This window comes from Microbacterium sp. MMO-113, assembly GCF_037148555.1.
In the GTDB taxonomy this organism is placed as follows: Bacteria; Actinomycetota; Actinomycetes; order Actinomycetales; family Microbacteriaceae; genus Microbacterium.
In genome coordinates this window covers 280,665-1,171,071 of sequence record NZ_JBBCTD010000001.1, presented here as the reverse complement: position 1 = coordinate 1,171,071, position 890,407 = coordinate 280,665, and the positions used below count along the sequence as shown (strand labels likewise).

General features: G+C 70.0%; 884 protein-coding genes, 16 tRNA genes, 2 other RNA genes, 4 pseudogenes and 2 riboswitches (2 of these 908 only partly in view). Of the genes and pseudogenes, 446 read left to right on the top strand and 460 right to left on the bottom strand.

Annotated features, from left to right (window positions below):
• Positions 1-119, top strand: partial view of a TetR/AcrR family transcriptional regulator C-terminal domain-containing protein gene (locus WFJ36_RS05820; RefSeq protein ID WP_071329504.1) — the 3' portion only. The gene continues 595 nt to the left of window position 1, outside the view; only the last 119 of its 714 coding nucleotides appear in the window; its start codon lies beyond the left edge, outside the window; the stop codon is at positions 117-119.
• Positions 120-185: 66 nt separating this feature from the next.
• Here WFJ36_RS05820 and WFJ36_RS05815 read toward each other — a convergent pair whose 3' ends face one another.
• On the bottom strand, positions 186-878 hold the full coding sequence (locus tag WFJ36_RS05815) for a trimeric intracellular cation channel family protein (protein ID WP_071329503.1): 693 nt from the start codon (positions 876-878) through the stop codon (positions 186-188).
• A gap of 34 nt (positions 879-912) precedes the next feature.
• Here WFJ36_RS05815 and recO point away from each other — a divergent pair, with 34 nt between their 5' ends.
• Both recO and WFJ36_RS05805 read left to right on the top strand, forming a co-directional pair.
• On the top strand, positions 913-1,656 hold the full coding sequence (gene recO / locus WFJ36_RS05810) for a DNA repair protein RecO (RefSeq protein ID WP_025103676.1): 744 nt from the start codon (positions 913-915) through the stop codon (positions 1,654-1,656).
• Positions 1,653-2,453 (top strand): isoprenyl transferase, encoded by an 801-nt coding sequence (locus tag WFJ36_RS05805; protein ID WP_071329502.1) that lies wholly within the window; start codon positions 1,653-1,655, stop codon positions 2,451-2,453. The genes recO and WFJ36_RS05805 overlap by 4 nt, the downstream gene beginning before the upstream one ends.
• Here WFJ36_RS05805 and WFJ36_RS05800 read toward each other — a convergent pair.
• Positions 2,396-3,004, bottom strand: a complete 609-nt coding sequence (locus tag WFJ36_RS05800) for an AAA family ATPase (protein WP_071329501.1) — start codon at positions 3,002-3,004, stop codon at positions 2,396-2,398. The genes WFJ36_RS05805 and WFJ36_RS05800 overlap by 58 nt on opposite strands.
• Before the next feature lie 52 nt (positions 3,005-3,056).
• Here WFJ36_RS05800 and WFJ36_RS05795 point away from each other — a divergent pair, with 52 nt between their 5' ends.
• The gene (locus WFJ36_RS05795; protein WP_336642863.1) at positions 3,057-3,731 is read left to right on the top strand and encodes a DsbA family oxidoreductase; all 675 of its coding nucleotides are present in this window, start codon (positions 3,057-3,059) and stop codon (positions 3,729-3,731) included.
• 64 nt (positions 3,732-3,795) lie between these two features.
• Here the strand turns inward: WFJ36_RS05795 and WFJ36_RS05790 are convergent, their stop codons facing one another.
• Both WFJ36_RS05790 and WFJ36_RS05785 read right to left on the bottom strand, forming a co-directional pair.
• Positions 3,796-4,992: a metallophosphoesterase family protein gene (locus WFJ36_RS05790; protein ID WP_071329499.1), complete on the bottom strand. Its 1,197-nt coding sequence runs from the start codon at positions 4,990-4,992 to the stop codon at positions 3,796-3,798.
• 143 nt (positions 4,993-5,135) lie between these two features.
• A complete protein-coding gene (locus tag WFJ36_RS05785; RefSeq protein ID WP_071329498.1) occupies positions 5,136-5,630 on the bottom strand; it encodes a glutathione peroxidase in 495 nt (164 codons plus the stop codon).
• 59 nt (positions 5,631-5,689) lie between these two features.
• Between WFJ36_RS05785 and dusB the strand changes: the two genes are divergently transcribed.
• The 6 genes from dusB (at position 5,690) to WFJ36_RS05755 (ending at position 12,089) form a co-directional block, all read left to right on the top strand.
• On the top strand, positions 5,690-6,844 hold the full coding sequence (gene dusB / locus WFJ36_RS05780; protein WP_071329497.1) for a tRNA dihydrouridine synthase DusB: 1,155 nt from the start codon (positions 5,690-5,692) through the stop codon (positions 6,842-6,844).
• Positions 6,834-8,219, top strand: coding sequence for a deoxyguanosinetriphosphate triphosphohydrolase (locus tag WFJ36_RS05775; protein WP_071329496.1), 1,386 nt, complete (start codon positions 6,834-6,836; stop codon positions 8,217-8,219). Before dusB ends, WFJ36_RS05775 begins: the two co-directional genes overlap by 11 nt.
• Positions 8,219-10,087, top strand: coding sequence for a DNA primase (gene dnaG, locus WFJ36_RS05770; RefSeq protein WP_336642862.1), 1,869 nt, complete (start codon positions 8,219-8,221; stop codon positions 10,085-10,087). Before WFJ36_RS05775 ends, dnaG begins: the two co-directional genes overlap by 1 nt.
• A 36-nt stretch (positions 10,088-10,123) precedes the next feature.
• Entirely contained in the window at positions 10,124-10,897 is a 774-nt protein-coding gene (locus WFJ36_RS05765) for an ATP-binding cassette domain-containing protein (protein WP_025103667.1), read from the top strand.
• A 97-nt stretch (positions 10,898-10,994) separates the two neighbouring features.
• Positions 10,995-11,070: transfer RNA gene (locus tag WFJ36_RS05760), tRNA-Asn, on the top strand.
• Between the two features lie 179 nt (positions 11,071-11,249).
• On the top strand, positions 11,250-12,089 hold the full coding sequence (locus WFJ36_RS05755) for a hypothetical protein (RefSeq protein WP_336642861.1): 840 nt from the start codon (positions 11,250-11,252) through the stop codon (positions 12,087-12,089).
• Between the two features lie 231 nt (positions 12,090-12,320).
• On the opposite strand, the gene WFJ36_RS05750 is transcribed toward WFJ36_RS05755, so the two are convergent.
• Both WFJ36_RS05750 and WFJ36_RS05745 read right to left on the bottom strand, forming a co-directional pair.
• Positions 12,321-13,757, bottom strand: coding sequence for an APC family permease (locus WFJ36_RS05750; protein ID WP_071329494.1), 1,437 nt, complete (start codon positions 13,755-13,757; stop codon positions 12,321-12,323).
• A gap of 44 nt (positions 13,758-13,801) precedes the next feature.
• A complete protein-coding gene (locus WFJ36_RS05745; RefSeq protein ID WP_025103665.1) occupies positions 13,802-14,899 on the bottom strand; it encodes an alcohol dehydrogenase catalytic domain-containing protein in 1,098 nt (365 codons plus the stop codon).
• A gap of 114 nt (positions 14,900-15,013) precedes the next feature.
• Here WFJ36_RS05745 and WFJ36_RS05740 point away from each other — a divergent pair, with 114 nt between their 5' ends.
• Complete coding sequence (locus tag WFJ36_RS05740; RefSeq protein ID WP_071329493.1) at positions 15,014-16,426, top strand: PucR family transcriptional regulator; 1,413 nt, start codon at positions 15,014-15,016, stop codon at positions 16,424-16,426.
• A gap of 64 nt (positions 16,427-16,490) precedes the next feature.
• Here WFJ36_RS05740 and WFJ36_RS05735 read toward each other — a convergent pair whose 3' ends face one another.
• Both WFJ36_RS05735 and def read right to left on the bottom strand, forming a co-directional pair.
• On the bottom strand, positions 16,491-17,006 hold the full coding sequence (locus WFJ36_RS05735; RefSeq protein ID WP_071329492.1) for a hypothetical protein: 516 nt from the start codon (positions 17,004-17,006) through the stop codon (positions 16,491-16,493).
• A 116-nt stretch (positions 17,007-17,122) separates the two neighbouring features.
• Positions 17,123-17,689 carry a peptide deformylase gene (def, locus tag WFJ36_RS05730; protein WP_083391788.1) on the bottom strand — a complete coding sequence of 189 codons (567 nt, stop codon included), beginning with the start codon at positions 17,687-17,689 and terminating at the stop codon, positions 17,123-17,125.
• Positions 17,690-17,750: 61 nt separating this feature from the next.
• Here def and WFJ36_RS05725 point away from each other — a divergent pair, with 61 nt between their 5' ends.
• Positions 17,751-18,791, top strand: coding sequence for a DMT family transporter (locus tag WFJ36_RS05725; protein ID WP_336642971.1), 1,041 nt, complete (start codon positions 17,751-17,753; stop codon positions 18,789-18,791).
• Here the strand turns inward: WFJ36_RS05725 and pgl are convergent.
• The 6 genes from pgl to tkt are packed head-to-tail and all read right to left on the bottom strand — an operon-like array spanning position 18,785 to position 26,882.
• Entirely contained in the window at positions 18,785-19,564 is a 780-nt protein-coding gene (pgl, locus tag WFJ36_RS05720; protein WP_071329609.1) for a 6-phosphogluconolactonase, read from the bottom strand. The genes WFJ36_RS05725 and pgl overlap by 7 nt on opposite strands.
• A gap of 5 nt (positions 19,565-19,569) precedes the next feature.
• The gene (locus WFJ36_RS05715) at positions 19,570-20,505 is read right to left on the bottom strand and encodes a glucose-6-phosphate dehydrogenase assembly protein OpcA (RefSeq protein ID WP_060921903.1); all 936 of its coding nucleotides are present in this window, start codon (positions 20,503-20,505) and stop codon (positions 19,570-19,572) included.
• Positions 20,502-22,052, bottom strand: a complete 1,551-nt coding sequence (gene zwf / locus WFJ36_RS05710; RefSeq protein ID WP_071329489.1) for a glucose-6-phosphate dehydrogenase — start codon at positions 22,050-22,052, stop codon at positions 20,502-20,504. Before zwf ends, WFJ36_RS05715 begins: the two co-directional genes overlap by 4 nt.
• 20 nt (positions 22,053-22,072) lie before the next feature.
• On the bottom strand, positions 22,073-23,680 hold the full coding sequence (locus tag WFJ36_RS05705) for a glucose-6-phosphate isomerase (protein ID WP_336642860.1): 1,608 nt from the start codon (positions 23,678-23,680) through the stop codon (positions 22,073-22,075).
• Complete coding sequence (gene tal, locus WFJ36_RS05700) at positions 23,677-24,789, bottom strand: transaldolase (RefSeq protein WP_336642859.1); 1,113 nt, start codon at positions 24,787-24,789, stop codon at positions 23,677-23,679. The genes WFJ36_RS05705 and tal overlap by 4 nt, the downstream gene beginning before the upstream one ends.
• Positions 24,786-26,882 (bottom strand): transketolase, encoded by a 2,097-nt coding sequence (gene tkt, locus WFJ36_RS05695; RefSeq protein ID WP_336642970.1) that lies wholly within the window; start codon positions 26,880-26,882, stop codon positions 24,786-24,788. Before tkt ends, tal begins: the two co-directional genes overlap by 4 nt.
• A 250-nt stretch (positions 26,883-27,132) precedes the next feature.
• On the opposite strand from tkt, the gene WFJ36_RS05690 reads away from it, so the two are divergent.
• Positions 27,133-28,038, top strand: a complete 906-nt coding sequence (locus WFJ36_RS05690; RefSeq protein WP_029989291.1) for a heme o synthase — start codon at positions 27,133-27,135, stop codon at positions 28,036-28,038.
• Here the strand turns inward: WFJ36_RS05690 and WFJ36_RS05685 are convergent.
• Positions 27,984-28,469, bottom strand: coding sequence for a hypothetical protein (locus tag WFJ36_RS05685; protein ID WP_336642858.1), 486 nt, complete (start codon positions 28,467-28,469; stop codon positions 27,984-27,986). The two genes, WFJ36_RS05690 and WFJ36_RS05685, sit on opposite strands and share 55 nt — an antisense overlap.
• A gap of 240 nt (positions 28,470-28,709) precedes the next feature.
• Between WFJ36_RS05685 and WFJ36_RS05680 the strand changes: the two genes are divergently transcribed.
• Genes WFJ36_RS05680 through WFJ36_RS05665 form a run of 4 tightly spaced genes read left to right on the top strand, consistent with a single transcriptional unit; the run spans position 28,710 to position 30,524 of the window.
• Positions 28,710-29,006: a hypothetical protein gene (locus WFJ36_RS05680; protein WP_336642857.1), complete on the top strand. Its 297-nt coding sequence runs from the start codon at positions 28,710-28,712 to the stop codon at positions 29,004-29,006.
• The gene (locus WFJ36_RS05675; RefSeq protein ID WP_336642856.1) at positions 29,003-29,821 is read left to right on the top strand and encodes a putative T7SS-secreted protein; all 819 of its coding nucleotides are present in this window, start codon (positions 29,003-29,005) and stop codon (positions 29,819-29,821) included. Before WFJ36_RS05680 ends, WFJ36_RS05675 begins: the two co-directional genes overlap by 4 nt.
• Entirely contained in the window at positions 29,818-30,108 is a 291-nt protein-coding gene (locus tag WFJ36_RS05670) for a hypothetical protein (protein WP_292790231.1), read from the top strand. The genes WFJ36_RS05675 and WFJ36_RS05670 overlap by 4 nt, the downstream gene beginning before the upstream one ends.
• A 50-nt stretch (positions 30,109-30,158) precedes the next feature.
• On the top strand, positions 30,159-30,524 hold the full coding sequence (locus WFJ36_RS05665; protein ID WP_336642855.1) for a hypothetical protein: 366 nt from the start codon (positions 30,159-30,161) through the stop codon (positions 30,522-30,524).
• 54 nt (positions 30,525-30,578) lie between these two features.
• On the opposite strand, the gene WFJ36_RS05660 is transcribed toward WFJ36_RS05665, so the two are convergent.
• Positions 30,579-31,700: a COX15/CtaA family protein gene (locus WFJ36_RS05660; RefSeq protein WP_292790229.1), complete on the bottom strand. Its 1,122-nt coding sequence runs from the start codon at positions 31,698-31,700 to the stop codon at positions 30,579-30,581.
• Positions 31,701-31,932: 232 nt separating this feature from the next.
• Between WFJ36_RS05660 and sufB the strand changes: the two genes are divergently transcribed.
• The 7 genes from sufB to WFJ36_RS05625 all read left to right on the top strand — a co-directional run bounded on the left by sufB (position 31,933) and on the right by WFJ36_RS05625 (position 38,608).
• Positions 31,933-33,351: a Fe-S cluster assembly protein SufB gene (sufB, locus tag WFJ36_RS05655; protein WP_025103651.1), complete on the top strand. Its 1,419-nt coding sequence runs from the start codon at positions 31,933-31,935 to the stop codon at positions 33,349-33,351.
• Positions 33,352-34,557, top strand: a complete 1,206-nt coding sequence (gene sufD, locus WFJ36_RS05650) for a Fe-S cluster assembly protein SufD (RefSeq protein WP_071329481.1) — start codon at positions 33,352-33,354, stop codon at positions 34,555-34,557.
• Positions 34,554-34,880 carry a non-heme iron oxygenase ferredoxin subunit gene (locus tag WFJ36_RS05645; protein ID WP_071329480.1) on the top strand — a complete coding sequence of 109 codons (327 nt, stop codon included), beginning with the start codon at positions 34,554-34,556 and terminating at the stop codon, positions 34,878-34,880. Before sufD ends, WFJ36_RS05645 begins: the two co-directional genes overlap by 4 nt.
• Positions 34,881-34,883: 3 nt before the next feature.
• Entirely contained in the window at positions 34,884-35,654 is a 771-nt protein-coding gene (gene sufC / locus WFJ36_RS05640) for a Fe-S cluster assembly ATPase SufC (protein ID WP_336642854.1), read from the top strand.
• Between the two features lie 9 nt (positions 35,655-35,663).
• Positions 35,664-35,993 (top strand): metal-sulfur cluster assembly factor, encoded by a 330-nt coding sequence (locus WFJ36_RS05635; protein WP_017202280.1) that lies wholly within the window; start codon positions 35,664-35,666, stop codon positions 35,991-35,993.
• Between the two features lie 93 nt (positions 35,994-36,086).
• On the top strand, positions 36,087-37,241 hold the full coding sequence (locus WFJ36_RS05630) for a MalY/PatB family protein (RefSeq protein WP_336642853.1): 1,155 nt from the start codon (positions 36,087-36,089) through the stop codon (positions 37,239-37,241).
• Positions 37,238-38,608: an MFS transporter gene (locus WFJ36_RS05625; RefSeq protein WP_336642852.1), complete on the top strand. Its 1,371-nt coding sequence runs from the start codon at positions 37,238-37,240 to the stop codon at positions 38,606-38,608. Before WFJ36_RS05630 ends, WFJ36_RS05625 begins: the two co-directional genes overlap by 4 nt.
• Here WFJ36_RS05625 and WFJ36_RS05620 read toward each other — a convergent pair.
• The gene (locus WFJ36_RS05620) at positions 38,571-39,155 is read right to left on the bottom strand and encodes a TetR family transcriptional regulator (RefSeq protein ID WP_336642851.1); all 585 of its coding nucleotides are present in this window, start codon (positions 39,153-39,155) and stop codon (positions 38,571-38,573) included. The two genes, WFJ36_RS05625 and WFJ36_RS05620, sit on opposite strands and share 38 nt — an antisense overlap.
• A gap of 50 nt (positions 39,156-39,205) precedes the next feature.
• On the opposite strand from WFJ36_RS05620, the gene WFJ36_RS05615 reads away from it, so the two are divergent.
• Together WFJ36_RS05615 and WFJ36_RS05610 are read left to right on the top strand one after the other, a co-directional pair.
• Positions 39,206-39,919, top strand: coding sequence for an energy-coupling factor ABC transporter ATP-binding protein (locus tag WFJ36_RS05615; protein ID WP_336642850.1), 714 nt, complete (start codon positions 39,206-39,208; stop codon positions 39,917-39,919).
• Positions 39,916-40,509, top strand: a complete 594-nt coding sequence (locus WFJ36_RS05610) for an energy-coupling factor transporter transmembrane component T (RefSeq protein WP_336642849.1) — start codon at positions 39,916-39,918, stop codon at positions 40,507-40,509. The genes WFJ36_RS05615 and WFJ36_RS05610 overlap by 4 nt, the downstream gene beginning before the upstream one ends.
• A gap of 3 nt (positions 40,510-40,512) precedes the next feature.
• Here the strand turns inward: WFJ36_RS05610 and WFJ36_RS05605 are convergent, their stop codons facing one another.
• From WFJ36_RS05605 to WFJ36_RS05590, 4 genes are all read right to left on the bottom strand, one after another.
• Complete coding sequence (locus WFJ36_RS05605) at positions 40,513-41,823, bottom strand: acyltransferase family protein (RefSeq protein ID WP_336642848.1); 1,311 nt, start codon at positions 41,821-41,823, stop codon at positions 40,513-40,515.
• A 96-nt stretch (positions 41,824-41,919) separates the two neighbouring features.
• A complete protein-coding gene (locus WFJ36_RS05600; protein ID WP_071329474.1) occupies positions 41,920-42,591 on the bottom strand; it encodes a response regulator in 672 nt (223 codons plus the stop codon).
• Positions 42,588-43,856: a sensor histidine kinase gene (locus tag WFJ36_RS05595; protein ID WP_336642847.1), complete on the bottom strand. Its 1,269-nt coding sequence runs from the start codon at positions 43,854-43,856 to the stop codon at positions 42,588-42,590. Before WFJ36_RS05595 ends, WFJ36_RS05600 begins: the two co-directional genes overlap by 4 nt.
• Before the next feature lie 5 nt (positions 43,857-43,861).
• On the bottom strand, positions 43,862-44,479 hold the full coding sequence (locus WFJ36_RS05590; protein WP_336642846.1) for a DedA family protein: 618 nt from the start codon (positions 44,477-44,479) through the stop codon (positions 43,862-43,864).
• A 166-nt stretch (positions 44,480-44,645) separates the two neighbouring features.
• On the opposite strand from WFJ36_RS05590, the gene WFJ36_RS05585 reads away from it, so the two are divergent.
• Positions 44,646-46,244 carry an ABC-F family ATP-binding cassette domain-containing protein gene (locus tag WFJ36_RS05585; RefSeq protein ID WP_071329471.1) on the top strand — a complete coding sequence of 533 codons (1,599 nt, stop codon included), beginning with the start codon at positions 44,646-44,648 and terminating at the stop codon, positions 46,242-46,244.
• Between the two features lie 22 nt (positions 46,245-46,266).
• On the top strand, positions 46,267-46,695 hold the full coding sequence (locus WFJ36_RS05580) for a hypothetical protein (protein WP_336642845.1): 429 nt from the start codon (positions 46,267-46,269) through the stop codon (positions 46,693-46,695).
• A 15-nt stretch (positions 46,696-46,710) separates the two neighbouring features.
• On the opposite strand, the gene WFJ36_RS05575 is transcribed toward WFJ36_RS05580, so the two are convergent.
• Genes WFJ36_RS05575 through WFJ36_RS05560 form a run of 4 tightly spaced genes read right to left on the bottom strand, consistent with a single transcriptional unit; the run spans position 46,711 to position 48,581 of the window.
• Positions 46,711-47,520, bottom strand: a complete 810-nt coding sequence (locus WFJ36_RS05575) for an SURF1 family cytochrome oxidase biogenesis protein (RefSeq protein ID WP_071329469.1) — start codon at positions 47,518-47,520, stop codon at positions 46,711-46,713.
• Positions 47,517-47,714 (bottom strand): hypothetical protein, encoded by a 198-nt coding sequence (locus WFJ36_RS05570; protein ID WP_071329468.1) that lies wholly within the window; start codon positions 47,712-47,714, stop codon positions 47,517-47,519. The genes WFJ36_RS05575 and WFJ36_RS05570 overlap by 4 nt, the downstream gene beginning before the upstream one ends.
• Entirely contained in the window at positions 47,711-48,055 is a 345-nt protein-coding gene (locus WFJ36_RS05565) for a DUF3099 domain-containing protein (RefSeq protein ID WP_083391784.1), read from the bottom strand. The genes WFJ36_RS05570 and WFJ36_RS05565 overlap by 4 nt, the downstream gene beginning before the upstream one ends.
• Positions 48,056-48,107: 52 nt before the next feature.
• Positions 48,108-48,581 (bottom strand): DUF4190 domain-containing protein, encoded by a 474-nt coding sequence (locus tag WFJ36_RS05560; RefSeq protein ID WP_256209468.1) that lies wholly within the window; start codon positions 48,579-48,581, stop codon positions 48,108-48,110.
• A 140-nt stretch (positions 48,582-48,721) separates the two neighbouring features.
• On the opposite strand from WFJ36_RS05560, the gene WFJ36_RS05555 reads away from it, so the two are divergent.
• Positions 48,722-49,432, top strand: coding sequence for a beta-ketoacyl-ACP reductase (locus WFJ36_RS05555; protein WP_060921849.1), 711 nt, complete (start codon positions 48,722-48,724; stop codon positions 49,430-49,432).
• 15 nt (positions 49,433-49,447) lie between these two features.
• On the opposite strand, the gene WFJ36_RS05550 is transcribed toward WFJ36_RS05555, so the two are convergent.
• From WFJ36_RS05550 to WFJ36_RS05540, 3 genes are read right to left on the bottom strand one after another with little or no spacing between them, the layout of a single operon-like run.
• Complete coding sequence (locus WFJ36_RS05550) at positions 49,448-50,143, bottom strand: alpha/beta fold hydrolase (protein ID WP_292790219.1); 696 nt, start codon at positions 50,141-50,143, stop codon at positions 49,448-49,450.
• Positions 50,144-50,181: 38 nt separating this feature from the next.
• Positions 50,182-50,817: a phosphoserine phosphatase SerB gene (gene serB / locus WFJ36_RS05545; protein ID WP_071329466.1), complete on the bottom strand. Its 636-nt coding sequence runs from the start codon at positions 50,815-50,817 to the stop codon at positions 50,182-50,184.
• Between the two features lie 48 nt (positions 50,818-50,865).
• Complete coding sequence (locus tag WFJ36_RS05540; RefSeq protein ID WP_060921847.1) at positions 50,866-52,107, bottom strand: glucose-1-phosphate adenylyltransferase; 1,242 nt, start codon at positions 52,105-52,107, stop codon at positions 50,866-50,868.
• A 69-nt stretch (positions 52,108-52,176) separates the two neighbouring features.
• Between WFJ36_RS05540 and glgA the strand changes: the two genes are divergently transcribed.
• The 3 genes from glgA (at position 52,177) to WFJ36_RS05525 (ending at position 54,542) form a co-directional block, all read left to right on the top strand.
• Entirely contained in the window at positions 52,177-53,361 is a 1,185-nt protein-coding gene (glgA, locus tag WFJ36_RS05535) for a glycogen synthase (protein WP_071329465.1), read from the top strand.
• Between the two features lie 17 nt (positions 53,362-53,378).
• On the top strand, positions 53,379-54,164 hold the full coding sequence (locus tag WFJ36_RS05530; RefSeq protein WP_292790218.1) for an ABC transporter ATP-binding protein: 786 nt from the start codon (positions 53,379-53,381) through the stop codon (positions 54,162-54,164).
• Positions 54,165-54,284: 120 nt separating this feature from the next.
• Positions 54,285-54,542: a type B 50S ribosomal protein L31 gene (locus tag WFJ36_RS05525; RefSeq protein ID WP_017202258.1), complete on the top strand. Its 258-nt coding sequence runs from the start codon at positions 54,285-54,287 to the stop codon at positions 54,540-54,542.
• A gap of 68 nt (positions 54,543-54,610) precedes the next feature.
• Here the strand turns inward: WFJ36_RS05525 and WFJ36_RS05520 are convergent, their stop codons facing one another.
• The 3 genes from WFJ36_RS05520 to WFJ36_RS05510 are packed head-to-tail and all read right to left on the bottom strand — an operon-like array spanning position 54,611 to position 58,205.
• Positions 54,611-54,895, bottom strand: coding sequence for a hypothetical protein (locus WFJ36_RS05520; protein WP_126893090.1), 285 nt, complete (start codon positions 54,893-54,895; stop codon positions 54,611-54,613).
• 53 nt (positions 54,896-54,948) lie between these two features.
• Positions 54,949-56,205: an alpha/beta fold hydrolase gene (locus WFJ36_RS05515; RefSeq protein WP_292790215.1), complete on the bottom strand. Its 1,257-nt coding sequence runs from the start codon at positions 56,203-56,205 to the stop codon at positions 54,949-54,951.
• Positions 56,202-58,205 carry a DUF262 domain-containing protein gene (locus WFJ36_RS05510; protein ID WP_336642844.1) on the bottom strand — a complete coding sequence of 668 codons (2,004 nt, stop codon included), beginning with the start codon at positions 58,203-58,205 and terminating at the stop codon, positions 56,202-56,204. The genes WFJ36_RS05515 and WFJ36_RS05510 overlap by 4 nt, the downstream gene beginning before the upstream one ends.
• A gap of 176 nt (positions 58,206-58,381) precedes the next feature.
• Between WFJ36_RS05510 and WFJ36_RS05505 the strand changes: the two genes are divergently transcribed.
• A complete protein-coding gene (locus tag WFJ36_RS05505; protein WP_025103622.1) occupies positions 58,382-59,155 on the top strand; it encodes a hypothetical protein in 774 nt (257 codons plus the stop codon).
• A gap of 192 nt (positions 59,156-59,347) precedes the next feature.
• On the top strand, positions 59,348-59,851 hold the full coding sequence (locus tag WFJ36_RS05500; RefSeq protein ID WP_025103621.1) for a DUF3145 domain-containing protein: 504 nt from the start codon (positions 59,348-59,350) through the stop codon (positions 59,849-59,851).
• A 139-nt stretch (positions 59,852-59,990) separates the two neighbouring features.
• Here the strand turns inward: WFJ36_RS05500 and yczR are convergent, their stop codons facing one another.
• Positions 59,991-61,394 (bottom strand): MocR-like transcription factor YczR, encoded by a 1,404-nt coding sequence (yczR, locus tag WFJ36_RS05495; RefSeq protein WP_336642843.1) that lies wholly within the window; start codon positions 61,392-61,394, stop codon positions 59,991-59,993.
• Between the two features lie 95 nt (positions 61,395-61,489).
• On the opposite strand from yczR, the gene yczE reads away from it, so the two are divergent.
• The gene (yczE, locus tag WFJ36_RS05490) at positions 61,490-62,167 is read left to right on the top strand and encodes a membrane protein YczE (protein WP_336642842.1); all 678 of its coding nucleotides are present in this window, start codon (positions 61,490-61,492) and stop codon (positions 62,165-62,167) included.
• A gap of 87 nt (positions 62,168-62,254) precedes the next feature.
• Here the strand turns inward: yczE and WFJ36_RS05485 are convergent, their stop codons facing one another.
• The 6 genes from WFJ36_RS05485 to aceE form a co-directional block, all read right to left on the bottom strand.
• On the bottom strand, positions 62,255-63,493 hold the full coding sequence (locus tag WFJ36_RS05485; protein WP_336642841.1) for a beta-ketoacyl-[acyl-carrier-protein] synthase family protein: 1,239 nt from the start codon (positions 63,491-63,493) through the stop codon (positions 62,255-62,257).
• A 97-nt stretch (positions 63,494-63,590) separates the two neighbouring features.
• Positions 63,591-63,839, bottom strand: coding sequence for an acyl carrier protein (locus WFJ36_RS05480; RefSeq protein ID WP_017202249.1), 249 nt, complete (start codon positions 63,837-63,839; stop codon positions 63,591-63,593).
• A 69-nt stretch (positions 63,840-63,908) separates the two neighbouring features.
• On the bottom strand, positions 63,909-64,910 hold the full coding sequence (locus WFJ36_RS05475; RefSeq protein WP_071329458.1) for a beta-ketoacyl-ACP synthase III: 1,002 nt from the start codon (positions 64,908-64,910) through the stop codon (positions 63,909-63,911).
• Positions 64,907-65,827 (bottom strand): ACP S-malonyltransferase, encoded by a 921-nt coding sequence (locus WFJ36_RS05470; RefSeq protein WP_336642840.1) that lies wholly within the window; start codon positions 65,825-65,827, stop codon positions 64,907-64,909. Before WFJ36_RS05470 ends, WFJ36_RS05475 begins: the two co-directional genes overlap by 4 nt.
• A gap of 92 nt (positions 65,828-65,919) precedes the next feature.
• Positions 65,920-67,116, bottom strand: coding sequence for a PucR family transcriptional regulator (locus WFJ36_RS05465; protein WP_025103615.1), 1,197 nt, complete (start codon positions 67,114-67,116; stop codon positions 65,920-65,922).
• A gap of 31 nt (positions 67,117-67,147) precedes the next feature.
• Positions 67,148-69,874 carry a pyruvate dehydrogenase (acetyl-transferring), homodimeric type gene (gene aceE, locus WFJ36_RS05460; protein ID WP_136052464.1) on the bottom strand — a complete coding sequence of 909 codons (2,727 nt, stop codon included), beginning with the start codon at positions 69,872-69,874 and terminating at the stop codon, positions 67,148-67,150.
• Positions 69,875-70,027: 153 nt separating this feature from the next.
• Here aceE and WFJ36_RS05455 point away from each other — a divergent pair.
• From WFJ36_RS05455 to WFJ36_RS05105, 72 genes are all read left to right on the top strand, one after another.
• A tRNA-Val gene (locus tag WFJ36_RS05455) sits at positions 70,028-70,100 on the top strand.
• 382 nt (positions 70,101-70,482) lie between these two features.
• The gene (locus WFJ36_RS05450) at positions 70,483-70,734 is read left to right on the top strand and encodes a helix-turn-helix domain-containing protein (RefSeq protein WP_259952303.1); all 252 of its coding nucleotides are present in this window, start codon (positions 70,483-70,485) and stop codon (positions 70,732-70,734) included.
• Positions 70,731-70,997 (top strand): hypothetical protein, encoded by a 267-nt coding sequence (locus tag WFJ36_RS05445; protein ID WP_336642839.1) that lies wholly within the window; start codon positions 70,731-70,733, stop codon positions 70,995-70,997. Before WFJ36_RS05450 ends, WFJ36_RS05445 begins: the two co-directional genes overlap by 4 nt.
• Positions 70,994-71,464 (top strand): hypothetical protein, encoded by a 471-nt coding sequence (locus tag WFJ36_RS05440; RefSeq protein ID WP_336642838.1) that lies wholly within the window; start codon positions 70,994-70,996, stop codon positions 71,462-71,464. Before WFJ36_RS05445 ends, WFJ36_RS05440 begins: the two co-directional genes overlap by 4 nt.
• Entirely contained in the window at positions 71,461-71,664 is a 204-nt protein-coding gene (locus WFJ36_RS05435; RefSeq protein WP_336642837.1) for a hypothetical protein, read from the top strand. Before WFJ36_RS05440 ends, WFJ36_RS05435 begins: the two co-directional genes overlap by 4 nt.
• Positions 71,661-71,852 carry a hypothetical protein gene (locus WFJ36_RS05430; RefSeq protein ID WP_336642836.1) on the top strand — a complete coding sequence of 64 codons (192 nt, stop codon included), beginning with the start codon at positions 71,661-71,663 and terminating at the stop codon, positions 71,850-71,852. Before WFJ36_RS05435 ends, WFJ36_RS05430 begins: the two co-directional genes overlap by 4 nt.
• Positions 71,849-72,382, top strand: a complete 534-nt coding sequence (locus WFJ36_RS05425; RefSeq protein WP_336642835.1) for a crossover junction endodeoxyribonuclease RuvC — start codon at positions 71,849-71,851, stop codon at positions 72,380-72,382. The genes WFJ36_RS05430 and WFJ36_RS05425 overlap by 4 nt, the downstream gene beginning before the upstream one ends.
• Positions 72,379-72,690, top strand: coding sequence for a hypothetical protein (locus tag WFJ36_RS05420; RefSeq protein WP_336642834.1), 312 nt, complete (start codon positions 72,379-72,381; stop codon positions 72,688-72,690). Before WFJ36_RS05425 ends, WFJ36_RS05420 begins: the two co-directional genes overlap by 4 nt.
• Positions 72,690-72,962: a hypothetical protein gene (locus tag WFJ36_RS05415; protein ID WP_336642833.1), complete on the top strand. Its 273-nt coding sequence runs from the start codon at positions 72,690-72,692 to the stop codon at positions 72,960-72,962. Before WFJ36_RS05420 ends, WFJ36_RS05415 begins: the two co-directional genes overlap by 1 nt.
• Positions 72,962-73,855 carry a PD-(D/E)XK nuclease-like domain-containing protein gene (locus tag WFJ36_RS05410; protein WP_336642832.1) on the top strand — a complete coding sequence of 298 codons (894 nt, stop codon included), beginning with the start codon at positions 72,962-72,964 and terminating at the stop codon, positions 73,853-73,855. Before WFJ36_RS05415 ends, WFJ36_RS05410 begins: the two co-directional genes overlap by 1 nt.
• On the top strand, positions 73,852-74,817 hold the full coding sequence (bet, locus tag WFJ36_RS05405) for a phage recombination protein Bet (RefSeq protein ID WP_336642831.1): 966 nt from the start codon (positions 73,852-73,854) through the stop codon (positions 74,815-74,817). The genes WFJ36_RS05410 and bet overlap by 4 nt, the downstream gene beginning before the upstream one ends.
• Positions 74,814-75,092, top strand: coding sequence for a hypothetical protein (locus WFJ36_RS05400; protein ID WP_336642830.1), 279 nt, complete (start codon positions 74,814-74,816; stop codon positions 75,090-75,092). Before bet ends, WFJ36_RS05400 begins: the two co-directional genes overlap by 4 nt.
• A gap of 11 nt (positions 75,093-75,103) precedes the next feature.
• The gene (locus WFJ36_RS05395) at positions 75,104-75,400 is read left to right on the top strand and encodes a hypothetical protein (protein ID WP_336642829.1); all 297 of its coding nucleotides are present in this window, start codon (positions 75,104-75,106) and stop codon (positions 75,398-75,400) included.
• Positions 75,397-75,654 (top strand): hypothetical protein, encoded by a 258-nt coding sequence (locus WFJ36_RS05390; RefSeq protein ID WP_336642828.1) that lies wholly within the window; start codon positions 75,397-75,399, stop codon positions 75,652-75,654. Before WFJ36_RS05395 ends, WFJ36_RS05390 begins: the two co-directional genes overlap by 4 nt.
• Positions 75,651-76,133, top strand: coding sequence for a hypothetical protein (locus tag WFJ36_RS05385; protein WP_336642827.1), 483 nt, complete (start codon positions 75,651-75,653; stop codon positions 76,131-76,133). Before WFJ36_RS05390 ends, WFJ36_RS05385 begins: the two co-directional genes overlap by 4 nt.
• Positions 76,130-76,387, top strand: coding sequence for a hypothetical protein (locus tag WFJ36_RS05380; protein ID WP_336642826.1), 258 nt, complete (start codon positions 76,130-76,132; stop codon positions 76,385-76,387). Before WFJ36_RS05385 ends, WFJ36_RS05380 begins: the two co-directional genes overlap by 4 nt.
• Positions 76,387-76,794 carry a hypothetical protein gene (locus WFJ36_RS05375; protein ID WP_336642825.1) on the top strand — a complete coding sequence of 136 codons (408 nt, stop codon included), beginning with the start codon at positions 76,387-76,389 and terminating at the stop codon, positions 76,792-76,794. The genes WFJ36_RS05380 and WFJ36_RS05375 overlap by 1 nt, the downstream gene beginning before the upstream one ends.
• Complete coding sequence (locus tag WFJ36_RS05370; protein ID WP_336642824.1) at positions 76,791-77,606, top strand: hypothetical protein; 816 nt, start codon at positions 76,791-76,793, stop codon at positions 77,604-77,606. The genes WFJ36_RS05375 and WFJ36_RS05370 overlap by 4 nt, the downstream gene beginning before the upstream one ends.
• The gene (locus WFJ36_RS05365) at positions 77,606-77,926 is read left to right on the top strand and encodes a hypothetical protein (RefSeq protein ID WP_336642823.1); all 321 of its coding nucleotides are present in this window, start codon (positions 77,606-77,608) and stop codon (positions 77,924-77,926) included. Before WFJ36_RS05370 ends, WFJ36_RS05365 begins: the two co-directional genes overlap by 1 nt.
• Entirely contained in the window at positions 77,923-78,120 is a 198-nt protein-coding gene (locus WFJ36_RS05360) for a hypothetical protein (RefSeq protein WP_336642822.1), read from the top strand. The genes WFJ36_RS05365 and WFJ36_RS05360 overlap by 4 nt, the downstream gene beginning before the upstream one ends.
• A complete protein-coding gene (locus WFJ36_RS05355; protein ID WP_336642821.1) occupies positions 78,117-78,341 on the top strand; it encodes a hypothetical protein in 225 nt (74 codons plus the stop codon). Before WFJ36_RS05360 ends, WFJ36_RS05355 begins: the two co-directional genes overlap by 4 nt.
• Complete coding sequence (locus WFJ36_RS05350) at positions 78,338-78,604, top strand: hypothetical protein (RefSeq protein WP_336642820.1); 267 nt, start codon at positions 78,338-78,340, stop codon at positions 78,602-78,604. Before WFJ36_RS05355 ends, WFJ36_RS05350 begins: the two co-directional genes overlap by 4 nt.
• Positions 78,601-79,059, top strand: a complete 459-nt coding sequence (locus tag WFJ36_RS05345; RefSeq protein ID WP_336642819.1) for an XF1762 family protein — start codon at positions 78,601-78,603, stop codon at positions 79,057-79,059. Before WFJ36_RS05350 ends, WFJ36_RS05345 begins: the two co-directional genes overlap by 4 nt.
• Positions 79,056-80,297 (top strand): AAA family ATPase, encoded by a 1,242-nt coding sequence (locus tag WFJ36_RS05340; protein WP_336642818.1) that lies wholly within the window; start codon positions 79,056-79,058, stop codon positions 80,295-80,297. The genes WFJ36_RS05345 and WFJ36_RS05340 overlap by 4 nt, the downstream gene beginning before the upstream one ends.
• 14 nt (positions 80,298-80,311) lie before the next feature.
• Entirely contained in the window at positions 80,312-80,536 is a 225-nt protein-coding gene (locus tag WFJ36_RS05335; RefSeq protein ID WP_336642817.1) for a hypothetical protein, read from the top strand.
• Positions 80,533-80,976 (top strand): hypothetical protein, encoded by a 444-nt coding sequence (locus WFJ36_RS05330; RefSeq protein ID WP_336642816.1) that lies wholly within the window; start codon positions 80,533-80,535, stop codon positions 80,974-80,976. The genes WFJ36_RS05335 and WFJ36_RS05330 overlap by 4 nt, the downstream gene beginning before the upstream one ends.
• Positions 80,973-81,770 carry a hypothetical protein gene (locus WFJ36_RS05325; RefSeq protein WP_336642815.1) on the top strand — a complete coding sequence of 266 codons (798 nt, stop codon included), beginning with the start codon at positions 80,973-80,975 and terminating at the stop codon, positions 81,768-81,770. Before WFJ36_RS05330 ends, WFJ36_RS05325 begins: the two co-directional genes overlap by 4 nt.
• The gene (locus WFJ36_RS05320; RefSeq protein ID WP_259952348.1) at positions 81,767-81,934 is read left to right on the top strand and encodes a hypothetical protein; all 168 of its coding nucleotides are present in this window, start codon (positions 81,767-81,769) and stop codon (positions 81,932-81,934) included. The genes WFJ36_RS05325 and WFJ36_RS05320 overlap by 4 nt, the downstream gene beginning before the upstream one ends.
• Positions 81,931-83,178: a DNA cytosine methyltransferase gene (locus tag WFJ36_RS05315; protein WP_336642814.1), complete on the top strand. Its 1,248-nt coding sequence runs from the start codon at positions 81,931-81,933 to the stop codon at positions 83,176-83,178. Before WFJ36_RS05320 ends, WFJ36_RS05315 begins: the two co-directional genes overlap by 4 nt.
• A complete protein-coding gene (locus WFJ36_RS05310) occupies positions 83,175-84,146 on the top strand; it encodes a helix-turn-helix domain-containing protein (protein WP_336642813.1) in 972 nt (323 codons plus the stop codon). Before WFJ36_RS05315 ends, WFJ36_RS05310 begins: the two co-directional genes overlap by 4 nt.
• On the top strand, positions 84,146-84,823 hold the full coding sequence (locus tag WFJ36_RS05305; RefSeq protein WP_336642812.1) for a hypothetical protein: 678 nt from the start codon (positions 84,146-84,148) through the stop codon (positions 84,821-84,823). The genes WFJ36_RS05310 and WFJ36_RS05305 overlap by 1 nt, the downstream gene beginning before the upstream one ends.
• Positions 84,820-85,839, top strand: coding sequence for a hypothetical protein (locus tag WFJ36_RS05300; protein WP_336642811.1), 1,020 nt, complete (start codon positions 84,820-84,822; stop codon positions 85,837-85,839). The genes WFJ36_RS05305 and WFJ36_RS05300 overlap by 4 nt, the downstream gene beginning before the upstream one ends.
• On the top strand, positions 85,836-86,096 hold the full coding sequence (locus WFJ36_RS05295; RefSeq protein WP_336642810.1) for a hypothetical protein: 261 nt from the start codon (positions 85,836-85,838) through the stop codon (positions 86,094-86,096). The genes WFJ36_RS05300 and WFJ36_RS05295 overlap by 4 nt, the downstream gene beginning before the upstream one ends.
• Positions 86,089-86,535 carry a hypothetical protein gene (locus WFJ36_RS05290; RefSeq protein ID WP_336642809.1) on the top strand — a complete coding sequence of 149 codons (447 nt, stop codon included), beginning with the start codon at positions 86,089-86,091 and terminating at the stop codon, positions 86,533-86,535. The genes WFJ36_RS05295 and WFJ36_RS05290 overlap by 8 nt, the downstream gene beginning before the upstream one ends.
• A complete protein-coding gene (locus WFJ36_RS05285; protein WP_336642808.1) occupies positions 86,528-86,821 on the top strand; it encodes a DUF4326 domain-containing protein in 294 nt (97 codons plus the stop codon). Before WFJ36_RS05290 ends, WFJ36_RS05285 begins: the two co-directional genes overlap by 8 nt.
• Positions 86,818-87,168, top strand: coding sequence for a hypothetical protein (locus WFJ36_RS05280; RefSeq protein ID WP_336642807.1), 351 nt, complete (start codon positions 86,818-86,820; stop codon positions 87,166-87,168). Before WFJ36_RS05285 ends, WFJ36_RS05280 begins: the two co-directional genes overlap by 4 nt.
• The gene (locus tag WFJ36_RS05275; protein WP_336642806.1) at positions 87,161-87,394 is read left to right on the top strand and encodes a hypothetical protein; all 234 of its coding nucleotides are present in this window, start codon (positions 87,161-87,163) and stop codon (positions 87,392-87,394) included. The genes WFJ36_RS05280 and WFJ36_RS05275 overlap by 8 nt, the downstream gene beginning before the upstream one ends.
• 550 nt (positions 87,395-87,944) lie before the next feature.
• Positions 87,945-88,439: an AsnC family protein gene (locus tag WFJ36_RS05270; RefSeq protein WP_336642805.1), complete on the top strand. Its 495-nt coding sequence runs from the start codon at positions 87,945-87,947 to the stop codon at positions 88,437-88,439.
• The gene (locus WFJ36_RS05265) at positions 88,436-88,636 is read left to right on the top strand and encodes a hypothetical protein (RefSeq protein ID WP_295103111.1); all 201 of its coding nucleotides are present in this window, start codon (positions 88,436-88,438) and stop codon (positions 88,634-88,636) included. Before WFJ36_RS05270 ends, WFJ36_RS05265 begins: the two co-directional genes overlap by 4 nt.
• The gene (locus WFJ36_RS05260; protein ID WP_295103109.1) at positions 88,633-88,968 is read left to right on the top strand and encodes an HNH endonuclease; all 336 of its coding nucleotides are present in this window, start codon (positions 88,633-88,635) and stop codon (positions 88,966-88,968) included. The genes WFJ36_RS05265 and WFJ36_RS05260 overlap by 4 nt, the downstream gene beginning before the upstream one ends.
• A gap of 10 nt (positions 88,969-88,978) precedes the next feature.
• Positions 88,979-89,155, top strand: a complete 177-nt coding sequence (locus WFJ36_RS17135; protein ID WP_441888663.1) for a DUF7455 domain-containing protein — start codon at positions 88,979-88,981, stop codon at positions 89,153-89,155.
• Entirely contained in the window at positions 89,134-89,316 is a 183-nt protein-coding gene (locus WFJ36_RS05255; protein ID WP_336642804.1) for a hypothetical protein, read from the top strand. The genes WFJ36_RS17135 and WFJ36_RS05255 overlap by 22 nt, the downstream gene beginning before the upstream one ends.
• Positions 89,313-89,477, top strand: a complete 165-nt coding sequence (locus tag WFJ36_RS05250) for a hypothetical protein (protein ID WP_336642803.1) — start codon at positions 89,313-89,315, stop codon at positions 89,475-89,477. The genes WFJ36_RS05255 and WFJ36_RS05250 overlap by 4 nt, the downstream gene beginning before the upstream one ends.
• Positions 89,478-89,839: 362 nt before the next feature.
• A complete protein-coding gene (locus WFJ36_RS05245) occupies positions 89,840-90,223 on the top strand; it encodes a hypothetical protein (protein ID WP_336642802.1) in 384 nt (127 codons plus the stop codon).
• 22 nt (positions 90,224-90,245) lie between these two features.
• Positions 90,246-91,892 (top strand): hypothetical protein, encoded by a 1,647-nt coding sequence (locus tag WFJ36_RS05240; RefSeq protein ID WP_336642801.1) that lies wholly within the window; start codon positions 90,246-90,248, stop codon positions 91,890-91,892.
• Between the two features lie 13 nt (positions 91,893-91,905).
• A complete protein-coding gene (locus WFJ36_RS05235; RefSeq protein ID WP_336642800.1) occupies positions 91,906-93,225 on the top strand; it encodes a phage portal protein family protein in 1,320 nt (439 codons plus the stop codon).
• On the top strand, positions 93,222-94,514 hold the full coding sequence (locus tag WFJ36_RS05230) for a head maturation protease, ClpP-related (RefSeq protein WP_336642799.1): 1,293 nt from the start codon (positions 93,222-93,224) through the stop codon (positions 94,512-94,514). Before WFJ36_RS05235 ends, WFJ36_RS05230 begins: the two co-directional genes overlap by 4 nt.
• Position 94,515: 1 nt before the next feature.
• Positions 94,516-94,875 carry a capsid cement protein gene (locus WFJ36_RS05225; RefSeq protein ID WP_060921021.1) on the top strand — a complete coding sequence of 120 codons (360 nt, stop codon included), beginning with the start codon at positions 94,516-94,518 and terminating at the stop codon, positions 94,873-94,875.
• A 14-nt stretch (positions 94,876-94,889) separates the two neighbouring features.
• The gene (locus WFJ36_RS05220) at positions 94,890-95,816 is read left to right on the top strand and encodes a phage major capsid protein (RefSeq protein WP_336642798.1); all 927 of its coding nucleotides are present in this window, start codon (positions 94,890-94,892) and stop codon (positions 95,814-95,816) included.
• Positions 95,816-96,034 carry a hypothetical protein gene (locus WFJ36_RS05215; protein ID WP_336642797.1) on the top strand — a complete coding sequence of 73 codons (219 nt, stop codon included), beginning with the start codon at positions 95,816-95,818 and terminating at the stop codon, positions 96,032-96,034. Before WFJ36_RS05220 ends, WFJ36_RS05215 begins: the two co-directional genes overlap by 1 nt.
• A gap of 20 nt (positions 96,035-96,054) precedes the next feature.
• The gene (locus WFJ36_RS05210) at positions 96,055-96,432 is read left to right on the top strand and encodes a hypothetical protein (protein WP_336642796.1); all 378 of its coding nucleotides are present in this window, start codon (positions 96,055-96,057) and stop codon (positions 96,430-96,432) included.
• Entirely contained in the window at positions 96,429-96,749 is a 321-nt protein-coding gene (locus WFJ36_RS05205) for a hypothetical protein (protein ID WP_336642795.1), read from the top strand. Before WFJ36_RS05210 ends, WFJ36_RS05205 begins: the two co-directional genes overlap by 4 nt.
• A gap of 11 nt (positions 96,750-96,760) precedes the next feature.
• A complete protein-coding gene (locus WFJ36_RS05200; RefSeq protein ID WP_336642794.1) occupies positions 96,761-97,078 on the top strand; it encodes a hypothetical protein in 318 nt (105 codons plus the stop codon).
• Complete coding sequence (locus WFJ36_RS05195) at positions 97,075-97,485, top strand: minor capsid protein (protein ID WP_336642793.1); 411 nt, start codon at positions 97,075-97,077, stop codon at positions 97,483-97,485. Before WFJ36_RS05200 ends, WFJ36_RS05195 begins: the two co-directional genes overlap by 4 nt.
• Positions 97,482-98,255 carry a phage tail tube protein gene (locus tag WFJ36_RS05190; RefSeq protein ID WP_336642792.1) on the top strand — a complete coding sequence of 258 codons (774 nt, stop codon included), beginning with the start codon at positions 97,482-97,484 and terminating at the stop codon, positions 98,253-98,255. Before WFJ36_RS05195 ends, WFJ36_RS05190 begins: the two co-directional genes overlap by 4 nt.
• A gap of 3 nt (positions 98,256-98,258) precedes the next feature.
• Complete coding sequence (locus WFJ36_RS05185) at positions 98,259-98,678, top strand: DUF7426 family protein (protein WP_336642791.1); 420 nt, start codon at positions 98,259-98,261, stop codon at positions 98,676-98,678.
• A complete protein-coding gene (locus WFJ36_RS05180; protein ID WP_336642790.1) occupies positions 98,675-99,010 on the top strand; it encodes a hypothetical protein in 336 nt (111 codons plus the stop codon). Before WFJ36_RS05185 ends, WFJ36_RS05180 begins: the two co-directional genes overlap by 4 nt.
• Before the next feature lie 6 nt (positions 99,011-99,016).
• Positions 99,017-101,761, top strand: coding sequence for a phage tail tape measure protein (locus WFJ36_RS05175; protein ID WP_336642789.1), 2,745 nt, complete (start codon positions 99,017-99,019; stop codon positions 101,759-101,761).
• 14 nt (positions 101,762-101,775) lie between these two features.
• On the top strand, positions 101,776-102,687 hold the full coding sequence (locus tag WFJ36_RS05170) for a hypothetical protein (RefSeq protein WP_336642788.1): 912 nt from the start codon (positions 101,776-101,778) through the stop codon (positions 102,685-102,687).
• Positions 102,688-102,704: 17 nt separating this feature from the next.
• Complete coding sequence (locus tag WFJ36_RS05165; protein WP_336642787.1) at positions 102,705-103,835, top strand: Gp37-like protein; 1,131 nt, start codon at positions 102,705-102,707, stop codon at positions 103,833-103,835.
• A gap of 6 nt (positions 103,836-103,841) precedes the next feature.
• On the top strand, positions 103,842-104,750 hold the full coding sequence (locus WFJ36_RS05160; protein WP_336642786.1) for a hypothetical protein: 909 nt from the start codon (positions 103,842-103,844) through the stop codon (positions 104,748-104,750).
• Between the two features lie 18 nt (positions 104,751-104,768).
• On the top strand, positions 104,769-105,341 hold the full coding sequence (locus tag WFJ36_RS05155) for a hypothetical protein (RefSeq protein ID WP_336642785.1): 573 nt from the start codon (positions 104,769-104,771) through the stop codon (positions 105,339-105,341).
• Between the two features lie 3 nt (positions 105,342-105,344).
• Entirely contained in the window at positions 105,345-106,772 is a 1,428-nt protein-coding gene (locus WFJ36_RS05150) for a hypothetical protein (protein ID WP_336642784.1), read from the top strand.
• 10 nt (positions 106,773-106,782) lie between these two features.
• Positions 106,783-108,132, top strand: a complete 1,350-nt coding sequence (locus tag WFJ36_RS05145) for a PKD domain-containing protein (RefSeq protein WP_336642783.1) — start codon at positions 106,783-106,785, stop codon at positions 108,130-108,132.
• Positions 108,133-108,657, top strand: coding sequence for a hypothetical protein (locus tag WFJ36_RS05140; RefSeq protein WP_336642782.1), 525 nt, complete (start codon positions 108,133-108,135; stop codon positions 108,655-108,657).
• A gap of 14 nt (positions 108,658-108,671) precedes the next feature.
• Entirely contained in the window at positions 108,672-109,367 is a 696-nt protein-coding gene (locus WFJ36_RS05135; RefSeq protein WP_336642781.1) for a M23 family metallopeptidase, read from the top strand.
• 5 nt (positions 109,368-109,372) lie between these two features.
• On the top strand, positions 109,373-109,858 hold the full coding sequence (locus tag WFJ36_RS05130; RefSeq protein ID WP_336642780.1) for a hypothetical protein: 486 nt from the start codon (positions 109,373-109,375) through the stop codon (positions 109,856-109,858).
• A gap of 14 nt (positions 109,859-109,872) precedes the next feature.
• Entirely contained in the window at positions 109,873-110,241 is a 369-nt protein-coding gene (locus WFJ36_RS05125) for a hypothetical protein (protein ID WP_336642779.1), read from the top strand.
• Positions 110,238-110,471: a hypothetical protein gene (locus WFJ36_RS05120; protein ID WP_259952418.1), complete on the top strand. Its 234-nt coding sequence runs from the start codon at positions 110,238-110,240 to the stop codon at positions 110,469-110,471. The genes WFJ36_RS05125 and WFJ36_RS05120 overlap by 4 nt, the downstream gene beginning before the upstream one ends.
• A gap of 1 nt (position 110,472) precedes the next feature.
• A complete protein-coding gene (locus WFJ36_RS05115) occupies positions 110,473-110,817 on the top strand; it encodes a phage tail fiber protein (RefSeq protein ID WP_336642778.1) in 345 nt (114 codons plus the stop codon).
• Positions 110,818-110,834: 17 nt separating this feature from the next.
• Positions 110,835-111,956, top strand: coding sequence for a hypothetical protein (locus WFJ36_RS05110; protein WP_336642777.1), 1,122 nt, complete (start codon positions 110,835-110,837; stop codon positions 111,954-111,956).
• The gene (locus WFJ36_RS05105; RefSeq protein ID WP_336642776.1) at positions 111,953-112,258 is read left to right on the top strand and encodes a hypothetical protein; all 306 of its coding nucleotides are present in this window, start codon (positions 111,953-111,955) and stop codon (positions 112,256-112,258) included. Before WFJ36_RS05110 ends, WFJ36_RS05105 begins: the two co-directional genes overlap by 4 nt.
• 271 nt (positions 112,259-112,529) lie before the next feature.
• Here the strand turns inward: WFJ36_RS05105 and WFJ36_RS05100 are convergent, their stop codons facing one another.
• The 3 genes from WFJ36_RS05100 to WFJ36_RS05090 all read right to left on the bottom strand — a co-directional run bounded on the left by WFJ36_RS05100 (position 112,530) and on the right by WFJ36_RS05090 (position 113,812).
• A complete protein-coding gene (locus WFJ36_RS05100; RefSeq protein ID WP_336642775.1) occupies positions 112,530-112,730 on the bottom strand; it encodes a hypothetical protein in 201 nt (66 codons plus the stop codon).
• Between the two features lie 78 nt (positions 112,731-112,808).
• The gene (locus WFJ36_RS05095) at positions 112,809-112,943 is read right to left on the bottom strand and encodes a hypothetical protein (protein ID WP_336642774.1); all 135 of its coding nucleotides are present in this window, start codon (positions 112,941-112,943) and stop codon (positions 112,809-112,811) included.
• Positions 112,940-113,812, bottom strand: a complete 873-nt coding sequence (locus tag WFJ36_RS05090) for a tyrosine-type recombinase/integrase (RefSeq protein ID WP_336642773.1) — start codon at positions 113,810-113,812, stop codon at positions 112,940-112,942. Before WFJ36_RS05090 ends, WFJ36_RS05095 begins: the two co-directional genes overlap by 4 nt.
• Before the next feature lie 285 nt (positions 113,813-114,097).
• Here WFJ36_RS05090 and WFJ36_RS05085 point away from each other — a divergent pair, with 285 nt between their 5' ends.
• Together WFJ36_RS05085 and WFJ36_RS05080 are read left to right on the top strand one after the other, a co-directional pair.
• The gene (locus WFJ36_RS05085; RefSeq protein ID WP_071329455.1) at positions 114,098-114,985 is read left to right on the top strand and encodes a TIGR01777 family oxidoreductase; all 888 of its coding nucleotides are present in this window, start codon (positions 114,098-114,100) and stop codon (positions 114,983-114,985) included.
• A gap of 64 nt (positions 114,986-115,049) precedes the next feature.
• Positions 115,050-116,003 carry an L-lactate dehydrogenase gene (locus WFJ36_RS05080; protein ID WP_292790194.1) on the top strand — a complete coding sequence of 318 codons (954 nt, stop codon included), beginning with the start codon at positions 115,050-115,052 and terminating at the stop codon, positions 116,001-116,003.
• A gap of 34 nt (positions 116,004-116,037) precedes the next feature.
• On the opposite strand, the gene WFJ36_RS05075 is transcribed toward WFJ36_RS05080, so the two are convergent.
• On the bottom strand, positions 116,038-116,802 hold the full coding sequence (locus WFJ36_RS05075; protein WP_292790192.1) for an SDR family oxidoreductase: 765 nt from the start codon (positions 116,800-116,802) through the stop codon (positions 116,038-116,040).
• Between the two features lie 100 nt (positions 116,803-116,902).
• Here WFJ36_RS05075 and WFJ36_RS05070 point away from each other — a divergent pair, with 100 nt between their 5' ends.
• Entirely contained in the window at positions 116,903-117,739 is an 837-nt protein-coding gene (locus tag WFJ36_RS05070; protein ID WP_336642772.1) for a helix-turn-helix transcriptional regulator, read from the top strand.
• A gap of 10 nt (positions 117,740-117,749) precedes the next feature.
• Here WFJ36_RS05070 and WFJ36_RS05065 read toward each other — a convergent pair whose 3' ends face one another.
• Positions 117,750-118,589, bottom strand: coding sequence for an aldo/keto reductase (locus WFJ36_RS05065; RefSeq protein ID WP_292790188.1), 840 nt, complete (start codon positions 118,587-118,589; stop codon positions 117,750-117,752).
• A 100-nt stretch (positions 118,590-118,689) separates the two neighbouring features.
• On the opposite strand from WFJ36_RS05065, the gene WFJ36_RS05060 reads away from it, so the two are divergent.
• The 4 genes from WFJ36_RS05060 to rnpB all read left to right on the top strand — a co-directional run bounded on the left by WFJ36_RS05060 (position 118,690) and on the right by rnpB (position 121,952).
• Complete coding sequence (locus WFJ36_RS05060; protein ID WP_071329451.1) at positions 118,690-119,073, top strand: YchJ family protein; 384 nt, start codon at positions 118,690-118,692, stop codon at positions 119,071-119,073.
• A 37-nt stretch (positions 119,074-119,110) separates the two neighbouring features.
• Entirely contained in the window at positions 119,111-119,848 is a 738-nt protein-coding gene (locus tag WFJ36_RS05055; protein ID WP_336642771.1) for a zinc ribbon domain-containing protein, read from the top strand.
• A gap of 22 nt (positions 119,849-119,870) precedes the next feature.
• Complete coding sequence (locus WFJ36_RS05050) at positions 119,871-121,571, top strand: bifunctional 3'-5' exonuclease/DNA polymerase (protein ID WP_336642770.1); 1,701 nt, start codon at positions 119,871-119,873, stop codon at positions 121,569-121,571.
• A gap of 24 nt (positions 121,572-121,595) precedes the next feature.
• An RNA gene (gene rnpB / locus WFJ36_RS05045) (RNase P RNA component class A) lies at positions 121,596-121,952 on the top strand.
• A gap of 74 nt (positions 121,953-122,026) precedes the next feature.
• On the opposite strand, the gene ppgK is transcribed toward rnpB, so the two are convergent.
• Positions 122,027-122,773: a polyphosphate--glucose phosphotransferase gene (gene ppgK, locus WFJ36_RS05040; protein ID WP_136052455.1), complete on the bottom strand. Its 747-nt coding sequence runs from the start codon at positions 122,771-122,773 to the stop codon at positions 122,027-122,029.
• Positions 122,774-122,854: 81 nt separating this feature from the next.
• Between ppgK and WFJ36_RS05035 the strand changes: the two genes are divergently transcribed.
• From WFJ36_RS05035 to WFJ36_RS05020, 4 genes are read left to right on the top strand one after another with little or no spacing between them, the layout of a single operon-like run.
• Positions 122,855-123,094, top strand: coding sequence for an SPOR domain-containing protein (locus WFJ36_RS05035; protein ID WP_336642769.1), 240 nt, complete (start codon positions 122,855-122,857; stop codon positions 123,092-123,094).
• Positions 123,095-123,096: 2 nt separating this feature from the next.
• Positions 123,097-124,434, top strand: coding sequence for a type I glutamate--ammonia ligase (glnA, locus tag WFJ36_RS05030; RefSeq protein ID WP_071329447.1), 1,338 nt, complete (start codon positions 123,097-123,099; stop codon positions 124,432-124,434).
• A 7-nt stretch (positions 124,435-124,441) separates the two neighbouring features.
• Positions 124,442-127,417 carry a bifunctional [glutamine synthetase] adenylyltransferase/[glutamine synthetase]-adenylyl-L-tyrosine phosphorylase gene (locus WFJ36_RS05025; protein ID WP_336642768.1) on the top strand — a complete coding sequence of 992 codons (2,976 nt, stop codon included), beginning with the start codon at positions 124,442-124,444 and terminating at the stop codon, positions 127,415-127,417.
• Positions 127,418-127,465: 48 nt separating this feature from the next.
• The gene (locus WFJ36_RS05020; RefSeq protein WP_331202926.1) at positions 127,466-128,386 is read left to right on the top strand and encodes a diacylglycerol/lipid kinase family protein; all 921 of its coding nucleotides are present in this window, start codon (positions 127,466-127,468) and stop codon (positions 128,384-128,386) included.
• On the opposite strand, the gene WFJ36_RS05015 is transcribed toward WFJ36_RS05020, so the two are convergent.
• Both WFJ36_RS05015 and WFJ36_RS05010 read right to left on the bottom strand, forming a co-directional pair.
• A complete protein-coding gene (locus WFJ36_RS05015) occupies positions 128,387-129,535 on the bottom strand; it encodes an AI-2E family transporter (protein ID WP_336642767.1) in 1,149 nt (382 codons plus the stop codon).
• Between the two features lie 103 nt (positions 129,536-129,638).
• Positions 129,639-131,021, bottom strand: coding sequence for a serine/threonine-protein kinase (locus WFJ36_RS05010; protein WP_336642766.1), 1,383 nt, complete (start codon positions 131,019-131,021; stop codon positions 129,639-129,641).
• 136 nt (positions 131,022-131,157) lie between these two features.
• On the opposite strand from WFJ36_RS05010, the gene WFJ36_RS05005 reads away from it, so the two are divergent.
• Complete coding sequence (locus tag WFJ36_RS05005; protein ID WP_260040814.1) at positions 131,158-131,550, top strand: VOC family protein; 393 nt, start codon at positions 131,158-131,160, stop codon at positions 131,548-131,550.
• A gap of 23 nt (positions 131,551-131,573) precedes the next feature.
• Here the strand turns inward: WFJ36_RS05005 and WFJ36_RS05000 are convergent, their stop codons facing one another.
• From WFJ36_RS05000 to glnA (WFJ36_RS04975), 6 genes are all read right to left on the bottom strand, one after another.
• Positions 131,574-131,858 (bottom strand): WXG100 family type VII secretion target, encoded by a 285-nt coding sequence (locus WFJ36_RS05000; protein ID WP_071329442.1) that lies wholly within the window; start codon positions 131,856-131,858, stop codon positions 131,574-131,576.
• Positions 131,855-132,295 carry a hypothetical protein gene (locus WFJ36_RS04995; RefSeq protein WP_313391155.1) on the bottom strand — a complete coding sequence of 147 codons (441 nt, stop codon included), beginning with the start codon at positions 132,293-132,295 and terminating at the stop codon, positions 131,855-131,857. The genes WFJ36_RS05000 and WFJ36_RS04995 overlap by 4 nt, the downstream gene beginning before the upstream one ends.
• Positions 132,296-132,514: 219 nt before the next feature.
• The gene (locus WFJ36_RS04990; protein WP_292790162.1) at positions 132,515-133,012 is read right to left on the bottom strand and encodes a hypothetical protein; all 498 of its coding nucleotides are present in this window, start codon (positions 133,010-133,012) and stop codon (positions 132,515-132,517) included.
• Complete coding sequence (locus WFJ36_RS04985; RefSeq protein ID WP_336642765.1) at positions 133,009-134,298, bottom strand: putative T7SS-secreted protein; 1,290 nt, start codon at positions 134,296-134,298, stop codon at positions 133,009-133,011. The genes WFJ36_RS04990 and WFJ36_RS04985 overlap by 4 nt, the downstream gene beginning before the upstream one ends.
• Positions 134,298-134,588, bottom strand: coding sequence for a hypothetical protein (locus WFJ36_RS04980; RefSeq protein WP_336642764.1), 291 nt, complete (start codon positions 134,586-134,588; stop codon positions 134,298-134,300). Before WFJ36_RS04980 ends, WFJ36_RS04985 begins: the two co-directional genes overlap by 1 nt.
• 203 nt (positions 134,589-134,791) lie before the next feature.
• A complete protein-coding gene (glnA, locus tag WFJ36_RS04975; RefSeq protein WP_025103592.1) occupies positions 134,792-136,216 on the bottom strand; it encodes a type I glutamate--ammonia ligase in 1,425 nt (474 codons plus the stop codon).
• A gap of 147 nt (positions 136,217-136,363) precedes the next feature.
• Here glnA (WFJ36_RS04975) and WFJ36_RS04970 point away from each other — a divergent pair, with 147 nt between their 5' ends.
• Complete coding sequence (locus WFJ36_RS04970; protein WP_071328701.1) at positions 136,364-136,759, top strand: RDD family protein; 396 nt, start codon at positions 136,364-136,366, stop codon at positions 136,757-136,759.
• Between the two features lie 3 nt (positions 136,760-136,762).
• Here WFJ36_RS04970 and WFJ36_RS04965 read toward each other — a convergent pair whose 3' ends face one another.
• Positions 136,763-137,251: an ATP-dependent zinc protease family protein gene (locus tag WFJ36_RS04965; RefSeq protein ID WP_036292426.1), complete on the bottom strand. Its 489-nt coding sequence runs from the start codon at positions 137,249-137,251 to the stop codon at positions 136,763-136,765.
• Between the two features lie 18 nt (positions 137,252-137,269).
• Here WFJ36_RS04965 and WFJ36_RS04960 point away from each other — a divergent pair, with 18 nt between their 5' ends.
• Positions 137,270-138,457, top strand: coding sequence for a RimK family alpha-L-glutamate ligase (locus WFJ36_RS04960; protein ID WP_060923121.1), 1,188 nt, complete (start codon positions 137,270-137,272; stop codon positions 138,455-138,457).
• A 57-nt stretch (positions 138,458-138,514) separates the two neighbouring features.
• Here WFJ36_RS04960 and WFJ36_RS04955 read toward each other — a convergent pair whose 3' ends face one another.
• Complete coding sequence (locus tag WFJ36_RS04955) at positions 138,515-139,225, bottom strand: DUF4191 family protein (RefSeq protein WP_071328700.1); 711 nt, start codon at positions 139,223-139,225, stop codon at positions 138,515-138,517.
• A gap of 201 nt (positions 139,226-139,426) precedes the next feature.
• Between WFJ36_RS04955 and WFJ36_RS04950 the strand changes: the two genes are divergently transcribed.
• Positions 139,427-140,809 carry a hypothetical protein gene (locus WFJ36_RS04950; protein ID WP_336642763.1) on the top strand — a complete coding sequence of 461 codons (1,383 nt, stop codon included), beginning with the start codon at positions 139,427-139,429 and terminating at the stop codon, positions 140,807-140,809.
• A 15-nt stretch (positions 140,810-140,824) separates the two neighbouring features.
• Here WFJ36_RS04950 and sucB read toward each other — a convergent pair whose 3' ends face one another.
• The 3 genes from sucB to WFJ36_RS04935 all read right to left on the bottom strand — a co-directional run bounded on the left by sucB (position 140,825) and on the right by WFJ36_RS04935 (position 145,494).
• Positions 140,825-142,570 carry a 2-oxoglutarate dehydrogenase, E2 component, dihydrolipoamide succinyltransferase gene (gene sucB / locus WFJ36_RS04945; RefSeq protein WP_336642762.1) on the bottom strand — a complete coding sequence of 582 codons (1,746 nt, stop codon included), beginning with the start codon at positions 142,568-142,570 and terminating at the stop codon, positions 140,825-140,827.
• 66 nt (positions 142,571-142,636) lie between these two features.
• Positions 142,637-144,010 carry a dihydrolipoyl dehydrogenase gene (gene lpdA / locus WFJ36_RS04940; RefSeq protein ID WP_071328699.1) on the bottom strand — a complete coding sequence of 458 codons (1,374 nt, stop codon included), beginning with the start codon at positions 144,008-144,010 and terminating at the stop codon, positions 142,637-142,639.
• Positions 144,011-144,015: 5 nt separating this feature from the next.
• Positions 144,016-145,494: a leucyl aminopeptidase gene (locus WFJ36_RS04935; protein ID WP_071328698.1), complete on the bottom strand. Its 1,479-nt coding sequence runs from the start codon at positions 145,492-145,494 to the stop codon at positions 144,016-144,018.
• A 114-nt stretch (positions 145,495-145,608) separates the two neighbouring features.
• On the opposite strand from WFJ36_RS04935, the gene WFJ36_RS04930 reads away from it, so the two are divergent.
• The 3 genes from WFJ36_RS04930 to WFJ36_RS04920 all read left to right on the top strand — a co-directional run bounded on the left by WFJ36_RS04930 (position 145,609) and on the right by WFJ36_RS04920 (position 148,642).
• Complete coding sequence (locus tag WFJ36_RS04930) at positions 145,609-146,550, top strand: proteasome assembly chaperone family protein (protein ID WP_336642761.1); 942 nt, start codon at positions 145,609-145,611, stop codon at positions 146,548-146,550.
• Positions 146,551-146,717: 167 nt separating this feature from the next.
• Entirely contained in the window at positions 146,718-147,950 is a 1,233-nt protein-coding gene (locus WFJ36_RS04925; protein ID WP_071328696.1) for an RNA polymerase sigma factor, read from the top strand.
• Entirely contained in the window at positions 147,950-148,642 is a 693-nt protein-coding gene (locus tag WFJ36_RS04920) for a coenzyme F420-0:L-glutamate ligase (RefSeq protein WP_071328695.1), read from the top strand. Before WFJ36_RS04925 ends, WFJ36_RS04920 begins: the two co-directional genes overlap by 1 nt.
• Before the next feature lie 98 nt (positions 148,643-148,740).
• Here WFJ36_RS04920 and WFJ36_RS04915 read toward each other — a convergent pair whose 3' ends face one another.
• The gene (locus WFJ36_RS04915; RefSeq protein WP_071328694.1) at positions 148,741-149,757 is read right to left on the bottom strand and encodes a sugar-transfer associated ATP-grasp domain-containing protein; all 1,017 of its coding nucleotides are present in this window, start codon (positions 149,755-149,757) and stop codon (positions 148,741-148,743) included.
• A gap of 84 nt (positions 149,758-149,841) precedes the next feature.
• Here WFJ36_RS04915 and WFJ36_RS04910 point away from each other — a divergent pair, with 84 nt between their 5' ends.
• Entirely contained in the window at positions 149,842-150,546 is a 705-nt protein-coding gene (locus WFJ36_RS04910) for an alanine racemase (protein WP_292791641.1), read from the top strand.
• Between the two features lie 11 nt (positions 150,547-150,557).
• Entirely contained in the window at positions 150,558-151,595 is a 1,038-nt protein-coding gene (locus tag WFJ36_RS04905) for an alanine racemase (protein ID WP_292791639.1), read from the top strand.
• Between the two features lie 26 nt (positions 151,596-151,621).
• Here WFJ36_RS04905 and WFJ36_RS04900 read toward each other — a convergent pair whose 3' ends face one another.
• Entirely contained in the window at positions 151,622-151,840 is a 219-nt protein-coding gene (locus WFJ36_RS04900) for a DUF7455 domain-containing protein (protein WP_025103577.1), read from the bottom strand.
• Positions 151,841-152,021: 181 nt separating this feature from the next.
• On the opposite strand from WFJ36_RS04900, the gene WFJ36_RS04895 reads away from it, so the two are divergent.
• Complete coding sequence (locus WFJ36_RS04895) at positions 152,022-154,133, top strand: DNA gyrase/topoisomerase IV subunit B (RefSeq protein ID WP_371259832.1); 2,112 nt, start codon at positions 152,022-152,024, stop codon at positions 154,131-154,133.
• A gap of 60 nt (positions 154,134-154,193) precedes the next feature.
• On the opposite strand, the gene WFJ36_RS04890 is transcribed toward WFJ36_RS04895, so the two are convergent.
• Positions 154,194-156,635, bottom strand: a complete 2,442-nt coding sequence (locus tag WFJ36_RS04890; RefSeq protein WP_336642760.1) for a DNA gyrase/topoisomerase IV subunit A — start codon at positions 156,633-156,635, stop codon at positions 154,194-154,196.
• Positions 156,636-156,679: 44 nt separating this feature from the next.
• Here WFJ36_RS04890 and WFJ36_RS04885 point away from each other — a divergent pair, with 44 nt between their 5' ends.
• Entirely contained in the window at positions 156,680-157,801 is a 1,122-nt protein-coding gene (locus WFJ36_RS04885) for an alkaline phosphatase family protein (RefSeq protein WP_336642759.1), read from the top strand.
• Between the two features lie 18 nt (positions 157,802-157,819).
• On the opposite strand, the gene sepH is transcribed toward WFJ36_RS04885, so the two are convergent.
• Positions 157,820-158,866 (bottom strand): septation protein SepH, encoded by a 1,047-nt coding sequence (sepH, locus tag WFJ36_RS04880; RefSeq protein WP_336642758.1) that lies wholly within the window; start codon positions 158,864-158,866, stop codon positions 157,820-157,822.
• Positions 158,867-159,065: 199 nt separating this feature from the next.
• Between sepH and WFJ36_RS04875 the strand changes: the two genes are divergently transcribed.
• Complete coding sequence (locus tag WFJ36_RS04875; RefSeq protein WP_060921810.1) at positions 159,066-159,359, top strand: DUF4193 domain-containing protein; 294 nt, start codon at positions 159,066-159,068, stop codon at positions 159,357-159,359.
• Positions 159,360-159,432: 73 nt separating this feature from the next.
• Here the strand turns inward: WFJ36_RS04875 and WFJ36_RS04870 are convergent, their stop codons facing one another.
• Entirely contained in the window at positions 159,433-159,897 is a 465-nt protein-coding gene (locus tag WFJ36_RS04870) for a DUF3093 family protein (protein WP_083391705.1), read from the bottom strand.
• 12 nt (positions 159,898-159,909) lie between these two features.
• On the opposite strand from WFJ36_RS04870, the gene dut reads away from it, so the two are divergent.
• From dut to dxs, 5 genes are all read left to right on the top strand, one after another.
• Positions 159,910-160,380 (top strand): dUTP diphosphatase, encoded by a 471-nt coding sequence (gene dut, locus WFJ36_RS04865; protein ID WP_060921812.1) that lies wholly within the window; start codon positions 159,910-159,912, stop codon positions 160,378-160,380.
• Positions 160,377-160,964: a DUF3710 domain-containing protein gene (locus WFJ36_RS04860; protein ID WP_060921813.1), complete on the top strand. Its 588-nt coding sequence runs from the start codon at positions 160,377-160,379 to the stop codon at positions 160,962-160,964. Before dut ends, WFJ36_RS04860 begins: the two co-directional genes overlap by 4 nt.
• Positions 160,961-161,695, top strand: a complete 735-nt coding sequence (locus WFJ36_RS04855; protein WP_336642757.1) for a DUF3159 domain-containing protein — start codon at positions 160,961-160,963, stop codon at positions 161,693-161,695. The genes WFJ36_RS04860 and WFJ36_RS04855 overlap by 4 nt, the downstream gene beginning before the upstream one ends.
• Before the next feature lie 108 nt (positions 161,696-161,803).
• On the top strand, positions 161,804-164,683 hold the full coding sequence (locus WFJ36_RS04850) for an aconitate hydratase (RefSeq protein ID WP_313391157.1): 2,880 nt from the start codon (positions 161,804-161,806) through the stop codon (positions 164,681-164,683).
• A gap of 155 nt (positions 164,684-164,838) precedes the next feature.
• Entirely contained in the window at positions 164,839-166,779 is a 1,941-nt protein-coding gene (gene dxs / locus WFJ36_RS04845) for a 1-deoxy-D-xylulose-5-phosphate synthase (RefSeq protein ID WP_336642756.1), read from the top strand.
• Positions 166,780-166,805: 26 nt separating this feature from the next.
• On the opposite strand, the gene WFJ36_RS04840 is transcribed toward dxs, so the two are convergent.
• The gene (locus tag WFJ36_RS04840; protein WP_336642755.1) at positions 166,806-168,260 is read right to left on the bottom strand and encodes a glycerol-3-phosphate dehydrogenase/oxidase; all 1,455 of its coding nucleotides are present in this window, start codon (positions 168,258-168,260) and stop codon (positions 166,806-166,808) included.
• Positions 168,257-168,865: a TetR/AcrR family transcriptional regulator gene (locus WFJ36_RS04835; RefSeq protein WP_336642754.1), complete on the bottom strand. Its 609-nt coding sequence runs from the start codon at positions 168,863-168,865 to the stop codon at positions 168,257-168,259. The genes WFJ36_RS04840 and WFJ36_RS04835 overlap by 4 nt, the downstream gene beginning before the upstream one ends.
• Before the next feature lie 20 nt (positions 168,866-168,885).
• On the opposite strand from WFJ36_RS04835, the gene WFJ36_RS04830 reads away from it, so the two are divergent.
• The 3 genes from WFJ36_RS04830 to WFJ36_RS04820 are packed head-to-tail and all read left to right on the top strand — an operon-like array spanning position 168,886 to position 173,087.
• On the top strand, positions 168,886-170,517 hold the full coding sequence (locus WFJ36_RS04830; RefSeq protein ID WP_336642753.1) for an FAD-binding oxidoreductase: 1,632 nt from the start codon (positions 168,886-168,888) through the stop codon (positions 170,515-170,517).
• Position 170,518: 1 nt separating this feature from the next.
• A complete protein-coding gene (locus WFJ36_RS04825) occupies positions 170,519-171,433 on the top strand; it encodes a YegS/Rv2252/BmrU family lipid kinase (RefSeq protein ID WP_336642752.1) in 915 nt (304 codons plus the stop codon).
• Positions 171,423-173,087, top strand: a complete 1,665-nt coding sequence (locus tag WFJ36_RS04820; protein WP_336642751.1) for a GMC family oxidoreductase — start codon at positions 171,423-171,425, stop codon at positions 173,085-173,087. The genes WFJ36_RS04825 and WFJ36_RS04820 overlap by 11 nt, the downstream gene beginning before the upstream one ends.
• On the opposite strand, the gene WFJ36_RS04815 is transcribed toward WFJ36_RS04820, so the two are convergent.
• From WFJ36_RS04815 to WFJ36_RS04800, 4 genes are all read right to left on the bottom strand, one after another.
• Entirely contained in the window at positions 173,088-175,229 is a 2,142-nt protein-coding gene (locus tag WFJ36_RS04815; protein ID WP_336642750.1) for a 3-hydroxyacyl-CoA dehydrogenase NAD-binding domain-containing protein, read from the bottom strand. It lies immediately after the preceding gene.
• Complete coding sequence (locus tag WFJ36_RS04810) at positions 175,226-176,431, bottom strand: thiolase family protein (protein WP_071328680.1); 1,206 nt, start codon at positions 176,429-176,431, stop codon at positions 175,226-175,228. The genes WFJ36_RS04815 and WFJ36_RS04810 overlap by 4 nt, the downstream gene beginning before the upstream one ends.
• Positions 176,432-176,504: 73 nt before the next feature.
• Complete coding sequence (locus WFJ36_RS04805; RefSeq protein ID WP_336642749.1) at positions 176,505-177,698, bottom strand: ribonuclease D; 1,194 nt, start codon at positions 177,696-177,698, stop codon at positions 176,505-176,507.
• A complete protein-coding gene (locus WFJ36_RS04800) occupies positions 177,691-178,272 on the bottom strand; it encodes a DUF3000 domain-containing protein (protein WP_071328678.1) in 582 nt (193 codons plus the stop codon). Before WFJ36_RS04800 ends, WFJ36_RS04805 begins: the two co-directional genes overlap by 8 nt.
• 25 nt (positions 178,273-178,297) lie before the next feature.
• On the opposite strand from WFJ36_RS04800, the gene WFJ36_RS04795 reads away from it, so the two are divergent.
• Positions 178,298-179,455: an alpha/beta hydrolase family protein gene (locus tag WFJ36_RS04795; protein ID WP_336642748.1), complete on the top strand. Its 1,158-nt coding sequence runs from the start codon at positions 178,298-178,300 to the stop codon at positions 179,453-179,455.
• Here WFJ36_RS04795 and WFJ36_RS04790 read toward each other — a convergent pair.
• Complete coding sequence (locus tag WFJ36_RS04790) at positions 179,439-179,870, bottom strand: SufE family protein (RefSeq protein ID WP_336642747.1); 432 nt, start codon at positions 179,868-179,870, stop codon at positions 179,439-179,441. The genes WFJ36_RS04795 and WFJ36_RS04790 overlap by 17 nt on opposite strands.
• 18 nt (positions 179,871-179,888) lie before the next feature.
• Positions 179,889-180,782: a sulfurtransferase gene (locus tag WFJ36_RS04785; RefSeq protein WP_336642746.1), complete on the bottom strand. Its 894-nt coding sequence runs from the start codon at positions 180,780-180,782 to the stop codon at positions 179,889-179,891.
• Positions 180,783-180,926: 144 nt separating this feature from the next.
• Between WFJ36_RS04785 and zapE the strand changes: the two genes are divergently transcribed.
• The 4 genes from zapE (at position 180,927) to WFJ36_RS04765 (ending at position 184,425) form a co-directional block, all read left to right on the top strand.
• Entirely contained in the window at positions 180,927-181,964 is a 1,038-nt protein-coding gene (zapE, locus tag WFJ36_RS04780) for a cell division protein ZapE (RefSeq protein ID WP_071328674.1), read from the top strand.
• Between the two features lie 134 nt (positions 181,965-182,098).
• Positions 182,099-183,337 carry an ammonium transporter gene (locus tag WFJ36_RS04775; RefSeq protein ID WP_025103552.1) on the top strand — a complete coding sequence of 413 codons (1,239 nt, stop codon included), beginning with the start codon at positions 182,099-182,101 and terminating at the stop codon, positions 183,335-183,337.
• A 19-nt stretch (positions 183,338-183,356) separates the two neighbouring features.
• Positions 183,357-183,956, top strand: coding sequence for a type II toxin-antitoxin system PemK/MazF family toxin (locus WFJ36_RS04770; protein WP_292789774.1), 600 nt, complete (start codon positions 183,357-183,359; stop codon positions 183,954-183,956).
• A gap of 82 nt (positions 183,957-184,038) precedes the next feature.
• A complete protein-coding gene (locus WFJ36_RS04765) occupies positions 184,039-184,425 on the top strand; it encodes an SPW repeat domain-containing protein (protein ID WP_060922080.1) in 387 nt (128 codons plus the stop codon).
• A gap of 58 nt (positions 184,426-184,483) precedes the next feature.
• Here the strand turns inward: WFJ36_RS04765 and WFJ36_RS04760 are convergent, their stop codons facing one another.
• Positions 184,484-184,657 carry a hypothetical protein gene (locus tag WFJ36_RS04760; protein ID WP_292789770.1) on the bottom strand — a complete coding sequence of 58 codons (174 nt, stop codon included), beginning with the start codon at positions 184,655-184,657 and terminating at the stop codon, positions 184,484-184,486.
• 112 nt (positions 184,658-184,769) lie between these two features.
• On the bottom strand, positions 184,770-185,195 hold the full coding sequence (locus WFJ36_RS04755) for a GIY-YIG nuclease family protein (protein WP_071328673.1): 426 nt from the start codon (positions 185,193-185,195) through the stop codon (positions 184,770-184,772).
• Between the two features lie 103 nt (positions 185,196-185,298).
• Here WFJ36_RS04755 and WFJ36_RS04750 point away from each other — a divergent pair, with 103 nt between their 5' ends.
• Both WFJ36_RS04750 and WFJ36_RS04745 read left to right on the top strand, forming a co-directional pair.
• The gene (locus tag WFJ36_RS04750) at positions 185,299-186,264 is read left to right on the top strand and encodes a TIGR03885 family FMN-dependent LLM class oxidoreductase (protein ID WP_336642745.1); all 966 of its coding nucleotides are present in this window, start codon (positions 185,299-185,301) and stop codon (positions 186,262-186,264) included.
• On the top strand, positions 186,261-187,925 hold the full coding sequence (locus tag WFJ36_RS04745) for an alpha-amylase family protein (protein WP_336642744.1): 1,665 nt from the start codon (positions 186,261-186,263) through the stop codon (positions 187,923-187,925). The genes WFJ36_RS04750 and WFJ36_RS04745 overlap by 4 nt, the downstream gene beginning before the upstream one ends.
• Positions 187,926-187,978: 53 nt before the next feature.
• Here the strand turns inward: WFJ36_RS04745 and WFJ36_RS04740 are convergent.
• Positions 187,979-188,051: transfer RNA gene (locus WFJ36_RS04740), tRNA-Val, on the bottom strand.
• Between the two features lie 151 nt (positions 188,052-188,202).
• On the opposite strand from WFJ36_RS04740, the gene WFJ36_RS04735 reads away from it, so the two are divergent.
• The 5 genes from WFJ36_RS04735 to WFJ36_RS04715 all read left to right on the top strand — a co-directional run bounded on the left by WFJ36_RS04735 (position 188,203) and on the right by WFJ36_RS04715 (position 189,537).
• Positions 188,203-188,275: transfer RNA gene (locus WFJ36_RS04735), tRNA-Gly, on the top strand.
• 52 nt (positions 188,276-188,327) lie between these two features.
• A tRNA-Cys gene (locus WFJ36_RS04730) sits at positions 188,328-188,398 on the top strand.
• 27 nt (positions 188,399-188,425) lie between these two features.
• A tRNA-Val gene (locus tag WFJ36_RS04725) sits at positions 188,426-188,500 on the top strand.
• Between the two features lie 215 nt (positions 188,501-188,715).
• Positions 188,716-189,036 carry a hypothetical protein gene (locus tag WFJ36_RS04720; protein ID WP_336642743.1) on the top strand — a complete coding sequence of 107 codons (321 nt, stop codon included), beginning with the start codon at positions 188,716-188,718 and terminating at the stop codon, positions 189,034-189,036.
• Between the two features lie 171 nt (positions 189,037-189,207).
• Positions 189,208-189,537, top strand: a complete 330-nt coding sequence (locus WFJ36_RS04715; protein WP_071328670.1) for a DUF7882 family protein — start codon at positions 189,208-189,210, stop codon at positions 189,535-189,537.
• A 128-nt stretch (positions 189,538-189,665) separates the two neighbouring features.
• Here the strand turns inward: WFJ36_RS04715 and WFJ36_RS04710 are convergent, their stop codons facing one another.
• The 6 genes from WFJ36_RS04710 to WFJ36_RS04685 all read right to left on the bottom strand — a co-directional run bounded on the left by WFJ36_RS04710 (position 189,666) and on the right by WFJ36_RS04685 (position 194,548).
• On the bottom strand, positions 189,666-190,892 hold the full coding sequence (locus tag WFJ36_RS04710) for a Dyp-type peroxidase (protein WP_336642742.1): 1,227 nt from the start codon (positions 190,890-190,892) through the stop codon (positions 189,666-189,668).
• Positions 190,892-191,422: a copper chaperone PCu(A)C gene (locus WFJ36_RS04705; RefSeq protein WP_292789758.1), complete on the bottom strand. Its 531-nt coding sequence runs from the start codon at positions 191,420-191,422 to the stop codon at positions 190,892-190,894. The genes WFJ36_RS04710 and WFJ36_RS04705 overlap by 1 nt, the downstream gene beginning before the upstream one ends.
• A gap of 11 nt (positions 191,423-191,433) precedes the next feature.
• The gene (locus WFJ36_RS04700) at positions 191,434-192,057 is read right to left on the bottom strand and encodes a copper resistance CopC family protein (protein ID WP_336642741.1); all 624 of its coding nucleotides are present in this window, start codon (positions 192,055-192,057) and stop codon (positions 191,434-191,436) included.
• Positions 192,058-192,168: 111 nt separating this feature from the next.
• Positions 192,169-192,774 (bottom strand): hypothetical protein, encoded by a 606-nt coding sequence (locus WFJ36_RS04695; protein WP_143049263.1) that lies wholly within the window; start codon positions 192,772-192,774, stop codon positions 192,169-192,171.
• A 50-nt stretch (positions 192,775-192,824) separates the two neighbouring features.
• Complete coding sequence (locus tag WFJ36_RS04690; RefSeq protein WP_292789755.1) at positions 192,825-194,174, bottom strand: cryptochrome/photolyase family protein; 1,350 nt, start codon at positions 194,172-194,174, stop codon at positions 192,825-192,827.
• Positions 194,171-194,548 (bottom strand): DoxX family protein, encoded by a 378-nt coding sequence (locus WFJ36_RS04685; RefSeq protein ID WP_071328665.1) that lies wholly within the window; start codon positions 194,546-194,548, stop codon positions 194,171-194,173. Before WFJ36_RS04685 ends, WFJ36_RS04690 begins: the two co-directional genes overlap by 4 nt.
• Positions 194,549-194,598: 50 nt before the next feature.
• On the opposite strand from WFJ36_RS04685, the gene WFJ36_RS04680 reads away from it, so the two are divergent.
• The 3 genes from WFJ36_RS04680 to WFJ36_RS04670 all read left to right on the top strand — a co-directional run bounded on the left by WFJ36_RS04680 (position 194,599) and on the right by WFJ36_RS04670 (position 197,571).
• The gene (locus WFJ36_RS04680; protein WP_071328664.1) at positions 194,599-194,958 is read left to right on the top strand and encodes a YnfA family protein; all 360 of its coding nucleotides are present in this window, start codon (positions 194,599-194,601) and stop codon (positions 194,956-194,958) included.
• Positions 194,959-195,079: 121 nt separating this feature from the next.
• Positions 195,080-197,020 carry a threonine--tRNA ligase gene (thrS, locus tag WFJ36_RS04675; protein WP_292789824.1) on the top strand — a complete coding sequence of 647 codons (1,941 nt, stop codon included), beginning with the start codon at positions 195,080-195,082 and terminating at the stop codon, positions 197,018-197,020.
• Positions 197,017-197,571, top strand: coding sequence for an HIT family protein (locus WFJ36_RS04670; RefSeq protein WP_336642740.1), 555 nt, complete (start codon positions 197,017-197,019; stop codon positions 197,569-197,571). Before thrS ends, WFJ36_RS04670 begins: the two co-directional genes overlap by 4 nt.
• A gap of 40 nt (positions 197,572-197,611) precedes the next feature.
• Here the strand turns inward: WFJ36_RS04670 and pdxY are convergent, their stop codons facing one another.
• Together pdxY and WFJ36_RS04660 are read right to left on the bottom strand one after the other, a co-directional pair.
• Positions 197,612-198,463: a pyridoxal kinase PdxY gene (gene pdxY, locus WFJ36_RS04665; protein WP_071328661.1), complete on the bottom strand. Its 852-nt coding sequence runs from the start codon at positions 198,461-198,463 to the stop codon at positions 197,612-197,614.
• A 46-nt stretch (positions 198,464-198,509) separates the two neighbouring features.
• Complete coding sequence (locus WFJ36_RS04660) at positions 198,510-199,817, bottom strand: aminotransferase class I/II-fold pyridoxal phosphate-dependent enzyme (protein ID WP_071328660.1); 1,308 nt, start codon at positions 199,815-199,817, stop codon at positions 198,510-198,512.
• An 89-nt stretch (positions 199,818-199,906) separates the two neighbouring features.
• On the opposite strand from WFJ36_RS04660, the gene pdxS reads away from it, so the two are divergent.
• The 10 genes from pdxS to WFJ36_RS04610 all read left to right on the top strand — a co-directional run bounded on the left by pdxS (position 199,907) and on the right by WFJ36_RS04610 (position 210,157).
• The gene (gene pdxS / locus WFJ36_RS04655; RefSeq protein ID WP_025103530.1) at positions 199,907-200,800 is read left to right on the top strand and encodes a pyridoxal 5'-phosphate synthase lyase subunit PdxS; all 894 of its coding nucleotides are present in this window, start codon (positions 199,907-199,909) and stop codon (positions 200,798-200,800) included.
• The gene (gene pdxT / locus WFJ36_RS04650) at positions 200,790-201,380 is read left to right on the top strand and encodes a pyridoxal 5'-phosphate synthase glutaminase subunit PdxT (RefSeq protein WP_292789744.1); all 591 of its coding nucleotides are present in this window, start codon (positions 200,790-200,792) and stop codon (positions 201,378-201,380) included. The genes pdxS and pdxT overlap by 11 nt, the downstream gene beginning before the upstream one ends.
• A 170-nt stretch (positions 201,381-201,550) precedes the next feature.
• Entirely contained in the window at positions 201,551-202,312 is a 762-nt protein-coding gene (locus WFJ36_RS04645) for a YebC/PmpR family DNA-binding transcriptional regulator (protein WP_060922277.1), read from the top strand.
• A gap of 45 nt (positions 202,313-202,357) precedes the next feature.
• A complete protein-coding gene (ruvC, locus tag WFJ36_RS04640) occupies positions 202,358-202,942 on the top strand; it encodes a crossover junction endodeoxyribonuclease RuvC (protein ID WP_071328658.1) in 585 nt (194 codons plus the stop codon).
• Positions 202,943-202,951: 9 nt separating this feature from the next.
• Positions 202,952-203,572, top strand: coding sequence for a Holliday junction branch migration protein RuvA (gene ruvA, locus WFJ36_RS04635; protein ID WP_336642739.1), 621 nt, complete (start codon positions 202,952-202,954; stop codon positions 203,570-203,572).
• Positions 203,565-204,590, top strand: coding sequence for a Holliday junction branch migration DNA helicase RuvB (gene ruvB / locus WFJ36_RS04630; RefSeq protein WP_071328656.1), 1,026 nt, complete (start codon positions 203,565-203,567; stop codon positions 204,588-204,590). The genes ruvA and ruvB overlap by 8 nt, the downstream gene beginning before the upstream one ends.
• A 78-nt stretch (positions 204,591-204,668) precedes the next feature.
• Positions 204,669-205,064: a preprotein translocase subunit YajC gene (locus WFJ36_RS04625; RefSeq protein ID WP_292789822.1), complete on the top strand. Its 396-nt coding sequence runs from the start codon at positions 204,669-204,671 to the stop codon at positions 205,062-205,064.
• Positions 205,065-205,119: 55 nt separating this feature from the next.
• Positions 205,120-206,850: a protein translocase subunit SecD gene (gene secD, locus WFJ36_RS04620; RefSeq protein ID WP_071328654.1), complete on the top strand. Its 1,731-nt coding sequence runs from the start codon at positions 205,120-205,122 to the stop codon at positions 206,848-206,850.
• Positions 206,850-207,839 carry a protein translocase subunit SecF gene (gene secF, locus WFJ36_RS04615; RefSeq protein ID WP_071328653.1) on the top strand — a complete coding sequence of 330 codons (990 nt, stop codon included), beginning with the start codon at positions 206,850-206,852 and terminating at the stop codon, positions 207,837-207,839. Before secD ends, secF begins: the two co-directional genes overlap by 1 nt.
• A gap of 65 nt (positions 207,840-207,904) precedes the next feature.
• Entirely contained in the window at positions 207,905-210,157 is a 2,253-nt protein-coding gene (locus WFJ36_RS04610; RefSeq protein WP_336642738.1) for a RelA/SpoT family protein, read from the top strand.
• Here the strand turns inward: WFJ36_RS04610 and WFJ36_RS04605 are convergent.
• Complete coding sequence (locus WFJ36_RS04605) at positions 210,144-210,692, bottom strand: hypothetical protein (RefSeq protein ID WP_336642737.1); 549 nt, start codon at positions 210,690-210,692, stop codon at positions 210,144-210,146. The two genes, WFJ36_RS04610 and WFJ36_RS04605, sit on opposite strands and share 14 nt — an antisense overlap.
• A 59-nt stretch (positions 210,693-210,751) precedes the next feature.
• Positions 210,752-212,104 (bottom strand): DUF349 domain-containing protein, encoded by a 1,353-nt coding sequence (locus WFJ36_RS04600; RefSeq protein ID WP_292789732.1) that lies wholly within the window; start codon positions 212,102-212,104, stop codon positions 210,752-210,754.
• 278 nt (positions 212,105-212,382) lie between these two features.
• Between WFJ36_RS04600 and WFJ36_RS04595 the strand changes: the two genes are divergently transcribed.
• Together WFJ36_RS04595 and WFJ36_RS04590 are read left to right on the top strand one after the other, a co-directional pair.
• Complete coding sequence (locus tag WFJ36_RS04595) at positions 212,383-214,170, top strand: FAD-dependent oxidoreductase (protein ID WP_336642736.1); 1,788 nt, start codon at positions 212,383-212,385, stop codon at positions 214,168-214,170.
• Positions 214,167-214,919, top strand: coding sequence for a winged helix-turn-helix domain-containing protein (locus WFJ36_RS04590; protein WP_336642735.1), 753 nt, complete (start codon positions 214,167-214,169; stop codon positions 214,917-214,919). Before WFJ36_RS04595 ends, WFJ36_RS04590 begins: the two co-directional genes overlap by 4 nt.
• 15 nt (positions 214,920-214,934) lie before the next feature.
• Here WFJ36_RS04590 and WFJ36_RS04585 read toward each other — a convergent pair whose 3' ends face one another.
• On the bottom strand, positions 214,935-215,237 hold the full coding sequence (locus WFJ36_RS04585) for a hypothetical protein (protein WP_071328647.1): 303 nt from the start codon (positions 215,235-215,237) through the stop codon (positions 214,935-214,937).
• Between the two features lie 100 nt (positions 215,238-215,337).
• On the opposite strand from WFJ36_RS04585, the gene WFJ36_RS04580 reads away from it, so the two are divergent.
• The 12 genes from WFJ36_RS04580 to aroQ all read left to right on the top strand — a co-directional run bounded on the left by WFJ36_RS04580 (position 215,338) and on the right by aroQ (position 227,229).
• A complete protein-coding gene (locus tag WFJ36_RS04580; RefSeq protein ID WP_336642734.1) occupies positions 215,338-216,702 on the top strand; it encodes a replication-associated recombination protein A in 1,365 nt (454 codons plus the stop codon).
• 181 nt (positions 216,703-216,883) lie between these two features.
• Positions 216,884-217,513, top strand: a complete 630-nt coding sequence (rpsD, locus tag WFJ36_RS04575) for a 30S ribosomal protein S4 (RefSeq protein ID WP_025103514.1) — start codon at positions 216,884-216,886, stop codon at positions 217,511-217,513.
• A gap of 110 nt (positions 217,514-217,623) precedes the next feature.
• Complete coding sequence (locus WFJ36_RS04570; protein WP_025103513.1) at positions 217,624-217,812, top strand: hypothetical protein; 189 nt, start codon at positions 217,624-217,626, stop codon at positions 217,810-217,812.
• Positions 217,813-217,867: 55 nt separating this feature from the next.
• The gene (gene alaS / locus WFJ36_RS04565; protein WP_336642733.1) at positions 217,868-220,528 is read left to right on the top strand and encodes an alanine--tRNA ligase; all 2,661 of its coding nucleotides are present in this window, start codon (positions 217,868-217,870) and stop codon (positions 220,526-220,528) included.
• A complete protein-coding gene (ruvX, locus tag WFJ36_RS04560; protein ID WP_060923676.1) occupies positions 220,525-220,998 on the top strand; it encodes a Holliday junction resolvase RuvX in 474 nt (157 codons plus the stop codon). Before alaS ends, ruvX begins: the two co-directional genes overlap by 4 nt.
• Before the next feature lie 2 nt (positions 220,999-221,000).
• Positions 221,001-222,566: an endolytic transglycosylase MltG gene (mltG, locus tag WFJ36_RS04555; protein WP_083391702.1), complete on the top strand. Its 1,566-nt coding sequence runs from the start codon at positions 221,001-221,003 to the stop codon at positions 222,564-222,566.
• 5 nt (positions 222,567-222,571) lie between these two features.
• A complete protein-coding gene (locus WFJ36_RS04550; protein WP_336642732.1) occupies positions 222,572-223,396 on the top strand; it encodes a shikimate dehydrogenase in 825 nt (274 codons plus the stop codon).
• 58 nt (positions 223,397-223,454) lie between these two features.
• The gene (gene aroC / locus WFJ36_RS04545; RefSeq protein WP_336642731.1) at positions 223,455-224,684 is read left to right on the top strand and encodes a chorismate synthase; all 1,230 of its coding nucleotides are present in this window, start codon (positions 223,455-223,457) and stop codon (positions 224,682-224,684) included.
• Entirely contained in the window at positions 224,668-225,186 is a 519-nt protein-coding gene (locus tag WFJ36_RS04540) for a shikimate kinase (RefSeq protein WP_071328645.1), read from the top strand. Before aroC ends, WFJ36_RS04540 begins: the two co-directional genes overlap by 17 nt.
• Positions 225,183-226,271: a 3-dehydroquinate synthase gene (aroB, locus tag WFJ36_RS04535; protein ID WP_292789714.1), complete on the top strand. Its 1,089-nt coding sequence runs from the start codon at positions 225,183-225,185 to the stop codon at positions 226,269-226,271. The genes WFJ36_RS04540 and aroB overlap by 4 nt, the downstream gene beginning before the upstream one ends.
• A complete protein-coding gene (locus WFJ36_RS04530; protein WP_336642730.1) occupies positions 226,268-226,792 on the top strand; it encodes a GNAT family N-acetyltransferase in 525 nt (174 codons plus the stop codon). The genes aroB and WFJ36_RS04530 overlap by 4 nt, the downstream gene beginning before the upstream one ends.
• Positions 226,789-227,229, top strand: a complete 441-nt coding sequence (gene aroQ, locus WFJ36_RS04525) for a type II 3-dehydroquinate dehydratase (RefSeq protein WP_336642729.1) — start codon at positions 226,789-226,791, stop codon at positions 227,227-227,229. Before WFJ36_RS04530 ends, aroQ begins: the two co-directional genes overlap by 4 nt.
• A gap of 10 nt (positions 227,230-227,239) precedes the next feature.
• Here the strand turns inward: aroQ and WFJ36_RS04520 are convergent, their stop codons facing one another.
• The gene (locus WFJ36_RS04520; RefSeq protein ID WP_292789708.1) at positions 227,240-227,578 is read right to left on the bottom strand and encodes a hypothetical protein; all 339 of its coding nucleotides are present in this window, start codon (positions 227,576-227,578) and stop codon (positions 227,240-227,242) included.
• A gap of 176 nt (positions 227,579-227,754) precedes the next feature.
• Between WFJ36_RS04520 and efp the strand changes: the two genes are divergently transcribed.
• The 35 genes from efp (at position 227,755) to WFJ36_RS04345 (ending at position 266,581) form a co-directional block, all read left to right on the top strand.
• On the top strand, positions 227,755-228,315 hold the full coding sequence (gene efp / locus WFJ36_RS04515) for an elongation factor P (protein WP_071328640.1): 561 nt from the start codon (positions 227,755-227,757) through the stop codon (positions 228,313-228,315).
• 3 nt (positions 228,316-228,318) lie between these two features.
• Positions 228,319-228,729, top strand: coding sequence for a transcription antitermination factor NusB (gene nusB, locus WFJ36_RS04510; protein WP_060922157.1), 411 nt, complete (start codon positions 228,319-228,321; stop codon positions 228,727-228,729).
• Positions 228,730-228,772: 43 nt separating this feature from the next.
• Positions 228,773-231,727 carry a DEAD/DEAH box helicase gene (locus tag WFJ36_RS04505; protein ID WP_336642728.1) on the top strand — a complete coding sequence of 985 codons (2,955 nt, stop codon included), beginning with the start codon at positions 228,773-228,775 and terminating at the stop codon, positions 231,725-231,727.
• Between the two features lie 80 nt (positions 231,728-231,807).
• Positions 231,808-233,385: a Rieske 2Fe-2S domain-containing protein gene (locus WFJ36_RS04500; protein WP_336642727.1), complete on the top strand. Its 1,578-nt coding sequence runs from the start codon at positions 231,808-231,810 to the stop codon at positions 233,383-233,385.
• A 43-nt stretch (positions 233,386-233,428) separates the two neighbouring features.
• Entirely contained in the window at positions 233,429-233,686 is a 258-nt protein-coding gene (locus WFJ36_RS04495; RefSeq protein WP_060922159.1) for a hypothetical protein, read from the top strand.
• Positions 233,683-234,075: a type II toxin-antitoxin system VapC family toxin gene (locus WFJ36_RS04490; protein ID WP_336642726.1), complete on the top strand. Its 393-nt coding sequence runs from the start codon at positions 233,683-233,685 to the stop codon at positions 234,073-234,075. The genes WFJ36_RS04495 and WFJ36_RS04490 overlap by 4 nt, the downstream gene beginning before the upstream one ends.
• A 57-nt stretch (positions 234,076-234,132) precedes the next feature.
• A complete protein-coding gene (pyrR, locus tag WFJ36_RS04485) occupies positions 234,133-234,663 on the top strand; it encodes a bifunctional pyr operon transcriptional regulator/uracil phosphoribosyltransferase PyrR (protein WP_336642725.1) in 531 nt (176 codons plus the stop codon).
• Positions 234,660-235,625, top strand: a complete 966-nt coding sequence (locus WFJ36_RS04480) for an aspartate carbamoyltransferase catalytic subunit (protein ID WP_336642724.1) — start codon at positions 234,660-234,662, stop codon at positions 235,623-235,625. Before pyrR ends, WFJ36_RS04480 begins: the two co-directional genes overlap by 4 nt.
• Positions 235,622-236,926: a dihydroorotase gene (locus WFJ36_RS04475; protein ID WP_336642723.1), complete on the top strand. Its 1,305-nt coding sequence runs from the start codon at positions 235,622-235,624 to the stop codon at positions 236,924-236,926. Before WFJ36_RS04480 ends, WFJ36_RS04475 begins: the two co-directional genes overlap by 4 nt.
• A complete protein-coding gene (locus WFJ36_RS04470) occupies positions 236,923-237,435 on the top strand; it encodes a PH-like domain-containing protein (protein ID WP_292789680.1) in 513 nt (170 codons plus the stop codon). Before WFJ36_RS04475 ends, WFJ36_RS04470 begins: the two co-directional genes overlap by 4 nt.
• Entirely contained in the window at positions 237,432-238,610 is a 1,179-nt protein-coding gene (gene carA / locus WFJ36_RS04465; protein WP_071328631.1) for a glutamine-hydrolyzing carbamoyl-phosphate synthase small subunit, read from the top strand. The genes WFJ36_RS04470 and carA overlap by 4 nt, the downstream gene beginning before the upstream one ends.
• Positions 238,610-241,897, top strand: a complete 3,288-nt coding sequence (gene carB / locus WFJ36_RS04460) for a carbamoyl-phosphate synthase large subunit (protein WP_336642722.1) — start codon at positions 238,610-238,612, stop codon at positions 241,895-241,897. The genes carA and carB overlap by 1 nt, the downstream gene beginning before the upstream one ends.
• A complete protein-coding gene (pyrF, locus tag WFJ36_RS04455; RefSeq protein ID WP_336642721.1) occupies positions 241,894-242,739 on the top strand; it encodes an orotidine-5'-phosphate decarboxylase in 846 nt (281 codons plus the stop codon). The genes carB and pyrF overlap by 4 nt, the downstream gene beginning before the upstream one ends.
• Positions 242,732-243,643, top strand: a complete 912-nt coding sequence (gene gmk, locus WFJ36_RS04450; protein WP_292789673.1) for a guanylate kinase — start codon at positions 242,732-242,734, stop codon at positions 243,641-243,643. Before pyrF ends, gmk begins: the two co-directional genes overlap by 8 nt.
• 112 nt (positions 243,644-243,755) lie before the next feature.
• A complete protein-coding gene (rpoZ, locus tag WFJ36_RS04445; protein ID WP_025103490.1) occupies positions 243,756-244,010 on the top strand; it encodes a DNA-directed RNA polymerase subunit omega in 255 nt (84 codons plus the stop codon).
• 88 nt (positions 244,011-244,098) lie between these two features.
• Complete coding sequence (gene metK, locus WFJ36_RS04440) at positions 244,099-245,292, top strand: methionine adenosyltransferase (RefSeq protein ID WP_071328627.1); 1,194 nt, start codon at positions 244,099-244,101, stop codon at positions 245,290-245,292.
• A gap of 16 nt (positions 245,293-245,308) precedes the next feature.
• The gene (locus WFJ36_RS04435) at positions 245,309-247,267 is read left to right on the top strand and encodes a primosomal protein N' (RefSeq protein ID WP_292789820.1); all 1,959 of its coding nucleotides are present in this window, start codon (positions 245,309-245,311) and stop codon (positions 247,265-247,267) included.
• Positions 247,268-247,285: 18 nt separating this feature from the next.
• Positions 247,286-248,206, top strand: coding sequence for a methionyl-tRNA formyltransferase (gene fmt, locus WFJ36_RS04430; protein WP_336642720.1), 921 nt, complete (start codon positions 247,286-247,288; stop codon positions 248,204-248,206).
• A gap of 104 nt (positions 248,207-248,310) precedes the next feature.
• Positions 248,311-249,678, top strand: coding sequence for an RsmB/NOP family class I SAM-dependent RNA methyltransferase (locus tag WFJ36_RS04425; RefSeq protein ID WP_336642969.1), 1,368 nt, complete (start codon positions 248,311-248,313; stop codon positions 249,676-249,678).
• 4 nt (positions 249,679-249,682) lie between these two features.
• Positions 249,683-250,363: a ribulose-phosphate 3-epimerase gene (gene rpe, locus WFJ36_RS04420; protein ID WP_071328625.1), complete on the top strand. Its 681-nt coding sequence runs from the start codon at positions 249,683-249,685 to the stop codon at positions 250,361-250,363.
• A complete protein-coding gene (locus WFJ36_RS04415; RefSeq protein WP_071328624.1) occupies positions 250,360-250,623 on the top strand; it encodes a phosphoribosyl-ATP diphosphatase in 264 nt (87 codons plus the stop codon). The genes rpe and WFJ36_RS04415 overlap by 4 nt, the downstream gene beginning before the upstream one ends.
• Positions 250,624-250,661: 38 nt before the next feature.
• On the top strand, positions 250,662-251,501 hold the full coding sequence (gene hisG, locus WFJ36_RS04410; protein ID WP_187661494.1) for an ATP phosphoribosyltransferase: 840 nt from the start codon (positions 250,662-250,664) through the stop codon (positions 251,499-251,501).
• Positions 251,501-252,262 carry an imidazole glycerol phosphate synthase subunit HisF gene (gene hisF, locus WFJ36_RS04405; RefSeq protein ID WP_071328622.1) on the top strand — a complete coding sequence of 254 codons (762 nt, stop codon included), beginning with the start codon at positions 251,501-251,503 and terminating at the stop codon, positions 252,260-252,262. The genes hisG and hisF overlap by 1 nt, the downstream gene beginning before the upstream one ends.
• Complete coding sequence (gene hisI / locus WFJ36_RS04400; RefSeq protein WP_062634521.1) at positions 252,259-252,642, top strand: phosphoribosyl-AMP cyclohydrolase; 384 nt, start codon at positions 252,259-252,261, stop codon at positions 252,640-252,642. Before hisF ends, hisI begins: the two co-directional genes overlap by 4 nt.
• Positions 252,639-253,229 carry a Trp biosynthesis-associated membrane protein gene (locus WFJ36_RS04395; protein WP_292789662.1) on the top strand — a complete coding sequence of 197 codons (591 nt, stop codon included), beginning with the start codon at positions 252,639-252,641 and terminating at the stop codon, positions 253,227-253,229. The genes hisI and WFJ36_RS04395 overlap by 4 nt, the downstream gene beginning before the upstream one ends.
• 47 nt (positions 253,230-253,276) lie before the next feature.
• Positions 253,277-253,507, top strand: coding sequence for an HGxxPAAW family protein (locus WFJ36_RS04390; RefSeq protein ID WP_071328620.1), 231 nt, complete (start codon positions 253,277-253,279; stop codon positions 253,505-253,507).
• Positions 253,507-254,283, top strand: a complete 777-nt coding sequence (gene trpC / locus WFJ36_RS04385) for an indole-3-glycerol phosphate synthase TrpC (RefSeq protein ID WP_071328619.1) — start codon at positions 253,507-253,509, stop codon at positions 254,281-254,283. The genes WFJ36_RS04390 and trpC overlap by 1 nt, the downstream gene beginning before the upstream one ends.
• Entirely contained in the window at positions 254,280-255,548 is a 1,269-nt protein-coding gene (trpB, locus tag WFJ36_RS04380; RefSeq protein ID WP_071328618.1) for a tryptophan synthase subunit beta, read from the top strand. The genes trpC and trpB overlap by 4 nt, the downstream gene beginning before the upstream one ends.
• Entirely contained in the window at positions 255,545-256,348 is an 804-nt protein-coding gene (gene trpA / locus WFJ36_RS04375; RefSeq protein ID WP_071328617.1) for a tryptophan synthase subunit alpha, read from the top strand. The genes trpB and trpA overlap by 4 nt, the downstream gene beginning before the upstream one ends.
• 10 nt (positions 256,349-256,358) lie before the next feature.
• On the top strand, positions 256,359-257,384 hold the full coding sequence (gene lgt / locus WFJ36_RS04370) for a prolipoprotein diacylglyceryl transferase (protein ID WP_071328616.1): 1,026 nt from the start codon (positions 256,359-256,361) through the stop codon (positions 257,382-257,384).
• 142 nt (positions 257,385-257,526) lie between these two features.
• Entirely contained in the window at positions 257,527-262,050 is a 4,524-nt protein-coding gene (gltB, locus tag WFJ36_RS04365) for a glutamate synthase large subunit (protein WP_336642968.1), read from the top strand.
• Positions 262,043-263,509 (top strand): glutamate synthase subunit beta, encoded by a 1,467-nt coding sequence (locus WFJ36_RS04360; protein WP_336642719.1) that lies wholly within the window; start codon positions 262,043-262,045, stop codon positions 263,507-263,509. Before gltB ends, WFJ36_RS04360 begins: the two co-directional genes overlap by 8 nt.
• Positions 263,510-263,565: 56 nt before the next feature.
• On the top strand, positions 263,566-265,014 hold the full coding sequence (pyk, locus tag WFJ36_RS04355) for a pyruvate kinase (protein ID WP_025103472.1): 1,449 nt from the start codon (positions 263,566-263,568) through the stop codon (positions 265,012-265,014).
• Between the two features lie 110 nt (positions 265,015-265,124).
• The gene (locus WFJ36_RS04350) at positions 265,125-265,931 is read left to right on the top strand and encodes an alpha/beta fold hydrolase (RefSeq protein ID WP_336642718.1); all 807 of its coding nucleotides are present in this window, start codon (positions 265,125-265,127) and stop codon (positions 265,929-265,931) included.
• A complete protein-coding gene (locus tag WFJ36_RS04345; protein ID WP_292789648.1) occupies positions 265,871-266,581 on the top strand; it encodes an esterase/lipase family protein in 711 nt (236 codons plus the stop codon). Before WFJ36_RS04350 ends, WFJ36_RS04345 begins: the two co-directional genes overlap by 61 nt.
• Positions 266,582-266,603: 22 nt before the next feature.
• Here WFJ36_RS04345 and WFJ36_RS04340 read toward each other — a convergent pair.
• Positions 266,604-266,689, bottom strand: a tRNA-Leu gene (locus tag WFJ36_RS04340).
• A gap of 100 nt (positions 266,690-266,789) precedes the next feature.
• Here WFJ36_RS04340 and WFJ36_RS04335 point away from each other — a divergent pair.
• The gene (locus WFJ36_RS04335; RefSeq protein ID WP_025103469.1) at positions 266,790-267,407 is read left to right on the top strand and encodes an ANTAR domain-containing response regulator; all 618 of its coding nucleotides are present in this window, start codon (positions 266,790-266,792) and stop codon (positions 267,405-267,407) included.
• A gap of 8 nt (positions 267,408-267,415) precedes the next feature.
• Positions 267,416-267,979 carry a GNAT family N-acetyltransferase gene (locus tag WFJ36_RS04330; RefSeq protein ID WP_085607522.1) on the top strand — a complete coding sequence of 188 codons (564 nt, stop codon included), beginning with the start codon at positions 267,416-267,418 and terminating at the stop codon, positions 267,977-267,979.
• On the opposite strand, the gene WFJ36_RS04325 is transcribed toward WFJ36_RS04330, so the two are convergent.
• Entirely contained in the window at positions 267,954-268,382 is a 429-nt protein-coding gene (locus WFJ36_RS04325) for a hotdog fold thioesterase (RefSeq protein ID WP_336642717.1), read from the bottom strand. The genes WFJ36_RS04330 and WFJ36_RS04325 overlap by 26 nt on opposite strands.
• Positions 268,383-268,427: 45 nt before the next feature.
• Between WFJ36_RS04325 and polA the strand changes: the two genes are divergently transcribed.
• The 7 genes and pseudogenes from polA (at position 268,428) to WFJ36_RS04290 (ending at position 277,691) form a co-directional block, all read left to right on the top strand.
• Positions 268,428-271,061: a DNA polymerase I gene (gene polA / locus WFJ36_RS04320; RefSeq protein ID WP_336642716.1), complete on the top strand. Its 2,634-nt coding sequence runs from the start codon at positions 268,428-268,430 to the stop codon at positions 271,059-271,061.
• Between the two features lie 39 nt (positions 271,062-271,100).
• A complete protein-coding gene (locus tag WFJ36_RS04315) occupies positions 271,101-272,777 on the top strand; it encodes a DUF885 domain-containing protein (RefSeq protein WP_336642715.1) in 1,677 nt (558 codons plus the stop codon).
• Between the two features lie 55 nt (positions 272,778-272,832).
• Positions 272,833-273,867 carry an LLM class flavin-dependent oxidoreductase gene (locus tag WFJ36_RS04310; protein ID WP_062634549.1) on the top strand — a complete coding sequence of 345 codons (1,035 nt, stop codon included), beginning with the start codon at positions 272,833-272,835 and terminating at the stop codon, positions 273,865-273,867.
• Between the two features lie 52 nt (positions 273,868-273,919).
• Positions 273,920-275,272, top strand: a complete 1,353-nt coding sequence (locus WFJ36_RS04305; protein ID WP_071328607.1) for an MFS transporter — start codon at positions 273,920-273,922, stop codon at positions 275,270-275,272.
• A gap of 28 nt (positions 275,273-275,300) precedes the next feature.
• On the top strand, positions 275,301-276,056 hold the full coding sequence (locus WFJ36_RS04300; RefSeq protein ID WP_292789633.1) for an SGNH/GDSL hydrolase family protein: 756 nt from the start codon (positions 275,301-275,303) through the stop codon (positions 276,054-276,056).
• Positions 276,057-276,075: 19 nt separating this feature from the next.
• Positions 276,076-276,821, top strand: a pseudogene (locus tag WFJ36_RS04295) (formylglycine-generating enzyme family protein).
• A gap of 57 nt (positions 276,822-276,878) precedes the next feature.
• Positions 276,879-277,691, top strand: coding sequence for an arginase family protein (locus WFJ36_RS04290; protein WP_292789629.1), 813 nt, complete (start codon positions 276,879-276,881; stop codon positions 277,689-277,691).
• A 15-nt stretch (positions 277,692-277,706) separates the two neighbouring features.
• Here WFJ36_RS04290 and WFJ36_RS04285 read toward each other — a convergent pair whose 3' ends face one another.
• Together WFJ36_RS04285 and WFJ36_RS04280 are read right to left on the bottom strand one after the other, a co-directional pair.
• Positions 277,707-278,189: a DUF4232 domain-containing protein gene (locus WFJ36_RS04285; RefSeq protein WP_292789812.1), complete on the bottom strand. Its 483-nt coding sequence runs from the start codon at positions 278,187-278,189 to the stop codon at positions 277,707-277,709.
• Positions 278,190-278,712: 523 nt separating this feature from the next.
• Positions 278,713-280,038: an MFS transporter gene (locus tag WFJ36_RS04280; RefSeq protein WP_071328602.1), complete on the bottom strand. Its 1,326-nt coding sequence runs from the start codon at positions 280,036-280,038 to the stop codon at positions 278,713-278,715.
• Between the two features lie 54 nt (positions 280,039-280,092).
• Between WFJ36_RS04280 and WFJ36_RS04275 the strand changes: the two genes are divergently transcribed.
• The 4 genes from WFJ36_RS04275 to WFJ36_RS04260 all read left to right on the top strand — a co-directional run bounded on the left by WFJ36_RS04275 (position 280,093) and on the right by WFJ36_RS04260 (position 283,582).
• A complete protein-coding gene (locus WFJ36_RS04275; protein WP_336642714.1) occupies positions 280,093-280,461 on the top strand; it encodes a VOC family protein in 369 nt (122 codons plus the stop codon).
• A 46-nt stretch (positions 280,462-280,507) separates the two neighbouring features.
• Complete coding sequence (locus WFJ36_RS04270; protein ID WP_336642713.1) at positions 280,508-281,527, top strand: GNAT family N-acetyltransferase; 1,020 nt, start codon at positions 280,508-280,510, stop codon at positions 281,525-281,527.
• Positions 281,528-281,561: 34 nt separating this feature from the next.
• Positions 281,562-282,068: a hypothetical protein gene (locus tag WFJ36_RS04265; RefSeq protein ID WP_336642712.1), complete on the top strand. Its 507-nt coding sequence runs from the start codon at positions 281,562-281,564 to the stop codon at positions 282,066-282,068.
• A gap of 113 nt (positions 282,069-282,181) precedes the next feature.
• Entirely contained in the window at positions 282,182-283,582 is a 1,401-nt protein-coding gene (locus WFJ36_RS04260) for an ornithine carbamoyltransferase (RefSeq protein WP_336642711.1), read from the top strand.
• A gap of 120 nt (positions 283,583-283,702) precedes the next feature.
• Here WFJ36_RS04260 and WFJ36_RS04255 read toward each other — a convergent pair whose 3' ends face one another.
• Genes WFJ36_RS04255 through WFJ36_RS04245 form a run of 3 tightly spaced genes read right to left on the bottom strand, consistent with a single transcriptional unit; the run spans position 283,703 to position 286,902 of the window.
• Positions 283,703-286,060: an ATP-binding cassette domain-containing protein gene (locus WFJ36_RS04255; RefSeq protein ID WP_071328599.1), complete on the bottom strand. Its 2,358-nt coding sequence runs from the start codon at positions 286,058-286,060 to the stop codon at positions 283,703-283,705.
• Between the two features lie 27 nt (positions 286,061-286,087).
• Entirely contained in the window at positions 286,088-286,498 is a 411-nt protein-coding gene (locus tag WFJ36_RS04250; RefSeq protein ID WP_336642710.1) for a VOC family protein, read from the bottom strand.
• A gap of 5 nt (positions 286,499-286,503) precedes the next feature.
• Positions 286,504-286,902 carry a helix-turn-helix transcriptional regulator gene (locus WFJ36_RS04245; protein WP_071328767.1) on the bottom strand — a complete coding sequence of 133 codons (399 nt, stop codon included), beginning with the start codon at positions 286,900-286,902 and terminating at the stop codon, positions 286,504-286,506.
• Positions 286,903-287,082: 180 nt separating this feature from the next.
• Here WFJ36_RS04245 and WFJ36_RS04240 point away from each other — a divergent pair, with 180 nt between their 5' ends.
• Entirely contained in the window at positions 287,083-287,670 is a 588-nt protein-coding gene (locus tag WFJ36_RS04240; RefSeq protein WP_025103447.1) for an HdeD family acid-resistance protein, read from the top strand.
• A gap of 62 nt (positions 287,671-287,732) precedes the next feature.
• On the opposite strand, the gene WFJ36_RS04235 is transcribed toward WFJ36_RS04240, so the two are convergent.
• Positions 287,733-288,497, bottom strand: a complete 765-nt coding sequence (locus tag WFJ36_RS04235) for an SDR family oxidoreductase (RefSeq protein ID WP_071328598.1) — start codon at positions 288,495-288,497, stop codon at positions 287,733-287,735.
• A gap of 121 nt (positions 288,498-288,618) precedes the next feature.
• Between WFJ36_RS04235 and WFJ36_RS04230 the strand changes: the two genes are divergently transcribed.
• The 4 genes from WFJ36_RS04230 (at position 288,619) to WFJ36_RS04215 (ending at position 291,303) form a co-directional block, all read left to right on the top strand.
• Positions 288,619-289,092 (top strand): NfeD family protein, encoded by a 474-nt coding sequence (locus WFJ36_RS04230; RefSeq protein ID WP_025103445.1) that lies wholly within the window; start codon positions 288,619-288,621, stop codon positions 289,090-289,092.
• Between the two features lie 8 nt (positions 289,093-289,100).
• Positions 289,101-290,030, top strand: a complete 930-nt coding sequence (locus tag WFJ36_RS04225) for an SPFH domain-containing protein (RefSeq protein WP_071328597.1) — start codon at positions 289,101-289,103, stop codon at positions 290,028-290,030.
• Positions 290,027-290,803: a glycerophosphodiester phosphodiesterase family protein gene (locus WFJ36_RS04220; protein ID WP_336642709.1), complete on the top strand. Its 777-nt coding sequence runs from the start codon at positions 290,027-290,029 to the stop codon at positions 290,801-290,803. Before WFJ36_RS04225 ends, WFJ36_RS04220 begins: the two co-directional genes overlap by 4 nt.
• A 116-nt stretch (positions 290,804-290,919) precedes the next feature.
• Positions 290,920-291,303 (top strand): RNA polymerase-binding protein RbpA, encoded by a 384-nt coding sequence (locus tag WFJ36_RS04215; protein WP_060921636.1) that lies wholly within the window; start codon positions 290,920-290,922, stop codon positions 291,301-291,303.
• Here the strand turns inward: WFJ36_RS04215 and lnt are convergent.
• From lnt to WFJ36_RS04170, 9 genes are read right to left on the bottom strand one after another with little or no spacing between them, the layout of a single operon-like run.
• Positions 291,300-292,823: an apolipoprotein N-acyltransferase gene (lnt, locus tag WFJ36_RS04210; protein WP_292789609.1), complete on the bottom strand. Its 1,524-nt coding sequence runs from the start codon at positions 292,821-292,823 to the stop codon at positions 291,300-291,302. The genes WFJ36_RS04215 and lnt overlap by 4 nt on opposite strands.
• 11 nt (positions 292,824-292,834) lie before the next feature.
• Complete coding sequence (locus WFJ36_RS04205) at positions 292,835-295,309, bottom strand: DEAD/DEAH box helicase (RefSeq protein ID WP_336642708.1); 2,475 nt, start codon at positions 295,307-295,309, stop codon at positions 292,835-292,837.
• On the bottom strand, positions 295,306-296,064 hold the full coding sequence (gene tatC, locus WFJ36_RS04200) for a twin-arginine translocase subunit TatC (protein WP_025103439.1): 759 nt from the start codon (positions 296,062-296,064) through the stop codon (positions 295,306-295,308). The genes WFJ36_RS04205 and tatC overlap by 4 nt, the downstream gene beginning before the upstream one ends.
• A 57-nt stretch (positions 296,065-296,121) precedes the next feature.
• Positions 296,122-296,358 (bottom strand): twin-arginine translocase TatA/TatE family subunit, encoded by a 237-nt coding sequence (tatA, locus tag WFJ36_RS04195; protein ID WP_025103438.1) that lies wholly within the window; start codon positions 296,356-296,358, stop codon positions 296,122-296,124.
• A gap of 44 nt (positions 296,359-296,402) precedes the next feature.
• A complete protein-coding gene (locus tag WFJ36_RS04190; protein ID WP_336642707.1) occupies positions 296,403-297,386 on the bottom strand; it encodes a helix-turn-helix transcriptional regulator in 984 nt (327 codons plus the stop codon).
• A complete protein-coding gene (locus tag WFJ36_RS04185; RefSeq protein WP_292789601.1) occupies positions 297,383-298,375 on the bottom strand; it encodes a helix-turn-helix transcriptional regulator in 993 nt (330 codons plus the stop codon). The genes WFJ36_RS04190 and WFJ36_RS04185 overlap by 4 nt, the downstream gene beginning before the upstream one ends.
• Entirely contained in the window at positions 298,375-299,307 is a 933-nt protein-coding gene (locus WFJ36_RS04180; protein WP_292789599.1) for a hypothetical protein, read from the bottom strand. The genes WFJ36_RS04185 and WFJ36_RS04180 overlap by 1 nt, the downstream gene beginning before the upstream one ends.
• 10 nt (positions 299,308-299,317) lie before the next feature.
• Positions 299,318-300,337, bottom strand: a complete 1,020-nt coding sequence (locus WFJ36_RS04175) for a tRNA (adenine-N1)-methyltransferase (protein WP_071328590.1) — start codon at positions 300,335-300,337, stop codon at positions 299,318-299,320.
• On the bottom strand, positions 300,334-301,017 hold the full coding sequence (locus WFJ36_RS04170; protein WP_396654753.1) for an HAD family hydrolase: 684 nt from the start codon (positions 301,015-301,017) through the stop codon (positions 300,334-300,336). Before WFJ36_RS04170 ends, WFJ36_RS04175 begins: the two co-directional genes overlap by 4 nt.
• A gap of 88 nt (positions 301,018-301,105) precedes the next feature.
• On the opposite strand from WFJ36_RS04170, the gene WFJ36_RS04165 reads away from it, so the two are divergent.
• Positions 301,106-301,954 carry a PAC2 family protein gene (locus tag WFJ36_RS04165; RefSeq protein ID WP_060922601.1) on the top strand — a complete coding sequence of 283 codons (849 nt, stop codon included), beginning with the start codon at positions 301,106-301,108 and terminating at the stop codon, positions 301,952-301,954.
• On the opposite strand, the gene WFJ36_RS04160 is transcribed toward WFJ36_RS04165, so the two are convergent.
• Entirely contained in the window at positions 301,955-302,785 is an 831-nt protein-coding gene (locus WFJ36_RS04160; RefSeq protein ID WP_071328589.1) for an undecaprenyl-diphosphate phosphatase, read from the bottom strand.
• Between the two features lie 47 nt (positions 302,786-302,832).
• Positions 302,833-304,128, bottom strand: a complete 1,296-nt coding sequence (locus WFJ36_RS04155) for a M20/M25/M40 family metallo-hydrolase (protein WP_071328588.1) — start codon at positions 304,126-304,128, stop codon at positions 302,833-302,835.
• A gap of 113 nt (positions 304,129-304,241) precedes the next feature.
• Between WFJ36_RS04155 and WFJ36_RS04150 the strand changes: the two genes are divergently transcribed.
• Positions 304,242-304,324: transfer RNA gene (locus tag WFJ36_RS04150), tRNA-Leu, on the top strand.
• Positions 304,325-304,427: 103 nt separating this feature from the next.
• Here the strand turns inward: WFJ36_RS04150 and WFJ36_RS04145 are convergent.
• Together WFJ36_RS04145 and WFJ36_RS04140 are read right to left on the bottom strand one after the other, a co-directional pair.
• Complete coding sequence (locus WFJ36_RS04145) at positions 304,428-305,525, bottom strand: VIT1/CCC1 transporter family protein (protein WP_071328587.1); 1,098 nt, start codon at positions 305,523-305,525, stop codon at positions 304,428-304,430.
• Between the two features lie 130 nt (positions 305,526-305,655).
• Positions 305,656-307,398: a DEAD/DEAH box helicase gene (locus WFJ36_RS04140; RefSeq protein WP_292789593.1), complete on the bottom strand. Its 1,743-nt coding sequence runs from the start codon at positions 307,396-307,398 to the stop codon at positions 305,656-305,658.
• A 146-nt stretch (positions 307,399-307,544) separates the two neighbouring features.
• On the opposite strand from WFJ36_RS04140, the gene WFJ36_RS04135 reads away from it, so the two are divergent.
• Positions 307,545-308,372 carry an SGNH/GDSL hydrolase family protein gene (locus tag WFJ36_RS04135; RefSeq protein WP_025103427.1) on the top strand — a complete coding sequence of 276 codons (828 nt, stop codon included), beginning with the start codon at positions 307,545-307,547 and terminating at the stop codon, positions 308,370-308,372.
• Positions 308,373-308,381: 9 nt separating this feature from the next.
• Here WFJ36_RS04135 and WFJ36_RS04130 read toward each other — a convergent pair whose 3' ends face one another.
• Positions 308,382-309,188 (bottom strand): TrmH family RNA methyltransferase, encoded by an 807-nt coding sequence (locus tag WFJ36_RS04130; protein ID WP_336642706.1) that lies wholly within the window; start codon positions 309,186-309,188, stop codon positions 308,382-308,384.
• A 65-nt stretch (positions 309,189-309,253) separates the two neighbouring features.
• Between WFJ36_RS04130 and WFJ36_RS04125 the strand changes: the two genes are divergently transcribed.
• The gene (locus WFJ36_RS04125; protein WP_336642705.1) at positions 309,254-310,093 is read left to right on the top strand and encodes a Sir2 family NAD-dependent protein deacetylase; all 840 of its coding nucleotides are present in this window, start codon (positions 309,254-309,256) and stop codon (positions 310,091-310,093) included.
• Positions 310,090-310,677 (top strand): histidine phosphatase family protein, encoded by a 588-nt coding sequence (locus WFJ36_RS04120; protein WP_336642704.1) that lies wholly within the window; start codon positions 310,090-310,092, stop codon positions 310,675-310,677. The genes WFJ36_RS04125 and WFJ36_RS04120 overlap by 4 nt, the downstream gene beginning before the upstream one ends.
• Before the next feature lie 7 nt (positions 310,678-310,684).
• Here the strand turns inward: WFJ36_RS04120 and WFJ36_RS04115 are convergent, their stop codons facing one another.
• From WFJ36_RS04115 to WFJ36_RS04095, 5 genes are read right to left on the bottom strand one after another with little or no spacing between them, the layout of a single operon-like run.
• On the bottom strand, positions 310,685-311,491 hold the full coding sequence (locus WFJ36_RS04115; protein ID WP_336642703.1) for an HpcH/HpaI aldolase/citrate lyase family protein: 807 nt from the start codon (positions 311,489-311,491) through the stop codon (positions 310,685-310,687).
• Positions 311,488-311,976 (bottom strand): MaoC family dehydratase, encoded by a 489-nt coding sequence (locus WFJ36_RS04110; RefSeq protein ID WP_336642702.1) that lies wholly within the window; start codon positions 311,974-311,976, stop codon positions 311,488-311,490. Before WFJ36_RS04110 ends, WFJ36_RS04115 begins: the two co-directional genes overlap by 4 nt.
• 9 nt (positions 311,977-311,985) lie before the next feature.
• On the bottom strand, positions 311,986-313,134 hold the full coding sequence (locus WFJ36_RS04105; RefSeq protein ID WP_336642967.1) for an acyl-CoA dehydrogenase family protein: 1,149 nt from the start codon (positions 313,132-313,134) through the stop codon (positions 311,986-311,988).
• On the bottom strand, positions 313,134-315,068 hold the full coding sequence (locus WFJ36_RS04100; RefSeq protein WP_336642701.1) for an acetyl/propionyl/methylcrotonyl-CoA carboxylase subunit alpha: 1,935 nt from the start codon (positions 315,066-315,068) through the stop codon (positions 313,134-313,136). The genes WFJ36_RS04105 and WFJ36_RS04100 overlap by 1 nt, the downstream gene beginning before the upstream one ends.
• Positions 315,069-315,073: 5 nt before the next feature.
• Complete coding sequence (locus tag WFJ36_RS04095; protein WP_336642700.1) at positions 315,074-316,627, bottom strand: carboxyl transferase domain-containing protein; 1,554 nt, start codon at positions 316,625-316,627, stop codon at positions 315,074-315,076.
• A gap of 111 nt (positions 316,628-316,738) precedes the next feature.
• Between WFJ36_RS04095 and WFJ36_RS04090 the strand changes: the two genes are divergently transcribed.
• Positions 316,739-317,341 carry a TetR/AcrR family transcriptional regulator gene (locus tag WFJ36_RS04090; RefSeq protein WP_071328580.1) on the top strand — a complete coding sequence of 201 codons (603 nt, stop codon included), beginning with the start codon at positions 316,739-316,741 and terminating at the stop codon, positions 317,339-317,341.
• Here the strand turns inward: WFJ36_RS04090 and WFJ36_RS04085 are convergent.
• Genes WFJ36_RS04085 through pdhA form a run of 3 tightly spaced genes read right to left on the bottom strand, consistent with a single transcriptional unit; the run spans position 317,334 to position 320,838 of the window.
• Complete coding sequence (locus tag WFJ36_RS04085; RefSeq protein ID WP_336642699.1) at positions 317,334-318,713, bottom strand: dihydrolipoamide acetyltransferase family protein; 1,380 nt, start codon at positions 318,711-318,713, stop codon at positions 317,334-317,336. The genes WFJ36_RS04090 and WFJ36_RS04085 overlap by 8 nt on opposite strands.
• A complete protein-coding gene (locus WFJ36_RS04080; protein ID WP_071328578.1) occupies positions 318,710-319,720 on the bottom strand; it encodes an alpha-ketoacid dehydrogenase subunit beta in 1,011 nt (336 codons plus the stop codon). The genes WFJ36_RS04085 and WFJ36_RS04080 overlap by 4 nt, the downstream gene beginning before the upstream one ends.
• A 2-nt stretch (positions 319,721-319,722) precedes the next feature.
• Complete coding sequence (gene pdhA, locus WFJ36_RS04075; RefSeq protein WP_336642966.1) at positions 319,723-320,838, bottom strand: pyruvate dehydrogenase (acetyl-transferring) E1 component subunit alpha; 1,116 nt, start codon at positions 320,836-320,838, stop codon at positions 319,723-319,725.
• A 171-nt stretch (positions 320,839-321,009) separates the two neighbouring features.
• Between pdhA and WFJ36_RS04070 the strand changes: the two genes are divergently transcribed.
• Positions 321,010-321,483, top strand: a complete 474-nt coding sequence (locus WFJ36_RS04070) for an Lrp/AsnC family transcriptional regulator (protein WP_071328577.1) — start codon at positions 321,010-321,012, stop codon at positions 321,481-321,483.
• Here WFJ36_RS04070 and WFJ36_RS04065 read toward each other — a convergent pair.
• Positions 321,455-322,354 carry an alpha/beta fold hydrolase gene (locus WFJ36_RS04065; RefSeq protein ID WP_071328576.1) on the bottom strand — a complete coding sequence of 300 codons (900 nt, stop codon included), beginning with the start codon at positions 322,352-322,354 and terminating at the stop codon, positions 321,455-321,457. The two genes, WFJ36_RS04070 and WFJ36_RS04065, sit on opposite strands and share 29 nt — an antisense overlap.
• Positions 322,355-322,492: 138 nt before the next feature.
• On the opposite strand from WFJ36_RS04065, the gene WFJ36_RS04060 reads away from it, so the two are divergent.
• Together WFJ36_RS04060 and WFJ36_RS04055 are read left to right on the top strand one after the other, a co-directional pair.
• Positions 322,493-323,407 (top strand): helix-turn-helix transcriptional regulator, encoded by a 915-nt coding sequence (locus tag WFJ36_RS04060; RefSeq protein WP_336642698.1) that lies wholly within the window; start codon positions 322,493-322,495, stop codon positions 323,405-323,407.
• A gap of 185 nt (positions 323,408-323,592) precedes the next feature.
• Positions 323,593-323,910: a DUF7882 family protein gene (locus tag WFJ36_RS04055; RefSeq protein WP_060921991.1), complete on the top strand. Its 318-nt coding sequence runs from the start codon at positions 323,593-323,595 to the stop codon at positions 323,908-323,910.
• A gap of 53 nt (positions 323,911-323,963) precedes the next feature.
• On the opposite strand, the gene WFJ36_RS04050 is transcribed toward WFJ36_RS04055, so the two are convergent.
• From WFJ36_RS04050 to WFJ36_RS04015, 8 genes and pseudogenes are all read right to left on the bottom strand, one after another.
• Positions 323,964-324,224 carry a DUF6458 family protein gene (locus tag WFJ36_RS04050; protein WP_071328575.1) on the bottom strand — a complete coding sequence of 87 codons (261 nt, stop codon included), beginning with the start codon at positions 324,222-324,224 and terminating at the stop codon, positions 323,964-323,966.
• A 108-nt stretch (positions 324,225-324,332) separates the two neighbouring features.
• Positions 324,333-325,025 carry an FAD-binding oxidoreductase gene (locus tag WFJ36_RS04045; protein WP_442927827.1) on the bottom strand — a complete coding sequence of 231 codons (693 nt, stop codon included), beginning with the start codon at positions 325,023-325,025 and terminating at the stop codon, positions 324,333-324,335.
• A 144-nt stretch (positions 325,026-325,169) separates the two neighbouring features.
• Positions 325,170-325,547: pseudogene (locus tag WFJ36_RS04040) on the bottom strand (globin domain-containing protein); the annotation flags it as partial.
• Between the two features lie 89 nt (positions 325,548-325,636).
• Positions 325,637-326,143, bottom strand: coding sequence for a hypothetical protein (locus WFJ36_RS04035; protein WP_071328573.1), 507 nt, complete (start codon positions 326,141-326,143; stop codon positions 325,637-325,639).
• Positions 326,144-326,290: 147 nt separating this feature from the next.
• Complete coding sequence (locus WFJ36_RS04030; protein ID WP_292789570.1) at positions 326,291-328,057, bottom strand: DUF5979 domain-containing protein; 1,767 nt, start codon at positions 328,055-328,057, stop codon at positions 326,291-326,293.
• Between the two features lie 306 nt (positions 328,058-328,363).
• On the bottom strand, positions 328,364-328,876 hold the full coding sequence (locus WFJ36_RS04025; RefSeq protein ID WP_292789568.1) for a hypothetical protein: 513 nt from the start codon (positions 328,874-328,876) through the stop codon (positions 328,364-328,366).
• A gap of 94 nt (positions 328,877-328,970) precedes the next feature.
• Positions 328,971-329,044, bottom strand: a tRNA-Ile gene (locus WFJ36_RS04020).
• A 29-nt stretch (positions 329,045-329,073) separates the two neighbouring features.
• Positions 329,074-329,610, bottom strand: coding sequence for a gamma carbonic anhydrase family protein (locus tag WFJ36_RS04015; protein WP_336642697.1), 537 nt, complete (start codon positions 329,608-329,610; stop codon positions 329,074-329,076).
• A 130-nt stretch (positions 329,611-329,740) separates the two neighbouring features.
• Here WFJ36_RS04015 and WFJ36_RS04010 point away from each other — a divergent pair, with 130 nt between their 5' ends.
• Positions 329,741-330,226 (top strand): Dps family protein, encoded by a 486-nt coding sequence (locus WFJ36_RS04010; protein WP_071328569.1) that lies wholly within the window; start codon positions 329,741-329,743, stop codon positions 330,224-330,226.
• A 63-nt stretch (positions 330,227-330,289) separates the two neighbouring features.
• Here the strand turns inward: WFJ36_RS04010 and WFJ36_RS04005 are convergent, their stop codons facing one another.
• Genes WFJ36_RS04005 through WFJ36_RS03985 form a run of 5 tightly spaced genes read right to left on the bottom strand, consistent with a single transcriptional unit; the run spans position 330,290 to position 335,170 of the window.
• A complete protein-coding gene (locus tag WFJ36_RS04005; RefSeq protein ID WP_336642696.1) occupies positions 330,290-331,786 on the bottom strand; it encodes an amidohydrolase in 1,497 nt (498 codons plus the stop codon).
• Positions 331,783-332,424, bottom strand: a complete 642-nt coding sequence (locus tag WFJ36_RS04000; RefSeq protein ID WP_336642695.1) for an FMN-binding negative transcriptional regulator — start codon at positions 332,422-332,424, stop codon at positions 331,783-331,785. Before WFJ36_RS04000 ends, WFJ36_RS04005 begins: the two co-directional genes overlap by 4 nt.
• Before the next feature lie 42 nt (positions 332,425-332,466).
• Entirely contained in the window at positions 332,467-333,465 is a 999-nt protein-coding gene (locus WFJ36_RS03995) for an Fpg/Nei family DNA glycosylase (RefSeq protein ID WP_025103401.1), read from the bottom strand.
• A 1-nt stretch (position 333,466) separates the two neighbouring features.
• Positions 333,467-333,952: a ribose-5-phosphate isomerase gene (locus tag WFJ36_RS03990; protein WP_336642694.1), complete on the bottom strand. Its 486-nt coding sequence runs from the start codon at positions 333,950-333,952 to the stop codon at positions 333,467-333,469.
• A gap of 33 nt (positions 333,953-333,985) precedes the next feature.
• Entirely contained in the window at positions 333,986-335,170 is a 1,185-nt protein-coding gene (locus WFJ36_RS03985; protein ID WP_336642693.1) for a ferrochelatase, read from the bottom strand.
• A gap of 170 nt (positions 335,171-335,340) precedes the next feature.
• Between WFJ36_RS03985 and pepN (WFJ36_RS03980) the strand changes: the two genes are divergently transcribed.
• From pepN (WFJ36_RS03980) to WFJ36_RS03965, 4 genes are all read left to right on the top strand, one after another.
• Positions 335,341-337,893 (top strand): aminopeptidase N, encoded by a 2,553-nt coding sequence (pepN, locus tag WFJ36_RS03980; protein WP_336642692.1) that lies wholly within the window; start codon positions 335,341-335,343, stop codon positions 337,891-337,893.
• A 75-nt stretch (positions 337,894-337,968) separates the two neighbouring features.
• Positions 337,969-339,045: a mechanosensitive ion channel family protein gene (locus WFJ36_RS03975; protein WP_336642691.1), complete on the top strand. Its 1,077-nt coding sequence runs from the start codon at positions 337,969-337,971 to the stop codon at positions 339,043-339,045.
• Complete coding sequence (locus WFJ36_RS03970; RefSeq protein ID WP_025103396.1) at positions 339,042-339,491, top strand: globin; 450 nt, start codon at positions 339,042-339,044, stop codon at positions 339,489-339,491. Before WFJ36_RS03975 ends, WFJ36_RS03970 begins: the two co-directional genes overlap by 4 nt.
• Entirely contained in the window at positions 339,488-341,152 is a 1,665-nt protein-coding gene (locus WFJ36_RS03965) for an FAD-binding dehydrogenase (protein WP_336642690.1), read from the top strand. Before WFJ36_RS03970 ends, WFJ36_RS03965 begins: the two co-directional genes overlap by 4 nt.
• 31 nt (positions 341,153-341,183) lie before the next feature.
• Here the strand turns inward: WFJ36_RS03965 and WFJ36_RS03960 are convergent, their stop codons facing one another.
• Complete coding sequence (locus WFJ36_RS03960) at positions 341,184-341,849, bottom strand: hypothetical protein (RefSeq protein WP_071328560.1); 666 nt, start codon at positions 341,847-341,849, stop codon at positions 341,184-341,186.
• 50 nt (positions 341,850-341,899) lie between these two features.
• Here WFJ36_RS03960 and WFJ36_RS03955 point away from each other — a divergent pair, with 50 nt between their 5' ends.
• Positions 341,900-342,787 carry an acyl-CoA thioesterase gene (locus tag WFJ36_RS03955; RefSeq protein ID WP_336642689.1) on the top strand — a complete coding sequence of 296 codons (888 nt, stop codon included), beginning with the start codon at positions 341,900-341,902 and terminating at the stop codon, positions 342,785-342,787.
• A gap of 8 nt (positions 342,788-342,795) precedes the next feature.
• Here WFJ36_RS03955 and WFJ36_RS03950 read toward each other — a convergent pair whose 3' ends face one another.
• From WFJ36_RS03950 to WFJ36_RS03935, 4 genes are all read right to left on the bottom strand, one after another.
• Positions 342,796-343,284, bottom strand: a complete 489-nt coding sequence (locus WFJ36_RS03950) for an acyl-CoA thioesterase (protein ID WP_025103392.1) — start codon at positions 343,282-343,284, stop codon at positions 342,796-342,798.
• Positions 343,285-343,291: 7 nt separating this feature from the next.
• Positions 343,292-344,971: an energy-dependent translational throttle protein EttA gene (ettA, locus tag WFJ36_RS03945; protein WP_025103391.1), complete on the bottom strand. Its 1,680-nt coding sequence runs from the start codon at positions 344,969-344,971 to the stop codon at positions 343,292-343,294.
• 80 nt (positions 344,972-345,051) lie between these two features.
• On the bottom strand, positions 345,052-345,537 hold the full coding sequence (locus WFJ36_RS03940; protein WP_292789547.1) for a DUF6993 domain-containing protein: 486 nt from the start codon (positions 345,535-345,537) through the stop codon (positions 345,052-345,054).
• A 9-nt stretch (positions 345,538-345,546) separates the two neighbouring features.
• On the bottom strand, positions 345,547-346,002 hold the full coding sequence (locus WFJ36_RS03935; RefSeq protein WP_292789545.1) for a single-stranded DNA-binding protein: 456 nt from the start codon (positions 346,000-346,002) through the stop codon (positions 345,547-345,549).
• 206 nt (positions 346,003-346,208) lie between these two features.
• Between WFJ36_RS03935 and WFJ36_RS03930 the strand changes: the two genes are divergently transcribed.
• Positions 346,209-346,481 carry a hypothetical protein gene (locus WFJ36_RS03930; protein ID WP_083391696.1) on the top strand — a complete coding sequence of 91 codons (273 nt, stop codon included), beginning with the start codon at positions 346,209-346,211 and terminating at the stop codon, positions 346,479-346,481.
• 28 nt (positions 346,482-346,509) lie between these two features.
• On the opposite strand, the gene WFJ36_RS03925 is transcribed toward WFJ36_RS03930, so the two are convergent.
• Positions 346,510-346,582 (bottom strand) — tRNA-Arg (locus tag WFJ36_RS03925).
• 61 nt (positions 346,583-346,643) lie between these two features.
• Here WFJ36_RS03925 and orn point away from each other — a divergent pair.
• From orn to WFJ36_RS03895, 6 genes are all read left to right on the top strand, one after another.
• Entirely contained in the window at positions 346,644-347,270 is a 627-nt protein-coding gene (orn, locus tag WFJ36_RS03920) for an oligoribonuclease (protein WP_071328557.1), read from the top strand.
• 36 nt (positions 347,271-347,306) lie between these two features.
• Positions 347,307-347,382 (top strand) — tRNA-His (locus WFJ36_RS03915).
• Positions 347,383-347,449: 67 nt separating this feature from the next.
• Positions 347,450-348,079: a LysE family transporter gene (locus tag WFJ36_RS03910; protein WP_336642688.1), complete on the top strand. Its 630-nt coding sequence runs from the start codon at positions 347,450-347,452 to the stop codon at positions 348,077-348,079.
• Positions 348,080-348,111: 32 nt separating this feature from the next.
• Positions 348,112-348,459 (top strand): metallopeptidase family protein, encoded by a 348-nt coding sequence (locus tag WFJ36_RS03905; RefSeq protein ID WP_025103385.1) that lies wholly within the window; start codon positions 348,112-348,114, stop codon positions 348,457-348,459.
• Positions 348,450-348,749: an ATP-dependent Clp protease adapter ClpS gene (clpS, locus tag WFJ36_RS03900; RefSeq protein ID WP_071328556.1), complete on the top strand. Its 300-nt coding sequence runs from the start codon at positions 348,450-348,452 to the stop codon at positions 348,747-348,749. Before WFJ36_RS03905 ends, clpS begins: the two co-directional genes overlap by 10 nt.
• A complete protein-coding gene (locus WFJ36_RS03895; protein ID WP_336642687.1) occupies positions 348,746-349,243 on the top strand; it encodes a DUF2017 family protein in 498 nt (165 codons plus the stop codon). Before clpS ends, WFJ36_RS03895 begins: the two co-directional genes overlap by 4 nt.
• A 6-nt stretch (positions 349,244-349,249) precedes the next feature.
• Here the strand turns inward: WFJ36_RS03895 and WFJ36_RS03890 are convergent, their stop codons facing one another.
• The 6 genes from WFJ36_RS03890 to gatC are packed head-to-tail and all read right to left on the bottom strand — an operon-like array spanning position 349,250 to position 354,802.
• Positions 349,250-349,831 (bottom strand): hypothetical protein, encoded by a 582-nt coding sequence (locus WFJ36_RS03890; RefSeq protein WP_083391695.1) that lies wholly within the window; start codon positions 349,829-349,831, stop codon positions 349,250-349,252.
• Positions 349,815-350,132, bottom strand: coding sequence for a hypothetical protein (locus WFJ36_RS03885; protein ID WP_071328758.1), 318 nt, complete (start codon positions 350,130-350,132; stop codon positions 349,815-349,817). Before WFJ36_RS03885 ends, WFJ36_RS03890 begins: the two co-directional genes overlap by 17 nt.
• 37 nt (positions 350,133-350,169) lie before the next feature.
• Positions 350,170-351,426, bottom strand: coding sequence for a DNA polymerase IV (locus WFJ36_RS03880; protein WP_336642686.1), 1,257 nt, complete (start codon positions 351,424-351,426; stop codon positions 350,170-350,172).
• Positions 351,427-351,474: 48 nt separating this feature from the next.
• Positions 351,475-352,989 carry an Asp-tRNA(Asn)/Glu-tRNA(Gln) amidotransferase subunit GatB gene (gene gatB, locus WFJ36_RS03875; RefSeq protein WP_071328553.1) on the bottom strand — a complete coding sequence of 505 codons (1,515 nt, stop codon included), beginning with the start codon at positions 352,987-352,989 and terminating at the stop codon, positions 351,475-351,477.
• The gene (gene gatA, locus WFJ36_RS03870) at positions 352,989-354,506 is read right to left on the bottom strand and encodes an Asp-tRNA(Asn)/Glu-tRNA(Gln) amidotransferase subunit GatA (protein ID WP_071328552.1); all 1,518 of its coding nucleotides are present in this window, start codon (positions 354,504-354,506) and stop codon (positions 352,989-352,991) included. The genes gatB and gatA overlap by 1 nt, the downstream gene beginning before the upstream one ends.
• Positions 354,503-354,802 (bottom strand): Asp-tRNA(Asn)/Glu-tRNA(Gln) amidotransferase subunit GatC, encoded by a 300-nt coding sequence (gene gatC / locus WFJ36_RS03865; RefSeq protein ID WP_025103377.1) that lies wholly within the window; start codon positions 354,800-354,802, stop codon positions 354,503-354,505. Before gatC ends, gatA begins: the two co-directional genes overlap by 4 nt.
• A 64-nt stretch (positions 354,803-354,866) precedes the next feature.
• Here gatC and WFJ36_RS03860 point away from each other — a divergent pair, with 64 nt between their 5' ends.
• The 3 genes from WFJ36_RS03860 to WFJ36_RS03850 are packed head-to-tail and all read left to right on the top strand — an operon-like array spanning position 354,867 to position 358,952.
• Complete coding sequence (locus WFJ36_RS03860) at positions 354,867-356,567, top strand: long-chain-fatty-acid--CoA ligase (protein WP_292789533.1); 1,701 nt, start codon at positions 354,867-354,869, stop codon at positions 356,565-356,567.
• Between the two features lie 46 nt (positions 356,568-356,613).
• Complete coding sequence (locus WFJ36_RS03855; RefSeq protein WP_396654741.1) at positions 356,614-358,461, top strand: DEAD/DEAH box helicase; 1,848 nt, start codon at positions 356,614-356,616, stop codon at positions 358,459-358,461.
• Positions 358,458-358,952, top strand: coding sequence for a GNAT family N-acetyltransferase (locus tag WFJ36_RS03850; RefSeq protein ID WP_336642685.1), 495 nt, complete (start codon positions 358,458-358,460; stop codon positions 358,950-358,952). Before WFJ36_RS03855 ends, WFJ36_RS03850 begins: the two co-directional genes overlap by 4 nt.
• Before the next feature lie 3 nt (positions 358,953-358,955).
• Here WFJ36_RS03850 and ligA read toward each other — a convergent pair whose 3' ends face one another.
• Genes ligA through WFJ36_RS03835 form a run of 3 tightly spaced genes read right to left on the bottom strand, consistent with a single transcriptional unit; the run spans position 358,956 to position 363,592 of the window.
• Positions 358,956-361,271, bottom strand: a complete 2,316-nt coding sequence (gene ligA, locus WFJ36_RS03845) for an NAD-dependent DNA ligase LigA (RefSeq protein ID WP_071328548.1) — start codon at positions 361,269-361,271, stop codon at positions 358,956-358,958.
• Between the two features lie 38 nt (positions 361,272-361,309).
• Positions 361,310-362,407, bottom strand: a complete 1,098-nt coding sequence (mnmA, locus tag WFJ36_RS03840; protein ID WP_083391694.1) for a tRNA 2-thiouridine(34) synthase MnmA — start codon at positions 362,405-362,407, stop codon at positions 361,310-361,312.
• Between the two features lie 9 nt (positions 362,408-362,416).
• Positions 362,417-363,592: a cysteine desulfurase family protein gene (locus WFJ36_RS03835; protein ID WP_292789527.1), complete on the bottom strand. Its 1,176-nt coding sequence runs from the start codon at positions 363,590-363,592 to the stop codon at positions 362,417-362,419.
• 101 nt (positions 363,593-363,693) lie between these two features.
• Between WFJ36_RS03835 and glgX the strand changes: the two genes are divergently transcribed.
• The 3 genes from glgX to glgB all read left to right on the top strand — a co-directional run bounded on the left by glgX (position 363,694) and on the right by glgB (position 370,098).
• On the top strand, positions 363,694-365,766 hold the full coding sequence (glgX, locus tag WFJ36_RS03830; protein WP_336642684.1) for a glycogen debranching protein GlgX: 2,073 nt from the start codon (positions 363,694-363,696) through the stop codon (positions 365,764-365,766).
• 64 nt (positions 365,767-365,830) lie between these two features.
• Positions 365,831-367,900, top strand: a complete 2,070-nt coding sequence (locus WFJ36_RS03825) for an alpha-1,4-glucan--maltose-1-phosphate maltosyltransferase (RefSeq protein ID WP_083391693.1) — start codon at positions 365,831-365,833, stop codon at positions 367,898-367,900.
• Entirely contained in the window at positions 367,897-370,098 is a 2,202-nt protein-coding gene (gene glgB, locus WFJ36_RS03820) for a 1,4-alpha-glucan branching protein GlgB (protein WP_336642683.1), read from the top strand. The genes WFJ36_RS03825 and glgB overlap by 4 nt, the downstream gene beginning before the upstream one ends.
• Before the next feature lie 48 nt (positions 370,099-370,146).
• Here the strand turns inward: glgB and WFJ36_RS03815 are convergent, their stop codons facing one another.
• A complete protein-coding gene (locus WFJ36_RS03815) occupies positions 370,147-371,073 on the bottom strand; it encodes a tetratricopeptide repeat protein (RefSeq protein WP_442927826.1) in 927 nt (308 codons plus the stop codon).
• A 5-nt stretch (positions 371,074-371,078) separates the two neighbouring features.
• A complete protein-coding gene (locus WFJ36_RS03810) occupies positions 371,079-373,022 on the bottom strand; it encodes a glycosyl transferase (protein WP_336642681.1) in 1,944 nt (647 codons plus the stop codon).
• Between the two features lie 178 nt (positions 373,023-373,200).
• Between WFJ36_RS03810 and WFJ36_RS03805 the strand changes: the two genes are divergently transcribed.
• A complete protein-coding gene (locus WFJ36_RS03805; RefSeq protein ID WP_060922797.1) occupies positions 373,201-374,262 on the top strand; it encodes an AI-2E family transporter in 1,062 nt (353 codons plus the stop codon).
• An 18-nt stretch (positions 374,263-374,280) separates the two neighbouring features.
• On the opposite strand, the gene WFJ36_RS03800 is transcribed toward WFJ36_RS03805, so the two are convergent.
• From WFJ36_RS03800 to rpsB, 9 genes are all read right to left on the bottom strand, one after another.
• Positions 374,281-374,997 (bottom strand): alpha/beta hydrolase, encoded by a 717-nt coding sequence (locus WFJ36_RS03800; protein WP_071328756.1) that lies wholly within the window; start codon positions 374,995-374,997, stop codon positions 374,281-374,283.
• A 2-nt stretch (positions 374,998-374,999) separates the two neighbouring features.
• Entirely contained in the window at positions 375,000-375,287 is a 288-nt protein-coding gene (locus WFJ36_RS03795; RefSeq protein WP_336642680.1) for a hypothetical protein, read from the bottom strand.
• A 9-nt stretch (positions 375,288-375,296) separates the two neighbouring features.
• On the bottom strand, positions 375,297-376,004 hold the full coding sequence (locus WFJ36_RS03790; protein WP_256209412.1) for a transglycosylase SLT domain-containing protein: 708 nt from the start codon (positions 376,002-376,004) through the stop codon (positions 375,297-375,299).
• Positions 376,005-376,053: 49 nt separating this feature from the next.
• Positions 376,054-376,635 carry a DivIVA domain-containing protein gene (locus WFJ36_RS03785; RefSeq protein ID WP_071328540.1) on the bottom strand — a complete coding sequence of 194 codons (582 nt, stop codon included), beginning with the start codon at positions 376,633-376,635 and terminating at the stop codon, positions 376,054-376,056.
• Between the two features lie 20 nt (positions 376,636-376,655).
• On the bottom strand, positions 376,656-377,801 hold the full coding sequence (locus tag WFJ36_RS03780; RefSeq protein ID WP_071328539.1) for a phosphatidate cytidylyltransferase: 1,146 nt from the start codon (positions 377,799-377,801) through the stop codon (positions 376,656-376,658).
• 5 nt (positions 377,802-377,806) lie between these two features.
• Positions 377,807-378,361 (bottom strand): ribosome recycling factor, encoded by a 555-nt coding sequence (gene frr / locus WFJ36_RS03775; protein ID WP_071328538.1) that lies wholly within the window; start codon positions 378,359-378,361, stop codon positions 377,807-377,809.
• Positions 378,362-378,428: 67 nt separating this feature from the next.
• A complete protein-coding gene (pyrH, locus tag WFJ36_RS03770; protein WP_060922802.1) occupies positions 378,429-379,145 on the bottom strand; it encodes a UMP kinase in 717 nt (238 codons plus the stop codon).
• A gap of 90 nt (positions 379,146-379,235) precedes the next feature.
• Positions 379,236-380,063, bottom strand: a complete 828-nt coding sequence (tsf, locus tag WFJ36_RS03765; protein ID WP_105949779.1) for a translation elongation factor Ts — start codon at positions 380,061-380,063, stop codon at positions 379,236-379,238.
• Between the two features lie 41 nt (positions 380,064-380,104).
• Positions 380,105-381,046, bottom strand: a complete 942-nt coding sequence (gene rpsB / locus WFJ36_RS03760; protein ID WP_025103356.1) for a 30S ribosomal protein S2 — start codon at positions 381,044-381,046, stop codon at positions 380,105-380,107.
• A gap of 303 nt (positions 381,047-381,349) precedes the next feature.
• On the opposite strand from rpsB, the gene WFJ36_RS03755 reads away from it, so the two are divergent.
• Positions 381,350-381,955, top strand: coding sequence for a peptidoglycan DD-metalloendopeptidase family protein (locus WFJ36_RS03755; RefSeq protein ID WP_336642679.1), 606 nt, complete (start codon positions 381,350-381,352; stop codon positions 381,953-381,955).
• A gap of 21 nt (positions 381,956-381,976) precedes the next feature.
• Here WFJ36_RS03755 and WFJ36_RS03750 read toward each other — a convergent pair whose 3' ends face one another.
• The 3 genes from WFJ36_RS03750 to WFJ36_RS03740 are packed head-to-tail and all read right to left on the bottom strand — an operon-like array spanning position 381,977 to position 384,776.
• Entirely contained in the window at positions 381,977-382,879 is a 903-nt protein-coding gene (locus WFJ36_RS03750; RefSeq protein ID WP_336642678.1) for a tyrosine-type recombinase/integrase, read from the bottom strand.
• Between the two features lie 56 nt (positions 382,880-382,935).
• Positions 382,936-384,126 (bottom strand): DNA-processing protein DprA, encoded by a 1,191-nt coding sequence (dprA, locus tag WFJ36_RS03745; RefSeq protein WP_292789508.1) that lies wholly within the window; start codon positions 384,124-384,126, stop codon positions 382,936-382,938.
• Complete coding sequence (locus tag WFJ36_RS03740; protein ID WP_336642677.1) at positions 384,123-384,776, bottom strand: ATP-binding protein; 654 nt, start codon at positions 384,774-384,776, stop codon at positions 384,123-384,125. The genes dprA and WFJ36_RS03740 overlap by 4 nt, the downstream gene beginning before the upstream one ends.
• On the opposite strand from WFJ36_RS03740, the gene WFJ36_RS03735 reads away from it, so the two are divergent.
• Both WFJ36_RS03735 and WFJ36_RS03730 read left to right on the top strand, forming a co-directional pair.
• Positions 384,766-386,343 (top strand): recombinase family protein, encoded by a 1,578-nt coding sequence (locus WFJ36_RS03735; protein WP_336642676.1) that lies wholly within the window; start codon positions 384,766-384,768, stop codon positions 386,341-386,343. The two genes, WFJ36_RS03740 and WFJ36_RS03735, sit on opposite strands and share 11 nt — an antisense overlap.
• Before the next feature lie 122 nt (positions 386,344-386,465).
• Positions 386,466-386,717 carry a hypothetical protein gene (locus tag WFJ36_RS03730; protein ID WP_336642675.1) on the top strand — a complete coding sequence of 84 codons (252 nt, stop codon included), beginning with the start codon at positions 386,466-386,468 and terminating at the stop codon, positions 386,715-386,717.
• Between the two features lie 88 nt (positions 386,718-386,805).
• Here the strand turns inward: WFJ36_RS03730 and WFJ36_RS03725 are convergent, their stop codons facing one another.
• From WFJ36_RS03725 to WFJ36_RS03645, 17 genes are all read right to left on the bottom strand, one after another.
• Entirely contained in the window at positions 386,806-387,165 is a 360-nt protein-coding gene (locus WFJ36_RS03725) for a hypothetical protein (protein ID WP_336642674.1), read from the bottom strand.
• Positions 387,166-387,196: 31 nt separating this feature from the next.
• Positions 387,197-387,805, bottom strand: a complete 609-nt coding sequence (locus tag WFJ36_RS03720; RefSeq protein ID WP_336642673.1) for a recombinase family protein — start codon at positions 387,803-387,805, stop codon at positions 387,197-387,199.
• A gap of 25 nt (positions 387,806-387,830) precedes the next feature.
• Positions 387,831-387,992, bottom strand: a complete 162-nt coding sequence (locus tag WFJ36_RS03715) for a hypothetical protein (RefSeq protein ID WP_336642672.1) — start codon at positions 387,990-387,992, stop codon at positions 387,831-387,833.
• A gap of 42 nt (positions 387,993-388,034) precedes the next feature.
• Positions 388,035-388,337, bottom strand: a complete 303-nt coding sequence (locus WFJ36_RS03710; RefSeq protein ID WP_336642671.1) for a hypothetical protein — start codon at positions 388,335-388,337, stop codon at positions 388,035-388,037.
• On the bottom strand, positions 388,337-388,591 hold the full coding sequence (locus WFJ36_RS03705; protein WP_336642670.1) for a hypothetical protein: 255 nt from the start codon (positions 388,589-388,591) through the stop codon (positions 388,337-388,339). The genes WFJ36_RS03710 and WFJ36_RS03705 overlap by 1 nt, the downstream gene beginning before the upstream one ends.
• Before the next feature lie 569 nt (positions 388,592-389,160).
• A complete protein-coding gene (locus WFJ36_RS03700; protein WP_336642669.1) occupies positions 389,161-390,321 on the bottom strand; it encodes an AAA family ATPase in 1,161 nt (386 codons plus the stop codon).
• Complete coding sequence (locus WFJ36_RS03695; protein WP_336642668.1) at positions 390,318-391,190, bottom strand: bifunctional DNA primase/polymerase; 873 nt, start codon at positions 391,188-391,190, stop codon at positions 390,318-390,320. The genes WFJ36_RS03700 and WFJ36_RS03695 overlap by 4 nt, the downstream gene beginning before the upstream one ends.
• Positions 391,191-391,455: 265 nt before the next feature.
• Complete coding sequence (locus WFJ36_RS03690; RefSeq protein ID WP_336642667.1) at positions 391,456-391,758, bottom strand: hypothetical protein; 303 nt, start codon at positions 391,756-391,758, stop codon at positions 391,456-391,458.
• Between the two features lie 652 nt (positions 391,759-392,410).
• A complete protein-coding gene (locus tag WFJ36_RS03685) occupies positions 392,411-393,073 on the bottom strand; it encodes a hypothetical protein (RefSeq protein WP_336642666.1) in 663 nt (220 codons plus the stop codon).
• A 401-nt stretch (positions 393,074-393,474) separates the two neighbouring features.
• Positions 393,475-394,653 (bottom strand): hypothetical protein, encoded by a 1,179-nt coding sequence (locus tag WFJ36_RS03680; RefSeq protein ID WP_336642665.1) that lies wholly within the window; start codon positions 394,651-394,653, stop codon positions 393,475-393,477.
• Between the two features lie 131 nt (positions 394,654-394,784).
• On the bottom strand, positions 394,785-395,741 hold the full coding sequence (locus tag WFJ36_RS03675; protein ID WP_336642664.1) for a YifB family Mg chelatase-like AAA ATPase: 957 nt from the start codon (positions 395,739-395,741) through the stop codon (positions 394,785-394,787).
• Complete coding sequence (locus WFJ36_RS03670; protein WP_336642663.1) at positions 395,738-396,100, bottom strand: YraN family protein; 363 nt, start codon at positions 396,098-396,100, stop codon at positions 395,738-395,740. The genes WFJ36_RS03675 and WFJ36_RS03670 overlap by 4 nt, the downstream gene beginning before the upstream one ends.
• Before the next feature lie 111 nt (positions 396,101-396,211).
• On the bottom strand, positions 396,212-396,538 hold the full coding sequence (locus tag WFJ36_RS03665) for a DUF2469 family protein (RefSeq protein ID WP_017204525.1): 327 nt from the start codon (positions 396,536-396,538) through the stop codon (positions 396,212-396,214).
• A gap of 56 nt (positions 396,539-396,594) precedes the next feature.
• Positions 396,595-397,254, bottom strand: a complete 660-nt coding sequence (locus WFJ36_RS03660; protein ID WP_336642662.1) for a ribonuclease HII — start codon at positions 397,252-397,254, stop codon at positions 396,595-396,597.
• On the bottom strand, positions 397,251-397,976 hold the full coding sequence (gene lepB / locus WFJ36_RS03655; RefSeq protein ID WP_071328532.1) for a signal peptidase I: 726 nt from the start codon (positions 397,974-397,976) through the stop codon (positions 397,251-397,253). The genes WFJ36_RS03660 and lepB overlap by 4 nt, the downstream gene beginning before the upstream one ends.
• Positions 397,977-398,095: 119 nt before the next feature.
• Positions 398,096-398,446 carry a 50S ribosomal protein L19 gene (gene rplS / locus WFJ36_RS03650; protein ID WP_025103348.1) on the bottom strand — a complete coding sequence of 117 codons (351 nt, stop codon included), beginning with the start codon at positions 398,444-398,446 and terminating at the stop codon, positions 398,096-398,098.
• Positions 398,447-398,615: 169 nt separating this feature from the next.
• Positions 398,616-399,104: an MFS transporter permease gene (locus WFJ36_RS03645; protein ID WP_336642661.1), complete on the bottom strand. Its 489-nt coding sequence runs from the start codon at positions 399,102-399,104 to the stop codon at positions 398,616-398,618.
• A gap of 109 nt (positions 399,105-399,213) precedes the next feature.
• Between WFJ36_RS03645 and map the strand changes: the two genes are divergently transcribed.
• Entirely contained in the window at positions 399,214-399,996 is a 783-nt protein-coding gene (gene map / locus WFJ36_RS03640; RefSeq protein ID WP_071328753.1) for a type I methionyl aminopeptidase, read from the top strand.
• Here map and WFJ36_RS03635 read toward each other — a convergent pair.
• From WFJ36_RS03635 to rpsP, 6 genes are read right to left on the bottom strand one after another with little or no spacing between them, the layout of a single operon-like run.
• Positions 399,959-400,441: a pyrimidine dimer DNA glycosylase/endonuclease V gene (locus WFJ36_RS03635; protein WP_336642660.1), complete on the bottom strand. Its 483-nt coding sequence runs from the start codon at positions 400,439-400,441 to the stop codon at positions 399,959-399,961. The two genes, map and WFJ36_RS03635, sit on opposite strands and share 38 nt — an antisense overlap.
• Entirely contained in the window at positions 400,438-401,172 is a 735-nt protein-coding gene (locus WFJ36_RS03630) for a class I SAM-dependent methyltransferase (protein ID WP_071328529.1), read from the bottom strand. Before WFJ36_RS03630 ends, WFJ36_RS03635 begins: the two co-directional genes overlap by 4 nt.
• A 46-nt stretch (positions 401,173-401,218) precedes the next feature.
• A complete protein-coding gene (gene trmD, locus WFJ36_RS03625; protein ID WP_292789490.1) occupies positions 401,219-401,923 on the bottom strand; it encodes a tRNA (guanosine(37)-N1)-methyltransferase TrmD in 705 nt (234 codons plus the stop codon).
• Between the two features lie 19 nt (positions 401,924-401,942).
• Entirely contained in the window at positions 401,943-402,560 is a 618-nt protein-coding gene (rimM, locus tag WFJ36_RS03620) for a ribosome maturation factor RimM (RefSeq protein ID WP_071328527.1), read from the bottom strand.
• A complete protein-coding gene (locus tag WFJ36_RS03615; RefSeq protein WP_025103341.1) occupies positions 402,544-402,774 on the bottom strand; it encodes an RNA-binding protein in 231 nt (76 codons plus the stop codon). Before WFJ36_RS03615 ends, rimM begins: the two co-directional genes overlap by 17 nt.
• Before the next feature lie 6 nt (positions 402,775-402,780).
• Entirely contained in the window at positions 402,781-403,218 is a 438-nt protein-coding gene (gene rpsP / locus WFJ36_RS03610) for a 30S ribosomal protein S16 (RefSeq protein ID WP_071328526.1), read from the bottom strand.
• 208 nt (positions 403,219-403,426) lie between these two features.
• Between rpsP and WFJ36_RS03605 the strand changes: the two genes are divergently transcribed.
• Positions 403,427-404,578 carry a glutamate--cysteine ligase gene (locus tag WFJ36_RS03605; protein ID WP_292789487.1) on the top strand — a complete coding sequence of 384 codons (1,152 nt, stop codon included), beginning with the start codon at positions 403,427-403,429 and terminating at the stop codon, positions 404,576-404,578.
• Between the two features lie 12 nt (positions 404,579-404,590).
• On the opposite strand, the gene WFJ36_RS03600 is transcribed toward WFJ36_RS03605, so the two are convergent.
• Positions 404,591-405,562 (bottom strand): sugar-binding transcriptional regulator, encoded by a 972-nt coding sequence (locus WFJ36_RS03600; RefSeq protein ID WP_071328524.1) that lies wholly within the window; start codon positions 405,560-405,562, stop codon positions 404,591-404,593.
• Positions 405,563-405,664: 102 nt separating this feature from the next.
• Here WFJ36_RS03600 and WFJ36_RS03595 point away from each other — a divergent pair, with 102 nt between their 5' ends.
• The 3 genes from WFJ36_RS03595 (at position 405,665) to glpK (ending at position 409,773) form a co-directional block, all read left to right on the top strand.
• The gene (locus WFJ36_RS03595) at positions 405,665-407,374 is read left to right on the top strand and encodes a glycerol-3-phosphate dehydrogenase/oxidase (protein ID WP_071328523.1); all 1,710 of its coding nucleotides are present in this window, start codon (positions 405,665-405,667) and stop codon (positions 407,372-407,374) included.
• A gap of 92 nt (positions 407,375-407,466) precedes the next feature.
• A complete protein-coding gene (locus WFJ36_RS03590; protein WP_071328522.1) occupies positions 407,467-408,222 on the top strand; it encodes an MIP/aquaporin family protein in 756 nt (251 codons plus the stop codon).
• Between the two features lie 36 nt (positions 408,223-408,258).
• Positions 408,259-409,773: a glycerol kinase GlpK gene (glpK, locus tag WFJ36_RS03585; protein ID WP_292789483.1), complete on the top strand. Its 1,515-nt coding sequence runs from the start codon at positions 408,259-408,261 to the stop codon at positions 409,771-409,773.
• A 161-nt stretch (positions 409,774-409,934) separates the two neighbouring features.
• Here the strand turns inward: glpK and WFJ36_RS03580 are convergent, their stop codons facing one another.
• A complete protein-coding gene (locus tag WFJ36_RS03580; RefSeq protein WP_292789481.1) occupies positions 409,935-410,810 on the bottom strand; it encodes a LysR family transcriptional regulator in 876 nt (291 codons plus the stop codon).
• A gap of 78 nt (positions 410,811-410,888) precedes the next feature.
• On the opposite strand from WFJ36_RS03580, the gene WFJ36_RS03575 reads away from it, so the two are divergent.
• Complete coding sequence (locus WFJ36_RS03575) at positions 410,889-411,797, top strand: EamA family transporter (protein WP_292789479.1); 909 nt, start codon at positions 410,889-410,891, stop codon at positions 411,795-411,797.
• A 12-nt stretch (positions 411,798-411,809) separates the two neighbouring features.
• On the opposite strand, the gene ffh is transcribed toward WFJ36_RS03575, so the two are convergent.
• Entirely contained in the window at positions 411,810-413,372 is a 1,563-nt protein-coding gene (ffh, locus tag WFJ36_RS03570; RefSeq protein WP_292789477.1) for a signal recognition particle protein, read from the bottom strand.
• A gap of 148 nt (positions 413,373-413,520) precedes the next feature.
• Positions 413,521-414,108, bottom strand: a complete 588-nt coding sequence (locus tag WFJ36_RS03565; RefSeq protein ID WP_071328752.1) for a TetR/AcrR family transcriptional regulator — start codon at positions 414,106-414,108, stop codon at positions 413,521-413,523.
• An 87-nt stretch (positions 414,109-414,195) separates the two neighbouring features.
• Here WFJ36_RS03565 and lipB point away from each other — a divergent pair, with 87 nt between their 5' ends.
• Positions 414,196-414,846 carry a lipoyl(octanoyl) transferase LipB gene (lipB, locus tag WFJ36_RS03560; RefSeq protein ID WP_025103331.1) on the top strand — a complete coding sequence of 217 codons (651 nt, stop codon included), beginning with the start codon at positions 414,196-414,198 and terminating at the stop codon, positions 414,844-414,846.
• Positions 414,843-415,832 carry a lipoyl synthase gene (gene lipA, locus WFJ36_RS03555; protein WP_025103330.1) on the top strand — a complete coding sequence of 330 codons (990 nt, stop codon included), beginning with the start codon at positions 414,843-414,845 and terminating at the stop codon, positions 415,830-415,832. The genes lipB and lipA overlap by 4 nt, the downstream gene beginning before the upstream one ends.
• Positions 415,833-415,842: 10 nt before the next feature.
• Here the strand turns inward: lipA and WFJ36_RS03550 are convergent, their stop codons facing one another.
• Both WFJ36_RS03550 and ftsY read right to left on the bottom strand, forming a co-directional pair.
• The gene (locus WFJ36_RS03550; protein WP_071328517.1) at positions 415,843-416,343 is read right to left on the bottom strand and encodes a DUF2004 domain-containing protein; all 501 of its coding nucleotides are present in this window, start codon (positions 416,341-416,343) and stop codon (positions 415,843-415,845) included.
• 43 nt (positions 416,344-416,386) lie between these two features.
• Positions 416,387-417,259, bottom strand: a complete 873-nt coding sequence (ftsY, locus tag WFJ36_RS03545; RefSeq protein ID WP_071328516.1) for a signal recognition particle-docking protein FtsY — start codon at positions 417,257-417,259, stop codon at positions 416,387-416,389.
• 28 nt (positions 417,260-417,287) lie between these two features.
• On the opposite strand from ftsY, the gene WFJ36_RS03540 reads away from it, so the two are divergent.
• Positions 417,288-417,959, top strand: a complete 672-nt coding sequence (locus tag WFJ36_RS03540; protein ID WP_336642659.1) for a hypothetical protein — start codon at positions 417,288-417,290, stop codon at positions 417,957-417,959.
• A gap of 128 nt (positions 417,960-418,087) precedes the next feature.
• On the opposite strand, the gene smc is transcribed toward WFJ36_RS03540, so the two are convergent.
• Positions 418,088-421,633 carry a chromosome segregation protein SMC gene (gene smc / locus WFJ36_RS03535; RefSeq protein WP_336642658.1) on the bottom strand — a complete coding sequence of 1,182 codons (3,546 nt, stop codon included), beginning with the start codon at positions 421,631-421,633 and terminating at the stop codon, positions 418,088-418,090.
• 521 nt (positions 421,634-422,154) lie between these two features.
• On the opposite strand from smc, the gene WFJ36_RS03530 reads away from it, so the two are divergent.
• The 4 genes from WFJ36_RS03530 to WFJ36_RS03515 all read left to right on the top strand — a co-directional run bounded on the left by WFJ36_RS03530 (position 422,155) and on the right by WFJ36_RS03515 (position 425,739).
• Positions 422,155-422,439, top strand: a complete 285-nt coding sequence (locus WFJ36_RS03530) for a hypothetical protein (RefSeq protein ID WP_025103325.1) — start codon at positions 422,155-422,157, stop codon at positions 422,437-422,439.
• 109 nt (positions 422,440-422,548) lie between these two features.
• Entirely contained in the window at positions 422,549-423,628 is a 1,080-nt protein-coding gene (locus WFJ36_RS03525; RefSeq protein WP_336642657.1) for a GNAT family N-acetyltransferase, read from the top strand.
• 99 nt (positions 423,629-423,727) lie between these two features.
• The gene (locus WFJ36_RS03520; protein WP_336642656.1) at positions 423,728-424,423 is read left to right on the top strand and encodes an ABC transporter ATP-binding protein; all 696 of its coding nucleotides are present in this window, start codon (positions 423,728-423,730) and stop codon (positions 424,421-424,423) included.
• Complete coding sequence (locus tag WFJ36_RS03515) at positions 424,420-425,739, top strand: FtsX-like permease family protein (RefSeq protein WP_336642655.1); 1,320 nt, start codon at positions 424,420-424,422, stop codon at positions 425,737-425,739. Before WFJ36_RS03520 ends, WFJ36_RS03515 begins: the two co-directional genes overlap by 4 nt.
• Before the next feature lie 51 nt (positions 425,740-425,790).
• Here WFJ36_RS03515 and mutM read toward each other — a convergent pair whose 3' ends face one another.
• From mutM to WFJ36_RS03485, 6 genes are all read right to left on the bottom strand, one after another.
• Entirely contained in the window at positions 425,791-426,654 is an 864-nt protein-coding gene (gene mutM / locus WFJ36_RS03510) for a bifunctional DNA-formamidopyrimidine glycosylase/DNA-(apurinic or apyrimidinic site) lyase (RefSeq protein ID WP_336642654.1), read from the bottom strand.
• On the bottom strand, positions 426,647-427,339 hold the full coding sequence (gene rnc, locus WFJ36_RS03505; RefSeq protein ID WP_060923098.1) for a ribonuclease III: 693 nt from the start codon (positions 427,337-427,339) through the stop codon (positions 426,647-426,649). The genes mutM and rnc overlap by 8 nt, the downstream gene beginning before the upstream one ends.
• A 10-nt stretch (positions 427,340-427,349) precedes the next feature.
• Complete coding sequence (rpmF, locus tag WFJ36_RS03500) at positions 427,350-427,559, bottom strand: 50S ribosomal protein L32 (RefSeq protein WP_013586329.1); 210 nt, start codon at positions 427,557-427,559, stop codon at positions 427,350-427,352.
• A 2-nt stretch (positions 427,560-427,561) separates the two neighbouring features.
• Positions 427,562-428,056 carry a YceD family protein gene (locus WFJ36_RS03495; protein WP_025103319.1) on the bottom strand — a complete coding sequence of 165 codons (495 nt, stop codon included), beginning with the start codon at positions 428,054-428,056 and terminating at the stop codon, positions 427,562-427,564.
• Between the two features lie 136 nt (positions 428,057-428,192).
• Entirely contained in the window at positions 428,193-428,690 is a 498-nt protein-coding gene (gene coaD, locus WFJ36_RS03490) for a pantetheine-phosphate adenylyltransferase (RefSeq protein ID WP_025103318.1), read from the bottom strand.
• Positions 428,691-428,721: 31 nt separating this feature from the next.
• A complete protein-coding gene (locus WFJ36_RS03485; RefSeq protein WP_336642653.1) occupies positions 428,722-430,896 on the bottom strand; it encodes an ATP-dependent DNA helicase RecG in 2,175 nt (724 codons plus the stop codon).
• Between the two features lie 60 nt (positions 430,897-430,956).
• Between WFJ36_RS03485 and rsmD the strand changes: the two genes are divergently transcribed.
• Positions 430,957-431,571 (top strand): 16S rRNA (guanine(966)-N(2))-methyltransferase RsmD, encoded by a 615-nt coding sequence (rsmD, locus tag WFJ36_RS03480; RefSeq protein WP_071328506.1) that lies wholly within the window; start codon positions 430,957-430,959, stop codon positions 431,569-431,571.
• Here the strand turns inward: rsmD and thiL are convergent.
• Positions 431,541-432,536: a thiamine-phosphate kinase gene (gene thiL, locus WFJ36_RS03475; RefSeq protein WP_336642652.1), complete on the bottom strand. Its 996-nt coding sequence runs from the start codon at positions 432,534-432,536 to the stop codon at positions 431,541-431,543. The two genes, rsmD and thiL, sit on opposite strands and share 31 nt — an antisense overlap.
• Positions 432,537-432,559: 23 nt before the next feature.
• On the opposite strand from thiL, the gene WFJ36_RS03470 reads away from it, so the two are divergent.
• Positions 432,560-433,042 carry a DUF3515 domain-containing protein gene (locus WFJ36_RS03470; RefSeq protein ID WP_336642651.1) on the top strand — a complete coding sequence of 161 codons (483 nt, stop codon included), beginning with the start codon at positions 432,560-432,562 and terminating at the stop codon, positions 433,040-433,042.
• Positions 433,043-433,063: 21 nt separating this feature from the next.
• Here the strand turns inward: WFJ36_RS03470 and WFJ36_RS03465 are convergent, their stop codons facing one another.
• The 6 genes from WFJ36_RS03465 to leuC all read right to left on the bottom strand — a co-directional run bounded on the left by WFJ36_RS03465 (position 433,064) and on the right by leuC (position 439,424).
• On the bottom strand, positions 433,064-434,146 hold the full coding sequence (locus WFJ36_RS03465) for a D-alanine--D-alanine ligase family protein (protein WP_071328503.1): 1,083 nt from the start codon (positions 434,144-434,146) through the stop codon (positions 433,064-433,066).
• Complete coding sequence (locus WFJ36_RS03460) at positions 434,046-435,167, bottom strand: NAD(P)H-dependent glycerol-3-phosphate dehydrogenase (protein ID WP_336642650.1); 1,122 nt, start codon at positions 435,165-435,167, stop codon at positions 434,046-434,048. The genes WFJ36_RS03465 and WFJ36_RS03460 overlap by 101 nt, the downstream gene beginning before the upstream one ends.
• A 7-nt stretch (positions 435,168-435,174) precedes the next feature.
• Complete coding sequence (locus tag WFJ36_RS03455) at positions 435,175-435,930, bottom strand: lysophospholipid acyltransferase family protein (protein WP_071328501.1); 756 nt, start codon at positions 435,928-435,930, stop codon at positions 435,175-435,177.
• Between the two features lie 5 nt (positions 435,931-435,935).
• The gene (gene murA, locus WFJ36_RS03450) at positions 435,936-437,303 is read right to left on the bottom strand and encodes a UDP-N-acetylglucosamine 1-carboxyvinyltransferase (protein WP_060922898.1); all 1,368 of its coding nucleotides are present in this window, start codon (positions 437,301-437,303) and stop codon (positions 435,936-435,938) included.
• A gap of 61 nt (positions 437,304-437,364) precedes the next feature.
• Positions 437,365-437,985 (bottom strand): 3-isopropylmalate dehydratase small subunit, encoded by a 621-nt coding sequence (leuD, locus tag WFJ36_RS03445; protein ID WP_336642649.1) that lies wholly within the window; start codon positions 437,983-437,985, stop codon positions 437,365-437,367.
• Positions 437,986-437,987: 2 nt separating this feature from the next.
• Positions 437,988-439,424: a 3-isopropylmalate dehydratase large subunit gene (leuC, locus tag WFJ36_RS03440; protein ID WP_136052180.1), complete on the bottom strand. Its 1,437-nt coding sequence runs from the start codon at positions 439,422-439,424 to the stop codon at positions 437,988-437,990.
• 187 nt (positions 439,425-439,611) lie between these two features.
• Here leuC and WFJ36_RS03435 point away from each other — a divergent pair, with 187 nt between their 5' ends.
• Together WFJ36_RS03435 and WFJ36_RS03430 are read left to right on the top strand one after the other, a co-directional pair.
• Positions 439,612-440,907 (top strand): O-acetylhomoserine aminocarboxypropyltransferase/cysteine synthase family protein, encoded by a 1,296-nt coding sequence (locus tag WFJ36_RS03435; protein ID WP_336642648.1) that lies wholly within the window; start codon positions 439,612-439,614, stop codon positions 440,905-440,907.
• Positions 440,904-442,217: an LLM class flavin-dependent oxidoreductase gene (locus WFJ36_RS03430; protein WP_336642647.1), complete on the top strand. Its 1,314-nt coding sequence runs from the start codon at positions 440,904-440,906 to the stop codon at positions 442,215-442,217. The genes WFJ36_RS03435 and WFJ36_RS03430 overlap by 4 nt, the downstream gene beginning before the upstream one ends.
• A gap of 16 nt (positions 442,218-442,233) precedes the next feature.
• On the opposite strand, the gene WFJ36_RS03425 is transcribed toward WFJ36_RS03430, so the two are convergent.
• Complete coding sequence (locus WFJ36_RS03425; RefSeq protein WP_336642646.1) at positions 442,234-443,241, bottom strand: TerC/Alx family metal homeostasis membrane protein; 1,008 nt, start codon at positions 443,239-443,241, stop codon at positions 442,234-442,236.
• A gap of 266 nt (positions 443,242-443,507) precedes the next feature.
• On the opposite strand from WFJ36_RS03425, the gene WFJ36_RS03420 reads away from it, so the two are divergent.
• The 4 genes from WFJ36_RS03420 (at position 443,508) to WFJ36_RS03405 (ending at position 447,004) form a co-directional block, all read left to right on the top strand.
• Positions 443,508-444,065, top strand: a complete 558-nt coding sequence (locus WFJ36_RS03420) for an RNA polymerase sigma factor (protein ID WP_292789436.1) — start codon at positions 443,508-443,510, stop codon at positions 444,063-444,065.
• The gene (locus WFJ36_RS03415; protein ID WP_071328493.1) at positions 444,062-445,150 is read left to right on the top strand and encodes a DUF4349 domain-containing protein; all 1,089 of its coding nucleotides are present in this window, start codon (positions 444,062-444,064) and stop codon (positions 445,148-445,150) included. Before WFJ36_RS03420 ends, WFJ36_RS03415 begins: the two co-directional genes overlap by 4 nt.
• A gap of 64 nt (positions 445,151-445,214) precedes the next feature.
• Complete coding sequence (locus WFJ36_RS03410; RefSeq protein ID WP_071328492.1) at positions 445,215-445,763, top strand: helix-turn-helix domain-containing protein; 549 nt, start codon at positions 445,215-445,217, stop codon at positions 445,761-445,763.
• The gene (locus WFJ36_RS03405) at positions 445,763-447,004 is read left to right on the top strand and encodes an MFS transporter (protein WP_336642645.1); all 1,242 of its coding nucleotides are present in this window, start codon (positions 445,763-445,765) and stop codon (positions 447,002-447,004) included. The genes WFJ36_RS03410 and WFJ36_RS03405 overlap by 1 nt, the downstream gene beginning before the upstream one ends.
• A gap of 61 nt (positions 447,005-447,065) precedes the next feature.
• Here WFJ36_RS03405 and WFJ36_RS03400 read toward each other — a convergent pair.
• Positions 447,066-447,138, bottom strand: a tRNA-Glu gene (locus tag WFJ36_RS03400).
• Positions 447,139-447,289: 151 nt separating this feature from the next.
• Here WFJ36_RS03400 and WFJ36_RS03395 point away from each other — a divergent pair.
• The 3 genes from WFJ36_RS03395 to WFJ36_RS03385 all read left to right on the top strand — a co-directional run bounded on the left by WFJ36_RS03395 (position 447,290) and on the right by WFJ36_RS03385 (position 449,503).
• Positions 447,290-447,928 carry an MBL fold metallo-hydrolase gene (locus tag WFJ36_RS03395; protein WP_336642644.1) on the top strand — a complete coding sequence of 213 codons (639 nt, stop codon included), beginning with the start codon at positions 447,290-447,292 and terminating at the stop codon, positions 447,926-447,928.
• Positions 447,925-448,467, top strand: a complete 543-nt coding sequence (locus WFJ36_RS03390; RefSeq protein ID WP_336642643.1) for a GNAT family N-acetyltransferase — start codon at positions 447,925-447,927, stop codon at positions 448,465-448,467. Before WFJ36_RS03395 ends, WFJ36_RS03390 begins: the two co-directional genes overlap by 4 nt.
• Positions 448,468-448,579: 112 nt before the next feature.
• Positions 448,580-449,503: a S1 family peptidase gene (locus WFJ36_RS03385; protein WP_336642642.1), complete on the top strand. Its 924-nt coding sequence runs from the start codon at positions 448,580-448,582 to the stop codon at positions 449,501-449,503.
• 22 nt (positions 449,504-449,525) lie between these two features.
• On the opposite strand, the gene pepN (WFJ36_RS03380) is transcribed toward WFJ36_RS03385, so the two are convergent.
• The 4 genes from pepN (WFJ36_RS03380) to WFJ36_RS03365 all read right to left on the bottom strand — a co-directional run bounded on the left by pepN (WFJ36_RS03380) (position 449,526) and on the right by WFJ36_RS03365 (position 455,062).
• Positions 449,526-452,009, bottom strand: a complete 2,484-nt coding sequence (pepN, locus tag WFJ36_RS03380) for an aminopeptidase N (protein ID WP_336642641.1) — start codon at positions 452,007-452,009, stop codon at positions 449,526-449,528.
• Positions 452,010-452,058: 49 nt separating this feature from the next.
• Positions 452,059-453,069 (bottom strand): DNA topoisomerase IB, encoded by a 1,011-nt coding sequence (locus WFJ36_RS03375; protein ID WP_336642640.1) that lies wholly within the window; start codon positions 453,067-453,069, stop codon positions 452,059-452,061.
• Positions 453,070-453,142: 73 nt separating this feature from the next.
• Complete coding sequence (locus tag WFJ36_RS03370; protein WP_071328486.1) at positions 453,143-453,649, bottom strand: hypothetical protein; 507 nt, start codon at positions 453,647-453,649, stop codon at positions 453,143-453,145.
• Between the two features lie 9 nt (positions 453,650-453,658).
• Positions 453,659-455,062 (bottom strand): MFS transporter, encoded by a 1,404-nt coding sequence (locus tag WFJ36_RS03365; RefSeq protein WP_442927809.1) that lies wholly within the window; start codon positions 455,060-455,062, stop codon positions 453,659-453,661.
• On the opposite strand from WFJ36_RS03365, the gene WFJ36_RS03360 reads away from it, so the two are divergent.
• Entirely contained in the window at positions 455,021-455,812 is a 792-nt protein-coding gene (locus WFJ36_RS03360; protein WP_336642638.1) for a hypothetical protein, read from the top strand. The two genes, WFJ36_RS03365 and WFJ36_RS03360, sit on opposite strands and share 42 nt — an antisense overlap.
• An 89-nt stretch (positions 455,813-455,901) precedes the next feature.
• Complete coding sequence (locus WFJ36_RS03355; RefSeq protein ID WP_336642637.1) at positions 455,902-456,753, top strand: class II glutamine amidotransferase; 852 nt, start codon at positions 455,902-455,904, stop codon at positions 456,751-456,753.
• Positions 456,754-456,793: 40 nt separating this feature from the next.
• Here the strand turns inward: WFJ36_RS03355 and WFJ36_RS03350 are convergent, their stop codons facing one another.
• From WFJ36_RS03350 to WFJ36_RS03305, 10 genes are all read right to left on the bottom strand, one after another.
• Positions 456,794-457,678: a hypothetical protein gene (locus tag WFJ36_RS03350; RefSeq protein WP_336642636.1), complete on the bottom strand. Its 885-nt coding sequence runs from the start codon at positions 457,676-457,678 to the stop codon at positions 456,794-456,796.
• Between the two features lie 122 nt (positions 457,679-457,800).
• A tRNA-Gln gene (locus WFJ36_RS03345) sits at positions 457,801-457,875 on the bottom strand.
• Between the two features lie 100 nt (positions 457,876-457,975).
• On the bottom strand, positions 457,976-459,481 hold the full coding sequence (gene gltX, locus WFJ36_RS03340) for a glutamate--tRNA ligase (protein ID WP_025103292.1): 1,506 nt from the start codon (positions 459,479-459,481) through the stop codon (positions 457,976-457,978).
• Between the two features lie 29 nt (positions 459,482-459,510).
• Positions 459,511-460,275, bottom strand: a complete 765-nt coding sequence (locus WFJ36_RS03335) for a class I SAM-dependent methyltransferase (protein ID WP_292790966.1) — start codon at positions 460,273-460,275, stop codon at positions 459,511-459,513.
• Positions 460,272-461,531 (bottom strand): MFS transporter, encoded by a 1,260-nt coding sequence (locus WFJ36_RS03330; RefSeq protein ID WP_071328479.1) that lies wholly within the window; start codon positions 461,529-461,531, stop codon positions 460,272-460,274. The genes WFJ36_RS03335 and WFJ36_RS03330 overlap by 4 nt, the downstream gene beginning before the upstream one ends.
• Entirely contained in the window at positions 461,528-462,307 is a 780-nt protein-coding gene (locus WFJ36_RS03325; RefSeq protein WP_336642635.1) for a fumarylacetoacetate hydrolase family protein, read from the bottom strand. The genes WFJ36_RS03330 and WFJ36_RS03325 overlap by 4 nt, the downstream gene beginning before the upstream one ends.
• A gap of 115 nt (positions 462,308-462,422) precedes the next feature.
• The gene (locus tag WFJ36_RS03320) at positions 462,423-463,403 is read right to left on the bottom strand and encodes a hypothetical protein (protein ID WP_336642634.1); all 981 of its coding nucleotides are present in this window, start codon (positions 463,401-463,403) and stop codon (positions 462,423-462,425) included.
• 190 nt (positions 463,404-463,593) lie between these two features.
• Positions 463,594-464,694, bottom strand: a complete 1,101-nt coding sequence (locus tag WFJ36_RS03315) for a branched-chain amino acid aminotransferase (protein ID WP_062634807.1) — start codon at positions 464,692-464,694, stop codon at positions 463,594-463,596.
• A gap of 62 nt (positions 464,695-464,756) precedes the next feature.
• The gene (locus WFJ36_RS03310; protein ID WP_336642633.1) at positions 464,757-465,800 is read right to left on the bottom strand and encodes a 3-isopropylmalate dehydrogenase; all 1,044 of its coding nucleotides are present in this window, start codon (positions 465,798-465,800) and stop codon (positions 464,757-464,759) included.
• 82 nt (positions 465,801-465,882) lie between these two features.
• Positions 465,883-467,418, bottom strand: coding sequence for an MFS transporter (locus tag WFJ36_RS03305; protein WP_071328474.1), 1,536 nt, complete (start codon positions 467,416-467,418; stop codon positions 465,883-465,885).
• A gap of 96 nt (positions 467,419-467,514) precedes the next feature.
• Here WFJ36_RS03305 and WFJ36_RS03300 point away from each other — a divergent pair, with 96 nt between their 5' ends.
• Entirely contained in the window at positions 467,515-468,057 is a 543-nt protein-coding gene (locus WFJ36_RS03300; RefSeq protein WP_336642632.1) for a TetR/AcrR family transcriptional regulator, read from the top strand.
• Between the two features lie 72 nt (positions 468,058-468,129).
• Here the strand turns inward: WFJ36_RS03300 and serA are convergent, their stop codons facing one another.
• The 3 genes from serA to WFJ36_RS03285 all read right to left on the bottom strand — a co-directional run bounded on the left by serA (position 468,130) and on the right by WFJ36_RS03285 (position 470,668).
• The gene (gene serA, locus WFJ36_RS03295) at positions 468,130-469,734 is read right to left on the bottom strand and encodes a phosphoglycerate dehydrogenase (protein WP_071328472.1); all 1,605 of its coding nucleotides are present in this window, start codon (positions 469,732-469,734) and stop codon (positions 468,130-468,132) included.
• 131 nt (positions 469,735-469,865) lie between these two features.
• A complete protein-coding gene (locus WFJ36_RS03290; protein WP_292790937.1) occupies positions 469,866-470,201 on the bottom strand; it encodes a hypothetical protein in 336 nt (111 codons plus the stop codon).
• Positions 470,198-470,668, bottom strand: a complete 471-nt coding sequence (locus tag WFJ36_RS03285; RefSeq protein ID WP_071328470.1) for a hypothetical protein — start codon at positions 470,666-470,668, stop codon at positions 470,198-470,200. Before WFJ36_RS03285 ends, WFJ36_RS03290 begins: the two co-directional genes overlap by 4 nt.
• Positions 470,669-470,751: 83 nt before the next feature.
• Here WFJ36_RS03285 and WFJ36_RS03280 point away from each other — a divergent pair, with 83 nt between their 5' ends.
• Positions 470,752-471,702 carry a hypothetical protein gene (locus tag WFJ36_RS03280; RefSeq protein WP_071328469.1) on the top strand — a complete coding sequence of 317 codons (951 nt, stop codon included), beginning with the start codon at positions 470,752-470,754 and terminating at the stop codon, positions 471,700-471,702.
• Between the two features lie 2 nt (positions 471,703-471,704).
• Here the strand turns inward: WFJ36_RS03280 and WFJ36_RS03275 are convergent, their stop codons facing one another.
• Entirely contained in the window at positions 471,705-472,367 is a 663-nt protein-coding gene (locus WFJ36_RS03275; RefSeq protein ID WP_071328468.1) for a GntR family transcriptional regulator, read from the bottom strand.
• A gap of 74 nt (positions 472,368-472,441) precedes the next feature.
• Between WFJ36_RS03275 and WFJ36_RS03270 the strand changes: the two genes are divergently transcribed.
• Positions 472,442-475,276: an FAD-binding and (Fe-S)-binding domain-containing protein gene (locus tag WFJ36_RS03270; RefSeq protein ID WP_336642631.1), complete on the top strand. Its 2,835-nt coding sequence runs from the start codon at positions 472,442-472,444 to the stop codon at positions 475,274-475,276.
• Positions 475,277-475,333: 57 nt separating this feature from the next.
• Here WFJ36_RS03270 and WFJ36_RS03265 read toward each other — a convergent pair whose 3' ends face one another.
• The 6 genes from WFJ36_RS03265 to WFJ36_RS03240 form a co-directional block, all read right to left on the bottom strand.
• Positions 475,334-476,683, bottom strand: coding sequence for an alpha-L-fucosidase (locus WFJ36_RS03265; RefSeq protein WP_071328466.1), 1,350 nt, complete (start codon positions 476,681-476,683; stop codon positions 475,334-475,336).
• Entirely contained in the window at positions 476,680-478,227 is a 1,548-nt protein-coding gene (locus tag WFJ36_RS03260; RefSeq protein WP_336642964.1) for a M81 family metallopeptidase, read from the bottom strand. The genes WFJ36_RS03265 and WFJ36_RS03260 overlap by 4 nt, the downstream gene beginning before the upstream one ends.
• A gap of 65 nt (positions 478,228-478,292) precedes the next feature.
• A complete protein-coding gene (locus WFJ36_RS03255) occupies positions 478,293-479,267 on the bottom strand; it encodes an ROK family protein (protein ID WP_336642630.1) in 975 nt (324 codons plus the stop codon).
• Entirely contained in the window at positions 479,264-480,178 is a 915-nt protein-coding gene (locus tag WFJ36_RS03250; RefSeq protein ID WP_025103274.1) for a carbohydrate ABC transporter permease, read from the bottom strand. The genes WFJ36_RS03255 and WFJ36_RS03250 overlap by 4 nt, the downstream gene beginning before the upstream one ends.
• Positions 480,168-481,073 carry a carbohydrate ABC transporter permease gene (locus WFJ36_RS03245; RefSeq protein WP_025103273.1) on the bottom strand — a complete coding sequence of 302 codons (906 nt, stop codon included), beginning with the start codon at positions 481,071-481,073 and terminating at the stop codon, positions 480,168-480,170. Before WFJ36_RS03245 ends, WFJ36_RS03250 begins: the two co-directional genes overlap by 11 nt.
• A 43-nt stretch (positions 481,074-481,116) precedes the next feature.
• Positions 481,117-482,376: an ABC transporter substrate-binding protein gene (locus WFJ36_RS03240; protein WP_336642629.1), complete on the bottom strand. Its 1,260-nt coding sequence runs from the start codon at positions 482,374-482,376 to the stop codon at positions 481,117-481,119.
• Between the two features lie 199 nt (positions 482,377-482,575).
• Between WFJ36_RS03240 and WFJ36_RS03235 the strand changes: the two genes are divergently transcribed.
• The gene (locus WFJ36_RS03235) at positions 482,576-483,727 is read left to right on the top strand and encodes an ROK family transcriptional regulator (protein ID WP_292790914.1); all 1,152 of its coding nucleotides are present in this window, start codon (positions 482,576-482,578) and stop codon (positions 483,725-483,727) included.
• Positions 483,728-483,746: 19 nt separating this feature from the next.
• Here the strand turns inward: WFJ36_RS03235 and WFJ36_RS03230 are convergent, their stop codons facing one another.
• The 8 genes from WFJ36_RS03230 to WFJ36_RS03195 form a co-directional block, all read right to left on the bottom strand.
• Positions 483,747-485,012 (bottom strand): alpha-L-fucosidase, encoded by a 1,266-nt coding sequence (locus WFJ36_RS03230; protein WP_336642628.1) that lies wholly within the window; start codon positions 485,010-485,012, stop codon positions 483,747-483,749.
• 102 nt (positions 485,013-485,114) lie between these two features.
• Positions 485,115-486,143: a ketol-acid reductoisomerase gene (ilvC, locus tag WFJ36_RS03225; protein WP_025103269.1), complete on the bottom strand. Its 1,029-nt coding sequence runs from the start codon at positions 486,141-486,143 to the stop codon at positions 485,115-485,117.
• A 59-nt stretch (positions 486,144-486,202) separates the two neighbouring features.
• The gene (gene ilvN / locus WFJ36_RS03220) at positions 486,203-486,712 is read right to left on the bottom strand and encodes an acetolactate synthase small subunit (RefSeq protein ID WP_025103268.1); all 510 of its coding nucleotides are present in this window, start codon (positions 486,710-486,712) and stop codon (positions 486,203-486,205) included.
• Between the two features lie 3 nt (positions 486,713-486,715).
• Positions 486,716-488,515, bottom strand: a complete 1,800-nt coding sequence (locus WFJ36_RS03215; RefSeq protein ID WP_071328458.1) for an acetolactate synthase large subunit — start codon at positions 488,513-488,515, stop codon at positions 486,716-486,718.
• A 70-nt stretch (positions 488,516-488,585) separates the two neighbouring features.
• Entirely contained in the window at positions 488,586-490,304 is a 1,719-nt protein-coding gene (gene ilvD / locus WFJ36_RS03210; RefSeq protein ID WP_071328457.1) for a dihydroxy-acid dehydratase, read from the bottom strand.
• A 9-nt stretch (positions 490,305-490,313) separates the two neighbouring features.
• Positions 490,314-491,111, bottom strand: a complete 798-nt coding sequence (gene otsB, locus WFJ36_RS03205; RefSeq protein ID WP_336642627.1) for a trehalose-phosphatase — start codon at positions 491,109-491,111, stop codon at positions 490,314-490,316.
• A gap of 42 nt (positions 491,112-491,153) precedes the next feature.
• Entirely contained in the window at positions 491,154-492,560 is a 1,407-nt protein-coding gene (locus WFJ36_RS03200) for an alpha,alpha-trehalose-phosphate synthase (UDP-forming) (protein WP_071328456.1), read from the bottom strand.
• Between the two features lie 65 nt (positions 492,561-492,625).
• Positions 492,626-493,882: an MFS transporter gene (locus WFJ36_RS03195; RefSeq protein ID WP_071328455.1), complete on the bottom strand. Its 1,257-nt coding sequence runs from the start codon at positions 493,880-493,882 to the stop codon at positions 492,626-492,628.
• Positions 493,883-494,089: 207 nt separating this feature from the next.
• On the opposite strand from WFJ36_RS03195, the gene WFJ36_RS03190 reads away from it, so the two are divergent.
• A complete protein-coding gene (locus WFJ36_RS03190; RefSeq protein ID WP_025103262.1) occupies positions 494,090-494,389 on the top strand; it encodes a hypothetical protein in 300 nt (99 codons plus the stop codon).
• A gap of 21 nt (positions 494,390-494,410) precedes the next feature.
• On the opposite strand, the gene WFJ36_RS03185 is transcribed toward WFJ36_RS03190, so the two are convergent.
• The 3 genes from WFJ36_RS03185 to WFJ36_RS03175 are packed head-to-tail and all read right to left on the bottom strand — an operon-like array spanning position 494,411 to position 497,031.
• On the bottom strand, positions 494,411-495,595 hold the full coding sequence (locus tag WFJ36_RS03185) for an acetyl-CoA C-acetyltransferase (RefSeq protein WP_336642626.1): 1,185 nt from the start codon (positions 495,593-495,595) through the stop codon (positions 494,411-494,413).
• Positions 495,588-496,256 (bottom strand): CoA transferase subunit B, encoded by a 669-nt coding sequence (locus tag WFJ36_RS03180; protein WP_292790890.1) that lies wholly within the window; start codon positions 496,254-496,256, stop codon positions 495,588-495,590. Before WFJ36_RS03180 ends, WFJ36_RS03185 begins: the two co-directional genes overlap by 8 nt.
• 1 nt (position 496,257) lies before the next feature.
• Positions 496,258-497,031: a CoA transferase subunit A gene (locus WFJ36_RS03175; protein ID WP_071328453.1), complete on the bottom strand. Its 774-nt coding sequence runs from the start codon at positions 497,029-497,031 to the stop codon at positions 496,258-496,260.
• A gap of 103 nt (positions 497,032-497,134) precedes the next feature.
• On the opposite strand from WFJ36_RS03175, the gene WFJ36_RS03170 reads away from it, so the two are divergent.
• From WFJ36_RS03170 to WFJ36_RS03135, 8 genes are all read left to right on the top strand, one after another.
• Positions 497,135-497,923 carry an IclR family transcriptional regulator gene (locus WFJ36_RS03170; protein ID WP_071328452.1) on the top strand — a complete coding sequence of 263 codons (789 nt, stop codon included), beginning with the start codon at positions 497,135-497,137 and terminating at the stop codon, positions 497,921-497,923.
• 35 nt (positions 497,924-497,958) lie between these two features.
• Positions 497,959-498,396, top strand: a complete 438-nt coding sequence (locus WFJ36_RS03165) for a MarR family winged helix-turn-helix transcriptional regulator (RefSeq protein ID WP_071328451.1) — start codon at positions 497,959-497,961, stop codon at positions 498,394-498,396.
• Complete coding sequence (locus WFJ36_RS03160) at positions 498,393-499,616, top strand: MFS transporter (RefSeq protein ID WP_071328450.1); 1,224 nt, start codon at positions 498,393-498,395, stop codon at positions 499,614-499,616. The genes WFJ36_RS03165 and WFJ36_RS03160 overlap by 4 nt, the downstream gene beginning before the upstream one ends.
• A gap of 22 nt (positions 499,617-499,638) precedes the next feature.
• Positions 499,639-500,121, top strand: coding sequence for a YbaK/EbsC family protein (locus WFJ36_RS03155; protein WP_071328748.1), 483 nt, complete (start codon positions 499,639-499,641; stop codon positions 500,119-500,121).
• A gap of 82 nt (positions 500,122-500,203) precedes the next feature.
• Positions 500,204-500,896 carry an SOS response-associated peptidase gene (locus WFJ36_RS03150; RefSeq protein WP_336642625.1) on the top strand — a complete coding sequence of 231 codons (693 nt, stop codon included), beginning with the start codon at positions 500,204-500,206 and terminating at the stop codon, positions 500,894-500,896.
• A gap of 144 nt (positions 500,897-501,040) precedes the next feature.
• Entirely contained in the window at positions 501,041-501,382 is a 342-nt protein-coding gene (locus WFJ36_RS03145; RefSeq protein ID WP_025103253.1) for a DUF7882 family protein, read from the top strand.
• Between the two features lie 64 nt (positions 501,383-501,446).
• Entirely contained in the window at positions 501,447-501,716 is a 270-nt protein-coding gene (locus WFJ36_RS03140) for a hypothetical protein (protein ID WP_143049257.1), read from the top strand.
• 28 nt (positions 501,717-501,744) lie between these two features.
• Positions 501,745-502,020 carry a hypothetical protein gene (locus tag WFJ36_RS03135; RefSeq protein WP_336642624.1) on the top strand — a complete coding sequence of 92 codons (276 nt, stop codon included), beginning with the start codon at positions 501,745-501,747 and terminating at the stop codon, positions 502,018-502,020.
• Positions 502,021-502,131: 111 nt separating this feature from the next.
• Here WFJ36_RS03135 and WFJ36_RS03130 read toward each other — a convergent pair.
• A tRNA-Lys gene (locus WFJ36_RS03130) sits at positions 502,132-502,204 on the bottom strand.
• Between the two features lie 155 nt (positions 502,205-502,359).
• Between WFJ36_RS03130 and WFJ36_RS03125 the strand changes: the two genes are divergently transcribed.
• The 3 genes from WFJ36_RS03125 (at position 502,360) to WFJ36_RS03115 (ending at position 503,991) form a co-directional block, all read left to right on the top strand.
• Positions 502,360-503,157: an inositol monophosphatase family protein gene (locus WFJ36_RS03125; RefSeq protein WP_071328446.1), complete on the top strand. Its 798-nt coding sequence runs from the start codon at positions 502,360-502,362 to the stop codon at positions 503,155-503,157.
• Between the two features lie 15 nt (positions 503,158-503,172).
• A complete protein-coding gene (locus WFJ36_RS03120) occupies positions 503,173-503,724 on the top strand; it encodes a hypothetical protein (protein WP_336642623.1) in 552 nt (183 codons plus the stop codon).
• A 90-nt stretch (positions 503,725-503,814) separates the two neighbouring features.
• On the top strand, positions 503,815-503,991 hold the full coding sequence (locus WFJ36_RS03115) for a hypothetical protein (RefSeq protein WP_158698530.1): 177 nt from the start codon (positions 503,815-503,817) through the stop codon (positions 503,989-503,991).
• A gap of 56 nt (positions 503,992-504,047) precedes the next feature.
• Here WFJ36_RS03115 and WFJ36_RS03110 read toward each other — a convergent pair whose 3' ends face one another.
• Positions 504,048-504,362 carry a DUF7882 family protein gene (locus WFJ36_RS03110; protein ID WP_071328444.1) on the bottom strand — a complete coding sequence of 105 codons (315 nt, stop codon included), beginning with the start codon at positions 504,360-504,362 and terminating at the stop codon, positions 504,048-504,050.
• 195 nt (positions 504,363-504,557) lie between these two features.
• On the opposite strand from WFJ36_RS03110, the gene WFJ36_RS03105 reads away from it, so the two are divergent.
• On the top strand, positions 504,558-504,902 hold the full coding sequence (locus tag WFJ36_RS03105) for a hypothetical protein (RefSeq protein ID WP_336642622.1): 345 nt from the start codon (positions 504,558-504,560) through the stop codon (positions 504,900-504,902).
• Between the two features lie 211 nt (positions 504,903-505,113).
• Here WFJ36_RS03105 and ssrA read toward each other — a convergent pair.
• Positions 505,114-505,483: a transfer-messenger RNA gene (gene ssrA / locus WFJ36_RS03100) on the bottom strand.
• 139 nt (positions 505,484-505,622) lie between these two features.
• Here ssrA and WFJ36_RS03095 point away from each other — a divergent pair.
• Positions 505,623-506,285, top strand: coding sequence for an SIMPL domain-containing protein (locus tag WFJ36_RS03095; RefSeq protein WP_336642621.1), 663 nt, complete (start codon positions 505,623-505,625; stop codon positions 506,283-506,285).
• A gap of 10 nt (positions 506,286-506,295) precedes the next feature.
• Here WFJ36_RS03095 and hflX read toward each other — a convergent pair whose 3' ends face one another.
• Positions 506,296-507,807 carry a GTPase HflX gene (gene hflX, locus WFJ36_RS03090; RefSeq protein WP_292790850.1) on the bottom strand — a complete coding sequence of 504 codons (1,512 nt, stop codon included), beginning with the start codon at positions 507,805-507,807 and terminating at the stop codon, positions 506,296-506,298.
• Between the two features lie 66 nt (positions 507,808-507,873).
• Here hflX and WFJ36_RS03085 point away from each other — a divergent pair, with 66 nt between their 5' ends.
• Entirely contained in the window at positions 507,874-508,515 is a 642-nt protein-coding gene (locus tag WFJ36_RS03085) for a class I SAM-dependent methyltransferase (RefSeq protein ID WP_336642620.1), read from the top strand.
• A 21-nt stretch (positions 508,516-508,536) separates the two neighbouring features.
• Here the strand turns inward: WFJ36_RS03085 and dapF are convergent, their stop codons facing one another.
• From dapF to dapA, 13 genes are all read right to left on the bottom strand, one after another.
• Positions 508,537-509,409, bottom strand: coding sequence for a diaminopimelate epimerase (gene dapF, locus WFJ36_RS03080; RefSeq protein WP_336642619.1), 873 nt, complete (start codon positions 509,407-509,409; stop codon positions 508,537-508,539).
• Positions 509,410-509,418: 9 nt separating this feature from the next.
• Positions 509,419-509,967 carry a dihydrofolate reductase family protein gene (locus tag WFJ36_RS03075; protein WP_336642618.1) on the bottom strand — a complete coding sequence of 183 codons (549 nt, stop codon included), beginning with the start codon at positions 509,965-509,967 and terminating at the stop codon, positions 509,419-509,421.
• 34 nt (positions 509,968-510,001) lie between these two features.
• On the bottom strand, positions 510,002-510,913 hold the full coding sequence (gene miaA, locus WFJ36_RS03070; RefSeq protein ID WP_336642617.1) for a tRNA (adenosine(37)-N6)-dimethylallyltransferase MiaA: 912 nt from the start codon (positions 510,911-510,913) through the stop codon (positions 510,002-510,004).
• On the bottom strand, positions 510,910-512,454 hold the full coding sequence (gene miaB / locus WFJ36_RS03065) for a tRNA (N6-isopentenyl adenosine(37)-C2)-methylthiotransferase MiaB (protein WP_336642616.1): 1,545 nt from the start codon (positions 512,452-512,454) through the stop codon (positions 510,910-510,912). Before miaB ends, miaA begins: the two co-directional genes overlap by 4 nt.
• A 49-nt stretch (positions 512,455-512,503) precedes the next feature.
• Positions 512,504-512,977 (bottom strand): regulatory protein RecX, encoded by a 474-nt coding sequence (locus tag WFJ36_RS03060; protein WP_256209408.1) that lies wholly within the window; start codon positions 512,975-512,977, stop codon positions 512,504-512,506.
• A 389-nt stretch (positions 512,978-513,366) separates the two neighbouring features.
• Positions 513,367-514,413: a recombinase RecA gene (gene recA / locus WFJ36_RS03055; RefSeq protein WP_025103229.1), complete on the bottom strand. Its 1,047-nt coding sequence runs from the start codon at positions 514,411-514,413 to the stop codon at positions 513,367-513,369.
• Between the two features lie 260 nt (positions 514,414-514,673).
• A complete protein-coding gene (locus tag WFJ36_RS03050) occupies positions 514,674-514,898 on the bottom strand; it encodes a DUF3046 domain-containing protein (protein ID WP_060921072.1) in 225 nt (74 codons plus the stop codon).
• Positions 514,899-514,916: 18 nt separating this feature from the next.
• Positions 514,917-515,225 carry a helix-turn-helix domain-containing protein gene (locus tag WFJ36_RS03045; RefSeq protein ID WP_025103227.1) on the bottom strand — a complete coding sequence of 103 codons (309 nt, stop codon included), beginning with the start codon at positions 515,223-515,225 and terminating at the stop codon, positions 514,917-514,919.
• 141 nt (positions 515,226-515,366) lie between these two features.
• The gene (locus WFJ36_RS03040; protein WP_071328434.1) at positions 515,367-515,855 is read right to left on the bottom strand and encodes a CinA family protein; all 489 of its coding nucleotides are present in this window, start codon (positions 515,853-515,855) and stop codon (positions 515,367-515,369) included.
• A complete protein-coding gene (gene pgsA, locus WFJ36_RS03035; RefSeq protein WP_071328433.1) occupies positions 515,852-516,427 on the bottom strand; it encodes a CDP-diacylglycerol--glycerol-3-phosphate 3-phosphatidyltransferase in 576 nt (191 codons plus the stop codon). Before pgsA ends, WFJ36_RS03040 begins: the two co-directional genes overlap by 4 nt.
• Positions 516,427-519,147, bottom strand: a complete 2,721-nt coding sequence (locus WFJ36_RS03030) for an FtsK/SpoIIIE family DNA translocase (RefSeq protein ID WP_071328432.1) — start codon at positions 519,145-519,147, stop codon at positions 516,427-516,429. The genes pgsA and WFJ36_RS03030 overlap by 1 nt, the downstream gene beginning before the upstream one ends.
• 91 nt (positions 519,148-519,238) lie before the next feature.
• Positions 519,239-520,915, bottom strand: coding sequence for a ribonuclease J (locus WFJ36_RS03025; RefSeq protein WP_071328431.1), 1,677 nt, complete (start codon positions 520,913-520,915; stop codon positions 519,239-519,241).
• A 53-nt stretch (positions 520,916-520,968) separates the two neighbouring features.
• Positions 520,969-521,946 carry a 4-hydroxy-tetrahydrodipicolinate synthase gene (gene dapA / locus WFJ36_RS03020; RefSeq protein WP_071328430.1) on the bottom strand — a complete coding sequence of 326 codons (978 nt, stop codon included), beginning with the start codon at positions 521,944-521,946 and terminating at the stop codon, positions 520,969-520,971.
• 79 nt (positions 521,947-522,025) lie between these two features.
• Between dapA and WFJ36_RS03015 the strand changes: the two genes are divergently transcribed.
• Positions 522,026-522,379 carry an NUDIX domain-containing protein gene (locus WFJ36_RS03015; RefSeq protein WP_071328429.1) on the top strand — a complete coding sequence of 118 codons (354 nt, stop codon included), beginning with the start codon at positions 522,026-522,028 and terminating at the stop codon, positions 522,377-522,379.
• 9 nt (positions 522,380-522,388) lie between these two features.
• On the opposite strand, the gene WFJ36_RS03010 is transcribed toward WFJ36_RS03015, so the two are convergent.
• The 3 genes from WFJ36_RS03010 to WFJ36_RS03000 are packed head-to-tail and all read right to left on the bottom strand — an operon-like array spanning position 522,389 to position 524,432.
• On the bottom strand, positions 522,389-523,150 hold the full coding sequence (locus tag WFJ36_RS03010; RefSeq protein WP_336642615.1) for an SDR family NAD(P)-dependent oxidoreductase: 762 nt from the start codon (positions 523,148-523,150) through the stop codon (positions 522,389-522,391).
• Positions 523,150-523,626, bottom strand: coding sequence for a dihydrofolate reductase (locus WFJ36_RS03005; protein ID WP_071328427.1), 477 nt, complete (start codon positions 523,624-523,626; stop codon positions 523,150-523,152). Before WFJ36_RS03005 ends, WFJ36_RS03010 begins: the two co-directional genes overlap by 1 nt.
• On the bottom strand, positions 523,623-524,432 hold the full coding sequence (locus WFJ36_RS03000) for a thymidylate synthase (protein ID WP_085607322.1): 810 nt from the start codon (positions 524,430-524,432) through the stop codon (positions 523,623-523,625). Before WFJ36_RS03000 ends, WFJ36_RS03005 begins: the two co-directional genes overlap by 4 nt.
• A gap of 113 nt (positions 524,433-524,545) precedes the next feature.
• Here WFJ36_RS03000 and WFJ36_RS02995 point away from each other — a divergent pair, with 113 nt between their 5' ends.
• The 3 genes from WFJ36_RS02995 (at position 524,546) to WFJ36_RS02985 (ending at position 526,050) form a co-directional block, all read left to right on the top strand.
• Positions 524,546-524,968 carry a TlpA family protein disulfide reductase gene (locus tag WFJ36_RS02995; RefSeq protein WP_336642614.1) on the top strand — a complete coding sequence of 141 codons (423 nt, stop codon included), beginning with the start codon at positions 524,546-524,548 and terminating at the stop codon, positions 524,966-524,968.
• Complete coding sequence (locus tag WFJ36_RS02990) at positions 524,968-525,540, top strand: DUF4395 family protein (RefSeq protein WP_071328424.1); 573 nt, start codon at positions 524,968-524,970, stop codon at positions 525,538-525,540. Before WFJ36_RS02995 ends, WFJ36_RS02990 begins: the two co-directional genes overlap by 1 nt.
• Before the next feature lie 84 nt (positions 525,541-525,624).
• Entirely contained in the window at positions 525,625-526,050 is a 426-nt protein-coding gene (locus WFJ36_RS02985) for an OsmC family peroxiredoxin (RefSeq protein WP_292791595.1), read from the top strand.
• A 12-nt stretch (positions 526,051-526,062) separates the two neighbouring features.
• Here WFJ36_RS02985 and WFJ36_RS02980 read toward each other — a convergent pair whose 3' ends face one another.
• The 5 genes from WFJ36_RS02980 to WFJ36_RS02960 form a co-directional block, all read right to left on the bottom strand.
• The gene (locus tag WFJ36_RS02980; RefSeq protein WP_371259820.1) at positions 526,063-526,473 is read right to left on the bottom strand and encodes a hypothetical protein; all 411 of its coding nucleotides are present in this window, start codon (positions 526,471-526,473) and stop codon (positions 526,063-526,065) included.
• Between the two features lie 23 nt (positions 526,474-526,496).
• A complete protein-coding gene (gene dapB / locus WFJ36_RS02975; protein WP_071328421.1) occupies positions 526,497-527,237 on the bottom strand; it encodes a 4-hydroxy-tetrahydrodipicolinate reductase in 741 nt (246 codons plus the stop codon).
• 55 nt (positions 527,238-527,292) lie between these two features.
• Positions 527,293-527,895 carry a histidine phosphatase family protein gene (locus WFJ36_RS02970; protein WP_025103212.1) on the bottom strand — a complete coding sequence of 201 codons (603 nt, stop codon included), beginning with the start codon at positions 527,893-527,895 and terminating at the stop codon, positions 527,293-527,295.
• A 73-nt stretch (positions 527,896-527,968) separates the two neighbouring features.
• Entirely contained in the window at positions 527,969-528,997 is a 1,029-nt protein-coding gene (locus tag WFJ36_RS02965; protein ID WP_071328420.1) for an aldo/keto reductase, read from the bottom strand.
• Positions 528,998-529,211: 214 nt separating this feature from the next.
• Entirely contained in the window at positions 529,212-531,485 is a 2,274-nt protein-coding gene (locus tag WFJ36_RS02960) for a polyribonucleotide nucleotidyltransferase (protein WP_336642613.1), read from the bottom strand.
• A 359-nt stretch (positions 531,486-531,844) separates the two neighbouring features.
• Here WFJ36_RS02960 and WFJ36_RS02955 point away from each other — a divergent pair, with 359 nt between their 5' ends.
• Positions 531,845-533,155 (top strand): UDP-glucose dehydrogenase family protein, encoded by a 1,311-nt coding sequence (locus WFJ36_RS02955; RefSeq protein WP_292791589.1) that lies wholly within the window; start codon positions 531,845-531,847, stop codon positions 533,153-533,155.
• Positions 533,156-533,168: 13 nt separating this feature from the next.
• Here the strand turns inward: WFJ36_RS02955 and WFJ36_RS02950 are convergent, their stop codons facing one another.
• Complete coding sequence (locus WFJ36_RS02950) at positions 533,169-535,070, bottom strand: GDSL-type esterase/lipase family protein (RefSeq protein WP_336642612.1); 1,902 nt, start codon at positions 535,068-535,070, stop codon at positions 533,169-533,171.
• A 226-nt stretch (positions 535,071-535,296) separates the two neighbouring features.
• Between WFJ36_RS02950 and WFJ36_RS02945 the strand changes: the two genes are divergently transcribed.
• The gene (locus WFJ36_RS02945) at positions 535,297-535,476 is read left to right on the top strand and encodes a DUF5302 domain-containing protein (protein WP_071328417.1); all 180 of its coding nucleotides are present in this window, start codon (positions 535,297-535,299) and stop codon (positions 535,474-535,476) included.
• 51 nt (positions 535,477-535,527) lie between these two features.
• Here WFJ36_RS02945 and WFJ36_RS02940 read toward each other — a convergent pair whose 3' ends face one another.
• Positions 535,528-536,964 (bottom strand): cation:dicarboxylate symporter family transporter, encoded by a 1,437-nt coding sequence (locus WFJ36_RS02940; RefSeq protein WP_071328416.1) that lies wholly within the window; start codon positions 536,962-536,964, stop codon positions 535,528-535,530.
• A gap of 142 nt (positions 536,965-537,106) precedes the next feature.
• Between WFJ36_RS02940 and WFJ36_RS02935 the strand changes: the two genes are divergently transcribed.
• Complete coding sequence (locus WFJ36_RS02935; RefSeq protein WP_336642611.1) at positions 537,107-538,387, top strand: sensor histidine kinase; 1,281 nt, start codon at positions 537,107-537,109, stop codon at positions 538,385-538,387.
• Positions 538,384-539,073, top strand: a complete 690-nt coding sequence (locus WFJ36_RS02930) for a response regulator (RefSeq protein ID WP_336642610.1) — start codon at positions 538,384-538,386, stop codon at positions 539,071-539,073. Before WFJ36_RS02935 ends, WFJ36_RS02930 begins: the two co-directional genes overlap by 4 nt.
• A 73-nt stretch (positions 539,074-539,146) precedes the next feature.
• Here WFJ36_RS02930 and WFJ36_RS02925 read toward each other — a convergent pair whose 3' ends face one another.
• Together WFJ36_RS02925 and WFJ36_RS02920 are read right to left on the bottom strand one after the other, a co-directional pair.
• A complete protein-coding gene (locus WFJ36_RS02925; protein WP_336642609.1) occupies positions 539,147-539,791 on the bottom strand; it encodes an FMN reductase in 645 nt (214 codons plus the stop codon).
• A 1-nt stretch (position 539,792) separates the two neighbouring features.
• Positions 539,793-541,019, bottom strand: a complete 1,227-nt coding sequence (locus WFJ36_RS02920) for an LLM class flavin-dependent oxidoreductase (protein WP_071328746.1) — start codon at positions 541,017-541,019, stop codon at positions 539,793-539,795.
• Positions 541,020-541,130: 111 nt separating this feature from the next.
• Between WFJ36_RS02920 and WFJ36_RS02915 the strand changes: the two genes are divergently transcribed.
• Both WFJ36_RS02915 and WFJ36_RS02910 read left to right on the top strand, forming a co-directional pair.
• Positions 541,131-542,261, top strand: coding sequence for an acyltransferase family protein (locus tag WFJ36_RS02915; protein ID WP_336642608.1), 1,131 nt, complete (start codon positions 541,131-541,133; stop codon positions 542,259-542,261).
• Positions 542,258-543,145, top strand: coding sequence for a serine hydrolase domain-containing protein (locus WFJ36_RS02910; protein ID WP_336642607.1), 888 nt, complete (start codon positions 542,258-542,260; stop codon positions 543,143-543,145). The genes WFJ36_RS02915 and WFJ36_RS02910 overlap by 4 nt, the downstream gene beginning before the upstream one ends.
• Positions 543,146-543,152: 7 nt before the next feature.
• Here WFJ36_RS02910 and efeB read toward each other — a convergent pair whose 3' ends face one another.
• The 3 genes from efeB to efeU are packed head-to-tail and all read right to left on the bottom strand — an operon-like array spanning position 543,153 to position 546,650.
• Positions 543,153-544,457 (bottom strand): iron uptake transporter deferrochelatase/peroxidase subunit, encoded by a 1,305-nt coding sequence (gene efeB / locus WFJ36_RS02905; RefSeq protein ID WP_336642606.1) that lies wholly within the window; start codon positions 544,455-544,457, stop codon positions 543,153-543,155.
• Between the two features lie 25 nt (positions 544,458-544,482).
• The gene (efeO, locus tag WFJ36_RS02900) at positions 544,483-545,715 is read right to left on the bottom strand and encodes an iron uptake system protein EfeO (RefSeq protein ID WP_336642605.1); all 1,233 of its coding nucleotides are present in this window, start codon (positions 545,713-545,715) and stop codon (positions 544,483-544,485) included.
• Positions 545,712-546,650: an iron uptake transporter permease EfeU gene (gene efeU, locus WFJ36_RS02895; protein ID WP_071328745.1), complete on the bottom strand. Its 939-nt coding sequence runs from the start codon at positions 546,648-546,650 to the stop codon at positions 545,712-545,714. Before efeU ends, efeO begins: the two co-directional genes overlap by 4 nt.
• Before the next feature lie 152 nt (positions 546,651-546,802).
• Between efeU and WFJ36_RS02890 the strand changes: the two genes are divergently transcribed.
• Complete coding sequence (locus WFJ36_RS02890; protein WP_071328408.1) at positions 546,803-547,807, top strand: isopenicillin N synthase family dioxygenase; 1,005 nt, start codon at positions 546,803-546,805, stop codon at positions 547,805-547,807.
• Between the two features lie 99 nt (positions 547,808-547,906).
• Here the strand turns inward: WFJ36_RS02890 and rpsO are convergent, their stop codons facing one another.
• Positions 547,907-548,176 (bottom strand): 30S ribosomal protein S15, encoded by a 270-nt coding sequence (gene rpsO / locus WFJ36_RS02885; RefSeq protein WP_017203073.1) that lies wholly within the window; start codon positions 548,174-548,176, stop codon positions 547,907-547,909.
• A 185-nt stretch (positions 548,177-548,361) separates the two neighbouring features.
• Between rpsO and WFJ36_RS02880 the strand changes: the two genes are divergently transcribed.
• Positions 548,362-549,657, top strand: coding sequence for an MFS transporter (locus WFJ36_RS02880; protein WP_071328407.1), 1,296 nt, complete (start codon positions 548,362-548,364; stop codon positions 549,655-549,657).
• 29 nt (positions 549,658-549,686) lie between these two features.
• Here the strand turns inward: WFJ36_RS02880 and WFJ36_RS02875 are convergent, their stop codons facing one another.
• The 3 genes from WFJ36_RS02875 to WFJ36_RS02865 form a co-directional block, all read right to left on the bottom strand.
• Positions 549,687-550,241: a YceI family protein gene (locus tag WFJ36_RS02875; RefSeq protein ID WP_025103197.1), complete on the bottom strand. Its 555-nt coding sequence runs from the start codon at positions 550,239-550,241 to the stop codon at positions 549,687-549,689.
• A gap of 178 nt (positions 550,242-550,419) precedes the next feature.
• A complete protein-coding gene (locus tag WFJ36_RS02870) occupies positions 550,420-550,788 on the bottom strand; it encodes an FKBP-type peptidyl-prolyl cis-trans isomerase (RefSeq protein WP_025103196.1) in 369 nt (122 codons plus the stop codon).
• A gap of 214 nt (positions 550,789-551,002) precedes the next feature.
• Positions 551,003-552,304 (bottom strand): PrsW family intramembrane metalloprotease, encoded by a 1,302-nt coding sequence (locus WFJ36_RS02865; protein WP_336642604.1) that lies wholly within the window; start codon positions 552,302-552,304, stop codon positions 551,003-551,005.
• An 89-nt stretch (positions 552,305-552,393) separates the two neighbouring features.
• Here WFJ36_RS02865 and WFJ36_RS02860 point away from each other — a divergent pair, with 89 nt between their 5' ends.
• Positions 552,394-553,263 (top strand): fumarylacetoacetate hydrolase family protein, encoded by an 870-nt coding sequence (locus WFJ36_RS02860; RefSeq protein ID WP_336642603.1) that lies wholly within the window; start codon positions 552,394-552,396, stop codon positions 553,261-553,263.
• A 64-nt stretch (positions 553,264-553,327) separates the two neighbouring features.
• Here WFJ36_RS02860 and WFJ36_RS02855 read toward each other — a convergent pair whose 3' ends face one another.
• The 4 genes from WFJ36_RS02855 to WFJ36_RS02840 are packed head-to-tail and all read right to left on the bottom strand — an operon-like array spanning position 553,328 to position 557,517.
• Complete coding sequence (locus tag WFJ36_RS02855) at positions 553,328-554,788, bottom strand: aspartate ammonia-lyase (protein WP_071328404.1); 1,461 nt, start codon at positions 554,786-554,788, stop codon at positions 553,328-553,330.
• 51 nt (positions 554,789-554,839) lie between these two features.
• Positions 554,840-555,769 carry a phosphodiesterase gene (locus WFJ36_RS02850; RefSeq protein ID WP_336642602.1) on the bottom strand — a complete coding sequence of 310 codons (930 nt, stop codon included), beginning with the start codon at positions 555,767-555,769 and terminating at the stop codon, positions 554,840-554,842.
• A 51-nt stretch (positions 555,770-555,820) separates the two neighbouring features.
• The gene (locus WFJ36_RS02845; RefSeq protein WP_025103191.1) at positions 555,821-556,156 is read right to left on the bottom strand and encodes a hypothetical protein; all 336 of its coding nucleotides are present in this window, start codon (positions 556,154-556,156) and stop codon (positions 555,821-555,823) included.
• Entirely contained in the window at positions 556,153-557,517 is a 1,365-nt protein-coding gene (locus WFJ36_RS02840; RefSeq protein WP_292791535.1) for an inorganic phosphate transporter, read from the bottom strand. The genes WFJ36_RS02845 and WFJ36_RS02840 overlap by 4 nt, the downstream gene beginning before the upstream one ends.
• 154 nt (positions 557,518-557,671) lie before the next feature.
• Between WFJ36_RS02840 and WFJ36_RS02835 the strand changes: the two genes are divergently transcribed.
• Both WFJ36_RS02835 and WFJ36_RS02830 read left to right on the top strand, forming a co-directional pair.
• Positions 557,672-559,765 carry a S9 family peptidase gene (locus WFJ36_RS02835; RefSeq protein WP_336642601.1) on the top strand — a complete coding sequence of 698 codons (2,094 nt, stop codon included), beginning with the start codon at positions 557,672-557,674 and terminating at the stop codon, positions 559,763-559,765.
• 491 nt (positions 559,766-560,256) lie between these two features.
• The gene (locus WFJ36_RS02830; protein WP_336642600.1) at positions 560,257-560,907 is read left to right on the top strand and encodes an endonuclease domain-containing protein; all 651 of its coding nucleotides are present in this window, start codon (positions 560,257-560,259) and stop codon (positions 560,905-560,907) included.
• Between the two features lie 259 nt (positions 560,908-561,166).
• Here the strand turns inward: WFJ36_RS02830 and WFJ36_RS02825 are convergent, their stop codons facing one another.
• The 6 genes from WFJ36_RS02825 to truB form a co-directional block, all read right to left on the bottom strand.
• Complete coding sequence (locus WFJ36_RS02825; protein ID WP_025103187.1) at positions 561,167-562,195, bottom strand: 6-phosphofructokinase; 1,029 nt, start codon at positions 562,193-562,195, stop codon at positions 561,167-561,169.
• A 204-nt stretch (positions 562,196-562,399) separates the two neighbouring features.
• Positions 562,400-564,544, bottom strand: a complete 2,145-nt coding sequence (locus WFJ36_RS02820; protein WP_071328399.1) for a DEAD/DEAH box helicase — start codon at positions 564,542-564,544, stop codon at positions 562,400-562,402.
• 202 nt (positions 564,545-564,746) lie between these two features.
• On the bottom strand, positions 564,747-565,697 hold the full coding sequence (locus tag WFJ36_RS02815; protein ID WP_071328398.1) for a bifunctional riboflavin kinase/FAD synthetase: 951 nt from the start codon (positions 565,695-565,697) through the stop codon (positions 564,747-564,749).
• On the bottom strand, positions 565,694-566,131 hold the full coding sequence (locus WFJ36_RS02810; protein ID WP_292791527.1) for a hypothetical protein: 438 nt from the start codon (positions 566,129-566,131) through the stop codon (positions 565,694-565,696). Before WFJ36_RS02810 ends, WFJ36_RS02815 begins: the two co-directional genes overlap by 4 nt.
• Positions 566,132-566,186: 55 nt before the next feature.
• Entirely contained in the window at positions 566,187-566,555 is a 369-nt protein-coding gene (locus WFJ36_RS02805; protein ID WP_071328396.1) for a hypothetical protein, read from the bottom strand.
• Entirely contained in the window at positions 566,552-567,445 is an 894-nt protein-coding gene (gene truB, locus WFJ36_RS02800) for a tRNA pseudouridine(55) synthase TruB (protein WP_071328395.1), read from the bottom strand. Before truB ends, WFJ36_RS02805 begins: the two co-directional genes overlap by 4 nt.
• Before the next feature lie 52 nt (positions 567,446-567,497).
• Here truB and WFJ36_RS02795 point away from each other — a divergent pair, with 52 nt between their 5' ends.
• On the top strand, positions 567,498-568,391 hold the full coding sequence (locus WFJ36_RS02795; protein ID WP_442927806.1) for an A/G-specific adenine glycosylase: 894 nt from the start codon (positions 567,498-567,500) through the stop codon (positions 568,389-568,391).
• Positions 568,392-568,395: 4 nt separating this feature from the next.
• On the opposite strand, the gene WFJ36_RS02790 is transcribed toward WFJ36_RS02795, so the two are convergent.
• From WFJ36_RS02790 to WFJ36_RS02765, 6 genes are all read right to left on the bottom strand, one after another.
• Entirely contained in the window at positions 568,396-570,447 is a 2,052-nt protein-coding gene (locus tag WFJ36_RS02790; protein ID WP_336642599.1) for a helix-turn-helix transcriptional regulator, read from the bottom strand.
• 160 nt (positions 570,448-570,607) lie between these two features.
• Complete coding sequence (rbfA, locus tag WFJ36_RS02785) at positions 570,608-571,033, bottom strand: 30S ribosome-binding factor RbfA (RefSeq protein ID WP_060923633.1); 426 nt, start codon at positions 571,031-571,033, stop codon at positions 570,608-570,610.
• A gap of 105 nt (positions 571,034-571,138) precedes the next feature.
• Positions 571,139-573,868: a translation initiation factor IF-2 gene (infB, locus tag WFJ36_RS02780; RefSeq protein WP_336642598.1), complete on the bottom strand. Its 2,730-nt coding sequence runs from the start codon at positions 573,866-573,868 to the stop codon at positions 571,139-571,141.
• Between the two features lie 94 nt (positions 573,869-573,962).
• Positions 573,963-574,217, bottom strand: a complete 255-nt coding sequence (locus WFJ36_RS02775) for a YlxR family protein (protein ID WP_083391685.1) — start codon at positions 574,215-574,217, stop codon at positions 573,963-573,965.
• 61 nt (positions 574,218-574,278) lie between these two features.
• Positions 574,279-575,262 (bottom strand): transcription termination factor NusA, encoded by a 984-nt coding sequence (gene nusA / locus WFJ36_RS02770; protein WP_292791515.1) that lies wholly within the window; start codon positions 575,260-575,262, stop codon positions 574,279-574,281.
• Between the two features lie 188 nt (positions 575,263-575,450).
• Complete coding sequence (locus WFJ36_RS02765) at positions 575,451-576,491, bottom strand: TIGR00730 family Rossman fold protein (RefSeq protein ID WP_336642597.1); 1,041 nt, start codon at positions 576,489-576,491, stop codon at positions 575,451-575,453.
• Between WFJ36_RS02765 and WFJ36_RS02760 the strand changes: the two are divergent.
• Positions 576,444-576,896 (top strand): annotated as a pseudogene (locus WFJ36_RS02760) (pyridoxamine 5'-phosphate oxidase family protein); the annotation flags it as partial. The gene WFJ36_RS02765 and the pseudogene WFJ36_RS02760 overlap by 48 nt on opposite strands.
• The gene (locus WFJ36_RS02755; protein ID WP_336642596.1) at positions 576,829-577,131 is read left to right on the top strand and encodes a pyridoxamine 5'-phosphate oxidase family protein; all 303 of its coding nucleotides are present in this window, start codon (positions 576,829-576,831) and stop codon (positions 577,129-577,131) included. The pseudogene WFJ36_RS02760 and the gene WFJ36_RS02755, both read left to right, overlap by 68 nt.
• Positions 577,132-577,149: 18 nt before the next feature.
• Here the strand turns inward: WFJ36_RS02755 and WFJ36_RS02750 are convergent, their stop codons facing one another.
• Both WFJ36_RS02750 and WFJ36_RS02745 read right to left on the bottom strand, forming a co-directional pair.
• On the bottom strand, positions 577,150-578,910 hold the full coding sequence (locus WFJ36_RS02750) for a proline--tRNA ligase (protein ID WP_336642595.1): 1,761 nt from the start codon (positions 578,908-578,910) through the stop codon (positions 577,150-577,152).
• A gap of 39 nt (positions 578,911-578,949) precedes the next feature.
• The gene (locus tag WFJ36_RS02745) at positions 578,950-579,720 is read right to left on the bottom strand and encodes an isocitrate lyase/PEP mutase family protein (RefSeq protein WP_071328388.1); all 771 of its coding nucleotides are present in this window, start codon (positions 579,718-579,720) and stop codon (positions 578,950-578,952) included.
• Positions 579,721-579,798: 78 nt separating this feature from the next.
• On the opposite strand from WFJ36_RS02745, the gene WFJ36_RS02740 reads away from it, so the two are divergent.
• Positions 579,799-581,214, top strand: a complete 1,416-nt coding sequence (locus WFJ36_RS02740; protein WP_292791504.1) for an RNB domain-containing ribonuclease — start codon at positions 579,799-579,801, stop codon at positions 581,212-581,214.
• Between the two features lie 98 nt (positions 581,215-581,312).
• Positions 581,313-582,005, top strand: coding sequence for a nucleotidyltransferase domain-containing protein (locus WFJ36_RS02735; protein WP_336642594.1), 693 nt, complete (start codon positions 581,313-581,315; stop codon positions 582,003-582,005).
• 90 nt (positions 582,006-582,095) lie between these two features.
• Here the strand turns inward: WFJ36_RS02735 and WFJ36_RS02730 are convergent, their stop codons facing one another.
• The gene (locus WFJ36_RS02730; protein WP_336642593.1) at positions 582,096-582,962 is read right to left on the bottom strand and encodes a hypothetical protein; all 867 of its coding nucleotides are present in this window, start codon (positions 582,960-582,962) and stop codon (positions 582,096-582,098) included.
• A 13-nt stretch (positions 582,963-582,975) separates the two neighbouring features.
• Positions 582,976-584,106, bottom strand: a complete 1,131-nt coding sequence (gene ispG, locus WFJ36_RS02725) for a flavodoxin-dependent (E)-4-hydroxy-3-methylbut-2-enyl-diphosphate synthase (protein WP_025103167.1) — start codon at positions 584,104-584,106, stop codon at positions 582,976-582,978.
• 81 nt (positions 584,107-584,187) lie between these two features.
• On the opposite strand from ispG, the gene WFJ36_RS02720 reads away from it, so the two are divergent.
• Positions 584,188-584,814, top strand: a complete 627-nt coding sequence (locus tag WFJ36_RS02720) for a pyroglutamyl-peptidase I family protein (RefSeq protein WP_083391684.1) — start codon at positions 584,188-584,190, stop codon at positions 584,812-584,814.
• Between the two features lie 172 nt (positions 584,815-584,986).
• Positions 584,987-586,870, top strand: a complete 1,884-nt coding sequence (locus WFJ36_RS02715) for a chorismate-binding protein (RefSeq protein ID WP_071328384.1) — start codon at positions 584,987-584,989, stop codon at positions 586,868-586,870.
• A 15-nt stretch (positions 586,871-586,885) separates the two neighbouring features.
• Here the strand turns inward: WFJ36_RS02715 and WFJ36_RS02710 are convergent, their stop codons facing one another.
• Entirely contained in the window at positions 586,886-588,199 is a 1,314-nt protein-coding gene (locus tag WFJ36_RS02710; RefSeq protein ID WP_143049256.1) for a M50 family metallopeptidase, read from the bottom strand.
• 66 nt (positions 588,200-588,265) lie between these two features.
• Between WFJ36_RS02710 and WFJ36_RS02705 the strand changes: the two genes are divergently transcribed.
• The 3 genes from WFJ36_RS02705 to WFJ36_RS02695 all read left to right on the top strand — a co-directional run bounded on the left by WFJ36_RS02705 (position 588,266) and on the right by WFJ36_RS02695 (position 591,291).
• Positions 588,266-588,850, top strand: coding sequence for a hypothetical protein (locus WFJ36_RS02705; RefSeq protein ID WP_071328383.1), 585 nt, complete (start codon positions 588,266-588,268; stop codon positions 588,848-588,850).
• Between the two features lie 92 nt (positions 588,851-588,942).
• Positions 588,943-589,617 (top strand): YcnI family copper-binding membrane protein, encoded by a 675-nt coding sequence (locus WFJ36_RS02700; protein ID WP_071328382.1) that lies wholly within the window; start codon positions 588,943-588,945, stop codon positions 589,615-589,617.
• 57 nt (positions 589,618-589,674) lie between these two features.
• Positions 589,675-591,291, top strand: a complete 1,617-nt coding sequence (locus WFJ36_RS02695; protein WP_071328740.1) for a Mur ligase family protein — start codon at positions 589,675-589,677, stop codon at positions 591,289-591,291.
• 12 nt (positions 591,292-591,303) lie between these two features.
• On the opposite strand, the gene dxr is transcribed toward WFJ36_RS02695, so the two are convergent.
• Positions 591,304-592,386 (bottom strand): 1-deoxy-D-xylulose-5-phosphate reductoisomerase, encoded by a 1,083-nt coding sequence (gene dxr / locus WFJ36_RS02690; RefSeq protein ID WP_071328381.1) that lies wholly within the window; start codon positions 592,384-592,386, stop codon positions 591,304-591,306.
• 43 nt (positions 592,387-592,429) lie between these two features.
• The gene (locus WFJ36_RS02685; protein WP_071328380.1) at positions 592,430-593,392 is read right to left on the bottom strand and encodes an FKBP-type peptidyl-prolyl cis-trans isomerase; all 963 of its coding nucleotides are present in this window, start codon (positions 593,390-593,392) and stop codon (positions 592,430-592,432) included.
• A 124-nt stretch (positions 593,393-593,516) separates the two neighbouring features.
• On the opposite strand from WFJ36_RS02685, the gene WFJ36_RS02680 reads away from it, so the two are divergent.
• Positions 593,517-594,296: a lysophospholipid acyltransferase family protein gene (locus WFJ36_RS02680; RefSeq protein ID WP_071328379.1), complete on the top strand. Its 780-nt coding sequence runs from the start codon at positions 593,517-593,519 to the stop codon at positions 594,294-594,296.
• 9 nt (positions 594,297-594,305) lie between these two features.
• On the opposite strand, the gene WFJ36_RS02675 is transcribed toward WFJ36_RS02680, so the two are convergent.
• On the bottom strand, positions 594,306-594,803 hold the full coding sequence (locus tag WFJ36_RS02675; protein ID WP_336642592.1) for an OsmC family protein: 498 nt from the start codon (positions 594,801-594,803) through the stop codon (positions 594,306-594,308).
• Positions 594,804-594,884: 81 nt separating this feature from the next.
• Here WFJ36_RS02675 and WFJ36_RS02670 point away from each other — a divergent pair, with 81 nt between their 5' ends.
• Positions 594,885-595,880, top strand: a complete 996-nt coding sequence (locus WFJ36_RS02670; RefSeq protein ID WP_071328377.1) for an asparaginase — start codon at positions 594,885-594,887, stop codon at positions 595,878-595,880.
• 38 nt (positions 595,881-595,918) lie between these two features.
• Here WFJ36_RS02670 and WFJ36_RS02665 read toward each other — a convergent pair whose 3' ends face one another.
• From WFJ36_RS02665 to prmC, 16 genes are all read right to left on the bottom strand, one after another.
• Positions 595,919-598,687: an FtsK/SpoIIIE domain-containing protein gene (locus tag WFJ36_RS02665; protein ID WP_336642591.1), complete on the bottom strand. Its 2,769-nt coding sequence runs from the start codon at positions 598,685-598,687 to the stop codon at positions 595,919-595,921.
• 57 nt (positions 598,688-598,744) lie between these two features.
• Positions 598,745-599,542 carry a PP2C family protein-serine/threonine phosphatase gene (locus WFJ36_RS02660; protein WP_071328375.1) on the bottom strand — a complete coding sequence of 266 codons (798 nt, stop codon included), beginning with the start codon at positions 599,540-599,542 and terminating at the stop codon, positions 598,745-598,747.
• A gap of 243 nt (positions 599,543-599,785) precedes the next feature.
• A complete protein-coding gene (locus tag WFJ36_RS02655) occupies positions 599,786-600,577 on the bottom strand; it encodes a large exoprotein (RefSeq protein WP_336642590.1) in 792 nt (263 codons plus the stop codon).
• Between the two features lie 138 nt (positions 600,578-600,715).
• Positions 600,716-601,462: a YaaA family protein gene (locus WFJ36_RS02650; RefSeq protein WP_336642589.1), complete on the bottom strand. Its 747-nt coding sequence runs from the start codon at positions 601,460-601,462 to the stop codon at positions 600,716-600,718.
• A gap of 75 nt (positions 601,463-601,537) precedes the next feature.
• On the bottom strand, positions 601,538-601,798 hold the full coding sequence (locus tag WFJ36_RS02645) for a F0F1 ATP synthase subunit epsilon (RefSeq protein WP_025103153.1): 261 nt from the start codon (positions 601,796-601,798) through the stop codon (positions 601,538-601,540).
• A gap of 2 nt (positions 601,799-601,800) precedes the next feature.
• A complete protein-coding gene (atpD, locus tag WFJ36_RS02640) occupies positions 601,801-603,255 on the bottom strand; it encodes a F0F1 ATP synthase subunit beta (RefSeq protein WP_025103152.1) in 1,455 nt (484 codons plus the stop codon).
• A gap of 26 nt (positions 603,256-603,281) precedes the next feature.
• On the bottom strand, positions 603,282-604,178 hold the full coding sequence (locus WFJ36_RS02635) for a F0F1 ATP synthase subunit gamma (RefSeq protein ID WP_025103151.1): 897 nt from the start codon (positions 604,176-604,178) through the stop codon (positions 603,282-603,284).
• A 19-nt stretch (positions 604,179-604,197) separates the two neighbouring features.
• Positions 604,198-605,838, bottom strand: a complete 1,641-nt coding sequence (gene atpA / locus WFJ36_RS02630) for a F0F1 ATP synthase subunit alpha (RefSeq protein ID WP_062634989.1) — start codon at positions 605,836-605,838, stop codon at positions 604,198-604,200.
• Between the two features lie 47 nt (positions 605,839-605,885).
• Positions 605,886-606,677, bottom strand: a complete 792-nt coding sequence (locus WFJ36_RS02625) for a F0F1 ATP synthase subunit delta (protein ID WP_071328372.1) — start codon at positions 606,675-606,677, stop codon at positions 605,886-605,888.
• Positions 606,677-607,234: a F0F1 ATP synthase subunit B gene (locus tag WFJ36_RS02620; RefSeq protein ID WP_025103148.1), complete on the bottom strand. Its 558-nt coding sequence runs from the start codon at positions 607,232-607,234 to the stop codon at positions 606,677-606,679. Before WFJ36_RS02620 ends, WFJ36_RS02625 begins: the two co-directional genes overlap by 1 nt.
• 27 nt (positions 607,235-607,261) lie before the next feature.
• Positions 607,262-607,498, bottom strand: coding sequence for an ATP synthase F0 subunit C (gene atpE, locus WFJ36_RS02615; protein WP_025103147.1), 237 nt, complete (start codon positions 607,496-607,498; stop codon positions 607,262-607,264).
• Positions 607,499-607,541: 43 nt separating this feature from the next.
• Positions 607,542-608,330, bottom strand: a complete 789-nt coding sequence (gene atpB, locus WFJ36_RS02610) for a F0F1 ATP synthase subunit A (protein WP_036292497.1) — start codon at positions 608,328-608,330, stop codon at positions 607,542-607,544.
• A 144-nt stretch (positions 608,331-608,474) separates the two neighbouring features.
• Positions 608,475-608,993, bottom strand: a complete 519-nt coding sequence (locus WFJ36_RS02605; RefSeq protein ID WP_336642588.1) for a hypothetical protein — start codon at positions 608,991-608,993, stop codon at positions 608,475-608,477.
• A complete protein-coding gene (locus WFJ36_RS02600; RefSeq protein ID WP_071328370.1) occupies positions 608,990-610,162 on the bottom strand; it encodes an MraY family glycosyltransferase in 1,173 nt (390 codons plus the stop codon). The genes WFJ36_RS02605 and WFJ36_RS02600 overlap by 4 nt, the downstream gene beginning before the upstream one ends.
• Positions 610,159-610,854, bottom strand: coding sequence for an L-threonylcarbamoyladenylate synthase (locus tag WFJ36_RS02595; protein WP_292789367.1), 696 nt, complete (start codon positions 610,852-610,854; stop codon positions 610,159-610,161). Before WFJ36_RS02595 ends, WFJ36_RS02600 begins: the two co-directional genes overlap by 4 nt.
• Before the next feature lie 52 nt (positions 610,855-610,906).
• Positions 610,907-611,767: a peptide chain release factor N(5)-glutamine methyltransferase gene (gene prmC / locus WFJ36_RS02590; RefSeq protein ID WP_071328368.1), complete on the bottom strand. Its 861-nt coding sequence runs from the start codon at positions 611,765-611,767 to the stop codon at positions 610,907-610,909.
• A 97-nt stretch (positions 611,768-611,864) separates the two neighbouring features.
• Here prmC and cysK point away from each other — a divergent pair, with 97 nt between their 5' ends.
• Complete coding sequence (gene cysK, locus WFJ36_RS02585) at positions 611,865-612,803, top strand: cysteine synthase A (RefSeq protein ID WP_336642587.1); 939 nt, start codon at positions 611,865-611,867, stop codon at positions 612,801-612,803.
• 8 nt (positions 612,804-612,811) lie between these two features.
• Entirely contained in the window at positions 612,812-613,381 is a 570-nt protein-coding gene (epsC, locus tag WFJ36_RS02580; protein WP_071328366.1) for a serine O-acetyltransferase EpsC, read from the top strand.
• Here the strand turns inward: epsC and WFJ36_RS02575 are convergent.
• Both WFJ36_RS02575 and WFJ36_RS02570 read right to left on the bottom strand, forming a co-directional pair.
• Positions 613,369-613,803, bottom strand: coding sequence for a phage holin family protein (locus WFJ36_RS02575; RefSeq protein ID WP_071328365.1), 435 nt, complete (start codon positions 613,801-613,803; stop codon positions 613,369-613,371). The two genes, epsC and WFJ36_RS02575, sit on opposite strands and share 13 nt — an antisense overlap.
• A 34-nt stretch (positions 613,804-613,837) precedes the next feature.
• Complete coding sequence (locus WFJ36_RS02570) at positions 613,838-615,382, bottom strand: CitMHS family transporter (RefSeq protein ID WP_336642586.1); 1,545 nt, start codon at positions 615,380-615,382, stop codon at positions 613,838-613,840.
• A 147-nt stretch (positions 615,383-615,529) separates the two neighbouring features.
• Here WFJ36_RS02570 and WFJ36_RS02565 point away from each other — a divergent pair, with 147 nt between their 5' ends.
• Both WFJ36_RS02565 and WFJ36_RS02560 read left to right on the top strand, forming a co-directional pair.
• Positions 615,530-617,173: a sensor histidine kinase gene (locus WFJ36_RS02565; RefSeq protein ID WP_336642585.1), complete on the top strand. Its 1,644-nt coding sequence runs from the start codon at positions 615,530-615,532 to the stop codon at positions 617,171-617,173.
• On the top strand, positions 617,170-617,823 hold the full coding sequence (locus WFJ36_RS02560) for a response regulator (protein ID WP_025103136.1): 654 nt from the start codon (positions 617,170-617,172) through the stop codon (positions 617,821-617,823). The genes WFJ36_RS02565 and WFJ36_RS02560 overlap by 4 nt, the downstream gene beginning before the upstream one ends.
• 18 nt (positions 617,824-617,841) lie before the next feature.
• Here the strand turns inward: WFJ36_RS02560 and prfA are convergent, their stop codons facing one another.
• The 5 genes from prfA to lysA form a co-directional block, all read right to left on the bottom strand.
• Positions 617,842-618,921 carry a peptide chain release factor 1 gene (prfA, locus tag WFJ36_RS02555; protein ID WP_292789347.1) on the bottom strand — a complete coding sequence of 360 codons (1,080 nt, stop codon included), beginning with the start codon at positions 618,919-618,921 and terminating at the stop codon, positions 617,842-617,844.
• Between the two features lie 8 nt (positions 618,922-618,929).
• The gene (gene rho, locus WFJ36_RS02550; RefSeq protein WP_336642584.1) at positions 618,930-620,918 is read right to left on the bottom strand and encodes a transcription termination factor Rho; all 1,989 of its coding nucleotides are present in this window, start codon (positions 620,916-620,918) and stop codon (positions 618,930-618,932) included.
• A gap of 143 nt (positions 620,919-621,061) precedes the next feature.
• Positions 621,062-622,027, bottom strand: a complete 966-nt coding sequence (gene thrB, locus WFJ36_RS02545) for a homoserine kinase (protein ID WP_336642962.1) — start codon at positions 622,025-622,027, stop codon at positions 621,062-621,064.
• Positions 622,028-622,032: 5 nt separating this feature from the next.
• Positions 622,033-623,337, bottom strand: coding sequence for a homoserine dehydrogenase (locus tag WFJ36_RS02540; protein ID WP_071328359.1), 1,305 nt, complete (start codon positions 623,335-623,337; stop codon positions 622,033-622,035).
• 21 nt (positions 623,338-623,358) lie between these two features.
• Complete coding sequence (gene lysA / locus WFJ36_RS02535; RefSeq protein WP_336642583.1) at positions 623,359-624,777, bottom strand: diaminopimelate decarboxylase; 1,419 nt, start codon at positions 624,775-624,777, stop codon at positions 623,359-623,361.
• A gap of 146 nt (positions 624,778-624,923) precedes the next feature.
• Between lysA and WFJ36_RS02530 the strand changes: the two genes are divergently transcribed.
• Genes WFJ36_RS02530 through WFJ36_RS02515 form a run of 4 tightly spaced genes read left to right on the top strand, consistent with a single transcriptional unit; the run spans position 624,924 to position 628,262 of the window.
• The gene (locus tag WFJ36_RS02530; protein ID WP_292789337.1) at positions 624,924-626,009 is read left to right on the top strand and encodes a YihY/virulence factor BrkB family protein; all 1,086 of its coding nucleotides are present in this window, start codon (positions 624,924-624,926) and stop codon (positions 626,007-626,009) included.
• 52 nt (positions 626,010-626,061) lie between these two features.
• Entirely contained in the window at positions 626,062-626,952 is an 891-nt protein-coding gene (locus WFJ36_RS02525) for an alpha/beta fold hydrolase (protein WP_336642582.1), read from the top strand.
• Positions 626,945-627,526 (top strand): TetR/AcrR family transcriptional regulator, encoded by a 582-nt coding sequence (locus WFJ36_RS02520; RefSeq protein ID WP_336642581.1) that lies wholly within the window; start codon positions 626,945-626,947, stop codon positions 627,524-627,526. Before WFJ36_RS02525 ends, WFJ36_RS02520 begins: the two co-directional genes overlap by 8 nt.
• A 1-nt stretch (position 627,527) precedes the next feature.
• On the top strand, positions 627,528-628,262 hold the full coding sequence (locus WFJ36_RS02515) for an alpha/beta fold hydrolase (RefSeq protein WP_336642580.1): 735 nt from the start codon (positions 627,528-627,530) through the stop codon (positions 628,260-628,262).
• Between the two features lie 12 nt (positions 628,263-628,274).
• On the opposite strand, the gene WFJ36_RS02510 is transcribed toward WFJ36_RS02515, so the two are convergent.
• The gene (locus WFJ36_RS02510) at positions 628,275-629,117 is read right to left on the bottom strand and encodes an LmeA family phospholipid-binding protein (protein WP_292789325.1); all 843 of its coding nucleotides are present in this window, start codon (positions 629,115-629,117) and stop codon (positions 628,275-628,277) included.
• 8 nt (positions 629,118-629,125) lie between these two features.
• A complete protein-coding gene (gene argS, locus WFJ36_RS02505) occupies positions 629,126-630,790 on the bottom strand; it encodes an arginine--tRNA ligase (protein ID WP_336642579.1) in 1,665 nt (554 codons plus the stop codon).
• A gap of 93 nt (positions 630,791-630,883) precedes the next feature.
• On the opposite strand from argS, the gene WFJ36_RS02500 reads away from it, so the two are divergent.
• Entirely contained in the window at positions 630,884-631,693 is an 810-nt protein-coding gene (locus WFJ36_RS02500; RefSeq protein WP_292789322.1) for an SGNH/GDSL hydrolase family protein, read from the top strand.
• Positions 631,694-631,709: 16 nt separating this feature from the next.
• Positions 631,710-631,782 (top strand) — tRNA-Arg (locus WFJ36_RS02495).
• A gap of 45 nt (positions 631,783-631,827) precedes the next feature.
• On the opposite strand, the gene WFJ36_RS02490 is transcribed toward WFJ36_RS02495, so the two are convergent.
• Entirely contained in the window at positions 631,828-633,903 is a 2,076-nt protein-coding gene (locus WFJ36_RS02490; RefSeq protein WP_071328351.1) for a vWA domain-containing protein, read from the bottom strand.
• An 86-nt stretch (positions 633,904-633,989) separates the two neighbouring features.
• On the opposite strand from WFJ36_RS02490, the gene WFJ36_RS02485 reads away from it, so the two are divergent.
• The 4 genes from WFJ36_RS02485 (at position 633,990) to WFJ36_RS02470 (ending at position 637,329) form a co-directional block, all read left to right on the top strand.
• On the top strand, positions 633,990-634,163 hold the full coding sequence (locus WFJ36_RS02485) for a hypothetical protein (protein ID WP_177173799.1): 174 nt from the start codon (positions 633,990-633,992) through the stop codon (positions 634,161-634,163).
• Positions 634,164-634,224: 61 nt separating this feature from the next.
• Complete coding sequence (gene nhaA, locus WFJ36_RS02480) at positions 634,225-635,511, top strand: Na+/H+ antiporter NhaA (protein WP_336642578.1); 1,287 nt, start codon at positions 634,225-634,227, stop codon at positions 635,509-635,511.
• A 100-nt stretch (positions 635,512-635,611) separates the two neighbouring features.
• The gene (locus WFJ36_RS02475; RefSeq protein ID WP_336642577.1) at positions 635,612-636,760 is read left to right on the top strand and encodes a zinc-dependent alcohol dehydrogenase; all 1,149 of its coding nucleotides are present in this window, start codon (positions 635,612-635,614) and stop codon (positions 636,758-636,760) included.
• Positions 636,761-636,762: 2 nt separating this feature from the next.
• A complete protein-coding gene (locus tag WFJ36_RS02470) occupies positions 636,763-637,329 on the top strand; it encodes a hypothetical protein (protein ID WP_336642576.1) in 567 nt (188 codons plus the stop codon).
• 30 nt (positions 637,330-637,359) lie between these two features.
• On the opposite strand, the gene WFJ36_RS02465 is transcribed toward WFJ36_RS02470, so the two are convergent.
• From WFJ36_RS02465 to WFJ36_RS02450, 4 genes are all read right to left on the bottom strand, one after another.
• Positions 637,360-639,450 carry a heavy metal translocating P-type ATPase gene (locus WFJ36_RS02465; protein WP_336642575.1) on the bottom strand — a complete coding sequence of 697 codons (2,091 nt, stop codon included), beginning with the start codon at positions 639,448-639,450 and terminating at the stop codon, positions 637,360-637,362.
• Positions 639,451-639,517: 67 nt separating this feature from the next.
• Positions 639,518-639,778 carry a YHS domain-containing protein gene (locus tag WFJ36_RS02460; RefSeq protein WP_071328346.1) on the bottom strand — a complete coding sequence of 87 codons (261 nt, stop codon included), beginning with the start codon at positions 639,776-639,778 and terminating at the stop codon, positions 639,518-639,520.
• Between the two features lie 23 nt (positions 639,779-639,801).
• On the bottom strand, positions 639,802-642,057 hold the full coding sequence (locus WFJ36_RS02455; RefSeq protein WP_336642574.1) for a heavy metal translocating P-type ATPase: 2,256 nt from the start codon (positions 642,055-642,057) through the stop codon (positions 639,802-639,804).
• The gene (locus tag WFJ36_RS02450) at positions 642,057-642,266 is read right to left on the bottom strand and encodes a heavy-metal-associated domain-containing protein (protein ID WP_336642961.1); all 210 of its coding nucleotides are present in this window, start codon (positions 642,264-642,266) and stop codon (positions 642,057-642,059) included. Before WFJ36_RS02450 ends, WFJ36_RS02455 begins: the two co-directional genes overlap by 1 nt.
• A gap of 157 nt (positions 642,267-642,423) precedes the next feature.
• Here WFJ36_RS02450 and WFJ36_RS02445 point away from each other — a divergent pair, with 157 nt between their 5' ends.
• Positions 642,424-643,356, top strand: a complete 933-nt coding sequence (locus WFJ36_RS02445; protein WP_336642573.1) for an HAD family hydrolase — start codon at positions 642,424-642,426, stop codon at positions 643,354-643,356.
• Positions 643,357-643,371: 15 nt separating this feature from the next.
• Here the strand turns inward: WFJ36_RS02445 and WFJ36_RS02440 are convergent, their stop codons facing one another.
• The 5 genes from WFJ36_RS02440 to WFJ36_RS02420 all read right to left on the bottom strand — a co-directional run bounded on the left by WFJ36_RS02440 (position 643,372) and on the right by WFJ36_RS02420 (position 648,851).
• A complete protein-coding gene (locus WFJ36_RS02440; protein ID WP_396654718.1) occupies positions 643,372-644,256 on the bottom strand; it encodes a formylglycine-generating enzyme family protein in 885 nt (294 codons plus the stop codon).
• Positions 644,257-644,299: 43 nt separating this feature from the next.
• Entirely contained in the window at positions 644,300-646,633 is a 2,334-nt protein-coding gene (locus WFJ36_RS02435) for an arylsulfatase (protein WP_336642572.1), read from the bottom strand.
• Between the two features lie 80 nt (positions 646,634-646,713).
• A complete protein-coding gene (locus tag WFJ36_RS02430) occupies positions 646,714-648,036 on the bottom strand; it encodes a hypothetical protein (RefSeq protein WP_336642571.1) in 1,323 nt (440 codons plus the stop codon).
• Between the two features lie 28 nt (positions 648,037-648,064).
• On the bottom strand, positions 648,065-648,415 hold the full coding sequence (locus tag WFJ36_RS02425) for an SHOCT domain-containing protein (protein ID WP_071328342.1): 351 nt from the start codon (positions 648,413-648,415) through the stop codon (positions 648,065-648,067).
• A gap of 1 nt (position 648,416) precedes the next feature.
• Entirely contained in the window at positions 648,417-648,851 is a 435-nt protein-coding gene (locus WFJ36_RS02420) for a DUF6325 family protein (RefSeq protein WP_071328735.1), read from the bottom strand.
• Between the two features lie 153 nt (positions 648,852-649,004).
• Between WFJ36_RS02420 and WFJ36_RS02415 the strand changes: the two genes are divergently transcribed.
• Positions 649,005-649,421 carry a DUF6325 family protein gene (locus WFJ36_RS02415; protein ID WP_071328341.1) on the top strand — a complete coding sequence of 139 codons (417 nt, stop codon included), beginning with the start codon at positions 649,005-649,007 and terminating at the stop codon, positions 649,419-649,421.
• A 13-nt stretch (positions 649,422-649,434) separates the two neighbouring features.
• On the opposite strand, the gene WFJ36_RS02410 is transcribed toward WFJ36_RS02415, so the two are convergent.
• A complete protein-coding gene (locus WFJ36_RS02410; protein ID WP_336642570.1) occupies positions 649,435-651,888 on the bottom strand; it encodes a LuxR C-terminal-related transcriptional regulator in 2,454 nt (817 codons plus the stop codon).
• A 181-nt stretch (positions 651,889-652,069) separates the two neighbouring features.
• On the opposite strand from WFJ36_RS02410, the gene WFJ36_RS02405 reads away from it, so the two are divergent.
• The 5 genes from WFJ36_RS02405 (at position 652,070) to WFJ36_RS02385 (ending at position 658,897) form a co-directional block, all read left to right on the top strand.
• On the top strand, positions 652,070-653,194 hold the full coding sequence (locus WFJ36_RS02405; RefSeq protein ID WP_336642569.1) for an AI-2E family transporter: 1,125 nt from the start codon (positions 652,070-652,072) through the stop codon (positions 653,192-653,194).
• A 122-nt stretch (positions 653,195-653,316) separates the two neighbouring features.
• Complete coding sequence (locus WFJ36_RS02400) at positions 653,317-654,996, top strand: SulP family inorganic anion transporter (RefSeq protein WP_071328339.1); 1,680 nt, start codon at positions 653,317-653,319, stop codon at positions 654,994-654,996.
• Entirely contained in the window at positions 654,997-655,668 is a 672-nt protein-coding gene (locus tag WFJ36_RS02395; protein WP_071328338.1) for a GAP family protein, read from the top strand.
• Positions 655,669-655,712: 44 nt separating this feature from the next.
• The gene (locus WFJ36_RS02390) at positions 655,713-656,429 is read left to right on the top strand and encodes a GAP family protein (RefSeq protein WP_292789279.1); all 717 of its coding nucleotides are present in this window, start codon (positions 655,713-655,715) and stop codon (positions 656,427-656,429) included.
• A 119-nt stretch (positions 656,430-656,548) separates the two neighbouring features.
• A complete protein-coding gene (locus WFJ36_RS02385; protein WP_336642568.1) occupies positions 656,549-658,897 on the top strand; it encodes an arylsulfatase in 2,349 nt (782 codons plus the stop codon).
• Between the two features lie 22 nt (positions 658,898-658,919).
• Here the strand turns inward: WFJ36_RS02385 and WFJ36_RS02380 are convergent, their stop codons facing one another.
• From WFJ36_RS02380 to WFJ36_RS02370, 3 genes are all read right to left on the bottom strand, one after another.
• Positions 658,920-661,451, bottom strand: a complete 2,532-nt coding sequence (locus WFJ36_RS02380) for a LuxR C-terminal-related transcriptional regulator (protein ID WP_336642567.1) — start codon at positions 661,449-661,451, stop codon at positions 658,920-658,922.
• Between the two features lie 132 nt (positions 661,452-661,583).
• Positions 661,584-662,564, bottom strand: a complete 981-nt coding sequence (locus WFJ36_RS02375) for an FUSC family protein (RefSeq protein ID WP_336642566.1) — start codon at positions 662,562-662,564, stop codon at positions 661,584-661,586.
• 125 nt (positions 662,565-662,689) lie between these two features.
• Positions 662,690-664,339, bottom strand: a complete 1,650-nt coding sequence (locus tag WFJ36_RS02370; protein ID WP_336642565.1) for a SulP family inorganic anion transporter — start codon at positions 664,337-664,339, stop codon at positions 662,690-662,692.
• Between the two features lie 180 nt (positions 664,340-664,519).
• Between WFJ36_RS02370 and WFJ36_RS02365 the strand changes: the two genes are divergently transcribed.
• The 3 genes from WFJ36_RS02365 to WFJ36_RS02355 are packed head-to-tail and all read left to right on the top strand — an operon-like array spanning position 664,520 to position 666,224.
• Complete coding sequence (locus WFJ36_RS02365; protein WP_025103101.1) at positions 664,520-664,906, top strand: SHOCT domain-containing protein; 387 nt, start codon at positions 664,520-664,522, stop codon at positions 664,904-664,906.
• Between the two features lie 39 nt (positions 664,907-664,945).
• Positions 664,946-665,779: a mechanosensitive ion channel family protein gene (locus WFJ36_RS02360; RefSeq protein ID WP_336642564.1), complete on the top strand. Its 834-nt coding sequence runs from the start codon at positions 664,946-664,948 to the stop codon at positions 665,777-665,779.
• A 43-nt stretch (positions 665,780-665,822) separates the two neighbouring features.
• The gene (locus WFJ36_RS02355) at positions 665,823-666,224 is read left to right on the top strand and encodes a RidA family protein (protein WP_292789264.1); all 402 of its coding nucleotides are present in this window, start codon (positions 665,823-665,825) and stop codon (positions 666,222-666,224) included.
• A 2-nt stretch (positions 666,225-666,226) separates the two neighbouring features.
• On the opposite strand, the gene WFJ36_RS02350 is transcribed toward WFJ36_RS02355, so the two are convergent.
• From WFJ36_RS02350 to WFJ36_RS02335, 4 genes are read right to left on the bottom strand one after another with little or no spacing between them, the layout of a single operon-like run.
• Complete coding sequence (locus WFJ36_RS02350) at positions 666,227-667,303, bottom strand: DNA polymerase IV (protein ID WP_336642563.1); 1,077 nt, start codon at positions 667,301-667,303, stop codon at positions 666,227-666,229.
• A 39-nt stretch (positions 667,304-667,342) separates the two neighbouring features.
• Positions 667,343-668,194: a CPBP family intramembrane glutamic endopeptidase gene (locus tag WFJ36_RS02345; protein ID WP_336642562.1), complete on the bottom strand. Its 852-nt coding sequence runs from the start codon at positions 668,192-668,194 to the stop codon at positions 667,343-667,345.
• Complete coding sequence (trmB, locus tag WFJ36_RS02340) at positions 668,191-668,916, bottom strand: tRNA (guanosine(46)-N7)-methyltransferase TrmB (RefSeq protein ID WP_292789255.1); 726 nt, start codon at positions 668,914-668,916, stop codon at positions 668,191-668,193. Before trmB ends, WFJ36_RS02345 begins: the two co-directional genes overlap by 4 nt.
• 41 nt (positions 668,917-668,957) lie before the next feature.
• On the bottom strand, positions 668,958-669,797 hold the full coding sequence (locus WFJ36_RS02335; RefSeq protein WP_336642561.1) for a DUF3097 domain-containing protein: 840 nt from the start codon (positions 669,795-669,797) through the stop codon (positions 668,958-668,960).
• 122 nt (positions 669,798-669,919) lie between these two features.
• Here WFJ36_RS02335 and WFJ36_RS02330 point away from each other — a divergent pair, with 122 nt between their 5' ends.
• From WFJ36_RS02330 to WFJ36_RS02315, 4 genes are all read left to right on the top strand, one after another.
• Complete coding sequence (locus WFJ36_RS02330) at positions 669,920-671,953, top strand: TPM domain-containing protein (protein WP_292789250.1); 2,034 nt, start codon at positions 669,920-669,922, stop codon at positions 671,951-671,953.
• A gap of 59 nt (positions 671,954-672,012) precedes the next feature.
• Positions 672,013-672,756, top strand: a complete 744-nt coding sequence (locus tag WFJ36_RS02325) for a PspA/IM30 family protein (RefSeq protein ID WP_336642560.1) — start codon at positions 672,013-672,015, stop codon at positions 672,754-672,756.
• A gap of 63 nt (positions 672,757-672,819) precedes the next feature.
• Complete coding sequence (locus WFJ36_RS02320) at positions 672,820-673,623, top strand: arginase family protein (RefSeq protein WP_336642559.1); 804 nt, start codon at positions 672,820-672,822, stop codon at positions 673,621-673,623.
• Positions 673,620-674,063 carry a Fe-S oxidoreductase gene (locus WFJ36_RS02315; RefSeq protein WP_336642558.1) on the top strand — a complete coding sequence of 148 codons (444 nt, stop codon included), beginning with the start codon at positions 673,620-673,622 and terminating at the stop codon, positions 674,061-674,063. The genes WFJ36_RS02320 and WFJ36_RS02315 overlap by 4 nt, the downstream gene beginning before the upstream one ends.
• A 1-nt stretch (position 674,064) precedes the next feature.
• Here the strand turns inward: WFJ36_RS02315 and WFJ36_RS02310 are convergent, their stop codons facing one another.
• The 3 genes from WFJ36_RS02310 to WFJ36_RS02300 are packed head-to-tail and all read right to left on the bottom strand — an operon-like array spanning position 674,065 to position 675,776.
• The gene (locus WFJ36_RS02310) at positions 674,065-674,535 is read right to left on the bottom strand and encodes an SIP domain-containing protein (RefSeq protein ID WP_071328323.1); all 471 of its coding nucleotides are present in this window, start codon (positions 674,533-674,535) and stop codon (positions 674,065-674,067) included.
• A 33-nt stretch (positions 674,536-674,568) separates the two neighbouring features.
• A complete protein-coding gene (locus WFJ36_RS02305; RefSeq protein WP_071328322.1) occupies positions 674,569-675,303 on the bottom strand; it encodes a tyrosine-protein phosphatase in 735 nt (244 codons plus the stop codon).
• A complete protein-coding gene (locus WFJ36_RS02300; RefSeq protein ID WP_071328321.1) occupies positions 675,300-675,776 on the bottom strand; it encodes a carboxymuconolactone decarboxylase family protein in 477 nt (158 codons plus the stop codon). The genes WFJ36_RS02305 and WFJ36_RS02300 overlap by 4 nt, the downstream gene beginning before the upstream one ends.
• A 177-nt stretch (positions 675,777-675,953) precedes the next feature.
• On the opposite strand from WFJ36_RS02300, the gene WFJ36_RS02295 reads away from it, so the two are divergent.
• The 6 genes from WFJ36_RS02295 (at position 675,954) to WFJ36_RS02270 (ending at position 681,887) form a co-directional block, all read left to right on the top strand.
• Positions 675,954-676,871, top strand: coding sequence for an alpha/beta fold hydrolase (locus tag WFJ36_RS02295; RefSeq protein ID WP_071328320.1), 918 nt, complete (start codon positions 675,954-675,956; stop codon positions 676,869-676,871).
• 92 nt (positions 676,872-676,963) lie between these two features.
• Positions 676,964-678,481 carry an ABC transporter substrate-binding protein gene (locus WFJ36_RS02290; protein ID WP_336642557.1) on the top strand — a complete coding sequence of 506 codons (1,518 nt, stop codon included), beginning with the start codon at positions 676,964-676,966 and terminating at the stop codon, positions 678,479-678,481.
• 16 nt (positions 678,482-678,497) lie between these two features.
• A complete protein-coding gene (locus tag WFJ36_RS02285) occupies positions 678,498-679,448 on the top strand; it encodes an ABC transporter permease (RefSeq protein WP_071328318.1) in 951 nt (316 codons plus the stop codon).
• Complete coding sequence (locus WFJ36_RS02280; RefSeq protein WP_071328317.1) at positions 679,445-680,314, top strand: ABC transporter permease; 870 nt, start codon at positions 679,445-679,447, stop codon at positions 680,312-680,314. Before WFJ36_RS02285 ends, WFJ36_RS02280 begins: the two co-directional genes overlap by 4 nt.
• Entirely contained in the window at positions 680,311-681,102 is a 792-nt protein-coding gene (locus tag WFJ36_RS02275) for an ATP-binding cassette domain-containing protein (RefSeq protein WP_071328316.1), read from the top strand. The genes WFJ36_RS02280 and WFJ36_RS02275 overlap by 4 nt, the downstream gene beginning before the upstream one ends.
• Complete coding sequence (locus WFJ36_RS02270) at positions 681,099-681,887, top strand: ABC transporter ATP-binding protein (protein ID WP_292789232.1); 789 nt, start codon at positions 681,099-681,101, stop codon at positions 681,885-681,887. Before WFJ36_RS02275 ends, WFJ36_RS02270 begins: the two co-directional genes overlap by 4 nt.
• Before the next feature lie 79 nt (positions 681,888-681,966).
• Here WFJ36_RS02270 and WFJ36_RS02265 read toward each other — a convergent pair whose 3' ends face one another.
• Genes WFJ36_RS02265 through WFJ36_RS02255 form a run of 3 tightly spaced genes read right to left on the bottom strand, consistent with a single transcriptional unit; the run spans position 681,967 to position 684,071 of the window.
• Entirely contained in the window at positions 681,967-682,569 is a 603-nt protein-coding gene (locus WFJ36_RS02265) for a GNAT family N-acetyltransferase (protein ID WP_071328315.1), read from the bottom strand.
• Positions 682,570-682,578: 9 nt separating this feature from the next.
• On the bottom strand, positions 682,579-683,292 hold the full coding sequence (locus tag WFJ36_RS02260; RefSeq protein ID WP_336642556.1) for a uracil-DNA glycosylase: 714 nt from the start codon (positions 683,290-683,292) through the stop codon (positions 682,579-682,581).
• The gene (locus tag WFJ36_RS02255) at positions 683,289-684,071 is read right to left on the bottom strand and encodes an SDR family oxidoreductase (RefSeq protein WP_177173796.1); all 783 of its coding nucleotides are present in this window, start codon (positions 684,069-684,071) and stop codon (positions 683,289-683,291) included. The genes WFJ36_RS02260 and WFJ36_RS02255 overlap by 4 nt, the downstream gene beginning before the upstream one ends.
• A gap of 159 nt (positions 684,072-684,230) precedes the next feature.
• Between WFJ36_RS02255 and WFJ36_RS02250 the strand changes: the two genes are divergently transcribed.
• Entirely contained in the window at positions 684,231-685,553 is a 1,323-nt protein-coding gene (locus WFJ36_RS02250) for a bifunctional o-acetylhomoserine/o-acetylserine sulfhydrylase (protein WP_071328312.1), read from the top strand.
• A gap of 105 nt (positions 685,554-685,658) precedes the next feature.
• Positions 685,659-686,864: a homoserine O-acetyltransferase MetX gene (gene metX / locus WFJ36_RS02245; protein WP_071328311.1), complete on the top strand. Its 1,206-nt coding sequence runs from the start codon at positions 685,659-685,661 to the stop codon at positions 686,862-686,864.
• A 6-nt stretch (positions 686,865-686,870) separates the two neighbouring features.
• Here metX and WFJ36_RS02240 read toward each other — a convergent pair whose 3' ends face one another.
• The 5 genes from WFJ36_RS02240 to WFJ36_RS02220 are packed head-to-tail and all read right to left on the bottom strand — an operon-like array spanning position 686,871 to position 691,127.
• Complete coding sequence (locus WFJ36_RS02240; RefSeq protein ID WP_071328310.1) at positions 686,871-687,476, bottom strand: NUDIX domain-containing protein; 606 nt, start codon at positions 687,474-687,476, stop codon at positions 686,871-686,873.
• Between the two features lie 9 nt (positions 687,477-687,485).
• Positions 687,486-688,715 carry an MFS transporter gene (locus WFJ36_RS02235; RefSeq protein WP_071328309.1) on the bottom strand — a complete coding sequence of 410 codons (1,230 nt, stop codon included), beginning with the start codon at positions 688,713-688,715 and terminating at the stop codon, positions 687,486-687,488.
• 9 nt (positions 688,716-688,724) lie between these two features.
• On the bottom strand, positions 688,725-689,057 hold the full coding sequence (locus WFJ36_RS02230; RefSeq protein ID WP_071328308.1) for a thiamine-binding protein: 333 nt from the start codon (positions 689,055-689,057) through the stop codon (positions 688,725-688,727).
• A 4-nt stretch (positions 689,058-689,061) separates the two neighbouring features.
• A complete protein-coding gene (locus WFJ36_RS02225; protein ID WP_083391681.1) occupies positions 689,062-690,276 on the bottom strand; it encodes a hypothetical protein in 1,215 nt (404 codons plus the stop codon).
• A 20-nt stretch (positions 690,277-690,296) separates the two neighbouring features.
• Positions 690,297-691,127 (bottom strand): ADP-dependent NAD(P)H-hydrate dehydratase, encoded by an 831-nt coding sequence (locus WFJ36_RS02220; RefSeq protein ID WP_071328306.1) that lies wholly within the window; start codon positions 691,125-691,127, stop codon positions 690,297-690,299.
• A gap of 56 nt (positions 691,128-691,183) precedes the next feature.
• Between WFJ36_RS02220 and WFJ36_RS02215 the strand changes: the two genes are divergently transcribed.
• Positions 691,184-692,251 carry an NADH:flavin oxidoreductase/NADH oxidase gene (locus tag WFJ36_RS02215; RefSeq protein WP_071328305.1) on the top strand — a complete coding sequence of 356 codons (1,068 nt, stop codon included), beginning with the start codon at positions 691,184-691,186 and terminating at the stop codon, positions 692,249-692,251.
• 59 nt (positions 692,252-692,310) lie between these two features.
• Here the strand turns inward: WFJ36_RS02215 and WFJ36_RS02210 are convergent, their stop codons facing one another.
• The 3 genes from WFJ36_RS02210 to WFJ36_RS02200 form a co-directional block, all read right to left on the bottom strand.
• Positions 692,311-693,372, bottom strand: a complete 1,062-nt coding sequence (locus WFJ36_RS02210) for a hemolysin family protein (RefSeq protein ID WP_071328304.1) — start codon at positions 693,370-693,372, stop codon at positions 692,311-692,313.
• Positions 693,369-694,688, bottom strand: a complete 1,320-nt coding sequence (locus WFJ36_RS02205; protein WP_071328303.1) for a hemolysin family protein — start codon at positions 694,686-694,688, stop codon at positions 693,369-693,371. Before WFJ36_RS02205 ends, WFJ36_RS02210 begins: the two co-directional genes overlap by 4 nt.
• Positions 694,689-694,801: 113 nt before the next feature.
• Complete coding sequence (locus tag WFJ36_RS02200) at positions 694,802-696,256, bottom strand: GuaB1 family IMP dehydrogenase-related protein (protein ID WP_336642555.1); 1,455 nt, start codon at positions 696,254-696,256, stop codon at positions 694,802-694,804.
• A 161-nt stretch (positions 696,257-696,417) separates the two neighbouring features.
• Here WFJ36_RS02200 and WFJ36_RS02195 point away from each other — a divergent pair, with 161 nt between their 5' ends.
• A complete protein-coding gene (locus tag WFJ36_RS02195; protein WP_292789196.1) occupies positions 696,418-700,101 on the top strand; it encodes a multifunctional oxoglutarate decarboxylase/oxoglutarate dehydrogenase thiamine pyrophosphate-binding subunit/dihydrolipoyllysine-residue succinyltransferase subunit in 3,684 nt (1,227 codons plus the stop codon).
• Between the two features lie 62 nt (positions 700,102-700,163).
• Here the strand turns inward: WFJ36_RS02195 and WFJ36_RS02190 are convergent, their stop codons facing one another.
• Genes WFJ36_RS02190 through WFJ36_RS02180 form a run of 3 tightly spaced genes read right to left on the bottom strand, consistent with a single transcriptional unit; the run spans position 700,164 to position 702,360 of the window.
• Positions 700,164-701,465 carry a GNAT family N-acetyltransferase gene (locus WFJ36_RS02190; protein WP_336642554.1) on the bottom strand — a complete coding sequence of 434 codons (1,302 nt, stop codon included), beginning with the start codon at positions 701,463-701,465 and terminating at the stop codon, positions 700,164-700,166.
• A 47-nt stretch (positions 701,466-701,512) separates the two neighbouring features.
• A complete protein-coding gene (locus tag WFJ36_RS02185; protein WP_336642553.1) occupies positions 701,513-701,758 on the bottom strand; it encodes a zf-HC2 domain-containing protein in 246 nt (81 codons plus the stop codon).
• Positions 701,755-702,360 carry a sigma-70 family RNA polymerase sigma factor gene (locus WFJ36_RS02180; RefSeq protein ID WP_200839056.1) on the bottom strand — a complete coding sequence of 202 codons (606 nt, stop codon included), beginning with the start codon at positions 702,358-702,360 and terminating at the stop codon, positions 701,755-701,757. Before WFJ36_RS02180 ends, WFJ36_RS02185 begins: the two co-directional genes overlap by 4 nt.
• A 123-nt stretch (positions 702,361-702,483) precedes the next feature.
• On the opposite strand from WFJ36_RS02180, the gene aroA reads away from it, so the two are divergent.
• The 3 genes from aroA to bcp are packed head-to-tail and all read left to right on the top strand — an operon-like array spanning position 702,484 to position 705,357.
• On the top strand, positions 702,484-703,800 hold the full coding sequence (aroA, locus tag WFJ36_RS02175; protein ID WP_292789190.1) for a 3-phosphoshikimate 1-carboxyvinyltransferase: 1,317 nt from the start codon (positions 702,484-702,486) through the stop codon (positions 703,798-703,800).
• Positions 703,801-703,803: 3 nt separating this feature from the next.
• Positions 703,804-704,874 (top strand): ribosome small subunit-dependent GTPase A, encoded by a 1,071-nt coding sequence (rsgA, locus tag WFJ36_RS02170; RefSeq protein ID WP_292789185.1) that lies wholly within the window; start codon positions 703,804-703,806, stop codon positions 704,872-704,874.
• Positions 704,875-704,883: 9 nt separating this feature from the next.
• On the top strand, positions 704,884-705,357 hold the full coding sequence (gene bcp, locus WFJ36_RS02165; RefSeq protein ID WP_336642552.1) for a thioredoxin-dependent thiol peroxidase: 474 nt from the start codon (positions 704,884-704,886) through the stop codon (positions 705,355-705,357).
• A 15-nt stretch (positions 705,358-705,372) separates the two neighbouring features.
• On the opposite strand, the gene WFJ36_RS02160 is transcribed toward bcp, so the two are convergent.
• Positions 705,373-705,759: a hypothetical protein gene (locus WFJ36_RS02160; protein ID WP_336642551.1), complete on the bottom strand. Its 387-nt coding sequence runs from the start codon at positions 705,757-705,759 to the stop codon at positions 705,373-705,375.
• A 230-nt stretch (positions 705,760-705,989) separates the two neighbouring features.
• Here WFJ36_RS02160 and WFJ36_RS02155 point away from each other — a divergent pair.
• Positions 705,990-706,235, top strand: a pseudogene (locus tag WFJ36_RS02155) (WhiB family transcriptional regulator); the annotation flags it as partial.
• Between the two features lie 63 nt (positions 706,236-706,298).
• Here the strand turns inward: WFJ36_RS02155 and WFJ36_RS02150 are convergent.
• Together WFJ36_RS02150 and WFJ36_RS02145 are read right to left on the bottom strand one after the other, a co-directional pair.
• Complete coding sequence (locus WFJ36_RS02150) at positions 706,299-707,783, bottom strand: sensor histidine kinase (protein ID WP_060923178.1); 1,485 nt, start codon at positions 707,781-707,783, stop codon at positions 706,299-706,301.
• A gap of 24 nt (positions 707,784-707,807) precedes the next feature.
• Entirely contained in the window at positions 707,808-708,194 is a 387-nt protein-coding gene (locus tag WFJ36_RS02145; RefSeq protein WP_071328294.1) for an Rv3235 family protein, read from the bottom strand.
• Between the two features lie 184 nt (positions 708,195-708,378).
• Between WFJ36_RS02145 and WFJ36_RS02140 the strand changes: the two genes are divergently transcribed.
• Complete coding sequence (locus WFJ36_RS02140; RefSeq protein WP_292789174.1) at positions 708,379-708,990, top strand: hypothetical protein; 612 nt, start codon at positions 708,379-708,381, stop codon at positions 708,988-708,990.
• A gap of 3 nt (positions 708,991-708,993) precedes the next feature.
• Here the strand turns inward: WFJ36_RS02140 and WFJ36_RS02135 are convergent, their stop codons facing one another.
• The gene (locus WFJ36_RS02135; protein WP_060923181.1) at positions 708,994-709,272 is read right to left on the bottom strand and encodes a helix-turn-helix domain-containing protein; all 279 of its coding nucleotides are present in this window, start codon (positions 709,270-709,272) and stop codon (positions 708,994-708,996) included.
• 98 nt (positions 709,273-709,370) lie between these two features.
• Between WFJ36_RS02135 and WFJ36_RS02130 the strand changes: the two genes are divergently transcribed.
• Positions 709,371-709,991 (top strand): SAF domain-containing protein, encoded by a 621-nt coding sequence (locus WFJ36_RS02130; protein WP_071328293.1) that lies wholly within the window; start codon positions 709,371-709,373, stop codon positions 709,989-709,991.
• Complete coding sequence (locus tag WFJ36_RS02125; RefSeq protein ID WP_071328292.1) at positions 709,988-711,271, top strand: AAA family ATPase; 1,284 nt, start codon at positions 709,988-709,990, stop codon at positions 711,269-711,271. The genes WFJ36_RS02130 and WFJ36_RS02125 overlap by 4 nt, the downstream gene beginning before the upstream one ends.
• Here WFJ36_RS02125 and WFJ36_RS02120 read toward each other — a convergent pair.
• Both WFJ36_RS02120 and secA read right to left on the bottom strand, forming a co-directional pair.
• The gene (locus tag WFJ36_RS02120) at positions 711,162-712,388 is read right to left on the bottom strand and encodes a pyridoxal phosphate-dependent aminotransferase (RefSeq protein WP_292789163.1); all 1,227 of its coding nucleotides are present in this window, start codon (positions 712,386-712,388) and stop codon (positions 711,162-711,164) included. The genes WFJ36_RS02125 and WFJ36_RS02120 overlap by 110 nt on opposite strands.
• A 67-nt stretch (positions 712,389-712,455) precedes the next feature.
• The gene (gene secA, locus WFJ36_RS02115) at positions 712,456-715,260 is read right to left on the bottom strand and encodes a preprotein translocase subunit SecA (protein ID WP_336642550.1); all 2,805 of its coding nucleotides are present in this window, start codon (positions 715,258-715,260) and stop codon (positions 712,456-712,458) included.
• A 189-nt stretch (positions 715,261-715,449) separates the two neighbouring features.
• Between secA and WFJ36_RS02110 the strand changes: the two genes are divergently transcribed.
• Together WFJ36_RS02110 and WFJ36_RS02105 are read left to right on the top strand one after the other, a co-directional pair.
• On the top strand, positions 715,450-716,082 hold the full coding sequence (locus tag WFJ36_RS02110; RefSeq protein ID WP_336642549.1) for a PadR family transcriptional regulator: 633 nt from the start codon (positions 715,450-715,452) through the stop codon (positions 716,080-716,082).
• An 80-nt stretch (positions 716,083-716,162) separates the two neighbouring features.
• Complete coding sequence (locus WFJ36_RS02105) at positions 716,163-717,491, top strand: hypothetical protein (protein WP_071328289.1); 1,329 nt, start codon at positions 716,163-716,165, stop codon at positions 717,489-717,491.
• A 63-nt stretch (positions 717,492-717,554) separates the two neighbouring features.
• Here the strand turns inward: WFJ36_RS02105 and hpf are convergent, their stop codons facing one another.
• From hpf to mtrA, 5 genes are all read right to left on the bottom strand, one after another.
• The gene (gene hpf / locus WFJ36_RS02100; protein ID WP_071328288.1) at positions 717,555-718,211 is read right to left on the bottom strand and encodes a ribosome hibernation-promoting factor, HPF/YfiA family; all 657 of its coding nucleotides are present in this window, start codon (positions 718,209-718,211) and stop codon (positions 717,555-717,557) included.
• A 131-nt stretch (positions 718,212-718,342) separates the two neighbouring features.
• Positions 718,343-718,990, bottom strand: coding sequence for a ComF family protein (locus WFJ36_RS02095; RefSeq protein WP_336642548.1), 648 nt, complete (start codon positions 718,988-718,990; stop codon positions 718,343-718,345).
• A gap of 91 nt (positions 718,991-719,081) precedes the next feature.
• A complete protein-coding gene (locus tag WFJ36_RS02090; RefSeq protein WP_336642547.1) occupies positions 719,082-720,800 on the bottom strand; it encodes an LpqB family beta-propeller domain-containing protein in 1,719 nt (572 codons plus the stop codon).
• The gene (mtrB, locus tag WFJ36_RS02085; protein WP_071328285.1) at positions 720,797-722,476 is read right to left on the bottom strand and encodes an MtrAB system histidine kinase MtrB; all 1,680 of its coding nucleotides are present in this window, start codon (positions 722,474-722,476) and stop codon (positions 720,797-720,799) included. The genes WFJ36_RS02090 and mtrB overlap by 4 nt, the downstream gene beginning before the upstream one ends.
• Before the next feature lie 7 nt (positions 722,477-722,483).
• Positions 722,484-723,164, bottom strand: a complete 681-nt coding sequence (gene mtrA / locus WFJ36_RS02080) for an MtrAB system response regulator MtrA (protein WP_025103044.1) — start codon at positions 723,162-723,164, stop codon at positions 722,484-722,486.
• A 95-nt stretch (positions 723,165-723,259) separates the two neighbouring features.
• Here mtrA and WFJ36_RS02075 point away from each other — a divergent pair, with 95 nt between their 5' ends.
• The 6 genes from WFJ36_RS02075 to WFJ36_RS02050 all read left to right on the top strand — a co-directional run bounded on the left by WFJ36_RS02075 (position 723,260) and on the right by WFJ36_RS02050 (position 728,753).
• Positions 723,260-723,793, top strand: coding sequence for a hypothetical protein (locus tag WFJ36_RS02075; protein WP_336642546.1), 534 nt, complete (start codon positions 723,260-723,262; stop codon positions 723,791-723,793).
• The gene (locus WFJ36_RS02070) at positions 723,790-724,605 is read left to right on the top strand and encodes a glycerophosphoryl diester phosphodiesterase membrane domain-containing protein (RefSeq protein ID WP_336642545.1); all 816 of its coding nucleotides are present in this window, start codon (positions 723,790-723,792) and stop codon (positions 724,603-724,605) included. The genes WFJ36_RS02075 and WFJ36_RS02070 overlap by 4 nt, the downstream gene beginning before the upstream one ends.
• Positions 724,602-725,243 carry a DUF4129 domain-containing protein gene (locus tag WFJ36_RS02065; protein WP_071328729.1) on the top strand — a complete coding sequence of 214 codons (642 nt, stop codon included), beginning with the start codon at positions 724,602-724,604 and terminating at the stop codon, positions 725,241-725,243. Before WFJ36_RS02070 ends, WFJ36_RS02065 begins: the two co-directional genes overlap by 4 nt.
• Entirely contained in the window at positions 725,240-726,424 is a 1,185-nt protein-coding gene (locus WFJ36_RS02060) for a DUF4350 domain-containing protein (RefSeq protein WP_071328284.1), read from the top strand. Before WFJ36_RS02065 ends, WFJ36_RS02060 begins: the two co-directional genes overlap by 4 nt.
• A 97-nt stretch (positions 726,425-726,521) precedes the next feature.
• Complete coding sequence (locus WFJ36_RS02055) at positions 726,522-727,445, top strand: AAA family ATPase (protein WP_256209416.1); 924 nt, start codon at positions 726,522-726,524, stop codon at positions 727,443-727,445.
• Entirely contained in the window at positions 727,446-728,753 is a 1,308-nt protein-coding gene (locus WFJ36_RS02050; RefSeq protein WP_071328282.1) for a DUF58 domain-containing protein, read from the top strand. It abuts the gene before it with no gap.
• A gap of 16 nt (positions 728,754-728,769) precedes the next feature.
• Here WFJ36_RS02050 and WFJ36_RS02045 read toward each other — a convergent pair whose 3' ends face one another.
• Positions 728,770-729,762 (bottom strand): stage II sporulation protein M, encoded by a 993-nt coding sequence (locus tag WFJ36_RS02045; protein WP_336642544.1) that lies wholly within the window; start codon positions 729,760-729,762, stop codon positions 728,770-728,772.
• Between the two features lie 16 nt (positions 729,763-729,778).
• On the opposite strand from WFJ36_RS02045, the gene WFJ36_RS02040 reads away from it, so the two are divergent.
• Entirely contained in the window at positions 729,779-730,588 is an 810-nt protein-coding gene (locus WFJ36_RS02040; protein WP_071328280.1) for an RDD family protein, read from the top strand.
• A gap of 29 nt (positions 730,589-730,617) precedes the next feature.
• Here WFJ36_RS02040 and WFJ36_RS02035 read toward each other — a convergent pair whose 3' ends face one another.
• Complete coding sequence (locus WFJ36_RS02035; protein WP_025103036.1) at positions 730,618-730,824, bottom strand: DUF3499 family protein; 207 nt, start codon at positions 730,822-730,824, stop codon at positions 730,618-730,620.
• Positions 730,825-730,901: 77 nt separating this feature from the next.
• Here WFJ36_RS02035 and WFJ36_RS02030 point away from each other — a divergent pair, with 77 nt between their 5' ends.
• Positions 730,902-731,327, top strand: a complete 426-nt coding sequence (locus WFJ36_RS02030) for a hypothetical protein (RefSeq protein WP_240742964.1) — start codon at positions 730,902-730,904, stop codon at positions 731,325-731,327.
• Positions 731,328-731,336: 9 nt separating this feature from the next.
• Here WFJ36_RS02030 and WFJ36_RS02025 read toward each other — a convergent pair whose 3' ends face one another.
• The 4 genes from WFJ36_RS02025 to manA all read right to left on the bottom strand — a co-directional run bounded on the left by WFJ36_RS02025 (position 731,337) and on the right by manA (position 737,437).
• Positions 731,337-732,719, bottom strand: coding sequence for a DUF5719 family protein (locus WFJ36_RS02025; RefSeq protein ID WP_336642543.1), 1,383 nt, complete (start codon positions 732,717-732,719; stop codon positions 731,337-731,339).
• Positions 732,716-735,748 carry a glycosyltransferase gene (locus WFJ36_RS02020; protein ID WP_336642542.1) on the bottom strand — a complete coding sequence of 1,011 codons (3,033 nt, stop codon included), beginning with the start codon at positions 735,746-735,748 and terminating at the stop codon, positions 732,716-732,718. Before WFJ36_RS02020 ends, WFJ36_RS02025 begins: the two co-directional genes overlap by 4 nt.
• An 82-nt stretch (positions 735,749-735,830) precedes the next feature.
• Entirely contained in the window at positions 735,831-736,148 is a 318-nt protein-coding gene (locus WFJ36_RS02015; protein ID WP_060921730.1) for a WhiB family transcriptional regulator, read from the bottom strand.
• A gap of 161 nt (positions 736,149-736,309) precedes the next feature.
• Positions 736,310-737,437 (bottom strand): mannose-6-phosphate isomerase, class I, encoded by a 1,128-nt coding sequence (gene manA / locus WFJ36_RS02010; protein ID WP_336642541.1) that lies wholly within the window; start codon positions 737,435-737,437, stop codon positions 736,310-736,312.
• A 68-nt stretch (positions 737,438-737,505) separates the two neighbouring features.
• Here manA and WFJ36_RS02005 point away from each other — a divergent pair, with 68 nt between their 5' ends.
• Positions 737,506-738,921 carry an O-antigen ligase family protein gene (locus WFJ36_RS02005; RefSeq protein WP_071328277.1) on the top strand — a complete coding sequence of 472 codons (1,416 nt, stop codon included), beginning with the start codon at positions 737,506-737,508 and terminating at the stop codon, positions 738,919-738,921.
• Positions 738,918-740,216, top strand: a complete 1,299-nt coding sequence (locus WFJ36_RS02000; protein WP_071328276.1) for an O-antigen ligase family protein — start codon at positions 738,918-738,920, stop codon at positions 740,214-740,216. The genes WFJ36_RS02005 and WFJ36_RS02000 overlap by 4 nt, the downstream gene beginning before the upstream one ends.
• Positions 740,217-740,226: 10 nt before the next feature.
• Here the strand turns inward: WFJ36_RS02000 and galE are convergent, their stop codons facing one another.
• Positions 740,227-741,216: a UDP-glucose 4-epimerase GalE gene (galE, locus tag WFJ36_RS01995; protein ID WP_071328275.1), complete on the bottom strand. Its 990-nt coding sequence runs from the start codon at positions 741,214-741,216 to the stop codon at positions 740,227-740,229.
• A gap of 146 nt (positions 741,217-741,362) precedes the next feature.
• On the opposite strand from galE, the gene WFJ36_RS01990 reads away from it, so the two are divergent.
• Genes WFJ36_RS01990 through WFJ36_RS01980 form a run of 3 tightly spaced genes read left to right on the top strand, consistent with a single transcriptional unit; the run spans position 741,363 to position 744,821 of the window.
• Complete coding sequence (locus tag WFJ36_RS01990; protein ID WP_071328274.1) at positions 741,363-743,273, top strand: glycosyltransferase; 1,911 nt, start codon at positions 741,363-741,365, stop codon at positions 743,271-743,273.
• Entirely contained in the window at positions 743,270-744,232 is a 963-nt protein-coding gene (locus WFJ36_RS01985; RefSeq protein WP_071328273.1) for a glycosyltransferase, read from the top strand. The genes WFJ36_RS01990 and WFJ36_RS01985 overlap by 4 nt, the downstream gene beginning before the upstream one ends.
• Position 744,233: 1 nt before the next feature.
• Positions 744,234-744,821, top strand: a complete 588-nt coding sequence (locus tag WFJ36_RS01980; protein WP_292788074.1) for a hypothetical protein — start codon at positions 744,234-744,236, stop codon at positions 744,819-744,821.
• A gap of 22 nt (positions 744,822-744,843) precedes the next feature.
• On the opposite strand, the gene WFJ36_RS01975 is transcribed toward WFJ36_RS01980, so the two are convergent.
• Genes WFJ36_RS01975 through wecB form a run of 5 tightly spaced genes read right to left on the bottom strand, consistent with a single transcriptional unit; the run spans position 744,844 to position 749,966 of the window.
• Positions 744,844-745,578, bottom strand: a complete 735-nt coding sequence (locus WFJ36_RS01975) for an ABC transporter ATP-binding protein (protein ID WP_085607131.1) — start codon at positions 745,576-745,578, stop codon at positions 744,844-744,846.
• Positions 745,578-746,396 (bottom strand): ABC transporter permease, encoded by an 819-nt coding sequence (locus tag WFJ36_RS01970; protein ID WP_060921738.1) that lies wholly within the window; start codon positions 746,394-746,396, stop codon positions 745,578-745,580. The genes WFJ36_RS01975 and WFJ36_RS01970 overlap by 1 nt, the downstream gene beginning before the upstream one ends.
• Before the next feature lie 10 nt (positions 746,397-746,406).
• The gene (gene glf, locus WFJ36_RS01965) at positions 746,407-747,543 is read right to left on the bottom strand and encodes a UDP-galactopyranose mutase (RefSeq protein ID WP_336642540.1); all 1,137 of its coding nucleotides are present in this window, start codon (positions 747,541-747,543) and stop codon (positions 746,407-746,409) included.
• The gene (locus tag WFJ36_RS01960; protein ID WP_336642539.1) at positions 747,543-748,838 is read right to left on the bottom strand and encodes a nucleotide sugar dehydrogenase; all 1,296 of its coding nucleotides are present in this window, start codon (positions 748,836-748,838) and stop codon (positions 747,543-747,545) included. Before WFJ36_RS01960 ends, glf begins: the two co-directional genes overlap by 1 nt.
• A 54-nt stretch (positions 748,839-748,892) precedes the next feature.
• Positions 748,893-749,966 carry a non-hydrolyzing UDP-N-acetylglucosamine 2-epimerase gene (wecB, locus tag WFJ36_RS01955; protein ID WP_071328726.1) on the bottom strand — a complete coding sequence of 358 codons (1,074 nt, stop codon included), beginning with the start codon at positions 749,964-749,966 and terminating at the stop codon, positions 748,893-748,895.
• A gap of 56 nt (positions 749,967-750,022) precedes the next feature.
• Here wecB and WFJ36_RS01950 point away from each other — a divergent pair, with 56 nt between their 5' ends.
• The 3 genes from WFJ36_RS01950 to WFJ36_RS01940 all read left to right on the top strand — a co-directional run bounded on the left by WFJ36_RS01950 (position 750,023) and on the right by WFJ36_RS01940 (position 752,954).
• Entirely contained in the window at positions 750,023-751,198 is a 1,176-nt protein-coding gene (locus WFJ36_RS01950; protein WP_071328268.1) for an acyltransferase family protein, read from the top strand.
• 149 nt (positions 751,199-751,347) lie between these two features.
• Positions 751,348-752,517: a glycosyl transferase gene (locus tag WFJ36_RS01945; RefSeq protein ID WP_336642538.1), complete on the top strand. Its 1,170-nt coding sequence runs from the start codon at positions 751,348-751,350 to the stop codon at positions 752,515-752,517.
• Complete coding sequence (locus WFJ36_RS01940) at positions 752,514-752,954, top strand: hypothetical protein (RefSeq protein ID WP_071328267.1); 441 nt, start codon at positions 752,514-752,516, stop codon at positions 752,952-752,954. The genes WFJ36_RS01945 and WFJ36_RS01940 overlap by 4 nt, the downstream gene beginning before the upstream one ends.
• 21 nt (positions 752,955-752,975) lie before the next feature.
• Here WFJ36_RS01940 and WFJ36_RS01935 read toward each other — a convergent pair whose 3' ends face one another.
• Genes WFJ36_RS01935 through WFJ36_RS01905 form a run of 7 tightly spaced genes read right to left on the bottom strand, consistent with a single transcriptional unit; the run spans position 752,976 to position 761,069 of the window.
• Complete coding sequence (locus tag WFJ36_RS01935; protein ID WP_071328266.1) at positions 752,976-754,139, bottom strand: hypothetical protein; 1,164 nt, start codon at positions 754,137-754,139, stop codon at positions 752,976-752,978.
• A complete protein-coding gene (locus WFJ36_RS01930) occupies positions 754,129-755,361 on the bottom strand; it encodes a glycosyltransferase (protein ID WP_071328265.1) in 1,233 nt (410 codons plus the stop codon). Before WFJ36_RS01930 ends, WFJ36_RS01935 begins: the two co-directional genes overlap by 11 nt.
• Before the next feature lie 11 nt (positions 755,362-755,372).
• A complete protein-coding gene (locus tag WFJ36_RS01925) occupies positions 755,373-757,151 on the bottom strand; it encodes an ABC transporter ATP-binding protein (RefSeq protein WP_071328264.1) in 1,779 nt (592 codons plus the stop codon).
• Positions 757,152-757,154: 3 nt separating this feature from the next.
• Entirely contained in the window at positions 757,155-758,141 is a 987-nt protein-coding gene (locus tag WFJ36_RS01920) for a Gfo/Idh/MocA family protein (protein WP_292788057.1), read from the bottom strand.
• Positions 758,141-759,238 (bottom strand): DegT/DnrJ/EryC1/StrS family aminotransferase, encoded by a 1,098-nt coding sequence (locus WFJ36_RS01915; RefSeq protein WP_071328262.1) that lies wholly within the window; start codon positions 759,236-759,238, stop codon positions 758,141-758,143. The genes WFJ36_RS01920 and WFJ36_RS01915 overlap by 1 nt, the downstream gene beginning before the upstream one ends.
• Positions 759,235-759,846 carry an acyltransferase gene (locus WFJ36_RS01910; RefSeq protein WP_256209397.1) on the bottom strand — a complete coding sequence of 204 codons (612 nt, stop codon included), beginning with the start codon at positions 759,844-759,846 and terminating at the stop codon, positions 759,235-759,237. Before WFJ36_RS01910 ends, WFJ36_RS01915 begins: the two co-directional genes overlap by 4 nt.
• A gap of 44 nt (positions 759,847-759,890) precedes the next feature.
• Positions 759,891-761,069 carry a glycosyltransferase family 4 protein gene (locus tag WFJ36_RS01905; protein ID WP_071328261.1) on the bottom strand — a complete coding sequence of 393 codons (1,179 nt, stop codon included), beginning with the start codon at positions 761,067-761,069 and terminating at the stop codon, positions 759,891-759,893.
• Positions 761,070-761,126: 57 nt separating this feature from the next.
• Here WFJ36_RS01905 and WFJ36_RS01900 point away from each other — a divergent pair, with 57 nt between their 5' ends.
• Both WFJ36_RS01900 and WFJ36_RS01895 read left to right on the top strand, forming a co-directional pair.
• Positions 761,127-761,825, top strand: coding sequence for a glycosyltransferase family 2 protein (locus WFJ36_RS01900; protein WP_071328260.1), 699 nt, complete (start codon positions 761,127-761,129; stop codon positions 761,823-761,825).
• A gap of 2 nt (positions 761,826-761,827) precedes the next feature.
• Positions 761,828-762,181 carry a DUF2304 domain-containing protein gene (locus WFJ36_RS01895; RefSeq protein ID WP_071328259.1) on the top strand — a complete coding sequence of 118 codons (354 nt, stop codon included), beginning with the start codon at positions 761,828-761,830 and terminating at the stop codon, positions 762,179-762,181.
• On the opposite strand, the gene WFJ36_RS01890 is transcribed toward WFJ36_RS01895, so the two are convergent.
• The 13 genes from WFJ36_RS01890 to WFJ36_RS01830 all read right to left on the bottom strand — a co-directional run bounded on the left by WFJ36_RS01890 (position 762,165) and on the right by WFJ36_RS01830 (position 778,596).
• Positions 762,165-764,057, bottom strand: coding sequence for a DUF6541 family protein (locus WFJ36_RS01890; protein ID WP_292788052.1), 1,893 nt, complete (start codon positions 764,055-764,057; stop codon positions 762,165-762,167). The two genes, WFJ36_RS01895 and WFJ36_RS01890, sit on opposite strands and share 17 nt — an antisense overlap.
• Positions 764,054-764,791, bottom strand: coding sequence for an ABC transporter ATP-binding protein (locus WFJ36_RS01885; protein WP_071328257.1), 738 nt, complete (start codon positions 764,789-764,791; stop codon positions 764,054-764,056). Before WFJ36_RS01885 ends, WFJ36_RS01890 begins: the two co-directional genes overlap by 4 nt.
• Positions 764,788-765,717: an ABC transporter permease gene (locus WFJ36_RS01880; protein WP_256209396.1), complete on the bottom strand. Its 930-nt coding sequence runs from the start codon at positions 765,715-765,717 to the stop codon at positions 764,788-764,790. Before WFJ36_RS01880 ends, WFJ36_RS01885 begins: the two co-directional genes overlap by 4 nt.
• Before the next feature lie 108 nt (positions 765,718-765,825).
• On the bottom strand, positions 765,826-767,271 hold the full coding sequence (locus WFJ36_RS01875; protein WP_336642537.1) for a hypothetical protein: 1,446 nt from the start codon (positions 767,269-767,271) through the stop codon (positions 765,826-765,828).
• A complete protein-coding gene (locus WFJ36_RS01870) occupies positions 767,268-767,966 on the bottom strand; it encodes an acylneuraminate cytidylyltransferase family protein (RefSeq protein WP_071328254.1) in 699 nt (232 codons plus the stop codon). The genes WFJ36_RS01875 and WFJ36_RS01870 overlap by 4 nt, the downstream gene beginning before the upstream one ends.
• Entirely contained in the window at positions 767,963-768,994 is a 1,032-nt protein-coding gene (locus tag WFJ36_RS01865) for a nucleotidyltransferase family protein (protein WP_336642536.1), read from the bottom strand. The genes WFJ36_RS01870 and WFJ36_RS01865 overlap by 4 nt, the downstream gene beginning before the upstream one ends.
• Before the next feature lie 7 nt (positions 768,995-769,001).
• Positions 769,002-769,640: an acetyltransferase gene (locus WFJ36_RS01860; RefSeq protein WP_071328252.1), complete on the bottom strand. Its 639-nt coding sequence runs from the start codon at positions 769,638-769,640 to the stop codon at positions 769,002-769,004.
• Positions 769,633-770,730: an N-acetylneuraminate synthase family protein gene (locus tag WFJ36_RS01855; protein WP_292788046.1), complete on the bottom strand. Its 1,098-nt coding sequence runs from the start codon at positions 770,728-770,730 to the stop codon at positions 769,633-769,635. The genes WFJ36_RS01860 and WFJ36_RS01855 overlap by 8 nt, the downstream gene beginning before the upstream one ends.
• A complete protein-coding gene (neuC, locus tag WFJ36_RS01850; RefSeq protein WP_336642535.1) occupies positions 770,727-771,890 on the bottom strand; it encodes a UDP-N-acetylglucosamine 2-epimerase in 1,164 nt (387 codons plus the stop codon). The genes WFJ36_RS01855 and neuC overlap by 4 nt, the downstream gene beginning before the upstream one ends.
• Positions 771,887-773,044, bottom strand: a complete 1,158-nt coding sequence (locus tag WFJ36_RS01845; protein WP_071328249.1) for a LegC family aminotransferase — start codon at positions 773,042-773,044, stop codon at positions 771,887-771,889. The genes neuC and WFJ36_RS01845 overlap by 4 nt, the downstream gene beginning before the upstream one ends.
• Positions 773,041-774,036 carry a GDP-mannose 4,6-dehydratase gene (locus tag WFJ36_RS01840; protein ID WP_071328248.1) on the bottom strand — a complete coding sequence of 332 codons (996 nt, stop codon included), beginning with the start codon at positions 774,034-774,036 and terminating at the stop codon, positions 773,041-773,043. The genes WFJ36_RS01845 and WFJ36_RS01840 overlap by 4 nt, the downstream gene beginning before the upstream one ends.
• A 28-nt stretch (positions 774,037-774,064) precedes the next feature.
• Positions 774,065-777,421, bottom strand: coding sequence for an LGFP repeat-containing protein (locus tag WFJ36_RS01835; protein ID WP_336642534.1), 3,357 nt, complete (start codon positions 777,419-777,421; stop codon positions 774,065-774,067).
• Between the two features lie 101 nt (positions 777,422-777,522).
• Positions 777,523-778,596 carry a glycosyltransferase gene (locus WFJ36_RS01830; protein ID WP_071328246.1) on the bottom strand — a complete coding sequence of 358 codons (1,074 nt, stop codon included), beginning with the start codon at positions 778,594-778,596 and terminating at the stop codon, positions 777,523-777,525.
• A 122-nt stretch (positions 778,597-778,718) separates the two neighbouring features.
• Here WFJ36_RS01830 and WFJ36_RS01825 point away from each other — a divergent pair, with 122 nt between their 5' ends.
• Complete coding sequence (locus WFJ36_RS01825; protein WP_071328245.1) at positions 778,719-780,482, top strand: DUF4012 domain-containing protein; 1,764 nt, start codon at positions 778,719-778,721, stop codon at positions 780,480-780,482.
• A gap of 142 nt (positions 780,483-780,624) precedes the next feature.
• Positions 780,625-781,191, top strand: a complete 567-nt coding sequence (locus tag WFJ36_RS01820) for a hypothetical protein (RefSeq protein ID WP_071328244.1) — start codon at positions 780,625-780,627, stop codon at positions 781,189-781,191.
• 176 nt (positions 781,192-781,367) lie between these two features.
• Here WFJ36_RS01820 and WFJ36_RS01815 read toward each other — a convergent pair whose 3' ends face one another.
• From WFJ36_RS01815 to WFJ36_RS01790, 6 genes are all read right to left on the bottom strand, one after another.
• Positions 781,368-782,822 carry an LCP family protein gene (locus WFJ36_RS01815; protein WP_336642533.1) on the bottom strand — a complete coding sequence of 485 codons (1,455 nt, stop codon included), beginning with the start codon at positions 782,820-782,822 and terminating at the stop codon, positions 781,368-781,370.
• Positions 782,819-783,286 (bottom strand): 5-(carboxyamino)imidazole ribonucleotide mutase, encoded by a 468-nt coding sequence (gene purE / locus WFJ36_RS01810; protein WP_060922793.1) that lies wholly within the window; start codon positions 783,284-783,286, stop codon positions 782,819-782,821. The genes WFJ36_RS01815 and purE overlap by 4 nt, the downstream gene beginning before the upstream one ends.
• Positions 783,287-783,411: 125 nt before the next feature.
• Positions 783,412-784,536: a 5-(carboxyamino)imidazole ribonucleotide synthase gene (locus WFJ36_RS01805; protein WP_071328242.1), complete on the bottom strand. Its 1,125-nt coding sequence runs from the start codon at positions 784,534-784,536 to the stop codon at positions 783,412-783,414.
• Between the two features lie 95 nt (positions 784,537-784,631).
• Entirely contained in the window at positions 784,632-785,144 is a 513-nt protein-coding gene (locus WFJ36_RS01800; RefSeq protein WP_336642960.1) for a PH domain-containing protein, read from the bottom strand.
• A 94-nt stretch (positions 785,145-785,238) separates the two neighbouring features.
• The gene (locus tag WFJ36_RS01795) at positions 785,239-786,009 is read right to left on the bottom strand and encodes a biotin--[acetyl-CoA-carboxylase] ligase (protein WP_336642532.1); all 771 of its coding nucleotides are present in this window, start codon (positions 786,007-786,009) and stop codon (positions 785,239-785,241) included.
• Entirely contained in the window at positions 786,006-787,289 is a 1,284-nt protein-coding gene (locus tag WFJ36_RS01790; protein ID WP_336642531.1) for a CDP-glycerol glycerophosphotransferase family protein, read from the bottom strand. Before WFJ36_RS01790 ends, WFJ36_RS01795 begins: the two co-directional genes overlap by 4 nt.
• A 147-nt stretch (positions 787,290-787,436) precedes the next feature.
• Here WFJ36_RS01790 and WFJ36_RS01785 point away from each other — a divergent pair, with 147 nt between their 5' ends.
• Complete coding sequence (locus WFJ36_RS01785) at positions 787,437-788,462, top strand: glycosyltransferase (RefSeq protein WP_292788096.1); 1,026 nt, start codon at positions 787,437-787,439, stop codon at positions 788,460-788,462.
• Between the two features lie 10 nt (positions 788,463-788,472).
• On the opposite strand, the gene WFJ36_RS01780 is transcribed toward WFJ36_RS01785, so the two are convergent.
• Genes WFJ36_RS01780 through WFJ36_RS01770 form a run of 3 tightly spaced genes read right to left on the bottom strand, consistent with a single transcriptional unit; the run spans position 788,473 to position 792,780 of the window.
• On the bottom strand, positions 788,473-789,909 hold the full coding sequence (locus WFJ36_RS01780; protein WP_336642530.1) for a CDP-glycerol glycerophosphotransferase family protein: 1,437 nt from the start codon (positions 789,907-789,909) through the stop codon (positions 788,473-788,475).
• Positions 789,906-791,159, bottom strand: coding sequence for a CDP-glycerol glycerophosphotransferase family protein (locus tag WFJ36_RS01775; RefSeq protein ID WP_292788026.1), 1,254 nt, complete (start codon positions 791,157-791,159; stop codon positions 789,906-789,908). Before WFJ36_RS01775 ends, WFJ36_RS01780 begins: the two co-directional genes overlap by 4 nt.
• 46 nt (positions 791,160-791,205) lie before the next feature.
• A complete protein-coding gene (locus WFJ36_RS01770) occupies positions 791,206-792,780 on the bottom strand; it encodes a S1C family serine protease (RefSeq protein WP_336642529.1) in 1,575 nt (524 codons plus the stop codon).
• A gap of 95 nt (positions 792,781-792,875) precedes the next feature.
• Here WFJ36_RS01770 and WFJ36_RS01765 point away from each other — a divergent pair, with 95 nt between their 5' ends.
• Positions 792,876-794,078 (top strand): aminotransferase class I/II-fold pyridoxal phosphate-dependent enzyme, encoded by a 1,203-nt coding sequence (locus WFJ36_RS01765; protein ID WP_336642528.1) that lies wholly within the window; start codon positions 792,876-792,878, stop codon positions 794,076-794,078.
• A gap of 9 nt (positions 794,079-794,087) precedes the next feature.
• Here WFJ36_RS01765 and WFJ36_RS01760 read toward each other — a convergent pair whose 3' ends face one another.
• Positions 794,088-794,897 carry a carbon-nitrogen hydrolase family protein gene (locus WFJ36_RS01760; RefSeq protein WP_336642527.1) on the bottom strand — a complete coding sequence of 270 codons (810 nt, stop codon included), beginning with the start codon at positions 794,895-794,897 and terminating at the stop codon, positions 794,088-794,090.
• Positions 794,898-794,975: 78 nt separating this feature from the next.
• Between WFJ36_RS01760 and WFJ36_RS01755 the strand changes: the two genes are divergently transcribed.
• The 4 genes from WFJ36_RS01755 to WFJ36_RS01740 all read left to right on the top strand — a co-directional run bounded on the left by WFJ36_RS01755 (position 794,976) and on the right by WFJ36_RS01740 (position 798,129).
• Positions 794,976-795,049 (top strand) — tRNA-Met (locus WFJ36_RS01755).
• 258 nt (positions 795,050-795,307) lie between these two features.
• Positions 795,308-796,468 (top strand): glutathione-independent formaldehyde dehydrogenase, encoded by a 1,161-nt coding sequence (locus WFJ36_RS01750; protein ID WP_336642526.1) that lies wholly within the window; start codon positions 795,308-795,310, stop codon positions 796,466-796,468.
• A 25-nt stretch (positions 796,469-796,493) separates the two neighbouring features.
• Positions 796,494-797,180 carry a TMEM175 family protein gene (locus WFJ36_RS01745; protein ID WP_336642525.1) on the top strand — a complete coding sequence of 229 codons (687 nt, stop codon included), beginning with the start codon at positions 796,494-796,496 and terminating at the stop codon, positions 797,178-797,180.
• 73 nt (positions 797,181-797,253) lie between these two features.
• Positions 797,254-798,129: an aminoglycoside phosphotransferase family protein gene (locus WFJ36_RS01740; protein ID WP_336642524.1), complete on the top strand. Its 876-nt coding sequence runs from the start codon at positions 797,254-797,256 to the stop codon at positions 798,127-798,129.
• Positions 798,130-798,152: 23 nt separating this feature from the next.
• Here WFJ36_RS01740 and WFJ36_RS01735 read toward each other — a convergent pair whose 3' ends face one another.
• The 4 genes from WFJ36_RS01735 to WFJ36_RS01720 form a co-directional block, all read right to left on the bottom strand.
• Entirely contained in the window at positions 798,153-798,995 is an 843-nt protein-coding gene (locus tag WFJ36_RS01735; protein ID WP_336642523.1) for a universal stress protein, read from the bottom strand.
• Positions 798,996-799,258: 263 nt separating this feature from the next.
• Positions 799,259-800,149 (bottom strand): hypothetical protein, encoded by an 891-nt coding sequence (locus WFJ36_RS01730; protein WP_071328230.1) that lies wholly within the window; start codon positions 800,147-800,149, stop codon positions 799,259-799,261.
• A gap of 225 nt (positions 800,150-800,374) precedes the next feature.
• Positions 800,375-803,281 (bottom strand): UPF0182 family membrane protein, encoded by a 2,907-nt coding sequence (locus tag WFJ36_RS01725; protein ID WP_071328229.1) that lies wholly within the window; start codon positions 803,279-803,281, stop codon positions 800,375-800,377.
• A 74-nt stretch (positions 803,282-803,355) separates the two neighbouring features.
• Positions 803,356-804,447 carry a YlbL family protein gene (locus WFJ36_RS01720; protein WP_336642522.1) on the bottom strand — a complete coding sequence of 364 codons (1,092 nt, stop codon included), beginning with the start codon at positions 804,445-804,447 and terminating at the stop codon, positions 803,356-803,358.
• Between the two features lie 118 nt (positions 804,448-804,565).
• Between WFJ36_RS01720 and WFJ36_RS01715 the strand changes: the two genes are divergently transcribed.
• Positions 804,566-805,966, top strand: coding sequence for a zinc-dependent metalloprotease (locus tag WFJ36_RS01715; RefSeq protein WP_071328228.1), 1,401 nt, complete (start codon positions 804,566-804,568; stop codon positions 805,964-805,966).
• An 828-nt stretch (positions 805,967-806,794) separates the two neighbouring features.
• Here WFJ36_RS01715 and WFJ36_RS01710 read toward each other — a convergent pair.
• Complete coding sequence (locus WFJ36_RS01710) at positions 806,795-808,516, bottom strand: ATP-dependent helicase (protein ID WP_336642521.1); 1,722 nt, start codon at positions 808,514-808,516, stop codon at positions 806,795-806,797.
• Positions 808,513-809,394: an NAD(+) diphosphatase gene (gene nudC, locus WFJ36_RS01705; RefSeq protein ID WP_071328226.1), complete on the bottom strand. Its 882-nt coding sequence runs from the start codon at positions 809,392-809,394 to the stop codon at positions 808,513-808,515. Before nudC ends, WFJ36_RS01710 begins: the two co-directional genes overlap by 4 nt.
• Positions 809,395-809,458: 64 nt before the next feature.
• Here nudC and WFJ36_RS01700 point away from each other — a divergent pair, with 64 nt between their 5' ends.
• Positions 809,459-810,808, top strand: coding sequence for a hypothetical protein (locus WFJ36_RS01700; protein ID WP_292788001.1), 1,350 nt, complete (start codon positions 809,459-809,461; stop codon positions 810,806-810,808).
• On the opposite strand, the gene WFJ36_RS01695 is transcribed toward WFJ36_RS01700, so the two are convergent.
• Entirely contained in the window at positions 810,754-814,236 is a 3,483-nt protein-coding gene (locus WFJ36_RS01695) for an ATP-dependent DNA helicase (protein WP_336642520.1), read from the bottom strand. The genes WFJ36_RS01700 and WFJ36_RS01695 overlap by 55 nt on opposite strands.
• Positions 814,233-817,442 (bottom strand): ATP-dependent helicase, encoded by a 3,210-nt coding sequence (locus tag WFJ36_RS01690; RefSeq protein WP_336642519.1) that lies wholly within the window; start codon positions 817,440-817,442, stop codon positions 814,233-814,235. Before WFJ36_RS01690 ends, WFJ36_RS01695 begins: the two co-directional genes overlap by 4 nt.
• A 151-nt stretch (positions 817,443-817,593) precedes the next feature.
• Between WFJ36_RS01690 and WFJ36_RS01685 the strand changes: the two genes are divergently transcribed.
• Both WFJ36_RS01685 and WFJ36_RS01680 read left to right on the top strand, forming a co-directional pair.
• A complete protein-coding gene (locus WFJ36_RS01685; RefSeq protein ID WP_025102974.1) occupies positions 817,594-817,818 on the top strand; it encodes a DUF3107 domain-containing protein in 225 nt (74 codons plus the stop codon).
• A 7-nt stretch (positions 817,819-817,825) separates the two neighbouring features.
• Positions 817,826-818,113, top strand: coding sequence for a hypothetical protein (locus tag WFJ36_RS01680; RefSeq protein WP_336642518.1), 288 nt, complete (start codon positions 817,826-817,828; stop codon positions 818,111-818,113).
• A gap of 1 nt (position 818,114) precedes the next feature.
• On the opposite strand, the gene WFJ36_RS01675 is transcribed toward WFJ36_RS01680, so the two are convergent.
• Positions 818,115-818,828: a ferritin-like fold-containing protein gene (locus tag WFJ36_RS01675; RefSeq protein ID WP_336642517.1), complete on the bottom strand. Its 714-nt coding sequence runs from the start codon at positions 818,826-818,828 to the stop codon at positions 818,115-818,117.
• A gap of 193 nt (positions 818,829-819,021) precedes the next feature.
• Between WFJ36_RS01675 and WFJ36_RS01670 the strand changes: the two genes are divergently transcribed.
• A complete protein-coding gene (locus tag WFJ36_RS01670; RefSeq protein ID WP_336642516.1) occupies positions 819,022-820,542 on the top strand; it encodes a DEAD/DEAH box helicase in 1,521 nt (506 codons plus the stop codon).
• 9 nt (positions 820,543-820,551) lie between these two features.
• On the opposite strand, the gene WFJ36_RS01665 is transcribed toward WFJ36_RS01670, so the two are convergent.
• Together WFJ36_RS01665 and WFJ36_RS01660 are read right to left on the bottom strand one after the other, a co-directional pair.
• Entirely contained in the window at positions 820,552-821,460 is a 909-nt protein-coding gene (locus WFJ36_RS01665; protein ID WP_336642515.1) for a DUF817 domain-containing protein, read from the bottom strand.
• A 62-nt stretch (positions 821,461-821,522) separates the two neighbouring features.
• The gene (locus tag WFJ36_RS01660) at positions 821,523-822,386 is read right to left on the bottom strand and encodes a PHP domain-containing protein (protein ID WP_071328219.1); all 864 of its coding nucleotides are present in this window, start codon (positions 822,384-822,386) and stop codon (positions 821,523-821,525) included.
• 114 nt (positions 822,387-822,500) lie between these two features.
• Between WFJ36_RS01660 and WFJ36_RS01655 the strand changes: the two genes are divergently transcribed.
• Together WFJ36_RS01655 and WFJ36_RS01650 are read left to right on the top strand one after the other, a co-directional pair.
• On the top strand, positions 822,501-823,523 hold the full coding sequence (locus tag WFJ36_RS01655; protein ID WP_336642514.1) for an endonuclease/exonuclease/phosphatase family protein: 1,023 nt from the start codon (positions 822,501-822,503) through the stop codon (positions 823,521-823,523).
• 36 nt (positions 823,524-823,559) lie between these two features.
• Positions 823,560-824,981 (top strand): aminopeptidase P family protein, encoded by a 1,422-nt coding sequence (locus tag WFJ36_RS01650; protein WP_292787985.1) that lies wholly within the window; start codon positions 823,560-823,562, stop codon positions 824,979-824,981.
• A gap of 259 nt (positions 824,982-825,240) precedes the next feature.
• Here the strand turns inward: WFJ36_RS01650 and WFJ36_RS01645 are convergent, their stop codons facing one another.
• A complete protein-coding gene (locus WFJ36_RS01645; RefSeq protein ID WP_336642513.1) occupies positions 825,241-825,918 on the bottom strand; it encodes an alpha/beta hydrolase family protein in 678 nt (225 codons plus the stop codon).
• Complete coding sequence (locus WFJ36_RS01640; protein ID WP_071328216.1) at positions 825,915-826,613, bottom strand: general stress protein; 699 nt, start codon at positions 826,611-826,613, stop codon at positions 825,915-825,917. Before WFJ36_RS01640 ends, WFJ36_RS01645 begins: the two co-directional genes overlap by 4 nt.
• An 87-nt stretch (positions 826,614-826,700) precedes the next feature.
• Here WFJ36_RS01640 and WFJ36_RS01635 point away from each other — a divergent pair, with 87 nt between their 5' ends.
• Genes WFJ36_RS01635 through WFJ36_RS01620 form a run of 4 tightly spaced genes read left to right on the top strand, consistent with a single transcriptional unit; the run spans position 826,701 to position 830,125 of the window.
• Positions 826,701-827,969 (top strand): magnesium transporter MgtE N-terminal domain-containing protein, encoded by a 1,269-nt coding sequence (locus WFJ36_RS01635; protein WP_071328215.1) that lies wholly within the window; start codon positions 826,701-826,703, stop codon positions 827,967-827,969.
• Positions 827,969-828,490 carry a DUF1003 domain-containing protein gene (locus WFJ36_RS01630; RefSeq protein WP_071328214.1) on the top strand — a complete coding sequence of 174 codons (522 nt, stop codon included), beginning with the start codon at positions 827,969-827,971 and terminating at the stop codon, positions 828,488-828,490. Before WFJ36_RS01635 ends, WFJ36_RS01630 begins: the two co-directional genes overlap by 1 nt.
• The gene (locus tag WFJ36_RS01625) at positions 828,487-829,608 is read left to right on the top strand and encodes an Mrp/NBP35 family ATP-binding protein (protein WP_071328213.1); all 1,122 of its coding nucleotides are present in this window, start codon (positions 828,487-828,489) and stop codon (positions 829,606-829,608) included. Before WFJ36_RS01630 ends, WFJ36_RS01625 begins: the two co-directional genes overlap by 4 nt.
• A gap of 22 nt (positions 829,609-829,630) precedes the next feature.
• Positions 829,631-830,125: a YcxB family protein gene (locus tag WFJ36_RS01620; RefSeq protein ID WP_292787977.1), complete on the top strand. Its 495-nt coding sequence runs from the start codon at positions 829,631-829,633 to the stop codon at positions 830,123-830,125.
• A gap of 9 nt (positions 830,126-830,134) precedes the next feature.
• On the opposite strand, the gene WFJ36_RS01615 is transcribed toward WFJ36_RS01620, so the two are convergent.
• A complete protein-coding gene (locus WFJ36_RS01615) occupies positions 830,135-830,509 on the bottom strand; it encodes a twin-arginine translocase TatA/TatE family subunit (protein ID WP_060923136.1) in 375 nt (124 codons plus the stop codon).
• A gap of 90 nt (positions 830,510-830,599) precedes the next feature.
• Here WFJ36_RS01615 and WFJ36_RS01610 point away from each other — a divergent pair, with 90 nt between their 5' ends.
• Positions 830,600-831,238, top strand: a complete 639-nt coding sequence (locus WFJ36_RS01610) for an O-methyltransferase (RefSeq protein WP_071328211.1) — start codon at positions 830,600-830,602, stop codon at positions 831,236-831,238.
• 81 nt (positions 831,239-831,319) lie between these two features.
• Here WFJ36_RS01610 and WFJ36_RS01605 read toward each other — a convergent pair whose 3' ends face one another.
• The 3 genes from WFJ36_RS01605 to dapE all read right to left on the bottom strand — a co-directional run bounded on the left by WFJ36_RS01605 (position 831,320) and on the right by dapE (position 833,859).
• Entirely contained in the window at positions 831,320-831,493 is a 174-nt protein-coding gene (locus tag WFJ36_RS01605) for a DUF3117 domain-containing protein (RefSeq protein ID WP_071328210.1), read from the bottom strand.
• Between the two features lie 93 nt (positions 831,494-831,586).
• Entirely contained in the window at positions 831,587-832,804 is a 1,218-nt protein-coding gene (locus WFJ36_RS01600; RefSeq protein WP_336642512.1) for a hypothetical protein, read from the bottom strand.
• On the bottom strand, positions 832,786-833,859 hold the full coding sequence (dapE, locus tag WFJ36_RS01595; RefSeq protein ID WP_336642511.1) for a succinyl-diaminopimelate desuccinylase: 1,074 nt from the start codon (positions 833,857-833,859) through the stop codon (positions 832,786-832,788). The genes WFJ36_RS01600 and dapE overlap by 19 nt, the downstream gene beginning before the upstream one ends.
• A 66-nt stretch (positions 833,860-833,925) precedes the next feature.
• Here dapE and dapD point away from each other — a divergent pair, with 66 nt between their 5' ends.
• Both dapD and WFJ36_RS01585 read left to right on the top strand, forming a co-directional pair.
• Positions 833,926-834,879, top strand: coding sequence for a 2,3,4,5-tetrahydropyridine-2,6-dicarboxylate N-succinyltransferase (dapD, locus tag WFJ36_RS01590; RefSeq protein WP_071328208.1), 954 nt, complete (start codon positions 833,926-833,928; stop codon positions 834,877-834,879).
• Positions 834,880-835,116: 237 nt separating this feature from the next.
• A complete protein-coding gene (locus WFJ36_RS01585; protein WP_336642510.1) occupies positions 835,117-836,487 on the top strand; it encodes a DEAD/DEAH box helicase in 1,371 nt (456 codons plus the stop codon).
• A 79-nt stretch (positions 836,488-836,566) separates the two neighbouring features.
• Here WFJ36_RS01585 and WFJ36_RS01580 read toward each other — a convergent pair whose 3' ends face one another.
• The 6 genes from WFJ36_RS01580 to WFJ36_RS01555 form a co-directional block, all read right to left on the bottom strand.
• Complete coding sequence (locus WFJ36_RS01580; RefSeq protein ID WP_083391672.1) at positions 836,567-837,856, bottom strand: citrate synthase; 1,290 nt, start codon at positions 837,854-837,856, stop codon at positions 836,567-836,569.
• A 190-nt stretch (positions 837,857-838,046) separates the two neighbouring features.
• Positions 838,047-839,159 carry a succinyldiaminopimelate transaminase gene (dapC, locus tag WFJ36_RS01575; protein ID WP_336642509.1) on the bottom strand — a complete coding sequence of 371 codons (1,113 nt, stop codon included), beginning with the start codon at positions 839,157-839,159 and terminating at the stop codon, positions 838,047-838,049.
• 9 nt (positions 839,160-839,168) lie between these two features.
• Positions 839,169-839,489, bottom strand: coding sequence for a ferredoxin (gene fdxA, locus WFJ36_RS01570; protein ID WP_017203330.1), 321 nt, complete (start codon positions 839,487-839,489; stop codon positions 839,169-839,171).
• 9 nt (positions 839,490-839,498) lie between these two features.
• Positions 839,499-839,909 (bottom strand): histidinol dehydrogenase, encoded by a 411-nt coding sequence (locus tag WFJ36_RS01565; protein WP_336642508.1) that lies wholly within the window; start codon positions 839,907-839,909, stop codon positions 839,499-839,501.
• Between the two features lie 40 nt (positions 839,910-839,949).
• Positions 839,950-840,264, bottom strand: a complete 315-nt coding sequence (locus WFJ36_RS01560) for an AzlD domain-containing protein (protein ID WP_071328206.1) — start codon at positions 840,262-840,264, stop codon at positions 839,950-839,952.
• The gene (locus WFJ36_RS01555; RefSeq protein WP_071328718.1) at positions 840,261-840,971 is read right to left on the bottom strand and encodes an AzlC family ABC transporter permease; all 711 of its coding nucleotides are present in this window, start codon (positions 840,969-840,971) and stop codon (positions 840,261-840,263) included. The genes WFJ36_RS01560 and WFJ36_RS01555 overlap by 4 nt, the downstream gene beginning before the upstream one ends.
• A 96-nt stretch (positions 840,972-841,067) precedes the next feature.
• Here WFJ36_RS01555 and WFJ36_RS01550 point away from each other — a divergent pair, with 96 nt between their 5' ends.
• Positions 841,068-841,616, top strand: coding sequence for a helix-turn-helix domain-containing protein (locus WFJ36_RS01550; RefSeq protein WP_071328205.1), 549 nt, complete (start codon positions 841,068-841,070; stop codon positions 841,614-841,616).
• A gap of 107 nt (positions 841,617-841,723) precedes the next feature.
• On the opposite strand, the gene WFJ36_RS01545 is transcribed toward WFJ36_RS01550, so the two are convergent.
• Positions 841,724-842,593 (bottom strand): phospholipase, encoded by an 870-nt coding sequence (locus tag WFJ36_RS01545; protein WP_336642507.1) that lies wholly within the window; start codon positions 842,591-842,593, stop codon positions 841,724-841,726.
• 202 nt (positions 842,594-842,795) lie between these two features.
• On the bottom strand, positions 842,796-844,709 hold the full coding sequence (typA, locus tag WFJ36_RS01540) for a translational GTPase TypA (protein ID WP_071328204.1): 1,914 nt from the start codon (positions 844,707-844,709) through the stop codon (positions 842,796-842,798).
• A gap of 191 nt (positions 844,710-844,900) precedes the next feature.
• Here typA and WFJ36_RS01535 point away from each other — a divergent pair, with 191 nt between their 5' ends.
• A complete protein-coding gene (locus WFJ36_RS01535; protein ID WP_336642959.1) occupies positions 844,901-845,644 on the top strand; it encodes a CPBP family intramembrane glutamic endopeptidase in 744 nt (247 codons plus the stop codon).
• 7 nt (positions 845,645-845,651) lie between these two features.
• Here the strand turns inward: WFJ36_RS01535 and WFJ36_RS01530 are convergent, their stop codons facing one another.
• The 13 genes from WFJ36_RS01530 to WFJ36_RS01470 all read right to left on the bottom strand — a co-directional run bounded on the left by WFJ36_RS01530 (position 845,652) and on the right by WFJ36_RS01470 (position 861,802).
• Positions 845,652-846,218, bottom strand: coding sequence for a PH domain-containing protein (locus WFJ36_RS01530; RefSeq protein WP_292789873.1), 567 nt, complete (start codon positions 846,216-846,218; stop codon positions 845,652-845,654).
• A 1-nt stretch (position 846,219) separates the two neighbouring features.
• Entirely contained in the window at positions 846,220-847,893 is a 1,674-nt protein-coding gene (locus WFJ36_RS01525) for a dipeptide ABC transporter ATP-binding protein (protein ID WP_292789870.1), read from the bottom strand.
• Complete coding sequence (locus WFJ36_RS01520) at positions 847,890-848,834, bottom strand: ABC transporter permease (protein ID WP_071328201.1); 945 nt, start codon at positions 848,832-848,834, stop codon at positions 847,890-847,892. Before WFJ36_RS01520 ends, WFJ36_RS01525 begins: the two co-directional genes overlap by 4 nt.
• Entirely contained in the window at positions 848,827-849,753 is a 927-nt protein-coding gene (locus tag WFJ36_RS01515) for an ABC transporter permease (RefSeq protein WP_071328200.1), read from the bottom strand. Before WFJ36_RS01515 ends, WFJ36_RS01520 begins: the two co-directional genes overlap by 8 nt.
• A 101-nt stretch (positions 849,754-849,854) precedes the next feature.
• The gene (locus tag WFJ36_RS01510) at positions 849,855-851,489 is read right to left on the bottom strand and encodes a peptide ABC transporter substrate-binding protein (RefSeq protein ID WP_071328199.1); all 1,635 of its coding nucleotides are present in this window, start codon (positions 851,487-851,489) and stop codon (positions 849,855-849,857) included.
• A 215-nt stretch (positions 851,490-851,704) separates the two neighbouring features.
• Entirely contained in the window at positions 851,705-854,545 is a 2,841-nt protein-coding gene (gcvP, locus tag WFJ36_RS01505; protein WP_442927825.1) for an aminomethyl-transferring glycine dehydrogenase, read from the bottom strand.
• 61 nt (positions 854,546-854,606) lie between these two features.
• Positions 854,607-854,984 (bottom strand): glycine cleavage system protein GcvH, encoded by a 378-nt coding sequence (gcvH, locus tag WFJ36_RS01500; RefSeq protein WP_292789866.1) that lies wholly within the window; start codon positions 854,982-854,984, stop codon positions 854,607-854,609.
• Positions 854,981-856,096 (bottom strand): glycine cleavage system aminomethyltransferase GcvT, encoded by a 1,116-nt coding sequence (gcvT, locus tag WFJ36_RS01495; RefSeq protein ID WP_336642505.1) that lies wholly within the window; start codon positions 856,094-856,096, stop codon positions 854,981-854,983. The genes gcvH and gcvT overlap by 4 nt, the downstream gene beginning before the upstream one ends.
• A gap of 51 nt (positions 856,097-856,147) precedes the next feature.
• A riboswitch (glycine riboswitch) is annotated at positions 856,148-856,242 on the bottom strand.
• Between the two features lies 1 nt (position 856,243).
• Positions 856,244-856,338, bottom strand: a riboswitch (glycine riboswitch).
• Between the two features lie 49 nt (positions 856,339-856,387).
• Complete coding sequence (locus tag WFJ36_RS01490; protein WP_071328196.1) at positions 856,388-857,245, bottom strand: ABC transporter ATP-binding protein; 858 nt, start codon at positions 857,243-857,245, stop codon at positions 856,388-856,390.
• Positions 857,242-858,096, bottom strand: coding sequence for an ABC transporter ATP-binding protein (locus WFJ36_RS01485; RefSeq protein WP_268777760.1), 855 nt, complete (start codon positions 858,094-858,096; stop codon positions 857,242-857,244). Before WFJ36_RS01485 ends, WFJ36_RS01490 begins: the two co-directional genes overlap by 4 nt.
• Positions 858,093-859,073 (bottom strand): ABC transporter permease, encoded by a 981-nt coding sequence (locus tag WFJ36_RS01480; protein ID WP_071328194.1) that lies wholly within the window; start codon positions 859,071-859,073, stop codon positions 858,093-858,095. The genes WFJ36_RS01485 and WFJ36_RS01480 overlap by 4 nt, the downstream gene beginning before the upstream one ends.
• Positions 859,066-860,061 (bottom strand): ABC transporter permease, encoded by a 996-nt coding sequence (locus tag WFJ36_RS01475; protein WP_071328193.1) that lies wholly within the window; start codon positions 860,059-860,061, stop codon positions 859,066-859,068. The genes WFJ36_RS01480 and WFJ36_RS01475 overlap by 8 nt, the downstream gene beginning before the upstream one ends.
• A gap of 43 nt (positions 860,062-860,104) precedes the next feature.
• Positions 860,105-861,802 (bottom strand): ABC transporter substrate-binding protein, encoded by a 1,698-nt coding sequence (locus WFJ36_RS01470; protein ID WP_336642504.1) that lies wholly within the window; start codon positions 861,800-861,802, stop codon positions 860,105-860,107.
• A 265-nt stretch (positions 861,803-862,067) separates the two neighbouring features.
• Here WFJ36_RS01470 and WFJ36_RS01465 point away from each other — a divergent pair, with 265 nt between their 5' ends.
• From WFJ36_RS01465 to WFJ36_RS01435, 7 genes are read left to right on the top strand one after another with little or no spacing between them, the layout of a single operon-like run.
• Positions 862,068-862,784 (top strand): NUDIX hydrolase, encoded by a 717-nt coding sequence (locus WFJ36_RS01465; RefSeq protein ID WP_071328191.1) that lies wholly within the window; start codon positions 862,068-862,070, stop codon positions 862,782-862,784.
• Positions 862,781-864,118 (top strand): quinolinate synthase NadA, encoded by a 1,338-nt coding sequence (nadA, locus tag WFJ36_RS01460; RefSeq protein ID WP_336642503.1) that lies wholly within the window; start codon positions 862,781-862,783, stop codon positions 864,116-864,118. The genes WFJ36_RS01465 and nadA overlap by 4 nt, the downstream gene beginning before the upstream one ends.
• Positions 864,115-865,638 (top strand): L-aspartate oxidase, encoded by a 1,524-nt coding sequence (gene nadB / locus WFJ36_RS01455; RefSeq protein WP_336642502.1) that lies wholly within the window; start codon positions 864,115-864,117, stop codon positions 865,636-865,638. Before nadA ends, nadB begins: the two co-directional genes overlap by 4 nt.
• A complete protein-coding gene (gene nadC / locus WFJ36_RS01450) occupies positions 865,638-866,489 on the top strand; it encodes a carboxylating nicotinate-nucleotide diphosphorylase (RefSeq protein WP_336642501.1) in 852 nt (283 codons plus the stop codon). Before nadB ends, nadC begins: the two co-directional genes overlap by 1 nt.
• Before the next feature lie 4 nt (positions 866,490-866,493).
• The gene (locus WFJ36_RS01445) at positions 866,494-867,630 is read left to right on the top strand and encodes a cysteine desulfurase family protein (protein WP_336642500.1); all 1,137 of its coding nucleotides are present in this window, start codon (positions 866,494-866,496) and stop codon (positions 867,628-867,630) included.
• 22 nt (positions 867,631-867,652) lie between these two features.
• Positions 867,653-868,600, top strand: coding sequence for a glycosyltransferase family 2 protein (locus WFJ36_RS01440; RefSeq protein WP_292789848.1), 948 nt, complete (start codon positions 867,653-867,655; stop codon positions 868,598-868,600).
• Positions 868,601-868,622: 22 nt separating this feature from the next.
• Entirely contained in the window at positions 868,623-869,396 is a 774-nt protein-coding gene (locus WFJ36_RS01435; protein ID WP_336642499.1) for an SDR family NAD(P)-dependent oxidoreductase, read from the top strand.
• A 12-nt stretch (positions 869,397-869,408) separates the two neighbouring features.
• On the opposite strand, the gene WFJ36_RS01430 is transcribed toward WFJ36_RS01435, so the two are convergent.
• Positions 869,409-871,484, bottom strand: a complete 2,076-nt coding sequence (locus tag WFJ36_RS01430; protein ID WP_336642958.1) for an ABC transporter ATP-binding protein — start codon at positions 871,482-871,484, stop codon at positions 869,409-869,411.
• Positions 871,485-871,649: 165 nt separating this feature from the next.
• Here WFJ36_RS01430 and WFJ36_RS01425 point away from each other — a divergent pair, with 165 nt between their 5' ends.
• Positions 871,650-873,125: an MDR family MFS transporter gene (locus WFJ36_RS01425; protein WP_336642498.1), complete on the top strand. Its 1,476-nt coding sequence runs from the start codon at positions 871,650-871,652 to the stop codon at positions 873,123-873,125.
• Positions 873,126-873,155: 30 nt separating this feature from the next.
• On the opposite strand, the gene WFJ36_RS01420 is transcribed toward WFJ36_RS01425, so the two are convergent.
• Entirely contained in the window at positions 873,156-873,302 is a 147-nt protein-coding gene (locus WFJ36_RS01420; protein WP_336642497.1) for a hypothetical protein, read from the bottom strand.
• A 128-nt stretch (positions 873,303-873,430) separates the two neighbouring features.
• Here WFJ36_RS01420 and WFJ36_RS01415 point away from each other — a divergent pair, with 128 nt between their 5' ends.
• Positions 873,431-874,138, top strand: coding sequence for a carboxymuconolactone decarboxylase family protein (locus WFJ36_RS01415; protein WP_336642496.1), 708 nt, complete (start codon positions 873,431-873,433; stop codon positions 874,136-874,138).
• Positions 874,048-874,632 (top strand): 1-acyl-sn-glycerol-3-phosphate acyltransferase, encoded by a 585-nt coding sequence (locus WFJ36_RS01410; protein ID WP_336642495.1) that lies wholly within the window; start codon positions 874,048-874,050, stop codon positions 874,630-874,632. Before WFJ36_RS01415 ends, WFJ36_RS01410 begins: the two co-directional genes overlap by 91 nt.
• Before the next feature lie 4 nt (positions 874,633-874,636).
• Here WFJ36_RS01410 and WFJ36_RS01405 read toward each other — a convergent pair whose 3' ends face one another.
• Positions 874,637-874,840 carry a hypothetical protein gene (locus WFJ36_RS01405; protein WP_336642494.1) on the bottom strand — a complete coding sequence of 68 codons (204 nt, stop codon included), beginning with the start codon at positions 874,838-874,840 and terminating at the stop codon, positions 874,637-874,639.
• 81 nt (positions 874,841-874,921) lie between these two features.
• Between WFJ36_RS01405 and WFJ36_RS01400 the strand changes: the two genes are divergently transcribed.
• Positions 874,922-875,467: a DUF6328 family protein gene (locus WFJ36_RS01400; protein ID WP_336642493.1), complete on the top strand. Its 546-nt coding sequence runs from the start codon at positions 874,922-874,924 to the stop codon at positions 875,465-875,467.
• Between the two features lie 33 nt (positions 875,468-875,500).
• On the opposite strand, the gene WFJ36_RS01395 is transcribed toward WFJ36_RS01400, so the two are convergent.
• Positions 875,501-876,061 carry a Dps family protein gene (locus WFJ36_RS01395; RefSeq protein WP_071328179.1) on the bottom strand — a complete coding sequence of 187 codons (561 nt, stop codon included), beginning with the start codon at positions 876,059-876,061 and terminating at the stop codon, positions 875,501-875,503.
• A 119-nt stretch (positions 876,062-876,180) separates the two neighbouring features.
• On the opposite strand from WFJ36_RS01395, the gene WFJ36_RS01390 reads away from it, so the two are divergent.
• The 3 genes from WFJ36_RS01390 (at position 876,181) to WFJ36_RS01380 (ending at position 877,861) form a co-directional block, all read left to right on the top strand.
• Positions 876,181-876,669 carry a GNAT family N-acetyltransferase gene (locus WFJ36_RS01390; RefSeq protein WP_177173793.1) on the top strand — a complete coding sequence of 163 codons (489 nt, stop codon included), beginning with the start codon at positions 876,181-876,183 and terminating at the stop codon, positions 876,667-876,669.
• A 107-nt stretch (positions 876,670-876,776) separates the two neighbouring features.
• The gene (locus tag WFJ36_RS01385; RefSeq protein WP_336642492.1) at positions 876,777-877,076 is read left to right on the top strand and encodes a Fe-S cluster assembly protein HesB; all 300 of its coding nucleotides are present in this window, start codon (positions 876,777-876,779) and stop codon (positions 877,074-877,076) included.
• Between the two features lie 122 nt (positions 877,077-877,198).
• Positions 877,199-877,861: a hypothetical protein gene (locus WFJ36_RS01380; RefSeq protein ID WP_336642491.1), complete on the top strand. Its 663-nt coding sequence runs from the start codon at positions 877,199-877,201 to the stop codon at positions 877,859-877,861.
• Between the two features lie 15 nt (positions 877,862-877,876).
• Here WFJ36_RS01380 and WFJ36_RS01375 read toward each other — a convergent pair whose 3' ends face one another.
• Together WFJ36_RS01375 and WFJ36_RS01370 are read right to left on the bottom strand one after the other, a co-directional pair.
• The gene (locus WFJ36_RS01375) at positions 877,877-878,446 is read right to left on the bottom strand and encodes an alpha/beta fold hydrolase (protein WP_071328175.1); all 570 of its coding nucleotides are present in this window, start codon (positions 878,444-878,446) and stop codon (positions 877,877-877,879) included.
• A gap of 147 nt (positions 878,447-878,593) precedes the next feature.
• Positions 878,594-878,779: a hypothetical protein gene (locus WFJ36_RS01370; RefSeq protein ID WP_071328174.1), complete on the bottom strand. Its 186-nt coding sequence runs from the start codon at positions 878,777-878,779 to the stop codon at positions 878,594-878,596.
• A gap of 157 nt (positions 878,780-878,936) precedes the next feature.
• Between WFJ36_RS01370 and WFJ36_RS01365 the strand changes: the two genes are divergently transcribed.
• The 7 genes from WFJ36_RS01365 to WFJ36_RS01335 all read left to right on the top strand — a co-directional run bounded on the left by WFJ36_RS01365 (position 878,937) and on the right by WFJ36_RS01335 (position 884,889).
• Positions 878,937-879,761 carry a manganese catalase family protein gene (locus WFJ36_RS01365; protein ID WP_336642490.1) on the top strand — a complete coding sequence of 275 codons (825 nt, stop codon included), beginning with the start codon at positions 878,937-878,939 and terminating at the stop codon, positions 879,759-879,761.
• Positions 879,762-879,973: 212 nt separating this feature from the next.
• On the top strand, positions 879,974-882,334 hold the full coding sequence (locus WFJ36_RS01360) for a glycoside hydrolase family 65 protein (RefSeq protein WP_336642489.1): 2,361 nt from the start codon (positions 879,974-879,976) through the stop codon (positions 882,332-882,334).
• A gap of 84 nt (positions 882,335-882,418) precedes the next feature.
• A complete protein-coding gene (locus tag WFJ36_RS01355) occupies positions 882,419-882,676 on the top strand; it encodes a hypothetical protein (protein WP_292787606.1) in 258 nt (85 codons plus the stop codon).
• Positions 882,673-883,167, top strand: a complete 495-nt coding sequence (locus tag WFJ36_RS01350; RefSeq protein WP_336642488.1) for a BLUF domain-containing protein — start codon at positions 882,673-882,675, stop codon at positions 883,165-883,167. Before WFJ36_RS01355 ends, WFJ36_RS01350 begins: the two co-directional genes overlap by 4 nt.
• Positions 883,164-883,448 (top strand): hypothetical protein, encoded by a 285-nt coding sequence (locus WFJ36_RS01345; protein ID WP_292787610.1) that lies wholly within the window; start codon positions 883,164-883,166, stop codon positions 883,446-883,448. The genes WFJ36_RS01350 and WFJ36_RS01345 overlap by 4 nt, the downstream gene beginning before the upstream one ends.
• Positions 883,449-883,805: 357 nt before the next feature.
• The gene (locus WFJ36_RS01340) at positions 883,806-884,183 is read left to right on the top strand and encodes a hypothetical protein (protein ID WP_143049253.1); all 378 of its coding nucleotides are present in this window, start codon (positions 883,806-883,808) and stop codon (positions 884,181-884,183) included.
• Entirely contained in the window at positions 884,146-884,889 is a 744-nt protein-coding gene (locus WFJ36_RS01335) for a DUF5677 domain-containing protein (RefSeq protein WP_336642487.1), read from the top strand. Before WFJ36_RS01340 ends, WFJ36_RS01335 begins: the two co-directional genes overlap by 38 nt.
• 142 nt (positions 884,890-885,031) lie before the next feature.
• On the opposite strand, the gene WFJ36_RS01330 is transcribed toward WFJ36_RS01335, so the two are convergent.
• From WFJ36_RS01330 to WFJ36_RS01310, 5 genes are all read right to left on the bottom strand, one after another.
• Positions 885,032-886,183, bottom strand: coding sequence for an AbiH family protein (locus tag WFJ36_RS01330; RefSeq protein ID WP_292789028.1), 1,152 nt, complete (start codon positions 886,181-886,183; stop codon positions 885,032-885,034).
• A 91-nt stretch (positions 886,184-886,274) separates the two neighbouring features.
• Entirely contained in the window at positions 886,275-887,351 is a 1,077-nt protein-coding gene (gene ychF / locus WFJ36_RS01325) for a redox-regulated ATPase YchF (RefSeq protein ID WP_071328168.1), read from the bottom strand.
• 42 nt (positions 887,352-887,393) lie between these two features.
• Positions 887,394-888,077 (bottom strand): cation transporter, encoded by a 684-nt coding sequence (locus tag WFJ36_RS01320; RefSeq protein WP_071328167.1) that lies wholly within the window; start codon positions 888,075-888,077, stop codon positions 887,394-887,396.
• A complete protein-coding gene (gene cmtR, locus WFJ36_RS01315) occupies positions 888,074-888,433 on the bottom strand; it encodes a Cd(II)/Pb(II)-sensing metalloregulatory transcriptional regulator CmtR (protein WP_083391666.1) in 360 nt (119 codons plus the stop codon). The genes WFJ36_RS01320 and cmtR overlap by 4 nt, the downstream gene beginning before the upstream one ends.
• 198 nt (positions 888,434-888,631) lie before the next feature.
• Positions 888,632-889,372, bottom strand: a complete 741-nt coding sequence (locus WFJ36_RS01310; RefSeq protein ID WP_071328166.1) for a class I SAM-dependent methyltransferase — start codon at positions 889,370-889,372, stop codon at positions 888,632-888,634.
• Between the two features lie 59 nt (positions 889,373-889,431).
• Here WFJ36_RS01310 and WFJ36_RS01305 point away from each other — a divergent pair, with 59 nt between their 5' ends.
• Both WFJ36_RS01305 and rmuC read left to right on the top strand, forming a co-directional pair.
• A complete protein-coding gene (locus WFJ36_RS01305) occupies positions 889,432-890,025 on the top strand; it encodes an exonuclease domain-containing protein (protein ID WP_071328165.1) in 594 nt (197 codons plus the stop codon).
• A gap of 51 nt (positions 890,026-890,076) precedes the next feature.
• On the top strand, positions 890,077-890,407 hold the 5' end (the start) of the coding sequence (gene rmuC, locus WFJ36_RS01300) for a DNA recombination protein RmuC (protein ID WP_336642486.1). Its footprint extends 938 nt past the window's final position; 331 of the gene's 1,269 nt are visible here — the first part of the coding sequence; it begins with the start codon at positions 890,077-890,079; the stop codon falls past the right edge of the window.

Here is an 890,407-nt window from a genome sequence, read left to right as displayed (position 1 = left end):
TGCCGCTCGCTCGATCGGTGGGCCAGGCTGCCGGGGAAGCCATGGGTGGGCCCTACGACGCGCGAACGGCGTGGGAGTTCGGTCTCGCGCGCGTGATCGACGGGCTCGCCGCCACCTGACCCTCTTTCGAATCGCGCGATTGGTCGTATTCGGCCGCCGGATGGAGCCAATCGCGCGATTCGAAGTCAGTCCCGGGGCTTCACGATCGGGATCGCACCGGTTTCCGCGGCGACCTTGCGGCGGTAGAGCCGCCGCTGCTCCGGCAGCGAGACGTCGAATGTCACCGCGAGGATCCGGATCACGGCGGTCACGACGATGCCGATGACGGCTGCGAGGGGGATGGGCATCCCGACGGCGTTCGCGACGACGATGAACGTGCAGCCGGCGGCCGCAGCCACGGCATACAGGGAGCCGACGTGCATGATCGCCGTCGGCAGGCCCATCAGCATGTCGCGGAGCACACTCCCGCCGACCGCGGCGCAGACTCCGATGAAGACCGCGGGAACCTCGGGGATGCCGAAGGCGAGGGCCTTGCTCGTCCCGAAGGCGCCGAACATCCCGATCACGACGGCGTCCAGCACCACGATCGCCGTGTTGAGCCGCGTGAAGAGTCCGGCCAGCAGCATGCCGAGCAGGGCCGCACCGGCTGCGGTGACCAGGTACCACTGGTTCTGCAGGGTGGCCGGTGTCTGTCCGAGCAGGATGTCGCGGATGAGACCGCCGCCCATGCCGATCATGATCCCGATGATCGCGACGCCTAGCCAGTCGAGCCGGCGCTGCCCCTGGAATCCGGCGGCGAACATCGCGCCCTGCACTCCGCCGAGGCCGACGCCGAGGAGGTCCGCCCACAGCGGAATGGTGAAGAGCGGTTCGGTCACGCGTCCATTGTCGCGCACGGAGGATAATCGAAGGGTGCCCACCTACCGAGACGAAGCGGTGATCCTGCGCACCCACAAGCTGGGTGAGGCGGATCGCATCGTCACGATGTTGTCCCGGCGGCACGGCAAGGTGCGCGCGGTCGCCAAGGGCGTGCGTCGCACCTCCTCGAAGTTCGGCTCCCGCCTCGAGCCGTTCATGGTCGCCGACGTGCAGCTCTACGAAGGCCGCTCGCTCGACATCGTGCAGCAGGCGGAGTCGCTCGGGGCCTACGGCACGGATATCGCCGCGCACTACGATCGGTTCACCGCCGCGAACGCCATGGTCGAGACCGCCGACCGCCTCAGCGACGCCGAGGCCACCCCGGAGCAGTACCTCCTGCTCGTCGGAGGGCTGCGGGCGCTGTCCCGCGGCGAGCACGCCCCGCGCAGCATCCTCGATTCGTACCTGCTGCGGGTCATGTCCCTCTCCGGGTGGGCGCCGTCCCTCGAGGACTGCGCGCGCTGCGGGGCTCCGGGGCCGCACTCCGTCTTCGTCGCGCAGCTGGGCGGACTCGTGTGTCACGCCGACGCGCCCGCCGGCAGCCCGCGGATCGCCGAGAAGACACTCACACTGCTGCGTGCGCTGATCCGTGGCGACTGGGACCTCATCGACGCGGCCCCGCACGCCGACACCGCCGCCGCCTCGGGTCTCGTCGCGGCGTACGCCCAGTGGCACCTGGAGCGGGGCATCCGCTCGCTCGCGCACGTGTCGTCCACCCCCGGAGAAGGAGCACGGTGAGCCCGAAGCCCTACACGCACAAGGACGCCGTGCCGTACCGGCCGCTCGACTGGACCGGCGTGTACCCGCCCGCGTTCCCGGCCGTCCCGGAGCACGTCGCCATCGTCATGGACGGCAACGGCCGCTGGGCGAACCGCCGCGGCCTCAACCGTATCGAGGGCCACAAGGCCGGGGAGGAGGTGCTGCTCGACGTCGTCGCCGGCGCCATCCAGGCCGGCGTGAAGCACCTCTCCGTCTATGCGTTCTCCACCGAGAACTGGGCCCGGTCGCCCGAGGAGGTCCGCTTCCTCATGGGGTACAACCGCGATGTGCTGCACCGCCGTCGCGATCAGCTCAACGAGTGGGGTGTGCGCGTGCGGTGGGCGGGGCGCAAGCCGCGTCTGTGGGGGAGCGTCATCAAGGAGCTGCAGTACGCCGAGCAGCTCACCCGCGACAACGACGTGCTCACCCTCACCATGTGCGTCAACTACGGCGGCCGGGTTGAACTCGTCGACGCGATGCGGGCCATCGCGGCCGATGTCGCGGCCGGGCGGGTGAAGCCGAACGCGATCAGCGAAAAGACGATCCGTCGTCACCTCTACGTCCCGGACATGCCGGACGTGGACCTGTTCCTGCGCAGCTCGGGGGAGCAGCGCACCTCCAACTTCCTGCTGTGGCAGTCGGCCTACGCCGAGATGGTGTTCCTCGACACCCTGTGGCCCGACTTCTCGCGCGAGGAGCTCTGGCGCGCGATCGGGGTCTACCTCTCCCGGGACCGGCGCTTCGGCGGCGCGGTGGACACCCCGACCTCGGCCTGAGCCCGCAGCCAGCACTCCGTCTCGCGCGGATGCGTGAGTCGCACGATCGTGAGGTGGGGGAAGCGCTCCTGCACCGCGGGAAAACGTTCGGACCACTTGTGCAGCGTCGCCGTCTGCCAGGCCAGGATGCTCTCCTCCGGCGGGGCCCCCAGCATCCGCCAGATCGGCTTCTCGACGTTGCCGTTCCACATCCGGGTGCGCAGGATGCTGCGGCTGAGGGTGCGCCGGAGCAGACGCGACCGCACCACGCGGTACGGGTAGTCGAGCCAGAGCGCGAGCTGCGCTCTCGGAGTCAGGATCTCGTCGGTGCCCTTGCTCGTGTACTGCCACTCGGTCACCCAGCGCTCCTCCGCGGCGAAGGCGCGCACGTCGTCGAGGAACTCCGCCCGCGGGGTCCAGTCCGGCCCGTGGAACAGGCCGTCGATCTCCACGTGACGGAGGTCCCAGAGGGCGGCGAGCCGTCGGGACAGAGTCGTCTTCCCCGACCCGGTGACGCCCGCGACGAGCACCCGTGCGGGCTGGAAGGGCAGCGGATCGTCGGCGGAGAGCATCCGAGGATTCTACTGACGGAATACGTCGGACGCGCCGACGGTTGTCCCCGGTGTGACTGAACCCATCTCCATCGACATCTGGTCCGACATCGCCTGCCCCTGGTGCTACATCGGCAAGCGCAACCTTGAGAAGGGTCTGGAAGCGGTCTCCGCCGACGAGGACGCTCCGCAGGTCACGGTCACCTTCCACTCGTTCGAGCTCTCCCCGGACACCCCGGTCGACTTCGACGGCGATGAGGTCGATTTCCTCTCCGGCCACAAGGGCATGCCGCGCACGCAGGTCGAGCAGATGCTCGCCAACGTCACGAACGTCGCCGCGAACGCGGGCCTGCAGTACCGGTTCGACCTGCTGCAGCACACGAACACGGTGAAGGCGCACGAGCTGCTGCACTTCGCGAAGGCCGAGGGTCGCCAGCACGAGATGGAGGAGCGGCTCATGTCCGCCTACTTCACCGAGGGCAAGCACGTGGGACGCATCGACGATCTCGTCGCCCTCGCCGCCGAGGTCGGTCTCGATGCCGATCGCGCCCGCGCCGCACTTGAGAGCGAGCAGTACCTCGCCGACGTCCGTCAGGACCAGGCGCAGGCTCGCGCGTATGGCATCCAGGGGGTGCCGTTCTTCGTGGTCGACGGCCAGTACGGCATCAGCGGCGCGCAGCCGCCGGCGGCGTTCGAGAACGTGATCCGCGACCTCTGGGCGCAGCGCAGCACGGCCATCGAGGCCTGACCCGCACCGACAGACGACGGCGGGGACCCCGGGTCGGAGGTCCCCGCCGTTCTGCTGCCCGGGCTCAGAGGCGCTGCTGGCGCGGCCCGAGGGGGAGCGGCTCCATCGGCTGATCGTTCGCCGTCAGGTCGATGCCGAGGTCCCGCGCATAGACGACGCGCGTGGCGATCGTGACCTCCTCGCCGGCCTCCGTCAGCTCGAACACCCGGCCGCCCCGGAGGCGATTGCGCTCGGCGCCGGCCAGACCGTAGGCGCCGAAGCCGGTCCCCGGGGCATAGCCCAGCATCACGCCGTAGTAGTCGCCCATGTAATCGTTGACGTGGTCGTGCCCGACGAACACACCCTTCACGTCGCCGCGTTCGAGGATCGCGTTGAACATCCCCGAGTTGAACGGCCCGGGGCATTCGTCCTCGTTGCGTTCGCCGACGATGCCGTGGCGGGCCTTGCCGCGAGCGGCGTCGGCCGCCGTTCGGGTGTCCACACCGCCCCACCACATGAAGCGGTGCTCCCACAGTGCGATGTGGAGGAACATGAGGCCGGGTACCTTGCGCCCTCTGCGCTGCTCCAGCCGTTGCGACTGGTCGCGGTACCAGGCGACCTGGTCCATGCGCAGCCAGTCCCAGGCCGGGTAACCGGCGAAGTCCTGGCCGTCGATGGCGTCCGGCGCGTAGCGGCCCGAGTCCATCAGCCAGAGGGCGAACGCCTCCCGGTTCTTCTTGGCGGCGGAGCCGATCGTCACGATCGTGTTGCTCGTACCCGTCACGCCGCGGGTGTTCTCGGCGTTCACGTTGTACTCGTACGACCGGTAGATCTTCAGCATCCCGGCTTCGTCGACACCGGACTGCGGCAGCGAGTCCTCGTCGTGGTTGCCGTAGGTGACCGCCCACGGGATGCGACGGGACTCCATCGGCATGACGACGTTGTTGATGGCCTGCTTCACTGCCAGCCGCGTCTCGCAGCCGCCCGTGATCACGTCGCCGTTGATGACCACGAAGTCCGGCTTCTCCTGGTCGAGCACCTTCTCCATCAGCTCGACGGTGCGACGGTCGGTGAGCTCGTCGTCCTGCGTGTCATTGAACTGCACCACCGTGAAGGTGCCGTCCGCGCGGAAGCGCAGGCTCCGCGCCTGCCCGCCACCCGGCGACGCCGGGGCGATCGTCGCTGCGGCGGCTCCGGTGCCGAGGGGGAGGGCGGTACCGAGCGCACCGAGCGCTCCCGCGGTGAGGACAGTTCGCCGGCTGAGGGGCAGTCGGTCGGGCATGCGTGGTCTCCTTCGTCTTCGGCGCGTGTCGCCGCGGTGAGACTAGGGACGCCACATGTCGACGGGGAGACCGGAAGGTGAACGCGGGCGGCCGCGTACGGCGCCGGGACGCGGTGCGCGCGTGACGCAGAGGTGAACGATGCTCAGCGGGGGAGCGCGGCCTCGATCGCCTGGACGATCTCTGGGGCGTCGGGCTTCTGCTTCGGCCGGAAGCGGAGCACGTCGCCGTCCGGCAGCACGAGGAACTTCTCGAAGTTCCACTCGACGCGGCCGGCCTTGCCGCCCGCGTCCGGTGTCTCCTTGAGAGCCTTGTAGAGCTCGGCGGCGTTCTTGCCGTTGACCTTGATCTTGTCGTTCACCGGGAAGGAGACGCCGTACGTCGTGGAGCAGAACTCGAGGATCTCGTCGACCGACCCGGGCTCCTGGCCGAAGAACTGGTTGCAGGGGAAGCCGACCACGGTGAAGCCGCGGTCGCCGAACCGGCGCTGCAGCTCCTCCAACTGCTCGTACTGCGGGGTGAGTCCGCACTTCGAGGCGACGTTCACCACGAGCACCACGTCGGCGCCGAGATCGTCCAGTGTCTTCTCCTGCCCCTGGGCGTCGGTGAAGGGGATGGAACGGAGCGCGCGATCGGTCATATGCACAGCTTAGGTCGCCGCATCCCCACCGGCTCCGGGTCTGGGAGAATGGACACGCCATGACTCTCGCCACCGCCCCCGCCCGCCCCCTCCGCATCGGCCCGATCGACCTCGACGTGCCGGTCGTCCTCGCGCCGATGGCCGGGATCACGAACACGGCCTTCCGACGCCTGTGCCGGGAGTACGGGGCCGGCCTTTATGTCAGCGAGATGATCACCTCGCGTGCGCTGGTCGAGCGCAACGAGACGACCATGCGACTGATCCGGCACCACGAGTCGGAGACACCGCGGTCCATCCAGCTCTACGGCGTCGATCCGAAGACCATCGCCGAGGCCGTCCGCATCATCGTCGCGGAAGACCACGCGGATCACATCGACCTCAACTTCGGCTGCCCGGTTCCGAAGGTGACGCGCAAGGGCGGCGGAGCGGCGCTGCCGTGGAAGTCGAAGCTCTTCTCGGACATCGTCGATCAGGCCGTCAAGGCCGCCGGCGACATCCCGTTGACGGTGAAGATGCGCAAGGGCATCGACCGCGACCACCTCACGTTCCTCGACGCCGGGCGGGCCGCCGAGGACGCTGGAGCCGCCGCCGTGGCTCTGCACGCCAGGACTGCGAGCGAGTTCTACTCCGGTCACGCCGACTGGAGCGCGATCGGCGAGCTCAAGCAGGCCGTGACCAGCATCCCCGTGCTGGGCAACGGCGACATCTGGTCGGCGGACGACGCCGTGCGGATGATGGCGGAGACCGACTGCGACGGAGTGGTCGTCGGCCGCGGGTGCCTGGGACGGCCGTGGCTGTTCGGGCAGCTCGCCCTCGCGTTCGGGGGAGAGGGCAAGACGGTCGACGCGACCCTCGGCTTCGTCGCCGACGCCTTCCGCCGGCACGCGGAGCTGCTCGTCGAGTTCTTCGAGGACGAGGACCGCGGCTGCCGCGACATCCGCAAGCACGTCTCCTGGTACTTCAAGGGCTACCCGGTGGGCGGAGACATCCGTACCGGGCTCGCGACGGCTTCGAGCCTGCAGGAGATCGACGACCTCCTCGGCCGGCTCGATCGCGCGGCCCCGTATCCGGGAGCGGACGCCGAAGGGCAGCGCGGCCGCGCGGGGCACCCGAAGAAGACCGCCCTTCCGGAGAAGTGGCTGGAGTCGCGCGAGCTCGCCTCGTCGGCGTCGGAGATGATGCGTGGAGCGGAGATCGAGAACAGTGGCGGATGACCCCCGGGTCGGCGCACGCGCCGACGGCTACGACCCGCGCGACGCGGAGCGCTTCATCGCGGAGACCCATCGTTCCGAGCGAGACGACTTCGCCCGCGACCGCGCCCGGGTGCTGCACTCCGCGGCTCTGCGGCGGCTCGCCGCGAAGACGCAGGTGCTCAGCCCCGCCAGTACGGCCGACTTTGCCCGCAATCGCCTGACCCACTCGCTCGAGGTCGCGCAGGTCGGCCGAGAGCTCGCGGCCGCTCTCGGCGTCTCTGCGGACGTGGTGGACACCGCGTGCTTGAGCCACGATCTCGGCCACCCGCCGTTCGGCCACAACGGGGAGCGGGCCCTGAACGAGTGGGCCGAGGCCATCGGCGGCTTCGAGGGCAACGCCCAGTCGCTGCGCATCCTCACCCGGCTCGAGGCGAAGGTGCTCGACGCCGACGGCGCCTCCGTCGGCCTGAACCTCACGCGCGCGAGTCTCGACGCGACCTGCAAGTATCCGTGGACCGTCGACAGTCCCGTCCCCGACCCCGGGGGCCGGCTCAAGTTCGGCGTGTACCCGGAGGACGAGGCGGTGTTCCGTTGGATGCGGGAGGGAGCGCCAGGGCGGCTGCGCTGCATCGAGGCGGAGATCATGGATCTCTCCGACGACATCGCCTACTCGGTGCATGACTTCGAGGACGCGATCGTCAACGGGTACGTCGACGTCGCTCAGCTCGCCGACCCCGCGGCCCACGAAGCCCTGCTCAGTCGGATCCAGCAGTGGGTCGGCTACGACTTCACGCGTGACGAGCTCGCCGACGCCCTCTACCGGCTCGCCTCGCAGCCGATGTGGCTCGCGTCCTTCGACCGCTCCCGACAGGACCTCGCCCGGCTCAAGAACCTCACCAGCGACCTCATCGGCCGGTTCGCCCGCGCGGCTGTCTCGGCCACGCGCGAGGCCTTCGGAGGCACGCGCCTGGTCCGCTACAACGCGCACGTGATCGTGCCCCGCGTCGTCGAGGTCGAGATCGCCGTGCTCAAGGGGATCATGGGGCAGGCGATCGTCACGATCGATGCCAGGAAGGGTGTCTATAAGGAGCAGCGGAGGGTCCTCAAGCGGCTGGCCGACGCCCTGTGGTCGACGGACACCCTGTGGTCGGCCGGCGCCGACGTGTTGGAGCCCGCTTTCGCAGCCGACTTCGTCGCCGCCGAGGGCGACGCGGAGCGGGCGCGCGTGGTCGTGGACCAGATCGCGAGCCTGACCGATCAGAGTGCGATCGACTGGCACAACCGGCTGGTCGGCGAGATCGACCCGGCGGAGGTCGGCATCTGGACGCCGCGTCACGCGCGCCCCGGCGCGCGCACGCCTGTCGAGAGGCGGCCCATCGCAGAAGGCGCACGCTGATGCCCCGGATCCGGCAGGCCGACGTCGACGAGGTCAAGGCCCGCACCAACATCGCCGACATCGTGGGGGAGCGCGTCGCCCTCAAGTCCGCGGGTGTCGGCTCGCTCAAGGGGCTGTGCCCGTTCCACGACGAGAAGAGCCCCAGCTTCCACGTGCGTCAGCAGGTCGGCTACTACCACTGCTTCGGCTGCGGGGAGTCCGGCGACGTGTACTCCTTCCTCCGAGCCATGGACCACGTGAGCTTCACGGAGGCGGTGGAGCGGCTCGCGGGCCGGATCGGCTACACCCTCCACTACGAAGACGGCGGCCCGGCGCCGGAGACCAGTGGTCGCAGCCGCCTGTACGCAGCGAACACGGCGGCCGCGGAGTTCTTCCGCGCCCAGCTGCTGTCCCCGGATGCCGAGGCCGCCCGCCGTTTCCTCGGGGAGCGCGGTTTCGACGCCGGCGCGGCGGCGCATTTCGGCGTCGGCTTCGCCCCCCGTGGCTGGGACGGCATGCTCAAGGCGCTGACCGCGCAGGGGTTCACGCGCGAGGAGCTGAGCACCGCAGGCCTCGTCTCGACAGGACAGCGCGGCGTGTACGACCGTTTCCGTGGCAGGCTCGTCTGGCCGATCCGCGATGTGTCGGGGCAGACGATCGGCTTCGGCGCCCGCAAGCTCTTCGACGACGATCAGGGCCCCAAATACCTCAACACCCCCGAGACCCCGATCTACAAGAAGGCGCAGGTGCTCTACGGGCTCGACCTCGCCAAGCGGGACATCGCTCGCGGCGACCCCCGCCGGGTCGTGGTCGTCGAGGGCTACACCGACGTGATGGCCTGCCACCTCGCGGGCTTGACGACCGCGGTCGCGACCTGTGGCACGGCCTTCGGCGCCGAGCACATCAAGGTCCTCCGCCGGGTCATGGGCGACGACAACGCGTCCGGGGAGGTGGTGTTCACCTTCGACGGCGACGAGGCGGGGCAGAAGGCCGCCCTGCGCGCGTTCACCGAGGACGACAGGTTCAACGCGCAGACATTCGTCGCGGTCGCACCGGACGGCCTCGATCCGTGCGACCTCCGGCTGCAGCGCGGTGACGCGGCGGTGCGCGGTCTCATGGACGCGAAGCAGCCGATGTTCGAGTTCGCGATCGACCGCAAGCTCGCCGGATTCGACCTCGCCACGGTCGAGGGCCGGGTCGGCGCCCTCCGCGCCGCGGCCCCGATCGTCGCGGAGATCCGCGATCGCCTCCTGCGCCCCGGCTACGAGCGGGTGCTGGCACGCCGTCTCGGCATGGACCCGACCGAGGTGCACGGGGAGGTCGAGCGCGCCGCGCGCGGTGCGCAGGCCGCCGCTCCTCAGCCGCGTCGGGAGGCCTCGCCGCGGGTCGATCCCGCCACGGGCGGACCGGTCGTCGCGGCCGTGACGCTCGCCAGCCTGCCCCGTTCGCCCGACGTCGCCGTGGAGCGCGACGCGCTCATGGGCGCCCTCCAGTACGGTCATCAGATCGATGCCGCGTTGCTGACCCGCGCCCTGGCGGAGCCGTTCCGCACGCCCGGCCTCGATGCGGTGCGCGAGGCGGTCGCCGCGGCCCCCGACCGCAGCCGCGCCGGATGGGTGACGGACGCGGTGAACAGCGTGCGCGAGCCGTACCGCTCGCTCGCGGGCGAGCTGTTGATGACGCCGTTCCCGGCGCGGGATGAGGCCGGCGCGGTGGCGTCCGCGACGGATCTCGCCCGACGGCTGGTCGTGCGCCAGCTCGAGCACGAGAAGCAGGAGCTGCTGGGCGCGGTCCAGCGCGTCCCCGCGGACTCCGACGGCGGACGCGCGCTGCGGGTGCGGCTGCGGGACATCGACGTGGAGCGCCAGCGGTTCTTCGCCGAGTCGTAACCGGAACGGTCCCGGACGAGACGGCAGGATGGAGATATGCCCCGTACGCCCGAATCCTCGAACGCGATCGAGTGCTCCGATCTGGTCATCGACCGGATCGGTCACGGCACGCCCAATCGCGCGGTCGACGGCGTGACGTTCTCCCTCGCCCCCGGCGGGCTCATCTGCGTCGCGGGACCGACCGGCTCGGGCAAGTCGACCCTCGTCGCCGCGCTTGCAGGTTCCACGGATCCCTCGGTGCGCGTCGTCGGCGGGCGGGCGCAGGTGTGCGGCATCGACATCCGTCGTCCGGGTCGCAAGCATCGCATCCTCACCTATCGCACGGGCTTCGTGCCCCAGGGCGCCGGGGCGGATCTGCCGCCGCAGCTGACGGTCAACGAGGTCATCGCCGAGCCGATCCTCATCCGGGAGAAGCGCGTCAACACCCGCGCGCTCTCCATCCGGGTGGCGACGCTCCTGGATGAGCTCCACCTGCCGCTCGGGACCGCGGCGAAGTTCCCCTACGAGCTCAGCGCGGGCATGCGCCAGCGGGTCGCGATCGCCCGTTCCTTCGTGCTGGAGCCGCGGGTGCTCATCGCCGACGAGATTCTCGCGAACCTCGATCTGGAGGTGCGACCGGTCGTCTTCGACGCCATCACCCGGCGCCGCAAGGAGGAGGGGATGGCGGCTCTCCTCGTCACCAACGACGCGGACTTCATCCGGGAACTGAACGCCGAGACGCTCATGCTGCGCGGGGGCCACGTCGTCGCGCGTGGCGTCGGCAAGGACCTGCTCTGGGTGCCGAACGCGGAGTCGGATTCCCGCCGCTGAGCGCGACACGCCCGAGGGTCACGGAAGGCGGCCCGGTGTCACGAACAGCGTCCCGAGTTTGCTAAGCTTGACGAGTTGCCCGCACCGCGGTGCACATTCCTCGGTAGCTCAATTGGCAGAGCAGCCGGCTGTTAACCGGCAGGTTCTTGGTTCGAGTCCAAGCCGGGGAGCCAACGAGAAGGCCCGGATTCACTGAGCAAAGCCAGTGTCCGGGCCTTCTACCTTTTCCGCTCCCCGAATCGTGAGTCAGTGCGAAATCAGCGCTCTTGTTTCGGCCGGGGCGCGCGCCGGGTGTGATGTCGGAACAGTGCGGCAAGCTGTAGTGGTGACTCCGTCCGGGTATTCCGTTCCCATGACCTCGCTCAATTCAGAGGACAAGGTCAAGGGCGAGCACTCGTACGTGACCGCGTGCGCTGCGCAAGCTCAGATCGCCCTGATCCATCTGCGCCGCGTGTGGGCGCGCGAGGGTGAGCCCGGGGATCTGAGTGTGTGGAGCAATGTCTCCGACCCGCTTGAGGTCTGGGCTGATCTGCAAGGCGCGCTGACGGCGGGGATTGTTCTCTCTCGCCTGCTGAAGCCTCTGGGCGTCCATCCGCGACATTCCTTGACCAAGAAGCAAGCGCAGGCGAGCTCGAATGCGCGGGGCGACCGACTGCGATCGTTGCTGGACATCCCCGACAACTCCGTGCTGCTCACTATCCGTGCGGTCCGCGATCCGGTTGAGCACATCGATGAACGGCTCGATCGAGCAGTTGAGAACGATAGTGTAGCTTCAATCAGCGATCTCTACATCGCGTACATGATGTACCACACTGACCGACTCAACGACTCTGTCGAGTCCGCACCCACACCGTTGCACGCCAACATGCGCACCTTCCTTCCGGTGACAGGGCACATCCTCTACGGCGCGGAGCGGTTCGATCTCTTTGCGTACGAGGAAGCACTGCTCAAGCTCCTTTCGGCGGTTCCCGCGGCGAGGGAGTCGATCGACGAAACCCGTCCAGAGAGCGGTAGACGTAGTTTGGGCTCGTCCCAGCCGTCGTTCATCAACCCCGTTTACATCGACGAACGTAGGTCGGTCCTCGCAAACATGCGCAAGGCCAGAGACGTGCCTGGCCTGCGATCCACGAAAGTCGATGATCCTCAGTCAGTCATGTTCGTCATAACCCCACCAGTGGCCGTAGCCGACTAGACCGCCCGACGCGGCTCTAGAAGTGGGATGTTGATCGCGCGGTACATGGCATCAAACGGCATGCACACGTCTCTTGTTCGGGTGCGTGGTTGTTGAGTAAGTCCAGCGTGAACGCGTAGCTTGCGTGCCACATCCACTCCCACAGCTGTTCCCGGGCCGCTCGTCTGCAGGCCAGGACACAGGAAGAGCCCCTCCTGGCGGCGGGGCTCTTCCTGTGTCCTGGCGGAGGGTTCAGCCGACGCCCTCCATGGCGCTCGTCTCGGTGTTGCCGATCCGGGCGATCACGTCAGGGCGACGACGAGCAAGGTAGGCGTACCGGGTGAGCGCGAGGGCGACGGTGACGAGGAACACATAGGGGATCACGTTGTACGGGAAGGCCGGCACGGGCCACACGTTCGCGAAGAAGACGTACGCCATCGTCACGACCGCGACCGTGGCGCACACCTTCACGAGGCCGTTCCGCATCTTCGCCCGCTGCGTGTAGACCACGCAGGCGATGGCGACGAGGGCGTAGGCGACCATGTAGCCGTAGGTGCCCCAGGTGTTGACCCAGACGAGGATGTCGCCCGTCGCCGCCCCCGCCACCAGCAGCACGATGTCGACCGTGATCGCCGCGGCACCGGCGAGGATGAGCACGCGGTGCGGCGTGAGGTGCTGCTCGTGCGTGCGGCCGAAGCGCTCCGCGACGACGCCTTCCTTGCCCATCACGTAGACGATGCGGCCGATCACGTTGAGCGGGGCGACGACGACCGCGAAGAACGACGCCGAGACGCCGAACGTGAGCACGGCCGCGAACCAGCCCGGCATGCCGATGAGGGCGGACATGCTCTCCAGCGGGCTCGCGGCGGTGGCGAGGTCGTCGCCGAGGACCGCGATCTGCGTGTACGCGGCGAAGACGTAGAGGACGCCCACGCCGAGGGCGCTCCACATGATGGCGCGGGGGATCGCCTTGTACGGCTCCTTGGCCTCGCGGCCGAGGGCGTCTGCAGAGGAGAAGCCGACGAAGCCCAGGATGCCCAGGACCATGCCGGACGCGATGCCCTGGAACGACGAGCCGGTCGCGAGCACCTGGGCGGGGTCCCAGGCCGAGGGGCCCGCCCACGCGAGCGCCGCGATGAGCAGCACGAGGATGATGCCCACGGAGAGCAGCTCGAGGACGAGCGAGACCCGGGCGGAGAGCCGGATACCGCGGATGGTGAACAGCGTCGCCAGCCCACCGAGCACGATCGCCAGGCCGATGTCCCACCCGAGCCCCTGGGCGGGCAGGCCGAGCATGCTCAGGAACTGTCCCATGTAGCTGACCGAGCCGCTGAGGGAGGCCGCTGCGATGCCGAAGCAGCCGATCAGCAGTGTCACGCCGGCGAGGAAGGCGCCGAACGGGCCGAGGCCCTTCGACACATAGGTGTACAGCGAGCCTGCGGAGGCGTGCTTGCGGGCGAACACCACCACGCAGTAGCCGACGCACAGGATCACGATGGTGGCCAGTGCGAAGGCGTAGATGGTGCCGTTCCCGGCGCCGAGGAAGATGGCGGCGGCCGTGAAGGCGATGACGGCGCTGGGAGCGATGTTGGCGATGGCCTGGGCGGCGAGCTCGGGTCCGCTCATGACGCCGGTGCGGAGACCGGCATCCTGCGGGGCGCCAGGCGGGGCGACGACGGTGTCTGACATGGTTCTCCTGGTTTCGGGTTTCAGGGATGGGCCGCGGGCGGCGGTCAGGGGATGAGGAGGGTGCGCAGTGCCGAGCCGCCGTCGAGGTCGTCCAGGGCGGCGGCGGCCTCGGAGAGCGGGCGGCGACCGGAGATCAGCGGGTCGATCTTGAGCTGTCCGTCCATGTAGCGGTCCACGAGCGCGGGGACGTCGATCGACGGTCGCACCGAGCCGTAGTTCGAGCCGAGGATGCGCTGGTCGGCCTCGGCGAGGACGAGCGGCTCGAACGAGGCACGTGCTCCCGTGGGTGGCAGCCCGACGATGACGGCGGCGCCGCCGAGCCCGAGCATCTGGATGGACTGCTCGGTCGTGGAGGTGCGGCCGATCGCGTCGAAGGCGTAATCGACGCCGTCCGGGATGAGCTCGCGCAGCTGGGCCACGGCATCGCCCTGGGAGGCGTCGATGCGGTCCGTGGCCCCGAACTGCAGGGCCATCTGCGTCTTCTCCGGCCGCACGTCGATCGCGACGATGCGCTCGGCGCCAGCGAGTCGGGCGCCCTGGACGACGTTGAGCCCCACGCCGCCGCAGCCGATGACGGCGACGGTCGACCCCGGTTCCACGGCGGCGGTGTTCAGGACGGCGCCGACGCCGGTCGCGACCGCGCAGCCGACGACGGCGATGACGTCGAGGGGTGCGTCGTCACGGACCTTCACTGCTCCGGACGCGGGGACGACGACCTCCTCCGCGAAGGACGAGACACCCAGGTAGTGGTGCAGCTGCTCGCCGTCGCGGCTCAGCCGGGACGTGCCGTCGAAGAGCACGCCGAGGGGAGCGACCACGGTCGCGACCTTCTGACAGCGGGCCTCGTGACCGGCGCGGCAGTAGCGGCACTCGCCGCACGGCGGCACCCAGCTCAGCACGACGTGGTCGCCGACGGCGAGGGTGGTGACGCCTTCGCCGAGTTCGGTGACGACACCGGAGCCCTCGTGGCCCATGACCAGGGGAGCGGCGGCATCCCACTCGCCGCGCTTGACGTGCAGGTCGGAGTGGCAGACGCCGGCGGCGGCGATGCGCACGCGCACCTCACCGGCGCGGGGCGGGGCGAGGTCGACGTCGACGAACTCGATGGGCGACTGGGGGTCGCGGAAGACAACAGCTTTCATGACATCCTTCGGGAAGTGGGGATGCGCACGATGCTAGGAGAGAGCGGAAGGCCTCGGCATCCGACAGAAGAGTGAATCGAATGGCTGTCCTTCGACAATCTGTATGATCGGAGGGTGGCTCGTGACGTCGCCTCCGTGGCCCGCTATCTCCGCGCGGAGCTGCTGCCCGGCGCCGTTCCCGGTGCGCGGCCCGTCAACGCGGTCCTTCCCCTCGACGATTTCGGTCCGCCGGTGGATCCGCTCCATGCGACGCTCGTCGTGGCCGAGGAGGCCGCGCTCCTCGGCGTCGACGGCGACCGCCGGGCCGCGCTGCGGGAGACCGTGGTGGTCACCAGCGCCGACAGCCCCCGCCTTCGCGAAACCCTGCGGGACGCGGAGATCACGGCCATCGTCGGGGTCCCCCTGCCGCCGCCGCTGCTCGTCCCGACGCTGACCTCGCTCCTTGCCGTCGATCAGGCGGCGGAGGCTCGCGCCATCACCTCGGCGATGCGGGTGCTCACCCTGGCGGCGCGACGCAGCGGCATCACCGGCGTCATCGCGGAACTGGCGCACCGCATCGACGGGTGGGCGGTACTCCTGGATCGGCACGGCGACGTCATCACCACGGCCGGTGCCGGGAGCCTGCACATCGACGATGCGATCGCCGTCGCCGTCGGCCGCCCGGTGCGGGTGCGGCATCGTGCCCTGCAGGTGCACCCGGTCGGTCCTGGCCAGGACATCACCGCGCAGCTCGTGACCGCTCCGCGCAACGACAGCTCCGGCCGCGGTCGGGAACTGAGCTCGCAGGCCGCGGCGCTGCTCGATCTCCTGATGCGCACCCGCGACAGCAGCCAGCTGGAGCGCCTGGGCCGCTCGATGATGTTCGAGACCGTGCGCGAGGGAGGGGAGGAGGCCACTCGTCTGCTCCGCCGCTGGGGCGTGCACGAGCGCGTGCTGGTGGGGTTCGCCCTCGCCTCCCGTACCAGCGGTGTCGATGTCGAGCATCTGCTCGGCCTCTGGCTCGACGAGCTAGGCGCGGAGCACGTCTTCACGTCGCAGCGGGGAATCGTCCAGGGCGTCGTGCGCGAGGACCATGCCGACCAGATCGCGCATCGCGCCAGGGCCTTCGCGTCGACCCTCTATCTCGGCCTCGGCCGACCGGCAAGCACCGATGCTCTCGCGCGCAGCATCGACGAGGCGCGGCACGCCTGCGAAGCCGCGCGCACCGGGGGTGAACGCGTGGTCCGCTACGAGGCCATCCCGACGGTGTCGTTCGTGCTCGGGGCCCTGGATACGGATCAGACCACGCGCCTCGCGCGTCTGCTCGACCCGCTGCGCGCGGCCGAGCGGTCGGCCGAGCTCCTCGACACGCTCCGGGTGTTCCTCGCGAGCAACGGGGCGTGGAGCGAGAGCGCGGCGCGGCTGCGCATCCACCGCCAGACGCTGACGACCCGCGTCCGACGGATAGAGGACCTCACGGGTCTCTCGCTGTCCGATCCGGACGATCGCGTCGCGGCGTGGCTAGCCCTCCGCGCCGCTGACGGCTGAGCCGTGGCACGGACGACGAAGGGCCCCGCCTCGCGGCGGAGCCCTTCGTGAAGACGCGGTCTGATCAGCGCGCGGCGCCCTTGAGCGACCCCTCGACCTGTCCGGCCGGGTCGATGATGATGCACTGGATCACGCGGTCGTTGGCCTGCTCCCACGAGTCCTTGCTGGGGGTGAGCGTGGTCACGTCCAGGGCGGATTCCTGGTAGGAGACGCCGACGAAGGACGTGTACGCGTCGCCGATGCAGCCTTCGGAGGCGGCGCTGATGGCATCCTCCGAGTAGTCGCCGTCGTCCATCTTGATCTCGTAGAAGACCTCTTCGTCGTGGGGCTCGGAGCACGGCACGACGTTCGCGTCGGTGAGCATCCCGGAGCCGGTCTCGAGCATGCAGTCGCCGAGCTTCACCGAGAAGACGTCGATGTTCGCGCTCTCGGTGACCTGGCCGGTCTCCTCGTCGCGGTCGGCGTCGGCGCGACCGCCGCCGAGGATGCTGTTGATCGCGCTGCAGCCGGTGAGAGCGAGCGAGACGGCGACGGCCGAACCGGTGAGCACGAGTGCGCGACGGGTGCGCGACTTCATCATGGATTTCCCCTTCAGAGCGTGACGCGGGGCATGCTGAATATCCCCGCCGCGAACACGCTATAGTGCCCGGAGTCTATGACGCAACTTGAAGGATGCTGTGCGTGGGCTGAATGCGGTCAGCCCTCGAGGTCGTCCACGCCGGGGAGCCAGCTGGCCCCCGGACGCCCCCAGCCGCGCTTGCGCGCGATCTTCTGCGTCGTTTTCCAGTCGGAGTCCGAGAGGCGGTCGATGTAGAGCACGCCGTCCAGATGATCGAACTCGTGCTGCATGATCCGAGCGCGCCACCCGTCCACCTCCAGCGCGACCGGGTCACCGTCCAGGTCCGTCGCGGTCACCCGCACCCGGTCGGACCGACGCAGCGGGAACCGCTCGCCGGGGAACGACAGGCAGCCCTCGGACTCCAGCTCGGGGTCGGGCGCGCCCGGCTCCATCGGCGTCATCCACAGTTCCGGATTGATGAGCACACCGCGCCACGGCTGGTCGTCGTCGTCGACATAGGAGTACGTGTAGATCCGCAGCGGCACCCCCACCTGGGGAGCGGCGAGGCCGACGCCGGGTGCCGCGTCCATGGTCTCGAACATGTCGGCGACGAGGGCGCGGATCTCGTCGGTGATCGCCTCGACGGGGGAGGCGGGGGAGTGCAGGACGGGATCGCCCATGATGCGAATCGGAAGGACAGCCACGTCACAACCCTAGTCGGCGGCACTCTCCGGGTAGGGTCGTACTGTGAGCGCAGGGGTGTGGATGGGGACGGTCGAGGACGTCGGCGACCAGTTGGTCGGCGCGTTCCAGAACCCCGGCCTGCTCCTGGGAATCCCTCTGGCTCTCGCCGGTGCGGTGTTCATGTCGCTCGGCGCGCAGTACCAGCATCGGGGCGTGGAGAAGGTCGAGCGGCTCGGCGGCTCCGACGGCGCCGCCGGCCTCAGCTTCGATCAGCTCAAGCGCCTGTTCACCCGCCCGTCCTGGGTGATCGGGACGCTCATGCTGGGCCTCGCGATCGTCTGCCAGCTCGCCGCCCTCGTCAAGGCGCCCCTCATCGTGGTGCAGCCGCTCGGCGCCATCGCGCTGGTCATCACGACGCTGCTCAACGCCCGCATCTCAGGCCACGCCCCCACGCGGCAGTCGCTCACCGCGATCATCGCTTGTGTCGGCGGCATCTTCCTGTTCGTGTTCTTCGCCGCGATCTACGCCACGGAGAAGGAGGTCACGGACCGCGAGCTGTTCGTCATCCTCGCGATCCTGCTCGTCGTGATCATCGTGCTCGGGGCGTGCTGGCTCATCCTCCGGCACCGGATGCGGGCGCTGTTCTACATCATCGGCGCCGGCATCCTCTACGGTTTCGTCGCCACCCTCGCGAAGGTCATCATCAAGCGCATCGAGGCGGGCCAGTTCGAGTGGATCACCGCGGTCTGCCTGCTCGCGTTGCTCTCGGCGGGTGCCGTCGGCGCGTACTTCGTGCAGACCGCCTACAGCTCCGGTCCGCCGGACCTCGTCATCGCCGGTCTGACGGTGGTCGACCCCATGGTGGCCGTGCTCATCGGCATGCTCGTGCTCGGTGAGGCGGCGGCGGCTCCGTGGTGGGTCTTCATCATCTTCGGCGTCGCCGGCAGCATCGCCGTCTGGGGCGTCGTCGGGCTCGCGCGATTCCACCCGCAGGTGCTCAGCGAGAGCCAGGAGCTCGGCATCACCCGGGGAAGCGATCCCGCCACCCCGCCGGCTGCTCCGGCATCGGGCGCGCCGGAGCAGCCTGACCCGCGTGAGACACGCGGCCCGGACGCTCAGTAGGCCTGGTCGATGAGGTCGGGGGAGACCTCGGACGCCGCTGCCTCGTCGACGAAGAACACCGTCCGCTTCCGGCCCTTCGCCCCGGCGGCCGGAACGCTCGTGTAGCTGGCGCCGGCGAGAGCGAGGCCGAGCGCCGATGCCTTGTCGGCACCCGTCAGAACCAGCCACACCCGCTTTGATGCGTTGAGCACCGGACGCGTCAGGGTCACGCGCTCGGGCGGGGGCTTGGGGGAGTCCCGCACGGGGAGCGCCGCCGCATCGGTCACGGTGACCTCTTCCCGGTCCGGGAAGAGCGACGCGATGTGGCCGTCGGGGCCGACGCCGAGGAAGCACACGGCGAAAGAGGGCCACGGGTGGTCCTCGGTGCCGAAGCGGGCGAGCTCGGCGGCGTACGCGGCGGCGGCCTCATCGAGGTCGAGACCGCTGTCCGAGGCAGCGACCTCGTGCACGTTCTCCGCGGGGACGTCGAGGTGGTCGAGCAGTGCCTCCCGGGACTGGAGGGCGTTGCGGTCCGGGTCGTTCCGCGGCACATATCGCTCGTCGCCCCACCAGAAGTGGACGAGGGACCAGTCGATCTCGGCGGATCGCGGGTTCTCCCGGACGGCGCGCAGGACCGCACCGCCCATCGACCCGCCCGTGAGGGCGACGTGAGCCAGACGGCCGTTGCGTGTCCGCGCGCGGACACGGGTGAGGAAGCGATCGGCGACCCGGAGGGCGAGGGCGGCGGGGGTGGCCTCGACCACGACCCGCTTCTCTGCGGACGATCCCGGCATCGAGGTCACTCTCCTGTCTCGGGCGGACCGAGCTTCTCCCAGCCCTCCGTGATCACTCGACCGTACAGGACGTCGGGGTCGAGCCTGCGCAGCTCCTCCGCGAGGCACTCGCGCAGCGTCCGCCGCGGCAGGTGAAGGTCGTGGTCGGGCTGGTTCGGCTGGGTGAGCACGGCGACGCCGGGCGACGGGCGCTCGAGGAGGATGTCGCCGGACTCCCGGGTGAGGCGCACCGACTTGATGCCCTCCTGCCAGTGCTCCGGGTCCTCGTACGACCACCGCACCGGGACGTCCAGGGCCATCTGCAGCCAGGCGGCGAGCAGCGCCGTGGAGGGCGAGGCACTCCCGCCACGGACCTCGACGGCGGTGATGGTCTCGTACGGCGGCTGGTCCAGCACCGCGGCGAGCTGCTCGCGCCAGTGCGTGAGGCGCGTCCAGGCGAGGTCGGTGTCGCCGGGGGCGTGCGTGCGTCCGAGGAGGGCGAGCCGGTCGCGGACGTCCGGAGACGTGGCGGCGTCGGTGATCCGGCGCTGGGCGATGCGGCCGAGCGGCGAGGTCGCGGGAGAGGTGGGGGCCTCGTCCGGCCACCACGCCACCACCGGGGCGTCCGGGAGGAGCAGCCCGGTGAGCAGGCTCTCCTCGTTGCTCGCGGCGGCGCCGTGCGCGTGCAGCACGACGACCTCGCTGGCCCCGGCGTCTCCGCCCACGCGGATCTGCGCGTCGAGGCGGGACTCACCGTCGCCGGTCGTCAGCACGATCACGCGCATCGGGTGCTCGCGCGACGCATCGTTCGCCGCGTCGATCGCGGCCTCCGCGACGCCCTTGCGGGCGGCGATGACCAGGGTGAGGACACGGCCGAGGGCGACGGCGCCGCCCTCCTCGCGCACCTTGACGAGCTGCTTGGCGACCTGGCTGACGGTCGTGTCGGGAAGGTCGATGATCACGGGCGTCTCCAGACTCGTCCGTCGCGGGCCAGCAGGTCGTCGGCCGAGGCCGGTCCCCACGAGCCGGGCGCGTACTGCTCCACCGGACCGCCCTGGGCGGCCCAGTACTTCTCCACCGGGTCGAGGATCTTCCAGGAGAGCTCGACCTCCTCGTGCCGCGGGAACAGCGGCGGATCGCCCAGGAGGACGTCGAGGATCAGACGCTCGTACGCCTCCGGGCTCGCCTCCGTGAACGCGTGGCCGTAGCCGAAGTCCATCGTCACGTCGCGGACGTTCGTGCCGTTGCCCGGCACCTTCGAGCCGAAGCGGATCGTCACGCCCTCGTCAGGCTGGACGCGGATCACCAGGGCGTTCTGCCCGAGCTCCGAGGCGTTGCCGCGGCCGAACAGGTGCTGCGGCGCGCGGTTGAACACCACGGCGATCTCCGTCACCCGACGGCCGAGGCGCTTGCCCGTCCGCAGGTAGAACGGCACGCCGGCCCAGCGTCGGGTGTCGATCTCCAGCTTGATGGCCGCGTAGGTCTCCGTCGTCGACTCGGGGTTCATCCCCTCCTCGTCGAGGAAGCCGGTGACCTTCTCGCCGCCCTGCCAGCCTCCGGCGTACTGCCCGCGCGCGGTGGCGAGGGAGAGATCCTCCGGCACGTGCACCGCGGCGAGGACCTTCTCCTTCTCGGCCCGCAGATGCTCGGCGGAGAGGCTGATGGGCTCCTCCATCGCCGTGAGCGCGAGGAGCTGGAGCAGGTGGTTCTGGATGACGTCGCGGGCGGCGCCGATCCCGTCGTAGTACCCCGCACGACCGCCGACGCCGATGTCCTCGGCCATCGTGATCTGCACGTGATCGACGTAGTTGCGGTTCCAGATCGGCTCGTACAGCTCGTTGGCGAAGCGCAGCGCGAGGATGTTCTGCACCGTCTCCTTGCCGAGGTAGTGGTCGATGCGGAAGATCGAGTCGGCGGGGAACGCCACCTCGAGGGCCGCGTTGAGAGCGCGCGCCGACTCGAGGTCGTGCCCGAACGGCTTCTCGATGACGACGCGCCGCCAGCGCTCGTCGTCGTCCGCGTCCTCGCCCACGAGCCCCGATTCCTTGAGCTGCTTCGCGACGAGCGGGAAGTCCTTCGGCGGGATCGAGAGGTAATAGGCGTGGTTGCCCATGGTGCCGCGTTCCACGTCGAGCTTCTCGACGGTCTCCCGCAGCTTGCGGAAGGAGTCGGGGTTGTCGAACTCGCCGGAGACGAACCGGATGCCCTGGAGCAGCTGCGTCCAGGTCTCCTCGCGGAACGGCGTGCGGGCATGCTGCTTCACGGCGTCGTAGACGACCTGGGCGAAGTCCTGGTCCTCCCAGTCGCGGCGGGCGAAGCCCACGAGCGCGAAGCCCGGGGGCAGGAGCCCCCGGTTCGCGAGATCGTAGACCGCCGGCATGAGCTTCTTGCGGGACAGATCACCCGTCACGCCGAAGATCACGAGGGCGCTGGGCCCCGCGATCCTGTTGAGACGACGATCGTCGGGGTCGCGCAGCGGGTTGTGCCCGCGCGAGATGGGTACAGACATCGGTGGGGGCTCTCCTGCGGTTACTTCTGTGCGGCTTCGAAGAGGGCGAGCACGTCGTCCGAGGACTCGGTGATCGTCAGCGAGACGACGGGTCGTCCGTGCTCCGCGAGCACGCCCGCGTCGCCGGCCGCCTGCGCCTGGATGAGCTGTCCGAACGTGAACGGCCGGTCGGGGATCTCGAGGTCCACGTCCGTGCGCTCCAGGATCTGCAGGAACACGCCCTGAGCGGGGCCGCCCTTGTGGTACTGACCCGTGGAGTGCAGGAAGCGCGGTCCCCAGCCGAACGTGGTCGGGCGCCCGGAGTCGGCGGCGACGAGCTCGCGCAGGCCCTGGAGCTGCGGCACCTCGAGGCGGTTGACGTACGCCTGGATCGACACGTAGCCGTCGGCGGGGAGCTGGGCCCAGAGGGCGTCCAGCACGCCTTCGACGGTGCCAGACACGGCGAGGGCGGGGTCGGAGACCCGGACCTCGACGCCGTTCTCGACGAATGCGGGAGCTGTCGGCTCCGGTCGGGCGTCGAGCAGGCCCCGGGCGGCGACCTTGGCCGACTCGACGTCGGGCTGGTCGAACGGGTTGATGCCGAGGAGGTGCCCGGCGATGGCCGTCGCGTACTCCCAGACGATGAACTGCGCGCCGAGTGTGCCGCTGACGAGGATCTCGCCCTCGTGCCGCTCGTGCAGGTGGAACTCGTTGGCGTCGTCGACGAGACGCACGATCTGGAGGTCGGCGGGGACCGGGTCGAGCTCCGGCGAGACCGGGAGCAGGACGACCGGGAGGATGCCCGTGCCCTCCTTGCCTGTGGACTCGGCGATCAGCTGCTCGATCCAGTCCGGCAGCCCCTTGATGTGCGTGCCGTCGGTGATCAGACCCAGCTTGTCGCGGCGGGGGCTGGTGGCGGCGATCGCGGCCCCGAGACGGAGTGCGGGGTTGTCGGCGGAGTCCACGGCCACCTCGAGCAGCGAGGCCTCGGCCTCGTCCAGGAGCTCGTCGATGTCGACGCCGGAGAGTCCCGACGGGACGAGGCCGAAGGCGGTCAGCGCCGAGTAGCGGCCGCCCACGTTCGGGTCGGCGTTGAAGACCCGGTAGCCGGCCTCGCGTGCGGAGGCGTCGAGCGGCGAACCGGGATCGGTGACCACGACGATCCGCTCGGTGGGGTCGATGCCGAGGTCGCGGAAGGCGGCCTCGAAGGTGCGGCGCTGCGAGTCGGTCTCGACCGTGGAGCCCGACTTCGAGGACACGACGAGGACCGTCTCGGCGAGACCCTCGTCGAGCGCGGCGAGCACCTGTCCCGGGGCGGTGGAGTCGAGGATCGTGAGCGGGACGCCGGACGTCTGCGCGATGACCTCGGGAGCGAGCGACGAGCCGCCCATTCCGGCCAGCACCACGCGCGTGACGCCCTTCGCTGCGAGCTCCTCGCCCAGCGCGACGATCTCGGCGACCAGCGGGCGGGAGACCGAGACGGCCTCGACCCAGCCGAGGCGGACCGACGCCTCGGCCTCGGCGGCCGGACCCCAGAGCGTAGCGTCGCCGCCGGTGATGCGGGAGGCGACGAGGTCGTGGACCAGGGCGGGCACGGTCTCCTCGATGGCGACGCGCGCCGCGCCCGATGCGTGGATGGCGAAGGTCATCGCTGGGCCTCCAGAGCCTCGGTGACCTGTGCGAGCAGATCGTGCCAGGAGTCGATGAACTTCGCGACCCCCTCCTCCTCGAGCACCTCGGTCACGGCGTCGAAGTCGACGCCCACCTCGGCGAGCCCGGCGAAGACCTCGCGGGCCTCCTCGTAGCCGCCGGTGATGGTGTCTCCCGTGACGACGGCGTGGTCGAACGTCGCCTCGAGGGTCTTCTCCGGCATCGTGTTGACGACGCCGTCGGCGACCAGTTCCGTCACGTACAGCGTGTCGGGGAGGTTCGGGTCCTTGACGCCGGTCGAGGCCCACAGCGGGCGCTGGACGTTGGCGCCGGCGGTGAGGAGATCCTGCGCGCGCTTCTCGGCGAACGTCTTCTCGAAGAGCTCGTAGGCGAGTCGGGCGTTCGCGAGCCCCGCCTTGCTCTTCAGCGCGGCGGCGGCGTCCGTTCCGATCGCGGTCAGGCGCTTGTCCGTCTCGGTGTCGACCCGGGAGACGAAGAACGAGGCCACGGAGTGGATGGTAGACAGATCGATGCCCGCGTCCTTGGCCCGCTCGAGGCCCGTGAGGTACGCCTCGATGACCTCGGCGTAGCGCTCCAGGCTGAAGATGAGGGTCACGTTGACGCTGATGCCGTTCGCGATCGCCTCGGTGATGGCTGGGAGGCCGGCCTTGGTCGCCGGGATCTTCACGAGGAGGTTGGGCCGGTCGATCCGGTCCCACAGCTCCTTGGTCTGCGCCACGGTGCCGTCGGTGTCGTGGGCGAGGTCGGGGGAGACCTCGATCGAGACGCGACCGTCGACGTGGCCGGACTCCTCCCACACCGGGCGGAAGACGTCGAGCGCGGCACGGACGTCCTGGGTCGTTGCGGCGAACACGGCGTCCTCGGCGGAGGCTCCGGACGCGGCGAGCTCGGTGACCTGCGCGTCGTAGGACGTGTCGTTCTTATCCGTGATCGCGTTCGCGAAGATGGTCGGGTTGGTGGTGACGCCCACGACGTTGCGCGTCGCGATCAGCTCGGCGAGGTTGCCGGAGGAGATGCGGGTGCGCGAGAGGTCGTCGAGCCAGATGCTGACGCCGGCGGCGGCGAGCTGGGCGGTGGGGGTGCTCATGCGTTCTCCTTGATGGTCTCGCGGGCGGCCGCGACGACGGCCTCGGTGGTGATGCCGAACTTCTCGAAGAGGGTCTTGTAGTCGGCGGAGGCGCCGAAGTGGTCGATGCCGACCGATCGTCCGCGGTCGCCGACGATGCCGCGCCACGTGAGCACGGAACCGGCCTCGACCGAGACGCGGGCGGTGACGGACGCCGGCAGCACGCTCTCGCGGTAGGCCTCGTCCTGCTCCGCGAACCACTCCAGCGAGGGGGCGGAGACGACGCGGGCGTTCACGCCCTCGCCGGCGAGCACCTCGCGGGCGTTCACCGCGAGCTGCACCTCGGAGCCGGTGGCCACGATGATGACGTCCGGCGTGCCGTTCGGCGCCTCGGCGAGGACGTAGGCGCCCTTGGCGGCCTGGGCGGCGGAGGCGAAGGTGTCGCCCGAGGCCTCGCCCACGCCGCGCGGGAACACCGGGATGTTCTGGCGGGTCAGTGCGATGCCGGCCGGGCCCTCGTGGCGCCGGAGGATCTCGAGCCACACGGCGGCCGTCTCGTTGGCGTCCGCGGGACGGACGACGGCCAGGTTCGGGATCGCGCGCAGCGTCGCGAGCTGCTCGATCGGCTGGTGCGTCGGGCCGTCCTCGCCGAGGGCGACGGAGTCGTGCGTCCAGACGAAGACGCTCGGCACATTCATCAGCGCGGCCAGGCGCACGGCCGGACGCATGTAGTCGCTGAAGATGAGGAACGTGCCCCCGAAGGCGCGCGTGGGCCCGTGCAGCACGATGCCGTTGACGATCGCGCCCATGGCGTGCTCACGGATGCCGAAGTGCAGCACCCGGCCGTACGGGGTGCCCGACCACTCGTGGGTCGACCACTCAGCCGGGATGAACGACGGCGCGTCCTTGATCGTCGTGAGGTTCGACTCGGCGAGGTCGGCGGAGCCGCCCCAGAGCTCGGGGAGCTGCGCGGCCAGCGCGTTGATGACCTGGCCGGACGCGGCGCGGGTCGAGACGTCCTTGCCGGCCTCGAAGACGGGGAGTGCGTCGGCGATGTCGGCGGGGAGCTCGTGGGCCTCGACGCGGTCGAGCAGGGCCTTGCGCTCGGGGTTGGCGGCCGCCCAGGCATCGAACGACTCCTGCCAGGCGGCGCGGGCCTCGGCGGCGCGCTCCGCGAGGCCGCGCGTGCGCTCCAGCACCTCGTCGGCGACGACGAAGGTCTGCTCCGGGTCGAACCCGAGGACCTTCTTGGTGGCGGCGAGCTCGTCGGCTCCGAGCGCCGATCCGTGGATCTTGCCCGTGTTCTGCTTGCCGGGAGCAGGCCAGCCGATGATGGTCTTGAGGATGATGAGCGACGGCTTGTCGGTCTCGCCCTTGGCCGCCTCGATCGCGGCGTGGAGCTCGGCGACGTCCTCCACGTACTCGCCGGTCTTCTTCCAATCCACCGTCTGCACGTGCCAGCCGTAAGCCTCGTACCGAGCCGCGACGTCTTCGGTGAAGGCGACGTTCGTGTCGTCCTCGATGGAGATCTGGTTGGAGTCGTAGATCGCGATGAGGTTGCCGAGCTGCTGGTGGCCGGCGAGCGAGGAGGCCTCGCTGGTGACGCCCTCCTGCAGATCGCCGTCGCCCGCGATCACGTAGACGAAGTGGTCGAACGGGCTCGTGCCCGCTGCGGCCTCGGGGTCGAAGAGGCCGCGCTCGTACCGGGCGGCGTACGCGAAGCCGACTGCCGAGGCGAGGCCCTGGCCCAGTGGGCCCGTGGTGATCTCGACGCCCTTGGTGTGGCCGTACTCGGGGTGACCGGGGGTCTTCGACCCCCAGGTGCGGAGCGCCTTGAGGTCGTCGAGCTCGAGCCCGAACCCGCCCAGGTAGAGCTGCACGTACTGCGTCAGCGACGAGTGGCCGACGGACAGGATGAAGCGGTCGCGGCCGAGCCAGTCGGTGTCGGTCGGGTCATGCCGCAGCACCCGCTGGTAGAGCAGATAGGCGGCGGGAGCCAGACTCATCGCCGTGCCGGGATGACCGTTGCCGACCTTCTCGACCGCATCGGCCGCCAGGATCCGGGCGGTGTCCACCGCGCGTCGATCGATCTCGTCCCACTGCAATTCCGACACGTTCATGCCCTTTCCGACAGTTTCGAGGGCGCCGGTATTCCCTGGCGCATCCGCAACTTCCCTGGCGCATCCCGCATCGTCCGGGAGACGGGCGGGTTTTGTGCGCAGCACCGGGCGCGCGAGTGCTCTCAGCATAGCGGGGACGGTCTCCGCGGCCGGGGGTCGGAAGGCGCGGAACGCGTCACGGCGTGTCATACACTGGAGAGGTTGTCCGGTAACGCGCGCGGAGGAGGCGATCGAGATCTCGACGATGTCTGATCAGACCGTACGGAAGTCGTCCATCGGTCGCACGGTGAGCGCCTACGTCACTCTGACGAAGCCCCGGGTCCTCGAACTCCTCCTCGTCTCGACCGTTCCGGTCATGTTCCTCGCGCAGGGCGGACTGCCCGATCTCTGGCTGGTCCTCGCGACGGTCATCGGCGGGTCGATGAGCGCCGGTTCGGCCGGCGCGTTCAACATGTACCTCGACCGCGACATCGACGCGCACATGCACCGCACGGAGAACCGGCCGCTCGTGACCGGCGAGGTCAGCCCGCGCGGCGCCCTGATCTTCTCGTGGACGCTCGCGATCGTGTCGACCGTGTGGCTCTGGTTCACCACGAACCCGCTCACGGCGATCCTGTCGGCCTCCGCGATCTTCTTCTACGTCGTGATCTACACGATGATCCTCAAGCGCCGCACCGAGCAGAACATCATCTGGGGCGGCATCGCGGGGTGCTTCCCGGTCCTCATCGGCTGGTCCGCCGTCACCGGTTCTCTCGACTGGCCGGCCTTCATCCTCTTCCTGCTCGTCTTCCTCTGGACGCCGCCGCACTACTGGCCGCTGTCCATGAAGTACAAGGACGACTACGACGATGTCGACGTGCCCATGCTCGGCGTCACCCGCAACGCGTCGCAGGTCGGCCTGCAGGTCATCCTGTACGCGTGGGCCACGGTCGCCTGCTCGCTGCTGCTCGTGCCGATCGCCGGCATGGGCCTCGTCTACACCGTCTCCGCCCTGGTGTTCGGCGGCTGGTTCATCTACGAGTCGCACCGCCTGTACAACCAGGCGGTGCGGGGGACCGAGGCGCGGCCGATGCGAGTCTTCCACGCCTCGATCACTTACCTGACGCTGCTGTTCGTCGCCGTGGCGATCGACCCGCTGCTGCCCTTCTGATCCTCGTCGGCCTGGGGCTCGTCAGCCTGAGGCTCCGCATCGACCTGCGGCTCTGCGAATTCGGCATCGGCGGTCCGGAGAGCGGGCTCGTCGCGCGGGACTGAGACCGTCTCGATCGTCTCGTCCTGGATGATCGGCGCCTCCTGCTCGACGATCGGCGAGGCGGTGACGGGGGTGGCGACCAGCGTGCGCGCGGCGACGAGGCCGAGCGACAGGAGCAGGCCCACCAGGCCCGCACCGAGGACGACCGCGCCGACGACGACGAGCGACTGACCGACGTACACCTCGACACCGGTGGCGGTGCCGTCCATCAGGGTCGTGGTCATCGTGCCGACCTGTCCGGCGATCATCCAGCCGCCGACCCCGACCGCGGCGAGGGAGACGACGATGAGGAGCCAGAACCCGGCGCTGCGGGTGAGTGTCTTGTTCATGTCGACCACGATGGTCGATGCGGTGATGAGCGCCCGGTGCGCGCGCTATGGATCGTCTGTGCGGCAGAGAGCGACGATCAATTTAAGAGCGACGTTTGCCATCGACTGCTGCCACGACCTCTCTCTTGAACGGGTGGGTCGCTGTGGGGGAGCTGTAGCCCGCGTCATCCCGGTGCGGCCACCCTCACAGAGGACCGGGCGCTAAGCTCGCTGGGCGAATCGATGATCCGGGGGGATTGTATGGACAGGCGTATTCACGTCGATTTTGTGGCTGTCGAGGCGACGTCTACGTTGCTGCACGACTTCAAGGTGGGACCGGGGGACGAGTCGGGCCTTGATCTCTCGATCGCTGGGAGTGATCTCGTCGCGTCTGCGGCAGAGGTGTTTGCTGGCGGGTGGTCGGATGCGCTCGGCTTTCTCTCGCTCGCCTGTAGGCGGCTCGCTGGTGGGCTGGATGGGGCGTTGGCTGATTTTTTGGCGGGGGAGCATGCCCATCTCGACTCACTCGCGACGTCGATCGGGGCGTTGGAGGGATGACAGTGCATTGGACGGACCGCGATCCCGGGGCCGGTGACACGGCCGCGTTCGCCACCGCCATTGCTTGGGCTGATGCTCAGCTTGTGGACCTGGCCAACGCACAGGATGTGGTGTCGACGATTCTGCGTGATCTTGACGATGCGTGGAGCGGCCGCGCTGCGGACGCGTTCCGTACACGCCTCGAGGACTTCCACAGCCGCCTTGACGACTCCACTGATGCGATGACAACCGCGAGGAAATCGATCATCACGTACCGAGATGCCGTGGCGGAAATCTCCCGACTCGCCGAGCCTCTGAAAGAAGAACTCGCTGCATCACAGGCGGCCCTGAGCGGTGTGATGAACGATGCGTCCTTCGGCGGCGAGCCCGGGGACCGGTTCGCCGCCGAACAAGAAGCCCGCGCAGCGGCCAGCACCGCCGCGACAGCGTTGAAAAAACTCGCAGTTGACCGTCAAGCGGCTGATAGTGACCTCGCGGTTTCGCTTGCGACGGCGGCCTCACTCGGGTGGGGTGATCTGGATTGCACCACCGATCCGGTTCCTGGAACCCGAAGAGACGCGACGAATGACCGGGTGATGGATCTGTTCGAGCATTTTCGGACGGGTGATGAACGCGGTGCCGTCCTCACCGACAACGACATCTTCGTGCAGACCCTCATGCGCAGTACCACATCACCGCAACCCGGGAGCAAGTACTCGACGAGCTGCGAAGCGGAAAGCTCACGTCGTTGGCTCCGCGTTCTTACGATCGATCGATCAGTGATCAGCCGTTGGTGCTGGGCGCCGACGGGGTCAACATTATGTTTAGCACGATGACCGGTGCGATCCCGGATGTGGTGCTCGGTGGGCAGAACCTGCCCGAAACCTTCCTGGGCTCTTTTGACCTCGAAGTCCGGGCTGGGGAACCGCGATCGGATCGCGGGGTTGAGGTGACGTTTGTGATCAACAACGACACGTCCATTGATTCTGCTACCCGTGTTCCCCTCACTGGGGGTGCTCACATCCCTGGGGTGTTTGAGGCGATGTCGGAAGCAAATGCGAGAGAGGGGCTATGGTCTACGCATCACCAAACCATCGTCTGGACCGAAACGGTGTACCCGTGAACACTCGATGCCGTCGTCAGAGCCTCCCGGTCGCGAGTGTCACCGTAGCTGTGGCACTGGTCCTCGCTGGGTGCGCGGGTCCGCAACTCACCTCACCGGTCGGCGAGTGGGGCGCTGTCGACAACGACCACGGTGTGTTGTCGATCCGTTCTGACGGCACCTTCACGATCACTGACGCGTCCTTCAACCCCCTCGAGGACAGGGACGCTGACAACGACTTCAATGCCACGGGCACCTGGCGGGTTTTTCCGGACGAAGCCGAACTCACGCTCGTCTTCCTGGAAGCATCGCAAGGCGACTGGGACGTCAGCCGCGCCAGTTTCGACGTTCCGTTCCGATCAGGCACAATCCGTTTCCATGACCCGGATGATGTCCTCGATATCGAGTTCCGGCTCGTGGATGAAGCTTCGGAGTAGAGCGCAATCGACGAAAGCCGTCGCCCCGTTCCGCGCCCCGGTCGTCGTCGCGGATCATGAACCGCCGGTGGGTACGACGGACGCAGTGCGCTTGAGGTGCAGCACAACGACCGTGTAGGTCGCGGCCGACAGCGATGCCAGGACCATGTGGATGCCCACGAGCACCGGCGGCAGCCCCTCCCGCGCCTGCCAGACGCCGACGGCCACCTGCACGAGGATCGCGATGACGAGCACGAGCAGCCACCGGCGAGGCTCGAGGCGCAAGACCCAGGCGGATACCGTCAGGAAGAGCACGAGGGCGGCCAGGATGTATCCCGGCCAGGAGTGGACATGGGCGAGGATCGTGGCGTCGAAGCCGCGGCGCAGCACGTCGGCGTCGCCCGAGTGCGGGCCGGATCCGGTCGTCAGCACGCCGAACAGGATGGTCACGGCCAGGGCGAGGCCGGTGACGTGCGTCACGATCGCGAACCAGGTGGGGACGGCCCGCTCTCGCGGTCCTTCCGGAGTCGCCAGCCGCACGAGGAACGCGGCGGTGATGCAGACGAGCAGGAGCGACGACGTGTAGTGGAACCCGACGATGAAGGGGTTCAGGCCGGTGAGCACGGTGATGCCGCCGACCAGGGCCTGTGCGACGACGCCGATCAGCACGAGCCAGGCGAGGAGGACGAGGTCCCGCCGGGCGGGCGTCGTGCGCACCGAGTGGACCGCCGCCGCGATCACCGCGATCAGGAGCACGGCGGAGGCGACGGGGAACGCCGGGAAGTCGGTGAGCGAGACCAGGACGAAGGCGACGGCCGCGCCGGCGAGACCGCCGACCGCGAACCACAGGGCGTCGATGAGAGCCCGGCGGCCGCTGATGGTGTGCAGGACGAGCAGGACGACGGCGATCGCGATGATCCCGACGACGCCGGTCATCAGCCGGTTGCCGAACTCGATCATCCCGTGGATGCCCTGCACCTCGACGATCGGGACGAGCGACTCGGGCGTGCACAGCGGCCACTCGGTGCAGCCGAGGCCGGATCCGGTCAGCCGCACGGCGCCGCCGGTGCCGATGATGATCGTCTCGCTGAGGAACGACAGCCACGCGAAGACGGTGAGCGCACGACCCCACACCGCGGAGCGGGGGGAGGCGGTCGCCCTGTTCGTCGAGGGGGCGGGGATGGTCGTCTCGGGCATAAGTCCTCCGGCCCGTCGAAGACGTGGCGCACGGCCCGTCCGTCAGGCGGAACCTGTAGAATCGGATTGTTGCGATGAGCGCTGACAGCGCTGAAGCATCGTCAACAGTTTAGGCGCGATGGAAGCGCCCGTGATGAGGGCCCCACCAACGGCACCCGCTCCCGCAGACTCGACGGGGATCAGGTGTGTCGGGGCGGATGACACCGTTTGGGACCTGTGAGGAGAGTGTTGCATGTCGGATGTGCTGATCGACCGCCCGGAGCTCGATGGTCTGGGGGTGTACGAATTCGGCTGGCACGATGAGGATGCCGCGGGTGCCGTCGCGAAACGCGGGATCTCGGAAGAGGTCGTCCGCGGGATCTCGGCCCTCAAGAACGAGCCGGAGTGGATGCTGAAGACCCGTCTCAAGGGCTATCAGCTCTTCGGCCGCAAGCCGATGCCGACCTGGGGCGCCGACCTCAGCGACATCGACTTCGACAACATCAAGTACTTCGTCCGCTCCACCGAGAAGCAGGCGCAGAGCTGGGAAGACCTCCCCGAGGAGATCCGCGAGACGTACGAGCGCCTGGGCATCCCCGAGGCCGAGCGTCAGCGCCTGGTCGCCGGTGTGGCTGCGCAGTACGAGTCCGAGGTCGTGTACCACCAGATCCGCGAGGACCTGGAGGCCCAGGGCGTCATCTTCATGGACACCGACACCGCCCTGCGCGAGCACCCCGAGTTCTTCGAGGAGTACTTCGGCACGGTCATCCCCGCCGGCGACAACAAGTTCGCCGCGCTGAACACCGCCGTCTGGTCGGGCGGCTCGTTCGTCTACGTCCCCAAGGGCGTGCACGTCGAGATCCCGCTGCAGGCCTATTTCCGCATCAACACCGAGAACATGGGCCAGTTCGAGCGGACCCTGATCATCGCCGACGAGGACAGCTACGTCCACTACATCGAAGGCTGCACGGCCCCGATCTACAAGTCGGACTCCCTGCACTCGGCCGTCGTCGAGATCATCGTGAAGAAGAACGCCCGCGTGCGCTATACGACGATCCAGAACTGGTCGAACAACGTCTACAACCTGGTCACCAAGCGCGCCGTGGCGCACGAGGGCGCGACCATGGAATGGGTCGACGGCAACATCGGCTCCAAGGTGACGATGAAGTACCCGTCGATCTACCTGATGGGTGAGCACGCCAAGGGTGAGACCCTCTCCGTCGCCTTCGCCGGCCCCGGCCAGCACCAGGACGCCGGCGCGAAGATGATCCACATGGCGCCGTACACGCAGTCGTCGATCGTCTCGAAGTCGATCGCCCGCGGGGGTGGCCGTGCCGGCTACCGCGGCGAGGTGCGTGTCGACGCTGCCGCCCATCACTCGGCGAACACCGTCCGCTGCGACGCCCTCCTCGTGGACACGAAGTCCCGTTCCGACACCTACCCGGCGATCGACATCCGTGTCGACGACGTGCAGCTCGGCCATGAGGCCACGGTCTCCAAGGTCAGCGAGGAGCAGCTCTTCTACCTGCAGTCTCGCGGCATGCCCGAGGACGAGGCGATGGCGATGATCGTGCGCGGCTTCATCGAGCCGATCGCGCGCGAGCTCCCGATGGAGTACGCGATGGAACTGAACAAGCTCATCGAGATGGGCATGGAAGGATCGGTCGGCTAAATGGCGGCCTCGACGACAGCGCCCAGCGAGGCGCAGCACACGAACGCGCACATCGACCCGGCCGCCCAGGTGGCGGACGCCGGATTCGTCCCGGTGCAGACCCGCTCCGAGCGTCCGCACTCGTTCGACCCGGACGACTTCGGCACGCCGACCGGTCGCGAGGTGAACTGGAAGCACACGCCGGTGGCCGCGCTCACGCCGCTGTTCCGCACGGCCGAGGGCGACGAGGGCGTGCAGTACTCCTTCACGTCCGGCGAGCAGTACGTCGCCGCGCCGCTCGCGGCGGGAACCGCTCCGCGCGGCGAGGTCTTCCTCGCCGAGGACATCACCGCCGCCGTCGCGTGGCAGGGCGCCTCCGAGGCCCTGCACATCCGCATCCCGCGCGAGGAGGAGGTCGCCGCGCCGATCTTCCTGTCGCTCACGGGCACCGGCGCCGACCGTCGGGCGGACGCCCACATCGTGATCGAGGCCCTCGAGCACAGCGCCGCCACGGTGGTGCTGCAGCACAAGGGCTCGGCGCAGTACGCCCAGAACGTCGAGATCATCGTCCGTGACGGGGCGAAGCTCACCGTCGTCTCCGTGCAGCAGTGGGACGACGACGCCGTGCACGCGGCCGCCCACCAGGCGCGGGTCGCGGCCGACGCCACCCTCAAGCACTTCGTCGTCAGCTTCGGCGGCGGCGTGGTGCGCGTGAACCCGAGCGTCGAGCTCGCCGGTGCCGGCTCGGAGGGCTACCTCTACGGGCTGTCCTACGCCGACTCCGGTCAGCACCTGGAGAGCCAGGTGTACCTGCACCACAAGGGCCCGCACACGACCGGCGACGTGCTCTACAAGGGCGCGCTGCAGGGCGAGAGCGCCCACAGCGTGTGGATCGGCGACGTGCTGATCGGGGCGGACGCCACCGGCACCGACTCCTACGAGGCCAACCGCAACCTGGTGCTCACGGAGGGCGCACGCGCCGACTCCATCCCGAACCTCGAGATCGAGACGGGCGACATCGTCGGGGCCGGGCACGCGAGTGCCACCGGCCGCTTCGACGACGAGCAGCTCTTCTATCTCCAGGCCCGCGGCATCCCGGAGGACGAGGCCCGTCGGCTGGTGGTGCTCGGCTTCCTCACCGACATCGTGCTGCGCCTCGGCATCCCCGACCTGGAGTCGGAGCTGCTGGCCGCCATCGAGGCCGAGCTCGCCGAGGTGGACGCGTGAGCGCGCAGCGCGTCTGCGGCGTCTCCGAGCTGGAGCAGGACACGCCGCTTCGCGTCGAGCCGGACGGCGTGCCGATCACGGTCATCAAGGACGGCGAGGGCGTCATCCACGCCATCGGCGACACCTGCACCCACGGCGACATCTCGCTGTCCGAGGGCTTCGTGGAAGGTGACACGGTGGAGTGCTGGGCCCATGGCTCCGCGTTCTCCCTGATCACCGGCAAGCCCCAGAATCTCCCCGCATATGAGCCCGTCCCGGTCTACGTCGTCGAGATCGACGGCGACGACGTGCTCATCGATCCCGCTGTGACGAAGGAAGTCTGAAGAATGTCTGTTCTCGAGATCCGCGACCTGCATGTGACGGTCGAGACCGAGGCGGGGACCACCCCGATCCTCAACGGAATCACCCTCACCATGAACACCGGTGAGACCCACGCCATCATGGGCCCCAACGGCTCCGGCAAGTCCACCCTGGCCTACACGATCGCCGGCCACCCGAAGTACACGGTCACCTCCGGCTCCATCACGTTCGACGGTGAGGACGTCCTGGCGATGAGCGTCGACGAGCGCGCCCGCGCCGGTCTGTTCCTCGCCATGCAGTACCCGGTCGAGATCCCCGGCGTGACGGTGACGAACTTCCTGCGCACCGCGAAGACTGCGCTCGACGGCGAGGCGCCCTCGATCCGGCAGTGGACCAAGGACGTCAAGGAGTCCATGGCCAACCTCCGCATGGACCCGAAGTTCGCGCAGCGCAACGTCAACGAGGGCTTCTCGGGCGGCGAGAAGAAGCGCCACGAGATCCTCCAGCTCGAGGTGCTCAAGCCGAAGTTCGCCGTGCTCGACGAGACCGACTCCGGCCTCGACGTGGACGCGCTGAAGATCGTCTCCGAGGGTGTCAACCGTGCGAAGGAGTCCACCGGTCTCGGTGTGCTGCTCATCACGCACTACACCCGGATCCTCCGCTACATCCGTCCCGACTACGTGCACGTGGTCGTCGGGGGCAAGATCGTCGAGGAGGGCGGCCCCGAGCTCGCCGACCGTCTGGAGAACGAGGGCTACGACCGGTTCCTCGACCCCTCCGCTCCCATCGAGGCGTAGGCTGATCGCATGACAGCGACCCTGACGGACGAGAAGTACGACGCGGTCACCGAGGCTCTCAAGGACGTGATGGATCCTGAGCTCGGGATCAACGTCGTCGACCTCGGACTCATCTACGACCTCGCCTGGGATGACGAGAACGACGCTCTCGTCATCCACATGACGCTGACCAGTGCGGGCTGCCCGCTCACGGACGTCCTCGAAGACCAGACGGCGCAGGCCCTGGACAACGTCGTGGACCGCTTCCGCATCAACTGGGTGTGGATGCCGCCGTGGGGACCCGAGCGGATCACGGACGACGGGCGCGACATGATGCGTGCGCTCGGGTTCGCGATCTGAGCGTTCCGGTCACCTGACCACCAGACGAAGCGGGCGTGCCGGGCACGCCCGCTTCGACGTCTCCGCATCGGCGCGGAGAGAATCGGAGGACGAATGCTGTCGGTGAAGGCTCTGTCGCTGTCGGAGCTGCGCGAGCGGACCAGCGAGAAGTGGCGGGAGTATCCCGAAGACGTGCTGCCCCTCTTCGTCGCGGAGACGGACTTCCCGCTCGCCCCGGCGGTCACCGCCGCACTGCAGCGGGCGCTGGATCTGGGAGACACCGGATACATCGCCTCGCGGACACCGCTGGCGGAGGCGTATGCGGGCTTCGCGGAGCGCCGCTTCGGCTGGCGTCCCGACCCGGCGCGGATGCGCAGCACGGCGGACGTGAGCATGGGCATCGTCGAGGTCCTCCGCCGCGTCACGCAGCCGGGGGAGCGCGTCGTCGTGACGCCTCCGGTCTACCCGCCTTTCTACGACCTCGTCGCCGAGGCCGGTGCCGAGGTGCAGCGCGTCCCGCTGCGCGACACAGGGGCGCGGTGGGAGCTCGACCTCGACGGGATCCGCGCCGCGTTCGAGGACGGTGCGACGGCCATGCTCCTCTGCAACCCGCACAACCCCACCGGCACCGTGCACGATCGAGAGGCGCTGTCCGCGTTGGCGGAACTGGCCGAGGAGTTCGGCGCGACCGTCGTCTCGGACGAGATCCATGCGCCGCTCGCCCAGCCGGGCACGGGATTCACGCCCTTCCTCGCCGCGAGCGACGCGGCTGCCCGGGTCGGCTACGCCGTCGTGAGCGCGAGCAAGGCCTTCAACCTCGCGGGACTGAAGTGCGCGCTCATGGTCACCGCCGCGGAGGAGACGTCCGCGGTCGTGCGCGACCTGCCGGTCGAGGTGGAGTGGCGGACGGGGCAGTTCGGTCTGCTCGCGGCCGTCGCCGCGTTCTCCGAGGAGAGCGACGCGTGGCTGGACGGCCTCCTGCGCACCCTCGACGAGAACCGCGTGCTGCTGGAGGACCTCCTCGCGCGCCACCTGCCCGCCGCCCGCTACCGTCTTCCGGACGCGGGATACCTCGCGTGGATCGACCTCTCCGCCCTCGGCTGGGGCGACAACCCCGCTCGGAAGATCCTCCGCGAGGCGAAGGTCGCGCTGCACTTCGGCCCGGCCTTCGGGGAGGAAGGGGCCGGGCACGTGCGGCTCAACTTCGGCACCGGCCCCGAGATCCTCACCGAGGCGATCGAGCGCATCGCCGCGCTCGTCGAGCGATGACGACGGCGGAGCCCACCGCCACGATCTGGGACCGCAGCCGGGTCTGGGTGACCCTGGGTGCTGTCGCCCTGATCTTCCTCGCCGCGATCGAGGCCCTCGCGGTGACGACGGTCATGCCGATCGTGAGCGATGCCCTGGACGGCCAGTCGCTGTATGCCGTCGCCTTCGCGGGCACGCTCGCGACCAGCGTGATCGGGATGGTCGCCACCGGAGCCTGGTCGGATGCGCGTGGTCCGCGCGGCGCGCTGTACGCCGCGGTCACCCTCTTCATCCTGGGTCTGCTGATCTCCGGGTTCGCGACGACGATGCCCCAGTTCCTGATCGGTCGGCTGGTGCAGGGGCTGGGCGCGGGTGGCCAGACGGTCGCCCTGTACGTCGTGGTCGCGCGGCTGTATCCGCCGCACCTGCACGGGCGGGTGTTCGCGGCGTTCGCCGCCGCCTGGGTGGTCCCGTCGATGATCGGGCCCTTCCTCGCGGGAGCGGTGGCGGAGTACCTCGATTGGCGGTGGGCGTTCCTGGGCGTGGCGGTTCTGACCGCGATCGCGTTCGTGATGATCGCGATCCGACTGCGGGGTGTCGATCTCGGACGCGGCGAGCCGCAGGACCGTCGTGCGCTGCTCTCGCGCCTCTCGCTCGCCGTCGTCGTGGCGATGCTCGCGGTGGCCATCGGACTGTCCGCCGAGCTGGAGCCGGGGATGGGCTGGCCGGTGGCTCTGGGCGCCATGCTCGCGATCGGCGTCGTCGTGCTGCCGCTCCTGCCGCGGCGGACGCTTCGCGCGGGCGCCGGGCTCCCCAGCGTCGTGCTCATGCGCGGGATCGCAGCCGGGGCGTTCTTCGCCGCCGAGGCCTACATCCCGTACCTGCTGATGCGGAAGTTCGACTTCTCCGCCACCTGGGCCGGGATCGCGCTGATGCTGGCAGCCTTCGCCTGGGCCGGAGCCTCCGCCGCGCAGGGTCGCTACGGCGAGCGGCTGGGCAATCACCGCATCACGGCCCTCAGCCTGGGGGCACTGCTGGTGGCGATGCTCTGCGTGCTGGCTGCGGCGGCGTTCGACGTCTCCCCGGTGTTCGTGATCATCGGCTGGGCGTTCGCCGGGGGCGGCATGGGGCTGCTGTACCCGCGGCTCACCGTGCTGACCCTCGCCTACTCGGATGAGACGAACCAGGGGTTCAACTCGTCGGCGCTCTCGATCTCGGACGCTACGGGCTCGGCGGCGGCGATCGCCCTCGCCGGGCTGGCCGTGGCCTCGCTCGGCGGCGGCGCTGACGCGTTCGCGGTCGTCTTCGTGCTCGGCACCGTGCTGGTGCTGCTCGCGGCGATCCCCGGGCTCAGGCTCGGGCACGCCGCGGAGTCACGGGCGCGCTGAGCTCGCCGGCCAGCGCGACGACGCCCAGGTCGAACACGCGGTCCAGGCCCGCGGTGACGTCGATCTCGCCGGATGCCGGAAGAGCGCCGTGGCTGTCGGCGTGCATCCGCTGCTGGACGAGGGTCGCGTGGCCGAGCACGAAGTGCAGGAGCGCCGCCCCGCGGTCCTCGGCATCGGCCGCCCCCTCGGTGCGGAGCGCGGCGACCAGGGCGTTGCGTGCATGTGCAGAGCCGAGCTGGAGCGCGTACGTGCTGAGGACGAGCTCGGCGCCATCCCGGTAGGCGAAGAGGGCGTCGCGGAGCGCACGGGCGGTCGCGAGCACTCCTTCCGCTCCGTCCGGGACGGTCGCGGTGATCCGATCGGCGAGGTCGGCGAGGAGCTCCTGCTTGTTCGCCACGTGCCAGTAGAGGGCGCTCGGCTGTACGTCGAGCCGGGCCGCGATGCGGCGCATGGAGAGATCGGCCAACCCCACCTCGTCGAGAAGGGCGAGGGCGGTCCGTGCGACGCTCTCCCGATCGTGACGGGCGGGATTCGTCTCGGGACTCATGCCCCCACTATAGTGAACGGCGTTCAGGTGAACGCTGTTCAGGAGGATGGATGCGCTGGCGGGAGCGGGAGGCGGCGACGATCGCGGAGCCGGGAACGCTGCGTCTCGACGCTGTAAGCGTGACCATCGACGACCGTGTGCTCCTCGACGACGTGACGCTGGAGCTCACCGCACCGCGCATCGCCGTGATCGGAGCGAACGGCTCGGGGAAGTCGACGTTCGCCCGGCTGCTGAACGGCCTCATGACGCCGACCACGGGAACGGTCACCGTCCACGGCCTCGACGCGCTCCGGGAGCGGACCGCCGTCCGCCGCCGGGTGGGCTTCGTCTTCACCGATCCGGATGCCCAGATCCTGATGCCGACCCCGGCCGAGGATCTCGCGCTGTCCCTGCGAGGGCGACCCCGTGACGAGATCGCCCGCCGGGTGCAGGAGACGCTGGACCGGCACGGACTCGGAGGCCACGCCGACGTCCCGGCGTCCTCGCTCTCGGGAGGACAGAAGCAGATGCTCGCCCTCGCCGCGGTGCTCCTCGCCGAGCCGGCGCTGATCGTGGCGGATGAGCCGACGACGCTTCTCGACCTGCGCAACGCGCGACGGATCGGAGACCTCCTCCTGTCGCAGGAAGCGCAGGTGCTCGTCGTCACCCACGATCTCGAGCTCGCCGCCCGCTGTGACACGGCCATCCTCTTCGACGGCGGACGCGTCATCGATCAGGGGGATCCCGACGCGGTCGTCGCGCGCTACCGGCGGCTGTGCGCATGATCCTGCCGTCCCCGGTCGGTGCGGGACTGCTGCACCGGGTGCCGGCCGGCCCGAAGCTCGCCGGGCTCGCCGTCGCGGCGCTCGCGCTGACGATGGTGCCGCAGGGGCCGATCAGCATCGCCGTCTGCCTCGTGGCCGTGATCGCGCTCTACCCGATCGCCGGTGTGCCGCTCTCCGCCGCCGGGACCGAGCTGTGGCGGCTGCGTGCGGTCCTGGTCGTGCTCGCGGTCGCCCTCGCCGTCTTCGTGTCTCCCGTCGCCGCCTGGGTGAGCACCGGGAGAGTCGCTGCATTGCTGCTGCTCGCCGCGCTCCTCACCCTGACCACGCGCATGTCCGATCTCCTGGCCGTGCTGCAGCGCCTCCTGCGTCCCGTGCGCCGTGTCGGGATCGATCCCGAGGCGGCGTCGATGGCGGTGTCTCTGACGGTGACCATGGTGCCCGTCGTCGCCGGATTCGCGCAGCGGGTACGGGACGCGGAGCGCGCGCGAGGAGTGCGCCTGGGTGTGCGCGGCGTCGTGCCGCTGCTCGTGCTGACGCTGCGCCGCGCGGATCAGGTCGGCGACGCCCTCGCCGCCCGCGGGGTCGGCTGACGGTCACGCCACGACGGCGGTGCCGGGGACGGCACTGCCGGGGCGTCCCGCCAGGCGCAGCGCGGCGACCAGCAGCAGGACGGCGAGCGCAGCGGTGGCGACCGTCGTGCCGAGCACCAGGAGCAGCACCACTCCGCCGAGACCCAGCAGCGTTCCCAGCGCCAGGCGGTGGTGCGACGCCGTCGCCTCCGGCGAGGGGTGGTTCTCGAATCGGTCAACGCGCACCGCGACCACCGCGGTGAGGACGACAGCCGACAGGAGCCACAGCGGGCGGGCGGCCCACCACTCCGCACTGTCGAGGGCGGGAAGGGCCACGCCGCCGAGCAGGGCGACCAGGGCCGTCGCTCCGGCCATCGCCAGGAGCACCGGCATGTGCCAGAGGTAGATCGTCATCGTCCGCCGGGTGACGAAGGCGGTGAACGCGGCCACCGGGATGCGACGGCTGAAGCGCCCGATGCGCGCGCGGTGGAGGGAGAACAGGGTCGTGTGGATCAGCCCGACCAGCAGCAGGGCGGACGTCGGCGGGTTGATGTTGGCGATGAGGTCGGGGGAGTAGACCCCGACGAGGAAGAGGACGATGAGGAGAGCGAGGGAGCCGGCGCCGATCACGACGCGGGTCCGGCGACGCAGGGCGTCCACGCGGCCGTCGGCGAGGAGGAATCCGAGCTGCTGCATCGTCAACCACACGAAAGCGAGGTTGAGGAAGCCCACGGCGTCCGTCCCGGTCAAGGCCCGCAGAACATCGACCGTCACGGCCCCGGTGGCGAGGACGGCGATCGTGCGCAGGGGCGCGCGCTCGTGCAGGGCGACGAGCGCGGGGAGCAGCGCCTGACACAGCAGGAAGACCCCCAGGAACCACAGCGGCTGTCCGTATCGGAAGCCGGCGACCGCGATGAGATCCGGCGCGACTCCGAGGACGGTGAGCACCGCGAGCGCGACCCCGACCGCGCCCACCGTGAACAGGGCCGGGCGCAGGAGCCGGTGCACCCGACCGGCCACGAAGGCGGTCGCGCTCCCGCCGCGGGCGCGGAGGCGGCGGTATGCGAGGAGCCCCGAGAACCCTCCGATCACGAAGAAGAGCGGCATCACCTGCAGCAGCCAGCTCAGCGGCGCGATCCAGCTCGTGCCGTCGCTCGCGTTCTCGAACACCGGCCCGGTCTCCGACACGGTGACCCCGACCATGACAGCGTGCAGCAGGACGACGCCGAGCACGCAGAGCGCGCGCACGACGTCGATGCCGGTGTCGCGGTGACCCGCGTGATCGGATGAAGCGGGGGTGGGGGTGCTGAGGCGTGGAGCCGCGGCGATGACCATGAGTCCTCCTGGGAACGGTGTCCTCGGAGGTTATGGAGGCGGTGGTGGGCGGGACATCACTCCGTGGTGCCGTCCTGCCCCCTACGCAGGGGTGACTCAGGCCGACGGCTCGACCAGGCCGGTGTCGTAGGCGAGGATGACGGCGTGCACGCGGTCCCGGAGGCCGAGCTTCGCGAGCACCTTGCCGACATGGGTCTTCACGGTCTGCTCGGCGATGAACAGGTCACCGGCGATCTCGGTGTTCGACCGGCCCTTGCCGATGAGGACGAGGACCTCCCGTTCGCGGTCGGTGAGATCGGCGAGGGCCGTCGCAGACCGGCGCGACGCCGGCCGCCGTCCGGCGAACTGCTCGATCATGCGCCGGGTCACGCTGGGGGCGAGGAGTGCATCGCCCCCTGCCACCACGCGGACGGCATGGACGAGTTCCTCCGGCAGGGCGTCTTTGAGGAGGAAGCCGCTGGCCCCGGCGGCGAGGGCGTCGTAGACGTAGTCGTCGATGTCGAACGTGGTGAGCATGAGGATCCGCGGCACGTGCGCGGCCGGGTATGACGGGCCGAGGATGCGGCGGGTGGCCTCGATGCCGTCGAGCTCCGGCATGCGGACGTCCATGAGGATGACGTCGGGATCGAGCCGCGCGGCGAGTGTCACGACGTCCGCGCCGTCGGCCGCCTGGCCCACCACGCGGATCCCCTCGTGCGCGTCCAGCAGGGCGGCGAAACCGGCGCGGACCATCGCCTGGTCGTCGGCGATGAGCACGCTGATGGTCACGGGTTCTCCTTGTCTTCCGCCGAGGCGGTCGGGGCGGGCGGTGCGGCTGTCGCGGACAGCGGCAGGGTGGCCTCGACGGTCCAGCCGCCGTCGTCGGACGGCCCGGCGGCGAGGTTTCCGCCGAGCACTTCGGCGCGCTCGCGCATTCCCCGGAGGCCGTAGCCGCCGGAGGGGCTCTCGGTCGGCTGTGCCGGTGCGGCGTTGCGCACCCGGATGTGCAGGCTGTCGGCGTCGGCATAGAGGCGGACCGTGACACGGGCACCCGGGGCATGGCGGACGGCGTTGCTCAGGGCCTCCTGCACGATGCGGAAGGCGGCGATCTGCACGCCCGGTCCAGCCGCGGACGCGGCTTCGATCCCTTCGAGCACGAGGCCGACCTCCACGCCGGCCCGGCGGATCGTGTCGACGAGGGCGGGGACGTCGTCCAGCCCCTGCTGCGGTGCGAGCTCGGCATGCTGGTCCTCCGTGCGGAGCACCCCCAGCATGCGCCGCATCTCGGTGAGCGAGGTCCGGGCGGTGGCGGCGATGTCGTCGAACTCGGCGGCGGCGTCGGCATCGAGGCCTGTGATCCGGTAGCGCGCGGTCGACGCCTGCACCTGGATCACCGACATGCTGTGCGCCACGACGTCGTGCAGCTCCCTGGCGATCCGGGTGCGCTCCTCCACGAGAGCACGCCGGGATTCCTCCAGCGCGCTGTGCTCCTTCTCCCTGGTCAGCTCGGCCGCCACCCGCACGCGGCCGGCGACGAGGACGGCGATGAGGAACATCGCGGCGGCGACCGACGTCGTCACGATGAGGTTGGCTGTCGCGCTGCCGGAGCTCGCCGGCGTGGCGACCATGTCCGGACGCAGCAGGGGCGCCGTCAGCGAGGTGAGCGCACCGATCACGAGAGTCAGGGCGCCGAGTCGGGCTCCCTGCACGAAGGACATCACGCCCACGAAGAGGACGAACGCGAGCAGGGCCGGTACCGACCACGGCCAGGGCGACTGGATCGCGCGCGCCGGCTCGACGAGCAGAGGCAGCAGGAAGGCGCCGGCGGTGAAGACGACGATCGCCGTCCGCGGACGGGAGGGGATCAGGAGGGGAGCGCCGCACACGGCGGCGCCGAGCAGGAAGGACAGCGGCAGCGGCGTGCCGGAGAGCACCGTCTGGAGCGGGACCAGGAGCGCGTACAGCACGACGACCGCCGCGGTCAGCGCCACGAGGGCGCCGGTGCGACGGCTGATCCGTGACGGGCGCGGGGTGCGCTCTCGGCGGCGTGCCATGCGTCTCATCCTGCCAGGTGCGCGACCGGCGTACGGCGGCGGCGGAGCGCGGCGATCCGATCGATGACGACGCCGACGATCAGGGCGATGACGACGCCGATGGCGGCGCTGAGCACGGGCTGGTCGTGCAGCCAGGCGCCGGCGAGGAGCCCGATCGCGAGACTGAACACGCTCCAGCTCACACCGGCGATGAGGCTCAGCGGGAGGAACCGCCGCCACGGGAACCCGAGCGCTCCGGCGGACATGTTCACCGCGACGCGTCCGATCGGGATATAGCGGGCGCCGAGGATCAGTGTGGCACTGCGACGGTCGAGCGCACGCTGCGCGTAGGCGAACGCCGCGGCGACGCGGGGGCGCCGCATCCAGGCGAACCTGGTCGTGCCCAGCCGGCGGCCGATGAGGAACGCGATGTTGTCGCCGATCGCGGCACCCAGGGCGGCGACCGCACCCAGCAGCACGATGTTGCCGTCACCGGTGGACGCGGCCACCGCCGCCGCGGCGACGAGGACCGTCTCGCTCGGGATCGGCGGGAAGAACCCGTCGATCACGGTCACCGCGAACAGCACGGCGTACAGCCAGGGGGAGGCGATCGCCTGCAGGATGAGGTCGTTGAGGATGTCCACCCCGGCACCGTAAGCAGGGGGTAGGCAGAGGGGCATCACTCCGCGGTATCGCCTCGGTCACCCTGGAGAGGGATATCCGTGCCGGGCGTCGCCACAGGCAGGGCGGCATATACTGGTTGGCTGGCCGCTCGGCCATCACCTCCTCCCGAACGAACGGACGTCCGCTGTGCTTGCCGTGCACGACCTCGAGATCCGCGTTGGCGCGCGCCTGCTGATGGAGAACGTCTCGTTCCGTGTGTCCGACGGCGACAAGATCGGCCTCGTCGGACGCAACGGTGCGGGCAAGACCACGCTCACCAAGGTGCTCGCCGGCGACGTGCTGCCCTCGGGTGGCACCGTCACCCGGTCCGGAGAACTCGGCTACCTGCCGCAGGACCCGCGTTCGGGCAATCCGGAAGACCTCGCCCGTACCCGGATCCTCGATGCCCGCGGCCTCGGCCAGCTCAACCTCGGCATGACGGAGGCCTCGCTCGCGATGGGGTCCGACGACCCCGCGGTCGCTGCCAAGGCGATGAAGCGCTACGGGGCGCTCACCGAGAAGTTCGAGGCGCAGGGTGGCTACGCGGCCGAGGCCGAGGCAGCCTCGATCGCGCACAATCTCTCGCTGCCGGATCGCATCCTCGACCAGCCGCTGTCGACCCTCTCCGGAGGCCAGCGTCGTCGCATCGAGCTCGCGCGCATCCTCTTCTCCGACGCGCAGACGATGATCCTCGACGAGCCGACCAACCACCTCGACGCGGACAGCGTGGTGTGGCTGCGCGAGTTCCTCAAGAACTACAAGGGCGGGCTGATCGTCATCAGCCACGATGTCGAGCTCGTGGGCGAGACCGTCAACCGGGTGTTCTACCTCGATGCCAACCGCCAGGTCATCGACATCTACAACATGAACTGGAAGAACTATCTGCGGCAGCGCGCCGCGGACGAGGAGCGTCGCAAGAAGGAGCGGGCCAACGCCGAGAAGAAGGCGACGACCCTGCAGCAGCAGGCGGCGCGCTTCGGGGCGAAGGCGTCGAAGGCGGCCGCAGCGCACCAGATGCTCGCGCGTGCCGAGAAGCTCCTCTCCGGTCTGGAGGACGTGCGTCAAGAGGACCGCGTCGCGAAGCTGCGGTTCCCGAAGCCCGCCCCCTGCGGCAAGACCCCGCTCATGGCCTCCGGGCTGTCGAAGTCGTACGGCTCGCTGGAGATCTTCACCGACGTCGACCTCGCGATCGACCGCGGCTCCAAGGTCGTCGTGCTCGGCCTGAACGGTGCGGGCAAGACGACGCTGCTGCGCATGCTCGCGGGTGTCGACAAGCCGGACACCGGTCAGCTCGAGCCCGGGCATGGCCTCAAGGTCGGGTACTACGCGCAGGAGCACGAGAACCTCGACGTCAGCCGTTCGGTCCTGGAGAACATGGTGTCGGCCGCTCCGCACATCACGGAGACGGAGGCCCGCAAGGTCCTCGGCTCCTTCCTGTTCACCGGCGACGATGTCCTCAAGCCGGCGGGTGTGCTGTCCGGTGGCGAGAAGACCCGGCTGTCGCTGGCGACGCTCGTGGTGTCATCCGCGAACCTGCTGCTGCTCGACGAGCCCACGAACAACCTCGATCCGGCATCGCGCGAGGAGATCCTCGGGGCACTGGCCCACTACGAGGGCGCGGTCGTGCTCGTGTCGCACGACCCCGGAGCGGTGCAGTCGCTGAACCCCGAGCGTGTCCTCATCCTGCCCGACGGCGTCGAGGACATCTGGAGCCAGGAGTACCAGGACCTCATCGAGCTCGCGTAGCGGATCGTGGCATAGCCAGAGGATGGTGGAGCACCCGATCCTTCCTCCCTCGGAACTCGCGGCGTGGCCGCGGGCTCTGCCCACCGTCACCGGCATCGCGCCACCGCTGCGCGTCGCGGAGCTTCCCGATGATCCCGTGCTGCTCTTCCAGGACGGGGTCCGTGCGGCGGTCGCGGCCGGCGTCCCCGAACCGCACGCGGCGACACTGGCGACGGTCGGTTCGGACTGCATGCCGGACGCGCGCACGCTGATCCTCAAGGACGCAGACGCCCGCGGCTGGGCGTTCGCCGGGGTGCTGTGGCGGGTGGAAGGCGTCCCGCAGGCGGGATCGAAATGGTGCTTGCCGACGGTCCGGAGGGCGCGTTTCCGATCCTGCATCGGCATAGTCGCTGTCCGGGATCGAAAGGGTGCCGGGCAGCGCAGCGTCCGGCGCGTTCTCGCGTGTGCGTGACGCTCGGCGGGTGCGTCAGCGCGCGTCGAGGAGTTCGTCCTCGGCGTCCGCGTCGCGGTCGCGGCGCTTCGGCGCCTTCACCGGTGCCGGCTTCCCCTCGACCTCTTCGCGGTGCTTCACGATCTCCGTGCGGATGATGTACCCGATGAAGATGAAGCCCATGATGGCGAACAGGATCCACTGGATCGCATAGGACAGGTGCGGCCCCGGATCGTCGGTGGGGGACTCGAAACCACCCAGCGCCGTGTCGGCGGCGGGCTGCTCCTCGACCAGACGTCCGTAGGCGCCGGTGATCACATCGTCCCCGACGAGGTCGGCGATGGACGGGAGGTGGATCGTGGGCACCTGGCCCTCCGGAGCCCCGCGTCCGGACCCGGGCAGCGGCTCGCCTGGGCGCAGGCGGACGGTCACCGTGACCTCGCCGGACGGCGGGGACGGAACGGCGTCCGGGAGCTGCCCCTCACCCGGGGGCACCCAGCCGCGGTCGATGATGAGGACGCGGCCATCTGCGTCCCGGAAGGGGACGAGGACCTCGAACGCGCTCGTGCCTCCGTGCGGACGGTTGCGGACCAGGAGCTGCTCGTCGGCGAGGTACTCGCCCTGCAGCGTGACGGGGCGCCATTCGTCTGCGGGGTCGAGGTGGTCGTCGGCGACCACGTCGGCGAGGGGGACGGCCGGGGCGTCGTAGTTCTGCTCCACGAGCGCGATCTGCTCGGCCCTGGACTCGTTCCGCTCGAACTGCCAGTTCGACAGGAAGACGCAGGCGATCGCGAAGCCGATGGCGATGAGGACGTACACGCCCCAGCGGGTCAGGCGGTTGCTCATGAGGAGGGCACCCCGTCTCGAACCGTCACCGGGAAGTCCCGCGCGGCCAGGTAGTCGTGGAGGAAGCCGACGTGCTCATTGCACGCCAGCCAGATCTTCTCGCGGTCGGCGGCGTGGATGCGGGGATTGCGCCAGACGACCTGCTTCGTGGCCGCGCTCCGGCATCCGGCGCGCGAGCAGATGAGCTCGCTCATCGGTCCGTGCGGCCTTCGCGGATGGTGATGACGTCGGGGGCGGTCTCCGGAGCGAGCGACGGCGCGGGCGGCGCGTCGATCTCGCGCAACGGCGACTCGGCGGCGGTCTCCGTGCTGTCGCTTCCGGCGTTGGCGAAGACCACCGCGATGTACGGGAGGACGGCGGCGGCCAGCGCGAAGACCCAGGTCCACCAGCCGAAGGGCTGCACGAAGAACATCAGCCCGAAGCAGACGATGCGGATCGTCATGGTGAGGGCGTATCGGCGCACACGGTGGTCACCCTCATCCCGCGGGGACTGCGGCAGTGAGGTGACGGCCGGGACTCGACGTGCGTTCTTCACGATGATTCCAGCCTACGCCGCCGCAGCGACATCGGCATGCGCGTGCGGAGCGTCAGCTCGCGACGACGAAGGGCAGGGTGAAGGCGCCGAAGACGACCAGTCCGATGATCGTCGAGACGATCGTGAAGACGAGGACGCCGATCATGAGATACCCCATGACGAGCCCGGCGATCGCCATGCCGCGCCCGCCGAGGCCCGGGGTGCGACGGATCTGCCCGAGGGCCATGTGGCCGGTGATCACGGCGGCGATGGAGGCGAGCATCGGCAGGAGGGCCCAGAACAGCACCACACCCGCGATGCCGCAGACGAGCGCGGCGACGGCGAGACCGCTGGTCGGGCGGGCGGGCGCTGCCGCGTACTGCTGCGGGGCTGCATACTGCTGCGGTGCGGCGTACTGCTGAGGGGCCGCGTACTGCGGCGGGGCGGCGTGCGCCGGGGGAGACTGCGGGAATCCCGGATACGCAGGCGGGGAGCCGGCGGCCGGCGGCTGCTCACCCGACGGACCGGAGATACGGGGATCGCTCACTCTGATGCCTTTCGTCGCCCTCAGAGTCCCAGTACGCTCCTCGTCTGTCAAACAGGCGTCGCGAAGGCGAGAGGGCAACGTCGCTAGGATCGATCACGGTTCGGATTCCCGGCCCTCGACCCCAGACCCAGGAGTGTCCCATGAGCGCGGAGCGCGTCGTCCTCGTCACCGGAGGCAACCGCGGCATCGGCCGCGCCATCGCCGAGCGCTTCGTACGCGAGGGATACCGGGTGGCGGTGACCGCGCGCAGCGGCGAGGGCCCGGAGGGCACCCTGACGGTGCGCGCCGACGTCACCGACGCCGCCGCTCTCGACGCGGCCTTCACCGAGGTGGAGCAGCAGCTCGGCCCGGTGGAGATCGTCGTCGCCAACGCCGGCATCACCAAGGACACCCTGCTCATGCGCATGAGCGAGGACGACTTCGACAGCGTCGTGGCGACGAACCTCGGCGGCACCTTCCGCGTCGTCAAGCGGGCCTCGAAGGGGATGCTGCGCGCGCGGTTCGGACGGGTCATCCTCATCTCCAGCGTCGTGGGCCTCTACGGCTCGGCGGGGCAGACGAACTACGCCGCCTCCAAGAGCGCGCTGGTCGGTTTCGCCCGCTCGCTCACGCGCGAGCTCGGCGGACGCGGCATCACCGCCAACGTGGTGGCACCCGGCTTCATCGAGACCGACATGACCGCGGAACTCCCCGAGGAGACGCAGAAGCAGTACAAGGCGAACATCCCCGCCGGGCGTTTCGCGACGCCGGATGAGGTCGCGGGCGTCGTGACCTGGCTGGCGAGCGACGACGCCGGCTACATCTCGGGAGCCGTCATCCCGGTCGACGGCGGTCTCGGCATGGGGCACTGACCCCGGCTCTCCCCGTCAGCGATCGATCGCCCGCACGAGGAGCTCGGCGAGACGCTCGGGCGCCGAGAACTGCGGCCAGTGCGCGGAGCCGATCCGGACGACCTCGGCGTCGTCGATCGCCCGATACTCCTCCGCGTACGGACCCCACTGGCTGATCACCGCATCGAAAGCCTCCTGATCCAGCCCTCCCATCAGCAGGGTGACCGGGATGCGGTACCGTGCCGGGTCGCTCAGAGCGAGCTCGTCCGTCGGCACCCGCGCGGGCACGCTGTGGGTGAGCGGGACGGTCCTCGTGCGGGTCTCGTCGTCCAGATCGTGCACGTCCTCGTCCGGGAAGAAGCTCCAGCCCGGAAACGGGACGACGCCGTCCTGCACCGGGAACTCGCTGATGCCCGAACCCGAGGGCGGGGGCACGGTGTCGACGAAGACGACCCTGGCCACGCGGTCAGGTCGTGCGTCGGCGACGCCCCAGGCGACATTGCCTCCGCCACTGTGTCCGACGACCACCACGTCGCCCTCCGCGGCATCGACGGCGGCGACCGCGGCCGCGACCCAGTCGTCGATCCCGATACCCGCCGCTGTCTCCGCAGACGCGTCGAGCCCGGGCATGGTCAGCGGACGAGAGCGGTGGCCGGCGCGCACGAGGGCGGGCACGACGTCGTCCCAGCTGGAGGCGTCGAGCCAGAGGCCGGGGATGAGGATGATGTCCATGATCTGACGGTAGACCCGGCCCCGGACATCGGCCAGCGTCAGGGGAGGAGCGGGATGACCGTTCCGAGGTCGACCGGACCGATGACCAGGCTCGCGGACTCGCGGACGGCGGGCTTGGCGTTGAAGGCGAGCCCCAGCCCGGCGACCGCCATCATCGGAAGATCGTTGGCGCCGTCGCCGATCGCGATGGTCGCGTGCGGCGCCACGTGGAGCTCCTCCGCCCAGGTACGCAGCCAGAAGGCCTTGGCCGCACCGTCGACGATGTCACCGTCCACCCGGCCCGTGAGCGCGCCGTCGGCGACCTCGAGGCGGTTCGCGCGCCAGCGGTCCACGCCGAGTCCCGGTGCGACGTCGTCGAGGATCTCGTGGAACCCTCCCGAGACGACGCCGACGATTCCGCCCCGAGCGTGCACGGCGGCGGTGAGGTCGCGGACGCCCGGGGTCGGCTCCACGCGGGCGCGAACGCGGGCGAACGCCTCGACGGGAACGCCCGCGAGAGCGCCGACACGAGAGCGGAGGCTCGTCGCGAAATCGATCTCGCCGCGCATCGCAGCTTCGGTGGCCGCCTGCACCTCGGCCCGACGCCCGGCCTCCTCGGCGAGGAGCTCGATCACCTCGTTCCGGATGAGCGTGGAGTCGGCATCGAGGACGACGAGGAATCGCGCGGTGGTCACCCACCGAGCCTAGCGACCGAGGGACCGGAGCCCGTGCCGCATGACGCGTCAGCGTTCGATGAACACGCCCTTGCCGACGACCGTGATCCCCGACTCCGTGACAGTGAACCCGCGGGCGAGATCCCGTTCGCGGTCGACTCCGACCGTCGCGCCGTCGGCGAGGACGACGTTCTTGTCGAGGATCGCGCGGTGCACGCGGGCACCCTGACCGACGTGCACGTGATCGAACACCACGGAGTCCGTGATGGTCGAGCCGCCGCCGGCGAGCGTCCACGGGCCCACGACGCTGCGTTCGAGGTGCGTGCCGGACAGCACCGATCCCAGCGACACGATCGAGTCGATGGCGTTGCCGATCCGCCCCACCGAGTCTCGGACGAACTTCGCCGGCGGGGAGTTGACCGCCTGCGAGTGGATCGGCCACTCCATGTTGTAGAGGTTGAAGATCGGGAGGGTCGAGATCAGGTCCCGGTGCGCGTCGAAGAACGAGTCGATCGTCCCCACGTCGCGCCAGTACGAGCGGTCGCGCGGCGACGACCCGGGGACCTCGTTCTGCTTCATGTCGTAGTAGCCGGCTTCGCCGCGGTCGACGAAGTACGGGACGATGTCGCCGCCCATGTCGTGGCTCGACGTGGGCAGCTCCCCGTCGGCCTCGACCGCCGCGATCAGGGCGTCGGTGTCGAAGATGTAGTTGCCCATCGAGGCCAGGACCTCGTGCGGGGAGTCCGCGAGACCCGTGGCGTCGGTCGGCTTCTCCAGGAACTGCCGGATCCGTCCGGATTCCGGATCGGCGTCGATGACCCCGAACTGGGACGCCAGGGCGAGCGGCTGACGGATGCCCGCCACCGTCGCCTTCGCCCCGGACTCGATGTGCGCCTCGAGCATCTGGCGGAAGTCCATCCGATAGACGTGGTCGGCGCCGATGACGACGACGATGTCGGGCTTCTCGTCGTTGATCAGGTTCATGCTCTGCAGGATCGCGTCCGCGGAGCCGGAGAACCAGCGCTTGCCCAGGCGCTGCTGGGCGGGGACCGAGGTCACATACGAATCGAGCAGGGCCGACATGCGCCAGGTCTGGGAGATGTGCCGGTCGAGGCTGTGCGACTTGTACTGCGTGAGCACGACGATCTGTCTCAGCCCGGAGTTGATGAGGTTCGAGATGGCGAAGTCGATCAGGCGGTACTGGCCGCCGAACGGGACGGCGGGTTTCGCGCGGTCGGCCGTCAGCGGCATGAGTCGCTTGCCCTCGCCGCCGGCGAGGATGATCCCGAAGACCTTCTTTGGAGCGGACATGGCTCCACCATAGATCCCGTTCGGCGCGGGGAACTAGCATCTGGACAACCCGCTCGATAGCGTCTAGGAATGCGAGTCGAGATGATCACCAAGGAGTATCCGCCGGAGATCTACGGAGGCGCGGGTGTGCACGTCGCCGAGCTCGTGTCCGCGCTGCGTCGGGACATCGACGTGACGGTGCGCGCGTTCGGTGCGCCGCGCGACGAGGAGGGCACCTTCGCCTACCGGGCACCGGAGAGTCTCGCCGGCGCCAATCCGGCGCTGCAGACGCTCGGCACGGACCTGGAGATCGTGTCCGCGATCGCGGGCGCCGACGTCGTGCACAGTCACACCTGGTACGCGAACTTCGCCGGTCATCTCGCCTCCCAGCTCCACGGGATCCCGCACGTGCTCACGGCGCACAGCCTCGAACCGCTGCGGCCGTGGAAAGCCGAGCAGCTCGGGGGCGGCTACGCCGTGTCGAGCGGGATCGAGAAGCTCGCCTACGAGAACGCCGCCGCGGTGATCGCGGTGAGTGCCGGCATGCGTGCGGACATCCTCCGCAGCTACCCGCAGGTCGACCCCGCGCGGGTCCGGGTGATCCACAACGGCATCGACGTGGAGCGCTGGCGTCCTGTTCAGGACCCCGCGTTCCTCTCCTCGATCGGCATGGACCCGGACCGGCCCTCGGTCGTCTTCGTCGGACGCATCACACGGCAGAAGGGGCTGCCCTACCTCCTGCAGGCGGCACGGCTGCTGCCGCCCGAGGTCCAGCTCATCCTCTGCGCTGGTGCTCCGGACACGCCGGAGATCATGGCGGAGGTCCAGGAGGGGGTGCGGCTGCTGCAGCAGACCCGCAAGGGCGTGGTGTGGATCGAGCGGATGCTGCCGCGGGACGAGCTGTCGGCGATCCTGGCCGCGGCGACCACCTTCGTCTGCCCGTCCGTCTACGAGCCGCTCGGGATCGTGAACCTCGAGGCGATGGCCTGCGGAGCCGCCGTCGTCGGGACAGCGACCGGCGGGATCCCCGAGGTGGTGGACGACGGCGTGACCGGCCGACTGGTCCCGATCGAGCAGGTGCAGGACGGGACGGGCACGCCGACCGACCCCGAGCGCTTCGTCGCCGATCTCGCCGCGGTCCTCACCGAGGTGGCCACGGATCCGGAGAGGGCCCGGGAGTACGGGGAAGCCGGCCGGGAGCGGGCCCGCACGCAGTTCAGCTGGGCCGCGATCGCCGATGAGACCCGCGCGCTCTACGCGGAGCTGACCGCGTGAGCCGATAGGCTTTCGGTATGCCGATCGCTCTGGAGTTCACCGACGTCGTCGTGCGCCGAGAGGGGCGCAACATCATCGATCACGTGACCTGGCAGGTCTCGGACGATCAGCGATGGGTGATCCTCGGGCCGAACGGTGCCGGCAAGACGACCCTGCTGCAGCTCGCCGACACGCTGATGCACCCCACCTCGGGCACGGTGACGGTTCTCGGCGAGACGCTCGGACGCGCGGACGTCTTCGAGATCCGTCCGCGGATCGGGTTCGCGTCGTCGGCCATGGCCAAGCGCATCCCGCGCGATGAGACGGTGCTCAACACCGTCCTCACGGCGGCCTACTCCGTGCTCGGACGCTGGAACGAGAGCTACGAGGACATCGACGAGCGGCGTGCGCTGCGCGTTCTGGGCGACTGGCGCCTCGCGCACCTCGCCGACCGCACGTTCGGCACGCTGAGCGACGGTGAGCAGAAGCGTGTGCAGATCGCCCGGGCGGTCATGACCGACCCGGAGCTGCTGCTCCTCGATGAGCCGACCGCCTCGCTCGACCTCGGCTCGCGCGAGGAGCTCCTCGCGCTGCTGGGCGGCTACGCGTCCGCACCGACGACGCCCGCGATGCTCATGGTGACGCATCACGTCGAGGAGATCCCGGTCGGGTTCACCCATGTGCTCCTGATCCGTGACGGCGCCGTGGTGGCGGCGGGGCCGATCGCCGAGACGCTCACCGCGGATGCCCTGGGCGAGACCTTCGGGATGCCGATCACGCTCAGCAGCGAGGACGGGCGCTACTCCGCCCGCGCCGCCTCCTGACCTCGGTTCTGATGGGTTACTGCGCCCGTCGAAGTACTGGTAGAATCGATCCTTGGTGCGCTCGGCACCGCAGACTTCCCTCGTCCCTGGCACAATCCAGGGCAGCAACAAAGGAATCCCATGAAGACTGACATTCACCCCGACTACAAGGCTGTCGTGTTCCGCGACCTGGGCTCGGGCGAGACCTTCCTCACCCGTTCCACCGTCACCAGCGACAAGACCATCGAGCTGGACGGCGTGGAGTACCCGGTGATCGACGTCGAGATCTCCTCGGCCTCGCACCCCTTCTACACGGGTAAGCAGCGCATCATGGACTCGGCCGGCCGCGTCGAGAAGTTCAACCAGCGCTTCAAGGGCTTCGGCGGCTCCTCCAAGTAAGACCGCCCACGAAGGCCCCGCACTCCTCGGAGTGTGGGGCCTTCGTCATGCCCGGGCCGGGCGGTCGCTCAGACGTCGATGACGATGCGTCCGCGCTCGATGCGGCCCGGCGGATCTCCGGGGGTCGGCGCCGGGGCCGTGCGCCGGGTCTGCCGATCCCGCTCCTGGCCGGCCTCGTGCGCGGTGGGCGACCACACCGCGTCGAAGACACCGACCAGCCCTCCGGACCCGGCTTGCTCGTACTTCTCCTCGACCGGACGACGGGAGAGGGAATGCCGGATGCCCACGAAGAACAGCACCGGTCCCGTGCCGAGCACGAGGACGATCGTGGTCCATCCGAGCAGATGCTCCATGGCCCCAGGATAGATCGCGGAGCGCGCCGACGGCACCCGTCGCGCTCCGGAGGTCAGCGGATGCGGCGTCCGTGGGCGAGGTCGATCAGCCGTTCCAGTACGGGCCCCGTCCGCAGGCCGTTGTGCTCGTGCTCGCTCGTCACCCAGGGTGTCACGCCGGGGAGGAGACGGGCGGTCTCCAGCGAGAACTCCAGGGGCACATAGACGTCGTTCACGTAGACGGCGGCGGCGCCCGTCGCTTCGGAGGCGGCGAGAGCAGCGGCGTCGTAGATCCGCGGCCAGGGGTGGTCCGCCAGGATCGACGTCACCTCGCTCCAGGGCTGCAGCGCCGGGACGGTGTCGGCCCACTCGCGACGGACGTGCTCGCCCGTGAACAGCGTCGGATCGTCGCGGAAATCGGTCGGCTCGACGCGCTCGGCGGACCACCGCGTGGTGTGTCCGTTCGCATAGCTCGACTCGTGGAAGGCGTAGTACAGCGGGTTGCGGCCGCCGAAGGGCATGGCGTGCTGGAGGTCGTGCCGGAAGGCGTTGGATGCGGGATCCCGTTCCAGCAGCGACCAGACCGTCTGCCAGCCGTCGTCGGTGCCGAGAGCGGAGCCGACCGAGCGCAGGCGGGAACGCGACACGACCTCGCCGTCGGGGAGGACGATCTCACCGGCGTCCGCAAGATCGATCAGGCGTCGCATGACGTCGCGGTGCTCCGGGAAGCGTCGGTAGTACCGCTCGGACGCCGTGCGCATCTTGTCGTAGCAGAGGGCGTAGACCTCGTCCGGGTCGCGCTCGACCGTGCTGAGGCCTCCGGTGATGAAGACGTCGTCGAGCGAAGCCGCGTGGGTCGACAGGTAGGCCAGCGTCGTGAACCCGCCGAAGGACTGCCCGAGGACGCTCCACGTCGGCGCCCCCAGGTGCTCCCGCAGCGCCTCGCAGTCGCGCACGATGGCATCGGCGCGCAGGTGCGTCAGATGCTCGGCGACGGCTTCGGCGCCCCGCACGAGGTCGCCGTCGCCGACAGGGGAGGACAGCCCGGTGCCGCGCTGATCGAGCAGGACGAGTCGATAGTGCGCGAGGGCCTGGTCCAGCCACGCCGGCGCGGTGGAGGAGTGGAAGGGGCGCGGCGCCTCGTGGCCCGGCCCGCCCTGCAGGAACACCAGATAGGGGAGGGCCTCGCCTCCCTCCCGTGCGACCACGCGGGCGAACACGTCGATGGTGCGGGTGTCTGCCGGGTCGTCCCAGACGAGGGGGACCGTGAGCGTGTGCTCCTCGACGGCGAGGTCGAGCAGGCGGCGGCGGAGGACAGTGGTCATGGTCACATCACATTCCCGATGTAGGAGTACTTCACGAAGACCTCGGCGGCGATTCCGGACTCGTCGAGGACTCCCTGGACGGCCGTCATCATGTAGTTCGAGTCCCAGCCCATGTAGAGGAAGTGCGTGTCGTCGAGGTCGTCCCACTGCCCCTTCCATGCCTTGTCGCGGTAGATCGGTCCGCCGTGGGTCGCGCAGTAGGCCAGAGCGGCCTCGGTCGTGTCGGTCCACGCGCGACGGAACACGCGGTTGAACAGGTGCTTGACGTCGTACACCTCCCACCGCTCGCCCCGATACTCCACGTAGTCGAACTCGCGTTCCCACCCCGCGGGCCAGCCGCGGCGGCGGACGGCGTCCAGGATCGGGGTGAGGCCGTCGTCGTCGATCTCGGGCAGTGCGGGTCGTGCCCACACGCGGACGAGGTCGGCCGTCAGGCCCACCGTGCGTGCGGTGATGGCCGCCGTGCCCCAGGACTCCTGGGCAGCGAGGGCACGGGTCGCCGGCACGGCGCTGCGGGCATAGGCCTCATCGCGCTTGACGGGGAACGAGGCACCGAAGACCCGCTCCGTCAGCCCCTGTTCCAGCAGCGTGAGGTTGCCGAGAGTGGGTGCGAGGGCGCGGTGGCTGTTCTGCTCGTCCTCGGAGTACTCGCTCCAGGGGCGCACGCCATCGCCAGACCAGGCGTCGCCGGGCACGGCGGGCACGATGTGCTCGACATCGAAGCCGTCCACGTCGTCGACGCCCTCGAGCCGGCCGAGCACATAGGCCGGGTACGGCAGCTCGCTGTACTTGAGCACGGCGCTGACCCGCTCGTCCGACGGAGTGATGCGCGCGATGGCGCGGGCGAGGGCGTCGTGTCCGTCGCGACGCGCACGGCAGAGCCGGGCGATGAGGCGTTCGGCGGGAAGGTTCACGAGCGCGCGACGGAGGAACATCGCCTGCAGCCACTCGAGCGTCTCGAGGAGCTGACCCCGGTCGATGCGGCCACGCGCGTGATCGCTGTAGGCGCTCATGACCAGCGGGTAGGAGGAGCGTCCGAACGTGTTGACGTACCGCAGTTGCCGCGCGACCTCGGGGTCCTGCTCCTTCGTCGGATCGAGGAGGATGCCGTAGATCTCCGCATAGTGCCGCCACGTCTCGGCGTCAGCCTGGAGGTGGGCGACGTCGACGCGCGGGAACGACCGGCGGAAGGCGCTGTACACGCCGTGCTCCCCGTTCGCCGCCACCTCTCGCCCCGTCACGAGCACGAGGTAGTGACGCCAGAACGCCCCGATCGCCTCGCCCGTGTGGTGCTCGATCGGCAGCCAGAACCGCGCTTCCACGTCCATCTGCTCGGCGTGGTTCAGCCCCATGAGGATGTAGTTGTGGATCAGCTCGTGATCCCGCAGCGGCTCGCCGGTGGAGTTCAGGCTCTCGAAGATCTGCTGCGCGTTGGCCTGGGCGCCGAGCGTGATCGACACGTGTTCGAGTCGCTGCAGTCCCCGCCAGATCGACGGTGCCTCGTCGGCATGGATCTGGCTGCGGAAGAACGCGTAGTTGTCGTCGAAGCGCGACTCGCGGTCGAGGTCGTCGCGGCGATCGAGCACGACCGATTCGTAGAGATCGGCCCAGGCCTCGTGCGGACGCAGCTTCGTGCGCTCGGGGTCGTCGGGGCGGACCAGCACGCGGGCGAGATCGGCGGCGAGCTCCGGATCGCGCTCACGCACCGAGTGATGCAGCGCCGCGACGAGGAGCATGAGCGTGGTGAGGCGCTGCTGCCCGTCGATGAGGATGAGGTCGGCGTCCGGGCCGGAGCCGTCCTCGGCGGAGAGGATCGAGCCGATGAAGTGGCGATGCGCGTCGTCTTCCGCGGCGACCGCCCTGACGTCGGAGAGGAGCCGCTCGCAGCCGCCGATGTCCCAGCGGTACTGCCGCTGGTAGACGGGGACGACGATGGTCGTGCGTCCCGCCGCGAGCCATTCGATCGTGTTGACTGCCGTCGCCTCGACGTTGGTCGCGGTGCTCATGCTGGTGTCTCGTCCTCCCGTAGCGACAGGCGCCACGGACGCGCCGGGTGCCCCGCCCAGTCTATTCGCTTATCCACGGCGACCCTCCGGGGGAGCGCCAGGTCCCGCTGTTAGCCTTGCCTTATCAGGGCCTGTTAAAACGTGCTGGCCCCCGATGAAAGGAACATGACTCGATCATGGGATACATCAAGTCCGCAGCGCTGGAGGAGAAGGGCTTCGTCGTCCTCGACAGCTACGACCAGGAGGCCGACCCCAAGGAGTGGCTCGACATCGAGTACGTCGACTGGAAGTCCTCGGGCGACACCCGGTTCGCACCCCTCGCCAGCGCCTTCGGCGACATCGAGTGCAACGGCTTCTGGAACCACAAGCCGCCGCGCACCGACAAGGACGGCGTCTGGATCGACGAGCAGACCGCCAAGGCACCGAACCTCACGCGCCGTGCGCAGGAGCCGGGCGCGAACGTCGGGCGCTGCCGCGTCATCGAGCTGCAGCCGACCCCCTACGGCGACTGCCTCTACAACCTCCACCAGGACGACAACAACCGCCTGAACCCGGACGGCACCGGCTGGGTCGTGCGCGGGTTCTTCAACCTGACGGACGACAAGGACAGCTACTTCGTCCTGCGTGAGAACCGCACGGACCCCAGCATCGAGTACCGCATCGCCCTGCCGGCCGGTGCGCAGCTCATCGTCGACACCCAGCGTCTGTGGCACGCGGCCACCCACAACGGCACCGACCCGCGCTACTGCCTCATCACCTCGTGGACCTCCGGTCCCGAGCTCGACGCCTACATCGAGAAGTACCACGGCACCGACGACGTCCCGAACGTCGAGGTCCCGCAGGACGTGCTCGAGTTCGGCTACGCCGAGCAGGCCCGCAAGGATGCCGCTCGCGCGGCCTACTACGCCGCGAAGGGCCAGCAGGTCAAGCAGGCCATGAGCGAGGCCTGAGCGTCCCCATACTGGGTCGCTGAGCTCATCGAAGCGCCCGAAGGCCCCGGTCCACGGACCGGGGCCTTCGTCGTCGAATCACATGCTTGTGATTTCGCGGGAACTCGGCGAGAATGGGCGCACAACCGCATACTCTCGCCACTTCGTGGTTCAGGTCGTAGGGGAAGACGCACCTGATGAAACGGAGAGATCATGGCGACGGCTTACGCACGCGGAGTGGTGTTCATCCACTCGGCGCCTCGCGCGCTCTGCCCGCACCTGGAATGGGCGGTGGGTCGCGCTATCGGGCGTGCGGTGAACTTCGACTGGACCGAGCAGCCTGTGCTGACCGGCGCACGCCGCGCCGAGTTCTACTGGGATGGTCCCGTCGGTACCGGTGCTGCCCTCGCGACCGCGATCCGGGGCTGGGAGCACCTCCGGTTCGAGGTGACCGAAGACCCGACGCCCCGCAGCGACGGCGGTCGGTGGCTGCACACGCCCGACCTCGGCATCCACTACGCCCAGACCGATGCCGCCGGCAACATCGTCATCGGAGAGGATCGCATCCGCTACGCGATGGAGATCGCCGCGGGCAACGCCGTCGAGCTGCAGCGCGAGCTCGACATCGCCCTGGGGTCCGCCTGGGACGAGGAGCTGGAGCCCTTCCGTCACGCCAGCGACGACGCGCGCGTCGTCTGGCTCCACAAGGTCGGCTGACCGACCGTCGATACCGGGAGCGCGGAGGCGTGAGTATCGGATGCCGGTGAGTGATCCCGGACGCTGAGAAGACGAATCCCCGCTCCGCTCGACGAAGACCCCGCCCCGGCAGACTGGGCGGGGTCTTCGTCTGCGCAGATCAGATCACGGCCGCGTGCGCGAGGTCGTCGACCGTGTTCACACCACCGCCGCGCACGTCCGCCCAGGCCTGCGCCAGACGCGTCATCGCCTCCGCCGCGCGCTCGGGCGGGAGCGTGATGGGAACCCGGAGTCGCCGCTCCAACACTCCGCCGGTGGTGAAGCGCGGCCCGGGCGGGAGGATGAGTCCCCGCTCGCGTGCAGCGAGGGAGAGTGTGGTCGACAACGGGGCGCCGAGATCGATCCAGGCGGAGAGGCCGCCGGGCGTCTCCGGCATCCGCATCCCCGGGATCTCGGCGATCGCCGCGGCCACCGCGTTCCGCCCGGCGCTCAGGCGGCGCCGCACGTGATGGGTGAGCGCGGGGACGTCGTCGAGCAGCTCCACGGCGATGCACTGCTCGAGGAGGGCCGTGCCGAGCTCGAACGAGGGTCGGACGGCCAGCAGCCGGGCGATGACCGAGCGCTCGGCGCGGATCCAGCCGATGCGCAGGCCTCCCCACGCGATCTTCGACATCGATCCCACCGTGATCACGTTCGGGCCCTCGGCCGCCATCGGCGCCGGTGCCCATCCCCGGTCGATGTCGAGCTCTGCCGTCGTCTCGTCGACGATCAGGTGCGTGCCGGTGTTGCGGGCCGTCGTCGCGATCCGAGACCGCTCCTCCTGCGGCAGCGTCGCTCCGGTGGGGTTGTGGAAGTCGGGGATGAGGTACGCGACGTGCGGGCGTGCGGTCAGCAGGGTGTCGGTGAGGTGCCGGGCGTCCCAGCCATCGGTGTCGACCGGCGTCGGGAGAAGCCGGTAGCCGTGCCGGTGCAGAGCCTCGAGCGCGTGCGGGAAGGTCGGCTGCTCCACGAGGGCGCGTTCGCCCCGGCGCCCCAGCGCCGTGAGGATGAGGTTGACGGCGTTGAGGGCGCCGGAGGTGATCATGATCTCGTCCGCCGAGGTCACCGCGCCGCGCTCGGTGAATCGGCGGGCGACGGCATCGCGCAACTCGGGAAGGCCCTGCAGCGAATAGCCGCTCGTCCCGCGCAGGGCCGCGAGCCGGGGGAGGGACCGCACGGTCGCGTCGTACAGGCCGGGGGTCGAGTCCATCGAGGCAATCGACAGGTCGATCGCCTCGTCGTCCGCGTCGGGGGCGGCGGCCGACGGGCCGTGCGGGAGGGTCACTCTGGTGCTTCCGCCATGATGCCGGGACACGTAGCCGCCGGCCTCCAGAACGCCGTAGGTGCGGGTGATGGTCGAGCGTGATCGCCTGAGTTCGAGGGCGAGGGCCCGTTCGCTCGGCAGTCTCTCGCCGACCGTGAGGCGTCCGTCGAGGATGAGGGCCCTGATGCGGTCGGCCAGGCCCGAGGCCGAGGCGTCATCGATGTCCTGGGTGCCGAGCTGGGTGACGAGACGGGAGGCCATGCGTCCAGCCTGCCGCAAAGTGGCCTTCCATGTGCAGGCCACTTTTCGCTCAGTGGTCGGCCTCGTCACGCCTTCGCGCGGGCCACGATGGGGAGATGCTCTTCCGTGCCGTCTTCCTGCCCTTCACCGCGACCAGCCGTCGAGACCTGGTCGAGCGGCTGGCGCAGCTCGTGGGCGGGCTCTTCCTCTACGGCGTCGCGCTCGGCTTCATGGTGCGCGGCGGCATCGGCGTCGCGCCGTGGGACGTCCTGTCGCTGGGTGTCGCACGCTGGACGGGACTCGGGTACGGGGTCGTCACGGTGCTGATCTCGATCATCGTCCTGCTGCTGTGGATCCCGCTCCGTCAACGGGTGGGCCTCGGCACCTTGCTCAACGCGCTGCTCATCGGCCCGTTCGCCGATCTCACGCTCCTCGTGCTGCCTGCTCCGCCGTCCGTGTGGGTCGGGGCCCCCATGTTCGTGTTCGGACTCGTGCTGCTGGCATTCGCCACCGGTCTCTACATCGCGGCGGACTTCGGCCCCGGACCGCGCGACGGACTCATGACGGGGCTCGTCCGGGTGACCCGGTGGCCGGTCTGGCTGGCGCGGACGGTCATCGAAGGCTCCGTGCTGCTCGTCGGCTTCCTCCTCGGCGGTCCGGTGGGCGTCGGCACCGTGCTGTTCGCGTTCGGCGTCGGTCCGTTGATCGGCTGGTTCCTCCCGCGGATCGAGCGCCGCCGTCGGCAGCGTTCGCAGCTCCTCGCCGTCCGGGCGAGCGCGCCCCTGGGTCCCTGAGCCTGTCGAAGGGTGAGAGCGGACTGCGCATGACGAAGGCCCCCGGGAAGATGATCCCGGGGGCCTTCGTCGCGGATGCGGAAGCGGTCAGTCGACGCCGCCGAGCACGAGCACGGCGTTGTGTCCGCCGAAGCCGAACGAGTTGCTGATGGCGATCTGCGGACCGTCGCCGAGCGGAGCCGCCTCTCCAGACAGACGGAACGGCACCTCCGGGTCCGGCTCGGTCATGTTGATCGTCGGCGGGGCCACGCGGTCCCGCAGCGCGAGGAGCGAGAAGATCGCCTCCAGCGCGCCGGTCCCGCCCAGGAGGTGTCCGGTGGACGCCTTGGTCGCCGACACCGGGATCTCATCGATCCGGTCGCCGAAGACGTTTTTCAGCGCGACGTACTCGTTGGGGTCGCCGACCGGCGTCGAGGTCGCGTGGGCGTTGATGTGCGTCACCTGGTCGGGGGTGATGCCGGCCTCCTCGAGTGCCTGGACGACGGCACGGGCCGCCCCCTTGCCCTCGGGGTCGTTGCCGGTGATGTGGTAGGCGTCGGCGGTCACTCCACCGCCGAGGACGTAGCCGTAGATCTTCGCGCCGCGGGCCTTGGCGTGCTCCTCTGTCTCGAGGATGAGGGCCGCTGCGCCCTCGCCCATCACGAAGCCGTCGCGGTCGATCGCGCCGGGTCGGGAGGCGTGGGCGGGGTCGTCGTTGCGACGCGACAGCGCCTGCGCGGAGGCGAACGCGGCCATGGTGATCGGGTGGATCGCCGACTCCGTGCCGCCGGCGATGACGACGTCGGCCAGGCCCTCCTGCAGGTGGTGGAAGGCGTGGATGATCGACTCGGTGCTGGAGGCGCAGGCGCTGACGACCGTCTGTGCGTAGGCGCGGGCCTCGAACTGCAGCGACAGGTTGCCGGCGGCCGCATTCGGCATCAGCATCGGCACGGTCAGCGGCATGACCCGGCGGGGGCCCTTCTCGCGCAGCGTGTCCCAGGCGTCGAGCAGCGTCCAGAGGCCGCCGATCCCGGTCGCGAAGTCGACGCCGAGGCGCTCGGGAGCGACCTCGGGCGAGCCCGCGTCCGCCCAGGCCTCACGGGCCGCGATGAGGGCGAACTGTGAAGACGGGTCGAGACGCTTCGCCTCGTGGCGGGGCAGCACCTCTTCCGGACGGACGCTCGCGGAGGCGGCGAACGTGACGGACAGGTCGTACTCCTGCACCCAGTCGTGCTCGATCGTGCGGGCGCCGGAGGCACCGGCGAGAAGGTTGTCCCAGTTCTCCGGTGCCGTCCCGCCGATGGCGGAGGTGGCGCCGATGCCGGTGACGACGATGCGCTTGGTCATGAGGTGTGGTTCCTTGTCGAAACGAGGTCGTGCGGGGGATGGGCAGGGACGGAGGATGCCACTCCTCACCCGGGGCGAGGGTGGCATCCTTCCGGGATTACTCCTGGCCCGCGACGATGAAGTTGACGGCGTCGCCGACGGTCTTCAGGTTCTTGACCTCGTCGTCGGGGATGGTGACGCCGAACTTCTCCTCGGCGTTGACGACGATCGTCATCATCGAGATCGAGTCGATGTCGAGGTCGTCCGTGAACGACTTCTCCAGGGCGACCTCGCTGGCGTTGATGCCGGTCTCGTCGGTGATCAGCTCTGCGAGGCCGGCGAGGACCTCATCGTTGGTGAAAGCCATGGTGGTCTTCCTCTTTCTTGCGGGTTGTATTCGGAACCGTGGAACAGTCTAGGGAAGGTCGACGCGTCTTCAGGGAAGGACGACGACCTGGGCTGCGAAGACGAGGCCGGCGCCGAAGCCGATCTGCAGGGCGAGTCCGCCGGAGAGCTCCGGGTGCTCGGCCATGAGGCGGTGGCTGGCGAGAGGGATCGAGGCGGCCGACGTGTTGCCGGTGGTCTCGATGTCGCGGGCGATGACGGTGGTCTCCGGCAGGCCGAGCTGCTTGGCGAACTCGTCGATGATGCGCATGTTGGCCTGGTGCGGGATGAAGGCGGCGAGGTCGGAGGCCTCGATCCCGGCCTTCTCCAGCGCCTCACGTGCGACCTTCGCCATCTCCCAGACGGCCCAGCGGAAGACCGTCGGGCCCTCCTGGCGGAGCGTCGGCCACGGCACGACGCCGTCGCGGAAATCCGTGAGGGTGGCGTTCATGCCCACGGCGTCTGCTTTCGAGCCGTCGCTGCCCCACACAGCGGGGGCGATGCCCGGCGTGTCGCTGGGGCCGATGAGCGCGGCGCCGGCGCCGTCGCCGAGGAGGAAGGAGATGCTGCGGTCGGTCGGGTCGACGACATCGGAGAGCTTCTCCGTACCGATCACGAGCGCGTGGCGGGCCGCACCCGCCTTGATGAGCGCGTCGGCTTGCGCCACGGCGTAGGCGTAGCCCGCACAGGCCGCGTTGATGTCGTAGGCCGCGGCCGGGTTGGCCCCGACGCGGTCCGCGACGATCGCGGAGACGGACGGCGTCTGCTTCGGGTTGCTGATGGTCGCGACGATCACGAGGTCGACATGGGCGGCCGGGACGCCCGACTTCTCGATGGCCTCGGCTGCCGCCGCGGTCGCGAGGTCGATGGCGTCGGTGTCCTTGTCGGCCCGCGCCCGCGTGATGATGCCGGTGCGCTGACGGATCCACTCATCGCTGGAGTCGATCGGCCCGATGAGGTCTTCGTTGGGCACCGCGTTCTCGCCGCGAGCCGCGCCGAACGCGTAGATGCGGGTGTAGGCGGGCCCGGCGATCTGGGCGAGGGAGGCGGTCATGCGGCTTCTCCGTTCAGCAGCGCGACGGCGGCTTCGAGGTCTTCGGGGGTCTTCACGGCGACCGTCGGCACGCCGCGCAGGCCGCGCTTGGCGAGACCGACGAGGGCGCCCGCGGGGGCGAGCTCGATGACGCCGGTCACGCCGGCGTCGGCGAACGAAGCCATGCAGAGGTCCCACCGGACGGGGGAGGAGACCTGGTCGACGAGGTAGTCGAGCGCCGTCCTGCCGTCGGTCACGACCGAGCCGTCGCGGTTGGTCCAGAGCGTGATCTCGGGGTCGCCCGGCTGCACATCGGCGACCGCGTCGCGGAGGGTCGAGACGGCGGAGGCCATGTAGTCGGTGTGGAATGCGCCGGCGACCTGGAGCGGCACCACGCGCGTGCCCTTGACCGGCTCCTCGGCGAGAGCCGCCAGGGCCGGAAGGGGACCGGCGACGACGATCTGCCCGCCGCCGTTGAAGTTCGCCGGCGCGAGGCCGAGCTCGGCGAGTCGGGCGAGGAGAGCCTCCTCATCGCCGCCGAGCACCGCGCTCATCCCCGTCGGGGTCTGGGCGGCGGCATCGGCCATCGCCCTCCCGCGGATGCCGACGAGGCGCATGCCCGTCTCGGCGTCCAGCACGCCGCTGCCGACGAGCGCCGCGATCTCCCCGACGGAGTGCCCGGCGATGCCATCCGCGCGGCGACCGGCGCCGGCCACGAGGGCATCACCGGCCACGAGGGAGGCGGCCACGATCAGCGGTTGGGCGACGCGGGTGTCACGGATGGTGTCCGCGTCCGACTCGGTGCCGTGCGCGCGGAGATCGAGCTGTGCGGCCTCGGAGTAGGCGGCGAGACGCTCTTCCACTCCGTCGAGCTCGAGCCAGGGGGCGAGGAATCCGGGGGTCTGCGAGCCCTGTCCAGGGCAGACGACGACAATCACCCACCCAGTCTGCCAACGATCGCGGCAGAACGGTGGATGATCCATCACAAGATTGCGTGAAACCCTTGTGTGTGGCGCACAGATCGCGCGGCTCAGCGCGGAGGGCGACGGAGCGGCGGACGGCGACGCACCTGCTCGGCCGCCCCGATGGAGCCGAGGATGAGCGCGGTCTGCAGGATGAGGGCCTCGCGGGGTCCGGTCGCGTCCCACCCGATGACCTCGCTCACCCGCTTGAGGCGGTAGCGGACGGTGTTCGGATGCACGAAGAGCTCGCGGGCTGTCGCCTCGAGGGACCGGCCGTTGTCGAGATAGCTCCAGAGCGTCGTGACGAGGTCGGTCGAGTGCGCCTGCAGCGGGCGGTAGATGCGCTCGATGAGGGTCTGCTTCGCGAGAGGGTCGCCGGCGAGGGCGCGCTCCGGAAGCAGGTCGTCGGCTTCGACGGGCCGCGGTGCGCTCCGCCACGCGCGGGCCACCGCGAATCCGGCCAGCGCTGCACGCGCGCTCTGGCTGGCATCGACGAGGGCGGCCACCGCCGGCCCCAGCACGACGAACCCCGGGCCGAAGGACGGCTCCAGACGGGCCGCGATCTCCTGGAACCCGAGCTCCTCGTCCTCGCCCTCCTGGCCCTCGACGCGCGCGCGTCCGAGCACGAGCACGAGGCGCGAGCCCTGCACGCCGATGAGGACGTCAACCGCGAGCTTGCGCGCCGTCCGACGCACGAGGTCGACGTCGAACTGCGGGGGTGTGGTGCCGACCAGGACCGCGACCTCTCCATGGCCGTGCCACCCGAGCGCGGCGATCCGGCTGGGCAGCTCCTCGTCGGCCTCGCCCGTGAGGATCGAGTCGACGACGAGCGCCTCGAGCCGCGCGTCCCACAGACCGCGGGCCTCGGCGGCGCGGGCGTAGACGTCGGCGGCGGCGAACGCCACATCCCGCGAGTAGAGCAGGATGGCTTCGCGGAGGTGCTCGCCCTTGCCCGCCACCCGCTCCTCGGTCACCTCGACGGTGACGCGGATGAGCTGGAGCGTCTGCTGCAGACTCACGCTGCGCAGCAGCTCACGGGGAGCGGCGGCGAAGATGTCCGCGGCGATCCACGGGGTGGACGTCGGGTCGTCGTACCACTGGATGAACGACGTGATGCCCGCCTGCGCCACCAGCCCGACCGCGGAGCGGCGGGCTGGTGGCATGTCGGCGTACCAGGGGAGGGTGTCCTCCAGCCGCTTGATGGTCACCGTGGCGATGTCGCCGGAGATCCGGCGCAGCCAGGTGAGCGTGGCGGCCTTGTCCATGCCGGCGGCGGAGGTGGGTGTCACCGAGGGCTCAGCTTTCGCCGCCTGCGTTGCCGCTCGTGCCGGCGTTCACGTCGTGCAGGCGGTACTTCTCGATGGCCTGAGCGGAGAGGCCGCGGTCGACCTTGCCCTCCTCGGCCAGTGCCTGCAGGGTGCGCACGACGATCGACGGGCCGTCGATCTTGAAGAAGCGGCGGGCCGCGGCACGGGTGTCCGAGAAGCCGAAGCCGTCGGCACCGAGGGTGGCGAAGCGGTTCGGGACCCACGGGCGGATCTGGTCCTGCACGGCGTGCATGAAGTCGCTCACTGCGACGACGGGACCTTCGGCGCCCTGGAGCTTCTGCGTGAGGTACGCGGTGCGCGGCTCCTGCTCCGGGTGGAGGAAGTTGTGCTCGTCGGCGGCGAGGCCGTCGCGGCGCAGCTCGGTCCACGAGGTGACCGACCACACGTCGGCGACGACGCCCCAGTCCTTCTTCAGCAGCTCCTGGGCCTCGAGTGCCCACGGCAGACCCACGCCGGAGGCGAAGAGCTGCGCGCGGGGGCCGTCGCCCTCGCCGACGGCGACGCGGTGGATGCCGCGGACGATGCCGTCCACATCCACGTCGGCAGGCTCAGCGGGCTGCACCATCGGCTCGTTGTACACCGTGAGGTAGTACATGACGTTCGGGTCTTCGTGCTGACCGCCGTACATCCGCTCGAGACCGGAGCGCATGATGTGCGCGATCTCATAGCCGTACGCGGGGTCGTAGGAGACCGTCGCCGGGTTGGTGGAGGAGAGCAGGTGCGAGTGGCCATCGGCGTGCTGGAGGCCCTCACCCGTGAGGGTGGTGCGGCCGGCGGTGGCGCCGATGATGAAGCCGCGGGCCATCTGGTCGCCGGCGGCCCACTGGGCGTCACCAGTGCGCTGGAAGCCGAACATCGAGTAGAAGATGTAGATCGGGATCAGCGGCTCGCCGTGCGTCGCGTACGACGTGCCCGCGGCGGTGAACGCCGCGAGAGCACCGGCCTCATTGATGCCGACGTGGACGATCTGTCCCTGCGGGCTCTCCTTGTAGGCGAGCAGCAGCTCCCGGTCGACCGACGTGTAGTGCTGGCCGTTGGGGTTGTAGATCTTCGCGGTCGGGAAGTACGCGTCCATGCCGAACGTGCGCGCCTCGTCGGGGATGATCGGCACGATGCGGTGGCCGAACTCCTTCGAGCGCAGCAGGTCCTTCAGCAGACGGACGAACGCCATGGTCGTGGCGATCTCCTGCGTGCCGGAGCCCTTCTTCGGGAGCGCGTAGGCGTTCTCCTCGGGAAGGGACAGGCCGACGTGCGTCGAGCGGCGCTCCGGGAGGAAGCCGCCGAGGGCCTTGCGGCGCTCAAGCATGTACTGGATCGTCTCGTCCTGCGGTCCCGGGTTGTAGTACGGGGGCAGGTACGGGTTCTCCTCGAGCTGCGCGTCCGTGATCGGGATGTGCATCGCGTCGCGGAACGTCTTGAGGTTGTCCAGCGTCATCTTCTTCATCTGGTGGGTCGCGTTGCGGCCCTCGAACTGCGGGCCCAGCCCGTAGCCCTTGACGGTCTTCGCGAGGATGACGGTCGGCTTGCCCTTGTGCTCGGTCGCGGCCTTGAACGCGGCGTAGACCTTGCGGTAGTCGTGGCCACCCCGCTTGAGGTTCCAGATGTCGTCGTCGGAGTAGTCCTTGACGAGCGCGGCGGCGCGCTCGTCGCGGCCGAAGAAGTGCTCGCGGATGTAGGCGCCGGACTCGGCCTTGTACGTCTGGTAGTCGCCGTCGGGTGTGACGTTCATGAGGTTGAGCAGTGCGCCCTCGGTGTCGCGGGCGAGCAGGTCGTCCCACTCGCGGCCCCAGACCACCTTGATGACGTTCCAGCCGGCGCCGCGGAAGAACGACTCCAGCTCCTGGACGATCTTGCCGTTGCCGCGCACCGGGCCGTCGAGACGCTGCAGGTTGCAGTTCACGACGAAGGTGAGGTTGTCGAGGCCCTCGTTCGCCGCGACCTGGAGCTGTCCGCGGCTCTCGACCTCGTCCATCTCGCCGTCGCCGAGGAACGCCCAGACGTGCGACTGCGAGGTGTCCTTGATGCCGCGGTTCTCGAGGTACTTGTTCGACATCGCCTGGTAGATGGCGTTGATCGGGCCGAGACCCATCGACACCGTCGGGAACTGCCAGTACTCCGGCATGAGGCGCGGGTGCGGGTACGACGGGATGCCGTTCGGCGCATGCGACTTCTCCTGGCGGAAGCCGTCGAGCTGGTCCTCCGTGAGGCGCCCCTCGAGGAAGGAGCGTGCGTAGGTGCCGGGGGAGGCGTGACCCTGGATGAAGATCTGGTCGGCGCCACCGGGGTGGTCCGCCCCCTTGAAGAAGTGGTTGAAGCCCACCTCGTACAGCGCCGCCGAGGAGGCGTAGGTGGAGATGTGACCGCCGACGCCGATGCCGGGGCGCTGGGCACGGTGCACCGTGATGGCGGCGTTCCAGCGGATCCAGGCGCGGTAACGCCGCTCGATCTCCTCGTCACCGGGGAACTCGGGCTCGTTCTCCGGGGCGATGGTGTTGATGTAGTCGGTGGTCGGAACCATCGGCACGTTCAGGTGCAGTTCCTTGGAGCGCTTGAGCAGGCTGAGCATGATCTCGCGCCCGCGGCCGTGGCCCTTGGCGTCCACCAGCTCGTCGAGCGACTGCTGCCACTCACCGGTCTCTTCCGGATCGCTGTCGAGGGGGCCCTGAGAGTACGGATCCTGGTCGTGGACGGTCACGGGGGAACCTTTCGTCAAGCTGGCAGGTCATGCCAAGGAAACGGGAAGCGACACGGGCAGCCTTGTCGGCCGTGCACAACGCGCGCCGACCTCAGCCTATCCCTCTTCCACGACACGGGTGCGCATCCGCACCCGGATAGACTGAGCGCACCAGGGCCTTTAGCTCAGCTGGTAGAGCGCCACGTTTACACCGTGGATGTCGGCGGTTCGAACCCGTCAAGGCCCACCGAGATGTACTGCCGGTAGAACTCGACCGGGTCGATCTTCAGCACGTGCGCGATCCCTTCCAGCTCATCGGCGAGGAACGGCGACTTCCCGTTGAGTCGCTCTCCCATCGTCGACGGTGAGACCCCCATGCGGACCGCGACGAAGCGGGCCGACCGCTCGTGCTCGTCGACGATCACGGACTTCACGAACTCGCCGCGTGCACGTCGGAGCTTCCGCTCGTCGGTGATGATCGGCGTCACATTCCCCTGGATGTTCATGCGGATCAGTGTACGGGTTTCCGGTCACTCTGGCAAGTCGGCCCGTACGCTCACCCCGGAAATTCGGCAACACGCCGCAAATCCGTATTGACGGTGTGCGGAATCTCGCACACACTTACCGACATGACGAACTCACGAATCGGCATCCCGGACAAGGTGCGCGGTGTCGCCGCCGAAAAGGGATACACCCAGGACCGCCTCGCCCAGACGATTCGCATCTCGCGAACGCAGCTCGTCGAACGCCTCGGCGGACGGATCCCGTTCAAGGCGGACGAGATCCTGACGCTCGCGTTCGAGATGCGCGTGCCGGTCGAGCGGTTCTTCCCGACTGAGGCCGAGATGCGTGAGGCCGCTGACGCCGAGGCGGTGGCGTGATGGTCACCATCCGCTACGCCGCCGGCATGATCGCGGTCCTGTGCTGGGCGGTCACGTTCGTCACCCTCACCGTCGACGCGGTCACGATCCTCGGCACCCTCGCCGTGCTCGCGTGGTTCTGGACGTTCGGTGTCTTCACCTGGCCCTTCTGGTTCGGGGACGCCGCTACGAACACCCGACTCGCCGAGGTCGACGAGTCCCTCGACTTCGAGGCGTCCGTGCTGGGCGACCTCTCCCACCTCAACGACGAGAACGGACGATGACCATGCAGGAGCAGAGCCGGTACGAGACCCGCAGTGGGCGGGTCGTGAAGGTCCAGGAGAACGGCGGGATCGTCTTCGACCACGTCAACGGGTACATCACGCCCGAGATGGTGCCAGACGCCGAGGAGTTCTTCGAGGCACGGAAGGACGACGAGCTCGGCCGGTGGCGCTGGCCGGAGGACCGCAAGTTCGTGGTGTACGGCCGCGATGACGGCGGGGCGCGTGTGGTCGACGAGACGACCGGCGACAACTGGTTCTATCGGCGCGAGGACGCCGTGCACGTCGGAGACCCGTACTTTGCGGCGTCTGCGTTCTGGGAGGCGCACCCGGTCGAGCCGAAGCCGACCGCCGCCGAGATCGTGGAGCTCCTGCGGGCGTGGTCCGACGACCCGCGTCCGACGCGTGAGCGGCTGATCCTCGGGCACGCGGCGAACACCATCGAGGACCTTCGTCGGGGTCGGCGATGAACGCCCGGAAGATCGCCGTCGCGATCGTCGCGGTGTCCGTGCTCGGTCTCGCGGGATGTTCCTCGCCGGACACGCGTGAGGTGTGCGAGGCGCGGGGCGGCGAGTGGACGAGCACCACCATCCTCATGCCGATCCTCGTCGGGAAGGTCACGGTGCTCCAGCCGATCACCACCTGGTCGTGCGAAGGAGGCGAGCAGTGAGCGCCCCGCAGTCGGATCCGGTACCCGTGCGCGCCGAGCGGATCCCGAACGCGAACACCCCGGTTCGTCTGTCCGAGGTGCGACAGCAGCGGGCGTCGTTCGTCGCGAACGTGGCGGCCGGTGCCGTGCTCATCGCTCTCTGCCTCGGTGGGATCGGGTTCTACTTCGTGTCGGGGCTGGCGTCATGAGCCGCTTCATCGGGATCGACTACTCGACGACGTCGACCGGCGTCGCGATCGTCGACGGTGAGCACTGGCAGGTGTTCCGCCTTCGCTCGTCGTCGACGCCCGGCGCATCGCTGCTCGACTACTACGACCGCATCCTCGGCCTCTCCCGGGACATCACCGCAGCGATCGACTTTCAGCCCGGCGACCGGATCGGGATCGAGGGCATCGCGTTCGCAGGCCGCGGGTCGTCGGTGGACCGTCTGCATTACGCGTGGCACCGCACCGTCGAGTACGTCGCGCGGACGGCGACCGAGCCGGTGATTGTCACGACGAATCAGGTGAAGCAGCTCGCGACAGGCAAGGGCTCTGCGGATAAGGACCAGGTGCTCCTCGCTACTGAGCGTCGGATTCCGCAGGCGCGGGTCGGCGGCAATGACGAAGCCGACGCCGCGTGGGTCGCGGTCGGCGTATCCATCCTCGCCGGGTCCCCGGTGATTGATCTGCCGGCGGCTCACCTGCCGAAGGCATGGACGAAGGGAAAGACAGCATGACCGAAACCAAGCCGACGTCGTTCAAGAACGGCGTCCCGAAGGCGGAACGCAACGGCATGTTCGGTGCCGAGGACCGCCTGATCGAGCTCGCGAAGGCGGGCGGCACGGTCACGGCGATCGTGACGTACTCGGTGCCGAAGGTGATGCACGACGAGATCGCCGACGAGCGGTACCCGGTGGTGCAGATCGATCACATCGAGCCGCTGTTCGAGGAGAAGGCGGAGGCGTCGGCGGTGAAACTGCGCGACACGGCGTACAAGGCGCGGACCGCTGAGGGTGCGCTCGACATCCCGGAGGTCGAGAACTGATGGGCGTCCGTATCGAGCAGACGGCGGGCCTACACCCGCGCCTCACCCTCGACTCGCGGATGGCACGGGAGCGGCATGCCATCGCGTCGCGTTACCGCCCGTCGGCGCGCGAGCGGTTCGCCGAGCTGCGTGAGCGGCTGTTCGCGTCGCGTCCGATCATCGGGGACCAGAAGCCGCGTCCGGGTGCGGACGGCATCACGTCGACGCGGCTGCCGATCTACGGCAAGCCGACGTTCCGGAACGTGATCGACGAGAACGGGAAGCACGTCTGATGGCCGCCCCGGAGACGAGCATCGCGCTCGCACGCCCGGAGGTCGTCTCCGGGCGGTTCGAGCCGAGCATGGACGAGGAGGAGTATCACGCGCACCCGGCGCTGTCGGCGTCGGGGATGAAGGTCCTGCTCCGGTCGCCGAAGCACTTCCGGCTCGCGCGGACCGAGAACCGGGCTCCGAAGAAGGAGTTCGACGTCGGGCATGCGGCGCACAAGCTGATCCTCGGTGTCGGGATGCCGATCGTCGAGATCCCGGCGGGGCTCCTGTCCGGCGCGAACGCTGCGGTGCAGAGCGCGAAGGCGAAGGCGTGGGTCGAGGAGGCCCGCACCGAGGGCAAGGTGCCGCTGAAGCCGAAGGACTTCCAGGCGGTGCGTCGGATGGCGGACGCCGTGCTGACGAACGTGAAGGCGCGGCGTGTGCTCGAGGCGGCGCCGTGGCGTGAGGTGTCGCTGTTCGGTGAGGACGAGGCGACCGGGGTGCAGGTGCGGAGTCGGCTCGACGCGCTCGGTGAGGGTGTCCTCGGCGACGTGAAGACAACGCCGGACGTGAGCCCCCGGAAGATCACGAACGCGGTGGTCGACCTGGGTTACGACCTGTCGGCGGAGATGTACCGGCAGATGGTGATCCGGGTACTCGGGTACGACCCGGGGCCGATGAACCTGATCTTCGTCGAGAAGGAGCTGCCGCACGAGGTGCGTGTGGTGCGGCTTGCGGACCCGGCGTGGCGGGTCGGTGGGGAGACGAAGATCCGGGCGGCGCTGGACGTGTTCGCGTGGTGCTCGGAGCAGGGCGTGTGGCCCGGTGATGACGAGGACGGCGGAGAGATCCGCGACCTGCCCGTGCCGGCTTGGTACGAGCGGCAGATGAACGCGCTCGAGGAGGACGTGCTGTGAGCACTGCACTGATGCCGACGTCGACGGCGGCGAAGGACTGGACCGACGAGGAGAAGGCGGCCGTCGAGGCGGCGGGCCTGGTCTTCGTCCACCAGTACGGCGAGCGGCGGGGTGAGAAGGTCCTCGCGCCGCGTCCTGTGATCGCGAAGTTCATGCACATCTCGGAGAAGACCGGGCTCGACCCGATGGCTCGGCAGATTTACTGCATCGGCCGGTTCGGGCAGGACGGTCTCGAGTGGTCGGTGCAGACGGGTATCGACGGGTTCCGGGTGATCGCGGAGCGGTCGAAGCAGTACGCCGGGCAGGACGAGCCGGAGTGGCTGACGAAGGATCACGGGTGGGTGCCCGCGTTCGTCAAGGAGCTGCACGGGGATCACCCGCTCGCGGCTCGCGTAAAGGTGTATCGGCACGACTGGGACCGGCCGATGGTCGGGATCGCGACGTGGGACGAGTACGCGCAGACGACTCGCAAGGGCGACCTGACTGCGATGTGGAAGCAGCGCGGCCCGGGGCAGCTCGCGAAGTGCGCGGAGGCGCTGGCGTTGCGGAAGGCGTTCCCGCAGGACCTCTCGGGGCTCTACACCGACGACGAGATGCAGTCGCAGACCGTCGACGTCGGTGAGGGCGAGGCCGAGGGCGAGCAGGTGCGGCGTCCCCGTCGGGGGATGACGACGCTCGCGGATCGGGCGCGTGCTGCGGCGGAGGCCGACGCCCGCACGGATGACGCTGCGGCGGCCGAAGTGGGACCACAGGTGCCGGAGGGTGCCGACGGCGTGGAGAGCGCGGGAGACGAGCCGGTGGAACCGGAGGCGACGGAGTACGACGTGGTCGACGCCGACGTGGTCGGTGAGTTCCCGTGCTCGAACTGCGGGTTGCCGCGGGCAGACGACGAGGGCGGCATCTGCGGCCCGTGTGAGGAACAGATCGAGGCGGACGTGGCCGCCGGTGAGGAGCAGTCATGAGCGGCAAGCGGACGGACTACGTCGGCAGCGCGAAGGCGAATCTGCGGAGCCTCCATGACGGGTCGGGCTACCGAAACGGTGAGGACGCGCTGGTGGTCGCCACGATCTCGCAGGTGTACGCGACGCTCGCGCTCGTCGAGCAGCAGCGCATCGCGAACATCCTCACGGTGATCGGTGACGAGGAGCCCGACACAGTGACGGAGGTCTTTCTTCGTATGGGCGTCGACCAGGCCGCGGTGCGTGCCGACATCGCCGCGGCGCTGGGGTGGTTGTGATGGGCCGGCCGATGGTGCGGAACGAGCACGGGGCGGTCCTCGGGATCGACTGGCGTCAGGTGCCCGGGATGGGCCTCGAGTCGGTGCCCGGTCGGATCGACGTGCGGAACGTGATGCCCGGTGACACGGTGCACCTCGACGGGCAGGACGTCGTCGTGCACCGGGTCGAGGGGCCGCGGTCGGCGTCGGCGATGCACCTCATCACCCGGACGGCGGGCGGCGCGGAGATCGTGCACGAGGCCGTGATCGGTGAGCGGGTCGACGTCGTCGCGGTGGGCGCGTTCGACCCGGAAGGCGCGGGCGCATGAGCGACATGGATCAGGCCGTCAGCGTCACGACGTCCGTCGACATCGACTGGGAAGAACTCGGCCGGGTGTTCGCCGATCAGGTGAGCACGGATCAGGCGAGGTTCTTCATCGGGTTCTACGAGGCGGTCGTCGACGAGCAGTTGATCTTCATCGCTGACGAGAAGGCGTTCGATCTCCATGACATCCGCCATGACGTATCGGTGCTCATCTCGAACCTCGGGCACTTCATCGCGACACGTGAGGCGAGGTCATGAGCGATCAGATGCAGGCCATCCTCCGGCGGGGTGACGTCCTCGTCTGGGAAGACGGCACGATCATCGACGTCGACTCGCTCGACGCGTACACCGAGGAAGCGCGGCTGATCGCGCACCCCCTCGACTCGGCATCGATCCGCACGCCCGACTGGGTGATCGACGCGCTGAACGACGCGTCGCGGTGGGCGGCCCGGATGGTCGCGATCATCGCCACGGCCGAGGAGATCAAGCGGCAGAAGTCCGCCGAGCTCGCCGACGCGCGGGCTCAGGCGGTTATCGACACGGCCGGCTTCCCGACTCGGGAGCAGGCGTCGCGGGTGCGGCTGCGGACGGTCGCGGAGCGGGAGGCGTACGACCGGGCGGTCGTCGCGTTCGAGAAGGCCCGCCGGGTGGGGAACCTCCTGTCGGACTACACGAGTCGGCTGCAGTCCATCGGGAAGCAGATCGAGATCACCTACCGGAACGGGGGGATGTCATGAGCACGAACATCGACGAGGACCGGGTGGTTCTCGAGGCCCTCGACTTCGCGCCGTCGTGCGAGGAGTGCGGGGACGAGGCGGCCGAGTGGTGGGTGGCGCTGTCGTGCTGCGGTGTGAGCACGACGAAGTGCCTCGGCTGCTACGCCCGCTGGGAGACGCAGGTCGCCACGCAGATCGGGCGGCCGGTGAAGTGCATCAGGTGCACGGCGGAGGGCTACCTGTCCTTCGACTGGTACCGGACGGGGCGGATCTGATGGGCGCCGGGGACTTCACCGCGGCGACGGTGCGACACGCGTTCTTCAAACGAGAGCGGGAGCGGTGCTTCCGCTGCCGGCGCCCGCTCCGGTTCGAGGACCGCGGGCGCGGCTGGTCGGCGCATCACCGGATGCCGCGGGGTGCGGGCGGGGTGGGTCGGAAGGACGGCGAGCTGGCTCGCATGATCTCCGACGTCACGAACTGCCTGATCCTCTGCGGGTCGGGGACGACCGGGTGTCACGGGTGGGTCGAGTCCCGCCGTGCGCTCGCTGAGGACTACGGCTTCATCGTCCGCCGGGGCATCAATCCGCCGGCGGGGATTCGGATCAAGAGGGCCGACGGGACGTGGTGGCTGCTGACGCGCAGCGGGCTCGCCGTCGAGGTCGAGGAAGGAACAGGGCTATGAGCGTGAAGGTGTCGAGCTGGGTGTGGCACGGCGACGAGTGCAAGACGCTTATGGGCAACGAGCTCGTGCTGATGCTGTCGCTAGCGGACGTCGCCGACGACAACGGTCGGTGCCGGTACATCGCCGACGATGACGACCTGACGTACGAAGGTCTCGCGCGGAAGGTCCGAGTGGATCGACGGACGATCGAGCGGCTGATCCCGAAGCTGCGGAAGCAGGGTCTCTTGACGATGCAGCGAGGGTCCAAGAGTCGGCCGAATGAGTTCGCGATCGTCGTCCCGTGGGTGCAGACGTCTCCCGACAATCTGTCGGGGAACGATTCGGGCATTCCCCGACAGCCGGTCGATATTCCCCGACAGGACGTGCAGGATTCCCCGACAAACGACGCATCCGTTCCTCTCTATAGACGTATAGACGTAGGAGACGTAGCAACGTCGGACGTCGCAAGCGACGCCCTCCCGTCGAAGTACACCCCGAGTGTGTCGAGGCTGTGCGATCTGCTGGCCGAGAAGGTCCGGGCGAACGGGCACAAGGTCGGCACCGTCGGTGAGAAGTGGTGGGCGGCGTGCGATCGGCTGATGCGTCTCGACGGGTACACGGCTGAGCAGATCGAGTGGATGATCCATTGGTCGACCTCGAACGAGTTCTGGGCGGCGAACATCCGGTCGATGCCGACGCTGCGAGAGAAGTTCTCGACGCTCGTCATGCAGGCGAAGCGCGACGCGATGAAGCACCAGGCGCAGTCGCCGAACGCCCGCGCGAACAGCATCGTCGAGATGGGCCGCCGTCTGCACGAGGCGGGGGTCGCGTGATGGACATCACCCAGACTGCGGACCTGCTCGCCGAGGTGCAGCTCATCGATAACCGCCGGATCGAGGAGGCGACGCTCGTCGCCTGGCATCGGCTCGTCGATGACCTCGACTACTCGGAGGCCGTCGAGGCGGTGCGGCTCCACTTCCGCACCTCTACGACCTACCTCACCCCGGCGCACGTCCGCGCCGCCGTCGAGCGGATCCGTCTCGCGGGCCTCGGTCCGCAGCAGGACGAGTACGGCAACGACATCGAGCCCGACTATCCCGCGGTCGCCGCGTACGAGCGGCTGCACCCCGAGCAGAAAGCGATCACCTCATGACTGACCCGATCCCGCTGCACCCGCAGCCGAGCATCCCGAACCCGCTCGTCCTCTCGCCGTACATGGGGATGACCGACGAAGAGATCGAACAGGGCATCGAAGCAGCGGGACACCGCATCGATGCCGCCGCGCACACGCGCGAGGCGCTCATCCGTGAACGCGAACGCCGGGTCGCCGCTGGTGGTGCGCGATGAGCGCCATCGTCACCGAGGCCACGCACCCCGGTCCGTGCTTCGCCTGCGACCGCGGCATCCGTCCCGGCCAGATGAGCCGGCTGAACGAGGAAGTCGATGGGGCGGGTGCGGATCCGGAGTGGGAGCACGTCACCTGCCCGGCCGCCGCGACCGTGTGTCCGACGTGCTTCACCGAGGTCGCCCGCAACGGCGCCTGCATGTGCGGGGCGGTGGGCGCATGAACGGGCGGATGCAGGTCCTCGTCGACGGCGAGTGGCAGGACATCGGCGGGACAGTGAGCAGCTTCACGCTCGACGAGGACACCGTGAGCGACGACGAGCAGGAGCAGATCCCGACGTCGTTCGAGATGAGCGTGCCGATCTCACCCGCCGCCAGCGCCGCGCTCTGGGAAGCGATCGAGCGCGCCGAGCGTGTGGCTCGAGCACAGCGCGCCCTCCGGCGACTGTGGCTCCGCTTCCCGTACCGGGGGGAGGGCGTCCGATGAGCGCGCTCCGCATCGTTCCGGTCGACCTCAAGCACGCGCAGGAGTTCGTCACGGCGCATCACCGCCACCACCAGGCACCCCGAGGCCACAAGATCAGCCTCGGCGTCGCGCGCGGCGAGGTGCTCGTCGGCGTTGCAATCCTCGGGCGCCCGACGTCGCGCGTCATTCAGGCGAACTGGGGCTACACCCTCGAAGTGAAGCGCACCGCGACCGACGGCACTCGGAACGCGAACTCGATGCTCTACGGCGCGTGCAAGCGGGTGGCCTTCGCGCTCGGATACGAGCGCCTCATCACCTACACGCAGGAGGGCGAGACCGGCGCGAGCCTCCGGGCGGCCGGCTTCCGCGTGCTCGCTGAGCGCCCACCTCGGGGCGGCTGGAACATGCCGTCCAGGCCGCGGGAGCAGTCCGGTCCCGTGAACATCGCACGCACGATCTGGGAGGTCACGCCGTGAGCGACTTCGTCGATGAGGTCCCGCCGGAGGACCCGTACGCTCCCGACACGGCACCCGCCGTCGACGGCCTCGCACTGTTCGAGCAGGGCGTGATCGGTGGGATGCTCGCGCACCCCCGCATCATCCCCGCCCTCGAGCGTGAGGTGTCGGCCGGCGACTTCCACGACGGCCGCCTCGGCGTGATCTTCACCCGGGTCGTCGAGCTGCACCTCGCCGGTGCCCACATCGACTACCTGTCCGTGTGGGACCAGCTCACGAACTGGGACGTGCACGGGATCTCACTGCCCGAACTCAGCGAGTGGGGCAACGTCACCGGCGAGGCGGCACGGTTCTACGCGACGAAGGTCCGCGAGGCATCCGTGGAGCGTGAGCTTCGGCTGATCGGTGCCCGGCTCATGGAGGGCGGCGTCGACCCCGGTGTCGCGATGGCCCGGGCGGCGCAGGACCTCCGCACGCTGCGGGACATGGCGGTCGGTGGCATGTCGGTCCGGTGGCTCCGCGAGGTCCTCGACGTTCCCGAGGAAGACGACGCCTACGACTGGGCGATCCCGGGGCTTCTCGAGCGGCAGGACCGGCTCATGCTCTCGGCGGGTGAGGGCGTCGGCAAGTCGACGTTCCTCCGGCAGATCGCGACGATGACCGCCGCGGGCCTGCACCCGTTCGAGGGCAGCGACATCCCGCCGCTGAACGTGCTCGTCATCGACGTCGAGAACAGCGAGCGGCAGTGGCGGCGGGCGGTGCGCGGACTCGCGGAGCGGGCGGCGCAGCTCGGGCAGCGCGACCCGCAAAACCACCTCGCGTTGCACTGCGTGCCACCGATGGACATCACGAACGCGAACGATCTCGGCAAGATCCACCGCTGGATCGACGAGTCGAAGCCGGACCTCGTGCTGATGGGGCCCCTGTACCGGATGACGGGCGGGTCGCTCAACAAGGAGGAGGAGGCGAAGCCCGTGCTGAACGCGCTCGACTCCATCCGTGAGCGCGACGTCGCGATGCTCATCGAGGTCCACGCGGGTCTCGACAAGGACGGCACGGGGGAGCGGGGGCTGCGTCCGCGTGGCTCGTCGACGCTCCTCGGCTGGCCGGAGTTCGGTCTCGGTATTCGCCGGGACAAGCAGATCGAGGGGCGGACGCCGACGTTCAGCCTCGTCCGGTGGCGCGGGGACCGTGACCGCCGGGACTTCCCTCGAAAGCTCATCTGGGGTCAGAGCTGGCCCTGGGAGAAGTCGTACTGAGAAAGGACATGGGGATGGCTACCAACAAGGGACGACGGATCGTCGACGCGCTCGACGACCTGCGTGCAGAGCTGCGGCTCGCGAACCAGATCGAGGTGCTCCGTGCGGGCGCTTCGTTCCTGGACCACGACAAGGGCGAACGCGCCAAGACCGAAACCGCGAAGGCTCGCCTTGCACGGCAGAACCAGCTTCGCGCGGACATCCGCGCGGGGCTCGACATCGAGGAGACGGAGCGATGACGATCGAGGAGGAGTACGTCCGGTTCGTCGCGGACGCCGACTGGACGGACGAGTGCGAGGTGCTCGCCCGGATGCGGAAGCGGAAGATGCGGCTCACGCCCGCTCAGGCGCGCGCATTCGCCGCCGAGCTGGTGGAGGCCGCCGGACACGCTGAGAGGGCCGCAAACGAGGCTGTGCGACCAGTGGTGGCACCTGCGTTCGATCTGCTCGGAGCGCTCGACGCCTCGATCCAGCGGGCGAAGGACCGTGCACACGTCCAGGTCGAGACGATCGCGGTCGAACTCGGCGCGACCGTGTCCCACTCGGCGCCGGTGTCGCCGGACTGCGCCGCGGGGAAGCACCCGCACGGGTGGCAGGACACGGCGTGGGACGACGACGCCGACGTCGAGGTGCCCTGCAAGTGCTCGTGCCACGACACCACCGAGGAGAGCGCGGCATGAAGGCGTCGGAGCTGCTCGAGCGGCTGCAGCGCCACTACATCAAGCCCGGCGAGCTGATGCCCGGCGGTGCGTTCCTCCCCGAAGTCGTCCTCGGATCCCGTCGCGCCGACGCCCTCTACGTCGGGTTCTTCCAGTCCCGCGGGAAGATGCTCGTCGGCCACGAGCTGAAGGTGTCCCGTGCGGACTGGCTCCACGAGCTCGACCAGCCGGCGAAGGCCGAGGCGTGGGAGCCGAACTGCCACTCCTGGTATGTCGTCGCCCCGAGCACCGACATCGTCCGTCCCGAGGAACTCCCGCACGGGTGGGGGCTGATGATCCCCGGCCGGTCGCGGACCCGGATGACGGTCGTCGTGAAGGCGACCGTCCACCCGGACCGGAACCCGTCCTGGGAAGCGACGCACGCGCTCGTGCAGAAGATGGACAGCCTGCGGATGCGGGCCATCGAGAAGGACCGCGAGGCCACGCACACGAAGCTGTACGCCGACATCGAGGAGAAGGTCGAGCGGCGAGTCGCGTTGCACACCGGCGACGGCCAACTGCAGAGCGAGCGGGACCACCTGCGCCGCCTCGTCGACGACCTCAGCGACATCCTCGGCCTCACGGTCGTCGGGTCGTCCTGGGGTGACGGCAACAAGGCGACCGTCGACGAGATCCGCACCTCGTTCGCGACATGGCTCGACGCCGACAAGGACGTGCAGCGCGCCCTCGGCCGCCGCTACTTCGACCTGTCGAACGCACAGCGCGCGGTCGCCGACGCGGTCAGCGCACTCGAGGCCGTGCGAGGTGCAGCATGACCACCCCGATCCCCGTCGCCGACCGCCTCCACGCCCGCACCGACAACCCCCGGCGCGCGTACTGCGGCACCACCGACGCCCCGAAGTTCGCCCACGACCTGCGCACCGTGACCTGCCCGAACTGCGCAGCCGCGATCCGAGCCGACAAGGAGACCACACGATGACCGCTCTGAAGTCGGGCGAGCTGTTCGCTGGGGTCGGTGGCCTCGGCATGGCCGTCGACGAGGTGTTCGATTCCGAGCCCGCGTGGTTCGCCGAGTTCGACGCGGCCCCATCGAAGGTGCTCGCGCACCACTACCCGGACGTGCCCAACTTCGGCGACGTGCGTGCTGTCGACTTCCGCACCGTCCCGCACACTCAGATCCGCGCCGGCGGGTTCCCCTGCCAGGACGTCAGCCTCGCTGGCCGACGCCGTGGCATGACCGACGGCACACGCTCCGGCCTCTGGTCGGAGTTCGCCCGATCCATCGAAGAAGACCGACCCGACTGGGTCGTCATCGAGAACGTGAGAGGACTGCTCAGTGCAGACGCAAGCGGAGGCAACCTGGAACCCTGCCCGTGGTGTGTGGGAGACGAGCCGAGTGAACATGCTCTGCGGGCACTCGGAGCTGTACTCGGAGACCTGGCCGACCTCGGGTTCGATGCGGAATGGGTCGGTCTTCGAGCGTCCGACGTCGGAGCACCTCATGGCCGGTTCCGCGTCTTCGTCCTCGCCTGGCCCGGGGAGCGAACTGTTACCGACGCCCGCGGCGGCGGACGGGTCCGGGGGACGAGTCTCGGCCGAGATGGGCGGGACGAGGGAGTCCGGGGCGAAGCGTTCGATCACGCTCGCGACGGCGGTGCATCACAGACTGACGTGACGCTCCTCCTGCCGACACCTGTCGCTCAGCCCTCCGGGAACACGCCAGAGGATCACCTGCGGAAGAAGCCGGGCCGCGAGGTGGTCACGGATCTCGCGATCATCGCGGAGAACGGGTTGATCGGGTCAGGTGGCCGACTGCTGCCCACGCCCGGCGCCTACGACGGGGATCGGGGCGGTTCTCAGCACCCGGACAAGCGGCGTGCCGGGAACCACTCGGTCACAATCCAAGACGTTGCAGAGCACACCACCGACTGGGGGCCGTACACCTCGTCGTTCGCTCGGTGGGCTTCAGCGATCGGTCGTGCCGCACCCGATCCCGTCCGGCACGACGGCAAGGGCGGGAAGGCCCGCCTGAACCCCGAACTCACCGAGTGGATGATGGGCTGGCCCGCCGGGTGGGTCACTGCCTCCGTCATCGGTCTGTCGCGTGCCGAGCAGCTCAAGGCGTGCGGCAACGGCGTCGTCCCGCAGCAGGCCGCCCTCGCACTCCGCATCCTCCTCGCCCGCCCGGGCGTCCCTTCGATCCGAGAGGCGGTGGCAGCATGAGCCACACACTCGAAGTCCTATCCACCGCCGAGCACGGCACCGTCGACGGGTACCGTGCCGGATGCCACGGCTCCGCGGTGTCCTGCGGCGCGGCCGTGTCCTGCGTCGACGTCTACATCCGGTATCAGGGCGACTGGGGATTCCGGAAGCGCGTCGACGCCGGCGACAACCCCGTCGACATCGTCGCCGAGGAGGCCGCCGAGCTCGACGCGGTCCGGGAGCGCGACAAGGCCGCGAACCGGAAGGCGAAGGCCGCCGCCGCCCGCGCCGAGAAGGAACGCGACGAGAAGAAGGCGCGAGCCGAGGCCCCGAACCTCACGGAGCGGATCGGCGACGACGTCCGCCGGCTCATCAGCGAGGGGAAGACGGTCCGGGAGATCGCGGCCGAGCTGAAGGTCGCGATCGCGTCGGTCACCCGCACCCGGGAAGCGCTCGGCATCAAGGGCCCGCCGCCCCGGATCATCGTCGACGTCGCCGAGGTCGCTCGCCTCCACGCCGAGGGCTACTCGGACACGGTGATCGCTCACCGGATGGGGGTCGCGAATAGCACGATCAGCACGATCCGCCGGACGAAGCTGAAGCTCCCGCGCCTGTCACCGAAGGTCGCCCGGGCGCACGAGGAGTCGCCCCGCGCGGCCCGGCAGCGTCGCATCGTCGAGCTGCACGGGCAGGGCATGACGGACCAGCAGATCGCGGACGAGCTCGGCATCACCCGGTCGGCGGTGTACCAGGCGCGGGGGCGGCTCGACCTTCCCCTGAACCGGGCACGCACCCGCGGCCCGTACAAGCCGCGTGCGACCACAAGGCCGGAGCGGGTGGAACTCGCCCCCGACGCGGACGTCACACATGGCACCCCTGACGGCTACACGGCCGGATGCCGCGGTCGCGGATGCCCGAGCACCCCGACATGCACCGACACGATGCTGAACGCTCACAGGGCCGCACGCCGACAGGCAGGGGGCGAGTGATGGACCCGCTCACGATCATCGACCCCAACGCCGCACATGACCAGTGGGTGCGCGAGCACGAATGGCACCTCGCGATCCTCCCTGACCTGATCGACGCGATCGTCGACGCCACCCTTCCCGAGATCCCCGTCGGTGGCGGCTCCCGCTTCGACAAGGACCAGATCACCGGCGGCGGCTACCTCGACAACATGCGCGCACTCGACGCCTACACGGTCAGCGCCGGCGGCCGCATCATCGGTCAGGGCGCCGCGGCCGACGCCCGGGAACTCTGGTACGAACTCATCACCTACCTCGGGGCCGCGGCGCAGGTCGTGTCCCGCCCGATCCGCCCGGTGCCACCGGTCGGGAACACCGTGAACGCGGACCCTCTCACCGCTCGCGGGGAAGCGCTCCTCGCCGCCGGGTGGCTGATCGACCACGGCGACCGGATCGCAGAGGCACCCGTGCTCGACAAGGAACCGACGGACCTGTTCACCCTGATCCGCCACCTGCGGGGCCGCTACGGGGTGTTCCCACACCCGCGGCGGGCCCGGCTCGCGATCTGCACGGTGTGCGGGGAGACCACGGTGCGGACGTGGTGGGCGACGTCCCGTGACGGACGGGCACGCTCCGTCGAAGTGAAGACCTGCTCGACCTGCGGAGACGAGCACCGCGACGACGAAGGGACAGCATCATGACCGACCAGAAGCTCATCGACGACGTGGTCACGGCATTCACCGACCACGACCTCACCGCCCCGAGCCGCGACGACATCGCCCGCGTGCTCGAGGTGTTCGAGACCTCGCTCCGACGATGCGGGTGCGACGCCTGCACCACCGCCCGACGGGAACGCATCGGACTCACCGAACACGACCTCACCAGCCTCGCCCGCGTGCTCCACGAGGTCGTCTACTCGCCGGGCGCATCGTTCGACCGGGCCGTCCCCGGCATCCAGGAGTACATGCACGCGTGCGCCGAGAAGGTGGCAGCGGCCCTCCCGTGGGTGGTTCCGACGCCTGAGGTCGAGCTCGTGGTCGGGGAGGCGCACACCCCGACCGACGACGAGCGGCGCGTACTGGGCGACGTCTGGGACGACGGAAACGCGCTGGGGCTCGACGGGTGGGTCGGCCCCGGGCGCGGCACCGAGCCGATCGACGACCACGCCGTGCAGGCTCGGAACCGCGCGATCGATAAGTACGCGGCAGCTCTCCGTCGTTCCGAGCAGCCGATCGACGATGATCGGGAAGCGCAGGCGAACCAGTACATCTCGGGGCGCGGCGACTCACAGACGCGGCGCGACTTCCTCGCGGGCTGGGACGCCGCTATCCGTCGCACCGAGGTACCGGAGCCGAGCAAGCAGGGTGCGCATGGCGGGACGATCCCGCTGTACGGGATGCTCGATGTCTGGATGGCGCTGTACGGCACATCACACCCGGATTTCGACGCGTTCTACGCCGAGCACGGGTACGCCGAGACGTGGGCGCGTATCCTCGCCGCCGTTCGACAGCGTCGTTCGGAGCCGCAGGACGAACCGTCCGACGCGCAGGTGGAAGCCGCAGCGCGGGCGATGTTCGAGCCGGACGGCCCCGGCGGTGACTACACCTGGGCGGAGATGGTCGTCGAAGACCCGAGCCGCGCTGACATCTGGCGCGAGGACGCCCGCAAGGTGCTGCGTGCTGCATCCGTCGTCACCGAGCAGGGAGAGAACCGATGAGCGAGCAGCAGAGCGCGGTCGAGCGACTGGCCGAGCAGTGGAACACGACCCCGGATCACACGCCGAGCACATACGACCTGGGCCGGGTCGATCAGCGGCACGAGATGACGAGGCAGCTCCTCGAAGCGATCGAGGCCGACCGACGTGCGGGCTGGGAAACCGACCGCCTCCTCGACTTCCCATCGATGGCCGTCATCGCTACGCGCAGGGTCACTCCGTGGGTGCCGGTGAAGCAGGAAGGAACCGACGATGTCTGAGCGTAAGCCCCCCAACTTCACCCAGCAGGACACCCACCTGCTCGGCGCGTACCTGTTCGACCAGGACAGCGAGCAGGTCACCCTCTGGATGCACGAGCACGTCCAGAACACCCGCGACATGCACGCCCTGATGGAGTTCCTCGGCCGGGCGATCTACAAGATATTCCCCCTCGGACTCACGAAGGGCGTCGTCGTCGACGAGAACCACTACTGGGCGATGAGAATCACCGGGGCGACACAGGACTACATCGACGCAGGCCGCATCATGACCGCCGCGTTCAACGCCGACTGGCCCACGATGACCGCCCTCATCGTCGCCGTGCTCAGCCACCCGCACGAGTACCACGCCGAGGTCGTCGTGCACCTCCTCGCCGCTCTCGGCGACGGCCTCCGAGCCGCCGCCTCCGAACACGACCGGGAAGTAGGAGACCATGACTGAGCGGATCCAGCTCTCACGCGCCCGAGGGTGGCGGAAGCCCGAGAACACCGTCGTCGTCGCACGGCCGTCACGGTTCGGCAACCCTTACTCAGTTGAGACATACGGTCGACACGCGGCGATCGGCATGTTCCGGCTGTACGCCCTGCAGGTGCTCGGCATCGAGCGGATTCGCGCCGAGCTGCGAGGGTGGAACCTCGCGTGCTGGTGCCCTCTCGATCAGCCCTGCCACGCGGACGTCCTCCTCGAACTCGCGAACGCCTCCACGCCGGAAGGGGACCAGCGATGAGCATCCTCTACCCGTCCGAACTGGTCCCGATCTTCCGGGCGCTCCGTGCCCCGATAACCGGGACACCGATACCCTCACTCCCGCGCGTCGCCTTCCCGAAGGTGCTGTGCTCGCACCCGGTCAGCATCCCGTACGACGACCGCCCGAACCGCGACCTCGTCCGCGACGTGAACGCCCGCCTCTACGCCGAGGACCAGCGCCTCCGCCGTCTACTGCCTCCCGCGCCGTCCGGACATCACTGGGAGGGGCAGATCAGCAGCTCGGACGACTGGTTCGACCGGGCCGCTTCGGTCACCTACCGCCTCCGGTACCGCCTCGTCCGAGACGACGGGTCCGACGATGGGTGAGATGCTGACGTACCGGCAGGCCGCACGCCGCGTCGGACGTTCAATGCGAGCCGTCCGCTACTGGCGGGCACGCGGCATGCCGATGTCGTGGGAGATCCGCGAGGGCCAGAAGGTCCGCGTCGTCGAGGAGTCCGTCCTCCTCGCCTGGTGGCGGCAACGGATGAAGAACGACCCCGTCTACCAGATCAACCTCCGCAAACGGCTCGCCGAAGCCGACAACGACTGATAGGACAGAACCATGACCGCAAACCGCCTGATCTGCTTGATCTTCGGCCACGAGTGGACCCCAGAGGAAGTCCTGCGCAATGTGCACCGCCGGATGCCCAGGGGGAACTATCGGGGGCTACCTCGGACCCTCATGCAGTGGAGGTGCGATCGTTGCGGCACCGAGCGGAAGACGCACATCGCGATGAAGCCCACAGCCTGACCCTGTCGCCGACCGATAGATCACCGCTATCACCGACGGCGGTTGCATACCCTACATTCATGATCGGAAAGTCGTCGGAGGGGCTGATACAGCCCCACACAACCGAAGACAACCAATAACGAAGCCCCGCCGTTCCGCAGACGCCGGGGCTTTCGTGATCTCGGGCGCAGCGCACGCGACCCGGCCGAACCCATCCCCTCGGCCGGCACGGGACCCCTGCGCCCGAACACGGTCCGACGACGCGGGCGGGCAGCGGCAATCCCTGTCCGCCCGCGTACCACCCACCCAATGACGAGAGGGGGCGGCCATGCAGTGCTCACAGTGCAGCCGGAAGATGCGACCCTTCGGCGTGAAGAAGGTCGACGCCCCCGACACGATCGCGCAGGGCGGACGCGGGCTCTGCGCGAACTGCGTGAAGAAGCAGGGGCAGCCCGTCGACCCGATCGACGACAGCCCGGCCGTCCTTGTCCGCGCCCTCGTCCGGCCCTCGACCTACAAGGCGTTCGCCCGGCACGCGAAGGAGCTGCACCTCGAGGTCGGCGACCTCCTGTCCCGCCTCGCCGACCGCGCCGTCGGCACCGCACCGCTCCCAGCACCCGCACCGACCGTCGCCCCGGTCGAGCCCACACCGAAGCCGACCGACGAGCGAGGCGGCACGCGCGGTCGCCCCGTGCACGTCGAGGACCCGATCGACCGCCGCATCCGCACCCTGAACGCGGACGGCCTCACCGACACGGCGATCGCCCGGGCGGTCGGCATGTCACAGCCGTCGGTCTCCCGACGTCGCCGCTTGCTCGGCCTGCAGTCGCCGCGCCCACGCGGCCCGAATCGCAAGGCCGCATGATGGCCGTCGTCGTCCACCTCGACACGATCAGCGAACACCTCGACGATGTCGAGTGCCCGACCTGCGGGTACAACGCGATGATCCGGCTCCGCGGCTACTTCCTCGGCACCGCCGGCGTCCACATGGTCTTCGACCAGACGTTCTGCGGCAGGTGCAACGCCGAGAAACGTCGCCTCGGACGGGAGGCCGGCACATGACCGGCAAGCGCACCCACAAGGAATCCCGTCGGATGCACAAGCTCCGCCTCGAGTTCTTCGAGGAGGGGAAGCGGCAGTCGCGCAGCACCAACCCCGACGAGGTCGAGAAGTCGAAGTGCTGGATCTGCCGCGACGCGATCGACTACGACGCCGGGCAGGGCACCACCGCCGACTCCCACGAGCTCGACCACTATCACCCCGTCGATGACCGGCCCGACCTCGAGGAAGACGTCGACAACTTCCGCCACTCGCACTCGTCCTGCAACAGCAGCCGGGGCAAGCGTGCAGCCAACACGCAGGGACTCGGCGAGCAAGTCGCCGCCTGGTGGTGAGGAGCACATCATGGAGACATGTGACCAGTGCGGGCCCGCCGTCCAGGCGAAGGAACGCGCGACGCTCCCGTCCGGTCGGACCCTGACCTACTGTACGCACTGCGCGTCAGCGAACATGGTCGGCCTGATCCGCGCGAACGCGACCCTCAACCCGATCGAGCCGGCATGCGTACCGCCATCAGCGTGACGGTCGGGATCGTCATCGGCTGGTCAGTGCTCGCTATCTGGCAAGGCCCGACCCGCTGGCTCTTTACCCGCATCCTCCCGGGTGATCCGCCCGACCACGTCGATCGCGTGAGGGTGTGGCACAACCACGTCGAACAGCCGGGCGCATCATGGCCGGCGTGACCGCCCTCGCACTCCGCGGCATCGGCACCGCACCCGACTTCGTTCACGACTCCCTCACCGACACCTGGATCCACCCCGACACCGGCGTCGTGATCTTCGGTGAGGACATGCCACGCGAACTCATCCCGTGGTGTCACCTCAACCCCGAGGAGGAGACGTGACCATCACCGCCCGCCTCGCCGCACGCCGCGAGGCAGCACTCAGCGAATGGTGCCGGAGCGCCGCACGCGACCGCACCCACTCGGTCACCTCCACGGAGACCAGACGCGCGCGCCGCCGCCTCCGCCTATGGGACACACTCCTCGACCTCTGGACACTCAGAGGGAGACGGTAACCCCCACCCACCCACCCCCGGTCACACACGCCCGCATACGGACACACCACAGGGAGGGCGTAGCCCGACCACCCCCAGAGGATCCCAAGCGCTCACGCGACCGACAAACCCCCACCCCCCAGAAAATCCAGACACACCCCAGGGGGCGGACGACAGCCCGGGGGAGCCGTCCTCTCTCCCCGACCGAAAATGCCCGATTTCTACCAGGGGGTGACCCGGATGCCGAAGAAGGCTGAACGTCCTCACAGGGCCGCGCTGACGCGGATGTTGAGGGTTACGGGGCTCGCGAATGTTCCCGAGGAAGCCCCCCTCGTCGAGCTGTTGCGCACGTTGGCCGACGAGTTGGACAGCGGGGGCGGCTCTCGGCCGCGGATCGAGTACCGGGCGGCGCTGAAGGACGCGCGGATGGTGCTGAATACGACGGCGCGCGGGAAGCCGAAGGGCTCGCCTGACGTGCCGGAGCCGGCGAAGGCGTCGAAGCCCGGTGAGGGCGAGTCGGAGGCCCTCGAGGACGAGGAGATCGACGAGCCGACGTCGCTGGCGAAGTTCAAGGCGGAGCGGGGCATCGGCTGACCGCTCGAGGTGGGGGTGAGCGGTGGCCGCGAAGCTGTTCGGGCGGACTGAGCCGCGTCTGTGGACGAAGCCGCTGCGGGAACTGACGCCGGAGACGTCGCGTGGGTTCGAGGTGATCGAGTTCGCGCTGACGATCCTCGGCGTGACGCTCTACCCGTGGCAGAAGTGGCTCCTGATCCACGCTCTCGAGCTGCGCCCTGACGGCACATACCGCTTCAAGCGGGTCATCGTGCTCGTCGCCCGGCAGCAGGGGAAGACGATGCTCGCGTCGGTGCTCGCCACGTGGTGGCTGTTCGTCGACTCGGGCCGGAACACCGCGCAGGTCCCGCCGCTGAAGTTCAAGGTCGTGGGTGTCGCGCAGAACCTCGATATCGCGAAGGAGCCGTGGGCGGCGGTCAAGTCGTGGTGTGACCCGGATCCGGAGACGGAGGAGGAGGCCGAGCTCGCGATCGATGCGCTGCAGGCCGCCACGGCGAAGGTTCGCGACGCGAACGGGTCGATCTCGATCATCGCCCGGTCCCGCGCCCACTACGAGATCCGGGCGGCGAAGAACGCTCGAGGCAAGCCCGCCGCACGCGTCCTGATGGACGAGATGCGTGAGCAGCGCGACTGGGTCGCGTGGAATGCCGTCTCGCAGACACTCAAGTCGTTCTGGTCCGGGCAGCTCTGGGGCATCTCGAACGCAGGCGCGTCCGACGCGGTCGTGCTCCGCACCCAGCGCGACGCGGGCCTCGCGGATATCGCGGACTGGGATGCGTACGTCGGCGCCGGGCTCACCTCGGCGGAGGAGTACGCGAACACCCACGACACGTCGCTCGGGATCTTCGAGTGGTCCGCGCCGGACGGGTGCGCGAAGGACGACATCGACGGCATCCTGCAGGCGAACCCGTCGATCGGCTACGGCGCGATGACGGTGCAGGACGCGCTCTCTGACATCCGGTCGATGACCGATGCCGGTTACCGCACTGAGGTGCTGTGCCAGTGGGTCACGGTGCGCGTCGATTCGTTCATCAACGTGAAGGACTTCCAGGCGCTCTGCATCCCGCCCGCCGACGTGAAGATCACGAAGGGCGAGCGGACCGTGTGGGCGATCGACACCTCGAAGCGGTCAAACGACTCGGGTGTGACGACGTGGATCGGCGCGGCGACGCGCACAAAGTCCGGGAAGCCGTTCGCGACGGTCCGTCATCGCCGTACCGGCATCGTCTGGGCGCCGGACTACATCACGAAGCTCGCCGACGAGTCGGGTTTCCGGGAGGTCGTGGTCGTCGGACGTGGCGCGCCGGCGGCGGAGCTCGTGGAGGAGCTGCAGAAGCCCGAGCGGAATCTCACCGTGCACGTCCTCGACGGCGGCCAGTTCGCCGCGGCGACGGGCCAGATGAGCGACGCGGTCCGCGACAAGGACATCGTGCTCGTCGAGCAGCCGGACATCACGCTCGCCGTCGAGGGCGGCGTGACGAAGGAATACGCCGAGAACGACGCCTGGTCGCGCTCGAAGTCCCTGCCGGTCGACATCTCAGGCCTGATCGCGATGTCCGAGGCGCTCTACGGGCTCGTGAACCTCGAGCCCGAGACCGTCCCCGACCCGCCTAAGCCGCCGGCCGCCGAATCGGTGAGTCGCGCTGACATCGCGCCCGACGAGATGAACCTCGCGACGGTCGCATTCTGAGAGGAGGCCCCCGGTGGCAGACGAGATCGGCTACGTCAAGGACGGCGCGCTGCGCGGATGGTCGTCTCTCGCCGACGAGGCGCACGAGAAGAACATCGACCTGCAGTGGCCGCACTCGCTCGAGGTCTACGACCAGATGCGCCGCGAGGATGCTCAGGTCGGCTCCGTGGTCCGGGCGGTCACGCTGCCCATCCGCTCGACGCGGTGGGAGATCGACCCGGCGGGGGCCCGCGACGAGGTCGTGAAGCTCGTCGCGCAGGATCTCGGCCTTCCCGTGAAGGGGCAGGAGGAGCCGGAGCGCCCGAAGCGGGAGCGCGGTCGGTTCTCGTGGGACGAGTTCCTCCGCCTGGCGCTCCTCGAGCTCGTGTTCGGCCACTCGGTGTTCGAGCAGGTGTACCGGATCGAGGACGGGCGCGCTCGTCTCGGGAAACTCGCCTGGCGGCCTCCGCGGACGATCAGCAAGTTCGAGGTCGCGAAGGACGGTGGACTCATCGCCGTCCACCAGCACGGCGTGTTCGGCTCGACGACGGTGAAGATCCCGGTCGACCGACTCGTGGTGTTCGTGAACGAGCGCGAGGGCGCGAACTGGATCGGCCAGTCGCTCCTCCGGCAGGCCTACAAGAACTGGCTCCTCAAGGATCGCCTGCTGCGCATCCAGGCGCTCGTCGGCGAACGCAACGGACTCGGCGTGCCGGTGGTCACCGGCGCGGAGCTCCCCGAGAGCATCTCGAAGGACACCGCGAAGGCCGAGGAGTGGCTGAAGGCGCAGAAGGACGAGGGGCTCAAGCTCGCGAAGGACTTCCGTGCCGGTGAGGCGGCGGGCGCGTTCGTCCCTCATGGCGGCACCGTCGAGCTGAAGGGCGTGACGGGCAAACTCCCCGACATCGACGGCCCCATCCGGTACCACGACGAGCAGATCGCGCACGCCGTGCTCGCTCACCTGCTCACGCTGGGCGGCGACAAGTCGACCGGGTCCTACGCGCTCGGCGACACCTTCGCGGACGTGCTGACCGGCTCGCTCAACGCGGTGATGAAGCACCTCGCCGACGTGACGAACCAGCACGTCGTCGAGGACCTCGTCGACCAGAACTGGGGGCCGGAGGAGCCCGCGCCGCGGATCGTTCCCGTTCCGCTGGGCAAGGACGCGCCGCTGACCGCGGAAGCGATCCGAGCGCTCATCGACTGCGGGGCGTTCACGGCCGACGCCGAGCTCGAGAAGTACCTCCGGGCGCGTTACGGGCTCCCGGCGCACGACCCCGACACCGCGCGAGAGCGCACAACCACCACGCAGAGCGCCGCGGGCGAGCCTGCGCCAACAGAGGAGGCAGCATGACCGACCAGCGCAGCGCGCGAAACCGGTTCTGGGGCAAGCTCACCCCGCCGAAGTCGAAGACCGAGTTCTTCGACGCGATCACGATGCCGTCCGCGGGAGGCGAGGGCACCGTCGCGACCATCCGCATGTACGGTCCGATCGACTCGTGGGGCGGGTTCTGGGGCATCTCGACGAAGGACGTCGCCGAGGTGCTCGACGGGCTCCCCGACTCGGTCACGCAGATCATCCTCCGGATCAACTCGCCCGGCGGTGAGGTGTTCGAGGGCGTCTCGATCCTGAACATGCTCCGCGCTCACGACGCCAAGGTCACCGCAGTCGTCGACGGCCTCGCGGCGTCGGCCGCTTCGGTGATCGCGGCCGGGTGCGACGAGACGGTCATGTCGCCTGCCTCGCAGATGATGATCCACTCGCCGTCAACGATCGTCTGGGGCAACGCCGCGGACATGCGGAAGGTCGCCGATGTGCTCGACACGATCGAGGAGTCGATCATCTCGATCTACCGGGACAAGGCGGGCGAGTCCGCCTGGGGCGAGCTCCTCGCCAACGAAACCTGGTACACCGCCGAGGCCGCCGTCGAGGCAGGCCTGGCCGATCGCGTCGCCGTCGTGAAGGACGCCGGAGAGACGGCGACCGCCGGCACGGATGACGACGGCACCGACCCGCTCGAGGGCGACGACGTCGAGGACATGTACCAGTCCGCGCGCGCCCATCTGGGCCTGCACCCCATCGGCGCTTCGGCGCCCCACAAACTCCCGAGCTCGTCCGAGCCGGGGAATCCCAAGGAACAGAAGGAGGCGCTCAACATGAGCGACGCTTTCCTGGCTGCGGTTCGTGATCGGCTCGGCGTGACCGATGCCAACGCGTCGGAGGAGACGGTCCTGTCCGCTCTCTCCGAGGCGCTCAACGAGTCGGCCGACAACACCACGCCCATCTCGGCGACCACGGTCGCCCCGACGATCCCCGCCGGCACGCAGCTCATCGAGAACTCGATCCTCGACTCGCTCCGCGCCGACGCCGCCGCTGGCCGCGAGGCCCGCGAGCAGCAGATCAAGGACCGCCGCGACGGGATCATCGCGAACGCCCTGCAGGAGGGCCGCATCACGGCGGCCTCGGCGGAGCACTTCCGCACCATGCTCGACTCCGACGAGGACGGCACCGCGAAGGTGCTCGCCTCGATGGCGAAGAACAGCGTTCCGGTCGCGGAGATCGGACACGCCGCCGGCGAAGTGTCGGCGGAGGACGCGCTCATGGCCCGTGCGGGCTGGGGCGACGACGACGAGGAGGCCTGACATGGCTGACCACATCCACCTGTTCAAGCCGGGCGCATCGGTGACCTTCACGGCATCGGCGGACGTCATCGGCGGTCGCCTCGTCGAGGTCACCGGCGCCCGCACGGTCGCGAACGCCGCGGCCGACAGCGTCAAGACCGTCGGCGCGGCGGCTCAGGACACGAAGTCCGGCGAGGACGTGCTCGTGCTGCGTGGCGGGGTCCAGAACCTCGTCGCGTCCGCGGCGATCGTCGCCGGAGCCCGCGTGAAGCCCGCGGCGGCCGGGAAGGTCGTCACGGTCGGCGCTGGCGAGCGGGGCATCGGCCTCGCACTCACGGCGGCCGGTGCGGCCGACGCCCTGCTCCAGGTCGCACTGGACTGAGAGGAAGAACAGACATGGGAAACTCCCTGACGTACCCGGTGCCCTCGATCGACAGCACCGGCAGCCTCACCGCTGAGCAGATCCACGAGCTGCTCCGTTCGCGCACCGCGGTCGCTCGTCGCGTCCGCACCCTCGCGGACAAGCGGTTCATCTCGGACGCGCTCCTCAAGGGCCGCTTCCAGGCGGTCGGCGGGACCGTGCTCTACGAGAACGGTGACCCGCTGTTCGCCCCGGACGACCCCGAGGCGATCGCCCCCGGCGGCGAGTACCCGCGTTCGCAGGTCACGGCGGGCGACCTCGCCGCGGCGAAGGTCGACAAGTGGGGCCGCGACGTGCCGGTCACCGACGAGTCGATCAAGCGGCGCGGCATCGACGTCGTGAACCGTGGCCTCGGCCAGCTCGTGAACCGCATGGTCAAGTTCGTCGACTCGGCGGCGCTCGGCGTCATCGCGTCGAAGATCACCCAGACCAGCGCGGCGACGGCGAACTGGACGACGGCGAAGGCCATCGTCGCTTCGGTCGAGAAGGCCAAGGCGGAGGCCGAGGAGGCGGGCGAGGGCCACACCCTCGACACCATCGTCCTCAAGCCGACGCACTACGCGACCGTGATGTCGCTGTTCCTCGAGGCGGGCTTCCTGCCGCGCGAGGGGTCGAACCCGCTCATCAACGGCACGTGGCCGCAGGTCCTCGACCTGACCTGGCTGCGGTCGCCGTACACGCCGACGACGGCCCCGCTGCTCGTCGACTCGGACGAGCTCGGCGGCATGGCCGACGAGGACCTCGGCGGCCCGGGCTACAGCAACGCGCTGCCCGGCATCGAGGTCAAGTCGATCCGCGAGGACAACATCGACGGCTACCTGCTCCGCTCGCGTCGCGTCACCGTGCCCGTCGTCACCGACGCCACGGCCGGCGTGACCATCACCGGAACGGGGCTGAGCTGATGGCCGAGGCCAAGAAGTACGCGCACCGTGTGACGGCCACGATGATCGTCGCGAAGGTGCCGGGCGCGCAGGGCGGCGAGGTCTACCTCCGTCAGGGTCGCGTCCTGCCCGCGTCGGTCACAGCCGACGAGATCAAGCGGCTCAGCACGCTCGGACTGATCGAGAAGTTCGAGCCCGACACCGCTGACGGCGAGTCCGCCGACAGCTCGAGCAAGTAGTGAGACAGGGGGCGATGGACATGACCATCACACACGCCGACCTCGGCGGCGACGAGAACACGGCTCGACGGGTTCTCGTGCTGGCACGGTCCATCGCCCCCTGCATCGACGCGTTCCCCGACGACTCGGAGCAGAAGCTCGACGCGATCGCGGTGCTCAGCGCCGTCGTCGCCGAGCTGCCTGCGCCGGGGGACCGTCGGACGAAGTCCCTCAGCCGGAACGGCACGTCGATCACGTTCGCGGACATCGAGTCCGCGTTCGACTCGGACGCCCGGGCAAGCCTGCGGGCGCTGTGCGACGCTCAGGGGGCCTCGGTGTCGCCGGGGTCACTCCCGGCGGGGTCGTTCCCCACGGAGCGCGCATTCGAGCGTGTGTGGCCGGAGGGGGGCTACTCGTGATCGGGTCGTTCTTCTTCCCGCACAAGGTCCTGATCCGCGACATGATCGACCGCGGCGGGGAGGGGTCCACCCCTGGCCCTGCACGCTCGTCGATCGCGGAGACCATCGACGAGCGGACGCTGGTGAAGAACCGGGACAACCTCGAGGTTGTGTCGAACTCCCGCGTCACCGTCCCCCTCGACGCGAACGTCGCGCCGGGTGCGCTGGTCACCGTGTGGCCGGGCACGCCGGCGGCGCGGGAGGCCGAGGTGATCCGCGTCGGCCGGGACGAGAACGCCCCGCCGCTGCCGTCTCACCTGATCCTCTGGCTCACCTAGGGAGGTGCATCGTGAAGATGCTCAAGCCCATCCTCAGCACGGTCGAGAAGGTCGCGCAGGACGCGATCCGGGAGGGCGGCCGGGAGGTCCTGCGCCGCGCCCGCGAGAAGTCCCCGACGCTGACCGGCGAATCGGACAAGTCCGGGTTCATGCAGGTCGACGACATGACCGTGCAGGTCGGGTTCACGTCACTCGTGTCCCGGCTGCAGCACGAGGACCTCGACAATCGGCACCCGCAGGGCGGCGAGGCGAAGTTCCTCGAGAAAGCGTTCGACGAGGTCGACATCGAGCAGATCGCGGCGCAGAAGCTCCGGGAGGCGTTCGGATGACGATGGACGACGCGACTCTCACCCGGCGTCTCTGCCGGGTCCTCGCCCGCGTCCCGACGTTCGAGTACGACGTGACCCCGCCGCCGTCCGGCGTGGCCGTGCAGTACGGGGCGCTGAAGGCCGAACCGGACCGGGCTGTGGGCGTGCGCGTCTACAGCACCACGGACGAGCGACATCTCCACTGGCGGCGCGCTCAGGTGCGCATCCGGGGCGCGAAGGGAAGCAAGACGGACGCCGACAAGATCGCCGGCATCGTCTTCGCTGCTCTCCACGGGCTCTCCCGCGAGGGAGGTATCAGCGGCATCCGCCGCGAATCCATGTCCCCGAACGGGGCCGACACGAACGGGCGCGAGGAGCGCACCGACAACTACATCATCACCCTCGACAACCAGGAGTCCTCATCATGAGCGAAGCAGTTCCCCTTCCCGCCGGCACCACGCTCGGGAAGTCCTTCGAGTACGGCATCGACATCAACCTCGGCACGTCCGCCGATCCCGAGTGGCAGCCGTTCCGCCGGATCAGCGGCTTCCAGCCGACCTACACGCCGACCACGCAGGACGCGCAGACGTACGACGACCTCGGCGCCGACAACTCGGACGTGACCGGCTGGTCGTTCGCGATCGCGTTCAACGTCCAGGTGAACCGCAACACCGCGACCGGCCTGTACCTGCCGGAGATCGAGGCGCTGCTCGCCCGCACCCGCCCGTCGGCGAAGGGCGAGGCCGCAGTCGTCGAGGTGCGCTGGTACCACAAGCCGGAGATCGGTACGCCGAACCCGGCCGACGCCGGCCAGGGTCGCGCGACCGTCGCCATCACCCGGCAGAACACCGGCCCGAACGGTGAGATCGAGGTCCTCTCGGTCACCCTGTCGGGCAAGGGGCCGTACACCGAGATCGCGAACCCGTTCGACGGATGGGACAGCACGGTCGCGGTCATCGGGACCGTGGGTCCGGAGGGTGCCGGCGACGGCGACCTCATCACGATCACCGGCACCGGGTTCCTCGGCACGACCGGCGTGTCGATCGATGGTGCGTCGCTCGCCGCGACGGACTACACCGTCGTCTCGGGTGCGACGATCATCGCCGCCCTGCCGGCCGGTGACGCCGGCAACGTGCCCGTGATCGTCACGAACGCGGCGGGCGCTTCGGCGCCGCACACGTTCACGCGAGGGGCGTGACGCATGGCGTCCCCGTCCGACTTCGCGGCGTGGGCGCAGCAGGACCTCGTCCTCCCGTTCGGGGGCAAGACCTATCGGGTCAAGCCCCCGAACGTGGGCGACGCGGGGAAGCTGCTCGCCTGCGCGATCCGTGGCGAGGTGAACCTCGGCATCGTGAAGGGCCCGATCCCTCCCGAAGTCCAGGCCGTCCTCGAAACGATCCAGCCTGACGAGCACCCCGCCCTCGGCGACGTGCACCAGGAGATGGTCGACGACGGCCTCTCGCCGACGACGATCGACCGCTTCACCTACTACGCGGTGTTCTACTGGGCGCGCAGCGAGGAGTACGCCGACGCGCTCGCGCGGCTGCTGTTCACGCCGCGCGTCACCGACGACAACCTGTTCCCCGACGAGGAGGACGAGGCGACCCCAAAAGCCTCGTGACGGCCGAGGACTGGGCACCGTATGGGCGGGGCGTTCCAGACGCGGACGGGTGGTATCCGGACTACCGGACACCACCCGCGCATCTGCGTCCCGCCCCGCCCGCGGCCCCTGCGTCCTCGACCGTCAACGGCACCGAGCCCGACATCGACGACTCGCTGCTCGCGATCGTCACCAACTGGCGATTCGTCATCGCCGACCTGTTCGAGCACTTCCAACTCGACCTGTACGACGCCGCCGTCAGGGCGCGCCCCTGGCCGGGCGTGCGCACGGCGATCTTCGCGCTCATCGACACTCCGGGTTCCCGGATTCGGAGGGCGCTCACCCGGAGGTGACCACCGATGCGCGCAGCCGAGATCGATGTCCTGTTCACGGCGGACACGAAGCAGATCGAGCAGGCGGACAAGAAGATCCGGGAGACGGGTCAGCGTGTCGAGAAGAACCCGGTCGAGCTCGACGCGAATGCGAAGCCCGCGCTCGAGAGCATGGATCGGGTCGAGGAGGCGGCGAAGAAGCTCGTGTCGAAGGACACGCTGCTGACGGTCGACGCGAACATCGAGCGCGGCGAGAAGTCCCTCGATCGGGTCCAGAAGCGTCTCGACTACCTCCGGTCCGTCGAGACGACGATGGACGTGAAGGCCGACATCGCCCGCGCCGAGGCGTCGCTGTCCAAGGTGCAGCGGAACCTCGACGGCCTGAAGGCCGCACGCGCGACGATGGAGGTCGACGCCGACACCTCGGAGGCGGAGGCTGCTTTCGACGGTGTGAAGGACGACGCCGGCGACGCCGGTGAGGATGCCGGTGCCGCGTTCGGAGACCGGGTCATCGCCGCTCTCGCGACGATCCCGGTTGTCGGTGCCGTCGTCGGCATCGGCGCCGCCGCCGCGAAGGCACTCGTCTCCGCGTTCGAGGACGGGCTACAGATCGAGGTCGGGTACGACCGCCTGCAGGCCCTCACGGGCGTCGACGAGGCGACCGCGCTCCGCCTGGGGCGCGCTGCCGGTGAGGCGTACGCGAACAACTTCGGCGAGTCGGTCGAGTCGAACATGGACGCGACCCGGCTCGCGCTGCAGTTCCGGATCATCGACCCGACGTCGACGACACGGGATGCGCAGCTCGTCGTGCAGAGCCTCGCGGGTATCGCCGATGTGCTCGGCGAGGACGTGCAGCCGGTGGCGACGGCGGTGACGACGCTGCTGAGCAGCGGCCTGTCGAAGTCTGCCCAGGAGGCGTTCGACCTCATCGCTACGGGTGCCCGGAACGGCGTGAACCGCGCCGATGACCTCCTGGACACCCTCACCGAGTACCCGGCCCTTTTCCAGCGCCTCGGCCTGTCCGGGCCGGAGGCTCTGGGGCTCATCAGCCAGGGACTCAATGCCGGCGCGCGGAACAGCGACCTCGCGGCCGACGCCCTGAAGGAGTTCCAGATCCGGGCGACGGACGCGTCGGAGACGTCCGCTCAGGGATTCAAGGACCTCGGACTCGACGCCGAGGAGATGACGGCGAAGATCGCCGCTGGTGGAGAGAGCGCCCGCGACGGGCTAGAGACCGTGCTGACGAAGCTCCGCGAGACGGAAGACCCCGTGCTCCGGAACGCCGCGGCAGTCGCTCTGTTCGGGACGCAGGCGGAGGACCTCGGCGCCGCGCTGTTCGCGATGGACCTTTCGTCGGCCGTCGCCGAGCTCGGCACCGTCACGGGTGCCGCTCAGCAGATGTTCGACACCCTCGCGGGGAACGACGCATCGAAGATCGAGCAGGCACAGCGGAACATCGAGATCGCGGCCGACGGCATCAAGGGCGCGCTCGCTCAGGCGTTCGCGGAGCCGCTCGGCGACTTCGCTGACTGGATCTCACAGAACCGCGGCCCGGTGCTCGAGTTCTTCCGCGACATGGCGGTCGGTGCGCTCGACTTCGCGATCACGGCTTCGGACGCGACCGGCGACTTCGTGTCGGGGCCGCTGGCCGACATGGTCGACGGCTTCGTGTCGTTCCTGAAGCTGACGAACTTCGACCCGTTCAAGGACTGGACCGACCTCGACAACCTCGTCGCCGACCTCCGTAACTTCGACGGGGTCACGGACGACGTGAGCACGAACCTCGAGGGCATGAAGGCCGATCTGACCGACTGGACGGATCCGCTCATCGCGCTCGGCTACGTCAACGACGCGGCCCTGCGCACTGCGGATGCTGTCTCGCAGGTCGGGTTCTCCGCGGAGAACGGGACGGCCCTGCTCAGCGGGTTCGAGGTCGCGACCGATGGCACGGTCCGGGCGACGGGCGAGCTGAAGTCGCAGCTCGACGCTTCGGCTGAGGCTCTGCGCGCGGAGTACGACGCGGCGATCGCGGCGGGGGAGTCGCAGGACAACCTCCGCGGCCGGTACAACTCGACCCGTGACGCGCTGATGAACCAGCTGACGGCGATGGGGCTGACGCGCGAGCAGGCGCAGGCGCTCATCGACACCGTGCTGCAGACGCCGGAGGAGGCGTCGACGAAGTTCACGTCGAACGCGGACTCGGAGCGCGGCAAGGTCGAGTTGCTGACGAACCGTGTGGTCACGATGCCGGACGGGTCGACCACTCTTCGGGCTTACACCGAGGACGCGATGGCCCGCCTGCAGGCGCTGAAGGATCGGCTGGCGTCGATTCCTCAGTACCGGCGGATCACGTTGGAGACGTTCAGTTACGGCACCCGTGACGTGTCCCCGCAGGCGCAGGGCGGCATCGTCGAGTTCATGGCCAACGGGGGTATCCCGGGCCTGACGCCGATGCGGCCGCTCGCGCAGATGGTGCCGGCGAGCACCTGGCGGGTCGTGGGTGATCGCTCCGATGTGCCGGAGGCGTACATCCCGCTCGACGGTTCGCCGCGGTCGATCGCTCTCCTGATGGAGACGATCCGACGCATGCCGAACTTCTACGGCATGGCGGCGGGGGACGTGTCCTCGGTGGCCGGCCCGCAGGTGGGCGCCGCGGTGCGGTCCGTGCAGGCGACGTTCACCGGCGACTTCTACGCGTACGACCCGACGGCGGTCGGCAGGGAAGCCCGCGACAAGCTCGCGCAGCTCCTCGCCGCGATGCCGCTCTCGTAAGGAGGTAGTACGACATGCCGATCATCCTGTCCGTTCCGGTCGCGCCGGAGCATGTGCCGGCCCCTGACTGGTCGCCGCTGCCGATGTCGTGGACCGGATGGGACGGGTCGGTGTGGCCTCTCGTCGGGGCCGAGGCGAGGAACCCTCGTCTCGGCCGCGGCGTGAAGGGGCTGCACATGCCGAAGTTCACGGTGCAGAAGTCGTCGTCGTTGCTCATCCCCGGCGCGGAGGTCGAGGGGTACTCGATCGACGAGCGCGAGGTGTTCTGGCCGGTGCTATTCCGGGCGGAGACGCCGCGCGATTGGCTGGCCGAGCACGGTGCGTTCTTCGACTCGTTCCACCCCGTGAAGACGGGGACGTGGACAGTCGGGTCCGGCGTCGACGCGCGCACGCTTCCCCTGCGTGGGGACTTCAGCGGTAACCACGTCTTCGACCGTGACCCGGTGCTGTCCCTGTGGACGATGGTCGGCCTCGAGCTCGAAGCGCCCCGGCCGCTGTGGCGGGGTCGTGCGATCAAGCAGCGCTTCGAGAACTCGGAGGGTGTGCCGTTCATCGACCCGGCCGGGTCGCCTCCGCTGCACATCTCGCGGGGTGCGTCGTTCGCCGAGGCCGCCGTGAACAACCCCGGCGATGAGCCGGCGTACATGGTGCACACGATGGAGGGCCCGCTCGATCAGGTCGTCATCGGCTTCGGTGACGCGCTGATCGATGTGCCCTTCCCGGTCCCTGCTGGGTCGGTGCTCGTGATCGACACCGACCCGAGTTCGCGCCTCGCGACGCTCGACGGTGTCGACGTGACCCGCGAGCTCGGCTTCCAGATGTTCGCCCCCGTGCCCGCGAAGGGCGCGACTCCGCTCACGCTCATCGCCGACGGCGGGGGTGCCGTGACCGTCGAGATCACCCCGCTCTACTGGCGGGCGTTCTGACCCGGAAGGGGGCCGCGATGCGACGCTCCTACCTCCGGACGGTCCTCACCGACGCCGACGGCGAGTACCTCGCCGACTTCCGCGGGACGGGCACGGTAGTCCAGCGGGCCTACCAGACGCACACGGCGGCGATGGTGATCCCGGGGAAGCACCCGGCGGTCGCGGCGCTGCTGGCCGCTGAGGAGCCGCGCGGCGAGGTGTGGATGATTACCGAGGACGTGGACGCTGGGACGCTCTCGCGGGAGCGTGTGACCAGCGGCAGGGTTATCTCGGCGCGGGGGTCCGGTCCGTTCGGTCCGGCGACCGTGAACATAGCCGACGACAAGTCGCTGCTCGACACGGTGCTCGGCTGGCCGAAGCCGACGGCGGGGCTGACCGGGCAGAACGTCGAGTACGCGGTGTACACGGGGCCGACGGAGACGGCCGTCAAGGCTGCGATCGCGGCGAACGCGACCCGCCTCGGCCTGCCGTGGGACATCGTGCCCACGCGCGGCGTCGGCCCGGCGACGAGGCTCGAGCTGCGGATGCACGACCTGACCCGCATGGTCATGCCGGTCCTCGAGTCGGCTCGCCTGATCCTCACGGTCGAGCGGCAGGACAACGGCCGGTGGATGGTCGACGTCGTCGCCGGCGACACCTACACGGGTGCGCTCACCCCGGAGTCCGGGGTGCTCGCCGAGTGGGAGTGGACGATCCAGTACCGGACCGCGACGCGCGGTGTCGGCGGCGGCCGTGGCGATGGTGTCGACCGGCAGTTCAAGCAGTACATCGACACGGCGGCGGAGGCCGCGGTCGGGCTCCCGCTCGAGGTGTTCCTCGACGCCCGTCAGACGGAGGAGGGCGTGGACTTCACGCCGGAGATCGTCGAGGAAGTGAAGTCGCGCCGGCCGTCGGCGGGCTTCACCCCGCAGATCCAGGAGGCCGGGTGGTTCCGGTTCCCGGACGCGTACCGCATCGGCACGCGTGTCCCGGTGAAGGCCGGGGCGTTCGAGGTCGACGACGTCATCACCCAGATCGAGATCGTCCACGACGACAAGGGCTTCCGGGTGACTCCGACGATCGGGCTCGCGACGGCCGACCCGCAGCAGCAGCTCCTCAACCTAGTCCGGCAGTTGGCCTCGCAGGTGCGCGGCCTCGAGCGGAGGTAACTCACGATGACCATCACCAGCGTCGGATACGCGGGGACGATCACCGACTCGAACTGGCGCCGGATGGCGACGGCGGCGGTCGGGTCGCTCTACGGCGTCGATGACTTCACGTCTTTCCGGGTGACGGCCGGCCCCGGCGACCGGGCACTAGCCGTCGCCGACGGCGGGGCTTTCGGCCTCGGCGTCCGCGACGAGATGGACACGCCGATCGTCCTGAACGGCGACCCGGTCGCGTCGGGCTCCCGGTGGGACCTCGTCGTGCTGCGCCGTGACTGGAACGCGAAGGAGACGACGCCGCTCATCATCGCGGGCTCGCCGACGAAGGCGCTCCCGGACCGCTACACCGGGTGGGGAACGCAGAACGATCAGCCGCTCGCGCTCGTTCGGTTCGCCGCCGGGCAGTCGACGGCGCAGGAGATCGTCGATCTCCGGTGCATTCCGGCGGATGCCGGCGTCGTCGCGTTCGACCCGCTCACCCTGTCCTACCTCGATCGGGTCGGTACGCAGGTACGGATCGGCGACACGCTCTGGACGCGAACGGTGAACGCGACCGGCTCGCCGCTGTGGGTGTCGACGGACCTGACCGACACCGGGTGGGTGAACGTTCCCCTCGGCCCGAAGTGGGCGGCTATCTCGGGCTATCCCCTGCGGGTGCGCCGCGTGGGGCCGGGGGTTGAGATCCGCGGAGCTGTGAAGCAGACGACCGGCGCAAGCCTCACCAACCTGGCAACCGTGCCGGCGCTGTTTCGGCCGGTGGGGAATGTGCCGCTCGGGACGGCACGCACGAACTCGTCATACTCCGGCGGCCTGTTCCTGAACGCTGCTGGATCCATCGGGATCGACAACGACTACGCGTCTGGGGTCCTCGCATCTGGGGCCTACGTGATGATCCACGGCAACTGGTTCGTGGGCTGAGAGAGCGAGGGATGAGTCATGGCTGAGGACTACTACGACGCGAAGCTCGCGCTGAACCCGGAGACGGGCAACGTCGTGCCGAGCGCGCAGGCGCAGGTCTACGCGATCGAGGACGTCACGTTCTCGACGCCGCTGCCGATCACCGACCTGTCGGACATTCCGATCGCGATGCTCGTCGCGTCGCCGACGGGGATCTACCCGCCGTTCAAGGTCGCGACGGGCGACACGAGGGTCAACATCGTGTCGGGCTCGATGGTCACCCCGGCCACCTCGGCTGAGGGGTCGCGGGGCCTGCCCGGTCCTGCCGGTGACGACGGCATCGGCCTCCCTCCGGCGGGCACCCTGCCGGACGGGTACGTCCCGATCGTCGCGTCGGGCGAGTGGACCGCAGGCCCGATGGCCTCGGGAGGCACGGGCGGCGGGTCGTCGTCGATGCTCGAGGTCTACTGGGTGGAGGGTCAGGGCTGGCCGACACTGCCCGCAACGCCCCCTCCCGGGATCAAGTCGCGGTGGTTCATCGGCGGCCCGTCGGCCTACACCGGCGTGACGTGGGCGGGTGTCCGCGACATCTACGTCGCCCCGGGGGTGTGACCGATGCCGAACCCGATCCCGGGCGTGCTGTACCAGCGCACGCACCCTGACCCTGCCTGGTACGCACCGGGCAGGCCGACGCTGAACGCGCCGACTCCCGCGGTCGGTGCGGACTGGACCGAGGACGCCCCGCCGTGGAGGTTCACGAACCCGGCCGAGCTCACCGCCCGGTGGCCTGCAGGGGTGAAGATCGTCGACATCCAGACCGGATCGTCGGACTTCTACACGAACCTGATGAGCACGGTGAACGCGGCCGGCGGGCGCGTCGTCGTCCGGCTCGGTGCCGGCGTCTACCGGCTCAACCAGTTCCGGCTCGCCGGGACGTCGGGACTCGCGACGTACGCGTTCGGGTTCTTCTTCCCGAACCTGCAGGGCCTCCTCGGTCAGGGCGCCGACAAGACGTTCGTGCAGATGGACGCGAACAGCATGTCGCAGGCGCAGTTGAATGACCTCTCGCAGATGACGAAGGCGTCGTTCAAGCCGAACCAAATGGGCTTCTGCCGTCTCGACGGGACGGCGTCATCGCCAGTACTGATCTCGGGGCTCACGTTCCGGGCGGCGGATCAGCAGCTCATCACGGCGCTCGCGTCGGACCTGTCCGACCTGTACCGCCCGCAGCCGGCCCCGCATCAGGGACTCGTCATCTATAACCAGTCGTACGGGATCGTGTCGCACGTCCGGTTTCAGGGGGCCGCGCGTGCCCTCAACTCTCAGCCGCCGTTCGAGCAGGCGAACGCGAACTCGCAGCGCGGGAACGTGCAGTGGATCCGATGCGAGTTCGACGGCCGCCGGTCGCCGGCGCTCGATCCGGCACGCCCGCGTCGGTGCGCCCCGATCATGCTGAACAACGAGGTCTCGTCGACGCTCGAGGACTGCTGGCTGCACCACTCGAACGTGTCCCGCTATGCGGCGAACGACGAGAACACAGGTCCGACGGGGTCGTACACCCTCACCCGGACCAAAGTCGAGCAGATCACGAACACGCAGAACCGCGACCCCGCGATCAACGGGGGCGCGTCGCTCGGCGGGTACGAGAACGCGTCGCTCTGTGGGTGGGAGTCGAGTAACGCGACGATCACCCTGAACGACTGCATGCTCATCCAGGACAACCCGAACTCGAACTCGCAGTCGCCGATGCACCTGCAGTTCACGTCGGTCGGCAGCCGGAACCCGCAGGGTGGCCGGCTCCGGGTGAACGGTGGCGTCTACCGCCACTCGCAGCACCCGCAGATCAACGGGTTCCTCACGTTCCGAATCTCGCCGGCGACGTACTGGTGGATCGACGGGGTCGCCAACACGATCGACGTCCGCGACGCGAAGGGCGTGAAGCTCACGCCTTATGTCGTGACGACGTCGTGGCCGCCGACCGCATCGGCACTGTCCGCTGCCGGGGTCACCCCGGCGACTCACTTCCTCGTCAGATCGAACTAGGAGACAGACCATGCAGTTCAGGAACGGATTCGAGGCGGGCGCCAACGGTACGGCGATCACCGCGGCGAACAGCGGCGGCGGGTCGGACATCGCGTTCAGCGTGTTCGGTGCCGGCGCGCGGTACTCCAACGTGCGTGCTCACTCGGGCACGTTGTCGTGCGAGTTCACCGACCCGGCGATCGCGACCTACGGTGGCGTGTCGCACACAGCGGAGACGCTGTTCGGCGCGAAGGGCTACGTGCGGTTCACGAGCGCGAACAGCGGCGGCGAGTTCCACCTCGTCGGCCTGTACGACTCGGCGGGGAACAGCGTGCTCATCTTCCGCCTCACGTCGGGGAACCTGCTTCGCCTGTACGCCTCGGGTGGTGGCGGGTCGAACGCATGGGCACCGTCCGCGACGATGCCGACCGGGCAGTGGATCCGGTTCGAGCTGCTCGCCGAGCAGGGCACGACCGCGACGGGCGGCCGGGTGCGCGCGGCAATCTTCGCTGGCGAGTCGACCACGCCGCTCGCGGACTCCGGCTGGCTCGAGGGGATCAACCTCGGCGGCGGGACGGTCGCGATCACCCGCACCCGGTTCGGTAAGGGTGCGGCCGGGTCGAACGCGACGGGCGTGTTCATGGACGATGTGCTGCTGCACACGGGGGCGGACTATGCGTCGTTCCCGACCAGCATCGGCAACGACGCTCCGATCGTGTCGGCGGGTGGCGACCAGACGGTCGCGGGCGGTGCGACGGTGCTCCTCACGGGCACAGCGTCGGACCCGGGTGGTTCGATCGCGTCGACGGTCTGGTCGTTCGTCTCGGCGGCGTCCACGGGCACGCCGACCCTCACGGGTGGGAACACGCTGACGCCGTCGTTCGTGGCAGGTGCGGCTCCGCAGCTCTACACGCTGCAGCTCACCGCGACGGACAACCTCGGCGCGTCGAGCACGGACACGGTCGAGATCCGGGTGCCCGCTTCGGGTGCCGTGGATGCGCGACCCCTGCCGCTCGCCGCGACGAAGGTCGGCGCGTGGACCCGGACCGGCGCGTCGTCCGACGGCGCCGCGCTGGCCGACGAGTCGAACACGACCTACCTCGAGTCCGACGCGGTGTCGGGTGCGGAGCAGAGCATCCGTGTCCGCCTGGCGCCGTCCACGTCCCGCGCGACCGGCAAGGTGCAGGTCACGTTGGGCATGGACTCCGGGACCGGGACGTGGCAGATCCGGCTCTACGAGGGGACGACGCTGCGGCAGTCGTGGACGCAGGCGGGTGTCACCTCGACGCCGACGGCCTACGAGTTCACGATCAGCGCGGGCACGATCTCGTCGATCACGGACTGGTCGAACCTCAGCCTCGAGCTGGGGGTGACTTCCTAGATGGGCGGCCGTGCTTACCGTGCCGGCCTGAACACGCCTGCGACTCCGCCTGTCGGGCGGGCGTATCGGGCGGGGATGGTCGGCACGGCCCCGGCGTCAGCGCCGAAGGGGCGGGTCTTCCGGGTGGCGGCGGTGGGCACGGCGCCCGCGTCGCGCGTCGGTCGGGTGTTCCGGGCCGCGATGTCGGGTACCGCCTCGGTGGTGGTGCTCCCGATCGCGGACCGGACGGTCGAGCCGATGTCGACGGTGTCGCTGACCGCGGTGCTGTCGTCCGGCTTCGCGGCCGACTCGTACACCTGGCGGCAGGTGTCGGGGCCGACGGTGTCGTTCTCCGGCACGGGCGCGTCCCGGTCGTTCACGGCCCCGTCGGCAATGGCCGGCGCGACGGTCGTCATCGGCGTCCGCGCCACCGTCGGCGGCACGACCTCCGTCGAGCGCACGTTCACGGTGAACGTGCTCCCGCAGATCGTGTGGATGCGCACGAACGAAGACCCCGTGTGGCGGGGCGCGAAGATCACGCTCTGAAAGGCGGTCAGATCATGGGTGGAGCACCGACTCTGCGGATGCCGGTGAACCCGGCCTATACGGCGTCGTGGGATTCGCACACGCGGCGGTCGCCACGGTCGAGCGAGCCGGGGACGGACATGTTCGTCCCGATCGGCACGCCCGTCTACGCGCCCGCAGCAGGCGTCGTCTACGGCTACGGCAGCACGATCGGCCCTGCGACGGGCCGCTGGGTGGGTATCGACTTCGACAACGGCCTCCGCTTCCGGGCGCTGCACCTCTCGCGGGTGATGCGCACCGGCGGTCGGGTGAAGGCCGGTGACCTCATCGGCTATTCCGGCGCCTCGGGCTACGGGTACGAGGACTGGTCGAAGCTGCGCACCATGCCGGCCGCGCACGTCCACGTCACCCTGTGGCCGTCGCACGTCACCCGATTCGGGTATCAGCCCGACGGCCGCCCGTGGTCCGTCGATTTCATGCGCTACGTCGCGAAGCCCGCACCCGCGGGCCCGAAGCCGATCAAGAAGGAGGAGGACGCCATGTTCCCCACGATTCTCATCAACCAGGCCAACCCGTCCGGCACGTTCTACCTGTACGACCTCCGCACGCAGAAGGTGATCCGCCCGATCACCCGTGAGGAGAACGCGGCCTTCCGTGTCGCGGAGAAAAAGGGCGCCGCGGTGTTCATCACCGCGACAGCCACCGACTTCAAGAAGGCCGGCGGGAAGTAACCGTGATGGAACGGCGGCCGATCCCCCCGAGGATTCGACATCGGTACGAGGCGATCATCCGCGTCATCGACCTCATCACCTACTTCGCCGTGTTCGTCGGTGGCGTCTATGCCCTCGTCGGCACGCCGAACTCGGTCGTCGATGAGCTCGCCGGGTGGGAGTGGCTGATCGTCCTGTGGGCGTTCCTGCTCCTCCTCGGCGGGTCCGCCGGGTTCGTGGGGCGCCTGACGCGCTGGTGGATGGTCGAGGTGCCGGCGACGGTCCTCGGATCGTTCGGCATCGCGATCTACTTCATCGTGCTCGGCCGGTTCGCGTTCGCCTCGATCACGTCCGCCGTGGCCGTGTCGCTGGTCGCCGTCGCGATGCTCGTCATGGTCCGCCGGTACGCCGAGCTCCAGATATTCGCGACGGAGCCCGGGACCGACTTCCGTACTCGTGTCGCCGCGGCGCTCCGTCGACGGACTGCTGACGTCGTCCGACGACACAGGTAGACGGGGGTCAGCGCATGGAGGATTTCAACTGGGTTGCGCTGGTCGTCGCGGTCGTCGGTGGTGGTGGTGTCGGCGTGGCGATCCGGGAGGTCGTCGGCGTCGTCACCCTCGCCCGGCAGGGTGTCTCCGGCAAGGAGGACAAGCGCCGTTCGGACATCATCGCGCAGCGCGACCATGCACTGAAGATGCAGGCCGAGGCGGAGGCGGGGGAGCGCGCCGCCGACGAGCGCGCGAACCGTGCAGCCGCTCGCGCCGACTACGAGGCCGACGTCCGCCGGCAGTGGCAGGAGGAAGCAAGCCGCCTGCGTCTCATCATCATCGACCTCGGCGCCGACCCCGGACCGAGGCTCATCATCCCGTCACCCCAAGGAGGCACATCATGAGCACCCCCACCCCTTCGACCCCGAACCTCGGGAACGTCGTCGAGAACCCCACCGCCCGGAAGGTCATCTACGGCGCGTACGCCGTGGCGGCCGTCGTCGTCGGCGGGATCGCCGCCTACTTCCTCGGCATCCAGACCCCGATCCCCGAGCAGGTCATCGGCGCGCAGGCCGTCATCGCGTACCTCGCGATCCCGGTGGGCGGCCTGGCGCTCGCGAACACGGGGCGCTGACATGGCGCTCTCGAACGCGGCGAAGGAAGCCGCGGCACTCGCGGTCACCGGGCTCGGCGACCGGATCAGCCTGCACACCGCAGACCCCGGCACGACCGGAGCGAACGAGGCCACCGGCGGGTCGCCGGCGTACGCGCGGAAGCAGACGACGTGGAACGGTGGGGCCTCCGATGGGGTCGTCGCCGGGTCGCCCGTCTCGTTCGACGTGCCGGCCGGGACGTATACGCACTGGGGTGTGTGGACGTCGGGCGGTGTGTTCGTCGCGGGTTTCCCGCTGGCGTCGTCCACGGGCGCGCTGCCTGGTCAGACGACGGTCGCCGTGACTCCGACGTTCACGGCTTCGTAGCCGGAGGGGGGTAGGTCATGGTCGCGCCTGAAGTTGTCGGCACGGCGACGACGTTCGCGTCTGCGACGTCTGGGGCGACCATCGTCCTCGACAAGCCGACCGGGCTGATCGACGGTGACATGCTGGTCGCCGCGCTGCGGACGATGGGCTCGACGTCACCGTCGGACTTCGCCCTGTCGGGGTGGACGCGACGCGGGTACGCGTTCGCTCCGAACGACAGCGCTGGCCGGGTAACGGGCCTCTACACGCACCCCGTGTCGTCCGCGGCGTCGGAGCCGGCGACGTACACGTTCACGAAGTCGGTGGCGGATGCTCGCCGCGTCGGCGCGATGTTCATCGTCCGGGGCGTCGACCTCGCGAACCCCGTCGCCGGGAACTCGGTCGGCTGGGACGCGACCCCGACGCCGCGGATCCAGCTGAACGCGTTCGCGGTGGACACGACGGACGCCGCCCTGCTGCTGTATGCGTGGGGTAACGAGGTCACGTCGCCGAACGCGACGGCACCGACGATCATCCCGGGTGCGGAGATCGCGCTCGTCCCGTCGTCGTCCGGCACGGGCGCGACCCGGTCGGTCGTGTGGGTCGGGTGGGAGTCGATCGCTGCGAGCTCGTCGGGGAACAAGAGTCTGACGTGGACGAACGTGAATGGGCCGGCGGCGACGGGTGTCGTCCTGCGGGGCCTGAACGTGGTGTCGCGGACGGGTGACGGTTCCGTGTCGGTGGTCGGGTCGGCTACGCGTGCCCTGGCTGTCGCTGTGGCGGCGTCTGGCGGCGTTTCGGTGTCCGGGTCGGCGTCGGCTACGGTGACCGTTTCTCGGGCCGCTGACGGGGCTGTGAGCGTGTCCGGTGCCGCGGCCGTGGCGGTCGCGGTGTCGCGTGCTGCGGATGGTGGCGTGACGGTCGTCGGCGCGGCGGTGGCTGTGGTCGGTGTGGCGGTCGCTGCACCGGGTGCGGTGACGGTCGGGGCCGTGGCGTCCGTGGCGCTGGCCGTGGCGGTCGAGGCGGTCGGGTCAGTGCTGGTCGTCGGTACGGCTGTCGTGCAGGGCCCGTCGTTCCCGGACGTGCTCACGCTCGCCGGCGGCGTGGATCAGTACACGCTCGACGGATCCGTGGAGGTCCTGACGTTGGAGGTCCGATGATTACCGTGAAGCAGGGCGACCGGGTGCCGGTGGCGCTGACCGTGAACCATGACCTCGGGGCGGCGTCGGTCGTCCTGGCGGTGAAGCACCTCTCCCGGTCGGCTCTCGCCGAGACGGTCGACGTCGATGTGACGGACGCCGCGGCGGGTGAGGTCCAGTTCACGCTCGATGGGACGTGGGCGCGTGGCGACCATTACCTCGAGCTGAAGATCACGCAGGGCGAGGAGTTGCGCACGGCCCCCTCGGAGGGGACGTTCGTGGTCCGGGTCGTCCCGGCGATCATCCCCCCTCCGACGGAGTAGCCGTTCCCCGGTCCTGTGCGCCCGTCTCCGGGCCGATCATCCACCCCTGGGCATCATCACCCGCCCGGGGGATCCCGACCCCCAGAAGGAGGTAATCCCCATGCCGTTCACCCGCACGAACGGGCGACGCCGCGACCCGCAGCGTCCGACCCTGTGGCAGCGCATCCGCGCCTGGCTCCGCAACCTGTTCCGCTAGGCCGTCCGCGGCCCCCCACACACACGAACCCCCCATCCATGCCTCCGGGCGCGGATGGGGGGTTTCGTCGTTTGGTCAGTCGCCTGGGCTGGTCATGCTGTCGAAGCTGCGCTTCACGGAGATCGACATCACGCCGAGCACGGCGGCGATGAGCAGGCAGATCACCCCGGTCGGCGGGGCGAAGAACAGCAGCGCGATACCGGCGAGTGCAGTGACGGCCGAGAGCCCGCCGAACACGACATAGGTCCAGAACGTGAACAGGTTCCATCTGCGCATGAGCCGAGCATAGCGATCCAGAATCCCCCTCGTTAGCCCTTCGGGTGACGAGGGGGATTTCGTGCGTTCACGGGGCGGTCAGGTGTCTTCGGCGTGGATCGCTTCGAGGATGCGTTCGACCAGTCCTTCCGGGACGGGGTCGCAGGAGGCGGGTTCAGTGGTGGGGTTACCCGCCTCCTGCTCGGGGCGCGCGTCGGGATTCGCGCGGGTCATGCTGCGGCCTCCATCCGGCGGCCGGACCGGGCCGGGATCTGCCGAGGCCGGAGGGCGACGATCGACGCCTGCTTCCGCTGCTCGCTGACGCCGGTGTAGACCTGCGTCGTCGACAACGACTCGTGCATCATGAGTTCCTGCACGACCCGGATGTCGACGCCGCTCTCGACGAGGTCGGTCCCGAAGCCGTGGCGGAGAGAGTGGGGCGTGAGTCGCGGGTCGGTGATGCCCGCCCGCACCTTCGCCTTCGTGATGAGGTCCGTCACCGATGACGCCCGTATGTGGGTGGTCGGGTTCTTCCGCGCCGGGAACCACCAGTCGTGCGCCGGCATCGTCGCGGCGAGCTCCCGCACGGTGGGGTGCAGGGGGAGGCGCCGTTCCTTCCGGCCCTTCCCGACGGTGCGGATCGTGTTCGTCAGCACGTCGATGTCGTCACCGTGCACTGCGGCGATCTGCGACACCCGGAACCCCTGGTAGTACCCGACGAGGATCATCGCCCGCGTCTTCCGGTACGCCCCGGACTCGAGCATCGCGTCGACCTGCTCCCGGGTGAACGGACGCGGCTCGCCCTTCGGGACGCGGATCGCCGGGAGCTTCGTCGCCGGGTTGTCGTCCCGCAGTCCCTCCGTCTGCAGGAACGTGTAAAACGCGAGGATCGCACCCCGCTCGGTCCGACGTGTCCCGGCGGCGACCCCCTCCCGGCCAACGTGTCGGCGCAGGGAGAACACGTCGCAGTCGACGAGGCGTCCGGTCGTGGCGGCGAGCGTGCGAAGGATGCTCGCACGGTTGCGGATCGTGGTCGGCGCGAGGTTCTGCGCCCGCTGGTAGTCGGCGAACATGTCGAGTGCGTCGACGTCGTGGTCGTGCATGTCGTTTCCCCCTCCGGAAAGCGATGAGATCGGGTCCAGGGACGGTATCGGCGGATCGCCGACGGACCCTAGACCCTTCCGATGCATGCGCTTTCCTGGATACGGTCAGGTGTGATCGTGCCAGCGGTCAGGCCGACTTCGCGGACCGCCGTTCGGCGAGGGAAACGACCGGGCGCATCTGCGCGGCGGGCATGAACTGGGGTCCGAACTTCCGCGACTTCACCGTGGATGTCGTCGGTTCGATCCCGGCAGGGCCCACCCGTAACGTTTGCAGCGGGGAGCGCAATGACGCGACGCATCGTCATCAGCGGGGCATCAGGCCTCATCGGTTCCGCTCTCGCCGCCTCTCTGCGGGCGGACGGCATCGAGGTGACCACCCTCGTGCGACGTCCCCCGCAGGCGGAGGGCGAGATCGAGTGGGCTCCGGGTGAGGCGTCCCTGGATCCCGACGCACTCGCCGGGGCGGAGGCCGTCGTCGCCCTCGGGGGTGCGAGCGTCGGCCGGCTGCCGTGGACGCGTGGGTACCGCCGCCAGCTCGTCGAATCACGGCTCGACGCGACGAACACGCTCACCACCGCTCTGCGCGCCCTGCGTACCGACGCGCCCGCCTTCCTCTCCGCTTCCGCCGTGGGCTACTACGGATCGGCGCCCGGCGAGGTGCTCACCGAGCACTCCGGCCCGGGGAGTACCTTCCTGGCCGACCTCACCGTGCGCTGGGAGACGGCAGCGCGACGAGCGGAGGACCACACGCGGGTCGCCCTGCTGCGGACGGCACCGGTGATCCACCGCCGGGGTGTGCTGCGGCCCATGATCACGCTGACGAAGCTCGGCGTCGCCGGCCCGCTGGGGCCGGGTACGCAGATCTGGCCGTGGATCTCGTTGGACGACGAGGTGCGTGGCATCCGCCATGTCCTCGAAGAGAAGCTCGCGGGACCCGTCAACCTCACCGGGCCGACCCGGGCGTCCGCGAACGACATCGGTCGCGCGCTCGCGCAGCGGATGCACCGGCCGTTCTGGCTGCCCGCTCCCCGGTGGGCCCTGCGCCTCGCCCTCGGCGATGCCGCCGACTCGTTGCTGCTCCCGGACGCCGACGTGCGCCCCGAGGCGCTGCAGCAGTCCGGCTTCCGATTCACCCATTCCACAGCAGCCGAAGCGGTCGCCGCCGCGATCTGACGAGCCCGCGATTCTCCCGGCGAGACCCCTGCCGTCGCAGCGCTCGCGCTGTCAGGATGGGCGCATGGAGATCATCGAGAACTCGAAGCTCACCGTCGTCGGCGCCGGAAGCGTCGGATCGAGCGTGGCCTATGCGGCTCTGATCCGGGGATCGGCCCGCCACGTCGCCCTGTACGACATCGCGACGGAGAAGGTCGAGGCGGAGGTACTCGACCTCGCGCACGGCACGCAGTTCACCGGCAGCAGCGACATCATCGGCGGCAGCGATATCTCGGTGGCGGCCGGTTCCCACGTCGTGGTCATCACCGCGGGAGCGAAGCAGAACCCGGGGCAGACGCGCACCGAGCTCGCCGGCGTGAACGCCGGCATCATCCGGCGCATGATGCCGGAGCTGCTGTCCGTCGCGCCGAACGCGGTCTATGTCATCGTCACGAACCCGTGCGACGTGCTCACCGTCATCGCTCAGCAGGAGACGGGCCTGCCCCCGGAGCGCATCTTCGCCTCCGGAACGGTCCTCGACACCTCCCGGCTGCGCTGGAAGCTGGGGGAGCGGGCGGGCGTGTCCACGGCCAGCGTGCACGCCCATATCATCGGGGAGCACGGCGACACCGAGTTCCCGCTCTGGTCGCGGGCGACGATCGGCACGGTCCCGATCCTCGACTGGGAGACCCCGGAGCACCCGCGCTTCACCCTGGAGGAGCTGGACGAGATCGCCGTCGACGTCCGGGACGCCGCCTACAAGGTGATCCAGGGGAAGGGCGCCACGAACTACGCGATCGGGCTCTCCAGCGCGCGCATCGTCGAAGCGATCCTCCGAGACGAGCACGCGGTGATGCCCGTGAGCACGGTTCTCCGCGACTTCCACGGGATCGACGGCGTCGCCCTGTCCGTGCCGTCCATCGTCAGCGCCGCCGGGGCCGTGCCGATCCGCACGACGGCGTTCTCGGATCGCGAGCTCGACCTGCTGCGGCAGTCCGCCGACGCGCTCACCGCGGTCGCCGCATCCCTGCAGGAGTGACGGCTGGTGGGGCGGCGGTCCGCCCCACCGGGGTTCACCGGCCGTGCGGATCGGTGCGGTTGAGCATCACGACGACGTCGTCGTAGTCGCCGCGCGCCTCGCCGTAGCGGAGGAACTTCACCCGCTCGACCTGGATCTCGGTCGCGTCCGGCTGGGTCTCGATGAGCGTCATGACCTCGTCGATGAACGCGTCCAGCGGCAGAGCGGCCTCGTTCTCCGCATGCCCGGGCATGAGGTCCGTGCGCACGGCGGGCGGTTCGAGCTCCTGCACGGCGACGGTCGTGCCGGTGAGCTGCAGCCGCAGCGACTCGCTGAGCATGTGGATCGCCGCCTTGCTCGCGTTGTACGTGGGCGTGACCTTCAGGGGTGCGAAGGCGAGACCGGAGGAGACGGTCATGATGGTCGCGGCGGGCTGGGCCCGCAGGTGCTCGATGAAGGCGGCGATGAGACGGATCGGGCCGAGGATGTTCGTCGTGACGGTCTCCTCCGCGGTGGACAGGAAGCCGGCCTGCGTGGTCCAGTCCTCCGTGCGCATGATGCCCGCCATCGTGATCAGCACGTTCAGAGTCGGATGCGCGGCGAGGACCGCGGCCGCGGCCTCGCTGATGCTCGCCGGGTCCGCGGTGTCGACGCGGACGGTGTGGAGCGCGGGATGCGCGGCGGTGATCGCGGCCAGCCGGTCCTCTCGGCGTCCCCCCACGATCACGGTGTTGCCGCGCTCCTGCAGTCGGAGGGCCAGCGCCAGGCCGATCCCGCTCGTCGCGCCGGGGATGAAGATGGTGTTTCCGGTGATGTCCATGACCCCAGCCTCGGTGCTGCACCGGCGCCGTTCCAGAGACGGCTGATCGGGGGATCGGCGGTCCCTGGATCCCGTCCCGTGTCCGGGGGATACTGCACGGATGGATCGCGATGCCCTGGCCGACTTCCTCCTGCGCCGTCGGGAGGCGCTCCGTCCCGCCGATGTGGGTCTGCCTGAGGGGCCGCGTCGACGGACGACGGGACTGCGGCGGGAGGAGGTCGCGCAGCTGGCGACCATGTCGACGGACTACTACACGCGTCTCGAGCAGCGCCGGGGCCCGCAGCCGAGCGCCCAGATCCTCGCCGCCCTCGCCCGTGCGCTGCGGCTGTCCTCGGACGAGCGCGACTACCTCTATCGCCTCAGCGAACTCAGCGCTCCCGATCGGGCGGTGATCACCGACTACGTCCGTCCCGGCATCCTCCGCGTGCTCGACCGTCTGCACGACACCCCGGCGTTCGTGGTCTCGGCACTCGACGAGGTGCTGGTGCAGAACGACGCCTCCCGGGCGCTGATCGGGGACGCGAGCGGTCTGACCGGACTCGACCGGAGCGGCATCCATCGCTGGTTCGCGCGACCGGAGGAGGAACGGCGGCGATACCGGGAGGTCGATCACCCCCGGCAGTCACGGGCGCTGGTGGCGGCGTTGCGTGCAGCGTACGGCACCATGGGAGCGCGGTCACGGGCGGGGGAGATCGTGGCGGATCTGTCGGAACGGAGCCCCGAGTTCGTGCGGCTCTGGGCGGCCCACGAGGTCGCCCGTCGCTTCGAGCAGCACAAGGTGATCGTCCATCCGGAGCTGGGGGAGATCGAGGTGGACTGCCAGGCGCTGTTCACCGAGGACGAGTCGCAGGCGCTCATCGTTCTCACAGCGCAACCCGGGAGCGAGGCCGCCGGGAAGCTCGAGTTCCTGCGCGTGCTCGGCACGCAGAGCGTCTGAGCCCTCGCGCTCAGGACTCCTCGTGCACGGCGGGATCGCCGTCGAACAGGCGCCCGTCCGCGCGTCCGAGTGCGGTGATCGCGGCGACCTCCGCGTCGTCGAGCACGACGGCGGCGGCCGCGAGGTTCGCCGCCTGGTGATCCGCGGACGACGCCTTCGGGATCGCGACCGTCTCCCTGGCCACGTGCCAGGCGAGGACGGTCTGCGCGGTCGTGATGTCGTGAGCGGCGGCCACCTCGCGGACGACGGCCTCGTCGAGGAGGGCCTGCGCACGCCCCAGCGGGCTCCAGGCCTCGGTGAGGATGCCGTGCTCCCGGTGGTAGGCCAGCTGCTCCTCCTGCGGGAAGTACGGGTGCACCTCGATCTGGTTCACGACCGGCCGGACCCCGGTCTCCCGTTCGATGCGCTCGAGATGCTCGGGGAGGAAGTTCGAGACGCCGATCTGGCGGACGACGCCCCGCGCCTGGGCGTCCACGAGCGCCTCCCACGCCTCGACGTACTCGTCCTGGCTCGGGTTCGGCCAGTGGATGAGGTGCAGATCGGTCGCGTCGAGGCCGAGGCGGGAGCGGCTCTCCTCGATGCTGGCGGTCGCCGTCGCGTGGGCATGGTGCCGTCCGGGGAGCTTCGTCGTCACGATGACCTCGGAGCGGGGGACGCCGGAGGCCGCGACGCCGCGCCCGACGGAGCCCTCGTTCTCATAGTTGAACGCCGAGTCCACGAGGCGGTAGCCCGCACGGAGGGCCTGGGCGACCGCGTCGGCTCCGGCGTCGCCGTTCAGCCGGTACGTGCCGAGACCGAGTGCCGGCAAGGCGAAGCCGTTGTGGGCGCGGAAGGTGGGGACAGCGGTCATCGATGCTCCTGGCGTTGGCGTGCTTCCAGCGTAGGGCGAGTTGGCGCCGCACGGCCCTCCGCGCGATGCTGGCAGGCATGATCCTGATCGTCGCGACCTCATGACGGCGTCCTTCCGCTGCCCCTGCGCTTCGGGGGACGCCTTCGCCGCGTGCTGCGGGCCCCTCCTCGACGGCGCTCCTGCCCCGACTGCCGAGCGGCTGATGCGCTCCCGGTACACCGCGTTCGTGCGGGAAGACGGGGCGTACCTGCTCCGCACCTGGCACCCGGACACGCGACCGGAGACGATCACCTTCGAGCACGACCTGGAGTGGCGACGCCTGCTGATCGTGGATCGCGTGGCGGGCGGCCCCTTCGACACGGAGGGCGTGGTCGAGTTCGAGGCGTTCTGGCGGCAGGGCGGCACGCGCGGATCGCTGCACGAGCGCAGCCGCTTCGTCCGTGAGAACCGGACGTGGTTCTACGTGGACGGCGACATCCGGTGATGCGGCGCTCGGCCCGGCAGCGACTAGATTTGAGAGCGTGAACGCCACCCCGGAGAACCAGCGCACCCTGCTCGACATCGCGGACCTCGACCGGCGCATCGCGCAGGCGGAACGTGCCCGCACGCAGCCGAGCCAGGCGGGCCGGATCGCCGAGCTCGTCGCCATCCGTCAGGAGCAGCTCCGCGAGCTCACCGTCCTGACCGGCGCCAGGGACGACGCCCGCACCGAGCTCTCGCGGCTGGAGTCCGACGTCGCGCTGGCCGAGCAGCGGCGCGACCGGGACGCCCAGCGCCTCGCCGCGGCCACGAACCCGAAGGAGGCGCAGGCTCTGGAGCACGAGCTCGCCAGCCTCGCCAGGCGTCTGAGTGACCTGGAGGATGCGGAGCTCGACGTCATGGGCCGGGTCGAGGAAGCCGACGCCGCCGTGGCCGCGCAGCAGGCGCTGCTGGATGCGACGACCGCGGAGGGGAGTGCCCTTACCGCGCAGGGCAAGGCCGACGTCGCTGCGGCGACCGAGCTCGGCGCCCAGCTGGCCCGCGACCGGGAGGCTGTCGCCGCCACCGTTCCCGCGCCTCTTCTCGCGGAGTACGATCGCCGCGCCGCGAACAGCGCCGGAGCCGCGCTCCTCACCCGCGGGACCTGCGAAGGCTGCCGCATGATGCTCCCCGGCACCGATCTCAACGAGATCCGTCGCGCGCCCGAGGACGAGGTCGTCTCGTGCCCCGAGTGCGGCTGCATCCTCGTGCGCACCGAGGAGTCGGGACTCTCTTCATGAGCGCATCCGGCCTGCACCGCCCGTGACGGCGCCGGCGTCGGGCCCGGAGCGACGCCTCGCGCTGGTCGGCCTCGGTGCGGGGGAGTATGCCGCGATCGAGCTGGACGAACACGACGAGGAGCAGCAGCGTACGCTCCTGCCCGCGGCGGAACTCGCCGGATGGGTGGCCGCGGTCGAAGCCGCCGACGCCCCGCGGTGGATCATCCGCAGCGCGGCCGAGATCTACGCGCTGCTCCTGAGCGAAGGCGTGAGGATCACACGCAGCCACGATCTCGTCCTCTGCCACGCGATCCTGCGCGACACGGCCATGGTGTCCACGCCGCTGGCACCCGCCGCGGCGTGGGAGCGCCGCGACCCGGTCGACACCACCCCCTCCCTGTTCGAAGTCCTCGACGAGGAGTCCGGCGAGGACGCGATCGCCGCGGCTCTCGAGCAGTACCGCGCGCAGCGGATCGTGATGGCGGAGGCGGCGGACGGGCGCCTGACGCTGCTGTGCGCCGCGGAGTCGGCCGGCGGGCTGATCGCGGAGGAGATGCGCGTCGCGGGGCTCCCGTGGGACGCCGGGGTGCACGATGCGATCCTCACCGAGACCTTGGGGGCTCGCCCCGCATCGGGCGGGCTGCCTCGACGGATGGTGGAGCGCGGCGACGAGGTGCGGGCCCTGCTCGACGACCCCACGCTGCACCTGGACAGCCAGCCGAAGCTGCTGCGGGCGCTGCACCGCGTGGGGGTGTCGGTGGAGTCGACGAGCAAGTGGGAGCTGTCCGCCCACGAGCACCCGGTGATCGAACCGCTCCTCGCCTACAAGAAGCTGTCTCGCCTGCTCAGCGCGAACGGCTGGAGCTGGCTGTCGGAGTGGGTGCAGGACGGCCGTTTCCGCCCGGTGTACATCCCCGGCGGCGTCGTGACCGGACGGTGGGCATCGGCCGGCGGCGGCGCGCTGCAACTGCCGCGCAACCTCCGCCCAGCGGTACGCGCGGATCCGGGCTGGGCCCTCGTCGTGGCGGACGTCGCCCAGCTCGAGCCGCGGATGCTCGCGGCCATGGCGGCCGACGAGGCGATGGCAGCCGCGGCGCGCGGCGGGGACCTCTACGCGGGGGTCGTCGCGTCGGGTGCCGTCGCGACACGCGAGGAGGCGAAGTACGCGGTGCTTGGTGCGATGTACGGCGCCACCAGCGGCGACAGCGGGCGACTCGTTCCCCGGCTGCGGAAGGTCTATCCCCGCGCCATGGCGCTCGTCGACGACGCGGCGCGTGTCGGGGAGGACGGCGGCATCGTCTCGACCTGGCTCGGTCGCTCCTCGCCGCGTCCGTCCACGGAGTGGATGCGGCTGCAGGCCGATGCCACGGGCGCCGACGCCGACCCCGCCGTGGTCTCCCTCGCCCGCCGCCGCGCGCGGGAGTGGGGGCGCTTCACCCGGAACTTCGTCGTCCAAGGCACCGCGGCGGAGTGGTCGCTCATCTGGCTCGCCGAGATCCGTCACCGTCTGGCACAGCTCCCCGAGGTCTTCGGTGCCGCCGAGGCATCGGGGCCGTTCGCCCGGGAGCCGCACCTGGCGTTCTTCCTGCACGACGAGGTCATCCTGCACACGCCGCAGGAGCACGCGGAAGCCGCCGCCGAGGCGGTGCGCGATGCCGCTGCCGTCGCCACCACCCGCCTGTTCGGCACCTTCCCGATCGACGTTCCGCTCGACCTGCGCATCGCGGACTCCGCAGAGAAGTGAGGCCCCGTAGACTGGAGGGGCGAATGGGTCGACTGGACGGTCGCGTGGCGGGCAACCGCACCGAGGAACGTCCGGGCTCCACAGGGCAGGGCGGTGGGTAACACCCACCCGGAGTGATCCGCGAGACAGTGCCACAGAGAGCAGACCGCCCCGCGAGGGGTAAGGGTGAAAGGGTGGTGTAAGAGACCACCGGGGGCCGTGGTGACACGGCCCGCCAGGTAAACCTCGCCCGGAGCAAGGTCAGACAGAGGATGATGACGCGGCCCGCCGAGTCCTCGGGTAGACCGCTGGAGCGGCACGGCAACGTGTCGCCGAGAGAGATGGCCGTCGAAGGGGCGAAGAACCCCGGAACAGAACCCGGCGTACAGGTCGGCCCATTCGCCTCGAACGCCGAAGGCCCCGATGACTCCCGTCATCGGGGCCTTCCCCGTTGGGTCGCTGAGCCTGTCGAAGGGTCAGTCGCCGGCGAGCGAGGCTGCGCCGATGATGCCCGAGTTGTTGCGGTGGATCGCCGGGACGATCGGCGTCTTCAGATCGAGCAGGGGAAGGAAGTCGCCCGCGTTCTTCGACACACCGCCCCCGACCACGAACAGGTCGGGGCTGAACAGGAACTCGATGTGCGAGTAGAACGCCTGCAGGCGCTCGGCCCATTCCGCCCAGCTCAGGCCCTCGCGCTCGCGTGCCGAGGTAGCCGCATAGGTCTCGACGGACTCGTACTCGCGGAAGTTCAGGTGGCCGAGCTCCGTGTTCGGCAGCAGCACGCCGTCGTACAGGAACGCGGAGCCGATCCCGGTGCCGAGCGTGGTCAGCAGCGTGAAGCCGAGCACATCGCGGGCGGCTCCGTGGCGGGCCTCCGCGACGCCGGCGGCGTCGGCGTCGTTCACGAAGACGATGTTGCGGCCGAGGCCGTCGCGGAAGAAGCGCTCGGCGTCGAAGTCGATCCACTCCTTCGAGACGTTGGCCGCGGAGAGCGTCTTGCCGCGCTTGACGATCGCGGGGAACGCCACGCCGAGCGGCAGGGTCGACTCATGCACGTCGAGCGTCTTCAGGACGGTCTGCACTGCGACGAGGACGTCTTCCGGTGCTGCGCCGGCCGGAGTGGGCACGCGCACCCGATCCGAGGCCATGGTGCCGTGCTCGAGGTCGACGATTCCCGCTTTGATGCCCGTGCCGCCGATGTCGACGCCGATCGCTTTTGCCATGGCCGATAGCTTAGCGACCACGGTGCACGCCAGTAGGATCGATGACATCACCCCAACCGCTCGCGGGAAGAAGGAGCAGCCATGACCGACGGCGATCACAAGTACTGGTACAACTCCGTCACGGGCGAGGTCGAGTTCGGCATGCTGTCGCCGTCCATCGACCGCATCGGTCCGTTCGACACCGAGGCCGAGGCGCGCCGGGCCCCCGAGGTGCTCAAGGAGCGGTCGCGCGCCTGGGCCGAGGAAGAGGCCGCGGAGCCGGGCTGGGACGCGAAGCCGTCCAGTGGCTTCGGTGCGGAGAAGGGCCAGGGCGCAGAGTAGCCATGGACAAGCAGAGGGACTTCGTCCTCCGGACGATCGAGGAGCGCGGCGTCAAGTTCGTGCGCCTGTGGTTCACCGACGTGATCGGCACGCTCAAGTCCGTCGCCATCGCGCCGGCCGAGGTCGAGGGCGCCTTCGCCGAGGGCATCGGGTTCGACGGCTCCGCGATCGAGGGGCTGACCCGCACGTACGAGTCCGATCTGCTCGCCCAGCCCGACCCGACGACCTTCCAGACGCTGCCGTGGCGCGGGGAGATCGACCCGACCGCCCGCATGTTCTGCGATCTCACCACGCCGGACGGACAGCCCGCGGTGGCCGATCCCCGTCACGTGCTGAAGCGGACGCTCGCGAAGGCCGCCGATGCGGGCTTCACGTTCTACACGCACCCGGAGATCGAGTTCTACCTGCTCAAGTCGTCGTCGTTCGGCCCTGAGGGACCCGTCCCTGTCGACTCCGCCGGCTACTTCGACAACGTGCCCGGGGGCACGGCGCACGACTTCCGTCGCCGTTCGGTCCGCATGCTGGAAGACCTCGGCATCTCCGTGGAGTTCAGCCACCACGAAGGCGGGCCCGGCCAGAACGAGATCGACCTGCGCTACGCCGACGCCCTCACCACCGCGGACAACGTGATGACCTTCCGCACGGTCATCAAGGAGGTCGCGATCGAGCAGGGCGTGTACGCCACGTTCATGCCGAAGCCGCTCAGCGGCCAGCCCGGCAGCGGCATGCACACGCACATGTCGCTGTTCGAGGGTGATCAGAACGCCTTCTACGAGGAGGGCGCGAAGTACCAGCTCTCCAAGACCGGACGTCACTTCATCGCGGGTCTGCTCAAGCACGCCAACGAGATCTCCGCCGTGACGAATCAGTTCGTGAACTCGTACAAGAGGCTCTGGGGCGGCGACGAGGCTCCGAGCTTCATCACGTGGGGCCACAACAACCGCTCCGCCCTGGTCCGCGTCCCGATGTACAAGCCCAACAAGGGGCAGTCGTCGCGCGTCGAGTACCGCGCGCTCGATTCCGCGGCGAACCCCTACCTGGCCTACGCGCTCATGCTCGCCGCCGGTCTCAAGGGCATCGAGGAGGGGTACGAGCTCCCGCCGGAGGCGGAGGACAACGTCTGGGCGCTCAGCGACGCCGAGCGCCGGGCGCTGGGGTATTCCGCGCTTCCTGCCAGCCTCGACCACGCCCTGGAGTATATGGAAGCCTCCGAGCTCGTCGCGGAGACCCTGGGCGAGCAGGTGTTCAACTACGTGCTGCTCAACAAGCGCAAGGAGTGGGAGGCGTACCGCGGCCAGGTCACGCCGCTGGAGCTGAAGAACAACCTCGAGCTCCTCTGAGCGCGGCATGGCTCGCCCCGACGCCTCCGTCTCGCTCTCGGCCCTCGCCCGGCTCGGATTCGCCGAGCTGAGCGAGGCCGCGGCGGCGCTGGCGGAGCTCGAGAGCCTGCTCGGCGTGCCGCGCGCGATGCTGCTCGAGGCGGTCGTCGCCGCGGATCCGGATGCGGCGGTCCGTGGGATGCTGCGGGTCGCTCGACGAGACCCCTCCCCGTTGCGAGCGCTCGTCGGCGACGAGGAGACGCGCCGGCGCGTCTGGCGCGTCTTCGGCGCCTCCGTGGGACTGGCGGAGTTCTTCCTGCGGCATCCAGACGAGCTGGACGTGCTGGCCGCACCGATGGACGTGCTCCCCGCGGCGGACGTGTGGCGTGATCGGCTCCTCGCTGCGGTCGGAGCGCAGGACGGGTTCGCCGACTCGGCGGAGGACGGGACGATCGTCGCGCTCCGCGTCGCGTATCGGCGGAACCTCGCGGAGATCGCCGCCTTCGACCTCGGTCACCCGCGCCCCGAAGAAGTCGTCGCCGCGGTCGCCGCCTCCCTCGCGGATCTCGCTGGAGCAGCCCTCGAGGCCTCGCTCGCGATCGCCCGCACCCGCCAGGCGCCGTCCGCCGGTCGCGATGCCGTCGCTGCCACCCAGCTGGCCGTGATCGGCATGGGGAAGGCCGGCGCGCGGGAGCTCAACTACGTCAGCGACGTCGATGTGATCTTCGTCGGCGGCACCACGGACGAGGAGGTGCTGTCCGAGCCGCAGGCGATCGACATCGCCACGCGTCTGGCCAGGGACACCATGCGCCACCTCAGCGCCATCGAGGTCGAGCCGCCGCTCTGGGAGGTCGACGCGGCGCTGCGCCCGGAGGGCAAGCAGGGCGCGCTCGTGCGTTCCCTCGCCTCGCACGTCGCGTACTACGACCGGTGGGCGAAGAGCTGGGAGTTCCAGGCTCTGTTGAAGGCTCGTCCGCTGGCCGGGGATCCCGACCTGGGCGCCGCCTACATCGCCGCGGTGCAGCCGCGCGTGTGGTCGAGTGCGGCCAGGGAGGAGTTCGTCGAGAGCGTCCAGCGCATGCGCGAGCGGGTCATGGAGCACATCGACCCGGAGGACGCCCCGTATCAGCTCAAGCTCGGCGCGGGCGGGCTGCGCGACATCGAGTTCACGGTGCAGCTCCTGCAGCTCGTGCACGGTCTCACCGACGAGTCGCTGCGCACGCGTGGCACGCTGGAGAGCCTGGACGCCCTGGTCGCCGGCGGCTACATCGGTCGGGCGGATGCGGGCACCTTCGCGGACGACTATCGGGTGCTGCGGCTCATGGAGCACCGTCTGCAGCTGCGCGACCTCAGCCGCACCCACCTCATGCCCAAGACGCCGGCCGGCCTGCGCATTCTGGCGCGCAGCACGAAGCTGGCGGACACGGGGGAGGGCGTCTGGGCGCGGTGGGAGAGCGTCCGTCGCGAGGTGCGCGACATCCATACCCGCCTCTTCTACCGCCCGCTGCTGAGCGCCGTGGCCGGACTGCCCGAGGAGGAGCGCACCCTCTCCGCGGAGCAGGCACACGACCGGCTCGCCGCGATCGGGTTCCGCGACCCGGCAGGAGCGCTGCGGCATATCGGCGCGCTGACACGCGGGCTGAGTCGCAAGGCGACGATCCAGCGGCATCTCATGCCCGTCATGGTGCGCTGGTTCGCGGACGGCAGCGACCCCGACTACGGTCTCCTCGCGTTCCGCCGCATCAGCGAACGGCTGGGGGACACCTCGTGGTTCCTGCGCATGCTGCGGGACTCGTCCGGCGCCGCGGAGAGCCTCACCCGACTGCTGTCGTCCTCGCGGTACATCGGCGAGCTGCTGGAGTGGATCCCGGAGTCGGTGGCGTGGCTGGACAGCGCTGAGCGGCTGCGTCCGCGGAGCGCGCAGGCGCTCGACGACGAGGCCCGAGCGATCCAGACGCGCCATGAGACGGTCGCCGATGCGCTGCGAGCCGTGCGGGCCCTGCGGCGTCGCGAGCTCCTGCGCACCGCGATGGCGGCCGTCCTCGACGTCGTCACCATCGAGGAGGTGGCCACCGCGCTCACCGACATCACGGATGCGACGATCCAGGCCGGCCTCCGCGCCGTCCTCCGCGAGGTCGTGCCGCCCGAGGACGCAGCGCTCGACTTCGCGGTCATCGGCATGGGGAGGTTCGGCGGTGCCGAGCTCGGCTTCGGGTCCGATGCCGACGTCCTGTACGTGTACGACGCGAACGGCGTGGACCCGGGCCGAGCAGAGAAGCTCGCGACGAGGATCGTGGCGGGACTCCGTGAACACCTCACCGATCATCGCCTGCCTCTCGACCTCGACGCGGGTCTGCGGCCGGAGGGGCGCAACGGTCCGATCGTGCGGTCGCTCGACGCCTACGCGGCCTACTACCGCCGCTGGTCGCTGTCGTGGGAGGCCCAGGCGCTGCTGCGGGCGCGCGGTGTCGCCGGGAGCACGAAGCTCATCGGGCGGTTCATGGAGCTCGCGGACAGCATCCGGTATCCCGAGACGGTCGACCTCCAGGGTCTCCGGGAGATCAAGCGGATCAAGGCGCGCGTGGAGGGGGAGCGGCTGCCGCAGGGCACGGACCCGCGTCGTCATCTCAAGCTCGGGCCGGGGACACTCAGCGACGTGGAGTGGCTCGTGCAGCTCCTCCAGCTTCAGCACGCGACCGACGTGCCGGGCCTCCGCACGACATCCACGCTGCGGGCGCTGGACGCCACGGTCGAGGCCGGGCTCGTCGAGGAGGACGACGCCGAGCGCTTGCGGGCGGCCTGGCTGCTGTCGAGCCGTCTCCGTTCGGGCATCACCCTGCTCACGGGGCAGACGAGCGACGTCCTGCCTGCCGACCGCCGTCAGCTGGATGCCCTGGCCCGTCTGCTGGGCTATCCGCCCCGGTCGGCGACACCGCTCGAGGAGGACTACCTGGCGGTCACGCGGCGCGCGCGACGGACCTTCGAGCAGCTCTTCTACGGCTAGACGGCCGGTCGAGTTGCACGATCGTCCTCCGTCGCTCAGAGTGAGCGTATGACCTCTCCTCGCATCGGCGTGATCTGGAACCCGACGAAGTCCGACCGGGATGTCCTCGAGGAGGCCGTCACCCTCGCGTTCGGCGAGGAAGCCGATGTGCGCTGGGGGGAGACCACCCCGGACGACCCCGGTCGCGGCGTCGCCGCGAAGGTCGTGGAGGAAGGCTGCGCTCTCGTCATCGCGGTCGGCGGCGACGGCACGATCCGCGCCGTCGCCGAAGCTCTGGTCGGCACCGATGTCGCCCTCGGGATCGTGCCGCAGGGCACCGGCAATCTCCTGGCGCGCAACCTCGGCGTGCCGCTCGAGGGCGTGCTGCCGGCGCTCGAGCACATCCGCGACTCGGAGCCCCACCGCATCGACCTCGGCTGGGTGGAGTTCGACGGCGAGGAGCACGCCTTCTCCGTCATGGTCGGCTTCGGGGTCGATGCGCAGATGCTCGTGGAGACCAACGACGACCTCAAGGATCGCGCCGGCTGGCTCGCGTACGTGGAGGCGATGGGGCGAGCACTCGCCGGTACCGAGATGACGGACATCACGCTGCAGCTTGACGACCACGAGCCGGAGGAGGTGCGCGGGCACACGCTGCTCGTCGGCAACTGCGGCATGCTCCAGGGCGGCATCCGGCTGCTTCCGGACGCCGTCCTCGACGACGGCCTCCTGGACATGCTGCTCATCAGCTCCGACGGCGCGCTGCAGTGGCTCGACACCGTCCGTTCGGTCGTCTGGGACAACGGCATCCGTCGCATGATCGGGAACGTCGATCAGGCGGTCAGCACGGACTCGACCACGCACGTCTCGGCAGAGCGGATCCGCGTGCAGCTCGCCGCGCCGCAGATGTTCGAGATCGACGGCGAGGAGATCGGCGAGATCGACGCCTTCACCGTCCGTGTGCAGCCGGGAGCCGTGCTCGTCCGCTGATCAGGCGACGGTCACCGCGGGCGGCGTCTTCTTCCTGTCCTGATTGGGGAAGACGACCTTCTGCACGATGATGATGATGCTCGCGGCCACCGGAATGGCGACGAGCGCCCCCAGGATCCCGCCGAGCGCGCCACCGGCCACGGCGGCGATGACGACCAGCGCGCCCGGGACGTCGACGGCCTTGTTCATGATCCGCGGAGAGAGCACGTACGCCTCGATCTGCATGTAGATCAGGTAGTAGATGATCGCGATCAGCGCGGTCGTCGGCGAGACGAACAGGCAGATGAGCGAGATGACGATCGACGCCGAAAGCGTGCCGACGAGCGGGATCATCGAGCCGATGAAGGCGATCAGTGCGAGCAGCGCCGGCACCGGCGCTCCGATGATGGTCAGGAAGATGAGGCTCAGGATGCCGTTGGTGAGCGCGAGACTCGCCTGACCGATGACGTAGCGACCGACGGCACTCGAGACGTCCTCCAGGAGCTCGCTGAACGTGTCGCGCTGGTACGCCGGGACGAACCGGGCAGCCACCCGCTTCATGCTGCGCAGCGACGCCATGAAGTACAGCGTGAGGATGACCACGATCGTGATGCCTGTCAGGCCGCCGGCGATCCCGGCGCCGACGGCGAAGACACCGCCGCCGATGTCGAGGAAGTTGTCCGGGTTCTGCACGAAGCCGAGCACGCCATCCACTGCGTCCTTGATCGTGCCGCCGAACTGTCCGCTGACGTCCTGGAACCAGGCGCTGTTCGTGAAGTCCTCGATCATCTTCGGACCGTCTTTGATCAGGTTCCCGATCTGCTCCACGAGGGTGGGGACGATGGCGAGGATGATCCCGGCGAAGGCGAGGAGGACGCCGATCACGACCACGGCGACCGCCGCCGGGCGGGGGAGCTTGCGCTCGATGAACCGCACGATCGGATCGAGGCCGAGCGCCAGGAAGAGCGCGACGCCGATGTAGACCAGCACGGTGGCGAGCTGGCCGACGATGCCGCCGATCATGAGCGCGACGAGCACCCCGAGGGCACCGAGGAGACCGAACATGAACGGGTTTGCCCTGGCGCCGGCGACCACGCTCGACGGCGACCGTCGCTGTGCGGACACGCTGGGTGCCGGATCCGGCGGTGCGATCAACTTCCTGCGACGCATGGTCCCCTCCCTCTGCCGATACTCGACACTCGATCATCCTCCACGCGGTCCCGTGCGCTGCTCAGCGACACCCGCCGGCTCGGCGGGCGTCAGGTGCGTCGAGTCAGTGGCTGCTGCTGCCCTTGCCGCTGTTGCCGGCGCTGTTGCCCTTGCCGTTGTTGCCGTCGCGGCCGGGGCTCTTGCCTCGGTTCTCCTGCGCCTGCGGTGCGGCGTTCTCGGGCAGGCTCTCCTCGGCGACCGACTCGGTGACCGGTGCGGTCGGGGCCACCGGGGTGGCGGCCACCGGCTCGACGGCGACGATCTCTGTCGGCTCCGAGTCGACGACGGTGTCCGCGGGAGCCGGCTCGACCGGCACGAGGTCCTCGACGATCCTCGACGCGCCATCGGAGACGGCGCCCGAGCTGGCGAGAGCCTGCTCGCCGTGTCCGAGCAGTGCTGCGGAGCCGGTGGTCACCGCGCCGAGCACGACCACCGCGGCGATGAGGAGAGACTCGCGACGACGGCGCGTACGCCGTGCCGGGAACGCCGCGGGGTGCGCCGAGGCGGCGCGACGGCGGGCGCGAGCCTCGGCGCGCGTCCGGGGGAGGGTGCTTGCGGTCGGCGCGGGAAGCGGCACGGTGAGGTCCGTGGTCGCCTCTTCGGTCGAAGGGCGGTCGATCAGACGGCGCAGTTCGCTCTCGACCTCCAGAGCGTGCGGTCGTGCGTCGGGGTCGATCGCCGTCATCGCGCCGAGCAGCGCGGCCCACTCCGATCCCAGCTCTGCGGGGATCTCCGGCGCGACGTGGAGACGGGCGAGGGCGGATTCGACGCTGACGGTGGGGGCGAAGCCGGGCTTGCCGGTGAGGGCCTCCAACAGGACGAGTCCGAGCGCGTAGATGTCGACCGCGGGACGGATGTCGCCGTTCCGCAGCTGCTCGGGTGCCATGTAGGTCAGCGTCCCGAGGACGATGCCAGGGGTGGTGACACGGGACATGTCGATGGCGCAGGCGATCCCGAAGTCGGCAAGCTTCGCGCTCCAGCGGCCGTTCGTGTCGAGGGGCGGCGTGAGGAGGACATTCGAGGGCTTGATGTCGCGGTGCACGATGCCGGCGCTATGCACGGCGTGGAGTGCGGAGGCGATGTCCGCCCCGATCGTGGCGATCTCGCGCGGAGTGACCGTTGCGCGGGCCATGCGCTTGCTCAGCGTCGGTCCCGGCACGTATTCCATCACGAGGTATTTCGGTCGTCCGGGCTCGAGGTGCGCGTCGAGGAGCGTGACGAGGCCCGGGTGGTTGAGGCCCGCGAGGAGCGCCTTCTCCGAATGCACGCGCTCCACGGACAGCACGGCATCGTCGGACTCGCGGAACATCTTCACCGCGACGGTGCGTTCGAGCGCGATGTCCTCCGCGCGGTACACGGTCGCCATCCCGCCCATGCCGACGGCCTCCGCCAGACGATAGCGGCCGTCCAGAAGCGCGGTGGTGGGCGGGGCTTCCTGGGTGATCACGGCGTCCTCCACTGGCGGGACCGGGTATCCCGACGATGTCTTCACCGTATCCGCGCAGAGAAAACACTGCGTTGGGGTTGACGTGGAGCCCGACACCTGCAACGGCGGATCCACGGGGAGCTGAGAGACTGGACGGATGGCAGGGATTCACCACGTGGAGGTCTGGGTCGCCGACCTCGTGTCGTCGCGAGCGGAGTGGGGGTGGCTGCTCGGTGCGGTGGGTTTCGTCCGCGCCAGCGCGTGGCCCGAGGGCGAGTCCTGGGAGGCGGGTGGCGCGTATGTCACCCTCACGACATCCCCGAACCTCAGCGGCAGTGAACACGATCGTCGCGCCCCTGGCGTGAACCACCTCGCGTTTGCGGCAGGCCCGCCGAGCCGAGTGGACGCGATCATCGCGGCGGCACCCGAGCACGGCTGGCGGCCTTTGTACGCGGAGCGCTACCCGCACGCCGGTGGGCCGGATCACTACGCCGGATGGCTGGAGAACTCCGCGGGGTTCAAGGCCGAGATCGTCGCCGACGAGCCCTGACGCGGGCCATGCCCAAAGCACCCTTACCGCCAGAGGCGGGCGGCGGTGCTGGCGGTCTCCCTGGAGATGGCGTTGGCGGTGATGAGTCGTCGGTTGGCTTCGGCGAGGGCGGCCTTCATACGGCGGATGGCGGTGTCCCAGTCGTGGTGGGCGCGGTCGTATGCCGCCTGCGCCTCACCGGACCATGAGGATCGAAGTCGAGCGGCCTCCGCGTCGAGGGTGTCGAGCTGCTCCTGGAACTGCCGGACGGTGAGGGCGAGACGCGCAACCGTGTCGCTAATGGCGTCGTGGTGGACCGCTATTCTCATCGTTGCTCCGACAGCTCCTGGCTGAGGTCGAGCTCGCGGAGGACGTACGGCTGAGCGACGGCGTCGGTGAGGTAGTACGTGTAGAAAATGACCGCGGCCTCGTCAGCGGTGAACACCTCGTTCGAGAACACGCGCACCGCACGGGTCTGACTGATGGGGATCAGCGTCGTCTCGTCGGCAGGCTCGGGACGCCCTACCGTGTACAGGCGGGTCTCACCGTCAGGCCCTGCCAACCGGACCTCCACGGTCACCTGATCGGCTGAACCCGCCGCCTGCATGAACCCGTCTCCGCCATCTTGCGGAGTGACGATGATGCTCTCGGGGTTCGGGGCTCGCCAGATTACGTAAGTGAACTTTTCTTGCCCGTCGAGGTGCCCGAGCATCATGCGCAGATGATCCGGGATGGGCCGGCGACGGTCGCTGATCCATCCGGTCATCCCTCGCGGGGTTGTCTTCGCGAAGGGCCCATAAAGGGTCAAGGAACGTACCTCACTTCGATCTTCTCCTTGTCGACCCACGGCTTGTTCTCTTGAACGTTGCGTATTTGCCCCCGTAGTCTCGTCCGTCCCCGCCATCGAGTTCGTCCTCGAATTGCCAAACGGTGAGGGCGAGACGCGGGACGGTGTCGTCGATGGCGGCGTGAGGGACCGCAGCTCTCACGGCGCCTCGTCCTCGGTGGGGACGGGGACGCTCATATCGATCTCGCGGAGCGTATAGGGCTGGGCGACTTTGTCGGTGAGGAAGTAGGTATAGAAGATCACCGCGGCTTCGTCTGCTGTGAACACCTCGTTGGGATGCACGGTGGTGGAGTACCGTCCGTCATCCCAGTGGATGACCTCGGTGGGCTCGCCGGACATGTCCGCGCCCGGACGCCCGACGACATACTGATGCGCGGTGCCGTCCGGATCGACATAACGGACCTCGATCGTGAGGGCTTCTGCTGTCCCGGCACACTGGATGTACTCCTCGCTGAAGGGGATGCTGTCCAGGAGGTCCGCGCCCTCCGGGGCGCGCCACAGGCTCCATGCCCATGTTGAGGACCCGTTGAGCTGACGCAGCGAGAACTGGATCTGTTCCTGGTACGGCCGGAAGTAATCGACCAGTGCGCCGCGAGTATCGTCATTGATCTGACGGATATGTGTCGGTTGACTCAATTCACGGTCTCCAGAATTACTCGAGTGATTGTGATTCTCTCCCCATTCAGGGTGGCGGTCGCTGGTCGTTCGGGGCTCACGGTGGCATCGAAGCCACGTTGGGCTGCATCGCGGCTGCCCGTGCCGCCCTTGATCTCGATGCCGGTGTACGTCCCGTCGGCGTTCTCGATGAAGCCATCGTAATAGCGAACTTGGTCTGAGGTCGCTTGGGGATTGTGGTGATACCCCTGGATGGTCGCGCGGATCTTGTTGCGGATAACATCCTTGCCGGTGTCCTCGGCGACACGATCGAGTCCGGTCTTTTCTGTGTCGACCCAGGGGCGTTTGCCGTCGCCGTTGTACTGGCCGAGCACGTTCCGTCCGCCGTGCGTGGGGTGTGGGGCGGGGCGCTCAGGAGGATTCTGAGCGGACTCGTTCGCCCACCTGCCGGCAGCGTGTCCGGCTGCGGTCAGGCCGGCCGCGGCTACGCCGGCGCCAGCCCAGGCCAGACCACCCCCAGGGACGGCGCCGACGCCGGTTACGGCGACCGCTCCGCCGCCGCCCATCATGGCCCCGCCGCCGATGACCAGGGCGGCTCCGCCGAGGAGTTCGAGGATGATGTCCGGGTGCTCCCACAGCGTCTGTGCGGAGACGGCGAGCATGTCCATCGTGGCCTGGAACGGCTGCACGACAGCGAGAGTGAACACCACCTCGGTGACGGCATGCTGGGCTGCGGTTGCGACCTCAGCCTCGGTGAGCGGCATGCGCGCGGCCTCTGCAGCCTGGTCCAATCGGACTGCGCAGTCCCGGGCGAAGACCTCCAGCGTCGCCCGGGCGTTGAACAGCACCTCTCTGGCCTGTTCATGCGCCGCACCGGACGGGTCGACGAACGGCACCTCCACCTCCGGGTGCCGTAGGCCCTGCCCGACCCGAAGCTCGCGGACGTAAGCGCGGTGCGCGGCCAGTGCCGTGGCGGCCTGCTGCTCGGCCTCGTCCCACAGGTTGATGGCGCGCGCGGCCTCCTCCTGCGCCCACTCCAGCGCATCCGCCCAGGTGAACAGGGCGTGAGCGCCCTCGCGGAGCCCGTCGCCCGCGTTCGACCAGTGCAGCAGCTGACGATCGAAGCGCGTCAGGTACGCGTCGTAGGCCTCGCCCGTCCAGGTGCCCTCATCGTCGAGCGTCGCGAGCTGGTCGCGCACCCGTGCCGCAGCCACGCCGCGTGCCTTCCATGCCTCGGCCGTCGCCCTGACCTCGCCGGGGGAGCCGGGAATGAGCGCGGCGGCGGAGCGGGTCTGCCCGAGCTCCATCACTCTTCCCAGATCATCGCGTCGACCTCGGCCTTCGCGGCATCCGTCCCCTCGTCGAAGACCCGGGCCGTCGTCGCCAAACGCTCGGTGAAATCGTCGGAGTCCGTCACCCGGGCTGCGAGGCCCGCAGACCAGGCTTCGGCGAACCGCTCAGAGGCTGCGACCACCCACTCGTGGCCGGCGCTCGTCGGCGGGGCGAGGTCGGTCGACCCGACGTCGGCGATGATGCGTCGCGTCTTCGCCGCCATTGCCCGCAACACGTCCGTGTCGACCTCATAGTCCTGCGACATGCCGCCCTCTTCCTGCGAGCCCCCCGGCTGCGGGATCGAGCATAGGTGAAGACAGGGTCAGAAGACAGCGATATGTCTGGATTCGTGAATGAAATCACCTCGAACGAGTACGGAGGGGTAGGGCTGCCGTCATCTCCCGGCCCCGGACGGCGAAAGAGCCCGCCCCCAGATGGGGACGGGCTCTGTCGCGATCCGCGGTCGGCTCAGACTCCGAAGTACAGCTCGTACTCGAACGGGTGCGGGCGCTGAGCGATCGGCAGGATCTCGTTCTCGTACTTGTAGGAGATCCAGGTCTCGATGAGCTCCTCGGTGAACACGCCGCCCTCGAGGAGGAACTGATGGTCGGCGCGGAGCGCCTCGAGCGAGTCCAGCAGGGAGTTCGGCACCTGCGGGATGTTCTTGGCCTCCTCGGGCGGAAGCTCGTAGAGGTCCTTGTCGACGGGCTCGTGCGGCTCGATGCGGTTCTTGATGCCGTCGAGGCCCGCCATGAGCTGCGCGGCGAAGGCGAGGTACGGGTTGCCCGAGGCGTCGGGGGCGCGGAACTCAATGCGCTTGGCCTTCGGGTTCGAGCCCGTGATCGGGATGCGGATCGCGGCGGAGCGGTTGCCGGCCGAGTAGACCAGGTTGACCGGAGCCTCGAAGCCCTTGACCAGACGGTGGTAGCTGTTCAGCGTCGGGTTGGTGAAGGCGAGCAGTGCCGGCGCGTGCGCCAGGATGCCGCCGATGTACCACCGCGCGATGTCGCTGAGCTGACCGTATCCGGCCTCGTCGTAGAACAGCGGCTTGCCGTCGTTCCACAGCGACTGGTGGGTGTGCATACCCGAGCCGTTGTCGCCGTACAGCGGCTTCGGCATGAAGGTGGCGACCTTGCCCCACTCCTCGGCGGTGTTCTTGACGATGTACTTGAACTTCAGGATGTCGTCGGCCGCGTGCACCATGGTGTCGAAGCGGTAGTTGATCTCCTGCTGGCCGGCCGTGCCCACCTCGTGGTGGGAGCGCTCGAGGATGAAGCCCGCATCGATGAGCTTGAGGGTGATGTCGTCGCGCAGGTCGGCCGTCTTGTCGACCGGGCTGACGGGGAAGTAGCCGCCCTTGTAGGGGGTCTTGTTGGCGAGGTTTCCGCCCTCCTCCTCGCGGCCGGTGTTCCACGCGGCCTCCTCGGAGTCGACCTTGTAGAAGCTCTCGCCGGCGGTCACGGAGTAGCGCACGTCGTCGAAGATGTAGAACTCGGCCTCGGGGGCGAAGAACGCGGTGTCGGCGATGCCGGTGGAGGTGAGGTACTTCTCCGCCTTCTTCGCGACCTGACGCGGGTCCTTCGAGTAGATCTCGCCGGTGCGCGGGTTGTAGATGTCGAAGATCATCACGAGGGTGCTCGCCTCGCGGAAGGGGTCGATGTACGCCGTCGTCACATCGGGGATGAGCTGCATGTCCGACTCGTGGATGCTGGCGAAGCCCCGGATGGAGGAGCCGTCGAACAGCTGTCCGTCCGTGAAGAAGGCCTCGTCGACCGTCGCCGCAGGGATGTTGAAGTGCTGCTGCACACCAGGGAGGTCGGTGAAACGGATGTCAAGGAATTTGACGTCGTTCTCCTTGATGTAGGCCAGTACCTCGGACGAATCTTTGAACATGTACGACTCCTGTGATGCGGATCGATGGCTTCGGGGCCACTTTGCACAGTACGGACGGGGGATTTCTCCACGGTATCCGCTTTGTTTCGTCCGTGTTACAGCGTGAGCAGGATCGGAGGGCATCCACAGCCTCGGTAGGCTGGAGGGGTGACGGATGCTGTGAACACGTACCCCGGTGAGCGACTCGGACTCCCGGAGTCCGGACCGGGGAGCATCGGCCGCCCCGGACGCCGGATCGGCGCCCTCGCGATCGACTGGACGGCAGCCGTCATCCTCTCCGTCGCGTTCTTCCAGTACGACCCGTTCGCCACGCTGCTCATCTTCGGCGTCGTGCAGATCCTCTTCATCCCGACCGCGGGCGGCAGCCCCGGGCACCGCATCCTCGGCATGCGCGTCGTCCGTCTCGACGGCGGATGGATCGGTCTGTGGCGCCCGATCGTGCGCACGCTGCTGCTCCTGATCGTGATCCCGGCCGTGGTGTGGGATCCGGATCAGCGCGGTCTGCACGACAAGGCCGTGGGAACGGTCCTCATCCGCGCCTGACGCTCAGGCGCGGCCGCGGTTGCGCCGGCGTGCCTCACGGGGTGCACGGCCGCCGAGGAAGGAGCGCGCCGGATCCACGACGTAGCCGCGGCGCAGCGCTTCGCGGCCGATCAGCATGCGGAAACCCATCTCGTCCCGGTTGCTCAGGGTCACCTCGGCCATCACCTCGCGGTCAACGAGCCGGATCATCAGCTGCACGACGAGACGCTCCTGCGCGTGCCCGGACGAGCTCCGGACGGCCCGGCGGTCGTGGATGGGGGACTCCACCACGACAGCGTCTTCCTGGCTGTCCTGCCAGGGCTTCACGCGGAAACGCACCCAGGCCTCGCCGTCGCGCTCGAACTCCTGGATGTCGAATGCATGCAGGGACGAGGTGCGGGCGCCGGTGTCGATCTTGGCCTTGATCCAGTCGACGCCGAGATCGGGCAGGCTCACCCACTCGCGCCACCCCGTAAGGGTGTTTGAATGGGTAGACCTACTCACCTGATACATCCTGGCAGGAAATCCCCCGTGAAGATCGCAGTGCTGTCCCGTGCGCCGCAGGCGTACTCCACCCAACGCCTCCGCGCGGCCGCACTGCAGCGTGGCCACAACGTGAAGGTGCTCAACACGCTGCGCTTCGCGATCGATCTGACCTCCGACGAGCCCGACCTGCACTACCGGGGCCGGCAGCTCAGCGACTACGACGCGATCCTGCCCCGCATCGGCAACTCGATCACGTACTTCGGCACCGCCGTGGTACGGCAGTTCGAGCAGATGGACGTCTACACCCCGAACACGGCGAACGGCATCTCCAGCGCGCGCGACAAGCTCCGGGCGAACCAGATCCTCTCCCGGCACAACATCGCGATGCCGCCGACCGCCTTCGTGCGCAACCGCGCCGACGTGCGACCGGCGATCGAGCGCGTCGGCGGCGCTCCCGTGGTGATCAAGCTGCTCGAGGGCACCCAGGGCATCGGCGTCATCCTCGCGCCTCAGGTGAAGGTGGCCGAGGCCATCATCGAGACGCTGCACTCCACCAAGCAGAACGTGCTCATCCAGAAGTTCATCGCCGAGAGCCGGGGGCGCGACATCCGCGCGCTCGTCGTCGGGGACCGCGTGGTCGCGGCGATGCGGCGCTCGGCGGCCGGAGACGAGTTCCGCTCGAACGTGCACCGTGGCGGCTCGGTCGAGGCGATCGAACTCGACCCGGTCTACGAGCGGGCCGCCGTGCGGTCGGCCCAGATCATGGGGCTCCGCGTCGCCGGCGTGGACATGCTGGAGGGTGACGAGGGACCCCTGGTGATGGAGGTCAACTCCTCTCCGGGCCTGCAGGGCATCGAGACCGCGACCAAGCTCGACGTCGCGGGCGCCATCATCGACTACATCGCCGGTCAGGTGGCCTTCCCGGAGATCGACGTGCGGCAGCGCCTCACGGTCTCCACCGGATACGGCGTGGCCGAGCTCATGGTCCACGGCGCCGCGGATCTCGTCGGCAAGACGCTGGGAGAGGCGGGCCTGTGGGAACGCGACATCACAGTGCTCACGCTGCACCGCGGGGTGAGCGTGATCCCGAACCCGCGCAAGCACGTGGTCCTCGAACCCGACGACCGCCTGTTCTGCTTCGGCAAGCTCGATGAGATGCGCTCGATGATCCCCGAGCGTCGTCGCCGGCGGGCGAAGGTGCGCCGCCTCCCCAAGCAGCCGCTCTCGGAATGAGAGAAGCGCGGCCGCCCTCGGTGAGGACGGCCGCGCTTCGCGATTCCGGAGAGCGGGTCAGCGCGGACGCTGCGCCCGCACCTTCGTCGGGTCGATCCCCTTCGGGATGGGAAGCGACGACAGCGACTGCGACACCGAGTCGATGCGGCGGATGACGGCCGCCATCGTGGCCTTGTCGATGGCCTTCGGAAGCTTCTTGATGGTCTTCGCGAGGTCTGCGATCGGCACCTCGTCCTCACCGTGCCCGACGTAGAGCACCGTGATCGGCACGCCGTGGGCGACGCGCTGCGCCCGGCTGCGCTCCTCGTTCACCAGTCGCGTGAGACGTCCGCGGGCGCCCTCGCCGACGACGACGATGCCGCCACGGCCGACCGTCCGGTACACGGCCTCCTGCGTCTTCGGGTTGATGCCCACCGGGGTCTCGGAGGCCTGCCACCGGCGGCCGAGGCTGGTGCTGAGCACGTGACCCGTCGCACCGGGCATGCCGTCGATCTTCGTGTACATGGCCGACGTCGAGAGCCGGGTCATGAGGAAGAGGGCGCCGAGCACACCGAGCATGAGACCGGTGATCGCCCAGAGGACGAGCGTCCACACCTGGAACGGCGGGATCAGGTAGCCGGCCAGGAGACCGAGCAGCACGCCGCCGATGAGGATCGCGGCCTGCGCCCAGGGGAGCCAGGGGTAGGCCTCGCGCGTGAACCGGAAGAGGGACTTGATCTGGGAGAAGAACCCAGGACGCTTCTCGGGTTCGGGAGCACGCTTTGCCATGGAGACCAGCCTACCGAGTCCGAGCGCCTTGCGATGCCGCCGTTCGCGTGCAGCGGAGAGCAGAGGGTGACCGTTCCTGCACAATTCGGACCGCGACCGGATCCCATCCCGGCGGCACCGAACCGGCACGGCGGGTCCGGCGGAAAGGGTGGGATGGACCACATGACACCAGCGCGTGAGACTCCGTTGCAGGAACCGGCTGTGCTCGCACAAGCGCACCGGACGATCCGTCTCTTCGATCCCTCCGAAGGGCCCTTCCTCGGTGCGCTCGTGACCTCACCGGAGGGACCGCTCGTGCGCGCCGACGCCGAGAGCTTCGCCGGCTGGGCGGGCTGGCGGTACGCGGGCTCTCAGCACGTGGCCGCCCCGGTCGACATCGCCCGACGGATGGACGGGCATGACGTGTTGCTTCCCTGGTGCACGGAGCGCCTGGAGTCGTACCTGGACCGACGGCTCCGGACACGGGGCGGGCTGCCGCCCGGGGAGATCGGCACGGTGGTCGTGAGTCTGCTGCGCGGACTGGCGGAGTTGGGCCCGGCGGCTGCTGTCGAGGCGGAGGGAACATGGTGGCTCACCGAGGGCGGCCGGCCCCTCTTCGTGGTCGGGCCCGGCCAGGAGGCGGTGTCTGCCGTCTCCGAGATCATGGACCGGCTGTGCGCGGAGTGTACGGACAAGATGCTGGCCCGGGCTCTCGACCGCGCCCGGGGTCGAATCGGCACGGCCGCGGCACAGCGCAGGGTGCCGCGGCGGCTGCTCGAGGAGGCGGAGAGCGACCTCCTGGAGATGGCGGCGCCGCGACCTTTGGAAGAGGCAGCCGAAGACCGGGCAGCCCCTCCCGCGGAGACGGGTGTTGCCGGGGCGTTGCGGGGTGTCAGGGTCGAGCCGGTTGCCCGTGCGCGGCTGCGGCACCGCCGGGCGCGGGTGGAAAGACCGGGCGGACCGCGCTCGACGCGGATGGCGGCCGACCTTCTCGTTCTGCGCGACCGCCTCGTCGACAGGACGCGAGCCCTCATCGGCCAGCAGGCCGATCGGCCGCGCCGGCCCGCACGGGAGTGGGGGACCGGATCCCGACGGACACGGGTTCTCGCCGTGGCCGGTGCCGGTGCGGTGGTGGTGCTGCTTATCGGCTTGCTGTGGCCGAGCGAGCGAGATGATCCGGCGGTCGGGTCCCCGGGGAGCAGGCCCTCCGCCTCGTCTCATCGTGCGGGAGCCGACTCTGAGGACGAAGAGTCGCGGTCGCCGGCTCCCTCGGCGCGCACGACGGTGGCGCCGACGGGCGATGATCCGGTACTCGCCCTGCCGGGGCTCGTGGCGCAGATCGAGGAGTGCGAAGCTCAGGAGGACCGGGTGTGCGGTTCCGCGGTCGCGGCGAGCCCGTCGGAGGTCATCCCGCTCGTGGCCGGAGCCGCCGGCGTCCAGGATGCCGCTCTCATCGATCGCTATGGAGACATCGCCGTGCTCGAAGTGCCGTCATCGTCCGCTGTAGAAGACGGGACGGAGGGTGCGATCACTCTTGTTCTCGCGCGTATGGAAGAAAAATGGCTGGTCCGCGACGCATATCGCGTCGCGGACCAGCCGAGATGAGGCGAAGCCGTCGAGTCAGGCGCCGAGCTGACCGCTGAACTGCGCGGCCTCCAGGCGCGCCTTGACAGCGCCGAGGAAGCGGGCTGCGTCGGCGCCGTCGATGATGCGGTGGTCGTACGACAGGGCCAGGTACACATAGGAGCGCACCGCGATCGCGTCCGTGCCGCCGACCTTGACCAGACCAGGGCGCTTGACGACCGTGCCCGTGCCGAGGATCGCCGACTGCGGCAGGAACACGACAGGCGTGTCGAACAGCGCGCCGCGCGAGCCGGTGTTGGTCAGCGTGAACGTGCCGCCCGCGAGCTCATCGGGCTTCAGCTTGTTGTCACGCGTGCGCGCCGCGAGATCGGCGATCTCGTGGGCGATCTCGGCGATGTTCTTCGACGCCGCGTCGCGGAGCACCGGCGTGAGCAGGCCGCGCTCGGTGTCGACCGCGATCGAGACGTTCTCGGAGGCCGGGTAGACGATCTGCTCGCCGTCGACCGTCGCGTTGATGATCGGGAAGGCCTGCAGGGCCTCCGCCGCCGCCAGCGCGAAGAACGGCAGGAAGGAGAGCTTGTCGCCCGTCTTCTCGAGGAAGGACGCCTTGACGCTGTCGCGGTACTCCGCGAGAGCAGTGACGTCGACCTCGACCACAGTGGTGAGCTGAGCGGTCTGCTGCATCGACTCCACCGCGCGCTTGGCGAGGACCTTGCGCAGGCGCGACATCGGCTGAGTGGTCCCACGCAGCGGCGACACCTCGAGCGGTGCCGGAGCGGGCGCCGCGGCAGCTGCCGGTGCGGCCGTCGCCGTCTCGGCGGCCTTGAGGACGTCCTCCTTGCGGATACGGCCTCCGACACCGGTGCCCTTGACCGTGGCAAGGTCGACACCCTGCTGCGCAGCCAGACGGCGGACGAGCGGGGTCACGTACAGGTTGTCGCTCTCGGTCGGCAACGACAGCTTCGGAGCCTCGGCCTGAGCGGGCTGGGCCGGAGCTGCGGGCTGTGCCGGAGCAGCGGGCTGTGCCGGAGCCTCGGCCTGCGGAGCGGGAGCGGCGGGAGCCTCGCCCTGCGGAGCGGGAGCGGCGGGAGCCTCGGCCTGCGGAGCGGGAGCGGCGGGAGCCTCGGGCTGAGCGGCGGGCGCAGCACCGGAACCGACGCGCGCCAGCACGGCGCCGACCTCGACGGTCTCGTCCTCGCCGGCGACGATCTCCTGCAGCACGCCGGCGACCGGCGACGGGATCTCGGTGTCGACCTTGTCGGTGGAGATCTCGAGGAGCGCCTCGTCGACCTCGACCGAGTCGCCGACCTGCTTGAGCCAGCGGGTGACCGTGCCCTCGGTGACGCTCTCGCCGAGCTCAGGGAGCACGATGTCGGTGGCGTCGCCGGACGGAGCCGCAGGGGCGGCCTCAGCGGGAGCGGACTCGGCGGGAGCCTGCTGCTCCGCTGCGGGAGCCGCCTCGGGCTCCGGAGCGGCGGGGGCGGCGGCTTCGGCCGGAGCGGCCTCGGCGGCAGCAGGGGCATCGTCGGCAGGGGCCGCGCCGCTGCCGTCACCGATGCGGGCCAGCAGAGCACCGACCTCGACGGTCTCGTCCTCGGCGACGAGGATCTCCTCGATGACGCCGGTGACGGGGGAGGGGATCTCGGTGTCGACCTTGTCGGTCGAGATCTCGAGCAGGCCCTCGTCCGCCTGGACGGTGTCTCCCACCTGCTTGAGCCAGCGGGTGACCGTACCCTCTGTGACGCTCTCACCGAGAGCGGGGAGGACCACGGATGTGCTCATGACTGAGTCTCCTTCAGAAGTTGTATGACGCTTGTCTAGCTTAGTGACTCGGGCACCGGTTGGTGCTCAGAGGGCGTGCAGGGGCTTTCCGGCCAGCGCGAGGAAGGCTTCTCCGAGGGCCTCGCTCTGGGTCGGGTGGGCGTGGATGAGCGGCGCGATGTCCTCCGGGTGGGCTTCCCACGCGACCGCGAGCTGCCCCTCGGTGATGAGTTCGCCGACGCGGTCGCCGAGGAGATGCACACCGAGGACGGGACCGTCCTTGAGACGGACGACCTTGACGAGGCCGCCCGTGCCGATGATCTCGCTCTTCCCGTTCCCGGCGAGGTTGTACTCGTAGGAGTGGACGGCATCGGCACCGTGCGCGGCGACTGCCGCCTCCTCCGTGAGACCGACGGAGGCGACCTCGGGGCTGGAGTAGGTGACCTTCGGGATCTGCACGTCAGGCACGTTCACGGGGGAGAGGCCCGCGATGCGCTCAGCGACCGCGATCCCCTGCTGGAACCCGCGGTGGGCGAGCTGCAGACCGGGGACGATGTCGCCGACCGCCCACACGCCGGGGACATCGGTCCGGAGGTCGTTGTCGACCGTCACGAACCCGCGGTCCAGGCGCACTCCGGCTTCCTCGAAGCCCAGGTCGGCGGTGGCGGGGCCGCGGCCGACGGCGACGAGGAGGTAGTCGGCGGTGAACTCCGTGCCGTCCTCCAGAGTGAGGGTCACGGACGAGTCGTCCTGGGTGGCTGTCTGGAAGCGCACGCCGAGCGAGTACTGGATGCCACGCCGGCGGAAGGCGCGCTCGAGGCCCTTGCTCATCGCGATGTCCTCGTTCGGGACGAGGTGGGGCAGCGCCTCCACGATCGTCACCTCGGCACCGAAGGAGCGCCACACGCTCGCGAACTCGACGCCGATCACGCCGCCGCCCAGGATGAGCACGCGCTCGGGGATGACGTCCAGGGCGAGTGCCTGCTCGCTGGTCAGGATGCGTCCGCCGATCTCCAGCCCGGGCAGCGAGCGGCTGTAGGAGCCCGTGGCGAGGATCACGTCCGTACCCACGTAGACGTCGTCGCCCACGCTGACGCTCCGGTCTGCGTTCAGGCGGCCGAGCCCGGTGACCGTCGTGATCCCGCGCGCCTTCACGAGCCCCTCGAGGCCTTTGTACTTCTTGGCGACGATGCCCTCGCGGTACGTGCGCACGCCCGCGGGGTCGATCCCGCCGAACGAGGCCGTGACGCCCACGGAGGAGGCGTCACGCACGTGATCCGCCACCTCGGCGGCGTGCAGCAGCGCCTTGGTCGGGATGCACCCGCGGTGGAGGCACGTGCCTCCCACCTTGTCCTTCTCGATCAGTGCGACGGACTTGCCGAGCTCGCTGGCTCGCAGTGCCGCGGCGTACCCGCCGCTGCCGCCGCCCAGGACGACGATGTCGAAGGTGTGGGTTGTCATGGGTGTCATGCCTCCGGGTGGGATGCTGCTTCGGCGAAGGCGATGATCGATCGGACCATCGCCCCCGTGGGGCCCTTCTCGGTGAAGCCGTAGGGGGCGCCCGCGTGTTCACCGGAGCCCGCGATGTCCAGGTGCACCCAGGGGATGCGCGGCGCGTCGTCCTCCTCCGAGGTGCGTCCGACGAAGCGCCGCAGGAAGAGACCGGCGAAGGACGCGCCGCCCATCCGATCTCCCATGTTGGCGTTGATCATGTCGGCGATGGGGGAGTCGAGCGTCTCCTCCATGTAGGCGGGCAGGGGCATGTGCCACGCCGGCTCTCCCGTGCGCGCGGCGGCGGCGAGGAACTCCGCGACCGTCTCGTCGTCGCCGAAGACGCCGGTATGGCGGTGGCCGAGGGCCGCGACGATCGCGCCGGTCAGGGTCGCGACGTCGATGATGACGTCGGGGTTCTCCCGGCTCGCCGCGACGAGCCCGTCGGCGAGGACGAGGCGCCCCTCGGCGTCGGTGTTCAGCACCTCGACGGTGGTGCCGTCGAGGATGCGGATGACGTCGCCGGGGCGCAGGGCGCGGCCGGACGGCATGTTGTCGGTGATGCAGAGCCAGGCGGTCACGTGCACGGGAAGCCGCAGGGCGGCGATGGCGCGGAGCGCGGCGAGGGAGGTCGCGGCACCCGCCATGTCGAACTTCATGCCGACCATCGACGCGGCCGGCTTCAGGGAGAGCCCACCGGTGTCGAACGTGATCCCCTTGCCGACGAGGGCGATGTGGCGCTGCGCGTCCGCCGGCGCGTAGTCGAGGCGGACGAGGCGCGGCGGACGGTCGGATCCCTGGCCGACGCCGAGGATGCCGCCGAAGCCCTGTTCCGCGAGAGCGGTCTCGTCGAGGATCTCCACGGTGACATCCAGGTCCGCGACGCTGTCGGCGGCGCTCTGCGCGAGCTGCGCGGGGCTCTGCCACTCGGCGGGTACGTTCACGAGGTCTTTGATGAGGGCGACAGCCTCGCCGGTGGCGTGGGCGCGGGCGATCGTCTCGTCGTCGAGCGGGGCGTGGACGACGACCGCCGTCGCCCGCTTCTTCCTGCCGTTCTCGGCGCGGTAGTCGTCGAAGCGGTAGCCGCCGAGAACGGCGCCCTCCGCCGCGGCGCCCGCGTGCTCCTCGAGCCCGGCGGCGAGGCCGAGCGCGACCGTGTCGAACCCGGTCAGGGAGCGGAGCGCCACGCCGGCTGCACTCCGAACGGACGCGTCGTCGACGGTGGAACCGACGCCGACGACGGCGAACGGGAGGGTCGTCAGCTCCGGTGCGTACACCCGAGCGAAGGCACCGGCGGCGCCGGTGAAGCCGATGCCCGCCAGGACATCGGCGAGACCGGGGTGAGCTGCCAGCGACTCGGCCGACTCGGAGAGATCGGGGACGACGAGCACTGCGGCATCGGCAGCGCTTCCGGGGAACTGATCGGTGGTGTGCGAGAGCACGGGAAGCGTCATGCTCTCCATCCTAGGATCTCCGCGCCGGGGTCGTCGGTCCGGCGGCCGGGGTGTGTTCGCTCTCAGCGAGACACGTCAGAGCCCGGCTTCGGGTGCGGCTCGTAGCATGGAGACATGCCCTTCTCCGGAGAGATCCACGAACGCGTCGCGAACGCCCCCGCGGTGCCCCACGGCCTGCCTCTCGTGATGCTGCTCACCGGTTTCACCGACGCCGGCAGTGCGGTGTCTGGGCTCATCGATCACCTGCGGGAGTCGACGTCGCCGCAGCCGCTCGCGATCTTCGACAACGATGTGCTCCTCGACTATCGCGCGCGTCGCCCGGTCATCTCGTTCGACCAGGACCACCTCGCCGAGTTCCGCCCGCCCCGCCTCGAGCTCTCCCTCGCCACGGATGCGCTGGGACGCCCGTTCCTGCTGCTCACGGGGTATGAGCCCGACTTCGCCTGGAACGCCTTCGCGGAGACCGTTCTGGATCTTGCTGCGGAGTTCGAGGCCTCGGGACTGCACTGGGTCCACTCGATCGCGATGCCCGTGCCGCACACGCGACCCATCGGGACGACGGTGAGCGGGAACCGGCGCGACCTCGTGGTGTCGCACTCCGTGTGGCGTCCGCGCACGCAGGTCCCGGCTACCGCGGGTCACCTGCTCGAGTACCGCTTCGCGGAGCGCGGGGAACGCGTCGTCGGCTTCGTCCTCCTCGTGCCGCACTACCTCGCCGAGACCGAGAACCCGGAAGCGGTCAGTGCCGCGGCGGAGAAGCTCATGGCGTCGACCGGTCTCGTGCTCATGCTGGATGCGGTGCAGGAGCGGCGTGCGGACTACATCGCGCGCGTGGACGAGCAGGTCGCCGCGAACGACGAACTCCAGCAGATGGTGCACAACCTCGAGCGGCGGTACGACGCCTACATGGCCGGTCGTGACCCCGAGGACGACTCGTACGACGAGGGCGGATTCAGTGAACGAGACCTGCCCAGTGCCGATGAACTCGCGGCCGAGCTCGAGCGCTATCTCGCCTCGCGTCCGTCCGGCGACGAGGACAAGCCGGGGCGCGGCTGAATCCGTCCGCACGGATCGGGCGCGAATGCGTCCTCATCGCCATACGTGTGCGATACTAGGAGTCCGACCCGTTGTCAATCGGTGTTTTCGAGCACTGGACTTGACAAGGGTCTTACTAGTGTCCGAAATGTCCCGGGGTCTCCCAGCGGCCCCGTGAAAGGCGAAACGTGACTCCTGCCACGACGAAGAACACGCGGACGAAGAAGGCCGATCAGATCACCGCGGATCCCGAGGTCGAGGACGTCGAAGCGACCGAAGCGGCTCCCGCGCCCAAGCGCGCCGCGGCCAAGCGTGCCCCCGCGAAGAAGAAGAAGGCCGACGACGTCGTCGAAGAGGACGACGCCGCTGCGACCGACGACGCCGCTGGCGACGAGGAGGAGGACGACGCGAAGCCGACCTTCACCGAGCCGCTGCCGACCGGAGCGATCGTCATCTCCTCCAAGGATGACGAAGAGGTCCCAGTCTACTCTACTCAGATCACCGGAGCCACGGCCGACCCGGTCAAGGACTACCTGAAGCAGATCGGAAAGGTCGCGCTGCTGAACGCGGCCGAAGAGGTCGAGCTCGCGATGCGCATCGAGGCGGGTCTCTTCGCGGAGGAGAAGCTCTCCGCGATGTCCCCCGCCGAGAAGACGAGCCAGCTCGGTCTCGACCTGCAGTGGGTCGCCCGTGACGGTCAGCGCGCCAAGAGCCACCTGCTCGGCGCGAACCTGCGACTCGTCGTCTCGCTCGCCAAGCGGTACACCGGCCGCGGGATGCAGTTCCTGGACCTGATCCAGGAGGGCAACCTCGGTCTGATCCGCGCGGTCGAGAAGTTCGACTACACCAAGGGCTTCAAGTTCTCGACCTACGCCACCTGGTGGATCCGTCAGGCGATCACCCGTGCGATGGCGGACCAGGCCCGCACGATCCGCATTCCGGTGCACATGGTCGAGGTCATCAACAAGCTCGCCCGCGTGCAGCGGCAGATGCTGCAGGACCTCGGTCGCGAACCTACTCCGGAAGAGCTGAGCCGCGAGCTCGACATGACCCCGGAGAAGGTCGTGGAGGTGCAGAAGTACGGCCGCGAGCCGATCTCCCTGCACACCCCGCTCGGTGAAGACGGCGACAGCGAGTTCGGTGACCTCATCGAGGACACCGAGGCAGTGGTTCCCGCCGACGCCGTGGGCTTCACGATGCTGCAGCGTCAGCTCGAGCAGCTCCTCGACTCGCTCTCCGAGCGCGAGGCCGGAGTGATCCGGATGCGCTTCGGCCTGGGCGACGGTCAGCCGAAGACGCTCGACCAGATCGGTGACACGTTCGGCGTGACACGTGAGCGCATCCGCCAGATCGAGTCGAAGACGATGGCCAAGCTGCGCCACCCGAGCCGCTCGCAGTCGCTGCGGGACTACCTCGAGTGATGCAGGCGAACGAGGGCAAGGCGCTCGAGACGAGCGTCGACGGAAAGAGCTATGCGCGGATCCCGCTGCGCACCCGTGTCGTGATGCCGGACGACGATCTCGACGCCATCATCACGGAGTACGCGAAGGCCGCCGTCCAGCCGGGCGACCTGCTCTTCGTGACCGAGAAGATCGTCGCGATCACGCAGGGGCGGTCCTACCGCCTGGACGAGATCAAGCCGCGCAAGCTCGCGCTGTTCCTGTCGAAGTACGTCACCCGCACGCCGTACGGCATCGGTCTCGGCATGCCGGAGACGATGGAGATGGCGCTGCGCGAGTGCGGTACGCCGCGCATCCTCTTCGCGGCGGCCGTCTCGGCGGTCACCAAGGCGTTCGGGCGCAAGGGCGATTTCTACCGCATCGCGGGGGACAAGGCCCGCGCGATCGATGGCCCGACGAAGCACACCATCCCTCCGTACAACGAGGCTGTGGTGCTCGGGCCGAAGGACCCGGACCGGGTCGCGGCGCACCTGAAGACGCTGATCGGTGGCCAGGCCGAGGTGGCGGTGGTCGACATCAACGATCTCGGCGGCAACATCCTCGGCTCCACGCTGGACAAGGCGGGGGAGCTGCGCCTGGTGAAGATCCTCGGGGACAACCCGCTCGGTCAGGGTCTCGAGTCCACTCCGCTCGGCATCGTCCGCGCGGTCTGAGCAGGTCGAACCACCCCTTTACGAACGAACCGGCCCCTTGCGTGCAAACGCAAGGGGCCGGTTCGCGCGCAAGGGGCCGGTTCGACGGTCCGACAGGCTCAGAAGCCGATGACCTCGCGATACCGCGGCTTGTGGCCGGTGCGGATGCCGGTGACGCTGGGCTTGTTCTCGTACACGCCCGCGCCCCAGTTGCCCTCGACGAGGACGGGGCCGTCCGGGGTCACGACGACGTCCCACCCGACGTACTGCACCTGCGGCACGACGCGGGCGACCTGATCGATGAACGCGCGCACCTCGTCCATGTAGGGCAGCTGGAAGTCGGCGATGCGGAACCCGGAGTCCGGGTGCGTCTCGTGGACGTGGCCGTGCGAGTCGTAGCCGGCCCCGACCGCGTGCCCGTTCTCGTCGAGCATCGTGTAGAAGCCGCCGAAGGTCATCTGGTCGCTGACCGCGCCGCGTCCGAACTTCTGGGCCATCGCGAGGATGTGTGCCTTCTCGCCGTCGAAGAACGCGGTGATGCGCGTGGTGTTCACGGTCCCGGGGCACACGGCCGCCAGGTCGTCGTGCTGACGGATGACCTCTTCGATCAGCAGCTCGCCGCGATCGAGGAGGCCGCGGTGGAACTCGGTCCAGTCCGTGATGTCGGCCGCGTGATACCGGTGCACACCGGTCCCGGCCTGACCGACCGGCTCCTTCGTGACGATCGTGCCGAGGCGCTCCGTCAGGGCACGGACCTCGTCGGCGTTCCCCTCCTCGACCACCATCCACTCGCGGTGCAGATGCGCGGAGAACTTGCGGTTGAACTCGATCTTGTCCTGGAAGATCCAGCGGAAGTCGGGGTGGTCGTACTTCTGCGAGAGCTGGTTGGACACGGGGTGCGTCATGTACGTCTCGCGCTCGGCACGGTTGAGCATCGCGAAGTCGTAGTCGATGTAGTCCTGGAAACCCACGTTGTGACGAGCCGCCGACCAGAGCATGTCGGCGACGATCGTGGGAACGGGGCGGTGGTGCTGGGCCGAGGCCTCCCTGGCCCGTTCGAACACCGAACCGACGTCGATGCGGCGGGCGCGGCCGAGGAGATAGCGGATGCGGGGCGCGAGAGAAAGGCGTGACATGAAGCTCCGGGTCTAGGGATCGACGTCCCAGTCTACGCGGGGAGCCCCCAGGCTCCTGGGAGCACGGAAGCTAGGCTGGAAGACGTGTGTGACACGAGTTCGAGTGCGCTTCCGCAGGCGATGATCTCGCGCTCGGCCCTCGCGGCCGGCGCGTCGGCGGCGATCCGGGCGGGCGGCCGCCGGGCCGACCTCCGGCGCGATGCGTGGGGACATGGGTTGCTCGCCGTCGCTCAGGTGGTGACCGCCGCGGGGGCGGAAGAGGTGCTCGTGGACTCTCCCGGAGAGGTCGAGGCGCTCCGTCTCGAAGGCATCACCGCGACCACCACCGGAGAGCCAGACCTCGATCCCTTTCTCCTCTATGGGCTGCCGTCCGCGGAGGGGCTCCCGGCGACGGCTCCGGTCATGCGTCTCGTCGGCCGCGTCATGTCCACCAAGCGTCTCCGGGCCGGGGAGGCCGTCTCCTACGGCTACACGTTCCGTGCGGCGGAGGACACCGTCGTCGCGCTGGTGACGGGCGGCTACGCCCAGGGCGTCGTCCGAAGCCTCGGCAATCAGGTCGACGTGGAGATCGACGGCGCGCTGCACCCCATCGTCGGGCGTGTCGCGATGGACGTCTGCGTCATCGATCTCCAGGACACCGCGGCGGACGTCGGCGACGCGGTCACCTTCTTCGGTGGTGCCGGCCCCGCGTCCGGCGCCATCGCACGCTGGGCGACGCTCACCGGGATGACCCCGGCGGAGCTCGTCGCGGTCCCCGGAGCGCACTCCGTGCGCGGATGGGAGGCATGATGGGTGGCCCGATGCGCCCCGAACTGCGTCTGGACAGCGCCGTGTTCCGCAGCAACATCGCGGCGGTCCGAGACCGCCTGGGCGACTCCGCGCTGATGCTGGTCCTCAAGGACGACGCCTACGGCCACGGGCTCCGCTGGGCGGTCGAGACGGCCCTCGAGGCCGGAGTGACCTCTTTCGGCAGCTACGACGTGCGCGGGGGCGTCGAGGTCCGGCGCATCGCGGGCGGCGAGGTGACGGTGTTCGCCTGGGCGACCTCGACCGATGAGGAGATCGACGAGGCGCTCCTGCAGGACATCGAGCTCGGCGTCGGCACGGTCGAGTATCTCCGACGGATCATCGCCCGGGCGGAGATCCTCGGTGCGCGCGCCCGGGTACACCTCAAGATCGACACCGGGCTGCACCGCAACGGCGTGCGGCCGGAGGATTGGGCGGCCGCGGTCGCCGAGGCTCGGGAGGCCGAACGCTCCGGCGCCCTCGCCCTCGTCGGGGTCTGGAGCCATATCGCCGAGGCGAGCGACGCCGAGGACGACGCGGCGCAGGCCTTGTTCCTCGAGGCCGTCCGAGTCGTCGGTCTCTCCGGGCCGCGGCCGGCGTCCCTGCACCTCACGGCCTCGGCGGCGTCCTGGTGGCGACCTGAGCTGCGCGGGACCGTGTCGCGGATCGGCGCGTTCTGCTACGGCATCCGCTCGGCGGACGGTCCGGAGCTTGACGGGGTTCGTCCTGCGGCGCGTCTCGTCGCGCCGGTCGTGCGGGTGGAGGGCGAGAGCGCGATCGTCGCCGTCGGAAGTCTGGACGGTGTCCCCTCCACACTGACCGGGATGACGGTGGGCACCCCCGCCGGCTCGCGTACGGTCTCGACCATCGATGTCGCCACGATGACGGTCGAAGGCTGGCCGGAGATGGCGGTCGGCGACGAGGTGACGCTCTTCGGCCCCGGAGCACAGGGGGAGGAGACAGCAACGACCCTCGCCGAGCGGATCGATACGGTGGGCGAGGAGATCCTCACCCGCCTCGGTCCGCGGATTCGGCGGAGGGTCGTGGACTGAACCGGCTCGGCCGGGTCAGGCGCTGATCAGACCGTCTCGATGAGACGAGCGGTCTCGTCGTGCCAGCTCGTGGCCACGCTGCGCAGCTTCTCTTCGTACTTGCGGCCGTGGTGGGCGCAGAAGAGCAGCTCGGAACCGTTGACCTCGGCGGCGATGTAGGCCTGCGCTCCACACGAGTCGCAGCGGTCCATCGCGGTCAGGCGGTACTCGACAGCGGAGGTCTCACGTTCGGTCGTTGCATTCATCTCGGGGCCTCCTCGGGTGTCGGCGTCCTTGTTGGTCGTGCTCAATACAACCACGCTGCACCTGGGGGCATGCCCGGTCGACGGCGTGTTTCGCTCAGCGCGTACGCGCGCACCCGCGATGGCGGCGCCCCGGGGAGTGTCTGCGAGGGGCGGCTCCCTCTCGCGAATAGACTCGGAGATTGTGAATGCCGAGTACTCCGCCCATCATCTCCAGGTGCTCGAAGGACTCGAAGCGGTCCGCAAGCGCCCCGGCATGTACATCGGCTCGAACGGTTCGCCCGGGCTCATGCACTGCCTCTGGGAGATCATCGACAACTCCGTCGACGAGGCGGTCGCCGGCAACGGCTCCCGGATCGACGTCATCCTCCACGACGACGGCAGCGTCGAGGTGCACGACCGTGGTCGCGGCATCCCCGTCGACGTCGAGCCCCGGACCGGTCTGACCGGTGTCGAGGTCGTCTACACGAAGCTGCACGCGGGAGGAAAGTTCGGCGGCGGCTCCTATGCGGCGTCCGGCGGTCTCCACGGCGTCGGCGCTTCCGTGGTGAACGCGCTGTCCGAGCGCCTCGACGTCGAGGTCGACCGCGGCGGCAAGACCTACGCGATGTCGTTCCATCGTGGCGAGCCCGGCATCTTCCAGGACTCCGGGGAGAAGCGACCCGACGCGCCCTTCACCCCGTTCGAGGAGAACAGCGAGCTGCGCGTCATCGGCAAGGCGCCGCGCGGGGTCACCGGCACCCGCGTGCGCTACTGGGCGGATCGTCAGATCTTCACCAAGGATGCCGCGTTCCAGCTCGCCGAGCTCGAGACGCGAGCGCGTCAGACGGCCTTCCTCGTCCCCGGGCTCGAGATCGTAGTGCGCGACGAGCGCACCGCGAGCGCCGGGGTGGGGGAGGACGGGGCGCCGACCGGCCCCGTGGAGACCTCGTACCTCTACGAGGGCGGCATCTCCGAGTTCGTGGACTACCTCGCGGTCGACCCGCCGGTGACCGATACCTGGCGTATCCAGGGGGAGGGCACGTTCACCGAGACCGTCCCGGTCCTGCAGCCCGACGGGCACATGGTGGCGACCGAGGTCGAGCGCGTCTGCGCCGTCGACATCGCCCTGCGCTGGGGCACCGGCTACGACACCCGCATCCGCTCCTTCGTGAACATCATCTCCACGCCGAAGGGCGGCACGCATCAGCAGGGCTTCGAGCAGGAGCTGTTGAAGGTGCTCCGCAGCCAGGTCGAGCAGAACGCCCGCCGACTCAAGGTCGGCAACGACAAGCTCGAGAAGGACGACGTCCTCGCCGGCCTCACTGCGGTCCTCACGGTCAACGTTCCGGAGCCGCAGTTCGAGGGTCAGACGAAGGAGGTGCTCGGCACGCCCGCCGTGCGCCAGATCGTGGCCCAGGTGATGCGGAAGGACCTCCAGCAGCGGTTCACCTCGACCAAACGCGACGACAAGAGCCAGGCCACGCAGCTGCTCGACAAGATCGTCTCCGAGATGAAGGCCCGCGTGTCGGCACGGGCGCACAAGGAGACGCAGCGCCGGAAGAACGCGCTCGAGTCGTCGACCCTGCCGACCAAGCTCGTCGACTGCCGGACGAACGACGTGGAGCGAAGCGAGCTCTTCATCGTCGAGGGCGACTCGGCCCTCGGCACGGCGAAGAACGCGCGCAACAGCGAGTTCCAGGCGCTGCTGCCGATCCGCGGGAAGATCCTCAACGTGCAGAAGGCATCGGTCGGCGACATGCTGTCCAACGCCGAATGCGCGTCCATCATCCAGGTGATCGGGGCCGGCTCCGGTCGGACCTTCGACATCGACGCCGCGCGCTACGGGAAGATCATCCTCATGAGCGACGCCGACGTCGACGGTGCGCACATCCGCACCCTCCTGCTCACGCTGTTCTTCCGCTACATGCGACCGCTCATCGAGCACGGGCGGGTCTTCGCGGCTGTGCCGCCGCTGCACCGGATCATCGTCATCAACCCGGGATCCAAGCCGAACGAGACCATCTACACGTACAGCGAGCAGGAGTTGCACGCGCTGCTCGCCAAGCTCCGCAAGGCCGGCAAGCGCTGGCATGAGCCGATCCAGCGCTACAAGGGCCTCGGCGAGATGGACGCCGAGCAGCTCGCGAACACGACAATGGACCGCTCCGGCCGGCTGCTCCGCCGTGTGCGGATGGAGGACGCCGAGGCGGCGGGCCGGGTCTTCGAACTGCTCATGGGCAACGAGGTCGCCCCTCGGCGGGAGTTCATCATCGACTCCGCTGACCAGCTCTCCCGCGAGTCCATCGACGCCTGACGGAAAACGCAACGACGAAGGGGATCCGGCGAGGCCGGGTCCCCTTCTTCGTGGAACGGATCAGACGAGCGTGCGGCCGATGCTGCCGATGACCCCGTCGATCGGCTGGCCGGAGGCATCGCGTCGTGCCCCGACGTCCGGGAGCTTGCGCACCGCGCCGGTGGGGTCGACGGCCAGTGCCGGGTTCGGGCCGACCCAGGCGACGGTGAGGCGGTCCTCGCCCTTCAGGAAGGCGTGGGCGCGGACGCCACCGGTCGCGCGGCCCTTCGACGGGTACTCCGTGAAGGCCGAGACCTTCGCACGGCCGGGATCGGTTCCGGGCAGGATGCTCTCCGCGCCGGAGACCGTGGCAACCACGGCGTCGGTGTCCGGGGCGACGGCGCCGAAGAAGAGGACCGCGGCGCCGGAGCCGAGCTTGATGCCCGCCATGCCACCCGCAGGTGCCCCCTGGGGGCGTACCGTCGAAGCCGAGAACCGCAGGAGCTGCGCGTCGGTGGTGAGGAACACGAGGTCGGCGTCATCCGCCGCGTCGGCTGCACCGACCACGGCGTCGCCGGCCTTGAGGCCGATGACCTCCAGGTCGGGCCGCGCGGGCAGGGTCGACGGCACGATCCGCTTCACGATGCCCTGCGCGGTGCCGAGCGCGACGGGGGTCTCGCTGTCGAAACGGACGAACCCGAGGATGCGCTCGCCCTTGGCCGTGATCCCGAGGTAGTCGCGCAGCGGGGTCCCTGCGGCGAGCTGCACGGACGTGCCGGGCACTGAGGGCAGGTCGACGGGGGAGAAGCGGACGACGCGTCCCGTGCTCGTGAGGGCACCGACCTCACCGCGGACCGTCGTCTCGACGGTCGCGACGATGGCGTCGTGCTTGCTGCGCCGGGCAGGAGCCGTGAGCTCCTGCCCTTCGCCGAGGTCCACGCGAACGGCGCGGCCCGTGGTCGAGAGGACGACGGTGGTCGGCGCGTCGGCGATCTGCAGGTCGACGGCACCCTTCGTCGCGCGGGGCTTCGGCGGGGCGGCGTTCATCAGCAGCGTGCGGCGCGGCGTGCCGTAGGCCTCGGCGACGGCGTCCAGCTCCTGGGCGACGGCCGCGCGCAGCAGCGCCGGGCTGGCGAGCAGCTCGCGCAGGGACGCGATCTCCGCGAGGAGGGCGTCCCGCTCCGCCTCGAGCTCTATGCGGGAGAACTTCGTCAGACGGCGCAGACGCAGCTCGAGGATGTACTCGGCCTGCGGCTCGCTGAGGTCGAACACGGAGCGGAGCCGCGTGCGGGCCTGCTCCGTGTCGTCCGAGGATCGGATGACCTGGATGACCTCGTCGATGTCGAGGATCGCGATGAGCAGACCCTCCACCAGGTGCAGGCGCTCCTCCCGACGGGCGAGACGATAGCGGCTGCGGCGGGTGATGACCTCGATGCGGTGGCCGACGTAGACGCTGAGCATCTCCTTGAGCCCGAGCGTGCGGGGCTGGCCGTCGACGAGGGCGACGTTGTTGATGCTGAAGGAGTCCTCGAGCGGCGTGAGCCGGTACAGCTGCTCCAGCACGGCGTTCGGGTCGAATCCGGTCTTGATCCCGATGGCGACGCGCAAGCCGTGGTTGCGGTCGGTGAGGTCGGTGACGTCGCTGATGCCCTGGAGCTTCTTCGCCTGCACCGCGTCGCGGATCTTCTCGATGAGACGCTCCGGGCCGACCATGTACGGCAGCTCCGAGACGATGATGCCCGTGCGGCGGGGACCCAACGGCTCGATCGACGTGCGTCCGCGGACCTTGAGGGCGCCGCGACCGGTCGTGTAGGCGTCCTTCACGCCGTCGAGCCCCATGAGGATCCCGCCCGAGGGGAAGTCGGGGCCCGGGACGTACTCCATGAGGTCCTCGGTGGTGGCGTCCGGGTGCTCGAGGAGGTGGGTCGCCGCGGCGACGACCTCGATGAGGTTGTGCGGCGCCATGTTGGTCGCCATGCCGACGGCGATACCGCTGGCGCCGTTGACGAGCAGGTTCGGGAAGGCCGCAGGCAGCACGGCCGGCTGCTGGAACTGGCCGTCGTAGTTCGGGATGAAGTCGACGACGTCCTCGTCGAGGTTCTCGGTGAGCGACAGTGCGGGCGCGGCGAGGCGCGCCTCGGTGTACCGGGCGGCGGCGGGGCCGTCGTCCAACGAGCCGAAGTTGCCGTGACCGTCGACGAGCGGCACCCGGAGGGCCCACTCCTGCGCGAGGCGGACGAGCGCGTCGTAGATGGCCGAGTCGCCGTGGGGGTGCAGCTTTCCCATGACCTCGCCGACCACCCGGGCGCTCTTCACATGACCGCGGTCCGGCCGCAGCCCCATCTCGGCCATCTGGAAGAGGATCCGGCGCTGCACCGGCTTGAGGCCGTCTCTGGCATCGGGGAGCGCACGCGAGTAGATGACGGAGTACGCGTACTCCAGGAACGAGCCCTGCATCTCATGGGAGAGATCGATGTCCTGGATGCGTTCCTCGACGGGCTCGGGCGGCGGGGTTTTCGGCATGGACTTCCTGAGGGCGTACGGGAGCCTGTGTCAGACTGGCTCGGATGTCCTTCATGCTACCGTCCGCGCCGCCCGGCGCCCGGAGCGTCGTCGGGGTGGCGGACGACCTGTGCGCCGCTCTCCGCGGCGAATCCGCCACGCTGCCGCGCGCCGATTCGGCCGTGCTCGTGGTGATCGACGGTCTCGGGGCGATCAGCCTCCGGGGCCACGCCGGTCATGCCCGGTGGCTGACCGCTTCCATGACGAAGAAGGACATCGCCCAGACGGTGTTCCCGACGACGACGGCTGCGGCGCTGACCAGTCTCACCACGGGGGCCTGGCCGGGGGTGCACGGCCTCGTCGGGTACCGGGTCAGGGATCCGGAACGGGACGTGCTCGTGAACCAGCTCAGCGGGTGGGAGACGGACGGCCTGGATCCCCTCACCTGGCAGGGGACGCCCACCGTGTTCGAGCGCGCGGCGTCGGTCGGACGGGAGACGTTCGCCGTCGGACTCGCGACCTACGCGCACAGCGGCTTCACGCGGGCGACGTTGCGGGGAGCGACCTTCGTGCCTGCCGCCACGCCGGAGGAGCGGGTCGAGGTCGCCTACACGCTGGCTGCGGAGCATCCGGGCTCGCTGGTGTACTGCTACCTTCCCGAGGTCGACAAGGCGGGCCACAAGCACGGTGTCGCGTCCGCCGAGTGGGTGGCCGCGTTGGAGCGGATCGACGGGGCGTTGTCGCTCCGTGTCCCCCCGCGGGTCGGCGTGGTGGTGACCTCGGATCACGGGATGGTCGATGTGCCGTTCCACCGCCAGGTCGTGCTCGAGGAGTCGCATCTCGCGGGTATCCGTCACGTGGGCGGCGAGCCCCGCATGCTGCACCTCTACCGTGAACCGCACGCCGATGCCGCTCTGGTTGCGACGCGCCTTCGCCGTGACCTCGAGGGCGCGGCGGATGTCGTCACCCGTGCGGAGGCGGTGCAGGCCGGGCTCTTCGGTCCGGTCGTGCGAGACGAGGTCCTGGAGCGCATCGGCGATGTCTTGGCCATCGCCACGGGAGTCCGGGCGCTCTACGACGGTACGGCCGACGACCAGCGTAATCGCGGCATGGTGGGGCAGCACGGGGCGCTCACGCCGGATGAGACGCGGGTTCCCTTCCTGCGGTTCGGGTCGTTCGCCTCCTGAGGCGCGACCCGGGACCGATCACTCGTCGGTGCGCGCTCCGAAGACGATCTCGTCCCACGATGGCATCGCGTTCCGGCGGCGTCGACGCCCGCTGCCGTCGCTGTCCCCGGAAGCAGGCTGGCGCGGCGCGGGCTCGGGGGCCTCGGGCTCGTCGTCGGGCTCCTCCAGGGCGGCGAACAGGGCGATGGGGTCGGACTCTTCCGGAGTCTCCTCGATCTCGTGCTCGATCGGCGACGGCTCCCGCTGGCCGCGACGGCGGCGCAGGGCTTCGAGGAGGTCGGCGGTCTCCGGACTCGTCGAGGCGGAGTCGGGCGCGCGGTTGATCGCGGCGTCCTGGACCGCCGGCGCCGAGCGCTCGGGCAGGGTCGGCTCGTCGGCCTCTGCGACCGGAGCCGGGACCAGACGAGGACCGAAGGCACCGGAGTCGAAGCGGCTGTCGTCCTTGTAGGGGGAAGCGGCACGGTCGGCTTCCACCGCCCTGAGGCGCGGGATGAGGCCCTCCGGGAGCGAGCCCTGGCGGGAAAGCTGCGTGGCATCGGCGTTCAGAGGGGAGAGGGCGCTGCGCCGCGGATCGAAGCTCCAGCGGGCGTCATGCTCGACGTCGTTGGCGGAGAACTCCAGCTTGATGATCCAACCGGACTCCTCCTTCCAGCTGGCCCAGCGTTCGGACGAAGCGGCCACCTCGGCGAGCTTCGCGCGGACCGCAGCTCCGAAGGTGGGCTGCGCGTCCGGCTCGACCTCGCTGCCGATGAGGACGGGCACGGCGAGGGCCTGGCCGATGATGTGCTCGCGCTCGGCGAGGACGGGGCCCTCGAATCGGGCGACGTCGTCGACGCTGATCCCGAGGAGCTCGGCGACCTCCGCGGCGGTGAGACCGGCGCGGATCTGTGCCTGGATGTCGCGGGGACTCGCGGCGAGCTTCTGGGCGGCCGGTTCGGCCTGGCGCGTCGCGCGGCGGATCTCCCGCTGCAGCACGGCGTCGATGGGCAGCGCGAACCGCTCGCCCGCCTCGGTAGCGAGGACGAGCACTCCTGCCTCTGTGCCGACGATGGTGACGTTTTCCATGCGAATGCCCCTCTGATGGGTGTGCGTTCATGGTGTCACGCCGGCGGGGCCCGAACGGGGAATACGGCGGGCGTGCCGTGAGTTTGCCCTGTCGCATGGGAGGGCATTTGCGAAACGCCCGCCGGTCATGCAAACTATGGCCGCCGATTACCCGACGGCGCACCCGCCCACTCGCACCATGAAAGTGGAGATTCACCGCATGGCAACCGATTACGACGCTCCCCGAAAGAGTGAAGACGACTCCGAGTCGATCGAAGCCCTCAAGGAGCGTGTGCCGGACAAGCTGTCCGGCACGACCGGAGACGAGGACTCCGACAACCCGTCGAGCTTCGACCTCCCTGGCGCGGACCTCTCCGACCTCGAGCTGGATGTCGTCGTGCTGCCCGCGCAGCAGGACGAGTTCACCTGCATGAGCTGCTTCCTCGTGAAGCACCGCTCGCAGCTCGACCACGAGGGACCCGATGGCCCCATCTGCAAGGAGTGCGCTGCCTGAGCAGCCCTCTGAGCGACGCCCCACGCGCCCCCGACCATCCCGGTCAGGGGCGCGCTGTCGTCTGCGGGTGCGCTCAGCCCCGTGCGGCGCGGATGGCCGCGGCGAGGCGGTCGGGCGTGCGGGTCGAGATCGTCCAGGCCACGACGGGGTCGGCCTCGTCGGTGTTCGGCACCACGACGACGCCATCGATGCCGCCGCGGATGAGGTGCCACCCGCGTGCGGGCAGCTCAGGTCCTCTGGCGCTGCGCGCGTCCTCGCCGGTCAACGCCATCGGCTCGCCGAGATAGCGCGCGTCGATGTGAGCCGGCCCGGCGCGGAGTACGCCGTCCTGCACCGCCACCACCGGAGCGAGGGCGAGGGCAGCCACCACGAGGAGCGCCGAGACCGCCGCACCGAGGAGCAGCGCGAAGGTCGAGCCGACCGGCACGAAGATCAGGGACACCATCGGTCCCGCCAGGGCGATGGTGACCAGCAGCCACAGGCTGGGGGCCAGTCGTTCGTGGTAGCGGGGACGTGCGTCCGTTGCGGGGTTCTGCATTAGCCTCATGGGGTGACCGATTCCGTTGATGTCCCCATTATCGCCGCAGTGGTCCCCGGCTATGCGCATCCGGGCGACGCCGGAGCCGATCTCGTCGCCGCCGAGGCTGTGCGGTTGGAGCCGGGGGAGCGGGCGCTCGTGCCCACGGGCGTGCGCATCGCGCTGCCGGACGGCTATGCGGCCTTCGTGGTGCCCCGGAGCGGTCTTGCGGCGAAGCACGGCATCTCGATCGTGAACTCGCCCGGCACCGTCGACGCCGGCTACCGGGGCGAGATCAAGGTCAGTCTGATCAACACGGACATCCACAGCGCGTACGATGTCGCCGTCGGCGATCGCATCGCGCAGCTCATCGTGATGCCCGTCACCCGTGCCCGGTTCCTCCCGGTCGACGAGCTTCCGGACAGCGTCCGCGGCGCCGGCGGATTCGGCTCGACCGGCTACCAGGCACAGACTCCCGAGAACGAAGCAGGACAGGCGAAATGACCGACAGCAACGACACTCCTTCCAAGTCGGCGCCCGAGAACCGCGCCACCGAGGGCCCGTTCGACGACTCCGAGGCGAACCCCGTCCGCCCGTACATCGACCTCGGCGGGATCAAGATCCTGCCGCGCGAGGGCCTGAACCTGCGGCTCGAGGTCGAGGAGCAGAGCAAGCGCATCGTGGCGGTCGGGCTCGACTACGCCGAGTCGTCGCTCCAGGTGCAGCCGTTCGCGGCTCCGCGGAGCGGCGGTCTGTGGGACGAGACGCGCGTCCAGCTGCGCGACCAGGTGAAGGCGCAGGGCGGTCGCGTCGAGGAGCGGGAGGGGCCGCTCGGCAAGGAGCTGCTCGCCGAGGTCCCCGCGACGGCCAGCGAGGGTTCCGGCCTGCGTCTGGCGCGCTTCATCGGCATCGACGGTCCGCGCTGGTTCCTCCGCGGCGTGATCGGCGGGGCGGCGGCGTCCGACCCCGAGGCGGCGGCGAAGGTCGAGGACCTCTTCCGCTCGATCGTCGTCGTCCGCGGGGGAGCGCCCATGCCGCCGCGCGACCTCATCCCGCTGAAGATGCCGGCGACGCCGGGCTCCGCGTGACCACGCCGGACGCCGAGGAGCCGCGCACGCAGAGCGCGTCGGAGATCCTCGGAGCAGCACTCGGCGGGGCAGCGCGCAAGGCCGGGCTCGACCCGTCCGAGAGTGCGAGCACGCACAAGGTCGTCTGGTCGGCCATGGGCGGCTGGCGCGGGATCCTGGAGTCGGTGCTGCCGAGCCTCGCATTCGTGATCCTGTTCACCCTCCGCCCCGAACCCCTGCTGCTGCCTCTCGGAGTCTCGGTCGGTCTGGCCGCCGTGTTCACGGTCGTCCGGCTGGTCCAGAAGTCGCCGCCGTCGGCCGCTCTCGGCGGGCTGATCGCGGCTGTGGCCGCTGCGGGGCTGGCGCTGTGGACGGGGCGCGGCGAGGACAACTTCGTCCCCGGCCTCATCACGAACGCGGTCTACGGCTCGGCGATCCTCGTCTCGGCGCTCATCGGCTGGTCCGTCATCGGTCTCGCGGTCGGCTTCCTCATGGGGGAGGGCACCGCCTGGCGTGCGGACCGTCGCAAGCGACGCGCGTTCTTCTGGCTCGGCATCGCCTGGGCCGCGCTGTTCTTCGCGCGGCTGATCGTGCAGTTCCCGTTGTACCTGGCCGGCGACGTCACCGCCCTCGGGACCCTCAAGCTCGTGATGGGGCTGCCGTTGTTCGCGCCCCTGATTGCTGTGACGTGGTTGGTCGTCCGCGCGCTCTATCCCCGCGCGTCGTCGCACGACGACGCCGCGGCGGCGTGATAGATTTATCTCGACATCAAGATAAATCACGGGCTTTCGCCGGTGACCAGCGCGGAGCAGACTGGTTAGGTCCCCCTTGCTAGCCGCATGGCCGCACCGGCGAGCAAGATGGAGGCGCCTGTCGCTCCCATCCGAATAGAAGGAGACGGATTCGTGTCCACGGTGAACAGCTTCGGTGCCAAGAGCACCCTGACGGTCGGCAGCACCGACTACGAGATCTTCCGCATCGACACGGTGCCCGGTTTCGACAAGCTCCCCTTCAGCCTCAAGGTACTCCTGGAGAACCTGCTTCGCACCGAGGACGGCGCGAACGTCACGAAGGCGCAGATCGAGGCGCTCGGGTCGTGGGACGCCAATGCGGAGCCCAACACCGAGATCCAGTTCACGCCGGCGCGCGTGGTCATGCAGGACTTCACCGGTGTGCCCTGCATCGTCGACCTCGCCACGATGCGCGAGGCCGTGACGGCGCTCGGCGGCGACCCGAACAAGATCAACCCGCTCTCGCCGGCCGAGATGGTCATCGACCACTCCGTCATCGCCGACCTGTTCGGCACCGAGAACGCCCTCGAGCGCAACGTCGAGATCGAGTACGAGCGCAACGGCGAGCGGTACCAGTTCCTCCGCTGGGGCCAGACCGCGTTCCAGGACTTCAAGGTCGTGCCCCCCGGCACCGGCATCGTCCACCAGGTGAACATCGAGCACCTGGCGAAGGTCATCTACGACCGCACCAACGGGGGCGTCCTCCAGGCCTACCCCGACACCTGTGTCGGCACCGACTCGCACACGACGATGGTCAACGGACTGGGCGTGCTCGGCTGGGGCGTCGGCGGCATCGAGGCCGAGGCCGCGATGCTCGGCCAGCCCGTGTCGATGCTCATCCCGCGCGTCGTCGGCTTCAAGCTCTCGGGTGAGATCCCCGCCGGCGTGACCGCGACCGACGTGGTGCTGACCATCACCGACATGCTGCGCAAGCACGGCGTCGTCGGCAAGTTCGTCGAGTTCTACGGCGAGGGCGTCGCCTCGGTGCCGCTCGCGAACCGCGCGACGATCGGCAACATGTCGCCCGAGTTCGGCTCGACCGCCGCGATCTTCCCGATCGACGACGTCACCCTCGACTACCTGCGCCTCACCGGCCGCAGCGACGAGGCCGTCGCGCTGGTGGAGGCCTACGCCAAGGAGCAGAAGCTCTGGCACGACGCCTCCCACGAGCCGGTCTTCAGCGAGTACATGGAGCTCGACCTGAGCACGGTCGTCCCGTCGATCGCCGGCCCGAAGCGCCCGCAGGACCGCATCCTCCTCTCCGAGGCGAAGACGCAGTTCGAGCAGGACATCCTGAACTACGCCACGGCCTCGACCAGCGACGACATCGTCGATCTCGAGTCCAAGCACTCCTTCCCGGCGTCCGACCCCGGTCAGGTCCCCGGCGAGGAGGAGCCGACCACGCGCCCCGTGCACATCAGCAGCGGTGCGCCGGCCAACGTGTCGAACCCCGTCCCGGTCACGACTCCGGAGGGTGAGAAGTACACGCTCGACAACGGCGCCGTCACCCTGGCCGCCATCACGTCGTGCACCAACACGTCCAACCCGTCGGTCATGATCGCCGCCGGTCTCCTCGCCCGCAAGGCGCGGGAGAAGGGCCTCAAGCAGAAGCCGTGGGTCAAGACCACGCTCGGCCCCGGCTCGAAGGTCGTCACCGACTACTACGAGAAGTCGGGTCTGGACAAGGACCTCGAGGGTCTCGGCTTCTACACGGTCGGCTACGGCTGCACCATCTGCATCGGAAACTCCGGCCCGCTGATCGAAGAGGTCTCCGAGGCGATCAACTCGCACGACCTCGCGGTCACGGCCGTCCTCTCGGGCAACCGCAACTTCGAGGGTCGCATCAGCCCGGATGTGAAGATGAACTACCTGGCCAGCCCGCCGCTGGTCATCGCGTACGCCCTCGCCGGTTCGATGCACTTCGACTTCGAGACCGACGCGCTCGGCAAGGACCCGGACGGCAACGACGTGTTCCTCAAGGACATCTGGCCCTCGCCGGACGAGGTGCAGGAGATCGTCGACTCGTCGATCTCGCGCGACCAGTTCATCAAGCAGTACGCCACCGTGTTCGACGGTGACGAGCGCTGGCGCAACCTGCCCACGCCGGACGACGACACGTTCCAGTGGGACGAGAACTCGACCTACGTGCGCAAGGCCCCGTACTTCGACGGCATGAAGATGGAGCTCACCCCGGTGAAGGACATCGAGGGCGCGCGCGTCATGGCGACGCTCGGCGACTCGGTCACCACCGACCACATCTCGCCCGCCGGGAACATCAAGCCGGGCACCCCCGCGGCCCAGTACCTCACGGAGCACGGCGTCGACCGCAAGGACTTCAACTCCTTCGGCTCGCGTCGCGGCAACCACGAGGTCATGATCCGCGGCACCTTCGCGAACATCCGTCTGAAGAACCTCATGGTCTCGGCCGTGAACGACGGACAGGTCGTCGAGGGCGGCTACACCCGCGACTTCACGCAGCCGGACGGCCCGCAGTCGTACATCTACGACGCGTGCATGAACTATGCCGAGCAGGGCACCCCGCTGGTCGTCTTCGGCGGCAAGGAGTACGGCTCCGGCTCGTCGCGCGACTGGGCCGCCAAGGGCACGAGCCTCCTGGGCGTCAAGGCCGTGATCACGGAGAGCTTCGAGCGCATCCACCGCTCCAACCTCATCGGCATGGGCGTCGTCCCGCTGCAGTTCCCCGCCGGCGAGAGCTGGGAGTCGCTGGGCCTCGACGGCACCGAGATCGTCTCGATCACGGGGCTCGAAGAGCTCAACAACGGCGTCACCCCGAAGACGGTCAAGGTCACCGCCACCCCGAGCGAGCACTCGCCTGAGGGCAAGCAGACCGTCGAGTTCGACGCGGTCGTCCGCATCGACACCCCCGGTGAGGCGGACTACTACCGCAACGGCGGCATCCTGCAGTACGTGCTGCGCTCGCTCGTCTGAGCCACGACGACGAAGGGGCCCGTGTCCACGGACACGGGCCCCTTCGGTATGTCAAGGGTCTGCCGCCCTCGGGGGATTCCCGGCTCCGAGCGGTAGGATCGAGAGCGTGTCCGCACCCGTTCGGGCGCACCGCCGAGGCCTGTGAGGAGGCGCAGATGCCCATTCTTCCGAGCATCTCTGGACCGCGCGATCTTGATCGGCTCTCGCCGGAGCAACTGGAAGAACTCGCTGCGGAGATCCGGGCTTTCCTCGTCGAGAACGTCTCGCAGACGGGCGGTCACCTCGGTCCGAACCTCGGCGTCGTGGAGCTGACGATCGCCCTGCACCGCGTGTTCTCGTCTCCGGACGATCCCTTCATCTTCGACACCGGCCACCAGTCCTACGTCCACAAGATCCTCACCGGTCGTCAGGACTTCTCCAAGCTGCGCGTCCGGGACGGCCTCGCGGGCTACCCGCAGCGGGCGGAGAGCCCCCACGACGTCGTCGAGTCCTCCCACGCCTCCAGCTCGCTGAGCTGGGCCGATGGTGTGTCCCGGGCGCTCACCGCGACGGGGCGCGCGGACCGACACGTCGTCGCGGTGGTCGGCGACGGAGCGCTGACCGGCGGGATGACGTGGGAGGCGCTGAACAACATCTCCGACGACAACGACCGCAACCTCGTCATCGTCGTCAACGACAACGGCCGCTCGTATGCGCCGACCATCGGCGGCATGTCGCGGTTCCTCAACCGGGTCCGCACCGCGGCGGCCTACAAAGACCTCCACCACAAGTCCGATCGCCTCTTCCGCGCGTTCGGGCCGGTGGGCCGCGCCGTGTTCCGCGGCGTGCGCGGCGGCACCCACGGCTTCCTCTCCCGGTTCACCAACAACGAAGCCCTGTACTCCAACCTCGACATCAAGTACCTCGGTCCGGTCGACGGGCATGACCTTCCGGCGTTGCTGGAGACCCTGGAGCTGGCGAAGTCGTACGGCGCACCGGTCATCGTGCACGCGATCACCGAGAAGGGCCGCGGCTACCAGCCGGCCCGCGACGACGAGGCCGACCAGTTCCATGCGGTCGGCAAGATCGATCCCACGACGGGGGAGACCCTGTCCTCGGGCGGCCGCGGATGGACCGACGTGTTCTCCGATGCCCTCGTGAAGGTCGGGGAGCGGCGCTCGGACGTGATCGCGATCACCGCGGCCATGCTCCGGCCCACCGGCCTCGCCCCCTTCGCGGAGCGCTTCCCGGACCGTGTCTACGATGTCGGCATCGCCGAGCAGCATGCGGTGGCCTCGGCCGCCGGACTCGCGTACGGCGGCCTGCATCCGGTCGTCGCTGTCTACGCCACGTTCATGGGACGGGCATTCGACCAGGTGCTGATGGACGTCGCGCTGCACCGCGCCGGTGTGACCTTCGTGCTCGATCGGGCCGGCGTCACGGGTCCCGACGGCCCCAGCCACCACGGCATGTGGGATCTCGCCATGCTGCAGATCGTGCCGCACATCCGCATCGCCGCACCCCGTGACGGCGCACGACTGACGGAGGCGCTCGACGAAGCGGTCGCCGTCGAGGACGCTCCGACCGTCATCCGCTTCCCGAAGGGCGATGTCTCCGCCGATCTGCCGGCGCTCGAGCGCCTCTCGGACGGCGTGGACGTGCTGGCCCGCGGCGACGGCGAAGACGTCCTCATCGTCGCCATCGGTCCGTTCGCCGCCCTGGCTCTGGACGTGGCCGACCGGCTGCGCGCCCAGGGCATCGGTGCCACCGTGATCGACCCGCGGTGGGCGATCCCCGTGCAGCCCTCGGTCGTCGAGCTCGCGGCGCGGCACCGCCTGGTGATCACCCTGGAGGACGGCATCCGCGTGGGCGGCATCGGCACGCGCGTGCGGCAGGTGCTCCGCGAGGCGGGCATCGACACGGCCGTCGACGAGCTGGGCCTTCCCGACGAATTCATCGACCACGCGTCGCGCGATCAGATCCTCGCCGACGCGGGGCTCACCGCCTCGAAGATCGCCCAGGACGTCGTGGCGCAGGTGCTGGGCACCCGCATCCCGAAGGCCCGCCACGCCGGCGAGACCGGCGCGATCGAGTTCCCGCTGCACGAGCGCCACTGACGCGGTCCCGAGCAGAACTCCCGTCGTCAGCGGAGGTCGGCCACCGTCTCGGCGACGATCCGTTCCACCGCCGGGAGGGCGCGGGCGCGCTCGTCGGGGACGAGACCGACCCGTGTGCGGCGGTCCAGCACATCGGCTGCGGTGAGGGCACCCTGGAACCGGACGGCGTGCTCGACGGCGGCGCGGGAGAGAAGGGTTTCCTCGACGACGGCGTCCTGCGGGCCGTGCGATGCGGGATCGTCGATCAGGCGCAGGGACGCCGTGCTGCTGGGGCCGGCGCGGAGACCGCGCTGCCGCACCGCCAGGTCGACGGCGTCCTCGGCCATCCGACGGTAGGTCGTCAGCTTGCCGCCGAGAACGGAGACGACGCCCGACGCGGAGGTGCGCACGAGATGCCGACGCGAGACGTCCGCGGTCTCGGCCGCTCCGGTGTCGACGAGCGGGCGGAGGCCGGCGAACGCCCCGAGGACACGGTCCCGCGCCAACGGCACCGCGAGCAGGCGGTTCAGGGTCTCCAGGAGGAAGGCGATCTCCGCCTCGGTGGGTTCGGCGACGGAGGGGATGGGCCCCGGTGCGTCGACATCGGTGAGCCCGACGATGACACGCCCTCCGCGCTGCGGCAGGGCGAACACGTAGCGGCTGATGGAGCCTTCGAGAGGGATGGTGAGCGCGGCGGTCGGGCGGCCGAGGTCGGCGGCGTCGAGGACGATGTGGGTGCCGCGGCTCGGGCGCAGCGTGAGGCCGTCGTCCAGAGTCGCCGCCCAGACTCCGGTGGCGTTGACGACCGCCCGTGCCCGGATCTCGATGCGTTCGCCGGTGAGCATGTCCGTCGCCGTGGCTCCGTCGGCGTGCAGCCGCTCGGCGCGGACTCTGGTCAGGATCCGCGCGCCGAGACCGGCAGCCGTGCGGGCGACAGCCACGACGAGGGCTGCGTCATCGGACAGCTGGCCGTCATACGTGACCATGCCACCCCGTAGGCCGCGGGGATTCAGAGCGGGGAAGAGGCGCAGCGCTCTCGCCGTCCCGACGGGATGTGGCCCCGGCAGGACCTTCCCGCTCGTGCGCGCCTGCAGGCGGAGGAGGTCGCCGATGGCCATCCCCGCCGCGCCGGCCCCGCGCTGGCGGCCGCTGACGCCCGGGGTGAACGGGAGCAGCTGTCCGAGCGGACGGATGAGGTGCGGTGCGATCACCGACATCAGCAGATGCCGCTCCCGTGCACTCTCGCGTGCCGTCGCCACGTCGCCCGTTGCGAGGTACCGCAGGCCGCCGTGGACGAGTTTCGAACTGAACCGGCTCGTCCCGAAGGCGAGGTCCTCCGCCTCGATGAGGGTCACACGAAGCCCGCGTGACGCGGCGTCCAGGGCCACGCCCGTCCCGGTGATCCCGCCGCCGACCACGAGGAGGTCGCACGTGTCGTCGGCCGCGGCCGCGAGGTCGCTTCCGCGGCGCGCCGCGTGGAGGGCGGTCGAGGCGGCGGTCATGGCCGCAGGTGTCCGTCCAGCGCGGCGCGGAGCTCGCGTTCCCACGCCTGCTCGTCGATGAGGTCGGCCACCGTGCCGTGCGACAGGACGGCGGACTGGGCGATCAGGAGCAGCATGACGGCGATCTCGCCGGGTTCGCCCGCGCGCACCGAGCCCTGGGCCTGTGCCGCTGCGATCGCGTCGGCCAGCCACCGGAGGATGAGGCGCTGGCTGGAGCCCACCCGGTGCAGCGTGTAGCGGGTGAACGCCTCGGGCTCCTCGTCGAGGAGATGCCCGTACACCGGATCGGCGCGGAAGAGGGAGGTGAACCGGAGCACGTCGGCGACGAGAGCATCCCGGGAGTCGATTTTCTTGGGGAACTCCTGGAGGAGGGTGGCGACGCGCCGGAGGAGCGCCGAACGGACGACGTCGTCGGCATCACGCCAGGTCCGGTAGATGGTCGGGCGGCTGAGGCCGGAGCGCCGGGCGAGTGCGGCGATGGTCACGCCGTGGACACCGCTGCGGACGAGCAGGTCGTCCGCCGCGTCGAGGACTCGGCGTTGCGTGGCATCCCAGGCGGGAGGGAAGGCTTCCGAGGGAACATCCGAAGGTTGACGTTCTTCCATGATGTGTCACACTGTAACCCATGGAGCAGCGGAACGGCAGAGGAGCCGACAGGCCCGAGATGCGCTGGAACGGCTGGGGCGACCCGGAACGGGCGAAGGACCTCCCTCTCGCGGTCCGCGGCCTGCTGCCCCTGCTGCTCGGCCGTGTTCCCCGCCCGCCGCGTCCGCCCGCTCTGGATGACGTGCGTGTGCGGCCCTCCCGGCTGACGGCCGCTGATCTCGACGCGCTGGTGGCGGCGGTCGGTCCCGACGCTGTCGACGCCACGTCGTCGGCGCGCCTCCGGCATGCCGGGGGGCGCTCCACCCCCGATCTCCTGCGGCGGCGGGCTGTCGAGCAGGATGCGCCCGACGCCGTCGTGTTCCCCGCGGACCATGACGCCGTGTGCGCCTGCCTCGCGCTGGCGGGAGAGCGCGGGATCGCCGTGATCCCCTTCGGTGGAGGAACGAGCGTGGTCGGGGCGCTGGACCCGGAGACCGGCCCGCATCGCGCGGTGCTCAGCCTGGATCTGCGCCGGCTCTCCGGGCTGCTCCGGCTCGACGAAGTGAGCGGCGAGGCGACCCTCGCGGCAGGTACCACCGGACCCGAAGCCGAAGCGCTGCTGTCGGCGCACGGGTTCGAGCTGGGGCACTTCCCGCAGAGCTTCCGGTACGCGACCATCGGCGGCTTCGCCGCCGCCCGATCCTCCGGGCAGAACTCCGCGGGCAACGGGCGTTTCGACGCGATGGTGACGGGGATCCGCGTCGCGACGCCGACGGGAGACCTCGACCTCGGCCGCGCGCCGGGATCGGCGGCGGGGCCCGATCTCCTCCGCCTCTTCCTGGGGTCCGAGGGGATCTTCGGCGTGATCACGGAGGTCCGCGTCCGAGTGCACCCGGTACCGACCGTGCGGATCTTCGAGTCGTGGACCTTTCCCGATTTCGATCGCGGGGCCGATGCGCTCCGCCGGGTCGTCCAGCAGGGGGCCGGCCCCACGGTCATCCGGCTCTCGGATGAAGCCGAGACCGCCGTGAGCCTCGCCCAGGTCGGCCGGATCGGGAAGGCTCTCGCGAAGGGGGCGAGCGTCGTGACGGTGTTCGAGGGCGACGACGCCGCAGCGCGCCGGGACCGGACCGCGGAGATCCTCGCCGAGGTCGGCGGCCGGTCCGCGGGCACCGGCGACGCGGAGGAATGGGCGGCGGGACGCTTCGACGGTCCGTATCTGCGCGATGCTCTCCTCGACGCCGGGGTGTTCTGCGAGACGCTGGAGACCGCGACCACCTGGTCGAACCTGCACGCTCTGAAGGAATCGGTCGAGGGCGCGTTGCGGGACGGCTTCGACGCGGCGGACGCCCGCTCGTACGTCATGTGTCATGTCTCCCACGTGTACCCGACCGGCGCGTCCCTCTACTTCACGGTGCTCGCCGGGCTGCGACAGGATCCGCTCGGCGCCTGGACCGTCGTGAAGGGCAGGGTGAACGACGCGATCCTCGCGAACGGCGGGACGATCAGCCACCATCACGCCGTGGGTCGCGATCACGCCCCCTGGCTCGCGCAGGAGATCGGGGACACCGGAGTGCGGATCCTTACGGCCGTGAAGCGGGAGCTCGATCCGCGCGGCATCATGAACCCGGGCGCCGTCCTCGTCGACGGTGGGCACAGGGCGACCGTCTGACATGGGGCACATCGCGGTGCTGTCGAACCCGCTGTCCGGCAAGGGCCGCGGGCAGCGGGTCGCGGACGACGCGCTCGCTCACCTCCGACGGTGCGGCGCGGACGTGCGCGTGTACGCCGGGCGTTCTGCTGCCGACACGAGGCGGCTGGCCGCCGTGGCCCTGGACGCGGGACCGGACGGACTCGTCGTGGTCGGCGGCGACGGCACCCTCTCCGGCATCCTCGAGCTCGTGTGCGCCGCGGGCATCCCGGTCACGGTCGTCCCCGCCGGCACCGGGAACGACCTGGCGCGCGCCCTCGGGCTGCCGCGCGCGGACGTGGCGGAGGCGGTCGAGCTCGCGCTGACCGGCGTGCCCCGCGCCATCGACATCGGCGAGGTGCGGACGTCGACGGGCACTTCCCTCTTCCTCACCGTGGCGGCTCTGGGGTTCGACGCCCGGGTGAGCGATCGCACCAACCGCCTCCGCTGGCCCTCCGGCGCGCTGCGGTACTACCTCGCGCTGCTGATCGAGCTCATCCGGCTGCGTCCCCTCGATTTCACGATCCGTGCCGATGACGGCCCGGTGACCCCGGCCCGCGGCATCCTCGTGGCGGTCGGGAACACGGCCAGCTACGGCGGGGGGATGCCGGTCTGCGTGGGGGCGGCCCCGGACGACGGCGCCCTCGACGTCGTCGCCGTGGGGCCCCTGGGCCGCCTCCGGCTGGTGCGCCTGTTCCCACTCCTCCTGCGCGGGACGCACCTGGCGCGCCGGGAGGTGCGGCACGTCCGGGCCCGCACGGTCACCGTCGCCGCCCCGGGGCTTGTGGCCTACGCGGACGGCGAGCGCGTGGGGGAGGATTCCTGCACCATCTCGATCCGCGCGGGGGCACTGACCGTCATGACTCGGGCGGAGCGGAAGGACGCGCATGTTCGATGAGGACGTCGTCATCGTCGGGTCGGGCTTCGGCGGCTCCGTCGCGGCGCTCCGACTCACGGAGAAGGGCTACCGCGTCCGCGTGTTCGAGGCCGGGCGGCGCTTCGCCGACGAGGACTTCGCGAAGACCAGCTGGGACGTGCGTCGCTACCTCTGGGCCCCGGCGCTCGGGTGCTTCGGGGTGCAGCGCATCCATCGGCTGCCGCACGTCATGATCCTCGCCGGTGCAGGCGTGGGCGGGGGGTCGCTCAACTACGCGAACACGCTGTACGAACCGGGCGCGGCGTTCTTCGCAGACCCCCAATGGGCGTCGATCCGAGACTGGCGCGCGGCACTGGCACCGCACTATGCCACGGCCAGGCGCATGCTCGGTGTGGTGGAGCGCTACCCGCACGAGGGTCCGGTGGAGCGGATCATGGCCGGAGCCGCGGAGGACCTCGGGGTGGGCGCGACTTTTCGCCGAGCTCCGGTCGGCGTGTGGTTCGGTGAACCCGGGAAGCGGGTCGCCGATCCGTTCTTCGGGGGCGAGGGTCCGGATCGCACGGGATGCACGCTCTGCGGCAACTGCATGGTCGGCTGCCGCGTCGGTGCCAAGAACACCCTGGTGAAGAACTACCTCGCCCTCGCCGAGCGCCGCGGAGCGGTCATCGAGCCGCTGCGCACCGTCACCGAGGTGCGGGAGCTGTCGGACGGCGGCTTCTCCGTCACGACGCGGCGCAGCGGGGCCTGGTTCCGCCGGCGGGAGCAGACCGTCACCGCACGGGAGGTCGTGCTGGCCGCGGGGACCTGGGGCACGCAACAGCTCCTGCACCGGATGAAGGACGCCGGAGCGCTGCCACGGATCTCCGACGCCGTGGGCCGGCTCACGCGGACCAACTCGGAGGCCCTGGACGGGGCCGTCGCCGTCCGAGTGCCCGACGGGGTGGAACTGGCGCGCGGCGTGGCGATCACGACCTCGTTCCACGTGGACGAGCGCACCCACGTCGAGAACGTCCGCTACGGTCCGGGATCGAACCTGATGGGCGCTCTCGCCACCGTGCTGGTCCCCGGTGACCGCGCCCTGCCGGGTCGCCTGGTCGCACTCGCGGGGCAGGTGCTGCGCCGTCCCGCGCGGGCCCTGCGCCTTGCCTCTCTCCGACGCTGGAGCGAGCGGGGGATCATCGCGCTCGTCATGCAGACCGCCGACAACTCGCTCACGCTGTCGCTGCGGCGGCGCTTCGGGCGCGTGCAGCTCACGAGCGCCCAGGGGCACGGCGCACCGAACCCCAGCCACCTCCCCGAGGCGCATCGTGCCGCCCGTGCCATCGCCGCCCGCCTGCAGCGCGAGGGCGGAGTGCCCACCGAGGCGCGCGGATCCTGGCCGGAGGTCTTCGGGATCCCGCTCACCGCGCACTTCCTCGGCGGGGCGGTCATCTCCGCTTCGCCGGAGCACGGCGTCGTGGACGAGTATCAGCGCGTCTGGGGACACCCCGGACTGCATGTCGTCGACGGAGCCGCCGTGCCCGCCAATCCGGGGGTGAACCCGTCCCTGACCATCACCGCCCTCGCGGAGCACGCCCTGTCGCACTGGCCACGACGCGGGGAGCCGGATCCCCGGCCGACGCCGGGGACGACACAGGGGGCCACGCCTTCGGCGCGACCCCCTGCGGAGATGTGATCAGCGGCTCTCGATACCGCGGATCTGCGGCGTGTGGAACGAGCCGCCGAACGCGCGCTCGGACGCCCCCTCGCGGTCGAGGTACGGCGACGCCCCACCATCGATGAACGGCCAGCCCGCGCCCAGGATGAGGCACAGATCGATGTCCTCGACCTCCGGGACCACACCCTCGTCGAGCATCCGCTTGATCTCGGTCGCGAGCCCGTCCTGTACGCGCTGCAGGATCGTGGCGGCGGACGCCGGGCTCTTGCCGACCGCCGGAGCGAGGACCTTCTCGGCCTGCTTCGTCCAGCCGACCACCCGGCCGCCCTTGTCCTTCTCCACGACCTGGTCGAGCTCGGCCAGGGCGTGGAAGTTCTCGTTGGCGTAGAACCGGTCGGGGAACGCGCGCACCATCGTGTCCTGCACGTGCGCGGCGACCTTCCAGCCGACGAGGTCGATGAGCTGGAAGGGACCCATCGGCAGGCCGAGCGGCGCGAACGCCTTCTCGACGTCAGCGATCGGGGTGCCCTCGTAGACGGCGCGCGCCGCCTCGCCCATAACCTTCGCGAGCAGACGGTTCACCACGAAGCCCGGGGCGTCGGCGGTGAGCACCGCGTTCTTGCCGAGGTTCTTGGCGACGACGAACGCGGTCGACAGTGCTGTGTCCGCCGTCGCCGGCGTCTTCACGATCTCGATCAGCGGCATGACCGCGACCGGGTTGAAGAAGTGGAAGCCGACGAGCCGCTCCGGGTGGGCCAGCTTCGCGCCGATCTCCTCGACCGACAGCGACGAGGTGTTGGTGGCGAGCACCGCGTCCTCCGCGATGATCTTCTCAATCTCGCCGAAGACCTGCTGCTTGACGCCGACCTCTTCGAAGACCGCCTCGATGACGAAGTCGCAGTCCGCGTAGAGGCTCTTGTCGGTCGTGCCGGTGACGAGGCCGCGCAGCTTGTTCGCGGTGTCCGCGTCCACCCGGCCCTTGGTCTCCAGCTTGCCGATCTCCTCGTGGATGTAGGCGACACCCTTGTCGACGCGCGCCTGGTCGAGGTCGGTGATGAGCACCGGCACCTGGAGCTTGCGCACGAACAGCAGCGCGAACTGGCTGGCCATGAGGCCCGCACCGATGATGCCGACCTTGGTGACCTTCTTCGCGAGCTCCTTGTCGGGGGCGCCGACCGGACGCTTCGCGCGCTTCTGCACGAGGTCGAACGCGTACATCGAGGCCGCGAACTGATCGCCGGTCACGAGTTCCGCCAGCGCCTCGTCTTCGCGGGCGAAGCCCTCCGCCTTGGTGCCGCTCTTCGCCTTGTCGAGCAGTTCGAGGGCGGCGTACGGCGACTTCGGCACGGTGCCGATCTTCGACTCCAGCATGCCGCGGGCCATCTTGATGGCGATCGGCCACTTGGTGAGGCGCTCGATCTTGCCGGGCTCGTTCTTTCGCACGACCTTCTTGCCGCCGAGGACCGCGTCCGCCCAGGCGAGAGAGTTCTCCAGGTAGGTCGCGGCAGGGAAGATGGCGTCGAAGATGCCGAGGTCGACGGCCTGCTGGGGTTTCAGCATGCGGTTCTGCTTGAGCGGGTTGGAGATGACCACCTCGAGGGCGTTCTCGATGCCGATGAGGTTCGGCAGCAGGTAGGCGCCGCCCCACCCGGGGATGATGCCGAGGAAGACCTCGGGGAGCGCCACGGCCGCGGCCGAGGCGTCGACCGTGCGGTACGTGGAGTTCAGGGCGATCTCCAGCCCACCGCCCAGCGCCAGGCCGTTCACGAACGCGAACGACGGCACGCCGAGCTCGCTCAGCTTCCCGAGCACCTTGTGGCCGAGCTGGGCGATCAGACGCGCGTTGTCGCGCGATCTGACCTTGCTGATGTCCGAGAGGTCGGCGCCGGCGGCCATGATGTACTGCTTGCCGGTGATGCCGACCGCCTGGATCTCGCCGGCCGCCGCGCGGGCCTTGAGTCCGTCCAGCGTCGCGCCGAGCTCGGTGAGGGTGGCCGGGCCCAGGGTGTTCGGGCGGGTGTGGTCACGACCGTTGTCCAGCGTGATCAGGGCGAGGACCTTGCCCGAGGCGAGGCGGATGTCGCGCACGGGGGAGTGCGTGACGACCTCTCCCTCGGTGAGCGCCTGGATGGGCGAGAAGTCGACGTCGTCGTAGCTCACTTCTTCTTCTTTCCGTCGTAGTGCGGGTTCTCCCAGATGACCGAGCCGCCCTGGCCGAGACCGACGCACATCGCCGTCAGGCCGTAGCGCACGTCGGGGCGCTCCGCGAACTGCGCCGCGAGCTGGATCATGAGCCGGACGCCAGAGGCGGCCAGCGGGTGGCCGACGGCGATCGCGCCGCCCCACGGGTTCACCCGGGGGTCGTCGTCGTCGATGCCGAAGTGGTCGAGGAGGGAGATCACCTGGATGGCGAACGCCTCGTTGAGCTCGAAGAGTCCGATGTCGGAGATGTCGAGGCCGGCCTTCTTGAGCGCCTTCTCGGTCGACGGGATCGGGCCGATGCCCATGATCTCCGGCTGCACGCCGGCGAAGGCGAACGAGACCATCCGCATCTTCGGCGCGAGGCCGAGCTCCTTGACGGCGCTGCCGCCGGCGAGCAGCGACATCGTCGCGCCGTCGGTGAGCGGCGAAGACGTCCCGGCGGTGACGCGGCCGTGCGGACGGAACGGCGTCTTGAGACCGGCGAGGTCCTCCATCGTGGTCTGCGGACGGCGGCCCTCGTCCTCGGTGGCCAGGCCCCAGGCGCCGTCGGCGCCCTTGATCGCGACCGGCACGAGATCCGGCTGGATCTTGCCGGCGTCATAGGCGGCCTGCACCTTCTGCTGGCTGCGCATGCCGTAGCGGTCGGAGCGCTCCTTGGTGAGGTGCGGGAAGCGGTCGAAGATGCGCTCCGCGGTGACGCCCATGTTGAGGGCGCCGGGGTCGACCATCTTCTCCGCCACGAAACGCGGGTTGGGGTCGGCGTTCGCGCCGATCGGGTGGTGCCCCATGTGCTCGACGCCGCCCGCGAGGGCGAGGTCGTACATGCCCACGCCAATCGAGGCGCCCATGGTCGTCACGCTCGTCATCGCGCCGGCGCACATGCGCTCGACCGCGAGTCCGGGGACGGTCTGGGGGAGTCCGGCGAGGATCGCCACCGACCGCCCGAGGGTGAGCCCCTGGTCGCCGGTCTGGCTCGTCGCGGCGATGGCGACATCGTCGATGCGGTCCGCCGGCACGGCCGCGTTGCGCTCCATCAGGCCGATGGTCGCCTTGACGGCGAGGTCATCCGCGCGGGTGTTCCAGTACATGCCCTTTTCGCCGGCGCGCCCGAAGGGGGTGCGCACTCCATCGACGAAGAAGACGTCCGAGATCTCGGCCACTCTGCCTCCAAGTTAGTGCGGTGGCCTCAGTCTATGAACGGCCGGAAACCGGGAGGAATCGGTTGGATCGAACCTACGAAGCGGTCGCGGACGTGGTGTCGGGCGATTGCGTCGCCTCTACAAAGGCGCCGGCGATCTTCTGTGCAGTCTGTTCAACCTGCCAGGGGCGGGCTCCGAGCGCGGAGAGCGCGGCACCGATCTCTTCCGCCGTCGTGCCGGGGCCGTCCCACGCGATCCGGCGCAGGTACTCGGGCGTGAGGAGGTTCTCGGTGGGCATGCCCAGCTCCTCCGCGACCGCCTCGACGGCGGGACGGGCGGCCTTCAGGCGGGCGTCCGCCTCCGGGTTGCGGTCGCCCCAGGCGCGGGGCGGCGGGAGCGCGTCGCTCGGCACACGCTCGCGCGGCAGCGTCTCGGCGGCACGGCCGTCGACGATCGCCTGCCACCAGCGGTCGAGCTGGGTGCGGCTCGCGCGGCCCTGGAACTCCTTGACTCCGGCGAGAGCCTGCTTGGAGGCGGGGTTGGCGAGGACCGCAGCGACGAGAGAGCGGTCGGGAACGAGACGGCCGGGGGAGATGTCCTGCTGCTGCGCGTACATCTCCCGTGCCTCCCACAGGGCGCGGGCGACGGCGAGATTGCGGGCACCGCGCACCTGGTGGAGACCGCTCAGCCGCCGCCAGGGGTCTTCGCGCGGGGCCTTCGGGGCTCGGGCCAGGGTGGCGGCGAACTCTTGGGCGGCGAAGGCGGTCTTGCCCTGCTCCTCGAGCTCGGCGACGAGGGCGTCGCGGACGTCGACGAGGTGCAGCACGTCCAGCGCGGCATAGTCCAACCAGGAGTCGGGCAGCGGCCGGGTCGACCAGTCGGCCGCCGAGTGCTCCTTCTTCAGGGTGATGCCGAGCGTGTCCTCGACGACGGCGGCCAGACCCACCCGGTCGTGACCGAGCAGGCGGGACGCGAGCTCGGTGTCGAAGATCTCCGTCGGCTCCAGGTGCAGCTCGCGCAGCGACGGGAGGTCCTGGCTGGCGGCGTGGAGCACCCACTCGACGTCGCCGATGGCCTCCTGCAGGGGAGCGAAGTCACCGATTGCGGGCGGGTCGAACAGGAACACCCCGGCCTCGCGCCGGAACACCTGCACCAGATAGGCCCGCTGCGAGTAGCGGAAGCCGGACGCCCGCTCGACATCGACGGCGACCGGGCCGGTGCCTGCGGCGAGCGCAGCGCAGGCGGCGCGGAACTCCTCGGTTTCGGAGATCACGGAGTATTCAGTCACGTACAGCCTTTCGCGCGCCGATCACGGCGATGCCCTCGGAACCCGGCGGAAGCCCCGCCAGCATTCCGACCAGCTCGGCCCATGCTTCGACGTGCGGTCGGAACGGGCCCTCCGGAGTCCAGGACGCCCGCAATTCTATCTGTGCGCCATCGCCCTCGTCGGCGAGGCCGCCGAATCCCTTCGACAGCGTCTTCGTCGACGTGCCCGACGGGGAGTGGTAGATCGCGTCCCGGGAATCCAGCGCGTCCACGAGCCACGACCAGGTGACGTCGGCGAGCAGGGGGTCGGTGCCGATCTCGGTCTCGAGTGGCGCCTGGGCGAAGATTACGATGCGCCAGGCGCCGCCCCAGGCATCCGGCTCGTGCGGGTCGTGCAGCAGGATGAACCGTCCGGTCCCGTACACGGAGTCGCCGTCCTCGCCCGGGCGGACGTCGGCGGACAGAGCGATCGCGAAGGGGGCCAGATTCTGCGGCGTGGGGATCTCACGGACCGCGATGTCGTCGCGGAACGCGGTCGCGCGCAGTTCGGCGACGGCGGCGTCGAAGGGCGTCCCGGCCTCGGGGTGTGCGGTCACGGCAACAGGCTAGAGTCGGAAGGCGATGAAGAGTCTCAGGCACGCCGTTGCGATCGTTGTCCCCGCGCTCCTCGCTGTGGGCGCTGCCGTCGGGGTCCTCGTGATCGCGGTGGCGCGCCGGGTCGTCATCCCATTGCGCAGTCGCATTCAGGACACGGAGATCCTCGCGATCGACACCGGCGCTCAGACGATCGAGCTCCGCCGCACGCTCGACACCGAGCTGCCTGGGCGGTACGGCCTGTTCACGACGGGCACCTACGGCTACGTCAAGCTCGGCGCGGTGCTCAGCGCGGACAGCACGACCGTGCGGCGCAAGCTCCTCACGAAGATCGAACCCGGAGCCCGGGTGGACCGCGGAGCATCGTTCAGCGGCAGCTACTACACGTCGCCGAGCGAGCTGCACCTGCGCTGGGAGAACGTGCTCATCGGCTCTCCGGCCGGACCGTGCCCCGCGTGGTTCTTCCCCGGGGAATCCTCGACCTGGGTCATCCAGGTGCACGGTCGCGGCACCACGCGGGCGGAATGCCTCCGTGCCGTGCCGGTGCTGCACGCGGCCGGGCTGCCCACGCTCGTCGTGTCCTACCGCAACGACGGCGAGGCGCCGCGCACGCGAGCGGGCGCCTATGCCCTCGGAGCGTCGGAGTGGCGGGATGTGGACGCCGGGATCGCCTACGCGTTGCGTCACGGCGCGGAGCGCGTCGTGCTGATGGGCTGGTCCATGGGCGGGGCGGTGTCGTTGCAGGCTGCGGTCAACTCCGGCCACCGCGATCGCATCGCGGGCATCATCCTCGAGTCGCCGGTCGTGGACTGGCGCGCCGTGCTGCGTTTCCAGGCCCGGGTCGCCCGGGTCCGCGAACCTCTGCCCGCCCTCGCGATGGGGGCGCTGCAGCTGCCGCTCACGGCGAGGCTGAGCGGTGCGGACGAACCGATCCTGTTCGACCGCCTGGACATGGTCGCGCGGGCCGACGAGCTGCAGGCGCCGATCCTCATCCTGCACAGCGACGACGACGGCTTCGTCCCCGCGGACGCCTCGCACGCCCTGCAGGAGGCGCGGCCGGACCTCGTGACCATGCCGCGCTTCACCGTCGCCCGGCACACCAAGCTCTGGAACTACGACGAGAAGGGCTGGACCACGGCCATCACGGAGTGGCTCGCGGCACAGGGGCTCAGCGCTTCTGCCTGACCTGGTTCTTGGCCCGCATCAGCATGCCGGTCATGCCGCCGATCCGCAGCGGTGACACGGCCTTGGTGAGCCCGATCGACTGCGGGTAGTCCTCGGGGATCGCCAGGACCTCGTCCGCCGTCAGTCCGGTGAGGCCCTGCACGAGGATGCTCGCGAACCCCCGGGTCGTCGGCGCCTCTTCCGGAGCCGTGGCGTGCATGGTCACAACGTCGTCGTGGACCTCGACGAAGATGTAGACCGGCGATTGGCATTCCGCGACGCGCTCGCACATCTCCGGATGCGCCGCCACCTCGTCGGAGACGGCAGGCAGCTCGTCGGCGTACTCCAGGAGCAGCAGCAGACGGTCCGATTCCGGGGTCTCCAGGAATCCGTCGCGGATCTCGGCGAGGGTCTCGGGCAGGGCGGAGGCGTTCATCCCCGCCATTCTCCCACCTCAGATAGTGCCGGGCTCCGTGCCCGTGACGATCGGGACGCGCACGGCACTGCCCCACTCCGTCCACGAGCCGTCGTAGTTGCGGACGTTCTTGAAGCCGAGGAGGTGCTTCAGCACGAACCAGGTGTGGCTCGAGCGCTCCCCGATGCGGCAGTAGGCCACGACGTCGTCGCCGTCCTGCAGCCCGGCGCCGTCACGGTAGATGGCGTCGAGTTCTGCGCGACTCTTGAAGCCGCCATCCTCGGCGACGGCCTTCGCCCACGGCACGCTCTGCGCGGTGGGGATGTGGCCGGCCCGCAGCGTCCCCTCCTCCGGGTAAGCGGGAGCGGTGGTCCGCTCGCCGCTGTACTCCTCCGGCGAGCGCACGTCGATGAGCGGGGCGCCGAGGTGGGCGAGCACGTCCTCCTTGTATGCGCGGATGACCGTGTCGTCGCGCTCCACCACCGGGTACTCCGTGGCGGGGCGGTTCGTCGCCTCGCGGGTGAGCTCGCGGCCCTCCGCGATCCAGCGGTCACGACCGCCGTCGAGCAGACGGACGTCCTCGTGGCCGAAGAGCGAGAACACCCACAGTGCGTACGCCGCCCACCAGTTGTTCTTGTCGCCGTAGATGACCACCGTGTCGTCGCGGGCGATGCCCTTGCGGCTCAGCAGCTCGGCGAAGCCCTCGCCGTCGACGTAGTCCCGCACCACCGGGTCGTTGAGCTCGGTGTGCCAGTCCACCTTCACCGCTCCGGGGATATGGCCCGTCTCGTAGAGGAGGACGTCCTCGTCCGACTCGACGACGACGAGGCCGGGCTCTCCCAGGTGGGCGGCGAGCCACTCGGTCGTCACCAGGCGGCCGGGTTCGGCGTACTCGGCGAACTTGGGGGAGGAGGAGTCGAACTCGATGGCCATGGGGTCTCCGTAGCGGTGAGCGGGCGAGCGGGCGGTACGGACGGCGTAGTGTGGATCCGTCCCTTCGACGATAGATCCTCCGCGCGCCCCCGGGACCCGATCCGTAAGACTTCGACACAGGCCGTTGCCTGATTCAGGACCGTGATGACCGACCCGACCACCCGCACCGGAACCGTCCACCTCACCGAGCGCACGCCGACGGTCAGCGGACCCGAGATGCTCGCGAGCCTGGTGCCGCCGCCGCAGTTCGACGACGCCACGTTCGACAGCTATCGGGCGGACCCCGCCTACCCGTCGCAGGAGGAGGCCAAGCAGACGCTGCTCCGGTTCGCCGGACGCGGCGCCCCCGTCAAGCGGGGCGGCCTGTTCAGCAGGGCGAAGAAGGAGCCCGAGCTGAAGCCCGGGGTCTACCTCGACGGCGGTTTCGGCGTGGGCAAGACCCACCTGCTCGCGTCGATCTACCACGCGATGCCCGCGCGCCGGAAGTACTTCGGCTCGTTCATCGAGTACACCGCCCTGGTGGGTGCCCTCGGCTACAAGAACACCGTCGACCTCCTGAAGGGCGCCGATCTGCTCTGCATCGACGAGTTCGAGCTCGACGACCCGGGCGACACCATGGTCATGACGCGTCTGCTCGGTGAGCTCGTGCCCACCGGGACCCGGCTCGCGGCGACCTCCAACACGCCGCCGAACGCGCTCGGCGAGGGGCGTTTCGCCGCGCAGGACTTCCTCCGCGAGATCCACGCGATGTCGGACAGCTTCCAGACCCTGCGCATCGACGGCGTCGACTTCCGGCAGCGCGCGATCGACGGTCACGCCGTGGCGCTGGACGACGCGGCGTACGGCGCCGCAGTGGAGAGGGCAACGGCGGACGGCGCCGTGTCGGACGACGCGTTCGACGACCTCATCCGGCACCTGGCGCAGGTGCACCCCTCGCGCTACATCCGGCTCATCGACGGCCTGCACCGGGTGGGGCTGCGGGGCGTGCGTCAGCTCACCGACCAGTCCGAGGCCCTGCGGTTCGTCGCCTTCGTCGACCGCGTCTACGATGCCCAGATCCCGATCCTCGCGACGGGCCTCGGGCTCGACGCCGTGTTCTCCGACGAGATGCTCGCCGGCGGCTACCGCAAGAAGTACCTGCGCGCCATCTCCCGGCTCAACGCGCTCACGCATTCTGCGTAAGCCCGCAGGCCCGCGTAACGCGATGTTCACACGCGGAGCCGGGCTGTAACCGCGGGGAAACAAACCTCACGCATGGGCGAAATCGCCCGTGGTCACACTGAAGCTCTCAACTACTTCGGATGTGAGGTTTTCCTATGGATGCTCCCGGCAACATCTCGTGGGCGATCACCGCGACGGCACTGGTGCTGCTCATGACGCCCGGCGTCGCGTTCTTCTACGGCGGTCTCGTCAAGGCGAAGAGCGTCGTCAGCATGATGATGATGAGCTTCGGCTCGATCGGACTCGTCGCCGTGCTGTGGATTCTCTTCGGCTTCTCGATGAGCGCCGTCGACAGCCCGACGGCTTTCGCGGGCAACCCCTTCGCGGACATCGGCCTGTCCAGCCTCGCCTCGGGTGAGGGGTCGAACGTCGCCCTCCTCAGCGTCGCGTACGGCGCCACCTTCGCGATCATCACCGTCGCCCTCATCTCCGGGGCGATCGCCGATCGGGCGAAGTTCGGCAGCTGGCTGATCTTCGCGGGCGTGTTCGCCACGGTCGGCTACTTCCCGGTCGCCGCCTGGGTCTGGGGCGGTGGCTGGATCATGAACCTCGGGACGACCCTGTTCGGCGAGGACAGCGGCATCGGCGTGATCGACTACGCCGGCGGTACCGCGGTGCACATCAACGCGGGCGCCGCGGCGCTGGCCCTCGCCCTGGTGCTGGGCAAGCGCATCGGGTTCCAGAAGGGCATCCTCAAGCCGCATAACGTACCGCTGACGCTGCTGGGCGCCGCCCTGCTGTGGTTCGGCTGGTTCGGCTTCAACGCCGGTGCGGAGTGGCTCGCCGAGGACATGGGCGGCGTCGGACTCATCGGCCTGAACACCCTGGGCGCGACCGCGGCCGCGATCCTCGGCTGGATCCTCATCGAGCGCATCAAGGACGGCAAGCCCACCTCGGTCGGCGCCGCGTCCGGCGCGGTGGCGGGTCTCGTGGCGATCACCCCGGCGTGCGCCAACCTCACCCCGGGATGGTCCCTCCTGCTCGGAGCGGTCGCCGGCATCGTCTGCGCCCTCGCCGTGGAGCTGAAGTTCCGCCTCGGGTTCGACGACTCGCTCGACGTTGTCGGCATCCACCTCGTCGGCGGCCTCATCGGCACCGTGTACCTCGGCTTCTTCGCCACCGGCACCGGCCTGTTCGTCGGCGGCGACGCCCGCCAGCTCGCCGTCCAGGTGATCGCCGCGGCCGGCGTGCTGATCTACTCCTTCGTGGTCGCCTGGGTGATCGGCTTCGTGATCCAGAAGACGATCGGATTCCGCATCACGAACGAGGACGAGATCGCCGGTGTCGACCAGGTCGTCCACGGCGAGGAGGGCTACGCTCTCGCGAACGCGTGACGACGGTTAGGGTGACCGTGTGGGCACGACCAGCAACGGCATCCTGAAGACACTCACGGACCTCCTGCGCCGAGCAGTGGGCTCCTCCCGGGCGTCGCGGACCTCTCCCGGTCCGCGGCGCCCGGACGCGCGTCTGCGGACGGCCGAGGAACGCGAGCGGCGGTCCGGTACCGTGGCGGACTCCGGGGCGGAGCCGGGGAGAACGCGCGGCACCGAGACCGTGCGGCTCGATGCCGGGCGCATGCCGGCCGTCCGCGTGGCCTACGCTCCGCAGCGGGACGGCGCCCCGGATGCGGGCGAGGTGGTCTGGACCTGGGTGCCGTACGAGGAGAACGACGGCCGGGGCAAGGACCGGCCGGTGCTGGTGATCGGACGGCAGTCGTCCGAGCGGGTGTACGCGGTGCGGATGACCAGCAGGCCGCATGACGGCGACCGAGACTACCTCTCGATCGGGAGCGGGGAGTGGGACGGGCAGGGCCGCGAGTCGTGGGTCGACATCGAACAGCTCTACAGCGTCCACGAGCGTGGACTCCGCCGGGAGGCGGCGGCCCTGGATCGTACCCGGTACGCACGAGTAGCGGCGGCGCTCCAGCGGCGATACGGGTGGGCGCAGAGCTGAGACCGGCGCCGGTTCCCATCCGATCGACGCGGGGCTCCGAACCTTCCTGTGAGTCGCCGCCGGCGGCACCCAAGGAGGAATCATGCGTTTCATCCCGACCAAGGTCCATGGAGTTCTCGACTACGTCGTCGGGATCGCTCTGATCGCCGCGCCCTGGCTCTTCGGCTTCGCCGGCATGGGTGGAGCTCCCGTCGTCATCCCGATCGTGCTCGGCATCGGCCTCATCGTCTACAGCCTCTTCACGAAGTACGAGTGGGGTCCGTTCGGTCTGATCCCCATGCCCGTGCACCTCGTCTTCGACATCGTCGCGAGCCTCTTCCTCGCCCTGTCGCCGTGGCTGTTCGGCTTCGCGGACGAGGCGCTGAACGTCTGGCTCCCGCACGTCGTCGTCGGTGCCGCCGTCATCGTCGTCGTGCTGTTCTCCCAGCCGCAGCCGCAGAGCACGCGCGGACGGGCGGCGACCGCCTGACGCGGGACAGGACGAAGGGGCGACCGGATCCGATCCGGCCGCCCCTTCGTCATGAGGGCTACTCCTCGTTGTCGGCCTCGGCCTGATGCTCCTGCTGCTGCTCGGTGTCGACCTGGGCGGGAGGCAGGTCCTGGAGGAACTGGCGGTCGCTGTTCGGGTCGCCGCTCCCGTCGCCGGCGAGCGGATCCTGCGCGCTGACGTCGTCGGCGGGGATGTTCTCTCGTCCGTTCATGTCCTGTCCTCTCACGCGGGGCGCCGGGTGCGCCCGTTCGCAGGCGAGTCTGCCCGCCCTCGGCGGAGGACGGGATCCCCTGGTGCGATCGGACGCGCAGTGATAGGCGCGATCAGCCCCGGAGAGCGGCGCTGATCCAGCGGGCGTACTGGTGCCAGGGGTCGCCGCCCTGTTGCAGGACCGCGATGTGCGCGCGGATCTCAGGCGTCAGCGTGAACCACTCGCCGCCTTCGCGCGCAGAGGCGAACTCGCGGTGACGCTGCTGTTCGCGCACCCGGTCGCCCTGTTCGAAGGCGAGGAGCTCGTCGTGACGGATGCTCGCCAGGCGGCGCCGCGGCTGCCTGCTCGTGCCGATCTTCACCCTGCGGTCGTAACGGAGGTAGTACACGACGTCGATCCGCGGGAACGGCAGGTCGGGGTCGGGGGAGTCCCCGTAGCGCCAGTCGCAGAGCGCGCAGTGCCACGCGTCGTCCGTCCGCAGCCCGGCGAGACCGCCGCACAGCGGGCAGGGTCCGGGGAGAAGGCGGGGTTTCGGCACCGGAGCAGCGTACGTCGTCCCTCGGACATCGCCGCCATCTGGCAGCAGCCGGCGCTCCTGTCAACCACTGCCGCGGAGCGTCGTCCCTTGCCAGACTCGGCCTATGGTCTTCATCGGATTCCACGCCTCCCACGAGCAGATCCCGCCCAGTGCCTTGCTCGACGCGGTCGTCAGCGCGGAGTGGGCCGGCTTCGACGGGGCGATGTGCTCCGATCACCTGGCCCCGTGGCTGCCCGAGCAGGGGGAGTCGGGATTCGCCTTCAGCTGGATCGCCGCGGCGCTGGCCCGCACCCGCTTCCCGATCGGCATGGTCAACGCGCCGGGACAGCGATACCACCCGGCGATCGTCGCACAGGCCTTCGGGACGCTGGAGGAGATGTTCCCTGGACGGTTCTGGGCCGCACTCGGCAGCGGGGAAGCCATGAACGAGCACGTGACCGGCGACGTCTGGCCCGCCAAGGACGTCCGGAACGCGCGGTTGCGCGAGAGCGTGGACGTGATCCGCCGGCTGCTGGCCGGAGAGGAGGTCGACCATGACGGTCTCGTGCGCGTGCACCGCGCGCGGATCTGGACCCGGCCGGCGCAGCCGCCACCCCTCTTCGCCACCGCGGTCAGCGCCGGGACCGCGGAGTGGGCGGCCGGGTGGGCGGACGGGCTCGCGACCGTCGCCCAGGAGCCGTCCGCGCTCCGGAGGGTGGTCGAGGCCTACCGCTCGGCCGGGGGACAGGGGCCGTGCATCCTGCAGACGCACGTGAGCTGGGGCGCCGACGACGCCGAGGCGTACGCGACCGCGAAGGAGCAGTGGCGGCAGGGAGTCGTCACCCCGCCGCTTGCGTGGAACATCGAGCAGCCGGAGGACTTCGACGCGGCGGTGGGCGAGGTCGACGAGGCGGGGCTGCGCAAGGCGGTCCTCGTGGATCATGACGCCCGTTCCCTCGCGGGACGACTGGCGGAGCTCGTCGGCGTCGGCTTCGACCGGATCTACCTGCACCACGTGGGCCGCGAGCAGACCGGGTTCCTGAAGGCGGCCGCCTCCGAGATCCTGCCCGCCCTGAGAGAGCGCACATGAAGATCACCGACACGAGCGACCTGTGGTGGAAGACGGCCGTCGTCTACTGCCTCGACGTGGAGACCTTCCTGGACGCGGACGGCGACGGCGTCGGCGACCTCCGCGGCCTCGCGCAGCGGATCGACTATCTGGCACAGCTGGGCGTGACGTGCCTGTGGCTCATGCCGTTCTACCCCTCTCCCGACCTCGACGACGGTTACGACGTCAGCGACTTCTACGGCGTGGACCCTCGTCTGGGCACCCACGGCGACCTCGTGGAGGTGATCCGCACCGCCCGCGACCGCGGCATCCGCGTGATCGTCGACCTCGTCGTCAACCACACCTCCGACCGTCACCCGTGGTTCCGCGCGGCGCTCCGGAGCGTCGACTCGCCCTATCGCGACTACTACGTGTGGCGGGACGATGCGCCGCCCAAGGGCCAGAAGAACACGGTGTTCCCCGGGCAGGCCGACGGGATCTGGACGAAGGACGACAAGTCCGGGCAGTGGTACCAGCACAGCTTCTACGAGCACCAGCCCGACCTCAACATCGCCAACCCCGTGGTCAGGGACGAGATCGCGAAGGTGATCGGATTCTGGCTGCAGCTCGGCGTCTCGGGTTTCCGGGTGGACGCCGTGCCGTTCCTCCTCGAGGTCCCGAAGACGGCCGACATCCCCGACCCGCACGAGCTGCTGCGGGATATGCGACGCTTCCTCCAGCGTCGGTCCAGCGAGGCGATCCTGCTCGGCGAGGTCAACCTGCCGTACGAGGAGCAGCGGGCGTACTTCGGGGGCGCGGACGGCGATGAGCTGACCATGCAGTTCGACTTCGTGGCGATGCAGGCGCTCTATCTGTCGCTCGCTCGCCGCGACCCCGCGCCGCTCATCGAAGCGCTCACGGCCCGCCCGGTTCTCGGACCGGAGGTGCAGTGGGCGAACTTCCTCCGAAACCACGACGAGCTCACCCTCGACAAGCTGACCGAGGCCGAGCGCCAGGAGGTCTTCGAGGCCTTCGCGCCGGACGAGAGGCAGCGAGTGTTCGGGCGCGGGATCACCCGACGGCTGCCGCCGATGCTGGAGGGCGATCCCCGGAGGATCCGGATGGCCTACAGCCTGCTCTTCACCCTCCCCGGGACGCCGGTGCTGTTCTACGGCGAGGAGATCGGGATGGGCGAGAATATCGCCATCGAGGGACGGCAGGCCGTTCGGACGCCGATGCAGTGGTCGGCGGATCGCAATGGCGGCTTCTCCGATGCGCGTCCCTCTCGCCTGGTCGCGCCGGTGCCGACGGACGGCTATGCCCCGGCGCACGTGAACGCCGTCGCGCAGCTCGAGGACCCGGGGTCGTTGCTGCACTTCATCCGCGATCTGACCGCGCGCTACCGGGTGTCTCCGGAGCTCGGGTGGGGGATGTTCCGCGTCATCGATCAGCCGCAGGACGCCCTGCTGGTGCACTCCCTGGAGGCCGATGTCGGGCTCACGATCGCCGTCCACAACTTCGCCGAACGGCCGGCGACGACGCGGTTCCGGCTGGGGGAGGAGCCCGCGGGTACGACCCTGGTCGACCTCCTCGACGCGCGGCGCGTGCCCCTCGACGACGACGGCGGGGTGGAGCTGGAGCTTCCCGCGTACGGCTATCGGTGGCTGCGGGTCTTGCGCCCGGGGGACGGCAGGGTCCTGTGACGATCCGGAAACACCGAAGGCCCCGGATGACCGGGGCCTTCGAAGGGATTCTGTGGGCGATACCGGACTCGAACCGATGACCTCTTCCGTGTGAAGGAAGCGCGCTACCAACTGCGCCAATCGCCCATACCCGTGGGGTACGTCAACCGATACTACCCGACCGGAAAGCGCTCGGATGACCAGTCCGGGAGACACGCGCGAGATTCGCCACGGGTTTGGCGGAGCGCGGATCATCGGCTAATGTTTCATAAGTGCCCGGGACAACCGGGAACGAAATGCGGATGTAGCGCAGTTGGTAGCGCACAACCTTGCCAAGGTTGGGGTCGCGAGTTCGAGTCTCGTCATCCGCTCGAGTGCAGTAGATCTTCTCGAAGATCGGCGGCACGTGGGGTCAATCCACACGGTGGCGTGGCCGAGCGGCTAGGCACCGGCCTGCAAAGCCGTTTACACGGGTTCGAATCCCGTCGCCACCTCACGGGAAAACTGAATAGCCCCAACGGGCGCGATTGGCGCAGCGGTAGCGCGCTTCCCTGACACGGAAGAGGTCACTGGTTCGATCCCAGTATCGCGCACCACCTGAAACCCCCGGTTCTGCCGGGGGTTTTTTCTTCCCCGCACGCCGTTCCCCCCGCTCCTCCCTCGCGCAGGCTCGCAGATCCGCGCGCGGTCGCAGCCTCATGGCAGAGCTCTGCGCCCTCGGCGCGAATCTGCGTTTCGGTGCCGCCGGGATCGAGTTCGAAGATGTGTTCGAATATCGGTATCCTGGACGAGGCCGGAGGAAGGAGCCGGTGTGGGGAACTCGGGTCACGCGCTCTCCGCGTACAACGACATGCGGTCGCAGCATCAGGCCATCGAGGCCGCCGCACGCCGCGGCCCCCTGCAGTCCCTGTCCGATCGCGAGCTCGCCCTGCGTGAGTCCGCCGTCACCGTCTATCCGCACGCGCTCCAGCGGCGGGTGCGGGCGTGGGTGCGGTTCGGCCCGGAGGCGATCCGCGTGGAGGCCAAGGTCGTCCGCTCCACTCCGCTCGCGGCTGGCATCGAGTTCCGTGCCGGCGAGCGCACGTACCGCTGCTGGGTCTGGGGGAACGCCGTCCAGCCGGTGGAGGGGTGACTCCGAGAGTGGACACCACTCGCACGATCTGTTCGTTTCCCGTCCGCACATCGGCGTCTTCGGCCCCACGGGGTGATGCCGATGACAGGGTGGACCGACATCACCACCTGCGATCGACGATCGCTCTTCCGCGGGACGAGATTTCGTGGCGATCACCTCAGGAGGGCGGACATGGGCAGGTTCATCTACGAAGGAAGCACCAAGGTCGAGGTCGAAGACCGCGCGCTGCGACATTTGCAGCTGGTGATGACGGCGAAGCTGCGGCGGGGCGAGCCCTTCCCGTACACCTGGAAGGAGGACGCCAGCATCGGGGGCGGACGGATCACCGTCTGGATCCATGCCGGGAGCTCCATGGTGTTCAAGTACGTGGGGAGCCGTCAGCCGGAGGTCAATCGGGCCTGGGTCGACGCGCTGGCGTACACCGCCAACTCGCCGAACGGCCTGTATCTCGTGCCGGAGCCGGCTGGCAGCGCCGTCACCAAGAATCTGGACGTGTCGTAGGCCACCGGGCCGCGACAGTCGGGACGCCCCCTCCGCGAGGCGAAGTGGAGGCGTCCCGACGTGGTGCAGCGAGGCTCAGACTCGCCGTCGCTGCGGCGCGGCGACGCGGACCCCTCTGAGCCCGCACCTCAGTCGAGCAGCGTCTCCCCGATGTAGCCGCCCTCCGCACAGCCCGGGGGCACGGCGAACACGGCGGATCCGATCGGGACGGTCCACTCGTTGAGCAGGTCGAGTTCGTCGAGCCGTTGCTGCATGGGGACGAACTGCCGCGCGACGTCGGCCTGGAACGCGGCGAAGAGCAGTCCGGACTCGGAGACGCCGTCTCCGGCCGGGCGCTCGTCGTAGTTGTACGCCCGGCGGAAGATGCGTTCCGTGCCGTCACCGCGAGCGCGCCGGATGTGCGCGAACGCCGGGATGACGGGGAACCCGATGGCCGTCGTCGCGTCGAAGTCCGGCTCGTCGAACTCCGACGTCCCCGTGAGCGGCGCACCGTCGCGGAGCAACCGCCCCACCGAGGCCTCACGGCCTCCGCGATCCAGGCGGTCCCACGCGTCGAGGTCCATGCGGATGCGGCGGAGGACCATGCCCGTGCCGCCGGCCAGCCAGCCGTCATCGCTCCAGACCACTCGGTCGAAGTCGTCGGTTCCCGGCTGCGGGTTGCTCGTCCCGTCGACCTGCCCGAAGAGGTTGCGCATGGTCGTCCCCGGTCGCTCGGTGCCGTGCGCGCGGCGGAAGCCCTGCTGGATCCACCGGACGGTCGCGAAGCCGCGCGCGTCCTTCAGGAGCATGCGCTGCGCGTGCGCGACCGTCAGGGGATCGTCGGCGGCGAGCTGGAGGAGCAGGTCTCCCTCGCTGAACCCCGGCTGCAGGCGATCCACCCGGAAGGCGGGCAGGGGAGCGAGCCAGGACGGACTGCTGCCGCCGGCCCGTGCCACGAGAGCCGGGCCGAAGCCGAACGTGACGGTCAACCGGGCGGGGGCGACGGCGAGCTCCGGCTCGGAGTCCGCCAGCGCCCCGCGTCCCTGGGTCAGCCGCGCCGCATCGTCCGTGAGGATACGCAGGAGCCGGCGAAGTCCGTCGCGGTCGACTTCCGGCCGGAGATCGAGCGCCACGAACGAGCCGTGCGCCTGGGCGGGGGTGTCGATCCCGGCCTGATGGACGCCGTGGAACGGAACGGTGAGGGAGCCGTTGAGCGGAGCACGGGCCGCGGGAGCCTCCGTGTCCGCTCGCGTGAGGGCGAGGTCCGCCCCGACCGCGACGGCGGCCCCGACACCGGCGACAGCCCCTCCGAGAAGGAACTGCCGCCGGGTCGAGCCGGTGCGGCCGGTGCGCGCGCCCGAGACGCGCGCGGACATCAGTGGTCCATGCCCTCGTGGTCGTCCGCGCCGTCGTAGTTCTCGTTCGCGCCGGAGTAGTCCTTCACCGGCGCGGCGAACTCGAACGTGGAGTCGTCCGACAGGGTGACGGTGAAAGCGATCTCGTCACCGGCTTCCAGAGGCTCGGAGAGGTCCATCATCATGATGTGATTCCCCCCGGGCTCGAGGGCGAGGCGGCCGCCGGCGGGGACGACGAAACCTCCGGCGATCTCCCGCATGACCATCTCCCCGGCCTCGTTCTCCACGGTCTCGTGCAGCTCGATCATCGGCGAGGCGGCGGAGGCGACCGATGTCACCGTCACGTCCTCCTCGCCCTCGTTGACGAGCACGCCGAAAGCCGCGGACATGCCTTCATCGGCCGACTTGACCCAGGCGTCGTCGATCCGGAGGACCTCGCCGGCGGGGGCGCTGGTCGGCGTTTCGGCGGTGGGCGCGGTGCACCCGGTGAGCGCGAGGAGCGAGAGGACGATCGCCGCGCCGAGGCGGGGGAGGGAGGTGCGAGTGTTCATGATGATGCCTTTCAGGAGTTCTCTGCCGTGTCGTCGCCGGATTCCGGCGCCACGGCGGCCGCGCGACGGCGGCGGAGGATGAGGAGGAGGACGGCGAAGACGGCGACGGCGGCTGCCGCCCCTGACCCGCCGACGAGCAGGACCCGGATCGGATCGCCCGTCTCGTCTGCGTTCTGATCCGATGCGGTCGACGATCCGCTCGGGGCGGACGCGGTCGGCCCCGGGTTCCCGGTCGACTCCAGCGGAACGGCGTCTCCGATCGCGAAGGGGATGATCCCCGCGATCGGGTGCCCGTCCTCGGAGACGACCTGCCAGCGCACCTGGTACCCGCCGTCCGGCATGTCGGGCAGGAGGGCAGCGGTGACGTTCCGTCCGCGGACCTCCACTTCGCCCGTCGCCCAGTCCTCACCCTCCGCGTCGACGACGAGGACGACGGCCCCGGCGGTCGACTCGTCGAGGACGAGGAGCTCGCCCGAGAACGTCATCGTGACGCTGACGGGCGCGGTGTCGAGCCGTTCCCCGTCGGCAGGGCTGCTCTCGATGAGTTGGTCATGGGCGGTCGCCGGCGCTGCCGTCGCGAGGATCGCGACAGCCGCCAGCACCGCCCCGGCCGCGAATCTGCGGACAGGGGACATGGAAGAGCCTCTCTTCAGACGTCGCCGAGCGACGCGGGTACCTGCGTTCGAACGCGCGTCACCGGGGACGGCGCGAGGACGCACCGCACGGCGGGAGGCCGCGGGCGCGGATCAGAGCGCGGGGAGAGCGGGCGGGGCGCGCCCGAGAAGCGGAGTGAGAAGGCGAAGACCACGGCCCGCCGGCACGAGGAAGAGCCCGGCGAGGCGGAACGGAGAAGCGGCGGAGCGCGGGGCGAGCGTCACGTCCGCACGTCGACGCACCCAGCGGACCAGTCGGACGGCGAGATCGCGCAGGGTGAGGAGCAGCCGCTCCCCGCGGTGGAGAGCCGCCACAGTGAGGAGGGAGGCGAGGGCGTGCCCGAGCCACATCGAGGCGTCGATGGTCGCGACGACCGCGGAGCCCTCGACCGCAGGGAGGACGAGCGGAGCGCCGTGCACGTGACGGACAGCCACGCCGGACGCGCTGACCGTGCCGAGCACGAAGAGCACGTGGAAGAGGAACTGGCTCACGGCCACGGAGAGGGTGAGCCGGGTGAGGGAGAGCCTTCGTCCGGCGAGGAGCACGCACACCATGAAGGCGAACAGCCAGGGCACCAGGATGCCGAGAGGACCCGGCATCTCCCCGCCGCCGCTCACGTGACCCGCCAGGGCCACGAAGATCGCGAGCGACGAGGTCGCGAAGCCCCGCACGACGGCGGGCTTGCGGGACGGGCTCACGGGCACCAGTCTGCCATGCGCCGGTGGTCGCCGCGGGCGTGAGCCAGGCGTCAGCTCCGCGGTGCGCCCGAGCGCTTCACGACGTCGTAGGCCGCGAGCGCTGCCTTGCGGGTCTCGCCGAGGTCGACGATCGGCTCAGTGGGGGCGTCTGCGGCCCAGCGCCCGATGTACTGCCCCTCGCCGTCGAACTTCTTGGCCTGCAGCTCCGGGTTGAACACGCGGAAGTACGGGGCGGCGTCGGCACCGGAACCCGCGACCCACTGCCAGTTGAACGGGTTGCTCGCGTCATCGGCGTCGACCAACGTGTCCCAGAACCACTCCTCGCCGAGCCGCCAGTCGATGAGAAGATTCTTGACGAGGAACGATGCCGTGACCATCCGCACCCGGTTGTGCATGTACCCCGTGTGCCAGAGCTCCCGCATGCCCGCGTCGACGAGGGGGACGCCGGTCTCGCCGTGCTGCCAGAGCTCCAGGCGTGCGGGATCCAGCGGAGGCCACGGGAACGCGTCGAACTCGCGCCGCAGGTTCTTCGTCGCGAGATCGGGGAAGTGGAACAGCGTGTGCCAGGCGAACTCGCGCCAGCCGAGTTCCGAGAGGAATCCGCCGGCGCCGTCGACCTCGATCGCCTCGTGCCACACGGTGAAGGGGCTGAGCTCGCCCCAGCGCAGACGCGGAGACAGCCGGGAGGTGGCACCGGCAGCCGGCGCGTCGCGAGCGTGGTCGTACGTGCGGAGGTCTTCGGCGAGGAAGTGCTGTAACCGGCGGCGCGCGGCGGGCTCGCCGGGCTCCCAGGTGTCGCGCAGACCGCCCGCCCAGTCCGGGGTGGTGGGCAGCAGCCCCCAGTCGTCCAGCGCGTCGGAGGAGAGCCGCGTGCCGACGCCGCGAAGCTCGCGGGGCTCGGGGAGCGGAGCGCGCGGGGCCGGAAGGGCCAGACAGGCCCGCCAGAACGGTGTGAAGACGGAGTAGTGCGTGCCGCTCCCGGTGGTGACGGTCCACGGCTCGTGGAGGAGCGACCCGGCGAAGGATTCCACCTGGAGACCGTCGTCGCGCAGGGTCGCCTTCAGCCCGGCATCGATCTCGCGCCCGGCCGCCCCGTATCGGCGGCTCCAGAAGACCGCTCCCGCACCCGACTCGGCGACCAGTTCTCGCACGACCCGGTCGGCGGGCCCGCGCCGCAGCACCAGCGTCGCCCCCTTCTCACGCAGTCGTCCGGCGAGCGAGGCCAGCGAATGGTGCAGCCACCAGCGCGCCGCGCCGCCCAGCGGACGGATGCCGGGGGACTCCTCGTCGAGGAGGAAGAGCGCGATGATCGGTTCGTCGCGCTCGACGGCGGCACGCAGCGCGGGGTTGTCGGCCAGGCGGAGATCGTCGCGGAACCAGACGATCGAGGGCGACGTCATCGGGTCGCCCACAGCGCCCAGGCGATCAGCAGAGGCTGCAGGAACAGGCGGCCGAACCGCCGCTGGTCCGTGTCGAGCCCCGGCGTCGAACGCCCGGTGCGCCACTGATGCCAGTTGCCGGGGAAGACCGCGGCGAAGAAACCCGCCGTGGCCCACCCCATCCGTCGGCGCTCGCGGGGCAGGGCCACCAGCCCCGCCGCGAGCGCGACCTCGGCCGCACCCGACGCCAGGACGATCGTGTCCTTGTCCATCCGGGTCAGGCGGGTCGCCCAGTCGGGCACGACGACCCGGAACCCGCGTGTCTGAGTGAAGTGCAGCACGCCCATCGCCCCGAGGGCGAGAGCGAGGAGCCAGCGGGCGATCGTCCGTGTCATGCGCCCACGCTATCGTCCCCGTCGGACGCCGCGGCTGTCACACTGAGGCAATGACCGTGCTGCGCATCACCGTCCTCTTCCTCCTCGCCGCCGTCGCCGAGATCGGCGGCGCCTGGCTCGTCTGGCAGGCGGTGAAGGAGGAGAGGGGCTGGCTGTTCGCGGTCCTGGGGGTCATGGCGCTCGGGGCCTACGGTTTCATCGCGGCCCTGCAGCCGGATGCGAACTTCGGCCGTGTCCTGGCTGCGTACGGCGGGATCTTCATCGCCGGCTCCCTCGCCTGGGGCGTCATCGTCGACGGATTCCGCCCCACCTCGTGGGACGTGATCGGCTCCGCGGTGGCGCTGGTCGGGGCGGCGATCATCATCTTCGCGCCGACGGCCGCGGATCCGCTGTCGGAGACCGCCGCGTGACGGTCGGCGACCTGCGAGCGGACGAGTAGCCTAGATCCAGACCCAGATGGAGTGATCAGTGCCTGAAAACGCCCAGCCGACCGACGGCTTCGCCCTGTTCTCTGACCGAAACGTCGTCGCCATGCGCGTCGGCGGCGTCCTGAAGGACCTCGCTGCGACGGTCACCGAGACCGACGACGTCGAGCCCGTCACGATCGACAGCCCCGACGGCCTGAACATCCTGCGTCACTCGACCGCGCACGTGCTCGCCCAGGCGGTGCAGCGGATCAACCCGCAGGCGAACCTCGGCATCGGTCCGCCCATCACGGACGGCTTCTACTACGACTTCGGCGTCGACACGCCGTTCACGCCGGAGGACATCAAGGCGATCTCCAAGGAGATGCAGCGCATCGTCCGCGAGGGCCAGCGCTTCGTCCGTCGCGTCGTGACCGACGAGGAGGCTCGTGCGGAGCTCGCGGACGAGCCGTTCAAGCTCGAGCTCATCGGGCTCAAGGGCCCTTCGACGGGCTCCGAGGGCGAGATCGCCGAGGGTGCCTCCGTCGAGGTGGGGGAGGGCGAGCTCACGATCTACGACAACACCACCCGCGACGGCGAGGTCGTCTGGAAGGACCTCTGCCGCGGTCCGCACCTGCCCAACACGCGCATGATCGGCAACGGCTGGGACCTCACCCGCATCGCCGCCGCGTACTGGCGGGGAAGCGAGAAGAACCCGCAGCTCCAGCGCATCTACGGCACCGCGTGGCCGACGAAGGACGAGCTGCGCGCCTACCAGGAGCGCATCGCCGAGGCCGAGCGCCGTGACCACCGCAAGCTCGGCGCCGAGATGGACCTGTTCTCCTTCCCGGACGAGATCGGCTCGGGACTGGCGGTGTTCCACCCCAAGGGCGGCATCATCCGCTACGAGATCGAGGAGAACCTGCGCAAGCACCTGCTGCGCAACGGCTACGACCTCGTCAACAGTCCGCACATCACGAAGAAGGATCTCTTCATGACGTCCGGGCACCTGCAGACCTACGCGGACGGCATGTTCCCCCCGATGCACCTCGACGAGGTCGTCGACGATGAGGGCAACGTCACCCGCCAGGGCCAGGACTACTACCTCAAGCCGATGAACTGCCCGTTCCACAACCTCATCTTCCGTTCGCGCGGGCGCTCTTACCGGGAGTTGCCGCTGCGTCTGGCCGAGTTCGGCACGGTCTACCGCTACGAGAAGAGCGGAACGCTGTCCGGACTCACCCGCGTGCGCGGCCTGACCCAGGACGACGCGCACATCTACGTCGCCCAGGACCAGGTCAAGGAGGAGCTCACCACCAACCTGAACCTCGTGCTCGACCTGCTCCGCGACTACGGCCTCAACGACTTCTACCTCGAGCTCTCGACGAACGAGGAGGGCAACCCGAAGTTCCTGGGCGAGCCCGAGCAGTGGTCGACCGCGATCGACACGCTGCGCGAGGTCGCGATCGAGTCCGGTCTCGAGCTCGTGGCCGACCCCGGGGGCGCCGCCTTCTACGGACCGAAGATCTCGGTGCAGGCCCGCGACGCCATCGGCCGCACCTGGCAGATGTCGACCATCCAGCTCGACTTCAACCAGCCCGACCGCTTCGAGCTGGAGTACACCGGTCCCGACGGGCAGAAGCACCGGCCCGTGATGATCCACCGGGCGCTCCTCGGCTCCGTCGAGCGCTTCTTCGCGATCCTCCTCGAGCACTATGCCGGCGACTTCCCGCTCTGGCTCGCGCCGAGCCAGGTCGTGGGCGTGCCCGTGGCCGAGCAGTACGGCGACTACCTGGATGACGTCATCGCGCAGCTGCGCGCGGCGGGCGTGCGGGCCGACGTCGATCACTCCGATGACCGCATGCAGAAGAAGATCCGCACCCACACCACGGCGAAGGTCCCGCTCATCCTCATCGTGGGGGAGCAGGATCGCGCCGCAGGCACGGTGTCGTTCCGCTTCCGCGACGGCACGCAGGAGAACGGCGTGCCGGTCGCCGACGCGGTGCGCCGGATCGGCGCGGCCATCACGTCGCACGCGCTGGTGCTGAAGGCAGGGGATCTCGCATGACGGGCGGTGAGGCGGACCTCGAGGACGCCTCCCGTCTCGTCGGGGTGCCCGACGAGTTCCAGCGCCTGTGGACCCCGCACCGGATGGCGTACATCCAGGCCGGGCCGGAACCGCTGCGCGAGGAATGCCCGTTCTGCGAAGCGCCGAAGTACCCGGATGCGGAGCGGCTCATCGTGGCGCGCGGGGCGACCGCGTACGTGCTGCTGAACCTCTTTCCGTACAACTCGGGGCACCTGCTCGTGTGCCCGTACCGGCACATCGCCACCTACGACCAGGCGACGCCCGAGGAGGTCGCGGAGATCGGCGCCCTCACGCAGACGGCGATGCGCGTGCTCCGCGAGGTATCCGGCTGCGACGGCTTCAATCTCGGCATGAACCAGGGTGCGGTGGCCGGAGCGGGCGTGGACGCGCACCTGCACCAGCACGTCGTGCCGCGGTGGCGCTCGGACGCGAACTTCTTCCCGATCATCGCCAAGACGAAGGCGCTCCCGCAGCTCCTCGGAGAGGTGCGGGAGGCCGTCGCGGAGGCCTGGCCCGCCGCCGAACGCTGAGTCGTCGCGTCGGCGTCCCAGACCCAGGGCCGAGCAGGGGTCAGCGCACCTGGCGGGCGGTGAACTGCATCCGCGGGTTCGCGTAGAACTCCTGCGCCTCGACGAGCTGCAGCTCGCGCTCGCCCGAGTCGAGCGTGGCCTGCAAGAGGTCGTAGACGCTGGAGGCGGTGCGCTCCAGAGCGGTCTGCGCGCTGCCGGTGGCGACGTAGTGCGCGGTGAACAGCGCCGCCGTCACGTCGCCGGAGCCGTTCGCCTTCATCGGCAGGTGCGGGGTCTGCACGAGCCAGGCGCCCGCGTCGTCCACGGCGAGCATCTCGATCGTGCCCTCTTCGCGGTCGGGCCGCTCGACGCTCGTGACGAGCACCGTGTGCGGTCCCATCGCTCGGGCGAGGTCGACCGAGGCGAGGGTCGACTCGAGCGTGTCGGGCTCGGTCTCGGTGAGGAAGCCCAGCTCGAACTGGTTCGGCGTGATGATGTCGGCCACCGGAACCACGCGTTCGCGGAGCAGGATCGGGATGGCCGGAGCCACGAAGCAGCCCGACTTGGCGTTGCCCATGACCGGGTCGCACGCGTACAGCGCCTCCGGGTTGGCAGCCTTCACCCGGGAGACCGCGTCGATGATGACGTCGCCGATGCCCTCGCTGCCCTGGTAGCCGCTGAGCACGGCGTCGATGGAACCGAACACGCCGCGTTCCTCGATGCCGGTGATGACCTCGCCGACGTCAGCCGGGTCGATCAGCGGGCCGCGCCACGCGCCGTAGCCGGTGTGGTTCGAGAACGTCACGGTGTAGACCGGCAGCACCTCGACGCCGATGCGCTGCAGCGGGAAGACGGCGGCCGAGTTGCCGACGTGACCGTACGCGACGGCGGACTGGATGGACAGGATCTTCATACCCGGTCCCTTTCATTCTGGGCGGGGCGGTGCCCGCGTCGGGTGGTCATCGTCCGGCGGCGACGAGGTCGGCGATGAGGGTCTCCGTGTCGCCCTCGGAGAGGTCGTGCACGGTGAGTCGGAGGTGGTGTGAGGGCTCGGCGCGCTCATCGAGCGCGAAGTCATCACCGGTGCGCGCGAGCCAGCCGCGCCGCATCAGGTGGTCGGCGACGGTGCGTGCGGGCTTCTCGAAGCCGACCCACAGGCTCAGGCCGTCCGGGTCGGGCGCGTCGATCCCCTCCGCGCGCAGGCGTCCCGCGAACGCGGCGTTCCGCGCGGCGTAGTGCCGGCCTGCCTCCGCGATCTCCTCGCGCACGGCGGGGTCGGTGAGCTGGGCGAGCGTGAGCCGCTGCAGCAGGTGGCTGACCCAGGTGGTGCCGGGGCTGAGCCGCATCGCCAGGCGCTCCGCCGTCTCCGGGTCGGTCGCCGCGAGCGCCAGGCACATGTCAGGGCCGAGGAACTTCGACACCGAGCGGACCAGGGCGAATCGCCGATGCTCGGGTCCGATCAGCGATTCGTACGGACGCTGGGAGAGCAGAGAGAAGTGGTCGTCCTCGATGACGAGCACATACGGGTGGTCGGCGAGCACGGCCCGCAGCGCCTTCGCGCGGACGGGGGAGAGGCTCACCCCCGTCGGATTCTGTGCGCGCGGGGTGCAGATGACGGCACGGACCCCCGCGTCCAGAGCGGCGCGGAGACCGTCGACCGTCATCCCCTCCTCGTCCACCGGCACCGTGATGGCCCGGTATCCGCCCAGCCGTACGGTATGGATGCTCGCGAGGAAGCAGGGGTCCTCGAGCGCCACGGCGTCGTCACGCATCAGGGCCTGGGCGAGCAGGCGCTCGACGGCGTCCACTGCACCGCTGGTCACGGTGACCCGGAAGTCGTGACCGGTGAGGTCGGCGCCCATCCACTCCCGTGCCCACGCCTCGAGACCCCGGTCGATCACCGGCTCCCCGTAGAGCACGGGTCGGCGACCGATCGTACGGAGCGCCGGGGACGGATCGGGGATCCGGGCCGGGTCGGGGTTGCCCGTGCCGATGTCGCGGAGGACGGTGTCGGGCGCGTAGCCCTCCTGCGGCACCACATCGACGCCGGCGACGACGGTGCCGGCGCGCCCCCGCGAGTGCACGAGACCCGCCTGCGCGAGCTGGCGGTAGGCGGCGACCGCGGTGTTGCGGTTGACCCCGAGGGTCGCCGCGAGCTCGCGCACGGGAGGGAGGACCTCGCCGGGCCGGAGCGTGCCGCGATCCCGGAGGGCGCGCACGCTGTCCGCGATCTCGGCCGCGGTGGTTCCCCTGATCTGCTCGCTCATGATCCTCCTCCGAGATTCTAGGTGGATCGGACAGTGCTACCTTTGATCTAGATCAAAACCGATTTCGGATCATCCGACAGGAGACCCCCATGACCGAGCAGCCCACCACCGGATCCGCACGCGTGAAGCGCGGTCTCGCCGAGATGCTCAAGGGCGGCGTCATCATGGACGTCGTCACCGCCGAGCAGGCGAAGATCGCCGAGGACGCCGGGGCCGTCGCCGTGATGGCGCTGGAGCGTGTCCCCGCGGACATCCGTGCGCAGGGCGGGGTCTCGCGGATGAGCGACCCGGACATGATCGACAGCATCATCGACGCAGTGTCCATCCCCGTCATGGCGAAGGCGCGGATCGGGCACTTCGTCGAGGCCCAGGTGCTGCAGGAGCTCGGCGTCGACTACATCGACGAGTCCGAGGTGCTCTCGCCCGCCGACTATGTGAACCACATCGACAAGTTCGGCTTCACCGTGCCGTTCGTCTGCGGCGCCACGAACCTCGGGGAGGCGCTGCGTCGCATCAACGAGGGCGCCGCGATGATCCGGTCCAAGGGTGAGGCCGGCACGGGTGATGTCTCCGAGGCGATGAAGCACATCCGGAAGATCCGGGGAGAGATCGCCGCGCTGACCGCGCTGCCGAAGGATGAGCTGTTCGTCGCCGCGAAGGAGTTGCAGGCGCCGTACGAGCTCGTCGCGGAGATCGCCGAGACCGGCAAGCTCCCGGTGGTGCTGTTCGTCGCAGGCGGCGTCGCGACCCCGGCCGACGCGGCGATGATGATGCAGCTCGGCGCCGACGGCGTCTTCGTCGGCTCCGGCATCTTCAAGTCCGGCAACCCCGCGGAGCGGGCGAAGGCCATCGTCAAGGCCACCACGTTCTTCGACGACCCGAAGGTGATCGCCGAGGTCTCGCGCGGCCTGGGCGAGGCGATGGTCGGCATCAACGTCAGCGACCTGCCTGCGCCGCACCGCCTCGCCGAGCGTGGCTGGTAGCCCGCGCGTCGGCGTCCTCGCGCTTCAGGGGGACGTGCGAGAGCATGCCGCGCTCCTCGAGGCGCTCGGCGCCGACGTGGCGCTGGTCCGTCGGCCCGAGGAGCTCGCCCGGGTCGACGGACTCGTGATCCCGGGCGGTGAATCGACCGTGATCGACAAGCTCGCCCGGTTGTTCGGGTTGCAGCAGCCGATCCGGGACGCGATTGCGGAGGGGATGCCGGTGCTCGGCACCTGTGCGGGGCTGATCCTGCTGGCCGATGAGGTCGTCGACGCGATCGACGGACAGCAGAGTTTCGGCGGACTCGATGCGGTCGTGCGGCGCAACGCGTTCGGGCGTCAGGCCGAATCGTTCGAGGCCGAGCTGATGGTGCCCGCGTTCGACGAGCCGGTCACGGCCGCCTTCATCCGCGGACCCGTCGTGGAGGCGGTCGGACCGCGGGCCTCGGTGCTCGCGAGCCTGCCCGACGGTCGCGTGGTCGGTGTGGAGCAGGACGGACTGCTCGGACTCAGCTTCCACCCGGAGATCACGAACGAGACGCGGTTCCACCGACGCTTCCTCGACCGGGTATCTCGCCGCTGACAGTGTCGTGGGTTCAGGCCCTGGCGCGAGAACAGGCGCGTCCGCGCGAAGGTGCCTGAACTCGCGCGAACGCCTGCGCGAGCGGGACAACAGCGGCACCGCGGCACGGTTCGATAGACTGGACGACGCCCTGGGCGGCGTTCCGGGGCGCAGACGACGAGCGGAGACTTATGTCCGGGCATTCCAAGTGGGCCACGACCAAGCACAAGAAGGCCGTCATCGACGCGCGCCGTGCGAAGTCCTGGGCCAAGCTCATCAAGAACATCGAGGTCGCGGCCAAGCTGGGCGGCGCCGATCTGCAGGGCAACCCCACGCTCTTCGACGCGGTGCTCAAGGCGAAGAAGACCTCGGTCCCCAAGGACAACATCGACCGCGCCATCAAGCGCGGCGCCGGCATCGGCGGCGAGGCCGTCGAGTACACCTCGATCATGTACGAGGGCTACGGTCCCAACGGCGTCGCGCTCATGATCGAGTGTCTGACCGACAACAAGAACCGTGCAGCGGCCGAGGTGCGCACCGCGCTCAGCCGCAACGGCGGCACCCTCGCCGACCCGGGCAGCGTGGCGTACAACTTCAGCCGTAAGGGCGTCATCGTCGTCGGTTCCGAGGGCACGACCGAGGACGACGTTATGATGGCCGCGCTGGAGGCCGGCGCCGAGGAGATCGAGCCGCACGCCGAGGGCTTCGAGGTCATCACCGAGGCGAGCGACCTCGTGGCCGTCCGCTCCGCGCTGCAGGACGCCGGGATCGAGTACGAGTCGGCCGACGTCGAGTTCGTGCCGAACCTCAAGGTCGAGATCGACGCCGAGACCGCCCGCAAGGTGTTCCGCCTCATCGATGCGCTCGAGGACAGCGAGGACGTGCAGAACGTCTTCAGCAACTTCGACCTGTCCGCCGAGGTCCAGGCGGAGCTCGAGAACGACGACGCCTAGGCGCGGCGCGCGCCGACGACAAGGCACGCGGCCTAGCCTGATCGGGTGACCACTTCGTTGCGCGTGCTCGGCATCGACCCCGGACTGACCCGGTGCGGTGTGGGCATCGTCGACGTCGATCGCGCCCGCCGCGGCACGTTGGTCCATGTGGGGGTCATCCGCTCCGCCCCGGATGCGGAGATCGGCGACCGTCTCGCGATCGTCGCGGCGGGGATCCGCGCCGCGATCGCCGAGCACCGGCCCGACGCGGTCGCCGTGGAGCGGGTCTTCGCGCAGCAGAACACGCACACCGTGATGGGCACGGCGCAGGCGAGCGGCGTCGCCCTCCTGATCGCGGCCGAGGCCGGCCTGCCGGCGGCGACCCACACGCCCAGCGAGGTGAAGGCTGCGGTGACCGGGTACGGCTCCGCCGACAAGCGTCAGGTCCAGGCGATGATCGCGCGGATCCTGCGGCTGGACGCGCCTCCGCAGCCCGCGGATGCGGCGGACGCCCTGGCGATCGCCCTGTGTCACGCCTGGCGTCGCGGCGCTCCCTCGACGAGCCGGTCCGGCGGCGGCCTCACGCCGGCGCAGCGTGCCTGGGCCGACGCGGAGCGTGTCGCTCGAACATATCTACGAGCCGGCTCCTAGACTGAGAGGATGATCTCCTCTCTGCACGGCACCGTGCTGCACACGACGCCGGACCAGGTCATCATCGACGTCGGGGGCGTGGGCTTCGCGGTCGCCGTCCCTGCCGATGTCGCCCACACCGCGACGGTGGGGGAGAAGCTCCTCCTGCACACGAGCCTCATCGTGCGGGAGGACTCGCTGTCGCTGTTCGGCTTCGCCGATCGCGGAGAGCTGGAGATCTTCGGCCTGCTGCTCAGCGTCACCGGGGTCGGCCCGAAGTCGGCGCTCGGTGTGCTGTCGCACCTCACCGCCGACCAGATCGCGGAGGCCGTGACGGCAGAGGACGACGCGCCGTTCCGCCGCGTCTCCGGCATCGGCCCCAAGACGGCGAAGCTCATCGTCGTACAGCTCGCCGGCAAGGTCCAGGCAGTGGCCGCCCCGTCGGCCGCTGCCGCTGCGAGTGGTGACGACGTCGTCGCCCAGGTCTCGGTCGCCCTGGTGGGCCTCGGCTGGTCGGAGAAGGTCGCGGCCGAGGCGGCCACCCAGACGGCAACGGAGGCGACGGACGCCGAGCGGGCCTCCGTGGCGCTTCTCCTGCGGCGTACGCTCGCGCTCCTCGGCCCGGCGCAGGCAGGCCAGGGCCGTGGCTGACGCCCTCGATCCGACCGAGCCGACCGACGAGTCCGAGCTCGCCATCGAGGGCGCGCTCCGCCCATCGAGCCTCGGCGAGTTCGTGGGACAGCAGAAGGTGCGCGGACAGCTGCAGCTGCTCCTGGAGGCGGCCCGCCTCCAGTCCCGCCCTGCAGACCACATCCTGCTCGCCGGTCCTCCCGGACTGGGCAAGACCACGCTGGCGATGATCGTCGCCCACGAGAGCGATCGTCCGCTGCGCATGTCCAGCGGTCCCGCCATCCAGCACGCCGGAGACCTCGCGGCGCTGCTGTCGAGCCTCGTGCCCGGGGAGGTGCTCTTCATCGACGAGATCCATCGCATGGCCCGGTCGGCGGAGGAGATGCTGTACCTCGCCATGGAGGACTACCGGATCGACATCATGGTCGGGAAGGGTGCGGGGGCCACCAGCATCCCGTTGGAGCTGTCCCCGTTCACGCTCGTCGGCGCCACGACGCGCTCCGGACTGCTGCCGAACCCGCTCCGCGACCGCTTCGGCTTCACCGGTCACCTCGAGTTCTATGACGAGGGCGAGCTGGAGCAGGTCATCGAGCGGTCCGCCTCCGTGCTCGGCGTCGACCTGCCGACCGACTCGCTCTCCGAGATCGCACGACGCTCCCGCGGGACTCCGCGCATCGCCAACCGCCTGCTGCGACGGGTGCGCGACTATGCGCTCGTGCACGGCGGAGGCGAGGCGACCCTCGGGGGTGTGCGGGCGGCGCTCGACCTCTACGACGTGGATGCGATCGGCCTGGACCGCCTGGACCGCGCGGTGCTGGACGCCCTGGTCCGTCGGTTCCGCGGCGGGCCCGTCGGCCTCAGCACACTGGCGGTCGCGGTGGGGGAGGAACCGGAGACCGTGGAGAGCGTGGTCGAGCCCTATCTCGTCCGGATCGGCTTCCTCGGTCGCACGCCCCGGGGGCGGGTCGCGACGCCGGAGGCCTACGCGCACCTCGGCGTGGCGCACCCGGACGGGATGCTGAAGTTGGATGACCTATAATCGCTGAAGACTTCCCCGATACCGCTGTGCGCCCAAAGGCTGGTGCGTGCACCTGAGAAAGGCGCCATCCCCATGCCCATGGAATTTGTCCTCTTCGGACTCCTCGCCGTCCTGCTGATCTTCATGATCTTCAACACGCGCAAGCGCACGAGGCAGATGAAGGCCGAGCAGGAGGAGAAGGCGACCAAGACGGTTCCCGGCGCCAAGGTCCTGCTGCAGGGCGGCCTCTACGGCACCATCGTCGCGTACGACGCCGAAGACCTCGACTCCCCGGCGCTGGTGGAGATCGCTCCCGGCACCGTCATCGAGGTGCACAGCCAGGCGATCCTCCGGGTCGTGGAGCCCAAGGACGCCATCGTCGACGCGCCCGCCGACGCCGCGGACGACCACGTCGTCGACGAGACCGCCGCTCCCGCGCTGGAGACACCGGAGGAGACCCGCGCCCGCCTCGAGCGGGACGCCGACGACAAGTAAGACGAGGGCCGTCGCGGCCTCCCGGATCACCGTCCTTCCAGAAAGCTGAACACACGTGGCTTCATCCTCTCCTGTCCGTCACGCCTGGCGGGTCCTCCTCGGCCTGCTCCTGGTGACGGGCGTGCTCTTCGGCATCAACGCGCTGGGTGTGTATGTCTTCAAGCAGAGCTCGTGGACACCCGAGCTGGCGCTCGATCTGCAGGGCGGCACCCAGATCGTCCTGAGCGCCGAGACGGAGGACGGCGCCGCACCGACGCAGGAGCAGCTCGACCAGGCCGCGGCGATCATCCGTCAGCGCGTCGACGCCTCCGGTGTGGCCGAGGCCGACATCACGACCGAGGGTGGACGCAACATCGTCGTCCAGATCCCCGGTGAGGCGGACGAGCAGACCCGGGAGCGCATCCAGTCCAGCGCGCAGCTCGAATTCCGCCCGGTGCTCTACACGACGGCCGCGAGCACGGAGTTCGTGGGGGAGGACGGCAACTCCACGCCGTACCCGAGCCCTGATCCGTCGCTGAACGACCAGCCGACGGCCGAGCCCACCGATGCCAGCGACCTGTCCTGGGTGACCGACAAGCTCGCGGCGGAGTTCCAGGCGTACGACTGCGCCAACCCGTCCAACGACCCGTCGAAGGCGCCGAAGGACGAGCCGGTCATCGCCTGCTCGCCCGATGACACCGCCAAGTTCATCCTCGGCCCGGCGGAGCTGGACGGCCGCGCGATTACCGACGCCACCGCGGGGCGCGACCCGCGCTCGGGCGCCTGGATCGTGCAGCTCACGATGAACGGCGACGGCGCAGACGCGTTCGGTCAGGTCAGCACGCGGCTCAACCAGAACCGCATCGACGGGCTGTCGCCGCGCGACCAGTTCGCCTTCGTGCTCGACGGCGAGGTCATCAGCGCGCCGCGCATGAACGGCGTCATCCTCGACGGCCGCCCGAGCATCTCGGGCAGTTTCACGCAGGAGAGCGCGACGACCCTGGCCGACCAGCTCAAGTTCGGAGCCCTCCCGCTCAGCTTCGAGGTGCAGAGCTCGGACACGATCTCCGCGACCCTCGGCACCCAGCAGCTCCAGATCGGTCTGATCGCGGGCCTCATCGGCCTCGCGCTCGTGGCGGTGTACTCACTGCTGTCGTACCGGGCGCTCGGGACGGTGATCATCGCGTCGATCGCGGTGATGGCGGTGCTCACGTACATCGTCATCTGCATCCTGGCGTGGCGGATCGGCTTCCGGCTGTCGCTGGCCGGCGTCGCCGGTCTGATCGTGTCGATCGGCTTCACCGCCGACTCCTTCATCGTCTACTTCGAACGCATCCGCGATGAGCTGCGCGACGGCAAGTCGATCACGGGTGCCGTCGAGGACGGCTGGGGTCGGGCGAAGCGGACGATCTACATCTCCAAGTCCATCAACGTCCTGGCCGCCGTGGTGCTGTACATCCTCGCCGACTCGACGGTGAAGGGCTTCGCGTTCACGCTGGGCCTCACGACCGTGATCGACGTGCTGATCTTCGTGATCTTCACCCACCCGGTCATGCAGCTGCTCGCTCGTACGCGGTTCTTCGGCGGCGGGCACAAGCTCTCCGGTCTGGATCCGGAGGCCCTGGGCGCCGTGTACCGGAGCCGCTCGCAGTTCCGTGAGGTCGCGACGGCGTCCGCGGGGCGCGGGGCGAAGAACGCGCGTTCGCGCGGAGAGGCGGATCGCCGGCAGACCATCGCCGAGCGCAAACGGGCGGAGGCCCTCGCCGCCGAGAGACAGACCACGGCCGGAAGTGAGGGAGACAACTGATGCCTTCCATGAATGAGTTCGGCAACAACCTCTACACGGGCAAGACGTCCTTCCCGTTCGTCGGACGCCGTCGCCTCTGGTTCATCATCGCGATCGCTCTTGTCGTCGGCTCGGCCCTCGTGCCGCTGTTCCGTCCGATCCAGTTCTCGATCGAGTTCACCGGCGGCTCGCAGTTCACCGTCGCCGCGCCCGACACCACGGACCAGGACACCGCGTCCGAGGCGGTGCAGTCCGTCGTGCCCGGGGCCGCGACCAAGGTCGTCATCGTCAACGACCAGGACATCCGGGTGCAGACCGACCAGATGACTGCGGCGGAGACGCAGCAGGTGGCACGCGCCCTCGCCGACGCCTACGGCGTCGAGCCGGATGCGGTCACCTCCTCGTTCATCGGCCCGGCCTGGGGCGAGAGCGTGACCCGGCAGTCGCTGTGGGGCCTGGCGATCTTCCTCGCGCTGACCTTCCTCATCCTCGCCATCTACTTCCGCACGTGGAAGATGTCGGCGGCCGCGATCATCGGTCTGCTCGACGTGCTCGTGATCACGGTCGGCGTGTACGCCCTCGCCGGATTCGAGATCTCGCCGGCGGCGGTCATCGGCTTCCTGACGATCCTCGCGTACTCCCTGTACGACACCACCGTGGTGTTCGACAAGATCAGGGAGAACACGACGGAAGACGGGGAGAAGACCTCGCGGCTGTTCGGGGAGTCGGTCAACCTCGCGGTGAACCAGACCCTCGTCCGCTCGATCAACACCTCCGTGGTGGCCGCGCTGCCGGTCGGCGCGATCCTCTTCATCGGTGCCTTCTGGCTCGGTGCGGAGACGCTGACCGACATCTCGCTGTCGATCTTCGTGGGCATCCTCGTGGCGACCTACTCGACCCTGTTCGTGGCCGCGCCGCTGTACTCGCTCTTCCGTGAGAACGAGCCGCAGATCAAGGAGCGCGACGCCCGTATCCGCGCGGCGCGAGCCAAAGCGGCTGTCGAAGCCTGACGCCCCCGTCGCGGGGCCGACCCCCGCTCAGCGCGCGTAGGATTGTCTGATTCGGAGGTGAGTGGATGGCGGAGCCGCAGACGGCATCGCAGGGTTCGAGTCTGCGACGGCTGGTGCCCCGCATCTTCTCGCGTGCGTCCCGGATCAACGATCTCGACAATCTGATCCGCACCGTCAGGGCCAACCACCCCAAGGGCGACTTCGCCGTCATCTCCCGTGCCTACGCCGTGGCGAAGGAGAAGCACGAGGGACAGAAGCGGCAGAGCGGCGAGCCGTACATCACGCACCCGCTCGCCGTCGCGCAGATCCTCGCGGAGCTCGGTCTCGGGCCGCGCGCGATCGCCGCCGCGCTGCTGCACGACACCGTCGAGGACACGGGCTACGCGCTCACCGATCTCACCGCCGAGTTCGGCGACGAGGTCGCGATGCTCGTCGACGGCGTGACCAAGCTCGACAAGGTCAAGTACGGCGAGAGCGCGCAGGCCGAGACCGTGCGCAAGATGATCGTCGCGATGTCGAAGGACATCCGCGCGCTGCTCATCAAGCTCGCCGACCGGTTGCACAACGCCCGCACCTGGGGCTTCGTCCCCCCGGAGAAGGCGGCGAAGAAGGCCAAGGAGACGCTGGAGATCTACGCGCCGCTGGCCAACCGCCTCGGTATCCAGGCGATCAAGTCGGAGCTCGAAGACCTCTCCTTCGCCGTCCTCCATCCGAAGATCTACAACGAGATCCACAGCCTCATCGCCCAGCGCACCCCGCAGCGGGAGAAGTACCTGAGCCAGGTCATCGAGGAGATCGATGAAGACCTCCGCGACCTGCGCATCCGCGGCAAGGTCGTCGGCCGACCCAAGCAGCTGTACTCGGTGTACCAGAAGATGGTCATCCGCGGCCGCGAGTTCGACGACATCTACGACCTGATCGGGATCCGTGTCCTCGTGTCGTCCGTGCGCGACTGCTACGCCGTGCTCGGCGCCATCCACGCGCGCTGGACGCCGTTGCCCGGCCGGTTCAAGGACTACATCGCCACCCCGAAGTTCAACCTCTATCAGTCGCTGCACACGACCGTGATCGGCCCGGCCGGACGCACGGTCGAGATCCAGATCCGCACGCACGAGATGCATCACCAGGCGGAGTACGGTGTCGCCGCGCACTGGATGTACAAGGAGCGGATGAACGGCGGCGGCAAGGCCGAGGTCCGCGCCTCCGACACCGACATGGCGTGGCTCGCGCACATCTCCGACTGGCAGGCCGAGACCGCAGACCCCGGGGAGTTCCTCGACTCCCTCCGGTTCGAGATCGGCGCCAAGGAGGTCTACGTCTTCACTCCGAAGGGGCGCGTGATCGGCCTCCCGGCCGGTGCCACTCCGGTCGATTTCGCCTATGCCGTGCACACCGAGATCGGGCACCGCACCATGGGCGCCAAGGTCAACGGACGCCTGGTGCCGCTGGAGTCGGAGCTGAAGAGCGGCGACGTCGTCGAGGTCTTCACGTCGAAGAACCCGGATGCGGGACCCAGCCAGGACTGGCTCGGCTTCGTCAAGAGCACACGCGCCAGGAACAAGATCCGCGGCTGGTTCACGAAGGAGCGCCGCGAAGAGGCCATCGAGCAGGGCAAGGAGGCCATCGCGCGCGCGATGCGACGGCAGAACCTGCCGCTGCAGCGGCTGATGAGCCAGGACTCGTTCACCGAGGTCGCCCACCAGATGCACTACGAGGATGTCTCGGGTCTCTACGCCGCCGTCGGCGAGGGGCACGTCTCGACCCAGTCGGTGCTCGAGAAGGTCACCGCGCTCGTCGCCACCGACGAGCCCACGACCGGGGCGATCGACTTGCCGGGAAGCGTCCAGACCCGCGAGTCCCGGGGCGGCGATTCCGGTGTGCTCGTGCGTGGCGCGAACGACATCCTGGTGAAGCTGGCGAAGTGCTGCACGCCCGTCCCCGGCGATCCGATCGTCGGGTTCGTCACGCGGGGGAGCGGCGTCTCCGTGCACCGGGCGGACTGCGTGAACGTGAAGGCCCTCAGCGGCGAGCAGGACCGGTTCGTCGAGGTCTCCTGGGCGCCGACGACGAAGAGCGTGTTCCGGGTGCAGATCCAAGTCGAGGCCCTTGACCGCTCCGGCCTCCTCTCCGACGTCACGCGGGTGCTCAGCGAGCACCACGTGAACATCCTCTCGGCGACCGTGTCGACGACGGACGAGCGCCTGGCGCTGAGCCGCTTCGTGTTCGAGATGGGCGACGCCGTGCACCTGGACCGCGTCCTGAACGCGGTGCGCCGGATCGATGCGGTCTACGACGTGTACCGCGTCACCTCCTCCTGATCAGACGCTCCAGCGCGGCGAGACCGCTGACGCTCCCGGGAACCCGGTGCCCTCTCTTGAGGGTCCGGATCGCACCCTCAAGAGCCGCGGGGTGGGCAGGGGCAAGCGCCTGCATCCAGGACAGCACACGCGGATCGCGGTGCAGCGTCGTGGCGAGATCGCACATCGTGCGGACGGGAGATGTCACGAGTATCCCGCCGAGGCGGCGCACGTCCGACGCGGGGACCATCGTGTCGTGGAACGACACGCGGGTGTGCACGCGCGGGCGCACGCGACGTTCCACACAGCGACGCACATGATGGATCGACGGCGGGGCATCGCCCGCGCCGTGTATCCAGGCGGCGCTCGGCCCGCATGCGGCGGCACCCTCCTGGACCAGGGCGGCGATGCTGCTCGCACGGACATCGGCGGATTCGGGAAGATCTGCGGGGATGTAGGCGTCGCCGATCTCGACGACATGTCCGTCGAGGCGGGCGGCGCTGAGTTCACAGAGACTGAGTCGCGCGCCGGGCAGATACAGCAGAGCGGGGTGCATCTCGCCAGTGTGGCGGCCGGCACCCCGCTCGTGCGGAGATCAGTGGATCTGTGGAGAGCTCAGCCGCCCAGGGCGTTGAGCCAGGCGCGACGGGCCTCGAGGGCGTCCGCGGCCTCCTTGACGGCCTTGCTGTCACCGGCCTTCTCGGCGGCTGCCAGTTCCGCCTCCAGCTTCTCGATCGCCTCGTGGAGCTGTGAGCTCATGTCGTTCGCACGAGCCTTGGTCTCCGGGTTGTTCTTCTTCCAGTCGACGTCCTCGCGGGCCTTGAGTGCCTGCTCGATGACGCGGAGCTTGTCGTCGAGGGCACGCTCCTTGTCGCGCGGGAAGATGCGGCCGACCTCGTCCCACTCGCGCTGGATGCGCGTGAGCAGGGCGCGGGCGCGCTTGATGTTCGGCTCGTCGGCGACCGCCTTGGCCTGCTCGAGCAGCGCCTGGCGGGCTTCGATCTTCGGAGCGGAGTCGGCTTCTTCCGCTGCGGCCTGCTCGGCACGAGCGGCGTAGAGCGCGTCTCCGGCGGCCTTGAAACGCGCCCAGAGGGCGTCGTCGGCCTTGCGTCCGGCGCGTCCGGCCGTCTTCCACTCGTCGAGGAGCGAGCGGTAGGCGGGGATGCCGTCGACGCCGCGCGGGGCCAGGGCTTCGGCGCGCTCGACCAGTCGCGACTTCGCGTCACGCGCCGCCTTGTGTGCATCGTCGAGCTCGGAGTAGAACGCCCGGCGGTGCTTGTCGACGACGGCCCTGGCATCGCGGAACCGCTTCCAGAGCTGCTGCGAGACGCCCTTCGACAGGCGCGGACCGTTCTGCTGCTGGGCCTGCCAGGACTCGAACAGCTCGTTGAGCTCGGCGGTGACCTGCTTCCACTGCACCTTGCTCAGGTCGCGGGCGGCGATGGCCTCGGCGCGCTCGACGAGGGCGGTGCGCTCGGCGACGGCCTGCTCGACGAGCTCCTTCGCCTGCTGCGCCTCCTGGGCGGTGGCCTCGGACAGAGACGCGGTCAGCGCGGTGAGACGGTCGCGGAGCCCCGCGAGGTCGCCGACGGCCGCGGCATCCGTGGCCTCGTCGATGAGGTGTGCGGCCTGCTTGGACAGGTCGCTCGCGGAGGCGCCGCCGGCCTGGTGGCGCTGCTCCAGGGCGACGACCTTGAAGGCGATGTCGTCGTACTTGCGGACGAAGTAGGCCAGAGCCTCATCGGGGGTCCCGTCCGGGTACTGACCGACGACGCGCCAGGACTCGCCTTCGCGGACCTCGACGGTGCCGTCTTCGGAGACGCGGCCCCAGTCGCCGGCGGACGAGACCGGGGTCGGCTTCGCCGCGGCCGGCGCGACGGCGGCCGGTGTCGGCGCCTTCCGCGGCATCGGCACTCCGGGCGGGGTGGGAACGGGCGGGGTCGGCTTCGCGGGCTCGTTGGCAGACACGATGATTCTCCTTGCGCGGTCACGCCGCGGGAGGCGGAAAGGACGAGGCTCAGCCTAGTACGCCCTCTCTTATCCGCGAGACCCCGTCTTCCCGCCGAGACCCCGCGATTCGTGCGCGAACGAGGCGGGGTCTCGGCGACGAGGCGGGGTCTCGCGGGGTGGGACGTTACCGTTTCGTGAGCAGAACGTTCGACGCAGGAAACACTCCGCGTCATCTCCGAGTAACACGGCGCTCCTATCGTCGCGACCACGACAGTCCCCAGGTCGACAGGAGTTCCATGGACGACAACGCAGCGCGTACGGCGGAGATCGTCGTCGTGGGGGCGGGCGTCGCGGCGCATCGCTTCGTCGCACGGATGCTGGAGGACCCGGACCGTGCCGTGCGGATCACGGTGTTCGGGGACGAGGGACGCCTGCCGTACGAGCGTTCCGGTCTGGCGCGCGTCGTCGGCGGCGGCCCGGCGTCGGCAGGGGAGCTCGACCGCGCGCCGTTCCGCGACGACCGCGTGCGCCTCATCGATGACGACAGAGTCCTGCGGATCGACAGGGGAGGGCACCGCGTGCGGACTCGTTCGCAGCGGTGGTACGACTACGACGCGCTCGTGCTCGCGACGGGGACCCACGCCCAGCGGCTCGACGTGCCGGGGATCCGTGCCCGTGGCTCCTTCGCCCTGCGCACCATGGAGGACGCGCACATGCTGCGTGCGTTCCTGGCGGTCCGTGCGACGGAGGTGCCGCGGGCTCTGCGCGCTATCGTCGTCGGCGGCGACGAGGGTGGAGTGGACGTCGCGTGCGTGCTGCACGACGCCGGGGTGCAGACGACCATCGTCGACACCGTCGATCACCTGCTGCCCGCACACCTCACGGTTCCCGCGGCGACCGCACTCCGCGGGGTCGTCGAGGCGCGCGGCATCGTCGTCCGGACGCGGACGCGGGTGACCCGCGTCGACCCGGACGCGACGGGCGCGGTGACGGCCGTGGAGTTCCAGGACGGCACGTTCGCGCGGACCGACCTCATCGTGACGACGGGTGCGCGGGCGCGGGATGAGCTGGCACGGAACGCGGGGCTCCCCACGCGGGTGGGCGGCGGTCTCCTCGTGGACGCGGACGGGAGGACGCCCGACTCGCGCGTCCTGGCGATCGGCGACGTCGCCGTAGACCCGGGATCCGGCGGCACGGAGGCTGCGCTGGCGTCCGCGGATCGAGCGGCGGCGGCCCTGCTCGACGCTCGGATCGCGAGCCCGGCGGGACACGGGTGGCGCGGGAGCCCCGGCGGTATCGAGATCGTGACCTCGCGTCTCGCGGATGGTGACGGGCCGACGGTCTCCGTCCCTCTTCCGAGCGGGGGAGACCGCGTGTTCGGTGAGGTCGTGCTGTCGGAGGATGCGCGCGTGGTGCACCGCGCGACGGTCATCGGGGCGCCGGCGCACGCTCCGCTCGCCGGCTTCGCGCCCGGGATGCCCGATGGCCTGCGGGCGGCGCGGGAGCTCCTGTCCGCCGCCGTGGCCGAGGACGGTGCGGCGGCCTGTGGACACGGGCTGATGTCTTCGCCCCTGGCGGTGCTGGCTGCGGAGCTCACGGACCGAGGAATCCGCACCGTCGCGGAGGCTCTCGACGGTGCCGTGGAGAGCCGCGGCTGCGGCCCCTGTCTCCGCCGTCTCGCGCTCGCGCTGCAGGAGTGCGCCGAGGCGGACGCCGCCGTATGGCACGGCGATCACGGAACCCCGCGCTCCGAGGTGCGACTTCGCGGGACGACGGCCGCTCCCGTCCTGGAGGTGCGCGTCGGCGACGAGTCCGACGGTGCGCTGCTCCTCGTCGTGGGTCATCTCGCGGCACGACGCGAGGCGACGGTACGGATCGATCGAGGGCTCCTCGCCGTCAGCGGGCTCCGGGCGGCGGACATACCGGACGCACTCGCGGACCTGCGAAGCGCCGGCGCCGTCGTTCCGGAGAAACCTGGCGGGGCTGACCTCACGCGGCCCGGAAGTCCGGTCGGCGTCGTCCGACAGCCGTCACGGGCAAATCGGCGTGCCGGTGGCGCGAGGTCGGCGAAGGGCTCCGCGTGAGTGCGCCCCCGCGCCCCGCTCCGGCCCTCGTCGGCTGCCGTGTCGTCGTGGTCGAGGTGCCGCGGCCGGTGCGCCCGGAGCCGGTCGACGTCGACACGCTCCTCCGGATCCTCGCGGCGACGGGCTCGGAGGTCGTCCGGATCACTCCGCCGCGGGCGGACCACGCGATCCCCGCAGGCGCGAAGCGGACGCTGTACCGGATCGCGTCCGGTCAGGTGGACGCGGTGCTGTTCCCCGTGGCGGAGGCTCTGCCGGGGTGGCTCGCCACCGTGGAACGGCTGGGCATGCTCGACGCCATCCGCGAACGGTCACGTGCGTCCCGCCTGCTGCTCGCCACGACCGACGCCGCCGCGACCGCGCGATTGGTGGAGAGCGGCCTGCCGGCATCGACGTCGTGCGGGCCCACCGCGGACGACCTCGCCCGGAGCGCTCTCGCCCCTCTCACACAGGGGGTCCTCGAGCGGCGGACTGCGGCGGGTCGGCTGGCGGTGCGCAGTGGCGGCGCGGTGATCGACGGCGGCTTCGTGCCGCTCTCCCGCGGCGCGGTCAGCATCCTCGAGGCCCTGTTCGTCGCCGACGGGCGCGTGCTCACGAGGGCGGAGATCGGCCAGCTGCTCCCCGGCGGTCGCCGCAGTGCGCGTGCGGTCGAGGTCGCGGTGGCGCGGCTGAGGGAGGCCCTCGACGACTTCGACCTCGTTCAGACGGTGGTCAAGCGCGGGTATCGGCTCGCTGTCCTCGACGAGGACTGACGACGCCGGCGGGCCTCACTCCGAGGGGGTCTCGGGTGCGGTCGGTGCCGGGCTCGGGGTGTCGCTCGGTGCCGGGGAGGGAGCGATCGACGAGGTCGGCGACGGCGCGGGCGTCGGCTCCGGCGTGGTCACCTGCGCGTGCACGACCTGGCTGACGATGGCGCCCACGACGATGAGGGAGCCGACTGTGACCGCGATGATGTTGTCGCGAGTGCGTCGACGGATCTGGTCCTGGTGCCAGCGGGTGCGAGCGGTGTGCAGCCGGGCGCGCTCCGCCTCGGTGCGTGTCTGCGCCTTCTTGGAACCGCGTGCGGCCATGCCCTGCTTCTCCCGTCCGACGCCGGTCTACGGCGTCGCCTGAGAGCCTACCGGGGCCCCGGCCTCGCCTCGTGTCCCTGGCCGCCGTTAGCCTGGAGGAATGTCCTCTCCCTCCGCCCTGCTCTCCGGGCAGACACCGCTCGCCGTGCGCATGCGCCCGGTGTCGCTGGACGAGGTCGCGGGGCAGCGCCACCTGTTGCGGGCCGGGTCGCCCATCGTGGCCCTCGCCGACCCAGAGGCCAGTTCCCCCGGCGCGGTGTCGATCATCCTCTGGGGCCCGCCCGGCACCGGCAAGACCACACTTGCCCAGGCCATCGCCCGATCATCCGGGCGCCGCTTCGTCGAGCTCTCCGCGATCACCGCCGGCGTCAAGGATGTGCGGGAGGTCATGCAGGAGGCGATCACCCAGCGCGATCTCTACGGGCAGACGACGATCCTCTTCCTCGATGAGATCCACCGCTTCACCAAGGCCCAGCAGGACGCGCTCCTGCCCGGTGTGGAGAACGGCTGGGTCATCCTCATCGCCGCGACCACGGAGAACCCCTCGTTCTCGGTGATCTCGCCCCTGCTGTCCCGGTCGCTGCTGCTCACGCTGCAGCCGCTCACCGATGACGACATCGGCGTGCTCGTGGACCGCGCGGTGTCGGATGCCCGCGGACTCTCCGGTGCGGTCGCGCTCAGCGACGAAGCACGGTCTGCTCTGATCCGCCTCGCCTCGGGGGACGCCCGTCGCGCTCTCACCGGACTGGAGGCCGCCGCTGCCGTGGCGCTCTCGCACGCCGCCGCCTCCGAGGCCGATGACGACGGCGAAGACCGGGAGACGGTCGTCCCGGAGGTCACCGCCGACGACGTGGCACAGGCCGTCGACAAGGCCCTGCTCCGTTACGACCGCCAGGGCGACGAGCACTACGACGTCATCAGCGCCTTCATCAAGTCGATCCGCGGTTCCGACCCGGACGCCGCACTGCACTACCTCGCCCGCATGATCGAGGCGGGGGAGGATCCGCGCTTCATCGCCCGACGGCTCGTCATCTCCGCGTCCGAGGACGTCGGTCTCGCCGACCCTCAGGCGCTCGGCATCGCCGTGGCCGCCGCTGACGCCGTGGCTTTCATCGGAATGCCGGAGGGGCGCATCCCGCTCGCAGAAGCCACCGTGTATCTGGCCACGACCGCGAAGTCGAACGCGGCCTACGTCGGCATCGACGCCGCCATCGCCGACATCCGCGCGGGGGGATTCGGGCGCGTGCCCCTTCACCTCCGCGACGCGCACTACCCCGGGGCGAAGCGCCTCGGGCACGGTCGCGGCTACCGCTACGCGCACGACAGCGAGTACGGCATCGTCCCGCAGCAGTACCTGCCGGACGAGCTCGAGGGTCGGCACTACTACGAGCCGAAGAACCTCGGCGCGGAGCGCGACATCAGCGCACGGCTGGAGCGCATCCGGCGCATCCTCGGCGACCGGTGAGCCGACGACCTCGGGCGTCTGCCGCCGTCTGTTAGACTTGAGCGGCTCGAAACCGAGTTTTCGGGCATCTCCTCGTTCACACCCCACCTCGACGGCACCCCGGCGTGCGCCCCGAGGCAGAACGCGGTGATACGTCCGTCGGACGTGAAATCCACGTCCACGTCATCGGAAGGATAACTTCGTGGTCACGAAGTCCCAGGACCGCCGCAAGGTGCGTCTCAGCCGCGCCCTCGGCGTGGCCCTCACCCCCAAGGCCGCCCGCTACCTCGAGAAGCGTCCCTACGCTCCGGGTGAGCACGGCCGCACCAAGCGCAAGGCCGACAGCGACTACGCCGTCCGTCTGCGTGAGAAGCAGCGTCTGCGCGAGCAGTACGGCATCCGCGAGAAGCAGCTGCGTATCGCGTTCAACGAGGCCCGTCGTCAGGACGGCCTGACCGGTGAGAACCTCGTCGAGCTCCTCGAGATGCGTCTCGACGCCCTCGTCCTGCGTTCGGGCTTCGCCCGCACCACGGCACAGGCGCGCCAGCTCGTCGTGCACCGTCACATCCTCGTCGACGGCCAGCTCGTCGACCGCCCGTCGTTCCGCGTGAAGCCGGGTCAGCTCATCCACGTCAAGCCCAAGAGCGAGGGCCTCGAGCCCTTCCAGGTGGCGGCCGCCGGCGGTCACGCCGAGGTCCTGCCGGCCGTTCCGGGTTACCTCGAGGTCGAGCTCGACAAGCTCCAGGCCCGTCTGGTCCGTCGTCCGAAGCGCGCCGAGGTCCCCGTGACCTGTGAAGTGCAGCTCGTCGTCGAGTACTACGCGGCCCGCTGATCCAGCGGAAGAACATCAGGCAGGAGGCGTCGGGGTTCCCGACGCCTCCTGTCGTTTCCGCCTACGATGGAGAGACCGCGCCTTCGCGGCTCTAGGGCAAGGATGACGACATGAAGAATGTGCTGTGGTTCCTGATCGGCGTGATCGGCGGCTTCGTCGCGGCTCACTTCATGAACAAGGACCCGCGGGGCCACGACATCCTGGCCGACGTTGACGCCCGCCTCAACGGCCTCGCCGCGATCCTCAGCGACGCGTATCGCGCGCAGGAGGCTCGGCTGACCGAGCCGGGCGAGAACTGACCCCCCGCATCTGCGCCTCGGCGCGCCCCCTCACGCAAGGACATCCGGCACTCCTATGAAAACTGCGGAAATCGCGCAGCGCTACCTCTCCTACTTCGAGAAGAACGACCACCTCATCGTCCCCTCGGCATCCCTGGTCAGCGACGACCCCTCGCTGCTGTTCACGGTCGCCGGCATGGTCCCGATGATCCCGTACCTCACGGGCGTGGTCCCGGCGCCGCACCCGCGCATCGCCGACCTGCAGAAGTGCATCCGCACCAACGACATCGAGGAGGTCGGGCGCACCGCGCGTCACGGCACGTTCTTCCAGATGCTCGGCAACTGGTCGTTCGGCGACTACTTCAAGGAAGGCGCGATCCGCTACGCCTGGGAGCTGCTGACGAGCTCGGAGGCGGACGGCGGCCTCGGCTTCGACGAGAAGGACCTCTGGGTCACCGTCTACGAGACCGACGACGAGGCCGAGGCGATCTGGCGCGACATCATCGGGCTCAAGCCGGAGCGCATCCAGCGCCTCGGCCGCGCGGACAACTACTGGAACACCGGCCAGCCCGGTCCCGGCGGCCCCGACTCCGAGATCTTCTTCGACCGCGGCCCGGCCTACGGCAAGGACGGCGGCCCCGCTGTCGACGACTCGCGGTTCCTGGAGATCTGGAACCTCGTGTTCATGCAGGACTTCATCGAGAACATCCGCAGCAAGACCGAGTTCGACATCGTCGGCGAGCTGCCGATGAAGAACATCGACACCGGCATGGGGCTGGAGCGCGTCGCCTTCCTCAAGCAGGGCGTCGAGAACATGTACGAGACCGACCAGGTGCGTCCGGTGCTCGACCGCGCCGTCGAACTCTCCGGCCGCCGTTACGGCGCCGTGCACGAGGACGACGTCCGCTTCCGGGTGATCGCGGACCACGTGCGCTCCTCGCTCATGCTCCTCTCCGACGGCGTCCGTCCGTCGAACGAGGGCCGCGGCTACATCCTGCGGCGTCTCATGCGCCGCACCGTGCGCGCCATGCGGCTCCTCGGTGTCGACGACCCGGCGTTCCCCGAGCTGTTCGCCGCCTCCCGCGATGCGATGAAGTCGGCGTACCCGGAGCTGGAGCGCGACTGGTCCGTGCTCTCCTCGGCGGCCTTCGCCGAGGAGGAGACCTTCCGGCGCACCCTGGCCCAGGGATCGACCATCCTCGACCTGGCACTCGACGAGACGAAGAAGGGCGGCGGGAAGACCCTCAGCGGTTCCGAGGCGTTCCTGCTGCACGACACCTACGGCTTCCCGATCGACCTCACCCTGGAGGTCGCCGAAGAGGCCGGGCTGGACGTGGACCGCACTGCGTTCGACTCCCTCATGCAGGAGCAGCGTCAGCGCGCCAAGGACGACGCCCGCAACCGCAAGCGCCAGCTCGCAGACGTCTCGGTATACCGCGACCTGCGGGCGCTGGGCGAGACGGGCTTCGACGGCTACACGGCCCTCGAGGTGGAGTCCCGCGTGCTCGGCCTGCTCGTCGACGGCGCGCCGGTGCGCAGCGCCGCCGAGGGGCAGATCGCCGAGGTCGTGCTCGCCGAGACGACGCTGTACGCCGAATCGGGTGGTCAGGTCGCCGACAAGGGCACCATCGTGGGCCCGGGCTACGAGCTCGAGGTGCTCGACGTGCAGCGTCCGGTCCCCGGGCTGATCAGCCACACGGTCGAGGTCTCCCGCGGCACGGTCGCGGTCGATGACATCGCGACGACGATCGTCGACGCCGCGAACCGGCGCGCCGCCCGTCAGGCGCATTCCGCCACCCACCTCGTGCACGCCGCCCTCCGCGACACTCTCGGCCCGACGGCCACGCAGTCCGGGTCGCTGAACCGCGCCGGGTACATGCGATTCGACTTCGCCTGGTCGCAGGCGCTGTCGACGGACACCCGCACGGAGATCGAGGAGATCACCAACCGCGCCGTGCAGGACGCCCTCGAGGTGACCACCCGCATCGTGACGCTCGACGAGGCCAAGGAAGCGGGCGCCATGGCGCTCTTCGGCGAGAAGTACGGCGACGTCGTGCGGATGGTCGACATCGGCGGCCCGTGGTCGCGAGAGCTCTGCGCCGGCACGCACGTGTCGACCAGTGCGGAGATCGGTCTGGTCAGCGTGGTGGGGGAGTCGTCGGTCGGCGCCTCCAACCGCCGGATCGAGGCTCTCGTCGGCGCGGATGCGTTCCGTGAGCTCGCGGCAGAGCGGGCTCTCGTGTCGCAGCTCACCGCCTCCCTGAAGACCCCGCGCGAGCAGCTCCCCGAGCGGATCGCCGATCTCGCCGCGAGCCTCAAGGCCGCGGAGAAGCGCATCGCGCAGTTCGAGGCGAAGGAGCGGGCGGGGCGTATCCCCGCGATCGCCGAGGCCGCGACGCGCGTCGGGGACTTCCGCGTGGCGGCACAGACGCTGGGCGATGTGGCCTCCGCGGACGATGTCCGCGAGCTCGTCAACGGCGTGCGCGACCGGCTGGGTTCCGATCCCGCGGTCGTCGCGCTCGGTGCGGTCGTCAACGGTCGCCCCGTCGTCGTCGTCGCCACGAACGAGGCCGCGCGCGGTGCCGGCGCGAAGGCGGGTGCGCTCGCGAAGCGCGCCGCCGGCGTGCTCGGCGGAGGCGGCGGCGGTCGGGACGACGTCGCCCAGGGCGGCGGTACCGACGCAGCGGCACTGCCCGCCGCGCTCGAGGCCGTCTCCCAGGAGCTGCGCGGCGCGTGAGCGGTTATCGCCGCGGGGTCCGGCTCGGCATCGACGTCGGCCGGGCCCGCGTGGGCGTGGCCCGGTCCGATCCGGACGGCATGCTGGCCGTCCCCGTCGAGACCGTGCCGCGCGACGAGCGCTCGCTCACGCGCATCGCCGAGCTGGCCGCGGAGTACGAGCCGCTGGAGATCGTCGTCGGTCTGCCGGTGAACATGCAGGGTGCGGACACGCCGTCGACGGTGGATGCGCGCGAGTTCGCGGCGGCGCTTCAGGCGCGCAGCGGCGTGCCGGTCCGCCTCGTCGACGAGCGTCTGAGCACCGTCTCCGCGCATGCGGCGTTGCGGAGTTCTGGGCGATCACAGAAGAACTCTCGTAGCATTGTGGATCAGGTCGCCGCCGTGGTGCTGCTGCAGCAGGCGATCGACACGGAGAAGAGCACCGGAAACCCGGCCGGTGCCCCGGTCCCCGTTGACGAGGAGCCCGCCTGAACATGTCCGAACGCGAGAGCCGTGCGCCCGAGCACGAGCAGAGCACCCGCTTGGGGGATCTGTTCGAGAACCTCCCCGCTCCGTCCCCGCAGGTCCCGACGGCCGGTGACGACACGCCGGCACCCGGATCCCGCCGTGCGGCCAGGGAGGCCGCCGCGCGCGAGCAGCAGGCGCCGCCCGCTCCCGACGCGGGGATCGAGCCCGATGCCCATGTGCCCGCCCGTCCGGTCTCGGCGTCGGCGGCGACCACCGCGGATGCGGCCGTGACCGACCACCGGCCGCAGGCGAATGCCGCAGACGTCGAATCGGTCGTGACCCGCGCGATGCCCGTCGCCGCGGCGAGCGCGGACGAGACCCCCGCCCCGGGCCCGCGCCGGTCGACCGGCACCGAAGACCCCGCACCGGCGCTGGGCGGAGGACTCGACGAGATCTTCGCCGCTCAGAACGACGGCCGCGATCACGGCGCGCCGACCAGGAAGAAGCGCCGCAAGGGCTGCCTCATCGCCCTGATCATCGTCCTGGTGATCCTCGGCGGCATCGCCGCCGGCGGCGTCTGGGTCGCGAACACCTTCGGCGACCGCATCGCCGACGCCATGGGGTGGGGCGAGCCGAAGGACTGGGAGCCCGGTCAGGCGACCGGCGAGGTGTACGTCACGATCAAGGAGGGCGATACCGGCGGACCCGTGTCGACGGCGCTCTACGAGGCGGGCGTCACGAAGACCGAGGACGTCTTCTATGACTACCTCATCGACGAGAACATCGCGGTGACCTTCTATCCCGGCGTCTACCGCCTGCAGGAGAAGATGACGGCGGAGGACGCCCTGGCCGCGCTCCGTAACGCGGAGAACAAGATCGAGAACTCGGCATCCGTACCCGAAGGCGCCACCATCGAGTACTTCCTTCCGCAGGTCGCCGACACGATGGGCATGCCACTCGAGGAGCTTCAAGCGGCTGTGAAGGACCCATCGGTCTACGGAGTCGAGGCGGACAGCTTGGAGGGATGGTTGTTCCCGGCTGTCTACACGTTCGATCCGGAGACCACGGCAACGCAGGTCATCCAGCGGATGGTCGACCGGACACGCGAGTCGCTGGCAAAGGCCGGTGTTCCGGCCGGGGATGAGCAGCGCATCCTCACCATCGCCTCCATCATCCAGCGTGAAGGCCGGACCGACGACTTTCCCAAGGTCTCTCGTGTTATCGAGAACCGTCTCGCGCCTGGAAACAGCGAGACGAACGGGCTTCTGCAGATGGACTCGACGGCTCAGTACGGTGTCGGAGAGCTGCATGCGGGAGCCGCGGGCTCGTCCGAAAAGGCCCTCACGGACCCGAATCCGTGGAACACATACATCCACCCGGGCCTGCCGAAGGGTCCGATCGCGACCGCGACCGATGCGGCGATCGACGCGGCGATGCACCCTGCCGACGGTCCCTGGTTCTACTTCGTCACGGTCAACCTCAACACGGGGGAGACGGTGTTCTCGGCGACGTACGCGGAGCAGCAGGAGGCCGAGAAGAAGCTGCACGCGTGGTGCAAGGACAACCCGGATTCCGGGTGCTACGCGGAGTGACGCGTGTGACGGACTCGGTGAACCGGAGACGGTTGGCGGTCTGGGGCGACCCGATCGGGCACTCCCGTTCGCCGGAGCTGCACGCCGCGGCGTACGGCGTGCTCGGACTGGACTGGGAGTACGGGCGCCGTCAGATCGGCGCAGAGAGCTTCGCGGACGCGGTTGAGGCCCTCGACGACTCCTGGCGCGGCCTGTCGCTGACGATGCCGCTCAAGGAGGAGGCCTACCGGTACGCCGCCAGCCGGGATGCCCACGCGGAGCTGACCGGCGCGGTCAACACGCTCCTGCTCTCCGAGACCCCGGCGGGATTCAACACCGACGTCGGCGGGATCGTCGATGCGCTCGGGGACGCCGGCATCCGCGAGATCGGGACGGCGCGGATCCTGGGCGCCGGAGCCACGGCGGCCTCGGCCCTCGTCGCCCTCGCCGACCTGGGGGCGACACGAGTCGAGGTCGCCGCCCGTCGGCCGGAACGCGCCGCCGGGCTCGTCCGCATCGGAGAGCGTCGCGGCGTCGTGGTCGCCCCTCGATCGTTCGAGGAGGTGGACGGCGACGCGGACCTCACGGTGGCGACGTTGCCCTCCGGCACCGCGTTGCCACCGGACGTCGCCTCCCGCCTGTCCGACATGGGCGGGACGCTCTTCGATGCGGCCTATGCCCCGTGGCCATCCGCGCTCGCGACGGAGTGGGGCGATCAGCCGGTGGTCTCCGGGCTCGGAATGCTGCTGCATCAGGCGGTCCGGCAGATCCGGATCTTTCTGCACGGCGACCCGGTCTCGCCGCTGCCGGACGAGGAGGCTGTCCTCGCCGCGATGCGCGCCACCCTCTGAGCGCCGCCGGACGAAACGCGGCACGGCGCGGGGGGAAACGCATGGGAGACTAGAGCACATGCTCCGCGTGCTCACGGCCGGCGAATCGCACGGCCCAGAACTCATCGCCGTCATGGAGGGTCTCCCCTCCGGCGTCCCGGTGTCGTCCGAGGCCATCCAGGCCGACCTCGCCCGCCGCAAGCTCGGCTATGGACGCGGCTCCCGGATGAAGTTCGAGCAGGACGAGCTCACGATCTCCGGCGGCGTCCGGCACGGGAAGACGCTGGGCAGCCCCATCGCCCTGCGCATCGGCAACACCGAGTGGCCGAAGTGGATCGAGGTCATGAACCCGGAGCCGGTGGAGCTCACCGATCGCTCGCGCGGTCGTGGCGCCCCGCTGACCCGGCCACGTCCGGGCCACGCCGACCTCGTGGGCATGCAGAAGTACGACTTCGACGAGGCCCGTCCGATCCTCGAGCGCGCGAGCGCCCGGGAGACCGCCGCCCGCGTGGCGCTCGGTGCCGTCGCCCGCTCGTTCCTCGGCGAGCTCGGCATCCGACTCGTCAGCCACACGCTCTCCATCGGGCCGGTGCGCGTGCCGGATGGCGCAGCGCTGCCGAGCCCGGACGACGTGGACGCCCTGGACGCCGACCCGCTGCGGTGCTTCGACCCCGCGACCTCGGCGCTCATGGTCGCCGAGGTGGACGACGCCAAGAAGGACGGCGACACCCTCGGCGGCATCGTCGAGGTCCTCGCGTACGGCCTGCCGCCGGGGCTCGGTTCCCACGTGCACTGGGACCGCCGCCTGGACGCCCGGCTGGCCCAGGCGCTCATGAGCATCCAGGCCATCAAGGGCGTGGAGGTCGGCGACGGCTTCGAGACCACGCGCCGCCGCGGCTCCGCCGCCCACGACGAGCTCTTCGCCACCGCCGACGGCATCGCCCGCGGCACGGACCGCGCCGGCGGTACCGAGGGCGGCATGTCCACCGGGACCGTGCTGCGCGTCCGCGCCGGCATGAAGCCGATCGCGACCGTGCCGCACGCGCTGCGCACGATCGACGTGGCGACCGGCGACGAGGCGACCGCGCACCACCAGCGTTCCGACGTCTGTGCCGTGCCAGCGGCGGGCGTCGTCGCGGAGGCCATGGTCGCCATCGAGCTGGCCCGCGCCGTGCTGGAGAAGTTCGGCGGCGACAGCATCCGCGAGACGCGCCGCAACCTGGAGGGGTACCTCGACGGCATCCCCGCGGAGCTGCGCACGGCCCCCGCGTCCGAGGCGGCGCTCATCGCGCATGACGAACGAGGCTGAGCCGCCGACGCTGGTCCTCGTGGGACCGATGGCGGCCGGCAAGACCAGCGTCGGGCGACGGGTCGCGCGGCGGCTGGGCGTCGCATTCATCGACACCGACAAGCGCATCGTCGCCGCGCACGGTCCGATCCCCGAGATCTTCGCCACGCACGGCGAGGCGCACTTCCGGGACCTGGAGCGCGCGGCGGTCCGCGAGGCCCTCGCCGAGGGTGGCGTGATCTCCCTCGGCGGTGGCGCCGTCACGGATCCGGAGACGCGGGCGCTGCTGCGCGCCCATCCCGTGGTCTTCCTCACCGTGAGCGAGGCCGCGGTCGCCGACCGCCTGCGCGGCGGGACGCGCCCGCTGCTGGCGGGCGAGGACCCGGTCGAGAAGTGGAAGCGCATCTTCGCCGAACGGCGAGGATGGTACGACGAGGTGGCGTCGACCACGTTCGACACCTCGCGGCGTCCGATGCAGCGCATCGCGGACGAGATCGTGGCATGGAGGAGAGAACAGCGATGAGCACGACGACCATCAGCGTCACCGGGAACGACGCCTACGACATCACGATCGGACGGGGGATCCTCGACCAGGTGTCGGCGGCTCTGGCCCCGAGCGTCCGCAAGATCCTCGTCGTGCACCCGCCGACCCTCGCGGCCCGCGCCGCCGAGCTCCGCGACCGGCTCCTCGCCGACACCGTGGACGGCCCGCGCGAGGTGCTGCTCGCCGAGATCCCGGATGCCGAGCAGGGCAAGCGCATCGAGGTCGCCGCGTTCTGCTGGCAGGTCATGGGCCAAGCCGACTTCACCCGGACGGACGCCGTCGTCGGCTACGGCGGGGGAGCGGTGACCGACCTCGCCGGCTTCGTCGCGGCGACGTGGCTGCGCGGCATCCAGATCGTCCAGGTGCCCACCACCGTCCTCGGCCTCGTGGACGCCGCCGTGGGCGGCAAGACGGGCGTCAACACCGCGGAGGGCAAGAACCTCGTCGGCGCCTTCTGGGCCCCGCGCGCCGTCGTCGGCGACCTCGACGAACTGGGCAGCCTGAGCCCGAACGAGGCGACCGCCGGCTTCGCGGAGGTCGTCAAGGCCGGTTTCATCTGGGCCCCGGAGATCCTGGACATCGTCGAGGCCGATCCCGCGCGCGCGGTCGACACCTCGACGGACGAGTTCCGCCGGGCCGTGGAGCTCGCGATCGACATGAAGGCGCAGGTCGTCTCGGACGACTTCCGCGAGGCCGGGCAGCGGGAGATCCTGAACTACGGCCACACGCTCGGCCACGCGATCGAGCACGCCGAGCGGTACCGCTGGCGGCATGGGGCGGCCATCTCGATCGGCATGCTGTACGCCGCGGAGCTGTCCCGGCTCGCGGGGCGGCTGTCGGACGCCGCCGCGGAGCGCCACCGCACGATCCTCGAGTCGCTGGGCCTGCCCACGTCGTACCGCGCCGGAGCCTGGCCGCAGCTGCTCGCCACGATGCAGCGCGACAAGAAGAGCCGCGGCGGCATGCTCCGATTCATCCTCCTCGACGACATCGCCAAGCCCACCGTGCTCCAGGCGCCGGACGAGTCGCTGCTCTTCGCCGCCTACCAGGAGATCGGCGCATGACCATCGCCGTCCGGCGCATCACGCCGGAGGACTGGCAGGAGGTCAAGGCGCTGCGGCTGCAAGCCCTTGCCGATCCGGCCGCACCGATGGCGTTCCTCGACACCGTCGAGCACGCCGCCGCACAGCCCGACCGCTTCTGGCAGGAGCGCGCCGCGAATGCCGCGGGTGACGCCGCCGCTGCGCAGTTCGTCGCGATCGCGGACGACGGCACCTGGACCGGGACCGTGACCGTGCTCCCGCATCGCGAGCAGCACGATGCCGGACTGGTCGTGGGGGTCTACGTGGCGGACGCGCACCGCGGCGCGGGCGTCATCGACGCGCTCCTCGACGCCGCAGCCGCCTGGGCACGCGATCGCGGGCTCCGCGCCCTCGTGCTCGAGGTCCACGTGGACAACTCCCGGGCGCAGGCCGTCTACCGCCGCCGCGGCTTCGTCCGGACCGGCGAGATCGAGACCTCGGGCTTCGGGCGGGAATGGGTCATGCGCCGCGAGCTGGTCGACACCGGGAGCGTGCCCGCATGAGCGCATCGCGTCAGCTGCTGCTCGTCAACGGCCCGAACCTCAACCTCCTCGGCACCCGCGAACCCGAGGTCTACGGCACGGCGACCCTCGCCGACGTCGAGCGGATCACGGCGGAGACCGCTGCCGCGCTCGGGTTCGAGCTGCGGGCGTTGCAGAGCAACCACGAGGGCGTGCTCATCGACGCGATCCACGATGCGCGCGCGGACTGCGCGGGCATCGTCATCAACCCGGGCGGCCTCACCCACACCTCTGTCGCCCTGCGTGACGCGCTCACCGGCGTCGCGTTGCCCTTCGCCGAGGTCCACATCTCCGACGTGTACGCCCGCGAGGAGTTCCGTCACCACTCGTACCTGCACGACGTCGCCGCGGTCCGCGTCATCGGACGCGGCGTGGAGGGCTACGCCGACGCGGTGCGGGACCTCGTCGCGCAGCTCTGAGCGCGCGGGATCAGGGCAGGCCGACGAGCAGCACGCACACGGTGATGCCCACGAGTGTCAGCAGGGCCATGGCGAGGAAACAGGCGGCCAGCGCACGGAGCCGCGGCCGCACGCTCGACACCGCGAGGCGGATGACGACCATCGCGACCAGGCCCAGGACCAGGACGATCGCGGTGACCAGCCCGACGGTCCCCGCGGCGCCGCCGCTGCGGACGATCCCGACGAGGGGCACGAGGCTTACCGCCGTGAAGATCGCGGCGACGATGAGCCACACCGCCCCGGACGACGTCCGCAGCGCCGGCTGATTCGCCATCCTGGTCGGGTCCCGGTCGCGATCGTCCTCGCTCATCTCGATTCCTCCTGTCCTCGTCCACGCTGCCCGGGGCGACGGGCAGCGTCACGGGGCTTCCGCTCTCGCGGAGGAGCGTCTATCGTGCCCCCGCGACGGCCCGCGCCGGGCATCCCGTAGAATCGACTGTCGGCCGACCCCGGCCCCCACGGACTCAGGAACGGAACTCCTCGCACATGGCATCCACCGCAGACATCAAGAACGGCGTCGTCCTCAGCATCGACGGGCAGCTCTGGAGCGTCATCGAGTTCCAGCACGTCAAGCCCGGCAAGGGCGGCGCCTTCGTCCGCACGAAGCTGAAGAACGTCGTCTCGGGCAAGACCGTGGACCGTACGTACAACGCCGGGGCGAAGGTCGACATCGAGAACGTCGACCGCCGCGACTACACCTACCTCTACACCGACGGTGACGGGTTCGTGTTCATGGACCAGACCGACTTCGACCAGATCACGCTGCCGGCGGCCACGGTCGGCGACGCGAAGAACTTCCTGCTCGAGAACCAGCAGGTCACCATCGCCCTCAACAACGGCAACCCCCTCTACATCGACCTCCCGGCCTCGGTCATCCTCGAGGTGACCTACACCGAGCCCGGTCTGCAGGGCGACCGCTCGTCCGCCGGCACCAAGCCCGCCACGCTCGAGACCGGCTACGAGATCCAGGTCCCGCTGTTCCTGGAGACCGGCACGAAGGTCAAGGTCGACACCCGCACGGGCGAGTACCTCGGCCGCGAGAAGTAAGGCGTGAGCGCCCGCACGAAGGCGCGCAAGCGCGCGCTCGACATCCTGTTCTCGGCCGACGTCCGCGGCGACGAGGTCGCGGTGGCCCTCGCCGCCGAGGCGAAGCGCGCGGCGAACGAGCCCGCACGTGAGGCGTCGTGGCTGTACGCCCGCGAGATCGTCGACGGCATCATCGACCAGCGCGACGAGATCGACGAGCAGATCACGACGCACAGCCGCGACTGGAAGCTCGAGCGGATGCCCGCCGTCGACCGCGCCCTGCTGCGCATCGGCGCGTGGGAGATCCTCTACAACGACGAGGTGCCGACCGCGGTCGCGATCGACGAGGCGGTGGAGCTCGCGAAGGAGTTCTCCACCGACGAGTCGGGCGCGTTCGTGCACGGCGTGCTCGCCCGCGTCGCCCGCTCGGCCTGAGCGCCGCAGCGGCGGTGTCGGCGGTGGCGGGCAGGATCGTCTCATGATCCGCCCGCCCGCCTCCGCCGCCCCGGGAGACGGCGCGCGGGATTGGCGTGCCCTGTTCGACGCGGCCGCCGCTCCGACGGCGGCGAGCCCTCTCGCCCTCGGGTTCGAGGTGCGTGTCCGCGACGCCCGCGGAGCCAATCCCTGGGCGTCACGCCCGCAGCGCACGGCGACCCCACGCGATGTCGCCAAGGGTGTGGGGGAGATCCTCCTCGGCATCCGTCCGCTGGAGCGGAGCGCAGCGACGGGGTCCTGGGTGCTCGGCTCCGCCACCTGGGACGCGGTCCGCCGCGCGCCGGACCAGTACGGTCGGGAGCAGTCGCGGTGGTTCGCCGATCTGCTGAGCATCGCGCGCGACGCGCTGCTCTCCGGCACGGCGGGGGACTGGCTCGTCGCCGACCTGATCGAGTCGCGGCTCCTCTGGGGGCATCTGCGGTCGGCGACCGACCTCGGCATCCCGCTCGTGGCGGCCCAGCGGTCGACGACGCTCGTCCTCGCCGACGCCGCGGAACTGACGGCGACCGTGTCCCGTGGCGACGACGGCGGCCTCGTGGTCCGGCCGGTCGTGACGGTGGGCGGGCGCGAGACACCGCCGGGCAGCATCAGGTCCCTCGGGCGCTCCGGCGTGTACGAGGTCGCGCAGAGCGGATCGCGCCTCCAGGTGACGCTCGCGGAGCTTCCGCTCGCGGGCCCCGCGCAGTCGCTGATCCGCGCCCGGACGCTCGTCGTCCCCGTGGAGGAGGAGACGGCGTTCCTCCAGGATGCCTATCCGCTCCTGGCGCGCCGCCTCCCCGTCCGCGCGGTCGGCCGCGTCTCGCTGCCCGCGCTTCCGCCGCCTCGTGCCGTGCTCCGGGTGGCGTTCCGCCGCGGAGACACCGTGGAGTACGCCGTCGAGTGGGACTATCGCGGCTTCGGGCGGGTGCCGTTCACGCTTGGTCCGGAGGCCGTGCGGGATCCGGAGGCCGAGGCCGGGGTGACGGAGCGGCTCCGGAGCGTCTGGGCGGAGCACGGCGTCGCGTTCGCTCCCTCGGGGGCTTTCCATGACGTGGCGGCTGCGGAGTTCATGACCCGCGTCGTCCCGGCGCTGGAGGCGGACGGCGTCGAGGTGGAGGTGTCCGGCCGTCGCAAGACGTATCGCGAGCTCGCCGGAGAGCCGGAGATCACCGTGTCGACCGTGGAGAGCACCGACCCGGACTGGTTCGACCTCGGCGTCATCGTCCGCATCGACGGACGGAGCATCCCGTTCGAGCCGCTGTTCACGGCTCTGAGCGCGGGCCGGCGAAAGCTCCTGCTCGTCGACGGCAGCTACTTCTCGCTGAACCACCCGGCGCTCGACCGGCTGCGCGACCTCCTCGACGAGGCCGGAGACCTCGACGAGTGGGAGACGGGCCCGCGGATCAGCCGTCATCAGACGGATCTGTGGGAGGAGTTCGAGGATCTGGCGGACGAGGCCCTTCCCGCGGTGAGCTGGCGGGCCACCGCCGAGGGACTGCGCAGCGCCACCGCGGTGCCGGCGGTGCCGATCCCTCCGGGGCTCACCGCACAGTTGCGGCCCTACCAGAAGGACGGCCTTGACTGGCTCGCGTTCCTCTGGTCGCACCGGCTCGGCGGCATCCTCTCCGACGACATGGGTCTCGGGAAGACGGTCCAGCTGCTCGCCCTCATCCTGCATGCCCGTGCGGCGGGGGAGGGACGTCCGTTCCTCGTCGTGGTCCCGACGTCCGTGCTGGCCACCTGGCGCACCGAGGCGGCGCGGTTCGCTCCGGGCCTCCGCGTGGTCACCCGGGACTCCACCGCCGGGCCTGCCGTGGCCGTCGTGGCTCGCGAGGCCGATGTGGTGCTCACGACCTACGCCGTCGCCCGGCTCGACGATGAGGGGTTCGCACGCGTCGCCTGGGGCGGACTGATCCTCGACGAAGCTCAGTTCGTGAAGAATCCGGCGACGAAGCTGCACCGCGCCGTCGCTCGCTTCCCGGCCGACGTCACCATCGCGGTCACGGGCACGCCGCTGGAGAACAGCCTGGAGGAGCTCTGGGCGCTGCTGAAGCTCACGGCACCCGGCCTGTTCGCCTCGGCGCGGAAGTTCCGCGAGCACTACATCCAGCCGATCGAGCAGGGGAAGGTCCCGGAGAATGCGGAGGGCGGACCGTATCGGCAGCGCCGCCTCGCGCAGCTCCGACGACGGATCCGCCCGCTCGTGCTCCGCCGCACCAAGGAGCTCGTTGCCCCCGATCTGCCGCCGAAGCAGGAGCAGGTGCTGGAGGTCGAGCTGAGCGCGGGGCATCGCGAGCTCTACGAGACGGTGCTGCAGCGGGAGCGGCAGAAGGTGCTCGGCCTGCTGGAGGACCTGGACCGGAACCGCTTCATCGTGTTCCGCTCCCTGACGCTCCTGCGCATGCTGAGCCTCGCTCCGGCGCTGATCGACCCGGCCGACGCGCGCCTCGGCTCCCGCAAGCTCGACGAGCTCCTGGAACGGATCGTCGAGCTGCAGGCGGAGGGGCACCGCGCGCTCGTGTTCAGCCAGTTCACGTCCTTCCTCGACATGGCGGCCGCCCGTCTGGACGCCGCCGGCATCCCGTACGCGCACCTCGACGGATCGACGCGGCATCGCGAGCGCGTGGTCACGGACTTCGCGGAGGGGGAGCAGCCCGTCTTCCTCATCAGCCTGAAGGCCGGCGGATTCGGACTCACCCTGACCGAGGCCGACTACGTCTTCCTCCTCGACCCGTGGTGGAACCCCGCCGCCGAGGCGCAGGCCGTCGACCGCACGCACCGCATCGGCCAGCGCAGCCAGGTGTTCGTCTACCGGATGATTGCCACCGGCACGATCGAGGAGAAGGTCCTCGCGCTGCAGCGACGCAAGGCCCGGCTGTTCACCGCCGTGCTCGACGACGACGCGCTCTTCGCCCAGACGCTCACCGCCGACGACATCCGTGGTCTCTTCGACGACTAGACCGTTTTCCCCGGCTCGTCCCGCCGGGTGCTCAGGGAGCCGTCGGTACAATCGAACGGTTCATCTTCGAGAGGAATGCAATGCGGATCACGGGACTCGGCCACGCCGGCATGTTCATCGAGACGGTCGGCGGCAACATCATCTGCGACCCGGTGCTCGGCCCGTCCTTCTTCGGGTCCTGGTTCCCGTTCCCGGACAACCGTGGCCTCGACTGGGAGCGCTACGGCCGCGAAGCCGACTTCCTCTACATCTCGCACCGGCACCGCGACCACTTCGATCCGGCGCTGCTGGAGCGGTACATTCGCAAGGACATCGAGGTGCTCCTGCCGGAGTACCCGATCGACGACCTGGAGCAGGACATCCGGGCGCTCGGCTATACGAACATCACCTACGCGCCCGCCGGCGAGATCATCGAGCGCGGGGCGCTCAAGATGATGATCACCCCGCTGCGCGCGCCGAGCGACGGCCCGATCGGCGACTCGTCGCTCAGCGTGGACGACGGCACAGGCTCGATGCTGAACCAGAACGACTCGCACCCGCTCGATCTCGACAAGCTCCTGCACTTCGGCAAGCCCGACGCCTACTTCACGCAGGTCTCCGGAGCGATCTGGTGGCCCATGGTCTACGACCTGCCGCTGGACGCGAAGCAGAACTTCGCCCGCCTCAAGCGCGAGGCGCAGAACAAGCGGGCGATGTACTACATCGAGAAGGTCGACGCTCCGCACGTCTTCCCGATGGCGGGTCCGCCCATGTTCCTCCGCGACGACCTCTTCGACTTCAACGGGATGGGTCGCAACGGCGAGTCCATCTTCACGGACCAGAAGCAGTTCATCGCGCACATGAAGGAGCTGGCACCGAAGTACGACGGGCAGCTCTTCGTTCCCGGCACGCTCGTCACGATCGACGGCGGTGCGGTGACCACCGAGCAGACGCTCTACACCGAGGCGGAGCTCGCCCACATCTTCGACGAGAAGTGGGAGTACCTGGAGGAGCAGCGCGCGACCCGCCAGCAGGAGATCCGCGACGAGGAGGCCTCTCGCGCCGCGATCATCCCGCCGGACGAGATGCTCGCGGCGATCAAGGAGTGGTGGGAGCCGCTGCTGAAGAAGTCGCGCACCATCCGCCTCGGAGTCGGCGGGCACGTCCGCTTCCGCATCGGGGAGCTGGACATGGTGGTCGACTTCCCGCGCGCCAAGGTCCGCGAGTACGCAGGGGAGGAGTGCGTGTACTGGTACACGATCCCGGCCGACCTCGTCTCGACGAACATCCGCGACCACGAGATCGACTGGTCGAACTCGATCTTCCTGTCGATGCAGTTCTCGGTCGGGCGCAGCGGCAAGTTCAACGAGTTCCTCACCACGTTCCTCAAGTGCCTCTCGGTCGACCGGATCGAGTACGTCGAGAACTGGTACCAGGAGCAGACCGACCAGACCGAGGACGCGGAGATCGGCGACTGGGTCGTCCAGCGCCGCTGCCCGCACCTGCGCGCCGACCTCACCAAGACGGGGAAGGTCGATGAGGACGGCATCCTCACGTGCAGCATGCACGACTGGAAGTGGGACCTGAAGACCGGACGCTGCCTCTCCACGAGCGGCCACCCGATCCGTTCCTCGAAGATCGACGACGTGACGGATCCGGTGCTCCGCGAGGCGAGCTGAGCACGCCTGTACCACCGAGCGCAGCCGGTGGTACAGTGAGGCGATGCCGACCGCTCTGACCCGTATCCAGGTGACGCAGACCGCCGCGCTGCGCGAGGCGCTGGAACTCGCGGAAAGCGAGTGGCCGGGACTACCGAAGTCGGAGCAGGTGGCGAGGCTCGCGGTGCTGGGGGCGGAGCGGCTCGCAGAGCGAGGATCCCACCGGCGCGCGACCCGGCGGGCGGCGCTCGAGGCGACACGGGGATCGATCGCCTATCCACCGGGGTATCTCGACGCTCTCCGGAAGGACTGGCCGGAGTGATCGTCGTGGACGCCGGTGTCCTCATCGCGCACCTTTCCACCGACGATGTCCACCAGGAGGCGGCGTTCGACATCCTCGATACCGAGGAAGACCTTCTGATCCACCCGATCACCCTCGCGGAGACGCTCGTGCATCCGGCGCGGATGGGCACAGAACTCGCCGATCTCGCCAAGATCGACTCCCTCGGGCTGCTGCGTCGGGAGGAGACGGTCGACGAACCGGTCCATATCGCGCGGCTCCGCGCCGCGACCTCCCTGAAGCTCCCGGACTGCGCGGTACTCGTCACAGCGGAGGCGTTCGGCGCGACGCTGGCGACCTTCGACCGTCGTCTCGCGGCGGTCGCCAGAGAGCGCGGTGTCGAGGTCGTCGGCGTCCGATCGCACCGCTAGACTGGGATCACAAGCAACCTTTAACACCGTCCTGTGAGGCGGAGAAGGGAGCGGCTGATGGGTGTGCGCACTGTGCTGCACCAAGCCGACATCTCACGAGCGCTGACCCGGATCGCGCACGAGATCCTCGAGTCCAATCGCGGGGCCGACGACCTGGTCCTGCTGGGCATCCCGACCCGCGGCGTCACGCTAGGCCACCGGCTCGCCGCGCTGATCAGCGAGATCGCCCAGGCCTCCGTCCCCGTCGGGTCCCTCGACGTGACGCTCTTCCGCGACGACCTCGCCAAGCACCCGACGCGGTCCCCGCAGCCGACGGAGATCCCTCCGGGCGGCATCGACGGGAAGACGGTCGTCCTCGTCGACGACGTCCTGTTCTCCGGCCGGAGCATCCGCGCCGCGCTCGACGCCCTGCAGTCGATCGGCCGTCCCGCCGTCGTGCGGCTCGCGATCCTCATCGACCGCGGACACCGGGAGCTTCCCATCCGCCCCGACTTCGTGGGCAAGAACATCCCGTCCGCGCGCACCGAGCGCGTCAACGTGCGTCTGTTCGAGAACGACGGCGCCGAGGAGGTGACGATCGGCGAATGAGGCATCTCCTCGACACCCGCACGCTCGACAGAGCGACCGCCCTGCGCATCCTCGATGTCGCGGAGGACATGGCCGACACCCAGTCCCGCGAGGTCAAGAAGCTGCCCACGCTCCGCGGGAAGACCGTCGTGAACCTCTTCTTCGAGGACTCCACGCGCACCCGCATCTCGTTCGAGGCCGCGGCGAAGCGCCTGTCCGCCGATGTCATCAACTTCGCCGCGAAGGGCTCCAGCGTCTCCAAGGGTGAGAGCCTGAAGGACACCGCGCAGACGCTCGAGGCGATCGGCGCCGACGCGGTCGTCGTACGACACCCCGGCTCCGGCGCCCCGCAGACCCTGGCCACGAGCGGCTGGATCTCCGCCGGCGTCGTCAACGCGGGCGACGGCACCCACGAGCACCCCACCCAGGCGCTCCTCGACGCCTTCACCATCCGCAAGCGTCGCTTCGGTCCCGACAGCCGCGGACGCGACCTCTCCGGTCTCCGGGTGACGATCGTCGGCGACGTGCTGCACTCCCGCGTGGCGCGCTCCAACGTCTGGCTGCTCACCACGCTCGGCGCCGAGGTCACGATCGTCTCGCCGCCGACCCTGGTTCCGCAGAACGTGTCCCTGTGGCCGGTCCGCGTGGTCTACGACCTGGACGAAGCCCTCGCGGAGGGGCCGGACGCCGTGATGATGCTACGCATCCAGCTCGAGCGCATGAACGCGGCGTATTTCCCGACTGAGCGGGAGTATTCGCGCCGGTGGGGCCTTGACGCACGGCGCGTGGCGGCTCTGCCGGGCGGTAGCATTGTCCTGCACCCCGGACCCATGAACCGGGGACTGGAGATCTCCTCCGAAGCTGCCGATTCCCCCCGTTCGACGGTGCTGGAACAGGTGTCGAACGGGGTCTCCGTGCGCATGGCGGTGCTGTACCTGCTGCTGGCAGGAGAACGAGACGACGAACGAGGGGGAGACCTGTGAGCGAGACCCTCGTCATCACCGGTGCACAGCTGCTCGGCGCGGACAGCGCCGACATCATCATCGAGGACGGCGTCATCGCCGAGATCGGAGCAGGGCTCACCCGCACCGGCGCACACGTGATCGACGCCGCGGGCCTGGTCGCGCTGCCGGGTCTCGTCGATCTGCACACCCATCTGCGTGAACCCGGGTTCGAGGCCTCCGAGACGATCCTCACCGGCACCAGAGCGGCCGCCGCCGGCGGGTTCACCGCCGTGTTCGCGATGCCCAACACCTCTCCGGTCGCCGACACGGCGGGCGTGGTCGAGCAGGAACTCGCCCTCGGCGAGGCGGCCGGCTATGCGACCGTGCAGCCGATCGGCGCCGTCACCGTGGGGCAGAAGGGCGAGCGCCTCGCCGAGCTGGGCGCCATGGCCACGTCGCGTGCCCAGGTGCGCGTCTTCAGCGACGACGGCTTCTGCGTGTGGGACCCGCTGATCATGCGCCGGGCCCTGGAGTACGTGAAGTCCTTCGACGGCGTCATCGCCCAGCATGCGCAGGACCCGCGGCTCACCGAGGGCGCCCAGATGAACGAGGGCACCGTCTCGGCCGAGCTCGGGCTGTCCGGGTGGCCGGCGGTCGCCGAGGAGTCGATCATCGCCCGCGACGTGCTCCTCGCCGAGCACGTCGGCTCCCGCCTGCACGTGTGCCACCTCTCGACGGCCGGCTCCGTCGACATCATCCGCTGGGCCAAGAAGCGCGGTGTCAACGTGACGGCCGAGGTCACGCCGCACCATCTGCTGCTCACCGACGAACTCGTCCGCGGCTACGACGCGCGGTTCAAGGTCAACCCGCCGCTGCGCCGCGAAGAGGACGTCCTCGCGGTCCGGGAGGGCCTCGCCGACGGCACGATCGACATCGTCGCGACCGATCACGCGCCGCACCCCGCCGAGCACAAGGCATGCGAGTGGCAGGCCGCCGCGAACGGCATGGTCGGTCTGGAGAGCGCCCTGCGGGTCGTGCACCAGTCGATGGTGCAGACCGGCCTGCTCGATTGGGCCGACGTGGCCCGGGTCATGAGCGCGACGCCCGCCCGCATCGGACGGCTCTCCGGCCACGGCACGCCGCTCGCCGCCGGGCAGCCCGCGCATATCACGCTGTACGACCCCGCGGTCGACGGCGTGTTCACCGCCGCGGACCTGCACGGGCGCAGCGTGAACTCGCCCTACCTGGGCCGCGCACTGCCCGGCAGGGTGGAGTACACGGTGCACGGCGGCGTCCTCACGGTCGACGGCGGCGCCGTCGTCGAGGAGCTCGGCGCATGAGCACACGGGACCTCGCGGTCGCGATCATCATCGCCGTCGCGCTGCTGATCCTGCTCTCGATGCTGTTCGCCTGGCGACGACGAGTGCGGCGCGATGCCGCGTACACGGCCCCGCTCGGGGTGCCGGAGCACGCGGAGGTGACGCGCCGCGACGAGGTGCTCTACGTGTCCACCACCCGGCACGAGCAGCCACTCGAACGGCTCGCGATCACCCCGCTGGCGTTCCGCGCACGCGGTGAGCTGGCCGTGACCGACCGCGGCATCGCGCTGGCCCTGGACGGTGCCCCCACCGTCTTCCTCGCCGCCGACCGCCTCGTCTCCGTCGACCGTGCGACCGTCACCATCGATCGCGTCGTGGAGCCCGGCGGGCTCGTGCGCATCTCGTGGCACGTCGACGACACGACCGTCGTCGACAGCTATGTGCGCCTCACCGGCGGCGACCTCCCGACCCTCATCTCCGACCTGCAGCGGCTCATCCCCGCCGCCCCTGACACAGGAGTTTCGTCATGACCCTCTCGACTTCCTCCCCGCAGGCCTCCACGGCCCGCCTTCCCGACCCCGCCGTCCTCGTCCTGGAGGACGGCACCCGACACCGCGGACGTGCCTACGGCGCGCGCGGGCGCACTCTCGGCGAGGTCGTGTTCGCCACCGGCATGTCGGGATACCAGGAGACCATCACCGACCCGTCCTACGCCGGGCAGATCGTCCTGCAGACCGCCCCGCATATCGGCAACACCGGCATGAACGACGAGGACACCGAGTCGCGCCGCATCTGGGTCGCCGGCTACATCGTGCGCGACCCCTCGCGCGTCGTCTCGAACTGGCGCGCGAACGCCTCCCTCGACGAGGTCCTCGTCGAGGACGGCATCGTCGGCATCAGCGGCGTCGACACCCGCGCGGTCACCCGGCACATCCGCTCCGCCGGCTCCATGCGCGGCGGCATCTTCTCGGGTGCGGAGGCGGAGCTCGACCCGGAGGAGCAGCTGCGCATCGTCCGCGAGGCTCCGGAGATGACCGGCCTCAACCTCTCGGCCCAGGTCTCCGTCGAGACCGCGACCGTCACCCCGGCGGTGGGGGAGCGCATCGGCAACCTCGCCGTGCTCGACCTCGGCGTGAAGCAGGCGACGATCGACAACCTCGCCGCCCGCGGCTTCGACGTGCACGTCCTCCCGCAGGACGTCAGCATCGACGAGATCCGGGCCATCGAGCCGGTCGCCGTCTTCTACTCGAACGGTCCCGGCGACCCCGCGGCGTCGGGCGACCACGTCGAGCTGCTGCGCGCGGTCCTCGACGACGGGCTGCCCTTCTTCGGGATCTGCTTCGGCAACCAGCTCCTCGGCCGGGCCCTGGGGCTCGGCACGTACAAGCTGCCGTTCGGCCACCGCGGCATCAACCAGCCCGTGCTGGACAAGCAGACCGGCAAGGTGGAGATCACCGCGCACAACCACGGCTTCGCCGTGGAGGCGCCCCTGGAGGGCTCCTTCGACAGCCCGCACGGCTACGGCAAGGTCGAGGTCAGCCACGTCGGCCTCAACGACAACGTCGTGGAGGGCCTGCGCGCCCTCGACATCCCCGCCTTCTCGGTGCAGTACCACCCCGAGGCCGCGGCCGGACCGCACGACGCCAACTACCTCTTCGACCGCTTCCGCGACATGGTCATCGCGAACAAGAAGGACGCACAGTAATGCCCAAGCGCGACGACATCCACTCCGTCCTCGTCATCGGCTCCGGCCCGATCGTCATCGGCCAGGCCTGCGAGTTCGACTACTCCGGCACCCAGGCGTGCCGCGTCCTCCGTGAGGAGGGCGTCCGGGTCATCCTCGTCAACTCCAACCCTGCGACGATCATGACCGACCCCGACTTCGCCGACGCGACCTACATCGAGCCGATCACCCCCGCGGTGATCGAGACGATCATCGCGAAGGAGAAGCCCGACGCGATCCTGCCGACGCTCGGTGGTCAGACGGCGCTGAACGCCGCGATGGCCCTGCACGAGCAGGGGATCCTCGAGAAGTACGACGTCGAGCTCATCGGCGCGAAGGTGGACGCCATCAAGAAGGGCGAGGACCGTCAGGTCTTCAAGGAGCTCGTCCTCGAGGCGGGCGCGGACGTCGCCAAGAGCGTCATCGCCCACACCATGGACGATCTCCTCGCCGGCGCCGAGCAGCTCGGCTACCCGCTCGTGGTTCGGCCGTCCTTCACCATGGGCGGGCTGGGTTCCGGCTTCGCCTACGACGAGGAGGACTTGCGCCGTATCGGCGGCGCCGGCCTGCGCGACTCGCCGACGACCGAGGTGCTCCTGGAGGAGTCGATCCTCGGCTGGAAGGAGTACGAGCTTGAGCTCATGCGCGACACCGCCGACAACACGGTGGTCGTCTGCTCCATCGAGAACGTCGACCCGGTCGGCGTGCACACCGGTGATTCGATCACGGTGGCACCGGCGCTGACCCTGACCGACCGCGAGTACCAGAAGCTCCGCGACATCGGCATCGACATCATCCGCGCCGTGGGCGTGGACACCGGTGGCTGCAACATCCAGTTCGCGGTCAACCCCGAGAACGGGCGCATCATCGTCATCGAGATGAACCCGCGCGTCTCCCGGTCGAGCGCCCTGGCGTCGAAGGCCACCGGCTTCCCGATCGCCAAGCTCGCGGCCAAGCTCGCCCTCGGCTACCGCCTCGACGAGATCCCGAACGACATCACCGGCGTGACCCCGGCGAGCTTCGAGCCGACGCTCGACTACGTCGTCGTCAAGGTCCCGCGCTTCGCGTTCGAGAAGTTCCCGGCCGCCGACGCCACCCTCACCACGACCATGAAGTCGGTCGGCGAGGCGATGGCCATCGGCCGCAACTACGCCACCGCCCTGCAGAAGGCGCTGCGGTCGCTCGAGAAGCGGGGCTCCAGCTTCCACTGGGGCGAGGAGCCGCGCAGCGTCGAGGAACTGCTCGAGATCGCGAAGACTCCGACCGACGGCCGGATCGTCACCCTGCAGCAGGCGCTGCGCAAGGGCGCGACCATCGAGCAGGCGTTCGAGGCCACGGCCATCGACCCCTGGTTCCTCGACCAGATCGTCCTCATCAACGAGGTCGCCGAAGTCGTCCGCACCGCCGGCGAGCTGGACGACGCGACGCTGCGCTACGCCAAGGAGCACGCCTTCTCCGACGCGCAGATCGCCCAGCTCCGCGGCGAGAGCGAGGCCGAGATCCGCGGCGTGCGCCACGGTCTCGGCATCCGCCCCGTCTACAAGACGGTCGACACGTGTGCAGGTGAGTTCCCCGCGCTGACGCCGTACCACTACTCGAGCTACGACGCCGAGACCGAGGTCGCGCCGTCCGACCGCACCAAGGTCGTCATCATCGGCTCCGGCCCGAACCGCATCGGTCAGGGCGTCGAGTTCGACTACTCCTGCGTGCACGCCTCGTTCGCGCTGTCTGACGCGGGCTTCGAGACCGTGATGATCAACTGCAACCCGGAGACCGTGTCGACCGACTACGACACGTCCGACCGGCTGTACTTCGAGCCGCTGACGCTCGAAGACGTGCTGGAGGTCCTGGACGCGGAGGCGGCGAGCGGCACCATCCTCGGCGTCGTCTGCCAGCTCGGCGGCCAGACCCCGCTCGGGCTCGCGAAGGGCATCGAGGCGGCCGGCTACACGGTCCTGGGGACGAGTCCGGAGGCCATCGACCTGGCCGAGGAGCGCGAGCTGTTCTCGCGCCTGCTCGATGAGGCCGGACTCCTCGCGCCCCGCAACGGCACGGCGATCGACGTGGAAGGCGCGGTGCGCATCGCCGAGGAGATCGGCTACCCGGTGCTCGTGCGCCCGAGCTTCGTGCTCGGCGGACGCGGCATGGAGATCGTCTACGGCACCGATGCGCTGCGCGACTACTTCGTGCGGACGGCCGGGGAGGTCGTGATCGAGGAGGGCAAGCCGCTCCTGGTCGACCGCTTCCTCGACGACGCGATCGAGCTCGACGTGGACGCCCTGTACGACGGCACCGATCTCTTCATCGGCGGCGTCATGGAGCACCTGGAGGAAGCCGGCATCCACTCCGGTGACTCGAGCTGCACGCTGCCGCCGGTCTCGCTCGGCCGCAGCGACGTGGACCGCGTCCGCGAGGCTACCCTCGCCATCGCGCAGGGCGTCGGCGTGCGCGGTCTGCTGAACGTGCAGTTCGCGATCAGCGCCGGCGTCCTCTACGTCATCGAGGCCAACCCGCGGGCCAGCCGCACGGTGCCGTTCGTCTCGAAGGCGCTGGGCATCCCGATGGCGAAGGCCGCCAGCCGCATCATGGCCGGCTCCACCATCGCCGAGCTCCGCGCCGAGGGGATGCTGCCCGAGCAGGACGGCTCACGCGTCCCGCTGGACGCCCCGGTCTCGGTCAAGGAGGCCGTGCTGCCCTTCAAGCGGTTCCGCACCGCCGACGGCAAGACGGTCGACTCGGTCCTGGGCCCGGAGATGCGCTCGACCGGCGAGGTCATGGGCATCGACCGCGACTTCCCGACCGCGTTCGCGAAGTCGCAGGCGGCTGCCTACGGCGGCATGCCGACCTCGGGCACCGTGTTCATCTCGGTCGCCGACTCCGACAAGCGCGCGGTGATCCTCCCGGCGCACCGCCTCCAGCAGCTCGGCTTCACGATCGTTGCGACCGAGGGCACCGCGGAGATCCTGTCCCGCAACGGCATCGCGGTCACGGTGGTGGAGAAGTACAGCGAGACCCAGGAGTCCGGCGCCCGGAACATCGTCGACCTCATCAACGACGGGGAGATCGACATCGTCGTGAACACCCCGTCGGGTGGCGCTGCTCGCGCGGACGGCTACGAGATCCGCGCCGCCGCGGTGGCCGCCGACAAGGCGCTCTTCACGACCATCGCCGTGCTCGGCGCAGCGGTGAGCGGGATGGACGCCGCGCACGAGGGCTTCCAGGTCAAGAGCCTGCAGGAGTACGCGCAGGACCGGATGGCCGCGGTATGACGGCACGCTTCGGCGAGCGGGCTCGCGAGGCCCTCGAGGCGCACGGCCCGCTCTGCGTCGGCATCGACCCCCACGCCGCTCTGCTGGCGGCGTGGGGGCTGCCGCCCGATGCCGCCGGAGTCCGCGAGTTCGGGCTCCGTACCATCGAGGCGGCCGCCGGTCGCGTCGGGATCGTCAAGCCGCAGGTGTCGTTCTTCGAGCGATACGGCGCGGCCGGGTTCGCCGCGCTGGAGGATGTGCTCGCCGCCGCGCGGGCGGCCGGACTGCTCGTGATCGCGGACGCCAAGCGCGGCGACATCGGGTCGACGATGACGGACTACGCCCAGGCGTGGCTGCCCACCGGCGCGCCGCTGGAGGCCGATGCGCTGACGGCGAATCCGTACCTCGGCGTCGGAGCGCTGGAGGGCGCGTTCGCCCTGGCCGAGGAGCACGGCAAGGGGCTCTTCGTCCTCGCCGCGACGAGCAACCCCGAGGCGACCGCGCTGCAGCAGGCGACGACCGCGGACGGCGAGACCGTCTCCGCCGCCGTCATCGCCGAGGTGTCGCGTCGGAACGCCGACGCGACGCCCGCGGGGGAGTGGGGCAGTTTCGGCTTCGTCATCGGTGCCACGGTGGACCAGGAACAGGCCGGCGTCGCGCCGTTCGCGCCGGTCGCCCCAATCCTCGCCCCTGGCTTCGGCGCGCAGGGCGCCACTCCGGCGGATCTCGCCCGCCGCTTCGGCCCTCAGGCCGCCTCGGTGATCGCGAGCGAGAGCCGCAGCCTCCTCTCCGCGGGCCCGGCGGCCCTCGCCGAGACGATCGCCGACCGTGCCGCCCAGTATCGAGAGGTCAGCCGTGGCTGAGGAACGCCGCACCGTCCCCGAGGTCGACAGGGCCGCCGCGGCGCGCCGCGCCGTCGAGAGACGACGCGCCAGAGCCTCGGTGAAGCGCGACCTGACGATGCGCGTCGTCACCCCGCAGTCCGTGCTGCATCGCGCGACGGAGGATCCCGACTCGGTCGAGGGGTCCATGCGCATCACCGACTTCCTCCTCGCCCTCCCAGCGATCGGCGCGGGAAAGCGCGACCGCGTGCTGGAGCAGCTGCACATCTCGCCCGTCAAGCGGCTCGGCGGTCTCGGGGCGCGGCAGCGACGGGTGCTGGAGGAGTGGCTGGACGAGCGCTTCCCGGTGCCGACGCCGCGCGGGGCGCGCAGCCGGCTCCTCGTCCTCGCCGGCCCCACGGCGGTGGGCAAGGGGACGGTCGCCGCGCACATCCGCGAGAACAACCCCGAGATCCACCTGTCCGTGTCGGCCACCACCCGACCACCGCGCCCCGGCGAGATCGACGGCGTGCACTACTACTTCGTCGACGACGCCGAGTTCGACCGTCTGATCGCCGACGGTGAGCTGCTGGAGTACGCGGTGGTGCACAATCGCTCCCGCTACGGCACTCCGCGCGCCCCTATCGACGCCGCCCTGGCCGAGGGGAAGACCGTCCTGCTGGAGATCGACCTCCAGGGCGCGCGCCAGGTACGCGAGGCCGAGCCGTCCGCGACGCTCATCTTCCTCCTGCCGCCGAGCTGGGATGAGCTGGTGCACCGGCTGGTCGGGCGCGGCACCGAGGACGCCGAGGAACGGAGCCGCCGACTGCGCACCGCGAAGGTCGAGCTGGCGGCGCAGAACGAGTTCGACCATCTCATCGTGAACGAGGACGTCGCCACCGCCGCTCGCGAGGTCGTAGACTTGTCTACAAGCTCTGCGCGCTGACCCGTTTCCGGGGTCGAGCACCACGCCCGTCCCCGAGTCCGTCGAAGGGTCGTCGCGGGCCCGCAGCATCGTCTTCGCGGCGAATCCCGTCGCCTGATCAGGAGGTCCACCCATGGCCGGACGCAACAACGGCATCATCGATCCCCCCATCGACAACCTGCTGGAGCGCGTCGACTCCAAGTACGAGCTCGTGATCTACGCCGCCAAGCGCGCTCGTCAGATCAACGACTACTACTCCGACCTGCACGAGGGGAACCTCTTCGACAACGTGGGCCCGCTCGTCGACTCCTCGGTCGAGGACAAGCCGCTCACCATCGCCCTGCACGAGATCAACGAGGACAAGCTCCGCCTGCGTCACGCGGAGTAACTCGACGACCGCGCCGCCCCCACGTCGGTGGCGCGGTCCAGAATGGGTGCCACACCCTCCCACCGTCCGTCCCCGTTCTGGAGCATCGATGAGCGCGCTGCGTCTGTTCACGTCCGAGTCCGTCACTGAAGGGCATCCGGACAAGATCTGCGACCAGATCTCGGACAGCATCCTCGACGGGCTCCTCGCGAAGGATCCCGGTTCCCGGGTCGCGGTCGAGACGCTCGTCACGACCGGCCTCGTCCACGTGGCGGGGGAGATCCGGACCGACGCCTACGTCGACATCCCGACGATCGTCCGCCAGGTCGTGAACGGCATCGGCTACACCTCCTCCGACACCGGCTTCGACGGCGACTCCTGCGGCGTCAGCGTCTCGGTGGGGGAGCAGTCCACCGACATCGCCCACGGCGTCGACAACGCTCAGGAGCACCGTGACGGCTCGTCTGTGGATCCGCTCGACGGTCTCGGCGCCGGAGACCAGGGCATCATGTTCGGGTTCGCCACCAACGAGACCCCGCAGCTCATGCCGATGGCCGCATGGACCGCGCACCGCATCGCCGAGCGGCTGACGGAGGTGCGCCGCAGCGGGCTGCTGCCCTTCCTGCGCCCGGACGGGAAGACGCAGGTCACCCTCGGGTACGACGGCTTCACCCCGAAGACCGTCGACGCCGTCGTGCTGTCCACCCAGCACAACCCGGACATCGCCCAGGACGACCTCAAGGCGCAGATCCGCGAGCACGTCATCGATCCCGTCCTCGCCACGACGGGCCTCGACCTCGACGACGTCACGTACTACATCAACCCGGCGGGCCCCTTCGTCACCGGCGGTCCCAAGGGCGACGCCGGGCTCACGGGTCGCAAGATCATCATCGACACGTACGGCGGCGCCGCACGACACGGCGGCGGCGCCTTCAGCGGCAAGGACCCGTCGAAGGTCGACCGCTCGGGCGCGTACGCGACCCGCTGGGTCGCCAAGAACGCGGTCGCCGCGGGTCTCGCCGACCGCCTCGAGGTGCAGGTCGCCTACGCGATCGGCGTCGCGCGACCGGTCGGCCTGTACGTGGAGACGTTCGGCACCGGACGGGTGTCCGACGAGGTCATCACCCGGGCCATCGACGAGGTGTTCGACCTCCGGCCGCAGGCCATCATCGAGCAGCTCGACCTCCTGCGTCCGATCTACGCGCAGACGGCCGCGTACGGGCACTTCGGCCGGGAGCTGCCGGACTTCACATGGGAGCGGACGGACCGGGCCGAGGAGCTGCGGCGCGCTGCCGGGCTCTGAGGGGCCTGCGGTGCTGATCTCTCCGGAGAGCCGGCGCATCGCGCGGGTGCTCCTCGAGTCGCCGCTGCCGCAGCTCGACCGCCTGTTCGACTACGCCCTCCCGCCGGAGCTCGGTGACATCGAGCCCGGGGTCCGCGTGCGCGTGCCCCTGCGGACCGCGGGGCGCGTGGTCGACGGATTCGTGGTGGAACTGGGCGTGGAGGACGACGCCGATCGGCCGCTCTCCGAGGTCGAGAGCATCGTGTCGAACATCCCTGTGCTGCCGGATCGCCTGTACCGACTGGCGCGGCGCGTCGCGGATCGCGCGGCAGGGTCGGCGTCCGACGTGCTGCGGCTGGTGATCCCGAAGCGGCAGGTGCGGGTCGAGAAAGCCTGGACCGCCGACGCCCCGACGCCGCTGCTCGAACCCGAGGCTCACGACGCGGCCACGTCCGTCGTCGCACTCTATGACGGACTGCAGGCGGTGCTCGACGAGAGCGGTCGTGCGGCCGTCGAGGCCATCCCGCAGCTCACCGACGACATGCCGGGCTGGGCGCGGATGCTCGCCGCCGCCGCGGCCACGACGCTCGCGGCCGGGAAGTCGAGCATCCTCGTCGTGCCCGACCATCGCGATCTCGATCGACTCCTCGCGGCCCTCGACGGGTTCGTCCCCGCGGAGGCGATCGCACGGTACGACTCGCGACAGACCAACCCGGATCGCTACCGCTCCTTCCTGCGCACGCTCGAGGACGCGCCCTGCATCGTCGTCGGGAACAGGTCCGCGGTGTACGCCCCCGTCGTCCCCGGTCTCGTGGCGATGTGGGACGACGGCGACAGTCTGCTGGGCGAGCCGCTCGCACCCTACGTCCACGCCCGGGATGCGGCGCTGCTGCGGCAGGAGGCGGAGGGCTCGGCCCTGCTCTTCGCCGGTCATACGCGGACGACCGAGGTCGAGCGGCTCGTCGTGCACGGCTGGCTGCGGGATATCCGCGCGACCCGGCGCGTGCTCCCGCGTGTCGTGCTCAGCACTCCCCAGGAGATGGAGCAGCCGACGCCGCAGCGCATGCCATCGTCGGCCTTCCTCGCCGCCCGGAACGCGGCCGCGGACGGGCCGGTGCTCATCCAGGTCTCGCGGCCCGGCTTCGCGCCGTCGCTCGTCTGCGCCGACTGCCGAGCTCCCGCCCGATGCCCGCACTGCGGCGGCCCCCTCGGCGCCCGCCATCGCGGCGCGGTCCCGGTCTGCGGGTGGTGCGGGCGCGGTGCCAGGGCATGGACGTGCCCGGCGTGTTCCTCGACCCGTCTCCGACTCGCCTCGTCGGGAAGCGAACGGACAGCCGATGAGCTGGGCCGCGCCTTCCCCGGTGTCCGCGTCATCGTCGCCGACGGCAGTCACCCGGTGGAGCGCGTCGATGCGCGTCCAGCCCTCGTGGTCGCCACTCGTGGCGCCGAGCCGCTCGCGGAAGGCGGCTACCGGGCCGTCGTCCTGCTCGACGGCCCGCGGATGCTGCAGGCGCCGGATCTGCGCATCGGCGAAGCGTGTCTGCGGTGGTGGTCGAATGCCGCCGCCCTGGCCGCCCCCGGCGCTCCGGTCCACCTCGTCGGCGTCGACGGCGCCGTCGCCAGAGCGCTGGCCACCTGGAACCAGGCCGCCTACGCGCGCACGGAGCTGGAGCACCGCGCACCGCTGCACATGCCCCCGACCGCGCGGGTCGCGCTCGTGGAAGGGTCAGCGGCCGCCGTCGCTCGCGCCCTGGAGGCGCTGTCCGAACTCTCCCTGCCCGCGGACGCGGTGCTCGGCCCCGTCCCCGTCGAGTCCGACGACGTCCCGCCGCGGGTCCGTGCTCTCGTGCGCTTTGACTACGGCGCGGGGAGCCGCGTCGCGACCACCCTCCGTGCTGCCGTCGTGGCCGAGGCGGTGAGCGGCCGCCGAGGCCGCACCAAGGCCGCCCGCAGCACGCTCTCGGTCCGCCTCGATATCCTCGATCCAGAACTCTGACCCTTCCGGAGAACCTTCATGCGCCTCGTCTTCGCCGGCACTCCCGCCGCCGCGGTCCCCACTCTGCGACGCCTCGCCGCCGAGCACGACATCGTTGCCGTGGTGACGCGCCCGGACGCCCCCCTCGGGCGCAAGCGTGTGCTGACCCCGTCGCCGGTCGCTCAGGCTGCGGTTGAGCTTGGCCTGCCGGTCATCCACGCTGCCCGGCTGGACGACGCGGTGACGACCGAGATCGCGGCCCTGCGCCCGGAGCTCGGCGTGATCGTCGCGTACGGAGGGCTCGTCCGTGAGCCGCTGCTGTCCACGCCGGAGGCCGGGTGGATCAACCTGCACTTCTCGCTGCTGCCGGCGTGGCGCGGTGCCGCTCCGGTGCAGCGCGCCCTGATCGCCGGAGATCCGGTCCTCGGTGCGAGCGTCTTCCAGCTCGTCCCCGAGCTCGATGCCGGCGACGTGTTCGCGATGCGTGCCATCGAACTCCCGGGCACATCAACGGCGGGGGAGGCGCTGGAGGCCCTGGCACTCGACGGCGCCGCTCTCACCGCCGACGTGGTCGCTGCGATCGCGGACGGCAGCGCCCGCGCCGTGCCGCAGGAGGGCGAGCCGACGTTCGCCGGCAAGCTGACGCTCGAAGACGGTCTCCTCGACTTCCGCGAGCCGTTCGACGCCGTGTACGCCCGGTTCCGCGGAGTCACGCCGGAGCCGGGAGCGCACACGACGATCGACGGTCAGCGGCTCAAGATCCTCGAGGCACGACCCGCCGGTGCCGAGGCGGAGGATCTGTCGTCGGGCGCCATGGCGGGCACGCGAGCGGAGGTCCTCATCGGGACGGCCACCGCGCCGCTGGCGGTCACCCGGCTGCAGCCCGCGGGCAAGGGCCCCATGAACGCCGCGGACTGGTGGCGGGGCCTGCAGGGCGCGACTCCGGTGGCCGGCTCGTGAACGCGAACGACGGACGGCGCCCCGGCTCGGGTCGGCAGCACGACGGCCGGGCCCGGAACGGAGGCGGCCGCGGCCCGAACCGGTCGGTCCAGCCGGCGCGCCGCGTGGCCTACGACGTGCTCAGGGCGGTGTCGGACTCCGACGCCTACGCCAACCTGCTCCTCCCGACCGCGATCGCCGAGACGGGCCTGAACCCGCAGGACGCGGCTCTCGCGACTGAGTTGACCTACGGCACTCTCCGGCGCCGGGGCACGTACGACGCGATCATCGCCGCCGCGGCCGACCGCCCCGCCGACGCGATCGACCCGGTGGTGCTCGACGCCCTCCGGCTCGCGGTGCATCAGCTTCTCGCGACACGGGTGGCCTCGCACGCGGCCGTGAACGAATCGGTGAACCTCGTGGCCCTCACGGCGGGACGCGGGGCGTCGAGCTTCGCCAATGCGGTGCTCCGGCGGATCGCCCGCGAATCGCCGGGCGAGTGGCTCGCGCGCATCGAGGCGGCAGCGCGATCGGACGACGAACGCCTGGCCCTCCGCGCCGCGCACCCGGTCTGGATCATCCGGGCGCTGCGGCGCGCCCTCGCCGCTGAGGGGCGGGTCGAGGAACTGGACGCCCTGCTGGAGGCCGACAACGTCTCGCCCGAGGTCACGCTCGTCGCCCTTCCCGGTCTGGCAAAGCCCCAGGAGCCGCGCCGGCCATACGCCGCCACGGCGTTCGCGTCTCCGGGAGGCGATCCGCGCCTCGCGTTGACCGCCTCCGATGGCGCGGTCCGGGTGCAGGACGAGGGGTCTCAGCTCGTCGCGCTCGCGCTGACCACGGCGACGCCGCTGCGCACAGGGGAGCGGTGGCTCGATCTCTGCGCGGGCCCCGGCGGGAAGACCGCCCTGCTCGCTGCCGTCGCCCGGCAGAACGACGCCGTCCTGGAAGCCAACGAGGTGGTGCCCACCCGCGCCCGGCTCGTGCGCAACGCCCTGCGCGCCGTTCCGGGCGAGGTCACCGTGCACGAGCGGGACGGCCGGGAGCTGGCGGCCGAGCGGCCGGACGCGTTCGATCGGATCCTCGTGGACGCGCCCTGCACCGGCCTCGGCGCCCTCCGTCGGCGCCCGGAGGCCCGATGGCGCAAGTCCCCGGCAGACGTCGCCGAGCTCGTGCCGCTGCAGGTCGGCCTGCTCACGGCGGCTGCGGACGCTCTCGCACCGGGAGGCGTCGTCGCGTACGTCACCTGTTCTCCCCATCTCGCGGAGACCACGGCGGTGGTCGAGGAGGTGCGGCGCATCCGGCCGAAGCTCGTCGAGCTCGATGCGCGTGCGGTGCTGCACGGCGTGGCGCAGTCGCCGATCGATCTCGCCGACGACGGGCGGGCGCAGACGGGCAGCGCTCAGCTCTGGCCGCATCGGCACGGCACCGATGCGATGTTCCTCGCACTCCTGCAGCGACCGCTGGAGGCGACAGACGCCCCGAAGGAAGGTTGAGACCATGGATCTGCCCCGCGCCCCGCGCATCAACCCCAGCATCCTCGCCGCCGACTTCGTCAACATGCAGGCGGAGCTCGCCCGCATCGCGACGGCCGACTTCGCGCACGTCGACGTCATGGACAACCACTTCGTCCCGAACCTGACGTTCGGCCCGCAGATGGTCCAGCGCATCCAGGAGACCAGCCCGGTCCCGCTGGACGTGCATCTCATGATCACGGATCCGGATCGCTGGGCCCCGGGCTACGCCGAGCTGGGCGCCGCGAGCGTGACCTTCCACCTGGAGGCGGCGGGGGAGCCGGTGGCTCTCGCGCGGCGGCTGCGCGACATCGGCGCCCGTGCCGGGGTCGCGGTCAAGCCCGCGACTCCTGTCGAGGGACTCTTCGACCTGCTGGACGAGTTCGACCAGATCCTCGTGATGACCGTCGAGCCGGGGTTCGGCGGACAGGGCTTCCTGCCCGAGACCATGCCGAAGCTGCAGGCGCTGTCCGCGGAGGCACGGCGTCGCGGCTCGTCCGTCTGGCTCCAGGTCGACGGCGGCATCTCCGCCGCGACGATCGCCCAGGCGGCCGAAGCGGGAGCCGACACCTTCGTCGCCGGATCCGCGGTCTACGGTGCGGACGACGTGGAGGCGGCCGTCACCCGGCTCAGGGACCTCGCGCGAGCCGGTAGCCTGGAGGGGTGAAGACTTTCGACGAGCTGTTCGCCGAGCTCAGCGTCAAGGCCGAGACCCGACCCGAGGGATCGGGCACCGTGGCGGAGCTCGACGGCGGCGTGCATGCGATCGGCAAGAAGATCGTCGAAGAGGCCGCCGAGGTCTGGATGGCGGCGGAGTACGAGTCGGATGCCGCTGCCGCCGAGGAAATCTCCCAGCTCCTCTACCACCTGCAGGTGATGATGCTCGCGAAGGGCCTCTCCCTGCAGGACGTCTACCGACATCTGTGATGCGCTCCGGTCCCACTCCTTCGAACTGAAAGCCGTTCATGCTGCGCATCGCCGTTCCCAACAAGGGCTCGCTCTCCGAGACCGCCGCCGAGATGCTCGCGGAGGCGGGCTACGCCGGCCGCCGCGACCCCAAGACCCTGCATGTCATCGACGCCGAGAACGACGTCGAGTTCTTCTTCCTCCGCCCGCGCGACATCGCCACCTATGTGGCCTCCGGCGCCCTCGATGTGGGGATCACCGGTCGTGATCTCCTCCTCGACGTGCAGCAGCCGGCGCGCGAGATCGAGCAGCTCGGTTTCGGGGCGTCCACGTTCCGCTTCGCCGGTCCTCCCGGACGCTTCACCTCCGTCCAGGACCTCGACGGCGTCCGCGTCGCCTCCGCCTATCCGGGTCTGGTGGGATCCTTCCTCCGCGACCAGGGCGTGAACGCCGAGCTCGTGCAGCTCGACGGTGCCGTGGAGTCCGCGGTACGCCTCGGCGTCGCCGACGCGGTCGCCGACGTCGTGTCCACCGGGACTACGCTCCGGCAGGCCGGGCTGGAGATCTTCGGCCCCGTGATCCTGGAGTCCGAGGCCGTGCTCATCAGTCGTCCCGGCGAGGCCGACGGCGTCGACACGCTGCTGCGGCGGCTCCGCGGCGTGATGGTGGCGCGCCGCTACGTGCTCCTCGACTACGACCTCCCCACCGAGCTGGTCGATCAGGCCGTGGCCATCGCCCCCGGCCGGGAGTCCGCGACGATCTCGCCGCTCCGCGATCCGTCCTGGGTGGCGGTCCGCGTGATGATCCCGCGGCGTCGCGTCAACCAGGTGATGGACGACCTCTACGCCCTCGGCGCCCGGGCCATCCTGGTCACCGCGATCCACGCGGCGAGGCTCTGATGACCCTCGCGAGTCGCGTCATCCCCTGCCTGGACGTCGCGGACGGCCGCGTCGTCAAGGGCGTCAACTTCGAGAACCTCCGCGACATGGGCGATCCGGTCGAGCTCGCCCGCCACTACGCCGCCCAGGGCGCCGACGAGATCACGTTCCTGGACGTCACCGCGACGGTGGATGCGCGGGCCACGACGTACGACGTCGTGCAGCGCACCGCGGAGCAGGTCTTCGTGCCGCTGACGGTGGGAGGCGGGGTGCGCAGCGTCGACGACGTCGCGCGGCTCCTCGCGGTCGGTGCGGACAAGGTCGGCGTGAACTCCGCGGCGATCGCCCGCCCTGAGCTCATCGGCGAGATCGCGGATCGCTTCGGTGCCCAGGTGCTCGTGCTCTCGCTCGACGTCAAGCGCGCCGACACCACGCGATCCGGCTTCGTCGTCACCACGCACGGAGGCCGTACGCAGACCACGCTGGATGCGCTCGACTGGGCGCGCGAGGCGTCCGAGCGCGGCGCGGGGGAGCTGCTCGTGAACTCGATCGACGCCGACGGCACCCGCGACGGCTTCGATCTCGAGCTCGTCCGCCTCATGCGCGAGGTGGCGCCGATCCCGGTGATCGCCTCCGGCGGTGCAGGGCGGGCGACCGACTTCGCACCGGCCATCAAAGCGGGAGCCGACGCGGTGCTCGCGGCGAGCGTGTTCCACACCGGGGCTCTGACCGTCGGCGATGTGAAGGACGCGCTGCGCGCGGAAGGAGTGCTCGTCCGATGACCGATACGCCGAAGCAGGACGAGGTCTCCGTCGACGACCGCATCGCACAGGTCGCCTTCAACGCCGACGGGCTCGCCCCGATCATCGTGCAGCAGTGGGATTCGCGCGAGGTGCTCATGCTCGCGTGGGTGGACGCCGAGGCGCTGCGCCGCACGCTCACCTCCGGTCGTGCGACCTACTGGTCCCGCTCCCGCCAGGAGTACTGGCGCAAGGGTGACACGTCCGGCCACATCCAGGTCGTGCGGGAGGCCCGGCTCGACTGCGACGGGGATGCGCTCCTGCTCCTCGTCGACCAGACCGGCCCCGCATGCCATACCGGCACGCGGACGTGCTTCGACACCACCGACCTGGACGCCGTCGACGGGGTGAGCGCCTCGTGAGCATCGCGCAGCGCGGCCGCTCCCTCTCCGTGACGGGGTTCCTGCTGGCCGGCGCCATCGGCATCATCTCCTCCACGCAGACCTGGTTCACCGTGCAGCGCGCGGATGCGGGGGAGGACATCCTCGTCCCTGGTGCCTCCGCCCTCGTGCTGCTCGCCCCGCTGAGCCTCGCCGTGCTCGCCCTCGGTGCAGCACTCGCGATCGCCGGCCGTGCCGTGCGCATCGTCTTCGGTGTGCTGGCTGCCGCGGCGGCGCTGTTCCTGGGGTGGTCCACGTTGCAGCTGCTCCTCGGCGATGCGTACGGCGCCGTGGCCGCGACGGTCACCGAGACGACCGGGCTCGCCGGGAGCGGAGCCGTCCACGAGGTCGCGGCGAGCATCGTGCCGTCGGCCTGGCCGTACCTCGCCCTCGTCGGCTGGGCGATCCTGCTCGCGGCCGCGGTCCTCGTGCTGACGACCTGGCGACGCTGGAAGGTCGGCGGTCGGCGCTACCGCACCGACACGCCCGCCGAGGCGCGGCATGATGGTCCCGTCGACGCGGTCGATTCCTGGGACGAGCTGTCCCGCGGGTCCGACCCGACACGCTGACCCCGATAGACTGAATCCAGATCCCACGTCGTCCCCCGGAGGAGAACATGACCAACCCGATCGCTGACCCCGGCCACGGACACTCGCCTGCGGCCTGGACCGCCGTCGTGATCATGCTCGTCGGCTTCGCCGCCGCGACCGTCGCGTTCTGCTTCGAGCAGCCGACCCTGGTGTGGATCTCCGCCGCGCTGATCCCGATCGGGGCGATCGTCGGCTGGGTGCTCGCGAAGGCGGGATACGGCGTGAAGGGTCCCAAGTACGCTCCGAAGGCGCACTAGTGGTCCTCGCCGACCTGACGGCCGGCGCTGTCGCAGACGCCGAGCGTCGTTCCGAGTCCCGTCCGCTCTCGGTCGTGGAGCGTGACGCCCTCGCGCGCCCCGCGGCGAAGGACGCGCTGTCGTTCCTCGCTCCCGCCGACCGGGTGAAGATCATCGCCGAGGTGAAGCGGGCGAGTCCGTCCCGCGGTGCCCTCGCGGAGATCCCGGATCCCGCGCACCAGGCCGCGCTCTACGAGACCGGCGGCGCCTCCGCGATCAGCGTCCTCACGGAGGAGCGCCGCTTCGGCGGCAGTCTGGCCGATCTGGAGGCGGTCACCGCCCGGGTCTCACTGCCGGTTCTCCGGAAGGACTTCATCGCCACCCGGTACCAGGTGCTGGAGGCCCGTGCCGCGGGTGCCGATCTCGTGCTCCTGATCGTCGCGGGCCTGGAGCCCGACGTCCTCCGCGACCTGTACGGGTTCATCCTCGAGCTCGGCATGACCCCGCTCGTGGAGACCCACTCCGCGGACGAGCTGGACGCCGCGATCGATCTCGGCGCCGCCCTGATCGGCGTGAACGCCCGCAATCTCAAGACCCTCGAGCTCGACCGCGATCTGTTCGGCCGGCTCGTGGGCCGCATCCCCGACTCGGCGATCAAGATCGCGGAGTCCGCGGTGCTCACCCCGGCCGACGTCGCGCACTACCGTTCGGTCGGTGCCGATGTCGTGTTGATCGGGGAGGCCCTGGTGACCGGAGACCCGGTCGCCACTCTCGAGAGCTTCCTGGAGGCGAAGTGAGTCTGCGCGACCAGCACGGTCCGTTCTTCGGCGAGTTCGGAGGACGGTACATGCCGGAATCCCTGGTCGCCGCGATCGACGAGCTCACCGTCGCGTACGAGGAGGCCATCGCCGACCCGGAGTTCCGAGCCGAGCTCGCCCATCTGCTGTCGTCCTATGCCGGGCGCCCCTCCGCGCTCACCGAGGTGCCCCGGTTCGCCGAGCACGCGGGCGGCGCGCGGGTCTTCCTCAAGCGCGAGGACCTCAACCACACCGGTTCGCACAAGATCAACAACGTGCTGGGCCAGGCCCTGCTCACCAAGCGCCTCGGCAAGACTCGGGTCATCGCCGAGACCGGAGCGGGGCAGCACGGCGTCGCGACGGCGACCGCTGCGGCGCTGTTCGGGCTGGACTGCACCATCTACATGGGCGAGGTCGACACCGAGCGGCAGGCGCTGAACGTCGCCCGCATGCGTCTGCTGGGCGCCGAGGTCGTCGCGGTGACTTCCGGATCGCGCACGTTGAAGGACGCGATCAACGACGCCTACCGCGATTGGGTGGCCTCGGTCGAGACCACCAACTACATCTTCGGCACCGCCGCGGGCCCGCACCCGTTCCCGGCGATGGTCCGCGACTTCCAGAAGATCATCGGGGAGGAGGCCCGCGCCCAGATCCTCGACGAGGTCGGCCGGCTCCCGGACGCCGTCGTCGCCTGTGTCGGTGGCGGGTCCAACGCGATCGGCATGTTCGATGCGTTCCTGGACGACGAGGGCGTGCGGTTGTACGGCGTGGAGGCGGCGGGCGACGGCGTCGACACCGACAAGCACGCCGCCTCCATCGAGCGCGGTCGGCCCGGCGTGCTGCACGGCGCGAAGACGTACGTGCTGCAGGACGAAGACGGCCAGACGGTCGAATCGCACTCGATCTCCGCGGGTCTCGACTACCCGGGCGTGGGCCCTGAGCACTCCTGGCTGGCCGACATCGGTCGCGCCGAGTACGTCCCGGCCACCGACGACGAAGCGATGCAGGCCCTGCGGCTGCTCAGCCGGACCGAGGGGATCATCCCCGCCATCGAGTCGGCCCATGCCCTCGCCGGCGCGCTGCGGATCGGCCGCGAGCTCGGCTCCGACGGCCTGATCGCGATCTGCCTCTCCGGTCGCGGCGACAAGGACATGGACACCGCCGCCCGCTACTTCGAGCTCTACGACGAGGACGCCCTCGCGCACGACGTGTCCGACGAGAGCGCCGCCGAGGACGCGGCCTCGAAGGGAGAGCCGCAGCTGTGAGCCGCGTCGAACAGGCCATCCAGCGTGCGCACGACGCCGGCCGCAGCGCCTTCGTCGGCTACCTGCCCGTCGGCTTCCCCGACCTGGAGACCAGCATCCAGGCCGCGATCGCCCTCGCCGAGAACGGCGTGGACATCATCGAGCTCGGCCCGCCCTACAGCGATCCCGTCATGGACGGCGCCATCATCCAGGAGGCGACGACCAAGGCCCTCGCTGCGGGCTTCCGGATGAAGGACCTCTTCACGGCGATCCGTGCGATCACCGCTGCCACCGACGTCCCCGTCCTCGTGATGACCTACTGGAACCCGGTGCTGCAGTACGGGGTGGACCGGTATGCCGAGGACCTGCTCGCCGCGGGCGGCGCGGGTCTGATCACCCCGGACATCACCCCGGAGGCCGCAGGCGAGTGGATGGCGGCCAGCGAGCGGCTCGGTCTCGACCGGGTCTTCCTCGCGGCTCCGACCTCGTCTGACGAGCGCCTCGACCTCGTCGTGCGGTCCTCGACGGGCTTCGTCTACACCGTCTCGACCATGGGCATCACGGGGGAGCGGGCCGAGCTCGACCGTGCGGCGCGCACCCTCGTGTCGCGGCTCCGCGACCACGGCGCCCGCCGCGCCTGCGTCGGCATCGGCATCTCGACGCCGGAGCAGATCGCGGGCGTGTCCGAGTATGCCGACGGGGCCATCGTGGGCACCGCGCTCGTCCGCGCCCTCCGCGACGGCGGCGTGCCGGCCCTCGCCGACGTCACCCGAACCCTGGCCGCCGGCACCGCGTCGGCGCGCTTCGCCTCAGAGAAGTAGGATCGCACTCATGTCCTCCGCGCTCCACAGCACCGCCACCGGCGTGCTCGCCAGCATCCCGAGCCCGTCCGTCTCGTACATCGATCTCGGCCCGCTCCGGATCCACTTCTACGCGCTGTGCATCATCGCCGGCATCATCGTCGCCGTGCTGATGACGAACCACCGTCTCACCAAGCGCGGCGCAGAGCCGTGGGTGGTCATCGACATCTCCATTCTCGCGGTGCCGCTCGCCATCATCGGCGCGCGCATCTTCCACGTGCTCACCCACCCGAACTTCTACTTCGGCGAGGGCAAGAACACCTGGAACCCGTTCGAACCGGGCTCGGTCTGGGCGATCTGGGAGGGTGGCATCGCGATCTTCGGTGCGCTCATCGGCGGTGCCGTCGGCGCCTACCTGGGCTGCCGGTGGACGGGCATCCGCTTCTGGACGTTCGCGGACGCGCTGGCTCCCGGACTGCTCCTCGCGCAGGCGATGGGCCGGTTCGGTAACTGGTTCAACAAGGAGCTCTACGGCCTGCCGACCGACCTGCCGTGGGGACTGGAGATCCCGTCCGACAACTCGGCCTTCCCTCCCGGTCTCCCCGAGGGCACCCTCTTCCACCCGACCTTCCTGTACGAGGTCATCTGGAACGGCCTCGGCGTCCTCGTGCTGCTGTGGCTCGGCCGGAAGCTGTTCTTCCAGTGGGGTCGTCTCTTCGCGATCTACCTCATCTGGTACAGCGCCGGACGCATCCTGTGGGAGTCGATCCGCATCGACCCGAGCGAGATCATCCTGGGCCTGCGCAGCAACGTCTGGGCCGCCATCATCGGCGTGGTCCTCGGCCTCGTCATCCTCGTGGTGCAGACGCGCCGTCACCCCGGTCTCGAGCCCTCGCCGTACCAGCCGGGCCGCGGACGGAAGGACGTGGACGCTGATGTACAATCGCAGGACAATCCCTCTGATTTCGTGGACGTGAGCGAGCCTCCGGCCGAAGAAGTCGCCGCCGGAGCCACTGCCACAAGCGCTGCTCCCTCGAGCGGGGACGGCTCCCGATAACGCCGACTCGCGGCGGGAGAACCATTGCACTGAACGAGCGGGCCGACGACGTCCCCGGGTTTCACTGAAGATCTGAGGACGGTAACTGGTGTACTTCCAGCCCCCTTACGGCGCCTCCGGCGCATACCCCCCGAAGCAGGGCATGTACAACCCGGCGTTTGAAAAGGACGCCTGCGGCCTGGCCATGGTCGCAACGCTGCGCGGCGAAGCCGGGCACGACATCATCGCGCTGGCCCTCGAGGCCCTGCGCAACCTGGAGCACCGCGGGGCCATCGGGTCCGACGCGGGCACCGGGGACGGAGCCGGCATCCTCACCCAGATGCCGGACGAGTTCCTCCGCGCGGTCACCGGCTTCGAACTGCCGCCCGTGGGGGAGTATGCGGCCGGGCTGGCCTTCCTTCCTCGCGATTCGAGCGAGCGCCGCCAGCAGAAGGCCGGGATCGAGAAGATCGCCCGCGCGGAGGGGCTCCGCGTCCTCGGCTGGCGCGAGGTCCCCACGGCCAACGAGAACCTCGGCAAGCTCGCCGACGAGGCCCGTCCGGCCTTCGAGCAGCTCTTCGTGAGCGCCGGCGGCGCCACCCTGGCCGATGCGCCGCTGACCGGCATCGCGCTCGATCGCGTCGCCTATCGCCTCCGCAAGCGGGCGGGCCACGAGCTCGGCGCCTACTTCGTCTCCCTGTCCAGCCGCACGCTCGGCTACAAGGGCATGGTCACCACGCTCCAGCTCGAGCCGTTCTACCCGGATCTGCAGGACGAGCGCTTCGCCTCAGAGCTCGCCGTCGTTCACTCGCGGTACTCGACGAACACGTTTCCGTCGTGGCCGCTCGCGCAGCCGCTGCGGATGCTGGCCCACAACGGCGAGATCAACACCGTCGGCGGCAACCGCAACTGGATGCGCGCCCGCCAGTCGCAGCTCGAGTCCGAGCTCCTCGGCGACATCTCGCCCCTGCTGCCCATCTGCACCGACGGCGCCAGCGACTCCGCCTCGTTCGACGAGGTGCTGGAGCTGCTCACCCTCACCGGCCGCAGCCTGCCGCACGCGATCATGATGATGGTGCCGGAGGCCTACGAGAAGCAGGCCGACATCTCGCCGGAGCTGCGCGCGTTCTACGAGTACCACTCCAACCAGATGGAGCCGTGGGACGGCCCGGCCGCCCTCATCTTCACCGACGGCACGCTCGTCGGCGCGACCCTCGACCGCAACGGCCTGCGCCCCGGACGCTGGACGGAGACCACCGACGGGCTCGTCGTCATCGGCTCCGAGACCGGCGTGCTGCACTTCGAGCCGGAGCGCATCAAGCGCCGCGGCCGGCTGCAGCCCGGCAAGATGTTCCTCGTCGACACAGCCCAGCGCCGGATCGTCGAGGACGAGGAGATCAAGCACGATCTCGCGACGATGCACCCGTGGCAGGAGTGGCTCGACGCCGGTTCCGTCCGCCTGGCCGACCTCCCCGAGCGCGAGCACATCGTGCACCCGCCGGCCTCCATCACCCGGCGGCAGCGCACCTTCGGGTACACGGAGGAGGAGGTCCGCATCCTCCTCACCCCGATGGGCCAGACGGGTGTCGAGCCGCTGGGCGCGATGGGATCGGACACACCGATCGCCGTGCTCAGCAAGCGCCCGCGGCTGCTCTTCGACTACTTCACGCAGCAGTTCGCGCAGGTGACCAACCCGCCGCTCGACTCGATCCGCGAAGAGGTCGTCACGAGCCTCAAGCTCGGTCTGGGACCTGAGGTCAATCTGCTGACCTGGGGTCCGGAGCACACGCGCACGGTGTCGCTCGACTTCCCGGTCATCGACAACGACGAGCTGGCGAAGATCCGGCACATCGACAAGGCCCTGCCCGGGCGTTCGAGCGCCACGATCCGCGGCCTCTACCACTTCGACGCAGGACCCCACACCCTCGCCGAACGCCTCACCGAGATGTGCGCCGAGGTCGATCAGGCCATCGAGGACGGCGCGGAGTTCATCATCCTGTCCGACCGCGACTCGAACAAGGATCTCGTCCCGATCCCGTCGCTGCTCATGGTGTCGGCCATCCACCACCACCTCATCCGGCGCGAGAACCGGATGAAGGTCGGTCTGATCGTCGAGGCCGGCGACGTGCGCGAGGTGCACCACGTCGCGACGCTCATCGGCTACGGTGCTTCCGCGATCAATCCCTACCTCGCCATGGAGACGGTCGAGCACCTCGTGCGGACCGGCTACATCACGGGCATCTCCCCGGAGAAGGCCGTGAAGAACCTCATCTACGCGCTCGGCAAGGGCGTGCTGAAGATCATGTCGAAGATGGGCATCTCGACGGTGTCCTCCTATGCGGGCGCGCAGGTGTTCGAGGCGGTCGGCCTCAGCCAGGAGTTCATCGACGCCTACTTCACGCGTACCGAGTCGAAGCTCGGCGGAATCGGGATCGAGGAGATCTTCGCCGAGAACCAGGCCCGCCATGACTACGCCTACCCGGAGGATGCCGCGGCCCGTGCCCATGAGCGGCTGTGGACCGGTGGCGAGTACCAGTGGCGCCGCGACGGCTCTCCGCACCTCTTCAACCCGGAGACGGTGTTCAAGCTGCAGCACTCCACGCGGACCCGCCGTTACGACATCTTCCGCGAGTACACGAAGCTCGTCGACGACCAGGCGGCGGAGCTGAAGACGCTGCGCGGCCTGTTCTCGCTGCGGACCGGCACGCGCAAGCCCGTGCCGCTGGACGAGGTCGAGCCCGTCTCGGCGATCGTCAAGCGCTTCTCCACGGGGGCGATGAGCTACGGCTCCATCTCCAAGGAGGCGCACGAGACGCTCGCGATCGCGATGAACCGGATCGGCGGCAAGTCGAACACGGGGGAAGGTGGGGAAGACCCCGACCGTCTCGTCGACCCCGAGCGGCGCAGTGCGATCAAGCAGGTGGCCTCCGGTCGATTCGGCGTCACGAGCCTCTACCTCACCGAGGCCGACGACATCCAGATCAAGCTCGCCCAGGGCGCCAAGCCCGGTGAGGGCGGCCAGCTCCCGCCCACCAAGGTCTACCCGTGGGTCGCGCGGACCCGGCACGCCACTGCAGGGGTCGGCCTCATCTCGCCGCCACCGCATCACGACATCTACTCGATCGAAGACCTCAAGCAGCTCATCTTCGACCTGAAGCGGGCCAACCCCGAGGCGCGCATCCACACGAAGCTCGTCAGCCAGTCCGGCATCGGCGCGGTCTCGGCCGGTGTCGCCAAGGCGCTCAGCGATGTCATCCTCGTGTCCGGTCACGACGGCGGTACGGGCGCCAGCCCGCTGAACTCGCTGAAGCACGCCGGAACGCCATGGGAGCTCGGGCTCGCGGAGACGCAGCAGACGCTCATGCTCAACGGCATGCGCGACCGCGTCGTCGTGCAGGTCGACGGGCAGCTCAAGACCGGACGGGACGTCATCATCGGCGCCCTGCTCGGTGCCGAGGAGTTCGGCTTCGCCACCGCGCCCCTCGTGGTCAGCGGCTGCATCATGATGCGCGTCTGCCACCTCGACACCTGTCCGGTGGGCGTCGCCACGCAGAACCCCGTCCTGCGCGACCGGTTCACCGGCAAGCCCGAGTTCGTCGTGAACTTCATGGAGTTCATCGCCGAGGAGGTGCGCGAGCTGCTCGCCGAGCTCGGCTACCGTTCGATCGACGAGATCGTCGGTCGCACCGAGCTCCTGGAGACGAACGCGGCGATCGCGCATTGGAAGGCCGAGGGGCTCGACCTCAGCCCGGTGCTGGAGGGACCGGCGTTCCCGGCCGGCGAGCCGCGTCGCAGCGGCCGCGCCCAGGACCACGAACTCGACAAGCACTTCGACGTGCAGCTCATCGACATCGCGAAGGCGGCGCTGCTGAACGGAGAGCCCGTCATGGCGGAGCTCCCGATCGCCAACACCGAGCGCGCGGTCGGCACGATGCTCGGCCATCAGGTGACCTCGCGCCACGGCGCCACCGGACTGCCGAAGGAGACGATCGACGTCACCCTCACCGGCACGGCCGGGCAGTCGCTCGGGGCGTTCCTTCCGCCGGGCATCATCCTCCGGCTGGAGGGCGACGCGAACGACTACGTCGGCAAGGGACTCTCCGGTGGGGACATCACGATCCGGCCGCCCCGCGGCTCCGCGATCGCCCCGCACGAGAACGTCATCGCGGGCAACGTGATCGGGTACGGCGCCACGTCCGGCACCATGTTCATCTCCGGTGTGGTGGGCGAGCGCTTCCTCGTCCGCAACTCCGGTGCGACCGCGGTGGTCGAGGGCGTGGGCGACCACGCGCTCGAGTACATGACCGGCGGCCTCGCGGTGATCCTCGGATCGACCGGCCGCAACTTCGGCGCCGGCATGTCCGGGGGAGTGGCCTACGTGCACGCTCTGGACACCGCGAAGGTCAACGCGCAGTCGCTCGGCAGCGGCGAGCTGCGGCTCGAGCCGCTGGACCGCGCGGACCTCGAAGTGCTGCGCGGGCTGCTCGTGGAGCATGTGGAGCGCACGGCGTCCCCGCGCGCCGCCGCCCTGCTGGAGGACTTCGACGCCAGCGCGGCGGAGTTCGTGAAGGTGCTCCCGCGCGACTTCGCCGCCGTGCGCAGCATGCGCGAGGAGGCACTGGCCGAGGGGATCGACCCCGACGGCGACATCGTCTGGAACCGCATCCTGGAGGTGACCGGTGGCTGACCCCAAAGGCTTTCTGAAGGTGACCGAGCGGGAACTTCCCGCTCGCCGTCCGGTGCCCGTGCGCATCATGGACTGGAAAGAGGTGTACGAGCCCGGCGACAAGGCGGTGCTCCGTCGCCAGGCCAGTCGCTGCATGGACTGCGGCGTGCCCTTCTGCCACTCCGGCTGCCCCCTGGGCAACCTCATCCCGGAGTGGAACGACCTCACCTGGCGCGGGGAGGGGCGCGCGGCGATCGAGCGGCTGCACGCGACGAACAACTTCCCGGAGTTCACGGGACGGCTCTGCCCGGCCCCGTGCGAGAGCTCGTGCGTCCTCGGCATCAACCAGCCGGCCGTGACGATCAAGCAGATCGAGGTCTCCATCATCGACGAGGCCTTCGCCAAGGGCTGGGTCGAGCCGGAGCCGCCGGAGCGTCTGACGGGCAAGACCGTGGCCGTCGTGGGCTCGGGCCCCGCCGGTCTCGCGGCCGCCCAGCAGCTCACGCGCGCGGGGCACACCGTCGCCGTCTTCGAGCGTGACGACCGCATCGGCGGCCTGCTGCGCTACGGCATCCCGGACTTCAAGATGGAGAAGAGCCAGCTCGAAGCGCGCCTGCGCCAGATGCAGGAGGAGGGCACGCGGTTCCGCGCCGGCGTCGAGATCGGCAAGGACATCTCCTGGGCCGACCTGCGCGCCCGGTACGACGCGGTCGTGATCGCCACCGGCGCCACGGTCCCGCGCGACCTGCCGATCCCCGGTCGCGACCTCGACGGCGTGCACTTCGCGATGGAGTACCTCGTCGAGTCGAACCACGCGGTCGCCGGCGACACCGTCCCGGACCAGATCACCGCCGAGGGCAAGCACGTGATCGTCATCGGCGGCGGCGACACGGGCGCCGACTGCATCGGCACCGCGCACCGCCAGGGCGCGCTCAGCGTCACCAACCTCGCCATCGGCAAGCAGCCGAGCGAGACGCGGCCGGATCACCAGCCGTGGCCGATGATGCCGACGATCTTCGAGGTGGCTTCGGCTCACGAGGAGGGCGGAGAGCGGGTCTTCCTCGCCTCGACCGTGGAGTTCCTGTCGAACGACGTCGGCGAGGTCCGCGCGCTGCGCGTGGCCGAGACCGAGTACGTCGACGGTCGCCGCGTGCCCAAGAGCGGCACGGAGCGGGAGATCCCGGCCGACCTGGTGCTCATCGCGATGGGCTTCACCGGACCGGAGCAGGACGGCTACACCGAGGACACCCGGCCGGAGGTGACCGAGCGCGGCGCCTTCCGTCGTGCCGCGAGCTACGAGTCGTCGATCCCCGGCGTGTTCGTCGCCGGCGATGCGGGACGCGGGCAGTCGCTCATCGTCTGGGCGATCGCGGAGGGCCGGGCGGCGGCGGCGAACGTCGACCGCTTCCTCATGGGCACCACCGTGCTGCCGGAGCCCGTGCGCCCGAGCGATGTCGCGATCGGCCTCCAGCCCGCGTAGGCTGAGGCCGGCAGTGTCGCCTGTTTGTAATCCCCCACTTCTACCCTGGAGACATGTTGAGACGCGCGAAAATCGTCGCCACCCTGGGCCCCGCCACTTCCACGTATGAGACGGTGCGCGCACTGATCGATGCGGGTGTGGACGTCGCCCGACTGAACCTCAGCCACGGTGACTACTCCGTGCACGAGAACAACTACGCGAACGTGCGCCGTGCGGCGGAGGACTCCGGTCGTGCCGTCGCCATCCTCGTGGACCTCCAGGGTCCGAAGATCCGTCTGGGCCGCTTCGAGGACGGCCCGTACGAGCTCGCCAAGGGCGACATCTTCAAGATCACCACCGAGGACATCATCGGCAACAAGGAGATCTGCGGCACGACGTTCAAGGGGCTTCCTCAGGACGTCAAGCCCGGCGACTTCCTGCTGATCGACGACGGCAAGGTGCGCGTCGAGGTCGTCGAGACCGACGGCGTGACGGTCACCACGCGTGTCGTCGTCGCCGGCGCCGTCTCGAACAACAAGGGCATCAACCTGCCCGGCGTCGCCGTCAACGTCCCCGCGCTCAGCGAGAAGGACGAGGAGGACCTCCGCTGGGGCCTCCGGACCGGTGCCGACCTCATCGCGCTGTCGTTCGTGCGCAACGCCTCGGACGTGACCCGCGTGCACGAGATCATGGCGGAGGAGGGCGTCCGCGTCCCGGTCATCGCCAAGATCGAGAAGCCGCAGGCCGTCGACGCGCTCGAAGAGATCGTCGACGCGTTCGACGGCATCATGGTCGCCCGTGGCGACCTCGGCGTGGAGCTGCCGCTCGAAGCCGTCCCGATCGTGCAGAAGCGCGCCGTCGAGCTGGCCCGTCGCAACGCCAAGCCCGTGATCGTGGCGACGCAGATGCTCGAGTCGATGATCAACAGCCCGGTGCCGACCCGCGCCGAGACCTCCGACGTCGCCAACGCCGTCCTCGACGGTGCCGACGCGGTCATGCTCTCCGGCGAGACCAGCGTGGGCGACTACCCGGTCGTCGTCGTCGAGACGATGGCCCGGATCATCGAGTCGACGGAGGAGCACGGTCTGGAGCGCATCCTGCCGCTCACCACGAAGCCGCGCACGCAGGGTGGGGCCATCACGCTCGCGGCCCTCGAGGTCGCGGAGTTCGTGGACGCCAAGTTCCTGTGCGTCTTCACGCAGTCGGGCGACTCGGCGCGCCGTCTGTCCCGCCTGCGCTCCCGCATCCCGATGCTGGCCTTCACGCCGGAGCCGGGCATCCGTCGTCGGATGGCGCTCACCTGGGGCCTGCGCTCCACCCTCGTTGACATGGTGCAGCACACCGACCTCATGTACCACCAGGTCGACGAGTACCTCCTCGGGAACGGCCTCGCCGTCGAGGGGGACAAGGTCGTCGTCATCTCCGGTTCCCCTCCCGGGATCATCGGATCCACGAACGACCTGCGCGTGCACAAGGTCGGCGATGCGCTCCGTGGCGCCGCGCCGATCTACAAGGCCGGCGTCTGACGCAGGGCGTTCCGAGAGGGGTGGGGCTTCGGCCTCGCCCCTCTCTGTCATCTCCGGGCCGGGGCGTCAAGCCTCTCGGCCGGGGCGGCGGTCTCGGTTAGCGTGCTGCCATGGTCCTCCGTCGTCTCCTCGTCACCTCCGGGCTGACGTTCCGCATCCTGGAGAGTCCGCGACCCGCCGGCAGCACCGCTCCGACCGTGGTCCTCGTGCACGGGATCGGGATGTCGCACCGGTACCTGTCGCGGCTGCACGCCGTGCTCGCCGATACGACCCGGGTGGTCTCCGTCGACCTGCCGGGCTTCGGCGGCCTGCCGAAGCCCCGGTTCGACGTCTCCATCCCGCAGATGGCGGCGGGCCTGGCTCAGGTGGTGGCGAGCCTCGACGACGACAGGGTCGTGCTCGTCGGGCACTCGATGGGCGTGCAGTGGGCCGTGGAGACGGCGCTGCGGCATCCCGAGTACGTCCGGACCGTCGTGACGATCGGTCCCGTCGCCGATGACGCCCACCGGACTCTCCGCGCCCAGGCCCTGGCACTAGCCCTCGATACGTTCGGTGAGACCCCTGCGATCAACGCCGTCGTCTTCACCGACTATCTGCGCTGCGGCGTGTGGTGGTATCTCGGTCAGGTCCGGCACATGCTCGCGTATCCCCTGGAGGAGAGGGTTGCGGCTCTGACCATGCCGGTGCTCGTCGTCCGGGGGAGCGACGATCCGATCGCCGGACGCGCGTGGTGCCGGCGGCTGCGCGACGCGGCGGCCGTCTCGCGATTGGTGGAGATCCCCGGTCATCATCATGTCGCGCAGCAGTCCGCGCCCCGGGCGGTGGCGTCCGCGATCCTGGCCCACACGACGGGAGCATGGCCGACGGCGGTGCCGGCCGCACCCATCCGACGGGGGAGGGCACGATCAGCGTCCTGAGGATCCTGGGCTGGTGGGCTGCGGACTACGCCTACGCGGGGTTCTGGCAGGTCCGCTCGTTCTTCGGCCGTGACCAGGCGGACGACTTCGCCACCGGAGACCGCGCCCCCATCGTGGTGCTCGCCGGTGTCTACGAGACCTGGCGCTTCCTGGAGCCGCTCATCGTCGCGCTGCACGAGAGGGGTCATCCGGTCCATGTCGTGGATGCGCTGCGCCGCAACCAGTTCCCGGTGCAGGATGAGGCCGATCAGGTGGCCGACTACCTGCGCGCGCACGACCTCTCCGGCGTGTTCCTCGTCGCCCACAGCAAGGGCGGTCTCGCCGGGAAGCTGGTGATGACCGGCCCGGAGGGTGCGCGGATCCGCGGCATGCTCGCCATCGCGACGCCGTTCGGCGGCTCCCGATATGCGCGGCTCCTGCCCGGTCGGGTGCTGCGGGCGTTCGCGCCCGACGACCCCTCGATCGTCGCGCTGGGGCGGGAGCTCGACGTGAACGCGCGCATCGTCTCGATCTACGCCGCGTTCGATCCGCACATCCCGGAGGGGAGCGAGCTGCCCGGTGCCAAGAACGTCGTCCTGGAGACGGGCGGACACTTCCGCATCCTCGCCCACCCCCGCGTGATGGCCGAACTCGCCGCCCTCACCGAGTGACGGGGCGAGGGGCTCGCGATACTGGTGCCGGCGGTGGGACTCGAACCCACACGCCCTCTCGGACAAAGCATTTTGAGTGCTCCGCGTCTGCCATTCCGCCACGCCGGCCCGTGTCTCGCGACTTCGACTGTAGCGCAGACGACGGACGGTTCCCCGCGCGCCCGCCGTCTTCAGCCGGCGGCGGGGGCCTCTCCGTTAGGATGGAGGGGTGACCGAGCAAGAACAGGCTGAGCAGCCCACGGCATCCGCACCCCGACGCGTCGTCGTCGCCGAAGACGAATCGCTGATCCGTCTCGACATCGTCGAGATCCTCCGCGACAACGGCTTCGATGTCGTCGGCGAGGCCGGCGACGGCGAGACGGCGGTGGCACTCGCCACCGAGCTGCGTCCCGACCTCGTCATCATGGACGTGAAGATGCCCCAGCTCGACGGCATCAGCGCTGCCGAGAAGCTCCACAAGGGCAACATCGCCCCCGTCGTGCTGCTGACCGCGTTCAGCCAGAAGGAGCTCGTGGAGCGGGCGAGCGAGGCCGGAGCCCTGGCCTACGTCGTGAAGCCCTTCACCCCGAACGACCTCCTCCCCGCGATCGAGATCGCCCTGGCCCGCCACGAGCAGATCATCACCCTCGAGGCCGAGGTCGCCGACATGGTCGAGCGCTTCGAGACCCGCAAGCTCGTCGATCGGGCCAAGGGCCTGCTCAACGAGAAGATGGGCCTGAGCGAGCCCGAGGCGTTCCGCTGGATCCAGAAGGCGTCGATGGACCGTCGCCTGACGATGCAGGACGTCGCCAAGGCGATCATCGAACAGCTCGCTCCCAAGAAGTAGGGCATCCGGTGCTCCGGCTGGACGCAGAGCACGTTCTGCGGCCGGTCCGCGCCGGCGACGGTGCGGCGCTCGCGCGCGCGTACCTCGCGAACAGAGAGCACCTCGCCCCGTGGGAGCCGGAGCGCTCCGAGGCGTTCTTCACCGAGGACTGGCAGGAGCAGAACGCACAGCAGTGCGTCGCGGAAGCCGCCCTCGGCCGGAGCTCCCGGTTCGTGATCCTCTCGGACGACGGCGAGATCCGCGGCCGGGTCAACCTCAACACCATCGTGCGCGGTGCGTTCTGGAGCGCCGATCTCGGGTACTGGATCGATTCCACCCGACTGCGCCGCGGGCTCGCCGGGCGCGCGGTCGCCCTCGTGGCGGAGCACGCGCGGGACGAGCTGCGGCTGCACCGCCTCCAGGCGTCGACGCTGCTGCACAACGTCGCCTCGCAGCGGGTCCTCGCCGCCACCGGCTTCGAGCGCATCGGCATCGCCCCGAAGTACCTGCGGATCGCGGGGGAGTGGCAGGACCACATCCTGTTCCAGCTGCTGCTGGAGGAGCCGCTCAGCCCGCGGCGGGAGCGTCCTTGATCATGTTGGTGATGCGGATCGTCGAGCAGCGCCGGCCCTGATCGTCGGTCACGACGATCTCGTGCACCGTGATGCTCCGGCCCAGGTGCACGGGCGTACAGACTCCGGTGACCACGCCCGAGGTGGCCGACCGGGTGTGTGTGGCGTTGATGTCGACGCCGACAGCGAGGCGGCCGGCGCCCGCGTGCAGGTTGGCCGCCATCGAGCCGAGCGATTCGCCGAGCACGACGTAGGCGCCGCCGTGCATGAGACCGACCGGCTGGGTGTTGCCCTCCACCGGCATCGTCGCCACGCACCGATCGACGCCGAACTCGACGAACTCCATGCCCATCTTCTCGGCCAGCGCACCCATGCCGCGGGCGGCCGCCCACTCGAGTCCTTCGCTGGTGGCGACCTCGCTCATGCATCCTCCTCTGCGGGTGTCCGTGCTCCTCGTTAGGCTGACAGGGTGACGGACTCCGCAAAGCCTACCCTCATGGTCGTCGACGGCCACTCGCTCGCCTACCGGGCCTTCTTCGCCCTCCCGGTCGACAACTTCACCACCAAGGACAACCAGCACACGAACGCCATCTACGGGTTCCTGTCCATGCTGGTCAACCTGATCAAGGCCGAGCAGCCCACGCACCTCGCGATCGCGTTCGACACCTCCCGTCACTCGTTCCGCACCGACGAGTACCCGGAGTACAAGGCCACCCGGTCCGAGACGCCGCAGGAGTTCAAGGGCCAGATCCCGCTGCTGCAGGACTGCCTCGCCGCCATGTCGATCCCCGTGCTGACGCAGGAGGGCATCGAGGCCGACGACATCCTCGCCACCCTCTCCACGCAGGGGGCGGCCCAGGGCTACGACGTGCTCGTGGTCTCGGGAGACCGCGACACCATCCAGCTCGTCACCGACGACGTCACGCTGCTGTATCCGTCCGTGCAGGGTGTCTCGCAGCTCAAGCGCTATGACCCGGCGACCGTGCAGGAGCGCTACGGCGTCCGTCCCGAGCAGTACCCCGACATCGCCGCCCTCGTGGGTGAGACCAGCGACAACCTCCCCGGCGTGCCGAAGGTGGGGGAGAAGACGGCCGTCAAGTGGCTCACGCAGTTCGGCTCCCTCGACGAGCTGCTCGAGCGTGCCGGTGAGATCAAGGGCGTGGTCGGCGGCAACCTCCGCGACCACATCGAAGACGTCCGCCGCAACCGCAAGCTCAACCGCCTGCTCACCGACGTGGAGCTGCCGGTCGCACCGGCCGACCTCGCGGTCGCCCCGATCGACGCCGAGGCCGTCCGCGACATCTTCGCCCGGCTGGAGTTCCGGACGCTGCTGCCGCGGGTCTTCGAAGCCGTCGGTGCGGGCGAGGTCGCCGACGACCCGGCCTCCGTCGTCGAGATGCCCACGCCGGCACAGGTCTCCGCCCCGGATCTGGCCACCTGGGCCGCGGCGCAGGACGGAGACGTCGCGCTCCGGGTCGTGGTGCGGTCCGGGGCGCCCGTGCGCGTCGGCGTCGCCACCGGGAGCGAGCTGCGCGAGCTCGACTGGTCGGAGGAGGCGGCCGCGGCGCTGCGTACGTGGCTGGAGTCCGACGCGCCGAAGGTGCTGCACGATGCCAAGCCGCAGGTGAAGGCGCTGCTCCGTCAGGGCATCCGTCTGGGCGGGCTCGCCTACGACACGAGTCTCGCGGGCTGGCTGCTGCGCCCCAGCTTCCCGGACAAGACGCTGTCCGACCTCGTCCAGCGCTACCTGGGGGAGAAGCTCCCCGAGGCTGATCCGTCGCAACTCGTGCCGGAGACCGAGGGCGCCACCCCGTCGCAGGAGGCGTGGTTCATCCTGCGCGTGGCCGAGGCGCTGCGGAACGATCTGCCGGAGCCGGTGGATGCGGTGCTCCGCGACATCGAGCTGCCGACGCTCCGCACGCTCGCCGACATGGAGCTCGCGGGCGTCGCCGTGTCGCACGAGGTGCTGTCGACGTTCTCGGCGGAGCTCGCGACGCGGGCGGATGCCCTGGCCCAGGAGGCGTTCGCGGTCGTCGGTCGCGAGTTCAACCTCGGGTCCCCGAAACAGCTCCAGGAGGTGCTGTTCGAAGACCTGCAGCTTCCGAAGACGCGCAAGACGAAGACCGGGTACTCGACAGATGCCGCAGTGCTCGCCGACCTCCAGGAGTCGCACCCGCACCCGTTCCTGAGCCTGCTGCTGCAGCACCGTGAGGCGACGAAGCTGCGGCAGATCATCGAGTCCCTCGACACCGCGATCCGCGAAGACCACCGGGTGCACACGACCTATGTGCAGACCGGCAGTCAGACGGGGCGCCTGTCGAGCACCGACCCGAACCTCCAGAACATCCCGGTCCGCACCGAGGAGTCGCGGCGCATCCGCAGCGCCTTCGAGGTCGGCGAGGGGTACGAGACCCTGCTCACCGCCGACTACTCGCAGATCGAGATGCGCATCATGGCGCACCTCTCGGGCGACGAGGGACTGATCGAGGCCTTCAACAGCGGTGAAGACCTGCACCGCTTCGTCGGCGCCCGCGTGTTCGGGGTCGATCCCTCCGAGGTCACGCCGGCGATGCGCACCAAGGTGAAGGCGATGTCGTACGGCCTCGTCTACGGCCTCTCCGCGTTCGGGCTGTCCAAGCAGCTGCGCATTGAGCAGTCCGAGGCCAAGCAGCTCATGGTGGAGTACTTCGCGCGGTTCGGCGCGGTCCGCGACTACCTGCGGGCCTCGGTGATGAAGGCGAAGGAGGTCGGCTACACCGAGACGATCTTCGGGCGTCGGCGGCCGTTCCCCGACCTCGCGAGCCCCAACCGTGTGCTGCGGGAGAACGCCGAGCGTGCGGCGCTGAACGCCCCGATCCAGGGGAGCGCGGCCGACATCATGAAGATCGCGCTGTTCCACATCCACGACGACCTCCACGCCGCGAAGCTGGAGTCGCGGGTGCTGCTGCAGATCCACGACGAACTCGTCGTCGAGGTCGCGGCAGGGGAGTGGGATGCGGTGGAGCAGATCGTCCGCACGCGGATGGGGGATGCCGCTCAGCTCTCCGTGCCGCTCGACGTGCAGGTGGGCCGCGGTCGGGACTGGAACGAAGCCGCGCACTGATCCCGGTGGCCGCCGGGGGCGGGGATTAGGCTGGAAGGTATGACTTCAGCACCCCGCACCCCCTCCGCCATCGACAGCGTCGCCGATGAATGGGTCGACACGATCGCCGTCCTGGCGCCGACTCTCGGCACCTACATCGGCCGCTCCGAGGTCAACGACCGGTTCGGCGATCTGAGCCCGGAAGGTCATGAGGAGATCGCCGCGGCGACGCGGGCCACGCTCGACAAGCTCTCGGCGCTGGAGCCCGTCGACGCGATCGACGAGGTCACCAAGACCGACCTCAGCGCCGAGCTCCGCCTCGACCTCGAGCTGCACGACGCGAAGTGGCACCTGCGCGATCTGAACGTCATCGCCTCCGCCGCGCAGGACGTCCGCTCCGCCTTCGACCTGATGCCCACCGCGACGGTCGAGGACTGGGAGGTCGTCTCCACCCGACTCTCCGCCGTGCCCGCGGCGTTGCGCGGGTACATCGAGACGCTCCGCCTGGGCATCGCCGAGGGGGTTACTCCCGCGCGCCGCCAGGTCGCGGAGGTCGCGACACAGATCGACCGCTACATCGCCGACGACGGGTTCTTCGCCGCCTTCGTCGCGCACGCCGACCCGCAGGAGGGACAGCTTCCCGCCTCGCTCGCCCGCACGCTGGCCGACAACTCCGCGGCCGCCCGAGTCGCCTACGGCGAGCTGCGGCGCTTCCTGGCCGAGGAGCTCGCACCCGAGGCCGGTGAGACGGACGCCGTGGGGCGCGAACTGTACGCCCTCAACTCTCGCCGATTCCTCGGCGCCACCATCGACCTCGACGAGACCTACGAGTGGGGCCGGGAGGAGCTCGCCCGCATGGTGGCCGAGCAGACGGCGATCGCGAACGAGATCCTCCCCGGCGCCTCCGTCGAAGAGGCCGTCGCGCATCTGGAGTCCGACCCCGCCCGCAAGCTCGTCGGCACCGAGGCGCTTCAGCGGTGGATGCAGGAGACCAGCGACCGCGCGGTCGCCGAGCTCGGCGCCTCGCACTTCGACATCCCGGAGGCCATCCGCACCCTGGAGTGCATGATCGCGCCGACGCAGGAGGGCGGGATCTACTACACCGGCCCCACCGACGACTTCTCGCGCCCCGGCCGCATGTGGTGGTCGGTCCCCGAGGGCGTCACCGAGTTCGACACGTGGCGCGAGCTCACCACCGTGTACCACGAGGGTGTGCCGGGGCATCACCTGCAGATCGCCCAGGCCGTGTACAACCGCGCCGAGCTCAACTCGTGGCGACGGCTGCTCGCCGGCACCTCCGGCCACGCGGAGGGCTGGGCGCTGTATGCGGAGCGACTGATGGAGCAGCTCGGTTACCTGGACGACCCGGCGGATCGCCTCGGCATGCTGGACGGGCAGCGGATGCGGGCGGCGCGCGTGGTCCTCGACATCGGCGTGCACCTCGGCAAGCCCCGTCTCGACGGTGACGGCGTCTGGGATGCCGACTACGCGCTCGACTTCCTCCGTCGCAACGTCAACATGTCGGACCAGTTCGTGCAGTTCGAGGTCAACCGGTACCTCGGCTGGCCGGGTCAGGCGCCGTCGTACAAGGTCGGTCAGCGCATCTGGGAGCAGGTCCGCGACGCCGTCCAGCAGGCGGAGGGCGACGCGTTCAGCTTCAAGGGCTTCCACAAGCGCGCCCTCGATCTGGGCGGCGTCGGACTGGACACGCTGCGGAGCGCGCTGCTCCCTCGGTGACGGGAATGCCGGCTCGAGTCCGCGCGTTCCATTCACCTGAATAGGAAGGTGTGACATGGACATCGAATTCGGGCTGGACACGTTCGGCGACATCACCCGGGATCAGGACGGCGAGCTGCTCAGCGGCGCGCAGACCATCCGGAACGTCGTCGCCCAGGCGGAGCTGGCCGATACCGTCGGCGTGGACTTCTTCGGCGTGGGGGAGCACCATCGGCGCGAGTTCGCGGTGTCCTCACCGGAGATGGTGCTCGCGGCGATCGCCGCCCGTACCGAGCGGATCCGGCTGGGCACCGCCGTGACCGTCCTGTCCTCGGACGACCCGGTGCGCGTGTTCGAGCGTTTCTCGACCCTCGACGCCCTGTCCGGAGGGCGGGCGGAGGTCGTGCTCGGGCGCGGTTCGTTCATCGAGTCCTTCCCGCTGTTCGGCTACGACCTGCGCGATTACGACCGGCTCTTCGAGGAGAAGCTGGAGCTGTTCGTCGAGCTCCTCAAGGAGGAGCCCGTGACGTGGTCTGGGTCGCTGCGGCCGTCGCTCGACAACGCGGACGTGTTCCCGAAGACCGAGAAGGGTCTGCGCACGTGGGTCGGCGTCGGCGGGAGTCCTGAGTCCGTCGTGCGTGTCGCGCGTCACGGTCTCGGCCTGATGCTGGCGATCATCGGCGGCCCGGCCGGGCGGTTCAAGCCGTTCGTCGACCTGTACCACCGCTCGGTCGCCTCCTTCGGGACGACGGCGCACCCGGTGGCCGTGCACTCGCCCGGTCACATCGCGCCCACCGACGCGGAGGCATGGGACGAGGCCTACCCGGGCTTCGAGGCGATGAACAACACCATCGGTCGTGAGCGCGGCTGGCCGCCCTACAGCCGTGCGCGGTTCCAGAACGACATCGGTCCCGAGGGCTCCCTCTATGCCGGCTCGCCCGAGCGTGTGGCGGCGAAGATCGCCGACACGATCACGACCCTCGGGCTCGGCCGCTTCGACCTCAAGTACGCGACGGGCACCCTCTCGCACGAGTCGATGATGCGCAGCATCGAGCTGTACGGCACCGAGGTGATCCCTCGGGTGCGGAAGCTCCTCGCCGACCGCGACTGAGCCGGCGTCATCTCGCGGCTCGGCGGGACGGGACGGCCCTACGATGAGAATCATGGCCGATACCGCCCTGCCGAGCCGCACGTCGCTCGCCGAGCGCCTCGACGTCCTTCCGTTCACCCGCCGACACCTGCGCCTGCTCACCGGGTCCGGCGTGGGCTGGGCCCTGGACGCGATGGACGTGGGGCTCATCTCCTTCATCATCGCGGCGCTCACACAGCAGTGGGGCATCTCCAAGGGGGAGGCCGGCTGGATCGCCTCGCTCGGCTTCGTCGGCATGGCGGTCGGTGCGACCCTCGGCGGTCTTCTCGCTGACCGCTTCGGCCGCCGGCAGGTGTTCGCCCTCACGCTGCTCATCTACGGCGTGGCCACCGGAGCGAGTGCTCTGGTCGGGTCAGTGGCGGCCCTGCTCGTGCTGCGTTTCTTCGTCGGCCTCGGGCTCGGGGCGGAGCTGCCGGTCGCCTCGACCTACGTGAGCGAGTTCGCCCCCGCGCGCATCCGGGGACGGCTGATCGTCATCCTGGAAGCGTTCTGGGCCGTCGGCTGGACCGCCTCCGCGCTCATCGGGTACTTCGTCATCCCCGCCTCCGAGGCAGGCTGGCGGTGGGCCTTCGCACTCGGCGCGATCCCCGCGGTCTACGCGCTCGTCGTGCGGTGGGGTCTGCCCGAGTCGCCGCGCTGGCTGGCGTCCCGCGGACGCATCGCGGAAGCCGATCGCATCGTGGCGGCGTTCGAAGCCGATGCGGGGGTCGAGTACACCCCGCCTCTTCGGAAGGAGCCGGCGTCGCGGGCGATCGCGAAGACGGCGCGGGCCCGGCTCACGACCCTCTGGAACGCGGAGTTCCGGGTGCGGACGGCCTGCCTCTGGCTCGTGTGGCTGGCTGTGAACTTCGCCTACTACGGGGCCTTCATCTGGATCCCCAGCATCCTCGTCGACGCCGGATTCGACCTCGTCCGTTCGTTCGGCTTCACCCTCATCATCACGCTCGCGCAGCTCCCGGGCTACGCCGTGGCGGCCTGGCTCATCGAGGTGTGGGGACGACGCATCACGCTGTCGGTCTTCCTCCTGGGGGCGACCGCCTCGGCCGTCGTCTTCGGCACCGCCACGACCGTGCCGATGATCATCGGCGCCGGCATGGCCCTGTCGTTCTTCACCCTCGGCGCGTGGGGCGCGCTGTACGCGGTGACGCCTGAGATCTACCCGACCTCGCTGCGCGGCACCGGGGCGGGCTGGGCCGCGGGGGTCGGACGCATCGCCTCCATCGTGGCGCCCCTCGCCGTTCCTGTCCTCCTCGTCGCCGGCGGCGCTCCTCTGCTGTTCGTCGTGTTCGCGGCCTGCTTCCTCGTCGCGGCGGCCGCCGCGTGGGGACTCGTCGACCGGAGCGGAGCGGCGCTGGACGACCGGTGACGTCCGGGACCGGGAATAGGCTGGGCGCGTGGCTGATGTACGTTTCGTCGCGATAGGCGACTCCTTCACCGAAGGCGTGGGCGATGTGCTCCCCGATGGGCGCGAGCGCGGCTGGGCCGACATCGCCGCGCAGGGGTGGGCGGATGCCGCGGGGCACACCATCCAGTACGCGAACCTGGCGATCCGGGGGAAGCTGGCCTGGCCGATCGTCGAGGAGCAGCTCGAACCAGCGCTGGCCCTGCGTCCCACGCACCTGTCGTTCAACGGTGGCGGCAACGACATGCTGCGGCCGCGGACCGACGTGGAGCACATCGCCGATGCGTTCAGCCGGGTCCTGCGACGGTGCGACGAAGAGGGGGTGACGATGATCCTGCTCTCCGGCGCCAACCCCAGCGGGCAGCTTCCGATGGGCTCCCTCGTGCAGCGCCGGGGCGACCTGCTCTCCGAGGCGGTCCTGCGGCGGATCGAGGACCGCCCCGACGTGATCCGCGCCCTCAACTGGCCGGACACGGAGCTCTCGAAGCCCGCGTACTGGTCGGAGGACCGGCTTCACATGAACGCGGCCGGACACCATCGCGTCGCGGCCCGCGTGCTGCACGGACTCGGCTTCGAGCCGCCGGCAGCCTGGTGGGCGCCGCTCGATCGCTGGACCGCCGGCCCCGCGGGTTTGGCCTACTACCGGGAGTTCGTCGGGCCCTGGGTGCGTCGACGCGTGACGAGGACCTCGTCGGGAGACGGCCGCGCAGCGAAGTACCCCACCTGGGTCGAACGGACTCCGGCGTGAGCGTCGCCGTACCCCGCGCATGAGCGATATCGAGCTCGTCCGTCTCGCCGCCGGCACGGTGACGCTGCACGACGCCCGGCGACGCACGCGCCGCACCGTGGAACTCGAACCCTTCGCCCTCGGTGTCTTCCCGGTGACCGAAGAACAGGTCACCGAGGTCCTGGGCACCCCGTCACGGCATCCTCGTCGCCCGGTCGCCGACGTGAGCTGGCTGCGGGCCATCCACTTCTGCAACGCCGCCTCGGAGTGGAGGGGCTCGATCCCGTCTACCACTTCGAGGGTGAGGATGTGGCCTGGGACACTACAGCGGACGGCTACCGCCTGCCGACCGAGGCCGAGTGGGAGTACGCCTGCCGCGCCGGTTCCACCGGGCCGCATTACGCGCCGCTGGCGGAGGCCGCCTGGACGGCTGCCGACGGAGTCGGCACGCCGCAGGACGTGGGCGGGAAGCTCCCGAACCTGCACGGGCTCTTCGACACGCTCGGGAACGTGTGGGAATGGTGCTGGGACCTCCTCGACCCCGCGCGGTACGACGACTACCGGGTCTTCCGGGGCGGCGGGTTCGCCGACGACGCCTGGAGCGTCCGCGCCTCGGTCCGCCGTGGGGGAGCGCCGCGCATGCACCACGAGGACGTCGGCTTCCGCGTGGCCCGCGGCGCCTTCGACACCGAGGAGGAGGCGCAGGGCTGGTCGGCAGCAGCGGACAGGGACCGCGCCTTCGTCGACGGAGGGCTCCCGTCGGGATGGACGCCGCGCCGGCGTTAGTGCAGGCCGGGTGCGGCGGTTTTGGCCGTGATCTGTGCCGGGTGGGAGACTGAGCGGATGACCAGGCCCTTCGCGCTCATCCTCAACCAGGGTCGCGTCGCCGACCGCACGGACGGAGCCCTCGTCGGGGCGCGCCGCGTCGCCGACGCCCTGTCCTCGCTCCTCCGGCGGGAGCCCGTCGTGGTCGGCACTCCGGAGCCCGGTCGGCTCGACGACTGGTCGGTCGCGCTGCCCGAGGCCTCGGACACGCTCACGGGCCTCCGTGCCGCGGTGCAGGAGGCGATCATGGGGGAGACGACGCCGCTCCTCGTGACGAACACGTGTGCGGCGAGCCTCGGAACGCTGCCGAGCGTCGCCGAGCACCACCCCGACGCGGTGGTGCTCTGGATCGATGCGCATGGCGACTTCAACACGCCGGACACCACCGACTCCGGCTACCTCGGCGGCATGGTCCTCGCCGCCGCCTGCGGGCTGTGGGACAGCGGCCACGGGGCGGGCATCGACCCGCGGCAGGTCATCGTCGTCGGCGGCCGCGACATCGACCCCGCCGAGGGAGAGCTCCTCGCCGGCGCGGGAGTGACCGTCCTCAGCCCCGCGGAGAGCACGCCGGAGCGACTGAGCGCTCTCATCGCCGGGCGACCGGTGTGGATCCATGTCGACTGGGACGTCCTGGAGCCCGGCTACATCCCCGCGGCCTATCGGGTCGGCGACGGTCTGCTGCCGCACCAGGTGGCCGCGCTGTTCGCCGCGATCCCGGCCGCGGACGTCCGCGGCGTGGAGCTCGCCGAGTTCGAGGCGGGCGACGCGGAGGTGCCGGAGCGCGTCAGCGTCGAGTTGATCGTGGAGACGGTCCAGCACCTGCTGCGCTGACGGCGCGGAGTGCCGTCACGGCGCGGCGGGTGCGGCGCCGAGGTGCCAGGCGGTGATCGCGACCTCGGAGCCCGACACGATGTCGAGTTCGACCGGCCACGAACCGCGGTCGTACCCGGGGAGCAGCGAGGCGTGCAACGCACGCGCCACGAGAGCGCCGTCCGTGGCATTCGCGTCCCATCCGATCACCGCGGTCGCCTCGCCCTGGGGCAGCACGGTGACGGGCGCGGAGCCGGGGTCGGTGGCCAGGAAGGACGAACCGGGTCGCACCTCGACGTCGAGCGCATGCCCGTTCTGGTCGGCGAAGGCGATGTCGGGATACCCCTCGACCACGCACGGCTCCTCGCTGATGTTCATCAGACGGATGCTCTGGGCACGGTGCCCCGTGGCCCCGTCGGCCGTTCCGAGTAGCAGCGTGGCCCGGTCGGGAGTGCAGGCGTCCGCGGGGAGTTGGGGAGTCGAGGCCCCCGGGGCCCGCTCCGGTACCGGATCGCCCACGGCCGCCGGATCGACGAAGGCTCCCGACGACGACGAGAGCGACCACGCTCGCGACGGTGACGCCGAGAAGGCGCGGGGACCACCGCCGCGCAGATTCCTCACCGGCCCTGCGCGAGAACGCCCAGGCGGGGATCCAGCCCCAGGCGAATCCCCAGTAGGCGGTGTCCGGCGCGGACTCGACGACCGCGGGTGCCCGGCCGACGCCCTGCGCACCCCGTCCCGCGACCCAGACGACGCTGCACAGGACGGCGGCCGTCACCGTTAGCACGAGGACGCCCCACGCACCGGGGAGCAGCCAGGCATGACTCTGCAGCGATCCGATACCGGCGAAGCTCAGCAACCGCGTCAGCACGATGTCGGAACCGGTCAGTCGGGCGATGGCGCCGGAGACGATCCCCAGTGCGCCGAGGATCAGTCCGGCGAGCAGTCCCGCCGTCAACGGCGGCCTCGTGCGGCCGTCTCGGGCGCGCGGGAGGGCGGCGGTCGACGGGGGAGCGGAGGCCAAGCCTCATCCTATGGGCGCTCAGCGACGCCGCTCGGGATCCAGCCCCATGCGGATCCGCGTCCGCTTGCGTTCGATCAGGATGAACACGACTCCGAGGACCCAGAGCGGGATCAGAGTGAGGAACGCGACACGGAACGCGCCGAGCGTGTAGGTGTCCGGGGTGCCGGCGCCCTGGGCGTCGAGGAGGAGACCGATCACGAACACGGCGATCAGGGCCGCGATGAAGCCGCCCGCGTTCGTCACGCCGGTGGCCGTGCTGAGGCGATGCACGGGATTGTGCGTGCGCGCGTGGTCGAAGGCTATCATCGACGCGGGGCCCCCGGTCGCCAGAGCGATCGCGAGGACCCAGAGCAGCCAGTCCGGGGCGGGGCCGGGGAGGGCGATTACCGCGATCCACGCGGCCATCTGCACACCGACGGCGGGGAGGACGAGGGCGAGGGAGCGGTGGTTCGGCAGGCGGCGGGAGAGATCGCCGATGATCGGGCCGAGGATCATGCCCGCGACCACGTAGATCGAGATGATCCCCGCCGCGTGGGCGGTGGTCAGGCCCTCGCCGGCCGTGAGGAACGGCATGCCCCACAGCAGCACGAACACCGTGCCGGCGAACGGGGTGGTGAAGTGCGACCAGAACGCGAGCCGTGTGCCGGGATGCGCCCAGGCCGCCCGGATGCCGACGCCCGTGTCGATCGCCGACGTCACGACACGCACGACTCCGGTGTCCGTGTTCACCGACACGTCGGGACCGCTCTCCGCGGGGTTGTTGCGCACGATGAGCCACACGAGGATCGTGAAGAGCAGGCCGAGACCGGCGATGCTGCCGAACGTGATCGACCAGGTGGTGGCGTGCAGCAGGGCGGCGACCGGCACCAGCGCGATCAGCTGTCCGGCCTGCCCGATGATCCCGGTGAACTGGACCATGACGGGGCCGCGCTGCGCGGGGAACCACGTGGCGACGAGTCGCAGCACGGCGGGGAAGACCGCGGCGTCACCGGCTCCGAGGAGGACACGCGCGACGATCGCGATGCCGATGCTGGGGGACAGGGCCATGGTGAGCTGTCCGGCCGCCATGAGCAGCATCCCCGCCGTGATGATCGGACGGGATCCGAAGCGATCGAGGAGGACTCCCACCGGGATCTGCATCCCCCCGTAGACGGCGAGCTGCACGACCGCGAACAGCGCGAGCGTGGAGGCGTCCGCCTGGAACCGGTCGGCGGCCTCGACACCGACCGCGCCCAGAGATGTGCGGTTGGTGATGGCGAGCACGTAGGCCGCGACGCCGACGGACCAGATCGCCCAGGCCCGCCACCCCGGCGTGGAGACGGGCGAGTGGGAGACCTGAGGCACCCTTCCACGCTACTCCTGACCGGCGATGTCCGACGCCGTGGCTAGAGTGCCCGCATGACAGCCTCCTCGCAGCACCACGCCCTCGACTATGTCGAGCTCGTCGTCACGGATCTCGACGTGGCGAAACGCTTCTTCGCCACCGCCTTCGGGTGGAGCTTCCAGGACTACGGCCCTGGCTATGCAGGCATCCTCTCGCCCCGCGGAGACGGGAGCGAGGTCGGCGGGCTCCTGCTCGCGGACGCACCGCGACCCGTCGGCGGTCCGCTCATGCTGCTCTACTCCGACGATCTCGATGCGACGAGGGAGACGATCCAGGACGCAGGCGGCCGGATCCTGCAGGAGCCGTATGCGTTCCCCGGTGGCCGGCGCCTTCACTTCGCCGACCCGAGCGGCAACGAGCTCGGCGTCTGGTCCTCCCACTAGGCGCTGCAGAACACAGCGCGGGGCGGATGAGTGCCAGACTGCGAGGATGAGCCACCCGCCCCGCATCCCGGAGATGGAGACGTCGCGCCTCCGCCTGCGCAGGCAGGCGATCGAGGACGCTACCGTGTTCCGGCACCTGTGGACCGAACGTGACGAACGAGTCCCCGCGCACCGGCGGCTCGACCCGGACGGTCGCCCCGACGTGGACGACATCCGAGCGCAGATCCGCGATGCCGAGAAGTCGTCGCTGCTCACCGTGGAACGGACCGACACCGGGGATCCGATCGGGTACTGCGGTCTCGTCTACGGCGGTGACGGCGTGGGCGATGAGCCGGAGCTCGCGTTCGAGCTGCTCCGTGCCGAGCACAATCGGGGGCATGCCACCGAAGCTGCCCAGGCTGTCGTGGCATGGGCAGCTGGGGTGGGAATCGGCCGCGTCTGGGCCGGCGTCTGGGAATGGAACCTCCCGTCCCGGCGCGTGCTCGAGAAGCTCGGCTTCGTCGAATCCGGACGGGAACGCCCGTCCTCCGTCCACGGTCGAAACATCCTGACCGTCAGGACGCTCAGCCAGAGTTCCCGCGCCGAGGGGAGGGTGGCGGCGGTGCCGGACGGGGTCATCGTGAGCGGCACGCTCCCTGACGATGTGGACCGATGTGTCCAACTGTGGGTCCGTGCTCTCCTCGCACGAGACGGAGAAGTCGACAGCCACGCGGTCGGCGAAAGGACACGTGGCGTCTTCGGTCGTCCGCTCATCAGGTTCGCCATCGTCGACCATCCCTTTTCGGGGTTCGCGGTGACTGTCGGGAAAGTCGGCGAGCCGATGACGGCGGTGCTGGAGCGAATCGCGGTCGCACCGGGGAAGACCGGGCAGGGGATCGGGCGGGCGTTGTTGACCGATGCCATCGACTCTTCCCGGCGACGAGGGCGGTCGGCGATGGAGTTGGCCGTGCGTCGAGGGAACCCAGCCGTCCGCCTGTACGAGGCCCTCGGGTTTCGGGCCGCTTCGGGCCCGGCGGATCATCCGCTCGGGGGCGAGCCGATGATCACGTTCCGCCGATCATTGTGACCGACGCGCGCATCCCATCTCGTAGGATCGCGACATGACCTCCCCTCGCCGCATCCCTGCAGACCTGCGGAAACGCGGGGGGTTCCGGGGAGCCGACGACTCGACCGCCTCGCTCATCCTCGGCCAGTTCTTCGTCGGTGGCTTTTTCCTGTTCATCGTGGCTTTCTTCCTCGCGCTCGGAGCTGCGGAAGAGTACGACGGGGTGACGTCCTTCACCGGGGCGAGCATCATCGCCGTCGTGCTATCCGTCGTGTCGATCGTCACCGCGCTGGTGATCGGTCTGCCCCTTCGCCTCGTCTCGGCGCTGCGCGCGCGGTGGCTCGCCCACGGCGAGCTCACCGTCGTCGGGGTCGTCGTCGGACTCGGCGCCTGCATCGTGTCGGTCGTGCTGGCGAGCGTTAGCGGGGGAGCGGCACTCGCGTGGTGGGTGTTCGTCATCTCGTGGTCGGTCCTCGCCTTCTCGGTCGCGCATTTCGTCTGGCCACGGCGACGCCGGCGGGGTGGGTTCCGCGCACCCCGAGACGACGACCAGGCCGCGTGAGCACGGGCAGGGAGGGTCAGCATCCGGAGGGCCCGGGAGCACGGGACGCCGATGAGCACGTCCCGACGCACACGCGGCGGGGATTCCTCATCGCTGCCGGAACCGGCGTCGCGGTGACCGGCGTCGGCATCTGGCTCTCCACGAGCTCCGGGGGAGAGGCAGACGTCACCGGACGCCCCGACAACCCCCGAGGACTGTCCGAGTACGAGCCGGTCTACGACCGCGCGGTCACAGGTCTCGAGGTACCGCTCGGTTTCGACGACTGCGCCCACCCCACGGTTCGCGCAGACCGGGGCATCGCGGGCAGCGAACGTCGAACCGTGAGTCCGGTCATCGACCGCTTCATCATCCACCACACCGGCACGACAACGGATCAGTTGGACTTCTTCTCCCGCTGCAACAGGAGATCATCGGCTCCCACCTTCGATCTTCGGCACGACGGCTCGGTCATCGAGACCATCCGCCCGGGAGCGAAGCCGTCGTCCACCGGCGCGGACTGGAACTGGCGGTCCGTGGCGGTGGAGACGCTCGATTTCACCGGAGCCCCGGAGTACACGTCATCACCCACCAGGAGACGTGGTCGGGAACGGAGTGTCCCGGCCCGTTCCTCCAAGCGCGAGTGGAAGACATCGTTGCGCGGGCGCAAGAGATCTTCACGACGTCATGAGGCTGGAGCCGTCCGCGACAACAGGGGAGTGCGCCACCTTCTCTCATTGACCGAACTCACCTGGGACGATCTGAGGGAGATCTTCGCGCGCGCCGCGCGGATCGAAGCGGGAACCCTAGCGAGGAGGGACGGCGCGGCCGCGCTGTTCTTCCCTTCCTCGAGCCTGCGGACGCGTGTCTCGTTCGAACGCGGCGCTGCGGAGATGGGTTTGCAGCCGATCGTCTTCCCTCCGGAGGCGCTCGACACCGTCGAGGACGCGGTTGACATCGTCGGATACCTGTCAGCGTGGGTCGAACTCCTCGTCGTCCGGCATGCCGATCTCCAAGTGCTTCGTGAGCTGGCTGCCCCTGGGATTCTCCCGGTGGTCAACGCGATGACCGACGCGAACCACCCCTGCGAGGTGCTGTCCGATCTCTTCGCGCTCTCGCGCGAGACGGATGTCCGCTCACTCCGAGTCCTCGTAGTGGGACCAGACGGCAACATCGCTCGAGCCTGGGAGGAAGCCCATCGGGCGTTCGGAATCGATGTCGTGCAGGCCTGCCCGGAGAAGGTCCGCACACCCGCGCTGCCGTGGAAGGAGGATCTCAGCGATGCCGTGCAGGAGGCCGACGTGATCATCACAGATGGGCCGGGGGAGCACAGTGCGGCCATGGCGCCCTATCGGATCACTGCGGATCTCCTGGACAGCGCCCCTGACGGTGTTCGTTTCGCGCCGTGCCCGCCGTTCGTCCGCGGGCGTGAGGTTTCGGTCGCTGCCGCCAACCATCCCGCGTTCGTGGGCTACGAGTTCAAACGTCACCTGAAGAGCGTGCAGCAGGCGATCATGGGGTGGGCGTTCGAGGGATGACGGGGAGATGGTCGCGGTAGCGTTCTGTTCTCAAGCTGACATAATGTGCATTATCGGATAATCCGTATCAGGGATCTGCGGGACGAGAGAGGGCGGGAAAGTCGCCACCGCGGCCCTCGGTCATGCGTTGACGTACGCAGCGAGATGTTCGCCCGTCAGCGTCGACCCGTCTGCGACGAGCTCGGCGGGCGTTCCCTCGAACACGATGCGACCGCCGTCATGGCCGGCTCCCGGTCCGACGTCGATGATCCAGTCGGCGTGTGCCATGACGGCCTGATGATGCTCGATCACGACCACCGTCTTGCCAGCATCGACAAGTCGATCCAGCAGACCGAGGATCGTGTCGACGTCGGCGAGATGCAGACCCGTCGTCGGCTCGTCCAGCACGTAGACGTCGCCCTTCTCACCCATCTGGATCGCGAGCTTGATGCGCTGGCGCTCACCGCCCGACAGAGTCGACAACGGCTGTCCGAGCGACAGGTAGCCGAGCCCCACGTCTTCCAGGCGTCCGAGGATGGCGGCCGCAGCCGGGAGCTTCGCGTCACCCTCGCTGAAGAACACACGGGCTTCAGACACCGGAAGGTCGAGCACCTCGGTGATGTCCTTCCCGCCGAGCTTGTACTCCAGCACCGCCGCCTGGAAGCGCTTACCACCGCAGTCCTCACAGGGTGTCTCGATCGTGTCCATGAACCCGAGCTCGGTGATGATGACACCGGCACCCTTGCACGTAGGACAGGCGCCCTCGGAGTTCGCGCTGAACAGGGCGGGCTTCACGCCGTTCGCCTTCGCGAAGGCCTTGCGGATGGGCTCGAGCAGCCCCGTGTAGGTCGCGGGGTTGCTGCGACGTGAGCCCTTGATGGCGGATTGATCGATCGCCACCACGCCCTCGCGTCCGGTCACCGAACCGTGGATGAGCGAGCTCTTACCGGAGCCGGCGACACCGGTGACGACGGTCAGGACGCCGGTCGGGATGTCGACGTCCACGTTCTGGAGGTTGTTCGTGGATGCGCCGCGCACCTCGATCGCGCCGGTGCGGTCACGCACGGCGTCCTTGAGCTGTGCACGGTCGTCGAGGTGCTGCCCCGTCAGCGTTCCACTGGCCGTGAGACCCTTGACGCTCCCCTGATAGCAGACCTCTCCCCCGGCGCTTCCGGCACCCGGACCCAGATCCACGACATGGTCGCCGATCATGATGGTCTCCGGCTTGTGCTCGACGACGAGCACCGTGTTCCCCTTGTCGCGAAGGCGGAGCAGCAGGCCGTTCATCCGCTCGATGTCGTGCGGGTGCAGCCCGATCGTCGGCTCGTCGAAGACATACGTGACGTCAGTCAACGAGGAGCCGAGATGGCGCAGCATCTTGATCCGCTGCGCCTCTCCCCCGGACAGCGTGCCCGACGGTCGATCCAGGCTCAGATACCCCAGGCCGAGGGTCACGAAGGCGTCGAGGTTGGCACTCAGCGCCTGGAGCAGCGGCCCGGCTCCCGGGAGATCCAGGCCGCGGACCCACGTGGCGAGATCCGTCACCTGCATGCGGCACGCGTCGGCGATGCTCACGCCGTCGATCTTCGACGACCGTGCGCCCTCGGTGAGCCGGGTGCCGTCGCACTCCGGGCACACCGCGAAGGTGGCAACGCGCTCGACGAACGCGCGGATGTGCGGCTGGAGCGCGTCGAGGTCCTTCGAGAGCATGGACTTCGTGATCTTCGGGATCAGGCCCTCGTAGGTCATGTTGATGCCGGAGATCTTGACCTTCGTGACCTCTCCGTAGAGGAAGAGGTGACGCTGCTTTTCTGTGAACGACGAGATGGGCTTGTCCCCCGGATAGAACCCGGACTGCGAGAACCCCTTCACCATCCAGCCGTCGGCGGTGTACCCGGGCACCATGATCGCGCCCTCGTCGAGGGACTTCGACTCATCGACGATCTGCGACAGGTCGAGGTCGGACACCACTCCCCTGCCCTCGCAGCGCGGGCACATGCCGCCGAGGTAGATCGCGTCCTTCACGATCTTCTTCTCGCCACCCGGCCCGGTCATGACGCCGCTGGCCTTCTGCGTCGGGATGTTGAAGGAGAACGCCGTCGGGCCGCCGATGTAGGGCTGGCCCAGCTTGCTGAACAGGATGCGGAGCATGGCGTTGGCATCCGTCACGGTGCCGACGGTCGACCGCGGGTTCGCGCCGAGACGCTCCTGGTCCACGATGATCGCCGTGGTGAGCCCTTCCAGCACGTCGACGTCGGGCCGCGGCACAGACGGCATGAACCCCTGCACGAACGCGCTGTACGTCTCGTCGATCATCCGACGCGACTCGGCGGCGATCGTGTCGAAGACGAGAGAGCTCTTCCCCGACCCGGAGACTCCGGTGAAGACCGTCAGACGTCGCTTCGGGATGTCGACGCTCACGTCCTTGAGGTTGTTCTCTCGCGCGCCCTGGACGCGGATGAGGTCGTGGGTGTCCGCGGGGTGCTCAGCAGCGGTCATGCGGCGTCCTTCGTGGTGGTGGGGCCGTCAGGCGGCCTGATTGATACGGAGCAGGTTGCCGGCGGGATCGCGGAAGGCGCAGTCGCGGACGCCGTAGGGCTGGTCCATCGGCTCCTGGACGACATCGGCGCCGACAGCGACCAGCCGGTCGAACAGGGCGTCCAGGTCGTCGCTCGCCAGAGTCAGCGCGCCGTAGCTGCCCTTCGCGATGAGCTCCAGGATGGTCTGCCGCTCCGCGTCGGTGATGCCGGGGTCGGTGGCCGGCGGATGGAGCACGATCGAGGTCTCGGGCTGGCCGGCCGGGCCGACCGTGAGCCAGCGCAGGCCGTCGTACCCGGCGTCGTTGCGCACCTCGAAGCCGAGGGCGTCGCGATAGAAGCCGAGGGCTGCCTCGGCGTCGGTGTGCGGGAGGAAGGCGTAATGGATGCGGATCTTCATGATGCTCACGTTAGGTGCGCCTCGGGGCGCGGCGCTTCTCGATTCCTGATCGGTCGGGTGACCTGCTTGGCCTGGAACGACGGGATGCCCTCGACGTCGGCGGCGCGTTCACGGTACACGCGGGGTGAGACACCCACCAGTTCCGAGAACCGGGTGCTGAAGGTTCCCAGCGAGGAGCAGCCCACGGCGAAGCACACCTCGGTGACGGTGAGGTCGCCGCGACGCAGCAGTGCCATGGCGCGTTCGATGCGGCGGGTCATCAGATACGAGTACGGGGATTCGCCGTACGTCTCGCGAAACCGCCGGCTGAGATGGCCGGCCGACAGGTGCACGCCCCGCGCCAGAGCCTCGACGTCCAAGGGCTTCGCGTACTCGCGGTCGATGCGGTCGCGGACCTTCCGCATCACGACCAGCTCCCGCAGGCGAGCCTCATCCACCGGTGTCACGTGACGATCCTGCCATGACCCCGGAAGACGCGGAATGACCATCCGCGACGCGCGGAGGCCCTCCTCCCCCGCCTGTCGGAGATCCGGCGCTACCCTGGGGGCATCCTCACAGGATTTTCTCAGAAGGGGTTCACCGCCATGTCTGAAGCACTCGCTGAAACGAAGTCGTTCTTCAAATCCATCCGCGTCGCTCTCGCGGTCTCCGGCGTTCTCGCGCTGCTCGCGGGCATCGCGCTGCTGGTCTGGCCGGTGAAGTCCGCCGTCATCGTGACGGCGATCTTCGCGTCCTACCTGATCGTCGCGGGAGTCGTGTACATCGGCCTCGGCATCTTCTCCCGCGCGAAGGGCGGTTGGTCGCGCGTCGGACACATCGTGCTCGGCCTGCTCTACATCGTCGCCGGCGTCATCGCGTTCTTCAACCTGAACGTCGCCGCCGCCACCCTGGCGCTGGTCGTCGTGATCTTCATCGGCGTGAGCTGGATCGTCGATGGTGTCGTGGCACTCTCGCTGCTCGGCAGCGACGGATCGCGGGTCTGGACGCTGATCTACGCGATCCTCAGCATCATCGCCGGAATCATCGTCCTCTTCTCGCCGGTCATCGCCGGATTCGCGCTCTGGCTGCTCCTGGGCATCTCGCTCGTCGTGCTCGGCATCGTGCAGATCATCCGCGCGATCACGCTCGGCAAGGACGAGAAGGCCTTCACCACGGGTGCTGCCGCCGTCTGATCCGCACACGCGAGACGCCCCGGACCTGCAGCAGCGGGTCCGGGGCGTCTCGCGTCTGACGGCTATTCCGCGGCGAACGCGCTCACGTCGCCGACGAGGCGGGTGTTGTCCGCGGGGATGGGGTCGATCGCGGCCTTGGCAACCTCGGCGGCGAACTCGGACACGTTGTAGAGGCGCCCGGCGGACTCGCGGCGCTCGGCGATGGCACCGGGGTTCGCGCGCTCGAGCAGCGTCGCGGTGATCGTGCCCTCGATCATGTCGCCGGAGACGACCGTGAAGCCGATCCCCTTCTCCGCGAGACCGGGGATGAGCTCCCGCAGCGCGTCCTCACCGGCCCGCTTCGACAGCGCGACGGGCTCGTACTCCGGCATCGTCGGCGTCGTGCGGATGAAGTGCGCCTGGTGGCTGGTGACGAACACGACGCGTGCGCCATCCGACAGCAGCGGCGTCGCGGCGTCGAGGACGTTGAGCTGCGCGTCGCGGTTGAGCTTCAGGGCGTAGTCCTCGGCCATCCCCGACTCCATGCCGCCCGAGGCGTTCAGGACGAGAACGTCGAGGCGTCCGTACTCGGCGCGGACGGCGTCGAACATCTCGGCCACGGACGCGGGGTCGGTGAGGTCCGCGCCGACGACGAGCGCCCGGCGGCCGAGCTCGCGCAGCTGCGCCGCGAGCTTCTCCGCGCGCGGGGCCTTGTTCCGGTAGTTGATGACGACGTCGGCGCCGGCCTCGGCGAGGTATCGCACGGTGTCGGCGCCGATCCCCCGCGATGAGCCGGTGACGAGGGCCACCTTGCCGTCGAGGGATCCTGCGGGAAGAACGTCGGTCACGGGTGACTCCTCATGGTGCGTGGAACGCCGTGAGCGCACGGCTCTCACAGATTACCAAGGGGCGCAGCGGCGGCCGGTCGGCTGCCGCCGCGCGTGGTACGTTGACGGCAAAGGAGGCCGCATGGACAACTTCTCGACGTTCGTCACGTTCATCGACCACTGGGCATGGATCGGATGGCTGGTCCTCATCGCGGTCTTCCTCGTCATCGAGATGCTCTCCCTCGACTTCACCTTCCTGATGCTGAGCTTCGGCAGTGTGATCGGACTCGTCACCGACTTCGTCGGGCTCCCGGTCTGGATCCAGATCCTCATCGCCGCCCTGGCATCCGCCCTCTTCATCCTCTTCCTGCGGCCGCCGCTCCTGCGGCGCCTGCACCGCGGCGCCGACCCCACACGCTCGAACGTGGAGGCGCTCGTCGACCTGCGGGGCATCGCGCTCAGCGAGATCACGCAGATCTCCGGTCAGGCGAAGCTCGCGAACGGCGACACCTGGACCGCCCGAACGACCACCCCGATGGCGATCCCCGCGGGGGCGCCTGTCGCCGTCAGCGCGATCAACGGCGCGACCGCCATCGTCCGACCCCTCAACGACTAGGAGCACGCGTGGACGACGCATCGATCATCCCGACCGTGATCATCTGGATCCTGGTGATCGCGGTCATCATCTTCGTGATCGTCACGATCGCGCGGGCTATCCGCATCATCCCGCAGGCGACCGCGGGAGTGGTCGAGCGGCTCGGCCGCTATCACAAGACACTCTCCCCCGGGCTCAACATCCTCGTGCCGTTCATCGACCGCCTGCGGCCGCTGATCGACATGCGCGAGCAGGTGGTGTCGTTCCCGCCGCAGCCCGTGATCACCGAGGACAACCTGGTCGTCTCCATCGACACCGTCGTCTACTTCCAGGTCACCGACGCGCGCGCAGCCACCTACGAGATCGCGAACTACCTCGGCGCCGTGGAACAGCTCACCACGACGACTCTCCGTAACGTCGTGGGCGGTCTGAACCTCGAAGAGGCGCTGACGAGCCGTGACAACATCAACGGGCAGCTCCGCGTCGTCCTGGACGAGGCGACCGGCAAATGGGGCATCCGCGTGGGCCGCGTCGAGCTCAAGGCGATCGACCCGCCCGTGTCCATCCAGGACTCCATGGAGAAGCAGATGCGCGCCGAGCGGGACCGCCGTGCCGCGATCCTGACCGCCGAGGGCACGAAGCAGTCCGCGATCCTCGAAGCGGAAGGCCTCCGTCAGGCGGAGATCCTCCGCGCCGAGGGGGACAAGCAGGCCGCCGTCCTCCGCGCCCAGGGTGAGGCGGAGGCGATCCAGAGCGTCTTCTCCGCGATCCACCAGGGCGCGCCGGACGACAAGCTCCTCGCGTACCAGTATCTGCAGATGCTCCCGAAGATCAGCGAGAGCCCGTCCAGCAAGCTCTGGATCATCCCGAGCGAGCTGACCGAGGCGCTCAAGGGCATCGGCACCGCCTTCACCCCGAAGGTCGGACCCGGGTCGACCACTCCCCCCGCGGGCGCGTGACCCACCCGTACTTCGTCAAGGCCGAGCAGCCCCGCATCCTGGCCCATCGGGGTCTCGTGACCGCCGAGGGGCGGGAGTCCGGCGTCTGGGAGAACACCGCGGCCGCCTTCGCCGCCGCCCATGCCGCCGGGGCCGAGTACATCGAGACGGACTGCCAGGTCACCGCGGACGGCGACGTCGTGCTCTTCCACGATCACGACCTGCGCCGTCTGGTTCACGATCCGCGCGCTGTGCACGAGGTCAGGGCGCGGGAGCTGAGCGCCCTGTTCGCCGAGCACGGCGGTCTGCTCACGGTGGCCGAGGCGCTCTCCGCCTTCCCGGAGACCCGGTTCAACATCGACGTGAAGACACTGGCCGCCGCGGCGCCGCTGGGCCCCATCCTCGCGGCGCACACCCATCGTGTCCTCGTCACCAGCTTCTCGGATGCCAACCGGCGGGCGACGCTGGAGGCCGTACGGCAGACCGGCACCGGGCTCCGTCCCGCCACCTCCGGCGGGAGTCGGACGATCGCGGCGGTGCGTGCGCTCTCCGCCGTGCGCCTCTCCCCCGCCAGAGCGCTCCGGGAGATCGACGCCCTGCAGATCCCCGAGCGTCATGGGGCGATCCGAGTGCTGACGCCGGCGCTCCTCCGCGCCGCCCACCGGGCCGGCACCGAGGTCCACGTCTGGACCGTGAACGACGCGGACGACATGCGCCGCCTCGTGGACGCCGGCGTGGACGGCATCGTGACCGATCGCGCCGACCTCGCCGTCGCCACGATCCGGAAGCCCTGAGCCCCCATTATCCTCCGGCGCTGGGATTCCCCTGTGAATACCGCGGAGAACGTCCCGACGTGGATGAAGCGCACAGGCTCGAACGTTATACCTGACAGCGACGAGAGGACCACACAATGGCAGATCGCAGCCTGCGCGGCATCCGACTCGGCGCCCAGAGCCTACAGAGCGAAGAGGGCGTCGTTTTCATGGAGCGCCGTGAGACCACCTACACCTGTGACACCTGCGGACACGACACCACGCTCATGTTCGCTGCCGATGCCGAACCGCCTCAGACCTGGGAGTGCCGTTCCTGCGGTGCGGAAGCCCGCCTGAAGGTCGACGGCGAGGCCGTCACCCTCGAGGCCACCGACGAGAAGGCCGCTCGCACGCACTGGGACATGCTCATGGAGCGTCGCACCCGTGCGGAGCTGGAGGAGCTTCTCGAGGAGCGTCTCGCCTACATCCGAGCCCGGCGCGGTGCCGGGGAGGACCCCACCCGCGAGAAGATCGGCGCCTAGCGCCGACGGGCGCGCCACCACCCGAGACCGAGTGCGCCCAGCCCGCCCCACAGCAGCACCTGCTGCAGCCAGGGGCCCAGGACGATTCCCGCCGTGAGGCCGGAGCGGAGCTCGACATCCTCGAGCATCGCTCCGGCCTCATCCGCGTCCAGGCTCGTGACCGTCCGCCCGTCCGGGAGGATGACCTGGCTCGTGCCGACCGTGGAGATGTTGACGACGCTCCGGCCCGTCTCGATCGCGCGCATCCGCGCGAACGCGAGCTGCTGGAGATTCTCATCGGTGCCGCGGAAGTCGGCGTTGTTCGTCTGGAAGACCAGTACCTCGGCGCCGCCGTAAAGGCCCTCGGTGATGACGTCGTCGTAGATGACGTCGAAGCAGATTGCCAGGCCGACCCGCACATCGTCGACCTCGACGATCGGCGGGTTCGCCCCCGGGGTGTACTCGCGCTGGATCAGTCCGATGAGATCGGGCGCGAGAGCGTTGAAGAACGCGCGATCCGGCACATACTCGCCGAAGGGCACGGGATGACGCTTGTCGTGCTTCTGCGGCGCTGTGCCGTCCGGCAGCCAGAGCATCGAGGTGTTGTAGTAGAGGTTCCCGCGGCCGGTGGCGGCGTTGGCGAGCAGCGGCGCATCGATGCGGTTCGACACCAGAGTCATCCGTCGTGCGATGGCGGAGTTCGCGAAGGGATCCGTGTCGAGGCCGCCTTCCGGCCACACGAGCAGATCGACGTCCTCGCCGTACAGCGGTTCGGTCGCCTCGGTCTGTGCCTGGATCACGGCGAAGGGCTCGCGCTCGTCGAAGTAGCCGGTCGGCCCGTTCCCCTGCACCGCGGCGATCCGCATCGATCCGGACGGCGTCGTCGGGAAGAGCGGCGTGAAGAAGAGGACCAGGACGAGGGCAGCAGGCGCGAGCAGGGCGACCGGTCGCCGCCACAGTTCCAGGCGCACGATCTCGATCACCATCGCGACGAGGAACACCATCAGGAAGCTCAGCCCGCTCACGCCGACCCAGGAGGACAGCGCGGCGAGGGGGCTCTCGGCCTGGCTCATCCCGAGGCGGGCCCAGGGGAAGCCGCCGTACGGCCACCAGCCGAGGAACAGCTCCCGCCCGACCCAGAGCGCAGCGATCACGGCCGGGAGGGTCAGCAGACGCCCTGCGGTGCCCGGCCAGGCGCGGGGCAGCCAGCGGTACGCGAGGGTCAGGGGGATCAGCGCGACGGCCGTGAGGACGCCCTCGACGACGCTCAGGGCGGCCCACGGCAGTGGCCCGAGGTACCGCGAGGTCCAGGACACGAGCACAGCGAAGAACACGATGCCGTAGACCAGCCCCACGAGCAGTGCTCCGCCGGCCCGTCGGCCGATCAGCGCGAGAAGCAGAAGCCCCGTGGCCGGGAAGGCCAGGATCCAGACCGCGGCCTCGGGAAACGCGAGGTCCATGAGCAGCGCAGCCAGTGCGGCCACGGGAACGGCGGCCCACAGGGGCAGGAGGGCGCGTCGACGGACGGAGGTTTCGGTCATGCGGGTGGATCTCACATCGAGGAGTAGGCGACGATGCCACGGCGCACACCGTCGAGGGCAGCCCGGGCAGTGCGTGCCAGCGCGGCGTCCTCCGCGACGATGGACAGCTGATCCAGGAGGTCGATGGTCTGCTTCGCCCACCGCACGAAGTCGCCGGCCGCCATGTCGGCATCGATCAGGACACGATCGAGCATCCCGCCGCGCGCCCAGGCGTGCATCGCACCCGCGAGCCCGGCCGCCAGGGGCTCGCTTCCCGGCAACTGGTGGTCCTGCTCCAGGTCGTCGAGCTCAGCCCACAGCGCGGTCGTCTTCTCGTAGGCCGCTCGGAAGGCGCCCCTCGGGAGGCCCCGCTCCCCTGCATTCGCTTCGTCGCGGCGCGGCTCGTACACGAGGCAGCATGCCATCGCGGCCAGCGACGGCGCATCCAGCCCCTTCCAGAGGCCCTGACGCAGCGATTCGGCCACGAGCAGGTCGCGCTCACCGTAGATCCGCCGCATCGTGCGCCCGGCATCGGTCAGGTGCATCCCATCCTCGCCGCGACGGACGTAGTCCAGCGTCTCCAGCACCTCGACGACACGGTCGAAGACGCGGGCCACCGTGCCGGTCCTGGTCTCGATCTGACGGCGCGTGCGATCGGTCTGGCGCTTGAGCTTCCAGTAGCGCTCGGCCCACCGGGCGTGCTTCTCGCGGTCGGGGCACCGGTGACAGGGGTGGCGCTGCATCCGCGTCCGGAGCGTCTGGATCCGTTTCATCCGCTTGTCCCGAGCAGCGTGCGGGGCCTGGGTGTCCTGCCGGTTCTTCTTCTCGAGGTCGCTCAGCTCGCGGCGGATGGCGGCGTACTCCGGGAAGTCGCCGTGCTCGCACGCCATCGCCGACTGATAGCCGGTCAGCGACTCCTCGGCCTCCCGCACCTGTCGGGCGAGTCCGACCACCGCGCGGTCCGCCTGGAACTGGGCGAACGACGACTCCAGGATCTGCCGGGCTCTGGTCTGCCCGAAGAGATCGATCAGGTTGACGGCCATGTTGTACGTCGGCCGGAAGCTGGAGTTGAGCGGATAGGTCCGCCGCGACGCGAGGGCGGCGACGGCCAGCGGGTCCATGCCCTCGCTCCACTGCACGACCGCGTGCCCCTCGACGTCGATGCCGCGGCGCCCAGCGCGGCCCGTGAGCTGTGTGTACTCACCGGAGGTGATCGCGACTCGAGCCTCGCCGTTGAACTTCTCCATCTTCTCGAGGACCACCGTCCGCGCCGGCATGTTGATGCCGAGGGCCAGCGTCTCGGTCGCGAAGACGACCTTGAGCAGCTTCCTCTGGAAGAGGTCTTCGACGACCTCCTTGAAGGCGGGCAGGAGGCCGGCATGATGGGCGGCCACGCCCCGTTCGAGGTTGTCCAGCCAGTCCCAGTAGCCGAGCACCCCGAGGTCTTCGTCCTGGAGTGTGCGGGTGCGCTCCTCGACGATGGCCCGGATCTCGGCCCGCTCCTCCGACGAGGTCAGACGGAGACCGGAGCGCCGCACCTGCTGCACCGCCGCGTCGCAGCCCACGCGGCTGAAGATGAAGAAGATGGCGGGAAGAAGGTTCGATCGCGCCAGGAGCTCGACCACATCGGGACGGTCCATGCGCTCGATCCGGCGCGCGTTCGCGGCGCGCACGGGGCGGCGTCCGCCCCGAGGCGGACGAGGGGCCTGGCGCCCGGCGTGCCGGTTGCTTCGGTAGGACTGGGCCTGGCGGTTGCTCTCGTAGGTGGAACCGGTGAACGACCGGATCCGCATGAGCTCTTGATTCACCTGGGCCGTGGCGATGCCGGCACGGTCGTCGAAGAGCGGCAGCAGGTCGTCACGCACGAGCACGTGCTGCTCCAACGGCACCGGACGGATCTCGGAGACGATGACCTCGGTGTCACCGCGAACCGTGTCGAGCCAGTCGCCGAACTCCTCGGCGTTCGACACCGTCGCGCTCAGCGACACCAGGCGCACACGGGGCGGGAGGTGGATGATGACCTCTTCCCACACGGCTCCCCGGAAGCGGTCGGCCAGATAGTGCACCTCGTCCATCACGACGTAGCGCAGGTCGCGCAGCGCCGCGGAGTCGGCATAGATCATGTTCCGCAGGACCTCGGTGGTCATGACCACGATGCGGGCGTTGCCGTTGATGTTGGTGTCGCCCGTCAGCAGACCGACGTCGTCCGCACCGTAGACATCGACGAGTTCGCGGAACTTCTGGTTGGAGAGCGCCTTCATCGGCGTGGTGTAGAAGGCTTTGTCCGTCGCGGTCTGCATCGCCAGGTGGATGGCGAACTCCCCCACGATGGTCTTCCCGGCGCCGGTGGGGGCCGCCACGAGTACGCTGCGACCGTTCTCCAGCGCGTGGCATCCGGCGAGCTGGAACGGGTCGAGCTGGAAGCGCTGGCGCGCCGCGAAAGCTGCCGTCTCCGGATGCGCCGCACTCTCCTGCGCCTGCGCATATCGCTCGGACGGCGAACTCATGTGGCGTCCGGGACGAGTCCAGCGGCGGTGTCCCGCTTGCGCTTGCGTCGGTCGAAGAGGAGCGACAGTCCTGCCGCTGCGAAGAAGAGGACGATGAGGATGCCGGCCAGCATGAGCATGCTCACCACGTCCGCGGCCGGGGTCGCCAGCGCGGCGAAGATCGTCGCGATGAGGATCGCCACCCGCCACCCCTTGAGGATCGCGCGACCCGACATCACCCCGGCGAGGTTGAGCGCCACGAGGAAGACGGGAAGGACGAACGAGATGCCGATGACGATCATCAGCTTGAACACGAAGTCGTAGTACTCCTGGGCGGAGTAGAAGTTGGTGCCGCCCTCCGGGGTGAAGCTCCACATGAGCTCGATGACGTGCGGCATGATCTGCACCCCGAGATAGCAGCCTGCGAAGAACAGCGGCACTGCGGCGACGACGAAGCCGACGGTGTAACGGATCTCCTTGCGGGTGAGGCCGGGCATGATGAAGGCCCAGATCTGCCACAGCCAGACAGGTGCGGAGAGGAACAGGCCGATCGTGAAGGCGATGCGCATACGCATGTCGAACGCGGACGTCACTGTCGCGAAGTTCAAGGCGCTGAAGTCATCACCGCGCTGTTCCGAGATGATACGGATCGGACCGGTGATGAAATGGATGACCGGGTCCGCGATGATGAACGCCACGACCATGCCGACGACCAGAGCGATCGCCGCGTACATGAGGCGCTTGCGCAGTTCGACGAGATGTGCGCCCAGCGACATCCGCCGATCCCGATCCGCCGTCGGCATCACGGTCGGTTCGATGGCTGCCACGGCCGGTCAGGCGCGAGGCGGAGTCTCAGGGTCGGTGCCCGAGTCCTTCACCGTCGTCGGCTCCGCGGGAGCCGACTCGGCACGAACCGCGTCTTCTTCCTTCATGGCCTTCATCTCACCCTTGAAGACGCGGGCCGACTGGCCCATGCTCTTCGCGAGAGCCGGCAGCTTGGCAGCGCCGAAGAGGAGGAGGATAACGGCCAGCACGATGAGCAGGTGCCAGCCTTGCATTCCAGCGAACATATCGACAATCCCGTCGTAGGGGGGCTTTCCGCCCAGTCTACAGATCAAACCTCGGCATCTGGCCGGTGGTAGAGCGCGAGTCCGGCGGCAGCCCACTCCCGGGTTGCGGTCCGCGCGATCCCCGGATCCGTGACCTCCATCGCACCGCCGAAACGGGCCGCGAGCCGTTTGATGCCACGGGGGTCCGCGAGGTGGAGCTGCGTCGTCACCATCCCGTCGCCGATGCGGAGCGTCTCCGTGGGCACGAAACCGCTGAGCAGCGGAGCGAGGCGCTCCGGGACGCGGACGGTGACCTCGCGCTCCTCCTCCAGCCCGGCGAACGCCTCCGGCACCCGGTCGCCGCCGTGCGTGCTGGGGATGTCGGTCAGGGTCGGCGCGCTGACACGATCGAGATGGAACGTGCGCATCGCCTCGCGCATGTGGCACCAGCCCTGCAGGTACCACTGTCCGTTCGTGATGAGGATCTGCACGGGATCCACGGTGCGGGTCATCGGGGCCGCGTCGGGAGCCTGGTAGGTGAACGAGACGGCCACGCCCGTCTGCAGGCCGCGGGAGACGACCTCGCGCACCTCGTCCACCGCGGTCGGGGCGACGACGACGTCGGCCGGGGCGTCAGCGGCCCCCCGCGAGAGCTTGGAGATGAGTCCGGCCACGAGCCCGGAGTCGGATACGGCGGGCACGGCGGCGACCATCTGCAGGCCCGCGAGCAGGGCCGCGGCCTCACGCGCCGTGAAACGCGGCACCCGACGCAGGGCCACGTCGTTCGTGATCTCGATGACGTCCTCGAGGTCGAGGAGGTCCCAGTTGATGTCGAACATCTCCTGCGGCTGCTGCCAGTAGCCCGCCTCGCCGGGAAGGCCGATGACGGTCAGCTTCTCGACCATCGCCCGCATCTCCCGCGGGCTCACCCCGAACTCCTCGGCGGCCTCCGCGAGCGAGACCTGTCCGTGCTCGAGCAGATACGGGACGAGGGTGAGGTAGAGGCGGACGCGTTCTGCGGCGAGAAGAGGCTTGGGAGCGGCGCTCATGCCGACACCTCCGTATCGGTGTGGGCCTCGACCACCGCGCGCAGACGGCTGATCACCGCGTCCCTGAGCGGTGCGGGCTCGACCACGCGGACCTCGGGTCCATAGGAAGCCAGCTCGTCCGCCAGGATGTGCAGATCGACGAAGGGCACATGGATGCCCTGGGCGGCGGGTGTCGCACGCCGGCCCAGGCGCAGTGCCGCTTCGGTACCAGGGGTGACCTCCAGCAGCGCTGAGTTCTCGGCAGCGACACGCTCGAGGCCGCTCAAGGCCCGCTCCCCCGCGCCCTCCCGCAACGCCGCGTCGAACGTGGTCGCACTCACGACGACGTCGCCGACGATGCGGCTGAGCAGGAACGTCCGGTCCTCCTCGATGTCGACGTCTACGCCGTAGACATGCCAGCGCGCTTCATAGTCCACCAACGCGAGCGGACGGATACGCCGGCGCCGGGGCGCGTCCTCTCCCGGCTTCAGATAGTCGAAGGAGACCACCCTGCGGCGTTCGATCGCGTCCTGCAAAGGCGCGAAAGCAGCGTCGCGTGCGGTGATCCGCGGCGCGAAGCCGATGATCGGCTCATCGCCGTCGATGCCCAGGGCGCGGATCTTCCGGACGCCCGACTGCGCGTCTCCCGAGACGGACTCCGCACTCCAGACGCTACCGGCGAGGCGGAGCACGGCCAGCTCCGCAGGAGAGAACTCGATGTCTCCCGGCAGGTCGTATTCCGCTTGCGGAATGCGGTATCGGGCCTCCCGCAGGTCGTTCGGGTCGGCGGCGTCACCGATCGTCTCGATCGGGACGCCGAGAGCGCGCAGCTCGTCCTTGTCCCGCTCGAACATCTTCTCCAGAGCATCCGAGCGCGTCCCTGCATCGGCGCGCTGGCGATAGCCGGAGACGTTGTCGAGGATCTGCTGCTTGGTGAGCCCGATCTCCGTCGCCATCAGCGCCACGACGAGGTTCGTCAGGCGCTCTTCGGCAGGGATCCGGGCAGCCATCAGGGTGCGGAGACCGGGGACACGCCGAGGATGTCGACCACGACGGCCATCGCGGCGGAGCTCTCGGTCTTCGGCAGGACGACGAGGACCTGGGAGCCGACCGGCTTGCCCACCAGCGCGTCTGCCACCGGGGCGGCGATCTGGCGGATGCTGTCGGTGGCGGACTGTCCCCACGTGCTCTGCAGGACGGACTTGTCGTCCCAGCTCACCGCGGTGAAGTGGACGAGCGGCGTCTGCTCGTCGGTCAGCTTCTCGCCGTCTCCGCGGATCAGCGTCTGGACGACCTGTTCCTCCGGGGCGGCGCTGTCGGGGATGATGATGCCCGGGGTGCCGTCGTCGGCGCGCACCACGGTCGGCATGCCCTGCGCGTCATTGAACTGCAGCGTGCCTTCGGCCTTCGGGAGGAAGGCGTCGACGATATCGATCACGAACACCGCGATGTCGTCCTCGCCCATGCCGAAGCCACCGAGGTTCGCCTCGCCGAAGTCCTCCGGAGTCAGACCCGCCACGATGCGCGTGCCACCCGTCGCGCACTCCAGGACATCGGCGAGCCCAGGAGACTGCGTGGCCCAGGAGCCGATCGTCGACGGGCGGGTGTCCTCCTCGTCGTACGTCGTCTGGAAGATCTGCTCGCCGGTCGCGCCGTTGTAGATCGAGATCTGCGCGATGAGCGGCTGGGCGTCATCCACGAGCGCACGCCCGTCCCCCGTGACCGCGTCGGCGTAGGACGTCTCCGTGAGACGCACCGGTGCGAAGATCTCCACCTCGGGCTCGGAGCCGACCTCGCCGCTGACCGTGACGGCACTGTCGATGCCGTTGGCGTGTCCGTCGCGATCGCACGTGGCATCGGCGGACGAAGAGGTCACGCTGCATCCCGTCAAGGCGAGCGCGGCGAGGCTGAGGGAGGCCAGAACGGCGGACGTTTTACGCACGCGCTCCAGTCTATTCCGTCGGGTGGTCGGATTCGCGCGATGCCGCCGCCAACCGCGCGCCTTCGGCGGCTTTCCCTGCTTCACGGGCGCGCTTGCGGAGGTTCTTGTCGGTGATCTCGCGATCGCCGACCGCACCCGGTGTCCACAGCTCCACATCCTCGTCGCTGTAGCTGCTCTTCGAAGCGCGACGCTTCACCGACGGAGCCACGGCGCCCGGGGCGAGCCGGCGAGCCGTGAGGAGGAAGCCGGTGTGGGCGACCATCCGGTGATCCGGACGGACGGCCAGTCCCTCGACATGCCAGCCGCGCACCATCGTCTCCGACGCCTCCGGGTCGGTGAACAGCCCGGTACCGCGGATGAACTCGGCGACACGGGAGAGCTGCGTGGCGGTGGCGATGTAGCAGAGCACGACACCGCCGGGGGTCAGCGCCTCCGCGACCGCCTCGATGCACTCCCACGGCGCGAGCATGTCGAGCACCACCCGGTCGACGGTGCCGGGCTCGACTTCCGCGGGCAGCGCGGCGACGAGGTCTCCGACGACGACGCGCCACGAGTCGGGCCGCTCCCCGAAGAAGGTCTCGACGTTCGCCTGCGCCACCTCGGCGAAGTCCTCTCGGCGCTCGAAGGAGAGCAGACGTCCCGTCGAGCCGACGGCCCGCAGGAGCGACAGGGACAGGGCGCCTGACCCGACACCCGCCTCGACGACGGTGGCTCCCGGGAAGATGTCGGCCTGCATGACGATCTGCGCGGCGTCCTTCGGGTAGACGATCGCGGCGCCGCGGGGCATCGACATCGCGAAGTCGCGCAGCAGCGGTCGGAGCGCCAGGTACTCGTGCCCCGAGCTGTTGGCCACGACCGAGCCGTCGGGAAGGCCGATGAGATCACGGTGGCGGAGGACGCCATGGTGGGTGTGCAGCTCGCCGTCTTCGCGGAGCGTGACAGTGTGCAGGCGGCCCTTCGGGCCGGTGAGCTGCACACGATCACCCTCGCGGAAGGGGCCGCTGGGGCGCGGAGCGGTAGGGGTCGTCATCGAGTGGCCTCCGTGATCGCGGCGCGGGAGCCGAAGAGCTCCACGAGGTCGGCCGCGCCCCGGCCGTCGAGGGTCGCCCAGAGCTCGTGAGCGCCCAGGCCGTCGAGCGGGACGATGTGCGGGACGCCGATCGTCAGGGCTCCGGAAGCGAGACCAGCGCGAAGACCGGTCGGCGAGTCCTCGATGACCACGACGTCGGCAATGTCCACATCGAGGAGTGCCGCGGCCTGAAGGTACGGCTCGGGGTGCGGCTTGGGGTTGTCGACGTCGTCTCCGGCGACGACGATGTCGAACGCCTCGAACTCGATCAGCCCGACCACGTCGAGCGCCATCCGGCGCAGCGACATCGTCACCAGTCCGGTCGGGATCCCGGCGGCGCGGAGGTCGCGGAGAAGCTCCTGGGCGCCCGGTCGGAAGGGGACGCCCTGGGTCCGCAGCGACTCCTGCACGGCGGTCGTGAGGTGCGAGACGATCGTCTCGGGAGCCATGTCGACCCCCGCGCCCTGGAGGATGATCGCGCTGTCGATCAGGCCGCTGCCCACGAGCTGCAGGGCGTCCTCATGGGACCAGGTGCCGCCGAACGACTCCACCAGAGCGGTCTCGGCCGCCATCCAGTACGGCTCGGTGTCGACGAGTGTTCCATCCATGTCCCAGAGGACCGCGCGGGGCTTGTTGCTCACTGAACCCATGCTAGCCGGGCCCGCCCACATCCCCTCGACGCGGGCTAGCCTGGGGGGACCAGAACCACGACCTCGAAGGGAGCACGGCATGGACGTTCTCGGTTCGCGCATCATCATCGCCGCCTTCGACGGATGGAACGATGCCGGTGAGGCCGCCACCGGAGCCGTCGGCGCTTTGCAGGCGGCCGGCGGCTACGACCTCGTGCACTCGGTCGATCCGGAACTCTACTTCGACTACCAGTACACCCGTCCTGCGACGCGCCTCGACGCCGAGGGCCGTCGCCAGATGACCTGGCCGGAGGCGGGGCTGTGGCGCCCGCGAGACCCGGGCCCCGGCCCCGAGTTCTGGCTCCTCACCGGCGCCGAGCCCGCTCGCACCTGGCAGGCGTTCGCGTCCGAATTCATCGATGTCGCGCTGCGCGACGACATCACGGGGTTCGTGACCCTCGGCGCGATGCTCTCCGATGTCCCGCACACCCGCCCGATCTCGATCTTCGCGTCGAGCCAGAACGAGCAGGTCCGTGAGGCGCATGCGCTGGAGCGGTCGGTGTACGAGGGCCCGGTCGGCATCCTCACGGTGCTCGAGCACTTCGCCGAGAACGCGGGCATCCCCTCCGTGAGCCTCTGGGCGAGCGTCCCGCACTACGTCGCCTCTGCCGCCCCCTCGCCGAAGGTCACCCTGGCCCTCCTCGACCGCCTCGAGGAGCTGACAGGGGTGGACGTGGACCGCCGGCACCTCCGCACGGAAGCCGCGGCCTGGGAGGCGTCGATCGATGCCGCCGCGTCCGAGGACGAGGATATGGCGGAGTACATCCGACAGCTGGAGCGCACGCGGGACACGTGGGACTCCCCCGACGCGTCCGGGGACGCGATCGCCCAGGCGTTCGAGCGCTACCTGCGTCGCCGCGACGACGGCCGCGGCGACCGCAAGCGCTGATCAGGCGGACGCCGGGATGACGCCCATCGCGAGCAGCACGAGCAGCACGCCGCCGAGCAGGATCCGGTAGATCACGAACGGCAGGAAGCTGCGCTTCGAGATCCAGTTCATGAAGAACGCGATCACGCCCAGCGCGACGACGAAGGCGACACCCGTCGCGGCCACGGTGTCGCCGAGCGAGAAGAAGGACGGCTCGCCCCAGCTCTTGAACAGCTGGTAGAAGCCGCTGCCGAACACGGCCGGGATCGCCAGCAGGAAGGCGTAGCGGGCGGCGGCGGCGCGCTCATAGCCGAGGAAGAGACCCATGGTGATCGTGCCACCGGATCGCGACACACCGGGGATGAGGGCGAGCGCCTGCGCGAGACCGAAGGCGATGCCGTGCGGGTAGGTCAGGTCGTCGAGCTTGCGGCGCTTGGCACCGACGTGATCGGCGATTCCCAGGAGGATGCCGAACACGATGAGCATGATCGCCACGATCCAGAGCGAGCGGAAGACGGTCTCGATCTGGTCCTGGAACAGGAGCCCGAGCAGCACGATGGGGATGCTGCCGATGATGATGAGCCAGCCCATGCGTGCGTCCGGATCATTCCGCGGCACCTTGCCGGAGAGGGACCGGAACCACTGGGAGATGATGCGGACGATGTCCCGCCAGAAGAACACGACGACCGCGGCCTCGGTGCCGATCTGCGTGATGGCGGTAAACGCCGCACCCGGGTCCTCCCCGGAGGGCAGGAACGTCCCGACGACACGCAGATGGGCGCTGGATGAGATCGGCAGGAACTCGGTGAGGCCCTGGACGATTCCCAGGATCAGTGCTTCGAGCAGGTGCATGGAGAGGCCTTCGTCTTTCGGGACGGCACGGAGCGCGTGGAGACCGCTCAGTACGTGCGCAGCAGATCGGCCAGCACCTGCTGACCGAAGACAAGTGAGTCTACGGGCACACGCTCGTCGACTCCGTGGAACATCCCGGTGAAGTCGAGATCGGCGGGCAGACGCAGCGGGGCGAAGCCGTAACCGGTGATGCCGAGAGTAGCCAGCGCCTTGTTGTCCGTTCCGGCCCCCAGGAGGTACGGGATGACCGGTACGCCGGGGTCGTGCCGCCCCAGCGCCGCTACCATCGCGTCGACGAGCTCCCCTGCGAACGGCGTCTCCATGCCGATATCGCGCACCACGGTCTCGATCCGGATGTCGTCGCCCACGATGCGCTGGAGCTCGGAGAGGACGTCATCCTCGGTCCCGGGGATCACCCGGACGTCGATCAGCGCCTCGGCGCGCTCCGGGATGACGTTGTGCTTGTAGCCGGCGGTGAGAGCCGTCGGGTTGGTCGTCGTGCGGAACGTCGATCGCAGGAAGGCCTCGGCCGGACCGGCCGCGGCGGCGAGGGCGTCGGGGTCGTCTGCGCTCCGGCCGCTCAACGCGCTCAAACCCTCGAGCAGCGCCTCCGTGGTCGGCGTGAGCCGGACCGGCCACCGGGTGCGGCCGATGGCGGCGACGGCCTCGGCGAGCTTCGTGACGGCGTTGTCCTCGTGCAGACGGCTGCCGTGTCCCGCCCGACCGGTGGCGACGAGGCGGATCCAGATCAGGGCCTTCTCCCCCACCTGCAGCAGGTACGCCCGACGATCGTCGACCGATATCGAGTAGCCGCCGACCTCGCTGATCGCAGCCGTCGCGCCGGCGAACCACTCCGGCCGGTCCTTCACGACGAGCGCGGAGCCCTCGACCCCGCCGTTCTCCTCGTCGGCGAAGAACGCCAGGACGAGGTCGCGCTCCGGCTGCTCCCCCGCGCGCAGGATGTCGGCCACGGCGGTGAGGATCATCGCGTCCATGTTCTTCATGTCCACCGCGCCACGGCCCCACAGCATGCCGTCCTGCACGGTGCCGGCGAACGGGTCCACCGTCCAGTCCTCGGCGACCGCGGGGACGACGTCCAGATGACCGTGCACGACGAGGGCAGGCTTGGTGCGATCACGGCCGGGGACCCGGGCCATGACGTTCGTCCGCCGCGGGATGGGCTCGTAGTACTCGACCTCGAGCCCCAGCTCCTGCAGGTACGCGCCGACGTACTCGGCGGCCTCCCGCTCCCCCTTCGCGTTGCCGCCGCCGTAGTTGGAGGTGTCGAAGCGGATGAGGTCGCTCGCGACGCGGGCGACCTCCGGCAGGGAGGAATCGGTCATGGACTCAGGCTATCGAAACCGCGTGCCACGCCCGGGCGTCACGCCCGGTTCGAGACGCCTCCGAGAACGTGCTAATCTCATTCTTCGGTCGGCAACGATCAAATCCAACACCTGCGCGGGTGGCGGAATGGTAGACGCGCTAGCTTGAGGTGCTAGTGCCCGATAGGGCGTGGGGGTTCAAGTCCCCCTCCGCGCACAGAGAGCGAAGGCCCCGGATCCACGGATCCGGGGCCTTCGTCGTTCCCGCTGCGGCCACGGTGCTCCGGTGCGGTCCCGCGCGAGGCGGGACCGCACCGCCTTCACACCGCGCCGACGCCGAAGAGCAGACCCAGCGCGTAGGTCACCGCCGCCGCACCGAAGCCGATGGCGAGCTGCCGCAGGGCGCGACGCAGGGGCGGGCCTCCGGAGAGCACGCCGACCATCGCACCGGTGCTGAGCAGCGCGATGCCGACGAGCACGAGCGCGAGCACGATCGCCGCGGTGCCCTCCATGCCGAAGATCCAGGGCAGGACGGGGATGATCGCGCCGGAGGCGAAGAGGAGGAAGCTGGAGATGGCCGCCGTCCAGTCGCTGCCGACGACCTCGTGCGCGTCCCCGCCCTGGACGGCCACCGGCCCCGTGGCGGCCCGGCGGACGCCCTCCTGGGCGGCCTGGACGATACGGCGGGCCCTGGCCAGGGATTCGCCCTGGTCCATCCCTCGGGCGCGGTACACGAGCGCGAGCTCGTTCTCGTCGATGTCGAGGTCGGCCGCGGCCGCCGCGGCGTCCTCGTTCGCCTCGGTGGCGGTGAGGAGCTCCCGCTGCGATCGCACGGACACGAACTCCCCCGCCCCCATCGACAGTGCGCCCGCGAGGAGACCCGCGATGCCGCTGAACAGCACGAAGCCCGAGCTCACGCCGGTGGCGCCGATCCCGAGGACCAGGGCCAGGTTGCTGACGAGGCCGTCGTTCGCACCGAAGACGGCCGCGCGGAAGGAGCCCGAGAGGCGACGACGGCCCCGCGCGGCGAGACCGCGGACGACCTCGTGGTGGACTTTCTCGTCAGCGCGCATGGCCGGGGTGGCCCAGCGCTCGGCGTCATACGGGGAGCGGGCCTCGGCGCTCTGGGCGAGGGCGAGGACGAAGATCGAGCCGAAGCGTCCGGCCATCCACCCCAGGAGGCGGGAGCGGACCCCCGCCCGCGGCAGGCGCGTCGGTTCGCCCCCCAGCAGATCGAGCCAGTGCTTCTCGTGCCGGCGCTCCGCCTCGGCGAGTCCGAGCAGGATCGCCCGCTCCTCCCCCGATCGGCGGGCGGCCAGTCGCTGATAGACGGCGCCCTCCGCCCGTTCCTCGACGAGATAGCGAGCCCAGCGCCGACGGTCGGCGGCCGTGGAATCGGCTGCGGCAGGGGCGGTCATGGAACCTCCAGGTGTCACGGTGCCCGGCGTCCGGGCAACCGTTCCACGCTATCCGCGGGGTGTCGCGCAGGCCGCGTCCTGGCATGGATTGCCAGCATTTCGGGGATCCGAAGCGGCGCCGAGATCGCCCTCAGGAGCGGACGCGTTTGCGCAGCACCTCGATGCGCGACTGGAGCTGCGTCACGGTCGCCTGCGCCACCGCCGGGCCGCCGCAGATGCGACGAAGTTCGGCGTGGACGGCACCGTGCGGCTGGCCGGACTGCCGTGCGTAGAGGCCCACCAGGCTGTTCAGGAGCTGGCGCTGCTCGCGCAGGGTGCGGTGCAGCGGTGCGGGCAGCGTCGTGGTCTGCGTCGGCTCGGCCTGGGCCTCCCGGACCTCGCGATGCCGGGACTGGCGAGCCTGCCGCTGCATGAGGAGCTCGTGCACGTGCTCGGGTTCGAGCAGGCCGGGGAAGCCGATGAACTCCTCCTCCTCGGGCGTGTTCGGCTCGGCGAGCTGACCGAACTCCTTGCCGTCGAACACCATCCGGTCGAAGTGGGCGACGGAGGAGATCGCCTGGTAGCTGAACTCCTGGGTCAGTGCGTCGGAGGCCTCGTCCTCGCGGTTCGCGCTCTCCAGCAGGGAGTCGTCGAGTCCGTCATCGTCCTTGGACTGCCGGTCGAGCGCGTGGTCGCGCTGCTTCTCCATCTCGTTCGCGAGCTTCATCAGCACGGGGACGTGCGGGAGGAAGACGCTCGCCGCCTCTCCGCGACGACGGGCGCGCACGAAGCGGCCGATGGCCTGGGCGAAGAACAGCGGGGTCGACGACGAGGTCGCGTAGACGCCGACCGCGAGCCGCGGCACGTCGACGCCCTCCGAGACCATGCGCACCGCGACCATCCACCGGGCGGTGCCCTCCGAGAACTTCTCGATCCGCTCGGACGCGGTGGCGTCATCGGAGAGCACGATCGTCGGCTGCTCGCGCGTGATGCTGTGCAGGATCTTGGCGTAGGCCCTGGCGACGGTCTGATCCGTGGCCAGCACGAGCCCGCCGGCATCGGGGATGTGGTGCCGGATCTCGGTGAGGCGGCGGTCGGCGGCGGAGAGGACGGCCGGCATCCAGTCACCCTCGGGGTCGAGGGCCGTGCGCCAAGCCTGCGAGGTCACGTCCTTCGTGTTGTCCTGCCCGAGATGGGTCTCGAGCTCGTCGCCGGCGCTCGTCCGCCAGCGCATCTTCCCCGCGTACATGTGGAAGAGCACGGGACGGACAACGCCGTCCGCGAGAGCGCGGCCGTACCCGTAGGCGTAGTCGGTGCTGGAGACCCGGGCTCCGGTCTCGTCCGGGAGGTACTCCACGAACGGGATCGGCGCCGTGTCGCTCCGGAACGGCGTGCCCGAGAGGAGCAGTCGGCGCTTCGCCGGTCCGTAGGCATCGCGGATCGCGTCGCCCCAGCTCAGGGCATCACCGCCGTGGTGCACCTCATCGAGGATCACCAGGGTCTTCGCGTCCTCGGTGAGGTGGCGATGCACCGACGACTTCGCGGCGACCTGCGCATACGTCACCACGACCCCGTGATAGTGCCGCGCCGGAGCCCAATCGCTGTTGCGGAAGCGCGGGTCGAGACGGATGTGGACGCGGGCGGCGGCGTCGGCCCACTGGGTCTTCAGGTGCTCCGTGGGGGCCACGACGATGACCCTGTTCACCTCGCCCATGCGCATCAGCTCGACCGCGAGGGTGAGGGCGAACGTGGTCTTGCCGGCGCCCGGTGTGGCGGCCACGAGGAAGTCACGCTGGTCGGCCTGGAAGTATGCCTCCAGAGCCTCCTGCTGCCATGCCCGCAGCTTGTTCGCCGTTCCCCACGGGGCGCGCTGAGGGAAGGACGGAGAGAGCATCGACTCCACGATAATCGCTCCCACCGACACCGGGGCATCCACCGCGACGCCGCGCGCGTCCCCCCTCGAAAGCACCGGCACGGGTAGGCTCGGTCACTGCGCGGCGGTCACCATCGTGCGCGCACGCCTTCGCGAAGGAGAGCCGGATGAGCGATCAGGAATCGACCAGGACCCCGTACGTCGCGAACGAGACCCCGCACCCCTGGCGGCGGTTCGTCGCGATCGGCGACTCGTTCACCGAGGGCATCGGCGACCCGGACCCGGCGGCCCCCGGGGGCCACCGCGGCTGGGCCGATCGCGTCGCCGAGGTGCTCGCCCAGCAGGTCGACGACTTCGCCTATGCCAACCTCGCCGTCCGAGGAAAGCTCATCGCGCAGATCGTCGCCGACCAGGTGGAGCCCGCGGTCGCGCTGCGCCCCGACCTCATCTCGATCTGCGCCGGCGGGAACGACGTCATCCGCCCCGGCACCGACCCGGACGCCATCGCCGCCCAGCTCGAGGACGCGGTGGCGCGCCTGTCGTCCACCGGCGCGGCCGTCGTCGTGTTCACCGGCATCGACACGGGGTTCACGCCCGTGTTCCGTCCCTTCCGCGGCAAGGTCGCGATCTACAACGAGAACGTCCGCGCGATCGCCGAGCGCCACGACTGCATCGTCGCGGACCAGTGGGCACTGAAGGTCGTGCAGGATGCGCGATTCTTCGACGACGATCGTCTGCACTACAACGCGCTCGGCCACCACGAGGTCGCGCGGATGGTGCTCCGCGCCCTCAACGTGCCGAACGACCTCGAGGCCATGCAGCCCGAGCCCCTGCCGCTGCGGACCTGGCGTGCCGCCCGCAGCGAAGACCTCGGCTGGGCCCGCGAGCACCTCGTGCCCTGGGTGCTCCGCCGTCTGCGCCACCAGTCCTCCGGCGACCACATCGCTGCCAAGCGCCCTGAGCCCTCCCCGGTCATCCTGCCCGGCAAGGAGTGACGCGCACTCTCACTCCGCAGGAGCGAGTGCCCACAGCGCCACGGCGGCGGCCGAGGCCACGTTGAGCGAATCCACGCCGCCGGCCATCGGAATGGTGACCACGGTGTCCGCGCTGTCGAGGGCGGTCCGCGTGAGACCGTCGCCTTCGGCTCCGAAGAGCAGCGCCACCTTCGCGGGCCGCTGTGCCGCAAACAGCCGGAGATCCACGGCTGTATCGCTGAGCGCGAGGGCAGCGATGTCGAAGCCCTGCTCACGGAGATCCGAGACCGCCGACGACCACTCGTCGATCCGGGTCCACGGCACCTGGAACACGGTCCCCATGCTCACCCGCACGCTGCGCCGATAGAGCGGATCGGCACAGCGCGCCGACACGAGCACTGCATCCGCCCCCAGGCCGGCGGCGGCGCGGAAGGCGGCGCCGACGTTGGTGTGATCGCCGAGGTCCTCCAGCACCAGCACCAGCCGTGCGTCGCGCACCACATCGGCGACCGACGGCAGTGCCGGACGGCGCATGGCGGCGAGGGCCCCGCGGTGGACCTGATAGCCGGTGACCTGTTCCGCGACCTCGTCCGGGACCACGAGCACCGGAACGGCACGCTCCCCCAGGATGCGCCGCACCTCCTCGACGCGCCGGGCCGAGACCAGCACCGATCGGGGTTCGTGCCCGGCGGCCAGCGCGCGCTCGATCACCTTGGCGGTCTCGGCGATGTAGAGTCCCTCCGCGGGCTCGCGGACGGCGCGGAGAGCGGTGTCGGTGAGGCCGCGGTAGTCGTCCAGCCGCGGGTCGTCGATGTCGGTCACATGCTGGAGGTCCACCGCTCCACTCTGCCAGCCCGGCTCTCGCCCACCCCACGCCCCGTAGACTCGATCGAGGAGGTCCTGTGAGCGTGACGAACACCGCTGAGCCGTCGGCAGAGCTCTCCCACGCCGCCACCCTGCTGCGCGGCAAGCGGATCGCCCTCCTCACCGGGGCCGGCATCTCGACCGACTCGGGCATCCCCGCCTACCGGGGCGAGGGGGCGCGCACGCGCAGCAACCCCATGACGATCCAGACCTACCTCGGAGACGAGGCCGCGCGGCGCCGCTACTGGGTCGGCGGGCATCTCGGCTGGCGGGCGTTCGCGCAGGCCGCGCCCAATCCCGGCCACCACGCCCTGGCGGAGATGGAGTCCAGAGGCGTGGTCTCGGGCGTCATCACGCAGAACGTCGACGGACTGCACCTCCGCGCGGGCAGCTCGCACGTCATCGAGGTGCACGGGACCATGCGCCGCGTGCTCTGCCTGCACTGCGGCCAGGTCTTCGACCGTCGCGACATCGCCGTGCAGATCGAGGAGCGCAATCCCTGGATCACCGTCCCCGAGAACGTGGCGCTGGCACCGGACGGCGACGTCCTCCCGGAGAGCACCGAGGGCTTCCTCGTCCCGACCTGCACCGTCTGCGACGGCATGCTCAAGCCGGACGTGGTGTTCTTCGGAGAGTATGTGCCGCAGGACCGCTTCCGTGCCGCGGAGTCGTTGCTGCGCTCCAGCGAGGCGCTCATCGTGGCCGGCTCCTCTCTCGTCGTGAACTCCGGCGTGCGCCTCGTGAACCGTGCGCGTCGGCGCGGCATCCCTCTGATCATCGTCAATCGCGAGCCGACCCGCGCGGACGCCTGGGCCGATGTCACCATCGCCGCCGGCACCAGCGACGTGCTCCCCGCCCTCCAGGAGATGCTCTCGTGACCTATCTCACTCTCATCCGCCACGGTCAGACCGACTGGAACCTCGCCCGTCGCATCCAAGGGTCGACCGACATCCCGTTGAACGAGACGGGCCGCGAGGACGCCCGATGGGCGGCAGAGAAGCTCGCCGGCACGACGCACCATGCCGTCTACACGAGCCCGCTCGTGCGGGCGAGCGAGACCGCCGGCATCATCGCCGAGCGCCTGGGTCTGGAGATCGCCGGCGTGGTCCCCGACATCCGGGAGCGGGAGTTCGGCGACGGGGAGGGCATGCTCGTCCCCGACTACATCTCCACCTACGGCGACTGGCACGCGGAGGTCCCGGGCGCGGAGTCGCTGCACGAGGTCGGCGTGCGCTCCATCGCCGCGCTGCACCGGATCGCGCGGGACGCCCGGCGGAGGTCGGCGCCGCAGGCGGAGTCGGTGCTCGTCGTGACCCACGGCGGCGTCATCCGCGCCGTCATCGACCATGTCTCCGGCGGCACGCTCCCCCGGGACGGCGAGGTACTGCGCAACGGCTCCGCGCACCGGTTCGTCGCGGCACCCGGCTACCTCCGGCTGCTGGAGGAGACGCCCGTCCTCTGACCGGACCTCAGCGGGCGCGGGAGACCACGGCGCGCGCATGCCGCAGAACGGGCTCGTCCACCATCCGTCCCTGGAAGCGGAACACACCGCGCTCCTGTGCCGCCGCCGCGAGCACCTCGCGGGCCCACACCACGGTCTCGGCGTCCGGCGCATACGCCGACCGGATCACCGGGACCTGACTCGGATGGATGCACGCCGTCGCGCGGAACCCGGACGCCGCCGCATCCGCCGCCTCCCGCTCCAGCCCCGCGGTGTCGCCGATGTCGACGTGCACCGCGTCGATCGCCGCCTTGCCGTGCGCACCGGCCTCCAGGAGCACTCGGGAACGGGCGTAGCGCGCGATGTCGCGGTAGCCGCCCTCCGCGTTCCGGGACGAGGTGCCGCCGAGGGAGGCCACCAGATCCTCCGCGCCCCACATCAGTCCGGCGACCGCCGGATGCGCGGCGATGTCGGGCGCCGCATGGATCCCGCGCGCCGTCTCGCACAGCGCGAGCAGGGTGAAGCCTGTGTCGAAGGCGTCCAGGCTCTCCGCGCTCTCCGTCTTCGCGACCATCACGGTACGGAAGGGTGACCGCGCCAGGGCCTCGAGATCGTCTGCGAAGGCAGCGGAGTCCGGGGCGTTCACCCGTACGATGACGCGCGCGGGATCGAGGTCCGCGGCGACAATGTTCTCGCGGGCCTCGTTCTTCGCCTCCGGCAACACGGCGTCCTCCAGATCGAGGATCACGGCATCCGCCCGTTCCTGGGCCTTCGCGAAGCGCTCCGGGCGGTCGGCCGGGCAGAACAGCAGGGCAGGGCCGAGGTCGAAGGTCATGCGGCGTCCTCCTCCGGCCGGCAGCGCACCAGCACCGTGCGGACGGCGGTCGCGACCACGGTGCCGTCCTGATTGCGTCCGGTGTGCGCGATCTGCACGATGCCCTGGCCGGGGCGGGACGACGAGAGCCGCTTGTCGACGACGACGCTCTCGGTCGTGAGCGTGTCCCCGGCGAACAGCGGGTGCGGGAAGGCGATGTCGCCGAGGCCGAGCTGCGCCACCAGCGTTCCCTGCGTGAGCTGGGCGACCGAGGAGCCCACCATCGTCGACAGCGTCCACATAGAGTTCATGAGGCGCGCGTGGAAGGGCGCCTGGGCATCCGCGAACGCGGCGTCCAGATGCAGCGCCTGGGTGTTCATCGTCAGGGTCGTGAAGAGGACGTTATCCGCCTCCGAAGCCGTGCGACCGGGGCGGTGCACGTACCGGACGTCGGTCTCGAACTCCTCGTAGTACAGTCCGCGCTGCACGATCTCGCGCATGGTCATGCCTCCACGCTACCGGGCGAGCCCGAGCGCCCTGGCGATCACGAGGAGCTGGACCTCGGTGGTCCCCTCGCCGATCTCGAGGATCTTGGAGTCACGGTAGTGGCGCGCCACCGGGAACTCGTTCATGAACCCGTTGCCGCCGAAGATCTGCGTCGCGTCACGGGCGTTGTCCATCGCTGCCTCGCCCGCGACGAGCTTCGCGATCGCCGCCTGCTCGGCGAACGCCTCTCCGGCGTCACGGAGACGCGCGGCATGGTGCCACGCGAGCCGCGCGGTATGCACGCGCGCCCTCATTCGCGCCAGCGTGAACTGGGCGTTCTGCCGCGTGCTGAGGGCGCTGCCGAAGATGGTGCGGCTCTTGGCGTACTCGACCGCCGCCTCCAGGCACCCCTCCGCCGCGCCGGTCGACAGAGCGGCGATCGCGATGCGGCCCTCATCCAGGATGCTGAGGAAGTTGCGGAACCCGCTCCCCCGCTCGCCGAGGAGATTGCTCGCCGGCACCCGCGCTCCGTCGAACGTCAGCGGATGGGTGTCCGACGCGTTCCACCCCACCTTGTCGTAGGGCGGTTCGACCGTGAATCCCGGGGTTCCGTTCGGGACGATGATGGTCGAGATCTCCTTGCGCCCCTCGCTCTGGCCGGTGACCGCGGTGACTGTCACGAACCGGGTGATCGGAGTGCCCGAGTTGGTGATGAACTGCTTGGAGCCGTCGATCACCCACTCGTCGCCGTCGAGCCGCGCGGTCGTCCGCGTCGCCCCCGCGTCGCTTCCTGCCTCGGGTTCCGTGAGCCCGAACCCTGCCAGGGCGCGACCGGCGAGGAGATCCGGCAGCAGCTCGCGCTTCTGCTCCTCGGTGCCGAAGCGGAAGACGGGCATGGCTCCGAGGCTCACCCCCGCCTCCAGGGTGATCGCGATCGACTGGTCGACGCGCCCCAGGGCTTCGATGGCGAGGCCGAGCGCCATGTAGTCGCCGCCCTGCCCGCCGTACTCCTCGGGGAAGGGCAGTCCGAAGAGGCCGAGCTCTCCCATCTGCCGCACGACGTCCATGGAGAGCGTGTGTGTGCGATCGGCCTCGTACGACTGCGGCGCGACGACCGTGTCGGCGAACTCGCGTACCATCGCGGCGAGCTCGCGCTCCTCCTCGGTGAGATCGTGCATCATCGGTCCTCCTCCGCCATCGTCACGCGGGCGACCGGTTGGTCGCGCCGCACCTGGTCGCCGACCGCGACCAGCAGCCGCACCACGCCGTCGTGCGGCGCGAGCACGGGATGCTCCATCTTCATCGCCTCGATCGCGACGAGGGGCGCTCCCGCCCGGACCGCCGCCCCGTCCTCGACGTGAACGGCCACGACGCCGCCGGGCATGGGCGCGCGAGCCTCGGGTTCCGTGGCCCTGGCCTCGCGTTCCGCAGCGGCGAGGCGCCTGCGCATCCGGCCGCGGCGGTCCAGGGGGCGCAGCCGCAGCGTCCGTCCTCCCTCGCTGACCCATACCGCGCCCTCCGCGTCGCGGGCCGCGTGCACCCGCTCGGAGCGCATCAGGGGCGGCGTCGCGCGCACGATCTCGTCGTCGTCGGTGAGCAGGGCGGCGGGTTCGGGGGCGTGCGGCGCGGCCCCGAGACGCCATCCCGGGAGGCTCCACCACAGCGGGCCGGCTCCCGCGCGCGCGGTGAACGCCTCGGGGCGGTTCTGCACCACGCGGGCGGCCGCCGCGACCTGCGCTGCCGACGGGGGCGTCGGTGTGAGCGGGAGCAGGGTCTCGATGAGGCCGGTGTCGAGGTCTCCCTCGCGCACCCGGCGATCCTGGAGGAGCCCGCGCAGGAACGCGATGTTGGTCTCCACGCCGAGCACCACGGTGCGGGCGAGAGCGTCGTCCAGGCGCTGCAACGCCGTCTCCCTGTCGTCCGCCCACGCGATGACCTTCGCGATCATGGGGTCGTAGAACCCGCTCACCACGCTCCCGGACTCGACGGCCGCATCCACCCGGACGCCCGGAGGCGCCTCGAAGAGCAGCACGGTCCCCGTCGAGGGGAGGAACCCGCGTTCCGGCGACTCGGCGTACACCCGCGCCTCCACGGCATGGCCGGTCGTCCGGGGCTCGACGTCGAGCGGCTGTCCATCGGCCATGCGGAGCTGCAGCGCGACGAGGTCGAGTCCGGTGACCTCCTCGGTCACCGGATGCTCCACCTGCAGCCGGGTGTTCATCTCGATGAAGAAGGCATCCTCAGGGGCGTCCGCGTCGACGAGGAACTCCACGGTGCCGGCTCCGACGTAGGCGACGCTCTCCGCTGCCCGCACCGCCGCCGCGAGCAGCCGGTCGCGGGTCGCGGGCGGGATCCCGGCGGACGGCGCCTCCTCGATCACCTTCTGGTGACGACGCTGGAGCGTGCACTCGCGCTCCCCGAGCGCCACGACGGTGCCGTGCGCATCGCCGAACACCTGCACCTCGATGTGACGCGGTCGGCGGATGAGACGCTCCAGGATGAGCGCATCGTCGCCGAAGGCGGATGCCGCGACGCGTCGGGCGGATCCGAGGGCGCCGGGAAGACCGGCGCTGTCGGCGACGACCTCCATGCCCTTCCCGCCCCCGCCAGCGCTCGGCTTCACGAGGAGGGGGAATCCGACCGCCTCGGCCTCCTCACGGATCTCCGCGTCGGACAGCCCGCGCGCGTCGAAGCCCGGCACCACGGGTACGCCGCTGCGGCTCACGTGCTCACGGGCTCGCGCCTTGTCCCCCATGATCTGCAGGGCCTCCACGGTGGGGCCGATGAAGACGATGCCGCTCTCCGCACACGCCTGTGCGAGCCCGACGCTCTCGGAGAGGAATCCGTACCCGGGGTGGACGGCCTCCGCCCCCGAGGCGCGAGCCGCCGTGATGACGGCGTCGATGTCGAGGTAGGACTCCCCCGCCGGTGCCGGACCGATCCGCACGGCGGCATCCGCCTCGCGGACGTGCGGCGCGTCCGCGTCCGCGTCACTGTAGACCGCGATGCTGCGGATGCCGAGGTAGCGAAGGGTTCGGATGATCCGGCGGGCGATCTCCCCTCGGTTCGCGACGAGGACCGAGGAGAACGAGAAGGAAGGCGAGTACGACATGGGGCTCACATCCGGAAGACGCCGAAGCGCGGCTCGGGCAGGGGGCTGCGGGCGACGACGTCCAGAGCGAGGCCCAGGAGGTCGCGGGTCTGCTCCGGGTCGACGATGCCGTCGTCCCACAGCCGCGCGGTCGCGTAGTACGGCTCGCCCTGCTCCTCGTACTGCGCCCGGATCGGCTCCTCGAACGCCATCCGCTCCTCCGCGGTCCAGGACTCGCCGCGCGCCGACAGCTGGTCGTCCTTCACGGTGGCGAGCACCGAGGCGGCCTGTGCTCCGCCCATGACCGATATCCGACTCGCGGGCCAGGTCCAGAGGAACCGCGGAGAGTAGGCACGTCCGCACATCGAGTAGTTGCCTGCTCCGAAGGAGCCGCCGATGATGACGGTCAGCTTCGGGACGCGGGTGGTCGCGACGGCCGTGACCATCTTCGCCCCGTCCTTCGCGATGCCGTCGGCTTCCGCGTCGGACCCGACCATGAACCCGGTGATGTTCTGCAGGAAGAGCAGGGGGATGCCCCGCTGATCGCAGAGCTCGATGAAGTGCGCGCCCTTGAGCGCCGACTCACTGAACAGCACGCCGTTGTTCGCGACGATGCCCACGGGGTGGCCGTGCAGCCGCGCGAAACCCGTCACCAGTGTGGTGCCGTACTCGGCCTTGAATTCATGGAAGGTGTCGCTGTCGACAAGGCGTGAGATGACCTCGCGCACGTCGTACGCGGCGTTGACGTCCACGGGGACCACGTCGTACAGGGAGCCGAGCTCCGCCGGAGCGCGAGTCTCCCCGACGTCCCAGGCCGGGGCGAGCGGCGGCGGCAGCGTGGCGACGATGTCGCGGAGGATCTCCAGGGCGTGCTCGTCGTCGTCGGCCAGGTGATCCACGACGCCGCTGCGACGGGCATGCAGCTCCCCTCCCCCGAGCTCCTCCGCCGTGACCACCTCGCCGATCGCCGCCTTCACCAGCGGCGGCCCGCCCAGGAAGATCGTGCCCTGTCCACGGACGATGACGGTCTCGTCGCTCATCGCCGGAACGTAGGCGCCTCCGGCCGTGCACGAGCCGAGGACCGCCGCGAGCTGCGGGATGCCCTGCGCGGACAGCCGCGCCTGGTTGAAGAAGATGCGTCCGAAGTGCTCCCGATCCGGGAACACCTCATCCTGGCGGGGAAGGAAGGCGCCACCCGAGTCGACGAGGTAGAGGCAGGGCAGGCGGTTCTCGAGGGCGATCTCCTGCGCCCGCAGATGCTTCTTCACGGTGAGCGGATAGTAGGTCCCGCCCTTCACGGTGGCGTCGTTGCAGACCACCATCACGTGCCGGCCGTGGACCAGGCCGATGCCGGCGATGACACCGGCCCCGGGTGCCTCGCCGTCGTACAGGCCGTCGGCCGCGAGCGGCGCGACCTCGAGGAACGGACTGTCCTCGTCGAGGAGGCGCGCCACCCGGTCGCGCGGCAGCAGCTTGCCGCGGGCGACGTGGCGCTCACGGGAGGCGGACGGCCCGCCCTGCGCTGCCGCGGCGAGACGGTCGCGGAGCTGCTGGGCGAGCGATTCCTGGGTTGCCGGCATCGTGACGTCCTCCTCGACCCACGTCGCGCCGGGAGGGAACCTGGCGCGCTGCATGCATTCTCGGTTAGTGTTCACTAACCCGTTGATTCAGGTTAGCGAGGATTAACTGAGATGACAAGCCCCGCCACCGCCCGCGACCGCGCCAAGGCGGAACGCTCCGACGCGCTTCTGCATGCCGCGGCACGACTCTTCGCCGCGCGCGGGTACAGCGGCGTGAGCCTGGAGGACATCGGTGCCGCCGTCGGCGTGTCCGGGCCCGCGGTGTACCGCCACTTCGCCGGGAAGCAGGCCCTTCTCGGTGCGGTCCTCGTCAAGGTCAGTCAGGACCTCGTCGCGGGCGGACGACGCGTATCCGCGGAGACGACGGCAGCCGACGAGCGGATGCGCGGACTCATCCGCTTCCACGTCGAGTTCGCGCTCGGCAACGCCGAGGTGATCCAGGTGCAGGACCGGGACCTCGCCTTCCTCGACGCCGACGACCGCGCCGAGGTCCGTCGCCTGCAGCGCGCCTACATCGAGCTCTGGATGGATGCGCTCGCCGCCCTCGATCGTCCGGAACCCCTGGACCGCGACGAGCTGCGGCTGCGCGTGCAGGCGTGCTTCGGTCTCATCAACTCGACCCCGCACAGCACACGAGCCGCGACGAGACGACACACGGCCACCGCGACCGTGCTGGTCGCGATGGCCGAGGCCGCGCTGCGCGCCGCTAGCTGAGCAGCATCGCCCGCCCCGGATCCTCGAGGATGTCGGCCACGTCCTTGAGGAACGTCGCACCCTCGGCCCCGTCCACGAGGCGGTGGTCGAAGGACAGGCTCAGCGTCATGAGCTGACGCAGCGCGATCTCCCCGCGGTACTCCCACGGCTGCCGACGCACGGCGCCGACCGCGAGGATGCCGGACTGCCCCGGCGGGAGGATCGGTGTTCCGGCATCCACCCCGAACACCCCGATGTTCGACAGCGAGAACGTACCTCTGGCCAGTTCGGCCGGCGAGGTCTTCCCCGCACGCGCGGTCTCTGCGAGCGCACGGATCGCTGCGGACAGCTCCACCAGGTTCATCCGCTCCGCGTCCCGAATCATCGGCACGATGAGACCACGCTCGGTCGCGGCGGCGATGCCGAGGTCGACGAAGCCGTACTCGACGATCTCCCCGGACTCTTCATCCCACCGCGCGTTCAGGCCCGGAGCACGGCGCAGGGCGAGGCAGACCGCCTTCGCGACGACGGCGAGCGGGCCGATCCGATGCTCCGCGAGCGCTCGGTCGTCGCGGAGGCGTGCCAGCATCTCCATGGTCGCGGTCACATCGACCGTGTGGAAGACGGTGACGTGCGGCGCGGTGAACGCGCTCTGCACCATCGCCGCCGCCGTGTGCTTGCGGACCCCGCGGATCGGGATGCGCGTCTCCCGCGGCCTCCCCTCCGCGGGCGGAAGGGTTCCGGATGCCGCGGTGGTCACGCGCTCGGGCGCCCGGGCGGGCCGCGACGGATCCGCTCCGATGCGCTCCGCGTACGCATCCACGTCTGCCCTCGTGATCACGCGGTCACCGATCTCCGCGGCGACGAGGACGAGGTCGACGCCCCGTCGTTTCGCGTAGGCGCGCACCGGAGGGGTGGACCGTGGTCGCTCCAGAATGGGCTCGACCGCGACCGACGGCGTCGCGTCGTGCGGGGCCGCCTCGAGAACGGCGGTGTCGGCCGCCGAGGCCACCTGGGCGGCACTCCGGCGCCGCGCCCGGCGCGCGGGGCGTCCACTCGATGTCGGGGCGGCTCCGTAGCCCACGAGGTTCGGCTGCGCCTTCTCCGGGGAAGCCTCCTGCTCGCCACCGGACGGCGTCGGGGGCGGATCCTCCCCCTCGATGTCGAAGGCGATCAGCGGTGCTCCCACGGCGACGGTCTCTCCCGCGTCCGCGTGCAGGGTCGACACCGTGCCTTCATAGGGCGACGGCAGCTCGACGACCGCCTTGGCGGTCTCGACCTCGGCGAGGGTCTGGTTCAGCGTGACGCTGTCGCCGGGCGCGACGAGCCAGTGCACGACCTCGGCCTCGGTGAGACCTTCACCGAGGTCCGGAAGGCGGAATTCGGCGATCATGCGTCTGCTCCCGTCAGGCTGTGCGGGCGATCCATCACGCGGTCGACTGCATCGAGGATCCGGTCGAGGTCGGGCAGATGGTACTTCTCGAGCTTCGCCGGCGGGTAGGGCACGTCGTGGCCGGTGACCCGCAGCGGGGCGGACTCCAGGTACTCGAAGCAGCGTTCGGTCACGCTCGCGATGACCTCCGCCGCGAGTCCGGCTTCCCGGGAGGCCTCGTGCGCCACGACCACACGGCCGGTCTTCCGCACCGAGGCGGCGACCGAGTCGTAGTCCACCGGCGAGAGGGAACGAAGGTCGATGACCTCCAGGGCGACGCCCTCGTCTTCCGCCGCCTCCGCCGCCTGCAGCGCGGTGCTCACCATGGCCCCGTAGGTGAGGACCGTGACGTCCGTCCCGGAGCGCACGACCCGCGCGAGTCCCATCGGCGGCGCGTCCGCGAGCGGAGCTTCGAGATCGACCTCGCCCTTGTGGTGATAGAGCCGCTTGGGCTCGAAGAACACGACGGGGTCGTCCGAGGCGATCGCCTGCCGGAGGCTCCGATAGGCGTCTTCCGGGTTCGAGACGGCGACGACCCGCAGGCCGGCGGTGTGCGCGAAGTATGCCTCCGGAGACTCGGAGTGATGCTCCGCGGCACCGATGCCACCGGCCCACGGGATCCGTATGGTGATCGGCATCTTCACGCGCCCCTGGGTGCGGTAGTGGAGCTTCGCGACCTGGGAGACGATCTGGTCGAAGGCCGGGTAGACGAACCCGTCGAACTGGATCTCGACGACCGGGCGGTAGCCGCGGAAGGCGAGGCCGACGGCCGTGCCGACGATCCCGGACTCCGCGAGGGGGGTGTCGATGACCCTGGCCGCCCCGAACTCGTCGAGGAGGCCGTCCGTGATCCGGAAGACGCCGCCGAGCTTGCCGATGTCCTCTCCCAGGAGCACGACCTTCTCGTCGTCGCGCATCGCCTGGCGGAGACCGGCGCCGAGCGCCTTGCCGAGAGTGAGTTCGGTCATGGTCACGCCTCGCCCTCGAACGACGCGAGATAGGCGGCGTACTCGTCGCGCTGCCGCTCCAGCCCCGTGTGCGGCTCGGCGTAGACGCCGTCGAAGACCGCCAGGGGCGGACGGGTGACCATGCCGAGGCAGGTCGCCCGCATCTCCTTGGCGACGGCGTCCGCTGCCGCCTGCGTCTCGGCGACGTGCTCTGCGGTGAGGTCGCCGGTGGCGCGGAGGTAGGCCTCGAGGCGTGCGATGGGGTCGCGGCGCCGCCAGGACTCCAGCTCGGCCTCGTCCCGGTACCGGGTGGGGTCGTCCGCGGTGGTGTGCGGACCCATCCGGTACGTCACCGCCTCGATGTACGCCGGCCCCTTTCCGGAGCGCGCGTGCTCCAGCGCCCAGCGCATCGCGGCCAGGCAGGCGAGCACGTCGTTGCCGTCCACGCGCAGGCTCGGGATCCCGAATCCGGGGGCACGCCCCGCGATCGGATACTGCGACTGCACCGTGACCGGCTCAGAGATGGCCCAGTGGTTGTTCTGACAGACGAACACGACCGGCGCCTGGTACGACGCGGCGAAGATCATCGCCTCGTTCACGTCGCCCTGACTGGTCGCCCCGTCCCCGAAGTAGGTCACGGCGACCTCCGGCGCGTTCTCGTGCCGGATGCCGAGGGCGTAGCCGACCGCGTGCAGGGTCTGGGCGCCGATGATGATCTGCAGCGGAGCGACCCGCAGGGCTGCAGGATCGTACGCTGCCCCCTCCTCGCCGCGCCACATGCGCACGTAGTCGCCCGGCTCGGCGCCCCGGGCGTAGATCACGCCGGTCTCGCGGTAGCTCGGGAAGACGTAGTCCTGGGGATCGAGGGCTCGGGCGGTGCCGATCTGCGTGGCCTCCTGGCCCTGGCAGGGTGCCCAGAGCCCGAGCTGCCCCTGGCGCTGCAGCGCGACGCCCTCGGCATCGATGCGGCGGAGGATGACCATGTCGCGATGGAGGGCGCGCAGCTGCGCGGCGTCGACATCGGCGACGAACGGGTCGAGGCGGGCGTTCGAGACACGCGTCCCGTCCGGAGCGAGGATCCGCTCCGAGAGCTCCAGATCCTGGGCGGTGTCTGCGATGGGGGTGGTCTGCGGCGACATCATCGTCCTCCTCGTCCCTGGCTGCCCTCGTGGGGCGACGCACAATGGAGCCGGCGTCATCACCGGCATGGTCTGAGGGTACGTCCGGTCAGCACCTCGCTCAAGCAACTCATTACTTATTGAGCATGTTGCTCATTTTTCTCCACTGCCGCGCTGCTAGGGTTTGGCACTATGCCTGGACTGGACCGGATCGACCTCGAGCTTCTCGCCGCCCTCGCCGACGACCCGCGCGTGACGATCGTCGCTCTCGCCGAGCGCATGGGCCTGTCGCGCAACACCATCCAGGCGCGGATGGCCCGGCTGGAGCAGAGCGGCGTCTTCCTCTCCTACGAGCGCGCCTTCTCCCCCGACGTCCTGGGGTTCCCGCTGCAGGCGTTCGTCAGCATCGGCGTCCGGCAGACCGAACTCCCCCGCATCATCAACGAGCTGGCGCGCATTCCGGAGGTCGTCCAGGCGCACGGCCTGAGCGGCTCCATCGATCTGCTGGCGCGTGTCGCGTGCCGCGACGCCCGTCATCTGTTCGACACGGACGCCCGGATCCTCTCGATCGAAGGTGTGGAGCGGACCGAGACTTCGCTCGCCATGGGTGAGGTGATCCCGTTCCGGGTGGCCGGGCTCATCGGCCTCGCGCGACGGGAATCCTGAGGAACCGACGGATCGCCCCGGCCGCTTCGGCCGGGGTCTCGTAGTGGATCAGGTGACCCACCTGGGCGATCTCGACAAGAGACGCGTCGGGGAAGAGCGTCACCAGCTTCCGCTCCGCCTCGATCGGGGTGATGTCATCGCGCTGGGCGGCGATGAGGAGTGTGGGCACGTCGATTGCCGGGGCGAACTCCCTGACGTCGTGCGAGACGCTCGCGACGAAGGCGTCGTGCAGTACGTCACGATCGGAGAACCGCGAGAAGTAGGTGTCGTGCTGGTCGTGGATGAACCGGCGCAGCTCCGGGTCCCGCGTCTTTGCCATGGTCATGCTCATCACGCGGACGATCACACGATTCCGCAGGAGCGCAGTCCCGATCCGCGGCGGGAGCTGGGCGCCGAGTGCGTAGTACAGCACGGCGAGCCGGGTCATGATCCCCTTCGGACCCTCGAGCGCCGGCGCGCCGATGGGGTTCACGAGGATCAGCCGCGGCGTCTCCAGTCCCCCGGCGACGGCGGCCGCGCTCACGATGGAGCCGAAGGAATGGCCGAGGATGACGGCACCCGGCGCCGTGGCTGCGGCGAAGTCGGTCAACCACCCCGCGTACTCCTGCAGGTCGTGACGACGACCGGGCAGCGGCGCGGACTCCCCGAATCCGGGCAGATCGGGCGCGAGCACGCGGAGCTCCGGAAGGAAGGCGATGACCGACTCGAGTCCGTGGTGCTCACCCCGGAAGCCGTGAACCGCGATGACGGTCGTCTCAGCGTCGTCCGGACCGTAGACCCAGTACGCCGTCGTTCCGCCGCGCACCTCCACCTCCTGGCGCTGCACCGGAATCCGGCTCAATCGCTCCGCATAGGGGGAAGGCACACTCATGGTCCGAGTCTACGAGGCATCGGCGTTCCCGCCTGGTCGGTGGATACCCCCGGGGCGTCCCCACCGTCTTGTCAGTGGCGTGGGTTAGTGTCCAAGAAGCCCCGGACCCCCGAACGAGGCGCAGCAAGGAGTATGTCGGTGCAGTTCACATCCACGGACATCGAGCAGGTGGAGTCCACCTGGCAGCAGTTCGTGCCCTCGGCGACCCTCCAGGACGTGGACCCCCGCCGGTTCCGCTTCGACTGGCGCTCGGTGGAGGCGTCGTCCATGTCGCTCGTCCGCTATCAACTCGCGGCCCAGGTGCACTCCCGTGCCGAGCCGGAGGATCAGCTGCTGGTGTGTCGCGTCGATGCCGCCGACGCCCGGATCTGGTCGGGCCGGCAAGGACTCGACGCCGGTCAGCCGTGGCTCACGGACGGCGTCCGGGTCGAGGCGAAGTGGAACCAGGTCGCCCGCGTCCGTGCTCTCGTGTTCGATCGCGCGGCGGCCCGCGACTCGATCAGGCAGATCACTGGCGACGACCGCCTCGAGCTCCGTGCCACCGGGCTCGCTCCGCACACGCGGGAGGACGGGGCACGGTGGGAGCGGATGTTCTCCTACATCGACGGCTCGTTCGGACCGGACGGCGCCGACCCCCTCATCGCCGCCGAGCTCGAGCGCCACGCCCTGCTGCTGACCATGTCGGCGTTCCCCACCACGTTCAGCGAGTCGCTGCACCGTCCGGCCCAACGCTCCGCGGCGCCGGCCTCGGTGCGCCGTGCTCTCGCCTTCATCGAGGACAATGCGCACCTGCCCATCACGGTGGACGATGTCGCGGCGGCGGCCTTCATCTCCACCCGAGGCCTGCAATACGCGTTCCGCCGCGCGCTCGACATGACACCGAACGAGGCCCTGCGGCGTGCCCGACTCGACGGCGCACACCGCGATCTGCGACACGGCAAGGGCGCGTCGGTGTCCGCGGTCGCGCGCCGGTGGGGTTTCAGCAACGTCTCCCGCTTCGCCGTGGCGTATCGCGAGGCGTACGGGAATCCGCCCGTGTTGACCGCCCTGTGACGACCGACTGACACCGCGCGCATATTCTGTTCGCACCGGACGGCGCGTCGTCCTGATGCGCACGATGTCGTGCGCAAATTGGCTAGAGTCCAAGTATCCCCGGGAGCGGTCTGCCGTCTTCCCCCCACGTTCCCAAGGAGCGCCATGAACATTCCCGCAGCCCCCGCCGCGAAGGTCGGCTGACGATGGGCAGCCTGTACTACGGCGACACCCAGACGCCGATCCAGATCGAAGACCGCGCGCTCGCGCACCTCAAGGTCGTCATCGCCACGAAGCTGCGGCGGAACGAGAGCTTCACGCTCTCCTGGCGCCATCCGGAGGGCGACGCTCCCGGCCGTTCCACCCTGTGGCTGCACCCGTCGATCCCGCTCCGGTTCGTCTTCGACGAGGCCGAGACGCCCGAGCTGAGCCGTCGCTGGATCGAGGAGCTCGCGCATTCCGCGAACTCGAGCGGGGGTATCACCCTCGTCGAGGAACATCTCGAAGGCGCGGACGTCGTCTGACGAGAAGGGCCGCGGGTTCTCCCGCGGCCCTTCTCCTTTCCGTCTGCGTCCGTTCAGAGCCCTTCGTCGGAGCTCGAGCTGACGGACCGCCGGGTCGTGGGCTCCCCGGTCGCCGGGTCGACGTACGTCCGCGACACCGTCTCCGTGCGGCGCCGACGGGCGAGCAGCACGATGCCGATGAGGAAGATGATCACGCCGGCCCCCATGAGGATGTAGCCGACCATGTCCAGGTCGACCCACGGCACGTCGACGTTGATCGCGAACACGAGGATCGCTCCGATGACGAAGAGCGCGATTCCGCTGCCGATGCTCATAGTCTCTCCCGTTCCCGCGGCGCGGTGCCGCTCTCGGGGAGCATGCCAGTTCCCCGCGGGCTCGAGGAGGGGCTTGACACGGCCGCACTCAGAGCTTTCGACGCAGGCTCACGCAGCGCCGGACTTCGGCTGACGAGCCCAGCGATCCGGACCGAAGACCTCGTACTCGATGCGCTCCGGCGCGATGCCTCGTGCCACGAGGGCACCTCGAATCGCCTGCATGAACGGCACCGGCCCGCACAGGAACACCCGCGCCGTCTGCGGGAGTTCGACGTCGGCCAGGTCCATCCGGCCGGAGCGCACCGCCGAGCCCTCCGCTTCGCTCGCCGAGTACCAGGTCAGCGCGCGCACGTCGTTCAATCGCTGCGCACGGTCGCGCACGTCGGCGACGAGAGCGTGGGTCTCCGGCTCCCGGTCCACGTGGAACAGGTGCACCGGCCGATCGGGACGCCGCTGCGCGAGATCGTCCACGATCGCTGCGACCGGCGTGATGCCGATTCCGGCCGAGATCAGGACCAGCGCGTCATCAGAATCGTCGAGGAGCAGATCCCCGGCGGGCTGGGAGACGTCGAGCACCGTCCCCACGTGGGCGTTCTCATGTAGCCAGGTGGAGACCTGACCGTCCGGTGCGCCGTCCGAGCCACGCACGCGCTTCACTGTGACGCGCAGCGCCGCACTGCCGCTCGCGGAAGAGATCGTGTACTGGCGGGGCTGGCGGGTGCCGTCCGGGAGGTCGACGGCCACGGCCACATACTGCCCGGTGCGATGGGGCAGTATGTGACCGTCGACCGGCTCCAGCACGAGGGAGATCGCGTCGCGGGCCTCCTCCACGCGTTCCACGACGCGGTGCGGCCGCCACGGGTGGTCCGGATCCGTGCCCGCCTCCGCGTAGAGGCGGGCCTCCTCCGCGATGAGCGAGCATCCGAAGAGCCAGTACACCTCATCCCAGGCTGCGCGCACAGCCGGGGTGACCGCCTCGCCGAGGACCTCGTCGACAGCAGCCAGGAGGTAGCGGCCCACTATCGTGTACTGCCGGGCCGATACCCCCAGCGAGACGTGGCGGTGGGCGATACGTCGCATCACCGGGGAGAAGTCCGGCGCGTCCGGATCGATGAGGTGGACGGCGAACGCCACGACGGACGCCGCCAGCGCCTTCGGCTGATCCCCCTGAGCCTGATGCGCGCGATTGAAGACGTTCAGCAGTTCCGGATGCGCCTCGAACATCCGCCGATAGAACAAGGTCGTGATCTCGTCGGCGTGGGTGGCGACGACGTCGGCGGTGGCGCGGACGATCGCTTCGGAATCCGTGGAGAGCTGCATGGCTGCCTTTCGGTCGGTGTCTGTTCAGCCTCTCGACGACGAGCGCGCCACGTCGCCGCGGATACCGTGGAAAACAGGACTCCGACCCGCGCTCACCTCGCGTAGCCGTAGGACTCGACCCGCGGGAACGCGAGCCCATCGCCTTCGCCGGTCCACACGCCGGTGAAGCGCAGCTCGACATCGTCTCCGGCGTCGAGCGGCCCGTTCCACGTGACGGTGTTCTCCGCCGCGGAAGGGCGGCCCGAGGTCGCTTCCAGCGTCGACGCCGCCCAGGTCGAGTCGTCGAGGAGTCCGTCCAGGCGGAACGCGAGCGCGCTCTTCGTGGAGTCCACCTCGCCGTTGTTGAGGAACTGCATGGTGTACGTCACGGTGTCCCCCACCTGGGGATCGGTCGGACTCATGTTGAACGTGTACTGGAAGAAGAGACAGGCGGGCCCGACGCGCTGCGCGAGCACGCCCGTGCTCAACGGCTTCGACACGGCCGGGTCCGCAGGGGTCGCCTCCGCGTGGGCGGCGGGAGCGAGCGCCGCTCCACCGAGCGAGAGAGCGGCCGCGACGCCGAAGGCGGCAGAGGCACGGGCAATGAGCGTCTTGTTCATGAGAGATGCCTTTCTCCGACGCGCTGCGGCGTCGGCGTGGTCATCGAGGGAGACTCCTCGATGACCATGAGACGCCGAATGGCACGATCGATCACGCGACGACGAAGAAATCGTCGCGTGATCGATCTGCCTGGCCTCTCCTAGCTCTCAATCACCGGCGCGCGAACCTGCCATCCGATGGCGAACGCCGAGCGCTGTCAGTCCCGCAAGCAGCAGCAGCGCTCCCAGGGCGAGCGGGCCGGCGGGTCCCTCGGATCCAGTGAGGGCGAGAGCGCCACCCGGAGGGGGCGGAGGAGTGACGGCGGTCCCATTGGTGAGGACCACCGCGACCGTCGCGTCTTCGGCGACCGTGAGCGTCGCGCCGCCGTCGCGGACGTCGACTCCTTCGCCGCTGAAGCGCGGGCTCTTCCACGTGACGTCCTCCACGGCGCTTGGCGCCTTCTCGCGGAGCGTGACGACTGTTCCCGCCGGCAGATCCGCGAGTCCCTCGCTCTTCCCGGCGCGGAGCGTGAGTTCACCGGTGACGGTCTGCTCCGCGAGCTCGTACGAGTACTCCACGGTGAACGTCTGGTCCGCAGGAACCAGGGACGTCCCCGGACCCGTGACCTTCTTGGTCACCGTGAAGCCCCCGACCGGCGGCGGCGTGACCGTCGTCGGGTTGGTGAGCGTCACCGCGACCGTCGTGCCCCGTGCGATCGTGACGGTGGCACCGCCATCGGTGATCGCCACGCCCGTGCCGGAGAAGACCGGCGCCTGCCAGCTCACGCCGTCGACGTCCTCCGGTGTGATCTCCGACAAGGTGACGACCGTTCCCGCCGGCAGATCCTTCAGACCATCGGTCTCCCCAGACCGCAAGGCGAGCTCGCCCTCCACCGTCTGTCCTGCGCGCTGATACGAGTAGGCCACCCGGAACTCGCGACCGTCGGGGACCAGAGCCGCGCCGGAACCCTTGACCTCCTTGGTCACGGTGAACCCGCCGACCGGGAGCACCCCTTCGCCATCTCCCCCGCCCTGGGAGTAGATGACCGGTGTGCTCTCGGTGACCCACCGGGAGCCGGCCACGGTGTTGTGGAACGCATCACCGGGACGGACGTCGGCGGGCAGAGCCGTCTTGTAACGGAGCACGTAGATCGCGTCGGCGACGATCGGCGCGTCCACCGTCACCGTGAACGACTCGGAGCTGACCTCCGTGACGGTGAAATCGCTGCCCGACTGCAGCGCCGTGGACACGGTGTACTTGCCTCCCGCCCAGTCCTTCGCGAGTACGTACGCCACGGTGACGGACGCGGGATCGAGCACGAGGCCAGCCGTGAACGTGTCGGTGAGCGTCGGAGTCTCCCCGGCCAACGCGGAGGACGGGATGTTCACACCCCACGCGATGTTCCGACCGTTGAGCGTCACGTCGCCCCACTTGGTCGGGGTCGTCGGCGCCGGGAACTCCGGGACCGGCCCGATCCCGCCGGGAACGTCGACCGGAACGACGGTCCCGCCGCCCGTCGTGAACGGGATCTCCGTCAGCGTGGTCTCCTCGTCTGCCCTGGCACGGAAGTGCAGGGTGCCGCTGACGTCGGTGTGGCTGTCGACGTAGTCCGTGAGCGTGCACACGAGCTCACCGGTCGACACCTCGCAGGTTCCGACGGTCTGGCCGTCCGGCGCCGTCAGGGCGAAGGAATCCCGCACCCCGGTCAGGCTCGGGCTCGTCGGAAACGCGAGGCGGAACGTGTCCCCCGCGGTCGCCGTGTCCGGCACCGCCCAGGTCGCTTCGAACGCGATCCGGTCCCAGACCTTGATCTGGTCGGTGGGTTCGGTGATGGTCAACGAGGTGATCCCCGCCACCTCCGCAGCGCGGGCCGTAGCCGGCGTCGCGATGACGGCCGCAAGGGCCGCCAGACAGATCGCGAGCAGAGCACCCACGAACGTCGTCAGGCGCGTTCCCCGCGCGCCCGATCTGATTGCATGCTGAATGACTGGCACTTTCGACTCCCCAGATAATCGATGAACTCGCGCGGATGGCTTCTTCCGCGCGAGTGATGTCCCCAGGAAGGGATGCAGAACGGCGCATTCTGTTACGCGGTTCGGCCGAACGAGTTCTTCGCGGCACACGCAATATGCCGTGATCCTGCGGAAAACGGCGTCATGAAACGGTCACCTCGTCATCTCTCCTGTGACGGATCGCTTCCCCTTCCGACGCGTCCGTCCGTCTGTAGAGGCATTCGCCGTCTACCTGGTGCCGGGGGCATCGTTGTCTCTCCCCGCTCCCGGCACCTCCTTTCGCAGCGCGTCGATGCTCCACCGGTAGCGCTTCAGCCCGGCGAGCAGGATCGCGGCGGACGTGAAGACGAAGACCGGGTATCGGAACGGTGCAAGCGGTCCGAGGAAGAGGAGCATCGTCACGCCGAACGTCACCGTGAGCAGCGCGGCGACTCCCGCCGCGATCCGGGTCCACAGCCCGACGGCCAGCAACAGAGCGAGGGCGGTCTCCAGAGCCGTCGCCGACACGGCCGCCGTGTCCACCACCACGTCGACGGGGATCGGGACGAGCTGGGCCGTGTACGCACGGAAGATCGTCCACGATCCCCACGACACACCATCTGCCCCCGGGCCGCCGAGGAGCCCGAACCGATCGGCGACGGCGAGGGCGAAACTCGCCGCGACCGCGAGACGCACCGCGAGCTGCCCCACGTCCTCGATCCGACGACGCGTCTCCGCGTTCGGCCCACTCGTGGTCGTCATGGCTCTTGCTCCGATCCGGAGGCTGACGGGCGTCGAGACCTCCAGAGGAGAGACAGGAGAGCGCCGCGACGATTACGACAGACGCGACGGGTAGTAGGGCGGGTCGGACTTGAACCGACGATCGTTGGGTTATGAGCCCACTGCCTTAACCAGCTTGGCCACCGCCCCGTACCGCCCCAGCCTAGCGGGGCGAGGGCTCACGCCTCGCTCGCCTGCGTGTGCGTGGCCGCATGCTCCAGGTAGATCGCGGCATTCGCCAGTAGCGAGGCGCGTTCGTCGTCCGAGAGCGACCTGCGCACCTTCGCAGGAACGCCTGCCACCAGGGACCCCGGCGGCACCTCGGTCCCACCGAGCACGACCGCACCGCCGGCGATCAGGCAGCCTTCTCCGATCACGGCACCGCTGAGGACGACGGCCCCCATCCCGATGAGAGAGCCGTCACCGATCGTGCAGCCATGCACGACAGCGTTGTGCCCGATCGACACCCGTGACCCGACGAGGACGGGATGCCCGGCGTCGACGTGGATCGACACGTTGTCCTGCACGTTGCTGCCAGCACCGATGACGATCGGCGAGGAGTCTCCGCGAAGCACCGCGTTGTACCAGACGCTGGTGCCGGCTCCGAGCGACACCGCGCCGACGATGCGGGCGCCGTCCGCGACGAAGGCGGTGTCGTCGAGCTCGGGGGTGCGATCCGGGAGGGCGAGGACGGAGGCTCCGGCAGCGATGCTCATGAGGCGAGACTACCCTCACTCCCCCGGAATCACGCGGAAGTGAGTGGAGCCTCAGCTTCCTTGCGCAATGCCTGAGCCTGAGTAACGTTGTACTCGTCAGACAGAGAACTTCATTCGGAGGAGCAAGAAGATGAGCAAGGCCCAGACCGTTTCCACCACCGCCATCGACCCGACTGTGGCCGCCGGTGCGGCGCAGTTCCTCTCCCCCGTCGTCCTCGGCCTCCAGGCGCTGACCGTCAACGGCAAGCAGGCGCACTGGCACGTCCGCGGCGCCAACTTCGTCGGCGTGCACGAGCTGCTCGACACGATCGTCGCCCACGCGGGTGACTTCGCCGACACCGCGGCCGAGCGCATCGTCGCTCTGGGCCTGCCGATCGACGCGCGCGTGAACGCCGTCGCCGAGAAGGCCGGCGCCACCGGCGTTCCCGCCGGTTTCGCGCAGTCGGACGAGCTGATCCGTGCCGTGATCGCCGACATCGACGCGATCCTCGTCGATGTGAAGGCGGCCGTGGAAGGCCTCGACGACGTCGACCTCACGAGCCAGGACGTGGCGATCGAGATCCAGCGCGGACTGGAGAAGGACCGCTGGTTCCTCGTGTCGCACATCGCGGCCTGACACCACGTTCACGACGAAGGGCGGCTCCGGTCCGGGGCCGCCCTTCGTCGTGTGCGCGCCGCCTCAGGCGACGTGCGTGAGGCGACCGCCGAGCAGCGTCGTGGCGACCGGCATCGTCCGGAGCCCCGCCGCGTCAGCAGTGCGAGGATCACTCCCGAGGATCACGATGTCCGCGCTCTGACCGGGACGGAGCGACGTGCGGACACTCGCGTCGAGGGCCTGATCCAGCGTCAGCCGCTCCTCGGGATGCCAGGCGGCCCGGTCGTCGTCGGTGCGCCAGACCGCCGCGGAGATCGCGTGCCAGGGGTCGAGCGGGGCGACCGGCGCATCGGAGCCGAAGCGCACCTCCGCCCCCGCCGACAGCAGCGAGGCGAGGGGGTAGCCGATCGCGGTCTGCTCCGCCCAGTGGTGCTCGACGAGGTCGCGGTCGTCCACGGCATGCTGGGGCTGGACGCTCGCGCGTACCCCGAGCCGGGCGAATCGGGCGAGGTCGGCGTGCCGCACCAGTTGCGCATGCTCCATCGACCCCGTGGCACCGGAAGCGCCGAACGCGTCGAGGGCCGCCGTCACGGCGCGATCGCCGATCGCGTGCACGGCGACCTCGATCCCCGCGCCCGCCGCCGTGGTCAGCAGCGCCGTGAGCTCCTCCGGAGGCACCGTCAGCACCCCGTAGTTCGCGGGGTCGCCAGGGTAGGAGTGTGAGCACGCCGCGGTACGGGTGCCGAGCGAGCCGTCGCTGATCACCTTCAACGACCCGACCCGCACGAGGGATCCGACCAGCCCGGTCGGATCCGATACCGCGAGGTGCTCCCCCGTGCGGAGGCCCGCGGCGATGGCCCGATCGAGATCCACCGGATAGAACGCGAACTCGACACGGTGCGCGGCGAAGCCCGCGACGATCCGTCGCGGCCAGGCATCGGCGTTCCACGCCATGTCGAAGTCCACCAGACCGGTCACGCCCCGTGCCGCGGCGGCCGCCCCCGCACGGATGACCGCCTCATCGCTGTGGGCAGGATCGACGGCATTGAGCCGGCGGGAGATCTCGAACGCGTCCTCCTCGCGGAGCAGACCGTCGTCCCCGCGGAAGCCTTCGCGCGCCAGGGCCGCCGAGTTCAGCCAGACGCTGTGCACGTCCGCATTGATCAGGTAGGTGGGCACGACGCCGGTCTCGGCATCGAGCGCGGCCACAGATGGCCGATCCGGCCACAGCGCGTCCCGGAACCCCGTGCCGATCCGCCGTCCGTCCGGCAGCACGGGCGCGTCGCGCATCAACCTCGCGGCCCCGGCGGCCGAGTCCGCCGCGCCAAGCGGCACGCGCTCCGCGGCGAGGGCCCACTGCACGGTGTGCACATGGTTGTCCCAGAGCCCCGGCACCGCCCAGGCACCGTCGGCCTCGATGACCTCACCCCGCGCCGGCAGGGCCCCGGTCGGCGCGATGTCGACGATGCGTCCGTCGGCGAGGTGGAGGTCGACCGGCTCATCATCCAGCAGGAACTCCCGCCCCGGACCCACGGGGCGGACGGCACGGACCGTTCCGACCTCGTCGCCGAGGGCGCTCACGCCCCGCCACCCGTCCGTGCGTCCTGCGCACGACGCATCTCCGCGGCGAGGGCGGCGTTCTCGTATGGCCCCTCGGCGTGCAGCGCCGCGATCACCGCCTCGATGGTCTCCGCGGGCTTGTTCTGGCTCAGCTTCCGCTTGGCGACGACCTTCGTCGGGGTGAGGCGGAAGCCGACCGTCCCGGATTCGAGTCTCTCGATGAAGGCCGCGTCGTTCGGACGCTCCCACATCAGGCGCGGGTCGGGCACGCGCGACTCGAATCGCGCGACCAGAGCATCGAGCACACGGAGGTTCTCCGCGGTGCTGAGGACCTCGGGAACGCCCGACAAGTGCACCGCGGTGTAGTTCCAGGTCGGCACCGCGGGGACGTCGCCGTACCAGCCCGGGGAGACGTACCCGTGCGGCCCTTGGAAGGCGAGCAGGATCTCCCGCTGCCCGAGACCGTGGATGGCGTCGTCCGGGCGGCCCACGTGCCCCACGACGGTCAGATCATCGCGGTCGTCGTCGAGGAGGATGGCATAGTGCGAGGCGACCAGACCCGCCTCGGGTGCGCTCACCACCGTCGCCCACGGGTTGGCGTCGATGACGCGGCGGATCTCGGCCACGTCGGCGAGCGTGAAGCTCGGATTCTGTCGCATGGATCCCAGCCTAGAGCGGCGGGAGCCCCGGTGATCCCGCCCTCAGGCCTGACAGCGCGGGCACCAGTACAGCTTGCGGGCGCCGATCTCCTCCAGCGCGATCTCGGTCCCGCACACCCGGCACGGCAGACCGGCACGGTGGTAGACCCAGTGCCGGTCGTCGCGGCTCGCCATCGCTGCACGGTACTGCTCGGGAGACAGCCCGTCCATGGTCATCATCTGACCCGTCTCCACGCCGATGGCCAGCAGCCGCACCCAGTCATGCCAGAGCGCCCTGACGACATCCTCCGGGACGTCGCGGCCGGGCGTGTGCGGGTTCAGCCGCTGCCGGTAGAGCATCTCGGCGCGGTACACGTTGCCGATGCCGCTGACGACCGCCTGGTCCATCAGCAGCAGCGCGATCGGGGTCGGCTTCTTCCGCACGGCGCGGACGAACCGCTCCTCGTTCTCCGCCGGATCGCCGACGAGCGGATCGGGACCGAGCTTGGCCACCGTCGCCAGCATCTCCTCGGGAGTCTGCAACACGCAGGCGGTGGGACCGCGCAGGTCGGCCACCGTGATGTCGGTCATGAGGCGCAGCCGCACCTGACCCACCACGGGCGGCGGCCATTCGTCGACCTCGTCGGTCAGCCCCTTGGTCTGCTCGGACATCCGCACGTGGACCCTGGCGCGCCGCGGCGCCCCGATCGAGGCGAGGGAGTTCTCCCCCGCGTCGTCGAGGATCGCCTCGTCGAGAGTGGTGCCGCGCTGATTGGTCTGGCCCATCCTGCCGTTGGCCGACGCGATGGTGGGGTCGACGAGGATCTCCCCCGCGAAATCCCAGGCACCGTAGAGACCGAGGTGCACGCGCAGCCAGAGGTCACCCTCCGCTTCGAGGAACATCTGCTTGCCCACGGCCTGCACGCTCACGGCCTGGCGTCCGTCGAGCACCGCGGCGCCCTCGGCGAAGCGTCCCTGCGGGCTGGAAGCGCTCATCGTCTTGCCGACGAAGTTGCGATCGAACTGGCGCGCGATGCGGTGGACGGAATGTCCCTCGGGCATGTCAGGCCCGGGGGTCCGGGAGGAGCGAGCCGTCGCGCTCGAAATCGGCGATCTGTCCGATGCGCCGGACGTGCCGCTCGTCGCCGGAGAACGGCGTGGCGATGAACCGGTCGATCAACGCCGTGACCTCGTCGTAGGTGTGCTGGCGAGCTCCGATGGAGATGACGTTCGCGTCGTTGTGCTCCCGCGCGAGCTCGGCCGTGGAGAGGTTCCAGACGAGCGCCGCGCGGACCCCGGCGACCTTGTTCGCGGCGATCTGCTCGCCGTTGCCCGAGCCCCCGAAGACGACGCCGAGCGCCGGCACCCCTGTCGCCTGATCCACGACGACGGCCTGCGCCGCCCGGATGCAGAAGGCCGGGTAGTCGTCGAGCGCGTCGTACTCCACCGGACCGTGGTCGATCACCTCGTGCCCCGCGGCGCGGAGGTGCTCCTGCAGCCGCGTCGAGAACTCGAGTCCGGCGTGATCAGTGGCGATGTGGATGCGCATGGTCTCCATCCTAGGATCCGCTCTGTCCTCGATTCAGGGGGCGATGCCGGCTGCCGCGGGCTTGAACCCCGCGCGCACGTTCTCGCAGCACCCGGGACGGCAGACGTCGAACGCGCCGCGCAGATCGGTGACGTGCGGACGTTCCGCGTTCGGGCGACCCTGCAGGCGCTCCTCGATGAGGTCGACGATGCCCTCCACGAAAGCCTCGCGGACACCGGGCGTCGGCGTGCGGACGAAGGCGAGGCCCGCCTCCTCCGCGGCCTCGGCGGCCTCGGTGTCGAGATCCCAGAGGACCTCCATATGGTCGCTCATGAAGCCGACGGGGACCACGATGACCGCCTTGCGACCGCGCGCCGGGAGCTCCGCGATCACGTCGCAGACGTCGGGCTCCAGCCAGGGCTGCGACGCGGGGCCCGAACGGGACTGGTAGACGAGCTCCCAGGGCACGCCGGCGGCTCCCGGGACGGCCGCCCGCACCTGCTCCATCGTCCACTCCGACACGGCGAGGTGCTGCGCGGCGTAGGCCCCGCCCTCGCCCCAGTCGATGTCGCGGGCGCCGGAGCGCTCGGCGTCGGCGGTCGGGATGCTGTGCGTGGAGAAGAGGACCTGGATCTCGGTCGGCGCGAAACCCTGGTCGAGGTAACCCTGCACCGACTCCCGCACGCCCGCCTCGAAGGCCTCGACGAAGCCGGGGTGGTCGTAGAAGGGGCGGATCTTGTCGATGGTCACCGTCTCGCCGAGGCCGGTGTCGGTCAGTACGCGGGCGAAGTCCTCGCGGTACTGGCGGCAGCTCGAGAACGAGCTGTACGCGCTCGTGGCGAACGCGAGGAGGGTGGTGTGACCGTTGGCGGATGCCTCGGGCAGCACGTCCTCGAGGTACGGACCCCAGTTGCGGTTGCCCCAGTACACCGGGAGGTCGATCCCCCGGGCCGCGAGCGCCTTCTCCAGCGCCTCCTTGAGCACGCGGTTCTGGCCGTTGATCGGGCTCACGCCGCCGAAGTGACGGTAGTGGTGCGCGACCTCCTCCAGCCGCTCGTCCGGGATGCCGCGACCGCGCGTCACGTTCCGGAGGAAGGGGATCACGTCCTCCTGGCCCTCCGGGCCGCCGAAGCTCGCCAAGAGGATGGCGTCGTAGGCGACGGGCGTGGTCACATAGGGGTCGCCGCCGGCAGCGGCGGGCGAGGCAAAGGGAACGACATTCGGCTCGATCGCGGTCACCCCTCCATCTTCCCACCTCCGCGGACGACGAGCGTCCGCACGACCGTGACTATCCCCGGTTCGTGAGGATCGACGGCGCGCGCGTCGCTCTGGCGTAGGCTGTCATGGTTGCCGTCGGCGCCAACTGCGCCGACCCCCGGTTACATCCCCTCACCCCTGGGAGTACAGCTTTGCCTGGAGAGAACCTCACCCGAATCGAAGCGCAGGCGCGCCGCGACGTCGTCGACACGCACTCCTATGAGGTCGCCCTCGATCTGACCAAGGGCGCCGAGGTCTTCGGCTCCCGGAGCGTCGTGCGCTTCTCCGCGTCCCCCGACAGCTTCACCTTCATCGACCTCATCGCCCGCGACGTGCGCGAGATCTCGCTCAACGGAGAGCAGCTCGACCCCCGCGAGGTCTTCGCCGACTCCCGGATCGCACTCGCCGGGCTGCAGGAGGAGAACGTCCTCGTCGTCGACGCCGACTGCCTCTACACCAACACCGGCGAGGGCCTGCACCGCTTCGTCGACCCGGTGGACGGCGAGGTGTACCTCTACTCGCAGTTCGAGGTGCCCGACTCCCGTCGTGTGTTCGCCGTCTTCGAGCAGCCCGACCTCAAGGCCACCTTCCAGTTCACGGTGACCGCCCCCGCGGAGTGGAAGGTCGTCTCCAACTCCCCCACCCCGGAGCCCATCGTCCACGACGATGGTGTCTCGGCCACCTGGGGCTTCGAGCCCACGCCCCGGATCTCCTCCTACATCACGGCTCTCGTCGCCGGACCGTACGAGGCCACCTTCTCGGAGCTCACCAGCGCCTCGGGCCGCGTGATCCCGCTCGGCGTCTACGGACGCAAGAGCCTCTGGCAGCACCTGGACGCCGACTACATCTTCGACAAGACCCGTGAGGGCTTCGCCTACTTCGAGTCCAAGTTCGGCGTGCCGTACCCGTTCGCCAAGTACGACCAGCTCTTCGTCCCCGAGTTCAACGCCGGCGCGATGGAGAACGCGGGAGCGGTGACGTTCACCGAGACGTACGTCTTCCGCAGCAAGGTGACCGACGCCGTCAAGGAGCGTCGCGTCGTGACGATCCTGCACGAGCTCGCCCACATGTGGTTCGGCGATCTCGTCACCATGAAGTGGTGGAACGACCTCTGGCTCAACGAGTCGTTCGCGGAGTGGGCGTCCACCATCGCGACGGCCGAGGCGACCGAGTGGACCGAGGCCTGGACCACCTTCAACGCGATGGAGAAGACCTGGGCCTACCGCCAGGACCAGCTCCCCTCCACGCACCCGATCGTCGCCGAGATCAACGACCTCGAAGACGTGCAGGTCAACTTCGACGGCATCACCTACGCCAAGGGCGGCTCGGTCCTCAAGCAGCTCGCCGCGTGGGTCGGCATCGAGGCGTTCTTCGCCGGTGTCTCGCAGTACTTCCAGAAGCACTCCTGGGGCAACACCGAGCTCAGCGACCTCCTGACGGAGCTGGAGGCCACGAGCGGCCGCGATCTCGGCACGTGGTCGAAGAAGTGGCTGGAGACGGCCGGTGTGAACACCCTCGAGCCCGTCGTGGCCGAGGACGACAACGGCAGGATCTCGCGCTTCGCCATCACCCAGACGGCTCCGGCCGACTACCCGACCATCCGTCCGCACCGTCTCGGCATCGGCTTCTACTCGCTGCAGGACGGCGCGCTCACGCGCACCCATCACATCGAGGTCGACGTGGACGGCGACCGCACCGAGGTCCCCGAGCTCCAGGGCCTCGACCGTCCCGACCTCATCCTCCTCAACGACGACGACCTCGCGTACGCGAAGATCCGTCTCGATGAGAAGTCGCTCGCGACGGCGATCGCCCACCTCGCCGACATCCACGACCCCCTCGCCCGCTCGCTCGTCTGGGGAGCAGCCTGGGACCAGACCCGCGACGCGGAGACGGCGGCGTCCGACTACATCGACCTCGTTCTCGGCAACATCGGCCGGGAGACCGAGTCCACCACGGTCCGCACCACCCTCGCGCAGCTGCGCACGGCCGCGACCCTGTACGTCGCCCCGGCGGAGCGCGAAGCGGCACGGCTGAAGGTGGCGGATGGCCTCTGGGCACTCGCCGAGTCGGCGGAGGCCGGCAGCGACAGCCAGCTCCAGTTCGTCACCGCCTTCGCGAACAACCTGGTGACGCCGGAGCACGCCGGCATCGTCGGGCGTCTGCGCTCGGGTGAGGAGACTCTCCCCGGGCTCGAGGTGGACGCCGACCTGAGCTGGCAGCTCCTCGTCGGCCTCGCGACGATCGGCGCGACCGACGCCGGTGCCATCGACGCCGCGCTCGCCGTCGACAACACCGCGAAGGGTGCGGAGTTCGCCGCGCAGGCGCGCGCCGCTCTTCCGGACGCGGCCGCGAAGCAGGAGGCCTGGGATGCGCTGATCGCGCGCGACGACGCCCCGAACACGATCGTCCGCTCGGCGGCGCTCGGCTTCGTCCACCCGGCGGGTGCGGAGGTGCTCGGCGCCTTCGTGCCGCAGTACTTCGACATGCTCCTGCCGGTGTGGGAGTCGCGGACCTACCAGATCGCGCAGTACCTGATCGTCGGGCTCTTCCCCACCGCTCTCGCCGACGTCGCGCTGCGCGACGCGACGCGGGGCTGGCTCTCCGAGCACCAGGACGCGCCGCCCGCTCTGCGCCGTCTCGTGCTGGAGAACCTCGCGGACGTGGAGCGTGCCCTCGCCGCGCAGTCCCGCGACGCCGAGGACTGACCCTCCACCACCGACACGGGCCTCTGCCGCCGCTCTTCCAGCCGGCGCAGAGGCCCTCTCGGTACCATCGAGACGATGCTGATATCCGCTGAGACGACCCCCACGCCGACGCCCGCCGAACTCCCCCCGTGGGTGGTGGACATGCTCGCGCTGCTGACCAAGGTCGGCGGCAAGCTCCTCCAGATCGCCCTGATCATCGGCGCCTGCGTCCTCATCGCGCTCGTACTGCGCCGGGTGATCAGGCGGGTCGTGCACCGCATCGTCGACACCGCCAAGAACAAGGCCGCCGTCGACGACACGCAGGCGCTGGAACGCTCCCCGTTGGCCGACATGCGGCTGGTCCAGCGCACGCGCACACTCGGCACCATCCTGCAGAACATCGTCAACGTGATGCTCGTGATCGTCGCGATCATCCTCATCGTCAACGCGATCGACAATGCTCTCCTCGGATCGCTCACCCTTCTCACGGCGGCGGTCGGTGCCGGCCTCGGTTTCGGTGCCCAGAACATCGTCAAAGACGTGCTGAACGGCATCTTCCTCGTCGCCGAGGACCAGATCGGCATCGGCGACGTCGTCGACCTCGGGCTGGCGAGCGGCGTCGTCGAGTACGTCAGTGTGCGCGTGACCCAGGTGCGGGACGTGAACGGGACCCTCTGGTACGTGCGCAACGGCGAAGTGACCCGGATCGGGAACATGTCGCAGGGCTGGGCACGTGCCATCGTCGACATCGGTGTGGCGCCGGATTCCGACCTCGAGCAGGTCGAGCACATCCTGCTGGAGACGGCGCAGGGCCTGGCGAAAGACCCGAAGTGGCGCACCCGCATCGTGGAGAAGCCGGAACTGTGGGGCCTGGAGTCGGTGGACGGGGACGCCCTCGTGGTGCGCGCCGTCATCAAGACCAGGGCGAACGCGCGCGACGACGTGGCGCAGGAGCTCCGACGCCGTCTCCGGGCCGCTCTGCTGGAGAAGGAGATCGACGTGCCGCGTCTCGCGGACGTCGTGCCCACCGGACTGGAGGGTGCGCGCCGCGTCCGGGGCGCCAACCCGCCGAAGACGCGCCCCAACGCCGTCACCGGGGTGCCCGTCATCCCGGATCGCGGCATCTGGCGGCGCAAGAAGAACACCGGCGGCGACGGGAGTGCAGACAAGTGACGTTCTACGACGAGGTCGGTGGGCGCGAGACGTTCGCGAAGATCGTCTCGGTGTTCTATCGCGAGGTGGCCCTCGACCCCGTGCTCAAGCCGATGTACCCGGAGGAGGACCTCGGTCCGGCCGAGGAGCGCCTGCTCCTGTTCCTCGAGCAGTACTGGGGCGGCCCGAGCACCTACGGCGAGACCCGCGGCCATCCCCGCCTGCGGATGCGTCACATGCCCTTCCGGGTCGACCCCGACGCCCGGGATCGTTGGCTTCGTCACATGCGCACCGCCGTGGACGAGGCGCAGTTGTCCCCGTTGCACGAAACCACTCTCTGGGACTACCTGGAGCGCGCCGCCTATGCCATGGTGAACACATTCGAGCCGTCCGGCATCGGCACGGCACCGCAGGGGCGCACGACCCTGGAGACCCGCTCCCGTCAGGAATCAACGGAGACCCCATGACGACCACACCCCCGACCGCAGACGTCCTGGTGATCGGTTGGGGGTTGGCGGGTCTCGTCGCCGCCGCGGAGGCCCTCGAGGCCGGGCGTCGGGTCGTCATCGTGGACCAGGAACCGCGGACGAACCTGGGCGGGCAGGCGTGGTGGTCCTTCGGCGGGCTGTTCTTCGTGGATTCTCCGGAACAGCGCCGCCTCGGCATCACCGACTCGCTCGAGCTCGCGACCCAGGACTGGTTCGGCACCGCCGGATTCGACCGCCCCGAGGACGAGTGGCCACGGCGCTGGGCCGACTCCTACCTGCAGTTCGCGGCCGGCGAGAAGCGCTCGTGGCTCCGCGCCCGCGGTGTCGGCTTCTTCCCGGTGGTCGGCTGGGCCGAGCGCGGCGGCTACGGCGCCCTCGGTCCGGGGAACTCGGTCCCTCGCTTCCACATCACGTGGGGCACCGGGCCGGGGATCGTCGCGCCGTTCGCGGCCGCCGTCGAGCAGGGAGAGCGCGAGGGACGGCTCACCGTCCTCGCCCGACACCGCGTCGAGGAACTCATCCTCACCGATGGACGCGTGACCGGTGCGCGCGGGAGCGTGCTGGCGTCGGACGGCTCCGCCCGGGGCGTCCCCTCGTCCCGAGACGTGATCGGCGCGTTCGAGATCGACGCGACGGCGACGATCGTGGCCTCCGGGGGCATCGGCGGAAACCATGACCTCGTCCGCGCGGCCTGGCCCTCGCACCTCGGCACTCCCCCGGCGCACATGCTCTCCGGCGTGCCGGCCTATGTCGATGGCTCGATGCAGACCGTGAGCGCCGCCGCCGGAGCCCGCCTCATCAACGGCGACCGGATGTGGCACTACGTGGAAGGCATCACGAACTGGGACCCGGTGTGGCCGCAGCACGGCATCCGCATCCTGCCCGGGCCCTCGTCACTGTGGCTCGACGCGACCGGACACCGGCTCCCCGTGCCGCTCTTCCCCGGCTTCGACACCCTCGGCACGCTCGAGCACCTGCGGCGGACGGGCCACGACCACTCCTGGTTCGTGACCTCGCGGCAGATCGTGGAGAAGGAGTTCGCCCTGTCCGGCAGCGAGCAGAACCCGGACCTCACGGGGAAGGACGTGGCCCTGCTCCTCAAATCCCGCCTCGCGAAAGGGCCGACGGGGCCCGTGCAGTCGTTCCTCGACGAAGGCGAGGACTTCATCGTCGAGAACGACCTGGAGTCGCTGCTGGAGCAGATGGCGGCCCACCCCGGGGGCGAGCTCCTGGACATCGACGCCGTACGTCGCGAGGTGGTCGCCCGCGACCGGGAGATGGTCAACGAGTTCAGCAAGGACCCGCAGATCGGCATGCTGCGCTCGATGCGGGCCTACCGCGGCGACAAGCTCATCCGCACCGCGGCCCCGCATCGGCTCCAGGACCCCTCCGCCGGGCCGCTGATCGCCGTCAAGCTGCACGTGCTCACCAGGAAGTCCCTCGGGGGGATCAACACGGATCTCGACGGTCGCGCCCTGGATGGAAGCGGCGCGCCGATTCCCGGTCTCTTCGCCGCGGGCGAGGCCAGCGGCTTCGGCGGCGGAGGCGCGCACGGCTACCGAGCCCTGGAGGGCACGTTCCTCGGCGGGTGCCTGTTCTCCGGCCGTCAGGCCGGACGCGCAGCGGCTGCCCTCGGCTGATCCCGAGCTGCCCGCCGGTCCCGTGCCCCCGTCAGGCCCGGGTGCCGGTGGCTCGCACGCCGGTCAGCCCGGAGGCCACGGGACCGCGCGCGAGCACATGGCCGCGGCGGAACGCGAGCCGCGTCCAACGACCGGAACGCGTGACGGGCACATCCTCTTCACCGGAGATGAAGCCGAGCGCGTCTGCGGCGAACGCGACGCCTCGCGGCAGGCCGGCGAGGTCGTCGTCCGGCTCGCCCCAGATCGCCGCGCGGAGCGCGCGCACCGCCTCTTCGCCGGATCCCGGTCCTGCGCCGTGCGCGACCGCGGAGATGCCCCACTGCGCGCGCTGTGCGACGACGGAGGCGGGAAGCGTCGACTCCAGCGCCCATCCCTGTCGTGGCGGCGCGACACCGGCCCACGCAGGCGAGAGAGCGGTCTCCGGCAGCCCGAGGCGCTGCGGGTCGTCCGTCGGGCTCAGGGCGTCGATCACGAGGTCGCACTCGAGCTCCGGGTCGGCACGGACGATGCGCATGGCAAGGATCGTCGGCGTCTGATCGAAGAGCCCCTGAGGCGCGAGGACCGCCGTGGTGAGCGCCAGGACGCCCTGATGAGCCTGGAGACGCACACCCTCGTCGGACACCCGGGCCGCGCGGCCCGTGAACGTGAGGACATCCTTCGCCGTGTCCGGATCGGCGAGCAGGAGCTGAGGGGTCACGCGTTCTAAACTACCAACGAGCGGCGACCCGGGGCTGCGGAGGGGAACACATGAGCGCCGAAGAGCACGCCATCCAGACCGTGGAGCGTCTTCTCGACGTCCTCGACCTCGACGCCACCCAGGCGCGGACCACCGAGGACATCTTCACCGGCTCATCGCACCCGATGCCGAGCGGTCGTATCTACGGCGGACAGGTGCTCGCGCAGACCCTCGTGGCCGCGGAGCGCACGCTCCCGGAGGACCGCGCCGTCCACTCGATGCACGGCTACTTCCTCCGCCCCGGCGATGCGAGCCAGGGCATCACCATCGCCGTCGACCGCATCCACGACGGACGTTCGTTCTCCACCCGCCGCACCCAGGCGTACCAGAACGGGGTGCCGATTTTCTCGATGATCGCCTCGTTCCAGGATGCCGACCCCGGGGTGGAGCATGCCGAGCCGATGCCCGCCGGTGTGCCCGTCCCGGAAGACCTCGCTCCCGATGAGGACCGTGTGCCCGGCCTCGCCGGCGGCGCACGGCGCATGCTGAGCGAGCGTGCCGCCGACATCCGGCACGTCGACTCCCCGCTCTATCTGCCGAACGACGATGAGAGGGTTCCGCGGCAGGCGGTGTGGATGCGACTTCGGGCCCCGCTCCCCGATGACCAGCGGCTGCATCGTGCCGCACTCGCCTACCTCAGTGACATGACGATCCAGGAGTCGATCCTGCGCGCCCACGGGGTGTCCTGGTCGCTCCCTGGGCTGAAGGTCGCGAGTCTGGACCACGCGATGTGGTGGCACCGTCCGGCGCGCGTGGACGAATGGCTCCTCTACGTGCAGGAGTCGCCGAGCGCCCGCGGCGGTCGCGGTCTGGCGACAGGCCGGGTCTACACCCGAGAGGGCACCCTGGTGGCGAGCGTCGCGCAGGAGATCATGATCCGGGTTCCCGAGGATCGCTGACGCTGTGCTCAGCGGTGTGCGTACTCGATGGAGGGACCGACGTACGGCTCCCACGCCTCGCGCATCTCCGCCGTCAGGCGTGTCGGCCGTCCCGTGCCCGCGTCGACGAGCACGATGATCGCGGTGGATCGCGCGTAGAGCTCACGCGGCTCGGCGGCGGGGTCGTTGTGCACCTCGTAGCAGACCTCGACGCTGGACCCGCCGAGCTTCCCGAACCACATCTGCACCTCGAGTGGGCGCCGCTGGTACGGAACCGGAGCGAGGTACTCGATCTCCTGCCGCGCGATGAGCGTCAGGATCCCTTCCTCGATCCCGGAGTCGAGGACAGCGGTGGACGGCGCTTCCTCGCCGGGCCCCGCACGCCAGAACGCGCGGACGCGCGCCTCCTCGAGCAGTTTGAGCATCGAGGTGTTGTTGACGTGGTTGAACGCATCCAGATCGCCCCAACGGAGGTGGATCGGGATGTGCAGGCGGGAACCCGGCGAGTCGGTGCTCATGGCCGCCTCAGTCGCGGGTGAGCTTGCGGTGCGTCGACCGGTGGGGCTTCGCCGCGTCCGGGCCGAGACGCTCGATCTTGTTCTGCTCGTAGGCCTCGAAGTTGCCCTCGAACCAGTACCACTGGTCGGGCTTCTCGTCCGTGCCCTCGTAGGCGAGGATGTGCGTCGCGATCCGGTCGAGGAACCACCGGTCGTGGGTGATGACCACCGCGCAGCCGGGGAACTCGAGCAGCGCGTTCTCCAGGGAGCTCAGCGTCTCGACGTCGAGGTCGTTGGTCGGCTCATCGAGGAGGAGCAGGTTGCCACCCTCCTTGAGGGTGAGCGCGAGGTTCAGACGGTTGCGCTCACCACCGGAGAGCACGCCGGCCTTCTTCTGCTGGTCCGGGCCCTTGAAACCGAACTTCGAGACGTAGGCACGGGACGGGATCTCGGTCTTGCCGACCGTGATGAAGTCCAGGCCGTCGGAGACGACCTCCCACAGGGTCTTGTTCGGGTCGATCGACGACCGCGACTGGTCGACGTAGCTGATCTTGACGGTCTCGCCGATCTTCAGATCGCCGCCGTCCAGGGGCTCCAGCCCGACGATGGTCTTGAACAGGGTCGTCTTTCCGACGCCGTTCGGGCCGATGACGCCGACGATGCCGTTCGGCGGAAGGCTGAAGCTCAGACCGTCGATGAGCGACCGGCCGTCGAAGCCCTTCTTGAGGTTCTTGGCCTCGATGACCACGTTACCGAGTCGAGGACCGGCGGGGATCTGGATCTCCTCGAAGTCCAGCTTCCTCGTCCGCTCCGCCTCGGCCGCCATCTCCTCGTACCGTGCCAGACGCGCCTTCGACTTCGTCTGCCGCCCCTTCGCGCTGGAGCGGACCCAGTCCAGCTCGTCCTTCAGGCGCTTGGCGAGCTTGGCGTCCTTCTTGCCCTGGATGTCGAGGCGCTCGGCCTTCTTCTCCAGGTACGTGGAGTAGTTGCCCTCGTAGCCGATGAGGCGTCCGCGGTCGACCTCGGCGATCCACTCGGCCACGTGGTCGAGGAAGTACCGGTCGTGGGTGATGGCGATCACGGCGCCCTTGTACGACTGGAGGTGCTGCTCGAGCCAGAGCACGCTCTCCGCGTCGAGGTGGTTGGTGGGCTCGTCGAGGAGCAGCAGGTCGGGCTTCTGCAGCAGCAGCTTGGCCAGCGCCACGCGGCGCTTCTCGCCACCGGAGAGCGGAGCGATGGCCGCGTCGCCGGGCGGGGTGCGGAGGGCGTCCATCGCCTGCTCGAGCTGGGAATCGAGGTCCCAGCCGTCCGCCGCGTCGATCTCCTCCTGCAGCGTCCCCATCTCCGCGAGGAGTGCGTCGAAGTCGGCGTCCGGATCGGCCATCAGCGCGGAGATCTCGTTGAACCGGTCGACCTTGGCCTTGATGGCGATGCCGTCCTGGATGTTCTCGAGGACCGTCTTCGACTCGTCGAGTTCCGGCTCCTGCATGAGGATGCCGACGGAGTACCCCGGCGAGAGCTTGGCCTCACCGTTGGACGGGGTGTCGAGCCCGGCCATGATCTTGAGGATCGTCGACTTTCCGGCGCCGTTGGGGCCGACCATGCCGATCTTCGCGCCCGGCAGGAACGCCATCGTGACGTCGTCCAGGATGAGCTTCTCGCCCACCGCCTTGCGCGCACGAACCATGGAGTAGATGTACTCAGCCACCGAAAACCGCTCCTTCTGTTGGCGTCGAAGATCGACACTCCAGCCTACCGGCCGCGAGTGGGCTTATCTGTGTACGCGAGTCACCAGTCGATCGGCCGCGTCGCGCCCACCAGGCACCGCCCGCCGGCGAGCTGGGGCATGACCGTGGTCACGACGGCACCGGTGGAGGGACCGACCTGTCCGATCAGGCACTCCTCCTCGCCCCAGCGGACCGAGAACTGGATGCTCTCCGCCGGGTTCCCGACCGTCGACTGGTCCGGCGTGAGCTGCATGGCGTCCCGATCGAATCCCGCCGCGACGAGACCGTCGACGTACGCGCGCCCCTCCCCGCGTTGCTCCGTCCCCCAGACCCGCTCCGCCACCGCCGTGAAGACGGGGAGGTTGTCCTCGGCGCTCCCGTCCGGCACCAGAGCCGGAGCGGCGGACGGCGTCGGATCGGCGGTGGTCGTCACCGTGGGAGTCGGCGTGGCCGCGGGCTCCGGCGCGCATCCGGCGAGGACGGCGGCCGAGACACCGGCGACGAGCACGAGCGCCGCAGCGCGGGACGGGAGGACCGATCGGAGCACGAGCAGAGTCTAAGCCGCCTCGCTCTCCGCTGGCTGATCCCACGCGCCGCGCACCTCGTGATCCGCCGTCGAGAGGTCACCGCTCTCCCCCTCCTCCGCCGGTGAGGGCCTGGCGCTCGGCCGATATGCCGTGGTCCCCCACCGGAGGTCATGCCCGATCGTGTCCGCGTCGATGTCGACGCTCGTCCCCTGCTTCCCGTTGCTCTCCCACGGGCGCACCCGGAGCCGTCCGGAGACGATGACGCTGTCCCCGACCCGCAGCGATGCCCGCGCGTGCTCCGCCAGCTGACGGAAAGCCGCGATCGAGAACCAGTTGGTCCCTGCGTCCACCCACGAACCGCTCGCAGCGTCGAAGCGCCGGTGCGTGCTCGCCAGCCGGAAGTTCGTGACAGGCACTCCTGCGCTCGTCCGCCCGGGTGTGGGCTCCGTCGCGACTCTCCCGACGACGGTCACCGTGTCGATCATCTGTTCGTCCTCTCGCTGCCGGCTCGGCGGCCGGATGCCCTCCAGCGTGCACCGCGCAGAGCAGGTGGCGGGGACGCGATCCCGTGATCCGTGGACAGGCTCGAGCGGCGGTGTATTGTGCAGAAGAGGCCAGGTCATCCGCGGATACCGGGGCCCGGGCAAATGTCGGTGGTCGGTCGTACGTTCGAACCATGGAAGGAGAGACCATGACCGCCACCACCGCTTCGATCCCCGCTCCCGGAGTGCCCCTCGCCGCACCGCCGCTCGCATCGCGCCGAGAACATCTCGTCCGTGCCGCCGATCACCTGTGGCGTGTCCAGGACAGCCGCGATCACGTCCTCGGCCATCTGCGGGTGGTGGCCGACCCTCTGGGCCTCCGTTACCGCGCGGAGCGGCTGCACCTGGCGACGGGCGGCTTCCGGCTGATCGGCGAGTTCTGGCGCGCGGATGACGCCGTCGACGCGCTGCGGCACTGCTGACAGCGGTCGTCTCGACCGGATTTCCCTGCGCCCCCGGCAGGATTCGAACCTGCGACCAAGAGATTAGAAGGCTCCTGCTCTATCCCCTGAGCTACGGAGGCGGACGTCTCTACCGTACCGCGCTCCCCCGCTGGATGTCGGGGCCGTCGATAGGATGGCGACATGGTGACTGCTTCGGAGAACGACCGCCTCGTCTGGATCGACTGCGAGATGACGGGTCTCGATCTCGCGGTCGACGAGCTCGTCGAGATCGCCGTGGTGGTGACCGACTTCGAGCTCCGTCCGCTCGACCCCGGCTTCCAGGTCGTCATCCGTCCGAGCGCGGACGCGCTCGCGCACATGAACGACTTCGTCACCGCCATGCACGAGACCTCGGGGCTCATCGACGAGATCCCGCACGGAGTCACCCTCCAGGAGGCCGAGGAGCAGACGCTGGCTTACATCCGCCGCTTCGTCCCGCTCGAGCGCCGCGCACCTCTCGCCGGCAACACGATCGGTACCGACCGGATGTTCCTCGCGAAGTACATGCCGCAGGTCGACCAGTGGTTGCACTACCGGAACGTCGACGTGTCCAGCATCAAGGAGCTCTCCCGTCGCTGGTACCCCCGGGTGTTCTTCCAGGCTCCGGCGAAAGACGGCGGCCACCGCGCGCTGGCCGACATCCTGGAGTCCATCCGCGAGCTCCGGTACTACCGGGACGCTGTCTTCGTGGACGAGCCGGGGCCTTCCAGCGACGACGCCAAGGAGATCGCCGCGCGCACCGTGTCGGAGTTCGCCTCCAACATGTAATAGACTCGTGGGGTTGCCTGTTTCGGCGGGCGCATGGTGGGTATAGCTCAGTTGGTAGAGCGCCTGGTTGTGGTCCAGGAGGTCGCGGGTTCAAGCCCCGTTACTCACCCCAGCTCGAAGAGGCTCGGACCGGTTTGGTCCGAGCCTCTTCGCCTCTCCCGCGGCCCTAGACTGTCCTGGTGTCACTGGCGGTCTGGTTCTCTCTTCTCACCGCATCCGTGGTGATCAGCTTCACGCCGGGGGCCGGCGCGATCAACACGATGTCCAACTCCCTCACGCAGGGCTGGAAACGATCGATCTGGGGCATCATCGGCCAGCAGATCGCGCTCATCGTGCATGTCGTGATCGTCGCCGCGGGCGTCGGGCTCCTCGTCTCGCGCTCGGACGTGTCGTTCAACCTCATCCGATACGCCGGAGCCGCCTACCTCGTGTACCTCGGCATCCGGTTGATCCTGACCCGCCCCGCTCCGGCGCTCGACGACGCGCCGGATCCGGTGGATGCCCGGGAGAGCCACTGGTCGATGATGCGCCGCGGGTTCTGGGTGAACCTGCTGAATCCCAAGGCGATCGTCTTCTTCCTCGCCTTCATCCCGCAGTTCATCCGGCTCGATCAGCCTCCGCTTCCCCAGTATCTGGCTCTTGTCGCCACCGTCGTGGTCGTCGACGTCCTGGTGATGTGGGGGTTCTTCGCCACGGCGGCGCGCCCGTTCCGGCGCCTCACCCGCTCCCCGCGCGGCCAGCGGATCCTCAACACCGTGTTCGGAAGCCTCTTCATCGGCGTCGCGGCGCTGCTCGTCCTCCTGCACTGAGGATCCCATCGCACCCCCGTAGGCTGGAGGGGATGGACATGGACGCCGCGGCCTTCGAGGCCCTCGTGATCGACGAGCTCGACCAGCTGCCCGACGAGATGGTCGAGCAGCTCGAGAACGTCGTGTTCGTCGTGGAGGACCGTCCTGAGGACGGGAGCCTGGATCTCCTCGGCCTCTACGACGGCCTCGCGTTGCCGGAACGCACGCAGTACGGGATGGGTGAGCTGCCCGACCGCATCATCGTCTACCGGGAGCCGCACCTCGCGCAATGCGAGGACATCGACGAACTCCGCGACGAGATCCACACCACCCTCGTCCACGAGATCGCGCACTTCCATGGCATCGACGACGCCCACCTGCACGAGCTCGGATGGGCCTGACCGTGTCGACCGCTCTTCCCGAGATCGATGAAGCCACCGATCTCTCCGCTGCGCCCCTGGAGCCCTGGGAGGTCGTCGTATGGAACGATCCGGTGAATCTGATGAGCTACGTCGTCCGCGTCTTCCGCACCTACTTCGGCTATACCCGCGAGCATGCCACCCGCCTCATGCTCGCCGTCCACCACGACGGACACGCGATCGTCGCCACCGGCCCCCGCGAAACGATGGAGGTGCACGCTCAGGCGATGCACGACTACGGACTCTGGGCCACCGTCAGGAAGGCCGTATGAACACCCCACCGATCACCCTCTCCGTCGCCATGATCGAGGGGATGCATCTGGCCCGGCTCGTCGATGACTTCATGGAACTGCTCCGGGATACCGAACAGGATGACCCCGGGGTGGCGCGGCTGACCCCGAACGCCTACCCGGACGACGACGATGCTTCGGTCGCCTTCGCGTCGGCCACCCGCGCGGATCTCCTCGACCGCCGCCTGCACGACGCCCGCACGATGCGCGCGTCGCTGCAGGTGTTCGATCCGGACGCCGAGGTGACCGACGAGGACGCCCGTGTCTCCCGCGACGTTCGGGTGCGCCGCGAAGACGTGGACGCCTGGCTGCGCACCCTCACCGCCATCCGCCTCGTGATCGCGACGCGCCTCGGCATCACCGACGACGCGCCCGACGTCGGCGGCGACGGTCAGGCGGTGTACGACTGGCTGGGATACCGCCTCGAACTCCTCATCGAAGCCGTGGATGAGAGCGACGCCTACGCCCTCCGCTGAGTGCGCTCAGGGAACCTCGACCACCCGCGTGGCGAGTTCGCGGGGGCTGTCCCGCTCGACGTGACGGCGCTCCTGCGCCGCCCACCGGTCCCAGTGCGGGCGATAGGTGTCTCCGTCCCGCGCGAGTGCCCGCGACTTGCGCGAGTGCTCCCCGGACTCCACCCAGACGCGGACGTCGGCCAGCCGTGCGGTGGACGGACGCAGGATCCCGCTGCCCTCGACGATGACGCCGAGTGCGGGATCGACCGCATGCGTCTCCGCCTCCTCGCCGCGCTCCCAGTCCCAGCGACGCCAGGCCCCGAGAAGGCCGCGCCCGTGCGGCCGGAGGATGCCATCGAGGGCCCGCTCCGCGCCGCCGTCCAGCCCGTCCCATCCGGGATACAGGGAATCCAGCGCGATCACCTGCACACGACCGGCGACCGGCCAGGCGCGTGCCACGCGCGCAGCCAGGGAGGTCTTGCCGGCGCCGCTTCCGCCGTCGATGATCACGACAGGATTGGACGCCGCGAGTGCGCGCACGTCCTCGACGATCAGCGTCGCGGCCTGCGAGAGGGCGGCTGCGACCGCATCGTCACTTCTTGAGGGCACGGATGATGCGCGTGAGGGCCCGACCGGTGACCCAGACGAAGGGCACGGCCACGACGAGGAGCGTCACGATGTTCGGCTCGAAGCGCAGGCCCTCCTCACGACGGACGTAGACGCCCACCGGCACCGAGACGCCGCCACCTCCGCCACCTTCTCCGCCGTCCCCGCTGGCTCCGCCGAAGCCCGCGTAGGTGAACGCCACCGGAGTGACGGTGACGCCATCGATCTCCTGCGGTTCCCCGTACGCGCTCTTCACGCCGAAAGACGCGACCTGATTCCCGAGTTCCAGTGCAATGTTCGGCATGTTCCCACGGTAGCCGACGGCGGCCTGCGGCGCGCGGTCAATCGACGCCGTGGTCCTTCGGATGCCGCGCGGCGCCCCGTCCTTCACCGCGTCCGATGTGGCGCGCCCTGCTGATCGTCGCCGAACCGAACCGCGCCATGGCCTCGTCGACGGCCCCTTCGACCTTGCGCCAGTCCTCGTCCTCGTCCCACAGCGCCAGCGCGCTGCCTCCTGCGGGCCGGAGGTTCTCGGCACGGACGCCCACAAGGCGGATGGGATCACGACGCTCGATGAGCGCGAACAGGCCCTGCGCTGCCTCGCCGATGCGCTGGCCGACCGCGGTCGGCTCCGGCAATGTCTGGGAGCGGCTGACGGTGCGGAAGTCGTCGAAACGGATCTTGATCGCGACCGTGGAGGTCTCCCACTCTGCATGGCGCAGGCGGGCGCCCACGCGATCGGCCAGCCGGAGCAGCTCGGCGCGGAGGAAGGCACGATCCGTGATGTCGTGGTCGAAGGTCTCCTCGTGTCCGATGCTCTTCTCCACGCGCTCCGTGTCGACCGCACGCGCGTCCTCCCCCCGCGCCAGCTGCGCGAGCCTCGCGCTCAGCGCCGGCCCCACGGCGCGGTCCAGCATCTCGGGCGATGCGGTGCGGAGGTCGCCGATCGTGCGGAGGCCGCGGGCCTCCAGTGCCTCCGCCGCCTTCGGCCCCACGCCCCACAGCGCTCGCACGGGGCGCGGCGCGAGGAAGGCGAGAGTGTCGCGTTCCGCGACCACGAGCATCCCGTCCGGCTTGGCCATGGTCGACGCCATCTTCGCCACATGCTTGGTCGCGGCCACGCCGACGCTGCACGTGATGCCGACCTCCGCGAGGACGCGCTCACGGATCTGGGCCGCGATCCCGGCGGGGCTCCCCCAGAGCCGGCGCACACCCTGTACGTCGAGGAACGCCTCGTCCACCGACAGCGGCTCCACGAGCGGCGTGAACGACTCGAAGATCGCCATCACCTGCCGCGAGACCTCTTGGTACCGGTGGAAGTGCGGCGGGACGATCCGTGCCGTGGGGCACAGCCGGAGGGCCTGCGACACGGGCATCGCGGAGCGCACGCCGTAGCGCCGTGCCTCGTAGGAGGCGCTGGAGACCACGGAGCGGCCATCCGGAGCCCCGATGATCAGCGGCAGTCCGCGAAGACTCGGGTCGTCCAGCACCTCGACGGCCGCATAGAACGCGTCCATGTCGACGTGGAGGATGCGCGTACCGGAGTCGTCGGCATCGGCCGAGGACACCATGCGGCCTCTGCCATCACCGTGTCCCATGAATCCATTGTCCCCTGGGCCTCCGACATGGAGGCCCAGGGGCGAGAATCACTGCGCGGCGCGCTCGAGGATGAGTTCGCGGACGCGGGCGGCGTCGGCCTGGCCCTTCATGGCCTTCATGACCGCACCGATGATGGCACCCGCGGCCTGGACCTTGCCGTCCTGGATCTTGGCCATCACATCGGGCTGGGCGGCGAGAGCCTCATCGATCGCCGCGATGAGCGCACCGTCGTCCGAGACCACGGCGAGACCGCGTGCGTCGACGACCTCCTGCGGCGTGCCCTCACCGGCGATCACGCCCTCCAGCACCTGGCGTGCGAGCTTGTCGGTCAGCGTCCCGGCGTCGACGAGCTGCTGCAGCGCCGCGACGTTCTCCGGGCTGACGAGGTCGACCGCATCCTCCTCCTGCGCATTGGCGAGGCGGGTGATCTCCCCCGTCCACCACTTCCGTGCCGCGGCCGGCGTGGCCCCGGCGGCGATCGTGGCCTCGACGACATCGAGCAGACCGCCGTTGCGCACGTCCTGGAACTCCAGCGGGGTGAAGCCCCACTCGTCCATGAGTCGGCGCCGACGGGCGACGGGCTGCTCGGGCAGGGCGGCGCGCAGCTCCTCGATCAGCTCGCGCGGCGGCTGCACCGGAAGCAGATCCGGCTCGGGGAAATACCGGTAGTCGTCGGCGTCCGACTTCGGACGTCCGGGAGAGGTGGTCCCGGTGTCCTCGTGCCAGTGCCGGGTCTCCTGGATGATGGTGCCGCCGTCGGCGAGGATCTGCGCCTGACGCTGGATCTCGTACCGCACCGCGCGCTCCACGGATCGCATGGAGTTGACGTTCTTCGTCTCCGTGCGCGTGCCGAGCTTCTCCTCACCCCGACGACGGAGCGAGACGTTGGCGTCGCACCGCAGGTTGCCGCGCTCCAGCCGAGCCTCGGAGATGCCGAGTCCGCGGACGATGTCGCGGATCGCGGCGACGTACGCCTTGGCGACCTCGGGAGCCCGGTGATCGGTGCCGAAGATCGTCTTCGTCACGATCTCGACGAGCGGGACGCCGGCGCGGTTGTAGTCGACGAGCGAGTACTCGGCGCCCTGGATCCGGCCGGTCGAGCCGCCCATGTGCGTGAGCTTGCCGGCGTCCTCCTCCATGTGCGCGCGCTCGATCGGGATCGTCACCATGGTGCCGTCCTCGAGCTCCACCTCGACCGACCCCTCGAAGGCGATCGGCTCGTCGTACTGGGAGATCTGGTAGTTCTTGCCGAGGTCCGGGTAGAAGTAGTTCTTCCGGGCGAACCGGCTGGACTCCGCGATCGAGCAGCCGAGCGCGAGGCCGAGGCTGATCGACGAGCGGATGGCCGTCTCGTTGACGACCGGCAGCGCACCGGGCAGTCCCAGGTCGACGGGGGCGATCAGCGTGTTCGGCTCCGCCGCGTGGTACGCCTCGTTCGCGGGGTTGGGAGCGTCGGAGAACATCTTCGTGTTCGTGTTGAGCTCGACGTGCACCTCGAATCCGAGGACCGGCTCGAACAGCTCGAGCGCCTTGTCGAAGTCCATGAGCTTGGCGGCGGCCATCAGCGCGCGCCTCCTTCCAGCTGGGGGGCACGGGACAGCAGCGGCGCGCCCCAGGAATCCACGAGCAGCGTCTCGAGGGCGGCACCCACCCGGTAGAGGCGGGCGTCCTCCCGCGCGGGAGCGAGGAACTGGATGCCGACGGGCAGCCCGTCGTCATCCGAGAGACCGCTCGGGATCGAGATGCCGGGGACACCGGCGAGGTTCGCCGGGATCGTGGTGATGTCGTTCAGGTACATCTGCAGCGGGTCGTCGATCTTCTCGCCGAGCTTGAAGGCCGTGGTCGGGGCCGACGGCGTGGCGATGACGTCGACATCGGCGAAGGCCGCGGCGAAGTCCTGCTGGATGAGCGTGCGGACCTTCTGCGCGCTGCCGTAGTACGCGTCGTAGTATCCGGCCGACAGAGCGTAGGTGCCGAGGATGATGCGGCGCTTGACCTCGTCGCCGAAACCGGCGTCGCGGGTCGCGGACATCACGTCCTCCACCGTCGGGTTGCCCGCCGGTGTGACCCGGAGGCCGAAGCGGACCGAGTCGAACTTGGCCAGGTTGCTCGAGGCCTCGGCCGGCAGGATCAGATAGTAGGCCGCGACGCCGTACTCGAAGTGCGGTGCACCGATCTCGACGATCTCGGCGCCCTGCGCCTCGAGCAGCGCCAGCGCGCTGCGGAACGAGGCCGCGACGCCCGGCTGGAAACCGCTGTCGGGAAGCTCGCGGATGACGCCGACGCGGAGACCCTTGAGGCCGTCCCCGCGCGCACCCTCGCGTGCGGCCGCCGCGAAGGACGGCCACTGCTCGTCGAGCGACGTGGAGTCCTTCGGGTCGTGGCCGCCGATCGCGTCGTGCAGCAGACCCGCATCGAGCACTGTGCGGGTGACCGGGCCGACCTGGTCGAGGCTCGACGCCAGCGCGATGGCGCCGTAGCGGCTGACGCCGCCGTAGGTCGGCTTCACGCCGACCGTGCCGGTCACGTGCGCAGGCTGGCGGATCGATCCGCCGGTGTCGGAGCCGAGGGCGAGCGGTGCCTCGAAGGCGGCGACGGCGGCGGCAGAGCCCCCACCCGAGCCGCCGGGGATCCGGTCGAGGTCCCAGGGGTTGCGGGTCGGGCCGTAGGCGGAGTGCTCCGTCGAGGAGCCCATCGCGAACTCATCCATGTTCGTCTTGCCGAGCGCGATGAGGCCGGCAGCTCGGGAGCGGGCCACGACTGTCGCGTCGTACGGCGAGCGGTACCCCTCGAGGATCCGCGAGCCGCTCGTGGTCGGCTGATCCGTTGTGACGAGCACGTCCTTGATCGCGAGCGGGACACCGGCGATCGGCCCGAGGTCCTCCCCCGCGGCGCGACGAGCGTCGATGTCTGCCGCCGCGCCGAGGGCATGCTCGTTGACGTGCAGGAACGCATGGACGTCGTCGTCGACCTGGGCGATGCGGTCGAGGTGCGCCTGCGTGGCCTCGACGCTGGAGACCTCCCGCGTCGCGAGCTTGTCGGCGAGTTCCGCCGCGGTCAGCCGGATGATGTCGCTCACTGCTCTTCTCCCAGGATCGCGGTGACGCGGAACCGGCCGTCGGCCTGGTCCGGGGCGTTCTGCAGCACCTGCTCGTGCGTGAGCGTCTCGCCGACCACGTCGGGACGGAACACGTTGCTCAGCGGGATCGGGTGGCTGGTCGCGGCGACATCGGCGGTCGCGACCTCGGACACCTTGGCGATGTTGTCGACGATGGCGTCGAGCTGGCCCGTGAGCCGCGTCACCTCGTCGTCGTTCAGCTGGATGCGCGCGAGCACGCCGAGATGGCGCACAAGATCAGGGGTGATTTCAGACACGCCCCCAGTCTAGTTGGCGAGCCGCCCGCCGCTCGGCGCGGCGCGGCCCGCCTAAGCTGGGCGCGTGAGCACGTTCCAGCCCCCTCGCCCGTGGATCGCCAGCTACGCCGACGGCGTTCCGGAGGACCTCGCCCCCGTCAGCGGCTCCCTCGTGGACATCGTCGCCGCATCAGCCAGGGACTACCCGGATGCCCCGGCCCTGCAGTTCTTCGGCCGGGAGACCACCTACGCGCAGCTGCAGGAGGCGATCGATCGCGCCGCGGCGGGGCTCCGTGATCTCGGCGTCCGCGCCGGTGACCCGGTCGCCATCGTCCTGCCGAACTGCCCGCAGCACATCATCGCGTTCTACGCGGTGCTGCGGCTCGGTGCGGTCGTGGTCGAGCACAACCCGCTCTACACCCCTCGCGAACTGCGCAAGCAGTTCGAGGACCACGGGGCCAAGCACGCGATCGTCTGGAACAAGGTCGTCGCGACAGTCCAGGAGTTCCCGAGCGACTTGGCCGTCTCGACCCTCGTGTCCGTGGACGTCACGCGCGCGATGCCGGCCCTCACCCGCTTCGCCCTCCGGCTGCCGGTCGCGAAGGCGAGGGAGTCGCGGGCTGCGCTGACCGAGCGCGTCCGCGGCACCGTGCTCTGGGAGTCGGTGCTCGCCGGTGACCCGATCCCCGCCTCGCATCCCCAGCCGGGCACGGACGACCTGGCGATCATCCAGTACACGTCCGGGACCACCGGCACGCCGAAGGGCGCCGCCCTCACGCACCGCAACCTCCTCGCCAACGCCGCACAGTCCCAGGCCTGGGTGCCGTCGATCCAGCGCGGCAAGGGCTGCGTCGTGTACGCCGTGCTGCCCATGTTCCACGCCTACGGACTGACGCTCTGCCTCACCTTCGCGATGTCGATGGGCGCGCGTCTGGTGCTGTTCCCGAAGTTCGACCCGGACCTCGTGCTCGACGTCGTCAAGAAGCATCCGGCGACGTTCCTCCCGCTCGTCCCACCCATCGCCGACCGGCTTCTCGCCGCCGCGAACGCCAAGGGCGTCTCCCTCGAGGGCATCGAGGTCGCGATCTCCGGCGCGATGGCGCTGCCGCACGAGCTCGTCGTCCCGTTCGAGGCCGCCACGCACGGCTACCTCGTCGAGGGCTACGGGCTGAGCGAGTGCTCGCCCGTCCTCATGGCGAACCCGGTCGCCGACAACCGGGTTCCCGGCACCGTAGGACTCCCTCTCCCGGGCACGGAGTGCCGCGTCGTCGATCCGGAGAATCCCACCGAGGACGTCCCGGCCGGTTCCGCCGGCGAACTCATCGTGCGAGGCCCGCAGGTGTTCTCCGGCTACTACGGCAAGCCCGAGGAGACCGAGGCTGTGTTCGTCGATGGCTGGTACCGGACGGGCGACATCGTCACGATCGACGACGGCGGCTTCGTGCGCATCGTCGACCGCATCAAGGAGCTCATCATCACCGGCGGCTTCAACGTCGCCCCGACCGAGGTGGAGAACGCGCTGCGCCAGCATCCGTCGGTCGCCGACGCGGCGGTCGTCGGGCTGCCCAGCGACCACTCGGGCGAAGAGGTCGTCGCGGCCATCGTCGTCGATCCCGGTGCCGACGTCGACATGGAGGCGATCCGCGAGTATGCGCGCAGCATCCTCACGCCGTACAAGGTGCCGCGCCGCGTGTTCATCGTCGAGGAGCTGCCGAAGTCGCTGATCGGCAAGGTGCTGCGCCGGCAGGTGAAGGAGAAGCTGCTCGCCCTCACGTCGGGGGCCTGAGCCGGCCCCACAGGAAGCGGGGGGCCGGGCGCGCTACCCTTGGGAAGTGACCCCTGAAGAAGTGACCCCCGCCGACGCCCCCGACGAGTCCCCTGCAACCCCCGGATTCGAGGACCTCGGCATCACCGGGCCCGTCCTCAAGGCCATCAAGGACCTCGGCTACGAGACGCCGTCCCCCATCCAGGCCGCGACCATCCCGACGCTGCTCGCCGGCCGCGACGTGGTCGGCATGGCGCAGACCGGAACCGGCAAGACCGCCGCCTTCGCGCTGCCCGTGCTGGAGCGGCTCGACGTCGCGCAGAAGACGCCGCAGGCCCTCGTCCTCGCACCGACCCGTGAGCTCGCGCTGCAGGTCTGCGAGGCGTTCGAGTCCTACGCCTCCCGCATGAAGGGCGTGCACGTGCTGCCCGTCTACGGCGGTCAGGGATACGGTGTGCAGCTGTCCGCCCTCCGCCGCGGCGTGCACGTCGTGGTCGGCACCCCCGGCCGCATCATGGACCACCTGGCCAAGGGCACCCTCGACCTCTCCGAGCTCCAGTACCTCGTGCTGGACGAGGCGGACGAGATGCTGAAGATGGGCTTCGCGGAGGACGTCGAGCAGATCCTCGCTCAGACCCCCGAGGAGAAGCAGGTCGCCCTGTTCTCCGCCACGATGCCCGCGCAGATCCGCCGCCTCGCGCAGCAGTACCTCCGCGACCCGGAGGAGATCACGGTCAAGTCCAAGACCGCGACCAACACGAACATCACCCAGCGCTACCTCGTCGTCTCGTATGCGCAGAAGGTGGACGCGCTGACCCGCATCCTCGAGGTGGAGAACTTCGACGGGATGATCGTCTTCGTCCGCACGAAGAACGAGACCGAGACCCTGGCCGAGAAGCTCCGCGCCCGCGGGTACTCCGCCGCCGCGATCAACGGTGACGTGCCGCAGGTGCAGCGCGAGCGGAGCGTCAACCAGCTCAAGGACGGCAAGCTCGACATCCTCGTCGCCACGGACGTCGCCGCCCGCGGCCTCGACGTCGAGCGCATCAGCCACGTCGTCAACTTCGACATCCCCACCGACACCGAGTCGTACGTGCACCGCATCGGACGGACCGGACGGGCCGGAAGGACGGGCGACGCGATCAGCTTCATCACCCCGCGCGAGCGCTACCTGCTCAAGCACATCGAGAAGGCGACGCGTCAGCAGCCCACGCAGATGCAGCTGCCGAGCACCGAGGACGTGAACACGACGCGGCTCGCCCGCTTCGACGACGCCATCACGACCGCACTGTCGGAGACGTCGCGCATCGACGCGTTCCGCGACATCATCGCCCACTACGTCCGGCACCACGACGTGCCGGAGGGTGACGTCGCGGCCGCTCTCGCCGTGGTCGCCCAGGGCTCCACCCCGCTGCTGCTCGACCCCGCGCAGGACGCCCTGGCGCAGGCGGTGGCCGCCGACAACCGTCCGCCGCGCGAGCGGCAGACGCGGGAGCCGCGGGAGCCCCGGGAGCGTCGCGGGCGCGGCGACTACACCCCCTACCGGATCGAGGTGGGACGGCGGCACCGCGTCGAACCGCGGCAGATCGTCGGCGCGCTGGCGAACGAAGGCGGCCTGGGCCGCGACGACTTCGGCGCGATCAACATCCGTCCCGACTTCTCGATCGTCGAGCTCCCGGCGAACCTCGACCCCGCCGTCCTCGACAAGCTCCGCGACACGCGCATCTCGGGACGCCTGATCGAGATCGCCCCCGACCGTGGGCCCGGGGCGCGCCGCGGGTCGTCCTCGCGCGACGGCGACGGCCGTGGCCGACCGCCCCGCTACGACCGGACCGATCGGCGCGACCGCGACGATCGCCCGGCGCCCCGCGACCGCGAGGAGAAGCCCTTCCGTAAGCCCCGCCACAAGGCTTGAGCGGACCGACAATGCGCATCGACCGCGCCGGCAGGGAGGATCTGGCCGCGCTCGCCCAGCTCAAGTGGGAGGACGTGCCCGCGGACCTGACGGCCGGTCGGTCGCTCGACGCCTTCACCGCCGAGCTGGGCGACTGGTGGCGGGCCCACGACCGCACCCACGTGGCCTTCGTCGCGCGTGGCGATGACGACGACCGCATCGTCGGCGCGGCGTGGGTCGCCCTCGTGCCTCGCGTGCCGCGGCCGGGTGCTCCCCACCGCCTCTCCGCGGACATCCAGAGCGTCTTCGTCCTTCCCGAGCATCGGGGACGAGGAGCGGGGCGCGGTCTCATCGCCGCGGCCTGCGCTCACGCAGTCTCCGTGGGCGCCGAACGGATCACCGTGCACTCGAGCGAAGCAGCCGTCGGGCTCTATCAGGAGCTGGGGTTCGCGGACTCCCCACGGCTGCGGCAGTTCCTCGCTCCCACCACGGCGGCGCCGGAGAGCGCCTGATCCTCAGTCCAGCGCCGCAGGCCCCTCGGTGACCAGGACGTGGAACTGCGCGGCGTCGAGGATGCGGACACCGAGCTCCTCCGCCTTCGCAAGCTTGGAGCCGGCTCCCGGCCCCGCGGCCACGAAGTCCGTCTTCTTGGACACGCTCGAGGCCGCCTTTCCGCCGGCCTTGATGATCGCCTCCTGCGCCCCCTCGCGGGTGTACCCGTCGAGAGAGCCCGTGGCCACCACGGTGAGTCCCTCCAGCACTCCCCCGGCCGCGACCGCCGCTCCCGGTCCCGGGTGGCCCGGTGTCGCCCACTGCACGCCCGCCTCCGCCCACTGCTGGACGATCTCCTGGTGCCAGTCGACCTCGAACCAGGCGCGCAGGGAGTCGGCGATGATGCCGCCCACGCCCTCGACCGCCGCCAGCTCCTCGCGCGACGCGGCACGGATCGCATCCAGCGACCCGAACCACTGCGCGAGCGCCCGCGCGGCGACCGGTCCGACGTGCCGGATGTTGAGCGCGACGAGGAGCCGCCAGAGGTCTTTGGTCTTCGCCTTCTCCAGCTCCGCCAGCAGGGTCAGCGCCTGGGAAGACGGCTGCGGACCCTCCAGACCCGACTTCTTCTCGGCCGCGGTCGGGTTCCGTCGGAACGGCGCGCGGGTCTTCACGAGGCCGTCCTCGTCCTCGCGCGGCAGACCCGTCTCCGCATCGCGCACGACGACCTCGATCGGCACGAGCTGCTCCAGGGTCAGGGCGAACAGCCCCGCTTCCGTGATCAGGGGAGGCTCCGCCGGGGATGTGGGCTGGGTCAGGGCCGCCGCCGTCACCTCGCCAAGGGCCTCGACATCGAGGGCTCCTCGCGAGCCGATGTGCTCGACGCGTCCGCGCACCTGGGCGGGGCACGAGCGGGCGTTCGGGCACCGGAGATCGATGTCCCCCTCCTTCATGGCGCGCAGCGGTGTGCCGCACTCGGGGCAATCGACGGGCATGACGAACTCCCGCTCGGTCCCGTCCCGCTTCTCGACCACGGGGCCGAGCACCTCGGGGATCACGTCGCCTGCCTTGCGCAGCACCACGGTGTCGCCGATGAGGACGCCCTTGGCCTTGACCACGTCCTTGTTGTGGAGCGTCGCCTGACGGACCACGGATCCGGCGACGTGCGCCGGCGCCATCACCGCGAAGGGCGTCGCACGACCGGTGCGACCGACGGAGACGACGATGTCGAGGAGCTTCGTCTGCACCTCCTCCGGCGGGTACTTGTACGCGATCGCCCAGCGGGGCGCCCGACTCGTCGCTCCCAGCTCGTCATGCAGGTCGAGCTCGTCGACCTTGACCACGATGCCGTCGAGCTCATGCTCGATGTCGTGCCGATGCTCGCCGTAGTACTCGACGAAGGTGACGACGTCGTCGATGCTCCGGCACACCTTCGTGTGCGGGCTGGTCGGCAGGCCCCAGGCCGATAGCAGCTCGTACACCTGGCTCTGGGCCGCGACCGGCGGGTTCGTCCAGGCACCGATGCCGTGCACGTACAGCGCGAGCGACTCGATGCGCAGCAGCCCCGCTTCCAGCTCCAAGCCGTCCTTCTTGTCGATCTGCTGCCGCAGGCCGCCACTGGCCGCGTTGCGGGGATTCGCGAAGGCTGGGAAACGCCGTGCCGCCGCGGTGCGCGCCTTCTCCTCGTCGAACGGCTTCTTCGCGCCACCCCTGGCCTCCCAGCGCGCGAGGGCGTCCGCATACGCGCGGTCTCGGAACGCCGCCTGCGCCGCGTTCAGCCGCTCGAACGCGGCGACCGGGATGAAGACCTCTCCGCGGACCTCGACGATCGGCGGGTGCCCCTCCCCGGCGAGCCGTTCGGGGATCTCCGGGAGCCGGAGCGCGTTCTCGGTGACGATCTCGCCCACCCGGCCGTCGCCACGGGTCGCGGCCGATGTCAGCACGCCGTTCTCATACCGCAGGTTGATCGCGAGGCCGTCGATCTTCAGTTCGGTCAACCAGTCGACGTCCCGCCCGGCGGCGGCCCGCGTCTTCTGCGCCCATTCGCGCAGCTCCTCGATGGAGAAGACGTTGTCGAGGCTGAGCATCCGCTCGGCGTGCTCGATCGTCGCGAGCCCGGTCGCCTCCGCGGCGCCGACCATCTGCGTCGGCGAGTCCTGCCCCTGCAACTCGGGGTGCAGGCGCTCGAGCTCTTCCAGGCGCCGCATCCAGCCGTCGTACGTGGCATCGTCGACGAGTGAGGTATCGCGGCCGTAGTACGCGTCCTTCGCCTCGAGGATGCGGGTGGTCAGCTCCTCGGCCTCGCGGCGGGCGTCTTCCAGTGAGATGTTCTCCGGCACTCCGTCAGTCTAGGAGCGGCGACCGACATCCGCCCGGATCAGACGCCGACCGGGACCGCGGAGACGGTGGAATCGATGGTGAACTGCCCGAGCACGCGCGTGCCGATGTACAGCACGGCGGTCTGCCCGGGGGCGACACCGTCAAGCGGAGAATCGGGCACGACGCGGACGCCCTCCGTCGTGACGGTGGCGGTGGCGGGTACCGGCTCGGCATGCGCACGGATCTGCACGTCGCACGCGAACACCGACGCGGTCGGCGCGGCGCCGGCCCAGCTGAGCCGCTCCCCCGCGATCTCGGCGATCGCCAGAGCCTCCTTCGGGCCGACGACCACCGTGTTCGACACGGGGCGCACCTCGAGCACGAAGCGCGGCTTGCCGTCCGCCGCCGGGACGCCGAGCTTGAGTCCGCGCCGCTGACCGACCGTGAAGGCGTGGGCGCCCTCGTGCGCACCGACGACGGCACCGGTGCGGTCGACGATCTCGCCGGTGGCCGTGCCGACCTTCTCGGCCAGCCAGCCCCGGGTGTCGCCGTCCGGGATGAAGCAGATGTCGTGGCTGTCCGGCTTCTGGGCGACGCTGAGACCGCGCTGCTCGGCCTCCGCCCGCACGAGCGCCTTCGACGGCGTGGTGCCCAGCGGGAAATAGGTGTGCGCGAGCTGATCGGCCGTGAGGACGCCGAGCACGTACGACTGGTCCTTCGCGTTGTCCGAGGCGCGGTGCAGTTCGAGCCCGTCCGGGCCATCGAGGAGGGTCGCGTAGTGCCCGGTGCAGACGGCGTCGAAGCCGAGCTCCAGAGCTCGCTCCAGCAGGGCGGCGAACTTGATCTTCTCGTTGCACCGCATGCACGGGTTCGGGGTGCGGCCGGCGCGGTACTCCGCGACGAAGTCGTCGATCACGTCATCGCGGAAGCGCTCGGAGAAGTCCCACACGTAGAAGGGGATCCCCAGGAGGTCGGCGGCCCGGCGCGCGTCGAGGGCGTCCTCGATCGTGCAGCAGCCCCGGCTCCCTGTGCGCAGCGTCCCCCCGGCGCGGGAGAGCGCCAGGTGCACGCCGACGACGTCGTGCCCCGCCTCGACGGCACGCGCGGCCGCGACGGCGGAGTCCACACCACCGCTCATGGCCGCAAGGATTCGCATGGGTCCAGTCTACGAGCGCCTGGCTGCGCGGGACCCGGATGCGCGCGCGTAGGCCTCGCCGATCGCGGCGAGCACCGCATCCACATCCTCGGTAGTGGAGGTGCGCCCCAGGGAGAAACGCAGCACGCTCCGGGCGTCCGTCTCGCTGCGCCCCATCGCCATCACGACGTGTGAGGGCTCGGCGACCCCCGCCTGACAGGCGGAACCCGTCGAGGCGGACACCCCGGCGACGTCCAGCAGGAACAACAGACTCTCCCCCACCGCGCCGGGGAAGAGCAGATGAGCCGTGCCGGGGAGGCGGTGATCGGGGTCGCCGAGGAGCTCGGCCGCCGGCACCCGCGCACGGATGCCCTCGACCAGGCGGTCACGCAGGTCGCCCACCCGGACGCCCTCGGCGGCCCGCTCACGCTCGGCGAGTTCGAGCGCTGTCGCCAGCGCCGCCGCTCCCGGCACGTCCTGGGTGCCCGCGCGCAGACCCCGCTGCTGGCCGCCACCCCTCAGAAGTGGTGTCAGCCGGGCCGACCGCGCCACCACCAGCGCCCCGACGCCGACCGGCGCTCCGACCTTGTGTCCGGCGATGCTGAGCGCCACGAGGCCCACGCCGTCGTCCGCATGGCCGCGGAGATCCCGGAAGGACAGCGGCAGGTGTCCGAGCGCGGCGACCGCGTCGAGGTGCAGCGGGACTTCGGCGTGCGCGGCCGCAGCAGCGACGGCGGACGCGTCGTTGATGGTTCCGGTCTCGTTGTTCGCTACGAGCGCCGTCGCGAGTGCTGCCCCGGGAAGGGCCGCTGCGAAGCGGCCCTCGTCGATCCGCGCCTGCGGAGACAGCGGAACCGCGCGCACCTCGGCGCCATCCGCCACCAGGGCTGCGACCGTGTCCATCGTCGCGTGATGCTCGCCGTCCGGCACCACGACAGCGGTCGTCCCCGGACGACGCGAGTGCCACAGTCCCTGGAGGGCGAGGTTGATTGACTCGGTACCGCCGGAGGTCAGCACCACTTCGATCGGGTCGGCCCCGAGGACCGCCGCCACGCGCTCCCGCGATTCCTCCAGCACCCGGCGCGCGTCCTGCCCGGCGCCGTGCGTCGACGAGGCGTTGCCGACGATGACCGATGCCTCCAGCCACGCGTCCCTGGCCTCCGGGCGCAGCGGGGTGGTCGCCGCGTGGTCGAGATAGTGCCGCATGCTTCGATTCTCCCCGATCCGTGCCCCGAACGGTCCGTCTGCGCGTGAGACCGGGTGCGTCCTGTCATGAGACTGAAATGCAACACGTTTAGGGTGTATCCATGTCTTCGTCCCTCGACTCCGTCGTGCCCGGTGGGGCGATCCTCGACAACCTCGGCGTCCGGCTGCACGACGGCATCGGCACGCTGCGGGTCTGGTCACAGAACGCCTCCGCCGTCGAGCTCGTCGTCTTCGACGCGACGGACCTCGACTGGGTCGTCGACCAGGCTCCGCTTGAACGGCGGCCCGGGGGCGTCTGGGAGGTCACGACGCCGTTGCTGCAGCCCGGAGTCCGCTACGCGCTCCGCGTCGAGGGCCCGCACGGGCCCGGCAACACGTTCAACCCGGAGACGCTGCTTCTCGACCCGTATGCGCGGGGCCTCGCCCAGGGACACGGCTACCAGGAGTGGCGGGCCGTGGTCATCGAGGACGGCTTCGACTGGGGCGATTCGACGAAACCGCGCGTCCCGACGGACCGCACCGTCATCTACGAGGGTCACCTGAAGGGACTGACCAAGCGGCACCCCGACATCCCGCCCGCGCTGCACGGCACCTACGCGGGGCTCGCGCATCCGGCCATGATCGAGCACCTCCACACCCTCGGGGTGACGTCGGTGGAGCTGCTCCCCGTCCACGCCTTCGTCCCGGAACCGCGACTGCTGGAGCGGGGGCTGACGAACTACTGGGGCTACAACACGCTCAACTTCTTCACCCCGCACGCCGCCTACGCGACGGAGGACGCCCGGAAGCGGGGACCAGAGGCGATCATCGCCGAGTTCAAGGGCATGGTCAGGCTGCTGCACGAGGCCGGCCTCGAGGTGATCCTCGACGTGGTCTACAACCACACGTCGGAGGAGGGGATCGGCGGACCGCGCTCCAGCTTCCGCGGGATCGACAACGCCCGGTACTACCGGCAGGACGACGCGGGCGTGTACGTCGACACCACCGGATGCGGCAACACCCTCAACACCGCGACCGATGCCGGAGCCCGGCTGGTGCTGGACTCGCTCCGGTACTGGGCGGAGGAGATGCAGATCGACGGGTTCCGCTTCGACCTGGCGACGGCGATCGCCCGCGACGGCGCACACACCTATACCCCAGACCATCCGCTTCTGCAGGCGATCGCCGCCGATCCCGTCCTCGCGGAGACCAAGCTCATCGCGGAACCCTGGGACGTCGGTCTGGGGGGCTGGCAGACGGGCAACTTCCCCGCGGGGTGGCACGAGTGGAACGACCGGTACCGCGACCGGGTGCGCAACTTCTGGCTCAGCGACATCGACTACGCGCGGCGGGCCTCGGCACCGGTCGGGATCGGGGGCTTTGCCACCCGCCTCGCCGGATCGTCGAACACCTTTAGCGAGGAGCGCGGACCCCTCGCGAGCATCAACTTCGTCACGGCGCACGACGGGTTCACGCTGCACGACCTCGTCTCGTACGACGTCAAGCACAATGAGGCCAACGGCGAGCACAACCGCGACGGCGCCGACCTCAACCGATCCTTCAATCACGGCGTGGAGGGCCCGACGGACGATCCGGCTATCCTCGCCGCGCGGCGGAAGGCCATGCGCAACCTGCTCGGCACCCTGCTGCTCTCGGCCGGCATCCCGATGCTCACCGCCGGGGACGAGGTGGGGCGCAGCCAGCGCGGCAACAACAACGCCTACGCACAGGACTCGCCGCTGTCGTGGCTGTCCTGGGAGTTCGAGCCCTGGCAGGAAGACCTCCGGGCGCACGTCGCGCGCCTGGTGCGGCTGCGTCAGGAGAACCCGGCACTGCGTCCGAGCCGGTACGCGCGCCTGGGCGAGCACATCCCGAACGCGTCGGTCATGGACTGGTACGACCAGGACGGCGCGACGATGGAACCGAACCAGTGGACGGATCCCGGCAACCGCACCCTGCAGTACGTCGCCGCGTCCACGCCGGACAAGGAACCCGCCAACCGCATCCTGCTGATCGTGCACGGGACGGAGGCGCCGATCGACGTGCGGCTGCCGGAGGAGATCGATGACGCCACGCGCTTCGTCTCCCTCTGGTCGAGCGCCGACGAGCGCCCGTCGGAGGTGGAGGACACGTTCGCGCCGGGCGATGTCCTGCCGATCCCCGGCACGTCCATGCGCCTGTTCCGGGTCGAGTGATAGCACGGTTCGGCGCCGGGGTCGAGCGGTAGGTTCCGACAGGCCCGAGCGGTAGATTCGGCATGTGACTGCACGTGCTGGAACCCGACCCACGGCTCTCCGGAGCCCCGTTCAGATCCCGACGCGCGCCGCCGACGCGGATCTCCCCGGAGCCCTGCGGACGACCCGGATCCCCTTGCTCGACGGTACCCCTGCGGTCCCCGGCGGGTTTCCGGCCAAGGCCTTCGCAGGCGAGGTCGTCCCCTTCCGCGTTGTGGCATTCCGAGAAGGGCACGATCTCATCGGCGTGCACGTGCGACTGACGTCTCCGACCGGCGAGGAGAGCCTGCACCGGCTGACCGCCCTCGCGGACGGCACCGATCGCTGGGAAGCCGCGATCGCGCTCGACGCGGAGGGCGTCTGGCGGTACCGCTTCGAGGGATTCTCGGACGACTTCGCCACTTGGGCTCATGCTGCGCACCTCAAGATCGCCGCGGGAGTCGACGTCGAGGTGATGGCCGCCCTGGGCGCCGAGCTCCTGCAGCGCGCCGCCGCCGAGAAGGACCGCCCCGCGGCTCAGCGCACGCGGCTGCGCGCCCGAGCCGAGGAGCTCCGGAGAGGTGACGCCGCCACGACCGCTGCGTCGGCGGTCGACCCCGAACTCGCGGCGATCTTCCGCGACCGTCCCGTCACGACCCTGCGCTCCGCCTCCACGGAGCAGCTCCTCCGCGTCGAGCGCACCCGCGCGGGCGTCGGCTCCTGGTATGAGTTCTTCCCCCGCTCCGAGGGTGCCCGTCGCCTCACGGACGGCACGGTGCGCAGCGGCACGTTCCGCACCGCCGCGAAGCGCCTGCCCGAGGTCGCCCGGATGGGATTCGAGGTGATCTACCTCGTCCCGGTCCACCCCATCGGCACCACCAACCGCAAGGGTCGCAACAACACCCTCGTCGCCGAACCGGGCGATCCGGGCTCGCCATACGCGATCGGAGCGGCGGAGGGCGGACACGACGCGATCCATCCCGACCTCGGAACCCCGCAGGACTTCCGCGCCTTCGTGCGCGCCGCCCGGAAGGAAGGGCTGGAGGTCGCCCTCGATCTCGCCCTGCAGGCCTCCCCCGACCACCCGTGGGTCCGCGACCACCCGGAGTGGTTCACGACCCTGCCGGACGGGAGCATCGCCTACGCGGAGAACCCGCCCAAGAAGTACCAGGACATCTACCCGCTGAACTTCGACAACGATCCGGAAGGCATCGCGGCCGAGATGCTCCGGATCGTCCGGCACTGGGTGGGCGAGGGCGTCCGGATCTTCCGCGTGGACAACCCGCACACCAAGCCGCTGCAGTTCTGGGAGTGGCTGATCGCGACGGTCAATGAGACGGATCCTGACGTCATCTTCCTCGCCGAGGCATTCACCCGACCCGCCGTGATGCGTGCGTTGGCCGCGGTGGGCTTCCAGCAGAGCTACAGCTACTTCACCTGGCGCAACACCAAGCCCGAGCTGGAGGAGTTCCTCACCTCGATCTCCCACGAGACGGCCGACTACATGCGTCCGAACCTCTTCGTGAACACGCACGACATCCTCACCGAGTACCTCCAGTTCGGCGGTCGCGCGGCGTATCGCATCCGTGCCTGCATCGCCGCGATGGCCGGGCCCGTGTATGGCGTGTACGCCGGCTACGAGCTCATCGAGAACGTGGCCCGCCCTGGTTCCGAGGAGAACATCGACAACGAGAAGTACGAGTACAAGTTCCGGGACTGGGCGGGGGCCGAGGAACGCGGGGAGTCCCTGGCTCCGCTGCTCCGGCGACTGAACGAGATCCGTGCGGCACATCCGGCGCTGCGGCAGCTCCGCAACCTCGAACTGCACTGGAGCGACGACGACGCCGTCCTCGTGTTCAGCAAGCACCTCGACGCTGCCTTCACCGGCACCGGCAGGCCGGACACCCTCATCGTCGTGGCGAACGTCGACCCGCACTCGGTGCGCGAGACCACCGTCCACCTCGACACCACGCGTTGGGGCATCCCGCTCGGCGAGACCTTCGAGGTGGAGGATCTCCTGACCGGCAGTGTCTGGACCTGGAGCGACCACAACTACGTCCGGCTCGACGCCTTCGACGAGCCCGTCCACATCCTGAAGGTGAGGGAGCGCGCATGAGCCGCATCGAGGACACCGCCGACGCCGAGTGGGAAGCGGTCGCTGCCGCTCAGCATCACGACCCGCACTCCGTGCTCGGGGCGCACCCCGCCAAGGACGCTGCCGGCCGTACGGTCACCGCCGTCCGCGCCCGCCGGCCGCTCGCCGAGACCGTCGAGGCCGTGTTCGGCGACGGGAGCAGGCTCGCCCTGTCCCACGTCGCGCACGGCGTCTGGGAGGGCACGCACCCCGGACCGCCCCTCCCGTATCGCATCGCGACGCGCTACCGCGGCGAGGAGGAGACGGTCTCCGGTGACCCGTACCGGCATGCCCCGACGCTGGGCGATCTCGACCTGCACCTCATCGCCGAGGGCCGGCACGAGCGGCTCTGGGAGGCGCTGGGTGCCCATCCCCGCACCCAGGGCGACGAGCACGGCGTCTCCTTCGCGGTATGGGCTCCCGATGCATCGGCCGTCCGGGTCGTGGGCGACCACAACGGTTGGAACGGCGAGAGCCACGCCATGCGCTCGCTCGGGGCCAGCGGCGTCTGGGAGCTCTTCATCCCTGACCTCCCCGTCGGCACCCGGTACAAGTACCAGATCCGTACGCGGAGCGGCGCCTGGATCCTCAAAGCGGACCCGATGGCTCTGGCGGCACAGGTACCCCCGGAGACCGCGTCTGTCGTCACCGCGTCGTCCTACGTCTGGGCGGACGGCGCGTGGATGACCCGACGTGCCGCGACCCATGCCGTCGCGCAGCCGCTGTCCGTGTACGAGGTGCACGTCGGCTCCTGGCGCGGGGGCCTGGGGTACCGCGAGCTGGCCGATCCGCTGATCGCGCACGTGCAGGAGACGGGCTTCACGCACGTCGAGTTCATGCCGCTCGCCGAGCATCCGTTCGGCGGATCGTGGGGCTATCAGGTCAGCGGCTACTACGCGCCGACGAGCCGGTATGGCTCCCCCGACGACCTGCGGTACCTCATCGACCGCCTGCACCAGGCCGGCATCGGCGTGATCATGGACTGGGTCCCCGGGCACTTTCCCAAGGACGCCTTCGCCCTGGCGCGCTTCGACGGCCAGCCTCTGTACGAGCACCCCGACCCTCGCCGTGGCGAGCATCAGGACTGGGGCACGCTCATCTTCGACTACGGCCGGCCCGAGGTCCGCGGCTTCCTCGTCGCGAACGCACTGTACTGGCTCGAGGAGTTCCACGTCGACGGCCTCCGGGTCGATGCCGTGGCGTCGATGCTCTACCTCGACTACTCGCGCCGCGAGGGCGAGTGGGAGCCGAACATCCACGGCGGACGCGAGAATCTGGAGGCGATCCGCTTCCTTCAAGAGGTCAACGCCACGGCCTACCGGCTCCACCCCGGGATCCTCATGATCGCCGAGGAGTCCACGAGCTTCCCCGGCGTCACAGCGCCGACGGATCATGCCGGACTCGGGTTCGGGTTCAAGTGGAACATGGGGTGGATGAACGACTCGCTGCAGTACATCGGCAGAGACCCGATGTACCGAGCGCACCACGAGGGCGAGATGACGTTCTCGTTCGTCTACGCATTCGGCGAGAACTACGTGCTGCCGATCAGCCACGACGAGGTCGTGCACGGCAAGGGCAGCTTGCTGTCGAAGATGCCGGGCGACCACTGGCACAAGCTCGCGAACGTCCGCGCCTACCTCGCCTACATGTGGGGACACCCGGGCAAGAAGCTGCTGTTCATGGGACAGGAGTTCGGACAGCTCGCGGAGTGGTCCGAAGGGCGTGAACTGGACTGGTGGCTCCGCGAGCAGCCCTCTCACGCCCAGCTGCAGGACTTCGTCGCCGCGATGAACGGGGTGTACCGGGCGCAGGCGCCGCTCTGGGAGCGCGACAGCGACGGCTCGGGGTTCACGCGCCTCGGGGCCCCCAGCTGGGACCCGTCCGTGATCGCCTTCGAACGGCGGGACGCGCACGGCGGCCGTCTCGTCGTCGTCAGCAACTTCGCCGGCGTGAAGCGCACCGGGTATCGTCTCGGGCTCCCGCGCGAAGGCGTCTGGCAGGAGATCCTCAACTCCGACGCCGCCGTCTACGGCGGACGCGGTTCCGGCAACCTCGGGATGGTGATCGCGGAGCTCGGGGACGGAGGCGCTCCGACGGCCTCGATCACGCTGCCCGCGCTGTCCACGCTCTGGCTCCGTCATCAGCCGGAGCCGCACGTCCCCACCGTGAACAACGGCTGACGAGCGACCGGAACGATCGATCTGCGCGCGTGAGTCCGCGCAGATCGATCAGAACAGCAGCGAGGAGAGTCGGTTGCGAGCCGCGATCACGCGCGGATCGCTCGCGCCGATGAGGCCGAAGAGCTCGACGAGACGCTCACGCACGGGAGTGCGCTGGTCGGACGGCAGCTGCGCGAACAGGTCCAGGAGCCGGCCGAAGGCGTCGTCCACATGCCCGCCGGCGAGGTCGAGGTCCGCGACGTCGAACTGGGCCTGCACGTCCAGCGGAGCCGCGGCGGCCTCGGCCCGAGCCGTCTGCAGGTCGAGTCCCTGCACACGGTCCAGCAGGCGGACCTGGCCCAGGCCGGCGATGGCGTCTTCGTCACGCGGGTTCTCCGCGAGCGCCTTCTCATAGGCGGAGATGGCCGCGCGGTAGTCACCGCGCTCGATAGCGGAGAACGCCTCCGCGTGCAGTGGCGGCAGCTCGGGCTCGGCGGGAGGTTCAGCCTCCCCTGCCTCGGCCTCGCCGACCGGGAGCATCCCCGCGACGCCGTTCTGCGCGGCCACCTGCAGCAGCTGCGCGAAGACCTCACGCACCTGCTGCTCGGGGACGGCGCCCGTGAACATCGGCACCGGCTGGCCTGCGATGAGGGCGACGACCATCGGGATCGACTGCGCGCGGAAGCTCTGCGCGAGCTGCGGATTCGCATCGACGTCGACCTTGGCCAGGAGCACACGACCGCCGAGCTCCCTGGTCACCTTCTCGATGATCGGGCTCAGCTGCTTGCACGGCCCGCACCACTCGGCCCAGAGATCGACGACCACGGGGACGGTGCGGGACAGCTCGAGCACCTGGCCGAAGTTCTCGTCTGTCGCATCCATCACGACATCGGCCACCGGGGAACTCGAGGGGGCAGCCGTACCGCTCGCCGGCGCGGACGGACGGTTGCGCAGGCTGGACAGATCGACGGCACCACGCAGGGCCGCGGGAGACATCTCACTCACTTGATCACCTTCACGGACACGAGATCCTGACGAGAGGCCAGGAGACGGATCGGTTCGCTCGACCCCTGGGACGGGACGGCGAAGAACAGCTGGAACTCATAGATGGTCTGGGCGCCCTTCGCGGACTCATTGGCCCCGGTGAGCGCCTTGGCCTCCTTGTTGTCACCGAAACGGATGACGACGTCGGAGGACGTGGGGGTGATCGTCTCGACGTCGAGGACGGAGACCGCGACGATGGCGCCGCTGTCCAGCGTCGTCATCGAGACCGGTTCCGCCGTCGTCGGCTTCATGTCGAACGCCGCCTTGGACGTTTTCGCGGCGCCGGCATCAGCGAGTCCCTGCACCAGGTTCTGCCTGCTGTCCCTGATCGACGTGGCAAGATTGAGCGCCAAGTCGTCGAACTGCCCGTACGAGGCACTCTTCTCGCCCTTGTCGACGACATCGGCGAACGCCGCCGCGACCTCGTTCGGCGGCACGGACAGGAAGGCCGAGTCTGCCGGGACCAGCGAGGTCCCGAGCCAGCTCGCGGCCACCTCAGGGAACACCGCATCCGCCGACATCTCCGCCATGGTGGTCACCTTGTAGTTGGACCAGGGGTCGGCCTGCGTCATGGTGAGCACCACCGGCGGCACGGTGTCGTCACCCGTGCTCTTCGAGAGCATGAGGACGGTGCGCGGCCAGCGGTCCGTCGCCTCGGGGAGCACAACTTCGACGTCGTCGGTGGGGATCGCGGCGGGCGCGGCACGATCCGGGAGCTTGGCGCGCAGGGCGTAGTCGGTGGTCCTCGTCGTCAGCGGAGCGCCGTCGAGACGGGTCGCCGCGAGGTCGAGGTCCTTCGCCTCGTCGGCCTGCACCAGAGTCTCGGAGACCTCGCGGAGGATCCGCTCGGCCTGTGTCTCGGTGACCGCCGGCGGCTTCTGGTTCTCGGGGGCGATCACGGTCGGCGTCGGAGACGGCGATGCGGAGGCGTCCCCGAACTCCGGCCAGGAGTCGGCTGTGCAGCCCGAGGCCAGCAGCGCGGTCAGACCGATGGCGGGGAGGGCGAGCAGGCGCCGACGACGCCTCGGGCGCTCGGCTCGCATCGTGCTCTTCCCGTCCTGCTCCTTCTCGTCGACGATCTCCGCGTCCTCCACGTCGTCCTTCCCCGCCGGTGTCGGCGACTGCGCCTCGTCCGCTGCCTCCAGGGCATCCCGTTCGGACGGCGGAAGGGCCGCCACGTCGATCGGCTGCGTCGAGGGAAGCGGTCCCGGACCCTTCCGGCGCGGACCCCGACCACGGCGCTGGTGGCGGATCGCGAGCACGTAGAGGACAAGCCCCACGAGGAGCACGAGGCCGCCGGCCGCCATGAGCGGTCCCGCCAACGGCGTCCGGGTGTCCAGCGGCCAGGAGACGACGATGTCGTCCGGCGCGTCCTTGGTGCCGTCGTAGGCGATCAGCACGCTGGTCCCTTCCGGGAGCTGCATGTTGTCGGTGGAAAGGAAGTTCTCATCGGTGAAGGAGTCGAGCCACAGATCGGAGCCGGCGGGGTTGCGACCCGCGGGTGCATCGGCGTCGGCTTCCGGCGACGCAGTCGCCGTGGCCTCGGGCGCCGGTGTCTCGGTCGACCCCTCGTCGTCCGCGGGGGCGACGTGGTCGACGACGAGTTCGTCGTCGTCCCCGACGGTCACATGGTTGTACTCCGAGTCGGAGAGCCAGGCCTCCATGTCGGCCGTGCGTCCGTAGCTGGTGAAGATCTCGCCCTCGCCGCGGATGAGCAGCTTCTGCGCGCCGGCGTTGATCCGCAGGACATCGCCGTCCAGGAGCACGAAGGGCGCAGGCTCCTCGATGTCGACGCGGGCTTCCTCAGACGAAGGGCCGACGAAGATGGTGCGTTGGGCGATCCCCGCACCGATCAGCACGGCAGCCAGCACGAAGGCCACCACGGCCCATACGAAACGCACGAATAGTCTCCTCACGCATCGCGGCTTCCCGCCCGCGACGCCATACTCGACATTTCAGACTAGCGAAGTCACCTGTGTGTTGACCACGAGGGCTCTCCCTCCTCCGTCGCGCGGCACGTCGGCGGCGCGTGGAGCCGCGGCATGGGTAGCCTTGCTGCAGCCGTACCGAGGAGCCCGCATGAAGATCCACAACCCGTTCCGCACCGCCCTCGTGGCGACACTGGGCGTGGGCCTCGGGATCGTCCTGATCAGCAGCGTGCAGACGCTGTCGACCGTGCTGCTGTACATCGGCACCGCGCTCTTCCTCAGCCTCGGACTCGATCCCCTGGTCACGTTCCTCGAGCGTCGACGCCTGCCCCGTTGGCTCGCGGTCCTCGTGACGATCGTCGCCGTGCTGGCCGTCTTCGTCGGGATCATCCTCATCGTGCTGCCGGTGCTGGTCGACCAGATCTCGCAGCTCATCGCCCAGATCACGGCGATCGTGCAGCGCGGAACGGCCATCGAGGACCTGCGGAGCTGGATCCAGGAGACGTTCCCCAACCTCCTCGTCGACGACGTCTTCGCGTACGTGGAGGACTGGCTGACGACCAACCTCGCAGAGATCGGCGGGTCGATCGGTCAGGGCGTGCTGATCGCCAGCGGCGCCGTGCTCAGCGGTGTGTTCGGCGCGTTCATCGTCCTCATCCTGACCATCTATCTCACGGCCTCGACGCCCTCGCTCAAGCGCGCGGTGTACCAGCTCGTCCCGGCGTCCAAGCGGGATCGCTTCATCGATCTCTCGGAGCAGATCACCGACTCGGTCGGGTACTACGTCATGGGCCAGGTCAGCCAGGGCGTGATCAACGGCGTCCTCAGCGCGATCTACCTGACGATCATCGACGCGCCGTTCCCCGCCGTTCTCGCGGTCGTCGCGTTCTTCTTCTCGCTCATCCCGCTGGTGGGCACCCTGACCGGCTCGACGATCATCGTCCTCGTCTGCCTCATCCCCGGCCTCGGCTCCCCCGGCACGGCCCTCGCGGCGGCGATCTACTACCTGATCTACATGCAGATCGAGGCGTACGTGATCTCTCCGCGCATCATGAGCCGCGCGGTCTCCGTGCCCGGCGCCGTCGTGGTGGTGGCTGCCCTCGCGGGAGGCAGCCTGCTGGGCCTGCTCGGGGCGCTCATCGCGATCCCGGTGGCCGCCAGCATCCTGATCCTCTACCGCCAGGTGCTCATCCCGCGTATGAACGAACGATGACCAGGGCCGCCCGCGGCGTCAGTCCTCGGTCGACCAGTGGGTCGGCAGCGGCAAGGCCGACGGATTGACCGCGGCGACGATCTCTGTGAGCACCCGGCGCGTCTGCGTCTCCCCCACCCACAGATGCTTGCCTCCTTCGACGGCGATCAGCTGCGCCTGCGGGATCGTCGCGAAGCGCTCCCGTGCTTCCGCTGGGCGCAGGTAGTCGTCGAACTCGGGTACCAGGATGACCACGCGGTGGCCCGTCTTCCCCCAGGCGGCGACCTCCTCCGCCGTCGTGCGATGCAACGGCGGCGAGAGGAGGATGATGCCCTCGATGTCGTGGTCGGCACCGTACTTGAGGGCGAGTTCCGTCCCGAACGACCACCCGACGAGCCACGGACGCGGCAACGCGCGGTCACGGACGAAGCCCATGGCGGCCGCGACATCGAACTGCTCCGCCGCGCCGCCGTCGAACGTTCCCTCGCTGGTGCCGCGCGGCGATGTGGTGCCACGGGTGTTGAACCGCAGTACCGCGAGGTCGGCCAGTGCCGGCAGCCGCGCGGATGCCTTCCGGATGATGTGCGAGTCCATGAAGCCGCCGGCAGTCGGCAGCGGGTGCAGCGTGACCAGGGTCGCGACCGGGGCGGCGGCCTCCGGCATTGCGAGCTCGCCGACGAGCGTCAGTCCGTCCGCGGTGTGCAGCTCGATGTCCTCGCGACGCGCCGGAAGCTCCAGCGGTCCCCGGATCTCCATGGTCATGCGATCCTCCAACAGTGGTTGTGCCAGTGCCTGCGGTCGGCGAGAGCTGCGGCGTCGCCGAGAACACCGTCCGCGCGCCACGCGACGAGGTGGGCGGTCCCGGGTTCGACGGACCGTCCGCAGCCCGGGCAGACATACGCTTTCTGCGCCTGGAGCGCGGAGACGGGCTGCACCGTCCACTCCACGCCTCGGCGGACCTCAGCGCGCTTCCAGCCGGCGAGGAGGCGCTCGAACGAGTCATCGCCCTCAGGGCGCGCGGAAGGACGTCGGCGTGAGCGGGGCATGGTGCCGCCTCACCACCAGTGGTTCGTGACCCAGAAGTTGTACGCGCCTGCCCAGCTGCCGTAGCGACCGGTGGCGTATCCGGTGGCCCAACGGAGATTGTCCACCGGGTTGTAGCCGTTGCCCGGCACCTTGCTGCAGGGCAGCGCTTGGACGAGGCCGCAGGCGCCGGAGGACGAGTTGGTCGCGTTGGGGTTCCAGCCACTCTCCCGCGAGACGATGTAGTCGACGTACTGCCAGTCGCCCTGCGCGATCCCGGCGGCAGCCATCCACTCCGCGGGAGCGCCGCCGCCGCTGTACGGCGGGAGCCCACCGCCACCGGAGGATCCGCCCTGCGAGTCGTCGGACGACGAGGACGTGGTCGCCGGGGCCGGCTTGGGCTTCGGCTTGGGCTTGGGCTTGACGTAGATGTCGAACGACCCGCGCTCGACCGGGGTGATCGCCGCCCCTTCCACCGTGACGGTGAGGTTCTGCGTGTCCGCCAGTGCCACCGCATACACGGAGTCCGGCGCCTCCGTGGCCATGGGCTGCGCCAGGGCGACCCCGGTGGGCGCGACCATCGCGGCGGCGAATCCGACGACCGCGAGAGAGCTGAAGACTCCGACGACACCGCGACGGCGAGACCAGCGGCGGGTACCGCGGGAGGCCGACGCGGACGTCGCTGCGGGTACCAGCGGGGCGTCGTTACGTTCGGGCATCATGTCGTTTCGGGAGTTCACGATGGAGGACAGTTTACGCATACCTGCCTGAAGAGGCCATCAGACGTGCTCAGCGGACCGCCAGGATCACGTCGATGGTGGCGTCCAGGAGCGCGTCGACCTGCTCTTCGCGGTAGCCGCCGCGCTGCATGCGGAACGCGGCGGACCGCAACTGCTCGGCCGACAGCGCATCGCCGTCCCGCAGGTAGCGGACGATGCGGGAGGTGACGTGATCGACCTCGTCGACGCGATAGCCGAAGGTGAGGAATCCGGTGCGGGCGAACCGGTGGCGACGCGGACGCGCCAGGTGGTCCAGGATCACCTGCGCGTCAGCCCTCGCCTGCTCCACCCATGCGCCCGCTCCGAGGGCGCGCACGGCGCGCTCCCTCTCGCGCGCGGCGAAGGCATCCTCGACGCGTCCGAGGGCCGCGTCGACGTCTGCCACCATGTAGCCCTCCTTGACGAGCGGGAAGGAGACGGTGCGCACGTCCTCGGCCGTGAGGTCGTCCGCACCGCTCTCGAACGCCTGTCGCGCCGACGCGAGGAACTCGTCCACCGCGGCGCGGTGATACCCCTTCGCGCGCCCGGTCGTGAGCGCGAACGCCGGCTTGGCCGTGTTCTGCACGGTAGCCTCGCGGCGGTCGTCATCCATCACAGCACCACTGTCGTTCATCACAGCACCAACCAGGGAGAGAGGAGGAAGTACAGGCAGAGGGCGGGGATCGTCGACGGCAGGATGCTGTCCAGCCGGTCGAGGAGCCCTCCGTGCCCCGGGAGCCACGAGCTCATGTCCTTGATCCCGAGGTCGCGCTTCAACATCGACTCGCCGAGGTCCCCGAGCGTCGCGGACAGCAGGATCGCGGCCCCGAAGATCACGCCGCCCCACCAGGGCAGGTCGAGCAGGAAGATCGCGAGCAGCACGCCCGCCACGAGCGACGCGACCACGGCGCCGGCGAAGCCCTCCCAGGTCTTCTTGGGACTGATCCGCGGTGCCATCGGGTGCCGCCCGAAGGCGAGTCCGGCCGCATACGCACCGGTGTCCGCGGCGACGGCGATCGCGATGAAGCTGAGCACCCACCATTGCCCGCCCTCCTGCTCGAGCAGGATGAGGGCCACGCCGGCGAGGAACGGGACGTACACCTGGACGAACCCGCCGATCACGGCGTCGGTGAGCACATCTCCGTACGTTCGGCCATCCTTGGCGACCATCTGGGCGAGCAGGCGCCAAACGATGACGAAGGCCACGGAGACGAACAGCATGACCCAGCTCAGCCACGGCTCGGCGAAGTACGCGGACAGGACCAGGAACGTCGCGGCGATCAGCTGCGGGACGACGTCGACCCGACGTCCGGCCGCTCGCAGGGCGCGGGAGAGCTCGTACACGCCGAGGAGTGCCGCAGCCAACGCGAACGGCACGAACAGCGCCTTGATGAACAGCAGCGAACCAAGCAGTGCCGCGCCGAAAGCGAGTCCGATGAGGATCGCGAGGATCAGATCGCGACCGGTGCGCTGCTTGATGCGCTCGTTCGCCTGATCGAGCTGATCGCGCGCATGAGAGACATGCGTGCCGAACTCATCGCGCGCCTGACGCCACTGCTCGCGGATCGCGTTGTGGTCGGCGGTGTCGAGGCGGTCTGCGGTGACGGGAGCTGCCCCCGGCGGCGCCGGGAGCGGTGGCCGCGGTGGCACCCGATCCGCGTCGAACGCCGGGAAGGCGGCGTCGCCGAGCGGCACGCCGCCGTCGGGAGCAGCCTCCGGCCGCTCCTCCCGGCGCGTCACCGGAGTGCCCTCCTCAGCGCCGCGCGATTCATCGGACATACGAGCTACACCTCGAGGAGTTCGGCCTCTTTGCGCTTGAGCGCGTCGTCGATGAGATCGACGTGCTGACGGGTCAGCGCGTCGAGCTCCTTCTCGCCGCGGGCGATCTCGTCCTCGCCGAGCTCGCTCTTCAGGCCGTCCAGCTCGTCCTTCGCCTTCCGGCGGATGCCGCGGACGTGGACCTTCGCGTCCTCGCCCTTCGACTTCACGAGCTTCACGTACTCCTTGCGGCGCTCCGCCGTGAGCTCCGGCATCGTGACGCGCACGAGGTTGCCGTCGTTCGTGGGGTTCGCCCCGAGGTTCGGCATGTCGCGGATGGCCTGCTCGATCGCCTTGAGCGCGGACTTGTCGTACGGCGTGATGATGAGCGTGCGCGCTTCCTGGTTCGCGAGCGAGGCGAGCTGCGCGAGCGGCGTCGGCGTGCCGTAGTAGTCGACCAGCACCTTCTGGAACAGCTGCGGGTTCGCACGACCGGTGCGCACCGTGGAGAAGTCCTCCTTGGCAGCCTCGACGGCCCGGGACATGCGGGTGGTGGTTTCAGCGAGGACGTCCGCGATCACGGTGGCTCCTATCGTCGGGGTGTTCTGGAAATTCTATCGGGAGCGGGCTCCCGTCCCGTGCAGGCGCTCAGGCGGTGACGAGCGTGCCGATGGGCTCGCCCAGGAGCGCCCGGGTAACGTTGCCCGCCGGCTCCATGCCGAAGACGCGCATGTCCATGTTGTTGTCCATGCACAGGCTGAACGCCGTCGAGTCGACGACCTTGAGCCCCTGCTGCAGCGCATCGCGATAGGTCACGCGGTCGATGCGCTCCGCGTCGGCGTGCTTGTTCGGGTCCGCGGTGTAGATCGCGTCGACGCCGTTCTTGGCCACGAGGACCTCCTGCGCGCCGATCTCCAGTGCGCGCTGCGCGGCGACCGTGTCGGTGGAGAAGTACGGCAGGCCTGCGCCGGCGCCGAAGATGACGACGCGGCCCTTCTCCATGTGCCGCTCCGCCCGACGCGGGATGTAGGGCTCGGCGACCTGGGTCATCGAGATCGCGGACTGCACACGCGTCGCGGCACCCGCCTGCTCGAGGAAGTCCTGCAGGGCCAGGGCGTTCATCACGGTGCCGAGCATGCCCATGTAGTCGGCGCGCCCGCGGTCCATACCCCGCTGGCTGAGCTCTGCGCCGCGGAAGAAGTTGCCGCCGCCGACGACGACCGCCACTTCGACCCGGTCGACCGCGGCGGCGATCTCCCGCGCCATCTGGCTGACCACGTCGGGGTTGACGCCGAGCTGACCGGCGCCGAACGCCTCTCCGGAGAGCTTGAGGAGGACGCGACGGCGTCCGGTGCGTTCAGTCATGGGGGATGTCCTCTCGTCCCGATTCAAGATAGTGCCTGGTGGGCATGAAGAAGGGGTTCGGATCGAGCGATCCGAACCCCTTCGACAGTGCTACGCGCCGACCTTGAAGCGCGCGAAGTCCGTCACGGTGATACCGGCGTCCTTCGCCACCTGGGCGACAGAGAGCTTGTTGTCCTTGGCGTAGTCCTGCTCCAGCAGGGCGACCTGCTTGATGAACGCGGAGACGCGGCCTTCGACGATCTTCGGCAGAGCGGCCTCGGGCTTGCCCTCGTTGCGGGAGATCTCGGTGACGATCTCGCGCTCCTTCTCGACCGCATCCGCCGGCACGTCCTCGCGGGACAGGTACGACGGGTTCGCGAACGAGATGTGCTGGGCGATGCTGCGCGCGGTCTCGGCGTCGTCACCCGTGTAGGCGACGACGACACCGATCTGCGGCGGCAGGTCCTTGCTCGTGCGGTGGAGGTAGACCTCGACGCTGTCACCGGAGACGGTGCGCACGCGACGGAGCTCGACCTTCTCGCCGATGATGGCGGCCTCTTCCGAGATGAGCTGCTCGACGGTCTTGTCGCCCGCCGAAGCGGCGAGGGCGGCCTCGACCGAGTCGGCCTTCACGGCCGCGACGGCGTCGGCGACCTTGTCGGCCAGCGCGATGAAGCGCTCGTTCTTCGCGACGAAGTCGGTCTCGCAGGCGAGCTCGACGAGCGTCACGGCGCCGTCCTGCTCACGAGCGACGACGAGGCCCTCGCTGGTCGAACGGTCGGCGCGCTTGGCGTTGCCCTTCGCACCCTTCAGGCGCAGGATCTCGGTGGCCTTCTCGACGTCGCCGTCAGCCTCCTCGAGCGCCTTCTTGGTGTCGACCATTCCCGTGCCGAGCTGCTCACGCAGCGCCTTGAGGTCGGCGATGGTGAAGTTGGCCATGTGTGGTGGCTCCTTGCTTCGTTGTGTGGGTGTACGAGGGATTACTTGGCGTCTGCGGCCTCGGCGGCGGCGACCTCGGCGGTCTCCTCACCGGAAGCGGCGGCGATCGCCTCGTCGTGCGCCTGGGCACCGGCCTCGTCGGCGGCGGTGGCGTCGGCGGCCGGGGTCTCGACGACAGCGGCCTCGTCGTCCGCGGTCACGACCTCGGCAGCGTCAGCGGACTCCTGCACGGGAGCCTCGAGAAGCTCCTTCTCCCACTCGGCCAGCGGCTCCGCGTCGCCCGACTCCGGGTTGTGCTTCTGCTGCAGGCCCTCGGCGGCGGCGTCGGCGATGATACGCGTCAGCAGCGACACCGAACGGATGGCGTCGTCGTTGCCGGGGATCGGGTACTGGAAGTCATCCGGGTCGGCGTTGGTGTCGAGGATGCCGATCACCGGGATGCCGAGCTTCTTGGCCTCGTCGATCGCGAGGTGCTCACGCTTGGCGTCGACGACCCAGAGGGCGGACGGCGTCTTGGTGAGGTTGCGGATACCACCGAGCGACTTGTGGAGCTTGTCCAGCTCGCGCTTCTTGAGCAGCAGCTCCTTCTTCGTGAAGCCGGAGGCGGAGGGGTTCTCGTAGTCGAGCTCCTCGAGCTCCTTCATGCGGGCGAGACGCTTCGCGATGGTGGAGAAGTTGGTGAGGAGGCCGCCGAGCCAGCGCTGGTTCACGTAGGGCTGGCCGACGCGCGTGGCCTGCTCCGCGAGGATCTCCTGCGCCTGCTTCTTCGTGCCGACGAAGAGGATGGTGCCGCCGTGGGCGACGGTCTCCTTGACGAAGTCGTACGCCTTGTCGATGTAGCCAAGCGACTGCTGGAGGTCGATGATGTGGATGCCGCTGCGCTCCGTGAGGATGAAGCGCTTCACCTTCGGGTTCCACCGACGGGTCTGGTGTCCGAAGTGCACGCCGCTGTCGAGCAGCTGGCGGATGGTGACCACAGCCATGGTCGTCTCCTGATTCTGGCGCGGGGCGCCGTTGAGGTTGTCGTGCCGACCGGACGGTCGGACATCCTGGTGCCCGGCTCACACCCACCCGTTCGGAAACGGGACCTGCGGGAGTGGAAGCCACGACGGAGTCGCTCTGGGCACGCGTAGTCACCCCGAGATCGAGGTGCTCGTCCAGCATACAGGATCATGCGGCGCCAGCTCGTCCTCCACAGCGGCGCAATGCTCGGCCTTCTCCCCTGGCACCGGGGCGCGGCGGACGGATACTGCACCCCCGCGGCGGCCCTGGCGCACACTCGCGTGATGACTCCTCCGTCCCCTCGTCGGCCTCGCTCTCGTCGGCACCACTCTCCGGCCTTCCGGGTGGCGATCACCGCCGTGCTCGCCGCAGTCGTCCTGCTGTGCGGCGGCGCTCCGTTCGCGCCGTTTCCCGTCGCGCGAGCGGCGTCGGCTGCACACGGCCTCGTGCCCGTGCCTGAGGGGTTCGTCTCTGACGCCCCGTGGCACTGGCCCGTTGACGGGACGCGCCGCGTGAGCGTCGCCTACCGCGCGCCGGCGCATGCCTATGGCCCCGGCCACCGCGGGATGGATGTCGCCGCGGCTGCGGGCGGCACCGTCGTCGCCCCGGCGGAGGGAGTCGTCGCGTTCCAGGGCGTCGTCGTTGATCGTCCGCTGCTCACGATCCGCCACGCGGATGGCCTCGTGAGCACGGTCGAACCCGTGGAGTCGCCCCTGCGCCCGGGGGATGCGGTCCACCGAGGCCAGGACATCGGCCGGATCGCCATGGGCGGCCACACTCCCCCCGACTCGGTGCACGTCGGCGTGCGACGGGACGGCGAGTACATCAACCCGATGCTCCTGTTCGGCGGTCTCCTGCGGGCGCGCCTCCTGCCCTGCTGCGACGGATGATCCGACGGGCGGGCTCCGCGTTCAGGCCCGGGGGTGCGCCAGGCGATACGTTGCCGTCAGTCGCTCCGCCGACACGTGCGTGTAGATCTGCGTGGTCCCCAGGCTCGCGTGACCGAGGATCTCCTGCACCGCGCGGAGGTCGGCACCGCCGTCCAGCAAGTGGGTCGCGGCTGTGTGGCGGAGGGCGTGCGGCCCGACGGTCTCGGCGCCGACGACGGGCGCGAGCGCACGGGCGACCACCTCGTAGACCGTCCGCGGACCGACACGTCCCCCGCGACTGCCGAGGAAGACGGCGGGCGAAGCGGCGCCGGACCGCGCGAGCAGAGCCGGTCGAGCGCGACGCAGATAGGCGGTGAGCGCATCCCGCGCCGGCGCGCCGAACGGGACGACGCGCTCTTTGTCGCCTTTGCCCCGCACGAGGGCCGTCCCCCGATCGAGATCCAGGTCGTCGATGTCGAGGCCGCAGAGCTCGGACACGCGGACCGCGGCTCCGTAGAGGAGCTCCAGCACCGCGTGGTCCCGAAGGGCGGTGGGGTCACCCGAGGCCGCCGCCTGCCGATGTCGTTCCAACAGCTCCGACATCGCGTCCTTCGACGCCACCGTCGGCAGCGTCTTCGCGCGCTTCGGCGCCACGAGCCGCAGGCTGGGGTCGACAGGGATGAGCTCCTGCTCGCGCGCCCACCCGAAGAACGCTCGCGCCGTGGCCGCGCGTCGGGCCAGCGTCGCACGGGCGTCGCCGCGCTGGGTGGCCTGCCACAGCCATTCGCGCAGCATCTCCAGGTCGATCCGGTCGACCGGGCCGCCCCCCACGCTCGCCCCGAGGTCTCGCAGATCGGAGCGGTACGCCTTCACGGTCGCCGACGAGAGCCGGCGCACCTTCTCGAGGTGGTCGGCGAACGCCTCGACAGCGACCGCGAAGTCCATATCCCCAGCCTGCCGCTCCCCCGCCTGCAGAGCGAAGCGCCCCGCCGAGAGCCTGTCTACGACGTGCGTGCCGCGCCCACGCCGCGCCAGCCGTCCCCGTCGCGCCGCGCGAGTCCGTCGAGGTCGAGCAGCCCGAGCAGGGCCCTCGTCCGCTCGACGGTGAGATCCGCGCGCTGGGCGAGCTCCGCCTCCGTGCGAGTGGCTCGGGTGCTGAGCGCACGGAGGAGCACGACCCGCGCGTCGTCCGTCGCATCGTGTCCCCGTTGCGACCGCGCGCCGGCCGGGAGCATCTCGGCCACCTCCGCCGCGGAGGTGACGCACACCGCGTCGTATTCGCGGAGCAGCCGGTGACAGCCGGCCGACGAGGCGGAGGTGACGGGACCGGGCACCGCGCCGAGCGGCCTGCCGAGTGTCGCCGCATGCCCCGCCGTGTTGAGGGAGCCGCTGCGCCATCCCGCCTCTACGACGACGGTTGCCTGCCCCAGCGCCGCGATCAGCCGGTTGCGCGCGAGGAAGCGCCAGCGCGTCGGGGCCGTCCCGCACGGCACCTCGCTGACGACGACCCCGTCGACGGCGATGCGCGACAGAAGGTTCCGATGACCGGCGGGGTACGGACGATCGACTCCCCCGGCGAGCACCGCGATCGTGCCTCCGCCGACGGTCAACGCGGCGCGGTGTGCTGCGCCGTCGATGCCGTACGCGCCGCCGGACACCACCGCCGTCTCCCCGACAGCCAGGTCTCCGGCAATGTCGGCGGCAACACGTTCCCCGTAGGCGGTGGCCGCCCTGGCTCCCACGATCGCAACGCGCGCAGCGCTCGTCAGGAGGTCGCTGCGCCCGCGCACCCACAGCACCATCGGCGCCTCCGCATCGAGATCGTCGACAGACAGCGGCCAGTCGGCGTCTCCGGGGAGCAGCAGCTTCGCACCCGTCTTCCGCGCGCCACGGAGGGCGCCGATCACCGCCGCCGGATCGGCGCGCTGCCGCCACCGAGCGCGCGCGTCGTCGAGGGCCCGTCGTGCCCCCACGGCCCGGACCACCGGCCACGGCCGTCCCGCCCCGTCCAGCGCGAAGCGCAGCCCGTCGGCCGGTCCGAACTCTCGCACGAGCGTCGCGGCGACGGCGTCCCCGGGGTCAGCGATGACGGACCAGGCGACTCGCGCCAGCGCCTCCGTCACCTCCTCTGCTCCGCGCACGCCTCGCGCCGCGTCGAGAGCGTCCTTTTGGGAGAGGAGTCCGTCAATCATCGTGCCACCCCCGTCCGCAGGAGCAGCGCCCGCCCGACCTCGTCCGTGCCGGGGCGGTCGCGTCCGGCCAGATCAGCCATGGTCCATGCCACCCGGAGGACGCGGTCGTAACCACGCAGTGTCAACGCCCCGCGTTCCAAGGCCCGATCGAGCCCGGCCCGCACGTCCGACGGGAGACGGTAGCCGCCATGCCGGAGCACAGTGCCGGGGATCTCCGCATTCCGACGCCACGGCGTGCCGCGCCATCGATGCTCCGCCCGTGCGCGCGCCGTGCCGACGCGGTTCCGGGCCTCGACCGTCGTCACACCGGACCGCTCCTCTGTCACCGAGCGCGAAGCCGCGACGCGGGTGACCGGAAGGTCGATGTCGAGCCGATCGCGCAACGGTCCGGAGAGCCGCGTGGCATACCGTCGTAGCGCCTGAGGCGGGCAGATGCAGTCGCCATCACGGACGCCCCGGTTGCCGCAGGGACACGGATTCATCGCCAGGAGCAGCTGGAAACGCGCCGGAAATCGCACGACGAAGCCGGAGCGATACACATCGACGAACCCCGTCTCGAGGGGCTGACGGAGCGCGTCCAGGGCCACCCGCGGGAACTCCGCCGCCTCAGCAAATTGTCGAAGTACAATACAATTGAATATGGGAACCAAAACCGCGGCGATCTACACCCGCATCTCCAAGGACTCCGAGGGTAAAGCTCTCGGAGTTACACGGCAGGAACAGGACTGCCGAGACCTGGCGAACCGACTCGAATACGACCACATCATCCTGTTCTCCGACAACGACACGTCGGCCAGCACTCTCACGGACAAGCCACGTCCTGACTTCGTCCGCATGATGGAAGCCGCCAAGGATAGGCAGGTGGACGCGATCATCGCGTACTCCAACAGCCGACTAACGCGACGGGTCGCAGAGATTCAGGCGCTCATCGATGTCGTCAAGCGCACCGGCATGCGAATCCACACGGTGGCGTCTGGTCAGCACGACCTCGATACCGCCGACGGCAGGGCTGCCATGCTCACGATTGCTGTCTGGGACCAGGCCGAAGCCGAACGAACCGGGGAGCGCATCAAGCGCGCCAAACTCCAGAAGGCGCAGAACGGCGAGTGGCACGGAGGCGCAGCGCCCTATGGCTATCAGGTCGACCCCCAGACCAAGAATCTGACGCCCAACCCTGCCGAGGTCAAGCTGATTCACGAGGCAGCGACTCGACTCCTCGACCGTGGACAGGCGCTCCACTCAATCGTCGTTGAGTGGAACAACCGCGGCGAGACAACGCGGTACGGCCACCACTGGCGACAGACCGGATTGCGACCGATCCTTCTAAATCGGTCGATGCTCGGAGAAACATCAACCGGCCACAAGGGTTGGGAGCCGATCATCGATGAGCGGACCTTCGACCGTCTGACGGCCCTACTCACGGACCCATCGCGAAAGGTCGTCCACTCCCCCGGCGCGAACGGAGGAAAACGCGCACTCGGCGGCGGGCTGACAGTCTGCGGACTCTGCGGCAAGCCGTTGATCACGCACAGCAAGTCAACGGGGATGGGCAAGGGAACGAGCACCGCGACTCTCGGTTGCATGGCTCGCGTTCACGGCCCCTCCGACAAGCACCCTCGCATTAAGCGCACTCGGACACGCAACGGCGAACGCATCGAGGTCTGGGAGGACACGGGCCGGGTAACCATCGCGCACGATCCTCTGGAAGAACTCGTGTTCGAGCGAGTCATCGCGGCGCTCCATGACACCGAGCGCTGGAAAGCGCGCATGCAGGAGAAGAGTCCCGAGGCAGAGAACAAACTGGTCGAGTTGGAGGACCGTCGCCGCGAGTTGAACAACGAGCTCGACGGCGTAGGCCGCGCTGTCATGATCGGCGCGTGGGACGAGCGCCGGGCGAAAGCCGAAGTCGCACGAATCCGCGCTGAGATGGACGACCTTGATAAGCGCATCAACGCGCTCATCGGTCGTCCGATGTTCGATGCCGTCCTGCAGGAAGGCAAGTTGGAGAACTGGCGCGAATGGCCGGTGCTGGATCGCCGGTCGTTCCTGCGGCTGTTCATCGACAGGATCGAGGTCCATCCCTACCCAGAGGGAACCCAACGAACTCGGCGCAAGCTCAAGGACGAGACCGACGAACAACACAAGGCCGCGCAGTGGGAGATCGTCAAGGCAGCCACGGCGTCGAGGATCAAGATTCGCTGGAAGTGGGAACTGTAACAGTGCTACAGTGCCTTCGCACCCATTCGGGCAAGGCACTTAGGGCGGCACACCGGCTAACAACCAGCGGGAAAGTCCTTCAGCGGTAGAGCGCAAACGTCGCTCCCGTAGAAGGAACTGAAATGCACGCCGAAGACATCATCAGCACGTCGATCATCGCGACCGTCACGCTCGAACAGGATGGCTCCTACTCGATCGGCATCGAGGATGCGAATGCGCCCGAGAACAGTGAAACGCGGTACCTCACTGGCGTGTCCGAAGGGATCATCTTCGATCCCGACTCGGCGGGGCGCGAGGTAGAGCGGTTGATCGTCGAACATCTCGTTGAGCCGCCGAGGGAATGGCGCAACAGCGCGGGTAAGACCGTCGCCTGAGCGAATCTGACTCCGGCCTACAACTCGCGACGGTCGATTTGCCGTTGTGGGTTGTAGGCCGTTGTCTCGTTGACGCTGGTAGGGCAGGTTACTGAGTCGCCAGCCCGGTCAGTGCCGACTTGATCTGCTGCGCCTTGTCGTGCGAGGTACGGAACTCGATGGTGTTGCCAGACGTGATCACGATCACCTTCGTGTTCACAGCCCCGTCCTTCTTCGTCTGAATGGACGTGATCTTCGACGCCGGAATCACCTCAGTTGCCTGAGTCTTGAACGAAGGACGCATCCAGATCAGGCTCAGGAACGCGGTGAACAGCGGGAGCACGAGGGCCGTGATGTTGTAGCCCATGCTGTGCGGTTCCATCGCCCACTCGATGCGGTTGCCGTAGATGTGAACGTCAGCGTTCTTCCCGCTGATGCGGCTCTTCGTGTGCAGGATCAAGTCGCTCATGGGCAAAGCATATCGGTAGCCATTCACGCTCTTACGCAGCCCTTCGAACGCTGGTCGGGTACCACCTGCCGCCCTTGGGCGAAGCGATGCCGGCCGAATTGAGGTCGTCAGCGATTGCCTGAAGGGTCAGCCCCTTGGCGCGCATCGCCGCTATCTGGCTAGCGACCTCGGCAGGGATAGCGGACGCAGGGCCGGGAACGATACCGCGCTCCTTCTTGGCGACGGCGAGAGCGGCCTTGGTGCGTTCTCCGATGATCTTCGCCTCCCACTCGGCGACCTGCATGAGAATCCCGGCGACGAGTTGGCCGGTCGCCGTGGTCATGTCGATGCCAAGGTCGAGGGCGATCAGACTCCAACCCTGCTTCGTCGCAGTTCGCAGAATGTTGCCGAAGTCCACGACAGAGCGAGACAACCGATCGAGCTTCGCGATCACGAGAGTGTCGTACTCCCCCGAGGCAAGGAGGCTTAGAGCCTGTTGAACGCCGTCGCGTCGGAGGGAGCGAGCGCTCTTACCGTGGTCAACGATGTAGTGGACGGTCCACCCGCGGCGCTCAGCCTCGCGTTCGATCACTTCTCGTTGAGCGTCAACGCCATAGTCCTGCCGATCCGTCGAGACTCGGAGATAGCCGATCACGTTCATGAGAGACCCGTGATCGCTTGCAGTGCTACTCGACGGGCATGCCGAACTTGCCCTGCGCGGCTCGATCGTCGAGCCACTTCTTGCAGAGGTGGCAGGTCACGTCGTCGGGGTTGTCCGAGGTCTCGTGAGGAGAGGTTGCGCCGCACGGCCAGTAGCCTGTGGTGCTGTTGAGATGAACCTTGTACATGGCGGCGTGCCCTCTCGTCGGTGCCTGCTGTCTGAATCCTACTCATGCGACGCGGCCTTCCATCAGGCAGTAGAGGTCACCCTCGACGTAGTGGATCACGGCTCCGCTGGTCGGGTGCACGCCTGTCCAGAGGTAATCCCCTTCCTCGAAGTCAACGCTCCAACCCGCGTCCATGATCGCGTCGGCAAGGGTGTCGTCAGCGCCGCCAGGAAAGAAGGCGTCTCCGCTGTTCTTCTGTTCGAAGGTATCGAGTACGAGCTTGACCCCGGCAAAGGTGGTCGGTCGCTCGGCACGGATACGTGCAAGGGTCTGGTCGTAGCGCGTCCAGTACAGATCGAGCGACATCAGTGGACCTCGATCATGTTCATGTGGACGACCATGAAGCTCTCGGCCTCGGCAGAGTGACCGGCAGCGCGTAGCTCTTCGTAAACTATCTGTCCGGCGCCCTGACCTGAGTCCTCTTCGTGGATCGCGGCAAGGAGTATCGCCAACTCGTTGAGCTGGTACTTCTTCAACGACTTGATGAGCTGTCGAGCAGACTCGCGAGTCTCGCGCTGAGGCAGGTGGTTCGTGCGACTGAATGGCGCTACAGATTCCATGAATTCATTCCTTCGTTAACGTCGTACAGGAATTGCGCAATGCAATTCCTGTTACAACAATTCAACCAGGAAGCATTGCCCATGTCAGGTTCGAGCGAACTCGATAAATCGCCTCTCATCAGGCGGTTAGGGCGTTGCTCTACGGCATCGACAGCGTCGCCCACAGTTGCCTCGGGTTGATCGATACCAACCCCGCGAAATGTCCCGTTAGATTGACGCTCAGCAACGTTCGTGGCAGGTCTGTCGTGATCCCGGCAGGTGGATTCACTGCCGTGCGTGCTCTAGAGAGGTCGTAGGTAGAGGTTTCGCCCTTGCTCTAGGGACGGATCTTTCAGTCAAATCGCCCTCAACGGTCCCGATTCGGTCCCTGAAAGTGCTTCTCTAGGCCTTTACCGCTCTTAGCTATCCCATTCGTAGGTGCCCAGACCTACGGTCGAAGTCGGGAAATTACAGCTCGTTTCGTACTTTGGAGCTACCTCGCTCTATATAAACGAGCTGTAATTATCGTCAACCAGTACGCCTAAGTTGACAATAATTACAGCTCGTTGATATTCAAGGGCGAGCGCGCTCTAGGGCGTCTCCACTTCCTGAGATTCGGCATCCACGGCGGCGAACAGGGTGGCGTGTGAGAGGGGCGCGTAGAACCCGTGCGTCGTGCGGTGGATTCGAAAGTCGTCAGCCAGTCTCTTCAAGTACGCGTTGATCGTTCCCGGCTTCTCTTCCTTGAAGATCGCGTGTAGCTCCGTGGGCTTCACGTTCCTGTCGAGAGCTTCGATGACCTTCTCGATCCCCCATTTGAGACCGTGCTGCTGCTCTCGCTTGTGGCTCTGTTCCTTCTCACGGTCCATCAGGTCGCCCACGGACAGATCAGAGACACCCATGTGGACGGCCAGACCAACCTGCGTTGTCCTGCCACCGGACACGGGGACTTCGACCGTCTGGACCTCGTAACGCCAGGAGCTACCGTCCTGTCCGTAGTTGAGCTTGTCGACAGTGATGATCCGATCCCCGGAGTCGTTGTCCTTCGCCATGATGATCAACGACCGCACGATGTCTCGCCAGGCGTGGGAACCCGACAGCATGTCCCCTACCGGTCCGCTGCCGCCCTTCCGGAAGTGGCCTACGACGATCACGGCAGCGTTCAGGCGACGAGCCATTGCCGCGATGGGATCGAGTGCCCTTCGGACCTCCTTGACGCGATCCGGGTTGCCCTCGATGAACGACACAATTGGGTCGATGATCAGGACTCGCGAACCGGTGTCGATCATCAGTCGCTCGATTTCTTCGAGGTCTTCGCTGAGGTCAAGGACAGTCTCCGTCTCTTCGCCGTTGACCTCGCTGTCGTAATGCACCTGGATCGCATGGACGTACCGCATATCAGCGCCAGCAGCCCTCAGTCTCGGCACGAGTTGGCGCTTCACGTCGTCCTCACCCGAGACGATCAGGACGCCCACCGGCCGGCCCTTCAGGTCGCCGTCCATGTCGCCGCGAGTCCACCGCGCAGTCTTCTCGGCAAGGACGGTGGACTTCGCGATTCCGGCTCGACCGGCGAGCGCCGTGATCGTGCCGAGTGGTACCGCGCTTGTCTCGGCCCACTCGGTGTAGTCGCCCTCCAGACCTTCGAGGGACAGCGCAGAGATTCGTCGGCGCGACGAGCCATGCTCCTTGCCCATCTGGTCCTTGAGGCTTCGAGCGAGGGACATGATCGAGTCTTCGGAGGGAGTACTCACGACTGATCTCCTTCCGTGAAGAGCCGACGTGCGGCATCGATGTACGGCGCGTACTCGCCGTGGATGAACTTGCGAGCGCTGGCGACTGCGACCTTGGCTTCCTCCCACGAGAACGGGTTCTCTCCTTGGAAGGTCGATTCCCACATGAGCCACGCCACTGCGAAACCTTCGAGTTCTCGACTTGGGCCGTGTCGTGCGAACCATCGAGACATGACCCGGTGACAGGTGTTGTTGCGCTCCAACGACCCGTCGTGGCCGGAGAAGCCGTACTTGACGTAGTAGGCGTCTGGTTCGAGCTTGTCGAGGTCTCCGAGCCGACGACCGTTCGCGCCGCGAGACCCGCCGTAACGCGCTCGACGCGCGCCCATCTCGGCAAGGAGCGTGGGAGGCGCGTAGGGAATCTCCCGGAGGTCGCCGCGGACGAGTTCGTAGCGGACCTCGGGACCGCCGTCCTCTGGGAACACGACGGAACCGGGAGCCACGACGAACCGGCCACCGTCTGCGAGTAGGTCCACCCAATCGAGCCAGGGAACCAACGACGTTAGGTTCCCTTCGTACCGGAAGTACAGGTGGTGACCGCGAGGCGTCGCGACCAGTGGGAAGGTCGGCCAATTGATCGCCAACCGTTCCTCGAGGTCGATCAAGGATCCGTAGCCGCCCGGCGACCACTCGGGAGCCTTCTTCGTGTCCGGGTCGATGACGCCGAAGCCCTCCCCCGTCCTGATGCCCCAGTTGCATCCGGGGAACTCGGCTCGCCAGGCTTCGATCTGGGCAGGGTTGCGGGTAGCTCGGTTCTGCCACCCGCTCACGAGAGGAATCTTGGTGCCGTAGCGGACTGGGAACACTCGGAACGGTGCGAGGTCAGACACTGTGACCACCTACCAGTGCTGAAAGACTCGCGAGCTGGAAACTCAGAACGAGAGCCCAACCCCAGGATTCATCCTCTGACCTGGTAAAATCGTTGTTGATCGGGTTGGCGGCTGGATCATCGAGAGAAGGGTCGCTTTGGGCAGCGGCCCTTTTCTCATGCAGGAGCGGCATTGGAGACCTCCAACCCGCGGAGGAACGCGACAGCGGCGTCCACGTACTCGTCCGGAATCACGACGGGAGCAGTCTCCTGCTCCGCCGGGGAGTTCATCGCTTGCCCCCGCGCTCGTAGCCACGGCGATACGGAGGCCACTTGGCGCGGTCCCGGAATCGCAACATCGCGGCGTCAAGCAGGACTTCGATCGGCGTCGAGAAGATCGCTTCGAGAGCATCTATCTCATCCGGCGACGGGTACCTGCGACCGTGAGCAATGAGGGTCAGATGAGTCTCAGTCAACCGCTCGTGCTCATCGGGGAGACGGCGATTCATCTCCGCAGTGAGGGTCTTGGTCGTCCAGTCGTGGAACGGAATGAACTTGGCGAGTTGCTGTCGTCGCTGTGGGAGTGCCACTGGGATCACCACCTATCGGTGTGATCGACCAGAGGTTCTGTCCGTGTGTACTAACCGGAGGTCCGAGCCTCGCCCGACTAGCTGAGTTGCTTCGCAGACTTGGAAGCAGAGATCAGATCGGCGCGTTCGCGATTGGTTCGATACAACAACAATATCAAGCTATTGCAACGAATTGTCGCCCGTTATCGATCCGTTTTGTTACACCAGTCCTAGCACTCGATCAACACCGACCGAGAGCGGTGAATCACTGTCTGAGCGTTGCTGAGCGTCAATCTGACGGGTTTTCTCGCAACCCTCGATCGATTCGATACCAGGAAATCTAAGCAACGCTGTCGTCGTGCTGCCGAATGTACGCAATCGCGTGTTCTCGACGCTTGAAGGATCGACAGAGGCAGTTGCGTGTGGCATGAGACGAGTCCGGACACTCCGGGGCGACAGCGAAGAAGGTCTGTCGGTACGTTCCCCAAGATTGACCACCTGCCGAACGCAAGCGCCAACCCTTCTCCCCAACCGCAGTGATCATCGACAGCCGTATTTCGCGTACTTCGAGTCGAGCCACGCACGCCACTCGCTCGGCGGCGCATCCGGCTCTGTAGGCATCGGCAGCGGGTTTCGCGCTCGATCTGGGGAGAACTCGGACTCAGGTACCCGGTCACTCATCGTAGGGATTCCTTCTCTGGATCGGATCGGCAGAGCCGCGGATACGACCGCGACCCGTCTCGGCGTCCGGCACGATCCGCGGTCCGTCGAAGCGTTCGAGCTTGGACATGTCCGAGACCGGAGGCAGGGATTCCTCCACGACCTCGGCGTCCTCGATCTGTTCGAACGCGTACGGGTCGTAGCCCTCGGGGACTTCAGTCAGGATGTGCTGCATGGTGACCTCCCACGGCTTGTCCTGCTTGTGCTCGATGGTCATTCCCTTGCCGAAGCCGGTGCGGTCGAGAACCATCGAGACGGCTCGGAGCTTGTCACCGTCCGACGTGCTCGGAGCTTCGAGAATCTTGTTGAGCTCAACGAGAGCAGGCATGATCATCGCCTGAAGCCGCTCCTGTGCTTTGCGCTGAATGTGCGCCGCAGCGCCGCCGTGCTTCTTGCAGACAGTGCCGCCCTTGATCGGTGCGAGCTTGCACTGCTCGCCGTTGCGCTTCGTGTACCGGCACCGCGGTGCGTCGATGCCGTCGAGTGCCTTCGCGATCACGTCGTTCGGCTTGTGCTTGCCGCCGCCGTGCGCCTGGCAGACCTTCGAACCGTGGACGGCCCATCGACGGCACGGGGTACCGGCTCGGGTGGTCGCGTTGCAGTGAACTCTGGACATTTCAGCCCCGACGCCCTCTGCGCGGCGTAGCGACTAGTTCAGCTTCGAACTGGTCCGAGAGGGCACGGACGCCAGGATCAGCGCTCACATGGGCACTGACGGCCGCGTGGAGGCGCTCAGAAATAGGTTCTACCTCGTTACGCAGCGCGCTTTCGAAGTTGCTCCGAAGCTCTGGATCGAAGCCAGCGCCCATCGGAGTCATGTTCTTGAAGTCGAGGACCGCACGCGCCGTTGCGATGTCCTGTCCTGAAAGAAGTGAGTTGATGAAAGACATTGGAGTGGCTCTCCCAATCTGTGGCTCTACGAGTGGTCAGGGCGCCGCGCCGGAGCCACACGGCACGGCGCCCTGGTTTGTTCCCAGCAGGCGAAGGAAGGAACCTGCCGGAAACGGAATGGCCTCGCTACGGCCAGGTCGGATTCACGTAGGACCCCGAAGCCTTGATCTGCATGACGGCAGCCGCGGAGCGCTCCCGCACTCCCACACCCATGCCGCGCTGGAAGTAGGCATTCCGGAGCGGGTGATTCTCGACCGTGATCAGTCGAAGGCCGCGCCACTCGGCGCTGACGTGCTCACGGACTGCGAGCGGATTCCGCACTGAGCCGGAGCCCGCTGTGGAGACCGCGATCACGTAGCCCGTCGGCACCTGATAGTCCTTGACGATCCAGGCATCGCCGTACGAACCCTCAATCGCCAGCGAGTTGTAGGTCGCGGGAGGGCGGTCGCCAACGATGGTCTCGTCGGTGAGGTACGCCGGAGCACCCTGAGCCGGGATGAAGTCGTACTTGGCGACAGCACCGTTTGCGTTCTCGACACCGCGACGCCACGTCGCGATTGCATCGGACTGGTCAGGGTGGACGAGCACGATCAGGCGCTCTCCCGAGTTGCGCAGTCCGAAGCCGTGCTCCTGAATGGTCGTGATGAGTGCCTCAACGTCCCCGGAGTCGAGGGTCGCGGCCCCTGACACCAGGTAGTGGGAATGTCCAGACGAGAAGGTCTTGCCACCGAAAGACGGCGGAACCTCGCCGGTCGAGCCGTCCCACAGGTCGAAGATCTCCACGCCGTTCTCATTCACGTCACGGGATCCCAAAGGGGTCCGGTTCGTGAGAGCCTGCATAGTCAGTCGAAAGACCATGCGGTTGTCGGCATCGAGGACGCTCTGGAACTGGAGGTCCACCTGCTCACGGGAGGCGTCTCGCAGGAACGACTGCGTGTAGCGGGTCGATAGGTCCTTCCACTCAAGCGGGAGACCCATGCGGAAGTAGTCGATACCACGTCGCTGCGACTTCGGTACACCGAACTCACTCGACGGCTCGAAGTCCTCGCCCTTGCCCGGTTCCTTAGGAAGCTGGAAGAAGGAGTCAGTCGTTGCAGACGTGAAGAGCGCCGCGAAGACATTGCGCTGACGGTTCCACTCAGTCAGCGCGTCGATGTACTCGCGGTAGATGTCGATCAACGGGTAACCGTCCGCGGTGCGCGTCAGGATATCCGCAGCGACGTTGAAGCCTCGGTCGGCTCCGTAGATGTCACGGATCAGAAGGTCCATGGCAACTCCAATCGTTGAGATGGGTTGCGCGACCACGGGTCGAGCTGGATGACACCGGCTGACGAGTCCAGGAGGGGGGCTAGGCTCAACCTCTCCGCTCTGCGGTTCCACGGTCGACCACTGGTTGTTCCGTTGCAATTGATTGTACTAGGACATGGATCTAGCTGTCAGGAATCTTTTGGTATTGAAGTTCGACAACTTGATTCGTCCAGGAAGAGGACGCCCCGATGCGCCCGGGCGACCGCGCCGGGACGTGCCGTCCGCGATCCGCCTCCCACCATCGCCGCCACCGAGGCGCTGTGGTGCGGAGCGACCAGCGGGGGCTGGTGGTCGAGTCCGGTCACGGCCTCGCCGCAGAGGGAGCGGACCGAGGCCACCTCGATCGCCTCCTCCTCGGTCAGCGGCGGCATGATGCCGGGCAGGCGCCCCGCGAGCATGGTCTTCCCTGCTCCCGGCGGACCGCTCAGGAGCATGTTGTGGCCACCGGCGGCAGCGACGATGAGCGCCTCGACGGCTTCCTCCTGCCCGAGGACGTCACTCAGGTCGCGCTCGTCCGCCTTCTCCTCCGGCGGCTGTGGCCCCGGAACCGGCTCGACATCGGGCACCTCGACGTCCGCGCCGTGCCAGGCGGCGACCTCCGCGAGCGACGCGGCGGCACGCACCTCCACGCCGGCGACGAGAATCGCTTCGGCCGCATTGCCGTGCGGCACGATCACGCGGTGGAAGCCGGCGCGAGCGGCGGCGAAGACGGCCGGCAGCACGCCCGGGACGGGACGCAGCCTCCCGTCCAGCCCGAGTTCTCCCAGATGCACGGTCTGCCGGACCGCGCGATGGGCGATCGCGTCGCCAGCGGCCAGGCAGGCCACCGCGATCGCCAGGTCGAAGGCGGCCCCGTGCTTCGGCAGACTCGCCGGCGAGAGGTTGACGGTCAGCCGTCGCCGCGGCAGCGGGAGGTCGGAGTTCTCGCAGGCGTTGTGCACGCGCTGCACGGCCTCGCCGAGGGACTTGTCCGGGAGGCCGATGATCCGGAACTCCGGCGTCTGCGCGGAGAGGTCGGCCTCGACCTCGACGACATGCCCCTCGGCCCCGGTGAGCGCCACGGACCAGGTACGCGCCGTTCTCATGCGATGTCCTCGAGGTGCTCGACCGAGGCCGTCGCCGAGGTCGCGCCGATGATGCCGACCGCTTCCACCCGGAGGGTCCGTCCGCGCGCCAGCTCGGGGTGTGCCGCACGCCAGGCATAGGCGAGTCGCCACAGCCGGCGCCGCTTGCGGTCGTCGATCGCATCGAACGGGTGCCCGAACGCCGCTGACCGCCGCGTCTTGACCTCGACCACCGCGACATGGGGGCCGATGATCGCGACGATGTCCAGCTCCCCCTGGGGACACCGCCAGTTGCGGTCGACGATCCGATACCCGCGCTTCGTCAGATAATCCGCTGCCTGCTGCTCCCCGGCTCGCCCGAGGTCGTCTTTCGCTGCCATCCCGACAGGATGGACGTCAGCACTCCGTCACCGTCGTGGTCCCACGCGAACAGTTCAGAGGTTGTGGAAACGACGAAAAATGCCGCCGCTGTGCAGGAACAGCGTGCCGCGTCACTCTCCGTCGAGGGAGAGCTCCTGCGGCAGTTCGAACTCGCGGCGCTGCAGCTCCTCGACGTTCACGTCCTTGAACGTGAGCACCCGGACGGCCTTGACGAAGCGGTCGGCCCGGTAGATGTCCCACACCCACACGTCGCTCATGGAGATCTCGAAGTAGAAGTCGTGCTCGGTGTCCCGTCGCACGACGTTGACCTCGTTGGCCAGGTAGAAGCGACGCTCGGTCTCCACGACGTACTGGAACTGAGAGACGACGTCGCGGTACTCGCGGAACAGCGCGAGCTCGAGCTCGCGGTCGTAGTCGTCGAAGGCTTCCTCATCCATGATGAGTCCATCCTATGGTCGCCGGACGCTGGGCGCGGCATCCCGGCCGTGACCGCTCAGAAGAGCGTCGGTGCGTCGGCGATCGCCCAGGAGGACCGGTGGAACGGCGAGAGGCCGAACGAGCGGATCGCCTCCCGGTGCTCGGGACTCGCGTACCCCTTGTTGCGGTCCCACTGATAGTCGCGATGGTCCTCGTGCAGCTCCGCCATGAGACCGTCTCTCGCGACCTTCGCGATCACCGAGGCCGCGGACACCGAGGCGCAGTCGCGGTCGGCCTTGATGACGGGGCGCACCCGCAGCGGCACCGGATGCACACGCGAGACGTAGTCGTGGTTGCCGTCGAGCAGGACCAGGGCGTTCTCGAGCGTAGCCCCCTGCGCGACGACCGCCTCCACGGCCCGCGAGGCGGCAAGGCCCAGGGCCCGCATGATCCCGACCTCGTCGACCTCCGCCGCGGTCGCCCAGCCGACGGCCGAGGCCTGCACCCAGGAGGCCGCCCGGGCGGCGACGTCGGGGCGCCGACGCTCGGGGACCAGCTTCGAGTCGCGCAGGCCCTCCGGAACCCGACGGCGGGCGCCTTTGGCGTCCATCACGGCTGCCCCGACGGCCACCGGTCCCGCCAATGCGCCGCGGCCGACCTCATCGAGGGCGATGATCAGGTCGCACTCCCCCAGGAGCTTCCGCTCCAGGGTCAGTCGGGGCGTGATGACGGTCATTCGGGATCCGGGACCCCGTTGAAGATCTCGTGATGGCCGTCGATCGGTCCGAATCGGTCGAGCGGCCACGTCGTCAGGAACGCCTTGCCCACGATGTTCGACACGGGGACGAATCCGCCGCTGGGCAACTCCTGATGTGCGCGCGCGTCACGGGACCGGTCGCGGTTGTCACCCAGCAGCCACACGGAGTCCTCGGGGACGACGACATCGAACGGCTCGTTCGACGCCGCGGTGTCGCCCTCGGGGAGATTCAGGTAACTCAACTCGTCGATCGGCGCCCCGTTGATGGTGATCTGCCCCAACGCGTTGCAGCACACCACGTGATCGCCTTCGACCCCGATCACCCGCTTGACGAGATGGTCCTGCGTGTCGGTGGCCGAGATGCCCACGAAAGTGAGCACCCAGTCGACGGCCTGGACCAGCGGCGGCTGTGCCGGGGTCTGCGGCATCGGGTCGAGCCAGCCCCCCGGGTCCTTGAAGACGACGATGTCGCCGCGCTCGTAGCCGGTCCAGCGCGGCGTCAGCTCGTCGACGAGGATGCGGTCGTCGATCAGCAGCGTCCGCTCCATGGAGGCCGACGGGATGTAGAACGAGCGCACGACGAACGTCTTGATGACGAAGGACACCAGCGCGGCGATGACCACGATGACCAGAACGTCGCGGAGGAAGACCAGGAACCCGCGCCGCCGTCGTGTCGGGCGTGCGGACGGAGAGTCAGTCATCTGGTTCCTTCTCGAAGAGTGCACCGCGAGCGCACGGCAGTAACAAGGTTCGCACACCGGGGGCGGAACGAAAGCACCCCGGGACATCGTGTCCCGGGGTGCTGTGAAGAAGCTTCGCGTCAGTTGTTGACGCGCTTCTCCTTGATCTTCGCCTTCTTGCCGCGGAGCTCACGCAGGTAGTAGAGCTTGGCGCGACGCACGTCACCGCGGGTGACGACCTCGATGTGGTCGATCACCGGGGAGTGCACGGGGAAGGTACGCTCGACACCCACCTGGAAGCTGATCTTCCGGACGGTGAAGGTCTCGCGGACGCTGTCACCCTGGCGGCCGATGACGACGCCCTGGAAGACCTGGATACGGGAGCGGTTGCCCTCGGTGATGTTGACGTGCACCTTGACGGTGTCACCGGGGAAGAACTCGGGGATGTCGGAACGGAGCGAAGCCGCGTCGACGGCGTCGAGGATCTGCATGATCGTCTCTCTCTGCACTCGCCTCAGGTCGGATGCACGGATTAGGAAGGAACAAGAATGGGAGTGTGCCGAACGGCGCTGACGCGTCCGCGGGCTCCCCTGGGGCAGAGCCGGTCACGGCACAAACAACCATTCTGCCACGGATGGCAGGCCCAGCCAAAACGTCAGGTCAGAGCCGATCGTCGGTCTCCCGCACCACGATGACCTCATGCACGCTCGTCTGCGGGCTCTCGGCGCGCGGCGGCGTCATCGTCGACCAGGAGATGGTCTCGCGGATCCGCGACCCGCTCCCCCGCACCTCGTTCCAGAGCAGCCACAGCTGCAGCCAGACCAGAGCGATGCCCACGACGATGGCGGCCGCGAGCAGCCAGCCGAAAGCCCCGTCGATGAAGAAGCCGACCGCGATCGTGAGCGCGTGCCAGAGCCCGAACCCGGCGACGTCCCACCACGACACGGCGCGCTCGGCGCGGACGGACGGGCGGGAGCGCGTCAGCAGCGTGAGCAGGAGCTGTCCTACGAACACCGAGGGCATCGCGATGAGCAGTACCCAGAGGATCGACCAGCCGCCCTGGAAGACGGCCCAGCCGATGAGAAGCCACAGCGGCAGGAGGAACGCCGACGGCAGCAGCCAGCGGAAGAAGGCCTGTCGGATCCACATGCTCCGATGCTACGGCGACCGCGGCGGCGCGTCACGGGTGTTCGCTGAGAGCGGCAGGCGCCTGGCACCTGTGCGATCAGGGAGAATGGAGGACGACGAGAGGACACTGATGATCGAACTGCGCACCCCTGCCGAGATCGATGAGATGCGCGCGGCAGGCCGGTTCGTCGCCGAGACGCTGGCGACCCTGCGCGACGAGACGAAGGTCGGCACCAACCTCCTGGCGATCGACCGCCGGGCCCACGACATGATCCGCAAGGCCGGCGCCGAGTCCTGCTACATCGACTACCACCCCTCCTTCGGGGCGAGCCCCTTCGGCAAGGTCATCTGCACCTCGGTGAACGACGCCGTGCTGCACGGCCTCCCGCACGACTACACGCTCCGGGACGGCGACCTCGTCACCCTCGACTTCGCCGTCTCGGTCGATGGCTGGGTCGCGGACTCCGCCGTCTCCTTCGTGGTCGGCACGCCGAAGGAGGAGGACCTGCGCCTCATCGACACCACGGAGCGCGCGCTGGCCGCCGCGATCGAGACCTCGGTGGTCGGCAACCGCATCGGCGACATCTCCGCCGCGATCGCGGACGTCGCCCACGGCGAGGGGTACTCCATCAACACCGACTTCGGCGGGCACGGCGTGGGCCGCACGATGCACGGCGACCCTCATGTGGCGAACGACGGCCGCGCAGGACGCGGTTTCCCGCTCCGAGCCGGCCTCGTGCTCGCCCTGGAGCCGTGGTTCCTCGCGACGACGGACGAGCTGATCACCGACCCCGACGGGTGGACGCTGCGCAGCGCGGACGGCTCCCGCGGCGCGCACTCCGAGCACACCATCGCCATCACCGAGGACGGTCCGATCATCCTGACGGATCGCTCGTTCCTCGGCGTCGACTGACTCCGGTCGCGGGGTCGGCGCGCTCCCAGGACGCGACCGGCCCGGGCACGACGACGAACAGCGGGTGCGCCTCCGGGAGCTCCACAGACCCGTGTCGGCTGAGCACGTCCGGGCTGCGCTCGGCGAGCTTCGCCCGCAGATGCTCCCACTCGCGTGCCAGCTGACCCGTGGTGACCGGGATCGACGGCACCGCCGACTCCGCGCGCCGGATCCGCGTGCGGTCGAAACGGTAGCCGCGCTCGTCCGCCTCGTCAGCGACACCTGCCAGGTACGCGCCCACCGCGGCCACGGGATCGGCCGTCGCCCGGAAGCGCTCGAGCTGCGGATGCCGCTGATACCCCTTCGTGGCGTCGGCGAGCACCGCCTGGGCGAGGAGGGTCTCCCGCCAACAGGCGACGAGCCCCTGACGGTCGAGGTACTCCGGATGCAGCGACCAGATCCTCATGCCCGGCGGTAGCGGAACACGTCGGTGAGGTGGGGCAGATCGAACTCCGCCTCTCCCCGCGTCTCGTCCGCGCCGTCCAGCACCGCCTCCAGGTCTGCCACCATCGCCGCACGCTCCGCATCGTCCGCCACGAGGAAGCTGCTCACCGTGCCCCACCGTCGGAGGTAGTCCTCGCGGGAGATCCGCTCCGTCCAGCGCACCTCCTCGTGGACATCCAGGACGAAACCGGGGAGATCCGCGGCCGACGCGGAGGTGTCGTCGTCTGCGCCGACCGCAGGATGGGCCACCCGGTGACACGCGAGATCCCAGGCACAGGCGGGGTCGGCACGATTCCACAGCAGCCCGAGCGTGCCGTGAGGGACGAGCGTGCGGGCGATCTCGGCCGCCGCCGCGTCCCGATCGAACCAGTGGAACGCCTGCGCGACGCTGACGGCATCGACGGAGCCGTCCGGCACGGGGATGCTCTCCGCGGTCCCCGGCCGCGCATCGACCGTCGGCAACGTCCGCGCGAGCACGGCGAGCATCGGCGCGGAGGGCTCGACCGCGATCACCCGCGCCGCGCGCGCGACGAGCAAGCCCGTGAACTTCCCGGTGCCGGCACCGAGGTCAAGCGCCGTGGCCACCCGGTCCGGAACGATGATGTCGGCCGCACGCTCCGGGAACCCCGGTCGGTAGCGGTCATACTCCTCACCGATGCCCTCGAACGATCGCGCGCGTGTCACATCCACCATGCCTCGACGCTAACAGCAGTCGTCGCGGCGGATGGGTGCGGCCGGGTCAGTCGTCGGTCGGCGCGTCCGGAAGCAGGTCAGGCCGTCGCAGGCGGGTGCGGACGAACTGCTGCTCGCGACGCCATGCCGCGATCGCACCGTGGTTGCCGCTGAGGAGGACATCGGGGACCGCGCGCTCCCGCCACACCGACGGCTTCGTGTACGACGGGTACTCGAGGAGGCCGTCCTCGTGCGACTCCTCGACCAAGCTCTCCGGATTGCCGACGACACCCGGGATCAGACGGCCGATGGCCTCGATCATCGCCATCGTCGCCACCTCGCCGCCGTTGAGGACGTAGTCGCCGAGGCTCAGCAGCCGCACCTCGCCACGCTCGGCGGCGTACTCGAAGACGCGCTCGTCGATGCCCTCGTAGCGGCCGCAGCCAAACACGAGATGGTCGCGCCCCGCGAGCTCGCGCGCGGTCGCCTGGGTGAAGACCTCCCCGGCCGGCGACGGGAAGATGATGGTCGGCGCGGGGGTGGCATCCGCCGTGAGCTCATCGAGCGCGAGACCCCACGGCTCCGGCTTCATGACCATGCCCGCTCCCCCGCCGTAGGGGGTGTCGTCGACGGTGCGATGCCGGTCGTGGGTCCAGTCGCGGAGATCGTGCACCCGGAGGTCGAGCAGGCCCGAGCCCCGGGCCTTGCCGAGCAGGGAGAGCGTCAGTCCGTCGAAGTACGACGGGAAGATGGAGACGACGTCGATGCGCACGGGGGAACCGTATCAGCGGTCACTCGGCGGTGTCGGAGGGAGTGGTCTCATCCTCCGACTCGGGAAGCTCCTCGAAGAGCCCGGCCGGCGGGGTGACGATGATGCGCCCGGCGGCGACCTCGACGGCGGGGACGATGGCCTCGACGAACGGGACCATCACCTCGTCCGTGCTGCCGGTCGACGTGGGCTTGACGATCAGGAGGTCCTGCGCGGGCAGGTGCTCGACCCGGACCACGCGGCCGATGACCACCTCGTCGCGGACGACGTCGAGACCGACGAGCTGGTGGTCGAACCAGGCGTTGTCCTCGGTCTCGTCCTCGTCCTGATCCATCCAGAGGATGGCGCGGACGAGGCTCTCGGCGGCATTCCGGTCGTCCACGTCCTCGAAGAAGACGACGGGGTTCCCGTTCATCACGCGGTACTCGCGGACGACGATCTCCTTGCCGTGCCACGGAGATGCCTCGGGCACCTGCAACGTGAACGCGGCCCCGGGGACGAAGCGCCGCTCCGGGTTGTCGGTGTAGAGCTCGAGCTTCAGGGCGCCCTTGAGCCCGTGGGCCTTGACCAGGCGCCCGACGCGCAGCTGATTACGGCCCTGGGTGCGGTCCTGCGACACCACGTCAGTCGTCCGCGACATCGACGCGGACACGACGCCCGTCGGCGAGAGCGCTGACGAGGGTACGGAGGGCCTTGGCCGTGCGGCCGCCGCGCCCGATCACGCGACCACGGTCGTCCGGGTGCACACGCACCTCGAGCAGGTCGCCTCGCGGCGACGACGATTCGTGGATGCGCACGTCTTCGGGGTGATCGACGATCCCCTTGACGATGTGTTCGAGCGCGGCGGCGAGCACGATGGATTACTCGGCGTCGGCGGCGGAAGCCTCGGAGGCCTCCGCGTCGGCGTCGGCGGCGGGGGCCTCCGCAGCGGGGGCCTCCTCCTTCTTCTCCGCCTTGGGCTTGATGACCGACTTCTTCGAGGCGTCGGCCTCGAATGCGACCTTCTCGCCGGCGACCTTGAGGGTGGACTTGGCGTCCTTGTCGCCCTTGAAGGTGCCCCAGTCGCCCGTGATCTTGAGGATCGCGGTGACCTGCTCGGTCGGCTGCGCGCCGACAGAGAGCCAGTACTGCGCACGCTCGGAGTCGACCTCGATGAACGAGGGCTCCTCGGTGGGGTGGTACTTGCCGATCTCCTCGATCACACGACCGTCGCGCTTGGTGCGCGAGTCGGCGACGACGATGCGGTAGTACGGCGCGCGGATCTTGCCCATGCGCTTGAGACGAATCTTGACAGCCACGATTCTCCTGAATGGTGTGGAAGGAAACGAACCGGTCGCCTGGAGCGTGGGGTGCACACCCGGCGGAAGCTCAAATGAGGAGGACGAGCGCTGGATAGAGGGTCGAGCACGTCGTCCGACCCTCTATTCTGCCAGATGCGTGCGCCGGGTGCGAAACCCGGCGACACGGCGTTGCGGAGCAGGCCCGGCCCCGTGTCAGACTGTCCCCGTGCAGCTCGACTTCGCCGCTTCGGCCCGCTCCACCGTCGGTCTCGAGTGGGAGATCATGCTCGCCGATCCCGAGACCGGTGATCTCGTCGGTCGCGCGCCGGAGCTCCTCGCCGCGCTGGAGGCGGAGAGCGAAGACGAACGCCACACCGTCACCGGCGAGCTCCTCACCAACACCATCGAGGTGACCAGCGGGATCGGCGACTCCGTGGCCCACGCCGTCGACGACATCGCGAACGCGATCGCGGCGGTGCGGTCGGCCACCGACCCGGCAGGGATCGAGCTGCTCTCCGCCGGAAGCCACCCGTTCGCCCAGTGGTACGACCAGTCGGTGACCGACAAGACGCGGTACCACAGCCTGATCGAGCGCACCCAGTGGTGGGGGCGCAACATGATGATCTGGGGCATCCACGTGCACGTGGGCGTCGACGAGCAGCGCAAGGTCTTCCCCATCATCAACGCACTGTCGGCCTATCTCCCCCACCTGCAGGCGCTGTCGGCGTCCAGCCCGTTCTGGGCCGGGGAACGCACGGGGTACGCCTCCAACCGCGCTCTCGTCTTCCAGCAGCTGCCCACGGCCGGCCTTCCCTGGCCGCTGCGCGACTGGTCGGAGTTCGAGCGCTACCTGGACGACATGGTCCGTACCGGAGTCATGGCCGACGCCACGGAGGTGCGGTGGGACATCCGTCCCGCTCCGCGCTGGGGCACGATCGAGGTCCGGGCGTGCGACGGCCTGTCCACCCTCTCCGAGATGGCCGCGGTGGCCGCGCTCGTGCAGGTCCTCGTCGAGCACTTCTCCCGGCTCCTGGACGAAGGGGCCGCCCTCCCCGACCTCCCCGCGTGGTTCCACCGCGAGAACAAGTGGCGCGCGGCCCGATACGGCCTGGACGCCCGGGTCATCGTCGACACGATCGGCACGCAGCGCCCCGTGCGCGAGCATCTCGCCGAGAAGATCGAGGAACTCACCCCGGTCGCGGTCGAGCTCGGATGCGTCCGTGAGTTCGGCAGCATCGGGACGATCCTCGACGGCGGCGCGAGCTACGCCCGTCAGCTCGCGGTCGCCGACGCCACGGACGGCGATCTCCGCGCTGTCGTCCAGCACCTCATCCGCGAGTTCCGGACGGGGCCGCAGTCGTCCATCGAAGGCGAGTGATCCCCGCGCCGCTCAGTCCTCGACGAGGCGGCGTGCGAGTCCCTCGTCCAGCACGACGTCGGTGATGAGCTCGGCGGCGATCGCCGCACGCAGGCTCGCGAGCTTCGGCACGCCGGAGACGACGCACACGCGTCGGGGAACGCGGCGCAGCCGGTCGAGTCCAGGGCCGGTCGCCCGTGCATTGAGCCGGATGTCGCGCCAGGAGCCGTCGGCGCGGAAGAAGACCGTCGCCACGTCGCCGATCGCGTGGTCCTCCCGCAGACTGCGGTAGTCCTCCCGACCGAGATAGCCGCCGACGTAGACCCGGCTGGGCACCTCTGCCGCCGGAGAGCCGAGACTGAACACGGCGATGTCCATCTTCGCCTGCAGGTCCAGGACGCGCCGGGTGCTGCGCTCGCGCCACATCGCCTCGCGGGTGGCGGGGTCGTCGAAGAACGCCGGGACCGGGAACTGCTGCACCTGCGCCCCGAACGCACTGCCGAAGCGCTGCAGGATGTCACTGGAGTACTCCACACCGCTGGTCTGGGTGTTCCCGGCGCCGTTGAGCTGCACGAATGTCGTGTTGTGCGTCTCCTTCTGGGTGAGCCCGCGGCTGACCGCGCTGATCGTCGACCCCCAGGCGACGCCGACGATCATGTTCGAGTCCACGAACTGGGACAGCAGTCGCCCGGCGGTCAGCGCCACCCGCTCCAGGCGCTCGACCTCACTCACGATCTCGGCCATCGGAACCACGTGCGCAACGACGCGGTGGCGATCCCTGATGCGCTGCTCGAGCATCCCGAGGCGTTCCAGCGGCGAGTTGATCCGGATGTCGACGAGGCCACTCTCGCGCGCGAAGCTGAGCAGCCGCGACACGGACGATCGCGAGGTTCCGAGCTCCTGCGCGATGACCTCCATGGTCTTGTCCTGCATGTAGTAGAGCTGCGCAGCCGTGAGCGCGGCGATCAGCTTCCCGTCGCGCGAAGGCGCTCCGGATTCCGCCATGATGACCTCCTCTCCCTCGATCCTTGCACATATGTGCAGCCAGCTTGCGCGCGGCGTCACTGAGGTCGATGCTGGTGGCAAGCAAGGAAGAGAGGGTCGACGATGATCGATTCCACCCACACGTCCCCGGAGCGGGACGCGGTCCGCGCGCTCCGCGAATCCGGGCGCACCAGTGTCCTCGTCATCGGCGGCGGCATCAATGGCATCTCCACGTTCCGCGACCTGGCCCTGCAGGGCGTCGACGTCGTCCTCGTCGAGCGCGGCGACTTCGCCTCCGGTGCCTCCGCGGCGTCGAGCCACATGATCCACGGCGGCATCCGCTACCTGGAGAACGGCGAGTTCCGTCTCGTCCGGGAGTCGGTGGAGGAGCGCAACGGGCTGCTCAAGATCGCTCCGCACTACGTCAAGCCGCTGCAGACCACGATCCCGATCTACTCCACGTTCTCGGGCATCCTCTCCGCTCCCCTGCGCTTCCTCACGCACAAGAGCGGGAAGCCGAAGGAGCGCGGCGCCTTCCTCATCAAGGTCGGCCTCACCATCTACGACACGTTCTCGCGCGACGGCGGCACCGTGCCCCGGCACCGCTTCCTCGGCCGCAAGAAGTCGCTGGCCGAGCTGCCGTCGATGGACCCGAAGATCAAGTACACCGCGACGTACTACGACGCGTCGATGCACGACCCCGAGCGCCTCGCGCTCGATGTGCTGCAGGACGGCCGCGCGAGCCACCCCGGCGCAGTGGCTCTGAACTACGTCGAGGCGATCGGCCGCGACGGCGAGCAGATCACCCTCCGCGACCGGGAGAGCGGCACCGAGTTCACCGTGACCGCGGATGTCGTCGTGAACGCCTCCGGCCCGTGGACCGACCTCACGAACGACGCCCTCGGCACCGATACCCGCTTCATGGGCGGCACCAAGGGCTCGCATATCGTGCTCGACCACCCCGAGCTGCTGGAGGCCACGCGGGGACGCGAGATCTTCTTCGAGCACTCCGACGGTCGCATCGTGCTGATCTACCCGCTCAAGGGGCGCGTCCTCGTAGGCACGACGGACATCGACGCCGACCCGCGCGAGGTGCCGGTGTGCACGGAGGAGGAGATCGACTACTTCTTCGACCTCATCCACCACGTGTTCCCGTCGATCTCGGTGACCCGTGAGCAGATCGTCTACAACTTCTCCGGCATCCGTCCGCTCCCCCGCCACGAGGACACCGCTCCCGGCTTCGTCTCCCGCGACTACCGCGTCGAGGTCGACCGCCAGGGCGCCGTTCCGCTGGTGAGCCTCGTGGGCGGCAAGTGGACCACGTTCCGCGCGCTCGGCGAATCCCTCTCCGACACCGTCCTCGGCCTCCTCGGCCGCACGCGCACCGTGTCCACGGCGGGGCGTGCGATCGGCGGCGGACGTGAGTTCCCGCGTACCGAGAAGGCGAAGCGGATCTGGATCCAGGAGAACCTCCCCGGCGCCGGCACTCGCGCCGACCAGCTCCTCGCGCGCTACGGCACCCGGGCAGCGGCCGTGTGGGCCTTCGTCGAGCAGGGGGACGACGCGCCCCTCGCCGGCGGCGACCTCTCGACCCGCGAGCTGGAGTGGATGGTGAACGAGGAGATGGTCACCCGTCTCGAGGACGTCATCCTCCGCCGCACGAGCATCGCCTTCACCGGCGGCGCCCGAGCGGAGGTGCTCGACGAGATCGCCGACGCCCTGGCTCCGCTCCTCGGCTGGGACCGCGAGCGTCACGACGCCGAGGTGGAGCAGACGCGGGTGCTGCTCAACGAGCGACACGGACTCCACATCCCGTCCCGCGCCCGCGGCTGACGGGGCGCCGACCACCGCGCCCTCCTCGCGGTGCTACCCCATAAGGGGTCGGGGCAGAGGGGCCCCGACCCGCAAGAAAGGTCAACGAAGACATGACTGACGTCAATCTCGGTCTCTACTTCCTCTCCGAGCTCGTCGGCACCGCCATGCTGGTCCTGCTCGGTTGTGGTGTGGTCGCGAACGTCGCCCTGGCGAAGAACAAGGGCTTCGGCGGCGGCTTCCTGATGGTCAACTGGGGATGGGGTCTCGCGGTGTTCGCGGGTGTGCTCGTCTCGGCGTACTCCGGTGCCATCCTGAACCCGGCCGTGGGCATCGGCCTACTGGTCGCCGGCAAGATCACCTTCGCGATGTTCCTCACTGCGACCGCCGCGGAGCTCCTCGGCGCGATCATCGGTGCGATCGTGGTCTGGCTCGCCTACAAGCAGCACTTCGACCAGGAGCCGGAGGCCGCCAACAAGCTCGGCGTCTTCTCCACCGGCCCCGCCATCCGCTCGTACGGCTGGAACCTCGTCACCGAGATCATCGGCACGTTCGTCCTCGTGTTCGTCATCTTCGCGTTCGCGGACTACGGCGACATCGAGGTCGGCACGCCCGGTGGCCTCGGCCCGCTCACCGCCCTTCCGGTGGCCCTCCTGGTGGTCGCGATCGGTGCGTCGCTCGGTGGCCCCACCGGCTACGCGATCAACCCGGCTCGTGACCTCGGTCCGCGCATCGCCCACGCGATCCTCCCCATCCAGGGCAAGGGTTCCAGCGACTGGTCCTACTCGTGGGTGCCCGTCGTCGGTCCGCTCATCGGTGGTGTCATCGCCGCCCTCGCCGCCCCCGGCCTGCTCAGCCTCGCCGGCTGATCCCCCTCAACCCCTCGGGAATTCAAAGGAGAACACATGGCTGACTACATCATCGCGATCGACCAGGGAACGACGTCGAGCCGCGCGATCATCTTCGACAAGAAGGGCAGCATCGTCGCCACCGGTCAGAAGGAGCACGAGCAGATCCTTCCCAAGGCCGGCTGGGTGGAGCACGACGCCGCCGAGATCTGGCGCAACGTCCAGGAGGTGATCGGTCTGGCCCTGGGGCGCGCCGATCTCACCCGCCACGACATCGCCGCCGTGGGCATCACGAACCAGCGCGAGACCGCCGTCGTGTGGGACAAGACCACGGGCAAGCCGGTCTACAACGCCATCGTCTGGCAGGACACCCGTACGCAGGAGATCGTCAACCGCCTCGCGGGCGACGAAGGCGTCGACCGGTTCAAGTCGATCGTCGGCCTCCCGCTGGCGACCTACTTCTCCGGCACCAAGATCACCTGGATCCTGGAGAACGTCGAAGGTGCCCGCGAGAAGGCCGAGGCCGGAGACCTGCTCTTCGGCACGACCGACTCCTGGGTCCTGTGGAACCTCACTGGCGGCGTCGACGGCGGCGTGCACGCGACAGACGTCACCAACGCCTCGCGCACGATGTTCATGGACCTCGAGACGCTGGAGTGGCGCGACGACATCCTCGAGGCGTTCGGCGTGCCGCGCTCGATGATGCCGGAGATCCGCTCCTCCTCCGAGGTCTACGGCGCGGCCGAGAGCTCGTCGCTGCTCCGCGAGACGCCGATCGCCGGCATCCTCGGCGACCAGCAGGCGGCGACGTTCGGACAGGCCGCGTTCCAGAAGGGCGAGAGCAAGAACACCTACGGCACGGGATGCTTCCTCATCTTCAACACGGGCGAGGAGATCGTCCGCTCGAAGAACGGGCTGCTCACCACCGTCGGCTACAAGCTCGGCGACCAGCCCACGCACTACGCGCTGGAGGGGTCGATCGCCGTCACCGGATCGCTCATCCAGTGGCTGCGCGACCAGCTCGGCATCATCTCCTCCGCTCCCGAGGTCGAGGAGCTGGCCGAGAAGGTCGAGGACAACGGCGGCGTGTACATCGTCCCCGCGTTCTCGGGTCTCTTCGCCCCCTACTGGCGTCCGGACGCCCGTGGCGCGATCGTCGGCCTCACCCGCTACGCGAACAAGAACCACATCGCGCGCGCTGCGCTGGAGGCCGTGGCCTTCCAGACCCGCGACGTGCTCGACGCGGTCAACGCGGACGCCGGAGTGGACCTCAGCGAGCTCAAGGTCGACGGCGGCATGGTCGCCAACGACGCGCTCATGCAGTTCCAGGCCGACATCCTCGGCGTCCCGGTCGTGCGGCCGGTCGTGGCGGAGACCACCGCGCTCGGTGCGGCCTACGCCGCGGGCCTCGCGGTCGGCTTCTGGAGCGGCCTCGACGACCTGTCCGCGAACTGGCAGGAGGACCGCCGCTGGGAGCCCTCGCTCGACGAGGCCGAGCGCGACCGCCAGCTGCGCCTGTGGCGCAAGGCCGTCACGAAGTCGATGGACTGGGTCGACGACGACGTGCGCTGATCGCCACACGACGAGGCGGGTCCGGGTTCTTCCCGGGCCCGCTTCGTCGTCTCCAGCTCGAGCTTCTGCGGAGTCGCCTGCACGATCCGGATACGGTGGCCCGCCCGTTCCGAGGATTCCGTCGTGCATCTGCTCCCGGGTCGTGCAGCCGGAGCAGGGTCTCAGGAGGCTGCCGCGACGATGTCGAGGAAGGCGCGCGCGGCGCTGCGCGGTGCCGCGGCGTCCCAGGCCAGGTGCTCGACACGGACCGGCCCGTCCTGGACCTCGACCGTGTCGACGACGTCCCGATACCCTCGCACCACCCCGGGCGCGAGCAGCGTGACGGCGAGGCCCGCAGCGACCAGGCCGATCAGCCCCGCGGCCGTGTCGGATTCGAAGGCCACGTCCCGCCCGACCCGCGCGGCCAGGAACGCCGCATCACTCTGCGCGCGCCCCGATGTTCCGGCGGGGAAGTCGGCGAACGCGGAGTCCGCGAGATCGCTCAGCCGTACCCTCCGCTTCGCGGCGAGGTGGTGCCCGCGAGGCAGTACCGCTACCAGCGGCTCGTGGGACAACGGGCGGGAGGCCACCCCTCCTGGTTCCGCTCCCTCCCGAAGCCCGAGGAAGGAGACGTCGAGGTCGCCCTGACGGATCGCGGCCATGAGGCCGTCACTGTTCCCCTCGCGGAGTTCCACGCGGGCGGCCGGATGCGCGGTGCGATAGGCCACGAGGAGCGCGGGGACGTCGACGGCGGTCACCGTGGGGATGATCCCGAGCCGGAGCGTTCCGACGACTTCGCCCGCAGCGGCCGCGGCATCCTCCCGCGCCTGATCCGCGGCGCGCACCGCGAGACGCGCGGAGCGGAGGAACGCCTCTCCGGACTCGGTCGCACGGACGCTGCGACTGGTGCGCGCGAACAGCCGCACCCCCAGCTCGCGTTCGAGTGACGCGACCTGATGACTGAGCGCCGACTGCGTCACGTGACAGCGGTCCGCCGCGCGGGTGAAGGACCCGGTATCCGCCACGGCGACGACATATCGCAGGTGCTGGAGTTCCATGTATCCATGATCGCCCTTCATGGATGGTGTGACAACAATGCGTTGGACTCATCGCGATGTCGCGCGCAGGCTGGGAGCATGAACCGCTTCACCCTCACCCTCGTCACGGCGCTCGCCCCCGCGGCGTGGGGTACGACCTACCTGGTCACGACGGAGCTGCTCCCCGCCGGGCATCCGCTCCTCGCCGGCCTCCTCCGCTCGCTTCCTGCGGGTCTCCTCGCGGTGCTGCTGGCCCGGCGCCTGCCGCACGGCGCCTGGTGGGGAAAGGTCCTCGTGCTCGGCGCCCTCAACATCGGCGCCTTCTTCCCGCTACTGTTCCTCGCGGCCGAACGCCTCCCCGGCGGGGTCGCCGCGGCCGTCGCCGGAGCGCAGCCGCTCATCGTCCTGGGAATCGGAGCGCTCGTGCTCGGGGAGCGTATCCGCCCGGTGTCCGGCGCCGCCGCCGTGCTCGGGGCAGGGGGCGTCGCCCTCGTCGTCCTCGGCCCTGCCGCCGCGCTGGACCTGTGGGGCCTCATCGCGGCTCTGGGCGGCGTGACCGCCACCGGTCTCGGGATGATCCTCACCAAGCGCTGGGGACGCCCCGCCGGCGTCGGCCCCGTGGCCTACGCGGGCTGGCAGCTGAGTGCGGGCGGACTGCTGCTCCTCCCCCTCACCTTCACGGTCGAGGGCCCGCCTCCTGCCCTCGACGCGGGGGCGCTCCTCGGTTACCTCTGGCTCGCGACAGCGGGAGGGATCATCGCCTACACGCTCTGGTTCCGCGGTATCCAGCGGCTGCCCGTGATCGTGCCCGGCCTGCTCGCACTGCTCTCGCCGATCGTCGCGACGGTGCTCGGAGTGCTCATCGCCGGCGAGAGCTTCACCCTCGTTCAGCTTCTGGGCATCGTGATCACGCTCGCCGCCCTCGTCGGCGGGCAGTTCGCGGCACGACCGCGAGGCACGCCGGCGGCCACGGTCGATCCTTCCGCCGCGCCGGTGGCCGTGCGCTGAGTTCCCGGCCGCTCAGCCCTTGCCAAACAGCTTCTGGATCTCGGCGAGGTCTGCCTCCGAGGGCGCTGCGCTTCCCCCGCCGAGGCCGAAGCCCGAGCCGGTGGGTGCCGTGGAAGCCGCGAGGCCGGCGTTCTCGGCCGCGCGCTTCGCCGGGTTGCCGGAGCGGGAGCGGTTGCCGCCGCCGCCCTTGCCCTTCTTGCCGCGCTTCGACGAGGCGCCGGGCTTGCCCATGCCGGGCACCGGACCCATGCCGGGGATGTTCGGCGTGCCGCCACGGGCGACCGTCTTCATCATCTTCGCGGCCTGCTCGAAGCGCTGAACGAGCTGGTTCACGTCCGTGACAGTCATGCCGGAGCCGCGCGCGATGCGCAGACGGCGCGAGCCGTTGAGGATCTTGGGGTTGCGACGCTCTACCGGCGTCATGGACCGGATGATGGCTTCGGTGCGGTCGATCTCGCGCTCGTCGAAGTCCTCGAGCTGCTGCTTCATCTGACCCATGCCCGGGAGCATCCCGAGCATCTTCTTCATCGAGCCCATCTTCTTCATCTGCTGGAGCTGCTCGAGGAAGTCCTCCAGGGTGAAGGCCTCGTTCGCGAGCTTCTCCGCGACCTTGCGTGCCTCCTCCTCGTCGAAGGCCTGCTGGGCCTGCTCGATGAGGGTCAGGATGTCGCCGAGGTCGAGGATGCGGCTCGCCATCCGGTCGGGGTGGAACGGCTCGAGGTCTTCCAGCCGCTCGCCCGTCGAGGCGAAGATGATCGGACGACCGGTGACCGAGGCGACCGACAGAGCTGCTCCGCCTCGCGCGTCACCGTCGAGCTTGGAGAGCACGACGCCGGTGAAGTCCACGCCCTCTTGGAAGGCCTTGGCGGTGTTGACGGCGTCCTGACCGATCATCGCATCGATGACGAAGAGCACCTCGTCCGGGTTGACCGCCTTGCGGATGTCGGCGGCCTGCTTCATGAGCTCGGCGTCGACGCCGAGGCGGCCGGCGGTGTCGATGATGACCACGTCGTGCTGCTGCCGGCGGGCGTGCTCGACGCCGTCGCGCGAGACCCTGACCGGATCGCCGACGCCGTTGCCGGGCTCGGGCGCGTACACCGTGGCACCGGCCTGCTCGGCGACGACCTGGAGCTGGTTCACCGCGTTCGGGCGCTGGAGGTCGGCGGCCACGAGGAGCGGCGTGTGGCCCTCGCTCTCGAGCTGCTTGGCGAGCTTTCCGGCGAACGTCGTCTTCCCCGAACCCTGGAGGCCGGCGAGCATGATCACGGTCGGCGCCGTCTTGGCGAACTGCAGGCGCCGCTGCTCACCGCCGAGGATCTGGACGAGTTCCTCGTTGACGATCTGCACCACCTGCTGCGCGGGGTTCAGTGCCTTGTTGACCTCGTCGCCGAGCGCGCGCTCGCGCACCTTGGCGGTGAAGTCCTTGACGACCGCGAGCGCGACGTCGGCGTCGAGCAGCGCACGACGGATCTCGCGCACCGTGCCGTCGACGTCGGCGGGGGTGAGCTTTCCCTTCGTGCGCAGGTTGCGGAAGGTGTCGGTGAGCCGATCGGAGAGCGTGCCAAAGGTAGCCATGGTGCGTACGATTCTACGCGAGCGGAGCCTCCACGCTCAGCGCGGCACGAAGGCGACTCGCCGAAACCCCGCCTCGCTGTCGAGACCCCGCCCGGCGCGCGCCTGCACACCGGGGCCTCGGCGCGAAACCGGGGTCTCGCGAGGCCGGTCAGTCCCCCCAGGGGAGATCGTGGACACGGGCGAGCGCCTCGTGCAGCACGGAGTCCGGAGTGCCGCGGCCCGCGCCCTCCTCCGCCCACACCCGGAGCGCCGACATGACAGCGGCGGCCTGCGCGGCCCCGAGCACGTCGGCGCGCATGACGTCGATCCCCGCGGCGCAGGCGGCGCGCGAGACGGCGGCGGACAGGCGGGCGAGCCGCAACCCCGTCTCGCGCACCAGCTCATCCTCGAGCGCCATGGCCGCCGCATTCCGCAGGGCCAGAGCCAGGGGATCCGGCGCGAAGTCCTGGACGATGCCGTGAAGGATCAGCCGCACCCGCTCCCCTGTGGCATCCCGGCCGAGATCGCCGAGCGCCGCGATCGCGACGCCGATGCGCTCGTCGATCCCGGACCACAGCACATCGCTCTTGGACGTGAAGTAGTTGAAGAAGCTGGAACGGCTGACCCCCGCCCGCTGCGTGATGTCGGCGATGGAGGTGGCCTCGTACCCGCGCTCCAGGAAGAGCTCGCAGGCGGCCTCGGCGAGGGTCTCGCGCGAGGAGGCCTTCGGGCGGCCGGCGCGACCAGTCCGGTTCATGACTTCACGGTACCGCGCGCCGCGCCACACTCCGGACGGGGATGTATTGTTAGACGCAATCCATGTATTAGAGGGAAGCGACGACGCATGCTCGACATCCTCACCCCCGGCTTCATGCCGACCCCTGTCCCCTATCCCGACGGCTGGGCCCTGCAGCGCCGCGTGCATGCGGACGTCGTGTCCGGTGCCCGCCCTGACACGCTCATCCTGCTCGAGCACGCCGCCGTCTACACCGCGGGCAAGCGCACGGAGGACCACGAGCGCCCCCAGGACGGGACCCCGGTCATCGACGTCGACCGCGGCGGGAAGATCACCTGGCACGGGCCGGGACAGCTCGTCGGCTATCCGATCTTCCGGCTGCCGGAGCCGATGGACGTGGTCGCACACGTCCGGCGTCTGGAGCGGATCCTCATCGAGGTGCTGCGTCCGTTCGGGGTCGACGGGCACCAGGTCGAGGGGCGCAGCGGTGTGTGGGTGCGCCGACCGCTCTCGGAGGACAAGGTGGCCGCGATCGGCGTGCGGGTGCAGCAGGGCGTGACCATGCACGGCTTCGCCATCAACTGCGACAACAGTCTCGCCCCCTTCCGCGACATCATCCCCTGCGGCATCACCGACGCCGGCGTGACCACGGTGAGCGAGGTGTCCGGCCGCGTGGTCGGCCCGCTCGACCTCGTCGACGCCGTGCAGGACGCCTTCCGCACCGCGCACGCACCCGACCTGACAGGAGTCCCGGCATGACCGCCGCACCCGAGGGGCGCAAGCTCCTCCGCCTCGAGATCCGCAACGCGGAGACCCCGATCGAGCGCAAGCCCGAGTGGATCAAGACCAAGGCCAAGATGGGGCCGGAGTACTCCGCGTTGCACTCGCTCGTGAAGAGCGAGGATCTGCACACGGTGTGCCAGGAGGCCGGCTGCCCGAACATCTACGAATGCTGGGAGGACCGCGAGGCGACGTTCCTCATCGGGGGATCGCAGTGCACGCGTCGCTGCGACTTCTGCCAGATCGACACCGGCAAGCCCGCCGACTACGACACCGACGAGCCGCGACGCGTCGCCGAGAGCGTGCAGCGGATGAATCTCCGCTACGCGACCGTGACGAGTGTGGCCCGCGACGACCTGCCCGATACGGGGGCCTGGCTGAACGCCGAGACGGTGCGCAAGATCCATGAGCTCAACCCGAACACCGGCGTGGAGCTGCTGGCCAACGAGCACAACGCCGACCCGGCCTTCCTCGGCCAGATCTTCGACGCGCGCCCCGAGGTGTTCGCGCACAACGTGGAGACCGTGCCCCGCATCTTCAAGCGCATCCGTCCGGCGTTCCGCTACGAGCGGTCGCTGAACGTTCTCACCCAGGCCCGCGACGCCGGACTTATCACGAAGTCGAACCTCATCCTCGGCATGGGCGAGGAGCCGGAGGAGGTCGTCCAGGCGCTGCAGGACCTCCACGACGCCGGCTGCGACATCATCACCATCACTCAGTACCTCCGCCCGACGCCACGGCATCTTCCCGTCTCGCGGTGGGTGAAGCCGGCCGAGTTCGTCGAGTTCAAGGAGGAGGCGGAGCGGATCGGCTTCCTCGGGGTGCTCGCCGGTCCGCTGGTGCGCTCCTCGTACCGCGCCGGGCGGCTCTGGGCGCAGTCCATGACCTCGAAGGGACGGGAGATCCCCGCGCACCTCGCGCACATCGCGGAGAGCGCCGACCTCGGCTTCGCACAGGCGGTCTGACGAGCGGCGGTCAGTCGGCGCTCATGACCGACTGCACGCTGCCGTCGGAGCCCAGGTTCACGAGCAGCACGTCGTCGGTGGCGCTGTCGTCGAGCGCGTACTCCAGCACCGCGAACGGCTCGGAGCCGCCGTGCTCGTCCGCGAGGATCGTCATGCTCATCAAGCGCAGCGATCGGATGATGTCCACGGCCGCGTCTCCGGACACGTCGATGAGGATGTCGGGGAGGTCGTCGCCGAACACCTCCTGCTGCTGCAGGATGTACTCGGTCACCTCGCTCGTGCGGTCGTCCACCTCGGCGAGCATCCCGCGCCGTGCGGTCGCGTCCACGTTCTCCAGGCCGGCGATGAGCCCGGCGGCGATGTCGAGGGCGTCGGCGGAGACGTCGTCCTGGTCCGGGGCCGTCAGGTCCACGGTCACGCTCTGGTCGCCGAGCTCGACCGTCTCCGACCAGAAGATCGAGCCGTCGGGGCCCGATGACAGCAGTCCGAAGTAGTCGTGTTCGATCGCCATAACGCTATGAAACCAGCCTGGTGCTCGGGGCGGAAGCCCTGTGTCAGCCGACCAGCGCCTGCACGAAGACGTGCGGCGTGAAACCGGTCAGATCATCGATGCCCTCGCCCTGCCCGAGGAGCTTCACCGGGATGCCCGTGCGCTCCTGCACCGCGAGCACGAAGCCGCCCTTGGCCGAGCCGTCGAGCTTGGTGAGCACGAGACCTGTGACGCCGGCGTGCTGCAGGAAGGTCTCCGCCTGCATGACGCCGTTCTGCCCCGTCGTGGCGTCGAGGACGAGGAGCACCTCGCTGATCGGGGCCTGCTTCTCGACGACGCGGCGGATCTTGCCGAGCTCGTCCATGAGACCGCCCTTGGTGTGCAGCCGTCCCGCCGTGTCGATGATCGCGATCTCGATGCCCTCGCGCTTCGCGTACTCCACGGTCTGGAAGGCGACAGATGCCGGGTCCTGGCCCTCCTGCTGCGGTCGGACGATGGCCGCTCCCCCGCGCTGCGCCCAGGTGGCGAGCTGGTCCACGGCCGCGGCACGGAAGGTGTCGGCGGCTCCCACGACCACACTCCGCTGGTAACCGCGGAGGAACTTCGTGAACTTGCCGATCGTCGTCGTCTTTCCCACGCCGTTCACGCCGACGACGAGGACCACGGCGGGCCGCTCGGTGAGCTTCAGAGTGGTGTCGAACTTCGCGAAGTGCTCCTCCAGGGTCTCCCGCAGCATGCGCTGGAGATCCTTGGGGTCGGTGGTGCGGTACTTCGCGACCTTGTCGCGCAGCTCGTCGACGATGCGCTCGCTGATGTCGGGGCCGAAGTCCGCCGTGATCAGCGCCGTCTCCAGGTCTTCCCACGTCGTCTCGTCGATGGTGGGCTTCACGAACATGCCGCGCAGCGCGCGACCGAGAGACCAGGACTTCTCTGCCATGTGTCCAGCCTACGGGTAGCATCCAGGGATGCACCGCGCGCCGCTCCCGCACCGGGTGTTCCTCCACGGCGCCGGGAGACGCGGCACAGCTGCGTGGCCCTCCCAGGCTTCGGAGTCGGGGACCTTCCTCAGCTTCCCGCCGGGGTCGTCCGTCGAAGCGCAGGCGGGCGCTCTCGTCGCCGGAGAACGTGACCGGACGCCGCTCCTGTTCGCCCACTCCATCGGGGCGGTCGCCGCCGTCCGCGCCGTCGCCGACGGTCTGCGGGTGTCCGGACTCGTCCTCGTCGAGCCCGCCCTGTACGACATCGCCCGCGGTGACGCGCCGATCGAGCGACATATCGCCGTGGTCACGGAGGCGCGAGCACGCGCGGCCGAGGACGACCTCTACGGCTTCTGGGCGCTGTTCCGTCCGCTCATGTTCGGTGGCCCGCTGGACCGCGCGTCCTGGCCGGACGAGCGCGCGGTCGCGGAGCACTGGGCGACCGCGAATCTCCCGTGGGGACACGGCATCCGGGAGCATTCCCTCGCTGGCGTGCCGGCCCTCGTGGTCACCGGCGGCTGGAACGAGGAGTACGAGCTCATCGCCCGACGACTCGTCGATGTCGGGGCCGAGCAGATCGTCCTCTCGGTTTCACTCACCGTCCCCAGGACCACCCCGACTTCCCCGCCACCGTCACCGCATTCGAACAGTCCCTCATGATGTGACCCGCCCTGGTCCGTCCGAGCACAGCTTCGGAGACCGCAGGCGACGCGCCGGATCAGACGGCCGACACGCCGGGTGGAGGCTCCGATCTCCGAAGCCGTGCCCGGGGACGGAGGCAGCCGGAGTCAGACGGCGGCGGCAGCGCGGTCGCCGACACGCTGCCCGACCACCGCGGAGACGCCGTCCTGGCGCATCGAGACCCCGTAGAGCGCGTCCGCGATCTCCATCGTCCGCTTCTGGTGTGTGATCACGAGGAGCTGGGAGCTCTCGCGCAACTGCTCGAAGACCGTGAGCAACCGGCCGAGGTTCGCGTCGTCCAGGGCGGCCTCGACCTCGTCGAGGATGTAGAACGGGCTGGGGCGCGCCTTGAAGATCGCCACCAGGAGGGCCACCGCGGCCAACGACCGCTCACCGCCGGACAGCAGCGACAGCCGCTCGATCTTCTTCCCGACGGGACGGACCGAGACCTCGATCCCCGTCGTCAGCATGTTCTCCGGATCGGTCAACGAGATGCTGCCCGTGCCGCCGGGGAACAGCAGGGGGAAGACCTGGCCGAACGCCTCCTTGGTGTCCTCGAACGCGCTGGCGAAGATCGTCTGCATGCGCTCGTCGAGGTCGGCGATGATCGTCAAGAGGTCCTGCCGGGTCTGCGTCAGGTCCGCGAGCTGCGTGGTGAGGAACGCGTGGCGCTGCTCCAGGGCGGCGAACTCCTCCAGCGCGAGCGGGTTGACCCGACCGAGCTGGGCGAGCTTCCGCTCCGCGTCCGCGAGGCGCCGCTGCTGGATGCGCCGGTCGAACGGGATCGCGGTGTCGTCGAGCAGTTCGCCGTCGGCCGGCTCCGTCCCGGGATCCCGCGGCACGAGCTGGTCAGGACCGTACTCGGCGACGAGCACGTCCTCGTCGAGGGCGAGCTCCGAGGACACGCGCTCCAACAGGCTGTTCAGGTGGAGCTTCTTCTCGTGGATCTGCAGCTCCAGGCCGTGCACGCTCTCCGTGAGCCCGGCCAGACGCTCCCGCAGCGACGATTCCTGGGTGCGCAGCGCGACGAGCTCCTCGTTCTGCGCCGACCGCGCGGCTTCCGCCTCCGCCAGCGCGACGCGGGCCTCGGTGACCGAGCGGTCGAGGGAGTCGAGGATGCGCGGCAGCTCGTCCACGACTCCGGACGCCGCCTCGCGCTGCGCCCGGCGGATGACAGCGCGGCGGGCGGCCTCCGCGGCCGCGTCCCGCTCCTGCTCGCGCTGCCGCTCCAACGCGGTCACCCGAGACTGCGCGGCACGGACGCGCTCGCGCAGCGTCTCGACCTCCAGGCGGGCACGGACCTCGCCCTCGCGGGCACGCTCCAGGGCCTCCAGCAGACCGTCGCGCGCCGAGGCGTCGAGCACCGGACGGGGCGCGGCGATCGCGGCATCGAGCTCCGCCTTCGCGGCCTCCGCCTTCGCCTCTGCGTCAGCCACGGCGGCCTGCGCCTGAGCGAGCCCGGTCTCGAGGCGGTCGCATTCGGCGACAGCGGCCTCATGGCGCACGGTCACCTTGTTGACCTGCTCCGCGTGCGTCGCGAGGGCGGCGTCGTGCTCGCGAAGGGCGCGCAGCGCGTCCTTCGCCTGCCGCCGCGTCTCCTCCACGGCCTCGTCGGCGTCGATGCGGGCCTCGCGCAGGGAGTCGACGACGATCTGGATCTCGGTGAGCCGCTCGGTCGCGGCGTCCCGCTCCGCCGCGAGCTCGAGGCGGGAGCGCTCGCCGCCGGACCCCGTGCGCAGGGTCTGGGCGGTGATGACGTCGCCTCCGGTGGTCACGATCGTGGTCGACGCGTCGCCCGCAGCATCGAGAGCGCGCCGCGCGGCCCGCGCGGCATCGAGGTCCACGGCGATGAGCACGTGCGCCAGGATCCCGAGAACGCCGTCCGGCGCGGTCACCGTCTCGGTCGCGGCGAGCACACCCTCGACGTCCGGAGGGGTGGGGTTCTCCCTCGGGGCGTCGGCGACCACGAAGTCGACCACGCCCCGGCGGCGCTCTGCGGCCTCCGCCGCGAGGGCGAAGGCATCGTCCGGGGAACCGACCAGCACACCCTCGGCCAGCGGACCGAGCACGGCCGCGATCGCGGCTTCGTATCCCGCCCGCACCTGCACGGCATCGCCGACGAGACCGCGGATTCCGGGGCCGCCCTCCGCAACGATCTCGGCGGCACCTCCTGACAGCGACAGCGCACTGCTCAACGCAGCGGCCTTCGCCGTGAGGGCGTCGACCTCGCGCTCCGCGGCGTGCAAGCGCTCGCGAAGGCTCTCCCGTTCCGCCTCCGCCGCCGTCGCCGCACGCTGGGCGCTCTCGTAGGCGGCGGCGTACTCGACGGCCGTGCCCTCGGGAGCTTCCGCGTCGTCGATCGCCTCCAGGGCCTCTTCGGCCTCGCGTCGTCGGGCGTGCGCCGCCTCGAGCGCGTTCTCCTGACGCAGCACCGCGCCGCGGACCGCGGCCAATGCCGACGCGGCCGCATCGGCGTTCCCGCGGAGAGACGAAAGCCGCATGTCGTACTCGGAGACGAGCGCGCTCTGCTCCGCGATGTCGACATCGAGCGTGTCGAGCTCGGCGCGGGCGTTCACGACCTCGCGGCTGGCCGCAGCCGCGGCATCCTGAGCGTCGCCGAGGCCGGAGGAGATCGTCTCGATGTCCTCCTTCGCCTCGTCGATGGTCGCCTGTGTGACGGTCACCGCGGTCACGGCCGCGTCGTCCTCCTCGGACCCGAGGAGCGCAAGGCGCTGGTTGGCGAGCGTGTACAGGCCCCGCATGCGCTCCTGCACCTGTTCGAGTCCGAACGCGACGCTGCGCGCCTCGTCGACCGCGATCGAGTTCTGGTTCTTCTCCAGACGAGCGATCCCGGCGCGCACGGTCTCGGCTTGGTCGGACAGCACGAGACGCTCCGTGTGCCGCTCCTGCTCGGTCCGGGTGTGGTCCGCGAGGGCCGTGCGCAGCGCCACGACGTCGTCGGCGAACAGGCGGGCCTTGGCATCGCGCACGACGGCGGCGATGGTCTGCGCCTCACGCGCGATCTCCGCCTGGCGCCCGAGGGGCTTGAGCTGTCGGCGGATCTCCCCGGCGAGGTCGCTCAGACGCGTGAGGTTGGCCTCCATCGCGTCGAGCTTGCGCAGCGTCTTCTCCTTGCGACGACGGTGCTTGAGGATGCCGGCCGCCTCCTCGATGAAGCCGCGGCGATCCTCCGGCGAGGCCTGGAGCACGGTGTCGAGCCGCCCCTGACCCACGATGACGTGCATCTCCCGCCCCAGGCCGGAGTCGCTGAGCAGCTCCTGCACATCGAGCAGACGGCAGCTCTCGCCGTTGATGGCGTACTCGCTGGAGCCGTTGCGGAAGAGCGTGCGGCTGATCGTCACCTCGGCGTATTCGATCGGCAGCGCGCCGTCGGCGTTGTCGATCGTGAGCTGCACCTCGGCGCGCCCGAGGGGACCGCGGGTCGAGGTGCCGGCGAAGATGACGTCTTCCATCTTCCCGCCGCGGAGCGTCTTCGCCCCCTGCTCCCCCATCACCCAGGCGAGGGCGTCGACGACATTGGACTTTCCGGAGCCGTTCGGTCCGACGATGCACGTGACGCCGGGCTCGAACACGAAGGTCGTGGGCTGCGCGAACGACTTGAACCCCTTGAGCGTCAGGCTCTTCAGGTGCATGGGGCGACCGCTCGTCCGGGGAGATTCACGCCGCTACGCTACCGGAATCCCGCGGAACGGCCGGTATCCCGCGCGGTCGTCGCGGACCCCGCCTCCGCCGCGACACGCCGGTGCTACCACGAAATGCTTGACGATCTCCTGAGAGTTTCGCTACGGTGGCCTCCGGATCGCCACACGAAAGGAGGTTACCGATGATGATCACTCAGCACACCGCAGAGGTCTTTGGCCTCGCCGCGCCCGCGCACTCCGCGCCGCGCCTCGCGGCATCGGTGACCGCCGGCGTCCGTCACGGCTCGCTCGGCTAGAACCGCAGCCTGGGAACGCAGGCCCGATCCGGGTCTTCTCCCGCCTGTTCTGTCGCGACCCACCCTCTGATCCCCTTGGATCATGGATCCCCGCCGCCTCCGGCCTCCGCATTCCGCGGCTCCACAGGCGCTGCTCTCGTCCGCACCCGCCGCGGCCGACGACTCGGTCCTGGCGTGGTGCTTCCGCACCCATCCATCCCTTTCGAAGGAACCATCGTGAACATCACGCTGTCACGCAGCACCACCCATCCGCCCGATACCGAGGACCGCGAGGTCCTCCAGATCCCCCGCGACGACGAGCTCCGTGAGCTCGGCATCGCGGACCGCCTCTCGCTCCGGATCGGCCTCTGGCTGTTCCAGCGGGCGCAGCGGCCCCGTCGTCCGCGCCGGTCGTGGACCGTCGATCCCGGCGACCTGTTCCTCGTCGGCGAGCAGCGTCACCGCTCGGCCGCGGAATCGCACGCCCTCCTCATGTACGACATGCAGCGCGGAATGCGCTGACCGGGCGATGACGACCGCCTCGACACCGGCCCGGCGTCCGTCCGTGCACCTGCGGACGGACGCCGGGGCACCCGGCACCTCCTCCTCCCTCCGACACGAAGGACCTGACATGACGACCGCCGCACTGACGATCACGCCGCTGATCGTCCCGGCCACCCTCACCGATGCGAACGCCGCGGACTTTCGCACCTACGGTGCCCTCAACCGACAGATCTGCGACGAGCAGGTCGGTCTCCCCGACCTCGCCCCGGACGCCGCGCAGATGCTGCCGAACTGGCAGGACGACTCCGATGCGCTGGATCTCGGATTCGTCGCCCGGGAGGGGGACGACATCATCGGCATGGTGACCCTGTCCTTCGCGCAGGAGAAGGACGCGCGCGCCGCGGAGATCGACCTCCTCGTTCCGGCCGCCCACACCGGGCGCGGTGTCGAGGACGCGCTGCTCGACCGCGCCGAGACCGAGGCGAGGGAGCGCGGTCGGAGCGTCCTCCAGATCTGGACCCTGCACCGGCCCGAGGAGGCCGACCGCATGCTCCGGCCCCGGACCGGCTGGGGACGGGTCCCGGCGACACCGCTGAGCGACGTCGTCGAGGCGCACGGCTTCACGCTGGAACAGGTCGAGCGCAACAGCGAGCTCGACCTGCGCGCCGATCCGGAGCCCCTGCACCGGGCGTTGGACGCCGCGCTCACGGCGGCGGGACCGGACTATCGCGTGGTCGAGTGGCAGCTCCCCACTCCGCCCGAGTTCCGCGCGGGCTACGCCGACATCCTCGCCCGGCTGTCGACCGACGCCCCCAGCGGAGACATGGACTTCGTCGCCGAGGTCTATGACGCGGAGCGGGTGGTCCGCCGCGATGCGCGTCTCACCGGAGCCGGGCAGACGGTCTCCGTGGTGGCGGTGGAGCACGTCCCCACCGGCACGCTGGTCGCGTACAACGAGCTGCTGATCAGCGCGGAGAAGACCGGGACCACCCACCAGTTCGGGACGCTGGTCGCGAAGGATCACCGCGGTCACCGCCTCGGCACGATCGTCAAATGCGCCAACCTCCTGCGCTGGCGGGAGCTCGTCCCGGGATCCACCGTGGTCTCGACGTTCAATGCGGAGGAGAACCGGCCGATGCTCGACATCAACGAGGCGATCGGCTTCGTGCCCGTGTCGTACGCAGGGGCGTGGCAGAAGAAGATCTGACGACGAGCGGTGGTCGTCATCCTCCCGGATGACGGCCACCGCTCAGCTTCATCCGCCGGGCCGACGACACCGGCACGGCCCCACGGCGAGGCTGGGAACATGAACACACCCGTGATCGAAGCCCACGCCCTCGTCAAGACCTACGGTGTCACCCACGCCCTCGCCGGTGTCGACCTCGCGGTGCACCGTGGCGAGTCCGTCGCCATCATGGGCGCGTCGGGCTCGGGGAAGACGACGCTCCTGCACGTGCTGGCGGGAATCACCGCCCCGGACAGCGGCCGCGTGGTCTTCCAGCCCTCGACGGGCACGGCCATCGACGTGACCGCGCTGGGTGAGGCGGCGCGCTCCCGGCTGCGTCGCGAGCGCTTCGGGTTCGTCTTCCAGCAGGGACTGCTGATCCCGGAGCTGACGGCGGTGGAGAACGTCGCCCTCGCCTCGATGATCAACGGCGTCGCCAAGAAGGACGCGCTCCCCCACGCGGCGTCGTGGCTCGCGGCACTGGGCCTCGGCGGCATGGAGGATCGGCGCATCGGCGAGCTCTCCGGAGGACAGGCGCAGCGCGTGGCGATCGCGCGGGCCCAGGCGACGGGTGCGGACCTCGTCTTCGGGGACGAACCGACCGGGGCCCTGGACTCGCACACCTCCGCCGAGGTCATGGACGCGCTCCTGTGGTCCACGACCGGGCAGGGCCGCACCCTCATCGTCGTCACGCACGACGCCGACGTCGCCGCACGCTGCACGCGCACGGTCGCCGTCCGCGACGGCCGTATCCTCGGCTCGGCGGTGAACGCATGAATCTCTCCGTCCTCACCCTGCTTCTGCGCCCCGCTCCCGGACAGCGCAGCGTCCTCGCCCTGCCGATCGTCGCGTTCGGCGTGGTCACGACCCTCGTGCTCACAGTGATCGGCGGCGCCCAGGCCTTCTGGACCTGGACCGACGATGATGCCGTGCTCTACCAGGCTCTCGCCGCCATCGCGCTCGTCCTCCTCGTCGTGCCGCTGACCTCCCTCGGCGGCGCCGCTGCCCGGTTGTCCGCCCGACGCCGCGACGAGAGGCTGTCCACGCTGCGCCTGCTCGGGGTGACCCCGGGAGGGGTCACGACGGCCACCGTCGTCGAGTCGGTCCTCGTCGCCGCCGCCGGCGCCGTCATCGGCATCGGCGGCCACCTGGCCCTGAGCCCGGTGATCGGTCTCATCCCGTTCCGGGGAGAACCGCTCGGCACGCAGGCGGTCATGCTCCCTCCGGCGATGATCGCCGCCGTCGTGGGCGGCGTCCTGCTGCTCGCCGCGGGCAGCGCCGTGGTGGGGCTTCGTCGGGTCGTGATCTCGCCGCTCGGGGTTCGCACGCGCACGGCGCCGACGAACGTGCACTGGATCCGCGCCGTCATCGCGGTCGTGGGCATCGCCACCGCGTTCGTGCTCATCAAGGTCTTCCCCATGATCGGCGGGGTCGTGGCGACCATCGCCGTGCTCGCGGCGATGTTCGCCCTCGCGCTCACGGTGCTGAACCTGCTGGGACCGTGGGTGCTGAAAGTCTCGGCGGGACGCCAGCTCCGGCGGGCGGAGCGCCCGGAGCGGCTGCTCGCCGCTCGCCTCGTTCTCGACTCTCCGAAAGCGGCCTGGCGTCAGGTCGGCGGCATCGCGATGGCGAGCTTCATGGCCGTCTTCGCGGGCACCGGCGTCGCGCTCCTCGACACGATCGGGGCGAGCGACGATCCCTCCAGCATCGCGCTCGCAGAGGACATCCGGACCGGTCTCATCATCACCCTCATCGGGTCGTTCCTCATGGTGGCCGCCTCCGTCGGCGTGAATCAGGCCTCGGACGTGCTCGACAAGAACGACCTGCACCAGAGCCTGCACCACCTGGGCATGCCGGTCGAGACCGTGGACCGCGCGCGCCGTCGCGCGATCATGTCGCCACTGCTGGTCACGGCGGTCGGATCCGCGCTGTGCGCTGCGGTGCTCGTGTTCCCGCTGGTGGGCATCGCGCTGATCGTCGCGCCCCTCTCGCTGATGACCATCGCGACCGTCGTCGCCGTCGGCATCGGTGTCGTGTGGGCGAGCACCTGGGCGACCCGCCCGCTGCTGGATCGCGCGTTCGCTCCGGCGTGAGGAGATGGCGGGCCGGGTGCGTCCGGCCCGCCACGCGCGACTCGGCCCCGGTCAGCGTCTCCGTTGGCAGCGCGGGCAGAAGTGCGAGGAGCGGTTCATGAAAGCGGCACGGGTGATCGGCGTGCCGCAGCGCGGACAGGGCTTCCCTCCGCGACCGTAGGCGTTCAGCGAGTGCGCGAAGTAACCGGCCTGCCCGTTGACGTTGACGTACTGGGCGTCGAAGCTCGTGCCGCCCTCGGCGAGAGCCTTCTGCAGCACGGATCGCACTTCGGCGAGCAGGCGGTTCACCGTCCGAGTCGGCAGGGCGTCGGCCGGCGTCTCCGGATGGATGCGGGCCGCCCACAGCGACTCGTCGGCGTAGATGTTGCCGATGCCGCTCACGACGCCCTGGTCCAGCAGCACCCGCTTGATCGCGCTGTGCCGCCGGGCGAGAGCGGCCCGGAAGACCCGGTCGTCGAAGAACGGGTCGAGCGGGTCGCGAGCGATGTGCGCGACCTGTGTCGGGATGCGGGAGGGGCCGTCGGCGATGAGAGCGTCGACGGCAAGGGAGCCGAACGTCCGCTGATCCGCGAACACGATCGCGAGCTCCCCGTGTCGCGGGTGCTCGATGCCCAGACGGATCCGCTCGTGGCGCTCGGACGGCGCGTCCGGCGCGCGGAGCAGCATCTGACCGCTCATGCCCAGATGCGCGATCAGCGCGGAGTCATCGGAATCGAGAGGCAGCCAGAGGAACTTGCCGCGCCGCGCGGCCGCCGTGAAACGGCGACCCTCCAAGCGCTGCACGAAGTCCGCGGCTCCGGCGGTGTGCCGGGTGAGGGCGCGTTCGTCGAAGACGCTGACGCCCGTGATGACGGCATCCACGGCAGCCGGTGCGAGGCCGGAGCGGACGACCTCGACCTCGGGGAGCTCAGGCACGCTCGCTGAGCGTGCGCCAGGCGCTGAGGGCCGCGGCCATCTCCGCCGTCTTCTTGCTGCTGCCGGCGCCCGTCATCCGCACGTCGCCGACGGCGACGGTCGCCGTGAAGCGCCGGTCGTGGTCGGGGCCGCTGGCCTCGACCGAGTACTGCGGCGGCGTGGCGCCGAGGCGGGCCGCGAGCTCCTGCAGGCTCGTCTTCGGGTCCATCGCCGCGCCGTACCGCTCGGGGTCGGCGAGCAGCGGCTCGGTCAGACGCAGGACGAGCGCCGTCGCAGCCTCGGGCCCGGCGGACAGATAGGTGGCGCCGATGACGGCCTCCATGGTGTCCGCGAGGATCGAGTCCTTGTCGCGCCCACCGGTCTGCTCCTCACCGCGCCCGAGCAGCAGGTGGCTGCCGAGATCGATGCCGCGAGCGACCTCCGCCAGCGCGACCGTCGACACGACGCTCGCCCGGCGCTTCGCCAGCTCCCCCTCGTCGAGCTCGGGGTGCCGCGTGAACAGCATGACGGTCACGGCCTGACCCAGCACCGAGTCGCCGAGGAACTCGAGACGCTCGTTGTGCGGGATGCCGCCGTGCTCGTACGCGTAGGAGCGGTGGGTGAGGGCCAACTCCAGAAGCTCCGCGTCGATATCGACGCGGAGCTTATCTGGGAGAGGCCTCGTCCCCCCGGGGACCTCCGTCACGGCTCGCGACTCAGACGTCGGCGACCTTGCGGCCCTTGTACTCGAGGAAGAGCTCGGTGCCCTGCGAGTCGGTGACGACCTTCGCCTGGTGCGGACGGCTGTAGACGACCTTGCCGTTCTCGATGGTCTTGACGAGCGCGGGGGCCTCGGCCTTCCACTGCGCGCGGCGCGAGCGGGTGTTCGAACGGGAGACCTTGCGCTTCGGGGGGTTACCAGCCATGACTAGCTCTCTTCTTTCTCGGCGGCACCGCGTTCTGCCGTGCCGTCCTGGTCTGTGATCTGCTGGAGCGCGCTCCACCGAGGATCGATGGGAGCGGCCTGCTCCGTTCCGGTGCTCTCGGTCAGCCTCTCGCCTGTGACCGGGTCGAGCCCGAGGCAATCCGGCTGACACACCGGCTGAAAAGGAAGGGCCAGTACGGCCGCATCCCTGACGAGAGTTTCAAGATCCACGTGGTCGTCTTGAACCTCGAAGTCAGTTTCTTCCTCACCAGGATACGCGAAAAGCTCCTGGAACTCGACTTCGACGGGCCGAGCGATGTCGGTGAGGCATCGACCGCACACGCCGACGTACTCGCCCTCCGCCTCTCCGGTGACGAGGATGCCCTCGTGGACGGACTCCAGCCGCACGTCGAGATCGAGTTCCGAGCCCGCCTCGAAGGAGACGATGCCCTCCCCCCACTGCTCCGTCAGGGGCACCGAGAAGGAGTGCTCGCGCATCTCCCCCGGGCGCCGGACGATGTCACGGACGGGGAGGACGAAAGGGCTGTTGAGTCGGGAACGCACCCCGCCATGCTACCCGGGTCACCGGTGAGGAGGGCCGGGAGACCGCCGGGAACGGGACCGCGATCCCCGATCAGATCCCGCGCGCGCCGGTGTCCAGGAACGAGGCGACAGCCGGCGGGACGAACGGCGAGACGTCGCCCCCGAGACCGGCGACCTGACGCACCAGCGAGCTCGAGACCATCGCATGCGCAGGATCGGGCAGCAGGAAGACGGTCTCGATGTCGGCGAGGTGTCGGTTGACGATCGCCATGGGCGACTCGTACGCCACGTCGACCTGCGAGCGGATGCCCTTCACGAGCACACCGGCGTTCACGTCGCGCGCATAGTCGACGAGGAGTCCCATGCTCCAGGATCCGATGACGATGTTGCCCGCCATGCCGTCCTCGGCGATCGAACGCTCCAGGAGGGAGAGCCGCTGCGCGATCGGCAGCATCGCCTCCTTGCCCGGGTTGTGCACCACGAGCACATGCAGCTCGTCGTAGAGGGCGGCCGCGCGCCGGATCACGTCGAGGTGACCCAGGGTCGGCGGATCGAAGGAACCCGGGACGACGGCGATCCGGCTGCTCATGGAATCCAGCCTAGGGCACCCGGAACGGCGATCAGTTCTTCGCGAGCGCCGCGCGATCCTCGTCGGTGACGCGCCGTCCGATGGCCTCCCGGAGCCCGGGGTGAGCGGCCAGCTCGGGGTCGGCAGCGAGGATGTCCTCCGCGAGCTCGCGGGCCCGGGTGATGAGAGCGGCATCCTTGACGACGCGCAGCAGCTTGAGGGACGACCGCACCCCGGCCTGTGCCGCGCCGAGCACGTCGCCTTCGCCGCGGAGTTCGAGGTCGACCTCGGCCAGCGCGAACCCGTCGAGGGTGGCGGCGACCGCGTCGACACGCTCACGGGCCACCGATCCGGCCTCGGCCTCCGTGACGAGCAGGCACAGCCCCGGGACTCCTCCTCGGCCCACCCGACCGCGGAGCTGGTGCAGCTGGGAGACGCCGAAGCGGTCGGCGTCCAGCACGATCATCGTCGAGGCGTTGGGGACGTCCACACCCACCTCGATGACGGTCGTCGCGAGGAGGAGGTCGATCTCCCCGCGGGCGAAGGCCTGCATGACGGCGTCCTTCTCCTCCGAGGGCATCTTCCCGTGGAGCACCGCACGTCGCAGACCGCCGAGGGTCGGATGCGTGGCCAGCGCCTCGTCGAGCTGCACGACACCCCACCGAGGGCCTTTGCCGCTCTCCGGGGCGAGCAGCGCCTGCTCCCCCGCCTCGGCCGTCTTCGCCGCGGTGTCGATGGCCGCGCAGACCGCGAACACCTGCCGCCCCTTCGCGATCTCCTCCGCCGCCCGTTCCCACACCCGGTTGAACCAGCCCGGGTGCTCGGCCAACGGCGCGACGTACGACTCGATGCCGGCGCGCCCCGCCGGCATCGTGCGGATGACCGAGGTGTCGAGGTCGCCGAAGACCGTCATCGCGACCGTCCGCGGGATCGGCGTCGCGGTGAGGACGAGCGCGTGCGGGCTTGACCCCTTCGCCCGCAGCGCCTCCCGCTGCTCGACCCCGAAGCGGTGCTGCTCGTCGACCACGACGAGACCGAGATCGGCGAACGTGGTCTTCTCCCCGAGGAGCGCGTGGGTGCCGACCACGATCAGCGCCTGGCCGGAGGCGACGCGCAGCGCGGCCTTGCGGCGATCCGCCGCCGGCATCTGCCCGGTGAGCAGCGTCGGCATCAGCAGCGGGGCGAGCTGCGGGCCGAGCATCTTCGTGATCGAACGCAGATGCTGCCCCGCGAGGACCTCCGTCGGGGCGATCAGGGCCGCCTGTCCGCCGCTCTCGGCGACCTGGAGCATCGCCCGCAGGGCGACCAGCGTCTTTCCCGAACCGACCTCGCCCTGCACGAGCCGGTTCATCGGCCAGGAGCCGACGAGGTCGTCTGCGATCTGGGCGCCGACCGTCTCCTGATCCGGCGTGAGCGTGTAGGGCAGAGCAGCGTCGAAGCGCTCCAGGAGCCCTCCAGGTGCCGCCAGCCGCGAGGTGGCGGCGAGGGCACGCACGGCGTCGCGTTGCTGGAGCAGGGCCGTCTGCAGCGTCAGTGCCTCGTGCATGCGCAACGTGCGGACGGCGGGGTCGATGTCGTTGCGGGAGCGCGGGCGGTGGATCGCCTCCAACGCCTCCCGCGCCGTCAGCAGCTCCTCGCGGGTGCGGATCTCCGGCGTCAGTGGGTCGGGGACGGTCGGGAGGTCGTCGAGGACGCGCCCGACGAGCCGGGCGATCTGCCACGTCTGGATCGCGGAGGTGGCCGGGTAGATCGGGATCGGCACGGCCGCCCTGGCATCCGCCCGCCGGCGTGCCGCGTCCTCGTCGTCGAACAGCTCGTACTCCGGGTGCGCGAACTGCGTCATCCCGTTGAACTCGCCGACCTTGCCGGAGAAGACCCCTCGGCGCCCGACAGCCAGATCCTTGGAGCGCCACTCCGCCGCGCCGACGTTCTTCGCGAAGAAGGTCAGCGACATGCGACCGACGCCGTCGCCGATGACGACGTCGACCATGGCTCCCGGCCGGTTGCGCATCCGGCGGAAGCTCGACGAGAGCACCTCGGCCACGATCGTGACGGTCTCTCCGATCGGGAGGTCGCAGATGGGGGTGAGCTCCCCCGGGTCGGCGTACCGGCGCGGGTAGTGCCCGAGCAGGTCGCCGACGGTCTTCATGCCGAAGGCCCGGTCGAGCGTCTTGGCCGACGCCGCGCCGAGGGCCTCCTCCAGCGAGGATTCGAGCGTGAGCGACATGCTCCGAGTCTAGGGAACCGCACGGACACGACCGTCCGCGGCCTGTCGTATCGTGAACGGGTGACGAGGATCATCGCCGGAACGGCACGCGGCACCCGGCTCGACGTCCCCGGCGCCGGGACCAGGCCCACCAGCGACCGCGTGCGCGAATCGCTGTTCGGCGCCCTGGAGTCGCTCGACGCGGTCGCGGACGCCCGGGTGCTCGACCTCTACGCAGGCTCGGGGGCGCTCGGGCTCGAGGCCCTGAGCCGCGGCGCCCGGAGCGCCGACCTCGTCGAGCGCGGGCGGCAGGCCGCAGCCGTCGTGCGGCGCAACGTCGCGGCCGTCGCGAAGGCCTCCGGCACCGCGACCGCACGGGTGCAGGAGGCGACCGTCCGGGCGTTCCTCGGGCGGACGACCGGCCCGTACGACCTCGTTTTCACCGATCCGCCGTACGACATCGACGATGAGGCGATGGACGGCGACCTCGCCGCCCTGGCTCCGCTGCTCAGCGACGACGCCGTCGTGGTCGTGGAGCGCGCCCGGCGTTCGTCCACACCCGACTTCGCCGCGGCCGGGCTCCGGGTGTTCCGGGAGAAGACCTACGGCGACACGACCCTCTGGTGGGCGGAGCCCGACCGCGAGGACACCGCCTCCGCCACGGCTCAGCCGGCGACGGAGTCCCAGTCCCGGTAAGGATCCCAGCCGCTGACGTCCACGGGACCGTCGTCGCAGAGCAGGTCCACCTCGCCGCGCGGACGCACGACACCGATGACGCGGAAGCCCGGGGGCAGCACACCGTCCGGGAACGTCGCGAGCAGGGCGTGGTCCTCCCCGCCCGCGAGCGCGCGCTGCGGGTTCGCGCCGAGCGCTGCGCCGTCCAGCGCGAGGGTGACCCCGGAGGCGCCCGCGAGCCGACGCGCGTCGAGCGCGAGCCCGTCCGAGACATCCATCATCGCGGTCGCCCCGGCCGCTGCCGCGACCACGCCGAGGCCGATGGGCGGTGACGGTCGCAGTTGCGCCTCGACCGCAGCGCTCTCCCCGGACGCGAGAGCCGCGGGATCGACCGGCACCGGTGTCTTGCCGTCCCGGAAGCGTCCGAACAGCACCGCCAACCCGTGTGCGGCATGACCCAGCTCTCCGGCGACGGCGACGACATCACCCGGTCGCGCCCCCGCCCTGGTCACCGGCGGGCGCCCTTCGAGGTCGCCGAGCGCCGTCACAGCCACCGTGAGCACCTCGGACACCGTGAGGTCGCCGCCGACCACCGCGCACCCGGGGGCGAGCGCCGCGCAGGCATCGCGGAAGCCGTCGGCCAGGCGCTCCACGAACGACAGTCGGAGGTCGCGCGGCACGGCCAGAGCCACGAGCAGCGCGGTCGGGCGTGCGCCCATGGCGGCGATGTCGGCGAGGTTGACCGCCGCCGCCTTCCAGCCGAGGTCATACCCGCTCGTCCAGGCCAGCCGGAAGTCCGGACCGTGCACGAGCGTGTCCGTCGTCGCGACGACCGATGCCGAGGGGGCGGCGACCACGGCGGCATCGTCCCCGGGACCGAGGAGCGTGTGCGCGCCCGGCGCAGTGCGCTGGAGGATGGCGCGGAGGATGCGCCCCTCCGAGAGATCTCCCAGGCGCGGATCGTCGGAGTCGGGTCGGGAGGGCATGTCGTCAAAGGTAGCCTGGATACATGCTTCGTTCCCGCCACCTCGCTGCCGTCGCGGGGGCGATCGCTCTCGCCGCCGGACTCACCGGATGCTCCACCACCGTGCACCTCGAGCCGGCGGCCGACGCGAACGACCCGGCCTGCGCGAACGTCTCCGTGCTCCTGCCGGACAGCGTCGGCGGGTACGAGCGCGTGTGGACCGACGCGCAGGCCACGGGCGCGTGGGGGGATCCCACGGTCGTCCTGCGCTGCGGGGTGGAGCCGCCCGCTCCGTCCGACCTCGTCTGCACCACTCTGGGCGGCGTCGACTGGTTGGTCCTGGAGCAGGAGGAAGAGCGCCAGCGCCTCGTCACCTACGGTCGCGAGCCGGCCGTCGAGGTGATCATCCGCCGCGGCGAGCAGGTCGACTTCCAATCGATCGTCGACAGCCTCTCGTCGAACATCCAGTCCGGGCTCGCGCCGGCCACCGCGCAGTGCACGGACCGTGTGGAGTTCCCCGCGAGCTGAGCGCGCGGGGAATCGTCCACGTCAGCGACGCAGGCCCGCCTCGACGAGCTCGGTGATGAGGTCGCCGTAGCTCAGTCCGGAGGCGACCCAGCACTTCGGGAACATCGAGATGGGCGTGAAGCCGGGCATGGTGTTGAGCTCGTTCACGACGAGCTCGCCGGTCGGGGTGAGGAACATGTCCACCCGGGCGAGGCCGCGACCGTCGACCGCCCGGAAGGCCCGCACGCCGGCCTCCTGAACCGCGGCCACCTCGGCGTCGGTCAGCTCCGCCGGGCACACCACCTCGACGCCGTCACCGCCGAGGTACTTCCCCTCGAAGTCGTAGAAGCCGCGGTCGCTCAGCACGATCTCGCCGGGGAGGGAGGCGCGGACGCCGTCGGCCGTCTCGAGGACAGCCACCTCGATCTCCCGCCCGGTGACGCCGGCCTCGATGAGCACCTTGTCGTCCTCGGCGAACGCGATCGCGAGGGCGGCGTCGAGTTCCTCCGGCGCCGACACCTTCGAGACGCCGACGCTCGACCCGGCGCGCGCCGGCTTCACGAAGACGGGCAGGCCGAGGTCGGCAGCGCGGGCGCGGAGGGCATCAGGATCGGCGTCCCAGTCCCGGCGACGCACGGTCACGCCCTGCGCCACCGAGATCCCAGCGGCCTGCAGGGCGATCTTCATGAAGTGCTTGTCCATGCACAGCGCCGAGTCGAGGACGCCGCCGCCGGCGTACGGGACCTCGAGCGTGTCGAAGTAGCCCTGGATCGTGCCGTCCTCGCCGTGGGGTCCGTGCAGGATCGGCAGCACGACGTCGATCTCGCCGAGCCCCTCGGTCTCGCCGCCCGGGTGCACGACCCGCAGGGTGCGATCGCCGCCGGGTTCCGGCCAGAGCACCCGGGTGCCGTTGTCGACGACCTCCGGGAGATGTGCGGCGTCGAGCGGGAACTTCGCCGGGTCGTCGTCCTCCAGGACGAAGGCGCCCTCGCGGGTGATCCCCACCGGGATCACGGCATACCGGTCACGATCGATCGCGCCCAGCACTCCCCCCGCCGTTGCGGAACTGATCGAATGCTCGCTGGAGCGCCCTCCGAAGAGCACCACCACCGTCTGCTTGTCCATGGTTGGTCCTCTCCCCCTGCGGGGTGTCGTCGTCCGTCGTGAGGTGCGGGGCGATGTCCCGGGGATCCATCTTGCCGTCGAGCACCATCTTCACCTGCTCCACGATCGGCATGTGCACATCGGCTTCGCGGGCGAGCTGCAGCACGGGAGCGACCGAGGCCAGACCCTCCGCGGTCTGCTGCATCTGCTTCACCACATCCTGGAAGCTGTAGCCCTGTCCGAGCAGCCGCCCGGCCGTGTTGTTGCGGCTCAGCGGCGACTGACATGTCGCGATGAGGTCGCCGAGCCCCGCCAGCCCCTGCAGGGTCTCCGGCTGGGCACCGTTCGCGACTGCGAAGTCGGTCATCTCGACGAGGCCGCGGGTGATGATCGACGCCTTCGTGTTCTCGCCGTAGCCGACGCCGTCGACGATTCCGATGGCGACGGCGATGAGGTTCTTGAGCACCCCGCCGAACTCTGTGCCGATGACGTCCGTGTTCACGAACGTCCGGAAGTAGGAGTTGCGCGCGGCCCGAGCCACGACGTCCGCCGTCTCCTGGCTGCGCGACGAGATCACGGCCGCGGTCGGCTGCTCCCGCGCGATCTCCAGGGCGAGATTCGGTCCGGAGGCCACGGCGATCCGGTCGGGATCGCACTGCAGCTCCTGCTGGATGACCTGGCTCATGCGCAGGCCGGTGCCCCGCTCGACGCCCTTCATGAGGCTGACGATCTTGGCGTCGCCCGTGGCGATCAGCGGGCGCAGCGCCTTGAGGTTCTCCCGCAGCGACTGGCTCGGCACGGACAGGTACACCTGGTCGACGCCGTCGAGCGCCGTCGCCAGCTCGTGTGTGGCCGCCATCGTCCGGGGCAGATTGATGCCCGGCAGGTAGCGAGAGTTGCGCTTCGCCTCGTCGATCTCATGCGCCAGTTCCGCACGGCGCGCCCACATCGTCACGTGGGCGCCGCCGTCGGCGAGGATCTTGCCGAACGTGGTGCCCCAGCTGCCGGCGCCGATCACGGCGACGCGGGGTCCGGCCGGCACGGTTCTCTTAGGGGTCAAGGCGTCCGGTCTCCTTCTGGCCGTGGCTCGCCGGGTTCCAGCGCTCCGCGGGGGCCTTCTCACCGCGCACCTGCTCCAGCAGCGCGGTGATCGCGTTCATGAGTCGGTTGGTGGCTTCCGTGAGAGCCGCCGGCTCGCCGGCGCGACCGCGGAGGTCGGAGACGTCGACGGGGTCGCCGACGATCACGGTCACGGGCTTGCGGAGCGGCCAGAGGCTCAGCCCCTTCTGGTAGCGGCCCATGATCGCCTGGGTGCCCCACTGCGCCATCGGGATGAGCGGGATGCCGTCGGCGAGGGCGAGCCGCACCGCCCCCGACTTGCCGCGCATCGGCCACATGTCGGGGTCACGGGTGAGCGTGCCCTCCGGGTACACGATGACACCGCGGCCGTGCTCCACGAGAGCTGCCGACTGGGCCATCGTCTGCTTCGCGGACGACGCCGACGAGGTGCGTGCGACCGGGATCATCCCCGTCTTGCGCAGGAACCACCCGAGCACGGGCACGCGGAAGAGGCTCTCCTTGGCCATGAACCGCGGAGCGCGCCCGATCCGCCAGACCGCCAAAGCGACGATCAGCGGGTCGAACTCCGAGTAGTGGTTCGGGGCCAGGACGAACGCGCCCTCTCGCGGGACCTTCTCCGCACCGATGATGCGGACCTTCGCGATCAGCGACACCAGCGGGACGACGATCGCCGCGAGCGGCCAGAACACGCTCGGCCGGGTCTTCTCCGGAGACCGGGAAGCCATGGGGCTCACCGGAGGACGTCGAAGTCGGCGCCGAGCGCGTCGAGCTTGGCGAGGAACTTCTCGTATCCGCGGCTCAGGATGTCGACGCCCGACACCTTCGACTCGCCCGTGGCCGTCAGGGCCGCGATCACGTGGCTGTAGCCGCCGCGCAGGTCGGGCACCACGATGTCGGCGCCGTGCAGAGGCGTGGGACCGGTGATGACGGCTGCCTGTTCCAGATCACGACGCGGCACGCGCCGGGGCCCGTCCTGCAGACCGCGCGGGTGCACGACGATGTCGGCGCCCATCTTGACCAGCGCCTCGGTGAAGCCCATCCGGTTCTCGTACACGGTCTCGTGCACGACCGAGCGGCCGTGGGCCTGGGTGAGCGCGACGACGAGCGGCTGCTGCCAGTCGGTCATGAAGCCCGGGTGCACGTCGGTCTCGATCACGACCGGCTTGATGTCGCCATCGCGACGGAAGAGGATCCCGTCCTCCTGGATGTCGAACCAGCCGCCGGCCTTGCGGAAGACGTTGAGGAAGGTCAGCATCTCCTGCTGCTTGGCACCGCCGACGAAGATCTCGCCGTCCGTGGCCAGAGCGGCCGACGCCCACGAGGCCGCCTCGTTGCGGTCGAAGATCGACCGGTGGTCATAGCCGCGGAGCTTCTCGACACCCTCGATGAGGATGACGCGGTTCGGCTCGTAGGAGATGATCGCGCCCATCTTCTGCAGGACGGCGATCAGGTCCATGATCTCCGGCTCGATCGCCGCGTTGCGGAGCTCGGTGATGCCCTCGGCGCGCACCGCGGTGAGGAGCACCTGCTCCGTGGCGCCGACGCTCGGGTAGGGCAGGTGGATGTTCGCGCCGTGCAGGCGGGTCCCTCCCGTCGAGAGGCGGATGCCGCTGGGCAGCTTCTCGACGATCGCCCCGAACTTGCGGAGAGCGTCCAGGTGGAAGTCGATCGGACGGTCGCCGATGCGGCAGCCGCCGAGGTCGGGGATGAACGCCTGACCCAGGCGGTGCAGCAGCGGGCCGCAGAAGAGGATCGGGATCCGCGAGGCGCCCGCGTGGGCGTCGATCTCCTCGAAATGCGCCGACTCGACGTCACTGGGGTCGAACACCAGCGAGCCGGGCTCGTCTCCCTCCGACACCCGGACCCCGTGCACCTCGAGCAGCGAGCGCACCACGGCGACGTCGCTGATGGCCGGCACGTCGCGCAGGACGCTCGTGGTCTCCCCGAGCAGGGACGCGACCATCGCCTTGGTGGCGAGGTTCTTCGCGCCCTTCACGTCGACGCGTCCGCGCAGCGGACGACCTCCACGGATGGCGAGGACGTCTCCGGTCAGCGCGGGGACGTCGTCGGAGAGAGCGTCGCGCACGGGTGTCGTCATTCGGGGCCTCACTTCGTTCATCGGGGGCGGGGTTACCCCTGGCTCCCCCGCCCCCTCCGTCTCACTGGACGGGGAGGGTCCGCGGCCGCCACGACTCGCGACGGGCCTCGAACTGCGCGATCTTGTCTTCGTTGCGCAGCGTGAGCCCGATGTCATCGAGCCCTTCGAGGAGCCGCCATCTAGTGTAATCGTCGATCCCGATGTCGGCCTGGAAGCCGGCCTCCGCGCCCCCGGTGGGGTCGCCGATGGCGGCAGTGCGCGCCTCGAGGTCGACGGTCATGCGCGCACCGGGATCAGCGTCCATGAAGGCCCAGAACCGTTCCAGGTCCGCTTCGGAGATGGTCGCCGCGAGGAGGCCCTGCTTGCCCGCGTTCCCGCGGAAGATATCGGCGAACCGGGGGCTCAGCACGACCTTGAAGCCGAAGTCGCGAAGGGCCCAGACCGCGTGCTCACGGCTGGAACCGGTGCCGAAGTCGGGGCCGGCGACGAGGATGGACGCTCCCTGGTACGGCGCCTGGTTGAGCACGAAGGCGGGATCCTGACGCCAGCCGTGGAAGAGCGCGTCCTCGAAGCCCGTCTTGGTGACGCGCTTGAGGAACACCGCAGGGATGATCTGGTCGGTGTCGACGTTCGACCGCTTCAGCGGCGCAGCGATGCCCGTGTGGGTGGTGAACTTCTCCATGGTCAGGCCTCCAGATCGCTCGGGCTGGACAGGGTGCCGCGGATGGCGGTCGCCGCCGCGACGAGCGGCGACACGAGGTGCGTGCGGCCGCCCTTGCCCTGGCGCCCTTCGAAGTTGCGGTTCGAGGTGGAGGCGCAGCGCTCCCCCGGGGCGAGCTGATCGGGGTTCATGCCCAGGCACATCGAGCACCCTGCGAAGCGCCACTCCGCCCCGAAGTCCTTGATGACCTGATCCAGCCCCTCGGCCTCGGCCTCCAGTCGCACGCGGGCGGAGCCGGGCACCACCATCACCCGGACGCCGTCTGCCTTCTTCTTGCCCTGGATGATGGAGGCGAAGGCCCGGAGGTCCTCGATGCGGCTGTTCGTGCACGAGCCCATGAACACCGCGTCGACCGGTACCTCTTTCAGGGGCGTTCCCGGCGTCAGGTCCATGTACTCCAGAGCCCGCTCGGCCGCGGCCCGCTCGTTCGGGTCGGCGATCTCCGCCGGGTTCGGCACCGTGGCGGAGAGCGAGCTGCCCTGACCGGGGTTCGTCCCCCACGTCACGAACGGCTCCAGCTCGTCGGCGTCGATGAAGACCTCGGCGTCGAACGTGGCGCCCTCGTCGGTCGGCAGCGTGCGCCAGTAGGCGACGGCGTCGTCCCAGTCCTGGCCCTTCGGCGCGTGCGGACGGCCCTCGAGGTAGGCGAACGTCGTCTCGTCCGGAGCCACCATGCCGGCGCGCGCACCCGCCTCGATGGACATGTTGCAGATCGTCATGCGGCCCTCCATGGAGAGCGCGCGGATCGCGCTGCCGCGGTACTCGAGCACGTAGCCCTGACCGCCGCCGGTGCCGATCTTGGCGATCACGGCGAGGATGATGTCCTTCGCCGTGACGCCGGGACGCAGCGTGCCCTCGACGGTGATGGCCATCGTCTTGAACGGCTTCAGCGGCAGCGTCTGGGTCGCCATGACGTGCTCGACCTCGCTGGTGCCGATGCCGAACGCCATCGCGCCGAACGCACCGTGCGTGGACGTGTGCGAGTCGCCGCAGACCACGGTGATGCCGGGCATGGTCAGGCCGAGCTGCGGGCCGACGACGTGCACGATGCCCTGCTCCGCGTCCCCCAGCGAGTGCAGACGCACGCCGAACTCGGCGGCGTTGCGGCGCAGCGTCTCGATCTGCGTGCGGCTGGTCAGGTCGGCGATGGGCTTGTCGATCTCCCACGTCGGCGTGTTGTGGTCCTCTGTGGCGATGGTGAGGTCGAGCCGGCGGAGCGGGCGCCCCTCGCTGCGGAGGCCGTCGAAGGCCTGCGGGCTGGTGACCTCGTGCACGAGGTGCAGGTCGATGTAGATGAGGTCGGGCTGGCCGTCCTCGCCCTTGACGACGAGGTGGTCATCCCAGACCTTCTCGGCGAGGGTCCTGGGGCGTGCGGAATCCGCACCGGCGGTGGTGGTCATGGCGTGTCTCCTGTGGATGGCGGTTCGGCCCACGATGGACTCCGCGACGAGGAGGGGCTCAGATCGAGGTCTCGCCGCGGCCGCTAAGAAGGAGCACGGTCCGCATGACGTCAGGTTACCACCGCTGGGACACGCCGAGACACGCCGTGACACTCTGTTGCTCACCCGACCGACCGAGAGGCCCCGCATGACCGCCGACACCGCCCGTTTCGCCACCCGCGCCGTGCACGCCGCGAGAGGCCGGGCCGCTGCCGCCTCCCGCGTGACCCCGATCTATCTGACGGCCGGGTTCGAATTCGACGACTTCGATCACGCTGCCGACCACTTCGGCACGGGCACCGGATTCGGGTACACGCGCACCGGGAACCCCACCGTGCATGCGGTGGAGCGGCAGCTCGCGAGTCTGGAATCCGGTGCCGACGCCGTCCTCGTGGCCAGCGGACAGGCCGCGGTGACGACCGCCCTGCTCTCGGTCGTGGGGGCCGGCGACCATATCGTCTCCTCGACCCACATCTACGAGGGCACCCGCGGGCTGTTCCTGGACAACCTCGCCCGCCTCGGCATCGAGACGACGTTCGTGGATGACATCGCGGACCCGGATGCCTGGCGCGACGCCGTGCGCCCGACGACCAGGGCGCTGTTCGCGGAGTCGCTCGCGAATGCGCGGAACGACATCCTCGACGTGGCGGCGGTCAGTGCCGTGGCCGACGAGATCGCCGTCCCCCTGATCGTCGACAACACCCTGGCCACCCCGGCCCTCCTCCGGCCGCTGGAGCACGGTGCGGCCATCGTGGTGCACTCCGCGTCGAAGTTCCTCGCGGGCCAGGGCGCGGTGCTCGGCGGCGTGGTGATCGACGACGGCCGGTTCGATGCCGAGCGCGCCGGGCACAATGCCCCGCACCTCGTGCTGCCGGGGCGGGGCGGCGCACCCAGCGTCTTCGCGCGGCACGGCGGCCGCGCCCGCATCGGGTACGCCAGGGAGTCGGTGGCCCCGCGGTTCGGTGCGTCCCCCTCGCCCCTCAACGCGTTCCTCATCGGCCAGGGCACCGAGACGCTCGGCCTGCGTGTGGAGCGCCAGTCGCAGAACGCCCTCGCCGTCGCCCGCTGGCTCGCCGCTCACGACGCCGTGGAGAGCGTGGACTACGTCGGCCTGCCCTCGCATCCTCACCACGAGACCGCGCTGCGCTACCTCGAGGGCGGGTTCGGCTCCATCTTCACCTTCACCCTGCGCGGCGGTCTCTCCGCGGCCCGTCGCTTCGTGGAGGAGGTGTCCGTCTTCACGCACATGACGCACATCGGCGACGTGCGGTCGCTCGTGCTGCATCCCGGCACGACCAGCCACGCGCAGCGCACGGACGAGGAACGTCGGACCCTCGGTGTCGGCCCCGGCACCCTGCGGCTGTCGATCGGCATCGAGGATGTCGACGACCTGATCGGCGACCTCGCGCGGGTGCTCGAGAGCGTCAGGGAGACGGTGGCATGAGCCGCCTGCAGCACTTCGGGTGGTTCCTCGCCCGGGGCTTCGGCCCTCAGGGGTGGGGGTATCCGTCCCTGGACTGGGACTACGACTGGACGCGCCCGGAGGTCTACCAGGAGGCCGCGCGCACCCTGGAGCAGGCCGGTTTCGACCTCGTGATCATCGAGGACAGCCCCTCGCTCGGGTCGGCGGACACCATCGATCTGCGCGTGCGTCATGCGTTCGGCGGCCCGAAGCACGACCCCCTGCTGCTCGCACCGTACCTCTTCCAGGCGACCCGTCATCTCGGGGTGGTGCCCACGGTGAACCCGGCGGCTTCGCTGCCCTACACGTCGGCCCGTCAGTTCGCGACCCTGCAGCATCTCAGCGGACACCGGCTCGGCCTCAACGTGGTCACCGACACCGGCAGCGCCCGGCACTTCTCCGCGGCCCCGCAGCTCGGCCACGACGAGGCGTACGACCGTGCGGAGGAATGGCTCGCCGGCATCCGCGCGCTCTGGCGGAGCTGGGACGACGGTGCACTGGTCGCCGATCCCGTCTCCGGGGTATACGCGGACGGCACGCGCATGCGTCCGGTGCAGCACCGCGGCGCCCACTACGACTTCGACGGCCCTCTGAACGCCCTGCCCTTCACCGACGGCGAACCGGCCATCGTCTCCCCCGGCGGCTCCGGACGCGGACTGGCGTTCGCGGGGGCGAACTCCGACGTCCAGCTGGCGCTCGCCCCCTTGCACGAGAAGGCGGTGCGGGAGTATCGCCAGCGGGTGCACGACGCGGCTCTCGCCCGCGGACGCCGGGCCGAGGACGTCAAGGTCCTCTTCGCCATCCAGCCCGTGAGCACGGCGTCCGCCGAGGAGGCCGACCGGATCGTGGCCGCCTCCGCCCACCCGGACGACGCCGCGCTCGCACAGATCGCCCGGAAGCAGTCCAGCGACCTGGAGACCGACCTCACGGCCCTCGATCTGGACAGCCCGCTCGACCCCTCGATCTTCGGAGCCCACGTCTCCCGCGGGAGCATCCAGCGGCTCATCGGGGATCGCGGGGAGGATGCCCCGCTCCGCGCGCACCTGACCGCACTCGCCAGGACCGGGCGCCTGCATGATCGCAGCGGCTTCGTGGGCACCGCGGAGGAGTTCGCCGATCTCGTCGAGGAGCTCGGCGAGTGGGGCAACGACGGCGTGCTCCTCTGGGGTGACTTCCATCCGGTCACCCTGCACCGCACCCTTGATGAGCTGGTGCCGATCCTCCGCCGTCGCGGGCTCCTCCGGCGCGAGTACGCGGACGGCGGCCTGCAGGCCAATCTGCAGGCGTTCTGACCCGCGCCTCGCCGGATCAGTCCCGGATCACGGCCGCGCGCTTCTCGGCGCGCTTCTCCCGGGACGACGCGACCAGGCTCGCAATCGTCGCCACGGTCATCGAGACGAGGATCACGGCGAGCGACACCATGTTGTCGATGTCCGGCACCCACTCCACGTGCTCGCCGCCGTTGATGAAGGGGAGCTCGTTGACGTGCAGCGCATGCAGGATCAGCTTGATGCCGATGAACCCGAGGATCACGGCGATGCCGTAGTGCAGGTAGCGGAGGCGGTCCAGGAGGTCGCCGAGGAGGAAGTAGAGCTGGCGCAGCCCCATGAGCGCGAAGATGTTGGCGGCGAAGACGAGGAAGCCGTTGGTCGTGATCTCGAAGATCGCGGGGATCGAGTCGATCGCGAAGATGAGGTCGGTGACGCCGATCGTGATGAACACGATGATCATCGGCGTCCACATCCGCTTCCCGTCGACGGTCGTGCGGATCTTCGAGCCGTCGTAGGTCTCGCTGATGTCGATCCGGCGGCGGAGCAGCCGGACGATGAAGTTCTCGCGCTTGACGTCGTCCTCGTGCTCGCCTTCCGGCATCGCCTGGCGGATGGCCGTGTAGACGAGGAAGGCGCCGAACAGGTAGAAGATCGGCGAGAAGTTCTCGATGATCGTCACGCCGACGAGGATGAACAGCCCGCGCAGGATCAGCGCGATGATGATGCCGACCATGAGCACCTGCTGCTGGAGGCGTCGCGGCACCGCGAACTGCGCCATGATCAGCACGAAGACGAACAGGTTGTCGACGGAGAGGCTGTACTCCAGCGCCCACCCGGTGATGAAGTCCCCGGCGTTCTGCCATCCGCCCACGTTCCCCAGCAGCACCGCGAAGAGCAGCGCGAGGCCCACGTAGAACACGACCCACAGCGTCGACTCCTTGGTGGAGGGGATGTGCGGTCGCAGCCGGATGAGGAGCAGGTCGGCGATCAGGATGATCGTGAGGACGACCATCGACGTGATCTCGAACCAGACAGGGATGTCCACGGGCGCTGTGCACCTTTCGCGAGGGGTCGGGAATGAGTCGAAAGTCTCTCCCCCGCAGATGTGCGGCGCGCGCCCGGAGCAGCGATGTCGGTGCTCGTGATGACGTTACGCGCGGATTCGGGATACTCCCTCTCGCCCGGGCCATGCTACCGGAGGTGGGGGTCGTCGGGACGAGGAAGTCGACATACGACGGCAGATCCGAATCCGTGCTGAGACGATGGGACATCCGCCGACACTCTCCAGGAGAGACACCGAACGGAATCAGGATGCCCGGACAGACGAGTGACCAGCGCTGGGCCGCCCAGGCGGCGACCGGCGATCAGAGCGCCTTCCGCGCCCTGTACCGCGCCCACGTGCGGCCCGTGTACTGGATCGCCCATGGCATCCTCGGCGTCGTCGCCGACGCGGAAGACGTGACGCAGGAGACCTTCGTGGTCGCCTGGCGCAAGCTTCCGGGCCTGGAGCTGCAGGGAGAGTCGATCCTCCCCTGGCTCGCGACGATCTGCCGCTTCCAGGCCGCGAACCGGCTGCGCCAGCGCCGCCGCGACCAGGCGCACACGACGGACGCGGCCGACGACCAGCTCCCCGACGTCGTCAGCGTCGAGGACCAGGTGATCACGGCGGCGCTCGCCGCGAGGATCGCCGCGGAGGTGGGCACCCTGAACGAGCTCGACCGGGAGATCTTCCGGCTGTGCGCGTCCGAGGGCTACGCCTACCAGGCCGCCGCCGACGAGCTCGGTGTGACGCACGCCGTCGTCCGGAACCGTCTCTCACGCGTGCGCACCCAGCTGCGCGGCGCTGTCAAGGAAGTGAGGGACGCATGAACGACCAGACCCCGCAACAGAGCCTCCCGCCCGTGTCCGACGCGACCATCGCACGGATCGAGGAGGCCGTCTTCACCGAGATCCAGGGCGAACGGCCACCTGTCTCGCCGCGCGCAGAGCGCGCCAGGAGACGTCGACGCCGGTGGCTCACCGCCGGCGGGATCGCGGCGGCCTTCGTCGTCGGAGTCCTGGTGACGCCGCCGATCCTCGGCGCCGTGGGCGGGGGCGGCTCCTCCGTGTCCACAGCGGACGGAGTCGTGGGCTGGTCGACCGACGAGGCGGGGTCGGCCGTGCCGGACCGCGCTGTCGAGGGGGCGACCCTGCCCGGTGCCGTCGGATCGGACGCGGCAGCATCCGCGGAAGACGGCCGGGAGATCGTCGCTTCGGCCCAGGCGTCGATGCAGGTGAAGGACATCGCCGAGGCTGCCGCCGCCATCGGCGACCTCGCTGTCGAGCACGGCGGCTACGTCGAGAGCACCGAGGTCGGCAAGGCGGTCGCGTCGGATGCTCCCGCCGAGCGGGTCCCCGCCGACTCCGGATACGGCTGGATCACGGTCCGCGTCCCCGCCGACGACCTGACCACGGTGATCGCCGCCCTCGGCGACACCGGGGAGGTGCTCTCGTCCTCCGTCACGAAGCAGGACGTCACCGCCACCGCGATCGATCTCCGCGCCCGCGTGGAGTCGACCCGCGCCTCGGTGCAGCGGCTGACGGAGCTCATGAGCCAGTCGGGCACGGTCGCCGATCTCATCGAGGCCGAGGTCGCGCTCACCGATCGCCAGGCACAGCTCGAGTCGTACGAACAGCAGCTCGCCGCGCTGGAGGACCAGGTGGCCCTGTCGTCTCTCACCGTGGATCTGTCGAGGGCGGACGCACCGGCCGCGGCGGACCCCGCGGGCTTCGGCGACGGGCTGCGAGCCGGATGGAACGGTCTGGTGGTCTCGCTGAACGCCCTGGTGGTCGCGTTCGGCTTCCTCCTCCCCTGGCTCGCGGTGGCCGCTGTCGTCGTGCTGATCGTCTGGCTTGTCCGTCGCGGCCGACGGCGCCGGAAGGCGGCGGCCGTTTCCCTGCGCACGGAGGAGTAGCCCGCCGTCCCGCGGTATACAAGAAGTCTTGTGCGTCTCCGAACCGCTGCATAGCCTTCGGGGCGTGGAAGACATCTCCGTGATCACCGCCGTGCACCATCCGCTGCGACGACGCATCTACGACTACCTCCTCCTGTACGGCACCTCGCAAGTGACGGCGATCGCCCGCGCGCTCGAGAGTCAGGTCGGCAGCATCAGCCATCACCTCCGGATGCTCGAGCGTGCCGGCATCGTCGAGCGCGCCGCCGACCCGACCGGCGATCGGCGCACGAGCTGGTGGACGGTCGCCCGGCGCGGCCTGACCTGGTCGGTGGAGGACTTCGCCGATTCCCCCGGCGATGCACTCCTCGCCCGGGAGGCGCAGCGGCAGGGCATTCGCATGCAGATCGACCGTCTGCAGCGCTGGCACCGCCGCCGAGGCGACCCCGCCGTCGCGGACTACGACGCCTCCAACACGGAGACCACCGCGTGGGCGACCCCGGAGGAACTGCGGGACCTCTCCACGCGCGTGCTGCGCGTGGTGCGGGAGTGGCAGACCTCGATCGACGAAGGCGACGGCCAGGCGCGCACGCCGGTGTTCTTCTTCGCCCACGCGTTCCCCACGGAGCCGTGATGACCGCGCTCACCCCGCCCGTCGAGCTCTCCCCTCCCCCTCCGTTCCGGCGTGACCGGATGGTGCACGCGTGGATCGGCGTCAAGGCTCTGTCCGACGCCGGCGACGCCGTGTGGACGATCGCGTTGGCGTGGACGGCCGTGCAGATCGCCTCCCCCGCCATCGCCGGACTCATCGTCGCCGCCGGCACGATTCCGCGCGCCATGGTCCTGCTCTTCGGCGGAGTCATCGCGGATCGCGCCGACGCCCGCCGGGTGATGATCGTCTGCAACGCGGTGCGTGTGGGCGTGCTCGTCGCCGCTGCCGTGTGGACGGTCTCGCATGCGCCCACCGTGCCCGTCCTGCTCGCCGCCGCTGTGGCGTTCGGGGTGTGCGACGCGTTCTACGAACCCTCGGCCGGCACCATCGGGCGACAGCTGGTGCGCACCGACGACCTCCCCTCCTACGCGGCTGTCATCCAGACGGCGTCCCGCCTCGGCACGATGGGCGGTGCCGCGCTGGGCGGCCTGCTCGTCGCCCAGGCCGGTCTCGCGGGGAGCGCGTCGGCGAACGCGGTGACCTTCGCCCTGGTCGTCGGGTTCCTGGCGATCGCCCTCCGCCCGCGGTTCCGTCTCGCCCGGGCTCCGCGCACGTCGTCCCTGCGCGCGATCGGCGCGGCGTTCGCCCACCTCGGCGCGAACCCCACGACGCGCACGCTCGTCATCGCCCTCTCCGGACTCAATCTCGCCGTGGGACCCGCCGTCGGCATCGGCCTGGCTCTGCGGGCGCACGACGAGGGGTGGGGGGCTCCCGCGGTCGGCCTCTTCGAGGGCCTGCTCGGCCTCGGCGCCGCCGTGGGCGCTGCCGCGGTCGCGAGATGGCGGCCGCGCCACGAGGCAAGGAGCGGGTTCGGCGCTCTCCTCGTGCAGGGAGCGGGCATCGTCGCGCTCGGGTTCGGCCCCGCCTGGACGGTGGCCGCCGCCGCCACCGTCGTCGGCGCCACCGCGGGCTACGCCTCCGTGCTGCTGAGCGCGACCTTCGCTGCGACGGTGGACACCGCCTTCCTCGGTCGGATGGGCTCCCTCACCCGGCTCGGCGACGACTGCCTGATGCCGCTCGCGATGGCGGGCTTCGGCGCGCTGGCCTCCCTCAGCACCGTCTGGGTGCCGTTCGTCGTGGCCGGTGGCGCGATGATGGCGCTCATGCTCGTGCCGCTCCGGGCTCGCGCGTTCCGTACGCTGTCGCTGCGCGCGGACGACTGACGCGCACGCTCCGGAACGACGAAAGCCCCCCGGAGAACCGGAGGGCTTTCGTCGTGTTGTGTGACCCCAGCGGGATTCGAACCCGCGTTACCGCCGTGAGAGGGCGGCGTACTAGGCCGCTATACGATGGGGCCGTCTTGCGGAACTTTTCCGTTCCGCGACAACCGTTCAAGTATGCCACGGCGATTCTCACTGCGCCAAATCGAGGCCGGTCCACCCGTGATCCCGGGCGTGGCGCGCCGATTTCTGTTTGCCGCAGGCTCCGGGAAGGAGTTGACTCGACTCATGCGCGTCACCAAGTTCGAACATGCCACCCTTCGTCTGGACCAGAACGACGACACCCTCCTGATCGATCCGGGATCCTTCACCGCCCCGCTGCACGATCTCAGCGGATTGGTCGCCATCGTGCTCACGCACGAGCACCCCGATCACTGGACGCAGGAGCACCTCGACCGGATCCTGCGCGCGGCCCCCGGGACCCCGATCTTCGGGCCGGAGGGCGTGGCGAAGGCGGCGGAGGGCTATGAGATCACCGTCGTCTCCCCCGGCGACACCGTGGAGGTCGGCGCCTTCACCCTGCGCTTCTTCGGCGGCACGCACGCGGTGATCCACTCGTCGATCCCGACGATCGACAACGTGGGCGTGCTCGTCAACGACACGTTCTACTACCCCGGTGACTCCTATGCGGTGCCCGAGGGCGTCGAGGTCGGCACCCTCGCCGCGCCGCTCGGAGCCCCGTGGCTCAAGATCGGGGACGCCATCGACTACGTGCTCGCCGTGAAGCCCCGCCGGGCGTTCGGCACGCACGACATGACCCTGTCCGTGATCGGCAAGAACATGCACCGCCAGCGACTGCAGTGGGCGACCGAGCAGGGCGGTGGCGAGTTCCTCGTGCTCGAACCCGGCGACACTGTGGATCTGTGACCCCACCGCGACGCCTCCTGCCCGCCCCGACGCCGCGGCTCGCCTTCCGAGAGATGACCGCCGACGACCTCGACGAGATGGCGGCGCTCCTCGGGGATCCGGAGGTCATGGCCCACTACCCGGCACCGAAGTCGCGAACGGAGGCCGCCGAGTGGATCGCGCGCATGCAGCAGCGCTACCGCGAGGACGGCCACGGTCTCTGGATCATCGAGACACACGACGGGGAGTTCCTCGGCGACTGCGGTCTCACCTGGCAGTCGGTGAACGGCTCCCCCGTGCTCGAAGTCGGTTATCACGTCCGCACCGACCGCCAGCGACGCGGCTATGCGACCGAAGCGGCGCGCGCCTGCGTCGACCTTGTCGCCCAGACGTTCGCGCCGATACTCCTCACCGCCATCATCCACCCCGAGAACCAGGCGTCACGAGGGGTCGCGGAGAAGCTCGGCATGAGCCACATCGCCGACGACCATGCGCATCCGTGGATCGTGCGGACGGTGATGGGGATGACTGTGGAGGCGACAGCCGACCGCGCCTCCTGACCGCGCCTCCTGGCCGCGGGCCAGCATACCGGCGCGCTCTTGCTCCGGTCGCGACCGGATGCTGTACTTGGCCGCTCGTAACGTGTTACCTGTCACGAAAGGAACAGTCCCCATGAAGATGACCGGAGTTCACCAGAGCAGGAAGAAGATCGGGCTCGCCCTCGCCGGCGCCGCCCTCGTCGCGTCCGGCCTCGTCGGCCCCCCGGCGGCGGCATGGGCGGACGGCGATTCCAGCGACCGCGAGGAACGGGCCACCTCGCGGATCATCGGCGGCACGGCGGTGCCGAACGACGCCTATCCGTTCATGGCCTCCCTCCAGTCCGCCGGCGAGGCCTTCTGCGGTGGCTCGCTGGTGGCGCCGCGCCTCGTGATGACCGCCGCGCATTGCGTCACGGACGCCGACCCTCTCAGCGGGCTGCCGGTGCCCGCCGTGGACGGAGTGTCGGTGACGGTCGGCCGCACCGTGCTGTCCGACGGCAGTCAGGGTCAGGATCGCGGTCTCGCCGGCGCGGACGCCGGTGGCCCGGTCATCGTCCATCCGCGCTACCTCCAGGGGGATGACGCCTACGATCTCGCCTTCGTGAGGCTCGACCGCCCGGTCTCGGGCATCGTGCCCGTGAAGCTGCCCACCAAGGGGACGGACGCTCTCCTTCGTCCCGGACAGTCGGCGACCGTCATCGGCTGGGGCAACACCGACCCCGCTCTCGGGAACTTCCCGGACCGGCTCCGTCAGGTCCAGGTGCCGATGCTCGCGACAGCGGAATGCGAGCTCAGCTACGACTCCTTCCGCCCGGGAGTAAACATGTGTGCCGGAGTCGTCGGCAAGGACTCGTGCCAGGGAGACAGCGGCGGGCCGCTGTTCCGCCAACCACCGGCGCGCGCCACGGCCTATCAGATCGGCGTCGTCTCCTACGGGGACGACTGCGGCGGGCAGGGCGGACCAGGGGTGTACGTGTCGCTGAGCTCCGCAGACCTCTGGGACACGCTGGCAGAGTCCGCTGAGGGCAAGGCCATCGCGAAGAGCCTGAGGCGCTGACCGCCGCCGGAATCGCTGTCGGTCAGCCCTGAGCGCCCCGCACCCGCAGGTCACGCGCGAGGTGGTCGCGCTGCTCGATGAGGAGTCGTCGCAGCGCCGCCGGGGTCTCGGGGCTGGCCGACAGCCAGGCATCGACCAGGTCCAGCGAGGACCGCGCGGGGAACAGACCGATCACCAGGCGACGAGCGATCTCGATGCTCCGCTCCGACCACGCGGCTCCGATCCGATCGAAGTACTCCTCGTCGAAGGACTCGATGAGGTCGCGGCGGCCGCCGGCGCGGAAGCCCCCGATCTCGGCATCGAGGTGGTCGTTGGTGAGCGACCGGTCGTCCCACGCGGCCGTCCAGGCGGCCGCGCGCGCCGCCGCGTCGGGGACGGAGGCGCGGGCGCGGCGCGCCGCAGTGCGTCCGTCCCCGGTGTCGTCCCGCTGCTCCTCCGCCGCGACGTCCGCGAGGTCGGCGTGACCCGTCGTGACGAGGGCTGTGAGCAGCTGCCACCGGAGATCGGGATCGACGACGAGCCCTTCCGGCACGTCGCCGTCGAGCAGGGCGCGGATCTCGGCGTGGTGGACGTCGTCGAAAGCCGAAGCCGCCGCCAGAGCGCGCGCCCAGGAGAGCTGGGCGTCGCTGCCGGCCTCCGCCTGCTGCAGCGCCGACCACGTGGCCTCGGTCCAGGCGCGCTGCTCCGCATCGCGTCGGTCGTCGCGGACGAAATGCCGCAGCGCGAAAGCAGCGTCGAGGAGCGCCGCGGCCAGCAGACCGCCGTTCGACTCCCGCGGGGCGTGCGCCCGCACGATCGCGACGAAGCGGACCGCGTCGAGCTCGCCGTCGCGGGTGGCGTTCCAGAGCGACGACCACACGAGCGCACGGGCGAGCGGGTCCTCGATGTCGGACAGCGACTCCTCGACGGTGCGGAGGGACCGCTCGTCGAGGCGCGCCTTCGCATAGGTGAGGTCGTCGTCGTTGAGCAGCACGAGATCGGCCTCGGGGAGGTCGACGTCCGCGCGCTCCCCGATCAGGTCCAGCTCCCGCTGCTCCCGCCGCACGATGCGGCCGTCCACGCGATCGTACAGCCCGATCCGCAGGCGGTGCGGACGCACATCGTCCTGCACGAGGTGGTGTCCTCCGTCCGCGTCGGTCTCCGTCCAGATCGTCGAGACGCCCGTCGTCTGCAGCCAGGCGGCGGCCCAGTCGGTCATGTCCCGGCCGGACACCGCGCTGAGCTCGACGAGGAAGTCGTCGAGGGTGGTGTTGCCGAACGCGTTGGCGGCGAAGTACCGCCGGGCGCCTTCGAAGAACGCCTCGTCGCCCACGAAAGCGACGAGCTGCTTCAGCACCGAGGCGCCCTTGGCGTAGGTGATGCCGTCGAAGTTCAGCTTCGCGGCCTCAAGATCGGGGATGTCGGCGACGATGGGGTGGGTCGTGGGGAGCTGATCCTGCTGATAAGCCCAGGCCTTGCGACGCATGGCGAACGTCACCCACGCATCGTGGAAGCGGGTGGCCACCGCCGAGGCGTGCGAGCCCATGTAATCGGCGAACGACTCCTTGAGCCAGAGGTCGTCCCACCATGTCATCGTGACGAGGTCGCCGAACCACATGTGCGCCATCTCGTGGAGGATCGTGTTGGCCCGGCCCGCCCGCTGCGCCTCGGTGGCCGCACCGCGCGAGAGATAGCCCTCCGTGAAGGTGACCAGACCGGGGTTCTCCATCGCGCCGAGGTTGTACTCGGGGACGAAGATCTGGTCGTACTTGCCCCACGGGTAGGGATAGGCGAAGGCGTCGGTGAAGAAGTCGAGCCCCTGTCGAGTGACCTCCAGGATCTCGTCGGCCTCGAGGTGGTCGACGAGCGAGCGGCGGACGAACACCCCGAGGGCTACCCGCTGCTCGTCTCTGGTCCACTCCCCGTCGACGCGGGCATAGGGACCGGCCGCGACCGCGGTGATGTAACTGGAGATCGGCAGCGTGGGGGCGAACTGCACCCGTTGCACGCCGACGCCGAGGTCGACGTGTGCCGGCGACTGGTTCGAGAGCACCTCCCACCCGGACGGTGCGTCGACGACGAAGGTGTACTCCGCCTTCATGTCCGGCTGCTCGAAGCAGGCCATCACCCGACGGGAGTCCGCGGGCTCGTACTGGGTGTACAGGTAGGTGCGATCGTCAGCCGGGTCGTGGAACCGGTGCAGGCCCTCCCCCGACCGGCTGTACGCACCGACCGCCTCGACCACGACCACGTTCGAGGCCGCGAGGCCGTCGATCGCGAGGCGCGCCCCGTCATAGACGACGGCCCGCTCCTCGCCGTTCACCTCGACGCGGACGACCTCCTCGCCGATGAAGTCCAGCCACGTGCTCTGGACGGTCGCATCGAACTCCAGGACCGTCGTGGTCGGGAAGCCCGTGCGCGCCCGCTCCGGGGCTCCGGTCAGGTCCAGCTCGACGCGGATGCGGTGCAGGGTGATCGCGGCGGATCGCGCCGCGGTCTCCTCACGGGTCAGGTTCGCGGTGTGCATCCCCCCATCCTGGCATCTTCCCGGGGGCGACCGGGGAGCATCGGCGCGTTCAGCCGCGCCGCCCCGTTCCTCGCCGGTTGACCTTGCGCGACGTCTCCGGTCCGCCCAGCAGTCGCCGGATCGCGGTCTCCGGGGTCACGTCGAGATCGAGCGTCCGCCCCCGACCGTACTGCCGGAACACGCGGGGATCGATGTAGCTGTTGCGGGCGACCGCGGTCGTGTTGCCGAGGGCGGTCGCCGCCGCCTGCACCGCGAGGCGTTCGGCCTGGTTCCGGTGACCGCGGCGGTCGAGGGCTCCGATGCGGGCGAGGGCGTCCGCCGCGATGATCGTGCCGTGCAGCGTCCGGAAGTCCTTGGCGGAGAAGCTGGCACCCAGCACGTCCTTGAGGTACGTGTTGACCTCGGCGGGCGTAATCTTCACCCGCCGCCGACCCTTGCGGTACGCCAGGAGGAAGGCGGTCGAGGCGCCGCTCGCGAAGTCGGTGAGGGCTTCGGCGAGGGATTCGTCGGTGATCTCGATCGCGGCGGTCTGTCCGCTCTTCGCCGGGAAGGAGAGGGCGACGTCGCCGCCGTCGATGCGGACGTCGCGGCGGCGGAGCGTGGTCAGGCCCCGGCTGCCGTGGCGCGCCAGGTAGCGTTCCGAACCGATCCGCAGCGCGGCGTCGTCGAGGAGGCGGAAGGCGATCGCGAGGGCGCGCTCCTTCGTCTGCCCGTCCTCCTTGAGAGCCTTGGTGACCTGCGCCCGGGCGCTGGGCAGGGCCGCGGCGAGGTCCAGTGCACGGACGAACTTGCGACGGTCGCGGGAGACCCGCCAGAGCGGATGGTAGAGGTACTGCTTGCGCCCGGCCGTGTCGATGCCCACGGCCTGGATGTGCGCGAGCGGGTCGGCCGCGATCCACACGTCCTGCCATGCCGGCGGGATCACCAGGTCGCTGATGCGTTCGCGATCCGCCTCGGGCGCCGGCTCCCCCGTCGGATCGACGTACCGGAATCCCGAGCTCGTCCGCTTCCGCGTGAAACCCGGGTCCTGGCCGGGTACCACTCGCACCAGTCGCGCCATGCGTCTCTCCTCCCGCCGTGCAGCTCCTCCGAGTGTGGAGTGACCGCGGTCTCGGCGGGAAGGGAGTGGCGTCTCACCCCGCCGGCGTGCTATCCGCGTCGGCGTCCTTCGCGAAGACCGCCCGCATGTGGTCGCTGGTGAGGAAGTCCGCGATCCCGATCATGATCAGGCTGAAGACGATCTGCTCGGTGACCATCCACACCGGGTAGAGGCCGGGGATCGCCGCCATGACGAGCGTGATGACGGGGAAGATCTGCGCGAACAGCCGCAGCCGGAGGTAGGCCCAGCGCCATCCGCGGCGCGCGCGCCACGCGAAGTAGAACAGCGTCGCCGTCATCGCCAGCACCACGAGGGTGCGCATCCACACGGCGAAGGGCACGCTGTCGCCGTCGGCGGCGAGCACCAGAGCGACCACTACGGCACCCACCCCGAGCACCAGCTCGGCGACGAGGAGCCAGAGGATCCAGGTGAAGGCACGGACGGTCCGCGGATGGGTGCGACCGGCGTCGCTGATCAGTACACCGGCCTGCCGCCCACCCGCGATCCGGTCGAGACGGAGGAAGAGCGGTTCGAGGGCCATACCCGGAGCCTAGACCGGCGGCGTCCGTTCGACCTCGTCCGTTCGATGGACCTCGGCGCTGCTGCCGTTGGCCGCTGCCGGGAGCACCCGCTCCAGCACCACCGCCAGCACGCCGACGGCGAGGCTGCCCGCCACCATGACCGCGATGAACCAGCCACTGACGCCGACCCCCAGGAGCACCCCCGCGACGAGCGGGCCGAGGATCGCCCCGCCCTGGAAGGCCGCGGAGTTGAGGGCGTTGTAGCGCCCACGGGTGCGGTCCGTCGCGAGATCGTTGTAGATGGCCGGAATCGTCGGCTGCATCATGGTCTCGCCGAACGCGAACACGCCCATGAAAGCGATCACCGCGATCGCGGCCGTGACCGAGTCGGGAAGCAGGCCCGCGGCGCCGAGCATGACCCAGGAGACGGCCCAGATGAGGGCCATGACCTGCATGACCCTGGTGCGCCGGCGCCCGGTGATGAGCCGGAGGACGGCGAACTGCAGCAGCACGATGACGGCCGTGTTCACCGCGAACGAGATGCCGACAACGGCGGTCGAGACCTGGGCGATCTGACGGGCGTAGGCGGGGAAGCCCGCCTCGATCTGTCCGTAGCCGATGAAGACGGAGAAGAAGGTCAGCAGCGTCATCCAGAGCACCGCGGGGCGCCGCAGGATCTCCCGGTAACCGCCCTCCGTGGTCACCGCAGGGTCCGGGTCCGCCTGGGTGCGCACGTGCCGGAGCGGGCCGAGGAGCAGAGCGAGCGGGATGAGGCTCGTGGCCGCGTCGATGAGGAAGATCGTGGTGAAGGTCGACGGCTCCGTCACGTCGACGAAGAAGCCGCCGATGATGCCTCCCACGCCGATGCCGAGGTTGACGAGGGCGAAGTTCACGCCGAAGTACTGCTGACGGACCTCGCCGTCGACCACCGAGGCGATGAGGGCGTTGAAGCCGGGGCAGGAGACCCCGAAGTTGATCCCGATGAGCACGACCGCGACGGTCGCGACGGCGGGATGCGTGGCGTAGGCGAGGAGCGTGCACCCCGCGATCATCGCCAGCAGTCCCACGATCAGCACGCGCCGGGCGCCGAAGCGATCGATGAGCGTGCCACCGGGACCCGTGACCACGAGCCCCGTGATCGCGATGAGGCTCATGAGCGCTCCGGAGAACCCGAGGTCGAAGCCGCGGACCTCGTGGAGGTAGATGATCGTGAACGGCAGCGTCATCCCCCGCCCGAGGGTCTGGATCGCCACGGTCGACAGCAGCCAGCGTCCCTCGGTGGGCAACGCGTTCCAGAAGGACTTCATACCGATCACCTCGTCATTGTTCCAGGAGCCGCGGACATCGGATGACCGCCCGGGTCGCGGGGAAGAAGCCGATATTCTGCGAACATGCCCGTGTCGTTCGAAGACTTCCGCTCCGCCCTCCCCCATGCACCGGCCCGTGACGCGTGGGGCCTCGTGCTCACCGATGCCGAGGCGCAGCAGGTCGCCGCGGACGAGCAGGCGAGCCGGGCCTGGTACGACTACTTCCTCGCGACCACGGCGCCGGCGCCGACCGCCCCGGCGGCGGCACCGCTCGGAGGACACGAGCTCCCCGTCGCCGCCGCGCCGGGATTCGCCGCGGCACCCCCGCCGGCACCGGTCGCCGCCCCGTGGACCCCCACGCCCGCGGAGAGCCCGGAGCGGAAGAGCCGGGTCGGACTCTGGGTGACGCTGGGCATCGTGGGCGCGCTGCTCCTGATCGCCGCGATCGTGACGGTGTTCGCCTTCGCGACCGCACGCCACTGGACCAAGATCGACGTACCGGAGAAGCCCGAGACCTTCCACAGCGAGGAGTACGAGACCGGCAAGTACCTCGTCGCCGACGACGGCGTGAGCCCGTGCGCGGTGGACCAGGACTGGACGGACTGCATCGGGCTCATGGAGGCCGAGTACGCGGGAGCATGCGCCGGGGTCGACCTCGTCCCGGCCTCCGCGGACCTGTGCGCGCAGCACCGTACCGAGATCGACCGGATGATCGCGGAGGACGCGGACGGGATGTACGTGGCCTCCCTCGGCGACTTCGGGCACCTCACCCGGACGCCGGAGACGGCGACGCGCCAGGTCTCCAACGACGATGCCGAGCCGGCCGTCACGCATGAGGCCGTGTGCTATCTCGGGTTCCTCGGGGAGTGCGAGTAGCCGGTCACCCATCCGCAGCTGTCGCCGGGGAGGGCGAGCGGGCGTATCGTCGGGCACAGACCTGATCGGGTCGGGGACGAGGTGTCGACATGTGTCGGTGGCTGGCGTACGTGGGAGAACCGCTGCACCCGTCGGAGGTGATCCTCGACGCGCGACATTCCCTCGTGGCGCAGTCCCTGGACTCGCCCCTCGGCGCGGAGACCGTGAACGGGGATGGGTTCGGCCTCGGCTGGTATCCGGTGTCGAACGGTGACGACTCTGGGCAGCCTCCGACGCCTGCACTGTTCCGGAGCATGGAGCCCGCCTGGAACGATCTGAACCTCCGCGAGATCTCCCGCTTGATCCGCAGCCCGCTGTTCTTCAGCCATGTGAGAGCTGCCGCCGGGCCGCCGGTCCAGCAGACCAACTGCCACCCGTTCCGGCACGCGAACTGGCTCTTCATGCACAACGGCGGCGTGGCGGAGTTCCTGACCGTGAAACGCGACCTCATCCTCGCCGTCGACCCCTCCCTCTACCCGGAGATCCAGGGCACCACCGACTCCGAGGTGCTGTTCCACCTCGCCCTGACCCTCGGCCTCCAGGACGATCCGATCGCGGGGATGCGGGCGGCCATCCGCGAGGCCGAGCGCGTGGGGCGCGAGCATGGCATCCGCTTCCCGGTCCAGGGAACCTTCGCGGTGTCCGACGGCACCACCGTCTGGGCGTTCCGGTACTCGACGGCTGGGCGCTCCCGCTCCCTCTTCCACTCCACCGACATCGAGACGCTTCGTGGGATGTACCCCGATGCGGATCGTCTGCGCGTCTTCGGTCGGCATGCGCACGTGATCGTCTCCGAGCCGCTGAACGATCTGCCGGGCGCGTTCCTCGAGGTCCCCGAATCGACGGTGTCGATCCTCGACGAGACGGGCTACCGGTACGAGCCCTTCCTCGATGCCGCGTGAGCGCTCCTCAGCCGAGGGCGACCGGGCTCGGCGCACAGCCTCACTGCGCCGCCGACCGATACCCGTCGGGGGTCTCGATGAAGAGCTCGAGCGCGTCCGCCGTCGGCCAGCTCCCGAGAGCGCTCAGATCGAGGTCCGCTTCATCCCAGCGCGTCCGTTGCTCGTCCGTCCAGTCATCGCCCTCGTCGATGTGCAGGCCGTCGATCCGTCCGCCTTCGACACGCAGACGCACGTCGAACGAACGGTCGTCGAGCGTGCGGTACCGGCCGAGCACTGGGAAGGTCGCCGTGCCCGGCACGGCCCGTGGCCCCTCGGTCGGCGTCTCCAGGCTCAGCCAGGGCCAGAACGCCTCCTCAGGGTCGTCGCGCACCAGCCGCGCGTCGACGAGCTGCGCACGCAGCGCCGGAGCACCGTGATCATCCGTTGCGGACAGCAGGAGTTCGGCGAGGGCACGCAGTTCCGCCGTCAGCTCGACGTGATCCGCCGGCGCGGCATCCTCGGTGCGCTCCGAATCGGCTCGCGTGCCCTGTCGGCCGACCCACCAGGACCCGAGCGACAGAAGAGCCTGTCCTGCGACGAGCCACAACCGCGGGCGCCGCGCGCCGGCGCGGACGAGACCGTCGTGGAGGCGCGCGTCGAGAGCCTCGCCCGCTTCGGCGAGTCCGAGCGCAGTGCCGCCGGCGCCCGTGGCCACCGCCCCGCGGCCGATCGGACCGAGGAGGTCCGGCTCGTCGGCGGGCCGGAGACTCGCCCACACGGTCCACGCGGTCAGCGCGGCGATGGCGCTCCGATAAGCCACCCGGCGTCCGGTCGTGAGTCGGCGCGGTTCGATCGCCGCGAGGCCGGCCGTGAGGACAGTGGTCACCACCCCGTGCGTCACGCTGTTCGCGTCGTTCAGGCGGCGGACGGTCTCGCGGAATCCCATGCCTCCAGCCTACGGAACGGCAACCTCATCCGCGTCACGGACGCCTCGTGGGCCCCGTCCTGCCCGGGAACGACAGAGGCCCGGATCGCGGCTCTTCGCCGTGAATCCGGGCCTTCTCTGACTGGCTGGGGTACCTGGACTCGAACCAAGAACAACTGAACCAGAATCAGCCGTGTTGCCAATTACACCATACCCCAAGGGCGAAACCGGAGCCTCGCACCGAGAATCAAGCTTACCCGAGCGGCGACCGATCACCAAAACCACCGGTGCCGTGTCGCCGCTCGGGCGCGTCGCGGATCAGTTCGCGAGGAACGCCGAGAGCGCGCGCAGGCGGCGCAGCGACTCGTCCTTGCCCAGCAGCTCCATCGACTCGAACAGCGGCGGCGAGACGCGGCGCCCGGTGATGGCCACACGCGGCGGCCCGTAGGCCACGCGCGGCTTGAGCTCGAGGTTCTCCACGAGCGCCGTCGACAGCGCCTCCTGGATCTTCTCCGGGGTGAAGTCCGTGACCGGCTCCAGGGCGGTGACGCAGGCGTCGAGCACCTCGGCGGCGTTGGCCGGCAGCCCCTTGAGCGCGTCCGCGTCATACGACACCTCGTCGCGGAACAGGAAGCCGAGCATGCCCGGCACCTCGCCCAGCAGCTGCACGCGCTCCTGCACCAGCGGAGCCGCACGGAACGCGAGGACGAGCTGCTCGTGGGTCGGCTCGTCGAACAGGCCGGCCGCAGCGAGATACGGCACCGTGCGCTCGGCGAAGTCCTTCACGTCGAGCATGCGGATGTGGTCGCCGTTGATCGACTCGGCCTTCTTCTGGTCGAAGCGGGCCGGGTTGGGATTCACGTTCTCGATGTCGAACGCGGCGATGAACTCGTCGAGCGAGAAGACGTCGCGGTCCGGGCCGATCGACCAGCCGAGGAGCGCGAGGTAGTTCAGGAGGCCCTCGTGGATGAAGCCGCGCTCCCGGTGCAGGAACAGATCGGCCTGCGGGTCGCGCTTGGAGAGCTTCTTGTTGCCGGTCTCCCCCAGCACGAGCGGCATGTGGGCGAACCGCGGCACGAACGTCGTCACACCCGCGTCGATGAGCGCCGCGTAGAGCGAGAGCTGGCGCGCGGTGGACGGCATGAGGTCTTCGCCGCGGAGCACGTGGGTGATGCCCATCAGCGCGTCGTCGACGGGGTTTACGAACGTATACAGCGGCACACCGTTGGGGCGCACGACGACGAAGTCCGGGAAGGAGCCCGCGGGGAAGGTGACCTCGCCGCGGATGAGGTCGACGTACGTGAGGTCCTCGTCCGGCACCCGCAGGCGGAGGGCGGGCTGCCGACCCTCGGCGCGGAAGGCGGCCTTCTGCTCATCGGTGAGGTCACGGTCGAAGTTGTCGTAGCCGAGCTGCTTCGCGCGGCCGTTGGCCTCGTTGCGGGCGTCGATCTCCTCGGCCGTCGAGTAGCTCTCGTAGAGCGCGCCCGTCGCGAGGAGCTTGTCGATGACCTCGCGGTAGATGTCGTGCCGCTCCGACTGGCGGTACGGGGCGTGCGGGCCGCCGACCTCGACGCCCTCGTCCCAGTCGATCTTCAGCCACGTGAGCGCGTCGACGAGCTGGCGGAAGCTCTCCTCGCTGTCGCGGGCGGCGTCGGTGTCCTCGATGCGGAACACCATCTTCCCACCGTTGTGACGGGCGTACGCCCAGTTGTACAGAGCCGTGCGGACCATGCCGACGTGCGGCAGCCCCGTCGGGGAGGGGCAGAAGCGGACGCGGACGTCGGCGCCGCTGGCGGTCGTGGTGAGGGGATGCGGAGTAGCCATAGCCCTTCGATTCTACGGGTGCGGGCCGGTCAGCCCCGGCGCGAGACCGCGACGGCCGCGCGGTGCTCCAGCGGGAGCACCGCACCCACCCGATGCGCCGCGACGGTCTCCTCGAACCCCACGCGGAACCGGGATCGCTCGGCGGAGGAGAGCCCGGCATACTGAGCCCCGGCGCCGGCCACGCCGCCCTCGACCGAGACCCACAGGGCGTCCGGGTCGGCGGGCCAGGTCCAGATGTGCTCGCTGACCGTCACCTCCGGGAGTCCGGCCTCGACGAGCATGGCCGCGAAGCCGTCCGCCGTGCGGTCGAAGTCCTCCTCGGCCGGAAGCCTCTCCCCCGCGGACGGCTTCAGCCCCGCGCGTTCGACGACCTCGTTCCAGAACCACGACGGGGAACGGGTCCAGGTCGTCGCGGCGACCGCTTCCCGTGCGATCCGACCCAGCTCCCGGGCGGCGGTCCGCGGGGAGGAGACGTGGTTCAGCACGAAGTTCGCCACGACGACGTCGACCGAACGGTCGGCGAACGGCAGCGTCGGCAGGCCGCCGTCGACGATGCGCAGCGTCGGGTGGCTCCGGTGGGCGACGGCGCGCATGGTCGGCTCGGGCTCGCAGGCCGTGACGTCCCACCCCAGGCCGGCGAAGCGGGCCGCGAGGCCCCCCTCCCCCGCCCCGACGTCGAGGAGGCTGCGACCCTCCGCCGGTCCGAGGGCGGGGGCGAGAACGTCGAAAGTCCCCGCGCACAGGGCCGCGTACGAGGCGGCATAGGCCTCTCCGACACCGCCCCAGGCCTTCACCGCGCGCTGCTCCGGGCGAGCGGCGACAGCGCGACGATCGCGAGGACGAGCACGGAGGCCGCGATGCCGAGCCCGGCGTACTGGAAGTTCGCCAGCACGACGCCGGCGAGGACCGACCCGGCGGCGGCCGACAGGCTCATCAGCGAGTCGCTGCGTCCCTGTCGCCGCGTGCGGACGTCGGGTGCGGACGCCTCGGTAAGCAGGGCGGCGCCGGCGACCGTGGCGGCGCTCCACCCCAGGCCGAGGAGGATGAGCGCCACCATGACGCCCCACGCCGCGGTGCCCGCGAAGACGGCGAAGGCCAGGGCGCCGCCGAGCAGAGCCTGCCCGAGCAGCACCACGCGCAGCCGCCCCCAGCGGTCGGCCAGCACGCCGAACACCGGCGAGAGCGCGTACATGCCGCCGACGTGCAGTGCGATGGTGATGCCGACGAGCGCCGAGACGTCGGCCGGAGTCGCCGCCGCCCCGTGGGCGCCGTGCGCCATGTGGGACAGATGCACGGGGGTCATCGCCATGACCGACGCCATCACCACGTGCGAGCCCGCGATCGCGAAGATCGCGTAGCGGGCCACCCGCGGGCGGTCCGCCACGGCGGCGCTCGTCGTGGCGGCCGCCGCCTGCGCGAGTCTCTGTGCGGCGAGCAGCGGATCCGGGCGGAGGGCGACGAGGTAGAGCACGAGCGCCGCGCACTGCGCGACGAACGAGAAGACGTAGGAACCCGTCTGCGGGGGCATGCCGATCGCCTGCCCGACGACCTCCCCCGGGCCGAGCAGCAGCGGCCCCGCCACGCCGCCGATCGTCGTGGACCACACGACGATCGAGAGGTCGCGCCCACGATGCTGCGGCGCCGCGAGATCCGTCGCCGCGAACCGGGACTGCAGGTTGCCCGCGTTCCCCGCACCGATCAGCAGGATGCCGGCGAGCAGGAGCGGGAAGACGCGCACGGACGCCGCGAGGATCACCACGGCGATGCCGATGAGGGCGAAGAGGTTGCCGAGGGTCAGAGCGCGACGCCGTCCGAGGCGCGCGGCCATCCGGGCGAGCGGGATCGCGCAGACCGCGGCTCCCAAGGTCACCGACGCCGTCGCGAGCCCGGAGAGCGCGTCGCTGCCGGAGATGTCCGCGGCGAGCAGCGCACCGAGCGACACGGTGGCTCCGAACGCGATGCCGCCGAGCACCTGCCCCAGCGACAGCACGAGCACGGTGCGGCGCTGGACCGCCTGCTGCTGCGTCGCCGTGAGGGCGACCTCGGTCATGATGCGGGAGCGGCGTCGCGCGCGGTGTTGCGGAGGATGCCGAGTCCGGAGATCTCGACCTCGATCGTGTCGCCCGCCTCGAATGTGCCCACGCCGGCGGGAGTCCCCGTCATGATGACGTCGCCCGGAAGCAGCGTGAACACCGCGGAGGCGTACTCGATGATCGCGGCGACCGAGTGGATCATGTCGGTGAGCGGCGCCTGTTGACGCACCTCGCCGTTCACCCGCGTCTCGATCGTGGCCTGTGCGGGGTCGAAGTCCGTCTCGATCACCGGGCCGAGCGGGCAGAACGTGTCGAAGCCCTTCGCCCGCGACCACTGCCCGTCCTTGGCCTGCAGGTCGCGCGCCGTGACGTCGTTGCCGATGGTGTAGCCGAGCACGTGGTCGAGAGCGTTCTCCGCCTTCACGTTCTTGGCGATCCGCCCGATCACGACCACGAGCTCGCCCTCGTACTCCGTCCGCTCGGAGAGCGCGACGGGGCGCACGATCGCGTCGTCGGGGCCGATCACGGCGGTGTTCGGCTTGAGGAACAGCAGCGGCTCCTCGGGGGCCACTCCTCCCATCTCGGCGGCGTGGTCGTGGTAGTTCTTCCCCACGCACACGACCTTGGAGCGCGGGATCACGGGCGCGAGCAGCGTGACCTCGGTCAGCGGGACGCGGGCGCCGGTGGTCTCGTACCCGGAGAACATCGGGTCCCCGGCCAGGACCACGAGCTCGCGGTCGTCGATGATCCCGTACATGATGGCGTCGTCGTGGCTGAACCGGGCGATCTTCATCCCTCCACCCTAGATCCCCTGCCCCACCCCCGAGACCCCGCTTTCTCGTCGACACCCCGCCTCGCGCGCGCAGGTGAGGCGGGGTCTCGACGCGAGCCCGGGGGCTCGACCGACCTCAGCCGGGAGGACGGACGCCGAACGCGGCGAGCCGTCGTCCGAGATCTTCGGGGGTGCGGATGTGCGCGGAGCCCCAGCGCACCACGCGCCACCCCGTGACCCCGCGGATCTCGTCCTCGCGGTGCTTCTCCGCCAGCACCGCATCGGCCGCCGTGGACGTCGTCCGCAGCTCCGCATCCCGGTACTTGTCCTCCCCGTCGAACTCCCCGAAGGTCCGCGACCGCGGGAACCCAAAGTCGGCGAAATACCGAGCACCGTCGGAGCCCACGAGGGGAACCTGTAGATCGATGTCCCGGAAGCCGAGTCGGTGGAGCTGGAGGCGGCTCACGCTCTCGCCCGGGAGCTGCGCCCGTCCATCCGCGAAGGCTCCGATCCATCGCGCGCGCCGCACGCCCCGGAGCCCTGGCACGCACAGCCGGTCGACCTCGGCGCGCCAGGCGTCGACCTCATCGTGGTCGACCTCGTGTCCCTCGATCGAGACCATCCGCAGAGCCGCGTCCCCGGCCGCGACGACGGCCTCCGGGCGCAGCAGCCGGGCGAGGTCGAACACGGTACGGGCCAGCGACGTGCACCGGAGCCCGTGCCGCCGGACGATGTCCCCCTCGTCGAGCGCCATCTGGTGTCGGACGACCCCGGCTTCGGTTCTGGTGTGCCGACGGCTGCGGATCGCGGTGTGCACGTCGTCCCGGATCGGCACCACGAGCGGGAGCCCCCAGAGCGCTGCCGCGGAGAGGTGCGAGAACACCGGACCTCCGCCCGGGCTGGCCCGACGGACGGCGCACACCCGCACGAGCTGCCTTCCCTCGGGCCACAGCTGGTCCCAGACCTCCGCGTCGACGTACGCCCCGCGGTGCACGCGTCGCAGCCTGCCGTGCGCGACCGCCCCCTCCAGCTCCCGCTCCGTGACCCCCGCGTCGAGGACCTCCTCCCGCGACCGCACGAGATCCCAGGCTTCGGAGAACGAGAGGCGCCGCGACATCCCCTCACTCTCCCCCGCGTTCTCCCTCCCTCCCCTCTTCTCCACACGCCCCACCCCTCTTCCCCCACTCCCCCCGCATTGTGCAGGAAGCGTCCCAGCGCGCGAGCCCCCGGGTACACGCCGAGACCCCGCCTTCCACGCGTCGACACGGCGGGGTGTCGGCGGGAGGACGGGGTCTCGGGGAATCGAATCAGGCGTCGAGGCGGAGCAGCCAGCCGTGCTTGTCCTCGCGGCGCCCGTACTGGATGTCGGTGAGCTCTTCGCGGAGGGACAGCGCCAGCTCGCCCAGCGGCTGCGGCTCGTCGAAGCCCTCGCCCACGAGCGCTCCGATCGGGGTCACGACCGCGGCCGTGCCACAGGCGAACACCTCGACGATGTCACCGGAGGCCACGCCCTCACGCCACTCGTCGATCGAGATCGGACGCTTCTCGACCGTGTAGCCGCGGTCCTCGGCGAGCTGCAGCAGCGAGTCGCGCGTGATGCCCTCGAGGATGCTGTCCGACTCGGGCGTGACGACGCGACCGTCCTTGAAGACGAACACGACGTTCATGCCGCCGAGCTCCTCGACATCGCGGTTCTCGTTGAGGAACACGACCTGGTCGCAGCCCTTCGCGCTGGCCTCGGCCTGCGGCAGGAGGCTGGAGGCGTAGTTGCCGCCCGTCTTCGCCTTGCCGGTGCCACCGCGACCCGCGCGGGCGTAATCTTCGGAGAGCCAGATCCGCACGGGCTTCACACCTCCGGTGAAGTACGCACCGGCGGGGCTCGCGATCACGTAGTAGGCGACCTTCTGCGCCGCGCGCACGCCGAGGAAGGCCTCCTTGGCGAACATGAACGGCCGCAGGTAGAGGCTCTGGTCGGCGCCGGAGGGCACCCAGCGGCCGTCGACGGCGATGAGCTCGCGCAGCGACTGGATGAAGTACTCCGTCGGCAGCTCCGGCAGCGCCAGGCGGCGGGCGCTCGCCTGCAGGCGCGCGGCGTTGCGGTCGGGACGGAAGGTGTGGATCGAACCGTCCGCGTGCCGGTAGGCCTTGATGCCTTCGAAGATCTCCTGCGCGTAGTGCAGCACGGATGCCGCGGGGTCGAGCGGGATCGGGCCGTAGGGCTGCACGCGCGGACGGTGCCAGCCGCCCTTGGCCGACCAGCAGATGTCGACCATGTGGTCGGTGAAGACGACCCCGAACCCGGGGTTCTCCAGCACTTCGGCGACGCGTGCCGGCGAGGCCGCGTTCAGGTTCTTCGTCACGGCGAACTCCAGGGGAGCCACGCTCGTCTCAGCGTCGATCGTCGTCATGTCGTCATCCAATCCTCGTGGGGTGGGCGCATCCTCGCGCCCTGTCAGCCTACGCCCGCCGTTCAGAGACGGGCAGTGATCGCGGAGCCGATCTCCGCGGTGGTGCGGGCACCGCTGCGAGCGGCGATGTCCGCCTCGACCGCGGCGCTCACACGCGCCGACTCGACCGTCAGGCCGAGGTGGTCGAGCAGCAGCGCGATGGAGAGGATCGCGGCGGTCGGGTCGGCCTTCTGCTGACCCGCGATGTCCGGAGCCGAGCCGTGCACGGGCTCGAACATCGACGGGAAGGCGCCATCGGGGTTGATGTTCCCCGAGGCGGCGAGGCCGATGCCGCCCGTGACGGCGCCGGCGAGGTCGGTGAGGATGTCACCGAAGAGATTGTCCGTCACGATCACGTCGAAGCGCGAGGGATCGGTGACGAGGAAAATGGTGGCGGCGTCGACGTGCAGGTAGTCGACGGCGACGTCGGGGTGCTCGGTAGCGACCTCGTTCACGATGCGCTGCCAGATCGCACCGGCGTGCACGAGCACGTTGGTCTTGTGCACGAGCGTGAGCTTCTGACGGCGGCGCTCGGCAAGCGCGAACGCGTAGCGGACGACCCGCTCGACGCCGAAGGCGGTGTTCACGGAGGTCTCGTTCGCCACCTCGTGCGGCGTCCCCCTACGGATCGCCCCGCCGTTGCCGACGTAGGGACCCTCCGTCCCTTCGCGGACGACGACGAAGTCGATCTCCCCCGGGTCCGACAGCGGACCAGGAGCTCCGGTGAAGAGCTTCGAGGGGCGCAGGTTTACGTAGTGGTCGAGGGTGAACCGGAGCTTCAGCAGCAGTCCGCGCTCGATGTTCGCGTCCTTCAGCCGCGGGTCGCCCGGCGTGCCACCGACCGCGCCGAGGAGGATCGCGTCGTGTGCGGCGATCGCGGCGAGGTCGTCGTCGGTGAGCGTGTCGCCGGTCTCGAGGTACCGGTCGGCACCGAGCGAGAAGCGGGTCTTGTCGAACGTCACGTCGCTGTCGGCGGTGACGGCGTCGAGCACCTTCTCCGCCTCGGCGATGACCTCGGGACCGATGCCGTCACCCGGGATGACGGCCAGCTTCACGACACGCGACATGAGACTCCTTGCGCACTGCACGGGGGTGGACCGACCGCGGCGCGACCGCGGGTCGAACGGGCCGGTCCCCCCAGCGTAGTGGTCAGTGCGTGGGTGCCTTGCGCAGTGTGACGGCCGCGATGACCGCGGCGACGACGACGAGGCCCGCCCCGATGAGCGAGGTGACCGTGACTCCCGAGCCGAACGCGTCGGCCGCCGCCTGCCACAGGGCGTCGCCGAGCGCGGCCGGGAGCTCGTGGGCGGCGGTGTAGGCGCCCGCCAGCGTCTCCTGCGCAGCGCGGGCCACGCCCGCCGGAAGCCCCTCGGGCAGCACCAGCGCGCCGCGGTAGAACGCGGTGATGATGCCGCCCAGGATCGCGGTCCCCAGCACGGCACCGAGCTCGTACGCCGTCTCGGACACCGCACTGGCGGCACCGGCCTTCGCCGCGGGGGCGCTGGACAGGATGAGCTCGTTCGAGATGGTCTCGGCCGCGCCGATGCCGATGCCGAGGACGGCGAAGGCGAGGATCAGCGGAGCCACGCCGTGCTCGTGCGTCGTGAACGCGACGATGAGGTAGCCCGCGACCGAGAACACCAGCGCCGCCGGGATGAGCACGTGCGGCGGCACCCGCCGCGAGATCGGCACCACCGTGAGTCCGGCGACGATCATCGCCGCCATCCCCGGCACGAGAGCGAGGCCCGCGACCATCGGCGAGAGCCCCAGCACGAGCTGGAGGTGTTGCGACACGAAATACAGGAACCCGACGAGGGCCACGACGCTGAGCAGGTTCACCAGGATCGCGCCCGAGAACGAGCCACGGCGGAACAGCGCCATGTCGAGCATCGGGGTGTCGGCGCGGAGCTGACGGCGCACGAACAGCGTCCCCATCACGAGACCGAGCAGCGCCCATCCCCCGGCGTAGAGCGACGGACCGTCGACCGCGAAGGACTTGATCGCGTAGACGACCGGGATCATCGCGGCCATCGAGAGGGCGATGCTGAGCGGGTCGATGCGGCCGGGGTTCGGGTCACGGCTCTCCGGCACGAGCAGCGGTGCGGCGATGAGCAGCGGGATGAGCACCGGCACGGCGATGAGGAACACCGAGCCCCACGCGAAGTGCTCGAGGAGGAAGCCGCCGACGATGGGGCCGAGCGCGGATCCGGCAGAGAACGCGGATGCCCAGACCGCGATGGCCATGCGGCGCTGGTCGCGGTTCTGGAAGATCGACCGCAGCAGCGAGAGCGTCGACGGCATCAGCATGGCGCCGAAGAAGCCGAGCAGGGCGCGGGCGGCGATCAGCAGGCCCGCGGTCGGCGCGAAGGCGGCCAGCGCGGAGACCACGGCGAACCCGGTGGCCCCGATGAGGAGCAGGCGGCGACGCCCAAAACGGTCGCCGAGCGTCCCCATGGTCACCAGGAGTCCGGCGAGCACGAGCGGATAGACGTCGATGATCCAGAGCTGCTCGGCCCCGCTCGGCGCGAGCGAGATCGAGATCTCGGGCAGCGCGAAGCTCAGCACCGTGTTGTCCACCGACACCAGCAGCACCGGGAGCATGAGGACGACGAGCGCCGCCCACCCCCGAGCCCCGACGCGGGGAGCTTCCGTCTCTGTCGTCGGGATCGACGCAGTACGGGTCATGGAACACCTTTCCTTCCTGCGGACCGCTCGTTACTAAACCGTCCGGCTGGTATAGTAACAGATGCCGCCCTCCCGATCCCGTTCAGAGGATGACCGATGCCCCGCCCTCCCCTCGCCCGTGAGAAGGTCCTCGACGCCTTCGAGGCGATCCTGATCGACGAGGGCGAACGCGCCGCGACGCTCGAGGCCACGGCGAAGGCCGCCGGGGTGTCGAAGGGCGGCCTGCTGTACCACTTCCGCTCCAAGGACGATCTGGAGGCCGGGCTCCTGGAGCGTCTCGACCATCTGACCACCCTCGATCTGGAGCGCATGCGCACCGCCGACGAAGGTCCCGTCGCGTACTACGTCCGGACCTCGGTGATGGAGGACGACGCCCTCGATCGGGCGCTCATCGCCACGACCCGGCTGGCCCAGGGCGGCTCGACCGCCGCGTCCGACATGCTCCGCGAGACCCGGCGCCGCTGGGCGGAGACGATCCGCCCACACGTCCGCGACACCGCCAGCCTCGACCTCGTGATGCTCGTGAGCGACGGCCTCTACTTCAACAACTCGCTCGACGTGCACGGTCCGGAGCGCCTGGTCCCGCGCAGCGAAGAGCTCGCGGATCTCATCGCCCTCGTGCTGCGCGCCACCGCCTGACGCCGGATGAGGCCGCAGATACGGAGAAGGGCGGGAGCCTTGCGCTCCCGCCCTTCTCCCTGCTCTGCGGTGTCAGACCTCGGTGATCTCGATCTGACGGAAGAGATCGGCGTCGATGGCGCCCCGCACGTCGTCCAGCAGCTCCTCGGACACGGGCGAGTCGAGCGTCAGCACGCTGAGCGCCTGGTCGCCCGCCGCGAGCCGCGAGATCTGCATGCCGGCGATGTTGATCCCGGCCTCGCCGAACTTCTGCCCGTAGACGGCCACGATGCCGGGGCGGTCGGTGTAGAGCATCACGACGTGGTGCTTCTCGATCGGCAGCTCCAGGGCGTGATCGTTGATGCCGACGAGCTTCTCGGCCTGCTTCGGTCCGGTCAGCGTGCCCGACACCGAGAGCTGCGATCCGTCGGACAGCGCCCCCGTGAGGGTGATGACGTTCCGGTACTCCTCGCTCACATCGTCCTTGAGCAGGCGCACCGCGATGCCGCGCTGCTCCGCCAGGAGGGGCGCGTTCACGTACGACACGGTCTCGCTCACGATGTTCGTGAAGACCCCCTTGAGGGCGGCGAGCTTGAGCACGCTCACGTCGTAGTCGTTGAGCTCGCCGTGCACCTCGACGTCGAGGCTCGTGAGCGGCGACGTGGCCAGCGCGGCGAAGATCTGGCCGAGCTTCTCCACGAGCGAGATGCCGGGACGCACGTACGGGTCGATGACGCCGCCCGCGACGTTGACGGCATCCGGGACGAGGTCGCCGCCGAGCGCGAGCCGCACCGAGCGCGCGACCGAGACGCCGGCCTTCTCCTGCGCCTCTTCCGTGCTCGCACCGAGGTGCGGAGTCACGACGACGTTCGGGAGATCGAGGAGCGCGCGGGCGCTGCCACCCTCGGCCGGGGGCTCCGAGGTGAAGACGTCCAGGCCGGCCCCGGCGATCTCGCCGGCGACGAGCGCCTCGTGCAGCGCCTCCTCGTCGATGAGCCCGCCGCGGGCGACGTTGACGACGAAGGCGGTCGGCTTCATCGCGGCGAACTGCTCGGCGCCGATCATGCCCGTCGTCTCCGGGGTCTTGGGCATGTGGATCGTGAGGAAGTCGGCCTCGGCGACGAGCTCGTCGAGCGAGAGGAGCTGCACGCCGAGCTGTTGGGCGCGCGCCGAGGTGACGTAGGGGTCGTACGCGACGACGCGCATGTCGAAGGCGGCGAGGCGAGCGGCGACGAGAGCGCCGATCCGGCCCAGTCCGACGATGCCGACGGTCTTCTCGAAGAGCTCGGCACCGGTGAAGGAGCTGCGCTTCCACTGGCCGGCGGACAGCGAGGCGTGCGCGGCCGGGATCCGGCGGGCGAGGCTGAGGATGTGGCCGACCGTGAGCTCGGCGGCGGAGACGATGTTCGACGTAGGGGCGTTGACGACCATGACGCCGGCCGCGGTCGCGGCCTTGATGTCGACGTTGTCGAGGCCGACACCGGCCCGCGCGACGACCTTGAGCTTCGGCGCGTGTGACAGCGCCTCCTCGTCGATGCGGGTCGCGGAGCGGATGAGCACCGCGTCCGAGTCCGCGAGGGCGGCGAACAGCGCCTCGCGATCGGTTCCGTCGACGTGGCGGACGTCGAAGTCGGGGCCGAGCGCCTCGATCGTGGCGGGAGAGAGTACTTCGGCGATGAGCACGACAGGCTTCGGCACAGTGGATCCTTCGGGGCAGCGCGACAGGCGGGAGGGGCCGATGCGCCGCACACCGTCGGGGGCGCGATCGCGACAACTCTACCCGAGCACCGGGACCGCTCCGTGCCGTGTGACGGCGTGACGGATCCTGCTCAGGCGCTGGGCAGCGTCAGACTCAGCGCGAGCAGGCTCATCCAGAACACCGCGACGATCCCGAGTCCGGCGATGAACGTCAGGGCGAGCTCACCCACCCGCCGCCGCCGGCCGATCGCGTAGGCGAACCCGAACACGATGACGGGGAACACCACGCCGAACAGGAGCGTCGCCCATCCGGTGCCGGTGAGGCCGGTCTGGGCCATGGTGATGAGGTGCGCGACCGCGTTCCACACCGCGTAGGCGTAGAAGAGGCCGGCGAGGGCGATGACGGTCCACACGAGCCAGCGCGGCGAGCCGGTCGCCACGGCGGACGGTGACTTCGGAGCGGTCATGAGCCGATCACCCCCACGGTCACGAACGGCCACGGCACGAGCAGCACGACGCCCGCCAGGAGCACGGCGGCACGGATCCAGGAGGCCCGGCCCCGCGTCAGCACCCATGTCGCGAGGAACCACAGCGCGGGGGCGGCGATGGCCAGCACGAACCAGGGCAGGAACATGAAATCGGCGACGAGGAACGAGGCGAGCGGCTGCAGCCGGAGACCGCCCGCGATCCACCCCAGGGTGTAGAGCAGGTAGACGCCCCCGACGACCCCGACGAGGACCAGCATCGCGTTGCTGAGACCAGAGGGCGCCGCGGTCGTCTCGTCCACCGACGCGGGTGCGGGCGCCGCAGGCGCGACGGCCTCGACCGGCGTCGGTTCCGGAGCGGGCGTGGAGCGCCGTGCGGCGTCCCGGGGGCGTCGCTCCGCGCTGTCGTCGCCCTCCCAGCTCAGGGCGTCGTCCGAATCGGATGTCATCTCTCCAGCGTAGGACACCGCGGCCACTAGGCTCGGGGATGCCTCGGTGAGGTCGCCGGGCACTTTCGGGGGAAAGGACAACCATGGCCGAGAACGAGCAGACGTCTTCCGCCGCGCCGCGTCGTCCCACGACCGGCGCCACGACCGGCGAACCGCCCGCGGGCTGGACGCCGACCCCGGAGGCCAAGGCCTCCGCGACGCGCTTCCGCATCATCGCCGCGGTCCTCTGGGCGCTCGCGATCGCGGGCGAGGCCGTCGGCATCTTCTGGCTCCTGCGCCAGCGCGAGTTCGTCGACGAGGGCGGCACGCTGCTCCGCGATCCGGACACCGGTCTCCTGGAAGAGCAGGGAGCGACGGCGCAGTTCCCGCAGTGGGCGTTCATCGCCCTGCTCGTCCTGCTGGTCGTGATCGCCGCGCTGTCGATCATCGGCTCGATCCTGTGGAAGAAGGCCAACACCCTCGACCCGGCGCGACGCGCGGACAAGACGCGGTTCTTCGTCCAGAACCAGCTCGGCGCGATCATCGCGGTCGTCGCCTTCCTCCCCCTGGTCATCCTCATCTTCCTGAACAAGGACATGGACAAGGGACAGAAGGCGACCGCCGGCATCGTCGGCATCGTCCTGGCCGTCCTCGCGGCGGTCATCGGGACGAGCTTCGCCCCGCCGTCCGTCGAGCAGTACACCGCGGACCAGTCCGCTGTGATCCAGCTCCTCGGAGCGGACGAGGTCGTGTGGGTCGACGGCGGCAAGGTCTATCACGTCTGCGACGAGGTGCCCGCGATCCAGACCGGCAGCGAGATCCGCACCGGCACCACCTCCGAGGCCATCGAGGCGGGGAAGATCCGGCTCACCCTGCAGTTCGCGTCCGAGCTGCGCACCTGCGGCCTGGCGGTGCCCGAGAACGCCGACGAGATCACCGAAGCCCTCCGCGCGATCCAGGCCGGCCAGGTCGATACCCCTCTGCCCGCTCCGGTCTGGGCCGACACGACGGACGCACCCATCGAGATCCAGGACGCGCCCGCAAACGAAGGCTGACGTCAGGAGGCGCTCAGGGCCTCGACGAGACGGTCCTCCGCCGAGGCGAGGTGTGCACGCAGCACCGCGGCCGCGCGCTCCGCGTCCCCGGCGGCGACGGCCTCGAGCATCTCCGCGTGCTGCGCGGCGATGAGTTCCGCGTCGAGGAGACGCCGTCCCTGCACCTGCGCCATGCACAGCCGCACCTCGTCCAGCACGCTCCGGTACATGCGACTGGTGCGCTCGCTGCCCAACCCGTCGATGAGCGCCGTGTGGAAACGGAGGTCGGGATCGACCGTCGCGGGATCGGGGCCCGGTGCCATCGCCTGCAGCTCGGCGTTCGCCGCTACGGCGGCCGCCGGGACGGCGGCGCTCTCCGCCAACTCGCGCAGCGCCGCGCTCTCCAGCCGGATCCGCGTGCGGTAGACGTCGCGGACGGTCTCCGCCTCGATGCCGACCACGCGCGCCGTGCGGTGCGCCGTCCGCACGAGCAGCCCGCTGGCCACGAGCTGCTCGATGGCCGCTTTGGCGCTGGGTCGGGCGACGCCGTAGGCCTGGGAGACGGCCGCCTCGGTCAACGGCTCCCCCGAGCGGATCTCGCCGGAGAGGATCCGGCTGCGCAGCTGTCCGGTCACGGCGTCGACCACGCCGACCACGCCGAGGGGGCGCTCCGCGATCGAGGTCATGCGGAACAGTCTAGTGAGGCGGCCGTCGTTCAGTACACTTGTCAGACAATCTTCGAGCGGAGCAGAGGAGCACCGTGCCCACCACCCTCGACCACCCCCTCGACCCCGCGCTGCTGGGGACCGAGACGCAGGTCCACGCCCGATCCATCGACCGGTTCGCCCGCGCCCACGACGCCTCGCACTACCTGCTCGTCCCGGACGCGGTGCTGTCGCCCGCGGACGCGGAGGGCGTCGCCCGCGCGTTCTCGGCGGTCCGCGCGGCCGGACGAACGCTCACGTTCCGCTCCGGCGGCACCAGCCTCTCCGGACAGGGCATCAGCGGCGACATCCTCGTCGACACGCGCAGCCACTTCCGCGACATCCACGTCGAGGACGACGGCGCCGCGGTCCGGGTCGGCCCCGGGGCCACCGTCCGGCAGGTGAACACGCGACTGGCCCGGTACCGCCGCAAGCTCGGACCCGATCCGGCCAGCGAGATCGCCTGCACGATCGGCGGCGTCGTCGCGAACAACTCCAGCGGTATGGCCTGCGGCATCACGGAGAACTCGTATCAGACGATCACCTCGATGGTCGTCGTGCTGCCCAGCGGCACCGTCCTGGACACCGGACGCGCGGATGCCGCGGAGGTGCTCCGCGCCGCGGAACCCGCGCTCTTCGCGGGACTGTCGTCGCTCCGGGAGCGGCTGCTCGCCGCGCCCGAGAACGTCACCTTCCTCCGACAGCAGTTCTCGATGAAGAACACCATGGGCTACGGACTGAACGCCCTGCTCGACTTCGACGACCCGGTGCGGATCCTCGAACACCTCCTCATCGGATCGGAAGGGACCCTCGGCTTCGTCGCGGAGGCCCGTTTCCGCACCATCGAGGTGCGCCCCGCGATCGCCACCGGTCTGCTCGTCTTCGAGACGCTGTCGGCGGCGATGGCCGCGCTCCCCTCTCTCACCGAGCTGGGACTCGCGACGATCGAGCTCCTGGACGCCGCCTCACTGCGCGTCGCCCAGGGTCTGAGCGACGTCCCCGCCGCGATCTCGGAGATCGACGTCCAGGGCCACGCCGCCCTCCTCGTCGAGGTGCACGCCGCCGACGACGAGAGCCTCACCGTCGCGAGCGCCACCGCCCAGGCACACTTCGACGCCCTTCCTCTCGCCGTCGCCCCGCGACTGACCACGGACGCGGGAGAGCGCGCCGCGCTGTGGCACGTCCGCAAGGGCCTCTACACGGCGGTCGCCGGAGCGCGGCCGTCCGGCACGACCGCCCTCCTCGAAGACATCGTCGTCCCCGTCCCCCGACTGCTGGCCACCTGCGAACGCCTGATCGAGCTGTTCGCGGAACACGGCTACGAGGGGTCCGTCATCTTCGGGCACGCGAAGGACGGCAACGTCCATTTCCTGCTGAACGAGCGTTTCGACGACCCCGACAGCGTGGCGCGGTACCGCCGCTTCACGGATGACCTCGTCGAGCTCGTCCTCGCGCAGGAGGGATCCCTCAAGGCCGAGCACGGCACCGGCCGCATCATGGCACCGTTCGTCCGGCGGCAGTACGGCGACGAGCTCACCGACATGATGTGGGAGATCAAGCGGCTGTTCGATCCGGACGGCATCCTCAACCCCGGCGTCGTGCTCTCCGACGACCCGGACTCGTATCTGCAGGACCTGAAGCGCGTGCCCACGGTCGAGCGCGAGGTGGACCGCTGCGTCGAGTGCGGCTACTGCGAGCCCACGTGCCCGAGCAAGAGCATCACGCTCACACCGCGGCAGCGCATCGTGCTGCGCCGGGACATGGCCTGGGCCGAGGAGCAGGGCGACACGGCGCTGCTGCGCGACCTGCGCGCGGACTACGACTATGACGGCGTGCAGACCTGCGCGGTCGACGGCATGTGCGGCGTCGCGTGTCCGGTGGACATCAACACCGGCGACCTCGTCCGCCGACTCCGCGCCGAGCAGGAGAACGCCGTGGAGGGGGCCGCGTGGGGAACCGCGGCGAAGCACTGGAGCACCGTCACGCGCGCCGGGGGCGTCGCCCTCACGGTGGCCGACGCCCTCCCCGTCCCGCTCGTGCGCGGCGCGACGCGGATCGGACGGGCGGTGCTCGGCGCCGACACCGTGCCCCTCTACGACGGCGGCCTCCCCCGCGGCGGAACCGCGCCGCCCCAGCCGGTCTCGCCACCCGATGCCCAGGCCGTCTTCTTCGGCGCCTGCATCGGCACGATGTTCGGCCCGGAGGACGAGGGGCCCGGCTCCCGCGACGCCCTGCGCGCGCTGCTTGACCGCGCCGGGATCCCCGTCGTGGTCCCGGAGGAGAACGGCGGGCTCTGCTGCGGGACGCCATGGAAGTCCAAGGGACACCTCGACGGCTATCGCCTCATGTCCGACCGGGTGCTGGCCTCGCTCTGGGACGCCAGCCGCCACGGGGAGCTCCCGGTCGTCTGCGATGCGGCCTCCTGCACCGAGGGCCTCGACGTGATGCTCACCCAGGCCGTCGCCGCGCACCCGGAGTACGCGGGACTGCGCATCGAGGACGCCACCACGTTCGTCGCGCGGGAGGTGCTGCCGCGCCTCTCCGTCGATGCGAAGCTCCCCTCGATCGCCGTGCACCCGACCTGCTCGACGACCGCACTCGGCGCGACCGGGGCACTGACGGCGATCGCTGCCGCCGTCGCCGACGAGGTCTTCGTGCCCGATGGCTGGGGCTGCTGCGCGTTCGCCGGCGACCGCGGCATGCTGCACCCCGAGCTCACCGCGAGCGCGACGGCGCAGGAATCGGCCGAGGTCTCCGCGGCCGATGCGGCCCGCGGCGGCTTCGACGCCTTCGTGTCGGCCAACCGCACGTGCGAGATCGGCATGACCCGCGCCACCGGCCGCCCGTACCGCCACGTGATCGAGGTTCTCGAGGAGCGCACGCGCCCCTAGCTCAGCGACGAAGGCCCCCGTCGGATCACCGACGGGGGCCCTTCTGCGGAGCCGGTGTCAGGCGCCGTGCGCGGTGAGCACGGCGACCGGAGCCTCGCGGAGTCCGGCCGGGATCACGATGCGCGTCGAACCGCCGCCCGCGGACGTCTGGGCCGGAGTCCCGTCCGCCCACGACAGCGCAGCGCCCGCGAGCTCGGACGGCAGCTCGAACTCGCCTGCCGCCGGGTCCAGCGCGTGCACGTGCACGGTCGCCCCGGAGGTGGTGTAGCGACGAGGAGCCCCCGTCCGCTCCCCCATCCGCGTCCAGGGCCGCGTGCCGTAGATCGCCGCGCCGTTCACGGCCAGCCAGCCGCCGAGCTCCTGCATCGCCTTCCGCTGCAGCGCCGGAATGGACCCGTCCGCCGCGGGGCCCACGTTGATGAGCAGGTTGCCGTTCTTCGCGACGACGTCGACGAGGAGCCGGATCAGGGCCGCCCCGGAGAGCGAGTGCCGCTCGTCCTCCGCCTGGTTGAACCCGAACGAGTAGCCGAGCCCGCGGGTCGACTCCCACGGCTCGGGGATGATGTCCGGGATGTCCGTGTATTCGCGGGTGAGGAAGCCGTGGTACGGCACGCCCCACCGGTCGTTGACGACGCCGTCCGGAACGGCGTCGAAGTAACGCCGCAGCAGTGCGGCCACGGCGTAGTCCTCCGTGCCCTTGCCGCCGTCCGGCCACTCGATGTCGTTCCAGAGCACGTCGGGCGCGAAGCGCTCCACGAGCTCCTCGAGCTGTGCAGCGGCGTACCGGGAGAAGTGGGCGTCGTTGCGACGGAACCGGAACAGGTCGGTGTCCGACTCGATCGGCGGGAAGTCGCTCACGTGCCAGTCGAGCGCTCCGGAGTAGTACACGCCGAACTTGGCTCCGGCCCGCCGCGTGGCGTCGTGGAACTCGGAGATGAGGTCGCGGCGAGGGCCGCGCGCGACGGCATTGAACCCCGTCGTGGCGGTGTCCCACAGACAGAAGCCCTCGTGGTGCTTGGTCGTGGGCACGACGTAACGCGCCCCCGCCGACACGAGCTCACCGACGAAGGCGTCGGCATCGAAGGCGTCGGCGTCCCATCGGTCGGCGAGGTCCTCGTACGAGGTCCCGGGGCCGTAGGTGCGCTGGTGGCGCTCCCACGTCGGGCTGCCCGGGATGCGCACCGTGTTGCCGTACCACTCCGCGTACTGGTGCCACGCATAGGCGTCCTCGGTGGGGATGTTCACGCCCTCCCCGTGCTGCACGGCCCACGCCGGCACGGAGTACAGGCCCCAGTGCACGAAGAAGCCGAGCTTGGCGTCGCGATACCAGTCCGGCACGCCGTTCGCGGGGTAGACCGGGGCCGCCGCACCGAAGTCGGGGCCGGTGCGCTTCTCGAAGTTCATCATGATGCCGTGTCCTCCTCGTCGGCGCCGCGGCGCACGACCACCGCGGTCAGATCGGGGTCGCCTGTCGTGTCGAACGGGAACACCCCGGGGCGCAGGCGATGGTGTCCGAGACGGAGCAGGTCCTGGTCCACCCCGCCCGGGGTGAGCGCGAGCGTCCATCCCGCCGCCAGCTCGTACAGCTCCGGCTCCAGGTAGCCGATCTTCACGACCACGACGTCGGCCGTCGTCGGCTCGAGCCCCAGCATCCGGAAGTCGGAGAGATGGTGGAAGGGCTTGCGGCGCGCGGTCACGATGGCGTGCAGCCCGCCGACAGCGATCACCACCTGGGTGCCGGCGTCCGGGTCGCCGTCGGTGACCGAGAACACCGTGCCGGTGATGTCGACCGGTCCGTGCGGCCCGGCATCGACCGCGGCACCGGCGGACAGCGTGACCGTTGCACCGACGCCCGCCTCCACGGCTTCGGCGACAGCCCGCGGATCGAAGATCGAGGCGACCAGCGTCGTGTGCGTCCCGTCGGTGAGCTCGGGTCGCCGGAGCAGCTGGGCGAGGGTCCAGGTCACATCCCCCGCTCCCCCGGCCGTCGGGTTGTCCCCGGAGTCGGAGATCACGTACGGACGCGGGGCTCCGGACGCCAGGGCCTCCTCCAGCGCCTCGTCGAGGCTTCCGGTCTTCGCGACGAACACGAAGTCCTCCCGCGCCTCCCAGAACATCCGGGCCACGCGCTCCGCCTCCCGGGCGATGACCTCCCGGTCGTCCCCGGTGACCACGACGTAGGCCTGGCAGCGCGGCTCGTCCGCCCACGCGTAGCCGATCCACACCGAGGCGTCGACGACACCGGGCAAGGCCTCGATCTCGGGGAGCTCGGCATAGATGCTCTGCGCGGGCTCCAGCCGCGTACTCGTCTTCTCCCCCGGCAGGAGCACCGGAACGGGCACCCAGGCGGTGAAGGGCCGCCGCGCCTGCACGTCGCCGCCGTGCGGGCCACGGAGACGGTCGAGCAGGTTCCACACCGCCCGCTCCTTCGTGTTCAGCCAGTCCTCGTGCGGGGCCATGCGGTAGCAGGTGAGCAGATCCACCGCGTCACGCAGGGTCTCCGAGACGTTCCCGTGCAGATCCATCGACGTGGAGACGAGGGTGCCCGGACCGAGCGCCTCCCGCACCGCGAGAGCCAGATCGCCCTCGGCATCCTCCATCCCGACGACGCTCATCGCGCCGTGGATGTCGAAGAAGAAGCCGTCGAACGGCCCCTGTGTGCGGATCCCCTCGACGAGCGCGTCCTTCATCCGACGATAGGTGTCCGGATCCACGGCGCCGCCGGGCAGCGACCGGCCGTGGGTGAGCGGGACCCACTCCGCGGCCTCGGCGAGCTCACGCCCGGCATCGAGGAACGGGTAGTACGCCCGCAGGGCATCGCCGGTCCGGATCGTGAAGGCCTCGTCCCCCGAGATGTGCGGGGAGAAGGTGCTCGACTCGATGGAGATGCCGCCGATGCCGATCCGGGGTCGCGCGAGCCCGCCCTCGGCGAGCGGCGGCAGCGGCCCCATCCAGATCTCGTGGGCTTCGGGACGTGCGGTCACGGTGCTGTTCTCCTCTGCGGTCGCAGTCGTGGTCAGGAAACGGGGGCGAGGGCGCGCCGGGCGCTCTCGATGGCACCGAGCGCGACGGCGTCGGCGCCGAGGACGGCGGGGACGATGCGCAGCGCGATGCCGGACACCGGGGCGTCGGTGCGCAGGGTCTGCTCGATCGACGGCGACAGGAGGTCCCAGGCCGCCGTGACCCCGCCGCCGACGATGGCGGTCGGCAGGTCGAGGAGCGTCGCGGCGCTCGCGCAGGCGAGGGCGAGCGCGCGCCCGGCGTCGTGGAACACCGCGCGGGCGTCGGCGTCGCCGGCCCTGGCGGCCTCCGCGACCTCCCTGGCATCGTCCACCGGACGCCCGGTGCGCTCCTCGAACCGCCGGGCGATCGACGTTCCGGAGGCCAGGGTCTCCAGGTGACCGGTCTGCCCGCAGGTGCAGACGAGGTCGCTGTACCCGGGCGTATGCCCGATCTCCCCGGCCGCGCCGTGCGGGCCGTGGTGCAGCTCCCCGCCGATGACCAGCGCGCCGCCGACGCCCGTGCCGAGCATCACGCCGAGCACATCGGGCACGCTCGGACCCGCCGCGGCGGCTTCTCCGAGGAGGAAGGCGTTCACGTCGTTCTCCACCCGCACCGGGACGCCGAGGCGCTGCGCCAGCTCCGGGCCGAGCGGGAAACCCGCCCAGTCCGCGAACAGGGCGGACGCGGCGCGGATGGTGCCGCTCTCGTGGTCGATGACCCCCGCGGCACCCACCCCCACCGCGGCGACCGCGACACCGGCCTCGGTCGCCAGCCGCGCGACGAGACCGGCCGCCGCATCCGCCATCGCCGAGCCGCCGACGCTCGCGGGCGCCGGCACGCTTCCGCGTGCGAGGACGACTCCGAAGGCATCCACGACGAGGGCCGCGATCTTCGTGCCCCCGATGTCCACCCCCGCCAACGCCAGGTCGGACCCGAGGCCCGTGGTCGTTCGTCGAGGGTCGTCCGTCTGCTGCCCGACCGCGCTCATCGTCCGCCCAGCCCGGCCATCGCGATGCCCTTGACCAGATGCTTCTGCAGCACGATCACGAGCAGAGTGGTGGGGATCATCGAGATGATCGCGGCGGCCATCTGCAGGTCCCAGCGGGTGCCGGTGAGGCCGGCGAAGCTCGCCAGGCCGACGGGCAGCGTGCCGTGCGCGTTGTAGTCGACCGTGACGATGAGGGGCCAGAGGTAGCTGTTCCAGAAGGACAGGAACGTGAAGACCGCGAGCACCGCGACCGCGGACTTCGACAGCGGCAGGATGATCTGCAGGAACGACCGGACGGGGCCGGCGCCGTCGACGCGGGCCGCCTCCTCCAGCTCGTACGGGATGCCGCGGAAGAACTGCCGCATCAGGAACGTGCCGAAGGCGCCGAACGCGAAGGGCAGGATGAGCGCCTGATAGGTGTCGACCCAGTTGAACCACTGCATGACCTGGAACATGGGGATGACGAGCACCTCGGCGGGCACCATCAGCGTGGCGAGGAAGAGGACGAACACCGCGTCCCTGCCCTTCCACCGCAGGCGCCCGAACGCGTATCCGGCCGTGGTGGACACCACGAGCACGACCAGGGTGCCACCGATCGCCACGATGAACGAGTTCATGATGTACGTCAGGAACGGTCCGTAGGCGAAGACGTCGACGAAGTTGCTCCAGCGGATCTCGGAGCCCACCAGGGTCGGCGGCATCGAGAACATCTCGGAGTTCGGCTTGAGGGCCGAGAAGAACGCGTAGACGAGCGGCGCGATGAAGATGAGCGCCGCGACGTAGATGGTGACGTGCGCGAGGATCAGCCGGGCACGCGCGCCGGGCGTGGTCGCCGCGCCGCGGGCCCGCTCCCGCTCGCGCTGACGCCGCGGGGCGGTGCCGGTGGGCCGGACGAGGGTCTCAGTGCTCATAGTGCACCCACTTCTTCTGTGCGGCGAACTGGATGCCCGTGATCGCGATGATGATCGCGAAGAGGATCCATGCGGCGGCGGCGGCGAGCCCGAGGTCGCCGAAGGTGAAGCCCTGCTCCCAGATGTACATCACGAGCGGCTTGGTGGCGTTGCCGGGGCCGCCTCCGGTGAGCATCTGCGGCTGGACGAAGACCTGGAGCGAGGTGATCATCGTCATGATCGTCGCGAAGAAGATCGACGGCGAGATCATCGGGATGATGATGCTCCAGACCCGCCGGAACCCCTGCGCACCGTCGATGCTGGCGGCCTCCAGCACGCTCTCCGGGAGCTGCTCGAGGGCCGCGGAGAAGATCAGCATGTTGTAGCCGAGACCCTGCCAGACGCTCATGACGACGACCATGATCATCGCCCAGTTGGGGTCGGCGAGGAAGTTCGGCAGCTCGATGCCGAACCAGGTGACCGAGAGGCCGTTGAAGAGCCCCTGCGGCTGCAGCATCATCTTCCACACCAGGACGTTCGCGACCATCGGGGTCACGACGGGGATGAAGAAGAGGACGCGCAGGGCACCGCGGCCGCGGATGCGGGGGCCGAGGCCGAGGGCGAGCACGAGCGAGAGAGCGACGCTCAACGGCACGTACAGCAGCGTGTACACGGCCGAGTTCCGCAGCGCGGGCCAGAAGTCCGGGCTGCTGGTGAACAGCTTGACGTAGTTGTCCACCCCGTTGAAGGTGCGTTCGCCGAAGGTCGGCCAGTCGAACACGCTCATCACGATCGACAGCCCCACGGGCACGATCGTGAACAGGGCGAGGCCCACCAGGGCCGGGCTTGCGAAACCCAGCGCCTGGCGGCCCTCGACCTTGGCGAGCGATCCTCGACGTCTCGTCGTGATCGTCATCTCGTTGTCTTTCTCTGTTACTGCTGTGCGGGCCGGATCCGGCTTACTCGCCGAACTGCGCCTGGGCGTTCGACAGCAGCTCCTCCATCGTCATCTGGCCGTTGTAGACGCTGACGAGGTTGGGCTGGATGTAGCTGTCGAGCTTCTGCCAGTTCTTGGTCATGTAGAGCGGCACCGTGTCGCCGAACGCGGCCTCGAACACCGTCTGGACCTGGTCCCGGTACTGCTCGTCGATCGACTCGAAGTACAGCGGCTGCGACGAGATGCGGGCAGGGTACGAGCGGCCGGACGAGGCGATGTAGTCCTGTGCGTCCTCGCCGACCAGGGAGCCGAGCACCTTCAGCGCGGCCTCCGGGTTCTTGCAGTTCTCCGCGATGCCGTAGCCGGAGCCGAGGATCGGACCGGGGTTGCCGTCCACGCCGGCGGGCAGCGGCACCATGCCGGCAGCGAAGCCGGACTCGTTGTTGAGGTAGCTGACCGCGTTCCAGGTGCCGTCGATGGCCATGGCCGCGTTGCCGCCCGTGTACTGGTTCTCGCCCCAGCCCGTGTCGGAAGCGGAGGCGACCGGAGCCGCGACCTTCTTCTCCGTGACGAGTCCCGCGTACCAGGAGGCCGCGTCGACGAAGTCCTCATCGTCGATGTGCAGCGTGCCGTCCTCGGAGGCGGGCTGCGTGGCGGAGTAGGCGATCGGCATCGACATCCACTGGTAGCCGCCCATGCCCATGCCGAAGCCGTACTTGCCGTCCTTGGTGGCGTCGGCCGCGATCGTGGCGAAGTCGTCGAACGTCCAGCCGATCTCCGGAGTCGCGGCGCCGGCGGCCGTCAGCATGTCCTGGTTGTAGTAGACGAGCATGGTGGCGACGTCGAACGGCACGCCGTAGACCTTGCCCTCGAAGCTGAGGATGCCGTCGGCGCTCGGGTTGAACTCCGACCAGTCGATGCCCGCGGTCTCGAGGTCCTCGTCGCTGAGCTGACGGAAGCCCGCCGTGTAGCCGCCGAGCTGCGCACCGCTCATGCCGGTGATGCAGGCCATGTTGCCGCTGGCCATGTTGGTGGTGAGCTTCGTGAAGAAGTCGCTCCACGGCGAGGTCTGCAGCTTGATCTTGATGTCCGGGTTCTGCTTCTGCGCGAACTCGATCTGCGCCTCCAGCGCGTCGACGTCCGACTCGCTGCCGGCCCACATGTCCACGACGATGGTGTCGCCGTCGGCCGAGCCTCCGGATCCCCCGCTGCTCGCACAACCGGTCATCGCCACGGCCACGCCCGCGACAGCGGCGACAGCCCCCACACGCAACTTCTTCATTGAATGCCTCCTGAGAAGGGAACGGTTATTTCGAGACTCGAACTAACCAATTAGGATTTCGTATGAAGTTACGCTGTCATAGTTCGCAAGGTGCCGCAAGCTGAACATCCGATGTTTATAGGGTGGTGATAATTCGTCACTCCCCCGAAACATGCGACACCCCCGCTACGCTGACGATGCTCCGAGACGAAGGGCCTCCATGACGAACCCCGCCGACACCCCCGTCGACGATCCGCACACCCGGCGCATCCTCGACTTCGTCGCGCGCGGGCAGGCCCGCTCCCGCTCGGAGCTCGCCTCCGCTCTCGGCGTGGCCGCCTCCACCGTCGGCCTACGCGTGCAGGCGCTTCTCGATGCCGGCGTGTTGGAGGAGGCCGGGGCCGGCACCTCCCGCGGCGGACGACGGCCGCGCGTGCTCCGGATCGCCGGCGACGGGATCGTGCTGTCCGCCGATCTCGGCGGGCGCCATGCCCGCATCGGGCGGCACGACCTCAGCGGCGGCCTGCTCCACTCGGAGACCATCGCGATCGATGTCGCGGACGGCCCGGAGGCCACGCTGGAGAGAGTGTCGGAGGTGTTCGAGCGCCTGCTCGCCGAGACGCGGGTCCACGCGATCGGCGTGAGCCTGCCCGGCCCCGTCGACGTCGCCACCGGTGCAGTGGACCAGCCATCGCGGATGCCGGGGTGGCCCGGATTCCGCGTCGGCGAGCACCTCGCGGAGCGCCACGGCGTCCCCGTCGTCGTCGACAACGACGCCAATCTCGCCGCCCTCGGCGAACACCGTCGCCAGCTCGGGCACACCCAGCACAGCATCACCGTCAAGGCGGGCACGGCGATCGGCAGCGGGATCATCGTGGACGGGCACATCCATCGGGGAGCGACCGCCGCAGCCGGCGACATCACGCACACCCGCATCGACGGCAGCGGGGACATCCCCTGCTCCTGCGGCAACACCGGCTGCCTGGAGACCGTGGCCAGCGGCGCGAGCCTCGTCCGCCAGATGAGCGAGCGCGGCAACACCGAGGTCCGCACCACGGCCGACGTGCTGACACTGGCACGGGACGCCGACCCGCTGGCGACGACGCTCGTCCGCACCGCCGGGACCCACCTGGGTCAGGCGCTCTCCGGGGTCGTGAACTTCTTCAACCCGCACGCCCTCTTCCTCACCGGGAGCATGAGCGCCTCCGAGCCGTTCATCGCCGCGGTGCGCAGCCGGGTCTACGAGGCCTGCCACCCGCTCGCGACCCAGCGCCTGCGGATCGAGGCCGCGGCCACCGGCGCGGACGCGATCCTGCACGGCGCCGCGCGCCTCGCGCTGGAGGGCATGGAGATCCCGGTGGCGACGGCCTGAGCCGTCGCCACCGACGGCCTCACTCCCCCGTCAGCCGCAGCTCGATGACCGGCATCAGCACGTCGGGACGCCGTACCGGGAGGTGCACCGTGAGCGTCCCCTCGGCCTCGCCCGCCGGAGTCATCAGGTCGGCCTGCTGGTCCGGGTCGCTGACGCTCGTACGCAGCCAGGACCCGTCGTTCAGCAGGCGCGCATACGAGACCTTGCCCGCAAGACCGGGCAGATGCACGAAGCCCAGCGGCCAGCTGAACAGGCTCAGGTAGAGCCGGTCGCCGCGGAGCGTGTACACGCCCTCTCGGGGCGGCGTGAACGGCGCATGACCGGCCCCGATCACGGCGCGGTCGTGGAGCCGCATCCACTCCCCGATCTCGGCGAGGGTCGCCGCGTCCCGGGGCGAGATTGCCCCGCGCCCGTCCGGACCGATGTTGAGCAGCATGTTGCCGCCCATCGACACCGAGTCGACGAGCATCTGCACGAGCAGCACCGGCGACTTCTGGTCGGTGTTGTCCCGATGATAGCCCCAGGAGCCGTTGAGCGTCTGGCACGCCTCCCACACGAGGGGCACGCCGTCGCGGACGATCGGAGCCGTCGGCTGGTACTGCTCGGGAGTCACGAAGTCCGCGGGGATGCCGAGACGGTCGTTGACGAGCATCTCCGGCTGCAGCTCCCGGCACAGCGCGAGCAGCGCCTCGGCATCCCAATCCTGCGGCCCCTTCCCCTCCCAGCCGTCCTTGGACTCCGGGTAGGTGAAGTCGAAGAACAGGTAGTCGATGTCGCCGTACCCGGTGAGCAGCTCGCGGACCTGACCGTGCAAGTACTCGCGGTAGCGGGCCATGTCGCGCCCCTCGTTCAGGGCGTGCGCGTTTTCGTCGTCGCGTCGGGGATGGTTCCAGTCCACCGTGAAATCGGGGTGATGCCAGTCGATGACCGAGTGGTAGAGGCCGACGCGGATCCCCTCGGCACGGAGGGCGTCGACGTACTCGCGCACGAGGTCCCGTCCGACCGCCGTGACGGAGGTGAAGTCGGTCAGCTTCGAGTCCCAGAGGCAGAAGCCGTCGTGGTGCTTCGTCGTGAGCACGACGTAGCCCATCCCCGTCTCCTTGGCTGTCCTCGCCAGGGCCGCGGCGTCGAAGAGGTCGGGATCGAAGTTGTCGAAGTAGGGGCGGTACTCCTCGTCGGTGAGGCGTTCGTAGTTCTGCACCCACTCGTGCCGCGCGGCCCCGCTGTAGAGGCCGAAGTGGACGAACATGCCGAAGCGGGCGTCATCAAACCATTCCTGTCGCATGCGTCCATCCTGGCACAGACATCCGATGTCTGCGTCGGTGAATGGCACGCGAAACGCCGAACGGGCGTCCCCGGAGGGACGCCCGTTCGTTCGCGAGTCGAATCAGCGCGCGGCGCTGCCGTCAACGTAGTCCTCGTCCTGCTGCTTCCACGCGAAGAGCGAACGCAGCTCCTTGCCGGTCGCCTCGATCGGGTGCTGCTCCTCCTTGGCGCGGAGGGCGAGGAACTCCTCGGCCCCGTTGTCCTGGTCCTCGATGAAGCGCTTCGCGAACGCGCCGGACTGGATGTCGGACAGGACGCCCTTCATGCTCTCCTTGACGCGCTCGTCGATCACGCGCGGACCGGAGACGTAGTCGCCGAACTCGGCGGTGTCGGAGATCGACCAGCGCTGCTTGGCGATGCCGCCCTCCCACATGAGGTCGACGATGAGCTTGAGCTCGTGCAGCACCTCGAAGTAGGCGATCTGCGGCTGGTAGCCCGCCTCGACGAGGGTCTCGAAGCCCGCCTGCACCAGGTGGCTCATGCCACCGCAGAGCACGGCCTGCTCGCCGAACAGGTCGGTCTCGGTCTCCTCGGTGAAGGTCGTCTTGATGACGCCGGCGCGGGTGCCGCCGATCGCCTTCGCGTACGACAGCGCGAGGTCCCAGGCCTGGCCGGACGCGTCGCGCTCGACGGCGATGATGTCCGGGATGCCACGGCCGGCGACGAACTCGCGGCGCACGGTGTGGCCGGGAGCCTTCGGCGCGACGAGGATCACGTCGACACCCTCGGGAGCGTCGATGTAGCCGAAGCGGATGTTGAAGCCGTGCGCGAAGGCCAGGGTCTTGCCCGCCGTCAGGTTCGGGGCGATCGACTCGCTGTAGATCGTGCGCTGGTGCTGGTCCGGCGCGAGGATCATGATGACGTCGGCCCACTCGGTCGCCTCGGCGACGGTCTTCACGGGGAAGCCGGCCTCCTCGGCCTTCGCGGCGGACTTCGAGCCCTCCTTGAGGGCGATCGCGACCTCGACACCCGAGTCGCGCAGGTTCTGGGCGTGGGCGTGGCCCTGCGAGCCGTAGCCGACGATGGCGACCTTCTTGCCCTGGATCAGGGACAGGTCGGCGTCGTCGTCGTAGAAGATCTCGGTGCTCACTGGTTTCTCTCCTTGGTTGTGGTTGTGCGGGACGCGCGGTCCCTGAGTCTGTCGAAGGGTCAGCCGCGCAGGACGCGCTCGGTGATGCTCTTGCCGCCGCGGCCGATCGCGAGGAGGCCGGACTGGGCGATCTCCTTGATGCCGAAGGGCTCCAGAGCGCGCAGCAGCGCCTCGACCTTGCCCTTGTCCCCGGTGACCTCGATCACGAGGGCGTCGGCGGCGTAGTCGACGACCGAGGCGCGGAAGAGGTTGACGACCTCGATCACGTTCGAGCGGCTGGCGTTGTCCGTGCGCACCTTCACGAGCATGTGCTCGCGCTGCACGGACGACGCCGGGTCGAGCTCGACGATCTTGATGACGTTGATCAGCTTGTTGAGCTGCTTGGTCACCTGCTCGAGCGGCAGCTCCTCCACATCGACGACGACCGTGATACGGGAGATGCCCGGCACCTCGGTCACGCCGACGGCGAGGGAGTCGATGTTGAAGCCCCGGCGCGCGAACAGGCCGGCGACGCGGGTCAGAAGGCCGGGGGTGTTCTCCACCAGCAGGCTCAGGACGTGGGTCGACACGGCTCAGTCCTCCTCGTCGAACGCGGGCGCGTGGTCGCGCGCGTACTGGACATAGCTGTTGCTGACCCCCTGCGGCACCATCGGCCACACCATGGAGTCGGCGCTCACGACGAAATCGATCACCACGGGGCGGTCGTTCGTCTCCAGAGCGAGCTGGATGGCGGCGTCGACCTCCTCCTCCTTCTCCACGCGGATCGCGAGGCAGCCGTACGCCTCCGCGAGCTTCACGAAGTCGGGGATGCGGATCGTGCCGTGCCCGGTGTTCAGGTCGGTGTTGGAGTGACGGCCGTCGTAGAACAGCGTCTGCCACTGCCGGACCATGCCCAGCGACGAGTTGTTGATGATCGCGACCTTGATCGGGATGTTGTTGATCGCGCAGGTGGCGAGCTCCTGATTGGTCATCTGGAAGCAGCCGTCGCCGTCGATCGCCCAGACCTGGCGTTCCGGCTCCGCGACCTTGGCGCCCATGGCCGCCGGCACCGAGTAGCCCATCGTGCCCGCGCCGCCGGAGTTCAGCCAGGCGTTCGGACGCTCGTACTTGATGAACTGCGCGGCCCACATCTGGTGCTGCCCCACACCGGACGCGAAGATACCCTCCGGCCCGGTGAGCTCGCCGATGCGCTGGATCACGTACTGCGGGGCGAGCAGGCCGTCGGTCGTCGGCGCGTATCCGAGAGGGAACTCGTTCCGGAGCCCGTCGAGGTAGGACCACCACTCCTCGATGTCGGGCTTCGCGTCGGCCGTCGCTCCGCGGAAGGCGGCGTCGAGGTCGGTGAGCACGTCGCGCACATCGCCCACGATCGGCACGTCGGCCGTGCGGATCTTGGAGATCTCCGCCGGATCGATGTCGACGTGCACGACCTTCGCGTTCGGAGCGAACAGGGCGGCCTTGCCGGTGACCCGGTCGTCGAACCGGGCGCCGAGCGAGACGAGGAGGTCGGCCTCCTGCAGCGCGAGCACCGCGGGAACCGTGCCGTGCATGCCGGGCATGCCCAAGTGCTGCGGGTGCGAGTCGGGGAACGCGCCACGCGCCATCAGCGTCGTCACGACGGGCGCACCGGTCGACTCGGCGAGCTCGAGCAGCTCGGCCGCGGCCCGACCGCGGACGACGCCTCCGCCCACGTACAGCACCGGCTTCTTCGCCTCCGCGAGGAGGGCGGCGGCCGCCTGGATCTGCTTGCCGTGCGCCTTGGTCACCGGGCGATACCCCGGGAGGTCGATCTTCGGCGGCCACACGAAGGGCGCCGTCGCCTGCTGCGCATCCTTGGTGATGTCCACGAGCACGGGACCGGGGCGACCGGTGCCGGCGATCTCGTAGGCCGCGGCGATCGCGCCGGGAATGTCCGCGGCGTCCTTCACCAGGAACGAGTGCTTCGTGATCGGCATCGTGATCCCCACGATGTCGGCCTCCTGGAACGCATCCGTCCCCATCAGCGTCGAGAACACCTGACCGGTGATCGCCAGCAGCGGCACCGAGTCCATGTAGGCGTCGGCGATCGCCGTGACGAGGTTGGTCGCTCCGGGACCGGACGTGGCGATGCACACGCCGACCTTGCCGGATGCGGACGCGTAACCCTCGGCCGCGTGGCCCGCGCCCTGCTCGTGCCGCACGAGGATGTGGCGGAGCTGCGAGGCGTCCATGAGCGGGTCGTAGACCGGGAGGATCGCGCCGCCGGGAAGGCCGAAGACGTCCGTGACGCCGAGCAGCTCGAGCGAGCGGACGACGGCCTCTGCACCGGTGATCTCCGGAGCGGATGGACGGGCGGGCGGCCTCGGCACGGCCGAGACGGAGTCAGCAGTCATGACTTTCCTTCTGATGAACTGTGCGGGACACCGGCGCTCCGATCGAGCGGTTGCTGAGCCGGTCGATGGATCAGCCGGTCGTCGCGCCCTCGGCGGCGGACCGCACGAGGCGCGAGTACTTGGCAAGAACGCCTCGGGTGTAGCGCGGGGGAAGCGGCTCCCAGCCAGAGCGGCGGGAGGCGAGCTCTGCCTCGTCGACGAGTAGATCGAGAGAGCGAGCTGCGATATCGACCCGTATCAGATCACCATCGCGCACGAAGGCGATGGGACCTGCGTCCACCGCTTCGGGTGCTATGTGGCCGATGCACAGGCCGGTTGTGCCGCCTGAGAATCGTCCGTCCGTCAAGAGTAGTACATCTTTTCCGAGCCCCGCGCCCTTGATGGCGGCGGTGATGGCGAGCATCTCGCGCATGCCCGGTCCGCCCTTGGGACCCTCGTACCGGATGACGATGACCGTCCCCGGTTCGATGCTGCCCTCGGCGACCGCGTCCATGGCGGCGCGCTCCCGCTCGAAGACCCGCGCGGGGCCCTCGAAGACGGCCGCGTCGAAGCCGGCGGTCTTGACCACGGCGCCCTCCGGCGCGAGCGATCCGTGCAGGATCGTCAGGCCGCCGGTGGCGTGGATCGGGTTGTCGAAGGTGTGGATGACCTCGCCGTCGATCGGCTGCGGGTCGAGCTCGGCGAGGTTCTCGGCGAGCGTCTTGCCGGTGACCGTGAGCGCGTCGCCGTGCAGCAGCCCTTCGTCGAGCATCGCCTTCATGATCACGGGGATGCCGCCGTGCCGGTCGACGTCGTTCATGACGTACTTGCCGAACGGCTTCATGTCGGCCACGTGCGGGACCTTGTCGCCGATGCGGTTGAAGTCGTGCAGGCTCAGCTCGACCTCGGCCTCGCGGGCGATCGCGAGGAGGTGGAGGACGACGTTGGTCGAGCCGCCGAGGGCCATCGCGAGGGCGATCGCGTTCTCGAACGCCTCCTTGGTGAGGATGTCGCGCGTCGTGATCCCCTGGCGGAGCAGGTTCACGACCGCCTCGCCCGAGCGGTGCGCGAAGTAGTCGCGACGGCGGTCGGCAGCGGGCGGCGCAGCGGAGCCCGGGAGGCTGAGCCCGAGCGCCTCGGCGACGGAGGCCATGGTGTTGGCGGTGTACATGCCGCCGCACGCGCCCTCACCGGGAGCGATGGCGCATTCGATGCGCTTGAGGTCCTCCTCGCTCATGAGACCGGCACGGCAGGCGCCGACCGCCTCGAACGAGTCGATGATCGTGACGTCCTTCTCGGTGCCGTCGGAGAGCTTGACCCAGCCCGGTGCGATCGATCCGGCGTACAGGAACACGCTGGACAGGTCGAGGCGCGCGCTGGCCATGAGCATGCCGGGGATGGACTTGTCGCAGCCGGCGAGGAGGACGGAGCCGTCGAGGCGCTCGGCCATCATCACGGTCTCGACCGAGTCGGCGATGACCTCGCGGGAGACGAGCGAGAAGTGCATCCCCTCGTGCCCCATCGAGATGCCGTCCGAGACGGAGATCGTGCCGAACTGCAGCGGGTAGCCGCCGCCGGAGTGCACGCCCTCCTTCGCCCCCTGCGCGAGCCGGTCGAGGCTCAGGTTGCAGGGCGTGATCTCGTTCCAGCTGGACGCGATGCCGATCTGCGGCTTGTCCCAGTCGGCATCCCCCATGCCGACGGCGCGGAGCATGCCGCGGGAGGTCGTGGCCTCGATGCCGTCGGTGACGACGCGACTGCGGGGCTTGATGTCGATGGGCGCGCTGGTGGAGGGATCATGCGAGGACATGACGAGAGTCTATTCCTGCGCGACGACCCTCTCGTTCGCGAGCGTCTCCAGAAGCGCGGCGATCTGTTGTGGGGAGTCCACACGGAGGGTTGCGGCGCTCTCCCCCGGCCCGACGCGCACGCCGAGGTCGCCCTCCTCCAACACGCGCATCGCATCCTCGTCGGTCACGTCGTCGCCGGCGAAGAGGATCCCGGTCGCGTCGAAGCGCTGCCGGAGGGCGATCATCGCGGCGTCCTTCCCCTCGTTCCGCGACGAGAACTCCAGCACCCGGTGACCGGCGCGCCGCCGCCAGTGCGGGAAGCGCTCGGCGACGAGGGCGTCGATCTCGGCGAAGACCTTCTCCTCGGTGTCCCGGTCCGCGCGGCGGGTGTGCACACCCATTCCGAAGGTCTTGGGCTCCAGCTCCGCCCCCTCGTAGCGGTCGATGATCGGCTGCGCGGCCGCCCACAGCTCCTCCCGCGCCCCGTTCTCGGTCGCATCGCCCGGCGCGTCGGCGGCCCCCTCACCGGGGAACCAGTACTGCGCGCCGTGGGAGCCGGCGAGCACCACGACGGAGTCGTCGGTGTGCTCGGTGATCTCCCGGAGGTCGTGCATGCTGCGCCCGGAGACGTAGGCAACGACCGTATTCGGCATCGCGGCGAGGCGGTCCATCTGCGCGGCGACCTCCGGCAGGGCGCGTGCGGCCATGGGGTCCACCACGAGCGGGGAGGCGGTGCCGTCGAAGTCGAGGGCCACCACCAGCCGCGGCGTCGTCGCGAGGGCGGTGAGGTCGGCGTCGGCGGTTCCGGGGATCCAGGGGCGCGTCACGGTGTCTCCGATCGAGAGGAAGAAGGGGGGCAGGGAGGGCGCTCAGCGGCTGCGGACGTCCGCCAGAGCCTGGAGGAAGGACGACGACCAGGCGTTCACGTCGTTGTCCAGCACCCGTCGCCGCAGGGACCGCATGCGGCGTCCCTGCTCGGCGGGCGACATCTCCACCGCCTCCATGATGGCGTCCTTGAGACCGGCGATGTCATGCGGGTTGACGCGAACCGCCTGACGGAGCTCGTCCGCCGCTCCGGTGAACTCGCTGAGCACCAGCACACCGCGGTTGTCCGTCCGCGTGGCGATGTACTCCTTCGCGACGAGGTTCATGCCGTCCCGCAGCGCCGTCACGAGCATGACGTCCGCCGCGAGATACAGGGCGACCATCTCCTCGCGCGGATACCCCTGGTGAAGGTAGCGGATCGCGGAGTGGCCAACCGTGTCATGGTCGCCGTTGATGCGGGCCACCGCGAGCTCGATCTCGTCCCGGAGGTGCGCATAGGCGTCCACCCGCTCCCGGCTCGGGCTCGCCACCTGGATGAGGGTGACGTCCTCCACGTCCAGGCGGCCGTCTTCGAGGAGCTCGCCGTAGGCCTTGATCCGGTGCCCGATGCCCTTGGTGTAGTCCAGGCGGTCGACGCCCAGGAGGATGCGCTGGGGATTGCCGAGGCTGGCGCGGATCTCCGCGGCACGCGCCCGCACGTCCTCCCTGGCGGCCAGTTCGAGGTACGGAGCGGTGTCGATGGAGATCGGGAACGCCTTGGCGATCGCCGTCCGCGAGCCTCCCTGATCCGGGACCGTGATGTTCGACCCCTTCACCTCGTAGCGCAGCCGCCGCCGCACGGCGGTGAGGAAGTAGGTCGCATCCTGTGCCCGCTGGAAGCCGATGACGTCGGCGCCGAGCAGCCCGCGGAGCACCTGGTCACGCCACGGGAGCTGCGCGTACAGGCCGTGCGCCGGGAAGGGGATGTGGTGGAAGTAGCCGATCGTGACGTCGGGGCGCAGCTCGCGGACCATCTGCGGCACGAGCTGGAGCTGGTAGTCGTGGACCCAGACGGTGCCGTCCTGGGCAGCGGCGGCCGCGGCGGCCTCCGCGAACCGGCGGTTGACCCGCACGTACGCGTCCCACCACTCGCGGTGATACTGCGGCGGTGCGATGACGTCGTGGTAGAGCGGCCAGATGGTGTCGTTGGCGAAGCCCTCGTAATAGTCCGCGACGTCCTCGGAGCTCAATGCCACCGGGATGAGATGGATGCCGTCGGCGTCGAAGGCTTCGAGCTCCACGTCCGGCTGACCGGGCCAGCCGACCCAGGCGCCGTGCACGCGGCGCATCATCGGCTCAAGGGCGGCGACGAGGCCGCCGGGCGACGTCCGCCACGTCTCCTCGCCGTCGGGGCCCACGACCCGGTCCACCGGGAGGCGGTTGGCGACGACGACGAAATCAGCAGCGGTCACAGGGGCACTCCTCGGTCCAGGAGCTTCCAACCTATCGAGGATGCGCGCCGACCGCCGGTCCTCCCTCAGGCCTTGACAGCGGACGTCGCGCGGTGCACACCGCTGAGGGCCCAGTTCCCGAGGCCCGCCGCGAACGCGATGCCGGCCGCGATCACCGGGAGGACCAGGGCGGCGGAGGTGCCGAGGCTCTCCGCGATCTCTCCCGCCACCGCGGCGCCGATCGACTGGCCGACGATAACGCCGGAGCCGAGCATCGTCATCACCGTCGCCGACCGGCCACGGGGGCTCCGCGCCGCTCCGAAGCTGTACTGGGTGACGAGCGTCGGCCCGATGCCGATGCCCATGATGGCCAGGGCGAGCATCATCCCCGCAGGCGAGTCGACGATGCCGAGCAGCAGCGAGCCGGCCAGCAGCACTCCGGAGAAGACCAGCCAGCGCGCACGCAGCGAGAACCGGGCGGGGAGCCACGCGACGCCCAGGGCCAGCAGCGCGGAGCCGACGCCCATCACGCCGTACAGCAGGCCCGCCTGCTCCGGGGCACCGAGGTCGGCCATGAACGACGTGAGCGAGGTGAGCATCGTGCCGAAGAAGATGCCGACGCCGAGGATGCCGAGGACGACGATGAGGAGCTGCGGCCGGAACAGCTCGGACACGGCGGACGGCGCCCGACCGTCGTCGGTGCGGTCCTGGGAGACGTGACGTCCGCTCGGGTGCAGCGCGAAGGCCCCGACGAACACCAGGGTCAGCACGGCGGCGCCGACCAGCGGGGCCCAGGGCGCGATCGCCGAGGCGAGCACGCCCACGATGAAGGGCCCGAAGACGAAGACGGTCTCGTCGGCGGCCGACTCGTACGCCATCGTGCCGGAGACGGTGCGGGCACGGCGCTCCGCCGGCATCCGCTCGCCGATGATCGTGACCAGACGGGAGCGCGAGAGCGGCGCCACCTGCGGGGCCGTCGCGCCGATGCCGATCGCGGCGAGAAGCACGAACCCGTCGGCGGCCGGGCCGTAGACGACCGCCGTGAAGAGCAGGAGCATCGCCGCGTTGCCCACGGCGAGTGCGAGGAGGACCGTGCGCTGACCGAACCGGTCGGCCGCGGCGCCCAGGAGCGGGCCGAAGCAGGCGGTGCCGAGACCGACCGCAGCGGACGTGAGCCCGCCGAGGGACAGCGATTCCCGCGCCGACACGACGACGGTCAGCACACCGACGACCATCATGGCGAAGGGCAGCCGCGCGATGAACGCGATGAGGAAGTAGGGCAGGCCGGCGAGGCGGAAGAGGCTCGGCTCGGCGGTATCGGGCGTGGTGCTGGCGTGTGTCATGGCTCTCGCGCGTCGACGACGCGATGTCGGGTGCCGCCGCTGTCCGCCGGAGACGCCGACGGCCGGTAGATACACGGTTTCTGCGGCCGCGGGCGAACCGCGACCCTCCCATGATATCCGGTGCCCCAGGGCGTGCGCCCTGCCAGCCTCTCCCCCGGCTTGTCAAGCCACCGACCCGCGCACCCCGGCTGCGGGTACCGTAGGGGCATGCGCTACCTCTTCAGCACCGGACTCGTCGCCGCGATCTCGGCTGGGATCTCGCTGCTGCGCGGCACCCGCAACGAACCCATCACCTGGCGCTCGCTCCTGTCATGGGTGAGCTGGGGCATCACCATGGCGCTCGCGGTCGGCGCGGTCGTCGACATGCGCCGTGAACGCCACGGCGTGCCGGTGGACGCCGACTCCCCGCAGTCGGTGAAGAAGTCCAAGAAGGCGCAGCGTCTGCAGTTCCGTTCGCAGAAGGCCCTCGCCGACGCGCAGGGGCACGCCCAGGACAAGCGGTCCTGACGCGCCCCCGCGCCTCCCGCGTCAGCGCGTGAGGATGAGCGCCTCGCCCTGACCGCCGCCGCCGCACAGGCCGACCGCCGCGGTTCCGCCACCCCGGTGGGCCAGCTCGTGCGCGACGTGCACCACGAGCCGGTTGCCGGAGGCGCCGATCGGATGACCGATCGCGATGCCGCCGCCGTGCACGTTGACGATGCTGCCGTCCAGCCCGAGCTCGGTCTGCGAGCGAGCGACCACGGCCCCGAACGCCTCGTTGATCTCCACGAGATCGAGGTCCTGCGGGGTGATCCCCTGCTTCCGGCACGCCTGCTCGATCGCTCGGGCGGGCTGCGCTTGGAGCGAGTTGTCCGGGCCGGCGGTCTGACCGCTCGCGCCGACGGTCACGAGCACCGGCCAGCCCTTGGCCTCGGCGGTCGCCCGCGTGGTGACGACCACGGCGGAGGCGCCGTCCGAGATCTGGGACGAGTTGCCCGCCGTGATCGAGCCGCCCTCGGCGAAGGCGGCTCGCAGTCCCGCGAGGGTCTCCACCGTGGTGTCGGGGCGCACCCCCTCGTCTCGGGTCACCCGCACGGGTTTCCCCCGGCGCTGCGGCACCTCGACGGCGACGATCTCCGCATCGAGCACACCGCTCTCCTGCGCGGCGGCGGCCCGCTGATGCGAGAGCGCGGCGACCCGGTCCTGCATCTCCCTGGTGAGCTCGTACCGCGCGTTGTGGCGCTCCGTGGACGCGCCCATGCTCTCGCGGTCGTAGGCGTCCGTCAGCCCGTCGTAGGCCATGTGGTCGAGGACCTCGACGGTGCCGTAGGTCCAGCCATCGCGCGATCCCATGAGCAGGTGCGGTGCGCGGGTCATGGACTCCATGCCGGCGGCGACGACGACCTCGGCGTCCCCGGTCCGGATCATGCGCGCCGCGTCGATCACGGCGGTGAGCCCGGACAGGCACACCTTGTTCACGGAGTGGGCAGGGACGTCCCAGCCGATCCCGGCGCCGATGGCCGCCTGCCGGGCGGCGTTCTGTCCGGATCCGGCGGCGAGCACCTGTCCCACGATGACCGCGTCGACGTCCTCCGGGTCCACTCCGCCCTGCTCCAGGGCACCGCGGATCGCGAACGACCCCAGCTGCGGCGCCGTGAACGCGGCGAGCTGCCCCTTCAGCCGCCCCTGCGGGGTGCGCGCCGCGGCGACGATGACGACATCGTTCTCACTCATTGATCTCGGTCCTTCCGTTGTCCAGTTCCGGGGCAATGCGGAGGGGCGGCTCCGTGGCCTGCCGCACCTGCTCCACCGTGACGCCGGGGGCGAGCTCGACCAGGACCGGCCCTTCCGGCGTCACGTCGATCACCGCGAGGTCCGTGATGATCCGGTCCACGACGCCGCGCCCGGTCAGAGGCAGCGTGCAGGCGTCGACGATCTTGGCCGAGCCGTCCTTGGCGACATGCTCCATCAGCACGATCACCCGTCCCGCGCCGTGCACGAGGTCCATCGCCCCTCCGGGCCCCTTCACCATCTTGCCGGGGATCATCCAGTTCGCGAGATCGCCCGTGGCGGAGACCTGCATCGCCCCGAGGATGGCGGCGTCGATCTTCCCGCCGCGGATCATGCCGAAGCTGAGGGCGGAGTCGAAGAACGCCGCCCCCGGGAGCGTGGTCACCGTCTCCTTCCCCGCGTTGATGAGATCCGGATCGACCTCGTCCTCCCGGGGGTACGGACCGACCCCGAGGATGCCGTTCTCCGACTGCAGCACCACGGTCACGTCGGACGGCACGTGGTTGGGGACGAGCGTGGGCAGGCCGATGCCGAGGTTCACGTACGCGCCGTCCGGCAGCTCGACCGCCGCGCGCGCGGCCATCTGGTCTCTCGTGAGCGCCATGTCAGGCTCCTTCCGCGGCGACGGTCCGCCGTTCGATCCGCTTGGGGATGTCCTCGCCCACCTCGACGATCCGGTGCACGAAGACCCCGGGGAGGTGGATCGCATCCGGGTCGAGCTCGCCGGGCTCGACGAGCCGCTCGACCTGCGCGATGCACACGCGGCCGGCCATCGCGGCGAGCGGGTTGAAGTTCCGCGCGGCCTTCGTGAACACCAGGTTGCCGTGCCGGTCGCCGCGGGCCGCGTGCACCAGGGCGAAGTCGGTGGTGATCGCCTCCTCGAGCACGAACTCGCGGGGCTCACCGTGCACGGCGAACGTGCGCACGTCCTTGGGCGGCGAGGCCACCGCGATCGAGCCATCGGCGTGGTACCGGCGAGGAAGGCCCCCCTCGGCGACCTGGGTGCCGACGCCCGTCTGGGTGAAGAACGCGGCGATTCCGGATCCTCCCGCCCGCAGCTTCTCGGCGAGCGTGCCCTGAGGGGTCAGCTCCAGCTCGAGTTCCCCGGACAGGAACTGCCGCTCGAACTCCTTGTTCTCCCCCACGTACGACGAGGTCATCTTCCGGATGCGCTGCGCGGCGAGCAGGACGCCGAGTCCCCAGTCGTCCACTCCGCAGTTGTTGCTGACGACGCTCAGGTCGGTCGTGCCCTGCGCGAGGAGCGCTTCGATGAGCGCGATCGGGTTCCCGGAGAGTCCGAAGCCTCCGACGGCGAGCGAAGCGCCGTCCGGGATGTCGGCGACGGCGGCCTCCGCGGAGTCCCATTGCTTGTCGATCACGTCTGCTCCTTCGGTTCCGTGTCCCCTCCAGCCTCCCGTCCCGGCGGAGTCACGGCCAGCACCCTCTTGCGATGTGGACGCCCGCACCACTAGCGTCCACGATGTGGACACTGCGACGAATCCCGTCCCCGGAACTCAGGCGGTCGCGCGGGCGGCGCGGCTCCTGCGGCTGGTGACGGCCGCCGGCACCGACGGCGCCACATTGCAGGAGCTCGCGGCACGCGCCGGGCTCTCCCGACCCACCGCGCATCGCCTGCTCAGCGCCCTGCGCGCGGAGGGTCTCGTCGACCGCGACGCCGACAGCACGCGCTGGATGCCGGGACCCGAGCTCTTCCTCATGGGGTCGGTGGCCGCCGCTCGATACGACGTGACGGCCCTGGCCCGGGACATCGTGCGGTCGCTCGCCGTGAAGACCGAGGAGAGCGCGTTCTTCTCCGTCCGGCGCGCGGACGAGACGGTCTGCCTGCTGCGGGAAGAGGGCTCCTTCCCCATCCGCTCGTTCGTGCTCAGCGAGGGGGTGCGCTTCCCGCTCGGCGTGGCGAGCGCCGGCCTGGCGATCCTTGCCTTCCTCCCCGACCACGATGTGGATGCCTACCTGGAGCGCCATCCGGAGCTCGTCGAGAACTGGGGACGTGCTCACGGCGAGCGCCCGCTGCGGAAGCGCCTCGCCGAGACGAAGGAACGCGGGTTCGCCGTCAACCCCGGCCTGATCGTCGAGGGGAGCTGGGGCCTCGGCGCGGCGGTGTTCGACCGCGCCGGACGCCCGGAGTGGGCGCTCAGCCTCACCGGTGTCGCCTTCCGCTTCGGCCCGGAGCGCCAGGCCGAGCTGGGCCGGATCCTCCTCGCGCACGCCCATCAGCTCTCCGCGAGGATCGCGCACGCCCGACGCTGAACTCGATACATACCAAGAGGTATATACTTTCTGGTATGAATCGCTCCGAGGTCATCCCGTCCCTCGTGCTGTCGGGCTACGCGCTGGGTCGCATCGCCGCCCAGGACGCGGGGAACGAGGCCCCCGCCGCGCAGTGGCGTGTGCTCAGCCTGCTCGACCAGTCAGGTCCCCGTCGCGTCGGCGAGCTCGCCGTGGCGGCCCGCACGACGCAGCCCGGGATGACCCGGCTGCTCGGCACCCTCGAGCGCGAGGGCCTCGTCCGCCGCTCCCCCGACCCCGACGATTCCCGTGCCACCGTCGTCGCCGCGACCCCCGACGGCACGGCAGCCCTGGCCGCCTGGCGCTCCGAGTTCCGGGAGACGATCGCACCGCGGTTCGCCGACCTGGACGACGACGACTGGCACGCCCTCACCCGTGCGGCCGAGATCCTCGCCGCCCGCACCTCCGCAGATCGGACAGGAGAGATCCGTTGAACACCGCCCCCTCGGTCTGGAGGCAGCCCGCCCAGGTGTGGGCCGTCGCCTTCGCGTGCGTCGTCGCCTTCATGGGGATCGGGCTCGTCGACCCGATCCTCCCGGCGATCGCGGAGTCGCTCGAGGCCTCCCCGGTCGAGACGGAGCTGCTCTTCACCAGCTACCTCCTCGTCACCGGCCTCGCGATGCTCGTCACGAGCTGGATCTCCAGCCGGATCGGCGCCAAGGCGACCCTCCTGGTCGGTCTCGGCCTGATCGTCGTGTTCGCCTTCCTGTGCGCGATCAGCGGCAGCGTCGACGCGGTCATCGGCTTCCGTGCCGGCTGGGGGCTGGGCAACGCGCTGTTCATCTCGACCGCGCTGGCCACGATCGTCGGCGCCGCATCCGGCGGCAGCAGCGCGGCCATCGTGCTGTACGAGGCGGCTCTCGGCCTCGGCATCGCCGTGGGTCCGCTGCTCGGCGGCATCCTCGGCGAGCAGAGCTGGCGAGGACCGTTCTTCGGCGTCGTGGCCCTGATGGCCATCGCCTTCATCGCGGTGCTCGTGCTGCTGCGGGGTCCGGGTGAGAAGCGCACGCCGGTGAAGTTCTCCGCCCCGTTCACGGCCCTGCGCCGTCCGGCGCTCGCGATCCTCGCCGTGGCCGCCCTGTTCTACAACATCGGATTCTTCGTGCTGCTGGCGTTCTCGCCCTTCCCCCTGGGCTTCGGAGCGATGGGCATCGGCCTGACGTTCTTCGGCTGGGGTGTCGCCCTCGCGATCACCAGCGTGTGGGTCGCGCCGGTGCTGATGCGCCGGATGCCGAGGACGCATGTGATCCTCACCGTGCTGCCCCTGCTCGCCGTCGACCTCGTGGTCGCGGGACTTGTCGTCGCCGAGCCTGCCGCTCTCGTGGTGTGCATCATCGTGGGCGGCCTGCTCCTGGGCGTAATGAACACCGTGCTGACCGAGGCCGTCATGGAGGCGACCGACCTCCCCCGCTCGGTGGCCTCCTCGGCCTACTCCGCGGTCCGCTTCCTCGGCGGCGCGATGGCCCCGCCGATCGCGGCGCTGCTGTGGCACCTATTCAGCGCCACCGTGCCGTACCTCTTCGCCGCCGCCGCCGTCCTGCTGGCCGCGCTGACGATCCTCCTCGGCCGGAAGGTCCTCGCGCACATCGACGACGAGCCGGCTGATGCGACCACCGAGGACGCGGCGGCGATCCTCGTCGGTGACGCCGGCTGACCCGCTCGGCTACCGTGGGGTCATGACCGACGCTCCTCCCCTCCCCGAGCGCAGCCGACGGGTGCAGGAACACCTCCTCGCGGCCGGTGTCGAGACCGAGATCCGGGTCCTCCCGGACTCGGCGCGCACCGCCGCCGAGGCGGCCGCCGCCATCGGCTGTGATGTCGCCGCGATCGCCAACAGCCTCGTCTTCCTCGCCGACGGCCGCCCCGTCCTCGTCATGACCAGCGGCGGGCACCGGGCGGATCTCGCCGTCCTGGCGCGAAGCATGGAGGCGAGCGAAGTCGTCATGGCACCACCCGCCACCGTGCGCGACGCCACCGGGCAGGCGATCGGCGGGGTGGCGCCCGTCGGCCACCCCGCGCCCCTCCCCACCTTCATCGACAGCGCCCTGCAGGCGTACGACGTGATCTGGGCGGCGGCGGGCCATCCACACACCGTCATGCCGCTGACCTTCGTCCAGCTGTCGGATCTGACCGCCGGCACCGTGATCGACGTGGTGTGACGCCCCGGATGTCCGCGCCGTGCCTCATGATGGAGGCGATGCGGGCCGCGGCGCGAGCGACCGGCGAGACGGAGGCGATGACATGTGCGGACGATTCGCGAACGACGCGACGACGGACGAGCTGATCCGGGAGTTCGTCGCCGAGGGCGGCCGGCCGGAGGACTGGTGGAAGTCCTGGCACGGCGCCTACTCGATCGCGCCGACCGAAAGCGCCCCGATCGTCCGGGACCGCGGTGAGGGCCGCATCCTCGAACTCGTGCGATGGGATTGGCAGAGTCCCCCCAACCGTCCGCAGCGCGCCCCGCTGATCAACGCCCGGATGGAGAAGCTCGCCGCCGGGTTCTGGGCGCCGGCGTTCTCCGCGGCGCGCTGCCTTGTACCGATGCGCGGGTACTTCGAATGGACGGGCGAGAAGGGGCGCAAGACCCCGCATTTCCTCCACGGAGACGGCCTGCTCGCCGCGGCCGGTCTCACTTGGTCGATGGAGCATGCGGGAGAGAAGGTCCGCTGCTTCGTCGTCGTCACCCGAGAGGCGCGAGACGCCGGCGGCGAGGTGCACGACCGGATGCCGGCGTTCCTGACTCCCGACACCTGGGACGCCTGGCTCGCACCGGAGAAGCTCACCGGGCAGACCAAGCTCGACACGCTGGCGATGCTCGATCACACCTCCGCCGATGTCGCCGCGACGCTGCACGGCTACGTCGTGGACCGCAAGGTGAGCAACACGCGCACCGTCGATCCCACGGATCCCACGCTCCTCGCCCCGGTCGGGTGAAACGCGGCGACACGCGCGGACGCACGACACCCCGGTGGGATAGGAGATCGGGCGGATGTGTGACACGCTGAGCACACCCACACCAGCGGTCACCTCGGCCGCGCCTCTTAGCACAGGTTCCCGTGGAGAGAAGGGAATCTTGCGATGGGCAAGTTCATCTACGAGAACAGCGTCAAGGTCGACATCGAAGACCGCGCTCTCACGCACATCCAGCTGGTCATGACCGCGAAGCTCCGCCGTGGCGAGCCCTTCGGCTTCACCTGGAAGGACGACGTCAGCATGGGCGGCGGCCGCACGACGGTCTGGATCCATGCCGGAAGCTCACTGGTGTACAAGTACCATGGCAGTCGCCAACCCAGCGTCAACCGCGCCTGGATCGAGGCCCTCGCATTCACCGCGAATGCCCCGAGCGGTCTGTACCTCGTCCCCGAGCCCGCGGACCAGCAGCAGCCGGACGGCAGCGAGAGCGCTCTCACGCGGTCCTAACACGCTCGCCTGCGGGGTTCAACCCCTCTTGTCGGGTCTTGAGGTGATTCGTACCGTGGAGCGCATGGGGAACCAGACGGGAATGACGACGACGCACATCGAGATCGATGGGCACGACTTCCTCCTGCCTCGCAGCACGGATGTCGCGGACCTCATGTCTCGCATCGAAGCGGCGGCGCGCTCGCAACCGACGTTCATCGACTTGGCGACAGGTGACACGCTCACGAGCGTGCTCATCACCGCGCAGTCCCGCGTCATCGTCTACCTGATCCGCGAGGACGCCGGACGAGACGCCCCCATCGATGTCCGCTCCACGCTCGACTGGGATCTCTGAGGGCACGACTCGCTCGTAGACTGGACGGATGCTCGTCGCTCTCATCCGCCCCCGCGGATCCATGACCGTCGACGTCACAGGCATCTCGCTGGAGGACGTCCACACTCAGCTCGATGCTCACCGTGAGCCGGGCTACGCTCTGACGTCCGCCCCGGTGCGGATGCTCAAGGGCGAGGCGAAGATGGAGGCGACGGGAACGTTCCAGCGCGTCGACGGCGTCGAGCAGATCGAGGCCGACGATATGGCGGGCATCGAGGCGAAGGTCCCCGAGGGCTGGCAGCTCCTCTCCGTCCGCCGCGCCTGACCCGCGTACCACCCCACCCGCACCGCGATCTCGATCCCGTCCGAGCGACCCGGCGCCGGCGTGGGCAGAGAAAAAGCCCCGGAGATGGCGAGATCTCCGAGGCTTGTTCCGTGCACCCCCAGGGACTTGAACCCTGAACCCACTGATTAAGAGTCAGTTGCTCTGCCGATTGAGCTAGAGGTGCGTGGCCCGGGATAACCCCGACCGAGGAATTACATTACCAGCGGTTGGCGCCGACACGAAATCCGCCGCGGCCCGGGCGTGGCCCGGGCGTTTCGCCCGCCGATCCTGGCCGATGGTCTCTGCGGGCGCGGTCGGGGCGACGACTATCCTGAGAGCGTGACCGCCACTCCCGACGCCGCCGACCTGCGCGCCGACCTGCAGCTCGCCCTTCGCCTCGCCGATGCCGCGGACGCCCAGTCCCTCCCCCGCTTCGACGCCGCCGACCTGGAGATCTCCACGAAGGCGGACCGCTCGCACGTGACGGACGCCGACCTGGCGACGGAGCGCGCGATCCGCCGGATCCTCGAGGAGGAACGTCCCGACGACGGCATCTTCGGCGAAGAGTTCGGGGCTCAGGGCAGCACCGCCCGGCAGTGGATCATCGACCCGATCGACGGCACCGCGAACTTCCTCCGCGGCGTCCCTCTGTGGGGGACGATGATCGCCCTGGCGATCGATGGTGTGCCCCGTGTCGGCGTGGTCAGCATGCCCGCCCTCGGGCGGCGCTGGTGGGCCGCAGCAGGACACGGCGCTTGGACGGTGAGCGACCGCACCGAGCGCCGTCTCACCACCTCCACCGTCTCCTCGCTGGACGATGCCAGCGTGAGCTTCCAGAGCATCACCCAGTGGCGCGACGCCGGACAGCTGGATGCCCTGCTGCGCCTGAGCGAGCGTGTCTGGCGGGATCGGGCGTACGGCGACGTCTACGCCTACATGCTGCTCGCCGAGGGACGGCTGGAGGCAGTAGCCGAGTTCGATGTGAAGGAGTACGACATCGCGGCGGCCGTGGCGATCGTCCGGGAGGCGGGCGGACGCATGACCGCGTTCGACGGCTCCGAGACGATCTCCGCCCGCTCGACGCTCGCTACCAACGGCACCCTTCACGACGACTTCCTCCGTCTCCTGCACGACTGACTCTCCGAGGCCACGATGACCACCCGACGATTCGCGATCCTGACCGGTCTCGTGCTCGCGGGTTCGATCCTCACCGCATGCACCGGTGAAGGCGCGCCCGGTCCGTCGCCGTCGCAGGGCTCCGTGACGCCCACGGCAGACGCCGGCGCGAGCACGGCGCCGGGCGGCGACGAGCTGACGTGCGAGTCCATGATCTCCGAAGGCACCGTCGCGGCCCTCACCGACGCGGGGTGGACCGCCGAGCCACGCGAGTTCCGCGTCGGGGGCGTCGAGCTGACCCAGGGACTCCTCTGCTTCTGGGCCGACTTCGGCGTTCCCTCGGACCATGGTCAGATGTACGGCTGGTCCCTCGTGTCCACCGAGGATGCGGAGCGCGCACAAGCTGGCCTCGTGGAGGAGGGCTGGCGGAGCGAGGAAGACGCGCAGGGCGTGTACGTCACCGAAGACCCGCAGTTCGCCATGAGCACGGACGAAGACGGGTACGGCATGACCTACCTCTTCGGCGATGGCTGGGTGAAGGTCGCCGACACGAAGCAGGGACTCCTCCTCATCGAAGGACAGAGCTGACGGCACACACCATCCGGCCGGCGCTGTCAAGCGGCTGGGCCTGCGGCCGCGGATCGACGAGGGTGGAGGCATCCGAGGAAAGGAACGCCCATGGGTAACGACAGCGACCGCAACGACATCAGCACTGAGCCCTCCCCCGGCCCCGAGGAGAACGACAACCTCGGCGCCGAGGACAACAAGGGCGAGCCGCGCACCGTTCCGCCCACGGACGGATCGGATGACGACGGCGACGACGTGCTCGCCGAGGACCCCGACCGCTCGCACTGAGCCCGCTGTCCCGATGACAGGAGCCCCGCCTCGCACGAGGTGGGGCTCCTGCACTGTCACTCCGTCGTCGAGCTCTGGACGATCTCGTCGACGAGCGTGATGCCTCCGGTCGAGTTCGCCGACTGCATGAGGTCGTCGATCCACTTCGGATTGAGCTTCGGCGGCTCCCGCCCTTCGAAGGTGAAGCGCAGCGGGATCGACGGGTGGAGCCAGATGGTGGAGCGTCCGTATGCGTCGCCTTCGGGGTGGGTCCACGACACCGTGAAGCTCTCGTTGCGTCGCAGCTTCGTCGCGATCACGACCTTGAGGTGCGCGAGCGCGCGGTCCTCGATGTGGAGCTGGCTCGTGCTGTCGTACATGATGAACCCCATGACCGAATGCTAGGCCTCGCCTGCCTCGGCCACCAGGGCTGCCCTGCCGCGTGCATTCCTGAACCAGCGCCCTCCTGGTGTCCGTTCGCGTCCCCCGAAGAGGGGACAGACACCCGGCGCTCGCGCCTGCGATCATCGCAGTGGGGGAGTCGAACGGGTGGGCGCTGTCCCGCCGATCGGGGAAGGAGACTTCTGATGACGACCGACATCATCGCGGGGCCGTTCCTGACGGCTGTCCGTCAGGCCTGGGATCGCGCGCGCGCAACGCTCATCGTCCCCCGGGAGTTCACGTTGACGGAGCTCGCGGCCGGAGCAGGGTCGCTGAGCGCAGAGGTTACCGACTCGACGGGGACCCGGTTCGGCTTCCGCGTTCCCCTTCCGGCGGCCGCCCGGTGGGAAGGGAAGGCGCAAGGCGGCGAAGGAACTCCGGAGCACTGGGCGCTGTGGAGCGTCATCATCCCGCTCATGGAGGAGCTGGAGACGGACGGCGGACGCCGCTTCGCCCCCGATGCCGACGGCGTCCGCTGGGTGACCGCGTAAACGATCACGGTCGCCGCGCCGCGGAGCCTATCGTACGTCCGCCCGTCGTCGCCGACGTAGCTCAGCGCGATGGTCACGTTCGTGGCGAGGTCCCCCCGCCGGCCGAGCACCCACGCTGCGGGGGTCTCGGCCTCCTGTTCCCACGACGCGAAAAGGCCCGCCTCCCTGGTGATCACCAGGGGGGCGGGCCTCATTCAGTGTGACAGCGACCTGGTGGAGCTGGGGGGAATCGAACCCCCGTCCAACGCTGAGTCTCCACGCCTTCTCCGGGCGCAGTCTGTGGAAGCGTTCTGCTCGGCTCCGACCTTTGTCACAGACACCTAAGTCGACGAGCCCAGCCTGGGAAGAGTCCCACGTGACGTCCAGACGCCGTCACGCAGCAAGATTCCTAGATGACGCCAGGATCCGTATCGGAATCACATACGGTCTGACGGACTATCGGGCTCGCTTAGGCAGCGAGGGCGAAGTCGTTGCGCTTGGTTTCGGCAACTATTGTTTTGCAGAGAGCGTTTACGAGATAACTCTGCATCCTCGGCCCGCTTCTCGTGGATTCACAGGCGCTGTCGAAACCGATCAGCCCCGTGGTCCTTCTCTCGAAGGAGCCGCTGTCACGCTGTGGAATTGTCAGCCTCGGACGACGAGCGCCCGAGCATCACAGACTACAACGTCTGCGCCGCCGCCGCCATTCCCGCCGCCGTGCCCGTCGCGTAGAGTCGCCCCATGAGCGATGTGACAGTCACCGTCCGCGGCGAACACGAAGCCCGACTGGCGCCGGAACGGGCGACCATCCGCGTCTCGGTGCGCGCCGAGGGTCCGGAGCGGGCGACCGTCGTCGACCACGTCATGCGCCTGGCTGAGCCGGTCCGCAGCAGCATCGTGGGACGCGTGGACGCCGGCTCCGCCCTCGACTGGAGTAGCACGCGGCTCTCCGTGCGCGCCGAGCGCCCCTGGAACGCCGATGGCAAGCGGCTCGCCCCGGTGTACTACGCGAGCATCGACCTGACCGCGACGTTCGCGGAGGCTTCGGAGCTCTCGCTCTGGATCTCCGACGTATCCGCCTGGGACGGTGTCGAGATCGGCGGGGTCGACTGGCACCTCACTCCCGAGACCCGCGTCCGCGTGGAGCGCGAGGTCGCCGCGCAGGCAGTCGGAGTCGCGGTGACGCGAGCAGAGGCGTACGCCACCGCGCTCGGCCTCGCCGAGGTGACGCCCCTGGAGATCGCCGACACCGGCCTGCTGTCCTCGGCGCCGGCGTCCGGCGCTCCGCTGGGGAAAGCACGCGGGGCCGTCGCCTTCGCGGCCGACGCCGCTCCCGCCATGGAGTACGAGCCGCAGGACATCGTCCTCACGGCGACCGTCGAGGCACGCTTCCTGGCTCGCTGAGCCTTGGTCGTCAGGCGCTGACGACGAAGTCCGCGAGGTCGGCGGCGAGCCGCTCGGACACGTGCGCGTGGACGGCGGTACCCGCCTCCCGATGCTCGACCGACAACAGCATCCCGGTCTCGTGGATCGCCGCGACGAGGTCGCCGCGGTCGTACGGGATCACGGCGTGGAGTTCCACGGCCGGCTTCGGCAGTGCCTCCTCGATCGCCGCGCGGAGCTCGACGATGCCCTCTCCGGAACGTGACGACACGAAGTGGGCCCGGGGCTCCAGGCCGCGCAGCACCAGCCGCTCGTCCTCCGGAATGAGGTCGGCCTTGTTGAAGACGACGATCTCAGGCATGTCGCGTACGCCGACATCGCCCATCACGTCACGCACCGTCTGCAGCTGGCCCGCCGGGTCGGGGTGCGAGCCGTCGACCACATGCAGCACGACGTCGGCGTCGCCGACCTCCTCCAGCGTGGAGCGGAAGGCTTCGACGAGCTGATGCGGCAGGTTGCGCACGAACCCGACCGTGTCGGTCAGCGTGTACACGCGGCCGTCTTCGGTCTCGGACCGACGGACGGTCGCATCGAGGGTCGCGAACAGCGCATTCTCCACGAGCACGCCCGCGCTCGTCAGAGCGTTGAGAAGACTCGACTTCCCGGCGTTCGTGTACCCGGCGATCGCGACAGAGGGGATGGTGTTCCGCTTGCGTTCGGCCCGCTTCGCCTCGCGTGCGGGCGCGAAGTCGCGGATCTGCTTGCGCAGGAGGGCCATCTTCGTCCGGATGCGTCGGCGATCGAGCTCGATCTTGGTCTCACCGGGACCGCGCGAGCCCATGCCCGCGCCACCGGCGCCGACCTGTCCACCGGCCTGTCGGCTCATCGACTCGCCCCAACCGCGCAGGCGCGGCAATAGATACTCGAGCTGCGCGAGCTCGACCTGGGCCTTGCCCTCCCGGCTCTTGGCGTGCTGGCTGAAGATGTCGAGGATCACGGTGGTCCGGTCGATGACCTTCACCTTCACGACGTCTTCGAGCGCGCGTCGCTGGCTGGGGGCCAGCTCGGTGTCGGCGATGACAGTGTCAGCCCCTACGGCCGCGACGATGTCCTTCAGCTCCTGCGCTTTGCCGCGTCCGAGATAGGTCGCGGCGTCCGGGTGCGGACGGCGCTGCAGGACGCCGTCGAGCACGACGGCGCCGGCCGTTTCCGCGAGGGCGGCGAGCTCGCGCAAGGAGTTCTCCGCGTCCTCCTGGGCCCCTTGCGGGTACACGCCGACAAGCACGACGTTCTCGAGGCGCAGCTGACGGTACTCGACCTCGGTGACGTCTTCGAGCTCCGTCGACAGACCGCCCACACGCCGCAGCGCGTGCCGATCCTCGAGGTCCCACTGGTCGCCGTCTGCCGTCGAGTGTGCGGCGGTGGCTTCGTCCTGGAGCGCCTGCGCGGCACCGAACGTCCGCACCTCCGAGCGCTTCTCTGCGTTCGCCAGCACGCGGTCGACCGTCTGGTCGTCGGTGGAGGGTGTCTTCGTCTCCGTCATCCGTTCCTGTCTCTGGTTTCCTCGCGAGCCTTAACCTTAGCCCGCGCCGTCCGGTACGCTCACCGTATGGGGTCCGACCACTACTTCACTGCGGCCCCGGCTAGCCCCGAGAACCTGCGCAAGATCCGCGTATCCCTGGCAGGACGTGAGCTCGAAGTGACCACCGCGGGTGGTGTCTTCAGCCCTGATCGACTCGACGCCGGCACCGCAGTGCTTCTCGCCAACATGCCTCCCGTTCCTCCCGGAGGTCATCTTCTCGACCTCGGCAGCGGGTGGGGGCCCATCTCCCTGTCGATGGCGTTGGCCGCACCGCACGCGACCGTCTGGGCGGTCGATGTGAATGAGCGGGCTCTGGACCTCGTGCGTCGCAACGCCGCCGCCCTCGGCCTCACCAATGTCAACGCGGCACTGCCCGAGGATGTTCCCGCCGATGTCACGTTTCGCACGATCCGGTCCAACCCTCCGATCAGGGTCGGGAAGAACGAGCTGCACGGTCTGCTGGAGAAGTGGATCCCGAGGCTCGACGAGCGCAGCGATGCGTGGCTCGTCGTGCAGCGGAACCTCGGCGCCGACTCCCTGCAGCGCTGGATCGCGGCGACCTTCCAGCCCGGCTTCAGCGTCTTCCGGACGGCGACCGGCAAGGGCTACCGCATCCTCAAGGTGCGAAAGCACGGAACGCCCCCCACGGAGCCGATCGACGTCGTCTGAGAGGTCCGCCGCTCGGCGGCCTCAGGCGAGATCGACTTCGCCCTGATAGACGAGCTGCGCCGGCCCGGACAGCGCGACGTGCTCCCCGTCTTCGGCGGGGAACATGCGGACGCCCAGTGTGCCGCCCGGAACCTCGACCTGCCAGTTGTCCGGGGCTTGAGCGCCGGCCCAGTAGCGCACAGCGAGAGCCGTGGCGGCGACGCCCGTTCCGCAGCTCAGCGTCTCTCCGACCCCGCGCTCGAACACACGCATCCGCACGTGCCCGATGCCGTCGCGCACGAGGGGCTCACCGGGCACCACGAACTCGACGTTGGCTCCCGCGGGCGGAGCCGGCTCCAGCTCGGGCGTGCGGGTGAGTTCGAGGAGGCCGAGCTCCGCGTCGGACGCGAGCGCCACCACGACGTGCGGATTCCCGACGTCGATCCCCAGGCCCGGACGGGTGACGGTCAGCCCGTCCGCGCGCACCAGCGGGTCGTCTCCCGACAGCTTCCACGCGCCGAGGTCGACCTGATAGCCGCTCACGCTGCGCGTGACGTCACGGATCCCCGCTCGGGTGCCGATCGGAAGCGTGCTGCCGGGCTCGATCGCCGCGAGACCGGAGCGGACGAGGTAGTGGGCGAAGACGCGGATCCCGTTGCCGCACATCTCGGCCACGGAACCGTCCGCGTTGCGGTAGTCCATGAACCATTCGGCATCCGGCTCTTCTGCCAGGGCCGCTGCACCCTCCGGCATAGCGGAGGATCGCACGACGCGCAGCACCCCGTCGGCGCCGATCCCGAAATGCCGATCGCAAAGCACCGCGACCTGCTCCGCGGTCAGCTCCAGCCCGCCATCGGGGTCGGCGATGATGATGAAATCGTTGCCGGTACCGTGCCCCTTGGTGAATGCGACCATGCGACCAGTCTAGGGAGCCGAAGGCCCAGCAGCGGCTCCTGCGACGCGATAGCGCCCGCTGAGGAAGCTGCGGTTGCGGGCCACCTCGATCAGTTCCAGATCGAGTCGCCGCGGCAACAGCGGGGCCCCGCTGCCGAGGGTCACCGGTGCGTACTGCACCCAGACCTCGTCCAGCAGCCCCGCGTCGGCGAACTGCCCGGCGAGGTCTCCCCCACCGACCACCCAGAGATCCTTGCCACCCGCGGCGTCGAGCATCGCCGCGTGCACGTCGCGGATGTCGGCACTCGTCACCCGGACATCGGCCCCCTCCGGCACCGTGAGATCACGATGCGACAGCACCCACGTAGGCTGCGTGTACGTCCAGCGGCCCTCCTCGTGGCGCATGACCCACTCGAACGTGGATGCCCCCATCACGAGCGCACCGATGCTCTTCTCGAAGGCGGGGTACGCCATCGGGCCCTCCATGTCGATGTCCTGGCTCAGCAGCCAGTCCAGGGAATGCTCGGCAGTGGCGATGAAGCCGTCCAGGCTGGACGCGGTGAAGTAGTGAGTGGCCATACGCGCATGCTCGCACGGGCCACCGACATCGCGGTCAGTCCCGCAACAGGTCGGCGACGGCCACGGGTGGCGTCACCCACTCCAGCTCCGGGTAGCGCTTGAACCACGACACCTGCCGACGTGCGTAGCGCCGCGTGAGCGCCTGCGTCTCGGCGATCGCCTCCTCGGCGGTGGAGCGTCCGTCCAGCTGTGCGAGCGCCTGCGCGTATCCGATCGCCCGCGGGGCTGTCGTCCCCCGCTCCAGACCGCGTTCCCGCAGCCCGGCGACCTCGGCCACCAGGCCGTGCTCCCACATCCGACGCACGCGCGCATCGAGGCGGGCGACGAGCTCGCCCCGATCCACGTGCAGCCCGATCAGACGCGTGTGCGGATACCAGAGTGTGGGTCTCTCTGGCAGTGCCGCTCCGTGCGTCGCACTCCCCTGCTCGACGACTTCGAGGGCCCGGACCACGCGTCGCCCGTTGCGCGGGTCCACGCGCGCCGCGGCCTCCGGATCGCGCACACGCAGCCGCTGGAGCAGCGACTCGACACCATCACGATCCAGTTCCTCCTCCAGACGCGCGCGGATGGCGGGGTCCCGAGGCGGAAAGTGAAACTCGTAGACGACGCTCGAGACGTAGAGTCCTGATCCGCCGACGAGGATCGCGTCGCCGCCTGCCGCGTGGATCCGCTGCACAGCCTTTCGTGCAAGAGGCTGATACCAGGCCACGGCGGCGTCCTGCGTCACCTCTCGCGCGTCGAAGAGGTGGTGCGGAATGCCGCGACGTTCGGCGACCGACAGCTTCGCGGTGCCGATGTCCATGCCGCGGTAGAGCTGCATGGCATCGGCGTTGACGATCTCCGCCGGGTTGCCGCTCCGCCGGAGCTCCCCGGCGAGATCGAGCGCCAGATCGCTCTTCCCCGTGCCGGTCGCGCCGACGACGGCCCAGAGCCGAGGCGCGGTCACACTCCGACGCGGAGGGTCGGCAGGCCGAGGGAGACAGCGCGCGGAGCGCCGTCGCTCGGTGCCGGCACGGCGCACGACTCGGCCTGTCCCCGATCCCAGGCGTCGCCACCGCGCGTCCGGCGGATGCGGAGCGGGGCACCCGTCGGGTCGTCGGCGAGGAGGTGGAACGGCGCGGCGTGCGTCACCGTCACCGTGACGACGTCACCCGGCCGCGGCAGCTCCGACCCGGGAGTGACCTCGAAGTGCACGAGCCGGTTGTCCTGCGCCCGCCCGGTGAGGCGACGCGTCTCCGTGTCCTTCTTGCCTTCGCCCGTGGACACGAGAACCTCGACCTCACGGCCGACCTGCTTCTGGTTCTCCTCGAGCGAGATGCGCTCCTGGAGCGCGATCAGCCGGTCGTAGCGCGCCTGCACGACCTCCTTGGGCACCTGGTCGGGCATGGTCGCCGCCGGGGTCCCTTCACGGATCGAGTACTGGAAGGTGAAGGCGCCGGAGAAGCGCGACAGCTCGACGACGCGCATCGTCTCCTCGAAATCCTCCTCGGTCTCGCCGGGGAAGCCGACGATGATGTCGGTCGTGATGGCCGCATGCGGGATGCGCTCGCGGACGCGGTCGAGGATGCCCAGGAAGCGCTCGCTGCGGTAGGAACGGCGCATCGCCTTGAGGATCCGGTCGCTCCCCGACTGCAGCGGCATGTGGAGCTGCGGCATGACGGCGGGCGTCTCCGCCATCGCGTCGATCACGTCGTCCGTGAAGGCGGCGGGATGCGGGCTCGTGAAGCGGATGCGCTCGAGGCCCTCGATCTCGCCGGCGGCACGGAGGAGCTTGCCGAACGCCTGACGGTCGCCGAACTCCACCCCGTACGAGTTCACGTTCTGCCCGAGGAGCGTCACCTCGATGGCGCCGTCTTCCACCAGCAGGCGGATCTCGTTGAGGATGTCTCCCGGCCGACGGTCCTTCTCCTTGCCCCGGAGGCTCGGGACGATGCAGAAGGTGCAGGTGTTGTTGCAGCCGACGGAGATCGACACCCAGCCGCTGTGCGCGGAGTCGCGCTTGGTGGGGAGGGTCGACGGGAACACCTCGAGGGACTCGAGGATCTCGAGCTCGGCATCGCCGTTGTGGCGCGCGCGCTCCAGGAGACCGGGCAAGGACCCCATGTTGTGCGTGCCGAAGACCACGTCGACCCAGGGAGCCTTGTCAAGCACGGCCTGCTTGTCCATCTGCGCTAGACAGCCGCCGACGGCGATCTGCATCCCGGCCTTGCGGCGCTTGACGGCGGCCAGGTGCCCGAGGGTGCCGTACAGCTTCCCGGCGGCGTTGTCTCGGACGGCGCAGGTGTTGATGATCACCACGTCGGCTTCGGCTCCGGCCTCAGCGCGGATGTAGCCGGCGCTCTCCAGGGATCCGGCTAGACGCTCGGAGTCGTGGACGTTCATCTGGCAGCCGAAGGTGCGCACTTCGTAGGATCGCTGGCGCCCGTCGTCGTCGACGGCCGCCGACGACGCGCTGATGATCGTCGGTTCGCTGCGGGGGATAGTCATGATGCTCCCATTGTACGAGCGTCACCGAGAGCCGATCGCGTGCGAACCGTCAGTCGGAATCCACGAACCGGACGCCGGAGGGGCCCCCGCCGAACGAGGCTTCTCGCAGCGCCGTCTTCGCCGCGTTCATGGCGACCGCTCCCCCGTACCCGCGGCGAGCCAGCTGTCCGACCAATCGGCGAAGCGCCGCGTCCGGATCGAGACGTCCCATGGAGCGGGCCTTGGTCCGGGCGAACTCCAGCGCCCGCTCGGCGTCGTCGTCGGGAAGCTCGTCGAGAGCCGCGTCGATGACCTCACGGGGGATGCCCCGCTGCGACAGCGCTCGGGAGAGGGCGACCCGGCCCTGCCCCTTGCGTTCGACACCGGACGTCACGAGGAGCTCCGCGAGCACGGCGTCGTCGAGGTAACCCCGCCGTACGAAGTCGTCGATCACGTCGTCGATGGCGTCCGTGGCGAGTCCGTGTCCCTTCAACACCAGCCGGGCCTCGGAGATCGACAGCGACCGCGTTCGCAGCTTCCGCACCAACGACTCCTCCGCCGTCGTTCGGATCTCCTCCGCCGACGCGTCGCTCTCTGCGTCCGTTCCCTCTTCTGTCGCTCGGGACACGCCGCCGACGGCGCGCAACCTGGTGGTCTTCCCGCCCCCGGAAGCGGCTCGCGTCGAGGCACCACGAGCGGGGTGCCGGGCGCTGGGGGAACCATCGTCAGCCGACGATGACCCTGCGGGCGCGGGCTCGTGCCACGTCGAGCGCCAGAGTCCCGCAGCGTCCGCCTGCGACCCAGACCGCACAGGCCGAGCGAACGACGGGTCGTCTGCCCCGCTATCAGCCGGACGCTCGGTGCGCGCAGCTCCGCCGAAGAGAGGGATGATGGGGGCGATCCGCTCGGAATCGCCCCCACGCTGATCACTCATCAGGCCGGGCGACGCTCAGCCAGCTCATCAGCACCCGGAGCCGCGGCCGGGCCGCCGATACCGAGCTTCTGCTTGATCTGACTCTCGATCGCCAAGGCGATGTCGGCGTTGTTGAGCAGGAACGTTCGCGCGTTCTCCTTGCCCTGGCCCAGCTGATCGCCGTCGTAGGTGTACCAGGATCCGGACTTCTTGACGATCCCGTGCTCGACACCGAAGTCGATCAGGCTGCCCTCGCGGGAGATACCGACGCCGTAGAGGATGTCGAACTCCGCCTGCTTGAACGGCGGGGCCATCTTATTCTTGACGATCTTGACGCGGGTGCGGTTACCTACCGCGTCCGTGCCGTCCTTGAGCGTCTCGATGCGGCGGATGTCCATACGCACGGAGGCGTAGAACTTCAGCGCCTTACCACCGGCGGTGGTCTCGGGCGAGCCGAAGAACACGCCGATCTTCTCGCGCAGCTGGTTGATGAAGATCATCGTGGTGTTGGTCTGGTTCAGCCCACCGGTGAGCTTGCGCAGCGCCTGCGACATGAGGCGGGCCTGGAGACCCACGTGGGAGTCGCCCATCTCACCCTCGATCTCGGCACGCGGCACCAGGGCCGCCACCGAGTCCACGACGATGAGGTCGATGGCTCCGGAACGCACGAGCATGTCGGCGATCTCGAGCGCCTGCTCACCCGTGTCGGGCTGGGAGACGAGAAGAGCGTCGATGTCGACGCCGAGCTTCGCGGCGTAGTCGGGGTCGAGCGCGTGCTCGGCATCGATGAACGCCGCGATGCCGCCGGCCCGCTGGGCGTTGGCGATGGCATGCAGCGTCAGCGTCGTCTTACCGGAGGACTCCGGGCCGTAGATCTCGACGATGCGGCCACGCGGCAGGCCTCCCACGCCGAGGGCGACGTCGAGGGCGATGGAGCCGGTGGGGATAACGGCCACAGGGGCACGCTCATCGCTGCCCAGCCGCATGACCGAGCCCTTTCCGAACTGGCGGTCGATCTGGGCGAGGGCGGTCTCGAGGGACTTCTCGCGGTCGGCGGGTGATGGCATGGTGTGCTCCTTCTGCGCGTGTGCTGCCGCCTGTAGGCTGTCGCGGCTCTTCCGGCGGAAGGAACTCTCCGACAAGGCGTATGGCTTTTCAGCCTGGACCTCACGGTACGGCGGGCCTCCGACATTGCGTCGAGGAGCCGGGGATCGTGGGGATCAGAACCGTCTGACCACTTGTGCAGAAGACTACGCCTGGTTCGAACAGATTTTCGACAACACGCCGGTTGGGCGTGTCGGACTTCCGCACACCCGGGAAGCCGCCGTCACCGGCCGCGCGGCTCCAGACGCCCCACGCCGTGGCGACGGGATTCGGGGACGTCCATGTCGGCGCAGAGCGCGAGCCAGATATCGCGCGGAGGCACCCCGGCTTCGAGAGCCTCGAGCGCCGTTCGTCCCCCCATGCCGGAGAGCACGAGGTCATTCACCAGAGAAGAGGCTCGGGCATGGAACTCGGCGTCGACGGCGCGCAGGAACTCACTGCGTCGCATAAGGGTGATCTCCGAGTGTCAGCGGAGCGAGAGCTCGGGCTCCACGGAGGCGACCAGGTCGTCCGGGACCACGTCGGGGAAGACCTGAATGCCTTCGAGCACCGAGATGCGGTCCCCGACCTCGCGCATGATCGTGGAGATGGGGACGTCGAGCGCCTCTGCGACCGAAGCGAGGATCTCACTCGATGCCTCCTTCTGTCCGCGCTCGACCTCACTGAGATAGCCGAGGGCGACGGACGCCTTGCTCGCGACCTGCCGGAGCGTCCGCCCCTTCTGCAGACGGAAGTCCCTCAGCACGTCGCCGATCTCCTGTCGTACAAGAATCATCGGAACCTCCTCCGCAGTTCATGAATCGAGGTCTCCCTCGAAGAGACGGCCAGTCTAGTCCTCCTGGCTTGCACAGAATCTACCCTTGCACTCTGTGGTTTAAATGTGAGCACATCCCTATCAACATGACGCGGCGGGTCGCTATTCCCGCAGCGCCGCGGCCAGCACATCGAGGACCGCCGCGACCGTCTGCGCTCGCACCGCCTCGCGGTCCCCCTCGAAGTGGAACGGTCGGGTCCGGCTCACTGTCGGGGTGATCACGCCGATGTGGACGGTGCCCACGGGCTGCCCATCCGGGGACTCCGGGCCCGCGATCCCCGTGGTGGACACCCCGACATCGGCGGGGAGACCATCCACCGCGACGGCGCCGCGCACTCCGGCAGCCATCTGCCGCGCGACCTCCGGATACACCGGCCCGTATCGCTCCAGCAGGTCGGTGTCGACGCCGAGCAGCGTGTGCTTGACGGGGGTGGCGTAGGCGACGACGCCGCCGAGGAGCACCGCGGAGGCGCCGGGAATCGCGACGAGCGCCGCGCACACCGCACCGCCGGTGAGCGACTCCGCGACACCGAGGGTCCAGCCTCGCTCACGCAGAGCTTCCAGAGCCTCGGCTGGCGTCGTGCCGCTCATCGGCTCTGACGCGCGCCGCGCACCTGCGCGACGATGTAGTCGATCCCGCTGACGACGGTGAGCACGAGCACGATCACCATGAGGACGGTCGTCACGACCGTCCACGGGCCGAGCCCGATGAACACGTGCAGCGGCAGGAGAGCCCAGCCGAGGGCGACGCCCTGGAAGGCCGTCTTGATCTTGCCCATCCAGGCGGCCGCGACAACGTGCTCGCTCGCGACGACCAGCCGATGGATGGTGATCCCCCACTCGCGGACGAGGATGATCACCACGATCCACCAGGAGACCTCGTCCAGGATCGCGAGCCCCACGAATCCCGCGCCGGTGAGGAGCTTGTCCGCGATCGGGTCCCACAGCTTTCCGAAGTCGCTGACGATGTCGTATCGACGCGCGAGGTAGCCATCGACCCAGTCGGTCGAGATGGCGACGATGAAGAGGACGGCGGCGATCCAGCGCACGGTGAGATCGGCGAGGCCGTACGTCCCGCCGAGGAGCAGGAGGACGAAGAACACGACGGCGAGCGGGATGCGCGCCACCGTGATGGCGTTGGGGAGCTGCCGAGGGATCGCCATCAGTCGCGTCCCGTCAGGCCCCAGGCGTCTTCGTCGCCTTCCGCTTCGACGACCGGCAGGCCGTCGTACTGCGCCTCCAACGGATCACGTTCGGCAGGCACCGCCGCGGCCGCGGGCGCAGCCGGAGCCGCCGGAGCCGACGGAGCCGACGGGACGTCTTCTCCGCGGAGCTTCGCCATGACCTGCGGCAGCTGCTCGGGGGTCGCGAGCACATCGCGCGCCTTCGAGCCCTCCGAAGGGCCGACGACCTCACGCGACTCGAGGAGATCCATCAGGCGTCCGGCCTTGGCGAAGCCGACCCGCAGCTTGCGCTGCAGCATGGAAGTGGATCCGAATTGCGAGGAGACGATGAGCTCGGCGGCCGCGAGCAGGAGCTCGAGGTCGTCGCCGATGTCCTCGTCGACCTCCTTCTTCTTCGCCGGCTCCATCGCCTCCTGGACGTCGGCACGGTACTCGGGACGCGCCTGACGCGTGACGTGCTTGACGACCGCGTCGATCTCCTTCTCGTCGACCCACGCACCCTGCAGTCGGAACGGCTTCGACGAGCCCATGGGCGAGAAGAGCGCGTCACCCTGGCCGATGAGCTTGTCGGCGCCGGGACTGTCGAGGATCACCCGGCTGTCGGTGACGCTCGTGACAGCGAACGCGAGACGGGACGGCACGTTCGCCTTGATGAGGCCGGTGACGACGTCGACGCTCGGGCGCTGCGTGGCGAGAACCAGGTGGATGCCGGAGGCGCGAGCGAGCTGCGTGATGCGGACGATCGAGTCCTCGACGTCGCGCGGGGCGACCATCATGAGGTCCGCGAGCTCGTCGACCACGACGAGGAGGTACGGGTACGGCTTGAGCACCCGTTCGCTTCCCGGAGGCACCTCCACCTCGCCCGCACGCACGGCCCGGTTGAAGTCGTCGATGTGGCGGAAGCCGAACGACGCGAGGTCGTCATACCGCATGTCCATCTCCTTCACGACCCACTGCAGCGCCTCGGCCGCCTTCTTCGGGTTCGTGATGATGGGGGTGATCAGGTGCGGAACACCGGCGTAGCTGGTCAGCTCGACGCGCTTCGGGTCGATGAGGACCATGCGCACGTCGGACGGGCGCGCCCGCATGAGCAGGCTCGTGATCATCGAGTTCACGAAGCTGGACTTACCGGAGCCGGTGGAACCGGCGACCAGGAGGTGCGGCATCTTCGCGAGGTTGGCGACGACGAAGTTGCCGCCGACATCCTTGCCGACGCCGATCGTGAGCGGGTGCGTGCTCTTCTGCGCGGCGGCCGACCGCAGCACGTCGCCGAGAGCGACCGTCTCGCGGTCGGTGTTCGGGATCTCGATGCCGATCGCGCTCTTGCCGGGGATCGGCGAGAGGATGCGGACGTCGTTGGAGGCGACGGCGTAGGCGAAGTTATTGCTGAGCTGGAGGATCTTCTCGACCTTGACGCCGTGGCCGACCTCGACCTCGTACTGCGTGACCGTCGGGCCGCGGGAGAAGCCGGTGACCTTGGCGTCTACCTTGAACTGGTCGAGGACGCTCGTGATCTGCTCGACGATCCGGTCGTTCGCCTCGGACCGCGCGACCGAGGGCGGTCCCTCGGACAGCACGCCGGGCGACGGAAGGATGTACGGGGCCACCGGCGCCTGCGGGCCGCGGTCGCCGGGCCCCTCCGTGCCGAAGCCGTCGAGTCCGGGGAGCTCCGGCATCTCGCCGGTGTCGGACTCGTCGTCCAGGAGCGCAGTCGTCTGCTGCTCTGCGAGCGCGTCGGTCACCGAGCGGACGTCGCTGAGCACCTCGGTCGCCGCGTCGTAGGGGTTCGCCACCGTGACGGCCTGGTCGTACGCCGGGGTGGCCTCGCTCGTGGACAGCAGCGCGGTGATGTCGTCCGAGGCGAGGGTCCCCTCGTCGGGGTCTTCCTCGCGACCGGTCTTGTTGCGCCGCCACCAGGGCAGCACGTCCGGATCGTCGACCTTATCGGCCTCGTCGACCGCGTCCGCGGTGTCCTTCGCCGGCTTCTGCGGGCGCTCGGCGTCGAACATCCACGCGTAGAGGTCTCCCAGGCGCGCACCGATGCGGTTCGGCGGGGTCTTCGTGAGGATGAGGATGCTGAGGGCGGCGAGGAGCCCGAGGATGATGTAGGCCGGGATGTCGGTCAGGTACGTCAGTGGCTGCCCCACGAGCCACCCGAGCAGACCGCCCGACTCGCTCAGCGCGGGCATGCCCTGGTTCGGGTGGGGACGAGGGCCGGCGACGTGGAAGATGCCCGCCAGAGCGAGCACGAACATCCCGAAGCCGATGCCGATGCGCCCGTTGTCGTGCACGGACGACGGGTGCCGGAACAGCCATCCCGCCAGAAGGAGCAGCAGCACCGGCATGATGAAGGCCACCCGGCCGACGAAGAGCCCCACCGAGTAGGCGCTGATGTTCGCCGCGACCTGGTTGCCGATGAAGAACCACTCGTTGACGGCGCCGAGCGCCGCCAGGATCACCAGCAGGAACGGGAAGCCGTCTCTGCGGTCGTCCTTCTGCAGCGTCTCGGGCCCGAAGGCCCGGAATAGTCCGCCGACGCCGTGCGCGAGCCCGTTCCAGGCGCGCGCGGCGATGGGCGGCTTGTCCGCCTCGTCGATGTACTTCTTCGGAGCGGGCTGCGCCTTCGGAGCCGCCTGCCGCTTGGGGCGCGACGGGGCGCTCGTCGAGGCGCGCTCGGTCTTGGTGCTGCTCCTGGCCATGCCTCCACGGTACGACCCGAGACCGACATCTCCGCGTCACCACGCGGAACTCGACGATCACGGCGCGCGAGGGCGCGCCGTGATCCGAGGGTCAGGCCTCGATGACGAGAGGGACGATCATCGGACGACGGCGCAGCTTCTGGTTCACCCAGCGGCCGATCGTGCGACGCACCACCTGCGACAGCGCGTGCGTGTCGCGCACGCCGTTGCCGGACGCCTCCTTCAGGGCGGCGACGATCTTCGGTGCGACGTCGTCGAAGACCGCGTCGTCCTCGGCGACACCGCGGGCATGGATCTCCGGACCGGAGATGATGCGCCCGGTGGCGGCGTCCACCACGACGATGACCGAGATGAACCCCTCCTCACCGAGGATGCGGCGGTCCTTGAGGTCGGCATCGGTGATCTCGCCGACGGTCGAGCCGTCGACGTAGACGAACCCGAGGTCGAGCTGCCCGGCCACCCGGGCGACACCATCCTTCAGGTCGATCACGGTGCCGTTGGAGGCGATGATCGTGTTCTGCTCGGGGATCCCGGTGTCCTGGGCGAGCTTGGCGTTGGCGATCAGGTGCCGGTACTCCCCGTGGACAGGGAGGACGTTCTTCGGCTGGAGGATGTTGTAGCAGTAGAGCAGCTCGCCGGCCGCGGCGTGCCCCGACACGTGCACCCGCGCGTTGGCCTTGTGCACGACGTTCGCGCCCAGCTTCGTGAGCCCGTCGATGACGCGGTAGACGGCGTTCTCGTTGCCCGGGATGAGGCTCGACGCCAGGATGACCGTGTCGCCCTCGCTCACCTCGATGGCGTGGTCCATGTTGGCCATGCGGCTCAGCACGGCCATCGGCTCCCCCTGCGAACCGGTCGACATGTAGACGATCTGCTCGTCCGGGAGGTCGCGCGCCTTCTTGAAGTCGATCAGCACCCCCGCCGGGACCTTGAGGTAGCCGAGCTGCTCCGCGATCGTCATGTTGCGGACCATGCTGCGGCCGAGGAACGCGACCCGACGTCCGTGCGCGTGCGCGGCGTCGATGACCTGCTGCACGCGGTGCACGTGGCTGGAGAAGCTTGCGACGATCACCCGCCGCGGAGCCTTGCCGATGACCTGGTCGAGGACAGGGCCGATGGAGCGCTCCGTGGGCGTGAAGCCGGGCACGTCGGCGTTCGTGGAGTCGACGAGGAAGAGGTCGACCCCCTCCTCCCCCAGGCGCGAGAACGCGCGCAGATCGGTGATGCGGCCGTCCAGCGGCAGCTGGTCCATCTTGAAGTCGCCGGTGGCGAGTGCCATGCCCGCGGGGGTGCGGATCGCGACGGCCAGCGCGTCCGGGATGGAATGGTTCACCGCGACGAACTCGAGGTCGAACGGTCCGACCTTCTCCTGCTGACCTTCCTTCACCGTCAGGGTGAAGGCCTTGATGCGGTGCTCCTTCAGCTTCGCCTCGACGAGGGCGAGCGTGAGTCCGGAGCCGATCAGCGGGATGTCGCTCTTCAGCCGCAGCAGGTAGGGAACGGCCCCGATGTGGTCTTCGTGCCCGTGTGTCAGCACCACGCCCACGATGTCGTCGAGACGATCGCGGATGGGTTCGAAATCGGGGAGGATGAGGTCGACGCCCGGCTGGTGCTCCTCCGGGAAGAGGACCCCGCAGTCCACGATCAGGATCTTGCCCGCGTACTCGAACACGGTCATGTTGCGACCGATCTCCCCCAGGCCGCCGATCGGGATGACCCGGAGCGTCCCTTCGTCGAGAGCGGACGGTTCGGCCAGGGGAATGGACATGCTGTCTCCTCAGTCGGACACTCCACGCGTCCGTTCGTTCATGGTGACGCGGCTCAGCGCGTCGTGCCGTGCACCTTCGGCAGGGCGCCGCCCGCGGCCGCGTTGCGGTCGGGCCGGAAGTTCGAGAAGTCCGCCCCCGGCACGCCGCTGACGAGATCGAGCTCGTCCTCGATGAGGGCGGCCTCCCACTCCTCCGGGCCGACGAGGGGAAGGCGGACACGCGGACTGGAGATACGGCCCAGCCCGTGCAGGATGTACTTCGCGGCGACCGTTCCGGGGACGTGCGTCATGACCGCCCGGACGAGCGGCTCCAGTCGCTTGTGCTCGGCCGTCGCGGTGGCGAGGTCGCCCCGGTTCACCGCATCGATGATGGTCCGGTACGGAGCAGCGGCGACGTTCGCCGTCACGCCGATGAGGCCGGTCGCCCCGATCGACAGGTGCGGCAGCACGTTCGCGTCGTCACCGGAGTAGTACATGAGGTCGGTCTGGTTGAGCACACGGCTCACCTCGGAGAAGTCGCCCTTGGCATCCTTCACCGCGAGGATGTTCGGGTGCTTCGCGAGCCGGAGGATCGTCTCGTACTTGATCGGGACCCCGGTCCGCCCGGGGATGTCGTACAGGATGACCGGCAGGTCGGTGGCGTCGGCGACGAGCCGGAAGTGCGTGAGGATGCCCGCCTGCGTCGGCTTGTTGTAGTACGGCGTGACGATCATGATGCCGTCGGCGCCGGCCTTCTCACTGGCCTTGTACAGCTCGATGGCGTGCGCGGTCTCGTTCGATCCGCCGCCGGTGATGATCTTCGCGCGGCCTGCGGAGACGGACTTACCGACCTCGACGAGCTTGAGCTTCTCGGGGTCCGTCAGGGTCGAGGTCTCGCCGGTCGTTCCCGTCACGACGATGCCGTCCGCGCCTGCGGTGATCACGTCATCGATGTGCTTCTCGACGGCGGGCCAGTCGACTTCGCCGTCGGCCGTCATCGGAGTGACGAGCGCGACGAGAACCTGTCCGAAAGGGTTGCCCGAGTGCGTCATGCGTCCAGCGTATCGGGTCGGATGCCGCTGTCGCGGACGCGTCCGCATGCTCCTGCTCCGTCGGCCGTAGGCTCGCACGATGGGTTGGATCGCGCACGCCTCACGCACGACCTACGAGAACGCCTGGATCCGCGTCCGCGAGGACGACGTCACCAGGCCGGGCGGCCCGGGCGTCTACGGCGTGATGACGGTCAAGAACCCGGCGGTCTTCATCGTCGCGATGGACGCCGACGACCGGGTCTGCCTGGTCACCGTCGATCGCTACACGATCGGCCCGTCCGTCGAGGTGCCCGCCGGCGGCACCGACGGCGAGGACCCGCGTGCCGCCGCGGAACGCGAGCTCCGGGAGGAGTCCGGGTACCGTGCGCACCGGTGGGAGCACCTCGGCAGCACGCTCGCTCTCGCCGGGATCCGCCTCGGGCGATTCCGCTGACCGGAAGCGTCAGACCCGGCCGCGACGGGCTATAGCCGCAGTGAAGGATCGGGGCAGCACCTTCGTCGCGGCCACGACGGCCTTGTAGCGCAGCGAGGGGATGGACACGGACTTCCCGCGCGCGGCGTCGCGGAGCCCTTCGCGAACGACATCGCGGGCATCGAGCCACAGGAAGGTCGGCACGCTCTCCTCGCCGACCGCGAGGCCCATCCGCTCGTGGAAGGAGGTGTGTGTGAAACCGGGGCAGAGCGCCGTGACGCTCACGCCGTCCGGACCGTAGGCCGTGTTCGCCCATCGGCTGAAGTCGATGAGCCAGGCCTTGCACGCCGAGTACGTCGACCGCGAGATGAACCCGGCCACCGACGCGACGTTGATGATCCTGCCTCCCCGCCTCCGCATGGTCTGCAGGGCCGCATGCATCAGGCGCATGGAGGCCTCGACGTGCACGCGCAGGTGCCGCACCTCGTCTTCGATGTCGTTGTCGGCGAACTGCAACGGCAACCCGAACCCGGCGTTGTTCACGAGCAGGTCGATCGGGTCGTCCCGATCGCGGAGTCGAGCCGCGACGCGCTCGACGCCGGCCTCCTCGGACAGATCGGCCGGGAGGACCTCGACAGCGACTCCCCACTCGCCGCGCAGCTCCCCCGCGAGAGCGGACAGCGATTCCTCCGAGCGGGCGACGAGCACGAGATCGGCGCGCCGACGAGCCAGCTGACGGGCGAACTCGGCGCCCAGCCCGGCGCTGGCTCCGGTGATCAGTGCGGTGGGCATCAGCGCTCGTACCTCAGGAAGCGATACCGGACACCGGTGCGGGAGGTCTGCCACTCCCCCTCATCCACCACGCGCCATCCGGTCTTCGGCGGAGCGAAGGTGTCGCCGTCGACCTCGAGGTCGAGCTCCGTGACCTCGAGGCGGTCGGCATCGGCGATCACCTGACGGAAGATCTCCGCGCCGCCGATGATCCACACCTTCTCCCGACCGCGGACGCCCTCGGACACCGTGGCCGCACGGCGGGCGCCCTCCGCGGTCCAGTCCTGCTGGCGGGTCACGACGATGTTGTCGCGACCGGGCAGGGGGCGGAATCGCTCGGGCAGCGAATCCCAGGTCTTGCGTCCCATGACGACCGGCGCGCCCTGGGTGGTCTCCTTGAAGTGCGCCAGATCCTCCGGCACATACCAGGGCATGCCGCCCTCGGCGCCGATCACGCCGCCGGCGGCCTCGGCCCAGATGAGCCCCACCCAGGTCATACCGCCACCGCCGCCCTGATCGGTGCGTGGTGCTGGTAGTCCTCGACGACGAAGTCCTCGAACCGGTAGTCGAAGATCGACTCCGGCTTCCGCGCGAAGCGCAGCGTCGGGTACGGGTAGGCCTCTCGCGTGAGCTGCTCGCGCACCTGCTCGACGTGGTTGTCGTAGACGTGGCAGTCCCCGCCGGTCCACACGAAGTCGCCGGGCTCCAGCCCCACCTGCTGCGCGATCATCATCGTCAGCAGCGCGTAGGAGGCGATGTTGAAGGGGACGCCGAGGAACATGTCCGCGCTGCGCTGGTAGAGCTGGCAGGAGAGCTTTCCGTCGGCGACGTAGAACTGGAACAGTGCGTGGCACGGTGCGAGGGCCATGTCCGGGATGTCCGCGGGATTCCAGGCGGAGACGAGCAGGCGCCGCGAGTCGGGTGAGCGCCGGATCTGCTCGATGACCTCGGTCAGCTGATCGATGCTGCCGCCGTCGGGAGTCGGCCAGGACCGCCACTGGACGCCGTACACCGGGCCGAGGTCGCCGTCCTCGTCCGCCCACTCGTCCCAGATCGAGACGCCGTTCTCCTGCAGCCAGCGGACGTTGGAGTCGCCGCGCAGGAACCAGAGCAGCTCGTACGCGATGGACTTGAAATGGACGCGCTTCGTGGTGATGAGGGGGAACCCCTGCGCGAGGTCGAAGCGGATCTGGCGACCGAACACGCTCGTGGTCCCCGTCCCGGTGCGATCGCTCTTGTGCGTGCCCGTCTCGAGCACATCGCGGAGCAGGTCTTCGTACGGAGTCGGGACAGCGGCGCTCATGGTTGTCAGGATACCCGCCCCGCTCCCGTCGGAGGCGGTGACCGTGACGCGATCCGCGCGTCACGTACTGAAACATCGCGACGCTTCCACAGCCGCGGCTCTAGCCTCGAGGGATGTCCCCCGCGCTCGCTTTCGCCGCCCTGGCAGCGCTTCTGGTGCTCGCCACCGTGGTCGGTCTCGTGCTCCGCGGGAGAGAGGGCCGCCGCCGCGACGGCGGCGATCTGCGGTTCGATCCGGCCGATGCGCAGGGCGCGGCGCTGGGTGCCACCGCGACGCTCGTGCAGTTCAGCACGGAGACCTGCGCCCGCTGCCCCCAGGTGCGTCGTCTTCTGGGCTCCTATGCGTCCGGGGACGCCGGCCTCGCGCACATCGAGATCGATCTCACGCACCGTCCGGATCTCTCCGCGCGCTACCGTGTGCTGCAGACACCGACCACCTTCGTGCTCGACGCCACCGGGCGCGTCAAGGCCCGGTTTGCGGGCATACCCGCTCGCGAGAGCCTGACCCACGCCCTCGCCGCCGTCTGGAGCAGATGATGACCCCTCCCCCCGGAATCGATCCGCGCGGGCCCCGATTCGCCGCCGGGATCACCGCAGTCCTGCTCGCCGTCGCGACGTTCCTGGCCCTCATCGGGATCTCCACCGCGCGGACCGCCGATCGCTGGTTCGCGCTCACGGCATCGTCGGAGTTCGCGTTCATCGGAGGAGGCGGCTGGGCGGTCTCCGCCGCAGGGCCTGTCGCGCGCGTCCTCGACCCTGGCTTCCTCCTCGCCACGCTGATCGCGCTCCTGTTCCTCTGGGGCGTCGTCTCTCCCGCCACCGCACCGTGGGGCGTCCTCTACCGCCGCCTCGTCCGTCCGCGCCTCGCGCCACCCGCCGAGCTGGAGGACCCCCGTCCCCCGCGGTTCGCCCAGGGCGTCGGCCTCGTCGTGGTGGGACTCGGCCTCCTGCTCCACCTCGCCGGCGTGCCGTGGGCCTTGCCGATCGCCACCGCTGCGGCGTTCCTCGCCGCTTTCCTCAACGCCGCGTTCGCCTTCTGCCTGGGCTGCCAGCTCTACCTCCTGCTGCAGCGCGTCGGGCTCACCGGACGACCGCGCCGCGCCGCCTGACGCCGGTTCCCGACGGCCCGGTCGCTCGGTAGGCTGACCACCAAGCGACGCCGCTCCCCCGGTGGCGTCAGAACCGGAGGAATCATGCCCGTCACCAGTGAAGCCGCCGCGACCTGGACCGGATCGCTCACGGAGGGTTCCGGCACGGTCGCCTTCTCCTCCTCGCATCTGGGCACGTTCCCGATCGACTGGAAGTCCCGCAGCGAGGGCAGCGACACGACCACGACGCCGGAGGAGCTCATCGCCGCAGCCCACGCGTCCTGCTTCAGCATGGCGCTCTCGCACGCGCTCGCCGAGAACGGCACGCCCCCGGAGCGCGTCGACACCAGCGCCTCGGTGACGTTCAAGCCCGGCGTCGGCATCACCGGCAGCCACCTCAACGTCAACGCCACCGTGCCGGGTCTGACCGCCGAGAAGTTCCGGGAGATCGCCGAGGCGGCGAAGACCGGATGCCCGGTGTCCCAGGCGCTCGCGGGCATCGAGATCACGCTCGAGGCGACGCTGGCCTGAACCCGTCCGACGTCAGGCGCGGGACAGGCTGATCGCCCGCCGAATGCTCGCCCTGGCGTCCTTGCGGCGTCCGGCCGCGTCCTGCACGACGCCGAGGCGATAGCGCGCCCGCCAGTCGGTGGGCGCCGCCTCCGCCTCCGCCGTGTACCGCGCGACGAGCGCGTCCGCATCCTTGCGGGCGATGCGTCCGCTGGGCGTCAGCTCGGTCTCGACCGGCGGCATGCCGCCCTCGGCGTCGAGCAGCCGGCCCAGGCGGTCGGCACCGAACCCGAAGAGCATCTCGCGCACCAGCGCCCACCCACCCACAGGTGCGAGCACGAGGAGCGTGATGCCCATCCCGATGGAGACGGGCGTCCCCACGGCGAGGAACATGACGGCCAGCCAGCCCGCCACGACGAGGTAGAGCAGGAGGGCCGCAGCCATCAGCCCGACCCCGATCCGCGACATCACGAGCGGAGGCCGATGTCGAGCATGTTCTCCAGGCCGACCACGACGCCGGTGGCGGTGGCCGCATAGGGCACGGCCAGGCGGATCCCCGGCGCATACGCCAGGGCCGGGTCGGTGGTGTCATGCGTGAAGGTCAGCGACTCCCCCGGACCGGACAGGATGACCTCCTGCTTGGCGATCACCCCTGGACGGCGGAGCGAGTGGATGGGCACGCTGCCGACCTGCTGTCCTCGGGCGCGCTGATCCGCATGCGGCGCACTCACCGGACCCTGGGTCGCACGCGCGGCGGCGATGAGCTCCGCGGTGCGGACGGCCGTCCCGCTCGGCGAGTCGACCTTGGTCTCCCGGTGCGCCTCGACGATCTCCGCCGAACCGAAGTAGGGTGCGGCGGCCGCGGCGAGGGCCGAGCCGAGAACCGAGCCGAGGGAGAAGTTCGGGATGAAGACCGCCCCGGTGTCGGCGGCCTCGACGAGCGGCCGGACGAGGGCGATCCGCTCCGCCGACCAGCCGGAGGTGGCGACGAGGATGTTGAGACCGTGATCCACCGCCGTGCGCACTACGTCGATGCTGACCTGCGGTGTGGAAGCGTCGATCACGAGGTCGGCACCCGCGAGCTCCGAGAGGTCGCTCGCCGACGTCAGGACGCGGCTCACCTCGAAGCCGTCCAGCTCAGCGATCACGGCGCCGATGATCGTTCCGAGCTTTCCGGTCCCGCCGACGAGGGCTACCTTCGTGGTCATGCGTCCAGTCTATTTCCGGGCGTCGGGCGGAGGTCGCGGCACGCGGAGGCGTCGATCACACCAGCAGCGCGTCCGGGATGCCCGTCCGCAGCTCCATCGGAAGATGGCCGGTGTCGTTGTGCGTGAGCAGGGTCCACGGCCGTCCCTGCTTCTGGGCGATCACCGTCAGACCGCAATGTGACTGGTTGAGAGTCATCCAGCGCCAATCCGGCGCGGCGAGGACCTCCCGCACGAACCACGAGATCACGAAGTTGTGAGTGATGAGCACCTCGTGCACGTCGCCGGTCTTCCGCACGAGGAACTCGTTGACAGCATCCGACATCTGCGCGCGGCCCGCCTCGATCTCCGCCTCGGTCACAGAACCGAAGAAGGGCTCGAACACCGCCGGCGTCTCCTCCGTCATCCCCGTCGGCACGCAGTCGAAGAGCAGGGCGGACGGCTCCGGATCCACGGACGGGAGCCGGCCGGCGATGGCACGCGCCGTCTCCGCGGCGCGGAGGAGCGGCGAATGCCACACGGCGTCGAGCGGGAGGCCGGACAGGCGGTCCGCGATGAGCTCCGCCTGCCGCTGGCCGCGCGGCGACAGGGGTCCGTCGGCGAGGCCGTGCTCGGCATCCTGATGTTCACCGTGTCTGACCAGATATATGTAGTGCGTCACAACTCGCTCGCTCGCCTCATCGCCAGCATCCGCCGGTCTTCCTCTTCCACCCTATGTCACGGGCGACGCACGCTCAGGCGCCCGCGCGGGTGAGGTCGGCAACCTGCACCCGGGACAACGTGACACCAGCGCCCTGCATGAGCTCGTCGACGTGGTCGGTCGCGAACGTGTTCACGATCGGCGCGGCGACCGTACGCTGCGCGAGCAGCCACGCGATGGAGACGGCCGCCACGGGGACGGCCAATTCCGCGGCCACCTGATCGAGCGCCCGCAGCACCTTGGTCCCGCGGCGGTTGAGGTGACCCCGCAGCTGTTCGCCGCGGACGCCACGCGAGGCGATCGCCTTGGTCCGATGACGGCCCGACAGGAACCCGTGCTCCAGCGCATGGGACGGCGTCACGGCGAGGTTCTGAGCGCCGGCGACGAGCCGCAGATCGCCCTCGAACGGCTGCCGACGCACGAGGTTGTACGGTGTGTCGATCACCGTGATCCTGGGGTATCCCGCGGACGCGAGGATGCGCGCCTCGACGAGCCTCTCCGGAGTGAAGCCGTACGCGCCGAGCGCCCCGATCTTCCCCGCCTCGATGAGCCACTCGACCGTGGCCAGGGTGTCCTCGAGGTTGGTGGTCGCATCCAACGTGGCATCCAGGTACAGCACGTCGATGCGCTCGACGCCGAGCCGGGTGAGCGAGCCCTCGACCGCACGGACGAGGTTGACCGAGCCCAGACCGGGGTTGTCGGCGTGCGCGCCGATGCGCACGCTCAGGACCACGCGCTCGCGCTGGTCCCGCGACCGCAGCCACTGTCCGAGGATGTGCTCACTCCGACCGCCGGAGAACCCGTCTGCGGTATGGATGGCGTTGCCGCCGAACTCCACGTAGCGGTCGAGGATGCCGTGGCTGGTCTCGAGATCGACGTTCCATCCGAACTCCGCGGCACCGAGCATGAGCGGGAACGTCTCGTACCCGGTCTCGCCGAGGGCGGCGCGGATGGACTCCCCGACGCCGGGACCGACGATCGGGATGGGTGCGGAGGGGTGGTCCTCATGCTCCTGCGGGGCGCGTTCAGCAGGTGTTCCTGCGCCTACGCTGAACAACCGCATACTCTCACCCCCGCCGCGATCGGCCGGAGCCGATCGACATCACTGCTTCGCTGGCACCCCCCGGTGCGTACTTCGAGGGTATGCGACGTGCGCGAACGTCCCGACCAATCCGGGGAACGCCACGCAAACTTCCCATAACGTTTCGATCACGGCACAGACGACGGAACCCGGGCCCCTCCTGACGGAGGAGCCCGGGTTCCGTGTCAGCCGTGTCCTACTCGGCGGCGTCCTCAGCCGGAGCCTCGTCCGCAGCGGGCGCGTCGTCGAGCACGGGCTCGAGCGACAGCTTGCCACGGTCGTCGATCTTCGTGATCTTCACGAGGATCTTCTGGCCGACGGAGAGCACGTCCTCGACGTTCTCCACACGCTTGCCACCGGCGAGCTTGCGCACCTCGGTGACGTGCAGGAGACCGTCCTTGCCCGGGAGCAGCGAGATGAAGGCGCCGAAGGTGGCGATCTTCACGACGGTGCCGAGGAACTGCTCGCCGACCTCCGGGTTGGTCGGGTTGGCGATCGCGTTGACCTGGGCACGGGCGGCCTCGGCCGAGGGGCCGTCGGTCGCGCCGATGTAGACGGTGCCGTCCTCCTCGATGGAGATCTGCGCGCCGGTCTCGTCCTGGATCGCGTTGATCGTCTTGCCCTTCGGGCCGATCAGCTCGCCGATCTTGTCCACCGGGATCTGGACGCTGATGACGCGCGGCGCGGTGGGCGCCATCTCGTCCGGGGCGTCGATCGCGGCGTTCAGGACGTTGAGGATGGTCAGTCGAGCGTCCTTGGCCTGGGTCAGAGCGCCCGCGAGCACCGACGACGGGATGCCGTCGAGCTTCGTGTCGAGCTGGATGGCGGTGACGAACTCGCTCGTACCGGCGACCTTGAAGTCCATGTCGCCGAGCGCGTCCTCCGCACCCAGGATGTCGGTCAGCGCCGCGTAGCGGGTCTCCCCGTTGACCTCGTCCGAGACGAGACCCATCGCGATGCCGGCGACCGGAGCGCGCAGCGGCACACCCGCGTTCAGCAGCGAGAGGGTCGACGCGCAGACGGAGCCCATCGACGTGGAGCCGTTGGAGCTCAGCGCCTCGGACACCTGACGGATCGCGTACGGGAACTCCTCGCGGCTCGGCAGCACCGGCACCAGAGCGCGCTCGGCGAGGAAGCCGTGCCCGATCTCGCGACGCTTCGGCGAACCCACGCGGCCGGTCTCACCGGTCGAGTAGGGCGGGAAGTTGTAGTGGTGCATGTAGCGCTTGCTGGTCGTGGGCGACAGCGAGTCGATCTGCTGCTCCATCTTGAGCATGTTCAGCGTGGTGACACCCATGATCTGGGTCTCGCCGCGCTGGAAGATCGCGGAGCCGTGCACGCGCGGGATGACCTGCACCTCGGCGTCGAGCGGACGGATGTCCGCCAGCCCACGACCGTCGATTCGGGTGCCCTCGGTGAGGATGCGACCGCGGACGATCTTCTTCGTGACGGACTTGTACGCCGCGGAGAACTCCAGCGGGGCCGCGGCCGGGAGCGAACCCGCCTCGGTGGCCTCGATGAGCTCGGCCTTGACGCGGTCCTTGATCGCGTCGTCGGCGTTCTGGCGCTCGGTCTTGTCGGCGATCTGGTAGACGTCGCTCAGCTCGGCGAACGCGCGCTCGGACACGAAGTCGTAGACCTCGTCGCTGTACGCGGGGAAGACCGGGTAGACGCCCGGCTCCTTCGACGCGGTGGCGGCGAGCTCGGCCTGGGCCTTGACGAGCTGGGCGATGAACGGCTTCGAGGCCTCGAGGCCCTGGGCCACGATGGTCTCGTCGGGCTTGGTGGCACCGGCCTTGATCAGGTTCCAGCTGCCCTCGGTCGCCTCGGCCTCGACCATCATGATCGCGACGTCTTCGGAGCCGTCGGCCTTGGTGACCACGCGACCGGCGACGATCAGGTCGAACACGGCCTCGGAGACCTGCTCGGCGGTCGGGAACGCGACCCACTGGTCCTCATGCTGACCGTGGCCGGGGATGAATGCGAGACGCACACCGGCGACGGGGCCCGAGAACGGCAGACCCGAGATCTGGGTCGACGCGGACGCGGCGTTGATCGCGAGGGCGTCGTAGAACTCGCCCGGGGCGATCGAGAGGACCGTGATGACGATCTGGACCTCGTTGCGCAGGCCGTCGACGAACGACGGGCGCAGCGGACGGTCGATCAGACGGCAGACCAGGATCGCCTCGGTCGAGGGACGACCCTCACGACGGAAGAACGAGCCGGGGATCTTGCCGGCGGCGTAGGAGCGCTCCTCGACGTCGACCGTCAGCGGGAAGAAGTCGAAGCCCTCACGCGGGTGCTTGCCCGCGCTCGTGGCCGACAGGAGCATGGTCTCGCCGTCCAGGTAGGCGGCGACGGCGCCCTGAGCCTGCTGCGCGAGGCGGCCGGTTTCGAAGCGGATGGTGCGGGTGCCGAAGCGGCCGTTGTCGAGAATGGCCTCGGTGGCGGTGATTTCAGGACCTTCCAAGAGGTCTCTCCTTCTTTGTTTAGACTCGCGAATCCGTGTGACGCGCGAGCGTGTTCAAAGGAGCGGAACGGAAGGGTTCGGGCGCGCGGGCACTCCCGCGAATCTCGCCTGCGCTGGCCACCAGTAGAAAGCCACCCGACATGCGCCGAGGAACCCACCACAGGGGACCAGCTTCTCCGCCGATCGCTCCATGAGTCGATGTGAAATTGTCGGGTGACCGGAGTCACCCTCGACCACACTACCAGCGTGTCCGTCAAGACCCGAGGGTTCCGCGCGCGGCGCGATCCCGACACCCGACCGTCACCCCGCGTTCACCGTGCGTGCGCCGGAGCGAGAGACGGCTCGGCTGTGCTGAACCCATGCGGATGTCGGTGATCGGATGCGGGTATCTGGGGGCGGTGCACGCCGCGGCGATGGCCTCGCTCGGGCACGATGTCGTGGGGATCGACGTGGACGAGGGCAAGGTCGCCGACCTCACCGCGGGTGCCGCGCCCTTCTTCGAGCCCGGCCTCGCCGAGCTCCTCGAGGGCGGGGTGCGGTCAGGGCGGTTGCGCTTCGCCGCGGATCCGGCTGCCGCCTCCGGGTCGGAGGTGCACTTCCTCGCGGTCGGCACCCCGCAGTCCGACTCCGGCCCCGCGGCCGATCTCCGCTTCGTCGACGCGGCGATCGACGGGCTGCTCCCCCACCTGCGGCCGGGCGCGGTGGTGGCCGGGAAGTCGACGGTCCCGGTGGGCACCGCCGCCCGTCTCTCCCGTCGGATCGCGGAGTCCGGCGCGACCCTCGTCTGGAACCCCGAGTTCCTCCGGGAGGGCTGGGCCGTCCATGACACCCTCCGCCCCGACCGTCTGGTGGTGGGCGCCGAGGACTCCCCGCAGGGCGCCGCCGCCGTCGATCTGCTCCGCCGCGTGTACGCCGCGGCGATCGACGCGGGTTCGCCGTTCCTCGTGACCGACCTCGCCACCGCGGAGCTCGTGAAGGGGGCCGCCAACGCCTTCCTCGCCACGAAGATCTCGTTCATCAACGCCATGGCCGAAGTCGCCGAGGCGGCCGGAGCGGACGTCACCCTCCTCGCCGAAGCACTCGGACACGACTCGCGCATCGGCCGCCGTTACCTCGGCTCGGGGATCGGGTTCGGGGGCGGCTGCCTGCCCAAGGACATCCGCGCGTTCGCGGCCCGCGCCGAAGAGCTCGGACGCGGGCAGTCCGTCAGCTTCCTGCACGAGGTGGATGCCATCAACCTCCGCCGACGGGATCGTGCGGTGAGGCTGGTGGTGGATGCCCTCGGCGGCCTCGTCTTCGGGCGGAGGATCGCCGTCCTCGGCGCGGCATTCAAGCCCTTCAGCGACGACGTCCGCGATTCTCCCGCTCTGGAGGTGGCCGTGCGGTTGCGGGGACTGGGCGCCGACGTCCTGGTGACCGACCCCGCGGCGATCGAAAACGCCCGCGCACGGCATCCGCAACTCGGGTACGCCGCGTCCAGGGACGACGCCCTGCGGGACGCGGACGCGGTCGTCGTCGTCACGGAGTGGGACGAGTACCGCCGCGAGCTCACTCCGCAGCACGCCGGCGGACTCGTGAGGGGTCGTATCGTGATCGACGGGCGGAACTGTCTGGACGCCGAAGCCTGGCGTGCTGCCGGCTGGACATACCGCGGGATGGGACGACGCTGAGGCCTCCCGTCGGTCAGACCACGCCGGCGTCCTGCGGAACAGTCGAGCGCCCGAGGTAGACGTAGTCGTCATGCTTCGCCCGACGTCCGTCCCCCGCGGCGCGGCCGTGCAGTCGTCGCCACACCCACGGGAGCGCGTACTGCCGCCACCAGGCGGCACGTCCGATCGGCTCGTTCTCGTGCAACGCCGCATCCAGCGCTCCCAACGCGTCGGCGTGCGGCACCCCGAGCACCTCCGCGACGCGATAGGCGAGGAAGCGGTGCCCTCGACTGCCGAGGTGCACGAGGTCCTCGCCCCAGTGCTGCCGCTCCCCCAGCTCCGGATGCAGATCCGTGTCGATGAGGATCGCACCGGCCCGGGCAGCGACCCCGGCGAGCGCCGTGGCGAAGGCGGAGAAGCGCCGGGCGTACAGCACCGCCGCGCGGCGGGCGGGCAGGAACGGGGTGACCAGGATCACGTCGGCACCCGTCGCGCGCAGCCGCCGCACCGCGGTCTCCAGGCTCGCGGCGAGCGCGGCCACGTCGACGCGGTGCTTCACGAGGTCGTTGGCGCCCACCAGCACGGTGACCAGATCGGGGCGGAGGTCCAGCGCCCTCTCCACCTGCCGGCCGCAGACATCGGCCACGCGCTTCGAGCGGATCGCGAGGTTCGCGTAGTGAAGGCCTCCCCGCGCGGCGAGGAGCAGTGCGAGCCGGTCCGCCCACCCGCGGAGCGCCCCGTCGGGTCCGGGGTCGCAGAGCCCCTCGGTCACCGAGTCGCCGAGGGCGACGATCCGGCGCCAGCGGCGCGAGGGGGCGGGCGGGGCCGGCTCCGGCCGGACGAGGCGGCGGGCGCGCAGACGACGGTCCGCGGCGAACAGCGTCCGCGCCTCCTCGAAGTGATCCAGGAGCTGATCTCCGAGGTGCGCCCAGCTCCGGCCCTGCACCGCCCTCCAGCCCGCCTCCCCGAACGCCCGACGCCGGCGCTCGTCTCCGGCGAGATCGGTCACGCGACGGCGGAGGTCTGCGAGGTCTCCTGGTCGGTACAGCCACCCGTCGACGCCGGGCCGGACGAGGTCGAGCGGGCCGCCTCTGCCTGTCGCGACCACGGGGACACCGCTCGCATGCGCTTCCTGGAGCGTCTGTCCGAAGGTCTCGCTCTCCCCCGGATGCACGAAGACGTCGAAGGAGGCCAGCGCCGCGGCGAGCGCCTCCCCCTCGAGCCGCCCGCGGAACAGGGCGTCGGGAAGCTGCTCCTGCAACCGCTCCCGCCGGGGGCCGTCTCCGACGATGACGAGACGCGTGTCAGGGATGCCGTGCAGCGCGGCGAGATCCTCCACCTGCTTCTCGGCGGCGAGGCGTCCGACGTAGCCGATGACGATCTCGGCTCCCCACTCGTCCCGGAGCGCGTCGCTGCGCCGGGAAGGGTGGAAGAGCTCGGCGTCCACACCCCGCCCCCAGGACCGGATGCGGTCGATGCCGAGCCGGCTCAGCTGCTGTGCCGACTCGGTGGACGGCGCGAGGGTAAGGGTCGCCCTCCGATGCAGTCGAGCGATGTGGGCATGGGCGATTCCCGTCGTGACCGCGACGCGATACCTCTCCGTGTACGCAGCCACGTCGGTCTGGTATGCCGCGACCGTTCCGACTCCGCCGCGTTCTGCAGCGAGCAGGCCCCGCCACCCGAGCGCGAACGGCGACGCCAGGTGGACGACGTCGGGACGGAAGCGGTCGAGCTCCGCGCCGATCCTCCGAGTGGTCGCCGCGCCCACCCGCACGTCGCGGTACCCCGGGAGCGGGACGCTGGGAATCGCGGTGACGGGCGCGCCGTGCAGCTCTGCCGGGATGCCGAACGCGGCCGGAGCGAGCACACGGGCGTCATGCCCTCGGCGCTCCAGGTGACGGAGGATCTGCATCACGGATCCGGTCACACCGTTCATGTGCGGAAGGAAAGACTCGGTGACGATCGCGACTCTCACCCCCTCAGGATGGCGCCGCTCCCCGTCCCCGCCGAGGGGAATCGGCGTCGGGCACCGGATGTTCACCGGATGCTGGATCACCCGTCACCGGTTATCCGCGCATCGGTTCCCGTTCACCGCCTCGGGGCCGGTCGCGACCGACGCGGTGCCCTCGCCGCTCGTCCGCCCGTGCTCTAGGCTCGGGAGCATGAGCACCGAAGAAGGCGCCGGCTCCTCCTCCGAGGACCTGAAGCGCAAGTTCAAGGAAGCGCTCGAGAAGAAGAACGCGCACCACCGGCAGGGCGAGGCTCACCTCGACGGCGATTCCGCCGTGCACGCCGCCAACGCCCCGCAGACGCGACGCGAGTTCCGACGCAAGAGCGGTTGACCGCCCGGATGCGGGAGCCCGGTCCGGCCTCCCGCATCCTCTGCGTCGAGATCAGCGACCGAGTGTGCGCTGGCGGGCCCGTTCCTCCTTCGCCGCCATCTCGGTGACCGCTGCCTCCTGCAGCTCCGGGACGCCGACAGCATCCGCCGCGGGGGCCGCATGCGGGTCCACCCCGTCGAGGGTCGATTCATCGAACGGAAGCTCCCCGGACAGCACACGGCCGACGCGGTCGCGGTCGATCTGCTTCGTCCAGGTGCCGATGAGGAGGGTGGCCACGGCGTTTCCCGTGAAGTTCGTCAGGGCGCGCCCCTCCGACATGAACCGGTCGATGCCGACGATGACCCCGACCCCGTCAACCAGATCGGGCCGGTAGGCCTGCAGGCCGCCGGCGAGCGTCGCCAGACCAGCGCCGGTCACCCCCGCGGCCCCCTTGCTCGCGATGATCATGAAGACGAGGAGGCCGATCTGCTCCCCGATCGACATGGGCTGCCCCATGCCCGTCGCGATGAACAGCGACGCCATCGTGAGGTAGATGGCCGTTCCGTCGAGGTTGAAGGAGTAGCCGGTGGGAACGGTGATGCCCACGACCGGCTTCGAGATGCCCAAGTGCTCCAGTTTCGCGATGAGCCGGGGAAGCGCCGACTCCGACGAGGACGTTCCCACGATCAGCAGATACTCCCGGGCAAGGTACTTCATGAGCGCGAAGATGTTGACCCGCGTGACCGCCCAGAGCAGGAGCCCGAGGACGATCACGATGAAGACGATGCACGTGAGATAGAAGGCGACCATCAGGACGCCGAGGCTCCAGATCGCCGCCGCCCCTGTCTTGCCGACCACAGCCGCGATGGCGCCGAAAGCACCCACGGGCGCCAACCAGAGGATCATCCCGAGGATTCGGAAGACAAGCTTCTGGAGCTGGGTGACCGCCTGCATGATCGGCGCCCCGCGCTCCCCCATGCCCTGAAGCGCGAATCCGACGAGCAGAGCGATGAAGAGCACCTGGAGGACGCTCTCCCCGGTGAACGCCGAGAAGAACGTCGCCGGGATGATGCCGAGCAGGAACTCCTGCGTGGTCTTCGCGTCGCCCGACTCCGTCTCGTAGCTCGCGTTCGCCATGTCGAGGCCGGTACCGGGATGGATGATGTTCCCCACGACGAGGCCGATCGCCAGCGCGAACGTCGACATCGTGAGGAAGTACAGCAGCGCCAGTCCGCCGATCTTGCCGACGGTCGCCGCCTTCGCGATCGAGCCGACCCCGACCACGATGGTGCAGAAGATGATCGGGGCGATCATCATCTTGATCAGCGACACGAACGCCGTGCCCAGCGGTTCGAACGCCCGTCCTACCTCGGGCCACAGCAGGCCGACGGCGGCGCCGAGCACCACCGCGATGATGACCGACACGTAGAGCCAGGTGTGCCGGTCCCAGGCGTGCTTTCCCCGCCTCCAGTGGAATCCGGGAAGAGAGAATCCTGTCGTGAGCGCCATGCGTCCTCCTCGATCGTCGACGTCGTCGTCTGCGGCAGCGGCGCCGGTGCCGCTGCTCCTCCACGGTCTCCCGGCGTCGCGGCCCCGCCCTATTTGTGGTCGTATTGGTCACGGTCCCGACCGTCGACGATCGAGGAGAACGATGCCGTCCCCTGACCCCGAGCGCAGCGCCGCCTCTCGCGTCTTCGTGCTGCTCCTCGTGACGACGGTGCTTCTGGGGATCCTGGTGGCCGTGTTCCTCGTCGCGGAGGCCCAGCGGGCGGCCAGGGCAGAGGCGGAGCGCGTGACTGCGGCGACCGCCTCCGCGATCGCCGCCTCCCCGCTTGTCTCGTCGGCCCTGCAGACGGGTGACCGGGAGGCTGCGGCGCGCGATCTCGCGCCGTACGCACGCGAGGTCCTGACCACCGCCGACCTCGATTTCGTCACCGTGATGACGACGGACGGCGTGCGCGTGACGCACCCCGAGCCGGACCGGATCGGCGAGCGCTACCTCGGGACGATCCCGTCCTCCCTTCGCCCGCTCACCGAGGAGTTCCGGGGGACGCTCGGACCGTCGGTCCGGACGATCGTGCCCGTCCTCGCCGACGGACACCCCGTGGGGTGGGTGGCCGCAGGCGTCACCACCGAGACCATCGCGCAGACGTTCGTCCGTCGCCTCCCCCTCTCCCTCGCCCTCACGGGCGCGCTCGTGCTGCTGGGCGTCGGCGGAGCGCTCCTCGCCCGACGCGTCACGCGCCGCTTCGCCGGAGACCTCCCTCCCGGCGATGTCCGCGATGCCGTCTCCTCCTACGAGTCGATCCGGACACTCGGTGAGGCCCTCCGCGCCCAGACGCACGAACACGGCAACCGGATGCACACGGCAGTGGCGCTGATGGAGCTGGGGCGTGCAGACGAGGCGATCGGAATCCTCACCGACACCGCCCGGCAGAGTCAATCGCTCGTGGATCAGGTCACGGCACGGCGCCACGGCGATCCCGCCGTGGGCGCGCTGCTCCTCGGCAAGGCCTCCCAGGCCAAGGAGCGGGGCATCGAGTGGCGGGTGCACATCGCGCCGGACACGCCCCGTACCCCGCTGTCCGCCGTGGATGCCGTCGCCGTCCTCGGCAACCTCGTCGACAACGCCTTCGACGCGGCCGCGAGCGCAGAGGAGCGGTGGGTGTCCGTGCGCCTGGAGCCGACCGCGGACGACGGGATCCTCCTCGAGGTGGCAGACAGCGGTCCGGGGATCCCCACCGAGCTGCGGGAGAGGATCTTCGCATCGGGGTACTCCACGAAGCCGGCCGGAGCGGAGGGGCGTGGTGTCGGCCTGGCCCTGGTGCGGTCTGTCGTGGCGGACGCGGGAGGCTCGGTGACGGTACTCGGACCGCCCACGACCTTCCGGGTGCTCTTACCGGCCGCGCGCGACGCGAGACGCCGCCGATGATCCGCACCCTGCTCGTGGACGACGATGCCCTGACCCTCGAGCTCCACCGCACCTATCTGGGGCGTCTGGACGGCTTCGCCGTGGCCGGCGAGTGCACGGGCGCGCGCGCAGCGCTGACGGCCCTCCGAGAGGGCGGAGCGGACGCGTTCGATCTCGTCCTGCTCGATGTGACGATGCCCGACGGTTCGGGACTCGAGGTGCTGCGCACACTGCGGGCTCGGGCCACGGCCGTCGATGTGATCGCCGTCACGGCGGTGCGGGACGCGGAGGTCGTGCGGCAGATGGCCGCTCTCGGTGTGTTCCAGTACCTCGTGAAGCCGTTCTCGTTCGCGGTCTTCCGGGAGCGTCTCGACGACTATCGGGACCACCGCGCGCACGCGCAGGCGACCAGCGGACCGGCCACGCAGGAGGAGATCGACGCGCTGCTGGGACGGGCGACCGGGAGCGTCGTCCTCCCCAAGGGGTTGTCCGCCTCGTCCCTCGAGCGCGTGCGCGCCGAGTTGCGGCGGCGCGGACCGCTCTCCGCGCGCGAAGCAGCCGAGCGTACGGGACTGTCCCGCGTGTCCGCGCGTCGGTACCTCGAGCACCTCGTCCTCACAGGTGTCGCGGTGCGCCGCGGCCGCCCTGGCGGGCGGGGGCGCCCCGAGACCGAGTACGCCTGGCGGGAACGCGCCCTCTCCGGGTGACCCGCTCCGGACATGCCGGTGCCCCGCACCCGGGGTGGGCGCGGGGCACCGGCATGTCCGGAGCGGGGACGGGTCACTCCCCGGCGAGACCGCCGAGCATGTGGCCGAAGGAGCGCCCCTCACCCAGGTACGTGGCGGGGTCGTACGGGTCGACGACCGCGGCGGCATCCCGGCGCGCGACCGCCTCGGCGAGTTCCCTCGCGCCCTTCTCGACCCGCTTCGCCAGCGGCGCGACGTCGTCTCCCGCGCCGCCCCAGTCGCTCGACGCCGCGAAGACGCCGGTGGAGACGGCCTCGGCATGCAGGTAGGCGAACAGCGGTCGGATCGCATAGTCGATCGCCAGGGAGTGCCGCGGCGTTCCCGCGTTCGCTCCGATCAGCACCGGCTTCCCGGTGAGCGCGTCCGGGTCGAGCACGTCGATGAACGACTTGAACAACCCGGAGTAGCTCGTCGAGAAGATCGGGGTGACCGCGATCAGCGCGTCGGCCGAGACGACGGTGTTGATCGCCGTCTCGAGTGCGGGAGGCGCGAAGCCGGTCAGCATGTTGTTCGTGATGTCGTGCGAGTGGTCGCGCAGCTCGATCACGTCGACGGTGGCCTCGATGTCGCGCTCCGCGAGCGCCTTCACGGTCTCCGCGGCCAGCCGGTCGGCGAGCATCCGGGTGGACGACGGGTTGGACAGCCCCGCCGAGACGACCGCGATACGACGCGTGGTCATGTCAGGCCTCCTTCCGGCCGAGTCCGAAGGCGGCACCCGCGGGCGCCGGCGTGTCCTGGTAGGGCGAATCCCCGGTGAGGTTGTCTCCGCGGTTCGCACCGGGGCGCGCCTGCCGGGTGGGCCCGTCTCCGTACGTCGCCTGCACGCGCGCGGCATGGGTCGGCGCGTCGGGCACCGTGGCCGGGCGGTCCTTCGCGAGTTCCTTGCGGAGCACCGGCACGACCTCGGAACCGAGGATGTCGAGCTGCTCGAGAACCGTCTTCAGCGGCAGACCCGCGTGGTCGATGAGGAACAGCTGGCGCTGGTAGTCGCCGTAGTGCTCGCGCATCGCCGCATACCGGTCGATCACCTGCTGCGGCGATCCCACGGTCAACGGGGTCATCTCGGTGAAGTCCTCCATGCTGGGGCCGTGACCGTAGACGGGCGCGTTGTCGAAGTACGGGCGGAACTGGTTCACCGCGTCCTGCGACTTCGCGGCCATGAACACCTGGCCGCCGAGACCGACGATCGCCTGCTCGCGCGTGCCGTGGCCGTAGTGCTCGAAGCGCTGACGGTACAGCTCGATGAGGCGCTGGTAGTGCTCCTTCGGCCAGAAGATGTTGTTCGCGAAGAAACCATCGCCGTAGTACGCGGCCTGCTCCGCGATCTCCGGTGTGCGGATCGAACCGTGCCACACGAACGGGGCGATGCCGTCGAGGGGACGGGGCGTGGAGGTGAAGCCCTGCAGCGGGGTGCGGAACTTGCCCTCCCAGTCGACGACGTCCTCACGCCACAGCTTGTGCAGCAGCGCGTAGTTCTCGATCGCGAGCGGCAGGCCCTGACGGATGTCCTGCCCGAACCACGGGTACACCGGCCCGGTGTTGCCGCGGCCCAGCATGAGGTCCATGCGGCCGTCCGAGACGTGCTGCAGCATCGCGTACTCCTCGGCGATGCGCACCGGGTCGTTCGTCGTGATCAGCGTCGTCGAGGTCGAGACGATGAGGCGTTCGGTCTGGGCGGCGAGCGCGGCGAGGAACGTCGTGGGGCTGGACGACCAGAAGGGCGGGTTGTGGTGCTCGCCGATGGCGAAGACGTCGAGGCCGACCTCCTCGGCATGCGTGGCGATGGCCAGCGTCGCCTTGATCCGCTCCTGCTCGCTGGGGGTGACTCCCGTGGTGGGGTCGCGGGTGATGTCGCTGACCGACATGATGCCGAACTGCATCGCCTGCGCGCCTGACTGCTCGCTCATGATTGCTCCGTGTTCTCCGAATCGGATGTCGGACATCCGGTTCTATTCATTTGAATGTAATTGGGTCAACGCGTGCAGGGCAACTTTATTCCCGGCCGGTAGCCTCGGAGAATGAGCACCACCGGAGTCGGGACGACGGGGCCCCACACAGGGCCGGTCGCCCGCAAACGCCGACGCGTGCCCTTCTGGGACAACGCGCGATACGCCTGCATCGTCCTCGTGGTGTTGGGGCACGCCATCCAGCGCCTCAGCTACGACTCGGACATCGCCTTCGCCCTCTACCTGGCGCTGTACGCGTTCCATATGCCGGCGTTCGCCATCATCTCGGGCTACTTCTCCAAGTCGGGCTCTCCCACCCGGACGCAGATGGCCCGCGTCATCACCGACATCATCCTCCCCTACGTCATCTTCGAGGCGCTCTGGACGCTCACGAAGTGGCTCGTGGAGGGAGAGACCACCCCGAATCCGACCCAGCCCAGTTGGACGCTCTGGTTCCTCCTCGCGCTCGGGATCTTCCGTCTCGTCCTCCCCTACCTCGCGCTGCTGCGCTGGCCGCTGCTGTGGACGGTCGTGATCTCGGTCGGCGCCGGCTACCTCCCGAACGTCGACAGCACGTTCTCGCTCTCCCGGACCCTGGGCTTGCTGCCGTTCTTCACCCTGGGCTGGTGGCTCCGGGAGCGAAACGTCGTCGACCGCCTCCGCCTCCTCGACGTCCGCCCGTGGTGGAGCCGCGTCCTCGCGCTCGTCGTCCTCGGCACGGCCGGATGGGCGGCGTGGAACTGGCTGCCGCTGTGGCAGACGGTCGACCTGCGGCACTGGCTGTTCTACGAAGACTCCTACGTCGATCTCGTCGGCGACCAGTGGTGGGCCGGTGGCATCCGCATCCTGCTCATGCTGCTGGCTGTCGTGCTGTGCGCCGCCTTCTTCGCCCTCATCCCCCGCGGCTCCTACTGGTGGACCACGTTCGGCCAGTACACGATGTACGTCTACCTCCTGCACTCCTTCGTGCTCTACCCGTTCCGGGAGAGCGGCGTGCTGCGCGATCTCGAGCCGACCTGGTTCTGGCTGCCTGCGGTCACGGCGCTGTCGGTGGTCCTCGCGCTGCTGCTCGCCACCAAGCCCGTGCGGCGGGTGTTCCGTCCGCTCGTGGAGCCGCGGCCGCGGTGGCTGTTCGCCGACCCCGAGCTCGCCTCGCGGGAAGGCCGCCGCAGCGATCCGACCGGCTCCCGGCGTCCGCGATGACAGCCGCCCACCCCGCGTCCGAGATCCGGGATCGGCTCGTGGCGATCGCCGACTCCCAAGGGTTCGCCGCGCACGGGCTCCACGTGCGCATCGGCGACGACACCGCAGGTCACCGTTGGACGCCCGACGTCCGGGAGGACGTGCACTCCATCGCGAAGGGCGTCTGCGTGCTGGCCGCCGCCCTCGCCGCCGACGACGGACTGATCCACCTGGACGACACCGTTGCCACCCTCCTTCCGGAGCACGAACTCGGCGAGGGCGTCGCTCGCGTCACCCTGCGTCATCTGCTGTCGATGTCGAGCGGCATCGACCTGCCGTGGTCCGAGGCGCTGATGACGGACTGGCCGGATCTGGCACGGGAGTTCCTGCGACGGCCATCGCGGGGGCGGGTGTTCCAGTACTCCAACGCGAGCACCTACACCGCGATGACCGCTCTCTCGGCCCGCGTGGGCGACGTCGGCGACTACCTCTCGACGCGCCTCTTCGCCCCGCTCGGCATCGAGGACGTGGGCTGGTCGCGATGCCCGAACGGCCGCATCGAGGCGGGTGGCGGCCTGCCGCTCCGCACCGAGGAGGTCGCTCGCCTGGGGATGCTCATCCGTGATCGCGGTTCCTGGCAGGGACGTCGACTCGTCGCCCCGGAGTGGATCGACGCCATGCACGAGCACGGCGTCGTCGCGGGCGTCAACCCGGGCTACGACCGCTATGCGCTCGCGGGCTGGCAGGGTCCGGGGCGGGCGTGGCGGCTGCACGGAGCCCATGGCCAGCTCCTCCTCTTCCTCGACGACGCCGTCGTGACCGTCACGGCGCACGATCACGCCGGGGCGGACGCCTTCGCGGCCGCGATCGTCGCTGTCCTCGAAGAGGTCGCGGTCTCCCCCTGAGTCCTGCTCAGGCGAACAGCTCCGCCCCCACGTACGAACCCGGGCGCGCTCCCGGCGGGATGGCCCAGATCCCTGAGCCCACGTGACGGATGTACTCGTTCAGACGGTCGGTCGACAGCCGTCGCTGCAGGCTGATGAACTGCGCGGGATCACGCTGGTAGGACAGGAAGAACAGCCCCGCGTCCAGGCGCCCCAGAGTGTTGTTGCCGTCGACGTAGTTGTAGCCGCGGCGCAGGATGCGGATGCCGTCGTTCTGCTCGGGATGCGCGAGCCGGACGTGACTGTTCGCATCGATCGTCGTGCCATGGAAGTCCGGTGGCGTGAACTCGTCCCCTCCGGAGAGCGGCGCCCCCACCCCCTTGTCCCGTCCGATGATCGTGTCCTGCTCCGCGAGGCGCACCCGATCCCACGTCTCGATGAGCATGGCGATCTTCCGGGCGACCAGATACGAACCGCCCGCCATCCAGGACGGCTCGTCAGCGTCGGCGACCCAGACGTGGTCGGCGAGCGCCGCGGTATCGTCGGCGAGGATGTTGGCCGTGCCGTCCTTGAAGCCGAAGAGGTTGCGGGGTGTGGCCTGGCTTGCCGTCGTGCGCGAGGTCTTGCCGAATCCGAGCTGCGACCAGCGCAGGCGGGCCCGTCCGAACGCGATGCGGCTGAGGTTGCGGATCGCGTGTACCGCGACCTGAGGGTCGTCGGCACAAGCCTGGATGCACAGGTCGCCGTGCGACGCTTCGGGGTCGAGATCATCCCCGAGGAAGGCGGGGAGCCGTTCGAGACCGGGCGGCCGCCGAGCGGCCAGACCGTAGCGATCGCCGTCCTCGTTCTCGAACAGCCCCGGCCCGAAGCCGAACGTGAGAGTCAGGCCCGCGGCGGGGAGCCCCAGCGCCTCCCCCGTATCGTCCGGGGGCGCGTCGGCGGAACCGTTCACCGCGCCGCTCGCACTCACCTCCAGCCCCTGCGTCATCCGCGCCGCCGCGTAGGACCAGTCCTGCAGCAGGGAGAGGAGGTCGTCCCTGTCGGTGCGGGGCATCATGTCGAAGCTCGCGAAGTGCAGGTGGTCCTGCACGGGCGTCGTGATGCCCGCCTGGTGCGTGCCGAAGAACTCGTACCGCGACTCGGCCTCCTCCGCGGCTCGTGCGCGTCCGAGCGCCACGCCGCCGGCCGTCCCGGCCCCCAGCCCGACGGCCAGTCCGGCGACGCCACCGCCGACGGCCAGCCCGAGCAGCCCGCGGCGGCTGAGGCCGCCGCCGGAGGGCTCCGACGGCAGGGGCGCCGGCGCCTCCCGGGCGCCAGATTCCGACTCGTTCACGTCCGTGCTCCTCCGTGGGCCGTCGTCAGTCGAGCACCGTGCCGGTGAGCTGCGAGAGCGGCTCGGCGAGCGCGTTGATGAGGTCGGTGAACTCGCGCTTGTCGGCTTCGGTCAGCTCGCCGTAGCCGACGAAGCCCTCTGCGAGCGAGCCGTGCGCGGCGAGGGACTCCTCGAGGGCGGCGTAGCCGTTCTCGATCTCGGCGACGAGCGCTTCACCGTCGTCGCCCTGTGCTGCGGCGAAGTCCTGCACGAGCGAGAAGGCCATCTTGGAGCCCTCGACGTTCGCGGCGAAGTCGAAGAGGTCCGTGCCGGACCACCAGTCCTCCTCGCCGGAGATCTTGCCCGTGGCCACCTCGTCGAGCAGCGCGATCGCGCCGTTGGAGATGCCGCCGATCCCCTGGTCATCCAGCGCGGTGGTGAAGTCGTCCGAGTGCACGTAGTCGTACAGCTCCTGCACGTCGGCCAGCAGCAGGTCGCCGTAGTCGGCACGCTCCGCCGGCGTGGACGGCGCCCAGTCCTGCCACGCCGGCGTCTCGCCGTCGGCGTTCAACGCGTCCTTCGCCGGCACCCAGAGGTCCTTCTCGATGCGGTGGAAGCCGGTCCAGTCCAGCCCCTCCGCCACCGCATCGACCTCTCGGAAGTCGATCCGCGGGTCGAGGTCCCCGAGCGCCTCGGCGACGGGCTCGATGCGCTCGTAGAACGCCCTCGTCTGCGGGAAGAGCGTGCGGGCGGTCTCGTCGTCACTGGACTCGTACGCGGCCACGAGGTCTTCCACGGCCGGTACGAGCTGCCCGACCTGATCCTTCACGAAAGCTCCGTAGAGATCGACGGCCTGCTGCTTCTGCTCGGCATCAGGGCCGTCCACCGCCACCCGGTCTCCGGTCACCGTGAAAGAGGCCCGGCCGACCCCGTCGCCGACCATGCCCGGCTTGCAGAGCGTGAAGTAGTCTCCGGGCTGCGCGACGACCGTCAGTGTGCGGGACGCGGCCGGGGCGATGTTCTCCACCTCGCCCACGATGCGCAGACCGTCCTCGGCCAGCAGGTAAAACTCGGAGACCTGGTCGGTGTCGTTCTTCACGTCGAACGTCAACGTGCCGCTCTTCGCGGTGGAGCCCGAGACGGCGCAATCGGTGTCGGTGGACGACACGTCGAACGCCCCGGTCGCCGCGGCGTCGCTCTTCGCGACGCAGCCGCTGAGGAGGAGGACGGCGGTACCCGCGGCGGCGGCCGCGGCGAGGACCCGGTGCGAGGTGATCATGCTGCTCCTTGCTGTGTGAGGGAGGAGGTCGGGGTGGCGGCCGAGGCGCCGCGCGTCGAAGGGCGTGCCGAGCGAAGGCCGCGGAGGTAGAGCCCGCCCACGACGAGGAGGTAGAGGCCCCAGGCGAGCACCTGCAGCCAGGTCATGGCAGGCATGAAGCCGACCGTGGCCTGCAGGACGGAGGCCAGCGCGCCGCCGGGAGCGATCGCCGCCGACACGTCGAACGCCCAGCCGAACGGGAAGCCGGCCGCGCCCACGGCGACGGCGCCGGTGACCGGGTCGAGCGGAGCGGCGGCGGTGAACGGGCCGGGAAGCGCGCCCGCCTCCTGCAGATCCATCAGCGCGTAGGCGAGGACGCCGGCCGCGACGATCACGAGGAAGCCTCCCGTCCAGGCGAAGAAGCGCCGCAGATCCAGGCGCAGCGCCCCGCGGGAGATGAGCCAGCCGAGCACGACGGCCACGGAGAGTCCCAGGAGCGCGCCGAGGAGGGCCGAGGGGGCGTCGCCGAAGGACTGCACCATCGACCACAGCAGCAGGGTCGTCTCGATGCCCTCGCGAGCGACGGACACGAAGCCGATCGCGACGAGCGCCCAGAGTCCGCCGGCCGTCAGCGCCCGGTCGATGCCGCCCTCGAGCGTCGCCTTCATGGTGCGGCCGGCGCGCTGCATCCAGAAGATCATCCACGTCACCATCGCCACCGCGACCAGCGAGAGACCGCCGCCGATCAGTTCCTGGGCCTGGAAGGTCAACTCGTAGGCCCCGAAGGTCAGGACCGCGCCGATGCCCAAGGCGAGAGCGATCGCGAGGCCGACGCCCGCCCACATCCGCGGCAGCGCGTCGCGACGCCCGAGCCGGCGGAGGTAGGCGACGAGGATGCCGACGACGAGCGCGGCTTCGAGACCCTCGCGGAGTCCGATGAGGAAAGTGGCGAGCACGGGAGACACACTCTCTAACGGGCGACTGAGGTAAGGCATCCCTTACCACCGAGACTCTAGCACTGCGACCGACCCTCGCCCGACACCGCAGACCGAAGTAATGGAGTGCAACAGAGCATCCTCGGGGCTCATCCGCGACATAGCCTCGGTCCATGGCTGAACTCTCGCTCCCCATCCTCGACCTGTCCCAGCTCGACGACGGCCCCGAGGCCGCGGCGCGCTTCCGCGACGACCTCCGCGCGGCCACCCACGACGTCGGCTTCTTCTACCTGACCGGCACCGGGATCTCGCCGGAGCTGGAGGCGCGGCTGCACCAGGCCGCCCTCGACTTCTTCGCACTGCCGGAGGAGGACAAGCTCGCGATCGAGAACGTCAACAGCCCGCACTTCCGGGGCTACACCCGGATCGGCGGCGAGCGGACCCAGGGCAAGGTCGACTGGCGCGAACAGATCGACATCGGCCCCGAACGTGAGCCGGTCGAGGGTGGGCCCGTCTTCAACCGCCTCACCGGCCCGAACCTCTGGCCCGCCGCGCAGCCGGAGCTGAAGGAGATCGTCACGGAGTGGCACGACGCTCTGACCGAGATCGCCCGCAAGCTCCTGCGCGCCTGGGCTCTCACCCTCGGAGCGGAGGAGACCTACTTCGACGAGCCGTTCCGCGAGCCGTCGACCCTGATCAAGATCGTGCGGTACCCGGGCACGAACGAGCCGGAGCCGCAGCAGGGGGTGGGTGCGCACAAGGACTCCGGTGTGCTGACGCTGCTCTGGGTCGAACCCGGCAAGGGCGGACTCCAGGTCGAGCGTGACGGCGAGTGGGTGTCGGCTCCCCCGGTGCCCGGCGCCTTCGTGGTCAACATCGGCGAGCTGCTGGAGTACGCCACCGGCGGATACCTCAAGGCCACGAACCACCGCGTGATCTCACCGCGGGCGCCGGAGGAGCGGATCTCGATCCCGTTCTTCTTCAACCCCGCACTCGACCAGCAGCTGCCGCTCCTCGAGCTCCCCGCCGAGCTCGCCGCCGAGGCGACCGGCGTCACCGAGGACCCGAGCAATCCGATCCACGCGACCTACGGCGAGAACGCCATGAAGTCCCGCCTGCGGGCGCACCCCGACGTGGCAGCCATCCACCACCCCGACCTGGTGCAGACGACCGCCTGAGCGGATCCACACCGCGCGTAAATGACGAAGGCCGCCCCACACCGTGGGGCGGCCTTCTCAAGAATGTTCTGCGCGATTGAACGCTGGGTCCGTGGTGCCTTATCGGCGAAGACCAAGGCGTGCGATCAGCGAGCGGTAGCGCTCGATGTCGACGCTCTGGAGGTAGCCGAGCAGACGACGGCGCTGACCCACGAGCAGGAACAGACCACGACGCGAGTGGTGGTCGTGCTTGTGCTCCTTCAGGTGCTCGGTGAGGTCCTTGATGCGCTGCGTCAGCATCGCGGCCTGCACCTCGGGGGATCCGGTGTCACCGGGGTGCGTCGCGTACTCTTCGATGATCGCCTTCTTGACGTCTGCTTCCAGTGCCATAGATTCGATCCCCTCTCTGCTTGTTGCGCGGCGCCCGACGCCTGATGCGTGAGCTCTCTTTATCCGCGGCCGATCGAACGGCAACCTGACGAGTCTACCAGCCCGAACGACCACGGCGGGACACGGGGTCCGGAGCGAGGCGCACCGGTCAACTAGGCTCGGGATGTGCAGAAGAAGATCGCCCTGTGAGCTCCCGCCGCGGCCATCTGATCGACCTCACCCCGCTGAAGGCGAGTCCGGCCTTCGCCCGGATGTGGATCGGCTCCACCCTCGCCGGCATCGGCGGTCAACTCACCATTGTGACCGTGATGCTGCACGTGTTCGATCTGACTGCGAGCACGTTCGCCGTCTCGATGATCGCCGTCGCCGGCCTTCTCCCTATGGTCCTCGCAGGCCTCTACGGCGGCATGCTCGCCGATGCGTTCGACCGCCGGCGGGTCGCGCTGATCGCGGCCACCGTGACCTTCGCCTCCACCGCGCTCCTCGCCGCGCTCACGTGGACGGGGACGGAGACGATCTGGTGGCTGTACGCGCTGAGCATCGTGAACTCGGCGGCGAACTCCGTCGGGATGGCCACGCGGACGGCGATCGTCCCCCGACTCATCCCCCGCCGGATGCTCGCGGCCGCGTCCGCGCTCAACGGCGTCGCCTTCGGACTCACGGTCATGGCCGGCCCCGCCCTGGCCGGGCTCCTCGTGGCCCTCACCGGATACGGCTGGACCTACACGATCGACGTCGTGCTCATGCTGTCGATGTTCCTCGGCCTGTGGACCCTCCCCGCTCTGCGCCCCGAGGGCGACATCGTGCGCCCCGGCCTCGCCTCGCTCGTCGACGGCTGGCGCTTCCTCCGCCGGGCGGGCAACATCCGGATGCAGTACGTGATGGACATCACTGCCATGACGTTCGGGCAGCCGCTCGTCCTCTTCCCGGCGCTGGGCACCGTGATCCTGGGCGGCGGGGCGTTCACGACCGGCATCCTCACGGCGGCGGTCGCCGTCGGCACCTTCTCCTCGAGCCTGTTCTCCGGCCGTGTGGTGCAGTACCGGTGGCACGGCCGTGGGATCGCCCGCGCGATCGAGGCCTACGGCGCCGCGATCGCCCTGTTCGGCCTCGTCCTCCTGATCGGCGCCTTCTCCGGGACACCCGCCGGCGAGGACCGGCCGCACGTCGCACTGATCGTCGCGGCCTGCATGGCGCTGGCCCTCTCCGGGGCCTCGGACAACGTGAGCTCGATCTACCGCAACACCATGATGCAGGCGGCGGTACCGGACGCCATGCGCGGACGCCTGCAGGGCCTGTTCGTCGTGGTGGTGACCGGAGGTCCGCGCGTCGGCGCCCTGTACGCCGGGACGCTCGCGACGCTGACCTCCCTGTGGTTCCCCCCGCTGCTCGGCGGGATCCTGGTGATCGCCCTCGTCGCGCTCCTCGCCCGACGACACCCCCGGTTCCGCGCCTACGACGCAGAGAACCCCGAGCCCTGACGGGCCCGGGGTTCGGAGAGGTCTGCGCGTCAGTCCTGCTGCAGCGCACCCTGGAGGTCGAGCGTGATCGTGACGTCCTTGCCGACGAGCACGCCGCCGGTCTCCAGCGCGGCGTTCCAGGTGAGGCCGAAGTCCTCACGGTTGATGACCGTCTTGGCGGAGGCACCGGCCTTGTAGTTGCCCCACGGGTCGCTGCCGAAGCCGCCGAAGTCGAGCTCGAAGGTGACGGGCTTGGTGATGCCGCGGATGGTGAGGTCGCCGTCCACGAGGAAGTCGCCGCCCTCGACGCGCGCGCCGGTCGAGACGAAGTCCATGGTCGGGAAGTTCTCGGTGTCGAAGAAGTCGGCGGAGCGCAGGTGCTGGTCACGGCCCTCGTCCTTCGTGTCGACGGAGGTCACGTCGACGGAAGCCTCGACCTTGGCGTCGAGGGGGTTCTCCGGGGCCACGAGCGTCGCGCTCTTCACGCCGAAGGTGCCGCGCACCTTGGAGATCATCATGTGACGGACGCTGAAGGTCACCTCGCTGTGGGACGGGTCGAGGACCCAGGTGCCGGGGCGGTAACCGGGGATGTCGATGCTGCTCATGAATGCTCCTCAGGAGTCGTCGGCCGCGGTGGCGGCGAAAGGGATGGCGCCGCGATCGTCCGCTGCACCCTTCCCACAACATACATTCACTCGCATGTATTCCCGTGTCGAGCAGAAAGTCCGGAGACATCGAAAGCGCCCCGCACCACAGGGTGCGGGGCGCTTCCGAACGAGGCCGTCAGCCGACGGCGACGAGGTCGATGATGAAGATCAGCGTCTTGCCGGAGAGGAAGTGCCCTCCCCCGGCCGGGCCGTAGGCGAGGTGCGGCGGGATGATCAGCTCGCGACGACCGCCCACCTTCATGCCGGGGATTCCGTCCTGCCAGCCCTGGATCAGGCCGCGGAGCGGGAACTGGATGGTCTCGCCGCGACCCCACGACGAGTCGAACTCCTCGCCGGATTCGAACTCCACACCGGCGTAGTGGACGGTGACGGTGTCGCCGGGCTTGGCCTCGGCACCGTCACCCTCGATGATGTCGCGGATGACCAGTTCTGCGGGCGCAGGGCCGGTCGGGGCGTCGAACTCGGGCTTTGTGCGATCAGTCATGGCTCCATCCAACCCGACCGTCGCGCGCCCGGTCAACGCGACCGCACCTGCTCACAGCGAACACCTCGTCGAGCCGCCTCCACCGCCCCGGCGCGGAGGCTCTTGACACATCCCCGGGGCCGGGTGCACCCTGGTGGCAGATCAACTCAGCGCCCGGGAGACATGCAGGCATCGCCGCAGCACCGGGCGCTGAGTCTGTCTCCGGGCGTGCCGCTCAGTAGGCCAGCAGCGCCGCTCGTGCCGCCCTCGTCCGGATCAGCAGGGCACGCTCGTCTTCGACCGCGAGCGGGTCGCGACCGGTGATCGCCCGCTGGCGGACGGCGGCCAGAGCCGTCGCGTCCTTGATGAACTCGCGCATCAGCGGCCGGCGATCACCACGCAGCTGCGCCGCCCAGGCGAGCCCCGCCTTGCGTCCGGACGGCGTCGCCAACATGGTGACCTCCTCCGGCGTGAACCAGCCGGCGGCGGCATACTCGGCCAGGCGCGCCCGGGTGAGCCGGGCCTCCTCCCGGCGCAGGGCGATGATCCCGAGGATGAAGCCGATGAACAGCGGCACCTGCAGCGTGAAGTAGAGCCCGAAGAAGTCGGCAAAGGTCGCCGACCCGTTCCACAACCCGTGCAGGAGGATCGCTCCGACCATGCCGAGCAGGCCGGCTCCGGCCGCCGCACCCGCGGACGCATGACGGCGGGCGACGAGGCCGATGGCGAACCCGGTCAGCGAGGTGAACATCGCGTGGGCGAACGGCGACAGCGCCGCCCGGACGATGAACGTGACGCCGAGCTGCTCTCCGCCGCCCTCGATCAGGCTGATGGCGAAGTACTGGATGTTCTCGGTGAACGCGAAGCCCGCACCGACGAGCGCCCCGTAGACGACGCCGTCGACCGGACCGTCGAAGGACCGTCGCGCGAGCAGGAAGATGAGGAAGACCCCGAGGCCCTTCCAGAACTCCTCGACGATAGGCGCCTGGATCACCGCCGAGAACTCCTCGGAGCGGATGCCGAGAAGCATCGTGAGGCCGATGTCGACGAGGAGCGTGAGACCGACGGCGGCGACGGCACCCCAGGCGATCGCGAACGCGACCAGTCGCTTGGGCTCCGGCTCCCAGCGGTCGATCATGCGCACCCCGAGGAAGACGACGGTGAGCGGGATCAACGCCAGGACGAGCCCGATCACCGAGGCGGTCGGTCCGAGCGCCCAGCCGAAGTAGCCGATGAGCGCGAGAAGGAGGAACCCGAGGAAGCCGAACAGCCACAGCGAGATCGTGCGGCCCTTCCTGTTCGGCACCGGGAGAGCCGGGAGCGACTCCGCGGGCGACGGCGCGACCGGGGCCGGCGGCGTGTAGGGCGTCGGCTGCGCGAGCGCAGAGGCGTAGCCCGGCTGCTGTCCGAACGACGGCGGCAGGTACGGGGACTGTGCGTACTGCGCGGCGGAGTACGCGCTCGGCTGCGCGGGTGGCGCGGACGGGGGCGTGTACCGCTCGGGCTGGTGGGGGTCGGACGGTCCTCCGAAGGTCATGGTCAAAGCTTATGGGGCACAAGCATCCGCGCCGGGCTCTGGGGCCTTCCTCCACCCGACGAGCCGCACGCACCCGGTAGCGTAGAAGCATGCGGTTCGCTCACCTGCGCCGTCCAGACTCCCCTCGTGCGGTTCTCGCCGTGGTGGAGGACTCGGACGCCATCCTCGTCTCCGATCTCCTGTCCGACGCGCCTGCCACCCTGCAGCAGCTGATCGAGCGGGGAGACGCCGGACTCGACGAGCTCCGCACGGCCCTGCGCGACGGCGACGCTCCGCGTCACCCTCTGAACGGCTGGGGCTTCGCCTCCGCGGTGATCGGCCCGCCCGCCGTGCTCGCCGTCGGCCTCAACTACGCCGCGCACTCCAGTGAGCTCGGCCTGAAGACCGACGCGGCGCCGACGGTCTTCACCCTGTGGCCCAACTCGCTCACCGGGCACGACCAGACGACCTCCTGGCCCCGGAGCCTCAGCGAGGCCGTCGACTACGAGGCCGAGCTGGGCGTGCTCATCGGCACCCCCGCGAAGGACGTCCCGGAGGCCGACGCCCTGACGCACGTATGGGGCTACACGGTGGTCAACGACATCACCGCGCGGAACATCCAGTTCTCCGAGGCGCAGTGGTCCCGCTGCAAGTCGTTCGACGGCTTCACCCCGACCGGCCCGTTCGTGGTGACCGCCGACGAGATCGCCGACCCGCAGGACCTCCACATCTGGACCGTCGTCGACGGACACACAGTGCAGGACGCCAGTACCGACCAGATGGTGCGCTCGGTGGCGAAGCTCATCGCCCACCTCTCCCAGTCGCTCACGCTGCTGCCCGGCACCCTGATCTCGACGGGCAGCCCCGGCGGGGCCGGCTACTCCCGCGATCCGCAGATCTTCCTCCGCGACCGCTCGACCGTCACGGTCGGCATCGACGGGATCGGCGAGCTCACGACGCACTGCCGTATCCTCGACTGACCCGGACACGACGAAGGGGACGGGAGCTGCGCGCTCCCGTCCCCTTCGCGTATCCGGTCGACGCTCAGATCTGGATGAGGTCGTCGGGGGTGACGATCGGGATGGCCGCGGTGACCGCCTCCAGCCCCGACAGGCGGGCGGGAGAGAGCTGCTTGGTCACCTCGTCGCGCGACATGAGCCCGGCCTCGACCACCAGGTCGGCGACGTTGCGGTTGGTCAGCAGAGCGGTCTTGGCCAGAGCCGCGGCCGCCGCGTAGCCGATGAAGGGCGTGAGCGCCGTGATGACGCCGACCGACGCGCCGACCATCGCGCCCAGGCGGTCGCGGTTGGCCGTGATGCCCTCGACGCAGTTCACGCGCAGCGTCCACATGGCCTGACGCATCCAGGTGATCGACTGGAAGATCGAGTGCGCGATGACGGGCTCGAAGGCGTTGAGCTGGAGCTGACCGCCCTCGACGGCCATGGTCACGGTCATGTCGGCGCCGACCACGGCGAACGCCACCTGGTTCACGACCTCCGGGATCACCGGGTTGACCTTGCCGGGCATGATGCTGGAGCCGGCCTGCCGCGCCGGCAGGTTGATCTCGCCCAGGCCCGCCTGCGGACCCGACGACAGCAGGCGCAGGTCGTTGCAGATCTTCGAGAGCTTGATGGCGTTCCGCTTGAGCGACGAGGAGAACGACATGAAGGCGCCCGTGTCGCTCGTGGATTCGACGAGGTCGGTCGCCGTCTCGAGGTCGAGCCCGGTGATCTCGCGCAGGTGCTTCAGCACCGCCGGCGCGTAGTCGGGGTGGGTCGTGATGCCGGTGCCGATGGCGGTCGCACCCATGTTGATCTCGAACATGAGGGAGGCGTTCTCGGTGAGGCGGCTGTGGTCCTCACCCAGGGTCGTGGCGAAACCGTGGAACTCCTGGCCGAGCGTCATGGGCACGGCGTCCTGGAGCTGCGTGCGGCCGACCTTGAGGATGTCGTGGAACTCCCCCGCCTTCCCGAGGAACGCGACGCGCAGCGCGTCCAGTTCGTCGAGCAGCGAGCGCAGCGTCAGCGAAAGGCCGATCTTGACCGCGGTCGGGTAGACGTCGTTGGTCGACTGGCTGCGGTTCGTGTGGTCGATCGGAGAGAGGAAGGCGTAGTCGCCCTTCTCGCGTCCGGCCATCTCGAGGGCGATGTTGGTGATGACCTCGTTCGCGTTCATGTTCGTCGAGGTGCCGGCGCCGCCCTGGATGACGCCGACTGTGAACTGGTCGTGGAACTCGCCGTCGATGACGCGCTGCGCCGCGCGGTCGATGAGGTCGGCCCGTTCGGCGTCGAGGACGCCGATCTCCTTGTTGGCCCTGGCGCTGGCCTGCTTCACCATCGCGAGCGCGATCACGAGTTCGGGGTACACCGAGATGGGGCGCTTCGTGATCGGGAAGTTCGCGTCGGCGCGGGCGGTGTGGATCCCCCAGTACGCGTCGGCGGGAATCTCCATGCTCCCCAGCGAATCGGTCTCAGTGCGTGTATTGGCGGGCGCGGCAGAAGCCATGTCACATCCTCGTGGGTCGTGGCGAACGGAAAAGTGGGGGATGCGGCCAGTCTACGCCGGTCCCTGCGGGGATTTCCGGGAGAACGCCTCCAGGCGCTCTTCCGGGGTCAACGCCGCCATCCGGGCGATCCACTCCTCCGAGAAGTAGTCGCCGGTCGGCGCGTCGACCACCGGGACGACCGTGTGCGTGAGGGTCTCCGGCCGCACGTGCACGAGCTGGAAGGCCTGGGCGGCGTCCATGCCGTTCACCTCCGCCGCCGGACGGGCGACGTTCATCGTGTAGCAGGTCGCGGACGCCACGCTCACCGGGACGCCGGCGAACAGACCGTGTGCGGAGTAGTGCAGGTGGCCGGCGAGGATGCCGCGGACGTCGGTGCCGCGGATGACGGCGGCGAGCTCGTCCTGATGACGGAGCTCGAGAATGTCGAACAGCGGCAGATGGCTGGGCAGCGGCGGATGATGCATCGCCAGGATCGTGCCGTGCGGCGCGGGCTCGGCGAGGACCTCGGCGAGCCACGCGAGCTGGGCCGGATCGAGGTCGCCGTGGTGCCAGCCCGGAACGCTGGTGTCGAGGGCCACGAGGCGCAACCCGTCGAGATCCCACACCCCGGTGACCGGCTCCTCGGTGGGCTCGGCGTCGAGGAGGACCTCGCGCAGCGCCGGGCGCTCGTCGTGGTTGCCCGCGACCCAGACCACGGGTGCGCCGAGTTCGGCGGCGACCGGCTCGATCGCGGCGCGGAGCCGGCGGTACGCATCCGGCTCGCCGAGGTCGGCGAGGTCCCCGGTGATCACGATGGCGGCGGGAGCGGGATGCACGGCGCGGATCGCCTCGAGCGTCCGCGCGAACGTGCGCTCGACGTCGTACCGTCCCCCCAGCGCGGCACCGCCGGCCAGGAAGTGCGGGTCGCTGACATGGATCAGGACATGCGACGCGGGGGCGTACCGGCCGAAGACCGGGGGCGTTCCGTTGAGTGCGGACATGCCCTCAGCCTAGGGGCGGGCGCCGACGCTCCTCCTTGGCGCGCCGGACGCTCAGTGTCCGACGACGATGAGCAGGATGCCGGCGATGACCGCGGCCCCGCAGAGCACGAAGCAGCCGTAGGCGCCCACGAGGGCGAGGGTCTTCTGCCCTTCGGTGAGCGGGCTCTTCCTCGCCGCCTTCGCCGCCTGCTTGGCGGCCCGCTTGAGCTCCTTCTCGGAGATCACCGTGATGGCGTCGGTGAACTCCGCGGGGCTCACGACGGGCGCTCGCCCGCTGCGCACGAGCAGACGCAGACCCAGGGCGTAGAAGGTGACGATCGCGGCGGCGCCGATGAGCGCGGCGGCGAACACCTGCAGGAAGGCGATCCAGTCGATCGTGACGTTCATGCCGAGTCCCCGTTCTGCGACGTATCGGACGAGGAGACGCTGCCGGTCTTCGCGGCCTTCGCGTCGGCCTTGGCCTTGGCCTTCTTCTTCGCCTTGTCCTTGGCCTCGGCCTTCGCCTTCTCCTTGGCCTCGGCGCGGGCCTTCGCCTCGGCCTTCGCCTGGGCGATGCGCTGCTGACGACGCGTGGGGGGCGGGGTGTCGGGGACCTCGACGGCGAGGTGGGACTCGGCGACGTCGCTCATGGCATTGGCCGGCGTGACGGCGTTCCTCCGGGAACGCATGTACAGCCCGAGGATGATCACCACGGCGAGCACGGCGTCGATGGCCACGCCCCAGGGACCGAGCCAGACGACGAGCAGCGCCGCCAGGGCGCCGACGCCTCCGGCTGCGGGCAGTGTCAGCAGCCAGCCGACGCCGATGCGGCCGGCCGTCCGCCAGCGGACCGTCGAGCCGCGGCGACCGAGACCCGATCCGATGACCGATCCCGAGGCCACCTGCGTGGTGGAGAGGGCGAAGCCGAGGGCGCTGGAGGCGAGGATCGTCGCTGCCGTCGAGCTCTCGGCCGCGAAGCCCTGTGCCGGCTTGACGTCGGTCAGGCCCTTGCCCAGCGTGCGGATGATGCGCCAGCCACCGAGATACGTGCCGAGGGCGATCGTGAAGGCACAGGCGACGATGACCCAGAGTTCGGGCTCATGGTGCGCACCGGACTGCCAGCCGATCGTGATCATCGCGAGGGTGATGACACCCATCGTCTTCTGCGCGTCGTTGGTGCCGTGCGCCAGGGCGACGAGAGAGGACGTGAAGATCTGCCCCCAGCGGAAGCCGTCGCGCCCGTCGGGCTTGCCGTCATAACGACGGGTGACCGAGTAGGCGATCTTCGTCGCGACGTACGCGATGATGCCGGCAGTGATCGGGGCGATGAGAGCGGGGAGGACGATCTTGGACAGCACGGCGCCGAAATCGATGCCCCCGAGGCCGGCACCCACGAGCGTCGCGCCGATCAGACCGCCGAAGAGGGCGTGGGAGGAGCTGGACGGAAGGCCGAGCAGCCAGGTCAGCATGTTCCAGGTGATCGCGCCGATGAGTCCAGCGAAGATCAGCGAGAGGAACAACTCCGCCCCTGCGGCGATGATCGCATCCTCCTGGATGATGCCGCCGGAGATGGTCTTGGACACCTCCGTCGACAGGAAGGCGCCGACGAGGTTCAGCAGGGCGGCCAGGAGAACCGCGGTCTTGGGCTTGAGCGCCCCGGTTGCGATGGGCGTCGCCATCGCGTTCGCGGTGTCGTGAAACCCGTTCGTGAAATCGAAGAAGAGTGCCAGCGCGATGACGAGCACGACGATGAGGGCTGCGGTTTCCACCGTTCGCTTTCGGTCTTGAGGAAGAGGGAGATGTCGACGGGATCGACGTGACGAACGAAGAGTTCACCGTGGGTTTGACTTCCGTTTACCGGCCCCGGTAAATCCTGCCACCGTCCCCCGTGCCGGTCAACTCGACCTGGGATAGCGTGGGACGGTGACTGACGCCCCGATCGCCGCCCGCCTTTCCACCCTCCGCACGCACCACGGCGACACGGTCGACGACCCGTACGAGTGGCTGCGCGCGAAGGACTCCCCCGAGGTCATCGCGCACCTGGAGGCGGAGAACGCGCACACCGAGGCCGAGACCGCACACCTAGCCGATCTGCGGGAGACGCTGTTCCAGGAGATCAAGGGCCGGGTCCAGGAGACGGACCTCTCCGTGCCGACGCGACGCGGAGACTGGTGGTACTACAGCCGCACCGAGGAGGGTGCGCAGTACGGTATCCACTGCCGCGCCGCCGCCGTCGAAGGCGACTGGACGCCGCCGCGCCTCGAGCCGGGGGTGCCGGTGCCCGGCGAGGTGGTGCTGCTGGACGGCAACGTCGAGGCGGAGGGGCACGAGTTCTTCTCGCTCGGCGCGTTCGACACCTCCGACGATGCGACGAAGCTGCTGTGGTCGACCGATTTCGAGGGCGACGAGCTCTACACCGTGCGCGTCCGCGACCTGGAGACGGGCGTCACCCTCGACGACGAGATCCCGAACACCGGGGGCGCGTTCTTCACCCCGGACGGCACCGGCATCCTCTACACGACCCGCGACGACGCCTGGCGTCCGGACACCCTGTGGCTGCACCGGCTCGGGACCCCGGTGTCGGACGACATCACGCTCTTCCACGAGCCCGACGAGAAGTTCTGGCTCGGTGCCGGGATCACCCGCAGCCGTCGCTACCTCGTGATCGGCGTGGGGTCCAGCGTCACCAGCGAGGAGTACCTCGTCGATCTCGCGGGCGACATCACCGCGGAGCCGCGCACGGTGTGGCCGCGACGCGAAGGCGTGGAGTACTCGCTCGAGCACGCGGTGGTCGACGGCGAGGACCGGCTCCTCATCCTGCACAACGACGACGCCCTCGACTTCGAGCTCGTCTCCGTGGCGGCGGACGAGCCGCAGGGCGAGCGCCGCGTCGTCGTCGCGCATCAGCCGGGACGACGACTGCTCGGGGTGGACGCGTTCCGCGACTTCGCCACGGTGGAGTACCGCAGCGAGGGCCTCGAACGCGTCGGACTACTGGACTACGCGACGAACGCGGTGGACGAGCTGCGGTTCGACGAGCCGCTCTACTCCGCCGGTGTCAGCGGCAACCCGGAGTGGCACTCCCCCTTCCTGCGTCTCGGCTACACGTCGTTCGTCACGCCGGGCACGGTGTACGAGCTCGACCTCGCGACGCGGGAGCTCGTGCTACGCAAGCAGGTGACGGTGCTCGGCGACTACGACCCCGCCGACTACGGACAGCGGCGGGAATGGGCCACGGCGGAGGACGGCACGCGCGTGCCGATCTCGCTCGTCTGGAAGCGCTCCTTCGGAGAGCCCGGCGCGACGCCCCGACCCGTCCACCTCTACGGCTACGGCTCGTACGAGCACTCCATCGACCCGGGCTTCTCCGTCGCCCGGCTCTCGGAACTGGATCGCGGAGTCGTCTTCGCCGTGGCGCATGTGCGCGGCGGCGGCGAGATGGGCCGGCAGTGGTACGAGGAGGGCAAGCTCCTGCATAAGCGGAACACCTTCACGGACTTCGTCGCCTGCGCCCGGCACCTCGTCGACGAGGGCACGACGACCCCGGCCCAGCTCGTCGCGGAAGGCGGGAGCGCGGGCGGTCTGCTGATGGGCGCGGTCGCCAACCTCGCTCCGGAGCTGTTCGCCGGGATCCTCGCGGGAGTGCCGTTCGTCGACGCGTTGACCACGATCCTCGACCCCTCGCTCCCCCTCACGGTGATCGAGTGGGACGAGTGGGGCGACCCGCTGCACGACCCCGAGGTCTACGCCTACATGAAGTCGTACACGCCGTACGAGAACGTGCGCGACGGCGTGGAGTATCCGAGGATCCTCGCGGTGACCTCGCTGAACGACACCCGCGTGCTCTACGTGGAGCCGGCGAAGTGGGTCGCCCGGCTGCGAGAGGCCGGCGCGAAGGATGTGCTGCTCAAGTGCGAGATGGTCGCCGGGCACGGGGGCGTGAGCGGGCGGTACAACTCCTGGCGCGAGCGCGCGTTCGAGCTCGCCTGGCTGCTCGACACCCTCCACCTCGCCTGACCCGCGGCATCAGGCCCTCGCGCGGCATCAGGCACTCGCGGTTCTCCTGGCCTGATCTCGCGCGGACGCCTGTGCTCACGCGTCCTGCGTCGGCTCAGGCTTCCGCGCGGCCTCAGGCAAGCGCGCGACATCAGTCGCGAGGGGCTGTCGCTGCCTGATCCCGGCGACTTGTGGTGACCACACGCGACCACTGGTTCTGCACAGGGCAAGGATCCCGCGAAACTCATCCCCATGCATGGTGCGGCGGTGAAGGGGGCCGGGCGAGCGCTCAGGGTGGAGGGGTGAGACGCACGAGGGTCGAGAGCTGGGTTCGAGAACAGGGAGGCTCCGCGCATTCGTCGCGCGTACGTGAAGCGGGTTTCACCGAGTACCAGATGCGTCGCGCGGTGCAGGAAGGCACGCTCGAGCGTGTGCGCCGGTCGTGGCTCCTCCTTCCCGATGTCGATCCACGGCGCCGGGCGGCTGCTTCGGTCGGCGGGAGAGTCACCTGTGTGAGCGCTGCGGCTCTCGCCGGATGGTGGGACATCGGGGCCACGGACGTGCACATCGCCCTCCCCCGTACCGCTTCTCGGTTCGACCGCGGCGGCGTCCAGGTGCACTGCGCCCAGGGGCCTGTGCCGGCGCATCCGCGCGCGGCGATCGATCCCGTCCTGAATGTCCTCTTCCAGGTCGCGCGATGTCGGCCGCCCGTCGAGGCCCGCGCGATCTGGGAATCCGCCATCCGCCACGGGGCGGTGGAGCTGGATACGCTCGCGCGGGTGCGATGGCGATGCGACGCCGCGAAACGCCTCGCTCGAACCGTCCGCGGCCGGTCCGACTCCGGCCCCGAGACGGTCTTCATCGAACGGATGCGCGCGATCGGCATCGACGTGCGACAGCAGGTGTGGGTGGACGGCCATCCGCTCGACGGTGTCATCGGCGAACGGCTCGCGATCCAGATCGACGGCTTCCGTCACCACAGCGCTGCGGCCGACCGGCGACGAGACCTCGCTGCCGACGCGAGGCTCGCCCTCCGCGGCTACACCGTCCTGCGCTTCGACTACCACCAGGTCATGGTCGACGACAGTCATGTTGAGGACACCGTCGTGGCTGCGCTCGCGCAGGGCCTCCATCGCGCGAGCCGTCCGGCGGCTCGCGGGTAGCAGATCGAGCACAAGCCCAGGCACTCGCGCGAGTTCAGGCGACAAAGACAGCAGGATGCCTGAGGCCACGCGAGGGCCTGACACAGCGCGGGCCCTGAGAACAGGCGGCCGCGCGGACACAGGCACTCGCGCGAGTTCAGGCACGAAAGACAGCACGATGCCTGAAGCCACGCGTCAGCCTGAAGCTGCGCGGCCTGAGCGAGAGCCTGAAGCCACGCGTCAGCCTGAAGCCGCGGGTCAGCCTGAAGCCGGGAGGCGGTCAGCCGAAGAGGGCGGCGGCCTCGTCGTAGCGGTAGCGGGGCACCGTGTTGAGCTCACCGAGAGCATCGGCGAACGGAACGCGGACGATGTCGGTGCCCTGCATCGCGACCATCTGCCCCCAGGCGCCGTCGACGATAGCGTCCGCGGCGTGCAGTCCCAGCCGAGTCGCGAGGACACGATCGAACGCCGACGGCGAGCCGCCGCGCTGGATGTGCCCGAGGATCGTGGCGCGCGTCTCGATGCCCGTGATCCGCTCGATCTCGGGGGCGAGCAGGTCGCCGATGCCGCCGAGCCGCGGGCGGTTGAACGCATCCAGACCCTTGTCGCTGTAGGCCTCGTCCATGCCGGCGAGCTTGAAGCCCTCGGAGACGACGACGAGCGGTGCGCGACCGCGATCGTGGGCGCTCGTGACCAGAGCAGTGATCTCGTCCAGCGACATCGGCACCTCGGGGATGCAGATGACGTGCGCACCGGCGGCCATGCCTGCGTGCAGGGCGATCCAGCCGACGTGACGACCCATGACCTCGGCGACCATGCAGCGCTGGTGGGAGTCTCCCGTGGTGCGGAGCCGGTCCATGGCGTCCGTGGCGATGTTCACGGCCGTGTCGAAGCCGAACGAGTAGTCGGTGGCACGGAGGTCGTTGTCGATCGTCTTCGGGACGCCGAGCACCTTGATGCCGTCCTTCGCGAGGCGGTCCGCCGCGGCGAGGGTCCCTTCGCCGCCGATGGCGACGATGCCGTCGATCTTGTGCCCGTAGAGGGTCTTCGCGATGTTGTCTGCACCTCCGCGCTCCCCCTCGTACGGGTTGGTGCGGGATGTGCCGAGGATCGTGCCACCCACCTTGGACAGGCCCTTCACCTCATGCCGCGTCAGGGGCATGAAGTCGCCCTCGACGACGCCGCGCCACCCGTCACGGATGCCGACGAACTCGAGGTCGTAGGTCGTGGTGCCCTTGAGCACGATGCCGCGGATGACCGCGTTGAGTCCGGGGCAGTCGCCGCCGCTCGTCAGGATGCCGATCTTCATGCTGCTGCCTTCGGAGGTCGAGGGATGGGGGTGAGGCGACAGTGCCTGCGATCGACACTAGCGCGCCGCCCCCTCGCGTGGCCATTCGAGCGCGTCGAAAACCGGCGATCTTGACGGCCACGACGAGCGATTCCGTCGAAGTTCGCGCCGCGACAGGATGTCGCGGGCGGAACGACGATAAGAAGCCGCGTTCTTGACGCCGTCTCAGCGGCCGCCCAGAGCCTCGCGAAGAAGATGCATGAGCGCCGCCAGCTGCACCGACTCGCTCGCCGCCTCCTCCGTCGCCTCGCCGTCCAGGGCGCGGGCCGCAAGGCCCTGCTTCTGGTCGATGAGCTCCGCGATCTTCGTGTCGATCGTGTGGGCGGCGATGATCCGCCACGCCGTGACCGGCTCGTCCTGCCCGATGCGGTGCACACGGTCGATGGCCTGCGTCTGCTCGGCCGCCGTCCACGACAGCTCCGCGAGGACGACGTTCGACGCCGCCTGCAGGTTGAGTCCGACGCCGGCCGCCGTGAGCGAGCACACCGCGATGCCGACCTCGGGGTCGCCGTTGAAATCGTCGATGGCCTGCTGCCGCGCCGTGCTCGTCTGGTCACCGCGGATGGATACCGCGCGGATGCCCGCCGAGGCGAAGTGCGCCTCCGCCTGGTCCATGACGTCGATGTGCTTCGCGAAGAACACGACCTTGCCGACCGACCGCTGCAGCTGCGCGGCGTAGTCGGCCGCCAGGAGGGCTTTGGCCTGGCCGATGCGGCGCACCATGGTGAAGACGTTGTCTCCCCCGGTCCCAGCGGCCTTCGACTCCTCGAGCTCGTTCTGCGCCACGAGGCGGACGATGTCGTCGTCGATCTCTCCCGGCGCGAGTCCTCGGTCGCCCCGCGCCTCGATGATGCGACGGTAGCGGGCGGCCAGCCGCTCCCCCAGTTCGCGCTCGGCCTGGCGGATGCTGCGGCCGAACTCGTCGTCGAGCTGCACCGGCAGATCGGCGACGAGCTTGTCGGGCAGGTCGGCGGCGACGTCCTTCTTCTTCCGTCGCACGATCCCCATCGAGATCACCGCGTCGCGGGCTTCCGGGTAGAAGGCCTTGTCCGCCGGCGTGAGTCCCGTCGCGTCGAGCTTCTCCATGAGCTCGGGTCCGGGCTTCTCCCCATTCGTCCAGCCGAGGAAACGCCAGATGGCGTCGAAGTCCTCGACGTCGTTGATGAGCGGGGTACCCGTGAGGGCGAGCATGAGCGGATCATGCCCCGGGGTGCGCTCGCGCACCTGCGCCGCGAGCGACAGCACGTTCTGGGAACGCTGCGACGAGAGGTTCTTGATGAAGTGCGCCTCGTCGACGACCATGCCGCGCAGGCCGATCGACGCGAGCCACGACATGTGACGGTCGAGGATCTCGTAGTTGACGATGAACACGTCGGCGAAGGCGTCGATGTCGTCGCCGTCGCCCTGGATGACCGTGGCACGACGCTGCGGCGTCCACCGCTCGACCTCGCGCGCCCAGTTCATCTTCACGACGTTGGGCACGACGACGAGCAGCGGATAGGCGCCGGCGACGGAGGCCGCGAGCACCGACTGCGCCGTCTTGCCGAGGCCCGGCTCGTCGGCGAGCAGGAAGCTGCGGTGGCCGGCGCGCACAGCCTCGAGGAAACGCGACTGGTGCACCATGACCTCGCGCCCCTTGGGCGAGATGTGGTCGAACTCCGGGGCCGGCGGAAGCTCCATCGAGGCCGCCGCACCGCCCGCGCCGGTCTCGAAGGCCTTGTACAGCGGCCCCATGAGCTCCCAGCCATCGAGGCGGCGGCGGGGCGTGCTGGCCGGTCGCGGGGTCAGGTCTGGCGCGAGGAACGGGTTGGCCAGCTGACGGGCCTCCACCGAGGGCGGGGTGACCTGACGCTCCGCGATGGCCGCGGGCACCACGGGCGTCTGCACGGGCGCAGGGTCGGCGATGATGAGCTCCTCCGGCGGGAGCTCCGCGCCGGACTCGAGCAGCCAGTCCCGCCGCATCCGCTTCGCAACGGGCGACGTGGCCTGGTCTGCTTCGAGCAGCTGGATGAGCGAGGTGTCCCGTGCGGCCGTCTTCGCGAGGATCGTCGCGACGCCGTCGAGGCGCTTGAGCAGCTCGGCACGGGCCGCGTCGGTGATCTCGGGATCGGCCTTCACGCGGGCGCGCTCCTCGCGCACCAGGAAGGCGATCACCTGGAACTTCGTGCGGTTCGTGGGGCCCAGCTTGCCGCGCTGGGACTTCGCCTCGATCTCGCGCACCTTGCGCGCGAGGATCGGGATGAGCGGTGCCTCGTCGTCGCGACGGGACGTCTTCTTACGCCGCGGGGCGGCGGTTGCCGTGGTCGGCATGCTCCTCCTGAGCCTGAAGGGCTCCGGCGCCTCCGGGGAGCCGCGAGCCGTTCTCGTCGTCCGCGTGTGGCGTGAGCCAGGACCGTGCGGACTGTGGATCGGTGTTTCCCTCCGGAGCACGCGATGAGTGCGGGACCGGCGGGAGCCTGATCCCATTCTATGTCATCGCGAGCACCGGCCGCAGGAACGCGGCGCCGTCGTGTTACGCGGACACGTCCAGGATGGTCGCGGCCTGCGTCACATCGGCGGCCATCTGGGTCATCAGCTTCTCGATGCCCTCGAAGGCGACCATGCCGCGCAGCCGCGCGACGAACTCCACCGTCACGTCGTGACCGTAGAGATCGAGTCCGGTCTCCCCGAGCACGTGCGCCTCGACCTGCCGCACGAGCACGTCGTCGAACGTCGGGTTCGTGCCCACCGAGATCGCCGACGGATGCCGGATGCCCGTGTCGTGGTCGACGAGCCAGCCGGCGTAGACGCCGTCGGCCGGCACGAACGCATCGACGATCGTGGAGAGGTTGGCAGTCGGGAACCCGAGCTCGCGTCCGCGCTTCAGCCCGTGGACGACGACGCCGCGCACGTCGGGATATCGCCCGAGGGCGCGAGTCGCCTCCACGACATCGCCGGCCATCAGGAGCTCGCGGATCCAACTCGACGAGACCCGGCGGCTCGACCCCGGAAGGTAGACGTCGTCGACGACCTCGACGGTGAAGCCGTACCGGGGACCGAGATCGCGCAACAGATCGGGGGTGCCCGCGCCCCGGTGTCCGAAGCGGAAGTCGGCGCCCACGAGGACGGTGGACACGTGCAGCGCGCCGACGAGGATATCGGCGACGAAGTCCTCCGCGCTGAGGGCCGCAAGCGTCTCGTCGAAGGTCAGCACGAGGGTCGCGTCGAGCCCGAGCTCGCCCAGGAGCTCCAGCTTGCGGTCGACGGTCACGACGTTCTCGGGACACCGGTCGGGGCGGATCACGGCGAGGGGGTTGCGGTCGAACGTGACGGCGACGGCCCGGCTCCCCGAGGCCGCGGCAGCCTCCTCCAGGCGGCGGATGACGGCGCGGTGCCCCTCGTGCACGCCGTCGAACTTGCCGATGGCGACGACGCTGGGCCCGAAGTCCTCCGGCACCTCGTCCGGACTCCGGAACACGATCACGCGGCGACCTCGACCGGACGCGCGGCGTCGACGGGCCGGTGCGTGCGCAGCCACCAGATCCCGAAGATCGGAAGGACCAGGGGGATGAAGAGGTATCCGCGCCCGAACAGCGACCAGACGGTCTCGTGCTGGAAGAGGTCGGGCAGGACGAGGCTGAGCGCGCCGACGACCAGCACACCGGTGAGCTCGAACACGATCGCCACCCACGCGACGGTGTACCAGCCGCGACGACGCGCGAAGACGAGCGCGAGCGTCGCCAGGACGTACACGACCGCGGCGAGCGCCGAGAGGCTGTAGGCCAACGGGGCCTCGTCGAACCGACGGACGATCTGCACGAAGCTGCGCCCGGTGGCCGCCAGCGCCATCACGGCGTAGACGATCACCAGGACACGACCGATACCGGTCATCCGAGTGGAGGGGGCGGTGGAGCTCATAGCGCATTCCATCCTAGAGCCGAGTAGGCTCCGCGGCGTCCGCTCCGGGTGCTCCTCAGGCGACCTGCACGGTCCAGATGACCTGCATGCGCCAGAGCATGATCGCGATCGCGAGGGCGGCCACGCCGAGGACGACCGTGCTCCACCGGCTGCGTTCCATGAGGGCCCAGAGCACCGCGCCCACGGGCAGCAGGGCCGCCGAGACGAGATACACCCAGAGCTCCAGCAGGTCCCCGGTGGGTGGGTTCCCCACGAGCGGCGCGACGATGGCGACGACGATCTGCACGATCAGCAGCACCTCGACGAGAGCGAGCGCTCCGACGGAGAAGTCGCTGGGGCGCCGACCGGCGAATCCCGCGCCGAGGCAGAAGAGCCCCGCGGCGAGGGCGACGACGATCTGGACGATCGTGAACCACAGGATCATCGGGAGACCTCCGGCATGTTCATGGCACTCTTCACATCGGCGCCGCGCTTCTCGACGATCCCCACCAGGCCGCCGTCGTCTTCGATGGCGGCCGCGAGCGGGCCGTCCAGCCGCGCAGCGACGCCGGCCAATCGCTTGCCGTGTCGCAGATCACGCGCCTCCTCCGCCGAGACGCGGAGGACGGGGAGGACGCGGCCGGCAGCCTCGCCGGGGGTGAGCACGGGGGCGCCCTCCAGGGCGTCGATCGTCACGGCGTCTCGCACGGCGAACGGGCCGACGCGGGTGCGGCGGAGGGCGGTCAGGTGACCACCCACGCCGAGGGCGGCGCCCAGATCGCGGGCCAGCGAGCGGATGTACGTTCCGGACGAGCAGTCCACGACGACATCGAGGTCGATCGCGTGGTCGTCGCGACGTCGCGCGACGACGTCGAACCGGGAGACGACGACATCCCGCGGTTCGAGGACGACCTCCTCGCCCGCACGGACACGATCGTAGGCGCGGCGGCCGTCGACCTTGATGGCCGACACCGCACTGGGGACCTGGGAGATCGCCCCCGTGAGCGCGGCCACTCCCCTGTCGATCGTCGCGTCCGCGATCGCAGCGAGGGCATCGGGATCCGCGCGGCGCAGTGTCTCCCCCTCGGCGTCGTCGGTGGACGTGACGGCACCGAGCCGGATGGTCGCCTCGTAGGTCTTGTCCGCTCCCACGATGTAGGTGAGGAGGCGGGTCGCGCCCTCGATGCCGATGACGAGCAGTCCGGTGGCCATCGGGTCGAGGGTCCCGGCGTGACCGACCTTGCGGGTCCCGAAAGCCCGTCGGGTGCGGGCGACCACGTCGTGACTGGTCAGCCCGCCGGGCTTGTCGACGAGGAGGATGCCGGGGGTCGCCATCCCTCCAGCCTACCGAGACCGGGAGCGGTACCCGCTCGCCTAGGGTGGAGGGATGGCCGCGCCCGCACCGTCCCCCGCGACGATGACGCCCCTGCCCGGCTGGTATGCCGAACACGCCCGCGACCTCCCCTGGCGCCGTCCGGACTTCCACGCAGCCTTCGGCGCCTGGGGCGTGCTGGTGAGCGAGTTCATGCTGCAGCAGACGCCCGTGAGCCGCGTGATCCCGCACCTCGACGCGTGGCTGACGCGGTGGCCCACACCCCGCGCGATGGCGGCCGCGTCTCCGGCGGAGGTCGTGCAGCAATGGGCGAACCTCGGCTATCCACGGCGCGCCCTGTGGCTGCACCGTGCGGCCGTCGAGGTGGTCGAGCGCCACGGCGGCGTCGTGCCGCGTGACGTCGACGCCCTCCTCGCCCTCTCCGGGATCGGCGACTACACCGCCCGTGCGGTGGCCGTGTTCGCGTACGGCGACCGTCATCCCGTCGTCGACACCAACACCCGGCGCGTGCTGGCCCGGGCGATCGAGGGACGAGCGCAACCGGGGTCTCCCTCCCGCCGCGACCTCGCGCTCATGGCCGCGATACTCCCCGAGGACCCCGTCGCCGCATCCGTCATCAACGCCGCGGCGATGGAACTCGGTGCGACGGTCTGCACCTCCCGGGCACCGCAGTGCGAGCGCTGCCCGCTGGCGGACGCCTGCGCCTGGCTCGCGGCCGGACGGCCCGACACCGGGGATGGGAGGCGACGACAGGCCGCGTACGAGGGATCAGACCGGCAGGCCCGCGGCGCCGTGCTCCGGCTCCTGCGTGCCGCCCCCGCCCCGGTCCCGCTCACCGCCGTCCTCCCGGAATGGCCCGACGCGCGTCAGCGGGATCGAGCGATCGACTCCCTCATCGCCGACGGGCTCGCGGAAGCCGACGGGGAGGGCCTCTCCCTGCCACGGTGAGCGCTCAGAGGAGCTGTTCGGTGCGGTAGGCCAGCACGGTCAGTTCGACGCGGCTGCGGACGTGCAGCTTGGCGAACGCGCGTCCGAGGTGCACCTCGACCGTGCGGACGGAGACCGACAGCCGCTCCGCGATCGCACGGTTCCCCGTCCCTCCGACCGCGAGCATCGCCACCTCGAGTTCCCGGGGCGTCAGTCGCTGACCCCAGGCGCTCCGGCAGGCGGGCAGGGCCGCCGTCCCGTCCGGCGTGGTCCCGGACGCCTCGAGCCGTTCCCGCCGTCGTCGCACCGCGCGCTCCCAGGCCCGCGCTCCGGCGACCTCGAACAGCCGCTCGGCCTGCGCGAGGTGCCCGCGTGCCGAGACCACGTCTCCGTGCAGCCCGGATCGGACCCCGAGCAGCGCCTCGACCCGCCCTCGGGCGAACGGAGACCGAAGCCGGCTCGCTACCGCCCGCAGCTCCTCCTGGTCCGTGCGCCATGTGGGACCGGCGGAACCGACGACCGCCCGCCGCAACGCCGCGGCGACCTCGCTCTCCGGCGGGCGCACGGTCCCCGGCCGGTATCCCCCCGGCACCCAGAGCACGACCTCGTCGACTCCCGGCACCGCGAACAGCGGCTGCGGGGCGCCGCGGTCCCGCCACAGCCCCATGGCTCCGACGGCCGCCTCGAAAGACCCGTCCAGAAAGGCCTCGACGGCGCGATCGACCAGCATGTCCGACTCCACGGCGGGAGGGAGCACGTCGGTGAGAGCGCGCGCGATCGGTCCCAGGGCGCCGAGGACGGCCAGGTCGAGCCGTCGCGCCAGCACGACGCCGAGACCGGCGAACGGGATCGCGACGGGCAGCTCCACTGCCGCGTGCCGGAGCAGTTCCCTGGCCGGACCGATGTCTCCGCGCCAGACAAGGAGCAGCACCTCGGTGACAGCGCGGTAGGCCCGCACCACCGGGCTGCTCTCGAAGCCGGGGAACACCGGATCCCCCTCCGCCCCGGGGAGTCCTCCCGTCCGCAGCAGCCGCAGGCCCTCGTCGATGTCGCCCGCGCATGCCGTGTGCAGCGCCGCCGCTACGCCGCCGAGCCCCCCGAGGCCCGCGGTCCCGCTCGCCGGCATGACGTCGCCGGCGAGGAGAGCGCACACCCCCACCACGGCATCGCGCAGCGGACGGTCCGTCCCCGCGCAGGAGGTTCCACGGACCTGGGCGAGCCAGCGCCACTCCGCCCCGCGGTCGCGACGTTCCGCGCACAGGATCGCGACCAGCCCCGCGGATCGTGCCCAGGCCGTGGCGTCGGTATCGGAGCCGGAGGCGAGCCGCCGCGGATCGACAGCGGGAACGTGGCCGTGCCGAAGGGTGCGGGCGGCGAGGTAGGGGCCGAGCGCCCGTACCCGTCGATGCTCCGCGGCGCCCGGGAACAGACCGCTCAGCCACGCCTCGGCATCCGCGGCGTGGCCGCAGGCGAGCGCCGCGCTGCCGGCGAGCACCCGAGCCTCCTCGCCGACGGCGCCGGTCGCGTGCGCGGCGGCCTCAGCGGCCAGGAGCAGCGCGCGCTCGGTGAGCCCCGCGCCGGCCGCGAGGCGGGCGCAGGCCGTCAAGAGCACAGCGGCTCGTCGGTCTCGCACGGCACACGACCGCGCGCGATGCCACGCCGCGCCGGTCCGATCTCCGCGGACGACCGCGACGTCGGCCAGTCGTCTGTGCACGAGCACGACCTCCGCCGGCGACGCGGCCTCGTGCACCTCCACGGCCGTGCGCGGGTCCGTGAGCCGGATGGAGCCCGCGTGGATCGTCAGATGCGGCGCGGCGGCGCTCGCGCGCACTTCCTCCACACTGCGCCCAGCGGCCGCGAGGATCGGTTCCAGCTCGTCCTCCAGCGCCAACACCACCGTGAGCAGGAGCAGCCGGTCGGGGCTCGCCAGCCCTCGGATGCCTGCCCGGACCACCGCAGACGGCAGCGGCCACGGGAGCCGACTCAGTCCGCGGCGCTGCTCGGGCGTCAGGCCGGCAGCCACCGCGAGGACGGCGTCGACGTCCTCGGGCAGAGAAGCCGCGAGCTGCGCCGCCACGTGCGGCGCGCAACACAGGTCGCGCCGTCGAAGCTCATCCAGCAACGGCTCGACGACGGCAGGCGCGACGAAGAGCCCCGCGGGCGTGCTCGTGGGCTGAATGTCGATCCCCCCAGATCCACCGGTTGTCCCGCCGCGGACCTGAGGGTATCAGACGGGATCAGTCCTCGTCGTCGTCCGACCGGTAGGGGTCGGCTTCACCGGCGTGGGTCGCGGACGAGGCCAGCTTGGCCACCTCCGCGTCGCGCTCCTGCGCCTCGCGCAGCAGAGCGGTGATGTGATCGGCGTTCTCCGGGAGCGCGTCCGGGATGAACTCGAGCGTGGGGACGAGTCGAGTACTGAGCTGTCGTCCGACCTCGCTGCGCAGCATTCCGGTCGCGGATGTGAGCGCGGCACCGCTGGCGAGGCGCTCCTCCTCGGTACCGAGCACCGTGTAGAACACGGAGGCGTGCTGCAGATCACCACTCACACGCACGTCGGTGATGGTCACGAAGCCGAGACGCGGGTCGCGCAGCCCCTTCTCCAAGCGCTCGGCGAGGATCACGCGGATGCGATCCGCGAGTCGGGCCTGTCGTTCACCAGCCATAGTTCCTTCTCCCACCTCTGTGCATCGCGGCTCCCAGCGAACCGCGGAGGCGGCTGCCCCCTCCCCCGTCACGGGAGGAGGAGGCAGCCGCCGCAGTCGTGCGGATCAGCCGCGCGGCTTCTCCACCATCTCGGTCGTCTCGATCTCGTCGCCGACCTGGATGTCGTTGTACTTGCCGAGGCCGATACCGGCCTCGTAGTCCGTCCGCACCTCGGTGACGTCGTCCTTGAACCGACGCAGCGACTCGATGGCCAGGCCATCGGCGATGACGACGCCGTCGCGGATGACGCGGGCTTTGGCGTTGCGCGTGATCGTCCCCGACCGCACGATGACACCGGCGATGTTGCCGAACTTCGAGGAGCGGAACACCTCGCGGATCTCGGCGACACCCGACTGGACCTCTTCGTACTCCGGCTTGAGCATGCCCTTGAGCGAGCTCTCGATCTCCTCGATCGCGTTGTAGATGACGGAGTAGAAGCGGATGTCCACACCCTCACGCTGGGCGCGCTCGCGCGCCTTCGTGTCGGGGCGGACGTTGAAGCCCACGATGATCGCGTTGTCGATCGTCGCCAGGTTCACGTCGGACTCGGTGATCGCACCGACACCGCGGTGGATGATGCGCAGCTGCACCGAGTCGTCGACCTCGATCTTGAGGAGCGACTCCTCCAGCGCCTCGACGGCACCGGAGACGTCACCCTTGATGATGAGGTTGAGCGACTCGACCTTGCCCTCTTCGAGAGCACGGGTGAAGTCCTCGAGCGAGATGCGCTTGCGGGCCTTGGCCAGCTGGGCGTTGCGCTCGACGGCTTCGCGCTTCTCCGCGATCTGACGGGCCATGCGGTCTTCCTCGGTGACGATGAAGACGTCGCCGGCGCGCGGCACGGAGTTCAGACCCTGCACCTGGACCGGACGAGACGGCGCGGCCGCCTCGACGATCTCGCCGTTCTCGTCGATCATCGCGCGGACGCGGCCGTAAGCGGTGCCCGCCACGATCGCATCGCCCACCCGGAGGGTTCCGGACTGGATCAGCACCGTCGCGACCGAACCGCGGCCCTTGTCGAGCTTCGCCTCGATGGCGACACCGCGAGCGGCCTTGTTCGGGTTGGCGGTGAGGTCGAGACCGGCGTCCGCCGTGAGCAGCACCGCGTCCAGGAGCTCCTGGATACCGGTGTTGGCCCGGGCCGACACGTCGACGAACATGACGTCGCCGCCGTACTCCTCGGCCACCAGACCGTACTCGGTGAGCTGCTGACGCACCTTGGCCGGGTTGGCCTCGGGCTTGTCGACCTTGTTCACCGCGACCACGATCGGCACGTTCGCCGCCTGAGCGTGGTTCAGCGCCTCGACCGTCTGCGGCATGATGCCGTCGTCGGCCGCGACCACCAGGATCGCCAGGTCGGTGACCTGTGCACCACGGGCACGCATGGCGGTGAACGCCTCGTGACCGGGGGTGTCGATGAACGTGATCGCCCGCTCGATGCCCTCGTGCTCGGTCCAGACCTGGTAGGCACCGATGTGCTGGGTGATGCCGCCGGCCTCACCCTCGATCACGTTGGTCTGACGGATCGCGTCGAGAAGGCGGGTCTTACCGTGGTCGACGTGACCCATGACGGTGACCACCGGGGGACGGATCTCGAGGTCGTCCTCGCTCTCCTCCTCCAGCTCCTTCTCGAGGTCGAGACCGAAGCCCTCGAGGAGCTCCTTGTCCTCGTCCTCAGGCGAGACCATCTGGACCTTGTAGCCCAGCTCCTCACCGAGGACCTCGAACGTGGCCTCATCCAGCGACTCGGTGGCCGTGGCCATCTCGCCGAGGTTGAAGAGGATCGTGACGAGGGTGCCCGGCTGCACGGTGTAGCCGGTCAGGGACTCGATCTTGTCGGCGAAGTCCGCGATGGAAGCGCCACGACGCATGCGGATGATCTCCCCGTTGCCGCGGGTGACGTTGACGCCACCGACGACCGGGGCGCTCCGCATCTCGAACTCTTGCCGCTTCGCCCGCCGCGACTTGCGCTGCTTGCTCTTGCCGCCGCCCTTGCCGAAGGCGCCGGCGGTACCACCGCCGGGACCGCGGCCACGGCCACCGCCGCCACCGGGACGACCGGCGAAACCACCGCCGGGACGGGGACCTGCACCGGGACCGCCACCACCGCCGGGACGACCGGGGCCGCCCGTACGCTGCTGGAACGGAGCACCGGGACGACCACCCTGACCGCCGCGGGGTGCACCGGGTCGCGGCGAGCCGGGACGAGGGGCACCCGGACGCGGAGCGCCGGGACGGGGCGCCTGCGGGCGCGGGATGTTGCCGGGGGTCGGCCGCTGGCCCATCCCCTGCGCCGAGGCGAAGGGGTTGTTGCCGGGACGAGGACCGGCGGGACGCTGGCCCATGCCCTGCGCGGACGAGAACGGATTGTTGCCGGGACGCGGCGCGCCGGGCTTCGGCGCGTTGCCGTCACCGGAGGACGGTGCGGCCGGAGCCGGAGCCGACGGCTTCGCGGGCGCCGACGGCGCCGGAGCCTTCTCCGCCGCGGGAGCGGGTGCCGGTGCCGGAGCGGCAGGAGCCGCGGGACCCGGCTTGGGGCCGGGCTTCGGACCGGGGGTGGGCGCCGAGGACTTCGGTGCCGGCTTCGCCGCGGGCTTCGCGGCAGCGGGCTCGGACCCCGCCTTGAGCGACGGGTCGGCCTCGATCGCGGCGCGCAGCTTGCGCGCCACCGGGGGCTCGACCGTCGACGACGGGCTCTTCACGAACTCGCCGAGTTCCTTGAGCTTCGCAAGAGCGACCTTGCTGTCGACGCCGAGTTCGGCGGCGATCTCATGTACGCGTGGTTTACCAGCCACAATTCTCCTGTCTGGGTCGGTCTGCCCAGACAGGGCAGACCACTAGTCGCGGACGGGTCTCATTTCGAGCCGTTCACTTTGTTTCCATAGCTGTTCAGCCTTTGTTTCTTGGTGGGTGCTGTTCGAAGGTCCGTGTGTCCAGCTGAGTGGTCACACGCAGTGCTCTTCCGAAAGCTCGACGCCGCAGAGCGGCTTCCATGCACTCGGGTGTCGGATGCACCCACGCGCCGCGCCCCGGCAGGACAGCACGCTCATCGGGGATGAGGGTGTCGTTCTGGGCAACCACCCTGAGCAGAGTGGACCGGGGAGCACGCGTGCGGCAACCGACGCACGTTCGTACGGGTTCCATCTTACACCTGCGTTCCGTCCGTCCTCGCCGCCGCCGGGCGTGGCGCGAGGACGGACAGGGATCAGTCGAGGACGCTGTCCGGCTGGATGTCGATCTTGGCGCCCGTGAGCTTGGCAGCCAGACGCGCGTTCTGGCCCTCCTTGCCGATGGCGAGCGACAGCTGGTAGTCCGGCACGAGGGCGCGGACGGCCTTGGTGCTCGCATCGAGCACGAACGAGCTCGTGACCTTCGCGGGCGACAGCGCGTGCGCCACGAACGTCGGCAGGTCGGCGTCGTAGTCGACGATGTCGATCTTCTCCCCCGCCAGCTCCTCGGTGACAGCACGCACACGGCGGCCCATCTCACCGATGCAGGCACCCTTGGCGTTGATCGCCGGGTCGTTCGCCTTGACAGCGATCTTGGTCCGGTGGCCCGCCTCGCGCGCGAGCGCCACGATCTCGACGAGCCCCGCGGCGATCTCCGGCACCTCGAGCGCGAAGAGCTTGCGGACCAGACCCGGGTGCGTGCGCGAGACGGTGATCTGCGGGCCCTTGAGCCCCTTGGCGACGCTGGTCACGTAGACGCGGAGACGAGACCCGTGCGTGTACTCCTCGCCGGGTACCTGCTCCTCGGGCGGGAGGATCGCCTCGACGGAGCCGAGGTCGACGTGGATCATGCGCGGGTTGGGCCCCTGCTGGATCACGCCGGCGACGATGTCGCCCTCCTTGCCCTTGAACTCCCCGAGGACGGCGTCATCGGCGATGTCCCGGAGGCGCTGGCTGATCACCTGCTTGGCGGCGAACGCGGCGATGCGACCGAAGTCGTCCGGGGTCGTCTCCTCCTCGCCGATGATCGCGCCCTCGTCGTCGCGGACGACCTGGAGGACGGCGACGTGGCCGGTCTTGCGGTCGAGGTGCACGCGGACACCCTCGGGCGTGGCACCGTCGGGCGAGACGTGCTTGGAGTACGCGGTCAGGATCGCCTGCTCGATGATCGCGACGAGCTCGTCGAACGGGATCGCCTTCTCCTTCTCGATCCCTCGCAGCAGACTCAGTTCGATGTCCATGACGGCCTCCCTATTCAGCTCTCGTCGCGCCCGAATGCACGCGCGACATCCGTACAACGATACCGTGTGCCGCACCCCCGGGCCATCCAGTCCTCGCGGGCACAGGCAGTCCCGCGACACCACGCGCTCCGTGTGCGAGAAGCCTGTCTCCGAGCGGACGCCTGTTGCGTCGTGAGAACCCGCGGGGGTCAGGCCTTCGGCGCGGACGGGAGAGCGTTGAGGGCGCCGATGAGGCGGAAGAGGTTGCCCACCTGACGCTGATCCAGGTGCAGGGCGAGGCGCGGGAGGCCGAGCCGGTCGTCGTCGGCCACCTCCGGGGAACGCGGAGCCGTCCGTTCGATGCGCCCCGAGGACAGAAGCGTCGCGAAGGCGGTGTTCAGCTCCTCGATCTCGGCGTCCGTCGGCTCGGCCTTGAGTCGCAGCACGAGCGTGTCCCCCACCCACCGCAGCGAGTCGTAGTTGCGCCAGAACCCGGTGATCTCGGCCCGGGCCTCCTCGACCGAGTCGGTGATGACGACGCGATCGAAGTCCCCGGGGGAGATCACCCCCATCGGCGCGAGGTGCTCGTCGACGAAGCGCCGCATCCCCTGCCAGAACGATCCGCCCTTCTCGTCGAGCAGCACGATCGGCGTCGGCTCGGCCTTCCCCGTCTGCTGCAGGGTGAGCAGCTCGAACATCTCGTCGAGCGTGCCGAACCCGCCCGGAAGGCAGATGAAGCCGCTCGACTCCTTGATGAGCATGAGCTTGCGGGTGAAGAAGTACTTCATCGCGACGACCTGATCGCTTCCCGCGACGAGACTGTTCGCCTTCTCCTCGAAGGGGAGCCGGATGGAGACGCCGAGCGACAGCGCGGGCCCCGCTCCCTCGGCGGCGGCCTGCATGATCCCGGGGCCGGCGCCCGTGACGACCATCCAGCCGTCGTTCGCGAGCGCCGCGGCGACATCGCGCGCCTGCAGGTACAGCGGGTCGTCGTGCAGGGTGCGTGCGGACCCGAACACCGTCACCTTCGGCACCCCGCGGAACGGGGCGAAGAGGCGGAACGCGTCGCGCATCTCGGCCAGGGCGGCGGAGGCGATCTTGAGGTCGAGGCGGTCGGTGTCGTCCTCACCGAGGAGCAGCGCCGTGCGGAGCATCCGCATCACGAGCCGACGGTCCGAGGACACCCCCGCTTCGTCGAGCACATGGTTGATCTCGTCGCTCAGAGCGGCCGGCAGCGGTTCCTCGGTCATGCCCCCCAGCGTCCCACGCGGCACCAAGGCGGCGGGACGCAACGCCGAGGATCCGCGCGCCCGCGCTCCGCAGCACGGCCGGGACGCGGTGTCAACGCCCGTGCCTTCGGTCGGCGGTGGCGCCACCATGGCGACATGACAGAGATCACCGGACCCGAGGCCCTCGCCCGCATCAAGGAACTCGTGGAGGACATCGACTTCACCATGCTCACCACCACCGACCCGGACGGGAACCTCGTCAGCCGGCCGATGTCGACCAGGCAGATGGACGAGGCGGGTGCCATCTGGTTCTTCACCGCGGAGGACACGGAGAAGGTCGAGGAGGCGCGCCGCCACCATGATGTCGGTCTCGCGTACTGCGACGCCAAGGGCATGCGCTATGTGTCCGTCGCCGGCACCGCCGAGGTCGTCCACGATCGCGCGAAGATGGAGGAGCTCTACTCCCCCCTCCCTCGACATCTGGTTCGAGGACGGGCTGGAGACCCCCGGCATCGCCCTGCTCGCGGTCACCCCGGTCGTCGCCGAGTTCTGGGAGCCGGCGAAGGGCAAGGTCGCGATGGCCGCCGGGGCGCTCAAGGCGCTGGTGACCCGAGACACCCCGGACGACGACATCATGAACCACGGCCGCGTCACTTGCTGAGCGACCGGGAGCGCCGGTTCAGCGCGTGGCGGAGAGCCGCTCCACGGCCTCGGCGACCGAGACCGCCTCGCGCTCCCCCGTGCGACGGTCCCAGAACTCGACCTGGCCGTCGGCGGCACCGCGACCGACGATCACGATCTTCGGGACCCCGACGAGCTCGGCGTCGCCGAACTTGACCCCCGGTGACACCTTCGGACGGTCGTCGTACAGCACGTCGAGCCCTGCGGCCTCGAGCTGAGCCGAGAGGTCTTCCGCGACGTCGAAGGCGACCTGGTCGCGACCGGCGGCGACGACCTGCACGTCGAACGGCGCGACCGAGGCCGGCCAGATCAGGCCCTTGTCGTCGTTGTTCAGCTCCGCGATGATCGCCAGGATCCGGGTGACGCCGATGCCGTACGACCCCATGGTGACCGTGACGAGCTTGCCGTTCTCGTTGAGGACCTTGAGGCCGAGCGCCTCCGCGTACTTCCGCCCGAGCTGGAAGACGTGACCGATCTCCATGCCGCGGGCGAGCTCGACCGGACCGGAGCCGTCGGGCGCCGGGTCGCCGGCACGCACGTTCGCGATCTCCACGATGCCGTCCGCCTCGAAGTCGCGCCCGGCGACGACCGAGTGCGCGTGCTTCTGGTCGATGTTCGCGCCGGTGACCCAGCTCGTGCCCTCGCTCACGCGGGGGTCGACGAGGTAGCGGATGCCCGTGGCGGACTCCTCGCCCAGCACGGCACCCGTGGGCGACCACGGACCGATGTAGCCCTTCACCAGCAGCGGGTTGTTCTCGAAGTCGTCCGCGGTGGCGGTCTCGACCTCCGCCGGGGCGAACGCCACCTCGGCGCGCTTCTCGTCCACCTCGCGGTCGCCGGGGATGCCGACGATCACGAGCTCACGGGTGCCGTCGAGGTGCTTCAGGGCGAGGACGACGTTCTTGAGCGTGTCGGCCGCGGTGTACTCGCCGTCGAGCTCACGGTTGCAGTGCGCCACGAGCGTCTCGATGGTCGGGGTGTCGGGCGAGTCGAAGATCACGGGGGCGCCGTCGGCGTCGAACGGGACCGGAGCCGGGACGGGCGTGCTGAAGGCCTCGACGTTGGCCGCGTAGCCGCCGGCGCTGCGGACGAACGTGTCCTCGCCCACGGGGGTCGGGTGCAGGAACTCCTCGCTGCGCGAACCGCCCATGGCCCCCGCGTCGGCCTGCACGATCGCGTACTCGAGGCCCAGCCGCTGGAAGATGCGCTCGTACGCGTCCCGCTGCGCCTGGTAGCTCGCGTCCAGCGCCTCGTCGGAGGAGTCGAAGGAGTAGGCGTCCTTCATCGTGAACTCGCGGCCGCGGAGGAGCCCGGCGCGGGGCCGGGCCTCGTCGCGGTACTTGTCCTGGATCTGGAAGATCGTCAGCGGCAGGTCCTTGTACGACGAGTACAGGTCCTTCACGAGCAGCGTGAACGCCTCCTCGTGCGTCGGCGCCAGCAGGTAGTCCCCACCCTTGCGGTCCTGGAGGCGGAACAGCAGATCGCCGTACTCGTCCCAGCGGCCGGTGGCCTCGTACGCCTCGCGCGGCATCAACGCGGGGAAGTGCACCTCCTGGGCACCCGCGGCGGCCATCTCCTCGCGGATGACGGTCTCGATCTTCGCCTTGACGCGCAGACCCAGCGGCAGCCACGCGAAGATGCCCGCCGCCTGCGGTCGGATGTACCCGGCGCGGATCAGCAGCTTGTGACCGGCGACCTCGGCACCGGCAGGATCTTCGCGGAGCGTACGGAGGAAGAAGTTCGAAAGACGAGTGACCACGGCTCAAGTGTAGTGAGCCGCGGTCACCCGCCTCGTCGCTCAGTTGAGGGCCGGGAGTCCCTGCGGCACGACACCGCCGCCGTAGAGGCTCTCGGCGAGCTCCTGCAGAGCCGTGAGCGCCACGCGCTGCGGCAGCGGACCGTAGGAGATGCGGGCCACGCCGAGCTTCTCGTACTCGGAGGCGGCGAGCGCGCCGGGGATGCCGATCACGCTGACCTTGCGCTCGCCGATCCCCTCGACGAGCTGACGGGTGACGTTCGCGTCGAGGATGCCGGGGACGAACACCGCGGTGGCACCCGCATCGAGGAACGCACGCCCGCGCTGGATCGCGTCCGCGATGCTCTCCTCCACGGGGCGCGACCCGGCACGCACGAAGGCGTCGGTACGGGCGTTGAGGGCGAACGGGACGCCCTCGGCCTCCGCAGCCTTCACGATGGCCTCGACGACGGCGACCGATTCGTCGAGCGGCTTGAGGCGGTCCTCGACGTTCGCGCCGACGACGCCGGCCGCGATCGCGAGGCGGGTGGTCTCCCCCGCGTCGCCGTACCCGTCGTCCAGGTCGGCGGTGACGGGGACCGACACGGCCGCCGCGATCCGGCCGACCATGTCGATCATGACGTCACGCGGGGTGTCGCCGTCGTCGTAGCCGAACGACGCGGCGATGCCGTGACCGGCGGTGGCGATCGCCTTCGTCTCCGGCAGCGCGGCGACGGCGCGTGCGGAGACGACATCCCACACGTTCACCACACGGAGGATCTCCGGGGCGTCATAGAGTCCGACGAGGGTCTGGGCCTTGGCAGCAGTGGTCATGTCCCCACGCTAGCGGCCGGTGCGGGCACGCGGGCCGGATGCCCCGGATCGGGGCGGCGGTCGACCTAGGCTGGCGACATGCCCCAGCGCCGCTCGCATGTCGCCCCCTCCGCCGCCCAGACCGACCTCGCCGCGGCGCTCTCGGCGCTCCGGGAGAACCTGGACACACCGACCGCGTTTCCCGCCGACGTGCTCGCCGAGGCGGAGGCGGCCTCGGCGACGACCCCGGATCTCGACCTCACGAACATCCCGTTCGCGACCCTCGACCCGACGGGCGCCCGTGACCTCGACCAGGCCTTCCACCTCGAACGCGACGGCGACGGCTATCGGGTGCGGTACGCCATCGCGGACGTGCCGGGTTTCGTCACCCCCGGTGGTGCCGTGGACGCGGAGGCCCGCCGACGGGGACAGACCCTGTACGCCGCGGACGGCACGATCCCGCTGCATCCGCCGGTGCTGAGCGAGGACCGCGTCTCCCTGCTCCCCGATGTCGACCGTCCCGCACTCGTGTGGACGTTCGCGCTGGACGCCGCGGGCACCGTGACCGACTTCCGGCTGGAGCGCGCCCTCATCCGGTCCCGTGCTCAGCTCGACTACGCCTCCACCCAGGAGGCGCTGGACCGGGGCGACGGCGGCCACGCGGCGCTGCTGCCGGAGATCGGTGCCCTCCGCCTCGAGCAGGAGCGCCGAAGGGGCGGAGCCAGCCTCAACGTCCCGGACGAGGAGGTCGTGCGCACCGAGGACGGCTCCTACGCGATCGAGCGTCGTAGCCCGTTGCCCGTCGAGGAGTGGAACGCGCAGCTGTCGCTCATGACCGGGATGGCGGCCGCGGCGCTCATGATCGACGCGGGCGCCGGCATCCTCCGCACGATGCCGGAACCCGACGAGACGGCATTCGCGGCCTTCCGGCACCAGACGGAGGCGCTCGGGCGGCCATGGACCGGCGGCACCTACGGCGAGTACCTCCGCGGCCTCGACCGCTCCGACCCGATGACCCTGCCGGTGCTGGAAGCCGCCGCCTCGCTGTTCCGCGGTGCCGGGTACCTCGTGTTCGACGGGGAGCCGCCCGCCGACGCCGTGCAGGCCGCGATCGGAGCCCCGTACGCGCACGCGACCGCTCCCCTCCGGAGGCTCGTCGACCGCTGGGTCCTCACGATCTGCCTCGCCGTGTCGACGGGACAGCCGGTGCCGGAGTGGGTGCGCTCCTCCCTCGGCGACCTCCCCGCGCTCATGCAGGCCTCGGGCCGACGGGCGTCGCAGCTGGACGCGGACACCGTGAACCGCGTCGAGGCCGCGCTGCTCACACCTCTGGTGGGACAGTCGGTCGAGGCGACGGTCATCGAGCTCCGAGGCGAGCGGGCTGCTGTCCAGATCGCGGAGCCTGCGGTGACGACGACCGCGCCGGTGACCCCCGACACGAAGCCCGGCGATGTGGTGCGGCTGCGCGTCGTGCGCGTGGACATCGCCGCGGGCGAGATCGAGCTCGCCGTCTGACTCCGCCGGGTCAGGCGAGGACGCCGGATCAGGCGCTTACCGGCACCAGAGCCTGTGTCGCCGCGATCGCCTGTGTCCCCGCCGGATACCCTGTCGAGATGGATCAGGCCGAGCGCGTCGAGCGCTTCCTCGTGGAGCGGTATCCGCGCGCACGCACCGCGATCGTCGCCGGGAGCACGGCCCGCGACGAGCGCACGCACACGAGCGACATCGACCTCCTGCTCATCGACGACGACCTCTTCGCCGACGACGCCCAGGCGAGCGAGGCCGCCACCTTCGAGTTCGAGGGCGAGATCTTCGAGGTGTTCGCCTACACGGCGGCAGGGTTCGAGACATGGGCGAACCGCGGCGTCGCACAGCACCGACCTGTCATCGTGCACATGCTCGTGGAGGGCGTGCCTGTGCGCTCCGGGCCTGGGCTCGACGACCTGCGGGCCCGGTGGGGCGCCGTGCTCGCCGCCGGCCCCACAGTGGAAGACCGCGAGTCACGGTTCCGGCGGTACGTGATCACCGATCTCCTCGACGACCTGGGCGACGCGACGGATCCTCTCGAACAGCGCGTGGTCGCAGGCCTGCTGTTCGAGCGCATGGCAGAGCTGATGCTGCTGGCCGACGGGCAGTGGATCGGCTCCGGCAAGTGGCTCCCGCGACGTCTGCGCGCGTGGAGTCCCGAGCGCACGGAGCAGCTCAGCGCTCCATTGCTCGCCGGCGACATCATGGGGTTCGCGGCGCGGGTCGGCGAGGAACTGGAACTCGCAGGGGGTCGGGTGCAGGCGGGGTTCGAGCGCTGACCACGTCGCGGGAACAGGCAGTCACGCGACAACAGGCGACACCGGCGACTGGCGCCTGTCCTCGCGCGAGCGCCTGAGGCGGGTGAGGGTTCAGGAGGCGGGAGTCGCGGTCGTCGTCATCACGAGGAGCTGCGGGTCGGACAGATCCAGGGTCACCGTGATGGCGGCGAATTCCGCGAGGGAACGGACGTGGGTGCCGCCACAGAGGATCACGGCCTCGCCCTCGGGGAGGTCGCAGTGCCAGCGCCGCCGGTCGACGATGGTCGGTCCGTCCACCTCGATGCGGCTCGCGGCAGCGGAGGCGACCCACGCGGCGAGCTGCGCGTTGATGCGCTGCTCACGGTCCGTCAGCGTGGCCGCGAATGTCTCGGTGTCGAAGCCCGCGCGGCGCAGGCTCTTGCCGAGCCGGTACTCGTCGACCGCACCGTCCTCGTGGATGCGGCAGGACTGGTTCGCGCGTCCCTCGAAGTCCGGGTTTCCCAGCGCATCCTCCCCCGGGTCCTTGCGCCAGAGGTCGGCGACCGCGAGATCCAGGGCGAGGGAGGCGAGGTGGCACGCGGTGTGACCGCGGCTGAGGCCGGCACGATGTGCCCCGTCGACCGAGAGCACCACGCGAGTCCCCTCTGCGAGCCACGCCGGCGCCGCGTCCTCCAGCCGGTGAGCGACCAGCCAGGTCCAGCCCTCGGTCCCGCGCTTGACAGGAATCGCGCTGCCCACGGCGAACTCGCCGCCGTCCGAGACCGCAGCCATGAGCGCCTCGGTCACGCGGACGGACCCGTCCTCGCCGGAGATCGCGCCGGCATCGCCGGGCTGATCGGGCCAGGTGTGATCGACGGGGTGGAACGGGGTGCCGTCGACGACGATCACCGTCCCGTCCGCGTCGTCCGTCACACGGGTCACGACGGCGTCTCCGCGGAGGCTGCCGTCCGGGAAGGTGACGATCGTGGGCGTGGGCATGGCGCTCCTCGGATCAGGCGGTGACGACCTGGGCGGTACCGAGCGGAGCGTCCGGTCCCATCTCGGCGGCGATGCGGTTCGCCTCCTCGATGAGCGTGGCGACGATGTCGGCCTCCGGGACGGTCTTGATGACCTCGCCCTTGACGAAGATCTGTCCCTTGCCGTTGCCCGATGCGACGCCGAGATCGGCCTCGCGCGCCTCGCCCGGACCGTTCACGACACAGCCCATGACCGCGACGCGCAGCGGCACCGTCATCTCCTTGAGCCCCTCGGTGACGTCTTCCGCGAGCGTGTACACGTCGACCTGCGCCCGACCGCACGACGGGCACGAAACGATCTCGAGCTTGCGCTCCCGGAGGTTGAGGGACTGGAGGATCTGGTGACCGACCTTGACCTCCTCGGCCGGCGGGGCGGACAGCGACACGCGGATGGTGTCGCCGATGCCCTCCCCCAGCAGGATGCCGAAGGCGGTCGCGCTCTTGATCGTGCCCTGGAAGGCCGGGCCCGCCTCGGTCACGCCGAGGTGCAGCGGCCAGTCGCCCCGCTCGGCGAGCTGACGGTAGGCCTTGACCATGACGACCGGGTCGTTGTGCTTGACCGAGATCTTGAAGTCGTGGAAGTCGTGCTCCTCGAACAGCGACGCCTCCCAGACCGCGCTCTCGACCAGGGCCTCCGGCGTGGCCTTGCCGTACTTCTCGAGCAGGCGACGGTCGAGCGAGCCCGCGTTCACGCCGATGCGGAGCGAGACGCCCGCGTCCTTGGCGGCCTTCGCGATCTCACCGACCTGATCGTCGAACTTGCGAATGTTCCCCGGGTTGACGCGCACGGCCGCGCACCCGGCGTCGATCGCCTGGAAGACGTACTTCGGCTGGAAGTGGATGTCGGCGATGACCGGGATCTGGCTCTTCTTCGCGATGATGTGCAGCACATCGGCGTCGTCCTGCGAGGGAACGGCGACGCGCACGATCTCGCAGCCCGAGGCGGTGAGCTCCGCGATCTGCTGCAGCGTCCCGTTGATGTCGGTCGTCTTCGTCGTCGTCATCGACTGCACGCTGACGGGCGCATCGCCGCCGACGAGCACCTTGCCCACCTTGATCTGGCGGGACTTGCGACGCGGGGCGAGGACTTCGGGGACCTTCGGCATCCCAAGATTCACTGCTGGCACGATCCCAGCCTACGCCGCCAGGATGCAGAAGGGCTGGATGCGGGCGCTTACGCTGAGGACATGGCGGTCATCCTCCTCACCGGCTTCGATCCCTTCGACGGCGCAGCCCGCAATCCCTCGACGGAGGCCGTGGAGACAGTCGCCGCCGGATACGACGGCCCTCACGACCTGGTCGTCGCGACGCTGCCGGTGTCGTTCGCCCGATCGGCCGCGCTCCTGCGGGAGCGGATCGCCCAGCACTCCCCCGACGCGGTCGTGTGCACGGGCCTCGCCGGCGGAAGCGATCGGGTCGCGGTCGAGCGCGTCGGGCTGAACCTGATCGACGCGCGGATCCCCGACAACGACGGCGTGCAACCGGTGGACCAGCACAGCCATCCGGACGGTCCGGCCGCCCGATTCGCCACCCTCCCCGTGAAGCGCCTCGTGCGCCTGCTCGCCGATGCGGGTCTCCCCGCACGCCTCTCGCTCTCCGCGGGCTCGTACGTGTGCAACCACGTGCTGTACACGGCGCTCTCCGCCGTCCCCGCGCACGTGCCCGCCGGCTTCGTCCATCTGCCCTGGTCCCGCAGCACCGCGCCGGCCGGCGCTCCACACCTGGACGACGAGGAGATCGCGCGCGGCGTGCGCCTGCTCGTGGATCACTGCCTCGACGACGAGGAAGCGGGAACCGGCGGCTCTCTCTGGTGACGTCACGCCGCCCGGTCGGCAGGGCGGGGTGTGGTAGTTTCGCCCCAATGATCGCGCACATCACCTGGTGGCCCGCCTCCTAGGCGGTGTGTTCGCGTTCCCTCGAATCCAGACCGCCTCCGGGGCGGTCTTTTCGTTGCGCCGAGCCGGAGCCCTCGCACAGGAGACATCGATGACCCTCTCTCGCCTCGACGAGCTCAGCGCCGATCCCACCGCGTCCTTCGTGCTGATCGCGCGGGACGGCACAGATACCGTGGAGCTGCTCACCGGCGACGTGACCGACGTCGAGCTGCTCGCCGACATCCCGCTGACCGTCGACGGAGAGCCGCGGGAGGTCTTCGCCCTCGTCCCGTATCGACAGGTCCGCGAGCGCGGCTTCGTGGCTCAGGACGACGGCGCCCCGCTGCGCTGTCTCGTCGTGGCGGAGCACCTCCACCTGCCGACCGCCGCCGTGCTCGACGCGCTCCCCTCTTCCCCTGTCCCCCTGCGTGACGAGGGCTTCGACATCGCCGACGAGGAGTACGCCGCGATCGTGGAGACGGTGATCGCCGATGAGATCGGCCGCGGCGAGGGCGCGAACTTCGTCATCCGCCGCGACTTCACCGCGACCGTCGACGCCGATGAGCGCACCGCGGCGCTCACCTGGTTCCGAGCGCTCCTCACTCACGAGCGCGGCGCCTACTGGACGTTCGCGGTCGTCACCCCCGGTCACATCGCGGTGGGCGCGAGCCCCGAGGCGCATGTCGTGGCCCGCGGCGGCGTCGTCACCATGAACCCCATCTCGGGCACCTTCCGGCATCCGGCGGGCGGCGCGACGAAGGAGACGCTCACCGACTTCCTCACGTCGACCAAGGAGACCGAGGAACTGTTCATGGTCGTCGACGAGGAGCTCAAGATGATGAGCGCCGTCTGCGCCGACGGCGGACGCATCACGGGCCCGCATCTGAAGGAGATGTCGCGGCTGACGCACACGGAGTACATGCTGCGCGGACGGAGCGGACTGGACCCGCGGGACATCCTCCGCGAGACGATGTTCGCCCCGACCGTGACCGGCTCGCCCATGCAGAACGCCTGTGCCGTGATCCGGCGGCACGAGCGCAAGCCCCGGGGGTACTACTCCGGGGTGGCCGCGCTGTTCACCCCCCACGGCGACGGCGGGCACGACCTCGACGCCCCGATCCTCATCCGCACGGTGTACCTGCAGGACGGCGCGCTGAGCGTGCCCGTCGGCGCCACCCTCGTCCGGCACTCGGACCCGCACGGCGAGGTCTCCGAGACGCACGGCAAGGCCGCGGGCGTGCTGGGAGCCATCGGCGCGATCGACCGGGACCGTGTGGCCGAGGCGCGGAGCGACGCCGACGCCCCCGGTGAGCCCCGGCGTCTCGCGGACGACCCGGACGTCGCCGCGCTCCTCTCCTCGCGCAACGCCCGCCTCGCCGAATTCTGGCTGAACCCGCAGGGCGAGGACTTCACGGGTCCGTTCTCCGGCCGCTCCGCCCTCGTGGTCGACGCCGAGGACCGCTTCACGACGATGCTCGCGCATCAGCTCCGCCATCTCGGGCTCGACGTGACGATCGCCTCCTGGGACACGGTCGACGACGAGGCGGTCGAGACGGCCGATCTCGTCGTCGCCGGCCCCGGCCCCGGCGACCCCCGAGACGACGCGAGCCCGCGCATCGCACGGATGCGGGAGGTGGTGGCGGCCCGCCTGCAGGCGCAGTCGCCGCTGCTCGCGGTGTGCCTGAGCCACCAGATCCTGGCGGACCGGATGGGGATCGCGCTGACGCCCCTCGACGCTCCGCACCAGGGGCTGCAGAAGGCCGTGCCGGTGTTCGGCGAGGACGCCTCGATCGGGTTCTACAACACCTTCACGGCGCGGGTCGACCCGGGAGTGACGACGGTGGGCGCGGCCGAGGTCTCCGCCGATCCGGTGACCGGAGACGTCTACGCGCTGCGCGGCGACGGCTTCGCCTCGGTGCAGGGTCACCTCGAATCGATCCTGTCCCGCGACGGCATCCGCACGCTGGAGCGCCTGGCGGCGCACGCCCTGCGCTGAGCGCGCTCCGGCCGCTCAGCCCAGGAGCTTGACCGGGTTGAACAGGTCGGCCACGAGCAGGAGCGCGCCCATCGCGATCAGCAGCGTCGCGACGACGACGGTCAGCGGCACGAGCTTGGTGGCGTCGACCGGCGTCGGCGGCGGCCGTCGGAAGAGCTTCGCCCACGCCCGCTTGACCCCCTCCCACAGCGCGACGACGATGTGTCCGCCGTCGAGCGGCAGCAGCGGGATGAGGTTGAAGACGAAGAGCGCGACGTTGAGCGAGCCGAGAAGGCCGAGCAGCACGGCGAAGCGGTTCAGCACCGGAGCGTCCGTCGCGGCCACCTCGCCCGCGAGGCGTCCGACGCCGACGACGCTCAGCGGACCGTTCGGATCGCGTTCGCCACCCGTCACCAGCGAGACCCCGACGTCCCACAGCCGCACCGGCAGCGTCACGATCAGCGAGCCGACCCGCGCGACGGTATCCGCCGCCAGCTGCGGGCCGGCGGTCAGCGGCTGCTGCACGTAGCCCATCTGCGCGATCATCCCCGCGTAGCCGACCTCCTTCACGACGGGCTCGCCGTCGTCGTCGAGCACCGGCTGCCCGCTCGCATCCGTGAGGGTGCGCTCCGCGGCGATGGGTGTGAGGGTGAGCGTCCGCTCGGTGCCGTCCCGGCGCACCACGAGGGCGAGGGGCTCGCCCGGTGAGGCCTGGACGATGGCGGTGGCCTCGGCGAAGGTCGACACCGGCTTCCCGTCGATGGACACGAGGACGTCGCCGGGCTGCACATCGGCCGCCGCGGCGGGTGACTCCGGATCGTCGGCCCCGCACTCGGTCGCCGTCGACGATGCGGGGACCACGCACTCGTTCACCGCCGCGACCGTCGTGGTGCCCTGCTGCACACCGATCCCGCTGACGAGGACGGTGAAGATGACCACGGCCAGCAGGAGATTCATGAGCGGTCCACCGAGCATCACGATCACGCGCTTCCACACCGGCAGCTTGTAGAAGACCCGGTCCTCCGCGCCCTCCGCGATCGTCTCGTCGTTGGCCGAGCGCGCGTCCTGGATGAGCGTGCGGAACGCCCCGGACGCCGGCCCGCTGTCCTTCGACGACGGATACATGCCCGACATCGAGATGAACCCGCCGAGGGGCAGCAGCTTGAAGCCGTACTCCGTCTCGCCGATCCGCTTCGACCACAGGCGCGGCCCGAAGCCGATCATGTACTGGCCGACACGCACGCCGAAGAGCTTGGCGGGGACGAGGTGGCCGACCTCGTGCAGACCGATCGAGAGGCCGAGGCCGATCAGCATGAACACGATGCCGCCCAGATAGAGCAGGAATTCCACAGGCCCACGCTACTGCCCGCCGCCTAGGAATCCGCCCGGCTCGCGCAGCGTCGCTAGGCTGGCACGATGACGTCCCGGCAGCTGCGCTTCCTCCGCGCCGCCGCCGTGTCCGCGATCGCCACACTCCTCGCGGCCGTCTCGCACACGCTCGCCGGCGGCGCCGCCCCGCACCCGCTGCTCATCGCCGCCGTCGCCGCGCTCTTCGTGCCCTTCTCCGCCGCCGTGGTCGGCGAGCGGTCGTCGCGCGCGCGGGTCGCGGTGGCCGTGATCCTGGCGCAGGGCGCGTTCCACCTGCTCTTCCAGCTTCTGGGTGCTCCCACCGCCGGAGACGCCCCCGGCCTCGGCGCCCACTCCCACCACCTCGACCTGAGCGCGCTCGGCCCGCTGTCACCGACCCCAGGGCCGGGAGCGCTGATGCTGTCGGCCCACCTCGCAGCCGCCCTGCTGACGACGGTGCTGCTGTGGCATGGCGAGAGCGTGCTGCGTACGATCGCCCGCTGGTTCCTGGCCGCTCTCCGACGCGGGACGGCACCCGCCACCACGCCTCCGGCACCCCCGCGTCCGCTGCGCTCCGCTCTTCTCCCTCCGCTCGACGTCGCGACGACCGCCGTGGTCTCGCGACGCGGTCCTCCGGTGCTCGTCGGCGGCTGAGCCGTCCCTCGATCCGGCCGTCCCCGTTCGACGGCCCTTTCTTCCGGGCTGCGCAGTTCCGGCGCGCCCGCACACGAGCATCTGGAGACCCTATGTCGAACACCACCATCCGTCCCCGTCGTCCGCGCCGCGCCTTCCTCGGAGCCACCGGCATCGTCGGCGGACTCGCCCTCGCCCTCGCCGTGCCCGCGATGGCCGGGGCGCACGTCAGCGTCAGCCCCGACGAGCTCGCCGCGGGCGACCACGGCGTGCTGACCTTCTCGTTCTCGCACGGCTGCGGCACCTCGCCCACCACGGCCCTGCGCATCACCATGCCGGACGGCCTCGCCTCGGTCGCCCCGACGCTCGACGGCGACTGGACGATCCAGGTCGAGCGCGGCGACGACGGTCTCGTGAGCGCCGTCACGTACACCGCCCTCACCCCGGTGCCGACTGACCTGCGCGGTGCCGTGAGCATGTCGGTGGGCCTGGACGAGGACACGCCCGAGTCGCTCGCCTTCCCGGTGGTCCAGCAGTGCGTGGACGGCGCGACCGAGTGGACGCAGCTCGCCGAGAAGGGTGAGGACCCCCACGACCTCGACTCGCCTGCGCCTGTCGTGACGGTCACGGACGGCGCCGCGGACGGTCACGGCTCGAGCGCCGCGCCGCAGCCCGCGACGGCGGACGACGGCGACGACGCGCTGGGCATCGCCCTGGGCGCCGGCGGCCTCCTCGCCGGTGTCGCGGCGCTCGTGGTCGCGGTGCTCGCGTTCCGCCGCCGCGCCTGATCCCCGGTCCCGCCCGAGCTGACACCGCCGTCGTGAGAACATGGAGACGACATGTCGATGGAACAACAGCCGACCCTGCCCCCCGTGCTCCGCCCGGCGAACCCGCCCCGGCGCGAGCTGTCCGAACTCGCCTCGCTGTTCGCCCGCTCCGTGCGTGGCGACGTGGAGGGCGTCGCTCTCAGTGGCATCACCCTCGCCACGGCCGACCTGCGTCCCGGCGAGGCGTTCGTCGCGATCCGCGGCGTGAACCGCCACGGCGCGGACTTCGCGAAGACCGCCGCCGAGAAGGGAGCCGTCGCGGTCATCACGGACCAGGCGGGTGCCGACATCGCCGCGGATGCCGGTCTCCCGATCCTCATCGTCGACGATCCCCGCGGCGTGCTCGGCGCGCTGAGCGCCTGGGTATACGGCACGGGCGCGGAGGATCCGCTCCCCCTCCTGTTCGCGACCACCGGAACGAACGGCAAGACGAGCGTCTCCCACCTCCTCGAGGGCATCCTCGACCAGATGGGCGTCGTCACCGGGCTCTCCTCCACCGCCGAACGGCACATCGCGGGTGAGGTCATCGTCTCGCGGCTCACCACCCCCGAGGCCTCCGAGATGCACGCCCTCCTCGCGCTCATGCGCGAGCGCGAGGTCGAGGCCGTCGCGGTCGAGGTCAGCGCCCAGGCCCTGTCCCGGCACCGCGTCGACGGCATCCGATTCGACGTCGCGGGGTTCACCAATCTCAGCCACGACCACCTCGACGACTACGCGGACATGGAGGAGTACTTCGAGGCGAAGCTGCCTCTCTTCCGCCCCGATCGTGCCGTGCGCGGCGTCGTCTGCCTCGACTCCTCCTCCGGCGCCCTGGTCGTCGAACGCTCCGAGATCCCCGTCGTCACCGTCGGGACACCCTCCATCGCGGCCGACGCCGACGCGGCGACGCAGGCCGACTGGGTGGTCGTCATCGACGACGAGCGGACGACCGGCACGACGTTCACGATGACGGGACCGGCCGGCACCCTCACCACGACGGTGCCGGTGATCGGTCCGCACATGGCGGCGAACGCGGCGCTCGCGATCGTCATGCTGCTCGAGGGCGGCTATGCGTGGGATCGCATCGTCGAAGCCCTGCAGCGTGACGGCGGCATCCACGCCTATCTGCCCGGCCGCACCCAGCTCGTCTCGGGCGCGCGAGGACCGGCGGTCTTCGTCGACTTCGGCCACTCGCCCGACGCCTTCGAGAAGACCCTGGCGGCCGTGCGGCGGGTGACCCCCGGCAAGGTGCTCATGCTGTTCGGCGCCGACGGAGACCGGGACGCCAGCAAGCGCTTCGACATGGCCCGCACCGCGGTGGAGGGCAGCGACATCCTCGTCGTGACCGATCATCACCCGCGGTTCGAGGACCCGGCGTCGATCCGCGCGACCCTCGTCGAGGGCGCGCGTCGCGCCCGGCCTGACGCCGAGATCCACGAGTACTCCCCGCCGGAGGCTGCGATCGTGGCCGCCGTCGGACTCGTCGGCGACGGCGACGCGATCCTCTGGGCCGGCCCCGGGCACCAGGACTACCGCGACATCCGCGGGGTGCGGACGCCATACTCCGCCCGCGAGCTCTCCCGGCGTGCACTGAAGGCCGCCGGCTGGCCGGTGCCGGAGCCGCGCTGGCCCGTGCCGTACCCGGACGAGGACTGAGCCCGCGTCGCGTCAGGCGGCGGCGATGAGCTGATCGGCCTTCCGCCGCGCCCAGTCCTCCGCCGCTGCGAGCGACTCCACGGTCAGCGCATCCGGCGCGTCGTGCGCGTCCACGACGCGCTGGACGGTGTCGACGATGCCGAGGAACGGCAGGCGTCCCTCGTGGAACGCGTCCACGGCCTGCTCGTTGGCGGCGTTGTAGACCGCGGGGAACGTGCCTCCGACACGTCCGACCGCCTTCGCGAGCGCCACCGCGGGGAAGGCGGCGTCGTCGAGCGGCTCGAACGTCCACGACGTGGCGGTGGTCCAGTCCAACGGCCGACCGACCCCACCCACCCGGTGCGGCCAGTCCAGGCCCAGCGAGATCGGCAGCCGCATGTCCGGCGGAGAGGCCTGGGCGATGGTGGATCCGTCGATGAACTCCACCATGGAGTGCACGACCGACTGCGGGTGCACGACGACGTCGATGTCGTCGTAGGGCACGTCGAACAGCAGGTGCGCCTCGATGACCTCGAGGCCCTTGTTGACCAGCGTGGCGGAGTTCGTGGTGACCGTGCGTCCCATGTTCCACGTCGGGTGCGCGAGCGCATCCTGCGGCGTGACGGCGGTGAGCTCGTCGCGCGACTTCCCGCGGAAGGGCCCGCCTGAGGCCGTGACCACCAGCCGACGGATCTCGTCGTGTGTGCCGGAGCGCAGGGCCTGCGCGAGAGCGGAGTGCTCGGAGTCCACCGGCACGATCTGGCCGGGGGCTGCTGCGGCCAGCACGAGATCGCCGCCGACGATCAGCGACTCCTTGTTCGCCAGGGCGAGCGTCCGCCCCTCCTCCAGCGCAGCCAGCGTCGAGCCCAGACCGATCGAGCCGGTGATGGCGTTCAGCACCACATCGGCTTCGACGTCGCGGACCAGCTGCTCCGCCTCCGCCGCGCCGAGAGCGGTGTGCTCCACCTGGAACTGCGCCGCCTGTTCGGACACCATCGCGGCGTTCGACCCCGCGGCGAGACCGACGAGCTCGAAGCGTCGAGGGTTGGCGCGGATCACATCCAGCGCCTGGGTGCCGATGGAACCGGTGGAGCCGAGGATGATGACGCGACGCATGACGCCAGCCTAGGACACGTGTCTGCGCCGTCCGAGACGGCGGCTACTGCTGCGGCTGGACCGGAGTCGTCGCGAGGATGTCGACGACGAACACGAGGCTCTCGTCCTGCAGCTCGTGGCCCTCGCTCGCGCCGTAGCCGTCGGACGGCGGCATGACGACGAGAACCTGCGAACCGACCTTCTGCCCCTCGAGCGCCTTCTGGAAGCCGGCGACGACCCCCGTGGTCTGGAACTGCGCCGGGGCGGCGTCACGGCTCCAGCTGGAGTCGAACTCCTCGCCGTCGGACCACTTCACGCCGAGGTACTGGACGACCACGAGGTCGCCGGACGCGACCGTCGCACCGTCGCCCTGCTTGAGGACGGAGACCTTCGTCTCGGCCGGCGCGTCGCCGTCCGGGATCGTGACGGTCGGCTTGCCGTCGTCGTCGAGCTCGACCTCGGGCATGCCGGCGGTCGGCTCGACCGGCTCACCCGTCGCGACCTCGGGGAGTCGGTCGACGGCCTCCGCGTAGACGACGATGTTGCTCTGGCCCTCACCGAGCGCGCTGCCGGGGATCGCGAGGACGACGCGGGATCCGACCGGCTCGCACTCCAGCGCGGCGACGAACAGCGACGACTGGTTCGGGTCGAGGAGCACGGGGAGCGTGCCGTCCTCGCCACGCGCCGAGGAGTCGACCACGTCGCCGCTGGCGGCATCGACGATCTGGTACTGGACGGAGACGAGGTCGTTCGCCGCGAGGTCGTCCCCGTCGCCCTCGGACACGACGGTCCGCTCGACGTTCGCGAACTCCGCATCGGCGGGAACCGTGATCTTGGCGTCGAGGCCTTCGCCGTCGACCTCGATGGCGTCCGAGGTGTCGCCGGCCTTCGCGTTCACGAGGCACTGGCTCGACCCGGAGGCGTCCGGAGAGGAGGTGCTCTGCGGATCGCCGTTCCCGGAGCAGCCCGCCAGCAGCAGGGTCGCCGCAGCGACGGTGGACAGGACGAGCAGCGGACGGGTGCGCACAGGAAGACCTCACGATCGCGGGCGGGAGCTTCCATCCTGCCTCATCGCCCTTTGCTCGCGCTGGGAAGCGGCGGCGCGAGTCTTCATTCCCACGTCGGCATGGATCCGGGAGTAGCCTGCTCTGATGAGCTCTGAGCAGTCCGTGGACCCCGAAACCCCCTCAGAGGACTCCCCGAAGCCCCGGCACGCCGGCTTCACCTACGCCCTGGGCCGCAGCCTCATCGCCCCGCTCGCCCGGCTCGTCTACCGGCCGCACATCGAAGGACGCGAACACGTCCCCACCACCGGCCCGGTGATCTTCGCCAGCAACCACCTGTCGTTCATCGACTCCATCGCCATCCCCGTGGCGGCCCCGCGTCCCGTGCATTTCCTCGCCAAGTCGAGCTACTTCGAGGGCACCGGCCTGAAGGGCTGGGCCTCCAAGACGTTCTTCGAGTCGATCGGTGCGATCCCGGTCCGCCGCGGCGCCGGCCAGGCGGCTCTCGACGCCCTCGACCTGCAGCGTCAGCTCCTCGACGAGGGCCTCGCCGTCGCGCTGTACCCCGAGGGCACCCGCTCCACCGACGGCCGGCTGTACAAGGGCCGCACGGGCGTGGCGTTCCTCGCCCTGCAGACAGGCGCCCCTGTCGTTCCTGTGGGACTCATCGGCACCGACAAGGTCATGCCGGTAGGAGCCACGATGCCCACGCTCTCCGAGCGGATCACCGTACGCTTCGGGGAGCCCCTAGATCTGTCCCCGCACGGACCGGCCACGAGCGGCCGCGCACGCCGACTCGCGACCGACGAGATCATGGCCGCGATCCACGCCCTCTCCGGACAGGAGCTCGCGGGCACCTACAACGAGGCGCCCGCACAGAACACGATCGAGAAGATCAAGCAGGCGCTCCCGCACGAGCGCCGCTGAACGGTTCGCTCAGCCGGCGGCCGTCACCGTCGCCTCGTGCCGGACGGGGAAGTTGACCGAGTTGGCGATGAAGCACCACTCGTTCGCCTGGGCGTGCGCCTGCTCGGCCGCCTCGATCATCGACGCCTCGGCGACGACGACCTCCGGCCGCAGCAGCACCTCGGCGAAGGACCCGCCGCCGGCGCCGTTCTCGCGCATCACGCCGCTCGCCGTGTCGCGGTAGGAAACGACCACGACGCCGGCCGTCACGCACGCATGCAGATAGGACAGCAGGTGGCACTCGGAGAGGGAAGCCAGCAGGAGGTCCTCTGGGTTCCAGCGCGACGGATCGCCACGGAAGGGCTTATCGGACGACGCGAGCAGGTCCGGCTTCCCCTCGACCTCGATCGTGACATCACGGCGGTAGTCGCGATAGCCGCTCGTGCCGGTTCCGGTGTTGCCCGTCCAGGTGGAGGTGAGGGCGTACCGGTGCTCGCCGAGGGGCCGCGGAGTCGTCTGCTCTGGCATGATCCCAGTCTGTCAGGCGGCGCCGACACCCGGGCTCTGTCCTCGACGGAGGCGAGCCGCACCCGCCGGTAGAGTTGTCGGGTGCTGGAGACTCTCACCGTTCAGGATTCCGTCGAACTCGCCGTCGTGGAGCGGAGCGGCTTCATCGAGTCGCGTCACGCCGGGGCGGCCGTGGTGCTCTCCCCCGAGGGCGAGGTGGTCGCGCGGCACGGCAACACGGAGGCGCTGATCCTCCCGCGTTCCAGCCTCAAGCCGGTGCAGGCGGTCGCCTGTCTCACGGCGGGCGCCGTGCTCGAGGGCGAGCAGTTGGCTCTGTCCACAGCCAGCCATTCCGGAACCGACCGGCACGCCGAGGTCGTGCGCGAGATGCTCACCGCCGGCGGCCTCAACGAGGACGACCTCGCGTGTCCCCCGGCGTGGCCGAGCGACTCCGCGACCCGCGACGAGATGGTGCGCGAGCACGGCCAGGAGGCGCGCGTCCGGATGAACTGCTCCGGCAAGCACGCCGCCATGCTCCGCGCCTGCATCGCGACCGGTTGGCCGACCGACGGCTATCTCGACCCCGCGCACCCGCTCCAGGCCCACATCCGCGACGTCGTCGAGCGGCTGACCGGCGAGAAGATGGCCCACACCGCGATCGACGGCTGCGGCGCCCCGGTGTACGCTCTCACCCTCACGGGCCTGGCCCGCGCGATCCATCGCATCGGAACCGCTTCCGAGCGCTCCCCCTTCGCCCTGCACCGCGTGGCCGGTTCGCTGGTGAAGGCGGTCCGTGAGAACCCCTGGACCATCGACGGCCCCGGGCGCCCCGACACCATCGCGATCGAACGCCTCGGCGTCTTCGCCAAGGGCGGCGCGGAGGGCGTCATGGTGATGGTGGCTCCGAACGGGACGACGGTCGCGCTCAAGATGCTGGACGGCGGCGCTCGCGCGTCGACCATCGTCGCCGCGACTCTGCTGGCTCGCGCGGGCGGGCTCCGTGACGCTGAGGTGGCTGCCTTGAGTGATGCCCTGCCGCTCACGGTGCACGGAGGCGGAGCGAGCGTCGGCACCATCCGTCCGGGCGCAGGGATCTGACCAGACCGCCTCGAACGCTGCTGCGGCCGACGGAGGGGTCACCGACGCCCCAGCGCCGGAAGGACAACCCGTCGTGGCGGGCGGTCCCCGATCACGGACCAGGCGCGCCCGGCGTCCGGCCGCGCGTAGGGCGGCAGAGCTCGGACGCCGACGAGCTGACGGAGCTCGCTCGGCCGCTCGGCGCGGATGAGCACTTCCCCGCGCGAGCGCACCTGCTGCCATAAGGCCACGTGACGCTGCCAGGTCTCCGCATCCGCCACCAGCACGAGTGGCTTCCCTGTCCCGCATACCTCCGGACCCACCCCACGCACGTCCCACTCCGGGTGTGCCGTCTTCAGCGCAGCGACGACGGCCGGCGCGCCGGGGGTGACCAACGCTGCCATCTCCGTCTGCGGCACCCACGCGGCGGTGCTTCGCCCCGGCACGCCGCTGCGGCGGAGCGCGCCGGAGGCCTCCACCCAGGCGAACTGCATCTCTCGATCGCCGAGCATGGCCCGCCCCGCCGGACGGTCGCGCCGGAAGTGCGCCACCTCACCGCCCGCCGCGATATGCTCCACGCGTGTCGGCATCCGCAGGAGAGCGCGCCGCGGAAGCGCCTCCAGCACCCGTGCCAGCGGACCCGTCATCCGGCCTGCCGTGAGCACCCAGGTGGTGCCGGTCGCTGAGCGCACCAGCTGCTCCCAACGCTGGACGAACTCGTGGCCGACCTCGAGCGGGAGGACCGCGTGGAGCTGGTCGAGATCGTCGGCGAGTAGGAGGTCGGGTGGTGCCACCTCGCCCTCGGCCCACGCGGCGAGCAGGTCCACCGCCGCCTCGGGGTCGTCGGGGAACCATGTGCTGTCCGGATGCTGCGCCGCGATCACCCGCAAGACCGTCGTCCTTCCCGTTCCCGGGGCGCCCAGGACGACCAGGCCACGTTCACGGCCAGGGCGCAGGAGTTCGAGCGGCTGCTTCTGGTGCTCGGGGTCGTCGGCACGCCCGAGCACGACTCGGGAGTCGGCGCCGGACAGCCCCGCGGACCCTGCGTGCTCGATCAGCGTGGGGAGCGGCAGGCGTACCGGGAGAGCAGGCTGCCAGGGCGGTGGGCATGCCTGCGCTCCGGCCCATCGCTTCCCGATGCCTCGGATGACGTCGTCGTCGGTGAGGGCGATGCGCACTGCCAGCGGCGCGTCGTCCTGCGGACGTCGTAGCAGCGCGCGACCTCGGCCGTCCGGTCCGCCGGGAAGCTCGGCCGCGCCGGAGGTGCCGAGCATGGCCCTGCTGTCGGCGGCTTCGGCGACGCGCAGACTCAACCGCAGCGGACAGTTCGTGGCGAGGGCATCGCGGATGACCCCGGCGGCACGCTGAGTGCCGAGGACCAGGTGCATCCCCAGGGCTCTGCCCCGCGCCGCGACGTCGGTGAACACCGCGGCCAGCTCCGCATGCTCCTGCAGCAGCGCGGCGAACTCGTCGACGACGATCAGGAGCCGCGGAAGATCGGTCTCCTGCACGTCGCGCGCCCGCGCCGCAGCGAGCGCGCTCTCGCGGCGACGCATCTCCGCGGCTAGGCTCGCGACGCCACGCCGTGCCTCCGTCTCGTCGAGGTCCGTGAGAACGCCGACGACCTGCGGCAGGTCCCGCAGGCGCTCGAAGGCGGTTCCCCCTTTGAAATCCGCAAGGAGGAAGTTCACCCGGTCCGGGCCGCACCCGGCGCAGATAGCCGCGACCCAGGTGACGAGGAGTTCACTCTTCCCCGTGCCCGTCATCCCCGTGACGATCGCGTGCGGACCGTCGTCGACGATGTCGGCGGTCATCGGCTCACCGTGCGCTCCGCGACCGAGGGCGACGAGGAGACCCGTGCCCATCGGCGGTTGCGGCAGCTCTCGCAGCACCACCACTGACGCCTCCGCCCGAGCCGCGTCCGCCTGCCCGCCGCACAGCTCCGCGACCGCCTCCGCCTGCGCGGACGACAGGAACTCGACGTCGAGCTCGACGACGCCGTCCGGGGTGCGCAGCACCGCCGCACCGGGTTCCTCGATGTCGAGCACGGTCGTGATCCCCTCCGGCACGTCGCTGCCGGCCGGCAGGACCCAGATCACCGCGTCAGCACTCGGCTCCGAGGATGCTTCGGCAGCGAGAGCGAGGCGGAACCCACCGCGTCGCGCCCGCTGCACGTGCGGAAACGCCGCCGCGGCCGGCTCGCCCACGTCGGGGCCGACGACGAGAGAGAGCACACTTGGCGAGAAGCGCAGGCAGAGCTGGACGACGAAGCCGCGTGCCGCGGCCTGTACGAGAGGAATGGGCCCGCGAAGACACACCCCTCGTCCGAGGGGGACGACCTGAGGCACGTCATCCAGCACGCCGCATCGACGGCGGAAGTCGTCGGCGCGTTCGTCGTCTCCGCCCTCGCAGCGCACGGTGCTGACCCGGGACCCGCGTCCCACGACGAGCGAGGTGTCTTCGCCCGGCGGCCGCGCATCGCGCAGCGGGCGATCCCGCACACAGGAGGCGGCGTCCGGATGGCGTCGTTCCTCCTGCGCCCGCTCGCGTGCGTGGCGACGGTGCAGTTCCGCCTCGAGCTCGCTCCAAGCGGCGCTCACCCGGTCGGCATCGAGCCGTCGCTCCCGCCGTCGGCCGCGGGCCGAGTCGACGAGAGAGGCTCCCAGCATCAGCGGCCCCAGCGCTGCGAACCACAGTGCATGCACGGCGCCGGTCGTGCCCCAGAGAGCCAGGCCCACGCCCACCGGGACGATGGCGGCGACGAGGGGGAGCGCGCGGCGCCGGGCGGGCGGTATCGCGGACGGGAGGAGCAGAGGCGAGGAGTCCATGACTCCAGTGGAGCTCATCCTCCGGGCGGCTACGGCCCTTCCACAGGGTGCGGAGCGCTACTCCCCCGACTCCGCTGATGGGGAGGAGGAGTCGTCGGGGTCGTCGACCTGCAGGACGATCACCGTGACGTTGTCACGGCCGCCGTTGTCGAGTGCCGCGGCGAGCATCGCATCGACGCTCTCGGCCGGGTCGGCGTGGGCCCGGAGGAAGTGCTGGATGCCATAGTCCGTGAGCTCTTTCGTGAGACCGTCGGAGCAGATGACGAACCGGTCTCCCGGGCGCACGTCGATGGTGATGTAGTCCGGCGCCGTGAGCTCACTCGCGCCCACTGCACGGGTGATCACATTGCTGTAGGGGTGTCCCTCGGCCTCTTCCGGGCTGAGCTTGCCGGCGGCGATGAGCTCCTGCACGACGGAGTGATCGGTCGTGACCTGCAGGAGCCGATCGTCGCGCAGGAGATAGACGCGGGAATCGCCGATGTTCAGCGCCACCCAGTGAGGTTCGCCGTCGTGCTCTTCCAGGTACACACCGGTGAGCGTGGTGCCCGTGCCCTCATCGGTGGTGTCGGGGTGCCCGGCGATGTCGTCCACGGCGAGAGCGAGCGCCTTCTCGATCGAGGACGGAGAGACCTCGTCGGCGTCCACCACCGCGCGCAGTCGGGTGACCGTGCTCTGGCTGGCGATCTCGCCACCGGCGTGGCCGCCCATGCCGTCCGCGACGATGAACAGCGGGTACTCGGCGAGCAGAGCATCCTGATTGGTCTCTCGGCGCCGCCCCTGGTCGGTCACCCCGGCCCAGGACAGCAGCAACGGACGATGCGCAACCGTGACGGTGTGCGTCTTGGTCTCAGCCACGAACTGCCTCCGATGGACCTGCGGCGAATGGGGCGGGCGCAGGATACTCACACATCGTAATGGAACTCGCTCTCCTGGTCCGCACCGGGGTCGCGGTGATCGGGGCGCGGAGCGAAGGGCGGAGCGTGAACGACCCTCCGGTGCGACGAGTTCATGCCTCCACGTTAGCGGCATGCCGGGACGCGCCGGGACCACGGACGCGAAGAACCCCCGGTCCGGAGACCGGGGGTTCTTCTTCTGTCGTCACGCAGGCGGCTGCGTGGGGTCGTTCGGCGTGGTCGGCGGAGCCGGAGGAGCCGCGGGCGGAGCCGCGGGCGGAGCCGGAGGCGTCGTGGGCGGAGCTGCGGGAGGTGCCGGAGGAGTGGTCGGCGGCACCGGAGGGACCGGCGCGCCCGTCGCCGGGGCGGCAGGAGCAGCCGGCGGCGCATAGCCGGGCGCAGCGGGCGGCGTGAACGCCTGTGTGGGCGGTGCATACCCCTGCGGCGGAGTGCCGTACCCCTGCGGAGCGCCGTAGCCCTGCTGCGGCGCGACCGCTGCCGGCTGGACGGGAACCCCGTCCCAGACCGTGCGGTCGCCGAGGAAAGCGTTGCCCGCCCAGGAAGCCGGCTGGATGTTGGGGTTCCAGCGCGACTTGTCGAAGGCGTTGATGCCGAGCCACACGATGGAGAGGAAGACGTAGAGGACCACCCAGACGGCGTCCTTCTGGAGCTTGAGGCCCACGCGCCACGCCGCGATGACCGAGAGCACCCCGAGGGCGAGCGAGAAGAGGAAGCCGATGCCGATCCAGCTCAGCAGGGCGGCACCCGCGATGCCGTAGAGGACGAGCCACGGGCTCAGATCGCCGAGCTTGAAGAAGATCATGGAGTTGTAGACCGGCACCCAGGCGCGCCAGTTCCCCTGCACCCCGGCCTTCTGGAAGATCTTCATGTAGAAGAGCGACACCAGGACGTATCCGGCGACCGCGATCGGCAGAATGACGAAGAAGTAGGCGAAGAGCAGGCCGAGATAGCCCGCTCCGTAGTCGTCGTAACCCATGAGGCTCACATTCTCTGGTCAGGGGAGACGGCTTTCGTCCCCCACCACGAGACTCCCCGCCTCGCATTGGACATGGTAGCGGTGCACCCAGGGGGCGGCAACGACCGCCGGAGGCGATTCGCCGGGCTCGAGTGACCGTCAGTCGGCGACGACCAGCTCGACCTCGCCGCCCACCGCACCGTTCCGGAGCACGAAGTCATGCGCCTGGGCCCACCGCTGCAGGGCGCGGAGCGAGCCCAGCCGCGGACGATCCTCCGCCAGCGCGCGCACGAGCAGCCCCTTGCTCTTCTTGTTGAAGTGGTTCAGGGCTCTCCCTTGCGCCGTGACGACCCGCACATACGCCGACGACACCGCGTCAGGCACGGGACCGAGCGCCGCGTACGCCTCGCTGCGCAGATCGAGGACGAACGCGGGGGCGTCGGCCGCGATCGCCGCCGTCGTCGGCTCGGCCCAGTGACGGCGGAGCGGCGCCATCCCGGGCAACGCCGTGCCGGCCGCGAGGCGATACGTCGGAATCGCGTCCAGAGCGGCGACGGGGCCGAACGGGGCGCTGTGGATCCACACATGGGCATCCAGCCAACGGCGGGAGGCAGCCGACAGCGACGCCGCGTCGAGGGCGTCGAACAGCACCCCGGTGTAGCGGTCCACCGCGGGCATCGTGGCCGAGGTCCGCAGGGCCCGGTTGTGCGCGACGTCTCCCCGCTGCCGCTCGCTGAGCTTGAGCACCCGCCGGGCGGCGTCCTCGTCGTCCGCGAGAGCGACGAGGGCATCGATCACGGCATCCCGTTGCGGAGCGAGATCGGGAAGCGCGAGCACCGACACGTCCAGGGGGCCGCCGTCACCGCCCTCGCGCTTGGTCTCGGACGGCGGGAGCAGGATCTTCATGGGACCTCGGGGAAAAGAGACGCGTCCGCCTCGGCACCCGGGCGGGTGTCGAGGCGGACGCGATGTACAGGACTGTCAGGAGATGAGTGCCGCGTTGCCGGCCACGATCGTCAGGACGTCGCCCTCCATCGAGAGGAATCCGTCCTGCGCGTTCGCCAGCACCTTGGCGCCATCCGTCTGGGTGATCCGGACCTGGCCCTCGGCGAGGATGGCCAGCACCGGCTCGTGACCGGACATGAAGCCGATCTCGCCCTCGACGGTCTTGGCGACCACGAGGCTCGCCTCTCCCGTCCAGACCTCCGCGTCGGCGGAGACGAGGCTGACATGCAGCGCCATGGTCAGGCGTTCTCCTTCTGGATCTGCGCCCAGCGCTCCTCCACGTCGGAGATGCCACCGACGTTGAAGAAGGCCTGCTCGGCGACGTGGTCGAAGTCACCGCGGGTGATCGCATCGAACGACTCGATGGTCTCCTTCAGCGGCACGGTCGAACCCTCGACGCCCGTGAACTTCTTCGCCATGTAAGTGTTCTGCGAGAGGAACTGCTGGATGCGGCGTGCACGCGACACGACGATCTTGTCTTCCTCGGAGAGCTCGTCGACACCGAGGATGGCGATGATCTCCTGCAGCTCCTTGTTCTTCTGGAGGATCTGCTTGACCGTGGTGGCCACGCGGTAGTGGTCCTCGCCCAAGTAGCGGGGATCCATGATGCGCGACGTCGAGGTCAGCGGGTCGATGGCCGGGTACAGACCCTTCGACGCGATCTCACGCGAGAGCTCGGTCGTCGCGTCGAGGTGCGCGAAGGTGGTGGCCGGAGCCGGGTCGGTGTAGTCATCGGCCGGCACGTAGATCGCCTGCAGCGAGGTGATCGAGTGACCACGCGTCGAGGTGATGCGCTCCTGGAGGAGGCCCATCTCGTCGGCGAGGTTCGGCTGGTAGCCCACGGCGGAAGGCATGCGGCCCAGCAGCGTGGAGACCTCGGAACCGGCCTGCGTGAAGCGGAAGATGTTGTCGATGAAGAGCAGCACGTCCTGCTTCTGCACGTCACGGAAGTACTCCGCCATCGTCAGAGCCGACAGGGCGACGCGCAGACGCGTCCCCGGCGGCTCGTCCATCTGACCGAAGACGAGGGCGGTCTTGTCGAAGACGCCCGCCTCCTCCATCTCGTGGATGAGGTCGTTGCCCTCACGGGTGCGCTCACCGACACCGGCGAACACCGACACACCACCGTGGTCCTGCGCGACGCGCTGGATCATCTCCTGGATGAGGACGGTCTTGCCGACACCGGCACCACCGAAGAGACCGATCTTTCCACCCTGCACGTACGGGGTGAGGAGGTCGATCGATTTGATGCCCGTCTCGAACATCGTGGTCTTCGACTCGAGCTGGTCGAAGTTCGGGGCCTTGCGGTGGATGGGCCAGCGCTCCGTGACCTCGATGGTCTCACCGGGCTCGCCGTTGAGGACCTCGCCGATCACGTTGAAGACCTTGCCCTTGGTGATGTCACCGACGGGGACCGAGATGGCCTCACCGGTGTCACGCACCTCCTGACCGCGGACGATGCCGTCGGTCGGCTTCAGGGCGATGGCGCGGACCAGGTCGTCGCCGAGGTGCTGCGCGACCTCGAGCGTGATCTCGGTGGACTCCTCGCCGATCGTGATCGTCGTCTTCAGCGCGTTGTAGATGTCGGGGATCGAGTCGTGCGGGAACTCGATGTCGACAACCGGACCGTTGACGCGGGCGACGCGCCCGACGACCGCGGTCGCCGGCTGCTCAGCCGTGGCGGTGGTGGTCATTTCTTCGTCTCTTTCCTGAGGGTCTGTCAGCTCGATGCGAGAGCGTCGGCGCCACCGACGATCTCGGCGATCTGCTGGGTGATCTCGGCCTGACGCGCGTTGTTGCGCAGGCGGGTGTAGTCGGTGATGAGCTTGTCGGCGTTGTCGCTGGCCGACTTCATCGCCTTCTGCGTCGCGGCCTGCTTGGCGGCGGACGACTGCAGGAGGGCGTTGAAGACGCGGCTCTGGATGTACACCGGCAGGATCGCGTCGAGCACCGTCTCGGCGTCGGGCTCGAACTCGTACAGCGGGTAGACGGTGCTGCCCGCCTCCGAGTCGTCGGCCTCCGCGATCTCCAGCGGCAGCAGGCGCACGGACTCCGGCGACTGCGTCATCATGCTGACGAAGCGGTTGTACACGAGGTGGATCTCGTCGACGCCGCCGTCCTCTCCCCCACGGTTGAAGGCCTCGAGAAGCGTCTGCGAGATCTCCTCCGCCGTGTGGAACGAGGGGGTGTCGGTGTCGCCGGTCCACTCTGCAGCGGCCTCGATACGACGGAACTGGAAGTACCCGACGGCCTTGCGGCCCACGAGGTAGAACACCGGCTCCTTGCCCTGCTCGCGCAGGAGCTCCGCCACCTCGAGACCCTCACGGAGGATCTGCGAGTTGAAGGCTCCGGCGAGACCGCGGTCCGACGAGAAGATCACGACCGCGGAACGGCGGATCGTCTCGGGCTCGCGGGTGAGCGGGTGGTCGACGTTCGAGTGCGTCGCGACGGCGGACACGGCCCTCGTCACGGCTCGCGCGAAGGGGGTGGACGCCTTGACGCGTGCCATCGCCTTCTGGATGCGCGAAGCCGCGATGAGTTCCATCGCCTTCGTGATCTTCTTGGTCGTCTGAGCAGAAGAGATCTTCTGCTTGTAGACCCTGAGTTGAGCGCCCATGAATCAGTACCTCACGCGATTACGCGCGACGACCCTTGACGATCTTCTCCTGGTTGACGTCCTCGGCCTCGGCCGCAGCGTGCTCCTCGTGACCAGGGGCGCCGATGGCGTGGCCCTTGCCGCCCTGGAACTCCAGGAGGAAGTTGTCGGTCTGCTTGTCGAGCTCGGCGACGGTCGCGTCGTCCAGCACGTTCGTCTCCCGCAGCGTGTCGAGCACCTTGGTGTTGCGACGCAGGTAGTCGAGCAGCTCGCGCTCGAAGCGCAGCACGTCCTCGACCTCGATCGAGTCGAGCTTGCCGTTGGTGCCGGCCCAGATCGAGACGACCTGCTCCTCCACCGGGTACGGCGAGTACTGCGGCTGCTTGAGCAGCTCGGTCAGACGGGCACCGCGCGAGAGCTGACGGCGCGACGCGGCGTCGAGGTCCGACGCGAACATCGCGAACGCCTCGAGCGAGCGGTACTGCGCCAGCTCCAGCTTCAACGTTCCGGAGACCTTCTTGATCGACTTCACCTGGGCGTCACCGCCGACACGCGACACCGAGATGCCCACGTCGACCGCAGGACGCTGGTTGGCGTTGAAGAGGTCGGACTGCAGGAAGATCTGGCCGTCGGTGATCGAGATCACGTTGGTCGGGATGTATGCCGAGACGTCGTTCGCCTTGGTCTCGATGATGGGGAGACCCGTCATCGAGCCGGCGCCGAGCTCGTCGGACAGCTTCGCGCACCGCTCGAGCAGACGCGAGTGCAGGTAGAAGACGTCACCCGGGTAGGCCTCGCGGCCCGGCGGGCGGCGGAGCAGCAGTGAGACGGCACGGTAGGCCTCGGCCTGCTTCGACAGGTCGTCGAAGATGATCAGGACGTGCTTGCCGCCGTACATCCAGTGCTGGCCGATCGCCGATCCGGTGTACGGAGCGAGGTACTTGAAGCCGGCGGGGTCGGACGCCGGAGCCGCCACGATGGTGGTGTACTCCAGAGCGCCGGCCTCCTCGAGCGCGCCCTTCACCGAAGCGATGGTCGAGCCCTTCTGACCGATGGCGACGTAGATGCAGCGGACCTGCTTGTTGACGTCGCCGGACTCCCAGTTGGCCTTCTGGTTGATGATCGTGTCGATCGCGATGGCCGTCTTGCCGGTCTGGCGGTCGCCGATGATGAGCTGGCGCTGGCCGCGACCGACCGGGATCATCGCGTCGATGGCCTTGATGCCGGTCTGCATGGGCTCGTGGACCGACTTGCGCTGCATGACGCCGGGGGCCTGGAGCTCGAGCTCGCGGACACCCTCGGTCGCGATCGCGCCGAGGCCGTCGATCGGGTTGCCGAGCGGGTCGACCACGCGGCCGAGGTAGCCGTCACCGACCGGGACGGAGAGGACCTCACCCGTGCGGGTGACTTCCTGACCGGCCTCGATGCCGGTGAAGTCGCCGAGGACGACGACGCCGATCTCGTGCTCGTCGAGGTTCAGCGCGAGACCCTTGGTGCCGTCGGCGAAGGTCACGAGCTCGTTCGCCATGACGCCGGGAAGTCCCTCGACGTGAGCGATGCCGTCGGCGGCGTCGATGACGGTGCCGACCTCGGTCGCCGCGGCCCCGGTGGGCTCGTACGCGGCGGCGAAATCCTTCAGCGCGTCACGGATGACGTCGGGGCTGATCGATAGTTCTGCCATTGTCTTCCCTTTGTATCTGGGTGCGCGGTTCCCCGCGCGAAGTCGTGTTAGCCCGCGAGCTTCTGGCGAAGGTCGGCGAGTCGTGCGGAGATGCTGCCGTCGATGACGTCATCGGCGATCTGCACACGCAGGCCTCCGACGACGCTGGGGTCGATGACGACGTTGAGGGACACCTGGCCGCCGTATCGCTGCGAGAGCGTCTGGCCGAGTCGCGTGCGCTGGGCGTCGCTGAGCTCGGTCGCCGTGTGCACCGTGGCCACGAGGCGGCCGCGCTGGCTCGAGACGATGCGCATCGCCCGGCTCAGCAGCTGCCGCACCCGGCGCTCGCGCGGCTGACGCACGAGGGACGTGACGATGAGGGCCGTCGGAGCGCTGGCAGAGGCATCGCCGAGGAGGCGCTCGACCAGGGCGGCCTTCGCGTCCTCTCCCCCGAGCCGGCTGCCGAGAGCGAGCTCGAGCTCCGGGTTCGCCGCGATCACCCGCGAGAAGCCGAAGAGCTCTCCCTCGATGTCCGCGCCGGGCTCGGCGACGGTCGCCGCCCGGATCGCGAGCTCCTCGAGACCGTCGATCAGCTCCGACGCGTTCGACCAGCGTTCGGCGACCGCGGTGCGCAGGACGTCCTGCGCAGCGGAGCCGTACTGCCCGAACACCGCGGACACGACGTTCTGCCGGGCCGAGGTCGGAGCCGAGGGGTCAGCCAGCGCGCCGCTCAGCTGAGACGATTCGCCCACGGCCCGCGCGGCCGCGAACAGCTCGCGCGCGGTCTCGAGGGTGACGTCCTTCGCTGCGGCAAGCGTCTGAGTGGATGCCGCGAGTGCCTGAGCGGTCGCGCTGCCCATTACTGAGCCGCCTTCTCGGATGCTTCGAGATCGGCGAGGAAGCGGTCGACCACGGCGGCCGCGCGAGCGTCGTCGGAGAGCGTCTCGCCGACCACGCCGCCGGCGAGGTCGAGAGCGAGCGAGCCGACCTCGCTGCGCAGGGAGACGAGAGCCGTCTGGCGCTCGGCCTCGATCTGCGTGTGCGCGGTGGCGGTCAGACGCGCGGCCTCGCTGGCTGCGGTCTCCTTCGCCTCGGCGATGATCTTCTTGCCGTCCTCACGGGCGGCCTCACGGATCTCACCGGCCTCGGTGCGTGCCTCGGCGAGCTGCCGGGTGTACTCCTCGAGAGCCGCTTCCGCCTGCTTCTGCGCCTCATCGGCCTTGGCGATGTTGCCCTCGATGGCGGCGGACCGCTCGTCGAGCATCTTCGTGAGACGGGGAAGGGCGACCTTCCACACGACGGCGAGGATGATGAGGAACCAGAAGCCCGACCAGATGATGTCGTACCACGCGGGGATCAGCGGGTTGTTCGCCGCCTCACCCTCTGCCGCGAGGTTCGTGACAAGAGCGTTCAGCATCCTGTCTCCTTCAGAAGTCGGTGGGGATTACGGGAAGGGGATGAATCCGACGGCGATGCCGACGAACGCAAGCGCCTCGGTGAAGGCGATACCGATCCACATGAGGACCTGCAGGCGACCGGCCAGCTCGGGCTGACGGGCGACGCCCTCGATGGTCTTGCCGACCACGATGCCCACACCGATGGCCGGGCCGATGGCCGCGAGGCCGTAGCCGACCGCCGCGAGGTGGCCGTTGATTTCAGCGAGAACCGTAGTTGCGTCCACGGGTTTTTCCTTTCGTTGGGTGGGTGGGCTGTTGCCCACCCGCTCAGTGCTCTTCTGCGACCGCGAGCTGGATGTAGACCGCGGTGAGGACGGTGAAGACGTAGGCCTGCAGGACGGCGACCAGGATCTCGAAGAGAGTGAAGGCGCCGCCGAAGGCGAGGGTTCCGATACCGAGGGCAGCCCAGCCGCCGCCCGCGGTGAAGAAGAAGAACTGGGTCGCTGCGAAGCAGAGGACCAGGATCATGTGGCCGACGACGAGGTTCATCAGCAGTCGCAGGGTGAGGGTCACCGGGCGGATGATGAACGTCGAGATGAGCTCGATCGGCGTGACGATGAAGTAGACCGGCCACGGCACGCCCGACGGGAAGAGCGCGTTCTTGAAGAAGTTCTTCGGGCTCTTCTTGATGCCGGCGTAGATGAACGTGACGTAGCTGACCACGGCGAGCGTGAGCGGAACCGCGATGATCGCCGTTCCCGGCATGTTCAGGAACGGGATGATGCCCGTGATGTTCATGAACAGCACCATGAAGAAGATCGTGGTGAGGATCGGCAGGAAGCGATCGCCGTCCTTGCGGCCCAGCAGGTCGTGAGCGATGCCGCCGCGGACGAAGCCGAGGCCCATCTCGACGAGGCTCTGGAACCGGCCGGGCACGACCTTCATGCGGCGGGTGCCGAGCCAGAGAATCAGGACGACGGCGATCACCGAGAGCAACTGGATCAGGTGGATCCGGTTGACCGGGATGGGTCCGACGTGGAAGAGGATCTCCGGGAAGAACTCATCGATCGAAGGGCCGTGGAACTCGCCATCCGAGGACGCGAGTCGGGGGGTCAGGGTCGCAGCAAGATTAAACAGCGCGGGCTCCAGCTTCGGGGCACCGGTCAGAACCGGGGCGACGATGGTCGGTGTGCTACACAGCGCAAGCGCTCGCGGGCGAGCGGCGGGCACTCCTCAACACTATCAGAATCCAAGGGTGCCCTAAGACCGCGGGGCGGTGTCCGCCGGGCCGTCCGAGGGATCGTTCGCCGCCCCCGGCGCGCGGTCCTCGGGCACCTCGGTGGGCAGTGTGGTGTCGCTGACGTTCGGCAGCCGCATCTGGGTGAGGACGACGACATCGATGATGAGGGACATCAGCACCCCGGCGACGATCGACAGGAAGAACACCATCGGCTCGATCCACGGCTGTCCGGCGAGCATGATCATCACGACGACGAAGACCCCGAGCTTCAGAAGCCAGCCGCCCAGCACGATCGCGAAGAACAGCTGCACGTAGAGCGGGTCACCGTACCAGCGGTTGGCGATCAGGATGCTCAGCCCGGTGATGCCGAGGAACAGGGCGGCCAGGAGCACGCCGAGAAGGCCGCTCACGAGCCCCTCCCCCTGCGCGACCGCGAAGCCGATCCCGCCGGCGACGAGAGCCAGCACGACGGTGGCCACCGCCGACCAGACGAGCGTGCGACGCAGGATCGGGGTGCTGGAAACGGGGCTGGGACTCATCGGGGCTCCAGAGGGATCGGGTCGGGCGCAGCGCCCGCGGCGGTCTTGCGTCGGCGGGTGGGGCTCAGGGTGATGACGAGGCACGCGGCGATGCCGACGACCCCGAAGGCGACGCCGGGAAGGTACTGGCCAGGCCAGTCCTCCCGGGCGCCGACGTACATCAGGAGGACGGCGAGGGAGATGACGGCCGTCCAGGCGTAGAAGATGAGGACCGCATCGCGGTCGCGGTGCCCGAGGTCGAGCATCCGGTGGTGCAGGTGCTTCCGGTCCGGGGAGAACGGCGAGCGGCCGGCGCTCATCCGACGCAGCACGGCGAGCCCGAAGTCGAGCAGCGGGAGGAGCACGACGAGCAGCGGGAGCAGGATGGGCAGGAAGGCGCCGATGAGCTGCGAGCGCCCGAGGCGCTCCGGGTCCAGGGCGGACGGATCCATCTGCCCGGTGATCGCGATGGCCGAGGTCGCCATGAGCAGACCGATCACGAGTGCCCCCGAGTCGCCCATGAACAGCTTCGCCGGACTCCAGTTCAACGGCAGGAAGCCGAGGCACGCGCCGATGAGGACCGCCGCGAGGAAGGTGGAGAGGTTGAAGTAGCTCGACGCACCGGAGTCGCGCGTGAAGATGTACGAATAGGCGAAGAAGACCCCGTTGGAGATCAGGCAGACACCGGCGACGAGGCCGTCCAGCCCGTCGATGAAGTTCACGGCGTTCATGACGATCACGATCGCGAACATCGTGATCGTGATGCTCAGCCAGCTCGACACCACGATGAGGTCGCCGAACGGCAGGGAGAGGATCTGCAGACCGCCGCCGACCGTGATGATGCCCGCGGCGAGGAACTGCGCGCCGAGCTTGATCATCCAGTCGATGTCCCAGAGATCGTCCATCACCCCGATCACGGCGATGAGGAGTGCGGCGGCGAGGATGGACCACATGGTCTGCGGGGGCGTCCAGATGCTCTGGAAGAAGGGGTTGGCCGCCGATACCGCGAAGGCGGCGACGATGCCGAGGAAGATCGCGACGCCGCCGAGGCGGGGCGTCGGCGTGGTGTGCACATCCCGCTCGCGGATGCCGGGATACAGCTTGAAGCGCAGGCTCAACCGCCACACCGCCCACGTCAGCACGAAGGTGATCGCGGCGGTGACGATGATCGTGAAGAGGTACTGCTTCACGAATCCCCGTCCTGCGGCTCCGGCTCCAGCAGATCGCCCAGTACCTCGCGCAGCTGCTCCCTGGTCACGACGCCGTCCCGCAGGATCCGGACGACGCCCTCCTCGGCATCGGGGCCGCGGCGCACGAGAGAGGTCGCGTCGACGATCGTGGAGGCGACGCCGTTCCTGCTCATGCCGTCGTCCAGGTACACCGCGACGCTGTCGCCCAGCATCTTCTCCGCGTCGAGCGCGGAGATCGCCGCCGCCTTGCCGGTGAGGTTGGCGCTGGACACCGCGAGCGGCCCGGTCTCGGCCAGCAGTTCGAGAACCACGCGCCCCTCGGGCATGCGGACGGCGACCGTGCCCTGGGTCTCCCCGAGATCCCACACCAGAGAGGGCTGCGCAGGAAGGACGATCGTGAGTCCGCCCGGCCAGAACGCGTCGACCAGGCGCTGGACCGGCTCCGGAACAGCCTCCGCGAGGGCCGTCAGTGTCTCCTTCGTGCCGACGAGCACAGGCGGCGGCTGATTGCGGCCGCGCCCCTTGGCATCCAGGAGGCGCTGCACCGCGGGCGGCGAGAAGGCGTCGGCGGCGACGCCGTAGACGGTGTCGGTGGGGATGACGATGAGGTCGCCGCGGCCGATCGCCTGACGCGCGTTGCGCATCCCAGCGAGCAGCTGCGCCTCGTCGCTGCAGTCGAAGATGGGGGACATGACGGTTCGATTCTACGCGGGGCGGGTTCGGGACGAGCTCGACGTCTGCTGATCAGGGACGCACGGCGGTGGTGGTGCGATCGCGCAGCGTCAGGTCGCGATGGGTGGCCGCGGCCCGCCAGCCGTCCGCCGCGAGCAGCTCGCGGATCGGAGCGCCCTGCAGCTCTCCGTGCTCGATCACAAGGGTTCCGCCGGATCGCAGCAGGCGGAGAGCTCTGGTGCTGAGCACCCGGACGACGTCGAGGCCGTCCTCTCCGCCGTAGAGCGCCAGTGCCGGGTCGAACAGGCGCACCTCCGGGTCGCGGGGGATCGCCTGCGCCGGCACGTACGGCGGGTTGGAGATGACGACGCTCGCGGTGCCGTCGAGCTCGGGGAACGCGTCTGCGAGATCGGACAGCACGAGGGTGAGGTTCTCGACGCCCTCGACGTTGCGTCGCGCCCAGGCGTGCGCCTCCGGAGAGAGCTCAGCGGCGTACACCCGGGCGTGCGGCACCTCCGTGGCCATCGCGAGCGCGATCGCGCCACTGCCCGTGCCGAGGTCGACCCCGATCGGCGACGGCTCCCCCGAGCCCAGGAGAGCGTCGATCGCGTACTGCACCACCGTCTCCGTCTCGGGACGCGGGACGAAGACGCCGGGGCCGACGGCGAGCTCCAGGTGCCGGAACGGCGCGGTGCCGGTGAGATGCTGCAGGGGCTCGCGGCCCGCTCGCCGGGCGACGAGGGCGTCCAGCACGGTCGCATCCTCCTCGTCGAGTCGGTCACCGCGGATCACCGCTGCCTGCACCTCTCCCCGACGCTGTCCACGGACGTGCCCGGCGAGCAGCTCCGCGTCGACGAGGGGGTCGGGCACGCCGGCGTCTGCGAGACGCTGCGCGGCGGCGCGCACGGCCGCGGCGAGAGAGAGGTCGGGCATGGCTCCAGCGTAGAGTGCGCAGCCGTCACAATACCCCGCGCCCCATCACGCTCGCCTAGGCTGGAGCGGCAGCGCACCCGCACAGGAAGGCTCCCCCATGTCCGGCATCCACCCCGACATCACCACCGCTTTCGGGAACACCCCGCTCGTCCGCCTCAACCGCGTGACCGAGGGTCTCGGCGCCACCGTGCTCGCGAAGCTCGAGTACTACAACCCGGCGTCGAGCGTGAAGGACCGCATCGGCATCGCCATGATCAACGCAGCCGAGGCCGCCGGCGAGCTCTCCCCTGGCGGCACCATCGTGGAGTCGACGAGCGGCAACACCGGCATCGCCCTCGCCATGGTCGGCGCCGCGCGCGGCTACCGCGTCATCCTCACCATGCCCGCCTCGATGTCGAAGGAGCGCCGTGTGCTGCTCAAGGCGTTCGGCGCGGAGATCGTCCTCACCGACCCCACCAAGGGCATGAAGGGGGCCATCGAGGAGGTCAAGCGGATCGTCGACGAGACCCCCGGCGCCGTCTGGATCCGCCAGTTCGAGAACGCGGCGAACCCGCAGATCCACCGCGAGACCACGGCGCAGGAGATCCTCCGGGACACCGACGGCGCGGTCGACATCTTCATCGCCGGCGTCGGCACGGGCGGCACCGTCACCGGCACCGGACAGGCGCTGAAGGCGGCCAAGCCCGAGGTCCAGGTCATCGCCGTCGAGCCCAAGGACTCCCCCGTCCTGACCGAGGGACACCCCGGACCGCACAAGATCCAGGGCATCGGCCCGAACTTCGTGCCCGACATCCTCGACCGTGAGGTGCTCGACGAGATCATCACCGCGGAGTTCGAGGACTCGCTGCGCGTGGCCCGCGAGCTCGCGGCGAAGGAGGGACTGCTGGTCGGCATGTCCTCCGGTGCCGCCGTCTCGGCCGCGCTGACCGTCGCCGCACGCCCGGAGAACGTCGGCAAGACCATCGTCGTGATCATCCCGGACACCGGCGAGCGGTACCTCTCCACCGCCCTGTTCGAGGATCTGCGGGAGGACTGAGGTCGTCGATGGGCATGATCGGGCGAATGCGCGAGGACATCGCCGCCGCGCGCCTTCGCGATCCGGCCGCGCGCAGCGCGATCGAGGTGGCTCTGCTCTACCCCGGCCTGCATGCTGTCTGGGCGCACCGCGTCTCCCACGCGCTGTGGCGGCGACGCTTCCGCCTCCTCGCCCGCGCCGGGTCGCAGGTGTCCCGCTGGCTGACCGGCGTCGAGATCCACCCGGGAGCCCGGATCGGACGGCGCTTCTTCATCGACCACGGCATGGGCGTCGTGATCGGCGAGACCGCGGAGATCGGCGATGACGTGCTCATGTACCACGGTGTGACCCTCGGCGGTCGGACACGGGACGTGGGCAAGCGGCACCCCACCCTGCGCGACGGTGTCGCCGTGGGCGCGGGAGCGAAGATCCTCGGCCCCGTCACGGTCGGCGCCCGCTCGGTGGTGGGCGCCAACGCCGTGGTCACGAAGGACGCGCCCGCCGACAGCGTGCTCGTGGGGGTGCCGGCGAAGCCGCGCCAGCGGACCGCCGGCGAGGACACCAGAGCCCTGCTGACCGCCCCGGACTACTCCATCTGACGCGCCGCCCGGCGACCCGAGCGGTGCTCGCTGCGGCCCTCCATCCGACGACGCAGGAAGACGAGCGGAAGCAGCACGCTGCCGAGCGCCGTCACCAGCCAGACGATGACGGCGCCCAGCAGCCACCCGGTCAGGTCGACGATGCGCAGGCCCCCGATGGGCAGGAGCACGACGACCATGAGGGCGATGAGCGTGGAGAAGATCCCGATGCCGCCCATGAGCACGGGCGCGTAGCGATCGGCGAGCCTGCTCACCCACGGCGAGAGGACGCTCTGCAGCACGGCGAACACCACGATGCACACGACGAACCCCCACCACTGGTCCCACTGAATCTGGAAACCGTCGAGGAGCAGGTCCGCCGCCAGCAGACCGAGGCCGGCCGACACGAGATACATCAGGCCGCGGTACAGGAGTGTGATCACGGGGCGAGCCTAGCGCGGCACCGGGGCGGGGTCACTACGCGACGAAGAACGGGACGGCGCCCACCAGGATCCCGATCCCCAGCATCACGAGCGACACGATGACCGCGCGCCACAGCACCTTGCGATGGTGGTCTCCGAGGTTCACCCCGGCGAGGGAGACGAGCAGCAGGATCGCGGGCACGAGCGGGCTCTGCAGATGCACCGGCTGCCCGGTGATCGAGGCCCTGGCCATCTCGACCGGATCGATGCCGAAGCTCGCCGCGCTCTGGGCGAGCACCGGGAGGATCCCGAAGTAGAAGGCGTCGTTCGACATGAAGAACGTGAACGGGATGGACAGCACGCCCGTGATCGGAGCGAGGAAGGGTCCGAGCGCGGGCGGCAGCACGTTCGTGATCCAGGTCGCCATGGCGTCGACCATGCCGGTGCCGGAGAGGACCCCCACGAGGACGCCGGCCGCGATGACCATCGACACGACGCCGACGATGCTTGGGGCGTGCGCGACGATCTCGGCCGCCTGCTCCTTGATGCCGCGGAAGTTGACGACGAGGGCGATGCCCGCGCCGACCATGAACACGTAGGGCAGCGGCAGGATGTCGATCACCAGGAGCACCATGACGGCGACGGTCAGCAGCAGGTTGAACCAGATCAGCCGCGGGCGCAGGGTCGGCCGGGCGGGGTCCAGCATGGTGTCGGCCATCGCCGTGTCTGCGGGGTCGACGCTCCCGGCGGCGACCGGGGCGTGTCCGCCGGCGACGACGACGAGGTTGCCGGTGCGCAGCGAGGCACGAGCGCCCGGCTTGAGCTCGGCGCCGCGGAAGATCCGGGGCACCGAGGAGAGGACGCCGCCGTCGGCTCCGGTGAGCCGGCCGTCCGCGTCGATCCGTCCCAGGCGGCGCCGCTCCCCCAGGCCGAGGAGCCAGGCGAACCCGAGCGCCACGACGATGCCTGCGCCCAGAGCGGGGAGCATCGGAACGAAGATCTCCGTCGGCTGCACACCGAGCGCGGTCGCGGCGCGCACGGTCGGGCCGCCCCACGGGACGATGTTGAGCGTGCCGTTCATGAGACCGGCGACGCAGGTGAGGACGACGGGGCTCATGCCGAGGCGCAGGTAGATGGGCAGCATCGCGGAGGTCGTGATGATGAACGTCGTCGAGCCGTCGCCGTCGAGGGAGACCGCGCCGGCGAGGATCGCCGTCCCGAGCACCACCTTCGCGGGGTCGTCGCCGAGCACCCGCGTGATCAGCCGGATGAGGGGATCGAAGAGGCCGACGTCGATCATGATGCCGAAGAACATGATCGCGAACATCAGCAGCGCGGCCGTGGGCGCCATGGTGCCGATCGAGTAGAGGATCATGTCGCCGAGCCCGAGCCCTGCTCCCGCGAAGAGCCCGAAGGCGGTCGGCACGAGGATCAGGGCCACCATCGGGGTGAGGCGCTTGGTCATGATCAGCGTCATGAACACGAGGACCATCGTGAAGCCGAGGATGACGAGCACACCCTCCGGCGGCACGAAGGCCACGTCGTAGGTCGGTGCCTCCTCCTCGGCGGCAGCGATCAGCGCGGTCGATGCGTGGAACATGCGTGACTCCTTCGTCGTCGCTCCGTCATCGCTGACGGATCCTGACGAGGCTAGGGAATCCGGAGACGCCGAGCGCGGTATGCCGCATAACCGCGCCTTGTGCGCGTACCGTGACTTCTGCGCATATTGCGCGTCGAGGAGGTGTCGATGTCCCCGCGGAGACGGGTCCGGTTCGCGACCCGCGCGCTGCTGCTGCACCTCGCCGCCGTCGCCCTCGTCGTGACGCTGTGCACGGGCGTGTACCTCGCCCTCGCGGTCCAGCAGCTGCGCGCCGAGGCGGAGTCGACCGCGCTCGGCATCGCGAGGACCTTGGCCGAGGACGCGCAGGTGCGGGCGGCGGTCGCCGCCATCTCCGCGTCGGACGACGAGCCGGACGCGGAGGCGCTGCGCGACGGAGACCTGCAGCAGATCGCCACCGACGTCATGGCCCGCACCGGGGCCCTGTTCGTCGTCATCACGGACGATGAAGGCATCCGACTCGCCCATCCGCTGCCCTCGCGGATCGGCGAGGTCGTGAGCACCCCGTTCGCCGCGGTGCTGGCGGGACGCGAGGTGGTCGACTGGCAGACCGGCACGCTCGGCGAGTCCGCCCGCGCGAAGGTGCCGGTGCGCGACGACTCCGGCACGCCGGTCGGCGAGATCAGCGTCGGGTTCGAGCGCAACGGCGTCTTCGACGACCTGCCGCCGCTGCTCGCCGCTCTCGGTCTGACCGCCGCCGGCGCGCTCGCCCTCGCCCTCCTGACCTTCCTCCTCCTGCGCCGGCGCTGGGAACGGTTGACCATCGGCGTGCAGCCCGAGGAGCTGGTCGCCCTCGTGCAGAATCAGACGGCGGTGCTCGACGGCGTCGGCGACGGCGTGCTCGCGGTCGATCAGGACGGCGTCGTGCGCGTGAGCAATGCCGCGGCGGACCGGCTTCTCGGGCTCCACGATCCGGTCGGCCGCACCGTGGACGCGCTTCCCCTCCCCCCTGTCGTGCGCGACACCGCCACCGGGGCTCGCGACCGCGCGGAGGCCGTCGTGGGCGACCGGATGCTGTACCTCGAGTCGCGCGCGGTGCGACGCGACGGGCGCGCGCTCGGCGATGTGCTGATCGTGCGCGACCGCACCGACCTCATCGCCCTGACCGAGCGACTGGAGGCCGTCCGGACGATGACCTCCGCGCTGCGTGTCCAACGCCACGAGTTCGCGAACCGCCTCCATGTGGCCGCGGGCCTCATCGACGCCGGTCGCGTCGACGACGCCAGGGCGTTCCTCGACGAGCTGGTGAGCCGCGGTCCGGTGGCGTTCCCCGTCACCGGACTCGACCTCGTGGGCGACTCGTTCCTGCACGCCTTCCTCGGAGCCAAGGGCGTCGAGGCCGCCGAACGGGGCGTCGCCCTGCGGATCGCGGCGGACACCCAGGTGATCGGCACCGTCCGTCGAGCGGAGGACGTGGCCAGCGTGCTCGGCAACCTCGTGGACAACGCGGTCGTGGCCGCCGTCGCGGGCGCGCGGGAGCCGCGGTGGGTGGAGGTCTCGGTGCTGAGCGACGGTGACGCGCTCGTCGTCACGGTGGCCGACTCCGGCGAGGGGCTCCGCCCGTCCGACCCCCGGCCGCACGCCGACGACGGGAGCGCGGACTCCGTGCACGGACACGGCATCGGACTGCCGCTCGCGACGGAGATCGCCCGCCGCAGCGGCGGCGACCTCTGGATCATCGACTCCGGCGGTCCCGATCACGGCGCGGTCTTCGCCGCCCGGCTCGGGGATGCCGTCGACCCCGCTCCGCGTGTCCCGAAGGAGGACCGATGACCGAACCGCTGCGCGCGCTCATCCTCGACGACGACTTCCGGGTGGCTGACCTGCACCGGACGATCGTGGACGATCAGCCCGGATACACCGTGACCGGGACCGCGCGGTCCTGCGCCGAGGCGCGCGACCTCGTGCGCTCGACACGCCCCGACCTCCTGCTCGCCGACGTCTACCTCCCCGACGGGGACGGCATCGGACTCGTCCGCGAGCTCGGGGTCGACGCGATCCTCATCTCCGCCGCGGACGACGCGCCCACCGTGCGCCGCGCACTGCGAGCCGGCGCCGTGGGCTACCTCGTGAAGCCTTTCGACCGACGTGCTCTCACGGGACTCCTCGACCGGTACACCCGCTACCGCAACCTGCTCGCGGGTGATCGGCCCGTCACGCAGGAGGACGTGGACCGCGCGCTGGCGATCCTGCACGGCGGCGGCGAGCCGGTCTCCCTGTCGCGCTCGGCCACCGAGCAGCGCGTGCTCGCGGCGCTCGGCGACGGCGAGGCTTCAGCGGCGGAGGTCGCCGAGCGGGTCGGCATCTCCCGGGCCACGGCGCAACGGCACCTCGCGGCTCTCGCCACACGGACCATCGTCGAGGTGCGCTTGCGCTACGGGTCGACCGGGCGTCCCGAGCACCGGTACGCCGCGCGCACCTGACGCCGTCGCGGCGGCCGCTCAGCCCTCGGAGCCGACGGCGGCCAGACGGGCCTCTTCGTCGGCGGCGATGGCGCTCTCGATGATGGGGTCGAGCGCGCCGTCCATGACCTGATCGAGGTTGTACGCCTTGAACCCGGTGCGGTGATCCGCGATCCGGTTCTCGGGGAAGTTGTAGGTGCGGATGCGCTCCGAGCGGTCCATGCCGCGGATCTGCGACTTGCGCGCGTCGGAGGCGGCCGCATCGAGCTCCTCCTGCTGCTTGGCCAGCAGCCGGGCACGCAGCACCCGCATCGCCGCCTCGCGGTTCTGCAGCTGCGACTTCTCGTTCTGCATGGACACGACGATGCCGGTGGGCACGTGCGTGATGCGGACAGCGGAGTCGGTGGTGTTCACCGACTGTCCACCGGGGCCGGACGAGCGGAACACGTCGATCTTCAGATCGTTCTGATCGATCTGGATCTCCTCGGGCTCGTCGACCTCGGGGAACACCAGCACGCCGGTCGTGGAGGTGTGGATGCGGCCCTGCGACTCCGTGGCGGGAACCCGCTGCACGCGGTGCACGCCGCCCTCGTACTTCAGATGCGCCCAGACGCCCTGCGCGGGGTCGGACGAGGAACCCTTGATGGCGACCTGCACGTCCTTGTAGCCGCCGAGGTCGGACTCGTTGCGCTCGAGCAGCTCGGTCTTCCACCCCTTCGACGCGGCGTACTGCACGTACATGCGCAGCAGATCCGCGGCGAACAGGGCCGACTCCGCGCCGCCCTCCCCCGCCTTGATCTCCATGATCACGTCGCGGGCGTCGTCCGGGTCGCGCGGGATGAGGAGGCGCCGCAGGCGCTCCTGCGCCGCCTGCACGCCCTCTTCGAGGGCGGGGACCTCCGCGGCGAAGGCCTCGTCCTCACGGGCCAGGTCCCGCGCCGCCTCCAGATCGTCGACGGCAGCCGTCCACGCCTCATGCGCCGCCACGATGCGCGACAGCTCGGCATACCGACGGTTGACGCGCTTGGCGCGTGCCGCGTCGGCGTGCACCGCCGGGTCGGAGAGCTCCTCCTGAACCCGGCGATGCTCGTCGATCAGAGTCTGGACGGACTCGAACACGTCGGACCTCAGCGGATGTTGTTGTCGTGCCCGTGGGCGCCCGAGGGCAGCGTCGGGATGGACTTCTGCATCTGCACGAGGAACTCCACGTTGGAGTGGGTCTCCTTGAGCTTGCCGAGCACGACCTCCAGGGCCTGCGGCGGGTCGAGCCCGGCGAGAGCGCGACGCAGCTTCCAGGTGATCTTGACCTCGTCGGCCGAGAGCAGCATCTCCTCGCGGCGCGTGCTGGACGCGTTCACGTCCACCGCCGGGAAGATGCGCTTGTCGGCGAGCTGACGGGAAAGGCGCAGCTCGCTGTTGCCGGTGCCCTTGAACTCCTCGAAGATGACCTCGTCCATCTTGGAGCCGGTCTCGACGAGCGCGGTGGCGAGGATCGTGAGGGATCCGCCGTTCTCGATGTTGCGGGCGGCACCGAAGAAGCGCTTCGGCGGGTAGAGCGCGGACGCGTCGACGCCGCCGGTGAGCACGCGGCCGGACGCCGGAGCGGCCAGGTTGTACGCACGACCGAGACGGGTGATCGAGTCGAGCAGCACGACCACGTCGCGGCCCAGCTCGACGAGACGCTTGGCCCGCTCGATCGCGAGCTCGGCGACCGTCGTGTGGTCTTCCGCGGGACGGTCGAAGGTCGAGGCGATGACCTCGCCCTTCACGGTGCGCTCCATGTCGGTGACCTCTTCGGGGCGCTCGTCGACGAGCACGACCATGAGGTGCACCTCGGGGTTGTTCTGCGCGATCGCGTTGGCGATCTGCTGCAGGACGATGGTCTTCCCGGCCTTCGGCGGCGCCACGATGAGGCCGCGCTGGCCCTTGCCGATCGGCGCGACGAGGTCGATGATCCGCTGCGTCAGCTTCTCCGGAGCCGTCTCCAGGCGCAGGCGCTCCTGCGGATAGAGCGGGGTGAGCTTGCCGAACTCCACGCGGGTGGCCGCGTCGTCGACCGAGAGGCCGTTGATCGAGTCGACCTTGACGAGCGCGTTGTACTTCTGGCGGCCCTGCTGCTCGCCCTCGCGCGGCTGCTTGATCGACCCGACGACCGCGTCGCCCTTGCGGAGGTTGTACTTCTTGACCTGGCCGAGCGAGACGTAGACGTCGCTGGGGCCGGCCAGGTAGCCGGTCGTGCGCACGAAAGCGTAGTTGTCGAGCACGTCGAGGATGCCGGCGATCGGGATGAGGACGTCGTCCTCGGTGATCTCCGTCTCGAACTCGTCGGCCTGGCCGCCGCTGCGACGCTTGTTGCGCTGACGGTTGCGGCCGTTGCCGTTACCCGACTGGTCGTCGTCGGCCGGCGCGTTCTGCGCCTGCTCCTGGCCGCCGCCCTGACCCCGGCCACGGTTGCGGTTGCGGTTGCGGTTGCGGCCTCGACCGCCCTGCTCCTCACCGCTGTCTCCCTCGCCGGACGCATCCTTCGCCGGAGCGTCCGCCTCGGCCTCGTTCTTCGCGGCGGCGCTGTCGTTCTTCGACTCGCTCTTCGCTGCGTCGTTCTTGGCCGCGTCGTTCTTGGCGCGGCCGCCCTGAGCGGTGCCCGCCTCGGCGGTCTCCGTCGCGCTTTCGGCCGGTGCTGCCTCGGCCTTCTCGGTCTTCGCCTCCGGAGCCTCGGCGTCCGCCTTCTTCGTGCGACGGCCGCGGGCGGACTTGGGGGCCTCGGCCGGCGCCTCGACGGTCTCGGCAGCGGGGGCCGCTTCGGCCGGTGCGGCTTCAGCGGGGGCCTCGGCGTCGGCCTTCTTCGCCCGCGTGCGGCGCGGAGCCTTCGCCTTCGGGGCCGCCTCCGCAGCCTCGGCGGAGGCGGCGGCAGCCGCAGGGGCCTCGGCCGAACCGGACTCCTCCGCGGCCTTGGCCGCCTTGGCCGCAGCCGTGGCGGTATTCGCCCGACGCGGTGCGCGCTTCTTGGCCGGAGCGGATTCGGTCGCCTGCTCGGCGACGGGGGCATCGGCGGTCGGAGCCGCCTGATCGTTCTGGGTCTCGGAGAGGTTCTCCACGAGTACTCCCTTATAGGTCATGGGAAATGAGCGTGAACGCGCACAACGGGTGCTGCGCACGATCGCACGGGCTGACGCTCGGCGTCAGCCAGCCTCGGCACTTGGGCCTCAGGGGTTCGCGTGCGGGTCTTGCAAGAGATGCAATGGGGCCAGATTCACGAATGCTACGTGGAGCCCTCCGCTCGATCCCCCACTGTACCACCACGGACGTCGACGGCGAGCAGGAGCGCCTCCCACGGGGTGTCGGTCACCCGATTGGCCACATCGACGGCGTCCAGACGACTGCCAGGCCCGTCGGCGAGCACGAGCACGCTGGGTCCGGCGCCGGAGACGACGGCCGCGAATCCCGCGGCGCGCAGCGCCTGCACGAGGCGCTGCGTCTCGGGCATGGCGCCGGCGCGGTAATCCTGGTGCAGCCGGTCCGCGGTCGCGTCGAGCAACAGTTCCGGGCTCTGCATCAGCGCCGCGATGAGCAGCGCCGACCGGGACACGTTGAACACCGCGTCGGCCGTGGAGACGTGCGGCGGCTGCAGGGAACGGGCCTGCGAGGTGGACATCGTGTAGGCCGGGACGAGGACGAGCGGCGACACGCCGCGGTGCACGAGGAGCTTCTTGTGCTGCGGGCCCCGCTCCCCCATCCATGCGATCGTGAGTCCGCCGAACAGTGCGGGCGCCACGTTGTCCGGATGGCCCTCCAGCTCGGTCGCGAGGCGCAGCAGATCGGTGTCGGAGATGTCGACGTCGCCGGCCAGCAGCCCCTTCGCCGCGAGCACGCCGGCGGCGACGGCCGCGCCAGAGGAGCCGAGACCGCGGCCGTGCGGGACGGCGTTCTCGGCCACGATGCGCAGGCCGGGCATCGCGCGGCCTGCGTCGGCGAACACGTAGGCGATCGTGCGGACGATGAGATTGGACGCATCCCGCGGGATCTCCTCGGCGCCGGAACCGGAGACCTCGAGCTCGAGCTGCCCCTCGGGCAGCGCCGTCACCTCGAGGCGGTCGTAGATGCTGAGCGCCAGGCCGAGCGTGTCGAAGCCGGGGCCCAGGTTGGCGCTCGTCGCCGGCACCGTCACCTCGACCGTGCGTCCCACGCGCGCACCGTGCTCCTCGGGGGCGGGAGCCGTGGCCGTCACCGTGGTCACTCGCCTTCCACCCGGAGGACGGACACGACGCGGGCGACGACGTCGCTGCCCGCGAGCACGTCCACCGTGTCGCTCAGGGCCTGCTCCGTCGCGCGATGCGTGCCGATGATGAGGCGCGCGGTCGGCTCGTCCTCCCCCTCGACGGTCTGCACGACGGTCGCGACGGACACGCCGCCGTCGCTGAGGATCCCGGCGACGGTGGCCAGCACGCCCGGGGCGTCGGAGACCTCGAGGGTGATCTGGTACCGGGTCGTGACATGGCCGATGGGCACGACGGGGAGGTTCGCCCGCGTGGACTCGCCCACCCCGACGCCGCCGGCGATGTGCCGACGAGCGGCCGAGACCACGTCGCCGAGTACGGCGGACGCCGTCTGGATCCCACCCGCGCCCGCGCCGTAGAACATGAGGGAGCCCGCCGCCTCGGCCTCGACGAAGACGGCGTTGTTGGCGCCGTGCACGGAGGCGAGCGGGTGGGCGACCGGCACGAGGGCCGGGTAGACCCGCACCGAGATGGACTCGGCGCCGTCGGCCTCGATGCGCTCGCACACGGCGAGCAGCTTGATCACGAAGCCCGCCGCGCGGGCCTCCTCGATCATGGATGCCGTGATCGCGGTGATGCCCTCGCGGTGCACCGCCTCCAGCGGCACCGCGGTGTGGAAGGCGAGGCTGGCGAGGATCGCGGCCTTCTGCGCGGCGTCGTAGCCTTCGACGTCCGCGGTGGGGTCGGCCTCCGCGTATCCGAGGCGCTGCGCGTCCGCCAGCACGTCGGCGAAGTCGGCGCCCTCCGTGTCCATCCGGTCGAGGATGTAGTTCGTCGTTCCGTTGACGATGCCCATGATCCGCACGACGCGGTCGCCGGCGAGGGAATCGCGCAGCGGACGGATGATCGGGATGGCGCCCGCGGCCGCCGCTTCGTAGTACACCGAGGCGCCGACGCGATCCGCCGCCTCGAACAGCTCCGGCCCGTGGGTGGCCAGCAGTGCCTTGTTGGCCGTGACCACGTCGGCTCCGGAGCCGATCGCCTGGAGGATGTTCGTGCGGGCGGGCTCGATGCCGCCGATGAGCTCGATCACGATGTCGGCGCCGAGGATGAGCGACTCGGCGTCGGTCGTGAAGAGCTCCTTCGGGAGGTCGACGTCGCGGGGCGCGTCGAGGTTGCGCACCGCGATGCCCGCCAGGTCCAGCGCAGCACCCGCACGGTCGGCCAGCTCGTCGCCGTGGCGGAGCAGGAGGGCCGCCACCTGGGAGCCGACGGCTCCGGCGCCCAGCAGCGCCACGCGAAGTCGTCTGTAGTCAGTCATGGATGCTCCTTCGATGGTGGGTCATCGTGCTCCCTCGGGGGCGTGCGCCCCGTCGATGCCCGCGTCGCGGGCCAGCAGGTCGTGGACGGTCTCGCCGCGGACGATCACCCGCGAGCGCCCCTCGCGCACCGCAACGATGGGCGGCCGCGGGACGTGGTTGTAGTTGCTCGAGAGCGAGGCGCAGTAGGCGCCGGTCGCCGGGACGGCCAGGAGATCGCCCGGCGTGACGTCTCCGGGAAGGTACTCGTGGTCGACGACGATGTCGCCGGACTCGCAATGCTTGCCGACGACCCGGCTCAGCTGAGGCTCGTCGGTCCCCGTCCGCGAGGCGAGGCGGGCCGAGTAGCTGGCGCCGTAGAGGGCTGTGCGGGCGTTGTCGCTCATCCCGCCGTCGACGCTGACATACCGCCGCGTGGCCCCGGAGGCGACAGTGACGTCCTTCGTCGTCCCGACCTCGTAGAGCGTCACGCCCGCCGTGCCCACGATTGCGCGCCCGGGCTCGAACGAGAGCGCAGGCACCGCGATGCCCCGCGCCGCGCAGCCCTCGGCCACTGCCGCCACGATGCCGTCGGCGAGCTCGTCGATCGGCGTGGGGTCGTCGACGCGGGTGTAGGCGATGCCGAAGCCGCCGCCGAGGTTCAACTGCGGCACCGGGCCACCTTCGAGGAGGGCGGCGTGCAGTTCGAGCACGCGCGACGCGGATTCGCGGAAGCCGGCCACGCCGAAGATCTGGGAGCCGATGTGGCAGTGCAGGCCGGCGAACTCCAGCCCCGGGATCTCGCGGATCCGCGCCACCGCGGCCTCGGCCTCGGCGAGCGGGAACCCGAACTTCTGGTCCTCGTGGGCCGTGGCGAGGAAGTCGTGGGTCTCGGCGTGGACGCCGCTGATGACCCGGACCATCACGCGCTGCACGGTGTCCGTGCGCGCCGTGATGGCGGCGAGGCGCTCGATCTCGATCGCACTGTCGACGACGATCGTGCCGACACCGAGAGCGACCGCGCGCTCCAGCTCGGCGACCGACTTGTTGTTGCCGTGGAAGCCCAGCGAGGCCGGTGCGACCCCCGCGGCGAGGGCGACCTCGAGTTCACCACCGGTGCACACGTCGATGCGGAGCCCCTCGTCGACGACCCAGCGGGCGACCGTCGTGCACAGGAAGGCCTTGCCGGCGTAGTACACCTGCGCGGTGGTGCCGTGCGTGGACGCGGCGCGGTCGAACGCGTCGCGGAAGGCCCGGGCGCGGCGACGCACCTCGTCCTCGTCGAGGACGAGGAGCGGCGTGCCGTAGGTACGGGCGAGCTCGGGCGCCGGCACTCCGGCGAGCACGAGGCCGCCGTCCTCGTCGCGCCTGGCCGACGATGGCCAGACACCCGGCGCGAGATCGTTCGGATCCTCGGGGACGACAAGCCAGTCCGGAGCGAGCGTGGCGGCAGAGTCGAGCACGGAACACCAATCGTGGGACGGATCTCGGGCGGAGGCGCACATCGAGTTGCCCCGATTCTAGGGCACCCTCTGTCGGGCCCTGGTCATGGTGACACGCCGCGTCAACCCCCTGGGGAGCGGTACCGTCCGGCTCGTAGGGTGGGCACGTGGCAGACACCGACAACCGAGACTCCGAGAACCGCTCCGCAGCCCCGGCCCGCCCGGGACTCGTCGCCCGCGTCACGGGCCCGGTGATCGCCTGGGCCCTGGCTCGGCGACCGGTGAGGGCGGTGCTGCTGTACTCCGAACGCCGCGGTCCGATGCTCGCCGACAGCGTGACCTACCGCGCCCTGTTCAGCGTGTTCGCGGGCGTGCTCCTCGGCTTCTCCCTCGCGGCCCTCTGGCTCTCCGGGAACCCGGAGGCGTGGCGCGCGATCATCGACGCCGTGCAGTCCGCGGTCCCCGGGCTCATCGGCGAGGGCGGCGTCATCAATACCAACGACCTCCGGACCCCGGCGTCGTTCTCGATCGCCGGCATCGTCTCCCTCGTCGCGCTGATCGGTGCCGCGCTCGGCGCCATCGGCTCGCTCCGCACGGCCATCCGGACCATCGCCGGCACGATCCAGGCGGACATCCTGTGGATCTGGGTCATCGTCCGCAACCTCCTGCTCGCCGTCGGCATCGGGCTCGCGTTCGTACTCGCCGCCGGGATCACTTTCATCGGACAGCTCGGGGTGACCTGGATCGGCGATCTGCTCGGGGTGCCGTCGGATTCGCCACTGCTCGCCTGGACGGTCCGTCTCCTGTCCCTGCTCGTGGTCTTCATCCTCGACGCGGCCCTGATCGTCGGCGCCTTCCTCCTGCTCTCCGGCGTCCGGCCCGCCGCGCGTTCCCTGTGGAGCGGCGCCTTCCTCGGCGCCTTCGGCCTCATCGTGCTGCAGCAGCTCTCCGGGCTGTTCGTGGGCGGAGCGACGAGCAATCCCCTCCTCGCGTCGTTCGCCTCGCTCCTCGCGCTCCTGATCTGGCTCCAGCTGTCCACGCAGGTCATCCTCGTCGCGTGCGCCTACATCGTCACCGCCGAAGAGGAGCGCGGCGACCGCCTGCACGAGCGGTTCGGCGCGCGGACGTTCGTCCAGCGTCGGCTGCAGCGCGCCGAGGTCGACGTCAAGATCGCCACGGCAGAGCTGCGCGACGCCCAGCGCGCGGCGGCCGAGGAGAACGGCACGGTCGAGAAGGCGGCCAAGAAAGACTGACCATCCTCGTTGTGACCGCATTCGATATGGTGGTCACAACGAGAGGGGGCGCATGTCCGCACCACGACGGCACACCGTGACCGTTCCCGGCGCCGCGGTGTCGGTCCTGGAATGGCACCCCTCCGTGGAGACGCAACCGCCCGTGCTGCTGCTGCACGGCGGCGGGGCCGACAGTGCGGAGCTCTCCTGGGGAGAGGTCGGGCCGGCGCTGGCGGCGGCCGGACACCGCGTCGTCGCGCCGGACCACCCGGGCTTCGGACGCAGCCCCCGCCTCGATGCGCCGCTCACCCAGGAGCGCCTGGTGCAATACGTCGGCGACCTCGTCGACGCCCTCGGGCTGCACGCCTACGCCATCGGAGGTCTTTCGATGGGCGCGGGCATGACGCTGGGCCATCTGCTCGACCGCCCGGACGGAGCACACGCCGCCGCCCTCCTCGGCAGCTACGGACTGATGCCACGCCTGGCGGACGGCGCCCTCGGCACCCTCTCGCACCTGTCGACCTTCCTGCTCCTGCGTTCGGGCCTGCTCGGTACGATGACACGCGTCTACGCACGCGACCGGAAGGCGATGACGCGAGGCCTCCAGGATCTCGTCCGCTGCCCCGACGCCCGTACCCCGGCTCTCGTCGATGCGGTGCTCGCCGAGGCAGCGACCGGCTCCGGTCTCACGACATTCGGCGACTGGCAGCGGGATCAGGTGTGGCCGTTGCGACTGCGCACCGACTACCGTGATCGGCTCGCCGAGATCCGCGTCCCGGTCCTCCTCGTGCACGGCGACCGCGACTCCGGCGTCCCTCTCCGACGGATCGAGGCCGCCGCGGAGATCCTGCCCGACGGGCAGCTCCTCGTGGCCCCCCGCGCCGGGCACTGGGTGCAGCGGGACCGTCCCGACCTCGTGATCCCCGCCCTGCGCGAGTGGTTCGCCCGAGGCTCCGATGCCTAGGCCGCTCGTCCCGGACCGCCGGGCACGCATCCTCGACGCGGCGGAGCGGATGGTCCTCGCGGAGGGGTTCGACTCGATGAGCGTCGCGGCGATCGCCCGCGCGGCCGGCATCGGCAAAGGCGCCGTCTATCTGGAGTTCGCCGCGAAGCGCGACATCCTCGACGCCCTGCTCCAGCGCGGAACCGCGCGGATCGCCGACGCCGTCGCCCGCACCGCAGGACTGCAGCCCTCGCTCAGCGCCCTCTACCGCGCCACGGCGACGGCGCTGCTCGACGACGAGCTCATGACGGCCGCGTTCCTCGACGACGCGGGAGTGCTCGGGGCCCACGTCGCCGCGCAACCGATCTCCCGGTACCGGACACGTCACGAGCAGGTCGTCGCCGGGATCCGTGGCCTCCAGCGTCAGGGCCGGCTCGTGCCGGACGTGGAGCCCGAAGCCCTCGCCCTCGCGCTCTCCAGCGCCACCCTCGGACTGCTCTCCGCGGCCCGCACGCTGGGACCGCTCGACCGAGGAACGCTGAAGAGCGCCATCGACACGGTCGGCCGCATGGCCGCGAGCTTCGAGACGGAGTGACATGCATCACGAGACATCGGGTCCCCCAGGAGCCACGCCGCTCCTCCTGCTGCACGGCGGCGGCGTCGCCGGCTGGATGTGGGAACCGCTGCGCGCGCACCTCAATCCCGCGCGGCGGATCATCGTCCCGGATCTTCCCGGTCACGGCCGCAGTGCGGCCGAGGACTACGCGTCGCACGAGGAGACGGTGGCGAGGCTCATCCCCCTGCTGGAACGGGAGACCGGACCGGCCACCGTCGTCGGCTTCTCCCTCGGCGCGCAGCTCGCCGTCCTGCTCGCGGCACGACGGCCGGACCTCGTCGCCGACGCCGTCGTCATCAGCGCCCAGGCGGAACCGCTGCGCGCCGTCCGACCGACCCTCGCGTTGCTGCGGCTCACGGCCGGGCTCGCCAGGAACGAGCGGTTCGCGCGTCTGCAGGCGCGCGAACTGTTCATCCCGGACGCACTGCTCCCCCGCTATCTGGAGACCTCCGCCGCCCTCTCACGCACGACCCTGCTGCGTGCCGTCGAGGAGAACCTGCGGTTCGCACCGCCGTCCGCGTGGAGTACGCACCCCGGCTCGGCACTGGTCCTCGTCGGAGGCGACGAGAAGCCGCTCATGCATCGTTCCGCCGCGCTGCTGAACCGTGTCCATCCCCACAGCACCCTCGAGGTCCTCCGTGGATGCGGACACGGCGTCCCGCTGCAACAGCCGGTGGAGCTCGCCGCACGGCTGCAGGAGCGCCTGCCCGGTTGAAGCGGGGTCCGGTCAGCGGTCGCAGGATCCCTTCTCCTGGAGCGCCTCATCCGTGACGATCGCCCCGTCCACGTCGATGTCGATCACGGCCTGATCGTCGACGATCTCGACCCCCGTCAGTGTCAGGCCGGCCGGGAGCTGGTCCGCGATGCACACCCGCCGCGGCTGCGTGATCCCGTCACCGAGGGAGCCGAGCGACGACCCGACGCTGTCGAGATCGATGTCCACGCCGCCGATGCTGGCCGCCACCGGGGTGAGTTCGAGGTCGCCCTCGACAGCCCCGGGAGTGAGGGTGACGGAGACCGGGACCGCGGCGCCGAGCACGTCGAACGAGCCCCCGAGCGTCGCGTTCGGTGCCGCGAACTCCACGGTGTCGACCGGGAGATCCGAGTCGGCGAGCAGAGCGGTGAACTGCTCCTGGTCGATGCGGATGGTGCCGTCGGCGCCGTCGAGGTCGCCGCCCCGCAGCGGAACGCCGGTCGCCGTGACGTCAGCCGCACCGGTGATGCCCTGCAGCGTGACGGCGTCCGTCGACAGCCGCAGGGTGTCGAGACGGCCAGCGAGGAGCTGTGGGAGGAGCATCCCCTCGGTCTCGACGTCCAGCTGCTGATCGGCCGGCAGATCGAGCTGCTCGATGACGATCGAACGCACGACGCCGGGCAGCACCGCCCGGGCGACGAGCTCCGCCGCCACCACGACGGCCGCGAGCACCACCACGACGATGAGCACGACCCACGGCCACCGTCGGCGACGGCTTCCGGCGCTGCCCCGACCGTCCGCCGGATCCGGGACGACGAGCGTCGGGTGCTCGTCCGAGGGCTTCGGGTACGGCAGGGTCGGGTTGTCGTCGCTCATGCCGCTCCCTACATGCGCTCGGGCGCGGAGACGCCGAGCAGGTCGAGCCCGTTGCGGAAGACCTGGCCGGCGGCATCGTTCAGCCACAGGCGCGTGCGGTGCACGTCCTCCACCGGGGCATCGCTCAGCGGGATCACACGGCAGTTGTCGTACCAGCGGTGGTACAGCCCGGCGAGCTCCTCCAGATAGCGCGCGACGCGATGCGGCTCGCGCACCTCGGCGGCGAACGCGACGATGCGCGGGAACTCCTGGAGTGCGCCCAGCAGGGCCGCCTCGGTCTCATGCGTGAGCGTCTCCGGGGCGAAGACCGAGCGGTCGATGCCGGAGTCGACGGCGTTGCGCGCGACGTTGTGGGTGCGGGCGTGTGCGTACTGCACGTAGAACACCGGGTTGTCGTTCGTGCGCTTCTGCAGCAGCTCCGGGTCAAGGTCGAGCGGCGAGTCGGCGGGCGAGCGCTCCAGCGAGTAGCGCAGCGCGTCCGTGCCGAGCCAGTCGAGCAGGTCGTCCATCTCGATGATGTTGCCGGCACGCTTGCTGAGGCGGGCGCCGTTGATCGAGACCATCTGGCCGATCAGCACCTGGATGTTCTTCGCGGGGTCGTCGCCCGCCGCCCCCGCGACCGCCTTGAGACGGTGCACGTAGCCGTGGTGGTCGGCGCCGAGCAGGTAGATCTTGTCGCGGAAGCCGCGGTCGCCCTTGTTCAGGTAGTAGGCGGCGTCGGCCGCGAAGTACGTGTACTCGCCGTTCGAGCGGCGGATCACGCGGTCCTTGTCGTCGCCGAAGTCGGTCGTGCGCACCCAGACGGCGCCGTCCTCGTCGAACACGTGGCCCTGCTCGCGCAGACGGTCGACGGCCTGGTCGATCAGGCTCGACCCCGAGGCGTCCTTCGCGTGCAGGGTGCGCTCGGAGAACCAGACGTCGAACGGCACGTTGAAGCGCTCGAGGGAGTTCTTGATCTCGGCGAGCTGGTACTCGTAGCCGAGCTCGCGGGCGACCGTGAGCTGCTCCTCCCCCGGGAGGTCGAGCAGGTCGGGACGGACCTCGAGCACGCGGCCGGCCAGCGTCGCGATGTACTCCCCCGGGTAGCCGCCCTCCGGCGTGGGCTCCCCCTTCGCCGCAGCCAGCACGGACGCCGCGAAGCGGTCCATCTGCACGCCCGCGTCGTTGATGTAGTACTCGCGCACAGCACGGGCACCGCTCGCGAGGAGCAGGCGGACGATCGCGTCGCCGAGGGCCGCCCAGCGCGTGTGCGCGATGTGCAGCGGCCCGGTGGGGTTCGCCGAGACGAACTCGACGTTCACGCTGACGCCCTCCTGCGAGGAGTTCGTCCCGTAGGCGGGGCCGGCGTCGACGATGACCTTCGCGAGCGCGCCGGCGGCCGCCGCGTCGAGGCGGATGTTGAGGAACCCGGGGCCCGCGACCTCGACGCTCGCGATACCGTCCACATCGGCCAGTCCGTCAGCGATCTGCTGCGCGAGCTCACGCGGGTTCGTGCCGAAGGGCTTGGCCAGGCGCATGGCGATGTTCGAGGCCCAGTCGCCGTGATCGCGGTTGCGCGGGCGCTCCAGCACGATGTCAGCGGCGGTGAGGTCGAACGGCTCGCCCGGACGTCGTTCCTCGGCGATGGGGGCGAGGACGGCGAGGAGGGCGTGGGCGAGCGTTTCAGGATTCATAGATCCCCCAGTTTACGGGGGCGCGCGGGCCCATTCCGTCGCCCCGTGTCCCGGGGAGTTTGCGATCCGCCGTCCGTGATCTACTCTCACACCATGAACGCCCCCGCCGCCCCTCGTCGACTGCGCATCGCGGGCATCGCCGCGGCCCTCCTCGTCGCCGTCGCCGCGGGCGTTCTCGGGGTCTGGCGGCCCTGGGTTCCGGCGCCGTCGTCCCTCCCCGCCGGTGCCGCCGCCGGAGACGAGTCCATCGCGGTGATCGCCCCCGCGCCGCTCGTGCTCCCCGACGAGCCGACCGTCCTCGTGTTCGGCGATTCCTGGACCTACGGCTCGGCCGCCTCCGACCCCACGCTCGGCTACGCATACGTGCTCGCGGACCTCCTGCACGGCACGACCATCGTGGACGGCGTCCGGGGCAGCGGCTACCTCAAGCCCGGCATCGACGGCCCCACCTTCGGCGACCGCATCGCGGCATTGGACCCGACTCTCGCTCCGGACCTCGTCATCATCCAAGGCTCCATCAACGACCGGGCGCAGGGCGCGGCCGGATACCGCGAGGCCGTGACCGCCGCCTGGGACGCGCTGACGGCGCTGTACCCGGAGGCGGCCATCGTCGTGCTCGGTCCCGCGCCGCACGAGCTGCCGGTCGGCGCGCAGACGGCACGGATCGACCGGGATCTCGCGGCTCTCGCCTCAGCCCGCGGCTGGTGGTACATCTCCCCGATCGAGCGGGACTGGATCACCGAGGACAACTATCTCGCCGTCATCGACGTGGAGGTCGGCCGCAAGCATCCGTCCACCGACGGCCACCGCTATCTCGCCGAAAAGCTCGCCGCGGCGCTCGACGAACTGCGCGCCGCGCCGGTCACGGAGGCCGGTGGGTCGGAGACCACCCCCGACGAGTGATATTGTCGATCGGTACGCCTCCGTAGCTCAGTGGATAGAGCGCCGGTTTCCGGTACCGTAGGTCGCAGGTTCGACTCCTGTCGGGGGCACGTACAGCGAGAACCCCCGCCCGATCCGGGCGGGGGTTCTCCGATTCAGACACGACGACGGCGGGTTGCGAGCGCGAGCGTCAGTCCCAGGGCCACCGCCGTCAGGGCGCCCGCGATCGTGGGCGCCAGCCGCGAGCCGTCGAGCCCGGTCGCCGGGAGCGGCCCCGTGTCGGCGGGCGGTTCCGCACCTGACCCCGGCTCGGTCGGGGCAGGCGTCGGGTCCGACGAACACGTCACCACATTCGTGATGACGAAGGCGTTGGCACCGGACTCGAGGGTCACGGCGGCCGGTACCGTCTCGGCGATCGTCACCCCGGTGGTCGACCTCACCGAGCTGGACACGAGGGAGCACTCCTCGGGTTCCAGCGTCGTCACCTCCGAGATCGTCACGGCGTCGCCCGCGCGATACCCGTCGCGAACCGCGCCGAATGGCTGCGGGGTGGTGCCGGCGCTCCCCGGTCCCGTGAGACCGAGTGCCGCCGTGATTCCGGCCGGCTGCGCGCCGTCCGGATAGCGGCCTCCGTCGACGACCCATTCCTTGTCGACGACGACCGACGTCGGTACAGGGGAACGGTTGTACATCGTGCAGCTGACGGCAGCGGCCGCCGGCACGTCCACCGTGAATCCCGTGGCGCCGGACGACGTGACCGGGACTCGTTCGCCCGTCCGCAGATCGACACAGCGTGCGTTCTGCCCTCCCTGCGTCACGAGCGTGTGACCATCCTGCTGCCGCTCCGCCACCGTGACCCTGGAGGCACTGGCTCCGGCGGGCGGCGTGAGCTCGAACGACACCGTACCCGTGCCATCCGCGACGGTGGTCGCGGATGCCGGGGCGATGACCGTGCCCGCCGTCGCGGGCTGGGCGTCGAACGTCCACCCGGCCCCGGCGGGGACGGCGCCTGTGACGTCCTCCTCGGTCGTGTTGCCGGGCACGATCTGCTTCACCACCGACAGGGAGCCTGCGCACCCGGCCAAGGCGAGTTGCCCCAGCTGTTCTGCGGCGCCCGCGTAGTCGGGGGTCTGGAAGAAGTCGGCCTCGGCGAGGTTGTCCCCGTCGAAAGCGACCGGCCCCGAGATCGCGGCGAGATTGAGGGCGCTGACCCCCTGTACTCCGGCGCCGACCCCGAAGGAGACGATCCGCGAACCCTCGGCCTTGAGCGCGTTCGCCGAGAACACCGCAGCCTCGACGTCGGTGAAGTGGGTGTTCGAGCCATCCCCGTGCGTGGCCCCCCAGCGGTCGGGATTGCCGTCGGTGAGCACGACGACGACGTCGTAGCGGGGAGACGCCGCGGCGACCTCTTGCAACGCGCGGTCCCAGTTCGTCCCCGAGCCGAGGCTCCACCCGGCGTACTGCGCCGTGAACGCGTCCGCCCCCGCTTGCGTGGACAGCGAGACCAACTCCGGACGGTTCTCGCTGGGTTCCCCGGTGGCGGACTCGATGCTCGGGGACTGACGGGAGAAGCTGAACACCGACCCGCGAGACGGCGTCCCGACGAGCGCGTTCGCGAAGGCATCGGCGGCCTGTTTGAGCTGCGGGAGCGCCGACCCCACCGAGGCGGAGAGGTCCATCACGATGGCGATGTCGGACCCGCACTTCGCGTCGAGAGCGGGGTTCACCCGGGACTGCTGCCAGACGCCGTTCGACCGCGTCGGCAGCGAGTTCGAGGAGGAGATCATGAATTCGCGCGTAGAACGGTAGGTCTGGCCGGCTTCCACGGCCGGCGTCGGGAAACGGTACGCCGAGGCCGTCGAACTCGATCCGCTCGCCGGGCCCGTGCGCAGGGCGTCGTTGGCATACCATCCGGCCGGCACCCCGACCGTTCCCACCCAGTAGGTGCGGCCGAGCTGGGCGCCGCTGAGGACGAAGCTGCAGTCGCCATCGGCATCCGACGTGCAGAGAGCCTCCGGCGTCGTCGCCGACTGCGACGCGAAGAGTCCGAGCTGGACATCCGCGAGCGGGCCCACCTCGTCATCGGAGATGCGGTCGCCGCCAGCACGGACCGTCACCACCGCGGTCCCGTCGGAGGGAGCGGGGACGGCACCGAGCGCCGCGGCCGGGATCCCGACAGAGCTGCAGAGGAGAACGGCGATCGCGACGGTGAGCACTCTCTTGGACGCCATGCCTCGAACGTAGCGAACGCCCCGAGCGCGGTCCAGCCTCTGCGACTGCGATCGCCCGGGTGCGCTCGTCGCGGTAGCCTGGATCCGTGCCCACCCTCCACATCGCCGGTTCGACGCGCGCTCCGCGCCGTCTGTCGTCCGCGACGCCGATGACGGAGTGGATGCGCGTGGTCCTGCACCCCGGCACCAACGGGTGGACGAGCGTCTGGGGCACCCTCTCGCACGGCGAGATCGCGGGCTGCCCGCCGCCACGGGGATAGGCCGCGCCCGGACGGGTGCGGCGACATCGCGTCACCCATCCATCTGCCGTGAGGTATCCCTGTGTCTTCTTCGTCGTCCCCTGCCCGTTTCCGTCTCGCGCCGCATGAGCTCTGGCGCGGCATCCGCTCCACCGCCCGCAGCGACGTGCTGGGCGGCGGTCTCCTGCTGACCGCCACGCTCGCCGCCCTGATCCTCGCCAACTCCCCCGCCGCCTCCTGGTACGAGGCCGTCAGGGACTTCCGCTTCGGGATCCCGGAGTGGCACCTCGAGCTCAGTGTCGGCGCCTGGGCCGCCGACGGGTTGCTCGCGGTGTTCTTCTTCGTCGTCGGACTGGAGCTGAAGGAGGAGTTCGTCGCCGGCCGCCTCCGCGACCCCCGCCGTGCCGCGCTTCCGATCGCCGCCGCAGTGGGCGGCGTCATCGTCCCCGCCCTGTTCTTCGTCGCGATCAACGCGTCCTCCGGCGCCGAGGTCCTCCGCGGATGGGCGATCCCCACGGCCACGGACATCGCGTTCGCGATCGCGGTGCTCGCCGTCGTCGGCCGCTTCCTGCCGCCGGCGCTGCGGGTGTTCCTGCTGACCCTCGCGATCATTGACGACCTCATCGCCATCACGATCATCGCCACCTTCTACACCGAGACCATCAGCGTCCCCTGGCTGATCCTCGCGCTCCTCCCCCTCGCCGGCTTCGCACTCGCCGTGCAGAACGGCATCCGGTCGTGGTGGATCCTGCTTCCCCTCGCCTTGGCCGTCTGGGCATTCGTGCATGCGTCCGGCGTGCACGCCACGGTGGCCGGCGTGCTGCTCGGCTTCATGGTGCCGGTGCGTCCGACGGCCCGCGCGCGGGTGCGCACGGGGACGGACGCCGACGGCGCCCCGGTGTACGACGGTCTCGCCGCGCACTTCGCGGATCGCTGGGGCATCGTGGCGACCCTCGTCGCCGTGCCGGTGTTCGCGTTCTTCGCGGCCGGGGTCGAGATCGGCGGCATGGACGGCCTGGTCTCGGCGCTGACCGACCCGATCACCATCGGGATCGTGGCGGGCCTCGTGCTCGGCAAGCCGGTCGGCATCCTGCTCACGACCTTCCTGTTGAGCCGGGTGCCGGCGCTGCGCCTCGACGAGACGCTGCGCTGGCCGGATCTCGCCGGCATGTCCCTCCTCGCGGGCATCGGATTCACGGTCTCGCTGCTGGTGGGTGAGCTCGCGTACGGCAGCAGCAGCGTCGCGGACGATCACGTGAAGATCGGCGTGCTCGTCGGCTCACTCCTCGCCGCGGTCCTCGGCGGACTCGTGCTCGCGGCCCGCAGCCGTCGGGCACGCGCCGAGATCGGGCTCCCGCCCGGGGCCTGACCTCGGTCCTCTACGCTCCCCTGCGACATCCGTCAATGCCCTGAGTCATCCCCGAGGCGGTGCCTAGCGTCGGTCACTCCACGTAGCGAAGGAGCACCCGATGAAGGCGATGACCTACCGCGGACCATACAAGATCCGCGTCGAGGAGAAACCCGACCCGACGATCCAACACCCCAACGACGCGATCGTCCGGGTCACGAGAGCCGCCGTGTGCGGGTCGGATCTCCACCTCTTCCACGGCATGATGCCCGACACCCGCATCGGGCACACCTTCGGTCACGAGATCGTCGGGGTGGTCGAGGAGGTCGGTCCCTCCGTGGAGACGCTGCGCCCGGGTGACCGGGTGATGGTGCCGTTCAACATCTACTGCGGCTCGTGCTACTTCTGCCGCCGCGGCCTCTTCTCGAACTGCCACAACGTGAATCCCAACGCGACCGCGGTCGGGGGGATCTACGGCTACTCGCACACGACCGGCGGGTACGACGGCGGGCAGGCGGAGCGCGTGCGCGTGCCGTTCGCGGATGTCGGCCCCTCGGTGATCCCGGAGTGGCTCGCCTCCGACGACGCGCTGCTGCTCACCGACGCGTTCTCCACCGGCTACTTCGGCGCGCAGCAGGCGGACATCGCCGAAGGGGACACGGTGGTCGTGTTCGGCGCCGGGCCCGTCGGTCTGGCCGCCGCCCGCTCGGCCTGGTTCCTCGGCGCAGGACGGGTCATCGTCGTCGACCACCTCGACTACCGGCTCGAGAAGGCACGGGACTTCGCCTTCGCCGAGACGATGCACCTGCACGAAGCCGGTGACATCGTGCTCGCGCTGAAGAAGGCGACCGGCTACCTCGGCGCGGACGTGGTGATCGACGCGGTCGGCGCGGAGGCGGACGGCAGCGTCGTCCAGCACGTGACCGCCGCGAAGCTCAAGCTGCAGGGCGGCTCCCCCGTCGCGGTGAACTGGGCCATCGACAGCGTGCGCAAGGGCGGCACCGTGTCGATCCTCGGTGCCTACGGCCCGCTGGTGACCTCGGTGCGCCTCGGCGACATCATGAACAAGGGGCTCACGGTGCGCGGCAACCAGGCTCCCGTGAAGAGGCAGTGGCCGCGACTGCTCGAACACATCCAGGCGGGGCACATCCGTCCGTCCGAGCTGTTGACCCACCGCTTCCCCCTGGAGCACATCGCGGAGGCCTACCACGTGTTCTCGTCCAAGCTCGACGACTGCATCAAACCGCTCATCGTCGTCGGAGAGGAATGACCATGCCGTACGAAGGATCCCGACCCATCCCCGCACCGACCCCCGATGAGCTGCGTGCCCGGATCCCGGGCTGGGGCGCCGACCTCGCCCCCGAGCACCGCCGCACCTGGCAGCAGCTGGAGGATGTCGGCGACACCGGCGCGCATTGGGACCTCCCCGAGCGTCAGGGCCCCGACCGCGGCCGCGAGCGCTCGATCGAGCACGGGATGCTGCCTCCCGTCTGGGGCACCGCCCAGCCGCTGCACGGCTTGTCCGGCGCCATCCGGCGCGTGGCCTACGACCGGTTCAGCGAGACGAAGAAAACCCGCTGGCTGCTGCTCGTGGTGGGCGACCGCGTCGATGCCGTGACCGCGCACGCCCGCTCGCTGCTCACCCGGCGGCCGGACGACCCCATCACGCAGACCGGCGTCCTCGCGGAACCGCAGCATCGTCCGCTCGCGTCGCGGTTCGGACGCGGCCGCATCGATCTCCGGCACACCTGGCTCGACCCGATCATCGTCGTGGGGCCCTGGGTGCTGACGGCGGTCCTGAGCGTCCGCGCTCTCCGCCGCCTCGGCCGTCGGCGCTGAGCCGGGACCGAGACGGCGGCGTGGTGGCGCTCAGCGCTGCAGGATGTCCGCGGTGACGACCTCCGGACGGAGATCGAGCCGCCGCAGCAGCTGCGCATTGAGCGCCACCACGATCGTCGACAGCGACATGAGCACCGCGCCGACCGACATCGGCAGCACGAAGCCGATCGGAGCGAGCACACCCGCGGCGAGCGGGACGGAGAGCAGGTTGTACCCGGCCGCCCACCAGAGGTTCTGCGTCATCTTCCGGTACGAGGCGCGGGAGAGCGCGATCACCGACAACACCGCACGTGGATCGTCGCCGGCGAGGATCACGCCGGCGGAGGCGATCGCCACGTCCGTGCCGGCGCCGATCGCCAGGCCCACGTCGGCCTGAGCGAGCGCGGGGGCGTCGTTCACGCCGTCACCCACCATCGCGACCTTGCGGCCCTCACGCTGCAGCTCCTGCACCTTCGCGGCCTTGTCCTCCGGCCGGACGCCGGCGAACACACGGTCGATGCCGAGGTCGGCCGCGACGGTGTGCGCGACGGCTTCCGCGTCGCCGGTGATCATCACGACCTGGACGCCGAGCGCATGCAGCGCATCGACCGCGTCCCGCGACTCCGGACGCACCTCGTCCGCGAGCTTGAGCGCCCCGATGACGCGGCCGTCCCGCAGCACGTGCAGGATGATCGCGCCGTCCGCACGCCACCCTTCCGCGACGGGCAGCTCGCGGGCATCCTCCTCCGTGAGCAGGTGCGGGCCGCCGACGCGGATCACGGCACCGTCCACCGTCGCGGTCACCCCCACTGCCGGCGAGGACGAGAAGTCGCGGCTCGCCGGCACGCGGAGCTCCTTGTCGCGAGCGGCCCGGACGATGGCCTTCGCCAGCGGATGCTCGCTGTCGGCCTCGGCGGCCGCGGCGAGCGCCAGCACCTCCTCCGCGGTCTCCGCACCGGCCACCGACACCTCGGAGACGACAGGCTCTCCCTTGGTCAGCGTGCCGGTCTTGTCGAACAGCACGGTGTCGACGGTACGCATGCTCTCCAGGGCCAGCCGGTCCTTCACCAGCACCCCGCCACGGGCCGCGCGCTCGGTCGCGATCGAGACGACGAGCGGGATGGCCAGGCCCAACGCGTGCGGGCAGGCGATCACGAGCACGGTGATCGTGCGGATCACGGCATCGTCCGGCAGGCCGACCGCGCTCCACACCACCGCGGTGATCGCGGCAGCACCGAGCGCGAACCAGAACAGCCAGCCGGCGGCCGTATCGGCCAGACGCTGTGCGCGGGACGAGGAGTTCTGCGCTTCCGTCACGAGCCGCTGGATGCCCGCGAGCGTCGTATCGTCTCCGGTCGCGGTGATCTCCACGCGGAGGCCGGAGTCGGTGGCGACGGTTCCCGCGGTCACCGGATCGCCGGTCGTCCGGGTGACGGTGCGGGACTCCCCCGTCACCATGGACTCGTCCATCGAGGCGCGGCCGTCCACGATCCGCCCGTCGGCGGGGATGCTGCCGCCGGGACGCACCACGACGACATCGCCCACGCGAAGGTCCGACGGGGCGACCCGCACGACCTGATCGCCCTCGACGCGCTCGGCCTCGTCCGGCAGCAGCGCGGCCAACGAGTCGAGGGCGGAGGTGGTCTGCGCCAGCGACCGCATCTCGATCCAGTGCCCGAGCAGCATGATCACGATGAGGAGCGCGAGCTCCCACCAGAAATCGAGCTCATGATGCAGCAGGCCGAGGCTCGCTCCCCACGACGCGACGAATGCCACGGTGATCGCGAGCCCGATGAGCAGCATCATGCCGGGCTGCCGCGCACGGATCTCGCTGACGGCGCCGGTGAGGAACGGCTTGCCTCCCCACACGTACATGACCGTGCCGAGGACCGGCGACACCCAGACCAGGCCCGGGATGTCGGGAAGCGGGTAGCCCACGATCATCGCGAACATGCCCGAGAGCAGCACGGTCGGCACGGCCAGGACGAGCATGATCCAGAACAGCCGCCGGAACTGCGCGACGTGGTCGCCGTGACCACCATGTCCCCCGTGACCGCCGTGGCCGGTGTGGTCCGCGTGCGTGTCGGCCTCCGCTTCAACGGGGTGGCCGTGCGCGGAATGGTCGTGATGCGAGGTGCTCATGTCTTCCCTCCAACGTCGATGATGCCGTGCGGGGCCGGATCTGTCGCGGCCCCGCACGGGTGGGGGCTCAGGCCGCCCTGGTGTACTTCGCGGGATCGGCGTCGAACGCCGGCCCGCAGCCCGCGCAGCAGAAGTAGTAGCGCGTGCCCTCGTGGTCGCGGTACAGCCCCGCGGCCTCGGCCGTGGCGATCACCACCGGTGTGCCGGCCATCACCGGGCATTCGGCCATGCCCTCGGCCGGCGCGGCGAGCAGGTCGGTGCGCCCTTCGGCGGAGACGCCGCTCTGGCGCGGAACGCTGCAGCAGGATCCTGCGGGGGAATCGGACATGTCGGTACTCCTCTGTCTCTCGTTCACGGGGTGTCCACCGCCCTGCTGCGGAAGGACCGCAGGCGGAGGCTGTTGCCGACGACGAAGACGCTGGAGAACGCCATCGCCGCACCGGCGAGCATGGGGTTGAGCAGGCCGAGTGCCGCCAGCGGGATCGCTGCGACGTTATAGGCGAAGGCCCAGAACAGGTTGCCCTTGATCGTGCCGAGCGTGCGCCGGGCCAGGCGGATCGCGTCCGCCGCACTGCGCAGATCGCCGCGGACGAGGGTGATGTCGCTCGCCTCGATCGCCGCGTCTGTCCCGGTCCCCATCGCCATCCCCAGGTCGGCCTGGGCGAGGGCCGCGGCGTCGTTCACGCCGTCTCCCACCATCGCGACGACCTTGCCTTCGTCCTGGAGCCGGCGCACCACGTCCACCTTGTCCTGGGGCAGCACCTCGGCGATCACCTCGGCGATGCCCACCTCGCGGGCGATCTGCTCTGCCACTGCGCGGTTGTCGCCGGTGAGCAGGACAGGCGTCAGTCCCAGCGCCCGGAGCTGCGCCACCGCCTCCGCGCTCGTGGTCTTGACCGCATCGGCGACGACGAGCACCCCGCGGGCACGACCGTCCCAGCCCACCGCGATCGCGGTCTTGCCCTGGGCCTCCGCCTCGGCCTTGGCCGCAGCCAGCCCCGCGGACAAGTGCTGCGACCAGTCGGCGAGCAACGAGGCGCGTCCCACGACGACGGCGTGGCCGTCCACGATGCCGTGGACGCCCCTGCCCTCGACGTTCGCGAACTCCTCGACGCTCGGCAGGGCACCGAGCTCCCGGGTGGCCGCGGCCGCCACGGCCTGCGCGATGGGGTGCTCGGAGGCGTCCTCGAGGGCACCGGCGAGCCGCAGCAGCTCCTCGCCCTCCACGCCGTCGTCGGTGTGCACCGCCGTCAGCGTCATGCGGCCGGCGGTGACGGTCCCCGTCTTGTCGAGCAGGATCGTGTCGACCTTCCGAGTCGACTCGAGCACCTCAGGGCCCTTGATGAGGATGCCCATCTGGGCACCGCGACCCGTGCCGACGAGCAAGGCGGTCGGCGTGGCCAGCCCCAGCGCGCAGGGGCAGGCGATGATGAGCACCGCGACCGCGGCAGTGAAGGCGGCGGACGCCGGGAACCCGGCCCCCAGCCACACTCCCAGCGTGCCGAGGGCGATCACGATCACGATCGGCACGAAGATCCCGGAGATACGGTCCGCGAGGCGCTGCACCTCGGCCTTCCCGGTCTGCGCCTCCTCCACGAGCCGCGCCATCTGGGCGAGCTGGGTGTCTGCGCCGATGCGGGTCGCACGCACCACCAGGCGTCCCCCGGCGTTCACCGTGGCTCCGGTGACGGCATCGCCGGCACCGACCTCCACGGGCACCGACTCGCCGGTCAGCATCGAGGCGTCGACCGCGGACGTGCCGCTGACCACCACGCCGTCGGTGGCGATCTTCTCCCCCGGGCGCACGACGAATGCGTCCCCGACCCGCAGTTCGCTCGTCGGGATCCGGGTCTCGACGCCCTGCCGGAGCACGGCGACCTCCTTCGCGCCGAGCTCCAGCAGCGCCCGGAGCGCCGCACCGGCCTGCCGCTTCGAGCGCTTCTCGAAGTAGCGCCCGGCGAGGATGAACGTGGTCACCCCCGCCCCGACCTCGAGGTAGATGTTCCCGGCGCCGTCGCTGGGCGCGACGGTGAGCTCGAACGGGTGTGTCATGCCGGGCATCCCGGCGGTGCCGAAGAAGAGCGCGTACAACGACCACAGCAGGGCGGCGATCGTGCCCATGGAGATGAGCGTGTCCATCGTGGCCGCACCGTGCCGGAGGTTGATCCACGCCGCCTTGTGGAACGGCCACGCCGCCCACACGATCACGGGGCCCGCGAGCGCGAGCGACAGCCACTGCCAGTACGTGAACTGGAGCGCCGGGATCATCGCCATCGCGATGACCGGGACGGTGAGCACGACGGACGCGATCAACCGGTGACGCAACGCCGTGAGCTCAGGATCCGGCTGCTCTCCGTCGGGCTGCGCACCCTTCGGCGAGGGAGGCGCGGGAACGACGGCGGTGTAGCCGGTCTTCTCGACCTCGGCGATGAGCACGGCGGTGTCCACGCCTTCCGGCGCCGTGACCGTCGCCTTCTCGGTGGCGTAGTTCACGGTCGCGGTGACGCCCTCGAGACGGTTGAGCTTCTTCTCGATCCGCATCGCGCACGACGCGCAGGTCATGCCGCCGATCTCCAGCTCCACGCTGGTCGCGGACGGGGTGTCCATCAGGACCGGACCGCCTGGTAGCCCGCCTCGTCCACGGCGGCCAGCACGGCCCTGTCGTCGACGGGGGCGGAGCTGCGCACCACGAGTCTCCCGCTCTGCGCGCTGACATCGATACCCTCGACACCGGGGATGCGCGACACCTCGTCGCGGATCGCCATCTCGCAGTGGCCGCAGGTCATTCCGGTGACCTGGTACTCGCTCGTGCTCATCATGCTTCCTTTCCTCGGGATACCCCCCTGGGGTACTCCTTCGGCACAACTCTATACCCTCCGAGGGTATTCCCGCACGCCCGGACCGCAGCGGGACTCGTCTTCTCCGGGTGAGGGACGCTCGGCATCCGTCGCCGGGCCTGTGAAGATCGCGGTCATGGACTCCTCACCTCTGTCTTCCTGGCGGGACACCGGCACGCGGCGCACGATCGAGGCGTTCGTCGCCGCCGTGACGGAGGGCACCGACGCCGTCCCCGTCGACGAACGCATCGCGGTGTTCGACAACGACGGCACTCTCTGGTCGGAGAAGCCCATGCCCACCCAGCTGCATTACGTGGTGGAGCGCTGGCGCGAAGAGGCGACACGCGACCCGTCCCTGGCCGACCGGCAGCCCTACCGAGCAGCGGTCACCGGTGACCTCGCCTGGCTCGGCACCGCGATCGACAAGCACTACGCCGGCGACGACTCCGACCTCGGAGTCATCATCCAGGCGCTCCTGGGACTGACCGACGGCGTGAGCGTGGAGGACTACGCCCGCTCCGTGGCGGAGTTCTACCGCACGGCCCAGCACCCGCTCCTGGGCCGCCCCTACGCCGAATCGGTGTACCGCCCGATGGTCGAGCTGCTGCGGTACCTGGAGAGCCACGGCTTCACGTGCTACATCGTGTCGGGCGGCGAGCGCGATTTCATGCGGCCGATGACCCAGGCGAACTACGGCATCCCTCCCGAGCGGGTGATCGGCTCGGCGCTCGGACTCTCCTACGACGAGAAGGATGCCAGCATCCGCTACTCCTCGGCCCTGGCGTTCTTCGACGACGGACCGGAGAAGCCGGTGCGGATCTGGAGTCGGATCGGCCGGCGCCCGCTGCTGGCGGCCGGCAACTCCAACGGCGACATGCCGATGCTCGACTTCGCGCACGGCGGCCCGCGGCCCGGGCTCGCACTGCTGATCCATCACGACGATGGCGGCCGCGACGACACCCCCTACGACACGGGAGCCGAGCGGGCCCTGGACGCCGCAGCCGACCGGGGCTACACCGTGGTCAGCGTGAAGGACGACTGGGCGTCCGTGTTCCCCGACTCCGTCTGAGGCGGAAAACACCGGTCAGAGAGCGCAGCGGAAGCCGATGTGGGTCATGGCGGTGTCCTCCGCCTGGGCCGACCGCGCCGCGGGGCGATAGCGGAGGCAGTATTCGGGGGCGCAGAGGTGCGAGCCGCCTTTGAGCACGCGGCGAGGGATGGGTGACCCGGGCTCGGACGACAACAGGCTCGCGCGCTGACCGGCGTCGACACCCGCCGCACCCGGCGGCACGTGGCGATGCGTCCAGTAGTCGTCCGTCCACTCCCAGACGTTGCCGATCATGTCGTGCAGGCCGTAGCCGTTCGCGGGGAACGAGGCGACCGGAGCGGTGCCGATCCACCCGTCTGCGCCGTCGTTCCGGTAGGGGAAGGCACCCTGCCAGGTGTCGGCCATGAGGGTGCCGTCCGGCTTCGTCTCCTGACCCCAGGCGAAGCGGGCACCGACGAGCCCACCGCGCGCCGCCCATTCCCACTCCGCCTCGGTGGCCAGGCGCTTGCCGGCCCACGCGGCGTAGGCAGCGGCATCGGGATACGCGACCTGCACGACCGGATGGTCGAGGCGGTCGTCGATCGACGACCCCTGCCCGAACGGGTGGCGCCAGGACGCCCCCGGCTCCCACCGCCACCACTGCCGCCAGTCGCGCAGGTCCACGGGGCCGGTGGTCGGTGTGAAAACCATGGCGCCGGGGACGAGGTCGTCCGGATGCACGCCGGGATAGTCGGCGGGGTCCATCGGCCGCTCGGCGATCGTGACGTACCCGGTGTCCTCGACGAACGCGGCGTACTGGCGGTTCGTCACGGGATGCTGATCCAGCGTGAACGCCTCCACGCGCCGCTCGTGGACTGGTCCTTCCTCCGGGTAGAACTCGTCCGACCCCATGAGAAGCGTTCCGCCGGGGATCTCGATCATCGCCGTCATGACCTCATGCTAGGCCTCGGCCCCCTCCGTTCGATCACTCACGCGACAGCATCGCCGCCGCCTCGAGTTCCATATCGAGATACTGCTCTGTGCTCACGTCCACCGCCACGCCCAGCAGCTTGCCGCCGGTGAAAGGGAACGGGTTGCGGTACTGGGCGCTCACCGGGTCGGCGCTGTCCCACCCCACGCAGAGACCGTCGCCGCACAGCGTGAACTTCCCGACCTGCGCCCGCATCGGACCCGACGCCACGGCGCGATCATCGACGTACAGCGTGGCCGTGCCGACGGACTCGCCGTGCTCCCCCGCTCCCTCGCGGACGAACTCCACGCCGAGGGTGTGCGGGCCCGGGGTGAGTTCGTCGGAGGAGAACGACTGCTCCGGCGGGATGCCGAGGAAGTTGTACACGTAGACGAGTCTGTTGTCCTTGAGGAACAGCGAGTGCCCGCCGAAGCGAGAGCCGTGGGCGAACAGCACGCCCTCCGCCCCCTCGTCGAGGATCACGTCGGCGATGATCTTGTAGGAGCGCCCGCGGATGTTCACCGCGACGCTCTCCGGCACCGCCGCGGTGCCGGGGAAGTACACGTACCGTTCCCGGGTCTCTTCCGCCTGAGGCCTGGGGACCGTGAGGATCTCGCGGGCCGACCGGTCGTCGAGCGGAAGCGCGAAGTTCGCCTCCGCCTCCGCGAACCACGCGGCGATGAGCTCCTGCAGCTTCTCCGGGTGGGTCGCGGCCAGGTCGTCCGACTCGGAGCGGTCCTCCGCCACGTGGTACAGCTCCCAGACGTCATCATCGAAGTGACCCTTGCCGCTCAGCGGCGCGTGCACGGCGGCGGCCTTCCAGCCGTCCTTCCAGATGCCCCTCGTCCCGAGCATGGAGTAGTACTGGACCGTCTTCGTCGTCGGCCCGTCCGGCGCGGCGTCGAAGGAAGATCGCATCGAGACGCCGTCGAGCGGTCGCTGCGGCACCCCACGGAACGACTCCGGCATCTCGATGCCGATCACGTCGAGCACCGTCGCGACGACGTCCACCGAGTGGTGGTACTGGTGGCGCAGCTCCCCCTTCGCGGCGATGCCCTTCGGCCAGTGCACGACCATCGGGTCGCAGGTGCCGCCGGAGTACTGGGAGTACCGCTTGAACATCTGGAAGGGGGTGGAGAACGCCGCCGCCCACCCCGTCGGGTAGTGGTTGTAGGTGTCGGCGGACCCGAGCGTGTCGATCATCGCGAGGTTCTCGGCGAGGTCGTCGGGATAGCCGTTGAAGAACTTGTTCTCGTTCACCGAGCCGTCCGGCGACCCCTCCCCGGAGGCGCCGTTGTCGGCGCAGTAGAAGATGATCGTGTTCTCCAGCTGCCCTGTCTCCTCCAGATAGTCCACGATCCGCCCGACCTGTGCGTCCGTGTACTCGGAGAAACCGGCGAAGACCTCGGCCATCCGGGCGAAGAGCCTCCGCTCGTCGTCGTTCAGCTCCGCCCACGGACGCACGTGGTCGGCGGGGTTCGCGGCGTCCTCCGGCAGCGGGTTGAACGGCGTCATCCGCGTGCCCTCCGGCAGCACGCCCTTCTCGATCATGCGGGCGAGCACCCAGTCGCGGTAGGCATCGTAGCCGTCGTCGAACGCGCCCTTGTACTTGTCGATGTATTCCTGCGGAGCGTGGTGCGGCGCGTGGTTCGCCCCCGGGCAGAACCACATGTACCAAGGCTTCGAGGGGTTCGACGCCTGCTGGTTCCTGATCATCGCGAGCGCCTGATCGGCGAGGTCCTTGGACAGGTGGTACCCCTCCTCCGGGCCGTACGGCTGCTCGATGAAGTGATTGTCCTCCACGAGGTCCGGGTACCAGTTGTTCGTCTCGCCGCCGAGGAATCCGTAGAAGCGGTCGAACCCGAGCTGCAGCGGCCACATCGAGCGGCTGCCGCCCGGAGCGATGTCCTCCTCCGGGACGTTGTGGTTCTTGCCGAGCCAGAACGTGCTGTACCCGTTCTCCTGCAGCACCTGTCCGATCGTCGCGCACTCCGCGGGAAGCCGTCCCGCGAAGCCGGGAAAGCCGTTCGTGCCCTCCATGATGACGCCGGCGCGGTTGACGTGATGATTTCGTCCCGTGAGCATGGTGGACCGCGTCGGGGAGCACAGCGCCGTGGTGTGCCACTGCGTGTAGGTGAGGCCGCCAGCGGCGAGACGGTCCATGGTCGGCATCGAGATCCGGCCGCCGTACGGCGACCAGGAGGCGAGCCCGGTGTCGTCGTAGAGCACCACGAGGACGTTCGGAGCGCCCTCGGGCGCCTTCCGCAGCTCGTACGGCGACCAGTCGGGACGGGAGTCGCGGACGTCCAGCCTGATCTCGCCCGCGAAGTCCGCATTGAATTCCGGCATCATCTCTCCTTCGCTCTGGGCGCGGCCGCGCGCGCCTCGATCCGAGTCTCCGGACCCGGCCTACATCCCGACAGGGGTCTTCACCCGGGCAGGGTGACCTCGGCGTCGGCGGCGTCCTCGACGACCGTGGCGGGCCCTGGGCGCCGCAGCAGCTCGACGAGGATCGTCAGCACGAGCACGCCGAGCGCCACGCCGAGGACGGCCCCGAAGGTGACCGGACGCGTCGCCAGAAGGATCAGGACCCCGATCGCCATCCCCGCGATGAGGATCGCACCGCGATAGCGGTCGACCGCCCGCCCGAACCGCCCGGTCGAGATCCCGCGCGCCTCAGCCGCGTCGCGCAGCGCCCCGAACCCGCTCTCCGTGACGCGCCGCACCGTGAGGGCGCTGCGGCTCGACCCGGCGAGCCAGGCCCAGAGCGCGATGAGCACCCCGACCAGAGCGAGCGCGACGATCGTGGAGCCGTGGAGCGCGGTGAGCTGATCGAAGAGCGATTCGGCCGCCGCGGCCGTCATGATCGACGGGCTGACGGCGCTGACGAAGAACCCGCGCCCGACGCCCATCCCGGCGGCGAGGAGGAAGAAGACGACGGCGAAACCCGCACTCGTCCAGAACAGCGCCCGCGGCCGGTTCACCGCGAGCAGCACGCCGAGGACGACGAGGCCGAGGACCACCCAGGGCAGCCAGAACCCCGCCGTCACTGCGATCTGGTAGACCGTGCGGACCAGCACCAGCGCGTCGGCCTGCACCACGGGGATGGTGCGATCGATCACCGGGATGAGGTCGGCCACCCCGGCCCCGCGCTCCGCCAGAGCCTCCTTGACCCTTTCGACGACCGCGCCCACGTCCACCGAGAGCACGCCGTCGTCGCTGAGTTCCAGCGCGGTGCCGGGCTCGTCCTGCAGGATCGCGACGGCGCGCTCGTGCGTGAAGCGCAACGTCTCCGCCCAGATGTCGGCGAACTGCTGCGACGAGACCACATCGTGCACGACGCCGTCGATCAGGGACGACAACCCCGACGCGGCCGGGGCTTCCAGCAACCCGAGGGCGGCTGTGGCACGCGGCGGGAGGTCGAGGGCACGCAGGCCGTCGAAGAGCTCGCCGACCACCGCATCCAGGTCGACCTGCTCGTCGATCGCCGCCGTCACCTGGTCGGCGACGAAGTCCTGCACGTCCGGGTCCTCGGCCAGCGGAGCGAAGGTCGCGACGAACCGGTCCGCATCCACGAGCTGCAGTCGGGCCCACGTCCCCATCGCCGCGATCGGCGCCAGGAGCACGGCGACGACGAGCACGATCCCGGCGATGATGCTCCGGGCCGAGATCCGGCGTCGAGGGCGTCGGAGCGCCTCGTTCTCCAGCTCCAGCGCGCGCAGTCGTTCCCGCAGGTCTTCGATCTCGCTCATCGGCGTCTGGTCTCGATCGTCGCGACGCTCAGCTCAGCAGCTTCTGCTTCGCGGCGGTGAACTCCTCCTGAGTCAGCACGCCGGAGGCCTTCAGCGATCCGAGCTCCTGAAGCCGGGCGATCAGGTCGTCGGCCGGTGCGGGAGGCGCGGCCGGCGGGCTCGGCGGCGGCGCATACTGCGCAGCCGCGTTCCGAGCCGCGTCGTCCAGCTGGGCCTGTTGCTGGGCGGCCTCGTACTGCTGCTGCTCGTACTCGCTCTGCGCACGGCGCTCCTGATGCCGCATCGCGGCTCCCTGCACCGCGGTCGCCGTCCCCGCGACCACCGCGGTCCGCGCGGCGAGACCGATGAGCCCCGGCCGACCGAATCTCCGCAAGGGCATGTCAATCACCTTCCTGTTCGAGGATGTCCATCACCGCGTTGACGACGGGAGCCGGAACGCGCTCGCTGCGCAGCACCTGGCCTCCCGCCTCGGCCACAGCCTGGGCGAGGGTCCGGGCGAAGAGGAGCTCCAGGACCACGACCGCCGCCGACCGCCCCGGTGGCACGACCTCGGCCAAGGCGCGGACGTCGTCCTCGCTCGCAAGTCCGGACACGATCGGCTCGAGGCCGTCGAGGGTCAGGGGCTCCTCAGCCTCTTCCCGTTCGAGGATCTCGAGCTCCCCGTCCGCCGTCCGCGTCACCAGCACGAAGTCCAGCACGCGCACCACGCCCGTCGACACCAGGTCGGTCAGCGCCCCGAACGTGGACGGATCCGGTCGATCACCGTCGAAGCCCACGAGATAGAACTCGACGGGTCCGAATCGGAACTCCTTCATGTCGTCACCCTTCATCCGCGGTCCAGAATGGCACCGCCATCGTCGCCCGCTCGCCGAATCCTCACCCGCTCCGGGTGAGGATTCGGGACTCCCTCTCCGCGCGGCTGTCACCATCGGAGGACGGAGCGAATCGAGGTGGCCATGAGGAGCCGGGTGCTGGGAGACGTGGCGTTCGTCGTGGTCGAGCTCCGCAACGCACACCCGGGACCACCCGTCCTCGAACCGCTGCTGCGTCAGGTCGAGGACGGCACGCTGCGCGTGCTCGACTTCCTCGTCGTGCGCCACGACGCCGCCGAGGGGCACCGCATCACGGAGGTCGACGGAGACGACTTCTCGCTCGCCGGTCTGCCCCTCTACGCGCCGGGCCTGATCTCCCTCGACGACGTCGGATACTTCCTCCCCTGGGTGCCGCAGGGGGCGGTCGCTGCGGTGATCCTGGTAGAACAGCGCTGGGACGTGCGCTTCGTCCGCGAGGTCGAGGACGGCGGCGATCGTATCCTGGCGACGCAGGCGATCCCCTCCGCGGTCGCGAACGCCGCCCTGGTGGCGACGCTCGGTGCACAGGCCTGACATCCCTCCCGACTCAGACCATGGCGTGCACGGCCTCCCGGCGGGATGAGACCCCGAGCTTCCGGTAGATCGCACGTTGGTGCGTCTTCACCGTGTTGACCGAGACGCGCAGCTCCTGGGCGATCTCCGGCAGTGTCCGTGCGGTCTGCATCTGATGGAAGACGTCGCGCTCTCGCTCCGACAGCCGGTCCGTCACTGACCCCACGGCGTCGACGGCGAGGCACTTCTCGATGAACTCCTCGAATTGCGTGCCGTGATGCACCTGGGCCTGCAGCAGGCGCCGTACCGCGACCTCCCGCGGGCCGAAGAGCACGACGAGGTTCTCCTGCGAGGCCAGGGCGAGCGCGGCCTCGCACAGGTCATGAGCTTGCTCGTGGTGTCCGGTCCCGCGCCGCAGCACCGCCGCGGTGATGAGCGTGGCGGCCTTGACGTACGACAGCTCGGAGGCGCCCCGCAACGATCGGAGCATCTCCAGCGCCGCCGCATGCTCCTCGGCGCGACGCAGGATGCCGGACAGGGCCACACCCACGAGCGGGAGGTCGGTGCCGCCCGCGTACTTCTTCGCGATGCGCAGCGCGCGCTCCCTCCGCCCCACCGCCTCCTCGAGCAGCGCCACCGACGATTCGCGGAACGCCGGCCATGCCACCCCCTGCACGACGTCGATGGGGAGCTCCTGCACCCCGATGGCGGCCCGACGACAGATCGCGGGGTCTCCCGTGAGCGCGGCGGCATAGGCGCCCATCATGCGCGCATGGCCGGCGAGATCCCGCCCGGAACCCGCCTCCTCGCGTGCCGCCTCGAAGATCCGCACCGCCTCCTCCGCCTCGCCGGACCAGTAGGCGACCCATCCGGCGGCGGCCTCGGCGCTTCCGCTCGCGAAGGTGTTCCGTGGAAGAACGGTGTCTCCGAGGCTCTCCTCCTCGGCCAGGACGGTCGCAGCCTCCGAGAGCCGACCCGAGGCGGCGAGGCCGTACGCCAGGTGACCGAGCGCGCGGGAGGTGAGGTCGCGGTCTCCCGCTTCCCGCGCCTCCCGCGCCGCGGCGGAGAAGTACTCGATCGCGAGATCCGGCGCCTCCCGATTGCGCAGCGCTGTCCATCCGAGCAGATGGTTGAGGGCCACCCGGCCGCCGTACATCCGGTCGTCCTCGGCCTGGAGGAGCGCGCGGATCTCGGGACCAGACACGGCCGTCTCGGCGGAGGACTCCGCCAGCAGCAGGCGGACGATGACCAAGACCGCCGGGTCGCCCGTGCCCGGCGTCCGATCGAGGAGCGCCTCGGCTCGGCGACACAGCTCTCGGGCGACGCGATGGTCTCCGAGGATATCGCTGGCACCGGCCCGCACGAGGAGGAGCTGTGGATCATCCGGCGTGTCCCGCAGGAGGGAGATCGCCGTCCGCTCGACGTCCCCCGCCGACGCGCCGACCACGAGCCCCAGCCAGTGGCGGAGCAGGATGGCCCTGGCACCGACGGGGTCCCCGGCGCGGCGCGCATGCGTCACGGCGGCGATCGGGTCCGTACCCTCCAGAGCGCGGGCGGCGCGGCGGTGCGCGGCGGCATACCTGTCGGCATCCGTCCGCGCGAGGTCGGCACACCGACGGGCGAACGCCGGATGCCACCGATAGATCGGGCCGGTCGGGCCGTCGAAACGGTCGAGGAACAGGCCGAGTCGGACGCAGCTCTCGAGGAGCTCGGCGGCGTCCCCCCTCGCCGTCACCACCGCCGCGGTCTCCGGGGTCAGCTCCGCGCAGACGGTGCCGTCGAGCACGAAGTCGGCGAGTCCCGGCGGCAGCGCAGCCAGCACGTGCTCGCGGACGTACTCGCTGAGGAAGGAGGATGCCGTCGACCCGGCGGTGGACGGCAGGGCACCGCCCACGAGCACGAGCCGGACCGCGATGGGCCACCCGCCGGTCTCCTCTCGGACCGCAGTTGCGTCGAGTCCGCCGGGGAGGGACAGCATCAGACGGCGGATCTCCTCGGTGGAGAACCGGAGCACGTCGACGCCGACGAACGATCCGGGGTGCATGAGGCGGTGTCGGGACAGGGTGACCTCGATCAGCGTCGTGCCGACGAGGACGAGACGGAGACCGTCCGGAGGCTGGTCGGCGAGCAGGCCGAGCAGCCCCTCGCGCCAGCCCTCGCCCGCGCGGTGCGCATCGTCGACGATGAGGTGCACCGGATGCTCGGCATCCTGCAGCGCCGCGCAGATCTGCCGGTAGGCGCGGACCGGGTCCTCGACGTCACGGGGCACGGCGAATGTGCGGCCCGCGCGGTCGGCGGCGAGGGCCAGCGCATTCATGACCCCGGACGTCAGCAGCGCGGGATCGTCGTCCGAGGCGCTCAGCGTGAGCCAGGCGACGTCGTCGCGCGTCGCAGCCCAGGCCGTGGCGGCCGTCGTCTTGCCGTAACCGCTCGGTGCGCTGAGGACCGTCACCCCGTCGGCGGCCACCGCCGCCGTGATCGCTGACATCACGCGTTCCCGCGGGAGGACGCCGATGGGCGGGGCGGGTGGCCGGAAACGCATCGTCGGTCCCGGCCTCGTGGAACGTACGGGAGGCGACATGGCAACACGAAACCACGGGTCCGCGCCCCCTTCCAGGGGGTGAGCCCGCAATCACCCGGATGAAAGTGCCGGGGGCTACGCTGGCGGCGTGACCCCGCTCTCGACTCCTCCCGGCCCCGCGATCTCACCTGCTCTGCGGACCCTGCTGATCCTGGCGGCGAGCGCGATCGTCCTCGCGGGCGTCTCGCTGGCGCGTGAGGTCTTCGGCCCCCTGGCCCTCGCGATCGTCATCGTCGTGATCTGCGAGCCGATCCGTCGGCCCTTCCAGCGCCCTGGCCGACCCGCCTGGATCGGGACGACGGCCGTGATCGTCCTCGCCTACGTGATCCTGCTGGCGATGGCGGCGCTGCTGTGGCTTGCCGGCACCCAGTTCGCCCGACTCGTCGGCGACCTGGCGTCCCAGGACGGCCTCGTGCGCGCCGCCGATCAGGTCGTCGCCTGGCTGCAGTCCCTCGGGCTGGATCAGGAGGCGGCGGATGCGGCCGCCTCGATCCTCGATCCCGAGACCCTGCTCGGTGTGGCGGGGAGCCTGGGCAGCGCGGTGCTCGGCGTCGCCACCGCCCTGTTCTTCGTCTGCGCCTACATCATCTTCCTCGCAGCAGACGCAGCCCGATACCGGACCGCGCCGGCGCTCTTCGGCACGACGCACGGCCCGGTCCTGCGGCGCATCGCCCATCTGCAGACGGGGGTTCGCCGGTACTACGTCGTCAACGCCGCCTTCGGCGCCGTCGTGGCGATCATCGACGGCCTCGCGCTGTGGTGGATGGGCGTCCCCGCCCCGGTGGTCTGGGCGATCCTCGCCTTCGTGACGAACTTCATCCCGAACATCGGCTTCGTGCTCGGTCTCATCCCGCCCGCGATCCTCGCCTTCGTGGTGGGCGGCTGGCCGTTGCTCCTCGGCGTCATCGCCGTGTACTGCGTGGTGAACGTCGTGCTCCAGGTGCTCGTCCAACCCAAGTTCGTCAGCGACGCGGTCGACCTGAGCCTCACGTTGAGCTTCTTCTCCGTGATCTTCTGGACCTTCGTGATCGGGCCGCTCGGCGCCATCCTGTCGATCCCGCTGACCCTCCTCGTACGCGCGCTCGTCCTGGAGGGCGACCCGGGATCGACCTGGGTGCGCTGGGTCAGCGGCGACCGCACCGCTCTCCCCGAGCCGTCGCCGACGCCGACGGCGCCCGCGGCGCCGACTCGACGCCGTTTCCGCCGACGCTGACGCCGCGCGCCGCCGGCACCGCACCGCGAAATCACCAGGGCGAGGTTGCCCGCCGCTCTGGTCGTCGCCGTCCGACGATGCCATCGTGAAGCCGGACACCACCGGCGACGAAGGGAGAGCGCATGCCGCGTCCGCTCGCGGGCCTGACCCGACGCAACCTCGTCACCGAGCTGACCGCGGGAGTCACCCTCCTGGCGATCGCCATCCCGCTCAACATCGGCTACGCCCAGATCGCCGGGCTCCCCGCGACCGCCGGGCTGTACGCACTGATCGTCCCGACCGTCGTCTACGCGCTCGTGGTGTCGTCGCGTCAGCTGGTCGCCTCTCCTGACGCCGCGGCAGCCGCCCTGGTGGCCTCCTCGATCGGCGGCCTGGCCGTCGCGGGAAGCGCCGACTACGCCACCCTCGCCCTCGCCCAGGCCATCCTCTGCGGAGGGATGTTCCTGCTGCTCGCCGTCTTCAAGCTCGGCTTCCTGGCGAACTTCCTGTCCACGCCGATCCTCGTCGGCTTCGTGGGCGGACTGGCGCTGGACATCATGGTGAGCCAGATCGCGAAGATGCTCGGGGTGAAGATCGACTCCGGCGCGGAGTTCGTCGACAAGGTCGTCGCACTGGTCACCGGACTCCCCTCGCTCAACGGCTGGTCCGTGCTCCTCGCCGCCTGCTCCGTCGTGGTTCTGCTCGTCGGGCAGCGCTACCTCCGGTCGGTGCCCTGGGCACTGATCGTCCTCGTCGCGACGACCGTCGTGGTCGTCCTCACCGGCCTCGACGGACGGGGCGTGGACGTGCTCGGCGAGGTCCCCGCCGGCCCTCCCGCGCTCACCTGGCCGATCATCGACTGGTCGCTGTGGCTCGCGCTCGTCCCTTCCGCAATCGCCCTGACTCTCGTCACCACGGCGGAGGGCCTGCTCGTCTCGCGCTCCTACGCCGAGAAGCACCGCTACCCGTTCCATGCCAACCGGGATCTGCTGGCGTTCGGCGTCGCGAACGTCGCCGCCGGCGCGCAGGGCAGCTTCGCCGTCGGGTCCTCGACCTCACGCACCGCGGCGATGGATCAGGCGGGCTCGCGCACGCAGCTCCCCGCCCTCGTGCTCGCCGTCGGGACGCTCCTGCTGCTGCTCTTCGGCACCGCGCTGCTCGCCGACATCCCCTCGCCGGCGATCGGGGCCATCGTCGGCGTCGCGATCATCCCGCTCCTCGGCATCCGCGACTTCGTCCGGTTGTGGCGCCTGGACCGGTTCGAGTTCGTCATCGGCGCGGTCTGCTTCCTCGTGACCCTGTTCGTAGGCTCGATCGCAGGAATCGTCGTGGCCTTCGTGCTGGCCCTCATCAACCTCGCCCAACGCGCCTCCCACCCCGCCATCGATGTGCTGGAGGCCTCGGGCGACCCCGGCGAGTCCCTCCTGGAGGACGCTCCTGCGGGCACGACCACGGCACCGGGGGTCATCGTCGTCCGGCTCGCGGCTCCACTGTTCTTCGCGAACGGCGCCGTGTTCTCCGCAGCCGTCAAGGAGGCCGTCCGCGCCGCCGGCCCGTCCGCCGTCCACCACGTCGTCATCGACATGGAAGCCGTCACCGACGTCGACGTCACCGGGGCCGAGGCGTTCCAGGCGCTGCGGGAGTGGCTCGACGCCCAGTCGATCCCGCTGGCCTTCAGTCGCGTCCGCCCGAACACGCTCCGCCGCCTCCGCGCGCTGGGCCTGCTCGACCGGGAGCCCGTGTACGCGACCAACCGCGCCGCGATCACCGACCTCGCTCCGACCGATGCCGCTTCGCCGGCTCCGAACAGGAAGGGCAGCTGAATGGGTGCCGTCATCGGGGAGATCCTCCCCCTCGCCGTGGGCGTCGCGATCAGCCCTGTGCCGATCATCGCCGCCATCCTCATGCTCCTGTCCCCGAAGGCACGGGTCACGAGCGTCGGCTTCTTGCTCGGCTGGATTGCGGGCATCGTCCTGGCGGTCAGCGTCTTCACCCTGTTGTCGGCGGTCCTCCCCGAAGAGGATCCCGATGCCTCTCGTCCGATCCGCGGGGTCATCCAGCTCATCCTCGGAATCCTGCTGCTGGTGCTGGCGGTCGGTCAGTGGCGCAAGCGCCCGAAAGCGGGGCAGCCGGCGGCCCTGCCGTCGTGGATGAAAGCGATCGACACGATGTCCTTCGGCACGGCGCTCGGCCTCGGACTCCTCCTCTCCGCCGTGAATCCGAAGAACCTCCTCCTGGCGGCCGGAGCCGGGATCGACATCGGCAGCGCGTCGCTCGACGGGGGTTCCACGATCCTCGTGATCGCCGTCTTCACGCTGATCGGGGCCTCGACCGTGCTCGTGCCCGTCATCGGCTATCTCGTCGCCGCCGCACGGCTGCGCGCCCCGCTCGATGCGCTGCGGGGATGGCTCGCCGCCGAGAATGCGGTCATCATGGCCGTGCTGCTGCTCGTGATCGGCGTGTCCTTGATCGGCAAGGGCATCGGCAGCTTCTGAGCGCGCCGCGCGATCGCAGGTGACCGGCGAGGGGGAAGAGCATCATGGGAGAGCTCGTCGTCGCGCTGCTTCCCGTGCTCCTCGGTGTGGTGCTCAGCCCCCTGGCCATCATGGCCCTCGTGGCGGTTCTGGTGTCCCGGCACCCCCGTACGAACGGCATCGCGTATTTGGTCGGCTGGCTCCTGGGACTGGGCGGGCTGCTGGCTGTCTTCCTCTGGGTGTTCCGAAGCACCGCCGTCCACGAGCAGTATGAGCCTCCGCTCTGGGTTCCGCTCGTCCGCCTGGTGCTGGGGCTCTTCCTCACCGGCGCCGCGGTCTGGGTGTATCGAAAGGGGAGGGCCCGGATCGCGGCGATGGCCGGTGCCTCCTCCCCCCGGGAGGTCGTGGCCGCATCGCCTCAGCTCCCGGGATGGCTGCACTCGGTGGAGACCTTCCGCCCGGGGCGCACGTTCCTGCTCGGTCTCGCCCTGTTCGTCCTCAATCCGGTGGATGCCTCCTGTGCGGTCATCGCCGCGCTCGACATCTCCCTCGCCGATATCACCCCTGCCGCGACCGTCGGCGTGACGGTCCTGTTCGCCGTACTGGGCACTCTGCCCATCGCCGCCCCCGTGCTGTTCGTCGTCGCGCGCGGGGTCGGTGCACGACCGGCGCTGGAGCGCCTGCGCAGCTGGGTCGCCGGCAACACACATGTCCTCAACGCCGCGATGCTGCTCGTGATCGGCGTCTTGCAGCTGGACAAGGCCCTCACCGCCCTCGTCTGATCGGCGTGCCCTCTCCGGCGGAGATCACCCGGATGAACGCGGCCCTGAGCCCGTGACCCGGACCTGACCCGGCAGTACTGTGCGGGAAAGGCGGTTCGGCAGAGATGAAGGAGATGGACATGGCCCGTGACTTCCAGGGCAAGATCGAACTCGACGTCCGCGACTCGGAGGCCGACTGGGAGGCCTTCCTCCCGGCGAAGGCACCCCAGGGGGCCCCCAACGTCCTGGTGGTCCTCTACGACGACACCGGGCAGGCGGCCTGGTCGCCATACGGCGGGCGGATCAACATGCCCACCATGGACCGTCTTGCGCGGAACGGCCTGACGTACGCGCAGTGGCACACGACTGCTCTCTGCTCGCCGACCCGCTCCACGTTCCTCACCGGACGCAACCACCACTCCAACGGGTTCGCGACGATCTCGGAGTCCTCCACCGGTTTCCCGGGGTACAACTCACATATCCCGGCCCACAACGTGCCGATGGCGCACCTCCTCCGAGACGCCGGATGGTCGACGTTCTGGGTCGGGAAGAACCACAACGTGCCCATCGACGATTGGACGGCCGGGTCGAGCAAGAAGAACTGGCCGCTGGCGCAGGGATACGACCGGTTCTACGGATTCATCGGCGGAGAGACCAACAACTGGTATCCCTCCCTCGCCGAGGACAACCACTACATCGATCAGCCCTACTCACCGGAAGAGGGGTACCACCTCTCCAAGGATCTCGCCGATCAGGCACTGAAGATGATCCGCGACAGCAAGCAGACGGAGCCGGACAAGCCCTGGTACCTGTGGTTCTGCCCCGGCGCCAACCATGCTCCGCACCACGCGCCACAGGAGTACATCGACAAGTACAAGGGCGCGTTCGACGACGGCTACGAGGCGTATCGAGAGTGGGTGCTCGCGCGGATGATCGAGAAGGGCATCGTGCCGGCGGACACCGAGCTCACGCCTCTGAACCCGATGGCGGAGGGCACGTACTCGGCGGCCGACCACGTGCGCCCGTGGGCCGAGCTGAACGAAGAGGAGAAGGCCATGTTCTGCCGGATGGCAGAGGTGTACGCCGGCTTCTCGGAGTACACGGACGCCCAGGTGGGGCGGATCATCGACTATCTGGAGGAGTCGGGGCAACTCGACAACACGATCATCTTCTACTGCGCCGACAACGGCGCTTCCGGCGAAGGCAGTCCGAACGGCTCGGTCAACGAGGGCAAAATCTTCGGTGGCTACCCCGACTCGCTCGAGGAGAACCTCCGTCTCGTCGACAAGCTGGGTAGCCCCGACACCTACAACCACTACCCGACCGGATGGGCAGCCGCGTTCTCGACCCCGTACCGCATGTTCAAGCGGTACGTCTATCAGGGCGGCGTGTGCGATCCGCTGGTGATCCATTGGCCTGCCGGGATCTCGGCGCGCGGCGAGGTGCGCTCGCAATATCACCACTCCACGGACATCGTCGCCACGATCCTCGATGTGTGCGGACTGAGCCTGCCCGAGACCTACAACGGGGTGCCGCAACGTCCGCTCGACGGCGTGTCGATGCGGTACAGCTTCGATGCGGCCTCGGACGGTCCGACGCAGAAGGAGACGCAGTACTACGAGATGTTCGGCAACCGCGGCATCTGGCACCGGGGATGGAAGGCGGTCACCGAGCACGGTCCCGTCAGCGGCAAGGGTGACTACGAGAACGACCGGTGGCAACTCTTCCACACCGACGTCGATCGCGCAGAGGCCCACGACCTCGCCGCGGAGCACCCCGAGAAGGTGGCCGAACTCACCCGTCTATGGATGGAGGAGGCGAAACGGAACGATGTCCTCCCCCTGAACGATCTGGCGATCCTGACGAATCCCGAGGACTTCGACCTGTTCATCAACCACATGGAGTTCCACCAGCCCGCCCCGCCATCCGGGCAGTACACCTATTACCCGGGCACGACCGAGATCCCGGAGCGCTCCTCAGCCAATGTGCACGGTGTGTCCTACAAGGTCGCTGCGGACGTCGACCTGACACCCGCCAGCCAGGGGGTGATCTTCGCGCAGGGTTCACGCTTCGGTGGTCACTCCCTCTACATCAAGGACGGTCGCCTCACGTACTGCTACAACTTCCTCGGCGTGCCCCCGCTGTACCTGATCTCCGCGCCGATCGCCCTGACCGGCCGCCACGTGCTGGGCGTCGAGTTCACCAAGCAGAGCATGGGAGAGCACCGGGAGGGCCTCGGTCCGCTGGCGTTGTACATCGACGATCAGAAGGTCGCCGAGGAGCAGATCCGCACTGTGCTCGGACACTTCTCGCTCTCCGGTGAAGGACTGTGCATCGGCTACGACAGTGCGGACGCCGTCTCGCCCGAGTATCAGGGACAGCGATTCGAGTTCCGCGACGGGGAGATCAAGAAGGTCGTGTTCGACGTCGCCGACGACGCCTACCTCGACCTGGAGGCGCACCTGGCGGCGGCCATGGCCCGCGACTGACGACCGGCGGCCGTCCAGGCCCTCAGAGCAATCCGAGGGCCTGGGCGGCCGCTGTCACGCCATCGCGATCCGAGACCCCGAGCTTGCGGTAGATGTTGCGCACATGCGTCTTCACCGTGTTCGGGGAGATGTACTCCTGCTGGGCGATCTGGCGGAGCGTGGCATTGCGACTCAAGGCGCTCAGCACGATGCGCTCACGCTGCGTCAGCTCCTCCTCCACGAGCACACCGGCGGCGGCGAGCCGCTCCCGCACCCGATCCGCGAAGTGCGTGCGGGCTCCGGCCGTCGCGCGGGCCGCGAGCAGGCGGGCGACGACGGGGCCCGCCTCGGCGACCCGGCGCACATGCTCCTCCGGCTCCGCAAGGGCGAGGGCGGTGGCGAGCGCGAACTGCGCCCGGTCCGGCTCCCCGTCGTGCACGTCGAGCTCCGCCTCCACCAGCCAGGCGTCGATCAGCGAGGCCGGGAGCAGGCACGGGACGGCACCTTCCAGCACCGGCGCCAGCGCGCCGCGGGCGATGCCATCGCGCCGGTCGTGCACAGCGGCGATAGCCCGGAGCACGAGCACGTCTCCCGTGTCCCCCAGCGCATCCTCGATGTCGGCGATGAACCGGTCTCGGAGCGTCGGCTCCCCCAGCCGATCGAAGGCGTGCACCGCGAAGGGCCCCATCATGGCGTACCAGTGCGGCGGAAGCGGCAGATCGTCACGGGGAGTAAGGGTGGCGAGGAGCCGCACGGCCGCGTCGTGGGGATCGGCGCCCTGCTCTGCACCGAGCAGCGCGCGCAGCCCTTGCAGGCCCCGCGCGATCGCGGTCTCCCCGCCCTCGGCGATCACCCGCGCCGAGTACTCCAGGGTCTCAGGCCCCTCCAGGATCTGCATGCCCTCGTAGGGGCCCCAGAAACGCCACACCCTGGTCACCTCGAAGAACGGGCTGTCCGGCTCACCGAGCTCGTGCCAGCGGCGTTCCAAGGCGGCTCCCGCCTCGATCGCGTCACGGAGCCGGCCGCGGAACAGCACGCCGGTGGCGAGGACCGCCTCCGCCTGCAGTTCCGCCGCGCGGGCGCCGATCGCTCGAGCGAGGTCACCGGCACGGCGCGCTGTCGCCTCCGCCTGGTCGAGTCGTCCCACATAGAGCTTCGCCGTCGCGGCCTCCAGAATGGCGTAGGTGTCGAGCTGCTCCTCTCCGCTGAGGTCGTGGAGATCGGCTCCAGCGCCGTCGAGAGCCTCGGCGATACCGCCCCGCCGCAGCGCCGCGTGCACGTCGATCCCGCGGCGCCAGCGACGGTCGGCGTCGGACTCTCCCGCGCCCACGGGCGGCACGATCACGGCGGCCGACGGATCTCCGCAGGACAGCTCCGCTGCGGCGACGAGCATCCGGACGGTGGGCACGGCGCGCAGGGCGGTCGGCAGCTCCGCCATCACTCGCCGCACCGTATCCGCCCGGCCGTCCAGCACGAGCTGCATCCCGCAGCGCCGCAGGACGCCGGCCGTGCAGGCCGTCTCCCCGCCGCGGACGGCGTGCTGCAACGCGAGGAGGTGCTGCCCATGCTGCGCGAACCACTCCGCGGCACGCCGGTGGAGCCGCTCCTCGCGGTCGGCACCGCCTTCCCGCAGCCGGCTGAGAAGGAACTCCCGCAGCAGCGGCGGATAGTGGTAGCGGGACGGATCCTCGGCGTCCGGACCCGCGACCACATTGAGGCGGAGCAGTCGGTCGATCGTGGCGGTGATGGAGTCGGCCCCGGAGAGCACGGCGGCGAGCTCGGGGGTGAAGCGGTCCACGACCGCGGTCGTCTCGAGGAAGGAGCGCAGCTCGCCATCGAGGTCGGCGAGCACCTCTTCGACGAAGTAGTCCGCCACCTCGGGGGCGTCCCCGCGCAGCGTGGGCCCGAGGACGGTCTGCGCCCCGGCGGCGTCGAGCATCATGAGCTGCAGCCCGGTCGCCCAGCCCTCGGTACGGGCGAGCACGGTGCTGACCTCGCCCTGAGAGAGCCGGAGACCTCGCGCGCCGAAGAAGGCGCGGACCTCGGCCGGGGTGAAGGCGAGCGCACGGGCATCGAGTTCGAGGGCCACGCCGGCGATGCGGCGTCGTGCCAGGGGGATCGCCCGCGTCCCGCGCCCGGAGAGCACCACGTGCACGGTGCCGGGAGCGCTCTGCACGAACGTCGAGAGCAGTTGGGCGGTGTGCTCGTCTTCGACTCGGTGGACGTCGTCGATGACGAGGACGATCCGGTTCCTCGCCTCGCGGAGAGCTCTGGCGAGCGCACGCGCCGTCGTCGCGGAACGCACGGCGGGCACAGCCGCGAGCGCGTCCTGGAGTCCGGGATCGTCGATTCTCTCGAGGGCGCCGCGCAGGAGCGGCAGGTCCGCCTCGCCGCGCTCCAGGGACACCCACACGAGGTGGATACGGGGATCGGCACGCAGACGCTGCGCCCACTGCGACAGCAGCCGGGTCTTGCCGGATCCTGCCGGCGCGCTCACGAGCGTGAGCGTCCACGGCCCGTCCATCGCGGCAGTCAACCGCGAGAGCAGGCGCTCTCGACGGACCTCGCCCTTCATCGGAGCGGGTTCAGAGCTCTCGCTCGTTCCCGCCGTTCTTGCACTGTGCAGCACTCGAAACCCCCCGATTTCGACCTTGCTCCCCCTGGCGGGCAGTCTATTGCACAGTGGGAGCGGTCCCGCAAGAGGTGCTCACTCGGAGACGTCCGCCCGCGACGGCCGTCGCATCGCGAGAAGCGTCGGCACGAGGACGCCGAAGAACAGGGCGAGAGCCACTCCCAGCAGCGTCTCGAGGGTCCGTTCGAGGAACCGCGACGTCGGCGATTCGTCCGACGTCGACAGCAGCAGGGTGAGCACGAGAAAGGTCGTGAAGGCCGGCGCGACGTACCACCGGCTCTCCTGGACTGCGCCGAGACACCCCACCACGACACCGATTGCGAGCCCGATCGCCACCCCGCTCGGAGACAACAGGGCGAACCCCGCCGCGACCAGCGCCCCGACGAGCACCGACGCCGCCCGACCGACGCTGCGGAGGACGAGCTGGCCTCGCACCGGACGCATCACCAGCAGCACGGCGCCGGTCGCCCAGCCGACGTGCTCGACCCCGGTCGCGAAGCCGATGGCCGCCGCCGTCGCGGCGGCGGCACCCAGCAGGAACCCGTACATCAGCAAGGCGCGCCCCTTCGGCATCGATGCCGCAGCCCGCACGCTCGCCTCGTGTTCCGGCCAGAGCAGGGCGATGAGCCACGCGTACACCGAGCCGGCGACGATCGCGCCGGCCAGGAGGACGGTCGTCGTCGACAGTGGGAAGCTCAGACCGATCCCGACCATGGGCAGGACCAGGGTCAGGGCCAGCTGACCGGCGCGCTCCCGCGCGGCGAGCATGCTGGCGAGGACCGCCAGCACAGCCACGGCGAGCACGGCGAGGACCGGCACGAGCGCGAGCGTGGCACCGAGAAGGAGCCCCAGCGCGACCAGCGTCCCGAGCACCGGGATCGCCGACCGGGCCCGCCGACGCGCCGGCAGTCCCATGGCGGCCGCGGGAAGGACGCCGATGCTGAGGGCCAGGGCGACAGCGGGATCGAACGGCGCGACCGCCATCGCGGGCACCGCGTAGAGCACGCCGAGACCGAACCGCGACCATCGCCACGTCACCCCGGCGCGTGCCGCCATGCCCGCCTCGCTCTCCGGTTCCGGCTGCGGTCGGGCATCGTCTCCCCTGTCTCGATCGCCCCGTGGTTCTTCCGTGCCGTCAGCCTAGGCAGGCGGTGGCCGCACGTCACCGCTCATCGGCCACTTCACCCGGGTGAACGCCGCCGCTCCTCGCGGTCCGCCGCGGCCCGGAGCCCGACACCGACCGAGGGGTGCACGCGTCCGTCCGCCGCCAGGGCGGAGTACCACGACGTCCGAGCCGCGACAGCGGTCGCGTCCGCAGGCAGAGCCGCGAGATGGAGCTCCACGCCGAGCTGCGCCAGCTCCCGATCGAGGGCTTCGAGAGCGTCGAGCACGGTGATCGACATCACCACCTGCTGCGGCAGTCCGAGCACGAGCGTCCGCACCGGCTCGGCCTGCGCGGCGACGGTCTGCACGATGAGCCGCCGATTGGCGAGCGCGTTCGCCGTGTAGAGCCCCCGCTCGGGCTCCAGCCCGAGCGCGCTCCCCCGCCTCCCCACCACGCGGACGCGAGGGATGTTGAGCTCTCGCAGCACGAGCACCAGCGTCACGACGACGCCGACAGCCACCGCGGGGAGGAGCCCCGCGGTGAGACCGATGGCCGCCACGGAGGTCGCGACCCAGAAGTCCATCCAGCTGATGCGCGCCCAGCGCACGAGCTCGGGGATGTTGACGAGTCCGGCCACCGCCGTGAAGACCATCGCCGCGAGCGTCGCCTCGGGCAGCAGGCTCAGCACGGGAGCGAGGAACAACGCGACGAGGACGGCGAGCCCGACAGTGGTCAGCGTGGCCAGCTGGGAGCGCGCACCGGCGCCTTGGTTGACGGCGCTCTGCGAGAACCCTCCCGCCGCGGGCATGGCCGCGAAGAAGGCACCGACCGTGTTCGCCGCACCGGTCGCGAAGAGCTCCTGGTCGCTGTCGATCTGCGGCTCCGTCGCCTGGCGCAGGCTGCGTGCGACCGCGGCGGACTCCAGGAAGGCCATGACGGCGATCGCCAGCGCTCCGGGGACGAGTGCCGCGGCCTCGGACAGGTCCGGGATCCCCGGAACGGGAAGACCACCGGCCACCGGGGCGATGAGGTCGACACCGAGATCGTCGATCCGTCCGACACCCACGAGCAGCATGCCTGCGGCGACGACGACGAGAGTGCCGGGGATCCGCGGAGCGAAGCGTTTGAGGAGCAGGAGTGTGGCGATGGATCCCGCCGAGAGCAGGAGCGTCGGGGTGTTGACGCTGTCGAGCGCTTCCCCGACGGCGACCAGGGAGCGGATGAAGCCGTGGCCGGAGAAGTCGAAGGACTCCCCCAGGAGCTTCGGGAGCTGCCCGACGGCGACTGTCGCCCCCACCCCGATCTTCAGCCCGAGCACAGTCGCTCCGCTGATGTTCTCGACGAGGGATCCCAGCCGACACGCCCGTGCCAACAGCAGCACCGCTCCCACCAGGAGGGTCAGCATCATGAGCGCGCCGATCGCGTCGTCCGCGCCCGCGGCGACGCCTGCCGAGACCAGCGTCGTCGCGGTGAGTGTCGCGATGGTCGATGTCGTCGAGACGCTCATCGACCGACTGCCACCGAGGAGGGCGTACACGAGCATGGGGACGATACATGTGTAGAGGCCGACCTGCACCGGGAGATTCGCGATCGTCGCGTAGGCCATGGCCTGCGGAACCACGACCGCACCCGCGGAGAGCCCGGCCAGCACGTCGCGCACGATCCAGCGGCGCTGGTAGCCGTCCAGAGTGCTCAGCAGCCACGGTGGCCGGTGCACTGTGCTCATGGGACTCCCTCCGCCGTCGAGGGAAGCGTACTGCCGACGCTCCGGGCGCGACCGGCCGGAGCCGTCTCACCGTGGCGAGTCACCCGGGTGAACTCCTGACGGAACCGGTGCACCGGCGCCGCGCCCGCCGGTATGTTCCCAGCGTGCCCCGGAGACGGCGGCACCGAGAAAGGAGCAGTCATGGGATTTTGGGCATCGTTCTGGGACATCATCTGGTGGTTCCTGTGGATCTTCGCCTTCACCGCGTATCTCTTCGCCCTGTTCGCGATCATCGGGGACCTGTTCCGCGACCACAAGCTGAGCGGCTGGTGGAAGGCCGTGTGGATCTTCTTCCTGATCTTCGTGCCGTTCCTCACGGCGCTCGTGTACCTCATCGCCCGGGGCAACGGCATGGCCGAACGCAGCAGTGCGGAAGCCCGCCGTGCGCAGGAGGCCGCGAACGCGTACATCCAGCAGGTGGCCGGCAGCAGTCCGAGCGAGGAGATCGCGAAGGCCAAGGCACTGCTGGACGCCGGAACCATCACGCCGGACGAGTACTCCCTCATCAAGGCGAAGGCGCTGCAGTAGGCCCCGGGCCCGCCCCCACCACCGCGAGGAGCCCGCAGCATGGACCTGCAGGATCTGCTGCCCACCGACATCGACTGGTGGCAGCTCCTGCTCGCCCTGCTCGTCGCCCTCGCGACCTGGATCGTCTCGCGGTTCGCACGCCGGGGCACCACAGCCCTGCTCCGGCGTGCACCCGGAATCTCCCCCGCCGTCGGGACCGCGATCGCGCAGTTCGTCGGCTACGCCATCCTCCTGCTGGGCTTCGGCATCGCGCTCGCGATGCTCGGCGCCAACGTGCAGCCCCTGCTCGCGATCGTCGTCATCCTCGGCATCGTCGCGATCCTCGTCCTTCGCGGCGTGGCGGACAACTTCGCGGCCGGCGTGCTGCTGCAGGCACGGCAGACGGTCCGCATCGGCGACGAGATCGTGGTGGAGGCGCTGGACTCCGTGATCGCCGGGACCGTGACCGAGCTCAACGCCCGCGCGGTGATCCTGCACACGGTCGACGGCCGCACCCTCCACATCCCCAACGCACGCCTGCTCTCCGATCCCGTGGTCAACGACTCCAGCCGCGGAGCCCGGCGCAGCGAGGTGGAGGTCAGGGTGCGGCGGGACGGGACGACCGGGATCGACGGCGTGCTCGATCCGCTCGTCGATGCGGCCAGGACGGCGGAGGGCGTGCACCGGCACGAAGGCGTGCGGGCGCTCGTGATCAGCGTGAGCGGGGACCGGCTGATCGCGCGGCTGCAGTTCTGGCACCACCCGCTGCATGGCGCCCTCGTGAGCGCCGCCGTCGTGGTCGCGGTCTTCGACGCCCTCGGCGGCCTCGGCACCACCGGCACCGTCACCAGCGTCCCGGCCCCGCCACCGCTCGTGCCGCCCGATCCCGTGTGAGACCCGGGTGCGCGATGTCGGTGCCCTCGGGCATGATCTGCGCATGGACATCACCTTCCTGCAGCCGGACGGCCTCGTCCGCAGCCCCGCCTTCAGTCACGCCGCCGTCATCCCGCCGGGGGCGACCACCGTCTACATCGGAGGGCAGAACGGCGTCGACGCCTCCGGCGCCGTCGTCTCCCCCGACGTGGGCACGCAGTCCCTTCGCGCTCTCGACAACGCGCGGGTCGCGCTCGAGTCCGCAGGGGCGACGCTCGACGACGTCGTGAGCTGGACCATCCTCATCCACCAGGATGCCGATCTGCGCGCGGCCTACGGCGCCGTAGCCGCCACCCTCGCCAGGGACGGCGCTCCGCCCCTCGTGACCGCCGCGCGGGTGGCGGGCCTCGGCGTGCCCGGAGCGCTCATCGAGGTGAGCGCGATCGCCGCGATGATCCGCGACTGAGGTCACATGCGTCCGCGCATAGGCGTGCGCTCGATAGCGTCCGGCTCGTCGGGCATCGTCATCTCGGCCCGCACCCCGAGCAGGCGCACTTCGCGGTCGGCGTCGAGGGTCTCACCGAGGACGAGCGCCATCGCGACCACTTCGCCTCGATCCGTCGTGGGGGCCGGGAGCTTCCGGCCGACGGTCCTCGTCTCGAACGGGGCGTACCGCACCTTGAGATGCACCCGGGTCACCGGGGGCCCCTCGGCGGCGCAGTCGTCGAAGGCGTGTCCTGCGAGCTCGCGCAGCGCCTCCTGCACGGCCTCCCGCGTCGTGAGGTTCTGCTGATACGTGGTCTCCCGGCTGTGGCTCCGTGCCACCCACGGAGTGTCGTCGACGATCCGCGGCCCCAGCCCGGAGCCCAGCCCGAGATACCACCGCCCCATCTTGGGACCGAACTCCGCGACGAGGGTCTCCTCGTCCGCCGCCGCGAGTTCGCGCACGGTGGCGATGCCGTGTGCCGCGAGCCGCTTCTGCACCTTCGGCCCCACGCCCCAGAGATCACGGGTCGGCCGGTCGCCCATCACCGCGAACCAGTTGTCGGCGGTCAGCCGGAACACGCCTCGCGGCTTGCCGAACTCCGTCGCGATCTTCGCCCGCACCTTGTTGTCTCCGATGCCGACCGAGCACTGCAGACCCGTCGCCTCCTCGACCGCGCGCTGGGCGGCCCGCGCGACGCCCTCCGGGTCATCGGTCACGACGCCGAGGAAGCACTCGTCCCACCCGATCACCTCCAGCACCACGTCGGGCAGCGTCCGCAACGCCGTCATCACCTCCTCGGAGGCCCGCTCGTACTCCGCGTGATCCACCGGCAGGAACACCGCGTCCTCCGGTGCCTTGCGCGCCGCGATCTTCAGCGGCATGCCCGACCCGATGCCGAAGGCGCGCGCCTCGTACGACGCCGTCGAGACGACGGCCCGCTCGGACGGGTCACCGCGGCCCCCGACGATGACCGGGTGTCCGGCCAGCTCGGGACGGCGCCGCACCTCGACCGCGGCGATGAACTGATCCATGTCGACGTGCAGCACCCACTCGGCCATGCATCGAGTGTGGCCGCTGACGACCGCGAAGTCACCCCGTCAGACGAGGAAGATCGGCAGGAGCTCCGGGTTGTGGGCGTGGACGAGGACGGCGAAGACCACCGCGTCGAAGAGGAGGTGCACCGTGACGACGTAGGCGAGCGAGTGCGTCCGGAGGAAGATGAATCCCTGCAGGAGCGCGAACGGGATGGTCAGCAGCGGGCCCCATTCGCGGTAGCCGAGCTCCCAGAGGAAGGAGACGAACACGACGGCCTGCAGCACGTTCGCGAGCGCATCAGGGAAATGGCGCCGCAGCAGCGCGAAGACGGTGCAGATGAAGAACAGCTCATCCCAGATGCCGACGGCGCCGACGCCGACGAACAGCCGCGCGATGAGATCGGGCGTGTCCACCACGGGCCAGTTCTGATAGACGCCGCTGGTGATGAAGTAGAAGGGCAGGATCAGCCAGCCGAGCACCAGCACCGCGACGAGCCAGCCCCAGTGGAGCACTCCCCAGCGCTGCCCGGTGCGCCAGGGGAACCGGATCGCCCGGTCGCGATAGACGAACCGCGAGACCAGATACGGCACCAGCACCGCGCCGCCGAGCGCGAGGGTGAAGCGGAGCATGGCCAGGTTGTCGAGCTCCGCCGCGAGCGGGATGACGCTCACGATGAGCATGCCGAGCGCGATCAGCGAGAGGTCACGGCTGAGCGAGGGCCGCCGGGATCCGTCCGCCCCGGGGAGCGGCTCCTCGCGGCGCTCCACGAGCACAGCGGCGCCGACACCCAGCGCCAGCAGCAGCCAGCCGAGCCAGGGCAGCGCCACGACGAAGAAGGCCGGGGCGGCCGCGCACACCAGCGCCGCGGGAACGAGGCGCACCCCCACGGGCGCGCTCGGAGGGGCCTGCGTCATGCACGATCCCGTCGGCGGTACACGAGGTCGCGGATGTCGCGCCCCTTCGCGAGACCCTTCCGCTCGAACGCGGTCATGACCCGACCGTCGAACCGCTCGGCCCAGTCGCCCTCGAAGGCCCGCTCGAACAGGGGCTCGGCGTCGAGCACCTCCCGCATCTGGAGCGCATAGTCCTCCCAGTCGGTCGCGAGCCGGAGCAGGCCGCCGTCGCGCAGCGCCCTGGCAGCGGTGTCCCCGAATCCGGGCCGGACCAGACGCCGTTTCGTGTGACGCTTCTTGTGCCACGGGTCGGGGAAGAAGATCCACACCTCGGCCGCCGCCGCCTCCGGGAGGTAGGAGGACAGCACCTCCGGCGCGTTGGCCTCCACGACGCGGAGGTTCCGCGCGCCCGCCCGGTCGGCATCGAGCATGGTTCGAGCCACCCCCGCGCGGAAGACCTCCACGGCGAGGAAGTCGTCGTGCGGACGGCTCGACGCGGCAGCGACGATGGCGTGCCCCTGCCCGGAGCCGATCTCGACGAAGAGATCCGCCTGGCGGCCGTACTCGGCGGCGACGTCGAGCCGTGCCTCGGGATGCACGGAGGTCCACGCCACCGCGCGCGGCACATCCAGCAGATAGTGCGGGGCGAGATCGGTGAAGGCGCGCTCCTGCGCCTCGGACATCCGGCCGCTCCGACGCACGAAGGACACCGGCTCATCGCGGAAGGTACGCGGTTCGGGCATGGATCCAGGGTAGTCGCCGGGACCCCGGCCGCCGGACGCGGTCAGCCGGCGGGCGCGGTGACGAAGTCGATCAGCTCTTCCACCCGGCCGAGGAGTGCGGGCTCGAGATCGCGGTAGGTCGTGACCTTCGACAGGATGTGCTGCCAGGCCCTGGCGGCGTCGGCCTGCGTCTCGTGCGGCCAGCCGAAGGCGCGGCAGATCCCGGTCTTCCAGTCGACCCCGCGCGGGATCTCGGGCCACGCGGCGATGCCGAGGGCTCGAGGGGTGACGCACTGCCAGACATCGACGAACGGGTGTCCGACGATGCGGACATGGCGACCGTGCGGTCCGCGAGCGACCGCCTCGGCGATACGCGACTCCTTCGACCCCGGCACGAGGTGGTCCACGAGGACGCCGTATCGCCGGCGCGCGCTCGGCGGCTCCGCGGCGAGGAGGTCGTCCAGCAGGTCCACGCCCTGGAGGTACTCGACGACGACGCCTTCGACGCGCAGGTCGGCCCCCCACACCTTCTCCACGAGCTCGGCGTCGTGCCGCCCTTCGACGAGGATGCGGCTGGGCAGCGCCGTCCGCGCCCGCTGATCCGCCACGGCGAAGGAGCCGGAGGCGGTGCGGCGGGGTCCCTGCGCGGATGCCGCCGGCACGGTGAGGCGCACCGGTGCCCCGTCGATGAGGAAGCCGCCGCCAAGGGGGAACAGCCGTCGCCGTCCCAGCCGGTCCTCGAGCTCGACGGTGCCACCCTGCACCTTCGTCACGGCGCCGCAGAATCCGTCCGCCGCGACCTCGACCACGAGGTCGACCTCGGCGGGCACCTGCGGCACCGGCTTCACGCCGCGCTCGCGCCAGCCCGCTGCCAGCACGTCGGATCCGTACCTGTCGTCCATGCCTTCCAGCGTATGTGTCTCCGCTGAGGGCGAACGCCGAGACGCGCGCGAGTGCTGTCGCGTGTCGGACCCAGTGCATAGACTCGACACATGGGGCTCGGCTGCCGGTCGGAGGGAACACGATGACGAAACGGTGGCTGACGCTGGGTGCTCTGGCCCTCGCGGTCGCGACGGCGGCGCTGTCCGCCTCGGCGGCGTCCGCGACCGATCCGCTCACGCTCGACCCCGGGTATGTCACCGACCAGGCCGGCGTCCTCTCCCCCACCGAGGAAGAACAGGTCGAGTCCCGCCTGCAGGAGCTCACCGACAACTCCTCCGCCGATCTCTTCGTCGTCCTCGTCGACGACTTCACCGACCCGAACGACAGCGTCGAATGGGCCGATCAGGTCGCGAACGACAACCGGCTCGGCCCCGATCAGTACCTGCTCGCGATCGCCGTGGACGGCCGCAGCCTCTACATCTCCGCGGACTCCTCCGGGCCGTTGAGCGACGGGCAGCTCGCCGCCATCGAAGACGCGATCGCCCCGCTCGCCGGCGACGGCGACTGGGTCGGCGCGATCACGCTGGCCGCCGACGAGATCCAGGGGGACGGCGGCGCCGGAGCGCTCCGCGTCACGCTGATCGTCGTCGGGGTGGTCGCGGCCGCCCTCCTCATCTGGCTCATCGTCGCTCTGGTCCGGCGCGCACGCCGTACCGCGGCCATCCGCGAGCGGGGCGCCATGCCGGAGACACCCGACCCCGCCGACCCGTTCTCCACGCTCACCGATGCCCAGGTCGAGCAGCAGGCCGGCGTCGCGCTCGTGCGTGCGGACGACGCCATCACCTCCAGCCGGGAGGAGCTGGGATTCGCCGTGGCGCAGTACGGCGAGGGCGCGACCGCGGAGTTCTCCCGCGCCGTCGACGAGGCGAAGGCGAAGATCGCCGAGGCGTTCGATCTGCGGCAGAAGCTCGATGACGAGATCGAGGATTCCGTCCACGACCGCCGTGCGTGGCACATCCGCATCATCCGGCTGGCCGACGAGATCGACGAGATCCTCGACGACAACACCGAGGCCTTCGACGAGCTGCGCCGGCTGGAGCAGAACGCGCCGCAGGAGCTGGAGCGGGTGCGGCGAGAGCGCGCCGATCTGACGCCGCTCCTCGCCTCGGCTGCTCCCGCCCTCGCCGCTCTCGTCGCGACCTACGACCAGGCCGCCCTGATCACCGTGACGGACAACCCGGCTCAGGCCCAGGAGCGCGCAGCCTTGGCCGATCGGGCGATCGACGCCGCGGCCCAGGCCCTCGCGAACGGGCGCACCGGTGAAGCGGCGTTCGCGATCCGCACGGCCGAGCAGGCGGTGGCGCAGGCGGCGCAGCTGATCCAGGCGATCACCGCGCTCGGCACCGAGCTGACCGGCATCGAGGCGCAGGCGCAGGCGCTCGTCGCCGAGCTCCAGGGCGATGTCGCTGCGGCAGCGCAACTGCCCGACCCGACCGGTGCCCTGGCGAGTGCCACCCAGACGGTGACCGCACAGTTGCAGAGGGCACAGGCCGATCTCGTCGCGACGCCTCGCAACCCGCAGCGGGCCCTCGACGCCCTCACGGCGGCGAACGCGCAGATCGACGGTGCGATCGCGCACGGACACGAAGCCGTGGAGCGCGCTCGACGGGCCCAGCAGCTCCTGGAGCAGACCCTCGCCCAGGCGGCCTCCGAGGTCCGGGCCGCCCGGGAGTTCATCGAGACGCGCCGCGGCACCGTGGGCTCCACCGCCCGCACGCGCCTGGCCGCTGCCGACGCCGCGTTGACCCAGGCCCTCACCCTGCGCACGTCGGATGTCGAGAAGGCCCTCGCCGAGGCCCAGCGCGCCCTCGATCTCGCACGCCAGGCCACGTCCGCCGCGGAGGCCGATCTGCGCGCGTACACCCCCGGCGGCTATCCGGACGACGGCTGGGGCGGAGTCTTCGGCGGCTCCGGGTCCCGCTCCGGCGGCTCCGGCATCGGTGGCGACATCCTCGGCGGGATCATCGGCGGACTCCTCGCCGGCGGCGGGGGCGGCGGCTCGTCCCGGCGCAGCAGCGGCTGGCGCTCCTCGGGCGGCTTCCGCAGCTCCGGCTTCGGCGGAGGCGGATCCCGCGGGGGCGGCGGACGCGGACGCTCCGGAGGTCGACGCTTCTGATCCCCCGCACAGACACATACGCCAAGCTCTCGAAGACGCCCCTCTGAAAGGAACCACGCATGACCAAGCAGTCCATCTTCGGACGGATCTCCACCCTCGTCCGCGCGAACATCAACGCCCTCCTGGACTCTGCGGAGGACCCGCAGAAGATGCTCGACCAGCTCGTCCGCGACTACACCAACAGCATCGCCGACGCCGAGTCCGCCATCGCGGAGACCATCGGCAACCTGCGGCTGCTGGAGCGCGACCACGAGGAAGACGTGCAGGCGGCCAACGAATGGGGCAACAAGGCCCTCGCCGCCAGCCGCAAGGCCGACGAGATGCGCGGCGCGGGCAACACCGCCGACGCCGACAAGTTCGACAACCTCGCGAAGATCGCCCTGCAGCGCCAGATCAGCGCCGAGCGGGAGGCGACGAGCGCCGAGCCGCAGATCGCCGCCCAGACCGAGATCGTCGACAAGCTCAAGAGCGGCCTGAACGGCATGAAGGACAAGCTCAACGAGCTGAAGAACAAGCGCAGCGAGCTGCTCGCCCGTGCCAAGGTCGCCGAGGCGCAGACCAAGGTGCAGGACGCGGTCAGCTCCATCAGCGTGCTCGACCCCACCAGCGAGCTCGGCCGGTTCGAGGACAAGGTCCGCCGCCAGGAGGCTCTCGCCCAGGGCAAGGCGGAGCTGGCCGCCTCGAGCCTCGACGCGCAGTTCGAGAGCCTCGAGGATCTCGGCGAGCTGACCGAGGTCGAGGCGCGCCTCGCCGAGCTGAAGGCCGGCGGCAGCGCGCCGCGTCAGGCGCTCGAAGGCAACTGACACCGACGCGGATGCCCGGGTGCACGCCCGGGCATCCGCGGTTCCGTCTCCGGGAGGTCCCCCATGGTGCGTTTCCTGGTCGTGCCGCAGTGGCAGGGTTCGCCCGCCGCGCGCGCGATGCTCCTCGTCGACGGCGCGTCGGCGATCGCCGGCGATCTGCCGCGTGCGGCGACGACCGTCCTCGACGTTCCAGTCGAAGCCGGTGAGGCGCTGGGCACGGGTGTCCGGCGGCTCAGCGCCCTCGCACGCACGCGCGAGCTGGTCGCCGGATATCTCGAAGCAGGCACCGTGCTGATCGGCGGCGACTGCAGCATCACCGTCGCCGCCCTCGACACGCTCCCCGGCGGCACCGACGACCTCGCCGTGGTCTGGTGCGATGCGCACGCCGATCTGCACACTCCGGAGACGTCGCCGTCCGGAGCGTTCTCCGGCATGGCCCTGCGCGCGGTCCTCGGAGAGGGAGAACCGCAGCTCGCCCTCTCCCCCGGTCTTCCCCGTGACCGTGTCGTCACCGTGGGGGTCCGCAACGTGGACGACGCCGAAGCAGACGAGCTGGACCGTCTCCGGAACGTCGGCGTGGCAGACCTCGACGACCCGGGGGCGCTCGCGGACGCCGTGCAGGCCACGGGCGCGCAGCGGGTGTGGGTGCACATCGACGTCGACGTCCTCGACCCGGCGTCGTTCACCGGAGTCTCCGCCGCCGTACCGTTCGGCGTGACTCCCGCGTCCCTGAGCACGGCGATCCGGGAGCTCCGGAGCCGCGTCCCCCTCGCCGGGGCGACCATCGCGGGCTTCGCGCCCCGCACTCCGGCCGACGCCGTCGATGACCTCGGAGCGATCCTGCGCCTGGTCGGAGCCGTCGCGTGAGCCCGGCACCCGACTGGGAGGCGGTCGCGGCGGAGCGCCTCGCCCGCGGACGCCGTGCGGACCGCCGCATCCCGTCTTTCCTGCTGCGCTCGCCGATCAGCCGGCTGGGCTACCTCTGGGGAACGGCCGTCGGCTGGATCTGGGGCACGCTGTGGAGCACCGGCCCGATCGAACGGCGCGGCGGGCTCTGGGTGTTCCGGGGCATGCCCCGATGGGCCTTCCACCGGGGCGGCGTCTGCGTGGGCGGGTGCTTCCTCACCGGCGTCGCGCGGCCCACCGACTCGGTGCTGCGCCACGAGGCCGTGCACAAGCAGCAGTGGCTGCGCTACGGCTTCCTGATGCCGGTGCTCTATCTGTTCGCGGGACGCGACCCGCTGCGGAACCGCTTCGAGATCGAAGCGGGGCTGGAAGACGGCAACTACGTGCGCCGCCCGCGCTGACTCAGCCCTCGACGCGAAGCAGTCCGAAGCGCTCCGGCACGCGGATCCGGTTCACGGCGACGCGGAGGCGGTCCGTGAGGTGCTCGACGATGTCAGCGGTACCGAGGTAGCCCCCGAGCAGCGTGACGTGGGTCTCGACCTCGTCGTCCACCAGCATCTCGTCCGCCCATGCGCAGGTGGCTCGGGCCAGAGCCTCACCGGGCGCGCAGCCACGGCCGCTTCCCGGGGCTCCCGAGCGCGCGGAGCGCGCGAGCCAGGTGACGGTCATGCGACCGGGCGCGTGGATGACGCCGATGTCGGAGACATCAGGAACCTCGATGAAGATGCGACCGGACGCGCACAGCGGGAGGGTCGCGAGGAATGCCTCGAGGTCGAGCAGCGAGTGCTCATCGGCGGTCACCAGGTGGTGTGCGCGACGGCGCGCCGCGCGGCGAGCCGCGCGCGTGCCTCGGGTGTCGAGCGTGGTGTCCATGGTGATCCCATCGTACACCAAGCGAAGGCTTGCCTAACCTTCGCGGGTGGTGTCCTCCGACACCGGCTCGACGAGGGCATCACGCAGGGCGGCGAGCTCTTCCTCGGTCATGCCGTTCGCGCGCAGGTAGCCGGCGGCCGACCCCCACCGCTCGTCGACCTGGGCCAGCAGGCGACGCATCACCTCGGCCGGCGAGCGGGTGGCAAGATCCACCGCATGGACCGCCTCCGGATGCTGACTCCGCAGATAGGCGGCGATCCGCCGCGACCGTTCGGCGGGCAGCTGCGACTCGGTGAGGGCGTAGTCGTCGATGACGGCTTCCCGATCAGCGCCGACCGCCGAGAGGGCCAGGGCGACCGTCACCCCGGTCCTGTCCTTGCCCACGGTGCAGTGCACCAGCGTCGGCTCCCCGGCCGCGATCACGCGGACGGCGGCGACCAGGCGATCGCCGCTCTCCTCCAGCAGATGCAGGTACAGGTCGTCGAGACTCGTGTCGGATTCGAAGAAGGAGCGCACGGATCCGAGGAACAGGGGCAGATGGGTCGTCTCCGGCCCCTCGATCTCGCTCGGCTCCGCGGCGACCTCCTCGCCGTCGCGGAGGTCGACGATGCGGCGCACCGCCGACCTCAGGAGCGCGGCGCCGTTCGTCGTCGCGGTGGAGAGCTGACCGGAGCGCAGCAGTACGCCGCTGCGGATGCGTCCGCCCTCCGCAGGGATGCCGCCGACGTCCCGGACGTTGGCCACGCCGTCGACGTCGAGGATCGTCACGCGCCCGCCTGGGGGCTGCGCGGGGGCACCGGGTACCGCCCCGCAATGACGATGCGGTTGAAGGCGTTGATCGACACGCATGCCCAGCTCAACGCGGCGTACTCCTTCTCCGTGAACACACTCCCCACCAGGTCGTACACGTCGTCCGAGATGCCGTCCTCCGCGATGAAGGTGAAAGCTTCCGCCAGCTCGAGGGCGGCACGCTCCCGGTCGCTGAACACACCGCTCTCCCGCCAGACGGCGATCTGGCTGATCGTGTCGACGTCCAGCCCGGCGGCGACCGCACGGTCCACATGGATCCGTGTGCAGTAGCTGCACCCGTTCAGCTGCGAGCAGTGGATCATGACGATCTCCTTCAGCCGATCGTCGATGCCGTTCTCGGCACAGATCGTGCCGACCGTCTTCGAGAAGGCGTCGAGGGCCTGATAGGCCGCAGGCTCCGTCTTGGACAGGTGCACGCGCTGTTCGGTCATACCTCCATGATATTCGGCGACGGGCGCAGGAGACGGTGCAGGACCGGCCACTCGGAAATGCACACTGCCAGCCTGACTACGCGATTACCTTGCATATCGCCCTGTCTGGACACCCTATTTCTTCTCACTTTGCTCCGGCATTTCCCGTGGGGTCGAAACGGGGCGCAGAATAGCCGCGTGCCGATCGACACCAGCGAGTTCTCCTATCTTCCCGCGCAGGCCGACGCGCTCGGCGTTCCCCTTCCGACCGTGGAGCGCCTGACGCTCCCCCTCCCTGAGGGTCGCGTCGTGAGCGGGCTGCGCTTCGGGTCCGCGCCGCCACGCATCACCCTGCTGCACGGCGCCGGCCTGAACGCCCACACATGGGACACGACGGCGCTGGCCCTGGGGCAGCCGCTCCTGGCGATCGACCTCGCCGGCCACGGCGACTCCTCCTGGCGCGACGATGCGGACTACTCCCCCCGCACCCTCGCCGCCGACGTCATCGCCGCGCTGGACGCCTGGACCTCCTCGCCGCAGATCCTGGTGGGACAGTCGCTCGGCGGTCTCACGGGGGCCGCCGTCGCCGCGGCCCGGCCGGACCTCGTGGCCGCGCTGATCGTCGTCGACATCACGCCGGGGATCGACGTCACCGCCGGCCCTGCGGCGCTTCGGCAGTTCTACGCCGGGCCGACGGATTTCGCGACCCGAGACGAGCTCGTCGACAAGGCGATGTCCCTGGGGTTCGGCGGCACCCGCCCCGAGACCGAGCGCGGCGTCTTCCTCAACACCCGCGTCCGTCCGGACGGCCGGGTCGAATGGAAGCACCACTTCGCCCACCTCGCCGCCACCGCACTCGCCGCCCACGACCCCGGCACCTCGGCTGACCCGTCCGTCCTGCACGAGAACGGCTGGGACGATCTGGCGGCGGTCACCGCGCCCGTCACGCTCGTCCGCGCCGAGCGCGGCTTCGTGAGCGCTGCCGACGCCGAGGAGTTCCAGCGCCGCCTCCCCGAAGCGCGCGTCGTCGCGATGGACGCCACGCACAACGTGCAGGAGACGGCGCCTCGCGACCTCGCCGCCCTCGTCGGCTCCGCGGCCGCGGCCGGAATATGACGTTCCGTTCCACGGCCGCCGCGCCGCATCCCGCCCGACCCTAGGCTCGTCCCACCGGCACACAGCACCTGCCGCACCGAGAGGAAACACCCATGTTCCGACGTCATCGACGCCTCGCGCTGATCTCCGCGCTCGCGGCCACCGCCGTGATCCTCAGCGCCTGCTCCGGCTCTGCCGAGCCTGCCCCGTCCACGGGTGGCGAGCCCGACCCCGACGCCACCCTGCACGTCGGTCTCGTGCTCGAGCCCACCAATCTCGACATCCGGCACACCAGCGGTGCCGCGCTGGAGCAGATCCTCATCGACAACATCTACGAGGGACTGGTCAGCCGCACCCAGGAGAACGAGATCGTCGAGCGGCTCGCCTCGGAGTACGAGGTGTCGGACGACGGCCTCACGTACACCTTCACCCTCAACGACGGGATCACCTTCCACGACGGCTCGCCCCTGACGGCGGCCGACGTCGTCTCCTCCTACGAGACCGTCCGCACCGACGCGACGGTGCAGGGCAACGCGGAGTTCGCGTCCGTCTCCTCGATCTCCGCTCCGGACGACACGACCGTCGAGATCGTGCTGTCCGAGCCGAACCAGAACTTCCTCTTCGCCCTCACCGGCCCGGCCGGCCTCGTCTTCAAGAAGGGCGACACCACCGACCTGAAGACCGCGGAGAACGGCACCGGACCGTTCACCCTCACGCGCTGGAACAAGGGCAGCACGATCACCTTCGCCCGCAACGACGACTACTGGGGCGAGCCGGCGGGCGTCGCCGAGGTCGAGTTCCAGTACATCCCCGACTTCACGGCCGGAGTGAACGCCGCTCTCGCCGGTGACGTGGACGTCCTCACCGCCGTCGACCCGAACCTCGCTCCGCAGCTCGAGGACTCGGGTGACTTCACCCTCACGACGGGCCGCACGACCGACAAGGCCACGCTCGCCTTCAACAACAAGAAGGCTCCGCTGGACGACGTCCGGGTCCGCGAGGCGCTGCGCCTGGCCATCGACCACGACGCGCTCATCGAGGCCGTCGGTGCCGGCACGCCGTTGTACGGCCCCATCCCCGAGCTCGACCCCGGCTATGAGGACCTCTCCGACGTCATCTCCTACGACCCTGAGCGGGCCAAGGAGCTGCTCGCCGAGGCCGGCCAGGAGGACCTCGACCTCACCCTGACCATCCCGTCGTTCTACGGCACCACCGTCCCCAAGGTCCTCATCTCGGACTTCGACAAGGTCGGCGTGAACCTCGAGGTCGATTCCGTGGAGTTCCCGACCTGGCTCGAGGACGTGTACACCAACAAGGACTACGACCTCAGCTTCGTCCTGCACGTCGAGCCCCGGGACTTCGGCAACTTCGCCAACCCGGACTACTACTTCGGCTACGACAACGCCGAGGTGCAGGACCTCTACGCGCAGGCGCTGGCCGAGGTCGACCCGGATGCCTCCGCGAAGCTCCTCGCCGAGGCGGCGCGGATCGTCTCCGAGGACCACGCGGCGGACTGGCTCTACAACGGTCAGACGATCACGGCGGTGAGCCCGATCGTCAGCGGCTTCCCGGAGGACTCGATCAACTCGCGCATCAACCTCGCGGGTGTGACCGTCTCCGCCGCGAGCTGACGACGGTCGACGCTCCGTGCTGCGTTACGCGCTCGTCCGAGGAGCCCTGCTGATCGCAGGGCTCCTCGTGTCGAGCGCGCTCATCTTCCTCACGCTGCGCGTCTTCCCCGGCGACGTGGCCCAGCTCATCGCCGGCACCCAGGCCTCCCCTGCCGAGGTCGAGGCGCTGCGGGAGTCGCTGGGGCTGAACCAGCCTCTGCTCGCGCAGTACGCCGACTGGATCGGCGGCATCCTCCGCGGCGACCTGGGCACCTCGCTGCTGTCCGGTGCCTCCGTCGGCGAGGAGCTGCTGCTCAAGGCACAGGTCACCGTTCCGCTCGGGATCATGTCGTTGGTGATCGCCGTGCTCATCGCGGTGCCCTTCGGCATCCTCGCCGCCCTGCGCCGCGGCCACCGCGACGGCACGGCGCTCAGCGTCGGCGCCCAGGCGCTCGCGGCGGTGCCCGTCGTCTGGGCGGGCATGATGCTGATCGTCGTGTTCTCCGTGTGGCTCGGCTGGCTGCCGCCCCAGGGCTTCCCCCGCACCGGATGGTCCACGCCGGGAAGAGCGATCGAGGCGCTGCTGCTGCCGGCCCTCACCATCGGCATCGTCGAGGGCGCCATGCTCATGCGCTTCGTGCGCAGCGCGACCCTGCAGGCGGCCGGACAGGACTTCGTCCGCACCGCGGCCGCCAAGGGGCTGACGAAGACCCGCGCCCTCATCCAGCACGGCATCCCGGCGGTCGGGCTATCCATCATCACGGTCCTCGGCCTCCAGGTCGCCGGGATCATCGTCGGGTCGGTCGTGATCGAGCAGCTGTTCACGCTTCCGGGCATCGGCCGCATGCTCGTGACCGACGTCGGCACGCGCGACCTCGTCAAGGTGCAGAGTGAGCTGCTCGTGCTGACCGGCTTCGTGCTGGTGGTCGGCTTCCTCGTGGATCTGCTGCACCGGGCGATCGACCCTCGACAGCGGGAGGCCGCATGAGCACGCGCTGGTTCCCTCGACTCTGGCGCACCTCGACCGGCCGGTTCGGACTGATCGTCATCGCCCTCGTCGCCCTGGCGGCCGTCGTGTCCCTCTTCTGGACGCCGTTCGACCCGCGGGCCTCGAACATCGGCGACCGCTGGCTGCCGCCGGGGTGGCCGCACGTGCTCGGGACCGACGACACCGGGCGCGACATCCTGAGCCTGCTCATGGCGGGGGCGCGGACCACTGTGTTCGTCAGCGTGGGCGCCGGACTCGTGGCCACCGTGGTGGGGATCGCCCTCGCCGCCCTCGGCGCCCTGACCACCCGGCTCGTGCGGGAGACGGTCGCCGTGTTCGTCGACATCCTCATCGCCTTCCCCGTGCTGCTGATCGCGATGATGATCTCGTCGGTGTGGGGCGGATCGCTCTGGGTCGTGATCTGGGCGGTGGGGATCGGTTTCGGCGTGAACATCGCGCGGGTCACGCGGCCGGAGCTGCGCCGCGTGCAGCAGAGCGACTTCGTGCTCGCCGCGCGCGCGTCGGGCCTCACCCCCGCGCAGAGCCTCGTCCGTCACCTCCTGCCGAACGTGGCACCGGTCTTCATCGTGCAGCTCTCATGGTCGATGGCCGTGGCCGTGCTCGCGGAGGCCGGCCTGTCGTACCTCGGCTTCGGGGCCTCGGTCGTGGAACCGAGCTGGGGTCTGCTGCTCGCGGATCTCCAGCGCTACATCGGCGTGCACCCGCTCACCGTGATCTGGCCCGGGCTCACGATCACCCTGACCGTGCTGGCCCTCAACCTGCTCGGCGACGGGCTCCGGGAAGCCACGGACCCCACCCTGCGGCACCGTGCCGCCGAGACGCACACACCGGCGGTGGTCGCATGAGTCTGACGGTCGAGGATCTCGTCATCGAGATCGACGGACGCCGGGTGGTCGACGGCATCTCGCTCCAGGTCCCCGACGGCACCCGCCTCGGGGTGATCGGCGAGTCCGGTTCCGGGAAGTCCCTCACGGCGCTCGCCGTGCTCGGACTGCTGCCGGAGGGGGCGACGGCACGCGGGAGCATCCGGTGGGACGGGACCGAGCTGATCGGGATGCCGGACCGTGAGCTCGCCCGGCTGCGCGGCGACGACATCGGCATCGTGTTCCAGGAACCCCGGACGGCGCTCAACCCGATCCGGACGGTCGGCCGCCAGATCGCGGAGTCCATCCGCATCCACGAAGGCCTGGGCCGGCGCGAGGCCCGTGACCGGGCGATCGCGGAAGCCGCCCGCGTGCGACTCCCCGACCCGGAGACCATCGTCGACCGGTATCCGCACCAGCTCTCCGGCGGCCAGCGGCAGCGCGTCGCGATCGCCATGGCCCTCGCCTGCCGTCCGCGGCTGCTGATCGCCGACGAGCCCACGACGGCCCTGGACGTGACGATCCAGGCCGAGATCCTGTCCCTGATGCTCGGGCTCGTCGCCGACGAGGGCATGTCGCTCCTGTTCATCACGCACGACCTCGCGGTGCTGTCCCAGGTGGCGACGGAGGGAGTGGTGCTCGAACACGGTCGGGTCGTCGAGAGCGCGCCGGTGTCGCGACTGCTGACCGCGCCGACCTCTCCTGTCACGCAGGGGCTGCTGCGGGACGCGACCGCGACGCTCTGGCGGCCTGAGGGAGGAGAGGCATGAGCCTCATCGAAGCGCGCGGGCTGCGACGGGACTTCGTCATGCCGAAGCGGACGGCGTTCGAGCGCACCCGGCGGCAGACGGCCCTGGAGCCGACCGACCTGGACGTCTCCGAGGGCGCCTCCCTGGGGATCATCGGCGAGTCCGGCTCGGGGAAGTCGACGCTCGTGCGACTCCTGCTGGGCCTCGACCGACCGACCGCGGGCACCGTGTCGGTGGACGGCCGGATCGTCGACGCCGGCGCCTCCGCGCGATCGCTGCACTGGCTGCGCCGGCAGACGGGTCTCGTCTTCCAGGATCCCTACGCCTCCCTCGACCCCCGGATGACCGCGGGGCAGATCGTGCGGGAGCCGTTGTGGGCCCTCGGCATCGACGGCGACCATCGGGCACGGGTGCGCGAGGTCATCGCCCGCGTCGGCCTCGACCCCGAGATGGGCGATCGCTATCCGCACGAGTTCTCCGGCGGACAGCGGCAGCGGATCGCTCTCGCGCGCGCTCTCGTCCATCGTCCGCGGATCCTCGTGGGCGACGAGCCGCTGTCGGCGCTGGACGTCACGGTGCGCGCGCAGATCCTCGAGCTTCTCGCGGAGCTGCGGGTCGCGGACGAGCTCACGCTGCTGCTCGTGTCGCACGACATCGGCGTGGTGCAGAACCTCTGCGACGCGGTCGTCGTCATGAAGGACGGCCGCATCGTCGAGCGCGGTCCGACCCGCGACGTGCTCCTGCACCCGACCGCCGACTACACCCGCACCCTGCTCTCCGCGATCCCCGTCATCCCCGACGCCTGATCGCCGACCCACCCCTTTGCGGCTGCTCCGGCCCGTTGCGTTCGCCCGCAACGGGGTGGGAGGCACGCAAAGGGGTGGGTCAGCGCGGGAAGAGGGAACGACGACGCGGACGCAGCGGGCGGCGCAGCGACACCGTGCCCAGATCGCGCCCGAACTTCCGACCGACGCGCCCCATGCGTCCGGCCTCCACGAAGCCGAGCTTCTCGTGCAGCCGGATCGAGGCCTCCGCCCCCTGATCGCTGATCACGGCGATGATCTCGCGGAGTCCCCGCTGCTCGCAGGCCTCGATCAGCGCCTGCAGGAGCGCCGATCCCAGCCCCTTCCCCGCAGCCCCCGGCCCGAGGTAGATCGCGTCCTCGACGGTGTAGCGGTAGGCGTTCTTGCCGGCCCACGGCTGCACGAGCGCGTATCCGAGCACCGCACCGGACGGCGACACGGCCACGAGGAACGGCAGCCCGAGGCGCTCCAGGAGAGTGAACTTGTCCCTCCAGTACGGGATGCTGCTGCGTCGCTCGTCCAGGGTCACGGCCGAATTGCTGACGAAGTGGTTGTAGATCTCCCGGACGTGGGGCAGATCCGCCGCCCGCGCGGGACGGATGACATAGGAGAACGTGTCCGGCGCGGTGGTCCTGCGGAGATGACGCGGGAGAACGCGACGTCGGTCCCCGGGCTCGAACTGCATGCGCTCAGCTTAGAGACCAGGGCCCTCGCCCTCCACCCTCCAGTCCACCGGAGCACTGCCGATCTCTTCCAGAAGCGCGTTCGCGCGGGAGAAGGGCCGGGAGCCGAAGAAGCCGCGGCTGGCGGAGAGAGGGGACGGATGAGCCGACGCGATCACCGGGGTGTCGCCGAGCAGCGGCTGGAGGTTCGCGGCATCCCGCCCCCAGAGGATCGCTACGAGCGGCTGGTCGCGCGCGACCAGGGCACGGATCGCGAGCTCCGTCACCTGCTCCCACCCCCAGCCGCGGTGGGAGGCGGCCGCACCGGGGCGGACGGTCAGGACTCGGTTCAGCAGCAGCACGCCCTGATCGCTCCACGCGGTGAGGTCTCCGTGCGGCGCAGGTGGAAGGCCGAGGTCGGTCTCCCGCTCCTTGTAGATGTTCGTCAGGCTCCGTGGCAGCGGGCGCACGTCGCGGTCCACGGCGAACGACAGCCCGATCGGGTGCCCGGGGGTCGGATAGGGGTCCTGGCCCGTGATCAGCACCCGCACGTCGGCGAGCGGTCGCTGGAAGGCACGCAGCACGTTCGGCCCCGCCGGAAGGTAGCCGTGGCCGGCCGCCTGCTCGGCGCGCAGCCGCTCCCCGAGCGCCGTGACGGTGTCCTGCACCGGAGCCAGCGCCTCCGCCCACCCTGCGTCGATCAGCCCCTCGTCCGCGAGCTCGGCGAGGGTGCGTCCTCCGGTCACTCGACGGGCCGGACCCGCAGCGGTCCCCGCGCGAGCAGGTGCTGCGCCGACTGCGCGACCGGACGCATCGTGATGAGGTCGAGGTTCACGTGGGCCGGCGCGTCCAGGGCGTAGGCGATCACGTCCGCCACGTCCTCGGCGCGAAGGGGCGCCTCGACCCCGGAGTACACGGCCTCCGCGGCGACGGCGTCGCCCCCGAGCCGGTTCAGCGTGAACTCCTCGGTGTGCACCATGCCCGGGGCGACCTCGGCCACCCGGAGCGGCTCGCCGTTGAGCTCCTGACGCAGCGCACGGACGAGCATCGCCTCAGCCGCCTTCGCCGCGTTGTAACCCGCGCCGCCCGGGTAGGCGGTCTGCGCGGCCGTCGAGGTCACGAACAGGAGGTCGGCATGGCCGTCCGCGTCCGCGGTGCGGCGGAGCAGCGGCAGCAGCCCGGCGACGAGGCGCTGGGTTGCGAGCACGTTCGCGTCGTACATCCACTGCCAGTCGGCGAGCGCGGCGTCCTCGACGCGGTCGGTCCCCCGCGCGCCGCCGGCCACCTGGACGAGCGCGTGCACCGGTCCCGTGCGCTCCAGCTCGGCGAGGAGCGCCGCCACCGCCGCGTCGTCGGTCAGGTCGCAGGCGATGGTCGATGCCCCCGTCTCCGCGGAGAGCGCGGCGAGCCGGTCGGCACGGCGGGCGACGCCGACGACGTCCCACCCCCGAGACCGCAGCACCCGCACCGTCGCCTGACCGATCCCGGAACTCGCACCTGTCACCACTGCACGTCTGTTGGCCATGCCCTCCACCGTACGATGTCCGCGGAGGTTCCGCCCGTTCTCGGCCCCTCATCGTGTTACGTCACATTTCCCGGTCGTTGTTGACACGGCGCGATATTCCGTACTCTCGCTGCAAGGGCACCAGCCCATCCGACCTTCCGACCGTTCCAGGGGGAACACATGTCCGCACCCGAGACCTGGCGTTTCGAGACCAAGCAGATCCACTCGGGCGCCGCCCCCGACCCCGTCACCAAGGCCAGGGCGACGCCGATCTACCAGACCACGTCCTACGTGTTCGACAGCGCCGACCACGCCGCCAACCTCTTCGCGCTCGCCGAGTTCGGCAACATCTACACCCGCATCCAGAACCCGACCCAGGACGTCCTGGAGCAGCGCCTCGCCGCGCTCGAAGGGGGCACCGGCGCCCTCGTCCTCTCCAGCGGTCAGGCCGCCTCGACCTTCGCGATCCTCAACATTGCGCAGGCCGGCGACCACTTCGTCGCGTCGAGCTCGATCTACGGCGGCACCTACAACCTCTTCAAGTACACCCTCGCCAAGCTCGGCATCGAGGTCACCTTCGTCGAGAACCAGGACGACCCCGAGGAGTGGCGTCGCGCCGTCCGCCCGAACACGAAGCTCTTCTTCGCGGAGACCATCGGCAACCCGCAGATCAACGTGCTCGACATCCGCACGGTCGCCGACATCGCGCACGAGAGCGGCGTCCCACTGATCGTCGACAACACGATCGCCACCCCGTACCTCATCCGTCCGTTCGAGCACGGCGCCGACATCGTCGTCCACTCGATCACGAAGTTCCTCGGCGGCCACGGCACCACGATCGGCGGCGTCGTGATCGACGGCGGCTCCTTCGCCTGGTCGGAGAACGTCGAGAAGTTCCCCGGTCTCACCGAGCCGGACCCCTCCTACCACGGCGCCAGCTACACGGCCGCGGTCGGCGACCCGCTCGCCTACATCATCAAGGCCCGCGTGCAGCTGCTCCGCGACCTCGGCTCGGCCATCGCCCCGCAGAGCGCGTGGAACCTCATCCAGGGTGTCGAGACGCTGTCGCTGCGCATCGAGCGCCACGTGCAGAACGCCCAGGAGATCGCCGAGTGGCTGGACAGCCGTGACGACGTGGCCGCGGTCAACTACTCCGGCCTGCCGTCCTCGCCCTGGTACGCCAAGGCGAACGAGTACGCCCCGAAGGGTGTCGGCGCCGTGCTCTCGTTCGAGCTCAAGGGCGGGGTCGAGGCCGGACGCGAGTTCGTCAACAGCCTCTCCCTGTTCAGCCACCTCGCCAACATCGGCGACGTGCGCTCGCTCGTCATCCACCCGGCCTCCACGACGCACGCGCAGCTCACCCCGGAGCAGCAGCTCACCGCGGGCGTGACCCCCGGCCTCGTGCGCCTGTCCGTGGGACTCGAGAACATCGAGGACCTCAAGGCCGATCTCGACCAGGCCCTCGCCGCCGCGCGCGCCGTCTCGGAGGCCGCACGCGCCTGAGCGCATGCCCTCGGGAAGGCCCCGGACCGCACGGTCCGGGGCCTTCGTCGTGTCCGGTGTCGTAACCTGCGGGCCGGGACGCACCCGCCAGGCGACAATGGAGACATGGACTGGCAGACGACCTCCGAGGACACGGTGCCGTCGGCACCGGTGACGGAGGCCGACGTCCGGCTGCTCCGTGCCCGCCCGCCGGCCACCGGCGCCTGGCGGGACGGCGACCCCGTCGGCGGCCGCCGATTCGCCGCGTTCGGCGCTTTCACCACGGAGAGCGGAGCCCAGCTCCCCGGCATCCGCCTCGCGTACGAGAGCTGGGGCGAGCTCAACGCGGCTCGCGATAACGCCGTTCTCGTCCTGCACGCCCTCACCGGGGACAGCCATGTGCGTGGAGAGGCCGGTGCCGGCCACCCGACCGCCGGCTGGTGGGAGGACGTCGTCGGCCCCGGTGCGCCGCTCGACACCGACGAGTGGTTCGTGATCGCGCCGAACATGCTCGGCGGCTGCCAGGGATCGACCGGCCCCGCGAGCATCGCCCCGGACGGCTACGAGTGGGCGTCGCGCTTCCCCTACCTCACCATCCGCGACCAGGTGGCGGCGCAGGTGCGCCTGGCCGACGCGCTCGGCATCGACAGCTGGGCGGCGGTGATCGGCGGCTCGATGGGCGGCATGCACGCGCTCGAGTGGGCCGTGGCGCAGCCGGACCGCGTGCAGCGCCTCGCCGTGCTCTCCTCGCCCCCGGTCACCACCGCCGACCAGATCGCGCTCAACACCGTGCAGCTCGAGACGATCCGCATGGACCCGCGCTTCCAGGGCGGCGAGTACTACGACCTCGCGGACGGCGACGGCCCGCACCGCGGCCTGGCCCTGGCCCGCCGCATGGCGCTGCTGAACTACCGCAGCCCGATCGAGCTCAACCAGCGATTCCAGCGCTCCTGGCAGTCGGACGTGTCGCCGCTCGGCCACGGCGGACGCTTCGCCGTGGAGTCCTACCTCGACTTCCACGGGAACAAGTTCACGCGCCGCTTCGACGCCAACAGCTACATCGCCCTCGTCGAGGCCATGAACTCGCACGACGTCGGCCGGGGCCGCGGCGGCGTGGAGGAGGCCCTGAAGGCGGTGACCGCGACGACCCTCGTCCTCGGCATCGACAGCGACCGCCTCTTCCCCGTCGACGGTCAGCAGCGGATCGCCCGGAGCATCCGGAACGTGCTCGACGGCGAGGCGGTGGTGCTCACGAGCGACTTCGGCCACGACGGGTTCCTCATCGAGACCGAGGCCGTCGGCACGCACCTGCGGCGCCTGCTCGACGCCTGAACCGCGTCAGGCCGGGTCGAACCGCCACGGCAGGGTGTGGGCGTGCAGGGTCCCCTGTGCCCAGCCGAACGCCCGCCCCCCGTCGCGCACCTCCGTCTGGAACAGCTCGACCGCTCCGCCGGAGGCCAGCGCGGCCTCGACGTCGATGAAGGCGGAGAGCCGGTGCAGCGTGAGCCAGGTGGGCGGGAAGAGCCGCCACTCCCCCGCCGCGTGCCGCTCGAAGGCCGTGCCCGGTGACACCCAGGCGAGCTCGACGACCTCGTCGGCGGCAGGCGACGGCTCGGCGTCGGGGGCGAGGGCGAGGAAGAACCAGGTGCGGATCCGCACGGGCGCCTCTGCGGGCGGCCGCCATTCCGACAGAGGCACCAGGTCGTCGACGACGAGTCCGACCTCCTCCGCGGTCTCTCTGGCGGCAGCACGGCGCGCGTCCTCGACGTCCGCGGCGCCCGCCTGACGGTCCCCCGGCTCGACCTTCCCGCCGGGGAACACCCAGGCGTCCGCGAAGGAGCCTCGCGACGGACGGCGCAGCAGCAGCACCTCGAAGCCGCCGGGGCTCGGGCGCAGCAGCACGACGGTCCCGGCGAGGGGGAGGTCGTCGTCGGGAGCGGTCACCCCGTCACTCTACGACGCGAGGACCGGCGTCTGCGCCACCCGCCGTGCCTCCACGCGGAACGACACCAGAGCGATGAGGAGTCCGGCCACCGCGAGCACCGCCCCGGTCCATGCCGGCGCCGTGAAGCCCCAGCCGATCGCGATCACGATGCCGCCGAGGAAGGCACCGAGGCTGTTGCCGATGTTCAGGGCGGAGTGGTTCATGGCCGCCGCGATGGACTGGTTGTCGCCGGCCACGTCCATCAACCGCGTCTGGATCGTCGGGCTCAGCACGGACGAGACGAACCCGACGAGGACCACCACGAGGCTCAGGCTCACGATCCAGAACGAGAGCACGGCGAGGAGAGCGAACACGACGGCCATCGCGGCGAGGCCCAGCAGCAGCGTGCGGCGGAGGTCGATGTCGGCGAGATGACCGCCGACGAGGTTCCCGCCCGTCATGCCGAGCCCCATGAGCACGAGCACGATCGGCACGACCCAGTCCGGGGACCCCGCCACCTCCGTCACGAGCGGGGCGATGTAGCTGTAGACGGCGAAGAACCCGCCGAAGCCGATCGCCCCCACCCCGAGCGTGAACCAGACCTGACCGATGCGGAACACCCCGAGCTCCGCCCGCATCGTGCGTCCGGGGTTCCCCGGGTGCGCGGGCACGAACAGCGCGATGAAGACGGTGGCGAGCGCGAAGACGAGCGCGACGACCGCGAAGGCCGCGCGCCAGCCCCACTCCTGGCCGAGGAAGGTGCCCAGCGGCACGCCGACGACATTGGCGACCGTGAGCCCGGTGAGGATGAACGCGACGCCCTTGGCACGGTTGCCCGGCCCCATCACATCGGCGGCGACCAGCGCGCCGATGCCGAAGTACGCGCCGTGCGGGAGTCCGGCGAGGAAGCGCGAGACCCCGACGAGCTCGAACGTCGGCAGCACCACGGTGAGGGCGTTGAAGACGGTCAGCGCGAGGGCGAGCACGATCATCACCCGATGCCGCGGGTAGCGGGCGACGAAGCCGGCGATGGTCGGGGCGCCGACGACGACGCCGAGTGCGTACAGCGAAATCAGCCAGCCGGCCTGGCTCAGCGCCTCCTCCTGGCTCGACGCCCAGACGGACGGGAGGAGGTCGGCGGCGATGTTCGGCAGCAGGCCCATGACGACGAACTCGGTCATGCCGATGCCGAAACTGCCGATGGCGAGGGAGAGGAGCGCCCACTTCGCCGCACCCCTCGAAGGTGTCGAGGGATTCACCGGTTCAGCTTACCGGTCGTCGGACTCCTCGATCGCCGCCTCCAGGCGCTCGACCTTGGCGTCGAGCTCTCCCGTGTAGCCGGGGCGGATGTCCGCCTTGAGGACGAGGGACACCCGCGATCCGTACGGCATGACCGCCTCGGTCGCCCGCTTGACCACGTCCATCACGGTGTCCCAGTCGGGCCCCTCGATCTCGGTGAACATGCTCGTCGTACGGTGCGGGAGGCCCGACGCGCGGACGACGCGCACCGCGGCGGCCACGGCATCGTGCACGGAGGCATCGGTGCGCTCGGCGCCGTCGGCGGGCGTGCCGCTGGGGGCGACGGAGAAGGCGATCAGCATGGGTTCACTCCTGGTTTCGAGGACGACGGACGGCGGGGACCCGCGCGAGCGCGACGGCGCTCACGGCGGCGAGGACGACGAGCAGGACGTTGCGCATCGTCAGCAGCAGGACGGGGGCTTCTTCGGCACGCAGCAGCCCGTCATAGCTCAGCGGATACACGAGACACGTGAGCAGGCACAGCGCGAGCACCAGGGCGGCGGCGGTGCGTGCCCTGCGGCGGTCGAGCACGAGCCACAGGATCACGGGTGCGAGCAGCCAGGTCTGGAACTGCGGCGAGCCGACCTTGTTCAGGCCGATGAGCACCGTCACCAGGAGCAGGGCCAGCGGCGGGAAGAGTCGCGCGAACGACGCACCGCGCGCGGCCTTGACCCCGCCGACGACGGTGACGACGGCCGCGGCGAGCACCAGGAGCGGGGTGAGGACCGTCGCGACGACCTCCGCGCCCGGCGCGACGATCTGGAAGGTGAGGATGTCGTAGCTGTACTCGATGCGGGCGGCCCCCGTCACGGCCATCCAGAGGAACGGCGTCGCGGCGACCGCCTCGATCTGGAGCCCCCGGCCGGTCTGCGCGGTGAGGAAGCCGAGGATCTCGGTGTCGGCGCCGAGCATCAGGAGCACCACCACCACACCGGCGGTGACGCCCGCGGCGGCCAGAAGCATCCGCAGCCGCGCCCTCCCGGCCGCGACCGCCGCGAGGAGGAGCGCACCGGGCCAGATCTTGATCCAGACGCCGATGGCCAGCAGCGCCGCGGCGATGGTCGGGCGGGTCACCAGCCAGAGGCCGGCCACGACGGCGATCGGCACGGTGACGGCATCGATGCGGTACAGCGCGATGGGTCCGAGGAGGAGCAGGGCCGCGCACCAGAACCACGCGGCGGTGCGCCGCGCCCGCACGTGTCCGCGCCCGACGAGCACGGCGAAGGCGACGGCGTCGAGCACCGTGACCAGCAGCGCCCAGCCGATGAGGTAGGCGCCGGAGACGCCGAGCAGCGGGAGGAACGGGGCGGCGAGCACGGCAGCGAGCATCATCGGCAGGAGCGCGAGCTGCGGGTACACCCAGGACTCCGTGACGCCCACGGTCTCCCCGCCGCTCCACGCGGCCGTCGCCCAGGGCTCGTAGACCAGCACGACGTCCCCCATGGGCTGGCTCGGGTAGACCCAGCCCAGCCATGCGGTCAGGACGTGGACGAGGAGGAAGGCGATCCACAGCGCGAGCACGCTCCTCCGGGCCGTGGTCCTCACGACAGGAGGTCCGCGACCGCGCGGGGCAGCGCCTCCGCGACGTCGAGCGCCACGATCGGATGACCGCTCGCGCCCCCGGTCGCCGCGGCGGCGAGGCGGGCGGCGTGCCCGTGCAGCCAGACGGCCGCCGCGGCGGACTCGACGAGCGGGCTGCCCGGATTCGCGGCGATCACGGCGGCGACGATCCCCGCCAGCACGTCCCCCGTCCCGGCCGTCGCGAGCCAGCCGGTCCCCGCCTCGACGGCGATGAGCGTGCCGTCGGGTGCCGCGAGGACGGTGCGCGCGCCCTTGCGCAGCACCACGCCGTCGATCGCGGCGGACACGTCGCGGACATCGGCGAGATCGTCCCCCGCCCCGTCGATGCCGACATGCTCGCGCAGCCGCGCGAACTCCCGGCCGTGCGGCGTGGCGACGAACGGGGCGCGGGCGGTCGGCGCCAGATCGAGCGCTCCGGCGTCGATGACCACGGGGACGTCGCCGTCGACGATCTCCCGCAGCGCCTGCGCCTCCGCCGTGCTCCGGTCGTCCGGATCGGTCCCGGACCCGATCACCCAGGCGCCGATCCGCGTGCGTCCGGCGTCCGGCCCGCCGACGGTCTCCGGGCGCCGGGCGAGCACCGCCGCGACCGCGGGCGGCGCGCCCACGTAGCGGACGAAACCGGCACCGGTGCGCCACGCGGCCTCGACGCCCAGCACCGCGGCGCCGGGATAGGCGGCCGATCCGGTGCGCACGCCCACGACGCCCCGCGAGTACTTGTCATCCTCGGCGGTCGGCGTGCGGAAGAACCGCGCCGCGTCGCTGCGGGACCACTCGCGCACGTCGCTCATGACTCCACGTTAGCCCGACGGCCCTGTCCGGTCCGCGCCGGCGGTACCGTCGAACGGTGAGTCTTCTCTTCTCTCCGCTGACCATCCGCTCCGCCACGTTCCGCAACCGCCTCTGGGTGTCCCCCATGTGCATGTACAGCGCCGTCGACGGCGTGGCGCAGGAATGGCATCACACCCACCTCGCGCAGTTCGCCTCGGGCGGTGCCGGACTCATCGTCGCCGAGGCCACGGCCGTCGTCCCGGAGGGGCGGATCTCCCCGCGCGACCTCGGCCTCTGGGACGACGCTCAGCGCGACGCACTGGCCCCGATCGTCCGCGCGATCCACGATCGAGGGTCCGCTGCGGGCATCCAGCTCGCGCACGCCGGGCGGAAGGCCTCGACCTGGTGGCCGTGGGCCGACGAGCGCGGCTCGGTCCCCGCCGCGGCAGGCGGATGGATCACCAGCGCACCGTCTGCGGTGGCCTACGAGGGGTTCGCCGCGCCGGTCGCCCTGGACGCAGCGGGCATCGACCGCGTGGTCGACGGGTTCGCCGCGGCGACCAGGCGGGCGCTCGATGCGGGCTTCGACGTCATCGAGATCCACGGCGCCCACGGCTACCTCCTGCACCAGTTCCTGTCTCCGCTGTCGAACCTCCGAGAGGACGCCTACGGCGGCTCGCTGGAGAACCGGGCCCGGTTGCTGCTGCGTGTCGTGGACACGGTGCGCGAGACGGCCGGCGACGACGTGCCGCTGTTCGTCCGCATCTCGGCGACCGATCATGCCGAGGGCGGCTTCACGCCCGAGGAGGCCGCGACGGTCGGCGGCTGGGCGACCGCGCGCGGCGCCGACCTCATCGACGTCTCCAGCGGCGGCCTCGTCGCGCACCAGCGCATCAGCGTCTCCCCCGGCTACCAGGTCCCGCTGGCCGAGACCGTCCGCCAGGGCGGGCGGATCCCGGTGTCGGCCGTGGGCCTCATCACCGCCGCCGCCCAGGCCGAGCAGGTGCTCGCCGACGGGGCGGCCGACGCGATCTTCGCCGGACGGGAGTGGCTGCGCGACCCGCACTTCGCGCTGCGGGCCGCACACGAGCTGGGCGACGAGGTCGCCTGGCCGCCGCAGTACGAGCGAGCGCACTGGCGCTGACGCCCACGACGAAGGCCGCCGGTTCCCGAGGGAGCCGGCGGCCTTCGCGTGTCCGGATGTCAGTGGCCGCGGACGCGACGGGTCGCGTCCTGCACCTCGCCGACGAGCTCCTCGAGGATGTCTTCCAGGAACAGCACGGCGGTGGTCTCCCCCCGGGCGTCGCGGACCTTGGCCAGGTGGCGACCCGCCCGTCGCATGACGGCGAGCGCGTCCTCCAGATCGGTGTCCTCCTGCACGGGCACCATGTGGTGGATGCGCTTGCCGGGGATCGGCTCGAGCACCTTGGCCTCGGCATCCGGGCCCTCCGAGGCCCGCAGGATGTCCTTGAGGTGGACGTAGCCGATCGGGACGTCCTCGTCGTCGACGATCACGTAGCGCGAGAACCCGTAGCGGGCGACCGCCTTCTCGATGTCGTCGGGCGTGGTCGTCTGCGGCAGCGTGACGAGGTCGCCCAGCGGCACGGCCACGTCGCGCGCCTTCTTGTCGGTGAACTCGACCGCGGCCGTGACCGTGCCCGCGGTGTCCATGAGCACACCCTCACGGCGCGACTGGTTGACGATGGTCGCCACCTCGTCGAGGGTGAACGTCGACGCCGCCTCGTTCTTCGGCTCCACGCGGAAGAGGCGCAGCACGCCGTTCGCCGCCGCGTTCAGCAGCCAGATCACCGGCATGAACACCTTCGACACCCACACCAGCGGCGTCGCCAGCAGCAGCACAGCCCGGTCCGGGACGGAGAACGCGAGGTTCTTCGGGACCATCTCGCCGAACACGACGTGCAGGAACGACACGATGAGCAGCGCGATCGTGAACGACACGACGTCCACCGCGCCGTCCGACCAGCCCAGCGCGTGCAGCGGCACGGCGAGCAGATGGTGGATGGCGGGCTCGGACACGTTCAGGATGAGCAGCGAGCAGATCGTGATGCCGAGCTGCGAGGTCGCGAGCATGAGCGTCGCGTGCTCCATGGCGTACAGCGCCGTCTTGGCCGGGCGCGAGCCGCGCTCCGCCTTCGGCTCGATCTGCGAGCGCCGCGCGGAGATCACGGCGAACTCGGCGCCGACGAAGAACGCGTTCGCTGCCAGCAGGACGACGAGCCAGGCGAGGCCTCCCCAATCGCTCACAGGGACACCCCCTCGATGACGACGGCATCCGGTCTCGGGACGTAGCGCACCCGATCCACCCGGCGGCCGTCCATGCGGACCACCTGCAGCGTGCCGCTCTCCAGCGGCACCTCGTCGCCGACGACCGGCACCCGCTCGAGGACGCTCATGACGTAGCCGCCGACCGTGTCGTACACATCGCCCTCCGGGACCTCGACGCCCGCACGGCTGCGCAGCTCATCCGGACGCAGTTCGCCGGGGAAGGTCACCCCGTCGCGGTTGCGGATGACGCCGGCCCTGCTCCGGTCGTGTTCATCGGAGACCTCGCCGACGAGTTCCTCCACGAGGTCCTCCAGCGTCACGATGCCCGCCGTCCCGCCGTACTCGTCGACGACGACCGCGAGCTGGTAGCCGCGACCGCGGAGGTCGGAGATGAGCGCGTCGACGTGGGCGGTCTCCGGCACGCGGAGCGGGTCGGTCGCGAGGGCACCCACGGGCACCTCGGCCCTGCGCTCCCGCGGCACCGAGATGGCGGCCTTGAGATGTACGACGCCGGTGATGTCGTCGAGGTCCTCATCGAAGACCGGGAAGCGGCTGTGGCCGGTGCGACGCGCCAGCTGGATCACGTCGTCCACCGAGTCGCCGGCGGCGATGGCGTGCATGCTCGGGCGCGCCGTCATGACGTCCGCCGCCGTGAGCCGGGAGAAGGTGAGCGTGCGGTCGAGCAGCGTCGCGGTGTCGGCCTCCAGCACTCCGGCACTCGCCGAGCGTCGCACGAGCGAGGAGAGCTCCTCCGCGCTGCGCGCGCCGGAGAGCTCCTCCTTGGGCTCGATGCCCATGCTGCGCAGCACGCCGTTGGCGCTGCCGTTCAGCACGACCACGGCCGGCTTGAACACCGTCGTGAAGGCGATCTGGAACGGCACGACGAGCTTCGCCGTGGCCAGGGGCAGCGCCAGCGCGAAGTTCTTCGGGACGAGCTCGCCGAGGATCATCGACAGCACTGTCGCGACGAACATCGCCACCACGGTCGCGATGGGGGCGACGGCGGCTTCCGGGATGTTCCAGGCGACGAGCGTGGGGCGCAGGAGGTTCGACAGCGCCGGCTCCATCGTGTATCCGGTCAGCAACGTGGTCAGCGTGATGCCGAGCTGCGCGGAGGAGAGATGCGTCGAGGTGTGCCGCAGGGCGCTGATCGTCAGCGAGAGGCGGGACTCGCCTCGCGCCTGCCGCGCTTCGAGGTCCGCACGGTCGAGGTTAACGAGGGCGAACTCGCTCGCGACGAAGAGGCCGGTGCCGACCGTGAGCAGAAGCCCCACGCCCAACATGATGTAGTCCATCAGATCTTCCTCTCCGGGGAGAGAACGGGACGGTGGGGCGATGTTCGGCAACTGGGAGGGTCGTCCATAGTGCGCTCGATTCTACAGAAGCGGACTGTGGTCGCGGCGGGTGGTCACCAACTGACCGGCAGCGCCTTGCCCTCCTCGTAGCCCGCCGCGGACTGCAGTCCGACGAGGGCGCGGTCGTGGAACTCCGGCACGGTCGCGGCCCCGGCGTAGGTGAAGGACGACCGCACGCCCGACGTGATCATGTCGAGCAGGTCCTCGATCCCCGGGCGCAGCGGGTCGAGGTAGATCTTGGAGGAGGAGATGCCCTCGGCGAACAGCTCCTTGCGCGCCCGCTCGTAGGCGTCGAGCCGACCGAACCGCGCCTGCACGGCCTTGGTCGAGGCCATGCCCCAGGACCCCTTGAACAGACGCCCGTCCGCATCGCGCTGGAGCTCCCCCGGGGCCTCGATCGTGCCGGCGAACCAGGAGCCGACCATGACGGAGGCCGCACCGGCCGCGAGCGCGAGCGCGACGTCCCGCGGGTAGCGCACCCCGCCGTCGGCCCAGACGTGCGCTCCGGCCTCGGCGGCGGCCTGCGCGGTCTCCAGCACCGCGGAGAACTGGGGACGACCCACCGCCGTCATCATCCGCGTCGTGCACATCGCCCCGGGGCCGACGCCGACCTTGAGGATCGAGGCGCCCGCGTCGACCAGATCCCGCACGCCGTCCGCCGTGACGATGTTCCCCGCGACGATGGGGAGCCCGAGTCCGAGGGACGCGACCTCCTGCAGCGCCCGGAGCATGCCCTCCTGGTGGCCGTGCGCGGTGTCCACGACGAGCACGTCCACCCCGGCCGCCGCGAGCGCCTTCGCCTTGGCGCCGACGTCGCCGTTGATGCCGACCGCCGCGGCGACGGCGAGGCGCCCGTCGGCGTCCACGGCCGGCCGGTACAGCGTGGCGCGCAGAGCGCTGCGGGCGCTCAGCGTCCCGACGAGGTGGCCGTGGTGGACGACCGTGACGACCTCGACGTCCGCCTCGGTGATGACGTCGAAGGCGTGCCGTTCGGAGCCGATGTCGTCCGCGTCGATCGACGGCGTGCCCCGGTGCACGAGGTCGCCGAGCTGCGCGTCGGGCAGCGCGGTCGCGAGACGGGTGGCCGGGAGCACCCCGACGATGCGGTCGACGGGGATCGGCGCCGCGCCGGAGGCCACCACGATCCCGTGGCCCGCCGCAGCGGGGAGCAGGCGGAGGGCGTCCGCGACGGTCGCCTCCGGGGGCAGCACGAGCGGCGTGTCCCAGAGCACCGGCTGACCCTTCACGTCGCGGATCGCGGCGTCGAGCTCCTGGAGTGGGAGGTCCTGCGGCAGCACGCCCAGCGCCCCGCGGCGCGCGAGCACGGCCGCGAGCCTCGGCCCGGTCACCGAGTTCATGTTCGCGGCGACGAGCGGCAGCGTCGCCGGCGTACCGTCGTGCGGAGCGAGATCGACCTGGAGGCGACTGGTGACGGCCGAACGGCGCGGCACCAGGAAGACGTCCGAGTAGGTCAGATCGACGGTCGGCTGCGCACCTGAGAACTCCATGCCTCCACGGTACCCAGATCGGCGCGGCACGGGTCGGTCTCTTCGACGTCTCTGCGATCGAAACAGGTTAGGCTTGGTGGTCGAGAGTGTGCGGGCCCGAGCGCATCCTGCGTCGTGCGTCCGCATCGGAGATCTTCAGCGATGAAAGAGGGCGATAGAGCGTGTCGAACCAGGTGACCGGCGTCGGTGGCGACGGGGGGTTCGGAGCCAATTCCTGGCTCGTCGAAGAGCTCTACGAGCAGTTCAAGGAGAACCGCGACTCCGTCGACAAGGAGTGGTGGCCCATTCTGGAGAAGTACCACTCCGAGACCACCGCAGCCGGAGGCGCTGCCTCTCCCGCCGCGACCACGGCACCGGCGCACCCCGTGACCGCTCCCATCCCCGTGATCGGTGCACAGCCCGTCGCCCGCACCACGGCGAAGCCGGCGGCCGCCGCGCCGATCCCCGCCCAGGCGCCGAAGCCGAAGCAGGAGTCCACGGAGACGCAGCCGCCGTCCGAAGAGGACAAGGTCACCCCGCTGCGCGGTCTGCCGAAGACCCTCGCCGCGAACATGGACGAATCGCTCACCGTCCCCACCGCCACGAGCGTCCGCACGGTCCCGGCCAAGCTGATGATCGACAACCGCATCGTCATCAACAACCACATGGCCCGCACCCGCGGCGGCAAGGTCAGCTTCACCCACCTCATCGGCTGGGCCCTCATCCGCACCCTCGACGAGTTCCGCAGCCAGAACGTCTTCTACGCCGAGATCGACGGCAAGCCCTCCGTCGTGGCCCCCGCGCACGTCAACCTCGGCATCGCGATCGACCTGCCCAAGCCGGACGGCACCCGGGCCCTCATGGTCCCGAGCATCAAGCGTGCCGACACCATGACCTTCACCGAGTACCTCGCCGCCTATGAGGATCTCGTCACCCGCGCGCGCTCCAACAAGCTCACCGCCGCCGACTTCCAGGGCACGACGGTCTCGCTGACCAACCCGGGCGGCATCGGCACGGTGCACTCGGTCCCGCGTCTCATGAAGGGCCAGGGCTGCATCATCGGCGCCGGCGCCCTCGAGTACCCGGCCGAGTTCCAGGGCGCGAGCGACAAGACGCTCAACGAGCTGGCGATCGGCAAGACGATCACGCTCACGAGCACCTACGACCACCGCGTCATCCAGGGTGCCGGCTCGGGCGAGTTCCTGAAGAAGGTGCACGAGCTGCTGATCGGCCAGCGCGGCTTCTACGACGACATCTTCGCGGCGCTGCGCATCCCGTACGCGCCGATCCGCTGGAACCCGGACATCGCGGTCGACCTCGCCGAGCGCGTGGACAAGCAGTCCCGGGTGCAGGAGCTCATCAACTCCTTCCGCGTGCGCGGCCACCTCATGGCCGACATCGACCCGCTCGAGTACCGTCAGCGCTCGCACCCCGACCTGGAGATCGAGAGCCACGGCCTGACGTTCTGGGATCTCGACCGCGAGTTCGTCACCGGCGGGTTCGGCGGACGCCGCGTCGCCAAGCTCCGCGACATCCTCGGTGTGCTGCGCGACTCGTACTGCCGCACGCTCGGCATCGAGTACATGCACATCCAGGACCCGGAGCAGCGCCGCTGGTTCCAGGAGAAGGTGGAGGTCAAGTACCAGAAGCCCGGCCACGACGAGCAGCTGCGCGTGCTGCGCAAGCTCAACGAGGCCGAGGCCTTCGAGACCTTCCTGCAGACGAAGTTCGTCGGCCAGAAGCGCTTCTCGCTCGAGGGCGGCGAGTCGCTGATCCCGCTCCTCGACGAGATCCTCCAGGGCGCGGCCACGGCCGGGCTGGAGGGCGCCGCGATCGGCATGGCTCACCGCGGCCGCCTGAACGTGCTGACCAACATCGCCGGCAAGACGTACGGCCAGGTCTTCCGCGAGTTCGAGGGCACGCAGACCCCCGGCAACCAGCGCGGCTCGGGCGACGTAAAGTACCACCTGGGCACCGAGGGCACGTTCGTCGCCGACGACGGCTCGGCGCTGCCGGTGTATCTCGCAGCCAACCCCTCCCACCTGGAGACGGTCGACGGCGTGCTGGAGGGCATCGTCCGCGCCAAGCAGGACCGCAAGCCCATCGGGACCTTCGCCTGGCTGCCGATCCTCGTCCACGGCGACGCGGCCTTCGCCGGCCAGGGCGTCGTCGTCGAGACGCTGCAGATGTCGCAGCTGCGCGGCTACCGCACCGGCGGCACGATCCACGTGGTCGTCAACAACCAGGTCGGCTTCACCACGACGCCGAGCGACGCCCGCACCTCGGTCTACGCGACCGACGTGGCCAAGACGATCCAGGCGCCCGTCTTCCACGTGAACGGCGACGACCCCGAGGCCGTCATCCACGTCGCGCAGCTCGCGTTCGAGTACCGCGAGCGCTTCCACCGCGACGTAGTGATCGACCTCGTCTGCTACCGCCGACGCGGCCACAACGAGGGCGACGACCCCTCGATGACGCAGCCCCTGATGACCGACCTCATCCAGGCGAAGCGCTCCGTCCGCCGCCTCTACACGGAGTCTCTCGTCGGTCGCGGCGACATCACCGAGGAGGAGTACGACGAGGCCAAGGCCGACTTCCAGAACCGTCTGGAGATCGCCTTCGCCGAGACGCACGCCGCCGAGACCGGTGCGACCCCGATCGCCCCGGAGGAGGCCCCGCAGGTCGAGGACCAGGTCGGAGCCCCCGAGGTCACCGGTGTGCCGGCAGAGGTCATCCGCCTCATCGGCGACGCGTTCGTGAACAAGCCCGAGGGCTTCACGGTGCACCCGAAGATCCAGCAGCTGCTGGAGAAGCGCCTCGACATGAGCCGCAACGGGAACATCGACTGGGGCTTCGGCGAGCTGCTCGCCTTCGGCTCGCTTCTGGTCGAGGGCACCCCGGTGCGCCTCGCCGGCCAGGACTCGCGCCGCGGGACGTTCGTGCAGCGGCACGCCGCGCTCCACGACCGTGCGAACGGCCAGGAGTGGCTGCCGCTGTCGAACCTGTCCGACGCGCAGGGCCGCTTCTTCGTCTACGACTCGCTGCTCAGCGAGTACGCCGCGCTCGGCTTCGAGTACGGCTACTCCGTGGAGGCTCCCGAGGCCCTGGTGCTGTGGGAGGCGCAGTTCGGCGACTTCGTCAACGGCGCCCAGTCGGTCATCGACGAGTACATCTCCGCCGCGGAGCAGAAGTGGGGTCAGCAGTCCAGCGTCACACTCCTGCTCCCCCACGGCTACGAGGGTCAGGGGCCGGACCACTCCTCCGCACGCATCGAGCGGTTCCTGCAGCTGTGTGCCCAGGACAACATGATCGTGGCGCGCCCGTCGACCCCGGCGTCGCACTTCCACCTGCTGCGCCGTCAGGCCTACGCCCGTCCGCGCAAGCCGCTGATCGTGTTCACGCCGAAGGCGATGCTGCGCCTGCGCGGCGCGACCAGCCCGGTGGAGGCGTTTACCGGCGGCCGCTTCGAGCCGGTCCTCGACGACGACCGCGGTCTCGACCGTTCCGCCGTGAAGCGCGTCCTCGTGCACAGCGGCAAGGTGCACTGGGACCTCCGCGCCGAGCTGGAGAAGAACCCGAACCCGGAGATCGCCCTGGTGCGTCTGGAGCAGCTCTACCCGACGCCCATCGACGAGCTGAAGAAGATCACCGACTCGTACCCGAACGCCGAGCTCGTGTGGGTGCAGGAGGAGCCGGAGAACCAGGGAGCCTGGCCGTTCCTGGCACTGGCCTTCGCGGACGTCCCCGGCGACCGCTCCTTCCGCCCGGTCTCACGTCCGGCGTCTGCCTCGCCGGCGACGGGCTCGTCCAAGGTGCACGCCACCGAGCAGGCCACACTCATCCGCGCGGCAGTCACCCTGGGCTGACCGCCTCTCCGACGACGAAGGGCGCCCCGGCTTCGGCCGGGGCGCCCTTCTCGGTCCGTGGGTCAGTACCAGATGTCGAGGGACGGCGCCGGGAAGGCGACGAACGCACGGTCCAGGGCTTCGATGTCCGTGGGCGCGCCGACGATCCGGCCCGCACCGTGCAGCGCGGCGACACGGATGCTGCCGGCGTAGATCGACGAGAGCGCGGAGACGTCGAGGACGATGTCAGCCTCGGCGCCCGGAGCATCGTCGACGTGCGCCCGGCCCTCGGCGTCGATACGGAGGCGCCAGGTTCCCGCGGCGAAACCGAGCGCGTCGTCGATGCGGAGCACCGCGTCCAGCGGCGCGGCGTAGGTCCGGGCCGTGAGCGCGGACGGGACGTCCAGGACGCGGAGCCAACCGTGGTCGTGCACCTCCTGGGTGACGCCGCGCGGATCCGCGACCAGCCACGGCAGGGCGTCGTCGAGCGGTCGGAGATCGGCGGTCACCTCATCGACGAGGTCGTGCTGCAGCGCGAACCGCCACAGCGCAGCCGTCGCCTCCGCCGTCTCGCCGACGAGCAGGCGCACGTGCAACGCGAACCGGAATGTTCCTCCGCGCTCGCTGAGGTGGAAGGCCATCACGCCGCGCACCTGACCGGATTCGTCGCGATAGCGGACGCCGCGCACCCGGTCCCGGTCGGTGTCGGTGGTCGAGAGCCCGCCGATGCCCGCCCAGCGGGCAGCCCACCCCGGGACCTGCCCCGACCGCGCGGTGCGGGCGCGCTCGTGCACCTCCGCCAGCGCGTCGGCGAGCTCCTGCCGCTCGATGTACTCCACGCGGCCCGCCGGAACGGGACCCGCCCACCCGGCGCGGCGGACGTCGACAGTGAACCGCGACACCGGGACCGCGGAACCGAAGCCGTAGCGCCCGTAGATCGTGGCCTCGGATACGGTGAGCCCCGCGATCGGGAGGCCGGCCCCGACGGCGGCACGGAGCTCCCCCTCCAGCAGCGCCCGCGCGATGCCACGGCGGCGATGCGTGCCTGCCACCGTGACGCCGCTGATCGCCCACATGCCGATCTCGCCGCCGGGGATCGTCAGCGACGTCACCCAGGAGTCGATGGTCGCCACAGGCAGGCGATCCGCGGATGCGTCGGTCTCATACACGCCGATGTTGCGTCGGCTCCTCAGGGTACCGATGCCTTCGTCGCGAGCCGTCTCCGAAGGGTCGGCGCCGAGGAACCCACGGGCCATCGCGCGCTGGAAGGCGGCTACGCGCGCGGCGTCCGTCGTATCGAGGACCCGGTACTCGAGGCCCTCCCCCGCGAGGCGGTCGACGGACGTCTGGTCAGCGGGGATCCCGCGCGCATCGATGAGGGCCATGCACACAGCCTACGGGCGGTCTCCGACGCTCCGCGCCCCGGGGGCGCTCAGTGCTGCGCGGCCTGGACCTCGCGGAGCCGGGCGAACACCTGGTCGCGCAGCTCCTCCGGAGCGGTCTCCTTGCAGGCGCGGGCGATGACATCGGTGAGGGTCGTCGCCACCAGAGCCTCGTCCCGGCACGCCGGGCAGTTCTCCAGATGCTCGCGGATCTCGGCGTGCTCGGTCTTGCACACCTCGTTGCGGAGGTACTCCTCCAGATCCTGACGGGCCTTGTCGCAGCCGCAGTCGCTCATTTCTTGCTCCTCGGGTCAGCCGCGGCGATTCCCCGCTCCGCGGCGTAGTCGGCCAGCAGCTCCCGCAGCATCCGCCTGCCACGGTGCAGACGGCTCATCACGGTGCCGATGGGGGTCTTCATGATGTCGGCGATCTCCTGGTACGCGAAGCCCTCGACGTCGGCGAGGTACACCGCGAGCCGGAAGTCCTCCGGAACCGCCTGCAGCGCGTCCTTCACGACCGACGCCGGCATCCGATCGATGGCTTCCGCCTCCGCCGAGCGACTGTGCGAAGCCGTCGTCGACTCCGCGCCGCCGAGCTGCCAGTCCTCGAGTTCGTCGATGGTGCCCTGGAAGGGCTCTCGCTGCCGCTTGCGGTAGATGTTGATGTACGTGTTGGTGAGGATGCGGTACAGCCACGCCTTGAGATTCGTGCCCTGCGCGAAGGTCGACCACGAGCCGTAGGCCTTGACGAAGGTCTCCTGCACGAGATCGGCAGCGTCCGCGGGATTGCGCGTCATACGCATCGCGGCGGCGTACAGCTGGTCCATGAAGGGGAGCGCCTGCTCCTCGAACTCGCGCCGAGGGTCGCCGACGGTGGCTGCGGTTGCGGTGTCGTCCATCACCGGCCAGTCTAGGCGGCTGAGGTCGATCACCTCGCGTTCCAGCGTCGCAGGCATCCTCTTCCCTTCGCACCGAGGCCGCCTCTCACGATGACGGCGCTGTGTTTACTAAGGTGAGAACCGATGAGCGCCAAAAGGTATTCCCCCACCCGTGTGCAGGGCGCCTACCCCGCGCCCACGATCGACGGCCCGGTGCACGCCGAGCTCACGATCCCCGGCTCCAAGTCCCTCACGAACCGCGAACTCCTCATCGCGGCGATCGCGGACGGCCCCGGTCGCCTGATCGCCCCGCTCCACTCGGACGACTCGCAGCGCATGGTGGAGGCCCTCCGCGCGCTCGGCGTCGGTATCGAGGAGGTCGAGGCCGGCCACGAGTTCGGTCCCGACCTCGTGATCACGCCCGGCAAGCTCCGCGGCGGCACGACGATCGACTGCGGCCAGGCCGGGACCGTCATGCGCTTCATCGCGCCGCTGGCCGGCCTCGCCGAGCAGGACGTCCATCTCACCGCGCACGAGACGGCTCTGCACCGCCCCATGGGCGGGTTGATCAGCGCCATGCGCGACCTGGGCGTCGACATCGACGACGAGGGCACCTGGGCCCTTCCATTCACCATCCGCGGCCATGGCCACATCCGCGGTGGCCGCGTGGAGATCGATGCGTCGGCCTCCAGCCAGTTCGTGTCCGGCCTGCTGCTCGCCGCCCCGCGCTTCGACGTCGGTCTGCACCTCGTGCACACCGGCGAGCGCCTGCCCAGCCTGCCGCACATCGACATGACCATCGAGGCGCTGAGCCGCCGCGGCATCCGGATCGAGCGCCCCGCGGTCGGCGAGTGGCTGGTGGAGGCCGGAGTCCCCCGCGCCAAGGAGATCCCGATCGAGCCGGATCTCTCCAACGCCGCCCCGTTCCTCGCCGCGGCCCTCGTCGCCGGCGGCTCCGTCGCGATCACCGGCTGGCCGGCGCACTCGACCCAGCCCGGAGCGCTGCTCCCCGAGATCCTGCAGGCGGCGGGTGCGCACGTCAGCCGGCACGGCGGGGTGCTCACCGTGCGGGCCGGATCCGGAATCCGCGGACTGGATCTCGATCTCTCCGCCGCCAGCGAGCTGACGCCGACCCTCGTCGGTCTCGCGGCCTTCGCCGAGGGCCCCACGACCATCCGCGGCATCGGCCACATCCGTCTCCACGAGACCGACCGGATCGCGGCGCTCGTCGGGAACCTGCGCGCGCTCGGCGGGACCGCCGAGGAGCTCCCCGACGGCATCCGCATCGTTCCCGGCCCGCTCCGGGGCGGCACCTGGGCCGCGCACCACGACCACCGGATGGCGACGACCGGCGCGCTGATCGGCCTCCGCGTCCCGGATGTCGTGATCGATGACATCGGCACCACCGCCAAGACCCTCCCGGAGTTCACCATGCTCTGGGAGCGGATGCTGCGAGGCTGACGGGTGAGCTGGCTGAACGACGCCGACGACCTCGAGGACGACTTCGAGGACTACGACGAGAGCAGCATCCGCACGCGTCCGAACCCGAAGGCCAACCGGCCGCGCACCAAACGCCGTCCTGCGCACGAGGACGCGCAGATCGGCCGCGTCCTCGGCGTGGATCGGGGCCGGTACTCCGTGCTCCTCGACGAGGACACCCCGCAGGAGCGCACGATCACCGCGGCGCGCGCGCGGGAGCTGCGGCGCACGCCGATCGTGACGGGCGACCGGGCTCGTGTCGTCGGCGACACCTCGGGAGACGAGGGCACGCTCGGCCGGATCGTGGGAATCGTCGAGCGCACCTCGCTCCTCCGTCGCAGTGCCGACGACACCGACGAGGTCGAGCGCGTGATCGTCGCCAACGCGGACCAGATGCTCGTCGTCGTCGCCGCGGCCGACCCCGAGCCCCGCGCCCGTCTCGTCGACCGCTACCTCGTCGCCGCCCTGGATGCCGGGATCCGTCCGCTCCTCGTCGTGACGAAGACCGATCTCGCCGACCCGGCGCCATTCCTCGCCCACTTCGACGGCCTCGACCTCCGCGTCTTCACCAGCGCGCAGGACGAGATGCCGATCGACGAGATCGGCGCTGCGCTCGTCGGCCACTCGACGGTCTTCGTCGGGCACTCCGGTGTCGGCAAGTCGACGCTGGTGAACGCCCTGGTGCCCACCGCGGGCCGCGCCACCGGACACGTGAACCAGGTGACCGGCCGCGGACGCCACACCTCCTCTTCGACCGTCTCGCTGCGCTACGAGGGCGCCGACGGCACCGGCTGGGTCATCGACACCCCCGGTGTCCGTTCCTTCGGCCTCGGGCACGTCGACCCCGCGAACATCCTCGCCGCCTTCACCGAGCTCGCCGTGATCGCGGAGGACTGCCCGCGCGGCTGCACCCACCTGCCCGATGCCCCGGACTGCGCCCTCATCGAAGCGGCGGACCGCGGAGAGCTGAGCGAGACCGGACGCGCTCGCCTCGATTCCTTGCAGCGCCTCCTGCAGACCTTCGCCGACAAGGCGGAGCAGCCCCCCGGACGATAGGCTGGGGCGGTGACCGAACGCCTGGAAACCGGAACCGCCGCCCCCGACTTCACCCTGCTCGACCAGGACGGGAACACCGTCCGCCTGGCCGACCTCCGCGGCACGAAGACGGTGCTGTACTTCTACCCCGCGGCGATGACCCCGGGGTGCACGACCGAGGCCTGCGACTTCCGCGACAGCATCTCGTCGCTCCAGGGCGCCGGGTATCAGGTCGTCGGCGTCTCGAGGGACGAACCGGCGAAGCTCGCCGCCTTCCGCGACCGCGACGGCCTCACGTTCCCGCTGCTCAGCGACCCCGATCACGCCGTGCATGAGGCGTACGGCGCCTGGGGCGAGAAGATGAACTACGGCAAGCTCGTCGAAGGGGTGATCCGCTCGACGTTCGTCCTCGACGAGGACGGCGTCATCACCAGCGCGCAGTACAACGTGAAGGCCACGGGTCACGTCGCGCGGCTGCGCAAGCAGCTCGGCATCGACGCCTGACAGGACGGCGCGGACTCACTCCGCTTCGCGTCGGGTCCCCTCGCGGCGCGCGCTCGCGATGAGGAGCGTCAGTCCGGCGACGGCCGGGATACCGAGTCCGAGCACGAAGGCCCACGGTATGGGCGGCAGCGTGAGAGCGCCGAGCGCCAGCGCGATCGCGAGGACCTGGAACACCACCCCGCCTGATCGCGCCCAGGAGCGTCCGGCCCGGGTGCCGAACGCGAAAGCCGCGAGCGCCGCGGCGCCGATCAGCGTCAGGACGATGAGGGCGATGGCCGTCGGCAGCGACGCCGCGTCCCCCGCCCCCAGGCCGGCCATCTCGATCGCGGCGAACACGAGCAGGGCGACGGCTTCGACCGCCAAGACGGCGGCGGCGGCGCGGGCGATTCCCGGTGCGCGCACGGGTGTCCTCCCGGGGATCGAATGACGAGAAAACCCTTGATTTCAGGGTATTCATGTAACAGAATAGAGAAAGTCATGTGCTCCCACAGCGGCGTGGGGCGAACGTTCGCGTTCGCATCACAATCAGCGGGCATCCGCCCGTATCTCAACAGGGTAGCGGAACCCGAACCGTCACCCGAATCGAGAGGTCGCATCGCGACATCTCATGAAATCCACACCGAGGAGCCCCCATGGACTGGCGTGACAAGGCCGCCTGCCTGACCGTCGACCCCGAACTGTTCTTCCCCGTCGGGAACACCGGCCCGGCCGTCGATCAGATCGAGAAGGCCAAGACCGTCTGCGCGACGTGCACGGTCACCGAGATCTGCCTGCAGTACGCCCTGGAGACCAGCCAGGACTCGGGCGTCTGGGGCGGCCTGTCCGAAGACGAGCGCCGCGCGCTCAAGCGTCGCGCCGCACGCGCCCGCCGCGCTTCCTGTTTTTCGCCTATGCGGCTTGAGACATCGTCCCCGCCCGCTTCTGCATGTTCCGGTAGAGCGTCAGCGCTCGAGCCAGCGCAGCGGGATGTCGATGACCACCTCGGTCCCCTCGCCCTCGCTCCCCCGCCAGTCGATCGTGCCACCGAGCTCGCCCTGGATCAGGGTGCGGATGATCTGTGTACCCAGGCCCTGACCGATCCGGCCCTCCGGAAGCCCGTGTCCCGTGTCGCGGACCGTCACGCGGAGATTGTCCTCGGTGCGCTTGGCGTCGATGGTCACGACACCCTCCTGCCCGGCGAGGCCGTGCTCCACCGCGTTGGTCACGACCTCCGTCAGGGCCAGGGCCAGCGGAGTGGCGTACTCGCTCGGGAGCACGCCGAAATGTCCCGTCGACTGGGTGCGGGCGCGCGTGTTGGGAGCCGACGCCACTTCGGCGACGAGCTTGAGCACGCGATGGAAGACCTCGTCGAAGTCGACCTTCTGCGTCAGACCCTGGGCGAGGGTATCGTGCACGACCGCGATCGCGTCCACACGACGCATGGCCTGTGTGAGAGCATCCCGCGCCTCGTCGGAGTGGGTGCGTCGCGCCTGGATCCGGAGCAGGGAGGCCACGGTCTGCAGGTTGTTCTTGACGCGGTGGTGGATCTCCCGGATCGTCGCGTCCTTGGTGATGAGTTCCTGCTCCTGGTGGCGCAGCTCCGAGACGTCGCGGCAGAGCACGATGGCCCCGATGCGCGTGCCGTGATCCTTCAGAGGGATGGCACGGAGCGAGACCGTCACGCCACGCGCCTCGATGTCCGTCCGCCACGGTGCCCGTCCGGTCACCACCACGGGCAGCGACTCGTCGACCTGCCGGGAGGGCGGCACGAGCCGGGTGGTCACCTCGGCCAGGGACTCCCCCTCCAACTCGTCGTCGAAACCCATCCGATTGAACGCGGACAGGGCGTTGGGGCTGGCGAAAGTCGTGATGCCGTCCACGTCGATCCGGATCAGGCCGTCCGACGCCCGTGGAGCGCCACGGCGCGGTGACGTCGGTGCCGCCGGGTCCGGGAAGCTGCCGTCTGCGATCATGCGGAACAGGTCGTTGGCACACTCGTCAAAGGTGATCTGCTGACGCGACGGCGTACGCACCTCCCCGAGGTTCGTGTGCCGGGTGACCACGCCGATCACGCGGGGAGCCTTGTCCTCACCCCGACGCTCGATGACGATCGGGACGGCGCGGACCCTGGTCGGCGTCTCCTCGAACCAGTCGGGCGAGGAGGAGTCCACGATCTCCGCCGACTCGAAGGCGCCCTGCACCTGAGTGCGCCACTGCGGACGCACCCGCTCCCCGACGATGTCGCGGTAGAAGAGCGTCGCCGCGCCGCTCGGTCGTGCGTGCGCGACGGCGACGAACGATCCGTCGTCCGTCTGGATCCACAGGACGATGTCGGCGGAGGCGAGGTCAGCGAGGAGCTGTCCGTCACCGGCGAGCCGGTGCAGCCACTCCACGTCGTCGTCGGTCAGAAGGCCCTGGGCCTGGGCGAGATCACTGAGGGTTGACACCTCACCAGCCTAGGCTCCCCCGCCTCAGAGGATGGCGAGCGACGTCGCGCGCCACCGTCGGTCCAGCCCTTCGAGCCGGATGGCCACGGCACGTGTGCGCCCCGGTCCCGCCACCACCACGACTGCCTCCACGATGCCGTCCCGTGGGTGGGTCACCCGCACGGTGCGGATGACGAAGGTGGGCCGGGTCGGCGCGACACCACGAGCGCTGCGCGCACGGGCGGCGAGGTTGGCCCGGACGACCACGCTGCGGTAGGCCTCCTCGCTGAACCACCGGGCGAGCTGATCCACCTCCCGCACCCCCGCCAGAGCCTCGAGCGCGCCCTGGGTGAGGCTCCGCACGAGGAGTGCAGGGTCCGGAAGCTCATCGGCCGGGGTGGGCTGCGGTCCGAAGTACTCGGCCAGCATCATCTCGATCTCCCTTCACGGGGTCGGCGAGCCGTCAGTAGACCACGATCCCGGTGCGGTGCGGGCGCCACCGGCTCAGGTCTGTGGACAACCCGTAGACGACCGCACCACGGGCCGAAAGGAGTGCGGTCTCGGCAGCGATGTGGATAACTCGGAGGAGGCGACGCCGGCCCCTACGCTCGGTCGGGTGCACTGGGAATCCCTCTTCGACGACTTGGAAGGACAGCTCGCCGCGGAGTGGGAGGCGGAACGCGCCGCCCGCGACGCCGAGTCCGAGCGGCTCCGCATCGCCCGGCTCGATCTGCGCGCACGATTGCGGCATCTGTGCGCCGAGCACACCGACACGACGCTCCACCTCGCCGACGGGGCCCGCGTCCCCGTCGGGCTGCGGTCCTTGGGAGTGGACTGGCTCGCCGCCGTCTCCCGAGTGCCCCAGGGCGCGCGCGTGCCGAGCTCCCTGCTGCTGATCCCGATGACATCGGTCCTCGGGCTCAGCGTCGACCATGGTGCGATGCTGAGCAGCCTCGTCGACGAGAGCCAGGGGGCGCTGACGCTCCGCGAGCGGATGTCGCTGGGGTTCGCTCTCCGCGACCTCGCGCGTCGTCGCCTCCCGGTGCACCTCCGTCTCCTCGTCGGGGCCGACCTCCACGGGACCATCGATCGCGCCGCCGCCGATCATCTCGACCTCGCCGAGCACGACAGCGGCGCAGCGCGTCGGGCCGACGCCGTCCGAGGATTCAGGATGGTGCCGTACACGGCGCTGGCGGCGATCCGGGTGCAGGGGACGGCGACGCTCTGACGCTCAGCGGTGCCGCGCCGCGGAGGAGCCCCACAGCTCGGGGAAGCTCGCGGCCTGCGACTGCCGCCACAGGGCCATCCGGCGCGCCTCCTCCGTCTGCGCGGCCAGGTACTCCTCGATGCTCGGTTCCTCGATGCGCCAGCGCGCGGGAGCGCCCAGGGGGGCGCCGCGAAGGTGACCGGCGTGGACGAGCGCGATGACCTCGTCCACGTCGATGCTCAGCAGCTCTGCCACCTGCGCAGGCGCGAGGAACCGGGGGGTGTGCGGGTGCGGGGGTGTCATGCCCTCATTCTGGGTGCCCACGGCGGACGCCGTACGGGCAGGCGCGAGCCTGTGGATAACTCGACGGCCCGGTCCCCTGCTTCTGTGACCATATCGCCATGGCCCCGCTCTCCCGCTCCCCTCGTCGCTTCCGCGGCGATGCCCGCTTCGCGGTGGGCATCGTGCTCGTCCTCGCATCGATCGCCGGCGTCTGGTTCGTGCTCACCTCGTCGGACCAGGCGGTCCCGGTGCTCCAGGCACGACGCACGATCGTTCGCGGGGAGGTCCTCCGAGCCGCCGATCTCGAGACGGTCGATGTGGCGCTCGGCGCGGCGACCGACGAGTACCTCCGGCCGGATCAGCTCCCTGCGGGACAGGTCGCCATCCGAACGCTCACGGAGGGCGAGCTGGTGCCAAGGACAGCGACGACGGCGGCCTCGGACAGTCGCACGACGACGGTCGTCGTCGAGAGCAGCGTGGGTCTCCCGGAGGACGTCGCAGCGGGAACCGAGGTGGAGATCTGGCAGGCACCGCTGCGCGACGACGGACGCTCGTACGATGAACCCCGCATCCTCGTGGGAGACGTCGTCGTCCGCGCTGTCCTCGAGCCGGAGGGACTGCTGGCGGAGAATGCGGCGGAGCTGGAGATCGTGATCGATCGGAGCGACGTCGCTGCGGTCCTCGCCGCGGTCACCGGTGGCGCCGCGCTCTCGGTCGTCCCGGTCGGAGCCGGGTCGTGAGCGTCGTCCTCCTCGCCGTGACCCAGCCTCGAGCCGACGAGCTGGTCGCCGAACTCGAATGGGAGGGCGTCTCAGCGCTCAGCCTTCCGTCCGCGTCCGCTTCCGCGATCATCGCCCGCCTGCAACCGGACGTGGAGGCTGTCGTCGCCCCCGCGACCAGGGCTGTGCTGACCCCCGAACTCCTTTCGGCGTGCGATCGCGCCGGTGTCCGCATCGTCACCCTCGGGGGCACGGACAGTCGGGCGGTCCTGCGGATGGGCCTCGCCCCGCCGCTGCGCGCGGATGCTCCGGGGTGGGAGATCGCTGCAGCGCTCTCCACCGACGTGCGGCCCCCTGTCGCGGGCACACCGACGGCGGCGTCCCGCCTCACGGCTATCTGGGGCTCGCACGGAGCACCAGGGCGTTCCACGATCGCCGTTCAGCTCGCCGTGGAACTCGCGCGGCGCGGACGCCGGACGGCGCTGATCGACGCCGACACCGTGGCGCCCTCTCTGGCTCTGCTCCTCGGGATGGACGACGACGGCCCCGGGCTCGCGGCAGCCTGCCGTCGCGCCGAGGCCGGTGCGCTCGATCCGGCCGAGCTGACCCGCCTGTCCGCCCGGCTCGCGGCAGGCGGCACCGAGGTCGACGTGCTGGCGGGCCTCAACCGGCCGAGCCGCTGGCCCGAGCTCTCCGACGCGCGGATGCGGGCGACGTTGTCGGTCTGCCGGAGGTGGGCGGAAGAGACGGTGGTGGACGTCTCGGCCGCCGTCGACACGGACGAGGAGGCGATGTACGACGTGGTCGGCCCGCGGCGACACGCCGCGACCGTCGCGACGTTGAGCGAGGCGGACCGGGTCGTGGCCGTGGCCCTGGCGGACCCGCTGGGGATCAGCCGCTTCCTACGGGACCATGCAGAGCTGCGGCGTCTGGTCGGCCAGACTCCGGTGACGGTCGTCGTGAACCAGGTCCGTCCCGGGCCGCTCGGCCTCGACGCCCGCAGTCAGATCCGACGCACGCTGGAGCGGTTCGCCGGGCTCACCGATATCGCCTTCCTCCCCCTGGACCGCCGTGCCGTCGATGCGGCTCTCCTGCATGCCCGGCCGATCTCCGATGTCGCGCCGCGGTCGGCGCTGGTGGCCGCCGTGCGCCGGCTCGCGGCCGACCTCGACCCGTCCGTCTCCGTGGAGACTACTGCCGATAGCTCGACAGGAAGTTCCCGAGGCGCTCGACGGCTTCGCTCAGCACTCGCGGCTCTGGCAGGGTCACCAGGCGCAGGTGGTCCGGCGTCGGCCAGTTGAAACCCGTCCCCTGCACGAGCAGGATGTGCTCGGACACCAGCAGGTCGTAGACGAGCTTGGCGTCGTCGCGGATCTCATGCACGTCCGGGTCGAGGCGGGGGAACGCGTAGAGGGCGCCCTGCGGCTTCACGCAGGACACGCCGGGGATGGCCTCCAGACCTTCCCAGGCGATGTCGCGCTGCTCGTGCAGCCGCCCGGTCGGTGCGATGAGGGCGTCGATCGACTGCACGCCGGACAGCGCCGCCTGCACGGCGTGCTGCGCCGGGACGTTCGGGCAGAGCCGCGTCGACGCCAGCAGCGTGATGCCCTCGATGAAGCCCTTGGCGTGGTCCTGCGGACCGGTGACGACCATCCAGCCGGAGCGGTAGCCGGCCACGCGGTACGTCTTGGAGAGCCCGTTGAACGTGAGGCAGAGCAGGTCGGGGGCCAGGGTCGCCGTCGGGATGTGCACCGCGTCGTCGAAGAGGATGCGGTCGTAGATCTCGTCGGAGAGGATGAGGAGCTGGTGCTCGCGCGCGATCTGCACGAGGCCCTCCAGCACCTGTCGCGAATAGACCACCCCGGTGGGGTTGTTCGGGTTGATGATCACGAGCGCCTTGGTCTGCGGGGTGATCTTCGACCGGATGTCCTCGAGGTCGGGCTGCCAGCCCTGCTCCTCGTCGCAGAGGTAGTGCACGGGCGTGCCGCCGGCGAGGCTGGTCATGGCCGTCCAGAGCGGGTAGTCGGGGGCGGGGATGAGGACCTCGTCCCCCTCGTCCAGCAGCGCCTGCATGGTCATGGTGATCAGCTCGGAGACGCCGTTGCCGAGGTACACGTCATCGGGATCGAAACGGGGGAACCCCTCGATCTCCTCGTACCGGCTCACCACGGCACGCCGGGCGGAGATGATGCCCTTGCTGTCACTGTACCCGTGGGCTGTGGGGAGCGCGGCGAGCATGTCGTGCACGATCTGATGCGGGGCGTCGAAGCCGAAGATCGCGGGATTGCCGGTGTTGAGCTTGAGGATCCGGTGGCCCTCTGCTTCCAATCGCGCCGCCTCGACGAGGGCGTTTCCGCGGATCTCGTACAGGACGTTCTTGAGCTTCGACGACTGGTCGAAGGTGCGCGATGGTGTCATCGATCAAGCCTACAGGGACGCAAGGAGGGCCAATCCGCACGGACTGGCCCTCCTCGTCACCCGAAGGCTACTTCTTCTTCTTGCTCTGCGCGCGCCGCTGCTCGCGGTTGCCCGCCGCCGGGGCGGCCGGCTCCGTGCGCTGCCCGAAGGCGCCGCGCGGGGCCTCCTCCGGCTCGGCCTGCTGCGGAGCCTGCGCCCGCGCCGCGGCCTGGCGCATCCGGTCGGTCGCGGCCTGCTGGACCTGCCCGCGGTCGTTGCGGACCTCGACCTCTCCGGCGTCGTTCGCCGCCGAGTACTCCAGGCGCTGCTCTCCACCGTCGGTGGCGAGCCCCTTGGCCTCGACCTCTGCCGTCTCGGCATCGCCGACGCGACGGACCTCGACCTCGAGGTTGTAGAGGTAGCCGACCGACTCCTCCTTGATCTGACCCATCATCGACTGGAACATCGCGTAGCCCTCACGCTGGTACTCGATGAGCGGATCGCGCTGCGCCATCGCCCGGAGGCCGATGCCGTCCTTGAGGTAGTCCATCTCGTAGAGGTGGTCGCGCCAGCGGCGGTCGAGCACCTGGAGGACGACACGGCGCTCGAGCTCGCGGGTCGCGGCCTCGCCCAGCGACTCCTCGCGCTTCTCGTAGGCGATCTTCGCGTCCGACAGCAGCTCGCGCGTGAGTCCCTCGGCGGTGATGCCGCCCTTGCGTCCTGCGGCCTCCGACACGACCTCGTCGATCGTGACGCTCACCGGGTACAGGGTCTTCAGCTCGGTCCAGAGGGCGTCGAAGTCCCAGCTCTCGTTGTGGCCCTCGCCGGTGTGGTCCTTCACGACGCCGCTGATCGCGTCCTCGATGAAGTGCTGCACCCGATCGGCGATGTCGTCGCCCTGGAGGATGTGGCGGCGGTCGGCGTAGATCGCCTCGCGCTGACGGTTGAGGACGTCGTCGTACTTGAGGACGTTCTTGCGCATCTCGGCATTGCGCGCCTCGACCTGCGACTGCGCGCTGCGGATCGCCCGGGACACGAGGCCCGACTCGATGGGGACGTCGTCGGGGAAGTTCGTGCGGGCCAGGATCGCCTCGGCGGCGCCCGACTGGAACAGCCGCATGAGGTCGTCGGTGAGGCTCAGATAGAACCGGCTCTCGCCCGGGTCGCCCTGACGTCCGGAACGGCCGCGGAGCTGGTTGTCGATACGGCGCGACTCGTGGCGCTCCGTGCCGAGCACGTAGAGGCCGCCGGCCTCGATGACCTTCTCGGCCTCCTCCTCGACGACCTTCTTCATGGCCTCGTAGGTCTCGTCCCAGGCGACCTCGTACTCCTCCGGCGTCTCCACCGGGTCGAGGCCCTTCGCCTTCAGCTCCTGCACCGCGAGGAACTCGGCGTTTCCACCGAGCATGATGTCGGTGCCTCGACCGGCCATGTTCGTCGCGACCGTGACGGCCCCGAGGCGGCCGGCGCGGGCGACGATCTCCGCCTCGCGCGCGTGGTTCTTCGCGTTGAGGACCTCGTGCTTGACGCCCTTCTTGGCGAGCAGGCGCGACAGGTACTCGCTCTTCTCGACGCTGGTTGTGCCGACGAGCACCGGCTGCCCGCTCGCGTGGCGCTCCGCGATGTCCTCGACGACCTGCGCGAACTTCGCGGCTTCGTTCTTGTACACCAGATCCGGCTGGTCCTTGCGGATCATCGGCTTGTTCGTCGGGATCGGGATGACGCCGAGCTTGTACGTCGACATGAACTCGGCGGCCTCGGTCTCGGCGGTACCGGTCATGCCGGCGAGCTTGTCGTAGAGGCGGAAGTAGTTCTGCAGCGTGACGGTGGCGAGGGTCTGGTTCTCGGCCTTGACCGGCACGCCCTCCTTCGCCTCGATCGCCTGGTGGATGCCCTCGTTGTAGCGGCGCCCGACGAGGATGCGCCCGGTGTGCTCGTCGACGATCATGACCTCGTCGTTCATCACGACGTAGTCGGTGTCCTTCTTGAACAGCGCGAGCGCCTTGATCGAGTTGTTCAGGAACGAGATGAGCGGCGTGTTGGCGGACTCGTAGAGGTTGTCGATGCCGAGATAGTCCTCGACCTTCTCGATGCCCGGCTCGAGGACGCCGACGGTGCGCTTCTTCTCGTCGACCTCGTAGTCCTCGCCGGCGACGAGCGTGCGCGCGATCTTGGCGAACTCCGCGAACCAGCGGTTCGCCTCGCCGGAGGACGGCCCGGAGATGATGAGCGGCGTGCGGGCCTCGTCGATGAGGATGGAGTCCACCTCGTCGACGATCGCGAAGAAGTGCTCGCGCTGGACGAGGTCCTCCTTGCGCCAGGCCATGTTGTCGCGGAGGTAGTCGAAGCCGAACTCGTTGTTCGTGCCGTAGGTGATGTCGGCCGCGTACTGCTCGCGCCGCACGGCGGGCGTCTGGCCGGAGACGATGATCCCGGTCGTCATGCCGAGCGCGCGGTAGACGCGGCCCATGAGCTCCGCCTGGTAGCTCGCGAGGAAGTCGTTCACGGTGATGACGTGCACGCCCTCGCCGGCGATCGCGTTCAGGTAGGCGGGGAAGGTGGCGACGAGGGTCTTGCCCTCACCGGTCTTCATCTCGGCGATGTTCCCGAGGTGCAGGGCGGCGCCACCCATGATCTGCACGTCGTAGGCGCGCATGCCGAGTGTCCGCTTGGCGGCTTCACGCACCGCGGCGAAGGCTTCGGGCATGAGCTGGTCGAGCGTCTCGCCCTTCTCGTAGCGGGCGCGCAGCTCGGCGGTCTCGTTGCGCAGCTCGTCGTCCGTGAGCTGGGAGATGTCCTCCTCGAGGGCGTTCACCGCCTTCACCACCTGGTTCAGACGGCGGATGATCCGCCCCTCACCTGCGCGCAGCAGCTTCTCAAGAGGATTCGCCACGGATGTCATCTCCCTGTCATTGGGTCATTCGCCGGCCGCCGTGAGGCGGGCGCCAGGCATACTTTGCCATGTTACCGGCCTGTGACCTCCACGTCGCCTGCATGGGTCCGCCGCGTCGCGTCCGGGAAGTTGCCCGGTATGCATATACTCGGCACTGCTTTCCATCCGCCAGCCTTCAGGAGACCGGTCATGTCCGTACGCCAGAGCCTGCTCGCCATCCTCGATCAGGGCCCCTGCTACGGCTACCAGCTGCGGCACGAATTCGACCGCCGGACCGGATCGACGTGGCCGCTCAACGTCGGCCAGATCTACAACACCCTGGAACGGCTCGAGCGCGACGGGCTGGTCCAGCGCGGGGAGGCCGACGAACACGGCCATGTCTACTGGCGCATCACCGCGGCGGGCTCGGCCGAGGCGGCGCGCTGGCTCGCCGCTCCGGTGCTCCGCGCTCCGGCGACGCGCGAGGAGCTCGCCGTGAAGCTCGCGGTCGCCGCCACCCTGCCCGGAGTCGATGCCGCGACCATCCTCCGCAGTCAGCGGGACGCCTCGCAGCAGCGACTGGACGAGCTGCGCCGCACGCCCTCCCCCGGGCTCGCGGCGGGCAGTCCCGAGGACCTCGCGTGGTCGCTCGTCCTCGACTCCCTCGTGTGCGCCGCGGAGGCCGAGCTGCGGTGGCTCGATCAGGCGGAGGCACGACTCGCGCAGCACCCGCATCCGGAGATGGCCCTGGAGCTCACGACGGAACGCCCCAAGAGAGGCCGCCCGGCGAAGACGGTGCCGTCCGCCGTCGCCGGCGGCGACCCCGTCGCGGTGCCCGCCTGAAGAGTTCGGCGACGGCGCCCTCCGTTCGCCTGGAGCGGATGCTCAGCCCGCGCATGCGCCCGGGAAACTAGGATCGGCACATGGCTGGATTTTGGGGCAGACGCAAACGCGAACAGGAAGAACTCGCCGCGCAGGACGCGGACCTCGCCCGGCGTGCGGAGCAGGCACTCGTCGCCGCCGACGAGCGCATCCGCACCACCTCCGACGAGCTCGTCTTCGCGGAGGCCGAGCTCGGCGAGTCCCTGACCGCCGACCTCAAGGCCGCGCTGCTGTCGGTGCGGACGCACCTGCGAGAGGCGTTCCAGCTCCACCAGCTCAACCACGACGAGATCCCGGACACCGACGAGGAGCTGCGCACGCGGAACGCGCGCATCCTTCAGCTCTGCGACTGGGCCCAGGACCTGCTCGACGAGAAGACCACCGTGCTCGCGGAGTCCGTCGCGAAGGTGCGGCGCGCGCCCGAGATCATCGCGCAGGTCCGGGCGGACGCGGAGGCGCTGAGCGCCCGCATCCCGCAGACAGACGAGACCGTGTCCCGGCTCTCCGCGCGCTACTCCGACTCCGCGATGCACCAGATCACCGCGAGCGCCGCCGAGGCGGAGCAGCTGATCCGCTTCGCCACCCACAGCGCCGACATCTCGGAGCGCCGCCGTGCCGCCAAGCAGAACGAGGAGGCGAACCTCGCATTGGAGACGGCCACCGAGGCGACGCGTCGTGCGGGCGCCCTGCTCGATGCGGTGGAGGACTTCGAGATCGAGGCGCTGCGCGCCGAATCGACCCTCGCCGAGGTGATCGCCGACTCCCGCAACGACCTCATCGCGGCGCGGACCGCTCCGTCCACGCCCGCGGTGGCGGAAGCCGTCGCCCGTCTGCAGGCGGCTCTGGCCGCGCTCACACCCTCGGGTCAGCCCAACGACCCGTTCGCCGAGCTCTCGCAGCTGCGCGAAGCGAACGCGGGCCTCGACCACGCCATCGCCACCGCGCGGCACCGCGCCGAGAACCCGCTGCCGTCCATCGCACAGGTGCAGCACGCGATGGACGACGCCGACCGCCAGCTCGGCGTCGCTCGCGGGCTCATCGCCGGCCACCGCGGATGGATCGGCGCGGACGCCCGCACGCGGCTGGCGGAGGCCGAGCGGCTGCGGGTCGACCTGCCGGCTCTCCTCCCCGCCGAGGACACCCGCGAGGCGGCACTGACTCAGGCCCGCCGGGTGGCTCATCTCGCGGCAGAGGCTCTCCAGCTCGCACAGCGCGACATCGACTCCTCGCGCCCGCAGGACCAGGACTGGGGCGGCGGCGGTTGGGGTGGCGGCCCTCGTCGCGGCGGCGGCATGGGCGGTGGCGACCTCGCCTCCGGCATCCTCGGCGGCCTCGTCATCGGCAGCCTCCTCGACGGCATCTTCGACTGACGCCGTCCGGTCTTCGCACGAGAACGGCCCGACCCCCGCGGGGTCGGGCCGTTCTCGGTCGTCTCAGGAGGCGAGCGCCTCGGCGGGCGGCGCCTGCGTGCTCAGGGCGATGACTCCGTAGTCCCAGCCCTTGCGGCGGTAGACCACGCTCGGGTGGTCCGTGCGCGCATCGACGAAGAGGAAGAAGTCGTGCCCGACGAGCTCCATCCGGTCGACGGCCTCCTCCACGGTCATCCACTCCGCTTCGAAGCTCTTCGTGCGGATGACCACCGGGGAGTAGTCCTCCTCCTCCTCGGTCTGCACTGGGATGCTGCCCGTCGCCACGGCGTGCAGCACCTCGGCGGAGGCCGGCTGCACATCGATGCCCTCGAGCGAACCGCTGCCCTTCTCGAAGTGCGGTCCGCGCGGATGCTGCCGTCCGTCGACGCGCTTCTCCTTCGCGCGGCGCAGCTGCTCGGTCATCTTGTCGATCGCCAGGTCGAGCGCCACGAACTTGTCGCCGTCGACGGCCTCGGCACGGACCACGGGGCCCTTGCCGACCAGGGTCAGCTCGACCGTCTCATCCGGGACGCGACCGTTGCGGTAGACCCGGTGCGTGACCTTCACGTCCAGACGTTGCGCCTTGGCGGCGAGGGTCTGGATCTTGGCGATCTTCTCTTCGACGACGGTGCGGAAGCGATCGGTGATGCCCACTCCGACGCCCACGATGCTCGTTTCCATTGCTGCCTCCTTGTCCCGGTCCTCCCGGCCAAGGGCGGACCGTGGTCGCCTTGTGACATCCCACCGTAGTCCGACCCGCCGCGGATGTCACGGCCTGAGGCCCTGTGTCTCCAGTGAGTCTCCGATGAACCTCATCCGGATTCGGTCGGCGACGGCGTGGCGGCGAGCGCGACGGCCCCGACGACCACGAATCCGACGGCGGTGAGGGCTCGCGTGGACTCGTCGAGCGTGGCCCCCGTCGTCACCACGTCGTCCACCAGGACCGCAGGCGCACCGTGCCCCTGTCGGCGCGCGCGCATCGCCCCGCGGACGTTGTCGGACCGCGCCGCAGCAGGCAGCTCCCGCTGATCCCGCACGCGCCGGGTGAGCGCGAGGACGCGTTGCGGCTCCGCGCCGGCGCGCCGCACCAGGAGCTCGGGCACGCGGTAGCCGCGCCGACGGAACGCGGCCCGGGAGGTGGGGACGGGGACCACCCACGCCCCCGGCACGAGGGCGGGCAGGAGCACGGCGGCGAGTGCGGCACCCAGCGGCCGGGCCAGCACGGTCTGCCCCGCTCCCTTCAGCCGCCGGATGCAGGAAGCGACCGGGCCATCCAAGACGAGGGCGGCGTGGACCCGCAGCCCGTCCGGGGTACGCACCTCCCGCGGCACGGGAGCGAGAGCGCCCAGGCAGGAGTCGCACAGCACGGTACCGGGATGCTCGCACCCCGCGCAGCTCGCCGCGAGCAGCAACGCCCCGGTCTCCGCGGCGAGCTCGCCGATCCGTGTCGTGATCCCCATGCCGAGATCCTGCCGCCGGAAGCGTGCTCGCGAATCATCCCGCGGCAGCGGTGAAACCGATCGAGGGGGATCCCGTTCCGTGCAGGAAAGGTCATTCGCCGGCGTGTGTGGCGAGGACGGAGACCCCTTCGGCGATCTCCCGCCACGCCGAACCGGCGTGCGCGAACAACTGCCCCGTGGTGTCCAGGATGCGCACGCCTGCAGGAGTCCTGGCACCGGCGATGGACGCGGCATCGCTGGGCGCGCTCTCCGCCGATGCCGGTCCGCCGACCGGCTGCATGATCAGCCGGGGCGTCGTGGAATCCGTGAGCACGGCGAGCCGATCGGGTCCCAGCCAGACGAGCCCGGTCGACGGCTCGGTGAGCTGGATGAGCTGTCGCACTTCACCGAGCTCTGTGGGCACCCCGGCGCCGTCCCGGACGATTGCCGCGACGACGACCCAGAGCTGGCCGCCGACGCGCACCACCGCAGCGACCCTGGCGCCGTCGGCGGCGACCCGGATGTCCGAGATGGCCGAGGCGTTCGGCCACGCGCCGGCCACCTGGTGCCCGACGACATCCGGGCCGACCGCGAGCAGTGCCTGCGGCGCTCCCGCGGGCACCGACCACACGTAGCCATAGGGATCGAGGGACGGCTGCACGAGACCCGGGCGGGCATCCAGCTCGTTGCGGGCATCGTCGGTCGCCAGGTACACGTGACCGTCGTCCAGCTGCAATGCGGCGGTCGCATCGTCCGCGGCCACGTCGATCGCCGAGATCGGCTGCGGAACGGCCTGGATCTGCGCACTGATCCCGGGGATCGACGCGATCTCGTCGCCGACGATGCGACCGAACCTGCCGTCCTTCAGCACGAGCGTCCCCGGTTCCGGCGTGGTGCCCACGACGTCGACGACCCCCGCATCGAGCGCTCTGCCGTCGACGCTGAAGCGCACCTGGGTGACGTTCACCCCCGCGGCCTTCAGCGTGGCCTGAAGCTGCGTGCGCATCCGGGCCAGGGTCGTGTCGTCCAGGCTCGCCGCGGGGCGCGTCAGCGCCACCTCCGCCGCCTGCCCCGTGATCAGCACCGCGTCCTGGGCGAGCTGGACGTCCGCGGGGAAAGCCGTCTGCACAGCCGGATCGAGCCACTCCGCCGGCGTGCCGCTGACGAGTGCCTGCGTGACAGTCGTCGCCGGACTCTGGCGTCGCGGGAACCATCGCATGTCCGGGACCAGCCGCGACCAGCGCGCATCGAACCACTGCAGCGAGTATCCCTCGAACACGTTCGGGAACCTGCTCTGGTCGATCACCACGCCGTCCGGTGCCTCGGTGATCCGCCACTCGCCGTCCTCGCCACGGGCGAGAGCGAACGGCACGCTCGAATCGCCGGGGGCGCCGCTGTACGCCCCGGAGTCGTCGACGCTCGCGACCAGCTCGAGCAGGACCTGGACCTCGGCCTCCTCGGCGTCTTCGAGCTGATCGTCGGCGAGGTCGGAGGTGAACGTGCGGGCTTCCGGCCCGGCGTCGATGGAAACCCCCGCCGAAGGCCGCCAGCTGCGCTGCAGCGGCGGGGCCAGGAACTCCCGGGCCGTCGCCCAGTTGTCGGAGGTGGTGATGCCGGCTTCGAGGAACCCCTCCACGATCTCCTCTGGCCCCGCCCCCGCCACGGGACCGGAGGCCACCGGGAGCACGTCGACGTCGTCAGGCGACTCCCCCAGCTCCAGCCCGACGGCGACGTCTCCGCTCGTCGGCAGCCCGGCGCACGCGGGAAGCAGGAGCGCGACCAACGCCAGTGCGGCGCCACGGACGAATCGACTCCTCATGCGCGTGCTCATGACTGATCCTTCCCGTCGAGCAGATCGGAGTAGGCCTCGGCGATGGAGATCGGCTGCGTGGCATCACCGAGTTCGGCGAGCGGCTCCTGCGGCTCCACCGGGATCGGGCTCGGACCGTCCAGCACTCCGTCGTGGCGCGGGATGGTGAGCACGAAGTGCGAGCCGACGCCGAGCTCCGACCAGACCGCCAGGGTCCCGCCGTGCAGCGTGGCGTCGCCGAGGGCGATCGACAGTCCGAGCCCCGTGCCGCCGATCGTGCGCTGGCGCGACGGATCGGCCCGCCAGAAACGATCGAACACCCGTTCCGCGTCTCCGGGGTCCATGCCGAGCCCGAAGTCGCGGACACCGGCCGCCACCGCGTGCTGGTTGCTGTCCACCGTGACGACGACCGGGCGTCCCTCTCCGTGCTCGATCGCGTTGCCGATGAGATTGCGCAGCACCCGCCGCACGCGGCGCGGGTCCATGTCCACCGGCGAGTAGCCCCCCGGCGCCACCAGACGGACTTCCGTGCCGTGTCCTTCCGCGAGCGGCCGCATCTGCTCGATGACGTCCTCCGCGAGCTGCGCGAGACTCGTCGCCTCCAGCTCGAGCTGCACGGACCCCGCGTCGTACCGGCTGATCTCCAGCAGGTCGGCCAGCAGCGTGTCGAACCGCTGCACCTGCGCGTGCAGGAGCTCGGCGGTGCGTGCGGTCGTGGGGTCGAACTCGTCGCGCTGGTCGTTGAGCATGTCGGCGGCGAGGCGGATCGTCGTCAGCGGGGTCCTCAGCTCGTGCGACACGTCGGACACGAAGCGCTGCTGGACCATCGACAGCTCGCCGAGCTCCTTGATCTGCGCCTCGATGCTGTCGGCCATCGCGTTGAAGGAGCGACCGAGGGTCGCGAGCTCGTCCTCGCCGTGCACCTCCAGCCGCACCCCGAGGTCACCCGCCGCGAGCCGCGCGCTCGTCTCCGCCGCCTGGACGATCGGAGTGGACACCGTCCGCAGCACGATCCAGGAGATGGCCGCGACGATGGCCACCAGCCCGATCCCGGCGATCCACAGGGTGCGTTGCACGAAGACGAGGGTCTGGTCGGCGTCGGCGAGGTCGTAGGCGAAGTAGATCTCGAAGGACCCGGCCTGCGGCACCTGGAGCTGCTGCCCCACGACGATGCCCGGCACCACGCCGCCGTCCTCCGTGGGCAGGGCGACGGACTGCCAGGCCTGCCGGTCGTCGAACTCGCGGACCCTGGCCTGCAGCTCGGGGCTCAGCAGATCCGGTGTGAGTCCGGCGGTGAAGCCGTTGAGCCGGACCGCCCCCGAGCCGTCCTGGATCTTGAAGCCGGCGAGCAGATCAGCACTCGACGTCCGGGAGAGGGTGTCGGGGATGCCGTTCCACAGATCGGTCAGAGCGGCGGGATCATCGCCCACCTCCGCCACGTCCAGAAGCGACTGCGCCTGGTCCACCGCACGCCGTGCGTCCTCCAGCGCCACGTTCTTCCGGGACACGAAGAGGTCGTTCTGGATGACGAGCGCCATCGTGACGCACGTGATGAAGATCGCCAACGAGGTGGCGACCAGGGTGATCGCGAGGGTACGGAACCGGAGCGACCGTCGCCACAGCGCCGCCAGCACGTCCGGCCAACCGCGCCAGTCGCGGAGGACGGCGACGGCCGTGGTCGCTGTCGTCGCGGCCATGGGGTCCCTAGGTGACGCTGCCGGCGCGATAGCCCACGCCGCGGACCGTCATGACGATCTTGGGGTTGTCCGGGTCGAGTTCCACCTTCGCCCGCAGGCGCTGCACGTGCACGTTCACGAGCCGGGTGTCGGCCTTGTAGTGGTACCCCCAGACCTGCTCGAGGAGCATCTCCCGGGAGAACACCTGCTGGGGCTTGGAGGCGAGGGCCACGAGGAGCTGGAACTCCAGCGGTGTGAGGGCGATCGGCGTCGTCCCGCGGCGCACCTCGTGCGCGTCCACGTCGACGGTGAGGTCGCCAATCCGCAGCTGCTCGCTGGAGGCCTGCGGCGTCGGCCGCAGCCGGGTGCGGATGCGCGCCACGAGCTCCTTGGGATTGAACGGTTTGACCATGTAGTCGTCGGCCCCGACCTCGAGACCGCGCACCACGTCGGCCGTGTCGCTGCGTGCCGTCAGCATGATGATCGGCACCCCCGACTCGGCGCGGATCCGCGTGCAGATCTCGATGCCGTCCATACCGGGGAGCATCAGGTCGAGGAGCACCAGGTCGGGACGCTGCGCGCGCCACTCGTCGACGGCGCGCGCGCCGTCCGCGCAGAACACCGGCTCGAATCCCTCCGTGCGCAGCACGATGCCGATCATCTCGGCGAGCGCGGTGTCGTCGTCGACCACAAGGATGCGTGAGGTCATAACTGTTACCTTATGGCACCGAGTCCCGCCCTCCGCAGGTCTGCGCCTCAGCGCGAGGATATGACACGATGGGAGCGCACGACGGAGGGAGGCCCGTGAGCGGCCAGACGTGGACCCCAGCTCCCCGGAAGGGCATCATCCCCCTTCACCCGCTGACCTTCGGCATGCTGCTGGGCAAGGCCTTCGCGGCGCTGCGGCACAATCCCAAGGTCCTGTTCGGGTTCGCCGTCGTCATCCAGCTCGTGGTCGTCATCGCCACCGCCGGGGTGATGGGCGTCGTCCTGTTCACGACGTTCTCCCGGTTGGAGACGGTCTCGCCCTCCTCCCCCGACTTCGAGGCCGTGTTCGCCGGCACCATCGCCATCAACCTCCTCGCCGGACTCATCGTCGGGCTCGCGTCCATCGCGTTCACCGCTCTCATGCAGGGCGTCGTGGCCGCCGAGGTCGGCTACGCCACGATCGGCGTCAAGGCGACACTGCGCATGCTGTGGCGTCGCATGCTCCCGGCGTTCTGGCGGCTCGCCGGGTTCGCGTCCCTCTCGGTGGTCGCCCTCTTCGGCGGCCTGGCGATCGTCGCGGGGGTCATCGGCGCGCTCATCGCCGGCGGCCTCGGCGGCACCCCGAGATGATCGGCATCGTCGTGCTCGTCGTGGTCCTCCTGGGCCTGGCAGCGATCCCGCTCACGGTCTGGCTGTCGACCAAGCTGCTGCTCGTCCCCTCGATCCTCGTGCTGGAGCGCGCGCGCTTCCGGGAGGCGTTCGTGCGGTCCTGGCGCCTGACCCGCGGCCGGTTCTGGGTCGCGTTCGGCGTCACGTTCCTCATCAGCCTGATCATGGGCCTCGCGATGCAGGTGGTCAGCTTCCCGACCGCCATGCTCTCCTCGTTCCTCGGCACCGTCATCGCGCCGACCGGCGCCAGTGAGCCGAGCGCGGTCGTCGGGTACGTCTTCGCTCTCCTCGCCCCGCAGGTGCTCCTGCTGATCCTGCAGGCGATCGCCATCGTCGTGCAGAGCACCGGCGGCGTGCTCGTCTACCTCGATTGCCGGATGCGCTACGAGGGTCTGGACCAGGCCCTCCTCTCCCATGTCGAGCGCCGCGACCTCGGCCTCCCCGAGGAGCAGCTCGGCGATCCGTTCGCGGTCGATCCCTCGCGAGCCGTCACCAGTGCTCCCCCGCCGCGCCAGGTGCCGGAGCACGTCATGATGACGCAGGCATACGGTGCCCCCGGGTACGGCACCCCCGGGTACGGCACCCCCGGGTACGGTCCCCCGGCGTACGGTCCCCCCGGGTACGCGCCACCGCCCGCGCCCGGCGTGCAGACGGCGCCTCCCGCTCCCCCCGCCTTCGCCCCGCCGCCCCCGCCCGCACCGGCGCCTCCGGCCTCACCCCCCGCCGAGGCCGGCGGCGGATGGACAGCTCCGGGCAGCACCCCGCAGCCATGATGCGACGCTTCGACGACGTCTTCGTCCCGGATGGGGACGAAGCACGACGCTGGGCCGAGGAGGAGCTGTCCAACCCGCGGTACGCGGACGCCAAGCCCACCTGGTTCGATCTGCTCGCCCGCGATGTGATGCGCTTCCTCACCGATCTCTTCAGCGGGGACAACGGGGCGAACGTCGGCCCCACCGCGCTCATCGTCGTCACGGTCCTCATCGCCGCGGCCCTGATCACCGCGCTGATCGTCTGGGGACGCCCCCGACGCTCCCGGACGATCCGGCGCGCGCCCGGCGACCTACTCGGTGCCGCCGACGACCGCAGCGCCGCACAGCTCCGCGCCGATGCCGAGCGCAGCGCACGCCAGGAGGATTGGGACACCGCCGTCGTGCTCCGGTATCGCGCGATCGCCCGCAACCTGCTCGAACGAGACCTCATCGATCCGGCGCCCGGCGCGACCGCGCAGTCGCTCGCCCGCTCCGCGAGCGCGGTGTTCGCCGATGAGGCGGACGCCCTCCGGCGCGCCGCTGCATGCTTCGACGATGTGCGCTATCTCCGGCACCCGGCCACCGAGGACGACTACCGGCACCTCGCTGCGACCGACGAACGCCTCCGTGCCCGCCGCCCCGAGGAGGTGCCCGCTTGACGACGACCGCACCCGCCCTCGCCGCCGGCGGCACCGCCGAGCGTCCGCGGCGTCGCACCGCCTCCGTCCTCGGATGGCTCCTCGTCGCGGCACTCGTGATCGGGGTCGCCCTCGCGGCCTCCCAGCTCGCGGCGAGCGGACCCGGCGCGCGCGGCACCCTCGATCCGGAGAGCCGCTCGGGAACCGGCGCCCTCGCCCTGGCCGAGATCCTGCGGGATCAGGGGGTCGAGGTGGAGGTCGTCCGCTCCCGGGCCGCCGCTGTCGCCGCTCTCGACGCGGACAGCACCCTCGCCCTGACCAATCCCTACGCCCTCTCCGACGACGCGCTGGCGGATCTCCTCGCCCCGGCCGACCGAGTCGTCTTCCTCTCCACGGGAACGCACCTGTTGAGCGAACTCGCCATCGGAGAGAACGCCTCCGGCTCGGCATCGCCGCGATCAGCCGGGTGCGCCGTGCCCGCCTTCGCCGAGATCGGCGATATCCGCCCCGATCGGCTCTTCGCCCCCGCCGACGGCGTCACCGGCTGCTTCGGCGAAGACGGCGCCGCCGCCGTCCTCGTCGACGAGAGGAACGGATACCGCGCTGTCGTCGAGGGCGTGAAGCTGTTCAGCAACGCGGCTCTCGCCGAAGACGGCAACGCCGCGCTCGCCCTCGCCCTGCTCGGGCAGACCGACCGGGTCGTCTGGTACGTGCCGTCCTTCGAGGACACCGACATCGAGACCGCCTCCCCCGACACCCTCGGCACGCTCACCCCCGAATGGGTCACGCCGGCGATCCTGCTGCTGCTCATCGCCGGCCTCGCCGTCGCGATCGCCCGAGGCCGGCGATTCGGTCCGCTCGTCGCCGAGACGCTCCCCGTCACCGTGCGCGCGTCGGAGACCATGCACGGACGCGCCCGCCTCACCGCCAGGGCCGCCGACGCCGCGCACGCCGCCGAAGCGCTCCGGGAAGGCGCCCGAAGACGACTCGCGCGACGCCTCGGGCTGGCCGTGCACGCCGACGCGGACGAGATCGCCGACGCCGCCGCCGATCGCCTCCGGATCCCCCGCGGCACACTGCAGAGTCTTCTGGCGGGGCCACCGCCCGGCGATGACGCCGCGCTCGTCGCCCTCGCCCGACGCCTGGACGAGCTGGAGACAGCCGTGGAGACGAGCACACAGCCCCCGGGGAGCCCCGCATGAGCACCCGTCCACCCCGCATCCCTTTCCCGACCGAAGCCGAGGAGACCCCGTGACCGACGAGAACAGTCCCGCCGACGACGCCGCGCTGCGGCAGGCCATGCACCGCGTCCGCACCGAGGTCGACAAAGCGGTGGTGGGCCAGGCCGGCACCGTCACCGGCCTCCTCGTATCGCTCCTGGCTCGGGGCCACGTGCTGCTGGAAGGGGTGCCGGGGGTGGCGAAGACCCTCGTCGTGCGCTCGTTCGCACGCGCGTTGGGCCTCGACACCAAGCGGGTGCAGTTCACGCCCGACCTGATGCCGGGGGACGTCACAGGGTCTCTCGTCTATGACGCCCGGACCGGGGAGTTCGACTTCCGCGCCGGACCGGTCTTCACCCACATCCTGCTGGCGGACGAGATCAACCGCACACCGCCGAAGACACAGGCGGCGCTCCTGGAGGCGATGGAGGAACGCCAGGTCTCGGCGGACGGTGTGAGCCGCGCGCTGCCCGATCCCTTCCTCGTCGCCGCGACGCAGAACCCGATCGAGCACGAGGGGACGTACTCGCTGCCGGAGGCCCAGCTCGACCGCTTCCTGATGAAGCTCGTCGTCGGCATGCCGGAGCGGGACGCGGAGGTGTCCGTGCTGCGACGCCACGCCCAGGGCTTCTCCCCGCGGGACCTCACGGGAGTGGAGGCGGTGATCGGCGCCGACGAGATCCGCGCCGCCCAGCGCGCCGCAGCCCGGGTGGACGTGACCGACGACGTCCTCGGCTATGTGGTCGATCTGGCCCGGGCGACCCGGCAGTCGCCGTCCGTGGAGCTCGGCGCCAGCCCCCGCGCCTCGACCGGCCTCCTCGCCGCGGCGAAGGCCTGGGCGTGGCTGAACGCCTCCACCGCCGTGACCCCCGACCACGTCCAGACGATGCTCGTGCCGGTGTGGCGGCATCGTCTCCAGCTCCGCCCCGACGCCCAGATGGAGGGCGTGTCCGCGGACGCCGTGCTGACGTCGGTGGTCCAGCAGACCCGGGTGCCGATCTAGGTGTTCGTCACGGGCCGTCTCGCCGTCGCCCTCGCCGTCGGCATCGTGCCGCTGGTCCTCGCCGGACTGGCGGGCTTCCCGCCCTACGCCGTCCTGGGCGGGTGGATCGGTCTCTGCGCCCTCCTCGTCGGCGTCGATCTCGTCTTCGCAGGCGACCCGCGCGCGGCGACCGTCACCCGTCGGGTCCCGTCGCGCGCGCGCCTCGGCGAGCTGATCCCGGTGAGCGTGGCGGTGGAGAACCGCGGGGCCCGGCTGCTCGACGTCCTCCTCCGCGACGCCTGGCAGCCCACCGCGGGAGCGCCGTCCGAGCGGCAGCACCTGCGCATCCCGCCCGGCGAACGACGGCGGGTGGACATCCCCCTGCGTCCGCGGCGCCGGGGCGAGCTCGTCAGTGCCTTCGTCGTGCTCCGGTCCCGCGGGCCACTGGGGCTCGCGGGCCGACAGGCGCAGCACCCCGTCCGCGGCGCGATCCGCGTGCTCCCGGCCTTCACCTCGCGCAAGCATCTGCCCTCCCGGTTGGCGCGCCTGCGCGAGCTCGACGGCAACACGAGCATCCAGGTCCGCGGCCAGGGCACCGAGTTCGACTCGCTGCGCGAGTACGTCCGCGGGGACGACGTCCGCTCGATCGACTGGCGGGCGACGGCGCGGGCGGGGACGACGATGCTCCGCACCTGGCGTCCCGAGCGGGACCGGCATGTGGTCCTCATCGTCGACACCGGCCGAACGGCTGCCGCCAGGGTCGGTGACGGCACGCGGCTCGATGCGGCGTTGGAGGCGGCGCTCCTGCTGTCGGCGCTCGCCGCACGGGCGGGGGATCACGTCCACCTCCTCATGCACGACAGGGTCGCCCGGGCACGGGTGACCGGAGTGGACGGCGCCGCGCTCCTGCCCGCGCTCACCGATGCGATGGCTCCGGTGCACGCCCGACTCGTGGACACGGATTGGCATGCGGCCTTCGCAGCGGTGCGTACGCTGACCACGCGCCCTTCCCTCCTCGTCGTCCTCACGGCGCAGGACGCCGCCGAATCGGCTCGCGGCTTCCTCGGCGCATTCCCCGACGCCTCGCGGGCCATGACGGTGCTGGTCGGCTCGGTGACGGACGACGGCATCGCCGCGCTCGCCCGCGCCAGGCGGTCCAGGGAGGACGTCTACCTCGCCGCCGCCGCCGAGCGCACGCTGCGGGACGCCGAGAACGTCGCCGACGCGATCCGTCGGGCCGGTGGCGAGGCCATCGCCGCGGATCCCGAAGACCTTCCGCCGCGGATCGCCGACCGCTACCTCGAGCTCAAGGCGGCGGGGCGGCTCTGACCGCGGACGCCGACCCTCACCCGGCGACGAGCCGCGGCGTACCGGACTCGTACTCCACGAGATCACCGGTCTCGCCGCGACGAGAGGCGCGTCGGCCGATCACGAGCATGTAGATGAGGAAGACCGCGAGGGCCGCGGCACCGATGCCGATCTTGACCGGCCAGGGCAGGGCCCATCCGGTCACGAAACCCTCGACGAGTCCGGAGAGGAAGAGCGCGAACACCAGACCGAGGGCGACGGTGGCCAGTGCCCTGCCCTCCTCCGCGAGCGCCTCGCCGCGGGTGCGATGGCCCGGGGCGACCCAGGCCCAGAACATGTGCAGACCCGCGGCCGCAGCGACGAAGATGCACGTCATCTCGAGCATGCCGTGCGGAAGGATGTACAGGACCATGAGGTCGGCCTTGTCATGGACGGCCATCACCGCTCCGGAGGTGCCGAGACCCATGGCGTTCTGCACGAGCATGTAGACGGGCCAGATCCCGGTCACGCCGAACAGCACGCACTGCATCGCGATCCAGGCGTTGTTCGTCCAGACCATGCCCATGAACACGGCGGCGGGGTTCTCCGTGTAGTACCCGGTGAAGCTCTCGTCAGCGTACTGCTGAAGAGTGTCGGGCGGCCCGAGCGTGGCCACCAGGGCGGGGTCGCTCGCGATCCAGGCCGCGGTGCCGACGGCGACGGCCACGAAGGCGAGGGCGATGACGAGGGTCGTCCACCGCAGCCGGTACAGGGCTGCGGGCAGTTGGAGCCGGAAGAACCGCGACGTCTGCGTGAGGATGCTGTCGGCGGCACCCGTGAGCCGGAGCCGCGCGCGCACAAGGATCGTGGAGAGGTAGGCGCCCTGCGGCGACTCCCCGACGGAGGTCTTCAGCTCCGCGAGGTCGGCCGAGGCGGCGCGGTACCGCACGATGAGCTCGTCCACCCCGGCACCGTCCAGACGGGCGCGGCTGAGGGTGTCCAGCCGTTCCCATTCGGACCGGCGCGCATCGGTGAGGGCATCGGCATCCACCTGATTTACTGTACTCATGTCCGCGCAGATCGACGTCTCCGACGAGGTGCTCTCCGGGGAGGCGGTCGCGATCGACGTCCAGCCCGTGGGGTTCCTCCTTCGGGCGGCCGGCGCCGTCATCGACATGCTGCTCGGCTATGCCGTCTTCATCGGATCGATCCTCCTGCGCATCTGGCTCCTCGACATCGGCGTGCTCGACCCGGCCACGGACCGCATCGCCCTCGTGGCCTCCCTCGTCCTCAGCTTCGTCGTCCTGCCGATCACGATGGAGGTGGCGCTCAAGGGACGCAGCCTCGGAAAGCTGGCCATCGGCGGGAGGATCGTGCGGATGGACGGCGGAGCGGCCGGATTCCGCCACGCGTTCATCCGCGCGCTCCTCGGCGTCCTCGAGATCTACCTCACCTTCGGCGGCCTTGCCGTGCTCGTCGGCGCCTTCACCGCACGATCCCAGCGCCTCGGCGACCTCGTCGCCGGCACGTACAGCCAGCGGGTGCGCACTCCGAAGCTGGTCACGCTCGCGCCGGTGCTGCCTCCGCAGCTGACGGCGTGGGCGCAGGTGGCCGATGTGGCGCGCCTTCCGGACCGACTCGCCCGGCGCATCTCGCAGTTCCTGGTGAGCGCTCCTCGCATGCTCCCGGCTGCACGGGAGCGAGTGGCCCGTGATCTGCTCGCCGAGGCCGCGCCCTTCATCTCCCCGCTGCCGGCTGCGCCACCCGAGCTCGTCCTGGTCGGTGTCACCGTTCTCCGGCGCGAGCGCGAACGCCGCGCGCTCGCCAACGCGGACCGGCGCGCGGAGCGCCTGACCGGTCGTCGTCTGAGCGTCTGACGGCCTCGCCGGTCAGGGCCGGTCGACGCTCATGCGCGCAGCGCCTCGTGGCGGACGACGAGCCATCCCGCGGGGACCGAGAGCCGGTCGGCGTGCGGCGCGCAGAGGTCGTGCGCCTGCGGATCGTTCGCCGCGCCGAGCGGGCCGAGCGCAGCCATCTGGTCGCCGTAGTCATACGTGAGGGTGGCCACGGCCTCGCGCGCGCAGCCGACCTTCGAGCACAGTCGTCCGTCCATCTCCGTCAGCGTACGACTCCATCCGACCGCGGCGGCGGTGCCGCGCCGGAAGTGGCCGCTGCGCCTAGACTTTCGACATGCCCCGTCGCCGTTCCGTCCCCGCCTCCACCGCTCGCCGCGGTGCCAGGCACGGCCGACACGGCCGCCTCGGGCGCAGCGAGGTCGTCAAGCCTCCGCTCGCCCCGTTGGACGGGCGCATCGATCGCTTCGATCTCACCGTCGGCACCGCGGTCGAGTTCCTCCGCGGGACGTGGCCGGAGCTCCAGGACGTCCGGTTCGAGATCGGTGCGCTGCCGTCATACGACGCCGACGGCGAGGTGCCGCGCTGGCATCTCGACCGTGAGCAGCGGAGGATCGTCCTCTTCCGCATCCCCATCGAACGCCTTCTTCCGCCCGGTCACGACGACGCCGCGCATCGACGGATGGCGATCGAGAGCGCTGTCTTCCGCGCGGCGGCCGAGTACGTGGGCCGGGAGCCGTGGGATCTGGGCCACGACCACTGATCCGGCTCGTCAGGGGTAGACGGTGATCGACGTCTCGACACCAGGGGACGGTGGGACCGGGAGCACGGCGACGGCGCCGGGCGCGGTCATCGCGACGGCGGCGTGCACCTCGCCCGAGGGCCGGAGCAGGTAGGTCGTCTCCGCGGCGACATCGAGGCCACGGGTCTCCCCCGCCGGGATGACGATCTCCTGCGGCGAGCCGCCGTCGACGGACGAGAGCGAGACGGTGGTGTCCTCGTCAGACGTGTTGGCCAGTTGCAGTCGCGGAGACGGACCGGACGGCACCGCGAACGCGACCTCCGCATCGATCTCGGGGGCGGGGGTGACCCACGCGAAGTCGGAATCCGCTCCGAAGCCGTCCTGCTGACGGACTCCCGCGATGACCGGGGCGTCGGCCTCGATCTCCACGGTGTACGTCCCGGGCTCGAGTCCGCTGAGCGAGACCTGGGCCGGCTCGTCCGCGGTCAGCGGCACCGTGAACTCGTCCAGACCGGGGCCGCCGCCCTCGGCGGTCACACGGACCTGGGCGAGCGCGTCCGCGCCGGGAGCAAGCAGTCGCAGCACCGTCATGTCCCCCTGGTCCCCCGTCGCGGCGAACGCCTGCACGCCCGGGAGCACGACGCGCTGCTGAGGCCCGGGCACCGCTTCCTGCTGGTCGGCCCCCACCGGGTCGAGCACCTGCATCAGCGCGGACTGCAGGACGGCGCGGACCGGTGCCCCGACCGCGCTCACCTTGACGACGGGGATGTCGTTCCCTGCGGCGACGGAGGTCAGCGGCAGCGCCGTCTGCGTGCGCGGCGGGACGATGACGGTACGACCGCCACGCGCCGATCCGTAGACCGCGAGGGTCACGGTCGCGGGGACGTCGGACGCGTTGGCGAGGAGGACCACGTCCTCGGCTCCGGTGCCCACCGACCCTCCGACGAGCCACGACTCCAGCCGCGGGATGCCGCAGGGCGAAGCCGCGAAACCGGCGAGGTCGTCCGCGGCCAGGGTGGACGACTCGGCTCCCGCGATGAGCGGCGCCGTGCGTCCCTCGACGGCACCGGTGAGCACGGGCACCTCCTGCCCGTCCACCAGATCCGGGACGGCGAGCCCCGCCTGCGACGGGACACCGCTCGTGCCCCCTGTCGTGAGTTCAGGAGTCGCCGCCCGGCGCATCTCCGACGGGGCGGCCGTGTTGCGACCGAGAGCGTGGAAATCGCCCGCGCACACCAGGACGCTGTCCCCGGGGAGCGGAGTCACCTGCTGCTGTGCCGGCTCGTGCGTCACGGTCGGCCAAGGGGCGTGCACGGCGGTCGCGACGCCCAGCACACAGGCCGCGGCGACCACGACTCCAGTGACGACGCGCGCACTGGTCGCGGCGACGCGGAACGCACGGTTGCCGGTCATCGGTGGTCCTCCTCGGTGCCGGTGCTTCCTCGGCTCTCGACGGACGCAGGGGTGTCGGTGGGATCGCCGTCCGGCACGTCGTCATGGTCTTCGTCGGTCGGCTGGGCGTCGGCGATCGGGGCGAGCGCCTCGTCGGCCAGCGCGGGCTCGTCCTGCGGATCCTCGACGGCGCCGACCGGCGGCACGTCGGCTGCGTCTGGCACGGTGTCCTCCGCATGGCGCGGGAGCACCAGCGGCTCCTCCGGCGCCCTGCCGACGATCCGCGACTGCGCCCGCGCCGCCCGACGCGACGCGCGCGTCGGGATGGACAGGAGCAGCGCGGCGAGCAGGACCAGGAGCTGCACCGTCACGACGATCCGGGCCGTGCCCTCCTGGGTCGCGCTCAGCGACGCCGGCGCCGCCGGCTCGCCCTCGAGACGCCAGAGGACTCCTCGATCCGTCGACCCTGCCTGCACGAGGCCGGCCCGTTGGTCGATCGCGGCGACGGACGCCGTGCGCAGTGTGCGTGCGCGATCCCCCTCACCCGGCGCCTCCGCGAGGAGGACGTAGCTGATCCCCTGCGCGAGCAGTTCCGCCGGCGCGTCGAAGTCGCGGGCGGAGATGAGGTCGACGGCGAGAGTCGCGATGTCGGTCCCCTGCGGTTCGACCGCCGTCGAGAGCATCGTCGTCTGCGAGCCGAGGGTCTCGCTGGGACCGTGCACCACGTCGACAGCGAGACCGCCGTCGTTCTGCGGCGTGAGGATGAGAGTGGAGATCGGCCGATCCCCGGCCGCCTGGGCTCGCACATAGGCGGGAAGGGTGGATTCGGGGCCGTTCGTCAGTGCGGAGCGGTCGGTGTGGAAGGCGGTGAGAGCGGGGACGGCGCACACCACGAGAGCGAGGGCGGCCACCCCTGTGGCGGCGACGCGCAGGCGCGGCAGCGTGATCGCCGTGTCGAGCGTGATCGTCGCGGCACCCACGACGCCGATCCAGGCGAGGCTCAGACCGGTGCCGGGCCAGATCGGCACCGGAGCGCTCCCCGCGGCGGCGACGCTGATCCCGACGGCGAGAAAGGCGGTCGCGAGTCCGCTGAGCGCGACGACCAGCAGGGTGATGCCCGCCCGCCATCGAGGGGAGACGGCTGACCCCAGCGCGAGCAGCGCGAGCGGTGCGCACAGCAGCGCTGCCCAGGTTCCGGGGACGACGCTCGCCCAGCCCGCCAGATCGCTCGTCGGGAAGCCCCCGGCGATCGCCAGGCGTCCGGCGGCGTCAGCCGACGCCTGCGGCCCGAGCCACGTCAGGCCGGGATCGGCGAGCAGACCGAGCGCGGTGCCGTGGGCGAGCTGCCAGAAGATCAGGGGAGCGAACAGCACCGCGGTGGGCAGGGGAAGCCAGAGCAGGCGGCCCGCCCCTCGGAACTGCGCCGTGCCGAGCACGATCCCCAGAGCCACGACCCACAGCAGCGCGAGGGCCGGAGCCAGGACCGGCGCACAGGCGACGACCGCCGCCAGGAGCAGGGACGCACTGCCCGCCGCGCCCCAGGAGCGGTGGGCGACCACCGCCGAATGGAACAGCCATGGGAGCAGCAGGTGGACGAGCACGGCAGAAGGACGCCCGTCCACGAGCGCGGTGAGGAAGGTCGGCGCGAGCGCCCACGCGATGCCGGCGAAGATGCGCAGTCCGGCCCGATCGGTGACCCGAGTCGCGGCGAACCATCCGCCGAGGACGGCGAGCGGCAGCGCGAGGATCCACAGCAGCACCATCGCGAAGGACGGCGCGCCCGGCCACAGCGACCCCAGGACGGCGATGATCGCGGCGAACGGGTCGGCCGGTCCGACGAGATCGACACCGACCCCGCGCAGACCCCATGCCGCGTCCTGCCACAACGCGCCCACGGTCTCACGCAAGGGCAGGAGGCCACCGCCTCCCAGCGCCGGCCACGCCAGGAGACTCGTGAAGGAGGCGATGCTCACCACCAGCGCGGCCAGCACCGCCCAGGCTCCGCCCCCGGAGAAGAAGCGGAGCTCGCTGACGGCACCGTGCTCGCTGCCGTGCCCGTCGTCGAGCCGACGACGCAGTTGTGCGGGGGTGACGCGCAGCGGGGCGATGCTCGCCCAGCTGGAGGAACGGAACGAACGGATCCGGGCGCGCGATCGGGCGACGGCGCCGAAACGGACCATCGCGAGGAGAGCCGCCCCCCACTCCGGGAACACGGCCTCCGGCCGCTTGCCGATGAGATGGGTGAGGGAACGCCACAGTGCGAGTGGCAGGAACGTCAGCCAGTGCAGCGGCACGGCGGCGGCAGGCGCATAGGCGAGGCGGCGGTGCAACTGTGCGAGGCGGGTGACGAAGGCGCGGCGTGCTCGTCCCGTCGGAAGCGCCGCAGGGCCGTCCGGCGCGGCGGAGACCCGCGCAGCCGGAGCGAGGACGACACGGCCGCCTCCGAGCCGCGCGCGCACGCCGAGGTCGAGACCCTCGTCGGCACCGCCGAGGGCGGGATCGGGGCGCAACGCCTCGCGCACCTCGCCGCGGATGAGCAGGCCGCGGATGTCGGCGCCGAGGGCGTCGTCCATCCGGTCGTGCTGGCCCTGGTCCAACTCCCCGGCCGCCAGCTCGACCGAGCGGCCGAACGTGGTCATGCTCACACCCAAGGAGACGATCTCGCGCTCATTGTCGGTGGCGACGAGTTTCGGCGCGATGATCGCGGCGGACGGCGAGCGCTCCAGCATGCCCGTGAGGCGCTCCAGCGCACGCGGGTGCGGGGCGGTGTCCTGCGCGAGGATCCAGATCGCCGATCCGTCGAGGACGCGGGGGCGCGCCAGATCGAGGGCCTCGGCGAAGGAGGTCGACGCGCGCGCCTCGATGATGCCCTCGACGGTGGCGGCGACAGCTTCGCTCTCCCGTGCGGTGGTGGCGTCGCCGCAGATGATCAGCGTGACGGCCGCGGGCGGGAGCGTCTGCGCGCGCACCGCGTCGAGCGTGCGGAGGAGCTGGGCGCGGGCGGAGGGGCCGGGGCGCGCGACGATGAGGGCATGAACTCGGGCTGGCATGACGTGGTCAGCCTATGCGGGGCGTCACGCGGGGATGCGCACCGCTCCCGGCGCGCCCGGGAAGCCGCGCCGCGAAGTCTGGTCAGCTGGCGCGACGCTTGAGCTTGCGCCGCTCGCGCTCGGAGAGACCGCCCCAGATGCCGAAGCGCTCGTCGTTGGCCAGCGCGTACTCGAGGCACTCGCCACGGACGTCGCACGCCGTGCAGATGCGCTTGGCGTCCCGCGTCGAGCCGCCCTTCTCCGGGAAGAACGCCTCAGGGTCGGTCTGCGAGCAGAGCGCATCGCTCTGCCAGGCGAGGGCGTTGTCGTCATCCTGGTCGGACCGGCGGACCCCGGGGACACCGAGGTTGACCGGATCGACGAACCAGTTCTCCGGCACATCGGAACGGTAACCCGTCATCTCGACCTCCAACCCTTCAGAAACCGCCCCCCTGGCGGGCCGTGCTCACCTAATTACACCCGTGTCATTCCCTCCGGTCAAGTCGCGGATCGTAAACCCTCAAGCGATTCTTGAAGGTTCTTGGACGTCGCTCGGCGTGTCGCCGACCCGAGGACGACGCCTCAGCGGCCGGGGGTCGCGACGAAGGCCTCGCCCGCACCGGAGAGCATGAGAGAGCGCTCGTCGGCGTCGGCGAACGCCACCGTGCCGACCGGGACGACGGTCTCGACGCCGGACTCCGCGGTCACGTGGACGGCCCCGGCCGTGGCCAGTACCATCGTCGGGCCGGAGACGTCCAGGGTCACCGGAGCGTCATCGAGCCGGACCCGCTGGAGCGCGAAATCCGGGACGGGCACGGAGTACGTCGTCACGGCCTCGTCGGCCGTCGGCCGCAGCACCGGCACCTCGCCGGGGGTGGTGTCCAGCACGGCGAGCAGCTCGGGGACATCGATGCGCTTGGGGGTCAGACCACCGCGGAGCACGTTGTCGCTCGCCGCCATGATCTCCACGCCGAGGCCGGAGAGGTAGGCGTGCAGGAGTCCCGCCCGCAGGAAGACGCCTTCGCCGCGGCGCAGCACCACGTGGTTCATGAGCAGGGCGACGACGACCCCCGGGTCGCCCGGCGAGGCCTCGGCGATCGCGGCCACCGCCCGCAGAGCCGGCTCCCGCTCCCCTGCGTCACCGGAGGCGGCGCTGACGACGGCAGAGATGATCTCGTCGACGTCGCCCTGCGCCTGCCCTCCGAGCAGCCAGCCGATCGCGCCCCGGAGGGGGTCGCCCTCGCCCGAGAGCCGCTCCCGCAGGGAGCGAACCCCGGGGACGTCGTCGAGGGAGTCGAGAAGTCGCAGGGTGTCCGCGACCGGACGCAGGCCGCTGAGCGACTCGAAGCGATCGCTCAGGGCGACGATCAGCTCCGGCTTGTGATTGGCGTCGCGGTAGTTCCGCCGCGGGTCGTCCAGCGGCAGCGAGCTCTCCCGTGCCCACCCCTCCTGCGCCTGCTCCCTGGTCGGGTGCACCTGGATCGACAACGGCCGCGCGGCGGCGAGGAGCTTCAGCAGGTACGGCAGCGTGCCCCCGGTCACCTCGTCCAGCGTCCCGCCGTCCGCGAGGTCGGCGGGATCGCCCGGGTGATCGCCGAACCACACCTCGGCCTCCGGCACGCCCGCCGGGGTGCGGCCTTCGAGCTCGGCGAGGAGGGAGGACGATCCCCAGGCGTAGTCGCGGGGCACGTTGGTGAGGCTGCGCAGCATGCCCCCAGCGTAGAGCCCGGCGCGACGGACAGGTCGGATCCGGGCCCGTCGAGGTAGCCTGAGTCGCGATGGCCCAGTACACCAAGCACCCGGTGGCAGCCCCGCCCACCGCGCCCGAGCGCGAGTCCACGGGGCATCTCCTGCTACGCGGATACGTCATCGCCGTCCTTTTCGTGGCCTTCGCGCATTCGGCGGTGTACAACCTCGTCGGCGAGATCGGGGCCGCGATCGTGCTCGCCCTCTTTAGCGCGGCCACCCTCGCGATCGGCGTCCCGATGCTCGCCAGGAAGCGCCCGCAGTCATTCCGCTGGCGTCGGCTGCCGTGGGCGGCCATGGGCTACACGGCACTCGCCCTCCTCTCGGTCGCCTGGTCGCAGTGGCGCGTCCCCACCGTCGCCACGGGTGTGCTCCTGGCGGCCGTCACGGTGAACGGTCTGTTCATCGCACACGTGCTGACCTGGCATGAGATCGTGCGCGCCCTGTCGTCGGCCTTCAAATGGATCCTCGGCCTCTCCCTCGCCCTCGAGCTGTGGGTGTCGCTGGTCCTCCACGGTCCCCTGCTGCCGAACTTCGCGGACATCCCCGACGGGAAGATCGACCCCCAGTGGTACTGGGTCCGCGACAACCTCTTCGACGGCGGACGCATCCAGGGCATCCTGGGCAACGCGAACCTGCTCGGCATCGTGTCGCTGTTCGCGCTGATCACCTTCGGCGTGCTCTTCGCCGCGCGAGCCCGCTGGCGGACCACGCTCGCGCTGTGGATGCTCCTCGCGGCATACTTCCTCGTCCGCACCGCGTCGGCGACTGCGCTCGTGTGCGCCGCCGCGGCCGCCGTGGTCCTCGTCGTCGCCCTGCTGATGCGTCGAGCGGCCTCGCCCACCGCGCGCACCCGGATCTACGTCGTCGCGATCGGCTCCACCGTCCTCGGCGTTCTCGCCGTGTGGCTGCTGCGCGAGCCCCTCCTCGGCCTCCTCGGCCGCAGCGCCGACCTCACCGGCCGCTCCGACAAGATCTGGGCGGCGGTCCTCGAACGGGTCGGCGAGCACCCCGTCATCGGCAACGGCTTCTCCAGCCCGTGGGTGCCCACGGACCCGGCTTTCGACGGCTGGATCGTCGACCATGGGATCACCGTGTTCCACGCCCACAACATGTGGTTGGACGTGCTGCTGCAGCTCGGCATCGTCGGCCTCGTGCTGATGGCCGTGGCCTACGCCAGCCTCCTGTGGCGCTCCTGGTTCTTCGCCGTCGACCGCCCGCGGTGGGACCTCGACGCGCGGCGCCCCTACTCCCCGCTCACGCTGCTGCCCAGCCTGTTCACCGTCGTGCTGCTGGTGCAGGGGCTCACCGAGTCGACCCCCATCATGCTGTGGGGGTGGCTGCTCCTGGTGATGCTGTCGTTCAAGCTCAAGTCGGTGCCACTGGTAGGCGTCGGCGAGCGGGATCTCGTCTTCGAACGCGGCGCGACGCCGCGGCGGGTGCCGTGACGGTGGCACACCCGCTCGCCCGGCTCCTCGGCTCGGCGGAGATGGCGCGGGCGTTCACGCTGGCGGCACTGACCGCCGTGTTCGGCTCGTTCGCGATCGGACGGATGACGTCGGCCGTCACCCTCGCCACCATCATCACGGCCCTGTGCCTGCTCGGCGCCGCGATCCTCTGGGTGCGGAGAGAGGAGCTGTCCCCGCTGCGCATCGCGCCGTCCTCGCTGCTGGCCTTCCTCGCCTGGGCTCTCGTGAGCCTGGTGTGGACGACCGACCGCTCCGACACGATCCTGGGCTGGCTCTCGCTCTTCGGCTACGCATTCCTCGCGATCACCATCGGACACATCCGCGACACGCTGCAGACCGTCCGCGCGCTGGGCGACACCCTCCGCGTCCTGCTCGGGATCTCCCTCGGCGTGGAGATCCTCTCGGGCGTGCTCCTCGACCTCCCGTTCGCCTTCCTGGATATCCAGGGCAATCTCGCCTCCGGCGGCCCGGTCCAGGGACTGTTCGGCAGCCGGAACATGCTCGGCTTCATCGCCGTGCTCGCCCTGATCACCTTCGTGATCGAGTGGCGCACCCAATCCGTCGATCCGCCTCTCGCGGTGGTCTCCGTCGCCCTCGCCGGCGGGCTGGCCTTCCTGTCGTCCTCGCCGACGGTGCTCGTGCTGGCCGTCGCCGTCGGAATCGTCACGGTCGCGCTCACCATCGTCCGCCATACCGCCCCGGCCCGTCGGAACCTCGTGCAATGGACGTTGGGCGTCCTGGTCGCCCTCGCACTCACCGTCGCATTCGCCCTGCGTCACCAGATCATCGCGCTGCTCGACGCCGGATCCGACTTCTCCATGCGGGCCGAGCTGTGGAACATGATCCTCGACTTCGTGGCCGTCAAGCCCATCACCGGATGGGGCTGGTTCGGCGACTGGGCCCGAGGAGAGTATCCGTTCACGTTCATCAACTTCCAGCTCGACGACCGGCATCAGAGCGCGCTAAACGCCTTCTTCGACGTGCTGCTGCAGCTCGGCGCGGCGGGGTTGGTGCTGTTCCTCCTGCTCGGCGGCATCGCGCTGATCCGCTCCTGGCTGGTCGCGAGCGTCCGCCGCTCCGTCGTGTACGCCTGGACGCCCATCACGCTCGTGACTCTCGCGGTGGACTCGATGTTCGAGAGCTTCACACTCGTCGGCGCGGGGTGGTTCATGCTCGCCCTGTGCGCCCTGCGCGCCGGGCAGTCCCGCTCGTGGCGCGAGAACATCGACGCCGCGCATACCGGCGCCATCCCCACTCTGCGCCCGCAGGAGTGACGGCGCGCCGTCAGCGGACGGTGGGGAGCTTCTCCGCCCAGGCGAGGGCGTCGCGGACGCCGTCGTCGACGGAGCGCTCCGCGCGCCACCCCAGCACCTCGCGCGCCCGCTCCACGATCGCGAAGGCGCCGGCCTGGTCCCCGGGTCGGCGATCGGTCTCGACGACGGGCAGCGGGTCCCCGGTCACCCTCTCGAAGGCCTGAACCAGCTCGCGGACCGTGACGCCGTCGCCGGTGCCCAGGTTGATCACCTGATACGGCTGCTCCGGCGTCGCGACATCGTCGAACCGGGCCACCGCCGCGACGTGCGCGAGCGCGAGGTCCCAGACGTGGATGTAGTCCCGCAGGCCCGATCCGTCGCGGGTCGCCCAGTCGGTGCCGGTGATCTGGAACGGCTCCCCCGCCGCCCGCGCCTGCATGATCTTGCCGAGCGCATGCGACGGCGTGGGATTCTGCAGTCCGGTCCGCAGCTTCGGGTCGGCACCGATCGGGTTGAAGTAGCGGAGCGCGATGGCGCGGAAGTCGCCGGCTGCTGCGGCGTCGGCGAGGATCTGCTCGACCATGGCCTTCGTCGCCGCGTAGGGGCTGGAGGGGGCGAGGCGGCCGCCCTCATCCACGCCGTCGCCGGTCTCCCCCGCGTAGATCGAGGCAGACGAGCTGAAGACGATGCGCGCGATGCCGGCGTCGCGCAGGCGTCGCAGCAGAGTGATCGTCTTGCCGACGTTGCTGTCGTAGTAGCCGAGCGGATCGGCGACGGACTCCGGCACGACGATCCGGGCGGCGCAGTGCACGACGGCATCGATGTCAGGGTGGTCCGCCAGCAGCCGGTCGAGGACGTCGGCGTCGGCGATGTCGCCGACGTAGAGGTTGCGTCCCTCACCGAAAGCCGCCAGCCCGGTGGACAGATCGTCGAGCACCACGACCTGGATCCCGGCCTCGATGCACGCCGTCGCCACGGTCGATCCGATGTAGCCGGCCCCGCCGGTGATCAGTACCTTCATCGCGGTCAGTCTAGCCAGCCACGCCGAGCGCAGGGGATCGGCTCTCCGCAGATCCGAAGGCGACCACCGGTAGGCTACTCACTGCTCGTCGAGTCCCGCGCTGCCCTCCGGCAGCGGCCGCGGCATCAACAACGGAGAACCTCCCTGTGGCCCACGTCCTTCAGAACGTCGTCTTCCCGCTCGATCGCGACCCCGATCTGCTCCCGCTGTACGCAGACCCGGAGACGTGGTCCGTGATCGAGGAGGAACCGGTCCGGGTCTCCAGTCGCGCGCATCTCGGCAACATCCTGGGACGGCACCGCGCCCGGATCGTGGCCGGTCGGCGTGTCTCCCTCGGAACCTACTTCAACGCGTTCCCCGCGTCGTACTGGCAGCATTGGACGAGCGTCCGCGAGGTGCAGCTCACCGTACGGACCACGGGGCCGGCGACCATCCTCGTCTACCGCTCCAACGGCGGCGGTGTGCGCCAGCGCGTGGCCACGCGTGAGGTGACCGGCGAGGCCACGACCTCGTTCGACCTCGACCTCACCCAGTACAGCGACGGCGGCTGGATCTGGTTCGACATCGTCGCCGATGAGAAGCCGGCCGTGCTCGAGGGCGCGGAGTGGACCACCGAGCAGTCCCCCGCCCGCACCGGGAAGGCCTCTCTCGGGATCACGACCTACAACAAGCCCGACTACTGCGTCGAGACCCTGAGGGCGCTCGCCTCCTCTCCGGATGCGCTGGAGTTCGTCGACCGCATCTTCCTCGTCGACCAGGGCACGCAGCTCGTCGCGGACCAGGACGGTTACGCCGAGGTCGCCGAGCGTCTGGGTGAGACCCTGCAGGTCATCCGCCAGGGCAACCTCGGCGGATCGGGCGGCTTCGCCCGTGCGATGCACGAGTCCCTGCAGCGCCCCGAGAGCGACTTCGTGCAGCTGCTGGACGACGACGTCCGCATCGAGCCGGAGTCGCTGCGACGCTCCATCGTCTTCGGTCAGTTCGCCACCACGCCCGTGCTCGTCGGCGGACACATGTTCGACCTCCTCGACCGCCCCAAGCTGCACGGCTGGGCGGAGGTCGTCGACGAGGGCCCCTTCATGTGGCGCAACCTCTACCAGGAGAAGATGCCGCACGACTTCGGTGTCGCCAATCTGCGCCAGTCGCCGCTGCTGCACATGCGGATGGACGCCGACTACAACGGGTGGTGGATGTGCCTCATCCCGCTCGACGCGGTCCGCACGGTGGGACTGTCGCTCCCTGCGTTCATCAAGTGGGACGACGCGGAATTCTGCCTCCGTGCCGGCGAGGCGGGCTTCCCGACCGTGTCGATGCCCGGTGTGGCGCTCTGGCACGTCTCCTGGGTGAACAAGGACGACTCGATCGACTGGCAGGCCTACTTCCACGCCCGCAACCGGATCGTCGCCGGGCTCCTGCATTCCGGAGCACCCCGGGGCGGCCGCCTCATCGTGCACAGCCGCCGCGTGGACCTGAAGCATCTCATGATGATGCAGTACTACCCGGTGGCGCTGCGCAACCGGGCTCTGCGCGACGTGCTCTCCGGACCCGACCATATGCGCCGAAACCTAGGCACGGCGATGCCGGCCGCACGCGCCCTGGCCGCCGAGTACCCGGAGACGGTGATCCATCGCGACCCTGCCCGGGTGCTCCATTCCCGCCGCGGCCGCCAGGTCTACAAGCGGCTGCCGAAGAACGAGTTCGACAGCCCGACCGGCGTGCGACTGCGGATCTTCACCCTGAAGACGCTCCTCTCGCACTGGGTGCACCGCCCTGACCCCGCGAACATCGCTCAGCCCGAGGTGGAGTTCGGCAAGGGCGACGCGCACTGGTGGCGCCTCCCGCTGTATGACAGCGCTCTCGTGAGCGCCGCCGACGGTTCCGGGAAGAACATCTACACGCGCGACCGCGCCAAGTACCGCCGCATGCTGCGCGAGTCCGTGCGCCTGCACGCCGAGCTGCGACGACGGTGGCCGGAGCTCCAGCGCCAGTACCGCGCCGCTCTGCCGGACCTGGTCTCCGCCGAATCCTGGCAGCAGGTCTTCGAGGAGAAGGCATGACCGCCGACGCCCGTCCCTTCGATCCCTCCTCCGCCGCGATCGTCATCGTCACGTACAACCGCTCGCATCTGCTGACCGGCCTGCTCACCAGCATCACCGCGATGGACCCGAAGCCGGGCCACGTGATCGTGATCGACAACGCCTCCTCGGACGATACGACCGACGTCGTCGAGTCCTTCCGAGACGACATCGGAACCGACCTCGTCTATCGCCGTCTCGACGTCAACACCGGTGGCTCCGGCGGTTTCAGCGAGGGCATGCGCACGGCGTACGATCTCGGCGCCCAGTGGATCTGGATGATGGACGACGACGTCGAGGTGCTCCCGGACGGTCTCGCCCGGATGGGCGCCTGGGCGCCGCGATTCAAGAGCATCCAGGGACGGCGCTACGACTACGACGGCAGCGAGTTCTACTGGCAGTACCGCATCGCGGAGCGCATGGGCATCCCGATCCCGTTCGCCCCGGCGGGTTTCGACTCCTCGGGGTACAAGGAGATGAACAGCGGCTGCTTCGAGGGCATGTTCATCCACCGCTCGATCGTGCAGCAGATCGGCCTCCCCGACCCGCGCTTCTTCATCTACTGGGACGACCAGATGTACGGGTGGCTGGCGTCTCGCCTGACCACCGCGGTCATCGTCGACGAGTTCGTGCTGCGCCGCACGCGCGAGATCCGGCAGTGGGACATGGGCATCCGGCACATGAACGCCTCGAGCAACGCCTACCGCTACTACATCATGCGCAACCGAGCCTTCATCAAGCAGTACTACCGCGTGCACGGCGTCTACAACCCCGTGCTGTTCGGCCTCGGGACGACCGCGACGTTCTTCAAGGAGCTGATCCGGCTCGTCTTCGTCGAGCGCACCGTCCGCGGCACGAGCAACCTGTTCCGCGGGCTCAGGGACGGTGGCCGCATCGGTCGCGATCGCACCTGGGAGCCGATGAGCCCCCTGGAGGCCTGAGATGGACGAGCCCCAGCCCGAGGTGCGATGGGCCCCACTTCCCCCCGCGCCGAAGCGCACCGGTCGGGTGTGGCTGATCGTCGGTCTCAGCGTCGCGGCGCTCGCGATCGTCGGTATCCTGCTGTTCTTCCTGCTCCCGCGCGACGGTGGCCCTGAGCCCGTCGGCAGCACGAGTCCGTCTCCGACGGCCACCCCCTCCGAGACGCCCACCGCCACTCCCGCTCCGACGACGACCCCGGAGCCGACGCCGATCACGACGGCGCCCCCGATCGGCGATCCGACGATCGAGGTGTTCCGCGACAAGGTGTCCGGGTGGCTGAACTCCGCCGATCGGGGTCTCGACATCGTCGCCGGGGCGAGCGGTCAGGATGCGCTTCCCGTCGTGGACTCCCTCCAGGAGGACGCCCAGCGCCTGGGCGACGCCCTGCCGCCGTCCTCCATCCAGGACTCCTGGCGCTCCGGCGTGGAGACCTACGCCCAGCGGCTCACGGCACTGCGCGCGGCGGTCGAGGACGGCTCGGGTGCGTCAGCGGCCATCGACAGCGCGCGCGCTGCGGCGGCAGACCTGCGCAGCCTCGTGGGACTCTGACGCCCTTGGGTCCGAGCACGATTCAGACGGAGTAGTCCGCGTTGTAGCGGTCGAGCACCTCGTTGATCGGGGCATCCAGGGCGAGCGTGCCGCGGTCCAGATAGAGTCCCCTCGTGCAGAAGCGGCGCAGATCGCGCTCGTTATGGCTGACGAAGAACAGCGTACGTCCGTCTGAGAGCAGCTCGTCGATGCGCTTGTAGCACTTCTCACGGAAGGCCTTGTCGCCCACCGCGAGGACCTCGTCGACGAGCAGGATGGGCTCGTCGAGCTGAGAGACGACGGAGAACGCGAGGCGCACCTTCATTCCGTTGGAGAGGTGCTTGTACGGCGTCTCCTCGAACCCGGCGAGCTCGGCGAACGCGATGATGTCGTCGTATCGGCGGGCCACCTCGTCCTTCGACATGCCGTGCAGTCCTGCGGTCAGCCGGACGTTCTCCCGGACCGTCAGATCGCCGACGAATCCGCCGGTGATCTCGATGAGCGGAGCGACGCCGCCATTGACGCTGACCGAGCCCTCATCGGGCAGCAGCACACCGGCCACGAGGCGGAGCAGCGTCGACTTGCCCTGCCCGTTCCGTCCGACCACGCCGATCGATTCGCCCGGCTGCACCGTGAACGAGACGTCGCGGAGCGCCCAGAACTCCCCGGGACGCGACCGCCGGGATGCCCCGGCGAACAGGTCCTTGAAGCTGCGCTGCCCGCGACGGTTGCGGCGGAAGCGCACACCGAGGCCCTGCACGTCGATCGCGGCGTCCATCACAGCTCCTTCAACACGGGGCGCTCGAGACGCCGGAACGCCCAGACGCCGAGCGCGAGGATGAGCAGGCACATCACGGCGCTGACCGTGAGCGTGAACGGGTTCCACTGGTCCGGGAAGAACGGCATGCGATACAGCATGAAGATTCCGGCTAGCGGGTTGAAGGCGCCGAGCGTCTGGAAGACACCGGGCAGGTCCGTGACGTTGTAGATGATCGGGGTGGCGTAGAACATCGCCCGGAGGATGAGCGCCGTGGTGCGCTCGAGGTCCGTGTAGAGCACGCACAGCGGCGCGACCAGCAGGCCGAGGCCGACGAGCAGTACCGTCTGCATGAGGATCGCCACCGGCACCCAGAGCACGCCCCAGCCGATCTGCACCACCTGGTCGGGATGGCTCTCGAACAGGAGGTTGACCACGATGAACAGCACCAGCACCGGCAGCGAGAACAGGAACTCCATGCCCTTGCTGAGCACGATGCGGTTCACCCAGATGGAGCGCGGGATCGACGTCGAGCGGACGAGACGGGCGTCCTTCTTGAACGCCCGCGTGAAGTCCGACACCGAGCTGTTGAACCACACCCACGGCAGCAGCGCGCTGATGAGGAAGATGATGTACGGCTGCTCACCGACGTCGCGACGGAACACCTGGGTGAACACGAACCAGTAGATCGCGCTCATCACCAGCGGGTCGAGAACAGACCACACGTAGCCGAGGAAGCTCGTCGCGTACCGGACCTTGAGGTCACGGGCCGACAGCAGCCACAGCGAATGCAGATAGCGCCGGGGCGTCCCGGGCGCCCCGACAGCAGCGTGACTCACGATTCCGAGTCTAGGAGAGAGTGTTGTTCCAGAGCGACAGCGCCGACCCGATGGCCATGTGCATGTCGAGGTACTGGTACGTGCCCAGGCGACCGCCGAAGTGGACGTCCTTCTCCCCCTTCGCGAGCTCGCGGTAGGCCAGCAGGCCCTCGCGGTCAGTCGGGGTGTTCACCGGGTAGTAGGGCTCGTCGGTGCGCTCGGCGAAGCGGGAGAACTCCCGCATGATGACGGTCTTGTCGGACTCGTAGACGTCCTTGCGCTCCGGGTGGAAGTGCTTGAACTCGTGGATGCGCGTGTACGGCACGTCCATGTCCGGGTAGTTCATGACGCTGGTGCCCTGGAAGTCGCGGACGTCCAGCACCTCCTGCTCGAAGTCGAGCGTACGCCAGCTCAGCGCGCCCTCGGCGTAGTCGAAGTAGCGGTCGACGGGGCCCGTGTAGACCACCGGGACCTGCCCGACGGTGGCCTTCTTGTTCAGGGCCTGGGACTCGTCGAAGTAGTCGACGTCCAGCTTCACCTCGATGTTGGGGTGGTCGGCCATGCGCTCCAGCCACGCGGTGTAGCCGTCGGTGGGCAGCCCCTCCCACGTGTCGTTGAAGTAGCGGTTGTCGTAGGTGTAGCGCACCGGGAGCCGGCTGATGATGTCGCCGGAGAGCTTCTGCGGGTCGGTCTGCCACTGCTTCGCCGTGTAGTCGCGGAAGAACGCCTCGAACAGCGGGCGCCCGACGAGCGCGATGCCCTTCTCCTCGAAGTTCGTCGCGGACTTCACATCGAACTCGCCCGCCTGCTCCTTGACGAGCGCACGGGCCTGGTCCGGCGTGTACGCGGCCTGGAAGAACTGGTTGATCGTCCCGAGATTCACCGGCATCGGGAACACGACGCCCTTGTGGGTCGTGTAGACACGGTGCACGTAGTTCGTGAACGACGTGAAGCGGTTGACGTACTCCCACACCGTCGCATTCGACGTGTGGAACAGGTGCGCGCCGTAGCGGTGCACCTCGATCCCGGTCTCGGGTTCCGCCTCGCTGTAGGCGTTGCCGCCGATGTGGGAGCGGCGGTCGATGACGGTGACCTTGCGGCCCGCTTCCGCGGCGCGCTCGGCGATGGTGAGGCCGAAGAAACCCGACCCGACGACGAGAAGATCCATCAGGCTGCCGTCCCCACCACGAGACGCGGCGTCCCGGACCACAGCGCGGCGTCCGTGGCCGCGCGACCGTCCACCAGGAGCTTCACTCCCGGCAGCTGGGCCGGGCTGAGCTCACGATAGTCGGCGTGGTCGGTCTGGAGGATGGCGAGATCGACCGGTCCGCCGAGGTCGTACGGCTCGAACCCGAGTCGACGCAGTTCCTCGTCGGTGTACAGCGGGTCGTGAACGACGACCTCGGCACCGCGGGCGCGCAGCGCCTCGACGGTCGGGAACACACCGGAGAAGGCCGTCTCCTTGACGCCGCCGCGATAGGCGGCTCCGAGCACGACCGCCCGCAGACCGCTCAGGTCGCCGAGGATGCCTTCTGCCTGCGCCACCAGGCGCTCCGGCATGGAGGCGTTGAGCTGGCGCGCCACCCGCACGATGTCGGCGTCGGGGTCGGTGGAGAGATACAGACGGGGGTAGACCGGGATGCAGTGCCCGCCCACGGCGATGCCCGGGCGGTGGATGTGGCTGTACGGCTGCGAGTTGCAGGCCTCGATCACCTTGTAGACATCGATCCCGTGGGCAGCGGCGAACAGCCCGAACTGGTTGGCCAGGCCGATGTTGACGTCGCGGTACGTGGTCTCGGCGAGCTTCGCCATCTCGGAGGCCTCGGTCGTGCCGAGGTCCCACACGCCGTTCGGGCGAGGGAGATCGGGACGCTCATCGAACTGCAGGACCGCCTCATAGAACTCGCGGGCGCGACGGTTCCCCTCGTCGGACAGTGCGCCGATGAGCTTCGGGTACTTGCGCAGGTCGGCGAAGACCCGCCCGGTGAGCACGCGCTCCGGCGAGTACGCGAGGAAGAAGTCCGTGCCCTCCGTCAGGCCGGAACCCTCCTCGAGCATGGGCTTCCAGCGGTTCCGGGTCGTCCCCACGGGCAGCGTCGTCTCGTACGACACCAGGGTGCCGGGCGTGAGGTGCTCGGCGAGCGAGCGCGTCGCCGAGTCCATGTACTGGAAGTCCGGCTCCCACGTCTCGTCGTTCACGAACACGGGGGCGACGAGGACGACGGCGTCGGCTCCCGGGATCGCCTCGGCGTAATCGGTCGTCGCGCGGAGCCGGCCGGCCGGAACGAGCTCCTGCAGCTTCTCCGCCAGGTGGGCCTCACCGGGGAACGGCTCCTGCCCGGCGTTGATGATGTCGACCGCCTTCTGGTTGACATCGACGCCGATCACATCGTGACCGGAGGAGGCGAACTGGACGGCGAGGGGAAGCCCGATCTTTCCGAGGGCCACGACGGCGATACGCATGGGGTCCAGTCTATGGGGCGCAGCATGGGCGGACTCCCAGCGACGAGGTCCCCGTCAGATGTCGGCGCCGTGAGACTGCAGCGCCTCGATGACCCGCGTGGCTGCGTGACCGTCGCCGTACGGCGCCGCCGCGGTCTCCTGTGGGCGAGGACGGGTCACGCCGGCTGCGATCTCCTCCGCTGTGTTCGCGAGCACGTTCCAGCCCAGCTCGACCGTCTCCACCCATTCCGTCTCCGTGCGCACGGTCGTGCAGGGGACGCCGAGGAGGAAGGCCTCCTTCTGAAGCCCGCCGGAGTCCGTCACGACGCCCGCGCTCGACAACGCGGCGGCGATGAGATCCGGGTAGGCGAGCGGCGGGTGTGCGATCAGGGACCCCTGCGTGAGCGGGATGCCGTGCGCCGCCGCCTTGGCAACCACCCGAGGGTGCGCCAACAGGACGACCGGCTTGTCCAGACCCGCGAGGCCCGCTGCCACCTCGGCGAGACGAGCGGGGTCGTCCGTGTTCTCGGCGCGATGGATGGTGGCGACGTAGTACCCCTCCGCCTCCAGATCCAGCTCCTCCAGCAACATCGAGGGCCGCCCTGCCACCTCATCACGCACCTCGAACAGCACATCGGTCATGACGTCGCCGACGAGCACAGTGCGGGCGGAAAGCCCCTCCGCTTCCAGATGATCGACGGCGACCTGCGTCGGAGCGAGCAGCAGGTCAGCGGCGTGGTCTGTCATCACCCGGTTGTGCTCCTCGGGCATCCGGCGGTTGAAGCTGCGCAGACCCGCCTCGAGATGCGCGACGGGGATGTGCATCTTCACCGCGCTCAGCGCCGCGGCGACCGTGGAGTTCGTGTCGCCGTACACCAGCACCCAGTCCGGACGGTGCTCGTCGAAGACCGCGTCGAGCGCGGCGAGCATCGCGCCCGTCTGCACGCCATGGGACCCGCTCCCGACCCCGAGGTGCACGTCCGGTGCGCCGATCCCGAGATCGTCGAAGAACACGTCGGACAGCATCGGATCGTAGTGCTGGCCGGTGTGCACGATCACGTGGTCCACTCCGGCGGCGAGCGCCGCCTTGTGGATGGGAGCGAGCTTCACGAACTGCGGGCGGGCGCCGACGACGCTGACGATCTTCACGATCGCCGACTCTACCTGCCACTCTGACCGGTCCACACCTCTACAATGGGGAGCCTATGGCCAGCGCTACCGTCACCGAGGCGCGGACGCCCCGACTGGACTCACTGACCAGCCTGCGGTGGTGGGCCGCGCTCGCCGTCTTCTTCTTCCACGTCCGCAACGTCGTCCCCCTCCCCGGGGTGATCGGCGACGTCGCTAGGTACGGCAACTTCGGCGTGGCGTTCTTCTTCATCCTCTCGGGATTCGTGCTCACCTGGTCGTGGCGTCCGACGGTCGGCATCGGAACCTTCTATTGGCGACGCTTTGCCCGCATCTATCCGCTGCACATCGTGACCCTGATCGTTGCGATCCCGGTCTTCTACAGCTACTCCCCTGACCCGCAACAGACCTGGGTGAAGCCCTTCGACATCGCGGTCCTGGTCCTGTGCGTGCTGCTGCTCCAAGGCTGGTCCCGCGACCCGGCGGTGCTCTTCGCGGGGAATCCCGCTGCGTGGACGCTCACGGCCGAGATGTTCTTCTACGCGATGCACCCCTTCATCACGCGCGTCCTCAAGCTCCTCTCGAGCCGCGCTGCGCTGTGGGCGGCGGTGGGCGTCCTCGGCCTCAGTGTCGGAGCCCGTGCGCTGATCATCCTCGATCCCGCCGGGTGGCTCGCCGGCTTGCCCTGGCCCATCCTTCGGCTCAACGAGTTCGTCATCGGGATGTGCCTTGCCTGGTCCATCCGCCTGGGGTGGCGGCCACGGATACCGGTTTTCGTGCCGATCACGCTTCTCGTCGCTTTCCTCCTTGGGCTCCAGATCTTCCAGAGGGTGCCGTATCTGGCTCCCGTTTACGACGTGCTCGCCTCGTTCGTCAGTGAGATCATGACAGCCCTCTTCGCGCTGCTGATCTGCGCTTTCGCCGCCGCGGATCTCGCAGGGAAGACGCGGATCGCGCGTTCACGCCCCCTGGTGCTCCTCGGCGAGTGGTCTTATGCGTTCTACCTGATCCACGCCACACTGATCTACATCGTGCTGGGCTCTCTGGGCCCTCAGCACGGAGTCGCCGGCGTGATCTGGATCCTCGTCCTTCTCGGGTCCTCGATCATCGCGGCATGGGCTCTGCATGCCTTCATCGAGCGCCCGGTCGAGAAGCGCCTGCGCGCATGGCAGAACAAGAAGGTCGAGCAGCGCGCGATGCGCCGGAACGACCGACGGCCGACGGAGGAACCCGTGATCGAGGAGCGCCAGTGACCACGAAGACGCCGCACCTGCTGTATGTCGCATGGGGATACCCTCCCTCGCGTGGGAGCGGTGTCTATCGCGCCTGGGCGACGGCGAACGCCTTCGCTCGAGCGGGCTGGAAGGTCACGGTGCTGACCGTTCCGCGCGAAGTGTTCGAAATGTCCACAGGCGTCGATCTGACGCTCGAGGCGCAGGTAGACCCGGCCATCGAGATCATCCGAGTTCCGTTCACCTCTGGCGCCTTCGCGAACGACCTCGGCGAATGGTCGTGGCTGCGCGCGCATGCTCCCGAGATCTGGAACACCATTCAGTCCTGGCGCGGTCAGCGTTCCTTCCCGGAACGCAATTACGGCGGGTGGCGTCCGGTCCTGGAAGAGGCAGCTCGGCGGATCCATCACGAATCCCCCGTCGACCTCACCATCGGCACAGCGAACCCGAACGTCGATTTCATACCTGGTCACGTGCTGAGCACGGAATTCGGCGTGCCCGCTGTCATGGACCACCGGGATGCGTGGGCTGTCGACATATACTCCGGACGGCGAATGATCGAGCCTCGCAGCCGCGCCGGCCGGTGGGAGCGCACGCTGATCGAGGACGCCGCGGAAGTCTGGTTCGTCAACACTCCGATCCGGGACTGGTATGCCGAGCAGTATCCCGAGTTCTCCGACCGTTTCCTGGTCGTAGAGAACGGCTATGACAACCCGCTGGCTTTCCCTCCTCGCGACGGCCGGGATGACGGGCTGGTCTTCGGCTACATCGGCACGATCTCCGGCGCGATCCCTCTGCAGGAACTCATCGACGGCTGGGCCCTCGCTCGGGAACGGAGCACTCTCGTGCGCGACGCGCGGATGGATCTTTACGGATACCTGGACCACTTCGGTGTCCCCGGCGCCAACATGGTGCAGGCGATGGAGCGTTTCGAGGAGAACGACATCAGGTACCTCGGGCCAGTGGGACGAGCCGACATCGCCGCGACGTACGCGACGTTCGACGCCCTCGTCCTGACGTTCGGCGCGGGGCGCTTCATCACCGGCGGCAAGGTCTACGAGTACGCCTCCACAGGGCTGCCCATCGTCTCCGTGCACGACCCGGAGAACGAGACGTCCCGCACGCTCGCCGACTACCCCGGATGGTACGGTTCCGTCGCGATGACGGCCGAGGCGATCGCCGACGCCTTCATCGCGACGGCCGAACACGCGGCGACGCAGAGCGACGACGACCGGACGACGGCACGCACGTATTCTCAGCGGTACTCCCGTGCCGCGCAGCTGACGCCTCGCATCGAGGCCTGGACGAAGCGGATCGCCGCTGGGGAGGTCGGACGATGAACATCCTGCTCCTCTCCCCCGGCGGCTCGTTCGCCTCGGCCCTGGAATCGCTGCCGCTGGACCGGGAAGGTGACCGTGTGACGCTCGTCACCGCTGTCGCGAGCGACGCCCAGGACGCGAGCCCGCTCATCCGGCTCGGAGCGGCGGCGCTCCCCTCCCGCAGTCGGCTCGCCAGAGCACTGGAGTCATCGGTGATAGGGCGCAACATCAAGCGGCTGAGCCCGCTCGACGGGAGCCGGCGTTTCGCGGCCGCCGCTCGTCGGAGCGCGGAGCTGCGACGAGCGGTCGCACAGGCAGACCTCATCGTCGCGCTCGAAAGGGACAGCGTGCTTGCAGCTTGGAAGGCCCTGCACGGGTGGGCGCCCGCCGGAACACGAGGCGTCTTCGGCCTCGCCCCCGCCCGCGCTCTGCTCACCTCGCGGCGTCCGGCAGCCTGACCACGCCCTGAGGCGATCGAGTCAGTCCCGCGGCGCTGCCAAGCGGGAGAGGATCGCCCGCTCGACCGCGACATCTCGCTCTGAGGAGAGCGTCCGTGACGCCGCGTCGGCCGACCGCTTGAACGCCTCGATGTCGTCCGAGGTCACCTTCCGGATCGATGCCGCGACATCGCTTCCCGAATACCCCCCGGTGACCAGTCCCAGATGCTCATTTTCGATGAGGCGATCCGTCTCGACCGACGGGCCGAACACCACACCCAGCCGGGCTTGCACGAAGTCGAAGAACTTGTTGGGGAGCATGTACCGGTGGTTCGGCGTGAGGGGCGGGAGGATGAAGACACCCAAGTCGAAGGGGTTGAGGGTCTCCGGCAGCGTGTCAGGTGGCACGGGGGCATGCAGGGTCGTACGAGGGCTGGCGGCGATGCGCGCCTGAAGATCCCTCCAGTAGGAATCCCCCTGCCGGGAGGGGATCAGGTACAAGTCCAGTGAGTAGCCGTCCCCCAGTTCGTCGACAGCATCGATGATCGCCTCGATGTTCCTCCCCGGCACGGCGCCGCCGCTGTGGACGAGGCGCACGAGACCCTTGCGAACCGGTGAGGGCTGCAGATCGGGCCGATGGGCGATGGCATTGCGGACGATCTCCGGAGTGACGGCGAACGCATCCGCGTACATCTCTGCGATCGAGTCGTTGATCGTGGTGGCCGCGTCGACCCGCGGGAGGTACTCCGCGCACACCCAACGCATGAACGGCGAGATCAGAAGCCGCCAGGAGAGGACATGAGTGCGTTCCTCCGGCGCCCACTCGTGGAGGTCGCACCAGATACGCGGTGCACCCTGAACGCGGAACGCCAGGGGAAGCGCCCGCGCTTCATTGGCGACCACGATGTCGAACTCACGGTCACCCAGGAGTCGAAGAGCCTCCTTCAGCGCCGGTGCTTCGAGCTCTACCGAACGGTAGCGTCGCAACGCGAGCTTCAGGACCCCGGACGGCGTCTGCGGGAGCGACGGCAGCTGTCGGGGAATCTCGATGTGCGCAACGGCGCCCGCTGGTCGATCTCCGTAGCAGAGGGTCGTGACGTCACCGAACTCGGCCAGAACGTCGAGTTGCCGGAGGACGCGGGAGTCGGACACCACCTCGGAGAAAGAGATGCACAGGATGCGAGGGCGGGGGGTCTCAGACGCCACGGTTCTCCTTTCCGTCCGCGGGATCGGTGACCCCGAGGAACGTCGCCAGCACGGCCGCGGATCTCCGGCCGTCATGTACCTGCTCCACAAAGCGTCTGCCGTCGGCCGCGAGGCGACGCGCCGAGTGCGGGTCGGCGAGGATCCCGCGAATCGTCTCACCGACCCGGTCGAACCGGGACTCGACGATGGGCAGGTCGATGCCGGTGTGGACGCGGACCGCCGCCCGGACATCCTCATGCACATGACCGATCACCACGCGCCCGGCGGCCATGGCCTCACAGGCCGCCACCCCGTAGTCTCCGAGACGGAACTGATCCAGGACGATGTCGGCGGAACCGTACACCGCTGGCATGTCCGCCGACGCTATGCCCTCGAGCTTCGTGTAGCGGATGAGTCCTTCGGCGGCCAGCTCCTCCAGTTGGCTGTCGACGGACTCGTCGCCCTTCATCGCGGAGTTGCTCGGTACATAGGCGACGACCGGGACGTCGTGGCGTAGCGGTTCCGAGTCGGTCCTCCATCGCGAGGGATCCACGACGACGGGTAGCCACTGCGACCTGGGGACGTCGAGCAGCCCCGGCGTCGAGACGAACGACGGATACGCGGAGTCGAGGATCATCTGGCGCCGACGCTCCGCATTGGCCTGGAGTGTCGCCGTCGCCGCACGGGGATATCGACCGCGCGCCCCGAAGGGGGAATCGGTCTCCCAGGCGGCGTGCGCACTCGGTACCCGGATGTCACTGCCGTGCCACAGCAGGCCGACGTGAACGCCTCGGGCGGCGACGTCGTCCAGGACGTCCAGCGGAGACCGCCAGGGCCGGGGACCAAAGAGGTGCCGTCCCGACTCCACGAGGACGTGCGTGAACCCCTCGACGATGGCGCGCCGCTGGCGCGATTGCCATCCGTGCGCGAAGAGGTAACCGGAGTCGGGCACGGTGACGTCCGACGGGAAGCCGAATCTGTCCGTGCGCTCGTTCGAGGTCATGTAGTTCACTGCGCCCACACCCGGGAGATGGGATTCCACAGCGTGCGCCCACTGGTGCGCCTGGCCAGCCGAGTTCGTGGGTGCGATCAGCAGACGCACTTCCGCCTCGGGAGCAGACGCGACCTGCATCCTTCCCTGATCCCAGCCGAGAGTCCCGGGCATGATCCGGGCGAGCAGAGGATCGGGGATGAGTCCGGTGACGGCACGGACCGCTTCGACGGCGTTGTTGCGCAGGCTCATGACGTCCTCTCTCAGGCGAGCCCCGCCAGCTTCGCCTGATCGGCGAAGGCGGGGCTGGCGGCGACGACCTCGGCGAAAGTGCCCTGCGCCGCCACCGTCCCGTCCTGCATGAAGAGGATCTGATCCGAATCCATGATCGTGCTCAGGCGGTGTGCCACGGCGATCACGGTGACATCGCCCCTGAGGTCGCGGATGGCTGCGGAGACGTCCGCCTCGGTCTTGGTGTCCAGGGCGCTGGTCGCTTCATCGAGGACGAGGACCAAGGGATCGCAGTAGAGTGCGCGCGCGATGCCCAGCCGCTGACGCTGTCCGCCCGATAGCGTGAGCCCCCGCTCCCCCACACGCGCCTGGAGACCGTCGGCACGCTGCTCGATCACGCTCCAGAGCTGTGCGCGACGAGCGGCATCCTCGACACGCACGAGGTCGACGTCATCACCCCAGGTGAGCGCGATGTTCTGCGCGATCGTGCCATCGAACAAGGTGACTTCCTGAGGCACATACCCCACGTGGGATCGCCATGCCTCGAGCACGTCCTCGAGAGGCTTGTCGTCGATCGTGATCGATCCCTCGGTGGGGGTCAGCAGCCCCAGGAGCAGGTCGACCAGGGTCGATTTGCCGGCGCCGGACGCACCGGCGATCCCGACGGTCGTCCCGATCGGGATGCGGATGCCCACATCGCGGACCGCTGCCACGTCGCTGCCCGGGAACGTGAACCCAACTCCGGATAGCTGGAGGAGCCGCGGTGCCCCCGGCAAGGGTTCTTTACCCAGCTGTTCGCGGTCTGCAAGGAACTTCTTCGACGCCTCCACGTCGGCGATGACGGCGTCCACGTAGGGGGTCGACGTGATCGTTCGGGTGATGACGGACTGGAAGCCCGTGAGGGAAGGCACGAGACGGAAGCCGGCGATACCGAACAGCGCCACCGCGGAGATCGCCTGATCGATTCCGCCGAGGAGGAAGGCAGCTCCTCCGACGATCACGAAACCGCCGATGATCGCAGCGTCGAAGATGAAGCGAGGAACCGCCGAAAGGAATCCTGCGTTCGCGCGAGCCCGCGCGGTGCGCTGCCGGTTCACGCGGATCACCTCGCTCACTTCATCCGCCTTGCCCCGGAGCGTGATCTCTTTCAGCGATGCCACCATCCCGGAGATCAGCGTGGCCACACGAAGAGACGAATTGCGCGCTACACGGGCCGCCTGGCGGGTCTTCCCGCTCAGGACGAGGTATTGGAGGACGGCGATCCCACCGAGATAGACGATCGTGACGAGGGCCGTCACCGGCTGGGCGACGACGATCACTGTCACCACGCCCACCGAAGTCACGATGAGGCCTGGGAGCGTGGTGGCGGGGAGGAGGAACCCGGCGATCACGCTGGCGATGCCGGTGTCAGACATCTGCACGATCTGGGCGCTGTTTCGCGAGATCCGATCCGTCCATGATGAGCGGATGTAGGCGCCGAACAGCTCTTGACCGACAGCGAGCTCGTAGGAGGCGAACCGTCGCGTCGCGATCCACTGCAGCCACACGTTCGCCGCAGACTTGGCCACGACGATCACCGCGAGCACCAGAATGAGCCAGAGAACCTGATCAGCCTGAACCGTGCCGATGAGGGGGAGGACGATGTCGGTTCTCGTCACGCTGGCGGCGAGGGTGAGCGCGAGCAGCATCAGCGCGACGACGTCGACCAGAGCCAGGACAGAGGTCACCACGGCGAAGATCCCGAGGAACTTCTTCGCCGACGACGGGAGGAAAGGAAGAAGACGGCGAAGCGTCCGGACGAGCTGGATCATGACTCAGATGACGACGGCATCACCGCTGCGTGCGGAGCTTAGAGCAGCCTCCACGACAGTCAGCGTCCGCAGTCCCTGCTCCATGGTGACGACGTCGGTCTGCTGCCCGAGCACGGCATCGCGGAAGGCCTCATGCTCGACGCGCAGCGGCTCGCGCTTGGCGAACGCGTAGCGCGTGACGTCTCCTTCGGAGACCCCGCGGAAGGAGGACACGGATTCCCATTCGAGGGGGATCGTGCCGTTGGCGTAGAAGGTGAGGTCGCCGGTGGAGGTGTCGGCGACGAAGGCGCCCTTCTCCCCCGTGACGACCGTGACGCGCTCCTTCATCGGGCTCAGCCAGTTGACGATGTTGTTCACGATCACGCCGTTGGCCGTCCGGCCGGTGATCGTGATCATGTCCTCGTGCTCGCGACCGCTCTTGAACGCGGTCTGGGCGAACACCCGCTCGTAATCGCTCTGCACGACCCAGGCCGTGAGGTCGACGTCGTGCGAGGCGAGGTCCTTCGCCACGCCGACGTCGGCGATCCGCGACGGGAACGGACCCTGCCGGCGGGTGACCACCTGGTACACGGCGCCGAGCTCGCCGGCTTCGATCCGGCGACGCAGCTCCTGCACGGCGGGGTTGAAGCGCTCGATATGCCCGACCGCCCCGACCAGTCCGGCCGCAGCGAAGGCGTCAACCATGCGCTGGCCGGCGTCGACCGTGTGCGCGATCGGCTTCTCGACCAGGGTGTGCACGCCGGCGGCCGCGAGCTTGAGCGCCGCGTCCTCGTGGAATCGCGTGGGAACGGCGACCACGGCGATATCGATGCCTGCGCCGATGAGCGCGTCGATGTCGGGCAGGATCTCCAGGTCGCCGGCGACGCCGTGCGGGTCGCCACCGGGGTCGGCGATCGCGACGAGCTCCACACCGTCGAGCTCGCGGAGCACGCGGGCGTGGTGGCGGCCCATCATCCCGACGCCGAGGAGGCCGGCGCGCAGGTCCGCCATCAGGCACCCGCCTTCGCGACGGCGTTCACCGCGGCGACGATGCGCTCGAGGTCGTCCTGGCTGAGTGACGGGTGCACCGGCAGCGAGGCGACCTCGCGCGCCGCACGCTCGGTCTCCGGAAGGTCGAGCCCGGGAGCGAAGTGCGCGAGCGACGGGAGCCGGTGGTTCGGGATCGGGTAGTACACGCCGGCGCCGACGTTGTGCTCGCTCTTCAGCGCGGCCACGAAGCCGTCCCGGTCCTCGGGGACGCGGATCGTGTACTGGTGGTACACGTGCACGGCACCATCGGCGACCGGCGGGACGACGACGCCCTGCAGGTTCGCATCGAGGAAGGCCGCGTTCTGCTGACGGGTCTTCGTCCAGCCGTCCACCTTGGTCAGCTGCACACGACCGATCGCGGCGTGGATGTCGGTCATCCGGGCGTTGAAGCCCACGATCTCGTTCTCGTACTGCCGCTCCATGCCCTGGTTGCGCAGCAGCTTGACCTGACGGGCGATCTCGTCGGTCGCCGTGGTCACCATGCCGCCCTCGCCGCTGGTCATATTCTTCGTCGGGTAGAGGCTGAACATGGCGAACTCGCCGAACGAGCCGACCGGGCGGCCGTCGAGCGACGCGCCGTGCGCCTGCGCCGCGTCTTCGTACAGGGCGACGCCGCGCTCGGCGGCCAGCGCCTCGAGCTCGCGCATGCGGGCCGGGTGTCCGTAGAGGTGCACGGGGAGGATGCCCTTGGTCTTCGGCGTGATCGCGGCGGCGACCGCCTCGGGGTCCAGGGAGAACGTGTCCGGCTCGATGTCGACGAAGACCGGGGTGCCCCCGGTGAGCGCCACCGAGTTGCCGGTCGCGGCGAACGTGAAGGACGGCACGATGACCTCGTCGCCGGGGCCGACGCCCGCGGCGAGCAGACCGAGGTGCAGGCCTGCGGTGCCGGAGTTGACCGCCACCGACGGGCGGCCGGGCACGAAGTGCGCCGAGAACTCCTGCTCGAAGGCGGCGACCTCGGGGCCCTGCGCGACCATGCCGCTGCGGAGGACGCGATCGACGGCTTCGCGCTCTTCGTCGCCGATGAGGGGCTTGGCGGGGGGAATGAACTCGCTCACACGGTCTCCTTGGTCAGTGTTCCGTCGGTCTCGATGAAGCGCGCCCCGGTCGCGGGGCACACCCAGGTGTGATCGTCGTCGCCGCGGGTGAGCGGGACACCCGCCTCGCCGACCCAGCCGATGCGCCGGGCCGGGACGCCGGCGACGAGGGCGTGCGCCGGGACGTCCTTGACGACCACGGCGCCGGCCGCGACCGTCGCCCAGGCGCCGATCGTCACCGGGGCGACGCAGGTGGCACGGGCGCCGATCGACGCGCCGCGCTCGATGGTGACCCCGACCGGCTCCCAGTCGTGGGCGCTCTTCAGGCTCCCGTCGGCGTTGATCGCGCGGGGGTAGGTGTCGTTGGTGAGCACGACGGCGGGGCCGATGAACACGCCGTCGCCGAGCTTGGCGGGCTCGTAGACGAGGGCGTAGTTCTGCACCTTGCAGTTGTCGCCCATCTCCACACCGGTACCGATGTACGCACCGCGACCCACGATGCAGTTCTCGCCGAGGCGGGCCTGTTCGCGGACCTGGGCGAGGTGCCAGATGGAGGATCCGTCGCCGATGACGGCGTCGGCGGACACATCGGCGGAATCGACGATCCGCACGCGGGAGGTTTCAGTCACGGGGCTCCTTGCACGCTGCGCGATGAGGCAGCACTGACGAGATTCTACTTGCCGTTGCTCCGCGAACCTCGACGCGCGCCGCGAACGACCTCCGCGGCGCGGGCGCCGACGGTGGTGAGCGAGGCGTTGTCCACCGCCCACGCGGCCCGAGCCTCCCGGATGCGCTCGGTCTCCCCCGACGCCCACTCGCCGAGCAGCCGCCGCATGGCCGCCGCCACCTCCTCCGGGTCGAATCCGACGGCTTCGCCGAGTCCGCCCGCACGCACGACCTCGCCGCCGGTCTCCGCGCCCGTGAAGAGCACGGGGGTCCCGACCGCGGCCGCCGCATACGTCTTGGTCGGTCGGGCGAAGTCGTAGCCGATCCCGGGGACGATGCTCACCAGCGCCCCGACGGCTCCACGGATCCACGAGGCCGAGGTCGCGGGGCCGACGAGTCCTCCGAAGTGCACCCGGCCCGGTGCGAGCCGTGCAGCGAGTTCCTTCAGCTCTGCCTCCACGGCTCCCTGTCCGAAGAACCGGAGCTCGACGTCCTCATCCGGGAGCAGAGCGAGCGCACGGATGAAGACGTCGGGTTGCTGCCACTCCGACATCGTGCCGGTGTAGACGAAGTAGGGCCGCTCCGCTTCGTGCGGGACGACGTCGGGACGGAAGACCGCGGTGTCGATCCCGTTGCCCACCGTCACGACACGCTCCGGTCGCCCGCCGATCGCGGCAAGCCGATCGGCGACCTCCGTGGAGACCGCCAGCGACCGTGCCGCGCGGCGCAGGACGAAGCGCTCGACGAACCGCATGACCGCCACCACCGGGCCGGGGGCGTCCATCGAGGCGACCGCGTCGGTCCATACGTCGCCGGGGTAGTAGACCAGCGGGCGTCGAGTGAGGAAGGCGGCGATCGCGGCCGCGAACCCGGTCGTCGGCGGCGCCTCGGCGACGATCACGTCGCTCCGCCGGACCAGCAGCCGGAAGAAGAGGGGCACGTCGAACGACAGGTACGGGACGTACCCGCGGATGGCTCCGCTGCGGTCTCTGAGCACCGGCGCGCGACGCACGACCACGCCAGGGGCATCGGCGATCACCGTGTCCCGCGGCGGCTTCGTGCTCAGGACGGTGACATCCGTGTCGGCGGCCAGCGCGTGGGCGAGCGCCTCCATCCGGAAGCTGGCGGCGGTCACCTCCGGCGTGTAGAGCCGTGTCGCGATGACGGCGCGTCGTCTCCTCGACATCCTGCCCCTGCTGTTCGGTGGACCGGCGCCCGAATCGACACCTGACACAATAGAACCATGTCCTCGAGCGTCCCCGCGCCTTCCCCCGCCGATCCTCGCGCCTGGGTCGTGATCCCCCTCTACAACGAAGCCAGCGTGATCGGCGGCGTGATCGAGAGCCTCAAGCCCCACTTCACCCACATCGTCTGCGTCGACGACGGATCCAGCGACGGCTCGGCGGCGGAAGCCGCCGCGGCGGGGGCGCACCTCGTGCAGCATCCGGTCAATCTCGGTCAGGGGGCAGCCCTGCAGACGGGGATCGACTTCGCTCTGGCACACCCCGAGTGCGATTACATCGTGACCTTCGACGCGGACGGCCAGCACCGAGTGGAGGACGCCCTCGGCATGCTCCAGCTCGCCAGGGACGAAGATGTCGCCATCGTGTTCGGCTCCCGCTTCCTCGACGACCGGACCAACCCCGGATGGATGAAGAAGGTCATCCTGAAGACGGCCGTGTGGGTCACGAACCTCACCACGAGCCTGAAGCTCACCGACGCCCACAACGGGTTGCGCGTGATCCGCCGGGACGCGGCCGAGGGCATCGAGCTCAAGCAGGACCGCATGGCACACGCCACCGAGATCGTGCTCGAATTGGGGCGGACCCGTCTGCCATGGAAGGAGTATCCCGTGGAACTCCTCTACACCGACTACTCGAAGGCGAAGGGCCAGAGCGTGCTGAACTCCGTGAACATCCTCGTCGACCTGGTGGTGCGCTGATCATGTGGATCCAGGTCCTTCTCATCGCCGCGATCGTCATCCTCGCTGTCTTCATGATGCGCCGCACCGGCGCCGACAGCCACCTCGCCATCCGGCGCCTGCTCATGGGGCTCTTCGTCGTCGTCGCCGTGCTCTCCGTGCTGTTCCCGCAGTGGCTCAGCTGGCTCGCTCAACTCGTCGGGGTCGGCCGTGGCACCGACCTCGTTCTGTACGGCCTCATCGTGATGTTCCTCGCCTTCGTGTACTCCCAGTACCGGCGCAACGTCGCTCTGCAGCGTCAGCTCACCCTGCTCGCTCGCAAGATCTCGCTGCTCGAAGCGGAGGAGCACGAGAAGGACGCTAGTCGCAACCCGTGACTTCGTAGAGCGCCGCGTCCCCCACGCGGTCCACTTCGGTGAGGATCGAGGACTCGCCCAGATGGTGCAGACCGTCGTAGGTGGTGTAGTGGTTCTGGAAGAGCACGGTGTCGCCGAAGTCGAGCGCATGCGTGACCCCGAGGTTCTCGATCGCGTCGCAGACGGCCGCGTCCCCCTCCACCAGGGTGCGCGCCAGCAGCGCCGCGTCCGCGCCGTACCGGCCGGTCACGTGCGGGAAGACGACATCATGCCCGGTGTAGGCGAAGAGCAGCCCCGCGCCCGTGAGCGGATCACCGATGACCAGCGCGTCCTCCGGGAGCTCGGTCTCCAGGCGCTCGAACAGAGCTGCCTCGTCGGGAGAGAGTCCTTGGGACGCACTGTCGAAGCGATAGCTGACATCACGCATGTAGCGCAGATCGTTGCGCACGGCGAGCAGATGAGTGGCCGCCAGGACGGCGACGACCGCGATGAGGATGACGGCCGTGACCCGTCGCCCCGCACGCCAGAGCGCACGCAGCCTGTCGACGACGAGCGTCATCCCGAGAGCGGCCAGTGGAAGCCCCCAGATCGCTAGCAGAGCGGCCACCCGAGTCGTGTCGTCGTACCAGATCCCGACGAGAAAGCTGCGCAGGGGCAGCACCGGGAGCCACGCGGAGGCGATGTAGAGCACGACGCTGACGAGGTAGGAGGACAGCACCCACCAGAGGCGCTCTCTGCAGACGCGCCAGATGCCGAGAAGGACCAGGAGGCCCAGGAGGAGTCCGGTGCTGCGCCCCACGGGGCTGAGGAAGATCACCTCCCCCGTGGCTTGCGCGATCGTCTGGGTGGGCAGCCACTCGTGAGTGGTGACGTTCGCCTTGCTCCACAGCGCCACGAAGGCCACAAACGCGACGACGACGCCTGCACCCACGGCCACTCGGGTCGCCGTCCCCCCGCGACGAGCGACCTCCCACGCGCGCCACAGGGCGAAGGGGAGCAGGAGCACCAGGCCCCCCAGGAGCGCAGACGGATGCCCGAGACCGGTTCCCGCGGCAACGGCGAGAGCGACGAGGATGCGCAGAGTCCGCTCGGGCCAGGAGACTGCCGGCGCGAACGCGAGGAGCACGGCCGCGATCAGGATCGGAATCAGCACTGTGCCGATCAGGTTCGGATAGAGAACGCCCCAGTTGAGGAATCCCAGCGGGAAGACGCTGAAGGCGAAGCCGACCAGCGGAGCCCAGATCGCCGCGTCGGGACGCGAGGGGAAGACGACTCTCGTCACAGCGGCGAGGGCGACGGGCCAGATGAGAGCGATGACGGCGATGGTCACGACGTTGGTCGCGGCCACGACGTCTCCCGCGACGGGGAGCACCAGACTCGTGAGGGCGTGCCACAGCGTCGGATAGAACGATGTGCTGTGGCCGGGGAGCACCATCGTCATGTGGAGGGGCGACGCATCCCCCGTGGCCGCGACGAACTCGACAGCATTCAGGTGGAACAGACCGTCGTAGAGCTGCGAGGGGTCGTCCGGGCTTCCGATGCCGACCATGAGGATGACGACCCACCCGATGAAGGCCGCTGCGATCGCGAGCCACACACCGAGGCCCGTCCGGACATGAGCGATGACTGCCGAGCGGCGACCGAACAGACGCAGTATCGCCGCCACTGCCCAGACCACGGCGCTGACGATCCCGACCGGAAGCAGGCTCCAGCGCATTCCGAGGAGAGGAGCGACAAGCGACGACGCGGCCACGATGCCCAGAGACACGCCGATCGAGGCACCGAGACGAACGACGGCCGAGACGCCGCGGAGCATGAGGCCGGCAGGAAGTCCGGGGATCACGAGCAGAGCGAGCGCAGTCACCAGCGCCGGCGTCTGCGCCAGCCAGGCGCTCACGCGTCCACCAGGGCGATGGCGCCCTCGATATCTCCGTCGTAGACGACCTGCCCCTTGCTGATGACGACACCGCGGGTGCACAGCTCCCGCACCATCTCCATGTCGTGGCTGACCACCACCAACGTCTTCCCTGCTGCGATGAGCTCTTCGAACTTCAGACGACACTTCTCTCGGAAGGGTGCGTCGCCGACGGACAGGATCTCATCGACCAGCAGCACATCCAGTTCGACATGGATCGCGACGGAGAAGGCCAGCCGCATGAACATGCCCGACGAGTAGTGCTTGACCTCCTGGTCGATGAACTGCTCGATCTCGCTGAACGCGACGATCTCGTCGTATCTCGCCTCGATCTCGTGCTTCTTCATCCCGAGGATCGCCGCGTTGAGGAACACGTTCTCCCGCCCCGAGAGCTCCGGGTGGAAACCGGCGCCGACCTCGATGAGGCCGGCGACCCGTCCTCGGGTGAGCACCTCGCCCTCATCAGGTTCCATGACACCGGAGATGAGCTTGAGCAGGGTCGACTTCCCTGACCCGTTGAAACCGAGGATGGCCACCGATTGGCCCTCGTCGATCACGAGGTCCACACCCTTGAGGGCTTCGAATGCGCTCGTGAGCTTGCGCCGCTTGATCCAGGACACCACCGTGTCCTTCAGGGAGAACGCGTGGTTGAGCGTGAAACGTTTGCGGGCGCCGTCGACGATGATGCTCGGGCGCTGCGTGGTCTGCATTGTCATAGATCCTGGGCGAACCTTCCCTCGAGCCGACGGAAGACCGCCTGGCCGATCAGGAGCGTTGCGGCGGCGATGAGGAACGCGAAGAGGGTGTTCCACGCGAGTCCGGGGGGCAGGGAGGCCATCGTCTCCCCCGTCGCCGTCACGACGCCCTCTGTCACGGGGCGCCAGAATGCGTAGTGGAACAACTCCACCGCCTGGGTGATGGGGTTCAGGAGATAGATCTCGACGATCCACTGCGGCCATCCCAGTGTGTTCACGACGGCGTCTTGCACCTGAGTCCAGCTGTAAAGCACCGGCGATGCCCAGGTCGCGAGGAGGAGGAAGAGCTCGACGATGTTCTCGGCGTCACGGTACCGGACGTTGAGCGCGCCGAAGAGCAGTCCGAGTCCGAGGCTGAAGACCATCACGATCACCACGGCCGCGACCATCGCGAGGAGACCCAAGACGGAGATCTGAGTCAGCCAGCCGAGGAAAAGGCACACCACTAGCAGGAGAGCCATCTGCGGCAGGAAATGGACGAGCGCCACGATCGTCGCAGAGACGGCGAAGAGCTGTCGGGGCAGGAACACCTTTCGCACCAGCGGCGCGTTGCCGACGATCGAGGTGGTCGCGTTCTTGAAGGCCTCGGAGAACAGGTTGATGACGATGATCCCCGAGAACAGATACACCGCATAGTTCGGGATGCCACGGTCGAGGCTGAGAAACAGACCCAGGACGACCCAGAAGACGAGGAATTGCGCCCCGGGCCGGACATACGACCATGTCCACCCAAGGACCGAGTTGCGATAGCGGGTCGTGACGCCGGTCCGGACGAGCAGACGCAGCAGGTACCGCCAGCGCACCACGTCGATCAGCCCACGACTCTTTCCGGGGGTGTCGAACTGGTTGCGCGGGACGGCAGCGAAAAGATCTCGGGTTACGGTCACAGGCCCACTCATTCAGGACGCGGCGACGGATACCGCCGCGGAACGAAGCAATTCTAGGTCAGACACGCTGAAAGCCCCCTCCAGCGACGCGCGTCCTGGCGTCGAACCTCACTTCGCGGTTCGATCCGCGAGCCAGCGCCTATACGTCTCGACCGCTCCGGGCGCCCAGATGTCCGGGTCAGCCTCCCCGAGGCGGGCCTCGTCGTCCGTGAGTCCCCGCAGGCGTTCCACGGCCTCCTCGACTCCGCGGATCCGCGTACCAAAGGCGTCCCCGATGACGGTCTCTGCGAATGCGCTGTCGCGAGCGATCACAAGGCAGCCGAAAGCGCGCGCCTCGAACAGCACGGTGCTCGCCTCCCCGACCACCACGGCGGTGGTCTTCAGAGACTCATACACGTCCGGGGTGACGTCGATCTCGATCCCGGGATCCGCCGCGATGCTCGGGTAACGCTGTTCGACGCCGCTGCGCTCGCCGGGATGCGGTCGGAAAGCCACCTCCCACTCGCGATCCAGGGAAGCGCGCAGTGTCGTCACGAAAGCGTCGCTCGCGGCCGGGTCGCTGCGCGATGACACCACGAGGATCCGCTTCGGGCGTTGTGCAGGCGCTGAAGCGACCTGTCGTTCGAGGTGGGGCTTGCCTATCGCGGTCACCGCTCCAGGGTGACGGACGGACCGCGACCAGTAGTCACCGAAGGTGAGCAATTCGTCCGGGATCGCACGAGCCAACGAGGGGTGCGCGAAGACCCGACCGAAGTTGTAGGCGGCGTGCGAAGGACCGATCCAGCCGTGCTGCGGTTCCACGACGTACGCGCCTGCGTCCTTCATCAGCCCAACGGACTCGCCGTTGTACGTGTACGAGCCGTTGTCGTAGAAGACGACACGCGGACGCACGCGGTCCAGCATGCGCTCGAGCTCGGCGAGCTGGAACGGACGGAGCCGGGCATCGCGCATGGCACGTGCCCCGATGGCGGCGAAGGCGTCCGCGGGCCGGCCTAGTCGCTGAGCGAAGTCCGAGAGAAGCGTCATCGCGCTGGAGACGGTGGAGGCCGGGACGGGATTGCCCCGCTCGCGCCACCGCGCGCGAGCCACGGAAGCCTCCATGCTCAGGGTCGGCCGGAACGAGGGCGATCCGAGGGGCGACGGGAGGGGGCGGAGCTGAACGACGACCGCTCCGGGGGTGGCTTCGGCGAAGTCGTCGACGAGCCAGTTGCGAGCCCGGTTCGCCTCGGCAGCGAGGGTGGCACCCGACACGTAGAAGAGGACGTCGTGCGGGCGTGCCCGCCGGACGGCGTCCCAACGGCTCGGCAGGAACCCGCGGAGCACCCGCCGCGCTTCGGCACGTCGTGACCACGTGGATGCAGAGGTCACCGCGACGCTGCCGGTGTCCTGCTCGGCGAGTGCCCACGCGATCTGCACTCGCACCTGCGCCCAGAAGGGCACCGTGGATCCAGGCAGCACCTCGAGCAGACTGTCCGGCATTGCGTCCTCGAGATCGAGCAGGGCGCGGACAGCCGGAGAGGTGCGCACATCCATGTCGCGAGCGTCCTGACTCACAGGTCGCTCCTCTGACCCATGAGCCATTCCACGATACGGAAATCGAACTCGCTGTCGACGTCGATCGAACGCTCAGCCGGCATCTCGAAGAGAATCGTCGACGGGAAGAAGACGACCTGATCGTCCAGGAGGGACGACCGGCGCCACACGTAGATGGAGCCATTCATATCGAAACAGCGGGGCGCGTCCTGGCGGCGCAGCACGGCGTCGTCCGGGGTCTTGCTCACCGCGACGGTGCCGTCCGGCTGCTCCTCGACGAGATTGAAGTACGGATTGCGGCGCGCTTCGGCACCGGTGATCAGCGACTCGGGCCGTGCACTCTCGAACAGCGCGACCGCGTCGCGGATGTCATCGATCGTCCGCAAGGGGCTGGTGGCGTCGAGGTCGACGCAGACGTCGTACTGGGCCCCGGTGCGCTCCTCTGTGGTGCGCACGGCGTGTGCGATCGCCGGGACCTTCCCCGCCGTATCCGTCGCCATCTCCGCAGGCCGGCGGACCACGCCCGTCGCACCGAAGGCCGGCGCCTGAGCGAGGATCTCCTCCGAATCGCTGGAGACGACGATCTCGTCGAAGAGACCGGTCGCCACCGCCTGCGCGACGGAGTGGCCGAAGAGAGGCCGACCGGCGACGACACGCAAGTTCTTCCCCGGGACACCCTTCGATCCCGCTCGCACCGTGATCGTGCAAATCCTCATCGGCCGTTCCGTTCCCACGCCTGCCTGGCGCGCTCGAGATCCTCTGGGCGTCCGACATCGATCCACTCCTCATGGATCTCGAACGCTCCGACCCGCTGTCCGCCGTCCATCAGGCGCGCCAACAGGCTGGGCATGTCGCAGTACTCGTCCTCCCCGAGCGCCTCCAGGGCGTCGGGTTCCAGGACGTAGATGCCCGCACTCACCAACTCGCTGTGATACGGCTTCTCCGCGAGTTCGACGACGCTGTCGCCGTCGCGACGGATCACGCCGTAGGGGATCTCGAAGCCGTACTCCCGGGCGCCGATGGTCGCGGCGGCTCCGAGGGAGCGATGGAAGGAGAGCATGCGCCGGAGATCCACCTGTGTGAGCAGATCCGAGTTCATCACCACGAACGGAGTGCCCATGCGTCCCCGAAGCTGCGCGAGCGCGCCAGCGGTGCCGAGCGGAGCGGGCTCGTGGAGGAAGCTGATCTCGAGGCCGTGGGCCGTCCCGTCACCGAGGTGCTCTTCGATCAGATGTCCGAGGTGATTCACCGAAACGTAGACGCGTCGGAACCCCTGGCTGCGCAACCGTCCCAGGATGATGTCGATCATCGGCGTCTCACCGAGCGGCACGAGGGGCTTGGGGATGTCCTTGGTGAGCGGATACAGCCGCTGCCCTCGACCGCCTGCCATCAAGACGGCGGGGATGTCGAGCGGTGTCCCGATGCGCTCGTTCTCACCGACGATGTCGATCATGTGCCCTCGCGAGTCCACGACCGCGACGACACGGATACCTCGTTGCGCCTTGAGCGCGGCGATGTCGTCCTGCGTTGCATGCGGGCCCACCGTCGCCGGGGTGCGGTTCATGACCGTCGCCACGGCGTCGCCCAGCTCGGAGCCGGCGATGAGACCGCGGCGGACATCGCCGTCGCTCAACGCACCGATCAACCGACCGTCGGCATCCTCCACGAAGACCATCTGCAACGCCCCCCGGTCGATCCGCTCGAGAGCCGTCCGGATGCTGACGTCGGGCGAGACGACGAGCATAGGTCGATCAACCGTCACGGGACACCCTCCTGTCGGTGATAGGGCGGGCCGGGACACCGACGACCGTCGTCCACGCAGGCACGTCGCGGATCACCACGGCTCCCGCCCCAACCACACATCCCGACCCTACCGTGACCCCTTCGATGATCCGTGAGCCGAGCCCGACATGGACGCCGTCGCCGATCCGCACCCCGCCTGCGACGACGGCTCCCGGCGCGATATGGCTATGGTCTCCGACCACGGAGTCATGCTCGACCACCGCCCCGGAGTTCACCACCGCCCCGGCGCCGATGACCGCCCCGGTGTTGACAACGGCGCCGGCGAAGAGCTGCGCGCCGGGCGACACGGTCGCGGCGGCGTCCACCATCGCGCGGGGGTGAACGACGCTCTCGACTCGGAACCCGAGCGAGACCGCCAGCTCGTGCAGACGAGCACGGGCGGCTACCGGACCGAGACCGTTGAGGACCGCCACATCGTCCGGGTCGAAGGAAGCCAGCACACTGTCGTCACCTAGGTAGGGCACACCGAGTGAGCGTTCCGGAGCGAAGGGTGCGAGTGCGCCTCTGACGACTGCCTCCCCGCCGCGCAGCGCAGCGAGGACGGACCGGGCGTGGCCGCCTGCTCCGAGCAGCAGGAGGTCATGCATCGATGAGATCACCACGCGTGTAGGACCGTGTCGCCGACGTCCCGACGACCTCCCAGAAATCGAAGGAGGTCCGACCGGATGCCGGACGGAAGCAGGCGACGTCGTCTTCACCGATCACTTCACCCGCCGCAAGGTCCCGCACCGCCACGAGGCTGCGTCGGACGACCGCCCGGTTGCCCTCCTCCACCGGCTGGCACCGCTTCTCTGCGGATCCGAGCATGACCGGCACTCGGCGAACGTCAGCCACATAATCGCGGAGCCCATCGGGGTCCAGGGAGGCGGCGTGATCCGGCCCCTCGGCGGCGACGTCGAAGGTGAAGTGCTTCTCCAGCACGGTCGCCCCCATCCCCACGGCGAGGACCGAGGCGAGCGACCCCAGGGAGTGATCGGAATAGCCCACTCGATGCCCGAACTCGCCGGCGATCGTCTGCATCGCTCGCAGATTGAGGTGGGAGTCGGCCGCCGGATACTCGGTCGTGCAGTGCAGGATCGTGACATGCGCGGCGAAATCCCGGACCTCGTCGCGGCGTCGCCACGCCTCGTCCAAGACGTCGGGCGTCAGCCGTGCCCCGCGCTCCAGCGTGCCGTCATGCTGCTGAAGCCCCGCGGCGAGGAAGCGCAAAGCACGGTCGATCTCCGCGAGGTCTGCCATTCCCGTGGACAGGATGACAGGCAATCCGGTGCGGCCGGCGGCGACGAGGAGCGGAGCGAAGGTGAGGTCCCCGGAGGCGATCTTGACGAGCGGGATCCGCAGCTCGTCGACGAGGAAGTCCAGCCCCTGCAGGTCGAAAGCAGTGGAGAGGAACTGGATGCCACGCTCCGCGCAGCGGTTTCGCAGACGTCGGAACTCGTCATGCGTCAGTTCGAGCCGCCGCAGCAGGTCGTGTTGCGATCGATGATCGTCATCGGACGTGCGCTGGTAGTCGGCGAGTCCCGCCGACTCGAGCGCAAGATCGTCGGCGGAGAACGTCTGGAACTTCACCGCATCGGCACCGGAGGACGCGGCGAGATCGACGAGTTCCTCCGCCGTCTCGATCGATCCGTTGTGGTTCACGCCGGCCTCGGCGATCACGAATACGGGTGCGGTCATGAGGTCGACTCCTTCGGAAGGTCATGGAAAGTCTTTCGCGGCGGATGCGGGAGCGCACTCTCACGCAGCACCGCCGCCGCACGCAGCGCGAATCCTGGACGCCCGAAGATCGCCGCCTCCGCAGCTCCGGACCGGCCCCGCAGAGCGGAGCGGAGCGCGGCGGCGATGGCCTCCCTGTGCGGCTCCGGCGTGGCAGTACTCGGAGACAGCGGGCGTCCCTTCTGCCGATCGCCGACCAGAACCGAAGGGATCCCGAGAACAGGGGCCTCGAGCACCGTGCTGGAGGAGTTGCCGGCGACCACCGAGGCGGCCGCCATGGCGCTGAGGTATCCGCGCTGGCCGAACGATTCCACGAAATCCACGCGGTCGCCGTTCTCCGCGACGAACGCAGCGATGAGGGCGCGGACATCGGAGGTTCCGATGTCCGAGTTCGAACCTGTGAGCACGATGTGGAGCCCGTCCACCGCGAGGAGGCCCGCGAGCAGCTCCTCGACGAGCTGGTCCGGCGGCGCGACATCCATCACCGCCGGATGAAAGGTGACCAGGGCGGTCGGCTGGGGCAGCCGGATCCCGAACTCCTTCTCCACGTCCGACGGCGACTGCAGGTCCATACCGGCGAGCGCATCGACGATCGGCGCTCCGAGGAAGTACACGCGCTGCGGGTCCTCACCCAGTTGGATGACCCGGTGCCGATGCTCCTCGGTCGAGGCGAAATGGAGGTACGACATCTTCGTGATGGAGTGACGGAGAGCCTCGTCCATCGCACCCTCGGTCACCTCACCCCCGTGGATGTGGGCAACCGGCACCGAGAGGATCGTCGCGGCCGTGGCAGCGGCGAAGGCCTCCAACCGGTCGCCGAGGACGACCAGCACGTCCGGTGCAAGCGCGGTAAGCGCCTGGGCGAACGCCGGCAGTGCGGCGCCGACGTCGGCGGCCACCGCGGCCCGGGTGTCGTCTCCGGACCAGATCGGCACGGAGGACGCGATCCGGAATCCATCTCTCTCGATCTCACGCTCGGTTCGTCCGAAGTCGTCACGGAGATGCGTACCCGTGACGAGGAGCTGCAACTCCAGCTCAGGATCCTGGACGATCTGCCGCAGCAGTCCGCGCAACAACCCGTAGTCTGCGCGGGTTCCGGTCAGGACGGCTACCTTCCTCATGCGTCAGCCAGTGCCGGGGAGCTGGGGATGCAGACGACACTCGCGTGCAGAGCCTCTGCCACCGGGAAGCCACCGTGCGGCAGATTCCGGTAGGGGGCCTGGTGCGGGAGCAGGTTCCAGAAGGGACGGCACTGCAGCCCGGCAGCGTTCGTCGCCTCCAGCACATCGTCGCGGGTTCCAGCCCCGTCATCGAGGCGGATCGCGCAGAGCCAGTAGTTGCTGCTCGTGCCGGGTGGCTCCTCGAGGAAGGTGACGCCGTCGAGCTCCGCGAACACCGCGCTGTACTGCGCGGCCAGCCGACGCTTGGCATCGACGAAAGCCGGGAGACGTTCGAGCTGAGCGACGCCGAGGGCGGCGTTGAGGTTGGGCATCCGATAGTTGAAAGCGACCTCGTCATGCTCGAACTCCCACCGGTGCGGCTGCTTGGCCGTCGTGGTGAGGTGCTTCGCTCTGTGGGCGAGCTCGTCGTCGTCGGTGAGGATCATCCCGCCGCCGCCTGTGGTGAGGATCTTGTTCCCGTTGAAACTCAAGATTCCCAGCCGACCGAACGTGCCGGTGTGCTTCTCCCCGACGCGGCTTCCCAGCGATTCCGCCGCGTCCTCCACGACCGGCACTCCGTACTCGTCCGCCAGGGCGACGAGCTCGCCGATGCGCATCGGATGTCCGAGAGTGTGCATCGGAACGATCGCGCCGATCCGATTGCCGGTGACGGGGTTGAGAAGCCCCTCAGAGCTGGTCCGCGCACTGCGGAGCACCGCCGCCACCGCCTCGACCGAAAGCCCGAGCGTTCCCTCGTCGCTATCGAGGAAGTACGGCTGACCACCGGCATGCATGACGGCGTTGGCCGTGGCGATGAAGGACAAGGCCGGGACGAGCACGTCGTCTCCGCGACGCACGCCCGCCAGTTGCAGCGCGACCTGCAGCGCTGAAGTCCCGTTGGACACGGCGATGCCGTGCGCCGCCCCTGTGTAGTCGGCGACCGCGCCTTCGAACTCTCCCACGAACCGTCCCACGCTGGACACGTAGGTCGAGTCGAGGCACTCCATCACTCGCCGCTTCTCCACATCGGTGATGTCGGGAATGTGCAGACCGACGAATTCGTCGTCGCCGACGACCTCGCGCAACCGGTGGACGATCTCTGTGGCGGCACTCATACGATGTAGGCGTCAGTGCGGTATCGAGCGAGATTCGCCGGGTCGGTGAACCACTCCGCCGTCACACGCAGGCCTTCACGGAAGCCCTCCGTGCCGTCGTAGTGCGGAGTCCAGCCGAGGAGCTCCCTCGCCTTCGCGTTGTTCGAGAACAACCGCTCCACCTCGGAGTTCGCCGGACGCAGGCGCGCCGGGTCTTCCGTAGCCACCGCGTCCACGCCCATGACCTCGGCGATGAGGTCGAAAGTCTCACCGATGGAGACTTCGAACCCGACGCCGAGGTTGACGACCTCGCCGACAGCCGCCGTCGTGGTGAGCGCCGCTGTGAATCCAGACACCGTGTCGGGCACGAACGTGAAGTCCCTCGTCGGGGTCAGCGCGCCGAGCTGTACTTCACGCTTGCCCGCGGCGAGTTGGCTGATGATCGTGGGGATCACCGCGCGGGCGGACTGCCGCGGACCGAACGTGTTGAAGGGGCGGATGGTCACTGCAGGCAGCCCGAAGGAGGCGTGGTACGCGTTCACCATCTGATCCGCGGCGATCTTGGACGCCGAGTACGGCGACTGGCCCTGCAACGGATGGCCTTCATCCATCGGCACGTACCGTGCGGTGCCGTAGACCTCGCTCGTCGACGTGTGGATGAAGCGGCTCACGCCGGCGGCACGCGCGGCGTTGAGCAGATTGAGCGTGCCCTGGATGTTGGTCTGGACGTAGAGGTCCGGCGCCGCGTACGAGTACGGGATCGCGATGAGCGCGGCGAGGTGGAGCACCGCGTCACGGTCCCGGACCGCCGACATCATCAGCGCCGGATCGCGGATATCACCGGGAAGGAACTCGATCTCCGCGGCCACCTCGGGGGTGAGCCCGTCGAGCCATCCGCGCGAGTCGAACGAGTTGTACAGGACGAGTGCCCGCACCTCATGTCCGTCCCTGACGAGCTGCTCCGCCAGGTGCGATCCGATGAATCCGTCAGCTCCTGTGAGCAGTACCTTCATATCGCCAGTCTATCGGACCGCCTCCTCCTCACCTGGTGAAAGACAGCGTGCCGTTCGCGAAGGTCTGCGTGCAGGTGGTCGCCGTGCAGGTCTCCGGGCCGGTCGGCCATCCGAGGTCTCCGCGAATCCATCCTCGAGCGCTGTAGAGCTTCATCATCGCCGTGGAGGTCGCGAACGTGCCGCGATCCGAAGAATGGATCCATCCGCCGGTGAAGGCCTGCCCGAAGCCGTTGCCGTTGGGGTCCGAGATGGCCTGCAGGTGAGACGAGGCGTAGCCGAGCGAACTCTTCGCACCGCCCATGGATGTATAGAGGTTCTGGATCGCCGCGTTCTTGTTCGTGAGGAACACGTCGTCGTTCGTTCCCGTGAGGCGGATGGTGCCACCGACGAAAGCCTGTTGGCAGACGTCCCCCGCGCACGTCTCCGCGCCCGCCGGCCACCCGAGCGCGCCCCGGAGCCAGCCGGCGCCGCTGTAGGCATCCATCACCGCCGTGGACGACGTGAACGTGCCCGCCGCGGACGAGTGGATCCAGCCACCCGTGAACTTCTGGGCGAAGCCGTTGCCGTTCTTGTCGGTCACAGTCTGGAGCGCAGCCAGTGGATGGCCCATCGGTCCGTCGGCACCGCCGGCGGCCTGGTACGCCTTCTGGATCGCCGCGTTCTGATTGGTCAGGATCGCGACCGCAGGCGAGCCCGACTCATAACGGATCGATCCACCCATGAACGGTTGCCCGCACGAACCGTTCACGCACGTCTCCGGACCGATCGGCCAGCCCAACGGGCCGCGGAGCCAGCCGGCAGCGCTGTACGCCTTCATGACCGTTGCGGAGGATGAGAAGGACCCGTGTGAAGACGAGTGGATCCAGCCGCCGGCGAACTTCTGCGAGAGACCGTTCCCGTTCTTGTCGGTCACGGCTGTCTCCGCACCGGTCGGCCATCCGAGGGATCCGCGCAGCCACCCCGCGGCGCTGTACGCCGACATGATCGCCGAGGATGAAGCGAACGATCCGGCCGCCGAGGAATGCACCCATCCACCGGCGAACTGCTGGGCAAGCCCATTGCCGTTCGGGTCCGTCACGGACTTCTCCTCCGCGATGGGCCACCCGAGCGGTCCGCGCAGCCACCCTGCCGCGCTGTACCCTGCCATGACGGTCGCCGAGGACGAGAAGGTCCCCTTCGCCGACGAGTGGATCCATCCCTTGGCGAACTTCTGCGCGTCGCCGTTGCCCTGGGGGTCCGTGACGTGCTGCACCAGAGCCACAGGAGCCCCGATCCACCCTGTCGCGCCGCCGATGGCATCGTGCAGACTACGGATCGCCGCGGTCACCTTGGCCCCGTCCGAACCAGCGCTCGGGACCGTCAGGGTACCCTTCGCGAAGGTCTGTGAGCACCCGAGATCGGAGCACCTCTCCGCCCCGGTGGGCCAACCCAGGTTTCCGCGGATCCACCCTGCGGCCGAGTACAGCGACATGATCGCCGTCGAGCTGGCAAAGGTCCCCCGAGCACTCGAGTGAATCCACCCACCTGCGAACTGCTGAGCGAATCCGTTGCCGTTCTTGTCCGTCACCGTCTGGACCGACTTCAGCGGGTACCCCAGCGGGCCGTTCACGCCGCCGGTGGCGTCGTACACCGTCTTGATCGCGGAGTTGGTGACGCTCGCCGCGGGGCCTGCCGCCCCACCCTTCGTGTACTGCAGCGCGCCACGCTGGAACGGCTGCGTGCAGACGTCCCCCGAGCACTTCTCCGGCCCCGTGGGCCAGCCGAATGAGCCACGGACCCAGCCAGCCTTGCTGTACGCCGTCATGATCGTCGTCGACGAGGCGAATGTCCCGGCTGCGGAGGAATGGATCCACCCCCCGTCGAAGCGCTGCGCCGTGCCGTTGCCATTCGGATCGACCACGGTCTGCGTGGCCGCCGCGGCGTAACCCAGCGCGCCCGTCGATCCACCTTGCGCGGTGTAGACGGTGAGGATGTTCGAGTCATCGACGGGTGGAACGACGTAGGCAGGCTTCCCGGTGTCGTACCGGATCACTCCGCCGGCGAAGGTCTGCAGGCATCGTCCCGACGCACAGCTTTCCGCACCCGTCGGCCAGCCGAGGGTGCCGCGCAACCATCCGGCCGCACTGTAAGCCGTCATGACCGTCGACGACGACGCGAACGTCCCCTTGCTCGAGGAATGGATCCATCCCTTGTCGAACTGCTGGGAGATGCCGTTCCCGTTCGGATCCGTGACCGCCTTGGGAGTCACGGCCGGATAGCCGAGCTTGCCACCGAGACCGCCCTGGGCGGCATACGCGGTGTAGACGTCGCCGTACACCGTCAGCGCTCCGAGAGCACGCGTCCAGGTGATGAGCCCCTTCGCATAGTTCCAGGTACACCGGGTCGTCGAAGCCGTGCAGGACGGCTTGGCACCGGCCGCACCCAAGACCCCACCGGCGCCGCCGAGCTTCGTGTAGAGCTGATTGATCGCGAACAGGGGATCCACGGCCTGCGTGGATCCGAACCAATCTGTGAAGTAGTTGTAGAAGTTCCGGTTGCCGTAGGACGAGCAGCTGTTTCCGCTGCCGTAACCCGCCTTGAGCGCCGCCGAGTTCGGCTGGTAGGGGGTGTAGTAGTAGAGCGCCGAGGTCGCCTTGTTCGCGATCCGGACAGGCGCCGAGCCGCACGAGGAGTTCGGATGCCAGAGGATGTTCCACGTCCGTCCCGGCGCGTACCACTGGAACCACTTGCCTTCCATGTAGATCTGCATCTGGCGCGCCGCGCCGTAGATCTGGTGGAAGAACCCGATGTAGTTCGGATCGCACGGCGCCGTGTCCGGGCAGCCCTGCCCGAGTGCGATGCGGTACCGCCAGGCGCTCGGCCAGGTGTGGGTCACGAGCCCCTGCTCCTTCTGGAGCATGACGATGAGAACCTGGGGGTTGATGTCGCAGGCCTGAGCCACGCGGTAGATGATGCGCGCTGCCGACTCGTTCGCCGCGCCCGAGTATCCGCTGCAGTACTGGTCACCGGGACGGGTGACGGTATCCATCCGGAAGTCCTTGAGGCACACGATCGCCTCGTTGTTCTCATCACGCCCACCGAGGCACCGCGAGACCTTGCTGTTGAAGAAGGTCTGAATCTGCGCCTCGGTCATGGTGCCCGAGTTCGTGAAGGTGGCGTCGCTGATGATGTTGCCGGGGGTGAACCCGACGAGGGACGTCTTGGCCAGCCCCGTCTGCGCGGGATCGACGGCGGTGCGCGCGATGGTCGGTGCGACCGAGGTCGCGGCGGAGGCGGCGGTGGCGGGGACCACCGTGCCGATCACCAGAGCGGAGGCAGCGAGGAAACAGGTGAGAAGGCGGGTGACCTTCGTGGTGTTTCGAGAGCGTGGGGCACGTCGAGACATGTGACCAGTGTGACGGAAGTTGCGGGATGATGCCACTGTTGCCACGGAAACGCGATCAGCTCCCGGCGTGTCGCGTGGATGCGAAGCTGGCGTTCAGGTGCTCAGAGGTCTGCGTGCAGACTCCACACCCGCTCCGCGGCGCTCGCCCAGGAGAAGGCCCGCGACCGGTCGGCGGCGAGCACGCGCAGGCGCTCCCTTCCGGCGCCCGCCGCGTCCTCGATCGCCTCCGGCAGTGCCTCTTCGGCGACCACCGCTCCCCCGTCGGCGAGGACGTCGTGATGACACCCGGACTCCACGGCCACCACGGGGACACCCAGCGACATCGCTTCCACGGCGCGCCAGGGCCATCCGGTGACGGCGTCGGTGGAGACGAAGACGCGGGCCCCGGCGACGACGGCGGCGCGGTCCGACACCTCGAGGGACCCTCGGATGTGCGCGCGACGCTCGGGCAGTCCGGCAGCGGCGGCGATCTCGGCGATGCGCGGTTCCGCGCCTTCCGCCGCCCCGATCACCACGGCGTCGAGACCGGCCGCGACCGCCCCACGGAACCCGGCGGCCAGGGTGTCCTGCGGGCCGGACAGGACGAGGTACTCCGACGGCAGGCCGAGTGTGTCGCGGCGCGACGTGGCGTCCTCCGGGAGGACGAGACCCTGGGGCGGAGCGCCCGCGATGACGCGGATGCGGTCGCCGAGCTTCACGAGGCCGGACAGCCGCTGCGCCATGGAATGCGAGGGGACGACCACGGCGTCCGCGTGCTTCACGGCACGGCGGAGCATCCCGCGTTGCCAGGCGACGGCGCCCCTGGACAGGTGGGACGGCGCCTCCCAGGCCCGCAGATCCCACAGGGTGACGGTCGTCTGGTCGTTGTCGTGCACGCGGTCATGACGCACCAGCGGAGCGAGCAGCGTGGGTGCGTGGATGAGGCCGCCGCCGACTCCCGGGGCGATACCGAGCTGCCAGGACGCGGCGAGCTCACGGCGTCCGACCGCCAGGGTGCGCACCTCTCCGATACCGCGCAGGTCGACGTCCACCCCCGACGGCACGATCGCGTCGACCGTGCAGTTCGGCGGGGCCGTCTGGACGAGCCCGGCGGCGAGATCCCGTGATGCCGCCGCCTGATCGGGGTCGACGACATGGACGAGCTGATCCAGAACAACACGCAGTCGAGCACCCATGCGATCAGGCTAACCGCGGGACGCCGACGACCCCGGGAGCGCATCACCCGTCCACACCGCTACTCAGCGTTCCCACAGCATCGGGAGCGCGGCAGGCAGCGTCGCCGTGCTTGAATGCCAGGGTGAGCGATGGTCGCCTTCCCGTCCGCCGCCGATGGGTCGGGTGGACCGTCGGCCTCGTCCTCGTGTTCCTCGTCCTCGCGCTGGGCTGGGTCACGGTGCGCGGCATCGGCGCGGTCGACAACCTCCAGCAGATCTCGAAAGCGACCAGTCAGCTCAAGCAGTCCATCGCCGAGGGCGATCTCGATGGCGCAGCCCCGGTCGCCGCCCGCATCTCGCGCAACGCGGAGTCGGCCCGATCGCTGACGGGAGACCCGATCTGGCAGGCGTTCGCTGTGCTGCCCTGGATCGGCCCGAACTTCCGCGCGGTGAGCGAGGTCGCCGAGATCGCCGACGACGTCTCCACGGAAGCCCTCGGTCCGCTGCTCGACGTCGCCGACGACGTCGACCTCACGAGCCTCGGCTTCGCAGGCGGGGCGATCGACCTCGCCCCCTTCGCCGCCGCCGAGAAGCCGCTCGCCACTGCGAGCGCGGCATTGACCGTGGCGGAGGAGCGGGCCCGCCGCATCGACGCCGACGCCACCCTTCCGCCGCTCGCTGACGCGGTGCGGGAGATGCGCGGCGCCGTCACCCAGGCCGCCACGGCGGTCGGCGCACTGCACGGCGCCTCCGTCCTGCTGCCGACCATGCTCGGCGGCGAGGGCCCGCGCACGTACGTTCTCGCGATGCAGAACAACGCAGAGCTGCGGTCATCGGGCGGCATCATCGGCTCGATCGCGCTCCTGCGCGCGGAGAACGGCAAGGTCACGCTGCAACGGCAGGCGTCGACGCGCGACTTCCCCCCGCTGGACACGGCGCTGCCCCTCAGCGACAGCACCGTCGCGCTCTTCGAGGACCGCCCCGGCCGCTATCTGCAGAACATCACCAGCATCCCCGACTTCCGTGAAGCGGGGCAGACCATCGCCGCCCGATGGGAGGGACGCTACGGGGGGAAGGTCGACGGGGTGATCGCGGTGGACGCCGTGGTCGCCGCACACCTCATGCGAGCCACCGGGGATCTCTCCTTCGGGCCCTTCACGGCGACTGCGGACACCGTGACCGACCTGCTCCTCTCGGAGATCTACGCGGCGATCCCCGATCCCGCGGCTCAGGACGCGATCTTCGCCCAGGCCGCCGGCGGGCTGTTCTCGGCCGCTCTGTCCCACGCGGAGCCGCAGGCCCTCGTCCGTGCTCTCGCCGACGCCGCCGGCGAAGGCCGCATCCGGATCTGGAGCGCGCACGAGTCGGAGGAGTCGCTCCTCGCCGCCAGCGCGCTCGGCGGCGCCATGCCGCAGGACGATGAGGACGCCGCGGTGGTCGGCGTCCTGATCAACGACGGGACCGGCGGGAAGATGGACTACTACACCCGCGCCTCGATCGCGACGGCGGTGGGGACCTGCGCGGGGGTGCCGACGACCCAGGTGCGCGTCACCTGGTCGAACACGGCCCCCGCCGACGCCGCCACTTCTCTGCCTCCGTACGTCACCGGGGACGGCATCTACGGCGTGCCGGCCGGCAGCGTGCGCACCCTGATCGCCGTCTACGGTCCGGACGGTGCCCTGCCGTCGCATATCGACCGGGACGGCACGGAGGAGGGCGTGCAGACGACGACCATCGGCGGTCGCTCCGTCGTGCAGCACGAGGTGCTCCTCGCCCCCGGCGCCTCCACCACGATCACGGTGGAGTTCCAGGGCGACGGCGCCGGAGCGCGCCTCACCGAGGTGCAGCACACCCCGTTGATCGTCGCCCCGAAGCTGACCCGCGACACCCTGCAGTGCGGCTCGTGACAATCGCCGACGGATGAGGTACTGTCGTCTCACTGGGGAATAACCGGGGTCCGTGAACCTGCCGTGGGGGCAGAGGACTTCGCGCAGTCGGACGCAGGGGTGTGTCCGGAGGCGATTCCGCGTGACATTCTGGGGAGAAATCATGCTGAAGAAACTGGCTGCCATCAGCCTTACCGCTGGCGCGCTCATCTTGGCCGCGCCGACCGTCGCCTCTGCGGCGCCGAGCGACTCCTACCCCTCGCCTCCGGGCGCGAAGGTGGGCGACGCGATCATCGACACCTGTGAGGTCTCGACCGTCGCTTTCGGCGCCGGGTACTTCGAGCCGGCGGAGACCGTCGGCGTGTCCGTCTCGGGGCAGAACGCCGGTGCCGCCGCCATCTCGGGCAACACCGCCGCATCCGACGGCAGCCTGACGGTCACGTTCCGCCCGCCTTCCGACGGTCAGGGCTCCTACGCGCTCGACTTCGCCGGTTCCCGGGCCTACACCGCCACGGTGACGGTGTCGCACGGGAACGCCGCTGCCTCCAGCTGCGACCACGATCCCGGCACCGCCGCGCCCGCCGGGACCGAGCTGCCGCTCACCGGCGGCACGGAACTCGCGCTCACCGGTGGATCGGTGTCGCCGTGGATCATCGGCGGCGGAGCAGTCGCTCTGGTCGCCGGTGGCGCCCTCGTCGCCGTCGGAGCCGCGCGCCGCAAGCGCGCCTGAATCGCGCGCCGCATGCGCGCCTGAGCCAGGTCGCCGCCTTGCGCGGTGGCCGGCTGGACGACGGTGATCCCTCCCCCTCCGATCACCGTCGTCTGGCGAATCCGGTCATGCACCGGACGGCCCACGGGCGATGTTCCCGGGAACATCGCCCGTGGGCTGCGTCGTCCCCTGCGGACTCAGGGAGCGGGGACGGGGGTCTCCGTCGGCGGATGCAGCTTCTGCTGCAGCAGCTCGTGGATGAAGCCGTAGTCCGGGTCGAACTCGTCGACGCCGTTCTCGGGTGTCAGTTCGACGGTCTGGACCGGCTGCTCCTTGGCCTTCAGCATGAGGTCGAAGAACTCCGGCAGCTTGCCCTGCGGAAGATCGGTGCTGATGAGTGCCGTGCCCGCAGCCGCCACCTCGTTGAAGCGGGTGAGGACGGTCTGCGGAGTGAACTGGGCGAGGATCGCCTCCTGCAGCTCACGCTGCCGCTTCATGCGGTCCCAGTCGCTGGTCGTGTACCGCGAGCGGGCGTACCACTGGGCCGTGTCGCCGTCCATGTGCTGCCGCCCGGGCTCGATCCAGCCGATCGCCCATTCGTTCACGTCCGTGCCGGACCAGCCTTCCGGCGGGCCGCCCTTGGGCAGGCGCTCCGTGACGGTGATGTCGACGCCGCCGAGGGCATCCACGAGGTCGGCGAAGCCGTGCATGTCGACGAAGACGTAGTACGGGATCTCGATGCCGAGCACGCCCTCCGCGGCATCCTTGGTCGCCTCGATGCCCGGCGCCGAACCCGTGGCCTCCGCATCCGGATAGAGCCCGGTCCCCTTGTCCTCCCGGCAGACCTCCGCGGCGTTGCGGACATGGTTCATCCACCCGTTCCAGCCGCAGGTGGACGACCCGTGGCCCTGGAAGCCGTCGGGATAGAGCTCTTGCATCGGGCTGCCGTCGCTGAACGGCGCGTGCGGGAGCTCACGCGGGATCCCGGTGATGGTCACTGCTCCGGTCTCGGCGTTGACCGAGACGACGGAGATGCTGTCGAAACGCATCGAGTCGCGGCCGTCCCCGCTGTCTGCGCCGAGCAGCAGGATGTTGTAGTAGCCGTCGCTGGGCGGGAGGCTCGGGCCGCTCTGCCCGAAGATCGCCCCGACGCTGCCGCGCACGGAGCCCACCGCGGTGGCCGCGTAGCCCAAGACGCCTCCGACGAGCCCCAGCAGGACGAGCGCGACGACCGGCACGAGGAACCGCGACGGCGCGGGCACCTTGACCAGGCGGACGAGGCGGAGCGTGTCGAAGGTGAGGACGATCCAGAGGACCACGACTCCCACGAGCAGCACCTGCACGAGCGTGAGCAGGGCCGCCGATACGAAGCCGCCACCGATCGTGAGCCAGAGGAAGACGGGGCGGGCGAACAGCACCAACGCGACGGTGACGATGGCCAGGAACCACGTGGTCAGGGTGACGCCGAGTCCGAATCTCCCCAGGCGTCGATTGCCAGCCAGGACCTGCGCGGACCCCGGCAGCAGGACGTTGAGACCGACGAGCCACCAGGCGCGTTTCGACATGAGCCCGGCGTCGGCCGTATCCGGGTGTCGCAGCGGCCGCGTCTCGATGAGCGGACGTCGCGTCGCGCGCGGGGGCGCAAGGGTCACAGCGAGCCCTTCAGCCGATCGTTCTTCTCCTCGACCTGGGCCTCGAGGTCGGCGGCATAAGCCTCGACACGGTCGGCCAGCTCGTCGTCCGCGGCACCGAGGATCCGGGCCGCGAGCAGACCCGCGTTGCGCGCACCGCCGATCGAGACCGTCGCGACCGGGATGCCCGCGGGCATCTGCACGATCGACAGCAGCGAGTCCATACCGTCCAGGTACGCGAGCGGCACGGGGACCCCGACGACGGGAAGTGCCGTCATCGACGCGAGCATGCCCGGAAGGTGGGCGGCACCGCCGGCGCCGGCGATGATGACACGCAGGCCGCGAGCTCGGGCTTCCCGCGCATAGGACATGAGCTTGTCCGGCGTGCGGTGGGCCGAGACGACCTCGACCTCGTGCGGGATCCCGAAGTCGGTGAGCGCCTGGGACGCGTCGCTCATGACGCGCCAATCGGAGTCGGATCCCATGACGACGCCGACCAGAGGGACGGCGGAGGAGTGCAGTGGCTCGGTCACCAGATCAGGCTACGGTCTCGCGCTGGGAGAACACCCGAGCGGCACACGTCTTTTCCCGTGCGCCGCCGCGGGAATCCTCAGACGAAGGCGGCCGCGGCCGCCCTGGCGACGTACACCGCGTCGTCGAGGTCGTCCCCTGCGACGTTGACGTGACCCACCTTCCGACCGGGACGCGGTGCCTTGCCGTACGTGTGGATCTTGGCGTCCGGGTGCGCGGCCATCGCCGCCTCGAAACGGTCCCCCAGCGTGCCCTCCACGGGACCTCCGAGGATGTTCACCATGACCGCCCAGGCCGCACGAGGCCGAGTGTCGCCCAGAGGCAGATCAGCCACGGCACGCAGGTGCTGCTCGAACTGTCCGGTGACGGCGCCGTCCTGGCTCCAGTGCCCGCTGTTGTGCGGACGCATCGCGAGCTCGTTCACGAGGATGCGCTCGTCGTCCGTCTCGAAGAGCTCGACCGCGAGCATCCCGGTCACGCCGAGGCCCTCCGCGATGCGACGACCGATGTCCTCGGCGACCTCGGCGAGACGCTCGGTCGCCGCGGGCGCCGGGGCGATCACCTCGGCGCAGACGCCATCGCGTTGCACGGTCTCGACGACCGGATACGAGATCATCTCGCCTCCGGGTCGGCGCGCGACCTGCTGGGCGAGCTCGCGGACGAAGGGGACGAGCTCCTCGGCGAGCAGGGCGTCAGAGCCCTCGAGCGCATCGAGCCAGTCCTGCGCCTCGACACCGGAGCGCACGACGCGCACGCCCTTGCCGTCGTATCCGCCCCGCGGCGTCTTGACCACCGCGGCACCATCGTGCTCGTCGAGGAAGCGCTGCAGCTCATCGGCGGAACGGACCGGGGCCCACTCCGGCTGCGGCACGCCGAGCTCTGCCAAGCGGGCGCGCATGACGAGCTTGTCCTGCGCGAACTGGAGGGCATCCGGTCCGGGATGCACCGCGATCCCCTCAGCGACGAGGGCACGCAGCACCTCCTGCGGCACATGCTCGTGATCGAAGGTGAGGACGTCGACGTCGGCGGCGAAGGCGCGCACGGTGTCGAGGTCCCGGTAGTCGCCGACCGCTGTGGCGGCCAGGCCCGCGGCCATGCCCTCCTCCTCGGCGAGCACCCGCAGTTCGAGACCGAGCTCGACCGCCGGAGCGATCATCATCCGTGCCAGCTGTCCTCCGCCGATCACGCCCACACGCAGCGCCATGTGCCGCCTCCATTCGTCATGCCCATTCTTCCGCACGCTCGCTGGTCCGGGGAACGGCGAAGCGAACCGGCCGGGAGGCGGTCGCGAGTTCGCGCTCAGGCGAATTCGTCGCCGCTCGCCTGGGCGTCGCGATGGGCGAGGATCTGTCCGACCTCGATCTGATCCGCGAGCGTCTCGTGCACGAGGGTGACGTTCGGGACGTTCACGAGACGGAGAGGTGCGTCCACGCCGTTCGAGAGCGTGATGGTGCCGCAGCCCCACATCCGCTGCAGCGGACCCCGGCGGACACCGATCGTGTAGCCGCGGGCGTGCGACATCTCGCGGCGGTTGCGCGCGCCCAAGCCCTGGGCTGCGATGACACGACGGGTCGTGATCGTCGTCGTCCGCGAGTACCAGAGGATGAAGGGGATCACGACGGCGACGAGCACGACGACCCCGGCGGCGGCGAGCAGCATCCAGTCCTCGAAGCCGGCCGGAAGGTTGCCGTAGAAGTAGGCGGTGGCCCCGAAGGTGGCGACGAGCACGAGCGCCGACCAGAAGAGCCGGCGAGCGTGGCCGCGGAAGCGCGCGATGAGCAGCTCCTCGGCGGGAGTGCCGGGCGGCGGCATCAGCGGGCGTCCGCCGAGCGTCACGGGCTGGGTCACACCCCCATTGTGCCCGCGATCGCCGACAACACCGTCCGCGAGACGGCGTGTCCCCGCGTCACGCAGGCCGGACGTGCACGACGTCACCCGCGGAGACCGCGTGCACGGTCCCCTCCGCCGCGACGAGGAGACGCCCCTCGTCGTCGATGCCGACGGCCACGCCCTCGAGCAGGGACCCGCCGGGGAGCGAGACGCGCACGGCTTGTCCGACCGTCGCGCACCGCGCGGTCACCGCCGCATGCAGACCGCTCGCGGTCGCGTCGTCCGCCGCGGCGAGCGCGCGGAGGTGGCCGTCGAGCGCCGACACGTAGGAACGGAGCAGCTCGTCCTCGTCGACGACGATCCCCTGCACCGCGAAGGAGGTGGCCGTGGGAACCGGGAGCTGCGTCGCGGTCATGGCGGTGTTGACGCCCGCCCCGACGATCACGGCCGTCGGCGTCGCCTCCGCGAGGATGCCGCAGATCTTCCGGCCGTCGACGAGGACGTCGTTCGGCCACTTGAGGACGACGGCGGCATCAGGAAGCTGTGCGGCGACGGCCTCGGCCATGGCCGCCCCGGCGGCGAGCGGGATCCAGCCTCGCGCCGCCGGCTCGGCAGGCAGATCGCGGAGGAGGACGCTCACCGCGAGCGCCGAACCCGCCGGGGCCACCCACCGGCGATCCAGCCGCCCCCGTCCGGCCGTCTGGTGCCGGGTCAGGAGGACCGAGAGGTGCGGCCAGGCGTCGGCGTCGTCCGCGTTTCTCCGCAGGTCGGCGTTCGTCGATCCGGTCGCGTCGACGACCTCGAGACGCGGTACGAGCGCAGCGGAACGTGAGAAGTCGCCGCTCATGCGTCCTCGTCGTCCGCCTCGTCGTCGTCATCGTCCGCATCACCGCGGACGGCACCGATCTCCCGGTCGCGCCACCGCTCCCACTCCCCCATGAGCCGGTCGACGGCGGCGTGGAACTTCTGCGTCGCCACGCCGGGGGTCGTGTCGCCGAAGTAGTGGCGCACCCACATCTGCAGGCGCGCGACGGCCGCTTCGTCCTCCCGCACGCGCTCGACCTCGGCGACGATGTCGTCCGCCGCCTCCGCGGACAGCCATTCGCAGTCGGAGAGGTAGCCGGTGGTGTCGACGGCGGCCTCTTCGTCGACAGGACGCGTGATCATGAGCGGCTTTCCCGCCGCGAGGCGGTCGTACACCATGGCCGAGATGTCCACGACGGCGACGTCGGCGGCGGCGAGCTGCCAGCCGAGCTCGGGGCCGTCGTCGTACACGTGCTGCGCGGTCGGGTCGGCCGCGTTCGCGGCGGCGATGGCCGCGACGATGCGCCGATGCGCCGCCCCGTAGGCCTCGTCGACGACACCGCTGCGCGGGTGCGGGCGGTAGATGACCCGGTGCTCGCCCGTCGCGAGCAGTCGCGCCACCAGGCGCTCGCCGTGCGAGGCGATGGAGCCGTAATGCGCGCTGGGACGATCGCCTTCCCACGTCGGGGCGTAGAGGACGACGAGACGGTCGTCCGGCGTGTACGGGAGCGAGCCGGAGTAGTGGTCCGCCTGGGGGCGTCCGATCTCGATCGTCCGGCTCTCCACGTCGTAGTCCCACAGCGTCCGCGACAGCCGATCCCTGGCCGCCTGACCGGCGACGAAGGCGTAGTCGTAGGCCTTGTACTGATTCGTGGTCATGTACATCTTGTCGGACTCGCCGTGATTGATGAACACATGCCAGCGACGGCCGTACCGGAACATCTGGAAGTTGCGGGTGTTCTGATTCACGTAGAGGACCAGCCGGATGTCCTGTGTGGCCAGGAACCGCTCGAGATCGCGCACCTTCGGCACGAACGCGACGGGCGGGCCGTCCTCCTCCAGCAGCTTCTCCGCGCCGGTCGCCTGGCGCGCGAGCACCACCACGGGCCACCGCTCGGCGAGCGCGGCGAGCGGGCGGTACCACTGCCGCATCTGATACATGTTGACCGCGCCGTCTGCGAAGTACACGGCGACCCGGAAGTGATCTGCCGGGTACGGCGCCTGATCCGCCAGCCGACGGCGGACACGCTGCACCGCGGAGCGCGAAGCGAGCGCCCGCCGCAGGAGACGGTAGGCCTTCTTCGCGTCAGACAGTGCACCCATCCCTCCAGGATAGTTCGTCCGCTCGCGGCCCCCGCTGAGCCGCGACCACCGCGCTCTGCCTGGGAGGGCGGGGCAGGAGCGGCGTGACATGATCGACGTGTGCCAGCCAACGGATCCCCCGCCCCCGTCACCGGGGTGTCCTTCGTGATGCCGGTGCTCAACGAACGCGCCTACCTGGAGCACGCGGTCGCGTCGGTGCTCGCTCAGGAGGTCGGGGTTCCGGCCGAGCTCGTCCTCGCGCTGGGACCGTCGTCGGACGGCACCACGGCCCTCGCCCGCCGACTGGCCGCTGCCGACGACCGGATACGCCTCGTGGACAACCCCGCCGCGCACATCCCCGTCGGACTCAACGCCGCGATCCGGGCCAGCCGCTACCCCACCGTCATCCGGGTCGACGCGCACTCCGAGCTCGCCCCCGGCTACGCGGCCCGTGCCCTGCAGACGCTGCAGCGCACGGGGGCGGCCAACGTCGGCGGCGTGATGCACGCCGAGGGCCGGACTCCCTTCCAGAAGGCCGTCGCCCGGTTGTACAACTCCCCCGTCGGCCTGGGCGGCGGCGCGTATCACGGCGGCCGCGTCGAGGGCGAGGCGGAATCCGCCTACCTCGGCGTGATGCGGCGGGAGGTGCTCGACGAGGTCGGTCTCTTCGACGAGTCGATCCGCCGCGGCGAGGACTGGGAGCTGAATCTGCGCATCCGTCAGGCCGGCCACCGGGTGTGGTTCGATCCCGAGCTGTCGGTGACCTACTGGCCGCGGGAGAGCTGGCTGCGACTGGCCAGACAGTTCCGCGCGACCGGGGCCTGGCGAGGAGAGCTGGTGCGCCGCTTCGGGCGCCGCAACGGTCTGCGCTACTTCGCCCCGCCGGTGCTCCTGCTGTTCGTCGTGCTCGCCGTCGTCCTCGGGATCCTGCAGCTCACCGGGGTCGTGTCCGGCATGGTCTCCCTCATCGCCTCGGGTCTGGTCTACGTCCCGCTCGCGCTCTACGTCCTGCTCGTGGTCGGCGTGGCCCTCGCGCCGGGCGGGGGCGGCGTGCGGCAACGCCTGTGGACGCTCCTCGTGCTGCCTACGATGCACCTCTCGTGGGGCCTCGGCTTCCTCGGCGGCGTGCTGCGCGGAGCCGGCGACACGGTGGACGCATCGCGGCTCGGCACGCGGAACACTCCCCTGCCCTGAACACCGACGGCTACGGGGTGACGAATCCGAGGTCGAGGATCCGGTCGACCACCCGCTGCGCGGCCCGGCCGTCGTCGAGCGCGTTGAACTGCCGCTGCCACGCGGCATAGCGCTCCGCGTACCGTTCCCGGTGGCCCTGGTCGTCCAGCGCGGCCACGAGCTCGTCCTGCGTACGGACCAGCGGGCCCGGCGCGCGTTCCGCGAGATCGAAGTAGAAGCCGCGGAGCTGACCGCGATAGTGGTCGAGGTCGGGCACGAGGAAGTACATCGGCTTGCCCGTCACCGAGAAGTCGAACATGACGGAGGAGTAGTCCGTCACGAGGGCGTCGGCGGCGAGCAGGAGCTGCGACGTCTCGGGATAGCCGGTCACGTCGATCACCCGCGCGCCGGCACGGTCCCTGCCCTCCCCCAGCGTGCGCGAGTGACCGCGCACGAGCACGACGGCGTTCGTCTGCCGCGCGAGGAGTTCCGGATCGACGAAGTCGACCATCTCCGCACGGTCGTCACGCCACGTCGGGGCGTAGAGCAGCACGCGTTCGTCGGCTCCGATGCCGAGCGCCGCGCGCACGGCGACCGGATCCCCGGTGCGCAGAGCATCGTTGCGAGGATAGCCGTCGACCCAGATCGGCCGCCCGAAGAACGCGTAGGCCTTGCGGAGGATGCGCGCGGAGTAGGTGTTCTGCGCCAGCAGCACGTCCCACCGCCGGGACTCCTTGACCACCGCCGCCATCCGCCGGGGGTCGAACCCCGGGCGGTGCAGCGCCAGACGTTTGAGGGGCGTGCCGTGCCAGGTCTGCAGCACCTTCTGCCCCGGCTTGCGCGCGAAGCGACGGCGCAGCCAGTCGTTCACGATGAGCAGTCGTGCAGCACCGCGGGCGCGCCACCATTCCGGGCTGCCCTCGATGACCGCTGTCGCGCCGTCCGGCACCTCCACCGACAGATCGGCGACGCTCCAGTACCGGCGCACCTGCGGAGCACGCCGCGCCAGCTCCCGATCGATGGCGCGGGGGTTGCACCCGACGCTCCGGCCGTAGAAGCTCTCGAAGAACACGGCGTTCTCCGTCCCGCCGGTCTGCGCCACATAGCGCTCCTCGAGTGTCGAGCGCCCTTCTGCCGTGTCGTACACGGGATCGACGGGTGCCGCGATGCGGACGAGCGCGCCTTCGACGGCGATCCGCACCCCCGGGAGCACGACCGGCGCGAGACGCAGCTCCGCCAGATCGGCGCCGCCGATACGCAGCTCGTACTCACCTGATGGCAGGGGCAGCTCCGGGCCACCCCACCGGGATGCGCGGAGCGCGAACGTCGCCTTCCAGGTCTTCCCCCCGCCGGTGACGCGGGCCTCCACCCGCGCCCGCGGTCCGGAGAGTTCGGCACTCTCCGGACGCTGCCCGGTCCCTGCGATGACCAGCGCCTGTGCCGTGTCATCGATGCGGGCCGTCGTCATGCTGCTCCCTTCGGCGCAGGGATCCCCCGCGCACGGATCGTCCGGTATACCCGACGAGTGTTCTGACCGTCACGGAACGCGTGCATCTCCGCGCTGAGCGTAGCGGAACGTCGGGCAGCCTCGTCGAACGCGGCGGGGTCGCCGAGCAGCGTCGCCAGCCGGACGAGCGCCGCTTCCCATCCCGTCGCGACGCCTGAAGCGGCGACGTCCTCGAAGCGCCCGTAGAAGCCGCGGGTGCGGGCGTACTCCCTCACATCGGGTGCGAGGAAGACCACCGGCATGTCCAGGAGCCCTACGTCGTAGGCGAGCGAGGAGTAGTCGGTGATGAGGACGTCGACCGCGGCCAGCACCGGGGTGACGTCGCTGACGACCGCGCTGGGCAGCGCGCGCACTCGCTCGGTCGTCAGCGGTGGCGTGTAGCTGCCGTCACCGAGCGGATGCGAACGAACGAGGAGGACGGCGTCGTGCTCCTCCAGCACCCGGATGATCTGCATCCATTCCTCGGCCGTCGGCACCGAGGGGTCCGGGGCGCCGTCCCGCCACGTCGGCGCGTAGAGGACCACTCGTCGGGCGTCGCCGATCGCGCCCACGGCCTCCGCGAGCAGAGCCCGTGCATGCGCGCGGCGTTCCTGGGGCGTGCCGAGGGAGAGCACATCGACGCGCGGCTCCCCCGTGACCACGACCCGGCCGTCGCTCAGCCCGAACGCGGACTCGAGGCGCGCCCTGGCCCGGTGCGAGGCGGCGGGCAGCACGCGGATCCGTTGCGCGGCGCCGCGGTACAGCAGCCCGACGAGGCGCCGGAGGATCGGGGCGCCGGGGACGGCGGGCACCTGCGTGGTGGCCGGCGAGTCGAGGCCGATGCGCTTGAGCGGGATACCGTGCCAGAGCTGCACGACGAAGGCACCACCGTTGCCGTAGCGGTTCACATCGCCGAGGCCGTGCGTCACGATCAGCACGCCGGCGCGCGCGGTCGCCCACCATCCGCGGAACCCGCCCCGCGGGACGGTCCGCAGGCCGAGGGCCTCGGCGTCGGCCGCTTCGCGCGCCGATCCGGTCAGCCAGAGGGTCTCATGCCCCTCCCCTGCCGCATACCGCTGCAGGGCGAGAGCGCCGTCGCCGACGCCGGCACCGCAGCCGAAGACCCATCGCCGACCGCGCGGCACGACGAGGGTGCCGAGACGACCGAGGGCGTACAGCGGGATCCGGAGCAGCTTGGCCGCGTTGCCGGTGCCGAAAGAGAAGGACGCCACCCGGCGAGCCTATCGCGCGGGTGGCGTCCTTCTCTGACCGTCGGGATCAGCCGGCGAGCGTGCCGAGCGTCACCTCGATCTCACTCTGCTTGCCGTTGCGGACGTAGGTCACGTCAGCCTTGCTGTCGGCCGCCGCCGCACGCACCTGCGCGGTCAGGTCGGTCGCGCTCGTGATGGGCACCCCGTTGAAGCTCGTCACGACGTCGCCGACCTGGAGACCGGCGGCCGCGGCCGCGCCCCCGTCGGTGACCTCGGCGATGTACGCACCGGCCTCGGTCGCGCCCTCGACGCCGGAGGCATCGCGGACGGATGCGCCCAGCAGGCCGTGGGTGGCCGCGCCGTCGGCGATGATCTCGTCCGCGACGCGCTTGGCGATGTTGGACGGGATGGCGAAGCCGATGCCGATCGAGCCCGACTCCTCGGAGTTGCCCGAGCTCGCGATGGCGACGTTGATGCCGATCAGCTCGCCCTTGCTGTTGACGAGGGCGCCGCCCGAGTTGCCATGGTTGATCGCGGCGTCCGTCTGGATCACGGCGATCGAGATCGACTCGGTGGCCTGCTGCCCGCTGTTGCCGGGCAGATCGAACTGGAACGGCCCTTCGCTCTGCCCGTCCTCCGGCGCCTGCTGCTGCGGGGCGTCCTCGGAGGAGGAGTCGGGAAGCGCGGAGGAGGCGATCTGGATGCTGCGGTTCAGCGCGCTCACGATGCCGGTGGTGACCGAGTTCGCCAGGCCCAGCGGGGCGCCGAGGGCTACGGCGGTGTCGCCGACGTTCAGCTTCGACGAGTCTGCGAATGCGATCGGAGTCAGGCCCTCGGCGTCGGTGAGCTTGATCACCGCGAGGTCGTAGATCGGGTCGGTGCCGACCACGGTGGCATCGTAGATGCGCCCATCGGAGGTCGTGACCCGGATCGTCGGGTCTGCCGCCGCCCCGCCGAGCGTGACGACGTGCGTGTTGGTGAGGACGTAGCCGTCCTTGCTGATGATGACGCCCGAGCCGCTGCCGGCCTCCTGGGAGCCGGCGACCTCGATCGTCACGACAGAGGGAAGAGCCTCGGTCGCGACCGCGGTGGTCTCGTTGACCGAGCCGGGATTGTTCACCGTGACGGTCTGCGGTCCCTGCGCCGACCCGGAGGACGGCGAGTCCTGCAGCCCGGTGAGCAGCGCGCCGCCGCCGAAGCCGGCGACGCCACCGACGAGGGCGGCCGCGACGATGAACGCCGCGACGCGGGTGCCACCGCGTGATTTCTCCTTCGTGGCGGCGGGGGCCGGCTCCGCCGGCGGCACCGTGCCGTCGAGCGGGCGGATGTCCTGCGCCGGGACGCCGAATGCAGCGCCGGGGACGCCGGCGGCGGCCGGACCGGGCGCGGCCAGCCCGTGCGGCACGGGGGCCACCGTCGGCGTACCGGCGGCGTGCGATGCGAACGTCGGCGGCATGTGGTGGCCCTGCGGGGCGACCGGGGCGGAGGCAGCCGGTGCGCCCGTCGCGGGGGTGCCGTCGGCGGCGGGAGACGGCGCGCTCGGCGCGGCTTCGGGGGTCTGGGGGATCTGGGGGGTGTGTCCGGCGGACACAGCGTCGTCCGACGCCGGTGCCGGGCGGTCCTGCGGGTTGTCCTGGTTCATGGTGTGCTCCTTCAACGCTCCTCCAGGATGCCCCGCATCCCTGTGCGTTCCTTATGCCGAGCTTGAGTTTCCGCTATGGCCTTAGCCTGTTCTTCATGAGTGTCATCCCCGGCGCATGGCGTCGCACGGCGGCCGGTGCCGGTCTGCTCGACGCGGACGGTTCCGTCGCGCCCACCATCTTCGCAGAGATGTCCGCCGCGGCGGCCCGAACCGGCTCGATCAATCTGGGCCAGGGCTTCCCCGATGAGGACGGCCCGGCGGCGGTGCTCACCGCCGCACGCGACGCGATCGCCGACGGCCTCAACCAGTACCCGCCCGGGCGCGGGTACCCCGATCTGCTTCTGGCCATCGCGGAGCATCAGCAGCGCTTCTACGGCCTCGCAATCGACCCGGACTCCGAGGTCATCGTGACGGCCGGCGCCACCGAGGCCCTCACCGCGACCCTGCTCGCCCTCATCGACGGGCCGGAGGACGAGGTCGTCGTCTTCGAGCCCTACTACGACTCGTACGCCGCGGCGGTGGCGCTCGCGGGCGCTCGCCTCCGGACGGTGCCCCTGCTGGCGCCCGATTTCCAGCCCGACCTGGATCAGCTGGCGGAGGCCGTCACTGACCGGACCAGGATCATCCTCGTCAACGACCCGCACAACCCCACCGGAGCCGTCTTCGACGAGGAGGTCCGCCGCGAGGTGGTGCGCCTGGCCGCGCAGCACGACGCGGTGATCGTCACGGACGAGGTCTACGAGCACCTCACCTTCCACACCCCGCACGTCCCGATCGCCACCCTGCCCGGTGCCGCGGAGCGGACCCTCACCATCTCGTCCGCGGGGAAGACCTTCTCGACCACGGGGTGGAAGATCGGCTGGGTGCACGGCCCCGCCGCGCTCATCACGGCCGTCCTGACCGTCAAGCAGTACCTCACGTACGTCAACGGCGCCCCGTTCCAGCCGGCGGTGGCGGTGGGCCTCCGCCTCGACGACGCGTTCTTCTCGGATGCCGCCGCCGCGCTCGCCCGCAAGCACGCCATCCTCGGCGACGGTCTGCGCGCAGCCGGCTTCACGGTCCACGCACCGCAGGGCGGCTACTTCACGGTGGCCGATGCGACGGCCCTCGGCGGCACGGACGCGGCGGCCTTCTGCCGCGCGCTTCCGGAACGGGCGGGTGTCGTGGCGATCCCGCTCACCGCCTTCGTGTCCCCCGCGCGGCGCCCGACGTACGCGGGGCTCGTGCGTTTCGCGGCATGCAAGCGCGTGGAGGTGCTGGAGGAGGCGGCTACGCGCCTCGCGAGCCTGCACCCCTGAGGGGAGCGGTCAGCGTGGGACCACGGCGTACCGCCGTGCCCGCAGCGAAGGGTTCGTCGCACGGACGCGGGCGATCACCGCGCCATCGACCACACCGAGGGCCACTCCCGGCTCGGAGCCGATACCGGCGCGGACGACGCCCTGCGGGTCGACGATGCGTGAGTGCCCCACGCCGATCGGCGCCGGGTGGTCCGCGGCGATCACGAACACCGTGTTCTCGATGGCCCGCGCCGCGAGCAGGGTGGTCCAGTGCTGCTCCTTGAGCGGTCCGCGCACCCACTCCGCCGGCACCACGAGCGCCTCGGCGCCGGCGACCGCGAGAAGCCGCGACACCTCGGGGAATCGCAGGTCGTAGCAGGTCATCAGTCCGAAGCGCACTCCGCCGACCTCGAACACCGCGGGCTCGCCGATGTCTCCCGGCTCCACCCAGTCCGACTCGGTCTGCCCGAACGCGTCGTAGAGGTGCTGCTTGCGGTAGACCGCGAGGATGCCGTCGCCGCGCACGGCGACGACCGTGTTGCGCACGCGCCCCTCGTCCGAGGCCTTCTCCGTGACGCCCGCGACGATGACGACGGCGAGCTCCGCGGCCAGACCGATGAGCCCGGTCACGAACTCGCCGTCCAGGTGCTCCGCGTTCGCCGCCAGGCGCTCGTCCATCGGGTCGACGAAGAAGCTCGAGTACTCCGGGAACACGATCAGCTTCGCCCCGAGCCGCGCGGCCTCTGCGGCGAGCTCGGCGATCTGCTCCCTGTTGTGCTCGCGCGAATCGGTGGGGGCGAACTGGCACACGGCGACGGGCACGGCGGTGTTCTCAGACATGACGCCATCCTCTCGCACCCGCCGGTGCCGCGCTCGATTCGACGCCTCCCCGGATCCGTGATAAGTTATCTCTTGTGCCGCGGGGTGGAGCAGTTCGGTAGCTCGCCGGGCTCATAACCCGGAGGTCGCAGGTTCAAATCCTGTCCCCGCAACAAATGAAGGCCCTCTGGCCGGGAGAGATCCCAGGCCGGAGGGCCTTTCGCATGTCCGGCGTCACCGCAGGCCGGCACTCTCGCCGCGCGGTTCCCGCATTGTCCTCCCCCGCCCCGGATCTGGGAAGGCCCTCCGTCGCGCACCGCCGCGGAGTCACGATGGCCCGGCTCACAGACTGAGCCGAAACGACATGGCCTGACCAGCGCTCCTCACTGCGCCACTCCATCGACGTTTCACATCGCTGAAAGGAAGAGGACATGAGAGCAGTAGTGTACGAAGGCCCGCATACGGTCAGCGTCACCGACGTACCGGATGCCCGTATCGAACGACCTACCGACGTGCTCGTGCGCATCACCACGACGAACATCTGCGGCTCGGACCTGCACATGTACGAAGGCCGGACGAGTTTCGAGACCGGCCGATGGTTCGGCCATGAGAACCTCGGCGAGGTGATCGAGGTCGGCGAGGGCGTCGACAAGGTGAAGGTCGGCGACTACGTCGCGTTGCCCTTCAACGTCGCCTGCGGGCACTGCAAGAACTGCGAGCGGGGGTTCACCAACTACTGTCTCACCGCGCAGCCCGTCCCGGAGTGGGCGGGAGCCGCCTACGGCTTCGCCGACATGGGGCCGTGGGCCGGTGGTCAGGCAGAGCTCCTCCGGGTGCCGTGGGGCGACTTCAACTGTCTCCGCCTGGGAGAGGACGCCGAGGAGAAGCAGAACGACTACGTGATGCTCGCGGACATCTTCCCCACCGGCTATCACGCCACGGAGCTCGCCCACGTGAAGCCCGGGGACCAGACCGTCATCTACGGCGCGGGCCCCGTCGGCTACATGGCCGCCTACTCCGCGATCCTCAAGGGGGCCGGAAGGGTCATGGTCGTGGATCGGCATCCCGACCGCCTGCGCAAGATCGAGGAGCTGGGGGCGATCGCGATCGACGACTCGGCGGTGGACCCCGTCGAGGCGGTCAACGAGATGACGATGGGGCTGGGCGCCGACAACGGCTGCGAATGCGTCGGCTATCAGGCCCACGACCCGAGCGGCACCGAGGACCCGACCCTCACGCTGAACCGGCTCGTGAAGTCGGTGCGGTTCACGGGCGAGATCGGCGTCGTCGGCGTGTTCATCCCGCAGGATCCCGGCGCCACGGATGAGCTGGCCAAGCAGGGCAAGCTCGCCTTCGACTTCGGGGAGTTCTGGTTCCGCGGCCAGAAGCTCGGGAGCGGTCAGTGTCCGGTGAAGAAGTACAACCGACGACTGCGCGACCTCATCGCCGGCGGCAAGGCGACACCCTCCCGTGTGGTCAGCCACGATCTGCCGCTCGAAGAGGCACCGCAGGCGTACGAGCACTTCGACAATCGGGACGACGGCTGGACGAAGGTCGTGCTGCACCCGGATCGCACTTCGACGGCGGCGTGACCCGACGGGCGCGAGGGCGACGAAGATGGGGACGGACGGCCGACGGGACCGGCGCTCGCCGGCGCCTGCCGCGGGACGAGCGGATCCCGGCCGCGCGGTCGCGTTCAGTGATGCGATCATCGCCATCGTCATCACGCTGCTCGTGCTCGATCTCCGACCACCCCGGGCCGAGGAGGGCGAGCTGCTGCCCGCCCTCCTCGACGAGTGGCCGACCTATCTGGCGTATGCCGGCTCGTACGTCTATCTCGCGGTGATCTGGCTGAACCACAAGGCCGCCTTCACGCGGATCCGGGTGATGGACCGCGGCCTGCAATGGGCCAACCTCGGCATCCTCGCCACCCTCGCACTCGTCCCCTGGCCCACCGCGGTGATCGCGGAGACGGCGAGGACCGGGAATCTCGCAGACGAGCGGGTCGCCGTGGCGCTCTACGCTCTCGTCGGGGCTCTGCTGTGCTCCGCGTGGCTGCTCTTCTTCTCGTACCTGGCTCGTCACCCCGACCTCACGCACGAAGACGTCGACGACTCCTACTTCGCCCACGAACGCCCGCGCGCACTCATCGGAGTCGCCCTGTACCTCGCCGCCGGGGTCCTCGGCGTCGCGGTGCACCCGCTCGTCGCGTCGATCGTCTTCCTGCTCCTCCCGGCTTTCTACGGCTTCACGAGCCACGGTCACGACGAGGGGCCCCGGCTGTTCTCCTCGTCCCGCCGTTAGAGCGTGCGCCCCATCCCGGTGCTCGGAGGCCGGTCGAGCCGCAGCGAGAGGCGACCTCTGCGAGTATCGAGGGGTGAGCCGACCGGTCGACATCGATGCGCGCGTCGTCGCGGAGCTCGTCGAGGAGCAGTTCCCCCGCTGGGCGCACCTCCCCGTCCGCGCCGTGGCGCGTCAGGGGTGGGACAACAGGACGTTCCGGCTGGGCGACGAGTTGTCGGTGCGGCTTCCCGTCGCCGAGCCCTATGCCGCGGCCGTGCACAAGGAGAGCAGAGCGCTCGCGTTCCTCGAGGGAAGGCTGCCTGTCGCGGTTCCCTCCGTCGTGGCGCTGGGGGCTCCCGGCCGGGGCTACCCGTTGCCGTGGTCGATCCGCCGGTGGCTCGACGGCGATACCGTGGACCGCGCCACGGAACTCGATCGCGTTCGCCTCGCCGTGGATCTCGGGGACCTCCTCCGCGTCCTGAGGTCTCTCCCCGTGCACGAAGGGCGGGCCGCCGGCCGGCATTCGTTCTTCCGCGGTTCGCATCCGAGCGTCTACAGCGACGAGGTCCAGGCCGCGCTCCAGCGGCTGGACGGCACCCTGGATGCGGAACTGTGCCGGAGCGTCTGGCTCGCCGCGACGGGCAGCGCGTGGGAGTCCGCGCCGGTCTGGTTCCACGGCGATGTCGCCGTGGGCAACCTGCTCGTCAGCGACGGCCGCCTGTCGGCGATGATCGACTTCGGCACCTGCGGCGTCGGCGATCCCGCCTGCGACCTCGTCATGGCATGGACGTACTTCGACGGCGACGCGCGCGACGCGTTCCGCGACGCCGTCGACCTGGATGCCGCGACCTGGCGACGGGCTCGCGGCTGGGCGCTCTGGAAGGCCCTGGTGACACTCGCAGGCGGGTCAGGACCGGGTGGCGACGACAGCCGTCGCGTTCTCCACGAGGTGCTGACCAGCCCGCTCTAGACCCGCGGACGCCGTCGAGCCGGTCAGCGGACGACGGCAGTGGGCGCCGCGAGGGCCGCGAGGACCTCATGACTGATGGAGCCGAGCAGGAAGCGGGCGACCGGCCCTCGTCCGTGCGATCCGACCACGGCGAGGCTCGCGGTGGCGGCCGCACGGTTGATGAACTCGGACGGGTAGCCGCGTTCCACCCGGGGCTGGAGCTCGAGATCCGGATACGTCTGGCGCAGTCCGGCGAGGGCGACGGCGAGGGTCTCCTCCGACAGCTCCTGCATGGAGGAGAGGTACTGCTCGGGGTATGCCCGCGCCCCGCGCGGGAGCGGGACGGGGGTCCACACCGTCACCGGGATGAGGGGCTCGCCGAGGCGGTCGGCCTCGGCGGCGGCGAAGGCGACCGCGGCCTCCGAGATCGGCGACCCGTCCACACCGACGACCACACCGCGACGGTCGGCGGTCTCGATGTCGGGGATCACCACGACAGGGCAGGACGAGTCGGCGACGATGCGCAGTCCGTGCGCCCCGCGCCGAGGGCTGTCCGCGTCATCCGGACGGAAGTCGCTGCCGATCACGAGGAGGTTCGCGCCCGCGGTGGTCGAGACGAGCTGTCGGACCGGGTCGCCGCGGAGCACGACGAGGTCGACGTCCAGGCCCCGATCCTTCAGCGTCTCCGCGTGCTCCTCCAGCAGACTCCGCGCAGCCGCGATCGCGGCGTCCACCACGGGGCCCTCTCCGACGGCGCCGACCGCTCCCCCGACGACGCTCGCGAGGAGCAGCGTGGCCTTCCGCGACCGTGCGCGGTGCGCCGCCCACTCCAGTGCTCGTCGTCCCGCCGACGTGTCCACCACTCCCACAACGATGCGCTCAGTCACGACACCCTCCCTGTTTCCCTCCACCCTCCCATGCCACCCCCTCCCGGCGCGACGGTCCGTCCCGGACAAAACCCTCCGCCTACTCAGGCAGTCGCGCCAGCTCAGGCTTTCTGCCCAGAGGTCGCCTGACCTCGCGCGCCCGCCTGCTGCCGCGAGACCGCCTGTCCTGGCGTGCCGCGCGCGAAACCAGGCACCCGCGCGGCATCAGCCCCGCGGGCAGGGGGTCGCCTGAAGCGGCGCGAGTGCCTGAATGCGCGGGGCGACTACTCGCCGACGTACCGCCAACCCCGGGAGTTCTCGGTGACCTCCCGGAATCCTGTCCATCGGGTCCGTTCCTGCGCGTCCTCGCCATCGACGACGACGAGGACGGCGTGCACGCCCCCGACCAGCAGCCACCGGCCGGCTTCTGCCAGGAGCACGCGCCGCACGATCGGGTCCTCGGCGTCTTCATCGGACACCTCCGCCAGCACGGGGCCGACGGGGTGGCGCTCGGGGCGACCGACCGTGAGGTCCAGTTCGAGGTACCCGGTGTCGGCACCGTCGGTGCGTGCGATGAAACGGACCCCGCCGGAACCGAGCTCGCGGCGCACCGTGATCCCCTCGCTTCCGGCTCCCGCTCCCACGAGCTCGGTCGGCGTCGCCATCAGCACGACCTCGGTCGTTCCCGCGTGCACGAACCCCGCCCTCGCGAAGGCTTCGCGCACGTGGGGCCAGGAGTCGGGAACCCCGGTGACTCCCGGGAACGGGAGCTGTCCCTCTGCGTACACCGCCGCCACACGCCACGTCCGGAGCTGGACCACGCACGCGCGCAGGAGCACATCGAAGGCCGAAGGGTCATCGGAGTCCGGAAAGGCCAGCGCGAACTGGATCAGCCCCGCGTCGCGATAGTCGTCGCTCACGCGGGCGTCGCCGGAGAACCGTTGCAGATGCGCCGCCGCGACGAGACGTTCGCGTTGCTCGACGACGATGGTCGCGCGCTCAGTGACCCAGGGGTCGAGGACGTACTCGTCCGGCTGACGCTCGAGGGCGCTGAGAACGGTGTTGACCGAGACGCGGGCTCCCGGGATCACGGTCGAGAGGTGTGCGTTGACCAGGTCTGTGAGCTGGTCTCTGTCGTCGCGACGGAAGAATCGAGCGCGGGGTGGGTGTTGCATTGCGGGCCTCCAGCTGAGTCAGGAAATGAAGGCCGCCACCGGGTGCGGTACATGCCCACGCTAACACGCTCGCCACCATGCACCCGCGCCGCATCAGGCCACCGGGCAGAGTCACGCCTGATCTCGCGCGAGTGCCTGATGCGGCGGACCGGCTTCCGGCGCACAGGTACCGGGGAACGCGAAAGGGCACCCTGTGAGGGTGCCCTTTCGTGTGCGTGGGGAGGATCACTCTCCCGCGGCGGCCTCGAGCTCCAGGAGCTTCTCGACGGCCGCGGTGAGGCGCTTGTCCGCCTCGCCGAACTTCTCCAGGTCGCCCTCGGCGAGAGCCGCCTGGCGGTCGAGCAGCGCCTGCTGCGCCTTCGCCAGGGCATCGGCCTGTTCGTCCGTCGGGGTCGGCGTGGTCGGCGTCTCCCCGGTGTCGGGATCGGTCGTACCCGGATCGGTGGGTTCGACCTCGTCGTCCCCACCGGTCGCGCCGGAGTCGCCGCCGAACAGCGTGTCCAGCGCCTCGGTGAGGGTGTTCTCGAAGGCCACCCGGTCACCGAAGGCGACGAGCACCTTCTGCAGACGCGGCAGCTGCGTCCCCTCGGACGACTGCACGTAGACCGGCTGGACATAGAGCAGACCGCCACCGACGGGCAGCGTCAGCAGGTTGCCGTAGATGACCTCGGACTCCCCCTGCTGGAGCAGGTTGAGCTGCGGGACCACGGCCGTGTCCGAGTTGTAGGTGTTCTGCACCTGACCGGGGCCGGGCACCGTGGTATCGGTGTCGATCTCGAGCATGCGCAACTGCCCGTACCCCTCGGCCTTCACGCCCTTCTCCGCGCCGGCATCCGAGTCGACGGCGAGATAGCCCATCAGCACGTCACGGCTGCCCCCCGCACCCTGGGAGGCGGGGATGAAGGTGGAGAACATCGAGAACCGCGGTTCGTCCTGGCCCGGCATCTGCATGGTCAGGTAGTACGGCGGCTGCAGCATCGCGTCGCTGCGCGGGTCGTTCGGCGTCTGCCAGCGGTTGTCCTGCTGGGCGAACGAGCCGGCCTTGTCGACGTGGTAGATGCCGAGGATGTCGCGCTGCACCTTGAACAGGTCGGTCGGGTACCGGACGTGGCTCATGAGCTCGCCGGACATCTCGCTGATCGGCTTGAGGGTCGACGGGTAGACCTTCTGCCAGGTCTTGAGGATCGGGTCCTCCTCATCCCAGGCGTACAGCGTGACCGAGCCGTCGTAAGCGTCGACGGTGGCCTTGACCGAGTTGCGGATGTAGTTGATGTCGTCGATCGCGAGCGACGGCGTCGGCACGTTCGAGTCGGCGATCGCATCGGACAGGCTCACGCTCGTCGAATACGGGTAGGTCGAGCTCGTCGTGTAGCCGTCGACGATCCAGACGATGCGGCCGTCCACGACGCTCGGGTACGGGTCGCTGTCGAGCTCGAGGTACGGCGCGACCTTCTGCACGCGCGTCTTCGGGTCGCGGTCGTACAGGATCTGCGAGTCCTCGTTGACGAGGTTCGAGAACAGGATCTGCTCCGACTGGAACTTGAGCGCGTAGAGCAGCTTGGTGAAGCTGTCGCCGATCTTCGGTCCGCCGTTCCCGGAGAACGTCGTCTTCGTCTCGCTCGAGCCGTCCTTGCCGCGCGGGTAGTCGATCTCGACCGGGTCGGCCCCCTCCGGGGCGCCGACGATCGAGTACTCCGGGGAGTTCTCGCCGAAGTAGACCCGCGGCTCGAAGTCGCCCTGCTCGGACAGGAAGCCCGAGGTGGGGATGCCGCGCTCCAGGAAGACGGGCTCACCGTCGGTCGTGCGCTGGTTGCCTGCCGCGGCGACGAGGCCGTAGCCGTGCGTGTAGACCGCGACGCGGTTGTTCCAGTTGTCACCGTCGCCCAGACCCGACATGTCGAGGTCACGGACGGAGACGACCGTGTCCTGCTTCACGCCGTCGATCTCGTAGCGGTCGACGTCCATGGTCGTCTGGAACTGGTAGTAGCCGCGGTACTGCTCGAGCTGGCGGACCGTCGGCGGGATGACCTTCGGGTCCATGATGCGGATCGACGCGGTGGTCTCGGCATCGGCGCGGAGCTGGCCCGCCTCGGCATCCGTCTCGGCCTCGAAGGCCGTGGTCTCCAGGTCGGCGACGCCGTAGGCCTCCTTCGTGCCGTCGATGTTCCGCTGGTAGTACTCGGCCTGGTAGGCGTTCTGGTTCGGCTTGACCTGGAAGGTGGTGACCACCCACGGGTAGCCGATGCCGATGACGAGCGAGGCCACGATCAGCAGCGCGGTCGCCGCGAGCGGGAAGCGCCAGCGGCCGATGACGGCCGTGATGAAGAAGAGGATGGCGACGACGGCGGCGATGATCGCGAGGATGCCGAGGCCGGGGATGGTCGCGTTGGCGCCCGTGTAGGCGGCACCGGTGATCCGGTCGTCCGGCTCCACGAGGGTCTTGTAGCGGTCCAGCCACAGGCTCGCCGCCTGCACGAGCAGGTAGAGACCGGCGATGACCGCGAGCTGGATGCGGGCCGGCTTCGAGATGCGCAGCTCGCCCTGGCCGACGCGCACCGAGCCGTATAGGTACGACACCAGTGCGGTGACGAGAAGGCTCAGCAGCAGGACCGCCGAGACGAACGCCAGAAGGATCGAGTAGAACGGCATCGCGAACATGTAGAACCCGGTGTCGACCTTGAACTGCGGGTCGACCTCACCGGTGGCGACGCCGTTGGCCCAGAGCCACACGGTCTTCCAGTTGCCGGCCGCCGCGAACCCCGCGAAGAGGCCGAAGAAGATGGGCATGCCCCACATCGCGAGGCGGCGCAGCGGCTCGATGACCTCCTGGTAGCGGTCGAGCTGCGAGCTCAGCCGGACGTAGACCGGGCGGAGCCGATACGCGAGCTGGATGACGACGAACAGCGGCACGGCCATGCCGAGGAAGCCGACGACGAACATCACCGCCGTCGCGATCCACTGCGTGGTGAGCACGCCGGTGAACCCGACCTGGTCGAACCAGAGGAATTCGGTGTAGAGCGACGCGAAGACGAAGAACGCCGCGATGAGCGCGGCGATGATCACCAGGGAGATTCCGAGGATGCGTCGGGAGGTTCGAGGCGTGGCCGGGGGCTGGGCTGGGGTCGAGGTCACCCCTCCATCCTAGGCACCGCTCGCTGTGGGCAGGCTGTCACACCGGTCACGGCGGGGTCACGACCCGCGCCGACTCAGGTGGTCGGGACGTCGCAGGTCGGCAGCGCGTCGACGTCGCCGTCCTCCGCGATGACCTCCAGCGCCGCGAGCGATTCGTCGAGGGTCGCTGTGCGGAAGACCTGCAGGCCGTCCGGCACGTGCCCCACGACCTCATCGCAGTTGGCCTCCGGCGCGAGGAAGTAGTCCGCGCCGGCGTCGCGAGCGCCGTAGAGCTTCTGGCGGATGCCGCCGATCGGACCGACGGTTCCCTCGGCATCGATCGTGCCCGTACCCGCGACCTCCTTGCCGCCGTTCAGCTCGCCCGGCGTGAGGGTGTCGATGATCCCGAGGGCGAACATCATCCCCGCGCTCGGGCCGCCGACGTTGTCGAGCTGGATGGTGACGTCGACCTCGAAGTCGTAGTCGGTGCGCAACGTGATGCCGATCAGCCACGTCGTCGTGCCGTCCTGCGTCTGCTCCTCCGGCGTGATCTCGACGGTCTGCTCGTCGCCGTCGCGGCGCACCGTGAGCGCGACCGGATCGCCGCCCGCCTCCTGGATGGCTTCGCGGAGTGCGGTCGCCGAGGTGACGGGCGTGCCGTCGATCGCGGTGATCACGTCATCCGCCTGCAGCAGGCCGTCGGCCGGCGATCCTTCGACAGCGTCCACCACCACGACCTCGGCTCCGGTGTCGTAGCCGAGCTCGTTCAGCGCGGCGGCCGTCGCCTCGTGCTGCGAGTCGACCATGAGCATCGCGTTCCGCTCGTCCCGCTGCTCGGTGGTCACACCCTCGGGGAACACCGCGTCCAGCGGCACGACGGCCCGAGACGCGTCCATCCACGCGAGAGCGAGCTCGAACCAGCTCGGCGTCCGTTCCCGGTTGCCGACCACCTGGACGGTCGTCAGGTCGAGCGTCCCGCCCGTCTCGTACGTCTCGGTCCCCTCGACGCTGATGAGCGGGACCTGCTCGCCGTCGGCGTTCTTCGCCGTGCCGAGGGTGTCGTACACGGGGCCGGGACGCTGGATCACATACGGCGACGGCAGGAAGGTGAGGACGGCGAGCGCGGCGAGCGCGACCACCAATGCCCAGACACCGAGTCCGAGCTTCCCTGCGCGCGGTCGTTCCACAGCAATCCTCCGTCGTTCGCGAGCGGCGTACAGCGATCTGCCCGCTTCGGGGTCGCGCACTGAAACCTGTGACTAGCGTAGATGCCACGGCTTCAGACGTGCTGAGAGGGCGAGCGAGATGGCAGACAACGAACCGAACCCGGAGGACTTCCAGGAGTTCCTGCGACGGATGCTCTCGAACCAGGGCGGCGGAGACATCGACCCCGAGGCGCTGCGCGACGCGTTCCAGGGAATGGACGGCTTCACGTTCGACCCCGCGATGATGCAGACGATCATGGCGCAGCTTCAGGGCGCCTTCGGCGGCGACCCATGGGAGAACTCCCTGCGGCAGGCCCTACACATCGCGAACCGCGAGGGCCAGGGCATCGGAGACGGCTCGCGGTCCTCCCTCGCCGACTCGTTCGCTCTCGCCGGCCTCTGGCTGGGCGAGGCGACCACCATCTCCGAGCTCGCGGACCCGCCGGTGGCGATGACCCGCGGCGAGTGGGTCGAGAAGACGCTGCCGGTGTGGAAGGAGATCGCGGACCCCGTGTCCACCAGCATCGCCGACGCGCTGACGGCTGCCCTCGACACCCAGGTGCCGGAGGAGATGCGCGGCGTGGTGCAGGGGGCGGGACGCCTGATGCGGGGCCTCGGCGGCTCGGTCTTCGCCGCCCAGTTCGGGCAGGTGCTCGGCAACCTCTCCCTCGAGGTCGTCTCCGGCGGCGATGTCGGCATCCCCGTGCTGCCGGCGGGAACGGCCGCCGTGATCCCGCAGAACCTCACCGCTTTCGGGGAGGGGCTCGAGATCCCCGCGGATCAGATCGCCCTCTACGTGGCGACGCGCGAGCTCGCGTATGCCCGCCTGTACCGGCACGCCAAGTGGCTGCACCTGCATGTGATGGCGCAGATCACCGACTTCGCCCGGGGCGTCACGGTCGACGTCGACGCTCTGGAGGATGTGGCGAGCCGCCTCGACCCCTCGAACCCCGAGGAGCTGCGCGCGGCGATCGAGGGCGGCGCCCTCCTCCCCACGCAGACCGAGGCGCAGCGCGAAGCCCTCGCCCGGCTGGAGAACCTCATCGCGACGATCGACGGGTGGGTCGACGTCGTCACCGCGGACGCCACCTCCCGGCTGCCGGACGGCGGCAGGATCGCCGAGGCGGCGCGGCGTCGGCGTGCGGTCGGCGGTCCCGCCGAGGACGCTCTGGGCGCGCTGGTCGGGCTCAAGATCCGACCGCGGCGCATCCGGGAGGCCTCGGCCATGTGGCGTGCGGTCACCGACGCCGTCGGTGTCGAGGCCCGGGACTCCCTGTGGGACTACCCGGACCTCATGCCCACCGCAGAGGACATCGACGACCCGACAGCGCTGATCGCCCGCCTTCAGGCCGCTGAGCGCGGCGAGCAGCCGGTGGCCGACGAGTTCGACGAGGCCCTTGCCCGCCTGCTGGACGGCGACGACTTCTCCGGGGAGACGCCCACGGAGAGCGCCGACGACCGCGGCGACGACGACGCTCCCGAGGGTGACCGCCCGGTCTGAGCCAGCACTATGCGTGGTCGGGGACGGCGGGTCACTCTCCCTCCCCGACCGCGGACGGCCCGCCGATTTCTCCACCGATCCCTCGAACCGGCCTGCGGCCCCGTGCGGCTCCGCAGAATCGAGGGGTGCCGCTCTCCCCGACGACCCTGACCCGTCTCGATCCCGCATTCCCGCTGCTCTGGCGTGACGGGACGACCCTCCAGATCGGCGACGACGGCGGCATCCGGGTGCCGGCGTCCGCACCGTGGGTCGAACGGCTCCTCAGCCGCATGCGCGGCGGTTTCCGGCTCAGCTCCTTCGACGTCATCGCGCATCGCGCCGGCGCGCCGTGGGCTGAGGCCCGACGGCTGCTGGCCGCCGTCGAACCGGCCCTGAGGGACGAGCCCGACCGACCGCGCACGGCCCGGGTCTCCGCGCTCGGCCTCACCGACGCCCGCGCTGCGGGGCGCCTGTGCGAGACGCTCGCCGACGAAGGGGTACCGCTCGCGGAGGCGGAGGCGCGGGCTTCGACGGTGGTCGCCGTCGTCCTCGTCCCCGGTGCGGCAGCCGCCGTGCAGTTCACCCCGATGCTGCGCGCCGACCACCCGCACCTCCCGATCGCCGTCGAGCCGGGGCGGATCACCGTGGGGCCGCTCGTGGTCCCCGGGCTGACGCCGTGTCTGAGCTGCCGGGATGCCGAGGACACGGCGCGCGACCCGGCCTGGCCACTGATCCACGCTCAGCTCGTGGGCCGTGACCCCGGGCGCCTCACGCTCGCCAGGGTGGCGTCGGCGGGTGCTGTCGCGGCGCACCTCCTGGCCGCGACCGATCCGGCGCGCATCGGCCGGATCAGCGCGGACGGCGTGATCGTGTGGCGTTCGGTGCGGTTTCGCGCAGAATGCCTGTGCCGCGACCCGTCGTCCCCATCTCCGCCAGGAACCGGGACGGTGCCCGTTCGCCGCGCCCTGCCGATCGCGCCCACGAGAGCTCGAGCGTGCGCGCAGCCCGCGTGATCCCGACGTACGCGAGGCGTCGCTCCTCATCGACGGCCTCGAACGTCGTCGCGTACGAGATGGGGAGAGACCCCTCCGCCCATCCGGCGAGGTAGACATGCGGCCACTCGAGGCCCTTCGCCGCATGCAGCGTCGAGAGGGTCACCGTCCGCATGGTCGGCTCGTGCTGATCCTTGGCACGGGCCATGAGCTCGTCGCTGAACGACCGGAGCGTCGTCTCCGGACCCGCCTCCTCGGCGAGCCGCAAGATCGCCCGGCGCGCCTCCCAGCCGTCGCGCTGCGCTCCCCCGGCGGTCGGCGGCTCCTCGGTCAGCCCCAGCTCCCGAAGCACGCGCTGCACCCCGGGCAGGAATCCATGCTCGGTCGGCGCCACGGCGGCAGCTCGAAGCGCGAGGATCGCTTGACGCACCTCCGGCATGGCGAAGAACCGCGTGCCGCCGAGCACTGAGGTGGCGATCCCTTCGGCGGCGAGCGCCTGCTGGAGCACCGCGGACTGCGCGTGGGCCCGGTACAGCACGGCGATCTCCGCCGGCGAGGCGCCGTCGGCGATGCGGGCGGCGACACCGGCCGCGATGCCTGCGGCCTCCTCGGCCTCCGAGTCGTAGGGCGTGATCGTCGGCGGCTCGGCGGTGAACTGCTCCCGGGCGGGGATCAGCTCCAACGCCCCGGGGCGACCGCGCATCAGCGCGTTCGCCGCCGTCAGGATAGGAGCCTGCGACCGATAGTTGGTCTCCAGTCGCACGACCGTCGCATCCGGATGCCGCCGCTCGAAATCGAGCAGGAACCGCTGGTCGGCTCCGGCGAAGGAGTAGATCGTCTGGCTGGCGTCGCCGACGACGCAGATGTCGTGACGGTCCCCCAGCCACAGCTCCAGAAGCCGGTTCTGCAGCGGCGACACGTCCTGGAACTCGTCGACCGTGAAGTGCCGGTACTGCTCGTGGACGGCCGCTGCGACGCGCGGCTCGGTCTCCAGCATCCCCGCGCACGCGAGCAGCACGTCCTCGAAGTCGAGTTGGTGACGCTCGTCCTTGAGCGCCTCGTAGCCGCGCATCAACTCCACGAGCTGCGTGGGGTCGACCCCGCTGACCGGGCGTCCGAGCTCGGCGTACCGGTCGATCGAGATCATCGACACCTTCCGCCACTCGATCTCCGACGCGATGTCGCGCAGGGTCGCCGTTCGAGGACGCAGGCGGAGGGCATCGGCGGCCTGGCCGAGCATACGCACCTTGTTGTCGATGATCGACGGCGCGGGAGCCCCCGCCAGCGTGGGCCAGAAGAAGTTGAGCTGCGCGAGAGCGGCGGCATGGAAGGTGCGAGCCGCGACACCCTCGATCCCCAGGGCACGGAGGCGACCGCGGAGCTCGCCGGCAGCCTTCGCGGTGAAGGTCACCGCCATCACGCGCGACGGAGAGTAGGCACCGGTATCCACCCCGTGCGCGATGCGGTGGGTGATGACCCTGGTCTTGCCCGTACCGGCACCCGCCAGCACCGCCACCGGTCCTCGCAGCACGGAAGCGGCCGCTCGCTGCCGCTCGTCGAGGGCATCGAGTGCGCTCACGGGCGATCCTCGAACCAGTCGACGATGAGAGCGCGCGCGATCGACGCGGGCCCCGGCAGCCCGACGGGGCCGTCCCCGGCGAGCGCGGAACCGATCTCCGCCCGTGTGAACCAGCGCACGTCGATGATCTCCTCACCGTCGGCCCTGGCCGCCGATTCATCCTCCACGACGGCGCGGAAGCCGATCATGAGCGAGCGCGGGAAGGGCCACGGCTGGGAGGAGATGTAGCGCAGCGCCGAGAGGCGCACACCGGACTCCTCCTCGATCTCCCGGTGCACGGTGGCCTCGAGGGACTCGCCCGCCTCGGTGAAACCCGCGAAGCAGGAGTACATGCGTCCGCCCCAGTTGGCGTTGGCACCGAGCAGCAGCCGCTCGCCGTCCGCGCTCTCGACGGCGACGATCACGGCAGGATCGGTCCGCGGGAAGTGCTCGCGCCCGCACACCAGGCACCGCCGAGACCAGCCCGCGTTGCGCAGCTCCGTCCCTCCGCCGCAGGTCGGGCAGAACGGGGCGTCGCGGAGCCAGCCGGCCAGTGCGACCGCGGCGACGAGCACCTCGGACTCCCCGGCGTCGAGACGCCCGCCCAGGTCGCGGAGTCCGAGCCAGATCTCATCCGGCGCGGTGTCGAGGGCATCGGTCTCCGGCGGGAGCGCGGCGAGCAGGAGCGCGCCGCCGTCCGCATCCCGGCCGAGCAGCGCCCATGTCCCGTCCGCGACCTCGTCCGCGGAGACGCGCAGCAGCGCGGAGGCTGCCACACGCACCCGTCCCTCCCGGACGACGACGACGCGAGAGCCCGCGTCGTCGCGCAGACGCTCGATCACGCCCTCCTCCTCGCGGAGTTCGGCGGCGCGGTCGAAGAACGGGCGCGGAATGCTCATCGACTCCCTCTTTCACGGGCGTGGCGGAGGCGGGACCGCCCCTGAGCCGACCTACCCTGGGGGCATGGGACGCTCTCCATTCACTCTAGCCGCGGCGGTGACGGCCGCACTTCCCGGCGCGGAGGTCACGGGCACCCGGGCACTCACCGCGGACGGCGACGGGCGCTTCGACTCCGCCGTCGCCTCCCTCGCCGACGGCCGGGAACTCGCGATCCGCGTGGCGGACGACGACGACGCGGCGCGGGAGCTGGCGGCAGAGGCCCTGGCGCTGCGAGCGCTCACCGACGGCGCCCGCGCCATGCTGCCGTTCCGCGCGCCCGGCTACATCGGCGAGACCCGGGTGGGCGAAGGGCGCGCGCTCGTGACCGAGCTGCTCCCCGGCTTCCAGATCGAAGCGGCGATGGTGCCGGCCGGACGCGGGGCCGCAGAGTCCATGGGGGCGGCGATCGCCGCCGTGCACGCACTGCCGACGTCGGTCGTGCGCGGCGCCGGGCTGGTGATGCGCAGCGCGGAGGAGAGCCGCGCCGAGCTGGAGCGGCTCGTCGACACCGCGGCAGCCACGGGACGCGTCCCCGCCCGCCTCACGGTGCGGTGGCGGGACGCGGTCGCCGACGACGACCTCTGGCGCTTCGAGTCGACGGTCATCCTCGGCGGCGCGCAGGCCACGTCGTTCCTCTTCGACGATCATCCCGAGCGCGGTCCCGAGGTCACCGGCGTGATCGGCTGGCACGGTCTGGCCGTCGGCGATCCGGCGCTCGACCTGTCCTGGCTGTCCGCGGCTCCCGACGCCGCGGCCGACGTGCACGGCTCGTATGCCCGCGCCATGGATCGCACTCCCGACGCCGGCCTCGAGGTTCGCGCGCGCCTGCTCGCCGAACTGGAGTTCGCGCGCTGGCTCGTCCACGGCGACGCCTTGCGGCGCGAGGACATCGTGGAGGACGCCGCGGCGCTGCTCGATGCTCTGGCCGACGGCCTGCGCCATGACGACCTCGGCGTGCCAGGCGATCGACGCTCGGATGTCGACTCCGCGATGGACGCGCTCGACCGGGTGCCGGCAGCGGCCGCTCCCGAGGTGGACACCTCGATGCAGACCGACGCCTACAACCCCGAAGAGCTCTGGGCGGCGGAGGCGGACGACGCCGACCGCGATGCCCCGGTCGATGTGTCGGCCGACCGGGATGCGCCTGCGGGAGCACCGTCTCAACCCGACGCGGAGCACCGCGCCGCCGTGGCGGGCATCGAGACCGAGGACCTCTCCGGCGTCGCACATGCGTTCGCCGAGACGCGAGGGAGCGGACGAAGCGAGTCGCCCGCCTTCGCCTCGTCCCCGGCAGCGGACGACGACGACTCCGAAGAGGCTCAGCGCGCGGCGCGGGCGGCGCTCCAGCGCTGGAAGAGCTCCTCCTCGGAGTAGACGCGATCCCCGCGGATGACGAGGTCATCGGCCACGTAGTACAGCGCCACGTCGATGTCCTCCAGCGGGACGCCGAAGCGCCGATGGTACGCGAGCCGATAGAGGGCGAGCTGCAGCATCCGCTCCTCGCGCTCCTGTGGCGTCCGTGGCGCCCGTCCGGTCTTCCAGTCCACGATCTCGATCCGTCCGCCGCGGTCGGCGCGTCGGTACACCGCGTCGAGCTTGCAGATCACGATGTGCGCGTCCGTAGCTGAGTGCAGGCCCGGGAGGCCGGCCCCCAGCGCGAAGTCGATCTCGATCTCCACGGCGAGCGGCTGCAACGGCCCCCACTCGCTCCGCTCGAAGGTCTCCTGCAGCGCAGCGAGGTCGGCGGCGTCCGCAGCAGCACCGGATGCGGGAGCGCCCGGGGCGCTGTCGCCCTCCGGCTGGTCCTCGTCGATCTCCCAGAGCGCCTCATCGACCCGGGTCCCGACACCGACGAGTTCGGAGCGCTGCTCGACCCACGCGTGGAACAGGGTCCCCAGACGGGTCTGGCGGTACGGACGCTCCGGCATCGGACGCACGAGCGAGGACAGGGTGCCGGTGTAGTCGGTGACGTAGTCCTTGAACCGGGAGGCGGGCACGCGGGTGGGAGCTTGCGCGTCCGTCCCGCGTTGGCGGGCTGCGCGCTCGTCCAGCAGCCGACGCAGTTCTTCCGTCGGCACGATCGCGTCGTCCTGGAGGGCCTCTCCGACGGCCGCGGCCGCGGCACTGACCACCCCACGCCGCCCGCCGAGCGGATCGAGCGGCCAGTGCAGCGTGGCCCCGGGGCCGTCGTACGGGTTCTCATCCGGATCGACCGGCGGGATCTCGTCGAGTCCGAGGACGTCGATGGCTTCCTGCAGGTACGGACTCGGGGTGCGTGGTGCCTTCTGGCCCGCCCAGTGCGCCCCGCTGAGCAGCAGGTCGCTCCTCGCGCGGGTGATCGCCACGTAGGCGAGACGACGCTCCTCCTGTCGCTGGTACTCCCGGTAGGCGTCCTTGAACCGCTTGAGGGCGCCGCCGTGCGGATTCGCCTTCGTCGCGCCGCCGGACAGCGATGCCTGGGCGAGCTTCTGCCGCTTGCCGGGATCGGTCTCGCCCTCCATCGCCTCCTCCGGATCCCAGGTGAAGCGCGGAAGCGCGTCGCGGTCTCCGCGCAGCGCGAAGGGCACGACCCCGAACCCGAACCACCCGGAGGTGTCGGACACACGCCCCGGCAGCTCGTCGATGACGAGGCGCACGACCGCGACGGCATCCCACTCCAGGCCCTTCGACCCGTGGATCGTGAGCAGCTGCACGACCCCGGGCTCCGGCGGCTCCGGACGCGGCATCAGCTCGTCGGTGCTCTCCGCCTTGTCGAGCCAGGCCAGCAGGCTGCCGATCGTGCCACGTTCATCGGCGGCGAGGAACGCGCGCACCTCGTCAGCGAACGCGCGCAACTGGGTGGCCGCGACGCGCGCCGGTCCTCGTGTCTCGTTGGCGGCGAGCTCGATGTCGAGCCTGAGCTCCAGCTCGATGAGCCGGATGAGCTCCGGGATGGGCTGGGACGACGCGCGGCGCAGGCGCTCCAGCATCTCCCCGGCAGCCCGGATCCGGGCGCGCCCCTCCGGGGTCATGCCCTCCAGCAGGCGATAGTCGTCGCGCACTGCTCGCACGATGTCGACCGCGTCCACGATGGAGACGGCCTCATCGGCGCCACGGGAGGAGCGCAGCCGCGCCCGCACCTCCTCAGGGAGGGGCATGAGGGCGGTGTCGCGCTCCGCGAGCGCGCGCCCCAGCTCGTAGAGCGCCGCCATATCGGCCACCCCGACGCCGAAGCGGGGGCCGGTGAGGAGCCGGATCAGCGCCGAACCGGCGGTCGGATCGTGCACCACCCGCAGCGTCGAGACCACGTCGACGACCTCGGGCGTGGCGAGGAGTCCGCCCAGTCCGAGGATGCGGTGCGGGATCCCCCGCGCGGCGAGCGCGCCGGCGAAGGTCTGCATGTGGCGCTTGGACCGGAACAGGATCGCGCCGGTGTGCGGGGAGGCCGAGGTCGCGTCGTGGGCGGCGCGGCGCTCGGCGAACCAGGCCGCGACCTCGGCGGCCTCATCGTCGACCGTGAACGGGTAGCGCACGCCGACCGTGCCCTCCCCCGCGCCCGGCCGCGGCTCCAGCGGCGGGACGTCGAGTCCCGGACGCTGGAGCGGCTCGAGGACCCGGTTGGCGACATCGAGGATGCTCCGGTCGTTGCGCCAGCTCGTCATGAGGCTGTAGGTGCGCACCCCTCCCGCGCTCGAGAACGACCGGGGGAACGCGTAGAGGTTGTCGGCGCTGGCCCCGCGCCAGCCGTAGATCGACTGATGCGGATCGCCGACGGCCATCACGGCCGTGTCGCGGAACAGCTCCGCGAGGAAGCGCGTCTGGATCACGGAGGTGTCCTGGTACTCGTCCAACAGCACGACCCGATGCTGCTCGCGGAGCTCGGCGCGGACATCCGGGGCCGACTCGACGATGTCGAACGCGCCGGACACCTGGTCGGCGAAGTCGAGCACCCCGCGCCGGTCCTTCTCGGCGATGTAGTCGCGGACCAGACGGGTCAGGGTCGACAGGCTTCGGAGGTTGACCGCCGCCTTCTCGACGTCGGCGTGGGAGCGGTAGGGCTCGAACGCCGCGGCCTGCGCCGCGGCGAGGCGCTCGGCGTCCGCGAGGTCGACCCGGTGATCGAGAGCCTCGCCGGCGAGCCGCTGCACGGCGTCGATGACCGTTCCCAGGGCGTAGTCGACCTCCTCCAGCTCCGGGAGGTCGCTGCGGAGCACGACCTCCCGCGCCAGCATCCAGGACGCTGCCTGGCTGAGCATCGCCACATCGGGGTCCCGACCGATGCGCGCGGCGTGCTCGCGGACGATGCCGTCCGCGAAGGCGTTGTAGGTCGACACGCGAGGGCGGATGAGGAGGTCCTCGGCCGTGCGGACCGCGCCGGACTCCTCGCCCGTGCCGTAGTGCCGCGCGAGGTCGTCGAGGACGTGGGCGCGCACGAGCTCCCGCTGACGCCCCGGCGCGGCCCCCGCCACCCGACGCAGCGCCTCTCCGGCGACGATCTCCGGGAGATGCGGGAGCAGGCCCCGCCGACCGTACTCGTCGACGACGGCGAGGCGGGCGCCGATGCGCTCCGCCAGCTCCCCCGCCGCCTTGCGGGTGAAGGTGAGGCCGAGGACCTCGTCCCGGCGGACGAGCCCGTTCGCGACGAGCCAGACCACCCGGGCCGACATGGTCTCCGTCTTGCCGCTGCCCGCCCCGGCGACGACGAGAGCGGGCTCGAGCGGGGCCTCGATCACCTGCTGCTGGGCGGGAGTCGGGGTCGGGAGTCCGAGCGCGGCGGCGATATCGGTCGCCGAGAGCACGGCGTCCGGGGTTCCTGCGGTCATGCGCTCACCGCCGGCACGGTGTGGATGCGGCACGGATGCACTCGGCGCTGCGTGTCCGCGCAGTGCGCCTCGACCTGGGCCGTGAAACTCGCCGCCGACATGCCGCGGGCGACCTCGGCGACCCGGTTCAGGAACTGCGACCGGGCCTCGCCGTCCAGCGCGTGCTGGTGCGCGACCCGGTAGTCGCTCTTGGCCAACGTCTTCGAGACGATGACGAGACGCGCGCCCCCGAGCGAGGCCGGCGCGGCCCCCGGCACGAGGCCCTCCTGCACCGCGATCTGATAGGCCGCCAGCTGGGCGTGAGCGACCACGCCGCCGTCCGACTCCGGATCGGTCTTCCCGGTCTTGAGGTCGACGACCACCGTGGTCCCCTCCGGCCCGCCGGCCATCGACTGCCAGCCGCGGCCGCGGGCCGGGCCATGCTCGCCCGCCCCGGGCGGGTACGCCTCGACCCGGTCGATGTAGCCGTGCACGATGGCACGGTGACCGCGGTCCTCGCCCACCGGGTGCACGGTGGGCTCGGCGGTCGCACCGGACACATCGACGGCGAACCGGAACTCCACCTCGCTGCCGAGGATACGACCGCCGTCTCGCCTCACCTCCCCGAGATAGCTGTGCAACCGGTCGACGAACAGGTCGGCGCGACGGCGCTCCTTGCGACCGATCCACGCCGTCTCGAAGTCGAGCTCCGGCCAGTGCTCCTCGACGACCTCGCGCATGCGCTCGAGGTCGCCGTCCGGAACGCGCTCCATCGCCTCGTGGATGATCGTGCCGATACCGGCCGTCGGCGGCATGACGGTGTCACCTCCGAGGGCCGAGACGACCCAGTTGAGGCCGCACTCCTCGTACGACTCCACAGCTGACGGAGACACCCGTGCCCCGTTCGCGGCGAGATCGCGCAGCGGCGCAGCCGTCGACGGCGCCGTGACCCCGTACCAGTCGTGCGGATGAGCTCCGGGCACCCCCTCCCGGGCGAGGACGGCGAGCTGGGCGGCCGCCTCGCGCCGCGCGGATTCGGTTGGCGTCGTGGTGAGCACCCGACGGTATCGCGCGACCAGCCCGCGCAGCGTGAGCGGGTGCTCCGCGGAGGCATGGCGCTCCGGCGGCTCCGGCGGCGGAAGGAACCCGAAGAAGGCGCTGGGCGTCAGATCGTCGTCGTCGACGGCGGTGATGAGCAGCCGGTGGCGGGCGCGCGAGATCGCCCGTACGAACAGCCGCAGCTCGTCGTGGAGCGCGGCGCGGCGCCGGTCGAGGACATCCGGCACCTGGGCCGGCAGGCCGGAGCGGGCCGCGGTCACCGTGTCCGCCAGCCGCCAGGTCTGCAGGAGCCCACCGCGCAGCCGCACGTTGGGCCAGACGCCGTCCTGGACCCCTGCGACGACCACGGCGTCGAACTCCGTGCCGAGCGCGGTGGCCGGCGTGAGCAGTGTGACCGTGCCCGGACGCTCGGGCGACGACAGCGTGTCTTCCGGCACCTCGCTGTCGAGGATGTCGCGCACGAAGACCTCCGGGCGCTCGTTCGGGGTGCGCTCGACGAAGCGCTTGGCCGCGTCGAAGAGGGCCACGAGGGCGTCGAGCGACCGCGCGGTCTCGGCGCCGGTGGGCAGCAGCGAGATCTCCCGCCACGCGACCTGCAGCCGCCGCCCGTCGACGGCCCTGGCCTGCTCCCAGATGCGCCACAGGAGATCATGGATCGTCTCGCCCTCCGCCGCGGCACGGGCGACGCCCGCCACGGTCTCGGCGAAGCGCTCGGCGGTCCGTGACTCCGGAGCGTCGATGAGGGTGAGGGTGGCCGGTTCCGACATCGCCGCGCGCAGGAGCTCGCGCGCCGGAGTCGAGCCGCCCTGCCCGAGTTCGAGGTGGCGGAGCCGCGCGCGCAGCCGGCGGAGCGCGATCGCGTCCATGCCCCCGAACGGTGTGCGCAGCGCCTCCTCCCAGGCCCCAACCGTGCGCTCCTCGTCCGGGGTCAACGCGAGCCGCACGATGCCGACGATGTCGCGCACGATCCCCTCGCTGCCGAGCGGGCGCTGCACTCCCGCGGCCCTCGTCGGGATCTCGCGCGCGGCGAGCTCGGTCTCCAGGGCCGTCACCTGACGGGTGTCGTGGGCGATGACCGCCATCCGGTCCCACGGGATGCCGGCGCTGAGGTGCCAGTCGCGCATGACCCCGGCGATGCGATCGAACTCCTCGTAGGGCGACGGCGCGAGGAAGGTCGAGACCTCGGCCTCGTCGTCCCCCGCGACCGGGGCGGGCGCGCGGCGGTGCTCGACCCGTCCGGACACGCCGATCGCCTGCGTCACCGTACGCGTCAGCGCGGTCAGCAGCGGGCGCTGGCGATGGGCGCCGTCGAGCACGTGCACGGTGCCGAGCGCACCGGCGAGCTGGGCGAACAGCTCGGGACTCGCGCCCCGGAAGGCGCCGGAGGAGATGTCGGGGTCGCCGAAGGCCTGGACCGCGATGCCGCGGTCGAGGAGGGCGCGCACCACGCCGATCCCGCCGCGCGTCAGCTCCTGGGCGTCGTCGATGAGCACCACGCGCAGGGGTGCCAGCGCTCCGAGCGTCGCGGCGTCCGCCGTACGGAGGATCCCCGCCGCCTCACCGAGGAGGTCGGCGGCGTCGCGGTGGGCGGACCGCAGGGCGTCGAGCACGGTGCGGTACTCCTCCACGAAGTCGGCGGCCGCCGTCCAGACCGCATCACCGGTGGCACGCAGCTCCGCCGGGCTCGCCCCCAGCTCCGTGCACTCCGCGAGGAAGGCGCGGAGTTCGGAGCGGAAGCCCTTCGACGCACGGACGGGTTCGCTGAGCGCCGGGGGCCAGACGATCCGACCGTCTTCGACGTCGCCCGCCAGCAGCTCGGCGATGATGCGATCCTGGTCGGCGCCGGTGAGCAGCGCCGGAGGCTCAGCCCCCTCCCGGACCATCGCGCCGCGGACGAGCTGAAATGCGAACGACCCGAGCGATCGGGCCAGCGGGCCCGGCGTCGCCTGGCCGATGCGCACGCCGATGCGGTCGCGCAGCGCGGTCGCCGCCTGCCTGCTCGGGGTGAGCGCCAGCACCTCCTCCGGCTGCAGGCCCTCGACCTCGAGAAGCTGCACGACCCGGTCGACGAGCGTGCGCGTCTTACCGGTGCCGGGGGCGCCGATCACGACGCCGGACGCGGTCGGCGACGCCGTGATCACGGCTCGCTGGGCGGCATCCGACATCATCCCTCCACGCTATCGGGAGGCGCGGACATCGGCGTCGGGGGCGAGGCCTGTCACCGGATGTGCGCTCAGGGCGAAACGGCCGCCGTCGCCGGTCTCCGCTGCTCGCCGCGCGATAGAGTTGGCCGAGTCCGACGACCTTCAAGGAGCATCCGTGGAAATCCGCATCGGCATCATCAACACCGGCCGCGAGCTGAGCTTCGACACCGCTGCCACGGCGGACGAGGTCCGCACCCAGGTCTCCGCGGCACTCGAGCAGAGCGCCTCGCACCTGAGCTTCGCCGATGTGAAGGGCAACTCCTACATCGTGCCGACCGCGAACCTCGCCTACATCGAGCTGGGCACCGAGGAGTCGCGTCGCGTGGGCTTCGTCGCCTGACCCGCGCATGTACATCCTCCTCGCCCTCGTCGGCGCGTGCGTTCTCGGCATCGCCGCGCACTTCCTGATCGGCGGTCGCGAACGCCGTGGCGTCGCCCTCGCCCCGGCGATCGCGACCGCCGTCTCGGCGATCGTCTACACGAGCCTGCAATGGGCCGGCGTGGGCGAGGACAGCGTCTGGCTATGGCTCGCGAGCATCCTCGGCGCGGCGGTGGTCGCGGCGCTGGCGACCGGGGCGCTCACCGCCGCGCGTCGACGCGGTGACGCGCAGGCGAAGGCCGCGCTCGGGATCTGAGCTAGGACGCGAGTCCCATCGCATCCATGCGTCGGGCGTGCGCTCCCATCAGCTCGGTGTACACCGGCTCGATGCGGGCTTCCTCCACCGCGAGGATCTCCGGCCGCAGCGCCGCACGGCAGACGAGGATGGTGTCGCCCACGAGACGTCGTGCCCACATGGACAGCAGCGAACGCCACTCCTCGTCGCTCTCGATCGTCTCCTGGATGATCGCGACGATCTCGTGGCGCGCATCGTCCTCGCGCAGGATCTCGGCGACGCGCCGCCCTGTCTCGCCGTAGCTCGAGGCGAGCGCGAGGTAGAAGTCGTCGAGCATGCCCGCCGTGATGTAGACGGCGAGCAGGGTCTCACGCGGGCGCGCCCCGATGGTCTTGCGCCGGAACGCGTCCAGATGCTCGCGGAACGGGAGCATGAGCTGCGTCGGGTCCTGACCGCGTGCCGCGATGATGTCGACGATGCCCCGGTGCTTGGTGAGCGCGGCGCCGGCGGCCCGGGACAGCGACTCCTTCTCGGCCAGCTCGGGAGTCGCGCGGATGAGCCGCGTCAGCGTCTCGAAGTAGCCCAGCTGCAGGTAGGCCGCCTGGCCGAGGAACCGGTCCAGCTCCGGCGCCAGCTCCGCGAAGTCGACGCGCGTCGCATCGCTCTGCTCGCCCCGGCTGCGCAGCGCCAGGGTGCGTCGCGGCGCGGCATCGCGCTGCCAGAACCACTTAACCACGAGGTGTTCCTCCCGAGTCGGCCACGTCGTTCACAATACTCGGGCGACGACGTCCTCCCTGCCCCGAGCCCCCGCTCCGGTAGGCTGGGCGTGTCCCCGCCGTCGGAGCGGGGCCCCGCGCCTGTGGCACACGAGACGGCGTGGCTCCGTTACGAGGCGATCGCACGGTCGCCGGACAGGCATCTGAACAACAGTGACAAGTTTCGCCGAACTCGGCATCGATCAGGACATCGTCGACGCACTGGCTGTGAAGGGCATCGTCGATGCCTTCCCGATCCAGGAGCAGACCATCCCCCTCGGCCTCCCGGGGCAGGACATCATCGGACAGGCCAAGACCGGAACCGGCAAGACCTTCGGCTTCGGCATCCCGGTGGTGCAGCGACTCGGGAAGGACCCGGAGCCGGGCGTCAAGGCCCTCATCGTCGTCCCCACCCGCGAGCTCGCGGTGCAGGTCTACGAGGACATCGACCTCCTCACGAGCAACCGCTCCACGAGCGTCGTCGCCATCTACGGCGGCAAGGCCTACGAGGGACAGATCGACCAGCTCAAGGCCGGGGCGCAGATCGTCGTCGGCACGCCGGGTCGCCTCATCGACCTCGCCGGCCAGCGCCTGCTCGATCTCTCGAACGCGACCGAGGTCGTGCTCGACGAGGCAGACAAGATGCTCGACCTCGGCTTCCTCGCCGACATCGAGAAGATCTTCCAGAAGGTGCCGGCAGTGCGGCACACCCAGCTCTTCTCGGCGACCATGCCCGGTCCGATCGTCGCGCTCGCGCGGCGGTTCATGACCAACCCCATCCACATCCGCGCCAACGACCCGGACGAGGGTCTGACGCAGGCGAACATCAAGCATCTCGTCTACCGCGCGCACTCGCTCGACAAGGACGAGGTCATCGCCCGCATCCTGCAGGCCGAGGGACGCGGCAAGACCGTGATCTTCACGCGGACGAAGCGTGCGGCGCAGCGACTCGTCGACGAGCTCACCGACCGCGGCTTCAACGTGGGCGGCGTGCACGGCGACATGGGCCAGGATCAGCGCGAGCGCTCCATGGCCGCGTTCAAGGCGGGCAAGAAGGACGTCCTCGTGGCGACCGATGTCGCCGCGCGTGGCATCGACGTTGATGACGTCACGCACGTCATCAACCACACGATCCCCGACGAGGAGAAGACGTACCTGCACCGCGCGGGACGTACCGGCCGCGCGGGGAAGACCGGCATCGCCGTCACGTTCGTCGACTGGGAGGACCTGCACAAGTGGGCCCTCATCAACCGTGCCCTTGAGTTCGGCCAGCCCGAGCCCATCGAGACCTACTCCTCGAGCCCGCACCTCTACACCGACCTCGACATCCCCGAGGGGACGAAGGGGCGGCTCGTGAGCGCTCCGAAGAAGGAGGCGGTCAAGACCGAGCGCACCCGTCGTCCGGAGCGCGCCGCTGATGCCGCCGCCGAAGGCTCCGCGGAGGGCGGCACGCGCCGCCGTCGCCGCCGCCGCACGGGTTCCACGCCCGTCGGCTCGACCTTCGCCGACGGGGCGAGCGAGGGCGGCTCCGCCGAGGGCTCGACCGCGCAGGCCGCCGACCGCAGCGCCGAGGGTGCCGGCACGCACGACGGCGCCGGCAAGGAGCACCACGACGGCAAGCCCGCTCCGGCACGTCGTCGCCGCCGTCGTCGCGGCGGCTCCGGCACCGGAGCGGCACCCGTCACGGGCGCCTGATCCGCATCATCATCGTCCGAGGGGCGGCGCCCCGGGGTCCGGGGGGCGCCCCCCCTCGTTCTCCAGGAGTGCAGCCGGGACCTGCGGCGGGTAGACCCAGGCGACGAGCACGACCGAGATGATCATCAGCAGGAACCACGAGCTGAGCTTGCTCAGGGACACGGGCTGCCACACATCCGCCTGGTCGGGATACGCCCAGGCACCCGCCCAGGTGCCGATGTTCTCGGCCAGATAGATGAACACCGACACTCCGGCGAAGACGGCCAGCAGCGGCAGGCGGATGGTGCGGCGCCATACGCGCGCATGCATGATCGTGGGCAGCCACAGCACGACGACCGCTGCCAAGAGCACCCAGCGCGCATCCCACCACCAGTGGTGGGTGAAGAAGTTGACGTAGATGGCGGCCGCCAGGACAGCCGTCACCCACCGGCGGGGGTAGCGGGTGAACCCGAGGTCGAAGAGCCGATACACGCGCACCATGTACGAGCCGACGGCCGCATACATGAAACCGCTGAACAACGGGACACCGCCGATGCGGAGAATGCCATCGGCCGCGTACGCCCAGGAGCCGACGTCGGTCTTGAACAGCTCCATCGCGGTGCCGGTGATGTGGAAGAGCACGATCACCCAGAGTTCCCGTCCGCTCTCGAGGCGGAACACGAGCATCGCCACCTGGATCAGGACGGCCGCGATCGTCAGTGCATCGTTGCGGGCCAGTGCCGCGTCGTCGGGATACCAGAGGCGGGCCGCGACGATCACCACCAGCAAGGCTGCCCCGAACACGCACGCCCATGCCTGTTTCAGCACGAACACGACGAACTCGGCGAGCCCGGCACGGAAGCCCGAGGTCGGCACCGCACGGAGGAGTCGGCGAGCGGTCGCATCGACGCGGCGCTCCAGCGAGGTGGCACGTTGCATGCCTCGGACCGTATCGGTCCGTTTCGACAGAACGCCGGGAGACCGCCGACAGTCCCCCGGAGTCAGGGACGCCGCGGGCCGGAGCCGGAGGCGCGATCGATGATCCGGGCGACCATGTCCGTCGCGGTGGTGTTCTCCCCCGGCACGTTCGGTTTTCCGGTGCCGTGGTAATCGCTGGACCCGGTGACGATGAGGTCGTGCCGAGCTGCCAGCTCGCGCAGCAGCTTCTTGCCGGCGGTCGTGTTCTCCCGGTGGTCCACCTCGAACCCGGCCAGCCCCGCGTCGACCAGACGCTCGATGTACGGCACCGGCATCATCCGGTCCCGGCCGGCCGTGACCGGATGGGCGATGATCGCCACACCTCCCGCCTGGGTGATCAGTCGCACGGCGGTCAGCGGGTCCGGGGCGTAGTGCGGCTCGTAGTACCCCTCCCGCGGGTGGAGGATGCCGTCGAAGGCCTCGCCCCGATCACGCACGATGCCGCGCGCCACCAGTGCGTCGGCGATGTGCGGGCGGCCGACGGTCGCGTCGAGCGTGGTCTGGGCCAGGACGTCGTCCCAATGCAGGTCATAGTCGCGGCCGATGTTGCGGACGATGCGCTCCGCTCTCCCGATGCGGTCGTTCCGGATCCGGTCGGTCTCGGCCCGCAGCGCCGCGTCGTCCGGATCGAAGAGGTAGCCGAGCACGTGCACGCTGCGCCACTCGTGCTTGGCGGAGAGCTCCATCCCGGGAAGGAAGGTCATGCCCAGGGCGACGGCGGCGTCCCCGGCCTCCGTCCAGCCCGTGGTGCGGTCGTGGTCCGTGAGCGCGGCGGTCCGCACGCCGTGTCGATGCGCCTGTCTCATGACCTCGCCCGGCGCCTCGGTGCCATCGGAGTGGTTGGAGTGCAGGTGCAGATCGGCGGGACCGGCGGGCGGAACGGGCATCCTCCGAGCGTACCGAGCGCCGACGCGCGTGGCGCGGATTCCGGGACCCCGATCGCGGCGACGGGCCGGGCGCGAGGCAGGGACTTCACAGGCGACGCTTCTAGGCTGAAGGGGATGTTTCGACTCCTGGGGATCCTGCTCACCGTGCTCTTCGCGATCGCGACGGCGGTCGTGGTGTGGCCGCAGTTCTTCAACCTCGAGCAGACGTACCCGTTCGCGCAGCTCGTCGCCGCCCGCGGGCTCGTGCTCGGTGGGTTCCTGATCATCGCGGTGCTGGCGCTGCTGCTCCTGCTCGCCCGGCCGCTGCGCGGCTTCGCGGCGTCCATCCTGATCGTCGCCCTGCTCGGTGCCGGCGCGACCGGGGTGATCGGAGCGACGCGGGGGTTCGGCGTGACCGCCCTTCCCGAGCGAACCGACACGAGCCTGCGGGTGCTCACCTGGAACACCGCGGGTGAGGCCGTCTCCGCCGAGCAGATCGCCCAGGAGATCCTGGAGCAGGAAGCCGACGTGGTGGCGCTGCCCGAGACCACCGAGGAGGTCGGCGAGCGGATCGCGCTCATGCTCCGCGAACAGGGGCATCCGATGTGGGTGCACCACGTGCAGTTCCGCCCGGACGTGGAGGACGGCCCGCAATCGTGGCAGACGACGGTCCTCGTGGCCCCCGAGCTCGGCGAGTACTCCGTCATCGAGTCGTCGAAGGACGGGAGCAACAACACCGGATCCGTGCCCAGCGCCGTGCTGATGCCGATCGACGGCGATGGCCCCACGATCGTCGCCGTGCACGCCGTCGCGCCGCGCACGGAGGAGATGCAGCAGTGGCAGAGCGATCTGCAGTGGATCGCCGACCAGTGCCCCGCGGGTGACTTCATCCTCGCCGGCGACTTCAACGCCACTGTCGATCACATGGCCTCCCTCGGCGTCGACGGCGGCGACATGGGGTACTGCCGCGACGCTGCCTCGCGGACCGGGAACGGGATGTCCGGAACCTGGCCGAGCTCGTTCCCTGCCCTCGCCGGCGCCCCCATCGACCACGTGATGGCGTCCCCCAACTGGCGGCCCACGGGGTCCGCTGTCCTCGAAGATGCCGGCGGGAGCGATCATCGCGCCCTCATCGTGCAGCTCGAGCCGACCGGCTGATCCGCGCTTGGCGCGTCCAGGTGAGAGACTGGACGGATGAGCACCGGAGAAAACGACACCATCGCTGACGAGACCGTCGAAGCCCCCGTCGAGAACAGCTCGACCAATCGCAAGCAGCCCTTCCCGCAGGGGTTCCTCGACACCATCTCCACCGGGTGGGCCGAGCGTCCGGATACCCTGCCCGCGCCGCGCGCCCAGGCCGCGTACGCCGAGCGCCGCCGGGCCGCCGTCTCGGCCGCATTCCCCGGCAAGCGGCTCGTGATCCCCGCCGGCTCGCTCAAGCAGCGCAGCAACGACACCGACTACGTCTTCCGCGCGCACTCCGCCTTCGCGCACCTCACCGGCTGGGGGTCCGACGCGGAGCCGGACTCGGTGCTCGTCTTCGAGCCGACGGACGACGGGCACGACGTCACGCTCTACTTCCGCGAGCGCGCCGACCGCACGACGACGGAGTTCTACGCCGACGCCACGGTGGGCGAGTTCTGGATCGGTCCGCGTCCGTCGCTGGACGGCGTCGCCGCCGACCTGCAGGTGGCCACGGCGCACCTGCACGAGTTCTCCCCGCTCGACGGCGAGCTCGTCCTCGAGGAGGACGAGTCCCTCACGCGTTTCGTCTCGGAGCTGCGTCTCATCAAGGACGACTTCGAGATCGCCGAGATGCGTCGGGCCGTGGAGATCACCGCACGCGGCTTCGACGACATCATCCGCGAGCTCCCGGCCGCGGTCGCGCACGCCCGAGGAGAGCGCGTCGTCGAGGGAGTCTTCCATCGGCGCGCCCGCGAGGATGGAAACGGCGAGGGCTACGACACGATCGCCGCGTCCGGGCCGCACGCCTGCTACCTGCACTGGACGCGCAACGACGGCACGGTCATCCCCGGAGACCTCATCCTCGTCGACGCGGGTGTCGAGGCCGACAGCCTGTACACCGCCGACATCACCCGCACGCTGCCGGTGTCCGGGACGTTCACCGAGGTGCAGCGCCGCGTCTACGAGACGGTGCGGGAGGCGGCCGACGCCGCCCTCGCCGCGGCGAAGGTCGGCGCCCGCTTCCGCGACGTCCACGCGGCGGCCATGTCCGTGATCGCCGCCCGCACCGCGGAGTGGGGCCTGCTCCCGGTCACCGCCGAGGAAGCTCTGGACGCGGACAAGGGCGGCCAGCATCGGCGCTACATGGTGCACGGCACGTCGCACCACCTCGGCATCGACGTGCACGACTGTGCGCAGGCGCGCCGCGAGATGTACTACGACGGCATCCTCACCCCGGGCATGGTCTTCACGATCGAACCGGGGCTGTACTTCCAGATCGACGACCTCACGGTACCCGCCGAGCTGCGCGGCATCGGCGTCCGGATCGAGGACGACATCCTGATGACCGAGGACGGCCCGGTCAACCTCTCCGCGGACATCCCCCGCACGGCCGATGAGGTCGAGGCGTGGATGGCCCGTCTGCAGCGCTGAGCTCGGACCGCAGCCGCTGAGCCGAGGCTGGGGAGGACGGAGGGCCGCCGCTCTCCCCAGACCGGCGGCCCGTTCCCCCTCTGCGGAGACGAAGGTCGACCAGGGGCCTCCCCCGAGGATCCCTGGAGCCACCCCCGGCATGGTGCCCGTGCCGGTGCCGTGTCTCCCCCCGAAGACCTGCGGCCGCCTCCCACGGAAGAGATGCGGGAGCCGGCCGTTCATTACGCGGTTCGGCCGGTTTCTCCGATTCGGAGGAGGATCAGCCCCGTCGTGCTGCGACGAAGGCGTCCACAACGGACGCGATGTCCGCGCCGACCTCGGCAGGGGGCCGCCGGTGCCCCTTCACCTCGAAGGAGTGCTCGCCGCCCTCGACCCAGTGCACCCGGGCGTCCTGGCAGCCGGCGACGGCGTCGTCGAGCTGGGCGATCGGCTGGATGAACGGATCCGCCGTGCCCTCGATGAACAGCTGCGGGACCGTGATCGACGGCAGATGGGCGACCCGGGGCTTGTCCGGGCGGCCGGGCGGATGGAGCGGGTAGCCGAGATAGACGAGGCCCTCCACGACGAGGCCCTCTGCCACGGCCTGGGAGGCCATGCGCCCGCCATAGGACTTCCCGGTGGCCCACACGGCGGCTCGTGGCGCTCGCGCGCGGGCCTCGGCGACCACAGCGTGCCACGTCGCGACGGCGTGCGCGGCCGGACCGGGCATGCGGCGTCCCTGCTCGGCGTACGGGAAGCTGAAGCGCAGCGTCGTGTACCCGAGCGCCACGAGTGCGCGGTCGTACCCGACGAGGAAGGGGTGGTCCTTCCCCGCTCCGGCCCCGTGGGCGATCAGCACGACATCGTCACCGGTGCCCGGCGTCCAGTCGGCGGACACCGTCGTCGTACCGGTCGGCAGTGCGACCTCGATGCGGACCGGCGTGGGCTCCGGGGTCACCTCACCGATCCGGGGGTGCCGGTCTCCGGGTCGGCGGGTCGCGGCGGAAGTCCCGGTTCGGGCGCGGGCTCAGGCGCCGGTGCAGGCTCAGGCGCCGGTGCAGGCTCAGGCGCCGGGGCAGGCTCAGGCGCCGGTGCGGGCTCAGGCGAGGGCTGGGGAGAGCCGGCCGGGATCCGCTCGCCGTACTTCGGCGGCTCGTCCAGGTTCACCGGCGGACGCACCGGGGCGACGCGCTGCGCACCGAGGACCTGGCGCGCCTTCGCCAGCGAACCGGGCTGCACGGTCACCTCGTAGTGATCCGCGGCGAACTGCGTCACGCTCGCGAAGTCCCGACGGCGGCGCACGATCGCGTAGGTGATCAGGCTCAGCAGCATGCCCACGGCGACGCCGATGAGGACGAAGCCGACGAACAGCTGGATCGGCACCTCGGGATTGCCGAGGACGAGGATCGCCGAGAGGAACAGGCCGATGAGGATGCCGTTGATCGCTCCCGACCGTGCGGCCGCAGCATAGCCGAGCCGTCCGGTCACCCGCTCGACCGTCCGCACGCTCTGACCGACGATCGCGATGTCGCGCGCGGGGACCTCTCCGGCGATCAGTTTCGACACCGCCTTCTGCGCGCTCTCGTAGTCGCGCATGGAGGCGACGATCTCACCGGTGTCCGTGCCGCTCGCGGGGCGATTCAGCATGCTCATCCGGCTATTCTTCCACGTCGTGCCCCGCGTCCGGCCGAGCGACCGCCGCGACCGCCGTCCCGGCACGCCGCGGGCTACGCTGGTCGGGTGAGCACACAACGGGTTTTCGCCGCGCGCCTGGCCGGGTGCGCCGTCTTCGATCCCGTCGGCGACCGGCTCGGCAAGGTCCGGGACGTCGTCGTCGTGTATCGAAGTACCGCGGCCCCGCGCGTGATCGGACTGGTCGTGGAGATCCCCGGCCGCCGCCACGTGTTCCTCTCGATCGGTAGAGTCACATCCATCAGGTCCGGACAGGTCATCACCACCGGGCTCATCAACGTCCGTCGCTTCTCGCCGCGCGCCGGCGAGGTGCGCGTCCTCGCGGAGATGCTCGGCCGACGCGTGAGCCTCACGGACGGAAGCGGCACTGCCGTCATCGAGGATGTCGCGATCGAGCCCAACCGCCTCGGCGAGTGGGCGATCAGCCAGCTCTTCCTGCGCCGACCGAAGACCGGGGCGTCGCCGTTCGCCAAGGGCCCGACGACGTTCGCCGCCTGGAGCGAGGTCACCGAGGAGCACGCACCGGGCGAATCGCAGTCCGCCGAGCAGCTCGTCGCCTCCTACTCGGAGCTGCACGCCGCCGACCTCGCCAACACGCTCCTCGACCTCCCCCAGCAGCGGATGATCGAGGTCGCGGAGGAGCTCTCCGACGACCGCCTCGCCGACGCCCTGGAGGAGATGCCGGAGGACGAGCAGGTGCACATCCTCGACCGCCTCGGCGAGGAGCGCGCGGCCGACATCCTCGATCAGATGGAACCGGACGACGCCGCCGACCTCCTCGCCCAGCTCCCGCCCGCCCAGCTGGAGCAGCTGCTCCAGCGGATGGAGCCGGAGCGCGCCGAGGACGTGCGGATGCTGCTGCGCTACGGCCCCGACACGGCCGGCGGTCTGATGACCCCGGAGCCGATCATCCTGTCTGCCGACGCCACGGTCGCGGAGGCGCTCGCGCTCATCCGCCGCCATGAGCTGCACCCGGCCCTCGCCGCGGCCGTGTTCGTCACGCTCCCGCCGTTCGAGACGCCGACCGGCCGGCTGCTCGGCCTCGTGCACTTCCAGCGGATGCTGCGCTATCCACCGCACGAGCGGCTCGGCGCCATCCTCGACGACAGCCTCGAGCCGGTGCCCGTCACCGCCTCCGCCGCCGAGGTCGCCCGCATGCTCGCCAGCTACGACCTCGTCTCGCTGCCCGTGATCGACGCAGCCCACCGCCTCGTCGGCGCGATCAGCATCGACGACGTGCTCGACTACCTGCTGCCGGACGACTGGCGCACTCACGACAGCGACGATGTGACTCCGCCCGTGACGGAGGCGCGCTGATGGCGCGCAAGGAGCGGGCCGCCCGCCTCGACGCGCCTGGACGGACGAGCACCCGCCCCCGCTCCACCTCCCGCGACCGCTTCGGACGCTTCACGGAGTGGGTCGCCCGCGCCATGGGCACCCCGGCGTTCCTCGTCATCCTCAGCCTCTTCTGCATCCTCTGGATCGGCTGGAACACGCTGATGCCGCACGAGGTGCGCTTCGACGACGCCGCGCTGGGCTTCACCGCGCTCACCCTCATGCTGTCACTGCAGGCCTCGTACGCCGCGCCGCTCATCCTCCTCGCGCAGAACCGCCAGGACGACCGCGACCGCGTGCAGATCGAGCAGGACCGGCAGCGCGCCGAGCGGAACCTCGCGGACACCGAGTATCTCGCCCGCGAGATCGTCGCGCTGCGGATGTCGCTGGAAGAGCGCAACGCGCAGGTGGTCACCCGCGACGTGCTGCGGCAGGAGCTCCGTGCCCTGCTGGCCGAGCTGGGCGACGCCGAGGAGAAGCCCGCGGGCGGCACCGCCTCATGACCGCGGCCGAGAACGTCAGGGCCGCGGTGGCGGCGGTGACCGATCCGGAGCTGCGGCGACCGATCGGCGACCTCGACATGGTGCGCGACATCTCGGTCGAGGACGGGGTGGCGCGTGTGGGCATCGTGCTGACGATCGTCGGATGCCCCGCCGCCGACCGTATCGAGCGCGACGTGCGCGGTGCCGCGGCCGCGGTCCCCGGGGTCACGGACGTCGAGGTCGAGGTGGGGGTGATGACCCCGGCCGAGCGCAAGGCCCTCACCGAGCGGCTTCGCGCGGGACGCCCGGCACGGCACATGCCCTTCGGGCCGGATTCCCTCACCCGCGTGATCCTCGTCTCCAGCGGCAAGGGCGGCGTCGGCAAGTCGACGGTCACCGCGAACCTCGCGGTCGCCCTCGCCGACCAGGGCCTCGCCGTCGGCCTGGTGGATGCGGACGTGCACGGCTTCTCGATCCCCGGACTGCTCGGCATCCCCGCCGGCACGCAGCCGACGCGCATCGACGACCTCATGCTGCCGCCGGTCGCCCACGGGGTGAAGACCATCTCCATCGGGATGTTCCTCCGCGACGGGGAGTCCGTCGTGGCCTGGCGGGGACCGATGCTGCACCGCACGGTCTCGCAGTTCCTCACCGACGTCTTCTTCGGCGACCTCGACGTGCTGCTCATCGACATGCCGCCGGGCACCGGCGACATCGCCATCTCGATCGGGCAGCTCCTCCCGCACGCCGAGGTGCTCGTGGTCACCACTCCCCAGGCAGCGGCCTCCGACGTGGCCATCCGCAGCGGACTCGTGGCGCGCCAGACCGGTCAGCGCGTGATCGGCGTGATCGAGAACATGTCCGCGTACACCCTCCCCGACGGCACCGTCGTCGACCTGTTCGGTGCGGGCGGCGGTGCAGCGGTCGCGGAGGCGCTGTCCGAGCCCGGCGCGCCGGTGCCGCTGCTGGCCTCCATCCCGCTCAGTCCGGCACTCCGTCAGGGCGGGGACGAGGGCGTCCCGGTCGTCACCTCCGCGCCGGACGACGCCGCCGCGCAGGCGATCCGGACGATGGCCGCCGGCCTCGCCCGACGGGGCCGTGGCCTCGCCGGACGCTCGCTGCCGATGTCGATCGGATGAGGCCGCGTGGAAAGATGGACGGATGCCGCACCGTTCTGTGACCGTGGATGAGAGCCTCCTGCGGCGGATGGCACGTGACGCCGCCGTGTACTCCCTGACCAGGCCCGTCGCGATCGTGATGTGGGTCGCACTCGCCGCCGGACTGGTCCTCTCCGTCTTCACGCTCAACGCCCTCCTCTCCCGCGGAGCGGAGGTCAGCACAATCGTCGCCTGGCTGCCCGCCATGACGGTGGCGCTGGGTGCCTACGCGGTGATCCTGACCACCTCGAGCGCCCGCAGGGCCGTCCGTACCGCGATGCCGGTCGAGAGCGTGGTCTGGGTCGCGCTGGACGAGGACAGGCTGCAGCTGGGAAGCGATCGCCGCCGCTCCGAGATCCCGTACCGCACGTTCCAGAGCCTCCGTGTCGGCAGGGACGCCGTGATCTTCAAGGTGCGCGACTCCTCGGTCGCCACCGCCATCCCGCGCTCGCTCTTCAGCGACGAGGAGCTGGCGATGCTGCGGGCCCGGATCTCCTGAACGGACGACTCAGGTCGCCTCGGTGTCGAACGGCGGTCGGTTCTCCGCGCTGAAGGTCGGCGGCGCGGTGCGCGGGGCCACCGGCTCCGCGATCGTCGCGGTCGCCTGCGCGGGGGTCGCGGGCTCCGGCTCCTCCAGGAGCGCGTCGCGGATGATGCGCCGGGGGTCGTACTGCCGCGGGTCCAGCTTGCGCCAGTCCACGTCGTCGAGTTCCGGACCCATCTCCTCGCGGACGCGGGACTTCGTGTCGCGGATGTACTCGCCGGCCTTGCGCACGATGCTCGCGAAGGCCTCCGCGGCACGCGGCAGACGCTCGGGGCCGATGATCAGCACTGCGATCAGGCCGATGAGCAGCAGCTTCTCGAAGGTGAGGCCGAACGTCATGTGACCAGGCTACCGCCGCGCCTGCGGGCTCTGCGCGCGGTGAGCGAATACCCTGGACACATCAGCCATGCACGCAGGGAGAGGCAGGTCATGAGCGAGCACGACGCCAACGCGCGCTTCCTTCGCGAGTCCATCGTCGAGCCGGAGACCATCGCCCGCGCTCGCGCCCACGCCGTGGAGCTGGGGGCGGCCCCGATCAGCGCCGTCGTCGGCTCGCAGATCGCCGTGCTCGCCGCCGCGGGCACCGCCCGCTCCATCGTCGAGATCGGAACCGGCGCCGGCGTCTCCGGACTCTGGCTGCTGCGCGGGGCCCCGAACGCGGTGCTGACCTCGATCGACAACGAGCCCGAGCACCTCGCCGCCGCCCGCCAGGCGTTCGCGGACGCGAAGGTGCCCGCCACCCGCGCGCGGTTCATCGCCGGGCGCGCGATCGACGTGCTCCCCCGCATGAACGAGGCGTCGTACGACATCGTCCTCGTCGATGCCGACCCCGAGAACGTCATCGAGTACGTCTCGCACGGACTCCGTCTCGCCCGTACCGGTGGCCTGGTGCTCGTGCCCCGCATCCTCGCCGGCGGCCGCGTGGCCGACCCTGTCCAGCGCGACGACATCACCGCCGCCTATCGATCGCTGGTCCAGGAGACGCAGGAGTCGTCGGCGGTGCTGGCGACCGTCTCCCCCGCGGGCGAGGGCCTGCTGCAGCTGATCCGCCTCGACGACCGCGCCTGAGCAGACGCCCCGGACGCGAAGAGGGCGGGGGATCCGCGATCCCTCGCCCTCTGCGGTCGCGCTTCCGCGGACCGGGTTCGATCAGGCCGGGGCCACGACGGCACCGAGCACGTCGTGAAGCTCCTTGGCCTCGGCGTCGTTCACGGAGACGACCAGGCGGCCTCCTCCTTCGAGCGGAACACGCACGATGATGAGTCGTCCCTCTTTCACGGCCTCCATGGGTCCGTCTCCGGTCCTCGGCTTCATCGCTGCCATCGTGGCTCCCTTTCCTCCGGTGGTATGGGACGAGTTTATCGGGTGCGACCGTGCCGTGGACGACGCGGGGACACAATCCGCTCCCCCGCGTCGTCAGGGCACCTGCCAGAACGTGCTGCCGAGGGCATACACGTGGTAGATCCACACCCACTGGCCGACGAGGCACAGTGCCAGCACCCCGAGGCGCCAGATTCGTGAGCGGGGCACCGCGACCGCACCCCACGCCGGGCTGAGCGGCAGCAGCAGGCGGAAGGTGCTCGACTGCGGGAAGAACACCGCGAGCAGGTAGAGCAGGTAGCTCGCGCTCCAGAGACGGAGGTCGGGGCCGAGCGCCCGCACCTGCGGGGACAGCAGCAGCGCGGCGGCCGCCGCGACCACGAGCACGATGAGCGCGACCGGCCCCCAGCCGGCCGGCAGGCCCCACAGCTCGAACCAGAACTGCGATGCCTGCACCCATCCCTCGAAGGGCACGAAGCCCTCGACGCCGCCGGCGATCCAGTGTCGTCGCCAAGCGAGCTCGGTGGCGAGGTAGGCGCCGGGGTCGCCGGTCACGACACCGGCGATCAGCTGCCAAGCGAACCCGGTGGCGGTCGCGAGCGCACCGAGGGCGACGATGTGCACGACCTCTCGGGCGCCCAGCGGATCGGTGCGGCGATTCCTCCAGCGGAGGATGCCGTGCAGGCCGAGGTACAGGGCGAAGGCGAGCACCCCGGGGCGGGTGAACCCCAGCACCGGGATGAGCACGTACAGCCACGCGTACTTCCGCCGGATCGTCGCATCCAGCGCGAGGAAGAGCAGCAGCAGGAAGAGCGTCTCCGCGTAGCCGACCTGGAAGAGGGCGGCCAGCGGTCCGGACGCGAAGAAGACGACGGCCCACAGCGCCGCCGCGTTCCCGATGCGGTCGTGGAGCAGACGATGCAGGGCGAGACAGGCCAGGTAGCCGGCTCCGAGCGAGAGCACGAGAGCGCCCGCGCCCCAGGATCCGAGCACGAAGCCCAACGCCTTCGCGGCATACGCGAACACGGGCATGAACGCCCAGGCGTTCTCTGCCACCTTCCCGTCGACAGTCAGCGGAAGGTCGGTGGGATAGCCGTGCACCGCCACCTGCCAGTACCACTGCGCATCCCACCCGAGGACGAAGTCCACGAGCCCGGCGTCGCCGCCGAAGCGAGAGAACACCGTGGACAGGGAGGCAGCGGCGATGAGGAATCCGGTCGTCACGACCCGTGCGAGGACGTAGACGATGCCGATGCGCAGAGCCAGCGGCATCCGCGCCCAGCGCCGTGCGAGCGTCAGTACGACGTCAGCCATGCGCGCAGACCCCGCTCGACGGCGTCGATCTGGGCGAGCGGCACACGCTCCTCGTCGTGATGGGCGAGATGCGGATCGCCCGGCCCGTAGTTCACGGCCGGGATGCCGAGGGCCGAGAAGCGCGCCACGTCGGTCCAGCCGTACTTCGGCTGCGGCTCCGCACCGACAGCCGCGACGAACCGGCGCGCGATGTCCGCGTCCAGGCCGGGGCGGGCGCCCTCGGCGGCATCTGTGATCTCGACGTCGAATCCGGCGAGGACCGCTCGGACGTGAGCCTCGGCGTCGGCCGCGGACTTGCTCGGCGCGAAGCGGTAGTTGACCTCGACCTCGCAGGCGTCCGGGATGACGTTGCCCGCGACCCCTCCCGCGATGCGGACCGCGCTGAGCCCCTCCCGATAGAGCAGGCCCTCCACCAGCACCTCCCGGGCCCGGTACTCGGACAGCCGGGTGAGGATGGGCGCCGCGCGATGGATCGCGTTCTCGCCGATCCAGGCCCTGGCGCTGTGCGCGCGGACGCCCGTGGTCCGCACGATCGCCCGCAGCGTGCCGTTGCACCCGCCTTCGACCTGGCCGTTCGACGGCTCCCCGAGGATGGCGAAGTCGGCCTGGAACAGGTCAGGACGCGCTGCGGCGAGAAGCCCGAGGCCGTTCAGGGACGCCGCGACCTCCTCGTTGTCGTACCACATCCAGGTCACGTCGATCGCGGGGTCGGTGAGCTCGGCGGCGAGCTTGAGCTGCACCGCGACCCCCGCCTTCATGTCGACGGTGCCCCTTCCCCACAGATACGGCACGCCGTCGATCTCGATGTCGCGCGTGGGCAGGTTGTCGTTGAGGGGCACGGTGTCGATGTGCCCGGCGATCGCGACGCGCTGCGCCCGACCGAGATCCGTGCGGGCGACGACCGTGTTGCCGTGCCGGATGACCTCCAGGTGCGGCAGACCGGACACGGCCTCCTCGATCAGGTCGGCGAGTGTCTTCTCGTCGCCGGAGACACTCGGGACGTCGCAGATCGCGCGGGTGATGTCGGCGGAGGACGCGGTCAGATCGAGCACCATGCCCCCAGCCTACTGATGCCCGTCATGCGGGACGGGACACCGTCGTCGGCGCGATACCGTGGAGGCATGAGCGACGCACGATCTGTCTGGGGACTCGGCCTGACGACCACCGCGAGCGACGGCACGGTCCTCGACGCGTGGTACCCGGAGGTCCGCTCCTCCACGCCGTCCGAGGCCGAGGTCGCCGCCGCGCGCACCGCGCTCGACGCGCAGACCGGTCCGGACGAGCGCCGCGACGTCACCCTCGCGGTGGTCGAGCTCACGATCGACCTGGACGCGGCCCCGACCTCCACCGCGGACGCCTATCTGCGCCTGCACGCGCTGTCGCACCTGCTCGTGCGGCCGAACACCCTCAACCTCGACGGCATCTTCGGTCACCTGCCGAACGTCGCCTGGACCAATGCCGGCCCGCTGCTCCCCGCCGATGCCGCACGCCTGCGCCCGCAGCTTCAGCGCGCCGGGATCCAGATCCAGGGCCTGGACAAGTTCCCTCGTCTCACCGACTACGTGCAGCCCGCCGGGGTACGCATCGCCGACGCCTCGCGCGTACGGCTCGGCGCCCACCTCTCCCCCGGCACCACGGTCATGCACGAGGGCTTCGTCAACTTCAATGCGGGCACCCTCGGCGCCTCGATGGTCGAGGGGCGCATCTCGCAGGGCGTGGTGGTCGGCGACGGCAGCGACATCGGCGGCGGCGCCTCGATCATGGGCACGCTCTCCGGCGGCGGGTCGCATCGCGTGTCGATCGGCGCCCGTACGCTTCTCGGCGCGAACGCCGGCATCGGCATCTCCCTCGGCGACGACTGCGTCGTGGAGGCCGGGCTCTACGTCACCGCCGGGACGAAGATCGTGCTCGCCGACGGTCCCGCGACGGCCGATGGCGGACGCAAGACCGTCAAGGGCGCCGACCTCTCGGGCCAGGACGGCCTGCTCTTCCGTCGCAACTCGCTCACGGGCGCGGTCGAGGCCGTCCGTCGGGCCGGCGTCGGCGTGACGCTCAACGAAGCGCTCCACGCCTGACAGCCCACCTGCAGCCTTCGACCGGTCTCCGCTGGTAGACTGGGGTCGTTGCCCGCGCCGCCGGCCGGTCAGCATCGTCGTCGTCTAGGGGTCTCCGAGGACCGAAGCGAGCGCCCGCGCTCCCCTCTCCAGCCCGAACTGGCCATTCGCACGGCGAACGGACGCGCACTCGCTGCGTCTTCGCCCACCTCACCCCACTATCCCGCGCCGTTCTCGTGCGCTGACGGAGTTCTCTGCATGCCTTCCTTCCTCGAGCTCGGCGTTCCCGCCGAGCTCGCCACCGTTCTCACCGCCTCCGGGAAGACCGAGGCGTTCGCGATCCAGCGTGACACCCTGCCCGACTCGCTCGCCGGCCGTGACCTCCTCGGTCGCGGACGCACGGGCAGCGGCAAGACCATCGCCTTCGCGCTCCCGCTCGTCGCCCGCCTGGCGGCCTCCGGCCACAAGCGCCGGTCCGGCCTGCCCCGCGGCCTCGTGCTCGCCCCCACCCGCGAGCTGGCCACCCAGATCGCCGCGACCGTCGCCCCGCTCGCCGAGGCCGTCGGCCTTCGCGTCACCACTGTGTTCGGCGGCGTCAGCCAGCGTCCGCAGGAGCAGGCGCTGCAGGGCGGCGTCGACATCGTCGTCGCCTGCCCCGGCCGCCTGGAAGACCTCATGAAGCAGCAGGTCGTGCGCCTCAGCGCCATCGAGGTCACCGTGCTCGACGAGGCCGACCACATGGCCGACCTCGGCTTCCTCCCCGGCGTCACCCGCATCCTCTCGGCGACGCCCGCCGACGGTCAGCGCCTGCTGTTCAGCGCCACGCTCGACCGCGGCATCGACACCCTCGCCCGCCGGTTCCTCACGAACGCCGTCAGCCACGAGGTCGACGAGGCGAGCGTGCCCGTCGGCGAGATGACCCACCGGGTGCTCGTCGTCGACTCCCCCGAGAACAAGACCGTGCTGGTGCGCGACCTCGCCTCGGGCACCGGTCGTCGCATCCTCTTCACGCGCACCAAGCACCAGGCGAAGAAGCTCGCGAAGCAGCTCACCGCCGCCGGGATCCCCGCCGTCGACCTGCATGGCAACCTCTCCCAGAACGCACGCGAGCGCAACCTCGGCGCCTTCTCCACCGACCCGGCCGACGGGGGCGTCCGCGTCCTCGTCGCGACCGATGTCGCGGCCCGCGGTGTGCACGTCGACAACGTCGACCTCGTCGTCCACGTCGACCCGCCCGTCGAGCACAAGGCCTACCTGCACCGCTCGGGCCGCACGGCGCGAGCCGGGGCGGCGGGCACCGTCGTCACCGTGGTCCTGCCCGAGCAGCGCCGCGACGTGAAGGATCTCCTGCGCAAGGCCGCGATCACGGCACCGCTGGAGAACCTCACCGCCGACGCCGTGACCGAGCTCGTCCCCGAGCGTGCTCCGCACGTGCGCCCGGCTCCCCCGCAGCCGCAGCAGCAGCGCTCCGCGAAGCAGCGGCCGGCGGGCGGCGAGAAGAGCACCGCGACCACCCCGCCGTCCCGCCGTCGCCGTCGCCCGCGCTCCGCGGGCCAGGGCGGCGCGCCGGGCTCGCAGCGTCAGGGCGGCCAGGGCCGTCAGGGCTCGCGCGGCGCGCAGGGACGCTGATCCCGGCTCACGCCCCACAATGGCGAAGGCCCCCTCGCACTCCGGTGCGAGGGGGCCTTCGGCGTCTGCGGTGCCGCGCTCAGCGCGTCGGGAACGCGCGCTCCGGCGACCCGGTGTAGAGCTGCTGCGGACGGCCGATCTTCGTCTGCGGGTCGAGCTGCAGCTCGCGCCACTGCGCGAGCCAGCCGGGAAGGCGACCGATCGCGAACAGCACCGTGAACATGCGCGTGGGGAAGCCCATCGCCTTGTAGATCACGCCCGTGTAGAAATCGACGTTCGGATACAGGCGCCGCTCACGGAAGTAGTCGTCTGCGAGGGCGATCTCCTCGAGCTCCTTCGCGAGGTCCAGGAGCGGGTCGGTGACGCCGAGCGAGCTCAGCACCTCGTCTGCGGCCTCCTTGACGAGCTTGGCGCGCGGGTCGTAGTTCTTGTAGACCCGGTGCCCGAAGCCCATGAGCTTCACGCCCTCTTCCTTGTTCTTCACCCGCTCGACGAACCGGGAGACACTCTGACCCGAGTCGCGGATCTGGCCGAGCATCGTGAGGACGGCCTCGTTCGCGCCGCCGTGCAGGGGCCCGGAAAGGGCCTGGATGCCCGCCGAGACGGAGGCGAACTGGTTGGCCCCCGTCGAGCCGACGAGACGGACGGTGGAGGTCGAGGCGTTCTGCTCGTGGTCCTCGTGCAGGATCAGCAGCAGCTCGAGGGCCTTCACCATGGTCGGGTTGATCTCGTACGGCTCGGAGTTCACGCCGAAGTTCAGCTTCAGGAAGTTCTCCACGAAGCCGAGCGAGTTGTCCGGGTAGAGGAACGCCTGGCCGACGCTCTTCTTGTGCGCGTAGGCGGCGATGACCGGAAGCTTGGCGAGCATGCGGATGGTGTTCAGCTCGACGTGCTCGGGGTTGTGCGGGTCGGTCTGGCCCTCGTAGTACGTCGACAGGGCCGCGACGGCGGAGGACAGCACCGACATGGGGTGCGCGGTGTGCGGCAGCGCCGAGAAGAAGCGCTTGAGGTCCTCGTGCAGCAGCGTGTGGCGGCGGATCTTCTCGTCGAACTCCGCCAGCTCGACGGCCGACGGCAGCTCGCCGTAGATGAGCAACCACGCGACCTCGAGGTAGCTGGTACTGCCGGCGAGCTGCTCGATCGGGTAGCCGCGGTAGCGCAGGATGCCCTTGTCGCCGTCGATGAACGTGATGTCCGACTTCGTGGAGGCGGTGTTGACGAAGCCGTAGTCGAGACCGGTGTAACCGGTCTGACGGGTCAGCGTCGAGAAGTCGATGCTGTCGTGGCCCGCGGTACCGCGCACCAGGGGGAATTCGGCGGTGGTCTCGCCGATCGTCAGCTTCGCCGTCTGGTCTGCCGCAGCGCTCACGCGGACCTCCTCCTTCTGTCTGATCGCCCCGGCGTCGCGGGCGTCAGCAAGTTCTTGATCAAGCCGGAACTGGCGATCTCTCGGGCGCCGAGCGCCTGGCCGGGTGCCGACCGAATCGCCTTTACAGCCTAGTCGTCGCGCAGGCCTACTGTGACAACGACCAAAGAGATCGGCGCAACAGGGAGGGTTCCTACAGAACCGCGTCGCGCAGGCGCCGAGCCGCCTCGGCTACGCGGTCGCTCGGCGCCGTCAGCGACAGCCGCACGTGCTCAGGCGACGAGGCGCCGTAGAAGTGCCCGGGGCCCGCGAGGATCCCGAGGTCCGCGAGACGCGCCATCGACTCCCAGGCGTCGCGCCCCTCGGTCGCCCAGAGGTAGAGCCCGGCCTGCGAGCCGTCGATGCGGAAGCCGGCGTCCTCGACGGCGGGAAGCAGCAGCGCCCGCCGCTCACGGTAGAGCTCCTTCTGCGCCGCCACGTGAGCCTCGTCCCCGAGGGCGACGGCCATCGCCCGCTGGACGGGCGCGGGCGGCATGAGGCCGAGGTGCTTGCGTGCGGTGAGGAGTTCGCCGACCACGCGGGCGCAGCCGGCGACGAAGGCCGCCCGGTAGCCGGCGAGGTTGGACTGCTTGCTCAGAGAGTAGACGCTGAGGAGGTTCGCCCGCGTGCCGCCGGTCACCCGGGGGTCGAGCACCGACGGGATGGGCTCCTCGGCCCACGGACCGTCCCATCCCAGTTCGGCGTAGCACTCGTCGCTCGCCAGCACGGCCCCCAGCTCACGCGCCCGCTGCACGGCCGCGGAGAGCTCCTCGACGGTCCACGTGCGACCGTCCGGGTTGCCCGGGCTGTTGATCCAGATGAGCCGCGCCCCCTCCGGCCATTCCGTCGGGTCGTCGGCCGCGACAGGCGTCGCTCCCGCGACCCGCGCGCCGACGTCGTACGTCGGGTAGGCGACGCGGGGGTGGACCACGATGTCTCCGGCGCCGAGCCCCAGCAGCGTGGGCAGCAGCGCGACGAGCTCCTTGGAGCCGATCGTCGGCAGCACGTTGTCGACCCGGAGGTCCGGGACGCCACGGCGGCGGGCGTACCAGTCGACGATCGCCTCCCGGAGCGCGGGGGTGCCGACGGTCTGCGGATAGGCGTGGGCGTCGGTCGCTGCGGCGAGGGCCTGACGGATGATCTCCGGCGTGGGATCGACCGGCGAGCCGACGGAGAGATCGACGAGTCCGCCCGGATGCCGGGCGGCGCGCTCACGATACGGGACCACGGCGTCCCACGGGTAGTCGGCGAGGTCGCGGACGCTCACGGAGCGGGCCTACTCGCCCTGCGGCGGGAGCGCGGCGATGATCGGGTGGTCGAACGGGTAGACGCCGACCTTGGCGGCGCCGCCGGGCGAGCCGATCTCGTCGAAGAACTCGACGTTGGCCTTGTAGTAGTCCTGCCACTCGTCGGGCAGATCGTCCTCGTAGTAGATCGCCTCGACGGGGCACACCGGCTCGCACGCTCCGCAATCCACGCACTCGTCGGGGTGGATGTAGAGCGACCGCTCCCCCTCATAGATGCAGTCAACGGGGCACTCGTCGATGCAGGCGCGATCCTTGACATCGACGCACGGGAGGGCGATCACATACGTCACCCCCTCAGTCTACGACCCGTGGACCTCGGGTTCCTCCGAGGACCGCGTGGCGGGGCGGACCGGGTGCCGGGAGAACGACGGCCACGCGATGACGAGCAGCACGATGCCGGCGGCGAGATACGTCCAGATGCGCCCGGCGAGGGTTTCCTGCACGACGACCGAGCCACCGGGACCGACGCCCGAGATGAGCACGATCATGCCCAGCATCCCGAGTCCGGCGGCGACCGCGGCGCCCCGGTCATGGGTGAGCGCCCGCACCGCGATGAGGATCGCGGCGCACGCGATCGCGGCGACGATCAGGCCGATCGGGATCGGGCCCCACAGGACGCTGTGCGCGATGGTTCCGGCCACTCCGTAGACCCCGCCCACCAGGGCAGCGGCCACCCAGGACAGCACCCTCGACAACCACTTCCCGCGCACCCCCCGATCCTACCCGGGCGGAGTCCGGCGAATCGACGCGTCAGGCGGCGAGACCCCACAGCCGCAGCAGCGCGGCGACGAGGGCGGCGGACGCCACCACCACGAGGAATGACTGCCGCAGCCAGAGGAGTCCCGCCGCGACGAGCAGGGCGGGGACACGCGCATCGACGGTGATGGCCTGCCCGTCGCCGAGGGACTGCACCGCGACGAGGGCGGCGAGCAGCGCGACGGTGAGGAGATCGGAGATGCGGGCGGGCCGGGGCGCCTCGAGCACCTTCGGCGGCACGAGATAGCCCACGGCCTTCAGGGCGAGGCAGATCAGGGCGGCGAGGAGGATGGCGCTCCAGAGACTCATGCGCCGGCCTCCCCGTCGACGACCTCTGCGGCTCGCGGTGTCTCCAGCCAGTTGAACCACCCGACGACGATAGCGACGAGAGCGGCGACGAGCACGGGGAGTCCGGGCAGGAGGAACGGGGTGAGGGCGGCCGCGATCACGGCCGCCGCGATGCCGACGGCGACCGCCTGCCGCCGGCGCAGTCGCGGCCACAGCAGGGCGAGGAACGCCGCGGCCGCCGCGGCGTCCAGCCCCCAGGCCTTCGGGTCGCCGAGCACGTCGCCGACCAGCGCGCCGACGAGCGTGGTGAGGTTCCAGCCGACGAAGATACCGACCCCCGTGACCCAGAAGCCCACCCGGCGCAGGCGCGGATCGTCCTGCGCGATAGCCACCGCGGTGGATTCGTCGATCGTGAAGTGCGCGGCGAGCGCTCGTCGTGCCGGTCCCCCGCCGACGACCGGCGACATGCGCATCCCGTAGGCGACGTTGCGCACCCCGAGCAGGGCGGCGGACGCGATCGCCGACGGCAGGGCGGCCAGTCCGCCGGCGGCGAAGACGCCCACGAAGGCGAACTGGGACCCGCCGGTGAACATGAGGAGGCTGAGCACGCACGCCTGCCACACGTCGAGGCCCGCGGCCACGGCGAGCGCGCCGAAGGAGATGCCATAGGCGCTCGTGGCGAGCACGACGCCGAGGGCCTCGCGCCAGACCTCACGTTCAGCGGTCATCGACCGCCACCCGTTCGCTTTGCTGAACACACGATCATCATTCTGAACATGCCCGGATGCATAGTCAAGCGAACGATCGTTTGCCATGATGAACGCATGGACGATCTCCGCACCCGCATCGCCCGCACGCTCCGCCGCGAGCGCGAGGCGGCGAACCTGTCCGTCTCCGAGCTCGCCCGGCGGGCCGGCATCTCCAAGGCGACGGTCTCCCAGCTCGAGAGCGGTGCCGGCAACCCGAGCGTCGAGACGCTGTGGGCGCTGGGCGTCGCACTCGGCGTGCCCTTCGCGGTGCTCGTCGACCAGCAGGCCAACTCCCCCACCCTCATCCGCGCCGATGACCTCGCGGGCGTGCCCTCCTCTGCCGCCGCCTACAGCGCCACCCTCCTCTCGGCGAGCCCTCCGGGCGCCCGGCGCGACGTGTACCTCATCCAGGCGGAGCCCGGCGACCCCCGGCGCTCGGACCCCCACCATGCGGGCACGATCGAGCACGTGATCCTCATCGCCGGACAGGCGCGGGTCGGCCCGCCCGAGGATGCCGTGGTGCTGAACCCGGGCGACTACCTGACGTATGCCGGCGACGCGGCCCACGTGTTCGAGGCCATCGCGCCCGGGACAAGCGCCGTGCTCATCTCCGAGCTGCGCTGAGGATCACTCCCCCGGCCCGGCCCCTTGCGACCGAACCGGCCCCTTGCGTTCGCGCACAAGGGGCCGGTTCGCCCACAAGAGGCCGGGTCGGCGGATGGCTCTTCGGCTCAGTACCAGTTCATGGCCTGGGAGTGCCCCCAGGCCGTGCACGGGGTGCCGTAGGCGTCGGCGATGTACTGCAGGCCCCAGGCGATCTGGGTGGCGGCGTTCGTCTGCCAGTCGGCGCCCGCCGAGGCCATCTTGCTGCCGGGCAGCGCCTGCGGGATGCCGGTCGCTCCCCCGTCGTTGTTGTACGCCTGGTAGTTCCAGCCGGACTCCTTGTTCCACAGCGAGTTCAGGCAGGAGAACTGGTCGCCGCCCCAGCCGTAGCGATCCGCCATCATCTGCTGTGCGGTGGCCCGAGCGCCGTCCGGCGTGTTCGCGGAGGCGAGCGCGGCCGCTGCGGCCGCCGCCTTCTCCTCGGCGACGCGGGCAGCATCCTCCGCCGCCTTCTTCTCCTGCGCGGCCGTGAAGGCCGCCTGGAGGTCTGCGGTGGCCGTCACGACCTTCTCGGTCTCGGCTTCGGCCTGCTCGGCCGTCACCGTGATGAGGACCAGCGGGAGGGTGGATCGGTCGGCGAGGGTCTCCAGGTCGTCCTCGAGAGCGGTGGTGTCCACGGACGCCGCCGCGCCCACGTCGAGGCCCGACTCGGTGACCTCCGCGGTCAGGCTCTTCGCCGCGGCGACCGCATCGGTCGCGTTCGCGACCGTCATGACGGCCTGATCGGCGATGCGGGCGAGGGGCTCGGCGCCGAGGTCGTGGCTCGTGACGGCGGCGGCGGCGTCGGAGCGCTCTGCTCCGGCCGCCGGGGCGGAGGCGAGGCCCACGCTGAGGGTGATGCCGACGAGCGCGGCCGTGGCGGCGCCGAGGGCGATCAGGGGGGGTACGGGTGACAGTGGCGCGAGCGGCTGCCGCGTCGGAGGCGCGCCGAAGCGCACGGGTCTTCTGAAGCAAGGCTTTGACTTTCGGGTCGTCGTACGCCCATATCGGGGACTCATCGGGAGCTCGCCCCGGGCGCAAGTCAACGAGTCTGCGTCATCAACCTGAGCGAAAACTAGCCCTCACCTGGGATTTTCATGAGAGAGGGCCCCACGCGGCCGGGCGGCGGCGTGGGGCCCTCTCTCAAGGAGTGCGGTGCGATCAGGCGTTCGCGTCCTGACGCTTGAGACGCGAGGCCTCGCGACCGCGGACGGTCTGGTCGAGGATCACCTTGCGGATGCGGACCTTCTCCGGAGTCACCTCGACGCATTCGTCGTCGCGCGCGAACTCCAGGCTCTCCTCCAGCGTGAGGATGCGCGGCGGCGTCATCGACTCGAAGTTGTCGGCCGTGGAGGAGCGCATGTTGGTGAGCTTCTTCTCCTTGGTGATGTTGACGTCCATGTCGTCGGCGCGCGAGTTCTCGCCGATGACCATGCCCTCGTAGACCTCTTCGGTCGGCTGCACGAAGAACGACATGCGCTCCTGCAGCGCGATCATCGCGAACGGGGTGACGACACCCGAGCGGTCGGCCACGATCGAGCCGTTCTGGCGGGTGGTGATCTGCCCCGCCCACGGCTCGTAGCCGTGCGAGATCGCGTTGGCGATACCGGTTCCGCGGGTGGTCGTGAGGAACTCGCTGCGGAAGCCGATGAGACCACGCGAGGGCACGACGAACTCCATGCGCACCCAGCCGGTGCCGTGGTTGGTCATGTTCTCCATGCGACCCTTGCGGTTCGCGAGGAGCTGAGTGATCGCGCCGAGGTGCTCCTCCGGCGTGTCGATGGTCAGGTGCTCGAACGGCTCGTACACCTTGCCGTCGATCTTCTTCGTGACCACCTGCGGCTTGCCGACCGTCAGCTCGAAGCCCTCGCGGCGCATGTTCTCGACGAGGATCGCGAGGGCCAGCTCGCCGCGGCCCTGCACCTCCCAGGCGTCGGGACGGCCGATGTCGACGACCTTGAGCGACACGTTGCCGATGAGCTCGCGGTCGAGGCGGTCCTTCACCATGCGGGCGGTGAGCTTGTGTCCCTTGACCTTGCCCATGAGCGGCGAGGTGTTCGTGCCGATCGTCATGGAGATCGCGGGGTCGTCGACCGTGATGGCCGGCAGCGGACGGATGTCCTCGGGGTCGGCGATGGTCTCGCCGATCGTGATGTCCTCGAAGCCGGCGATGGCGACGATGTCGCCCGGACCGGCGGATTCAGCCGGGTAGCGCTCCAGGGCGCGGGTCTTCAGCAGCTCGGTGATGCGGGCGTTGCTGGTGGTGCCGTCGGAGCGGACCCAGGCGACCGTCTGGCCCTTCTTGAGCGTGCCGTTGAAGACGCGCAGCAGGGCAAGGCGGCCGAGGAAGGGGCTGGAGTCGAGGTTCGTGACCCAGGCCTGCAGCGGAGCCTCGTCGTCGTAGGCCGGGGCCGGGACGTGCTCGAGGATGGCCTCGAACAGCGGCTCGAGGTCGTCGTTGTCGGGCAGCGAGCCGTCGGCGGGACGGTTCTGCGACGCGGCGCCGGCGCGACCGGAGGCGTAGACCACCGGCACGTCGAGCAGCGCGTCGACGTCGAGATCGGGCACGTCGTCGACGAGGTCGGAGGCCAGGCCCAGCAGGAGGTCGTGCGCCTCCTCCTCGACCTCGGCGATCCGGGCATCCGGACGGTCGGTCTTGTTGACGAGGAGGATGACGGGCAGCTTCGCCTCGAGCGCCTTGCGCAGCACGAAGCGGGTCTGCGGCAGCGGACCCTCGCTCGCGTCCACGAGCAGCACGACGCCGTCGACCATCGACAGGCCGCGCTCGACCTCGCCGCCGAAGTCGGCGTGGCCGGGGGTGTCGATCACGTTGATCGTGATCTCCTTGCCGTCGGCGTGCTTGCCCTTGTAGGTGATCGCCGTGTTCTTGGCGAGGATCGTGATGCCCTTCTCGCGCTCCAGGTCGTTGGAGTCCATGGCGCGCTCCTCCACGTGCGAGTGTTCGCCGAAGGAGCCCGTCTGGCGGAGCATCGCGTCGACGAGCGTGGTCTTGCCGTGGTCGACGTGGGCGACGATTGCGACGTTGCGGAGGTCAGAGCGGAGGGCGTGCGCCATACAAGGGTCCTCAAAGAGTGTGGGGTTGCGCCGGGAAGCCGACGTTCCAGGATAACGTACGCGCGGATCGGGTTCCTGAACGCACGTCGTACCATCGTCCCGTGACCCTCCCCGACCCGACTCCCCCGGCGCCGCAGACGCCGTCGACCGCGCCCACCCGGCGCGACGAACCGCGTGAGGGTCGAGCGCGCCTGTGGTGGGAGATCGCCATCGTGCTCGCCCTGGGCTTGGGTCAGTCCGCGGTCTACGCGATCGTGCAGCTCGCCTATCGGCTCACCGACGACACGCCCCTCGCAGATCAGACCGCCACCCTCAACCCCTCCCGCAGCGACCGGGAGGCGTTCGACCTCATCTATCAGGTGCTGTCCATCGGCTTCGCCCTGGTGCCGGTGCTCCTCGTGTGCTTCCTGCTGTGGCAGCGCCGTCGCCCGCACCTGGAGCGCCTCGGCCTCGACGGCACCCGCGTGGGCGGCGACATCGGCCGGGGCGTGCTCCTCGTCCTCGCGATCGGCGTGCCGGGACTGGCGCTCTACCTCGGCGGCCGGGCGCTCGGACTGTTCGTGGCCGTGAACCCCGCCGGTCTGGACGCGCACTGGTGGACCGTGCCGATCCTCTTGCTCGCCGCCGCCCGCGCATCGCTCCAGGAGGAGTTCGTCGTGCTCGGGTACCTGTTCGCCCGCCTGCGGCAGCTCGGGTGGTCGCCGTGGACGATCATCGTCTCGACCTCGGTGCTCCGTGCGACGTACCACCTCTATCAGGGGCCCGGCGCCTTCATCGGCAACCTCGCGATGGGACTGCTCTTCGGGTGGCTCTACCACCGCACCGGTCGACTGCTGCCGTTCCTGGTGGCGCACTTCCTCATCGATGCGGCGGCGTTCGTCGGCTACCCCTGGGCCGCGGCGACCTGGCCCGGCCTGTTCGGTCTCCCCGGCTGAGGCGCGCTCAGCCGAGGTTAACGACGACGAGCGCCGCGACGGCCCACAGCACGATGACGGCGAGGGCGATGAGGGCCGGACCGTCCCAGCTGCGTCGGATCGGCGCATCCGCCGTCGCGGGCGCCGCGCTCCACAGATCGCGGATGCCGGTGAGCACCCGGAGCGCCGACGGCACCTTCGGCTCCGCGTCGTCATCACGGGAGCGACGAGGCGGACGCGCCTTGGCCGGTCCGCCCCAGCAGCTCAGGGTGCGACCGTCGTCGAGCGTGAACTCGAGCTGCCAGCGCATGTCGATGTCCTGCACACGCGCCCAGCCGAAGGTCGTGCGACGCAGCAGGTTCTGCACCACGGCCCCCTCCTGATCCACGCGGACGAAGGAGACGAAGGCCGTCTCGTACACGATCCACAGACCGAGCAGCAGCCAGGGCGCCACGAGCAGCGCCTGCACGATGCTGCCGTTGACGACGGTGTCCCCGAGCAGGAACAGCACCAGCAGGATGCTGAGGACGAAGACGACGGTGCCCGAGGACGCACGGAAGGTCCGTGCGCCCTCGGGGTGTGCGGAAGATGCCACCTCAGCGGCCGCCGAGCGGGATCGACGCCCCCGGGATCGCCTTGAGGAGACGATCCGTGTACTCCTGCTGCGGGTTCGCGAAGATCTCGTCGACCGTGCCCTGCTCGACGACCTTGCCCTTCTCCATCACGCAGACCAGGTCGCTGGAGACCCGGACGACCGCGAGGTCGTGCGTGATGAAGAGGTAGGTGAGGTTCAGCTCCGACTGGAGTTCGGCGAGCAGCTGCAGGATCTGGTCCTGCACGAGCACGTCGAGCGCCGACACCGCCTCGTCGAGCACGACGATGTCGGGCTTGAGGGCGAGCGCGCGAGCGATCGCGACGCGCTGCCGCTGACCGCCGGACAGCTCGTTCGGGTACCGGGTGGCCAGTGCACGGGGCAGGGCCACCTGGTCGAGGAGCTCCTCGACGCGCGCCCGCTGCGCGGCGCGGTCGCCCACTCCGTGGATCTGCAGCGGCTCCGAGATCGTGTTCCCGATGTTGCGCAGCGGATCGAGCGATCCGTACGGGTCCTGGAACACCGGCTGCATGCGGCGACGCAACCCGAACGCCTGCGCGTTCGAGAGGCGGGACACATCCTGGCCGTCGATCTCGATGGTGCCGCTGGTGGGCTCCTCGAGCTTCAGGACCATCTTCGCGACGGTCGACTTGCCGGACCCCGACTCGCCGACGAGCGCGAGCGTCTTCCCTCGCGGGATCTCGAAGGAGACGTCGTCGACCGCCCGGAAGGCTTCGCTGCGGAAGTTCCCCTGACGGATCTTGTAGTCCTTGGTGAGTCCGGCGACGCGCACCGTGGGTGGGATGGCGGCGAGGTCGTCGAGCGTCTCGATGCCCCGATCCTCCACGACCGCCTGGATGCGCTGCGACGCGACGCTCGGTGCGGCCCCGACCAGTCGCTGGGTATATGGATGCTGCGGGTTCTCCAGGATCTGCCGGCTCGGCCCGGCCTCCACGATGTTGCCGTTGCTCATCACGATGATCTTCTCCGCACGCTCGGCCGCGAGGCCGAGGTCGTGCGTGATGAGGAGCACCGAGGTGCCCTTGTCACGCGTGAGCGTCGCCATGTGATCGAGGATGACCCGCTGCACCGTGACATCCAGCGCCGAGGTCGGCTCATCCGCGATGAGGAGCTTCGGATCGGCCGCGAGGCCGATGCCGATCAGCGCCCGCTGGCGCATACCGCCGGAGAACTGATGCGGGTACTGGTGCAGACGCCGTTCGGCATCGGCGAGTCCGGCCTGCTTCAGCACCTCGATCGTCCGCGCCTTCACACCCTCGCGGCCCCGGGCGATCCCGTTCGCACGGATCGCCTCTTTCACCTGGAAGCCGATGCTCCACACCGGGTTGAGGTTCGACATCGGGTCCTGCGGGACGAAGCCGATCTCGCGACCGCGGACGGCCTCCATCTCCCGGCGACCGAGTTTCGTCAGCTCCCGGCCGTCGAGAGTGATCGATCCTCCGGTGACGACACCGGTTCCGGGCAGGAGGTTCACGATGGCGCTCGCCGTGGTGGACTTGCCCGAACCGGACTCGCCCACGATGGCGACGGTCTCACCCGGGAAGATGTCGAAGCTCGCTCCGTGGAGGACCTCCTTCTCCCCCTCCTGAGTGCGGAACGCGACGGTGAGGTCACGGACGCTGAGCAGCGGGATCTGTGCGGTTGCGCGTGCGGTCATCGCCGTGCCCTCGCCTTCGGGTCGATGGCGTCTCGGATGAGCTCGCCGAGGCTGACGAAGGCGAGCACGGCCAGCGTGAGCGCGATCGACGGATAGATGAGAGCCATGGGCGCCACACGCAGCGACTTCTGCGCCTGTCCGATGTCATTTCCCCACGACATCACGTCGCTTCCGAGACCGACGCCGAGGAACGACAACGTGGCCTCCGCGACGATCGAGGCAGCGAGTCCCAGCGTCGTCACCACGAGCAGCGGCGCGAGCGCGTTCGGGATCACGTGTCCCACCAGCGTGCGGAACTTCGAGCGCCCGAGCGCGCGGGAGGCCACGACGAAGTCGGACTGCCGGACGCGGAGCACCTCGGCCCGCACGACGCGCGCAGTCGCCGCCCACGCGAAGCCACCGATGGCGAGTGCGAGCACGGGCACCGAGCGGTACTGGGAGAAGACCGTCATGACGACGACGGCGGCGAGGATGTACGGGATGGCAAAGAAGATGTCGCCAATCCGAGACAGCACCGAGTCGAGCCAGCCGCCGTAGAACCCCGCGAGCGCCCCCATGATCAGACCGAGAATCGAGGAGATCGCGGTCGCGAGGAGCCCGACGGAGAGCGAGGTCTGTGCGCCCCAGACGATACGGGAGTATATGTCGCATCCCAGGAACGTATAGCCGAGCGGGTGACCGTCCGCGGGGCCGGCATTGCTGTTGGACAGCTCACACTGGCTGTTGGGCGGTACCGACGTGAACAACGTGGGGAACAGGGCCATCGCCAGGAAGAACAGCGCGAGGATGACCGAGAACCAGAACAACGGACGACGACGCAGGTCAGTCCACGCGTCTCGCCACAGGTTTCGCGGCTTCTCCGCGATCCGCACGGCATCGACGGAGATGGTCTCCGTCTCGACCGGAGCGACATAGTGATTCTGCGTGGTGGGGTCAGGCATAGCGGATCCTTGGGTCGAGCAGACCGTACAGCAGGTCGATGATGAGGTTGACCACGACGTACAGGATCACGAACACCGTGACGAAGGAAACCACCGTCGGCCCCTCGTTGCGGATCGCGGCCTGGTACAAGGTGTTGCCGACGCCCGGCACATTGAAGATACCCTCGGTCACGGTCGCGCCGACGAGCAGCACGCCGAAGTTCGTCGCCGAGTTCGTGATCACCGGGATGAGGGAGTTGCGGAGCACGTGCACGGGGATCACGCGACCGCGCGACAGTCCCTTGCTGTACGCGGTGCGCACCCAGTCCTGGTTGAGCGTGTCGATGACCGAGCTGCGCATCAGCCGCATACTCACGGCGTACAGGCTGAAGCCGAGCACGATGGCCGGCAGCCACAGGCCACCCCAGTCGTTGTCCGACCCGACGGTCGGCTTGAACCAGCCCAGCTTGATCGCGAGGAAGTACTGCGCCAGGAACGCGACGACGAAGATCGGGATCGCGATCGCCACGAGCGCGACGATGAGCATCGTGTGGTCGAAGAGCTTGCCCTTGCGCAGCGCCGAGATCGTGCCGATGATGATCGCCAGCGTGAACTCGATAGCGATGGCCATCACCGCGAGTCGACCGGTGACGGGAAGCGTCTCGGCCAGCACGGTCGACACCGGCCGGCCGGAGAAGGTCGTGCCGAGGTCGCCCTGGAAGACACCGGTGATGTAGTACCAGTACTGCACTAGGAACGGGTCGTCCAGGTGGTACTGCTCGCGCAGCTGTGCCACCACGGCCGGGTTCGGGGTCCGGTCGCCGAAGAGCCCGAGAATCGGGTCACCGGGCATGGCGAACACGAGGAAGTAGATGAGCAGGGTGGCCCCGAAGAAGACGGGGATCACCTGCAGAAGACGTCTCAGGATGTAGCCGAGCATGCGTCTGTCCCGTAGTCAGGAGGCGGAGTCAGTGTGACCAACACAGCCTGTGAGGCGGCGACGGACGACCGTCACCGCCTCACAGGTTCGTGCTGTCAGACTTACTCGCCGTCCTTCGTGACCTGGTAGAGGATCGGCCAGGTGTCCCACCCGAATTCGACGTTCTCGACCGACTCGCCCCAGGCGCCCATGGCGTTGGTGTACCACAGCGGGATGGCAGGGAGGTCCTGGAAGAGGATCTCCTGCGCCTCCTGGAACTTGGCGATGCCCGCCTCGACGTCCGGGGCCGCAGACCCCTCGTCGAGGAGCTTGTCGAACTCCGGGTTCGAGTAGTCGCCGTCGTTCGAGCCTGCACCCGTACCGAAGATCGGGCCGAGGCCGTTGAACATCGACGGGTAGTCGAACTGCCAGCCGGTACGGAAGGCGGTGGTCGCCTTGTCCTCGGTGATCAGCGTGCGGTGCTCGGCGAAGGTCGGGATCGGCTTACCCGAGGCCTCGATGCCGAGGTTGTTCTTGATCTGGTTCGCGACCGCGTCGACCCAGCCCTGGTTGGGGCCGTCGGCGTTGTACTGGATCTGGAAGGATCCGGTCCACGGTGCGATAGCGTCGGCCTCGGCCCACAGCTCCTTCGCCTTGTCGGCATCGAAGTCGAGCACGTCGGAGCCGGGGATGTCCTCGGAGTAGCCGTCGATCACCGGCGAGGTGAAGTCCTTCATCGGCGTGCGGGTGCCGCTGAAGACCACGTCGGTGATCTCCTCACGGTTGATGGCGTGCGAGATCGCCGCGCGGCGCAGCTGGCCCTCTTCACCGCTGAAGTGCTCGAGGCGCTCCGGAATGGTGATGGTGGCGTTCGCCGCGGCCGGCTGGTTCACCGTGCGGTCCGGGAAGTCGGTCTCGAACGTCTGCAGAGCGGTGTCCGGGATCTCCTGGATGATGTCGAGCTCGCCACCCTGGAGGTCGGCATAGGCCGCCTCGGTGCTGGCGTAGAGCTTCATGTCGACGCCACCGTTCTGCGCCTCGCGCGGGCCGGTGTAGTCCTCGTTCTTGACGAGCTCGATGCTCTCGTTGTGCCGCCAGGCGCCCTCTTCCGCGAAGACGTACGGGCCATTGCCGATCGGGTTCTCGCCGAAGGCCTCGAGGTCGTCCCAGGCCGAGGCCGGCAGCGGGAAGAACGCGGTGTAGCCCAGGCGCAGCGGGAAGTCGGACTCCGGCTGCTTCAGCTTGACGGTGAAGGTCAGGTCGTCGACGACCTTGAGGCCGGAGAGCTCCGGCACGTTCTCCTCATAGGAGAAGCCCTCGATGGACTCGAAGAAGTAGCTCGAGAGCTGCTTGTTGTCGAGCGCGGCACCGTAGTTCCAGGCCTTGACGAAGGACTCGGCGTCGACAGGGTCTCCGTTGGCGAAGGTCTGGTCGGCCTTAATCTTGATCGTGTAGGTCTGCGCGTCCTCGGTCTCGATCGACTCGGCGAGATCGTTGTGCACGGCGCCCTCGGCGTCGTAGTACACCAGGCCCGCGAAGATGCTCTGCAGCACCAGGCCGCCGCCGACCTCGTTGGTGTTGGTCGGGATGAGGGGGTTCTGCGGCTCGGTGTTGTTGACCGAGATCACCGCGGTCGGGTCACCCGAGGGCGTCTCCTCCGCGGAATCGTTGCCGCCGCCGCTGGCGCAGCCTGCCAGGGTCAGGGCGCCGATCACGAACAGTGCGCTGCCCGCGAGGGCGATCTTGTTGCGCTTCACTTTTGTCCTCCTGTGGACGTGGGAATTCTGCGCGGCTCATCATCGAGCGCGCAGGGATACCTGAGCGTAACCCGGTGGTCGCGCGTCCAGGACGTTCGGCTAACGAACTGTTACTGAGTGGTGACCATCTGTCACATGACGGAAACATGGCGTAACCCGAACGGCGCCGCGCCGCCGGGAGGCGGGCGCGACGCCGTTCGTCGTGCGGGTCCGTGTCAGGCGAAGGCCTCGATCGGCGGGCAGGCGCAGACGAGGTTGCGGTCGCCGTACGCCTGGTCGATCCGGCGGACCGGCGGCCAGTACTTGGCCGCCACCAGGGAGCGCACCGGATAGGCGGCCTCCTCGCGGGTATAGGCGTGCGTCCACTCCCCCGCGATGAGCGAGACGGCGGTGTGCGGGGCGTGCACGAGCGGGTTGTCGTCCGCGGGCCAGCGCCCCGCGGCGACGGCGTCCGCCTCGGCCTTGATCATGATCATGGCCTCGATGAACCGCTCGATCTCGTCGAGGTCCTCCGACTCGGTGGGCTCCACCATGAGGGTGCCGGCGACCGGGAACGACATGGTCGGCGCGTGGAACCCGTAGTCGATCAGGCGCTTGGCGACGTCGTCGACGGAGATGCCGGTGGCCTCCTTGAGCGGACGCAGGTCGAGGATGCACTCGTGCGCGACCCGTCCGTTCTCCCCCGTATAGAGCACCGGGAAGTGCCCGCCGAGGCGCTCGGCGATGTAGTTCGCCGAGAGGACCGCCGCGGCGGTCGCGCGCCGGAGCCCCTCCGCGCCCATCATGCGCACGTACGCCCACGAGATCGGGAGGATGCCCGCGGAGCCGTACGGGGCCGCGGAGATCACCGCGCCCTCGAACGTGTGGCCGCCGAAGTGCTCGGCGCGCTGCGCGAGCGGGTGCGACGGCAGGTACGGCGCGAGGTGCGCCTTCGCCCCGACCGGACCGATGCCCGGGCCGCCGCCGCCGTGCGGGATCGCGAAGGTCTTGTGCAGGTTGAGGTGCGAGACGTCGCCGCCCAGGTCGCCGAAGCGCGCGTAGCCGAGGAGTGCGTTGAGGTTCGCGCCGTCGACGTACACCTGACCGCCGGCCGCGTGCACGGCCTCGGTGATCTCCACGACCTGCTCCTCGTAGACGCCGTGCGTGGACGGGTACGTGATCATCAGCGCCGCCAGGTCGTCGGCGTGCTGGGCGATCTTCGCGCGGAGGTCGTCCAGGTCGACGTTGCCGAGCGCGTCGCTCGCCACCACGACGACTTTCATGCCGGCGAGCACGGCGGAGGCCGCGTTCGTACCGTGGGCGGAAGACGGGATGAGGCACACGATGCGGTGGTCATCGCCGTTCGCGCGGTGGTAGCCGCGGATCGCGAGGAGACCCGCCAGCTCCCCCTGGGAGCCGGCGTTCGGCTGCAGCGACACCGCGTCGTACCCGGTGATCTCGGCGAGCCAGCCCTCGAGCTGGTCGATGAGCTCGAGGTAGCCGCGGACATCGGCCTCCGGGGCGAACGGGTGGATGCTCGCGAACTCCGGCCACGTGATGGCGGCCATCTCGGTGGCGGCATTGAGCTTCATCGTGCACGAGCCGAGCGGGATCATGCCGCGGTCAAGGGCGTAGTCCCGGTCGGACAGGCTCTTCAGATACCGCATCATGGCGGTCTCGCTGCGGTGGCTGTGGAACACCGGGTGCGTGAGGTACTCGTCCTCGCGGCGGAGGGCGTCCGGCAGCGCGTCCGCGTCGCCGAGACCGAAGCCGAAGGCGCGCTCCTGCTTCCCCCCGAAGACCTGCGCGACCTGGTGCAGCTCGGTCACCGTGGTCGTCTCGTCGACCGCGATGCCGATCGTGTCGGCGTCGGCGACCCGCAGGAGGATGCCGAAGCCGCCTCGCGCCTGGTCGGCGTACTCCGCCGCCCGGCCCGGGACGCGCACGGTCAGCGTGTCGAAGAAGTGCTCGTGGACGACCTCGGCGCCCGCCTCGACGAGCCAGTCGCGCAGCAGGGCCGCCTTGGCGGCGACGCCGCGGGCGATCTCGCTGAGCCCGTCCGGGCCGTGGTAGACCGCGTACATCGATGCCATCACCGCGAGGAGCACCTGGGCGGTGCAGATGTTCGAGGTCGCCTTCTCGCGGCGGATGTGCTGCTCGCGGGTCTGCAGCGAGAGGCGGTAGGCCGGCTTGCCCTCGGCGTCGACGGACACGCCGACGAGGCGTCCGGGCAGCTGCCGCTCCAGACCTGCGCGCACGGCCATGTAGCCGGCGTGCGGGCCGCCGAAGCCCATCGGCACCCCGAAGCGCTGCGTCGTGCCCACGGCCACGTCGGCCCCGAGGGTGCCGGGCGCGGTGAGGAGCGTCAGCGCGAGGAGGTCGGCGGCCGCGACGGCGAGCGCGCCGGCGACGTGCGCGGCGTCGAACACCGCGGACGGATCCCACACACGGCCCGAGGCCCCGGGGTACTGCACGAAGACGCCGAAGAGCTCGGCGGGCAGCTCCTCCCCCGCCGCGAAGTCGACCGTGACGAGCTCGATGTCGAGCGCCTCGGCGCGGGACGCGAGCATCGCCTTCGTCTGCGGCAGCGCGTCCGCGTCCACCGCGAACACGTTCGACGCGGTCTTCGAGGCCCGGCGCGCGAGCAGCATCGCCTCCACGACCGCGGTGGACTCGTCGAGCATCGACGCGTTCGCGGTGGTGAGGCCGGTGAGCTCGGCCACCATGGTCTGGAAGTTGATCAGCGCTTCCAGGCGCCCCTGCGAGATCTCGGGCTGGTACGGCGTGTAGGCCGTGTACCAGGACGGGTTCTCGAGCACGTTGCGCTGGATGACCTGCGGCGTGACGGTGCCGTAGTAGCCGAGGCCGATCATCGAGCGGTTCACCGTGTTCCGCGCGGCGAGGGCACGCAGTTCGGCCAGTGCCTCGGTCTCCGACGCGGCGACCGGGATGCGGGAGTCGGCGACCGCGTCCTCCGGTCCCGTGTAGATCGAGGCGGGGACGGCCTGTCGCATGAGCTCCTCGACCGGGCTCAGCGTTCCGTTGCCGGCGGAGCCGAGACCCAGCGCGTCGAGCATCGTGCGCTGGGCGGCCTCGGTCGGTCCGATGTGACGATCGGCGAATGCAACCACGTCCGGATCAGCCCTCCGTGAGTGCGACGTACGCGTCGCGGTCCAGCAGTCCGTCCAGCGCACCGGCGGCGACGGACACCTTGAGCAGCCAGCCGCCCTCGAACGGCTCGGCGTTGACGAGCGAAGGGTCGTCGACGACGGCGTCGTTGACCTCGACGACCGTGCCGGCGACCGGAGCGTAGAGCTCCCCGACCGACTTCGTGGACTCGATCTCGCCGACGACGGAGCCGGCGGTCAGCTCGGTGCCGACGGCGGGGAGCTCGACGAAGACGACGTCCCCCAGCTTCTCGGCGGCGTAGTCGGTGATGCCGATGGTGACGGTGGCGCCGTCACCGGCGATCCATTCGTGCTCGTCGGTGTAGCGGAGTGCGCTGAGGTCGGTCATTTTGTCCTCCGGTAGAAAGGCAGGGCGGTCACGGTCGCGGGGATACGGGTCCCCCGCACATCAAGGAATACTGCGGTTCCCTCCTCGGCGGAAGAAGGGTCGACGAAGGCCATCGCGATGGGGTGGCCCAGCGTCGGGCTCAGAGCGCCGCTGGTGATCTCGCCGATCGGAGAGCCGTCGGCGTCGACGACCGCGTAGCCGGCGCGGCCGGCGCGTCGCCCCTCCGCCGTCAGCCCGACGAGGATGCGGGCGTCGTCGGCCGGTGCCGGTGCGTCCTTGCCGACGAAACGCTCCTTCGCGGCGACCACGACCCGGCCGAGGCCGGCCTGGGCGGGTGCGGTGTCGAGGCTGAGCTCATGCCCGTACAGCGGCATGCCCGCCTCCAGGCGGAGCGTGTCGCGGGCGGCGAGGCCGGCGGGCACCAGGCCGTGCGGGGCGCCGGCGTCGAGCACGGCGTCCCACAGCGCGGTGGCGTGGGCGGCCGGGACGAGGAGCTCGAAGCCGTCCTCCCCGGTGTAGCCGGTGCGGGCGAGGAGCAGCGGCTCCCCGGCGAACGACGCGGTCGCCCACGCGTAGTACTTCTGCTCCGCCCAGGGGACGCTGACGTCGGCGATGCCCGCCGTCGCCGCGAGGATCTCCTCGGCCCGCGGGCCCTGAACGGCGATCAGCGCGTAGTCGTCCGAGACGTCGGCGACCTCCACGGCGCCCGCGTCCGCGTCCGCCACGCGCACGGTGAGCGCCTGCCGCACCGCGTCGCGGTTGCCCGCGTTGGAGATGATGAGGAAGTCGTCGTCGGCCAGGCGGTAGACGATCACGTCGTCGACGATGCCGCCCTCGGGCGTCAGCAGCAGCGAGTACTTCGCCTTGCCGATCGGGAGCGCCGACAGCCGTCCGGCGAGCGCGTAGTCGAGGAAGGCCGCGGCGCCGGTGCCGCGGACCGAGAACTCCGCCATGTGCGAGATGTCGAAGATGCCCGCCGCCTGCCGCACCGCGTGGTGCTCGGCGAGGTCGGACGTGTAGCGCACCGGCATCTGCCAGCCGCCGAAATCGGTGAAGGAGGCGCCGAGCGCCTCATGGCGCTCGCGCAACGTGGTGTAGCGGGGGTCGGACATGGAGTTCTCCCGGGCTGGGTCGGGCGGGACGACGACGTCGTCCCTGGGAACTCCCCCTCTGTCATGGGCCTGAGAGCTTCGCCCGCGTGCGCAGGGCTTTCACCGTCGGCGGATCCCCCGGTGCTCGGGATCGCTTTTCAGAGCGGCCGGACCTCCGCGGTACGCGTACCTGAGAGATTGGCGGGGAGGCTTGCTCCTTCGGTGCCCGGCTGCATGCGCCGGGGCTCTCCCGCGTCGGTCGTTCGGCCTGTCTTCGATTGTGGGTTCAGTCTAGCGGTCTCCCCCGCCCGCTCAGGAGCCCAGGGCGAGCTCCGCCCGGACCTCGTCGCGGAGCCTGCCGAGGTTCTCCGGCTCCGGTGCCGCCGCCAGGAGGGTCTTGGTGTACTCGTGCTGCGGGCTCAGGATCACCTCGTCGGCCGTTCCCCGCTCCACGACGTCACCCTGGAAGAGGACCATGATGTCGTCGGAGAAGTGCCGCGCGGTCGCGAGGTCGTGCGTGATGTAGAGGACGCCGAGGTTCTCCTCGCGCTGCAGCTCGGCGAGCAGGTTGAGGACGCCGAGCCGGATCGACACGTCGAGCATCGACACCGGCTCGTCGGCCACGATGAACCGGGCACCGGGAGCGAGGGCCCGCGCGATCGCCACGCGCTGCCGCTGCCCGCCGGAGAGCTCGTGCGGACGCCGTTCGGCGAAGTTCTCCCCCGGGGTGAGCCGCACACGCTCCAGCAGCTCGATCGCCCGCGCCCGCACCTCGCCGCCGTCCAGCTTCGGGTGGTGCAGCCGGATCGGACGCTCCAGGTGATGGACGATCGTGTGGAACGGGTTGAGCGAGGCGAACGGGTCCTGGAAGACCATCTGCACGTCCGACCGGTAGCGCTCGAGAGCCGTCCCCCGCGTGCCGGACTCCTCGCCGTCGAGCAGGATGCTTCCCGAGGTCGGCGTCTCCAGCTTCATCAGCATCCGGGCGATGGTCGACTTGCCCGAACCGGACTCGCCGACCAGAGCCGTGGTCCGCCCCGCCTCCAGCGTGAACGACACGTCCTTCACCGCGTGCAGCACGCGCGTGCGGAACCCTGACCGCAGGTGGAAGTCCTTGACGAGGTTCCTCGCCTCGAGGGTGCCGTCGCGCCTCGTCCCGTCCACGCTCATCGGATGACCTCCTGGTTCACGCCGCCGCTGCGGACGAAGTCGCCTCGCTCGCCCGTGAGGGACGGGAAGCTCGACAGCAGCCGCTGGGTGTACTCGTGCTGCGGGTTGCGGTAGATCTCCTCCGCGGTGCCCTGCTCGACGATCCGCCCTTGCAGCATGACCGCGATGCGGTCGCTGATCTCGATCAGCATGGGCAGATCGTGGGTGATGAAGATGACGGCGAAGCCGAGCTTCTCGCGCAGGCGCATGATCTCCCGGATGATGCCGCGCTGCACGACCACGTCGAGCGCCGTGGTGGGCTCGTCCATGATCATGACCTGCGGGTCGAGCGCGAGCGCCATCGCGATCATCATGCGCTGGCGCATGCCGCCGGAGAGCTCGTGCGGGAAGCTCGTGAGCCGGCCGGGGTCGACGCCGACGAGCGTGAGCAGCTCCTCGGCGCGCTCCTGCTTGGCCTTCTTCGACATTCCGGGGCGGTGGGTGTCGAAGATGTCGAAGATCTGCGCGCGGACGGAGATGACGGGGTTGAGGGAGTTCATCGCCCCCTGGAAGACCATCGAGATCTTGTCCCAGCGGAAGGCGCGCAGCCCGTCCCCGTCGAGTCCGACGACGTCGATGTCATGGCCGTCGCGGTCGTGGAAAACGATCTCGCCGTCGGTCATCAGCGCCGGTGCCTTGAGCAGCCGGTTCATCCCGTACGCGAGGGTCGTCTTGCCGCAGCCCGACTCCCCCGCGAGTCCGAGGATCTCACCCCGGTGGAGGGTCAGCGACACGTCGCGGACGGCTTTGACGGGCGGGTCAACCTCGTACTCGATCGAGACGTTCCTGGCGGTGAGCACGGCGTCGCTCATGCGGTGACCCCCTTCTCCTTCGCGGCCTTGCGCAGACGACGGGCCGCATCGGGCGCGTTGCGCAGCTTCGGATTGATGACCTCGTCGATGGCGAAGTTGATCAGCGCGAGTCCCGCGCCGAGGATCGCGATCATGATGCCCGGCGGCACGAACCACCACCACGCCCCGCGGCCGAGAGCCTGACCGGACTGGGCGTCGTTGAGGATCGAGCCCCAGGTGATCGAGGAGTTCGGACCGAGGCCGAGGTAGGACAGGCCCGCCTCGCCGAGGATGGCGAAGATGATCGCGAAGAGGAACTGCGCGGTCAGCAGCGGGAGCAGGTTCGGCATGATCTCGACGAGGATCACCCGGAAGGACTTCTCCCCCGCCACCTTCGAGGCGTACACGTAGTCGCGGGTGCGGAGCGAGCGGGTCTGTAGTCGCAGTACGTAGGCCGCGCCGGCCCACGAGGTGATGCCGAGGACGAAGGCCACGAGCTGCCAGCTGCGCTGCGGCACGAACGACGCGATCACCATGACCAGCGGCAGCCCGGGGATGACGATCATGACGTTGGTCAGGAGAGCGAGGACGTCCTCCCGCCAGCCGCCGAGGTACCCGGCCAGGACGCCGAAGAGGAGGGAGAGCACGATGGCGATGCCGCCGGCCGTCACGCCGATGAGCAGCGACCCCTGCGCCCCGACGGCGAGCTGCGCAAGCACGTCGTTGCCGAGCTTGGTCGTGCCGAGCCAGTGCTCCGCCGAGGGCGCGGCGAGGGCGGGGTTGTCGGTGCTGCGCGGGTTCTGCGTGAAGAACGGCGCGATGATCGCGAAGAGCACGATGGCGAGCACGAGCACGGACCCGACGATGAACTTCGGCGATGTGCTGGGCAGGATCCGGCGACGCCGGCGGTCCTGACGCTGGGTGGCCAGGGCGACGGTGCCCTCGGGGGCGACGGTGGGAGGCTCCTCCACGAGGAGCGGGTTCTTCGTGTCAGACATTCTGGCGAGCCCTCGGGTCGATGAAGCCATAGACGAGGTCCATGAAGAAGTTGGCGACGAGCACCGTGAGGGTGATCACGAGGAACAGTCCCTGCATCAGCGCGTAGTCGTTGTTGGTGACGGCCTGGAACATGAGCTTGCCGACACCCGGGTAGGTGAACACCTGCTCCATGACGATGGAGCCGGCGACGACGAAGCCGAGGGTGATCGAGAAGCCCGCGATCGACGGGATGGCCGCGTTGCGCGCCGCGTACGTCGTCATGATGCGTCGCGGCCGCAGTCCCTTGGCCTCGGCCGTGAGGACGTAGTCCTCGGCGAGTGTGGAGACCATCATGTTCCGCATGCCGAACATCCAGCCCCCCACGGAGCTGATCACGATCGTGATCGCGGGGAGGAGCGAGTGGGCGACGGCGTCGGTGAAGAACGCCCAGGTCGGCTCCGGGCCGTCCGGGAAGTCGAAGACGTCGTAGCCGCCGAACATCGGGAACCAGCCAAGCCCGACCGCGAAGACGGCGATGAGGACGAGCGCGAGCCAGAAGTACGGGATGGACTGCAGCACGGTGGTCGCCGGGATGAGGTGGTCGACCCAGGTGCCGCGCTTCCACCCGGCCCAGGCGCCGAGCACGACGCCGAGCAGGAAGGAGATGACGGTGGCGGTGCCGACGAGCACCAGGGTCCACGGGAGAGCACCCGCGATGAGCTCGGCGACGGGAGTCGGGAACTTCGTCACGGACACGCCCAGGTCGCCCTGGAACATGCGCCCCCAGTAGGCGAGGTACTGCTCCCAGAGGGAGGAGTCATCACCACCGAGCAGGAGCTTGATGTTGCGGATGGTGGTCTCGGAGACCTCTCCGCCGGCCCGCTGCATCTTGGCGATCATGATGTCGGCGGGATCCCCCGGCATGAGCCGGGGAAGCAGGAAGTTGATGGAGATCGCAGCCCACAGCGTGAACGCGTAGAACCCGATCCTTCGTGCATAGAACTTCATGTCACTCGTCCTGACTTCCTGCTTCCCCTGCTCCTCTCGTCACTCAGCCGGCGGGCTTGATCTGCGTCAGCACGTAACCGGCGGCGATGGCGCCCCAGGACGGCGGGAACGCGTAGAGGTTCTCCTCCGTCGGCCACCCGGTGTAGTCCTTCGTGTTGTAGAAGGTCTGCGTGGCGTTGATCACGAGCGGGATGTAGGGCACGTCATTGACGATCGCGTCCTGGATGGTCGCGTAGAGCTCCTTGCGCTCGCCCTCGTCCTCGGTGCTGATGGCCTGCTGGATGGCCGCATCGACGGTGGGGTTGTTGTAGCGGCTGAAGTTCCAGCGCCCCGGGGGGATCTCGGTGCCGACCGGGCTGGTGGACTGCACCTCGGTGCCGCCGAACCAGTCGCGGTAGATCTGGAACGGGTCGGCGATGGTCGTGCCGACCACACCACCGACGATCAGCTGGAACTCACCGGACTGCCGGGTGTCGACGAACTCCTGCCACTGCACCGTCGACGGGGTGACCTTGATGCCCGCGGCCTCGGCCTGCTCGGCGATCAGCTTCGCGGCGTCGTTGTAGTCCGTCCAGCCGTCGACCGAGATCAGGCTGAGCTCGACCGGAACGCCGTCCTTCTCGTAGATGCCCGACGAGCCCTTGGTGTAGCCGGCGGCTTCGAGGATGGACGTGGCCTCCTCGACATTGGCCTCCTGCGGGCTGACCTCGTACGCGTCGTCCGTGAGCCACTTCTCGTCACGAGGGAGCAGTGTGTAGGCGGGCGAGATGTCGGCGGTGAGACCGACGAACGCCTTGTCCTTGATGGTGGCGCGGTCGATCGCGACGTTCAGCGCCTGACGCACCGCGACGTCGGTCTGCGGGCCCGTGCAGCCGAGGTCGGCGTTCGAGCACGTGTAGAGGACCGACGGGTCCTGCGGCGTGTTGATCCACTCGATCTTGCCGTTGCCGGTCACGTCGTCCGGGTTCGGGATGAACATCCCGGTCCAGTCCAGCTCGCCCGCGGCGACGAGGTCCTGGGCCGTCTGGTTGTTGTCGACGGCGATGTACTGGACCTTCTTGATGGCGAGGTCGTCGGCGTCGCGGAAGTTCTCGTTCGCCACGAAGGTGTAGGACTCGCTGGTGGTCTTGTCGACGACGTAGGGCCCGGAGCCGACCGGCTTCTCGTTCGTGAAGTTCGCGAAGTCGTCGACGTCCTTCCAGATGTGCTCGGGGAGGATGTAGCTCGACCCCATCCGCTGGAACTCCGTGGTGTACTGCGCGATGCCGTAGGTGAGCACGACCGTGGTGTCGTCGGTGGCCTCCGCGGAGATCAGCTGGTTGCCCTTGGGGTTGTTCGCCTCGTACAGGAAGGTGAAGGCGACGTCCGCGGCCGTGAGCGGCTCGCCGTCGCTCCACTTCAGGTCCGGCTTGATCTTCACCGTGATCTGCGTGCCGTCTTCGTTGTACTCGAAGGACTCGCCGATGAGGCCGATGGGCTCCTCGTCCTTGGTCTTGTTGTAGAAGAACAGGGGCTCGTAGATCGGTCCGAGTGCGCCGTGGAGCACGTTCGGAGCGAACGGGTTGTAGTTCGTGGTGATCGGCGTCGTGCTGCCGGCCCAGACGCGGAGGGCGCGGTCGCTGGACGCGTTGCCGCCTCCGTCATCGCTACCGCCGCCGCCGCAGGCCGTCAGGCCCAGGACGAGGATCGAGGCCCCCGCGACCGCCGTGAGCGCGATCTTGCGCTTTCCGTTACGGATCATTCTTCATTTCCTCTCGGTGCTGCACTGCAGGAGGGATTCTCCGGTTGGAGCCGAACCCCGGGCGGGGTTCACGGGAACCCCGGGAGGCGGCCGGTGGCCACTCTCGAAGGGGTTTGTTAGGACAGTAACCTAACAAACCCACCTCGGGGGGACAAGCCTTCCGGCGGGGAGGAGATAACGTTTCGGACTCGACGCTTCTGTTCGTCACAAGCGCCCACTAAAGGTCCGAATGACACTAAGATCGACTCCGGAGGTTAAGGTGCCTATGACTCGAAGTGCGGACATCCGCGTCGCCGTCTCGACGGTGATCCTCACGCTGCGCCGCGGCGACGACGGTCCGCCCGTGCTCGCGCTCCCCCTCGTCCGCCGCACCCGCGAGCCGTTCGCGGAGCGATGGGCGCTCCCCGGCGGGTGGCTCACCCCCGAGGAGTCGCCGGTCGACGCCGCGGCCCGCACGCTCGCCGAGACGACCGGCCTCGCCCCCACCTACCTGGAGCAGCTCTACGCCTTCGGCGCCGTCGACCGCTCCCCCACGCGGGTCGTCTCGATCGTGTACTGGGCCCTGCTCCGCCAGGACGACGTCGAGGCCCAGATCGCCGCACACCAGGCCTCGGGTCGCGCGCCGGAGAACGTGGAGTGGTTCGCTGCCGACGACCTCCCCGCGCTCGCCTTCGATCATCACGAGATCATCGAGTACGCGCTCTGGCGGCTGCGCAACAAGGTCGGCTACAGCCGTGTGGCCCAGGGCTTCCTGCCCGCGGAGTTCACCCTCGCCGAACTACGCGAGGCGTACGAGTCGATCCTCGGACGCTCGCTCGATCCGGCCAACTTCCGGCGACAGGTGGAGACGGCGGGAAACCTCACCCGGACCGATCGCTTCCGCACCGGCAGCCACCGCCCCGCCCGCCTGTACCGCGATGACACCGATGTCGAGCTGGCCGACCGCGGCCCGCTCCGCCCCGAGGAAACGAGAACCCGATGAGCATCACCTTCGTCCCGACGCCCGCAGTCCCCTCGGCGGACCCGTCCGTCGACCATGCGATCCAGGCCATCGTCGGCGGGGCGTCCACCGACGCCACGTGCACCACCGACCTCGCCGTCGGACCGTGGGACTTCGACACGCGCCCCGGCTACGGCCCCGGCTCCTCCATGGGAGACGTCATCCCGACCGGAGCTCCTCGGCAGGGAGAGCTCCCGGCCGCCTACCGCGAGGCCGGCGAGGCGGAGCTCCACCGCCGCATCGAAGCCGCGAAAGCCACGCTCGGGGACCGGGTGGTGATCCTCGGGCACTTCTATCAGCGCGAGGAGGTCGTGACGCATGCGGACGAGGTGGGCGACTCGTTCCAGCTCGCCACCGCCGCCACGATGCGGCCGGACGCGGAGGCGATCGTCTTCTGCGGCGTGCACTTCATGGCCGAGACCGCCGACCTCCTGTCGCAGCCCGATCAGGCGGTGATCCTGCCGAACCTGGCCGCGGGCTGCTCGATGGCGGACATGGCCGACATCGACCAGGTGGAGGAATGCTGGGAGCAGCTCGCCGACGTGCTGGGCGATCTCGAGACCCCGGACGCCGACGGCCGCGTGCCGGTGATCCCCGTCACCTACATGAACTCCTCGGCGGCGATCAAGGGCTTCGTCGGGCGGCACGGCGGCATCGTGTGCACCTCGTCCAACGCCGCCACGGTGCTGGAGTGGGCCTTCGCCCGCGGCCGTCGGGTGCTCTTCTTCCCCGATCAGCACCTGGGCCGGAACACCGCGAAGGCCATGGGGGTGTCTCTCGACCGGATGCCGCTGTGGAACCCGCGGCGCGCGCTCGGCGGCTCGACGGCGGAGGATCTCGTCGACGCGCAGGTGATCCTCTGGCACGGTTTCTGCTCCGTGCACCGCCGCTTCACCGTGACGCAGATCGACCAGGCCCGCGCGGAGCACCCGGGGGTCCGCGTGATCGTGCACCCGGAGTGCCCGATGGAGGTCGTCGACGCGGCTGACGAGGCCGGCTCCACGGAGTACATCCGCCGCGCCATCGCCGAGGCCAGGGAGCCGACGACGTTCGCGGTCGGGACGGAGATCAACCTCGTGCGCCGCCTGGCCGCGCAGTACCCGCAGCACCGGATCTTCTGCCTCGACCCGGTCGTGTGCCCGTGCTCGACCATGTACCGCATCCACCCGGGCTACCTCGCGTGGGTCCTGGAGGAGCTGGTCGCCGGTCGCACACCGAACCGCATCACGGTCTCCGCCGATGTCGCCGACCCGGCTCGCCTCGCGCTCGAGCGGATGCTGGCCGCCAAGCCGCCGGTGCCCGCCGGGGCGCGATGAACGTCGTCGTCGTCGGCTCCGGCATCGCCGGGCTCACCGCCGCGCTGCACGCACACGAGGCCGGGCACACCGTGACGGTCGTGACGAAGGGCGGCCTCGGGGGCGGATGCACGCCTCTCGCGCAGGGCGGCGTGGCCGGCAGCTACGGGCCGGGAGATGGACCGGCCACTCACGCCGCCGACACGATCAGCGCGGGAGCGGGTCTGTGCAACCCAGCCGCCGTCGACGCCCTCGTGGCGGACGGCGCCGCCCGGATCGCCGAGCTCCTCGCCCGCGGGGTCGCCTTCGATCGCGCACCGGACGGCTCTCTCGCCCGCGGACGGGAGGCCGCGCACGCCCATGCCCGCATCCTGCACGCCGGAGGTGACGCCACCGGCGCCGCTATCTCCGCGGCGCTGTGCGCAGCGATTCAGCGCGCGTCCATCCCCGTCCGCGAGGGGACGACGCTCCTCGACCTCGTCGTCGAGGAGGGACGGGTCCGCGGGATCATGGTCCTCCGCGACGGGGACACGGCCGAGATCCGGGGCGACGCCGTGATCCTCGCGACCGGCGGGGCGGGACAGCTCTACGCGCATACGACCAATCCGCCGGAGGCAACGGGCGACGGCATCGCCGCGGCCCTGCGTGCCGGCGCCGCCGTCGCCGACCTGGAGTTCGTGCAGTTCCACCCGACCGCGCTTCCCGGCACCCCCGTCTTCCTCCTCTCCGAAGCCGTCCGCGGCGAGGGTGCCGTCCTCCGTGACCAGGAAGGCCGACGGTTCGTGTTCGACAGCCATCCCGACGGCGAGCTCGCGCCGAGGGACGTCGTCGCGCGGACCATCGCCCGACAGGCCGCCCGGCAGGGGGCGCCCGTGCACCTCGATGCGACGGCGCTGGGTGCGGACGCGCTCGCCCGCCGCTTCCCCACCATCGACCGGGTGACGCGTGCTCGCGGTTTCGACTGGTCCAGGGCGCCGCTGCCGGTGACCCCCGCCGCCCACTACCTCATGGGCGGCGTCGTCACCGATCGCCACGGACGGACCACGATCCCGGGGCTCTATGCCGTCGGCGAGACCGCCCGCACGGGGGTGCACGGAGCCAACAGGCTCGCCTCCAACTCCCTCCTCGAAGGCGCCGTGTTCGGAGCCAGGGCCGCCGCCGCGCTGGACCGACCGTGGTCCGCTGCCGGCGACATCACCCCGTGTCCGTCACCGACGGACTCGGCGGACGCGGATGTCGCGCCGGAGCCTCTCCCCGCGTTCGACCGCGCCGGGATGCAGCGGCTGCTGTGGGACGAGGTCGGCCTGCACCGGACCGGATCGGGCCTGCAGCGCGCGCTCCGGATCGTGCGCGGCTGGGCCGCCGAGACACCTCCCCCCTCCGACGCCCGCGCGCACGAGGACCGGAACCTGCTGCGGGTCGCCGAGGCCACCATCCGCGCCGCCCTGGCCCGCCCCGTCTCGGTCGGCGCCCACCACCGCGATGACCCCGCCCCCGCCGCGCCGACCCCGGCACACGCACCGATCCTGGAGACCGCCTGATGCTCACCCGCGCCACCCTGCACCGCGTCGTCGGAGCCGCACTCGAGGAGGACGCGCCGTGGGGCGACCTCACCAGCACCACCCTGCTCCCCGCGGAGACGACCGCCACGGCCGACCTCGTCGCCCGCGAGGACGGGGTCTTCAGCGGCGGCGAGGTCTTCGCCACCGCGTTCCTCCTCACCGATCCCGACGTCACGGTCGACCTGCACGTGGGCGACGGCGATGCCTTCACCGCCTCCGACGTGCTGGCCACCGTGACCGGACCGGCTCGCGCGGTCCTCACCGCCGAGCGCGTCGCCTTGAACTTCGTGCAGCGGATGTCGGGCGTCGCCACCCTCACGGCCGCCTACGTCCGCGAAGTCGAGGGAACGCGGGCGCGCATCGCCGACACCCGCAAGACCACGCCAGGACTGCGGGCGTTCGAGCGGCACGCCGTGGTGTCCGGCGGCGGCCGGAACCACCGATACTCCCTCTCCGACGCGGTCATGGCGAAGGACAACCACCTCGCGGTGCTCCAGCGATCCGGACTCGACCTCGCGACGGCTCTTCGCGAGGCGCTCTCGCGGCTGCCGCACACCGCCCACGTCGTCGTCGAGGTCGACCGTCTCGACCAGATCCCGGCGGTGCTCGACGGCGGTGCGCACACCGTGCTCCTGGACAACTTCTCCCTCGACGACCTGCGCGCCGGTGTGGCCCTCATCGGCGAGCGCGCCACCGTGGAGGCCTCGGGCGGCGTCGACCTGACCACCGTCCGCGCCATCGCCGAGACCGGGGTGGACGTCATCTCGGTCGGAGCCCTCACGCACTCCGCGCGGGCGCTGGACCTCGGACTCGACCTGCGGATCGACTGAGCCCGTGCTGTACCTCGACCACGCCGCGACGTCGCCGGTACGCCCCGAGGTGCGGGCGGCCATGGAGCCCTTCCTCACCGAGGTGTTCGGCAACCCCGCCAGCCATCACACCGCGGGCGAGACGGCGGCGCGCGCGCTGGAGGATGCCCGCACCAGGGTCGCCCGCATCTTCGGGGTGCGGGCGGGTGACGTCGTCTTCACAGGCGGCGGCACGGAGGCGAACAACCTCGCCGTGAAGGGCCTCGCCCTGGGAGCGCTCGCCTCCGGGCGGCAGCGGGTCGTGGTGTCCCCCATCGAGCACGAGTCGATCCGGGAGTCGGCGGCGTACCTCGCGCGGTTCCACGGGGTGACGGTGGCGATGCCCGCGGTCGAGGGAACCGGGCGGATCACGTCGGACGCCCTCGACACGGTGCTCACCGACGACACGGCCGTCGTGTCCGTCGGACACGCGAACAACGAGATCGGCACCGTCCAGGACATCGCGGCACTCCGTGAGGTCGTCCGCGCCCGCCGCGTGCCCCTCCATATCGACGCCGTGCAGTCGGCCGGCTGGCTGCCCCTGCACGAGCTGGATGCCGACGCCGTGTCGATCGCCGGGCACAAGCTCGGTGCTCCCAAGGGCACCGGGGCGCTCGTCGTCCGCGGTCGGCTCCCTCTGGAACCCCTCCTGCACGGCGGCGGCCAGGAGCGCGGACGGCGGTCCGGCACCGTCGACGTCGCGGGAGCGGTGGGCTTGGCGACGGCACTGGAGCTCGCCGAGCGGGAGCGTGAGCACGCGGCGCCGCGGGTGCGGGCCGCCACAGCGCGCTTCATCGCCGAGGTGACCCGACGGGTGCCCGACGCCGCGCTGACAGGGGATCCCGTGCACCGGCTCCCCGGCACCGCGAGCTTCACCATCTCCGGCGTGAGTGGCGAGGCGGTGCTGCTGGAGCTGGAGCGCCGCGGGGTGATCTCGTCCAGCGGCTCCGCCTGCGCGGCCGACAGCGATGAGCCCTCCCCCGTGCTGCTCGCGTGCGGCATCGCCCCCGCGGTCGCCCAGACGGCCGTGCGGTTCACGTTTGGGCGCGCGGCCCTCCCGGCGGACGCTCCCGAGCGCCTCGCCGCACTGGTCGCGGAGGCGGTCGACGCCGTCCGCGGCTGACGACGGCTCTAGACTCGGCGGAGTGACCGCCCCCACCCCGATCGTGACGCTGATCGTGCCAGGACGCGACATCGCCGCGTTCGCCCCCGCCGCTCTCGACTCCCTCCGCGCGCAGACGGACGAGCGGTGGCGTGCCATCCTCATCGACGACGGCTCCACCGACGACACGGGAGCGATCTTCGCCGACGCCGCCGCGAGGGATGCCCGCTTCACCGTGGTGCGGCATGAGGCTTCCATCGGGCTCGGCGCCGCGCGCAATGTCGGCCTCGCACGGGTCGACACGCCCTTCACGGGATTCCTCGACGCGGATGACGAGCTGATGCCGGACGCGCTGGCGACGCTCGTGGGCACGCTCGAGCGCACGGAGAGCGACTTCGCCGCCGGCGCCTACGTGCGGCTGCGCCCCGTGGGGCAAGGATATGTGCCCGGCCGCGTGCAGCCGTGGGTGGCCGCGGCGACGACTCCTGCCCGCCTCGGCACCACCCTCGCGGAGCACCCGCAGGCCGTGTCGAACATCGTCGCCTGGTCCAAGGTGAGCCGCACGGAGATGTGGTCCGATCTGCGGTTCCCGGAAGGGGTGGCCTACGAGGACCAGGTCGTCGCGCAGACGATGTACACCCGGGCACGCGCCTTCGACGTGCTGCCGGACGTCGTGGTGCGCTGGCGCGTCCGAGCGGACGGCACCTCGATCACCCAGAGCAAGGCGCGGCTCCCCGTGCTCCGCGACTACCTCGCCGCGCTCCGCGGCGGGATCCGCGTCCTGCAGGAGGCGGGCGCGCACGCCGCCGTGACCGCCCGGCTCGACCTCATCCTCGCGATGGACGTCGCTCCGCTCCGGGAGATCGCGGACACGCACCCCGACCCCGCCTACGCGGCGGAGGTCTCCGCGTTCCTGGCCGAGCTGCGCGCCCTTCCCGAGTTCGCCGACGCCCGCCCCGACCCCACCCTCGCCGACGCCCTCGCGTGGTGAGCCCCGCCCGAAGGACCCCCGCATGACCGACTACCTCTCCTCGCTGTTCGCGCTCGACGGCCGCACCGCGGTCGTTACCGGCGGCAGCTCGGGCATCGGCCGTGGCATCGCGACGGCGCTCGCCCGGGCCGGCGCGGCGACGGTGATCGTCGCCCGCGGCGCGGAGCGCATCGCCGAGACCGTCGAGGAGCTGAACGCCCAGGGGTGCCGGGCCGCGGGCGTCGTCGGCGATCTGAGCACCCGCGACGGCATCCACGAGGTCGCGGAGGCTGCGGCCGTCCCCTTCGGTGAGCCGGACATCCTCGTCAACTCCGCAGGCATCAACATCCGTCCGCCCTACGCCGAGATCACCGAGGCGGACTGGGACGTCACGATGACCGTCAATGCGCTCGCCCCGTTCCTCCTCGGTCAGCGCTGGGCGCAGGGCATGGCGGCGCGCGGGTACGGGCGACTGATCCACATCAGCTCGCAGCAGGCGCACCGCGCGTTCGTGGGCAGCGGGGTCTACGGCGCCTCCAAGGGAGCGGTCGAGTCGCTCATGCGCTCGGAGGCCGAGGCCTGGGGCGGCACCGGCGTGACGAGCAACACCCTCGTCCCGGGATTCGTCCTCACGCCCCTGAACGCCCGTCTGCAGAAGGACCCCGCCACGATCGCGGCCCTCGCGGCCCGCACGATGATCGGACGCAACGGCCTCCCCGAGGACTTCGCCGCAGCCGCGGTCTTCCTCGCCGGTCCGGGTTCGGCCTACGTCACGGGCCAGTCGCTGTTCATCGACGGCGGGCTCTCCGTGCACTGACCCTCGCGGTCGTCACCCGTCGGTCCGGCGCGGCCGGGCGTCGGTGCTCGATGCCGTCGGCAGCGGGACGCCCGTCGTCAGCGCCACGACGGCGTCGGCTGCGGCGGAGTCCTCCGGCTCGCGATCCGCACGGCGCGCGGCGAGGCCGGCCTCGACGCCCTCCTCGACACCGCCCCGGATCGCCGCCTCCTCCTCGGCCTCCGCTTCGATCTCCGCGTCGAGCACGCGGGACGCGGCCACCTGCTGCGCCGCCAGCTCAGCGTAGAGGCCCCTCTGCGCGAGCAGCTCGGCGTGGGTGCCGGATTCCACGATGCGCCCGGCCTCCAGCACGTGGATCACGTCCGCCCCCATGACCGTCGACAGGCGGTGCGCGATCGACAGGGTCGTGCGCCCCTTGGCCGCCTCGTCGAGGGCCTCCTGCACCACGCGCTCGGACACGGTGTCCAGGGCGGAGGTCGCCTCGTCGAGCAGGAGCACCGGCGGGTCCTTCAGCAGCACACGGGCGATCGCGATGCGCTGCTTCTCGCCCCCGGAGAGCCGATACCCGCGCTCCCCCACGACCGTGTCGTAGCCCTTCTCGAAGCCCGCGATGATGTGGTGGATGTTGGCCGCGGTGCAGGCGGCGACCAGCTCCTCGTCCGTCGCGTCGGGCTTCGCGTAGCGGAGGTTCTCCCGGATCGTCGCGTGGAACAGGTAGGTCTCCTGGGAGACGATGCCCACGTCGTCGATGATCGACTCCTGCGTGAGGGTGCGCACGTCGGCCCCTGCGAACAGCACCGCGCCGCCCTTGGCCTCGTACAGGCGCGGTGCGAGGTACAGGATCGTCGTCTTGCCCGCACCGGAGGGGCCGACGAAGGCGACGTGTTGCCCGGGCTCGGCCACGAAGGAAACCCCGTGCAGCGTGGGACGCGAGTCGGCCGCGGCGTCCGGATACCGGAACACGACGTCCTGGAACTCGATGCGTCCGCGCGGACCCGGTGCCCGCGCCACGGCGATCGCATCGGGGGCGTCGGTGATCTCGGGGACGAGGTCGAGGTACTCGAAGATGCGGGCGAACAGCGCGGACGAGGTCTGCAGATCGAGCGAGACCCTCATGAGCCCCATGAGCGGCATGAGCAGCCGCGCCTGCACCGTCGTGAAGGCCACGATCGTCCCCGCGGTGATCGCTCCCGTCCCGCCCGCGATGAGGTATCCGGAGACGAGGTAGATGACGGCAGGGACGCTGGCCATGATGACCTGGACGACCGCGAAGAAGCCCTGACCGCTCATGGCTCGGCGCACCTGGAGGCGCACCTGGTTGCGGTTCTCCTGCTGGTAGCGCTCGGACTCGGTGCGCTGCCGGTTGAACGCCTTGGAGAGCAGCATGCCCGAGACGCTCAGGGTCTCCTGGGTGATCGAGGTCAGCTCGGACAACGACTCCTGGGTCTCCCCCGCGATGCGGGCGCGCACCTGTCCCACGCGTCGCTGCACGAGCACGAGGAATGGCATGAGCACGACGGCGATGAGGGTGAGGCGCCAGTCGATGAGGATCATCGCGACGAGGGAGGCGATCACCGTGACGGCGTTGCCGAGGATGCTGGTGACGGTGTTCGTCAGCACGCCGGAGACGCCGCCGACGTCGTTCTGCAGCCGGGACTGGATCACGCCGGTCTTCGTGCGGGTGAAGAAGCCGAGCTCCATGGCCTGCAGGTGCTCGAACAGCCGCACCCGGAGGTCGCCCGTGACGCTGTTGCCGACCGTGGCGGTGAGCCAGGTCTGCGCGACGCCGAGGACCGCCGAGAAGAGGAAGAGGCCGACCATCGCCCCGACGAGCACGCCGAGCAGCGAGAGGTGGGGGCCGCCGCCGTCGACGGGGAACAGGGCGTCGTCGAAGATGCGCTGCACGAGGAGCGGCGGGATGACCGCGATGCCCGCGCCGAGCACCACGAGGACCCCGGTGAAGAGGATGCGCCACCGGTAGGCGCTGAACAGGGCGACGACCCGGGTGCCGAGTCCGTCGATCTTCGGAGCTTCCGCGTTGAGCCGACGCTGGGCGTCCTCGTCCACGCCGCGAAAACCGCCCCGCGGACCGCCGCCCATCCCGCCCATGCTCATGGCGCCAGCGTACTCACCCCCCACGACACCGGCTCCGCTGTCCCGACGTTCAGCGATATCCCAGATTTCGGAATGAAATGTCCGTCCGACCCGTTACGCTGAATGACTCTCGCGAACTCTCGCACCTTCCCCTTCTCTCCGATGCCCTGGAGGCCGCCCATGTCTGCCGTCGATACCGGCTCCATCACGACGCCCCCCGCATCGAGCGGGGGCATCCCCCGCAAGGACATGCGGGTCATCTGGCTGCTGCTCGTCGCCGCCTTCGTCGCCATCCTCAACGAGACGACGATGGGCATCGCGATCCCGCACCTGAACACCGACCTCGGCATCCCGCCCGAGCTCGGGCAGTGGCTGACGAGCGCGTTCATGCTCACCATGGCGGTGGTCATCCCGACCACCGGCTTCATCCTGCAGCGCTTCACGACGCGGCAGGTCTTCATCGCCGCGATGACGGCGTTCTCGCTCGGCACGCTCGTGGCTCTCGTCGCGCCCGGCTTCTCCGTGCTGCTCGTGGGCCGCGTGATCCAGGCGGCGGGCACCGGCATCATGATGCCGCTGCTGATGACGACGATCATGAACGTCGTGCCCGCGCAGTCGCGCGGCCGCATGATGGGCCGCGTCGGCCTCGTCATCTCGCTCGCGCCAGCCATCGGTCCGACGCTCGCCGGCGCCGTGCTCGACGCGTTCAACTGGCGCGCGCTGTTCGCGATCGTGCTGCCCATCGCCCTGATCTCGCTCGGCATGGGGGCGAAGTGGATGACCAACCTCGGCGAGACCCGTAAGGCTCCGCTGGACGTGCTCTCCATCCCGCTCGCGGCGCTCGGCTTCGGCGGCATCGTCTTCGGCCTCAGCCAGTTCGGCGGCGAGGGAGGTTCGGGTGGAACGACCGGCGTCATCGCCCTGGTCGTCGGCGCCGTCGCGCTCGCGCTGTTCGTCTGGCGGCAGCTCGTGCTGCAGCGGGTGGACGACGCGCTGCTCGACCTGCGTGTGTTCCGCTCGGCGAACTTCTCGCTGGCCGTCATCATCATGACGATCCTGGCGCTGTCGATGTTCGGCACCCTCACGCTGCTGCCGCAGTACCTGCAGAACGTCGCCGGACTCAGCGCCCTGGAGTCGGGCCTCATCCTGCTCCCCGGTTCGGTGCTGATGGGCCTCCTCGGCCCGATCATGGGTCGCGTGTACGACGCGAAGGGCACCCGACCGCTGCTCATCCCCGGCACGATCCTCGTCTCGGCCTCGCTCTTCTTCTACTCGACGGTCGGCGAGCACACCGTGTGGTGGCTGCTGATCATCGTGCAGGCGGCCATGTCGGTCGGCCTCGCGATGTCGTTCACGCCGCTGTTCTCCTCGTCGCTGGGGTCGCTGCACCGCTCGCTGTACTCGCACGGCTCCGCGGTGCTGAACACGCTGCAGCAGGTCGGCGGCGCGGCCGGCGTCGCGCTGCTCACGGTCACGTACTCGGCCATCCTGCACGCCGGCGAGGACGAGGGCCTGTCGCGGGCGGTGGCGGGTGCCCCGGGTGCGCGGACGGCGTTCCTCATCGCGGCGATCATCTCGCTCGCGGCGGTCGCCCTCAGCCCGCTGGTGCGCAAGCCCGCCGACGACATCGGCGACGCGGCGCACCGCGGTCACTGACCGCGCAGAGACACCGACGGCGTCTGCTGCTCACCGCTCCTTGGGGGCGGGGAGGTGGCAGACGCCGTTGCTGCAGTAGCCGGCGGCATCGCCGTCGAGCAGCTCGATCGCACCCGGCAGCGGCTGCAGCCCGAGCGGCGCGTCCTGCCCGGTGTTCTCCTGCTTCGATTCGGTCATCCCTCGATCGTACGCCTGCCAGGAGCACCGGGCGCCGCACGCTCTTCTCTGCGACCTCGGAGCGGCGTATCGTTCCCGGCGAGGGGGTGCGCACCCTCGTCCCGCGCCCCCGGAGCCGAGGAGGCGCCATGATCATCCACCCTCCCGAGCGGGCCACCGCGACCGGCCACGTCGCCGCGATGTACGAGAGCGACCTCGCCGACGACGGCATCGTGTTCGCACACACCAGGGCCATGGCCGTGAACCCCGAAGCCCACGCCGCCTTCGAGGCGCTCGTCCGTGCGGTCGTCCCGTCCATCGGCGTCCGTGTGTACGAGGCGGCGACCCTCGGGGCGGCGCGGGCCCTCGGATCCGCGCACTGCCTGCTCGCCCACGGCCGCCGCTCCCTCCGCGCCGGAGTCGTCGACGAGGAAGGGCTCGCCGCCTTCGCCGCCGGGGACGACCGCGGTTTCACGGAGCAGGAGCAGGCCGTGATCCGCTTCGCCGCGCGCCTGTCGACCGATCCGTCGGCGATGACCGACGCGGATTCGCAGGAGCTGCGCGAGGCGGGGTTCAGCGATCGGCAGATCGTGGACGTCACCCTGGCGGCGGCGGCACGCAACTACTTCAGCAGGGCACTGCTCGCGCTCGCCGTCCCCGTCGAGGACGTCCCCGGGTTGGACTCCGCCCTCACCGCGGCGCTCACCCACGCCACGGCGACCACGCCGACAGGCGATCGAAAGGCCGCTCCCCTTAATCTGGACGGATGCTCCGACGATTCCTCGCCCGCGTGTACTGGGCCGTCAGCCGGTGGACCCTCGTCGCCGACGCCGCCCCCACGCGTCCGACCGTCCTGATCGGCGCTCCGCACACCTCGAACTGGGACTTCGTGCTCATGCTCGCGATCGCCTGGCGCCTGGGCATCGAGGTGCACTGGCTGGGCAAGAAGAGCCTGTTCCGCGGCTGGCGCGGCCCGATCATGCGCGGCCTCGGCGGCATCGCCGTCGACCGGGCGGATCCGGCGCGCGTCGTCGGCGAGGTCGTGGAGCAGGTGCACGCCGGGACCGTGTTCGGCCTCGTCGTCACCCCCGACGGCACCCGCGGCGGCAACGAGTACTGGAAGAGCGGCTTCTACCGCATCGCGCGTGCCACCGGCATGCCGGTCACCCTCGGCTTCGTCGACCGCCACACGATGACGACCGGCCTCGGGCCGACCCTCGACCTCACGGGCGACGTGGCCGCCGACATGGACCGGATCCGCGCGTTCTACGCAGACAAGCACGGTGTGCGCCCCGAGCGGCGCACGGAGCCGCGGCTGCGCGAGGAGACGGCCGCGCGGCCGGAGGACTGACCCCTCAGTCCGCTTCGGGGGCGTGCTCCCGGGCGTACGCGAGGTCGTCGTCGGACAGCGACTCGATCATCCCGACCACCGCTCCGGTGATCTCCCGGATCTCCTCGCGGACGTCCTCGTCGAGGTGTCGCGAGCCACTGCCGATGACCGCTCGGCGCGCATCGTCGGACAGCTCGGGCCACCATTCGTCGATCGGGGGCAGCGTCATCCGGGGTCCTTTCCTGAGGCCTGTCCGCCGGGCCGTGCAAGGTCCTGGACAGCGGCGGATCGTGCCCACGAGACTATCGCCATGAGAGCAGAACCCCGTGGCGCCGCGGACGAGCGTGACGACCGCGACGACGGCCGCGACGAGACCCCGAACGAGCGCGCGGACCGCAACTGGGAAGAGCTGCTGCAGGAACTCCGGGTGATGCAGACCGGCACGCAGATCCTCACCGGCTTCCTCCTCGCGGTGGCGTTCCAGCCGCGCTTCACCGACATGGACGAGTTCCAGCGCGACCTGTACGTCGTGCTCGTGGCGCTCGCCGCTCTCGCCACCATCCTCGCCCTCGCCCCCGTCGGCATCCACCGCGCCCTGTTCGGCAGCCGGCTGAAGCCGGAGCTCGTCCGGACGGCGGCGCGCCTGGTGAAGATCGACCTCTTCGTGATCGGGGCCCTCACGATCGGCGTCACGACGCTCATCGTCGACTTCACGGTCAGCAGGACCGCCGGGATCATCGCGCTCGTCGCGTCCCTCGTGCTCGTGCTCGGACTTTGGATGGCGTTGCCCGGCCTGCTGCGGCGCGCCCGGTCGCGGGTGCGGGCACACGAAGGACCGCCGCCCCCGTCGGCGTGAGCGCGACGAGGGCGGCGGTCGGACGGCGGGGCGTCAGCGGCCGGCGGGGCTGCGGTTCTCCGCGCTCACCATCCAGGCGAACTGCTCCAGTCGCTCGATCACGGCGTGCAGCAGATCAGCGGACGTCGGATCCTCCTCATCGACGGCATCGTGCACGTCGCGGATCGTCCCCACCGCGGCCTCCAGGCGCGCGGTGACGAGGTCGATGGTCTCCGTCGTGGACACCTCACCGGTCGGGAACTCCGGCAGCGTGGTCGTCTTCGCGATCGTGGCGCTGCGTCCGTCGGGGACGGCATGCAGGGCCCGCATGCGCTCCGCGATGGTGTCGCTGAACGTCCGGGCGTCCTCGATGATCTCGTCGAGCTGACGGTGGGTGTCGCGGAAGTTCCGTCCGACGACATTCCAATGCGCCTGCTTGCCCTGCAGCGAGAGCTCGATCAGATCGACGAGCACGGCCTGCAGGTTCGCCGCGAGGGTCGGGGATGCCGTGAACCCCTTCTCCGCATTCTGCTGGCGCGTGGTCTTGACGCCGGCCTTCGCCGCCCCGTCCTTGCTGTTGGAGCTGCTGGTCTTCTTGGACTTCGTGTCTGCCATGGTGTGACCTCCTCCCGGCACGGTAGCCCGCAGCACGGCCCGTTCCGAGGGGGTTGACACCCGCCGGTCGCACCCCTGAACGTGAGGGAGGCGACAGGGCCATCGAGAAAGGCGGAACAGTGGGAACAGCAGCACAGGAGGATCGGCCCGAGGTGGTCATCGCCCCTCTGACGGCGGCGGATGCCGGCGAGGTGCTCACGATCCAACGGGCGGCCTTCGTGTCGGAGGCGGCGATCTACGGGAGCGTCGACATGCCGCCGCTGACCCAGACGCTCGCCGAGATGGAGGCCGAGCTCACCACGGAGCGCGGTCTCGGCGCCCGGATCGGCGGTCGTCTGGTCGGGGCCATCCGGTTCGTCGAGGACGACGACCTGCTCCTGATCGGACGGATCGCGATCGCCCCCGACATGCAGGGCGAGGGCATCGGCCGGAAGCTCCTCGACGCGGCGGAGCAGGCCTCCGACGCCCGCGAGGCCGAGCTGTTCACCGGAAGCCTCAGCGAGGCGAACATCCGGCTGTACGAGTCCTGCGGCTACGAAGAGCGCGAACGGATCCCACAGGGCGACGGCACCGACCAGGTCTTCCTCCGCAAGCGGCTGCGAGGTTAAGGGCAGCGCCCCGCTCCGCGCAAGGGGGTCGAAGGGATCCAGACGATAGGGAATCGTGGTCCGGACATGCCGCGACCGCGTCATGCCCCAACCGGAAAGGAGAGCTCGTGCTCACCCTCACCGACAACGCCACCGCCATCGTGTCGACCCTCGTGAGTCGGCAGAACGACGCGCCGGCCGCCGGGCTGCGCATCCACACCGCCGAGGCGCAGGACGAGTCGGGCGCGGCCCGGCTCGCCGTCGCCGTGACCGCCGACCCGGAGCCCGCCGATCAGGTCGTCGAGCTGTCGGGCGCGCGCCTGTTCCTCGACGAGGCCGCCGCCTCCGCGCTCGACGACAAGATCCTCGACGCGGGCGTCGACGACGAGGGCTCCGTGTCCTTCGCCGTGCTCCCTCAGGTCGCCTGAGACCTCAGACTTCGAACGCCGCGGCCTCCCCGGCCGCGGCGTTCGTCCGTCTCCGGACACGGACCGATAACGAGTACCGCGCCGGCGTCAGCGCCGGCCCCGAACGCTCTAGCATCGGGACCATGCGACGACCCTCTTCTCTCCTTCTCGCCCTCGCCGCCACCGCGCTCGCCGTGACGGCCTGTGCTCCCGCGAACTCGGCCGAGCCGTCCGCGTCCCCTCGTCCTTCGGAGACCTCCAGCGCATCGCCGACGCCGACGGAGACCACGTCCGCGCAGATCGTCGTGTCGCTGGACGGCTTGACGGTCACCGGCGCGGAGGAGCGGAGCGCCGACTACACGGATTCCGCCGCCCTTCTCGAGCTCCTCCAGGAGGTCACCGGCGAGCTTCCCGAGGCGGAGGGCGTGGAGATCTTCCCCGGCGAGCCCTCCACACTGAAGGCGTACGACTGGGGAGGTCTGCGCGTCCTGGCGGACAGCACGGGCGAGGCCCCGGCCAGCGTCTCCGTCACGGCCGCCGAGGTCGCGGGTCTCCCGGTCGTCACGGAGGACGGATTCCGCGTCGGCAGCACGCGCACCGAGCTCCGCGCCGCCGACGCCTGGGCGCTGACGGATGCGGAGGACCCGGCGACCGCGAACGAGCTCGGGCTCGGCGGGCGCGAGGTCCCCGATACGGAGTCCCTGACCCGCCCCGGCTCCACCGGGATCGTCTACACGATGTTCGTACTCGACGGCGACACCGTCACGCAGATCATGGTCCCCTCGAACGACTTCAGCGACCTCTGACCCGCGACGTCACCCTCAGTCCCAGTCCAGGTACTCCTCGAGCACGACGGCCGTCTCGATGGGGTGCGTCATCGGGAAGAGGTGATCCCCGCCCTCGACGACCTTGATGCTGGCGCGCTCCGGAGCCGTGACGCGCAGGCTCTCGGCGTTCGCGGGCGGGGTGACCTCGTCGGCCGTCCCCTGGATCAGCAGCACCGGGATTACCGGGGCGAGGGGCGTCTCCACGTCTTCCACGCCGAGCAGTGCGAGACCGTTCACGCGCTCCGGATGAGCCAGCGCGAACGACCGGGCGATCGTGCCGCCGAAGCCGTGTCCGCCGATCCACGTGTCGCCGAGGCCGATGTGGTCGATGACGGCGAGCGCGTCCGCGACGCGGTCCTCGATCGAGGTGTCGGCGTCATCCGCGCGATGGCCGATCCGCACGACGTGGAATCCGGCCTCCTCGGCCAGGTAGTGACCGACCACTCCGAGCACGTCGGCGGCCAGGCCGCGCTCCTGGATGAGCACGAGCTTGACCGGCCCGTCACCCTCGTCGACGAAGGGGATGGCGCGGCCCTCGGGCTCGAAGATCTGGGTGTCGGTCATCGGCGTCGTTCTCCTCAAGCCGTCGGTGTCAGGTTCGCAGGCGTCGTCCGCACCGGGCTCCTGCGACCGGGCACCGGGCGGTGGCGCCTGCGTCCAGCGTAGCCCGCCGGGGGACGAGCCTCCTCCTCGCATCCCCCGGCGGAGTCATCAGGCGGCGGCGAGCTCGCGCCACAGATGCGCGAGAGTCGCGGCGCCGCGAATGAGCATGCGCAGATCGATGCTCTCGTCGCTCGCATGCCAGTGATCCTCGGGCAGCCCCGCGCCCAGGAACACGACCGGCGAACCGAGTTCGCGGGACAGCAGCTCGGCCGGCCCTCCCCCGGCATTGCCCATCCTCCCCTGGACCGAGGAACGCTCCGATCGCGTCCTCCGCGGCTGCCGTCCGATCCCCATGCCCACAGCATGCCCGCTACGCCGCCGAGGAGGGCGGGGGTTGACGGCGCCGCCGCCGACCGGCTAACACCGGCGCGGCGGCTAGGCACCGGACGCCGTGTACGCGCGCAAGCTGCAAGAGGTGCTCGGCGGTCAGTACGGCGAGATCACCGTCGCGCTGCAGTATCAGTTCCAAGCATGGAACATGCACATCCCCGGCAAGTACCGCGACCTGGTCTTCGGTATCGGAGCCGAGGAGATGGGCCACGTCGAGATGCTCGCGGTCATGATCGCGCAGCTCCTCGAGAAGTCCCCGCTCGGCATCACGGAGGACGCCGTGCAGGACGACCCGACGGTCGCCGCGATCGTCGGCGGCACGGATGTGCAGCAGGGCATCGTCGCCGGTGCCGGCGCCCGCCCGGTCGACAGCAACGGCAACCCGTGGCAGGGCTCGTACATCACCGCGAGCGGTAACCTCCTCGCCGACTTCATGGCCAACGCGAACGCCGAGATGCAGGGCCGGGTGCAAGTCGCCCGGCTGTACCACATGACCGACGATCACGGCGTGCGGGATCTGCTGAGCTTCCTGCTGGCGCGCGACACCATGCACCAGAACCAGTGGCTCGCCGCTGCCGAGGAACTGAAGGCCGAGGGCGCCGAGAAGCTGCCCGTGCCCAGCAACTTCCCGCTTTCGAAGGAGCACCGCGACGTGTCGTACCAGTACCTCAACTTCAGCGACGGTCCTGCTGCCGCCGAAGGCACCTGGGCATCGGGTCCGACGCCGGACGGGCACGGCGAGTTCAGCTACCACGAGGGCCCGACGACCACGGCCGAGATGCCTCCGCCCACCCACCCCGATGCGCGCTTCTACGGCACCACCGAGCTGCCGAACGTCGTGGATAAGGTGGCCGGCGCCGCGCAGGACGCGCTCCACAAGGAGTGAGCAGACCCACCGGTGCCCCGGAACGGGCGGCCGCCGCGCCCCGGCGCACAGCGACCGCCCTACCGGACCCGGTCCGCGCGACGCAACGCCCTCGCGCCCCTTCGACGGGATCGATAGCGTCGAGGCCCACGGTCTCCGGCAGAAGGGAACTCCATGCTCCTCGGCATCCTCACCTCCTCCTCGGACAGGCGCCTCGGGGCCGGGGCGCGCCGATGACGGCGCAGTTCACCATCGAACCCTGGGCCGTCGGCATCGAGAGCGTCGACACGGCCCATCTCGCGCAGGAGGAGTCCGTCTTCGGTCTCTCCAACGGCCACATCGGCTGGCGGGGCAATCTCGACGAGGGCGATCCCCGGGGTGTCGCCGGCAGCTACCTCAACGGCGTGTTCGAGGAACACCCGATGCCGCATGCCGAGGACGGCTACGGGTACCCCGAGACGGGGCAGACGGTGATCAACGTCCCGAACGGGCAGCTCATCCGCCTGCTGGTCGGCGACGAGCCGTTCGACATCGAGCACGGGACCGTCCATGCGCACACCCGCCGCCTCGATCTCCGCGAAGGCACCCTCCATCGGGAGGTGGACTGGGAGTCCGCGGAGGGACGTCGGGTGCGCATCAGTTCGACCCGTCTGGTCTCCCTGGAACACCGGTCGCTGGCCGCCGTGCGCTACCGCGTGCAGGCGCTCGACGCTCCGCTCGCGGTCACCGTGCTGTCCGAGGTGCTCGCGAACGAGCCGCTCCCCGTGACGCACGACGACCCGCGCGTGCAGGAGCTCCTCGCCCGTCCGCTGGAAGCCGTCGCGGCAGCGGAGCGCGGCGCGCGGAGCACGCTTCTCCACCGCACCCGGCGCAGCGGTCTGCGTGTGGCGGTGAGCGCGGACCATGCGGTGCGGGTCTCGGGCGAGGCGGCGCCGGAGGTGACGACGGAGGTCGACGACGACCTGGCGCGCACGCGCATCCGCGTCGACCTCGCCCCCGGCGAGGAGCTCGAGATCGTCAAGCTCGTGGGACACGAGTGGTCGGCGTCCCTCGCACCGCAGACGCTGCGTGACCGCGCGGAGGAGGCCGTGGAGGAAGCGGCTCGCTTGGGGTGGGACGTTCTGGTGGCGGGACAGCGTGCCGTCCTCGATCGCTACTGGGAGTGCGGCGACGTCCGTATCGACGGCGATGCCCGGCTGCAGCAGGCGGTGCGCTTCGCGCTGTTCCAGGTGTTCCAGGCATCGGCGAGAGCCGAAGCCCGATCGGTCCCCGGCAAAGGCCTCACCGGCTCCGGCTACGAGGGCCATACCTTCTGGGACTTCGAGGCGTTCGTGCTCCCCGTGCTCACCTCGACCGCTCCGGATGCCGCGCTCCAGGCGCTGCGCTGGCGGCACGCGACGCTCGATCACGCCAGGGAGCGGGCGCGCACGCTCGGCCTGCGCGGCGCGTCCTTCGCCTGGCGCACGATCGACGGTCGGGAGAGCTCCGGATACTGGCCCGCGAGTACGGCCGCCTTCCACATCAACGCGGCCGTGGCGGGCGCCGTCATGCACTACGTCCGGACGACGGGCGACCAGGACTTCGAGCGGGAGGCGGGCACGGAGATCCTCGTCGAGACGGCTCGTCTGTGGGCGTCCCTCGGGCGGTGGGACGAGACCGGCGGCTTCCACATCGACGGTGTCACCGGTCCGGACGAGTACACCGCCGTGGTCGACGACAATGTCTACACCAACCTCTCCGCCCGCCGGAACCTCCGCGGAGCGGTGGCAGCCGTCCGGAGGCATCCGGACGTCGCCGCCCGCCTCGGCGTGGACGACGACGAGCTCTCCGCGTGGGCCGCCGCCGCCGCCGGCATGACCGTGCTCTACGACGAGGAGCGGAAGGTGCACCCGCAGTCGGCGGGATTCACCGCGCACGCCCGGTGGGACTTCGACGCCACCGGCCCCGACGACTATCCGCTGCACAGTCACTTCCCCTACTTCGACCTCTATCGCAAGCAGGTGCTGAAGCAGGCCGACCTCGTGCTGGCGCTCTACACCGCGCACGAGGAGTTCACGTGGGAGGAGAAGGCCAGGGCGTTCGCCTACTACGACGCCCTCACCGTGCGTGACTCCTCGCTCTCCGCGGCCGCGCAGGCCGTGATCGCCGCCGAGGTGGGTCATCTCGAGCTCGCATCGGCGTACCTCGCGGAGCTCGCGGCCCTCGACCTGGACGATCTCCACGGCAACACGGACGAGGGACTGCACATCGCGGCCCTCGCCGGCATCTGGACGGGAGTCACGGCCGGCTACGGCGGCATGCGGGAGGGAGACGACGGCCTGTCCTTCCGGCCGCAGCTCCCCGACGGGGTGACCCGTCTCGCGTTCGGGGTGCGGCTGCACGGCTGCATCCTGCACGTCGACATCACGCCGGCGGAGACGACCTACCGGCTGAGCGCTGGCGAACCGGTGACGATCCGGCACGCGGGCGAGGAGCTCGTCCTGCACGCCGGCGTTCCGTCGAAACTGCCGACGCCGGACCGCGTCGAGCCGATCACCCCGGCCCCGGTGCCGCCGCGCTGGCGGGAGCCGGGACGACCGCGCGCCGGCGACTGAGGCGGCGTTCGGTGCGTGTGCCATATCGAGGCGGGTCAGCGCAAGGCCCGGGGCGATGTCGGCCGCCCGCCGTAGGGTGGAGCCGTGCCTGATTCCCCCCACCCCGCATCGGATGTCCTCTGGGCGTGCGTCGAGGACGGCTTCCATGTCGGAAGCCGTGGCGGAGACTTCCTCGGCTACGTCGACCGTCAGCCCGACGGCCGCTTCGCCGCGTTCTCCGCGTCCGCGCAGCCGCTCGGTCTGCACGCCACGTTGAGCGACGCGACCACGGAGGTCGTCGCCCACGCCGGCCCCTCAGAGGGCGACGCCGCCCTCGGCGCTTCGGAGCTGGTGCAGGGGTGACGGCGGCCAGGGCCGACGGGCTGCTCCGCCTCGTCTACACCAGCACGGCGGCGCAGCCGTTCCGTGAGACCGCTCTGGAGCAGCTCCTCGAGCAGTGCCGCCGGTCGAACACGGCCCGCGACATCACGGGCCTCCTCCTCTTCCGCCAGGGACGCTTCCTCCAGGTCCTCGAAGGACCGGTCGAGGCCGTGCGCCGACTCGTCGACACGATCGCCGACGATCCACGACACCGCGCGATGCGCATCCTGCTGGAGACGCCGATCACGGCCCGGCTCTTCTCCGACTGGTCGATGGGCTACCGGTCGTTCCGCACGGCGAGCACCGCCGCCCCCACGGGCTTCCGCGACTCCTTCGACGACCTCGTCGACGGCGCGGACGCCTCCACGATGGAGCGCGCCCTGTTCGAGCTCACCCTGTGGTTCCGCACACGCTCCGGCGCTGCGGTTCCGATTCCGGCCGCGAGCGACGAGGGTTCCTCCCTCCGGGTATGAGCGGGCCCGTGGGCGGACCGGAGCCGTCGCTCATCCAGCAGCGCATGGCGCTGGAACGGCGGCGGAACTGGGGCGTCTACGCGATCGTGTTCTCCTCGGTGATGACGGTCGGCTGGACGGTCGCGTTCCTCCTCGATGCGCCCGCCGGGTTGTGGCGCGTCCTCAGCATCATCGTGTTCACCGCCGGGATCATCGTCGGTATCGTCGAGACCCACCGCGCGAGGCGCGCGCTCCGTGCGTTCGAGGATCGCCATGGGCCGGACGCGGGTGTACGGCACTAGCGAGTCGGTCGCGCCTCGCGGTCGCGGATAAGGCTGTGCAGTCGGCGCCGGTCTCCTTTTCGGCGCGCCCGGGGAGTCCTCACGCTCCGGAAAGCCGCGCCAACGCACGCATACCCGCGCTGAAGTGATCGATTTCCAGAGATCGAAGGCGAGAAGCTTTCCATCGGGCAGGTCATCAAGTATTACGTGAACGTCGAGGGTGGCGTCCACCTTGCTAAGCCAAGAGAGCCTGCGGAGGAACCACTGAGCCGCACGGCACCCGTGCTCTTGGGAATCGTCACCGGCCCGATTGAGGTCCTCGCGCGCACGTCCTCCTGGGTCTCAATAAGACTCAAAACGATGCCATAGAATCCATCCATGATTCCGCAGAAAGCCCTCGACGAGACCACTCTGCTCGAACAGCGGGCCCTGTGGCGACGACAAGGAGCAACGTTTCCCGCACTTCATGGCGGCAAGCGCGCCTGGGTCGGACTCGTACTTGAGCTTGTGGATCAAGTCGATGCCGGTGCGGCCACGGCAATGGAAGCCCGTCCCGATCTCAGCGCCGACGTCTTCGGCCACAAGACCAGCATCGGAGCACCGGCAACGACCGCGCCGCTCACCTGGGGCGAGTACGGCAGATTCCTCAAGTCGGCTGGTCTCGCCCAAATCGGAGACGGGATGCTCACCCTTACGTCGGCAGGCGCAGAGTTCAAGCTTGGCAGGACTGCTCCAGCGGGCCATGACCGCAACTAACGAAACCTTCGCACTGCTCGAACGCGGATTTCCCGACGGAGCTGAAGCCCGCATGCGGACCGCCGTGGAGCTCGGCGTGATCGCGGCGTTCATCGAACGAAGCAGCACGGAGATTGCACGACGATTCGAGGCAAGTCACCATGTGGAGATGTGGCGCCGGAAGGAGGACGGTCATATTCGAGGCCTTGCTGACGAGGGTTCCCAGACAATAGACAGGCAGTATCAGCGCGTCATCCGGCAACATTGCGGCTCAATGTCCAAACCATACGGCTGGGCATCGCCCGCCTTCGACGACCGTCGCGTGACCTACGCAGACATGAGCAGAGCGTACGGAAACGACGATGCAAGCTCCCGCTTTTCGAACGCCAGTCACCACGTCCACGCCTCGCACAGTGGATCTGTGAAGTCAGCAGTCGCGGACTCGTCGGGTGTCTTCCTCCATGGCCCAAGACCTGTGGGGTTCTACATGCCGGCGTATGAGTGCCTGGATAGCATGAATCAGAGCGCCACGGCCTTCCTGATGGCCGTCATGAGCTCGAGGCGGCACGTAGAAATTGTCTACTGGACGGAGTTGCTCCACTACACGATGAAAGAAGCCCAACTGCAGATCACGTTCGCGCAAGCCATGGTTGACCCCGAGTGGGCACGTCGGACGATGGCCAAATTGCCGGAGCTGGAAATCGACAATATCTTGCGTCGAAACTAATCTCAAGCGTCCACCCTCGGACTATGTTGTCCGCGCCACTCGGGTCATGTCGTCCGGGACTCAGTTGTTGAAGCGGAACTCCACCGCGTTACGTCACCGATAGGCGTTTGGTTCGGAGCCTTGAATGTGCGCCAACCAACCATTAACTCACCCACGACGGCGGCGTGATCGCATTCGTGTTTAGCCATGCTCGCTCACTCGCGTCGTCGTAGAGCACGACGCGGGCTCTCTCGCCGAGCAAACCCAGGACGTCCGCGTCATTCCGAAATCCCGCAGCGGTCGCAAACTTCTCGCGCAGTTCGGGGGCGGTCAAAGCACTATCCCCGGAGCCACGGCGCCAGTAAAGGATAAGGTCTGCATTCTCGTTATCGCGCATTCCGTCGATGATGGCTCTCCACCACCATCGGTCTGTTTCTCCCAGTGAGCAACCAAAGATGATGAACAAGTCAGTAGCTGGAAACAGCCCGCCGTACTTGACCTTGTTCTGCGCCCAGTACGGTTTCGATAGCTTCTGCGCGCGCTTCGGTGCCTCGTCTATGCCGAAAAGCAGCGATCGCGGGATGGACTGTATCCCATGCGGGTGGACAACATCAGATACCAAGTAGGACACCATATGGAAAGACTTATTCTCCGGGTGAAACTCCGGGTGCGCCTCGGAATACGGGTGTCCAAGCGGATTCGGATGGAAATTGATGTTGCGATCCGACCATTTGTAAGGATGCGGATCGAACTGCATCTGATCGAGATAGACGAAATCATCCAGGAGCGTGGTGTAGTTGAAGTTCACGAACTTGAAGTTCAACAAGTCACCTATGTTGATGCGCCGGGGAAGCCGCATCTTGTAGTACTCCTCCGAATCGCTGATGTCTCCTAGGAACTCGGTGAAGCTGACCATACTGGAGTTGTTTGAAACGGCCCGCTCGCCAAGTTGAGCAAGGAGGTCTGGAGTCACAACCTGGTCCAGAAAGGTAGAGAACTCCCGTTGCACGTCTTTAAGATCGTCGGCAATGGCGCGAGGGTCAACTCGATCCACGTTGAGCAAGCCCTCAATTGCTGACTCAATGTCGCTCCAGTTCTCAGCGGTGCCGCGCAAGCTCTCCATTCGCTCGAGAATCTTGTTCTCGCCGTCGAACTTCCGGTACTTCAGATAGTGGTAAAACGACTCGTAGCGGGTGTCGGTCAGAGAGCCAAGTCCGGACAACGCCTGAATGTCGAACCCGTTTCCAACCAGCGCCATGACGTTGTATTGGTTCTGCACGTCGTCGAAACGACCTCGATAGTCTTCGTAGCTCATTGCGACATCAATATCTCACAAAGCTGTCGCCACGCTCAACCGAACTTGTTCGAGATCGAGCGAAACCAGGTCAAGAGCCCGAGACTCGAACTCAGTTGTTGAAGCGGAACTCCACGACGTCGCCGTCCTGCATGACGTAGTCCTTGCCCTCGAGGCGCGCCTTGCCCTTGGCGCGGGCCTCCTGCACAGATCCGGTCTCCACGAGGTCGTCGAACGACACGATCTCGGCCTTGATGAAGCCCTTCTCGAAATCGGTGTGGATGACGCCGGCGGCCTGCGGGGCCTTCGATCCCTTGGGGATGGTCCAGGCGCGGGCCTCCTTGGGGCCGGCGGTGAGGTAGGTCTGCAGACCGAGGGTGTCGAAGCCGATGCGGGCGAGCTGGTCGAGACCCGACTCGTCCTGCCCTGTCGAGGCGAGGAGCTCGGCGGCGTCCTCGGGGTCGAGGTCCTTGAGCTCGGACTCGATCTTCGCGTCGAGGAAGATCGCCTGCGCCGGCGCGACGAGGGCGGCGAGCTCGGCCTTGCGGGCGTCGTCGGTCAGCACGGACTCGTCGACGTTGAAGACGAAGATGACGGGCTTGACGGTCAGGAGCCCGAGTTCGCGGATCGGCTCGAGGTCGAGGCCGCTCGTTGAGAGCAGGATCCCGCGCTCCAGGGCGTCCTTGGCGGCCTTCGCGGCTTCGAGGACCGACGGGTCGATCTTCTTGCCGCGGACATCCTTCTCGTACCGAGTGATCGCCTTCTCGACGGTCTGCAGGTCGGCGAGCATGAGCTCGGCGTTGATGGTCTCCATGTCCGACGCCGGATTCACGGCCCCGTCCACGTGCACCACGTCGTCGTCGGAGAACCCGCGCACCACCTGGGCGATCGCGTCGGCCTCTCGGATGTTCGCGAGGAACTGGTTGCCCAGCCCCTCCCCCTCGCTCGCCCCGCGCACGATGCCGGCGATGTCGACGAACGACACGGCGGCGGGCAGGATGCGCTCGCTCCCGAAGATCTCCGCGAGCTTCTGGAGCCGCGGGTCGGGCAGGTTCACCACGCCGACGTTCGGCTCGATCGTCGCGAACGGGTAGTTCGCCGCGAGCACGTCGTTCTTGGTGAGAGCGTTGAAGAGGGTGGACTTGCCGACGTTGGGCAGGCCGACGATTCCTATGGATAAGTTAGGCATGGCTCTATGAGCATAACGCCGCGAGAACTCGGCCTCCGCCGCCTACCGGGCGCAGCAGCCGTCCTCGCAGGTGTCAGGTTCCCGCTCCCCGGTCAGCACAGCCACGGGAGCGGCGCAGCATGCGTCGCCCTTCCACGCTTCGACTCCCTCTCGAACAGCGAACACAGCGATCACCAGCGCGGCTACGGAATCCGCCCATGCCCACCCGAACAGGCTGTTGAGTAACAGGCCCGCCAGGAGCGCGGCCGAGAGATACGTGCAGATGAGGGTCTGCTTCGAGTCGGCGACGGCGGAGGCCGAACCGAGCTCGCGACCGGTGCGGCGCTCGAACCAGCTGAGGAACGGCATCACGAGCAGGCTCAACGCCGCGATTGCGATCCCGACCGGCGAGTGCTCAGGATCCCGCAGGCCGAACAGCGACAGCACGGCGTCGACGCTCACGTACGCGGCGAGACCGAAGAACGAGACTGCGATCACCCGCAGCGCGACCTTTTCTCGCTTCTGCGGGTCAGGCGCCGCGAACTGCCATGCGACCGCCGCTGCCGAGAGCACCTCGACGATCGAGTCCAATCCGAACCCAATGAGCGCCGCGGACGAGGCAACGCCGCCTGCGATGAGCGCGACCACCGCCTCGATGACGTTCCAGGTGATCGTGATCGCAACCACGACCCGGATGCGGCGGCGCAGCACGTCACGGCGCTCAGGTGCGAGCATGAGCGCGGTCATCGGGGCTCCCCTGCGTCGCAGCAGCCGGCAACCGAGCATGCCGGATCGACGCATGGTGCGCTCTCGTCGACCGCCAACGTCACCGACACAAGACTCGCGAGCGCCGCTGCAAGATGCGGATCCGCGATCTCGTAGCGGGTCTGCCGCCCCTCCGGCTCAGCGACGACGATGCCGCAGTCGCGCAGACACGTTAGGTGATTCGAGACGTTCGACCGCGTCAATTCGAGTCCCCGTGACAGAACGGCCGGATAGCTGGGGCCATCCAGCAGCGTGAGGAGAATCCGTGAACGGGTCGGATCGGCCATTGCCCGTCCGAGCCTGTTCATCACGTCGACGCGAGAAGCAATAGTCAGCACACGCTGACTATACAGCGATGGCTGACGCTTTCCAAGCGGGGTTAGACGTTCCCATCACGGACGATTCCGATAGTGAGAGCCACGGGGTATGAGTCTACCTGCGCCGCTCTCCCCCGCCTCACCCCTCGCGAGGGCAGGCACCCACGCGGGATCAGGCGGCAGGGTGGGAAAAGTGCCTGATGCGGCGCGGACGCCTGTTCAGTCGCGAACCGCGCGGAACGCCCTGGTCACGTACGGCACCTCGATCACACCGTCCCCGTGCAGGCCGAGCTCGTCGAACAGGGCGTCCATCTCGCGGCGGATCCGTGCCTTCTCGGCATCGTGGGCGGTGATCACAGCGCTGCGGGACGCGGCCATGCGGTGCAGGAGTTCCCGCGTCATGGGGCGCGACCACTCCCAGCGGTCCTGCGCCAGAGCGCCGAAGGGCTCCGCCACCACGGGGTCGCCCGCCGCGAGCATGATCTCGGCGTTGCTGCCGTGCATGATGTCGGTGAGCCGGCGCACCCAGTCGACGCGCTCGTCGCGGAGGTTCCAGACGAGACCGAGCACCCCGCCCGGCCGCACCGCGCGACCGATCTCCGCCGAGGCGGCGACCGGCTCGACCCAGTGCCACGCCTGGCCGAGCACGATGGCGTCCACGCTCGCGTCCGGAAGCGGCAGCGACTCGGCGGTCCCGACGAACGTGGGCACCCCGGGGACGGCGTCGCGAAGGGCGGCGAGCATCGCGGGGTCCGGATCGATCGCCACCACCTCGGCGTCCGCAGCCGTGACGAGCGCCCGCGTGAGCTTGCCGGTCCCGGCGCCGACATCGGCGACCCGACGCGCACCGTCCGCCATCGGTTCGAGCATCCAGGCGACGGCCTCGAAGGGGTACTCGGGCCGTCCGGCCTCGTAGCTTCCGGCCGCCGCACCGAAGGATCTCGCGAGTTCGTCCGCCATGTGGCCAGCATACGGCGAGCCTGCACAGCGACGTCGGAGGCCCGGGAGAGAGTGAGGACGTGCCACTGGACTTCACTGCGATCGACTTCGAGACCGCGAACTCCAGCCCGGCCTCCGCGTGTTCCGTGGGACTCGTGCGGGTGCGGGACGGGGAGGTCGTCGCCACCGCGAACTGGCTGATCCAGCCCCCGCCCGGCCACGACGAGTTCCAGGAGTGGAACGTCCGCATCCACGGCATCCGCCCCGAGCAGGTGCTGTCGGCGGCGACGTGGGTCGATCAGTTCGACCGCCTGTGCGGCTTCGCGGGCGCCGACGTGCTCGTGGCCCACAACGCCGGCTTCGACCTGAACGTCCTGCGACGGGCGACGGAGGTCACGGGACAGATCTGCCCGCCGTACCGGTCGCTGTGCAGCCTCCAGGTGGCACGGAAGACCTATCAGCTCGACTCCTACCGCCTGCCCCTCGCCGCCGCGGCGGCCGGGTACGCGGAGTTCTCGCACCACGACGCACTGGCGGATGCCCTCGCCTGCGCCCAGATCATCGTGGACGCGGCCGCGCGCGCCGGGGCCGCGGATGTCTTCGGCCTCGCCGACGCCCTCGGCCTCCGCGTGACGGAGCCTGCCGCACCGGCGCTGGAGCGCGCCGTCGCCTGACGCACCTCGCGTCCTCCCGGCGATGTCGGAGGCCCCGGGCATCATGGAGCCATGGATGCCCTGTCGATCGTTCTTCTGCTCGTGGCCCTCGCCGCGGGCGTCGCTCTGGGCTGGTTCCTGCGAGCCGGACGCAGTGCCGCCGACATCGCACGCACGCAGGCGGAACTCGCGGCCGCGCGAGACGACCGCGATCGCCAGTACGACCTCTATCGGGACGCGGTCGAGCACGCTCGCACCGAGCAGCGGGCGGAGGCACAGCGCGTCCAGCAGCAGAACGCCGTGCTGCAGGCTCTGGCGCCGGTCCGCGAGAGTCTCCAGCAGATGCAGTCCAAGGTCGCCGCGATCGAGAGCGAGCGTCAGGCGCAGTTCGGCACACTCGCCG

What these genes read in the sequence shown, in the direction of transcription:
- rbfA (WP_060923633.1), bottom strand. Translation starts at nt 571,033, where the DNA reads ATGGCTGGTGAACGACAGGCCCGACTCGCGGATCGCATCCGCGTGATC.
- WFJ36_RS03115 (WP_158698530.1), top strand. Translation starts at nt 503,815, where the DNA reads ATGGGTAACGACAGCGACCGCAACGACATCAGCACTGAGCCCTCCCCC.
- WFJ36_RS01660 (WP_071328219.1), bottom strand. Translation starts at nt 822,386, where the DNA reads ATGCCCGTTCCGCCCGCCGGTCCCGCCGATCTGCACCTGCACTCCAAC.
- WFJ36_RS03250 (WP_025103274.1), bottom strand. Translation starts at nt 480,178, where the DNA reads ATGAGCACTGAGACCCTCGTCCGGCCCACCGGCACCGCCCCGCGGCGT.
- WFJ36_RS04305 (WP_071328607.1), top strand. Translation starts at nt 273,920, where the DNA reads ATGGCCGATACCGCCCTGCCGAGCCGCACGTCGCTCGCCGAGCGCCTC.
- WFJ36_RS02650 (WP_336642589.1), bottom strand. Translation starts at nt 601,462, where the DNA reads ATGAAGATCCTGCTCCCGCCGTCCGAGACCAAGCGCGAGGGCGGTGAC.
- WFJ36_RS05275 (WP_336642806.1), top strand. Translation starts at nt 87,161, where the DNA reads ATGGGTGAGATGCTGACGTACCGGCAGGCCGCACGCCGCGTCGGACGT.
- WFJ36_RS02445 (WP_336642573.1), top strand. Translation starts at nt 642,424, where the DNA reads ATGGACTCCTCACCTCTGTCTTCCTGGCGGGACACCGGCACGCGGCGC.
- WFJ36_RS05085 (WP_071329455.1), top strand. Translation starts at nt 114,098, where the DNA reads ATGACGCGACGCATCGTCATCAGCGGGGCATCAGGCCTCATCGGTTCC.
- WFJ36_RS05505 (WP_025103622.1), top strand. Translation starts at nt 58,382, where the DNA reads ATGGGATACATCAAGTCCGCAGCGCTGGAGGAGAAGGGCTTCGTCGTC.
- WFJ36_RS05485 (WP_336642841.1), bottom strand. Translation starts at nt 63,493, where the DNA reads ATGACCAAGCGCATCGTCGTCACCGGCATCGGCGCCACCTCCGCCATC.
- hpf (WP_071328288.1), bottom strand. Translation starts at nt 718,211, where the DNA reads ATGGAAACGAGCATCGTGGGCGTCGGAGTGGGCATCACCGATCGCTTC.
- WFJ36_RS02040 (WP_071328280.1), top strand. Translation starts at nt 729,779, where the DNA reads ATGTCCGCGCAGATCGACGTCTCCGACGAGGTGCTCTCCGGGGAGGCG.
- WFJ36_RS03470 (WP_336642651.1), top strand. Translation starts at nt 432,560, where the DNA reads ATGCTTCGTTCCCGCCACCTCGCTGCCGTCGCGGGGGCGATCGCTCTC.
- WFJ36_RS02680 (WP_071328379.1), top strand. Translation starts at nt 593,517, where the DNA reads ATGAGCTCTGAGCAGTCCGTGGACCCCGAAACCCCCTCAGAGGACTCC.
- WFJ36_RS02455 (WP_336642574.1), bottom strand. Translation starts at nt 642,057, where the DNA reads ATGGACACCCCGTCCGCGACCAGCGTGGAGCTGGAGATCGGCGGCATG.
- pdxS (WP_025103530.1), top strand. Translation starts at nt 199,907, where the DNA reads ATGACCGAGCAGCCCACCACCGGATCCGCACGCGTGAAGCGCGGTCTC.
- WFJ36_RS01395 (WP_071328179.1), bottom strand. Translation starts at nt 876,061, where the DNA reads ATGGCAGACACGAAGTCCAAGAAGACCAGCAGCTCCAACAGCAAGGAC.
- WFJ36_RS04505 (WP_336642728.1), top strand. Translation starts at nt 228,773, where the DNA reads ATGATCCGCCCGCCCGCCTCCGCCGCCCCGGGAGACGGCGCGCGGGAT.
- WFJ36_RS01665 (WP_336642515.1), bottom strand. Translation starts at nt 821,460, where the DNA reads ATGCAACGTGCCACCTCGCTGGAGCGCCGCGTCGATGCGACCGCTCGC.
- WFJ36_RS04685 (WP_071328665.1), bottom strand. Translation starts at nt 194,548, where the DNA reads ATGACACGGACGATCGCCCGCTGGCTCCTCGCTCTCGCCCTCGGGGCG.
- WFJ36_RS01765 (WP_336642528.1), top strand. Translation starts at nt 792,876, where the DNA reads ATGAGTGTCATCCCCGGCGCATGGCGTCGCACGGCGGCCGGTGCCGGT.
- WFJ36_RS04270 (WP_336642713.1), top strand. Translation starts at nt 280,508, where the DNA reads ATGAGCCACCCGCCCCGCATCCCGGAGATGGAGACGTCGCGCCTCCGC.
- WFJ36_RS05160 (WP_336642786.1), top strand. Translation starts at nt 103,842, where the DNA reads ATGACCATCACCAGCGTCGGATACGCGGGGACGATCACCGACTCGAAC.
- WFJ36_RS01330 (WP_292789028.1), bottom strand. Translation starts at nt 886,183, where the DNA reads ATGAGCTACGAAGACTATCGAGGTCGTTTCGACGACGTGCAGAACCAA.
- WFJ36_RS02005 (WP_071328277.1), top strand. Translation starts at nt 737,506, where the DNA reads ATGGCCCAGTACACCAAGCACCCGGTGGCAGCCCCGCCCACCGCGCCC.
- WFJ36_RS01370 (WP_071328174.1), bottom strand. Translation starts at nt 878,779, where the DNA reads ATGGGCAATGCCGGGGGAGGGCCGGCCGAGCTGCTGTCCCGCGAACTC.
- WFJ36_RS02915 (WP_336642608.1), top strand. Translation starts at nt 541,131, where the DNA reads ATGAGCACCACCGGAGTCGGGACGACGGGGCCCCACACAGGGCCGGTC.
- WFJ36_RS03215 (WP_071328458.1), bottom strand. Translation starts at nt 488,515, where the DNA reads ATGACTGCTGACTCCGTCTCGGCCGTGCCGAGGCCGCCCGCCCGTCCA.
- WFJ36_RS04875 (WP_060921810.1), top strand. Translation starts at nt 159,066, where the DNA reads ATGGCAACCGATTACGACGCTCCCCGAAAGAGTGAAGACGACTCCGAG.
- WFJ36_RS01610 (WP_071328211.1), top strand. Translation starts at nt 830,600, where the DNA reads ATGAGCGAGCACGACGCCAACGCGCGCTTCCTTCGCGAGTCCATCGTC.
- trmB (WP_292789255.1), bottom strand. Translation starts at nt 668,916, where the DNA reads ATGCCCGAACCGCGTACCTTCCGCGATGAGCCGGTGTCCTTCGTGCGT.
- WFJ36_RS04775 (WP_025103552.1), top strand. Translation starts at nt 182,099, where the DNA reads ATGGATGCTCCCGGCAACATCTCGTGGGCGATCACCGCGACGGCACTG.
- WFJ36_RS05025 (WP_336642768.1), top strand. Translation starts at nt 124,442, where the DNA reads ATGGCTCGCCCCGACGCCTCCGTCTCGCTCTCGGCCCTCGCCCGGCTC.
- WFJ36_RS05595 (WP_336642847.1), bottom strand. Translation starts at nt 43,856, where the DNA reads ATGGCACGCCGCCGAGAGCGCACCCCGCGCCCGTCACGGATCAGCCGT.
- ffh (WP_292789477.1), bottom strand. Translation starts at nt 413,372, where the DNA reads ATGGCTACCTTTGGCACGCTCTCCGATCGGCTCACCGACACCTTCCGC.
- WFJ36_RS04050 (WP_071328575.1), bottom strand. Translation starts at nt 324,224, where the DNA reads ATGAGCATCGGCAGCGGAATCGCGCTCTTCGTCATCGGAGCGATCCTC.
- WFJ36_RS05510 (WP_336642844.1), bottom strand. Translation starts at nt 58,205, where the DNA reads ATGAGCACCGCGACCAACGTCGAGGCGACGGCAGTCAACACGATCGAA.
- WFJ36_RS05230 (WP_336642799.1), top strand. Translation starts at nt 93,222, where the DNA reads ATGACCGACCAGCGCAGCGCGCGAAACCGGTTCTGGGGCAAGCTCACC.
- rpe (WP_071328625.1), top strand. Translation starts at nt 249,683, where the DNA reads ATGGATCTGCCCCGCGCCCCGCGCATCAACCCCAGCATCCTCGCCGCC.
- tatA (WP_025103438.1), bottom strand. Translation starts at nt 296,358, where the DNA reads ATGTTCGCTGGAATGCAAGGCTGGCACCTGCTCATCGTGCTGGCCGTT.
- WFJ36_RS04835 (WP_336642754.1), bottom strand. Translation starts at nt 168,865, where the DNA reads ATGGAAGAACGTCAACCTTCGGATGTTCCCTCGGAAGCCTTCCCTCCC.
- yczR (WP_336642843.1), bottom strand. Translation starts at nt 61,394, where the DNA reads ATGGCCTCCCGTCTCGTCACCCAGCTCGGCACCCAGGACATCGATGAC.
- WFJ36_RS04495 (WP_060922159.1), top strand. Translation starts at nt 233,429, where the DNA reads ATGCCGACCGCTCTGACCCGTATCCAGGTGACGCAGACCGCCGCGCTG.
- ychF (WP_071328168.1), bottom strand. Translation starts at nt 887,351, where the DNA reads ATGCCTAACTTATCCATAGGAATCGTCGGCCTGCCCAACGTCGGCAAG.
- WFJ36_RS05410 (WP_336642832.1), top strand. Translation starts at nt 72,962, where the DNA reads ATGGCCGCCCCGGAGACGAGCATCGCGCTCGCACGCCCGGAGGTCGTC.
- WFJ36_RS02745 (WP_071328388.1), bottom strand. Translation starts at nt 579,720, where the DNA reads ATGACCACTGCTGCCAAGGCCCAGACCCTCGTCGGACTCTATGACGCC.
- WFJ36_RS01830 (WP_071328246.1), bottom strand. Translation starts at nt 778,596, where the DNA reads ATGGGTGCTCGACTGCGTGTTGTTCTGGATCAGCTCGTCCATGTCGTC.
- WFJ36_RS05480 (WP_017202249.1), bottom strand. Translation starts at nt 63,839, where the DNA reads ATGGCTTTCACCAACGATGAGGTCCTCGCCGGCCTCGCAGAGCTGATC.
- WFJ36_RS05060 (WP_071329451.1), top strand. Translation starts at nt 118,690, where the DNA reads ATGACGGCGTCCTTCCGCTGCCCCTGCGCTTCGGGGGACGCCTTCGCC.
- WFJ36_RS05130 (WP_336642780.1), top strand. Translation starts at nt 109,373, where the DNA reads ATGGAACGGCGGCCGATCCCCCCGAGGATTCGACATCGGTACGAGGCG.
- pyrR (WP_336642725.1), top strand. Translation starts at nt 234,133, where the DNA reads ATGGGTGTGCGCACTGTGCTGCACCAAGCCGACATCTCACGAGCGCTG.
- WFJ36_RS05440 (WP_336642838.1), top strand. Translation starts at nt 70,994, where the DNA reads ATGACCATGCAGGAGCAGAGCCGGTACGAGACCCGCAGTGGGCGGGTC.
- alaS (WP_336642733.1), top strand. Translation starts at nt 217,868, where the DNA reads ATGAAAACTGCGGAAATCGCGCAGCGCTACCTCTCCTACTTCGAGAAG.
- WFJ36_RS04645 (WP_060922277.1), top strand. Translation starts at nt 201,551, where the DNA reads ATGTCCGGGCATTCCAAGTGGGCCACGACCAAGCACAAGAAGGCCGTC.
- WFJ36_RS04580 (WP_336642734.1), top strand. Translation starts at nt 215,338, where the DNA reads ATGTCCTCTCCCTCCGCCCTGCTCTCCGGGCAGACACCGCTCGCCGTG.
- WFJ36_RS03360 (WP_336642638.1), top strand. Translation starts at nt 455,021, where the DNA reads ATGCCCGTGTCGTTCGAAGACTTCCGCTCCGCCCTCCCCCATGCACCG.
- WFJ36_RS02855 (WP_071328404.1), bottom strand. Translation starts at nt 554,788, where the DNA reads ATGGCTTCTGCCGCGCCCGCCAATACACGCACTGAGACCGATTCGCTG.
- purE (WP_060922793.1), bottom strand. Translation starts at nt 783,286, where the DNA reads ATGGGATCCGACTCCGATTGGCGCGTCATGAGCGACGCGTCCCAGGCG.
- WFJ36_RS01435 (WP_336642499.1), top strand. Translation starts at nt 868,623, where the DNA reads ATGACCGACTACCTCTCCTCGCTGTTCGCGCTCGACGGCCGCACCGCG.
- WFJ36_RS05580 (WP_336642845.1), top strand. Translation starts at nt 46,267, where the DNA reads ATGGTGGAGCACCCGATCCTTCCTCCCTCGGAACTCGCGGCGTGGCCG.
- WFJ36_RS05295 (WP_336642810.1), top strand. Translation starts at nt 85,836, where the DNA reads ATGAGCGAGCAGCAGAGCGCGGTCGAGCGACTGGCCGAGCAGTGGAAC.
- rpsO (WP_017203073.1), bottom strand. Translation starts at nt 548,176, where the DNA reads ATGGCACTGGAAGCAGACGTCAAGAAGGCGATCATCGAAGAGTACGCG.
- WFJ36_RS03265 (WP_071328466.1), bottom strand. Translation starts at nt 476,683, where the DNA reads ATGATGAACTTCGAGAAGCGCACCGGCCCCGACTTCGGTGCGGCGGCC.
- lnt (WP_292789609.1), bottom strand. Translation starts at nt 292,823, where the DNA reads ATGACCGAAACCTCCGTCCGTCGACGCGCCCTCCTGCCCCTGTGGGCC.
- WFJ36_RS03085 (WP_336642620.1), top strand. Translation starts at nt 507,874, where the DNA reads ATGGGGTCCGACCACTACTTCACTGCGGCCCCGGCTAGCCCCGAGAAC.
- WFJ36_RS02475 (WP_336642577.1), top strand. Translation starts at nt 635,612, where the DNA reads ATGAAGGCGATGACCTACCGCGGACCATACAAGATCCGCGTCGAGGAG.
- WFJ36_RS01380 (WP_336642491.1), top strand. Translation starts at nt 877,199, where the DNA reads ATGCGACGACCCTCTTCTCTCCTTCTCGCCCTCGCCGCCACCGCGCTC.
- WFJ36_RS05745 (WP_025103665.1), bottom strand. Translation starts at nt 14,899, where the DNA reads ATGAAAGCTGTTGTCTTCCGCGACCCCCAGTCGCCCATCGAGTTCGTC.
- WFJ36_RS05400 (WP_336642830.1), top strand. Translation starts at nt 74,814, where the DNA reads ATGAGCGGCAAGCGGACGGACTACGTCGGCAGCGCGAAGGCGAATCTG.
- WFJ36_RS02090 (WP_336642547.1), bottom strand. Translation starts at nt 720,800, where the DNA reads ATGAGCACGCGCATGAGGAGTCGATTCGTCCGTGGCGCCGCACTGGCG.
- WFJ36_RS03780 (WP_071328539.1), bottom strand. Translation starts at nt 377,801, where the DNA reads ATGTCCGATGAATCGCGCGGCGCTGAGGAGGGCACTCCGGTGACGCGC.
- WFJ36_RS03435 (WP_336642648.1), top strand. Translation starts at nt 439,612, where the DNA reads ATGACCGCCGACACCGCCCGTTTCGCCACCCGCGCCGTGCACGCCGCG.
- WFJ36_RS01835 (WP_336642534.1), bottom strand. Translation starts at nt 777,421, where the DNA reads ATGTCTCGACGTGCCCCACGCTCTCGAAACACCACGAAGGTCACCCGC.
- ilvD (WP_071328457.1), bottom strand. Translation starts at nt 490,304, where the DNA reads ATGTCCTCGCATGATCCCTCCACCAGCGCGCCCATCGACATCAAGCCC.
- WFJ36_RS02270 (WP_292789232.1), top strand. Translation starts at nt 681,099, where the DNA reads ATGAGCCTCATCGAAGCGCGCGGGCTGCGACGGGACTTCGTCATGCCG.
- WFJ36_RS04710 (WP_336642742.1), bottom strand. Translation starts at nt 190,892, where the DNA reads ATGTCCGCGCGCGTCTCGGGCGCGCGCACCGGCCGCACCGGCTCGACC.
- WFJ36_RS02130 (WP_071328293.1), top strand. Translation starts at nt 709,371, where the DNA reads ATGGCCCCGCTCTCCCGCTCCCCTCGTCGCTTCCGCGGCGATGCCCGC.
- WFJ36_RS05155 (WP_336642785.1), top strand. Translation starts at nt 104,769, where the DNA reads ATGGCTGAGGACTACTACGACGCGAAGCTCGCGCTGAACCCGGAGACG.
- hisG (WP_187661494.1), top strand. Translation starts at nt 250,662, where the DNA reads ATGCTGCGCATCGCCGTTCCCAACAAGGGCTCGCTCTCCGAGACCGCC.
- WFJ36_RS02395 (WP_071328338.1), top strand. Translation starts at nt 654,997, where the DNA reads ATGGGTGCCGTCATCGGGGAGATCCTCCCCCTCGCCGTGGGCGTCGCG.
- fmt (WP_336642720.1), top strand. Translation starts at nt 247,286, where the DNA reads ATGCGCCTCGTCTTCGCCGGCACTCCCGCCGCCGCGGTCCCCACTCTG.
- nadC (WP_336642501.1), top strand. Translation starts at nt 865,638, where the DNA reads ATGCTCACCCGCGCCACCCTGCACCGCGTCGTCGGAGCCGCACTCGAG.
- WFJ36_RS03355 (WP_336642637.1), top strand. Translation starts at nt 455,902, where the DNA reads ATGTGTCGGTGGCTGGCGTACGTGGGAGAACCGCTGCACCCGTCGGAG.
- sufB (WP_025103651.1), top strand. Translation starts at nt 31,933, where the DNA reads ATGTCGGATGTGCTGATCGACCGCCCGGAGCTCGATGGTCTGGGGGTG.
- WFJ36_RS04100 (WP_336642701.1), bottom strand. Translation starts at nt 315,068, where the DNA reads ATGTCGTACTCGCCTTCCTTCTCGTTCTCCTCGGTCCTCGTCGCGAAC.
- WFJ36_RS03230 (WP_336642628.1), bottom strand. Translation starts at nt 485,012, where the DNA reads ATGCGACAGGAATGGTTTGATGACGCCCGCTTCGGCATGTTCGTCCAC.
- WFJ36_RS04935 (WP_071328698.1), bottom strand. Translation starts at nt 145,494, where the DNA reads ATGACGCTTCCCGTGCTCTCGCACACCACCGATCAGTTCCCCGGAAGC.
- WFJ36_RS05530 (WP_292790218.1), top strand. Translation starts at nt 53,379, where the DNA reads ATGCCGATCGCTCTGGAGTTCACCGACGTCGTCGTGCGCCGAGAGGGG.
- WFJ36_RS01405 (WP_336642494.1), bottom strand. Translation starts at nt 874,840, where the DNA reads ATGACGCTGCCCCCGATCGACGAATGGTGGCCCGAGCTGTCCGACGAT.
- dnaG (WP_336642862.1), top strand. Translation starts at nt 8,219, where the DNA reads ATGCCCCGGATCCGGCAGGCCGACGTCGACGAGGTCAAGGCCCGCACC.
- WFJ36_RS05790 (WP_071329499.1), bottom strand. Translation starts at nt 4,992, where the DNA reads ATGCCCGACCGACTGCCCCTCAGCCGGCGAACTGTCCTCACCGCGGGA.
- WFJ36_RS01600 (WP_336642512.1), bottom strand. Translation starts at nt 832,804, where the DNA reads ATGGCTGACGTCGTACTGACGCTCGCACGGCGCTGGGCGCGGATGCCG.
- WFJ36_RS03365 (WP_442927809.1), bottom strand. Translation starts at nt 455,062, where the DNA reads ATGGGGGAGGGCGGAGCGGAAGTCTTCGAACGACACGGGCATGTTCGC.
- WFJ36_RS01525 (WP_292789870.1), bottom strand. Translation starts at nt 847,893, where the DNA reads ATGACCGCACGCGCAACCGCACAGATCCCGCTGCTCAGCGTCCGTGAC.
- WFJ36_RS05520 (WP_126893090.1), bottom strand. Translation starts at nt 54,895, where the DNA reads ATGGAGCATCTGCTCGGATGGACCACGATCGTCCTCGTGCTCGGCACG.
- WFJ36_RS03540 (WP_336642659.1), top strand. Translation starts at nt 417,288, where the DNA reads ATGCACCGCGCGCCGCTCCCGCACCGGGTGTTCCTCCACGGCGCCGGG.
- WFJ36_RS02870 (WP_025103196.1), bottom strand. Translation starts at nt 550,788, where the DNA reads ATGACTGATCGCACAAAGCCCGAGTTCGACGCCCCGACCGGCCCTGCG.
- WFJ36_RS03550 (WP_071328517.1), bottom strand. Translation starts at nt 416,343, where the DNA reads ATGGCGATCGAACACGACTACTTCGGACTGCTGTCATCGGGCCCCGAC.
- WFJ36_RS04670 (WP_336642740.1), top strand. Translation starts at nt 197,017, where the DNA reads ATGACGGGCGGTGAGGCGGACCTCGAGGACGCCTCCCGTCTCGTCGGG.
- WFJ36_RS04240 (WP_025103447.1), top strand. Translation starts at nt 287,083, where the DNA reads ATGTCTGAAGCACTCGCTGAAACGAAGTCGTTCTTCAAATCCATCCGC.
- ppgK (WP_136052455.1), bottom strand. Translation starts at nt 122,773, where the DNA reads ATGGCAAAAGCGATCGGCGTCGACATCGGCGGCACGGGCATCAAAGCG.
- WFJ36_RS04000 (WP_336642695.1), bottom strand. Translation starts at nt 332,424, where the DNA reads ATGCGACAGAATCCGAGCTTCACGCTCGCCGACGTGGCCGAGATCCGC.
- WFJ36_RS01790 (WP_336642531.1), bottom strand. Translation starts at nt 787,289, where the DNA reads ATGGGTGCACTGTCTGACGCGAAGAAGGCCTACCGTCTCCTGCGGCGG.
- WFJ36_RS05150 (WP_336642784.1), top strand. Translation starts at nt 105,345, where the DNA reads ATGCCGAACCCGATCCCGGGCGTGCTGTACCAGCGCACGCACCCTGAC.
- miaB (WP_336642616.1), bottom strand. Translation starts at nt 512,454, where the DNA reads ATGACTATCCCCCGCAGCGAACCGACGATCATCAGCGCGTCGTCGGCG.
- WFJ36_RS01860 (WP_071328252.1), bottom strand. Translation starts at nt 769,640, where the DNA reads ATGCATGACCTCCTGCTGCTCGGAGCAGGCGGCCACGCCCGGTCCGTC.
- WFJ36_RS02205 (WP_071328303.1), bottom strand. Translation starts at nt 694,688, where the DNA reads ATGGACTACATCATGTTGGGCGTGGGGCTTCTGCTCACGGTCGGCACC.
- rpsB (WP_025103356.1), bottom strand. Translation starts at nt 381,046, where the DNA reads ATGGCTGTGGTCACCATCCGCCAGCTGCTCGACAGCGGCGTGCACTTC.
- WFJ36_RS01945 (WP_336642538.1), top strand. Translation starts at nt 751,348, where the DNA reads ATGTCCACAGGCGTCGATCTGACGCTCGAGGCGCAGGTAGACCCGGCC.
- WFJ36_RS05765 (WP_025103667.1), top strand. Translation starts at nt 10,124, where the DNA reads ATGCCCCGTACGCCCGAATCCTCGAACGCGATCGAGTGCTCCGATCTG.
- WFJ36_RS05015 (WP_336642767.1), bottom strand. Translation starts at nt 129,535, where the DNA reads ATGCGTCGCAGGAAGTTGATCGCACCGCCGGATCCGGCACCCAGCGTG.
- WFJ36_RS03420 (WP_292789436.1), top strand. Translation starts at nt 443,508, where the DNA reads ATGCCCGGACAGACGAGTGACCAGCGCTGGGCCGCCCAGGCGGCGACC.
- WFJ36_RS01870 (WP_071328254.1), bottom strand. Translation starts at nt 767,966, where the DNA reads ATGAGGATTTGCACGATCACGGTGCGAGCGGGATCGAAGGGTGTCCCG.
- WFJ36_RS03180 (WP_292790890.1), bottom strand. Translation starts at nt 496,256, where the DNA reads ATGGCGCTCACGAGAGACCAGATGGCCGCGCGCGCGGCGGTCGAGCTG.
- map (WP_071328753.1), top strand. Translation starts at nt 399,214, where the DNA reads ATGATCGAACTGCGCACCCCTGCCGAGATCGATGAGATGCGCGCGGCA.
- WFJ36_RS01845 (WP_071328249.1), bottom strand. Translation starts at nt 773,044, where the DNA reads ATGAGTGCCGCCACAGAGATCGTCCACCGGTTGCGCGAGGTCGTCGGC.
- WFJ36_RS01490 (WP_071328196.1), bottom strand. Translation starts at nt 857,245, where the DNA reads ATGAGCGTGGACGGGACGAGGCGCGACGGCACCCTCGAGGCGAGGAAC.
- WFJ36_RS02030 (WP_240742964.1), top strand. Translation starts at nt 730,902, where the DNA reads ATGCCCCGTCGCCGTTCCGTCCCCGCCTCCACCGCTCGCCGCGGTGCC.
- WFJ36_RS04140 (WP_292789593.1), bottom strand. Translation starts at nt 307,398, where the DNA reads ATGCTCTCTCCGTCCTTCCCTCAGCGCGCCCCGTGGGGAACGGCGAAC.
- WFJ36_RS05385 (WP_336642827.1), top strand. Translation starts at nt 75,651, where the DNA reads ATGAGCGATCAGATGCAGGCCATCCTCCGGCGGGGTGACGTCCTCGTC.
- WFJ36_RS02980 (WP_371259820.1), bottom strand. Translation starts at nt 526,473, where the DNA reads ATGGCTGCGGCCCTCCTGCTCTACCTCGTCGTGGCGGGCTGGCTGGCC.
- WFJ36_RS03330 (WP_071328479.1), bottom strand. Translation starts at nt 461,531, where the DNA reads ATGACCGAGGTCGCCCTCACGGCGACGCAGCAGCAGGCGGTCCAGCGC.
- WFJ36_RS04930 (WP_336642761.1), top strand. Translation starts at nt 145,609, where the DNA reads ATGCCCTTCTCCGGAGAGATCCACGAACGCGTCGCGAACGCCCCCGCG.
- WFJ36_RS02110 (WP_336642549.1), top strand. Translation starts at nt 715,450, where the DNA reads ATGTCCGTACGCCAGAGCCTGCTCGCCATCCTCGATCAGGGCCCCTGC.
- WFJ36_RS04840 (WP_336642755.1), bottom strand. Translation starts at nt 168,260, where the DNA reads ATGACCGCCGCCTCGACCGCCCTCCACGCGGCGCGCCGCGGAAGCGAC.
- WFJ36_RS05350 (WP_336642820.1), top strand. Translation starts at nt 78,338, where the DNA reads ATGAACGGGCGGATGCAGGTCCTCGTCGACGGCGAGTGGCAGGACATC.
- WFJ36_RS05500 (WP_025103621.1), top strand. Translation starts at nt 59,348, where the DNA reads ATGGCGACGGCTTACGCACGCGGAGTGGTGTTCATCCACTCGGCGCCT.
- WFJ36_RS02490 (WP_071328351.1), bottom strand. Translation starts at nt 633,903, where the DNA reads ATGGCGTCCAAGAGAGTGCTCACCGTCGCGATCGCCGTTCTCCTCTGC.
- WFJ36_RS03240 (WP_336642629.1), bottom strand. Translation starts at nt 482,376, where the DNA reads ATGAAGAAGTTGCGTGTGGGGGCTGTCGCCGCTGTCGCGGGCGTGGCC.
- WFJ36_RS03235 (WP_292790914.1), top strand. Translation starts at nt 482,576, where the DNA reads ATGACGAACCCCGCCGACACCCCCGTCGACGATCCGCACACCCGGCGC.
- WFJ36_RS05550 (WP_292790219.1), bottom strand. Translation starts at nt 50,143, where the DNA reads ATGGACATCATCCTCATCCCCGGCCTCTGGCTCGACGCCTCCAGCTGG.
- WFJ36_RS02995 (WP_336642614.1), top strand. Translation starts at nt 524,546, where the DNA reads ATGTCCCCCGCGCTCGCTTTCGCCGCCCTGGCAGCGCTTCTGGTGCTC.
- WFJ36_RS01650 (WP_292787985.1), top strand. Translation starts at nt 823,560, where the DNA reads ATGAGCACCGGAGAAAACGACACCATCGCTGACGAGACCGTCGAAGCC.
- WFJ36_RS02565 (WP_336642585.1), top strand. Translation starts at nt 615,530, where the DNA reads ATGTCCCCGCGGAGACGGGTCCGGTTCGCGACCCGCGCGCTGCTGCTG.
- dapE (WP_336642511.1), bottom strand. Translation starts at nt 833,859, where the DNA reads ATGGTGCTCGATCTGACCGCGTCCTCCGCCGACATCACCCGCGCGATC.
- mnmA (WP_083391694.1), bottom strand. Translation starts at nt 362,407, where the DNA reads ATGCGAATCCTTGCGGCCATGAGCGGTGGTGTGGACTCCGCCGTCGCG.
- WFJ36_RS05735 (WP_071329492.1), bottom strand. Translation starts at nt 17,006, where the DNA reads ATGATGAAGTCGCGCACCCGTCGCGCACTCGTGCTCACCGGTTCGGCC.
- WFJ36_RS02355 (WP_292789264.1), top strand. Translation starts at nt 665,823, where the DNA reads ATGGACATCACCTTCCTGCAGCCGGACGGCCTCGTCCGCAGCCCCGCC.
- WFJ36_RS02465 (WP_336642575.1), bottom strand. Translation starts at nt 639,450, where the DNA reads ATGAGCACCTCGCATCACGACCATTCCGCGCACGGCCACCCCGTTGAA.
- dusB (WP_071329497.1), top strand. Translation starts at nt 5,690, where the DNA reads ATGACTCTCGCCACCGCCCCCGCCCGCCCCCTCCGCATCGGCCCGATC.
- WFJ36_RS01630 (WP_071328214.1), top strand. Translation starts at nt 827,969, where the DNA reads ATGGCGCGCAAGGAGCGGGCCGCCCGCCTCGACGCGCCTGGACGGACG.
- WFJ36_RS03430 (WP_336642647.1), top strand. Translation starts at nt 440,904, where the DNA reads ATGAGCCGCCTGCAGCACTTCGGGTGGTTCCTCGCCCGGGGCTTCGGC.
- lipB (WP_025103331.1), top strand. Translation starts at nt 414,196, where the DNA reads ATGCTCGACATCCTCACCCCCGGCTTCATGCCGACCCCTGTCCCCTAT.
- WFJ36_RS04760 (WP_292789770.1), bottom strand. Translation starts at nt 184,657, where the DNA reads ATGAACGGACGAGAGAACATCCCCGCCGACGACGTCAGCGCGCAGGAT.
- ftsY (WP_071328516.1), bottom strand. Translation starts at nt 417,259, where the DNA reads ATGGCAGAGAAGTCCTGGTCTCTCGGTCGCGCGCTGCGCGGCATGTTC.
- glf (WP_336642540.1), bottom strand. Translation starts at nt 747,543, where the DNA reads ATGGATCTTCTCGTCGTCGGGTCGGGTTTCTTCGGCCTCACCATCGCC.
- WFJ36_RS01690 (WP_336642519.1), bottom strand. Translation starts at nt 817,442, where the DNA reads ATGATGTCGGATGCCGCCCAGCGAGCCGTGATCACGGCGTCGCCGACC.
- hisF (WP_071328622.1), top strand. Translation starts at nt 251,501, where the DNA reads ATGACCCTCGCGAGTCGCGTCATCCCCTGCCTGGACGTCGCGGACGGC.
- WFJ36_RS03155 (WP_071328748.1), top strand. Translation starts at nt 499,639, where the DNA reads ATGACCGACGCTCCTCCCCTCCCCGAGCGCAGCCGACGGGTGCAGGAA.
- WFJ36_RS03325 (WP_336642635.1), bottom strand. Translation starts at nt 462,307, where the DNA reads ATGAAGATCGCCCGGTTCAGCCACGACGACGCCATCATGTACGGGATC.
- sufC (WP_336642854.1), top strand. Translation starts at nt 34,884, where the DNA reads ATGTCTGTTCTCGAGATCCGCGACCTGCATGTGACGGTCGAGACCGAG.
- WFJ36_RS01770 (WP_336642529.1), bottom strand. Translation starts at nt 792,780, where the DNA reads ATGAACCAGGACAACCCGCAGGACCGCCCGGCACCGGCGTCGGACGAC.
- pgl (WP_071329609.1), bottom strand. Translation starts at nt 19,564, where the DNA reads ATGCCGGGATCGTCCGCAGAGAAGCGGGTCGTGGTCGAGGCCACCCCC.
- WFJ36_RS04390 (WP_071328620.1), top strand. Translation starts at nt 253,277, where the DNA reads ATGACCAACCCGATCGCTGACCCCGGCCACGGACACTCGCCTGCGGCC.
- smc (WP_336642658.1), bottom strand. Translation starts at nt 421,633, where the DNA reads ATGCACCTGAAGAGCCTGACGCTCAAGGGGTTCAAGTCGTTCGCGCAG.
- leuD (WP_336642649.1), bottom strand. Translation starts at nt 437,985, where the DNA reads ATGGAGAAGTTCACCACCCACACGGGCATCGCTGCGCCGCTGAAGCGG.
- WFJ36_RS04190 (WP_336642707.1), bottom strand. Translation starts at nt 297,386, where the DNA reads ATGAGCGCCGCTCCCAAGCCTCTTCTCGCCGCAGAACGCGTCCGCCTC.
- WFJ36_RS03000 (WP_085607322.1), bottom strand. Translation starts at nt 524,432, where the DNA reads ATGAGCGCCGCTGTCCCGACTCCGTACGAAGACCTGCTCCGCGATGTG.
- truB (WP_071328395.1), bottom strand. Translation starts at nt 567,445, where the DNA reads ATGGCGACCCCCGGCATCCTCCTCGTCGACAAGCCCGGCGGGCTGACC.
- WFJ36_RS04520 (WP_292789708.1), bottom strand. Translation starts at nt 227,578, where the DNA reads ATGAGCGAGGACGATCGCGACCGGGACCCGACCAGGATGGCGAATCAG.
- WFJ36_RS02715 (WP_071328384.1), top strand. Translation starts at nt 584,987, where the DNA reads ATGACCCTCTCTCGCCTCGACGAGCTCAGCGCCGATCCCACCGCGTCC.
- yczE (WP_336642842.1), top strand. Translation starts at nt 61,490, where the DNA reads ATGCTCTTCCGTGCCGTCTTCCTGCCCTTCACCGCGACCAGCCGTCGA.
- WFJ36_RS04290 (WP_292789629.1), top strand. Translation starts at nt 276,879, where the DNA reads ATGACCAGGCCCTTCGCGCTCATCCTCAACCAGGGTCGCGTCGCCGAC.
- WFJ36_RS02420 (WP_071328735.1), bottom strand. Translation starts at nt 648,851, where the DNA reads ATGAAGGAGTTCCGATTCGGACCCGTCGAGTTCTATCTCGTGGGCTTC.
- WFJ36_RS02820 (WP_071328399.1), bottom strand. Translation starts at nt 564,544, where the DNA reads ATGCCGACCACGGCAACCGCCGCCCCGCGGCGTAAGAAGACGTCCCGT.
- WFJ36_RS02705 (WP_071328383.1), top strand. Translation starts at nt 588,266, where the DNA reads ATGACGTCCCGGCAGCTGCGCTTCCTCCGCGCCGCCGCCGTGTCCGCG.
- WFJ36_RS01640 (WP_071328216.1), bottom strand. Translation starts at nt 826,613, where the DNA reads ATGAGCATGCTGAATCGCCCCGCGAGCGGCACGGACACCGGTGAGATC.
- WFJ36_RS05750 (WP_071329494.1), bottom strand. Translation starts at nt 13,757, where the DNA reads ATGTCAGACACCGTCGTCGCCCCGCCTGGCGCCCCGCAGGATGCCGGT.
- WFJ36_RS05320 (WP_259952348.1), top strand. Translation starts at nt 81,767, where the DNA reads ATGACCACCCCGATCCCCGTCGCCGACCGCCTCCACGCCCGCACCGAC.
- WFJ36_RS05475 (WP_071329458.1), bottom strand. Translation starts at nt 64,910, where the DNA reads ATGACCGCCTCCCTCGCCCAGATCGCCGGGCCCGCCTACACCCGCATC.
- WFJ36_RS03565 (WP_071328752.1), bottom strand. Translation starts at nt 414,108, where the DNA reads ATGAACCGGACTGGTCGCGCCGGCCGCCCGAAGGCCTCCTCGCGCGAG.
- WFJ36_RS02805 (WP_071328396.1), bottom strand. Translation starts at nt 566,555, where the DNA reads ATGATCCTGTGGTTCACGATCGTCCAGATCGTCGTCGCCCTCGCCGCG.
- WFJ36_RS01885 (WP_071328257.1), bottom strand. Translation starts at nt 764,791, where the DNA reads ATGACAATGCAGACCACGCAGCGCCCGAGCATCATCGTCGACGGCGCC.
- WFJ36_RS02375 (WP_336642566.1), bottom strand. Translation starts at nt 662,564, where the DNA reads ATGGCGGCACGCGCCGGGGTGACGTGGCGATGGTCGCGGTTCGGTCTC.
- WFJ36_RS05105 (WP_336642776.1), top strand. Translation starts at nt 111,953, where the DNA reads ATGATTACCGTGAAGCAGGGCGACCGGGTGCCGGTGGCGCTGACCGTG.
- WFJ36_RS04605 (WP_336642737.1), bottom strand. Translation starts at nt 210,692, where the DNA reads ATGCACCCCGCTCTGCTGTATCTGCCCGGCGCGCGACTCAGTCTCTGT.
- WFJ36_RS03350 (WP_336642636.1), bottom strand. Translation starts at nt 457,678, where the DNA reads ATGGGATTCCGCGAGACCGTCCGCCGCCTGAACGACGCGAACAGCGTG.
- WFJ36_RS05070 (WP_336642772.1), top strand. Translation starts at nt 116,903, where the DNA reads ATGGATCGCGATGCCCTGGCCGACTTCCTCCTGCGCCGTCGGGAGGCG.
- glnA (WP_025103592.1), bottom strand. Translation starts at nt 136,216, where the DNA reads ATGTTCAAAGATTCGTCCGAGGTACTGGCCTACATCAAGGAGAACGAC.
- metX (WP_071328311.1), top strand. Translation starts at nt 685,659, where the DNA reads ATGGACTGGCAGACGACCTCCGAGGACACGGTGCCGTCGGCACCGGTG.
- WFJ36_RS05395 (WP_336642829.1), top strand. Translation starts at nt 75,104, where the DNA reads ATGGTGCGGAACGAGCACGGGGCGGTCCTCGGGATCGACTGGCGTCAG.
- WFJ36_RS01745 (WP_336642525.1), top strand. Translation starts at nt 796,494, where the DNA reads ATGGGGACGGACGGCCGACGGGACCGGCGCTCGCCGGCGCCTGCCGCG.
- WFJ36_RS03010 (WP_336642615.1), bottom strand. Translation starts at nt 523,150, where the DNA reads ATGCCCACCGCACTGATCACCGGAGCCAGCGCCGGGCTGGGCGCCGAG.
- WFJ36_RS01585 (WP_336642510.1), top strand. Translation starts at nt 835,117, where the DNA reads ATGCCTTCCTTCCTCGAGCTCGGCGTTCCCGCCGAGCTCGCCACCGTT.
- rpoZ (WP_025103490.1), top strand. Translation starts at nt 243,756, where the DNA reads ATGGCCGGACGCAACAACGGCATCATCGATCCCCCCATCGACAACCTG.
- WFJ36_RS04915 (WP_071328694.1), bottom strand. Translation starts at nt 149,757, where the DNA reads ATGTCACGCCTTTCTCTCGCGCCCCGCATCCGCTATCTCCTCGGCCGC.
- WFJ36_RS02520 (WP_336642581.1), top strand. Translation starts at nt 626,945, where the DNA reads ATGCCTAGGCCGCTCGTCCCGGACCGCCGGGCACGCATCCTCGACGCG.
- hflX (WP_292790850.1), bottom strand. Translation starts at nt 507,807, where the DNA reads ATGACGGAGACGAAGACACCCTCCACCGACGACCAGACGGTCGACCGC.
- WFJ36_RS05145 (WP_336642783.1), top strand. Translation starts at nt 106,783, where the DNA reads ATGCAGTTCAGGAACGGATTCGAGGCGGGCGCCAACGGTACGGCGATC.
- WFJ36_RS02515 (WP_336642580.1), top strand. Translation starts at nt 627,528, where the DNA reads ATGCATCACGAGACATCGGGTCCCCCAGGAGCCACGCCGCTCCTCCTG.
- WFJ36_RS04765 (WP_060922080.1), top strand. Translation starts at nt 184,039, where the DNA reads ATGCGTTTCATCCCGACCAAGGTCCATGGAGTTCTCGACTACGTCGTC.
- WFJ36_RS02070 (WP_336642545.1), top strand. Translation starts at nt 723,790, where the DNA reads ATGATCGGCATCGTCGTGCTCGTCGTGGTCCTCCTGGGCCTGGCAGCG.
- WFJ36_RS02735 (WP_336642594.1), top strand. Translation starts at nt 581,313, where the DNA reads ATGGATCAGGCCGAGCGCGTCGAGCGCTTCCTCGTGGAGCGGTATCCG.
- WFJ36_RS02850 (WP_336642602.1), bottom strand. Translation starts at nt 555,769, where the DNA reads ATGTCCGCACTCAACGGAACGCCCCCGGTCTTCGGCCGGTACGCCCCC.
- prmC (WP_071328368.1), bottom strand. Translation starts at nt 611,767, where the DNA reads ATGCCCGACCTCTCTCTCGCCGCGGCCGTGCGCGCCGCCGCGCAGCGT.
- WFJ36_RS01625 (WP_071328213.1), top strand. Translation starts at nt 828,487, where the DNA reads ATGACCGCGGCCGAGAACGTCAGGGCCGCGGTGGCGGCGGTGACCGAT.
- WFJ36_RS02470 (WP_336642576.1), top strand. Translation starts at nt 636,763, where the DNA reads ATGCCGTACGAAGGATCCCGACCCATCCCCGCACCGACCCCCGATGAG.
- WFJ36_RS05540 (WP_060921847.1), bottom strand. Translation starts at nt 52,107, where the DNA reads ATGTCCGCTCCAAAGAAGGTCTTCGGGATCATCCTCGCCGGCGGCGAG.
- WFJ36_RS02645 (WP_025103153.1), bottom strand. Translation starts at nt 601,798, where the DNA reads ATGGCGCTGCATGTCAGCCTCGTCTCCGCCGACGCGGAGGTCTGGACG.
- WFJ36_RS03935 (WP_292789545.1), bottom strand. Translation starts at nt 346,002, where the DNA reads ATGATCGACACGGTGACCGTCGTCGGGAGAGTCGCGACGGAGCCCACA.
- WFJ36_RS04105 (WP_336642967.1), bottom strand. Translation starts at nt 313,134, where the DNA reads ATGCACGATCTCACCGAGGAGGAGCGCGAGCTCGCCGCGATGGTACGC.
- WFJ36_RS03975 (WP_336642691.1), top strand. Translation starts at nt 337,969, where the DNA reads ATGCTGATATCCGCTGAGACGACCCCCACGCCGACGCCCGCCGAACTC.
- WFJ36_RS02965 (WP_071328420.1), bottom strand. Translation starts at nt 528,997, where the DNA reads ATGCGGTTGTTCAGCGTAGGCGCAGGAACACCTGCTGAACGCGCCCCG.
- WFJ36_RS03600 (WP_071328524.1), bottom strand. Translation starts at nt 405,562, where the DNA reads ATGGCGGAATCCGGAGCGCCTTCGCGCGACGGGAAGCTGATCGCCGCG.
- WFJ36_RS01980 (WP_292788074.1), top strand. Translation starts at nt 744,234, where the DNA reads ATGGACGAGCCCCAGCCCGAGGTGCGATGGGCCCCACTTCCCCCCGCG.
- WFJ36_RS03580 (WP_292789481.1), bottom strand. Translation starts at nt 410,810, where the DNA reads ATGGAACTCCAGCACCTGCGATATGTCGTCGCCGTGGCGGATACCGGG.
- WFJ36_RS04470 (WP_292789680.1), top strand. Translation starts at nt 236,923, where the DNA reads ATGAGCACACGGGACCTCGCGGTCGCGATCATCATCGCCGTCGCGCTG.
- WFJ36_RS04500 (WP_336642727.1), top strand. Translation starts at nt 231,808, where the DNA reads ATGCGGATCACGGGACTCGGCCACGCCGGCATGTTCATCGAGACGGTC.
- ispG (WP_025103167.1), bottom strand. Translation starts at nt 584,106, where the DNA reads ATGCCGAAGGTCCCCGAAGTCCTCGCCCCGCGTCGCAAGTCCCGCCAG.
- WFJ36_RS04115 (WP_336642703.1), bottom strand. Translation starts at nt 311,491, where the DNA reads ATGACCTTCGACCTCGGCCCTGCCCTGCTGTTCTGCCCGGCCGACCGC.
- WFJ36_RS03255 (WP_336642630.1), bottom strand. Translation starts at nt 479,267, where the DNA reads ATGAGCGCGGTCGGGCAGCAGACGGACGACCCTCGACGAACGACCACG.
- WFJ36_RS05630 (WP_336642853.1), top strand. Translation starts at nt 36,087, where the DNA reads ATGCTGTCGGTGAAGGCTCTGTCGCTGTCGGAGCTGCGCGAGCGGACC.
- WFJ36_RS04985 (WP_336642765.1), bottom strand. Translation starts at nt 134,298, where the DNA reads ATGGAGCTCGGGCAGACCCGCTCCGCCGCCGCGCTCATTCCCGGCTCC.
- WFJ36_RS02365 (WP_025103101.1), top strand. Translation starts at nt 664,520, where the DNA reads ATGGGATTTTGGGCATCGTTCTGGGACATCATCTGGTGGTTCCTGTGG.
- sufD (WP_071329481.1), top strand. Translation starts at nt 33,352, where the DNA reads ATGGCGGCCTCGACGACAGCGCCCAGCGAGGCGCAGCACACGAACGCG.
- ruvA (WP_336642739.1), top strand. Translation starts at nt 202,952, where the DNA reads ATGATCTCCTCTCTGCACGGCACCGTGCTGCACACGACGCCGGACCAG.
- WFJ36_RS05265 (WP_295103111.1), top strand. Translation starts at nt 88,436, where the DNA reads ATGATGGCCGTCGTCGTCCACCTCGACACGATCAGCGAACACCTCGAC.
- WFJ36_RS02350 (WP_336642563.1), bottom strand. Translation starts at nt 667,303, where the DNA reads ATGGCCGAGTGGGTGCTGCACGTCGACATGGATCAGTTCATCGCCGCG.
- sucB (WP_336642762.1), bottom strand. Translation starts at nt 142,570, where the DNA reads ATGAGCACATCCGTGGTCCTCCCCGCTCTCGGTGAGAGCGTCACAGAG.
- glnA (WP_071329447.1), top strand. Translation starts at nt 123,097, where the DNA reads ATGGACAAGCAGAGGGACTTCGTCCTCCGGACGATCGAGGAGCGCGGC.
- WFJ36_RS03030 (WP_071328432.1), bottom strand. Translation starts at nt 519,147, where the DNA reads ATGGCCAGGAGCAGCACCAAGACCGAGCGCGCCTCGACGAGCGCCCCG.
- WFJ36_RS02255 (WP_177173796.1), bottom strand. Translation starts at nt 684,071, where the DNA reads ATGGCCAACAGACGTGCAGTGGTGACAGGTGCGAGTTCCGGGATCGGT.
- WFJ36_RS05755 (WP_336642861.1), top strand. Translation starts at nt 11,250, where the DNA reads ATGACCTCGCTCAATTCAGAGGACAAGGTCAAGGGCGAGCACTCGTAC.
- WFJ36_RS04995 (WP_313391155.1), bottom strand. Translation starts at nt 132,295, where the DNA reads ATGACCGGATGGATCAGCGACCGTCGCCGGCCCATCCCGGATCATCTG.
- WFJ36_RS02370 (WP_336642565.1), bottom strand. Translation starts at nt 664,339, where the DNA reads ATGAGCACAGTGCACCGGCCACCGTGGCTGCTGAGCACTCTGGACGGC.
- WFJ36_RS04700 (WP_336642741.1), bottom strand. Translation starts at nt 192,057, where the DNA reads ATGTCCCCTGTCCGCAGATTCGCGGCCGGGGCGGTGCTGGCGGCTGTC.
- WFJ36_RS01820 (WP_071328244.1), top strand. Translation starts at nt 780,625, where the DNA reads ATGCTGAAGAAACTGGCTGCCATCAGCCTTACCGCTGGCGCGCTCATC.
- WFJ36_RS03300 (WP_336642632.1), top strand. Translation starts at nt 467,515, where the DNA reads ATGCCCCGCCCTCCCCTCGCCCGTGAGAAGGTCCTCGACGCCTTCGAG.
- WFJ36_RS03395 (WP_336642644.1), top strand. Translation starts at nt 447,290, where the DNA reads ATGCGCGTCACCAAGTTCGAACATGCCACCCTTCGTCTGGACCAGAAC.
- mtrB (WP_071328285.1), bottom strand. Translation starts at nt 722,476, where the DNA reads ATGGCCGCGACGACAGCGACCACGGCCGTCGCCGTCCTCCGCGACTGG.
- lipA (WP_025103330.1), top strand. Translation starts at nt 414,843, where the DNA reads ATGACCGCCGCACCCGAGGGGCGCAAGCTCCTCCGCCTCGAGATCCGC.
- WFJ36_RS04215 (WP_060921636.1), top strand. Translation starts at nt 290,920, where the DNA reads ATGGCAGATCGCAGCCTGCGCGGCATCCGACTCGGCGCCCAGAGCCTA.
- WFJ36_RS04825 (WP_336642752.1), top strand. Translation starts at nt 170,519, where the DNA reads ATGGGGCACATCGCGGTGCTGTCGAACCCGCTGTCCGGCAAGGGCCGC.
- WFJ36_RS03095 (WP_336642621.1), top strand. Translation starts at nt 505,623, where the DNA reads ATGAGCGATGTGACAGTCACCGTCCGCGGCGAACACGAAGCCCGACTG.
- WFJ36_RS04690 (WP_292789755.1), bottom strand. Translation starts at nt 194,174, where the DNA reads ATGACGTCGCCCTCGATCGTCTGGTTCCGCGACGATCTCCGCCTGGCC.
- WFJ36_RS04310 (WP_062634549.1), top strand. Translation starts at nt 272,833, where the DNA reads ATGGACATCGAATTCGGGCTGGACACGTTCGGCGACATCACCCGGGAT.
- WFJ36_RS01905 (WP_071328261.1), bottom strand. Translation starts at nt 761,069, where the DNA reads ATGTCGAGGAGACGACGCGCCGTCATCGCGACACGGCTCTACACGCCG.
- WFJ36_RS04205 (WP_336642708.1), bottom strand. Translation starts at nt 295,309, where the DNA reads ATGAGTTCGCCGTCCGAGCGATATGCGCAGGCGCAGGAGAGTGCGGCG.
- WFJ36_RS04325 (WP_336642717.1), bottom strand. Translation starts at nt 268,382, where the DNA reads ATGAGCGAGGTCGCCACCAGCGAAGGACTCGAGTGGGCGGCCGCCCGC.
- WFJ36_RS04155 (WP_071328588.1), bottom strand. Translation starts at nt 304,128, where the DNA reads ATGACCGATTCCTCCCTGCCGGAGGTCGCCCGCGTCGCGAGCGACCTC.
- WFJ36_RS05100 (WP_336642775.1), bottom strand. Translation starts at nt 112,730, where the DNA reads ATGCGCAGATGGAACCTGTTCACGTTCTGGACCTATGTCGTGTTCGGC.
- rho (WP_336642584.1), bottom strand. Translation starts at nt 620,918, where the DNA reads ATGACCTATAAGGGAGTACTCGTGGAGAACCTCTCCGAGACCCAGAAC.
- WFJ36_RS01550 (WP_071328205.1), top strand. Translation starts at nt 841,068, where the DNA reads ATGGACGATCTCCGCACCCGCATCGCCCGCACGCTCCGCCGCGAGCGC.
- WFJ36_RS05245 (WP_336642802.1), top strand. Translation starts at nt 89,840, where the DNA reads ATGCCCGATTTCTACCAGGGGGTGACCCGGATGCCGAAGAAGGCTGAA.
- WFJ36_RS01360 (WP_336642489.1), top strand. Translation starts at nt 879,974, where the DNA reads ATGACGGCGCAGTTCACCATCGAACCCTGGGCCGTCGGCATCGAGAGC.
- argS (WP_336642579.1), bottom strand. Translation starts at nt 630,790, where the DNA reads ATGAATCCTGAAACGCTCGCCCACGCCCTCCTCGCCGTCCTCGCCCCC.
- WFJ36_RS03280 (WP_071328469.1), top strand. Translation starts at nt 470,752, where the DNA reads ATGGCCGAGAACGAGCAGACGTCTTCCGCCGCGCCGCGTCGTCCCACG.
- WFJ36_RS05555 (WP_060921849.1), top strand. Translation starts at nt 48,722, where the DNA reads ATGAGCGCGGAGCGCGTCGTCCTCGTCACCGGAGGCAACCGCGGCATC.
- WFJ36_RS03110 (WP_071328444.1), bottom strand. Translation starts at nt 504,362, where the DNA reads ATGGGGTTCATCATGTACGACAGCACGAGCCAGCTCCACATCGAGGAC.
- WFJ36_RS02825 (WP_025103187.1), bottom strand. Translation starts at nt 562,195, where the DNA reads ATGAAGATCGGCATCCTGACGAGCGGCGGCGACTGCCCCGGACTCAAC.
- WFJ36_RS01975 (WP_085607131.1), bottom strand. Translation starts at nt 745,578, where the DNA reads ATGGACGCCGCGATCGACGTGCAGGGCCTCGGTGTGCGCTTCCGCCGC.
- WFJ36_RS04530 (WP_336642730.1), top strand. Translation starts at nt 226,268, where the DNA reads ATGACCATCGCCGTCCGGCGCATCACGCCGGAGGACTGGCAGGAGGTC.
- WFJ36_RS02525 (WP_336642582.1), top strand. Translation starts at nt 626,062, where the DNA reads ATGTCCGCACCACGACGGCACACCGTGACCGTTCCCGGCGCCGCGGTG.
- WFJ36_RS05330 (WP_336642816.1), top strand. Translation starts at nt 80,533, where the DNA reads ATGACGATCGAGGAGGAGTACGTCCGGTTCGTCGCGGACGCCGACTGG.
- WFJ36_RS04265 (WP_336642712.1), top strand. Translation starts at nt 281,562, where the DNA reads ATGACCTCCCCTCGCCGCATCCCTGCAGACCTGCGGAAACGCGGGGGG.
- WFJ36_RS01920 (WP_292788057.1), bottom strand. Translation starts at nt 758,141, where the DNA reads ATGGCGGACCTGCGCGCCGGCCTCCTCGGCGTCGGGATGATGGGCCGC.
- pgsA (WP_071328433.1), bottom strand. Translation starts at nt 516,427, where the DNA reads ATGGCGATCCCTCGGCAGCTCCCCAACGCCATCACGGTGGCGCGCATC.
- WFJ36_RS02025 (WP_336642543.1), bottom strand. Translation starts at nt 732,719, where the DNA reads ATGACCGGCAACCGTGCGTTCCGCGTCGCCGCGACCAGTGCGCGCGTC.
- mltG (WP_083391702.1), top strand. Translation starts at nt 221,001, where the DNA reads ATGTCCGAACGCGAGAGCCGTGCGCCCGAGCACGAGCAGAGCACCCGC.
- efp (WP_071328640.1), top strand. Translation starts at nt 227,755, where the DNA reads ATGGCATCCACCGCAGACATCAAGAACGGCGTCGTCCTCAGCATCGAC.
- WFJ36_RS01785 (WP_292788096.1), top strand. Translation starts at nt 787,437, where the DNA reads ATGCCGGTGCTCAACGAACGCGCCTACCTGGAGCACGCGGTCGCGTCG.
- dapA (WP_071328430.1), bottom strand. Translation starts at nt 521,946, where the DNA reads ATGACGCACTCGGGCAACCCTTTCGGACAGGTTCTCGTCGCGCTCGTC.
- zapE (WP_071328674.1), top strand. Translation starts at nt 180,927, where the DNA reads ATGACCGACCCGACCACCCGCACCGGAACCGTCCACCTCACCGAGCGC.
- WFJ36_RS05315 (WP_336642814.1), top strand. Translation starts at nt 81,931, where the DNA reads ATGACCGCTCTGAAGTCGGGCGAGCTGTTCGCTGGGGTCGGTGGCCTC.
- WFJ36_RS04160 (WP_071328589.1), bottom strand. Translation starts at nt 302,785, where the DNA reads ATGCACCTGCTCGAAGCACTGATCCTGGGAATCGTCCAGGGCCTCACC.
- WFJ36_RS03285 (WP_071328470.1), bottom strand. Translation starts at nt 470,668, where the DNA reads ATGACATCCGATTCGGACGACGCCCTGAGCTGGGAGGGCGACGACAGC.
- WFJ36_RS02570 (WP_336642586.1), bottom strand. Translation starts at nt 615,382, where the DNA reads ATGTTCCACGCATCGACCGCGCTGATCGCTGCCGCCGAGGAGGAGGCA.
- WFJ36_RS03140 (WP_143049257.1), top strand. Translation starts at nt 501,447, where the DNA reads ATGGGGAACCAGACGGGAATGACGACGACGCACATCGAGATCGATGGG.
- WFJ36_RS03685 (WP_336642666.1), bottom strand. Translation starts at nt 393,073, where the DNA reads ATGTCCAGAGTTCACTGCAACGCGACCACCCGAGCCGGTACCCCGTGC.
- WFJ36_RS03025 (WP_071328431.1), bottom strand. Translation starts at nt 520,915, where the DNA reads ATGTCCATTCCCCTGGCCGAACCGTCCGCTCTCGACGAAGGGACGCTC.
- WFJ36_RS03495 (WP_025103319.1), bottom strand. Translation starts at nt 428,056, where the DNA reads ATGCGCGAGCACTCCTTCTCGGTGCCCCTGACGGAGCAGTGGGGGGAG.
- WFJ36_RS05415 (WP_336642833.1), top strand. Translation starts at nt 72,690, where the DNA reads ATGGGCGTCCGTATCGAGCAGACGGCGGGCCTACACCCGCGCCTCACC.
- WFJ36_RS02595 (WP_292789367.1), bottom strand. Translation starts at nt 610,854, where the DNA reads ATGTCCCCCATCTTCGACTGCAGCGACGAGGCGCAGCTGCTCGCTGGG.
- coaD (WP_025103318.1), bottom strand. Translation starts at nt 428,690, where the DNA reads ATGAGCAGCCGGATCGCCGTCGTCCCGGGTTCCTTCGATCCGCCGACC.
- gcvP (WP_442927825.1), bottom strand. Translation starts at nt 854,545, where the DNA reads ATGCTCGACGCGCTGGGTCTCGGCTCCGCCGGCAACGGAACGCTGAGC.
- gcvH (WP_292789866.1), bottom strand. Translation starts at nt 854,984, where the DNA reads ATGACCGACCTCAGCGCACTCCGCTACACCGACGAGCACGAATGGATC.
- WFJ36_RS05690 (WP_029989291.1), top strand. Translation starts at nt 27,133, where the DNA reads ATGTCTGATCAGACCGTACGGAAGTCGTCCATCGGTCGCACGGTGAGC.
- WFJ36_RS04795 (WP_336642748.1), top strand. Translation starts at nt 178,298, where the DNA reads ATGAAGAGTCTCAGGCACGCCGTTGCGATCGTTGTCCCCGCGCTCCTC.
- hisI (WP_062634521.1), top strand. Translation starts at nt 252,259, where the DNA reads ATGACCGATACGCCGAAGCAGGACGAGGTCTCCGTCGACGACCGCATC.
- WFJ36_RS05390 (WP_336642828.1), top strand. Translation starts at nt 75,397, where the DNA reads ATGAGCGACATGGATCAGGCCGTCAGCGTCACGACGTCCGTCGACATC.
- rplS (WP_025103348.1), bottom strand. Translation starts at nt 398,446, where the DNA reads ATGCAGATCCTCGACGCCGTCGACGCGGCTTCGCTCCGTTCCGACATC.
- WFJ36_RS03715 (WP_336642672.1), bottom strand. Translation starts at nt 387,992, where the DNA reads ATGTACAAGGTTCATCTCAACAGCACCACAGGCTACTGGCCGTGCGGC.
- pepN (WP_336642641.1), bottom strand. Translation starts at nt 452,009, where the DNA reads ATGCACACCGCGAACCTGACCCGTGAGGAGACCGCGGCGCGATCCGCC.
- WFJ36_RS03720 (WP_336642673.1), bottom strand. Translation starts at nt 387,805, where the DNA reads ATGAACGTGATCGGCTATCTCCGAGTCTCGACGGATCGGCAGGACTAT.
- WFJ36_RS04145 (WP_071328587.1), bottom strand. Translation starts at nt 305,525, where the DNA reads ATGACCGCCCCTGCCGCAGCCGATTCCACGGCCGCCGACCGTCGGCGC.
- WFJ36_RS03815 (WP_442927826.1), bottom strand. Translation starts at nt 371,073, where the DNA reads ATGTCTCCCGCGGCCCTGCGTGGTGCCGTCGATCTGTCCAGCCTGCGC.
- pyrH (WP_060922802.1), bottom strand. Translation starts at nt 379,145, where the DNA reads ATGACTGAACGCACCGGACGCCGTCGCGTCCTCCTCAAGCTCTCCGGA.
- WFJ36_RS01695 (WP_336642520.1), bottom strand. Translation starts at nt 814,236, where the DNA reads ATGACCGCAGGAACCCCGGACGCCGTGCTCTCGGCGACCGATATCGCC.
- WFJ36_RS03315 (WP_062634807.1), bottom strand. Translation starts at nt 464,694, where the DNA reads ATGACGACGATCGACGCTGAGACGAGCGTGGCTCCCCTGGAGTTCGCC.
- WFJ36_RS02625 (WP_071328372.1), bottom strand. Translation starts at nt 606,677, where the DNA reads ATGGGCAGCGCGACCGCTCAGGCACTCGCGGCATCCACTCAGACGCTT.
- WFJ36_RS02200 (WP_336642555.1), bottom strand. Translation starts at nt 696,256, where the DNA reads ATGGAGTTCTCAGGTGCGCAGCCGACCGTCGATCTGACCTACTCGGAC.
- WFJ36_RS04080 (WP_071328578.1), bottom strand. Translation starts at nt 319,720, where the DNA reads ATGACCGAACTCACTCTCGGCAAGGCGCTCGGCGCCGGTCTCCGCCAG.
- WFJ36_RS03905 (WP_025103385.1), top strand. Translation starts at nt 348,112, where the DNA reads ATGGACATGGACGCCGCGGCCTTCGAGGCCCTCGTGATCGACGAGCTC.
- murA (WP_060922898.1), bottom strand. Translation starts at nt 437,303, where the DNA reads ATGACGACACCCGTGCGCGACGCTCTCTCCGACGACGTCCCCGCGCTG.
- tsf (WP_105949779.1), bottom strand. Translation starts at nt 380,063, where the DNA reads ATGGCCAACTTCACCATCGCCGACCTCAAGGCGCTGCGTGAGCAGCTC.
- rimM (WP_071328527.1), bottom strand. Translation starts at nt 402,560, where the DNA reads ATGTCGCGGACGACTGACGTGGTGTCGCAGGACCGCACCCAGGGCCGT.
- WFJ36_RS01985 (WP_071328273.1), top strand. Translation starts at nt 743,270, where the DNA reads ATGACCGCCGACGCCCGTCCCTTCGATCCCTCCTCCGCCGCGATCGTC.
- WFJ36_RS05620 (WP_336642851.1), bottom strand. Translation starts at nt 39,155, where the DNA reads ATGAGTCCCGAGACGAATCCCGCCCGTCACGATCGGGAGAGCGTCGCA.
- WFJ36_RS04870 (WP_083391705.1), bottom strand. Translation starts at nt 159,897, where the DNA reads ATGCAGAACCCCGCAACGGACGCACGTCCCCGCTACCACGAACGACTG.
- pdxY (WP_071328661.1), bottom strand. Translation starts at nt 198,463, where the DNA reads ATGAAGATCCTGTCCATCCAGTCCGCCGTCGCGTACGGTCACGTCGGC.
- WFJ36_RS04185 (WP_292789601.1), bottom strand. Translation starts at nt 298,375, where the DNA reads ATGGCTGCCCGGATCCCTGCCGAAGAGCGCCTGACGAACCTCGTCGTG.
- WFJ36_RS04905 (WP_292791639.1), top strand. Translation starts at nt 150,558, where the DNA reads ATGCGCCCCGAACTGCGTCTGGACAGCGCCGTGTTCCGCAGCAACATC.
- WFJ36_RS01655 (WP_336642514.1), top strand. Translation starts at nt 822,501, where the DNA reads ATGTTTCGACTCCTGGGGATCCTGCTCACCGTGCTCTTCGCGATCGCG.
- WFJ36_RS05170 (WP_336642788.1), top strand. Translation starts at nt 101,776, where the DNA reads ATGCCGATCATCCTGTCCGTTCCGGTCGCGCCGGAGCATGTGCCGGCC.
- WFJ36_RS02400 (WP_071328339.1), top strand. Translation starts at nt 653,317, where the DNA reads ATGCCGCGTCCGCTCGCGGGCCTGACCCGACGCAACCTCGTCACCGAG.
- neuC (WP_336642535.1), bottom strand. Translation starts at nt 771,890, where the DNA reads ATGAGGAAGGTAGCCGTCCTGACCGGAACCCGCGCAGACTACGGGTTG.
- WFJ36_RS01375 (WP_071328175.1), bottom strand. Translation starts at nt 878,446, where the DNA reads ATGACCGACACCCAGATCTTCGAGCCCGAGGGCCGCGCCATCCCCTTC.
- WFJ36_RS05110 (WP_336642777.1), top strand. Translation starts at nt 110,835, where the DNA reads ATGGTCGCGCCTGAAGTTGTCGGCACGGCGACGACGTTCGCGTCTGCG.
- sepH (WP_336642758.1), bottom strand. Translation starts at nt 158,866, where the DNA reads ATGGAAAACGTCACCATCGTCGGCACAGAGGCAGGAGTGCTCGTCCTC.
- mtrA (WP_025103044.1), bottom strand. Translation starts at nt 723,164, where the DNA reads ATGACCTCACGCATCCTTGTGGTCGACGACGACACCGCGCTCGCCGAG.
- tatC (WP_025103439.1), bottom strand. Translation starts at nt 296,064, where the DNA reads ATGTCGCTGGGCGCACATCTCGTCGAACTGCGCAAGCGCCTCATGTAC.
- WFJ36_RS01320 (WP_071328167.1), bottom strand. Translation starts at nt 888,077, where the DNA reads ATGACCGCGCTCATGCTCGCACCTGAGCGCCGTGACGTGCTGCGCCGC.
- carB (WP_336642722.1), top strand. Translation starts at nt 238,610, where the DNA reads ATGCCCAAGCGCGACGACATCCACTCCGTCCTCGTCATCGGCTCCGGC.
- WFJ36_RS04090 (WP_071328580.1), top strand. Translation starts at nt 316,739, where the DNA reads ATGACAAGCCCCGCCACCGCCCGCGACCGCGCCAAGGCGGAACGCTCC.
- lepB (WP_071328532.1), bottom strand. Translation starts at nt 397,976, where the DNA reads ATGACTGACTCTCCGTCCGCACGCCCGACACGACGGCGGCGCGGGTTC.
- cysK (WP_336642587.1), top strand. Translation starts at nt 611,865, where the DNA reads ATGTCCGGCATCCACCCCGACATCACCACCGCTTTCGGGAACACCCCG.
- rpmF (WP_013586329.1), bottom strand. Translation starts at nt 427,559, where the DNA reads ATGGCTGGTAACCCCCCGAAGCGCAAGGTCTCCCGTTCGAACACCCGC.
- WFJ36_RS05175 (WP_336642789.1), top strand. Translation starts at nt 99,017, where the DNA reads ATGCGCGCAGCCGAGATCGATGTCCTGTTCACGGCGGACACGAAGCAG.
- WFJ36_RS04920 (WP_071328695.1), top strand. Translation starts at nt 147,950, where the DNA reads ATGCAGGCGAACGAGGGCAAGGCGCTCGAGACGAGCGTCGACGGAAAG.
- WFJ36_RS03120 (WP_336642623.1), top strand. Translation starts at nt 503,173, where the DNA reads ATGACCACCCGACGATTCGCGATCCTGACCGGTCTCGTGCTCGCGGGT.
- WFJ36_RS02300 (WP_071328321.1), bottom strand. Translation starts at nt 675,776, where the DNA reads ATGACCGAACAGCGCGTGCACCTGTCCAAGACGGAGCCTGCGGCCTAT.
- WFJ36_RS03835 (WP_292789527.1), bottom strand. Translation starts at nt 363,592, where the DNA reads ATGCGGCACTATCTCGACCACGCGGCGACCACCCCGCTGCGCCCGGAG.
- WFJ36_RS03005 (WP_071328427.1), bottom strand. Translation starts at nt 523,626, where the DNA reads ATGACCTGGGTGGGGCTCATCTGGGCCGAGGCCGCCGGCGGCGTGATC.
- WFJ36_RS03150 (WP_336642625.1), top strand. Translation starts at nt 500,204, where the DNA reads ATGTGCGGACGATTCGCGAACGACGCGACGACGGACGAGCTGATCCGG.
- WFJ36_RS04480 (WP_336642724.1), top strand. Translation starts at nt 234,660, where the DNA reads ATGAGGCATCTCCTCGACACCCGCACGCTCGACAGAGCGACCGCCCTG.
- WFJ36_RS03375 (WP_336642640.1), bottom strand. Translation starts at nt 453,069, where the DNA reads ATGGCGCGACTGGTGCGAGTGGTACCCGGCCAGGACCCGGGTTTCACG.
- WFJ36_RS02620 (WP_025103148.1), bottom strand. Translation starts at nt 607,234, where the DNA reads ATGCTGAACGCTCTTGTCACGAACCTCGCGGCAGAGGGTGAGGCGGCG.
- WFJ36_RS01930 (WP_071328265.1), bottom strand. Translation starts at nt 755,361, where the DNA reads ATGAGCCTGCGCAACAACGCCGTCGAAGCGGTCCGTGCCGTCACCGGA.
- WFJ36_RS04165 (WP_060922601.1), top strand. Translation starts at nt 301,106, where the DNA reads ATGGACGTTCTCGGTTCGCGCATCATCATCGCCGCCTTCGACGGATGG.
- WFJ36_RS02695 (WP_071328740.1), top strand. Translation starts at nt 589,675, where the DNA reads ATGGAACAACAGCCGACCCTGCCCCCCGTGCTCCGCCCGGCGAACCCG.
- WFJ36_RS02230 (WP_071328308.1), bottom strand. Translation starts at nt 689,057, where the DNA reads ATGCTGATCGCCTTCTCCGTCGCCCCCAGCGGCACGCCCGCCGACGGC.
- WFJ36_RS02310 (WP_071328323.1), bottom strand. Translation starts at nt 674,535, where the DNA reads ATGGACACCACGCTCGACACCCGAGGCACGCGCGCGGCTCGCCGCGCG.
- WFJ36_RS02540 (WP_071328359.1), bottom strand. Translation starts at nt 623,337, where the DNA reads ATGACTGACTACAGACGACTTCGCGTGGCGCTGCTGGGCGCCGGAGCC.
- typA (WP_071328204.1), bottom strand. Translation starts at nt 844,709, where the DNA reads ATGGCGCACGCCCTCCGCTCTGACCTCCGCAACGTCGCAATCGTCGCC.
- WFJ36_RS03525 (WP_336642657.1), top strand. Translation starts at nt 422,549, where the DNA reads ATGACGACCGCCGCACTGACGATCACGCCGCTGATCGTCCCGGCCACC.
- WFJ36_RS02330 (WP_292789250.1), top strand. Translation starts at nt 669,920, where the DNA reads ATGACGAAACGGTGGCTGACGCTGGGTGCTCTGGCCCTCGCGGTCGCG.
- WFJ36_RS02035 (WP_025103036.1), bottom strand. Translation starts at nt 730,824, where the DNA reads ATGGACGGACGACTGTGCTCGAAGGTCGGCTGCGCGCGCGAGGCCGTG.
- WFJ36_RS03305 (WP_071328474.1), bottom strand. Translation starts at nt 467,418, where the DNA reads ATGACCCGTACTGCGTCGATCCCGACGACAGAGACGGAAGCTCCCCGC.
- WFJ36_RS05090 (WP_336642773.1), bottom strand. Translation starts at nt 113,812, where the DNA reads ATGCACGACCACGACGTCGACGCACTCGACATGTTCGCCGACTACCAG.
- WFJ36_RS02435 (WP_336642572.1), bottom strand. Translation starts at nt 646,633, where the DNA reads ATGCCGGAATTCAATGCGGACTTCGCGGGCGAGATCAGGCTGGACGTC.
- WFJ36_RS02190 (WP_336642554.1), bottom strand. Translation starts at nt 701,465, where the DNA reads ATGGCCCTCATCGATGCGCGCGGGATCCCCGCTGACCAGACGTCCGTC.
- WFJ36_RS04585 (WP_071328647.1), bottom strand. Translation starts at nt 215,237, where the DNA reads ATGGCCGCACGCGGTTCCAAGAAGGCGCAGACACGCACCGAGGCGGAG.
- WFJ36_RS02345 (WP_336642562.1), bottom strand. Translation starts at nt 668,194, where the DNA reads ATGACGCAGGCCCCTCCGAGCGCGCCCGTGGGGGTGCGCCTCGTTCCC.
- WFJ36_RS03370 (WP_071328486.1), bottom strand. Translation starts at nt 453,649, where the DNA reads ATGGCCCTCGAACCGCTCTTCCTCCGTCTCGACCGGATCGCGGGTGGG.
- WFJ36_RS05195 (WP_336642793.1), top strand. Translation starts at nt 97,075, where the DNA reads ATGACGATGGACGACGCGACTCTCACCCGGCGTCTCTGCCGGGTCCTC.
- WFJ36_RS03145 (WP_025103253.1), top strand. Translation starts at nt 501,041, where the DNA reads ATGGGCAAGTTCATCTACGAGAACAGCGTCAAGGTCGACATCGAAGAC.
- gatB (WP_071328553.1), bottom strand. Translation starts at nt 352,989, where the DNA reads ATGGCCGCCGCCAAGCTCATGGACTTCGACAAGGCGCTCGAGCTGTTC.
- WFJ36_RS03575 (WP_292789479.1), top strand. Translation starts at nt 410,889, where the DNA reads ATGAACCGCTTCACCCTCACCCTCGTCACGGCGCTCGCCCCCGCGGCG.
- WFJ36_RS04070 (WP_071328577.1), top strand. Translation starts at nt 321,010, where the DNA reads ATGCCTGGACTGGACCGGATCGACCTCGAGCTTCTCGCCGCCCTCGCC.
- WFJ36_RS02380 (WP_336642567.1), bottom strand. Translation starts at nt 661,451, where the DNA reads ATGAAGGGCGAGGTCCGTCGAGAGCGCCTGCTCTCGCGGTTGACTGCC.
- WFJ36_RS04660 (WP_071328660.1), bottom strand. Translation starts at nt 199,817, where the DNA reads ATGAGCGAGCAGATCAGGGGAACCACCGCGGCCGAGATCGCGGACAGC.
- WFJ36_RS03015 (WP_071328429.1), top strand. Translation starts at nt 522,026, where the DNA reads ATGGGTTGGATCGCGCACGCCTCACGCACGACCTACGAGAACGCCTGG.
- thrS (WP_292789824.1), top strand. Translation starts at nt 195,080, where the DNA reads ATGCGCGTCGGCGGCGTCCTGAAGGACCTCGCTGCGACGGTCACCGAG.
- WFJ36_RS01515 (WP_071328200.1), bottom strand. Translation starts at nt 849,753, where the DNA reads ATGCTCGGCTACATCCTGAGACGTCTTCTGCAGGTGATCCCCGTCTTC.
- WFJ36_RS01620 (WP_292787977.1), top strand. Translation starts at nt 829,631, where the DNA reads ATGCCGCACCGTTCTGTGACCGTGGATGAGAGCCTCCTGCGGCGGATG.
- WFJ36_RS03755 (WP_336642679.1), top strand. Translation starts at nt 381,350, where the DNA reads ATGACTCCTCCGTCCCCTCGTCGGCCTCGCTCTCGTCGGCACCACTCT.
- WFJ36_RS04345 (WP_292789648.1), top strand. Translation starts at nt 265,871, where the DNA reads ATGGCCGACGGCGGTGCCGGCCGCACCCATCCGACGGGGGAGGGCACG.
- WFJ36_RS05365 (WP_336642823.1), top strand. Translation starts at nt 77,606, where the DNA reads ATGGACATCACCCAGACTGCGGACCTGCTCGCCGAGGTGCAGCTCATC.
- WFJ36_RS03665 (WP_017204525.1), bottom strand. Translation starts at nt 396,538, where the DNA reads ATGGATGAGGAAGCCTTCGACGACTACGACCGCGAGCTCGAGCTCGCG.
- WFJ36_RS01760 (WP_336642527.1), bottom strand. Translation starts at nt 794,897, where the DNA reads ATGTCTGAGAACACCGCCGTGCCCGTCGCCGTGTGCCAGTTCGCCCCC.
- atpD (WP_025103152.1), bottom strand. Translation starts at nt 603,255, where the DNA reads ATGACCACCACCGCCACGGCTGAGCAGCCGGCGACCGCGGTCGTCGGG.
- WFJ36_RS05255 (WP_336642804.1), top strand. Translation starts at nt 89,134, where the DNA reads ATGCGTACCGCCATCAGCGTGACGGTCGGGATCGTCATCGGCTGGTCA.
- nadA (WP_336642503.1), top strand. Translation starts at nt 862,781, where the DNA reads ATGAGCATCACCTTCGTCCCGACGCCCGCAGTCCCCTCGGCGGACCCG.
- WFJ36_RS05285 (WP_336642808.1), top strand. Translation starts at nt 86,528, where the DNA reads ATGACTGAGCGGATCCAGCTCTCACGCGCCCGAGGGTGGCGGAAGCCC.
- WFJ36_RS05000 (WP_071329442.1), bottom strand. Translation starts at nt 131,858, where the DNA reads ATGAGAATAGCGGTCCACCACGACGCCATTAGCGACACGGTTGCGCGT.
- WFJ36_RS05345 (WP_336642819.1), top strand. Translation starts at nt 78,601, where the DNA reads ATGAGCGCGCTCCGCATCGTTCCGGTCGACCTCAAGCACGCGCAGGAG.
- WFJ36_RS02955 (WP_292791589.1), top strand. Translation starts at nt 531,845, where the DNA reads ATGCGGATGTCGGTGATCGGATGCGGGTATCTGGGGGCGGTGCACGCC.
- WFJ36_RS02335 (WP_336642561.1), bottom strand. Translation starts at nt 669,797, where the DNA reads ATGGACGACAGGTACGGATCCGACGTGCTGGCAGCGGGCTGGCGCGAG.
- gltB (WP_336642968.1), top strand. Translation starts at nt 257,527, where the DNA reads ATGTACAACCCGGCGTTTGAAAAGGACGCCTGCGGCCTGGCCATGGTC.
- WFJ36_RS05325 (WP_336642815.1), top strand. Translation starts at nt 80,973, where the DNA reads ATGAAGGCGTCGGAGCTGCTCGAGCGGCTGCAGCGCCACTACATCAAG.
- nadB (WP_336642502.1), top strand. Translation starts at nt 864,115, where the DNA reads ATGAACGTCGTCGTCGTCGGCTCCGGCATCGCCGGGCTCACCGCCGCG.
- WFJ36_RS01960 (WP_336642539.1), bottom strand. Translation starts at nt 748,838, where the DNA reads ATGCGTATCGCCGTCGTGGCCCTCGGAAAGATCGGGCTTCCCCTCGCC.
- orn (WP_071328557.1), top strand. Translation starts at nt 346,644, where the DNA reads ATGGTGACTGCTTCGGAGAACGACCGCCTCGTCTGGATCGACTGCGAG.
- WFJ36_RS03515 (WP_336642655.1), top strand. Translation starts at nt 424,420, where the DNA reads ATGAATCTCTCCGTCCTCACCCTGCTTCTGCGCCCCGCTCCCGGACAG.
- WFJ36_RS02180 (WP_200839056.1), bottom strand. Translation starts at nt 702,360, where the DNA reads ATGGACGACACCGCAACCGCAGCCACCGTCGGCGACCCTCGGCGCGAG.
- WFJ36_RS05525 (WP_017202258.1), top strand. Translation starts at nt 54,285, where the DNA reads ATGAAGACTGACATTCACCCCGACTACAAGGCTGTCGTGTTCCGCGAC.
- lpdA (WP_071328699.1), bottom strand. Translation starts at nt 144,010, where the DNA reads ATGACAACCCACACCTTCGACATCGTCGTCCTGGGCGGCGGCAGCGGC.
- WFJ36_RS01805 (WP_071328242.1), bottom strand. Translation starts at nt 784,536, where the DNA reads ATGGCGCTGCGTGTGGGCGTGATCGGCGGAGGACAGCTGGCACGGATG.
- WFJ36_RS03050 (WP_060921072.1), bottom strand. Translation starts at nt 514,898, where the DNA reads ATGCGACGCAGTGAGTTCCTGCGCGCCGTCGACGCCGAGTTCCATGCC.
- WFJ36_RS04175 (WP_071328590.1), bottom strand. Translation starts at nt 300,337, where the DNA reads ATGACGACCCCTACCGCTCCGCGCCCCAGCGGCCCCTTCCGCGAGGGT.
- WFJ36_RS01465 (WP_071328191.1), top strand. Translation starts at nt 862,068, where the DNA reads ATGACTCGAAGTGCGGACATCCGCGTCGCCGTCTCGACGGTGATCCTC.
- atpA (WP_062634989.1), bottom strand. Translation starts at nt 605,838, where the DNA reads ATGGCAGAACTATCGATCAGCCCCGACGTCATCCGTGACGCGCTGAAG.
- WFJ36_RS05360 (WP_336642822.1), top strand. Translation starts at nt 77,923, where the DNA reads ATGACTGACCCGATCCCGCTGCACCCGCAGCCGAGCATCCCGAACCCG.
- WFJ36_RS02700 (WP_071328382.1), top strand. Translation starts at nt 588,943, where the DNA reads ATGTCGAACACCACCATCCGTCCCCGTCGTCCGCGCCGCGCCTTCCTC.
- WFJ36_RS02105 (WP_071328289.1), top strand. Translation starts at nt 716,163, where the DNA reads ATGGCTGGATTTTGGGGCAGACGCAAACGCGAACAGGAAGAACTCGCC.
- WFJ36_RS03075 (WP_336642618.1), bottom strand. Translation starts at nt 509,967, where the DNA reads ATGGCCACTCACTACTTCACCGCGTCCAGCCTGGACGGCTTCATCGCC.
- WFJ36_RS01430 (WP_336642958.1), bottom strand. Translation starts at nt 871,484, where the DNA reads ATGGGCGGGATGGGCGGCGGTCCGCGGGGCGGTTTTCGCGGCGTGGAC.
- WFJ36_RS05220 (WP_336642798.1), top strand. Translation starts at nt 94,890, where the DNA reads ATGGGAAACTCCCTGACGTACCCGGTGCCCTCGATCGACAGCACCGGC.
- WFJ36_RS04255 (WP_071328599.1), bottom strand. Translation starts at nt 286,060, where the DNA reads ATGACCGCTGCTGAGCACCCCGCGGACACCCACGACCTCATCCGCGTC.
- WFJ36_RS02055 (WP_256209416.1), top strand. Translation starts at nt 726,522, where the DNA reads ATGCACCGCGTCCGCACCGAGGTCGACAAAGCGGTGGTGGGCCAGGCC.
- WFJ36_RS05670 (WP_292790231.1), top strand. Translation starts at nt 29,818, where the DNA reads ATGACCGGTGCGATCCCGGATGTGGTGCTCGGTGGGCAGAACCTGCCC.
- WFJ36_RS04745 (WP_336642744.1), top strand. Translation starts at nt 186,261, where the DNA reads ATGAAGATCACCGACACGAGCGACCTGTGGTGGAAGACGGCCGTCGTC.
- metK (WP_071328627.1), top strand. Translation starts at nt 244,099, where the DNA reads ATGAGCGCGCTGCGTCTGTTCACGTCCGAGTCCGTCACTGAAGGGCAT.
- WFJ36_RS01900 (WP_071328260.1), top strand. Translation starts at nt 761,127, where the DNA reads ATGTCCTCGAGCGTCCCCGCGCCTTCCCCCGCCGATCCTCGCGCCTGG.
- WFJ36_RS01480 (WP_071328194.1), bottom strand. Translation starts at nt 859,073, where the DNA reads ATGTCTGACACGAAGAACCCGCTCCTCGTGGAGGAGCCTCCCACCGTC.
- WFJ36_RS02635 (WP_025103151.1), bottom strand. Translation starts at nt 604,178, where the DNA reads ATGGGCGCTCAACTCAGGGTCTACAAGCAGAAGATCTCTTCTGCTCAG.
- WFJ36_RS01925 (WP_071328264.1), bottom strand. Translation starts at nt 757,151, where the DNA reads ATGATCCAGCTCGTCCGGACGCTTCGCCGTCTTCTTCCTTTCCTCCCG.
- WFJ36_RS01425 (WP_336642498.1), top strand. Translation starts at nt 871,650, where the DNA reads ATGTCTGCCGTCGATACCGGCTCCATCACGACGCCCCCCGCATCGAGC.
- WFJ36_RS05035 (WP_336642769.1), top strand. Translation starts at nt 122,855, where the DNA reads ATGACCGACGGCGATCACAAGTACTGGTACAACTCCGTCACGGGCGAG.
- WFJ36_RS02950 (WP_336642612.1), bottom strand. Translation starts at nt 535,070, where the DNA reads ATGAACGGTGTGACCGGATCCGTGATGCAGATCCTCCGTCACCTGGAG.
- WFJ36_RS05615 (WP_336642850.1), top strand. Translation starts at nt 39,206, where the DNA reads ATGCGCTGGCGGGAGCGGGAGGCGGCGACGATCGCGGAGCCGGGAACG.
- WFJ36_RS02795 (WP_442927806.1), top strand. Translation starts at nt 567,498, where the DNA reads ATGGCCGCGCCCGCACCGTCCCCCGCGACGATGACGCCCCTGCCCGGC.
- lgt (WP_071328616.1), top strand. Translation starts at nt 256,359, where the DNA reads ATGTCCTCCGCGCTCCACAGCACCGCCACCGGCGTGCTCGCCAGCATC.
- WFJ36_RS02720 (WP_083391684.1), top strand. Translation starts at nt 584,188, where the DNA reads ATGGCGGTCATCCTCCTCACCGGCTTCGATCCCTTCGACGGCGCAGCC.
- WFJ36_RS03785 (WP_071328540.1), bottom strand. Translation starts at nt 376,635, where the DNA reads ATGGATGACGACCGCCGCGAGGCTACCGTGCAGAACACGGCCAAGCCG.
- carA (WP_071328631.1), top strand. Translation starts at nt 237,432, where the DNA reads ATGACCCTCTCGACTTCCTCCCCGCAGGCCTCCACGGCCCGCCTTCCC.
- WFJ36_RS02875 (WP_025103197.1), bottom strand. Translation starts at nt 550,241, where the DNA reads ATGAGCAGCATCGACATCCCCGGTTACCGCCCCGGCACCTGGGTCCTC.
- recA (WP_025103229.1), bottom strand. Translation starts at nt 514,413, where the DNA reads ATGCCATCACCCGCCGACCGCGAGAAGTCCCTCGAGACCGCCCTCGCC.
- WFJ36_RS05225 (WP_060921021.1), top strand. Translation starts at nt 94,516, where the DNA reads ATGGCTGACCACATCCACCTGTTCAAGCCGGGCGCATCGGTGACCTTC.
- WFJ36_RS02450 (WP_336642961.1), bottom strand. Translation starts at nt 642,266, where the DNA reads ATGAGCACGAGCGAGTACCAGGTCACCGGAATGACCTGCGGCCACTGC.
- WFJ36_RS02425 (WP_071328342.1), bottom strand. Translation starts at nt 648,415, where the DNA reads ATGCCCTTGCGGAGATTCGGTCGGCCGGGGCTCATCGGTCTCGCCGCG.
- WFJ36_RS01605 (WP_071328210.1), bottom strand. Translation starts at nt 831,493, where the DNA reads ATGGCAGCGATGAAGCCGAGGACCGGAGACGGACCCATGGAGGCCGTG.
- WFJ36_RS05290 (WP_336642809.1), top strand. Translation starts at nt 86,089, where the DNA reads ATGTCTGAGCGTAAGCCCCCCAACTTCACCCAGCAGGACACCCACCTG.
- WFJ36_RS01840 (WP_071328248.1), bottom strand. Translation starts at nt 774,036, where the DNA reads ATGAAGGTACTGCTCACAGGAGCTGACGGATTCATCGGATCGCACCTG.
- manA (WP_336642541.1), bottom strand. Translation starts at nt 737,437, where the DNA reads ATGCTGCGCAGCCTCACCAACGTGCCCCGCGACTACGCCTGGGGATCG.
- WFJ36_RS01400 (WP_336642493.1), top strand. Translation starts at nt 874,922, where the DNA reads ATGAGAGCAGAACCCCGTGGCGCCGCGGACGAGCGTGACGACCGCGAC.
- WFJ36_RS03885 (WP_071328758.1), bottom strand. Translation starts at nt 350,132, where the DNA reads ATGCCGAACATTGCACTGGAACTCGGGAATCAGGTCGCGTCTTTCGGC.
- WFJ36_RS04790 (WP_336642747.1), bottom strand. Translation starts at nt 179,870, where the DNA reads ATGAACGCCTCCGCCCTGCCCGAGACCCTCGCCGAGATCCGCGACGGA.
- WFJ36_RS05370 (WP_336642824.1), top strand. Translation starts at nt 76,791, where the DNA reads ATGAGCGTGAAGGTGTCGAGCTGGGTGTGGCACGGCGACGAGTGCAAG.
- WFJ36_RS01485 (WP_268777760.1), bottom strand. Translation starts at nt 858,096, where the DNA reads ATGAGCGACGCCGTGCTCACCGCCAGGAACGTCTCGATCGAGTACGAG.
- WFJ36_RS02860 (WP_336642603.1), top strand. Translation starts at nt 552,394, where the DNA reads ATGCGGTTCGCTCACCTGCGCCGTCCAGACTCCCCTCGTGCGGTTCTC.
- WFJ36_RS02605 (WP_336642588.1), bottom strand. Translation starts at nt 608,993, where the DNA reads ATGAGTCCCAGCCCCGTTTCCAGCACCCCGATCCTGCGTCGCACGCTC.
- dxs (WP_336642756.1), top strand. Translation starts at nt 164,839, where the DNA reads ATGCCCATTCTTCCGAGCATCTCTGGACCGCGCGATCTTGATCGGCTC.
- dapD (WP_071328208.1), top strand. Translation starts at nt 833,926, where the DNA reads ATGAGCGACGCACGATCTGTCTGGGGACTCGGCCTGACGACCACCGCG.
- WFJ36_RS04785 (WP_336642746.1), bottom strand. Translation starts at nt 180,782, where the DNA reads ATGGCCATCGAGTTCGACTCCTCCTCCCCCAAGTTCGCCGAGTACGCC.
- WFJ36_RS02385 (WP_336642568.1), top strand. Translation starts at nt 656,549, where the DNA reads ATGGCCCGTGACTTCCAGGGCAAGATCGAACTCGACGTCCGCGACTCG.
- WFJ36_RS05705 (WP_336642860.1), bottom strand. Translation starts at nt 23,680, where the DNA reads ATGACCTTCGCCATCCACGCATCGGGCGCGGCGCGCGTCGCCATCGAG.
- WFJ36_RS04830 (WP_336642753.1), top strand. Translation starts at nt 168,886, where the DNA reads ATGGAGCAGCGGAACGGCAGAGGAGCCGACAGGCCCGAGATGCGCTGG.
- WFJ36_RS02920 (WP_071328746.1), bottom strand. Translation starts at nt 541,019, where the DNA reads ATGAGCGAGCAGTCAGGCGCGCAGGCGATGCAGTTCGGCATCATGTCG.
- WFJ36_RS01470 (WP_336642504.1), bottom strand. Translation starts at nt 861,802, where the DNA reads ATGATCCGTAACGGAAAGCGCAAGATCGCGCTCACGGCGGTCGCGGGG.
- WFJ36_RS01520 (WP_071328201.1), bottom strand. Translation starts at nt 848,834, where the DNA reads ATGCCTGACCCCACCACGCAGAATCACTATGTCGCTCCGGTCGAGACG.
- WFJ36_RS05115 (WP_336642778.1), top strand. Translation starts at nt 110,473, where the DNA reads ATGGCGCTCTCGAACGCGGCGAAGGAAGCCGCGGCACTCGCGGTCACC.
- WFJ36_RS02845 (WP_025103191.1), bottom strand. Translation starts at nt 556,156, where the DNA reads ATGAACGTCACGATCGACTGGATCGCCTTCCTGCAGGTGTTCGCCGCC.
- glgB (WP_336642683.1), top strand. Translation starts at nt 367,897, where the DNA reads ATGAGCCGCATCGAGGACACCGCCGACGCCGAGTGGGAAGCGGTCGCT.
- dapB (WP_071328421.1), bottom strand. Translation starts at nt 527,237, where the DNA reads ATGACCACGAAGGTAGCCCTCGTCGGCGGGACCGGAAAGCTCGGAACG.
- WFJ36_RS02655 (WP_336642590.1), bottom strand. Translation starts at nt 600,577, where the DNA reads ATGGGTTACGACGACTACGGAGCGGGCTATCTCGGCCTGCTCTTCGCC.
- WFJ36_RS05685 (WP_336642858.1), bottom strand. Translation starts at nt 28,469, where the DNA reads ATGAACAAGACACTCACCCGCAGCGCCGGGTTCTGGCTCCTCATCGTC.
- WFJ36_RS03310 (WP_336642633.1), bottom strand. Translation starts at nt 465,800, where the DNA reads ATGTCGCGTGTCGTGAAGCTGGCCGTCATCCCGGGTGACGGCATCGGT.
- WFJ36_RS02810 (WP_292791527.1), bottom strand. Translation starts at nt 566,131, where the DNA reads ATGAGCTCCACCGCCCCCTCCACTCGGATGACCGGTATCGGTCGTGTC.
- WFJ36_RS04980 (WP_336642764.1), bottom strand. Translation starts at nt 134,588, where the DNA reads ATGTCGCAGGACTATGAGGTCGACACGGACGTGTTGCGGGCAATGGCG.
- WFJ36_RS04275 (WP_336642714.1), top strand. Translation starts at nt 280,093, where the DNA reads ATGACAGCCTCCTCGCAGCACCACGCCCTCGACTATGTCGAGCTCGTC.
- WFJ36_RS02275 (WP_071328316.1), top strand. Translation starts at nt 680,311, where the DNA reads ATGAGTCTGACGGTCGAGGATCTCGTCATCGAGATCGACGGACGCCGG.
- WFJ36_RS02990 (WP_071328424.1), top strand. Translation starts at nt 524,968, where the DNA reads ATGACCCCTCCCCCCGGAATCGATCCGCGCGGGCCCCGATTCGCCGCC.
- WFJ36_RS03705 (WP_336642670.1), bottom strand. Translation starts at nt 388,591, where the DNA reads ATGGAATCTGTAGCGCCATTCAGTCGCACGAACCACCTGCCTCAGCGC.
- WFJ36_RS03275 (WP_071328468.1), bottom strand. Translation starts at nt 472,367, where the DNA reads ATGACCTCGATCGCGGAGCGCCCCCTCGGCGTGGTCGGCGTGGTCGAC.
- WFJ36_RS03990 (WP_336642694.1), bottom strand. Translation starts at nt 333,952, where the DNA reads ATGCGCATCCACATCGCCACTGATCACGCCGGACTCGAGTTCTCGACG.
- aroQ (WP_336642729.1), top strand. Translation starts at nt 226,789, where the DNA reads ATGAGCGCATCGCGTCAGCTGCTGCTCGTCAACGGCCCGAACCTCAAC.
- WFJ36_RS04025 (WP_292789568.1), bottom strand. Translation starts at nt 328,876, where the DNA reads ATGACGACCACGAGTGGGCCGAACGCGGAGACGCGTCGTCGGATCGAG.
- gltX (WP_025103292.1), bottom strand. Translation starts at nt 459,481, where the DNA reads ATGGCTACTCCGCATCCCCTCACCACGACCGCCAGCGGCGCCGACGTC.
- WFJ36_RS05680 (WP_336642857.1), top strand. Translation starts at nt 28,710, where the DNA reads ATGGACAGGCGTATTCACGTCGATTTTGTGGCTGTCGAGGCGACGTCT.
- WFJ36_RS05185 (WP_336642791.1), top strand. Translation starts at nt 98,259, where the DNA reads ATGGCGTCCCCGTCCGACTTCGCGGCGTGGGCGCAGCAGGACCTCGTC.
- clpS (WP_071328556.1), top strand. Translation starts at nt 348,450, where the DNA reads ATGGGCCTGACCGTGTCGACCGCTCTTCCCGAGATCGATGAAGCCACC.
- WFJ36_RS01795 (WP_336642532.1), bottom strand. Translation starts at nt 786,009, where the DNA reads ATGAGCGGCGACTTCTCACGTTCCGCTGCGCTCGTACCGCGTCTCGAG.
- WFJ36_RS03995 (WP_025103401.1), bottom strand. Translation starts at nt 333,465, where the DNA reads ATGCCCGAGGGACATTCCGTCCACCGCATCGCGCGCCAGTTCGATCGC.
- WFJ36_RS05605 (WP_336642848.1), bottom strand. Translation starts at nt 41,823, where the DNA reads ATGGTCATCGCCGCGGCTCCACGCCTCAGCACCCCCACCCCCGCTTCA.
- WFJ36_RS03455 (WP_071328501.1), bottom strand. Translation starts at nt 435,930, where the DNA reads ATGGCTTCCCGGTCTCCGGAGAAGACCCGGCCGAGCGTGTTCTGGCCG.
- WFJ36_RS02730 (WP_336642593.1), bottom strand. Translation starts at nt 582,962, where the DNA reads ATGCCCACGCCCACGATCGTCACCTTCCCGGACGGCAGCCTCCGCGGA.
- WFJ36_RS05065 (WP_292790188.1), bottom strand. Translation starts at nt 118,589, where the DNA reads ATGACCGCTGTCCCCACCTTCCGCGCCCACAACGGCTTCGCCTTGCCG.
- WFJ36_RS03520 (WP_336642656.1), top strand. Translation starts at nt 423,728, where the DNA reads ATGAACACACCCGTGATCGAAGCCCACGCCCTCGTCAAGACCTACGGT.
- WFJ36_RS03590 (WP_071328522.1), top strand. Translation starts at nt 407,467, where the DNA reads ATGACTGACGTCAATCTCGGTCTCTACTTCCTCTCCGAGCTCGTCGGC.
- glpK (WP_292789483.1), top strand. Translation starts at nt 408,259, where the DNA reads ATGGCTGACTACATCATCGCGATCGACCAGGGAACGACGTCGAGCCGC.
- WFJ36_RS05125 (WP_336642779.1), top strand. Translation starts at nt 109,873, where the DNA reads ATGGAGGATTTCAACTGGGTTGCGCTGGTCGTCGCGGTCGTCGGTGGT.
- WFJ36_RS05635 (WP_017202280.1), top strand. Translation starts at nt 35,664, where the DNA reads ATGACAGCGACCCTGACGGACGAGAAGTACGACGCGGTCACCGAGGCT.
- WFJ36_RS05075 (WP_292790192.1), bottom strand. Translation starts at nt 116,802, where the DNA reads ATGGACATCACCGGAAACACCATCTTCATCCCCGGCGCGACGAGCGGG.
- WFJ36_RS03165 (WP_071328451.1), top strand. Translation starts at nt 497,959, where the DNA reads ATGAATCGCTCCGAGGTCATCCCGTCCCTCGTGCTGTCGGGCTACGCG.
- WFJ36_RS05165 (WP_336642787.1), top strand. Translation starts at nt 102,705, where the DNA reads ATGCGACGCTCCTACCTCCGGACGGTCCTCACCGACGCCGACGGCGAG.
- WFJ36_RS05310 (WP_336642813.1), top strand. Translation starts at nt 83,175, where the DNA reads ATGAGCCACACACTCGAAGTCCTATCCACCGCCGAGCACGGCACCGTC.
- WFJ36_RS03040 (WP_071328434.1), bottom strand. Translation starts at nt 515,855, where the DNA reads ATGAGCGGCACGACGCCAGCCGAGGCTCTGGAAGCTCTGCGTGAGCGA.
- pyrF (WP_336642721.1), top strand. Translation starts at nt 241,894, where the DNA reads ATGACGGCACGCTTCGGCGAGCGGGCTCGCGAGGCCCTCGAGGCGCAC.
- WFJ36_RS03260 (WP_336642964.1), bottom strand. Translation starts at nt 478,227, where the DNA reads ATGGGGCCGCTGCCGCCGCTCGCCGAGGGCGGGCTCGCGCGACCCCGG.
- WFJ36_RS05800 (WP_071329501.1), bottom strand. Translation starts at nt 3,004, where the DNA reads ATGCTCTCCGCCGACGATCCGCTGCCCTTCCAGCCCGCACGGGTGCTC.
- WFJ36_RS01800 (WP_336642960.1), bottom strand. Translation starts at nt 785,144, where the DNA reads ATGCCGCCGCCCGGCACTCCCGCCGAGGAGCTGCTCATCGCGCGCTTC.
- WFJ36_RS05020 (WP_331202926.1), top strand. Translation starts at nt 127,466, where the DNA reads ATGACCTCTCCTCGCATCGGCGTGATCTGGAACCCGACGAAGTCCGAC.
- WFJ36_RS05420 (WP_336642834.1), top strand. Translation starts at nt 72,379, where the DNA reads ATGACCGAAACCAAGCCGACGTCGTTCAAGAACGGCGTCCCGAAGGCG.
- WFJ36_RS05465 (WP_025103615.1), bottom strand. Translation starts at nt 67,116, where the DNA reads ATGGACAAGGCCGCCACGCTCACCTGGCTGCGCCGGATCTCCGGCGAC.
- WFJ36_RS04850 (WP_313391157.1), top strand. Translation starts at nt 161,804, where the DNA reads ATGGAGGCGCCTGTCGCTCCCATCCGAATAGAAGGAGACGGATTCGTG.
- WFJ36_RS04820 (WP_336642751.1), top strand. Translation starts at nt 171,423, where the DNA reads ATGTTCGATGAGGACGTCGTCATCGTCGGGTCGGGCTTCGGCGGCTCC.
- WFJ36_RS01615 (WP_060923136.1), bottom strand. Translation starts at nt 830,509, where the DNA reads ATGACGTTCGGCCTCACCTTCGAGAAGCTGCTGCTCATCGGCCTGATC.
- WFJ36_RS02135 (WP_060923181.1), bottom strand. Translation starts at nt 709,272, where the DNA reads ATGACACCCCCGCACCCGCACACCCCCCGGTTCCTCGCGCCTGCGCAG.
- WFJ36_RS04750 (WP_336642745.1), top strand. Translation starts at nt 185,299, where the DNA reads ATGGTCTTCATCGGATTCCACGCCTCCCACGAGCAGATCCCGCCCAGT.
- WFJ36_RS03800 (WP_071328756.1), bottom strand. Translation starts at nt 374,997, where the DNA reads ATGGAGATCCGGGGACCGCTGGAGCTTCCGGCGCGTCGCGAGGACATC.
- WFJ36_RS03290 (WP_292790937.1), bottom strand. Translation starts at nt 470,201, where the DNA reads ATGACCGCTCCGAAGTCACCGTCCGCCGTGGCGACCGGCTCGCCGCGC.
- WFJ36_RS04625 (WP_292789822.1), top strand. Translation starts at nt 204,669, where the DNA reads ATGGAATTTGTCCTCTTCGGACTCCTCGCCGTCCTGCTGATCTTCATG.
- WFJ36_RS05140 (WP_336642782.1), top strand. Translation starts at nt 108,133, where the DNA reads ATGGGCGGCCGTGCTTACCGTGCCGGCCTGAACACGCCTGCGACTCCG.
- WFJ36_RS01310 (WP_071328166.1), bottom strand. Translation starts at nt 889,372, where the DNA reads ATGGCGGACGAACTCGCGAGATCCTTCGGTGCGGCGGCCGGAAGCTAC.
- WFJ36_RS03595 (WP_071328523.1), top strand. Translation starts at nt 405,665, where the DNA reads ATGATCGATTCCACCCACACGTCCCCGGAGCGGGACGCGGTCCGCGCG.
- WFJ36_RS05450 (WP_259952303.1), top strand. Translation starts at nt 70,483, where the DNA reads ATGACGAACTCACGAATCGGCATCCCGGACAAGGTGCGCGGTGTCGCC.
- nudC (WP_071328226.1), bottom strand. Translation starts at nt 809,394, where the DNA reads ATGAGCATTCCGCGCCCGTTCTTCGACCGCGCCGCCGAACTCCGCGAG.
- WFJ36_RS03730 (WP_336642675.1), top strand. Translation starts at nt 386,466, where the DNA reads ATGCACGCCGAAGACATCATCAGCACGTCGATCATCGCGACCGTCACG.
- WFJ36_RS02065 (WP_071328729.1), top strand. Translation starts at nt 724,602, where the DNA reads ATGATGCGACGCTTCGACGACGTCTTCGTCCCGGATGGGGACGAAGCA.
- WFJ36_RS03725 (WP_336642674.1), bottom strand. Translation starts at nt 387,165, where the DNA reads ATGAGCGACTTGATCCTGCACACGAAGAGCCGCATCAGCGGGAAGAAC.
- WFJ36_RS04035 (WP_071328573.1), bottom strand. Translation starts at nt 326,143, where the DNA reads ATGAACAAGACGCTCATTGCCCGTGCCTCTGCCGCCTTCGGCGTCGCG.
- epsC (WP_071328366.1), top strand. Translation starts at nt 612,812, where the DNA reads ATGGGCATGATCGGGCGAATGCGCGAGGACATCGCCGCCGCGCGCCTT.
- WFJ36_RS02560 (WP_025103136.1), top strand. Translation starts at nt 617,170, where the DNA reads ATGACCGAACCGCTGCGCGCGCTCATCCTCGACGACGACTTCCGGGTG.
- WFJ36_RS01420 (WP_336642497.1), bottom strand. Translation starts at nt 873,302, where the DNA reads ATGACCGAATCGAAGCAGGAGAACACCGGGCAGGACGCGCCGCTCGGG.
- WFJ36_RS05335 (WP_336642817.1), top strand. Translation starts at nt 80,312, where the DNA reads ATGGCTACCAACAAGGGACGACGGATCGTCGACGCGCTCGACGACCTG.
- WFJ36_RS05660 (WP_292790229.1), bottom strand. Translation starts at nt 31,700, where the DNA reads ATGCCCGAGACGACCATCCCCGCCCCCTCGACGAACAGGGCGACCGCC.
- WFJ36_RS03320 (WP_336642634.1), bottom strand. Translation starts at nt 463,403, where the DNA reads ATGTCGCGGCGCCTCTCGTTCTCCGAAGCCTGGGATCTCGTGCGGTCG.
- WFJ36_RS05260 (WP_295103109.1), top strand. Translation starts at nt 88,633, where the DNA reads ATGACCGGCAAGCGCACCCACAAGGAATCCCGTCGGATGCACAAGCTC.
- WFJ36_RS01345 (WP_292787610.1), top strand. Translation starts at nt 883,164, where the DNA reads ATGAGCGGGCCCGTGGGCGGACCGGAGCCGTCGCTCATCCAGCAGCGC.
- WFJ36_RS02360 (WP_336642564.1), top strand. Translation starts at nt 664,946, where the DNA reads ATGGACCTGCAGGATCTGCTGCCCACCGACATCGACTGGTGGCAGCTC.
- WFJ36_RS05575 (WP_071329469.1), bottom strand. Translation starts at nt 47,520, where the DNA reads ATGAGCAACCGCCTGACCCGCTGGGGCGTGTACGTCCTCATCGCCATC.
- WFJ36_RS04680 (WP_071328664.1), top strand. Translation starts at nt 194,599, where the DNA reads ATGACCGTGCTGCGCATCACCGTCCTCTTCCTCCTCGCCGCCGTCGCC.
- WFJ36_RS01410 (WP_336642495.1), top strand. Translation starts at nt 874,048, where the DNA reads ATGCTCCGACGATTCCTCGCCCGCGTGTACTGGGCCGTCAGCCGGTGG.
- WFJ36_RS02280 (WP_071328317.1), top strand. Translation starts at nt 679,445, where the DNA reads ATGAGCACGCGCTGGTTCCCTCGACTCTGGCGCACCTCGACCGGCCGG.
- WFJ36_RS03660 (WP_336642662.1), bottom strand. Translation starts at nt 397,254, where the DNA reads ATGACCGTCATCACGCCCCGACTGACCCTGGAGCGGAAGCTCCTGGGG.
- aroB (WP_292789714.1), top strand. Translation starts at nt 225,183, where the DNA reads ATGAGCACGACGACCATCAGCGTCACCGGGAACGACGCCTACGACATC.
- WFJ36_RS04570 (WP_025103513.1), top strand. Translation starts at nt 217,624, where the DNA reads ATGAAGAATGTGCTGTGGTTCCTGATCGGCGTGATCGGCGGCTTCGTC.
- dprA (WP_292789508.1), bottom strand. Translation starts at nt 384,126, where the DNA reads ATGATTGACGGACTCCTCTCCCAAAAGGACGCTCTCGACGCGGCGCGA.
- WFJ36_RS05375 (WP_336642825.1), top strand. Translation starts at nt 76,387, where the DNA reads ATGGGCGCCGGGGACTTCACCGCGGCGACGGTGCGACACGCGTTCTTC.
- WFJ36_RS03670 (WP_336642663.1), bottom strand. Translation starts at nt 396,100, where the DNA reads ATGGCAGCGAAAGACGACCTCGGGCGAGCCGGGGAGCAGCAGGCAGCG.
- WFJ36_RS02935 (WP_336642611.1), top strand. Translation starts at nt 537,107, where the DNA reads ATGCCGTCCCCTGACCCCGAGCGCAGCGCCGCCTCTCGCGTCTTCGTG.
- WFJ36_RS03385 (WP_336642642.1), top strand. Translation starts at nt 448,580, where the DNA reads ATGAAGATGACCGGAGTTCACCAGAGCAGGAAGAAGATCGGGCTCGCC.
- WFJ36_RS04350 (WP_336642718.1), top strand. Translation starts at nt 265,125, where the DNA reads ATGGTCCTCCGTCGTCTCCTCGTCACCTCCGGGCTGACGTTCCGCATC.
- WFJ36_RS04110 (WP_336642702.1), bottom strand. Translation starts at nt 311,976, where the DNA reads ATGACCATGCGCGAGATCGTGCAGCGCGGACTGTACTACGAGGAGTTC.
- WFJ36_RS05005 (WP_260040814.1), top strand. Translation starts at nt 131,158, where the DNA reads ATGGCAGGGATTCACCACGTGGAGGTCTGGGTCGCCGACCTCGTGTCG.
- WFJ36_RS03190 (WP_025103262.1), top strand. Translation starts at nt 494,090, where the DNA reads ATGCGCTACCTCTTCAGCACCGGACTCGTCGCCGCGATCTCGGCTGGG.
- WFJ36_RS04065 (WP_071328576.1), bottom strand. Translation starts at nt 322,354, where the DNA reads ATGAGTGTGCCTTCCCCCTATGCGGAGCGATTGAGCCGGATTCCGGTG.
- WFJ36_RS04315 (WP_336642715.1), top strand. Translation starts at nt 271,101, where the DNA reads ATGACTTCAGCACCCCGCACCCCCTCCGCCATCGACAGCGTCGCCGAT.
- WFJ36_RS01780 (WP_336642530.1), bottom strand. Translation starts at nt 789,909, where the DNA reads ATGACGACGGCCCGCATCGATGACACGGCACAGGCGCTGGTCATCGCA.
- WFJ36_RS01680 (WP_336642518.1), top strand. Translation starts at nt 817,826, where the DNA reads ATGTACATCCTCCTCGCCCTCGTCGGCGCGTGCGTTCTCGGCATCGCC.
- WFJ36_RS02985 (WP_292791595.1), top strand. Translation starts at nt 525,625, where the DNA reads ATGCCCGTCACCAGTGAAGCCGCCGCGACCTGGACCGGATCGCTCACG.
- WFJ36_RS04095 (WP_336642700.1), bottom strand. Translation starts at nt 316,627, where the DNA reads ATGCCGGCAACCCAGGAATCGCTCGCCCAGCAGCTCCGCGACCGTCTC.
- WFJ36_RS04595 (WP_336642736.1), top strand. Translation starts at nt 212,383, where the DNA reads ATGGACGACAACGCAGCGCGTACGGCGGAGATCGTCGTCGTGGGGGCG.
- WFJ36_RS03105 (WP_336642622.1), top strand. Translation starts at nt 504,558, where the DNA reads ATGACGACCGACATCATCGCGGGGCCGTTCCTGACGGCTGTCCGTCAG.
- WFJ36_RS02220 (WP_071328306.1), bottom strand. Translation starts at nt 691,127, where the DNA reads ATGAGCGACGTGCGCGAGTGGTCCCGCAGCGACGCGGCGCGGTTCTTC.
- WFJ36_RS04540 (WP_071328645.1), top strand. Translation starts at nt 224,668, where the DNA reads ATGACGAACGAGGCTGAGCCGCCGACGCTGGTCCTCGTGGGACCGATG.
- WFJ36_RS01475 (WP_071328193.1), bottom strand. Translation starts at nt 860,061, where the DNA reads ATGAAGTTCTATGCACGAAGGATCGGGTTCTACGCGTTCACGCTGTGG.
- WFJ36_RS01940 (WP_071328267.1), top strand. Translation starts at nt 752,514, where the DNA reads ATGAACATCCTGCTCCTCTCCCCCGGCGGCTCGTTCGCCTCGGCCCTG.
- WFJ36_RS02390 (WP_292789279.1), top strand. Translation starts at nt 655,713, where the DNA reads ATGGGAGAGCTCGTCGTCGCGCTGCTTCCCGTGCTCCTCGGTGTGGTG.
- WFJ36_RS05625 (WP_336642852.1), top strand. Translation starts at nt 37,238, where the DNA reads ATGACGACGGCGGAGCCCACCGCCACGATCTGGGACCGCAGCCGGGTC.
- dapF (WP_336642619.1), bottom strand. Translation starts at nt 509,409, where the DNA reads ATGGTCGCATTCACCAAGGGGCACGGTACCGGCAACGATTTCATCATC.
- WFJ36_RS05080 (WP_292790194.1), top strand. Translation starts at nt 115,050, where the DNA reads ATGGAGATCATCGAGAACTCGAAGCTCACCGTCGTCGGCGCCGGAAGC.
- WFJ36_RS03750 (WP_336642678.1), bottom strand. Translation starts at nt 382,879, where the DNA reads ATGGACTTCGCGGTCGCTGTCGAGGCGTTCGCCGACCACCTCGAGAAG.
- WFJ36_RS03185 (WP_336642626.1), bottom strand. Translation starts at nt 495,595, where the DNA reads ATGAGTGAGAACGATGTCGTCATCGTCGCCGCGGCGCGCACCCCGCAG.
- WFJ36_RS03405 (WP_336642645.1), top strand. Translation starts at nt 445,763, where the DNA reads ATGACCGCGCTCACCCCGCCCGTCGAGCTCTCCCCTCCCCCTCCGTTC.
- WFJ36_RS02865 (WP_336642604.1), bottom strand. Translation starts at nt 552,304, where the DNA reads ATGACCTTCGGAGGACCGTCCGACCCCCACCAGCCCGAGCGGTACACG.
- WFJ36_RS02120 (WP_292789163.1), bottom strand. Translation starts at nt 712,388, where the DNA reads ATGACACCATCGCGCACCTTCGACCAGTCGTCGAAGCTCAAGAACGTC.
- WFJ36_RS03710 (WP_336642671.1), bottom strand. Translation starts at nt 388,337, where the DNA reads ATGTCGCTCGATCTGTACTGGACGCGCTACGACCAGACCCTTGCACGT.
- WFJ36_RS02185 (WP_336642553.1), bottom strand. Translation starts at nt 701,758, where the DNA reads ATGAGCGACTGCGGCTGCGACAAGGCCCGTCAGGATCTGGAGGAGTAC.
- WFJ36_RS02675 (WP_336642592.1), bottom strand. Translation starts at nt 594,803, where the DNA reads ATGCCAGAGCAGACGACTCCGCGGCCCCTCGGCGAGCACCGGTACGCC.
- WFJ36_RS05570 (WP_071329468.1), bottom strand. Translation starts at nt 47,714, where the DNA reads ATGAGCGAGCTCATCTGCTCGCGCGCCGGATGCCGGAGCGCGGCCACG.
- WFJ36_RS02665 (WP_336642591.1), bottom strand. Translation starts at nt 598,687, where the DNA reads ATGGACTCCTCGCCTCTGCTCCTCCCGTCCGCGATACCGCCCGCCCGG.
- WFJ36_RS05280 (WP_336642807.1), top strand. Translation starts at nt 86,818, where the DNA reads ATGAGCATCCTCTACCCGTCCGAACTGGTCCCGATCTTCCGGGCGCTC.
- WFJ36_RS03415 (WP_071328493.1), top strand. Translation starts at nt 444,062, where the DNA reads ATGAACGACCAGACCCCGCAACAGAGCCTCCCGCCCGTGTCCGACGCG.
- WFJ36_RS01865 (WP_336642536.1), bottom strand. Translation starts at nt 768,994, where the DNA reads ATGCTCGTCGTCTCGCCCGACGTCAGCATCCGGACGGCTCTCGAGCGG.
- WFJ36_RS03965 (WP_336642690.1), top strand. Translation starts at nt 339,488, where the DNA reads ATGACGACCACACCCCCGACCGCAGACGTCCTGGTGATCGGTTGGGGG.
- galE (WP_071328275.1), bottom strand. Translation starts at nt 741,216, where the DNA reads ATGAAGGTACTGATCACCGGCGGGGCCGGCTACATCGGATCGACCGTG.
- WFJ36_RS02325 (WP_336642560.1), top strand. Translation starts at nt 672,013, where the DNA reads ATGACCAAGCAGTCCATCTTCGGACGGATCTCCACCCTCGTCCGCGCG.
- WFJ36_RS01715 (WP_071328228.1), top strand. Translation starts at nt 804,566, where the DNA reads ATGGCAGACAACGAACCGAACCCGGAGGACTTCCAGGAGTTCCTGCGA.
- WFJ36_RS03955 (WP_336642689.1), top strand. Translation starts at nt 341,900, where the DNA reads ATGAGCGCCGAAGAGCACGCCATCCAGACCGTGGAGCGTCTTCTCGAC.
- WFJ36_RS05305 (WP_336642812.1), top strand. Translation starts at nt 84,146, where the DNA reads ATGGACCCGCTCACGATCATCGACCCCAACGCCGCACATGACCAGTGG.
- WFJ36_RS02460 (WP_071328346.1), bottom strand. Translation starts at nt 639,778, where the DNA reads ATGTCCGATTCCCCCGCAGGATCCTGCTGCAGCGTTCCGCGCCAGAGC.
- WFJ36_RS01415 (WP_336642496.1), top strand. Translation starts at nt 873,431, where the DNA reads ATGATCATCCACCCTCCCGAGCGGGCCACCGCGACCGGCCACGTCGCC.
- WFJ36_RS17135 (WP_441888663.1), top strand. Translation starts at nt 88,979, where the DNA reads ATGGAGACATGTGACCAGTGCGGGCCCGCCGTCCAGGCGAAGGAACGC.
- WFJ36_RS03485 (WP_336642653.1), bottom strand. Translation starts at nt 430,896, where the DNA reads ATGTCGCTCACGCTCGAATCCTCGCTGGAGGAGGCCCTCGGCGCGGCG.
- WFJ36_RS03880 (WP_336642686.1), bottom strand. Translation starts at nt 351,426, where the DNA reads ATGGGACACGGTGATGGCAGAGGCCGCATGGTGTCCTCGGCCGATGCC.
- WFJ36_RS02925 (WP_336642609.1), bottom strand. Translation starts at nt 539,791, where the DNA reads ATGACCACGCGTCGTATCGCGGTCGTCTCGGCGGGGCTGTCCAACCCG.
- tal (WP_336642859.1), bottom strand. Translation starts at nt 24,789, where the DNA reads ATGAGCACCCCCACCGCCCAGCTCGCCGCCGCCGGCGTCAGCATCTGG.
- WFJ36_RS05675 (WP_336642856.1), top strand. Translation starts at nt 29,003, where the DNA reads ATGACAGTGCATTGGACGGACCGCGATCCCGGGGCCGGTGACACGGCC.
- WFJ36_RS04230 (WP_025103445.1), top strand. Translation starts at nt 288,619, where the DNA reads ATGGACAACTTCTCGACGTTCGTCACGTTCATCGACCACTGGGCATGG.
- WFJ36_RS02910 (WP_336642607.1), top strand. Translation starts at nt 542,258, where the DNA reads ATGACAGCCGCCCACCCCGCGTCCGAGATCCGGGATCGGCTCGTGGCG.
- WFJ36_RS04715 (WP_071328670.1), top strand. Translation starts at nt 189,208, where the DNA reads ATGGGCAGGTTCATCTACGAAGGAAGCACCAAGGTCGAGGTCGAAGAC.
- WFJ36_RS02940 (WP_071328416.1), bottom strand. Translation starts at nt 536,964, where the DNA reads ATGGCGCTCACGACAGGATTCTCTCTTCCCGGATTCCACTGGAGGCGG.
- WFJ36_RS03195 (WP_071328455.1), bottom strand. Translation starts at nt 493,882, where the DNA reads ATGACACACGCCAGCACCACGCCCGATACCGCCGAGCCGAGCCTCTTC.
- WFJ36_RS01950 (WP_071328268.1), top strand. Translation starts at nt 750,023, where the DNA reads ATGGCCAGCGCTACCGTCACCGAGGCGCGGACGCCCCGACTGGACTCA.
- WFJ36_RS04085 (WP_336642699.1), bottom strand. Translation starts at nt 318,713, where the DNA reads ATGATCGCCGAATTCCGCCTTCCGGACCTCGGTGAAGGTCTCACCGAG.
- WFJ36_RS04890 (WP_336642760.1), bottom strand. Translation starts at nt 156,635, where the DNA reads ATGCCGAAAACCCCGCCGCCCGAGCCCGTCGAGGAACGCATCCAGGAC.
- WFJ36_RS03245 (WP_025103273.1), bottom strand. Translation starts at nt 481,073, where the DNA reads ATGACGATCACGACGAGACGTCGAGGATCGCTCGCCAAGGTCGAGGGC.
- WFJ36_RS04610 (WP_336642738.1), top strand. Translation starts at nt 207,905, where the DNA reads ATGGCGGAGCCGCAGACGGCATCGCAGGGTTCGAGTCTGCGACGGCTG.
- WFJ36_RS03735 (WP_336642676.1), top strand. Translation starts at nt 384,766, where the DNA reads ATGGGAACCAAAACCGCGGCGATCTACACCCGCATCTCCAAGGACTCC.
- WFJ36_RS04900 (WP_025103577.1), bottom strand. Translation starts at nt 151,840, where the DNA reads ATGAATGCAACGACCGAACGTGAGACCTCCGCTGTCGAGTACCGCCTG.
- WFJ36_RS05425 (WP_336642835.1), top strand. Translation starts at nt 71,849, where the DNA reads ATGAGCCGCTTCATCGGGATCGACTACTCGACGACGTCGACCGGCGTC.
- WFJ36_RS05095 (WP_336642774.1), bottom strand. Translation starts at nt 112,943, where the DNA reads ATGACCCGCGCGAATCCCGACGCGCGCCCCGAGCAGGAGGCGGGTAAC.
- aroC (WP_336642731.1), top strand. Translation starts at nt 223,455, where the DNA reads ATGCTCCGCGTGCTCACGGCCGGCGAATCGCACGGCCCAGAACTCATC.
- leuC (WP_136052180.1), bottom strand. Translation starts at nt 439,424, where the DNA reads ATGACCACCACCGCCGGTGCGGATTCCGCACGCCCCAGGACCCTCGCC.
- WFJ36_RS04010 (WP_071328569.1), top strand. Translation starts at nt 329,741, where the DNA reads ATGAGCAAGGCCCAGACCGTTTCCACCACCGCCATCGACCCGACTGTG.
- dxr (WP_071328381.1), bottom strand. Translation starts at nt 592,386, where the DNA reads ATGCGTCGCGTCATCATCCTCGGCTCCACCGGTTCCATCGGCACCCAG.
- WFJ36_RS02740 (WP_292791504.1), top strand. Translation starts at nt 579,799, where the DNA reads ATGCCCCAGCGCCGCTCGCATGTCGCCCCCTCCGCCGCCCAGACCGAC.
- WFJ36_RS02765 (WP_336642597.1), bottom strand. Translation starts at nt 576,491, where the DNA reads ATGACCGAGGAACCGCTGCCGGCCGCTCTGAGCGACGAGATCAACCAT.
- WFJ36_RS05785 (WP_071329498.1), bottom strand. Translation starts at nt 5,630, where the DNA reads ATGACCGATCGCGCGCTCCGTTCCATCCCCTTCACCGACGCCCAGGGG.
- gcvT (WP_336642505.1), bottom strand. Translation starts at nt 856,096, where the DNA reads ATGTCCGACCCCCGCTACACCACGTTGCGCGAGCGCCATGAGGCGCTC.
- WFJ36_RS02945 (WP_071328417.1), top strand. Translation starts at nt 535,297, where the DNA reads ATGAGCACCGAAGAAGGCGCCGGCTCCTCCTCCGAGGACCTGAAGCGC.
- WFJ36_RS03675 (WP_336642664.1), bottom strand. Translation starts at nt 395,741, where the DNA reads ATGAGAACGGCGCGTACCTGGTCCGTGGCGCTCACCGGGGCCGAGGGG.
- WFJ36_RS04955 (WP_071328700.1), bottom strand. Translation starts at nt 139,225, where the DNA reads ATGGCAAAGCGTGCTCCCGAACCCGAGAAGCGTCCTGGGTTCTTCTCC.
- WFJ36_RS02290 (WP_336642557.1), top strand. Translation starts at nt 676,964, where the DNA reads ATGTTCCGACGTCATCGACGCCTCGCGCTGATCTCCGCGCTCGCGGCC.
- WFJ36_RS02440 (WP_396654718.1), bottom strand. Translation starts at nt 644,256, where the DNA reads ATGATCGAGATCCCCGGCGGAACGCTTCTCATGGGGTCGGACGAGTTC.
- WFJ36_RS04705 (WP_292789758.1), bottom strand. Translation starts at nt 191,422, where the DNA reads ATGAACACTCGCACCTCCCTCCCCCGCCTCGGCGCGGCGATCGTCCTC.
- WFJ36_RS01700 (WP_292788001.1), top strand. Translation starts at nt 809,459, where the DNA reads ATGGGACGCTCTCCATTCACTCTAGCCGCGGCGGTGACGGCCGCACTT.
- secF (WP_071328653.1), top strand. Translation starts at nt 206,850, where the DNA reads ATGCCTTCCATGAATGAGTTCGGCAACAACCTCTACACGGGCAAGACG.
- WFJ36_RS03645 (WP_336642661.1), bottom strand. Translation starts at nt 399,104, where the DNA reads ATGTGGATCCGACAGGCCTTCTTCCGCTGGCTGCTGCCGTCGGCGTTC.
- WFJ36_RS05355 (WP_336642821.1), top strand. Translation starts at nt 78,117, where the DNA reads ATGAGCGCCATCGTCACCGAGGCCACGCACCCCGGTCCGTGCTTCGCC.
- WFJ36_RS02510 (WP_292789325.1), bottom strand. Translation starts at nt 629,117, where the DNA reads ATGAGCGACGACAACCCGACCCTGCCGTACCCGAAGCCCTCGGACGAG.
- WFJ36_RS03805 (WP_060922797.1), top strand. Translation starts at nt 373,201, where the DNA reads ATGAAGATCCACAACCCGTTCCGCACCGCCCTCGTGGCGACACTGGGC.
- efeO (WP_336642605.1), bottom strand. Translation starts at nt 545,715, where the DNA reads ATGATCACCTCGCACCGGGTCCTCGCCGCGGCCGCCGCCGCGGGTACC.
- WFJ36_RS04885 (WP_336642759.1), top strand. Translation starts at nt 156,680, where the DNA reads ATGTCCTTCATGCTACCGTCCGCGCCGCCCGGCGCCCGGAGCGTCGTC.
- WFJ36_RS05190 (WP_336642792.1), top strand. Translation starts at nt 97,482, where the DNA reads ATGAGCGAAGCAGTTCCCCTTCCCGCCGGCACCACGCTCGGGAAGTCC.
- WFJ36_RS03465 (WP_071328503.1), bottom strand. Translation starts at nt 434,146, where the DNA reads ATGGACAAGCAGACGGTGGTGGTGCTCTTCGGAGGGCGCTCCAGCGAG.
- WFJ36_RS03795 (WP_336642680.1), bottom strand. Translation starts at nt 375,287, where the DNA reads ATGCCCCGCTCACGCCGACGTCCTTCCGCGCGCCCTGAGGGCGATGAC.
- WFJ36_RS02095 (WP_336642548.1), bottom strand. Translation starts at nt 718,990, where the DNA reads ATGGGGATCACGACACGGATCGGCGAGCTCGCCGCGGAGACCGGGGCG.
- zwf (WP_071329489.1), bottom strand. Translation starts at nt 22,052, where the DNA reads ATGTCTGTACCCATCTCGCGCGGGCACAACCCGCTGCGCGACCCCGAC.
- WFJ36_RS01730 (WP_071328230.1), bottom strand. Translation starts at nt 800,149, where the DNA reads ATGCAACACCCACCCCGCGCTCGATTCTTCCGTCGCGACGACAGAGAC.
- WFJ36_RS02250 (WP_071328312.1), top strand. Translation starts at nt 684,231, where the DNA reads ATGTCCGCACCCGAGACCTGGCGTTTCGAGACCAAGCAGATCCACTCG.
- glgA (WP_071329465.1), top strand. Translation starts at nt 52,177, where the DNA reads ATGCGAGTCGAGATGATCACCAAGGAGTATCCGCCGGAGATCTACGGA.
- WFJ36_RS02755 (WP_336642596.1), top strand. Translation starts at nt 576,829, where the DNA reads ATGATGTCGGTCTCGCGTACTGCGACGCCAAGGGCATGCGCTATGTGT.
- WFJ36_RS03895 (WP_336642687.1), top strand. Translation starts at nt 348,746, where the DNA reads ATGAACACCCCACCGATCACCCTCTCCGTCGCCATGATCGAGGGGATG.
- WFJ36_RS04860 (WP_060921813.1), top strand. Translation starts at nt 160,377, where the DNA reads ATGACCGACAGCAACGACACTCCTTCCAAGTCGGCGCCCGAGAACCGC.
- WFJ36_RS02020 (WP_336642542.1), bottom strand. Translation starts at nt 735,748, where the DNA reads ATGCCAGCCCGAGTTCATGCCCTCATCGTCGCGCGCCCCGGCCCCTCC.
- WFJ36_RS04015 (WP_336642697.1), bottom strand. Translation starts at nt 329,610, where the DNA reads ATGAGCATCGCTGCCGGAGCCTCCGTCCTCGCCCTCCCGGATCGCACC.
- glgX (WP_336642684.1), top strand. Translation starts at nt 363,694, where the DNA reads ATGTCTTCGTCCCTCGACTCCGTCGTGCCCGGTGGGGCGATCCTCGAC.
- pdhA (WP_336642966.1), bottom strand. Translation starts at nt 320,838, where the DNA reads ATGTCGCCGCAGACCACCCCCATCGCAGACACCGCCCAGGATCTGGAG.
- WFJ36_RS05120 (WP_259952418.1), top strand. Translation starts at nt 110,238, where the DNA reads ATGAGCACCCCCACCCCTTCGACCCCGAACCTCGGGAACGTCGTCGAG.
- WFJ36_RS04245 (WP_071328767.1), bottom strand. Translation starts at nt 286,902, where the DNA reads ATGCGGAAGGTCCGCGACCGCATCGACCGCGAGTACGCGAAGCCCTTG.
- WFJ36_RS03135 (WP_336642624.1), top strand. Translation starts at nt 501,745, where the DNA reads ATGCTCGTCGCTCTCATCCGCCCCCGCGGATCCATGACCGTCGACGTC.
- WFJ36_RS05210 (WP_336642796.1), top strand. Translation starts at nt 96,055, where the DNA reads ATGACCATCACACACGCCGACCTCGGCGGCGACGAGAACACGGCTCGA.
- WFJ36_RS03045 (WP_025103227.1), bottom strand. Translation starts at nt 515,225, where the DNA reads ATGATTCTTGTACGACAGGAGATCGGCGACGTGCTGAGGGACTTCCGT.
- thiL (WP_336642652.1), bottom strand. Translation starts at nt 432,536, where the DNA reads ATGCCCTCCCGACCCGACTCCGACGATCCGCGCCTGGGAGATCTCTCG.
- WFJ36_RS02320 (WP_336642559.1), top strand. Translation starts at nt 672,820, where the DNA reads ATGGTGCGTTTCCTGGTCGTGCCGCAGTGGCAGGGTTCGCCCGCCGCG.
- WFJ36_RS02890 (WP_071328408.1), top strand. Translation starts at nt 546,803, where the DNA reads ATGGCTGAACTCTCGCTCCCCATCCTCGACCTGTCCCAGCTCGACGAC.
- WFJ36_RS05300 (WP_336642811.1), top strand. Translation starts at nt 84,820, where the DNA reads ATGACCGACCAGAAGCTCATCGACGACGTGGTCACGGCATTCACCGAC.
- WFJ36_RS04135 (WP_025103427.1), top strand. Translation starts at nt 307,545, where the DNA reads ATGAGCGATCAGGAATCGACCAGGACCCCGTACGTCGCGAACGAGACC.
- WFJ36_RS02500 (WP_292789322.1), top strand. Translation starts at nt 630,884, where the DNA reads ATGAACGCCCCCGCCGCCCCTCGTCGACTGCGCATCGCGGGCATCGCC.
- WFJ36_RS01560 (WP_071328206.1), bottom strand. Translation starts at nt 840,264, where the DNA reads ATGAGTCTCTGGAGCGCCATCCTCCTCGCCGCCCTGATCTGCCTCGCC.
- WFJ36_RS04250 (WP_336642710.1), bottom strand. Translation starts at nt 286,498, where the DNA reads ATGAAGATCCGCATCCATTACGCCTTCCTCCCGCACACCGACGCCGAG.
- WFJ36_RS02410 (WP_336642570.1), bottom strand. Translation starts at nt 651,888, where the DNA reads ATGTCAGCGATCACGGCGGCGGTGGCCGCCGACGGGGTGACGGTCCTC.
- WFJ36_RS03930 (WP_083391696.1), top strand. Translation starts at nt 346,209, where the DNA reads ATGACCGCCACCACCGCTTCGATCCCCGCTCCCGGAGTGCCCCTCGCC.
- WFJ36_RS01895 (WP_071328259.1), top strand. Translation starts at nt 761,828, where the DNA reads ATGTGGATCCAGGTCCTTCTCATCGCCGCGATCGTCATCCTCGCTGTC.
- WFJ36_RS01750 (WP_336642526.1), top strand. Translation starts at nt 795,308, where the DNA reads ATGAGAGCAGTAGTGTACGAAGGCCCGCATACGGTCAGCGTCACCGAC.
- WFJ36_RS05435 (WP_336642837.1), top strand. Translation starts at nt 71,461, where the DNA reads ATGAACGCCCGGAAGATCGCCGTCGCGATCGTCGCGGTGTCCGTGCTC.
- WFJ36_RS03950 (WP_025103392.1), bottom strand. Translation starts at nt 343,284, where the DNA reads ATGAGCACCGACTCGCCGGGTTCCCGCCTGCACATCCCGATCCACCTC.
- nusA (WP_292791515.1), bottom strand. Translation starts at nt 575,262, where the DNA reads ATGGACATCGAACTGAGTCTGCTGCGAGGGATCGAGAAGGAGAAGGCG.
- WFJ36_RS02430 (WP_336642571.1), bottom strand. Translation starts at nt 648,036, where the DNA reads ATGAGCGAGATCGAAGACCTGCGGGAACGACTGCGCGCGCTGGAGCTG.
- WFJ36_RS01340 (WP_143049253.1), top strand. Translation starts at nt 883,806, where the DNA reads ATGATTCCGCAGAAAGCCCTCGACGAGACCACTCTGCTCGAACAGCGG.
- WFJ36_RS01555 (WP_071328718.1), bottom strand. Translation starts at nt 840,971, where the DNA reads ATGACCGCTGAACGTGAGGTCTGGCGCGAGGCCCTCGGCGTCGTGCTC.
- WFJ36_RS02015 (WP_060921730.1), bottom strand. Translation starts at nt 736,148, where the DNA reads ATGACGGGTTACCGTTCCGATGTGCCGGAGAACTGGTTCGTCGATCCG.
- WFJ36_RS02930 (WP_336642610.1), top strand. Translation starts at nt 538,384, where the DNA reads ATGATCCGCACCCTGCTCGTGGACGACGATGCCCTGACCCTCGAGCTC.
- WFJ36_RS04965 (WP_036292426.1), bottom strand. Translation starts at nt 137,251, where the DNA reads ATGTATCAGGTGAGTAGGTCTACCCATTCAAACACCCTTACGGGGTGG.
- WFJ36_RS02145 (WP_071328294.1), bottom strand. Translation starts at nt 708,194, where the DNA reads ATGATGCTGGCCGAGTACTTCGGACCGCAGCCCACCCCGGCCGATGAG.
- WFJ36_RS05725 (WP_336642971.1), top strand. Translation starts at nt 17,751, where the DNA reads ATGGGGACGGTCGAGGACGTCGGCGACCAGTTGGTCGGCGCGTTCCAG.
- WFJ36_RS05610 (WP_336642849.1), top strand. Translation starts at nt 39,916, where the DNA reads ATGATCCTGCCGTCCCCGGTCGGTGCGGGACTGCTGCACCGGGTGCCG.
- WFJ36_RS05215 (WP_336642797.1), top strand. Translation starts at nt 95,816, where the DNA reads ATGGCCGAGGCCAAGAAGTACGCGCACCGTGTGACGGCCACGATGATC.
- WFJ36_RS04055 (WP_060921991.1), top strand. Translation starts at nt 323,593, where the DNA reads ATGGGCAGCCTGTACTACGGCGACACCCAGACGCCGATCCAGATCGAA.
- WFJ36_RS02775 (WP_083391685.1), bottom strand. Translation starts at nt 574,217, where the DNA reads ATGGAACCCGTACGAACGTGCGTCGGTTGCCGCACGCGTGCTCCCCGG.
- WFJ36_RS02265 (WP_071328315.1), bottom strand. Translation starts at nt 682,569, where the DNA reads ATGCAGTTCGAGCCCGGGGACCGACGTCGCGTTCTCCCGCGTCATCTC.
- WFJ36_RS03635 (WP_336642660.1), bottom strand. Translation starts at nt 400,441, where the DNA reads ATGAGGATCTGGTCGCTGCATCCGGAGTACCTCGACCGTCAGGGGCTC.
- aroA (WP_292789190.1), top strand. Translation starts at nt 702,484, where the DNA reads ATGAGCGCCAAAAGGTATTCCCCCACCCGTGTGCAGGGCGCCTACCCC.
- WFJ36_RS05135 (WP_336642781.1), top strand. Translation starts at nt 108,672, where the DNA reads ATGGGTGGAGCACCGACTCTGCGGATGCCGGTGAACCCGGCCTATACG.
- WFJ36_RS05380 (WP_336642826.1), top strand. Translation starts at nt 76,130, where the DNA reads ATGAGCACGAACATCGACGAGGACCGGGTGGTTCTCGAGGCCCTCGAC.
- WFJ36_RS03630 (WP_071328529.1), bottom strand. Translation starts at nt 401,172, where the DNA reads ATGGTGGATGTGACACGCGCGCGATCGTTCGAGGGCATCGGTGAGGAG.
- WFJ36_RS01855 (WP_292788046.1), bottom strand. Translation starts at nt 770,730, where the DNA reads ATGACCGCACCCGTATTCGTGATCGCCGAGGCCGGCGTGAACCACAAC.